873 protein-coding genes, 3 tRNA genes, 26 pseudogenes, 4 riboswitches and 3 other annotated features (2 of these 909 only partly in view) are annotated in these 922,746 nt (G+C 41.9%); of the genes and pseudogenes, 195 read left to right on the top strand and 707 right to left on the bottom strand.

The features are described from left to right. Positions 1-353, top strand: partial view of a response regulator transcription factor gene (locus tag ACN6MV_RS16400; RefSeq protein ID WP_256989722.1) — the 3' end only. 406 nt of this gene lie to the left of the window's left edge; 353 of the gene's 759 nt are visible here — the last part of the coding sequence; its start codon lies off the left edge, out of view; the stop codon is at positions 351-353. After that, on the top strand, positions 340-1,743 hold the full coding sequence (locus ACN6MV_RS16395; RefSeq protein ID WP_094869060.1) for a sensor histidine kinase: 1,404 nt from the start codon (positions 340-342) through the stop codon (positions 1,741-1,743). The genes ACN6MV_RS16400 and ACN6MV_RS16395 overlap by 14 nt, the downstream gene beginning before the upstream one ends. A 12-nt stretch (positions 1,744-1,755) precedes the next feature. Here the strand turns inward: ACN6MV_RS16395 and asnB are convergent, their stop codons facing one another. From asnB to ACN6MV_RS16375, 4 genes are all read right to left on the bottom strand, one after another. Then, positions 1,756-3,624 (bottom strand): asparagine synthase (glutamine-hydrolyzing), encoded by a 1,869-nt coding sequence (gene asnB, locus ACN6MV_RS16390; protein WP_094869059.1) that lies wholly within the window; start codon positions 3,622-3,624, stop codon positions 1,756-1,758. A 188-nt stretch (positions 3,625-3,812) separates the two neighbouring features. Continuing rightward, positions 3,813-5,132: a D-alanyl-D-alanine carboxypeptidase family protein gene (locus ACN6MV_RS16385; protein ID WP_094869058.1), complete on the bottom strand. Its 1,320-nt coding sequence runs from the start codon at positions 5,130-5,132 to the stop codon at positions 3,813-3,815. Between the two features lie 21 nt (positions 5,133-5,153). Continuing rightward, positions 5,154-6,206, bottom strand: a complete 1,053-nt coding sequence (locus ACN6MV_RS16380; RefSeq protein ID WP_256989721.1) for a C39 family peptidase — start codon at positions 6,204-6,206, stop codon at positions 5,154-5,156. Positions 6,207-6,409: 203 nt separating this feature from the next. Then, complete coding sequence (locus ACN6MV_RS16375) at positions 6,410-8,413, bottom strand: peptidoglycan D,D-transpeptidase FtsI family protein (RefSeq protein WP_094875816.1); 2,004 nt, start codon at positions 8,411-8,413, stop codon at positions 6,410-6,412. 441 nt (positions 8,414-8,854) lie between these two features. Here ACN6MV_RS16375 and ACN6MV_RS16370 point away from each other — a divergent pair. Continuing rightward, positions 8,855-9,481, top strand: a pseudogene (locus ACN6MV_RS16370) (hemolysin family protein); the annotation flags it as partial. 788 nt (positions 9,482-10,269) lie between these two features. On the opposite strand, the gene ACN6MV_RS16365 reads toward ACN6MV_RS16370, so the two are convergent. The 7 genes from ACN6MV_RS16365 to ACN6MV_RS16335 form a co-directional block, all read right to left on the bottom strand. Continuing rightward, positions 10,270-11,958: a UvrD-helicase domain-containing protein gene (locus tag ACN6MV_RS16365; protein WP_094875818.1), complete on the bottom strand. Its 1,689-nt coding sequence runs from the start codon at positions 11,956-11,958 to the stop codon at positions 10,270-10,272. After that, positions 11,943-14,030, bottom strand: a complete 2,088-nt coding sequence (locus ACN6MV_RS16360; protein ID WP_094873092.1) for an ATP-dependent nuclease — start codon at positions 14,028-14,030, stop codon at positions 11,943-11,945. Before ACN6MV_RS16360 ends, ACN6MV_RS16365 begins: the two co-directional genes overlap by 16 nt. 1,092 nt (positions 14,031-15,122) lie before the next feature. Then, entirely contained in the window at positions 15,123-16,274 is a 1,152-nt protein-coding gene (locus tag ACN6MV_RS16355; protein WP_179281707.1) for a tyrosine-type recombinase/integrase, read from the bottom strand. Positions 16,275-16,616: 342 nt separating this feature from the next. Continuing rightward, complete coding sequence (locus tag ACN6MV_RS16350; RefSeq protein ID WP_094873095.1) at positions 16,617-18,095, bottom strand: TniQ family protein; 1,479 nt, start codon at positions 18,093-18,095, stop codon at positions 16,617-16,619. Positions 18,096-18,109: 14 nt separating this feature from the next. After that, entirely contained in the window at positions 18,110-19,072 is a 963-nt protein-coding gene (locus ACN6MV_RS16345; protein ID WP_094873097.1) for an AAA family ATPase, read from the bottom strand. Positions 19,073-19,106: 34 nt separating this feature from the next. After that, positions 19,107-21,086 (bottom strand): hypothetical protein, encoded by a 1,980-nt coding sequence (locus ACN6MV_RS16340; protein ID WP_094873098.1) that lies wholly within the window; start codon positions 21,084-21,086, stop codon positions 19,107-19,109. Next, positions 21,073-21,747, bottom strand: coding sequence for a TnsA endonuclease N-terminal domain-containing protein (locus tag ACN6MV_RS16335; protein ID WP_094873100.1), 675 nt, complete (start codon positions 21,745-21,747; stop codon positions 21,073-21,075). The genes ACN6MV_RS16340 and ACN6MV_RS16335 overlap by 14 nt, the downstream gene beginning before the upstream one ends. Positions 21,748-21,894: 147 nt before the next feature. Here ACN6MV_RS16335 and ACN6MV_RS16330 point away from each other — a divergent pair, with 147 nt between their 5' ends. Beyond that, on the top strand, positions 21,895-22,113 hold the full coding sequence (locus tag ACN6MV_RS16330) for a helix-turn-helix domain-containing protein (RefSeq protein WP_094873101.1): 219 nt from the start codon (positions 21,895-21,897) through the stop codon (positions 22,111-22,113). On the opposite strand, the gene ACN6MV_RS16325 is transcribed toward ACN6MV_RS16330, so the two are convergent. Further along, positions 22,108-22,431, bottom strand: coding sequence for a hypothetical protein (locus tag ACN6MV_RS16325; protein ID WP_094873103.1), 324 nt, complete (start codon positions 22,429-22,431; stop codon positions 22,108-22,110). The two genes, ACN6MV_RS16330 and ACN6MV_RS16325, sit on opposite strands and share 6 nt — an antisense overlap. Before the next feature lie 215 nt (positions 22,432-22,646). Here ACN6MV_RS16325 and ACN6MV_RS16320 point away from each other — a divergent pair, with 215 nt between their 5' ends. The 3 genes from ACN6MV_RS16320 (at position 22,647) to ACN6MV_RS16310 (ending at position 24,413) form a co-directional block, all read left to right on the top strand. Beyond that, complete coding sequence (locus ACN6MV_RS16320; protein WP_094873104.1) at positions 22,647-22,988, top strand: helix-turn-helix domain-containing protein; 342 nt, start codon at positions 22,647-22,649, stop codon at positions 22,986-22,988. A gap of 106 nt (positions 22,989-23,094) precedes the next feature. Next, complete coding sequence (locus ACN6MV_RS16315; RefSeq protein ID WP_179281708.1) at positions 23,095-23,928, top strand: Ku protein; 834 nt, start codon at positions 23,095-23,097, stop codon at positions 23,926-23,928. Positions 23,929-24,278: 350 nt separating this feature from the next. Then, positions 24,279-24,413, top strand: a complete 135-nt coding sequence (locus ACN6MV_RS16310; RefSeq protein WP_256989969.1) for a hypothetical protein — start codon at positions 24,279-24,281, stop codon at positions 24,411-24,413. Between the two features lie 266 nt (positions 24,414-24,679). Here ACN6MV_RS16310 and ACN6MV_RS16305 read toward each other — a convergent pair whose 3' ends face one another. Both ACN6MV_RS16305 and ACN6MV_RS16300 read right to left on the bottom strand, forming a co-directional pair. Further along, positions 24,680-25,132, bottom strand: a complete 453-nt coding sequence (locus tag ACN6MV_RS16305) for a putative iron-sulfur cluster-binding metallochaperone (protein WP_094873107.1) — start codon at positions 25,130-25,132, stop codon at positions 24,680-24,682. Positions 25,133-25,193: 61 nt separating this feature from the next. Further along, positions 25,194-25,535 (bottom strand): IS110 family transposase, encoded by a 342-nt coding sequence (locus ACN6MV_RS16300; RefSeq protein WP_256989971.1) that lies wholly within the window; start codon positions 25,533-25,535, stop codon positions 25,194-25,196. Between the two features lie 48 nt (positions 25,536-25,583). On the opposite strand from ACN6MV_RS16300, the gene ACN6MV_RS16295 reads away from it, so the two are divergent. Continuing rightward, a complete protein-coding gene (locus tag ACN6MV_RS16295) occupies positions 25,584-26,090 on the top strand; it encodes a hypothetical protein (protein WP_256989973.1) in 507 nt (168 codons plus the stop codon). Between the two features lie 81 nt (positions 26,091-26,171). Here the strand turns inward: ACN6MV_RS16295 and ACN6MV_RS16290 are convergent, their stop codons facing one another. Together ACN6MV_RS16290 and ACN6MV_RS16285 are read right to left on the bottom strand one after the other, a co-directional pair. Beyond that, positions 26,172-26,366 carry a DUF2933 domain-containing protein gene (locus ACN6MV_RS16290; RefSeq protein ID WP_094873110.1) on the bottom strand — a complete coding sequence of 65 codons (195 nt, stop codon included), beginning with the start codon at positions 26,364-26,366 and terminating at the stop codon, positions 26,172-26,174. Positions 26,367-26,706: 340 nt separating this feature from the next. Then, a pseudogene (locus tag ACN6MV_RS16285) lies at positions 26,707-26,982 on the bottom strand (DUF2935 domain-containing protein); the annotation flags it as partial. Between the two features lie 294 nt (positions 26,983-27,276). Here ACN6MV_RS16285 and ACN6MV_RS16280 point away from each other — a divergent pair. Beyond that, positions 27,277-27,773, top strand: a pseudogene (locus ACN6MV_RS16280) (acetylglutamate kinase); the annotation flags it as partial. 589 nt (positions 27,774-28,362) lie between these two features. Here ACN6MV_RS16280 and ACN6MV_RS16275 read toward each other — a convergent pair. After that, on the bottom strand, positions 28,363-28,662 hold the full coding sequence (locus tag ACN6MV_RS16275; protein WP_094873112.1) for a hypothetical protein: 300 nt from the start codon (positions 28,660-28,662) through the stop codon (positions 28,363-28,365). A gap of 575 nt (positions 28,663-29,237) precedes the next feature. Here ACN6MV_RS16275 and ACN6MV_RS16270 point away from each other — a divergent pair. Genes ACN6MV_RS16270 through ACN6MV_RS16260 form a run of 3 tightly spaced genes read left to right on the top strand, consistent with a single transcriptional unit; the run spans position 29,238 to position 32,665 of the window. Beyond that, positions 29,238-30,335, top strand: coding sequence for a Fe(3+) ABC transporter substrate-binding protein (locus ACN6MV_RS16270; protein WP_094873149.1), 1,098 nt, complete (start codon positions 29,238-29,240; stop codon positions 30,333-30,335). Positions 30,336-30,338: 3 nt separating this feature from the next. After that, positions 30,339-31,988, top strand: a complete 1,650-nt coding sequence (locus ACN6MV_RS16265) for an ABC transporter permease (RefSeq protein ID WP_094873114.1) — start codon at positions 30,339-30,341, stop codon at positions 31,986-31,988. After that, positions 31,985-32,665, top strand: coding sequence for an ABC transporter ATP-binding protein (locus ACN6MV_RS16260; RefSeq protein WP_038592528.1), 681 nt, complete (start codon positions 31,985-31,987; stop codon positions 32,663-32,665). Before ACN6MV_RS16265 ends, ACN6MV_RS16260 begins: the two co-directional genes overlap by 4 nt. Positions 32,666-32,978: 313 nt before the next feature. Here the strand turns inward: ACN6MV_RS16260 and tnpA are convergent. From tnpA to arsA (ACN6MV_RS16240), 4 genes and pseudogenes are all read right to left on the bottom strand, one after another. Further along, positions 32,979-33,456, bottom strand: a pseudogene (gene tnpA, locus ACN6MV_RS16255) (IS200/IS605 family transposase). A 375-nt stretch (positions 33,457-33,831) separates the two neighbouring features. Beyond that, positions 33,832-34,272, bottom strand: coding sequence for a MarR family winged helix-turn-helix transcriptional regulator (locus tag ACN6MV_RS16250; RefSeq protein WP_094873115.1), 441 nt, complete (start codon positions 34,270-34,272; stop codon positions 33,832-33,834). A 73-nt stretch (positions 34,273-34,345) separates the two neighbouring features. After that, positions 34,346-34,618, bottom strand: coding sequence for a hypothetical protein (locus ACN6MV_RS16245; RefSeq protein ID WP_094873117.1), 273 nt, complete (start codon positions 34,616-34,618; stop codon positions 34,346-34,348). A 22-nt stretch (positions 34,619-34,640) separates the two neighbouring features. After that, complete coding sequence (gene arsA, locus ACN6MV_RS16240; protein ID WP_094878796.1) at positions 34,641-36,407, bottom strand: arsenical pump-driving ATPase; 1,767 nt, start codon at positions 36,405-36,407, stop codon at positions 34,641-34,643. Between the two features lie 276 nt (positions 36,408-36,683). Between arsA (ACN6MV_RS16240) and ACN6MV_RS16235 the strand changes: the two genes are divergently transcribed. Beyond that, positions 36,684-37,136: a putative iron-sulfur cluster-binding metallochaperone gene (locus ACN6MV_RS16235; RefSeq protein ID WP_094873120.1), complete on the top strand. Its 453-nt coding sequence runs from the start codon at positions 36,684-36,686 to the stop codon at positions 37,134-37,136. Here the strand turns inward: ACN6MV_RS16235 and ACN6MV_RS16230 are convergent. The 8 genes from ACN6MV_RS16230 to ACN6MV_RS16195 all read right to left on the bottom strand — a co-directional run bounded on the left by ACN6MV_RS16230 (position 37,111) and on the right by ACN6MV_RS16195 (position 44,853). Continuing rightward, complete coding sequence (locus ACN6MV_RS16230) at positions 37,111-37,476, bottom strand: arsenic metallochaperone ArsD family protein (RefSeq protein WP_094873122.1); 366 nt, start codon at positions 37,474-37,476, stop codon at positions 37,111-37,113. The genes ACN6MV_RS16235 and ACN6MV_RS16230 overlap by 26 nt on opposite strands. Before the next feature lie 57 nt (positions 37,477-37,533). Continuing rightward, entirely contained in the window at positions 37,534-37,674 is a 141-nt protein-coding gene (locus tag ACN6MV_RS16225; RefSeq protein ID WP_179281709.1) for a hypothetical protein, read from the bottom strand. Positions 37,675-37,920: 246 nt separating this feature from the next. Continuing rightward, a complete protein-coding gene (locus ACN6MV_RS16220) occupies positions 37,921-38,982 on the bottom strand; it encodes an FAD-dependent oxidoreductase (protein ID WP_094873123.1) in 1,062 nt (353 codons plus the stop codon). A 35-nt stretch (positions 38,983-39,017) separates the two neighbouring features. Then, on the bottom strand, positions 39,018-39,452 hold the full coding sequence (locus ACN6MV_RS16215) for a MarR family winged helix-turn-helix transcriptional regulator (protein ID WP_094873125.1): 435 nt from the start codon (positions 39,450-39,452) through the stop codon (positions 39,018-39,020). A gap of 30 nt (positions 39,453-39,482) precedes the next feature. Next, on the bottom strand, positions 39,483-40,289 hold the full coding sequence (locus ACN6MV_RS16210) for a class I SAM-dependent methyltransferase (protein WP_179281710.1): 807 nt from the start codon (positions 40,287-40,289) through the stop codon (positions 39,483-39,485). A gap of 631 nt (positions 40,290-40,920) precedes the next feature. Beyond that, a complete protein-coding gene (locus tag ACN6MV_RS16205) occupies positions 40,921-42,192 on the bottom strand; it encodes an IS110 family transposase (RefSeq protein ID WP_094873128.1) in 1,272 nt (423 codons plus the stop codon). A gap of 167 nt (positions 42,193-42,359) precedes the next feature. Beyond that, the gene (locus ACN6MV_RS16200; protein WP_094873129.1) at positions 42,360-44,492 is read right to left on the bottom strand and encodes a heavy metal translocating P-type ATPase; all 2,133 of its coding nucleotides are present in this window, start codon (positions 44,490-44,492) and stop codon (positions 42,360-42,362) included. After that, positions 44,485-44,853 carry an ArsR/SmtB family transcription factor gene (locus tag ACN6MV_RS16195; RefSeq protein ID WP_094873130.1) on the bottom strand — a complete coding sequence of 123 codons (369 nt, stop codon included), beginning with the start codon at positions 44,851-44,853 and terminating at the stop codon, positions 44,485-44,487. Before ACN6MV_RS16195 ends, ACN6MV_RS16200 begins: the two co-directional genes overlap by 8 nt. 278 nt (positions 44,854-45,131) lie before the next feature. Between ACN6MV_RS16195 and ACN6MV_RS16190 the strand changes: the two are divergent. Further along, a pseudogene (locus ACN6MV_RS16190) lies at positions 45,132-46,112 on the top strand (arsenic resistance protein). 532 nt (positions 46,113-46,644) lie between these two features. Here the strand turns inward: ACN6MV_RS16190 and ACN6MV_RS16185 are convergent. The 9 genes from ACN6MV_RS16185 to ACN6MV_RS16145 all read right to left on the bottom strand — a co-directional run bounded on the left by ACN6MV_RS16185 (position 46,645) and on the right by ACN6MV_RS16145 (position 52,650). Continuing rightward, positions 46,645-47,079: a protein-tyrosine phosphatase family protein gene (locus ACN6MV_RS16185; RefSeq protein WP_094873131.1), complete on the bottom strand. Its 435-nt coding sequence runs from the start codon at positions 47,077-47,079 to the stop codon at positions 46,645-46,647. Between the two features lie 20 nt (positions 47,080-47,099). Beyond that, positions 47,100-47,381 (bottom strand): iron-sulfur cluster biosynthesis family protein, encoded by a 282-nt coding sequence (locus tag ACN6MV_RS16180; protein WP_094878541.1) that lies wholly within the window; start codon positions 47,379-47,381, stop codon positions 47,100-47,102. Continuing rightward, the gene (arsA, locus tag ACN6MV_RS16175; RefSeq protein WP_094873134.1) at positions 47,378-49,183 is read right to left on the bottom strand and encodes an arsenical pump-driving ATPase; all 1,806 of its coding nucleotides are present in this window, start codon (positions 49,181-49,183) and stop codon (positions 47,378-47,380) included. Before arsA (ACN6MV_RS16175) ends, ACN6MV_RS16180 begins: the two co-directional genes overlap by 4 nt. A 17-nt stretch (positions 49,184-49,200) precedes the next feature. After that, the gene (arsD, locus tag ACN6MV_RS16170) at positions 49,201-49,563 is read right to left on the bottom strand and encodes an arsenite efflux transporter metallochaperone ArsD (RefSeq protein ID WP_094873135.1); all 363 of its coding nucleotides are present in this window, start codon (positions 49,561-49,563) and stop codon (positions 49,201-49,203) included. A 57-nt stretch (positions 49,564-49,620) separates the two neighbouring features. Then, positions 49,621-50,040 carry an arsenate reductase (thioredoxin) gene (arsC, locus tag ACN6MV_RS16165; protein WP_094873137.1) on the bottom strand — a complete coding sequence of 140 codons (420 nt, stop codon included), beginning with the start codon at positions 50,038-50,040 and terminating at the stop codon, positions 49,621-49,623. 56 nt (positions 50,041-50,096) lie between these two features. Continuing rightward, entirely contained in the window at positions 50,097-51,155 is a 1,059-nt protein-coding gene (arsB, locus tag ACN6MV_RS16160; protein WP_042128004.1) for an ACR3 family arsenite efflux transporter, read from the bottom strand. Between the two features lie 53 nt (positions 51,156-51,208). Beyond that, the gene (locus tag ACN6MV_RS16155; RefSeq protein WP_094873138.1) at positions 51,209-51,553 is read right to left on the bottom strand and encodes an ArsR/SmtB family transcription factor; all 345 of its coding nucleotides are present in this window, start codon (positions 51,551-51,553) and stop codon (positions 51,209-51,211) included. A 110-nt stretch (positions 51,554-51,663) separates the two neighbouring features. Then, positions 51,664-51,987, bottom strand: coding sequence for an ArsR/SmtB family transcription factor (locus ACN6MV_RS16150; RefSeq protein ID WP_094873140.1), 324 nt, complete (start codon positions 51,985-51,987; stop codon positions 51,664-51,666). 237 nt (positions 51,988-52,224) lie between these two features. Beyond that, entirely contained in the window at positions 52,225-52,650 is a 426-nt protein-coding gene (locus ACN6MV_RS16145; RefSeq protein ID WP_042127998.1) for an arsenate reductase ArsC, read from the bottom strand. Between the two features lie 499 nt (positions 52,651-53,149). Between ACN6MV_RS16145 and ACN6MV_RS16140 the strand changes: the two genes are divergently transcribed. After that, entirely contained in the window at positions 53,150-53,644 is a 495-nt protein-coding gene (locus ACN6MV_RS16140; RefSeq protein WP_042132212.1) for an arsinothricin resistance N-acetyltransferase ArsN1 family A, read from the top strand. 596 nt (positions 53,645-54,240) lie between these two features. Here ACN6MV_RS16140 and ACN6MV_RS16135 read toward each other — a convergent pair. The 6 genes from ACN6MV_RS16135 to ACN6MV_RS16110 form a co-directional block, all read right to left on the bottom strand. Next, positions 54,241-54,747: a hypothetical protein gene (locus ACN6MV_RS16135; RefSeq protein WP_143812186.1), complete on the bottom strand. Its 507-nt coding sequence runs from the start codon at positions 54,745-54,747 to the stop codon at positions 54,241-54,243. Further along, positions 54,748-55,401, bottom strand: coding sequence for a TniQ family protein (locus tag ACN6MV_RS16130; protein WP_094873144.1), 654 nt, complete (start codon positions 55,399-55,401; stop codon positions 54,748-54,750). Continuing rightward, entirely contained in the window at positions 55,379-56,161 is a 783-nt protein-coding gene (locus ACN6MV_RS16125) for a hypothetical protein (protein WP_094878540.1), read from the bottom strand. Before ACN6MV_RS16125 ends, ACN6MV_RS16130 begins: the two co-directional genes overlap by 23 nt. 109 nt (positions 56,162-56,270) lie before the next feature. Further along, a complete protein-coding gene (locus ACN6MV_RS16120; protein ID WP_094873147.1) occupies positions 56,271-56,582 on the bottom strand; it encodes a hypothetical protein in 312 nt (103 codons plus the stop codon). Positions 56,583-56,629: 47 nt separating this feature from the next. Continuing rightward, positions 56,630-56,899 (bottom strand): dihydrofolate reductase family protein, encoded by a 270-nt coding sequence (locus tag ACN6MV_RS16115; RefSeq protein WP_280788237.1) that lies wholly within the window; start codon positions 56,897-56,899, stop codon positions 56,630-56,632. Positions 56,900-56,920: 21 nt separating this feature from the next. Continuing rightward, the gene (locus tag ACN6MV_RS16110; protein WP_280788236.1) at positions 56,921-57,178 is read right to left on the bottom strand and encodes a hypothetical protein; all 258 of its coding nucleotides are present in this window, start codon (positions 57,176-57,178) and stop codon (positions 56,921-56,923) included. 295 nt (positions 57,179-57,473) lie between these two features. Between ACN6MV_RS16110 and ACN6MV_RS16105 the strand changes: the two genes are divergently transcribed. Beyond that, the gene (locus tag ACN6MV_RS16105; protein WP_094874725.1) at positions 57,474-58,739 is read left to right on the top strand and encodes an IS110 family transposase; all 1,266 of its coding nucleotides are present in this window, start codon (positions 57,474-57,476) and stop codon (positions 58,737-58,739) included. A 395-nt stretch (positions 58,740-59,134) separates the two neighbouring features. Here ACN6MV_RS16105 and ACN6MV_RS16100 read toward each other — a convergent pair whose 3' ends face one another. Next, complete coding sequence (locus tag ACN6MV_RS16100; protein ID WP_094874726.1) at positions 59,135-59,482, bottom strand: hypothetical protein; 348 nt, start codon at positions 59,480-59,482, stop codon at positions 59,135-59,137. A gap of 162 nt (positions 59,483-59,644) precedes the next feature. Here ACN6MV_RS16100 and ACN6MV_RS16095 point away from each other — a divergent pair. Next, positions 59,645-60,070: pseudogene (locus ACN6MV_RS16095) on the top strand (IS110 family transposase); the annotation flags it as partial. On the opposite strand, the pseudogene ACN6MV_RS16090 reads toward ACN6MV_RS16095, so the two are convergent. Together ACN6MV_RS16090 and ACN6MV_RS16085 are read right to left on the bottom strand one after the other, a co-directional pair. Continuing rightward, positions 60,054-60,582, bottom strand: a pseudogene (locus ACN6MV_RS16090) (glycosyltransferase family 4 protein); the annotation flags it as partial. The pseudogenes ACN6MV_RS16095 and ACN6MV_RS16090 overlap by 17 nt on opposite strands. A gap of 22 nt (positions 60,583-60,604) precedes the next feature. Beyond that, positions 60,605-60,883: a hypothetical protein gene (locus ACN6MV_RS16085; RefSeq protein ID WP_143812462.1), complete on the bottom strand. Its 279-nt coding sequence runs from the start codon at positions 60,881-60,883 to the stop codon at positions 60,605-60,607. Between the two features lie 155 nt (positions 60,884-61,038). On the opposite strand from ACN6MV_RS16085, the gene ACN6MV_RS16080 reads away from it, so the two are divergent. Then, positions 61,039-61,203 carry a hypothetical protein gene (locus tag ACN6MV_RS16080; protein WP_179281782.1) on the top strand — a complete coding sequence of 55 codons (165 nt, stop codon included), beginning with the start codon at positions 61,039-61,041 and terminating at the stop codon, positions 61,201-61,203. Between the two features lie 797 nt (positions 61,204-62,000). Here ACN6MV_RS16080 and ACN6MV_RS16075 read toward each other — a convergent pair. Then, positions 62,001-62,312 (bottom strand): MarR family winged helix-turn-helix transcriptional regulator, encoded by a 312-nt coding sequence (locus tag ACN6MV_RS16075; protein ID WP_094874728.1) that lies wholly within the window; start codon positions 62,310-62,312, stop codon positions 62,001-62,003. Positions 62,313-62,364: 52 nt separating this feature from the next. Here ACN6MV_RS16075 and ACN6MV_RS16070 point away from each other — a divergent pair, with 52 nt between their 5' ends. After that, the gene (locus tag ACN6MV_RS16070; RefSeq protein WP_094874729.1) at positions 62,365-63,321 is read left to right on the top strand and encodes a ketopantoate reductase family protein; all 957 of its coding nucleotides are present in this window, start codon (positions 62,365-62,367) and stop codon (positions 63,319-63,321) included. 252 nt (positions 63,322-63,573) lie between these two features. On the opposite strand, the gene ACN6MV_RS16065 is transcribed toward ACN6MV_RS16070, so the two are convergent. Together ACN6MV_RS16065 and ACN6MV_RS16060 are read right to left on the bottom strand one after the other, a co-directional pair. Beyond that, positions 63,574-64,128, bottom strand: a complete 555-nt coding sequence (locus ACN6MV_RS16065; protein WP_094874730.1) for a CueP family metal-binding protein — start codon at positions 64,126-64,128, stop codon at positions 63,574-63,576. Between the two features lie 144 nt (positions 64,129-64,272). Beyond that, a complete protein-coding gene (locus ACN6MV_RS16060; protein ID WP_094874731.1) occupies positions 64,273-64,650 on the bottom strand; it encodes an Ig-like domain-containing protein in 378 nt (125 codons plus the stop codon). A gap of 225 nt (positions 64,651-64,875) precedes the next feature. Here ACN6MV_RS16060 and ACN6MV_RS16055 point away from each other — a divergent pair, with 225 nt between their 5' ends. Then, complete coding sequence (locus tag ACN6MV_RS16055; RefSeq protein ID WP_094874732.1) at positions 64,876-65,061, top strand: hypothetical protein; 186 nt, start codon at positions 64,876-64,878, stop codon at positions 65,059-65,061. Positions 65,062-65,289: 228 nt separating this feature from the next. On the opposite strand, the gene ACN6MV_RS16050 is transcribed toward ACN6MV_RS16055, so the two are convergent. Beyond that, positions 65,290-65,757, bottom strand: coding sequence for a C40 family peptidase (locus tag ACN6MV_RS16050; protein WP_094874733.1), 468 nt, complete (start codon positions 65,755-65,757; stop codon positions 65,290-65,292). A gap of 4 nt (positions 65,758-65,761) precedes the next feature. Beyond that, positions 65,762-65,893: riboswitch (cyclic di-AMP (ydaO/yuaA leader) on the bottom strand. Positions 65,894-66,076: 183 nt separating this feature from the next. Next, positions 66,077-66,658, bottom strand: a complete 582-nt coding sequence (locus tag ACN6MV_RS16045) for a TVP38/TMEM64 family protein (protein WP_094874672.1) — start codon at positions 66,656-66,658, stop codon at positions 66,077-66,079. 171 nt (positions 66,659-66,829) lie between these two features. Here ACN6MV_RS16045 and ACN6MV_RS16040 point away from each other — a divergent pair, with 171 nt between their 5' ends. Continuing rightward, entirely contained in the window at positions 66,830-67,315 is a 486-nt protein-coding gene (locus ACN6MV_RS16040; RefSeq protein WP_094874673.1) for a DUF6803 family protein, read from the top strand. 119 nt (positions 67,316-67,434) lie between these two features. On the opposite strand, the pseudogene ACN6MV_RS16035 reads toward ACN6MV_RS16040, so the two are convergent. From ACN6MV_RS16035 to ACN6MV_RS15970, 14 genes and pseudogenes are all read right to left on the bottom strand, one after another. Next, positions 67,435-67,629: pseudogene (locus tag ACN6MV_RS16035) on the bottom strand (hypothetical protein); the annotation flags it as partial. 231 nt (positions 67,630-67,860) lie between these two features. Then, positions 67,861-68,070: a hypothetical protein gene (locus ACN6MV_RS16030; protein WP_094874674.1), complete on the bottom strand. Its 210-nt coding sequence runs from the start codon at positions 68,068-68,070 to the stop codon at positions 67,861-67,863. A gap of 155 nt (positions 68,071-68,225) precedes the next feature. After that, positions 68,226-68,549, bottom strand: a complete 324-nt coding sequence (locus ACN6MV_RS16025; protein WP_094874675.1) for a winged helix-turn-helix domain-containing protein — start codon at positions 68,547-68,549, stop codon at positions 68,226-68,228. Between the two features lie 5 nt (positions 68,550-68,554). After that, on the bottom strand, positions 68,555-68,881 hold the full coding sequence (locus ACN6MV_RS16020; RefSeq protein WP_341136375.1) for a response regulator transcription factor: 327 nt from the start codon (positions 68,879-68,881) through the stop codon (positions 68,555-68,557). A gap of 684 nt (positions 68,882-69,565) precedes the next feature. Continuing rightward, a complete protein-coding gene (locus ACN6MV_RS16015) occupies positions 69,566-70,267 on the bottom strand; it encodes a hypothetical protein (RefSeq protein ID WP_143812229.1) in 702 nt (233 codons plus the stop codon). 57 nt (positions 70,268-70,324) lie between these two features. Next, entirely contained in the window at positions 70,325-70,633 is a 309-nt protein-coding gene (locus tag ACN6MV_RS16010; protein WP_143812463.1) for a hypothetical protein, read from the bottom strand. A gap of 360 nt (positions 70,634-70,993) precedes the next feature. After that, positions 70,994-71,605, bottom strand: a complete 612-nt coding sequence (locus ACN6MV_RS16005; RefSeq protein WP_256990066.1) for a response regulator transcription factor — start codon at positions 71,603-71,605, stop codon at positions 70,994-70,996. 164 nt (positions 71,606-71,769) lie between these two features. Further along, a complete protein-coding gene (locus ACN6MV_RS16000) occupies positions 71,770-71,967 on the bottom strand; it encodes a DUF2933 domain-containing protein (protein ID WP_094874680.1) in 198 nt (65 codons plus the stop codon). Between the two features lie 59 nt (positions 71,968-72,026). After that, on the bottom strand, positions 72,027-72,209 hold the full coding sequence (locus ACN6MV_RS15995; protein ID WP_094874681.1) for a DUF2933 domain-containing protein: 183 nt from the start codon (positions 72,207-72,209) through the stop codon (positions 72,027-72,029). A 286-nt stretch (positions 72,210-72,495) separates the two neighbouring features. Continuing rightward, positions 72,496-72,714 carry an SHOCT domain-containing protein gene (locus ACN6MV_RS15990; RefSeq protein ID WP_094874683.1) on the bottom strand — a complete coding sequence of 73 codons (219 nt, stop codon included), beginning with the start codon at positions 72,712-72,714 and terminating at the stop codon, positions 72,496-72,498. A 14-nt stretch (positions 72,715-72,728) separates the two neighbouring features. Beyond that, positions 72,729-74,081, bottom strand: a complete 1,353-nt coding sequence (locus ACN6MV_RS15985; protein ID WP_094874684.1) for a sensor histidine kinase — start codon at positions 74,079-74,081, stop codon at positions 72,729-72,731. Beyond that, positions 74,071-74,778 carry a response regulator transcription factor gene (locus tag ACN6MV_RS15980; protein WP_094874685.1) on the bottom strand — a complete coding sequence of 236 codons (708 nt, stop codon included), beginning with the start codon at positions 74,776-74,778 and terminating at the stop codon, positions 74,071-74,073. The genes ACN6MV_RS15985 and ACN6MV_RS15980 overlap by 11 nt, the downstream gene beginning before the upstream one ends. A gap of 66 nt (positions 74,779-74,844) precedes the next feature. Next, the gene (locus ACN6MV_RS15975; protein ID WP_094874686.1) at positions 74,845-75,108 is read right to left on the bottom strand and encodes an FAD/FMN-containing dehydrogenase; all 264 of its coding nucleotides are present in this window, start codon (positions 75,106-75,108) and stop codon (positions 74,845-74,847) included. Positions 75,109-75,387: 279 nt separating this feature from the next. Next, positions 75,388-75,783: pseudogene (locus tag ACN6MV_RS15970) on the bottom strand (cupin domain-containing protein); the annotation flags it as partial. On the opposite strand from ACN6MV_RS15970, the pseudogene ACN6MV_RS15965 reads away from it, so the two are divergent. After that, positions 75,783-75,998: pseudogene (locus ACN6MV_RS15965) on the top strand (YmaF family protein); the annotation flags it as partial. The pseudogenes ACN6MV_RS15970 and ACN6MV_RS15965 sit on opposite strands and share 1 nt — an antisense overlap. A gap of 71 nt (positions 75,999-76,069) precedes the next feature. On the opposite strand, the pseudogene ACN6MV_RS15960 reads toward ACN6MV_RS15965, so the two are convergent. Further along, positions 76,070-76,270 (bottom strand): annotated as a pseudogene (locus tag ACN6MV_RS15960) (IS5/IS1182 family transposase); the annotation flags it as partial. 438 nt (positions 76,271-76,708) lie between these two features. Further along, positions 76,709-76,977: pseudogene (locus ACN6MV_RS15955) on the bottom strand (heavy metal translocating P-type ATPase); the annotation flags it as partial. Between the two features lie 135 nt (positions 76,978-77,112). Here ACN6MV_RS15955 and ACN6MV_RS15950 point away from each other — a divergent pair. From ACN6MV_RS15950 to ACN6MV_RS15940, 3 genes are all read left to right on the top strand, one after another. Next, on the top strand, positions 77,113-77,295 hold the full coding sequence (locus ACN6MV_RS15950) for a hypothetical protein (RefSeq protein WP_094874495.1): 183 nt from the start codon (positions 77,113-77,115) through the stop codon (positions 77,293-77,295). A 64-nt stretch (positions 77,296-77,359) separates the two neighbouring features. Next, entirely contained in the window at positions 77,360-77,890 is a 531-nt protein-coding gene (locus ACN6MV_RS15945) for a hypothetical protein (RefSeq protein WP_094874494.1), read from the top strand. Then, positions 77,868-78,437, top strand: coding sequence for a hypothetical protein (locus ACN6MV_RS15940; RefSeq protein WP_094874493.1), 570 nt, complete (start codon positions 77,868-77,870; stop codon positions 78,435-78,437). The genes ACN6MV_RS15945 and ACN6MV_RS15940 overlap by 23 nt, the downstream gene beginning before the upstream one ends. A gap of 285 nt (positions 78,438-78,722) precedes the next feature. Here ACN6MV_RS15940 and ACN6MV_RS15935 read toward each other — a convergent pair whose 3' ends face one another. The 6 genes from ACN6MV_RS15935 to ACN6MV_RS15910 form a co-directional block, all read right to left on the bottom strand. Beyond that, positions 78,723-78,953 carry a hypothetical protein gene (locus ACN6MV_RS15935; RefSeq protein ID WP_094874492.1) on the bottom strand — a complete coding sequence of 77 codons (231 nt, stop codon included), beginning with the start codon at positions 78,951-78,953 and terminating at the stop codon, positions 78,723-78,725. Positions 78,954-79,046: 93 nt separating this feature from the next. Next, positions 79,047-79,448: a NusG domain II-containing protein gene (locus ACN6MV_RS15930; RefSeq protein ID WP_094874491.1), complete on the bottom strand. Its 402-nt coding sequence runs from the start codon at positions 79,446-79,448 to the stop codon at positions 79,047-79,049. 60 nt (positions 79,449-79,508) lie between these two features. Next, complete coding sequence (locus ACN6MV_RS15925) at positions 79,509-80,618, bottom strand: YncE family protein (RefSeq protein WP_094874490.1); 1,110 nt, start codon at positions 80,616-80,618, stop codon at positions 79,509-79,511. Between the two features lie 296 nt (positions 80,619-80,914). Beyond that, entirely contained in the window at positions 80,915-81,127 is a 213-nt protein-coding gene (locus ACN6MV_RS15920; protein ID WP_094874488.1) for a DUF2933 domain-containing protein, read from the bottom strand. Positions 81,128-81,333: 206 nt separating this feature from the next. Beyond that, positions 81,334-81,624 (bottom strand): hypothetical protein, encoded by a 291-nt coding sequence (locus ACN6MV_RS15915; RefSeq protein ID WP_094874487.1) that lies wholly within the window; start codon positions 81,622-81,624, stop codon positions 81,334-81,336. A gap of 50 nt (positions 81,625-81,674) precedes the next feature. Next, a complete protein-coding gene (locus ACN6MV_RS15910) occupies positions 81,675-82,214 on the bottom strand; it encodes a hypothetical protein (RefSeq protein WP_143812217.1) in 540 nt (179 codons plus the stop codon). Positions 82,215-82,642: 428 nt separating this feature from the next. Here ACN6MV_RS15910 and ACN6MV_RS15905 point away from each other — a divergent pair. Then, a pseudogene (locus ACN6MV_RS15905) lies at positions 82,643-83,053 on the top strand (C40 family peptidase). Positions 83,054-83,301: 248 nt separating this feature from the next. Here the strand turns inward: ACN6MV_RS15905 and ACN6MV_RS15900 are convergent. The 4 genes from ACN6MV_RS15900 to ACN6MV_RS15885 all read right to left on the bottom strand — a co-directional run bounded on the left by ACN6MV_RS15900 (position 83,302) and on the right by ACN6MV_RS15885 (position 87,673). Beyond that, a complete protein-coding gene (locus tag ACN6MV_RS15900) occupies positions 83,302-84,720 on the bottom strand; it encodes a sensor histidine kinase (protein ID WP_094874484.1) in 1,419 nt (472 codons plus the stop codon). Beyond that, positions 84,710-85,423, bottom strand: coding sequence for a response regulator transcription factor (locus tag ACN6MV_RS15895; RefSeq protein WP_094874483.1), 714 nt, complete (start codon positions 85,421-85,423; stop codon positions 84,710-84,712). Before ACN6MV_RS15895 ends, ACN6MV_RS15900 begins: the two co-directional genes overlap by 11 nt. 35 nt (positions 85,424-85,458) lie before the next feature. After that, positions 85,459-86,253 carry a prolipoprotein diacylglyceryl transferase gene (gene lgt / locus ACN6MV_RS15890; protein WP_094874482.1) on the bottom strand — a complete coding sequence of 265 codons (795 nt, stop codon included), beginning with the start codon at positions 86,251-86,253 and terminating at the stop codon, positions 85,459-85,461. 229 nt (positions 86,254-86,482) lie between these two features. Next, complete coding sequence (locus ACN6MV_RS15885; protein WP_094874481.1) at positions 86,483-87,673, bottom strand: cell wall-binding repeat-containing protein; 1,191 nt, start codon at positions 87,671-87,673, stop codon at positions 86,483-86,485. A gap of 155 nt (positions 87,674-87,828) precedes the next feature. Between ACN6MV_RS15885 and ACN6MV_RS15880 the strand changes: the two genes are divergently transcribed. Next, entirely contained in the window at positions 87,829-88,452 is a 624-nt protein-coding gene (locus ACN6MV_RS15880; RefSeq protein ID WP_094874480.1) for a hypothetical protein, read from the top strand. On the opposite strand, the gene ACN6MV_RS15875 is transcribed toward ACN6MV_RS15880, so the two are convergent. The 3 genes from ACN6MV_RS15875 to ACN6MV_RS15865 all read right to left on the bottom strand — a co-directional run bounded on the left by ACN6MV_RS15875 (position 88,427) and on the right by ACN6MV_RS15865 (position 90,038). Beyond that, the gene (locus ACN6MV_RS15875) at positions 88,427-88,681 is read right to left on the bottom strand and encodes a hypothetical protein (protein ID WP_143812216.1); all 255 of its coding nucleotides are present in this window, start codon (positions 88,679-88,681) and stop codon (positions 88,427-88,429) included. The genes ACN6MV_RS15880 and ACN6MV_RS15875 overlap by 26 nt on opposite strands. Positions 88,682-89,079: 398 nt before the next feature. Then, positions 89,080-89,550 (bottom strand): hypothetical protein, encoded by a 471-nt coding sequence (locus ACN6MV_RS15870; protein WP_179281769.1) that lies wholly within the window; start codon positions 89,548-89,550, stop codon positions 89,080-89,082. Positions 89,551-89,849: 299 nt separating this feature from the next. Beyond that, the gene (locus tag ACN6MV_RS15865) at positions 89,850-90,038 is read right to left on the bottom strand and encodes a DUF2933 domain-containing protein (RefSeq protein WP_094874478.1); all 189 of its coding nucleotides are present in this window, start codon (positions 90,036-90,038) and stop codon (positions 89,850-89,852) included. Between the two features lie 202 nt (positions 90,039-90,240). Between ACN6MV_RS15865 and ACN6MV_RS15860 the strand changes: the two genes are divergently transcribed. Then, positions 90,241-90,426, top strand: a complete 186-nt coding sequence (locus ACN6MV_RS15860; RefSeq protein ID WP_094874477.1) for a hypothetical protein — start codon at positions 90,241-90,243, stop codon at positions 90,424-90,426. A gap of 241 nt (positions 90,427-90,667) precedes the next feature. Continuing rightward, positions 90,668-91,039 (top strand): hypothetical protein, encoded by a 372-nt coding sequence (locus tag ACN6MV_RS15855; RefSeq protein ID WP_094874476.1) that lies wholly within the window; start codon positions 90,668-90,670, stop codon positions 91,037-91,039. A 454-nt stretch (positions 91,040-91,493) separates the two neighbouring features. On the opposite strand, the gene ACN6MV_RS15850 is transcribed toward ACN6MV_RS15855, so the two are convergent. The 9 genes from ACN6MV_RS15850 to ACN6MV_RS15810 all read right to left on the bottom strand — a co-directional run bounded on the left by ACN6MV_RS15850 (position 91,494) and on the right by ACN6MV_RS15810 (position 98,359). Further along, positions 91,494-91,667, bottom strand: coding sequence for a hypothetical protein (locus tag ACN6MV_RS15850; protein WP_179281768.1), 174 nt, complete (start codon positions 91,665-91,667; stop codon positions 91,494-91,496). 365 nt (positions 91,668-92,032) lie between these two features. Beyond that, positions 92,033-92,380 (bottom strand): four-helix bundle copper-binding protein, encoded by a 348-nt coding sequence (locus tag ACN6MV_RS15845; protein WP_094874475.1) that lies wholly within the window; start codon positions 92,378-92,380, stop codon positions 92,033-92,035. Between the two features lie 204 nt (positions 92,381-92,584). Beyond that, positions 92,585-92,779, bottom strand: a complete 195-nt coding sequence (locus ACN6MV_RS15840; protein WP_094874474.1) for a DUF2933 domain-containing protein — start codon at positions 92,777-92,779, stop codon at positions 92,585-92,587. A 309-nt stretch (positions 92,780-93,088) separates the two neighbouring features. Beyond that, positions 93,089-93,565 carry an asparagine synthase-related protein gene (locus ACN6MV_RS15835; RefSeq protein WP_419884385.1) on the bottom strand — a complete coding sequence of 159 codons (477 nt, stop codon included), beginning with the start codon at positions 93,563-93,565 and terminating at the stop codon, positions 93,089-93,091. Positions 93,566-93,914: 349 nt separating this feature from the next. After that, complete coding sequence (locus ACN6MV_RS15830; protein ID WP_094874472.1) at positions 93,915-94,385, bottom strand: C40 family peptidase; 471 nt, start codon at positions 94,383-94,385, stop codon at positions 93,915-93,917. Between the two features lie 4 nt (positions 94,386-94,389). Beyond that, positions 94,390-94,522: riboswitch (cyclic di-AMP (ydaO/yuaA leader) on the bottom strand. 132 nt (positions 94,523-94,654) lie between these two features. Then, positions 94,655-95,254, bottom strand: a complete 600-nt coding sequence (locus ACN6MV_RS15825) for a TVP38/TMEM64 family protein (RefSeq protein ID WP_094868928.1) — start codon at positions 95,252-95,254, stop codon at positions 94,655-94,657. Positions 95,255-95,381: 127 nt separating this feature from the next. After that, the gene (locus ACN6MV_RS15820; RefSeq protein WP_373455871.1) at positions 95,382-96,080 is read right to left on the bottom strand and encodes a response regulator transcription factor; all 699 of its coding nucleotides are present in this window, start codon (positions 96,078-96,080) and stop codon (positions 95,382-95,384) included. 195 nt (positions 96,081-96,275) lie between these two features. After that, a protein-coding gene (locus ACN6MV_RS15815) for an IS1182 family transposase (protein WP_256989708.1) occupies positions 96,276-97,630 on the bottom strand; the annotation gives its coding sequence in 2 pieces (ribosomal slippage) (positions 96,276-97,060 and positions 97,060-97,630; 1,356 coding nt in all). Between the two features lie 141 nt (positions 97,631-97,771). Next, on the bottom strand, positions 97,772-98,359 hold the full coding sequence (locus tag ACN6MV_RS15810; RefSeq protein WP_094868929.1) for a hypothetical protein: 588 nt from the start codon (positions 98,357-98,359) through the stop codon (positions 97,772-97,774). A gap of 326 nt (positions 98,360-98,685) precedes the next feature. Here ACN6MV_RS15810 and ACN6MV_RS15805 point away from each other — a divergent pair. Further along, positions 98,686-99,877: pseudogene (locus ACN6MV_RS15805) on the top strand (IS256 family transposase). Between the two features lie 91 nt (positions 99,878-99,968). On the opposite strand, the gene ACN6MV_RS15800 reads toward ACN6MV_RS15805, so the two are convergent. Then, positions 99,969-100,187 (bottom strand): hypothetical protein, encoded by a 219-nt coding sequence (locus ACN6MV_RS15800; RefSeq protein WP_094868930.1) that lies wholly within the window; start codon positions 100,185-100,187, stop codon positions 99,969-99,971. A 188-nt stretch (positions 100,188-100,375) separates the two neighbouring features. Here ACN6MV_RS15800 and ACN6MV_RS15795 point away from each other — a divergent pair, with 188 nt between their 5' ends. Beyond that, positions 100,376-100,741 (top strand): transposase family protein, encoded by a 366-nt coding sequence (locus ACN6MV_RS15795; protein WP_348536932.1) that lies wholly within the window; start codon positions 100,376-100,378, stop codon positions 100,739-100,741. A gap of 6 nt (positions 100,742-100,747) precedes the next feature. Next, positions 100,748-101,616 (top strand): annotated as a pseudogene (locus ACN6MV_RS15790) (ISL3 family transposase). Positions 101,617-102,286: 670 nt separating this feature from the next. Here ACN6MV_RS15790 and ACN6MV_RS15785 read toward each other — a convergent pair. From ACN6MV_RS15785 to ACN6MV_RS15755, 7 genes are all read right to left on the bottom strand, one after another. Then, on the bottom strand, positions 102,287-103,285 hold the full coding sequence (locus ACN6MV_RS15785) for an NADP-dependent oxidoreductase (protein WP_042127969.1): 999 nt from the start codon (positions 103,283-103,285) through the stop codon (positions 102,287-102,289). A gap of 80 nt (positions 103,286-103,365) precedes the next feature. Beyond that, the gene (locus tag ACN6MV_RS15780) at positions 103,366-104,448 is read right to left on the bottom strand and encodes an alkene reductase (protein WP_419884382.1); all 1,083 of its coding nucleotides are present in this window, start codon (positions 104,446-104,448) and stop codon (positions 103,366-103,368) included. Positions 104,449-104,490: 42 nt separating this feature from the next. Then, positions 104,491-105,189, bottom strand: a complete 699-nt coding sequence (locus ACN6MV_RS15775; protein WP_419884381.1) for an SDR family oxidoreductase — start codon at positions 105,187-105,189, stop codon at positions 104,491-104,493. Between the two features lie 233 nt (positions 105,190-105,422). Then, the gene (locus tag ACN6MV_RS15770; RefSeq protein WP_419884379.1) at positions 105,423-106,001 is read right to left on the bottom strand and encodes a TetR/AcrR family transcriptional regulator; all 579 of its coding nucleotides are present in this window, start codon (positions 105,999-106,001) and stop codon (positions 105,423-105,425) included. A gap of 1,302 nt (positions 106,002-107,303) precedes the next feature. Then, the gene (locus tag ACN6MV_RS15765; RefSeq protein WP_042127961.1) at positions 107,304-108,134 is read right to left on the bottom strand and encodes a hypothetical protein; all 831 of its coding nucleotides are present in this window, start codon (positions 108,132-108,134) and stop codon (positions 107,304-107,306) included. A gap of 479 nt (positions 108,135-108,613) precedes the next feature. Then, positions 108,614-108,760, bottom strand: coding sequence for a DoxX family membrane protein (locus ACN6MV_RS15760; protein ID WP_419886768.1), 147 nt, complete (start codon positions 108,758-108,760; stop codon positions 108,614-108,616). Between the two features lie 92 nt (positions 108,761-108,852). Continuing rightward, positions 108,853-109,122: an NAD(P)H-binding protein gene (locus tag ACN6MV_RS15755; protein WP_419884377.1), complete on the bottom strand. Its 270-nt coding sequence runs from the start codon at positions 109,120-109,122 to the stop codon at positions 108,853-108,855. Positions 109,123-109,378: 256 nt separating this feature from the next. On the opposite strand from ACN6MV_RS15755, the gene ACN6MV_RS15750 reads away from it, so the two are divergent. Then, positions 109,379-110,095: a hypothetical protein gene (locus ACN6MV_RS15750; RefSeq protein WP_419884376.1), complete on the top strand. Its 717-nt coding sequence runs from the start codon at positions 109,379-109,381 to the stop codon at positions 110,093-110,095. 464 nt (positions 110,096-110,559) lie between these two features. On the opposite strand, the gene ACN6MV_RS15745 is transcribed toward ACN6MV_RS15750, so the two are convergent. The 31 genes and pseudogenes from ACN6MV_RS15745 to ACN6MV_RS15595 form a co-directional block, all read right to left on the bottom strand. Beyond that, positions 110,560-110,988 (bottom strand): protein phosphatase 2C domain-containing protein, encoded by a 429-nt coding sequence (locus ACN6MV_RS15745; protein ID WP_419886767.1) that lies wholly within the window; start codon positions 110,986-110,988, stop codon positions 110,560-110,562. Between the two features lie 79 nt (positions 110,989-111,067). Beyond that, the gene (locus ACN6MV_RS15740; protein WP_419884375.1) at positions 111,068-111,523 is read right to left on the bottom strand and encodes an HIT family protein; all 456 of its coding nucleotides are present in this window, start codon (positions 111,521-111,523) and stop codon (positions 111,068-111,070) included. Between the two features lie 59 nt (positions 111,524-111,582). Continuing rightward, positions 111,583-111,808 (bottom strand) — a binding site (T-box leader). A gap of 169 nt (positions 111,809-111,977) precedes the next feature. Continuing rightward, complete coding sequence (locus tag ACN6MV_RS15735; RefSeq protein ID WP_419884373.1) at positions 111,978-113,699, bottom strand: ABC transporter ATP-binding protein; 1,722 nt, start codon at positions 113,697-113,699, stop codon at positions 111,978-111,980. Continuing rightward, entirely contained in the window at positions 113,696-115,477 is a 1,782-nt protein-coding gene (locus tag ACN6MV_RS15730; protein WP_419884371.1) for an ABC transporter ATP-binding protein, read from the bottom strand. The genes ACN6MV_RS15735 and ACN6MV_RS15730 overlap by 4 nt, the downstream gene beginning before the upstream one ends. A 648-nt stretch (positions 115,478-116,125) precedes the next feature. Beyond that, positions 116,126-116,323 (bottom strand): annotated as a pseudogene (locus ACN6MV_RS15725) (rhodanese-like domain-containing protein); the annotation flags it as partial. A gap of 157 nt (positions 116,324-116,480) precedes the next feature. Further along, on the bottom strand, positions 116,481-116,750 hold the full coding sequence (locus ACN6MV_RS15720; RefSeq protein ID WP_042127950.1) for a metal-sensitive transcriptional regulator: 270 nt from the start codon (positions 116,748-116,750) through the stop codon (positions 116,481-116,483). 22 nt (positions 116,751-116,772) lie between these two features. Then, a pseudogene (locus ACN6MV_RS15715) lies at positions 116,773-117,132 on the bottom strand (TSUP family transporter); the annotation flags it as partial. Positions 117,133-117,266: 134 nt separating this feature from the next. Continuing rightward, complete coding sequence (locus tag ACN6MV_RS15710; RefSeq protein ID WP_419884369.1) at positions 117,267-118,769, bottom strand: alpha/beta hydrolase family protein; 1,503 nt, start codon at positions 118,767-118,769, stop codon at positions 117,267-117,269. 319 nt (positions 118,770-119,088) lie between these two features. Further along, a pseudogene (locus tag ACN6MV_RS15705) lies at positions 119,089-119,307 on the bottom strand (shikimate kinase); the annotation flags it as partial. A 268-nt stretch (positions 119,308-119,575) separates the two neighbouring features. Then, positions 119,576-120,079, bottom strand: coding sequence for a DinB family protein (locus tag ACN6MV_RS15700; RefSeq protein ID WP_419884367.1), 504 nt, complete (start codon positions 120,077-120,079; stop codon positions 119,576-119,578). Positions 120,080-120,926: 847 nt separating this feature from the next. Further along, positions 120,927-121,694 carry an ABC transporter permease gene (locus tag ACN6MV_RS15695; RefSeq protein ID WP_419884366.1) on the bottom strand — a complete coding sequence of 256 codons (768 nt, stop codon included), beginning with the start codon at positions 121,692-121,694 and terminating at the stop codon, positions 120,927-120,929. Further along, the gene (locus tag ACN6MV_RS15690; RefSeq protein WP_419884364.1) at positions 121,691-122,464 is read right to left on the bottom strand and encodes an ABC transporter permease; all 774 of its coding nucleotides are present in this window, start codon (positions 122,462-122,464) and stop codon (positions 121,691-121,693) included. The genes ACN6MV_RS15695 and ACN6MV_RS15690 overlap by 4 nt, the downstream gene beginning before the upstream one ends. Continuing rightward, positions 122,461-123,174, bottom strand: a complete 714-nt coding sequence (locus tag ACN6MV_RS15685) for an ABC transporter ATP-binding protein (protein ID WP_419884362.1) — start codon at positions 123,172-123,174, stop codon at positions 122,461-122,463. Before ACN6MV_RS15685 ends, ACN6MV_RS15690 begins: the two co-directional genes overlap by 4 nt. Before the next feature lie 92 nt (positions 123,175-123,266). Next, positions 123,267-124,274 carry a HAMP domain-containing sensor histidine kinase gene (locus tag ACN6MV_RS15680; RefSeq protein WP_419884360.1) on the bottom strand — a complete coding sequence of 336 codons (1,008 nt, stop codon included), beginning with the start codon at positions 124,272-124,274 and terminating at the stop codon, positions 123,267-123,269. Beyond that, a complete protein-coding gene (locus ACN6MV_RS15675) occupies positions 124,271-124,948 on the bottom strand; it encodes a response regulator transcription factor (protein WP_419884358.1) in 678 nt (225 codons plus the stop codon). The genes ACN6MV_RS15680 and ACN6MV_RS15675 overlap by 4 nt, the downstream gene beginning before the upstream one ends. A gap of 715 nt (positions 124,949-125,663) precedes the next feature. Next, the gene (locus tag ACN6MV_RS15670) at positions 125,664-126,215 is read right to left on the bottom strand and encodes an NADAR family protein (RefSeq protein WP_419884357.1); all 552 of its coding nucleotides are present in this window, start codon (positions 126,213-126,215) and stop codon (positions 125,664-125,666) included. Positions 126,216-126,217: 2 nt separating this feature from the next. Further along, on the bottom strand, positions 126,218-127,105 hold the full coding sequence (locus ACN6MV_RS15665) for an NrtR DNA-binding winged helix domain-containing protein (protein WP_419884355.1): 888 nt from the start codon (positions 127,103-127,105) through the stop codon (positions 126,218-126,220). A gap of 26 nt (positions 127,106-127,131) precedes the next feature. After that, on the bottom strand, positions 127,132-128,142 hold the full coding sequence (locus ACN6MV_RS15660) for an AAA family ATPase (RefSeq protein ID WP_419884354.1): 1,011 nt from the start codon (positions 128,140-128,142) through the stop codon (positions 127,132-127,134). Next, the gene (gene pnuC / locus ACN6MV_RS15655; RefSeq protein WP_419884352.1) at positions 128,139-128,819 is read right to left on the bottom strand and encodes a nicotinamide riboside transporter PnuC; all 681 of its coding nucleotides are present in this window, start codon (positions 128,817-128,819) and stop codon (positions 128,139-128,141) included. The genes ACN6MV_RS15660 and pnuC overlap by 4 nt, the downstream gene beginning before the upstream one ends. Before the next feature lie 626 nt (positions 128,820-129,445). Then, a complete protein-coding gene (locus ACN6MV_RS15650; protein ID WP_419884351.1) occupies positions 129,446-136,222 on the bottom strand; it encodes a stalk domain-containing protein in 6,777 nt (2,258 codons plus the stop codon). A gap of 110 nt (positions 136,223-136,332) precedes the next feature. Further along, entirely contained in the window at positions 136,333-137,274 is a 942-nt protein-coding gene (locus ACN6MV_RS15645; protein ID WP_419884349.1) for a hypothetical protein, read from the bottom strand. 494 nt (positions 137,275-137,768) lie between these two features. Beyond that, on the bottom strand, positions 137,769-143,276 hold the full coding sequence (locus ACN6MV_RS15640; RefSeq protein ID WP_419884347.1) for a hypothetical protein: 5,508 nt from the start codon (positions 143,274-143,276) through the stop codon (positions 137,769-137,771). Positions 143,277-143,571: 295 nt separating this feature from the next. Beyond that, positions 143,572-144,780, bottom strand: coding sequence for a GDSL-type esterase/lipase family protein (locus ACN6MV_RS15635; protein ID WP_419884345.1), 1,209 nt, complete (start codon positions 144,778-144,780; stop codon positions 143,572-143,574). 17 nt (positions 144,781-144,797) lie between these two features. Beyond that, positions 144,798-147,014: an FAD-dependent oxidoreductase gene (locus ACN6MV_RS15630; protein ID WP_419884344.1), complete on the bottom strand. Its 2,217-nt coding sequence runs from the start codon at positions 147,012-147,014 to the stop codon at positions 144,798-144,800. Positions 147,015-147,113: 99 nt separating this feature from the next. Then, positions 147,114-148,739: a response regulator gene (locus ACN6MV_RS15625; protein WP_419884342.1), complete on the bottom strand. Its 1,626-nt coding sequence runs from the start codon at positions 148,737-148,739 to the stop codon at positions 147,114-147,116. Beyond that, positions 148,736-150,475, bottom strand: coding sequence for a histidine kinase (locus ACN6MV_RS15620; protein ID WP_419884341.1), 1,740 nt, complete (start codon positions 150,473-150,475; stop codon positions 148,736-148,738). Before ACN6MV_RS15620 ends, ACN6MV_RS15625 begins: the two co-directional genes overlap by 4 nt. Before the next feature lie 288 nt (positions 150,476-150,763). Next, positions 150,764-152,350: an extracellular solute-binding protein gene (locus tag ACN6MV_RS15615; protein WP_419884339.1), complete on the bottom strand. Its 1,587-nt coding sequence runs from the start codon at positions 152,348-152,350 to the stop codon at positions 150,764-150,766. Between the two features lie 66 nt (positions 152,351-152,416). Beyond that, positions 152,417-153,286, bottom strand: coding sequence for a carbohydrate ABC transporter permease (locus tag ACN6MV_RS15610; RefSeq protein WP_042127914.1), 870 nt, complete (start codon positions 153,284-153,286; stop codon positions 152,417-152,419). 13 nt (positions 153,287-153,299) lie between these two features. Continuing rightward, positions 153,300-154,247 carry an ABC transporter permease gene (locus ACN6MV_RS15605; RefSeq protein ID WP_419884337.1) on the bottom strand — a complete coding sequence of 316 codons (948 nt, stop codon included), beginning with the start codon at positions 154,245-154,247 and terminating at the stop codon, positions 153,300-153,302. A 515-nt stretch (positions 154,248-154,762) separates the two neighbouring features. Then, positions 154,763-155,344 carry a TetR/AcrR family transcriptional regulator gene (locus ACN6MV_RS15600; protein ID WP_419884335.1) on the bottom strand — a complete coding sequence of 194 codons (582 nt, stop codon included), beginning with the start codon at positions 155,342-155,344 and terminating at the stop codon, positions 154,763-154,765. Between the two features lie 92 nt (positions 155,345-155,436). Continuing rightward, the gene (locus ACN6MV_RS15595; RefSeq protein ID WP_231573767.1) at positions 155,437-155,604 is read right to left on the bottom strand and encodes a hypothetical protein; all 168 of its coding nucleotides are present in this window, start codon (positions 155,602-155,604) and stop codon (positions 155,437-155,439) included. Between the two features lie 144 nt (positions 155,605-155,748). Between ACN6MV_RS15595 and ACN6MV_RS15590 the strand changes: the two genes are divergently transcribed. Continuing rightward, positions 155,749-156,771 (top strand): MBL fold metallo-hydrolase, encoded by a 1,023-nt coding sequence (locus ACN6MV_RS15590; RefSeq protein ID WP_419884333.1) that lies wholly within the window; start codon positions 155,749-155,751, stop codon positions 156,769-156,771. 117 nt (positions 156,772-156,888) lie between these two features. On the opposite strand, the gene ACN6MV_RS15585 is transcribed toward ACN6MV_RS15590, so the two are convergent. From ACN6MV_RS15585 to ACN6MV_RS15575, 3 genes are all read right to left on the bottom strand, one after another. After that, positions 156,889-157,713, bottom strand: coding sequence for a hypothetical protein (locus tag ACN6MV_RS15585; RefSeq protein WP_042127906.1), 825 nt, complete (start codon positions 157,711-157,713; stop codon positions 156,889-156,891). An 85-nt stretch (positions 157,714-157,798) separates the two neighbouring features. Then, the gene (locus tag ACN6MV_RS15580) at positions 157,799-158,392 is read right to left on the bottom strand and encodes an RNA polymerase sigma factor (protein ID WP_419884331.1); all 594 of its coding nucleotides are present in this window, start codon (positions 158,390-158,392) and stop codon (positions 157,799-157,801) included. Positions 158,393-158,454: 62 nt separating this feature from the next. Then, positions 158,455-158,622, bottom strand: a complete 168-nt coding sequence (locus tag ACN6MV_RS15575; protein WP_156114804.1) for a hypothetical protein — start codon at positions 158,620-158,622, stop codon at positions 158,455-158,457. A gap of 323 nt (positions 158,623-158,945) precedes the next feature. Here ACN6MV_RS15575 and ACN6MV_RS15570 point away from each other — a divergent pair, with 323 nt between their 5' ends. Beyond that, positions 158,946-159,473 (top strand): DUF1036 domain-containing protein, encoded by a 528-nt coding sequence (locus ACN6MV_RS15570; RefSeq protein WP_419884329.1) that lies wholly within the window; start codon positions 158,946-158,948, stop codon positions 159,471-159,473. 69 nt (positions 159,474-159,542) lie between these two features. Here ACN6MV_RS15570 and cydC read toward each other — a convergent pair whose 3' ends face one another. The 6 genes from cydC to ACN6MV_RS15540 all read right to left on the bottom strand — a co-directional run bounded on the left by cydC (position 159,543) and on the right by ACN6MV_RS15540 (position 168,864). Next, positions 159,543-161,270, bottom strand: a complete 1,728-nt coding sequence (cydC, locus tag ACN6MV_RS15565; RefSeq protein WP_419884328.1) for a thiol reductant ABC exporter subunit CydC — start codon at positions 161,268-161,270, stop codon at positions 159,543-159,545. Beyond that, positions 161,267-163,099, bottom strand: a complete 1,833-nt coding sequence (cydD, locus tag ACN6MV_RS15560; protein ID WP_419884326.1) for a thiol reductant ABC exporter subunit CydD — start codon at positions 163,097-163,099, stop codon at positions 161,267-161,269. The genes cydC and cydD overlap by 4 nt, the downstream gene beginning before the upstream one ends. A 68-nt stretch (positions 163,100-163,167) precedes the next feature. Continuing rightward, a complete protein-coding gene (locus tag ACN6MV_RS15555; protein WP_339286590.1) occupies positions 163,168-164,184 on the bottom strand; it encodes a cytochrome d ubiquinol oxidase subunit II in 1,017 nt (338 codons plus the stop codon). Continuing rightward, a complete protein-coding gene (locus tag ACN6MV_RS15550; RefSeq protein WP_341112995.1) occupies positions 164,181-165,545 on the bottom strand; it encodes a cytochrome ubiquinol oxidase subunit I in 1,365 nt (454 codons plus the stop codon). Before ACN6MV_RS15550 ends, ACN6MV_RS15555 begins: the two co-directional genes overlap by 4 nt. A 564-nt stretch (positions 165,546-166,109) precedes the next feature. Beyond that, on the bottom strand, positions 166,110-166,961 hold the full coding sequence (locus tag ACN6MV_RS15545; RefSeq protein WP_341112994.1) for a GNAT family N-acetyltransferase: 852 nt from the start codon (positions 166,959-166,961) through the stop codon (positions 166,110-166,112). Between the two features lie 55 nt (positions 166,962-167,016). Then, the gene (locus tag ACN6MV_RS15540) at positions 167,017-168,864 is read right to left on the bottom strand and encodes a hypothetical protein (protein WP_419884324.1); all 1,848 of its coding nucleotides are present in this window, start codon (positions 168,862-168,864) and stop codon (positions 167,017-167,019) included. A gap of 80 nt (positions 168,865-168,944) precedes the next feature. Here ACN6MV_RS15540 and ACN6MV_RS15535 point away from each other — a divergent pair, with 80 nt between their 5' ends. Then, positions 168,945-169,580, top strand: coding sequence for a TetR/AcrR family transcriptional regulator (locus tag ACN6MV_RS15535; protein ID WP_419884322.1), 636 nt, complete (start codon positions 168,945-168,947; stop codon positions 169,578-169,580). Between the two features lie 82 nt (positions 169,581-169,662). Here ACN6MV_RS15535 and ACN6MV_RS15530 read toward each other — a convergent pair whose 3' ends face one another. From ACN6MV_RS15530 to ACN6MV_RS15505, 6 genes are all read right to left on the bottom strand, one after another. Next, a complete protein-coding gene (locus ACN6MV_RS15530) occupies positions 169,663-170,646 on the bottom strand; it encodes an alpha/beta hydrolase (protein ID WP_341112989.1) in 984 nt (327 codons plus the stop codon). 261 nt (positions 170,647-170,907) lie between these two features. Continuing rightward, positions 170,908-174,204, bottom strand: coding sequence for a chitinase N-terminal domain-containing protein (locus ACN6MV_RS15525; protein WP_419884320.1), 3,297 nt, complete (start codon positions 174,202-174,204; stop codon positions 170,908-170,910). A gap of 430 nt (positions 174,205-174,634) precedes the next feature. Further along, complete coding sequence (locus tag ACN6MV_RS15520) at positions 174,635-176,104, bottom strand: hypothetical protein (protein WP_419884319.1); 1,470 nt, start codon at positions 176,102-176,104, stop codon at positions 174,635-174,637. 342 nt (positions 176,105-176,446) lie between these two features. Further along, a complete protein-coding gene (locus ACN6MV_RS15515) occupies positions 176,447-177,715 on the bottom strand; it encodes a cytosine deaminase (protein WP_419884318.1) in 1,269 nt (422 codons plus the stop codon). After that, positions 177,684-178,961: a cytosine permease gene (codB, locus tag ACN6MV_RS15510; RefSeq protein WP_419884317.1), complete on the bottom strand. Its 1,278-nt coding sequence runs from the start codon at positions 178,959-178,961 to the stop codon at positions 177,684-177,686. Before codB ends, ACN6MV_RS15515 begins: the two co-directional genes overlap by 32 nt. Positions 178,962-179,326: 365 nt before the next feature. Continuing rightward, on the bottom strand, positions 179,327-181,240 hold the full coding sequence (locus ACN6MV_RS15505; protein ID WP_419884316.1) for an AraC family transcriptional regulator: 1,914 nt from the start codon (positions 181,238-181,240) through the stop codon (positions 179,327-179,329). Positions 181,241-181,416: 176 nt separating this feature from the next. On the opposite strand from ACN6MV_RS15505, the gene ACN6MV_RS15500 reads away from it, so the two are divergent. Then, the gene (locus ACN6MV_RS15500; protein WP_419884315.1) at positions 181,417-181,902 is read left to right on the top strand and encodes a copper amine oxidase N-terminal domain-containing protein; all 486 of its coding nucleotides are present in this window, start codon (positions 181,417-181,419) and stop codon (positions 181,900-181,902) included. 229 nt (positions 181,903-182,131) lie between these two features. Here the strand turns inward: ACN6MV_RS15500 and ACN6MV_RS15495 are convergent, their stop codons facing one another. The 11 genes from ACN6MV_RS15495 to ACN6MV_RS15445 form a co-directional block, all read right to left on the bottom strand. Beyond that, on the bottom strand, positions 182,132-182,320 hold the full coding sequence (locus ACN6MV_RS15495; protein WP_042127876.1) for a hypothetical protein: 189 nt from the start codon (positions 182,318-182,320) through the stop codon (positions 182,132-182,134). Positions 182,321-182,391: 71 nt separating this feature from the next. Then, positions 182,392-182,661, bottom strand: coding sequence for a hypothetical protein (locus tag ACN6MV_RS15490; RefSeq protein WP_375102992.1), 270 nt, complete (start codon positions 182,659-182,661; stop codon positions 182,392-182,394). 253 nt (positions 182,662-182,914) lie between these two features. Then, positions 182,915-183,634, bottom strand: a complete 720-nt coding sequence (gene treR, locus ACN6MV_RS15485; RefSeq protein WP_419884314.1) for a trehalose operon repressor — start codon at positions 183,632-183,634, stop codon at positions 182,915-182,917. 223 nt (positions 183,635-183,857) lie between these two features. Further along, positions 183,858-185,828 carry a PTS system trehalose-specific EIIBC component gene (gene treP, locus ACN6MV_RS15480; RefSeq protein ID WP_419884313.1) on the bottom strand — a complete coding sequence of 657 codons (1,971 nt, stop codon included), beginning with the start codon at positions 185,826-185,828 and terminating at the stop codon, positions 183,858-183,860. 50 nt (positions 185,829-185,878) lie between these two features. Next, a complete protein-coding gene (gene treC / locus ACN6MV_RS15475; protein WP_419884312.1) occupies positions 185,879-187,582 on the bottom strand; it encodes an alpha,alpha-phosphotrehalase in 1,704 nt (567 codons plus the stop codon). 396 nt (positions 187,583-187,978) lie between these two features. Further along, positions 187,979-189,166, bottom strand: coding sequence for a phosphopentomutase (deoB, locus tag ACN6MV_RS15470; RefSeq protein ID WP_419884311.1), 1,188 nt, complete (start codon positions 189,164-189,166; stop codon positions 187,979-187,981). Between the two features lie 20 nt (positions 189,167-189,186). Continuing rightward, positions 189,187-190,368, bottom strand: a complete 1,182-nt coding sequence (locus tag ACN6MV_RS15465; RefSeq protein ID WP_375102987.1) for a NupC/NupG family nucleoside CNT transporter — start codon at positions 190,366-190,368, stop codon at positions 189,187-189,189. A gap of 15 nt (positions 190,369-190,383) precedes the next feature. After that, complete coding sequence (locus ACN6MV_RS15460; protein ID WP_042127863.1) at positions 190,384-191,688, bottom strand: purine/pyrimidine permease; 1,305 nt, start codon at positions 191,686-191,688, stop codon at positions 190,384-190,386. 45 nt (positions 191,689-191,733) lie between these two features. Then, positions 191,734-192,441, bottom strand: coding sequence for a purine-nucleoside phosphorylase (gene deoD / locus ACN6MV_RS15455; RefSeq protein ID WP_042127861.1), 708 nt, complete (start codon positions 192,439-192,441; stop codon positions 191,734-191,736). Positions 192,442-192,602: 161 nt separating this feature from the next. Further along, positions 192,603-194,036 carry a helix-turn-helix domain-containing protein gene (locus ACN6MV_RS15450; RefSeq protein ID WP_419884310.1) on the bottom strand — a complete coding sequence of 478 codons (1,434 nt, stop codon included), beginning with the start codon at positions 194,034-194,036 and terminating at the stop codon, positions 192,603-192,605. A 119-nt stretch (positions 194,037-194,155) separates the two neighbouring features. Continuing rightward, positions 194,156-194,707 (bottom strand): biotin transporter BioY, encoded by a 552-nt coding sequence (locus tag ACN6MV_RS15445; RefSeq protein WP_375102984.1) that lies wholly within the window; start codon positions 194,705-194,707, stop codon positions 194,156-194,158. Positions 194,708-194,955: 248 nt separating this feature from the next. Here ACN6MV_RS15445 and ACN6MV_RS15440 point away from each other — a divergent pair, with 248 nt between their 5' ends. Further along, positions 194,956-195,933, top strand: a complete 978-nt coding sequence (locus ACN6MV_RS15440; RefSeq protein ID WP_042127855.1) for a biotin--[acetyl-CoA-carboxylase] ligase — start codon at positions 194,956-194,958, stop codon at positions 195,931-195,933. Between the two features lie 153 nt (positions 195,934-196,086). Here ACN6MV_RS15440 and ACN6MV_RS15435 read toward each other — a convergent pair whose 3' ends face one another. The 6 genes and pseudogenes from ACN6MV_RS15435 to ACN6MV_RS15410 form a co-directional block, all read right to left on the bottom strand. Continuing rightward, complete coding sequence (locus ACN6MV_RS15435) at positions 196,087-197,439, bottom strand: MATE family efflux transporter (RefSeq protein ID WP_419884309.1); 1,353 nt, start codon at positions 197,437-197,439, stop codon at positions 196,087-196,089. 245 nt (positions 197,440-197,684) lie between these two features. Beyond that, positions 197,685-198,368 (bottom strand): MarR family winged helix-turn-helix transcriptional regulator, encoded by a 684-nt coding sequence (locus ACN6MV_RS15430; protein ID WP_419884308.1) that lies wholly within the window; start codon positions 198,366-198,368, stop codon positions 197,685-197,687. Between the two features lie 213 nt (positions 198,369-198,581). Then, positions 198,582-199,103: a PadR family transcriptional regulator gene (locus ACN6MV_RS15425; protein ID WP_375102981.1), complete on the bottom strand. Its 522-nt coding sequence runs from the start codon at positions 199,101-199,103 to the stop codon at positions 198,582-198,584. Between the two features lie 30 nt (positions 199,104-199,133). Continuing rightward, a complete protein-coding gene (locus ACN6MV_RS15420; RefSeq protein WP_419884307.1) occupies positions 199,134-199,982 on the bottom strand; it encodes a sialate O-acetylesterase in 849 nt (282 codons plus the stop codon). Between the two features lie 220 nt (positions 199,983-200,202). Next, positions 200,203-200,774, bottom strand: a pseudogene (locus ACN6MV_RS15415) (epimerase). 125 nt (positions 200,775-200,899) lie between these two features. Further along, positions 200,900-203,560 carry a family 78 glycoside hydrolase catalytic domain gene (locus tag ACN6MV_RS15410; RefSeq protein WP_419884306.1) on the bottom strand — a complete coding sequence of 887 codons (2,661 nt, stop codon included), beginning with the start codon at positions 203,558-203,560 and terminating at the stop codon, positions 200,900-200,902. Positions 203,561-203,772: 212 nt separating this feature from the next. On the opposite strand from ACN6MV_RS15410, the gene ACN6MV_RS15405 reads away from it, so the two are divergent. Further along, positions 203,773-204,651, top strand: a complete 879-nt coding sequence (locus tag ACN6MV_RS15405; protein ID WP_419884305.1) for a helix-turn-helix domain-containing protein — start codon at positions 203,773-203,775, stop codon at positions 204,649-204,651. A gap of 121 nt (positions 204,652-204,772) precedes the next feature. Here the strand turns inward: ACN6MV_RS15405 and ACN6MV_RS15400 are convergent, their stop codons facing one another. The 15 genes from ACN6MV_RS15400 to ACN6MV_RS15330 all read right to left on the bottom strand — a co-directional run bounded on the left by ACN6MV_RS15400 (position 204,773) and on the right by ACN6MV_RS15330 (position 222,640). Continuing rightward, positions 204,773-207,178, bottom strand: coding sequence for an alpha-L-rhamnosidase C-terminal domain-containing protein (locus ACN6MV_RS15400; protein WP_419884304.1), 2,406 nt, complete (start codon positions 207,176-207,178; stop codon positions 204,773-204,775). A gap of 271 nt (positions 207,179-207,449) precedes the next feature. Then, positions 207,450-208,232 carry an ABC transporter ATP-binding protein gene (locus tag ACN6MV_RS15395; RefSeq protein ID WP_419884303.1) on the bottom strand — a complete coding sequence of 261 codons (783 nt, stop codon included), beginning with the start codon at positions 208,230-208,232 and terminating at the stop codon, positions 207,450-207,452. A gap of 38 nt (positions 208,233-208,270) precedes the next feature. After that, positions 208,271-208,957: a FadR/GntR family transcriptional regulator gene (locus ACN6MV_RS15390; RefSeq protein WP_419884302.1), complete on the bottom strand. Its 687-nt coding sequence runs from the start codon at positions 208,955-208,957 to the stop codon at positions 208,271-208,273. A 165-nt stretch (positions 208,958-209,122) separates the two neighbouring features. Then, positions 209,123-209,500 (bottom strand): VOC family protein, encoded by a 378-nt coding sequence (locus ACN6MV_RS15385; protein WP_042127841.1) that lies wholly within the window; start codon positions 209,498-209,500, stop codon positions 209,123-209,125. Positions 209,501-209,633: 133 nt separating this feature from the next. Further along, complete coding sequence (gene ppsA, locus ACN6MV_RS15380; RefSeq protein ID WP_419884301.1) at positions 209,634-212,246, bottom strand: phosphoenolpyruvate synthase; 2,613 nt, start codon at positions 212,244-212,246, stop codon at positions 209,634-209,636. Positions 212,247-212,488: 242 nt separating this feature from the next. Then, entirely contained in the window at positions 212,489-215,140 is a 2,652-nt protein-coding gene (locus tag ACN6MV_RS15375) for an endo-beta-N-acetylglucosaminidase (RefSeq protein ID WP_419884300.1), read from the bottom strand. A gap of 256 nt (positions 215,141-215,396) precedes the next feature. Next, positions 215,397-216,314, bottom strand: a complete 918-nt coding sequence (locus tag ACN6MV_RS15370) for an aminoglycoside phosphotransferase family protein (protein WP_042127835.1) — start codon at positions 216,312-216,314, stop codon at positions 215,397-215,399. Positions 216,315-216,342: 28 nt separating this feature from the next. Then, the gene (locus ACN6MV_RS15365) at positions 216,343-217,416 is read right to left on the bottom strand and encodes a phosphotransferase enzyme family protein (RefSeq protein WP_419884299.1); all 1,074 of its coding nucleotides are present in this window, start codon (positions 217,414-217,416) and stop codon (positions 216,343-216,345) included. Between the two features lie 201 nt (positions 217,417-217,617). Then, on the bottom strand, positions 217,618-218,469 hold the full coding sequence (locus tag ACN6MV_RS15360) for an aldo/keto reductase (protein WP_419884298.1): 852 nt from the start codon (positions 218,467-218,469) through the stop codon (positions 217,618-217,620). A 514-nt stretch (positions 218,470-218,983) separates the two neighbouring features. Beyond that, positions 218,984-219,463: a DUF6530 family protein gene (locus ACN6MV_RS15355; RefSeq protein ID WP_042127831.1), complete on the bottom strand. Its 480-nt coding sequence runs from the start codon at positions 219,461-219,463 to the stop codon at positions 218,984-218,986. Between the two features lie 73 nt (positions 219,464-219,536). Beyond that, positions 219,537-219,896, bottom strand: coding sequence for a GIY-YIG nuclease family protein (locus tag ACN6MV_RS15350; protein WP_375102970.1), 360 nt, complete (start codon positions 219,894-219,896; stop codon positions 219,537-219,539). Positions 219,897-219,917: 21 nt separating this feature from the next. Beyond that, entirely contained in the window at positions 219,918-221,135 is a 1,218-nt protein-coding gene (locus ACN6MV_RS15345) for an MFS transporter (RefSeq protein ID WP_419884297.1), read from the bottom strand. Positions 221,136-221,453: 318 nt separating this feature from the next. Further along, on the bottom strand, positions 221,454-221,969 hold the full coding sequence (locus tag ACN6MV_RS15340; protein WP_042127827.1) for a GNAT family N-acetyltransferase: 516 nt from the start codon (positions 221,967-221,969) through the stop codon (positions 221,454-221,456). Between the two features lie 158 nt (positions 221,970-222,127). Beyond that, on the bottom strand, positions 222,128-222,424 hold the full coding sequence (locus ACN6MV_RS15335; RefSeq protein WP_419886766.1) for a DUF3502 domain-containing protein: 297 nt from the start codon (positions 222,422-222,424) through the stop codon (positions 222,128-222,130). Between the two features lie 69 nt (positions 222,425-222,493). Beyond that, a complete protein-coding gene (locus ACN6MV_RS15330) occupies positions 222,494-222,640 on the bottom strand; it encodes a helix-turn-helix domain-containing protein (RefSeq protein ID WP_375105407.1) in 147 nt (48 codons plus the stop codon). Positions 222,641-223,430: 790 nt separating this feature from the next. Here ACN6MV_RS15330 and ACN6MV_RS15325 point away from each other — a divergent pair. Then, entirely contained in the window at positions 223,431-223,622 is a 192-nt protein-coding gene (locus tag ACN6MV_RS15325; protein ID WP_375105406.1) for a helix-turn-helix domain-containing protein, read from the top strand. 38 nt (positions 223,623-223,660) lie between these two features. On the opposite strand, the gene ACN6MV_RS15320 is transcribed toward ACN6MV_RS15325, so the two are convergent. Both ACN6MV_RS15320 and ACN6MV_RS15315 read right to left on the bottom strand, forming a co-directional pair. After that, positions 223,661-224,764 carry a Gfo/Idh/MocA family protein gene (locus tag ACN6MV_RS15320; RefSeq protein WP_419884296.1) on the bottom strand — a complete coding sequence of 368 codons (1,104 nt, stop codon included), beginning with the start codon at positions 224,762-224,764 and terminating at the stop codon, positions 223,661-223,663. A gap of 24 nt (positions 224,765-224,788) precedes the next feature. Beyond that, entirely contained in the window at positions 224,789-225,448 is a 660-nt protein-coding gene (locus ACN6MV_RS15315; RefSeq protein ID WP_375102966.1) for a ThuA domain-containing protein, read from the bottom strand. Positions 225,449-225,619: 171 nt separating this feature from the next. On the opposite strand from ACN6MV_RS15315, the gene ACN6MV_RS15310 reads away from it, so the two are divergent. Next, entirely contained in the window at positions 225,620-226,456 is an 837-nt protein-coding gene (locus ACN6MV_RS15310; RefSeq protein WP_419884295.1) for an AraC family transcriptional regulator, read from the top strand. Between the two features lie 127 nt (positions 226,457-226,583). On the opposite strand, the gene ACN6MV_RS15305 is transcribed toward ACN6MV_RS15310, so the two are convergent. Genes ACN6MV_RS15305 through ACN6MV_RS15295 form a run of 3 tightly spaced genes read right to left on the bottom strand, consistent with a single transcriptional unit; the run spans position 226,584 to position 228,903 of the window. Then, a complete protein-coding gene (locus ACN6MV_RS15305) occupies positions 226,584-227,564 on the bottom strand; it encodes an aldo/keto reductase (RefSeq protein ID WP_419884294.1) in 981 nt (326 codons plus the stop codon). 41 nt (positions 227,565-227,605) lie between these two features. Beyond that, on the bottom strand, positions 227,606-228,001 hold the full coding sequence (locus tag ACN6MV_RS15300; protein WP_076120921.1) for a cupin domain-containing protein: 396 nt from the start codon (positions 227,999-228,001) through the stop codon (positions 227,606-227,608). 59 nt (positions 228,002-228,060) lie between these two features. Next, on the bottom strand, positions 228,061-228,903 hold the full coding sequence (locus ACN6MV_RS15295) for an SDR family oxidoreductase (protein WP_419884293.1): 843 nt from the start codon (positions 228,901-228,903) through the stop codon (positions 228,061-228,063). A 351-nt stretch (positions 228,904-229,254) separates the two neighbouring features. On the opposite strand from ACN6MV_RS15295, the gene ACN6MV_RS15290 reads away from it, so the two are divergent. Further along, complete coding sequence (locus ACN6MV_RS15290; RefSeq protein WP_419884292.1) at positions 229,255-229,818, top strand: TetR/AcrR family transcriptional regulator; 564 nt, start codon at positions 229,255-229,257, stop codon at positions 229,816-229,818. Positions 229,819-229,853: 35 nt separating this feature from the next. On the opposite strand, the gene ACN6MV_RS15285 is transcribed toward ACN6MV_RS15290, so the two are convergent. Both ACN6MV_RS15285 and ACN6MV_RS15280 read right to left on the bottom strand, forming a co-directional pair. Next, positions 229,854-230,420 (bottom strand): NADPH-dependent FMN reductase, encoded by a 567-nt coding sequence (locus ACN6MV_RS15285; protein WP_042127818.1) that lies wholly within the window; start codon positions 230,418-230,420, stop codon positions 229,854-229,856. Positions 230,421-230,439: 19 nt separating this feature from the next. Next, positions 230,440-231,495 carry an LLM class flavin-dependent oxidoreductase gene (locus tag ACN6MV_RS15280; protein ID WP_419884291.1) on the bottom strand — a complete coding sequence of 352 codons (1,056 nt, stop codon included), beginning with the start codon at positions 231,493-231,495 and terminating at the stop codon, positions 230,440-230,442. 126 nt (positions 231,496-231,621) lie between these two features. On the opposite strand from ACN6MV_RS15280, the gene ACN6MV_RS15275 reads away from it, so the two are divergent. Then, positions 231,622-231,870, top strand: coding sequence for a hypothetical protein (locus tag ACN6MV_RS15275; RefSeq protein WP_419884290.1), 249 nt, complete (start codon positions 231,622-231,624; stop codon positions 231,868-231,870). A 271-nt stretch (positions 231,871-232,141) separates the two neighbouring features. On the opposite strand, the gene ACN6MV_RS15270 is transcribed toward ACN6MV_RS15275, so the two are convergent. The 12 genes from ACN6MV_RS15270 to ACN6MV_RS15215 all read right to left on the bottom strand — a co-directional run bounded on the left by ACN6MV_RS15270 (position 232,142) and on the right by ACN6MV_RS15215 (position 243,395). Continuing rightward, positions 232,142-233,428 carry a M20 metallopeptidase family protein gene (locus tag ACN6MV_RS15270; protein ID WP_419884289.1) on the bottom strand — a complete coding sequence of 429 codons (1,287 nt, stop codon included), beginning with the start codon at positions 233,426-233,428 and terminating at the stop codon, positions 232,142-232,144. Next, positions 233,425-234,762, bottom strand: a complete 1,338-nt coding sequence (locus ACN6MV_RS15265) for an LLM class flavin-dependent oxidoreductase (RefSeq protein ID WP_419884288.1) — start codon at positions 234,760-234,762, stop codon at positions 233,425-233,427. The genes ACN6MV_RS15270 and ACN6MV_RS15265 overlap by 4 nt, the downstream gene beginning before the upstream one ends. Positions 234,763-234,825: 63 nt before the next feature. Further along, the gene (locus tag ACN6MV_RS15260) at positions 234,826-235,305 is read right to left on the bottom strand and encodes a DinB family protein (RefSeq protein WP_419884287.1); all 480 of its coding nucleotides are present in this window, start codon (positions 235,303-235,305) and stop codon (positions 234,826-234,828) included. Further along, complete coding sequence (gene solA / locus ACN6MV_RS15255; protein WP_419886765.1) at positions 235,305-236,480, bottom strand: N-methyl-L-tryptophan oxidase; 1,176 nt, start codon at positions 236,478-236,480, stop codon at positions 235,305-235,307. Before solA ends, ACN6MV_RS15260 begins: the two co-directional genes overlap by 1 nt. Further along, positions 236,477-237,658, bottom strand: a complete 1,182-nt coding sequence (locus tag ACN6MV_RS15250) for an amidohydrolase (RefSeq protein WP_419884286.1) — start codon at positions 237,656-237,658, stop codon at positions 236,477-236,479. Before ACN6MV_RS15250 ends, solA begins: the two co-directional genes overlap by 4 nt. 51 nt (positions 237,659-237,709) lie before the next feature. After that, entirely contained in the window at positions 237,710-238,726 is a 1,017-nt protein-coding gene (locus tag ACN6MV_RS15245) for an LLM class flavin-dependent oxidoreductase (RefSeq protein WP_419884285.1), read from the bottom strand. 11 nt (positions 238,727-238,737) lie between these two features. After that, positions 238,738-239,490: an amino acid ABC transporter ATP-binding protein gene (locus ACN6MV_RS15240; protein ID WP_042127800.1), complete on the bottom strand. Its 753-nt coding sequence runs from the start codon at positions 239,488-239,490 to the stop codon at positions 238,738-238,740. Beyond that, on the bottom strand, positions 239,487-240,197 hold the full coding sequence (locus ACN6MV_RS15235) for an amino acid ABC transporter permease (RefSeq protein WP_419884284.1): 711 nt from the start codon (positions 240,195-240,197) through the stop codon (positions 239,487-239,489). The genes ACN6MV_RS15240 and ACN6MV_RS15235 overlap by 4 nt, the downstream gene beginning before the upstream one ends. Continuing rightward, the gene (locus ACN6MV_RS15230) at positions 240,194-240,979 is read right to left on the bottom strand and encodes an amino acid ABC transporter permease (RefSeq protein ID WP_419886703.1); all 786 of its coding nucleotides are present in this window, start codon (positions 240,977-240,979) and stop codon (positions 240,194-240,196) included. The genes ACN6MV_RS15235 and ACN6MV_RS15230 overlap by 4 nt, the downstream gene beginning before the upstream one ends. A 33-nt stretch (positions 240,980-241,012) precedes the next feature. Then, positions 241,013-241,864, bottom strand: a complete 852-nt coding sequence (locus ACN6MV_RS15225) for a transporter substrate-binding domain-containing protein (protein ID WP_419886702.1) — start codon at positions 241,862-241,864, stop codon at positions 241,013-241,015. Positions 241,865-241,868: 4 nt separating this feature from the next. Next, the gene (locus ACN6MV_RS15220) at positions 241,869-242,384 is read right to left on the bottom strand and encodes a GNAT family N-acetyltransferase (protein ID WP_419886701.1); all 516 of its coding nucleotides are present in this window, start codon (positions 242,382-242,384) and stop codon (positions 241,869-241,871) included. Positions 242,385-242,501: 117 nt separating this feature from the next. Next, entirely contained in the window at positions 242,502-243,395 is an 894-nt protein-coding gene (locus ACN6MV_RS15215; protein ID WP_341112907.1) for a LysR family transcriptional regulator, read from the bottom strand. A gap of 363 nt (positions 243,396-243,758) precedes the next feature. Between ACN6MV_RS15215 and ACN6MV_RS15210 the strand changes: the two genes are divergently transcribed. Further along, positions 243,759-244,292 carry a GNAT family N-acetyltransferase gene (locus ACN6MV_RS15210; RefSeq protein ID WP_341112906.1) on the top strand — a complete coding sequence of 178 codons (534 nt, stop codon included), beginning with the start codon at positions 243,759-243,761 and terminating at the stop codon, positions 244,290-244,292. A gap of 137 nt (positions 244,293-244,429) precedes the next feature. Here ACN6MV_RS15210 and ACN6MV_RS15205 read toward each other — a convergent pair whose 3' ends face one another. The 4 genes from ACN6MV_RS15205 to ACN6MV_RS15190 all read right to left on the bottom strand — a co-directional run bounded on the left by ACN6MV_RS15205 (position 244,430) and on the right by ACN6MV_RS15190 (position 249,452). Continuing rightward, the gene (locus tag ACN6MV_RS15205) at positions 244,430-246,364 is read right to left on the bottom strand and encodes a hypothetical protein (RefSeq protein WP_419886700.1); all 1,935 of its coding nucleotides are present in this window, start codon (positions 246,362-246,364) and stop codon (positions 244,430-244,432) included. A gap of 257 nt (positions 246,365-246,621) precedes the next feature. Beyond that, a complete protein-coding gene (locus ACN6MV_RS15200; protein ID WP_419886699.1) occupies positions 246,622-247,515 on the bottom strand; it encodes a sugar phosphate isomerase/epimerase family protein in 894 nt (297 codons plus the stop codon). A 24-nt stretch (positions 247,516-247,539) separates the two neighbouring features. Continuing rightward, a complete protein-coding gene (locus ACN6MV_RS15195; protein ID WP_419886698.1) occupies positions 247,540-248,397 on the bottom strand; it encodes a sugar phosphate isomerase/epimerase family protein in 858 nt (285 codons plus the stop codon). Continuing rightward, positions 248,394-249,452, bottom strand: a complete 1,059-nt coding sequence (locus tag ACN6MV_RS15190) for a Gfo/Idh/MocA family protein (RefSeq protein ID WP_419886697.1) — start codon at positions 249,450-249,452, stop codon at positions 248,394-248,396. Before ACN6MV_RS15190 ends, ACN6MV_RS15195 begins: the two co-directional genes overlap by 4 nt. Before the next feature lie 123 nt (positions 249,453-249,575). Between ACN6MV_RS15190 and ACN6MV_RS15185 the strand changes: the two genes are divergently transcribed. Together ACN6MV_RS15185 and ACN6MV_RS15180 are read left to right on the top strand one after the other, a co-directional pair. Then, on the top strand, positions 249,576-250,445 hold the full coding sequence (locus ACN6MV_RS15185) for a helix-turn-helix domain-containing protein (RefSeq protein WP_076120875.1): 870 nt from the start codon (positions 249,576-249,578) through the stop codon (positions 250,443-250,445). A 143-nt stretch (positions 250,446-250,588) separates the two neighbouring features. Then, positions 250,589-251,158: a hypothetical protein gene (locus ACN6MV_RS15180; protein ID WP_076120874.1), complete on the top strand. Its 570-nt coding sequence runs from the start codon at positions 250,589-250,591 to the stop codon at positions 251,156-251,158. Positions 251,159-251,185: 27 nt separating this feature from the next. Here the strand turns inward: ACN6MV_RS15180 and ACN6MV_RS15175 are convergent, their stop codons facing one another. After that, a complete protein-coding gene (locus ACN6MV_RS15175) occupies positions 251,186-252,085 on the bottom strand; it encodes a glycerophosphodiester phosphodiesterase (protein ID WP_052414606.1) in 900 nt (299 codons plus the stop codon). Positions 252,086-252,207: 122 nt separating this feature from the next. Between ACN6MV_RS15175 and ACN6MV_RS15170 the strand changes: the two genes are divergently transcribed. Beyond that, positions 252,208-253,221, top strand: coding sequence for a CapA family protein (locus ACN6MV_RS15170; RefSeq protein WP_076120873.1), 1,014 nt, complete (start codon positions 252,208-252,210; stop codon positions 253,219-253,221). A gap of 21 nt (positions 253,222-253,242) precedes the next feature. Here ACN6MV_RS15170 and ACN6MV_RS15165 read toward each other — a convergent pair whose 3' ends face one another. After that, the gene (locus ACN6MV_RS15165) at positions 253,243-254,295 is read right to left on the bottom strand and encodes an HD domain-containing protein (RefSeq protein WP_419886696.1); all 1,053 of its coding nucleotides are present in this window, start codon (positions 254,293-254,295) and stop codon (positions 253,243-253,245) included. Positions 254,296-254,427: 132 nt separating this feature from the next. On the opposite strand from ACN6MV_RS15165, the gene ACN6MV_RS15160 reads away from it, so the two are divergent. Continuing rightward, complete coding sequence (locus ACN6MV_RS15160) at positions 254,428-254,769, top strand: nitrous oxide-stimulated promoter family protein (RefSeq protein WP_042127771.1); 342 nt, start codon at positions 254,428-254,430, stop codon at positions 254,767-254,769. A gap of 78 nt (positions 254,770-254,847) precedes the next feature. Here the strand turns inward: ACN6MV_RS15160 and dhaK are convergent, their stop codons facing one another. Both dhaK and ACN6MV_RS15150 read right to left on the bottom strand, forming a co-directional pair. Continuing rightward, a complete protein-coding gene (gene dhaK, locus ACN6MV_RS15155; RefSeq protein WP_042127769.1) occupies positions 254,848-256,608 on the bottom strand; it encodes a dihydroxyacetone kinase subunit DhaK in 1,761 nt (586 codons plus the stop codon). Position 256,609: 1 nt separating this feature from the next. Then, positions 256,610-257,746, bottom strand: a complete 1,137-nt coding sequence (locus ACN6MV_RS15150; protein ID WP_042127767.1) for a glycerol dehydrogenase — start codon at positions 257,744-257,746, stop codon at positions 256,610-256,612. A 202-nt stretch (positions 257,747-257,948) separates the two neighbouring features. Here ACN6MV_RS15150 and ACN6MV_RS15145 point away from each other — a divergent pair, with 202 nt between their 5' ends. Then, positions 257,949-258,983 carry a PocR ligand-binding domain-containing protein gene (locus ACN6MV_RS15145; RefSeq protein WP_419886764.1) on the top strand — a complete coding sequence of 345 codons (1,035 nt, stop codon included), beginning with the start codon at positions 257,949-257,951 and terminating at the stop codon, positions 258,981-258,983. A gap of 48 nt (positions 258,984-259,031) precedes the next feature. Here the strand turns inward: ACN6MV_RS15145 and ACN6MV_RS15140 are convergent, their stop codons facing one another. The 3 genes and pseudogenes from ACN6MV_RS15140 to ACN6MV_RS15130 form a co-directional block, all read right to left on the bottom strand. Beyond that, a complete protein-coding gene (locus ACN6MV_RS15140) occupies positions 259,032-259,958 on the bottom strand; it encodes a VanZ family protein (RefSeq protein WP_419886763.1) in 927 nt (308 codons plus the stop codon). Between the two features lie 237 nt (positions 259,959-260,195). Further along, positions 260,196-260,488, bottom strand: a pseudogene (locus ACN6MV_RS15135) (aldo/keto reductase); the annotation flags it as partial. A gap of 147 nt (positions 260,489-260,635) precedes the next feature. Then, a complete protein-coding gene (locus tag ACN6MV_RS15130; RefSeq protein WP_419886695.1) occupies positions 260,636-261,796 on the bottom strand; it encodes an MFS transporter in 1,161 nt (386 codons plus the stop codon). A gap of 182 nt (positions 261,797-261,978) precedes the next feature. On the opposite strand from ACN6MV_RS15130, the gene ACN6MV_RS15125 reads away from it, so the two are divergent. Continuing rightward, a complete protein-coding gene (locus tag ACN6MV_RS15125) occupies positions 261,979-262,527 on the top strand; it encodes a TetR/AcrR family transcriptional regulator (RefSeq protein WP_419886694.1) in 549 nt (182 codons plus the stop codon). A 57-nt stretch (positions 262,528-262,584) separates the two neighbouring features. On the opposite strand, the gene ACN6MV_RS15120 is transcribed toward ACN6MV_RS15125, so the two are convergent. From ACN6MV_RS15120 to ACN6MV_RS15085, 8 genes are all read right to left on the bottom strand, one after another. After that, positions 262,585-265,755, bottom strand: coding sequence for an ATP-binding cassette domain-containing protein (locus ACN6MV_RS15120; RefSeq protein WP_419886693.1), 3,171 nt, complete (start codon positions 265,753-265,755; stop codon positions 262,585-262,587). Between the two features lie 103 nt (positions 265,756-265,858). Then, a complete protein-coding gene (locus tag ACN6MV_RS15115; protein WP_042127759.1) occupies positions 265,859-266,275 on the bottom strand; it encodes an SRPBCC family protein in 417 nt (138 codons plus the stop codon). Further along, the gene (locus tag ACN6MV_RS15110) at positions 266,275-266,604 is read right to left on the bottom strand and encodes an ArsR/SmtB family transcription factor (protein ID WP_375102949.1); all 330 of its coding nucleotides are present in this window, start codon (positions 266,602-266,604) and stop codon (positions 266,275-266,277) included. The genes ACN6MV_RS15115 and ACN6MV_RS15110 overlap by 1 nt, the downstream gene beginning before the upstream one ends. A gap of 320 nt (positions 266,605-266,924) precedes the next feature. After that, on the bottom strand, positions 266,925-271,052 hold the full coding sequence (locus tag ACN6MV_RS15105; protein WP_419886692.1) for a DUF6923 family protein: 4,128 nt from the start codon (positions 271,050-271,052) through the stop codon (positions 266,925-266,927). Positions 271,053-271,310: 258 nt separating this feature from the next. Then, on the bottom strand, positions 271,311-272,219 hold the full coding sequence (locus ACN6MV_RS15100; protein ID WP_231574206.1) for a hypothetical protein: 909 nt from the start codon (positions 272,217-272,219) through the stop codon (positions 271,311-271,313). Then, positions 272,216-272,773, bottom strand: coding sequence for an RNA polymerase sigma factor (locus ACN6MV_RS15095; protein WP_076121634.1), 558 nt, complete (start codon positions 272,771-272,773; stop codon positions 272,216-272,218). Before ACN6MV_RS15095 ends, ACN6MV_RS15100 begins: the two co-directional genes overlap by 4 nt. A gap of 467 nt (positions 272,774-273,240) precedes the next feature. Beyond that, the gene (locus ACN6MV_RS15090; RefSeq protein WP_419886691.1) at positions 273,241-273,453 is read right to left on the bottom strand and encodes a hypothetical protein; all 213 of its coding nucleotides are present in this window, start codon (positions 273,451-273,453) and stop codon (positions 273,241-273,243) included. Positions 273,454-273,539: 86 nt separating this feature from the next. Next, the gene (locus ACN6MV_RS15085) at positions 273,540-274,418 is read right to left on the bottom strand and encodes an alpha/beta fold hydrolase (RefSeq protein ID WP_419886690.1); all 879 of its coding nucleotides are present in this window, start codon (positions 274,416-274,418) and stop codon (positions 273,540-273,542) included. 156 nt (positions 274,419-274,574) lie between these two features. On the opposite strand from ACN6MV_RS15085, the gene ACN6MV_RS15080 reads away from it, so the two are divergent. Further along, positions 274,575-275,273 carry a MerR family transcriptional regulator gene (locus ACN6MV_RS15080; protein WP_419886689.1) on the top strand — a complete coding sequence of 233 codons (699 nt, stop codon included), beginning with the start codon at positions 274,575-274,577 and terminating at the stop codon, positions 275,271-275,273. Between the two features lie 137 nt (positions 275,274-275,410). Here ACN6MV_RS15080 and ACN6MV_RS15075 read toward each other — a convergent pair whose 3' ends face one another. Then, the gene (locus tag ACN6MV_RS15075) at positions 275,411-275,764 is read right to left on the bottom strand and encodes a VOC family protein (protein ID WP_419886688.1); all 354 of its coding nucleotides are present in this window, start codon (positions 275,762-275,764) and stop codon (positions 275,411-275,413) included. A gap of 76 nt (positions 275,765-275,840) precedes the next feature. Further along, a complete protein-coding gene (locus ACN6MV_RS15070) occupies positions 275,841-276,641 on the bottom strand; it encodes a phosphotransferase (RefSeq protein WP_419886687.1) in 801 nt (266 codons plus the stop codon). A 221-nt stretch (positions 276,642-276,862) separates the two neighbouring features. On the opposite strand from ACN6MV_RS15070, the gene ACN6MV_RS15065 reads away from it, so the two are divergent. Next, on the top strand, positions 276,863-279,973 hold the full coding sequence (locus ACN6MV_RS15065) for an ATP-binding protein (RefSeq protein WP_419886686.1): 3,111 nt from the start codon (positions 276,863-276,865) through the stop codon (positions 279,971-279,973). 58 nt (positions 279,974-280,031) lie between these two features. On the opposite strand, the gene ACN6MV_RS15060 is transcribed toward ACN6MV_RS15065, so the two are convergent. The 5 genes from ACN6MV_RS15060 to ACN6MV_RS15040 form a co-directional block, all read right to left on the bottom strand. Beyond that, positions 280,032-280,826, bottom strand: coding sequence for an SDR family NAD(P)-dependent oxidoreductase (locus tag ACN6MV_RS15060; protein ID WP_419886685.1), 795 nt, complete (start codon positions 280,824-280,826; stop codon positions 280,032-280,034). 90 nt (positions 280,827-280,916) lie between these two features. Continuing rightward, on the bottom strand, positions 280,917-281,945 hold the full coding sequence (locus ACN6MV_RS15055) for a helix-turn-helix domain-containing protein (RefSeq protein WP_419886684.1): 1,029 nt from the start codon (positions 281,943-281,945) through the stop codon (positions 280,917-280,919). A gap of 118 nt (positions 281,946-282,063) precedes the next feature. Then, positions 282,064-283,014: an LLM class flavin-dependent oxidoreductase gene (locus ACN6MV_RS15050; RefSeq protein ID WP_419886683.1), complete on the bottom strand. Its 951-nt coding sequence runs from the start codon at positions 283,012-283,014 to the stop codon at positions 282,064-282,066. Beyond that, complete coding sequence (locus ACN6MV_RS15045) at positions 282,995-283,357, bottom strand: hypothetical protein (protein WP_076121646.1); 363 nt, start codon at positions 283,355-283,357, stop codon at positions 282,995-282,997. Before ACN6MV_RS15045 ends, ACN6MV_RS15050 begins: the two co-directional genes overlap by 20 nt. 43 nt (positions 283,358-283,400) lie before the next feature. After that, complete coding sequence (locus ACN6MV_RS15040; protein WP_419886682.1) at positions 283,401-283,847, bottom strand: OsmC family protein; 447 nt, start codon at positions 283,845-283,847, stop codon at positions 283,401-283,403. Between the two features lie 152 nt (positions 283,848-283,999). Between ACN6MV_RS15040 and ACN6MV_RS15035 the strand changes: the two genes are divergently transcribed. The 3 genes from ACN6MV_RS15035 (at position 284,000) to ACN6MV_RS15025 (ending at position 286,922) form a co-directional block, all read left to right on the top strand. Next, on the top strand, positions 284,000-284,485 hold the full coding sequence (locus ACN6MV_RS15035; protein ID WP_419886681.1) for a nucleoside deaminase: 486 nt from the start codon (positions 284,000-284,002) through the stop codon (positions 284,483-284,485). 270 nt (positions 284,486-284,755) lie between these two features. After that, positions 284,756-285,730 carry a glycoside hydrolase family 43 protein gene (locus tag ACN6MV_RS15030; RefSeq protein ID WP_419886680.1) on the top strand — a complete coding sequence of 325 codons (975 nt, stop codon included), beginning with the start codon at positions 284,756-284,758 and terminating at the stop codon, positions 285,728-285,730. A 49-nt stretch (positions 285,731-285,779) separates the two neighbouring features. Next, positions 285,780-286,922, top strand: coding sequence for a glycosyl hydrolase family 8 (locus ACN6MV_RS15025; protein ID WP_076121651.1), 1,143 nt, complete (start codon positions 285,780-285,782; stop codon positions 286,920-286,922). Positions 286,923-287,007: 85 nt separating this feature from the next. Here ACN6MV_RS15025 and araA read toward each other — a convergent pair whose 3' ends face one another. Genes araA through ACN6MV_RS15010 form a run of 3 tightly spaced genes read right to left on the bottom strand, consistent with a single transcriptional unit; the run spans position 287,008 to position 290,789 of the window. Continuing rightward, positions 287,008-288,432 (bottom strand): L-arabinose isomerase, encoded by a 1,425-nt coding sequence (gene araA / locus ACN6MV_RS15020; RefSeq protein WP_419886679.1) that lies wholly within the window; start codon positions 288,430-288,432, stop codon positions 287,008-287,010. Between the two features lie 37 nt (positions 288,433-288,469). After that, a complete protein-coding gene (locus tag ACN6MV_RS15015; RefSeq protein ID WP_076121655.1) occupies positions 288,470-289,165 on the bottom strand; it encodes an L-ribulose-5-phosphate 4-epimerase in 696 nt (231 codons plus the stop codon). 16 nt (positions 289,166-289,181) lie between these two features. Further along, positions 289,182-290,789 (bottom strand): xylulokinase, encoded by a 1,608-nt coding sequence (locus tag ACN6MV_RS15010; protein WP_375102933.1) that lies wholly within the window; start codon positions 290,787-290,789, stop codon positions 289,182-289,184. A gap of 313 nt (positions 290,790-291,102) precedes the next feature. On the opposite strand from ACN6MV_RS15010, the gene ACN6MV_RS15005 reads away from it, so the two are divergent. After that, complete coding sequence (locus ACN6MV_RS15005) at positions 291,103-292,185, top strand: GntR family transcriptional regulator (RefSeq protein WP_419886678.1); 1,083 nt, start codon at positions 291,103-291,105, stop codon at positions 292,183-292,185. Positions 292,186-292,252: 67 nt separating this feature from the next. Here ACN6MV_RS15005 and ACN6MV_RS15000 read toward each other — a convergent pair whose 3' ends face one another. The 4 genes from ACN6MV_RS15000 to ACN6MV_RS14985 all read right to left on the bottom strand — a co-directional run bounded on the left by ACN6MV_RS15000 (position 292,253) and on the right by ACN6MV_RS14985 (position 294,528). Continuing rightward, positions 292,253-293,074, bottom strand: coding sequence for an N-acyl homoserine lactonase family protein (locus tag ACN6MV_RS15000; protein ID WP_419886677.1), 822 nt, complete (start codon positions 293,072-293,074; stop codon positions 292,253-292,255). Then, a complete protein-coding gene (locus ACN6MV_RS14995) occupies positions 293,071-293,496 on the bottom strand; it encodes a hypothetical protein (protein WP_419886676.1) in 426 nt (141 codons plus the stop codon). Before ACN6MV_RS14995 ends, ACN6MV_RS15000 begins: the two co-directional genes overlap by 4 nt. A 237-nt stretch (positions 293,497-293,733) precedes the next feature. Further along, positions 293,734-294,288 carry an NAD-dependent epimerase/dehydratase family protein gene (locus tag ACN6MV_RS14990; RefSeq protein ID WP_419886675.1) on the bottom strand — a complete coding sequence of 185 codons (555 nt, stop codon included), beginning with the start codon at positions 294,286-294,288 and terminating at the stop codon, positions 293,734-293,736. Between the two features lie 6 nt (positions 294,289-294,294). Further along, positions 294,295-294,528: an ArsR/SmtB family transcription factor gene (locus tag ACN6MV_RS14985; protein WP_419886674.1), complete on the bottom strand. Its 234-nt coding sequence runs from the start codon at positions 294,526-294,528 to the stop codon at positions 294,295-294,297. Positions 294,529-294,924: 396 nt separating this feature from the next. Between ACN6MV_RS14985 and ACN6MV_RS14980 the strand changes: the two genes are divergently transcribed. The 8 genes from ACN6MV_RS14980 (at position 294,925) to ACN6MV_RS14945 (ending at position 305,963) form a co-directional block, all read left to right on the top strand. After that, positions 294,925-296,712 carry a cache domain-containing sensor histidine kinase gene (locus ACN6MV_RS14980; protein WP_419886673.1) on the top strand — a complete coding sequence of 596 codons (1,788 nt, stop codon included), beginning with the start codon at positions 294,925-294,927 and terminating at the stop codon, positions 296,710-296,712. Further along, entirely contained in the window at positions 296,705-298,258 is a 1,554-nt protein-coding gene (locus ACN6MV_RS14975; RefSeq protein WP_419886672.1) for a response regulator transcription factor, read from the top strand. The genes ACN6MV_RS14980 and ACN6MV_RS14975 overlap by 8 nt, the downstream gene beginning before the upstream one ends. Before the next feature lie 129 nt (positions 298,259-298,387). After that, complete coding sequence (locus ACN6MV_RS14970) at positions 298,388-299,344, top strand: ABC transporter permease (RefSeq protein ID WP_042127715.1); 957 nt, start codon at positions 298,388-298,390, stop codon at positions 299,342-299,344. A 9-nt stretch (positions 299,345-299,353) separates the two neighbouring features. Next, entirely contained in the window at positions 299,354-300,256 is a 903-nt protein-coding gene (locus tag ACN6MV_RS14965) for a carbohydrate ABC transporter permease (RefSeq protein WP_042127713.1), read from the top strand. A 76-nt stretch (positions 300,257-300,332) separates the two neighbouring features. After that, positions 300,333-302,084 carry an ABC transporter substrate-binding protein gene (locus ACN6MV_RS14960; protein WP_419886671.1) on the top strand — a complete coding sequence of 584 codons (1,752 nt, stop codon included), beginning with the start codon at positions 300,333-300,335 and terminating at the stop codon, positions 302,082-302,084. 200 nt (positions 302,085-302,284) lie between these two features. After that, positions 302,285-303,379, top strand: a complete 1,095-nt coding sequence (locus ACN6MV_RS14955) for a GerAB/ArcD/ProY family transporter (RefSeq protein ID WP_419886670.1) — start codon at positions 302,285-302,287, stop codon at positions 303,377-303,379. Then, positions 303,376-304,824 (top strand): spore germination protein, encoded by a 1,449-nt coding sequence (locus ACN6MV_RS14950; RefSeq protein ID WP_419886669.1) that lies wholly within the window; start codon positions 303,376-303,378, stop codon positions 304,822-304,824. The genes ACN6MV_RS14955 and ACN6MV_RS14950 overlap by 4 nt, the downstream gene beginning before the upstream one ends. Beyond that, the gene (locus ACN6MV_RS14945; protein ID WP_419886668.1) at positions 304,824-305,963 is read left to right on the top strand and encodes a Ger(x)C family spore germination protein; all 1,140 of its coding nucleotides are present in this window, start codon (positions 304,824-304,826) and stop codon (positions 305,961-305,963) included. Before ACN6MV_RS14950 ends, ACN6MV_RS14945 begins: the two co-directional genes overlap by 1 nt. A 44-nt stretch (positions 305,964-306,007) precedes the next feature. On the opposite strand, the gene ACN6MV_RS14940 is transcribed toward ACN6MV_RS14945, so the two are convergent. Further along, entirely contained in the window at positions 306,008-306,163 is a 156-nt protein-coding gene (locus ACN6MV_RS14940; protein WP_156114798.1) for a hypothetical protein, read from the bottom strand. Between the two features lie 512 nt (positions 306,164-306,675). On the opposite strand from ACN6MV_RS14940, the gene ACN6MV_RS14935 reads away from it, so the two are divergent. After that, complete coding sequence (locus ACN6MV_RS14935; RefSeq protein ID WP_419886667.1) at positions 306,676-307,929, top strand: ATP-binding protein; 1,254 nt, start codon at positions 306,676-306,678, stop codon at positions 307,927-307,929. Positions 307,930-307,996: 67 nt separating this feature from the next. On the opposite strand, the gene ACN6MV_RS14930 is transcribed toward ACN6MV_RS14935, so the two are convergent. The 11 genes from ACN6MV_RS14930 to ACN6MV_RS14880 form a co-directional block, all read right to left on the bottom strand. After that, a complete protein-coding gene (locus ACN6MV_RS14930; protein WP_419886666.1) occupies positions 307,997-311,068 on the bottom strand; it encodes a glycoside hydrolase family 2 TIM barrel-domain containing protein in 3,072 nt (1,023 codons plus the stop codon). A gap of 38 nt (positions 311,069-311,106) precedes the next feature. Next, positions 311,107-311,928, bottom strand: a complete 822-nt coding sequence (locus ACN6MV_RS14925; RefSeq protein ID WP_419886665.1) for a carbohydrate ABC transporter permease — start codon at positions 311,926-311,928, stop codon at positions 311,107-311,109. Continuing rightward, positions 311,928-312,740 (bottom strand): carbohydrate ABC transporter permease, encoded by an 813-nt coding sequence (locus tag ACN6MV_RS14920; protein WP_231574270.1) that lies wholly within the window; start codon positions 312,738-312,740, stop codon positions 311,928-311,930. The genes ACN6MV_RS14925 and ACN6MV_RS14920 overlap by 1 nt, the downstream gene beginning before the upstream one ends. Positions 312,741-312,967: 227 nt before the next feature. Beyond that, a complete protein-coding gene (locus ACN6MV_RS14915; protein ID WP_042127696.1) occupies positions 312,968-314,269 on the bottom strand; it encodes an ABC transporter substrate-binding protein in 1,302 nt (433 codons plus the stop codon). 184 nt (positions 314,270-314,453) lie between these two features. Then, positions 314,454-316,244 (bottom strand): sensor histidine kinase, encoded by a 1,791-nt coding sequence (locus ACN6MV_RS14910; protein ID WP_419886664.1) that lies wholly within the window; start codon positions 316,242-316,244, stop codon positions 314,454-314,456. Continuing rightward, positions 316,241-317,800: a response regulator transcription factor gene (locus ACN6MV_RS14905; RefSeq protein ID WP_042127692.1), complete on the bottom strand. Its 1,560-nt coding sequence runs from the start codon at positions 317,798-317,800 to the stop codon at positions 316,241-316,243. The genes ACN6MV_RS14910 and ACN6MV_RS14905 overlap by 4 nt, the downstream gene beginning before the upstream one ends. A gap of 520 nt (positions 317,801-318,320) precedes the next feature. After that, complete coding sequence (locus ACN6MV_RS14900) at positions 318,321-319,211, bottom strand: hypothetical protein (protein WP_419886663.1); 891 nt, start codon at positions 319,209-319,211, stop codon at positions 318,321-318,323. Between the two features lie 120 nt (positions 319,212-319,331). Beyond that, positions 319,332-320,117, bottom strand: a complete 786-nt coding sequence (locus ACN6MV_RS14895) for an ABC transporter permease subunit (RefSeq protein ID WP_419886662.1) — start codon at positions 320,115-320,117, stop codon at positions 319,332-319,334. Positions 320,118-320,131: 14 nt separating this feature from the next. After that, positions 320,132-321,013, bottom strand: a complete 882-nt coding sequence (locus tag ACN6MV_RS14890) for an ABC transporter ATP-binding protein (RefSeq protein ID WP_419886661.1) — start codon at positions 321,011-321,013, stop codon at positions 320,132-320,134. Beyond that, on the bottom strand, positions 320,994-321,944 hold the full coding sequence (locus ACN6MV_RS14885) for an ABC transporter ATP-binding protein (RefSeq protein ID WP_419886660.1): 951 nt from the start codon (positions 321,942-321,944) through the stop codon (positions 320,994-320,996). Before ACN6MV_RS14885 ends, ACN6MV_RS14890 begins: the two co-directional genes overlap by 20 nt. A 30-nt stretch (positions 321,945-321,974) precedes the next feature. After that, entirely contained in the window at positions 321,975-322,631 is a 657-nt protein-coding gene (locus ACN6MV_RS14880; RefSeq protein WP_419886659.1) for a TetR/AcrR family transcriptional regulator, read from the bottom strand. Positions 322,632-322,873: 242 nt separating this feature from the next. On the opposite strand from ACN6MV_RS14880, the gene ACN6MV_RS14875 reads away from it, so the two are divergent. After that, the gene (locus ACN6MV_RS14875; protein WP_419886658.1) at positions 322,874-323,782 is read left to right on the top strand and encodes an AraC family transcriptional regulator N-terminal domain-containing protein; all 909 of its coding nucleotides are present in this window, start codon (positions 322,874-322,876) and stop codon (positions 323,780-323,782) included. 124 nt (positions 323,783-323,906) lie between these two features. Here ACN6MV_RS14875 and ACN6MV_RS14870 read toward each other — a convergent pair whose 3' ends face one another. Further along, on the bottom strand, positions 323,907-325,400 hold the full coding sequence (locus tag ACN6MV_RS14870) for a glycoside hydrolase family 43 protein (protein ID WP_419886657.1): 1,494 nt from the start codon (positions 325,398-325,400) through the stop codon (positions 323,907-323,909). Positions 325,401-325,539: 139 nt separating this feature from the next. Here ACN6MV_RS14870 and ACN6MV_RS14865 point away from each other — a divergent pair, with 139 nt between their 5' ends. Further along, the gene (locus ACN6MV_RS14865) at positions 325,540-326,403 is read left to right on the top strand and encodes a helix-turn-helix domain-containing protein (protein WP_341112806.1); all 864 of its coding nucleotides are present in this window, start codon (positions 325,540-325,542) and stop codon (positions 326,401-326,403) included. A gap of 41 nt (positions 326,404-326,444) precedes the next feature. Here ACN6MV_RS14865 and ACN6MV_RS14860 read toward each other — a convergent pair whose 3' ends face one another. Beyond that, positions 326,445-326,792 carry a MerR family transcriptional regulator gene (locus ACN6MV_RS14860; RefSeq protein ID WP_419886656.1) on the bottom strand — a complete coding sequence of 116 codons (348 nt, stop codon included), beginning with the start codon at positions 326,790-326,792 and terminating at the stop codon, positions 326,445-326,447. A 27-nt stretch (positions 326,793-326,819) separates the two neighbouring features. Beyond that, a complete protein-coding gene (locus tag ACN6MV_RS14855) occupies positions 326,820-327,800 on the bottom strand; it encodes an aldo/keto reductase (protein ID WP_419886655.1) in 981 nt (326 codons plus the stop codon). A 220-nt stretch (positions 327,801-328,020) separates the two neighbouring features. Between ACN6MV_RS14855 and ACN6MV_RS14850 the strand changes: the two genes are divergently transcribed. Both ACN6MV_RS14850 and ACN6MV_RS14845 read left to right on the top strand, forming a co-directional pair. Continuing rightward, the gene (locus ACN6MV_RS14850; protein WP_042127668.1) at positions 328,021-329,157 is read left to right on the top strand and encodes a glycosyltransferase family 61 protein; all 1,137 of its coding nucleotides are present in this window, start codon (positions 328,021-328,023) and stop codon (positions 329,155-329,157) included. Between the two features lie 341 nt (positions 329,158-329,498). Next, positions 329,499-330,044: a hypothetical protein gene (locus tag ACN6MV_RS14845; RefSeq protein WP_375102912.1), complete on the top strand. Its 546-nt coding sequence runs from the start codon at positions 329,499-329,501 to the stop codon at positions 330,042-330,044. Here the strand turns inward: ACN6MV_RS14845 and ACN6MV_RS14840 are convergent. Next, entirely contained in the window at positions 329,973-330,260 is a 288-nt protein-coding gene (locus tag ACN6MV_RS14840; protein ID WP_419886654.1) for a dihydrofolate reductase family protein, read from the bottom strand. The two genes, ACN6MV_RS14845 and ACN6MV_RS14840, sit on opposite strands and share 72 nt — an antisense overlap. 380 nt (positions 330,261-330,640) lie before the next feature. On the opposite strand from ACN6MV_RS14840, the gene ACN6MV_RS14835 reads away from it, so the two are divergent. Continuing rightward, positions 330,641-331,186 carry a TetR/AcrR family transcriptional regulator gene (locus ACN6MV_RS14835; RefSeq protein WP_419886653.1) on the top strand — a complete coding sequence of 182 codons (546 nt, stop codon included), beginning with the start codon at positions 330,641-330,643 and terminating at the stop codon, positions 331,184-331,186. Between the two features lie 79 nt (positions 331,187-331,265). Here ACN6MV_RS14835 and ACN6MV_RS14830 read toward each other — a convergent pair whose 3' ends face one another. The 5 genes from ACN6MV_RS14830 to ACN6MV_RS14810 all read right to left on the bottom strand — a co-directional run bounded on the left by ACN6MV_RS14830 (position 331,266) and on the right by ACN6MV_RS14810 (position 336,992). Further along, positions 331,266-333,119, bottom strand: coding sequence for an ABC transporter ATP-binding protein (locus tag ACN6MV_RS14830; protein WP_419886652.1), 1,854 nt, complete (start codon positions 333,117-333,119; stop codon positions 331,266-331,268). After that, entirely contained in the window at positions 333,106-334,845 is a 1,740-nt protein-coding gene (locus ACN6MV_RS14825) for an ABC transporter ATP-binding protein (RefSeq protein ID WP_042127661.1), read from the bottom strand. Before ACN6MV_RS14825 ends, ACN6MV_RS14830 begins: the two co-directional genes overlap by 14 nt. An 11-nt stretch (positions 334,846-334,856) precedes the next feature. Continuing rightward, positions 334,857-335,342, bottom strand: a complete 486-nt coding sequence (locus ACN6MV_RS14820; RefSeq protein ID WP_375102910.1) for a nitroreductase family protein — start codon at positions 335,340-335,342, stop codon at positions 334,857-334,859. Next, positions 335,329-335,712, bottom strand: coding sequence for a hypothetical protein (locus ACN6MV_RS14815; RefSeq protein WP_052414601.1), 384 nt, complete (start codon positions 335,710-335,712; stop codon positions 335,329-335,331). Before ACN6MV_RS14815 ends, ACN6MV_RS14820 begins: the two co-directional genes overlap by 14 nt. A gap of 635 nt (positions 335,713-336,347) precedes the next feature. Further along, positions 336,348-336,992, bottom strand: coding sequence for a formylglycine-generating enzyme family protein (locus ACN6MV_RS14810; protein WP_375105401.1), 645 nt, complete (start codon positions 336,990-336,992; stop codon positions 336,348-336,350). 224 nt (positions 336,993-337,216) lie between these two features. Between ACN6MV_RS14810 and ACN6MV_RS14805 the strand changes: the two genes are divergently transcribed. Both ACN6MV_RS14805 and shc read left to right on the top strand, forming a co-directional pair. Continuing rightward, positions 337,217-337,663: an OsmC family protein gene (locus ACN6MV_RS14805; protein ID WP_076118600.1), complete on the top strand. Its 447-nt coding sequence runs from the start codon at positions 337,217-337,219 to the stop codon at positions 337,661-337,663. A gap of 126 nt (positions 337,664-337,789) precedes the next feature. Continuing rightward, positions 337,790-339,706: a squalene--hopene cyclase gene (gene shc / locus ACN6MV_RS14800; protein ID WP_419886651.1), complete on the top strand. Its 1,917-nt coding sequence runs from the start codon at positions 337,790-337,792 to the stop codon at positions 339,704-339,706. Positions 339,707-340,292: 586 nt separating this feature from the next. On the opposite strand, the gene spoVB is transcribed toward shc, so the two are convergent. The 9 genes from spoVB to ACN6MV_RS14755 form a co-directional block, all read right to left on the bottom strand. Next, positions 340,293-341,849: a stage V sporulation protein B gene (gene spoVB / locus ACN6MV_RS14795; RefSeq protein WP_042127646.1), complete on the bottom strand. Its 1,557-nt coding sequence runs from the start codon at positions 341,847-341,849 to the stop codon at positions 340,293-340,295. A 284-nt stretch (positions 341,850-342,133) separates the two neighbouring features. After that, positions 342,134-344,923 carry a glycoside hydrolase family 3 C-terminal domain-containing protein gene (locus ACN6MV_RS14790; protein ID WP_419886650.1) on the bottom strand — a complete coding sequence of 930 codons (2,790 nt, stop codon included), beginning with the start codon at positions 344,921-344,923 and terminating at the stop codon, positions 342,134-342,136. A gap of 273 nt (positions 344,924-345,196) precedes the next feature. After that, the gene (locus ACN6MV_RS14785) at positions 345,197-345,616 is read right to left on the bottom strand and encodes a hypothetical protein (protein WP_419886649.1); all 420 of its coding nucleotides are present in this window, start codon (positions 345,614-345,616) and stop codon (positions 345,197-345,199) included. A gap of 203 nt (positions 345,617-345,819) precedes the next feature. Then, on the bottom strand, positions 345,820-347,298 hold the full coding sequence (locus tag ACN6MV_RS14780) for an Lsa family ABC-F type ribosomal protection protein (RefSeq protein ID WP_042127640.1): 1,479 nt from the start codon (positions 347,296-347,298) through the stop codon (positions 345,820-345,822). Positions 347,299-347,648: 350 nt separating this feature from the next. Beyond that, positions 347,649-348,149: a DinB family protein gene (locus tag ACN6MV_RS14775; RefSeq protein ID WP_076118592.1), complete on the bottom strand. Its 501-nt coding sequence runs from the start codon at positions 348,147-348,149 to the stop codon at positions 347,649-347,651. A 299-nt stretch (positions 348,150-348,448) separates the two neighbouring features. Beyond that, entirely contained in the window at positions 348,449-348,997 is a 549-nt protein-coding gene (locus tag ACN6MV_RS14770; protein WP_375102905.1) for a CueP family metal-binding protein, read from the bottom strand. 255 nt (positions 348,998-349,252) lie between these two features. Next, a complete protein-coding gene (locus ACN6MV_RS14765) occupies positions 349,253-350,119 on the bottom strand; it encodes an SDR family oxidoreductase (RefSeq protein ID WP_375102904.1) in 867 nt (288 codons plus the stop codon). Positions 350,120-350,304: 185 nt separating this feature from the next. Further along, the gene (locus ACN6MV_RS14760) at positions 350,305-352,056 is read right to left on the bottom strand and encodes a sensor histidine kinase (RefSeq protein ID WP_076118587.1); all 1,752 of its coding nucleotides are present in this window, start codon (positions 352,054-352,056) and stop codon (positions 350,305-350,307) included. Continuing rightward, positions 352,053-352,808 carry a response regulator transcription factor gene (locus ACN6MV_RS14755; protein WP_419886648.1) on the bottom strand — a complete coding sequence of 252 codons (756 nt, stop codon included), beginning with the start codon at positions 352,806-352,808 and terminating at the stop codon, positions 352,053-352,055. Before ACN6MV_RS14755 ends, ACN6MV_RS14760 begins: the two co-directional genes overlap by 4 nt. A gap of 194 nt (positions 352,809-353,002) precedes the next feature. On the opposite strand from ACN6MV_RS14755, the gene ACN6MV_RS14750 reads away from it, so the two are divergent. Continuing rightward, on the top strand, positions 353,003-354,001 hold the full coding sequence (locus tag ACN6MV_RS14750) for a M23 family metallopeptidase (protein ID WP_419886647.1): 999 nt from the start codon (positions 353,003-353,005) through the stop codon (positions 353,999-354,001). A gap of 163 nt (positions 354,002-354,164) precedes the next feature. Next, positions 354,165-355,040 carry a deoxyribonuclease IV gene (locus tag ACN6MV_RS14745; RefSeq protein ID WP_419886762.1) on the top strand — a complete coding sequence of 292 codons (876 nt, stop codon included), beginning with the start codon at positions 354,165-354,167 and terminating at the stop codon, positions 355,038-355,040. 39 nt (positions 355,041-355,079) lie between these two features. On the opposite strand, the gene ACN6MV_RS14740 is transcribed toward ACN6MV_RS14745, so the two are convergent. The 10 genes from ACN6MV_RS14740 to ACN6MV_RS14695 all read right to left on the bottom strand — a co-directional run bounded on the left by ACN6MV_RS14740 (position 355,080) and on the right by ACN6MV_RS14695 (position 367,546). Further along, positions 355,080-355,403 (bottom strand): hypothetical protein, encoded by a 324-nt coding sequence (locus ACN6MV_RS14740; protein ID WP_419886646.1) that lies wholly within the window; start codon positions 355,401-355,403, stop codon positions 355,080-355,082. Between the two features lie 100 nt (positions 355,404-355,503). Beyond that, on the bottom strand, positions 355,504-356,724 hold the full coding sequence (locus tag ACN6MV_RS14735) for a GNAT family N-acetyltransferase (protein ID WP_419886645.1): 1,221 nt from the start codon (positions 356,722-356,724) through the stop codon (positions 355,504-355,506). Between the two features lie 113 nt (positions 356,725-356,837). Beyond that, positions 356,838-358,226, bottom strand: a complete 1,389-nt coding sequence (gene nhaC, locus ACN6MV_RS14730) for a Na+/H+ antiporter NhaC (protein WP_042127621.1) — start codon at positions 358,224-358,226, stop codon at positions 356,838-356,840. Positions 358,227-358,482: 256 nt separating this feature from the next. Next, a complete protein-coding gene (locus ACN6MV_RS14725; protein ID WP_419886644.1) occupies positions 358,483-360,990 on the bottom strand; it encodes a hypothetical protein in 2,508 nt (835 codons plus the stop codon). 38 nt (positions 360,991-361,028) lie between these two features. Next, positions 361,029-362,369: an ABC transporter substrate-binding protein gene (locus ACN6MV_RS14720; RefSeq protein ID WP_419886643.1), complete on the bottom strand. Its 1,341-nt coding sequence runs from the start codon at positions 362,367-362,369 to the stop codon at positions 361,029-361,031. 35 nt (positions 362,370-362,404) lie between these two features. Next, a complete protein-coding gene (locus tag ACN6MV_RS14715; protein WP_419886642.1) occupies positions 362,405-363,505 on the bottom strand; it encodes an efflux RND transporter periplasmic adaptor subunit in 1,101 nt (366 codons plus the stop codon). An 80-nt stretch (positions 363,506-363,585) separates the two neighbouring features. Next, positions 363,586-364,419 (bottom strand): carbohydrate ABC transporter permease, encoded by an 834-nt coding sequence (locus ACN6MV_RS14710; RefSeq protein WP_419886761.1) that lies wholly within the window; start codon positions 364,417-364,419, stop codon positions 363,586-363,588. Between the two features lie 58 nt (positions 364,420-364,477). After that, entirely contained in the window at positions 364,478-365,344 is an 867-nt protein-coding gene (locus ACN6MV_RS14705) for a sugar ABC transporter permease (protein ID WP_341115893.1), read from the bottom strand. A 202-nt stretch (positions 365,345-365,546) separates the two neighbouring features. Continuing rightward, on the bottom strand, positions 365,547-367,031 hold the full coding sequence (locus ACN6MV_RS14700; protein WP_419886641.1) for a DUF4179 domain-containing protein: 1,485 nt from the start codon (positions 367,029-367,031) through the stop codon (positions 365,547-365,549). Positions 367,032-367,051: 20 nt separating this feature from the next. Further along, entirely contained in the window at positions 367,052-367,546 is a 495-nt protein-coding gene (locus ACN6MV_RS14695; protein WP_419886760.1) for an RNA polymerase sigma factor, read from the bottom strand. A 184-nt stretch (positions 367,547-367,730) separates the two neighbouring features. Here ACN6MV_RS14695 and ACN6MV_RS14690 point away from each other — a divergent pair, with 184 nt between their 5' ends. After that, the gene (locus ACN6MV_RS14690; RefSeq protein ID WP_419886640.1) at positions 367,731-368,486 is read left to right on the top strand and encodes a DeoR/GlpR family DNA-binding transcription regulator; all 756 of its coding nucleotides are present in this window, start codon (positions 367,731-367,733) and stop codon (positions 368,484-368,486) included. 50 nt (positions 368,487-368,536) lie between these two features. Here the strand turns inward: ACN6MV_RS14690 and ACN6MV_RS14685 are convergent, their stop codons facing one another. The 6 genes and pseudogenes from ACN6MV_RS14685 to ACN6MV_RS14660 all read right to left on the bottom strand — a co-directional run bounded on the left by ACN6MV_RS14685 (position 368,537) and on the right by ACN6MV_RS14660 (position 375,056). Then, on the bottom strand, positions 368,537-369,343 hold the full coding sequence (locus ACN6MV_RS14685) for an alpha/beta fold hydrolase (protein ID WP_375102894.1): 807 nt from the start codon (positions 369,341-369,343) through the stop codon (positions 368,537-368,539). A 13-nt stretch (positions 369,344-369,356) separates the two neighbouring features. Next, positions 369,357-370,430, bottom strand: coding sequence for a Gfo/Idh/MocA family protein (locus ACN6MV_RS14680; protein WP_419886639.1), 1,074 nt, complete (start codon positions 370,428-370,430; stop codon positions 369,357-369,359). 17 nt (positions 370,431-370,447) lie between these two features. Then, positions 370,448-370,987: pseudogene (locus ACN6MV_RS14675) on the bottom strand (sugar phosphate isomerase/epimerase family protein); the annotation flags it as partial. Positions 370,988-371,005: 18 nt separating this feature from the next. Further along, entirely contained in the window at positions 371,006-371,263 is a 258-nt protein-coding gene (locus tag ACN6MV_RS14670) for a hypothetical protein (RefSeq protein WP_419886638.1), read from the bottom strand. A 139-nt stretch (positions 371,264-371,402) separates the two neighbouring features. Further along, complete coding sequence (locus ACN6MV_RS14665) at positions 371,403-373,787, bottom strand: polyprenyl synthetase family protein (protein WP_419886637.1); 2,385 nt, start codon at positions 373,785-373,787, stop codon at positions 371,403-371,405. A gap of 168 nt (positions 373,788-373,955) precedes the next feature. Continuing rightward, positions 373,956-375,056 (bottom strand): saccharopine dehydrogenase family protein, encoded by a 1,101-nt coding sequence (locus tag ACN6MV_RS14660; protein WP_419886636.1) that lies wholly within the window; start codon positions 375,054-375,056, stop codon positions 373,956-373,958. Positions 375,057-375,185: 129 nt separating this feature from the next. Between ACN6MV_RS14660 and ACN6MV_RS14655 the strand changes: the two genes are divergently transcribed. Further along, the gene (locus ACN6MV_RS14655) at positions 375,186-376,271 is read left to right on the top strand and encodes a helix-turn-helix transcriptional regulator (RefSeq protein WP_419886635.1); all 1,086 of its coding nucleotides are present in this window, start codon (positions 375,186-375,188) and stop codon (positions 376,269-376,271) included. 86 nt (positions 376,272-376,357) lie between these two features. Here ACN6MV_RS14655 and ACN6MV_RS14650 read toward each other — a convergent pair whose 3' ends face one another. Then, the gene (locus tag ACN6MV_RS14650; protein ID WP_419886634.1) at positions 376,358-377,893 is read right to left on the bottom strand and encodes an MDR family MFS transporter; all 1,536 of its coding nucleotides are present in this window, start codon (positions 377,891-377,893) and stop codon (positions 376,358-376,360) included. A gap of 274 nt (positions 377,894-378,167) precedes the next feature. Between ACN6MV_RS14650 and ACN6MV_RS14645 the strand changes: the two genes are divergently transcribed. Further along, positions 378,168-378,602 carry a MarR family winged helix-turn-helix transcriptional regulator gene (locus ACN6MV_RS14645; RefSeq protein WP_419886759.1) on the top strand — a complete coding sequence of 145 codons (435 nt, stop codon included), beginning with the start codon at positions 378,168-378,170 and terminating at the stop codon, positions 378,600-378,602. Positions 378,603-378,688: 86 nt separating this feature from the next. On the opposite strand, the gene ACN6MV_RS14640 is transcribed toward ACN6MV_RS14645, so the two are convergent. The 8 genes from ACN6MV_RS14640 to ACN6MV_RS14605 form a co-directional block, all read right to left on the bottom strand. Further along, the gene (locus tag ACN6MV_RS14640; protein ID WP_419886633.1) at positions 378,689-379,225 is read right to left on the bottom strand and encodes a hypothetical protein; all 537 of its coding nucleotides are present in this window, start codon (positions 379,223-379,225) and stop codon (positions 378,689-378,691) included. A 153-nt stretch (positions 379,226-379,378) separates the two neighbouring features. After that, complete coding sequence (locus ACN6MV_RS14635) at positions 379,379-379,720, bottom strand: DUF1801 domain-containing protein (protein ID WP_042127593.1); 342 nt, start codon at positions 379,718-379,720, stop codon at positions 379,379-379,381. A gap of 94 nt (positions 379,721-379,814) precedes the next feature. Next, positions 379,815-380,210 carry a hypothetical protein gene (locus ACN6MV_RS14630; protein WP_375102886.1) on the bottom strand — a complete coding sequence of 132 codons (396 nt, stop codon included), beginning with the start codon at positions 380,208-380,210 and terminating at the stop codon, positions 379,815-379,817. Positions 380,211-380,381: 171 nt separating this feature from the next. Beyond that, positions 380,382-384,323, bottom strand: coding sequence for a discoidin domain-containing protein (locus tag ACN6MV_RS14625; RefSeq protein ID WP_419886632.1), 3,942 nt, complete (start codon positions 384,321-384,323; stop codon positions 380,382-380,384). Positions 384,324-384,593: 270 nt separating this feature from the next. Beyond that, positions 384,594-384,941 carry a DMT family transporter gene (locus tag ACN6MV_RS14620; protein ID WP_042127587.1) on the bottom strand — a complete coding sequence of 116 codons (348 nt, stop codon included), beginning with the start codon at positions 384,939-384,941 and terminating at the stop codon, positions 384,594-384,596. Between the two features lie 17 nt (positions 384,942-384,958). Beyond that, positions 384,959-385,285, bottom strand: a complete 327-nt coding sequence (locus ACN6MV_RS14615; RefSeq protein WP_042127584.1) for a DMT family transporter — start codon at positions 385,283-385,285, stop codon at positions 384,959-384,961. 13 nt (positions 385,286-385,298) lie between these two features. Next, a complete protein-coding gene (locus ACN6MV_RS14610; protein ID WP_042127581.1) occupies positions 385,299-385,832 on the bottom strand; it encodes a TetR/AcrR family transcriptional regulator in 534 nt (177 codons plus the stop codon). 107 nt (positions 385,833-385,939) lie between these two features. After that, positions 385,940-386,419 (bottom strand): GNAT family N-acetyltransferase, encoded by a 480-nt coding sequence (locus ACN6MV_RS14605; RefSeq protein ID WP_419886631.1) that lies wholly within the window; start codon positions 386,417-386,419, stop codon positions 385,940-385,942. A 114-nt stretch (positions 386,420-386,533) separates the two neighbouring features. Here ACN6MV_RS14605 and ACN6MV_RS14600 point away from each other — a divergent pair, with 114 nt between their 5' ends. Next, entirely contained in the window at positions 386,534-388,201 is a 1,668-nt protein-coding gene (locus ACN6MV_RS14600) for a ribonuclease J (protein WP_419886630.1), read from the top strand. A gap of 60 nt (positions 388,202-388,261) precedes the next feature. On the opposite strand, the gene ACN6MV_RS14595 is transcribed toward ACN6MV_RS14600, so the two are convergent. After that, entirely contained in the window at positions 388,262-389,371 is a 1,110-nt protein-coding gene (locus ACN6MV_RS14595) for a phosphotransferase (protein WP_419886629.1), read from the bottom strand. A 91-nt stretch (positions 389,372-389,462) separates the two neighbouring features. Continuing rightward, positions 389,463-391,019, bottom strand: a complete 1,557-nt coding sequence (locus ACN6MV_RS14590; protein ID WP_419886628.1) for an ABC-F family ATP-binding cassette domain-containing protein — start codon at positions 391,017-391,019, stop codon at positions 389,463-389,465. 230 nt (positions 391,020-391,249) lie between these two features. Here ACN6MV_RS14590 and ACN6MV_RS14585 point away from each other — a divergent pair, with 230 nt between their 5' ends. Next, positions 391,250-391,834, top strand: coding sequence for an AAA family ATPase (locus ACN6MV_RS14585; protein ID WP_419886627.1), 585 nt, complete (start codon positions 391,250-391,252; stop codon positions 391,832-391,834). 117 nt (positions 391,835-391,951) lie between these two features. Here ACN6MV_RS14585 and ACN6MV_RS14580 read toward each other — a convergent pair whose 3' ends face one another. The 6 genes from ACN6MV_RS14580 to ACN6MV_RS14555 all read right to left on the bottom strand — a co-directional run bounded on the left by ACN6MV_RS14580 (position 391,952) and on the right by ACN6MV_RS14555 (position 399,201). Next, complete coding sequence (locus ACN6MV_RS14580) at positions 391,952-393,907, bottom strand: acyltransferase family protein (RefSeq protein ID WP_419886626.1); 1,956 nt, start codon at positions 393,905-393,907, stop codon at positions 391,952-391,954. A gap of 223 nt (positions 393,908-394,130) precedes the next feature. Beyond that, positions 394,131-394,448: an NUDIX hydrolase gene (locus ACN6MV_RS14575; RefSeq protein WP_419886625.1), complete on the bottom strand. Its 318-nt coding sequence runs from the start codon at positions 394,446-394,448 to the stop codon at positions 394,131-394,133. Positions 394,449-394,524: 76 nt separating this feature from the next. Then, on the bottom strand, positions 394,525-396,324 hold the full coding sequence (locus ACN6MV_RS14570; protein WP_419886624.1) for a DUF2201 family putative metallopeptidase: 1,800 nt from the start codon (positions 396,322-396,324) through the stop codon (positions 394,525-394,527). A 2-nt stretch (positions 396,325-396,326) separates the two neighbouring features. After that, on the bottom strand, positions 396,327-397,388 hold the full coding sequence (locus ACN6MV_RS14565) for an AAA family ATPase (protein ID WP_042127570.1): 1,062 nt from the start codon (positions 397,386-397,388) through the stop codon (positions 396,327-396,329). Positions 397,389-397,463: 75 nt separating this feature from the next. Beyond that, the gene (locus tag ACN6MV_RS14560; RefSeq protein WP_076118536.1) at positions 397,464-398,447 is read right to left on the bottom strand and encodes a phosphotransferase enzyme family protein; all 984 of its coding nucleotides are present in this window, start codon (positions 398,445-398,447) and stop codon (positions 397,464-397,466) included. A 202-nt stretch (positions 398,448-398,649) separates the two neighbouring features. Beyond that, positions 398,650-399,201, bottom strand: coding sequence for a YdhK family protein (locus ACN6MV_RS14555; RefSeq protein WP_419886623.1), 552 nt, complete (start codon positions 399,199-399,201; stop codon positions 398,650-398,652). Between the two features lie 176 nt (positions 399,202-399,377). On the opposite strand from ACN6MV_RS14555, the gene sleB reads away from it, so the two are divergent. After that, positions 399,378-400,019 carry a spore cortex-lytic enzyme gene (gene sleB, locus ACN6MV_RS14550; RefSeq protein WP_419886622.1) on the top strand — a complete coding sequence of 214 codons (642 nt, stop codon included), beginning with the start codon at positions 399,378-399,380 and terminating at the stop codon, positions 400,017-400,019. A 45-nt stretch (positions 400,020-400,064) separates the two neighbouring features. On the opposite strand, the gene ACN6MV_RS14545 is transcribed toward sleB, so the two are convergent. The 7 genes from ACN6MV_RS14545 to ACN6MV_RS14515 all read right to left on the bottom strand — a co-directional run bounded on the left by ACN6MV_RS14545 (position 400,065) and on the right by ACN6MV_RS14515 (position 403,956). Further along, positions 400,065-400,331: a CD3324 family protein gene (locus tag ACN6MV_RS14545; protein ID WP_042188024.1), complete on the bottom strand. Its 267-nt coding sequence runs from the start codon at positions 400,329-400,331 to the stop codon at positions 400,065-400,067. Positions 400,332-400,433: 102 nt separating this feature from the next. Then, positions 400,434-400,506, bottom strand: a tRNA-Phe gene (locus tag ACN6MV_RS14540). Between the two features lie 18 nt (positions 400,507-400,524). Further along, a tRNA-Phe gene (locus ACN6MV_RS14535) sits at positions 400,525-400,597 on the bottom strand. 53 nt (positions 400,598-400,650) lie between these two features. Beyond that, positions 400,651-400,891: a binding site (T-box leader), on the bottom strand. A gap of 87 nt (positions 400,892-400,978) precedes the next feature. Continuing rightward, on the bottom strand, positions 400,979-401,512 hold the full coding sequence (locus ACN6MV_RS14530) for a GNAT family N-acetyltransferase (protein ID WP_375102872.1): 534 nt from the start codon (positions 401,510-401,512) through the stop codon (positions 400,979-400,981). Positions 401,513-401,517: 5 nt separating this feature from the next. Next, the gene (locus ACN6MV_RS14525; protein WP_375102871.1) at positions 401,518-402,015 is read right to left on the bottom strand and encodes a GNAT family N-acetyltransferase; all 498 of its coding nucleotides are present in this window, start codon (positions 402,013-402,015) and stop codon (positions 401,518-401,520) included. Positions 402,016-402,189: 174 nt separating this feature from the next. After that, positions 402,190-403,206, bottom strand: coding sequence for a zinc-dependent alcohol dehydrogenase (locus ACN6MV_RS14520; RefSeq protein ID WP_375102870.1), 1,017 nt, complete (start codon positions 403,204-403,206; stop codon positions 402,190-402,192). 144 nt (positions 403,207-403,350) lie between these two features. Next, a complete protein-coding gene (locus ACN6MV_RS14515) occupies positions 403,351-403,956 on the bottom strand; it encodes a TetR/AcrR family transcriptional regulator (protein ID WP_076118528.1) in 606 nt (201 codons plus the stop codon). 493 nt (positions 403,957-404,449) lie between these two features. On the opposite strand from ACN6MV_RS14515, the gene ACN6MV_RS14510 reads away from it, so the two are divergent. After that, positions 404,450-404,590, top strand: a complete 141-nt coding sequence (locus ACN6MV_RS14510) for a hypothetical protein (RefSeq protein ID WP_419886621.1) — start codon at positions 404,450-404,452, stop codon at positions 404,588-404,590. A 70-nt stretch (positions 404,591-404,660) separates the two neighbouring features. Here the strand turns inward: ACN6MV_RS14510 and ACN6MV_RS14505 are convergent, their stop codons facing one another. The 15 genes and pseudogenes from ACN6MV_RS14505 to ACN6MV_RS14435 all read right to left on the bottom strand — a co-directional run. After that, positions 404,661-404,927 carry a CD3324 family protein gene (locus ACN6MV_RS14505; RefSeq protein ID WP_042127555.1) on the bottom strand — a complete coding sequence of 89 codons (267 nt, stop codon included), beginning with the start codon at positions 404,925-404,927 and terminating at the stop codon, positions 404,661-404,663. Positions 404,928-405,117: 190 nt separating this feature from the next. Next, positions 405,118-406,512: a protoporphyrinogen oxidase gene (locus ACN6MV_RS14500; protein ID WP_419886620.1), complete on the bottom strand. Its 1,395-nt coding sequence runs from the start codon at positions 406,510-406,512 to the stop codon at positions 405,118-405,120. Between the two features lie 144 nt (positions 406,513-406,656). Then, entirely contained in the window at positions 406,657-409,260 is a 2,604-nt protein-coding gene (locus ACN6MV_RS14495; RefSeq protein ID WP_419886619.1) for an ABC transporter permease, read from the bottom strand. Continuing rightward, positions 409,257-409,940: an ABC transporter ATP-binding protein gene (locus ACN6MV_RS14490; RefSeq protein ID WP_042127549.1), complete on the bottom strand. Its 684-nt coding sequence runs from the start codon at positions 409,938-409,940 to the stop codon at positions 409,257-409,259. The genes ACN6MV_RS14495 and ACN6MV_RS14490 overlap by 4 nt, the downstream gene beginning before the upstream one ends. A gap of 95 nt (positions 409,941-410,035) precedes the next feature. Continuing rightward, on the bottom strand, positions 410,036-411,037 hold the full coding sequence (locus tag ACN6MV_RS14485) for a sensor histidine kinase (RefSeq protein WP_419886618.1): 1,002 nt from the start codon (positions 411,035-411,037) through the stop codon (positions 410,036-410,038). After that, on the bottom strand, positions 411,038-411,721 hold the full coding sequence (locus ACN6MV_RS14480; protein WP_419886617.1) for a response regulator transcription factor: 684 nt from the start codon (positions 411,719-411,721) through the stop codon (positions 411,038-411,040). Between the two features lie 169 nt (positions 411,722-411,890). Beyond that, entirely contained in the window at positions 411,891-412,691 is an 801-nt protein-coding gene (locus ACN6MV_RS14475; protein WP_419886616.1) for a GNAT family N-acetyltransferase, read from the bottom strand. Between the two features lie 94 nt (positions 412,692-412,785). Continuing rightward, positions 412,786-413,529 (bottom strand): class I SAM-dependent DNA methyltransferase, encoded by a 744-nt coding sequence (locus ACN6MV_RS14470; protein ID WP_419886758.1) that lies wholly within the window; start codon positions 413,527-413,529, stop codon positions 412,786-412,788. Positions 413,530-413,546: 17 nt separating this feature from the next. Then, positions 413,547-414,758, bottom strand: a complete 1,212-nt coding sequence (locus ACN6MV_RS14465; RefSeq protein ID WP_419886615.1) for a DUF2812 domain-containing protein — start codon at positions 414,756-414,758, stop codon at positions 413,547-413,549. Further along, positions 414,739-415,086 (bottom strand): PadR family transcriptional regulator, encoded by a 348-nt coding sequence (locus ACN6MV_RS14460; RefSeq protein ID WP_419886614.1) that lies wholly within the window; start codon positions 415,084-415,086, stop codon positions 414,739-414,741. The genes ACN6MV_RS14465 and ACN6MV_RS14460 overlap by 20 nt, the downstream gene beginning before the upstream one ends. Before the next feature lie 157 nt (positions 415,087-415,243). Next, positions 415,244-415,561, bottom strand: coding sequence for an iron-sulfur cluster biosynthesis family protein (locus ACN6MV_RS14455; protein WP_419886613.1), 318 nt, complete (start codon positions 415,559-415,561; stop codon positions 415,244-415,246). A 121-nt stretch (positions 415,562-415,682) separates the two neighbouring features. Further along, entirely contained in the window at positions 415,683-416,141 is a 459-nt protein-coding gene (locus ACN6MV_RS14450) for a DMT family transporter (protein WP_042127538.1), read from the bottom strand. Between the two features lie 38 nt (positions 416,142-416,179). After that, positions 416,180-416,605, bottom strand: a complete 426-nt coding sequence (locus ACN6MV_RS14445; protein WP_419886612.1) for a DMT family transporter — start codon at positions 416,603-416,605, stop codon at positions 416,180-416,182. 190 nt (positions 416,606-416,795) lie between these two features. Beyond that, entirely contained in the window at positions 416,796-417,197 is a 402-nt protein-coding gene (locus ACN6MV_RS14440; protein WP_419886611.1) for an NUDIX hydrolase, read from the bottom strand. Positions 417,198-417,367: 170 nt separating this feature from the next. After that, positions 417,368-417,511, bottom strand: a pseudogene (locus tag ACN6MV_RS14435) (maltose O-acetyltransferase); the annotation flags it as partial. A gap of 551 nt (positions 417,512-418,062) precedes the next feature. Here ACN6MV_RS14435 and ACN6MV_RS14430 point away from each other — a divergent pair. Then, the gene (locus tag ACN6MV_RS14430) at positions 418,063-418,863 is read left to right on the top strand and encodes a polysaccharide deacetylase family protein (protein ID WP_042127532.1); all 801 of its coding nucleotides are present in this window, start codon (positions 418,063-418,065) and stop codon (positions 418,861-418,863) included. Positions 418,864-418,929: 66 nt separating this feature from the next. On the opposite strand, the gene ACN6MV_RS14425 is transcribed toward ACN6MV_RS14430, so the two are convergent. From ACN6MV_RS14425 to ACN6MV_RS14330, 20 genes are all read right to left on the bottom strand, one after another. Next, the gene (locus tag ACN6MV_RS14425; RefSeq protein ID WP_419886610.1) at positions 418,930-420,072 is read right to left on the bottom strand and encodes a copper amine oxidase N-terminal domain-containing protein; all 1,143 of its coding nucleotides are present in this window, start codon (positions 420,070-420,072) and stop codon (positions 418,930-418,932) included. A gap of 148 nt (positions 420,073-420,220) precedes the next feature. Then, positions 420,221-421,381: an alanyl-tRNA editing protein gene (locus ACN6MV_RS14420; RefSeq protein WP_419886609.1), complete on the bottom strand. Its 1,161-nt coding sequence runs from the start codon at positions 421,379-421,381 to the stop codon at positions 420,221-420,223. A gap of 138 nt (positions 421,382-421,519) precedes the next feature. Next, positions 421,520-421,747, bottom strand: a complete 228-nt coding sequence (locus ACN6MV_RS14415; protein ID WP_042127526.1) for a hypothetical protein — start codon at positions 421,745-421,747, stop codon at positions 421,520-421,522. A gap of 92 nt (positions 421,748-421,839) precedes the next feature. Then, positions 421,840-423,462 carry a DUF4179 domain-containing protein gene (locus ACN6MV_RS14410; RefSeq protein WP_419886608.1) on the bottom strand — a complete coding sequence of 541 codons (1,623 nt, stop codon included), beginning with the start codon at positions 423,460-423,462 and terminating at the stop codon, positions 421,840-421,842. Beyond that, positions 423,440-424,030 carry an RNA polymerase sigma factor gene (locus ACN6MV_RS14405; protein WP_419886607.1) on the bottom strand — a complete coding sequence of 197 codons (591 nt, stop codon included), beginning with the start codon at positions 424,028-424,030 and terminating at the stop codon, positions 423,440-423,442. The genes ACN6MV_RS14410 and ACN6MV_RS14405 overlap by 23 nt, the downstream gene beginning before the upstream one ends. Before the next feature lie 148 nt (positions 424,031-424,178). Then, positions 424,179-425,468 (bottom strand): amidase, encoded by a 1,290-nt coding sequence (locus tag ACN6MV_RS14400; protein WP_419886606.1) that lies wholly within the window; start codon positions 425,466-425,468, stop codon positions 424,179-424,181. 75 nt (positions 425,469-425,543) lie between these two features. Then, positions 425,544-426,746, bottom strand: a complete 1,203-nt coding sequence (locus ACN6MV_RS14395; protein WP_419886757.1) for an MFS transporter — start codon at positions 426,744-426,746, stop codon at positions 425,544-425,546. Positions 426,747-426,754: 8 nt separating this feature from the next. After that, positions 426,755-428,311 carry an ABC-F family ATP-binding cassette domain-containing protein gene (locus ACN6MV_RS14390; RefSeq protein ID WP_419886605.1) on the bottom strand — a complete coding sequence of 519 codons (1,557 nt, stop codon included), beginning with the start codon at positions 428,309-428,311 and terminating at the stop codon, positions 426,755-426,757. A gap of 426 nt (positions 428,312-428,737) precedes the next feature. Then, complete coding sequence (locus tag ACN6MV_RS14385; protein WP_076118488.1) at positions 428,738-429,481, bottom strand: MerR family transcriptional regulator; 744 nt, start codon at positions 429,479-429,481, stop codon at positions 428,738-428,740. Between the two features lie 13 nt (positions 429,482-429,494). Continuing rightward, positions 429,495-430,232, bottom strand: a complete 738-nt coding sequence (locus tag ACN6MV_RS14380; RefSeq protein WP_042127519.1) for an ABC transporter permease — start codon at positions 430,230-430,232, stop codon at positions 429,495-429,497. After that, entirely contained in the window at positions 430,229-430,945 is a 717-nt protein-coding gene (locus ACN6MV_RS14375) for an ABC transporter ATP-binding protein (RefSeq protein WP_419886604.1), read from the bottom strand. The genes ACN6MV_RS14380 and ACN6MV_RS14375 overlap by 4 nt, the downstream gene beginning before the upstream one ends. 157 nt (positions 430,946-431,102) lie before the next feature. Beyond that, positions 431,103-432,407 (bottom strand): voltage-gated chloride channel family protein, encoded by a 1,305-nt coding sequence (locus ACN6MV_RS14370; RefSeq protein ID WP_419886603.1) that lies wholly within the window; start codon positions 432,405-432,407, stop codon positions 431,103-431,105. A gap of 67 nt (positions 432,408-432,474) precedes the next feature. Then, positions 432,475-432,536: riboswitch (Fluoride riboswitch) on the bottom strand. Between the two features lie 5 nt (positions 432,537-432,541). Beyond that, entirely contained in the window at positions 432,542-433,261 is a 720-nt protein-coding gene (locus ACN6MV_RS14365) for a YebC/PmpR family DNA-binding transcriptional regulator (protein WP_042127514.1), read from the bottom strand. Between the two features lie 166 nt (positions 433,262-433,427). Further along, positions 433,428-434,555, bottom strand: a complete 1,128-nt coding sequence (locus ACN6MV_RS14360; protein WP_419886602.1) for a 5-methyltetrahydropteroyltriglutamate--homocysteine S-methyltransferase — start codon at positions 434,553-434,555, stop codon at positions 433,428-433,430. Between the two features lie 140 nt (positions 434,556-434,695). Continuing rightward, positions 434,696-435,805, bottom strand: a complete 1,110-nt coding sequence (locus tag ACN6MV_RS14355) for a 5-methyltetrahydropteroyltriglutamate--homocysteine S-methyltransferase (protein WP_076118479.1) — start codon at positions 435,803-435,805, stop codon at positions 434,696-434,698. A gap of 16 nt (positions 435,806-435,821) precedes the next feature. Beyond that, positions 435,822-436,754, bottom strand: coding sequence for a LysR family transcriptional regulator (locus ACN6MV_RS14350; RefSeq protein WP_042127507.1), 933 nt, complete (start codon positions 436,752-436,754; stop codon positions 435,822-435,824). A 122-nt stretch (positions 436,755-436,876) separates the two neighbouring features. Beyond that, entirely contained in the window at positions 436,877-437,992 is a 1,116-nt protein-coding gene (locus ACN6MV_RS14345) for a phosphodiester glycosidase family protein (protein ID WP_042127505.1), read from the bottom strand. A gap of 178 nt (positions 437,993-438,170) precedes the next feature. Next, positions 438,171-438,872 carry a hypothetical protein gene (locus tag ACN6MV_RS14340; protein ID WP_231574199.1) on the bottom strand — a complete coding sequence of 234 codons (702 nt, stop codon included), beginning with the start codon at positions 438,870-438,872 and terminating at the stop codon, positions 438,171-438,173. A 24-nt stretch (positions 438,873-438,896) separates the two neighbouring features. Continuing rightward, a complete protein-coding gene (locus tag ACN6MV_RS14335; protein ID WP_419886601.1) occupies positions 438,897-439,565 on the bottom strand; it encodes an ABC transporter permease subunit in 669 nt (222 codons plus the stop codon). Continuing rightward, entirely contained in the window at positions 439,558-440,502 is a 945-nt protein-coding gene (locus ACN6MV_RS14330; RefSeq protein ID WP_419886600.1) for an ABC transporter ATP-binding protein, read from the bottom strand. Before ACN6MV_RS14330 ends, ACN6MV_RS14335 begins: the two co-directional genes overlap by 8 nt. 185 nt (positions 440,503-440,687) lie before the next feature. On the opposite strand from ACN6MV_RS14330, the gene ACN6MV_RS14325 reads away from it, so the two are divergent. Continuing rightward, positions 440,688-440,909, top strand: coding sequence for a helix-turn-helix transcriptional regulator (locus ACN6MV_RS14325; protein WP_042127498.1), 222 nt, complete (start codon positions 440,688-440,690; stop codon positions 440,907-440,909). Further along, complete coding sequence (locus tag ACN6MV_RS14320) at positions 440,890-441,336, top strand: hypothetical protein (protein WP_339291000.1); 447 nt, start codon at positions 440,890-440,892, stop codon at positions 441,334-441,336. Before ACN6MV_RS14325 ends, ACN6MV_RS14320 begins: the two co-directional genes overlap by 20 nt. A gap of 106 nt (positions 441,337-441,442) precedes the next feature. Here the strand turns inward: ACN6MV_RS14320 and ACN6MV_RS14315 are convergent, their stop codons facing one another. The 5 genes from ACN6MV_RS14315 to ACN6MV_RS14295 form a co-directional block, all read right to left on the bottom strand. Then, the gene (locus ACN6MV_RS14315) at positions 441,443-442,993 is read right to left on the bottom strand and encodes a TPM domain-containing protein (RefSeq protein WP_419886599.1); all 1,551 of its coding nucleotides are present in this window, start codon (positions 442,991-442,993) and stop codon (positions 441,443-441,445) included. Positions 442,994-443,522: 529 nt separating this feature from the next. After that, positions 443,523-444,794 carry an IS110 family transposase gene (locus tag ACN6MV_RS14310; RefSeq protein ID WP_094873128.1) on the bottom strand — a complete coding sequence of 424 codons (1,272 nt, stop codon included), beginning with the start codon at positions 444,792-444,794 and terminating at the stop codon, positions 443,523-443,525. A gap of 104 nt (positions 444,795-444,898) precedes the next feature. Next, positions 444,899-445,255 (bottom strand): acylphosphatase, encoded by a 357-nt coding sequence (locus tag ACN6MV_RS14305; RefSeq protein ID WP_419886598.1) that lies wholly within the window; start codon positions 445,253-445,255, stop codon positions 444,899-444,901. Positions 445,256-445,481: 226 nt separating this feature from the next. Beyond that, complete coding sequence (gene cysK / locus ACN6MV_RS14300) at positions 445,482-446,420, bottom strand: cysteine synthase A (RefSeq protein WP_042127494.1); 939 nt, start codon at positions 446,418-446,420, stop codon at positions 445,482-445,484. A gap of 72 nt (positions 446,421-446,492) precedes the next feature. Continuing rightward, a complete protein-coding gene (locus ACN6MV_RS14295; RefSeq protein ID WP_042132164.1) occupies positions 446,493-447,518 on the bottom strand; it encodes a LacI family DNA-binding transcriptional regulator in 1,026 nt (341 codons plus the stop codon). A gap of 325 nt (positions 447,519-447,843) precedes the next feature. Between ACN6MV_RS14295 and ACN6MV_RS14290 the strand changes: the two genes are divergently transcribed. Further along, the gene (locus ACN6MV_RS14290; RefSeq protein ID WP_042127492.1) at positions 447,844-448,896 is read left to right on the top strand and encodes a 2,3-butanediol dehydrogenase; all 1,053 of its coding nucleotides are present in this window, start codon (positions 447,844-447,846) and stop codon (positions 448,894-448,896) included. A gap of 78 nt (positions 448,897-448,974) precedes the next feature. On the opposite strand, the gene ACN6MV_RS14285 is transcribed toward ACN6MV_RS14290, so the two are convergent. Further along, positions 448,975-449,571 carry a GNAT family N-acetyltransferase gene (locus tag ACN6MV_RS14285; RefSeq protein WP_419886597.1) on the bottom strand — a complete coding sequence of 199 codons (597 nt, stop codon included), beginning with the start codon at positions 449,569-449,571 and terminating at the stop codon, positions 448,975-448,977. Beyond that, entirely contained in the window at positions 449,568-450,248 is a 681-nt protein-coding gene (locus ACN6MV_RS14280; protein WP_042127488.1) for an HAD family hydrolase, read from the bottom strand. Before ACN6MV_RS14280 ends, ACN6MV_RS14285 begins: the two co-directional genes overlap by 4 nt. A 128-nt stretch (positions 450,249-450,376) precedes the next feature. Between ACN6MV_RS14280 and ACN6MV_RS14275 the strand changes: the two genes are divergently transcribed. Continuing rightward, on the top strand, positions 450,377-450,871 hold the full coding sequence (locus ACN6MV_RS14275; protein ID WP_419886596.1) for a DUF6803 family protein: 495 nt from the start codon (positions 450,377-450,379) through the stop codon (positions 450,869-450,871). Positions 450,872-450,942: 71 nt separating this feature from the next. Here the strand turns inward: ACN6MV_RS14275 and ACN6MV_RS14270 are convergent, their stop codons facing one another. Then, positions 450,943-452,391, bottom strand: coding sequence for an MDR family MFS transporter (locus ACN6MV_RS14270; RefSeq protein ID WP_419886595.1), 1,449 nt, complete (start codon positions 452,389-452,391; stop codon positions 450,943-450,945). A 152-nt stretch (positions 452,392-452,543) separates the two neighbouring features. Between ACN6MV_RS14270 and ACN6MV_RS14265 the strand changes: the two genes are divergently transcribed. Continuing rightward, positions 452,544-453,101, top strand: a complete 558-nt coding sequence (locus ACN6MV_RS14265; protein WP_042127485.1) for a PadR family transcriptional regulator — start codon at positions 452,544-452,546, stop codon at positions 453,099-453,101. Between the two features lie 50 nt (positions 453,102-453,151). Here ACN6MV_RS14265 and ACN6MV_RS14260 read toward each other — a convergent pair whose 3' ends face one another. The 4 genes from ACN6MV_RS14260 to msrA all read right to left on the bottom strand — a co-directional run bounded on the left by ACN6MV_RS14260 (position 453,152) and on the right by msrA (position 457,235). Continuing rightward, complete coding sequence (locus ACN6MV_RS14260) at positions 453,152-454,558, bottom strand: sensor histidine kinase (protein WP_419886594.1); 1,407 nt, start codon at positions 454,556-454,558, stop codon at positions 453,152-453,154. Further along, complete coding sequence (locus ACN6MV_RS14255; RefSeq protein WP_375102846.1) at positions 454,555-455,262, bottom strand: response regulator transcription factor; 708 nt, start codon at positions 455,260-455,262, stop codon at positions 454,555-454,557. The genes ACN6MV_RS14260 and ACN6MV_RS14255 overlap by 4 nt, the downstream gene beginning before the upstream one ends. A 95-nt stretch (positions 455,263-455,357) precedes the next feature. Further along, positions 455,358-456,548 (bottom strand): cell wall-binding repeat-containing protein, encoded by a 1,191-nt coding sequence (locus tag ACN6MV_RS14250; protein WP_419886593.1) that lies wholly within the window; start codon positions 456,546-456,548, stop codon positions 455,358-455,360. 174 nt (positions 456,549-456,722) lie between these two features. Next, the gene (gene msrA, locus ACN6MV_RS14245) at positions 456,723-457,235 is read right to left on the bottom strand and encodes a peptide-methionine (S)-S-oxide reductase MsrA (RefSeq protein WP_076194248.1); all 513 of its coding nucleotides are present in this window, start codon (positions 457,233-457,235) and stop codon (positions 456,723-456,725) included. A 162-nt stretch (positions 457,236-457,397) separates the two neighbouring features. Between msrA and ACN6MV_RS14240 the strand changes: the two genes are divergently transcribed. Then, complete coding sequence (locus ACN6MV_RS14240) at positions 457,398-458,306, top strand: aldo/keto reductase (protein ID WP_419886592.1); 909 nt, start codon at positions 457,398-457,400, stop codon at positions 458,304-458,306. A 61-nt stretch (positions 458,307-458,367) separates the two neighbouring features. On the opposite strand, the gene ACN6MV_RS14235 is transcribed toward ACN6MV_RS14240, so the two are convergent. From ACN6MV_RS14235 to ACN6MV_RS14110, 26 genes are all read right to left on the bottom strand, one after another. Continuing rightward, a complete protein-coding gene (locus ACN6MV_RS14235; RefSeq protein WP_419886591.1) occupies positions 458,368-459,174 on the bottom strand; it encodes a class I SAM-dependent methyltransferase in 807 nt (268 codons plus the stop codon). Positions 459,175-459,230: 56 nt separating this feature from the next. Beyond that, entirely contained in the window at positions 459,231-459,860 is a 630-nt protein-coding gene (locus tag ACN6MV_RS14230; protein ID WP_419886590.1) for a class I SAM-dependent methyltransferase, read from the bottom strand. Positions 459,861-459,934: 74 nt separating this feature from the next. Then, on the bottom strand, positions 459,935-460,333 hold the full coding sequence (locus ACN6MV_RS14225) for an RrF2 family transcriptional regulator (protein WP_042127470.1): 399 nt from the start codon (positions 460,331-460,333) through the stop codon (positions 459,935-459,937). 107 nt (positions 460,334-460,440) lie between these two features. Continuing rightward, on the bottom strand, positions 460,441-460,968 hold the full coding sequence (locus ACN6MV_RS14220) for a GNAT family N-acetyltransferase (RefSeq protein WP_042127468.1): 528 nt from the start codon (positions 460,966-460,968) through the stop codon (positions 460,441-460,443). A 33-nt stretch (positions 460,969-461,001) separates the two neighbouring features. Next, a complete protein-coding gene (locus ACN6MV_RS14215; protein WP_042127466.1) occupies positions 461,002-461,406 on the bottom strand; it encodes a hypothetical protein in 405 nt (134 codons plus the stop codon). Positions 461,407-461,473: 67 nt separating this feature from the next. After that, positions 461,474-462,271 carry a DUF817 domain-containing protein gene (locus tag ACN6MV_RS14210; protein WP_042127464.1) on the bottom strand — a complete coding sequence of 266 codons (798 nt, stop codon included), beginning with the start codon at positions 462,269-462,271 and terminating at the stop codon, positions 461,474-461,476. 1 nt (position 462,272) lies between these two features. Next, a complete protein-coding gene (locus tag ACN6MV_RS14205) occupies positions 462,273-462,479 on the bottom strand; it encodes a helix-turn-helix domain-containing protein (RefSeq protein WP_042127462.1) in 207 nt (68 codons plus the stop codon). A gap of 10 nt (positions 462,480-462,489) precedes the next feature. After that, on the bottom strand, positions 462,490-462,963 hold the full coding sequence (locus ACN6MV_RS14200) for a DUF2975 domain-containing protein (RefSeq protein ID WP_042127460.1): 474 nt from the start codon (positions 462,961-462,963) through the stop codon (positions 462,490-462,492). 203 nt (positions 462,964-463,166) lie between these two features. After that, complete coding sequence (locus ACN6MV_RS14195) at positions 463,167-463,382, bottom strand: helix-turn-helix domain-containing protein (RefSeq protein ID WP_042127458.1); 216 nt, start codon at positions 463,380-463,382, stop codon at positions 463,167-463,169. 10 nt (positions 463,383-463,392) lie between these two features. After that, positions 463,393-463,875 carry a DUF2975 domain-containing protein gene (locus tag ACN6MV_RS14190; protein ID WP_419886589.1) on the bottom strand — a complete coding sequence of 161 codons (483 nt, stop codon included), beginning with the start codon at positions 463,873-463,875 and terminating at the stop codon, positions 463,393-463,395. A 219-nt stretch (positions 463,876-464,094) separates the two neighbouring features. Beyond that, positions 464,095-465,294 carry a hypothetical protein gene (locus ACN6MV_RS14185; RefSeq protein ID WP_419886588.1) on the bottom strand — a complete coding sequence of 400 codons (1,200 nt, stop codon included), beginning with the start codon at positions 465,292-465,294 and terminating at the stop codon, positions 464,095-464,097. Positions 465,295-465,318: 24 nt separating this feature from the next. Further along, the gene (locus tag ACN6MV_RS14180) at positions 465,319-465,768 is read right to left on the bottom strand and encodes a hypothetical protein (RefSeq protein WP_419886587.1); all 450 of its coding nucleotides are present in this window, start codon (positions 465,766-465,768) and stop codon (positions 465,319-465,321) included. A gap of 60 nt (positions 465,769-465,828) precedes the next feature. Next, the gene (locus tag ACN6MV_RS14175) at positions 465,829-466,164 is read right to left on the bottom strand and encodes a hypothetical protein (protein WP_419886586.1); all 336 of its coding nucleotides are present in this window, start codon (positions 466,162-466,164) and stop codon (positions 465,829-465,831) included. Then, the gene (locus ACN6MV_RS14170) at positions 466,161-466,847 is read right to left on the bottom strand and encodes an ATP-binding cassette domain-containing protein (protein ID WP_419886585.1); all 687 of its coding nucleotides are present in this window, start codon (positions 466,845-466,847) and stop codon (positions 466,161-466,163) included. Before ACN6MV_RS14170 ends, ACN6MV_RS14175 begins: the two co-directional genes overlap by 4 nt. Next, the gene (locus ACN6MV_RS14165) at positions 466,844-467,254 is read right to left on the bottom strand and encodes a GntR family transcriptional regulator (RefSeq protein ID WP_375102839.1); all 411 of its coding nucleotides are present in this window, start codon (positions 467,252-467,254) and stop codon (positions 466,844-466,846) included. Before ACN6MV_RS14165 ends, ACN6MV_RS14170 begins: the two co-directional genes overlap by 4 nt. 234 nt (positions 467,255-467,488) lie before the next feature. Then, on the bottom strand, positions 467,489-467,752 hold the full coding sequence (locus tag ACN6MV_RS14160; RefSeq protein WP_081954080.1) for a CDP-alcohol phosphatidyltransferase family protein: 264 nt from the start codon (positions 467,750-467,752) through the stop codon (positions 467,489-467,491). Positions 467,753-467,760: 8 nt separating this feature from the next. Beyond that, entirely contained in the window at positions 467,761-468,423 is a 663-nt protein-coding gene (locus tag ACN6MV_RS14155) for a uridine kinase family protein (RefSeq protein WP_419886584.1), read from the bottom strand. Between the two features lie 40 nt (positions 468,424-468,463). Then, positions 468,464-468,700 (bottom strand): DUF3977 family protein, encoded by a 237-nt coding sequence (locus ACN6MV_RS14150; RefSeq protein ID WP_375102837.1) that lies wholly within the window; start codon positions 468,698-468,700, stop codon positions 468,464-468,466. A 155-nt stretch (positions 468,701-468,855) separates the two neighbouring features. Beyond that, positions 468,856-469,512 (bottom strand): CatB-related O-acetyltransferase, encoded by a 657-nt coding sequence (locus ACN6MV_RS14145; RefSeq protein WP_341112605.1) that lies wholly within the window; start codon positions 469,510-469,512, stop codon positions 468,856-468,858. Positions 469,513-469,686: 174 nt separating this feature from the next. Then, a complete protein-coding gene (locus tag ACN6MV_RS14140) occupies positions 469,687-470,154 on the bottom strand; it encodes a DUF2691 family protein (RefSeq protein ID WP_419886583.1) in 468 nt (155 codons plus the stop codon). Between the two features lie 119 nt (positions 470,155-470,273). Then, on the bottom strand, positions 470,274-471,770 hold the full coding sequence (locus tag ACN6MV_RS14135) for a malate:quinone oxidoreductase (RefSeq protein ID WP_419886582.1): 1,497 nt from the start codon (positions 471,768-471,770) through the stop codon (positions 470,274-470,276). A gap of 246 nt (positions 471,771-472,016) precedes the next feature. Further along, entirely contained in the window at positions 472,017-472,277 is a 261-nt protein-coding gene (locus ACN6MV_RS14130) for a hypothetical protein (protein WP_339290956.1), read from the bottom strand. Positions 472,278-472,482: 205 nt separating this feature from the next. Next, positions 472,483-473,484, bottom strand: coding sequence for a Gfo/Idh/MocA family oxidoreductase (locus ACN6MV_RS14125; protein WP_339290954.1), 1,002 nt, complete (start codon positions 473,482-473,484; stop codon positions 472,483-472,485). Between the two features lie 31 nt (positions 473,485-473,515). Beyond that, a complete protein-coding gene (locus tag ACN6MV_RS14120) occupies positions 473,516-474,604 on the bottom strand; it encodes a Gfo/Idh/MocA family protein (RefSeq protein ID WP_419886581.1) in 1,089 nt (362 codons plus the stop codon). Between the two features lie 30 nt (positions 474,605-474,634). After that, positions 474,635-475,396, bottom strand: coding sequence for a sugar phosphate isomerase/epimerase family protein (locus tag ACN6MV_RS14115; protein ID WP_076118423.1), 762 nt, complete (start codon positions 475,394-475,396; stop codon positions 474,635-474,637). Between the two features lie 24 nt (positions 475,397-475,420). Beyond that, positions 475,421-476,584: a Gfo/Idh/MocA family protein gene (locus tag ACN6MV_RS14110; protein WP_419886580.1), complete on the bottom strand. Its 1,164-nt coding sequence runs from the start codon at positions 476,582-476,584 to the stop codon at positions 475,421-475,423. A gap of 155 nt (positions 476,585-476,739) precedes the next feature. On the opposite strand from ACN6MV_RS14110, the gene ACN6MV_RS14105 reads away from it, so the two are divergent. The 4 genes from ACN6MV_RS14105 to ACN6MV_RS14090 all read left to right on the top strand — a co-directional run bounded on the left by ACN6MV_RS14105 (position 476,740) and on the right by ACN6MV_RS14090 (position 480,510). Next, positions 476,740-477,576: a helix-turn-helix domain-containing protein gene (locus ACN6MV_RS14105; protein ID WP_419886579.1), complete on the top strand. Its 837-nt coding sequence runs from the start codon at positions 476,740-476,742 to the stop codon at positions 477,574-477,576. Between the two features lie 66 nt (positions 477,577-477,642). Further along, entirely contained in the window at positions 477,643-478,074 is a 432-nt protein-coding gene (locus tag ACN6MV_RS14100) for a GNAT family N-acetyltransferase (protein WP_419886578.1), read from the top strand. 30 nt (positions 478,075-478,104) lie between these two features. After that, the gene (locus ACN6MV_RS14095; RefSeq protein ID WP_419886577.1) at positions 478,105-478,995 is read left to right on the top strand and encodes a LysR family transcriptional regulator; all 891 of its coding nucleotides are present in this window, start codon (positions 478,105-478,107) and stop codon (positions 478,993-478,995) included. A gap of 354 nt (positions 478,996-479,349) precedes the next feature. Then, a complete protein-coding gene (locus tag ACN6MV_RS14090) occupies positions 479,350-480,510 on the top strand; it encodes an asparaginase (RefSeq protein ID WP_419886576.1) in 1,161 nt (386 codons plus the stop codon). Positions 480,511-480,574: 64 nt separating this feature from the next. Here the strand turns inward: ACN6MV_RS14090 and ACN6MV_RS14085 are convergent, their stop codons facing one another. The 4 genes from ACN6MV_RS14085 to ACN6MV_RS14070 form a co-directional block, all read right to left on the bottom strand. Continuing rightward, the gene (locus ACN6MV_RS14085; protein ID WP_419886575.1) at positions 480,575-481,270 is read right to left on the bottom strand and encodes an ABC transporter ATP-binding protein; all 696 of its coding nucleotides are present in this window, start codon (positions 481,268-481,270) and stop codon (positions 480,575-480,577) included. Further along, on the bottom strand, positions 481,267-482,385 hold the full coding sequence (locus ACN6MV_RS14080; protein WP_419886574.1) for an ABC transporter permease: 1,119 nt from the start codon (positions 482,383-482,385) through the stop codon (positions 481,267-481,269). Before ACN6MV_RS14080 ends, ACN6MV_RS14085 begins: the two co-directional genes overlap by 4 nt. Positions 482,386-482,454: 69 nt before the next feature. After that, on the bottom strand, positions 482,455-483,831 hold the full coding sequence (locus tag ACN6MV_RS14075) for a sensor histidine kinase (protein ID WP_419886573.1): 1,377 nt from the start codon (positions 483,829-483,831) through the stop codon (positions 482,455-482,457). Continuing rightward, positions 483,828-484,505, bottom strand: a complete 678-nt coding sequence (locus tag ACN6MV_RS14070; protein ID WP_042127411.1) for a response regulator transcription factor — start codon at positions 484,503-484,505, stop codon at positions 483,828-483,830. Before ACN6MV_RS14070 ends, ACN6MV_RS14075 begins: the two co-directional genes overlap by 4 nt. 144 nt (positions 484,506-484,649) lie before the next feature. Here ACN6MV_RS14070 and ACN6MV_RS14065 point away from each other — a divergent pair, with 144 nt between their 5' ends. Then, entirely contained in the window at positions 484,650-485,123 is a 474-nt protein-coding gene (locus tag ACN6MV_RS14065; RefSeq protein WP_042127409.1) for a ferritin family protein, read from the top strand. An 18-nt stretch (positions 485,124-485,141) separates the two neighbouring features. Here the strand turns inward: ACN6MV_RS14065 and ACN6MV_RS14060 are convergent, their stop codons facing one another. The 5 genes from ACN6MV_RS14060 to ACN6MV_RS14040 form a co-directional block, all read right to left on the bottom strand. Continuing rightward, entirely contained in the window at positions 485,142-485,957 is an 816-nt protein-coding gene (locus ACN6MV_RS14060) for an SDR family oxidoreductase (protein ID WP_419886572.1), read from the bottom strand. 48 nt (positions 485,958-486,005) lie between these two features. After that, complete coding sequence (locus ACN6MV_RS14055; RefSeq protein WP_042127406.1) at positions 486,006-486,455, bottom strand: MarR family winged helix-turn-helix transcriptional regulator; 450 nt, start codon at positions 486,453-486,455, stop codon at positions 486,006-486,008. Between the two features lie 147 nt (positions 486,456-486,602). Next, positions 486,603-487,799: a metallophosphoesterase gene (locus ACN6MV_RS14050; protein ID WP_419886571.1), complete on the bottom strand. Its 1,197-nt coding sequence runs from the start codon at positions 487,797-487,799 to the stop codon at positions 486,603-486,605. Between the two features lie 183 nt (positions 487,800-487,982). Further along, positions 487,983-488,393: a bacteriohemerythrin gene (locus tag ACN6MV_RS14045; protein WP_081389791.1), complete on the bottom strand. Its 411-nt coding sequence runs from the start codon at positions 488,391-488,393 to the stop codon at positions 487,983-487,985. Positions 488,394-488,534: 141 nt separating this feature from the next. Next, on the bottom strand, positions 488,535-489,404 hold the full coding sequence (locus ACN6MV_RS14040; protein ID WP_042127403.1) for a cation diffusion facilitator family transporter: 870 nt from the start codon (positions 489,402-489,404) through the stop codon (positions 488,535-488,537). Positions 489,405-489,695: 291 nt separating this feature from the next. Between ACN6MV_RS14040 and ACN6MV_RS14035 the strand changes: the two genes are divergently transcribed. Further along, entirely contained in the window at positions 489,696-491,054 is a 1,359-nt protein-coding gene (locus ACN6MV_RS14035; protein WP_419886570.1) for a PQQ-binding-like beta-propeller repeat protein, read from the top strand. Between the two features lie 42 nt (positions 491,055-491,096). On the opposite strand, the gene ACN6MV_RS14030 is transcribed toward ACN6MV_RS14035, so the two are convergent. Continuing rightward, on the bottom strand, positions 491,097-491,600 hold the full coding sequence (locus tag ACN6MV_RS14030; RefSeq protein WP_042127399.1) for a ferritin: 504 nt from the start codon (positions 491,598-491,600) through the stop codon (positions 491,097-491,099). A 105-nt stretch (positions 491,601-491,705) separates the two neighbouring features. Then, positions 491,706-491,906: a hypothetical protein gene (locus tag ACN6MV_RS14025; protein ID WP_339290926.1), complete on the bottom strand. Its 201-nt coding sequence runs from the start codon at positions 491,904-491,906 to the stop codon at positions 491,706-491,708. A gap of 49 nt (positions 491,907-491,955) precedes the next feature. Here ACN6MV_RS14025 and nagZ point away from each other — a divergent pair, with 49 nt between their 5' ends. Beyond that, positions 491,956-493,026, top strand: coding sequence for a beta-N-acetylhexosaminidase (nagZ, locus tag ACN6MV_RS14020; protein WP_339290924.1), 1,071 nt, complete (start codon positions 491,956-491,958; stop codon positions 493,024-493,026). Positions 493,027-493,046: 20 nt separating this feature from the next. Here nagZ and ACN6MV_RS14015 read toward each other — a convergent pair whose 3' ends face one another. From ACN6MV_RS14015 to ACN6MV_RS13965, 11 genes are all read right to left on the bottom strand, one after another. Further along, positions 493,047-494,135 carry an efflux RND transporter periplasmic adaptor subunit gene (locus ACN6MV_RS14015; RefSeq protein ID WP_042127397.1) on the bottom strand — a complete coding sequence of 363 codons (1,089 nt, stop codon included), beginning with the start codon at positions 494,133-494,135 and terminating at the stop codon, positions 493,047-493,049. Positions 494,136-494,165: 30 nt separating this feature from the next. Then, complete coding sequence (locus tag ACN6MV_RS14010; RefSeq protein ID WP_076118400.1) at positions 494,166-495,545, bottom strand: ABC transporter permease; 1,380 nt, start codon at positions 495,543-495,545, stop codon at positions 494,166-494,168. Next, positions 495,535-496,254, bottom strand: a complete 720-nt coding sequence (locus tag ACN6MV_RS14005; RefSeq protein ID WP_042127391.1) for an ABC transporter ATP-binding protein — start codon at positions 496,252-496,254, stop codon at positions 495,535-495,537. Before ACN6MV_RS14005 ends, ACN6MV_RS14010 begins: the two co-directional genes overlap by 11 nt. Positions 496,255-496,293: 39 nt before the next feature. Beyond that, positions 496,294-498,879, bottom strand: coding sequence for a hypothetical protein (locus ACN6MV_RS14000; RefSeq protein WP_052414594.1), 2,586 nt, complete (start codon positions 498,877-498,879; stop codon positions 496,294-496,296). Between the two features lie 136 nt (positions 498,880-499,015). Continuing rightward, positions 499,016-500,350 carry a hypothetical protein gene (locus tag ACN6MV_RS13995; RefSeq protein WP_419886569.1) on the bottom strand — a complete coding sequence of 445 codons (1,335 nt, stop codon included), beginning with the start codon at positions 500,348-500,350 and terminating at the stop codon, positions 499,016-499,018. After that, the gene (locus tag ACN6MV_RS13990; protein ID WP_076118394.1) at positions 500,347-501,435 is read right to left on the bottom strand and encodes a DUF58 domain-containing protein; all 1,089 of its coding nucleotides are present in this window, start codon (positions 501,433-501,435) and stop codon (positions 500,347-500,349) included. Before ACN6MV_RS13990 ends, ACN6MV_RS13995 begins: the two co-directional genes overlap by 4 nt. A gap of 3 nt (positions 501,436-501,438) precedes the next feature. Next, positions 501,439-502,416, bottom strand: coding sequence for a MoxR family ATPase (locus ACN6MV_RS13985; RefSeq protein ID WP_341115889.1), 978 nt, complete (start codon positions 502,414-502,416; stop codon positions 501,439-501,441). A 137-nt stretch (positions 502,417-502,553) separates the two neighbouring features. Then, complete coding sequence (locus tag ACN6MV_RS13980; protein ID WP_419886568.1) at positions 502,554-503,642, bottom strand: GerAB/ArcD/ProY family transporter; 1,089 nt, start codon at positions 503,640-503,642, stop codon at positions 502,554-502,556. A 29-nt stretch (positions 503,643-503,671) separates the two neighbouring features. Further along, positions 503,672-504,826: a Ger(x)C family spore germination protein gene (locus ACN6MV_RS13975; RefSeq protein WP_419886567.1), complete on the bottom strand. Its 1,155-nt coding sequence runs from the start codon at positions 504,824-504,826 to the stop codon at positions 503,672-503,674. After that, on the bottom strand, positions 504,823-506,265 hold the full coding sequence (locus ACN6MV_RS13970) for a spore germination protein (RefSeq protein WP_042127382.1): 1,443 nt from the start codon (positions 506,263-506,265) through the stop codon (positions 504,823-504,825). Before ACN6MV_RS13970 ends, ACN6MV_RS13975 begins: the two co-directional genes overlap by 4 nt. A 159-nt stretch (positions 506,266-506,424) precedes the next feature. Next, entirely contained in the window at positions 506,425-507,285 is an 861-nt protein-coding gene (locus ACN6MV_RS13965) for a DUF421 domain-containing protein (protein ID WP_042127381.1), read from the bottom strand. Between the two features lie 208 nt (positions 507,286-507,493). Here ACN6MV_RS13965 and ACN6MV_RS13960 point away from each other — a divergent pair, with 208 nt between their 5' ends. Further along, the gene (locus ACN6MV_RS13960; protein WP_036678243.1) at positions 507,494-507,700 is read left to right on the top strand and encodes a DUF1657 domain-containing protein; all 207 of its coding nucleotides are present in this window, start codon (positions 507,494-507,496) and stop codon (positions 507,698-507,700) included. 85 nt (positions 507,701-507,785) lie between these two features. Here ACN6MV_RS13960 and ACN6MV_RS13955 read toward each other — a convergent pair whose 3' ends face one another. From ACN6MV_RS13955 to ACN6MV_RS13935, 5 genes are all read right to left on the bottom strand, one after another. Beyond that, the gene (locus ACN6MV_RS13955; protein WP_052414804.1) at positions 507,786-509,486 is read right to left on the bottom strand and encodes a sensor histidine kinase; all 1,701 of its coding nucleotides are present in this window, start codon (positions 509,484-509,486) and stop codon (positions 507,786-507,788) included. 64 nt (positions 509,487-509,550) lie between these two features. After that, entirely contained in the window at positions 509,551-511,137 is a 1,587-nt protein-coding gene (locus ACN6MV_RS13950; protein ID WP_419886566.1) for a response regulator, read from the bottom strand. A 178-nt stretch (positions 511,138-511,315) separates the two neighbouring features. Further along, entirely contained in the window at positions 511,316-513,001 is a 1,686-nt protein-coding gene (locus ACN6MV_RS13945; protein ID WP_156114794.1) for an extracellular solute-binding protein, read from the bottom strand. A 72-nt stretch (positions 513,002-513,073) separates the two neighbouring features. Further along, the gene (locus ACN6MV_RS13940) at positions 513,074-513,970 is read right to left on the bottom strand and encodes a carbohydrate ABC transporter permease (protein ID WP_042127373.1); all 897 of its coding nucleotides are present in this window, start codon (positions 513,968-513,970) and stop codon (positions 513,074-513,076) included. A gap of 29 nt (positions 513,971-513,999) precedes the next feature. Then, positions 514,000-514,968, bottom strand: coding sequence for an ABC transporter permease (locus tag ACN6MV_RS13935; protein WP_042127372.1), 969 nt, complete (start codon positions 514,966-514,968; stop codon positions 514,000-514,002). A gap of 367 nt (positions 514,969-515,335) precedes the next feature. Here ACN6MV_RS13935 and ACN6MV_RS13930 point away from each other — a divergent pair, with 367 nt between their 5' ends. Continuing rightward, entirely contained in the window at positions 515,336-515,809 is a 474-nt protein-coding gene (locus ACN6MV_RS13930; RefSeq protein WP_341112547.1) for a MarR family transcriptional regulator, read from the top strand. 156 nt (positions 515,810-515,965) lie between these two features. After that, complete coding sequence (locus tag ACN6MV_RS13925; protein WP_419886565.1) at positions 515,966-517,201, top strand: MFS transporter; 1,236 nt, start codon at positions 515,966-515,968, stop codon at positions 517,199-517,201. A 65-nt stretch (positions 517,202-517,266) separates the two neighbouring features. On the opposite strand, the gene ACN6MV_RS13920 is transcribed toward ACN6MV_RS13925, so the two are convergent. The 11 genes from ACN6MV_RS13920 to ACN6MV_RS13870 all read right to left on the bottom strand — a co-directional run bounded on the left by ACN6MV_RS13920 (position 517,267) and on the right by ACN6MV_RS13870 (position 525,555). Further along, positions 517,267-517,701 (bottom strand): NUDIX hydrolase, encoded by a 435-nt coding sequence (locus ACN6MV_RS13920; RefSeq protein WP_231574190.1) that lies wholly within the window; start codon positions 517,699-517,701, stop codon positions 517,267-517,269. Continuing rightward, entirely contained in the window at positions 517,692-518,585 is an 894-nt protein-coding gene (locus tag ACN6MV_RS13915) for a PhzF family phenazine biosynthesis isomerase (protein ID WP_419886564.1), read from the bottom strand. The genes ACN6MV_RS13920 and ACN6MV_RS13915 overlap by 10 nt, the downstream gene beginning before the upstream one ends. 36 nt (positions 518,586-518,621) lie before the next feature. Beyond that, on the bottom strand, positions 518,622-519,359 hold the full coding sequence (locus ACN6MV_RS13910) for a DUF5071 domain-containing protein (protein WP_419886563.1): 738 nt from the start codon (positions 519,357-519,359) through the stop codon (positions 518,622-518,624). Positions 519,360-519,378: 19 nt separating this feature from the next. Further along, positions 519,379-520,422 (bottom strand): serine hydrolase domain-containing protein, encoded by a 1,044-nt coding sequence (locus ACN6MV_RS13905; RefSeq protein WP_419886562.1) that lies wholly within the window; start codon positions 520,420-520,422, stop codon positions 519,379-519,381. A gap of 155 nt (positions 520,423-520,577) precedes the next feature. Then, positions 520,578-521,009: a hypothetical protein gene (locus ACN6MV_RS13900; RefSeq protein ID WP_419886561.1), complete on the bottom strand. Its 432-nt coding sequence runs from the start codon at positions 521,007-521,009 to the stop codon at positions 520,578-520,580. A 12-nt stretch (positions 521,010-521,021) separates the two neighbouring features. After that, positions 521,022-521,738 carry a hypothetical protein gene (locus ACN6MV_RS13895; protein WP_076118371.1) on the bottom strand — a complete coding sequence of 239 codons (717 nt, stop codon included), beginning with the start codon at positions 521,736-521,738 and terminating at the stop codon, positions 521,022-521,024. Between the two features lie 189 nt (positions 521,739-521,927). After that, entirely contained in the window at positions 521,928-522,458 is a 531-nt protein-coding gene (locus ACN6MV_RS13890; RefSeq protein WP_419886756.1) for a ClbS/DfsB family four-helix bundle protein, read from the bottom strand. Positions 522,459-522,488: 30 nt separating this feature from the next. Then, a complete protein-coding gene (locus ACN6MV_RS13885) occupies positions 522,489-522,995 on the bottom strand; it encodes a DUF2569 domain-containing protein (protein WP_419886560.1) in 507 nt (168 codons plus the stop codon). Between the two features lie 48 nt (positions 522,996-523,043). Next, positions 523,044-523,901, bottom strand: coding sequence for a S66 family peptidase (locus ACN6MV_RS13880; RefSeq protein ID WP_419886559.1), 858 nt, complete (start codon positions 523,899-523,901; stop codon positions 523,044-523,046). A 20-nt stretch (positions 523,902-523,921) separates the two neighbouring features. Next, positions 523,922-524,572: a pyridoxamine 5'-phosphate oxidase family protein gene (locus tag ACN6MV_RS13875; protein ID WP_419886558.1), complete on the bottom strand. Its 651-nt coding sequence runs from the start codon at positions 524,570-524,572 to the stop codon at positions 523,922-523,924. Next, positions 524,569-525,555, bottom strand: coding sequence for a phosphotransferase (locus ACN6MV_RS13870; RefSeq protein ID WP_076118361.1), 987 nt, complete (start codon positions 525,553-525,555; stop codon positions 524,569-524,571). The genes ACN6MV_RS13875 and ACN6MV_RS13870 overlap by 4 nt, the downstream gene beginning before the upstream one ends. A gap of 147 nt (positions 525,556-525,702) precedes the next feature. Between ACN6MV_RS13870 and ACN6MV_RS13865 the strand changes: the two genes are divergently transcribed. Together ACN6MV_RS13865 and ACN6MV_RS13860 are read left to right on the top strand one after the other, a co-directional pair. Continuing rightward, positions 525,703-526,197 (top strand): hypothetical protein, encoded by a 495-nt coding sequence (locus tag ACN6MV_RS13865; protein ID WP_419886557.1) that lies wholly within the window; start codon positions 525,703-525,705, stop codon positions 526,195-526,197. Between the two features lie 97 nt (positions 526,198-526,294). After that, a complete protein-coding gene (locus tag ACN6MV_RS13860; protein WP_042127348.1) occupies positions 526,295-527,053 on the top strand; it encodes a hypothetical protein in 759 nt (252 codons plus the stop codon). A gap of 71 nt (positions 527,054-527,124) precedes the next feature. On the opposite strand, the gene ACN6MV_RS13855 is transcribed toward ACN6MV_RS13860, so the two are convergent. Genes ACN6MV_RS13855 through ACN6MV_RS13845 form a run of 3 tightly spaced genes read right to left on the bottom strand, consistent with a single transcriptional unit; the run spans position 527,125 to position 529,599 of the window. Then, positions 527,125-527,598: a GNAT family N-acetyltransferase gene (locus ACN6MV_RS13855; protein ID WP_419886556.1), complete on the bottom strand. Its 474-nt coding sequence runs from the start codon at positions 527,596-527,598 to the stop codon at positions 527,125-527,127. A 45-nt stretch (positions 527,599-527,643) separates the two neighbouring features. Then, positions 527,644-528,693, bottom strand: a complete 1,050-nt coding sequence (locus tag ACN6MV_RS13850; protein ID WP_419886555.1) for a Gfo/Idh/MocA family protein — start codon at positions 528,691-528,693, stop codon at positions 527,644-527,646. Positions 528,694-528,711: 18 nt separating this feature from the next. After that, the gene (locus tag ACN6MV_RS13845; protein WP_076118355.1) at positions 528,712-529,599 is read right to left on the bottom strand and encodes a sugar phosphate isomerase/epimerase family protein; all 888 of its coding nucleotides are present in this window, start codon (positions 529,597-529,599) and stop codon (positions 528,712-528,714) included. Between the two features lie 123 nt (positions 529,600-529,722). On the opposite strand from ACN6MV_RS13845, the gene ACN6MV_RS13840 reads away from it, so the two are divergent. Next, positions 529,723-530,607 carry a helix-turn-helix domain-containing protein gene (locus tag ACN6MV_RS13840; protein ID WP_419886554.1) on the top strand — a complete coding sequence of 295 codons (885 nt, stop codon included), beginning with the start codon at positions 529,723-529,725 and terminating at the stop codon, positions 530,605-530,607. A 65-nt stretch (positions 530,608-530,672) separates the two neighbouring features. On the opposite strand, the gene ACN6MV_RS13835 is transcribed toward ACN6MV_RS13840, so the two are convergent. The 6 genes from ACN6MV_RS13835 to ACN6MV_RS13810 all read right to left on the bottom strand — a co-directional run bounded on the left by ACN6MV_RS13835 (position 530,673) and on the right by ACN6MV_RS13810 (position 536,706). Further along, positions 530,673-531,500: a DUF3221 domain-containing protein gene (locus ACN6MV_RS13835; RefSeq protein ID WP_076118352.1), complete on the bottom strand. Its 828-nt coding sequence runs from the start codon at positions 531,498-531,500 to the stop codon at positions 530,673-530,675. A gap of 76 nt (positions 531,501-531,576) precedes the next feature. Next, positions 531,577-532,680, bottom strand: coding sequence for a Gfo/Idh/MocA family protein (locus tag ACN6MV_RS13830; RefSeq protein WP_042127335.1), 1,104 nt, complete (start codon positions 532,678-532,680; stop codon positions 531,577-531,579). Positions 532,681-532,700: 20 nt separating this feature from the next. After that, positions 532,701-533,423 carry a ThuA domain-containing protein gene (locus tag ACN6MV_RS13825; RefSeq protein ID WP_042127333.1) on the bottom strand — a complete coding sequence of 241 codons (723 nt, stop codon included), beginning with the start codon at positions 533,421-533,423 and terminating at the stop codon, positions 532,701-532,703. 64 nt (positions 533,424-533,487) lie between these two features. After that, a complete protein-coding gene (locus ACN6MV_RS13820; RefSeq protein WP_419886553.1) occupies positions 533,488-534,648 on the bottom strand; it encodes a Gfo/Idh/MocA family protein in 1,161 nt (386 codons plus the stop codon). 1 nt (position 534,649) lies between these two features. After that, a complete protein-coding gene (locus ACN6MV_RS13815) occupies positions 534,650-535,765 on the bottom strand; it encodes a LacI family DNA-binding transcriptional regulator (protein WP_419886552.1) in 1,116 nt (371 codons plus the stop codon). Positions 535,766-535,821: 56 nt separating this feature from the next. After that, positions 535,822-536,706 (bottom strand): LysR family transcriptional regulator, encoded by an 885-nt coding sequence (locus tag ACN6MV_RS13810; protein WP_076118344.1) that lies wholly within the window; start codon positions 536,704-536,706, stop codon positions 535,822-535,824. A gap of 129 nt (positions 536,707-536,835) precedes the next feature. Here ACN6MV_RS13810 and ACN6MV_RS13805 point away from each other — a divergent pair, with 129 nt between their 5' ends. After that, entirely contained in the window at positions 536,836-537,729 is an 894-nt protein-coding gene (locus ACN6MV_RS13805) for a DMT family transporter (protein WP_076118343.1), read from the top strand. 82 nt (positions 537,730-537,811) lie between these two features. On the opposite strand, the gene ACN6MV_RS13800 is transcribed toward ACN6MV_RS13805, so the two are convergent. From ACN6MV_RS13800 to ACN6MV_RS13775, 6 genes are all read right to left on the bottom strand, one after another. Next, positions 537,812-539,311 carry a DHA2 family efflux MFS transporter permease subunit gene (locus tag ACN6MV_RS13800; RefSeq protein WP_419886551.1) on the bottom strand — a complete coding sequence of 500 codons (1,500 nt, stop codon included), beginning with the start codon at positions 539,309-539,311 and terminating at the stop codon, positions 537,812-537,814. Positions 539,312-539,562: 251 nt separating this feature from the next. Then, positions 539,563-540,312, bottom strand: a complete 750-nt coding sequence (locus ACN6MV_RS13795; RefSeq protein ID WP_419886550.1) for a stalk domain-containing protein — start codon at positions 540,310-540,312, stop codon at positions 539,563-539,565. Between the two features lie 126 nt (positions 540,313-540,438). After that, positions 540,439-541,197 (bottom strand): M15 family metallopeptidase, encoded by a 759-nt coding sequence (locus ACN6MV_RS13790; RefSeq protein WP_419886755.1) that lies wholly within the window; start codon positions 541,195-541,197, stop codon positions 540,439-540,441. Between the two features lie 51 nt (positions 541,198-541,248). Continuing rightward, on the bottom strand, positions 541,249-542,154 hold the full coding sequence (locus ACN6MV_RS13785; protein WP_419886549.1) for a hypothetical protein: 906 nt from the start codon (positions 542,152-542,154) through the stop codon (positions 541,249-541,251). Between the two features lie 241 nt (positions 542,155-542,395). After that, positions 542,396-543,547 carry an FtsW/RodA/SpoVE family cell cycle protein gene (locus ACN6MV_RS13780; protein WP_419886548.1) on the bottom strand — a complete coding sequence of 384 codons (1,152 nt, stop codon included), beginning with the start codon at positions 543,545-543,547 and terminating at the stop codon, positions 542,396-542,398. Next, positions 543,544-543,876, bottom strand: a complete 333-nt coding sequence (locus tag ACN6MV_RS13775) for a PadR family transcriptional regulator (protein WP_042127319.1) — start codon at positions 543,874-543,876, stop codon at positions 543,544-543,546. The genes ACN6MV_RS13780 and ACN6MV_RS13775 overlap by 4 nt, the downstream gene beginning before the upstream one ends. Before the next feature lie 367 nt (positions 543,877-544,243). Here ACN6MV_RS13775 and ACN6MV_RS13770 point away from each other — a divergent pair, with 367 nt between their 5' ends. Together ACN6MV_RS13770 and ACN6MV_RS13765 are read left to right on the top strand one after the other, a co-directional pair. After that, positions 544,244-544,777: a PadR family transcriptional regulator gene (locus ACN6MV_RS13770; protein ID WP_052414591.1), complete on the top strand. Its 534-nt coding sequence runs from the start codon at positions 544,244-544,246 to the stop codon at positions 544,775-544,777. 58 nt (positions 544,778-544,835) lie between these two features. Next, on the top strand, positions 544,836-545,654 hold the full coding sequence (locus ACN6MV_RS13765) for an SDR family oxidoreductase (protein WP_419886547.1): 819 nt from the start codon (positions 544,836-544,838) through the stop codon (positions 545,652-545,654). A 159-nt stretch (positions 545,655-545,813) separates the two neighbouring features. On the opposite strand, the gene ACN6MV_RS13760 is transcribed toward ACN6MV_RS13765, so the two are convergent. Beyond that, complete coding sequence (locus ACN6MV_RS13760) at positions 545,814-547,268, bottom strand: DHA2 family efflux MFS transporter permease subunit (RefSeq protein WP_076118628.1); 1,455 nt, start codon at positions 547,266-547,268, stop codon at positions 545,814-545,816. Between the two features lie 49 nt (positions 547,269-547,317). Continuing rightward, positions 547,318-547,887 carry a TetR/AcrR family transcriptional regulator gene (locus ACN6MV_RS13755; RefSeq protein WP_042127315.1) on the bottom strand — a complete coding sequence of 190 codons (570 nt, stop codon included), beginning with the start codon at positions 547,885-547,887 and terminating at the stop codon, positions 547,318-547,320. Between the two features lie 408 nt (positions 547,888-548,295). On the opposite strand from ACN6MV_RS13755, the gene ACN6MV_RS13750 reads away from it, so the two are divergent. After that, positions 548,296-548,727, top strand: coding sequence for a DUF4395 domain-containing protein (locus ACN6MV_RS13750; protein ID WP_042127313.1), 432 nt, complete (start codon positions 548,296-548,298; stop codon positions 548,725-548,727). Positions 548,728-548,739: 12 nt separating this feature from the next. On the opposite strand, the gene ACN6MV_RS13745 is transcribed toward ACN6MV_RS13750, so the two are convergent. From ACN6MV_RS13745 to ACN6MV_RS13640, 22 genes are all read right to left on the bottom strand, one after another. After that, positions 548,740-549,273 (bottom strand): hypothetical protein, encoded by a 534-nt coding sequence (locus ACN6MV_RS13745; protein WP_042127311.1) that lies wholly within the window; start codon positions 549,271-549,273, stop codon positions 548,740-548,742. 64 nt (positions 549,274-549,337) lie between these two features. Continuing rightward, positions 549,338-549,778 carry an NUDIX hydrolase gene (locus ACN6MV_RS13740; RefSeq protein WP_419886546.1) on the bottom strand — a complete coding sequence of 147 codons (441 nt, stop codon included), beginning with the start codon at positions 549,776-549,778 and terminating at the stop codon, positions 549,338-549,340. A 25-nt stretch (positions 549,779-549,803) separates the two neighbouring features. Then, positions 549,804-550,679 (bottom strand): serine/threonine protein kinase, encoded by an 876-nt coding sequence (locus ACN6MV_RS13735; protein ID WP_419886545.1) that lies wholly within the window; start codon positions 550,677-550,679, stop codon positions 549,804-549,806. Positions 550,680-550,701: 22 nt separating this feature from the next. Continuing rightward, positions 550,702-551,184 (bottom strand): GNAT family N-acetyltransferase, encoded by a 483-nt coding sequence (locus ACN6MV_RS13730; protein WP_042127305.1) that lies wholly within the window; start codon positions 551,182-551,184, stop codon positions 550,702-550,704. Positions 551,185-551,210: 26 nt separating this feature from the next. Beyond that, the gene (locus ACN6MV_RS13725) at positions 551,211-551,480 is read right to left on the bottom strand and encodes a PQ-loop domain-containing transporter (protein ID WP_042127303.1); all 270 of its coding nucleotides are present in this window, start codon (positions 551,478-551,480) and stop codon (positions 551,211-551,213) included. Positions 551,481-551,545: 65 nt separating this feature from the next. After that, positions 551,546-552,517 carry an ROK family protein gene (locus ACN6MV_RS13720; protein WP_419886544.1) on the bottom strand — a complete coding sequence of 324 codons (972 nt, stop codon included), beginning with the start codon at positions 552,515-552,517 and terminating at the stop codon, positions 551,546-551,548. Between the two features lie 106 nt (positions 552,518-552,623). Beyond that, entirely contained in the window at positions 552,624-554,132 is a 1,509-nt protein-coding gene (locus tag ACN6MV_RS13715; protein WP_419886543.1) for a PLP-dependent aminotransferase family protein, read from the bottom strand. A 32-nt stretch (positions 554,133-554,164) separates the two neighbouring features. After that, positions 554,165-554,476 (bottom strand): AzlD domain-containing protein, encoded by a 312-nt coding sequence (locus ACN6MV_RS13710; protein ID WP_052414590.1) that lies wholly within the window; start codon positions 554,474-554,476, stop codon positions 554,165-554,167. After that, positions 554,473-555,216, bottom strand: coding sequence for an AzlC family ABC transporter permease (locus tag ACN6MV_RS13705; RefSeq protein WP_375102794.1), 744 nt, complete (start codon positions 555,214-555,216; stop codon positions 554,473-554,475). The genes ACN6MV_RS13710 and ACN6MV_RS13705 overlap by 4 nt, the downstream gene beginning before the upstream one ends. A gap of 148 nt (positions 555,217-555,364) precedes the next feature. Continuing rightward, complete coding sequence (locus ACN6MV_RS13700) at positions 555,365-556,468, bottom strand: PRK06851 family protein (RefSeq protein ID WP_042127295.1); 1,104 nt, start codon at positions 556,466-556,468, stop codon at positions 555,365-555,367. A 91-nt stretch (positions 556,469-556,559) separates the two neighbouring features. Further along, positions 556,560-557,015, bottom strand: coding sequence for an NUDIX hydrolase (locus ACN6MV_RS13695; protein WP_419886542.1), 456 nt, complete (start codon positions 557,013-557,015; stop codon positions 556,560-556,562). 145 nt (positions 557,016-557,160) lie between these two features. Then, positions 557,161-557,937 (bottom strand): (S)-benzoin forming benzil reductase, encoded by a 777-nt coding sequence (locus ACN6MV_RS13690; protein ID WP_042127291.1) that lies wholly within the window; start codon positions 557,935-557,937, stop codon positions 557,161-557,163. A 160-nt stretch (positions 557,938-558,097) separates the two neighbouring features. Further along, a complete protein-coding gene (locus ACN6MV_RS13685; protein ID WP_076118319.1) occupies positions 558,098-558,718 on the bottom strand; it encodes a thermonuclease family protein in 621 nt (206 codons plus the stop codon). Positions 558,719-558,889: 171 nt separating this feature from the next. Continuing rightward, positions 558,890-560,068 carry an MFS transporter gene (locus ACN6MV_RS13680; protein ID WP_419886541.1) on the bottom strand — a complete coding sequence of 393 codons (1,179 nt, stop codon included), beginning with the start codon at positions 560,066-560,068 and terminating at the stop codon, positions 558,890-558,892. Positions 560,069-560,149: 81 nt separating this feature from the next. Next, positions 560,150-560,461 (bottom strand): ArsR/SmtB family transcription factor, encoded by a 312-nt coding sequence (locus ACN6MV_RS13675; protein WP_042132144.1) that lies wholly within the window; start codon positions 560,459-560,461, stop codon positions 560,150-560,152. A gap of 47 nt (positions 560,462-560,508) precedes the next feature. Then, the gene (gene mraY, locus ACN6MV_RS13670) at positions 560,509-561,462 is read right to left on the bottom strand and encodes a phospho-N-acetylmuramoyl-pentapeptide-transferase (protein WP_419886540.1); all 954 of its coding nucleotides are present in this window, start codon (positions 561,460-561,462) and stop codon (positions 560,509-560,511) included. A 354-nt stretch (positions 561,463-561,816) separates the two neighbouring features. Beyond that, positions 561,817-562,287, bottom strand: a complete 471-nt coding sequence (locus ACN6MV_RS13665) for a GNAT family N-acetyltransferase (RefSeq protein WP_042127285.1) — start codon at positions 562,285-562,287, stop codon at positions 561,817-561,819. A 34-nt stretch (positions 562,288-562,321) separates the two neighbouring features. Continuing rightward, positions 562,322-562,951, bottom strand: a complete 630-nt coding sequence (locus tag ACN6MV_RS13660) for a hypothetical protein (protein WP_419886539.1) — start codon at positions 562,949-562,951, stop codon at positions 562,322-562,324. A 113-nt stretch (positions 562,952-563,064) separates the two neighbouring features. Continuing rightward, complete coding sequence (locus tag ACN6MV_RS13655) at positions 563,065-563,808, bottom strand: ABC transporter permease (protein ID WP_170880268.1); 744 nt, start codon at positions 563,806-563,808, stop codon at positions 563,065-563,067. Between the two features lie 48 nt (positions 563,809-563,856). Continuing rightward, positions 563,857-564,636 (bottom strand): ABC transporter permease, encoded by a 780-nt coding sequence (locus ACN6MV_RS13650; protein ID WP_042132143.1) that lies wholly within the window; start codon positions 564,634-564,636, stop codon positions 563,857-563,859. Between the two features lie 97 nt (positions 564,637-564,733). Continuing rightward, on the bottom strand, positions 564,734-565,789 hold the full coding sequence (locus ACN6MV_RS13645; protein ID WP_419886538.1) for an ABC transporter ATP-binding protein: 1,056 nt from the start codon (positions 565,787-565,789) through the stop codon (positions 564,734-564,736). Positions 565,790-565,867: 78 nt separating this feature from the next. Then, positions 565,868-566,650, bottom strand: coding sequence for a GTP cyclohydrolase II (locus ACN6MV_RS13640; protein WP_339290845.1), 783 nt, complete (start codon positions 566,648-566,650; stop codon positions 565,868-565,870). A gap of 194 nt (positions 566,651-566,844) precedes the next feature. Here ACN6MV_RS13640 and ACN6MV_RS13635 point away from each other — a divergent pair, with 194 nt between their 5' ends. Further along, a complete protein-coding gene (locus ACN6MV_RS13635; RefSeq protein ID WP_042127276.1) occupies positions 566,845-567,171 on the top strand; it encodes a winged helix-turn-helix transcriptional regulator in 327 nt (108 codons plus the stop codon). Positions 567,172-567,261: 90 nt separating this feature from the next. On the opposite strand, the gene ACN6MV_RS13630 is transcribed toward ACN6MV_RS13635, so the two are convergent. From ACN6MV_RS13630 to ACN6MV_RS13580, 11 genes are all read right to left on the bottom strand, one after another. Beyond that, complete coding sequence (locus tag ACN6MV_RS13630) at positions 567,262-568,146, bottom strand: ABC transporter permease subunit (protein WP_042127275.1); 885 nt, start codon at positions 568,144-568,146, stop codon at positions 567,262-567,264. Beyond that, positions 568,143-569,144, bottom strand: coding sequence for an ABC transporter ATP-binding protein (locus tag ACN6MV_RS13625; RefSeq protein ID WP_419886537.1), 1,002 nt, complete (start codon positions 569,142-569,144; stop codon positions 568,143-568,145). The genes ACN6MV_RS13630 and ACN6MV_RS13625 overlap by 4 nt, the downstream gene beginning before the upstream one ends. After that, positions 569,141-570,262, bottom strand: coding sequence for a hypothetical protein (locus ACN6MV_RS13620; RefSeq protein WP_419886536.1), 1,122 nt, complete (start codon positions 570,260-570,262; stop codon positions 569,141-569,143). Before ACN6MV_RS13620 ends, ACN6MV_RS13625 begins: the two co-directional genes overlap by 4 nt. 54 nt (positions 570,263-570,316) lie before the next feature. Continuing rightward, on the bottom strand, positions 570,317-570,835 hold the full coding sequence (locus ACN6MV_RS13615; RefSeq protein ID WP_419886535.1) for a sigma-70 family RNA polymerase sigma factor: 519 nt from the start codon (positions 570,833-570,835) through the stop codon (positions 570,317-570,319). A 173-nt stretch (positions 570,836-571,008) separates the two neighbouring features. Continuing rightward, entirely contained in the window at positions 571,009-571,326 is a 318-nt protein-coding gene (locus ACN6MV_RS13610; RefSeq protein WP_419886534.1) for a hypothetical protein, read from the bottom strand. Positions 571,327-571,470: 144 nt separating this feature from the next. Continuing rightward, positions 571,471-572,922: an N-acetylglucosamine-specific PTS transporter subunit IIBC gene (nagE, locus tag ACN6MV_RS13605; RefSeq protein ID WP_042127265.1), complete on the bottom strand. Its 1,452-nt coding sequence runs from the start codon at positions 572,920-572,922 to the stop codon at positions 571,471-571,473. 48 nt (positions 572,923-572,970) lie between these two features. Beyond that, positions 572,971-573,477 (bottom strand): PTS glucose transporter subunit IIA, encoded by a 507-nt coding sequence (locus ACN6MV_RS13600; RefSeq protein WP_341112462.1) that lies wholly within the window; start codon positions 573,475-573,477, stop codon positions 572,971-572,973. A 22-nt stretch (positions 573,478-573,499) separates the two neighbouring features. Beyond that, entirely contained in the window at positions 573,500-574,372 is an 873-nt protein-coding gene (locus ACN6MV_RS13595) for a PRD domain-containing protein (protein ID WP_042127261.1), read from the bottom strand. Positions 574,373-574,585: 213 nt separating this feature from the next. Continuing rightward, positions 574,586-574,972 carry a DivIVA domain-containing protein gene (locus ACN6MV_RS13590; RefSeq protein ID WP_042127259.1) on the bottom strand — a complete coding sequence of 129 codons (387 nt, stop codon included), beginning with the start codon at positions 574,970-574,972 and terminating at the stop codon, positions 574,586-574,588. A 93-nt stretch (positions 574,973-575,065) separates the two neighbouring features. Continuing rightward, a complete protein-coding gene (locus ACN6MV_RS13585; protein ID WP_042127258.1) occupies positions 575,066-575,425 on the bottom strand; it encodes a helix-turn-helix transcriptional regulator in 360 nt (119 codons plus the stop codon). Positions 575,426-575,913: 488 nt separating this feature from the next. Next, positions 575,914-576,483 carry a GNAT family N-acetyltransferase gene (locus ACN6MV_RS13580; RefSeq protein ID WP_419886533.1) on the bottom strand — a complete coding sequence of 190 codons (570 nt, stop codon included), beginning with the start codon at positions 576,481-576,483 and terminating at the stop codon, positions 575,914-575,916. 122 nt (positions 576,484-576,605) lie between these two features. Between ACN6MV_RS13580 and ACN6MV_RS13575 the strand changes: the two genes are divergently transcribed. Then, the gene (locus ACN6MV_RS13575) at positions 576,606-577,496 is read left to right on the top strand and encodes a GNAT family N-acetyltransferase (RefSeq protein ID WP_419886532.1); all 891 of its coding nucleotides are present in this window, start codon (positions 576,606-576,608) and stop codon (positions 577,494-577,496) included. Between the two features lie 121 nt (positions 577,497-577,617). Here ACN6MV_RS13575 and ACN6MV_RS13570 read toward each other — a convergent pair whose 3' ends face one another. From ACN6MV_RS13570 to hrpB, 7 genes are all read right to left on the bottom strand, one after another. Beyond that, a complete protein-coding gene (locus ACN6MV_RS13570) occupies positions 577,618-578,556 on the bottom strand; it encodes a GNAT family N-acetyltransferase (RefSeq protein ID WP_419886531.1) in 939 nt (312 codons plus the stop codon). Positions 578,557-578,657: 101 nt separating this feature from the next. Then, positions 578,658-581,273 (bottom strand): LuxR C-terminal-related transcriptional regulator, encoded by a 2,616-nt coding sequence (locus tag ACN6MV_RS13565; RefSeq protein WP_419886530.1) that lies wholly within the window; start codon positions 581,271-581,273, stop codon positions 578,658-578,660. 367 nt (positions 581,274-581,640) lie between these two features. Further along, positions 581,641-581,769, bottom strand: coding sequence for a hypothetical protein (locus tag ACN6MV_RS13560; RefSeq protein WP_269321987.1), 129 nt, complete (start codon positions 581,767-581,769; stop codon positions 581,641-581,643). 26 nt (positions 581,770-581,795) lie between these two features. Next, entirely contained in the window at positions 581,796-582,662 is an 867-nt protein-coding gene (locus ACN6MV_RS13555) for an NAD-dependent epimerase/dehydratase family protein (RefSeq protein WP_419886529.1), read from the bottom strand. Further along, the gene (locus ACN6MV_RS13550) at positions 582,663-583,415 is read right to left on the bottom strand and encodes a metallophosphoesterase family protein (RefSeq protein ID WP_042127244.1); all 753 of its coding nucleotides are present in this window, start codon (positions 583,413-583,415) and stop codon (positions 582,663-582,665) included. A gap of 152 nt (positions 583,416-583,567) precedes the next feature. Beyond that, positions 583,568-584,152, bottom strand: coding sequence for a general stress protein (locus ACN6MV_RS13545; protein WP_042127242.1), 585 nt, complete (start codon positions 584,150-584,152; stop codon positions 583,568-583,570). Between the two features lie 97 nt (positions 584,153-584,249). After that, positions 584,250-586,742, bottom strand: coding sequence for an ATP-dependent helicase HrpB (gene hrpB, locus ACN6MV_RS13540; RefSeq protein WP_419886528.1), 2,493 nt, complete (start codon positions 586,740-586,742; stop codon positions 584,250-584,252). A gap of 181 nt (positions 586,743-586,923) precedes the next feature. On the opposite strand from hrpB, the gene ACN6MV_RS13535 reads away from it, so the two are divergent. Beyond that, positions 586,924-587,343, top strand: a complete 420-nt coding sequence (locus ACN6MV_RS13535) for a GNAT family N-acetyltransferase (protein WP_042127238.1) — start codon at positions 586,924-586,926, stop codon at positions 587,341-587,343. A 118-nt stretch (positions 587,344-587,461) separates the two neighbouring features. Here ACN6MV_RS13535 and ACN6MV_RS13530 read toward each other — a convergent pair whose 3' ends face one another. Next, positions 587,462-587,860: a DnaJ family domain-containing protein gene (locus ACN6MV_RS13530; RefSeq protein WP_042127236.1), complete on the bottom strand. Its 399-nt coding sequence runs from the start codon at positions 587,858-587,860 to the stop codon at positions 587,462-587,464. Between the two features lie 570 nt (positions 587,861-588,430). On the opposite strand from ACN6MV_RS13530, the gene ACN6MV_RS13525 reads away from it, so the two are divergent. Next, entirely contained in the window at positions 588,431-588,907 is a 477-nt protein-coding gene (locus ACN6MV_RS13525; protein WP_419886527.1) for an SRPBCC family protein, read from the top strand. On the opposite strand, the gene ACN6MV_RS13520 is transcribed toward ACN6MV_RS13525, so the two are convergent. The 4 genes from ACN6MV_RS13520 to ACN6MV_RS13505 all read right to left on the bottom strand — a co-directional run bounded on the left by ACN6MV_RS13520 (position 588,899) and on the right by ACN6MV_RS13505 (position 593,199). Continuing rightward, positions 588,899-589,708: an SDR family oxidoreductase gene (locus ACN6MV_RS13520; RefSeq protein WP_042127232.1), complete on the bottom strand. Its 810-nt coding sequence runs from the start codon at positions 589,706-589,708 to the stop codon at positions 588,899-588,901. The genes ACN6MV_RS13525 and ACN6MV_RS13520 overlap by 9 nt on opposite strands. Before the next feature lie 138 nt (positions 589,709-589,846). After that, positions 589,847-590,713, bottom strand: a complete 867-nt coding sequence (locus ACN6MV_RS13515; protein ID WP_419886526.1) for a transglutaminase family protein — start codon at positions 590,711-590,713, stop codon at positions 589,847-589,849. Next, a complete protein-coding gene (locus ACN6MV_RS13510; RefSeq protein WP_042127228.1) occupies positions 590,710-591,663 on the bottom strand; it encodes an alpha-E domain-containing protein in 954 nt (317 codons plus the stop codon). The genes ACN6MV_RS13515 and ACN6MV_RS13510 overlap by 4 nt, the downstream gene beginning before the upstream one ends. 72 nt (positions 591,664-591,735) lie before the next feature. Further along, complete coding sequence (locus ACN6MV_RS13505; RefSeq protein WP_042127226.1) at positions 591,736-593,199, bottom strand: circularly permuted type 2 ATP-grasp protein; 1,464 nt, start codon at positions 593,197-593,199, stop codon at positions 591,736-591,738. 353 nt (positions 593,200-593,552) lie between these two features. Between ACN6MV_RS13505 and ACN6MV_RS13500 the strand changes: the two genes are divergently transcribed. After that, positions 593,553-594,440 carry a DUF1835 domain-containing protein gene (locus ACN6MV_RS13500; RefSeq protein ID WP_419886525.1) on the top strand — a complete coding sequence of 296 codons (888 nt, stop codon included), beginning with the start codon at positions 593,553-593,555 and terminating at the stop codon, positions 594,438-594,440. Between the two features lie 121 nt (positions 594,441-594,561). Here the strand turns inward: ACN6MV_RS13500 and ftsY are convergent, their stop codons facing one another. The 12 genes from ftsY to ACN6MV_RS13440 form a co-directional block, all read right to left on the bottom strand. After that, the gene (gene ftsY, locus ACN6MV_RS13495; protein ID WP_042127224.1) at positions 594,562-595,569 is read right to left on the bottom strand and encodes a signal recognition particle-docking protein FtsY; all 1,008 of its coding nucleotides are present in this window, start codon (positions 595,567-595,569) and stop codon (positions 594,562-594,564) included. A 104-nt stretch (positions 595,570-595,673) separates the two neighbouring features. Continuing rightward, positions 595,674-599,243 (bottom strand): chromosome segregation protein SMC, encoded by a 3,570-nt coding sequence (smc, locus tag ACN6MV_RS13490; RefSeq protein WP_042127222.1) that lies wholly within the window; start codon positions 599,241-599,243, stop codon positions 595,674-595,676. A gap of 294 nt (positions 599,244-599,537) precedes the next feature. Further along, entirely contained in the window at positions 599,538-600,242 is a 705-nt protein-coding gene (gene rnc, locus ACN6MV_RS13485; protein WP_042127220.1) for a ribonuclease III, read from the bottom strand. A gap of 12 nt (positions 600,243-600,254) precedes the next feature. Then, on the bottom strand, positions 600,255-601,493 hold the full coding sequence (gene fabF / locus ACN6MV_RS13480) for a beta-ketoacyl-ACP synthase II (protein WP_076118275.1): 1,239 nt from the start codon (positions 601,491-601,493) through the stop codon (positions 600,255-600,257). Positions 601,494-601,714: 221 nt separating this feature from the next. Then, on the bottom strand, positions 601,715-601,948 hold the full coding sequence (locus ACN6MV_RS13475; protein ID WP_036686493.1) for an acyl carrier protein: 234 nt from the start codon (positions 601,946-601,948) through the stop codon (positions 601,715-601,717). Between the two features lie 225 nt (positions 601,949-602,173). Next, positions 602,174-602,923: a 3-oxoacyl-[acyl-carrier-protein] reductase gene (fabG, locus tag ACN6MV_RS13470; protein WP_042127217.1), complete on the bottom strand. Its 750-nt coding sequence runs from the start codon at positions 602,921-602,923 to the stop codon at positions 602,174-602,176. Between the two features lie 52 nt (positions 602,924-602,975). Further along, positions 602,976-603,899 carry an ACP S-malonyltransferase gene (fabD, locus tag ACN6MV_RS13465; protein ID WP_042127215.1) on the bottom strand — a complete coding sequence of 308 codons (924 nt, stop codon included), beginning with the start codon at positions 603,897-603,899 and terminating at the stop codon, positions 602,976-602,978. A 37-nt stretch (positions 603,900-603,936) separates the two neighbouring features. Then, positions 603,937-604,926, bottom strand: a complete 990-nt coding sequence (locus ACN6MV_RS13460) for a beta-ketoacyl-ACP synthase III (protein WP_139328492.1) — start codon at positions 604,924-604,926, stop codon at positions 603,937-603,939. Positions 604,927-604,934: 8 nt separating this feature from the next. Beyond that, entirely contained in the window at positions 604,935-605,924 is a 990-nt protein-coding gene (plsX, locus tag ACN6MV_RS13455; protein ID WP_042127211.1) for a phosphate acyltransferase PlsX, read from the bottom strand. Next, positions 605,908-606,504, bottom strand: a complete 597-nt coding sequence (fapR, locus tag ACN6MV_RS13450; protein ID WP_042127208.1) for a transcription factor FapR — start codon at positions 606,502-606,504, stop codon at positions 605,908-605,910. The genes plsX and fapR overlap by 17 nt, the downstream gene beginning before the upstream one ends. A 427-nt stretch (positions 606,505-606,931) precedes the next feature. Beyond that, complete coding sequence (gene rpmF / locus ACN6MV_RS13445) at positions 606,932-607,105, bottom strand: 50S ribosomal protein L32 (protein WP_019911234.1); 174 nt, start codon at positions 607,103-607,105, stop codon at positions 606,932-606,934. Positions 607,106-607,174: 69 nt separating this feature from the next. Then, positions 607,175-607,687, bottom strand: coding sequence for a YceD family protein (locus tag ACN6MV_RS13440; RefSeq protein WP_042127204.1), 513 nt, complete (start codon positions 607,685-607,687; stop codon positions 607,175-607,177). Positions 607,688-607,995: 308 nt separating this feature from the next. Between ACN6MV_RS13440 and ACN6MV_RS13435 the strand changes: the two genes are divergently transcribed. Then, positions 607,996-609,234, top strand: a complete 1,239-nt coding sequence (locus ACN6MV_RS13435) for a nucleotidyltransferase (protein ID WP_375102778.1) — start codon at positions 607,996-607,998, stop codon at positions 609,232-609,234. Here the strand turns inward: ACN6MV_RS13435 and ACN6MV_RS13430 are convergent. Beyond that, positions 609,224-610,261 (bottom strand): SepM family pheromone-processing serine protease, encoded by a 1,038-nt coding sequence (locus tag ACN6MV_RS13430; RefSeq protein WP_042127202.1) that lies wholly within the window; start codon positions 610,259-610,261, stop codon positions 609,224-609,226. The two genes, ACN6MV_RS13435 and ACN6MV_RS13430, sit on opposite strands and share 11 nt — an antisense overlap. Before the next feature lie 152 nt (positions 610,262-610,413). Between ACN6MV_RS13430 and ACN6MV_RS13425 the strand changes: the two genes are divergently transcribed. After that, entirely contained in the window at positions 610,414-611,640 is a 1,227-nt protein-coding gene (locus ACN6MV_RS13425; protein ID WP_042127200.1) for a nucleoside recognition domain-containing protein, read from the top strand. Here the strand turns inward: ACN6MV_RS13425 and coaD are convergent. The 10 genes from coaD to ACN6MV_RS13375 form a co-directional block, all read right to left on the bottom strand. Continuing rightward, positions 611,612-612,130 (bottom strand): pantetheine-phosphate adenylyltransferase, encoded by a 519-nt coding sequence (gene coaD, locus ACN6MV_RS13420; protein ID WP_042127198.1) that lies wholly within the window; start codon positions 612,128-612,130, stop codon positions 611,612-611,614. The genes ACN6MV_RS13425 and coaD overlap by 29 nt on opposite strands. Beyond that, entirely contained in the window at positions 612,114-612,722 is a 609-nt protein-coding gene (gene rsmD / locus ACN6MV_RS13415; protein ID WP_042127196.1) for a 16S rRNA (guanine(966)-N(2))-methyltransferase RsmD, read from the bottom strand. The genes coaD and rsmD overlap by 17 nt, the downstream gene beginning before the upstream one ends. A 577-nt stretch (positions 612,723-613,299) precedes the next feature. Next, a complete protein-coding gene (locus ACN6MV_RS13410; protein ID WP_076118270.1) occupies positions 613,300-613,638 on the bottom strand; it encodes a hypothetical protein in 339 nt (112 codons plus the stop codon). A 104-nt stretch (positions 613,639-613,742) separates the two neighbouring features. Then, a complete protein-coding gene (locus ACN6MV_RS13405; protein ID WP_419886524.1) occupies positions 613,743-614,201 on the bottom strand; it encodes a DUF6773 family protein in 459 nt (152 codons plus the stop codon). A gap of 159 nt (positions 614,202-614,360) precedes the next feature. Then, positions 614,361-615,317, bottom strand: coding sequence for an alpha/beta hydrolase (locus ACN6MV_RS13400; RefSeq protein ID WP_231574178.1), 957 nt, complete (start codon positions 615,315-615,317; stop codon positions 614,361-614,363). 206 nt (positions 615,318-615,523) lie between these two features. Continuing rightward, on the bottom strand, positions 615,524-615,628 hold the full coding sequence (locus tag ACN6MV_RS13395) for a sporulation protein YjcZ (RefSeq protein WP_081389784.1): 105 nt from the start codon (positions 615,626-615,628) through the stop codon (positions 615,524-615,526). A 119-nt stretch (positions 615,629-615,747) separates the two neighbouring features. Continuing rightward, a complete protein-coding gene (locus ACN6MV_RS13390) occupies positions 615,748-616,170 on the bottom strand; it encodes a hypothetical protein (RefSeq protein ID WP_042127190.1) in 423 nt (140 codons plus the stop codon). A 112-nt stretch (positions 616,171-616,282) separates the two neighbouring features. After that, positions 616,283-616,567 carry a holin gene (locus ACN6MV_RS13385; RefSeq protein WP_042127188.1) on the bottom strand — a complete coding sequence of 95 codons (285 nt, stop codon included), beginning with the start codon at positions 616,565-616,567 and terminating at the stop codon, positions 616,283-616,285. 20 nt (positions 616,568-616,587) lie between these two features. Beyond that, positions 616,588-617,397: a glycoside hydrolase family 73 protein gene (locus tag ACN6MV_RS13380; protein WP_419886523.1), complete on the bottom strand. Its 810-nt coding sequence runs from the start codon at positions 617,395-617,397 to the stop codon at positions 616,588-616,590. A gap of 577 nt (positions 617,398-617,974) precedes the next feature. Next, on the bottom strand, positions 617,975-618,583 hold the full coding sequence (locus tag ACN6MV_RS13375) for a pentapeptide repeat-containing protein (protein ID WP_042127185.1): 609 nt from the start codon (positions 618,581-618,583) through the stop codon (positions 617,975-617,977). Positions 618,584-618,706: 123 nt separating this feature from the next. Between ACN6MV_RS13375 and ACN6MV_RS13370 the strand changes: the two genes are divergently transcribed. Continuing rightward, the gene (locus ACN6MV_RS13370) at positions 618,707-619,090 is read left to right on the top strand and encodes a PilZ domain-containing protein (RefSeq protein WP_076118264.1); all 384 of its coding nucleotides are present in this window, start codon (positions 618,707-618,709) and stop codon (positions 619,088-619,090) included. A 114-nt stretch (positions 619,091-619,204) separates the two neighbouring features. Here ACN6MV_RS13370 and ACN6MV_RS13365 read toward each other — a convergent pair whose 3' ends face one another. The 5 genes from ACN6MV_RS13365 to ACN6MV_RS13345 are packed head-to-tail and all read right to left on the bottom strand — an operon-like array spanning position 619,205 to position 622,714. After that, complete coding sequence (locus ACN6MV_RS13365) at positions 619,205-619,933, bottom strand: hypothetical protein (protein WP_339290811.1); 729 nt, start codon at positions 619,931-619,933, stop codon at positions 619,205-619,207. Further along, positions 619,927-620,628 carry an ABC transporter ATP-binding protein gene (locus tag ACN6MV_RS13360; RefSeq protein ID WP_170880260.1) on the bottom strand — a complete coding sequence of 234 codons (702 nt, stop codon included), beginning with the start codon at positions 620,626-620,628 and terminating at the stop codon, positions 619,927-619,929. Before ACN6MV_RS13360 ends, ACN6MV_RS13365 begins: the two co-directional genes overlap by 7 nt. 13 nt (positions 620,629-620,641) lie before the next feature. Further along, entirely contained in the window at positions 620,642-621,016 is a 375-nt protein-coding gene (locus tag ACN6MV_RS13355; protein WP_339290809.1) for a GntR family transcriptional regulator, read from the bottom strand. A 2-nt stretch (positions 621,017-621,018) separates the two neighbouring features. Further along, a complete protein-coding gene (locus ACN6MV_RS13350; RefSeq protein WP_076118260.1) occupies positions 621,019-621,765 on the bottom strand; it encodes an ABC transporter permease in 747 nt (248 codons plus the stop codon). Beyond that, positions 621,758-622,714: an ABC transporter ATP-binding protein gene (locus tag ACN6MV_RS13345; RefSeq protein WP_419886522.1), complete on the bottom strand. Its 957-nt coding sequence runs from the start codon at positions 622,712-622,714 to the stop codon at positions 621,758-621,760. The genes ACN6MV_RS13350 and ACN6MV_RS13345 overlap by 8 nt, the downstream gene beginning before the upstream one ends. A 198-nt stretch (positions 622,715-622,912) precedes the next feature. Between ACN6MV_RS13345 and ACN6MV_RS13340 the strand changes: the two genes are divergently transcribed. The 3 genes from ACN6MV_RS13340 (at position 622,913) to ACN6MV_RS13330 (ending at position 624,729) form a co-directional block, all read left to right on the top strand. Then, positions 622,913-623,284, top strand: coding sequence for a hypothetical protein (locus tag ACN6MV_RS13340; protein ID WP_419886521.1), 372 nt, complete (start codon positions 622,913-622,915; stop codon positions 623,282-623,284). Between the two features lie 131 nt (positions 623,285-623,415). Further along, positions 623,416-623,787, top strand: a complete 372-nt coding sequence (locus tag ACN6MV_RS13335; RefSeq protein ID WP_042127171.1) for a hypothetical protein — start codon at positions 623,416-623,418, stop codon at positions 623,785-623,787. 99 nt (positions 623,788-623,886) lie between these two features. Continuing rightward, on the top strand, positions 623,887-624,729 hold the full coding sequence (locus tag ACN6MV_RS13330) for a sulfurtransferase (RefSeq protein WP_419886520.1): 843 nt from the start codon (positions 623,887-623,889) through the stop codon (positions 624,727-624,729). A gap of 730 nt (positions 624,730-625,459) precedes the next feature. Here the strand turns inward: ACN6MV_RS13330 and ACN6MV_RS13325 are convergent. Continuing rightward, positions 625,460-626,143, bottom strand: a complete 684-nt coding sequence (locus tag ACN6MV_RS13325) for a hypothetical protein (RefSeq protein ID WP_339290801.1) — start codon at positions 626,141-626,143, stop codon at positions 625,460-625,462. Between the two features lie 679 nt (positions 626,144-626,822). Between ACN6MV_RS13325 and ACN6MV_RS13320 the strand changes: the two genes are divergently transcribed. From ACN6MV_RS13320 to ACN6MV_RS13300, 5 genes and pseudogenes are all read left to right on the top strand, one after another. Beyond that, the gene (locus tag ACN6MV_RS13320; RefSeq protein WP_419886519.1) at positions 626,823-627,080 is read left to right on the top strand and encodes a hypothetical protein; all 258 of its coding nucleotides are present in this window, start codon (positions 626,823-626,825) and stop codon (positions 627,078-627,080) included. Between the two features lie 458 nt (positions 627,081-627,538). Then, positions 627,539-628,198, top strand: coding sequence for a response regulator transcription factor (locus tag ACN6MV_RS13315; RefSeq protein ID WP_234532949.1), 660 nt, complete (start codon positions 627,539-627,541; stop codon positions 628,196-628,198). A 2-nt stretch (positions 628,199-628,200) separates the two neighbouring features. After that, positions 628,201-629,604: an ATP-binding protein gene (locus ACN6MV_RS13310; RefSeq protein ID WP_419886518.1), complete on the top strand. Its 1,404-nt coding sequence runs from the start codon at positions 628,201-628,203 to the stop codon at positions 629,602-629,604. Between the two features lie 61 nt (positions 629,605-629,665). Then, positions 629,666-630,754, top strand: a complete 1,089-nt coding sequence (locus ACN6MV_RS13305) for a hypothetical protein (protein ID WP_419886517.1) — start codon at positions 629,666-629,668, stop codon at positions 630,752-630,754. A 32-nt stretch (positions 630,755-630,786) separates the two neighbouring features. After that, positions 630,787-630,927: pseudogene (locus tag ACN6MV_RS13300) on the top strand (sulfurtransferase); the annotation flags it as partial. A 710-nt stretch (positions 630,928-631,637) separates the two neighbouring features. On the opposite strand, the gene ACN6MV_RS13295 reads toward ACN6MV_RS13300, so the two are convergent. Further along, positions 631,638-632,696 carry an S-layer homology domain-containing protein gene (locus ACN6MV_RS13295; RefSeq protein ID WP_419886516.1) on the bottom strand — a complete coding sequence of 353 codons (1,059 nt, stop codon included), beginning with the start codon at positions 632,694-632,696 and terminating at the stop codon, positions 631,638-631,640. A 480-nt stretch (positions 632,697-633,176) separates the two neighbouring features. On the opposite strand from ACN6MV_RS13295, the pseudogene ACN6MV_RS13290 reads away from it, so the two are divergent. Next, positions 633,177-633,266, top strand: a pseudogene (locus ACN6MV_RS13290) (sulfurtransferase); the annotation flags it as partial. Here the strand turns inward: ACN6MV_RS13290 and ACN6MV_RS13285 are convergent. Beyond that, a complete protein-coding gene (locus tag ACN6MV_RS13285; protein WP_156114792.1) occupies positions 633,263-633,409 on the bottom strand; it encodes a hypothetical protein in 147 nt (48 codons plus the stop codon). The pseudogene ACN6MV_RS13290 and the gene ACN6MV_RS13285 overlap by 4 nt on opposite strands. A gap of 118 nt (positions 633,410-633,527) precedes the next feature. On the opposite strand from ACN6MV_RS13285, the gene ACN6MV_RS13280 reads away from it, so the two are divergent. Beyond that, positions 633,528-634,916 (top strand): cryptochrome/photolyase family protein, encoded by a 1,389-nt coding sequence (locus ACN6MV_RS13280; RefSeq protein WP_419886515.1) that lies wholly within the window; start codon positions 633,528-633,530, stop codon positions 634,914-634,916. Here ACN6MV_RS13280 and ACN6MV_RS13275 read toward each other — a convergent pair. Then, on the bottom strand, positions 634,911-635,921 hold the full coding sequence (locus ACN6MV_RS13275) for a phosphotransferase enzyme family protein (protein WP_419886514.1): 1,011 nt from the start codon (positions 635,919-635,921) through the stop codon (positions 634,911-634,913). The genes ACN6MV_RS13280 and ACN6MV_RS13275 overlap by 6 nt on opposite strands. A gap of 672 nt (positions 635,922-636,593) precedes the next feature. On the opposite strand from ACN6MV_RS13275, the gene ACN6MV_RS13270 reads away from it, so the two are divergent. Then, a complete protein-coding gene (locus ACN6MV_RS13270; protein ID WP_419886754.1) occupies positions 636,594-638,870 on the top strand; it encodes a DEAD/DEAH box helicase in 2,277 nt (758 codons plus the stop codon). 23 nt (positions 638,871-638,893) lie between these two features. Here the strand turns inward: ACN6MV_RS13270 and ACN6MV_RS13265 are convergent, their stop codons facing one another. The 8 genes from ACN6MV_RS13265 to ACN6MV_RS13230 form a co-directional block, all read right to left on the bottom strand. Next, a complete protein-coding gene (locus ACN6MV_RS13265; protein ID WP_042127148.1) occupies positions 638,894-639,079 on the bottom strand; it encodes a hypothetical protein in 186 nt (61 codons plus the stop codon). Positions 639,080-639,195: 116 nt separating this feature from the next. Next, positions 639,196-640,443: an MFS transporter gene (locus tag ACN6MV_RS13260; protein WP_419886753.1), complete on the bottom strand. Its 1,248-nt coding sequence runs from the start codon at positions 640,441-640,443 to the stop codon at positions 639,196-639,198. Positions 640,444-640,679: 236 nt separating this feature from the next. After that, the gene (locus ACN6MV_RS13255) at positions 640,680-641,444 is read right to left on the bottom strand and encodes an ABC transporter permease (protein WP_042127146.1); all 765 of its coding nucleotides are present in this window, start codon (positions 641,442-641,444) and stop codon (positions 640,680-640,682) included. Further along, on the bottom strand, positions 641,441-642,385 hold the full coding sequence (locus ACN6MV_RS13250) for a daunorubicin resistance protein DrrA family ABC transporter ATP-binding protein (protein WP_042127144.1): 945 nt from the start codon (positions 642,383-642,385) through the stop codon (positions 641,441-641,443). Before ACN6MV_RS13250 ends, ACN6MV_RS13255 begins: the two co-directional genes overlap by 4 nt. A gap of 12 nt (positions 642,386-642,397) precedes the next feature. Beyond that, on the bottom strand, positions 642,398-642,751 hold the full coding sequence (locus ACN6MV_RS13245) for a DUF1048 domain-containing protein (RefSeq protein WP_170880381.1): 354 nt from the start codon (positions 642,749-642,751) through the stop codon (positions 642,398-642,400). Beyond that, the gene (locus ACN6MV_RS13240) at positions 642,744-643,073 is read right to left on the bottom strand and encodes a PadR family transcriptional regulator (RefSeq protein ID WP_042127142.1); all 330 of its coding nucleotides are present in this window, start codon (positions 643,071-643,073) and stop codon (positions 642,744-642,746) included. Before ACN6MV_RS13240 ends, ACN6MV_RS13245 begins: the two co-directional genes overlap by 8 nt. Positions 643,074-643,302: 229 nt before the next feature. Continuing rightward, positions 643,303-645,540: a M56 family metallopeptidase gene (locus tag ACN6MV_RS13235; protein WP_419886513.1), complete on the bottom strand. Its 2,238-nt coding sequence runs from the start codon at positions 645,538-645,540 to the stop codon at positions 643,303-643,305. A 5-nt stretch (positions 645,541-645,545) separates the two neighbouring features. Continuing rightward, positions 645,546-645,923 carry a BlaI/MecI/CopY family transcriptional regulator gene (locus ACN6MV_RS13230; protein WP_419886752.1) on the bottom strand — a complete coding sequence of 126 codons (378 nt, stop codon included), beginning with the start codon at positions 645,921-645,923 and terminating at the stop codon, positions 645,546-645,548. 306 nt (positions 645,924-646,229) lie between these two features. On the opposite strand from ACN6MV_RS13230, the gene ACN6MV_RS13225 reads away from it, so the two are divergent. After that, a complete protein-coding gene (locus ACN6MV_RS13225; RefSeq protein ID WP_419886512.1) occupies positions 646,230-647,678 on the top strand; it encodes a 4-hydroxyphenylacetate 3-hydroxylase family protein in 1,449 nt (482 codons plus the stop codon). A 180-nt stretch (positions 647,679-647,858) separates the two neighbouring features. On the opposite strand, the gene ACN6MV_RS13220 is transcribed toward ACN6MV_RS13225, so the two are convergent. Beyond that, positions 647,859-649,022: an MFS transporter gene (locus ACN6MV_RS13220; protein WP_419886751.1), complete on the bottom strand. Its 1,164-nt coding sequence runs from the start codon at positions 649,020-649,022 to the stop codon at positions 647,859-647,861. Between the two features lie 326 nt (positions 649,023-649,348). Here ACN6MV_RS13220 and ACN6MV_RS13215 point away from each other — a divergent pair, with 326 nt between their 5' ends. Both ACN6MV_RS13215 and ACN6MV_RS13210 read left to right on the top strand, forming a co-directional pair. Beyond that, positions 649,349-649,930 (top strand): TetR/AcrR family transcriptional regulator, encoded by a 582-nt coding sequence (locus tag ACN6MV_RS13215; protein WP_042127134.1) that lies wholly within the window; start codon positions 649,349-649,351, stop codon positions 649,928-649,930. 119 nt (positions 649,931-650,049) lie between these two features. Next, positions 650,050-650,427 carry a PilZ domain-containing protein gene (locus ACN6MV_RS13210; protein ID WP_042127133.1) on the top strand — a complete coding sequence of 126 codons (378 nt, stop codon included), beginning with the start codon at positions 650,050-650,052 and terminating at the stop codon, positions 650,425-650,427. A 114-nt stretch (positions 650,428-650,541) separates the two neighbouring features. Here ACN6MV_RS13210 and mnhG read toward each other — a convergent pair whose 3' ends face one another. From mnhG to ACN6MV_RS13175, 7 genes are all read right to left on the bottom strand, one after another. Next, on the bottom strand, positions 650,542-650,946 hold the full coding sequence (gene mnhG, locus ACN6MV_RS13205; protein WP_042127130.1) for a monovalent cation/H(+) antiporter subunit G: 405 nt from the start codon (positions 650,944-650,946) through the stop codon (positions 650,542-650,544). After that, a complete protein-coding gene (locus tag ACN6MV_RS13200; protein ID WP_042127128.1) occupies positions 650,921-651,214 on the bottom strand; it encodes a Na(+)/H(+) antiporter subunit F1 in 294 nt (97 codons plus the stop codon). Before ACN6MV_RS13200 ends, mnhG begins: the two co-directional genes overlap by 26 nt. Then, positions 651,214-651,687 carry a Na+/H+ antiporter subunit E gene (locus ACN6MV_RS13195; protein ID WP_042127126.1) on the bottom strand — a complete coding sequence of 158 codons (474 nt, stop codon included), beginning with the start codon at positions 651,685-651,687 and terminating at the stop codon, positions 651,214-651,216. The genes ACN6MV_RS13200 and ACN6MV_RS13195 overlap by 1 nt, the downstream gene beginning before the upstream one ends. 5 nt (positions 651,688-651,692) lie before the next feature. Further along, complete coding sequence (locus tag ACN6MV_RS13190) at positions 651,693-653,171, bottom strand: Na+/H+ antiporter subunit D (RefSeq protein ID WP_042127124.1); 1,479 nt, start codon at positions 653,169-653,171, stop codon at positions 651,693-651,695. Next, on the bottom strand, positions 653,168-653,503 hold the full coding sequence (locus ACN6MV_RS13185; protein ID WP_076121569.1) for a Na(+)/H(+) antiporter subunit C: 336 nt from the start codon (positions 653,501-653,503) through the stop codon (positions 653,168-653,170). The genes ACN6MV_RS13190 and ACN6MV_RS13185 overlap by 4 nt, the downstream gene beginning before the upstream one ends. Next, on the bottom strand, positions 653,503-656,367 hold the full coding sequence (locus ACN6MV_RS13180; protein ID WP_042132136.1) for a Na+/H+ antiporter subunit A: 2,865 nt from the start codon (positions 656,365-656,367) through the stop codon (positions 653,503-653,505). The genes ACN6MV_RS13185 and ACN6MV_RS13180 overlap by 1 nt, the downstream gene beginning before the upstream one ends. Before the next feature lie 125 nt (positions 656,368-656,492). Beyond that, positions 656,493-657,131, bottom strand: a complete 639-nt coding sequence (locus ACN6MV_RS13175) for a hypothetical protein (protein WP_231574176.1) — start codon at positions 657,129-657,131, stop codon at positions 656,493-656,495. A gap of 332 nt (positions 657,132-657,463) precedes the next feature. Here ACN6MV_RS13175 and ACN6MV_RS13170 point away from each other — a divergent pair, with 332 nt between their 5' ends. Both ACN6MV_RS13170 and ACN6MV_RS13165 read left to right on the top strand, forming a co-directional pair. Next, positions 657,464-657,796 (top strand): ArsR/SmtB family transcription factor, encoded by a 333-nt coding sequence (locus ACN6MV_RS13170; protein WP_419886511.1) that lies wholly within the window; start codon positions 657,464-657,466, stop codon positions 657,794-657,796. Between the two features lie 18 nt (positions 657,797-657,814). Then, entirely contained in the window at positions 657,815-658,348 is a 534-nt protein-coding gene (locus ACN6MV_RS13165) for an SRPBCC domain-containing protein (RefSeq protein ID WP_341112387.1), read from the top strand. 129 nt (positions 658,349-658,477) lie between these two features. On the opposite strand, the gene ACN6MV_RS13160 is transcribed toward ACN6MV_RS13165, so the two are convergent. The 10 genes and pseudogenes from ACN6MV_RS13160 to ACN6MV_RS13115 all read right to left on the bottom strand — a co-directional run bounded on the left by ACN6MV_RS13160 (position 658,478) and on the right by ACN6MV_RS13115 (position 669,062). Next, on the bottom strand, positions 658,478-659,602 hold the full coding sequence (locus ACN6MV_RS13160) for an amidohydrolase family protein (protein WP_375102771.1): 1,125 nt from the start codon (positions 659,600-659,602) through the stop codon (positions 658,478-658,480). A 175-nt stretch (positions 659,603-659,777) separates the two neighbouring features. Next, positions 659,778-660,530, bottom strand: coding sequence for an alpha/beta hydrolase (locus ACN6MV_RS13155; protein WP_375102770.1), 753 nt, complete (start codon positions 660,528-660,530; stop codon positions 659,778-659,780). Between the two features lie 10 nt (positions 660,531-660,540). Further along, complete coding sequence (locus ACN6MV_RS13150) at positions 660,541-661,341, bottom strand: alpha/beta hydrolase (protein ID WP_419886510.1); 801 nt, start codon at positions 661,339-661,341, stop codon at positions 660,541-660,543. A 19-nt stretch (positions 661,342-661,360) separates the two neighbouring features. Continuing rightward, positions 661,361-662,398 carry a FecCD family ABC transporter permease gene (locus ACN6MV_RS13145; RefSeq protein WP_419886509.1) on the bottom strand — a complete coding sequence of 346 codons (1,038 nt, stop codon included), beginning with the start codon at positions 662,396-662,398 and terminating at the stop codon, positions 661,361-661,363. Then, positions 662,391-663,407 carry a FecCD family ABC transporter permease gene (locus ACN6MV_RS13140; protein ID WP_419886508.1) on the bottom strand — a complete coding sequence of 339 codons (1,017 nt, stop codon included), beginning with the start codon at positions 663,405-663,407 and terminating at the stop codon, positions 662,391-662,393. The genes ACN6MV_RS13145 and ACN6MV_RS13140 overlap by 8 nt, the downstream gene beginning before the upstream one ends. A gap of 13 nt (positions 663,408-663,420) precedes the next feature. After that, a complete protein-coding gene (locus tag ACN6MV_RS13135; RefSeq protein WP_419886507.1) occupies positions 663,421-664,437 on the bottom strand; it encodes an ABC transporter substrate-binding protein in 1,017 nt (338 codons plus the stop codon). A 1,243-nt stretch (positions 664,438-665,680) separates the two neighbouring features. After that, positions 665,681-667,750, bottom strand: a complete 2,070-nt coding sequence (locus ACN6MV_RS13130) for a M56 family metallopeptidase (RefSeq protein ID WP_419886506.1) — start codon at positions 667,748-667,750, stop codon at positions 665,681-665,683. A 2-nt stretch (positions 667,751-667,752) separates the two neighbouring features. Then, positions 667,753-668,115 carry a BlaI/MecI/CopY family transcriptional regulator gene (locus ACN6MV_RS13125; protein ID WP_419886505.1) on the bottom strand — a complete coding sequence of 121 codons (363 nt, stop codon included), beginning with the start codon at positions 668,113-668,115 and terminating at the stop codon, positions 667,753-667,755. A 144-nt stretch (positions 668,116-668,259) separates the two neighbouring features. After that, the gene (locus tag ACN6MV_RS13120) at positions 668,260-668,730 is read right to left on the bottom strand and encodes a hypothetical protein (protein ID WP_419886504.1); all 471 of its coding nucleotides are present in this window, start codon (positions 668,728-668,730) and stop codon (positions 668,260-668,262) included. Positions 668,731-668,734: 4 nt separating this feature from the next. After that, a pseudogene (locus ACN6MV_RS13115) lies at positions 668,735-669,062 on the bottom strand (winged helix-turn-helix transcriptional regulator). Between the two features lie 164 nt (positions 669,063-669,226). Here ACN6MV_RS13115 and ACN6MV_RS13110 point away from each other — a divergent pair. Further along, on the top strand, positions 669,227-669,955 hold the full coding sequence (locus ACN6MV_RS13110) for an SDR family oxidoreductase (protein ID WP_419886503.1): 729 nt from the start codon (positions 669,227-669,229) through the stop codon (positions 669,953-669,955). Between the two features lie 148 nt (positions 669,956-670,103). Here ACN6MV_RS13110 and ACN6MV_RS13105 read toward each other — a convergent pair whose 3' ends face one another. Both ACN6MV_RS13105 and ACN6MV_RS13100 read right to left on the bottom strand, forming a co-directional pair. Beyond that, entirely contained in the window at positions 670,104-671,495 is a 1,392-nt protein-coding gene (locus ACN6MV_RS13105; protein ID WP_419886502.1) for an alpha/beta hydrolase, read from the bottom strand. A gap of 97 nt (positions 671,496-671,592) precedes the next feature. Further along, positions 671,593-672,414, bottom strand: coding sequence for a DUF2785 domain-containing protein (locus ACN6MV_RS13100; RefSeq protein WP_375102762.1), 822 nt, complete (start codon positions 672,412-672,414; stop codon positions 671,593-671,595). A 196-nt stretch (positions 672,415-672,610) separates the two neighbouring features. Between ACN6MV_RS13100 and ACN6MV_RS13095 the strand changes: the two genes are divergently transcribed. Further along, the gene (locus tag ACN6MV_RS13095) at positions 672,611-673,399 is read left to right on the top strand and encodes a tyrosine-protein phosphatase (protein ID WP_419886501.1); all 789 of its coding nucleotides are present in this window, start codon (positions 672,611-672,613) and stop codon (positions 673,397-673,399) included. An 87-nt stretch (positions 673,400-673,486) separates the two neighbouring features. Here ACN6MV_RS13095 and ACN6MV_RS13090 read toward each other — a convergent pair whose 3' ends face one another. The 6 genes from ACN6MV_RS13090 to ACN6MV_RS13065 form a co-directional block, all read right to left on the bottom strand. Then, positions 673,487-674,209 carry a sensor domain-containing protein gene (locus ACN6MV_RS13090; protein WP_052414584.1) on the bottom strand — a complete coding sequence of 241 codons (723 nt, stop codon included), beginning with the start codon at positions 674,207-674,209 and terminating at the stop codon, positions 673,487-673,489. 125 nt (positions 674,210-674,334) lie between these two features. Beyond that, positions 674,335-675,474: a toxic anion resistance protein gene (locus tag ACN6MV_RS13085; protein WP_042127090.1), complete on the bottom strand. Its 1,140-nt coding sequence runs from the start codon at positions 675,472-675,474 to the stop codon at positions 674,335-674,337. 24 nt (positions 675,475-675,498) lie between these two features. Next, complete coding sequence (locus ACN6MV_RS13080; RefSeq protein WP_076121396.1) at positions 675,499-677,187, bottom strand: vWA domain-containing protein; 1,689 nt, start codon at positions 677,185-677,187, stop codon at positions 675,499-675,501. Positions 677,188-677,200: 13 nt separating this feature from the next. After that, on the bottom strand, positions 677,201-677,953 hold the full coding sequence (locus tag ACN6MV_RS13075) for a hypothetical protein (RefSeq protein WP_339291340.1): 753 nt from the start codon (positions 677,951-677,953) through the stop codon (positions 677,201-677,203). 219 nt (positions 677,954-678,172) lie between these two features. Further along, positions 678,173-679,414, bottom strand: coding sequence for a molybdopterin-dependent oxidoreductase (locus ACN6MV_RS13070; RefSeq protein WP_042127084.1), 1,242 nt, complete (start codon positions 679,412-679,414; stop codon positions 678,173-678,175). A gap of 45 nt (positions 679,415-679,459) precedes the next feature. Continuing rightward, positions 679,460-680,338 carry a LysR family transcriptional regulator gene (locus tag ACN6MV_RS13065; RefSeq protein ID WP_042132132.1) on the bottom strand — a complete coding sequence of 293 codons (879 nt, stop codon included), beginning with the start codon at positions 680,336-680,338 and terminating at the stop codon, positions 679,460-679,462. 112 nt (positions 680,339-680,450) lie between these two features. Between ACN6MV_RS13065 and ACN6MV_RS13060 the strand changes: the two genes are divergently transcribed. Then, a complete protein-coding gene (locus ACN6MV_RS13060; RefSeq protein ID WP_419886500.1) occupies positions 680,451-681,740 on the top strand; it encodes an adenylosuccinate synthase in 1,290 nt (429 codons plus the stop codon). A 134-nt stretch (positions 681,741-681,874) separates the two neighbouring features. On the opposite strand, the gene ACN6MV_RS13055 is transcribed toward ACN6MV_RS13060, so the two are convergent. Together ACN6MV_RS13055 and ACN6MV_RS13050 are read right to left on the bottom strand one after the other, a co-directional pair. Beyond that, complete coding sequence (locus ACN6MV_RS13055) at positions 681,875-682,063, bottom strand: hypothetical protein (protein ID WP_082650979.1); 189 nt, start codon at positions 682,061-682,063, stop codon at positions 681,875-681,877. Positions 682,064-682,247: 184 nt separating this feature from the next. Continuing rightward, on the bottom strand, positions 682,248-683,444 hold the full coding sequence (locus tag ACN6MV_RS13050; protein ID WP_419886499.1) for a stalk domain-containing protein: 1,197 nt from the start codon (positions 683,442-683,444) through the stop codon (positions 682,248-682,250). Between the two features lie 277 nt (positions 683,445-683,721). Here ACN6MV_RS13050 and ACN6MV_RS13045 point away from each other — a divergent pair, with 277 nt between their 5' ends. Further along, positions 683,722-684,258, top strand: coding sequence for a GNAT family N-acetyltransferase (locus ACN6MV_RS13045; RefSeq protein WP_052414583.1), 537 nt, complete (start codon positions 683,722-683,724; stop codon positions 684,256-684,258). Positions 684,259-684,570: 312 nt separating this feature from the next. On the opposite strand, the gene ACN6MV_RS13040 is transcribed toward ACN6MV_RS13045, so the two are convergent. The 7 genes from ACN6MV_RS13040 to ACN6MV_RS13010 all read right to left on the bottom strand — a co-directional run bounded on the left by ACN6MV_RS13040 (position 684,571) and on the right by ACN6MV_RS13010 (position 692,214). Further along, on the bottom strand, positions 684,571-685,977 hold the full coding sequence (locus tag ACN6MV_RS13040) for a GNAT family N-acetyltransferase (protein WP_419886498.1): 1,407 nt from the start codon (positions 685,975-685,977) through the stop codon (positions 684,571-684,573). A gap of 197 nt (positions 685,978-686,174) precedes the next feature. Continuing rightward, positions 686,175-687,170: an ROK family protein gene (locus ACN6MV_RS13035; protein ID WP_419886497.1), complete on the bottom strand. Its 996-nt coding sequence runs from the start codon at positions 687,168-687,170 to the stop codon at positions 686,175-686,177. A 19-nt stretch (positions 687,171-687,189) separates the two neighbouring features. Continuing rightward, the gene (locus tag ACN6MV_RS13030) at positions 687,190-687,873 is read right to left on the bottom strand and encodes an N-acetylmannosamine-6-phosphate 2-epimerase (RefSeq protein WP_156114788.1); all 684 of its coding nucleotides are present in this window, start codon (positions 687,871-687,873) and stop codon (positions 687,190-687,192) included. Positions 687,874-687,878: 5 nt separating this feature from the next. Next, positions 687,879-688,796, bottom strand: coding sequence for a dihydrodipicolinate synthase family protein (locus ACN6MV_RS13025; RefSeq protein WP_042127079.1), 918 nt, complete (start codon positions 688,794-688,796; stop codon positions 687,879-687,881). Positions 688,797-688,854: 58 nt separating this feature from the next. Continuing rightward, positions 688,855-689,742, bottom strand: a complete 888-nt coding sequence (locus ACN6MV_RS13020; RefSeq protein ID WP_081390057.1) for a carbohydrate ABC transporter permease — start codon at positions 689,740-689,742, stop codon at positions 688,855-688,857. Positions 689,743-689,754: 12 nt separating this feature from the next. After that, positions 689,755-690,684 carry a carbohydrate ABC transporter permease gene (locus ACN6MV_RS13015; protein WP_081390056.1) on the bottom strand — a complete coding sequence of 310 codons (930 nt, stop codon included), beginning with the start codon at positions 690,682-690,684 and terminating at the stop codon, positions 689,755-689,757. 138 nt (positions 690,685-690,822) lie between these two features. Further along, complete coding sequence (locus ACN6MV_RS13010) at positions 690,823-692,214, bottom strand: ABC transporter substrate-binding protein (protein WP_419886496.1); 1,392 nt, start codon at positions 692,212-692,214, stop codon at positions 690,823-690,825. Positions 692,215-692,508: 294 nt separating this feature from the next. On the opposite strand from ACN6MV_RS13010, the gene ACN6MV_RS13005 reads away from it, so the two are divergent. Both ACN6MV_RS13005 and ACN6MV_RS13000 read left to right on the top strand, forming a co-directional pair. Continuing rightward, entirely contained in the window at positions 692,509-694,137 is a 1,629-nt protein-coding gene (locus ACN6MV_RS13005; protein ID WP_419886495.1) for a response regulator transcription factor, read from the top strand. Positions 694,138-694,143: 6 nt separating this feature from the next. Next, on the top strand, positions 694,144-695,955 hold the full coding sequence (locus tag ACN6MV_RS13000) for a cache domain-containing sensor histidine kinase (protein WP_042127074.1): 1,812 nt from the start codon (positions 694,144-694,146) through the stop codon (positions 695,953-695,955). Here ACN6MV_RS13000 and ACN6MV_RS12995 read toward each other — a convergent pair. The 3 genes from ACN6MV_RS12995 to ACN6MV_RS12985 form a co-directional block, all read right to left on the bottom strand. Beyond that, entirely contained in the window at positions 695,952-697,523 is a 1,572-nt protein-coding gene (locus tag ACN6MV_RS12995) for an ABC-F family ATP-binding cassette domain-containing protein (RefSeq protein ID WP_042127072.1), read from the bottom strand. The two genes, ACN6MV_RS13000 and ACN6MV_RS12995, sit on opposite strands and share 4 nt — an antisense overlap. Positions 697,524-697,703: 180 nt before the next feature. Further along, positions 697,704-698,798, bottom strand: coding sequence for a DUF4179 domain-containing protein (locus ACN6MV_RS12990; RefSeq protein ID WP_042127068.1), 1,095 nt, complete (start codon positions 698,796-698,798; stop codon positions 697,704-697,706). A 16-nt stretch (positions 698,799-698,814) separates the two neighbouring features. After that, a complete protein-coding gene (locus tag ACN6MV_RS12985; protein ID WP_081954069.1) occupies positions 698,815-699,351 on the bottom strand; it encodes a sigma-70 family RNA polymerase sigma factor in 537 nt (178 codons plus the stop codon). Between the two features lie 225 nt (positions 699,352-699,576). Between ACN6MV_RS12985 and ACN6MV_RS12980 the strand changes: the two genes are divergently transcribed. Then, entirely contained in the window at positions 699,577-699,945 is a 369-nt protein-coding gene (locus tag ACN6MV_RS12980) for a winged helix-turn-helix transcriptional regulator (RefSeq protein ID WP_042127064.1), read from the top strand. A 148-nt stretch (positions 699,946-700,093) separates the two neighbouring features. On the opposite strand, the gene ACN6MV_RS12975 is transcribed toward ACN6MV_RS12980, so the two are convergent. Then, positions 700,094-700,519: a hypothetical protein gene (locus tag ACN6MV_RS12975; RefSeq protein WP_042127063.1), complete on the bottom strand. Its 426-nt coding sequence runs from the start codon at positions 700,517-700,519 to the stop codon at positions 700,094-700,096. Between the two features lie 197 nt (positions 700,520-700,716). Then, positions 700,717-701,000: a binding site (T-box leader), on the top strand. Positions 701,001-701,101: 101 nt separating this feature from the next. On the opposite strand from ACN6MV_RS12975, the gene trpS reads away from it, so the two are divergent. After that, complete coding sequence (gene trpS, locus ACN6MV_RS12970; RefSeq protein ID WP_042127061.1) at positions 701,102-702,097, top strand: tryptophan--tRNA ligase; 996 nt, start codon at positions 701,102-701,104, stop codon at positions 702,095-702,097. A gap of 159 nt (positions 702,098-702,256) precedes the next feature. Then, entirely contained in the window at positions 702,257-703,354 is a 1,098-nt protein-coding gene (locus ACN6MV_RS12965) for a DUF4303 domain-containing protein (protein ID WP_042127058.1), read from the top strand. A 62-nt stretch (positions 703,355-703,416) separates the two neighbouring features. Here ACN6MV_RS12965 and ACN6MV_RS12960 read toward each other — a convergent pair whose 3' ends face one another. Both ACN6MV_RS12960 and ACN6MV_RS12955 read right to left on the bottom strand, forming a co-directional pair. Beyond that, positions 703,417-704,649 carry an aminopeptidase gene (locus tag ACN6MV_RS12960; protein WP_042127056.1) on the bottom strand — a complete coding sequence of 411 codons (1,233 nt, stop codon included), beginning with the start codon at positions 704,647-704,649 and terminating at the stop codon, positions 703,417-703,419. A gap of 168 nt (positions 704,650-704,817) precedes the next feature. After that, positions 704,818-705,165: a hypothetical protein gene (locus ACN6MV_RS12955; RefSeq protein ID WP_042127055.1), complete on the bottom strand. Its 348-nt coding sequence runs from the start codon at positions 705,163-705,165 to the stop codon at positions 704,818-704,820. 149 nt (positions 705,166-705,314) lie between these two features. On the opposite strand from ACN6MV_RS12955, the gene ACN6MV_RS12950 reads away from it, so the two are divergent. After that, on the top strand, positions 705,315-706,451 hold the full coding sequence (locus tag ACN6MV_RS12950) for a VanZ family protein (protein WP_076121932.1): 1,137 nt from the start codon (positions 705,315-705,317) through the stop codon (positions 706,449-706,451). A gap of 88 nt (positions 706,452-706,539) precedes the next feature. Further along, positions 706,540-707,979, top strand: a complete 1,440-nt coding sequence (locus ACN6MV_RS12945) for a serine hydrolase domain-containing protein (RefSeq protein WP_375102747.1) — start codon at positions 706,540-706,542, stop codon at positions 707,977-707,979. 74 nt (positions 707,980-708,053) lie between these two features. Here ACN6MV_RS12945 and ACN6MV_RS12940 read toward each other — a convergent pair whose 3' ends face one another. Beyond that, on the bottom strand, positions 708,054-708,812 hold the full coding sequence (locus tag ACN6MV_RS12940; protein ID WP_375105390.1) for an exodeoxyribonuclease III: 759 nt from the start codon (positions 708,810-708,812) through the stop codon (positions 708,054-708,056). A gap of 139 nt (positions 708,813-708,951) precedes the next feature. Here ACN6MV_RS12940 and ACN6MV_RS12935 point away from each other — a divergent pair, with 139 nt between their 5' ends. Then, the gene (locus ACN6MV_RS12935) at positions 708,952-710,121 is read left to right on the top strand and encodes an MFS transporter (protein ID WP_042127049.1); all 1,170 of its coding nucleotides are present in this window, start codon (positions 708,952-708,954) and stop codon (positions 710,119-710,121) included. A 114-nt stretch (positions 710,122-710,235) separates the two neighbouring features. Here the strand turns inward: ACN6MV_RS12935 and ACN6MV_RS12930 are convergent, their stop codons facing one another. Further along, on the bottom strand, positions 710,236-711,084 hold the full coding sequence (locus tag ACN6MV_RS12930; RefSeq protein ID WP_042127047.1) for a helix-turn-helix transcriptional regulator: 849 nt from the start codon (positions 711,082-711,084) through the stop codon (positions 710,236-710,238). A gap of 124 nt (positions 711,085-711,208) precedes the next feature. On the opposite strand from ACN6MV_RS12930, the gene fabF (ACN6MV_RS12925) reads away from it, so the two are divergent. Beyond that, a complete protein-coding gene (fabF, locus tag ACN6MV_RS12925) occupies positions 711,209-712,447 on the top strand; it encodes a beta-ketoacyl-ACP synthase II (protein WP_419886494.1) in 1,239 nt (412 codons plus the stop codon). Between the two features lie 86 nt (positions 712,448-712,533). On the opposite strand, the gene ACN6MV_RS12920 is transcribed toward fabF (ACN6MV_RS12925), so the two are convergent. The 4 genes from ACN6MV_RS12920 to ACN6MV_RS12905 form a co-directional block, all read right to left on the bottom strand. Next, positions 712,534-714,000 carry a glycoside hydrolase family 43 protein gene (locus tag ACN6MV_RS12920; protein ID WP_419886493.1) on the bottom strand — a complete coding sequence of 489 codons (1,467 nt, stop codon included), beginning with the start codon at positions 713,998-714,000 and terminating at the stop codon, positions 712,534-712,536. 188 nt (positions 714,001-714,188) lie between these two features. After that, complete coding sequence (locus ACN6MV_RS12915) at positions 714,189-715,253, bottom strand: ABC transporter ATP-binding protein (RefSeq protein WP_341112346.1); 1,065 nt, start codon at positions 715,251-715,253, stop codon at positions 714,189-714,191. A gap of 140 nt (positions 715,254-715,393) precedes the next feature. Then, positions 715,394-715,933 (bottom strand): HXXEE domain-containing protein, encoded by a 540-nt coding sequence (locus ACN6MV_RS12910; protein ID WP_419886492.1) that lies wholly within the window; start codon positions 715,931-715,933, stop codon positions 715,394-715,396. A 63-nt stretch (positions 715,934-715,996) separates the two neighbouring features. Then, on the bottom strand, positions 715,997-716,959 hold the full coding sequence (locus ACN6MV_RS12905) for a phosphotransferase family protein (RefSeq protein ID WP_419886491.1): 963 nt from the start codon (positions 716,957-716,959) through the stop codon (positions 715,997-715,999). A 129-nt stretch (positions 716,960-717,088) separates the two neighbouring features. Here ACN6MV_RS12905 and fabV point away from each other — a divergent pair, with 129 nt between their 5' ends. Next, positions 717,089-718,279: an enoyl-ACP reductase FabV gene (gene fabV / locus ACN6MV_RS12900; RefSeq protein ID WP_042127041.1), complete on the top strand. Its 1,191-nt coding sequence runs from the start codon at positions 717,089-717,091 to the stop codon at positions 718,277-718,279. Between the two features lie 17 nt (positions 718,280-718,296). On the opposite strand, the gene ACN6MV_RS12895 is transcribed toward fabV, so the two are convergent. From ACN6MV_RS12895 to ACN6MV_RS12875, 5 genes are all read right to left on the bottom strand, one after another. Then, entirely contained in the window at positions 718,297-718,554 is a 258-nt protein-coding gene (locus tag ACN6MV_RS12895) for a DUF2164 domain-containing protein (RefSeq protein WP_042127038.1), read from the bottom strand. A 96-nt stretch (positions 718,555-718,650) separates the two neighbouring features. Continuing rightward, positions 718,651-719,619 carry a sugar phosphate isomerase/epimerase family protein gene (locus tag ACN6MV_RS12890; protein ID WP_042127036.1) on the bottom strand — a complete coding sequence of 323 codons (969 nt, stop codon included), beginning with the start codon at positions 719,617-719,619 and terminating at the stop codon, positions 718,651-718,653. A 26-nt stretch (positions 719,620-719,645) separates the two neighbouring features. Further along, on the bottom strand, positions 719,646-720,722 hold the full coding sequence (locus ACN6MV_RS12885; protein ID WP_042127034.1) for a Gfo/Idh/MocA family protein: 1,077 nt from the start codon (positions 720,720-720,722) through the stop codon (positions 719,646-719,648). Between the two features lie 22 nt (positions 720,723-720,744). Continuing rightward, positions 720,745-721,842: a Gfo/Idh/MocA family protein gene (locus ACN6MV_RS12880; protein WP_042127033.1), complete on the bottom strand. Its 1,098-nt coding sequence runs from the start codon at positions 721,840-721,842 to the stop codon at positions 720,745-720,747. Continuing rightward, positions 721,835-722,608, bottom strand: coding sequence for a sugar phosphate isomerase/epimerase family protein (locus ACN6MV_RS12875; protein WP_042127031.1), 774 nt, complete (start codon positions 722,606-722,608; stop codon positions 721,835-721,837). Before ACN6MV_RS12875 ends, ACN6MV_RS12880 begins: the two co-directional genes overlap by 8 nt. Positions 722,609-722,928: 320 nt before the next feature. Here ACN6MV_RS12875 and ACN6MV_RS12870 point away from each other — a divergent pair, with 320 nt between their 5' ends. Beyond that, complete coding sequence (locus ACN6MV_RS12870; protein ID WP_042127028.1) at positions 722,929-723,747, top strand: AraC family transcriptional regulator; 819 nt, start codon at positions 722,929-722,931, stop codon at positions 723,745-723,747. A gap of 106 nt (positions 723,748-723,853) precedes the next feature. On the opposite strand, the gene ACN6MV_RS12865 is transcribed toward ACN6MV_RS12870, so the two are convergent. Together ACN6MV_RS12865 and ACN6MV_RS12860 are read right to left on the bottom strand one after the other, a co-directional pair. Continuing rightward, positions 723,854-724,585, bottom strand: coding sequence for a class I SAM-dependent methyltransferase (locus ACN6MV_RS12865; RefSeq protein WP_419886490.1), 732 nt, complete (start codon positions 724,583-724,585; stop codon positions 723,854-723,856). A 62-nt stretch (positions 724,586-724,647) separates the two neighbouring features. After that, complete coding sequence (locus ACN6MV_RS12860; protein WP_042127025.1) at positions 724,648-724,854, bottom strand: hypothetical protein; 207 nt, start codon at positions 724,852-724,854, stop codon at positions 724,648-724,650. A 144-nt stretch (positions 724,855-724,998) separates the two neighbouring features. On the opposite strand from ACN6MV_RS12860, the gene ACN6MV_RS12855 reads away from it, so the two are divergent. Next, positions 724,999-725,679 carry a TIGR00266 family protein gene (locus ACN6MV_RS12855; RefSeq protein WP_042127023.1) on the top strand — a complete coding sequence of 227 codons (681 nt, stop codon included), beginning with the start codon at positions 724,999-725,001 and terminating at the stop codon, positions 725,677-725,679. A 272-nt stretch (positions 725,680-725,951) separates the two neighbouring features. Here ACN6MV_RS12855 and ACN6MV_RS12850 read toward each other — a convergent pair whose 3' ends face one another. Further along, the gene (locus ACN6MV_RS12850; RefSeq protein ID WP_419886489.1) at positions 725,952-726,425 is read right to left on the bottom strand and encodes a Fur family transcriptional regulator; all 474 of its coding nucleotides are present in this window, start codon (positions 726,423-726,425) and stop codon (positions 725,952-725,954) included. A 321-nt stretch (positions 726,426-726,746) separates the two neighbouring features. Here ACN6MV_RS12850 and ACN6MV_RS12845 point away from each other — a divergent pair, with 321 nt between their 5' ends. Further along, positions 726,747-727,409: an S-layer homology domain-containing protein gene (locus tag ACN6MV_RS12845; protein ID WP_042127019.1), complete on the top strand. Its 663-nt coding sequence runs from the start codon at positions 726,747-726,749 to the stop codon at positions 727,407-727,409. Between the two features lie 94 nt (positions 727,410-727,503). Here the strand turns inward: ACN6MV_RS12845 and ACN6MV_RS12840 are convergent, their stop codons facing one another. Genes ACN6MV_RS12840 through ACN6MV_RS12830 form a run of 3 tightly spaced genes read right to left on the bottom strand, consistent with a single transcriptional unit; the run spans position 727,504 to position 729,826 of the window. Next, positions 727,504-728,256 carry an amino acid ABC transporter ATP-binding protein gene (locus tag ACN6MV_RS12840; protein ID WP_375105389.1) on the bottom strand — a complete coding sequence of 251 codons (753 nt, stop codon included), beginning with the start codon at positions 728,254-728,256 and terminating at the stop codon, positions 727,504-727,506. Positions 728,257-728,269: 13 nt separating this feature from the next. Beyond that, positions 728,270-728,938: an amino acid ABC transporter permease gene (locus ACN6MV_RS12835; protein ID WP_042127015.1), complete on the bottom strand. Its 669-nt coding sequence runs from the start codon at positions 728,936-728,938 to the stop codon at positions 728,270-728,272. 51 nt (positions 728,939-728,989) lie between these two features. Next, on the bottom strand, positions 728,990-729,826 hold the full coding sequence (locus ACN6MV_RS12830; protein WP_076117550.1) for an amino acid ABC transporter substrate-binding protein: 837 nt from the start codon (positions 729,824-729,826) through the stop codon (positions 728,990-728,992). A gap of 119 nt (positions 729,827-729,945) precedes the next feature. Next, positions 729,946-730,049: riboswitch (TPP riboswitch) on the top strand. 331 nt (positions 730,050-730,380) lie between these two features. Here ACN6MV_RS12830 and ACN6MV_RS12825 point away from each other — a divergent pair. Genes ACN6MV_RS12825 through thiE form a run of 6 tightly spaced genes read left to right on the top strand, consistent with a single transcriptional unit; the run spans position 730,381 to position 735,187 of the window. After that, entirely contained in the window at positions 730,381-731,079 is a 699-nt protein-coding gene (locus ACN6MV_RS12825) for an ABC transporter ATP-binding protein (protein ID WP_197069778.1), read from the top strand. After that, positions 731,060-731,833, top strand: a complete 774-nt coding sequence (locus ACN6MV_RS12820; RefSeq protein ID WP_042127010.1) for an ABC transporter permease — start codon at positions 731,060-731,062, stop codon at positions 731,831-731,833. Before ACN6MV_RS12825 ends, ACN6MV_RS12820 begins: the two co-directional genes overlap by 20 nt. Beyond that, the gene (locus ACN6MV_RS12815) at positions 731,830-732,852 is read left to right on the top strand and encodes an ABC transporter substrate-binding protein (RefSeq protein ID WP_419886488.1); all 1,023 of its coding nucleotides are present in this window, start codon (positions 731,830-731,832) and stop codon (positions 732,850-732,852) included. The genes ACN6MV_RS12820 and ACN6MV_RS12815 overlap by 4 nt, the downstream gene beginning before the upstream one ends. Positions 732,853-732,892: 40 nt before the next feature. Continuing rightward, positions 732,893-733,687, top strand: coding sequence for a hydroxyethylthiazole kinase (thiM, locus tag ACN6MV_RS12810; protein WP_076117553.1), 795 nt, complete (start codon positions 732,893-732,895; stop codon positions 733,685-733,687). 26 nt (positions 733,688-733,713) lie between these two features. Beyond that, positions 733,714-734,541 (top strand): bifunctional hydroxymethylpyrimidine kinase/phosphomethylpyrimidine kinase, encoded by an 828-nt coding sequence (gene thiD, locus ACN6MV_RS12805; protein WP_042127006.1) that lies wholly within the window; start codon positions 733,714-733,716, stop codon positions 734,539-734,541. Continuing rightward, positions 734,531-735,187, top strand: a complete 657-nt coding sequence (gene thiE, locus ACN6MV_RS12800; protein ID WP_156114924.1) for a thiamine phosphate synthase — start codon at positions 734,531-734,533, stop codon at positions 735,185-735,187. The genes thiD and thiE overlap by 11 nt, the downstream gene beginning before the upstream one ends. On the opposite strand, the gene ACN6MV_RS12795 is transcribed toward thiE, so the two are convergent. The 3 genes from ACN6MV_RS12795 to ACN6MV_RS12785 all read right to left on the bottom strand — a co-directional run bounded on the left by ACN6MV_RS12795 (position 735,168) and on the right by ACN6MV_RS12785 (position 736,628). Beyond that, positions 735,168-735,860 (bottom strand): pseudouridine synthase, encoded by a 693-nt coding sequence (locus ACN6MV_RS12795; protein ID WP_076117556.1) that lies wholly within the window; start codon positions 735,858-735,860, stop codon positions 735,168-735,170. The two genes, thiE and ACN6MV_RS12795, sit on opposite strands and share 20 nt — an antisense overlap. Before the next feature lie 114 nt (positions 735,861-735,974). After that, entirely contained in the window at positions 735,975-736,157 is a 183-nt protein-coding gene (locus tag ACN6MV_RS12790; RefSeq protein ID WP_042127002.1) for a DUF3934 family protein, read from the bottom strand. A gap of 78 nt (positions 736,158-736,235) precedes the next feature. Beyond that, complete coding sequence (locus ACN6MV_RS12785) at positions 736,236-736,628, bottom strand: hypothetical protein (RefSeq protein WP_042126999.1); 393 nt, start codon at positions 736,626-736,628, stop codon at positions 736,236-736,238. Positions 736,629-736,791: 163 nt separating this feature from the next. On the opposite strand from ACN6MV_RS12785, the gene ACN6MV_RS12780 reads away from it, so the two are divergent. Next, positions 736,792-737,936 (top strand): IS3 family transposase gene (locus tag ACN6MV_RS12780; RefSeq protein WP_156114702.1). Its coding sequence is split into 2 segments (ribosomal slippage): positions 736,792-737,080 and positions 737,080-737,936, totalling 1,146 coding nucleotides; the frame shifts between segments, so codons are not numbered across the junction. Positions 737,937-738,034: 98 nt separating this feature from the next. On the opposite strand, the gene asd is transcribed toward ACN6MV_RS12780, so the two are convergent. From asd to ACN6MV_RS12725, 11 genes are all read right to left on the bottom strand, one after another. Further along, positions 738,035-739,120, bottom strand: a complete 1,086-nt coding sequence (gene asd, locus ACN6MV_RS12775; RefSeq protein WP_042126997.1) for an aspartate-semialdehyde dehydrogenase — start codon at positions 739,118-739,120, stop codon at positions 738,035-738,037. A gap of 126 nt (positions 739,121-739,246) precedes the next feature. Next, a complete protein-coding gene (locus ACN6MV_RS12770) occupies positions 739,247-739,849 on the bottom strand; it encodes a response regulator transcription factor (RefSeq protein ID WP_042126995.1) in 603 nt (200 codons plus the stop codon). Further along, the gene (locus tag ACN6MV_RS12765) at positions 739,849-740,985 is read right to left on the bottom strand and encodes a sensor histidine kinase (protein WP_042126993.1); all 1,137 of its coding nucleotides are present in this window, start codon (positions 740,983-740,985) and stop codon (positions 739,849-739,851) included. Before ACN6MV_RS12765 ends, ACN6MV_RS12770 begins: the two co-directional genes overlap by 1 nt. 161 nt (positions 740,986-741,146) lie before the next feature. Then, complete coding sequence (locus ACN6MV_RS12760) at positions 741,147-742,211, bottom strand: fatty acid desaturase (RefSeq protein ID WP_042126991.1); 1,065 nt, start codon at positions 742,209-742,211, stop codon at positions 741,147-741,149. Between the two features lie 170 nt (positions 742,212-742,381). Further along, complete coding sequence (locus ACN6MV_RS12755) at positions 742,382-743,980, bottom strand: response regulator (protein WP_419886487.1); 1,599 nt, start codon at positions 743,978-743,980, stop codon at positions 742,382-742,384. A gap of 16 nt (positions 743,981-743,996) precedes the next feature. Next, positions 743,997-745,343, bottom strand: coding sequence for an ABC transporter substrate-binding protein (locus ACN6MV_RS12750; RefSeq protein ID WP_419886486.1), 1,347 nt, complete (start codon positions 745,341-745,343; stop codon positions 743,997-743,999). A 33-nt stretch (positions 745,344-745,376) separates the two neighbouring features. Continuing rightward, on the bottom strand, positions 745,377-747,101 hold the full coding sequence (locus ACN6MV_RS12745) for a cache domain-containing sensor histidine kinase (RefSeq protein ID WP_419886485.1): 1,725 nt from the start codon (positions 747,099-747,101) through the stop codon (positions 745,377-745,379). A gap of 83 nt (positions 747,102-747,184) precedes the next feature. Further along, entirely contained in the window at positions 747,185-748,048 is an 864-nt protein-coding gene (locus ACN6MV_RS12740) for a carbohydrate ABC transporter permease (RefSeq protein ID WP_341112314.1), read from the bottom strand. Next, the gene (locus ACN6MV_RS12735) at positions 748,045-748,998 is read right to left on the bottom strand and encodes a carbohydrate ABC transporter permease (protein ID WP_341112313.1); all 954 of its coding nucleotides are present in this window, start codon (positions 748,996-748,998) and stop codon (positions 748,045-748,047) included. Before ACN6MV_RS12735 ends, ACN6MV_RS12740 begins: the two co-directional genes overlap by 4 nt. 147 nt (positions 748,999-749,145) lie before the next feature. Further along, on the bottom strand, positions 749,146-750,501 hold the full coding sequence (locus tag ACN6MV_RS12730) for an ABC transporter substrate-binding protein (protein WP_419886484.1): 1,356 nt from the start codon (positions 750,499-750,501) through the stop codon (positions 749,146-749,148). Between the two features lie 280 nt (positions 750,502-750,781). Then, positions 750,782-751,375, bottom strand: coding sequence for a manganese efflux pump (locus tag ACN6MV_RS12725; protein ID WP_419886483.1), 594 nt, complete (start codon positions 751,373-751,375; stop codon positions 750,782-750,784). A gap of 182 nt (positions 751,376-751,557) precedes the next feature. Here ACN6MV_RS12725 and ACN6MV_RS12720 point away from each other — a divergent pair, with 182 nt between their 5' ends. Continuing rightward, positions 751,558-751,770 (top strand): hypothetical protein, encoded by a 213-nt coding sequence (locus ACN6MV_RS12720; RefSeq protein WP_042126976.1) that lies wholly within the window; start codon positions 751,558-751,560, stop codon positions 751,768-751,770. A 71-nt stretch (positions 751,771-751,841) separates the two neighbouring features. Here ACN6MV_RS12720 and ACN6MV_RS12715 read toward each other — a convergent pair whose 3' ends face one another. The 3 genes from ACN6MV_RS12715 to ACN6MV_RS12705 form a co-directional block, all read right to left on the bottom strand. After that, complete coding sequence (locus tag ACN6MV_RS12715; protein ID WP_170880233.1) at positions 751,842-752,006, bottom strand: hypothetical protein; 165 nt, start codon at positions 752,004-752,006, stop codon at positions 751,842-751,844. A gap of 178 nt (positions 752,007-752,184) precedes the next feature. Then, complete coding sequence (locus ACN6MV_RS12710; protein WP_076117567.1) at positions 752,185-752,778, bottom strand: TIGR00730 family Rossman fold protein; 594 nt, start codon at positions 752,776-752,778, stop codon at positions 752,185-752,187. A gap of 89 nt (positions 752,779-752,867) precedes the next feature. Then, complete coding sequence (locus ACN6MV_RS12705; protein WP_419886482.1) at positions 752,868-754,421, bottom strand: stalk domain-containing protein; 1,554 nt, start codon at positions 754,419-754,421, stop codon at positions 752,868-752,870. Positions 754,422-754,613: 192 nt separating this feature from the next. Between ACN6MV_RS12705 and ACN6MV_RS12700 the strand changes: the two genes are divergently transcribed. Further along, a complete protein-coding gene (locus ACN6MV_RS12700; RefSeq protein WP_042126970.1) occupies positions 754,614-755,285 on the top strand; it encodes a tetratricopeptide repeat protein in 672 nt (223 codons plus the stop codon). Between the two features lie 110 nt (positions 755,286-755,395). Here the strand turns inward: ACN6MV_RS12700 and ACN6MV_RS12695 are convergent, their stop codons facing one another. The 8 genes from ACN6MV_RS12695 to ACN6MV_RS12660 form a co-directional block, all read right to left on the bottom strand. Further along, positions 755,396-756,799: a lytic polysaccharide monooxygenase gene (locus ACN6MV_RS12695; protein ID WP_419886481.1), complete on the bottom strand. Its 1,404-nt coding sequence runs from the start codon at positions 756,797-756,799 to the stop codon at positions 755,396-755,398. A gap of 285 nt (positions 756,800-757,084) precedes the next feature. After that, positions 757,085-760,246, bottom strand: coding sequence for an MMPL family transporter (locus tag ACN6MV_RS12690; RefSeq protein WP_419886480.1), 3,162 nt, complete (start codon positions 760,244-760,246; stop codon positions 757,085-757,087). Next, on the bottom strand, positions 760,243-760,698 hold the full coding sequence (locus ACN6MV_RS12685; RefSeq protein WP_042126966.1) for a MarR family winged helix-turn-helix transcriptional regulator: 456 nt from the start codon (positions 760,696-760,698) through the stop codon (positions 760,243-760,245). Before ACN6MV_RS12685 ends, ACN6MV_RS12690 begins: the two co-directional genes overlap by 4 nt. Before the next feature lie 175 nt (positions 760,699-760,873). Further along, a complete protein-coding gene (locus tag ACN6MV_RS12680) occupies positions 760,874-761,314 on the bottom strand; it encodes a GNAT family N-acetyltransferase (RefSeq protein ID WP_042126964.1) in 441 nt (146 codons plus the stop codon). A gap of 3 nt (positions 761,315-761,317) precedes the next feature. Beyond that, the gene (locus ACN6MV_RS12675; protein WP_052414579.1) at positions 761,318-761,797 is read right to left on the bottom strand and encodes a VanZ family protein; all 480 of its coding nucleotides are present in this window, start codon (positions 761,795-761,797) and stop codon (positions 761,318-761,320) included. Beyond that, a complete protein-coding gene (rpiA, locus tag ACN6MV_RS12670; RefSeq protein ID WP_419886750.1) occupies positions 761,794-762,477 on the bottom strand; it encodes a ribose-5-phosphate isomerase RpiA in 684 nt (227 codons plus the stop codon). Before rpiA ends, ACN6MV_RS12675 begins: the two co-directional genes overlap by 4 nt. An 80-nt stretch (positions 762,478-762,557) precedes the next feature. Next, positions 762,558-763,079: a GNAT family N-acetyltransferase gene (locus ACN6MV_RS12665; RefSeq protein WP_419886479.1), complete on the bottom strand. Its 522-nt coding sequence runs from the start codon at positions 763,077-763,079 to the stop codon at positions 762,558-762,560. Between the two features lie 51 nt (positions 763,080-763,130). Next, positions 763,131-763,583 (bottom strand): hypothetical protein, encoded by a 453-nt coding sequence (locus ACN6MV_RS12660; RefSeq protein ID WP_419886478.1) that lies wholly within the window; start codon positions 763,581-763,583, stop codon positions 763,131-763,133. Between the two features lie 235 nt (positions 763,584-763,818). Here ACN6MV_RS12660 and fsa point away from each other — a divergent pair, with 235 nt between their 5' ends. After that, complete coding sequence (gene fsa, locus ACN6MV_RS12655) at positions 763,819-764,466, top strand: fructose-6-phosphate aldolase (RefSeq protein ID WP_042126959.1); 648 nt, start codon at positions 763,819-763,821, stop codon at positions 764,464-764,466. A gap of 57 nt (positions 764,467-764,523) precedes the next feature. On the opposite strand, the gene ACN6MV_RS12650 is transcribed toward fsa, so the two are convergent. From ACN6MV_RS12650 to ACN6MV_RS12640, 3 genes are all read right to left on the bottom strand, one after another. After that, on the bottom strand, positions 764,524-765,837 hold the full coding sequence (locus tag ACN6MV_RS12650) for an MFS transporter (RefSeq protein WP_419886477.1): 1,314 nt from the start codon (positions 765,835-765,837) through the stop codon (positions 764,524-764,526). A gap of 129 nt (positions 765,838-765,966) precedes the next feature. Then, complete coding sequence (helD, locus tag ACN6MV_RS12645) at positions 765,967-768,318, bottom strand: RNA polymerase recycling motor HelD (protein WP_042126957.1); 2,352 nt, start codon at positions 768,316-768,318, stop codon at positions 765,967-765,969. A 163-nt stretch (positions 768,319-768,481) separates the two neighbouring features. After that, entirely contained in the window at positions 768,482-769,528 is a 1,047-nt protein-coding gene (locus ACN6MV_RS12640) for an FUSC family protein (protein ID WP_042126955.1), read from the bottom strand. A 188-nt stretch (positions 769,529-769,716) separates the two neighbouring features. Here ACN6MV_RS12640 and ACN6MV_RS12635 point away from each other — a divergent pair, with 188 nt between their 5' ends. Further along, positions 769,717-770,214: a hypothetical protein gene (locus ACN6MV_RS12635; protein WP_052414578.1), complete on the top strand. Its 498-nt coding sequence runs from the start codon at positions 769,717-769,719 to the stop codon at positions 770,212-770,214. Between the two features lie 45 nt (positions 770,215-770,259). Here ACN6MV_RS12635 and ACN6MV_RS12630 read toward each other — a convergent pair whose 3' ends face one another. After that, positions 770,260-770,901, bottom strand: coding sequence for a phosphatase PAP2 family protein (locus ACN6MV_RS12630; RefSeq protein WP_052414577.1), 642 nt, complete (start codon positions 770,899-770,901; stop codon positions 770,260-770,262). Between the two features lie 110 nt (positions 770,902-771,011). On the opposite strand from ACN6MV_RS12630, the gene hfq reads away from it, so the two are divergent. After that, a complete protein-coding gene (gene hfq, locus ACN6MV_RS12625; protein WP_042126951.1) occupies positions 771,012-771,233 on the top strand; it encodes an RNA chaperone Hfq in 222 nt (73 codons plus the stop codon). A 124-nt stretch (positions 771,234-771,357) separates the two neighbouring features. On the opposite strand, the gene ACN6MV_RS12620 is transcribed toward hfq, so the two are convergent. Beyond that, positions 771,358-772,464: a lactonase family protein gene (locus ACN6MV_RS12620; RefSeq protein WP_419886476.1), complete on the bottom strand. Its 1,107-nt coding sequence runs from the start codon at positions 772,462-772,464 to the stop codon at positions 771,358-771,360. 182 nt (positions 772,465-772,646) lie between these two features. Between ACN6MV_RS12620 and ACN6MV_RS12615 the strand changes: the two genes are divergently transcribed. After that, positions 772,647-772,982 carry a hypothetical protein gene (locus ACN6MV_RS12615; RefSeq protein ID WP_042126947.1) on the top strand — a complete coding sequence of 112 codons (336 nt, stop codon included), beginning with the start codon at positions 772,647-772,649 and terminating at the stop codon, positions 772,980-772,982. Positions 772,983-773,167: 185 nt separating this feature from the next. Further along, positions 773,168-774,337, top strand: coding sequence for a peptidylprolyl isomerase (locus tag ACN6MV_RS12610; protein ID WP_419886475.1), 1,170 nt, complete (start codon positions 773,168-773,170; stop codon positions 774,335-774,337). Between the two features lie 72 nt (positions 774,338-774,409). On the opposite strand, the gene ACN6MV_RS12605 is transcribed toward ACN6MV_RS12610, so the two are convergent. Next, entirely contained in the window at positions 774,410-774,604 is a 195-nt protein-coding gene (locus ACN6MV_RS12605) for a hypothetical protein (protein WP_060622303.1), read from the bottom strand. Between the two features lie 72 nt (positions 774,605-774,676). Continuing rightward, a complete protein-coding gene (locus tag ACN6MV_RS12600) occupies positions 774,677-775,276 on the bottom strand; it encodes a nitroreductase family protein (protein ID WP_042126941.1) in 600 nt (199 codons plus the stop codon). A gap of 207 nt (positions 775,277-775,483) precedes the next feature. Here ACN6MV_RS12600 and ACN6MV_RS12595 point away from each other — a divergent pair, with 207 nt between their 5' ends. Beyond that, positions 775,484-776,899 (top strand): metallophosphoesterase, encoded by a 1,416-nt coding sequence (locus ACN6MV_RS12595; protein ID WP_419886474.1) that lies wholly within the window; start codon positions 775,484-775,486, stop codon positions 776,897-776,899. A 103-nt stretch (positions 776,900-777,002) separates the two neighbouring features. Here the strand turns inward: ACN6MV_RS12595 and ACN6MV_RS12590 are convergent, their stop codons facing one another. Together ACN6MV_RS12590 and ACN6MV_RS12585 are read right to left on the bottom strand one after the other, a co-directional pair. Next, entirely contained in the window at positions 777,003-778,523 is a 1,521-nt protein-coding gene (locus ACN6MV_RS12590) for a copper amine oxidase N-terminal domain-containing protein (protein WP_419886473.1), read from the bottom strand. Between the two features lie 94 nt (positions 778,524-778,617). Then, positions 778,618-779,286 (bottom strand): TraX family protein, encoded by a 669-nt coding sequence (locus tag ACN6MV_RS12585; RefSeq protein ID WP_419886472.1) that lies wholly within the window; start codon positions 779,284-779,286, stop codon positions 778,618-778,620. A gap of 484 nt (positions 779,287-779,770) precedes the next feature. Here ACN6MV_RS12585 and thrS point away from each other — a divergent pair, with 484 nt between their 5' ends. Then, on the top strand, positions 779,771-781,684 hold the full coding sequence (gene thrS / locus ACN6MV_RS12580) for a threonine--tRNA ligase (protein ID WP_419886471.1): 1,914 nt from the start codon (positions 779,771-779,773) through the stop codon (positions 781,682-781,684). Positions 781,685-781,783: 99 nt separating this feature from the next. Here thrS and ACN6MV_RS12575 read toward each other — a convergent pair whose 3' ends face one another. From ACN6MV_RS12575 to ACN6MV_RS12520, 12 genes are all read right to left on the bottom strand, one after another. Beyond that, the gene (locus tag ACN6MV_RS12575; protein ID WP_042126935.1) at positions 781,784-782,773 is read right to left on the bottom strand and encodes an aldose 1-epimerase; all 990 of its coding nucleotides are present in this window, start codon (positions 782,771-782,773) and stop codon (positions 781,784-781,786) included. Positions 782,774-782,858: 85 nt separating this feature from the next. Further along, a complete protein-coding gene (locus tag ACN6MV_RS12570) occupies positions 782,859-783,575 on the bottom strand; it encodes an MgtC/SapB family protein (protein ID WP_042126933.1) in 717 nt (238 codons plus the stop codon). 180 nt (positions 783,576-783,755) lie between these two features. Further along, on the bottom strand, positions 783,756-784,547 hold the full coding sequence (locus tag ACN6MV_RS12565; protein WP_042126931.1) for an SDR family oxidoreductase: 792 nt from the start codon (positions 784,545-784,547) through the stop codon (positions 783,756-783,758). Positions 784,548-784,660: 113 nt separating this feature from the next. Then, positions 784,661-785,773, bottom strand: a complete 1,113-nt coding sequence (locus ACN6MV_RS12560; RefSeq protein ID WP_419886470.1) for a rhamnogalacturonan acetylesterase — start codon at positions 785,771-785,773, stop codon at positions 784,661-784,663. A gap of 30 nt (positions 785,774-785,803) precedes the next feature. Further along, on the bottom strand, positions 785,804-786,643 hold the full coding sequence (locus tag ACN6MV_RS12555) for a carbohydrate ABC transporter permease (RefSeq protein ID WP_042126927.1): 840 nt from the start codon (positions 786,641-786,643) through the stop codon (positions 785,804-785,806). 3 nt (positions 786,644-786,646) lie between these two features. Continuing rightward, positions 786,647-787,567, bottom strand: a complete 921-nt coding sequence (locus tag ACN6MV_RS12550) for a carbohydrate ABC transporter permease (protein WP_042132108.1) — start codon at positions 787,565-787,567, stop codon at positions 786,647-786,649. A gap of 143 nt (positions 787,568-787,710) precedes the next feature. Continuing rightward, positions 787,711-789,048, bottom strand: coding sequence for an extracellular solute-binding protein (locus ACN6MV_RS12545; protein WP_419886469.1), 1,338 nt, complete (start codon positions 789,046-789,048; stop codon positions 787,711-787,713). A 120-nt stretch (positions 789,049-789,168) separates the two neighbouring features. Further along, positions 789,169-790,737 (bottom strand): response regulator transcription factor, encoded by a 1,569-nt coding sequence (locus tag ACN6MV_RS12540; RefSeq protein WP_419886468.1) that lies wholly within the window; start codon positions 790,735-790,737, stop codon positions 789,169-789,171. A 1-nt stretch (position 790,738) separates the two neighbouring features. Next, the gene (locus ACN6MV_RS12535) at positions 790,739-792,505 is read right to left on the bottom strand and encodes a sensor histidine kinase (RefSeq protein WP_419886467.1); all 1,767 of its coding nucleotides are present in this window, start codon (positions 792,503-792,505) and stop codon (positions 790,739-790,741) included. Between the two features lie 182 nt (positions 792,506-792,687). Further along, on the bottom strand, positions 792,688-793,482 hold the full coding sequence (locus tag ACN6MV_RS12530) for an ABC transporter ATP-binding protein (RefSeq protein ID WP_042126919.1): 795 nt from the start codon (positions 793,480-793,482) through the stop codon (positions 792,688-792,690). Continuing rightward, positions 793,475-794,398: an ABC transporter permease gene (locus tag ACN6MV_RS12525; RefSeq protein WP_042126916.1), complete on the bottom strand. Its 924-nt coding sequence runs from the start codon at positions 794,396-794,398 to the stop codon at positions 793,475-793,477. The genes ACN6MV_RS12530 and ACN6MV_RS12525 overlap by 8 nt, the downstream gene beginning before the upstream one ends. 61 nt (positions 794,399-794,459) lie before the next feature. Next, entirely contained in the window at positions 794,460-795,530 is a 1,071-nt protein-coding gene (locus ACN6MV_RS12520; RefSeq protein ID WP_341112273.1) for an ABC transporter substrate-binding protein, read from the bottom strand. Positions 795,531-795,854: 324 nt separating this feature from the next. On the opposite strand from ACN6MV_RS12520, the gene ACN6MV_RS12515 reads away from it, so the two are divergent. Continuing rightward, the gene (locus ACN6MV_RS12515) at positions 795,855-796,790 is read left to right on the top strand and encodes a C40 family peptidase (RefSeq protein ID WP_419886466.1); all 936 of its coding nucleotides are present in this window, start codon (positions 795,855-795,857) and stop codon (positions 796,788-796,790) included. 96 nt (positions 796,791-796,886) lie between these two features. Here ACN6MV_RS12515 and ACN6MV_RS12510 read toward each other — a convergent pair whose 3' ends face one another. Beyond that, positions 796,887-799,613 carry a calcium-translocating P-type ATPase, SERCA-type gene (locus ACN6MV_RS12510; protein WP_419886465.1) on the bottom strand — a complete coding sequence of 909 codons (2,727 nt, stop codon included), beginning with the start codon at positions 799,611-799,613 and terminating at the stop codon, positions 796,887-796,889. Positions 799,614-800,447: 834 nt separating this feature from the next. On the opposite strand from ACN6MV_RS12510, the pseudogene ACN6MV_RS12505 reads away from it, so the two are divergent. Both ACN6MV_RS12505 and ACN6MV_RS12500 read left to right on the top strand, forming a co-directional pair. Further along, positions 800,448-800,869 (top strand): annotated as a pseudogene (locus ACN6MV_RS12505) (cation:proton antiporter); the annotation flags it as partial. Positions 800,870-800,900: 31 nt separating this feature from the next. Next, the gene (locus ACN6MV_RS12500) at positions 800,901-801,758 is read left to right on the top strand and encodes a YitT family protein (RefSeq protein WP_419886464.1); all 858 of its coding nucleotides are present in this window, start codon (positions 800,901-800,903) and stop codon (positions 801,756-801,758) included. Positions 801,759-802,234: 476 nt separating this feature from the next. Here the strand turns inward: ACN6MV_RS12500 and ACN6MV_RS12495 are convergent, their stop codons facing one another. The 4 genes from ACN6MV_RS12495 to ACN6MV_RS12480 form a co-directional block, all read right to left on the bottom strand. Further along, complete coding sequence (locus ACN6MV_RS12495) at positions 802,235-802,522, bottom strand: stage VI sporulation protein F (protein ID WP_042126904.1); 288 nt, start codon at positions 802,520-802,522, stop codon at positions 802,235-802,237. Positions 802,523-802,588: 66 nt separating this feature from the next. Further along, positions 802,589-804,640, bottom strand: coding sequence for an ATP-dependent DNA helicase RecG (gene recG, locus ACN6MV_RS12490; RefSeq protein WP_042126901.1), 2,052 nt, complete (start codon positions 804,638-804,640; stop codon positions 802,589-802,591). A 9-nt stretch (positions 804,641-804,649) separates the two neighbouring features. Then, a complete protein-coding gene (locus ACN6MV_RS12485; protein ID WP_419886463.1) occupies positions 804,650-805,513 on the bottom strand; it encodes a DegV family protein in 864 nt (287 codons plus the stop codon). Between the two features lie 84 nt (positions 805,514-805,597). After that, positions 805,598-807,382, bottom strand: a complete 1,785-nt coding sequence (locus ACN6MV_RS12480; RefSeq protein WP_419886462.1) for a DAK2 domain-containing protein — start codon at positions 807,380-807,382, stop codon at positions 805,598-805,600. Between the two features lie 190 nt (positions 807,383-807,572). On the opposite strand from ACN6MV_RS12480, the gene rpmB reads away from it, so the two are divergent. Further along, a complete protein-coding gene (rpmB, locus tag ACN6MV_RS12475) occupies positions 807,573-807,761 on the top strand; it encodes a 50S ribosomal protein L28 (protein WP_036686205.1) in 189 nt (62 codons plus the stop codon). A 102-nt stretch (positions 807,762-807,863) separates the two neighbouring features. On the opposite strand, the gene spoVM is transcribed toward rpmB, so the two are convergent. The 16 genes from spoVM to ACN6MV_RS12395 all read right to left on the bottom strand — a co-directional run bounded on the left by spoVM (position 807,864) and on the right by ACN6MV_RS12395 (position 824,891). Next, positions 807,864-807,944 (bottom strand): stage V sporulation protein SpoVM, encoded by an 81-nt coding sequence (spoVM, locus tag ACN6MV_RS12470; protein ID WP_020431362.1) that lies wholly within the window; start codon positions 807,942-807,944, stop codon positions 807,864-807,866. A 177-nt stretch (positions 807,945-808,121) separates the two neighbouring features. After that, on the bottom strand, positions 808,122-808,787 hold the full coding sequence (gene rpe / locus ACN6MV_RS12465; protein WP_419886461.1) for a ribulose-phosphate 3-epimerase: 666 nt from the start codon (positions 808,785-808,787) through the stop codon (positions 808,122-808,124). Positions 808,788-808,790: 3 nt separating this feature from the next. Next, entirely contained in the window at positions 808,791-809,696 is a 906-nt protein-coding gene (gene rsgA, locus ACN6MV_RS12460; protein ID WP_419886460.1) for a ribosome small subunit-dependent GTPase A, read from the bottom strand. Positions 809,697-809,795: 99 nt separating this feature from the next. Beyond that, a complete protein-coding gene (gene pknB / locus ACN6MV_RS12455; RefSeq protein WP_076117610.1) occupies positions 809,796-812,063 on the bottom strand; it encodes a Stk1 family PASTA domain-containing Ser/Thr kinase in 2,268 nt (755 codons plus the stop codon). Further along, a complete protein-coding gene (locus ACN6MV_RS12450; protein ID WP_042126889.1) occupies positions 812,063-812,836 on the bottom strand; it encodes a Stp1/IreP family PP2C-type Ser/Thr phosphatase in 774 nt (257 codons plus the stop codon). Before ACN6MV_RS12450 ends, pknB begins: the two co-directional genes overlap by 1 nt. Positions 812,837-812,842: 6 nt before the next feature. Then, positions 812,843-813,883 (bottom strand): 23S rRNA (adenine(2503)-C(2))-methyltransferase RlmN, encoded by a 1,041-nt coding sequence (rlmN, locus tag ACN6MV_RS12445; RefSeq protein WP_042126887.1) that lies wholly within the window; start codon positions 813,881-813,883, stop codon positions 812,843-812,845. A gap of 151 nt (positions 813,884-814,034) precedes the next feature. Next, a complete protein-coding gene (gene rsmB / locus ACN6MV_RS12440) occupies positions 814,035-815,435 on the bottom strand; it encodes a 16S rRNA (cytosine(967)-C(5))-methyltransferase RsmB (protein WP_081954061.1) in 1,401 nt (466 codons plus the stop codon). Further along, positions 815,432-816,367: a methionyl-tRNA formyltransferase gene (gene fmt, locus ACN6MV_RS12435; protein WP_339290663.1), complete on the bottom strand. Its 936-nt coding sequence runs from the start codon at positions 816,365-816,367 to the stop codon at positions 815,432-815,434. Before fmt ends, rsmB begins: the two co-directional genes overlap by 4 nt. Positions 816,368-816,371: 4 nt before the next feature. Then, positions 816,372-816,857 (bottom strand): peptide deformylase, encoded by a 486-nt coding sequence (def, locus tag ACN6MV_RS12430; RefSeq protein WP_042126884.1) that lies wholly within the window; start codon positions 816,855-816,857, stop codon positions 816,372-816,374. An 84-nt stretch (positions 816,858-816,941) separates the two neighbouring features. Next, on the bottom strand, positions 816,942-819,473 hold the full coding sequence (priA, locus tag ACN6MV_RS12425) for a primosomal protein N' (protein ID WP_419886459.1): 2,532 nt from the start codon (positions 819,471-819,473) through the stop codon (positions 816,942-816,944). After that, positions 819,473-820,708, bottom strand: coding sequence for a bifunctional phosphopantothenoylcysteine decarboxylase/phosphopantothenate--cysteine ligase CoaBC (gene coaBC / locus ACN6MV_RS12420; RefSeq protein ID WP_419886458.1), 1,236 nt, complete (start codon positions 820,706-820,708; stop codon positions 819,473-819,475). Before coaBC ends, priA begins: the two co-directional genes overlap by 1 nt. 228 nt (positions 820,709-820,936) lie before the next feature. After that, positions 820,937-821,137: a DNA-directed RNA polymerase subunit omega gene (gene rpoZ / locus ACN6MV_RS12415; protein ID WP_036686188.1), complete on the bottom strand. Its 201-nt coding sequence runs from the start codon at positions 821,135-821,137 to the stop codon at positions 820,937-820,939. A gap of 52 nt (positions 821,138-821,189) precedes the next feature. Then, the gene (gmk, locus tag ACN6MV_RS12410; RefSeq protein WP_042126879.1) at positions 821,190-821,759 is read right to left on the bottom strand and encodes a guanylate kinase; all 570 of its coding nucleotides are present in this window, start codon (positions 821,757-821,759) and stop codon (positions 821,190-821,192) included. 19 nt (positions 821,760-821,778) lie between these two features. Beyond that, on the bottom strand, positions 821,779-822,039 hold the full coding sequence (gene remA, locus ACN6MV_RS12405) for an extracellular matrix/biofilm regulator RemA (RefSeq protein WP_006209218.1): 261 nt from the start codon (positions 822,037-822,039) through the stop codon (positions 821,779-821,781). A gap of 48 nt (positions 822,040-822,087) precedes the next feature. Then, positions 822,088-822,981, bottom strand: coding sequence for a YicC/YloC family endoribonuclease (locus ACN6MV_RS12400; RefSeq protein WP_419886457.1), 894 nt, complete (start codon positions 822,979-822,981; stop codon positions 822,088-822,090). Positions 822,982-823,019: 38 nt separating this feature from the next. Next, complete coding sequence (locus tag ACN6MV_RS12395; protein ID WP_339290656.1) at positions 823,020-824,891, bottom strand: bifunctional homocysteine S-methyltransferase/methylenetetrahydrofolate reductase; 1,872 nt, start codon at positions 824,889-824,891, stop codon at positions 823,020-823,022. Positions 824,892-825,055: 164 nt separating this feature from the next. On the opposite strand from ACN6MV_RS12395, the gene ACN6MV_RS12390 reads away from it, so the two are divergent. Next, positions 825,056-825,313 carry a hypothetical protein gene (locus tag ACN6MV_RS12390; RefSeq protein ID WP_042126868.1) on the top strand — a complete coding sequence of 86 codons (258 nt, stop codon included), beginning with the start codon at positions 825,056-825,058 and terminating at the stop codon, positions 825,311-825,313. On the opposite strand, the gene ACN6MV_RS12385 is transcribed toward ACN6MV_RS12390, so the two are convergent. From ACN6MV_RS12385 to ACN6MV_RS12365, 5 genes are all read right to left on the bottom strand, one after another. Further along, on the bottom strand, positions 825,286-826,392 hold the full coding sequence (locus ACN6MV_RS12385; protein WP_419886456.1) for a GerAB/ArcD/ProY family transporter: 1,107 nt from the start codon (positions 826,390-826,392) through the stop codon (positions 825,286-825,288). The genes ACN6MV_RS12390 and ACN6MV_RS12385 overlap by 28 nt on opposite strands. A gap of 19 nt (positions 826,393-826,411) precedes the next feature. Then, positions 826,412-827,623, bottom strand: coding sequence for a Ger(x)C family spore germination protein (locus ACN6MV_RS12380; RefSeq protein WP_419886455.1), 1,212 nt, complete (start codon positions 827,621-827,623; stop codon positions 826,412-826,414). Beyond that, complete coding sequence (locus ACN6MV_RS12375) at positions 827,613-829,256, bottom strand: spore germination protein (RefSeq protein ID WP_419886749.1); 1,644 nt, start codon at positions 829,254-829,256, stop codon at positions 827,613-827,615. The genes ACN6MV_RS12380 and ACN6MV_RS12375 overlap by 11 nt, the downstream gene beginning before the upstream one ends. A 164-nt stretch (positions 829,257-829,420) precedes the next feature. Further along, entirely contained in the window at positions 829,421-830,257 is an 837-nt protein-coding gene (gene dapF / locus ACN6MV_RS12370; RefSeq protein ID WP_419886454.1) for a diaminopimelate epimerase, read from the bottom strand. 137 nt (positions 830,258-830,394) lie between these two features. Then, positions 830,395-833,214 (bottom strand): calcium-translocating P-type ATPase, SERCA-type, encoded by a 2,820-nt coding sequence (locus ACN6MV_RS12365; RefSeq protein WP_339290646.1) that lies wholly within the window; start codon positions 833,212-833,214, stop codon positions 830,395-830,397. Between the two features lie 293 nt (positions 833,215-833,507). Between ACN6MV_RS12365 and ACN6MV_RS12360 the strand changes: the two genes are divergently transcribed. Next, positions 833,508-835,397, top strand: coding sequence for an NFACT RNA binding domain-containing protein (locus ACN6MV_RS12360; protein WP_419886453.1), 1,890 nt, complete (start codon positions 833,508-833,510; stop codon positions 835,395-835,397). A gap of 73 nt (positions 835,398-835,470) precedes the next feature. On the opposite strand, the gene ACN6MV_RS12355 is transcribed toward ACN6MV_RS12360, so the two are convergent. The 9 genes from ACN6MV_RS12355 to ACN6MV_RS12315 all read right to left on the bottom strand — a co-directional run bounded on the left by ACN6MV_RS12355 (position 835,471) and on the right by ACN6MV_RS12315 (position 844,234). After that, on the bottom strand, positions 835,471-836,373 hold the full coding sequence (locus tag ACN6MV_RS12355; RefSeq protein ID WP_419886452.1) for a PHP domain-containing protein: 903 nt from the start codon (positions 836,371-836,373) through the stop codon (positions 835,471-835,473). A gap of 54 nt (positions 836,374-836,427) precedes the next feature. After that, on the bottom strand, positions 836,428-837,327 hold the full coding sequence (locus ACN6MV_RS12350) for a selenium metabolism-associated LysR family transcriptional regulator (RefSeq protein WP_042126855.1): 900 nt from the start codon (positions 837,325-837,327) through the stop codon (positions 836,428-836,430). 130 nt (positions 837,328-837,457) lie between these two features. Then, entirely contained in the window at positions 837,458-837,895 is a 438-nt protein-coding gene (locus ACN6MV_RS12345; protein ID WP_419886748.1) for a hypothetical protein, read from the bottom strand. Between the two features lie 163 nt (positions 837,896-838,058). Then, positions 838,059-838,322 carry a YlbG family protein gene (locus ACN6MV_RS12340; RefSeq protein ID WP_042126853.1) on the bottom strand — a complete coding sequence of 88 codons (264 nt, stop codon included), beginning with the start codon at positions 838,320-838,322 and terminating at the stop codon, positions 838,059-838,061. 40 nt (positions 838,323-838,362) lie between these two features. Next, positions 838,363-838,800 (bottom strand): YlbF family regulator, encoded by a 438-nt coding sequence (locus ACN6MV_RS12335; protein ID WP_042126851.1) that lies wholly within the window; start codon positions 838,798-838,800, stop codon positions 838,363-838,365. A 15-nt stretch (positions 838,801-838,815) separates the two neighbouring features. Then, positions 838,816-840,750, bottom strand: a complete 1,935-nt coding sequence (locus tag ACN6MV_RS12330; protein ID WP_419886451.1) for a helicase-associated domain-containing protein — start codon at positions 840,748-840,750, stop codon at positions 838,816-838,818. Then, positions 840,747-842,459: a DNA repair helicase XPB gene (locus ACN6MV_RS12325; RefSeq protein WP_419886450.1), complete on the bottom strand. Its 1,713-nt coding sequence runs from the start codon at positions 842,457-842,459 to the stop codon at positions 840,747-840,749. The genes ACN6MV_RS12330 and ACN6MV_RS12325 overlap by 4 nt, the downstream gene beginning before the upstream one ends. A 99-nt stretch (positions 842,460-842,558) precedes the next feature. Further along, the gene (locus ACN6MV_RS12320; RefSeq protein WP_375102691.1) at positions 842,559-842,990 is read right to left on the bottom strand and encodes a CBS domain-containing protein; all 432 of its coding nucleotides are present in this window, start codon (positions 842,988-842,990) and stop codon (positions 842,559-842,561) included. A gap of 62 nt (positions 842,991-843,052) precedes the next feature. Then, a complete protein-coding gene (locus ACN6MV_RS12315) occupies positions 843,053-844,234 on the bottom strand; it encodes a M20 family metallopeptidase (RefSeq protein ID WP_419886449.1) in 1,182 nt (393 codons plus the stop codon). 239 nt (positions 844,235-844,473) lie between these two features. Here ACN6MV_RS12315 and ACN6MV_RS12310 point away from each other — a divergent pair, with 239 nt between their 5' ends. Both ACN6MV_RS12310 and ftsW read left to right on the top strand, forming a co-directional pair. Further along, a complete protein-coding gene (locus tag ACN6MV_RS12310; protein ID WP_042187352.1) occupies positions 844,474-844,821 on the top strand; it encodes a YugN family protein in 348 nt (115 codons plus the stop codon). Then, entirely contained in the window at positions 844,818-846,062 is a 1,245-nt protein-coding gene (ftsW, locus tag ACN6MV_RS12305) for a putative lipid II flippase FtsW (protein ID WP_042126839.1), read from the top strand. Before ACN6MV_RS12310 ends, ftsW begins: the two co-directional genes overlap by 4 nt. 90 nt (positions 846,063-846,152) lie before the next feature. Here the strand turns inward: ftsW and ACN6MV_RS12300 are convergent, their stop codons facing one another. Further along, positions 846,153-846,518, bottom strand: coding sequence for an Asp23/Gls24 family envelope stress response protein (locus tag ACN6MV_RS12300; RefSeq protein ID WP_042126837.1), 366 nt, complete (start codon positions 846,516-846,518; stop codon positions 846,153-846,155). A 154-nt stretch (positions 846,519-846,672) separates the two neighbouring features. Here ACN6MV_RS12300 and cax point away from each other — a divergent pair, with 154 nt between their 5' ends. Further along, positions 846,673-847,743, top strand: a complete 1,071-nt coding sequence (gene cax, locus ACN6MV_RS12295) for a calcium/proton exchanger (protein WP_042126835.1) — start codon at positions 846,673-846,675, stop codon at positions 847,741-847,743. 94 nt (positions 847,744-847,837) lie between these two features. On the opposite strand, the gene ACN6MV_RS12290 is transcribed toward cax, so the two are convergent. From ACN6MV_RS12290 to ACN6MV_RS12270, 5 genes are all read right to left on the bottom strand, one after another. Continuing rightward, a complete protein-coding gene (locus ACN6MV_RS12290; RefSeq protein ID WP_042126833.1) occupies positions 847,838-848,134 on the bottom strand; it encodes a YlaN family protein in 297 nt (98 codons plus the stop codon). Between the two features lie 212 nt (positions 848,135-848,346). Then, complete coding sequence (locus ACN6MV_RS12285) at positions 848,347-848,592, bottom strand: HPr family phosphocarrier protein (protein ID WP_042126831.1); 246 nt, start codon at positions 848,590-848,592, stop codon at positions 848,347-848,349. A gap of 106 nt (positions 848,593-848,698) precedes the next feature. After that, positions 848,699-849,814, bottom strand: a complete 1,116-nt coding sequence (locus ACN6MV_RS12280) for an aminopeptidase (RefSeq protein WP_076117632.1) — start codon at positions 849,812-849,814, stop codon at positions 848,699-848,701. Positions 849,815-849,908: 94 nt separating this feature from the next. Beyond that, complete coding sequence (locus ACN6MV_RS12275; RefSeq protein WP_419886448.1) at positions 849,909-850,775, bottom strand: hypothetical protein; 867 nt, start codon at positions 850,773-850,775, stop codon at positions 849,909-849,911. A gap of 129 nt (positions 850,776-850,904) precedes the next feature. After that, positions 850,905-852,899 carry a diguanylate cyclase gene (locus ACN6MV_RS12270; protein WP_419886447.1) on the bottom strand — a complete coding sequence of 665 codons (1,995 nt, stop codon included), beginning with the start codon at positions 852,897-852,899 and terminating at the stop codon, positions 850,905-850,907. A 399-nt stretch (positions 852,900-853,298) separates the two neighbouring features. On the opposite strand from ACN6MV_RS12270, the gene rpsD reads away from it, so the two are divergent. Beyond that, complete coding sequence (gene rpsD / locus ACN6MV_RS12265) at positions 853,299-853,898, top strand: 30S ribosomal protein S4 (RefSeq protein ID WP_042126823.1); 600 nt, start codon at positions 853,299-853,301, stop codon at positions 853,896-853,898. Positions 853,899-854,043: 145 nt separating this feature from the next. After that, on the top strand, positions 854,044-856,956 hold the full coding sequence (locus ACN6MV_RS12260; protein ID WP_419886446.1) for a transglycosylase domain-containing protein: 2,913 nt from the start codon (positions 854,044-854,046) through the stop codon (positions 856,954-856,956). A gap of 82 nt (positions 856,957-857,038) precedes the next feature. Here ACN6MV_RS12260 and acsA read toward each other — a convergent pair whose 3' ends face one another. Then, entirely contained in the window at positions 857,039-858,763 is a 1,725-nt protein-coding gene (gene acsA / locus ACN6MV_RS12255; RefSeq protein WP_042126819.1) for an acetate--CoA ligase, read from the bottom strand. A 160-nt stretch (positions 858,764-858,923) separates the two neighbouring features. Between acsA and ACN6MV_RS12250 the strand changes: the two genes are divergently transcribed. Next, the gene (locus tag ACN6MV_RS12250) at positions 858,924-859,556 is read left to right on the top strand and encodes a GNAT family N-acetyltransferase (protein WP_042126817.1); all 633 of its coding nucleotides are present in this window, start codon (positions 858,924-858,926) and stop codon (positions 859,554-859,556) included. A gap of 2 nt (positions 859,557-859,558) precedes the next feature. On the opposite strand, the gene ACN6MV_RS12245 is transcribed toward ACN6MV_RS12250, so the two are convergent. The 3 genes from ACN6MV_RS12245 to ACN6MV_RS12235 all read right to left on the bottom strand — a co-directional run bounded on the left by ACN6MV_RS12245 (position 859,559) and on the right by ACN6MV_RS12235 (position 862,071). After that, a complete protein-coding gene (locus tag ACN6MV_RS12245) occupies positions 859,559-860,254 on the bottom strand; it encodes a 5'-methylthioadenosine/adenosylhomocysteine nucleosidase (RefSeq protein WP_081954059.1) in 696 nt (231 codons plus the stop codon). An 89-nt stretch (positions 860,255-860,343) separates the two neighbouring features. After that, positions 860,344-861,354 carry a catabolite control protein A gene (gene ccpA, locus ACN6MV_RS12240; protein WP_036686140.1) on the bottom strand — a complete coding sequence of 337 codons (1,011 nt, stop codon included), beginning with the start codon at positions 861,352-861,354 and terminating at the stop codon, positions 860,344-860,346. A 264-nt stretch (positions 861,355-861,618) separates the two neighbouring features. Next, complete coding sequence (locus ACN6MV_RS12235; protein WP_375102685.1) at positions 861,619-862,071, bottom strand: hypothetical protein; 453 nt, start codon at positions 862,069-862,071, stop codon at positions 861,619-861,621. Between the two features lie 206 nt (positions 862,072-862,277). Here ACN6MV_RS12235 and ACN6MV_RS12230 point away from each other — a divergent pair, with 206 nt between their 5' ends. After that, positions 862,278-862,802 carry a type 1 glutamine amidotransferase domain-containing protein gene (locus ACN6MV_RS12230; protein ID WP_419886445.1) on the top strand — a complete coding sequence of 175 codons (525 nt, stop codon included), beginning with the start codon at positions 862,278-862,280 and terminating at the stop codon, positions 862,800-862,802. Between the two features lie 102 nt (positions 862,803-862,904). Here the strand turns inward: ACN6MV_RS12230 and ACN6MV_RS12225 are convergent, their stop codons facing one another. From ACN6MV_RS12225 to aroA, 7 genes are all read right to left on the bottom strand, one after another. Then, complete coding sequence (locus ACN6MV_RS12225; RefSeq protein WP_419886444.1) at positions 862,905-864,305, bottom strand: DUF4179 domain-containing protein; 1,401 nt, start codon at positions 864,303-864,305, stop codon at positions 862,905-862,907. Beyond that, entirely contained in the window at positions 864,298-864,828 is a 531-nt protein-coding gene (locus ACN6MV_RS12220) for a sigma-70 family RNA polymerase sigma factor (protein ID WP_419886443.1), read from the bottom strand. Before ACN6MV_RS12220 ends, ACN6MV_RS12225 begins: the two co-directional genes overlap by 8 nt. 181 nt (positions 864,829-865,009) lie before the next feature. Beyond that, on the bottom strand, positions 865,010-866,779 hold the full coding sequence (ptsP, locus tag ACN6MV_RS12215) for a phosphoenolpyruvate--protein phosphotransferase (protein WP_419886442.1): 1,770 nt from the start codon (positions 866,777-866,779) through the stop codon (positions 865,010-865,012). Then, on the bottom strand, positions 866,776-868,662 hold the full coding sequence (locus tag ACN6MV_RS12210) for a glucose PTS transporter subunit IIA (RefSeq protein ID WP_042126806.1): 1,887 nt from the start codon (positions 868,660-868,662) through the stop codon (positions 866,776-866,778). Before ACN6MV_RS12210 ends, ptsP begins: the two co-directional genes overlap by 4 nt. A gap of 551 nt (positions 868,663-869,213) precedes the next feature. Beyond that, positions 869,214-869,882 carry a hypothetical protein gene (locus ACN6MV_RS12205; RefSeq protein ID WP_419886441.1) on the bottom strand — a complete coding sequence of 223 codons (669 nt, stop codon included), beginning with the start codon at positions 869,880-869,882 and terminating at the stop codon, positions 869,214-869,216. Positions 869,883-870,034: 152 nt separating this feature from the next. Continuing rightward, on the bottom strand, positions 870,035-870,469 hold the full coding sequence (locus tag ACN6MV_RS12200) for a CoA-binding protein (RefSeq protein WP_419886440.1): 435 nt from the start codon (positions 870,467-870,469) through the stop codon (positions 870,035-870,037). Positions 870,470-870,555: 86 nt separating this feature from the next. After that, complete coding sequence (gene aroA / locus ACN6MV_RS12195) at positions 870,556-871,848, bottom strand: 3-phosphoshikimate 1-carboxyvinyltransferase (RefSeq protein WP_419886439.1); 1,293 nt, start codon at positions 871,846-871,848, stop codon at positions 870,556-870,558. A gap of 109 nt (positions 871,849-871,957) precedes the next feature. On the opposite strand from aroA, the gene ACN6MV_RS12190 reads away from it, so the two are divergent. After that, entirely contained in the window at positions 871,958-872,263 is a 306-nt protein-coding gene (locus ACN6MV_RS12190; RefSeq protein ID WP_042126799.1) for a rhodanese-like domain-containing protein, read from the top strand. Between the two features lie 4 nt (positions 872,264-872,267). On the opposite strand, the gene ACN6MV_RS12185 is transcribed toward ACN6MV_RS12190, so the two are convergent. The 4 genes from ACN6MV_RS12185 to ACN6MV_RS12170 form a co-directional block, all read right to left on the bottom strand. Next, positions 872,268-872,816: a shikimate kinase gene (locus tag ACN6MV_RS12185; RefSeq protein WP_042126797.1), complete on the bottom strand. Its 549-nt coding sequence runs from the start codon at positions 872,814-872,816 to the stop codon at positions 872,268-872,270. A gap of 268 nt (positions 872,817-873,084) precedes the next feature. Continuing rightward, on the bottom strand, positions 873,085-874,500 hold the full coding sequence (gene gndA, locus ACN6MV_RS12180) for an NADP-dependent phosphogluconate dehydrogenase (RefSeq protein ID WP_042126795.1): 1,416 nt from the start codon (positions 874,498-874,500) through the stop codon (positions 873,085-873,087). Positions 874,501-874,767: 267 nt separating this feature from the next. Next, positions 874,768-875,364, bottom strand: coding sequence for a hypothetical protein (locus ACN6MV_RS12175; RefSeq protein ID WP_042126793.1), 597 nt, complete (start codon positions 875,362-875,364; stop codon positions 874,768-874,770). Positions 875,365-875,706: 342 nt separating this feature from the next. Then, on the bottom strand, positions 875,707-876,996 hold the full coding sequence (locus ACN6MV_RS12170; RefSeq protein ID WP_042126791.1) for an MFS transporter: 1,290 nt from the start codon (positions 876,994-876,996) through the stop codon (positions 875,707-875,709). Between the two features lie 96 nt (positions 876,997-877,092). Between ACN6MV_RS12170 and ACN6MV_RS12165 the strand changes: the two genes are divergently transcribed. Continuing rightward, positions 877,093-878,568, top strand: coding sequence for an aminotransferase class I/II-fold pyridoxal phosphate-dependent enzyme (locus ACN6MV_RS12165; protein WP_042126789.1), 1,476 nt, complete (start codon positions 877,093-877,095; stop codon positions 878,566-878,568). A gap of 130 nt (positions 878,569-878,698) precedes the next feature. On the opposite strand, the gene ACN6MV_RS12160 is transcribed toward ACN6MV_RS12165, so the two are convergent. Both ACN6MV_RS12160 and ACN6MV_RS12155 read right to left on the bottom strand, forming a co-directional pair. Continuing rightward, positions 878,699-879,010, bottom strand: coding sequence for a DUF1292 domain-containing protein (locus tag ACN6MV_RS12160; protein WP_036686118.1), 312 nt, complete (start codon positions 879,008-879,010; stop codon positions 878,699-878,701). Between the two features lie 80 nt (positions 879,011-879,090). After that, positions 879,091-879,645 (bottom strand): hypothetical protein, encoded by a 555-nt coding sequence (locus ACN6MV_RS12155; RefSeq protein WP_042126785.1) that lies wholly within the window; start codon positions 879,643-879,645, stop codon positions 879,091-879,093. Positions 879,646-879,810: 165 nt separating this feature from the next. Here ACN6MV_RS12155 and ACN6MV_RS12150 point away from each other — a divergent pair, with 165 nt between their 5' ends. Next, on the top strand, positions 879,811-880,548 hold the full coding sequence (locus ACN6MV_RS12150) for an MBL fold metallo-hydrolase (protein WP_419886438.1): 738 nt from the start codon (positions 879,811-879,813) through the stop codon (positions 880,546-880,548). 65 nt (positions 880,549-880,613) lie between these two features. On the opposite strand, the gene ACN6MV_RS12145 is transcribed toward ACN6MV_RS12150, so the two are convergent. From ACN6MV_RS12145 to ACN6MV_RS12130, 4 genes are all read right to left on the bottom strand, one after another. Next, positions 880,614-880,853, bottom strand: coding sequence for a DUF3892 domain-containing protein (locus ACN6MV_RS12145; protein WP_036686113.1), 240 nt, complete (start codon positions 880,851-880,853; stop codon positions 880,614-880,616). An 85-nt stretch (positions 880,854-880,938) separates the two neighbouring features. Continuing rightward, a complete protein-coding gene (locus ACN6MV_RS12140) occupies positions 880,939-881,382 on the bottom strand; it encodes a GNAT family N-acetyltransferase (RefSeq protein WP_042126779.1) in 444 nt (147 codons plus the stop codon). Between the two features lie 108 nt (positions 881,383-881,490). Next, entirely contained in the window at positions 881,491-881,703 is a 213-nt protein-coding gene (locus ACN6MV_RS12135; protein ID WP_341112221.1) for a hypothetical protein, read from the bottom strand. A 104-nt stretch (positions 881,704-881,807) separates the two neighbouring features. Further along, positions 881,808-882,884, bottom strand: coding sequence for a site-2 protease family protein (locus tag ACN6MV_RS12130; protein ID WP_419886437.1), 1,077 nt, complete (start codon positions 882,882-882,884; stop codon positions 881,808-881,810). A gap of 196 nt (positions 882,885-883,080) precedes the next feature. Here ACN6MV_RS12130 and ACN6MV_RS12125 point away from each other — a divergent pair, with 196 nt between their 5' ends. From ACN6MV_RS12125 to ACN6MV_RS12110, 4 genes are all read left to right on the top strand, one after another. After that, positions 883,081-883,932 carry a copper amine oxidase N-terminal domain-containing protein gene (locus ACN6MV_RS12125; RefSeq protein ID WP_419886436.1) on the top strand — a complete coding sequence of 284 codons (852 nt, stop codon included), beginning with the start codon at positions 883,081-883,083 and terminating at the stop codon, positions 883,930-883,932. A gap of 42 nt (positions 883,933-883,974) precedes the next feature. After that, complete coding sequence (locus ACN6MV_RS12120; RefSeq protein ID WP_419886435.1) at positions 883,975-884,268, top strand: hypothetical protein; 294 nt, start codon at positions 883,975-883,977, stop codon at positions 884,266-884,268. Between the two features lie 132 nt (positions 884,269-884,400). After that, on the top strand, positions 884,401-884,703 hold the full coding sequence (locus tag ACN6MV_RS12115; protein WP_042126772.1) for a hypothetical protein: 303 nt from the start codon (positions 884,401-884,403) through the stop codon (positions 884,701-884,703). Between the two features lie 132 nt (positions 884,704-884,835). Beyond that, a tRNA-Val gene (locus tag ACN6MV_RS12110) sits at positions 884,836-884,907 on the top strand. 145 nt (positions 884,908-885,052) lie between these two features. Here the strand turns inward: ACN6MV_RS12110 and ACN6MV_RS12105 are convergent. The 4 genes from ACN6MV_RS12105 to ACN6MV_RS12090 all read right to left on the bottom strand — a co-directional run bounded on the left by ACN6MV_RS12105 (position 885,053) and on the right by ACN6MV_RS12090 (position 886,320). Continuing rightward, positions 885,053-885,238, bottom strand: coding sequence for a helix-turn-helix domain-containing protein (locus tag ACN6MV_RS12105; RefSeq protein ID WP_076117716.1), 186 nt, complete (start codon positions 885,236-885,238; stop codon positions 885,053-885,055). A 452-nt stretch (positions 885,239-885,690) separates the two neighbouring features. Further along, the gene (locus tag ACN6MV_RS12100; RefSeq protein ID WP_156114784.1) at positions 885,691-885,831 is read right to left on the bottom strand and encodes a hypothetical protein; all 141 of its coding nucleotides are present in this window, start codon (positions 885,829-885,831) and stop codon (positions 885,691-885,693) included. Positions 885,832-885,883: 52 nt separating this feature from the next. Then, positions 885,884-886,135: a hypothetical protein gene (locus tag ACN6MV_RS12095; protein WP_042126768.1), complete on the bottom strand. Its 252-nt coding sequence runs from the start codon at positions 886,133-886,135 to the stop codon at positions 885,884-885,886. Then, positions 886,132-886,320 carry a hypothetical protein gene (locus tag ACN6MV_RS12090; RefSeq protein WP_042126766.1) on the bottom strand — a complete coding sequence of 63 codons (189 nt, stop codon included), beginning with the start codon at positions 886,318-886,320 and terminating at the stop codon, positions 886,132-886,134. Before ACN6MV_RS12090 ends, ACN6MV_RS12095 begins: the two co-directional genes overlap by 4 nt. Before the next feature lie 187 nt (positions 886,321-886,507). Between ACN6MV_RS12090 and ACN6MV_RS12085 the strand changes: the two genes are divergently transcribed. Next, the gene (locus tag ACN6MV_RS12085) at positions 886,508-887,044 is read left to right on the top strand and encodes a GNAT family N-acetyltransferase (protein ID WP_419886434.1); all 537 of its coding nucleotides are present in this window, start codon (positions 886,508-886,510) and stop codon (positions 887,042-887,044) included. Positions 887,045-887,140: 96 nt separating this feature from the next. Here ACN6MV_RS12085 and ACN6MV_RS12080 read toward each other — a convergent pair whose 3' ends face one another. After that, complete coding sequence (locus tag ACN6MV_RS12080; RefSeq protein ID WP_156114783.1) at positions 887,141-887,293, bottom strand: hypothetical protein; 153 nt, start codon at positions 887,291-887,293, stop codon at positions 887,141-887,143. 250 nt (positions 887,294-887,543) lie between these two features. Here ACN6MV_RS12080 and ACN6MV_RS12075 point away from each other — a divergent pair, with 250 nt between their 5' ends. The 3 genes from ACN6MV_RS12075 (at position 887,544) to ACN6MV_RS12065 (ending at position 890,161) form a co-directional block, all read left to right on the top strand. Next, entirely contained in the window at positions 887,544-887,966 is a 423-nt protein-coding gene (locus ACN6MV_RS12075) for an HIT family protein (protein ID WP_042126762.1), read from the top strand. 648 nt (positions 887,967-888,614) lie between these two features. After that, positions 888,615-889,058, top strand: coding sequence for a carboxymuconolactone decarboxylase family protein (locus ACN6MV_RS12070; protein WP_042126759.1), 444 nt, complete (start codon positions 888,615-888,617; stop codon positions 889,056-889,058). A gap of 425 nt (positions 889,059-889,483) precedes the next feature. Beyond that, positions 889,484-890,161, top strand: a complete 678-nt coding sequence (locus tag ACN6MV_RS12065; RefSeq protein WP_419886433.1) for a DUF1796 family putative cysteine peptidase — start codon at positions 889,484-889,486, stop codon at positions 890,159-890,161. A gap of 34 nt (positions 890,162-890,195) precedes the next feature. Here ACN6MV_RS12065 and ACN6MV_RS12060 read toward each other — a convergent pair whose 3' ends face one another. The 5 genes from ACN6MV_RS12060 to ACN6MV_RS12040 form a co-directional block, all read right to left on the bottom strand. Beyond that, positions 890,196-890,513: a hypothetical protein gene (locus ACN6MV_RS12060; RefSeq protein ID WP_419886432.1), complete on the bottom strand. Its 318-nt coding sequence runs from the start codon at positions 890,511-890,513 to the stop codon at positions 890,196-890,198. A 267-nt stretch (positions 890,514-890,780) separates the two neighbouring features. Further along, positions 890,781-891,677 (bottom strand): SDR family oxidoreductase, encoded by an 897-nt coding sequence (locus ACN6MV_RS12055; RefSeq protein WP_042126754.1) that lies wholly within the window; start codon positions 891,675-891,677, stop codon positions 890,781-890,783. Positions 891,678-891,869: 192 nt separating this feature from the next. Further along, on the bottom strand, positions 891,870-892,082 hold the full coding sequence (locus ACN6MV_RS12050; protein WP_042126752.1) for a hypothetical protein: 213 nt from the start codon (positions 892,080-892,082) through the stop codon (positions 891,870-891,872). A 332-nt stretch (positions 892,083-892,414) separates the two neighbouring features. Further along, positions 892,415-894,010 carry a helix-turn-helix domain-containing protein gene (locus ACN6MV_RS12045; protein WP_419886431.1) on the bottom strand — a complete coding sequence of 532 codons (1,596 nt, stop codon included), beginning with the start codon at positions 894,008-894,010 and terminating at the stop codon, positions 892,415-892,417. Between the two features lie 115 nt (positions 894,011-894,125). Beyond that, complete coding sequence (locus ACN6MV_RS12040; protein ID WP_419886430.1) at positions 894,126-895,145, bottom strand: ABC transporter substrate-binding protein; 1,020 nt, start codon at positions 895,143-895,145, stop codon at positions 894,126-894,128. Between the two features lie 232 nt (positions 895,146-895,377). Here ACN6MV_RS12040 and ACN6MV_RS12035 point away from each other — a divergent pair, with 232 nt between their 5' ends. Continuing rightward, positions 895,378-896,433 carry a LacI family DNA-binding transcriptional regulator gene (locus ACN6MV_RS12035; RefSeq protein WP_042126745.1) on the top strand — a complete coding sequence of 352 codons (1,056 nt, stop codon included), beginning with the start codon at positions 895,378-895,380 and terminating at the stop codon, positions 896,431-896,433. 181 nt (positions 896,434-896,614) lie between these two features. Further along, entirely contained in the window at positions 896,615-899,050 is a 2,436-nt protein-coding gene (locus tag ACN6MV_RS12030; RefSeq protein WP_419886429.1) for a GH36-type glycosyl hydrolase domain-containing protein, read from the top strand. An 88-nt stretch (positions 899,051-899,138) separates the two neighbouring features. Here ACN6MV_RS12030 and ACN6MV_RS12025 read toward each other — a convergent pair whose 3' ends face one another. Then, positions 899,139-899,447, bottom strand: a complete 309-nt coding sequence (locus ACN6MV_RS12025) for a hypothetical protein (protein WP_341112204.1) — start codon at positions 899,445-899,447, stop codon at positions 899,139-899,141. 314 nt (positions 899,448-899,761) lie between these two features. Further along, on the bottom strand, positions 899,762-901,726 hold the full coding sequence (locus ACN6MV_RS12020; RefSeq protein ID WP_419886428.1) for a glycoside hydrolase family 127 protein: 1,965 nt from the start codon (positions 901,724-901,726) through the stop codon (positions 899,762-899,764). A gap of 168 nt (positions 901,727-901,894) precedes the next feature. Here ACN6MV_RS12020 and ACN6MV_RS12015 point away from each other — a divergent pair, with 168 nt between their 5' ends. The 3 genes from ACN6MV_RS12015 (at position 901,895) to ACN6MV_RS12005 (ending at position 904,929) form a co-directional block, all read left to right on the top strand. After that, entirely contained in the window at positions 901,895-902,761 is an 867-nt protein-coding gene (locus ACN6MV_RS12015) for a helix-turn-helix transcriptional regulator (RefSeq protein ID WP_419886427.1), read from the top strand. A gap of 228 nt (positions 902,762-902,989) precedes the next feature. After that, on the top strand, positions 902,990-903,571 hold the full coding sequence (locus ACN6MV_RS12010) for a YitT family protein (RefSeq protein ID WP_419886426.1): 582 nt from the start codon (positions 902,990-902,992) through the stop codon (positions 903,569-903,571). Positions 903,572-903,666: 95 nt separating this feature from the next. Then, positions 903,667-904,929 carry a DNA polymerase IV gene (locus tag ACN6MV_RS12005; RefSeq protein WP_419886425.1) on the top strand — a complete coding sequence of 421 codons (1,263 nt, stop codon included), beginning with the start codon at positions 903,667-903,669 and terminating at the stop codon, positions 904,927-904,929. A 117-nt stretch (positions 904,930-905,046) separates the two neighbouring features. On the opposite strand, the gene ACN6MV_RS12000 is transcribed toward ACN6MV_RS12005, so the two are convergent. After that, positions 905,047-905,355 (bottom strand): hypothetical protein, encoded by a 309-nt coding sequence (locus ACN6MV_RS12000; RefSeq protein ID WP_341112197.1) that lies wholly within the window; start codon positions 905,353-905,355, stop codon positions 905,047-905,049. 166 nt (positions 905,356-905,521) lie between these two features. On the opposite strand from ACN6MV_RS12000, the gene ACN6MV_RS11995 reads away from it, so the two are divergent. Continuing rightward, positions 905,522-906,208 carry a DUF2642 domain-containing protein gene (locus ACN6MV_RS11995; RefSeq protein WP_419886424.1) on the top strand — a complete coding sequence of 229 codons (687 nt, stop codon included), beginning with the start codon at positions 905,522-905,524 and terminating at the stop codon, positions 906,206-906,208. A gap of 73 nt (positions 906,209-906,281) precedes the next feature. On the opposite strand, the gene ACN6MV_RS11990 is transcribed toward ACN6MV_RS11995, so the two are convergent. Then, positions 906,282-907,637 (bottom strand): arsenic transporter, encoded by a 1,356-nt coding sequence (locus tag ACN6MV_RS11990; RefSeq protein ID WP_419886423.1) that lies wholly within the window; start codon positions 907,635-907,637, stop codon positions 906,282-906,284. 251 nt (positions 907,638-907,888) lie between these two features. Here ACN6MV_RS11990 and ACN6MV_RS11985 point away from each other — a divergent pair, with 251 nt between their 5' ends. Both ACN6MV_RS11985 and ACN6MV_RS11980 read left to right on the top strand, forming a co-directional pair. Beyond that, positions 907,889-908,647, top strand: coding sequence for a threonine/serine exporter family protein (locus tag ACN6MV_RS11985; protein ID WP_419886422.1), 759 nt, complete (start codon positions 907,889-907,891; stop codon positions 908,645-908,647). Positions 908,648-908,674: 27 nt separating this feature from the next. Next, on the top strand, positions 908,675-909,100 hold the full coding sequence (locus ACN6MV_RS11980) for a threonine/serine exporter family protein (protein WP_042126727.1): 426 nt from the start codon (positions 908,675-908,677) through the stop codon (positions 909,098-909,100). Between the two features lie 128 nt (positions 909,101-909,228). On the opposite strand, the gene ACN6MV_RS11975 is transcribed toward ACN6MV_RS11980, so the two are convergent. The 4 genes from ACN6MV_RS11975 to ACN6MV_RS11960 form a co-directional block, all read right to left on the bottom strand. Further along, positions 909,229-910,125, bottom strand: a complete 897-nt coding sequence (locus ACN6MV_RS11975; protein WP_042132101.1) for a DegV family protein — start codon at positions 910,123-910,125, stop codon at positions 909,229-909,231. A gap of 516 nt (positions 910,126-910,641) precedes the next feature. Then, positions 910,642-911,106 carry a DIP1984 family protein gene (locus tag ACN6MV_RS11970; RefSeq protein ID WP_042126725.1) on the bottom strand — a complete coding sequence of 155 codons (465 nt, stop codon included), beginning with the start codon at positions 911,104-911,106 and terminating at the stop codon, positions 910,642-910,644. Then, positions 911,103-911,633, bottom strand: a complete 531-nt coding sequence (locus tag ACN6MV_RS11965; RefSeq protein WP_249923482.1) for a GNAT family N-acetyltransferase — start codon at positions 911,631-911,633, stop codon at positions 911,103-911,105. The genes ACN6MV_RS11970 and ACN6MV_RS11965 overlap by 4 nt, the downstream gene beginning before the upstream one ends. 2 nt (positions 911,634-911,635) lie before the next feature. After that, a complete protein-coding gene (locus ACN6MV_RS11960) occupies positions 911,636-913,654 on the bottom strand; it encodes a Na+/H+ antiporter (RefSeq protein WP_419886421.1) in 2,019 nt (672 codons plus the stop codon). 252 nt (positions 913,655-913,906) lie between these two features. On the opposite strand from ACN6MV_RS11960, the gene ACN6MV_RS11955 reads away from it, so the two are divergent. Beyond that, on the top strand, positions 913,907-914,662 hold the full coding sequence (locus ACN6MV_RS11955; protein ID WP_042126722.1) for an MBL fold metallo-hydrolase: 756 nt from the start codon (positions 913,907-913,909) through the stop codon (positions 914,660-914,662). Between the two features lie 73 nt (positions 914,663-914,735). Here the strand turns inward: ACN6MV_RS11955 and ACN6MV_RS11950 are convergent, their stop codons facing one another. The 12 genes from ACN6MV_RS11950 to ACN6MV_RS11895 all read right to left on the bottom strand — a co-directional run. Continuing rightward, positions 914,736-915,371 carry an NAD(P)-dependent oxidoreductase gene (locus ACN6MV_RS11950; RefSeq protein ID WP_339290574.1) on the bottom strand — a complete coding sequence of 212 codons (636 nt, stop codon included), beginning with the start codon at positions 915,369-915,371 and terminating at the stop codon, positions 914,736-914,738. 22 nt (positions 915,372-915,393) lie between these two features. Next, entirely contained in the window at positions 915,394-916,290 is an 897-nt protein-coding gene (locus ACN6MV_RS11945) for a beta-1,6-N-acetylglucosaminyltransferase (protein ID WP_419886420.1), read from the bottom strand. Positions 916,291-916,395: 105 nt separating this feature from the next. Continuing rightward, positions 916,396-917,271 carry a VOC family protein gene (locus tag ACN6MV_RS11940; protein ID WP_375102662.1) on the bottom strand — a complete coding sequence of 292 codons (876 nt, stop codon included), beginning with the start codon at positions 917,269-917,271 and terminating at the stop codon, positions 916,396-916,398. Positions 917,272-917,419: 148 nt separating this feature from the next. Then, complete coding sequence (locus ACN6MV_RS11935; protein ID WP_339291327.1) at positions 917,420-917,743, bottom strand: protein tyrosine phosphatase; 324 nt, start codon at positions 917,741-917,743, stop codon at positions 917,420-917,422. Between the two features lie 30 nt (positions 917,744-917,773). Continuing rightward, on the bottom strand, positions 917,774-918,148 hold the full coding sequence (locus tag ACN6MV_RS11930) for a hypothetical protein (protein ID WP_339290568.1): 375 nt from the start codon (positions 918,146-918,148) through the stop codon (positions 917,774-917,776). A gap of 13 nt (positions 918,149-918,161) precedes the next feature. Then, entirely contained in the window at positions 918,162-918,701 is a 540-nt protein-coding gene (locus tag ACN6MV_RS11925) for a GNAT family N-acetyltransferase (protein WP_419886419.1), read from the bottom strand. Next, positions 918,698-919,438, bottom strand: coding sequence for a peptidase E (locus ACN6MV_RS11920; protein WP_339290564.1), 741 nt, complete (start codon positions 919,436-919,438; stop codon positions 918,698-918,700). The genes ACN6MV_RS11925 and ACN6MV_RS11920 overlap by 4 nt, the downstream gene beginning before the upstream one ends. A gap of 29 nt (positions 919,439-919,467) precedes the next feature. Then, positions 919,468-920,040: a GNAT family N-acetyltransferase gene (locus ACN6MV_RS11915; RefSeq protein ID WP_419886418.1), complete on the bottom strand. Its 573-nt coding sequence runs from the start codon at positions 920,038-920,040 to the stop codon at positions 919,468-919,470. A 30-nt stretch (positions 920,041-920,070) separates the two neighbouring features. Further along, complete coding sequence (locus tag ACN6MV_RS11910; RefSeq protein ID WP_042126713.1) at positions 920,071-920,805, bottom strand: metallophosphoesterase family protein; 735 nt, start codon at positions 920,803-920,805, stop codon at positions 920,071-920,073. 139 nt (positions 920,806-920,944) lie between these two features. Next, on the bottom strand, positions 920,945-921,415 hold the full coding sequence (locus tag ACN6MV_RS11905; protein WP_339290562.1) for a DinB family protein: 471 nt from the start codon (positions 921,413-921,415) through the stop codon (positions 920,945-920,947). 114 nt (positions 921,416-921,529) lie between these two features. Next, positions 921,530-921,952 carry an Rrf2 family transcriptional regulator gene (locus ACN6MV_RS11900; protein ID WP_042126709.1) on the bottom strand — a complete coding sequence of 141 codons (423 nt, stop codon included), beginning with the start codon at positions 921,950-921,952 and terminating at the stop codon, positions 921,530-921,532. Between the two features lie 123 nt (positions 921,953-922,075). Continuing rightward, positions 922,076-922,746: the 3' portion of a YitT family protein gene (locus tag ACN6MV_RS11895; protein WP_170880240.1), read on the bottom strand. 205 nt of this gene lie beyond the right edge of the window; only the last 671 of its 876 coding nucleotides appear in the window; the start codon falls outside the window, past its right edge; the stop codon is at positions 922,076-922,078.

Below are 922,746 nucleotides of genomic sequence, written 5' to 3'. Positions count from 1 at the left end.
TGATAGTCAAGCCTGTACAGTCAATCTCCACTTTACCCGCCAAATCAGAGTTAACCTTCCGTGATCTGAAGATGAATTTGAAGACTCACCAGGTGTTCTATCAAGACATGGAGATTGCTTTGACCCCAAAGGAATACTCGATCCTAAAGCTGTTTCTGAGCCATAAAGAACGAATCTTTCAGCGGGAAGATATCCTCGAGCTGCTGTGGAAGACGAGATCCATCAACGACGATCGGACCGTCGATACGCACATCAAAAATTTAAGGGAGAAGCTATCTCAGGCCGGAATCCCCGGGCATGACGTCATCAAGACCATCTGGGGTACGGGATATATTTGTAATGAGAAAAATTAAATTAAATAGCATTCCTCTGAAACTTGGCTCTGTACTTGTCATAATGTTTATGGTACTGCTCTTTTGCATTGAAAGTGTGCTCTATATGTTATTTATCCGCTTCTACACAGATGATGTGCTGAACGAACAGATCCACCGAAATCAAAGTTATGCTGCTGTGTTAAGTGAGCATTTTGATATGACGACAATTAACCATGTGCTGCTCACAGAAAGCAAGACGGACAATCTCCTGCTGATACTGGACCGGGATAACGCTTTACTGGGCTCTTCGGAGGGGACTGCCTCTCTCCCCCCTGAGTACTTGCAAGGAATCATCATCCATGGCACGAGTGCTGATTTTCATGGCCCGGTGTTAAACTCTGATTGGAAGAATGAGCCTAACTTTGTGACCGAAGCAGACATTGTTTCCAGTGGAGAGACGATTGGCAGAGTCTTTATGTTCAGTCCTACCGTCCCCATTCAAACAGCGATTAAGACATTAAACAATACATTTATAGGCGTCGCTGCAGTTGTGCTTGTCCTATCGGCATTGATTATCCTTCTGGTATCCCGGAAGCTGGTGCAGCCGTTGCTGAGAATGATCAAAATAACAAAACGGATTTCTGAAGGCATCTATGATTGGAAACTGGAGCCTCGTGGTTCTGATGAAATTGCACAATTATCCCATGCTATTAATCGGATGTCCTCTAATATTCAACACTATGAACAGCAGCGAAGACAATTTTTAGCAGATATCTCCCATGAGCTTCGCACACCGCTAACGTATATGAAAGGCTACTCAGAGGTGTTGAAGAATGGATTGGTACAGAACCAGGAGGATCAGGAGCGGTACTTACAGCTTCTCTACACCCAGAGTATTCAGTTACAAAGACTCGTTCAGGACTTATTCGAACTAGCAAACATGGAACAAGGATCATTTAAACTGGTTATTGATCGAACGTCCGTAGACAAAGTCATGCAAAATGCTTTGGAACTTATGTCGGATTCCATACAACAGCATGGAATAGAACTTGATTATCAGCCCTCCTCATCACCTGTCTATGTAAAGGGAGATGAACGGCGCCTTCAGCAAGTCGTGATTAACTTGCTTGAAAATGCGCGAAAGTATACCCCTTCCGGCGGGCGAATCACGGTTTCTACTAGCACCAGTAATGGTCAGGCTGTTATTATGGTCAAGGATACAGGCATCGGAATTCCTGCGGATGAACTACCACATATTTGGCAACGCCTTTATCGTGTTGAAAAATCAAGATCGCGAACGACCGGTGGTACAGGACTGGGTCTGGCTATCTCACGAGAAATTGTAATGCTGCATCAGGGACAAATTACTGTGGATAGCACAGAAGGATCAGGGACCACTTTTAAGGTGCTCATCCCGCTTATTTCGTGAAACGGACCTCTTTTAGTGCAGAGCAGGTACAGTCGTTGGAGCAGTAATATACATCTGATGCCATAAGATGAACACCAAAATTGTCCATAGCTTGCGGCTGGCATCCACTTTGCCTGCCCGATGATCTTCGAGCATACCCAACGCTTGTTTTGTAGTTATCCATGGAATATCATCAGCAGAGCCGATAACCTCTTTAGCCCAAGGGTACCATTCATTTTTGAGCCAAATGCGGATGGGAACCGGAAAGCCTAGTTTCTTACGGCTCTGCACATCCGGAGGTACGAAATCCTTCATTGCTTCCCGTAGAAGCAGCTTGGTAGTTGTTTTATTCACTTTGTATTTGCTTGGGATACGGGATGCGAGATCAAAAACCCGAGGATCCACAAAGGGAACCCGAAGCTCAATAGAATGTGCCATCGACATCTTATCTGCTTTCATTAAGATATTTCCCCGCAGCCAGGTATGAATATCAATATGCTGCATCTTAGTAATGTCGTCATAATGAGCAGCAGCTTCATATAGCGGCAAGGTCACTTCTTGTGCACGCTGGAAAGTTCTTGCTAGATTATCGGGCATTATTGCTCCCTTTTCAGCATCGTGGAATATTTTTGCATTACCATAGAAGCGTTCCTGCAGCTCCAAACTTCCCCTCTCTAAAAAGCTCTTTCCTTTCATTCCTGCCGGCATTCCCTTCGAAATTGCACCGGCAAGCTTTCGCATTGCGGCTGGCATATAGTTAAACATTCTAAGGGATAACGGCTCCCGGTAGATATTGTAGCCGCCGAAAAATTCGTCTGCTCCTTCGCCGGAAAAAACCACTTTGACATACCTGCTGGCCAGCTCGGAAACAAAGTAAATACCCGCCGCTGAAGGATCGGCAACCGGTTCATCCATATGCCAAATCATACGCGGAAGCGCCTCAAGGTAGCTTTGAGCGCTTACCGATACTTCATAATGTTCTGTACCCAGATGCGCTGCCGTCTTACGGGCAAGCTCCAGTTCACTATATCCAGGAACATCAAAACCTACGGAGAAGGTTCGGGTAGGCTCCAGACGCTGGAGCATCCCCACCAAGCTGCTGGAGTCAATACCTCCTGACAGAAAGGCACCTCTGGGCACATCGCTGTTCCGGTGAATCTGAACAGAATCCATCAGCACAGCGCGCGTCTCCTCTACCAACTCCGGAAAAGTAACAATATCCTCTGCATAAAATGATGCCTTGAAATAAGGTTTTATGAATATTTGATCTTGCTTAATAACAAGCATATTTCCAGCCATCAACTTATTAATGCCTTTAAACATAGTGGCCGGTTCCGGAACGTACTGAAAGGTCAGATAATGGGAGAAGGCTTGCCCATCCACTTCTCTGTCGATCTTACCTGATGCCAGGAGGGATTTGATTTCTGAGGAAATCATGAACCCACTGGGTGTTTCAGAATAATAAATAGGTTTGATTCCGAAAGGGTCACGGGCTACCAGCAACATTTGCTGTCTCTGATCCCAGATGACCAGTCCAAACATTCCTCGCAGCCGCTTGACGAAGTGTTCACCCTCGGCTTCATACAGCCTGAGAATAACCTCGGTATCGCTCTCTGTATGAAAGTGATGTCCCTCTCTCTGTAGTGATTCACGCAGCTCCCGGTAGTTGTAAATTTCTCCGTTAAAAATAAGGGATATTTCGCCCGGTTCATTGTGCATCGGCTGTGCGCCGTGCTCCAGGTCAAGGATGCTTAGTCTTCGAAAACCAAGACCTACGTGCCCATTTAAATGAATACCGGAGTCGTTAGGCCCGCGGTGATTGATGATTTCTATCATCTGCCTGAGCATCTGGGCTTGTACAGGCACTTGATTTCGATTATATACAGCGGTAATTCCACACATAAATTAGCACTCCTTAACTTGTTATCTCTTCTTTATTTTAGGGAGTGTATTTGAACAAACCGTGATGGTTTGATTACATTTGTGCTTACGATTCTCCACAATTTCTTCACGGACGGGACATAAAAAAAAGAGGATCTCCAGCACCACGTAATGAGAGCTGAAATCCTCTTATTGAATACAACACCGATTTAGAATAAATTCATTAAAGAATCCTTTAGGTTATTGAAGAAATTTCCGATTGAACGGAGTATCAAAGTGAACCAGCTTGCTTTATCCACTTGGTTTTTAGACAACAAATTCATCTCTGACTTGATCTCTTGACCTGTTTCATCTATATACGTAATTGTTGCTTTCCCAAGAACTGTTCCATCTGGAATAGGAGCTGTTCTTACAATTTCATCTACGAATTCGGCAGTTATTGTTAATTTAGGGTTTGTTCCTTTAATGGTCATCAGAGTTAGGTCCTCCTCTGTCTCCAGACCTACTTCTTTTTCCTTGGCTTTAAATACTTTTACGGTTTCTAACCCTTCCAGAACCGTTCTCTCTGCAAGAATCGTCTTTCGTTCGAACTGGCCAAATCCATAATCGAGCAGTTTCCGAGTCTGAACAAAACGCATGGACTCAGAAGCTGTTCCCATGACAACGCTAATTAGCCGCATACCATTCCGCTCGGCGGTGCCCGTAAAACAATAACCCGCTTGATCTGTGTAACCTGTCTTCATACCGTCCAGACCCTCGTAAGCATAGTTTTTAAGTGAGGTTATGGAAGAATTCCCCTCCAGCATCCAGTTGTAGTTAATGATCGGCTGGGCATCACGTGCCTTGAACTGGTATGAAGGAAGGCTGGAGATTTCGAAAAAATCGGGATGCTCGCGCTGTATGGCCAATGCCAGATAGGCGGCATCACGTGCGGACATCACGGTCTCACCTTCAATTTCTGTGGGACGGTATTCTTCGCTCATATCCCCCCTGCCTAAACCGGTGGCATTAATAAAGTGGGCATTGGTTAACTGAAGTTCTTTTGCAGTAACGTTCATTCTCATGGCGAAGGCTTCTTCACTGCCGGCAATATGTTCAGCCAGTGCGATTGACGCATCATTAGCCGACCCCACTGCCTTTGCCGTAAACAATTCTCTAACGGTATGTGTATCGCCTTCCGCTAGAAACACCTTGGATCCCACAGTATCCTGGGCTCTTTTTGAAACGGCCACCTGATCCTCCCAGTTTAACCGTCCGCCCTTGATTTCGGAAAGCACGATGTACTCCGTCATCATCTTAGACATGCTGGCTGGCGGATAGGCGATATCTGCGTTCGCCTGGTATAAGATCTGTCCTGTCTCTACTTCAAGAAGGATGGCCGATTTGGCCTGTAGCGATAGACTTCGGACAGGTGCGGGTGTATGGGCGTTAGCTGATACAACGGCGTAGGGTCCTGTGTAAAAGGCTGCCCATAAGCTGACAAACACTAGAGCTGGGATCACGTATGTTTTAATTTTTGAGGTTAACACTTGATGTACACTCCTTTAGTCTCAATTCGAATAAGTAATGGCTTGTCTGCCCATTTGCTCCCATGCTTCACGAAACGAGTTGATCTTCACTTTACGGTTAATCACTTCGGTCAAAGGGTCATTGAAGTAAATGTAGCGTTCATCATAGCCCGTTAGGAGCACGGAATGCTCTTTGTAGGTAATCTTGATTGGACCACTTGGGGTATCCCACTCTTCAAACATCTCAATAGGCAACGAAGTGAAATAAGTATTGGCTATAACCCACACAGGCTTCCCTTGAGTGAGAGTAACCAGCATATCGTCAAAGCTGCTGCCAGTCATATCAATGATCTGCCCAGGCAAATACATCTCAGCCAGATCTTTAATCGGCCCGTGGTAGACGCCGTATCCCGGATTATCATAGGAGTACATATCGCCGACAAAGCCATCGTAAGGATTGCCAAATGTAACTGAACCATTAATCTTGGAATACGGTGTCGGATCTTTGCGAATTTGTTTTGCAAGTATCATTTTATCCGCCTCGATTCCAGCATGTTTTAGTAGCATCGCAAGACTCGTCACCTCACAACCCCGCGGCAGCTCCGGCATTTGGTTAACTAGTACGGCATCAAGGGGCTGGACCTGAGCCGGCAATGGTTGTAGGGTCCATATTGTCTTTTCACTGCTGACATGGTACACACGAGTTCCCAGATTACCTCTGGCGAACTGTACAGCCTCTGCGTATTCTGAAAAATCAGCCACAAGTATTTCACTCTGGTATACCAAATACGGACGGTAATTGTTCCACAGTAAAGCATTAGATCCCTTTTCTCGGACTGATGCTAATCGAGTGGATTCAGCATAATTAATAGCTTCTCCTAGCGTAGTATAGCTGTTTACAAATGTAGACCCGCTATACACAGCAAAAGTGTTGTCTGCTTCTTTCTCTAATTCATTCACATATGAAGATTCGCTTTGCGGCATAACAAGCTCTTTGGGTTGAAGCAAACGTTCAGTTACGATAACTGCGATTAAGACGATTAACACTAACATGAAATGCTGTAACCAAGCCTTGTTCTTATTTTGTTTTGGCAATCAAAACCACCTATCTTTGCAGTGTAATGAGCGTACATCTCTAAGGGTAACGATGGACTTTGTAGATATTGTGAAGGAATTATTACAACATCTTTTCCGGGGGGAGCCCGAGTGATTTTTAGTAATAAAAAAACCGCGATTTACGCGGTTTTCATAAAGAGTCTGCATTTGTGTTCTTATCTTGAGGTCTTTCAGATCACTGGTCAACTTTGTGGCGACATAGTTAATCCGAACACCGCATCATAAGCATCAAAAATTTTCCGTGCAATGGGAGCTGCACTTTGTGAACCGTAACCACCTTCAGGAACGACAACAGCAACTACAAGCTTCGGATTTTCTCTTGGTGCAAAGGCGATGAAAACTCCGTTCTCCACATTTATAGCTTGACCATTCTTATAAATCGTTTGTTGGGATGTTCCGGTCTTTCTGGCGAAATCATAAGGAAACCCTTGAAATGCGCTGTCTACATTCGTAGCCATTCCACGGTGAATCGTTTGCCATAACTCATCTTCGTACGAAACCTCGTTTAAGATTTTCGGCTCAATGGTTTGAATGACACTTCCGTTAGTATCTCGGATTTCTTTAACGAGATGAGGCTCCATTCGTTTACCTTTGTTGGCAAGCATCACTGTATATTGTGCAAGTTGCAACGCTGTATATTTACCCTGCTGCCCGAACGAAGCGAAAGCCATACTTGAAAGCTGAGATTGGTTTTTCTGGTTATATTCAATTCGTCCTCTAAACTCTCGCGGCAAATCTACCCCGGTTTCCACTCCTAGACCGAATTCTTTCATATATTTATCCCAGACTTCCACTGACTGATCTGCGTATTTCCTCCACAATTGTTCGCCAATTAAGTCAACCATAAATGCATTGGATGAATTCTTAATTGCAGTTACAGGAGTCAACAAGCCAAAAGCTTTGCCTCCCGAATTACGGACTCTTGAATTATCCCTACCGAATTCAGCATATCCTTGATCCATATACGTAGTACCTGGTGTGATTAAGCCTTCATTAAGTCCGATTAGAACACTGAGCGGTTTTATCGTTGAACCTAGGAGCACAGTGGATTCAGGATGCTGTCCTGAATCATTTGGTGGAAAAGACTCCACTGTTCCATTGCGATAAATATACTTGATCTTCTCATAATCCCAAGGGGCATTAGGATCATAATCTGGCATACTTGCCATAGCGATTATGTTTCCGGTTTCCACCTCCATGGCAACTGCATAGCCCGTCTTCGCGTTGGGGTGGAGCTTCCCGGATACGGGCGTTCGCTGCAACCATTGCAACTGATCTATGATAGCTTGTTCAGTCTTCATTTGAACTGTTTTATTAAGAGTGGAGACGAGATCGTATCCTTTGATCGGCGGTTGTGTAACAGGCAGCGAACCCTCTTCCGGCAAATTAACGGCATTAATAGCAATTTGCTTAAAACCATTTTTTCCGCGCAGCAAATCCTGATACTGCATTTCCAGTCCTGATACGCCTACATCTTCGAGTTCAGAGTAGATCAGTCCAGGATCCGTTTGTTCGGCATTCAATCTATCGAGTTCTTTATACTTGACAGTGGTCTTTGATGTTTTGAAGGATTTCAGATATCCGATCGCCTGAACGGCTATTGTATCCGGGTCGTATTTTCTGATCGTCTCTTCTACGACTGACACACCGGGATATTCCATTTTATTCTCCATAAAATAAGCTACTTCTTGATTCGAAAGTCCGCTTTTTATGAGTCTGGGAGTATAGCCAAGGGCCTGTTTATACTCTAAGTCCATAGCTTCGATAATTTGTTCTACACTATAATCAGCGGTGTTTATATTTTTTAACTGCTGGAAGACTTTACTCAGTTTCTCTGCTAACTCCAAAATCTCTTTTCGATTAGGGTTTGGTGACCCTCCGCTCTGTTCACTATAGTTCTTAAATAAAGTAATATACAAGGAGTACGAGGGTTCAGAATAAGCCAGCTTCGTTTGCCCAGTAGAATCATATATCGTCCCACGAACAGGGAGTAAAGGAGCCGTCCTTGTTACACTGATATTCTCTTGCTCAGCCATTACAGGTCCTTCCACAAATTGTAGAACTGTCAATTGAATGAGTAGAATTGAAAAGATTATGAATACGCCAAAAAAGAAAATATTAATACGTAGATGCAGATGATTCTTGGGATTTGAATTTTTCTTTATGCTGAAATTAAACTTTGTCATCACATTTCCTCACTATAGTATAGAGTTTCATGAAGCTTAGGTGAGGTCAGGACAGCTCTTAAAGTCCATAGTAAAACTATCTTTCCACCTCCTTAGTTGGCCTAAATAACTAACCTCTATTTACAATAGTAGGAGATGGATTTGAAGATCTTGTGAAGAAAGTATTACAACATCTTTTCTTGGGGGAATAAGAGAAGAGTGAGAGATCACCCGACTTACCAAACCATGACGTACAACTGGATGGTTTAAGTGCTTTTATGTTATACTCCTTCGTATATATTTCGAGGGGGGGCTGAACAATAATGGGAAGGCGATTTTGCAAATGGATTGTGCTCCTGAATTGATCCGCCTCAGACGGTACTTTTGTTAAACCCATTAGCGGATTAAGAAGTGTAATCTGACTACAATTTGGAGGTGAGTCCCTCTTTGAGATGGGAAGGATTGGACTTAATAACGATCATGAATTTATTTATTCTTGCAGTGTTAATTGTATTGACAGCTTTTTTTGTAGCATCGGAATTTGCTGCCGTTAAAATCCGAATGTCACGGATAGAACAATTGATTGATGAAGGAAATAAAAAGGCTATTATTGCTAAAAAAGTCGTCGGTGATCTGGATTATTATCTATCCGCGTGTCAGCTCGGGATTACAGTTACAGCTCTAGGACTTGGAGCTATTGGCAAGCCCACAGTAGAACGTATTTTGTATCCGGTTTTCGATTTATTTAATTTATCCGAAGCGAGCGCTTCCGTAGCGTCCTATGCGATTGCATTTATTTTTGTTACCTTTCTACATGTGGTTGTCGGGGAGATGGCGCCGAAGACGCTTGCCATCCAGTTCGCCGAGAAGCTGACGCTGCTTCTCTCACCTCCGCTGTATTGGTTCGGCAAAATCATGCATCCTTTTATTGTGGCGTTGAATGGAACATCGCGGGTAATTCTTCGTCTGTTTGGAGTCAAACCTGTCGGGCATGAAGAGCATTACTCGGAAGAAGAAGTGCGGATCATTATGGCCCAAAGTTTCGAAGGCGGTGAGCTGAATGAAACTAAGCTGGAATATCAAAACCACTTCCTTAATCTTATCTCTTCTTCTGGCTCCCACAATCGTAGAAACAAAACCACCGTAGCTCCCACAGACTAGATAAATTCTACTCTCACTTTCAAAGGTCAATTTCTTTAAGGTAACAATGACAGCCTCTAAATTCTCTGCCTCTGTCATAACAGACTGAAAAAAAACGACTAAACTTTCTAAATACTTTATCACATCCTATTTTGCTTAATATCAAATCGGCAAAGAGACCAATTTCTTGTCTTCAGACACTTTCTAGGTTTTATAGTAGATGACAACATTATGATTTGTACTTTTCACCTTACTTCGAACATTAAAACAAAAAAGCATCACCTTAAGGAGATGCTTTAGATTAGCTTGGCGTCGATCTAGTCTCAAGTCCTTTCGCCAAGTACCACCGGCGGTGGAAGGCTAAAAAGGTCGTGTTCGGGATGGGTACGCGTGGAACCCCTCTGCTATGCCACCAAACATGCGTCTGTGAAACAGACCTGTCGCTAGAAATTGGGTTCATCACGGATGTTTAAATGAATTTCGGTGTGTACAGGCGTAATCACCTGAAAACTGAATCCTAAACAAATCTGTGTTTTATTTTTTGGATAAGCCATAGTGCGATTAGTATTGGTTGCTCCATGCATTGCCGCACTTCCACCTCCAAGCTATCTACCTCGTCGGTCTTCAAGGGGTCTTACCTGCTCGTAAGGAGTGACTCACGCTTAGAATGGTATGCTTATGAGGGTTAACTACGGTCCGATCGCTAGACAACAATTTGTAAATGCATTTACTAAGACTTATGTTAGAGGATGGATTTTGCAAAGTTTGCTTAGTTTTTTTGTAGCATTTAGAGACAAACTTGGTACACAAAAAAACAGATTAGACTTTGCTCTGCTTGCAGCCACATAATAAACTCGGTGGTCTTCTTTTGAAATCACATCAGGATTTAAAAGAAATCCCAATTCTCTCTTTTCTGAGTAATTTTGCTTATGCGGAAGAATATTCACTAATACATTCTCAAATTCATTTCCCTTTGCCTGATGTATGGTTCGATCTTTACCAACAATGTCTTGGCTTGATATTAATAAAGCGAGTTCTGAATACTTCTTATTTTTATAGAACTCCTCTATTTTTGTTGGAATTTCCCTTTTGGAAATAACAGGTATATTGATGCTTAGAGTCAAAATTTTCTCATATAGTTTTTGGATTGGTTGATCATTAAATTTGCTATAGTCAGTTAATAATTGCTGGATGATCTCCAATCCTTTTCTTTCATTGATTATTTGATTGGAAATCTTATTTATCTCCTGAATTGCTTTTTTAAAGTTGGAAAGGCGTGCATATTCTATTGCTTTAATAATGGGAACTATGATTTTTCTTCGTTCATTAGAGCTATCATTATTGGTGAAAATAGATTCGAGTGTTTCGGATCTGATATTGTCCGTATAATCTATCTTATCTCTTATAGAATTAGCCCTTTTATTAGAAAAAGAGAGTGTATAAAGTTCTTCTTCACTATTGAGATTGAGTGAATCTTCAATATATTTTACTGCGTTCAAGGGGTGCCCGATAAGAATAGTCGGCAAATTCCCTTGTTTATTATTAGGGCTTTTTTGAAAAATATTAGGTCGAATTGAATTTAACAAATCTATGATCTGTACTGTACTTCTATGGTTGTCTTCCATCTTGTAGTTTACATTGTTTTCTAGATTGAATTCCTCAAATTGTATAATATCAGAACCTTGAAAACTGTAAATTGATTGAGCTGAATCTCCAATAACTCCAATAATCGTTTCTTTTTCTGCAATCAGTTTTATGATTTTTGTTTGTATAGGAGATGTGTCTTGAAACTCATCAATAAAAATATATGGGAATTTAGAACGAATGACTCTTAAAACATCTGGATTTAAAATCATTATTTCCCATGATAGGGCTAGAATGTCTTCATAATGAAGGATTCCCTTTTCCCAAAACATCTGTTTGTATCTATACAGGTTTTCGTGCATGTCTGCTTTTCTGCCTTTGATGTGAAGCTTACAAACATTATCATTATCAATAAACCAAAAGGATTCCTTTGTTACTTCAACGTTAGATAGTCTGTATCTATATTCCAATCCACTTTGTTTAAAAAAACCTGATATTAAGTGTTCACTAGGTCCCTTAACTTTATGAATATTAATATTATGTTTCTTACTAACTAAAGATAAGAATGGCTTTACTACATGCAGAAATAAAAAACTATGAATAGTACATACTTCGACGTGATCATGCCCATTAGGGAGTCTTTTTAAAATAGTTTCTACGCCAGTATTAGTATAGGTAATACATGCTATTTTTTTATTTCGACCTAGTCGCTGAGATTGATGCAGTATATTCTGAATATGGTTTATTAGAAATCTTGTTTTACCAGCCCCGGGCCCTGCTACGACTTTAAAGTGAGTTTCAATTGGAATTGTAGAGTCGGCAGATATTAATTCGAAATCCATACGATCGCATCCTTTATGTATTGAGGAACTTGAAAAGGTATCTTATTAGCACTTTCTAAATTTTGATTCATATTGTATGCCAGTTCATAAGCATTCTCCCCCTTACTGACAGAGCTAAGGTATCTGGCAGCGAGAACATGTTCTTTTTTCTGAGTCCCAGTATTTTTATCAATACCATCGGTAATTCGTGCACGTAATCCTCCTCTTTTTCCTAGCCTTTCTAGAATAGACTCAAATGGTTTTTCAGTATTAAATAAATTAAATAAATCGACGAGTTCTTTATAATTTGTCATGTTTTTATTTAGAATTAAAGAACAACCAGGATTCTCAAAACATAAAGAATATTCGAAGGTTTTCCCTTGATCGATTTGCTGGGAAAAACAACGGATGTTATAAGGTTGAACTTGATATACTAACGAATTAGTACAAGAGGAGTATCTATATTTATCTGGATCTGTATACAATTCAAAAGGGAAGCATTTGGTATCATCATCCAAATTACTTTTATCCAAATCATCACTAAAACTTGTTGATATGTTTTTGAGTTCTATTCTCACAGGGTCTAAATCTGTAATACAAGCTACCTTTTTATGTAGAGTGAATTTTTGGTTTGTATCAAAAAGCTTGAGAAAGTGATCGAAATATCTTCCATTAACATTTATTACAGCTACGTGATCACCTTCTAAATCATGGCCAATATATTTAGCAAATATAGACATTGTTAATTGTTCTGCTAGTCCCTCAACAAAAATCACTGATTTTGCAAACAACATATCAGATTTAGTTGTATCCAAGAATCTTTCTATGTAAGCTTTACCTTTGGGATCGTTCTCAAAAATTCTTCCCAAATAGGCAATATTCAGTTGGTTTTTATCAGTTCGATGGAAGCACATTATTTCATCTAAAGAAACCGCTGAAGTTATGTTTGGTGAATGTGTTGTTATAATAATCTGTCTTGCTTTACTTTTACCATTTTCCCTAAGAAACTTTAAAAATTTATATTGCATTGCTGGATGTAAATGAGCTTCAGGTTCTTCAATTACTAAAATAGGAAATGTCTTAGCGTTACTTCCCAAATAATCACCGGAAGCATCTTTTTGCATCTTAGCAAGTAGCAAGGACATATAAATCAGATTATTATAACCCAAACCATTGTGAGTGGCAGGTATTGTTATTCCAGTTTCGTATTTCACAATTAATCTAAGAGCTGAATAAAGTTCAGAATCTAAAATATTCCCATCAAAATCAGGCACAGCATTACCAAAAGAAGCTCCTGTATCCTTGGCGTAACTTAACATCTCGATTTTTCCATGTTCCATTCGATCTTGTAGGGTTTTAATTAGAGCAGCTGCATTAACAGAAAAGTCTTTTTTTAATTTTTCGATTTCTTCTTGTTGTGTTTTCTTATCTTTATTTTTTTGGTCATTATTTTTTATTCCATAATCCATAAAAAAATCAATAACATCTCTTAATAGAGTGTTTTTTCCAGTAAATAAATCACGTTCAACATCACGAATTGCGTCTATGAACTGAAAATCAATTTTATTTAATGATTCTGTGTCAGCGAGTTGCTTTAGTAAAATATCCCCGCCGTATACATTAGACTTATACTTCCTTAAAAACTTATGTTTTATAAGGAGCCAGTAGTCTTCTATGTTTATCGAGCTTTCAGATTTCATCGCATTAATATATTCTTCTTCTTCTTTTTCTGGTAAATAAAAAGAGTAAGTCAACTTTGCTTGATAAGGCTCTTTTAACTCGATAAGCCAGTTCGCTACTGTGACTAAATCTTCTGAAAATTCATCTTCATTTTTGGATTCGGTAAATATCACTGAAATTGTTACTCTGGGGGAGTTTTTCTTAAGATCATCAACTGTGACTTCCTTGTTAAAATCATCCACACAGAGCCTTTTAGGTGAATTCACACTAAGAACTAGTTCTAAGGCTTTAAGTAAATTTGATTTGCCAGAATTGTTATGGCCTATAATTACATTCATACCCTCGTTAAAGTTTATAGATGTACTACTCTTAAAGTTTCGGAAGTTCTCGATAGAAATACTCGAAATATACATACTCATTCTCCTAATTATAAGATGATATTATGTTAAAAATTTATTCTATGTAGTAATGTAGGTGGAACAAAATCATTGATCCTCTATATCCAAATTCGTAAATGTAAATAATGTCCCATCTGTTAGCTTTCTATATTGCTGGTATTTCAGAATAAAACTACTTTAGATGTAGTTGATACTCCTAGATCTTTGTTTGGATCTATTAATCATTTCATGTTAGTTCCCTCTGATAGCATCTTCCATACTCAAACATTCTTCATTAAGGAAGAATATACCTCCTTTTTGTCGAACTTTAGTCCCATAAGGGAGGATCTTTATGTAGTTATAACAACAAAACATCGTCAGCAAAGTCTGACGATGTTTTTAGCGTGTCGAATTTCCACTATTTTTATCGAATGTAAATAAATGTTGTTGTAATATCAGAGTTTATAAAAATAAAGTACTAGTCTGGGGATGTCGATGGATTCAAAATTATGCAATATATAGTAGAATTACTAAAACAATAGTTGATTTAAGAGGAATCCCATTCACCTTCCCTTGGCAAGTGAGTGAAAAAAAATAACGACAGCAATAGCCAAATTAGCAATGCCGCCGTAGTTAATCACTTTTCTTTTATAGCGATACTAAGCAGTCCTTCATATATTATAAAAAATACAAATGTATTGTCTTGATTGCATTCTCGCCGGTCTACTTCGGTCCACATTATTAATCATACGTATACTCAATCATCGAAACCACTATAAAATAAATTATCAAATTACTGAAATAAAGAGTAAATCAACATCATTTAAAAGAAGTGCACTATAAAATTAGAGTTATGAATGTTCCATCTACAATAACAGAATCTTCACAAAGAGTATTTAAATCCTATTCCAAGTGAAAAACTTTATTCGCCCCTCCGATCGAGTAGGGAAATTTGTGTCATTACTCCTAACAAGTAGGTGGTTTTGTGTCATTCTCTAATCGAGTAGGGAAATTTGTGTCACAAATTTTCGACACAAAGTTCCCTACCAAATACCAAAAAAAACCGTGAAATCAAGGTTTATATGGTAGGGTAATTTGTGTCAGTCTACAGTTGAAGATCAGTCTTTCTTAGCTTTGCATTTCTTTTTGAATTTTCCTTGCATAGATCATTGGCATTTCTGAGGTGACATTTGAAATCATCTGATGAACTTGAGCCATATTTAATCCTGCTTTCATCAATTTCAAACCGAAACGATGTTTGAAGCCATTGGCTGTAAAATGAAAAACATTTCCAGACTCGTCTGTGATATTTGCTCTTTCTGCAAATCTATCTAGACTCCTTAAAAAGGATAGTTGTAGAATTTGTTTTCCAACTCCCTTATTCCCTTTATAACGTATAAATAATAATTTATTAGGGTGATCTTTTCCCAGTAATTCTTTTACTTTATTCCTATATGTTTTCATTAACTCTGCGAGATCCTTTTGAATAGGTACCATTGGAAATTCATATCTGGAGTTTTTTCTACCAGACCGTACCCAGTATTGATCATTAATTTCTATCAAACAATCTTGATTCGAGTTTAAGATGTCAATTAAACGGAATCCAGATGCTTCCATTAATAAAAGGATAGTTGCATACTGATCATCAAGAAGGTCAAGGTTTGCCAAAATCTGTTCCCAAACATAATCGGACACATGCTTATAATCCTCATCATTCTTCGGTTTAAGTTTTGGGCGATCTTCTTGATAAATCAATTTTCTGATTGGTACCCCTGGTGCTTCTACCCACTCATATCGTTGCAGATAATAAAGGAAATTCTCTAATCCACCAATCATACGCCAAATGAAATAATCAGTGGGCTTCTTTACTCTATAATTTGAGGATTTGTTTCCTTTCATTGGTGAGTTTTTGAGACTTTCAAAGTATTCACAAATATCATTTCGTGTAAGAGACTTAAGATCTACCCAGTGTGGATTTTTTAGCACAATGAATTTTATGAAGGGAACTAACGTCATAACCTCACTTCGAGCAGTAGAGAACTTTATTGAATCTTGAACAAACAAGCGATGCTGTATATATTTTTTGATAAGCTCTCTAAATGTAATATCTATTTTCTCAAAAGTCAGAAAGTATTCTGCTCTTGTCGTATTAAAAGGTATCCCAAGATTACGAACATCCCAACGATCTTTTGCTATTTCTTCGCGATATATCTCCATATTGGCTTCGTCTTTATTATGACCATATCGATTCATTGATGCCAGGATTTTATTTTTTTTCATCAGGATTCTCCTTTGTATGTAACTCACTATAATTTTAGTTTCGCCACATACTGAACCACGTATACTTGCATTTTGCCTATTAATCGTCAAAACCATCATGATTTCCACCTGTTGCCCTGACTCTCGAGATTTTTCGTCAAACGTTGGATTTCCCAAACAAATTCTAAAAATGAATGACATTCATCAATATATTCTCCAAGCTTGTCACATTTTGAATCGTAATTAATCAAACAAACTCCATAAAAGTTCGATAATATCCATGGCTATTCGGTATTTGAGATAACGATTGTTCTCATATCCGTGAACCTCCTTCAATTCTTAGAAGTCATCATTGATACCTCACTATAATTTTAGTTTCGCCACATACTGGTCCACATATATTTGCATTCTTTTCTTTGCTTCCTGGTTTTCGAATGACATCATTGAAACAGCTAAAGGAATATAAGAACGCATTCTAATCTCTCTTTTATTCAAACGATTACATTCATTTTTATCATATTCTTGGTGATCTTGTCCAATTTGACGATTGCTTCCTGGAATGAAACGAATGATGATTTGTTCCTGATAGTCTCTTTCAATAGCAAACGCAAAGTTCATACCTTCCTGAATTATTTTTTTCAAAGCTTCTCCCCTAGGAACTCGTATATTACTAGAACCCTCTTCTGCGAAGTTAAACCAATTGATAAAGAGTTGACTATACAAATATGCTGAAGCTTTATTAATAATCCATTTCAGAGGTTTGGTATCAGTTATCATCTCACGGGCGAGAGTATCCTTAGCTGCTATATATAGTTGCTTTAATTCTTCTTTATACAAGGGGGAAATTGCGTTAAAGTCATTTTTTTCTCTCCCTGTATTATTCAGTCCTTTTAAATGTCCATAAAAATAAGGTGACCCAAGAATCGATTGTCTCCAGAATATATAGGAATAAGCAGAAGGACAAATAGACGGGAAATCTGCCCCCTCTTCTTTTAAAAGTAACTGCAAACGCCTTATACAAAGTTTATGTAGGCAGAGTGATTTTTGGATTTTTTTATCAATTGCTTTAAAAATAAATCGATTCTCTATGAAAATTTCCTCGAAAAGAACTGACTCATCCATTATATTTCCAACTTGCTTCATATTACTAATTATAAATTCTTCTGCGAACTCTTTCTTTTTTAGGTTGTTTAAAACGTCGAAATCAATATGACTTGGGATATAAATTATTGGATCATTATTTATATCTCGATCAGTTTTGTTGATCCAATCGTATACACGATGATCATTAATAGTTAAGTTCTTAATCCATTGGTCCCAGTGTAGATTTGAATATTTGTGGCCGCACTTACAAGTAAAAGCTTTGTCCATAACAGTATCACTCAATAAAAAAGGTATCTTTACTTTACAAACGGGACATTCCTCAGCAAGCTTTACACTATGTATAGGACAGTTCTTAAACAAAGTAAACTGATGTAACAGGCTATGATAACCATGATTTAGGCAACTAGGGCACCATCGTAAATGTGGAGCAAACCAAGTTTGACTATTCCCTAAGTTTGGTCCAAGTGGACGAAGCAGTTCGTTCATTGTATGGTTCGTATGTGTATGTAAATTCACATTTAGGTACTTTTCTAATATCTTCTCATCAAAGCCCTTTAGCGTTAACAAATCTCTGTAATGGTTTCCAACATGCATATTCTTGATTGATTTTACTTCATCATTTCCAACAACCTTAAGAATGGTATATCTATTGATGACATTAGCATAACTAAATTTTTCGAAAATGGACCAAGCCGATTCGTATGGCCTGATCCATTCCTTCCTCCATATAGCAACCATATCGTTCCTCCCTCCTATGCCAATGCCATAAACACTTCGGATTCTATATATCCCGAATTATTTATTGCCTCTTTCCAGTGGTTAGTTGTCAACCATTCAACTTCTCTTCCTGTTGCTCCATTAAGCTTTAGTGCATTCTCTATGGAAAATATAAAATACTCCATAGGAATCTCCATTTTTTTGGATAAACCATGTTCCTTACGAATATCTTTAAAAATGTCAAAAACCTCTTTAGCACATTGTTTCAGTCGATATCCTTTACTAAATGCTTCAGGAAAAAAATAGCGAGTGTAGGTGTACCCGCTATTTTCTGGGTATTCCGATACTTCGTCGTAGCACATTAGGCAATGCTCAACTTCTTTCAAAGTGCGTATGCCAAAAAACTCATGCTCATTTGTCATAAATCGCCCAATGATTTGAGATTTTTTTGTTTCAAGGAAATATGTTCTTCGATCTATCAGCTCAGACTGACCAACACATATAACCGTCATACTGATTTTTTCACTATCCAAATCATTATAGATATCAATTAGCCAGTTATATTGAAGTTCAGTCAATCTTTGAGCTTCATCAATAACAAGCATAACCCTCCGAAGTTTTGATCTCTCTCCTTGCTCCAACATTAAATTAACAATTTGTTGTCGCATAGCGGTCGGACTTCGTTTCGCAGGGAATGAGAACTTAAAATCACTAAGGATGTCTCCAAAAAACTTTTCTTCAGTCGGTACTCGATAACTTTTGCACCTTGTTCTCAATATAGGAAAGTTCTCTCCTATCTGCGTTGGCAGATAATTTAATGCAAACTCAACAGATTTCGTTTTACCAATTCGTGGCCTTCCGTAGACAATCATTCCTGGTAAACGATTCATCACAACTCTTGTCAATCTTTCCATTAACCGTTTTACCTCCATAGTAGGAAGGATGTATCCGCCCATTTCAACTGGATGTGTACCCAGAGGCAGTTTTGGTCTTTCCATTTTTAGGCCTCCTAAAAATTGAAATGTAAGTAGGTTATTTAGAATTAATGGTCTTGTAATTTGCAAGAAACTCTTCCATCTTACCGGATTGTTGATCTTGGTTATCTCTTACGGTTTTTCTTGCTTTGTCCAGTGCTTCATTCACTTTAACTGCATGTTGTAATGCTGCATCCCGTTCTGAGACACCGTCCATAAAAGGAAAGGAATCTTTGATTACCTCTTCAAGTTGGGTTACCTTGTTGGCACTCTTCTTATTACCGCTCTTGGCTAAATTCATATTGTAACTGTAGTAAACAAAAATCGGATCATCCCACTGTGTAAGATGAATTAATCGGCGTATTACCAAGCGATTGATCGCCTTTCTAGTCTGTAAGGTGTGAGGTGAAATGGACCATTTCCCCGCTGCAGTAAGATATCCGATTTCACTACCATCAGAATGAAAAGCACGAATGGTACGAAGATCATCGACATTTACATGAAGGGAAATTTCTGAACCTATCAAGTGAGCGCTCTGTGAAAGACGATCACTTCGATATTCCACACCCTCAAATTGAATGTAAGGTCTCTTCCCTGATTTTAAGGAACCTCTTACCGTTCTTTTTATTGTGGTTTGAAGAAACAATAACCCGCTGCGGTTATTTTCATCAAGCTGTCGTGGAATCATTCCGTTCGCAAGCCGTTTACCTAATAACTCCAATGGCGATTGATGGTATATGCCACCATGAGGCGTTCCATTGTAATTAGAAATCAGTACATCGACCAGTTCTTTCAAATGTTCAAAGGTGATGTGATACTTTATCGCCATTTTCTCTGGATCGGTTCTTCTTGGATCTTTAGGATGACTTCCGCTAGTATTTGGTAGTCGATGAATCCCTGATTCCTCTAAGGTTTGAAAGAATCGTTCGATAATACCTCTTCTCATAGGTAAATCCACAGGACCTAGATTGGTTGTACATCCGAGCAATTGCCGTAATCGATCTTTTACTAAGCTAGCTAAATGAGACTTGGCATTATCAAAACAAATCACATCAAACACAGCCCATTGGGCCTCAGGGAAAATTTCAGATGGATATCCTCCATCACCATTATAGGTAAGGCCATCAATAGTGAGTTGTGGACGTACATGGGGCATAATGGCATCTCGAATGCACATCATAACATCACTCGCACTATATTCTTTATTTAAAGAAATGTATTTCCCTAGGACATTTCGTGTCGCGACATCAATTATCGTTAAAATCCAGAATCGTTCCAGGATTAATACAACAGTCTCCCCTTCAGGTGTCACTAACTCAACCGAGAAAACACCATCAATTCGATGTGCATCAAATTGAACTTGTTGATAAGGAGTACGGGTAATTGGATGATTTTGTTCCCCTCTACCACTATTTCTGGCTTTTTGTTCAGCATCATGACCATATCTCGAAGCTGCCTTACCAAAGTAATCTTGCCCCAATCGACGGAGGTAACGATATAGTGCACGGCTCCCTAGACGGTCTGTATTAAATGGATATTGACTTAATGGAATCATTTTCTCTTTGCATGCCTCTACAAATTTTTTGTGAATATGTAAGGGCTTCATAGCCGGTTCGAGTGACCTTCTTTTCCGGCCAAGGTACAAATCGTCGATCAATTCCTTAATATCAGGATATTTTTCAAGCAACAACTTAAATTCACCAGATTTTCGAGACGAATTTTGTTTTCGATCCATCATGTTTAAAGCATAGTTCTTTGTAGTTTTGTTTGGTATTAATGCTCGGAAACCCCAAGCTTCACCATTTGGGTCACGAGAGATACATCTAGTGATTATGCGACGTAAATTTCGAGGACTGACTTTCGTGATTTCATAAATCTTCATCTGGCTTGCTTCTCTTTTGAAATACAGCATTACAGCCTCTTTACGCTGTTGATAAATTAATAGATCATCTGCTTCCAAGGACGATTCATCGACTGTAGGCCAAAATTCAGGATTAATCTGATCAGTAAGAAGACCTTCCTTTTCAATCATTCGCATCGGTTTCAGCCCTCCATATCTCCGTACTCAAGCTCCAAAGTTGGTCATTAATATTCGTGAGAGTTTTACCTGTATAGGTTAACCAGTAACATGCAGCCATGACGTCGCCTAAGTTGTATTTCCCATTCATGTGCTCATGTAGAGAACCGATTGTTTGCTTAAACCTGGAGATATTTTTTAAAATATCTTCCGTTTTTTCTTTTGAATGTTGAGCTTTAACAGCTGAGAGCATCTTTAGTCGGTTTTCTAAACCTATTGGATGAACACGGATTATCTTATCAGTCATCAGTTTATGAGCTACACCTTCCTGTTCACACCATTCTTTCTGTGCCTGGATTTGTCGCATATTCCGTGTGTAATTAGGATGTGTAGGAACTAATTCATTTTCATATTTAACTTCAGTATATTCTTCCTCACCATTCGTATATTTGATCCACATATCAAAGATTGAAGTGTGTAACTTTCCATCGATTACAAAACTTATTTCTTTATGTTGTTCACAATAAATTTCTACCAGAGGATTAGTCTCCACTAGTAACCAATGATCAAACTCTAGGTCACTATAGAGAATGACTTCCCGCATCTCTACTTTAGGACCTTCAGAATTCCAATAATTATTACCGTATCTTTTGTTCCGAGGCACAGTTATAGGCACTCTCATATTTAACCCCCTTCTACGTTATTCTGAATATCCTTATTCCCTATAGTTTGGATTCCAAACCCACCACATAAATGTTTTTAGAAATATACTAATTAATTCTCTCTTTGGAAATACTATAGTTAGTAGATTAAGAGAGGAGTTAAAATAATGAATGAAGACTATTGGTACAAAATAATTGGGGGCAATATTCGTTCAAGTCGGGTGACACGTGGCATCACACAAAAAGATCTTGGTTTAAAACTTAATATTTCTAGACCATCAATTGCCAATATCGAGGCTGGGCGACAAAGAATTCAAGTCCACTTTTTATTTCAACTTGCAGAAGCATTAGACACTTCGATTCAAGACTTAATCAACATTTCATAATTTCTTTTTTGACTCTTTCAATCTCTTTTTCAAAGAATTAATCGCATCATGATATAGTTGTTTCATCTCAGGGTTAACATTCCTTGAGGGTTCAATAATGTTTGCATAGGTTATTGAATCAATGTCAAACAACATAATTTCTGTCAAGTCACAAGGGTTGAAAAAAATCGGTATTTCCCACTGACCCTCTATTTGAGCGGTTTTAAACCAATGGAATTTTAACATTGTAGCGTTGGTATAAATCTTCCCGTTAAACTCTAATCCATTCTTCGAGACAGTGGCTAGTCCCAATATAATTGTTAAATTCAATTTACTCATCACCCTCACCTCTTTTGCATTTTACCCATTGCTCTCCAAAACATCAGCTTGAAAGGAATGGTCTTCATTTTCCCTATCTAGTTGATGTACTCAATAATCACTATAACCATTTAACATAAAATAATACGTATACATATCATTTTAATATTATGATATGTATATATACGTGTATCCCATCAGCTCCATTGTTTACACTTACATATAGAGGTGTAATCATGGAAACTTCAATAATCCAGAAAATTGGACAACGAATCCGAGATATTCGAAAGCAAAAAGGATTGTCGCAAGAGCAACTTGCTGAGAAGGCTGGCTTTCACTTTTCATATATTGGTGGAGTTGAAAGAGCTGAAAAAAACATAACATTAGTAAATTTACTGAAAATCGCCGATGCTCTTGAAGTTCAGATTATTGATTTGTTCGTATATACTAAACATCAAAGGTCCGTTTTAAATGAGAAGGACGCTTTGTTAAATCAATTAATGGACACGCTAGTATCTTTGAAAAAGAGTGATCTACGGAAGGTTCATGTATTGCTAAATGAATTTTTCGAAAAATGAACGATATCAATAAAACAAATAAACCGCAATCCTATAAATGGAGAAGCGGTTTATTTGTTTAATTAATGGGAATGACTTTTTACTAGCAACTTTAGGAGGTGCTCCCATGCATACGATATGGAAAGGTGCTATCAGTTTTGGATTAGTTCACATACCGGTTAAATTATATGCTGCCACGGAGGAGAAAGAGATTGCTCTTCATCTTCTCCACAAAAGCTGCCATGGCACAATCAAAAACCAGCGTTATTGCCCCACATGTCAAAGCTCAGTTGAACCGGAAGATCTAATTAAAGGCTATCCACTTGATACAAATCAATATGTAACATTCGAAAAAAATGAGCTAGATCAAATTCAAGAAGATGCTAGCAAGCAGATACGGATTATTGATTTTGTGAAGGAAGAACAAGTGGATTTAATGTTTACTCAGAAGGTTTATTTTCTTGGACCTGATAATCACGGGAGTAATGCATACTATTTACTTCTTAAGGCCCTTGAGGCATCGAAAAGACTGGCGATCGCCAAATTCACGCTTCGTTCTAGCACAAAATTATGTATACTGAAACCTATTGATGGAACTTGTATTCAATTGGCCACCATGTACTACGCGAATGAAATTAGACCATCTGAGAATGTTCCCAACATCCCCAACAACATTTCAGTCGATCCCAATCAGTTGAAGTTAGCCTTACAGATCGTTAAGGGCATGTCAGGGACTTCAGATTTAGCTTCTTATACCAATCCGGAGCAAGAAAGATTACTGGCCGCTATCCAGTCTAAAATTGCCGGCCAAAACATTGTTTTGAAGCCCGTTCAAGAAACTAATGTTGTCGTTGATCTATTAGAAGCGCTTCAAGAAAGCGTTAAAATGAACAAAGGAAAGAAAAAGGTAGCATCAACTAAGGAAAGTGGACGCGGTACCCCTAAAGAAAAGTTAGGATAGCGACTACAAACTAAAAAATACAAATAGCTAAGAACTTGCCTAGATCGCGATGTTCTTAGCTATTTACATGTCTTCCTTGTTCCTCGGGAACATTGGAGAAAGTGAATAAATGTTGCTTCATTAATCTTCCCTTTTTGTATAAGAGGGTAGCTCTTTCACTAAGCATGAAAAGAAGGCAAATCGCTTCCTATGCGTCATTTACCTGTAATAAACTATCTCCACTTCCATCTCGTAAGCCCAAACTTCGTATTCATTCGTTGATTGATGGATTTATCTCCATCCGATGTATGGGTTAAGAAGGTGGGAAATGAGTTAGGAAAGCTGTAGCCGAAGTCTCCATTGGTCAAATCATGATCGTCAAACCAGGAGAGAAAATTCCATTGGATGGCGAAGTCGTTTCCAGGGATTCCAGTGTGAACCAAGCCCCCCATTACTGGAAAATCCTTGCCCGTGAAAAAGCGACCGAGCGGATTCCCTTCCGTTAAGGGTTCATGTTTTATCAAAAGCGATAACATGCAAAGCTCCAGCAATCTCTAGGAATGCTCCACCTTTGATTAGAATCATTGCGGGCTGCGTTGCTAATGGGCATGAGCGGTGTTCAATCGGCTCGCGTTATCTACAGCACAGCTGTCCAATGACACAATGTTGCCTACATAAATGACACAAAGTTACCTACATTGTTATCAATTACATCAGAATATCGTCTTCCTTCTCTTTTCGTAAGAATTGTTGCTGAATAGATGACAAGCGACTAACTCTTGTCAAGGCTCCGAATGAATGTAGTGACATTGCCCAAACAACAGGCTCCTTGGGGATTATTGACCTCACATCCACAACGATTAGCTTGAACTTGTTCTCGTATATGGTCAATTGGATGCTGATTTTCCTGAACAGCTTGTATTAAGCGTTCTCTTGTCCATCCAAAGCAGTAGCAAACAGGTACATCCAATGCATCGTCTTTTTGGAATACCGATACTTTGAGCATATCTTTGCCAAAGGTCTGCACATCGCTAAAATATACAACTTCACAAGATGAATTAGTGCAAAAAGAGTAAGGTAATTCAGGGTTGATGGTTTCTAATGCGGTTGGTTGAAGCATAGCCTTGAGTGTAATCAATTGAATACTTTTACCCTTTTGATGACAAGTAGGACATTGTAAAGGTGTTGTTGGCTTCTCAACGGATGTTTGACAACAGTTATCCATTTTTTATCACTCCCACTATAAATTAATATTTTCTCTTGTTTGCTCATTCGTTCTTAGATTTTCAGCCATTGACTTGTTGAGAGATGGAGAAGTCATGTAAGGATGACAATATTTTCTGGTGAAGCCGGTGGCGGGAATAGAGATTGGGGAACTTTGTCCCCAGCCCATGGATACTTCCTGTGATCGCACTTTGGATATCCACACCTTCTTTTGACGGCTTACCCTCTGACTTGCTTTTTTTCTTTCCGGAACTGTTCTCTTTGAGGTTCAGTCCGGCCAGCCGAATAATCTGCTGTCTATACTCGTAACCGCTTAGATCCCCCACTTCCGCAAGAAATCCCGCCAACGTAACTACAGCCACGCCGGCACGGTAAGCATCTCCCCAGTGCCCGGAATTTGTCACAGTAAACGCTCAACTTCAGCCAGAATCTCTTCGAGCTGTCTGGCGAGGGTGTTTGGAAACGACTTTAAAGGTTCTTCACTTGAATTTGTGATGGAAGCGATATGCAAACAAAAGCAAGTTTTCAAAGGAGCAGCTCACGCTTTTTATTGGAAACCAAAGCTTGGAATCCCCGATATTTATGAAAATGATGAACATCAACTTGCGTTTGGACATTTTTTAAAACAGATTTCTCAGACCCATGAAGAAAAAGATATCCTTGATGAGATTAACCACTTGGACAATCTAGGTATTAAAGGTTTAGGTCCCGCATCAGCTAACATCTTATATTTCCTTCACCCCACCTTGTTTCCACCCTTCAATACAGCGATTTTAAACGGCTATAACCTTCTATTTGGCCGTAACATCAAATTAGGTTCATGGTCTGCATATTTGGATATGCGGCAAGACCTAATTCAATTGAACCAAAGCTATCGCTCACTTCTCTCTATAGATCTGGGGGCTGTTGCCGGTTTAATGTTTCATATAGGATCAGACCGACATAAACTCAATTCTTAGTTAAGAAATTAATTAGATTTTGATAATCAGCAAAAGAGATAGCTCATAAGCACAAGTCGCTTAGGGCTATCTCTTTATTTGCTATTTGGTAAGGCTTAAAAGTTGTTTTTCCAGCCGTTCGTTCTCCACCGTTAACTCATTAAAATCTTGATGAAGTGTCCAATCCATCATAGATTGGTTTGACCGAGAGTCAGTACCATGGCTTCCTTTCATTCCAATCATCATATATATCATCATCAGCGGACAAATCAACAACAGCAATAAAGACCAATCCATTTGTATTCCTCCTATTTAAGTTGTTTTCTTTTTATATTTATATTCTAGTAAACTTATATGTGGATATAATGTTGAAAGAATGTGCATTCTATGTATTTATTGATAATCAAAAAAATGACCCACTCACTGTTCTTAAGGGAAGGATATGACTAATAATTATAGATTACATAAACTGATAGTTTCCTTTAGCTCGTCAACAGATTTCAGGATAGACTCGGAGGCTTTATTGATGATGTTAAGAGAATGCACTTGCGATTCCGATCAAATGAAGCTAGGAACACAAGCAGAAACTCTCCTGCAATTAGATGGACACGAGTAAACAAATAGCACGAGAAAGACTCCTAACTGCCGCTACTGGGGCGGCGGCATTGTGTACTTCTACATTAAATTCTCTGATCGTTTGAGGATCGGTGTTCATTTGGAAAGAATGAGCTCTTCTTTCGATGTCTTCAAAAATAGCTTGGTAATGATTAGCTTCATTGATCAATTGAGTATCTTCGCATCTGAAGCCTAATCGAAGGAACAAAGAGTGTTCTTTCATAATTCGCGACCAAAAACGAATTTCATCTAGTGACCGGGCCACAAAGGCGTCTGACAAATAAATCCCTCCACCCATTCTGTTAATAACTAATGTTACTTACACAACCCCTAAGATTTACTCATTTCCAAAAATATATGGCGCTTGCTTGTTCCATTATGCTCAAGATTATTTGTCTTTTTTCTTTTTTGTCTTGTATTTGTTCTCTACGAATTTTGAACATTTTGGGCGTATTAACCATAATATGGTGGGAACACATTCAAAGGAGGCTAAAGAGTATGTATCCTTATTGGGGATTTAGATATTCCACACAAGGTATACCTTATATTATTCCAAATCAAGTACCAACTTTTCTAACAAGACGGGTTGTTACTATGGGAACAACATGTTGTATGGACCAGAATGGCTATCATTAGTATTATTTTTAATTTACCTGACACCGATTTTGTTTTAACACGTCTCCTCCAAAACGCACCGATATGGGGAATTCACTCAAACCCTTCTATGGAGACAGTACAGCGAAAACATACAGTAATCTGATCAAAGAGCACTTAACAATCGCTGCGGATCTTGTAAAAGCAGCAAAGGCTGGCGATAAAAAATCCGCGGCAGATGCAGAGAAAAGATGGTACTCTAACGCAGACGAGATCGTGGAATTTCTAAGCCGCATTAATCCATATTTATCGAAAGAAGAATTCAGGAAAATGTTCTATGAACATCTGGCATTAACTAAATCAGAAGCGCTGTCGATTCTGAATCAAGATTACAAGTCTGGTATTCAGGTGTTTGACAAAATTGAGAGGGAAGCCTTAGAAATGGCGGATGCAATTACTGACGGAGTGATAAAACAATTTCCACAATTGTTTTGAAATGATAAGATACTATCCCGGCAAAAAGCCTTCAATTCTTTCTCCTCTTAGGAGAGGAAAAAATGAGGGCTTTTTTTGGGCCAATTAATGTATTAGATTACGGTAATTTTAAATCGGAATCGGCAGTGGGCTAACCTATTTGAATTTTAATTATATACCTGAGGTGTTTCTGCTGAACCATAACGCCGCGAAGCTGGCGGGATTGCCTGTACGGAAGTTGCTGAATACTGTATTCAAGCAAAGAAAAGCTACTCCATCACATCTATCCTTGCTGGCATAGAGCGTACCGGAAATCATTAGACAGGGTAATTGTAACAGAGTATGCACTACCGGGGAGAATCGGAGCCTAAATTAAGTAGCATAATTTAACGTCAAAGTTAAATTTACCAGCATTTTAATCACAGCGGGTCATCAGTCACATCATAAGGATAAGGATGATCTACCCCACCTTTACTCCAAAAGTCCAAATTCATTCATTTAAAATACTATTCTGAACACCATTTTATCTGCTCCGCTCTATTCTTCTCATGTAGGATGATTAACTGATTCAACACGAATATCCGCTGAACAATATCTTGCCGCTAAGCCATTATGCGTCGCGAGAATTAATAACACCTTTATGAAACCCTTTTTCGATTCCTGACGATACAATACTCTCCATCGCCTCACATACTACTTCACATGGCCACAATCCATTTTCCCCAACGGGAGTCTTGGAGAGTAATTGGCCAATACTCTGATCGCCACTCTCAGCACGAGCGAACTGGCGGCATAGGCGACGAACTTCAGAAATCCACTTATCAAGCGCGACAGCATCGATTTTTCCATTTTCATCAGTTCCAGGAATCTTAGTTATCTGATCGAGTAGGTGACGAGCAGCTGAAGCCATGACTGCCCGCTGTTCGGGGTTACACTAACTGCTGTTATAGCATTTCCAATTTGGAGTGAAACCGTAGGTGTTCTTATCAGTAGTGGAAGTATGCTGGAAGAAAAGTTAGCTATGGCCCTGGCATTACTAATAGTTTCGTTCTCTATAACATTTTTAATTTCTTCAGTAAAGATAGCACTTGAATCAATTCTATTGATGCACTCAAGTGTTTGTTAATTGACACAAACCTCCTTCGAACGCACTCAAAGGAAAGTACGCTCACTCGTAGCAAATGGAACTTTCCAACCATGACTTCAAATCCTTGCTTCTTTGCCTCAGTTTCGCTATGTCAAACGGATGCAATTTCGGGAATAGTTTGTGTAAACTCATAAAATTCTTATATATGGAATTTATTCAACAAGGAAGTGGCTAAAGATGCTCGTTTTCAATTTCTTTTTGAATTTCCTTGATAATTGAGTTTTATTTTTATTGACATAAAGAGATCATAAAAGTTATCATATCCCTTAATGAGAATGAGAATGAGAATGAGAATCATTATAATTTCAGGGGGATGTTTTGGTATGATGAATATTGGTATGATGAATAGAAAGTTTTTAGTTCCATTGCTTACAGGAATCTTGACTGTCGGACTGTTGGCAGGCTGCGGCGCCAACAAGACCAATGAAACAAGCGCCGTTAACTCGGGGGAGAACCAGCCAACTGCAACTGCACAGGCTGCTGAGCAAGTAGTAAATGTTTATTCCGCTCGCAGTTATGACGTAGACGCCCTGCTGTATGAAAAATTCACTGCGGAAAGCGGAATCAAAGTAAATCTTATCGATGGCAAAGCAGAGGAATTGATTGAGCGTCTTAAGCGTGAAGGAGAAAGCACACAGGCTGACTTGTTCCTTACCGTTGACGGAGGCGTATTGAACAATGCCAAGCAGTCCGGATTGCTTCAGCCGGTAACTTCGGAAACCATCGATCAAAACGTACCTCAAGAACTTCGTGATCCCGACAATGAGTGGATCGGACTTTCCACACGCGCCCGTGTGATTGTATACGCTAAGGATCGGGTTAAACCCGAACAACTGTCCACCTACGAGGATCTGACAAACCCTGCTTGGAAAGGTAAAGTACTTGTCCGTCCTTCCTCAAGCTTGTATAACCAGTCCCTTCTGTCGTCATTCATTGAACTGAACGGAGAGGTGAACGCTGAAGAGTGGTCCAAAGGACTTGTTGCCAACTTGGCCCGTACTCCTGAAGGAAACGACCGTGACCAGGCGAAAGCTATCGTTGCCGGTGTGGGCGATGTTGCGATTATGAATACTTACTATGTAGGTCTGCTGCTGAACTCGGATGATCCTGAAGAAGTGAAGGTCGGGCAAAACATCGGTGTATTCTTCCCGAACCAGGAAACAACAGGCGCTCATGTAAATATCAGCGGCGCAGGAGTAATCAAACACAGCAAGAATACGGAAAATGCCTTGAAGCTCATTGAATTCCTGACCGGCGTAGAAGCGCAGACCATGGTTACCAATGAAAACTATGAGTTCCCGGTAAATGCAAAAACAGAGCTGCCTGAACTGCTCAAAACCTGGGGAACTTTCAAAGCGCAGCAAATCGATTTCAACAAACTGGGCGTTCACAATGCCAAGGCGATTGAGATCATGAACAAAACAGGCTGGAAATAACATATGCATCTAAACGCAGTTAAGGTAAAGTTAAAAAGACGCCTTAGCGTTTGGCGGATCGTAAGCTTAGCGGGGGCAGCAGTCATTTTGCTGCCCATTTTTTTCGTATTCCTCTCGATCTTTGATCCGCCGAACGAAAACTGGGTGCAAATCAGGCAGTATCTGGTCAAGGATTATATTTCCCAGACGGTTCAGCTGACAATGACGGTTGCCGTACTTACAGGACTGCTCGGTGTCACGCTAGCCTGGCTAGTAGCGGTGTTTGATTTTCCGGGGAAACGGTTCTTCAGGTGGGCACTGGTCCTGCCTTTGGCGATTCCTCCTTATATTGCCGCATTTACGTACAGCACGATGTTCAGCTACACCGGTGTTGTCCAGACCACTCTTCGGAACCGGCTCGGGATCGTCCCCGATCAGGAACTTATTACGTTTTCTTCAATGCGGGGCGCGGTTATTGTATTCACCTTGTTTCTGTTCCCTTACGTATACCTGATCACCAAATCGTTCCTGGAAAAACAGAGCGCTTCTTATATTGAGAACGCCCGGCTGCTTGGAAGAAATGGCTGGTCCATTTATATCCGTATCGCCCTTCCATTATCCCGGCCGGCCATTGCAGGTAGCGTCAGTCTGGTCATGTTCGAGGTGCTGAGCGATTACGGAGTCACCAGCTATTTCGGAATACAGACCGTGTCTACGGCAATTTTTCAGACCTGGTTCGGGATGTACGATGCCGATTCGGCCATGCGCCTTGCCGCCTGGCTGATGATTATTGTGCTAGGCCTGTTCTTTGTCGAAATGCTGCTTCGCAAACGGCGGGCTTACAGCTCTACAACCAGCAAATCGAGACCGCTTGTGCCAAGACGACTTACCGGATTGCCGGGAATATCGGCAGCCGTGTTTTGTATGATTGTCTGGTGTGCATCTTTCCTGTTTCCGCTTCTTCAATTGATCGAATGGGCCAGTTGGACCTTCGACACCATGTGGAATGGGGACTTTGTCCATCTTGTCTATCAGACCTTGTCCGTGGCTGCTGTTTCCACACTGATTATTATGGTGTTTGCGCTGATTGTAGCCGCTGCGAATCGTTCGCGTTCTACAGCTTCATTTTTTCTCTCCAAAGCGGTAACCGCCGGCTACTCCATTCCTGGAGCGATTATTGCCATCGGCGTGCTGGTCGTGTTCCTGCAGTTGGATAAAGGTTGGGCCGCTGTTCATCATCAGTTTGCATTAAACGGAACACCTCTGGTGCTCAGTTTAACCCTGGCCATGCTGGTTATGGGCTATGTGATCCGGTTTATGGCTACAGGATTCAATGCTGTGGAAGTCGGATTTGAGAAAACGGGACAGAAATTTACGGAAGCATCCAGGATGCTGGGGCTTGGGATGACGAAAACATTTATTAAAGTGGATCTGCCTTTGATCAAGGGGGCGGTAATGAGCGGTTGTATCTTAACCTTTGTGGAAATCTGCAAGGAACTTCCGCTTGCTTTGATACTCAGACCTTTCAATTTCGAGACCCTGGCTACAAAAGCTTACCGGTACGCGAACGACGAACAAATTTTCGAAGCATCCATCCCGTCTCTGCTTATTATCTTCATCAGCTTCATCTCGGTTTATGTAATGCATCGCTTAGACAGGAAGTGGGAAAAATGAGTATTGTAGAAATCCATAATCTTTCGTTCTCTTACGGACGGGGGATTCCCCCGGTTATCGAACGGTTCTCCTGCTCCATTGAAAAAGGGGATATTGTCGGCATTGTCGGCGCAAGCGGCAACGGAAAAAGCACGCTGCTGCGGCTGATCGCGGGCCTGGAGATTCCGGCTGGAGGGGAAATCCGGATTAACGGCGCTCCTGTGGTCAATGAAAGTACCTTTGTACAGCCGGAGCAACGGGGTGTCGGGATGGTATTCCAGGATTACGCGCTTTTTCCTCATATGAATGTCCGGAAAAATATCGAGTTCGCCCTTCACCGGCTTCCGAGAAAAGAGCGGGCCAAGCGTCTGGAGGAAATGCTTGACCTTGTCCAGCTTGGCGAATTCAAGGAACGTTATCCCCATGAGCTCAGCGGCGGGCAGCAGCAACGGGTGGCGCTCGCTCGGGCGCTGGCGCAGAAGCCGACGATTCTGCTGATGGACGAACCTTTCAGCAACCTCGATGCGGGGCTAAAGGAATCGATCCGTTCCGAGCTGCGGACGATCTTAAAGAAAGCGGAGATGACCTGCCTGTTTGTTACCCATGACCGGCAGGACGTCGAAGCAATAAGTGACCGCTCGATACATCTAAGATCAGAGCCAGATTTAACTGAGCGGAAATTAGTTTTTTATTCATAAAACATTCGCAACATTCAATGGCCTGTATTTACCCTGCATACACTACCATCGTCGCTTATTTACGACTTTTTCAAAAAAAATGTTTACGGTAATAGGAACAAGCTCTTGTCCATTCTTGGCAATGGGTACAAGTTCTTGTCCCGAGCAAAGGACAAGAACTTGTACCCATAAAATCAGGACCACCCGTCCAACGGGTGGTTTGCTCTTGGGGTATAACCCCCTGTTGCCAAACTGCGCCTAAAGACGCTAGCCTGACCACACATTTGTTCAGGCTCAGTGTAATTTATCATTTTCACTTACCCGTTAAACGGGCTTATTTCTTTTTGTTCCTTTTGTCACTGAATGGATCTTCGTATTCTTTTACACTCAATTTATCTATGGCTTGGTCATGTGCTTCTTGTTCACGAATGTATTTGGCTACGGTGGCTTCATTTAAACCCACGGTGCTTACATAGTACTCTTCCGCCCAAAATTTTCGATTCCCATACTTATAATTTAGCCCAGCATGCTTCTCAAAGATCATGAGCGAACTTTTCCCCTTCAGATATCCCATGAACGTGGACACGGCGATCTTTCGGCGGTATCGCTACCAGCATGTGTACGTGATCTGGCATCATGTGAGTGACCCTCTATGATCTCGACCCCTTGTATTTACATAAACGCTTGAAGATTTCGATCAAATCTTTCCTCACTTGATTATATATTTCTTTCCGTCTATACTTCGGGGTGAACACGATATGGTATTTGCATATCCACTTCGTGTGAGCTAGACTATAGCTCTTGATTGCCATCTATGACCATTCCTTTCCTTTGAGCCTGAACATCTCAATTCTATCGGAATGGTCTTGGTGGTCAAACCCTCGTTCCCTCCACCCGCATAGCGGGTGGTTTTTTGTTTCGTGCGTTTCACGCACTCAACTGGCTTAAGCCATAATAAAAAATCCGCGCCCTGCGCGGATTTCAAAAGGTATATGTTCTTGTCCTCTTACAACATTTGGTTATCATATCTTCGATATCTTCAGCTGCTATGTGATCGATCTAAACTGCAGGATCATTCGTCGTAAGGTATACTAACTCCTTGGCTAAATCAACAAAATTCCCTCCCTAATCGAGAGGATTAGATGTTATGAATTTGCAAAATGCAACGATACGAATGTTTCATATCCTTATGGTGAACAACACACTTTTGATTTAGCCATAGAATCATTAAGCAACTGAATAGAACGAATAACAGTTTGGCGCTCAAACTCATTCATATGCGAAAATACTTCCGTTAAATATGAATTCATTTGTTGATCAATCGTTTCAGCAATAAACTTTCCTTCAACAGTTAGGGAAAGGACATAGATACGACGATCACTAGGATCTGGTGTCTTTTGTACAAGCTTCATTTTAACTAAAGTTTGGATCTGACGGCTAAATGTTGTAATATCTGTTCCAAGTGTATCGGCTACTTGTTGTATGTTAGGATTATGCTGTTTATCTATTTCATATAGGATGTGGCTCTGTATGGGAGAGATATCAATTCCACCCGCTGTACAGCATACTTTATTCAATACTCCGAATCTCCGAGTCATAATCTGAAACATATCCCGCAAATTTTCCAAGTGACTTACCTCCTGTCCTTTCCCTTAGTTATACTTTATTTATTTGCATTATGCAAGTATTACATAATGGAATTTAACAGCAGCTAGATCCTTCATTCAGTATCACTAAATTCCCTTCATCTAAGTCTAAAATAATGTTGTTTAAAATAGTAACTCTCTCTGGCTCTATCACAACTTGAATATCATTAATGGTTTGAATATGATCCTCTATTTTCGCATCATCCAATGCAAGGTTTACATTTGGGTCACAACATCCTGAACTTGTTTGGGATATACGAAGGATCTTTCCTTCATTATCTTTCATGATGTTCTCAATGAATACTTTAGCACTATCCGAAATCTTCATATTCTCTTCCTCCAGGTCATTTTTAGTTTGTTACTAATTGTTTGAGTGCTTGATAACCAATAATCTCTTGATTATGCAATGGAATAACAACGAAATTTCCATCGGATGTGTCTTTCACGCGCTGAATCCATAGTTGTTCTCCCAATGCTCTTGTGTGAAGAATTGGATCTTGGGTATGAGTCATGATCATACTCTGGTTCACAACCCACCACTTTGGTGTAATTCCAGCACGTTGTAGATCCACAGACAGTCGTTCCGCCTCATAAACCGGTGTTGTCTCTGCAAGAGTTACAATGACAATACTTGTTTCTTGTTCATTCCGTAATCGAGGTAATAAGTTTTGAACAGATACAGGGACTTCACCTGAAGAATTTGCAATTTCTTTATGGTAAGATTCCGTAGCATCGAGTAGCAGTAGTGTATGACCTGATGGAGCTGTGTCTATCACGACAATCTCATTGTCCGCACGCTCGACAATATTAGCAAAAGCACGAAATACAGCAATTTCTTCGGTACACGGAGAATTTAGTTCTTCTTCTGCGTAAGCAACACCTTGTTCATCCATAGTTTCACGTGCTCTGTTTAAGACTTCCTCTCTGTATTTTTCAACTTCTTCTTTTTGATCAATTTTACTCATCGAGATGAGTGTCTTAATATCTTCATGCATGACATAATCAAGATGAGCAGCTGGATCCGTTGTTGTTAGATGAACCTTTTTGCCGCGTTCTGCTAATCCAACAGCAATTGCACTCGCCACAGTTGTCTTGCCAACGCCCCCTTTACCCATCGTGAAAACTACTCTTTGATTACGCTCTATAATATCATCAAGAATTGTAGTCAGATGAGGATAATTCACATCCGTTAGTTCTGAGATTTGATCTGGGATGCTTTGCGTTTCGTCGAAAAGTTTGCGCACATTTTCTACACCTGTAATATTAAATGGCACTAGTGGGACAGCCCATGTAGCAAGTGTCTTTAATGCTTCAGGAATGCGGTTTAGAGCTTCTTCTTGACGTGTAGCGAAAGCGGCTGCCGTAGCATCGGATAACATAGGATGATTCAATAACCCGTTAATGATAAGCATTTGGTTACGAATTCCCGTGTCAGCTAACTCTTTTGAAGCACGAGCTGCTTCTTGTAGTGGCGCAGTATCTGCTCTAGTGACAAGCACTAACGACGTTTGCATGGGATCAGATAATACCTTCACCGTTTGTTCGTATACGTCTTTCCGTTCGTTTAACCCAGCGAGTAATCCCATACTTGTGGTTCCTTCTGTACTATCCTCTAAGAACTCATTCCATGCATTGGGTAGTTGAAGCAATCTTAAAGTGTGTCCAGTTGGTGCTGTATCAAAAACAATATGATCGAATTCAGCCTGGATTTTCTTATCCGTTAACAGTGTAGAAAATTCATTAAACGATGCGATTTCTACCGTACATGATCCGGAAAGTTGTTCCTCCATTTGTTGAATGACCACATCAGGGAGCTTTCCACGATAGGGACCAACTACGCTTTCTCTATATTCTTGAGCCGCTTGATCAGGATCCAAATTTGCAACATAAAGATTCTGCACTTCCGGTATTTCCTTGTAATGCATATCTAATTTCGTATTAAATACATCTTGTAAATTGGACGCGGGATCTGTGCTTACCAATAGAACTTTCTTTCCTTGATCTGCTAAAGATATAGCTGTTGCACATGCTGTTGAAGTTTTACCAACTCCACCTTTACCAGTGAAAAATAAATAAGGTGTAATATCAATTTTATTAACATCAAATAATGGAATCATCTGTAGTACCTCCCAGGTTGTTTTAATTATTGGATCTTTTTTAGAAGATTGTTGCTTTTAATTGCGTATGCTACAATAGTACCGGACATTTGTTTGTACAGGGTAAAGAACAATGGGATGCGTTTTGTTATGGAGATTTTAGCGATTTTCCGAAGACGGAAGTGTTTGTATTAAACGGAATGGGAAATATCGTTATCGCCAACGATACTTGTACGTGTAAGGAAGCCAGATTTACACCTATTCGCACATTCAAAACTGTATAAGGAGTGATAAAAAATGGATAGCTGTTGTCAAACATCCACAGAAAAACCAACAATACCTTCTCAATGCCCTGGTTGTCACCAAAAAGGCAAAAGCATTCAAACGATTACGCTCAAAGCATTGCTTCAACCAACAGCGTTAGAAACTATTCACGCTGAATCGACTTACTCTTTTTGCTCTAATTCATCTTGCGAAGTTGTTTATTTTAGCTATGATCAGACCTTTGACAAAGATATGCTCAAAGTATCGGTGTTCCAAAAAGACGATGCGCTGGATGTCCCTGTTTGCTACTGCTTTGGATGGACAAGAGAACGTTTAATAAAAGCTGTTCAAGAAAATCAGTATCCAATTAAACATATACGAGAGCAAGTTCAAGCTAATCGTTGTGGATGTGAGATTAATAACCCACAAGGTGCCTGTTGTTTGGGCAATGTCACTACATTCATTCGGAATCTTGACAAGAGTTAATTTGAATATTCACCGTTTGTTTTTTTAATATCTCTTCGACGGAAATATTGAGCCATTCTGAAAGCTCTTCATTAGATGGGAAATCTTGAGTTTTTACGACTTCCCCATTAACTATTGTGATAGGTAAATTGTTCAAATCAGCATCCATTAGCGTCTTTACTTGTTCATTAGAATTAAATACTTCTGTATGGCTTAGTAAACTATATCTGTTAATGTCATAACCTTTTACAAATAAATTATTAGCAGCTGCAGAGAAACGAATGGAATTCATTTTAGCTTTAGGATCTGTAACGTTGGTTGAACAACATCCCCCTGAATCAAACACATCGATTTTTTTCATGGTAGTGGTCTCCTTTTTCGATTCAAATCAAATGATGTAACGGTAAATCCCAAATAACTAATTCTCATCTGCAGGACAACACCCCTTATCTTCGGGTTCATTACAACATGTTTCTTCATTTTCGATATTCACTTTTCGTTGAACCTTAGCATCTGGACAACAAATTTCATCTGTAAACTTAACTGAGTCATTATTCATTACCTCTCACCTCCTTACAATGGCACGGAATATTATTTGCGTTATGCAAATATATAAAATGAAAAATATACATGATTATCCTACCAATCGACTGAAATAACATAAAAATCGGGCGTTTTATTATCAACTGTTGTTTTCATTATATTATAATTATTTGCAAAATGCAAATATAAAATTAATCAACTCCATTCATCCCAATACATCCATGTATTATTCAAAACTGACTGTATTTGATTAGTTCAGGAGTTATGGTTTTCGAAGGAACCGTGTAATATGTTGTACAACATATTTAGCATCTGCTCCTACACCTCGTATCGTAGCTGACGCAAATGACCGCTGATTCGCTAATCCTACATAATACAGTCCCGGAACTTCTGTGCTCACACCGGCAACATGCTGTGGTCTGCCATCCATAGCAAGCGCACCAGTCTGATGAAGAAACGGAATATTAGGACGATAGCCCGTGGCAAATATCACACTGTCGACGGGTTCCTTATCTCCATTCGCCCAAATGACACCTTCAGGATAAAAACCTGAGAACATTTGTTTTTGATTCGGATTGCCGTTGTCTATTTTCTTACGGTATCCACCAAGGTCGAATACAGAAACGGGACTCGGAGGTTCCTTACCGATTCGATAGAATGGAAATGTATCAACTCCAGTCATTTTCAACCAGAAATGAAGATCAAGCCCTAGAAATCGTTGACGAGTAAATTTGACTGGATGTTGAACAGCTAAAGATACGGTGGCATAATCGGCCAGTTCTACTGCGATTTGAACGCCCGAGTTTCCCCGTCCCACAACGATAACACGCTGCTCGCGAAACGGTTCAGGTCGTTTATATTCGGACGAATGAAGAAGGTTTCCTTGAAAAGACTCAGTTCCAGGAAGATTAGGAATATATGGACGATGAAAAGAACCCGATGCGCTAATAGTCGATTTGGTTCGATATCTCTTGCCATTTAAAGTTATGATATCAAAGCCGCCGTTGACAGCTTCGACTCGTTCCACTTTGCTATTTAACATTAATGGAAGTTTGAACTTCTCAGCGTATACACGTAGATAGGAGATGACCTCATCACGTAACGGGTACTCGTTTGAATCTTTTGGGAAAGCGAAACCTGGTAATGACGAATATCGTGCAGGAGAAAACAACTTAAGGCTATCATAATATTGTGGCCAAGCCCCCCCCGGCTGATCACCGGCTTCCAAGATCATGAAATCCAGTCCAGCCTTTTGCAAATGATAACCGGATGCGAGACCCGCCTGCCCACCACCAATGACAATGGTATCTACAACTTTGGACATTGTTGTTCATCCTTTCTTTTTAACCGAGAATGTAGTTAACAGCAGTTATTCTTATTTAACGCATAGATCAACAGTTCTAGGCTCTCTGTAACCTGCTCCCGTTTGTTCTCCGGTATATCATTCATAATCTTTCCAAAGTATGCATTAAGAACAGCACTAATTTGCTCATTTAAAACCTGTCCCTTGGTTGAAAGCATCAGCTTCACATAACGCCTATTGTTCGGATCAATAATTCTTTCAACCCAATGATCTGCTACTAAGTTATTTACCGTTCTGCTCATGGTGCTTTTATCCAGATTAAGTACATTAGCCAGATCTATGAGTGAGATTTCACCCGCAAGCCCAATTTCCATAATAGCATGGCATTGTCCGATCGTTGCTCCGCAACACATGAGTTGTGTTTTCTCTAGAGCACCAATGTTTTTATCGAAAGCTCTCATTAAATTCCTAAGTAAATCTACATTTTCCATGGTTTCACCTCAATAATGAATAGAGAAATATTACGAACCTTTAACCCCTTTATACAGGCTATATCCTATCTTGCCATCTAGTACAGCTTTAAAAAAAATCTTCTCGTTCTCCATAACCTTAAATACACCTTTAATTCCATGCTTCTGCACAATCCGTTTCAAGGTTATCAGTCTTTCGGGTAAAGTAAGCAGCTTCGAATGATGCTTAACATCTCGATCTTTTCGAACCTTCCAGAATTTTTCCGGTTGTGACCATTCTTCATACTCCGCAATAATGTTGACGACACCCGATTTTCTCAGCATTTCATTCCATTGCTCTAATTCCAAAGGAGTCGTTCCGTACCTTTCAGCTAGTTCTTCCTTCTCATTTTCCGTCACTTGCTTTTTCCAGATGGATTCATGGATCACTACGGTACCACCAGGTTTCACAACACGCACCATTTCATTCAGAACCTGTTCTGAATCATCCGGGATTCCAACCGCACATTCATTAATTACCACATCAAAGGTATCATCACCAAAGGGTAAAGCCTGAGAATCTCCCTGACGGAAGGAGACACAGCCCGTCATACCGGCCAATCTAGCAGAGTTCGACGCGGACTCGATCATTTTTACTGAGATGTCTAATCCAGTCACCTGAACCCCATAGTTCTCTGCATAAAATATTGCTTGAGTTCCTCTTCCACTGGATACATCCAAAACCCGCATCCCCTGTTTAAGCTCTGCAATCTCTGCAGTGCGTTTAGTTAAAGCAAAGCCTCCAGGATGCAGTGTTTCTATTCCACTAATCTCAATGGCATCCTCAATGGTTGGTTGATGTATTCCTTTTCTTTTCATCTTCATCCCTCCCACTAAAATGTAACACACAACTGTTGTATTTTACAACAGTTAAATAAAAAAAGACTATGTCCGTTTGGAAATAGTCTTCACATGGTAGAATTTTATTGATTGTGAAGGGTAAATGTCAGAAGAAAATAATGTTTTAGACTGAAAATTATCAAGACCTAAACTTATGAAAATCAAATAAAATATAGAGTTCTACATATTATGCATGACTAATATGTGGAACCCTTTATGTTTAACTCCCTCGATACGATATAGTTTTCTCACTAATACTCGCTTATTCGCAGGATTTCGCCCGGTGGGTAAGGGGTGAAAGATCAGAAGGGGAACTCCGTGTTAGACTTCGGCAACATGAAGACGCACGGGAATAGTGGGGAACATATCCTGCCCCATATAATTCCATTTACTGCACGCTTTCTCCACGCCTCCCTTGGAGGTTTTCACTCCCATGTCTCAACGGGTCTGTGCCCTCTCATTCCTTCGTTACGCCTGTCCAAGGGGTGGAGGCCGGTCTTGCTATCGTTACGGGTCTGTGCCCTTTGGTTAAATATATCCGGTACTCCGTGCTTTCTTTGAAATCCTGCAAATAAGCCAATACTCGTGCTACGAAACGGTAGGTTATAGGTTAAGCTGCGAGCTGAATAGGCATTGTTTTTGGAGGGTTGTAAGCTTCGCCACTGCGGGCCATCCCTACAAGTATTCGAGCTAACTTTCCACACAGTTTCATAATAGACCTCATTTTCTTCATCTTCTTTACTTGTACATTGTAGGTATGCATGGCTTTAAACTCCGAATTACTTGCTACTAAACTCATGGTCATCATAAAGATGAAACGGCGGAGACGAGATCGTCCTCGTTTGCTAATCTTCATTTGTCCAGTCCATTTGCCTGAACTAGCTTCTGCGAGGTTTAGCCCAGCATGGCGCAGCAAGGCATTGCCGTGCACAAATCCGCTTAAATCCCCTGCCTCACCTAGAATACCGGCTAGTGAAATAACACTTATCCCTTTGACAGCAAGCATGGATTCAGCAAATGGAATACGTTTTAGAACGGCAACAATCTCTGTCTCTACCGTTTTTAGTTGCAGGCAAGCAAGGTCGTACTCATCGAGAAGTTGCTTCAAGTGAAGTTTGTAGGCATGCAATGCTTGCTTAGTGCCAACAGAACGGCTAGCAAAAGAGATAAGAGCTTTGGCCTTTGGTTCACCAGAATGCCGTTTCATAACCGATTTCCAACCTTGCAGGACGTCTTGAGGCTGAAGTTTATACAATTCTTCGGGTGTAGGAAAAAGACGAAGTGTGGCTAGTGAACCTGTACACATGATGTTTTTGAAGACTTGTCGCAGCTCAGGAAAAACAACGTCGACCCAGCGATGGATTTGGTTCTTCGCACTAACGAGTCTCGTTACGACAGAGTCGCGGTTTGAGAGAAAGACACGTAATTCTTCGAAGGCTTCTGGTGTGTTGCGAATGAACAAATAATAGCCGTTTTTGACCATATCAGCGATGACCAGAGCATCCTTTTTGTCGCTCTTGGATGGCGTATTGTCGCGGTTCTCCTTATTTTTTCTCACGAGATGTGGATTGACTAGAACGACTTCAAACTGGCGATCCGAAAGCCAGTTGGATAGGCTAAACCAATAGTGCCCGGTAGGCTCCATACCAACAATAGCCTCCGTTAAAGCGTGTGTGGATTGCAACGTTTGAATCCAACGAAGAAGGAATTGAAAACCCTCTTCATCATTAGAAAAGGATAGAGGATTACCGACCACGATTCCTCGAAAGTTAACAGCACGAGCGACATGCGTTTGCTGAGCAATGTCGATTCCTACGACTAGATGCTGGGCGGTAATTTTTTCAATGAGTTGATTTTGTCTGTCCTGCGATTTAAACTTCATAGTAGAGCGTCCTCCTGGATGATGGGATTTAAAGGGCTATGACCCGTTGCGTACTCCCATCGTACCGAGGCGCTTGTTTTTTTGCAAAGCTGATAATTAACGCTCTACAGGAATGCTATCGTGTCCAGTTAGCTTAATAGATTACTGCCTTGATTACATAATTAAATTTATTCTTTAACTTTCAATAACCTTAAACTGTTTAATGTCACAAGCAATGTTGCCCCCATATCGGCAAATATTGCTATCCATAGCGTTAACCAACCAGGCATAACTAACAGTAATGCCACTATTTTAATTGCTAAAGAGAAGGTAATATTTTGTTTGATGATGACACGAGCTTTGCGGCTTAATTTAATGGTATATGGCAATTTTCTTAAATCATCAGACATTAACGCAATGTCAGCCGTTTCTAAGGCTGTGTCAGTCCCGGCACCACCCATCGCTACACCAACAGTAGAAGCTGCAAGTGCTGGTGCATCGTTTACGCCATCCCCGACCATTGCTACACTATGATGCTTTGCTCGAAGTTCTTTAATAAAATTCAACTTATCTTCGGGTAGTAAATCAGCTTTAATATCAGAAACACCGACTTGTTTTCCAATTGCTGCTGCGGTTCTTTGGTTATCACCGGTCAGCATCACTGTCTCAATTCCCATATAATTTAATTTACTGATGACTTCTTTGGACGATTCTCTCATTTCATCTGCTACGGCAATTAACGACAGAATCTTTATTTTCGTCCCTAACACCATTACAGTTTTTCCTTCTGTTTGCATATGAATAATTTTTTCTTTAATAGAAGTTTCAATCGTTTGATGCAATTCTTCAAAAAGATATGGACTTCCAACATAATACATTTCATTATTTACTTTTGCTTTTACCCCTTTACCTGTTATAGATTGGAACTCTTCAACTGACAGGCTATTAAAATTCAATCCAATTTCTTCTGCTTTTCTCATAATGGCTGAAGCAAGTGGGTGTTGCGATCCTTTTTCTATAGCTGCAGTTACCATCATTAATTCGTTTTCGTTTCCACTATACGTCACGATGTCTGTTACTGCAGGAATACCTTTTGTTAATGTCCCAGTTTTATCAAAAGCAATCGCTTTAAGGGCTCCTGCTTCTTCTAAATGGATTCCACCTTTGATCAAAACACCATTTCTTGCAGCATTTCCTATTGCAGTGACGACGGCAACCGGAGTTGAAACAACTAATGCACACGGACAACCAACCACTAATACAGCTAAACCTTGATAAATCCATTCACTCCAATCACCGCCAAATAGTAATGGAGGAGCAACAGCGATTAACAGAGCCAAGACAACAATAGCTGGTGTATAGTATTTCGCAAATTTATCGACGAACGCTTGAGAAGGTGCTCGTTCTGCTTGAGCTTCTTCAACAAGATGAATAATTTTTGAAAGTGTAGTATCTTCAACTCGTTTTGCTACTCTAACTTCAAGCAACCCTTCTTCATTCAAAGTTCCAGCAAACACTTCATCATCAATTGTTTTTGTTACTGGAACACTTTCACCCGTAATCGCAGCCTGATTTAACGTAGAAGTACCTTTAATGACAACTCCATCCATAGCCAATTTTTGACCAGGCTTTACGATCATAATATCTCCAACTTGAATATCATCAACGTGGATCATCATTTCTTCATTTCCACGACGAATTAACGCTTCTTTTGGAGCAATATCCATCAATGATTCAATAGATTGACGAGCCTTATCCATTGAATAACGCTCTAATGCTTCACTGATAGCGAAAAAAATAACAACTGTTGCTCCTTCACCCCATTCACCAATTACCGCGGCTCCTAAAATAGCAATGGTCATTAACGTATTCATATCGAATTTTAATCTGCTTATGTTTTTTAGACCTTTAATAAATAGTGAATATCCGCCAATTAAAATGGACGCTGCATAACCAATCGTCGGAAGAAGATGATCTTCCCCATATTGCTCTCCTAAAAACCAACTAATAACAAGCAATATAGCTGAAATATACACCTTAATGTTTTCTTTTTGCTTCCAAAATGGTTCACGTTCTACTCTTTGTTCTTTTTCATCGCGAATCTTTAGATTTTCAAATGCTCCAGCTTTTTCTAATTCTGCAATTGTTGTCGTACCTTTAACATAAACTTTAGATGCTCCAAAATTCACTTTTGCATCATGTACACCTGGTAGTTCTTTAACATTATTTTCAAAGATAGCTGCACAGTTTGTACAGGTAAACCCTTGAACCCTATAGGTTTTCATTTCTTGTTCGGATAATTTCGTTTGTTGATCAGACATTTATCTCAACCTCCTTACTATGTGCTAAAGCAATAATGATTAACTGTTTAATGTGTTCATCAACTAATGAATAGAATGCCAACTTCCCTTCTTTTCGATACTTCACAACCCCTTGTTTATGAAGTGTTCGTAAGTGATGAGAAGCATTAGCCACCGTTGACCCTATTATATTTGCTATGTCACAAACACATAGCTCTTCATCCGTACACAATGCATAGGTGATTTTTGCTCTATTTTCATCAGCTATAGCTTTAAACAATTGGGAAACACTAGATATATCAATTGTTTGTAAATCCCCGCGTATTCGAATCACCTTTTCTTCATCGTAACAATAAATCTCACAAGTATCTTTTTTACCCATTTTCTCACTCCATTATCATTCAAGTGTCTGTTTGAATATACTATACTCTTTTTTCGGAAATATTCAAGTGGATACTTGAATGAAATTAAAAAAAGAATTAGGAATCCTAATTCTTTAAACAAAATTTATTGAGCTATCCTGCTTAAAATTGGTTTGTTCATAGTTATTACCAAGGGGGAAACCTAGAAAATAAAAAACAATATGTTATTAATAGGCATTAGAAGAACACTTACAAAACTGTGTGATATAATCCGGGTAAACAAGAGGAGTGTGGATAGGTGCCTCAAAGGGAGAGTTTAGAAACGAACCAAATTTCCGTATACGTAGTAGCCTTAATTGTTGGAGGGATAGTGGGATTAATAAGTCCACGAATAGGTGGCTTCCTAGAATCCTTGGTTTCCTTTGTGATTGCTGTCCTTTAATTCAGTATGTTTTGTCAAATTCCATTTCTGAAATTAAAGGAAGCATTCTCTAATGGACGCTTCATAGGAGCCTTATTGCTTGTTAACTTTATCTTAATTCCCTTGCTTGTATTCTTATTAATCAAGGTTTTTCCTCAGCCTACCCCAGTTCTAATTGGAGTTTGCTTGGTACTTCTAACTCCATGTATAGACTATGTCATAGTATTTACCCAATTGGGTAAAGGAAATGAAAAGTTAATTCTTGCTTCTACTCCAGTACTTTTTGTTGTCCAAATGATTATGCTGCCTTTTTATCTTTGGCTGTTCATTGGTAATGAGGCATCACAAATAGTTAGAATTGGTCCTTTTATTGAAGCTTTTGTTTATTTAATCATCATTCCTTTACTATTCGCTTTAGCTATTCAGTTCTCAAATAAAAAAAGCACACGAGGTATTAAAGCACTGGACTACACTGCGTGGCTCCCCGTCCCGCTTATGGCATTCGTACTCTTTTTAGTGATAGGCTCTCAAATTGATAGGGTTGTAAAGGATTTCAATGTCATTATTGCAGTGATACCAATTTATGTATTATTTCATATTGTGTCACCAGTTATTTCTCGAACGATATCATCTATTTTTCGTATCGGGCCACCAGATGGGCGTGCACTGATTTTTAGCGCAGGAACACGAAATTCCCTTGTTGTACTTCCTCTGGCCCTTACCTTACCAGAAGAGATGGCTACAATCGCAGCATCAGTAATAGTAACCCAAACAGTAATTGAATTGATCGCAGAACTGTTATATATCAATTTCGTGCCTAATTATATTTATAGAGATCTAAAGGTAAATGAAAATTGAGGCTAGAAAGTATTACACTAACGGGGAAACTATAGCCCAATCAACGGCAACTGGCCAATTTGATGTCTGCTGTTGTTATTAAATTTAGATTACGTTAAACACCCAACCCTTCTTTTGTAACAGTGGATAGACTGTATAAAGAATTTAGCGTTAAAGGTGCAGGGGTGTACGCGATGGTCGACGATATACTCGGAGATAAAAAAACTCGTCAATACGATTGGTTTTCAAAATAAAGAGGTTGAACTCAGAGGATTTATTCAGGTGGTTAAGAATATTTCAAGTAAACATAATCTTACTTTTGTTGAGATGTTCCAAGCTTATTTAAATTGGAAAGACATAGAACATTAACAAAAATAATGTTTCAACTAACGTGGAACGTTAGTTCAATGAAATAGCGACAGTCTAGGACTTTATTTTCTCGTCCTTTGCTGTCGCTGTTTCAATTTCTTGGGTCAGTTTAAACTTATTTATGGGGTCTGACGGTATGACAATTCGAAAAGCCGCGTGAAATAAAGATATTCAGTCTAATACTTTATTTTCTGCTGACATAAAACCCTCTCAACACATCACGCATTTCTTGCTTGATATTGATGTCTGGACGTTTTTCTTTGGCCAAAGCTTCCGCTTCTTCTACGGTAGAAGCCATTTCTAGTTCAAGTAAAACTCCAGTGGCTACTGTTCCTGTGCGATTACGACCCCCTGCACAATGAAAATACACCGTCTTTCCACTGTTCACTGCGTCTGTAACTGCCTGAATAGCTGCTTTCACATAAGACCCTTGGCCTGCTTCATCCTCTACGATTGGGAAGTGATGACGGGTTACTTCGGTTGGAAAGCCTTCTGCCTCCGTTCCGTTATCTCTCAAATCAAACACATCTGTAATCTCATTCTCTTTAAGGGCTTCAAGCAAAGCATTCTCTCCACCAATATATACTTTATTCTCGATAAGTGCGTGGTAATTTGCCATAATAGCTCTCTCCTGTCGGCTTAACAGCAGTTGCTGCCGCCACTCATAGTTAGTCCTGCGTCTTGCTCGTCCTGCACAAAATCAAGGACAAGTCCGCCGATTTGGTCAGCCACCCGGGAATCTGCCGCAATTTGAATATGATTTACTACGCTCACCGCATCATTTTCTTGCGGTTTCTCAAGCGACAATTGATAACTGGGTCCACAGCATCCTGCTCCGGAATATGCAAACCGCAAAGTAGAGACCCCTGCCTCCTTCATCATGTTCTCAATAAACTGCTTCGCTTCATCCGTAATCGTCATTTTTCCTCATTCACTCTCTTTCCTATCTTGAGATACTTTCCCGTCAAAGCTTTCAATTGTTCATACCCTGTAATTTCGTCCGGTTTCCAAGGAATGATTGCCACATGACCATTAGAGATTTCTTTAACCTTACTAATCCATTGTAGCTCGGCATGAGCACGCCCATTCAGAACTTTGTCATTTGTTCCTGCAGCAGCAAAGCTTTGGTTGATGGCCCACCATTTTGTTGGAATGCCGGCACGCTCCAGATCACACTCTAAACGAGAGGCTTCATAAAAAGGTGTTGCCTCCGCTAACGTGACGATTACGACACTGGTTTCCTTCGGATTACGAAGACGAGGGAGCAAATGTTGAACGGAATCTGGAATCCATCCAGAGGAACGGGCAATTTCTTTATGATACTCCTGAGTTGCATCAAGCAATAATAGGGTGTGTCCGGTCGGCGCCGTATCAATCACTACGATTTCCTCTTCTGAATGTTCAACCAAATCAGCAAAAGCCCTAAACACTGCGATTTCCTCTGTGCACGGCGATCTTAAATCCTCTTCTAGAAAAGCGAGTCCCTCTTCATCAAGCGATTCCGAATTTTGTTGAATGACTGCTGCCTGGTATCTCTCCAGTTCGATTTTGGGATCGACTCGACTGAGTGTGATGCGATCTGAATTCTCTCCAAACACATACTCTAGATGGGCGGCAGGATCAGTCGTACTGAGATGGACCCGGTGTCCACGTTCTGCAAGCCCTACAGCAATCGCAGAAGCTACCGTGGATTTTCCTACGCCTCCTTTACCAATTGTAAAGATCACTCGAATACCACTTTCCTCCAGATCATTAATCAAACCACCAAGATCCGGAATGGAACGGTCAATCTCCACAGCATTTACTTTTTCGGTAGATGCCAACGGATCCGATTGGAAAAGATTACGTAAGCTTTCAAGTCCAGTCACGTTAAATGGAGCTAATGGAATAACATAATTCGGCAGTTCCTGGAGTTCAGCAGGCAATTGTTCCAAAGCCCGCCGCTGCCTGTTATAAAACCCTTTAGATACAGGGTCCTCTTCGCTGTGAGATAACAGCAAACCATTAATGACCAGCATTTGGTTCTTGATACCTGTTCCCCGAAGTTCTGACGATGCACGTGCTGCTTCCATTAGCGGAGATTGTTCCGGACGGGTAACCAGAATTAGCGTCGTCATTTCACCATCTGATAAGGTGCGGACGGCTTCGTTATATAGTGTTTTTTTGGATTTTAAACCAGCCAGAGGCCCCAGACAAGATGCACCATGCGTACTTTCATCCAGAAATCCACTCCACGCCGATGGCAATTGTAATAAACGCAGTGTATGACCTGTAGGTGCGGTATCAAACAGAATATGATCAAATTGAGACTTTAATTGTTCATTAGTAAGCAGCGTCGTAAATTCATCAAAAGCTGCAATTTCAACGGTACATGCACCGGATAGCTGTTCTTCCATGGTGCTGATAACTGAATCAGGTAGGACTCCACGATACGGGGCAACAACTTTCATTTTATACTCTTCCGCAGCGGACTCCGGATCTAAATTTGCGACAAAAAGATTGGGCACACCTTCAATTGCGACGGGTTGATTGGACAACTCCCGGCCGAAGACATCTTGCAAATTAGAGGCCGGATCGGTACTCACGAGCAGAACCCGTTTACCGGCGTCCGCTAAGGCAACTGCTACTGCACAAGCAGTTGAAGTCTTCCCAACGCCACCTTTACCTGTAAAGAAAAAATATGGCGTTTTCAGGATGGTATGTGGATCGAACCGAATAGACATGTTGACCCTTCTTTCGTTTATTGTGACTTCACTTTTAGATCTAAACGCACTCTAGGCTTCATCGTAAGTTCAAAAGCCGGAATCCCTGTCCAGTTCTCTAACTCTTCATTAGTAGGATAACCTTGTTTCTTAACGACCTGACCATCTACCATAATTACAGGTAATACATTTGGGCCTTCATCAGTCAGTAATTGTTTAACAACTTCATTCGCAACAAAAGCAGCCGGCTCACTGGACAAGTTATAACGGGAAACATTGACGTCCCTTTTCTTCAGGTTATGCACCACTGCAGAGATCCGAATTAATTCCGGATCAACACTCGGACCACATACTCCTGTGGAACAACACATCGCTGGATCATAGATTTCAATAGAGTTCATATATTTAATCTCCTTTCTGTAGAAAAAAACCGGGATTTCTCCCGGCTGGACTATTCCTTATTCGCCGGTTTCAGCAAATTGTTTAATTCGTGCTCCGACCTGATCACGGACCTGCTGGAATACAGCCCATTTCTCTTCGTCAGTTCCTAGCGCTTTCGCAGGATCATCAAATCCCCAGTGTTCCCGTTTCACCTTTGGAGGTGTAATCGGGCACTTATCAGCAGCGTCTCCACACAAGGTAACCACCAGATCAGCGTTATTTAATAGCTCTGAATCAATAATATCGGATGTCTGAGACGTGATATCAATACCTACTTCATTCATAGCTTTCGCTGCTTTAGGGTTAAGACCATGTGCTTCGATACCTGCACTGTAAATATTCCACTCATCACTGAGGTATTTCTTTGCCCAGCCTTCAGCCATCTGGCTCCTACAAGAGTTTCCAGTACACAAAAAGTAAATTGTTTTCTTTTCCATGATAGATAATCTCCTTTATATTGAAGGTAATAGTAACTATATTTTTGATGCTTTGTTTAGGCAGCAGGTGACGGTTTATTAAAGTACTTCTTTCCGAACCATAATGAGACGTTTACAAGCCCGATAAGAACAGGCACCTCAACAAGCGGTCCGATAACAGCGGCAAATGCCGCCCCTGAATTTAATCCGAACACACCGATGGCCACTGCAATACCCAGTTCAAAATTGTTGCTGGCTGCAGTAAAAGAAAGTGAGGCTGCTACCGGATAAGAAGTTCCCGCTTTTTTGGACATCCAGAAGGACAAGAAAAACATAATGACAAAGTATATTAATAACGGTATAGCGATTCTAACGACATCCATAGGTAGCTGAATCATTAAATCTGCTTTAAGTGAAAACATCAACACGATTGTAAATAAAAGGGCAATCAAAGTAAGAGGACCAATCTTTGGCAAGAAAACCTTCTCGAACCAAGCCTCACCCTTTGTCTTCAGCGCAATCACTCGCGTCAATATTCCAGCTGCAAATGGAATACCCAAGTAAATCATTACGCTTTCCGCAATTTGCCCCATCGTAATGTCTACAACTGCTCCCTGTACGCCAAACCATCCGGGCATTACTGTGATGAACAGATATGCAAAAACGGAATAAAAAATAATTTGGAATATGGAGTTAAAAGCTACTAAACCTGCTGTATATTCCGGGTCGCCTTTTGCCAGATCACTCCATACGAGAACCATAGCAATACATCGAGCCAAACCTATCATGATCAAACCAATCATGTATTCCGGCATATCGCTCAGAAATAAGATGGCTAACAGAAACATTAATACTGGACCGATAATCCAGTTCTGCACCAAGGAGAGCAGTAGGACTTTCCAATCCTTAAATACTCTTCCCAGTTTCTCAAACTTCACTTTAGCCAGCGGTGGATACATCATCAGAATCAATCCCACGGCTATAGGAATTGAAGTCGATCCGACCTGCATCTTCGATAAACCTTCCGAAAAGCTAGGTATCAAAAAGCCGATCAAAATCCCAATTCCCATTGCCGCAAAGATCCATAAGGTTAAATAACGATCCAAGAAAGACAACTTCTTTTCTCTTTGACTCATATTGTTCAATCTCCTTTGATAAGTTTTCCTTATCACTTAGATCCTTGCACGTATTAATTACAAGAAATTCTAAGACCTTTCTTATCGAGCTCTTCCAATTCATGATCTTGTGAAGGAACAAAGTTCAGCAATTTCTGAATTAACTCATTATGAATACTATTAGAATTGATCGAATAAAAAATCCATTGACCCTTCCGATTTTCCTTTACCAGACCTGCATCCTTTAGTTTGCGTAAATGCTGACTGACAGACGGTTGACTCGTTTTGAAAACTTCGACAAGTTCGCATACACAGCATTCTTGCTTCTCCAACAGTTTCATCATGGTAAGCCTCGTTTTATCCCCCAATAGCTTTAATACCAATGATATTTCATCCAAATCATCTAGAGAAAAACTCATATTCCGTTCCTCCTTTTCCTTCATCATTATATAACCATATGCTTATATAAGCATATGGTTATATAAAAATCGGGATCTAAATGTTCCTTCATGAGACTTAAATCATTCGATTAATCACAATCAGCCTCAGTATAGTTCTCTTTTAACAAAGACAGCAACGTCTGAGTATCGGGTAGAGTATCTAGAACGGTTTGAATAAAAGGCTTATCATCCACATCAAGTGAATAGTATACCCATTGTCCACCTCTTCTTTCCTTAACCATTCCCAGCGCCTTTAATTTCCTTAAATGTTGACTGACATTGGGCTGAGTCATATCTAAAATCCCCACTAGATCACACACACACCATTCTTTATCTTTCAGTAGTCCCATTATTGTGAGTCTGGTTTTGTCACCTAATAATTTCAGTTTTCCAGCCATTTCCATATCGAACATATACACAGTCCTCTCAAGAATACGAACAAAATAATATATAATCATATATTATTGTTTGATTCCTTCAAAATCAAGAAAGGCTATTTCTGTAGATACATTAGGTTTATTTAAAATTTTGCCAGATCTTCGAACCTCATTGTACCTTTTCCACTCTTGAAGGCAATGCGGACAATGCTCATCCACATGACCACAACTGAATACTCGATGATACTACACCCGAAATCGATACAAAGATTTTTACTCATTAACTGGTATTTTCATTTCCTTCAATAGCGCAATAACTTTCTGTTGGATTTCGTCCCTTGCAGCTCTTACGTCTCCCAGAAGACCATCATGTGTTAACGGATCAATAACATTCCATTGAACATTTTTGATGGCAAAGGGAACGATTGGACATTTTTCATTGACTTGTTCACATAACTTTATAATGACTTTCGATTGCATAAACGTTTTCATGTCAATTGTTTTTGAGCTTTTGTTTGAAATATCAATTCCTATTTCCTTCATGACTTCAATGGTATATGGATGGATATCTCCGGATTCAAGTCCGGCACTTTCAGCGACCACATGATCACCACCATAATGTCTGGCAAAAGCCTCGGCTATTTGACTTCGGCAACGATTCTGGATACAAAGAAAATAAAGATGAATTGGTTGTTGCATTCTTCTCAACCCCTTTCTATTTGTATATCATTATATAATTAAATCATTATATAATAATCGCGCTTTATGTTATCGCAATGTAAAAACTTAATAAAGCCACACTAATTTTATAATATCGACCTTCCAAAATCATGATTTACCCATTTCGATTTTTAGTTGCATTTTGCAAGTTTTACGATTATAACTTATGTATGAGGTGAAAATAATGGAAAACGCACGAGAGTTATTTCAAATAATGACTCGGCGCTTAGGCTTACTGAATAACTGCGTAGCACGCGATCCTTCCCAGAAGAACGCAAAATCCTAATGATCAAAGTGTACGTACTTTATCTCACTGCAGATGTGGCACACCAGCAACAGGGTGATTCCCCTTATTTATTTCTGCATTAAATTATTAATCCTGCGATGAATATTTGATTTCTAGGTTCGAACAGAACATCGTATTTATGTGATTATTGTGATAAATAAATATATTTTATATAGGGGGAAGGTACAGATGATGACTGCGTTAATTGTTCGTAAGGCAACATCAGCGGATACAGAAAGTATCCTTCGCATTTATAATCAGGGTATTGAGGATCGGATTGCTACATTGGAAACCGAGTCCAAAGATTCGTCTTATATGGAAGCATGGTTCCAAGATCACCAGGGACGTTTTAGCGTTGTTGTAGCGGAAAGAGAAGGAGAAGTGCTTGGTTGGGCCTCTCTTAACCCCTATTCACAACGATGCGCCTATAGGGGCGTAGCTGATCTTTCTATTTATATTGATCGCAGGTTTCGTGGGCAAGGTATCGGCAGCTCTCTATTGAAGTCCTTAGAGCAGATAGCAAAAGAAAATGAATTTCATAAAATCGTTCTCTTCACCTTCCCATTCAATCAAGGGGGCCAAAGATTATATCTAAAGATGGATTATCGACAGGTTGGCATTTTTGAGAAGCAAGGTGTTATGGATGGGGAATTTATAGACGTGATGATTATGGAGAAACTGTTGTAAAAAAAAGGTTTGATGTACTTACAATTTGCCGAGTATCTCTTAGTGTAACCATTTCCTAACTATTCTCTCAATTTAACATCTTAAAAAATGAATTTATGGCATGTATTCTCGTCTTTTTTTGGAAAAGGGATTAAGTTCTTGCCCAGGGTCTAAATAATAAGTGAACCGCACTTGGACGAATTACAAAAGGTAAATACGTAGTCTGATCCGTAGTAATATGTAGAAAAGCCTTTGTTAACTTTATATTTCTTTTGAAACAAACTGTATTATTGGGATTTCAGAAATGAGTTTTACGATGATACCTTCAAATTGATTATCTAATCGTAGTGAGAATTCTCAATCCCTGTAAGTATTTTTCTGCTGCTTTCTTCTCTTCACTCATTCCTTTTGACATTGCCAACCGCATTGGGAGAAAGGAAATCTCTTCAGGATCAAATGTAGGTTTACTTTCGAAGGGACAATATGTTGTGATCATAAGCGTTTCATCATTAGTATATTTCAGCATTTTTTTCTTCTTTAGATTAAACAAGATCATTGTGTCAGTTTCTTTGTATGAGGTATCAATTAAAGGTCTAATCTGTAATTTGGCATACTGATTAGCGATTGTTAGCCATTTTATTGAAATGTTTACTAGCTACTTCCCATAATAAGTGATTTAATATCCACTTCATCATCCGATAATCACTGCGATTAAAGACCATCAATAGCTCCTTAAAGCCTTCTTCAAAAAAATGAAATGGAAGATCAAAAGGTTTTATATTTTTATGAGTATATCTCTTCCCCTCATTTATAAAAGGGTTGATATGGTAAACACTCTCTTTCCAAAACACGTAAGCATAGGCGTAGGGACAAATAGGTGGGAACTTTTCATCTCTTCTCTTGTACATACCAACAAATCTCTTTATACAATGTTGATGTTTTTTTAGGGTAGTACACAAAAGGTGTTTTTCAAATGCTTCTAGTGTTTTTGCAAGCGATAAATAAATATCTTTATAGTTCATTTCCACAGTATCTCTATTGGGTACATCAATATTCAAATCAAAAATTGATGAGTAGTGAACTTCGTCAGTATTTACTTGTACAAGGTTTATCATTTCTTCCATCTAGTTTAAATTCGACACTAAAAAAGGTCTGAAGATCACTGTTTTTTGAAGACATTCTATATTTTCTTCTGTTAGGCTTAACCATGCGATAACATTAGGATCTTTTAAGGTACGACTAGCTACTAAATGCTGTTGGACATCTTGATTATTTATGCATTCTTCACAATTGCAAATAAACCCCGATTCGTACTCATGTCGGGGTAATAAATAGGGGATGGATTTCTTACAAGATGGACATTCGCTGTCTAAGGCACACAGATGAAACGGACAAGTTTCTATAAATTTGAATTGATGCAACAAGCTATGATAATTCAGTTTCATGCATTCTTTGCAAAAATGAAGAGTGTCTCTAAACAGGGATTCTGACTTGATGTAGGTTGGAAACATCTGAGTTAATCTTTTTTTTATGCCCTCGGTATGGTCACTTAATGAATACCCTAGTGCTTGAGTAAGTTTTTGGTGATCGAATCCTTCAAAAGTCCATAAACTTAAATATTTTTTACTAATAATAGAACCGCCTGTTATTGGAAGCTCTGGTCCATATCTCTGCAACAGTTGCCGTGAGTTTACAACATTTGCTTTCTTGATCTTTTCAATGATAGACCAAGACGATTCGAATCCCTTCAAGGGACTATCCACTTGATTCATACTCATCAGACTGCTCCACCTTACTTTGAGTGTTAATTTTTTCTCTTATTTCAACGAATTTTTCTAACTTTCCCTTCAATATTTCGACTAAACGAGATCTCCCGTGCATACTTCCCTCTTCAATTTGTTGATTAATCATGGAAATCTGTTGATCGTAATAAGGAAGAAAAGAAGAATCGATGTAAAAGCTTGAGCACTTAAACATTATACAGGGCTGTTCATGAGTTTGACTCAAAAATTGACAATGGGTACGAGGGGATTTAATACAATAACCTTGTTCAAGTCTGATTTCAGTTAGATTTCTCTTTAACCAATCGATATCTACATTATTTTCATAGGCCTGATCAAGGATTTTAGTCTGGATGACCTCACCGGTTATCGGGTCTAGGCGTACAGCCCCATACTCATGAGAATGTTCCCAAATAACTTGTAAATTATGATCGTGGATCTTGGCATAAATAACAGCCATTTCTGGAGTTACATTTGACAATAGTTTTTGTACATCTAGGATACTGGCCCCATTACTGATTTTTTTTATACCAAAACGGTGGCGAAATGGTGACGCTCCAAACCGAAATATTTTACCGTTCAGGTCTATAATTTGTTGCTGCTCAGCAAAAATATTCAGTTGACGTATAAGAGAAGGTTGCAAATATGTTCTGCCACGATCTTTCATTTTTCCCTTATATCTCAGAAACAAGAAGTGTTCGGGGTTTTCTTCTTCTGAAAATTTTTCATGAATAAATATCTTTTGTGCTTTCACCATGCTATAAATATCTTCACTTATTGGAACTGATTTGATTTTATCTCGCTCTGAAACAATCCAATACCCATCGTCTCTTTTTTGCAAGCAGTCTAGTTTAAGTGTAAGAAGATCAACTAAATGAAATCCAGTCGCCTCCAATAAAATAACGATAGGCCACATATTGAGGATCTAATAAATGAATTTTGTTGGTTATTTGTTCCCAAATATTATCATTTAAATAGTTATATTCGGTGATCTTTTTTTTCTCTAATTTTGGTCTATCTTCTTGATAAATCAACGACCTTGAGGGTTTCAGAGGTGCTTCTTCCCATCCATATCGTTGCAGATAGGTTATGAAATTTTCAATATTTGCAATCATCGACCAAATACCATAATCGCTAGGGGGTTGATTATGGTATTGTGATGGGCTTTTCCCTCCCATTGGATTCCTTTTAAGAAAATCTACATACTCTATAAAGTCTTGGCGTGTCATTTCCTGTAGAGTATAGTGATTTGGAAGGTCGTTGTTGGAATGATACGGATTGGATTTTTATTCTCCTCATACCGATTAGTAAGAAAGGGATTGTCCGTTAAAATTGTATTTTTGCCAACCATAATGCCCTGCACATTCCCCCGAAATAGATGGATGAATTCCATATCCTCATTGGAAAACAAAGAAAAAAGCTCCTTACTCGAATTACCTGCTCCCATAGTGAGCTTTCCGTCGATCGAAATTTGGCTGAATATCGTTGTTTTCATTTGGCTTCTCCCCGTCTCTTATTAGCTTTTAAATGCGCCCCAAGATGCTTGAAGGGTCTGTTCTATTTTTTTCAATGCTTGTTCAGGATTGCTCAAGCTCAGCTCGGTCAGACCTGCGTTCAGGGCCTCCCATACATAGATCATGAAGGGGTGCGTTGGCATAGGTTGTGTTTGATCCAAAAGCGACAAAATCATCTTTTTGTTAGGCGCAGCAGAGGCAGCTAGACGGTTCAGCACCTCTTCCTGAGCCGGAATCCGCTGCACACCCAGCGTCCACATGGTTTGGCACTCGTCACTCAGCATAAAATTCGTGAAGGATAAAATATCTTACTCTATGAATAATTTCATATGTAGGGTATTCGCGAAACTTTTAAACTAACCTGCCCGTTTGATTAACAAAAGCAGCCGATCACGTTGAGATCTGCTGTCTTCTTGTTTTTATTGAGCTAACGTTTCCCGTTAGAATTCCTGTAAAACGAAAAATTTGGAGTTTGAATAAAAAAGAGCGCCTCAGTAAGATGGGGTTACGCACGAGGTCATTGCCTCAAAAATCCCATCAGGAGGTCGCTCTACTATGAAGTTTAAAACACAAGAAAAACAAAATCAACTTATTGAAAACATTACCGTTCATCACCTTGTCGTCGGTGTAGATATTGCTCAGGAAGTCCATGTTGCCAGAGCTGTAAGCTTTCGAGGGATTGCACTCGGTACATCCCTGAAATTCAGCAACCATTTAGAAGGCTTCAATCTACTCAAATGCTGGATCCAAGATTTATTACAATCGAACAAGCTTCATAAAGTCATTGTCGGTATGGAGCCCACAGGTCATTACTGGTTAAGCTTGGCTCGCTGGCTGTCTTCGCAAGGCATTGAAGCTGTGCTTGTTAATCCCCATCTTGTTAAAAAGAACAAAGAAAACCGCGACAATACGCCATCTAAAAGCGATCATAAAGACGCGTTGGTCATCGCAGATATGATTAAAAATGGATATTATTCTCCAGTTCGATTTCTTGCAGAATCTTACGAAGAACTCCGTATTCTTATGGCGAATCGAGAAACGGTGACCAAACGTCTCAACAGTGCTGTAAACCAAATTCATCGCTGGGTAGATATTGTCTTTCCTGAACTGCGTCAGGTATTTAAGATTCTTACTTGCACCAGTGCCATCGCTACACTCAGGCTCTTCCCATTGCCGAAGGAAATCAGCCCTTTATCCACTGAACAAGTTCTTACTGGCTGGAAGAAATATGTGAAACGTCATGCTGGCGTCAAACGAGCAGAGCAACTTATTGCACTTGCGAAATGCAGTGTGGGTGCCACGCACGCACTTCAAGCCTACAAACTTCATTTAAAGCAACTCTTAGAAGAGTATGACTTAGCTCAGCGACAACTTGAACAGATCGAGCACGAAGTCCACATTATACTCGAGCGTATTCCTTATGCACAAAAACTGCTTGAAATACCAGGTCTGAATGCTACCAGCTTAGCAGGCGTTCTGGGCGAGGCTGGCGATCTAAGTGGTTATGCGCACGGAAATGCTCTACTACGCCATGCCGGTCTAAACCTAGCTGAAGCAAGTTCTGGGAAGTGGCGAGGAAAAATGGTGCTTAGCAAACGCGGACGCCCCCGTCTACGTCATTTCCTCTATCTCATGACAATGTGTATGGTTATGACCAACTCGGAAGTTCGGGCTTTGCACCACTACAATGTTAAGGAAAAGAAGGTAAAGAAGATGAAATCGATTATGAAATTGATTGGGAAAGTTGCACGTATGCTTGTCTGTCTTGCTAAAAGCGGCAAAACTTATGACTCGACTAGAGTTTTCCTACACGCAGCATAAAGCCAATTGATCCTCACCGGTTCATGTATTCGCAGGATAAAATAGCACGGAGTATCGGGAGACGTTCAACAAAAGGGCTCGGACCCGTTCCGTTAGAAAGACCGACCTCCACCCCTTAGTTAGATGTGACGAAGGAATGAAAGGGCTTGTGACCCGTTGAGACATGGGAGTGAGAATCACTAAGGCGAAATGGAGACGTGCATATATGGAATGATATGGGTATTAAATTAATACCTCTGTTTCCGTATGCCCTTCTATGTCTTCTCGGCCACCTGCTTCTTCTAATCTTTCATCTTTCGCACATTGATTAAGGAGAAATCCTGCGAATTCATGAGCCTGAGTGAGATAATTAAATCATTTCGAGGGAGTTGAATAATATCTTCCATTTTAGTTGTTCAAAATTCGTCGATCAACGAAACTCCTTTTGTAATTCGCATTCTACTATCTCGCAAAAAATCGCGTGTCCAGTCGTCTGGTTGACTCAAATCCCAGCTTTGGTGCATACCGACGAAAACGATAATTTCGCGTAGTCTAAGGAAGAGCCCAAGCTGATCCTTCCAGCCTTCAGGCATATGACGGCCATCCTCTGTATAACCTTGCTCGAAATGTTTAATGAAAAGTTCGTACTGCACCTTCCGTTCGGACTTCGAATCTTCCCCGAATACATACAGCAAGTAATAGAGCTGGATTGCAATGTCTTCGGCATACCAACTGTACTGACATTCGTCGAGCAGCCGATCCATTGACTGGCTGCCTTTGTGTCGTTATTGAGCTATCGTTTCCCGTTAGAATTCCTGTAAACTGAATAATTTGGAGTTTGAACAAAAAAGAGCGCCTCTGTAACATGAGAGTTGGATACGGGTCTACAGCCCTTTTAATCTCACCATTTAGGAGGTCGCTCTACTATGAAGTTTAAAACTCAGGACAAGCAAAATCAACTCATTGAAAACATTTCCTCTTTGCATCTGGTTGTCGGTGTAGATATTGCCCAGCAGACGCATGTCGCTCGCGCAGTGAGCTATCGGGGAATTGCTTTGGGATCGCCGCTTGAGTTCGGCAGCCATGACGAGGGCTTTCGCCTGTTCCGACGCTGGATTCAAGATCTGCTCAAGTCTTACAAGCTGAGCAAAATCATTGTGGGTATGGAACCCACCGGACATTACTGGCTGAGCCTGGCTCGCTGGCTCTCAGACCAAGGAATTGAAGCTGTTCTCGTGAATCCACACCTCGTTAAAAAGAACAAAGAAAATCGCGACAATACCCCATCAAAAAGCGACCGCAAAGACGCACTCGTCATCGCAGATATGGTCAAAAACGGCTTCCAGTCTTTTCGGCAACTTGTATAGCTTGCAAAACACCCTTATTCCGAATAATCCTACCTATATACAACAGATATAAATGTTTCTCTGTGCTAAATTCATATTCACGCGTATTAATCCCATTATATACGCAGAAGCCTTTGTTGTTCCCCATCAGATGGCGGGCACGTTTACTTACGTATACAGGGTATTTAATCCGCCGTTTGACCGGGATATGCACAGTGCATACCGTTGGGATTTTAGGATTAGTTACGCCGAGAGCGGAACGAAAAGTATGGTCATGGATAATGTCAACTCGCTCAGAGCCCCTTAGGATAGGGGATAAGCTTTGCCTTGCTCCTGCTCCCTAGAGCTGCAAATAAATAGACCTTATGCCCTCGTCTAACCAGTTCTTCCGTCAGCTCATAAACAATTTTTCCAGTCCCTCCTTTGATGGAAGGTAATGGCTGTGCATTTGGATAGTTCGAAATCACTTGTGCGATTGTTAATTTTTCACTTTTCGGAAATTTAATCGATTTTTTCATACAAACGAGATCCCCCCAGCTTTTACTTTTTAGCATATTGGGTTAATAGACTCTGACAGTCGGACACGAACCTGGAGATGTGAGTATTTTGAATATCAAGCTTCTGAATGCTCGAGTTAATTCTTTCAAGAAGAAACTGCAATTTCTTAAGGTTTTCTTCAGATAAATCCGTGAACATTTTAGGGTTTAGCAGGAAGAAACGGCTGAGAAATGCATCCAATTCCGCAAAATCCTTTTTGGTTAAATTAAGGGGACTAATTTGTATAGATTTCACCAGTGTTTCCGCCTTTTTTTTGCACATTTCCCGACTCCTTTTACGGGGTGAAGCCACAGAATTACGCATAGATCATTTCTCCTTCAAGGATTAACTTGGTGTTCAACCTAATTTTCGAACAGAATATCCCCTTTTTCATAACATACAGTATGAGTTACTTTCTTTTAAAGGAGGAGTGTGCGATGCAAAATAAAAAAAGGAATTCCAAACCTCCAGTCTCCCCCAGAGAGTTAGATAAGCTAGCCTTAATTTCTGCGATACTCCTGCTAATGGCTGCTGTAATTGGCCTATATATCGCTTGGGTTACTCTGAAGTATCCAAACTCGTCATCCGAACTTGTGATTTAGCTGTTCCTCAGGGTAAAAGACCAAGGATACAATAAACTATGCAATAAAACAAATCTTGAGTGGGCACCAATTGACATTCAAGAACGCCGGAAAAGGTCGGTTTTCTAAACTTTTCTGAGCCTCTGGAATGGCATTGTCCATAAATTGAATCCACCGCTAACTGAGATCCATTCTTATCTCTGTCCTTAAGAATTCAGGATCCTCATTGTAGGATGCATATCGCTAACACGCAATAACTATAAACCTCAGAAGTGGATCAGAACTGGCATGTCGGCAGGGTAGAGGCGTTTATACGTCTATATGCATGTGTTATTGTACCGATCCGAACAAGCAGGTTGGCAAACCTTAAATTGTGGCGGCTTTTGGATAGAAGGTTTGGCTTTTTTAGCCGATGATACACCAATTATTTAAGGAAAAGAGCTTCGCTTCTCAGATGAATGGATTATAATAAAACTTAAGTTAAAGTTGATAAGCACATACGGTTCTTAGATTACATGTCCTGTCCTCTAACATAATTATATCGGCTAACGGAACACATTCTTGGCCTATTTCGGCAATCAGTACCGTAAAAAAAAATAAACCGCAATTTATGCGGGTTCTATGCGGAACATACTCTTGTCATCCGACAAAAATGACATTAAAGTGCCCACATTAATGTCATTAATCTCCCTACAATGTGTCTCTTCTCACTTTATCACAGTGCAATAAAAAGTTGATCTTTAACAATGAAATAGATCAACTTTTTATGCAGATTGTAGGTGAACCTCCAATAATAAATATAAGTTCCCATCGAATGGCTAACAGCAGTTATTCTTATTTATCGCATTAATTAATAGTTCCAGACTCTCTACAACCTGTGTTCGTTTGTTCTCCGGAATATCATTCATTACACTCCCGAAATACGAATGAAGTACGGAATTTATATTCTCATGGAGTATCCACCCTTTTTTTGTTAGCCTTAGTTGGACATAACGTCGATTTTCTGGGTCCGTAATCCGTTCAACCCAATCATCGGTTACAAGATTATTTACAGTCCTGCTCATTGTACTTTTATCCAGGTTAAGCACATTGGCCAATTCGATCAGTGATACTTTACCAGCGAGTCCTATATGCTGATATTATTTCTTTGGTATTACTAATTACTTTTAGAGGAGAGATCACTTGAAAATTCTTATTTATGGTGCAGGCACAATCGGGAGTATTTTCGCTGGGAGACTTGCGTTGTCAGGATATGATATCACTGTCCTTGCAAGGAGGACAAGACTTGTTGACCTGAAAAAAAACGGGATGATTCTCGTGAATTCAGGCAACAACCGAGAAGAAATTGCAAAGGTAAATTTGATTGAACATCTGTTGCCAGACAATATTTTCGATTACATAATCGTAGTAATGCAAAAAACACAGATAGTCAGTGTATTGCCGATACTTTCTCAAAATAAATCAAAAAATATTGTCTTTGTAGTCAATACAGCATCTGGTTATGACGAATGGGTTCATGCAGTGGGTAGTGACCGCCTGATGCTAGGATTTCCGTCCGCAGGAGGAGAACGTGTAGACGGCCGGGTACATTACTTTATCGGCAAGGGATTCATGCGGGCTTTTCAGACCACTACATTTTCAGAATACAGTCGCCAAAAAACCGAAAGGCTACAAAAAATAGTAGATATTTTTAACAATGCCGGTATTTCATCAGTTGTAACTAGTAACATGGATATGTGGCAGAAAACGCATGTGGCAATGGTTACAAGTATCGGTAACGCTCTTTATAAATATAATAGTAATAATTTTGCTTTGGCAAAATCATATGCAGATATTAAATTAATGGTTCTGGGGATAAAAGAAGGCTTTGCTGTGTTGACTAAATTAGGCATTAAAATCACACCTTCAAAACTTCACTATTTAAAACTTCCCGTTTTTATGATTGCCCCAATTTTTAAAATTATCATGGGCACAAAGTTTGCTGAAACAGCCATGGCAAAGCATACAGCCGCAGCAAAACCCGAGATGATCTGCCTTCAGGAAGAATTTGATATGCTAATCAAAAAGAGTAATGTGGCTACCCCTTCTATTGATAAGTTACGAAAAAATCTTTTAAAAGAATTGTGTAAGGGGACATGAAAACTGCACCTCCTAAGCATCCCCCCTTAATCAGGATTGTCCTTTTTATTCACGCTTATGTAAGAATTGATTTTTTTAATTAATTCAGGAAATTGATCAGCGTCTGGTGATCTCCAATATAATCAGATAGTGTTGCAGACGGTGCGAATGAAATATTATCGGTTCCCAAAAGTCCAAAGGGGTGCTCCCAAGCCAAGTGGCTACTGGAGCGCCCTATTTTTAGAGTTCCGGAGTCCTATCCACTTGTAGATTTTACGATAACTGCATCGTAGTGATACAAGTATTGTCCCCTTCCGATGTTGTGAAGGAAGAGGTGCTGTTCTTATCATCGTAATCAATCGTTACGTGAAACGTTTGGTCTCGCGGTAGCCAGAGATCAATAAAACCATTGTCATGGGATTTAATAACATCCTTTATTACCACTTTGTTATTGTGGTCGGTTACGGTGACATTAAATGATGTATTCGCCATTTCTCCCTGACACCCAGCCAGGTTATGTATGGCACAGGGATGTGTTTGGCTAACGTAAGGCGCAATTGAAACGAAAAACTCATCCCTCGGCAGGCCGTAGGTCAATTTTTGATCATTATCCGTTGTCACTGTCAGCTGATTTGATGTAATCGAAGCCGATTTGGCTTTGGCATTACCCATGCTGTAGTCATTCACCAATTTTTTAATATCGTTTGTTTGGGCTAGCTTTTCACCAATCGGCTCAGTTTTTCCCCTGTCAGCGATTGTATAGGTGCCCAAAGCTACACCAATCAAAGTTATCGCTATAGCCGTGGACATAAATACTTTTTTATTCATGAAATTTACTACCTTCCTTTTTACATTTAGTGCCGTTTAATATTACATCTTTTGCTCTGGCCAATCTATTTCCAGGGATCAGGAACTGCTGGGATTCAGTTTATAATTTTACTGGCATCATGCTCATAATTCTCTTGTTAAGCATCAGTGTTTGTGATCAGAAGTTACCACATTTATTACTACAGATGTTTTTTTGCCGCCTGAATTTACATTAATGGTAGCCTTTCCTGAAGCAACCGCTGTCACTAATCCACTTGCATTTACCGTTGCTACTTTAGAATTACTTGAAGAATAGGTTATCTTTATTTTCCCGCCTTTGGGTGAGGTCACCGCGGTGGGCTTCAGCTGAAAGGTTTCAGATGGCCTTAAAGGATTAGAAGGGCCTTTGACTGCAATTGAAGTTACTTTTACCGCTTGTGCCGCTTGTGTCGCTGGCGTTAAAGCAGCTGGACTGGTGATTGTTAATGTTAAAAAAGCTACAGATAATGTAGCTGTTAATACACCTTTTTTCAATACCTTCATTCTTAATCTCCTCACAGTATAGCAATACATTTTGGAGAAAGTATGAAGATATGATGTTCTTTTTAAAAATAATTAACGAATCCGAGTGAGAGTGTAGACTTCTTCCAAGTTGTCCAACCAAAAGAAATTGGGCTTCTACTCACCTACCACATATAAAATGTACATTTAAGTGTTACCATGAGAGGGTATTAAAGAGTTGAATTATACTACTAGGAGGAATATTATATGAATGGGTTAAGTGGATTATCAGGTTCAGCTAATATGCCAAAGAACTGTGGAATGGATGGAATGCATACGGGAACAGGAGACAAAAAAATCACCAATCACGAGCATGCTAAAGAACCCATTCAAAACCCAAAGGCAAATATACTGGACGAATATCGTGGGCAAACTATTGATATTAGGTTATAAGAACATCACATACATACCCTAGAGCAAACATATGATTATATCCATTTGAAAAGATATTAGTGACCAACATACAAAGGAGTCCCCATGATATATAGGGGACTCCTTTGTATGTTGAGGAGGAATCTGTGGGATTAGGGAAATGAGAAAACAGACCGTTCTGGGATCTTCTAAAAAACTAGGGGTATCCTGCAGCCATATATGGCTGCTGGATACCCCCTCACCTATTACTTAATTAACCATACTAAGATAACTCTCTTTATCTACTACACGCCGAGCCGTAACATAACGATCTTTGTAGTATCTTTCGGACAACTTGCTTATGCTTACTCCCTTGCTGCTTGAGGAGTGGGCGAATTGATCGTCGCCTAAGTAAATTCCGGCATGGGAGATACCATTACCAAAGGTATTAAAAAACACCAAATCTCCTGATCGTAAGTTCTCTTTTGCAACGGGTGTCCCTACTTTAGCTTGTGACTGGGAAGTGCGTGGAAGATCATCCACATTAAACTTTTTTAGTACATACAGGATGAATCCGGAACAATCGAATCCTGCCTTAGTGGTTCCACCCCATAAATAAGGTGTCCCGAGTACCTGATTCACTTCACTCTCCAGTTTTACCTCACTTGCAAAAGTACTTGGTACAGCTGTTGTGAAAATAACTGCAGCTCCTAGTAAAGATAAAATGACTTTCTTCAGAACCTTGTTCTCCCTTCAATGCCTACGGAGTTAGCTGAGGGTTCGGTTAAAGGTTCCCTATATTCTCTTGCTCACAAGAATAATTCACCCGGAATGGTTCCCCCGTTTTCAATACGAAATTCGGCAGTTGGTTAATATTTTGTAACTAATTACACTTTAATATATCAAGAAATCGCCTGTCAATGCTTTCACAAATTTTATACTTTTATTTTTAAACTACATAGTTTCTACACTTTTTTAGTGTATAATGCAGATTTTCGAGCTTTAATTACGCAAAAACCCTATTTATATAAGTAACTATTTTTCTATTGTCCATGCATTATCCCTTTTTCTTTCTATCAAGATAAAAAATAATGGTGCTCAATAAAAGAAACAAAATTGTAATCATTAACTTGAATTTAGTGTCCATTAGATTAACATATCCATAGCCAATGAGTGTCTCAAGTAGCAACGATGGTATTTTACCTATCGCAGAAGCAACTATAAAACTTGAAAAGCCTACTTTGGAAATAACGCAGATTAGAGTGACTAATGATGAAGGAATTAACGGCGCTGATCGGACAATTATTATGCTAAAAAACTGACGCTTCGGACTTAATGATTGAATCTGGGACTGCCATTTGATGGTTTTATTCGGACGATATTTCTCCTTATAAGTTAAGGTACCTTTGCGATAAAGAAGATAAGAGACGGCTGCCCCTAAAACTTCTCCGATCCAAGAGAGAAGAAACCCGGGAACCACACCAAAGACTAACATATTCACAGTCGTTAGTGCCACTGATGGAATGATTCCTACAACACTTATGACCACATTTATCAATAAACTTATGAGGACTGCCCAGGCTCCCCATACCATCAGCCACCGCATGAGTAATTCTGAATCCACTCCTAGGTATTCCATACTTCCCCTTCACTTTCAATCCACGTAGTATACCTATCTTCTAAACGAATTCTATACTCTATATCTTCAACTCTATTTTCCATCTATTGATACTCCTTCTCCAATCTCTTCTACAAACTTTCCACATATGATAACTCTTGCAGTAATTATATAAATGGAGGGAATTAATCAATGAACATGACTCATTACATGTCCCTTCTTATGGACAGCCAGCCGTGGAATCTGATCATCTTTATGGCAATCCCCGTCATTTTTGCTGAGACTATTACAGTAACCGAGTTCTTTATCCTTTTCAACAAAAACGTCCAGGGTGGATTAAAGGCGTTTAACCGAATCTGCAGTATTTTGGCCGGTCTCTACTTTACAGGAGTTTTCTTGTATCTCTTCCCGACAGCTTTTGTCCCTCTGACCGTAAATGGAGAGTGGCATTCCTGGGTAGACGTAGTCGCGGTTGGATTTTACCTCAGTGGCGTATTCTTCCTGCTGCCTCTGGCTCTTTTGGAGCTTGGGCTTATCGGCCGTAAACGTTCGGAAGAAGGAAAGCTCAAGCTTCACTTTATTCTCGTCAGCGGGTTTCTCGTTGTTGCACACATCGCCATGATCTTTGGGATGGTTAATCCTGAGATTGTAAGCGGAATGGCTGGTATGAATCAGTAATAAAGAAAGATTGCAAAAAGACTTCGAAGATATACTTCGAAGTCTTTTTTTATAGAAAACATCGAATGTAGGTGTCACAAACTTTTGTTTTTGTAAAGGATTTCTGTATCGCTAAATCATTATAGTTTTACTCGTTGTAAGCGAAGGGCATTTAGAACTACGGATACAGAACTTAGTGCCATAGCTGCTCCTGCGACCCAAGGAGCCAAGAGACCGATAGCAGCAATAGGAATCCCCAGTGTATTGTAACCAAGAGCCCAGAACAGATTCTGGCGGATGTTCGTCATTGTCTTGCGGCTCATATAGATGGCATCAGGTTTTGTCTCTATGCCCAAAGGATTGAAAACACCTTGGTTAAAAGGGGAATACAGGGGAATTGACAAATTCGTTCATAGCAGTTGGATTTCAGGTAGCATTGCTTCACCCTGTTCCATCTCGCCTGATATAGCTACACTCTTATTTCCTTTGAATATAATAATTTCGTCTCCTGTTAAGCTCCCTATGGAATCCGTCACTACATCGCTACCATCAATGATAAGGTCCCCTTAATACAACTTTCCTTCTTTTAATATCCATTCACCTGGGAATTTCTCATTAATCAATGCCATCGCCATTGAACTGTTGGATATCATTTTTTGCGAAGCAATATGTTCTATTTGAGATTCCATTCCAAGAATAGCGTATGTACCTTGTGAAATCGTCAGTAGCAAAGTAACGGTGGAAATAAAGAGCATTAGCTTTCGCGATAATTTCATATCAACCCGCCTTTTAATATTTCTTCCCTGAAAGCTTTAGAAAGAATGGATTATCAAACAGTTATAAAGAACATTACAAATCCTTTAGACCCATGAGTTCATTATTCGTCCTCTCTAGAAACAAGGAACTTATATCCCACTCCCCGTATGGTTTGTTAAGGACTATATTCCAAACCTGCACTGTTAAGTTTTTTTCGTATGTTTTTTATATGGGTATAAACAATTCGGTATCCTCCCCTATAATCAATTCCAAACATTTCCTCTACCAATTCTTTACGGGTAAATACACGTTGTTTACTCTTTGCAAGTGTAACAAGTAATACAGTCTCTTTTTTAGTTAAAGGAATGGATGTTCCCTGCATATAAAGCTCGTTATCATCTAATCGTATTTTCATATCCGACGAATCCATAACATGTAATTCTGTTAGAGGAACTTGTGAAGCTTGTATTAGGGTTGATCTGCTCAATAAAGAATTCATTCGGCTTAACTTTCCTGTAAATGAAAAGGATTGACCAAGTAACTGTCCACCCCAAAACAACCCACTTTATCCAATGTTGCTTTGCCCGCAGAAAGCTCAAGGAGTGGTATCCATTTAGTATCTTTAACGATTTCGAGAACATGGGATTCTTCTATATCCGGCAATAAGTCATCCAATAGGATGATATTAAAAGAATGCTTTTTCACCATAGTTAACGCATAACTACACGTTGCTGCTACCTTTATCGAAAATCCTTTTTCCAATAAAAAAATCCGAAGCAAATTTCTGATATTTCGGTCACTATGAATAATTAATACTCGATGATTAGTCATCATACTCAATGGTAGTTATGATGTTCGGAATGAAAAGAAAGCAACGAATAAAATTGTAAGAACTAACTCATATCAACAAATTTAGAGAATCAATAACGGTAACCAAAATAAAACCATTGGTTTACTTCCTTTATAAAAAGCTCTCTTTTATCATTTCCATTGTAGAAGGATTATGTGTGGACTCAATGTTGAAAGAATGTGATTTTTATGGACTTATTTCTAGTACATTTCGTCGCTCAACTTACTGACAAAATTTGCCTACAGCAAATAAAAATTCATTTTGTTCTGTCATCTTATCTCTCATCACTAACCCTATTTTCCACTCAGATATATGAAGAAAATATAGTTTAGACTGGAATCGTTGATTCTACAAGGTTTTGGAGCTAAGAAATCGTCAGCCTTTGATAAATAAGTTATAGACTGATAACCTAGAGGAAGGTATCCGTAATGCGACCGACACTATTAAGAGAAAATAAAAGTAGCCTGAGCATGAACTGTTTTTGGCATACAGTTGGACGTCCGGCGGCCAGAGACCCGGTCCGAATCCGGAAGAACCACTAGGTACACAAGCGGAAACTCTTCCTGAAATTAGATGGACACCAGTAAAAAAACAGCACGAGAAAAACTCTTAAACTGCCGCTAGTTTATTCATCTAATCTTTCCGTTAGTTGAATGAAATTACTGTTAGGAATCCTTTCGACGATGATAAATTACCGGCGAGGCGGCACTTTTCAGCCATAGGTATGCGTCACTTCCGCCAGGATTGGAAATCCAGATATTCGTGTCTGTATAATGGTATTTTCGTATCCAAATCAATTTATCGACGGAATGAATGTAGTCGGGACCGTAATCGCCATATCCTTCTGGTGGAATTGTAACCTTGGTGGTTTGTTCGCCTGATACGGTATCCACAATATATAAAGCTGGCAAAGGGAGTTTAGAAAAATCATTTGACCATTCCGCTTCTTTAACCCGAGAGACGTAAATCGTATCGTCGTCCTTCCAAGCAAAATCCAAGTCGGCGTAATTCTCCGGTGTATAAGTTGTAAATGTAGGGAATTCCTTCGTCATTAAATCTTTCTCCTTAAACCCAAACACAAGTCTTCCCCCACCTGCAATATACGCTAAGCTGTCTTTCGAAGGTGCCCATTTCGGACGTCCGACTTCTAAAATGATTTCATCCAATACTTCAAAATGACGACCATCGGATGAGATCGCGCAAACCATATTGCTGTCCATAGACCAGGATGCTGTTGGTGATACAACAAATGAAAGCCAGCTGCCGCTCCGCGAGAAAGAAAAATCACTGGGATTGACCGCAATGATTTTTGAACCGTTATTTGATATCTCATTCGATAGCCTATAAAATTTTTCGACGTTCTCCAAAGAGCTCGCCCCCGCCCAATTCTTCGGCAGTATCTTCTTATAAAGCGTCGCTCCCATTCAACCTTCCGGTGTGAGGTCGCCATTTTTTGATAGAATAAATCCGCTGCCGTCAGGAATCCAGACATATTCATCTACTCCAATTGCAGCGTTATTAAACTTCTTCAAGTCTGAAACATTGAGCACAGTACTGTATTTATAGGCAAGAATACTACCGTGGGGAGTCCACCTCGACAAATACCCTTTATAGATTTTTATTGTTTTTTTGGTGCTAACATCATAGATCTTAACGCTCTGCTGAGGCGGATTTTCTCCATCTTCTTCAACATAGGAAAGTAACACTCCATCAGCGGACCAATCTAGGCTCAAAGCCTTCCCCGAACTAGATACCTGGCTCTCCGTACCATTTACATACACCCTACGTTGCCGTTCCGAATAAAAGCGACTTTCGCCGGTACCTCTATTGTCCGTGAACTGTATCAGACGGATGAAATACCATAATAAAGAGGGCAATCGTAATAACTATTTTTTTATACCAATATGCTCTCACCTACTTCATTTCATTTTTCATTAGGGATGCCCTGTTTTATGTATTTTTACTCAAGTTGAGTTACTAACATTTCCAATTGATATAGCAAAAAGAGGAGCTGCCGAAGCATGCCCCTCTTTTCTTAGACCTTTTTAATTAAGATAACTCATTATTCAGCCCGGCTTAATGTGATTTTTTCACTACTCGTTCTCAGTGAAAACTAAGAACTTGTATCCAACTCCTCTTATTGTTTGTATAGGGTTATATTCTAAACCCGCACTTTTCAGTTTCTTACATATATTTTTAATATGAGAATCTATAACACGTGTCCCCCCATCGTATCCGAATATACTATCTATCAGTTCATCTCTGGTAGATACGAATTGACTGTTCTTAGCAAGGGTAGCGAGTAACTCCATCTCCTTTTCAGTTAGTGATACAACAGTCTCATCTATTTGAATCTCTCTAAGATTAAAGTGTAGCTTTATCCTCGAGAAATTCAACGTATTTGCCATTGAAAAGGAAGTTTGTGTCATCGCTACCCGGCGTAATAAAGCATTCATTCGGGCTAACAATTCTTCCAAATCAAAAGATTTGGTTAAGAAATCATCCGCACCGATCCGAAAACAACGAACTTTATTCTTGAGTTCTGTACACGATGAGAGCATAAGAATCGGTATAGTGTCTGTTTCTCTAAGTATTTGGCATACTTGGCATCCATCCATATCCGGTATTCTGGCATCCAATAGGATAATATCAAAGGGATGATTTTTTATCATCGCCAGCGCTTCCTGACCCGTAGTTGCTTCTATTATTGACCCAATAAGTAAAAGCGGATCGAATTTCTCGTAGCCCTGTATTATCTACAATTAACACTCGATGTTTAAACACTATTCTCACCTACCATACATTCTAGTTCCTGTACATTTTTATGCCTTTGTATTGAAGATATAATTTAGACACTAGGATAGTACACTTAGTTAATGGATAACTTTCCGATTTCTTTTTTCAATTGTTCGTTTTGCACTTTTATCTCATTATAGTCTTGATGAAGACTCCAATCTGATTGTGACTGATTAGAGCCTCCAACTTGACCATGCGTCCTCCGCATCCCAAACATCATAAATATCATCATTAACGAACAAATTAACAACAGCAGTATTGACCAATCCATCTTAAATTCCTCCTCAGTATTATCTTCTCATGTCGTTTATTTATTTCTAAGAATATGATTTATTTAGACAAATGGCGGATTTTTTTCAATTGTTCATTCTGCACTCTTAGCTCATTGTATTCTTTCTCAAGACTCCACTCTGATTTTGTTCCGTTTGAAAAAGATCCTTGACCATGCAACATTTTCATCCCAAACATCATCATTAGCGAACAAATCAACAACAGTAATAAAGACCACTCCATCTGTATACCTCCTCTGTATGTTGCTTATGTTGATGTTTTTATTGTAGATGAGTTATGTGTGGTTATAATTCATGCTCCTTACATACACCACAATACGTTTCACCGCTGATCAAGTGAACATTTAAAGACATCCGGTTTAGAATTGCTTGATGGATAAGTTTCTTTCTGAGCAAATATTTCTCGTTTCCCCAAAAGATGATCTTTTTAGAATTATAAACAAACCAGGAGGGAGATAAATCAAATGAGGTGGGCTCCTTGTTCTTTTGCCATATCTCCATTAATGTTATCAATCCCGCAAAATGCTCTTCATCCGGTAATAATCTTCCTCCGTGATTTCACCTCTTGCAAAGCGTTCATCCAAGATTCTCTCTGGAGTATTGTCAATAAATCGTGAATTCCCATTGCCCCCAACCCATTTTATCACCAAATAGATTACACCTACGATCAGTAAAAAATTGATGACTAATCCAAATGTTCCGAACCCAGAGCCATAACCCATCATCATTTCCTCTCATCCTTTCATCGAATTAATGGAAGACGAACACAAACAGTAGTTCCCTTTTTATTCTCACTTTCAACATGAATAGATCCGGCATGAGCATCCACTATGGCTTTAACAACCGCTAGTCCTATTCCGGCTCCGCCAGTCTTTCGATTCCTTGATTTCTCCCCGCGGTAGAAACGTTCAAAGATATAGGAAAGTTCACCTTCAGGTATTCCCATTCCGGTATCGGATACGATGACTACGCCCTCTGCTTTCTCTTTTAACACTTCAATATGAATACTTCCAGAACTCGTATATTTGAATGCATTGCTTATCAGATTTACGAATACCTGAACGAGCCGCGAACGGTCCCCTGTGATCCAAACGTCATTTGTACTTATCAGGTCAGCTGTAAGTCCTTTATGCCTAAACTGGCTGGATACTGTATTTAACGACATCTCAACAATATCGTTAAGAGATACGATCTCCGTCTTCAGCTGAACCATTGGATTCTCTACTGCAGCCAGATTTTCCAAATCACTGATGAGTCGAACCAGTCGCAGGACTTGATCATGACACACTTGAAGCTTATTCGGCGTCGGTTCCCATATGCCATCCTGAAAAGCTTCCAAATGGCTTTGTATAGTAGTTAAGGGCGTTCGCAGCTCATGCGCCACATCAGCAGTCAGTGATTTCCTTAACTGATCTTGCTTTTCCAACCCTTCAGCCAAATGATTGAGCGCACGCCCCACGTCATCAATCTCTGTATTTTGATTTATAACTTCAACCCGGGAAGTGAGATCTCCCTCTCTCATTCGCGAAGCGATATCTTTAATCTCTAAAAGAGGCTTGCTAATGCTTTTGGCCATATAGCGGCTAAACAGATACGTCCCGGCAATAACGAGAATCATTGCGGCCCATAACAATGTATTAAACATTCGCAGAAACTGCTGATTTTGGCTTTGCGATGTTTCGTTCACTGGTTGAAATTCCAATGTCCCGACCTGCTGATTGTCTTTTACGATTGCTTTTGTAATGGTGTCTTGCTTAGGCTGGGAATTCACTTCTCTTTGCATCCCCATTTGGCTAGTGTCCCAAATCAATTGGTGGTCTTTGTCATATACACGAACGATATATTCACTAACCATCGCCTGGTGCGAAATCATCATCCATACATTTGTATTCCATTGGCTGGTTGACTCATTATAAGCTTCTTTTAGAACTTCCAGTAACGTTTGTATTTCCGCCCGCTCCTGGTTTTTCTGATATTGGTTGAACGAAACATTCATTACTATGTTGACAAGCAGGACAATAGACAGAAGCGCAGCAAGAGCCACACCGGCATGGGATATAAGAAGCTTTCTGCTCAATCCGCCTCTATTTCTCATCCGGACTCACCAAGAATTTATATCCCACTCCAAATACTGTACCGATAAAAACAGGGTGTTTAGGGTCATCGCCAATTTTTTGTCTAATATTCTTGATATGAACATCGATGGTTCGCTCGAATCCTTCAAAGGTATCACCCTGGGTAAGGTTAACCAGTTCAAGGCGTGAGAACACTCTCTTCGGATGCTTCGCTAAAATTTCCAGCAGCTTAAACTCCATATGGGTAAGGGATACGGGCTCCTCGTGAATTCTCACCTCATAACGTTCCAAATCCATTGTTAAACAGCCTTGCGCATATGACAGCAGTGACATATTCCCTTGTTCCCGCTGATTGGTTCTTCTTAAAAGACTAATCACCCGGGCGAGCAGCTCTCTTGGGCTGAATGGTTTGGTAATATAATCATCGGCTCCAATCATGAGCCCATTCACCATATCGTCCTCACTGCTCTTTGCAGTCAGCATGAGTATCGGAACGTTCGATGATTTACGTACCATTCTGCATACTTCCTCTCCGGTCATATCCGGAAGCATCAAATCCAGCACGATCAGATCGGGCTGTAAGTTTTCAAAAAGATGAATCGCGCCTCTTCCTGTATCGGCTTTGTACACAATATAATTATTCTTTTCCAAATAAGCCTTAATGACCTGCAGGATATTTTCTTCATCATCCACCACTAAAATTTTCACGAACTTCATCACCTGCTTTGTTGTTAAAATGAGACAGACCTCATTTCTATGAGGTCTTATCTTATCATGATCGGATTAGAAGTTCATCATACCCCTGCTATATTGAGAATTCTGCATCATTCCTGAACTTCCCGTACCGTTTGAAGTGCTGCAATTGTCATGCATTTGCTTGATTTGGTCCTCTGACAGGTTTGGGTGCATTTGTTTGGAAAAGGGTAGCATTTTTTCGAAAAAACTGCTGCCGTTAGTATCATTGTTTGCTGTTGCAGCGTAAGCGCCAGCGGTTCCAATCCCCATAACAAGTACCAATGCTGATAATCCAATCCAAAGTTTCTTCATTTGTATCTCCTCCTTATAGTTACACTATATAAGAGAGTTATGAAGAACAAATTTGCAGCTTATGAAGAAGTTATGAAGATAGCAAAAGGATATGAACACGAGAAAGAAGCCTTTCACTCAACTTTATCCGGTGAAAGGCTCATTTAACTAAGGAGGGGACTAATGTTGGCGCATTGCGTACATGTTTGACATTATGTTTCTTCAAATCAGTTGTTCTATTCGATAATTGTCTGCTGAATGAAACTGAAGTTATAAATACTAAATTTAAAGCGTCGTCTATCAATGTGATACCATTGCCTCCGCCTTTGTAACATGTATGGTTCCGGTCGGATGCTCTGGTGGCGCGTAAATAACATAAACTTTTAACGGTATATTTCCAGTGTTCGTTAAGTTATGCCATTTGCCTGCAGGGATCAATATGGCATAGTTATCGTAGACCATTGTCTCAAAATCCAGCTTATTTTTCGAGTCACCCATTTGAACGAGACCCTGGTCCTCTTCAATTCGGATAAATTGGTCTGTATGAGGGTGTACTTCTAAACCAATGTCATCTCCAACCGGAATGCTCATAACTGTAACTTGAAAATATTCTCCCGACCATAATGCAGTTCGAAAGGTATTATTCAGTTTCGTTACTTGCTCAATGTTGATGACGAACGGTTTCTTTCCGTAATCCAGCTCCTAGTGGAGTCCCGCATGTTCATAATTATAATGTAGAAACCTCATTTAATGATCAGCATGTTCACCTAATTAGAGGTACAACAGGGCCCGCAATTCCTTTGGTAGGAGGCAGTCATTACCATCACTTTGAAGGGTATACAACAGTAAACGGCAGGATCCCACACTCCCATAGGTATAGAGAGAAAACTGGCGATGAGGAAGGGCACTGATATCAAACGAACTTATGAAAAACATACATCAGAACTTAAACATGATACTCAGGCATGTATTCCTTGAGAATTAGAAGTAAGTACTTGAACATTCGAATGGGAGGCACAGCATTTCGACCATTATCTAGGCAATATTTATTCTGTAATTCTTCATGGACAAAAGAAAAATCTACGAGGTCATTTATTTGTCGTAGCATATTATCTTTAGGTACGACGATATCGTAAAACGCCATAAATGGACTGAGGTTAAGGGATTGTTGGTTTGAAATCATCCGGGTCACCACCTAGAATTAATACAATAAATATACAGCAAAACAGGACACCCTTCCTCGAAAAGATCGAGGAAGGGTGTCCTGAAATGGAGTTTTCATAGCCCTCTAAAAGACGCCCGTATAATTTGAATTTAAAAAACATTAGAGGAGCGTAGCGAAGGGGGAATTTGGAACTGTAGGAGCGAAAGCGACCGCCTTTGTCTCCGAATTTCATCCGCGAACAGCGGTACAATTCAAGAAATTCTTACGACAACAGCGGCCGGAAGTCCAAATATTCCCCGTAGTTACAACTGACACCTTGGATGTATAGTCTTTAGAGAAATTAGTATTGGGACTTTTTCAGTGGCCTCGATATTCTTCGAAGTCTTTTTTGAAATCATCGAAAGTAGGAGACACGTAACTTCTGATAACCAAAGGGATACCAGACCCGCTTCATGTTTATAGCTTTACACGTTGTAATCGAAGAGCATTTAGAACTACGGATACAGAGCTAAGTGCCATAGCCACTCCTACAACCCAAGGCGCCAAGAGTCCAGCAGCAAAGAATAACCCAGAGTATTTTAACCAAGAGCCCAGAACAGATTCTGGCGGGTCTTAGTCATTGTCTTGTGGCTCATATATATGGCATCAGGAATACTCGTCAAGTCACCTCGAATCAGAGTTACATCTACTGCCTCCATCGCAACGTCCGTTCCAGTATTCATGGCAGGATAGTTTAAAACTTTCACGAATATACAATCAAGATAATACCTTACTTACAACGTTCATAAATTAGAGCATGTTTAATAGTGCTTAAGATTAGCCAAATGAAAGTAATAAAAGAAAATAAGGAGCGATTTCGTATGAATAACCTACAGGAAAAGGTATTGTTAATCGGTGAATTAACAACAGAATCAATTGTCAATGAATTAAAGATATTAGATAAGGTATATATAAATAAACTATTAAGTTCTTCTCCTGATAATTGGAGAGATGCTAAACAGAAAACAAGAGAATATTTCACATGTTTTTATGAAGTTGACTGAAAGTGCTATTCTTAGATGTTGCGACGACGAATACTTCGAAGGCCTAAGGAGAATATGTACCGCAATGAAACCATATTTTCACAAAGTCTATGTGTATGAAGATAACTTGAAATACATATTCAATTCTGACGTCGAGCTTGAACTTGATGATGAAGAGTATAAGAAAGAACGGGAAGCAGGCAAAACACAACAGAAATTAGTTATAGATTATCTTATCAACTGCGGGGTTGAAATTGTTCCTTATAATCGGAGATTAGAAATTTCAGTATCAACTAGAGCCTTTTTAAAAGAAACCACAAAAGGATTACTTTTTAGGTTATATGTAAACAATGAACAGTTATGGTCAAATGAAATTGATAAGCTCCTCTCCCTTTTTTCAGACTATCTTAAGAAAACGAAGGGATTCAACGTAAACCTAGATCAAATGAATACTCAGAATGGTGTAATATACTCTTTTTATTGTGATGATCAAACGTTGGATTCAGAGAACTTTGAAAGATCATTCACTGAATTCACTGACTTTTTAGAAGTTTGTGCAAATGATGTTAATCAAGCAAGTAGTATGCTATTGGATGCAAATTTATCAAGTAAATGAGATGAGTAAAATTATAAGTAAATATGCTAGAGAAGCAAAAAGATTAGCAATAGATATTAAATATGAACAAGAATCAAAGTTGTTAGCTATTAAACATAGATTGCATTCTGAAATGATTGACCTGGGTTCACCAGATCCAATCAACAGCATGGTTACAACGACAAGACCAGACTCTTTCTTAGATATTACAAGTCCTGACTATCTTAATGGATTCATTAGTAACGTAGATACAGTAAACATTCACAACCCACAAATCCTCTCCAATGTAAGGGGAATTATAGCAAAAGAAATAAATGGAGGTTTAAATTATAATGATTTTGATGAACAATTATTAAGAATATTCAAAGATAAAACGTCGTCAAAGATAGAGTATTTAAATTTAAAAACTGCACTTGATGAATTGAAAGATGAAACAACTCCTGAAACTAACAAGGTTACCGCTATGCAAAAAATCAAGGAATTCACAGTGAAAGCAGGATCAAGTATTGGACAAGTGGGACTGAATTTATTGGAAAAGTACATTGAGAATTTACTTCTTGGCTCATAAATCTTAATCAGTGAGTCCCAACATCCATACACTGCTCTTCTACGATGTGCCTGAGGAGTCCTTTAGGGCAATTTAAAGGAGAATAATGCCCCCTCCTAAGCTCAGTTTAACCGATCAAGATCCAGTTTAATTTCTGATTTTTATTTCGCAGGTGATGGATGTCGGAAATGCAACAAACTCTATAGGACTTCGTGCTTCCTACAAGTATGAATACATATTCTTAAAAATGAAAAAAGCTGACAACCGGTTCAAAACGGGAAGTCAGCTTGTTATTTGAAAGCCCTCTTAGATCGATTGCATCATTTTGCTCATATCGGCACCTTGCATCATTTTGCTCATGTCTCCGGATTGATGCATGTCTAATAACTGATCTTCGGACATATTAGGGTGCATCTCCTTCATGAAGGGAAGCATGTCCTTCAGGTGGGATGTTTCATCTCCCGCTGCATATACTGCTGTTCCAATACCCATCGCTAATATAACTGTGCTAAGACCAATCCAAAACTTCTTTCTCATTTAGTATCTCCTCCTATATTTTCTTCTTCTCTGAATAAACGGGGATGAATGAAGTTCAGAAATAAATATTTTTGTTCAAGGAAATCCCAAAAGTTAAATGACAGCGTCAAGTTCATCCGCATTTTTATTACCGCCTGGGTTAAGTACTTCAACCATCACCCGGTTAGGAATACAAATGATCTGCTGATGAGGCTTCGAAATAAAGCCCATTTGTAAGGCGATTTTTTTGGGACAATCAGAAAATATCATCTGGATACCGTAATCAAATACCTTCAAGGTATCATGTCCGTATTTAGTTTGGATATCGATAATTTGCTCTTCCTTTGTTAAATTGACGGTCTTATATGTTCTGCCATCCACCGTGATTTGGGCAACTAACTGGCCTTGAACATACGTATCATTCCGTGAATCAAACCATTTCACTCCGTATATCAAACCTACAATGAAAAGTACGATACCAATAATCACAACGTCTCCACGTTTTATGTTCTGCAACGTCCTTACCCTCTCGCTTTGTACTCATTCATTGAAAATCAATATGAACTCTATATCAGCTTAGGGTGTGTAACTAATACCATTCGGAGTTGCACCTACATTAACCTGGGAGATCACCTTGTTTTCTTGGTTATCTATGACGCTGACGGTATTGTCAAACATGTTCGTTACATATATGCGGATATTATCCGTACTTGTTACGACACCATGAGCACCCTTGCCGGTTTCTATGGTTGCAACCACTTGCTGTGTACTCAAATCGATTTTGGAAATGCTGTTTGAAGGGTTTTCCTCTGTACCTTGATTGGCAACAAAGGCATATTGATCATCTGACTGGATAAAGACTTGTGCAGGGCCTGCACCAACAGGTACTTTCACACTACTACCTTTTTCCAAATCCATTATGGTAACTGCATTTTCAGCGTTAAGCGTAACAACCAAGGTTTGACCATCACTTGTTATACCTGTTGTAACAGGAGTCTGTCCTGCCGTAATCTTCTGTTCTTCTTTCATCGTTTGGAGGTTTAACACGCTGACGGTATCTTCCTTCATATTAGCAACATAAGCGAATTTACTATCTGCAGAAACTCTAAATCCATGCGGTCCCTTTCCCGTAGGAATTGTTGTTACCTGTCCATATGTCTTGGCATCAAGAACCGTCACATTATCATCTTCATTATTGGAGATCAGGATATACTTATTGTCTTCTGTAAATACGATATGTGCAGGGTGTAATCCCACCTCTACCTGGTGAATCTTATTGTTTGTTGCTGTATCATAAAATACCGCAGATCCGTTCATGTCATGATCGGAATTATGATTATCATCACTCTCACTCATCTCCGGCATTTCGGGGACTACCGTTACTCCAACGGTTTTTCCATCGGGTGAAATCTGAACATTGTGAACGGCTCCATCCATTTGAATGGTATCTAGTACTTTATTGGTGGCTGCATCTATCTTCGAGATGCTGCCTCCTTCATTCGCTGTATAATAGACTCCCCTTTCTTCCAAGGCTCCTTCTCCTGGGGAGGGTTTATTCGACTCTACAGTTTGACTATTAGCAGCTGGTAGTGCAGAGTTCAGTTTCGTACTTGAACCATTACCACATGCTGTGAGTCCTACTGCAAGAATAAGGATAGACAGACCGATTATCATTTTTTTGTTCATAGTATAGTTATGCCCTCCAACTAAAGTAATTAAGGATCATTTTATGTTTCTCTTTCGCATCATTAGCGGCATCAATATTAAATGTGAGAGCGGGCAAATAAGTAACAGGCTGTATGTTAAGATATTGCTAGATGCCCCTTTGGAAGAATTCGCTACAAGCATAATCCCTATAAGAACAATAGGTAGGATGCAGCATAATTTCATAAACCAACCATGTTTTTTTATTTCACCGTGATCATGACCGTTATCCTCGTGGGCTTGTTTTCCATGATTGTGATTTCCACAACAACTCATTCCTAATTCCCCCTTACGACTGCTTTATCTTTTAACCCTTGCACTTCTTTTTGCAATAAATCATTTTGTGCTTTTAAATTCAATAATTCTTGCTGTACCTCACCAGCGGAAAGTTGTTTCTTATGAGGACCATGGCTGTGTCCACCTCGCATACCAAACATCATAAATATCATCATTAACGGACAAACCAGAGCGATTAGCCAAGACCAATCCATATCGTTACCTCCATAAAAATATGATTTGTTATAGTCTCATTGTAGGGAATGACTATGTAGAAAATATGTAGAAACATTGGGTTAATCATAAAGATAGAAAAAATTCACAAATATTTATTAACAAGAAAAGAACAAGCTGTAACCCGGTTTTTCCGAAGTCAGCTTGTTCTTTTTCCTGAATCCATTGGATTTGACTATTCGAACGATTACATCATTCCCATTCCGCCGCCACTGCTGCTTGAATTGCCGTTGTTCATATTCATGTCATCATCCATCATACCGCCTGAGCTTCCCATAGTAGAACCCTGTTGTCCCATATAGCCTTGCTGCATTTGCATCATTTCCTGCTGTAATTTGTTCATCTGTTGCATCATATTTTCCATCTGATCCATCGATACACCATTCCTAGTCCCTTGCATGGTTCCTCCTACCACCATGATAATTAACCCAACAAACGAGATTATGGCTAGTTTCAGCCACCCATTATTGCTTTTCATTTTGAATCCCTCCAATTTCGTATCGTTATTTCTTCAATTCCATGTTAGATTCAATCGTTCGCTGTTTTATCCTTTTGAGTGGGCTTCTCTTTTTTTCCTGAGGTAAGGAAAGCTCCATTTGAAGAAGCCATAGTGATATATTGTTTCACATAGCTGAATAAGAAAGCAATCAATGCCATGATCATAAGGATGGTCAACAGTATAATAAAAAACGTTATTTTTGCCGAAACACTTAAGCTGGAAATCAGTCCAATTTGATTTGGATAAAATCCTCCATTCATCAGAATACCCAAGAGATACAAGACCACAAGTACACCCAGTAAGGTGGATGCCAGAACGACTATCGTCTTCAGCATAGGATCATTGCTAATGAATTCTTTCCCTCTGTTAAATGATTCTTTAAAATACTTGTTCTTCACCCATACTCCTAGTCCGATAGCCAGGCTAAGAATTAACACCACAACTAACAACTGAGTCAAGCCAGATAAAAGGCCACTCATCACACCACCTGAATTATAGTTCCCCGCGCCCATCATGCCTTCTGCACTTCCAGAAACTCTAAACCCTGACGGCATACTCGACTCGTCCATCTGCATCATTTCCTCCTCTTAATGAACAGTTTGTCTAACAATACTCTGATGCTCTTGCTGTATTTCAAGCGTACCAATGTACTTTGGGAAAAGTATGGAGAAAGAATGTTCTTGTAAAAAATCATATTGTAGCTAAAGTTCTTGTGGGAATCATGTGGACTTTATGTGGTTTCAATGGAGTTTATAGAAAATGATGGTGCCAAATATTACGCCTTACAAATCTATAAAACCCTATGTTAGGATGTGAGCAGATTCACATGACAACATAAGGAGGAACACAACATGAAAAAAACAATAGCTATCTTTTCGTCTCCATAACATTATTCACGAGTCCATCTGGGATTCTTTCTACCTATGCGGCTAGCGAGCTCCCTTTACAGTCGACAGCAACAGCGAGTACTCTGAGAGAGAACGTAATAAGACAGGGAATGAATTATCTAGGCACTCCTTACGAGTTTGGTTCAATCCGTAGTAACACTAAAACTTTCGATTGCTCTGATTTTGTAAGACAAGCTTATCTAGAAGGGACGGGAATCATACTACCCGCAGATTCGAGGACTCAAGGGGCTTATATCAAAAAAACGGAATGGACATAACCAACTGGAGAATCCTGAAACCAGGGCGACATTATGTTCTTTATGTCTTACCGTGGCAGCAAAGAAACCGATTATAAGGGGATTAACAAAAATAAGGCCCGAATTATGCATAACGGCATTTATATCGGAAACAGTAAAATTATACAAACTTATTCCATAAAATCAGGTGGAGTTCGGATTGATAACATTGAAGGTACCAAATGGGAAAAACGTTTTCTATTTGGTGGTAGCGTTCTTAAATAGAAATAAAAAGGGAGCAGCATTAACTACTGCTCCCTTTTATCCACACTGGCAAGGTTTATTTTTTTGACCTTCTGTTTAGATTCAATACTCTCAGCAGCAGGAACAAACTTATCGCGATGAGTACTGCACATATCAAAAATGTTTTTACGAAACTGCCAAATTGAAGAAGCGTCTCACTCCGAAAAGAAACGGCTGACAGGGTCATACACATGACCCCTATTCCCATAAAGAGAAAGGATATAAGCCATTCAATTTTCTTCACATGATTCCCCCCCATGGCTCGGTTGCAGCATAAAGTGAACTTCAAACCGGGTACCTTCGCCTAACTTACTGGTAACCGTTATTTCCCCGCCCTGTAACTCAATTAGCTTTTTAACGATGGATAAACCTAATCCCGTCCCCCCGAATTGACGGGAACGAGATTTTTCCACTCTATAAAACCGTTCAAAAATATAAGGCAGGTCTTCTTCAGGAATTCCTATCCCTGTATCCTCAACAATTAAGATTACCGATGTAGTGGTATACTGCAAATCTACATTAATGCTACCCTTCTCTGTATAGCGAACGGCATTCTCCAGCAGATTCAAGACGATTTGCTCCATCCGTTTACCATCTGCAAGAACCAAAGAACTGGTGCCATACGGATGGAACGACAGGCTTAAGCTTTTTTCTTTTCTCTTCAATTCAACTTTTTGGACAGCCTGTTCCACCAGGTCCGTCATGTTGATCCGTTCTAGTAAAAGGGGTATTTTCCCTTCTTCCATTTTTGCCAAATCGAAAACATCATCGACTAAATGCTGCAGCCGGACCGCCTCTTGATAAATGATATCCAGGTAACGTTCTTTCTCCTCTTCGGTCTCATAGAGGTGATCTCTAACCACTTTAGAGTACCCTTCCAAATAGGTAATGGGTGTCCGCAGGTCATGTGAAATGTTAGAGAACAACTCTTGACGGGTATCCCGGTAACGCTGAAGATCGGCCGCTAAATCATTGATGGCCTCCGCCAAACTTCCGATTTCATCTCTACTTTTGATCTCGATCCGGGTTTCCAGTTCACCTATAGCAATTTTACGAGTAGCTTTTTGCATTTGTAAAAGCGGACGAGACAAGACTTGGGCGATAATCCACGTAATTCCCAAAGCTAGCAAAAATGCCCCCATCCCGGAGAGGATCAGCAAATTCCTTACTCCAGATAGGGATTGCTCCATTTGTTCCGTAGAAGACATTACATAAAGGGCTGAGGTAATGACACCTTCGCTAGAGATCGGTTGACCGGAAACAAAATAACGATGTCCGTCAGGATCTTCATACAGCAAGCTAACCTTTTTGCCGGTAAAAATCTTTTCGAGGTCAGAATTCCGAATAAACGCTCGGTCGGCTGAATCATGGACACCGGAGTGAAGATTTACTTTTCCATTTTCTAAAATATTAAAGATACTAACATTCGAAAACTCCGCAAAAGTCATCATGGTCTGCTCGGATGTCGTATCGGCAGCATTAGCCATAACCGAAAAGTGGGAGGCAATCTCCTCGGTTTCTTTTCGCATTTCGGCGGTATAAAAATTTGTGAACATTTTGTCGATGGCAAAGCCCAGGAATAACAAAACAATCAAGAGTACAGTAATGATCACAAGTCCTAGTTTTAACCCTATACGGTTATTTCGCATCTTGATTCTCTGCCGCTTGAAATTTATAGCCTACTCCCCACAACGTTTGGATCGGATTATAACTCATTCCAGCTCTATGCAGCTTCTCACGAATATTCTTAATATGAGTATCCACCACTCGAATTTCACCCTCATAATCATGTCCCCAAACCCGTTCAACCAGTTCCTCCCGGGTAAAGGCACGCTGTTTGCTCTGGGCTAACATCATAAGAAGATCAAATTCCTTTTGAGTAAAATCTACAGGAACCTCATGAATACGAATCTCTCGAGCATCCGGGAAAATATTTAACTCTGGAAAATCCAGCACCCATTGTGGGGGTTGCAAGACTTGAGTAATCGTAGACCTCCGGATTAACGAATACATTCTAGCCAATAACTCTTCAGGTTCAAAGGGCTTCGTTAAATAATCATCTGCCCCTACCCCAAGTCCATGGATTTTGTCTTTGGTTTCCGTACGTGCCGTGAGCATCAGAATAGGTACGGTATCTGTTTCTCTGACAGCCCTGCATACTTGCCAGCCATCCATATCAGGCATCATTACATCCAGCAATATGATATCAAAGGTGTTTTTTTTTATCATAGACAGGGCTTCTTGACCCGTTGCAGCTTCTTGAATTCGAAATCCTTCTTTCATTAGATAAATACGAAGTAAGTTCCGCATATTCCACTCATCATCTACGATCAATACCTGTAGTTTTGACATTATACCCACACTCTCCATTCTTTATTTTATCTACTTCAACCCGCTGTACCGCTAGTTATCGGTGTATCCAGTCTTTGTTTTCTTATAAAGTACACCATAAGAACCAGAGCCACACTCATTACCGAAACACTAGTCCATTGGCCAGCTGTCCAGTCGAGCGCATACCGCGGAGAATCTCCACGGAGATATTCCAGTAAGAATCGGCCAGCTGCATAGAGAATATTGTAGGATAGAAAAAGAACACCTCTAGGCAGTTTCTTGTTTTTTAAGGAAAGAAGAATAGCAAAGACAACAAAGTCCCACTGTCCCTCCCAGACTTCTGCCGGCCATAATGGAACAGCTCCATACTGCTCATAGGCTAACGTTCCTTCTGGATAAACGACTCCAAAACCCGCATTAGTAGGTGAACCAAAAGCATCTCCGTTTAGAAAACAGGCTATGCGACCAATCGCTTGTCCCAATATGATTGCTGGCGCAAGCATATCTGCTAATTCCCAGAAGGAGATCCGATGGATTCGGGCATAGGCTGCTGCGGTAACGCTCCCCCCAATCAATGCTCCCTGTATAGAGATCCCACCGTTCCAGATTGCAATAATTTCTGAAGGATGCATCGAAAAATAGTCCCATTGAAAAAAGAACACGTGCCAGATTCTGGCTCCAAGAATTGCCCCACCTATAACGTAAATCATCAAATTGGGTATATGCTCACGAAAAGAAGTATCTCTTGCTATGTATAATGCCACTCCCACCGCCGCCAAAACCGCCAGTGTGACGACAACTCCATAGGATCGAATTGTAAAGCCGCCTATTTCAAATAATTCTACTCTCATATGATTCCCCTTCGGTATACGACTTTATCATTTCTTACCTGATGATCTGATTAGCTATCTTTATTGTACGGACTGAATATGTAGAAAATATGTTGAAACATTGGGTAAAGATTGGGTTATCATGACTTTCAACGGATCATGTGTACCAAAACAGGCTGACAACCGAGAATTGACCGGTGCCAGCCTGTTCAGTGATATCAAGAATTTGATATCAGTTTATGAATGACAATTAATGGCCGGAATGCGGGTTTCCGCCAGATGCAGGGGAAATCTCAAGCATATCATCAATCTCACTTTGGGTAGTGGCAGAAATTGTTGAGCTCTCACCGGTTACCCAGGCATGATTGTAGGGACCTTCTGAAGGTGATTTCTGAAATTTGGGTTGAACATTCATCAAATATTCCATCACAGAATTCGGCAGTCCATCCTTTTCTGTAAAAATCAACGGAGCGTGTTTGCCCAAATGACTAAATGGAGCAGCAGCGATTGCCAGCATCGTCGAATCTGTCGTCAAGAACGAAAAGTTATGTCCGGGCGTAGTGATTCCCCATCCAAAATTATTGTTAGTATCTTTATACTGGGCAAAAGCGATCGCATTTTCGTAGGGATTTTCGCCTGCAATTCGGGTTACCGATCCATAAGACTTTAATTCTTCTTCAACTTTGCTGGATATAACCGAGTCTGGACCAAGGACATAGATGGTCGCCTTTCCTCCGCGCTTATTCAGAGCTTCCACTGTAGCTGCAGGAATTTCGTCTTTCTTCACATAGAGTAATGGTTCTGGCATGTGGGCGATCCAATTTACAGCTGGTAATGTATACTCAGGACTATCCATGGACCCAACAATGACGGCCTGTGGAAGCTCACCCGCTGCTTTTGCATAATAGGCATCAATGGCCTGTGCAACAGCTGCTGGCTCGTCCCCTTCAATCTTATCGATCTTCATATCCAAGGTGTTCAATTGCTCTTCAACGCTTGACGATACTGGCCCTACAATAACAATCTGTATGTTCTCATTCCCTTTAGCACCCATCGGCTTCAGCCGCTTAAGCTCTTCTATTGTTACAGAAGGAACACTCTCTTTGCCAAAAAAGAGAACCGGCCCATTGCTGGGGTGATGAATCAAATCGGTGCTAGCCGCAGCGATTTGCCAGTTACTCACATCGGTCAAAACCACACTTGAGGGTCTATTATTTTCTGTCTCCGCCGTCCAAAGTGTGCGGGAGACCAGAACTGCTGCCTGAGTCGGATCAGACGTATTAATGCGTGTCGTATTTTTAGTCCCCACCCAAGGTTCTGAGATCGTAGTACTCTTTGGTTCATTGGTTGCTGCTTCAGAGTCTTTATTGCCTACTTGACATCCAGATAAAATGGCACTTAATAACAACGTTAACGATCCAATGATTAAAACCTTTTTCATTCCATTTCCTCCAATTTGTAATATCTTAATTTTATTAACTATACTTTACATAAAAATTGTGTGGAAACTATGAAGTTCTACCCTATATTTTAGGGTGGAATGAATCCCTCTCTTTGGCCATACGATACATTATCAACAAACAGGGGGTTGTACAAATGACAAGCTGGATGGTTGCTACAATCTTTTATGTTTTCATGGCATGTTGGTCATTCGGTTTCATTTACCGCTACCGTTGTAATCTTACAAGTACGATCACGATGATATCCCCAATGGTAAGCGGCATGATCATCGGCTTTGGGGGAGGAACGATTGCGGGTTTGTTACTCAGTCATAACTTGCTGCTATCCCTTTTCATTTGTGTTCTTATCGGGATGATTGCAGGTGGCAGTATAGGGGCGATAATCAGTATTGGTGCCTTTCTGAACGGGGCATTATCTGGCATGATGGCAGGGATGACGGGCGCGATGCTCATTAATATGCTTCCCACTTCACAGTGGAGCCAAAGTATCTTAGCATTTATGGTTATCAGTGGTATTTTTCAGTTTGTCCACCTGTTAATGCTTCAAGGGCAGATTGAAGAAAAAATCCTTAGCCAGTCCCCATGGATATATCGCAGTCCCGCGCTTATGCTCATTGTAACCGTTATACTTCTTTCAATTCACATCACCTTCGAACGTAAGGAAGCTTCACTCATCGACTCTAGGTCTGCCCCGAAGCCTGAGCATATTCAACAACCATTCGATAAAAGTAAGTCTAGTGGACACCGAATGTCTCATTAAGAATAGCTGGTGTACCTATAGCCATTCTCCACTGCTCATCAGGCAACACCGACTTTGCAATAATTTGGAGGTTAGAACATTCATCCCGTATTGTTTTTGATCCATGAAACAATCCTGAGTAATACTTCGTATTAAACTGTTCTTCATTATGGTTGGAACCTACTTCATCCGCACAAACGTATACTTCGATTGGAGCCAGTAACTTATGGAATGAATTCCTCGTCTTCATATTCCCTTAGATATGTATGACTTCATCCGAAAGCTGGGACAGTAAATATATATCATTAATCACATGTGCTATGGGAAAGACCTGCTGAGTCTTTCCAGAACATACTGTAGTTGTACCCGCTATAAGAAAAAGAGTACCCAATGCCCCCAAATTCAACACCCCTTCTATTAATTTACAAATAGGTTGGCCGAGCCTTATTATTTTTATACTCCTATCTTTCTCCATAGATTCAATACAATTTCAGGGTAAATCAAACCTAATTATTTTTATCCCTCCTAAAAATTAAACCGTCTGATCATTTTCAACCTATTGCGGTTTGGTTGCAATCAGACTATGAGCAGCTCTTTCGATTGGAAGTGTTCAAATACCGTCTCTTGTCACTATGATAACAGTACTTTTTACAGTATTAAACCACTTGTCTGACTTGTTGTAGCTGCGTTCTCCATATTCATTGCTTCGGAAGCCTGTTGTGCCTGCAACATCGTTTGCTTGGTTTGGTTATCTACCCATTGAATTGTGCTATCAAATTCCATTATCGCTTGAGCCATTTGATATATAGCCTTGTTTGCCTGTTGCACATCTCCGACTACGGTAGACTCTGCTACAGCATTCTCTGATAAATTAGATAAAAAACAATTCCTTGGCATCGTAAGTTTTTGAGGTACATTACTTAATACTGCCTTGTTTTGGAACAATACATTGTAACGATTGACATACACTTGATAGTCCAGGTTCGTCGCTTCCGTCAATCTAACCATTTTATTTATATTCTGATTAAGTTGATCCAAAAGATATGCTCCCTCAGACAGGAAATATAGACCTCTTTGGTAACGCCCAATCAGTAGTGGATTGATAGAACTAGAAGACATTAATTCTGCTACTTGATTATGATAATCACGATAAGTGCGATTCCAATAATATTGCGCAAAGCAAAATTCCCGCCTCCTTTTAGCAGCTCTACATTTATCTACTTTTTTTATTGCCGTAAGAAAAGAATACCAACGGAATTTTGGGAAAGTATGGAGAAACAATAAGGAAAAATATAAATAATCGGGATGCATAGCCCTGATATGTGAATGAACAAAAAAATCGCCCTATCTAAACGGTAGGTTGTGTGACACCTTCGTTTAGCTTAGGACGATTGTTCGATTGTTAGTTATAAAATTTTCTAGTCAATATTTAATTGTTTTTTCAATCGTTCGTTTTCCACTTTTAATTCATTAAAGTCTTCGTGAAGTGTCCAATCTACTTGTGATTGGTTCGAATGAGATCCATGACCAGGCATTCCTTTCATCCCAAACATCATAAATATCATCATCAGTGGACATAACAACAATAGTAACAATGACCATTCCATCTGTGTGCCTCCTCTGTAAATTGTCTTTCTTTTGATATTTTTATTATAGAAGAGTGATTTGTGGATTTGATGTTGAAACATTGGGCATTCCATGAAGTTATTGATTCTTGGCTTAACTCCTTAATGTCTACATTGAACCGACACATATTAATGGTATTTTTAAATGGAATTAAATAAATGAAACAACAAGGAGGAATTATTTATGACAGGTTTGAGCCAGGTATCAAGTGCAGGTAATATGCCAAAAAATTGTGGAATGGAAGGTATGCATGGAGGGGCTGCAATTAAGCAAACGACCAATTACCAACACACTGAGGCCACTCATCAGAACCATACGGCAAAAATACCGGATCAGTATCGAGGGCAAACTGTTGATATTAAGGTCTAGGAGCTACTTACATACCAAATAAATCGTAAGCGTCAAACAGCCCAAACCTTGAGATCAGGATGAGGGCCGTTTGACGCTTACCTTTACAATGGACTGATCATCAAAATCCCCCGCTAAAATTACATTGGTATGGCTCCTTTGTTGTTTCTGCTAACAGGCATCGCTTCGTTATAACTTCATCTCAACTCCATATTTCATCCTTATAATAAGTGTAAAGAATTTATAAAGGAGGTGAACCCCCTTGAAAAAAGAAAGAACCTTACTCAAATCGATCAGTTCTGTCCTTTTCGCGCTCTTTGCATCTGCACATCATTGGCTTCATACCCTGTTGATTGCCTTAGGATTAACATCCTTAGGTGCTGGGCTCTTCTCCATGGCTCCATCTCTTAAACTCATTTTTTTAGTCATCTCTCTTCTCTTGTCCATATGGTTTATCGTTGTAGCGAAACGAAGGTGGAAAAAAGATCGTCCTGCGGCATGGGTATATTTCATTTCATCGATCATATCCATCATCCTGGTTATTACAGCGGTACCTCAATCCATTTCGGATTTTCTGGATAAGCCCGTACAACAAAACAATCAACAAGAGGAGCATTCAGAGCATCACAAATAAATCAATAGATAAACCGTTTAGAGGAGTGTAAGTATGTTTTATGGTTTGGTTATAGGTTTATCGAAGGGCTAGAAACATTTTTGCAGTGGGGAGGCGCTGCTTTATTATGTAGCATCTTAATCGCTATTATTCTGTCAGTGTTGACCCTAACTATTTTTTCTGCGTGGTGCTATGGTTGAACAAACAAAGCAGAGTTATCAATGGAGCTTGGAAAGTAAAGCTCTTTCTGTTTTACAAGCAGACCGGATTAGCGGACTGAGTATTTTTTCCTTCTTCACACAGAAGTTAGTGGAAGTCAGTATATGTATGTCGCTGGGTGGGTGATTTTCCTTTGATGGGGGGGAACCTCCACCCAAAGAGCATCATGGTCACAGAAGTCTTTTTGAACCCATTACCGGCCTTTTTTTTGGTCCTCCTGGCCTCCCCATTCAAATCCCTCTAGAGCACTCCTTCTTCATCGATCCCATGGCAAAGTGGCAGCCTCTCCATCGATGATGCCACATTTGAGCTTCACGGCAGGCCATAGAGATATACCACGGACTGTATGACTGAAGCATTTTCCAGCTTTTCCGCTTGCTGTTTCCGGTTTGAATAGGGACAGAAATGAATTATTTAGGTTGTTGTCCATCTTAACTCCTCAGATTATTACAATATTAACGAACGAACATTATGGATGGTTATACGGCTGGTATGATGGCTTAGACAAGATCTAATCCCATTATTCTCCATGACACATCAACATATTCCCACCGTTACACATCGATAAATAAGGGAGCATATGGACTTACTAATTAAACACAAATTAACATTGCCTATCCTAATTAGATGACAACACTAGACGAAGGGCGAATTAGTCTGTCAATGTTACTAAAAAATAATAAACTATTGCAAAACGACGAAAGCTCTTACTAGCTTTCGTCGTTTCTTTATTTCTCATGGGTGCAACTATCTAAAATTCCGTTCATTGCTCCCCTCAATCACCTAACCTCAACTTTACGAAGCCATTTTACGGCATTCATCTGCACATTTACGACAATACTCAACACATTTCTGACAATGTGCGTCTTGAAATTTCGAACATTCTGCAGCACAATCGTCACAGATCTTTGCACAGACTTGGCAAAATTCTTTTGCGTATATACTTCCACGAGCCATCCATTGGGCAGCTGTTGCACAGATATCCGCACAATCACGCAAAGTGTGGATACAGTGAATTCTTGCTTGCACGTCTGTCTCTTTAAGACAAGAGGTTAAACATTCTTCACATGCTTGCATACAGTCGTTACAACTATCAATACAACTTTGAAAATGTTGAACCGAAGAATGTGAAATTGTCGTCATTTTTATTACTCCTTCATAATTTTAATGTTTGTTCATCCTAAGTTATATTATCCTAAAAGTGTATTTATATACAAAATCTAGCCAGACTGAGTTCGTGATTTATAGCTTGTACAAAGAAATCGCCCCGTCAAAATGGTTAATAAGGTCTTCCATTTATCCATGGGCGATTTCAATGGAGTTTTATATGCTTTTCTCTAATATGAGTTATTTAGACAAGCTTAGAAGTTGCTTTTTCATTCGTTCGTTCTCTACTTTTAACTCATTATAGTCTTCGTGAAGTGTCCAGTTGGATTGTGACTGGTTTGAATGAGAGTCTTTACCATGCATTCCTCTCATCCCAAACATCATCAATACCATCATCAGTGGACAAATCAACAGCAATAGCAAAGACCAATCCATCTGTGTACCTCCTCTGTAAATTGCTTTCTTTTAATATTTTTATTGTAGAAGAGTTGTATGTGGATATGATGTTGAAAGTTTGCATATTTCATGAAGTTATTGTTCCTTGCTTAAGTGATTGAAAAAAGCAATCCGGGTAATAACAACCATGTTCCTTCCTTTTCCTCTCCAGTCATTCCATAATTCGCAACCAACTGTTGATTTAGTCCCCGATTTAAGATGGATAGGATCACATATCTGAATATTTTTCCTCTCGGTAGCTTACGCTATCTCAAAATTAGGCGACTACAATTGACTACTATTATCGAGTTATGAGTTGACTAGAGCTTGCCTGAATATAGACTGTTTAATATACATGGAATGCCACAACGAAAATATATAAATCGTCCAAATCTTGCGGGAATAATCGGCCGTTCCCATTCGATGTTGTTTTAACATCTCTTTAACAACATTTAGTTGAATCCATTGGTCCACCCCACTCTCTGTAATTTGTTGAAGGATGGTATCACCCATTGGGGTTAATAACCATTTTTTCAAAGGCACAGGAAAGCCTAATTTTGGACGACCTAACACAGAATGAGGTACGATTCCCTCCAGGGCTTTACGTAAGATGTATTTAGTGGTTCCTATTGCGAGCAATAATGAAGCAGGAATTTTCTGGGCAATCTCAAACACTTCTTTATCAAGGAAAGGAACACGAACCTCTAAAGAGTGAGCCATACTCATCTTATCGGCTTTCATTAATATATCACCAGGCAACCAAAGGTTAAGATCTATTAACTGCATACGGGTTACGTCTTTTAAACCTTTGTGCCCCGCGTAAATAGGTTTCGTGATTTCTGTCGTAGTTTCCCAGTATTTATATAGATCCGGATGGAAAGAAACGAGAGACCTTTTCTCACCTTCAGAAAAAATGTTGGCATTTCCGAAAAATCGATCTTCTAAGGGTACCCCTCGGGGGTATGTCAATTGTATTATTACCGTTTTTTCACACCTTCCACTAAACACTAAGCCTCGACGCAAAAAGACCTCTCACAATAAAATACAACCTGTGAGAAGTCTTTTTCTTAAAGAGGATGCATACAAACCCAGAAATTAAAAAGGTAAAAAAACAGATGCTGACCTTACAAACTCATCATTCACTAATCATTTTGAGGTAGCTAGTTTCGCTCACTACACGGCGAGCAGTGACATAACGATCACGATAATATGACTCTGAGAGTCTACTAATTCTTACGCCTTTACTGCTTGAGGAATGAGCAAACTGATCATCACCTACATAAATGCCTGCATGGGAAATTCCTGTACCAAAAGTGTTAAAAAAGACCAGATCTCCTACGCGAAGATCATCTTTAGACACGGGTGTGCCTACTTTAGCTTGAGATTGTGATGTGCGCGGTAAATCACCTGCATTAAATTTATCTAATATATACAATATGAAACCCGTACAATCAAAACCCGCCGCCGTAGTCCCCCCCCATAAATAAGGAGTCCCCAATACCTCTTTCACTTCATTTTCAATACTTACTTCACTTGCGTAGGTGCTTGCAGGAACAGAAGTGAACAATACTGCAGCCCCCACTACGGATAAAATAAACTTTTTCAGAATCAGGTTCTCCCTTCAATGCCTACGGAGTTAGCTGAGGGTTCGGTTAAAGGTTCCCTATATTCCTTTGCTTTCAAGAATAATTCACCCAAGAATGGTTCCCCCGTTTTCAATACGAAATTCGGCAATAATTAATTAATTTTTTGTAACTATTGCTATAGTATTGTATTTATATTCACTGTGTCAATCCGATATAAAATTTTCTATTTTTATTTTCAAACAACACAAATACCACACAATTTTATAGTACAATGCATAAATTTCTAGGATTAGTGATCATTTTCGTGAATTTCATTCAACTTACCATTTTTCATCTTACTTGTATGGATAATAATATATAGAGAAAGTAGTGACATTATTGTAATTATTATTTTCATTGATTTATTTTCTACTTTTACATATCCATAAGCAAGTAAGGTTTCTAACCAAATGGAGGGAAGCTTGCCTACAGCAGTTGCCAACATATAGTTCAAGAAAGTCATACTGGATGTGGTGGCTACCAATGTTACAATGGAGGATGGTACGTAGGGTATGAGCCTAGCCAACAACAAGATGAAAAACTGCCTTAGTGGAGTCATATTGTTAAGATTATTTAACCACAGATAATTTACCCTTCTAAGCTTGTTCACTCTTTGAACACCTAATCGATATAAATTGTAGGATACCCCTGCACCTAAGACCTCACCAATCCACGAGAGCAAAAAACCAGGGTAGAATCCGAAAATCAAAACATTTACGGTGGTCATAAAAACTGAAGGAATTACTCCGATGATACTTATAAAAATACTAATTCCAATGCTTATCAGAAATGACCATATCCCCAGCGCACTTAACAATTCTGCAACTTGTTTTGAATAAATAGAAAACATCAGCTCACCATCTTAAAATGATTTAATTCTGATTACCAGTTAACGTCAAAGCTACAACAATCAACATATAACCAAGCACTAAAATCTCATGGTGTCCTTATAGGTAATATTGAATTATATAAATTGTTCAATCCTGTTTAAAAAATCTATACCCTATACTCCGAACCGTCTGAATTGGACTATATTTAAGCCCAGCGTTTTGGAATTTTTGGCGAATTTTCTTTATATGGGTATCAACTACACGATTTTCTCCTTCGAAATCATATCCCCATACACTATCCACCAATTCCTCTCTGGTAAAAGTTTTTTCTCTTCTTTGAGCAAGAGTAACAATCAAATCAAAATCCTTTTGAGAAAACCCCTCCAAGATCCCATCAATATAAATCTCCCTCTTTTTTGGATATATTATTAACCCAGGGAATTCAAGGGATCTTTCTTTTTCAAACATGGATTTTGTAATTGCTACCCTCCGGAGAATGGAGTATATGCGGGCTAATAACTCTTCAGGTTCAATATTCTTGGTTAGGTAATCGTCAGCTCCAATCCTAAGCCCGCGAATCTTGTCCTTAGTATCTCCCTGTTCCGTTAATATCAGCATAGGTACAAAAACGGTTTCCTTGACTACCTTACAGACTTGCCATCCGTCCATATCAGGCAAAATAATATCCAATAATATAATATCAAATGAGTACTTCTTTAACATTTCCAGTGCTTCTGTTCCTGTAGTCGCTTCTTTTACATAAAACCCTTGTTTCTCCAGATAAAACCGAAGCGATTTTCTCATATTCCATTCACTATCTGCAATTAAAACTTGATGTATAGACAATATGTTCACCTGCTCCGTTCCAATTTCCCTTATTATATATAAATTTTGTGTAGAAAAAATGTAAGTTAATTTTTAGGAAAAGAAAAAGCTTCTTAAAAGAAGCTCAGAGTGTCGAGAAACCCAGGTTATTTTAATATCTTGGGTTTCTTTTCATGTTTAGGTGGCTGTAAAATCGGGAAAGTAGGGGGATTACCCCTACTTTTCCAGGCTATCCAGGTGGATCGCCATCTTCTTCATGTTCTGCACGGCTGCCGTCATCAGTGCTTGTTCCCTGACGTTCCGGAGTCCGCGCAAACGGCAATAGCGAAACCCATGGAGCTCTTTAGCATCCGCGAAGCTTCGCTCAATCGTTTCTTTTCGTTTGCGGTACAGCTGTTTGCCAGACTTGCTGAGCCTGTTGTTCCGAACCCAATCTTTACTGTCCTCCCAAACGTGCCGGGTTACCACCTTTCGATGATTTCGGGACTGTGTACATTGACCCAGCAACGGGCAACTCTTGCAATACTCCGGATTGGAAGCATACTGTCGGTAACCTTTGCGGTCTGTGGTTCTGTATTTCAATTCGTGACTCGCTGGACAAACATATAGATTACGTTCGGGATCAAAGGTAAACTTCCACTTTGGAAACAAGCCTTGCTTGGGGTGAAACCTCCGGTGAGCAATCACGGCAAAAATCTTTCGTCTTTGTAGCCCCCGACAAATCGGTGTAGTCAAATATCCTGAATCGAGTGCAACAGCCTCAACTGCAAACCCAAAACGATCTTGCTGGCGACCTAAACGCGACAAATAGGGCACGGAATCATGGACATTTCCGGGCGTTACGTGCACATCGGTAATGAGGTTGTACTTGGTATCGACCGTACGGTGGTCCAAATAAAAGAAGCTTTCTGGTTTGCCATCACGAATCATATATCCACTGTCTGGATCAGTTGTGCTCACTTTAATTTCTTTCTCTTCGTTCACTTCCTCTCTGGGTTTTAGGGCTTTTTTCCATGTTCTTTCCGGTCATCAGCCACGGCGGTATTGAGTTCGTCAATGTAATCTTTGGTATTTTGTAGTACTTGTTGTTTGGTATAGTGATGTTTATTCGCATTGGCTTTCACATGGGTCGAATCGGTCACGAGAACACGTCCGCCAATCATTCGGTGCGAAATACCTTGGAGAACAATCTCATCGAAAATATCCTGAAAAATCGTTGTATCTTTAAACCGGGTCCGCCGGTTCCAGCTAATCGTTGTATGGTCAGGAACCTTGTCGCTAAGCCCTAGACCCAAAAACCAACGATAGGCCAAGTTGGTTTGGATTTCTCGCTCCAATTGACGTTCGGAACGAATACCGTAAAAGTATCCAAGAAAAATCATCTTAAATAAAATAACTGGATCTATAGCTGGGCGTCCGTTATCGGCGCAGTATAGCGGTCGAACCATTTCATCAATAAAAGAAAAATCGATATATTTATCCACCTTTCGAAGCAAGTGGTCTTCGGGGACCAAATCTTCTATGGAAACAAATTCGTAGGATTGTTGTCTTTCTCGGTTGGAACGTAACATTCAACACACCATCCGTTCTATAAATAGTTACCTATATTATACAACATTAACGCGGTGTCGTCTTAAATAATTAGGGCATAAAGAAGGCTGTCGAGACTTTCTCGACAGCCTGAGCTTCTTAAAAGAAGCTTTTTCAGTGAACTAATTTTTCACTTTTCGTAATATTCGTTCATATCCTTTTCTGTCTTCCGAAACTGCTTCAATGTAATCAGAATAATCAAGTTCAGTGAACACTTCTGTGTATTCAATCCATACCTCATCTATAATACTTTCTTTAACATTATTGCGTATCTCACGAATTAACTCTTCATATCCGTCATTTATTCCCGTCATCAGTCTATAAAAATTGTTGTTAAAAATAAGAATTTTCTTATATTCGTTATTGTATGTTCCCAGCTTTTTATCAGCTGATCTAATCGTATCTTTAATGTGGCTTGTTGAGGATAAAAACGTAGAGCTTAGTACACTACAAGGAACCAAGGTTTCACTAATTGAGTCTGTAAGTTGAAGAGAAATATTTAACTTCTTTTCACCAGATTTAATATACTCTTCAGTTTTAATAGAATGTTCTAAAAATTCAGCTCCATTAGTATATATATCATCTAAATCACTAATTTCAGGTCTTTTATATAGATTTCTTTTCACTTTATTCAGATTATTAAACTTAAGCTTCATGTATTTGGAAACATCCAAAGTTATACTTCCGAACTCTGCATTTCCTTTTCTCATATATTTAGCTTCATTGTATACTGCATAAATATTCTAGAGGTTAGATCTTCCTTCTCTAAGTCATTGTATTTATTACCTAAAATAGCTGATAAGCTTAATATTGTTCCATCAAAAGTCAGTTTAACACCCATTATCTCGGATTTTTTCGGTTAATCTTTTTGCGTATCTCTTTATTTTTGCCCCTAAAGTTCTCTATCAATTCAGCAATTTTTTCAGTAAAGGGATGGCGTAAAGTAAGTTGTGTACCAAGATTTGGAGCCTAGCAGGCAACAAAAAAGTAGGGTATTCTCGGGATTGCGAAACCACCAAGAAAGGAACCCTACTCGATGACTATTGTACCCGAAAATCTCATGAATAATCTATTTGAAAATCTTGTCACTACGTTTGTCAAAGACAACTTGGAATCTATCATGAGAACGGAAATTCAGCACTTCATGGAGAATGAGCAAGCGGGTGAGCGTAACAGCCGCAATGGATATTACAAACGGAGTCTGCACACCAAATACGGTCATTTGGAGGATCTAGAGGTGCCTAGAGACCGTAAAGGATACTACCAGACACAAATGTTTGAACCGTATCAACGCAGAGACGGCTGGCTGGAAGAGGCGGTGATCCAAATGTACAAAAGCGGCATGGGCACACGAGACGTGGCCCGTTTCATTGAAAGTATGTTCGGCAGCCATTATTCCGCAACGACCGTGAGCAACATTACCGCAACGGTGCTGGAGGACATTCAGAACTGGCAGGCGCGTCAGCTCGCCCAACGCTACTCCGTGATTTACCTGGACGGTCTCTATGTGAAGCTCAAACGAGGCACCGTCGACGGTGAAGTCATCTATTTTGCCATGGGCATTGAAGAGGGACATCGTCAAATCCTCGGGTTTTACGTCGGCGGTCAAGAGAGCTCCAATGGGCTGGCGGGAAGTCCTAAAAGACCTCTACACCCGTGGTGCACAGGAAGTCCTGCTGGGGGTGTTTGACGGCCTGCCGGGACTCGACGCTGCATTTAAAGAAACGTATCCTCAAGCCGATGTGCAGCACTGTGTGGTTCACAAAGTGCGAGCGACATTTCCTAAAATCCGGGTGGAACACAAAACCGATGTCATTGAAGCCCTTAAGACCGTGTATACCGCACCTGATGAAGAGTTAGCCCGGGCCGCATTCGATACGGTCAAAGCCCGGTGGGGCAAGCTGTACCCGAAAGAAATGGCCTCATGGGAAGAACAGTTGTCAACCTTACTGACGTTCTACAAGTACCCGGCGGAGATCCGCAAAGCCATCTACACGTCGAATCCGATCGAGCGAATGAATAAGGAAATCCGTAAGCGACTCAAACCAATGAATAGTCTGACCAATATGGACGCGGCGGAGAAAATCGTGTACTTGGAAGCGACGGATTACAATGAACGCTTTGCAGAACGTGTAGTCCCAGGATTTGGTGTGGATGCGGTGAAAAAGAAGCTGAATGAGCTGTTCGAAGCCCGCTATCCAACAATACCAACACGGGAAGGAGAGTAGCTTCCGCTCGTCCTGTTTCTGGGGGCGGGGTTCCCCCGCCCCAGAAACACCTGCATACCTAAAACACACTCGTAGAGTTACTTCTACTCTTTTACACAAACTTCTTGACGCTACCAGTAAAGGATATTGTTATATTTATTTCTGGATTAACTAATGTCTTAGCCTCTATTACTGTTTTTTGTCCACCAAAAACGAAAGAAATTTCAGGCCTTTTTCCATCTGCTCCTGAAATATCTAAGCATTCGAAACCAATATCTCGTAAATCAGTATTGTAAACTCTATTAATAAAATCATTTAAAAATAAATTCACTTCACATTTTCTCTTTTCACATATTCCGGTTGTAACATAGCTACATATTTGAGTCATATATAGGCTCAAACCCAAAATTAGCGGTTGAAAATTGAGTGCGGAAAAAAAACGAGGATAGAAATGGAAAAACATCTGCAAATCCTGTATTGTTGTAAGTCCTACCAAACAACAAGAAAAGGAAATGACAGATGCCACTCCAGTATATTAACGAAATGCTCGGATTACCAGAGCTACAACTGCATAACGTTCTCTCCCACAATGCAACGGAAGTGCATTTGGAAGCCTCACCGGTGGCACACAAACAGCCCTGCCCAATCTGCCACTCCGAACAAGCGGTGAAGCGAGATGGCCGCAATAAGTCGCGCAAGATTCGTCATGTCAGCATCTTTGGTAAAAAGTGCTTTTTGCATATTCCCTCGCTGCGCTTAGCCTGCTCGCGGTGCAAGATTGGGTTTGTTTGGTCGTATGCATGGGTGGGTCCCAAGGAACAATACAGCCGTCTTTTTCCGCTCACAGACTGTAAACCAGGCACTGGGCTCCACGGCAGCGCATAGGCGAGAATGCAAGATCTACCTGCCAGCACGGTTCAGCGCATGCATCAAGAGGCCTTGCCCGCAGAGAATGAGCGTCTACTTGAGCAGGCTTGGCGTCAAGCCAAAGACACGCCAGAACTGGTGCTCGGCATCGACGACTTTGCGATCAAAAAAGGATACACCTACAATACTGGCATTCACGATCTTCGAGGCGAAACCATGCTAGACCTGCTGGCTGGGCGAAAGCTGGATGCGTTACGTGCGTATGCCCAGCAACATCCCGATTTTTTGAACCTAAATCCCAAGGCAGTTGTTATGGATCTGGCTCAAACGTATCACACTTGGCTCAGCGAATGTTTTCCGGGGGCGCTCCGAATTGCCGATCGGTTCCACGTTCACGGTTGCGTCATTGAAAGTGTCCAGGCGGTCCGGAAATCAGTTCAGTCTACCCTTTTCCCCCGGGCCAAAGTCATCTTGAAAAGTCATCATCGCCTGCTGAATCCGCCTGCAGATTCCTTACCCGAAAAGAGCAGAACTCAGTTAGATCAACTGCTGGCATTCTCGCCGCTGCTGCGTGAGGTATGGGAATGGAAAGAGGCGTTTCTCACTGGTATGATTATTCGCCAAATCACCATGTGGCCCAGCTTGGGTTTACTCGTTGGTGTCAGCAGGGGGAAGCCCTTGAGCACGAAGCGATGCAAAGCGCCTTGAAAACGATGCGAAATTGGGAAGAGGAAATTGTGAACTACCATAGCTGCCGCTGGACGAATGCGACGTTGGAAGGAAGACATAATCGCATCAAAGCATATCAGCGTCGACATTATTTCACGCGCAATCGTCGATGTTACAAAGCTGGTATTTTAATCGAATGCAATCGGCTACGCTTATTAGGATGAAAATATCAACCGCTAATTTTTAGGTTGAGCCTCTTAAGTAATCAAAAACTTTCATGCTTCACCTAATTGAAATTTATTTACAATATGCTGCGATTGTGTTTGGAAATGGTTTCAGGTGTTTGTGCAATTGCGTATAACGTCCTTTTTACGAACTTCGTAAAAAGTCTATCCTAAAGGTTATTCGTGAAATTGTTGAACAATCCTGCCTGTTAGTCCGGCCCAGAAATTCTTACTCCCTCTTACAGTAATATCATGCTTTTTTGACGTCTTTCCGGTGGTTTGGTTTTGAATATATTAATTATCGGTTAACGGTACATATTCTTGGCCTATTTCGGCATTCGGTACATATTCTTGTCATTAGCTTTTGACAAGAATATGTACCGTAAAAAAGAAAAACCCGCAATTTATGCGGGTTCTATGCGGAACACATTCTTGTCATCCGACACTCGTTTATTATTATACCGTTAAAAGACAAGAACTTGTATCTATGCCCTCTCTTAGGATGACAAAAGAGCTGATCTTCAACAAGATCAGCTCTTAGTTATTATTTAATCCATTTTTTTGATTCATTCAGGCATAAACCATCGAAATCTCAGAAGTAACATTTACAATCAGTTAATGTATTTGGCTCATTTATTTTCTCTTGATAGATATTATATTCACTCCTTCCTTAGAAAGTTACAATAACTTTGCCTTGTGAGTGACCAGTAGAAACTTGATGTAATGCCTTATTAATATCATTAAATTTGTAAATTGAATCAATTGAAGCCGTAATATTCTCATTTTCAATAAGACTAGTAATCTCTTGTAACTGTCTCCCATTGGCTTGCACAAATAAAAAGTGATATTCTTTATTATCTCTTGCTGATAAACGGTCTAAACGAGCACCCACTAAACCAAACAACATTTTCTTCCAGATTGGAAAATTATTTTGGGCGGCAAAGCGATAATTTGGTAATCCCTTCAATGATACTAATTTTCCTTGAGGTCTTAGAATATCAAGTTCCGTTTTTATTTCGTCTGTACCCAAGGTGTCTATCACATAATCTATATTGGATAGAACCTCAGCATAGTGTTCCTCTTTATAATTTATAAATCTATCTGCTCCAATCGAAAGTGTGCGTGATCTCCCTCTTTCACTACCACTTGTAATAACGCATAACCCCATTGATTTAGCAATAGGGATCGCCATTGCACCGAAACCGCCGGTTCCGCCAGGAATAAATAACTTTGCATTAGGCTGAGCATTTAGTACATCCTTCAATGCTTGATAAGCTGTTAATGCAGTAAGGGGGACTGCAGCCGCTTCAATAAAGGATAGATTTCTAGGGATTTTAGCTATAGCGTCATCTTTGACCGCCACATATTCAGCAAAAGCTCCTATTTTATTCACCGGTAACCTTGTATACACTTGGTCACCAACCTGAAAATCAGCAACATCTTTACCAACTGCCTCAATAACACCAGATAGTTCATTGCCTAATGTTAATGGGAAATCATAATCAGCAATCATTCGGATACTGCCATTTAAAATAAGAAGATCTAATGGATTTACACCTGCAGCTTTTACTTTAACGAGTACCTCACGATTATTGATTTCCGGTATTTCCACATTATTTATGACCAACTTAATTTCTTTTGAGTATTTCTGCATTTGAGCAGCTCTCATGTTCTGCCAACCTCCTATCCACTAGAAAATCTTATGGCGTACAAATTTTAGTTGTACGCCATTTGTGGTTTCACATATCCTTATTGCTGTTGAGATTTTAATTCTTCCATTTTTGGATAGTCTGTATAACCTAAGCTTCCGTTACCTGCGTATAATGTTTTAGGATCAACCTCATTTAAAGGAAATCCTTTTTTTAGACGGTCTACTAAATCGGGATTAGCTAATGACCAGACACCGATTGGTACCACATCAGCAATACCATTCTCAATATCTACACTTATATCTTCAAGTGCTCGTCCTGCTCGATTGACCAATAATGGATTTGTCCAAATCGAACGGATTTCTTGGAGCAGTGTTTCGTTCCCTAAATGCATTACATGGAGGTATGCTAAATTATACTTAGCCAATTCTTTAACAAGATAGCGATAAACCTCAGGTCCTTGTTCACCCTCATTGATCCCACCAAGAGGTGTTCCAGGTGAAATACGGAAGCCAGTTCTTTCTGCTCCAATTTCATCAATGACTGCTTTCGTTACTTCGATTGCAAAGCGAGCTCGGTTCTCCACAGAGCCACCGTATTTGTCGATTCGTGTATTAGAATTTTCACCAATAAATTGATTGATTAGGTAACCGTTGGCTCCATGAATTTCAACTCCATCAGCACCTGCTTTAATAGCTGCTGCGGCTGCTTTACGGAAGTCTGCAATAGTATTTTGAATGTCTTCTTCACTTAGCTCACGTGGGACGGGTATTTCCTGCATTCCTTTAGCAGTAAACATTTCTACACCAGGTGCGATCGCAGAAGGTGCAACGGCTTGACGATGATGCGGAGTATTGTCGGGGTGGGACATGCGACCCACATGCATTAATTGTATATACATAAACCCACCTGCTTCATGCACTGCATTCGTAACCTTTTTCCAACCTTCTATCTGCTTTTCAGTATAGATACCAGGTGATTTTAAATAACCTTGTCCATCATCAGATGGTTGTGTACCTTCACTAATTATTAATCCCATAGATGCTCTTTGAGCATAATAAAGGGAGCTTAATTCCCCCGGCGTACCGTCCTTTTCCGCTCTGCTACGTGTCATAGGTGCCATTGCTAAACGATGAGGTAATTCTATATTTCCAATTTTCGTTTTACTCCACAATTTGTTCATTTTGTACACTCCTCTTTGAATTAAGTTACAACGAAATTGTTACTAAGAAAGATTTGGATATAGTGCAGGAACGCCTACTGCAAGTGCACCTTGTATCTTACGGCTGTCATCATCAGCAATAATTTCAAAGCTTCCAGATTCTATGCCATCAATAGCTATTTTTGCGATATCTGCAGGGTTTACTTTGGGAACTTCTAAGGTGGTTGTCATGTCAGTATCCATAAAACCCACATGTAATCCTGCTACTCTAATATTATGAGGATACAGATTTAAACGTAAATCGTTCGTCAATGCCCACTCTGCAGCCTTTGCAGCTGAATAAGCACCTACAGTTCCAGAACTAAACCAAGATAATGCGGAAAGAACGTTCAAAATGGATCCTCCCCCGTTTTTTTCGAGTATCGGTGCAAAAGTACGCACCATGGATAATGTACCGAAGAAATGCGTATCAAACTCCAAATGTATTTTTTCTACATCATCGTCCAGTAAAGAGGCACCAGTAGATGATCCTGCATTATTGATTAAAAGCGTAACATCCTTTGCGAGGATAGCAGCTTCTGCAACTTCTTGAGGGTTGGTAATATCAAGCTTTACAGGTATAACGCCTGGAATATCAATGGTCTCAGGATTTCTTGCACTAGCATAAACTTTGGCCCCTCTGGATAGAAGTTCAAGGGTAAGATGGCGCCCAAAACCTCGGTTTGCTCCAGTCACAAATGCCACTTGTTCGGAAATTTTCATTTTATTAGCTCCTTTTATCCATTTTTTGAGTACAATTCCTCATAATCTGAGCAAATAGTGACTCACTTTTTGATAAGTTCTAGGTATAGAAAGGTCTTACCATTTAAGAATGATCATTCTCGAAAGCGCATAAGAATGGATCATTCAAGAAAGTAAACTATAAGCAAGGGAAGAAATGCATTTTGAGAACGATCATTCTAGAATATACATAAGTAATTATATGTGAATAATAATTACTTATACAAAAGTTTAATAGATAAATCTGCTATACGATGTAATTTTTCTTTAGGCATGGAGGTCCTTGTCATTACCCTTAACCCCACACAAACAGAATGCAGATGTTCCGCTAGATCGTCGGCTTTGTAATCCGAGCTAAATTCTCCATCCTGCTGCCCCCACAGAATAATATCTTTGAACAGCTGCTCTGATAATGTGAACGATTCAGTAGACTTCAAATCCACATCTGTATCACGCATTGCCAACTCCACCGCTGAATTTACCATCAAACAGCCTGAAGGCGAATCTTCTTCACCATTTATTATGGAACTAAAGATAAGCTGAAGAGCCTCTGTAGCAGTCTTAGAGCGTTTAACTTCTCCAGTAAGCTCAGTATTCACTTTATCGCGAAAACGGTCCATTGCTTTTAAAAACAGCGTATGCTTGTCACCAAATGTGTCATATAAACTTCTTCGATGAACTCCCATATGCTCGACCAGATCTGTCAAAGATGTTTTCTCGTAACCCTGCTCCCAAAAAAGCTTCATCGCCTTATCTAATACTTCGTTCTCTTCGAATTCTTTGCTTCTTGCCATTCTATTCCCTCCCTAATAGTCAATGTAACATATTGAGAACGATCGGTAAAGAATAAAATATACTTCCCATTAGCATAAAAAAGCAGATCGAGTTGGCCGTATGCTTTCCTGTGTCTATTTCACTATCCTAACCGTGAGACTTGAAATCCTGTATAACAAGCTGAGACCTTTAATTCTAAAACTTTATCGAAAATATCAAACTAAGTCCGAATTATCCATCAGCTACATTGGAATGACTTTAACTGCCGTCCAGTTTGCATCTGCGGCATTTACCAGAAATGCGTATTTATAAAGACTAAATAGCTAATAAAAAGGAACTGTTGTGAATTAACTATACTGGAAGATACAAAGAAACAAACTCATCGACTATATATGTATAAATTCTTACTTTTTGTTCGTCAGCTTCGCCTTCAGGCGAAAGGAAAGAATTAATTGAACTCTATAGGTTCCTCTTCAGGGGATTTCCGCCAAACTAGGGTCAGCCAGCACAGCTCGGGAACCCTATTGGGAGCTACAAAGCACTGGATCATGTTGATTTTAAGTAATATCCTGCTTAAGACAATTACCTGTTGTTTTGAATTCACCACAAAGCGATTTAGTTGTCTTATAAAGACATATTTAGATAATCATTGAATCGGCAATAGTACCATGTTCTTGTCCATTATCGGCAATGGGATCAAGTTCTTGTCCTGAGCAAAGGACAAGAACTTGATCCCTTAAAACAGAAAACCCGCGTTGGGCGCGGGCTCTTATGGGACTATGTTCTTGTCCACCGACAACACTACAAGTCTATTGTTGTCGGTGGACAAAAACATAGTCCCTTGTAGGACAAGAACTTAGTCCCTTTGCCGACAAAGCCCTTATTCTGGCCATAAAAAAACAACTCAACTGGAGCAGTTTTCAATAATCATGCTTCTTTGTATAAGAACTTACGTAATTAATCAGTTCATAATTTTTTGGATAATCAATGGATATCCGTGCTGGTACATAGGATTTCATTTTTGAAATAGCTTTCTTTTTTCTTAAGCTATGATTGGGGCATTGATATTCAGTGATTCTTGTGTTGATTGTATTCTCATAATACATCTTAAAGTTTATACTTTCAGCGCTCTTACCTTTAACCTCTTGGTATTTAAAAGCCATTTTGAAGTTAGTTTTTGTGCTGTTGTGAGAATTGAAGCATTCGTGGCCCAGCTCACTGCCGGCATGCCTTAATGGTCTATATATTTGGCACAGGCCCCTCAAAAAAAATAACAGAACCCTTAACTTAAAGCACTTTAAGGGTTCTGTTTATTATTTTATTTATTTGACATATTTAATTGCATACTTGTCAAGAAGCATTTCGGATTTGTTCAATTGCTTAATTCCTTCTGCCTTCTTTTTTTCACCTGCATTAAATTTGGACCAATTTATTTTGGTCGTCTTCAAGCTGTCCCGCATTATAGTGAGCCCTTCCAGTTGGAGTTTTGCTCCTGCAAGAAAGTAGGTATGTATTTCTTTCAACTCTACATTATTAGCTTTGAGGTTTTTCAACCCGGATACAAATTTAGTATAATTGGGCAATACAGTATTGTTTAAAGTAAGAAAGAGTGTTTTTCTGGTTGAATCGTTCAGGAGTCTATTTTGATTTAACGTAGTTATGGCTTTCTTTTCATAGCTTCCTAATGGCTGCAACTGCTCAATGTAATCTTCCAGATCCTGTAACATAATTTCTTCGTGTGTAGGTTCCTTTATAACTACCGGCTTAGTTGGTTCAGGAATGACTGTATAATCATCCACCACTTGAACAGTAAATACATAAGGTTCAAACTTTTCTCCAATATTGACAGTTAAGGTAGCATTCCCTTTATTTATTGCATGAAGTTCAGAAACCCATTGCGTTTTTCGTACGACCTTGACAACATTCTCATCTGAAGAGATTGGAGTGAAGTCATGTTCCGTAACGTCTGCATCGGTCCAGTCGGTGATGGCTATTTCGTATGACTTCCACTCCCCAACTCTTATCTCAGCAGGTTTGGTCACTTTGACAATGTCGGTGATGTTCCGTGCAGCCGCATAAATACTGCCAGCCCCAAATACAACCGATACTATAATTGCTAGCATTAGCGAATAAATCCAACTCTTTCGTTTCATATAGCCTTATCCCCGCTTAATTATTAATAGTAAAGCATCTACCAATTTTGCTAAAACATTTCATGAATAGGTCGCAGGTAGCAAAAGCAGCATATTACTTTCCTCTTATATTATATAACTTAGCAGGAATAATTGTCTTATTTTTTTGGGTTATCTTCCCATTTCGGGGTACCCTCTTTAACTTATTTATTCCATAAATGGAAAAGGGGCAGCCATCTTCGTCCGGTTTCCGGCATTGTCATACTCATAAAAGGATCGGTTTTACGTCCGGGTCTATTCTGATCAGCTCTCACAAATATCCGTCCTCCAGCAGATTCCTGGCGGACGGATATTCAGCTTGTTATTTAATTTAATTATATACAATCTGTGCTGCCTCTTCCTGGGTGCGGCAGCCCTTGGGCTCAGTTCCTTACCCAAGTCCGTGAGTATTCCCGCATCTACAAACTGCTTCATGATATTGTACAGAAAGTCAGCCCGCTTCACCTGGGCCTCAGGTGCAAACACATAGCTGCTGTATTGTTCCAAAAACCAATAATTAAAAGAATTGCAGCACCTAATTCAATAATTCCTGTGACAACACGGAACCATTGTGGCAGACGCCATTGTTTAAAAGCTTCAATATGCATTTTTGAACCAAAAACCTTTCCTATACCTGCCCCTAACATTATGGCTAAAAGCCTTGTATAATCCACGCTAAAATTGTCAAATTCATTTCCTCCTATTTGTTATAAACAATTGGCATTTTGATAATCCATTTATCTTTTCGTAATGCTTCAAACATGCAAGCTGCTACGTTTTTACGTGAAACGTTAAATTTGCCCGATGTATCACTGAATGAAGTCGCATAACCATTCCCTTCTTTATTTACATTTGGATTAATGATTCGTACGACGGACCAATCCACTTTGCTCATATGAATGATCTGTTCAATAGCTTTCATTTCTGCGAAACCAGTTGGATACAGTATTTTCGCCATTATGTTAGGCATAATTGTATCGCTTGTTTTTTGTCATCTGCTGATTTAAGTGTAGGCGTAGCAAGTTTAATAGAACGTTTTACACCATGTTCCTCCATTACACGTAAAATCATGTCATGAGCCTTTGTAATCGGTATCGCTATAACTTTTCGGCTCTTTGTACATCGGCTGCGAACCTTGAATTCGTACGTTTTACTTAGGAAGGGTATCACTTCAACTCATCCATGAATAGGCTGTTGTAATAAATTGAATAATGGAGGTATCCCAGATGACCTTTGGGAACGAATATCCAAACAGCCAGGCTAATCCATCCGTATCCCCTTACTTTACCCGTTACAATCCTTTCCCCTACTCTCATTACTACCATCTCTTCCGTTCAGAAAGCATTCTGGCAGATCTACCCTCAGACAGCGAAAACACCAAAAAAGAACTTTTAAATGGTTATAAGAACGAAAATGTATGCAGCGGACAGGGAATTGAGCTAAATACCGGAGGAAAAGTAGGTGGTAAACACGGCATTGGTTTAAATGCTGGCGGAAATTTAGCCTTAGGTAGCATGAGTATGTATGCAGGCGGCCATATGGGCACTCCTTCATATGGAATCCATGCGCAAGGCAATACTCATCTGAACAGCAGCGAGGGTCTAGGGCTCATTGCCGAAGCCCAGTCCTTCGGCAAGTACGGGATTGCGGCTCAGGCAAAAACCCAAATAGGTGGCGGTCAAGAGGCTGGTTTTTATACGGGGGCGCAGGTCGGAGGAGAGTACGGTATGAGTGCTGATGCCGATGGACACTTGGGTTTCAGTCAAGGCGCGGGACTGCAAACCCATTTACAGCTTGGTGGCGAAAATGGTCTCGGCGCCCAGGCCAAGGCACAATTCGGCGGCGGTCAAGGAGCAGGCTTAGGAGTTGCCGGACAGGTAGGCAAATATAATGGAAAGTTAGGATTTAATATCGGCGGCAAGGACAAAGAAATCAAGGAGTAAAAGTTGCCCCAACGTTAAGTATAACCTTTCATTAGACATCCATTTAATCGTCAATGCGACTATATACTTGTCCCTTAGGAAATAGGTAATTATTTCTAAGTTTAATTGATGAATATTAAATCGGTAATAAAACCATGTTTCTGTCCATTAACGGCTAAGGGATCAATTGAGTAGCACTTATCGTTTCAAGTTATCTCTATCTCCCATAGTCTAGCGAATCGTATACATGTAAATGTTAGCGAAATGCAACTGTTGTTGATAGTCTATCGGTTTAAAACGTTCCGTTAACTTACCAATATAAAAGCCACTGTCGATCCCTCTTTTGAGAGTCACAGTGGCTTTTATAAATTAATTGAAGATTTTTGGAAGAAATAAGTGTATATATCCCTATTAAGTAAAATTTAATTTCAGTACTCTTAATTAAATTATTTTGTTCAGCAGAATTCATTAATTTATTAATAGAATTAAGCGCAGTATCTTTGAAAATTTCTTTGGTTTAAACTCACTTGACCCCATTTTTCTAAATCACCATGAATTAGAAACAACTGACAATCACCAACGGAAAACCAACAAAGAACGTTCTCTTTTCGAATACAGATTAAGCAAGATGCTTCACCATTTAAGGAACGACATTTATCAATAAACCTATCCGATTGAAATATTTGTAATAGTAATATTTCAATCAGATCAAACAAAACATCGATTTTTGAATCGAGAATCTCTTTAATAGAATTTTCTTCTTCTTTTAGCGTGGCAATAATCAGTTCTGCACTATCACAAGAGCTATGTGCATCAATTAATGTTACAAACTCCCATGAAATGCTTTGCCAAACTAATAAACCATCCTCATTTTTATGTGCCCCACTCTCAGTGTTTCCGCCATACCTACCGATAGTTATGTGTTAAAATTTCTCTACTGATGGCAAATTGAGATATGCTTGTTCAGAACCAATCCAGTTTAAATCTTTTAAACTATTCGATTTCACGCTGAAGAACACCTCTCAATCGGGAACAGACTTCTTCTACTTGATTAACTGTACCATGTACTTCTTTATAGTTTCTGATAATTGTTGGATGCCATAATTCTTTGGGTGTGCCAGGGTACCTTGGGATAAGGTGAATATGAAAATGAGGAAAAGCATCACCTTGTACAAAGCTATATACATGTTCAGCGTTTTCTGAGTCTTTTAATACTCTACCTAACTTATTTAAAATAAAGCCAATAGCACGTGCTTCATCATCGTTCATATCACCATAGCCAGCTGCATGCCGCTTTAAATCCACTATAAGGTAACCCAAATAAATCAAAGGTTCATTAGATCCAATGTGTCCCACATACACAAATTCATCTTCATAAATGCACCCACCATTTACTTTAAGTTCACCATTATGTTTGCGGCATATAAAACAATCATTTGAAGACATCATTTTAGTATACGCTCCCTTATTCTCAATTTAAAAATCCAAAGAAAAAAACCTATTGCCTACAAAGAGGCGATAGGTTTTTACCAAGCGCGGTACCACTCTTCTTGATTCGTGCTTGAATAAAACGAATCATCTTTGGACCCGATAACGGGGTTAGCCGATAAGACTTAATAATATTCAGTCTTATCACTCATGGGTGAGTTGAGGAACCTGTACACTGTCTCACACCTCCCGACAGTTCTCTGAGCAACAGGTATATCCCTTAATACTCCCAATCTTTGCGTTTTGATAATATTTATTCAAGCTTATAGTTAACAATATCTTCCTGTCAATAACCCTTCGATCTTTTTCTTTCGGTTGATGTCCAACCTTAGTTAACTAAATGTAGCGCTGTTTGACTCGATCTATGACGCGATAGTTTAATGCGCTTAACATATTTTTATCTGTCGACTTGGCATTAATCTTGATAGATATTCTCTTGAGTGTCCACAAGCTTCCGATAATATCCCCCCAAAGCCATTAACACACTATGTCCACCTTGTTCGACCACATGCCCATTATCCATAACCAATATAAGATCGGCATCTCGAATCGTGGATAAACGATGTGCAACAATGACTGTGGTTTTTCCGAGCCTTTCTTGTCTCAATGCAGCTTGAAATTTTCTTTCCGTTTCCAAATCCAAAGCGGATGTCGCTTCGTCCAGAATCAAGACTTCTGAAGGTCTCAGCAATGCCCTAGCTAGAGCCACTCTTTGGCGCTGTCCACCTGAGAGTGTAATCCCTCTCTCACCAATAATAGTATCGAGCCCATTCAATAGAGAGTGGATAAAAGATTCCAGTTGAACTATTTTTAGCACCCGCATAATGGCTTCATCACTTATTTCTTGCCCCATTAGCAGGTTTTGGCGGAGGGTGTCATGGAACAGATAGGGCTCTTGAAGTACGATGGCCGTATTCATTTTCCAATCATCATAATCCCATTCTTTCAGAGGAATACCGTTTACAAGAACGTTGCCTTCCCCAGGGTCATGCAGCCCGAAGAGGATACCAGCCAGGGTTGATTTTCCGGATCCGCTTCCGCCGACGATTCCGATGGTCTTCCCTATAGGCAATTCGCACTCAATCTCGTGCAAAGCATCTGATTCCTGTTCCGGATAGCGGAATGTAATCTTATCAAGATATATTGTTTGTACACCGCTTTTAAGACGCCGCTCCCCCGATTTCTCAATGGGTTGTTCGGTAAATTTCATAATTCGTTCCACATGCGTTAAATGACCTATTATATCGGTTCCCGAATCGAATAAAGCAAGGACCGTTGATAAATATTGCGTTCCAAAAATATAAGTGACTACAAAGACACCTATCGACATTTGGCCATTATAGACCATATAAGCGCCATAGAAAAATATGAAGAGTAACGTGACCCATTCCAGTCCCTTACTCCATATGAGCTTTTTATTATTAGTCCGGACTTCTTGCATGCTATGATCGTAGTATTCTTTAAATAGGCTATTGTATCGTGACGAGTCCCATTCATCCAGATTATAGGCTGTAATTTCTCTGGTAGCAGATACCCCCTCTTCCAAACAGACCCCTAATTTATAACGGGCATCCCAAACCTTCTTCCGGGCTTCTTTTGTTTTAATTCCATAGAAGTATCCCAGCCATACATAAATAATCGCAGTAAGAATACAGATGAATAGCATTTTGGGGCTGACCCATGCAATGAAAATAATCAATGCGAGACTTAACGTCAAATTTTGAATAAAATTCCAGAGGCGATCTGATAAAGCGAATGGAACCAGATGGAGTTGCCATAAAAACAAACTCACCATATCATTAATACGTTCTCGTTGGATTCTCAGGATTGACACCTGATTGATATAACGCAGGAGCCATCCAGACATGTCCAGACGAAGTCTAGAATAATTTTGAAGGGATACGTAGGGACTTAGAAATGTCAATGAGGCATGCAGAAGATAGCAAACACCGATAATCAAGATTGTTGAACGGAGGAGATTCATATCTCCCTTAACAATTACATCGTCAATTAACTGCTTTTGGTAAAAGTTCCCTCCAAATTGAGTGATGATCTGGATAACGGTTAGAACCAGTATTAGGACCAACAATAGCTTCTGCCGCTTTAGATATGTCCATGTCCATTTGAAGTATTTCATGCCATGTCCCCCTGCCCCTTAACAAGTTGGAAGAATTCACCACACGCATCTATCAATTCTTGATAGGTTCCTGATTCAACGATCTTTCCGCCCCTTAGATAAACAATAACATCATAATCTTTAATCGTTGAGATTCGATGGGCAACTGTAATCATGGTTCGGTTCTTCATCAAGCGCCCTATGGCATCCGTTACTTCTACTTCATTAATATTATCCAAAGCGGCAGTGGCTTCATCCATCAGCAAAATCGAAGGGCTTTTTAAAAATAAACGGGCAAGGGATATTCTTTGTTTTTGCCCTCCTGAGAGTATGACTCCTCTTTCCTTTACCAGGGTGTCATAGCCTTGCGGCAAGCTCATGATAAAATTGTGGGCAGCAGCCGCTTTTGCAGCAGTTACCACCTCCTCGTCACTAGCTTGAGGTTTTCCGACCAATATATTCTCTTTGATCGTCGAGCCGAACAGGTAAGTTTCTTGAAAAATAATACCCACCTCTTCTCGCAGCTTCCAAAGTGGCCACCTTTTGATGTCGACCTGATCAATGGTAATTGAGCCTTCTTTAATGTCATAAAACCGAGGAATCAATTTCAATAAGGTAGATTTTCCTTCTCCGCTAGGGCCAACAATAGCAACTCGTTGCCCGGCTTTAATATTCATTGAAATCTCTTGTAACACGTCAACTTTACCTTTATACGCAAAACTAACATTCTTAAATGTTACATTCCCTGCAACCTGTTCTATCACAGAGGGACTCTTGTCCTCTGTAATTTCAGGTTCCAGCTGATGAAGAGAATATAAACGTTCGATTTGCTTCAGCATCGTTCGTTGCTCGGATGTTAAAACGATAAAGGCGGTCATATTCTTCATAGCTATAAAAAAGTAAAGCAAAAAAGCAGAAATTTCACCTACGGTCAGGATGTTGGAGTTATGAAGGTAAACGGCATAGAGCATAGTTCCGATAGCGCCGGCATATTGTGCTAAACGTCGGAGTGACGTCCGGAGGTTTTGGTAAGAAAATGAGCGTAGCAATGTTTGGTTATGCAGAAGAACCGCAGATTCACTCCGACGGTTGCCCCACAGTTCAGCTGAATTAATCTTGAGTTCCAACTGAGAAGACAAGGTCTCATAAACGGTCTGATACAAATGAACCCTCTGGTCTCCCCACTGTTTCCCGTAATCGGATACTTTCTTATCCAATTTGGAACCGAACAAATGGTAAATAAGGATCGTTGGGATAAGAATAAGTGTAAGGCGAACACTCATCGTGCTCATTAAGAAGATCGAAACGGCGCTGAACAGTCCAGTACGTATGTATTTTGGGAGCAGCTCCCTGTAGTATTTTTGAAGGGAATCTACCTCCGTCTGTAATAAACCTATACTTTCTCCAACCGGATGTTCCTCAAAATAAGAAAATCCCATGCCCTTTATTTTTTGATAGACACTGTACTGAATATCTCTTGCAATATACTCTTGCATGCTTCTTTCCATGGTATTTTTTTTATATGATAGAAGAATGCTGACGAAGACCAATATCACCAAGCTGAAGATAGCGTAGATAATAAAATGCGGATTTCGTACAGGCAACACCTTATCAATGAAGATCTGTAGGGATTTTGGTAATAATAGCTCAATGATTGCAATAATGATTCCCAACAATACAGTCAGGGTAAACGTAATACGGTATGAGCTTAAATACGATAGAACCCATCTGTACATTTGCGAATAAGATTTATTGATAGCGGTTTCATTTTTAGTTTCTGGGTTAATTTGACCAATCATCAATGTTACTCCTGTCTATTTTCATATTTAAGAGGTTCAATGATTCACACATCGCCACTTGTTTGACGTTTACATTCAACCTCCTCTCATATATTAATAAAAATAACTATTAATGTATATAATATAAAGCATGATAATGTATGTAATATATATCATTTATTGTATGTGAAGGATTGTAATATGAAGTGAGAAAGCTGATTTTGATCAAAAATAATAGCCCATGACTGATTCGTGTAGATTGAAGGTTATCACCTCATACCTACACAAGGAGAATCAGAACATGAACTATACTCACTTAGAATAATCTAACATAGTAGGTCATGAGAAAGGCAAAAAAATGATTGAAATCCAAACAAATTAAGTATTACCGGAGTTTCCGTCTGAGCGGATCCCCTTCCATTTATCTTCTTGTGGTTATTACAGCTCGCGATCGATAATTTTCTACCCAGGACATCCGGAGCCATTACAACCGCCGAATGATCCTGACCGGGCAGGGTATCGATTTCAGCCAGAGGAAGCAGCTCGGCAAGCTGACGAGCTGCTTCATGGATAAATGGCTCGCTGTTCTACAAAATGAAATGCTTAAAAACAGAGCCTCGCGCTGGGCACGGGGTTCTGTATTTGCTCATTGCTGGTGATTGTTATTATTTATTCACGAACCAATTTGTCAGCCCATGCAAGGAGACCGCCGGTCATATTAATAACTTTATATCCCTTAGCGTTTAAAAGCTCACAAGCCATTCCGCTGCGATTACCGCTGCGGCAGATCACGATTGTCTCACGTGCAGGGTCAAGTTCGTTCAGTCTCAAAGTCAGTTCACCGAGCGGAATATGCTTAGCACCTGCAACATGGCCTTCCTCTCATTCTTCGAGTTCACGAACATCGAGCATCGAGAACGACTCCCCTTGATTAAGACGCTTGGCTAGTCACTAGAGTTTATTTCTTTAAAAGTCATGCTGTATTCATCCTTCTGGTGTTTGATTATCTTTAGTCTTCCCGTGTTTATCTGCTTTTTACAAGTAATTCCACGGCTTCTTTGACCATTTTACCTGGATCGGGATTACCGTTGGCTTGTTCTTCTAAAATACACTGCTGCAAATTCTCCGCCACAATTTGAGCAAGCGCTCTGTCGGAAGCGTTACGAACCGCGGACAACTGTGAAACGACCTCTTTACAAGACTTGCCTTCTTCCATTAACCGCAGTACGCCGCGAATCTGTCCTTCGATTCTGCGCAAACGGGTTTTGATCTCATTTGGATAATTGTAATCCATAACTGTCATCTCCTCATATATACTATACCTGGATAGGTATAGTATAGAGCAAAACAATTAAATATACACCTAAAAGATCCATGATTAAAGCATATCTCAGTACCTTTACATTTATTTTAGCGCTGATTTTTGATCCCAATGGCGCATTGATCAAGCTGCCAATGACTGTAAATAGTGTCGGCCATAAAGGTATAGTTCCTCCCGAAATTTTACCAACCACTCCGCCAATGGCTGAAATAAAGACTATCGCCAGTGAGGAAGCAATGGTCGTCCGTGCTGGAATGTGGAGCAGAGTGAGTATGACCGGAATCAGAATAAAAGCGCCTCCAGCGCCTCCAAAACCTGAAACGATTCCGACTATAAAGGCGGATATAATCGCAACTTAGAAGAACCCTCTTTTGCACATAAAACGAACTTAATCCTCTTGGACAAAATAAAAACTCCCCCTCAGTAACGGTTTATATAAAACCTGTCCACATGAAGGGGGTTATCAATTTCGGTAGGCTGTTCAGTAATTTAAAATAGTGAAGTTACAAACTTCACCTCCGGAAAGCGGCTATCCGGTCCTTTCATTAAGATTCCGTCTTGATTTTTCAGATACATATCGAAGAAATTCAGCATATAGGTATTGGTAATGGAGTCCGCTCTATTGGGCTCAATCTTTCCTGTAATGCCCAGCATTTTGAAAATCGGAGAAATGAACTGTACGTCGGTAAAATTCAAATGCTCCGTATTCTCGATATAGAGGACTTGTCCCCCTTCGTCGACCGTTTTGCGCATCCGTTCAAGCTCCAACTTTTTATCTTCCGTTACTTGATCCTCCCACTCTCTGTTTGAGCCCATACGGTTAATTTCTGCATCCGTGTAGACCCGGTTATCCATCACCATTTTTAATTTTTCGAAATAGCTTTCCGAGTTGAGGAACAAAAACGGTTTTCGCAGACCCTCTCTTTCACGCAGACGATAAAGCCCACCATCCAGGTCTATGCCAACCGCGATTCGCGGATCGTAAGCAGCGTCATAAGCCGTTGCTCCGCCGATAGAATGACCGAACACCCCGACATGGTCGAGATCAATCCAGCCTTTTAAATGACTTGGAATCTGCCCCGATTGGATAAGCTCGAATTGGTCCAGCACAAACACCACATCGTCGGTTAAAACTTTCCCTAACTTGTCGCGATTTCTGCTTTCCGTCCGATAATCATGGTCAGGCGAGAATAAGTCGTTGGTTGTGCTGGTCGTGATTCGACCGTCCGGAAACTCGGTTGCAAATGTGTTGTAGGTGTGGTCGATCATTGCCACGATATATCCGTGACTCGCGAGAGATTCGGCTTGCGACGTGTGGAGGAGCCTGGAAGAACCGTTGCCGGGATTCGCAAGGATCAGTGGGTATGAAGTCTGTGCCGTAGAGATTGCCGCCTCCGAATATGCATGACTGGATACGTACTTCAGGTGTTGAAAAGTAAACCCGGGAAGACCATAGTTCGCGGCCATATAACTTAAAATCCGCGTATCGGGAATAAAAGAAGTTCGCTTGCCACTTCCAGCTTGACTCGGATACCATACCTGAACCATTAACTCTCTTTTACCATCTCTTGCTTTATCAAAAATCTCTTCTCTATTGGTATCCACAAAATGAAACGTTTGCGTTCCTACCTTGAATTTGCCTGACAGTTCAGGGAGTTTAAATACAGGAAAAGCATACATGAGGACCGCTGTTCCGACCAGCATGATCGCTATAGCGGTATAAGCTGAACCCAACAGGAATCGAGGGATTTTTTGGAAACTGCTTTTTTTAAAATAACTATAACCTGAAATGGCTAAAAAAATGACCGTTATGCAATATGGGAAAAACAGCTGAACTCTGTATCCTTCCACCGTCAAATGAATGACCAGTAAAACTGCGGCGATTCCGCTTGCAAAGCATACTGGAATTATACGCTGACCTTTTTTAAATACAACTGTTAATACAAACAAACTGATGTTTGACAAATATAGCAATAATTCAAACGATCTCATCTCAAGTCTCCTTTAAGAAAGCTTTCATCTTCATTTGTTCCAATCTTTCCTGACTGGCTAGCCTCCCCCTCCTTTTGCTGCTTCAGTATAAAGACGCTTTCTGAATCCAAAATGTATCAGTCTCGTTACTGTAAACTGCTCATTAGCTTAATGAAAAGGCAGCCGATCATTTGGTCGGCTGCCTTCGTGTATTGATTGAACTATCGTTCCCGTTAATTTAACAAGAATTGTTATAAAGCGAATGTATTTTTTATGATTTCAGCAACTTCACGAGCGTTGAGTTTCGTATTGTTTATTCTCAAATAGTTTTCTTTTTTTATATCATTCCATACATATTACTGGCGGCGGTCGCTTCAAATATATCCTGACGGAATTTATTCGATAATCCCCACATTTCACGACTGAAGCCAAAATAAGGAGCCAGCAGTTCTATCGTCATATGGTTATGGAACAATTTCAAATCAGATATCATTTCCAGTTCATGCCCCACTGTCATTTTACCTACTGCCTGCGGACCAAATATCAAAACAAATTTCATGATATCACCACTTTTAGAAGTTATTTTAATAATGGTACCACAATTGATCAAGTTTTATTGCACTAAACTGCCCGTTAGTTGAACAAATAAAAAACGGCTGCCGAAGCAACCGCTATTCCACTAACGTTCCCCGTTAGTTCAATAGGATCAACAGTTTCAGTCCGATGGTATCCTCTTGTCTATGATTCAAGCCACCACTTTCAATCCTATGATAAAACACTTGTAAATCTCACTATAGCCATACGGCGAAAGGGGATATAATCTTACTCTAAATTACTGGAGGTAGCGCTCCGTACTCGGCCCACTGCTCTTTTGTCGGGCCGTAAACATCCGGCACACGAAGGCCTGCCTGACGCATCAGGACTGTCATCTGACCACGATGATGAATCTCATGCTTTACGAGAATATCCAGCATTAAGCCGTTTGGCCATTGATCACCATACATATCGCTCATGATAAGCAGATTCTCATCTTTCCAACTGGACTGTATAGCATCAAGGAGCGCTTGTGAGGTCCTCTTATAGACTGACGCGATGTCTGCTGCCGAAGCTGGCACCGGCATATCTTCGCTCGGTCCTTCGAAAGACAGTCCCGTCCGAGATGGCATTTCGTGCAACGTCTGTACAAGGTGCCATGCAACACGTCCAAGCGTTCTATGATCGCTTGTTATCTGTTGGCCAAGAGACTCGTCGGTCAGCACCTCCAGTGTCCGCATTGTTGCTTCCGTTTCATTCTGCCAAGTTGCGGCAAAATCTTTAATGTGTTTATACATATCCAACATCTCCTTTTTGAAATGGAATCAAGTTTATTATACCGAACACTAGTTCGCAAGTAAATATTTACATTTCCTTAAACTACCCTCGTTAACCAAATGAAGCTGTCGAAAAGCATTGCGCTAATCCCGAAATGTAATTAACTACGTATGCTTAATACGTTTGTCATTTTGTTTACGCTAGCCTTCCCGTTAGTTGAACAAAGGGCTACCTCACGGCAGCCCTTTCATTATTGAGCTATCGTGTCCTGTTAGCTCAACGATTCTTTGGTTATAAAAAATCCAACATTTGTAGTAATTTTTTTCTTAGGATGGTGTGTAAGATTTTATAAGAAGATTATTTTTCCTGTTCCTAGAACTAATGAACACAAATCCCTTAACCCGTTTGGTTAAAGGATTTGTGTTAGAGCTACGTACGTTAATTATTTTAACACTCGTTAACCCAGGCAATAAAATTATCGGTATGGTTCCAGTCCGCTCAGCTGTTGTATGCGGCTGTTCCCAGATCGTTGTAAAATCAACATTTTTAACATTCGTAATAATCAGAAACATAATACATAGGATTGTTCATGTTGGAACGCCCTTCAGTCGGTGTCTCCAGATTGCCCGTTTCAGCTAAATCTGTTGTGAAATCAGTAATATATTAGCCTTCCAGTCAGCAAAGATTGCATAAGTATCTTTATTTTCTTCAAGTAAAGCTGCTTTTATCTTATCCGCTGACTTAGTTTCATTTTGGTCCTCCCTGACTTAATTCTTCGCTTTCGCTCTTCATAAATCGCTTTAAGCCAATCCTTATCCAGAGGGGCAAATTCACTTCCTTATTTTTTCAAAATGATAAAACCTAAAATTAGGCATCTCGTTTACGGTAAAATACAATAGCTACTGTAATAAAGCTCAGTGTCCATAACATTGAAATACCTGTCCCTTGCATTGGTGTAAGGACACTAATTTCATCAGAGGAAGACGGCATATACATATAAGATCCTGCCGTATCCGGAAAATAATTTAAATAATTTTTAATAGTAGGTAGAAAAACTCTCGTTAATGGACTGACAATGAAATAATAACCAAGCAGTACCACTAAAGCAGGAGTGGTTCGTCTTAATAAAGCACCTATAGCTGCACTGAGAAGTGTGGTTAATGTTAGATAGCCTGTTGCACCTACTAATGTTGTTATCATTGTGTCTATTTCAATCACTACTCCTGTGTCTCTCATCATAATAAAAGTATAGAGTACACCTGATGCAGCAATAATAAACGCCACAGGAATGGTTATAATCGCCAATGCCAAATGCTTCGTGGATAAATGAAACCCACGCCAAGGTATCGTAGTTAAAGTAGTTCGAATTTGTCCACCAGTATACTCCGAACAAGTAGCTAAGATACCAAGAATAATGAACCCTGCTTGAAGATATCCCATAGAAGCAAGTCCTATATTCAGTATACTTTGCGTTCCTGCTGTACCTTGTAGACCAGCAGAAGTAAAAGCTGCAGCTAAAGCCAAATTAAGAATAAATGTAATCATAAGAGTGAGCCATATCAATGGTAATGTAACTAATTTCTCCAGTTCAGCACCAAGGATTTGTGTTAATTTTCTACTAGATGAGACACTCATGCTGCAACATCCCTCCTATGGAATACAACAGCTGCAGCAATGAAAATAACGACTACCCAGGCAAACATGACTAAACCGCCTGTAAAGGGGGTGTGAAACCCGTCGAATAAAGTGCCTGTGGACGTGTTGTCCGTAAACATAAACATTTCAGCGCCAGCCCTATCTGGTAAGTAAAATGCCAACTTTGTAATCCTATACAACAGGACACTAAATGATACAACGGATGAATTTATTATGAGCACAGCAAGCGGGAGGATGCCATTCTTAGTTAGAAAAGTAATTCCAAGTGCTAAAAGAGCAGTGAATGTCCAGTAACAAACTGCACCGATAAGTCTGGACCATTCAAATGCGGGGGCATATTCACCAAGAATAAGATGCGTTACTGACACAGTTGTCATAATAGCAACAATACAAAGCAGTATGCTGATCACAGTCACAGCACCTGCTTTTGCCAGTAAAAAATGAAACCGGGATGAAATAACAGTTAAACTCGTTGTTATCTGTTGTCCTCCACCAGATTCACTGCTCTCTGTTAAATACTCACTGCTGACAGCAAGCACACCAAGAATAATAACGCCTTGCACACCAAGAGCTAACCCGATATAGCCAACTTCCGATAGCCGCGTGCTAACTCCAGCTATAATCTCCTCTTTTTGTGCTATGCTGTCCAAGGCAGCAATAAACGCTGGTGCAAACGCTCCAATGAGAAAAGCAAGCCAAATACCCGGTAAGGAGAATAATTTAGATAGTTCCGCATTAAATGCTCTCATACAACATCACCTGCATTATCAGATGTCAGGGCAAAAAAGGCTTCCTCCAGTGTGGAATGGTTACCTATTACTTCTTCCAATGTTCCATCTGCAACGATTGTTCCATGCTTAATAATCACCACGTCATCAACCGTCTCTGCAAGCTCTCCCATTAGATGACTGGATAATAACACCGTATTTCCAGATTCAGCACGTTCACGTAAAAATGTCCGAATCCACCGAATTCCTTCTGGGTCGAGCCCATTTACGGGTTCATCTAAAATCAATATTTTTGGATCACCAAGTAGCGCAGCTGCGATTCCCAGTCTTCTCCCCATACCAAGAGAATACTGCCCAACTCTTTTCCCGGCTGTATTAGTTAGTCCTACTATTTCCAAAACTTCCTCGACACGTGAGTTAGACAATCCTGCGGCACGAGCAATCCAACGCAAGTGTGCCCGTCCTGTTCGCATACGATGAGCTCCGAATCCATCAAGCGCGGCACCTACTGTTGCTAGAGGATTATGTAATTCTGCGAATGGCTTTCCATTGATTAGTGCACTCCCTGAGGTGGCGCGATCTAATCCAAGCAGGATGCGAAGTGTAGAACTTTTACCTGCCCCATTTGGACCTAAAAAACCAGTTACTCTACCTGGTCTAGCTTTAAAACTGATACCTGATAAGATTTCCCCAGTTCCGCGACGTTTGACTAAGTTATTAATTGTAATCAACCATAACACTTCCTTTCTGTTATGGTTCTAATTATAAATAAGCAAAGTTACATCTCGGTTATCCTGCTGTTTACTTCTGGGTTAACTTTAGGTTAAGTTCTACCAATAGCTACTCTTGTCCCATCTTCATTTGATGTAAAGTCAGCTTTCAGCTTCATTTTTTTCAACATATAATTCGAAGTCGATAAACCAATTCCCACTCCACGTTCATAGGAAGAGTTATTCATACCTGGACCTCTGTCTGCAACAATGATTTGTTCTTTTTCTACATCAACCACAATATTTACATATTTCCCGTCTGCTGCATGACGAAGAATATTCTGAAATAAATTATCCAGAACCCGTGTCATCCATTTAGGATCTGCTTCCCAATAAAAAGTCTCCTCTGTCGGTAAATCAACCTCGATCTGGATTTCTTTTTCTTCAAATACAGGATACCACGCAGCAACAGATGCTCTTACTAAACGTCCAATATCTGTTGAAGTGGGCTTAAAAGGATGTTTCCCTGATGTAAGCAATGTATAGGAAAGTAAATCATCCATTAGATCCCCCACTCTTGTAATCGTATGATTTATCTCTGTTAATGAGTTTTGTCCTTCTAGACTCATTGATTCTTTATTTAATCGGGTGACATGTCCTCGCAAAATGGTAAGTGGCGTTCGTAAGTCGTGAGATAAATTCGCTATGAGTCGATGTCGTAACAATTCCTCTTCATTTTCTCGCTTGCGACTGTCTTCAAGCTGCTGAATCATCCAATTAAAAGAACTCCCTAACTGGTCTATTTCATCCATACGATCACTTTGAACAAATATTGGTTTAGGAAATGAATTAATATTAGCTGAAAATGACATGACTTCCTGTAAGTGGGTAAGGCGTTTACGAAGTCTCAAGAAGAAAATCCAAGATATTACAACAAATGCGACAATAATAAAACCAAACAAAAGTAGTACAACGTAAAATAGATTTAAAGCTTTCAGCTCTTCACCATTAATAGGAGATTCAATGAAAGCAGATAAGAAAATAAGTATAATTGGAGGCAAAAAGATAAATAGAAAATGTCCTTTTAGAAAATGACGAAATAATGATTTAGTCTGTTTCATAGTTTCACCCGATAGCCTATTCCCTTCAACGTTTCAATAATCTCTGGGGAATTTGGATGACGTTCCAGCTTTTGACGCAGTCGATGGATATGTACCATTAGTGTTTTATCACCAGTTATATATGTTTCTTTCCAGATGGCTTCATAGATTTGTTCTTTTGGTAAAACTTGATTAGGGTGGCGTAAGAAGTACATTAAAATATGATGTTGCTTCCCTGTTAATATAATTTCTTCTCCTGTGCGTTTGTCAAATACCATTTGGACTTCTGAATCTACTTCAATATAATTTCCTAATGAAATGCGTTCGGAATGTGTTCCGCCACTTCGACGGATTAGTACTTCTAATCTTGCAACTAATTCATCCGTATGGAATGGTTTCGTTAAATAGTCATCGGCAAATTGTAAACCTTCTACCTTATCATCTATCGATGTTCGAGCTGTTAACAGCAAAATAGGTACAGCAGGAGCTGCCTTTTTTAATCGTTTCCCCACAGTAAATCCGTCCAAACCGGGTAACATGATATCCAAAATAACGATTCCATACTGATTCACTTCTTTTTCGGCTCCATCACCAGAAAGCAGCCACTGAACCGAAAATCCTCGCTGTTCCAACTCTTCTTTTAGATAGCTGCCTATTTTCTCATTATCTTCAATGTATAATATCTTTCTTTTCAAGTAACATCCCTCTTTCTAAAATGAGTTCACTATCAGACAGATTAACCAATCAGGTAAATAACCAAGAGCTTCAATAGCGGCTTCGCCTTGCATTCTAATAACAACCTGATACTGATTGAGCCGGTCGTTTTACACTCCGTAGAACATTACAGAAATCCGCGAGCTCTTTCGAGAACAGTATAGATGAAAGTAAGAAAATTCCATAGTAAAAAAACACTGCATCCTTGGACCAGTGTTTTTTATAATTAAAAAGATTGATTTGTTTATACCAACAAGATGATGAGTTTCATTTTTATTATCTTCCGGAGTTGTATACAACCCCTATTAGCTTTATAAGACTTGATACGCGACCACTGAAAGGCGAGTCATGGAGAAAAACCTCGTTGCCATTGAATTTGCTTATTTATTCCTTCTGAGAAACTTACGCGGGGATAATAATCAAGCAGGAGTGAAGCTTTTGCAATATTTGCCGGGGCTTCATTTAACAACTATAACAAGTTTACGGATTCGGTCCGCTCCGCTAGTAATCATGACTTCCACAAGTATAAGCTGCTTATTTTCAATAATGATCGACATTTTCTGTAGATGACGGGACGGTTAATGATCTCATACATTTTTTTAAGATCCGAAATGTACATCACTCAATAATAACCAGGAAATATGAATTATTTTGGAAGTGAAATCAAGCGCCATCTCTGCTCGCCCTTGTAAAAATTTAACGTCGAAGCAACTCGTCTCGCGCTTCCGTCAGTGCGAACCCCAGCAGATTTCTGCCCCGCCATTTCACGGGATTCTCTGCATCTGGATTGGACTGGCCCATGCCGATCCCCCATATACCGTCCTGCGGGCTAGCTTCGACTAGGATACGGTTCTTCGTCGAGTTGAGATAATCGGTAAGCTTCGGATTTTGTGAAAATTTGGCCAAGCTGGCTCTTTTGACAATCCCGTAACATTCCTTATCCCAAATATCTTTGTCAAAGTTTCGGACTGCACGTCCAAAAGCCTTCATCTCCTTTGGATGTTTAGCTTTAAGGATGAAATCCAGTATTTCGTCATCGCTGAACAACCTTGCCTTCTCGGCCATCATAAACTGCTCAGCACAGGAGTACTGCGTTCCCTCTACCGTAAACGGGCACATCCACCATTGGCTGAAGCAGCTTTTGTCGATGCTCCCGTTCTTAGGCGCTGTATGTCCCCAAAAAAACACGAATTTGAACTTTTTCCCCTCGTTATATGCTTTTCTTAACTCATCGATATTGTAAATCATCGTTAATCCTCCAAATTTCTCCGATACAAGCGGGAAGGCCTATGCCCCGCATTTTCGGTGTAATGATCGGTTTCCGCCACAAGATCAGCCACTTTACGCCGGAAGGCCGCCTTCAACAGCTCTTTATCCATAACTACCTCATAAACCTGCTGCAGTTCCGTTAGGGTAAAAAACTTCGGCATTAAGTGCAGTGCAATATCGGTATAATTCACTTTTCCCCGCAATCGCTCAATAGCGCATGCTATGATTTTCGCATGGTCGAAAGCCAATCCGTCATTCGATACGATCTCATAATCCGTGCCAGTCGATGTAGTCTTCGCTGTCATAGTCCTCGCCACGATCGCCGAAAGTTCTATATCTTCACTGCTTAGTTTGAGTTCGCACTCCAGCCTCTTGATGTATCCGTCCTCAATCAGCTCTTTTTGCTCCCGTAGCGGCTTATAGGATACCTTGAACCAGGCGGCGTCTGCTGCATCATCTCCCGCCTTAAGCTCCAACTTGTCACTGTTGATCAGAGCCATATAGCTGCAGCTTATCACCCATGTTCGTGGGTCACGCCCCATATCACTAAACGTATACAGCTGCTCCAAATAAACGTCTTCCACGCCGGTTTCCTCGCCAAGTTCCCTTACTGCTGCCTGCTCAGTCGTCTCATTCTGACGGACAAAGCCGCCAGGTAGCGCCCATTTCCCCAGAAAGGGGTGAGCTCCACGGCGAATGAGCAAGATCCGCAACTCCTTTTCTGGCAGTTTGCGATAACTATCCGCTTCTGTATCTGTCACGGTGAAGATTACCATATCTACCGCCACCGAAGGCCGATCGTAATCCCCTGCCTTGTACTGCTCCAAAAATTCGCGTTCCGTAAGTCCATCCTTATCCAACAAATCCAAGTGGGTTCGCCTCCATTATTATTGATTTAATCGTTCAACGTTCCAAAAAAGTTTCCATAAGGCTCAAACTTCGCCAGCACCTCGTCTACCTTGCGTATACGTTCCTCCAGACTCCCACGCAGCGTAATATAGGGAATCCGCCGCTCCTTTAAATCCGCCATAATCTGTTTATGAAAAATATGCCGCTTCTGATCGCCGCTGCGGTCCCATGTATCGTCGTAAGGAATATCGTCATCGCATAGGAAGAACAGATCATAACGTTGCGCGTTCTCCAGAGCGATCCGGGTTAACAGCTCGGGGGCGCGGCCATGGTAATCTAAGGCGAACATATACGTCGTAATTGCATTAGTATCGACGAACAGAAACCGGTTCGCCGCAAGAATTGCCTGTTCTTCTCGCTCGATATGTCCCACCGCGATTTCATCGAACGCATCCAAGCCGATTCGGCGGTCCACCTGATGCTCGGTCCAATAATCGCGTCCGTATTCACTCGCAAACGTCGTGCAATATCTCCGTGCCAGCGTTTCGGTGATCGTCGACTTACCCGTCGACATCGCTCCAACGAATACCACTTTTGTGATCAAATCGCGGTACACGATATCACTTACGAACTCCCTGCACTTATATGGATCGGAACGGATCATCGTCGCTGAGATCGGAACCCGCTCGCGGGCTTCATCGACCCGCCGGTCTACCGCACCCAAAGCGAGACTCATATGTTCGCCATAAAACTCGCTTGAGTAAAAATGCGTTACTTGCTCTCCGTTTAGTCGACCGAGTATATACTGCTCTTCCCGAATCTCATGCTCCCTATCATCCGAATACCCGTCCGGGCCGTCCCAAGCTTCGATTACCCGGACTTTCGGATAAAGCCTACGAATCCAGTTTGCCCGGACATGAAGCGGGATCGGTGTGACCGTCGTTTCGTAAATGACCACGATTAATTCATCGACCTCTTGTAGCGCCGTTTCGATCATGAACTGATGACCTTTATGCAGCGGGGCGAACTTTCCAAGTGTTAGTCCAAGCGTTTTCATACCGCCACCTCCTTCGCCCCTTTATTCCAAATATAGTACCCGTAAACTGCATTGACCAGATACGAGCTCCACATCACAATCATCAGTAAGCCTTCTCCGCTGCCCTCCAGCGTACGAATCGTCCACAACAACACTGTAAAGAGATTTAACACGATATAGACCAGCCATTGTTCCTTGAATCTTCGAACCATTAAGAAGGTCGCAATAACAGACAGCACCGTCGTAGTGGCGTCAATGTAAGGCGAGTTCTGTCCCGGAATGAACGAAAGCCCAAATCCGAGTAATAAACAGCCAATCACACAAACCATCCCAACGAGGAGCAGTCCTCTTAGATCCATCTGTCGCATGGTCAGCTTACCGTCTTCTTGACGGTTATTTTTCCACATGTAGAATCCAATGACATTCATAGGAACGAAGAATAGCAGATTCAGCATTACCTCTCCAAACAAACCGTTAATATAGGCCAAATATGCGTAACCGACAGTATTGTACATACCGAAAACATAGCTCAATAAGTTACCTTTTGCCGCAAGTACCACACATAACACTCCGGTAATAAAAACCGTGAATCCGAATAAAGAGTCCTTTGTAATCACCGTAAACCCGACAGCAATTGAGGTGAAAAGCACCAACCACGAAATTTCGAACAGATTCCAGCCAACTGCCACCTTTTTCATCGTGCATCCCTCCGTTTTTTTCACTCATTCAAAGAGCGAAAAACATAAATTACACTTAGTATCATTTTGTTAATAACATATTGTTACTATCAAAAATAACAGATAATCCTTCGAAGGGCAAGTAATTTCTTCCTATTTCCACAGACAGGTACTTATTTATTGATGATGGATTGTTAGGATCAAGCATAAGCCATTTGCTCTTGGCATAATTGAAGTCGTCGCAAGTAAGGTATACGGCCATCTTTTTAACCGGCGGAAGTCGGAGTTCAACTATGATTAATGATCGATCTGTAATACAAAAAAAGCGTTTATGCATAAATACTCGGGCGTTTCTTGGCTAATGCAACTGATAGATATAGTAGATTTGCAGTAGTCGTAAAGTGCATTCTCTACGTTTTTTCTGCTAACGAACATCCCTTCATGAGGACCAAATGTTTATTATCATTCAATAACAGTTTCTGCCCATTTCTAAACGAATGTAATATCCTTATATAATCGTTGTTGGTGAGGCAGTAATGGAATCATAGTAGACAACTCATATCTTTCTGAAACAAAATACACGAAACCCTCTAACATTGCAGTGCATGTTAGAGGGTTTCGTGTGTAGCTCCTAATGTTAGCGAATACTACTTCCTGATACTAATGGATTTCGTAGTATTATCGAAGAAAATATCTGCACCAAAATACTCAACAATGAAGCGTAATGGAAGCATAGTACGACCGTTTACTAGTTCGGCTGGTACATCCATTCCTTGTACAAGTTTACCGATCGCAATCGACAAAGTCTGACCTTCCAAGGTTATCATTACGGTTTTCGTAATGTTGTCCCAGCCTACCTTTGCGCCTAAGCTCTCAGCAACGAAGCGCAGTGGCACTAAAGTTCTGCCTTTAACTACCATCGACGCAACATCCATGTTCATTTCGATTCCATTTAATTTATACCCTTTCTTCCCTAGAGTAAGTTCTAATTTCACAGGTTCAGGCTTGGTTGTAACAAAGATATAGCCTAGCCCTTTTGCCGTGAAGGTAAATTTACCTGTCTCATGGTCATAGTTGCCACCTAAACGTTCCATGTTACCGTTCAATCTCAGCAAGACACCGCATAACATGCTAAAATCGTTAGTCGACAACTTCTCTTTTGTCAGATCAAAGGTTACTGGTATAAGTCCTGTATAATCCTTAACTTCCCGGTCATCCGCGAAGATCTTCAACTCATATCCCCGCCCTATAACTGCGTCTCCTTTATCTACAGGATTAATGACAACCTTCATCCGCTTTCCTGTATTCAACTGCTTCAACAATTCAGGGGACATTTCAAACGATACGGTGTCATTCGTTACGATTAGCGGTTTGTCGGCTTTAATAATCGCACCGATCGTATCGCTTTGAATCTCAAGCTCGTCTATTCCGGTTGACATCGTCAATTCAATAGGATTACCCTTCTTTAGCTGCTCTTTAATTGTAGCATCAATACGATCCGCTACCGGTGTACTGCTTTGGCCACCGGAACTTCCGCCATTGTTATTGCCATTATCGCCGCCGTTATTATTTGCAGTAATTACGATAGTTAACTCTATCGTATCCACGCCAGCATGATTGTAAGCCATAACGGTGAATTTGTATGTTCCCGGTTCAGTAGGCGCCCCTGAAATAACTCCCGTAGCTCCTTCTAAATTCAAACCAGCAGGTAAATAATTATCACTCACTGTCCAGATAATCGGTTCGTCGCCGTATACTGCTAATGTTACCGTATAAGTTTCTCCAACTTTGCCGCTTGGCAGATTCTTAGTGATAATCTCCGGAGCTGTTTCAACTGGCATATCCTCTTTAATCTCGATGCTCAATACTCGCTTATCTCTACCAAAATCATTCGTTGCTGCAACAGTGAATTCGTAAGATCCTGCCTCTCGAGGCGTACCCGAGATAACACCTGTTGCTTCATCTAGGTTCAAATCTACTGGTAAATCTCCTTCCTGAACCTTCCAAGTCATCGGATCGCTGCCGTATACCGCTAATGTTACCGTATACGGTTGTCCAACTTCGCCATTCGGCAAAGTCTTAGTGATAATCTCCGGAGCTGTTTCAACTGAGACATCTTCAGTGATCACTATATTAAACGATTTCGAGTCACTGCCAGCGTCATTGTTAGCTTGAACTTTGAATGTAAATTGACCCCATTGATCCGGTATACCCGAGATAACACCTGCATCTTCATCCAAGCTCAATCCTGATGGCAATTGACCATCTACAACAGCCCATTTGATCGGCTTATCACTGTCAGTGGTAAGAACTGCCGAATACGGTTGTCCTACCTTGCCATCCGCAAGTGAGTTCGTCGTAATCGTTGGCGCAGTACCTGCGTCATCAATCCATTTCGCATATAATTCAATATCGCTTGTAACAGGATCAGCAACGAAATTCCAGGCATCGTTTAATCCCGTATCTTGATACCAACCGCCGAAAACAGCTTTTTCTTTTGCCGGCGCTGTTGGCTCGGTAATTGTCCCGCCCATATCAGCGATCTTCATCGCAACTTCGCTGCCGCCATTGGAATCAAAAGTTACCGTATAAGGGTTGTGAGCGCCGATGGAAGGCGTTCTGTCGCTAAGTGGATTGCCGAAGAAGTCTGTTCTCTCCGTCATATGAGGCAGAGCGCTCGCGCGATCCACATATGGGCTCACAATCTCGGCACCTGCACCATAGGCCAGGTTATTACCGTCAGCAAGACGGAACCCGTTCATCGCACTGTAATCAAGCTTGGCGTCCACTGTTCCGCTGTTGGTAATCCAATGCTCCGGCGCAGATTTAAAATCATTTAATATAGAATTTAGTTCCTCTTCCGTTACATAGCGGTTGTCTGTTGCTGTTACACCTGCACCTAGATACCCGCTACCACCTGCGTTCATGCTGCCAAAAAGATTAGCTGGATATACAATGTTGTTCGTAAACCGTCCGGCTGCAAATGGAGCTGATGTCCCCCCGCCTTTCAGCCCAACCTGGTTGTTTGCCCCAGTGTAGGCAAAAATATTATTTTGGAAATAAATATGCAAGTTGGAGGCCGTCGGATCAAAGACTAACGAACTGCTATTCTTCAATGGCGTGACGATGACATTGTTATAGTATAAGCCGCTTAATTCCTCGCTCGTTGAAGAACCTCCCGCAAGTAATATAAGACTGTTAAAGCTCTTGTTAAAATCCGGGCTGCGACCGTCGTTCACACTGATGTTATAGCGAACGATATTACCCTTGGCAGCATTCATCTGTAAGTACCAACCACCATAGTTATTTCGGCTGTAATTGTATTCATACACATTGTCCTGACAATAGTTGTCAATGTCCCAAGCCATACCGTCATTACTTGCATGATAAGGGTTATCCACAGCTTCATTATAGCGGAAGATGGTGCCTTTACTTGCCATAATCCACGCAGCGGCATAGTTTTGCGAACCTAGATATGTTGGTGTTGTATTATTTGGTCCCCAGTTCGTAACCAGGTTGCCGCTCTTATCGCTTAAATAGCTGTAACCGTTGTCTGTGACCACATTCCGTTCCACAAGGGAGTTGTTCCCGCCGGACATGACAATGCCATCACCAACCGAACTAGAAACCCAGTTGTTTCTAAATACAGCGTTGGATGCCCAAGGATAGCTTGAGTTACTCCATGTAATACCTGTGTTATTAGTCCCTGGATTGCTTGGCCCGTAGGCATTATTGCGAATACCTTCGTTATCACAGCGAAGGGTTTTGTTACCTTCAACCAATATATCTACATAACCATTAATAATGATGCCGCCGGATACCTTATTTGCTCCATTTGCTTGGTGCAGCCCATTAACATCATGAACATAATTATCACGAATGACGATTCCTTGCATACGAGCATCAGCATAATCTTGAATATTAAACTGACCTTGTCCCAGCTTGGAAATCCGTGACATTACAGCGATACCAGAACGGCCATCACCTGCTGAATTGCCGATGTTCGTTACTTCAATTCCACTGACTACCCAATAGTTAACATCATATAACTCAATGGTTCCGTTTATGGAAATGCCTGATGGGCTCGACCCAGTTCCTCCACCATTAATTACCGGGCGTTGGTTAGGGTCGGCCGTATTATATTTTGTAAGCGTAATCGGATTTCCTTCCTCACCATTACCGCGCAGTCTGATTTGTTCATTCCATACGCTATTCGCATCCAGATAAATGGTTGAACCTGGCATGAATACATATTCATTAATTTTGGAGATTGATTTCCAAGCCGTATCTGGTGTACGTCCATCTGCATGATCGTCACCGTTATTGGAGAAATAATAATCACGGAATTCAAGGGGGACAATGTTCAACTCAAATGTGATCTCGGCAGGATTCAGATTAAGTCTAACGGTATATTTCCCCGGCACGATATTATTTCTTGTAAATGAATCTTTGTTAATCTTCAATACATTACCACTAACTGTATAATCTACATCCCGTTGCAGAGTAACAGTGCCGATCTCCACTCCAGCTAGATCGGTTAAATCAGGATTTACGGTGATTTTATAATCATCCAGACCAATAACGTATGTGCTGTCTTCCAAGTGACTATACTCTTTAGGCAAGAGCTTTAGCGTAATTGAAGCTGTTCCGGTTTGGGATGTTATTCCACTATCGACAACATATACGTCATCGATAAAGTGCCTATTCTGTATATCCTTAACCGTTCCAGGCTTGTTGCCCCAGTTCGTAGCAAGCTGCAATGCATCGATCTTGGAAATATTGTTCTTAATTAGGGTATCAAAGTTTCCGCCATCTGTTGATTGCCTTTGAATGTCTTGTCCATCGATTTTGTAGGTTGTTCCTGTTGGTGTAACGAACCATTGAAATTTATGCCAGCCTTCGCTTCGCTTGACATCTACAGGATAGAATCTCCCAGATGAACCGGGTCTGACTGCATAATTGGTCAGATTTGCTGCCCAGTCTCCATCTCCATTACCATAATTTATTGCGATATGTTCATTGGACGATGGGGTTAAGCCAAAGACAGCGTGGTCATTGGAAGCCGTTCTGCCATCATCATAGTACCAAGCAGTAACGATTGTTGTTTTACCGGTTGCAGGGACGTAATTATAGGTACCTGGAACAGTAGCCACCTGACCGGCGCCGCTTGATGTTGCGGCCTTTCCTCCGGTACGGGACATCACATCGCTGTGAACATATCCGTTCGCACCATTTGAAAATTTCTTCTCCCCTTCAAATCCATCGTAAAACATAGTGTCAGCCTTATTGAAGTAATCAACGTTCACTTGAACAGTGACCTCTTCGTTCCCTGTCGGAACATAACCTTTCTTAACCTTCACGAATCCGGCATCATCAATTTCAATCTTATCCTTGTCTTGATCCGCCGGGCTGAAGCTGATGTTATCGGCAACGAACACATTAGCAGTGTCAACGATTAACCGTGTTCTATCTCCTGCCCGTAAAGTATCGCTCTGGCGAATTAGTGCAATGTTGGCTGAATATTGTGCACTCTCCTCGGATTCATCAGAATCCAAGAATCGTGACGTTGCGCTGCCGTTTGCTTTTACTTTAAATGTATCATTTAAAGTCGGGGACAAAGCCGCATCATTGCTTGTTGCTGCAATCGGGCTTCCTTTAGCCACACCATTACTGTAGAGTTGAACCGAATAGGCAGATGCGTTAGCGACGCGGTCCCATGCAGCGTATGTGCCGTTCCATCTGACATTTACCGGTACAGGCAATTTCTCGATCTTTAATATACCGGATGCTGCAACTTCTTCGCTGATGTCCCCCGCATTATTAATGACGATGGCTGTAACAGTGTAGTTGCCCACACCCAGTGCCCTTGCATATGGCAGAACATGATACCTTTCATGATTGTTAGGCTGGTCCGGTCCCCCATTTTTCGATAAATAATAACCAATAGGTCCACCGTCTTTGAACAGTGTTACAAGGGTATCGCCGTAATTGGAAGCGCCACTATAAATGCCCGTGTCCGAGTCAAGCGTCGGGTTAATTGGCGCATTCACCTGTGTATTGGTGGTTATCAACAACGGTACAGCATTGGATTTCACCACAATTCCGTCTGCCGAAGACACTTCGCAATAATAGAAATTGCCTTGTTGTATAGCTGAGTCCACATTGGGAAGCGTTAATACCGCCTTATCAGCTCCGCTGACTTTTGTCCCGTTCAAGCCAGACTCGTCGTCAGATACATACCATTGATATGCTGAAGCAGCGGCTGATGCCGCAACGCTAAATGTTGCTGTCTCACCTTGTTTCACTTTTGCCGCTGTTGGCTGAGTGACTATTTCTAAATTTTGCAATCCACCAGGAGGTACCAAATTCAATGTTAATGTTCTGGTTCCTGTTGTTGTAGCCACATCTTTAACAACATAAAAATCGTCGATTAGATGTTTATTTTTAATATAAGCTTTGTTGCCTGACTGGTTGTTCCATCCTCCAGCTATTTTAGGCTGTATGGTTGTACCGCTTTTCATAGCTTTGTAAATATCACTTTGCGCTGAATCGGATATTAATGTTCCGTCTATTTGTAACGTCGCACCATTCGGTGTAATGAGCCACTCGAATTTATGCCAGCCTGTGGAGCGTGAAGCCCCGCTATCTTTCCAACGCTTGCCTGCTGTACCCGCTGATGATGGTGCATATGCCCATGTATATCTCGTCGGATTGTGAATAACATCAGCCTCTGAACTTTGATAGATCGTCCCAGCAAAGGTAGCATTTTTGCCATCTACAATAGCAAATTGAGTTCTATCCGTCGCTGTCTTCTCCTCATCAGGGTACGGGTCGAAATACCATGCCGTCATCTTATAATTGCTGCCTGCTGGCAATGCCACGTCTTGGGCTACATTTTCATTATTCGTATCACTCGATGGTGTAATCGCTTTCAATCCAGAGCGAGACTGAGCATCGGACAGCGTGTATGACGTACCTAATTTACCAGTTGATGTCATCGGACCATTGTTGTTCTCGAAGTCCTCCATGAATAACACATCTGAATCATGGTAATAACTCGCTGTGGCTGTGATTGTCACCGGGATGCCCGGAGCACTAGACGACGCAAATGTATAACCGCTAGCTAATGTAATGTTCCCCTGATTATTAACGGTTAAAAGATTCGCATTGCTGGAATCATAACTCACCTCGTCAATAACCGCTCCTTTAACCAGACTGCTTAAAGGCGAACCTTTATAGGTAAGATTCACCCTGCCTGACTGACCTGCCGCTTGTGTCAATTCTAGTACAACAGAGTCAAAAGATTCGGCCCCTCCCGCAGCTGACACTTCAGATGAAGGTACCAAGCCGAACAGACCAGGGAATGCCAACGTCGTTGCCGTAACTATCGACAAAGCTTTTTGCATCCATTTCGATCGTATCATCCCAAAATTTCCTCCTTTTGAAAGTAATGAATTTATACTTTTATAAAAAATCTGTATCTATGAAAGTCTCAATAGACATAGATTCTTATAAACTTAAAAACATAACTATTCTAGTTCACTTCTAATTCACTGAATTGTTTACCGTTATACACGATCTTTAACTTATCCGTATTTGCAATTAAAGCTCGTAAGTCAGATTCCGCCAACCCGTATATAATGGAATCTTTCACTTCTTCCAGTTTTAGCTTGGTGATTTCCGGTTTTGTGATTAATGAGGCAATGACATCCTCGTCCATATATTTACCGATTACTGTCTCACCTATAGAAGCAGTAGCTAATGACTCCCAGAACTTAAGAGATTCGGTATCTTCTTTGGATATATCCAATCGATTTAGCACTTTCTCTTCCTTAGCCTGTCCCGCTATCGCTAACGCGGCCGTTAATTTATCAGCAACACGAACATATTCCGCACTTCTTGATGCATACTCAACTTGCAGCTCGGCTTCGCTCATTTTCGTTTTTTTAACCTGGGTTTCTACCAAATCCGGCCAACGGGCGCCACTTAAATATTGCATATATTGATATAAATCAAACTGAGGCAACCCATAGTAAGTCTCTCCTGAATCATCCATCTTAGCTCGCTTAATATTTTCATCTTTCATGTCCGTTTTTAGCTCATCAAAGCTTTTGTAAGGGGCGATCCCCCGCTCGTCTGCAATAAATTGCTCCTGCTTGGTCTTTAGCAATGCAGTCATCGCAGATTTCTTGGCGTATTCAGATGGGGTTTCATGATTTTCGCCGTATTGACGTGTCCAGAAATTCTCATCTACTTGGGCTCCATAAGTTTTGAAGAAATAGTCTGTCGTTATAGCTCTTTGCTCTGTTACATAAAATTGAAATTCTTCCTCAGTTACGGCGTATCCATCTACTGTAAATATCCAACTTTCAGGCAGTTCCGCCTTTTTGTTTGTTAAGCCCAACACGAGGAATGTAAAAACAATCAGAGCGGTAAACAAGATAACCACTGTCGGTTTTCGTCTTTTAATCCCCATGACGCCCCCCTTTTCTAAAATTCAACCTAAGCCTATGGCAGTGACATTCGTCCCCGTTGTAGGAGAAGATTCCAAATTTAAATGGTTAGACATAATTGTAAGTTTAGCTAACCCCTAATGTAAGCGCTTATTTAGACTGAATTAGAACAAATTTGACTTGTGAAAAACAGTCCTAGTTTGCAATTTGTGTGTGTTAGGGGATCAATATCTTATAAAGAAACTGTCGTTTGGTGTAAACGCTTTTATTAATGAATATTAATTTTTAATTTTATTCACAAACACCTAGGCATGGCGAAAATAGTTCGATTTATCGTTCGCAACAAAATAGTTCAATACTAAATTCCAAGAAATAAAAAAGCCGAATGGATCGTTCTCATCCACTCAGCTCATAGGATTATTTTACAATAATCTGTATAGTATCACTTTCCGTTGTTCCACTTCCATTCATAAACTCACAGCGATATTGATAGATGCCAGGAGATTTCCCTGAAATTTTAGTAATGGCCGATTGAGCAATTGGGTGTTTGTGAAGATAAAGATTGTGTTTCAATAAGCTCGCCATTTTCATATAATCGATACTGTGCTGCGTTTGTGCCCCACCACATATTAGCAGTAATGTTATAGTTCCCATCTTGATCCCAGTTGTCACTAGACAACACAGGTTTACCGGGCTTCGCATTAGTCACGGTGACGGTGTGTGGATCACATGAAGTCGTTCCATACAAATTCGATAACTCACATGTATACACATAGGTTCCATTCGGCTTTCCTTGAATAGGAATAATGGAAGTCTGGGCAGCTGGCGAAACATCAGCCAGTGACTTCGTTTGTATCAATTGGCCATTCTCGTACAACTTATACAGTGTGCCATTGTTTCCCCACCACATATTCATCGTAACCTCATAGTTGCCATCATGTAAGCCTGTTGCAACACCGCTATTATTCGAAAGTGTCGGTTTACCTGGCACCCCATTTGCAAGCAACGCCGGACTACCGGAATGCCGTTCGAACTTGACTGCATCTGCCCTCGTATAAATCATATCGGCAGGTAGAGTTGGCGGATCTACCGTTGTCGGAGTAACCCTTGTTAAACGAACATACTCGCTGCCGTCTCCAGTAAAGTCGAACGTTCCTAGATTAACCCAACCCGACGAGCCAACGGTTGCATCGATATATGTGACCTCGGTAACCGACTGATGCTTCACTTCCACTTTGACATAATTATCATTTGCCGTCGTATGGACGAGCTTGTAGATGGAGACCGTATATTTCCCCTCTGGAAACTGTCCTTTCCACGTCGCGGATGATCCTTGAACGGTAGAGTAACGGGATTTCACACCAATTTTGTATCCGGCTAAATTGCTTTGGCTCCAAGACCCTTCTGTCGTGTACAACCCAGTCGTATTCGTGCTGTCGACAATAACCGTTAAGTCACTGATCGCAATTGTCAAAGGCAGTGTTGTTAAGGTCAACCCGTCAATCGTTACAGTGGCCCATACCTCAATGTGATCCTTTTCCCCGTCGAGACTTAGAAGGGTCAACAAACCGCTACTGTCCACTTCAGCCAGATCGGTTCGATCAATGAAATACTGCACATTTGCCTGTGATAGATCACCAATCAGACCGTTATCCAAATAGCCGGTTACGCTTAGTTGTGCGCTTTGAGTCATCTGCAGTTCGTTCCGATCCGACAGGATCACCGCAGACTCCAATTGCGGCATCTTGTTCTGGTCCACCCACATCATCGCATCGGCAACTACCCGTGACTTATTGGCCTTATTGGTTAATTCCACGTACCCACTATCGCCTGCTGCAAAAGGATAAGTACCCAGGTACACCCAAGTCCTATTGGCCGCTGTCTCATCTACGGTAACCGTCTCGGAGCCTCCGCTATAATAAACGGTAAATGAGGCATTCGTTGCCCAATTTTCACTGGCAGCGGTTATTTGCGGAAGCTTATAGTACACACTGTAAGTAACACTTTCCGGCAGCTCAGGTCGCCATTCAATTCTGCTTGTCGCTGTGCCGGCAGTCGATTTGGCATACACATAGTTATCATAGTAATAGTCGTTAGCCGTTGTATCCCGTATCCAGACGCCTTCTGTCTCTGCCTCCGTATTATCCACAATGATGGATGAACCCTCCAGCCAATCCGGTTGAACTGGAGTTTCGGTTACCTGATCAGGCAGATAGAGTGTCCGCTTGCGGGTCTGTTTCCCGTCCGATTCCACATAATAAGTGTAGGTTTGGGATAAATCGTTTACCCGTATCGACCATTCCATCGGATAGATCTTATCTGGAAAGGTTGTATACGTAGCCCCGCCATCCAATGAATAATGGATCGTCGCTGGTTTCGTCGTTTTTGCCTGCACATAAGCATCGTAGGCCGTTTCGTCGGGCTTGACGATCAGCATACCTTTTACCGCATCTATTGGACTGTGGATATCGAAAAAATAGCTTGCATCCGATGTATCAGCAGTTCTGACCTGGTGCAGCGGCACATCAATGTTGAGTCCTTCCACAATGATAGCGGTTATTCCTTTGCTTGAAACCGTGGCTTGAATGATTCCGCCACTCATAACCGCTTGCTCTGGTGTGCCATTGTCTCGGATGATGGTTACGGTATAATCTTGTGCCGGGTTGAACCCAATGATTTTCGAATTCAATTCGATCGGAGTCTGGACTTCAGCTGAGGATTGGTTGCTTAACCCGATGTAAAATTTATTCCCACTCTCTCCCGTTATCCAGTTCAATTGAGGATGGTTGGTCTGAATTATCCCTTTAGGCATCCAGAGCCAAACGTCGGAATTACCGTAAAAATTCCCTGGTTTATTTCCATAGAGGTGATATTTGAACCATAAAAAATTAGTTTCAAATACTGAAGGAAATGTAATATTTCCATTCGATTTCAACGATTGTTCGCTGATCAAATAATCCATCGTTTGCCCGAGCTGTCCCGGTATATGGTGATAATAGATGGATGTAGCCCCGCTTGGGCCATCCAGAGGAAACTCCGGTTCAAGTTGACTGACGGCAAAGCCCTTATAGTAATAACCTGGATAGCTGGAATATCGTCCGATGATTGCATTATGAGCAATATCCTGCAGCAATTTATCGCCTGTATAGAGCGACAATCTCAGCATGAATGGAGCTTCCTGAGCATTCATCCGATAATAACCAGTTGTACTTCCCGCTTCAAACGTCAATCCATTGGGAGAGACAAGCCAACTATCCGCTTGTACGCCTCCGGCGACATCTTCTGGGAGCTTGATCCGAGGATATTGATATTTACCACTTTCCGGCCAATGGAACGACTCCGCGTAATTATACGTCTCAGGCTGCGGAATCGTAACGGCACCTTCAGGAACTGGACGAGCAACGAACATCGTTGCATACCGTTTGGCTTCTTTATAAGCAGCATTTAAGTATTTGATATCCTGAGTTTCCTCGTAAAGCTCCAAGATCTCCATCCACAGCTTGCTATAATAATAAATGAACTCATTTTTACTCACATTTAGGGATGCAGGCGTATCAATATGCTGCATGATATAGCTGTCGGCTGCATCCTTGGCAGCCTGTAAATATTGCGCATCTCCCGTCATACGATACATCATCAGGGGCTGAATGACAGGACCCCGGTCTTTCTGGTCAGGATCACGCACGAGGTACTCTTCCTGTGCCAGCGCTCCAATTCCTGCCGTAGTCCCCATCATCTGATTGACAGCGGCTACGCTTGAAAAATCAAACGGCAAGGTTGCCATTTTCCATAACGACGGCACACCGTATACTGGCTTCTGTGTCGGTGACCATCCAATTCCATTTCGCGATACACCGTTCTGGATGGACGGCAGCGCTCTCGTATCGTAAAGCTGGTCGTCTCCGGTCAAATAGTAGGCTCCCAGAAGAACTGCATTCGATGTGGTTCGAATACTATCCTCGTTCTCAATGTCAATGAATCCCTTGGCTCGATTCCACCAGCCGCTTGGCGATGGGACATAATTAACAGAGTCATCCCCTTGCGGCTCTAACTTAAGTAAATCGATCATATTGAACATCGCGTCAGTAAGCGACTGATCTGATACATTTTCCCGGTATGCGGAATAACCATACTCATTGCGAAGAATATCCGCGTAGGACTCATACAAATTGCTTTTTTGTGCGATTAGTCCCATATGAAATTGATAAGTGGTTTCTGCTGTCATTTGCGAATAAGTCCCAAATTGAGGAGCATACAAGATTGGCTGCACGCTGCCTTCGTTGTTGACAAGGCTCATGCCAAGTCTTTGTTTCGTAACACCTCCCGTCGGTTCAAATTCAACAGGAAGCTCATCCGAAGGTACAAATACCCCATACGTCAATGGATTCCCCGAACCGTCATTCTTTTCAACCAGACTCATTGGAGCGCTTAGCTCCCTTAAGCTTGTTGATTCCACCGAACCTACCATTTTGGCGTGTGACCTGAAACCATTTAACACTTCATTGATCCCAGAAATTTGCTCAGTTGCGAAAGACTGATATCCAATCACATAATTGCCATCCCGGCGGGGTGTAAAGGCGAAGGAAACATCAGGTTTGTCCCCTGACATGGACCAGTTCACTTGTAAATCGTAATCGCTTCCATGTGAAGAATCGGTTAATATCGCCGTGTGGCTGTCAGGGAAATCAATCTCGTCGAATGTAATCCAGCGTTTGTTCATCGTATCGTAGTAATTGGCTAGACTCCCCGCATTCCCATCTAATAAGACCCATTGCTCTTCAAGTCTTTCCGCCATATTATTGACAGGCACCCAGTTCCCCGTATCCGAGTCCTTGTAGAACAAATCACGAACGATAGATTTGCCACCATCCCAAGCTGCTTCATAGAAGGTTACTTTGTAGCTGGCATTCTCGATGCTACCTTTTTCCGTGTAACTGAGATTCGCCAATGTACGGCTGCGCAGCGGAGGCAACGGCGGAGCTTGCTGCCGGATATTCCCTTCAAACTTGACCGCATCGGCCCGCGTAATGATCTTTCCGGTCGTAGGTTGCGTTCGAGTCAGTCTGACAAATTCGCTATCATTACCACTGAAATAATAAGACCCCAAATCAACCCAACCGGCCGATGGGCCCGATGAGGGCCTCAGATCCATAAACATGACATCCGTAATCCCATTGTGAACAATTTCAATCTTAACATTACTGTCTGCTTTATCCGCCCAATCAAGCTTGTTGAATGAAATTTTCGCCGTCCCTGCTTCCAATCGCGGATTCCATGTGATGCTTCTTCCTACTGCATCGGTAAATTTGGAACTGGAATTATTATATCCCTTCACTCCCGTACTTGTAGCCCAATAAGGAGCGGAGAACCCGTTATTTGCGTTATCTACATCAGTGGTGACGACATCATCAATCGTGATGCTTCCATCATCAATGATGATCGTCTTATGCGGCTCTCTTTGCTGAATATTCCCTTCGAACTTGACCGCATCAGCTCGCGTAATTGTTGTGCTGGTTGTGCTGGTAGACCGAGTTAATCTAACGAATTCTTTACCAACTCCGGAAAAATAGTACTCTCCCAAATCAACCCATCCCGCAGGAGCACCAAATGAAGGCCGCAAATCCATATAGAGAACATCCGTCGTTCCATTGTGGACGATTTCAATTTTTACAATGCTATCTGCTTTATCTTCCCAGTTAAGTTTGTATAACGAAATTTTCGCCGTTCCCGCTTCCAATCGTGGATTCCAGGATATCGCTCTGCCTGCTGTACTCGTATATTTAGAACTGGAGTTATCATATCCCTTCACCCCTGTACTTGTGGTCCAATTCGGAGCTGAATATCCGTTGTTCTCGTTACCCACATCAGGTGTCACAACATCATTGATCGTGATGCTCCCGTCATCGATGATAATCGTCTTATACGGTAAGGGCTCCGCGTAAGCGGTCCTTATTCCGACTAGGCTGAAAGGAACTAATATCGTCACGATGAAAACGATTAAGAAAAACAGCTTCCTTTTTATCATACAACTCACAGCCTCCCTTGTGTTGATAACGCTTTCAAAACGTTGCCCTCCTTTGTTCGAAGATCGTAAAGAAGCAATTAGCCTTATCCTTCTGGCTTAAGCCCGCTCTGTCGGTTTTATCATAGCATGTTACAGAACTGTGAAATTTCTTTGATTTTAAGAATTTCTTATAAGATTTTAAGTAAGAAGAAACGACTTTGTCGTCCTTTAAAAAAGAGACCTACATCATAACTGCCCGCTCAACTGCAGTCAGTTATGATGTAGGTCTATCAATTGTACAAAGCGTAATGATTAATTATAATGGCGGCTGCACTAATAACAACTTCCCAAGCTGAATCACCGTTTGATCATACCAATCTGGATGCTGCCTAACGTCCTCTCTACTTCTTTCATTGCCGCATGCTTCAAACACGGTCGCTTTGTCTGTCTTCTCGGTATCGATTTCAAAGCGAACCGTATGTTTTCCATTCGGGAGCTCCGGCAAGAATACATACTGATTTCGATTATGATCGTTGTGTAGTGTGAATCGATCGATAATAAAGGGTTCCCCACCATCCACCGACACCTTCAATCTGCCAGAATCAGGCCCCCCGATATCGAATAACCCGATATGGGTGCCCTCGAACTGCACCGTGATAGCCTCTCCAGGATCGACTGCTCGCCATAGGCCGGGGAACAACCAATTGTACTCGCGCACTAAAGCAGAATCATCGGGCGTCATGTAAGACCATCCTGCGGAAAAAGTAGTAAGACTATCCAGTGACAGCATGGTCGCATACTCCCAAGGATTAGCCGGAACCAACGGATTCTGAGGTAAGTGATGTACTAACCTTCCCTGATGAACTCTGAGTTCGATAATGGCCTCAAATGACCGGGTGATCGTATCCGTGTAAATCTGGTGGCCTTCGGGAATAGTCGGATGGATTGAATCATGTGTAAAAACAACGGCTCCAGAAATGGACACGTCTTCCCTTGAGGTGAAAACGAGTTTTCCCTCCGACACCAAGTGACTGACCGCTACGCCGAGATGAATCGAAGGAATACCATAATAGTCGGCCACTTCCTCTTGCATTAGAGCCCCCTTCTGGTATTCCCCAGACTGAAATAAGGCCACATCCCGCTCCTTCAGCGTATAAACGAACAGGATATCGGTAAACCGGCTCCGCTTGCGGATCTGACGGACAATCCCTTCGATCCGCGCCTTGGATTCGGGATCTCCGCCATCGTTACCGACAAATTCAACAAATACTAGATCAGGCCGATGACGCAGTACATCTGTCTCCAAACGGGCACAGCCCAAATCCGATCCTGTCCCATTAATGCCTGCATTCACAGAGCGGATATCCGCCTTAGGATATTTCTCGCGAAGCCAATCCGCTGTCATAACCCTGTAGCCTTCAGAACGGGTATTACTGCCGCCGAAATAGACGATTGTTACGGTATCCCCATTTTCCAATTTCTGAATTATATTGGGGAGCCCATTACGAGGGAATAATTCCTTCATCGTGACTTCACCTGACCTCATTTATCAATTTTAGGAGCAAACAATTTTACAGCAAACACTTCAAAATAAGGCGAACCATACGTTGCGCAGAAATTAATCCGGATTCGGGTTACACGTTTCGCATCCACCTTATGTTTATTCAACGTGAGATAATTCCCACGAGTTATGATTGTCCTCTCGCTTCCGTCTTCTAAGGTCAAGGTCATATCATAATCTTGGATAAGGGACTCGATCGGGTCGTTGAAATGCTCCAAATCCAACTGTGAATTGAAAACAAGATGGATTTCGTCTACATTTTTGGGGCTTGCAAAACAGAATTCCAACCATTCCTGTTCTTCCGTACGTTCAGAAATCCAAGCGTTCGGTAGACCATAAGGTCTGGAGAAGCCGTTGACGACATTCTCGGGATTATACATACTCTGGGACGGTAACAGATCCTTGAAGCAAATGCTCTTATTGAATTTCTTCAGCCTGGATGGCTCTTCCGGCCTATAATGGAAGCTGACCGCTCCTGTTATTTTTTCTTCATTGCCGTAGACGGCAAGGCTCGCCGTACCTTCCAATACGATGTAGATTTTGTCATCAGCCGGTTTCTCGCAGCCCAAGTTTAGCGTAATCCAGTCGTCATGACCGGCTGCAATAACCAAGCGGTAATCTTTCAACTCGCTGGTGGGAATGTAGTTTTCCTTCCGTTCCCCGCCAAACAGCTTTACATGCAAAGTTTCATAATGCTCGGACCTATTTTTAATTTTGATCCGTACACTTTCAGCCACGGATGTCTGAATCGGCAAGACCAAACATAACCCTTTCTCCAAGGAAATCTCTTCAGTTGGATGAAGATTATCATAGCTGCGCTGAGACGAGGCACGAATAGTTAATCCGTCAGCGAAGTAAGGATTCAATTCCTCTTGAAGCCCTACAATCGTTTGGCCATCTCGAAGCAGCAGCGCCTGCAGCTCCTCCATATGAGATTCGACTATGGCCGCGGGGTCTATCTCATACTTCAAGCATAACGAAGCAGCCGTTCCAACCGCCTGCCCCATACAACCGCAGGTTGCCATTACCCTAGTAGATCCGAAAGCCACATGGGTAGCACTTATGTTGCGACCAGCGAACATGAGATTAGGAATATTTCGTGAATATAAACTACGGAAAGGGATATTGTACAATCCTGGCACGAAATTCCATGCTGTAGCTGGCCCCTCATCGTAGATGCCCTTATTCGCATGCAAATCCATATACCATCCACCGACGGATACAGCATCTTCGAAATGCGGCTTTGCTGTAAGATCGTTCTGAGACAACATGTGGTCCCCTATGAACCGCCTCGACTCCCGCTTTCCAGGAATCGGGCATACATAATCCAAGATGAGATTGTCTACATCATCAAATTCGCCGCTATTTTTGATATAATCCCAAATCCCGTACACCAATTTCCGCAGTTCCAATGCGATGTCTTCATTATTCTTGATAATATCCATATGTCCACCATATTCCAGCCACCACAATCCGCCAAGCCCATTGATTTTTCTTGGTAAAGCCCGATGGTTTAAGCCTTTTCTGATACTATCGAAAAAAGCCAACTTCGTAATATCATACGCAAAGCCAGGCCTTTTGAATGGAACGGAATATTCTACGTCACGGGCTTGAAACAGGATCGTATCGCCCATGGTGTAATGGTCCGCCACTTCAGGAGCCAATTCTTCCTTGTATTCATGCTTGGCTTCTCTACCCCAGCGGAAGAGAGCGCCAGCTTGATATCCGACAACTCCATCTCCGGAGCAATCGATGTAGGTTCGGCTTTCGAAACGAAATTTTCTTTCGGAAGCCAATTGAAGGCCCTCCACCCATTTAATTCTGCCGTTCTCCATGCCCGTTTCATGCACGCATGTATTCAGAAATAGAGAAATGTTAGGCTCAGCATAAACCATATCCAACAAGACGGTATCCGAAAGCGAAAGCATAAGCTTCTTGTTGTATAACGGATTATAGTGAAAAATCTTCAACTTGAGTTCTTCCACCAATCCGCCCTCGCGTGCATAATAGGATGGACTGTTTCCGAGATATGCTGACCCGTTGATATGAACCCGGACCTCGCTGCTCGCATTTCCTCCAAGAACCGGCCGATCATTAATAAGTGAAACCTGCAGCCCTTCGCGTGCGGCAGCAATGGCAGCGCATATCCCAGCAATACCTCCGCCTACGACGGTTACATCTGCTTTAATAAGCTCCATTTTGATAACCTCCATGATTAGATCCTTCTATCATGGTAAGCCTTTTGATGCCCTTTTTTTTACATGATTTCGCGAGAAATTTATACATTTTTTGCAACCTTATTTGGATTCATACCGTGTCATTTTTATCCGATATTGCTTAGGCGTATCACCCGTATATTCTTTAAATAATTTGCAAAAATAACCTTCATTCACAATTCCTACTTCCTCGCACAATTCCAATAAAGAATAATCCTGAACATTTAATAGCTCGAGAGCTAAGTGAATTTTTTTGCGGTTGATGTAGCTGATAACGCCCTCATTCATTGTTTTTTTGAATAAGCTGCTAAAATACGATGGAGCTAAATTCACTTCCTCCGCAATCGCCTCGAGCGTTAATCTCTGTTTCAGATTTTTCTCTATAAACCGCATAGCACTCATGATTTCTATACGATGTAAAAGTTGGCCAGCGTGTACATATTCGAATGTGAAGTCGCCAATATAGGCAAGTTGCTCCCGAAATGTCATGAATTTTAGGGGAAACTCTGATGCATCCGTGGTCAACGAGTTCCCCGATTTAAATTTCGCAGTTATGTCTCTGTACAAGCCTTGAAGCATAGGTGCAATGATGGACTTATGAATTTTATAATCCATCACAAATTGTTTTAAAGCAGAGAGTTCTTTCTCCAGCGCTTCCTTGGAAGCTTTCCTTTGTAACCATGTGAGAAAATCAGCCAGTTTCAGTTGAAAGTCCTCCTTTTTGTCATTACGGTAATGGAACCGATGCATGGGTGTTTTGACTACTTTCTCTTCATGATAGTAGAAATCCTCACTCACGTTATTAGCTTCCATATAAGCTTGTTTGATGGATTCCCACCCTCGGTGCGGACCTCCAAAAGCTACGGATACCCTTTGATTCAAATATTGATGTAAATGGGAAACAATCTGACTGCCCAATGAATGGCAAGCAAATTCCGTGTCCATATCGCTGCGATTATTTTCCCAGGAAAGAAAGCCAATAAAACGATTATCGGATAGATCCGCAGCTACACCTCTGCCACCGTTCACCACAGTTTCTTCGATTATATTCGTAATCGCATATTTCAAGATGTTTTGATCAGACGCTGAATAATCGTTTCGGAAACTTTCATACAGATTCATTTCAACAATGAAGCAGCAGTAGTTCGCTTCAAAGAAATGGAATTGCATGCGATTGGCAAAATCCGATGCCCGATGAGAAGGAATTTCGCCTCTGATAAGCTCGTTAAAAAATTGCTTGCGGACTCTATATTTATTTTCAAGTACGGATACGTTTAACGATTGAAATTCCGCTTCTTTTTTCTTAACCTCATTTAAAATCCCGGCTGCCTTATCTAAAGCGCGATCTAAATCTGCTTCCCTGAGCGGAACCTTAACAATGTACTCCAATACGTTGGTTTGAATCGCTCTCTGGGCGTATTCAAAGGATGAATAGGCGGTCAAAAGAATGTATTGGGTATGGGGAAGCTTTGGTTTTAGCTGCTCAATCATGGAAATTCCATCCATTCGCGGCATAACGATATCAGATATCACGATATCCGGCTTAAGCTTCTCTATCTCCTCTGTCCCCTTCAGCCCATTATTCGCTTTTCCCACTAAATGAAATCGCTTATCCCTATGGGAGAGTTCGTTAAAAAACAATTCCAATCTCTGAATGATTAGATCTTCGTCGTCAACAATGAAGCAGGTGTAGTCTCTCACCATCATGCATCTCCTTTAAACGAGCCTGCTGGGAATAAGGCTTGAACACGGGTTATTTCCTTAGGTATGCTTATGATTTGGAGCCCGAACTGTTCACCGTAGTGAAGTCTGATTCGGTCATGAATATTATTTAACCCGATTCTTTTCCTTTTCACTTCCACTTCACTCGGTTCTGATATCAAAATATGCTTTATTTTATCAGTTGGAATTCCCTCGCCTTGATCCACTACTTCTATGATGACGATGCCGCCCTCCTTGTACGCATGAATAGTAATAGGGCCTTCGATCCCCCCTCCGTTATAACCATGGAAGATACTATTCTCCACAAGGGGCTGCAGCAGCATTCGAAAAACTGGGAAATCTATTAAATCTGCTTCGATATTTTCAATCAAGTGGAAGTTCCTGTTATAACGGATGTTCTGGATTGCGATATAGTCCGATACATTTTGCAATTCCTGACGTAGTGATACCTTCTCCGAAGCATCAGCTATCCCATATTCCAATATTGAAATGAGAGACTCGATCACCACATCTACTTTCTCTATTTGTCCAAGTCGTATGACATTGCTGATAGAACCAAGCGTATTATACAGAAAATGAGGGTTTATTTGAGACTGAAGCACTTGGATTTCAAGCTTCCGCTCAAGTTCATTATGTAGCTCTGCTCCCCGTATCAGTTCCACAATTTGATGCAGCATACGATCGAATGCTCGGGAGAGATCTCCAAACTCATCGTTTCGGTTAATCGATATTGTAGTTGTGAGGAGGCCTTGCTCCACCCGCTTCATTTTTGTTTTGAGCGCATAGAGAGGGGTCCTTATATATTTAGCAATAAAAAAGGAAATGAACAGACTTAAGAGAAGACCTGCAGCTAGAAGCCCGATATAATAGGTTTCCAATCTGGACAAAGCAGCTTTCAAGCGTGATTCATCGTTGATCGAGATGATGGTCCAGTTGAATTTCTCAGTGGTTTTTTTCAGAAGGGAGACTGGAATACCATCCTTGGTATGTAGTTGAAGGCTTGTTTCTGTAGTATCCAGAATTTGTTCCGCTGACGTTTCACCGATTGAAAAAGTATGATCTTGAATATTCATGGGTCCTTTATTTTCCGAAAATCCGGCAATGATTTTTCCCGATGCGGTGATTAGAGCCAAATCCATTTGTTCTTTTTTATTAATCTTGAACAAGGTTTCTTCAATGGCATTTAGATCCAAATCTACAGCAATGGCCATAGGAAACGGAGCACTGTTCAGATATCGAACCATCGTAACTGTCCAGCCGGAATATTTAGATTTGTAAGGATCACTGACAAATGTAGTCCTTCTATTCTTGTCAGCCGCATTAAACAAAGGTTCTCTTTCAGCTAAAGGTTCATCGAATATTCGGGTAGGTGTGCTCCCGCCTAGAATGGATAAATCGCTTTTGATCAAATAAATATTACTGACGTAATTACTATTGAGTTCATACAGCTCTCTTAATTGCTTTTTAATCACTTCTGTATTGTCAATGTTGGCTTTCACCGATGTTTCGACCGAGAACAAGATCGTCTGAAAGGAGGAAAAATTAACTGTGAAATACTGATCTACCTTGTCTAGTATTTGGTTAGTGTAATAAATGTCAGTTTTTCTTATTTCCTTTTGGACATAGTGATAAGACAATTGACTTATCAAGATTATGCAGCTTAATACAAATGCAAAAACGATAAAAAATAATTTTAAAGGCAAGCTGATTCTTCTTCGCATCTATCATCTTCCTTTTAAATCTGTATTAAACAAATAATAGCATATGATAAGAAGAAACGCCTTCGGCGTCCTTTTTAAGAACGATAAGCGTTTCTTCGAAAAATAGAAGGAGAAAGTATAAAGTAAAGCTTACACTCTCATATATTTCAATAAAGAGAGGGGCTATTTATAGCCACTCTCTTTGTTTAAAAGTTAAGAATTTATATGCTTCGCGCATAAATGTTCCTTATCTTTCTCGCTGAAACGGTACCGTCCTTTAAAAGGACGCCGAAGCCGTTTCTACTTGATTTACTTGATTAAGCCCGCTTCTTTAAATTGTTTGATTACTGTGTCCTTATATTTCTGCATGTCAAACTTGGTATCCAACGTATTGAGGAAATTCTCCCAGTTAGAAAGAGGATCTTTTCCTGTCATAAATTTGACCAAACTTTCATTAATGAAACGTTGGCGGTCAGCTGCCAATGTATCGTTCGGGTCTTCAGTCAATAAATTCCCGGGCAAAGTAGGCGCCACGTATTTCTGATTATTCTCAAAAGCTTCTGCCGTCTTAGGATTCTGGAAGCTGAAGTACTCAGCATCATCACCACGACGCGGCATTCTATAATGGTCAACCCATAGGTACTTTTCTTTCATTTCCTTTGATATTTCGGAGGTTTTATTCTTGATCTTGCCGTCCACTAAATCCCAATGAATTCCTTTAATTCCGTATGCAAAATTCGGATATGCTTCTTTGTCCGTAAAGAGATAATTCAGCATGGACAAGATCCGAATGATTTTGTCCTTATCCGCTTTCTTGGATATCGCCCATGAATTGCCTTGGAACGATTTTCTTTCAACAATTTGATCACCATAAGGACCTATCATTGGAGGAATGACGATCCATTCCGGCACCTCTCCACTGATTTCTTTCATTTTCTGCTGATAATCCGGTTCCAGCCTGCGTGCATCTCTTATCATGAAGCCAACTTTACCCTTAAATAACTTTTGGTCCAACAAATCGGGAGTATTCATTGTCACCCAGTCTGGATCTACAATTTTGGCTTCCATCATTTTATTGATATAAGCAAGAGCCTCTTTCATTTTTGGGTCAGTATACAGGAACACCGGTTCATTGTCTTTCACATCAATGGCTGATGGAGGATTGACGCCAAACATCCACATCAAACTATCGAAGCCGTAGGTTTGCAGATTGCCTTCTTTATTCATGCCGCCTATGAATCCGTAAGTATCGTTTTTGCCATTACCGTCCGGGTCTTTCTCTGTAAAGGCTTTCATAACTTCGAATAACTCGTCAGGTGTGGTTGGCACTTCCATATTCAGATTTTTCAGCCAGTCATTGCGAATGAAGAAGCTTCGACTGATACCATTTACATTATCATAACCTGGAACCCCAATGGTTTTTCCTTGATAGGACATCGCCTCCCAGGAGTCGTTGCTAAAACGTTTCTGTAATTCAGGAAATTGATCCAGATACGGTGTCAAATCCGCAAGAACGCCTTGGTCATAATATTGCGCAAGATCAGCCCGGCTCTTCAAGAAGATCAAATCTGGAATATCTCCTCCGGCTATGAGCGTATTTAATTTAGTCGTTGCTTGACCTGATTGAGGAATCATCATTTCCAAGTTGATATTTACTGCTTTCTCCAACAATTGGCGTTGGATATCTTCTTCACGGGGAGGAATCGGAGCGGCAGCATTGAAAGTGCCTTGGTTAAACATCGAAATTTTCAATTTGGTTTCAAAAGGACTAGACTGGCCTTGTGAATTACCCGTAGCTGACGATGCAACCTCTTTTTTGTCCCCACATCCTGACAATACCGTTCCCACACCGACCATTGCTGCCAGAATAGCAAATGTAATCGCTTTACGTTGCATAATGACCTCTCCTTTGCTTCTATATTATCACGGTTTCCCCGTAACAACTTAGGTTGGAATGTCTTGTTAACCTTTAACCGATCCCAAGAGTACACCTTTGGTAAAATGCTTTTGCATAAATGGGTAAACAATCAAAATCGGAACAGTAGTCACGACAACTGCTGCCATTTGTATAGCGAACGTACTAACAGCTCCGGTATTGGCAAGCGAATCAGCACTTTGTGTTGCGACGTTAAGCAGGATGTTGCGCAAGATCACTTGAAGCGGCATTAAGTTGGAATCATTGATATAAACAATAGCATCGAAATAACTATTCCAATGCCCGACTGCGTAAAATAAGGAAATTGTGGAAAGGACGGGCAAGGACAGGGGTAAAATGATCCGCCATAACGACTGAAGCTCACTTGCACCGTCTACCCTCGCTGATTCCTCGATTTCAGAAGGCAATTGCTCGAAAAAGCCTTTAATGATCACCAGATTAAATGCACTAATGAGATTTGGAATAATCAATACCCACGGACTGTTTAGCAATCCCAGTGAGCGGACTAGTAAATAAGTCGGAATTAATCCTCCCCCAAACATCATGGTAAAGACAATGAATAGTAAAAATGGGCTTCGACCCGGCAAATATTTTTTGGATAACGGATATGCCGCTATTACCGTAAAGAACACATTGAGAGCAGTGCCTACTATCGTTCGAAACAATGTAATTTTATACGCCTGCCCGATACCATGAGAAATGAATACTTCTTTGTAGGCAAGAAAGGTAAAGGATTCTGGTATAATAACAATTCCTCTTCTTAACACTTCCGATTCTGGCGTCACTGAAACAGCAACCACATATAGAAAAGGTAGTAAGCAAAGTAGAGCTAGCAAAATAAGAATAAAATAAACGACTGCTTGCCAGACCTTTTCTCCGATTGTCAAATTAATCATATTGATAACCACCTCACCAAATTTGCCCATCGAATTTTTTGGCGAGCTTATTCGCTGCCAACACTAAAACAAATCCGATGACCGCTTTAAACAATCCCACAGCAGTAGCCAAGCCAATCTTAAGTCGCTCGAGCCCTTCACGGTATACCCATGTGTCGATAATGTCGATCTTCTCCTGATTAAAGCTGTTGGCAAACATGAATATTTGGTCAAAACCTGCATCCAGAATATGGCTTAATTTAAGGATCAGCATCAAAATCATCACGCCTCGAATGCCGGGAAGTGTTACATGCCATAGCTGTCTCCATTTGGAAGCGCCATCAATTCTAGCCGCTTCATATAAGCTTGGATCGATTCCTGCTAATGCTGCAAGGTACAATATTGCTCCCCATCCAATATCCTTCCATATTTCAGATAAGATGATCAGCAGTCTGCCCCAGGCAGGTTCCGTTAGGAATGAGATTGGTTCAACTCCGGTTTCCTTCAAAATCATGTTAAAAAGACCATCGCCTGGGGCTAATAATGCCACCATCATTCCATAAACAATGACCCATGATAGAAAGTGGGGTAAATAAGTGATCGTTTGTACGATTTTCTTAAACCATTGGGTATAAACTTCATTAAGCAGCAAAGCAAGTATGATAGGAGCTGAGAACCCGAACAATAGCTTATACAGCGATATGATTATCGTATTTCTCATGATGTCCCAGAAATAAACGCCGTTCATAAAATCTGTAAAATTTCTAAATCCCACCCACGGACTATCCCATAGTCCCAATGCTAGGTTATAGTTTTTAAAAGCAATAATGATTCCCGCCATAGGAATGTATTTGAAAACGGCAAAGTAAAGTAATGCCGGGAACAAGAGAGCGTACATCACTTTATACTTTTTTATCGTTCTTATCCATGAATTTCGCTTTTTGGTGAGGGGAATGGCGTCCGCTGCCAATTTAGCTTGCATATCATCACCTCGTCTTTATTTATATTTGTATAATAGCATCCCACTACCCGGATAAATTTCTGTGATTTCAAGAATTTCTTATAAGATTTTAAGTAAGTGCAGCCTTGGATAATTCCAATCTAATAGGCATGATTGTCTTGATTTAAAGCTGTACAATAACTCTGACTCGAAAGTTTGAGTATAGACCAAATACAATCCTGAGGTCCCAAACAAAAAAAGCCCTAGAAAAAATAGGGCTTAATTTAATGAGTCATGTTTTTATAATGCATCCACGTATTTTATTTTCCATTACTAAAAACTACATCCATGAGCAAAAAAGGCATCCTCCAGCGTGGAAGGATTACCTTTTACTTCTCCAATGTTCCATCTGCAACGTTTGTTCCATGCTTAATATGCATCACATCATCAACCGTCGCTGCATGCTCTTCCATTTGATGAATGGATTGTAACACCGTGTTTCCAGACTCAGTCTGTTCACGTAAGTTTAGACTTCTCAATATAAAAATTAATAATGCTTATGGCTGAGCTGAAATTCCTTTAACAAACAATGAGACACTATGGTTGTAGAACTCTTCCTCGGTGACAAATTGGGATTGATATTGCCGGTGAATCAGCTCGCTCATCTGAAATCCGTAGCACATCGAGAGAAAAGACATTGCGACAAGACGCTCATCCTGTTTGGCGATAACTTTTTTCTTCTGCAAGCGTTCAAAATATTCAACCAGCAAGGAGTGAAGCTTCGCCGGCGGATCGGCGAGAACTCTGTCTAATTCGGGAAGCATTCCTTTGTCGCGGATGCCAATCAAAATGATGTCCGCATTTTTATGAAAAAACAAACGGTACTGCTGACTTATATTCAACAGATCGACTTCCGGATTATCGGTCGCGTCCTCTTTTAACAGCTTCTCAAATTGCGGAATATCCGAATGTCTTTCAATGATGGCTTCCAATATGCCTTGCTTACTTCCAAATTGCCGGAAAATCGTAGATTCATTGACTTTAGCTTCCGTTGCAATGGCTTTGGTGCTAACTCCCCGATAGCCATTCTTTTTGATGAGCCGTGTCGCGGCTTCAATGATTCTGTCTGAAGTTTGCATTGTATTTCTCCTTTTGCATATGTTAACCCTATTCTACTACAAGTTCTGCAGATGAAGCAGAGTCGGAGTTTATCATTTTGATAAACGTTTATTTAAGATAAATCGCTTCTTTTTTCCCAGCGGCTTGGTTCCGTAATCTTGACATGATCAGGCACCAATTGCGTGAGCGTGCCTAATTTATCAAATGTAATCTGGATTCGGTCAGAGGGCAACAGCCATTGTTCGGTCTCGATTGCGCAGCAATTCGGTACCGTCCCCATTCCTATAATCGTGCCCTTTTACTATCATATCGCAAACAATAAATGCAAGCAAGTACTCGCTTGCATTTATTGTTTTCATTCTCTATAATAATGACTTAGTCAGTATGCCTTATCCTAAAAACATATACATAAAGGAGAATTTTTATGAAGTATGGACGTATTATCCAAAAACCTCGCGTTAAATTTTTTGAAGTCGCAGATGGCGTATTTGCTGGTATTTCGCCGTATCGAGGGATCAGTTGGGCCAATGCCGGGTTCATCAACAAGGGTGATGGGCTGGTGTATGACACGTTCTTCGATTTGTTCCATGCCCGGGAAATGAGAGAGGCTTTTATGGAAGTAAGCAACGGCCGCTCTCCCGCATATGTGGTGAACTCGCACTATAACAGCGACCATGCCTGGGGAAACAAAGTGTTTGAAGATGCTTGCATTATTATGCACAAGGAAGCCTCCAGAGAGCGTCTCAATGAAAATATCACCTGGATGGACAGCGTCATCAGAAGAGGAAAGGATTCTACAGAATCGACTCCAGGCGAGCGGTTTTTTGCAGCGGAATTTGAAGGATTTGACCTGGAAGGCGTTGAATGGGTGCTCCCGAATATTGAGATAAAGGACGATATCAACATCCGTCTTGACGATACGGAAGTTATGATTTACAACGTAGCTCCAGCCCACTCTGACAGTGACTTGCTGTTATGGATGCCAAAAGAAAAAGTGCTGTTCGCTGGCGATGTCGTGTTTAACGGTTGTACGGCATACAGCGAAGAGGGAACCCTCAATTGGGTTAAAGTGCTTGATCGCATTATTGATGAAATTAAACCCGAAATCGTTGTTCCAGGACATGGCGCCATTTGTGGCCTAGAATTCGTGAAGGAGCAGAGAGACTACCTCCTGAACCTGATCAGCGAGTTCAACAAGCATTACAATGACGAAATTGATTCCTTGTCCCTGACCAAGCAAATTGATATTTCCCGCTTCCTTCATTGGATTCAGCCAGAACGCTTGTATGTTACAGTGGATATCCTATTGAAAAGTAAACGTGGGTTACCACCCCTTCCAGTTTGGAACGAGGTGCCTGCTAAGCTGGAAGACATGAAAGATTTTTTGGCTGTGAAATATAGCAATCAGATCAAGCCATGGGACCCTATGAGAGTTTGGCAAGAATAGCAATTTACAGCTAACTATGAAAAACAAAAAAACGGCCCTGTCGCAAACGATGTGAACAGCGGCCGTTCTTTTGAATTGTTCCACGGAATTAAAATCGGTGCTTTGAAACGATAATTATTATTCCAAATAGCCTTCGGCAAGTTTCATTAGGGTTTCTTTGCTTACTTTATTTATGTCTCCACGTAAAGTATAGGCGTATTTCACCTTTTTGTCTGGACTCTCGTATACCCATTTCAGCTCGTGCGTCTGCGAAGGAGTAAATTCTGTATGCAGCATTTCTACTCCCTTCACTTGAACCTTCTCCTGCTTAAATTCAACGTTCTCGTCAATATACATTGTAGAATCGCTCTTTCCGCTCAGATTAGTGATATCAACCCCGATTTTATCTTCGCCGTTTTGATACGTAGCAAAGAGAAGGAAAAACTGATCTGTCATTTCAACCGGCATCATGGCATATCCCTGATTGGATTCTTCCGCCTGCTTTCTCAGCTTTTCTGCCATTTTCTTTTTTTCTTCCGAAGAAGGAGGATTCACTTCCTGAGCATTTTTAAAGATTACGTCCGCCTTTTGGAATGTATAATTTCCATTGACTTTGTCTGCGATCTTAATGGATTTATCCGTAATCTTTTCGCGTAATTGAGAAAGATCTTGGAAGACAGTCACCTTCGTTCCAAGAATTGTTTCATGATTCGGGTTATTGGCAACCATATAGAACAGCCCAGCCTCCCCGTACTTTAGCACCTTATCCTTAAGTTCATAAAATGCCCTGAACCGCGCTGTCTCATCTTTCGATTCTGTTTTTACGTAATCTTTGGTCGATTTAGTTTCATATACGACTTTGCCATCTTTATTCTTCAAAGAATGATATTGAACTGCCGCATAACCTGTGGAAGCCATTAACATCATCCCTACACACGCAGTCAATGCAACTTTATATTTCATAAAAAACCTCTCCTTTTCTTGTGGCTTAGCATGTAATATTCTCATTACTTTTCCTGTCAAGTCGGCGTCGGGAATGCGCGGGTCATCAAACAGTTTTTTCAAATCCCGATCCCTGTCCATATTCATACACTCCCACTCCCTTCACTTGAGCATAATACTTTCGAAATTTTGCAGATGCACGTTCGTATTTTTTACGAAGGCTGGCACTGTTTTTGCCCAGAATCAATCCGATCTCCTTGTAGCTTTTATCCTCGACACAACGTAAGATTAACAAATTACGCTCTTCAGCTGATAATTTTTCCATGGCTTGATGTACGAATTCATCAAAATAGTTGGCTTCAATATGCAAATCGACTTCATTATTTTCTTTCTCGTCCTGGTAAAAGAAAGGCAAATATTTCACCAACTTTCGCTTACGGATGATGTCGATACATTGATGGTAGGCAATCTTGTATACCCATGCGCCAAAATCCATCTGATATGGGGTATATTTTTTCAAGGTACGGAATGTCTTCAAAAATACCTCCTGTGCGTTTTCCTCGGCTTCGGCATAATTGCCCAGCATATGATAACAGTAGAGAAAAATCGGTTTTTGATAAACCTCCATGATTTTCTCGTACCTTTCTGTGTCCCCATCCAACACATCTGCAATGATCTGACTTAACTCCGTATCATTCAAGCTGTCTCCCCCCTTTCACTCTATACAACGAAGAGCTCGACCTAAAATGTGACAGCAATTGTTCATGGATTAAGCCCATAGTTACTTACTTTAAATATTTTTTCTTTTGTTGTAAGTGAAAATTCATAGGCAGTTATAGCCGCATCATAGATAAAGCCTGCGAGCCCCTGCACAGCATAAATGCGTTCATCATCTTCATAAACCTTAAGAATATCATGACTATGTATCATCACATTTTCTTCAGTAGATTCAAAGGAAAAACGGATTTTGGTGTTTACTTAGATCTTATATAAAAAAAGAAAGGTGCCCTAAACAGCCATGAAATGGCTTTCTGGACACCGCAAGAGAATTAATCAGTCTTTTGTTTTAGATATTCATCTAGGTACGTTTGGTGAAATGAAACTGTAATAAGTAGTGCTAGAACTTCATAAATCCAGATCGTAAGTTTACTCATGAGCAGCCCAATCGATTTGAAATTGTATTCTTGATGTCCATTTCCTTCTTCTATTAAACTGCATACTTTATTCTATTAACATGAAAGGAGCTGAATGCAATGGGACTTAGTTTTCGTAACAATACGAGTTTAACCGTATATGTTGCCTTCGCATATTACTCCTCTGCAAGCTGTAATCAGGGCTCTATCCCCTTAATACCTTGGCCCAGCTGGTATGAAGCGGTAGGTTGGTACACAATAAATCCAGGTCAAACGGTAGAGGTATTGAGTGGGGCAGTCAACAATCGAGAGATATATTACTATGCTGAATCTACAGATAGGAGTCTTGTATGGTCAGGTGTTAACTATCTTACTCTGCCGCAAAATGCTTTCAAACTTTGTGGTGGCGCTGGTTACTGTGATGCTCCGCTTTGTAGAAGGCTAGGATTGAGAAAAATTAGTATTGGTAACTTCAGAAATTATACAGTTAATATTGTATCTAGTAATATTCAAAGTCAATCTAAGTTTTTAAATGTCAACACGGCAGTTCCTGGTAAAAAGAAGAATGTTGGCCGGAGTACCTCTCCTATTAAAGGTCTTCGAGTTGTACGGCCTGCTGCTGGCAGAAAATCTATCTCGAAACGTTAGGCAAAAAAATGCAGAAACCGTCTTGGACTTTCCTATTCAGTCCAAGACGGTTTCTCCTTTTTCAAATCATTACACTCCAACTTCTCCGATCATTTGCTGTTCAATTTTTTTCATCTCATAAAAATAACCTTTTTGTCTCATCAACTCCGAATAGGAACCCGTTTCGACAACCCTGCCTTGGTCCATGACCACAATCTGGTCCATCTCCTCCAAGCCGGTAAGCCGATGACAAATCAAGAGAAGCGTATCATCAGCCGCCTGTGCGTAGAGATGCTTAAAAACATGTTGCTCAGTCACATAATCAAGTGATGAAGTTGGTTCATCCAGAAACCATAACCGTCCTTTGCGGAGCATCGCTCGCGCCAGAGCCAGTCGCTGCTTCTCGCCGTCTGACAGATTCTCCCCTTTTTCATACACCCTATCAGTCAAAGATGTATCGGGCAGCTGCATTTTAGCCAGCACGTCCAACAATTGTTCGTCAGCATGTTCTTCTCCATTCAGCAGCAGGTTGTCCCGGATCGTTCCCCGGAAGAAATGACTTTGCTGAAACACCACATTAGCCGTTTTCCAAATGCTCGCCTCATCCAGTTCTTTTATCGAAATATCGTTTAAACGTATGTCTCCAGTCGTTGGTGTTCGCAGTTTGAGCAGCAATTCGATAATTGTTGATTTTCCTGACCCACTCGGCCCGACAATCGCAGTTTTGGAGCCAGGTAAAATGTGCAGAGACATATCCCTAAGTGCCGGTCTCCATTCCCCTTCATATTGAAACGTAACCCCGGATAGTTCTATCCTAACAGCATCATTAACTGACAAAATGCCGCTTGGCTGCGAAGACTGCTCATCTATGGTTTGTACCGTTTCGGTCAGTCGTTTGGCTGCATGTTCGCTATCCTCTTTATAGGCGGGTAATGTGGCCATAGCCGTCGCTTCTTCAAATACGGTTTGTGATGCCATGACCAACATGGCAAGAAATACGCCTGCAAGCGCTCCTTCCATAATCAAATAGGCACCGAGCGTCAGCACTCCCCAGGAAACGAGAAACGTAACAAAAGTGTGCATCGATTGCCCGCGCAGTAATTGCCCGGCTGCTCGTTGCTGTTCAGTTGCCAATACAGCGGAAGCATGCTGAAGCTGCTCCTCCCGCTGTGCCAATTGCCCGTATACTTTCAAATCCCGGAAACCGTACAACACTTCGGTAACTTCCGTGGACAGCTGCGCCCTCTGCTCACGAACGCGTCCATGTACTCTCCGCTGCCCGAGTAACACAATTCCTGGTACAACGAATGCCGTTATCAGCATACCTAGTACAAACAAAACGGCAATCCAGATCGAAAAGGTAGAAGTAAACAGCACCGTAGCCAAAAATACCATGACGACCATGATCGGAGGATAAGCAACTCGCAAAAAATAGTTTTGCAAACTTTCCACATCCCCAACGATCCGCGCAAGCAGATCCCCGCTTCGATTCTTGTTCAAAATACCAGGCGTTAAAGGAATAAGCTTGGCAAAAAAGGAAGTACGTAAACGGCTAAGCATGGAAAATGTCGCCCGGTGAGAGTACAAGCGTTCTCCATAACGGCTCGCCGCCCGGAGCACACCCAGCAGTTTGACCATCGAGGTTAGTACAATCAAAGTATAAAGTGGTGGCGCAAATACCGTTTGTGAAATTACATACCCGCTCGCGGAAAAGAGTGCCACACCGGCTATGCCGGCAATAAATCCACACAAAATGGAAAGAATGATATCCTTGCGCTCCTGAATCATCGCTTTTGTCAGAACAGCCAGCTCATTCATGAGGATACTCCCCCTTTCCGCTGAACATCAACCATCTCGGCATACTGAGGCAGGCGCTCCATAAGCTCGTCATGCCGTCCAGAGTCCACTAACACTCCATTATCCATAAATAAAATCTTGTCGGCTTGTTGAATTGTATATAATCGGTGAGCCACCGTAATCATCGTAGCCGTTTTTGCCAGTTTGGCAATGGAGCGTTGCAGTACCCGTTCGGTGTGCAAATCCAGTCCAACTGTAGGTTCATCAAACAGAATGATGGCAGGCCGCTTCAAAAAAGCACGTGCCAAGGCAAGCCGTTGCTTCTCTCCACCAGACAAACCCCTGCCTCCTTCGCCAACAAAGGTATCGAACCCATGCTCCAATTGGGCTGTAAGCGCAGCGAGTCCTGCTTCCTCCCCCGCCATCTCAATCTCTGCCTTGGAAATGCTCTCACGAGCACCAATCGCAATATTTTCAGAAAATGTACCTGCAAAAATATACGGATGCTGTGTAATGTAGCTAACATGTTCGAACCAAGAAGACTCATCGTATTGTGAGAGTGGGCTTCCATTCACCAGAACCGTTCCCGTTGCAGGTTTCAGCAAACCGGCGATGAGATGGAGCAAAGTCGTTTTGCCGGAACCGCTTTTACCTACAATCGCAATGTGTTCTCCCGGATTAAACAGGATCCGACCCGTCTTAAGCTCGAATGAATCTGGCGCATACTGAAACCTGAGATGGTCAATTTCCATGGATGGAGGAACTAAAAGATCATTGGTATGGGCAAGCTCCAATTTGCTTATCTTGTCGACTCTACCCTTGTTGACGTTCTCGTCGATTCCCTCGAAGGTTAATGTTCCTTCATTGCCTTTCGCGTCCATGCTCTCCCCTGCCGTTTCTTCAAGCATCTGTTCCACCTTACGAACTGCCCCCATACTTGTTCGGCCACTGTGAAAGGCCGTTCCCGTATTCTTTAACAGGTTGTAAAACTCGGGAACGAGCAGCAAAACGAAAAAAGCGGTGTGGAACGTCATAGATTTGAAAACGAGCAACTGGATAGCCAGTTCGAGAGCTACAATGCCGATGCTTAGCATCACGATCGATTCCAGCATGAAGGTGTTCGTAAACGCAATCTTCAAAATGCCCATTGTGGCATCACGGTAACTCAGGCTACTGTGTTCAATTTTCTGTTGCTGACGGTGTGCCCGTCCAAATATTTTTAACGTCACCAGCCCTTGAAGAGAATCCAGAAACGTCCCCGAAAACTCAGCAAGTTGTGCATATTTTTCTTCAGATTTGTTCTTCGTTTTCAGCCCTACCAAAATCATGAACAGCGGGATGAATGGAGCTGTAAACAATAGAATGAAACCTGTGTTAGCATGTTGGATAAAAGTAACGACCAAAATTAGAATCGGGATGATAGCAGCTTCCATCATCCGCGGCATGTACTGACTGAAATAACTATCAGCCTCATCCACAGCATCCAGAGCAATACTGACCTTCCCTCCTGTCTGTCCACGAAGGGTTGACGGCATGGAAGCGTGGGTCAAGTTTTGCAGCACAGCCGCTCGCATATTCGTCTTGGCAGTGGCAGCCATGTGCAAACCAACTTTACCGTTTGCATACGACAACAGTGTGCGTACAGCCATAACAGCCAGAAGTATGCCAAGCAACAGGATAACCGATGAAAATGAAGCTCTCTCCACAAAAATCCTTTGGACTGCTTCAGCAAGCAGCCCTGCCTGACTCACAATAGCTGTACCAAGAGCAAGCGAAATGACCGCGAGGAGGGTCATATTTTTCCTTTGTGAAGACATTTGCTGAGAAATCAGACTGGATTTCCTCTTCACAGATCACACCTCCTTTATATATAGGCTTGTAGAGAACCCTCAAACATGCCGTAATGGATTAATCAGCTTTATTTTTTCCCTTTTACATAATCCGCATCAAACAGGAAGAGTTTGAAGACCAGAATAAGGGATGGGATCAACAGGCATAGACCGCCGATAAATACAACAACTAACGCCAAGCCCATTGCTGGTGAAGTTGCACTGCTCTGAATCGTGATATACGGATCAAGAATATAAGGGTATTGCCCAATCCCATACGCGAAAAAAGCACAGAAAAATTGCAACATGATGCATATGAAAGCTAATCCGTAACGGCGTCCGTTATATAACAGCCACATCGCGATCATGAAGAAAGCAACGGAAAGTGCCAAGAGCCACCATAAATCCATCATATTTTGAAAATGCCGTTCATTGTGTTGGCCCAAATAGATAAATGCTGTCAGTGCGAGAATTATCGTCGGTGTGCTCCAAAACAGGGCGTAGTTCCGCATCAGCTTCAACGCGGAATGATCCTCTGCACGAGATGCGTAAAAAGTCAGAAATGAGCCGCTTATGAACAAAACGGACACGATTGCCAGTCCAACGATGCTCCACGATAACGGATTGGTAAACAGCGCCCAGTAATCCAGAGAAACTGACTCAGCCTGCTTCACAATAAAGCCGCCTTCAGACAAAGTTAGCGCCACTGACAACGAAGCCGGAATAAGCAGGCCTGTAGCTCCGTACAAAAAAAGATAGACTATGTTTTTCTTGGAACCATAATTTTCAAAAGCATAGAACGAACCGCGAATCGCAAGAAGAATCACTGCAATACTTCCCGGAACTAGCAGCGCGGAGCCATAATAATAGGCTGTATCCGGAAAAAATCCGACGATGCCAATGTAGAAAAAGATAAAAAATACATTTGTGATCTCCCAAACGGGTGATAAATAACGGGAAATCAGACGATTAATGAGATGATCCTGCTTAGTCAAACGAGCATAAAAGGCGAAGAATCCTGCACCGAAATCAATGGAAGCTATAATTAAATAGCCGTACAAGAACAGCCAGAGCACCGAGATGCCAATTATTTCGTAACTCATCATTCAGTGCCCCCCTTTTCCGTAGATGGATTAGGATGTTCCTTCATCCATTTCTCCATCTCACCTTCTGCCGGGTTATTGTTGAACAAGCGTCTTAGCACGATTACACACATACTGCCGAGTACGATGTACAAGAGCAATAAGGCGAAGAATATAATTCTTACATTCGGTGAAGTCGTGGCAGCCTCCTCTACACGCATATATCCACGGATAATCCACGGCTGTCGCCCAACCTCTGCATAAAACCAACCTAGCTCTACAGCTAGAAAAGCGAGCGGTGCGATCAGTGCGATGATGCCAAGCATCCACTTGTTAAGCGCATTGCGCTTTTTCCAGAACACAAACAGGAAATATAGGACTGCTATCGCGAGCAGAGCAAATCCGATTCCGGCCATTAAATCAAACAGGTAATGAACCAGAAGCGGTGGCCATTCATCCTTGGGGAATTCCTCCAGCCCCGTTACCTCTGCATTAAAGTCTCCAAAAGCCAGGAAGCTGAGCACCTTCGGCAAATGAAGAGCCCCTAGAACTTCATGCTCTGCATTCAGCCATCCCATTAAAACCAAATCCACACCGCTACCCGTCTCAAAATGCCACTCTGCCGCTGCAAGCTTCTCCGGCTGATGCTCGGCCAAAAACTTGGCGGACACATCTCCAGCTAACGTGTTCAGCAAGCCGAACAGTAAAACAACCGCCATCATGAGATTCAAGGATTTTTTGTGGTATGCGGATACCCCTTTTCTCAGCATCGCAAAGGCTGCAATCCCGGCTAACAAGGCAGCTCCTGTCAAATAGGCCGAGCTTAATACATGGAACACCTTGGAGAACGTCGCCGTATTCAGCATCGCTTGCACTGGGTCAATCGCTGTGAATTGGCCTGCTTCCATGACAAAGCCTCCAGGCTGGTTCATGAATCCGTTCACCGTCGTAATAAAGACGGCAGACATGCCTGCCCCAGCGACAATAGGAATCGTCAGCAGCCAATGAATATACGGATTTTTGAACCGATCCCACGTATATAAATAAATGCCCAAGAAGATGGCTTCAAAAAAGAACGCAAACACTTCCATGAATAACGGAAGAGCGATAACATTCCCAGCCAGTTTCATAAAATTCGGCCACACCAGTGCCAGTTGTAGTGAAATCGCTGTACCGGTCACGACACCAACCGCTACAGAAATGACAAATCCGCGAGACCACCTCTTCGCCATAAGTGTATAATGGGGATCTTTCTTTCGGATCCCGATGAACTCTGCTATAGCGATCATTAGCGGTATACCGACGCCAATCGTCGCAAAAATAACGTGGAACCCGAGAGTCAAGCCTGTCACCAGCCTGCTCCATAGCACCGTATCAATTGCCATTCTTTACTTCTCCCTTCAAACTCTGTTCATTTTTCGTGATAAGTTGATGCTTATGATTAGGCCGGCTTACTCTTGGGCTGCATTCAATATCAGGTTTAACCGGGCTCAGTGACATCGTTGCCTATTCGTTTTAGTATGACGTTCCTCGTTCTTTGATATGTAAAAAGAGAAAAATTTCACAAATCAAGAGTTGGCGATCCTGATTTACCTGATACTGAGCAGTCAAATTAATAATGTGACCTAATGATTAAAATCATCTTATCTTAAAATGCAAGTAATTCAATCACAGAAAACTCTTAATCCTTAAACGTTCAAGAAAGGGACAAATCTTTCTAACAACTCAGTGAATAACACAAAAATCACCCGAAGGAGCTATTGATTCATTAGTATATATGTGATGTCACAAGTCTTCTCCTAATTTGATGTTAGAGAAAAACGATATTTTCTCATCCTAATCCGTAATATATACTCCCTTTTTCAATATAAAAAACACTGACTCAAATCATCAGTGTTTTTGAATTAAATATCGTAATGCTTACCAATGGCATCGCTATGTCATCTTCGTCATGACAAATCTTTTTCCATTTCATATTGCTCGATGTATACGTCAAGACCAACTCCTTGAAGGAAACGTATAGAATTTCTATCTCTTTTGTCTACATTATTGACGGTAATGGTTGGATATCTCTTTCCGATCCAATGAAATAAGGAACGTCCAAATCCTCGGTTTCTTTTTTCTCGCAAAACACCGAACTGTAGAACTGCTCCGTTGGCCGATTTTATTACCGCGTATCCACAAATCTTATTCTCTTCCCTTATCGTGACCACATCGTATAAATGCGGGTTTCGTAAAATTGCATGAACAGATTGTTCCCAAGATGGTTCGAAATTCCAGTAAGAATGTACCGATGTCCAATCCAAATCTTCCAGTCGAACCGTAGCAATGGAAGTAAAACTAAGATCGTCCGGAAGGGTTACATCAATGCGCCCCTTGAAACAAACCAATTCTCTATGAATTTGAAATCCTATGGCGGTATACGCTTTTATAGCTTTATCATTGGTTTGGATCACTTCAAGCAAGCATTTTTGAATATGATGTTTTTTAAAAAAGGGAATAGCATGACGATAAATTTGTTCGACTAGCCTTTTCCCTCTATATAAAGGAATGACTCCTGTACCGGTATTAAATGCAGTTCTTTTACCGTTATGTTCACCGATGCCATGCATAACAAATGCAACCTGCTTATCTTGATCATAAGCACCGAACGACAACTGATAATTCACTTCCGCACCTGCAAACTTATCAGCTAATTGCTCCGAAGAAACTTGAAATGGAATGACATAATCGGAGAAGGCTTCGTTAAAGCAAGTTGTAAACTCTTCTAATACAAGGTCCTCAACATTTTTGATCAACATGTAGTTTTCTCTCCTTTACTTTTAGTTTTATGACTTATGATGCAGTCAACTTCCTTCATTTAGTTCGGCCATAGAAAAAAGAATACCCGTCTGATTTCCCTAGCTTAGTCGTCTCCGTTGCGTCCACTAGCTTGACCGCTTTCAGTAACGATACAATTTGCGTATGCATTAGCTTTGCATCAAACTTATCCATCTCTCTGTTTTCACTATTCACTAGTAGATAATCGGGCATTGGAATGAAGCCAATTACAGGTATACCTGATTCAAATAAAGGCTGACTCTCTCCAAACTCAAACTTGTTATGTCCACGCAATAATACAGTACGTGTGCTATCTGTCTTTTCAATAGCCTTCAGCCAAATGGCTGCCATCATTTCATTGCCCGCATAAGTATATTCAGTACTTATTTGTCCAGTAGGGCCATAGTGACCCGTAATATCGTCCTTCCACTCCATGCTGCCTAAATGTTCAACCGTAATTCCAGCTACAGCTGTTAAATGGTCTTTATTGCCATCCCAGAGCTCTCGATGTCCCTCCATCCAGGTGGAAGTTGCTTGAGAAGACCCTTTGAAATCCGGTAATCTAAAATGCCCTGTCACAAAAGCGAAAATCATCGTACGTTCCGGCTGCTCCTGCTGTAAGTAACGAATCATGGACAGCATGCCCACAGCACCATTCTCCTCCACTACATTTATCCCATCCGTATGCGTATTTACGATTATCGCTTCGTCTTTATTTTTACCGTCAATTTTCACATAAAAGGATTCTGTTGGAGCATTTTTTTGTATTTCTGCTTCTAAAATAACTGTACCTTCTTTATGCTCCTGAGCTGCGCTGATCACCTTCTGCCCATCCGTTTCATTAACCCAGATCGCAGGGATTCCAGCATAATCGGTGGTAAAAGGCACATATTGCTTTGCAACCTTATCATCGGAGACCCCTTTCCAGACTAGAACAACTGCTTTTACGCCCATTTCCTTCGCTTGCTCCAATTTAGCTTCTTTTAAAGCTGTAGTGAGAACTAGATCGCCTTCATTTGGAGCAATTTGGCTTTCCATTGGAGATGAATCCCGCATGTTCATTACGATCCCACTTGGGAAATTTCTAAAATTCTCAATTTCAATGACAGCAATTTTCCCGCTGGCCTGGTCATATTCACCACGCTTCGTATACACCAGTTCCCCTGTTACGCCCTTTTCGTCAGTCTCTCCGGAATAGGGGAAAGCTGAAGAGACATGAATTTCCTGCTGATCAATCATTAAAGAACTGCTCTTTTCTTCCCATCGGTCAAAGGTATAACGATCACGATAAACATTCAACCGCATATCCGTTACCTGCTGCTCCAGCCATGTAATGAATTGATTGTGACCCTTAGAGCCGGTTGTACGGCTTCCAAAAGAATTCATTACCTCAATATCCTTCAGCATTACTGCTGCAGAATCCAATGTATGTTCATCGATCGTCACTGCCGCATTCGTTGCTAATGCCACAGGCTTTGTAATAGGTTTTGCATAGATTCCAATACCCCAAAGTACAGTGACGATAAGAGCTGCGAGGCTAAATAACACTCTTCGAACCACTAGAAACGCAGTGACTCTTCTACTCTCCTTTTGCCAAAACAGTCCTCTCCATATGCCCGCTACGATCAGCAGCAGGATAGAAAGCGCAAGCAGCCAAAATTCCTCTGTTAGTAAAAACAACCCTTCCGCCGCCACCACACTAATGAATACCACATGTAACTTCTCACGCTTTTTTAAATGCAAAAAAGAGATGCCTAATTCTGCTAATAAAAAGACAATGGTAACTATCGAGATTACCGTCTCTTTGCCAATAAATACCGTAGCACAGAGTGCTAAGGTCAAAAGCAGCACCGCTGACAATCGTCTATATAAGTTTTCTAACATGACGCCCTCCTATTTCATCTAACTACTATTTTGACATTACATTTGTAATGCCTTATGGTTTTAGCATATTGAAAAGACTCATGAAAAACAATGAAACGAACACCAGAATGTACAAACGGAGGGGAAATGTCATCTCAAATCATGAATTATACAGTCCAAATACCTCTCATCATCAGTCCAATAAAGAAACCAACCGTTTGACAAGAGAGGCCATCTGCACGGCATTAGTCTATTTGATCCAGGAACAGCCGTTTAACAAAATCACCATCACCGATATTGTGAAGCACGCAGGAGTCTCTCGAACGGCTTATTACAATAACTATTCCTCCAAGCAAGAGATCCTGGTGGATTTGGTCGATTCGCTTATTTTTGAAATTAATCAAAAACTCTTGCCTTACACCAATGAATTAACAGGCAAAGTCAAAGAACCTCAAAAATTTATTAAAGTGCTTTTTGAAGTTATTTTTCAACAGCGTAGCATCTACAAGGCTCTTCAAAGCGCGAAGTTTGATCATGTGATTCTGGATTGCTTGAATGAAATGATGCTCTCTACTGCTCAGGACAAAAGCGAAGAGAATATATATCGTATATACTTTAAAGCGGGAGCCCTCTATAATGTTCTCCTCAAATGGATACAATCCGACTTTACAAAATCCATTGATGAGATGACCAAGATTTGTCTCTATGTATACCAAACTCCAATGTCCCAGGAATAAGGTTTAAATATCGTATTTTTTAATGTCAAAATAAAGAAACCACGGAACCAAGTTCGGCTCCGCAGTTTAGTTATCAACCATTCTATTGGATCTGCTTCATGTATTCTTTGAATGCTTCGGCGATTTCTTTGTATTTTGTATGATGCAGGTAATGTGAACCTTCCATCGGGATCATTTTTCCCTGTGCGGATTGTTTGACTTGCTCCTCATGAAGCGGAATCCACTGTTTATTGTGCTCATTATTCGATTGAACAAAGAGAAGCAACGGCAAGTCATTTGGAATTGTGAGTTTTTCTCCATTTTTAAAATTGGAACCGAGGTGGCTCAATTCATTCATTAACGTTGGATTGACCGCAACTTGATTCGAAATCAAACGCATCTGTTCTTTGGTATGCTCATCGAATGCAAGCGATTCATACGGATCTCCGCTCACTTTTTGGACCAATCTCATAAGACCTGATTTTTTGAGAAACTGCATCGATTTTATAGGCAATTTGACATCCATACCAGGTTGATTGGGAACGCTGCTATCGATGCCGACAAAAGCAACAACTTCATCCCGATAGGTGTTCACATAGGATGCTCCGTAAAGTCCAGTTATAGAATGTCCCATTAGAATGTATCTGTTAATACCCAGTTGCTGCAGAGCTTCGTGAACCTCACTTACAATATTTTCTGTCGTTCTTTCTTTCTTGGTTTCATCGCTCAAACCATAACCGAAAGGCTCGACCACCACGACTTTATAATTGGGGGAAATTTCATCGATCAATAATTTGAAATCAAGCGCAGGCGTCGGGGTTCCTTGTCCCGGAAGGAGCACAACGGTTTGATCTCCGCTGCCTTGAATGAGCACATTCATCTTTTTCCCGTCCACATTGACATACTGGCCATACGATTCGATTTTCTTTTTCTCGACCCCGTTGCTGATAACATTAACGATAAAAACGATGCCCATGAACAGCACGAGCGCTCCTACAATACCTCCGATTATTTTTAACCATAGGTTTCGTTTCTTGTGGCTCTTAGTCCCCGTTGTTTTTATTTCCACCATATTTGCCACGTTCATCCTTCCCTTCCTTGTCCCTGTATCTGAAGTGCCGCCTTGACTACATGTTCAAAGTGTAATCAACCAAGATGTACTCTTCGTGACGAGAATATGAACGGAATATGAACAAGCCAAAAAGAAAGCAATCTCTAAATGCATTGAAATCAAAACTAAAACAACCTAAGGCATGCACCCTAGGTTGTTTCAATCGTATGATTCTACATATGTTGTTACATATGCAGCCCTTGAAATACTTCGTACAAGACTTAAGCGCTCATCTCATTAACGGCTGACGGTTACCTTGATGGTATCGCTTAAGGTCTCTCCCGCTGCATTGACCAGCTCCGCCCGGTATTCATACATGCCGGAAGCGCGGCCAGTGACATCAGTTGTAGTGCTCTGCGCTGCTGGCGTGTTGGCGTTTAGCGCTTGCGTGTCAATTAGCTGCCCGTTCTCGTAAAGGCGGTACTCGGTGGCGTTAGTACCCCACCACAGATTCATCGTTACTTTATAAGAACCGTCTCCGTCCCAGTTGTCATGGGCCAGAACCGGCTTGCCCGGAGCGGCGTCGCGTATCGTCACCGTGAGCGGCTGGCTCTTAGTTGTGCCATATTTATTGGTCAGCTCCGCTGTGTAAACATAGTTGCCGTTCGGCTTGCTGTGAAGCACTGTGCTTGTCGTCTGGGCGGACGGTGATACATCCTTCAGCGACTTGGAATCGATCAGCGTGCCATTCTCATAAAGCTTATAGCTGGTAGCGTTATTGCCCCACCAGAGGTTCATGGTGACGGTAAAGTTGCCTTCACTGAGTCCATTACCGTAGCCGCTGTTCGAGGACAACACCGGCTGACCAGGCTTGTCAGTTGCGAGTGCAGCTCCGCCAGTAATTTGGAACTTGTAGCTCTTTTCGGTAGTGTTGCCTGCGGCATCGATCACGACATAGCTTACAGTATGAAGCCCAACAGCCAGCTCCGCAGCGTTCAGCGTCTGTCCGTCGGTTATGGGCTGTCCATCCAGTAGAAGCTGTTTGGAGGTTACGCCAGACAGGTTATCTTCGGCAGTCAATACAAACTTAAGCTGGGCTTCCTCATCCACATCGCCGACCGCATGACCAGACTCCGTCAGCTCCGCTGTCGGTGAAACCGTGTCGATATTAAGGTTCAGTGACTTGGTTTCTTCCGCCTTCCCCTTGTCCGAAACCGCATGGTAAGTCAGCGTATTCTGTCCGTCTTTGCTTACGGCCAACGGAGTGCTGTATATGGCTTGTGCGGCGCCATTCAACGAGTAATAAACTTTTGCTGTATCGGAGTCGGCCTTCAGGGTCACTTCGGCGGGCTGGTTCAACCAGCCAGCAGCGTTCGGATTCACCGACAACGTCGCTGTCGTTACCGGAGCCGCCTCTGCTTCCACCACGCTGAAGTCTCCGAGACTTCTAGGCTTGAGCTGGTATACGCCTTTGAAGATCGCGGCTACGCCCGTAATATTAAGCTTCTGTCCTTCCGCATAAGGGAAGCTGTCCTTTGTGATACCCGTCCGGACATCTACTCGGATATGATTGCTTGTCCCGTCATTGGCGACGGCGTCAAATTCAAAGGAACCGCTTGGCGTTGCGGTGATGATATTCGACACTTTCACGTCATTAAGCTTGAGCAGCTGACCTTGATTGGTATCGTTCACCGCTGGTGCGGCAACGGGCTCAGGCAGCTCGACTGTGCCGGTCTTCTCGATCTGTACAACATCGGTCAACTCTAGCTCCGAATTGTACAGCGCCGTGGACGCAGTTACCTTGACCGTATCACCGGCATGGTAGCCACTTTGGCTCTGGTAGACATAAAGACCGCCGCTCTCATCCTGCAGATAAAAGGTTTGCCCGCCGAAAATACCCGGCTCAGTCGTTACGATTCCCTCAACTGTCACCAACGACCCGACTATTTTGGTTCGGGCTTCGCCGATGGAAACGGTCGCCGGAATCGGATCTTCTTCGTCCGGAAGCGGTTCTGCTGGGACGTTACCGAGCGTTACCGAATCGGTCTTCAGGTTCGTTCCGTTCTGGCGCAAGCGCAGGTTAGATGCAGCCGTGGTACCCGGTTTGATCTGCACGGTCAGATCTTTGTAGGCATGGCCATTCAGGTCTGATGTCAGACTAAAGTTGGCGCTGTAACCATAGCTGCTCGGCCAAGTGCCGTCGCTGTTCTGGATCTTGGCGATCTGGGCTCCGCTGCTCACCTGGTAGATGCCTAATTGGAAGCCTGATACGCTGGTATTGGCAGGCAGATTATCTGCGCTGACACGAATCTGGAAATCCTGTGCGTTCGGCAGTACAGTCTGGTGTGTGAAATTGTACACCGCACTTGCTGTAGCCGCTGCTCCGCCGTAAGAACCTGCCTTGAAGGTACTGCGGTCATACCATTTATAACCGGCGTTCGGCGCGGCCCATGGCTCTGACTGCGGTTCGGTGGAGAGTGCCGGCTCTTCGAACGGATGCAATTGTGTAGGCTGATCCAGCGTTAAGCCACTTACCTGGGTGAAATCTGTATAGCTCTCCTGTTCGGCGAGCCAGTTAACGGTGTTCACCAAGAGCTCAGCATCGTCAGCTTCCTTGAAGCCGTCGTAAGTCGTTTTCTTGGCACCGGTATCCTCGCGCAAATATTTTGGCGTGGCATCCTCGACCGGGGAGGAGTCGCCGATAAAAGCGGCTTTGCCGGCTCCTTTTTTCGCCACGGCTACGTAAGGACCTTCCGCTACGCCGCCGCCATTGTAGACGCCTTGGTCCACTGCGTTGCCCCAAGCATTGTTGGTTTTAGGCAGATAGACGATGCCCTTCGCCCGGGTTGGGTCGAGGATTGCCAGCGTAGAGCCGGCATGCATGGCTACACTTGATACTCCTGCTGTAATACCGAAGGCTTGCTCGGGAGCCACGATGTTGTTTGCGTTAATGTCACCGAGCGCATTGAAGCGGAACCGGACGCCGAACTCATCCGCCAGCCAATCGGAGCTGACCACGCCTTGCATGGCTGCAGAGCCAGCCTCATCGGTGCTCATGCCTTTAGCCGGGTTATCCCAAGCTCCACGGCGGTACCCGTTGAATGCCTCGCTGCCGTCCCAACGGTTCTTATTGCGATCCGCATTGTAATGATCGCCGATGAAGAAGATGCTTCCGCCGTTTTCCACGTATTCCGCCATGGCTGCCTGTTCGCTGGATTTATATGGAATGTTAGATTCGGCTACGACGAAGACATCATAGCTGGAAAGATCGCCTAGCGTAATGGGAGTGGTCTTACGAAGTTCCTTGACATAATAGCCTTCTTGCGCAAGTGCATTGCCAAAGTCGGAAAAGGCACCGTTGATAACCCAGTCGGCCGCCCCGGCTGTCTGCGCGTGAGTATTGTCGAACAGAATTTTCTGGCCTGAATGCTCATTGACCACTTTGGCTTCAATAAATGGTGCGGGGTCACTTGGCCCCTCAGCGTATATCGCCGAGTCGGCTCCGAATGCGAACAATTGCAGAGGTACGGCAACAGATGCAACCAGCATGCTATTTAGCAGCTTCTTTTTCCAACTTGAATGCTTCTTCTTCATATCCTTCCTCCTTAAGAAATAGATCGGCGGATTTTTCCATAATTGTCCACCGCTTTCGTCTAATATGCTATCTCATAAGGGTTAAGAAAAATATATATTTATGTAAAGTGTTGTAAATTTATACTTTGGGCCTATACAGTGGGTGAAAACAAGGTCGAATCTTGGAAATAAGCTATGAAAAAAGTCTTAGTGATACTGGAGTTTTGGTCCGGGACGTCCTAAGCGTTCAAACAGGAATATCGTTCTTATTATTCGGAAAGAACTGCAATAGAAAAAAGGTACGGAAAAACATCACGTTTTCCGTACCTTTTTCTTTTTAGAACTTATTGGACAGCCATTTCATTGTTAAATCCCTTTTATCTTCATTGATGTAAATAAATATTATACAGAACCTGTGCAGCTTCTGCTCTTGTTGTCTCGCCTTTAGGGCTCAGGTGCCGTTATTCATTGCTTCTGGATACCCGTCACCGCCGGAGAAGCTAGCAGACGGGGTGGCTGTCAGCGCTGCGTTTTGCAGCCCTGCATTTACGACATATACAGTGGTTCGTACTTCTAGATCGCTGTCTTTGACTGTCCCTCTAGCTTCGAATTCACCTGTATTCGCATAGCTGTCAGGATCAATTACATCCCACTTAGTCTCCCTCTCCATGAATCCGTAATCTGATAGAATATTCACCTGGGCGGGAAGTATCGGGGATATTTCTTTCTTTGTCACTAAGCTAATTGCCCGGTAAGTGTCGTTGGTGTCTTCTTTAAGCTCAATCGTTACATCCTTACTATCCTTCTTATCTTCGTCTGCCGCTGTGAAGGTAAACACATAGGTGCCTGCCTTACTGACGCGCGCATATGCCGTTGCTTTGTCTCCTCCTACAAAAGTAATCTCTCCAGCACCATCAGGCTTTTGCTTAACGGTCCATGCATACGACAAAGTAGGTTCAAATACCGCACTGTGCACTGGATCAGGTATTGCCTCGCCGGATAATACCAGATTACTGTTATTCGTAACATCCTGAGTTACAGTCACTTGGCCAATTTCCGGCGGCAGTTTCTCAGGAGTTGCTGCCAGTTGAAAGGTTACTTGGCCGGAACCCGTTTTCTGTCCGTCATTGGCAATGAGCTCGACCGTATATGTGCCTTCTTTTGTACCGACTGCCGCACCAGCGGCGAAGGAAATTACATGCTGTATAGCATAGGCATACCCGCTGTCGGCGCCGGCAAAATTATGCACGGTTACACGGTCGTCATAGGTATCAGATAAAGTCTGGTATTTGTTATTCCAAGGCATGGGCAAACCGATATCACCGAATTCAATATATTTTCCGCTTTTGTTCTTCACGGTGATTTCCCACAGCATCGAACCGTCTTGGGTATCCATATCAAATACGGACTTCACGTCAAAGCCTTTCATTACGCGCTGGGCTGTGGAGTCCAGGTTCTGTCCGATAAAGTTGACTTCCACTTTCTTACCGTCTCCTGAGGCTGTTTTCGCAATATAGGGATTATTAGGATTGATATCGGAGTATTTTGTTGATCCGCCGGCCGCAAGCGTTTTATTGGTATCTACCTCTAGAAAGCCCTCTCTGTTGTCAGGGAATTGTTCACTGTCACCAGTACGATAAGAAAAAATCATTTCGCCCATCCATTGGTGCTGGATATTGTTTTGAGGGATTGTGTCGTTAGGCAGAACAAAATTGATAGGCTCTCCGTTTTTATTGGTAGGGTTATTATTGATATACAGTTCTTCTATCTGACCTAAATCACCGACTTTCGCAGAAAGGCTAGTATTCGCTATATCATTTTTTACTGCAGATACTGTGGCCGCGGCGCTAATCTCCATAGGAACCGATTGAAAAAACAACAGCAGAGCAATCGTAAGTGGCCTTAGTTTTTTAGTCATCATTTACTTCATAACCTCCTGTTTTTGTACTTAGTAATAAAATTAATTCAAGTATTTTTTACTCCTTTCTTCCATCCCATTAATAGAAAGCGCTTACTTAAGTGTATCATCCGTAGTTTCACTGAAAAACGAATATAACAACCAATATTTATAAAATTCCACACTTTTTTCTCTTTGCAATGTACTTATAGCAAATTTATTGTGCCGAAATACAAGAATCAAAAAAATCCCCTCATGTATACAGGAAGAGTTCACGATCACGTGATCTCTTATAGCCCTGTCTAACATGAGGGGACTTTTGGCTAAAAGGCAGGCTTTGCTTGATGCAGCGCATGCTTCATTCCATTATTTATTGAAATTAATCTTCTCCGAACCATTCTCAAGAATGATCGAAGTGTCCCGCGGCTTTGTTTCCGCGATTTTGCGCCCAGCTCTGAACGAATAAAGAACTCCGGCCTGTTTACGAATGGTCTCATACTCGTTCTCTGCTTCAAGAACGATGAAGTTGGCAGGTTTACCTTCTTCAATGCCATACATATCCTCGATATTCAACGTTCTTGCGCTATTTTTTGTAATAAGATCGATTGAATTTACGATTTGGTCGTATCCGAGCAACTGAGAAGCATGAATGCCCATGTGGAGTACCTGAAGCATGTTGCCTGTACCTAGCGGATACCATGGATCAAAGATATCATCGTGACCGAAGCATACATTAAGTCCGGCTTCCAGCAGTTCTTTGACGCGAGTTAATCCTCTTCTTTTCGGATAAGTGTCAAAGCGTCCCTGCAGATGGATGTTAACCAGAGGATTGGAGACGAAATTTAGGTCAGCCATCTTCAGTAATCTGAACAGTTTGTACGTATAGGCATCATTGTATGAACCCATCGCCGTTGTGTGGCTTGCTGTCGTGCGGGAGCCAAACCCGCGTTCGTAGGCTTCTTTGGCTACAACTTCTAAGAAACGGGATTGCTCGTCATCGATTTCGTCGCAATGGATGTCGATCAGGCGGTCGTACTTTTCAGCGAGGTCAAACACAACCTTCATCGAATCGACGCCATATTCTCTTGTAAATTCGAAGTGTGGGATACCACCCACCACATCAACGCCCATTTTCAGCGACTCTTCTAGTAATTCTACGCCATTCGGGTAGGAGTGAATACCTTCCTGTGGAAAAGCGACAAGCTGGATGTCAATGAATGGTGCCATTTCTTCTTTCACTTCAAGCATCGCTTTAACGGCGGTCAAGCTTGGATCGGTGACGTCTACATGTGTTCTTACATGCTGGATACCCTGCGCGATCTGCCACTTCAGTGCAGTTTTAGAGCGTGTTTTAACGTCTTCGTGCGTCAGGAAGGCTTTACGTTCTGACCAACGCTGAATGCCTTCAAATAGTGTTCCGCTCAAATTCCATTCCGGCTCACCAGCTGTTAACGTTGTATCCAAGTGAATATGAGGTTCAATGAACGGCGGCAGCACAAGTGAGCCGTTAACGTCAATTACTTCCTCATTCGCAGTTGATTCCAGTGACTGCGTGATAAGCTCAAACTTCCCATCTTTCACTACAATATTCCATAAACCTTCTTTACCCCGCAATTTTGCGTTTTGTATAATCATTTAAATTCCCCTTTTCTTTGGATTTTCTCGCAGAAACGATCAGCATCAACACGGTATATACAACCGCTGTTCCGATAAGTGCATTGAGTGGTGTTATTCCTGGAGCCAGCTGGGCAAAGGCCACACCGATAGCCCATGCCACCATCGCTATCCAGTTTACATTCTTGAAAGTCATGTCGGCAAATGGTTTATAGTTTCTGCGCTTCACAATAAAATAGTCTGCGATGATGATAGCTCCGATGGACGGTATCGCTGCGCCCAGCACATTCAAGAAACCGACGAAGTTGTTGTACATCCACATGGCAAATACTGTACCTACGATGCCGTTCACAATAACGAAGAACTTTTTCGATATTTTAGTGATATTGGCAAAGCCCAGCCCGGAAGCGTAAAGTGCATTATCGTTGGTCGTCCAGATGTTCAGCCCCAGAACGATGATTGCAGGAATGAGCAATCCTTGCAAGAACATGACTTCCGAGATATCAGCTAGATTGTAAGCCATTGCGCCGACTGCGCCGAATAGGAACATAAGTGAGTTCCCAAGAAAGAACGAAATGACAGTGGCTGTAACCGCCTGCCGGGACGTCATTGCAAACCGGGCAAAATCGGGCGTCAACGTTCCGCCGCTAATGAATGACCCGATACAAATGGTCAATGCTGCTGCTGCGGTAAGCGACTCTGTTGGTGAGTAATCGAGCAACCCTTGCAGACCACCCAGCGTGTTAACTCCTTCGAACACGGAGTAACCACCGAGAATTGCAATGGCCGGAACTGCTATATAACCCAGAATGACGAGCGACTTCATGCCGAAGATGGCTGATGCCGTCATTGCGAGACCAAACACGAAGATCAGAAGGTACACATTCCAGTCCATCGCTCTGGCGACCGGTACCGCGAACATGGCTACACCGACACCGAACCATCCTACCTGTGTGAAGCCAAGCAGGAAAGAAGGAAGGTACGATCCTTTTTCACCGAACGCATATTTTGCAAGCAAATGCGTGGAAAGACCTGTTTTGGCAGCGATATGTGCCAGAGCTCCCGTATAGATGCCGAGTGCCAGATTACCGGCAAGCACGATTCCAATAAACTCCATGAATGTCAAGCTGACCCCTAACGTTCCTCCTGCCAACATGCTTGCGGAAAAGAAAGTGAACGCCAACATGACGGAAAACGTCTTCCCAAAATGATTTCTCTGCGTTTTCGGCACCGCTTGCCACGAAAACTCTTGATCTTGTTTACTCATCAGAATACCCCCATATAAAGTGTCCTGATACCAAAAAAGCAGAAACAAAAGAGGCTACTCGTCAAATCAATCTGACAAGTAGCCTCTTTTGTTCATCATAACCCGCGCGAAGACACAGAGCATCCCTTGACGGAATATGCCCTGATTCTTAGCTGATTATAAAAATCCGCTGTCCTTGTCAGCCTCTCTGGACTGAATTAAAGGTACCAGTATTTAATTACATTCTATTATTTTAGAAAAACCTTTGGATGTCAATGTCATTAATATCCATTGATTAGAATCTTCATTTGAAAGCTGCACTCGGAATTTTTAATAGGATGATGTCGACCACGCCTTCCATATGGCACTCCGCATCTATTAAACTATTAAGTAGTGCCAAGTAATAAATTCACAATTGTATCAAGTTGAAGCTCTAATGAAAATGGGTCCTCCATTACGAATTCATCATGATAGTTATCACCATATAAATAAACTTTGCCATTTTTCACTGCAGGTATGCCTTTCCAAATGTTACTTTCCATTGCTTTTTTGGTTGCATCAGCATCGCCGTTATATACAAAAACATAATCACCTAAGTATTCTGGAAGAACTTCAAGTGAAATCGATTCAAACCCTTCCGCCATATTTTTTGCGTTTTCTGTTGGAGGCAGCTGCAGCATATTGTAGATAGTCGAAGATCCATAGTTTCCGCCCTTTGCCGCTAAGACGTATACTGCTTTTTCTGAAAATGAAACAACCGAGACGGTCTCCCCTTCCTTGATCACCCCGGATAGTTTTGACTTTGCTTCAGCTACTTTCTGTTCGTATTCCGTAATCCATTCTTCTGCTTCTTTTTCTTTTCCAAAAATCTTGCTTACACTCCTAAACTTATCAAGCGGCCCTGCTGTTGTTAACCCCTCCCAATAAGGCAGAAAAACAGTCGTTCCAATTTTCTCATATTGTTCTATATTTTCATCGATTGAGCCGATAATTAAGTCCGGATCTAGCATCGTTAATTTTTCCAGGTTTAAAGGGAAATTTCCTAAATCTTCAATTTTGTCGATCGTTTCTTTGGGAATGTCTGCCTTTTCCATCCAACCTTCATCCAGCATAAACGTTCTTACACCGATTGGAACTATACCTAATTTCAATAAATGTCCCATATATTGATCAGATGCCACTCTTTTCGGCTCTGCGGGTACTTCTACATCTCCCTTAGGTGTTGATACTATTCGGGTTTTCAAAATTTCTTCTGATTTTGTTTGATTTACGTTTCCATTCCCTGCGCTTTGCTCCTTCGCAGCTGTGCCCGTCCCGCTGGAGCAAGCACTTAATAATAGAGAACCGCAAAGCAGTAAAGCTGCCGTCGTCTGAGATTTTGTCATTTTAAACATATGTAATTCCCCTTTATCCGTATTATGATAATGATTATCATTATTAATATACTGTTGAACGATGTGTTCAAAAATAGAGGATGTGGGGAAGTTTGATGGATTTTCAACAACTCGCTGTATCTCTCTTGTTCTAAAATGTGCAGGTGAAGCTCCCTTTCTTTTCTTGAAAATTCGGCTGAAATAATAAACGTCATTATAACCAACGCTTGCTGAAATTTCCCCCACAGAAGCATCTGTTGTCATTAAAAGCTTTGCTGCAAGATCAAGCCTAAACCAAATTAAGTAATCAATCGGACTCATACCTGTGTACTCTTTAAACAATGATGACAAATGATAAGCACTAAAATTAAATACTTCCGCAAGAGAATCTAATGTGATAGGCTCCGCGTAGTACTCCTGGATATAGGTGATTACTTGGACTGCTACACTTGTTTGTTTCACCTCAGTCTCTTTTCTATGTAACTCTGTTAATTGCTGATGAATGAATTGATAAAAAAGTGATTTTACGTTGAGTCTCTCTTCTTGCTCGTTCCATTTTTGATACATCATTTGAATTTTGTTATAAAGTAAAATGGGTGCATCAGGGGTAAAACAATATTGTGACTGGAAGAGATCCTCTTCATGAATCCATGCACGGTAATAAATGATATAGTAAACAAATTTTTCGCTTGTTGGAACAATATTGAGGGTCGCCCCTTTTCCGCTATGCAAAAATTGATATCCTGTAAAAGAAAATTCAGACCGATCTAACTGAACTTGAGCACTTCCATGTACCGATAGTAAAAATATGTTGGCTGGAATCTTATATTTTTGAAGTATTTCGCCTTGCACCATTTCAATATGGCGTACGTCCATTAACTTGACCGTCGCTTGATCCCAAAGAAATATTTGATTGCTTTTGTGCATAATGATTGCCCCTCCGTTATCTTTCTAATGATAATCATAAATGATAACCATTATCAATAACAGTCGAGATATTTATTTGAGCTCCTCTTCGCAAAATACTTGTAAATGATTACTAGCCAGAATAGTGTTAAAATATGGGTAAAAAGGATAACTAATTTGTAACAGGGAGAACAACTATGAAAATGAGATTCATAATGAATACAATCTTTGTTTTGTCACTTGCAATTCTAACTGCGGCAGCAGCTCCTGCAGATGAAGTCGACTACCAAATCTTCATTAAAAAACAGAGGATTTCGGGAGATATAACTGCTGTTAATGAGTCAAATACTACACTGCTGCCCGCTGCACCTTTCTTTAATGCTTATCACTTTAAAATTAAACCTCAGGAAAATACCAAATTGATTATAGTGACAGATGGTTATACCAAATTAGAATTTGAAATAGGCAATACAACGGCTTACCTTAAAGGTATGAATCCATACACAGAACAAGGATATGGAGATGATGGCTTAAAAGTGAAACTCGCTGTGGCTCCAACAATAATAAATGACCGAATATATTTACCGATCTCTCTTATCGCCAAGAGTCTGGGTTTACATTATCAAATTGACAAACATGAAAAGAAAATTATTTTCTATTCAATTCCAAAGAAATCTGCATGATTATGATCCTTAATCTTTATTTCTTCCGAAATCTATTTCTATGTGGCTTTTGATTTACTCCCAAACATAAACCTTCTCCACACAAACTCAAAGTGTCCATATTTATGTCCGTGACTACAATTCATTTCTTCGGGCATTCAATACTTATTGAAACAACACATTACAAAGTAATAATCATCTGCTAAGCCGATCCAGAAAGGATCGGCTTATTTTTAAAGTTTTCCTAAGGTCAATCTTGTCTGTTCTCAACAGATTTCATGCGGTTTTGATCGTCAGGCACTCGGTCATTACTGAATTCCTGACCTGCTTCTACTTCACCATGGCCGGAAGCACTTCGAGCAAAATTTGTGAACTGCCTTTTTTGCTCATCTAGCTTATGTTTACTTTTTAGAAGCTCTTGCGGATCCAGATTTGTCATAATGCTATCCTCCCAAAATGGAATTATGCTGTTTATTCGCACTATAGAAGTTTTCCATAATAGAGCGGTGCTTATGCAAGAATTTCTATAACTTTAGTCAAAACAAGATATTCTAAAACTACGATCCCGACGCAAATCATTATAAAAAACTGAAGTCTTGCCGTATTCATTCTATCCTTCCAATACTCTCCTCGGAATAATGAAATGATGTTAGGTGTAAAAGTATGTCTAACTGTTTCGTTATAATCATCATTATCCGCAAAGAACACGCGAAACAATACCTTATATACCGGAATATTTAAGAACAGTAGAAAAATGATTATAACAAGTTCGAGTCTCAATGTACTCTCCTCCCAAGATTTATTCATCCTAATTTTACCACACGAATAACTGTAGAATTTGGGAAAGACATTATTGAGCAAGATTACTTTCAGTTGTGTAAATCATTATTTATGCTCCAAACACTTACAATTTGTACTTTCTATTTCTGTGAAGACAGCTTTAAATGAATCATCAATTCATTCCATTAATACCAATTTAAAAACTCCGCGCAAAAAAAAGGCGTATCCCTAATTGGAATACCCCTCTTTAAGCTTACCGTCTCACCCTTCGGGCAAAATCAACGAATTGAAATTTATCCAGCCGGTGTCTGGACTCGGTATATTGGAAAAGCACTGTATTCTCCAGATAAACATAGTTTCGGACTACTACAATATGTGAGAAGCCCTTCAAATCAAGTAATCGATGATCCTCCTCGGTTGAGGGCTCAACGGATATCAGCTTCTTCGCATAACTGATTTTAAGCCCCAACTCCTGCTCCAGATATTCATAGAGTGAGCCTTCAGCGATTTCCTCGTTTAGGAATGGAACAATATCCGCTCGGAAATAATCCTTATCCAAAATGATCCGATCTCCTTCAATCTCTCTGGCACGAATTACTTTCCAAACCAGGGTTTCAGGCGGAATCTGTAGATGTCTGGCGAGCGCGGCGCCTGCCGGCTCACTTATCGTCCGGTCTACCAGTGTCCGTGAGGTAGTACCCAGTGTATCGGACATCTCTTTAAATGATATCAAACCGGTAATGGGGAAATCCATTCTCGTCATGTCAAGCACAAAGGAGCCTCTGCCCTTGATTTTGTGAATGTATCCTTCACGGAACAAGAGGTTCAGTGCTTTGCGAACGGTTTCTCGTGAAGTGCTGTAAGCTTCAGCAAGTTCACTTTCGGAAGGCAGCTTGGTTCCCGGCAGCAGTTGTCCAGAATGAATTTGGTTGCTGTACTCATTATAAATTTGCAAATATTTATTTTCTCTCAATTTTGATCACCGCCCTTTATTGTATCACGTCATGCCTTTGGAAGCATCGATTCAATTAGAATACGGCACACAAGAAGAAACGACTTTGTCGTCCTTTAAAGACGAAACCGTTTCACGAAGTAATATAAGAGGATTATATACCGTGGAACATATAAATTTATAGAAAGACAGCCCCTGGGGGCTGTCTTTCTATAATATAAAGTCTTTGCCAATATAACATTTATCAACCCTTGAGATGAACAGTCAAGATACTTGTTTGTTTAGCCGTAGCTGGTCCTGTCTTCTCTTCAATCTTCTCGATCATTTCCTGACCTACTGGAATGATGATTGGAGTAATCAACGGGTAACCTGCTGCACGGATAGCTTCCATATCAAATTCCAGCAGAAGCTCACCTGCCTGCACCTTGTCTCCAATATTCTTAAAGGTGGTAAATCCGCTACCTTTAAGTGACACGGTATTAATTCCCACGTGGATGAGTACTTGCACACCGCTGGCATGCTCCAGAATAAGCGCATGTTTGCTCTTGATCACATGAGCTACTGTAGCATCAAAGGGTGCATATACTTTACCCTCAGAAGGTTCGATTGCAATGCCATCGCCCATTTGCTTCTCGGCAAAGGCGGGATCGGGAACTTGTTCCAATGGTACTGCAGTTCCACTGAGCGGAGAGATAAGCTCCAGAATATTCACGGAGTCCTGTGACTCTTGAACTATAGGGCGGCTGTGTAAATTGTCTGTCTCGCTCACAGTACTAGTAACCTTTGTAGCTGAGTTCTTTTCGGAACGCCCCACCACAGAACGGCCGTAGAGTACAGTGGCGACAAATGGCACAATGAGAACAATAAGCATGCCAATGAAGAAAACGCCCCACTGGTTCGGGAATATCGAAAGGAAGCCGGGAATCCCGCCTACGCCAATGGAAGAAGCGCGAACCTGATTAACGGTAAGAAGCATACCTGCAATCCCTGAGCCGATCATCCCGAAGATGAAAGGATAACGATAGCGGATATTCACTCCGAAGATCGCCGGCTCCGTCACGCCGAGGAATGCAGAGACGGAAGATGTAGCCGCTAAGCCTTTTGCCTTCTGTTCTCTGACTACGAACATCATTGCCAGTGCCGCTGCACCTTGTGCAATATTGGATAACGCTAACATCGGCCAGAGGAAAGTGCTGCCCTCGCTGCCGATGAGCTGCACATCAACCGCCAAGAAGGTATGATGCATACCAGTGATGACCAGAAGCGCATAGAATCCGCCGTAAATCAAGCCACCAAGAAGTGCAAAATGATCAAATACAAAGATCAGGCCGGAGGTGATGGCATTGGCAATGCCAAACGTAACCGGTCCGATAATGGTGAAGGCCAGAAAACCTGTAATCAGTAAAGTCACTGGCGCAACAACCAGCAGTTTAATGGAATCATGCACCCGGCGGTTGAGGAACTTCTCCAGCCTTGCCAGAATATAGGCCGAAACCAGCACTGGCAATACTTGTCCCTGATAACCGATCTTCTCCAAATGCCAGCCGAACAAATTCCAGGTTGGAACAGTTCCCTCAGTGGAAGCACTTGCATAGTTATAGGCACTTAATAGATCCGGGTGCACTAGAATGAGACCCAAAACGATCCCGAGCAGAGGACTGCCACCGAACCGTGTAACAGCTGCCCAACCGATAAGTGCTGGTAAAAAGGTAAAGGCTGTGCTGGCAATCGTATTAATAATCGCAGCAATGTCTTTCCATGCGGGATAGACATCCACCAGCGACTGATTATCAAAGAAGATACCAGGTCCGGTCAAAATATTATTGATCCCTAGCAGCAAACCTGCGGTTACGATAGCCGGTAGAATAGGAATAAATATATCAGCCAGCGTCTTGATCGCACGCTGCAGCGGATTCTGTTTTCGGGCAGCCGCGGATTTCACTTCATCTTTGGAAGAACGAGAACCGCCTGTGATCTGAATCATTTCATCGTATACTTTATCTACAGTTCCCGGTCCGATAACGATCTGAAACTGCCCTTGGCTAGAAAATTGTCCCTTTACTAGTTCGTTGCGGTCCAAGGCTTTCGAATCCACCTTGCTCTCATCATACAGCGAGAATCTCAGCCGGGTTACACAATGTGTCGCAACCTCTATATTCTCCTTGCCCCCAATTGCCCGTACAATATCCTCAACATTTTTGCGGTCTATAGCCATATTTTCACTCCTTACATAATTGATTTGTGCTCCTTCTCAAGTACACCTCGTTAGCGGATTAACCACATGTAGGAAGCATAAGGACTAAGCTGAAGCTCTTGTGTTAAAGCAGGTGTATCTGTTGTGTTCCCAATCAGGAGCTCGTCCTTGCCCCTCGATGACAATTCGGACCAGTGACTGTCTTCAAAGCGGAAGGTAATGTGTTTACTGCTGAAGTTTGAGACCACGACAAGCGCTTCCCCATCTCCTGTTCTAGCGTAAGCGAATACTTCAGGGTGTGCTTCATCGAGTCTCTTGAATACACCGTCTATAAATATCCCATACTCTTTGCGCAACGCAATTAGCTTGCGGTAATGATGGAAGATGGATTTGGGATTGGCTAGCTCCTTCTGCACATTGATGTCCGGATACCGTTCATCAACTTTCAGCCATGGAGTACCGGTGGTGAATCCGGCATTTCGGCTGTCATCCCACTGCATTGGCGTTCGGGAATTATCCCGTGAACGTTCCTGAAGAATACTCAAGGCAACCTCAGGGCTTTTCCCTTGTTCGCACAATATGCGGAACATATTCAGTGACTCGATATCACGGAACTCATCGATACTATTCCATACCGGATTTGGCATACCGATTTCTTCCCCCTGATAGACATAAGGTGTCCCTTGAAGTCCATGCAGCGTTGTCGCGAGCAGCTTGGCGCTCTCCACCCGGTAGACCTTATCATCAGTGAATCGGGAGAGGGCACGCGGTTGATCGTGATTGTTAAAAAATAATGCGTTCCAGCCCCGGCCTTTCTGCATTTCAGTCTGCCACTGCGTGAACAACCGTTTCATCGCCTCAAAATCATAGGGCATTAGCTCCCACTTCTGTCCATTCGGATAATCGACTTTTAAATGATGAAAATTGAACGTCATGGAAAATTCCCGTTCTTCAGGGTTCGAGTACCTGATGCAATGCTCCAGTGTAGTTGAGGACATCTCTCCTACAGTCACCATCTCATACGGACCAAATACCTCTTCATACATCGCTTTGATGTATTCATGAACACGTGGACCGTCAGTATAGAACTTTCGTCCATCCCCCGGCGGAACACTTCCGTCATCATTAGGGAAGCCCTGATCCTTGGAAATTAAGTTAATTACGTCCATGCGGAAGCCGTCGACACCCTTTTTAGCCCAGAATAGCATCATATCATTCACTGCTCTACGGACCTTCTCGTTCTCCCAATTCAGATCCGCTTGGGTTTTATCGAAGAGAGTTAGATAATATTGTCCCGAAGCTTCATCGAACTGCCAGGCAGGGCCTCCGAACTTCGACTGCCAGTTGTTGGGTAAGCCTCCGTCCGGAGCTGGGTCCTTCCAGATATAGTAATCACGGTAGGAATTGTTCCTGCTTGAAATGGATTGTTTGAACCACTCATGTTCTGTTGAAGTATGGTTAACCACGATATCGATCATTAGCTTCATTCCGCGTCTGTGCAATTCCTGTACTAACTCGTCGAAATCCTCCATCGTTCCAAAATCCGAGTTAATATTTTCATAATCCGCAACATCGTAACCGTTATCATGTTGCGGCGAAACATAAACCGGCTGTAACCAGACAATATCAATTCCAAGGGTCTGTAAATAATCTAACTTTTCAATAAGTCCTTTAATATCTCCTGTTCCGTTGCCTGTAGTGTCCTTAAAGCTCTTTGGGTACACCTGATACACCGTGGACAGGCGCCACCATTCTGAATTCTGGGACTGACTCAAGTTGAACACCTCCAAAATGAATTACTTTATGTCAAATATTAAACCTGTATATACAAGTCCAAACACATCCACAGTTTAAACCTGTATATACAGGTTGTCAATACTAATAATTATCTAAGCCCTAGCAAAAGAAGTGACAAGAACATTTATACCGATACTCTTAACTACGATTCATTGGAAAAGGGTATTGCCTGATGGTTTGTCTTTTATTAACCTATTTGATAATCAATTATTCTTTTTCATTTATTTCCCGTCTAAATACTTGTTCAAAATCACAACAAAAAAAGCCGCTTTCTTAGCGACTTTCTGTATACGTAGATGTCCAGTTAAAAAGACGAACAGGATACCTTTTTACGAAATATAAGTTAGGTATCCTGCTTCATAACAAATTTAGTTTTATTTAAGTTCCTGGAGGAGGCTCTGTCCAAATTGTGGCAGGGCTACACCAAAATTATCCGCAATGGTTGCTCCAATATCCGAAAATGTCTTACATACAGGAAGCTCACATTGTTGATTGAAACGCTTACTGTAGATGAGTAAAGGCACATATTCGCGGGTATGATCTGTACCAGTATGAACGGGATCATTGCCATGATCTGCCGTAATCATAAGAAGATCATCTTCACTCAGCTCCGCGAGAACTTCCGTCAATCGTTCGTCAAATTCTTCTAGTGCTTTCCCGTACCCGATCGGATCTCTACGATGACCATAAAGAGCATCAAAATCAACAAGATTCAAGAAACTAAGTCCTGTGAAATCACTATGAATGGTCTCCATGAGTTTATCCATGCCATCCATGTTAGACACTGTGCGCAAAGACTTGGTGACACCTTCTCCATCATATATATCTGAGATTTTGCCAATCGCTAGTACATCTAACCCAGCATCCTTGAGCTCATTCATCACGGTTCTTCCATAAGGCTTCAAGGCATAATCATGGCGGTTCGATGTTCTTTTGAAATTTCCGGGCTGTCCGAGGAACGGTCTTGCGATCACTCTACCTAACATGTAGTCCTCGCGTAAAGTAATCTCTCTGGCAATCTCACAGATTTGATACAGTTCTTCCAAAGGAATAACCTCTTCATGAGCGGCAATTTGAATCACTGAGTCTGCTGATGTATAGACAATGAGTGCACCGGTGTCCATATGCTCTTGTCCAAGCTCATCGAGAATAGCAGTACCGCTAGCGGGTTTATTCCCAATTACCTTTCTTCCCGTTCTTTCTTCTAATTCATTAATTAATTCATATGGAAATCCTTCAGGAAACACTTTAAAAGGCACCTCAATTCGCAAACCCATGATTTCCCAATGGCCTGTCATCGTATCCTTTCCATTTGAAGCCTCTCGCATTTTTGAGCAATAAGCTAAAGGCTGATCTACCTTGGGAACTCCGGTTATTTGGTCAATATGACTTAACCCTAACTTGGATAACACAGGAACATGTAGTCCATTCATTTGTTCCGCAATATGCCGTAATGTATGTGATCCTGTATCCCCAAACTTTTCAGCATCTGGAGCTTCACCAATACCTACAGAATCCATAACGATGACGAAAACACGCTTAAACCGGGGTGTTTGTTTCATGTTAATACTCCTTGATTCAACTAGAATATGATACCGATAATCAAAGCAGATAAAACGCTTACAAGTGTGGCACCGAATAACAGCTTTAATCCAAATCGAGCTACGATATTCCCTTGTTTTTCATTCAATCCCTTCACGGCACCCACAATGGTACCAATGGACCCGAAGTTAGCAAATGAGATTAGAAAAACGGAGACAATGGCTGTAGTACGTCCACTTAAACCGTCTTGGATCTTAACAAAGTCAAGCATAGCAACGAATTCATTCGCAACAAGCTTTGTCGCCATAATACTGCCTGCATCAACTGCTTCATGCCATGGCACACCGATAAGAAAGGCGATTGGTGCAAAGACATACCCTAAAATTCCTTGAAACGAAATACCGAATACTCCGCTGAAGACCCCGTTAATTAGAGCAATGATTCCCACAAAACCAACCAACATTACTCCAACTACTATGGCTACCTTGAAGCCATCCATAATATATTCGCCCAGCATTTCAAAAAACGTTTGTTTTTCCGCTACCTGAACTTCAACAATATCTTCTTCAGGTGTAACTTCATATGGATTAATGATGGATGAAATGATAAATCCACCGAAAAGGTTTAATATTAATGCAGCTACTACATATCGAGGTTCTAGCATCGTCATATATGAACCAACGATTGACATGGATACCGTCGACATTGCGGACGCACATAATGTATACAAGCGATGTTTTGGCAATAATCCCAGTTGGTTTTTCACCGAAATAAACACTTCATTTTGTCCTACAATTGCAGCTGCAACTGCATTATAGGATTCCAATTTGCCCATGCCATTTATTTTACTCAGTACCAAACCAATATACTTTATAATGAATGGCAATATTTTATAATGTTGCAAAATCCCTATTAATGCTGACATAAAAACAATTGGCATCAAAACATAAAGGAAAAATGTATGCGCCCCTTCATTTGCAATCCCGCCAAATACAAAGTCAATACCTTCATTGGCGTAGCCAAGTAATTTTGCAAAACTATCAGCAAAGCCTTTAATTAAGAATTCGCCTATGCTCGTTTTTAGGATAATTAATCCCAAACCTATCTGAATAGCGATCATTACAATGATTGGACGATATTTAATCTTTTTCTTATTGTTACTTCCAAGCCATGCCAGTAATAGAACAATAACTAAACCGGCAACAGAAATTAGATAGTGCATTTTTAACCCTCCAAATTATCGGTTGATTTTCTTGGAATCCTCATTTCGAAATGTATCTTTCCACATTAACCCTTGTTCCAAAATAATCGCCAATAGACTTCCGCAGATTAATCCATTATTTAAAATGGCTATCACGATCGGAGATAAATGGGCTGTAGCTGATGAAGGGATAAACATTAAACCCACACCCACTAAAAGGGAAACTCCACTAACGATAAAAGTTCGTTCTTCATGAATGACCTTCTTCAATTCCTTTAGCGCTAGTCCGACCATTTTCACAAAAATGACGAAGGTAACGGAATAGCCTATAGGAGCTGGAATTGCTGATATAACATTCATCATTGGCGGAAATAAGGATATTGAGATCACTAAGCAGCATCCAATTAAAAATGATCTGCGCTCCTTCATCCCTGTTTGTTCAACATATCCCGCCGCTCCCGAGATAGGGACAGAACCGACCGCTCCTAAACCGCCACTAATAAGATGTGTAATTCCAGAAGTAAACCCGGCGCGCAAATAACGACGATGATCCACTTGCTTTTGTTTCATAACGGTCTCCATCAAACGGATGGACGCAACTGCATTGGTTATTAATAACAGCGTTAATAAAAAGGCAGTAGTGATGGTCCCGGCATCGAATTGAGGTCTGCCAAATGGGAATATTTTCGGTAGCTTAAACAAAGTATCCGCATGAGAAAACACCGGTATAATACCGCAGATAATAAATAATAGGCAGCCTATCAATATACTGAAAATTATTGAAAACTGGCTGAGTACTACAAAGCGACTTTTTCCTAACCAAAAGGTAATGCAAACCACAATCACACTCAGGATGAATACTTTAACATCTAACGTGGTGTGGGCTATGGTAATCCCCATCATCCCTTTCATAAAAGATCCACTTAATTGAAAGATCAATAAAAGTAAATAAATAAAAGTGATGGTTGGAGTAAATAGACGAGCGATTTTATCCATTAGCTTAAATGCCGAAATTAGGATAAATAACACACCGCTAATGATCATTGCCCCACTTAAAGCTTGTAAAGCACCATTGTTAGAAGAATAAAGTCCCCCTACTAAACTTGCGTAAATCGTAAAAATGCTCCACCATAACCCTGCCGGACCTTCGTGAATAGGGAATTTATGCCCCATCAGGCCTTGTAAAAATCCAGCTATCCCTAAAGTAATCATTGTGCTCTGGATAAGTCCAGAAGTCTCTATGGGTGTTAAGTTATATAAATCTGCGATAGCAATGGGTGCAGCAATTGCACCAGCGATCATAAAAATCATCCACTGCAATCCTGACAGTATTCCCTTCATTTCTTTCTCACTCTCTTCTCTAACAACACTGCTCTTATTAATTAATCAGCCATCAATGACTGTATTAAGAGCTATTTCGACCATTTCATAAAAGGATTGTTCACTTTCTTTATGAGTCAGGTGTTCCTGTCTTAACAATTGACTGCCGACTGTCAAAATCGATAACGCTTTTACACCATATTTTGCCGCTAAAGTGTATAGGGCTGTGCTTTCCATTTCTACCGCTAAAACCCCGAAATCCATAAACTTGTGAAGTCGATCTAAGCTCTCACGATAGAATTCGTCAGAATTATAGATGTTACCAACAAAGACATTTGCATTTTTAGCTTGTGCTTGTTGATATGCTTTTATTAACAATGAGAAATCTGCCGTAGGTGCGAAATTACAGCCATGGAAGATCTTCTCCGTCATATTACTGTCTGAAGACACCGCTTGGGCTAATATAATATCTCGGATATTGATGTTTTCCTGCATCGCGCCGCATGTACCAATGCGAATCAATTTCTTAACTTCATAATCGACGATCAATTCTGTAGCATAGATACTCATCGATGGATTTCCCATTCCTGTCCCCTGAACCGACACCGGTATACCCTTGTATAATCCAGTGTATCCATACATCCCTCTTACTTCGTTATAACAATTAGCCTCCTCTAAAAAGTGTTCTGCTACAAATTTTGCACGTAAAGGATCTCCTGGGAGCAAAACGCGCTCTGCTATTTCTCCCTTATTTGCACCTAAATGCCTACTCATAGTTCTTCCTCCAACTTTTAATTGTAAACTGAGGTTTACCGAAATCGCTTTCCACATACCGTCAAGTAAAATCAGTTTCGAAACTAGATTGAGCATAAGGTTTTTTAACATTACAAACTAGACCAAAAACTTACGGAGCTTACGGAAAATAATTGGTCAAATTATAAAAGTAGTTCTTTACGAATATTGTCCAAATCTCTTTTTGATGGGATCGTAGAAATAATAACAACCGGCACTGTCTTTAGTGCCACCGGGATATTACTAATGACAAGATCAATATTATTTTGCTGCATGATCTCGTCGGTTAGCCCTTTCATTATGGAAGTATTTAGGATTAACTGATCCCCTATCTCCTTCTTTATCAAATCCGCTATGTAATGACGAATCGAGAATTCTTCCCCGATCACTAAGAAAGCCCTTTTACTTTTGTAACGTAAACTCGAACGAACTATTAAGGTTAGCTTTGTTAAATGAAAATGATTAAACAGAATGGAAGGGTAAGTTTTATTCCACGTTTGCATACAGGTTTGCAATTCTTGATATATCTGCTGGCACTCCTGCTCTACATAAGTTGTTAAATGACTTTTTGAAATCATCATCCATTCCGGAATTGCATTTTCGATTAATAGCTTGTCAAAGAACCCGTAAATCTCCAATATAAATCGTTCTTGCATATCTAAGTTCGGGTATACCTTTGCCAATAACATTAGAAGCAGATTACCCATTTGATATTCTTCTTTATCCTTATGTAATTCGACTTCTTTAATCGGAGTGATCTCTGACCCTTCATAATAATGATATTGGCTGAGACTAACCATGGATTGCATAAAGAATATTTCACTCTTTGGAAATTCGATGGACAGCTTTTTTTCAAGACGCTCTGCTATGGCTCTCACTGGTATATAAAACATTCCCTTTTCCCAGGGGTATGCATTTTCGTCGATGGTTACACAATTTCCTTTAGCAGCTCTTTCTATTACAATGGCCAACAAAAAGGACAATTTCCTTTTGGAATTGATAAAATATACAATGTTATTCTCATTCTCTATATTTGTGATCAACTGATTTATATAAGCAAAATCGACATTCGCAAAGGGCCATCCAGTGAACTCGTATGCATCACAATATAACTTCCAATAAAAATATCGGATATTCATTTCATTCCCTTTGATCACAGGTGTAGAGTAACTAATGCGTAACTTATACGCTTTTAGATCATTATTATTTAATTCCACAATTAACTTTTTTAAAGAAGACGTACTCATAAACAGAGCTTCAGCGAGCTCCTCCACGGAAAGTCGACCCATATTCGTAAACAATAAATCCATCAGCCGATAAAAAATGGTTTGTCTGAACATAGAAGACATCACTTCACTAATCGTACTTCGCCCATCACGTCGAAGAACGATTCCCTTTCCTCTAGAAACTTCAATGGTCACTGTTGGTGGTAGCTGCTTGCTGATTTCCTCCACCATCTTACGTATGGTCTTATCTGAGATGCCTAAACTTTTTTCAACTTCGGCTAAGGTAAACCATCTTTGTTCCGTATCAAGCAGCGTTAATAGTTGGTTGGCTAAATTAAATCCCTTATCCATTTTTCTCCACCCTAGTTCAATTTCATTTTAATTTTTATAGTATAAACAAATTCACATCATAACCATATTATTTTTCAATAAAAAAACTCGGGTTACATTTACCCGAGTTTCACATTTATTCACATCTGTGCTTTTTCTTCTATAGGACTGATTGCTTTAAGCTGCATCGTTATTACGGCTGCAATAACGGCTTTGATGATGTCACCCGGCAGAAAGGCTAGCGCTCCGGTAAGTCCGGCCCATATCGACGTATTTGTTATCAATGCCATGATGGGGGCACCAATCAGGCTCACTAGCAATACACCAAAAATCACGTTGATCGCTATCAGCTTCCAAGTTCTGACCTTCGGCCAGATTTTTTCAGAATACCAGCCTATAAGGCCGGCCGCGATCGGAAAGCTAAGTATGTATCCTGCAGAAGGTCCAACGAGCACCGCGATTCCGCCACGACCTCCGGTCAATACAGGCAGCCCAATGGCTACTAGAATGATGAAAATGATTAGGCTGAGAGCTCCCATCCGTTTCCCCAGAAAACATCCAGCCAACATGACGCCAAGCGTCTGGGCAGTAATCGGAACAGGGATGAAACCAAGGGGGATGGGTGGAATCATGCCCAGCACCGCGATAAGTGCTGCGAATAATGCAGCATAAATAAGTTCTTTTGTCTTCAAAAAAATTGACCTCCATTGGATAAAAATAAGTTTATTCTGGTTAGTAAATACGTCCAGTAAGCTGAATTATAATGGAGATAGCTTCGATTGTAAACCAAAATGTTATTAAAGGTTTACAATGGAGTGAAATACCGCGCTTGAGTTTTTCCTATTGTTATATAGAATTAGAGTATTCAGTCGCAATCGTTGAATGATAAATTACTCAATGGATTTTGGTCGGAGAGTTATACTTTTGGAGGTTTAAGTTCATGACAGTAAAAGAACATATTCTTGCCTTGCTTGATAGTAATAAAGGTGAATTTTTTTCCGGTGAGGAAATAGCCGTTCAGTTATCCGTGACGCGCAGCGCGGTCTGGAAAGCCATAAAATCGCTACAGACAGACGGTTATTCCATACAAGCTGTAACCAATAAAGGCTATTCCATGTCCCCTCAAACGGATATCTTGTCTGCCAGTGCAATTTCAAAGTACCTGGATACACAGGGGCAAAAGTTACGTGTTGAGGTCTTTAAGACATTGTCTTCAACGAACGAAGCCTTAAAAAACCTTGCCTCAAGTGGAGAAGCTGAGGGGAAGGTGATCCTATCGGAAGAACAGACAGCAGGTCGCGGGAGAATGGGCCGTAAATTCTTTTCTCCACCGGGAACAGGGATCTATATGAGTATCCTGCTGCGTCCCAAGCTATCAGCAACGGATTCCGCTCTGCTGACTACTTGTGCCGCTGTTGCTGTTGCCCTTTCCATCGAGAGTATATCAGGTAAAGAAGCACAGATTAAATGGGTGAATGACGTTTTCATGGAAGGTAAAAAGGTATGCGGGATCCTTACCGAAGCATCCGTGTCACTGGAAAACGGTTGGCTTGATTATGCTGTTCTGGGCATTGGTATCAATGTAGCGCTACCTTCTGATGGCTTTCCTAATGATCTTACCGAGATTGCAACAACTGTAACTTCTGAAAATAAACCTAATGGTGATCTCCGTAACCGACTGGTAGCAGAAGTACTAAACAATTTTATGGGATTCTATGAGCATTTAACGGAAAGATTGTTTCTTTCCGAATATAGAAAACGGTTAATTTCACTTGGCAAACCCGTAACAGTGATTAAGAATAATGAACAACGTAAAGCAATAGCAATGGATATCGATAACGATTGCCATATGAAAGTCAGATATGAGAATGGTGACGAGGAATATCTTTCAAGTGGAGAAGTCAGCATTAAGATTTAACTGTAGCTTCAAACGCGGCTAAGTGCTGACTCTTAACTGGCTACATCATCGTGCGTGTTTTTGCGGAGATTGTAAGCCTACTACACCAAAAAAACCTTGCTGAATCAAGGTTTTTTTTAATGAACGTAAAATATCAACTTAAGGCTCAGAATTCTACTGTACTAAAGTATCTAAATCCGGCTGCAATTTGTTCCGCAAAATATACAGCATGATGGCACCAACAAGAAATGCTACGGCATCCGAAATGACGAGCGACCAGACCACTCCATGGAAACCGTTCATTCGATTAGCGATATACAACACTGGAATCAGAGTAATACCTTGAATAACTGACATAATAAATGCGGCGGTTCCTTGCGCTGTTGCTTGGAAAATCCCCGTAAACAACGCGGTCGTTCCTGAAATGAACAGGGATAAAAACGTCACATGAAGAATGTAGCTACCCATTTCAATTAATTGAGGGTCATTCGTGAATAAGCTAATTAAGTGATCGGAAATCAGATAGACAATGACGCCGAATACGGCGGCTAACACCACAGTTGCTTTGATTGTGAATGTAATGGTATGCTTCATGCGTAATTTATTTGCTGTAAAAGAGAAGGCAATTAGCGGCACGACTCCCTCGCATAAACCCATCAGAATAACCTCAGGAAATTGCAATAAACGTGATGAAATCCCGAATGCTGCTATAGCCTGCTCCCCATATTCGACCAGAAAACGATTAAAGATGAGCGACATTGCACCCATAAAGATACTCATAACGAAGACGGGAACTCCGATTTTGAATACATTGCTGAGAATTTCTTTGTTAGCTTTGAACCATTTTACGGAGATGGTCAAGAATTGGCTCTTATATCCCATATGGAAGGCGTAGAATGCACTTGCAACCAAGTTAGAAATGACCGTAGCAGACGCAACGCCGATCACGTCCCAATGGAAGACGAAGATGACTAGAGCATCGAGAATAATATTCACAACAACACTGAGAAGCATACCGATCATCGATGTGATTGCTGAACCTTCCGAGCGCACGATATTCTCCAGCGTGAAGAATAATACGACAAACGGTGAACCAATAAGCATTATCGTGACATAGTCTTTCGTGAAACCGAAGGAGTCAGGCGTCGCTCCCAAGCCATGAACGATTGGATCGATCAACAGGATACCGCTAGCCATTAAAATAATTCCGAGAACTAAACTGCTGTAAAAGGCGAATGAAGATATATGCTTTACATCATCATATTTTTTCTCTCCGAGCAAACGGGAGATAAATGCACTGCTGCCAATGCCAATCAAGTTACCTAGCGCCATAATGGCTGCGAATAACGGTAAAGTTAGTGCGAGTGCGGTTAACATCGCAGTATTGCCCAGTGTACCAAGGAAATAGGCATTCAAGATGGAGTATATGACACTCATCGACATGCCCAGCATCATCGGTACTGCGAAGTGAGCTACGGCTTTTGCGACAGGTGCTTTTTCAAAGTAATGAAGGTTTTCTGCGTCCATATCGGTCACCACTATCTTTCTTTATTTTATTTTTAAAATTACTTAGAATTCTAACTATTAATCCAATATAAACCGTGACACGGCAACAAACAAACCCGTACCATAACGACGAGTTTACAGGTTTGGTTTGCCGGATTAGACTGATCTTAATTTCTTTAAAAGAATGTCATTGCGCTGCCTTTGACGTTCCTCTTTCTCTTAAGGAAAGGCAGCGCAATAGCTACTGTTTGTTTAAAAGAATCTGTTTACTTATCGTCCGGGTCCTGTGACTTGTCTGGTGACGAATTCGTTCCATCTTTGGATGGCCAACCGAATCCGCGCATGTCACCATGTCCTTCCTTGCCAAATCCAGGGAATCTTCCGTTAAAGCGTTCGTCTCTAGAATTTCCCCACATTCTATGCATTTGTCCGCGCATGGCCATTAGTTTTTCAAATTCCTCTGTTCCCATACGCTCCTTTGCGGCCTCCATCCACATAGCCATTACATCGCGTTCTCCGTCCGTTCCAAGTTCTTCTTCTAACGCCGTGATGACGCGGGTTAAGTAATCTCCGAAAGCAACCTGTTCTTCTGGTGATAGGCGAGAAAATATATTAACGCTGTCTAACTCTTGTCCCTCTTCCTCTTGTCCTTTTTGGGTTAAGTAAATCAACATGATGCGCTTGTCTGTTTCTGATGGCTTACGGGTGATATATTCGGCTTTCTCCAATTTTGCAAGTAATTCATTGAGAGATGATACACGGATGTCCAGCATATAGGATAAATCTTTTGTGCTGATACCGTCTTTCATACGAAGAAACGCTAGTATCCTGCCTTGCCCGCGGGATGTGTCGGCCATAGGGCCAACAGCAGCGTGTGTTTTTAAGTGTTGGCGTTGTAGCAGCCATTGCAGTTTCGCAAGTTTTTCGTATAATTCAGTATTCATGTCCATATTGGATCCTCCTTAAAGTTTTTATGGTACCTGTTAATCTTTGTGACGGTACCTGTTGGTTTTTATTATAACGGTACCTGTTAGATATGTCAAAATGTTTTTTACAGGTACCGTTAGTATGTAGTTACGCTAATACTGGGGCACCTTGGTTAAAACTTGTAAACAAAATACAAAACCCGCGCGGGCGCGGGTTCTTATAAGATCATGTTCTGATCAGTTTTCTTTTTTTATATCTTCAAGCAAACCTTCAAACCATTGAACATTTACTAAATGATGAGATAGTGAATTCTCTAACATTTTTTTAAAATTAGAACTGATATTTTCATCGTTCTCAATAGAAAGCTGCAGTAAAGAAATCTTATTTTTAGTTTGTTCAATTTGTAATTCAATTAATTTAGATAGTTCTTCTTTCTTATATTCATCTGAAAATAGCATAGCTACATAAAAAGATAGATTTATATAGTCTGTCTTAGACCCATATTTGAACATCAACTTTTCAAACTCTTTTTCCCCTAATTCAGTGATGTTATAATTATGCGTTTCTCTGGTGTTATCTCTTTGATCAACTTTTATAATATACTTTTTCTCTACTAATTGCCCAAGATTATAATAAAAGGACCCCTTGGTGAAATTCACTATATATTTATAGTGTTTTTCTTCCATTAAGGATAACAATTCATAACCGTGAGCCCCTGGATTTTGTTTTAATAATCCTAAAATTAGTAATATTATCAAATAAACACCTCCGTCAAAATACTATTAGGTTTAATCATTGTTGATTTCTATGAACTGGGCTTGAAATTCATCAAATGATATTTTTCCTAATGCAAAATCCATACTCAATATATATATTTTTTCCGCTTTAGTGTGTATTCTTGCATTATGGAGACTTAACAATTCATGTTCATTCATTAACGGCTCAAGTACATGTTGCTTATTAATAAAGGCTTCAAAATATCGTAACCCGAATTTTCTTTGAGATATTGCATCGATATGAATCCCATCCGGATTAGAAGTTAAACCTGAAGCTGTAACAAAGTAACAATTATCTTGTTCAAAAGCGAATTTTTGTAATTCTTGATTCATTAACGCATATTCCGTGCAATGTTTCCCAAATCCTTCTTTGCCTAAAAAATCCCCTAAACCACCAATGATAAATGGAATATTTGGAGCCTCTAACTCTTTTCTTAGCGCCGTAACAATCTGAAGTAATTTCTGATAATAGACTTTATAGTTGCCGTTACTACTATCACTTTCTCCTTGATGCCATAAAATCCCCGATAATTCACTATTCTTCATTGCAAATTTAGTTTCTTGTAATGCATGTTTAAAAAGTGCCCCATTTACTGCCCATTCATCAATGGTGCTCCCGCCCTCAGCGCAAGGAATTAAGCCAATAATGTCTTCTTCATTTTCACGACACCATGCATCCGCAAATGATCCAGCAAGACTTATTCCTGATACAGGACGGTCATAATTAATAGGTTCAGCCATCATTTGCCATCTACCATTACGCAACATTTGTATTCTTTCGTTATAGATAGGGGGTACTTCATGTATAAATCCTCGTCCAGCCATATTTGACTGACCAATCATTAAAAATGATTTGACCATTATTCTCATCCTCTCTTCAATAGTCTAATTAGACTGTCTATATTATTAGTCTAATTAGACTATTTGTCAACAAATACGCTTTTTTAACCTAAACTCAAAATTTATTATTGAATACTGTTAATGGGAACTCTTTTTGTAAGATAAGATTTTCTATGATTTGTTTGGATAAATCAAAAAAGCCGCCGACAAGGCGACTACGTATGTCATGTGTTTTTTTGGCTTAATGCTGTAATTCCTTATTATCCATAGATATCTTTTTGATCTCATTACTTTCAAGGATTGGACTAGGATAACCAGCACTTACTACTTGTATCATTGCTTGCCCTAATTGTTCCGAAGTAACGACACCCTTCAGCTTTCTAAGTATGGGGTAAAAAGGTCTTAGCACATCGTATAAAAGTTGATACATTTTTGTCTTGGATCGGACGCCGTTAGAAGGAAGAATGATTCCTGGTCGGAACATATACGCTGCCTTAAACGGAAGCTGTAACAGATCATTTCCCGTCTTTCCTTTCACTCTCGCCCACATGGACCTACCTCTTTCAGAACTATCTGTCCCACTTCCCGACACATATAAAAAGGTCATCTGGGGATTTAGTCTAGCTAATGTTCCCGCAACGGATAGCGTAATGTCATACGTTATTCGTCGATATTGATCTTCCTTCATACCCTGAGATGCTCTGGATGTTTACGACCTATTGTAACTATTTCTCGCACTCTGTCATCTAATATACACTCCTGCAGTGCACTTAGACCTACCATTCCCGTAGCGCCAAATATAATGACCTTCAATCTATCGTTCACTCCAATCTTATTTATCTGATTTACTATAGGTTAAGTTTATTATACTCGACATCAACTGAATAAAAAAAACAAGCCTATTTGGCTTGTCTGCAAAGTAGAAGGTTATATCATTTTTAGCTCATTGGATACGTAAATTGATAATTTCCAGATCCAATGATTAATTTTTGGCCTTTTGGCATTTGTTCCACACTAGACAGACCTATAACTTGTTCTATTGGGATCCCAGACTCCAAAATATTCTCCTGCTTCATCGTTGGAATCATAACCTCAGCTGTTGTATTAGATGGTATCAATACTTGCATTTCTACTGAAGCTTCATTCTGTTTTTTCCAATTTAACTTGATCGTTCCATGGACAGATTCAAGCGAAGCATCAACCCACGATAAATGTTCCCCGATTTGCGGTTGGATCCGTATTTTTTTGTAGCCTGGTTCCAATAGTTCGATACCACCGGCAGTGCGATAGAGCCAATCTCCTATAGCGCCGTAAGCATAATGGTTATAGGAGTTCATATCATCGCTCCAGAACGAACCGTCCTGTTTTATTCCATCCCAATGTTCCCAAATGGTTGTGGCCCCTTGAATTACGGAATATAACCAGGAAGGATACTCTTTTTGCAGTACCAATTGGTAGGCTAAATCCATGTAACCAAATCTAGAGAGGACTAGACACAGATACGGAGTTCCCACAAAACCGGTCGTCAAGTGTACTCCATTTTCTTCGATGTGGTCTGCTAGCATCTTGGCTGTACGATGACGATCCTTTTCCTCCAATAAGTCAAACATAAGGGCGAGTGTATACGCAGTTTGTGTCGGTGATGCCACCCGCCCATTTGGCGTTACAAACTCTTGACGGAATGCCAGAACAATCTTCTCATGCAATGCTTCATATTTTAAGGCATCTTCGGGTTTTCCAATGACAGTCGCTGTCTTAGCTAGCAATTCCGTTGAATAAGCATAGAACGCGGTAGCGATCAACTCTTTTGGAGTTGCTCCGACGTAGCTGTTTTCTTTGGCATCTAGACCTAACCAATCTCCGAAGTGAAAACCTGTATTCCATAGATATTCGTCTTCACCTTGCACCCGAATATACTCGACCCAAGCTTTCATACTTGGATATTGCGTTTTCAGCACACGAATGTCCCCATAACATTGATAAAGCGTCCAAGGACAAATCACCGCGGCGTCTCCCCAAGCAGCAGAGCCGTATCCTGCCGCTGGTACATCTGGAATGACGTGTGGAACTCTTCCGTCCTCTTCTTGATCCGCGGCCAAATCCTTTAGCCACTTTTCAAAGAACGGAACGACATTCATGTTGAAGGCAGCTGTGCGAATAAAAACTTGAGCATCCCCCGTCCATCCCAATCTTTCGTCTCGTTGAGGGCAATCTGTAGGGATATCTAGAAAATTCCCCTTTTGTCCCCATAAGATGTTGTGCTGAAGTTGATTTAAGAGTTCATCTGAGCAGTTGAACTTGCCCGTTTGCTCTAAGTCCGTATGGATGACGCAGCCGATGAATTGTTCCAATAATTGATCTTGCGGTATACCAGTCACTTTTACATAACGGAATCCTTGGAAGGATAAATACGGCTCAAATGTTTCTTCCTCTCCGCCTCGGCATACATAAGTAACAGTCTGTTTTGCCGATCGTAAATTACTGATGTAGAAGTTCCCCTCGCGGTCCAAGACCTCAGCATGTTCTAAAGTAACTATGGTTCCTGCTTCAGCATGAACCATAAACCTTACCCATCCAACCATATTTTGTCCCATATCCAGCACGTGTTCGCCTTTAGGTGTAGTAATGACAGCGATAGGCTTGATGGTTTCTATAACCCTAGTCGGTTCGTTTTCCTGAGCAACCAATGTAGCTTCTGGACGGTCCTTGAGAATAGTCTTTTGCCACTTTAAATCCTCAAAACCGGGAGAAGACCATCCTTCTTTCTCGAGCCTCGCATCATATGTTTCGCCATGATATAATTCCGACATCAAGAGTGGACCTGTCGAAGTACGCCATTTCTCATCCGATACAATGATATGTTCAGAACCATCGGATAATGTGACGTGTAGCTGGATTAGCACAGCACGAGCATTACCGAAGATGTCTTTCTTTCCTTCCCAAGCTAGATACCCTTTATACCATCCGTTTCCCAGAATACAACCAAGCGCGTTGCCACCAGCAGCAATCAATGACGTCACGTCATAGGTCTGATATTGAAGCCTGTTGTTATAACTGGTCCAACCGGGATTAAATAGTGTGTTATCTGCTGGAATACCATTAATATAAAGGCGGTACAATCCAAGCGAGGTTGCATACACACGTGCTGATACGACATTGTCAGGGATTGAAAATTCCGTACGAATATAATCGCAAGGCTCCGCTCCGTTCTCTTGGTTACTCAGGGGTGCTGCTATCCATTTTGCCTGCCACTCTTTGACCGACAACAAGGCTGTTTCCCAGTATGCAGGTTCACTCCATTCCGAAACCTTTCCTTGATCGTTCCAAGCTCGAACCCTATAGTAATACCGAGTGCGTGACTGTAAGTCGGGACCTGCATACTCAATATGAACATTGCTATCTGATTCTACCTTTTCAGAATCCCAGATGAGTTCTGAAACAAATTTAGGATCATTCGCGACCTGAACTTGGTAGGCAGATTGGATAAAGCCCCTTACTTCTGTGCTGATCCACCAACTAAGCCGCGGATGTAAATCATCAATCCCCAATGGATTTTTTCTATAATTCACCTTAAGATTTGTGACCTCAAAATTGGACATTTGTAACTACCTCCTATAATCATTCGGTAACCTACCAGAACAGTTAAGAATAGAATTGTCGCTCATGTATCCAGCAGAGCTAATTCTATTGTACGAGGTCGCTTAACATAGAATTGGGGGTATTTCTGACATTTTTATAGGTGGATCTGGACATTCATTCATAATTTTCATACGATGAGACTAGCCTTAGGTAATTTGAAAGGGGCCAAGATATGAGTATCAGACGCAGTACCTTTGTCATGTCCGGAGATAGCTTTTTTGAACCTGGTGTGCCAATTTATGTGAACAGGGCTTACGAAACGTTCGAATTGAATGCGCATTCCCATGAGTTTATCGAGATTACTTATATCAGTGAAGGCGCAGGGGTTCACTACATTGAGGATGAGGCCGTTCCTGTCGAGCACGGTACGTTATTTTTTATACCTATCGGACGCAGTCACGTATTTCGCCCTAAGACACCTATAAAAGACCGTCCGCTTATTGTTTACAACTGTTTGTTTCCGATAGAGTATTTATCTGAGCTTCAGGTTACTTTTCCTCACGCTAAAGATATTTGCGAATCCTTCACAGACATGCAATTGCTATGGTTCTCTATGAAAGATATCAATGGTGCATACCATATAATGTTCCGTGAACTGTTTCGTGAATTCTCGGCAAAACCACCTGGATATTTAGCTGTCCTTGATGCTCTTGTCGTGCAAATATTAACGGGCTTGTTTAGACATCGGTTACAGCTTAATACACCAACAGGGGAGAAGCCACAATGGATTGCAGTTGATGAAGCCATTGCATATATAAATTATAATTATGCCAGCGGGCTTAAACTTAGCGATCTTGCTAGCAAAGCGAACCTTAGTGAACGGCAATTCAGCCGACTTTTTCAGCATCAAACGGGAATGAGTTTTACAGATTACATGCAGAGTATTCGTATGGATGCTGCCTGCCGTATGCTTTCTGGAGGTCATAGAGGTGTAAGCGAAATTGCCGCAGCAGTCGGATATGCTGACCTGAAGTTTTTTCACCAAATATTTAAAAAAAAGATCGGAATGACTCCCCGTCAATATAGTAATTCGCTACGAGTTGAGCAATAGCTACTAAACATCCAAGTAATGATTAATGGCATAGAGATGGATTATGTTGCCCTAATGAGCGAAAAGCGTCCCCCTTTCACGGAGATCGCTTTTCGATATCATTCATAGTTATTCTAGATACCTATACCACTACCGGAAACTTGATCGAAGCATCAAACTCTCCGCCGTTCTGAAACTCCAAGCGTTCCCCATTCGGCAATATCAGTACAACAGGTATATTCTCCGGTCCAAATCCCGTAATGCGGAATATATTATCTTTCTTCAGAGTCCATTCGACTTCAACTATGCCGTGTTTTGTGGCCACCTTGCCATTCGCCCAATCCAACTTTAACAACTTGGGCTCAATAATGATGGTTGAATACCCAGGAGCCCCTGGCCTTACACCAAGAATCTCACCTAGAAATTCTGAGATCGGCAATGCACTCCAAGCGTGGCAATCACTGCGTGGATTATTATCGTCTGGCACCTCTGGTAAGGTCGTAAGATGCAGATCCAGAAAAGCTCTCCAGCGGTCAATCACTACAGAAGCTTTGTCATACAATTTATGATGAGATAATATCCGGAATAGTTCATATGAAGCAGGCATAGACAATTGCGTCATTTGTTCGGCTGGGTATTCGATTGTACGTTCCAGCAGTTGGACAGCTTCCTCTCCTGTAACTGCACCGCATACAATCCCCCAGATTTGTGTATGTTGGCTAAAATCATCAACCTCTGGTCCATCTGCGAAAAGCCCACGGTCTGTACGCCAACAGTGACGTAGCAAGGCATCATTTATGGCGTTTGCTTCTTCTTTGGCTTCGCGCGCCGCATCCGCCCAACTCAATGCCAGATATAGTTCAGAAGCAGTATTAAGGGCAGCTGCGAACATTTGACTGAGCAATGTAAGAGGACCTTGATTATGTGCCGGAGGGGTTCCTATCTGCCATTCTTTGCACCAATCGAAGAAAGGCCAGTACGCACGCGGCGTCGGAGCAACAAGTCCTTCAGGTGTCAGTAAACGTCTAAACCAATCAAGAACTCCAGTCATTGTAGGCAAATAACGCCGAATTAAGTTTCGCTCACCAAAGTATTGATAATGTTCGTTAAGCATATGAATCCAATATAAGGAAAAGGACGGAATCACTTGCCGATATTCAGCTGGATAGCGGCTCTGTAATATGCCTGAAGGCAGTGCAGAACTGTGAAAGTCAAACAACGAACGGCGGGCTAATCGGTCATCGGCACTAAGCGCATAGGTGAATAACATCTGAAGTCGGGTGTCCATCGAATATTGCATTTGCTCATAATATGGACAGTCCTCATACGTTTCGTGCATACATCTTTTGAGCGTATTTAAAGACAATTTCCAGAGTTGTTCGAAATCCGGATCTGAACAAGCAAAGGATGCTTTAATATCCAGTGGGTAGCCCACATCTCTGTAAGAAAGCCGAACAATTTCGAGCGGTTCATTCTTCGCAGTTGCTTCAAGTCTGATATATCGGAAAGTACGGAATTCAAAAGGTTCATACCGCTCCGCAACGTATTCATCGCCTACTCCAGCCACCGCGTAGTAATCACTCTCTCCGATTAAGATACCGTTCTTAGCATTATCCCTTTTTCCCTTCACTCTATGATGGAGATTAGATGAGGCTTCCTCATATGACTCTGAATATTGAACCCTGATCTGGCTGTCACGGCCGCCCTGCATTTCCAATGTAAGATAGCCTGTAGCTAATTCTCCAGCATCAATCTCCAGCCAGATAGAACAGCCAGGTTCTACACGCAGAGAGTCCGAATCCTTCTCATTAAGAAATGAAGTGTATTTCGGTATAGCTGAGACATTATCAGCATTTGTGACGCCACGGAAGAACATCAACGTCTCGTTTAATAAAGGAATCGGGCGTGGTGACAATTGCCAAGGTGTTAATTGACCATATTCATCGTCTGTTCTAGAAACTATTGTTGCATCTCTCCATCCCTCACCAATGAAATCGGGCATTTCCCAACCGTGGTCCAATCCCTTTCCATCGATATCTTCAAACCCGCCAAGGTGAAAGATAATCGGGCTAGGGACAAGCTTAAATCCAGTCATCATTTTACAATGCCAACTCTCATTGGTATGAAGAGCTTGTGAAGACCCTTTTCGCTCAATAAGTTCACCCTCAAGCAGCATTGCACCTCCAACAGCGCGGTAAGTCGAAATGGGACCGCTTTCACCAAGTACAAAGGGACCGGCTGCAGCATAGTGAAGTACTTTAACTGCTAGCACGTTCTTTCCAGTAATAAGACGCTCGCTCAGATCAACTGTTTCGTAATAATGGCTGAACTGGTCACCTTTGCAGGGTCCAACAGAGACGGATTCACCGTTAAGAAATAATCGGTACCGGCTATCCGCCGTGATATCAACAACGAGTTTTGCTCCCTCTGAATCAGAAACGTTAAATTCGCGGCGAAAATACACCAATTCATGTGTTCCCGGATTTGACGTCCACGGATATCCTTTAGACCAAATCCAATTTGCCTTCCACATTCTGTTCTCTTCCATAGTACCTCCTACTAATCCGATTTATTGTAAGGTCAGCAAATGATATGCACCACGAAATTCCGATCTTGTCACTAATATAAAGCTGTACTATCTCTCCTCCAAATAAAGAACCAGTATTTGTAATATCAATGAAATGAACCCCTAAAGTTGCTGTGACTCCTCTTGTTTAATTTAGATCCATTACGATTATTTCCATATACAATAACAAAAGCTGCCAAGCAATCGCATGGCAGCTTTTGTTATATTGTATAAGATGTTCAAGCAGCGTATCTTACTTATCACCGGCAAGTGTAAGCCACTTGCGATTGTGATGCTCCTGAACTTCAACGGGGGTATCAAAGAAATCGCTCAACACATCCGACTGCAGGCAGTTTTCCGTCTCATCCCCTTTGTAGATTTCGCCGTTCTTAACTAATAACGTATGTGTGAAGCAGGGTGTTATCTCTTCGATATGATGCGTTACATACAGCAAAGTTGGTCCGCCGGGTTGCTTCGTAATCTTCTCGATCATTTGCAACAGCTGTTCTCGGGCAAAAATATCAAGCCCTGTGCATGGCTCATCAAGGATCAATAGATCTGGATTGGCCATAAGTGCGCGGGCAATGAGGACTTTCTGTCGCTGACCTTGCGATAAGGTATCGTATGTACGAGCGGCTAAGGAAGAGCAGTCTAGAAACTCCATCAATTCTTCGGCTTGCTTTTGATCCTCTTCATTGGTCTTATCATATAAACCGATAGTTGCAAATTTCCCGCTGAGGACGATGGTCAGGGCAGTCTGATGTCCGTATAACTTCTGCTGCAGGGAGGTGCTGACCCAACCGATTCGTTTGCGCAGCTCCCTAAGATCAACATCACCGAAGCGGTGGTCTAGCACTTCGACTTGCCCAGTCGTCGGCCATATATAGCCGTTCACTACGTTCAGCATCGTCGTCTTGCCTGAACCGTTTAGTCCGACGATACACCAATGTTGCCCTTGTTTCACTTCCCAATTCATATCGCGTAAGATCATGGTTGTATCGCGCTGCCACGATACATTTTTAAGAGATATAATCATGCCCCAATTTCCCCTCCTTATGAATGTCTGTATTGAACTTAAAGCTCAGAAAGAGTTCCATTTAGAATACTCAGAGTGCATTGTACCGCTTGATCTGGATCCCCATTTTTAATAGATTCATAAACTTGTTCATGGTAATCGGATTGAGGATCATGAGAACTATAATTACGGTTTAATTTACTCATTGCATCTGACAAAATAAACGTAAAGGTTCTATATAAATCAATGATCACAGCGTTTTTGCTTGCCATCGCTACAGCCATGTGGAATTCTATATCCGATTTGGCATACAGTTCACGATCATTCTTCTGTAGAGCCATATTTCTAGTATCCAAATGGTTCCGCATGTTGGATAAGTCAGTGTCATCATGTCGTAGAGCTGCTAATTTTGCGATTTCTAATTCAATCATTTTTCGAGCTTCGAAGACTTCTATCAATTCTGCACGAAGTAAACGATGGGTGAGTGGTTCTTGAATAAGAGGACTGGATTTTAAGTAAGTTCCAAAACCCTGCTTTTTCTCCAATAGTCCAGAATGAACTAACACACGGACTGCTTCTCTTATCGTTGATCGCCCTACATTAAATAATTGCATCAATTCAGGTTCTGGAGGTAATTTGTCTCCTGGTAAGATAGTTCCTGTTGAAATCTTATGTTGGATTTGGTTAACAACATCGTCCACTAACTTAGTGGATTGAACGGGGCGGAACGATCCCTTCTCAAACATCTGATCATCTCCTCTTTCTGCAGAATATCATGATATTCTTTACTTAACAAGTAAGATTTTGAAGTTTTTAACGCCCAATCTGGGAATAAAAAAGCAGCTAATCATTTGGATTAGCTGCTGACGTAACTTATTTAACTATAGCTTTATTGCATGGCTCACTATTATTTATTGTCCTTTTTCCATTACAGCAAAGTAGTTGTTTTCACTGTCAGCGAAATTAAATACTCTTCCACCGGGAATTTCTACAATATCTCCTACCGTAACATTTTTGTTCTTCAACTCTTGATTCAATTGATCAAAATGATCCGAAAAGAACATTAAAGAAGGTGTTCCTAGATTCATTTCAGGATTCATTTGGGCAACCAACTCTTTATTATGAAGAACAATGCTAGTACCTGCACCTTTCGGAGCAAGCTCGATAAATCTCATTGGGCCATTTGTTTCGTCCAAAATCACCTCAAACCCTAGCTTCTCTGTCCAGAAATCTTTGGATTCTTCTTGATTATTTACATATAACATTACTTGACCCATTTTATTAATCATAATTTATACTCTCCTTAGTTGAAGAATTTATGAGGTTGTCCATATCCCCATATCATTTACTTCCTTTTCCTACATTAAACCGAAATTTAGATAAGCGAAAGAGAACATCGATAAAAATTTTTTTAAAATAATTCTACAATAATTTAATGTACCCTTCAGTGCCATTCACACGAATTCGCTGCCCGTCTTTTATCAGCTTGGTAGCGTCTTCCACTCCGACAACAGCCGGTAAGCCATATTCACGAGCGATAACCGCTCCATGGGTCATCAGTCCGCCAACTTCGGTGACCAAGCCTTTAATGGATACAAACAATGATGTCCAACCAGGGTCAGTAAAAGCGGTGACTAATATATCTCCATCTTCCAGATCTGCCTCTTCCATGTTTAAGATGACACGTGCTCGTCCCTCTATAACTCCGGTAGAAACAGGTAGACCTACAATCGCATGGGCTGGCAGATTTTCTCGTTTGTACTCACCCGTTATGATTTCACCATCAGACGTGATTACACGTGGCGGAGTTAGTTTTTTAAAAAAATTGTAATCGTCTTTTCGTTTACTGATGATCTGATAATCCAGTTCATTTGTGCGTGCGACTTCGTGAAGTTCTTCAAAATAGAGATAAAATATATCTTCTTTTTCATGAATAATACCCGCTTCTACTAGTTGTTCGGCTTCTTTCAGTAATGCCTGTTTGTAAACGAAATAGCGATTAATCATACCGTATTTTGGATATTCACGATAACCGATAAAATTCCGGATTAAACTGATCACTCGTTTGGTCTCTTCAGCTTTTTGTTCACCATCCGGTAATTGCTTCAATCGATCTAACAACTCTTGTTCTTTTTCCAAAGCTTCCTGTCGTCCTTGCTCAAATTTCCGTTTGCCAGCATTTGGCTTAAAGTTTTTGATATTATTGAGAATCATGGGGAGAAGTGTAATTGGTTTTTCGCTCCAACGGGTTCTCGAAATATCGATTTCACCGGCACATCGCATCCCATATTTGTTGAGATATGCATAAATAGCGTCTTGAGTCTCACGTCCACCCTCAAACTTAACCAGTTCATCCAAAAAATCATCATCTTTTACATGTTGTAAATAATCAATTATTTTCGGGTAAGGACGAATCACATCTGCAACATCCAATAGCGCTAGGCCCATTTCCGAAGTAATGTTGTTGGGTACAGATTGAGAAAGCGTATCTGCTGCGTTTTTTTCACCTAACCACTCGTACATTTTGTCATTGATCCATGACGAAGCGTTCATAGCAGTCATAAAGACCTTTGTACTTTGTGGGTTAGATAAGAACTTCTTTAATTCCTGGAGATCTTCGAGAATAAAATCAAATAAATCTGCTCCAGATTTTGTTCGGATGTTTTGTTTTAATTCTTCTATCGATGTTTGACTGTTCTTAATTAAATCAGAAACAATTGCCGGATCATTTTCGATTAGGGCCTGAAAAACTTCTGACGACCTATCTTTACTGCTATTATCGGGACTCTGTTCTTTTCTTTCATCTGGTATCGATTTTATATATTCTCGTTCTATTAGGGTTATAAATGCATCTTTTATGAGCGGATCGGATTTTCCAAGGGTATTTAAGAAAGTTTCTCTCTTGGCAGGTGAAGCAAGCATATGTGCAACATCAACAAACAACCTTCCACCGGCTTTACGCATAGGTGCAGGAGTTATTAACAGGTAAAAAGACAATCCTAGTGGTTTCATGGGATCCGTCATCATTTGTTGATGACCGACAGATACGTAAACGTGATTTTCTTGATCATTTACTTCAGGGATCGGGTATAAAGTAGTGATTGGTCGACTTTGAACAATATAAAAAGTATCATGATCCAAACACCATTCGATATCTTGCGGGCAACCAAAATAAGCTTCAATCGCTCTACCTATTCGTGCCAGTTGTAAAATTTGTTGTTCTGTAAGTGTTTGAGACTTTTGCTGTTCGAGATCGATTTTCCGGGTTTCTGTTCCACCTTCTTTAATGCCATAGATAGCTATTTTTTTGGTTGCTATCATCGTATCGACGAGTTTCTCTTCGTGTACTTTATAACAATCGGCAGATACCAAGCCAGAGACCAGAGCTTCACCGAGCCCAAAACTGGCATTAATGGATAGCAACTTTCGATTAGAGGTCATTGGATCAGCGGTGAATATAATTCCTGATGCCTGTGGAAAAACCATCTTTTGAACAATAACGGATAAATAAACTTGTCTGTGATCAAAACTATTTTGTATTCGGTAGATTACTGCGCGATCCGTAAATAGAGACGCCCAACATTTGCTTATATGCTGCATGATTGCTTCTCGTCCAATGATATTTAAATAGGTGTCCTGTTGGCCGGCAAAAGAGGTATGTGGTAAATCCTCAGCAGTTGCACTAGAACGTACTGCGTAAGCCTGTTCTTCACCAAGTTGGGAGAGATAGTGAGTAACTGCTGTCACAACATCTGAAGGAATTTCTACTTCCATAAGAAGTTCTCGAATATTCCTACTGATTTCACCAATTTGCTCTCGATCGTCTACATTTAGCATGGATAGTTGATCTAATAAAGCATGATACTTTTTGTTCTTTTCGATAGCTTTTTGGTAGCCCACTGTTGTAACACAAAATCCTTCTGGTACATTTATTCCTTCGATAGTTGATAATCTCCCTAAATTCAACCCTTTTCCACCAACAAGCGAAAGCTGCGTATGATCTATTTCCTGAAACCCAAGAACTAAAGAACTCATTCAATCTCTCCTATCTATTAAATTTAGAAAAAAACATTTGACAAGAGTTTACCGGCATGGTATCTTATTAATATAAGATGCATTAACTTTGTCCACTAAATAATATAAAGACGTGATATGATTATATCATCGTGTCTGTTCATATGCAATATTAAAGAACCTGATAAACGACTCAGGTTCTTTTTTTGATTCCAGTAATCAATAACCAACACTCGGACTATACTCCATCTTTTACATTGGAGCTATAACCCATGGACTTCAAACTCATAGATTCGCGCCGCCGTATCGGCTCCCTGCGTGGGTTTAAGAATTATTAATTTTACATAGCGTGCTTTCACCAACGCGATCGCGTCTGTTGACTCGGCTGCCGAGTTTCCTTGAACGTTGACGACATCCGTCCAATTCGTTCCGTCAATACTCACCTGAATGGTATAATCGCTCGTATTAAACCCGGACCATTCTCCTCCACTCTGTGCATGCTTGATGATAAAAGTGCTAATTTGATGCTCGGCTCCGAGATCGACCTGAAGCCAATGAGGCAGATTTCCAAGTGCGCACCATTTGCTGTTATCAGTAACTTTGCCGTCTACGGCGTTCGTTGCTCCTTCCTTCTCTCCGCATGCATGATCAGCCGTTGCAATTTTTCCAAGTGCTAAATTCTTCACCGCTCCAGCTTCTTTGCTTACTGTGATGAGCGCCTGTTTCGTAATGGTATCTTGCCCCGCGCTGTTAGTTGCAGTCAGTGTCACGCTATACACGCCTTCCTGATTGAACGTTACAGCAGGGTTCTTAGATGTACTCACAGTTGGGCTTCCGCTTTCGAAATTCCATGACCATCCTTCTGTTACTTCCGTCGATAAGTCAATGAAGTTTACACTCTCACCTGGTGCCACCAGGGTCCGATCAGCCTTGAACCCAGCGATTGGCTTCGGATAAGCCGGCCAACTGATCTTGACGCTGGAGGACTGACCTTGCTCGTATCTTGCATTGATCGCAACGACCTTCAATTCTGTGACCGTTTCCTTGTCTATTCTGCTCATTTCAGGAACATAGAACACATGATTCGTTGTTGCACCCATCAGCACTTCTCTGCCATCTGGCAGTACACGATAGATTTCATATTGCTTCACCTGTTGATCAAGCGGTTTCCACTGTAATCTAGCATCTCCGTAAATTCCATTACGAAAATCGGATTGAGTGACCTTAAGCTCGCGAACTGCCGGCAGTGGTTTAATTGAATCATTAGTATTATGGATGGAGAGCTGGCCAATTTGAATGTTATAATTACTGATCGTATCCTTGGTATCAAAGTACAGTGACAACGCAACGATACGTTTTCCTTTATATGGGGTCAAATTCAAAGTTTCGGTAGTCCAGCCTGACGAAGCTTTATCCTTCACGTTAAGGAAGACAAATTGGTCGGGATGGTCTGCGAAAGCGAGACCAACCTTTAGACTTGGCTTGTTCGGCGTTTTATACGTAATCGATAGCTTTGTACTTGCTTCAATTTTCAGGTCTGTCTTGTAGAGCTTCAAATGTGTGGCATTGTTGTGGCTCAGTTCACCTGATACCTTCAGAGAGCTACCGCCGTAATATGCATCGGACCAATCAAGCCTCGGAGTAAGTGCTGTTCCTTTGCTGTCTGCGATCCAGCGCCATGTAGGCAGGATATCTTGCAAGCTTCGGTTATTCCATCCTTTATCTCGTACCTGCTGCCCTCGGACATAATATTTCTGTCCGCTTCCTGTATTGAAGTTAGTGATGAAAGGCAGCTTATTTACTGGGGAGGATTCTACCACATCATTCGCGATCCCTTTCCATGCCTGATCGCTCACGGTGTTCCCCGGGTTCCCGTTTGGCCCCACCCAGAATTTGTTCTCACGTACGAAGAAATCCTCCATACTCTCTGCACTGTTAAAAGCCCAGTCTGGGCGATAAATACCAAGGGAAGTGACGGCAGGCTCGCCATCCGGGTACAGCAGATTCCAGTTCACATTTGTATCGTAGCCCTTGGCTTCAACATCGATCCCTGCATACAGATCATATGGAGTTCTTCCCAAGCTTTTGGCCTTCTCTGCGGAGTTTTTAAGATCCTTCCACCAGAAGTTTAGGAACATACTGTCTGTAATTTTCTTATTATTGTCCTGCAAGAACATTGCATTCTTGTCATTTAGTGCGTTCTGCCAACTGATATTGCCCTCCTTAGTCATAGAGTCGTACCATACGATTTGCATAGACTCCGACTTGTGCGATTCTAGATAACTTAGGAAAGCCTTCATTTTCTGTGCGTCAGCCGGCACACCACCTTCGGTCTCCTGATTAATGAACCAGCCGTCAAATCCATAATAGTTCGCAACCTGGATCAGCTTGTCTGCAGCAGGAAACGAGCCGTCACTGTTCTGTTGAAGCATTTGCTCCACCCATTCAAATTTCCCTCCATACACGGTAGGTGGGAAGAATACCGTTCCTATGATCGGTACGCCATTCCTATGAGCTGCGTCGATAGTATCCGCGCTTGGAGGTACAATGATCCCTTCTCCAGCTGATCCGCCCCAGTAAACCAGCTTGTCAACATACTGCCAATAGGAGAACGTGTTAGCCTCAAATTTGTCCGAACCTTGTGATGGCACACCACTTGTTCCCGAGTTCAGAGCTGATAAGGCCATAACTTTCGGCGCTTTGGTCGCATGGGAGTTGACACCATCTGTCACAAATCGATCTTGCAGCGGGATTGTGCTCCGGTTGAATGCCGCATCCGGATCGGATGCAGGACTCCACTGAAGCAATTGCTCTGGAAACCAGTAGGATGAATAAGGCTGTTTAGCGAAAGCTGTTGTAGATATTGCTGCGCACATCACCAATAAGAATATAAAACCTGCACCAATCTTTTTCATGCCATACTCCTCCAATCAATAGATAATATGGTTGCGCTTACATTTTAACAAGCTGGACAAAGCTGTAGATAGTGGATTAATGACAAGTCCAGGTGCACTTATTACAGATTGTAAACCTGAAGCTCGAGTACAAGCATATTCTTGGTCTCCATAAATAAAAAGAGCCCCCATTTAAACAAACGGGTGCTCTCAATCTTTTTATATCATTTGAATCACGATTTCCAAATTTAATCAATTAGTCTCTCAGCTCTACAACCTACAAGTTTAAAAGAAACTGTCTTGTGCTCTGATAAGCGTCATTCCATCCCATTTTTGCGTAGAATCGAAGTCCATCAAGTCCCTTGAAATAATAGGCTCCCATTAGCCGCTCTTTAAAATTAGGAGTTTCTACTCCGTTCTTTTCTTGATAGTCTTGATACACCTTAATAACATCACTCCATGGCATATGCCGATCGAGAATCGCAAGGTCTATGAGACAATCACCGTACATGCAATTCCCGTCGATGATGCCGGTAATTCGTGTTCCATCGGACAAAATATTCCACTGTTGAAAATCTCCGTGTATAAAGCTTCTATTAGATTCATTATAGGGTACGTAGTCCATCAACCGACTGTATATTTCTTCGTATACATCCTTCTCCAAGCAAGACGTATGGAAGAGATCATACCAATTCTCCCAGAACGTTCCCGTTTGATCCTCAGCATTTACTGCAACAATAAAGTCTTTCCAAGATGAATAGACCCCGTTGCCATCAGCACCGATCCACCCATACCCGTTAGTTGCCCCAATATCCGCTGCTCCCATTCTTGTCAAAATGCTGATAATTTCAGGCAAGTGAAGGGTTTGCTCCTCTGCCGTGAAATCGGATAGGTTGCGACCTTCCATTCGTTCCATGATTAAATAGGTTATCTGACTAGTTTTTCCTAAAGCCAAACATTTCGGGAAAGGGATGTTCTGACTTGATAGCAGATTCGATACATAGTTTTCTGTTTCATACGCTCCTGCCAGATCGCTGAATTTGACTACATATCCTTTCCCTTCGAGGACAAAAGAAAACACGTTGCTTATATTACCACCGGAAAGAGGTGTAATCTCAACTGCACCTGGTCTAAGATGATTCTCTAATACTTTTTCAATTTCACTCATGGCCAATTTTGGCTTCGCGTAAGTCACCGTAGCTTCAACTCCTATAAATTAGAGACTAAATTTCTCTTTCCTCATATTCAAATGGTTCTTTACACGAGTAAATGTCATCGAAAAACCCCATAATCGGAATGTCGTCTTCCATGCATTTTATGCGATAGGATAATTCCTCATCACATGTGGGTACTACACCATTGTTCCTCATTACCTCGAATGCATCTACAATATTCTCCATGAGCGTCACTTGGATGAATAAGGAGAGCTTATCCAACATTGACTGATCGACCGCGGTCTCAGATCTGTATCCTTTAAGGACTACTTCAAAATAATCATCCATGAACTTCTTTCGTTTAACAGCATCTGGTTCGAATTGTGCCCATCCCACGCCCTGTGTCCAGAGACCTGCCAGATCAAACATATACCAACAGAAACATGAATTATCGAAATCATACACAGTGATTTGTCCAGTATCAAAATCTATCGAATAATTCCCATCATTGTAATCAAAATGGATCAAACCGAATGACTCAAGGTTCCTGTCCAATTCTTCTAAAGTTTTAAGAAACTTTACCAATCTCTCTTTAAGGAGAGATAAGGAGTCAGGTATCAATTTATCAATATATTCGGCATTAAATCTGTCAAAAAAACTATGCCGACGATGAACAGGAGTATATCCTTTCGACAATTCATGTATTTTCCCTAGAACTTTACCACAGTTATAATAATATTCTGTAATTGGAGCTTCTTCCCGGTACCGATAATTATTTTCTACAAGCATTTTCCCCTTAGCCTTATTAAATAGGCAGATAAAAAAAGTATGATTATTATGAATGATCTCTTCCAGTAGATTCCCCTTTAGGGAGTTGACTACATCCGAGACACTTCCGCCATGCTCAAATAAATATCTAACATACTCAACTTCACCTAAAAAATCTTCCCGGCTTCTGTCATTTAGGAAGGCGATTCTGAGTATTTTGGCGTCAGTACCTTCTTTTTCACATATATAAACGACATTACGCCCTCCATCATGTGCCGGAATGGGCTGAATTTCATAACCATTCAACTCGTACAACTCCGATATCAATGGTAGCAAATACACATCAGCAATTTCAACAACCTCATTATTTGTCAAAAAATCTCTCCTTTAGCCTGTAATTTTACTTTATGCGTCCAAACTCGATCAGTTAATGTACAGCTTATCAGCTTCTACTGACAATCTGGATAGTAAAAACAATTATAATTAAATTATCCTTAAACATCCCTTAGAGGCGTCTAATAAATAAAAGAGGAGTTAACTCATTAATATGGTTAACCCCTCTTCTATCAAGTTATATTAAATATCCAACTTCCTAGTACTTAACGCTTGTACTATTACAGGATCTCTATGTGAAAAGAACAGGCTCTCTTTCGTATCCAGCATCGCAATTCTTTCCATATCCTCTGCGTTTAATTCAAAGTCAAAGATATTAAAATTTTCGATTATTCTTTCTTTACGAACAGATTTTGGAATTACTACAACTCCTCTTTGCGTTAACCAACGTAACACCACTTGGGCAACAGATTTATTATATTTTTGGGCGATTGAAGCTAAAATTTCGTTCTGGAACATGTTATTTTTACCTTCAGCAAATGGTCCCCATGATTCGATCTGGACATTGTTTTCTTGCATGAATTTAGCACTTTCAATTTGTTGACAGAATGGATGTGTCTCAACCTGATTAACCGCAGGGGTTATCTCATTATGAATGATCAAATCAATCAGCCGATCACTATGGAAGTTGCTTACGCCAATCGCTCTGATTTTTCCTTCGCGGTACAATTCCTCCATCGCACGCCAAGAACCATGCACATCGCCAAAAGGCTGATGAATTAAATACAAATCCAAATAATCAAGTTGTAATCTTGCCAGAGATTTCTCGAAAGCTTTCTTAGTACGTTCATATCCTGTATCTTGAATCCATAATTTCGTTGTAATAAATAGATCCTCTCTTGGAATACCACTTCGTTTGATAGCTCTTCCCACTGCTTCTTCGTTTAAATAGGAGGCTGCGGTATCAATCAATCGATAGCCCACCATAATCGCCTCGTAAACAGCTTGTTCACATTCAGCCTCTTCTTGAATTTGAAAAACACCAAATCCGAGTATCGGCATTTCAACATCATTGTTCAAAATAACCTTTTGCATAATAAAATCCTCCTAATAGTTGAGATCGTTTTAATTAGAAATGTGTACTATCAATGTCCATATTAGAAATCGCTTCATTCAGATGATTTACATTTTCCGTTGTTAATTTAAGGTCGACTCCAAATAGGTTTCCTTCTAATCTGTTTAATTTTGTAGTACCTGGAATCGTGAGAATATATGGTTTTTGAGCCAATTCCCATACAACCAAGCCCTACCGCCGAAACTTCCAAGCCGCTATTTCCTAATTTACGCATGCACATCTGTGCTCTTCCTTTCTCATGAAGTTCAGTCAAATTAGTTTGAGTACTATTCAAGTATGCAACAATTCTTTACTAAACAGATACCACAATAGTATTAAATTATTGCCTAATTCTCTCATTTTATCTTTTAGTAAAGTGCTCTCAATTAAACGGCTTCTCATCCGATAGGTGTTCCATCAGCATATAAACTGATTACAATAAAAAAAGTGGCAGTCACGAAGGCTGCTTTGCCCCGATTGACTGCCACTTCCTAATTAATATCCCATATCCTTTAATATTTTGGATAACGTGCTCAGACGCTCACCGATCATTTCATCATCATCGCTCAGCGCTTGACTGAACAGCTTAATATCTTCATTAATTCGCTCATTGTCCGTACAGATTCCTACGGTCATGGCATCCCCTTGCAAGCCAATTCGATCAATTATAGGCTGCTCAGTGTCATATAAATTCTCATATCGATACGCTTCCCGAAAATGTTCCAAAGACCGACAAATCAGAATGGACAAATCAAGAACACGATGGAGAGGGAGCTCCTCCGATTGTCTGGACCATTTTTCTCCAGTATATCTCCATACCTTAGCCGATATATCGACTTTTCCTCTATCGTTCCACTGGGCCAATCCAAGAGAAAGACCTTTTGCGTCCGTATTTCCTGCCAATCGGCCGTCAACCTGCTCATAATTTTCCGAAACAACAACAGGTTTATGTTTTAATGTTGTAGGTATTTTCATATTATTTTCTTCCTCCAGTTACTATTTTACTAATTTACTAAACGACGGTTTCATCTTAGCTTGGATTTACTAGTTAGTCAATTCGTGGTTTATTATATCCTCTATCTCCGTATGGCTGTAACTTCTCTAACCATGGTTTTAGAATTTTCTTCCGTTCCCAGCGCATATCAGTTACCTTATCTATTTCCTTCTGTTCCAGTACCTCATACGTGAACGCATCGGCACCAAATTCTTTCCAATCCTTCTGGAGCTGGGCATTTGCAAATCTCCCTGAATCCAGCTGCATTTGCAGGGTAAGCCATTTGTTTTTCAAATTAGGATAGCTGTCGATAAAGATTTTGCCGTTGATTTGGTTTTTGATTTGAGCAACACCCATATAAATCTTAATTTGTTTGTACTCCTCGATCAGCTCTTTGCGTTTATTCATATCCATTTCATTCTCTCCTTATCGTAGTTATTGAATATTCATGGAATGATTATGCTCACTCTTACTTCTTTTCTTAACAACAATGGGAAGCAGAAAAAGCGCACCAATAGCCACAAAAACACCACTTGTCATAAATACACCTATTAGGGAGAACGTATCCTTTAGGTAGCCGGAAATGAACATGCCAACGACCATCATTCCCATAAAAATAGGCATTATCGCTCCCGAAACCCGTCCAATAAAAGCGCCTTCGGTATTCCGCACAAGAAGTGTTTGAATCCCCCCTTGAATACAAGGATAAAATAAACCACTGATCACTAAAAAAATAATCGTCAGCCATATTTCCTTAGACGCACCCATTCCAACCGTACAGACGGCATTGACGAGCAAGCCTATCAACAGTAGTAGTTGTGGCCTTACTTTTTTGGCTATCGCGATTATGGCAGCTCCGCCTAGTAACATGGATGCTCCATTAGCCATCACGAGCCACTGCAGAAATTGTTTATCCTTACCCAAATTTTCGATGACTAGGAAGATTTGAAGCGGCTGAGTTAGTCCTGATGCCAATCCCACAGCCGAGAAAGTTAAACTAAGTGTTCTTAAGGGTTTACTCGAACCAATATAACGTAAGCCAGCCGTTAACTCATTGATGAACCCGCTGGCTTTTCCAGACTTCGGTTCCTCTTCATCCCGTGGAAGGGACGACAATATAAGCGAGGATCCCAGAAACATTACGGCTGTCAGAATTAGAGATACTTTAATTCCAAACTTTATAAAAATAAACGTACCGATAACGGGTCCCAAAACTGTAAAGACAGCGACAAGTGTTTGGGACATAGCCATAACCCCCTGCAGTTGTTCAGCTGGTACATGTCTCTTATACAGTTTCATGGCCGAAGGCTGAGAAAATTGAGATAAACTTGCTGACACGAATGATCCGATGAGAAGTGCAACCCATCCGCCATTCATAACCGAAATCAGCACCACCCCGACGGACAAGCCAGATAACAAATCGCTCCATACCATGGTTCTCTTCGGTCGCCATCGGTCAGCAAAGGTCCCTCCAATCAGACCAAATATAAAGATCGGTGCAAATTCAGCAACCGATATCAAAGATACATCTACCGGATTATTATTTGTCAATTCAGAAACATAAAGAAGGACGGCATAATTCCGTATCCATATTCCGAGCTGCAACAACATACGGGAGAGAATAACTGTCCGAACATAACGATTGGAAAACATTTTAATACCCCTTATCCTTTACAGATTTTCACACCTTTTCGAAACTTCCTGACATGACAACCGGTTTATACTTTAACGTTGTGGTTATTTTCATTGCCTCACTCCAATTACTAATTTACTGATTTTATAATTTACAAATTTACTAATTTACTAAATCACTGCTTCAGTTTAAACAGGATATTATCGTTCGTCAAGTCGTTTTCGATATTCGATTTAAGTTTTTAAGGAACGTCACTTGCCTAAATCTAAAAAAAGGAAACCCAAAGTCGTTAAATATGACTGGGTTTCCTTCTCCATAGGAGCACTTTAATCTATTTTTCAAAAAAATTCTTTAGCATATTCTACAACACCATGGACATCTGAAAGACCGCCATCTACAAGCTCAACGGCCATGAAATTATCGTCAGAAACTTCAAAGGGTGCCTCTATTCCATATTGACTAGCCTTTGTATAACCAAACTTCGGATAATACTTATCATGACCTAAAACAACAGCGCCCTTATAGCCAAGCTGTTTTCCGATTCTGTGCCCTTCAGTAATGAGCAGCTTCCCTATACCCTTGCTTTGCATTTCTGGTAATACAGCAACAGGTGCTAGCGCAATCAGAGTCTGGTCCCCCACTTTTATCTCTGTAAAAAGAATATGTCCTACGATTTCATTATCGTATTCAGCTACAAGTGACAACTCCGGAATAAACTTCGCTGATGTTCTAAGTCTATTTATTAAGTTGTGTTCATCCTGGTCTGAGTAATCTGCCTTCTCAAATGCTTTTTGGACTACATGGTACACTTCGTTATTATCTTCAATTTTTTCTTGTCTAATGATTATGTCCATGAATTAACCTCCTCATAGTAATGACAAAGAAAAAAGTGAATACAGTCAATAGACTATATCCACTCCTATGCTTGAATTAGATGTATAAAGCATACTTTAAGAGAAAGAGCATGTCAAAAAAAGCATCCACTGGGACTTTTATTTGTATACTTGTGAGATTATTTCTGGCTTGCAAGGAATTCGTTAAGCTGTTTTTGCTTCTCAGCGATGACTTTGTCGAGGCCGGCTGATTTTTGGGCAGCGATATACTTAGGCAACTCTTTGTCCAGATCGACCGACCCCGTCTCAAGCATCTTTTGATATTCTCTTAAAACGTTTGCAAGTGCCCCCACCTCTGATTTGACTGGTTCGCTGTCAAATGTGAAGCCAAGGGCCGGTGACGATTTGGCGCCTTCATTGAATTTTTTGAATTGCTCCCACTTGTCTGTTGCCTCTGAGTTCCAGACATAGTTCAGGAATTGATTACCCAGCTCCCAAGCAACACCTGGCGCGTACTGTCCTGATTTGTCAGTAGTTATCTAATTTCATGTATTTACTCTTACACTTCGATTCCTATACTGCTTTGGTGTTACACCCACATGCTTCTTGAATACTTTGATGAAATGCGCTTGGTCATAAAAAGTAAGTCGCGAACCAATCGATGAGATTATATCATTTGAAAGATCTAACAGTTTTTTGGCTTATTCTATACGTTCTCTTTGAATGAAATTCATCAGAGTCAACCCTAACTCTTCTTGAAGAGCTGTGATAAATAGTTTGGATTGAGTCTGGACACATCCGATAGCTGCTGTAATGTAATTTCTTCAAAAAGATGATAATAGATGTTATGTAATATAACACGAAGTAAAAAATAAGGCCGCATGTCAGAACCAAGGTTCAACAAACGGTCCTATGCAGCCACACAATAAAAGAGTTACTTTATAAACTTCTAGCCTCCATTCATTACGCCAGTATATTATCGGCTTATCGCCCTGCCATTCAACTGGAAGCCACACATAAGTATACTTGCTCGTATTATCAAAATGCCTTTTAAGCTTTCCCGGTAAGAGTACCGATTCTTTAGGTGATTTATTATTAACATTATTAAATATCAATTCCAAACTCGTTTATATATCTCATAAATAAATGTTCCGCAGGTTACAATATGTGTTTCACCATTTGCTAGTTACAGTTCCATATATGCTGACATATTTCGCAATGGCATAAATTAAAGTACCTCCAGGTACAGGTTGAATAATAAAGGAATTTTCTCCAGATATACGTATGCCTCCAACTGTATCGAATAACCATTCACACACTGAACCCGGGGAGTAATGATTACGGATTGCTTCTCCATTCACCGACGTGGCCAAACATGTGGGCTATAGTCGACCCTATCTGTCACGAAAAGTTAAAAAGAAACTGGGCTTTGATTTAAGTGTTTTTATTAAACAGTGCAAGCTAGAAGAAGACAAAGATTAGCTGGCATTCTCCGACAAAAGGATTAGTGAAATAAGCACATACCTATGTTTCTCCAGTCAAAGTCATTTCCAGAAATCGTTTAAAGATAAATATGGGATTACACCGCTAATGTACCGGAAATCAGAGCTTCATCAGACCAAAAAGAGTAGAAGACAGATCAATCTGTCTTCTACTCTTTTGAATGCTGATTAACTGCAGCGTTACATTTAGTATTTTATTTCAGGTATATGCTATCCTAAATATCCTTTAACTAAGCCAAGCGGCAGTGGTTTGGGTTGCTCGCAGCTGGTGACCAGCTCCGCATACCGTTTAGAATCAGAACTTGTATGGAACGCATGCATAATCTCAAGTACATGATTGGCGAGTTCTCCGTTTGCACGCGGTGTTTCCCCTGTGTCGATGCAACGGGCCATGTCAGCTACGCCAATGCCTCTACTATTATCTGCATAGTTATAGATAAGCGGAATCTCCTGGAATTCCGGGCTGTGTGCCGGGCGTAGAAGGATCGGCCCTCCAAAGTTATTAGGGTCTGGTACGATCAAAGTTCCTTGCGATCCGTAGATCTCGATTCTCGGCAATGTGCTATGCCAAGTATCGAAGCTGGTGATCATCGTTGCCACAGCACCACTGTCAAACTCAATTGTTCCGGCAACATGTGTAGGCACCTCTACATCAATGACTTTACCAAACTTCTTTTCGCTAGTAATTGTTCTTTGGGCAAAGGAAGTTTTAGTGATGCCGCATACTGTCTTTGCTGGGCCCAGCAGAGACACTAGGGCAGTTAGATAGTAGGGCCCCATGTCAAACATCGGTCCGCCACCGGTTTTATAATAAAATTCCGGATCTGGATGCCAGCTTTCATGTCCATGACAGAGCATAAAGGCTGTTGCTGCCACCGGTTGTCCGATATAGCCGTCCGCAATCAGCTTGCTGCAGGTTTGCAGTCCACCCCCGAGGAAAGTGTCTGGCGCGCAGCCGAGGAACAGATTCTTTTCCTTCGCCAGGCGAACTAGCTCGGTGCCATTTTCAAGGGAAAGGGATAATGGCTTTTCCACATACACATGCTTACCGGCTAACAAGGCTTGTTTACACACATCAAAATGAAAATTAGGCGTTGTCAGATTAACAACAATTTCAACCTCTTCCGAAGCAAGTAATTGCTCTGTCGTCCACACATGAGGAACTCCATATTTCTCCGCTGCCTGCTCTGCTCTTTCTTTATCCAAGTCGGAGCAAGCATACACCTCAGTATTAACAAAGGTACCGTTCAAATTTTCAAAATAAATGCTGCTGATGTTTCCGCAGCCGACTATACCTACCTTCACTTTGCGCAAGATCATTCCCACCTTATCTCAGTTTTAGTTAGCCGCCCATAAAAAACCTTTTCGCATCAGTTCCTTGGCTTCCGGAATATCGAAAACATCGGCATGATGCCCAAGTGAATTATAGAAAACCTTGCCTTTTCCCCATTTCTTTGTATATACAACGGGCATTGTGATGACACCATTCGCTGAATGCTCACCCTCACTCATTACAAACGTAGTAGTTGCTAAAACATCTACCGCCGGATCCACATGTAAATAGTATTGCTCCGATTTCACCTTAAAGTCTTGGATGCCCTCCACAATGGCGCTTGAGCCAGAGTGTACTATATTGACTTCGTACTCTACCCCATCGTTAAATGGATGCGCCACCCACTGAGATCCGGTCAAAAATTGCCAATCTGTATTGTTACGGAAGGAGTCGCACATCCCTCCATGACAACCGGCAATTCCTACGCCAGAAGCTACAGCCTTCAGAACGGAAGATACCTGATCATTGCTGATTTCTCCCATGGTCCACACCGGTACAATAAGACTTAAGTCGGCAAGCTTTTCTGCATTGTTGAAGCTATCTAGTGTATCAGACACTTCAACCTCAAAACCCTCAGCTTCAAGTATGCCAGCGAATATCGCAGCTACTTCATTAGGTTCATGCCCATCCCATCCACCTTTTACAATCAATGCCTTCTTCGTCATGCTGCAATCTCCTTTTTATATGAAATCTAGCTTACTTCCATCTGATGAAATTGTAATCCAGATTGGAGATATCTGCTCGCCATTTCACTTGTGTGAATGGTCATTTTTTGCTAAGTTTTAAAGGTGAACATTCAATTCAATTCAATTCAAATCGCATGAACAGGAGATCCTATGAAAGCTTTTCACGAAAATAGAACCTATCATTCGAATTTTCCTTTCACAGTAATAGTGTCTGATAATATAGATTTCCTAGCCCACTGGCATAATGATCTTGAATTAGTCTATGTATTCGAGGGCTCCATTCGGATGGGAATCAATTCGGAAACGCGGGTCTTGGAAGCTGGTGACATGGCTATATGTAGCAGCGGAGACATCCATTACTATGAGAGCAAGGACGGCAGTTCTAAGATAATGATGGTTATTTTTAATCCTTCTTTAATCGGTTTTCCTGGAGGGTGGCCCCTAAATGTGAGACTGACCTCTCCTTTTATTGATAAGTGCTTAGTCATTAGAGAAGATGAAGTAGCTATCAACAACCGGCTTTCTGCCATTATGCAGGAGCTTATGCGCGAATATAATCAGAAACTTGAATATCATGAACAGTTAATCATTGGCTTGTTGCACGAATGGAGTGGACTCATTTTACGGCATGTCCCTTTGGATAAAATAAATCCACAGAAAGACAAAAGGCGTATTACTAACATGAAGGTTATGCAGGAGGTTCTAGAATATCTCGACGTCAACTATATGCATTCCATCACACTTGCTGACGCTGCACGCCAAGCCAATATGAGCCTCTTTTATTTCTCACGCTTCTTTAAGAGAATTTCAGGTATGAGCTATATTGCGTACCTCAGCAACATCCGGGTTAATCAGGCAGAACAACTGCTGCTGACCACAGACAAATCCATTCTGGAGATCGCACTGGAATGTGGTTTCACTAATATCCGTACCTTCAACAGAGTATTTAAACAAATTAAACAGCGGACTCCAAGTGAATTGCGTTAAATCATTTATTGCGTAAAAAAGCCTATGATCCTTTGGCTCTGATCATAGGCTTAATTTAATTTGTTTACCTAAAGGTATTATCCGTTGATGGTTAAGTACAAATAGTACGGCTTATGGCTATCAATAACTACTGGGCTCCTACGATGGGATGCGGAACATACAGTTCTTCTAGGAATAATATTTCTTCAGGAGATAATTTCACCGATAGCGCATCTACTGAATCTTCGAGCTGAGCGATTTTCGTTGAACCAACAATAGGCGCAGCTACAGAAGCTTTTTGCAGCAGCCATGCAAGTGCGATATGTGTACGCGGAACACCGCGTTTCTCTGCCAATGAGGCTACTCGCTCAACAATCAACCGATCTACATCAGCGGTTGAATCATACTTGGATTTTTGAATGAGATCGGTTTCGGATCTACGCGTTGCTTCCGACCAATCTCGAATCAATCTTCCTGATGCTAGAGGACTGTAAGGAGTTACCGCAATTTTTTGATCCTGACAGAGCGGCATCATTTCTCTTTCCTCTTCGCGGTAGATGAGATTAAGGTGATTTTGCATGGATACAAAACGAGTCCAGCCATTCTTCTCGGCCACATGTAATGCTTTTTGAAATTGCCAAGCATACATGGCAGAGGCACCGATATATCTGGCTTTTCCAGACTTCACCACATCATGCAACGCTTCCATGGTTTCTTCAATGGGTGTGTTGTAATCCCAGCGGTGTATGATATAGAGATCCACATAATCGGTCCCAAGTCTTTTCAAACTGTTATCTATTTCGCTCATAATAGCTTTTCGGGAAAGCCCACCACCATTTGGACCTGGACGCATCTGCCCCCAGACCTTCGTGGCAAGAACAATTTCCTCCCGATTCGCATAGTCCTTAAGCGCACGTCCGATAATTTTTTCACTAGAACCACTTGCATAAATATTAGCCGTATCAAAAAAGTTGATGCCGAGCTCTAGCGCTCTTTTTATGATAGGACGGCTGTTCTCCTCATCAAGCACCCATTGATGCCCTCCAGGCAACACCTCTCCAAAGCTCATACAACCAAGGCAAATCCGTGAGATGTCCATTCCCGTATTTCCAAATTTAATATATTCCACAGAGCACGCCTCCATTTCTAAAGTTCTATAAGATTCAATTTCTACAGTGCCTCAAACCATTCATCATTGACAGCTTCAAACCATTCCGTTTCCCCTGGCGTCATGGCCAAATGCACGAACCAGCTATCCTTTGTCGCACCGTGCCAATGTCTTACATTAGGTGGAATGTTGACCACATCACCTGTTTTGAGCAATTGGGCAGGCTTCCCTTCTTCCTGATACCACCCATTTCCTCCGGTGACTAACAGAACTTGACCAACCCGATGCGCATGCCAGTTATTTCGGGCGCCTGGAGCAAAAGTTACATTACCAATCGCGGTATTAAGCGGCGCTGGATCTGTAAACACCATTTGCAAATAAGCGTCACCCGTAAAGTTTGCTTTAACTTTTTCCCCTAATGGAAAAATAGTACTGTTGCTGAGCTGTTCATTTTTCATCATAAATTCCTACTTTCTGTCTATTATTATTGTTGAAAAAATCAAGTGCTACGTCCCTCTTATTCACCCACTGGAAAGTCAGTTGAAGCTGCTTGATCGGTCTGCGACTCGTAGTCAGCAACACGGGCTTTCAGTGTCGAAATCGTGCTTGCCAGCGCTTGAGATCCGAGTACCATTCGCATCGGTGCTGGTTCTACTTCGACACTTTCAATGATGCGGGTAGCCATCCGCACAGGATCTCCAGGAGCTAAACTTTTAGAAGCATCCAACATGTTCAAAAAGCTATGTGCCGGATTCCCTTCGTATTCTGGCATTAGATTCGCAACCTGTGCGCTACCATATCGGAACTCAGTACGGGCGCCTCCTGGCTCTACCAATGTAATACCAATATTATAAGCAGCAACCTCCTGAGCAACTGAATCACAAAAGCCCTCAATGCCAAATTTGGTTGCATGATACAAAGAATTACCGGGAAAGGCTACCTGACCACCATAAGAAGAGATTTGAATAATGCGGCCACCACCCTGTGTACGCATATGCGGGAGAGCTGAGCGGATCAGCTGGATGGATCCCGTTAGATTGGTAGCAATAATATGATCAACTTCGGCATCAGAGAGTTCTTCAGCAGCCCCGAACAGACCATAGCCAGCATTACTTATGATAACGTCGATACTTCCAAGCTTTTCAAAAGAATCATCGACAAGATTACGAATAGCAGGAACATCGGTCACATCTAGAATCTCGCAACAGAAGGTTTCAGGATACTTCTTTATGAGGTCGGCGACCTTATCTTTGTTACGAACAGTGCCAATAACCTTGTCACCCTTCTCAAGAAGTTGTTTGGTCATCTCATAACCAAAACCACTACTGACACCTGTAATTAGCCATGTACGATTGTTCATAATCAATCCCTCCTATTAAACACTTTTCTCATCAAAATAAACGATTACTAGATAAACATATTGATATCACTTCTTAGATAACGAGTATTTAATACGCATAATTACAATAATGATCACATGTCTATTATTATAATCTGATTAAACTTGGTGCCAATTGTTAATTTGACGCGATTTGTATAGTAATAAACAAAATCGTCGAATTTGTTTATTTTCTGCTACGTATTTGCATATCTTTTATTAATTTAAGTGAATAAATTCAAACAGATATCCCCTTTGATGAGTTTGTTATAGTATGTTATATAAAGAATTCTTACTCTATTTTTGATTTATAAAGAAAGTTCGGTGAGCAAATTGCCTAAAGTTGATCGAAGAATCCTTAAAACACAGGAAGCCTTGAAGACAGCTGTAATTGACCTAATGTCCGTGAAAAAATTTGATGATATAACCCTTCAGGAACTCTCAGATAAAGCAAATGTGAGTCGTGGTACCATTTACCTTCACTACATGGATAAATATGATCTACTTGATAAACTTATCGAAAACCATATCAATGAACTTCGTGAGAAATGTGAAGCAGCATCAGATTTGGATTTTGTAACGGGATCTGTGATTTGGACGGAATATTTTGAGAGTAACTATACATTTTTCTCCATGATATTGGCTAGTAAAGGAGCACCTTTCTTCCGGAATCGCTTTCTAGAATTTCTAATCGAAGAGTTTAAAGACGAAGTGGATATCACAAAAGGTAAAAACGAAGGCTTAAATAAAGATCTAATCGTACAATTTCTAGCTTCTTCTTATGTGGGTGTCGTTGAATGGTGGTTTAAGAATGAAAGACCTGTAACTTATCTAGAATTAGCAGCGCAACTGGGAGCCTTGTTGGAAAGGAATTGTACAAATAACCCCTCATCCTAATGGATGAAGGGTTAACTTGAAAAAAAGTATCTTCCTTAGAAACCATATTTAGCTTCTTCAGCCTCTCGAATTTTGGCATAAGTCTCAGAGAGTACATAGGTATCTTCCACTAAGCGATCTATACGGAATAGCACATCATCATTTACTATTTCTTTTCGATAAAAATCCTTCTCTTCTATAAATACATACGTTTGAACAATTTGCGCTTTCATATAGGCTAATATCGGTTTCAATTGCTGCTCAGCTACCAGATAGTGACGTGCAGAACCTGCCGTGATGAGCATACTTACAACCTTGTGTTGAAATGCTTTTTCGGGTGCTAAATCGAATATATTCTTTAGTGTTGCTGGGATGGAAGCTTGAAATATAGGCGTTCCGATTACGATAACATCTGCTTCCATGATTGTTTGAATTACGTACTTGGTGTCCCCTTCGTATTCCAGATAATTGCGACCATCACTGAACTGAACATCATACTCCGCCAGATCTAGAAGCGTAACTTCTGCATCTTGGTATTTTTCATGAAACGAATTTACTGTGTAATTCATAGCGATTCTGGTTTTCGAGCCTATCTTTGACCCTGATAATGCTACAATTTTCATATTTCTGACCTCCTGGAGTTTATTTTTTTGCCGTATATTTTTTAATAGCTGGTAGAATTTCAGAACCGATTAAATCTATGTTTTTCATTAATTTTTCAAAAGGTACGCCACCAAAATCCATTTGTGCGATATATCGTTGATGGCCGAAAAGTTCATGTTGATATAGAATTTTCTCAATGATTTCCTGTGGGCTGCCAATATTCATAACATCGCGGGGATCGGCTCCTTGAGCAAACGCCTGTTTAGGAAAACCACGTCCATTGGTTAATTTCATTCCTTCGTTTATATATGGATAATAGGCTCTTTGTGCCTTTTGTGTAGTTTCATCCGCGTAAAAGAATCCAGCAGTCGCTACAGGCAGCTTCGACGGATCGAATCCGTTCTGGCTTGCAGCTTCACGATAAGCATCAATAGATCTTTTAAACAAGACTGCGGGACCCCCTAAATGGGCCAAAAACATAGGAACACCTGCAATGCCTGCTTTGATCGCACTGGCAGAAGTTCCCCCTACAGCTCTCCATATCGGTAAGTTTCCCTCAGGACGGGGGAGGATTCTTGCATTTTTGAGAGGGTTACGAAATTCTCCCTTCCAATTCATAACTTCGTTTTCATTTATCTTTAATAACAAGTCGAATTTTTCTTCAAATAATTCCTCATAATCATTAAGATCATAGCCCAATAATTCATATAACCCCACTCTAGAGGCACGGCCAGCTATTATTTCAGCTCGACCATTTGAAATCAGATCAATTGTAGCGAAATCTTCGTACACCCTAACTGGATCAGAGGTACTTATAATCGTAGATGAGCTACCTAGTTTCATTTTCTTAGTAGCCTGTGCAATTGCTGACAGCACAACGGTATGCGCCTGAGTAGCAAAATACTCTTGATGACTCTCTCCTACACTAAAAAAATCAATTCCTGCTTGCTCCGCTAATTGAGCCAAGTCAATAATTTCACGTATGCGTTGTTTGGCAGATATTCGGCTCCCAGTTTCAGGGTTCGCTAGATGATCACCTAATGTATAAAGTCCAAACTCTAAGCCGTTGTTGGCATTGATCCGATATTGTTCCATGATTATCCTCTTTTCTTTAAGAAGTTTGAATTCGTTTATGATTTGTTTATTCAATATAATTAAGTTAGTCACTATATTAAGTATAGTTAAATGCTTGCATAATGTCAAACTAATGATCCTGTTCCATTGCGCACTATTGCCGAACGAATCGGGATCTCCGTTGATTGGGATGTAGCAACTAGAACAGCGATCATTACCACGGATGATGACTTTCGTGCTGAACTCGAATCTACTGAGGAGGCTGTACTCTTACATATCGAAGAGGAAGATGGCGTAGAATCGCTTACGTTGAAATACGTCGATCGTTTAAAAAACGGGAGTTTGGACGAGAGTTTGGATTTAGGCATGGGGATGATGGAGACGACGTCCAAGTGAAGAGGAGCGGACAACTCGTTAGTGTCGGTCTGTTCTAATAAGTTCTTAAGAAGCAATTCAGTCATTTTGAGGTAAGTTACAAAGTTCATGATAAGAAAGTAACTCACACCTATGATATCGCGGGTAAATAAAGCATGTTTTTTGACATTCCTGAGGAAGTGACAATTGGGGAGATAACTTTCTTTGGGAAAAACGGTTACACATTCGAAACGTATTTCTGGTGAGTTGACAAGCTTAAACAAATGTAAAAGGTACCCTAGTTGGGTACCTTTTACGTTTGTTCACTGCTGGTCGAGCCATTATGTTGTATTGCGAGTCTAACCAGTATACTCGCACCATGACCTAGCATCGCTTCATCGATATTAAACTGTGGCTGATGGATAGCATGGAGAATTCCCTTCTCCTTATTGCCGCAACCAATAAAGGCGAAGGCACCAGGAACTTTTTCAAGATACCAACCAAAATCCTCACCAGCCAGACTTGGCTGCTCCAGAAGTATTACCTGATTCTCTCCTAGAACTGCACGGGCTGCATGAAGCACCTGTTGCACCGCTTCCGCATTGTTCACTACTGCAATTCCCTCACGTAGCTCCAGCTTGTATTTCCCTCCGTAAGAGTAAGACTCAGCTATAGCTGAAGCATGACGTTGTAAACCATTTGTAATTGCAGCTACCGTCGTCTTGGTAAATGCTCTGAACGTTCCTGTCAGTACACTGTGTTCAGCGATCACATTAACAGCAGTACCAGCCTGCAACGTTCCGAAGGCCAACACCGCCGCCTCCTGCGGATCGATTCGATTAGCCATCATTCCGTTAATCTCTCCTATATATCGTGCCGCCATCTGGATCGCATCTACAGCTCTATGCGGAGCACTATGATGACCGGATGTCCCTTGAAATTCCACCTTAAAGTGGCTGGATGCTGCCATGGCATCATAAGGGTGAATGCCAAGCGATCCGACTGGAAGCTCTGGCATGACATGTATCGCGTAGGCATAGTCGACACCTTCCAGCAAGTTATCCTCAATGAGATCGCGGCCGCCCGAGAGTAATCTTCCATCAAGCGGACTCTTGACAGCGCCTTCCTCAGCTGGTTGAAAGACGAAAATGATCGTGCCAATTAATCGTTCGCGGAAGGCTGCCAGGGTTCGGGCAGCCCCCAACAGCATAGCGGTATGGGCATCATGGCCACAGGCGTGCATGATGCCGTCATTGACTGACTTGTAAGGCAACTCATTGCACTCTTGTATCGGCAGGGCATCCATATCTGCCCTTAGAAGAAGAGTGGGCCCACTATTGCCATTGTCTGCTAAGCCTTGCAGAAGGCCGACCACTCCCATTCCGAAATGTTTGCCGACATTTCTCCGTACTGTAATCCCCCACTCCTCCAACAATTCTGCTACTTTATTAGAAGTGCGGACGACATCATACAGTAGCTCCGGATGGGCATGCAAATCACGACGGTATTCAATCATTTCATCCTGCAGCTGGCCGGCGTAATGCATCATCTCCGCAATATTCGAGTTTTGGTGGATTGCGAATACTGGATCAACCGTCAAATTTGCCCTGCTGGCTGAGAAGCTTTGGAATAGCGGTTCTCCGGCAACGGAATGCCGAGATTTCCACGTAGCGTGTCACTTTCATATTCAGTGCGGAACAAACCCCGCTCCTGCAGAATCGGAACTACCCGATCGATGAATTCCTCAAGTCCGTTAGGGACAGCAGCCGCAATCATAAATCCATCTGCCCCGCCACTCTCAAACCAAGTTTGAATCTGATCAGCTACTTGCTCTGGTGTGCCAATGAAGCTGCTGCGTGGGGTAGCCGATTGCAAGGCGACCTGTCGAAGCGTCAAGCCTCTCTCCCTCGCATCCTTTTTGATTTTATCCGTGCCGCTTTGGAAGCTATTGCGCCCCAACTCGCCAAGCTCAGGGAATGGCTCATCCAGCGGATATTGCGAGAAATCATGATGCTCGAAGAATCTGCCTAAGTAGTTCAGTGCATTTTCAATTGTTACAAGGCCAGCGACCTCCTGGTATTTGCGCTCTGCCTCCTCCGGCGTGTCACCGATGATTGGAGCGATTCCAGGGAAGATCAGCACCTCATCCGGATTCCGGTCAAACGAAGCTACCCGTGTCTTGACATCGTTATAGAATGCTTGGGCATCTTCTAGCGTTTCGTGTCCAGTGAAGATAGCATCTGCTTCCTTGGAGGCGTAATTCTTACCGACTTCCGAGGATCCTGCCTGAAATACGACAGGCTGCCCCTGTTTCGAACGAGCAATATTCAGCGGTCCCTTCACAGAGAAAAACTCTCCTTGATGGTCCAGGGTATGCATTTTTTGCGGATCAAAGAATACACCTGATTCCTTGTCTCGTACAAACGCATCATCCTCCCAAGAATCCCATAGTCCGCGTGTCACCTGCAAATATTCGGTGGCAATGCGGTAGCGCTTACCATGGTCAGGATGCTCTTTTTTGCTGTAATTCGAGGCAGAGCCTTCCAGAGGTGAAGTCACCACATTCCAGCCGGCCCGGCCGCCGCTGATTACATCCAGTGAGCCGAATTGACGAGCTACGGTAAATGGTTCACTGTACGAGGTAGACAACGTACCAACTAAACCGATGTTAGTACTGACGGCTGCGAGTGCGCTAAGAATGGTCAGCGGCTCAAACCGGTTAAGGAAATGAGGAATGGATTTTTCATTAATGTACAGACCGTCTGCGATGAAGATCAGATCCAACTTGCCTTCTTCTGCCTTCTGTACCCACTCTTTGTATAATTCAAAGTTTACACTGGCATCTGGTTTGGCATCTGGATGGCGCCACATCGACGTGCTGCCTCCTACCCCATGCAGCAGTGCACCCAGCTTCAGTTGTCTTGGTTTGGTCATGTTCATTCCTCCTAAAAGTTTTGTTTTAAATACAGATATAGAACTGAAAGTACTTCACTAAGCTCATTGCACAAACGATGCATTAGCTGCGCCCTGTTTGATTCGCTCGATCTGGCCAAGATGTCTCTCCACATGTGCAGTGAAGCCGTGCACGATATCGGAAATTTTCACGGTCTCCCCCTTGAAATTAATTCCGCTTTTCTCCCAATCTTCTTCGCTAAGGCGTTCAAACAAAAGGCTGTTATAGTAAAGCAGACTGCGGAACAGCTCCAGATTGTCGGAAGCATTTCCGCTGTTGGCGTACTGACCGCTAACCCAAGCATCCTGATTGAAGACGGGAAGCTGTGCAGTCGTAGCAGCGAGAATATCACGAATGCGGAACGAAACTACGATGCTGTGATCAGCCAGATGAGTCAGTACCTCAGTCACACTCCAACTGGCGGGTTCCGCCTTCCATTTCAGTTGCTCCTCCGTTAACCCGGCGGTCGACTTTACTAATTGATGGTACGTCCTTAAAAAATCACTGATTTGAACTCTGCTCATTAAATCCCCTCCAATATACGATCTGTTTGAGAATGATCCGGTGGTGCAAAACGAGATAACGAAAAAGGCTTGATATTATGACCGGTGACTCCACTGATCGCCAAGTCGGCCAGTATTTCACCTACAACACTAGAAAATTTAAAACCATGCCCCGAAAACCCTCCAGCTACCAGCACATTGGAGTGGAGCGGATGGCGGTCTATAACGAAATCTTCATCAGGCGTATGTTCATATTTGCATACAGAACCTTTTAGCAATCGGCCAGCTGCACCCGGCATGTATGACTCCAGTACCTTGCGGAGGTCACTCTCATCGCTGGGTTCACTGCCGAACGGAGCAAGCTGTGTACCTGGCTTCCATTCCAGCCCTGTATCGTGCCGGCCGATCTTCAGACCAGCTCCATCAATACTGGGAAATCCGTAATAGCCACCTTCCTCTGCTCCTAACGTAAAGCCAGGAAAATTACCCGCAGCAAAAGCAAGGGAGCTCTCAAACCAGCCCACAACTTTGCGGATTGCTTTAATCGGCAAATGTACAAAAGGTGCCAACGTACCAAACCAAGCTCCGGTACTAAGGATAGCTGCCGCTCCGTGATAATCGCCATTTGTCGTATGAACCGTAATGCTACCTTCGCGAGCGGTAATATTCACTACTGGAGTGTTCGTCAACAGTTCCGCACCATGTCCAAGGGCAAGCTGGCGGTAGGCGGAAATACAGCGTTCGCTGTACAAATACCCGGCATCTGGTTCATACATTGCTGCGAATGATTCCGGTATGTTCAGTGCCGGCCAGCGCCGCCGGATCTCTTCGGCATCCAGATGCTGGACCTGCACCTTCCGTTTCTTCGCTTCTTCGAGACGACCGTTGAAGGAATATACTGTGCTATCCGCGAGATTCAACACGCCTGAGCGGACAAGCAGTTCTGTTCCGCTCAACTGTTCCGCTTCTTTCCATAGTGTATCTGCCCGCAAAGCTAAATCAATGTAGGCGGGATCACCGCTGTAAGCATGTCGGATCAGCCGGGATTCCCCGTGATGGCTGCCCTGTGTATGAGGTGGATCAAAGGCATCAACTAGTAGCGTCTTCACTCCGCGCCTTGCAAGATTGTAACCAGCGCTCATGCCCATCGAGCCTGCGCCTACGATAATTACATCATAACTTTTATGTTCAGCTATAATTCTGCACCTCCACCGGAATTGTAGTTCTCAAGGGAACGTACAGCCGCATCCGCAAGGAATTGTGCTGCCACAGGGAGTGCCTGTTCATCCAGATTGAAGGCTGGATGATGCCATTCTTGGCTTCCTTCAGTACCAATAAAGACGAACAATCCCGGTACCACGCGCTGATAGAAAGCAAAATCCTCACCGGCCAGTGAAAGCTCTGGTTTGACCGCTCGGTAGCCAAGAGCTTCAGCCGACTCTACTCCTAACGCCGCTAAGGCGGTGTCGTTGATAACCGGAGGCGGCCCTTCAATCCAGCGGACAGTGGCTTTTGCTCCAAGAGCAGCTGCCACACCAGTCGCCACTTCCCGAAAGCGGTCAAGTACTTTGCTGCGCACTGTTTCATCAAAGGTGCGGATCGTCCCCTCAAGCACGGCTTTTTCGGGGATGATATTCCATGAATTTCCGCTGTGAATTTGCGTCACACTGACCACCGCACTCTGCAGTGGACTGACATTGCGGCTTACTATGGATTGGAATGCAGTCACAATATGCGAAGCAGCTACAATTGGGTCTATCCCAGCCTCCGGAACGGCAGCATGAGAACTGCCACCTTGCACTTCAATGACAAACCCGTCAGCCGCTGCCATTAAAGGGCCCGCCGTAATACCAATCGTTCCGACTGACAGTTCCGGCTTGTTATGCAACCCGATTACTGCCCGGACTTCTTTTAGCGCCCCGCTAGCAATGATCCGCTGTGCCCCTTGCGCCTTCTCCTCGGCCGGTTGAAACAACAGGCGTACCGTTCCCTGCAATTGATGTTCTTTCTGCTTCAATTGATAGGCAGCACCGATCAAAGCTGCGGTATGGAAATCATGTCCGCAGGCATGCATTTTGCCGGGATACACCGAAGCAAAGGCCGCTCCGGTTTCCTCCTGTATCGGCAAGGCATCAATATCGGCGCGCAGCGCGATGACCGAACCGGACTGCTTGCCCCCAATTTCTGCGATCACTCCGGTAGATAAACCGTAATCTACGACCCTGATTCCTGCCCGCTCCAACAGGGAAATAATATATTTTGTTGTCTCATATTCTTCGTTGGACAGTTCCGGGTGCCGATGCAGATGACGGCGTATCCCGATTAATTCTTCTCCAAGCGCTTCCGCACTCAGCTCTATTGCTTTGCTTGTCATATACAGTCACCCTCCTTTACACGATCTTTTGTGTGCCCCTGATCCGCCCGCTTATGCTTCTGCCGGCACTTCAGCTATAGCTTCGCTCAGCAGTTCAAAGGAACGGAGTCGTTTGTCAAACGGCTGTACATTCGTAGTTATGATAAACTCCTCAACACCGGATGCTTCCGAAAGTCCCAACAGCTGTTCACGCACAGATGCCTTTGTTCCTTTGGTAATCTCCGGTTCCAGCTCTTCAATTGTGTAGGCTTCATTACTCTGCCGGGCAAATTCTTCCGCCTGTTCCTGAGTCCCAACAGTTAGCTTCTTTCCGCTTGCCAGCTGAATCCGAATCAACTTATGCGCACCTGCCAGTTCTTTCGCTTCCTCTTCAGTATCAGCCACCACTAGTGCTAAAGCGATAATTGCTTGCGGTTGTCTGCCCTGTGAAGAAACAAAACCGCTGCGGTAAGCACGAATAGCATCTAGCGCTACTGTCTTATCGCTATTAATAAATAAGGAGAACACATAAGGTAATCCAAGTTCAGCAGCAATCTCTGCACTGCCTACACTCGCGCCAAGCACATATAGCTCAGGCGGAGTACCAGGAAGGGGACCTGCCTTCAACCCTGCCAGCGGATGGTTTTCTTCAAGCCGGTTATGTACATACTTCTCCAGCTCGATGATTTTGTCCGTTAGGCTAGGGGATTCAGCCCTTCCTTGCTGAAGTGCCTGAGTGCTGCGCGGAAGACCGCCGGGAGCACGTCCCACACCAAGATCCACTCGGCCAGGTGCCAGCGTAGCTAGTACATTAAAGTTCTCCGCCACTTTATACGGGCTGTAATGCTGGAGCATAATGCCACCTGATCCAATGCGAATGCGCTCTGTTTTGGCCAACAGATGTGAGATGAGTACTTCAGGGGAAGAACCAGCTACCTGCTCGGAGTCATGGTGCTCGGAAACCCAGAATCGTTGAAATCCAAGCTCCTCGGACAGTTGTGCCAGCTTAATGGTATGCTGGAATGCTTCCTCCGGCGTTTCTCCCGGATAGATCGGACTTTGATCGAGTACGCTGATTGTAATAGCCATTGTTTTTCCTCCTATATGGAATAGTTAAATTCAGGTGTGATCCGCTTTAGGAACTGCTTCGTTCTTTCTTCGCGCGGATGGTTAAACAGCTCTGTCGGCGTTCCTTCTTCAACAATGACGCCTCCGTCCATAAAAACCACATGATTTGCCACATCACGAGCAAACCCCATTTCATGGGTGACTACAATCATTGTTATACCTTCCTTGGCAATTTTTCGGATAACAGCCAGCACCTCACCCACTAACTCAGGGTCCAGCGCCGATGTTGGTTCGTCGAACAATATAACCTCTGGCTCAAGCGCCAAGGCTCGAGCAATCCCTACACGCTGCTGCTGACCCCCGGATAGCTGACTCGGGTAGGCGTCCAGCTTGCTGGCAAGACCAACCTTTTCAAGCAGCGCTATGCTCCGCTTTCTCGCTTCGTCCTTCGGAAGCTTCTTGACAATTAGCAGCCCTTCCATCACGTTCTCCAGCGCGGTTTTATGACGGAACAAATTGTACTGCTGAAATACCATTGCCGTTTTTTGCCTAAGTTGATGAATCTCCTTTTTACGAGCATGTTTGCAGTCTACTTTGAAATCGCCGATAGCGATCTCTCCGCTACTTGGCTTCTCCAGATAATTCACGCAGCGTAAGAGAGTAGTTTTGCCTGAGCCACTGGGACCGAGAATGACGACAACCTCTCCCTTCGTCACCGTTAAATCTATATTGTTTAACACCTGATTCCGACCGAATGACTTCGAAATTTGTGCAAGTTTGATCATGCTACTCCACCTCGATTGTACAGATTGATCCTTCTCTCAATGACCGATGTCACGCGTTCGATCAGAAACGTTAGTGCCCAGAAGATCAGCGCTGCCGCTAGATAAGCCTCAAAAAACTTCCAGTTCGTCGAAGCCACTATCTGTGCCTTAGCATTGATATCCACCACCGAAACCGTAAAAGCAAGGGTAGATCCGTGCAGCATACCGATTACTGAATTCGAAAGATTAGGCAGACTTGCCGCCAGCGCTTGAGGAAAAACAATCCGTTTCAGTGCTTGGGGAGTAGTCATACCGATAGAGTGGGCCGCTTCTAGCTGACCACGATCCACAGCGAGCAGACCGGAACGGACGACCTCTGACATATAAGCTCCAGCTGTAATCGAGAACGAAATATATGCAAAACCGATCATCGGAATCGAAACCGATCTAAAGCTCCAGCCGAAATGCGCCGCCAGACCATCAATCAGTACAGGAAGCCCAAAATATATAAGCAGCAGATGCGTCAGCATCGGTGTCCCTCGGATGAAAGTTACATAACCAACTGCCAAGGGGTAGAGCAGTGGAACTCTGTATAGCCGGATTAAGGCTACAGCCACGCCAATCACAAAACCAATTAACACAGAGACACAGGTAATATATAAGGTCGTAGGAATTGCACTCAGAATTTGCACCAGAGCGGTCCATATAAACGATGGGTCTAGTTTCATAATCCGGTACCTCCTTTGCCCGTTCCTAATTCTGCAATAATGCGACGGTAGGACCAGCTTTTGTTGATTTTGAACAAATTTCTCTTCGGTGTATTCCGTTTCTCATGCCTCAGCAGATGGTGTTCTGCTACAAGCAGCAGCTTCTCAATCGTAAAGCTGATGACCAGATAGATAAGCGCAAGCGCGATATACGTTTCAATAAAATGCTGTGTTAGACTGCCAAGCGTCTGAGCTTTACCTGACATTTCCATCACCCCGAGGGTAAAAGCTAATGACGTATCTTTCAGTAGTGCAATTACTAGATTAGAGAATACTGGAACTGCTATACCTAGCGCTTGGGGCAGCACGATTCGTGTAAAAGCTTGAAACCCCGTCATCCCCGCAGCATATGCAGCCTCCACCTGCCCCTTATCCACCGCCATCACAGAAGCCCTAATCATTTCGGACATGTATGCTCCCGTATGCAGACCGTAGGTCAGAATCACAAAGACAAGTACTGGAGTTCGGGTCATATCCACATGGACCAGCTTCATGATTTCAGGCAAACCATAATAAAACAAGAAGAGCTGGATAAGAATCGGAGTTCCCCGAAAAAAAGAAATATAGATTTCGGAGAGGGTCTTTAACACAGGCACTTTATAAAGTCTTGGCAGAGCTACGAGAAAGCCGACAATAATTCCTGTCAGTAGAGAACAGGCGACAATCAGAAGCGTGGTGCTTAAAGTCCCTAGTAACTTAGGCAAAAACGAAAATACAAAACTGATATCAAACTGTGCGCCCATATATTCCCTCCCTTCCCGTGCTCACCGGTTCAATCATTTAACCGAATCCGCTGTAACATCCGCACCCAGCCATTCCGTGCTCAGCTTACCCAGTGTTCCGTTTGTCTTCAGCTCTTTAATCGCACTGTCAATCGCATCTGACAGCTTTTGTGAATCGGCATCATCCTTGCGGAAAACATAGAGGATGTCTGCGGAGGACAGCTCGTCGCCCGAAGCTTTTAGCTGACTCTGCGGATCAATGATCGGAAGGACAAAATCTGCAGCTAGCGTAGCGTCCACACGCCCAGTACTAATCTGTGCGACGGTATCATTCGCTGCACCGTTCTGATACACGATATTAATTGCGTTGTCATGCTCTTTATTGTAGTTCTCCAGAATTTGCGCTTGTGCGCTTGTCGCACCGACTAACACCTTTTTTCCTTTAAGATCATCGAGTGATTGGATCGAATCATTATCCTTCGCCACTACGATGCGGTTTCTCCAGTGGGCATAGGCTTCTTTGTTAAAAGAATATTTCAATTCCCGCTCTGGATTTTTCTCCATGACATGGGCGACAAGATCGATTTTTTTAGTTTCCAGACTCAGCAGTAAATTACTGAAATCCATGGTTTGAAACTCAAATTCATATTCTGGCAGCTGCTTATCGATTTCTTTGAGCAGTTCTACATCGAAGCCTGTAAGCTTGCCGTTCTCATCTATGAAGCAGACTTTCGGAAAAGCAGTACCCGTACCTACGATGATTTTAGTTACCTTTTCCGAAGCATTAGCTGGTGTTGCGGCATCAGCCACATTTCCGTTCTTACTGCTGTTCGTGCTGCTATTTCCGCAACCGGCAATCGCCAGTGTCAATAACGACGCAATTACTAGTGAAATGGACTTTTTCATTGTTCTATCCCCTTTGAATGAATTGTGGTTTATCTATAAGTGTTTTTTTCATCAGATACATAATGCCGTCACCATTCTGCTGGTCCAGCTCCAGAAACCGTTCATACCCCCGTCGTTCATACATTTGAACTAACCATGGGTGCTTCTTCGCCGTTGCCAGCGTGACCGCAGCCGAACCCAATTGTCCAGCAATAATGTGCTCTTCTACCCAATCCAGAAGCTTTCCACCATAACCTCTGTTACTGTAATCCGGATGAGCAGCAAACCATTTAATAAAAGGAAGTGGGCTAATCTTCTTAATCTCTTCTTCTTTTGAGAGGGTTATCGTTGCAACGATCGTTTCATCAACTTCAAGCACATAACACTCATTCGTAGCAATATTGTCTTCAATAAGTGCCAAGTCAGCTGTAGCCGCCGGCCAATGCAGCCCGAGCTCACGAATTAGCTCATACGCACGATATGTAACCTCTAGCAAATTCTCCGCATCTTTCAGTTCTGCCAGCCTGTATGTCTCACTCATCGTAAGCTCTCCATCCTTTCGAATTAAATTTATAATTCCTATCGAAATAGTCGTGATTATATGCAATTAACTTTATCACTGCATGTGCCGATGCGCTAATAGAGTTTTTTAATACATCTATACAATTAGTCGATCTCCCGTTTTACCAATCCCGAGTTCAAGTAGAGTTTCTATGAATTCAGCGTTCTCACCATTAAGTGAAATCAGGCTGGTCCGTAAGGAGATGCCTTCCGTCTCCGCAATATCCACCCGTACTAACGTCCCTGCCGATACCTCTTCTTGTACACTGAGTGCCGGAAGAAAACATATGCCTGCTTTTTTCAACACCAGCTTCTTGGCCGTCTCCAGGTTATCCACCTGATATTCAATCTTCGGCGGCTGTTCCATGCTCTCAAATACACGATGCAGCCGCATCCAATCTAAAGACCCACATTCAAAAAAGACTAACGTCTCCTGGCGAATATCTTCCAGCGATGTACGTTGTGCCTTTGCTAAGCGGTGCCCCTTCTCTACATACAACGAAATGGGGTCTTCGCAGAAAGGAAAGGCTTGAATGGCTGGATTTACGACCTTCCGAATAAAAGCCAGATCTAGCTCTTTGGATTTCAGTTTATCAATCAACACTTCCGTAGAAGCTGTCATCAGCTTGATCGTGATATGCGGATACTTACGCTTCAAATGAAGCATTAGATGGGGCATCAGATAATTGGACACCGAGACAGTACTGCCAATCCTCAGCTCATTCGGAATATGCCCCTTGGCCTGAACCTGATGTTTACCGTTCTGATAGATCTGGAGAATCTGCTGGGCATAGGGAAGAAATTGCTTCCCTTTATCCGTTAGGCTAATCTGCTTACCCAACCGATCAAACACTCTGCAATCCAATTCCCTTTCGAGCGATTGAATCCGTGCCGTAACTGTCGGCTGAGAAATATATAGGACTTCGGCCGCTTTATTGAAGCTTCCATAATGGTTGATGTAGACAAAAGCCTCAATATTTTCAATGTTCATCCCTATTCCCCCTAAATTTCTGTTAACTTTACTATTCCGATGAAAAAACAATGAAATATAGCGTTGCTTTCCTATAGATTTTGTTTATATCTTATTCACGCCCCCATTTTTTGTCAACTTAAATTCCGTGTAAAATAATCGGATTTTAAAAAATCCGACGTATAATTAATACATAAGTTCAACGTTTGAACTGAAGAAGCGTTAACGAATCCCTTTGTAATCGACTGTTATGTTTATTTCATATAAAGCTTTTCTATTCATTTATCAAGATTATAAAATACCCCTTATATAACTCGGAATTATCGTATATAATGACTCCATTCGTATGAACTATACATTTAATTGAAAGGGGATCGCGAGAATATGTCACAAGAGATTATTATCCGTGAAGCTGAGAATCATGATCGTGATGCCATCGCTGAAGTGATACTGGACGCTTACCACCAATATTCAAAGATCATGCCCGAACCGTTATGGCTGGAATACCGGAAATCGCTTCTTGATTCCGTCCATGGAGATGCCCCAATTGTGCGAATCATCGCTGAGCTCAATGAGCAAATCGTTGGTAGCGCACTATTGTTCTCTTCCTCGGAAACGGCTTACGGTAAGCCAGAGCTAGGTATTCACTCCCCTATCCTGCGCCTGCTTGCCGTGTCCCCATCTGCTCGCGGCCTCGGCGTTGCGACCCATCTGATTCACGAAGCTGCAAGGAGATCCCGCGAGTTGGGTGCCGCCACTTTAAATCTGCATACCTCAGAAATGATGGCTTCAGCAATCAAGCTCTACTATCGCTTAGGCTTCAAACGGGCGTATGAGACCGATCTTATGAACGGCGAAACCCTGGTACAGGGTTTCCAACTAGACCTACTACCTTTAGTTCGTACTACAGCAGGATAAATATAGACTCTGAGTTCATACTGACTCATTGCGTGCCTGCGTTACCTTCGAAACACTTTTCACTTGCAGCTTATCAATGACGAAGATTAATATGTCTTGAAATAATAAAAAGCTTCGGGAAGCTTCCCGAGGCTTTTTTATTTTCCTTTTTTGTAGGTGATTTCTTTAGAACTTACAGTGATATTCCCCTCATTATCGGCATCATCCATTCGTTGATCTGTAGTAACGGTTGCACTGGAGGGAATTGATGAATAGCTGGCACCCCTCTGCTTCTTTTTTACATCATAGAGATAATAAGAAACATTCTTAACCTTCAGCCCTATAGTATCCTTGTACAAAAGTTCTACTGAATAGGATTTTATCACAGCTACATTAGCGTCCATCCATCCTACAACTTCAACCGCTGCATCTTCTTGGTCGCTATCAGTCTTAATAGAGCTGATGGGAAGCCCATCCTGATTATAAAAATTAATTTTTTGTGGAGCTATTTTCAAATAATCGATATCGATATCATGGATTCGGTTTGGGTTGATCTCTGCTGTATCCATCCAAGCAATCGTGCCCGCCGGGTTCCACTTTATTTTCTCAGAAGATATATATTGCTCTTGTGGTAACGGTACAGTACGTAGCGAAGCTCCTTTATTATCGTAAAAGGTTAACTGCCCGCTCTCATCATCATGTACAAATCTCTTAAAGGTTGGTGAAAGAAATAGGGATGGCGCCCCAGTCGTCGAATGAGGGATTACGCGATATTTCAGAAGATGGACATCATCCTTTCCTTTCTTCAGATCAAAGATCCATACATTACCGAGGTAACTCTGCATAAACAATTTTTGCTCATCAGCTTTCCATTGAAATTTATAAATGTAATCATAATCATCAGAAAGCGGCCAAAAGTCTTCCCGAAGTCGTTCGATTGTTCCTGTAACAACATTATATGAGGACAAATGATATTTCCCAGCTTCTTTCGTCAGATCCGATTCCAGAAATAATAGATGATCCTCGTCCAACGGGATTAGCATATTATAGTTGTTCATAAAGGCATTGTTCCAACGATTATTGGAATCGTTCAGCTCATCACTCCAATTCACCTTAACCTCATCCGTAGCAGGATCATGGGCTAGCAAAGCATTGATTGCATTGTGGTCGCCATAGAAAAAATGAATGGTGTGATATGTGATTCCCTGCAGTTCAACTACTGCTCCACCGTTTAATATATAGTTATTTTCGGATATGCCTATTGGTTTAGCCACCAGATCTCCATTTGAGCTCCGTACTGCATTAAACTCCAGCCCCTTAAATGTTGAAGCCATGAACGTAATCTTTTTTAACTCGGCAGTTGATTCCTTAGTAAGGCTGTAACCTGTGCTCGTTTCGTTCACATTCATTAACATGCCTTGCTCACTTGATTCGTTAATCCATAAATGAAAGGCATATTTATGATTATCTGAAATTAGAACAATATCGTAGTTAGGAGTTGCGGTATTTAAAATCCCTGGTATTTGTACAGCGTTACGGATGGCTCGGACGAAAATTTCTATGGTTTCATGATCTATGTATTCTTCCTTTATGTTAGCATTCACAGAACCATGTGCTAGAGAGTTCGCTATTGTAATTCGCTTTATGTCCTCATCGATTTTTAGATTATTGGTTTCTGTTTGTTGATCATTTGTTTGAAATAAGTGAAGCAATACTGCTTTTTCTGTTTCCGGCAATTTGTAATGTCCATTTTGTCCTGATTTGGTGAAAAGACCTTGATTCTCGCCCTTAATCCAGAATGAGAACTTTTCGTTTTCTTTATTTTTCATTTCAACAATAGCTTCATAATCAGGTGCTGCAATATCAAGCTTGGCGCTGTCATACTCAGCAGTATGTATAGCTTTGAATTGTTTTATTAACTTGCTGTCCGTTAGGGTCATCGATTCACCGCTATCGCTCAGGATTGTTATGGAATGAACAGAGCTTATATCGATCAGCATTTGATTCGCTTTATCCTTATTCCCTGTATTTATACATCCAACAATGATTACTGAAATGACTGCTAAAAGGGCTAGTAGATTTATCCTTTTCATATAGGCTCCCCCTTCGTATTCTCTCTTCTTTAACGCCAAATAGAGGATAAAGTTGCAAAAAATGAGATTTAGCACCTATTAAAAAGTATTAATTAGATCAAACTAGCCTGTAGTAAATGGCTCAGATTCTTATCCTGAACTAAGTAAAATTGTTTGTAGCAATAAAAAAAGCCACCGTACAGGCCTGTTCTCCTGTAAGGCAGCTCTCTTTTATCCTAACGATTGGATGAACGATATAATCTTTATTACTACCACATTCAGACCCGAAAGCCCTTTAAAAAATTCACAGCCTGGCGGATATCTTCCTCTGGATTAGTGCCAACTTCCCGTTCTATGGTCAGGAATCCTGTATAACCGATGTCATTCAGCGCTTGCAGATAGTTGTTCCAGTCAACAGAACCTGCTCCAAGTGGAACTTCACGGAACGCCGAGCCGGTCTCGGCCATTTCAGCCATCTTCTCATGGTCTAATGCGGGTGCTTCATAACCATATTGACCGTAAACATCGCGCGGATCGATATCGGCAAGTTTGAGACCATCTTTAGCATGGGTGTGTACAATGTAGTCTTTTAGTGTATGAACACCTTGCACGGGATCATCACCAGTCACCATCACCATGTTGGCCGGGTCAAAATTAACAGAAACCCCTTTGGAACCCAAATCGTCGAGGAACGTCTTCAGACGCGCAGCGGGTTCTGGCCCAGTCTCAATCGCAAAGTAAGAATTCATCTCATGCGCGTATCTGCTTAGTTCCTCACAGGCGATGTGCATGGTTTCATAAATTTTACTGGTGTGGTCCGAGGGAACAATACCGATATGTGTAGTAACTATATCTGTACCTAGCTCCTTGGCCAGCTCCATAATGCGTTTGGACTTTTCGATTTTGGCACGGTTCTGTGCAGGGTCCTGAAATCCATGTCCGCCTAAATCTCCAACGAGGGCAGAAATTTCGAGACCCAGTGAAGCGATGTATTCCTTCCATTCACGGCGGGCTGACGGAGATAGGTTAGCGGGATCAAATTCACCTTGCACCGCATAAATCTGAACTCCATCAGCCCCTGCTTCTTTTGCCTTGCGCAATCCCTCTTTTACTCCGACCTGAAAACTGTCTATGATAACACCGATTTTGTTAGTGATAATTGGTTTAACCATGGCAATAATCCTCCTTAAAATGAATTAGATTTGGTTCCAAACCCGCTTGATGTATTCCAACCCAAGTCTTGTTCCCTTGCGGCACTCTTCCATTCCCTCGAATTCTACAGAGATATATCCGTCGTAACCGCTTTCCTTAACGGTTCGAATGACACTCGGCATATCGATGTCTCCTTGACCAACGATGGCCCCCCTCAACCAGTTCCCACCGGAGGACTGGAACCAACCTTCGCCAGGCTGGCGATCCTGCGGACGAATATAGAAATCTTTGAAATGTACCATCGAAGCAAGCTTAATATTGTTAGTCACAGCAATAAGCGGATTCTCATCTGCGCACAGGAAGTTACCAATGTCGAGTGTTGTACGGAAGTTATCTCTTCCTACTGCGTGAACCAACGCCTGTACACGATCGCTGTGCTGAATAAAGTATCCATGATTCTCCACGCTGGTCGTAATGCCCAAACCTGCGGCATAATCGGCAATTTCTCGGCAGGCTTCAGCCAAACGTGGAAGCTCTTCCAAAAAGTGCGTAATTGAGAGATCTTCTGACGAAGCTACATCATGCCGCATCTTCTTAATACCTAATGCCGCACAGACATCTACTTCCCGCTTTATCCGTTCGACTTCCCGCTGTCTTTCCGCTGTCTCAAGCCCGGCAAAGTTCGCCCCGATAGCATAATTAGACAACTCTAGTCCACGACCTGCTGCCGTTCGTACAATCTGATCAATTAGCTCAGGATTCTCAACCAAATTGATGCCCAAGGGTACAATCTCCGCATGCTCCGCGCCCAGATCGGCGATCGTCTCAATGACTCCTTCAAGCGTGAGCTCACCCGTTGAAAAAGCTGAATGCAAACTGTAGGTACTAATTCCTAGCTTCATAGTTTCACCTCTTCGCCTTTGGTAGCGGATTCATAGATCGCGCCGAGAATCTTCATGATTGTAACGCCGTCCTGTACAGGACTAATCGGTGTAGAGCCGTTGCTGATGTTGTTCGCAAAGTGGTTAATCTCATTCTGGAATGCACTGTTGAACTCAAACCCCTTATGATCGGTCTGCGGATAGGTATTGATAATCGTATCCGACAGTTCTTTGACGAGGACTATCTCAGGATCAATTTCAAACCCACCCTTGTCACCGTACAGGCGCACCGAACGCTCGTCCTCTTTGGCATGCAGTGTAAAGCTGACATCGACCATCAGCGAAGCTCCATTCTCAAAACGAATCAGTGCATTTGCCAAATCTTCCACCGTATTGTTCGCTGCGTCGTAATCAGCGGCTTTATAAAAAGAAAGATTCTTGATATTAGAACGATTGCCGAGCTTCCGGTAGGTATTGGCACTTACTGATACTGGGTTCGGACGGCCCATCAAATACCAGCATAGATCGATCACATGGACGCCGATATCGATCAGAGGTCCGCCGCCGGAACGTTCAATATCACTGAACCAGCCGCCGGGATTGCCAAGTCTCCGGAACGTCGTAGCCTTCGCATAGTAGATTTCGCCGAATTCTCCTTGTTCCACCAATGTCTGAAGTAGCTGGGCATTAGAGTCATAACGTCTTACAAAGCCTACTTGCAAGATCTTTCCGCTCTTTTCCACTGCCTTCTGAACCTGAAGTGCTTCTTCGACCGTGCGACAAAGCGGTTTCTCTACAAGCACATGCTTGCCTGCCTCAAGGGCCGCAATGCTGATCTCAGCATGAGAGTTGTTCCATGTACAGATACTGACTGCATCTATTTCGGTATTAGCCAGCAATTCACGGTAATCTGTGTATACTTTTTCGACGTTATACTCAGTAGCAACTGCACGTGCACGCTCTTCATTCAGGTCACAAACCGCATATATGGTCGTCTGCGGATTATCCCGATAAGCACTTAAGTGCATACCGGAGATAGAGCCCGTACCTATTACACCGATTTTGAGTATATTCATCAACACTCGCTCCTTTATTTTGCATTGGGTATGATTCGTATTATAATGATTTCAACCCTAAACACCATGCAGAGCCTTGCGGTTTCATTTGTACAATTGTGCTATAGGAGGTGCAGTCCATATATGCTCGACTATGATAAACATCTACAAGAATCCATGGATATGCCAGATCCCGAGTTTCCGATTAAAGTACATACTCAGCGCTTCAACCAAGAGGGAGTTGTACTGTTCTCACATCATTGGCATGAGCATCTGGAATTTCTATTTATTGAAAGCGGTGAGGCAGTATTTGAATGCGGACGGACACCAATCAGGGTCAGGGCTGGTGACTTAGTTGCCGTGAACAGCAATGAGCTGCATTATGGAGTTAGCGCTTCTTCTGATTTATTGTATTATGCAATTATTGCAGATACTTCTTTGCTGCATAGTGCGGTAAGCGACGCTGCCGAGACCAAGTTCATCGCCCCCATTCAGCAGAACCAGCTGCTGTTACGTAACCATATTCGGGGGGATCAGAACATTACAGACTGTGCACTGGCGATTATTCGAGAACTGGAACTTCGCGAATTTGGGTATGAGCTGGCTGTCAAGTCGGAGCTATACCGTCTGCTAACGCTGCTATTGCGCAGACATATCGTCACCGTACTCTCACAGGCTGAGCAAGAAAGACGCAGTAAAACCGTCGAACGCTTCGCACCTGTATTACGTTATATCGATACCCATTACCAGGAACCGATTCAAGTTGACGAACTTGCGGCACTAACAGGGTTAAGCCGCTTCCATTTCAGTCGTCTCTTCAAGGAATTAACTGGGCATACGATATCGGAATATATAAACGCTATCCGTTTAGACCGTGCAGATTATTTGCTAAGGCATACCCAGTTAACAATTTCTGAAATCGCTACCACTTCTGGCTTCAGCGACATCTACTATTTCAGCCGAACCTTCAAAAAGCATAGAAAAGTAACCCCTAGCAAGGTGAGAGGGTTCTAGTTAGCATGTTTGCCCCTATTCTCACATTTTCTCTGCTCACAGAAGATTGCAATTGGTCCCTTCTTATAGATCCATACCACAAGAGAAACTATCTTCCATCTTATGGGTATAATTAACATAAAGCTCTATAGGAGGGGAAATCATTGAGAAAAATAGTAAAACTGACTGTATTAGTACTTTGCATAATGATTTTACCGGGAACAATGATTTATGCCGCATCAAACCAATCAGAAGTTTCATTCTATTTCAATAACGCGATTCAAAAACAGGCAGCAATATTATCCGAGGGAGATATCCTCTTACCTGCTGAACAGCTTTCTAAAAATTTGTTTGCTTTAATTACTTTGGACGAAACAAGTAAAAAGGTTCGAATCTACAAGCCAAATGTGAATATGGTATTGCTTGATAACAATGGAGAGATCTTTGGTAAGGTAAAAAGTCCTGCCCGCTTTGCTTTTTCAACTTTATTACAAGTGGATCATTTGAAGACAGAAATATCAGATATAAAACTTACGATCACCGATCCTACGGATAAAACAGAAACCATAGATAATCAACAAATTAAGAAAAGTGAAGAAAACTTCTGGTTCAAAACCAACGAGTTTACTTATTCCTTTAATGCAAAAGGCACCTATACTATTCAAGTGTTTTTTAAAGATGTGGATTCAAAAATATGGTTTCCTGTTTCCGAAATCGATGTATTTGGAATATGAATTCCCGATAGATGAATTAGGGTTTCCTTACTTCTTATTATTCTTAATCACTTCGTTAAAACGGTCAGGAAAATTGGTATGTACCCCGTCTACGCCCCAAATCACGGCTTTGTCCATATTGACTTGATAATTCACTGTATATGGAAATACCTTTAGCCCAGCATTTTTCACCTGTGCAACATAGGATGAATTTATTCTTTGAAAGTTAGGACTTATGCCAACTGCATACGTTTTTACTCGGTTAATATAAGATTCTGGTATTTTATAAACCGGAATATTATACCAAACAATTTGATAAAGAGGAATCTCTGGGTTAATGGAATGCAATCTACGTAAACTCGTCTCACTAAATGAATGTACGGAAACATGATCTGACAGATTATATTTTTCAATTTGTTCGTTTAAGATGGTTTCGATGTTCGGATTCAAAGCGGGTTCTTTAATTTCAATCATATAGTCCACATCTTTTCCAAACGTTTCAAATACCTCTTCTAAAGTCGGAATACGTAATCCAGCATATTGATCCCTAGCAAACATGGGATACTGTTCGTTAAACCATGAGCCGGCGTCTAATTTCGAAAGCTCCTCCAAGGTGAAATTTTTAACATAACCCGTTCCATTCGTCGTGCGATTAATCGTTTCATCGTGAATAACTACAGGAACACGATCCTTAGTTAACTGTATGTCTAACTCGATATAATCGGTCCCCATATTCATGGCAAGTTCAAATGCAGGTATAGTATTCTCAGGCGCATATCCTGAAGCGCCACGGTGAGCAATGGTATATACTTTGTCCGCTGGCTCAAGAATTTCCTTCACTTTCGTACGAATCCACGGAGAATAGGCATACATGGAGGTACACAATAAAATCAACAGAAAGATGTGAATAAATATAAAGTACATTTTAGAATCTTGAATCCTTTGCATAAAGCTTCCCTCTTCTTTATAAAAAAATTAGTGTATATTACTTGATGTCCATTTTGCCAAAAAAATAACCCATAACACCTTTCTTCCATATTCTATATGAAAACGAAAAAAGGTGGATACAGATGACCGAAATACAAATAGCTGCTGTAGGAGACCTTATGGTCAAGCGTTACATTATTTCTGATGCTAAACAATCGGACGGAACCTATTCGTTCACTCCCCTGTTCGCAAAAGTAACTCCTTATCTAAGACAGGCGGATCTAACCATCGGTAATCTCGAGACCACCTTTCCAGGAAACGGACGAGAATGTCGAAAAAGTCTACGATCTGGCGGTCCAACATTCAAGTGCCCGGATGAATTAGCACCGGCGCTAAAAGAAGCTGGATTTGATGTATTAGTAACAGCGAACAATCACTGTATGGATTATGGTGCCTCGGGTCTGATTCGGACATTACGAGTATTAGACCGTAGTGGAATCGATCATACCGGTACATCAAGATCCGTACAAGAATCAAAACGTACGCTAATCAAAAACGTTAGTGGGATTACAATTGGAATCCTCTCTTACACTGCAGGAACCAATAGAATCCCTGTACCTATTCAACAGCCATGGTTAGTCAATCGGATAGAAACCAATAAAATACTTAGAGAAATTCGAGATTTAAAAAAGAAAGTCGATCTTGTCTTACTTTATATGCATTTTGGAAAAGAATATCAGTACACACCTAATAAGAGGCAAAAGCAACTGGCAAGCCTCTTTCTTAAAAATGGTGCAAACATCGTTTTGGGATCTCACCCACATGTGCTGCAACCGATATCCGTTCAGGGGAAAAAGAAATTCGTTAGTTATTCCCTAGGTAATTTTGTTTCGACTAAGCTTAAGAATAATCCATTTACACAAAGCGGAATCATTCTTACGCTTACCATCAAAAAGGACAATAATGGTAACACGAGTATAACGGACATAAATTACATTCCAACTTGCGTCGATCGAAGGATAACAAAAGGCGGTAAACAAATTTCTGAGGTCATTCCCATCCATGATACGTTAAAGAACACAGATTTAATAACGGAACGGAGAAATCGCTTAAATCGTATGTTGAAGCATACTATAGATATTTTAAAGTGGCCATAAAGAACATCAACTCACAATCATTTAGTCATTCCAACTAATAAGGTATGTACCCAAAAACGAACTTAATCGCTCGAGCATCGGATATGAAGTTAATGAATTAACTAAGACCACTCCATTTTTGATGACGGGTTCGGATAAATATAGTTTATTCAGAACAAAACTGTATTGATTGGAACCATCGTTTTCTGCTTTACGACTGACCTTTATTTCTTGTGAATGGTAAAACAAGCGATTAGCCTCTTCTTTAGTCTGTTCACAGCTTAATAATAAAGTCTCTAGTCTGGAATCCGTCATCTCACTGATAGCTTCGACAGCTACAACGTTATGATCGATTAGTTTAGAAACTAAATGCTTTAGAATAACATTCGGTCCGATATTAACTTCCGAACAATGAAACTTTGCTTCAGAAATAATAAATTGTACTAATAACTCAGCAGTATCAACATCCGTCGAAATATAGTTGCCCTCTAATTCTAATTTAGGTAAAAGCTGAGTCGGTGATTGTAGAAGCCCCGTAATTTGTGCACTCCTCACCCATGAATCCAGATGATCCAAATGGATCTTATTATCTTTATTTCGCAGGGGACTTATTGTATTACCCTCAATTAAATCTAATATCACACTGGGTTCAAAATTATCTTTTGTAAGGATATCACTTATCTCAGGGGAATATAGCAACTCATTTGTTCTTTTATGGTGATCAATACCCTCTATCTGTTCTAAAACATGGCTGAAGGGGCTATGTCCAATATCGTGTAATAGCGCAGCAATCCTTAGTTCATACCAATCCGGACAATAATAGGCAACTAAAGAAAACACTCCAAGGGTGTGCTGTAACCGGGTGGCGACATGTTGTGTATTGATGTAGCTGCATCCGCTATGATGAATAAAATGCAGTCTGCGTACCGGGAATGAATTTAATAAATAGGATTCTGTTTCCGTTAATTTGGTTTTAAGTCCCCACAAAGGTTCCCATAGTTCATCACTACCTGTTAATTGTGCAATGTATCGATCAGTATTTATATTACTCATACTTTCCACCCTCACTTCACTAAAAGATTCTACCTCATTCATCGACAAGTTTCTTTACTTATTTTCATAGCAAATGCCATAGAAATGTTAAATAAGTACCCGCTCCCTTTAAAAATCTAATGATATAGTTATCGTAGAATACATTTTTATAACATTGAAAGGATTCGTATTAACATGGCAGCACAAACAAAAAGGCAGTTAAATGATGGTCCGAAAATTCGAAAAGAAAAAGAAATTGTTGAAAAAATGATTCGTATATATTGTAAGAAAAAACATTATCAAAAAGGGTTATGCGAGGAATGTCAGGGCTTAAATGAATATGCAACAAAAAGATTATCTCTCTGCCAATTCGGGGAAGACAAAACAGCATGTGCAAAGTGCCCTATCCATTGTTACAAACAGGAGTATCGGCAAAGAATTAAAGAAGTTATGCGTTTCTCAGGTCCATGGATGTTACTCTACCATCCAGTTGAGTCGATTAGGCATATCCCATTACCAGGTAAGTTAAGAAAATAAGCATATAAATAAAAACAGCAGCAGTCAATGACTGTTGCTGTTATTGATCCTCTTCAATTGCTTGGTGCGTTCTCGTACTTATCTCATTGCTTTTGCCAGCTCTGTGAATATAACACCAAGCGCGTAGGCTCCCGCATCCGGATACCCAATGCTGCGTTCCCCCACCGTACCTGCTCTTCCCATACGGGCAACGACGTCCGAAGTCTTCTGGGCACCGAGAACTGCGGCTTCCGCAGCTTTGATTGCTGCCATTTTAATATCATCACCATGTTCTGCGCTTTGTGTCCAGGCATCCGCAAAAGGTACAAGCGCATCAATTAATGTCTTGTCGCCAACGACAGCACCTCTCCCGAAGGATCTTTCACCCGTATCCTGAATCCCTTTAACTACAGCTTGCATCATATTGGCAAAATCCTGGATGGACAACTCCTGCTTTTGCTGCGCAGTCTTGCTCGCTGCACGGAAGCCCGATCCCCAGATCGGTCCAGATGCTCCACCACAATGCTCCATAATGATCAAAGAACAAGCATCAAGGAAATCACCGATATTGCTGAGATGATGAGCTAAAATATCTTCCCATTCTACTTTCAACTGCTTAAAGCCCTTGGCTACGCTCATCCCAAAATCACCATCTCCGGCATGGGCATCTAGCTCACAGAAAGGCACCTCATTCTCAATAATGACCTCACTCATTTGATCAATCAAATAAACAATATTTTGCAAGGAGAACTGGTTGTTCTTAATTACCGCAGCTTCAGCATTCGTATTATTTTTGAAAGAAACCGTGCTGTCTGCTTTCTCTTCCTTGATGATCTCGGTATAATTCACGGGCTCAAATGAACCTTTAACCGACAATGCCGGTGTATCACACGGAGCAGACAACCATTTCTTCAGCGTCTCATCCAGCTTCATAATCGACACTGATGCGCCGGCCATATCGATGCTAGTCATATAGTTACCGACAAATACTTTAAACACTTTCTTATTCTTGGCCGTCAATTCACGGATCACAGAATTATTCAATAAATAAAGCTCTTGCAGTGGTGTTCCACCAAATCCATTGATTAGAACAGCAACTTCATGCTGTGACTCATCGTTCATCTGCAAGTTGCTCAGCAAGGACGTAACCATTCGCTGCGCCAGTTCATCCGCTGACACGGCTTTTTCTCTGCGAATTCCAGGTTCACCGTGAATTCCTACACCGTATTCCATCTCATCCTCTTCGATATGAAACGTCGGAGTTCCTTTGGCAGGAACGGTGCAAGATGTAAAGGCGAAGCCGATGGTGCGAACATGGTCAATCGCATGTTGCGCCGCTTCTTTCACTTCCGTCAAGGACAGTCCTGCTTCTGCTGCAGCCCCAGCTATTTTATGAACGAGAACGGTTCCGGCAACCCCTCGTTTCCCTACAGTATACAGGCTGTCTTCAACAGCAATGTCATCGTCTACTTTGACATATTCCACTTGTATACCATCTTCACTTGCGAGATGAGCCGCATTTTTAAAGTTCATGATGTCACCGCTGTAGTTCTTGATAATCAGCAATGTACCCTTTTGGCTCGCAGAACGGCGGATCGCTTGATAGACCTGAATCTGAGACGGAGAAGCAAACACATCACCGCACACGGCTGCATCCAGCATACCATTACCTACAAACCCGGCATGGGCTGGTTCATGCCCGCTTCCACCACCGCTAATAAGCGTAACTTTATCGGCATTGATCTCTTTTTTAGAAATCACTTTAAATTTATCGTTGAAATCCAGCTCAGGATGCGCTAAGACAAGTCCGTTGCACATCTCCCGGACTAGCGTTTCCGGCTTGTTCATAATTTTCTTCATCTTAAAGCTCCTTACTTAGTTTATATTGACGGCCTAGTTGGTCAGCAGCCATAATCGCCGATGCTACCGCCTCCTCCGTAATTGGGAACGGCATAGAATGAATGGATTCCTCAGCAATACAAGCTTTTTTAGCAACCTCAAGAAGTTCTTCGTAAGTTACATGCTCTACTCCGATATCTTCTAAGCACACTGGAAGACCAATCGACAGACAGAAGTCCAATACTTCTCTTAATTCCGTACGGTCCGCATTTTCAAGCACCAATTGAGCAATTGTACTGAAGGCTACCTTCTCACCATGATAATAATGATGCGTACCCTCTAATGCTGTTAAACCATTATGAATCGCATGAATCGCTGCCAAGCCTCCACTTTCAAAGCCCAGTCCCGATAATAAAATATTCGTTTCAATGATATTCTCTAAGGCTGGTGTTACAATATTCAAATCGCAGGCCTGCTTTGCCTTGAATCCATTTTCAAGCAAAGTGTCATAGCACAGTCTAGCAAGACCTAGCGCTGTTATTGTTCCTTTAGCTTCCCCACAAACACCTTCACGAACCCCGCAAGGTAATCCCGCATTCACATTGGAGTAAGAATTCGCGGTAGCTCTTGCTTCGAAATAAGTGGACAGTGCATCTCCCATCCCAGCAACAAGAAATCTTGTTGGCGCTTTGGCAATGACTGTTGTATCGATCATGACTACACTTGGACTTTGCTTGAAATAAGCATAATCATCGAATTCGCCTTCTGGGGTATAGAGTACTGCAGAGTGGCTTGTGGGTGCATCCGTGGCTGCTATTGTCGGAACGATAATCAGCGCTTCTCCCTCTGCTACGCATTTTGCTGTATCGATCGCCTTACCTCCACCCAAACCAATCGTACATGCACATTGATGTTCCTTGGCTAGAGCCTGCAATCTTGCAACCTCTTGTCTAGAGCATTCCCCATGGAAGCCGCTTTCAACAAGCGTTATATTAAATTTCTGTTTAGTGGATTCCAATTTATCTTTCACACGTGTAACATCATCTGGATGTGCAATGAGCAGTGCAGAATCACCGAAGGTTTTTACAAAATAACCTAAATTCAAAAGTTCATTCTCACCTTGCACATATTTCGTCGGACTGATAAACGCTCTTCTCATTTTCATTCCTCCTAGGTTGTATATAGTTATTATTATAGATTGCTCAATTTCGATATGCATGAAACAATAAGGTCTAAATAAAGCGTTTTCTTATCATGTTTTTTTGTCCACTCTTTTAGAAATTGTATTATCTTGTCCTTTTGTGCATAAATTCGCTATAATGTTCATTATGTTTCTATAACTTTCCTAGGAGAATATCATGATGCCCAAATCTCGCTTTAATTTAGAAGAAATTATTGATTTGAAGAAATGGGAGAAATTGCAGGACTCCTTATCACTTGTTACTAAAATGGCCATCCTTACCGTTGATTATAAAGGTGTTCCTGTGACTAAGCACAGCTTCTGTCAGCCATTCTGTCAAGGCGTGCGTCAGGATTCTAACCTCTCTCAGTACTGTCAAAAATGTGATGCTCGTGCCGGCATTGAAGCTGTTCGCCAGAACAAGCCTTATATTTACTTATGCCATTTCAACATTATCGATATTGCCATTCCAATTATTATTGACGATCAATATTTGGGTGCAATTATGGCCGGACAGCTTAAGCTTCGTGAACCTGACGTGTCACATCTGGAGCAGATTGTATCTAGGCCACCTAATGTTGAGGCGAACAAGAAGTTTAATTCGCTCAAAGAGGATTATGATGCACTCCCTGTCTTATCCTATGATGAAGTAACGAAGTGCGTTGATCTGCTGCTTCAGTTGAGCACCTATATCGTAGAAGAAGCCATTCAGAAACGTACCACAGTTGATTTGTACAAAAGAGTGCTGACCTCAAATATTGACACAACTGCTTCAGCAGAAACCTTTGACGAGACAGACCGTGCGTATCGCAAAATCCAATCTATCCAGCAAGAACTGTCAGGGGCGCTCATCCAGACCAAATTGAAAAATGGGGCTCAAAGGTTCATCTCTACAAATTCAGTGCTTCAGCCTGCGTTCGATTACATCTATGCTCACAAAAATGAAAATTTCAGCCTAAAAGAAATGGCCAAGCTTTGTCATATCAGCCCTAGTTATTTCAGTCGCATATTTACAAAAGAAACAGGTGAGAACTTCTCCCTCTTCGTTGCTAGGCTCAAAATTGAATGGGCCAAGCAGTTGCTGGAAACCACAGACGCACCTATTAATCAAGTGAGCGATGATTTAGGATTTTGTGATACTGGTTATTTTATTAAAACATTCAAACGGTTCGAAAACCTCACCCCTGCTGTATACCGGAATATGTATATGAGTTGATCAGCAAAACAAACCCTCCGTTAATAAAATTAACGAAGGGTTAACTCCTCATTCCCACCAGTGTTTCATTTCACTGAATCCTACATCCCATAGCTTCACATTCCCTTTGAGGGTAATGGTTATTTCGCTTACGGTAACTAACGCTGTATTTATAAGCTCAGCTTGTGGACTATATTGTTCAGTCGATTGAAGCATTACGTTACCATCAACTGCAATAATGAGTTCACTATTAGAATCAACATGATCAGGGAAACCGAAGTTGTAATATAGCAACACCTCTTTTTTATCATCCAAAGTGTATTTGTATTCTTTAATTTCTTTCCCCTCACTGTTATACAAGTTCAATTTTGGTGGGATTTTTTCACCTGCAATAGTGAAGCTGGGAAGATCATGCGTGATGGGCATACTTCCAGTAAGTTGTTTCAGTGTTTGTAATCCCTGTATAGGTCTTTCACTTTTCTCTAGAGTTACATCAATGATCTCAGAGATTCCCATGATTCCAATCAATAGAACAACAACAGTTAAAGCCGATTTAATAAGTGATTTCCAAGTGATTTTTGAAATAAATCCTATCTTATAGGCGCAAAATCCGATCATTGCTCCTAACGTATTGGAAATGACATCATCTACATCAAAGGAACCTAAAAAAGTTAAAGCTTGAAGAGTCTCCAACACAAAAATCGTTAAGATAAACAAACAAATAAACTTTTTAAAATGAGTACGATACAACAAGGGAAATAATACGCCAAAAGGAATAAAGGCAGCGATGTTCCCAAAGTTATAAATCCAAGAAAAGGATAGGTCAGTGAGATTGGGAAAACGAAGTGGAACATTTTCTGGAATCAACATAAACGTGTATCCATACTGGCTTGTTGCATGCTCTACTCTATTGAAAGCAAGAAACAAAAAATATATGATCAAAAGCGTATACAAATTAGTTCCAATAACAAGAATTTTGCGCAATTTAACTCCCATAATCACTTCACAATTCCTTCCATATGTCGATGGAATCAGTATAGCTCTCCAAAGTGACTTTCCAGTGACACAGAAGGTGACGATTTAGTCATTCAAAGCTTATTTCAATAATAAGACATCACTGTATCAAAACAACTTCATATCGCAAGGGGTTAGATTAGGTCAAAAAAAGGGTGCCCCAGCAGCCTTTTCATGGCTTTTGGAACATCCCTTGACGTGCTATATGAGCATTAAATATCAAAATTTATGTTTAGCAAGCTCTTCTACGATTTGGGGGTCGTTATGCGAAAAGAATACACTCTGTTTCGTATCTAACGCAGCTATTCTTTCCAAATCTTCTTGGTTTAATTTGAAGTCAAAAATATTAAAGTTTCGATGATTCGTCTTTTATTAGTAGATTTTGGAATGGCAATCACACCTCTTTGGGTTAACCAACGTAAAACTACTTGAGCAACGGATTTCTGATGTTTTTCAGCGATTGAAATTAATACTTCATTTTGAAAAAGATTGTTTCTTCCTTCTGCAAAAGGAGTGGCAGATGAACAACCCACCTATCGGGAAATTAGCTATTGCCCCAGGATATAAACCCGTTGATGGGAAGCTTTATGAACAATTATAAAATAATGCATCGGGTCTATGGACTCGATTCATTTTTCTTGTTCTAATGGCTGTCTTAACTACTGCTTAGCAGGATTAAAAAAGTAAATTCTCAGAAAAATCGTGAATAAACTCAATGCCAAAAATAACGCTCCTCCTATAACGATGTACTGTGTACCCATTCCTGATATAAATAATCCGCCCACTGCTGTACCTATGGTTATTCCTAAGTTCCCACAGGATAGGAACAACCCATTAGCAAAATCAGGGGCCTCTGGAACTGCGGATGTAATCCAGTATTGACTGATCAGATTACCTATTGCATAGAACAAACCCCATAACAAAACTGTTATGATCATAGGTCCTGTGGACGAACCCGTTACTAATGATAATAGATAAATGATTCCTAATATAATTGGAAATGTTATGACTGTTCTTATCGCATTTTTAAAGAGTAATCTTCCCCCTGCAAAGTTTCCGACCAAGCTGGCTAAACCATATAACAATAACACTAAGCTTAACGTCTTCCCTGAAATATGTGTAATGGTCTCCAGATACTCTGCGATGTAACTATTAACACTAGCTGTTGCTGATCCAATAAGTACGACCGCAATAATGGCTAACCAAACCATCGGCTTTTTTAATACGCTTATTTGAGATCCGTATGAAAGCCTTTCCTTCACTGGCATAGAGGGTACAAATAATAACGTCGCTATGAATACTAGGGCGTTTACGATTGTAAAGAATAACATCGCCATATCTACAGAACTTTGACTAGCAATATAATTAGTGATGGGTACACCAAGAACCATACCTCCTGTCACGCCGAACATGACTTTAGAAACAGCTTTTGGAGCTTCTTCCTTACTGACTGAAGTAGCAGCTACTATCAAAGCCAACGAACAATAAACTGGATGAAAAAAGGCTGGAATCACACGAGCAATTAACAGCACATTAAAGTTTGATGTGAAAATGGAAATGATATTCCCAAGAATAAAAATACCAAGTACAAGCAACATGACTTTTTTCCGGTTTAAACTTGAGAATAATAACGGCATCGTAGGACCAGCAATCGAAACAGCAAGTGCAAAGAGACTAACTAACAGCCCTGCTTTGGACACTGAAACATGATAGTTATCTGCTATTTGAGGTAACATTCCTATTACCCCCATTTCAGTTGTTAGGATGCCGAAGACTCCTATAACTAGAATAAGTAAATACAAATGATTTTGTTTTGCCATATTAACCCCTTACCTATATATATTTTTTATGCTCGAAAGTAAACGCTGGTGAATTATTACTCTCATGTGTATTATTATTGATGAGTTAAGTTTCTTCAATTAGCAAATATCCGTGATCCGTGTAATAATTCACACATTGCTTTGATCTGTTTATTATCTGCAAGAAAGTTTGGTGACTCTACGTGACAAAGGTTGATAGAAGAATTCTTAAATCTCAGGCAGCCATAAAAAAAGCAATGACTGAACTGATGTCTGAAAAAAAATTCGATGCTATAACGCTAAAAGATATTTCTGACAGAGCGGATGTTAGTCGAAGAACAATCTATCTGCATTACGAGGATAAATATGATTTATTAGATAAGTTAATTGAGGAACATATCAATGAACTTAGAGAATCCTGCAGTTCAGAATCGGAAATAAGCTCAGCACATCGTAAGTTGACCTGGTTTGAATATTTCGAACATAATTATTTATTTTTTTCAGCGATGTTATCTAGTAAAGGAGCTCCCTTCTTTCGGAGTCGGTTTCTTGAGTTTGTCATCGAGGATATCAAGAGTGAATGGGAGATGTCAGAGGGGAAAAAACAGGGGTTATACGAAGACGTTATTCTTCAGTTTATTGCACCAGCGTATGTAGGGATCGTGGAATGGTGGTTTACAAACCAAATGCCTTATCCACCTGACGTTATGGAAAAACAATTGGAAATTTTATTGGATAATAACCTATCCTAAGTTTCTAAACCCAAAAGCCCAACTTCTCCGTAAACCAATAGAGAAGTTGGGCTTTTATTAATTATTTTCTTCAAGATATTGATAAACGGCCAACATTTCTTGTTTGTTCAACTCACGAATACGATTGAAAATTGGAATATCTGCCACTGCTCCAATATTTGAGCCTTCAGACACAACATCACTTACATTGCCTGTTAGCCAGGTCTGAACATTAATACCTTCAACGGTTTCCTTCCGGCCCTCATCATTAATTCCACTTGCATAACAACTAACACATGGAATCGTTAACTTATAAACGCCATCGTGGAGTCCATCTTCTGATATAACTTTCTTTCCTTTACAGAATGGACATGGTTGACTAGCTTTTATCTTATTAATTAGAGTGACCAGTTTTTTGTAACCAAACGCTTCATAAACATAGGTCAGCTTTTTGTATTTTCCATTCGTGAAATACTTATCAATGATGTTTTCTCTTGTTTCGGTGATATTGTCAAAATCACAAATGGTGATTCGATTATTTATGCTGATGGATTCTATACTATTGCTAATTATTCCCCAGAAAGGCAAAGCATTTTGCAACACCATTTCATAGTGTGCAAAGCTTGCCAGCTCTAGTTCAAGCATTTTCAGAGCAACTTGTGTTTCCCATGGTAAAAGAGAGACTTCCTCTGTCAGAAGCATATCGCCGCCGACAATGGCTTTCATTTTTTGGAGTGCCGGTAATTCACCAACAGTTCTAATCACTTGTTCGAGAGGCTGTCCAATGATCTCACGAATATCCGTGTCACCAAACTTTAGCTTCTTATGATGATTAAGTACGGTTCCTTGACAGATTGGACAGGTAATCATTATTTTAGATTGTTTGATATGCTCTTTAATAATCGCCTTCGATATCACCATGTAGTTCCCAATGATGTAATTAAAGCCTTCCCAAGTCCTCGTTGCTTTGCTTGCCTTATCATAAAATGACTTTTCCCAATACCCGTACCAAAAAGTATGCTTTTCTGCATCCGTCATCTCATTATAACTTTTGCCGAGATCATGTCCGAGTTCATTCTTAATCTCTTCAAAGATGAATTTTATTTTGGGGAATTGATAGAATTTTAGGATATCCATTGCATCTGGATGCAATAAGCCCTCCCAAAACGGTACATTTTTGTCCTGAAGGACAACTTCAAAATCAAACTTTTCAACGACTCGACGTCCCTTACAGCATGGACAATGATTGTCTTGATAATAGAAATCGAAGCTACTCGTATCTTTATTGGTGGGATGCGCCGTTACAATATGGTTAATCAAGCCACCAATCTCATACAGAAAAGTATATTGACTATATAAGTGGCGTTCTAGATCAATAGCGATGACAGGTGCAATGGTATCCGATTCGTATTCACCATAAATCAAACGCGCCATAGAGGATAAGCTTTTTAAGATGCCGCCTTTATAGATATTATCAGCATTTTTAAAATAGGCAATTTGATCATCTTTTAAGTAGTTAACACCATTTTCTTGACGCAGTGTTGAAGAAATCTGCAATGGAGCGACAGGCGTTTCATTGTTGTGTTGACGATAATATTCTTCATGGCTGACAACATCGAGATGCTCCACGGGTTCAAGCTGTCTTTTGCCAAAATCAACGATAAAATCAGAGTTTTCCAGCATATACGAGTTATGTTCAATCATCATAATGGATACAGTTTCATCTTGAAGAATAACTCTAATGCTATCAATGAATTGATTTAGAATATTTTGTGATAACCCTTTGGAAGGCTCGTCAAAGATGAATAGCGTATTCGGATTTCTTGAACCCGCGAATAGCTCAGAAACTAAATGGACACATTGAAATTCACCTGTTGATAAAGACTGTGTTTTTCTTTCCAACGTCAAATAACCAAGGCCTAGCTTGATCAATAAACTTAAGCGTTTATGAGCAATGTCTTCATTTGGCAATTCATCAATAATATCTTCAATCGAGCGCTGAAAAATATCATCAATCTCTTCACTGTATTTAGTGAGTTTTCTTTTAATATCTAGAAAAGTTGCAACGGTCGACCGACTGGTAATCGATTGGTTTCGATCTTGCCCCACAATGACCAGCTTATCTTTGGGATATCGCGTAACAAAATCTTTGGACATACACTCATTGACCAGTGTAGACTTACCACATCCAGATTCACCAGTGAATGTTACAAGTCTATTTCGGGGGATCTGAATTTCAGCCATTTGAATATTACGACAGAAAAGATCATGAAAATGATAGTATTCAGTGGGTGTAGCCTGATTTACCTCCCCATTGATCGGCGCAGGACGTGGTGATTCTTCAACGATTTTCCCGCCATATTTCCCACTACCTGGTCCGAAGAACAATTGATCGTCCGTTATGTCTAATACCGTGTCCGAATGATCAATAAGCCAAATTTGATTCTTAAAGCCTAATTGTTTAATCTGTTCTAATATTTTCAAAAGGGTTTGGTGATCCAGACCCACAGAGATTTCATCTATGATAATTACGGTGTTTTCACTGGTTGCCATAAATTCAGCTAAGTAAAGTCGTGTTAACTCTCCACCTGACAAAGTACCCATAATCCGATTTAAGGTTAAATAACCAATATTCATATGGATAATGTTTTTTAGAATGTTTTGTTTACCTTCACTAATGTTCAGCACTTCTGCTAGAGATAAAATGGTTTCGACACTTAAATCGTTGATATCAGAAATACTCATGTCTTGATTCAATAACTTCATTTTGTATTGTTCAGTTTCTTGATTATAGCGCTTCCCCTTACACTTTTTACATTCGATATTTTTAGTAGTTCCTCGACCTTTACAATCTGGACACCAGCCTAGTTCATTATTAAATGAAAAAACCTCTGGTGATAGGTTATATTGTTCAGCAATCGCAACACGAATCTCTGTAAACACACCCGTATGTGTGCCAATAGTTGATCGAGGATTAGAAGAAATGGATGATCTCCCTAGAAAAAGTACAAGCGGCATTTCTTCCATCTGGATCGCACTGAAATTAGTTTCCATAATGTTAGGGAATAAATACTGATATTCTGCCTTTGGCAATAAAGAAACGAGACGCTTCTTGGATTCTTCACCGATGGTTTGACAAAAAGTAGTTTTACCAGAACCGGACAAACCAGCAATCCCTAGGGATTGATCTACTGGTAGTACTGCATCTAACTTATTAATATTGTTCGCAATTAATCGGTTTATTTTCATAGTGGTATCATCTCATCTCCATTCTCTTCATGTAGTATTGCCATGATTTATCCCATTAAAAAGGGCACTTTCCGTGTTTCAGAAAAGCGCCCTATTCTTGAAATTACAGTTCTGCTAAAACTTTTTCAAGCTGACTGCCCATATTCGCCCAAGCATATTTAGCTCCCTCGATAGCGCCTTGGCGAGCTTTGGTCTCCTCACTAAATCCAGATTGAGCAAGGTGCAGATGAACCTTACCATCTTCCTCTTTGCTCAAAGTCCAAGTAACTGTTGTACCTTCTCCAGCACTATGCCAAGTATAGGATAATGTATGTGGCTCATCTACAACGAGAACCTCGCAATCTACAATACCATCCCACCATTCATTTGGCTCTGCACGAAATTGAAATTTATGCCCTACGACTGGCTTAAAGTCATTGCTCCAAATCCATTTCGCAAGTGTATCTGAATCCGTCAAAGCGTTCCATACCTTCTCGATGGAGCTTGTAAATTGATAATCTAAGGATACATCCGGTTTCATTATTCTTCCTCCAATAAAAGTTTTAGTTTATCGATTCTTTCTTTCCAGAAGCCTTCGTAAAAAGATACCCAATCCCGAATTTCTTTTAATGGATTGGCATTCAAACGATACCTCGTTTCTCTACCAACCTTTCGAGCAACTACAAGATTAGCATCTTTAAGAATAGACAAGTGCTTAGAAACTGCTGTACGACCCATTTCAAAATGAATCGTGATTTCATGTAGGGGTATTTCATCAACATCAGCCAAGATTTGAAGTAATTTTCGCCTTGTTGGATCTGCAACTGCGTCATATACATCTCTCACTTGACTATTATCGTTCAAAACCACCCCCACCTTTTCCGTAATATTACCTGTAGTGTTACTGATTATACTTCATCAGCACGTAATTGGACACCATTTGGTGTCTATTTGATTATAGGACACCAAATGGTGTCGTGTCAAGATTCCTATTCCTTCCATTAACAGTTCTTTTACTTATCTGATTAAGATTCGATATCTCAATGAGGATGATATTTTTATGCCACAATGTTTTGTTAGATTCAATCCATGAAGGAAAGGGAACGATCTTTCAATTTACCCTTAAACGCTATAAATAGATTAGACACACAAATAAGCGGATACCTCCATCATGGGGTACCCGCTTCTAATTATTTACGTTTCAATTTTAAAGCCTTTCGAGAACGATTTTTTCGTTTCTGCGCTGCTCTTCTGCATTTATCGCATTTATGAGTTTTCGTACATTTTTTACATCTCTTTATTTTGTGAGGTTTACGGATGTTTTTACATGAATCACATTTATGATCTTTACCGCACTTTTGGCATTCTTCGCCTTTCTGAATATGAATAACGAATGTCGAGGAATTATTGGTTGGTACCGGATCTGGTGTTGATGCACTCACTGTTGCCGTATTAGAGATCATATCCTCTGCGAAAGAGCTTATTTTCCCTCTAATTATAACCGTGACTGATGATCCGTTAGCCAGTGTTCCTAATGCGTAAGAACCGCTCCAAGGTGAATAGTTCAATCCACCATTCGTAGAGAACTCGACATTTCTAAGCATACTTGAAACAATATCTGTTAAAGTTACATTTTCTGCATTCGAAGGTCCTGCATTAGATACTACTAATGTATAGCTGATCAACTGACCCGGGCAAGCTCGGTCCGCACATCCAAATTTGACAATGGATACATTCGCTGTTCCGATAATATTGACCGTAACCGTTGATGTATTATTAGCAGGATTTAGATCCGTTGTTGTGGTACTTACGATTGCCGTATTGGATACTGGTCCACTAGAGAAAGTGTTCACGATGCCTCTAATTAATATCGTATTGGAAGCGCCATTTGACAATGCGCCTATACTCAAGGAGCCGCCCCAAGGAGCGAAGGTCGTTCCTTCATTCGTAGAAAATTCTACGTTTGAAAGCACATTAGACACCGCATCAATTAAAGTTACATTCTCAGCGTTGGACGGTCCAGTGTTAGACACGACAACGGTATACGTGAGGGGTTGGCCGGGAGCTACGGGATTTGGACTCGCTGTTTTTACAACTGAAAGATCCGCCGAAATGTTGATTGGAGTACTGATTGTTGATGTGTTATTCGATAGATTTAAATCTGATGAATTCGCATTCGATATTTTAACGAAAGAGAGCTCGGAAGATGCATTTACCGGGATAACGATGGTTGACGTGTTGTTCGTTGGATCCGGGTCTGGTGTTGTCGAGCTAACGATTGCGGTATTTGTAATTGTATCCACCGCTTCATTGATAACTGTCCCTCGAATAATTATTGTAAGTCCAAAGCTGTTTCCCAATGTGCCGATCGTATAGGAACCCGACCATGGATTAAAGGCCCTTCCTCCATCGATTGAAAACTCTACGTTGATAAGCTGATTTGGCACACTATTTGTAACTACCACATTATCAGCATCAGATGGACCTTCATTCGTTACCAGCAAGTTATAGGTGAGCAATTGTCCTGAAATAACGGTACTCGAGCTCGTTGTTTTAACGATAGAAAGATCCGATGATGCATTCACTGGGGCACCGGTCCTTGACGTGTTGTTCGTTGAATCTGGATCTGGTGCAGTTAAACTTTCGATCACCGTATTCGTAATGTTTCCTGTAACAGACTCTTTAGAGCGTTCCGGGTTAATGATTTTACTAGGATCAGCATCGATTAACATAACCCCCTCGGTATCCGATGGGTCGTCATTAGTAACGCTCACAGTATTGAACAGATCCGGGTCAGCTTCTTTGATATTCGGCGAAACTGCAGAAGGGTTTGTTGTCCTCCCCTCCGTTAAGGTAACATTTTCCGCATTAGAAGGTTCTGCAATGGCCGTAAAAATAGTGGGAGTAAGTACTTGATCTGCGGTGACTGAAGAAGAGATTACTGTTTTCTCAACGGTAAGATCAGCCAAATTCATAATCGGAGTAACGGATGTCGAAGTGTTATTAGACAGTTCAGGATCGGGTGTTGTGGAATTAATCGCTGTTGTATTAATAATCGTTCCAACGGATGAATGAGATACTATTCCTTGAAGTATTATTATAACTGTATTCCCGTTGATTAATGTTCCTATGTTATAAGAACCGTCCCACGGATTAAAGGTAATGCCTCCATCTACAGAGAATTCTGGATTCGTCATTTGACTTGGTACGGCATCGACTAACATTACATTCTCTGCTAATGATGGTCCAGCATTTGACACAATGATCGAATATGTCAATAAATCTCCTGGGACGGCAAGTGTTGGATCTGCTAATTCGATTACGGATACATCTGCTGATTGATTCACCGTTGCAAAGGAAGTCGATGTGTTATTTATTGGATCCGGGGCTTCAGTAGTACTGCTAATGATTGCCGTGTTGATAATCGTCCCCACTGCAGTATCGCTAACCGTCCCGCGTATCAGAACTGGAATGGATTCATTTGCTGGCAATGTTCCCAAGCCTATGCTTCCAGTCCATGCTAGGAAAGTTGCTCCCCCGTTTAGACTGTATTCTGGATTAAGGACTTCCGGTGGAATCAGATCGGTTAACAAAACATTTAAAGCGGCATCCGGTCCGTTATTTATAACTTTAATGTAGTACTCCAGCTCTTGACCCGGAAAAACAGGAATAGGAGTATTCGATTTGTCTACCAATAAATCTGCTATGTTATTAACCTCAAGAATATGATCTTCTACCTCTCCGTCAGATGCCGCTCCCAAGCTTCTTGTATCCACTGCTGTCGGAGATATATTTTGGTTCACTAGCGTATCCGTCGTAAATTTGAGTCTGACAAAAGTTTGCGTAGGCGCCAGAATTACTCCAGGGGGTAATGTAAAGGTTAACGGTACAATTTGTGTTCCGGGCCGGGAAGATACCACCTGAACCGGAGCCGCTTCATTACCTTGAAAGATGCCGTTTGTGTTAAAGTCTAGCCATCCGTATAAGTTAGCTGTACTTCCGATTGTATTGGTCACTGTTGCAAGAAGTGTGTAACTGGTGGCACTTACCGAAAGTGTTGTGAGAGGAACTGAAAGTCCATCGATCTGAATCCCCTTCGAAATATCGTCACCCGTTACAGTAGAATTCTGATCCGCGTCGAGCTCTGATGTTATTTGTGTCCCGAGGACAAGTCCATTTCCTGCTACAGTATCTGAAGTGTCACTAACGTCCAAATTAATTACAGCTTGAGGACATAAGGTAGCATCATTAAATGAAGTAGTTGCCGTGTTAGAGAATAGGGTTGCCGTAGCCGTGTTGCCAACGATGGTGTATCGATAGATATTACCCGTACTATTAGAAATTGCATAAATATTATGGTTAAAATCGATCGCCGCTGCTCCGAACGGTCCAGCGCTACGTGGGGTTGTCGTTAAATTTGTAATCGCACCCGTAGCAGGATTTACTCTTTCCATCAAACCTGTTGGTGTGATGCCATATAGACGACTATCCGAGCTATTATAAACCCAGCCGCTGACATTTAGAGCCGAGCTCAAGGGAACGCCAAAGTTGCTGGTTTGCTCGGAAAATTCATTGGCTGGGTTTACCAGCTTCAAATAAGTAGAAGCGTTTGGCCGGAGATCAATTACATAAAATCGAGATTCTTTATTAACAAAAATATAAAAGAAACCATTCAAATCAAAGGTTCCGGTGGTATAGCTGTCGGAGGGAAATCCGGGTGGCAGTGGAAATAATGTAGTGACGTTTCCACTGTTATCTACTCGAACGAGATTATTATTAAGCTGATCATATCCATAAATATAGTTATCCAGTGGATTATATCCGATTGCATTTATATCTACAGGTGGACTAACCGTTCCTTGAATAACGGTTGCACCTGTTACAACATTGAGGTAATACCAAACGGAAGGTCTTCCTGCAAATTGAATCATTGTTGTATTACAGCTTAAGGGATTATTTGTAGTATCATGGCTAAAGTTCTGATTGGCTACAGTTGCATTATTGCTGATTTGAGACTTTGTAATGGTTACGGTCAGTTTTCTTGGCCCATTTGACATTGTAAATCCACTTGGCTGCGAAAAAGTAGTTGGCGGACAAGAAGCACCCGAATCTGTAACCGTCTCATAAACGAAATAACTTCCCGCAACGGTAATTGGAAAACTATAAACTCCATTGACATTCGTTAGCGTAGAAACACAGGTTCCACACGAATTACTATATAGAACAACACTAACATTCGGAATCCCGGGTTCACCAGGATTAAACTGCCCATTATGATTTAAATCATTAAACACTGTTCCAGTAATGGTTGCAGCCATATAGCTTAATCTCCTTCCTCAACTGAACATTTTCAATTGCATACTTAAATGACATACATCTATTATTGAAAATTTAGTAACCATTTTGTTCGTATTAGTAATACGCAAATGACTATTAGTGGGTGAGGGCTAACGCACAATCTGGGTAATTGTACTCTACTCTAAAACAAAGGCATCGAATCTGTGGATTCGATGCCTTTGTTTTAACTTGTTAGAAATCGTTACTTTTTTATTAAGCATAATCAAATCTTCTTAAGTTTAGTAAAGCGGCAACACATCTTGTGTAAGCCCGGAAAAAAGTTCTCCGGATTGATCAAAGAAGAGATCAGGCAATTGATAGTAAGCATCTCCCATAGATACGACTTTTAATTCAGGAATGATATACATGCCCATATAGGTTCCATCGTTAAGATTGAACTTTAGCTGATACGATTTTCCTTGGGACTGCGCCTGGGCAATAGCTTCGTATTCTTTATTGCTTAAATCAGCTGTTTTTGCGCTATAGAGCCCATCAATGAAAGATTCCACAGAGGCATGATCCGTCATTTTCTTTAACACGTCATTCCCTACATGATTAAGAACATGGATTTCTTTTGCATGCTCTTTTAGATTAGACATATCTAGATATTCCTTAGCTGTCATTATAGAATCGTTTGTCTTCGCCACGATTTCTGCCAAATAATAATGTCCCTCATACTTAACAGCAATACGGAATTGGGATGGGTACGGCGGGATTTCATATAGCTTACCTCCGACTGCGAACGTAGATGCATAATCCTTTTCTACATCTTTACTTCCATCGTCCTTCCCGATCTCTTGGTTGATATCAAAATCTATGCTTCCAAGTGACTTTTCAGGCTTCATTCCTGTGAACTTAAACTGAGCACCATCACCCACGAATGCATAACGAAATCCATTGTAATTTAAAATCTTCCGAACTCCGTTGGGAGCTGAGACTGGCGTTTGCTGCGAGATTTGTGGTGAATTAGTAAACGATGGCTTCAAAGGAGATGTGTAAACAGCCACTCCTAACACCAATGCAGCACAAGCGGCCAATGATCCCCACTTCGCAAATGTTCTCTTTTTAGTGCGCCTCGCCGTGTTGGCCTTCTCCACCAGATTGCCGTCTACATAACCAATAGTCTTAAATAGATCTTTATTATTCATAGGATATAACCCTCTTTCATAAGGTATAATTGGAGTTTTTTTCGTGTTCTAAAAAGGATAGATTTCGTATTACTCTCACTTATTGAAAATCGCGTTGCGATATCAGCCAAAGAATCGGAGTACCAGTAACGTCTCAGGAAGATATTCCGATGATCTTCGTTAATTTTCAGAAGGAAATTGCTTATGGATTCAGCCATTTGTTCTTCCTCGTATTGACTTTCAACATTGTCTGGCGAGAATAAACAATCATTTAATTCATCAAGAATCGTATCGAATGTTTTATTCCGCTTTTTGGCCATGTAATAATCGTATTTATTTAATGCGATATTCCGGGTGATCCTCCCCAAAAAAGATGAGAGCTTAGCAGGCGTCTTCGGCGGTATCGCTTCCCATGCTCCTAGAAAGGTATCGTTCACGCATTCTTCCGAATCTTCTAAATTAGACAGAATGTTATGAGCGATCTTAGTACAATAATTTCTATATTTTTTGGATGTTTCTTCTATTGCTGTTTCATTACGCGCAAAGTACAGCTGTATGATTTCACTATCTTCCACTCCATCACTTCCGTTCAGTTTGATTAAGGCCTCACTTATAAAGTAAGTAAAGAAGGGTTTTGGTTGCAAAAAAAGTTTTATTCTTATGTAATAGTGCGGGAAATCATTTTATGTCTTCATAAGCTTCGACATTCAATGCCAATAATATGACGTGTGATCTTATCCTTTTGATTCTTAAGTCATCTTCATCGACCAAAGTGCCTATAAAAAAAGCCGGGGTACCCTTTAAAGGGCAACACCGGCCAATATATAAATAAGAACAATAGATGATTTGCAGCACCTTTCTATAGGGCAGTACTGCCCCGATAAGGCAATCGGTCTTCTGTGTGAAGTGACCATTGAACGCCATCAACATACAAAGCATCCACAGCTTCATGATAGAAGCATAATCGCTCCGCAATTTCGTGGACTGACCTTCTTTTTGTTCAAATCATGCTAATCAACCACTAACCGTTTATTGTGAAATTCTATTTTGTAATAGATATCTTTAGCATCTTCTTCCAGTGTACCTGCTCCAACTGGTGGATGGTCGAGTAAATGGGTAGTTCCATTAAGACTTTGTCCTGATCTCCCTGTCTGTAGATAATAGAGTAATTACTCTGAAAGGTCTGAGCACACTCTTGTCCCATCGTACTCGATACGACCAAATGCCCAAGTTCTTCTCCACCTTTGGCTATCATCAATAATATTTCCTTTTCCGTTTGCTGTTCCGCCCGAATTGATTGATCCTCATTTACAGCTGGGGTAAAAATGCTCAATTTACAGTCTAGTCCGTATTTATAATTGTTTTTATAAACCAAGGCTTAATCAATGGTAAAACCACAGCTGGTTGCATCGCTTTTGTATGATCCATTTGGGTTCCCGTTAGGATTTCAACATCCCAACCTAAATCACACAGCTTCGTCGTATTCTTCTTTAATATCCCAGCAATATCAACGGTAACATTCCCAAAATTCTCACCATATACGATAGTATCATTTTCTCCTGCAAAAGCTAATTTAGGAAGACTAAGCAAATGGTGAATACTACGATCGTCAAAAGCAGTGATGCTTTCGTATAAGGCAACAAATTGAGCTGTTACACGGGTATCTATAGATACCTTGATGTTGTCCCAGTCTATCTCATCTGGATTCTCTGTTTCAAAAGAGCTTTTTTCAGCTGCCTCATTTTGATTATTCAAAGCTTGGGTATGTGTTTTGTGAGTTACAATCATCATCTCTTGATAGGGACCATTATAAGGCGGAAAACCTCCCATGACCAAGCTTTCCAGACGATTTGTTCTGACAGCCAATTGTAGTCCAATTAGAGCTAGCCAAGAATAACCATAGTAGCTGAAGTTCTTAACGTTCATTTCATCAGCAATGAGGAGTAAATCCTTCACAATATGCTCTGCGGTTAAGTTGTCGACTGGATGTTGAAAGAGATAACCCTCATAATCAAAATAAAGCACTTGAAACGTATCCGCGAGACCTTCAACAAAGTGTTTACCTAATTCAGGATCTACGCCCCATAGCTTTAGATTGTCTGCCTCCTGATTGTACACAGATTTTTTAGCGATAGGTAACATAATGGTTGGGCGATCTGAGACACCCGTTAATCCTACTTCTATTGTTGATTGATTTGATAATCGTATATTCTTTTTCAAACAATCCTCTCCTTACTGTTTTATAAAAATATCATATAACATTCATGCAATCTTTCGGTTTATCCCATTCTAAGCCTTGTTATATCTTGATAAATTAGTTTTAATGTTGTTGTAGCACTTGAAGGTTTTACTTTAATGTATGGGGCGATAGCGACTATGGATGATATTTACACACCTACAATGATAGCTAAGAAATTAAATGTAAGTACTACTACGTTAAGAAGATACGAAGATCAAGACTTAGTTCCCGATGTCCCGAGGACTGCTAGCAATCGCAGATGTTACACATCCATCCATGTTCAAGCTTTTATAACGATTCGTGCCCTTTTGCAAGGATATGAGATTCCAGCGGTGTACGATGTGATGAGAAAGATTAAAGCCGGGCAAATTGAACATGCACTTTGGACAATCAATCAAGAACAGCATAATACACAATTAGAAAAGCTTAGGTTAGAGGAAGTGTTACGCATGTTCCGAAACGCAGATTTATCAAAATACAAAGATTTAGAGGTAACAAATGCAATGACTATTGGTGAGGTTGCACAAATGGCAGGCGTTAAGCCTTCAGCCATTCGACATTGGGAACAAGAATGCCTTATTACTTCTAACAGAAACAAAGACAACGGCTATAGGCTCTATACTCTAACGGAATTAAGAAAGATTATACTGATCAGCAGTTTAAGGAAGACCGTGTATTATATCGAGAACATGAAACAACTCCTGAAAGAAATAGAGACACAAAACTATAAAAAAGTTGAAATATCCTTCGAGCTTGCGCTTCAAAAATTAAATAGCCAATTAATGAAGCAGTTTTTAGGGATCGCTGACCTTATGAAATATGTGAAATACTATTGAGGAAGCTAGTTTTTTGAGGGACATAATCATGCTTCCTTAAAATCATTTATAAGTACGCAAAAAACTCCGTCCCTTAAAGGACGGAGTTGATTCCGTTAGATTAACAATCTAGATTTATGCACGCCGTGACTGCTTATCTAATGTCCATGAGCAAGGATATTGATAAGTTTGCCAAATGGATCGCGGACATAGAATCGCCGAACTCCCCAAGGCTCATCAACAGGTCCATATTCTATCTTATATCCAGCACTTTTCATTCGTTCAAACACCACATCGACATCATCAACTTCAATCGATAGATCAGGAGTAGGCGTATTGGAGCCGCCCTGTGAGGCAAAGCTTATTTGAATGTTTTCCTTTCCGGGTAAGCCGTATGTTTCAATCCAACCATGATCCATCAATAAATCAAGCTCGAGTACGTCCTGGTAAAAGCTTTTTGCTGCCGAAACTTTCTGCGTTTTTATATTTGTGACAATTCGTTTTACACTCATTCTCAGACCTCAATTCTAATGGTATACTTTTTTAATTTTATTCAATGATCCTGTCCATGAGCGGAATATCCGATTTTTATATCCAATCTTCGAAATGATCTGTTACAAACCGAATCTCACTTTCATAGTGGGCCAAGTGACCCTCGTCTACCATTTTCTGAAAGGCAGGATTCCCATCAGCAGCACCATTTCTCAATGTATCACACAGTACTATCAAACGTTGTATAATCCACTGTCGCAGATTATTTGGGACGGGAATTCCATAAGCTTCAAAAAACAAATGAATTCGCCGACGTCGCTCTACGGCATGTATTTCATATTGGTATGCTACTGTGGTTCCAGAAGTATGGTCCGGTGCGAAACTCGCAAGTGGAACAGATGTGTACAAGGTGTACGCAATGTCCCATATACGCGGACCTGGGCCTGCCATGTCAAAGTCAATCAGCGCCACAGGAGCCTCTTTTTGAAAAACAATATTATACAACGCTGCGTCATTATGACAGATCACTTCGTGTTCGGCATCGTCGGCATAGCTAAGCTGCCATCTGTCCTCCGTATTGGGCCTAAACCCTGTAGTCGCATCATGGAAACGACGCATAAGATGTGCCAAACCCACAAGCGTTTCGTCCGACCACATATACGGTTCAAGTATCGGATAATTATCCCCTGGAACTTCTCCGGAAATAAATGTCAATATTTCACGACCGGAATCATCGATCCCGAGAAATTTTGGTGCTCCCTCATAGCCCTGTTGTTCCAAATGTTTGAGTAGTTCATGAACATTCGGACTCCAATAACCCGTAGGGCGGCGAACAGTGTTCGCCATACGGACAATATGATTTACATTACCGCCTTTTAACACTTCTTCCTTAGGCATTTGGTTCATTCCTTTTCATTTCAGTGCATTACCTATTGCAGATATTTGACCTCTTAGCATTGAAAACTCCCTCTCTAATAATAACAATATTTACAAGTTATTGGTTATAAAGATCAATTATAACTATACTGGCCGTTAAGATCATTGTTGACATTTGCTCATCTTATATAAATAATCTCCTTTTTAGATTTTAGATTAGAATTATTTGCTATAATATTCACATGAAAAATAATACTATTCTACATAAGCTGGCTATCATTCTACTTTTTATCAGCATTCTCTTTGGCATACGCTGCATTTGGATTAGCCTTTTTAAGGTTTCTGATAATGTTCCTGTAATTAGCAACGGGGTACTAGATTTACGGGGGCAGGATCTGAAGAAAGCTAACTTAATCAGACTAGATGGTGAATGGGGCTTCTATCCTTCGCAATTCGTTTCGTCCAAGTCAGCTACGATCCCAAAACCGCTCCAATATCTTCAAGTTCCTGGGAATTGGAGCCAAGCCTTAGGAAGCGAGTACAAATCTTCATATGGATATGGCACTTACCGTCTGCGCATTTTAGTAGATCCACTTCAGCAGCCTGTCGCATTGTGGATCAAACAAATTTATTCCGCCTCTAGTGTGGAAATTAACGGCGCCCCTATTCTTAATAATGGGAAAATTGCTCTTAATGCCGATACATATGTACCAAAAACCACCACATTTACAGCATCTTATTTTTCAAAAGACACGGCAGTAATAGATGTTCTTATTCATGTAGCAAACTTTGATCATCCCTATAGAGGTGGTATAAGCGGGCCTATTTTCTTTGGCTCTCAGGAAGTGGTTAACCGGACAAATTTTTATACCGTCGGATTTCAAATGCTTACTGCAATCATCCTGCTGCTGCATGGGCTATATGCCTATATTCTATACTTATTTAACCCTAAAGAACGTGCTCTCTTTCTTGTAGGGTTAATGACATTATCTGTAGCCGTAATCCTTTTAGCCCGAAACGACAACTTAGTTCTTTCATTGCTGCCGATTAATTACACTTGGTCATTAAAAATCCGTTTAATCGCTTTCTTATGGCAAAACCTTTTTATTCTGCTTGTTTTCAGGAAATTCACCTCTGGCGCCGAAGGCAACAAGTGGTTACGTGCTTACACTGGGTGTCTATTTCTTTATACCTTATTTATATTTATCGTTCCTGCTTATCTGGTCAGTACATCGATTCATTGGGGAATCATTCAGGTGTTTCAGTATATTCCCTTCATCTGGTTGATTTATAGCTTGATTCGCTTATTGTTCAAAAAACAAGATGATAAGGATGTTGTTTTTCTGCTGTTATCAGGTGCGGCGATCGTTTCTAATTTGTTATGGAATTTGTGGGATAGTAAAGGACACTATTCGATAGTCTACTATCCTTTGGATATTATTGCTGCCATCGTGGGTTTCTCAGCTTATTGGTTTAAAAAGTATTTCCAGAATGCCAAAGAGAACATGGAGCTAAATGAGCAGCTGAAAAAAGCAGACAAACTCAAAGATCAGTTTCTCGCCAATACTTCTCATGAGCTAAGAACACCGCTTCATGGGATTATGAATATCGCGCAAAATATAGTAACGAAGGAAAAGGATAGACTCTACGAGAGTAGCCGGCAGGATATGGAGCTGCTGATTACTATCAGCCGCCGTATGTCACATATGCTTGGCGATTTACTGGATGTTGTCCGTCTTCAGGAGCATCGAGTTATTTTGAAACAGGAGCCTATTTCAGTTCAATCGGTGGTCCCCGGAGTCATTAGTATGCTGCAATATATGATTGAAGGCAAACCCGTACAGTTATCCATGAGCATTCCAGAATCTATGCCACCTGTTCTTGCGGATGAGAAAAGAGTGGTACAAGTTTTATTAAATCTAGTCCACAACGCGCTCAAATACACCGAAGTAGGACTTGTTTCAGTGTCAGCTGAGGAAAAAGACGGTCAAGTCTTTATCTATGTGACAGATACCGGGGTAGGCATGACCAAAGAAACTATGGAGCATGTATTCCTCCCTTATGAGCAAGGTCCTCACGGAATAAATGACGGACGTGGGATTGGGCTGGGTTTAAGCATAAGTAGGCAGTTGGTCGAACTACATGGTGGTAGCTTGCGCATACAATCTGAGCCCGGCAAAGGTTCAACTTTCAGTTTTGCTCTTCCCCTTGCTGGTTCATATAGCGACCAGATAGTAAGAGAGGCTGAACCTATAACGACGTATACAGCAGATGAGATTTATAAGCAGATGGCTGACTGGGGGATTTCCGAGCAATCCAATCATCACGCAGAAAAAATCCCGCCGCTCCTTACAGACGCAAAAGTAAATCTTTTGGTGGTAGATGATGATCCTGTTAATCTGAATGTACTAAAGGGGATTCTCGAAAATGAGCCTTATTTCATTACGACAGTGAACTCAGCCCACGAGGCACTGGATTGGTTAGATAAAAAGAGTTGGGATTTGCTTATCAGTGATGTAATGATGCCGCATATGTCAGGATATGAATTAACGCAAAAGGTTCGCGCTCGTTATTCCTTATATGAACTCCCAATACTATTACTGACTGCCCGCAGTCAACCTGAAGATATTTACACTGGATTCTACTCCGGTGCCAATGATTATGTTACCAAGCCGGTGGATGCAGTAGAACTCAAATATCGCATTCGGGCCTTAACAGCGATGAAAATATCGTTTAATGAAAGGGTGCGTATTGAAGCAGCTTATCTACAGGCACAGATTCAACCCCATTTTTTGTTCAATACGTTAAACTCTATTGCGGCACTCAGTGATATGGATACTAAAAAGATGCAAGAGCTCATTACTGCTTTTACTTCCTTTTTGCGAATCAGCTTTGACTTTTTAAATATCGGAGAACTTGTGAACCTCTCTCATGAACTAGAGCTGGTAGAATCTTATTTGTATATTGAACAAACACGATTTGCAGAACGAATATCCGTTGTTTGGCAAGTAGATCCGGACATTGATATCCTGTTACCTCCCCTGTCCATCCAACCCTTGGTAGAAAATGCTGTTAAGCATGGTCTGCTCAAGCATCAACAGGGTGGTACCATTTATATTCGGATCACACGTCTGAACAATGCTGTAAAAATCGAAGTGGAGGATAATGGGCAAGGTATGGATCATAGAACGCTCGCGTCGTTGCTGGAACCGACCATGAAAGCTAAAAGTGGCATCGGATTGGCCAATACCCATCGAAGACTGATGCAATTGTATAGTCAGGGCCTTTCGATTCACAGCAACCAAGGAGAAGGCACTTTGGTATCCTTTGTTATACCGGAGGTTGGTGAATAACTTATCAAATGAAAAAGCCATTCCTTAAGGAGTGGCTTTTATCGTACGATATCTAAATTTAGAAAATAGTTGGAACCATGCCCCCATCCATACGGATCGGAGAACCTTTAAATGCAGAGGCATAGGGACTACATACAAATGTTGCTAGTCTGCCAATTTCATAAGGTTTAATAAATCGCTGTATTTCAGATTGCGGTAAGTTTGTAGTCATGAATTTTTTCTCTTTCTCTGAAAAAGTTAACTCTTCATCTGAGTACATCCCATCAATGATTTGCTGCACATTTTCAGAAAGTGTTGGTCCTGGCATGATAGTATTGACTGTAACTTCTGTTCCTATTGTTAATTTAGATAAGCTTTTTGACAAAGATAATAGCATTGATTTTGTCATTGCATACTGTGGCATTTTCGCTGAGGGCATTATTGCTTCTTCACTGGCGATGAAGATCACTCGACCATAATTGTTGTTTAACATTTTTGGTAAATAAAATTTTGTTAACCCATTTGCAGCAAGAACATTCGTACGGATGTATTTTTCAAATATTACATCGTCAACGTCCTCATAGCTCATAATTTCATAAATCCCCATATTATTAACTAAAATATCGATATTGGGGTATTTAGCAAATAAAGCTTCTCTTTGCTCCATATCGACAATATCGGCAGTAGCATTCTGCGGAGAAGTTGCCGGGAATTTCGATTTAATTTCATTTACAGTTTGTTCTACCTTTTCATAGTTCCGTCCATTTATGAGTACATTAACACCTTCGTTGGCAAGTTCAAAGGCGATGGCTTTACCAATACCTTTCGTAGATCCTGTAATTAAGGCTGTCTTATTGTTTAATCCCATATCCATATTTCATTTCTCCTTTTAATACGGCGCTTATTAGTAGTTTCTCAAGAACAGTTCTGTGCACCGGCTAGTATTTATACTATCTTACCGGGATTATTCAGTAACTAGTGTCTTGCGCCAAACTTCTTGTTTAACACGCCAATTTGAAGGAGTATCTCCTTCCCAAAGTCGGAAGGCACGGTAGAACGAGTTCTGATCTTCATATCCGATCAAGAAAGCCACCTCTTTAACATCGAGGGAAGGATCTGCTAAATACGCTCGCGCCTGCTCATGTCTAGCTTCTGTCAGTAATTGCTTGAAGCTCGTATTTTCACCAGTAAGCCTCCGCTGTAAGGTACGAGCACTCATCCTTAGCTCTTTAGCAACGGTTTGAATCTCGGGTTGACCTCCGCTAAGGCAACGTTTCATAATCCATTTGACCCTTTCAGTTATTGAGTGACTGCTCTGTTGTTCTGCAAGTGTCCGATCTAAAACGGGAGTCAGAATCTCTAGCAACTCTTCGTTATACGAGATAAAGGGCAGCTCCAAATCACTTCGTCGTAGTGTTAAGCGGTTAATCTCAGCACCGATCTGAATTCGACAGCCGAAATAAGCTTCAAGAACCTGTAAATTCCCTATGGGTTGTGAAAATTCTACAAACTGTGCTGTTATAGGTATACCAGTTCCCCGCCGCCCAAGCTCCACTAAAAACGCCAGAGTAAGGCCAAGCAGCAGAGGTGGACCGGAATACTCGGGATGCTGCCAATTTAATTCGATTGTACACAACTCTCCCTCCTCGATGATATGCAAGCTTTCTGGAGGGCACATTCGTTTATAGCGCACCATTCGGTTTAGAGCGTCACGATAATCTTTAGCATGATAAGTGGCTAAGACAGTCGGCGGATATTGTGTGGTTTCAAAAACAGTTGCTAGCTTGATGATTCCTTCAGCAGTATCTCCAATGAGATCAGAATATGCCTGCCAGATAGCGAAATATTGGGCTGTGGTGACTTCTGACTCTGTGATAAGGCTCAGCGGAAGACTTGCTTTACTGGCTATATCTTGGGCGGTTATCCCTAATTGAATTAATCCTGTCCAAAATCCGGGAGGGATTTTAATGGAGTCAGAGGTATGAGACTGCATCTATATGTACCTCCTTTAGCATAATCGAATGATTAAAGGGCTACCCCTCGGCAGCCCTCTCATGATATATCACTAGTTTCCCGTTAGCATAGCAAGAAGAAGATCTCTTACTTATTCATTAGTTAGCGTTCAAGCAAGCACGGGCAAGCAGCTCAAACGAATGCAGCCGTTTCTCATAGTCTGGAATCATAGTAACGATAATGAATTCATCAATTCCATACAAACGAGATAAGTGTTCCAGCTTTTCCTTAATACTTTGAGGAGTGCCTATCAGCAGCTTACGATCCAAGAGCTTGGACCTCTCTTCGGCTGAACCTTCTTGTTGGAACAATGTCATACCCGATGAGGCAAGTCGTTCTGCCTCCTCCTCTGTCTCGGCGCAAATCACGCCAACAGCAACAATTGCCCGCGGAACAGATGAATTTGAAGTAGGAGCAAAAGCTTCTCGATAAGCCTGCAAAATCTCCTCCCCAGGTACATCGCTCATGAATTGTCCAAACACATAGCCTGCTCCAAACTCAGCAGCATATGCCGCACTCTTCTTGTTCGTACCTAGAAGCCACAACTCTGGTGATTCAGGCGGGATCGGGCGGGCGGTTATCTGACGTCCTTCATAGGAATAGTTCCCCTGTAATAACTCGGTGACTCCCTTAAGCAGCTCCGGCATTTTCCAGACATTTTCGAGAAAATTCCCGCTAAGCGCTAAGCTAACTTCAGCAGTACCGCCTGGAGCCCGGCCCAACCCAAGGTCGATGCGCCCCGGATACAAACTGGCCAGCAAATGAAAAGACTCTACCACCTTTAGCGGCTTATAGTGTGGCAGCAATAACGCTCCCGAGCCGATGCGGATATGCTGTGTTTTCGCTCCAATATGCGATAAAAGCACTTCTGTTGCTGTACACGCTAAGCCCGGCATATCATGATGTTCGGCAACCCAATACCGGGTATATCCCAGTCTTTCAGCTGTTTGAGCCAGTTTCACTGCTTGTCCCAACGCAAAACTTGCATCCACATTATCAAATACAGGCACGAGATCCAATACGCTAAGTTTAATCGATGTCGCTGTCATGGCTACGTCCTTCTCTAGGGTTCCTATAAAATTCAATCATATCGATAAAAGTAACCTTGTAATTACCGGTAACCGCAGCGAGATCATACATTTGTCCATGGCCGTCTTCTTTGGACGCGAATACAATATCATGCCGCAGCTTGTCCATAATCATTTTGCCGATGAACTGATGCTCATACTCTGCATATTTCTTTTTGAACTCTTCATTAAATTCCCACAGGTCCTGGTAAGATCGTTCAAGCATTGCATTTACCAAAGTCAGTTCTTTGCCCTCTTTTTGTACCGCTACGTAATAATTCCCTCGTTCATCCTTGATTAAGTCCTTATACAACTCAACGTTCAAAGTTTACGTCTCCTCTCTGTTTACCTAACGGATATCCTGCTTATTAGCTTGAAGTCAGTACTGTTGGCTCTGTAGTAATTTGTACATTTCCTGCTACAGCTCTGGAGATCATACAGGAGTCTTCTGCTTTGTGGGCAATACGAATTGCTTTTTCAATATCGTCCTCTGACGCATCTTTAGTAAGAGTGATGATAGGTGAATGCTTGATCGCTTCATATGTAAAAATATTATTGGTTACATCCACTGTCGCCTCTGACGTTAACGTCAGGCTGGAAGTCGTAAGCCCTGATCGCTCCATCATAGCTGCAAGTGTAATGAGATAGCAGGTTGCCGCGGCGCCCAGAAGCATTTCATCCGGATTCGTTCCAACTCCGGGTCCTCCCATTTCCTTCGGAATGGAGATTTGAGTCTTGAGCTGGCCCGCTTCAATTGTTCCGTCACTGTTACGACCGCCGTTCCATACTGCATTTAAAATAAATGGGTGCTTCATTTCTAAATGTCCTCCCTATGTTTATCATGCTGGAATTTATTTTTCATCTGATACTTTACATGCTAACATAGAAGAATGAAGCGAACAAACAGGATCAGGTCTAGTTGTTAAGCAAGTTTCTCAATAAATTAAAGTCAGGAGGCTCTATCATCATGATCAACGAAACGGATATCAAACATCTCAAGCGCTGTATTGAAATTGCCCAATCTGCTCTCGAAGCTGGGGACGAGCCTTTCGGCTCCATCCTGGTTTCAGCAAGTGGAGAAGTCTTGGCTGAAGACAGCAACCATGTAGGCGGTGGTGATCATACTCAGCACCCGGAATTCGCATTGGCCCGCTGGGCGGCTCAAAATATGACACTGGAAGAACGCAATCAGGCTACTGTGTATACTTCGGGAGAGCATTGCCCTATGTGCGCAGCGGCTCATGGTTGGGTTCAATTAGGACGAATTGTATATGCGAGCTCTTCGCAACAATTATCACAGTGGTTAAGCGATATGGGCGTTGCAGCATCACCCGTCCGTAATTTGAGTATTCAAGAGATTATCCATGATGCGGTCGTTGATGGCCCTGTACCGGATCTGGCAGAACAAGTATGGGAACTTCATCGGCAATTCCACGGAAAAAGACAACCATAGACTTTATCAGAATTCATCAGTTGATTCTCATATAAAAAAGAACCTTTTAATAAAGGTTCTTTTTTATATCCTAATCCCTTTTATTATTCTTAATTATTTCACTGAATCAGTCAGGGAAATTAATATTTTGAACATAGAGGCGATTCGGCAATGTCAATAAAGAAACATCTAAACTTTGTGGGGTATAAACTATAGTTGCTATATATACAGAGTCCTAAAGTTCTTATACCATTAAATTTGTAAGCGATTAACTTTATAGGAGGAAATGACTTGACAAAGCCTGTGCAACCTAATGAACCTCTCGTAACTCATATTTATACTGCGGATCCTTCCGCTCATGTATTTGAAGGAAAAATTTATATTTATCCTTCTCATGACCTGGATCACGATATGATCTCTAATGACAACGGAGACCAATATAATATGGAGGATTACCATGTTCTATCTATTGATGGAGATGGTTCCCCTTGTATTGACCATGGTGAAGTGCTTCACGTAAAGGATGTTCCATGGGCTAAGCAGCAAATGTGGGCTCCGGATGCAGCATACAAAAACAATACCTACTATTTGTTTTTCCCAGCCAGAGACCATGACGATATTTTCCGAATCGGGGTTGCCACCTCAGCTTCACCTTCCGGACCATTTACACCTGAACCAAACTATATTCCCGGCAGTTATAGCATTGATCCCGCCGTTTTCGTTGATGATGACGGAAAATCCTATATATACTTTGGTGGTCTTTGGGGAGGACAACTTGAAAAATGGCAAACCGGCTCATTTGTTGCGGATGCCGAAGGACCGGCTGAAACAGCACCAGCTCTTGGACCTATCGTAGCTGAGCTGAGCGAGGACATGCTAAGCTTTGATGGTGAGCCTAGAGAAATATCTATCATCGATGCAAATGGAAATCCGATTCTTGCAGGAGATGAAGAGAGAAGATATTTTGAAGGTCCATGGGTACATAAATATAACGGTTATTATTATCTTTCTTATTCCACGGGTACTACCCATAACATTGTATACGCTATCAGTAAAGATCCGCTTGGGCCTTATGTATATCAAGGAAAAATACTTTCACCAGTACTAGGCTGGACTACACACCATTCTATTGTTCAGTTTAAAGAGAAATGGTATTTATTTTATCATGACAGTTCTTTGTCTGGAGGTGCTGATAACAAGCGTTCAGTAAAATATACAGAGCTGAAATACAATAATGACGGCACTATTCAAACCATCCATCCTTAATTTATATTGAAAAGAGCTGCATACTGTAGTTCACAGGAGGGGAAATAAGATGCCAATGACACAACAGGGTGCTTATTATACGGGCGAATATCGCAATTTCTTTAAGGAGATTGGCTTTTCTGAAGATGAAATCAATACTAAACTCGAAGAAACTTGGAATGATTTATTTTACGGAGATCCGAACGTACGAATCTACTATCCACAAGATGAGGATAAAAGCTATATTCTAGATACAGGTAATCTAGATGTTCGGTCCGAAGGTATGTCCTACGGGATGATGATGGCCGTTCAAATGAATAAAAAAGATGAGTTTGATCGTTTATGGAACTTCTCCAAGACGTTTATGCAGCACAAAGAAGGTCGTTATGCCGATTACTTTGCTTGGCACTGCAAGCCTGACGGTACAAGGATTTCTCAGGGACCTGCACCGGACGGAGAAGAGTTTTTCGCCATGGCTCTGTTTTTTGCCTCAAAACGTTGGGGGAACGGTCCGGATCCTTATAATTATTCTGAGCAAGCCCGAACGATATTGCATGCTTGTGTCCATAAAACAGAAACAGGAGCTGGCGACTCCATGTGGGACGCGGAAACGAAATTGATCAAGTTCGTACCAGAATCTGACTTCAGTGATCCATCTTACCATCTCCCCCATTTCTATGATTTGTTCTCACTGTGGGCTGATGAAGATGACCGTATATTTTGGCGTGAAGCGGCGGAAGCCAGCCGCGCATATCTTCACACTGCATGCCATCCTATAACTGGCCTTGCTCCCGAATATGCCAATTTTAACGGCACTCCGGCAGAACCACAGCCTCATGGTGATTTTAGCCATTTTTTCAGCGATGCTTACCGGGTAGCAGCTAATATCGGTCTGGATTGGGCTTGGTTCCAAAAGGACATTTGGCAAGTAGAACAATGCAACCGGATTCAGGCTTTTTTCAGGAATATCGAAGTTTCCGATTACCGTCGGTATACCATTGAGGGACAGCCATTCGACGAACTGGCACTGCATCCGACAGGTCTTTTAGCGACCAATGCTATGGCTTCCCTTGCTTCTAATGGACCGGAGGCAGAGCATTTTATACGCTTGTTTTGGGATACACCATTGCGTACTGGACTTCGTCGTTATTATGACAACTGTCTGTACTTCTTTAGTTTACTGGCTTTAAGTGGAAATTATCGAATTTATTGAAGGAATGATAAGATGATTTTCACGCAAAAAAGAACCTTAATCATAAGGTTCTTTTTTTGCTTTTGAACATACAGGTGCTCTGAAATTATTTAATAACTACATATTCCAAATTCACAAGTTTTGCGTAAGCAATAATTTGGCCTGTAGTAAGTGTCAATGAAACAACGGTATGGTGACCGCCGCCATTTTCGATCCAAGCTTTAACCCCGTCTTGGAAGTTTGGTTTAACATTCCAAAGCACACGAGCTACTGGAAGGTTTGGAGCTGGAACAGTTGGTTCAAAGGCAGTAACTTCATTGATCAAGAGTTTGTAATGAGTGCCAAAGTCAGCCATGGAAACTACTACACCGTCTCCTGCTTTACCGTCAAATACTAAACGGGCTGGATCGTCTTTACCACCAATACCTAGTGGAGACACGATGATTTTTGGTTTGTTGCTTGCCAAAGTAGGATCTACTTCTAGCATATGGGATTGAAGAATAGATTCTTGTCCAACCGTCAATTCATAAGTGTAATCTTCCATAAAGCCAGTGGATTGGTTATGGCTCATCACTTTTAGCAAGCGGTCAAGTGCTGCTGTCTTCCAATCGCCTTCCCCAGCAAAACCATAACCTTGCGCCATCAGACGTTGAACAGCTAGTCCTGGAAGTTGTTTCATGCCATGCAAATCTTCGAAGTTCGATGTGAAGGCATTGTAGCCACCCTGATCAAGGAAACGTTTAATAGCGATTTCATAGCTTGCTTGAACTCTTACACTAGCTTCCCAAGCTTCTTTGCTGTTAGTACCATAATCAAATTCATACAGCTCTGCATATTCAGCGAACAAGGCGTCGATTTCTTCTTCTTTAACTTCATTAATGATTTGTACAAGATCACCAATACCGAAGTAGTCCACAGTCCAGCCAAATTGAATTTGGGCTTCAACTTTATCTCCTTCAGTAACACCAACGTTACGCATGTTATCTCCAAAACGGGCAACCTTGATGTTAAAGCTTTCGTTGTAAGCAACGGCTACGTCCATCCATGCTGCAATTTGCTTTTGAACTTCAGGACGTTCCCAATAACCTACAACCACTTTATTTTGTTTGTTCAATCGTGCATTAATGAAACCATATTCACGGTCACCATGGGCCGCCTGGTTAAGGTTCATGAAATCCATATCAATGGTTGCCCAAGGAATACTTTCATTATATTGCGTAGCCAGATGAAGCAATGGCTTTTGCAGCATTTTTGTTCCGCGAATCCACATTTTTGCAGGCGAGAATGTATGCATCCAAGTGATAACACCGGCAACCTCGTCACGGTAGTTAACTTCTTTCATGATGTTTGTGATTTTATCTGCGCTAACAGCCAAATCCTGCAATACTAGTGGGTATGGCAAAACTCCACTTTTATTCAAAGCATCTGTCATTGTTTGTGCGTGTGCTTTAACTTCAGCCAATGCTTCTTCACCATAAAGATGTTGTGAACCTACGACGAACCAAAATTCTTTTGCTACTGCTGTTGACATATACATCCTCTTTTCGTTTTTTTATAGATTTGTTTAGTTATTTTTGTCCGTAATAAGCGTCTTTTCCATGTTTGCGCAAGTAATGTTTATCTAAAATACGTTGTGGCAATTCCTCGGCAAAATGGTTCAGCTCTCTTGCAAATAAATTCATTTTGGATACTTCATCCAAGACTACGCTGTTCATTACCGCTGATTTTGCATCTTTTCCCCAAGTAAAGGGTCCGTGTCCTTTAAGTAAAACACCAGGAACCGCCATAATATCTATTCCGCGTTGTTCAAAGGTCTCGATGATCACATTACCTGTTTCTGCTTCGTACCCCCGATCGATTTCCTCTTGCGTCAAGAACCTAGCACAAGGAATGGAACCATAGAAGGTATCTGCATGCGTCGTTCCCATAACAGGAACATCCAGTCCTGCTTGAGCCCAGATAGTTGCCCAAGTGGAATGCGTATGCACAATCCCGCCGATTTCGGAGTAATGCTTGTAAAGCACTGCGTGAGTAGGTGTATCGGATGAAGGTCTCATATCACCTTCAACCACATTACCATCGAGATCAACAACGACCATGTCACTGGCTTTCATTGTGTCGTAGCCTACACCACTTGGTTTGATTACGAATAAACCACTTTCGCGATCAATCGCACTCACATTTCCCCATGTATATTTAATAAGACCTTGTTTCGGTAATTCTAGATTGGCTTGAAAAACCTCTTCTTTAAGCTGCTCTAACATCTTGCTCCCTCCATTCTTACACCAAATTGTCGACGGCGGACTGTTCAATTGCCAGACCTTTTTTATATCGTTCAATAAAGGTATCAAACCCTTTTATGTCAGCTGCATCTGGATGGATTTCTTCACCCTTTACATCTTTGAACACTTTTTGATCGAGGAAGTCTTCTAAGCTCTCTTCCCCATTCTTGTTCATCATGTAAGAGGCGAGAATAGCCATGCCCCATGCACCGCCTTCTCCAGCGGTCGTCATTACGGAAACTGGCACATTTATTGATGCAGCCATCATTTTTTGGCCCACTACCGGAGTCTTAAATAAACCACCGTGACCTAAAATACTATCAATGGCAACATTCTCTTCCTTCATCAAAATGTCCATTCCGATTCTCAAAGCTCCAAATGCAGTAAACAAATGCGTTCGCATAAAATTAGCCAGATTGAATTTACTTTCCGGCGAGCGGACAAATAGTGGACGGCCTTCATCAAGCCCGGTAATATTCTCACCTGAGAGATAACCGTAGCTGAGTAATCCACCACCATCTGGGTCCGCTTCCAATGCTTTATTTAGAAGCACGCTGTACAATTTATTGGAATCAACTTTGTGTCCCATTGCTTCATAGAACTCGCGGAATAATCCGAGCCAGGCGTTGAGGTCACTTGAACAGTTATTCGCATGCACCATGCCAACTGGACTTCCGTTCGGAGTAGTAACCATATCGATTTCTGGATACACCTTGGAAAGTTCTTTTTCTAACACGATCATGGCAAAAACAGAGGTTCCTACTGAGACATTCCCTGTGCGTTTTCTCACGCTATTCGTAGCAACCATCCCGGTTCCGGCATCTCCTTCTGGAGGGCTAAGCGGAATACCTGCTTGTAAATGCAACGATGGATCCAGAATTTTAGCTCCCGTTTCAGTTAAAACACCTGCTTGCTCCCCTGCAACATACACCTTAGGAAGTAGTTCACTTGTCTTCCACGGATAACCTTTGCTCGCAACAAGTTCATCGAACTGCTGTATCATGGATGCGTTATAATTTCCTGTGGATTCATCAATTGGGAACATGCCCGATGCATCACCAACACCAAGTGCTTTATTTCCAGTTAATAGCCAATGAATGTATCCTGCTAGCGTAGTAACATAACGAATTTGTGGCACATGTTCTTCTTCATTCAAAATTGCCTGATAAAGATGAGCAATGCTCCAGCGTTCTGGAATATTAAACCCAAACAGTTCAGTCAATGCTTTAGCTGCTGCACCCGTTGTAGCATTACGCCAAGTCCGGAATGGAACCAGCAGTTTATTTTGTTCGTCAAAAGCCATGTATCCATGCATCATTGCAGAAAAACCGATTGAACCAACCGTTTGAAGGGTAATTCCGTAATTCCGTGCCACTTCTTCCTTCATTTCGCGGTAGGCGTCTTGCAGGCCTTTCATAATATCTTCCAAGTTGTACGTCCAAAAGCCGTCCTTCAACTGATTTTCCCATTCGTAACTTCCAGAAGCGATCGATTGAAAGCTAAGATCAATAAGTACAACTTTGATACGCGTGGACCCAAATTCAATACCAAGCGAAGTTTCTCCCTTATTAATCGCTTGCTCGATACTTAATCGATTCGATATCACGTTTGTCACCTCTCTGATAGCGCTTTTTTAAAAGGTCATGATAAGAATTAGCTTTCTTAATTGACAGCTATAGTATAATTTTTTGTACGTACATTTGTCAATTGAATAGTTATATATACATACAAATATGGAGATAATAATGATTTAACTCTATATTATGTAGCGTATTTCGCTTTATAAATTCTATATTTTTACAAATATTCATATAAAAAGAGCCCCTTTCTATTTATTTCGCAGTCATGCTATAATTTGTACATACAAATTTACCGAATTAACGAAAAACTTAGCGAACAAGTATGGAAAGAGGAATTACATGAAACCTAAGTATCAAGTGATCATAGATGATATTAAAAGTAAAATCCTATCGGGAGATTATAACGTAGGAGAACAAATCCCAACTGAATCTGCATTACAATCGATGTACGAAGTTAGCAGACAAACTGTTCGAAAAGCTATTTTAGAACTATCCAACGAAGGCTTCCTGCGAAGCGAAAAAGGCTCTGGCACATATGTCAGCAATCAATATCGATCAAAGAACAGCGGGAGTTCTCATAAGAAGACGATCGGTGTAATCACGACTTACATATCCGACTATATATTTCCCTCCATTATCCGCGGGATCGAAAGCCGAATGAATGAGGATAATTATTCTCTTCTATTGGCTAGTACGAATAACGATGTTGCGCAAGAAAAAAAAGCGCTGGAAATGATGCTGTCCTACGGCGTAGATGGTTTAATTATTGAACCGACTAAAAGTAATCTATATAACCCAAATATCGCTTACTACTTGTCGTTTAAAGAGCAGGATATTCCTATTATTATGATCAATGCTTTTTATGAAGAAATAGAACTGCCATATCTTTGTCTTGATGATGTGCAGTCCAGCTATCTGGCAACAAGAGAATTAATAACCAAAGGACACACCCAGATAGGGCTTATTGCAAAAATGGATGATTTGCAGGGGAAATACCGGATGAAAGGCTATATTAAAGCGCTCGAAGAAGCTAAATTACGGTTTTATCCAGAACAGATTTTTTCATTTAACACGGAGACAAAACAGACGCTTTCTACTGATTTAAAGGATTTTCTAAATAAAAATAGAGAGACGCTTACTGCTATTGTTTGTTATAACGACGAAGTCGGATTGGAAGTAGTCCATGCCTGCAGACAACTGGATATCACTATTCCCGAGGAATTATCGATTATTGGACAAGACAATTCCTATATCGCTAAGAACGCGAACATCAAACTAACCACTTTGACACACCCGCAAGAAACTATGGGACGAGATGCAGCGGATTGGGTCATTAAGAAACTGCAAGGTAAAAAAGACCTGCCCAACAACACTTATTATCAGCCTGTGTTAATTGAAGGTGAGACCGTGTTTGAAAGATAGGATCATTTTGAAACTAAGAAGAACAAATACCCCCTATCCTTATTGATAGGGGGTATTTGTTCTTCTATTACAGTGTAATAGTGTGCGGTTTTACATCAGTATCATGACTAGCTAAAGCGGCTATACAGTTCGGCTGACGGGTCATTTCTTTTACCCACTTAAGGGGTTGATAGGCCTGTTTTTTATTTACGCTAATGCCGGGAATGATTAACTTTTCCCATGACTTTGTCGCATATCCAGTATCCGCGACAAGGAGCACGTAGTCTTCGCAATCATTTTTTACCATTAATGAAGTAAGACCTTTACTATGACCTGGTGACCAAATTAACTGCAGACTTCCGTCATTAAATAAATCAAAAGAACGTTTCATAGGTCCGATGCCGGAATCGATAAATTCAAAAGTCTGTAAATTAATCCCTTCCCATTGCTTCGAGTTGTATCTTATTGCTCTACTCCAGCCTTTACTAGCCTCCAACTCTTCACTGCTGACCAGAATATTGTTCGCTTCCTTGACCAGTTGTAGTCCTCCGGCATGATCCCCGTCCAGGTGGCTTAAAATGATATAATCTAAATCTTTGGAAGTATACCCTAAAGATAAAAGCTGTTCGTCTACCGCTTGTCCTGCCGGTAAATCAGCTACACTAATCTCACCAAATAAGCGATTTTTCTTTTCTTTTGATACATTTCTGACAGAATTGTCCCAGCCTGTATCGAACAGAATGAGTCCTTTCGGATGCTCGATCAAATAGATTGAAACCGGCAACCAAATCTTATGTTCCTTAGAACGGAAAAGACCTGTAAAATCCAAAGGATTCAAGGAATTCGTACGAAATGGAAGTGCTTCATCAACTTTTACCCTACCGGTATGAAGTACATGAATTTTAATCAATTTAGTTTACCACATTCTTCTATAATTTTTTTGGCTAGCTGATTTACTTCTATGGGCTTAAAATTTGCTTTGCCCGGCAACTTGCTCATAGCTTTTATAATGGGGACTAATGCCGCAACTTCTGGCTTATCACCATAAATGAGACTTGGTTTGAGAATGCATATATTTTTCCGGCTTTTTTTAATCATTTCTTCAGCTTTTTGTTTTGAAGCCAAAAATAGTTTATTGGTTAATGGCATTCCTATCCGTCCAGAAATAAAACAGCCTTTAGAAATGGATAGACGATCCATCAATTCAATCATTACTTTCACTGGTTCGGCATTTATTTTCATGAATGATTCCAAGTCTTTGCCATCCGCTGTTCCGATTAAGTTAATGAGTAAGTCCATTGGAGTTGGTAATTCTGAAATATAAGAGTCCATATTAAAAATATCCACAGATAACCATTGAACCCGATGATTATTTTCCAAGTAAGGAGATAATTTTTGGGGACGCCCATGACGTGAAATACTAAAGATTTGTAAATCAGAATCTAGTCTTAACTATTGTTCTACTAAATGAGTTCCCACATACCCACTACCTCCTAATACAATAATATTTTTCATACCATTATCTCCTTTCTCAATTGCATATTTGTATAATCTGGTCGGCCAGTTGATTTATTTGATAGGTTTAAGATCCTTGTTGAACAGACCCATGGCTTTTATAAACGGAACCATAACGACTGCATCAGGACGATCCCCGTATACTAGACTCGGTTTTACTATACCGATTTTCTTGCCACTCGATTGGGCGTAATTCTCACCCATTTGCTTGGATTCAAGGAACGGTTTATTCTTAAACGGCATTCCAATTCGCCCTGAAATATAGCATCCTTTAGGGATGTTCAATTTGTTCATAAGCTCCACCATGATTTTTACAGGTTCAACATTTAGCTTTTCGAATTCTTCCTTGCTGTTTGCTGTAGCAGTACCCACCAAATCAACGATGGCATATGCTTCTTGAGGAAGCTTTGAAAGATAAGAATCCATATTAAAAATATCAATAGCCATCCACTTAACACGTTTATGGTTCACCAGGCTAGGTAAGAGCTTATCCGGCTTTCCGTTCCGAGATAGGCTAATAATCTGAACCTTAGAGTCTATTCTTAACCATTCTTCCATCAGATGTGTTCCGATATATCCACTTCCACCCATTAGAATTACATTTTTCATTATTTATCACCCTTCATCATTTATTGTATTTTCATTAGATTCTTGCGAATCCTTGATTAACTCATCAATATGGTCAAACAACATTTTGAGTCTGAAAATATCACTCTTTAGAACATCCAAATAATAATAATTTTTTGTTCCTTCTTGATCATAACCAATTAAATTGGCTTCTTTTAATATCTTTAAGTGATGAGAGACAGCCGGACGGGATAAATTAGTCCTCTGTGTCAGTTCCCCCACTCTGATTCCCTTTTCGTTTATACTTTCACCTTCAATTTAAGCAATAATGATAGATTGACGGGTTTCATCTCCAATGGCTGCTAGAGCTTTACTGCATTCGCAAAATTCCTCAGCCAGATTTCAAACGTTCTTGTCTGTCCATAGGCAGCCCCTTTGGTTTAATGGTTTAATCTTATGAACTATAGTACATGATTTTTTTTAGGATTAATTCATCGGTAAAGAAAATCGAGACCATTGAATTGTATAGTCAAAAAAACTGATCTAGTCGCTAATCTCCCCTACCAAAACTCCATAATAGAAGACAATAAATCCCTAAATGATCACATATAATGAGTGTTCATTTAACGATATACTCTAATGTAAACGCTAACATTTTGCTGGAGGTGGCCCATATTCGTGTATGCCCGCATCATCACTCTTATGAATAATCTCAGACTCAGAACGAAGTTATTTCTTTCATTTGGCTGTGTTGTTCTGATTCCAATCCTGATTGTTGGGTTGTTCCTCACGAATGAACTACGGAATATGGCAATGGCTAATGCACTCGAGCAGATTACCGCCAACGTGGACCGGGTGAAGAAACGCACTGGTGAGATGCTCAATATCCCTCTTGATATTGCCTATCGTCTATCGAATGACAGCCGATTGGAAGAGGCGGCCAATCATCATTATGAGTCTGTCTATGATGTTGTGGAAGCTTACTGGAACTATCCGGATTTCCGTGATTTTGTCCGTTTGTACAACGAAGTTTCCAGCATCCGCTTGTATATCGACAACCCGACGGTTCTTGACAATTGGGAGTTTCTTCAGACGAATGAGAAGGTTACGCAAGAGCATTGGTACCAAACTGCATTAGCCCAAAGGGGATTAGTAAGCTGGAATTATATTCAAGACGACCGCAACGGACAATATTATCTAAGTCTAATCCGAAAGGTCAATTTTTTTAAGGCGAGAACCACCGGTGTACTAGTCGTGAATGTGAATTCGAATAAACTCAATGCTATCCTCAATCAGGAATCCTTTGAAACGCTTATTATGGATGAGAACGATAATATCGTCGCTTCAAATCGCGTAGATACACAAGATAAATCACTGACGAATATTGACCTGACCACCCTATCCGCTACCGGGCAAGGTCCACACGATGTAACGATTGATGGCAAGCCCTTCAAAATGGTGATCGATCACTGGCAACCTGGAGGGAGCTTGAACAGTCTGCGTATCATTTCCATTTTTTCAGTAGCAAGTATCGTTGATGAGCCCAACCGAATTATCTTTCTAGCTTCTATTGTCATTCTTTCGGCATTAATGATGGCTATTCTCTTAATTTACTATGTCTCGCGGCTGCTCACCGGAAGGATACTGCATCTTAGCAAACATATTTCGAAGGTCGCTTCGGGTAATTTAGGGGCTACGCTAGTTATAGACGGGAAGGATGAAATCGGTCAGCTGGCCAGACAATTCAATCATATGGTTCGGAATATTAACGCTCTAATGAGCGAGGTTCAAGAATCCAATCGGCAGAAAAATGCGACTCAGCTAAAGCAGAATGAAATCAAATTTAAGATGATGGCCAGCCAGATCAATCCACACTTCCTCTTCAATGCCCTAGAATCAATCCGTATGAAAGCCCTTGTCAGGGGACAAGCGGATATTTCTCATATTGTTCGACTACTGGGAAAAATGATGCGTAAAAACCTCGAAGTCGGCAATGGAATGATCAGTCTGCAAAGCGAGTTAGAAACCGTAAACTGTTACCTAGTCATTCAAAAATTCCGCTATGATGACAGACTCACTTATGAGCTCCATGTGGACCCCAAAGCGAACCCTTTACAAATTCCACCTTTGATTATTCAGCCTCTGGTAGAGAATTGTGTCATCCACGGATTGGAGAATCGAATTGAAGGCGGCATGGTCTGGGTGGAAATCCGCTTAGAAGACAGTTATCTTAAGGTCCAGGTATCTGACAACGGAACGGGTATTTCAAAAGCACGAATACAAGAAATTAGGAAGATGTTAGATAACAATGATGACTATGAAACTAATAATATTGGGATGCGCAATATTCATTTGCGGCTGCAGCTGACCTATGGTCCGCAATTTGGGCTGACCTTAACAAGTCAAATCGGATTCGGGACGCAAATCAGCTTTGCGATTCCATTAAGGAGTGATTCTTATGTATAGTGTGTTGATTGTGGATGATGAGCAGGCAATCCGTGATGGACTAGTAGCTCTGCTGGACTGGGAGAGTCTTGGATTTCAAGTCATTGATTCCGCGGCTAATGCCATTGAAGCTAAGCATAAATATGAACTTTACTCCCCAGACCTGATGATCATCGATATCCGCATGCCCGGTAGAGATGGTTTGGAGCTTGTTGAAGAACTGAGAGCGCTCGATCCAGAAATGCATATTATTATCCTCAGCGGTTATGCGGATTTTCACTACGCTAAGCGTGCGTTATCCTTGGGCGTTGATACCTATTTGCTCAAACCGGTAGACGAAGATGAATTGCAGCTATACTTGGAGAAGCTGTTCATTGAGTTGAATGCGCGTAATTATAATCGCAAGAACCATGCTGCAGTCAAGGCATGGAACCGGGAAATGCTTGTTCAATCCTTGTTAATGGATCGAAGCGCACAGACCCCGCCAAACATGGAGCTAACCGTTGTTGAAACAGGGCTTCTTTGGGATTCTTATCAAGTGGTTCTAATTAGGCTCCTGCTTCAAGACAATGCGGACCACGGACCTTCAACAGTCGTAAAAGCAAGACTTGCGAAAAGCTTTGAAGAACATGACTGGGGCATAGTATTCTTGCTTGATTCTTATTTAGGAGTGCTACTGCAACCCTCATTTCAGAAAGAGCTTGTACATAAATTAATGGTCCAACATATACGGCAAGTGGTAAACGAGCATGAACTGGAATGTATCATTACCGCAGGCGATATGGTGAACACTCTGGAGGATATCCCTGTCTCCTACCAAACGGCGCTGGCAAGGATGAAGGAGCACTTTTTCTACGACGAGCTGGGGATGATTGGACCGGATTCCATGAAAATAAAAAACGGGCTGACAGTGAGTCCAGAAGAAATAGAGAACAAGCTGGAATCCGTAGTGGAACGAATGTTTTTTTCTATGGATACCGGCACTAACGCGTTACTCTTCACTCTGATTCTAGAAGCAGGAGAACTAATGATCAGTGCCGATTATTCCGAGATGGCCGTGAAATCGCGTTATGTGCGTATTGTCACTTATCTGCTTAACAAACTCTCTCTCCAATATAAGGAACTAAGCCCGCTGCACAGCAACATGGATGAACTGATTGAACAAATCTATAAACAAACCTCTCTACCCCAGTTGCAGAGCTATATCTCCACTCTCCTGGAGTATTATGCAAAAGGTATAACTCGGGACGATATGGAGGTCTTCCTAAAGCGGATGTTGGACCTCATACATCGACATTATAATAAGAATCTTAAGCTCGACACGCTAGCAGATGTATTTAGTTACAGTAGCGCTTATCTGGGTAAACTCTTTAAAAATAGCACGGGCTATTCTTTTAACAGCTATCTAGATAAAGTCCGTATGGAGAAAGCCAAGGAACTGCTAACTAAAGGTTATAAAATCCAACAAGTAGCAAACGAAGTAGGCTTCAGCGATGTGGATTATTTTCGTGAAAAATTCAAGAAGTTTGAAGGTGTCTCACCCTCCGATTATCGCAGAAATAATTGATATCAGTTTTCTCTTTCAGAAAGCGCTTACGAAAATGACGGATTTCTCCCTGTTTTTTATATAAAATTTTCGGGTGTTTCCTTTACTTTCTGTAGATTATGATAGTGGCATATCTAAGGAGGGACATAAATGAAAGCGATTACCTCGAAAATACAACCGGAGTCAAAAAAGCCAGCTTCTCGCTTTTGGCCAACTTTTTTACAGCAGAAATACCTCTATATGATGGCCATCCCATTTGTACTCTGGGCATTTGTATTTAATTATTTACCTTTATGGGGATGGACAATGGCTTTTCAGAAATACAAGCCCGGTAAATCCTTTTTCGAGCAGAAATGGGTCGGTTTGCAGTACTTCAGGGAGCTATTCCAGGATGATCAATTCTTTAATGCACTTCGTAATACGCTCGCTATGAGCATTATGGGCCTGTTGGCGGGATTTATCATTCCCATTATATTTGCCATTCTTCTGAACGAGCTACGGCTGCAATTGCTGAAACGATTTGTGCAGACAGTCTCCTATCTCCCCCACTTCGTATCTTGGGTGGTTGCTGCAGGAATTATTACCAAGATGCTCTCTACCGATAATGGTGCGGTAAACGATCTCCTACTAAGTCTTCATTTAATCAGTGAACCCATACAATTCATGGCTAAAGGTCATTTTTTCTGGGGAATTGTCACGGCTTCGGATGTTTGGAAGGAAACAGGCTGGAACACAATCATTTATCTGGCAGCCATCTCAGGCATAGGTCCAGAGCTTTATGAAGCAGCGAGGGTAGATGGTGCAAGTCGCTTGCAGCAAGTTCGTAACATTACACTTCCAGGGATTCAGACAACGATCATTATTCTGCTCATCATTTCCATCGGGCATTTAATTAGTATCGGATTCGAGAAGCAATTCCTGCTCGGCAACAATCTAGTGCGCGATTACTCTCAGACGCTGGATCTGTACGCACTGAACTACGGTCTCGGTATGGGTCGGTTCTCCTTCGGTACAGCCATTAATATTTTCAATTCTGTGGTGAGTGTGATTCTGCTGTTTGCCGCCAACGGGATATTCAAAAAAATAACTAAGGAAAGCATCATATAGGAGGCCCTTATGCTAAGTAAAAAACTGGCCGCCGTATCTTGGTCGGACCGCATCTTTGATTTAGTTGTCTATGTAGCGATTACCGTGGTGACCATAGTTACGCTATATCCTTTTCTAAACGTATTGGCGATTTCTTTTAACGACTCTACAGACAGTATTAAGGGCGGAATTACGATCTATCCACGTGTGTTCACTTTTAAGAACTATGAGACGATCTTTGCCTATTCTGGGCTGATGACTGGACTCAAAATCTCGATCTTGCGAACGGTGATTGGCACGATTCTTGGGTTGGTTAGTGCCTCTATGTTGGCTTTCACGCTGAGTCGGGTGGACTTCCAAGCCCGAAAGTTCGTCTCTACATTTCTAGCGCTTACGATGTATGTCTCAGGTGGTCTCATCCCTGGCTACATCCTAATCAAAGATCTTCATATGATAGGAACCTTTGGCGTGTATGTCCTCCCAGGTCTCGTCAGCGCATTTAATGTATTTATCATCCGTTCTTTTATCGACGGCTTACCCTATGCGCTGCAGGAATCTGCTAAGCTGGACGGGGCTAATGACTTCACGATTTATTGGCGGGTTATTCTTCCGCTGACCAAACCTGCGCTGGCAACCATCGCTCTCTTCATCGCCGTTGGCCAATGGAATTCATGGATTGATACGTATCTTTACAATGGTTCCAAGGATGCGTTGACTACCCTGCAGTTCGAGTTAATGAAAGTCATACAGAGTACGACAACTAATGCGGACAATTTCCGAGGAAGAAATATGACCGAGGTTATGGCACAAATTTCTCCGGAATCAGTCAAAATGGCAATCACAATCGTAGTCACAGTGCCAATCCTAATTGTCTATCCATTTTTGCAGCGCTACTTTGTCAAAGGTATGACTTTGGGCTCAGTAAAAAGCTAGTACGCTTATGGTATCAACAGGCTCCGCCTGTATACACATTACATTTTTAACCAGAAAAAAGGGAGGGTTTCTATTCATGACAAGAAAGAAAGCAAAATCGCATGTGATATTGATGGTCTTGACTTTACTGATTAGTGTGCTGGCGGGTTGTAGTGGATCAAACAACAAAACAGCAGATAACAACGAAGGAACAAAATCAACAAATGAAGTTAGTGCTACTGCAGAGGCTACCGCAGAAGCAACTGCACAAGCTGAAGATTTGAGTCCGCTCACACTCTCCTTCTTCGCAGAAGATCCAAATCCGAACTGGAACAACATGAAAGACGATATCAGTAAAGTGATTACAGAGAAAACAGGCGTCACACTCGATGCAGAATTTGCGGTAGGTGATCCACAACAAAAAATCGCCTTAATCGCTGCTGGTGGTGATTATCCGGATATTATCTCTGCCAAAGCTGATATTGGGAAACTTGTAGATGCTGGAGCAGTCATCGATTTAACCGAGTTAATCGACAAGTATGCCCCTAATATTAAACGTGTGCTGGGCGACAACCTTGCTCGGGCAAAATACACGAATGAAGACCAATCAATCTATGCTATTCCAACCTGGGCGGCGGTTGATGAGAAGAAATTCGTAGCCGGCGGTGGTTTTGAACTCCAGCATCGCGTCTTGAAAGAAGCTGGATATCCTGAAATCAGAACGGTCACCGATTATGAGAATGTAATAAAAGCCTATCTGGAGAAACACCCAACTGATGAGAATGGTAATAAGAACATTGGAGTATCCCTTAATGCGGATGATTGGCATATGTACATTTCCGTGACTAACCCTGCTGTTGCTACGACAGGTGGTTCAGATGACGGAGAATATTATATTGATCAAGAGACCCATGAGGCGATCTACCACTTCCGTCGTCCGGAGGAGAAAGAGTATTTCCGCTGGCTGAATCATATGAATGACATCGGATTGCTCGACAAAGAGAGCTTCGTGCAAAAGTATGACCAATACAAAGCTAAAGTAGCCACCGGGCGAGTTCTCGGACTGATTGACCAAGATTGGGATTATAATGATGCTCAGCAAGCACTGAAAACGGCAGGTAAATTCGATCAGACCTATGGCCACTATCCAGTAACGCTGACAAAAGATTTTAAAGAAACCAGCTTCTGGCCTACTGGATTTATGGGCGGTTATGGGATTTCGATCTCCAGCACAAACCCGGACCCAATTCGTACTATTAAATTCCTAGACTTTCTCGCTTCTGACGAAGGACAGATCTTAAATAACTGGGGAATTGAAGGTAAGCATTATGTACTGGAGAACGGCAAACGGGTTGTTCCAGCAGAGGTGCAAGAGCGTATTAACAATGAAAATACAGCCTTCACTAAGGAATCTGGAATTGGCTTCTACTGGAATATGATGGTTCATTATGGAGATGGCGCTAAAGATGCAAGCGGAAATTATTACACTAAAAACTTCCCTGAACAGCTAGTACTTGGCTATAGCGATGCTGAAAAAGAGACATTAGCTGCTTACAAGGCAACAACATGGAAGGATTTATTCCCGAAAGAAGAAGAATTTACTGAAAAAGCCTATGGTGCAGCATGGAATATCGCGCTACCAGGCGAGGATGAGGTCTCCATTCTTGGTAACAAAATGAAAGATATTACATGGAAACGTATTCCGGAAGCTATTTTAGCGAAACCGGCAGATTTCGATAAAATCTGGGACGACTACATGGCAGCCTTAGAGAAAGCCGGAGTAGAAAAAATGGAAAAAGGCTACACCAAATACGTGCAGGATCGTGTTGCTTTATGGAGTTCTAAATAAAAAACATTCTGAGCTGTGCGAATATCCGCACAGCTCAGAATGTTTTTTACGATAACACAAAAAGTCAGATATACAACTAATACCCCCTACTCCAAATCGTACACTATACCTGAAAGATCCCGAAGGTTACCTATGGAAGTATAGATCATCTCCAAGAATGGCATTATAAGGTAGATGAATGAGCTGGTTTATTTAGGAGGATGAGAACAATAAAAACAAATATTTCGTTTATTCAATCCATCATGATTATTATGCTGAGTACAGGCCTTCTAAATCATGTCATTATCATTCCCATCTTATTGGACGCGGCAAAACGTGACGCATGGATTTCAGTTCTGCTTGCGGCTGTATGTGCGTTAGTTTGGATTTTTATCCTCCACATTTCTAGCTCCAAAATCAAAAAGCAGCATCTTTTCGCGTGGCTTTCCAAAGCTTACCATCCCATTGTGGGTCGAACGCTTGCAGTAGTCGCTTGTATATATTTGTTTATAATATGTATGCTTACAACCAGAGATACTATCTACTGGGTGCATCTCACTTTCTCTCCAGAGACACCCATCCTGATACTCGCTTTCATATTGCTATTGATTTCTGTAATCAATGCATATTTAGGTATTCATTCCCTCGCGAATACCGCTGCTGTATTGCTGCCTTTTGTGATTATATTGGGCTTTTTTATAATGTTCTCTAACATACCGCATAAAGATTATTCCTTATTAAAACCGATACTTGAAAATGGCATGCGGCCAGTTTGGAATGGAACTATGTATGTAGGAGCAGGCTTTGTTGAAGTTATTATGCTTTTCTTTCTGCAACACCACATTAAATCACGAATATCATATCTATCCTATATGGTCATGCTTCTCCTTCTCTTAGGACTGACCATGGGACCGGTTATTGGTGCAATCGTTGAATTTGGTCCGGATGAAGCTGATAAACTCAGATTTCCAGCTTATGAAGAATGGAGATTACTAACGATTGGACGATACATTGAGCATCTAGACTTTTTTAGCGTTTATCAGTGGTTCAGTGGAGCTTTTCTGAGGATTTCCCTATCTATGTTTCTTATCCTTGATATATTCCAAATTCAAAGCAGAAAAGTAAAAATGTTGGTACTTGGCAGCATTTTCGCATCAATTCTAGTGTTCACAGCCATTCCTTTCAGTGACCAGTTATTTCTGAACATATTGTCTAACTATGTACTTCCCTTCTCTTTATGGGGGGTGCTTGCTTTTTCTGTAATTATTGCAGCCTTGATCAGCTTGGCTCAGCGAAAGGGGAAAGTAACATCGTGAAAGAGATTAAGCAACAGGAATCCAATACATTCGAGGATATGATCACACGGATTTTTGATTCAAGCTCAGACATTAAAAAATTGACGATCTCTTTATCGGACCCGGATTATGCTGTTCAACTCGTTTATTGCCAGGGATTATGCGACGAAATCAAAGTGGAACAATCCCTCATACCCGAATTAAAAAAGATCCCGGAATCTATCCTTACATCGCATGAACTTGATCTTGAGCAAAAGGTTCCGTTTCACATGTCACCCCTTCCATCCAATGAGATTGAAAAATCAATGATAAACACTGTGCTGAGCGGTGATCTGTTCCTTCTATTTACGCCATCGAATCGATCCTATGTTGTGAAATTGGCTGATCCTCCTAAACGGCAACCGGAAGAACCAAATACAGAAGTGTCCACAAGAGGTCCTAAGGATGGTTTTACGGAAGAATCATTTACCAATATTGCCCTTATTCGAAAAAGACTCAAGACTGAATTGTTGGCGGTAGAAAAATTCACGATTGGAACTCAAACATCCACTGAAGTTCATCTTCTATATCTCAAAGAGACGATTGAACCTCATGTTCTACAAGAGATTAAGACAAGACTGAACAGCATTCAAATCAAGGGACTTGTGGGCAGCACTCAGCTTGAAGAATGTCTGACTGGATTTTCGTTATTTCCATTATTCTCATATACGGGCAGACCTGATTATGCAGTAAATTCATTGCTTCATGGAAAATTTGTCCTGATGACCAATGGTTCCCCCACAGTAATTATGGCGCCAGTGAGTTTTAGCTTTTTGTTGAATACGTCGGAAGATGCTCATATGGTAAACATTTTTGTTGCTTTCACAAGATTGTTACGAGTACTCGGAGTGATGCTTTCTCTATTTTTACCGGGATTCTGGATCGCACTCAGTACGTTTCATCAAGATCAAATCCCCTTTACACTGCTTGCAACGTTAGTGAATTCAAGACAGGGGGTCCCTCTTCCGGTTCCCCTTGAAGCGATTGTGATGCTCATTTTATTCGAGATTTTTCGCGAAGCTGGGATGAGATTACCTACCGCTTACGGTCAGACCTTGTCGGTTGTAGGAGGTTTGATCATCGGTCAGGCTGCCATTAGTGCGGGTATTGCAGGTGCAGGTACGATTGTCGTTATAGCAATTTCTGTGCTGGCTACCTTTACTTTAGTGAATCAGACACTAGTTGGCATCGTTAGCTTGTTAAGAATTGTCGTACTCTTAATTAGTGGTTTTCTCGGGTTATTTGGTACGATGATATGTCTTCTGGCACTGATTCTCTTTATGGTCAATCTACGTTCTTTCGGCACCTACTATCTCTCCCCTCTATCCCCGCCACACTGGAAGGAATTTTATAAGGTTATTTTCCGAATGCCTTGGGGTAAGGTAAAGTTCACGAACACTGCGACAAAAAAAGGACGAGATCGATAATGAAATTAATCCGATGCATTCTTGTCATCCCCCTGCTCTCCACACTTCTAACGGGTTGTTGGGGATCAAAGGAAATTGAGCATATGATCTATGTAAACACAGTTGGCGTCGATTATGTAGATAACAAAGTCGTTATTTACATTCAAATGGTTAACTTTAGTGGCATTGCGAAAAAAGAGGCGGGGCAGACGCAAGAACAGAAAACCTTCACTGGAAAAGCAGAGGGTGATTCGTTTGATAACGCGATATTTAATTTGTATGCTTCTAGTCCGCAAAGAATCGTCTGGAGCAATGTAAAAACAATCGTATTTAGTGAAGCGGCGTTAAAGAAAGAAAGTGTTGTCAATCAAGTATTGGACGTGTGGGATCGATATTATGAGTTTCGATATACCGTATGGACGATGGCAACCAAAGAACCTTTGGAAAAAGTATTAAATACCGCGTCGATCAGCGATTTATCGGTAATTTACTCACAGCTTAACAGTCCTATGCGAACCTTTGAACAAAGCTCGATAATCGCACCATTATATCTGTACAGGTTCATTTGGAAATGGAGAGAAGAAGCTGATACGGTTCACTTACCATTTCTTGAAATTGTGCCAGATTGGACCAGTAACAAAGTGCCTTCACCTAACATAAGCATGACGGGGATGTGTTTTTTACAAAATGAGCAGTATCGTGGCTGTCTAAAGAGTAAGGATATTTTGGGCATTCGATGGTTTGAAAAAAAGACGCAAAGAACGCCACTAGTTATCAAAGATGAAAAAAAAGTACTTGCTGTGATCGTAATGAGCAAAATCAAATTCTCTATTCAACCTAAGATGAAGAATGGCAAACCTGTCTTTGATATAAAAGTGTCTATGCAGGGTACGCTTCCAGAGTTAAACACCAGCCTTACTAGGAGTGCGCTTGAACTTAAAGCTATAAAAGAAATTGATAACCAGATCAGGGAAACTTACTTAAAAGGATTAGAAATTAATGCCGATGTATATGGACTCTCAGGCATTTTCTATCGCGAACTTCCGAAGGAATGGAAGAAATTAAATGATAAAGGAATTATACCGCTCGACTCAAACAGTATCGACAAGATCAGTATCAGTGTGAATCTTAATAGTGGAGGTATATCTAAGATTCAGTAAACTTGATGACGGATCAAGTTCAGGCTGATGAACAACTTTGATGATTAAAGATGGTTCATCAGCCTCTTACTTATATGTCCTACGGTATTTGTATCTTTCTTCTCTATCGCAATGATAAGTGCTTTTACACTTGGTGCGGTATTATTCGTGATTCGTTCAAATGGATCATTTGTAAATAATGCACGCAAAGCCTTTTTCAAGCGTCCCTCTTACGGCATACTGCTTCACCAATCCGATAATCATTACAATCATCGAAGCCAATAATAGAAAATGATATATCCACCAACTAAGTCTCCATATCTCTCCCATAACCAAACACTTGCTAACAACATACTTAACTGCGCTGATATACCAGGTAGATTAGTTGCAGGAAGTAAAAAGTGTGGTGTCGATATCCCAGGTAAAGTGAACATCAGAGCAAGAGAAGTAAATGAGAGCGATAAGAATCTTAATATTTTTTATGGTATAGCAATTGAAATTAAGGGTCCAAAAAAAATTGTTTTTGTCATGATAATGTCTCCCATGTTAAATCAGCATCCAATAACCACCAATAAATATACAACATAATGGGTTGGTTACTAGGTTCGACTGGCAGAAAATCTATCTTAACGTATTCGTATCCTTAATGAACCAGCTTTCCAGAAGGAGGAATTCATAGTTATAACGAATAACAGTATATTAAATTCTTTTTAGACTGGGTTGGAGGGCTAATATGCTGGATGTAAAAGATATTTTGCTGCAATTATTGTTTGCCCTAACCCCTTTTGTCCTGTATACCATTTACTATCGTGATAAAGCCGAAAACTACTCAAAACAATTTATCACGATCACTTGTATGATCTGTCTTTTTATGTCGATGACTTTTCCAGCTACTGTACAAGTTGGCATCATATTCGACATTCGATACGTGATCATGTTTTTCGGAATGGTGTATGGAGGCATAACTACTGGAGTTTTTCTTCTCATAGAATTTTTAATATACCGCCTGATTATTGGTGGACAGGGATTATTTTCAGCGATTATTATTCTCTCTATTACTTTCACCTTATCTGCCTTGTTATCCAGTCTTTACCGTCGTCGTTCTGAATACCGAAAACTTATTACATTTATTGCAGGGATAAGCTTTTCCATCATTCCAATCGGCACTATGTTTGCAACAGAATACCAATATACGATACAGCATTTAAAGTTTAACATCCTCGTTATGCCAGTACAAAATTTCCTCGGAATTTGGATATTGATTTCCCTTTTTAATAAAGCAGTTTCTGACAAGGAATTGTATCTGAGGTATCTTCAGAGTGAAAAATCGGAAACAATTGCGCATGTCGCAGCTTCTCTTGCCCATGAAGTCCGTAATCCGCTTACAGCCGTTATGGGATTCTTGAAATTACTGAAGGATGATTCTATTACTAAAGAAAAAAGTCAAAAATATATTGATATTTGCCTCGAAGAGATTAAACGTACAGAAGTTATTCTTTCGGAATATCTATCGATAGCTAAACCAAATCATTCCATGGTAGAGCAAATTGAACTTGTGCAGCAGATATACTCGATCGTAGATATCATAACGCCTTACGCCAACATGAATAACGTATCTTTGGAAGTGCAACATTTGGAAGATAAACTATTTGTAACTGCAAATCCTACTGAAATCAAACAACTATTCATTAATTTTATTAAAAATGCGATTGAAGCTTGCTCTGTTCAGGCAACAGGTAATGTAAACATCCGTATCGAGCGGCAATCCAAATATGCAAAAATAACAATAATTGATAACGGGGTTGGAATGAGCAGCGAGCAAATAGAGCGACTAGGAAGCATTTATTTTTCAACTAAAAGCAAAGGAACGGGATTGGGCCTTACGCTTTCATACCAATTAATCCGTTCGATGAACGGTGATGTCACTGTACAAAGTAAATCAGGAGAAGGAACTGAATTCATACTCTCATTTCCATTATCCGACTGAATGCAAAAAACGCTCGCCTCAACCTTATCGTTGAAACGAGCATTTGGATTACCTATTTCATCTCAAATTATGCTCTGCGAATTATAAATTCAAAATCCATATCATCCGAAGGATCTATTTGATATTCATCAAGAACTGGAGCTCCCCAGCTGTCATCCCCGCCTACGCCCATTTGACGTCCGGCAATCGTAACAACGGTATAATGAACATTCGGCAGCTCATAATGATGCGTTGCATTCTCCAGCTCCATTGCCGAATAAGGCGATATATTGGCTTCAACAGGGGCTGTGACTGGTGCCGATATTATAATCCCTTGGCCATGATCGTTAGTTATGGATACTTCGCGCACACCTGTGCGGTTGCCCGATTCCTGCGGTACCAAATAGGAGGACACATTGTCCACCGCATGATTCTGGAAACGACACAGTCTCGCCCCAAACGAGCGGTCGATATAATTTTCTTCCGGCCCATTCGCATACCAATTCAGCTGGTGATAATCCGCCGGAACCTTAAAGGTTAAAGCAAAGATCGGAAGCTTTGGTAAACCCGCTGCTCCATGGTAGCTTGATTTCACCTTTATACTTCCATCGGAGAACACTGTGTAAGTTACACTTACCCGCACTCCCTCTGATACACTAAGCTTATACACATAAGTTACTGTCGCACGGTCCTTCTCCTCCAAAAGCTCGAAGCTAAACGTTCTACGGGTCAAGCTTGCTGCATACCAAGGGGAAGAGTCGAAATGGATTCCTGCCCCCTTGTCATTGTCTGTCATCGCTCTCCAGAAAAGCGGTGCCGGCGGCGAAGAGATCATTTCCCGGCCTGAATATTTGACGGAGATTAATGTACCCGCCTGCTTTGAGAACATCACAGAGAAGTCACGGCCATGCACCCCAATATTGACATCCCCTTCAACCACGCGAAAATCATTCACGACAGGTGTGATCTTAGCATATGATGGGGACTCTTCTGCTGACGTATTCCCCACTTGAAAAACATGCTGGCCAAAAGCGATTTCATAACCGCTATTTGCCCATAATGAATCTTCCTTCAGGACAAGAGAAACATCCAAGCTATACTCACCAGGCTGGTTCTTAATATCCGGTAGATCAACTTCTACATATCTTTCCTCACACGGATTAACCTGGGCAAGTGCAGTTCCACGATAGATTACCCTACCCTCATAGTTCAGAGCGTATTTCAACTCATATGCATCCAAGCCCACAAATAAGTTCTCATTACTAATGGTAACACCATGACTGTCCGGGTGCAGTTTGACGTTCTGATACAGAAATTTTACTTCCTGCATTTTCGGAGACCATCTCCGGTCCGCATACACAATTCCGTTACCGGAGAAGTTGTAGTCCGTTGAACGATCATCGAAGTCTCCTCCATAAGCCATGAAGGGCTTACCGTATCGATCATTTTTCACAATTACTTGATCCATGTAGTCCCAGATGAATCCGCCTTGATACATTGGATACTTCTGCTCTAGCTCGGTGTATTTGTGTAGTCCCCCGACGGAATTTCCCATCGCATGCATGTATTCACAGCTAATATATGGCTTTAACGGATCTTCTTTTAAATACTTTTCGATATCTGCTGCTTTCGCATACATACGGCTCTCCATATCGCTCGAATCATCATAGTCCCGGTTATGGAATACCCCTTCATAATGAACCAAACGAGTAGGGTCCTTCTCTCGAAAATAATTCGCTACGTTCAGGATTACTTCTCCTGCAAAAGATTCGTTGCCACAGGACCAAATTAGAATAGATGGATGGTTCTTATCTCTCTCCACCATGGAAATCGCGCGATCCATCACAATATCCTGCCATTCAGGCTTATTGCCAGGGATGTTCCAAGATGGTTCAACAGCCCCCATTTTCTGCCATGATCCATGCGACTCTAAATTCATCTCGTCAATGACATAGACACCGTATTCATCACACAGCTCATACCAGAATGTCATGTTCGGATAGTGAGATGTCCGCACAGCGTTGATGTTCGCCTGCTTTAATGTTTTTATGTCCCATAGCATATCTTCTTTTGTAATGCTGCGTCCGAAACGTGGATTAAACTCGTGACGGTTGACGCCTTTAAATACAATACGTTTGCCGTTTAAGTGCATAATTTTATCTATCATCTCAAATTTTCGAAAGCCAATTTTTTGCGGCACGACTTCCACAAGATCCCCGGATGCGTTGTAAACAGATACATAGAGAGTATACAAATTAGGTTCTTCTGCGCTCCACAGCTGAACCTTTGTTGCTGCAAGCGTAAGCGAAAGGGTATCTCCTGAAACTTCACTCACATCGCTAGCCACAAGATTACCTGCTCTATCCTTAAGCTCAAGGAGTACTTTTGAAGCAGACTTACCTATCAACTGCATGACAGCGGTTAGTGTTCCCTGTTCAAACTTATTATCCAGATCGGTCTGAACGTGTAGATCCCGTACATGAACATCAGGCACGGTGTATAGATACACCTCACGAAAGATTCCCGAAAAGCGCCAGAAGTCCTGATCCTCAAGCCAACTCCCAGTGCTGCGCTGATAGACCTCAACCGCCAGCTTATTCTCACCTTCCGTCAAGTACGGTGTCAGATCAAATTCACTCGGTGTAAAGCTATCTTCGCTATAGCCAACAAATTCCCCATTTAGCCATACATAGAAAGCCGTTTCCACTCCTTGAAAAGATATATACACCGGACGTTGCTCCCAACCGGTAGGAACTACAAAATACTTCACATAACTACCTACGGGATTGTGGTCCTCAGAGATCTTCGGAGGTCTAAGATGCTCATGACCGTCCCATGGATACATCGTATTCACATACTGAGGCTGCCCATACCCCTGAAGTTGGATATGACCGGGAACTTCAATATCCTTCCAGCCTCTGCAGGATACGCTCTCCTTATAAAAATCCACCTGTCGTTCCATGGGATTATGGGCGTAACTAAATTTCCAACTTCCGTTCAGACTATAACGAAAGGGCATTTCGCCAAGCGCTTCGGCTTCAAGTTTCGTTTCGTAATATCGATGATCGGAGTGAGCATATATTCTGCCAACGGCATAAATGGAAGGGTCTGATAACCATTCCAGACTTGGAGCGACGCCCCGTTCAACCTGCTGCTTCATTTCATTGTCCTCCTTCTGCTTTTAAAAATATCGCTAAGTTATTTAACTGAACCCGTCATCCCAGCCACAAATTGCTTTTGCATCATGAAGAATACAAGAGCAGTCGGCAGTGTCGTAATGACAATCGCAGACATGATCAGACCATAGTCAGGGGCATAACCCGATCCAAGATTCGAGATAAGAAGAGGCACAGTCATATTTTTTGGTGATTGTAATACGATCAAAGGCCATAGATAATTGTTCCAGCTGTTTAGAAATGTGATAATCGCAGCGGCGGCGTAAGTTGATTTCATCGTTGGCATATAAATCCGGAAGAACAAACCAAATTCCGAAAGACCATCGATGCGCCCAGCCTCCATCATATCCTTAGGAAACATTTTTGTATTTTGACGAAAGAAAAAAATTAGGAATGCTGTTGTAAATGTCGGAAGAATGACTGCACCTGCTGTATCGATACCAAGAAATGGCACTACACTTGATACTTTTGCGAACATTTGAAATAGAGGTACCATGATCGCCGCAAATGGAATCATCATTGAAGCAAGTAAAATATTGAATACGATATCTTTACTCCGGCTGCGGTACATTTCAAAACCATATCCAGCCGCCGATGCTACTAGCAGTGAAAGCACAGTAGTCACTACAGAGATTTTTGCGGAGTTCCAAAGAGCCTGCCACATATCCACTGAACTAAATAGATTGTTTATATTTTCAACTAGATGTGCACCTGGCAACATTGTCCCTTTTGTTACATCAACCGACTGGTTCGTGGCGCTTATTACCATCCAGATAAATGGAAAGATAGAGATCAGCGCAGCGATGATTAGAAACAAGTAAGTAAACCTGCGTTTGGTTTTCATTATCTCTTATCCCCTCCTACTTTGTTCTGAATAAGCGTCAGAATGAGCACCATTACAACAATCGAATAGGAGACGGTTGCAGCATATCCAAAGTTAGGTGTGTATTCAAAGGACAGGTTATAAATATATTGGGAAATCGACATGGTTGCATTGCCCGGTCCACCCTTCGTGATGTTAACCACCTCATCAAACAACTGAAGTGTTCCAATGGTCGATGTTATCGTCGTAAACAAGATGATCGGCTTCAATAGTGGGACTGTAATTTTGAAAAATTGTGTAAATGCATTTGCACCATCGATATGAGCAGCCTCATAAATTGATTTATCGACATTTTGCAATGATGACAAATAGAAAATCATATTATAGCCAGTAAAGCGCCAAGTAATGGCAATGATGATCGTAACTTTGGCCCAGAAGGGGTCAGTAATCCATTGAATCGGCTCGCTGATTAGATGCAGATTCACTAGAAATTTATTGATGATGCCTTCGGCTCCAAACATGTATTTGAAAACAACGGAGTACGCTACAAGTGAGGTTACCGTGGGCAGAAATATGGCCGTTCTGAAAAACCCTTTAAATTTCAGTCTTTCGTCATTGAGGAGTACGGCGATAAAGAGCGCCAGCACCAGCATGACTGGGACTTGAATAATCAAGTAAATGAAAGTGTTCTTGACGGCTGTAAGAAAAGTGGTGTCGCTAAACAGTCGAATATAGTTATCAAATCCGGTAAAATGAAGGTTGTTTCCTCTGCCTGTTTTGAAAGATAAAATTAAAGCTTGAATCATTGGGTAAAAATAGAAAATACTGATCATTATGACCGGCACAAGAACGAATAACCAGCCTGTTAGATGGATTCGCCGTTGACCCTTAGAGCTCTTATGTCTTTGAGAGCTTAGCCCTGGCTTTACAGTTTCCACTCTACTCCACACCCTTCTGTCTGATTTATTAGAGATGAAAGCCCCTGCTGCCCATCCTTCTGTAGAAATCCAATTTACAGGAGAAGAAGAAGCAAGGGCTTAGATTGTACAGCTTAGTGTGATTAGCGAATTTGGGTATCTGCTTGCTTCTGAGCGTCTTTCAGAACTGTATCGATATCTTTTCCACCAAGATAAGATTGTACGGCTACAACCATAATGTCCTCTATTGCGTAAGTGTTCATGCCATAGTTGACGTTTGGAATTTGCTCGGTCCATGCTGCGAAATCAGATACGACTTTTTGACCTTTGAAGAATTCATCCGCAGCTGAATAAGCTTCTCCGCTTGCCGCAGCTTTTAAAGTACCGATGACACCAACTTTTGTATTCAATGTTTGATACAATTCAGCATCAGAGGCAAAAGTCTTAGAGAGGAACTCTGCAGCTGCCTCTTTACCATCTACATTCATTACATACCAGGAGCTGCCCCCAAGGTTGGATGCGTGAACGGAGCCTGTAGTAGCTGCCAGCTTAGGAAGCGGAGCGACTGCCCACTTACCGGATTGGGAAGCTTCAGCTTTAATTGAAGGTGTAATCCAGTTACCTGTCGGAACAGTAGCCACTTCACCACTATTGAATGCGCCTACAAATTGGCTCCAGTCGGAGTTTACTTTTACGATGCCGGAATCCATCATTTCTTTGTACAATTCAAGTGCTTCTTTCAAAGCAGCATTATCTGCTATAGTCGGAGTTTGACCATCTTCACCTGTGTACCATGCGCCCGCTGATTGGATCATGACTCGGATAAGCCCAAGATCATTTGGATCAAGCGTAATCATGCTTTTGCCGGTTTTTTCTTTTACAGCTTTACCGATCTCGATATATTGCTTCCAGTCGATATCCTGTAATGAATCCAGGCTGTAGCCTGCTTGCTCAAGATAGTCTGTCCGTACGTACATTCCAGTTACACCAGAGTCAAATGGAACACCGTATTGCTTACCGTCAACACTGGTCGGGCCAATCTTGTAATCCGCAAAGTCGGCAGCCTTTACAACATCCGTTAATTCAAAAAAGGAATCCGGATACGCTTGCAAGAAGCTCTGCGCACGGTAATCTTCGATCAGAACAATGTTAGGCAGCCCCTTCGTCGAACCAGAGTTTAGCCCAGTGTTCAGCTTCTGAACGATATCAGCCTGTGCGTTCTCTACGACGTTTATTGTTACGTCTGGATTGACTTTCGCATAAGCCTCTTTGGCAACATTCATAGCGGCAATGTTAAACGCTGGGTCCCAAGCCCAAACTGTGATCTCTTTTGGCTTGCTATTACCTTCACTACCGGAGTTGCTCGTATCGTTTTTTGTTCCACCTGAGGAACATGCAGACAGTAGTACCACACTAGCCAGCATTACGGATAATAATTTTTTCACTTCTTAACCCCCTTGATAATCTGAAAAATAATAAAGATGGAAGCGTTTTCCCTGCTACGCTTCCATCTTATCACTTTGTATTCGCTTTCTTTGGCAGTATCTTTGTTAGCTTTGGTGTTATTATTGGATCCTATTTTGATTCTCATTTCAATTCTGGCACTATTTTTAGATTCATGTAAAATTTTTAGTTTTTTAACAATGGAAGCGTAATAATGATTTTCGTACCTTCGTTTCGTTTGCTTGTAATGTTAATACCGTATCCCTCTCCATATAACAATTTGATTCTATCATCTACATTTCGTATACCGATCCCAGAGAACAGTTGGCGTTTGTGTTTCGACGCCGGTAGCTGCTCCGCTTCCATCAAATTCGGGTCAAGGTCCATTCCATCTCCGTTATCTACAACTTCGCATACAAGCTGATGCTCCTGTACAGCAATCATGATGAGAATTCTTCCCTCATCTTTAAGGTTGAATGCATGAAAGAACGCGTTTTCGATAAAAGGTTGAAGAATAAGCTTTGGCATATGATAATCCAAGCTTTCAGGCTCTACAAAATAATTCACGCGGATCTTCTCACCGTACCTCACATGATTGATAAACACATAATGCTTCAGCGATTCTAATTCTTGACTAACAGGTATAGTGGATTGAACATCGCTGACAGTATTTTGCAGGAGTGAGATTAGCGAATTTATCGTTCCAGCAGCTTTTTCCTTGTTGCCCTGTTGTACCAGAAATTTAATAGAAGCCAACGTATTATATAAAAAATGTGGATTGATCTGCATTTGAAGTGCGGCCAGCTCTGCATTACGCTGCTGCTTCTGTGTCTCCATTAACCGATCAACATAATCATGTAGTGAATCAAGCATATAATTAAAAGCATTACCCAGCTCCTTAACTTCATAACTGCTTGTGGCGACATCTACATGATTATCGAACCCTCCCTTGGGAATACTCGACATCTGTTCAACGAGTACACGCAGGGACTTCGTCATTTTCCTTGTAATTAAAAATACAATAATAAGCGAAATGGCTACGATCGCCATGATCGTTAACGACACTGCTTTGGCATTTACCATCTGACCGGTCACAGCTTTCTTATCGATCAGATTTACCAAATAAACATCAAATTCAGGCAAGTATTCAGAGAACACTATTCGTTCATTCCCCATGATATTGACAGATTCTCCATTTTCTCCCCCACTCTGTTCATCAACTACTTCTTGGAGCAGCTGTTGATCGAGCAGCCCGATTAACTCTGTCCTGCTGCTGGATACGATTTGACCTTTTCCATTCAGCAACACAACATCATTACCTTCACTTGTAAAATTGGCGTAGAAGTTCTTAAAATCGCTATCACGAATTGCAATGTACATAGTGCCATAGATACTGCCGGTAGAATGATCAAATAGAGCTTTAGAAGCCACTAACATGATCTCTTTCGCTTTGGTTTTACTATCTTCTTTTTGATAAAGCTGGTACAGGATTTGCTCAGGTTTTGCTACTGTCGCTTTCGTAATCGGGTGTTTCTTCAGTTCTTCAGCAGTAGCAGACCAATACCAAGGATCGGTTGAATAACTCCTGCCATTTGCTCCTACGATCATAATACCCACATCAAAAGCACTAAGGTTGGAGCGGACAGCACGCATGCCTTCTGTCATCTGGTAGGTTTTGATAGCAAGCGTCACTGAATCCGTTTCACCGCCAGACAAATAGCTTCGGACAGCTCCATTTTGTGCTGTCATAGTAGCGCCTGTAGCTACAACGTTGTTGTAAGACTCCAGGTTTGTCTTCATTTGATTCAGTAGTTTACCGTTCGTTATGCTGAAGGTCTTTAAGAATAAACTCTCTGACATACGGATGGTAATAGACAATGTCAGAAGGGATACGGTAATTATGCTTATGAGAGTTACAAGAAAAAGCTTGAGAAATAAACCCTGCTTTCTAAGCTTGTGGATGATTGCTCCGATCATGACTGCTCAACATCCCGTCTCCGGTACCGGCTCGGAGAAATGCCAGTCTGTTTTTTAAATACTTTGGTAAAATAACTTTGATCTGAGTAACCCACGCTTGCGCTAATATCAGCAATTGATTTCTCCGTTATCTCAAGCAGCTCCATAGCTTTTTCCACCCGTACTTTATTCAGGTACTCACTAAATCCTTCGCCATTATGTGCAGTAAAATAACTCGATAAGTAAGAAGCATTGAAATGAAACTGTCTAGCTACCCCTGTCAGTGTAATCGGATCTGCAAAATGATTCTGGATATATTCGAGAAGCTTCGTCATATTTGGATTAACAGCTGCATTCGTCTCCCCAATCGTGCGCTCAACTTCATGAATGAATGCTTCAGTAACAGCAATTGCATCACTTGCATACAACGCTTCATCTATTTTTCGGAAGTAGTCGTATTTGGTCTCCTCCAGACTTCCAATCTCAAATTTCATTTTTCCAAGTGTCGTCGCTACGTTAAATATAAAGTTCCCCAATAGCGATTTGAATTCGAAAATATCCATGCGATAATCCATTGAACGTTGATGAACATATTCCAGAAACTCTGTAAATGCCTTCTGGAATTGCTTACGTCTCAACTGATCCATTAATTCTCCCATGTCAATTTCCTGATACGCTCCCGGAAGGCTTGGCAAATGATCATTTTCAATCAGATTTCGTTCCGGCAAATAGAAACTGTATCGATTAAGCTTTAAATAATTGTCTCGATAAATCGCACCAAGACTCACAAAGTCCGTGAAACTCTGACTAATAATAAAATGCGTTTCTTGCACACGCTGTGCGATTTCTGAGATCAAATAACGGAGTTCAATTGCAAGCTCGTCCCATTGTTCCGGATCAACATTGAATAAATAAATAACCGATTCGTTAACAAATCTTAGCCGAATAAACACTGCACTGTCTAAAACGAACTTGCGGATTCCACTTTCTATTTCATTTGCGAACATTAACTTGTCACCAGAATCTTTAATATGTTTCATATCCGCTCCGAAAAACGCGAATTGTTTATGAGGAAACCACGAATGTAGCAGTGTAGGTTCCAGTACAGATTCATATCCCGTCATGAGCTTCTCAATCGCAAGTAAAACCTTCTTTTCCTCTGGATCGGTCCCTGGATCGGCCAGCTTCATCCCTGACATTTTTGCTGTAGTTTTATTTAGGATGGATAATAGGTAGTCGGCTTCCAGCTTCGGCTTCAGGATGTAATCGGCTACACCATTCTGAAATGTGGAGCGAACATAATCATATTCACTGAAACTGCTTAAGACGATTACAACAACGTGAGGATACTTCTCTTTAACAATCTTGACCAGCTTCTCTCCGCCCATAATTGGCATTACGATATCTGTAATAATAATATGCGGATTAACCTCATCCATCATACTTAATGCCTCAAGACCGTTAGAAGCCTCACCTGCGATTCGATACCCTTCTTGTTCCCAATCCAAAAGATGTTTAATTCCTTGTCTAACCAGCATCTCGTCATCCACAATCATAATTTTAAATATTGGTTTCATATCTGCCCCCTTGCAGCTGTTCAACCTATTATTGTATTCATTCACTAATTGAACAAATTTTAAAAGTCTTGAGAATGATCAGAACGTCGTCTCCTTTAAATATATACAAAGCCTGTTTGTAACCGTTTTCTTTTTATCTGTTACTGTTCGGCTCATCCGACTTGAGCAACCTTCTGTTCAAATAAAGCATTCAGACTAACTTAAATTTGTTTAATCCAAATAATAGTCCCCATCAGCAATTATGGTCAACCCCCCATTTTTGATTCTAACCAAAGAACAGGTTCAGTCTATTTGAAAAATAAAAAATTAACTATAGTTTTACAATAAACTATATTTTAATTTATAGAATTTAATTGTATTATAGCATTCCTATTCGTGAGTCTCGGTACAATCCTCAATAAGAGTAAAAGATTTCGTAATAACCTTCCGTTGGACATTAACCTTTGTAGTGATAAAAAAAAGCCGCGAGTATCGCGGCTTCTTTCTGCGTAAGATGTTCGTATTAAATTTGACATGGACTCTACAAACTTAACTTCTGTTGAAGTAAAACTGCCAGCTCTTCAGCTGTATCCCAAACGATTGGGCGAATATTTTTCACTTGCACAAAAAGATTATCGGCATCGCTGTTATTCACGGTCCATATCACTGGGATGTTCAAACCGAGCGCATATCCTGCCGTAAAATACACTTCAGGGGATTGACCAGTTAAATCTGCGATAATCAATTTACTTTCTTCAATAAGCTCCAAGGAATACGGTTCACGGTTTTGTGTTGTGTGTCTTAACAAACGCGGCGTATAACCAAATTGTTCGATTTTTGGAAGCAGCTTTTCCATCCACTCCGTGTGCAACTCCTCGGCATCCGACAATAGAACGATACATGGTTTTAACTTTTTGCCTCCTGCGATTGCGGCAGCTTCATTCCATCCCTCGTCCGTCAGCTTAAAGGTCATGCCTTCTCTAATGATAAACTGCTCGTTAATCAGCTTATCTATGATATATACCAGTTCTTGCAGATTGGGCGAATACGTCAGGTTATAGCTACTGGAGAGTGGTTGAATAACGATAGTATCTCCTGGAGCCTCAGAATGTCTATATAAGTATTGCAGTAAACGGTATCCTTTATCTTCAATCGTCACAGGAATTCTTGAGGATATTACAATGGATTCCAAATCGTCAGCCGATAGACTAACCTTCTCCTCACGATCAGTCAATTCCCGAATATAAGCCGATATGATATGAAACATGTCACGTTTCTTTTGATGCGGGAGTGAATTAATCGGCTCATAGCTATCTCTCAATAAGTTATAGAACCCGTCGGGAGAACAATTACAACCTAAATACCTATCATAATCGCCATCTGTTGCAGTGGAGACGATCTCATCACAGAACAAGCAGTATTTCTTACTCATGACAACTCATCACCTCTTATTCATTGATATCCCCTAACCTTACCAAGAATATCTTAAAAAGTAGACAAGAAGATATTTCCTTTTGATGTGAGTGCCCCCTCCTCAATCATCGGACACATGTTATAAAGGCAAATCCTTTTCCTTAAAAACTCGTATGCCTATCGCATAAAGTACAATCCCAATAACACCAAGCAATGTAAACTGAATCGAGTAATCGCCGTTATTTATGATGGCATCCGTATCAAATAATGTATTCAGTGAGATATACTTAAATCCCTCCAGACTGCTATCAACCTTCCCCATCAGTTCAAAGAGAAAGAAAGCAAGTGGGATTCCTGCACCAAAAGCGAGTGAGTTCTTGGACAAATTGAAGATACAAGAAAATAAGAAAGAAATACTGCTGGTTGCAAACATTAAGAGGAATAAACCTACATTTAGCATTATCAAATCCGAAATATTGAAATCTATATCGCTCTGAAAAGCCTGAACAGAAACTACACCCACGATAGATAAAATCGTAAACATTGCAATAAGCGATGTTACCAGATAAATAGCCTGTGTTCTGACTACGGTGCTTCTTTTTATAGGTGTTGATAGCAAGTAAGCCATGGAGCCTCTATCCACCTGTGATGCAATAAGACTGTTGGCGGTCATAATCACAAATATCAATGGCAGAATAACGCCTTGCATCGAATAGAAGGTCTGAGAGAGCATGCCAAGGAATGAAGTTGATCCTAACATGTTCGCAAGGGGAGTGTCCTTCACCATATCTGACATGCTAGATATCGTTTTCGGATCGAAAACGGCAATCAGTACGCCACTAAACACGCTCATGATTATCGTGAAAATAAGCCACAGCTTAAAATTTGCTTTTAATGTTTGCTTAAAGATCGTTTTACTAAACATTGGTTTCTCCTCCTTTAGTAAAGACTTCTGAAGTATTTTTCGAGTGTGTACTTGTTCTCAGTGATAAACTTGATTTCATAGCCTTTGAGCACTTTGAAAAGCGTATTGATATGACGATCATGTATATTAACAATGACTTGATTTTGACTTTCACGTTGATCGACACAATTAAATGGCTCTGTTAAAAATCGTTGGTAGTCTTCATGCGAAGTAAACTCTATTTTGTACGTCTTCTCTTCATTATGTTTAACCTCAAGTGTCGATTTCACAGCAATAATCTGACCATCTTTAATAAGAGCAACCTTGTCACACGTATGTTCAACCTCTTCAAACATATGACTCGACATAAATATCGTTTTGCCTTTCTTCTTTTCATCGTTTAAGATATCTACAAATTCAGCTCTCATTAGCGGGTCAAGTCCTGTTGTTGGTTCATCTAGAATCAAAATATCAGGATCAGCCATTAAGGTAGCAACAATTGCTGTCTTTTGTTTCATTCCCTTGGACATTCTTTTCAAGTTAGCAGTCGGATCTAGTTGAAGCTTCTCGATGATTGTATTTGCGTAGGTCATATCTTTGAGTCCTAACAGCTCAGCCTGCTGTTTCAGGAATTCTGTTCCAGTTGGAGCATCAGGAAATGCGATCTCTCCAGGCGTATAGCCTATCATTTTCTTTATCTCAGCTGAGTCTTCCCAGCAGTCCATTCCGTTAATTCTTACACTTCCGATTTGCGGCTTTAAGAAGCCCATCAAATGTCGAATCACTGTGGTTTTACCTGCTCCATTTGTGCCGACAAAGCCAAATACTTCACCTTTTTCAATCGAGAGATTGATGTTAAAAATGCCTCGTCCTTTGCCATAATCTTTTGTCAATTTTTCAATTTCTATTAATGGCATTATCGATGGCACCTCCCTCTGTATTAGAGTTTCGGTCATAAAACTTCATAAAGTAATCTTCAAGAGTAAACTTGATCTCTGAGAAAAACTTCAAATCATATTCTGATAAGTAGCTTATAAACATGTTGATATCGTTATCATTCACTCGTATTTCCGCTTGATTGTTATGCGCTTTTAGAGAAGCGACCTCAATGTTTTTTAGAGACTGAACCTCATTACTAAAACGCTCAAACTCTTCTTTGGAGTTGAATTCAAATTCAAAGGTTTTGCTCTCATTGTGACGAAGCTCATCAGCAATAAAGGTTGAAATTAACCGTCCATCTTTGATAATTGATATTTTGTCACAGGTAGCATCAATCTCATTAAAAATATGGCTCGATAATAAAATCGTCTTCCCTTTCTCTTTTTCCTCTTTGATAAAATCAATAAATACATTTTGCATGATGGGATCAAGACCGCTTGTAGGCTCATCAAGAACAAGTACGTCTGGATTATGCATAAATGCTGTTACAATCGCGAGCTTCCGCTTCATCCCTAAAGACATACGTTTTAAACTACCCACTGGATCAAGTTCGAATTTTGAGATCAAATAATTAGTATGCGCCATATCATGGATGCCACGTAAATCAGCCATCATCTTAATAAACTGTGTACCTGTCAGCGATTCAGGCAAAGCAATTTCCCCAGGCAAGTACCCTAGATTCTTTTGAATATCACTGGCACTCTCCCAGCTATTCAATCCATTTACTAAGGTGTATCCCTTCTGAGGACGAGAAAATCCCATGATATGGCGAATTGTTGTCGTTTTACCCGCTCCGTTCGGCCCTAAAAATCCGTAAACTTCACCTTTTTCAACTTGGAATGAAACATCGAACACACCACGCTGATGCCCATAATCTTTTGTTAAATGCTCAATCTGTAACACTGCCATATAAATGCTCCTTTCTGACTAAGTAAGCTATTAGGATGAGGCTTCAGATAAAGGATTTCTTATTCCATCCATTACGAAATGAACAAAGTTTTCGACTTCTTCATCACTTATGGAATAGTTCTCAAACAATACAAATCGAGACACAAAGAAGCTTCCACAAACAGTCATTAAATAAATCAAAACTTGATCTGTAGGTTTATCTTTTAGTTCTCCGCGTTGCTTGAATTCTTCTACTACTCGAGAAATTAGCAGCGAGATATTTTTGATGAAATGTGGGCCTATTTCTTTCTTAAGCTCATCTTTATATATAACTTCCTTCACAAACACTCGAAAGATCTCTTTATTTCTATCAAAAAATTCTATTCTATTCTTTAAAAATCCCTTAAGAAATTGCTCGAACGTCTTCGTATCCTCTGTTAAGACTTCACTAAAAACCTCATTAGCGATTGAGGGTAAAGAATCTTTCACAAATGGCAGAATAATCGAGAGCAACAGCTTATCTTTTGTTCCGTAGTGTTTAAAGATCGTCCCTTCCGATACGTTTGCCATCTTAGCTATCTCCGCCGTTGAAGTATTCGCAAAACCCTTTTCAGCAAATAATTTAATGGCTATTTCAATTATCTTTTTTTGTTTATCTGTTTTTGTCTTTTGAGCAGCAATTAGTGAATCGAATAGATCATGTGTCATTTTTTTACTCCTTTTTAAGAGTTCATCAGTAAAGTGAGTGATTACTCACTCGAATATACAACATAAGAAATCGAGAGTCAATAAAAAGTGAGTAATTACTCACTTTTTCACAATTCCAAATTTATTTTTTCGTGAATAGCAGCCAACACCGTTATCCTGCTTGCCTATTCCTCTCACTACCACTAACAATAAGCATTTTATTGCCGTATAATTGATTGAGAATACAACTTTAGGAGGAGCCCATGTCTAAAGAAATACAAGTGCGAAAAGAAGAACTCACTCAATTGATTGATCGTCACTCCAGTCAGGATGGCGTAAAAGATACCGCTATCCCCTCATTGTTTGTGATTCGCACCTCCAATGTGACCGAGCCCATCTTTAGAGTGCACACACCTTCTTTATGCTTCATTGCCCAAGGATCAAAAGAGTTATTATTGGCACAAGAGCGTTTTGAGTATGGGCCTGCCAATTACCTAATAACATCCATGAACTTACCAGTTGTCGGTAAGATAATAAAAGCTTCTCCCGACGTGCCGTATCTGAGCTTCAAGCTTGATTTTACACAGAGTCAGATCTTAAAAGTGCTTAATGATTCTGAATTTAAGATCGCTTCTAAAGAAAACGCAAAGCGTGCAATGTTTGTGGGGCAAATAGATCTATCCATACTCGATGCGATTCTTCGATTGGTTCGTTTATTAGATGAACCTAATGATATTCCGTTTTTAGCTCCGATTTATACCGATGAAATCCTTTATCGACTACTGCAAGGTCCTTATGGTGTTACATTGGCACAAATTGCATTGGAAGGCAGCAGTACCTACCGCGTGAATGAGGCAATCGAACAGATAATCAACAACTGTGATAAGCCATTACGAATTGAAGAGCTCGCCGAAACGGCCAGTATGAGCATCTCTTCCTTCCATAGACATTTTAAAGAAGTCACTGCTATGAGCCCGATCCAGTTTCAAAAACAGCTGCGATTACAAGAAGCCCGGCGTCTTTTATTATCCGAGTCAGCGGATGCAGCGGAAGTTGCATTCCGAGTAGGTTATGAAAGTGCCTCCCAGTTCAGCCGTGAATATTCTCGTATGTTTGGTGCCCCTCCTAGAGCAGACATTAAGCAGTTGAAAGAAAAGATGCTCATTGGATAAACATTATCTAAAGTCTAAACTGAGCATGAGACAGCCATAAATCAAAATAAGCAGCCATTCATCCATAATGGAGAATCGCTGCTTATTGCGTTTCATTTGTACTCGTTACCGTACAGCTTATCTATCACTTTTGATAGCGGAAGAAATCATAATATGCGGTAGTTCCATGGGTAGAGTAGTTATACATCCCAAAGAATACACCGGTAAAACCGCCTGCCACTTCTGTAGAGATCAAATGTGTCTCTGCTTCACCTATTGGATGCCATATCTGATCTGCGCCTCGATAAGAAAATAAATATTTCTCGGGGAGTGCCTGAACCTTCAATTCTACAACTGTGCCCTCAAAAGGAGAAGTATATTTCACATCTCTTATGCTGCCTACCTGTCTTCGCAGTGTGATCACATTTTCACCTTCTACATGGGTCAGCCCGAATGCGTAGTGATACTGCTGATCCATAAACACAACGAGACCCGCTTCATCACCATCTGAAGGGTTGAATTCCATTATTGTGGTGATTTCACAATCCACGTGGCGCTGTCTACGGCCAATAAACGCTGGCGTTCCCTTATCGCTCAATCTCACATCCGATCCTCGTAATGCAAGCCACCCTGCTCGTTTCTGTAAAGACCAATCGACTTTTTTAGCATTACGAATAAAATTCCAGCTCATTCCTAGAGTGGACTGATTGAAATCATCGGTCTCAGGCTCGTCTTCCCATAGTACTGGTGCAGGTGTGTCAGCTTCCATTACTAATCCAACAACACCGTTATCACCAATCATCGGCCATCCATCCTCACTCCATTGGACTGGAGCCAGGAATGTTTCTCTGCCAAGATGATGACGGTAAGGATAACCTACCGGCCGAGTTCCTAGAAATACTGCCCACCAGCTACCATCCTGTGCTTCAACAAGATCGCCATGACCTGTAGCTTGAATAGGATAATCCGAGCTTCGATGAGTCAAAATAGGATTTCGGGGAGAGGATTCATACGGTCCATAGGGTGATCTACTTCTTGCTATAGTCTCCATATGGCCATATTCCGTCCCGCCTTCTGCACACATTAAATAATAGTAGCCGTTTACCTTATATAGATGGGGTCCTTCAGGGAATTTACCGCCACTGCCTGTCCATATCAAGTTGGAATCACTCAGCTTATGGCCTGTTTCGATATCAATCTCACATTGGTAAATTCCCATGCCATCCTTGTTTCCAGTGCTTGTAAAGTACACTTTTCCCTCGTCAAAAAATAAGGATGGATCAATTCCTTCCTGATCCACATAGATCGGATCCGACCATTCACCTGCTGGATCTTCTGTCCAAACATAAAAGTGTCCACCGCTATCCTGATTCGTCGTCACCATGTAGAATCTACCGTTATGATGACGAATGGTTGGTGCCCACACCCCTCCAGACACGACCGATTTATCAAATTGGAGCTGGGAATCACGCGTCAAACAATATCCGAGCTGATTCCAATGGACTAAATCTTTACTATGCCAAATGGGGATTCCCGGAACGTAAGCAAATGAACTGTTTACCAAATAATAATCCTCGCCTACTCTGCAAATGCTTGGATCTGGATAAAAACCTGGTAATATCGGATTATTATATTTCATGAAGCATTCTCCTTTTGTTGAACAATTGCGGCTATGTCATGGATTATACTCCACTTGCTAAACGATAAACCTTGATTATTCGGTCGTAAAATAGCATGATATAGACATTCATCTAGACATGCTTTTGGAGGGTAAGAAGTTGAGTGAATTTTATTTAAATTGGTTTACATCCGATCAGAAATTCCCATTCTTTATTCAATACGGCTTTCACGACAACGATACTGACCTTCACAGACATGTGGATTTCTCAGAGCTTGTAATCGTCTTGAGTGGCACTGCTACTCATATTGTAAATACCGAAGAATCATTCATTAAGAAAGGGAATGTCTTTGTTATTAACGGTTCAACCCCGCATGCTTTTAAAGATCCTCAGGATTTTAAGATCTGCAATATTATGTACAAGCCCGAAATGCTGTCAACAGCTGGATCGGATCTGCGGACTTCGAACGGCTTTCAGGCGTTGTTTGTATTGGAACCGTTGTATCGTCATAAACACGCCTACACTAGTAAATTAAGCTTGCCTATTCCTATGCTTGAATACGTCACCTCCCTCATTGCCGGTATGATTGAAGAATATAGCAACAAGCTTCAGGGATATCAGACTTTGCTTATCTCTCGGTTCATGGAACTGGTTGTCTATTTATCAAGGCATTATGAAAAACAGGATAAAGAGAGCCAGGATAATCACCTAATTCATTTGGCGAACGCGCTCTCCTTTATGGAAGACCACTATCTTGAACCCTTGTCGTTGGAGCAAATCGCCACTCACTCAGGAATATCGGTAAGACACTTAAATCGGATCTTTCGTTCTTACTATCAGACGACACCCATCTCCTATCTTCATCGTTTGCGTCTGGAACGGGCTTGCAGCTTGCTGAAGCATTCTGACTTCAGTATTACTCAAATCTCACACGAAAGCGGGTTTAGCGATAGCAATTATTTCACACGACAATTTACCAAAACCTACGGTATGTCTCCTAAGGCCTATCGAAAGAAGTCATAAAGGAACAGACTTAATACAACAATAAGCCCTCAAAAGAGGACTTATTGTTTACTCATTCGTTCAATTTTTTCATCCATCCGTTCCAATACTCTATTCATCTCTTCCATTTTAGATAAGAGTTGCTTCCGCTGCTCAATCAGGATTTCAACTCTAGCATGATTAGCCTCATCCCCCTGTCTATACAATTCAACATATCTAATTAAGGTCTCAACGGGAAGACCAATGCCTCGCATACATTTGATATGTTCTATCCATCTACAATCTTCTTCCGAATAGTCTCTATTTCCGCTTTTATTGCGATTTACATGTGGAATAATACCGATTCGTTCATAATAGCGGAGCGTATCCGGTGACAGATTGAATTTTTCACTTACTTCTGAAATAGTCATACTTTCGTTATCCTCCGATACTCGGTATTAATTAAACCCAATGATTGGGTGAGGTGTATAAGGTTCTTCTAAGAACATAATTTCTTGCGGTGTTAACGTAAGCGATAGCGCTCCTACAGCATCTTCAAGATGTGATAATTTCGTAGCACCAATAATAGGAGCGGTAACTGGTTCTTTCTGAAGTAACCATGCAAGGGCGATATGAATCCGCGGAACACCATGTTTTTCGCCGATCGCAGCTACTCGCTCCACGACTAACCGATCTGCATCTGCAGTTCCATCATATTTTGATTTTTGTATTTGATCGGTCTCTGAACGATGTGTCGTTACTGCCCAGTCGCGAGTTAATCTTCCGGAAGCCAGCGGACTGTAAGGAATAACACCGATTTTTTCTTCCTTACAAAGTGGCAACATCTCGCGCTCTTCTTCACGGTAGATAAGGTTGAGGTGATTCTGCATCGATACAAACCGAGTCCAACCATTCTTTTCCGCTACATATAAAGCTTTTTGAAATTGCCATGCATACATAGCTGAAGCACCAATGTATCTCGCTTTACCCGCCTTAACAATATCATGAAGAGCCTCCATCGTTTCCTCGATAGGTGTGTGATAATCCCAGCGATGAATCTGGTACAAATCCACATAATCAGTTCCTAATCTTTTAAGACTCTTGTCAATCTCACTCATGATTGCTTTTCTGGAGAGCCCCGCACCATTCGGTCCTTCGTGCATACGATTGTAGACCTTAGTGGCAAGGACAATTTCATCTCGGTTAGCATAATCCCTAATAGCTCGTCCGAGAATCTCTTCACTTGTTCCGTCCGAATACACATTAGCCGTATCAAAAAAATTAATTCCGAGCTCAAGGGCCTTTTTTATGATCAGCCGGCTCTGCTCCTCATCAAGCACCCATTTATGAATCCAACGTTCGGCTACCCCGAAGCTCATATAGCCTAGACACAGCCTTGATACATCTAGGCCGGTATTACCAAGTTTCACATAGTCCATTTAATGATTCCTCTCTTTCGCTAGATAATAAAGTTCATTTGCTGATATCTGCTATTATTTCACTTGGAGTTCACTCCAAGTCAAGCCCTTTATGAAACTAACTGCCTTGAGCCCCGTTCACTCGCCCTTTTCAGAAAGAATGGTGTCCTAAAGTTTTTTTGTTCCATAGTATAGCTTAATGATGTTTTTGGAGTTCTACTTGGTCAAAAGAGGTGAGCCGATGAGTTTTTCTATGAACGGGGAAACGCCCCATGGATATTACCGAAATATCTTGGAACTTACAACAGAATGGGAACAAAGAGGAATGGTCCATGAAGCTGGACATGTTGTTCCGTTTGATTTCGGTCAGGCGACCGACTTCACTGCTCCTAAAAGTATTGAAACAAACATCCATCCTGTTCTAACGCCTTATTCCTTACAGCCTTTTGGCGGCTACGTAGCTACCATCTCTAGTGGGAGGGTGTGGGGTGAATCTGGTGCTGTTCTATCTTCGGAAGGAAAGCTAATCTTTGATCTGTCACAGGAATATGATGCTGTGCAAAATAGAATGCTAGAAGCAGAGGAACACCCTGTGTTCCACCAGTGGAATAATCCGAAGCTTCAACATATAAAAGGGACCTCGGCCGTGTTGACGTTTTGTGGAAGCCATAACTATTTCCACTGGATGTATGATGTGCTCCCTCGGCTGGCGATGCTCAAAACAAGTGGAATTCCTTATACCTCTATCATCATGAATCCAAACCCTTACGGGCCATTTGTAGGTCAAACTTGGGCAATGTTAGGCATATCAGAGTCGTTAGTAATCCGGACAAATCCAGAAGCCTATTATGAAGCTGATCAGCTGCTTGTCCCTTCTTTAATGATGAATTCCCACTACCCCACATGGGCTACGGATACACTACGTAAATTTTTCCTGCCACATAGGGATATAACTCTCGCCACTCCTGAGCGTATTTATATTTCACGAAACAAAGCCAGCACTAGGCGCTTGATCAATGAAATGGAAGTTACTCGTTGCCTTGAGGAATACAGTATTCAAACCATTTATCTAGAGGATTGGACGGTTGCACAGCAAATCCAGTTATTCGCTTCGGCAAAAGTAATCTTGGGTGCACATGGGGCTGGACTGGCAAATTTGGCTTTTTGTCAAAGCGGAACTCAAGTAATTGAAATTTTTCATGATCGGCATGTCGTTCCAACGTATTGGATGATCAGCAACCATAACACTCTCGATTATTACATGATGTATGGTCAAGGCTGGCCAGATCCTGCTATTCGTTTTCCGGGATTTGAAGATATTTATGTGGATATAGATCGTCTGAAACAGACTTTACATTTAGCAGGGTTGAAGGCTTAAGACTATGTAATTTCTTATTTACTAGCTATGTTTAATCAAATTAACGACCAAATATGTGTATTAGTTATCCGAGACCGTCAGAAGACGATTTACTCTGGCGTTCTTAGACATGGGCGAATTCTAACATCTCTATGACGGACACGAAACACCAAGCTTCATTGTTCAGCATTTTCTCATTGAACTAAGAAGGAGTTTAGTGCAACAAATTCACTTTCACAGCGTATATTCAATTATTCCATATTACGGATATTCAGAGGATTGAGAGGAATGTAACTGAAGTATATCTACGGACTATTAATATTGCCCATTAGTATTTAATTCAAATCATTAGAGGTGATTTCATGAACAAATTTGGATATATATTTTTTATTGCTGCAATTATATTTTTAATATCAGGATGTCAAAAGGATGGTTCCAATGATGAATTAGCTAAAGCACAGGCGCAAGTTAGTGCTTTAGCATCATCATTTAGTATCCCTACACTAGACGGATATGAAGTTAGTTATATACAGCATAAATTTCCTCCAAAAGACAAAGAAGGCAACTTCATTGGAGATAATCAAGAAGTTTTAGTCACATATACAAAAAACAAAGGGAAGCTGGAGATGTTAACAAAGGAACAAAAAGCGTCCAATGAAAGAGAAATCATCTACGGACCTTTTCAAGGAGAAACACTCATTGAAATAGCCTATACCAATACTCAAGTGGATTTAAACGATGCTGATATTATTGATGTTAGCGGAAATCAGGTACAAAAAATAAAAAATAGTAATTATACGTTTTTAGCATTCAATGCTTCAAAAGGTTCAATCACTTTAAAATATAACAGTTTGGATGAGGAAACGATCCTTAGCATTGCTCAACAAGTAGTTAATGAAAATAAATAGGAAGACCAGGCTCAATTCATCAATTAAGTCTTCATTCAGAAAGGAGCCATTAAGAACACCCCAACGCTCTAGCAATAACTCATCAATTAAAAATAATTGTTTCAGCTTTTCTACCACTACAGCAAAATCCAATTTTTTAATCCTCCAAAAATATAAGATATTCCCAATTTCCTTCAGATGAGCTAGATAAGCGTCAGATACCTGCTCCGTAAGCACTTCAACGAACTGTTACTTCCCTCTGAAATATAATTTTGGGTCCATCCTAATTCTCCAAAAGAATCCACGGCAACTGCATACTTAGCATATGGGAAATAATATAGGGTCTATCCATAAAGATTCCTTTTTATCCTACTTGAATGGTTGGACGTATAATCATTTCATTGATCGCTACACCGTAATTACAACTTTATCTCGGATTTTGGACATGATATGAAAACACCCTTTCGATAATGTATGTTGATTCATTAATGAACTATAGTCTATTATTATAAACAGTTATAGATGACATTCAATTGTACGATGTGCACGTTCTGTTCAATACTGAACAGGTTCTATAGAAATGTTCATTAATTATAGAAAGTAAGGTGAAAATTCACGTGCCTAAAGTGGATAGAAGGATTCTCAAATCACAAGAAGCACTTAAGAGGGCTGTTATAGAACTGGTGTCCGAGAAGAATTTTGACGAGATTACCATACAGGAACTCTCTGACAAGGCTAATGTAAGCCGAGGAACCATTTATCTTCATTATCTGGATAAATATGATTTGTTAGATAAACTTATCGAGGAACATATAGAAGTTCTTAGAGTACTTTGCGAATCTGCAGCGGAATTAGATTTTATCGAAGCTACGTTGAAATGGACGGAATACTTCGATCATCATTATTCTTTTTTCTCTATGATGCTGGCGAGTAAAGGCGCCCCTTATTTCCGGAATCGGTTCTTAACTTTTCTTCAAAATGAGTTTCGACATGAAGTAAATGTAACGGAAGGGATAAATCAGGGATTAAATGAGGAGATTATTATTAATTTTGTTGCATCGGCTTATGCAGGTGTAGTGGAATGGTGGTTCAAGAATGAGAAGCCTGTGACACATCAAGTCTTGGCTGAACAGCTTGGAACATTGTTAGAGCGAAATTTATAGCTTTGACAGTACGGTACAGATATAAAAAAGAGCAGCGATTCTCCATAAATGAATGAATCGTTGCTCTTTATATATTCCTTTAAATCACTCTCTTGAACTGGGTATTGTATAACTCGTAATAGGCACCTTGCATCGCAAGAAGCTCCTCATGATTTCCTTGCTCAGCAATTCCTCCATCCTGGATCACGAGAATACGATTAGCATCCTGGATCGTACTAAGCCTGTGGGCGATTACAAAGCTTGTTCGACCCTTCATCAAATTCTTCATCGCCTGTTGAATATGCATTTCCGTTCGTGTATCCACACTGCTAGTTGCTTCGTCTAGGATTAGAATAGCTGGATCAGCTAGAATTGCGCGAGCTATCGTTAACAGTTGACGCTGTCCATGGCTCAGATTACTGCCTTCCGCATTGAGGAGAGTCTCATAGCCATGCGGCAATCTTTTGATAAATGCATCCGCATTGGCTAGCCGCGCCGCTTGTTCAATTTCTTGATCAGTTGCATCGAGCCGACCAAACCGAATGTTTTCCCTAATCGTTCCAGAGAATACATGCGCATCTTGCAACACCATCCCAAGTTGACTACGAAGTGCATTTTTATCAAGCTCACGGATGTCGCGATCATCAATCCGTATGGAGCCGCCACTCAAATCATAGAAACGGATCAGCAGGTTAACAATGGTTGTTTTACCTGCTCCTGTTGGGCCAACGAGCGCAATTTTCTCTCCAGGTTTTGCTTCAAACGTAACTCCAGACAGAATCGGGGAATCCGGTTTATAAGCAAAAGAAACGTCCCGGAACACAACCTCCCCTTTTAACCGTGGAAGATCTTCACTCTGCTCATCTTCATATTCGGATGGCATCTCCAAAACCTCAAATACACGCTCCGCACCGGCGATTGCAGATTGAATTAAATTGTACTGATTAGCAAGATCAGAAATGGGTCGACCGAACTGTTTGGAATAGGTCAGGAAGCTAACGATTATGCCTACTGTAGCCATGTTATGGAATGCCATCCATCCACCAACCCCGGCAATGATCGCAAATCCAAGGTTGTTTATCATGTTCATCACAGGCCCAACTAAACCAGATACGATTTGTGCCTTGATACTAACCTTATTCAGCTCTCCGCTGATTTTACGGAATCGTTTAACTTCTGCCTCTTCCCTGCTATATTGTTTAACCACCTTTTGTCCGCTGATGGTTTCTTCGATAAACCCGCCCAGTTCACCTAAATGCCGCTGCTGATTTCTAAAATAAGTTCGGCTTAACCCTATGATTTTACGACTAGCCAATAAAACGAGCGGGATCGTGGTTAATGAAACTACGGTTAGCGGAACGTTCAACATTAACATAATAACGAGTGAACCGCTTAGCGTTATCAAACTGTTTAACAATTGAGTTACACTCTGATTGAGTGTGCTGGATACGCTCTCTATATCGTTAGTTGCTCGGCTCATCAATTCTCCGTTAGCCCGTGTATCAAAAAATTTAATAGGTAACTGCTGATACTTACTGAACAGATCACGACGCAGCTCAAATACGGTATTTTGCGAAACTGATGTCATGACGTATGCTTGCACCCATGCAACTACACTACTTAGACCATAAATAGCAATAAGAAGTACACAAAACCGAATAAGGCCCTGATAATCATGTGGAATAACCGCAGTATCAATTGCTTTACCAATGAGATAAGGTCCAATCAATGAAAGTAGTGCATTTAATACCGTAAATACATATACAATAATTAACCCAAACCGCTGACGATTCAAGTAAGTCCAGATACGTTTAAGCGTGCTGGCTTGATTTTTGGCACGCACAATTGGTACAGCAGCGCCGCGTCCGGGGCCAGATCCTGGTCCTATTCCTGGACCGAATCCGCCTGATCTATGGATCGGAGGAGTGTTCATGCCGTTATCATGCTTTGACATAAGGAACCTCCTCACCCTTCATCTGTGATTTCCAGATGTCTCGGTAAATTTCACTATTGCTCAGAAGTCCATCATGTGTACCTTGTACTGCGATTCGACCGTTTTCTAGAATCAAAATGCGATCCGCATCAATCACAGATGTGACACGCTGAGCAATCAAAATATTCGTACTATTGCTCAGTCGTTTTTTTAACATTTGCCGAATCCGCGACTCTGTCGCCGCATCGAGCGCGCTAGTACTGTCATCCATGATGAGAATTGTAGGCTGAATTAATAGCGCTCTTGCAATCGAAAGCCGCTGCTTCTGCCCTCCAGACAAGTTGATGCCCCGTTGGCCAAGCACTGTATCATAACCCTCTGGAAGTTCTAATATAAAATGGTGAGCTTCTGCAGCTATTGCTGCTTGTTCCACTTCTTCATCTGTAGCCTCTGGTCTTCCATATCGGATATTATCCCGGATTGTTCCACTGAACAGAATAGCCTGCTGCATAACATAACCGATCTTGCGGCGTAAATGTTCTAAAGAAATCTGCCGCGTGTCAGAACCATCAATTGTAATAGAGCCCGAGGACACTTCGTAAAGTCTTGGAATAAGACTGACCAAGGTCGATTTACCAGCACCAGTGGCTCCAAGTATGGCTACGGTTTCACCTGGCTCGGCAGAAAAATTAATGCCGTCTAATACAAGATTCTCATCCGTAGTATCATAGGCAAATGAAACATTATCAAATACAATTCGACCGTTAGTTATGGTATCTTTTTTAGCTTCGGAAGCTTCTGTAATCTCACTAATGGTGGAAAACACTTCATTCTCCCGATCTGCTGAGACCTTTGCACGTGAGAAGAAGGTGAGCATATTGCTCAACATCAGCATAGACATCAACAATTGGGTGATATAGTTAATGAAGGCGATCAACTGACCGACTGGCAGCGATCCGTTCCAGCTCTGCAGCCCACCAAACCAAAGAACAGCTACAATACTGGCATTGAGCACAAGCATCATAAGCGGCATATTCAACGACATTAGTCGTACCGCTTTTATCGCTGTTTCTGTGTAATCCTTGTTGGCTGTATTAAACCTTTTCTGTTCATGCTTAGCACGGACGAAGGCCTTAACTACACGAATACCCGATAAGTTTTCCTGCAATACTGTGTTGACGCCGTCTAATTTGACCTGCATTTTCTCAAACAGAGGAAAAGAAAGCCGAATTAACCCATACAATATTATAACCAACAGGGGTACGGCAACGACAAGGATAAGGGTCAGCGAAGGACTAATCCGTATAGCCATTATCAAGCTGCCGATTAATAGCAATGGTGATCGAATATTCCGCAAAATCATCTGAACAAAGGTTTGTAGTTGCACCACATCGTTTGTTAAGCGAGTAATCAACGATCCCGTCTTCAATTGGTCCAGATTCTTGTTTGAGAATTTCTGAATATGTTCAAACAGGTTAATCCGTAAATCATTCCCGAAATTTTGTGAGGCGATGCTCGAAAAAATGGTGCAGCCCACCCCACCAATTAGACCGACAAATGCCACTCCAAGCATGGTCAATCCCGTCGAATAAATATGTGATAAATCTTTCGTCATAATCCCATGATCCACAATACTCGCCATTAGTGTAGGCTGAAGCAAATCCATAAACACTTCGAGCATCATCATAAGTGGTGCTAACACAGACCACACCCAATATGGCCTTAAGTAACTCTTAAGTTTCCACATTCCATCACCTTTTAAGATAAATATGTGATTTTTGATTTCATCGGTGTTCTTGGCTTAGCATTTGGAACTTCCTCCGGATATCCAATACCAAATACTCCAATCACATCGTAATCTTGCGGGACACCTAGAATTTCACGATTATGAGGCAAAGCACCTAAAGAAGCCCAATATGCTCCAACCCCCACTTCATGTGCAGCTAATAAGAAGTTCTGTGCGAAACATGCGGCAGCCATAACATTCTCGTCACGTTCAAACGCGGTTGCACCAGGTTTAGATAAGATAGCAAGAACGACAGGAGCGCTTCCAAAATTCGTCTTATGCTTTAATTTAGCTCTAGTATCAGGCCCGATAAATAGGAGTTCCCAAGGTTCGTTCATCCGATGGTTTGGAGCATAACTAGCTGCTTCCAGCCAATTCAATAAATCATCCTCATGAATCGAATCCGCCTTAAATTGCTTAATACTTCTACGGGTTTTAATAAGATCAATGGTTTTCATTTTTTTGATCATTCTCCTCTTTTTTAATTTCGCCAACAGTCTTATCTTCCGGCGTTACTTCATGAATCTGAAAAATATGGATAAACTCTTCAATGATCGCTTCCGTTGCTTTTAATTCACCGCTAATGACTTGTTTAATCGAATCCAGCTCCGGTGTTTGCAGCTGCCGCTGTAAAGTGGCTCGATTCACATTAAGCTTTTCCAAAAATGCTAAAGCTCTGCCGCGACGAAAAGTTTGAGCACTTTTTGGGGGACCGTCCATAGAATCCATCCCATGTCTGCTCATATGCTCGCGATCTCTATGCTCTCCGTGGTCTTTGTGTTCCCCATGTTCTCTATGACCGCGTTTTCCGAAATGTCCATCACGCATATTTACTCCTCCTTTTGTTTGTATACATATGTATACGTTACGGTTATGTATACAAATGTATACGCAAGAATAAGATCTGTCAAGTTATCAATTCCATTGGATAGATCCACAAAGAAAAAACCGCACAGTGTGCGGTTAACTTAACGAAATGCCAGTTATTTTTCTGATCAAGGTAAATTTGCTATATATCAACTAATGATTAACCTTCTTTAATCTTTGCGGCTCCTTAGGATCTAGTTGTTTCCAATCTGATGCATCTCTGTCTGTGAAAATATAATCTGTATCTGGATCGTTAGCAAATCTAACATAAACTGGGAACTTTGGCATAGAGCTCAGTTTAGCTTTTACACTTAGTAAATCAGATTCAGAATACCCTTCTACTGTTATCAAATATTCTCTCAAGTTATTCTCAAGCGTATTATATTTATACTGAAGTGCTGCGTACATTCCAATAACGAGAAGAGTAATAATTACTGCGGAGATAGCTACAAACCTTCTAATTCTAGAAGCACCTCCTTAAGAAAGTCTAATTTAGAGACAATCATTTTCTGTGTTGGTTACAGTTACTAAAATAAAATCTTTGATATCAACCTGTTCAGCATAAAGTACTAGAATTCATGTGGAAACGAATTGTTCTATAAAGATCGAGCAAGACGAAATCCAAGATCATCCACACTAAATGTAGGGTGGCTGCGACGACGACAGGTAGCTCCGCAACCTCTGGCCTCTTCAGCCCAACTGCCTCCTCGAAAAATACGATAGGAGCCATATACTTGTTCATCATATAAATCCCAGCACCACTCCCAAACATTCCCTAACATATCATAAAGCCCCCATGCGTTCGGTTCTTTCGTCCCTACTGTATGCAGTTCGCCATCTGAATTTTCATTATACCAAGCAATCTTATCTAGCTCACCGTATTGATAGCCGGTAGTCCCTGCTTTACATGCATATTGCCACTCCGCCTCAGAAGGGAGTCGAAAACCATCTGCATCCCCATCAAAAATAATGTGTTCACTATCTTCACTTATAGAATAGACTTCTTTCAATCCAGACTTCTGGGATAGCAGATTACAAAAGGAAATAGCATCATGCCAAGAAATACCCACCATGGGCTTGAGATTTTCCTCTGGTGATTTAGATTCTTTATTAGTTATAGCATTGTAGAGATCCACTGTGACAGGGAATCGAGCAAGAAGAAACGGATTTAATTCAACTTTCCATTTGCTTTTCTTTCTATCGTCTCTTAATTCTATTTCTCCTGCCGGAATTTTTACCATAGGATAGTCCAAATAGTGCTCAAGTTCATTTGACACTTTATCCACCTCCCTGTTATTTAAAGATCTCAACCTATTGGAATGCAAAAATCCAAATTATACTAATCAAGTATTGACAGAGGATCAGGAATAGAATTATAATCTATACAATTCCTAGAAAATTACTATGAATTAATCAAATTATATTCACATCATACTTAGTTGTCCAGGAGAAGGAGTGCAAACACATGCCCAACGTTCAAACTTTCAAAGCTACTGCCCATTTACAAGATGGAGTTAAGGTTATTACTAAAGCAAGACAATTCGAGCTGATCATCGACGAACCACAAAGCCTTGGGGGTACGGATACAGGAATGAATCCTGTAGAAGCTTTGCTTGCTTCTTTGGGCGCTTGCCAATCTATTGTTGCTCGAGTGTATGCCTCTAAATTTGAGGTAGAGCTTGAAGATTTTAGAGTAGATGTTGAGGGTGATCTGGACCTCGATGGATTTTTCAATCGTTCAGAAGTCCGTCCCGGTTATTCCGATATTCGTTATACTTTCTACATAAAGACCCCATCACCTGCTGAGAAGGTCGAAGCTTTTGTACAATTTTTAGAAAGCAAATGCCCTGTGGGTGACACGATTGCTGCCCCAGTGAATCTTAAGCTGAATCGAATTATTATCGAGAACTAAATAATTATATATTTTTAGCATCAAGGACTGTAAGGTTGCATAAAGCAACTTTTCAGTCCTTTTTCATTTCACTCTCCATTCCATCATATAATACTAAAAATGAAGGACTTCGGAGGTACCTAAGGAATGAATCCTATACTGAGCACAGTAGATAATGAGATCGAGCGTTTAGCAGCATTCCTGATTGATCAACAGAAGGAAGACGGAACGTGGCTTTTTTGTTTTGAAAATGGGATCGTTATCGATGCGTATGTCATCATCCTCTTTCGGATATTAAACGTACAGAATGAAGCCCTCATACGAGCGCTACATGATCGCATTCTTGCTCAGCAGCAGCCCGCTGGATTCTGGCAATTGTATAGAGATGAAGAAGCCGGAAACTTATCTACCTCGGTTGAAGCCTACTACGCCCTTCTCTACTCTGGGTATAGTAAGGTGACAGATGAGCCGATACAGCGGGCTAAGCGTTATATCCTATCCAAAGGCGGAATTGGAAAAGTCACCAGTATATTGACTAAAGTCATTCTTGCCGTGACTGGTCAGAGCAAATGGCCTTTAGCGATTTCTTCGATCCCATTAGAGGTGCTATTATTCCCGTCCTACTTTCCTATTAACTATTTTGAGTTCTCTGGCTACTCAAGAGTGCATCTCACGCCTATGCTCATTATGGCCGATCAACGTTTCTCGTTCCCAACAGCTAATGGTCCGGATCTATCTGATCTCATAGACACACGTATTGAAATCAATGAATCTACTTCCCGTGGATATCAAGAACTGCAAAGGGTTATGCAATCTGGCTTAGACAGAATTCTTGGAAGTCCTCGTTACATTCATGAAGTTGCCCGAACCAAAGCAGAACAGTTTATGCTCCAGCGAATTGAATCCGACGGAACCCTGTACAGCTACGGAACCAGTACAATTCTTATGATTTTTGCACTGCTGGCTCTAGATTATGATCAGCAGCATCCTATAATTACGAAAGCCTTAGATGGGCTTACTGCGATGCAATGCCGTTCTGAAAGTAAAACAACCATTCAAAACTCTCCGTCTACGATATGGGATACGGCTCTAATCACCTATGCTTTGCAGGAGGCACAAGTTCCTGATCATCATCTTGCGATTAAACGGGCTACTTCGTATCTGCTGTCCAGACAGCAGAATAAAACGGCTGATTGGAGTATTCATAATCCGGATACGGCTCCCGGGGGATGGGGATTCTCAGAATCTAATACGATTAATCCGGATGTGGATGATACGACTGCTGCTTTACGGGCCATTCGAAGTTTATCGACAAGTCAGCCCTCCTATCTAGAGTCATGGAATCGCGGACTGAATTGGGTCTTATCGATGCAGAATAAAGACGGCGGCTGGCCGGCATTCGAAAAAAACACCAATAAAGAAATGCTCACATGGCTTGCTATCGATGGTGCCAAATCTGCGGCCATCGATCCCTCGGAGGCAGATTTAACCGGGCGTACCTTGGAGTATCTCGGGAACTTTGCCGGACTTGATACGCGGAACGATTTCATCGAGCGAGGGACGAAATGGCTAATCCAACATCAGGAGAAAGATGGTTCATGGTATGGAAGATGGGGAGTCTGTTACATTTATGGAACCTGGGCTGCATTAACAGGACTGCAAGCAGTTGGACTGCCACTTGAACATGATACTATGCAAAAAGGAGTGAAGTGGCTCCTAAGTATCCAGAACTCCGATGGAGGCTGGGGCGAATCATGTCAAAGTGATCGGTTGTTGCGATACGTACCATTGGGTGAGAGTACACCTTCGCAAACCGCATGGGCGCTTGATGCCCTTATCGCTGTTCATCCGGAACCAACCTCTGAGATGGAAAAAGGAATGCTACGGCTTATCGCTTCTATTAACCAAGTCGATTGGAAAAGTTCGTATCCGACAGGTGCAGGTCTCCCCGGCAATTTTTATTCTAATTATCATAGCTATCAGTATATCTGGCCCTTACTCACATTGAGTCATTATAGAAAGAAATATGGTAAAGCTTTTAAGGGATTTATAAATGGGCTATGACTCCTTTTTTAAAATGGATCTCAAGGAAACTTCCACCAGCAATCGCATGTTCTGGTATTTTTTCTTCAATACTTTTAATATCATGATTACTCAGCTTAACCTCCAGCGATTTCATGGATTCTTGAAGCTGAGTTACCCGTCTAGCCCAACCAAAGGCATAATATCTTCTCCTTTAGATAACATCCAAGCCAAAGCAAGCTGTGATACGTAACTACCGATATCTCTACTTCGTATATTTTTAGCGTAGGATTTTAGTTGAAGTTGTGAAGTAACTGCATTCTGTACAACTATTTCGTATGGCTAGAGGATAAATCGAACTTTAACTGTATTCTATACAATTAAATCGAGAGAAATCACTTTATAGACAGTAACTCATGAGAATAGATGCATGAAATACAGCTATTATCAATGCGCAACGGGTTTGAACATTAATTACTGTACAAAATACAGTTAAGTTAAACACCTCACTGTCCACCACTACCTTCATCCGGCGGATATGGTCATCTTTTATAATCACTGGCGTACCAATTACTCTAAGTCTAAATCAGCAGCATTTCTCGATTCACAAAAATTGAAAAGGGGCCATTCAAGAAACAGGTGTAATCTTTGGCGGCTTCGGAGCCCTTTCCCAAGCATGGGTTACCTGCAATGTTGCTGCGTAGGTGATCAACGAAACGAGCAACGCTCCGGACAGCTCAATGATCTGCCCCAGGTCCAATCGTTCCAGAATTCCGTGAGCCGTCATCCCGCAAATCGTCATGACAATTCCTCCCGCGCCCACCTTGAATACAATGCGAAAGTCAAAATAAAATCCGATCGATCCGGCTACAGATAAAAAATTCAGTAGGGTCAACAGCAACAATCCCAGTCCGAACCCCATAGCAACCCCTTCGATGCCAATATTAGAACCGAGGATAAAGATCGTAATCACTTCAAATATATTGGTAAGAATATGGTTCCACATGACGGTTGAAGCCTTCCCTAAACCAAGCAGAATTGCTTGCAATGGTGCTCCAAAATAATAAAGAAAAAATATGGGTGCAATCAGCCTTAACAGTTCGCCTGCTTCTGGAGAATGATAGATCATAGTAGTTAATGGTACAGCCCATAAGTACAAAATAATTGTACATGGGAGTCCTACAATAAGTGCTGAGCGCATAGCGATATCCATCCGATTATGCAAAAGCTTGCTATTATTACTCACACTTGCTTCGCTAATCGCCGGAATTAGTGCAGTTGACAAGGATTGTGTGAAGAAGCTGGGAAGAAACAACATGGGGAGCGCATAACCCGCCAGAAGACCAAATTGCTTGGTCGCCATCTCAACACTCACACCAAACAGTACTAGGCTTTTCGTAATCAGCAGTGGGAGAAATGCATGATAGAGGGAATGAATAAAACCGCTACCTGTCATCGGCAAACCGATGCGCAGCAAATCTCTCAACGTACTATCTCCTTTAAGTGAAATACTTGACGTAGGAGGTGGAGAAGTTTTGATCTTCCCTCGATTTGCCCATTTGAAAAGAGCAAACAAGTAGAGTAAACCAAACCCTTCGCCAATAACGGATGCCGCCATAGCACCAGCAGCTGCATAGGCAATACCATAGGGCAACAAAACGTTAACAACACCGATAATGACAATGATTTGCGCCAAATTCTCAATGATATCGGAAAAAGCAAGCGGATTCATGTTCTGTTTTCCACGAAAATAACCCTTCAATACAGCTGACATCGCAATAATTGGAATGATTGGCGTAATAGCGACCATAGCATAATACGCCCGCTGATCGGCCAAAAAAACCGAAGCGATCCACTTGGAGCCAAATAGAGCTACTAAAGTTAATATAATACTCAACGTCCCCGTAATACTTAAGGATACTTTGAGAATTCGCTTTACACGCGCTTCATCCTGCTTAACCTCGGCTTCCGACACAAGCTTTGAAATCGCAACTGGAAGCCCCAGCTCTGTGAGTGTAATAAATAAGGGAAGCAGCGGATGAGCAATCATAAGCAGTCCTACTCCCTCTGCTCCCAAAAAACGTGCCAGTAAGACTCCGTTCAAAAATCCAAGCCCTTTTGTAAAAAATGACGACACGGTTAAAATGAACGTGCCACGAACAAAACTTTGTTTACGCATCCCCATTTATATGCATCTCCACCTATGGTTTGTCCTGTCCTACCTTCTAACTTATTCGAACAAACTCAAGCACATGCAGACAAGTATTGTAAAGTATTTTAAAAGTAAAACGTCAAGCATATCATTGTCGATGTACCGAGCAATTTTCTTAAATGTTAGAATCCGAGAACTTTAATGGGGATGCGTTGGTTACTTTGGTTTCCCTGCACAATAAGTACAACAAAAAAACCGCGAAAAATTTCGCGGTTTTTAGAAAGGATAAACGATCTATTCAACATTTACACAAACATTTAATCGATTTTATTAAATTCGATCCAGTCGATCTGTAAACCTGGTTTGATGAATTCCAATTTTATATCATATAGACCGGCTTCGAGTTCAACTTTCACGAGCTTTTGTTTAATCCATTGACCTTCGGTTCCATTCGTTTGAATGGTTGTCATCAATTGATCATTCACAGTCACATTACAAGCACTTTGAGCCAATTCAGGTTCTGTTGACATGATATGCACCAGGATACGGTATTGACCAGCCTGTTCCACTTTAAAGCTAGTCGATCCTTCTACGACAGGTTTAACCTGTGGATTCTGTGATAAGGATTGAGCTTGTTCTACAGTAAGAGAAGGATTAGCTTTGAAGGACTCTACTGTTTCTACAATTTCCTGTTTTCTCGAGAATACAGGTGCATTCATAATAAAATCACAGATGTTAATGGCAGAGCGTTGGAGCTCTCCACGTGTTAACGTACCATTTTCCAAGGATTCAATGGTATTGTCATTCCATCCGTTAATTTCCGCACCATAGTTAGCAACAACCATGTAGAGGTCATTTTGTGCACGAACCATCCAGTTTGTAAATTTCCGGTCTGCTGGTCCGCCATTAACGACATCATTCATGATCGCCCACCAGTCAGTCATTACAATCCCTTTAAAGCCCCATTCCCCGCGAAGAATCGTGGTGTTCAAATCATAATTAGAAGCCGCCCAATGTCCGTTAACTGGATTATAAGAGGTCATAATAGAATTCGAACCGCCTTGCTTCACCGCGATTTCAAAGCCTTTCAAGTAAATTTCCCGAAGCGCACGTTCAGACACCACCGCGTTAACTTTACTACGATGCTTCTCCTGATTATTACAAGCAAAGTGTTTCATCGTAGCGGTTGATCCGCCTTTCAAAATACCGCGAGTACATGCAGCGGCAAACACGCCAGAGATCAACGGATCTTCTGAAAAATACTCAAAGTTACGCCCATTAAGTGGACTGCGGCGGATATTAAGACCAGGTCCAAGCAAGGAATCCACGTTGTTTCTTAACAATTCTTGACCTTCCATGACATAAAGCTCTTCTACCAATTCCGCATTCCAAGTAGCTGCAAGAAGCGTTCCGATCGCAACCTGAGTTGCCTTAGCTCCGCTATCCATACGGATCCCTGAAGGACCATCCGCCGTACATGCAACTGGAATTCCTAGATTGAATAAACTGTCACTCACGCCTCCAAATGCAGAAGCTGTGCCCGGTGTAACTAAAGGACTGCTCATGCCTTCACCCCGTACAATAGCTGCCAAGTCCTCATCACTGAGCTGGGCAATAAAGGCTTCCATACTAACTTTTTGTTCATATACGTCTCTTAATTTGTATCCTAAATTACCTGTTTGTGAAATCGTCTCTGGAAGATTAGTTTCAATTCGCTCAGCCATCGAAATCTTACGTTTAGGAACTTCAACATAAACAATCTCGTACGAGCCGTCCGCCTTCTGAGCGCCTGGCATCATTCTCGTAAAGCTTTCTGTAGGCGCGAGAGCTTCTTGCAATTGCTCCACAACTTGAAGAGCTTCAACGACATAGCCGTCGTTACCCTCAACACCAATTGCCACTACTTGTTTAACACTAGTTCCCACATATAAGCGGTACATACCTTCTTCAAGCACATAAGCAGAGGCATGTCCTGTCACGCCTGCATCATCATAAGAAGCCATCGATTGTACAGAGAAACTCACGGTAAGGCGCTGTGCTTCACCCGGTTCAAGAACTTTTGTCTTACCGAATGACACCAGAGCTTTCGCTGGTTTACCGAGCTTACCTTGCGGAGCTTCATAATAAACCTGAACAACCTCTTTACCAGCAAAGGTAGTTCCTGTATTGGTAACGGTTACGCCGATTTCAATGTAAGTCTCGCCTTCTTTGGTAATCAATGTAGCTTCTTCCGGCTCGATACTAAAAGTTGTATAAGATAACCCGTAACCAAATTCAAATTGAACCTTTTCTGGGCAAAATGTCTCAAAATAACGATATCCTACATAGATATCTTCTTGATACAAGTTCGTAAATTCATTCCCATAATTCTGTGTAGATGGGTAATCATTGATGGAATAAGCGATTGTATCCGTCAGTTTACCGCTTGGAGTTACCTCACCAGACAGTACATCTGCAATTGCATTTCCGCCTTCCATACCACCCTGCCAGGAATAGATGACAGTCGAAATGGGATATTTATAGCTTTCATCGTTCATCCAGTTCATATCAATAATGTTTGAGACATTCAGGACAACGATGGTTTGTTCAAAATATGTAGTTACCTGCTTCAGCATTGCCTTTTCATCATTCGTTAATTGGTAACTTCCCGGTGCATCAGCATTATCCTGATCTTCTCCAGCCGTGCGACCGATTACAAGGATGGCCTTGTTCGATTTGCTTCTAGCCTCGGAAACCAATTCATCGCTCAGAATCATTTCCTTCTGATGCCAAGGCTCTGCAGCCCATGCGCCTCCACCATTATCAAACGGATTCTGTTCAATCCACTTCTCATAGACAGCTGCCAGTTCTTCATTAACTGTAAGGTTCTTCTTACTACGAAGGCCATCCAATAAATTAGTCGTATAAGTAACATGGACACTACCGCCGGAACCTGTACCACTGCGATAATAATTCACTTGGGATCTGCCGAAAATCGCAACATTATCGCTTTCGCCAAGCGGAAGCACCTGATTATCGTTCTTGATCAGCACCGCACCTTCAGCGGCTACTGTCCGGCTAAATTCTGCAAAACCTTCTAATGGAATTCCCACATTCTGTGTGCTCAACTTATTTCCTCCTGTTGTTCAATTCTATAGGTTGTTTCTTGAAATCTTCATTTCTCTAATAACATCCTAACAATTCATCTTTATCATTATAGTACATTGGAAAACTGGAATATATATAATAATTAACTTTATTAATATAATTATATTGGTCTGGAGGAAGTCTTCATTGTAACAAAACAAAAAAAACCGCGCATAGCGCGGATATCATAGTATAGCCAACCTTAATTGTTTACTATTCAGAAAGGTTTATTACACAGCTTGCAGTTATCCATTTTAGTCCAAAACTGGACTCACAGTTATTTTTTCTAAACTGATCTCTCCATGACCGCCCGAGATTTTTAGCGTATTGATAGCACCTGGCAATAAATAGACTTTAATATTCGTCCGTCCACTGAATTCTTGAGATTCACCTGTAGAGAGAGCATTAAGGAGTGAGTAATCCTTATCATTGACGCATAAATTCACTTTTGCCAGTCGTTCACTCGTATCATAATGAAGTTCAATGGAAGCTCTACCACCCTCTCCTCCATCCACATGATTGAATAAACAGTTACAGCAGGAAGTAGAAACTATGGTAGATCTCCGGCAGCGGAAGTCGGTCCGATCGCAACAGCTTGTCCCTTCCCAATGAAAGCGATTCCGCAAACCTTCACGAATCTCATATTCATCATCCACTATAAGAACACTAAGCATCTGTTCTACCTCCTGATCCACATGAAATCACATCTGTATCTATGTTCTTTAGTTTCATAGTACTCGACACCGATTAGGATTGCACGGAGGTAATCCATAACTTTTATGAGTGGATATTAAATTGCACTTTAAAAATACACAGAGAGAACAAAAAAAGCCGACAGATTAGCTCTGTCGACTTCTTATTCATTTCTTCACTTGTATTAAAGCTCAACGATCTTCGTTGCAACATTATTGCAAAATTCCCGATCATGCTCTACAAAAACAAGAGTCGGCGTGTATTCAAGCAACAGCTCTTCAATTTGCATCCGGGAAATAACATCAATAAAATTAAGCGGTTCATCCCATACATACAAATGGGCTTTCTCGCTTAGACTCTTAGCTATTAGAACTTTCTTCTTTTGGCCGCCGCTGTACATAGATATATCTTTTTCAAATTGGACTCTAGAGAAATCTAGTTTTCTTAAAATTGATTTAAACAGACTTTCGTCAATTCCATTGTCTCTAGCATAGTCTGATAAATTGCCCTGTAAATCAGAAGTATCTTGTGATACGTAGGAGATGATAAGTTGGGCATCTTTTTTTAAGGCGCCTGTATATTCCATATCCTCACCACAGATCAGTTTGATGATACTCGATTTTCCCGAACCATTTTTACCCGACAGCGCAATTCGTTCCCCCTGCTCAATAGTAAAGCTTATGTCCGAGCAAACCATCTTCTCACCATAAAAGACTGATATACTGTCTAATTCAGCGAGATGTTGTTTATGATAATCAAGCTGCTTAATTTCAAGATTCTCAGAATTTTCAATGTTTTTAAGAAGCTTTGACTTTTCGTTGATGGCAGAATGTTGTCTTTGCTCAATGGCTTTAGAGCGTTTCATCATTTTTGCAGCTTTGTGACCAATGTATCCTTTATCCACCTTAGAGCCGGAATTTCTCGTCCCGTTTTTGGTTTTTTCCACTTCATGAGACCAGTTACCAGTCCGTTTAGAAGAGGCGGATAAGCGTTTAATATCTCTTCTAAGTTTCTCGTCCTCTGCTAGCTCAAAGTTATCTTGTCTAGTTTTATTCTCCCACCAGCTGGAGAAATTGCCTTTTTGAATTTCTATATTGGTCTTATTGATGGACAAAATATGGTCTACACAATTATCTAGAAAGGATCTGTCATGAGAGACCAGAATATATCCACTTTTCGTATTGAGATAATCACTGACTAGTTTTCTTGCCGTCATGTCTAGATGATTGGTAGGTTCATCGATTAACAGGAAACTATTTTCCTTAATGAATAATGTGGCTAACAGCACTTTCGTTTGCTCTCCGTTAGACAATGAATCAAAGGGCCGATATAACACATCCTCAGATACCTTTAACAGTGAGAGCTCACGCATTAATTTCCAATGAATATAATCGGGAAAAATCTCGCTGATCACATCAATGGTATTAAGCGCCTTGTTATCCACCTGAAAAGGGAAATATTCAAAGCTGACATGCGCAGAAATATTTCCGCTGTACTCATATTTTCCAAGCAATAAACTCAGAAATGTGGTCTTCCCTCTACCATTTCTTCCAGTAAATCCTAATTTCCAATCCGTATCGATTTGAAAGTTTACATTCTCAAAGATGTTATCGTAACTGCCTTCATAGGCAAAGGTTAGATTGGTAACATTTATTAATGACATATAAATATCCTCCTGTATTAAAAAATAAAAGCCACAAGAAAGTTACTTTCTTGTGACTCAAATAAATACAGCAAACCTAGCCCCAAATGGAGTTAGATAAGGATATATTGTTCGAGTGAAAAGAAGTAGTAACTTTCTTGCATACAAAAAATAAAACAAACGAAATAAACCGTTTTGTTGTTTTATTCATCATAGGTCGCAAGAGTAGTTACTACACTATACTTTTCAACTCCGATCATTAATTTGTATTCATGTTATCATGCCGATTCGTTTTTTTCAACTTTCTTCCCTTAATCCGTCAAAATACGATTTCATTTATTTTCCAATACATAAGGTTATAAGCTTATTCCTTATGCTAATTCTAACTCATCAGCCGAAGGGCCATAAAGACCCGGCACTGGTATATTTAGAAGTCGGAAGTATACCCCAAGCTGTGCCCGATGGTGAATCATGTGATTTAATCCAATGGTACGAAGCGCGGCTGCCCGTGACTGACGGCGAATGATCTCTGCTCCATTACGCAGCGTCCACTCTGCACCAAGCGTCTCCACATTGCTTTCGGAAATTAATTGTTCAATCTTGCGAGCACTCATGTCGAACTCTTGCAGAACCGCGGCAGGGCTCTCCAGCGCTTCTCGTCGATATGGCACAGATGCCAAATCAAACTCTGAGTGAAGAAGAATAGCTGATTGCCAGTTTAGCAGATTAACGAGGTGTGTTGACAGTCCACCAAGACTCATTGACTTTTCGTGCGGTTTCCATGTCATATGCTCCTGCGTCAGCTTTTCCAGCATACGGCGAGTACCAGCTAACTCCTGCAAAACATCCCCGATGATCAGATCTTTATCCATTCTTCTATCTCCTCTCGAAAATGGAGTACCAGCTAAAGTTATTCGAAGTGAATCACACTTGAGTTTTTCGACGATACCTTCTTCTAGGATTTCTTTTAGTCCTTGAAAGGGTCTTCAAAACTCACCGACGGTTCGGACTGAGTTGACCTTATTTCGATGATTTATAGCTTTTCACCGTCCTATCGGACTCAGTAGCAGTTATCTCCTTAAAAACACCGATTCTGTGCTGTTACAGTGTAATAAGAGCTAAGTGGTCCGATACGGGATATTTAAAGTAAAAAGCGAATTTGTTATAGTATTTAGATACTCTCCACTAACTGCATAGTCGTAACACATGTGTTATCACTTTTAAACGTGGATAGCTCAGCTTTCGCTTTTACACCATCCTGTTCTATAGTTACGCTATATTTCTTATCCCGAGGTAACCAAAGATCAATGAAGCCATTGGATTGGGATTTCATGGTTTGATCCACAATCACATTGCCATCAGTATCTTCGATATAAACACTAAACTCTTGTTCCGTTAATTCCCCTTGGCATCCAGTCAAGCTGTGGGTTGCACAGGGGTGTGTATCCTTAACGTACGGCGCGATGGAAACAAAAAACTCATCTTTGGGTAAGTCATATTTTGTCGATTTATTGTTGCTGTCGGTCACAATGAGCTGCTCTGAAGTGATAGAAGCAGATAGGTTTTTCATGCCCCTTGAACTATATTCCTGTACTAATTGCTTAACATTAGAGGTATCACTTGCCGCAGGTGTCTCTTTATCGTTCCCTCCCACAACCAAATATGCCCCTAAAGCAACTACAACAACAGCTCCAGAAGCTATCCAGGTTTTTTTCCTCATGATATTCATCCCCTTCTCTTTGTTAACTGATCCCAAGGCTTTGATATCGTACTCTTCGATTCAATTATTCTCATTACACCAACAGTTCACATATGTTTTCTATTATATCATTATTACATTATCATATGTTCGGACAATTGCCCCGTCAAACTAGTGAATATTCACGAAATCTTTATCATTGTTGTTAATAGAGCAATAAAAAAAGGCTTCTCTCGGTTATTCACCGAGAAGAAGCCTTACATCTTGTTACATAGTTTAAGCTTGCAAACTATTTACTAGATCACGAACGACTTCGGCTAGCGGAGTGGCAGGACGATTCAGTACTTTCTCCAGATCGCCACTTTCAATATCCAGCCATCCTTCGCGAATACCACGTTGAATCGCCACAACGAATGGCAGAGCAGCTTCTGGTACACCGACTTCAGCCATAATATTCGCATAAGCTTCGTCGTCAACCTGCAGCACTTTGATTTCTTTACCAATTACTCCACTTACAATTTCAGTCAGTTCTTCTTGTGTTAAAGGTTTGCCAGACAATTCATAAATGGTATTCTCATGTCCATCCCCTGTTAGAACATTAGCAGCAGCTTCTGCATAATCTCCTCGTGCTGCCCAGCCAACTTTACCGCTACCGGCAGAAGTTACCCATGGGGCACCTGCTATTGCTCCTTGAATAGATCCAACCTCATTCTCCATATACCAATTGTTGCGAAGGAAGCTGTAAGGAATTCCGGTTGCTCGAATGGCCTCTTCTGTTACACGGTGTACTTCAGCAAGGAACAGCTCACTCTTCTCTGCATGTCCTACGCTTGTATAAGCAATGAATCCAACACCTGCTTTGGCGGCAGCATCAATAGCTGCTTTATGTTGGCGAATCCGAGTCTCGTTATCTCCATCTGAAGATACAATTAGCAGTCGATCCACACCGGCAAAGGCTACATCCAGTGTCTCCGGTTTATCAAAGTCCCCTTGGCGGACTTCCACTCCACGCGCTTTCAGAGCACTTGCTTTATCTGGATTCCGAACACTAACTACAAGATCCCCTGCGGACACACTTTTAAGTAGTGATTCTATAACTAATGATCCGAAATGACCTGTTGCACCTGTAATAGCTATTTTCATGTTGATTGCCTCCTCAAATTAGGATTGTAATAATCCATTTAATAATAATTGTTAACCTGTAACTATTGTAGTTACATTTAAAAAGAATGTCAACTCCTTTATATTTCTAGCCTTCTTAAACCTAATAAATACAAATAACCCTCACTGTTTCCGGTTGGAATACAACGAGGGCTTGAATGAATATCTCAGCTCCATATTAACTTAATAATTGTCCCTTTACCTGCTTGACTCTCAACAACAATCTGACCACCCATGCATTCGATCAATCCTTTAGAGATCGCCATTCCGAGACCAGAACCGTTGGAGGTAGTTGCTGTATCCGTACCACGATAATATCGCTCAAATAGCCGAATCATTGTTTCTTCATCCATTCCATCACCGTCGTCGGCAAATTGAATGATATATCCGCTGTCCTTACCTTTAAGAATTAGCGAGACAGTTAGCTTGGTATCTGGTGGGTTATGGAGCAGCGCATTCGCAGTTAAATTGTTGACAACCCTATCTAACCAAGGCGTATACAATTGAGCTCTAACTTCGGTATGTGCAGGGTGAAATACAATTCGCTGCTTCCCATAAGCAGGATTGGCAGCAGCCTGATCGAGAGCCTGTTTCAACCAAGTGTTTAATTCAACTTCCATCAATTCAGGCGGTTTAATTCCTGACTTTAGACGATAGGTCATCGCAAGATCACTGATCAGCATGTCCATATGAGCCGATTTATCTAGCATCGTTGTCGTGAACTTACGGACTTCCTCATTCGACCAATCATATGAGGGCTCCGCCAGTAAATGGGCATATCCTGTGATAGAGGATAATGGGGTTTTCAAATCATGAGTAACACCGGCAATCCATTCCTCACGTAAGCTCTCCGTCTCCTCCCGCATCACTTGATCTCTCTTCAAGGTTGCCGATAATTTCTCAATCGAAACCATTACATCAGCAAAAACACGGAATCTTCGTCTCCATTTCCCGGCGGGTGTTCTACTGCGGCGATGTCCTTTACGATCCATAGGTTCTGTATAAATAGCATTTCCGATGGAATCAAGCCATACGAGCATATGTAGCATAGGTGCACCAAAACGATGCGCTTGCCATAAGGAGAGCAACACGAACGCGATCAATAAAGCGATAAGCATGACAGATGAGCCGATGATTACTACCTTAACCTCTTCAGGTACCCAAACAGTTTTTCCTGGATCTGTTCCTTTGATATTAGGTTCTCCAATGATCCAGGTACGACCTGACTCCTTATCAAAAGAAGATAGCACATGGTAGCCATATCGATCACTGTACATTGTGCGAAGTGCTAGCTCTGGGACGGAATACTCGGTGGGGATCATATTTGGTCTGTTATACGAGAGCATTTCCTTGCCTGACGAATCTATAAGTTGAACAAAAGCCTGTGCCGATTTAATCTCTTTTTCAAGATCCTCTGGAAGTAACGGCTCCCCATTTACACCTGTGAATGAAGCTTCCTTCACTTTCTTTAGTAGAGGATCTAATACATTAGGTGCACCATATACCAGTGTGAACTGTTTACCATTCTTTTCTTGAATCCAAAGGGCCAGTTGATAAGGAAACGGCTGAGCACCCATCCAATAGGCAACTACTTCTCCAGGACCATAATGATTAGGTACATCTTTAGGTGTATTATAGGCACTTTCAACTTGCCCATCTTCATTAAGACTTTGTAGCCAGCCTTTATTTTTCTTCACTTGTTCCAGTAAACTTGGGGCAAAATGTATCCCATCCTCATCAATCTTAGAAGATTCCACCAATTGCTCAAGACCGACATTGGCAAAATCACGCGTGAGACTGATATCAAGAAACCGCAGTAGGATCCAAGTCAGCGTTACAGCAGATATAGAGAGAACTACTACACCTGTAATTGCAAGCTGCAGTACAAACTTTAACGTTAGCCGTCGCTTGATATTCATGGCATAAACAACCCTTGGCGTTCTACATTAACCAGCTTGTAACCAAGACCTCTAACGTTAACGATAAATTTCGGATCAGATGGGTCGGCTTCAATCCGTTCTCTAATACGGTGAATGTGTACCATGACCGTGTTATCGTCACTTAACGATTCTTCACCCCAAACTCTTTCATATAATTCGCTTTTGCTGAAGATTTGATTGGGATGTTTACATAAGAACAAGAGCAACTGAAATACAAGGGCAGGACAAGAGACCGGCTCTCCCTCAACCAGCAGCTCCCCTGCTGCTTCATCTAGTTTAAATCTCCCGTAATCGTAAACGTTCGAAGATTTACTAAGAACGAGCCCCGCTTTCTTTTCAGCACTGTTATAGTTCGGCGAACTCAAGTACCTCCGCAGCTGCGCTCTTATACGAGCAACCACTTCGAGTGGATTAAAGGGCTTGGTGATATAATCATCTCCCCCTATAGCAAATCCAGTTAGCTTATCAAAATCAGAGGTTCGAGCTGTAAGAAATAAGATAGGTGCGTCCGTCGTCTGCCGAATAAAAGGACAGATCTCAATACCACTGCGTCCCGGCAGCATTACATCTAATACAATCAAATCGTATTTTTTGGCTTCACAGGCACTAATAGCTTCTTCACCCGTTACCACAGTATCAATATTTATATAACCTTCCTTACGCAGCACTGTTTCCATAATCTCCAAAAGCGATTGTTCATCATCCACAAGCAAAATCGAAGCTTCATTCATTGTGAAATTCCCTTTCCGAATAACCGATGTATTTATCATCATAGCATGATTTTTTACGGGATCAATCGCACGTTCCTTAACGGAAGCTTAATTCGTATTCGTCTACTCCTCAAAAAGTTAAGAGCGTATTAATACTGCGTTTCAGAAGAGCTAAGACTCATTTGCTACAATTTAACTATTGGGAGGTGATATTCTTGAAAAACAGCTCGAAGAAAATTATCAATAAACCGGGAATGTCAGCAAAAACAGCTTTGGCAATTGGATTTCTTACCTTGCTATTAACAGCTTGTGGAGGAGGAAAAGCGGAAATGAATGATAGAGAATCAAAAGAATCAGTGTTCCTGCCAGATAATCTGCCAAAATTTCTACTTAAAGGGAACTATAAAGAAATGTATTCCCACTTCAGTCAGCCTTTGAAGGATGAGGTGAGTGAAGCTGAATTAGCTGAGACCGCTAAGGAATTCACTAAGGATATACAAACACTGAACAAGGCTTCCGCTATGCAGCTTAATGGATTTGATCGACGTACATGGGTTAGTGATGCGGGTAATAAAGGGCTTATCGGAATGTTTGATCCGGATGGAACCATTTCATTAATTCAGATTCAAGAACTGACAGCTTCCCCTGAAACCGACATGAAGCTTAGTAAGCATGAATATGCATTGCCGTTCCAAGGCGACTGGTTTGTATTTTGGGGCGGAGCGAATGTACTTGTGAATTATCACTATGAAGTAGAAATTCAGCGTTACGCTTATGATTTCATCCAAGCCAAGAATAACTACTCTTATAAAGGTGATCCGCTGAAAAACAAAAGCTATTATGCCTTTGGGACAAATATTCTCGCCCCTGCGGATGGCACAATCGTATCGGTCGTGAATGATATTAAAGATAATGAACCCGTCGGTGTCATGAATCCAAACCAAGCAACCGGCAATAACGTGGTCATTGATCACGGAGGTGAATACAGTCATCTAGCTCATCTCAAAAAAGGTTCAATTACAGTTAAGCCGGGCGATAAAGTTAAAAAAGGCGATATCATTGGGCTGACAGGTAACTCAGGCAACACTAGCGAGCCCCATTTACATTTCCAGATCTCAGACGGCGTAGATTTGTTCAACTCTCGTTCTATCCCTGTTAGATGGGAGAAAGGATTGAAGCCAATCCAAGGCGAGATGATTAGTGCTGCTGAATAGCGATCATTGTTGATGGTAATGGTTGTCTCCCCAGAAGATAGTTGGTCGAGACAACCTTTACCTACGCTGGTATACATATAATCCGATCCTTTTACAAATATTAATAGACCTATAATGACGATAAATGTAGCTCTTTCAATGAAGAATGGATGTGTTAAATCAGATGTCTTTACTCCTAGGGTCACATGTATCCATGTCTGGGCCAAAGATGCTCCTTCGAGCTAGTGAAGAGGCAGCATCTTATGGAGCGAACACTTTCCTAATTTATACCGGTGCCCCTCATAATACACGTCGCAAACCCATTGATGCTTTGAATATTGAAGCTGGACAAGCTCACATGAAAGTTAACGGCATTTCTAATATTGTTGTGCATGCTCCGTTTATTATTAATTTAGGAAATACGTTATCTGCACAGGTCTTTGAGCACAGTATTGCGTTTCTTCAATCAGAAATTATAAGAACCGAAGCTTTAGGCTCTACACAGATTGTCCTCCATCCCGGATCCCATGTTGGTGCTGGTCCACAGGCCGGAATCTCTCGGATCGTGGAAGGCTTGAACGAAGTACTGTCAGATAAACGGAATGTTCAGGTTTCATTAGAAACCATGGCGGGAAAAGGCAGTGAGTGTGGTGTCACTTTTGAGGAACTTGCGGCTATTATTGATGGAGTGACGTACAATGAGCGGTTGTCGATTTGTTTGGATACATGCCATATTCATGATGCTGGTTATAATGTAAGAGAAGATTTTGATGGCATATTGGATCAATTTGATCGCGTAATTGGAATAGAGCGCCTAAAGGTCATTCACATAAATGATTCAAAGAATATCATGGGCTCACGAAAAGACCGGCACGAAAATATCGGACATGGATATATTGGCCTTCAGGCACTGCGATATGTAGTCCACCATCCTCAACTATCGACCATTCCCAAACTCCTAGAGACCCCCTCCATCGGTGAAAAAAAATATGTCAATGCACCTTATAAGCATGAGATATCCTTGTTAAGAGGAGAAACTGATGAGCTTATAAAAAAATAAAAAACCGCAAAAAAATGCGGCCTCTAACAATATAATCAATTATTCTTTAGTAGGATTTTTCGGAGCAGATGCGGTTTCATTCGTTTGGATCTTTTTTAGAGCATTTTTCTTCGCGGTTAACTCTTTTGACAGATCAGATTGCAAACGATTTAAGGTCTTCACCTCATCATTTAGCTTTTTGATACGGGTCATTTTACTACTTAAATCCGTGTGCGACTTGCTAAATTTCATATCCTGTTCTAATTGATTAATTTTGAATTTGGATTTTTCTTTTTTGTTCTGCGTGTTCTTGATTTTGTTTTCAAGCTCCGTAATTTCTTGTTGAAATTTATTGATCATTGGTTTAGTAAAATTAATTGCCATTCTTACACCTCATATCATATTGTGTTGCTGAGAGATTATTCTACTATAAAAAGACCAAAAAAGCACACTCATATGAGTATGCTTTACAGGTTCGTACCTTTTAAAAATAATCAGAGAAATAAGGATGCTCTGGTCTAATCAATCCTTCAAGTAAAAGAATCGTGGCTTCATTCGTCTGAATACGGCCGATTCGAGCCAAGTAGGTTGGCCGCTTATAGCCCATTAACATCGTAGTTAAGGTAGGAATATCAATCGTAAGTGAAGGATTTACGCCCCCTTGTTGTAAGGTCCCCTTCCCTTCTTTATCTACGGTTAACGTAAAGGTACCTCGGTTCCATTCCAGCATTGGATCGCTCAAGTTAAAAATAAGCGTACTATCCTTATCCTGACGTTTAAACGGATACTGATCAATAAATAATTGAACATCCACAATCCGAGCCATAAAATATGGAGCTATCGTTTCCTTGATGTCCCCATCATCTAATATAAATGACAACGGTTCCCCTTTATAAATATCCCCTTTGACCAGCTTAATCATTGAAAAATGCGCACTTATAAAATTCCATAACCCCGTTCGAGCTTCTTCGTTAATGTATACCATTTCTTTAATATAGAAGATCTCCTCGGCAATCCAATATAACAAATATCCCATGGGTAAATCATCGTGATTATAATAAATCCCCACTGTCATATCATCTAAATCCCACCGCAAATATTCTTCCCACGCTAACTCATTACGAATCATCGCGCCATGATGCTGCACTGCAAACTGATCATAGATCACTTTGATGTCCGGATGTTCAATGTTTACTCGTTCTACGTTTCCTGGAACATTTCTTTGTTTGGGAAGCTGGGTATCCGGTACTTCAAATGATATTTTGTCGGTGATGATTTCCCAGCCTTTTCTTCTATAATAAGGGATTGAATACGGATAAAGATAAGATATCGATTGTTTACGATCCCGCATTTTAGTTAAAGCGTGAAGCATCAGTTTATTCATTAAACCCAAATTGGCGTATTCGGGATAGGTTCCAACACCCGTTAGTCCACCCATCTCATAAATATGACCAAAAATATTAACCTGAAATGGGTATACAGCTAATTGAGAGATGAGCTTGTCTCCATCAAACCAACCTACAACATCTGCGTACTTAAGAACTGGCAACTTGGCCTGAGTGATTTCACGATTCTCCCAGCCAAAGATCTGCAGATCGCGGTTGGTCACTTGAAATACATAACGTAGTAGATTATTAAATTGCTCTGCGTGCTTAGTTTCGACATTGGCTAATCTGATTCGATCCTGTAACTTACTGCGACTCACTGTTATTACCTCCGATAAATGGTCCACTTTTTCAGCTTAGAATACTAGCTTGTTCACATTGACTCAACGCATAGTATTCTTTATATACGTTGAATCAATGCATAAGGTGTCCATTATCTTGAGATTTCTTTATCTTTACCCAGTGAGTTTCTTTGCAATCTAGGGATTAACGCATATGCAAATGTGATAAATGGACTTAGCCATAAGAAGGTCGCATAAGGTGCATATTCTATAACGGGTACACCCAGAGTTACCGCGAAGAAGGCCCCGCTAACGCCCCATGGAATCAATGGATTAACTAGCGTACCGCAATCTTCTAATGTACGGGATAATGTCTTCGCTGGAATGCCTCGTCGATTATATTCATCTTTGAACATTTGCCCTGGCAAAAGGATCGACAAATACTGTTCGCCAGTCATGCCATTTACAGCAATGGATGAAGCACCGCTCATCAGAACGATACTGCTCTTACGCTTGAGTGGTTGAATGAGTTTACGGAAAAAGGCCTCGATGACGCCACAATGCTGAATCAAACCACCTAAAGATAATGCAATTAAGATTAAAGATACCGACCACATCATCGATTGCATCCCGCCGCGATTCACGATAGAAGCAACCATTTCATTCGCGATATTACTGTTATATCCGCTCTGCATTACACTAAACCAGACATCGATTTCTGTCTGCTGTTGAATCAAAGCCGTCACAAGAAGACCACTGATAATACCTACAATTAGCGTAGGCAGGATCGGAATCCGCTTAATCGAGCAAACAATGACAGCTAGCGGAGATAGCAGCGTTAACCAGTGAATATGAAATCCATCTTGTAAGGCAAGCTTAATATCTTTAATCGAGGATAAGTCGATCGAATTTCCCTTTGGTGCAAACAAGAAAAAGACAGTGGTGATCACAAGCGCTGGGAATGTAGTGTAAACCATATTGCGAATATGTGTAAATATGGGGATACCAGCCACTGCAGGTGCAAAATTCGTAGTATCGGACAGCGGCGACATTTTATCACCAAAGCAAGCCCCACTGATAATCGCTCCAGCAGCCAGCGTTGGGGAAATCCCCGTAGTTAAAGCAATTCCCATTAAAGCAACGCCGATCGTGCTTACTGTTGTGAATGAGCTCCCAGTGAACATCGAGACGATGATCGTGACATATAGTGCGCTCACCGCAAAATAATTCGGATTAATATAATCCATACCATAATATAATAGCGACGGCACCGTACCGCTCATCATCCATACCGCGATCAGAATTCCGATCAGCATGAGGATTAGAATCGGCATGATGGCCGTTTGTATCCCTTGAATAATGGCAGATTCGATCTTTTTCCAAGAGAAACCAAACATCCCTAGTAAGGCGGCCGTGCCTATTGTTGTTACGAGAAGCGGTATATGCGGCTCCGCTTTCAATAGAAAGATGGATACAAACAGAAGTGCTAGAATAAAGATGATAATGATGAAACTCTTTGTAAAACTAAGCTGACGTTCCATGACGATAATGCTCCTTAACATTGTATTAGGTATACTTTTCAAAGACTGTATATGCTTCCGCACTTTTAAGCTTTTTTGCTTTTAGGCATTGAAGCGCAGAGGTAATCTTAACGAAAAGACTGAGAACAGTCAATGTAAAGAACATACATTGAAGGAATTTCCATAAAAAGTTCATAAGTATATGCGAGAAATAAAAAAAGTGCTGGCAATTATGCCAACACATTTGACTTGGTTCTTAACCCAGCTCACTACAAGTTTAATTGTCAGTGTTTTTAGTTGTTCTCGGTTCAGATTCAACGTAATTTAACCGGTAAGATTGACTCCCTAACAACATCCTATGACCCTGAAATTCATCATATAGATTTATACGAATGCTTCCTCCCCTTAATATTTTGTGGAAGTTACTATTAAATGAGATTGAGTATGATTTATTTTTACCCATTGGCAAATCAGACCCCAGTTGCAAAGTCTTCTCCATGGATTGTCCGAAAGGGTCAATAATTTCTAAAACTAGCTTATGCTCATAGGAACCTGCTTCAAAAGCGTCATTTTCAAATAAGCTATAATTCATAACTATATCTAATGTACCTTTCTCTTCAGTAATCGTACCCACTGCATTTGCAACCGAAAGGTTGTATGGGAATAGATCTACACTTGTTAGATTATTCTGTGAGTTTACTGTCATAGGGGTAAGTGCTAATTTAACACTATTGATAAATCCAGTGGATGTTCCCCCTAAATCTGTAAGCTTACCGTCAGCAACCCCTTCCCCAATATAAAGCACAAGCTCAGACGTATTCACCCCTTGCGGAAGTTTACTCCAGATTGTAACCAGGTTTTTACCATTTGGGCTAGTTGGAGTTATCGATTGGCTAACCATCGCCTTAAAAAATTGGTTGTCAGGTGTTTTATAATAAGCCACAAGCTGTGCCTGTTTCGACTGGCGTGGTTCTTCGTTAATCATTTCCAGTTCCGTATAGATCAAGCTAGAACTGTTTTCATTATAAGTAGTTGTCCAACGCTCGCGAACTTTTGCTTTTCTGCCTAACGAGTTCATTTGGTAAGATTCACCTGCAGCAATCGTATTGATCACATTATTTAGCGAATTTGTATTCATAGAGAGAAACTTCGTGACTTCATCTCCGGAGGTGTCTTGCAACACTATCTTTAGCTGATTGAAACTATAAGTATATGGAACTCTCGCTATCACATAGATCTCTGTCGCTTCATTAGGAGCAAGTATCGATTGCGTATTTGTGGTCACGATCTGGGCTGTACTGCTAAGATCACTCATTCCTGCTTTAACTATAGCTTTTAAAGAAGGTAGCTGTACTGAGGTTAAGCCGGTGTTACGGATGCTGATAGTAGTTACGATTTGATCACCATCATCCCAAGGCAAACGCTGATAGGATCCAAGTTTCACCATGAATTTCCCGTACCTATTCTCGACCGAATACCCTTGTCCTATCAGATTATTGTTTTCTAGAGCATAAGGTATGTTATACAGCGCAGTTGGGAAAATAACCTTGTCATCAACAGCAGGTTCCGTCCACTCTAGCTTTAAAGTACCTTGATTAAGTATTAATGGCACATCCGCCCTGAGACTGACGATCTTCTCTTCGAGCGGTTTCAAGGTTACATTCGCAAGTGCTTTTGAATCTACTGGAATACTAAATCCTTCAGCAGCTTTAACCGTAAGCTCGTATGCAGGTAGAGTGATAGGTTTATTCCCAAGATTCTTAAGACGGAATTGAAGATTCCATTTCGCGGAGTCATTCTCCGAATATACGGAAGCACTCTTCAATTGCGTTTCAACCGTATTATTCTTAACAGAAATCTTCTTAACAGCATAGTTAGCCACAGCAAAGTCGACAGTTGTTAATGCAGGAAGCTTAAACGATTTAACAGGAAGCGTTATTTTCAAAGCTTCATCTTCTTGTGCAAATTGCAATATCATATGTTCAGTCTTCATATAGGAAGGAACTTCTGTTAAATAGTAAACCGTCTTCTTCTCTTGGGACTGTACATTGATACTGCTTCTGGTATCCTCCAGTTTAAGTTCGAACACCGAGCCACCGGCTGATTTCAGGTAAGCAATATAAGTGGAACCGCTTAGCACTTTTTTACCCAAATTCGTGAAACTAACGCCTACTCTCATATATACTTTTCCATTTCTTTTAAGCCTTTGTAGACTTTCCGCTTTGATGTTTACTAGCAGATTATCCATCGTGATCTTCTTGCTCTGGCCTTGTGGAACGACAACGGAATAACTTGCCGGAATGGCGAATTCACCTAGCTTTTTCTGATAATCCTGGCTACTGAAATCCCACTTCAATAGGGTCACTTTAGTTCCGTTCAATTTAGTAGACTGTCCAACATTCACATAGTAAGTTACAATTTGGCTAATCTTTGGAGGGATGTTTTTTTTGGTGACATCTCTCGTGATAGGTTTGCCTTGAATAACAGCCCCCCCAGTTGTAGTAACCCTTGAGAAATAATCAACCTGAGCTACACTATTGCTGCTACCATTGCTATAACTAAGTGTGTATATAAGTATATTACCGCTTGGTTGCTCAATAATATCCATATCTATTAGCTTCACGTTGACATTGTTTTTTAAAGTGATCGTACCAAGTTTGTCCAGCGTGAATACCGCTGTAGCTGAAGCACTTGTCGATGCTGCATATATGCTGTTTGCAAAAGGTTGGCTTAATAGCATTGCGCTGAGCAGAACTACAGCATATGTCTTTAGTGATTTGTGCATGAGTCCCCCTCCTTATACAAAATCCTGTTTTAATACATCTATTCGTTTAGAACGATTGTTACTCGATTCTGGATCAACTTTGCAACAGCTTCCGCAGATTTTTGTCCACTGAAGAATGATAAGGACTCCTCTCCAATAATAGAAAGCACTTTAGTATTCAGTTCTGCATATTGATCTACTGTATGAATGATTTCTTTAAACTTAGTAAATTCTTCATCAGAAACCTTAGCCGCTTTTCCGGTTGGAAGCTTATATGCTCCACTTTTCACCTTTTCCTGAATATCGTTTAAATTCTTATCGTTCACGGATTGGAGCAGAGAGAATCCTTCTCTATCTTGCAATGACTGTGCTTCTTCAGATAACAAGAAGGTCATAAACTTATAAGCTTCTTCCTTCACCGGAGTATTGGCTTGTATGGCGAGCGAAGATGAAGGAATGATTCTCATACCACCAGTCTGACCTGCATGTGGCTTTTGAAGGTACACCGGATTTTCAAAGTAAGAATATGGACCATCGATAAAGTCTGTTGGTGACTCTATAACGATGGAGTTAAATAGCTGATTACCTATCTCCGCTGGCTCCGCAGTCAAAACTTGTTCTTTATACATTTTCTTGACTTGTTCCAACAGCTCCACAAAATCAGGCGAGTCGAACTTCGCTTGTTTCGCTTCACTATCAACAAACAAATTATAATTATCAATAGCCATTTCTTGGAGTGTCATTTCCGCTGGGTAATCCGTTAAGGCATAGAGTTTGTTTTTACCGTCCTTCCCAGCCTGTTGTATAATTTCCTTCGATAGCTCTCCAAACTCTTTCCAATTCCACTTCTTATCGTCAATCTTCACATTTGAGCTCTTAATCATATTTCCATCACCTATGAACGCTCTAAAAGCGAACCCGGTAGGAATGAAGTATAAACCGTCGTTCACCTTCATTGCGTCAAAAACATTCATTTCTAAATCACTCTTATTTACCGTTTTATCGTGTTCAAATATATCATTCATGTTCACAAGCAACTTTTTACTCACATAATCATTGATTGAAAAGGCGCTTACATCAAAAATATCTGCACCTTTTCCAGAGAGTAGGGCTGTATTCGTTGTTTTTTTATATTCTACATAACCATTCTCCCCCCACTCATTTCCCACTTCTTTATATGCCTTAATTTGTAAGTCGATATCCGGGTATTTCGCTTCAAACTTTTTCTCTAGCGCCGTATAGAATGCACTCGATTCTGCTAGAGATAGAGTCAAGATTGTCTTCCCCTCTTCAGTTGTCATCTCCCCCTTACCTTCCACTTTCTCATTACCTCCGGAATTACATGCCGTTGTCATTATCAACGCACCCATTAATAGCACAAAAATAGACCTTTTGATCATTTAATTTCCTCCTATTTTCTCGTTTATATGATTTCTTATTGCAGTCGAACTCGATTCCCGTCTTCAAGAGGTTCACTACTTTCCAGAATAATTGAATCCTCCTCATAGAGAATATCTGATTGAATCATCGTTTCTTTCTCGTTTTTTTCACTGGAGTGAATACGAACTTTTTGAGCGACAAAGACATTGCCTAATGCCCCCCGCTGCTCATCAACTTTATAGACAAACAAACCTTCACGATCCTCATGAATAGCTTCATTGGATAGGAGTAGTCCCTCTTGGAGTGAATGTTTTTCGATTTTGATCCGAGCCTGTTCACCTCCTTTAAGTTCTGGATCAACGACTTTTATTCTCAAATTCTTTTGAGGAATGGTTTGAGTTTTCCAGGACTCATTACTAGAGGGGCTATCAGTACGTGACTCTGAATTCACAACTTCCTCAATTAAGCCGCTTAGGGTCCGGGTTTCTTGTCCATGATTCATATCAACCTCAACCTCTATCTTTTCTCCAGCAGAAATCCCTAAATTGGACAAATGCACGGAATCCATAATAATATCCAATTTGTAACCCCGACTACTGTTGGATACAATTACATCCGGTTCTCCCATTGAAATTAATCCTTCGACGGCACTTAATTTTGAAGTCAATCCATCGAACGGTGAGAGTAGTTGTTTTTCGGTTGTTAGACGATTTTTAAGTCCGCTAATCTTATTTTCCTGGGCTAAGATATCTAATTTACCTTTTTCGATATCACGTCTCGCATTTCTGATTTTGAATTCATCCTCCTCCAGCGCGGATTGGATGTACTGATCTTGCCTATTCTGTTGATCAATTTTCTGCTTTTCTAAATTTGTTATTTCATCTTTTAATTCTTGCTCAGCAGTTTTGCTCTCATAGATAATAAGCTTTTGTCCCTTTTTTACACGTTGTCCTTCTTTCACTAGAATTTGTTCGACCTTTAGTCCGGAAGTATTCGAAAGTTTAACTTCAGCAAGTGGATGCAAGATCCCACTACCTTCAATCCTAAATAAAAGATTTCCCTTTGTTGGTTTTTCGGTTCTAACTTTCGGCAAGGTCAAAGATTGTATCGTGTTACTGAACAATGTAAAAAACAACAATAATCCCATAAAAGCCATGAAGACGACTTGAATATTTCGTTTACGTCTACGATCAGCCGACTCTATACCTAACTCCATATCCCGTCATTCTCCTCCAATCAACCTTTGATACCAGACAATTGAACGCCTTCAATAAAATACGATTCCGCATACAGAAACAGCATCACCATCGGAGCCATGTAAAGTATGGATGCAGCAAAAGCAATTCCTCTCTCGCCTTCATTGATCCTCGATAAAAAGACTGACAATGGCTGCTTAAACGGATCATCTAGAAAAATAAGCGGCTGCTCCACCATATTCCAATAATCAACGAACAATAATATGACGAGTGCTGCCAGACCAGGTTTAATCATCGGAATAATAATTTTGTAGAAAATCAGAAAATGTCCAGCACCATCTATTTTGCTTGCTTCTATATACGCATACGGTATATCTAGCATGAACTGTCTGAGCATAAACACACCAAAAGCTGCGAAAATTCCAGGCAATATAATTGCATATGAACTATTTAATATTCCTAGTTTATCCGCCATAATATAGTTCGGTACTAGCGTCACTTGGAAAGGCATAAGCATCGTTAGGACATAAATAAGAAACAAAGGATCTCGTCCCCGGAATTTCAGCTTCGAGAAAGCGTAGGCAGCGAGTGCTGCTACCAATGTTTGTCCTGCAATGATGGGCACAACCATGAATACTGAGTTCCAGAACATCGTCAGATATTTAGGGTTGTCTAGAAGAACCTTAGTATACTGGTCCAAGGACACTTGATCCGGCAGCAATTTTAAATTTACAAAAGGATCTTCTCTCCCCTCAATCACCTCATTCATTTTCCCGATAGGTCCATAATTGATCTCAATTTCTTTCTCTGTCATAAGAGAATTTGTGAATGTGATCACAATTGGGAATAATAACAAGACTGCAATAATAGCCATGACGAATGTTAATGTCCCTTTTCGCAACACTTTGACAACTGGCACAACCTTTTCACCCCTATTCCATGAATTGTCTATGCCTCCGTTCAAATGCAAACAATCCCAACACGATCAATAAAATACAACCAAACATTAAGGTCGCCGCAGCAGTCAGCTTCTGAACATCGAGCGACATGAACATATTGTTCATATAATGCTGCAGCATGTAGATACTGTCATGCGGATACTCGCCTGCGATCAAGTACGTTTCTCGAAACACTTTGAATGAATTAATGATCGACATAATGACCACAAAAAACATCGAAGAGGTTAGATAGACAAGCGTAATACTGCGAAACTGCCGTAATCGTCCAGCACCTTCAATTTGAGCCGTTTCATAATAATCCTTTGGAATTTGCTGCAATCCCGCCAAGAATAAAATCACGTTATAACCGATGTTCTTCCATAAATAAACAACAATGATTACATTTCTAGCTGCATCCGTCTTCATCCAATCCACACGATCGATACCGAAGTTGTTCAGCCAGGCATTAAGCGAGCCATTCCAATCGAAGAGCATCTGCCAGATCAGAATGATGGAAGCGACAGGTACGACAAGCGGCAATACGTATCCAGTCCTCAACCAATTCCGAAAATATGTATTTTTATTCAATAACATTGCGAATCCTAACGAGAGTACAAGCATTAGTGGAACACTTATCACACTAAAATAAAATGTATTAGATGCTGCTTTACGGAAAGAATCGCTATCTAGCAGCTCTCGGTAATTATCAAACCCTACAAAGTGGCCCTCTATCGTGCTGTCCATAAAAGAATAGAATACTCCCATAACAAACGGTATAAGGTAAAACATCGCGAATCCGATACCGCTTGGTGCCAGGAACATTATTGCCGCTGAGACATCCTTTCGGAGCCATTTCTTCATACTTGGGTTTATCATTCTTTCAGTAACCTCCTTCATGTACTTAGAATAAGTAAAACTTTTTAAAAAGAAGTATGGTATATATTAAGTATTTCTTAAATTTCAAGAATGAAGATGTGGGGTCATAGAAAAACCGTTGATAGAATTATCAACGGCTAATGAGTTAATATAAAATTCAATCTTTTGTTTAATCATTCATTGCTTTCTAATTCTTCGAGTATAGCTCCACAGCCTGCGTATCCATAATTGGATTTGTATATTTCTCTAACGTTATCGTTAAAGGCTGAGGATAGTTCTTTGCTTCCGTGCCAAAATTATATCCAAACTCGTTTACGGCTGACCCATCCTTAGAAGTCGTATAGCTGCTGAAGCTGCTTTTGGAAGGTGTATTGCTGTCTCTATTATGCACCTTCCCTTTTGCATCAGTAAATGTCTCAGCCAGTCTAGTAGAGCGTTCTAAGTATTGAGCATTCTTAATATTGCGCCTTAGGAAAATTTCTCCTTCCTCTACGTTATCCTCTGTAGTTGGGGTGACTAACTCAAGTCCACTTCCCGGCGCTTCTATAAGCTGATATTTGTTAAGATCCACGACAATTTTCATTTGATCCTTTTCGACTGCCGAAATTCCGAATGCTTTCAACGAGACGCTGTCTGGCTTGCTCTTTACAATCTTTTCACTCTTTCTGAACACTAACGTTGCCTTGGAATTATCCGAGTAGACTTCAGAGTTATCAGCAGTGATAAGTGTGGGATAATAATACTTCTCCTCGACACCTTCATATTTACTGATCAAAACTGGGTTAATTAATTGGAAAATTTGTTTATCATTGTTCTCGTCATACGCAAGATCGACATAGGTGCTTAGCGGAGTATATTGGACCTCGGTTACTTTAATTTTTTGTCCATCTATGGTTAGTGTTCCGTCTGTATCCAGCATACGTTCCTGTGCTTTGAGCATGTCAGGATCAAGCTCGAAAGCAACATCTAGGCTTGTTCGGTACTTATTGCTGCTGGATAGGAGCGCTTTATCTGAAGTTTCAGTAAGAACAATATTATAGTTTACTTTCTTTGGATATTGGATCGTTGGCGAAAGATTGGTGGAGTATATAAAATCCATAGACTGCCCGGGTTGAATTCGACTCTCGCTAGCTAGCATACTTAATGATGCGCCTTTGTGAAGAGGAGACTCCTTTATTCCTTCAAATTGAAGCTCAAAATCCGCGTGTATAACTACTTCGTCCGTATTGTTCTGAACACTGTATAAAACATAAACCTTCCGTCCATCCGTAACGGCACCTGTAACATCTATCCGGTATCCCTTGTTTTCCGCACTTTCACCGACCGGCACAACGAGATTCTGCTCAAGGGCACTGGCTAATGCAGGCTCTAACCTTGAGAACGAGCGATATGCTTTGAAATTATCCGTATTTTTAATGCTGACTGATTGTACAGGAGATTGTGCTATCCCTTTATTCGGCAACCCTATCGTATTGTATGTAACCATTAACGCAACCGCTGCAGCTGCTACCACGCCCATACCGGTAGTATAGATACGTCGCTTTTCCCGGTTCTTCCCCTCTACAATTCCTCTTTTCATAGCGTTGTAGATTTTCATTTCTTGCATTGTTTCAACGTTCTGTTGAACCTCATCGATGTTCTTGCGTAGAATACGTTCTTCTTGATCTGTCATTCCATTCACCTCCAATTTCGCTATAGATAACTTCGAAGCTGTTTAAGCCCTTCGCGCAGCCAAGTCTTAATAGTACCTTCTGGTCTTTTTAGAACTTTTGCAATTTCGATAGTGGTCATATCATGGTAGTATTTAAGCGTTACGACATGCCGATACCTAGGCTTTATCCGATTCATCGCACGCTCCAGATCAATTCGATCGTTGCTCTTCATTTCCCGCGCCGCTTCCTCCACCATTTTTTCCGTAGGTACCACACGTTTTTTGCGCCTTAACTCATCCATGCAGCAATTAATCGTTATTCGAATCAGCCAGGGTGTGAAGGACTGTTCGTCCTTTAGTTTTTTACGTTTCATCCATGCCCTGCATGACGCTTCTTGAATCACTTCCAGCGTGTCTGCTTCTGTTCTCAGATAACTGTAGGCAATGGCGCACATTTTTCGATGCTCCACATACAAACGACTAAAAAAAGCTTCTTCATCCATCTGAGCAAAATCCACCATTCTTACCTCATCCATTGTATTTTCCACCTTCTACCACCCCCTCTGTCTTCGATCAGGAAAATGCATCCATCTCATATACCTATAAGTAAGACGGAGTTGAACGTAAAATCGATTGATTTTTTTCAAATTCATTTCATATGTTGTAAAATAGTAACGTTAAGTACATCCTTTAGAGCATTTTGTGAAAAGAGGTGGATCGGTGCTAAAAGCTGACAGACAGGCGTACATCCTAAAAAAAGTTGAGACCGAAGGCCGTGTTGTTGTTCAAGAATTAACACAGGAATTAAATGTAACCGAAGATACCATTCGAAAAGACTTACAAAGCTTATCGAAGCTGGGGCTTCTCAAACGTATCCATGGCGGAGCCCATAGTCTTATCAGTGACATGAAAGATTTCAATTCTCGCGTAGAATTTAATAGTCAGACCAAAGCTGACCTAGCTAAACGCGCTTGCACACTTATTGAGAATGCAAAAGTTATCTTTATTGACGGCGGCACGACAAATTTAAAAGTGGCTGAGAACATCCCTGAGCATTTTGATGGAAGAATTATTACTAATTCTCCCGCTATCGCGTTATCACTATGCCGATTGTCTAAAGCTAGTATAACCTTGTTGGGTGGCGACCTTGATAAAAAGAACCAAGTGTTATTCGGAGCTTCAACGCTTAGAGCAATACAACAAATCCATTTGGATCTAACTATCCTTGGTGTATCCACACTTGATTCAAAGGTCGGAATAACTGTTCCCTCTCATGAAGAATCCATAATTAAGAATCAGCTTTTTGAGCAATCTTCCATGGTTATTGCCATAGCTACCAAAGAGAAGCTGGAGAAAATATCTACTTTTTTTGTAGCCAAGGTATCTGCGTTAGACTATTTAATCACTGAAAATACTGTAGACAATAAGATTATTAATACGTATAACAGACTTGGTGTTAACGTAATTACAGTATAGATACTTTCTAAATTTGTACAAAAAAAGATGAACACCTTTGAAGCTTGTGCTCATCTTTCGTTTAAAAAGTTCTCGATAGCCTTATAGGAATCATGATTATGTTGTTTACTATTAATCGTTTTGGGAGTTATCTCAATGAAATGGGTGTTTGGGATATAATCAGAAAGCAATCGTCCATAGGCGTATGGATGAATGGGGTCATGTTGACTAGCAAGGATCAATGTGGGCATCTTTAAGTTTTTCCAAGCCTCACGATCATCATTAGGACAATCCTGGGGCAGCTTCACAAACTTCATCGAGGTTTCTTTTACATAAGGATATTTAAACTGCCCTAAGAGAGACTCACCCGCATATGATGATACTGAATTTATGGATGTATAGACCTCTGAATTTTCGTATCTATTTTGGGCGGTCAGGGGATCTGTATCCTGCAGTACATCATGAATTTTAGCAAAAGCTTCACGAACCCATTTCTCTTGCGGTTTATCCTCCCATGCTGGACGAGACACAATAAGCTTACTAACGCTAGCCGGATACCTCAATGCCAAATGAAGAGACACCCCAGCACCTGTTGAAATCCCTCCAATATTAAATAATTTAAGATGAAGGTGTTCCGTTAAAGCTATCACATCCTCGGCGAATTGTTTAAAAGAAAAATCATCCGCATGACCAAACGACACCGTCTTTCCATGCCCTCGAAAATCTAGTGAGATCCTTCTTATGTTATCGGATTGCTTCATTACACCGAAGGTTTGATTGACGTCCCCGCCCAGACCATGAAGGAATATAAAAGGCTCTCCATCCCCTTCATCATCTTCATAATAAAAACGAATAAGATCATAGGTAAAGTAAGGCATATTTTCCCCTCCTTTATAAATGACCCGAAACGTCTCTTAGGTAAATTGCATTTCCAGTCTTAACCGATTCTTCTACAGCGAGCATCGCTCTCATGGTAGCCATCCCATCTTCAATCGTTGCACCTACACCTGTTTTGTTGTGCAGTACAGAATCTGCGAAACCCTCAATCTGTAATCTATAAACATGTCCATCGGCTCCAAGCGGTCTGTGGTAGCTGTTGTCACTAGCTTTGAAAATTTCTACATCGCTTGATTTTAATGTCCAAGGGTTGTAAGTCTTCCCTACTACCGTTCCGAATTCACCGTATATCTGGAATCCTTCATGCCAATCCATTCGAACCGCAATGGTCAGATCCAATTGGGCTACAAAGCCGTTTTCGAACTCCGCAGTAATAAACCAGCAATAGGCACCGAACTTTTGCGTATTCCACGCCTTAACACTTACAATATTTCCTCCCAGAAATCTTGCAGTATCGAGCAAATGACTTCCATGACCTAACATATAATAGCGTTCCTTATTCGCTTTTGGATCTCCAGCAGGTCTCTTTATATTTTTTCCGGATATAATTACTGGTTGAACATTCTCGGTGACGGTATATCGATAAGTCGAATCACAATACCAAGCTTTTAGACCTATAATCTCTCCCATTTCCTGATCCACGAACTCTTTGGCTGCTATTATACCAGGGTCATATCTCTTCATATTACCCACCTGCACTTTGAGATCGGTACGATCCACAAGCTCTTTTAGTTCTTCCACTTCTTCGATAGTTACACCTATAGGCTTTTCTACCAATACATGTTTACCCGCACGCACGGCTTGTTTTGCAGCCTCCACGTGAAATTGATCCGCAATGCCTATAACTACAGCATCGACATTCGGGTCTGACAGCATTTGATCATACTCCGTATATACCTTATCAGGTTCATAGATCGCATTCATTCTTTGGAGCAAGTATTCATCCACATCACAGATCGCATAAAGGTTAGCATTTCGTGATCTTCTAATCGAATCAAAGTGTGCCGCCTGAGAGATTTGACCGCAGCCCAGCACCCCGATGTTTAATAATTTACTTTCCTTGACCATATTCTTGCCCTCCTAATCTAGTTCAGGTAATTTATAGCATACGTTACATCAGCTTCATCTAATCCATGCATAATAATAGGACCTTCATAATTTTTATATAATTCATTTAGGTATTGCTTTAAAGGCAAATTCCCTTTACCCACAGGTTGAAAAATAATCTTCTCTTCGGTTACAAAAGCATCCTTACAATGTGCAATGGCAATGTAATCTTTCAACGCGGTTAGTGTTTTTGTGATTTTTCCAATAAGGTCTTTATGATCCTGCGGGGTCACAAGATTTGCTGCATCGTACAGAACCTTAAGGTGAGGGGAATCCATCTCTCTCAGTAGTCTTAAAGCATCCTCTGCCGTACTTACCACATTCGCTTGTTCAGGTTCAAATACTAAAGTCACTTGATTTGCTTCTGCAATTTCCAGCATCCATACCAGACTATGCTGCAATAGTGACCATGCCCTATCTGTATGATTGTCAGGATGAGGACTCCAAAAATCTTCTTGATTCAAACTGCCCGTAGAAATAGAAACATAAGGGACAGCTAATGCAGCAGCAGCCTTAACTACATTCTCAAAACAAAGCTAATTCTCAACTATCTTTTTCTCATTTAGCTCCAGCGTATTAAATGTCCCTGAGATCACAGCAATGTTAACCCCGCTGTTTATCGTTGCATCTTTGATTTGATCGATGATATTCTGACTTATTTCTATAGGTAAGCTCGCCAATCCCACATTAGCAAAATTGAATTGAACAGCACTCATACCATGCGCTTTGATTTTGTGTAAAGCGATCTCCATTTCATATTCTAAATATACTTTCGAGAAAATCCCTAGCTTCACAACAAACACCTCCTTATCTATTTTCAATCATACGTTTAAATTCAATTACAAACAATAAATTTCAATTAATAATTGAAAGGATAACTATTAGATCCATATAAAAAAAGTGCTGGCAATCCTGCCAACACTTCATAAACAATTATCGATTTCGATTAATCATATAATTCAATAAATGCTTTAGAAAAGCAATATTACGGGGTATTTTTCTTAACGCCTCCATGGCGAGACAGTAGTGCTCCCACATCTCTTTTCGCGCATCGTCTGCACCAAGGATAGCTACAAACGTTGAATTGTTATTCTCCACATCCTGACCAATGGGTTTACCTAGTAAATGATGATCCCCTTCCAAATCGAGCAAATCATCTTTAATCTGAAAGGCAATTCCTGCATGGTAGGCAAATTTTTTCAAAGCCAGAATTTCTGACTCGTTAACCTTAGCGAGAATAGCTGGCATTACTAGCGAAGCTTCAAATGCAATCCCCGTCTTGTAAAAACAAATCATATTTAATTGCTCTAACGTCAACGCCTTACCCTTAGAGTTCAAATCCATCGCCTGACCCATACATGTATCTTCTGCCTTTTGGGCTGAATATTGCATTAAGGCAAGCACAGCTTTTGCATCAAAGGAATGAAGTGACGCTTGTTCCTCGATTGACTTCTGAATCAGAAACAGTCCGGTTAGTTCCGCCGTGGCGCTATTATAAACTTCGTGCAGAGTCGCACGGCCTCTCCGGGTTGAGGCATTATCCTGAGAGGGAAGATCATCGAAGATTAGAGAAGCAGTATGCATATACTCCAACGATCTCAGAAGCGGTACAATGTCCGTTTCATCTAGACCATATTCGTTAACACCCATAACCCATGTTAATATAGGCCTTATCCGCTTTCCGTCCCCTTCAAGGCTATAATTAGCTGCATCTATCAGCATCTCTTTCATGACTGGCGTCTCGGCTGGCTTGGCTATCAGCAATTGTTTGTTGATTTGATCGCGGACCTTTTGAATCGTATCTCGAAATTCCGCTTTTTCCCTTTTGCTGTTTTTCAGATTCAAAAGCAACTGATCCCGAAGCAGCTTATCGAAAAAATCCACATTATCCGCTTTCTGCACCATCTGCTGCACAACATGATTAAATTCCGGTTGTCCGGAAGCAAAAATCTCCATGATCTCATTATATTTTTCAATCCCCACACGTGCTTTACAACGCTTGAGTCCATTGATGGCTCGATCTAATATCACCTCACTGGTTTTAGGATCGGAGCGATACACGGTGTGTATTAAATGGGAAATGACCGTCCAGTATAATTCAAAAGGGTTGATCAGATCGGTACGCTGACCACGGTATTGCAAATAATAGGTATAAGGCGTTACAGCGCCCGCTTCCATATCGTCAAACATATCCGCAAAATCATCAGCTAACTGATTGTATAGTCCATAGAAGAAGGTACGTTGATCAAATCCGTCATCCGTGGGAGCACTAATTACGGATCGGACTATTAAACGGGAAGATGAGGATTTTAAAATAATGGGTATAAAAAGCTCTTCATTACTGTATTCCATGTTAGATAGATCCTTCATTCGATCTAACTCCTGGGAATGAAAAAACACAAAGGATTGCTCGAAAAATGCATCCTGCATGTCTTCCCGCTGATACCTCTTAATATACTCAAAAGCCTCCTTAAGCTCCGAATGTACAAATCGAATGAACGGCATGTTCTCCCCTGACCACTCTCCGATCTCCGGCACAATTCTATCAAGAATCGCAGTACGTATCATCTGAGAGTACTGTTCTTTCTCTTGTTTGGTTAAGACGCTAGAATCAAGGAGATCGTCAATGAATGGATAAGTAAGTCCATATGAATAACCAAGCCTAATCGCTTCATCAATTCTTTTGCTACGATCCACTGGCGTTACTTCATTGTCCATCTCTTCCATCACATGGAGAATCACCCCAATAATGATCTTGATCAATTTACGCTGCGCTTGCTCAGGATTCATTTCCTTCGGAAGATGGTCTGACACCTGTTTAAGTTTGTCTATCACCCAAATCGTGGCGGTTTCAACGCCTTCCTTCTGAGCCCAACGATAAATCCCAGTGAAACTCATAAAATCCGACTGATCTTCCGCCTTTGTCGAGCCTGGATGAATCATCTGATTTCTAATGTCGGCAACCATACGCTTAATTCTAATCTGTGTCTTAGGTGAATCCAACGCTTGCCCCAGATCTCTCATATAAAGATAGGAAACGCTTCGATCCAAATAATCATCCAATTTACCGGTTTGATTCAGCCATCCTAGATATCTATGATAATCCTGAGAATCAGGTTTCCTTCTCCCTCTTGATAAAAAGGACAACCATGAACGGCGATGAATGTGATTCTTCTTCCACAACCGAAAATCTTCAGTTAAGGTAGACACGTAAGTTTTTTCTTTGAACTGTTCCCGAAGAGCTGCAAAATACTGAGCCGCTTTCTGCTCAGCGATCGGATATCCTGTATCGTCGCTATCTGTAAATTTTTCATTCATAGGTGATGACCTCAACTTCTCTTTTTGTTAACATGACCCATTAGGAAAGAACAGAATTTCTTCCTGAATGAAATGTTCATCAGTTAATACGGTCAAAACGCTTTTGGGTTACGAAAAAGAAGCCTGACGAATCAAGCTTCTTATAATCACTATACACAAATTATTTTATTATGATTTATCTGCATTATGCTCCTTTACTTGGATCTCCATGCTTAGGGTCGACCCTAATTCTTTTTGAATATATGCTAGATCTGTAATCTCCTCAATATGATATACGCCGCCTGGAAATGGTGAATCATAGAGGAGCTTTGATACTGCTGCTGTCACTTTTGCTGTGACGATGGATTGATTCTTTCCTTGCAATATTAAATCAGCATGCGTGGGCTTCCCCTCTCGATTTCTTCCTCGAGCCTCAACCTTGATAGCGAACTGGTCACTCCCTAAATGCAGCCGCTCCATAGCACGAACAATCCCTCTGTTCACCCACCCTGTCTTCAACAATCGAACGATCCCTGTTTTTTTGGCTATGGCCAATATTTTGGTTACAAAGACTGAATCCAGACAAAACCGTGTGGAAATAGTCGATGCTTTGAGCGTTCGGGCAAGCGTCTGTTGATCTGAGAAGGGGAAACAATAAGCATAGCGACTCCCTAAATCGTCACCAAAGTGATACAGCTTTCTATTGGTGAAGCTCTCCACCTCTACCTGTCGATTCTTTTGCTTGATTTCAAACTTTTCTCCTAAACTATTCACTGTCCATTCGATCGCTGCTTTCCCATGAGAATCACCAAGTCCGAGCATTATCGCTATTTCGATTTCTTCCGTCTGTTCTAGCTGTCTTTCTGCTTCACGAGCCATTAGATTCGTTATACCGGGTGCAAGCCCTACACTAAGAACGGCTTTAGACCCGTGTCGTGCTGCCTCTTCACTATACGCCTCCATTTGAGATAAAAACGGACCGCTCGCTGATACATCCACATAATGCGTACCACTGTGAAAGCAGGCCTTTACAAAATCCATACGGGTTTGATCCAAACACATGATGACTAGCTTCACTTGTTCAAGTAAATGTGAAGGTTCAGGCTTACTGATATCTAACTGTAACGGCTTGACTTTGCCGTGTGTAGATTGACTGAACCGCTCTGCTTTTTCAAGACTTCTCCCTGCTGCAAATACTTTACCTGGATACTTCTTCTCTAATATTTCACATATAGTACGCCCTACATGTCCATAGCCACCAACAACAACAATATCTTCTTTTTCCTGCATTTTTATCACCGCATCCTATATAATAGAGTTGATTAAGAATCATTCTCAATTATACGGATTTCACTTCCGTTCACTATCCCACAAATGTGGGGGTTCATTATAATCCATTAAGGACTAGAGGGCTACTCAATGAATACCAATAAACAATTCATTCAAATAAAGAAACAAATCAATAAGCTAGGTATGGTTACTGATTCATCTCACAATTACCGTACTTCTTTGCTCTCTCTCTTACGTGAAGCTGTTCCCTTTGATGCTGCCTGCTGTACTCATGTGGATCCACAGACACTGCTTTCTACCGGTGCAGTTACTGAAGACAATGTAGAGCGAATTCATCCCTACTTGTTCCAGATCGAATACGGGGAGGATGATGTTAACAGCTATGAGCAAATGGTCCATGACAAACGCCTCGTTGCTACAATATACGAAGCAACCGAGCAGCAACCAGAGCGGAGTGCGCGATATCGAAAGGTTTTGACTCCAGCAGGTTTTGGGGATGAACTAAGGGCAGTGCTTATTCTAGGAGAATCTTGTTGGGGCTATTTGACGCTGTACAGAAATGCGGATCAATCGGAATTCTTACAAGAGGAATGTGATTGGATCACCTCGCTCATCCCTCTGATTGCAGCCAGAATGCGTGCGTTCAGTCTTGAGCTTCCAGAGAGAGAGGAGACTTGGGATGATGATCTTTATGGTTCCGGTATTGCAGTTCTATCTGATCATTTGGCTCTTCTGTCCTCCAATCCCGCAGCAGATCGCTGGTTAGAAAAGCTTAGATCATTGGAAATGATCGATGCACATGTCTTACCACGGCCAATCCGTGCAGTAAGCACGCAAGCGTTCAACAGCCCCTCCGAATCTGCCGGAATTGCTAAGGTATGCATTCGTATGAATGAGGGGCCTTATTTACTCGTCCGAGCAAGTCGTCTTCGCTCTTCTGACAGCCAGATTCAGGTAGCTATTTCTTTCGAGCCCGCACGTCCAGCGGACATGCTTCCCATCATTGCTGAAGCGTATGGTTTAACAGAGCGTGAACAGCAGATATTACACGGTGTAATTCGAGGATTATCCACTAAAGAGTTGGCTTCTTCTCTACATATTTCTGCTTACACCGTTCAGGATCATTTAAAGTCCATTTTTAGTAAGTCAGGTGTCAGCAGCCGCAGAGAGCTTATTTGGTATTTACATTCACGCTACAATATTATAGAGATATAAGCTGAACGCGATCCCTTACTTAACAATAATAAAAACAGGCTGAATCCCATTTTATAGAGAATTCAGTCTGTTTAAACATTACATCCTTAATGCGAAGCCGTATACTCTCCCAATTCAGAAGCCGGATCAAACTTCTCCTTACTCATCACAAATGCTGCCAATAGAGCTATAACAGACGGAATAATTGCCCAAGCAAAAGTATGAACAAGCGATGAGGACAATCCCTCTGTAATCTTATCAAGAACTTCAGTAGGGATTTTTTCACGAGTATCCGGGGTCAAAATAGTACTTGGATCGCTTAAATTCACCCCTATAGGTGCCGCACCACCGCTACTGAACATGGATGCTAATTTATTCGAAAACACATGACTTTGGATAATACCGAATACTGTTATGCCGAGTGTCATTCCCAGCTCCCGTGTGAAACTAAGTGTAGAACTTGCGGAACCACGCTGCCTTGCTGTAAAACCATGAATGGCTGCGTTACTTAGAACAGAGAATGAAGAACCTATTCCAAGACCTACTAGAAACATAAATATGGTGACCATGAACCGTGAAGAATCTGGTGTTAATGTGGTTAGCAAAGCGATTCCTACAACAAGAAGTACTAACGTGGAAATCATGATGGTGCGATAATTGAATTTCGAGAGCAGGAATCCGCCCCCTGCTGCAGTGATAACGGAGCCGAGCATCATAGGAAGTAGAACAAGACCCGAATTCGTTGCTGAGCCGCCAAGCACCCCTTGAATGTAGATTGGAATGTACACCGAGGCTGTAATAAATGCTGCTCCGCTAAATATAGCCATAACATTACTCGTAGAATAAAGACGATTCTTGAACATGCCGAAAGTAATGATGGGTTCTTCTGCACGACGTTCGATAAAAATAAATCCCACGATAAACACTACAAAAGCTAAGAACAATCCCACAATCATAGCAGAGTCCCAAGCATATTTTTTTCCACCAAGCTCAATTGCAAACATGAGACACAGGATGGAAGCTACAAGTGTAAACGCACCAAGGTAATCGATCTTTTCCTTGGAATGCTCAACAGACTCTTTATAGAAGAAAGCTATTAAAAAGAATGCGACAACACCTATAGGTAAGTTGATGTAAAAGACCCAAGACCAATGGATATAATCCGCTATATAAGCGCCAATAAGAGGTCCGAAAATACTTGATATCCCATAAGCCGCTCCAAATAATCCGCCGATCTTCCCCCGTTTTTCCGGAGCTACCACATCGAACATGATAGTGAATGCGATCGGAACGAGTGCCCCTCCACCAATACCTTGAATCGCACGATAAATACTCAGCTGAACTATAGAGTTTGCGGTACCACATAAAGCAGATCCGATCATAAATACAATAATTCCGAAAATAAAGAAACGCTTGCGACCATACATATCCGATAATTTTCCGAAAATCGGCATGCCCGCCATCTCAGCTATCATATAAGCAGAAGTCACCCACATCAGTTTGTCAAAACCACCAAGATCCCCTACGATTGTTCCCATTGCAGTTGCTAATATAGTGTTATCCATGGATGCCATAAGTGTGGCCAGCAATAGAGCAGCTATAATAATGCCTACATTATTTTTCTTTTCCAATTTCTTAACCATTCTCTTTTGTTCCCTCCGCTTTTCCTTAATTTCGATTTTAATCTTATCGTTATAGATCGCACACCAGCCTCTCTCTAAACTTCTTGATGCATTACCTTTTGCAAAACTTTAATAATTCCGATAAAATGAATTCAATTAATCGCACGTTCATCGAGTATCTTTATTGTCAGATATCTCGATAATCAAGATATTAATATTTTAAAAGGAGGGCTTTCTTTTGTCAAGAGATCTACACAATCAAGCGAAAAATCAGCAGGAAGACTTCACCTTGCGTATGCGGGGCCTAGGAAGTCGAACGATACTATGTCAGCAAAATGTGGCAGCCTCACTTGGGTTATATAATAATGATTTTCTATCCATAGATATTCTCCACGAAAGAGGTCCCATCACCGCTGGTAAACTGTCCAAACTAACCGGACTGGCTACAGGTAGTGTTACGGCATTAGTTGATCGCCTTGAAAATAACGGTTTTGTTCGCAGACAAAATGACCCCTGTGACCGTCGAAAGGTCATTATTGTCCCTTTGTATGAAAATAATGAGGTCGGAAATGTTTACCTTCCACTGCATGCTGAGATGCTTAAACTAGCTTCCACATACTCGGATGAAGAGCTTAAACTTATTACACAATTTTTAGGAAAAGCAAGTACGATCCTGGAAGAGCAGATTCATCGTCTGAGCTCCACGACAAACAATAATCCGTCTACTTAATCCTTAATTAATCATCAAAAAAGGACGATACCCATTGTCTAATTACAATTGGGTATCGTCCTTTTTTTTCTAAAATTATTCGACTGTTACTTCGTATCTATGGAAATAGTCAGCTTTCCATTGGATTCAACTAAAGAAATTTTGGCGTTATCCGTCTGCCATACCCTACGAAAGTTTGTACCTTCGCCTTCTTTTTCTATATCTGCTGTGCTACCTTCACTTTTAGTCGTAAGCTCTCCAAGCTGTTGCGTTATCTCTTGCATTAATTTTTCCTTGGTAGCTTCTTCAAAATGAATCGTCTCTCCAATCACTTTTCCAGTGTGATCATAAGAGACCTGAAGATTTGCTTTGTGATTCACAATCTTCTCGTTATATTCGCGGGATAAAAGAGTAGAATTCGTACCTTCATTACGATTAGGTGCGCCTTTGCCGAGAGCTTGGACAACTTGAGCATCCTCTTTTCCAATCAAAGTGGCAAGTTCCTCAAGGCTAAATCTTTCCTCAGCTCCACTTGGCACAACCGTTGGAGGTGGTAGCTGGGATTTATCTGCTACTGGTCTTGAGCATGCACTTAGTGCAAAGATCGTAAGCAGTAACAAACAAGTTATCTTTAATTTCTTCATGGGTTTCATTCCCTTCATTGCTAGCACTTGATTTATTTTTCACAATTTATTGAATGATTATGTATCGACATAGCCAAATTCGCCCCTAAAAAAGACGATATCTCATGAAGTCAAATGACTTTAAGATACCGCCCTGTATTCTGAATCTAGCAATTAAAGTGAAGCTGAGGCTTGACTGACCCAAGTCACTAATTGAGCCACATCAACTGTATTCCCTTTACGCAGTTTTAGTGTTTTTCTCTCCGGAGGACCCTCAAACATCCCTTCCGGTAACTCAAGCTCGCTCGTATTAAAAATAACAAAACTTACCGCATCTTTTGATGTTGAGATGGCTGCGGCGTATTTCCCATTTTTCAAAAAATGTGGCTTCTTGTACTGAATTCGTTCCTGCACATCTGGAATCGCCTGGTGAACAACTTCACGAAGAGTATTGGATAATTCCACCTGCCATGGTTCTTTTAACGTTTCAATAAAATCAATTACTTCCTGATTCATTCTTCATCGCTCCTTTAAGTAATTAACTATTAAAATTCTGTAGCATGCTTGAATATTAACGCCTACACAAAACCAAAATTTATAATAACAAAGATCAAGCCTTCCAATATAAGTGCCCCTCCGGAACGAAATAAGAAGCATTTACTTTGTTTTCGCCTTCATTGGCTACGATGGCACAAATCGTTTCCTCTTCCTCATATTTAACTAGGTCTCCTATTTTCAAGGTCGACAATTTGGGGTCAGTAATAGCCACGTCTATATACTCTTCCGTCCAAGTTTGTCCTTGATCTCGGCTAATGGTACACCGCAGAACATGAGGCTGATTTCGATACTCTTCTAGCGCACATAACGTAGCCTCAACTAATTCCGTGAGATCACTTTCGGTCGTGTAGAGCCCATACCCTAAATTGAAAATCCGTTCCTTAGTGGCAGCCCTTCGTTTCAGCCTCCGAGCTTTCCGTTTATCTATTTTATCAGTTTTCATCTCCATCTCAATTCCTTCACATGATTATGAAAAAATCAGAATATAAACTAAAAAAAGTTGATCACCCCATTTATTTCTTGTTCTCCAAGCCAATATCCTCCTCCGCATCTTTAATTTTTTTTACCACTCACCAAATAAAAAGAAGAGTTCCGAAGAACTCCTCCCTCACACTATCGCTTAATGAATCGTCAGATTAAAACCGCTCTGAATATAATTCAGGTTGGGGTTAGCGATATTCGTAGTCGTCAGGTTGTTAAACGTTGCTGAACCATTGCCTGTGTAGGTATAGATTGCCGAACCCTGATGTGGCCCTGAGAACCTTGAAGTAGTAATACCATCTAGTCCTGTGCCATTAATGTTAATGTTGTTGAATACGATATTCTCAAATCCGCCACCATAACCAAACTGGATTGCATCGCGTTGTGTATTGATGATATCGATGTTGGTAAAGGTCACATTCTTAATGGCATCATTCGATGCCTCCAAGTCGATGGCTCCGCGTTCTCCACCGTATAGGTCTTTACTGGTGCCACTTGTAATAATCGTTGTATCCGAAAAAACAATTCCGGTATTATTTTGGAAATGGTATCCCGGGAACACAGTATTCATTCTAATACCGGAACCGCCTACAGTGTCGATGATGTAGTTGTGATCAGCTTTATGACCACCGCCTCCAAAGAATGCTATGGCTGCTGCACGCCAGTTATTCTCAATAGTGTTGTACGAGAATGTGTTATTTACACCCGCCGGAGCACCATTGGTATTACTAGTCCATACAGCAAGACCATCGTCACCGTTATTACGTACATTTGTGTTTCGAACAATTGAATTGCTAGTTCCTTGGGAGTAGTTGATGCCGTCAGCAAGATTGTTCCGAATCCGGCTGTTCTCAACAACAAGCCCACTGGCATAAATAGCAGGCGTATGCGCATAGTCACCTACCCACATACCACATTCAAAATGTTCTACCCAGACATCATGGATGATTGAATTGGTTCCGAAGTTATCCATAAATCCTTTATAAATTGCATTTTGTCCATAACGGGATCGCAAATTCGAATTCATATAAACATTGCTAAAATCCAGCTTGCCGCTAATACGGAGTGAAATCCCGCCACCCGCTGCATTAGGATTAGTAAATTGGAGGTTGGTATGCCAGATCCCAGCACCCGTAACCGTAAAGTTGTTAATCATATTGCTGGCTGAACCAATTTCCCACATGCTGCTAAGATTAAACGTTCCGGCAGGAATATACATACTCTTACCGCCTGCAACAGCTGCATTCACCGTCGCTTTAAAGGCTGCAAGGTCATCCTGACCGTCATTTGCTACAGCACCATAATCTGTCACTGACACGGAGTTCGCCGGACGAGAGACTGCAGTAGGAACGGGTTCGATTTCGAGGAAATCAACTCCATATTCCAGGCTATCTCCATTGTTCTTCTGAATCCGGATGGTGTCTCCAGGCTGGAGAGGGGTGTCTAATTTCCAGTGTACTTCATCAAATCGGAAGAGCGGACGCCCAGCACTAGGAGTATCACCAGGCATATCACCCGAGAAATACTGCCAGCTGTAATAGGAGGTTAACGATACGGTTTTGACTTTTACTCCATTCACATACACGTCAAGTGAGCCATTAAGTCCCATACCATCCGAAGAGTCAGGCATAGTAAATCTCATCGTCACACCCGCGCCGCCTTGCCCCTGTCTTACTGTCCATCCTACGTTCGAACCATTCGAAGGAAGGGCTACATAACGCTGACCTGATGCTTCTGAAGCGATTAGTGCTTGATCAAACGTAGGAGCAGATTTCAATGTTGCACCACCACCGAGAGTAGCATCTTCAGTATCGTATCGACTATAAGGCATGCTTGCACCACGTAAAGCATACACAACTAGATTAGCCGTGTTAACATTGTTTGATTGCTTGGCTGTTACTTCGTTCGCATCCACTTCAACACTAGTGGTGACAGTGTAATTGCCGTTGACTGCTGTCCATGTCCCTGGAATTGTGACGTTAATGGAAGCTCCTGCAGCTATGGTTCCGTTATAGGATCCAGTAAATGTCTGAATCGTGGAGCCCGCTGAGTTCTTTAATGCTACTGTAATACCATGAGAACCGCTTGCAGAAGCAATGGTCCCTTGATTCTTGAGATTCACGGTAAAAGCTACAGAACTATTGGCAACTGGATTACTTGGGGTCCATGAAGCCGCGCCCACTAAGTCAGAGCTGGAGACCGGAGCGATAACAAGCGGTGCCCCGTTCGTATAGCTGTTATTCCCTTCATTTTGCTCAAAAATCACATTGCTTTCATCTACCTTAGCGCTTAGAGTATAGGCCGCAGCGGTTTTGGCTCCAGCATTTAATGTCATTGAGGCTGTTGTGGAAGCCCCGGCAGTTAGTAAACCTACTGGTGCAGATCCAACTAGTTCATTGTTTAAGTAGAAGTTAACAGTTGTTGCTGGGGAGCTAGCATTTCCATTGTTCTTAACAACTGCATTTAATGTAATTGCACTTGTCTCGACCGGAGTAGTAGGAGACCAGGACATCCCCGTTATCATTAGATCAGGATTCGCTCCGGGAGTACCAAATACTTGAAACTCTGCGATTTGCCCAGCCGGCGCACCGGAGTTCGAAGTAATATTCAACTGAAGACGTTTAACCGTTGCCGAGACCGGGATGGTTACTGTGTTGCCCGAAGCTGGATTAAATGTATACGATTGAGCCGCCACCAAATTACTGAAGCTAGTTGTGTCTTGGTTGTGACCAAGCACCTGAATCGTTTGAGTACGAGTACTCCAAGCAGTGGCTGGATTCAGCTTCAATACGATTGAAGTAATGTTATGGTTCGCACCTAAGTCGAGCGTCAAAGTACTTGGATTGCTGCCGCCTTCCCAGTATGTGCTTGTGTCGTTATCGTTCGCATTTGTGGCTACGAACGTTTGTGTGCTGGAAGATGCGGTAATCGACTTGCCAACAGCAAAATTGCTCCCCGGAGCAGGTGTTGGTGTGACCGTTGGTGTTGGTGTAGCTGTTGGCGTTGGCGTTGGTGTAGCTGTTGGTGTTGGCGATGCTGTTGGTGTTGGTGTTGGTGTTGGTGTTGGTGTTGATGTTGGCGTTGGTGTTGGCGATGCTGTTGGTGTTGGTGTTGGTGTTGGTGTTTCAGAAGGTGTAGTTGTTGTCGACGCTACAGTGATTAGATCCAGGTTAACGTTACCAGAATCACCAGCATCATATTTATATGCAATTGTGTTGTTACCTGCATTCAGATTTAGTACTTCAACTTTAGTGCTCCATGAATCCCAGTTTGCCAAGTTAGGTAATGAGGTCTGGCCAATTCTGGTACCATTGACGTAGATACTTATTGTCTTTGTACTGCCACTTGCATTAGCGTATTTCAACGTCACCTCACGGCTGCCTGCTGCTGGTACGTTAACCGTGAAAGTAGTTGTTGCACCTTGCGTCAAGTATCCATCCACGAACCCCGTACCGGAATAACCGGCATGGTCCGTATTTACTTTAGCTCCTCCAGATAGTGAAGCCGATTCAGCTTCGTAAGTACCGGAAGACGTTGGAGTTGCTGTTGGTGTAGGAATAGGACCGCTTGCACCGTAAATCTCGAATTCAGAAAGCTGAGCTGCTGGCCAGCCTGTATTGCTCGTTACATTCAGACGAACATAACGCGTACTGGTTGAGGCAAAATCGATCGTAACGCTGTTTCCTGCTACTGATGGGTTAAAAACATAATTCGTAGACGCTACAATGTCTGTGAACGTAGAACCGTTCGTGCTGCCTTGAACGGCCAGGGTTTGCGTCCTTGTTTCCCAACCAGAAGGTAACTTAAGAACGACTTGATCAACATTCGTAATTGTACCTAAATCGACTTGAATCCATTGCGGGAATGCATTATTCGTACTTTCCCAATACGTATTTTGATTACTGTCTTTAACATTGTTCGGACTATAAGTTTGAGATTGACCGCTTGCCGTTACATTTTTACCGAGTGTCAGGTTTGGTCCTCCGGAGGCTGAAACAAAATTAAACGGGCCCGCAGCCAAGAATAAGCTTGAAATCAACATGGATACTACCAACGACCATACAACATACTTGTTACGCATTTTAATTTTTAATCCTCCTCAATTGTGTTAGATTCTCTAAATAATGAACCTATCAAAGTGCTCGAATGATAGCGTTTACAAATATAGTCACCTTAGAGCACATTTAAAAGAACCACACCCTCCCTCCACTTTCAGACACACTCATTATAGATAAATAGCAGCTCAAACTATAAGATGTAATTCTACGGAAAAGGTAAGTGATACCATTATTACGAAACTATGCGATTTACGGAATCTATGACATCTATTCAAACAAAAAAAGAGCCCGATTTAACGAGCTCTCTCTTGATCTGCAGAAGGTGCGTTTAATAATACTACCCCGCCTACTATTAATACTATTCCGGCAAACGTAAGAATACCAAATGGATCTCCCCATACAACCATACCCACAAGTGCGGTTAGAACTGTACCTACACCCGACCAGATCGCATATGCTAAGCTTAACGGTAATTCTCTAAGGCTTATAGATAAACTATAAAAAGCGATTATAAAACCAATAATAACCCCTATTGATGGGAGTAATTGCGTGAATCCTTCCGACATTTTCAGCATAGTAGTGCCTACGACTTCGCTAGCAATCGCTATACCTAGAGCTATATATCCAACATTTCTTTTCATGCTACAGCCTCCAAATTCTAATGAGCCCCACCAGAGAGCTTCATAATAATTACCCCACCAATAATGAGCAGCAGACCTAATAACTTCTTACGGTTAAAGCTCTCTTTATAAATGAGTACGCCTATTAAGGCTGTCAATGCTGTACCCACCCCTGACCAAATCGCATAAGCCGTCCCTAATGGAATTGTTTTAAGTGCTAAAGAAAGACTATAAAAGGCAAAACCCATCCCAAGGATCACTCCAATGGAAGGTAATAGCTTTTTAAACCCGTTAGATACTTTTAGCATTGAACTGCCAAATACCTCAAAGATAATCGCTGTTGCCAATAATACATATGAATTCAAATTTAGCGCCTCCTTACTTCGTCATATTTATTAAATCTTGAATGACTTTAGTCCGTAATTCATCTTCTAACACACCTAATCCGAACATCTCAGAATACCATAACCCGTCTGCAGCCAACCTAACGATAGTAGAACGGACAGGATCAATGCCGTCGTTCTCTATATTTTTTTGCCACATTGCATATTGATTTTGAAATTTACTAAGAATATCCGGATTGGTAAAAAGAGCAGCCGAAAGTGCGGTACCGATCTCTTTGCCTTCTTTAAGATCTTCATCAATAGCTTCAGCAAAAGCCCGACTCCACTTTCCTTTCTCAACGGTTGCGCTCATTGCCCTTTCTTGAACATTAGTAAAAAAATCGTTCGTTAACTCTTCCACCATCCCCATGATCAAAGCTTCTTTATTTGGAAAATGGTGCAGTAGCCCGCCTTTACTGACACCAGCCTCTTTAGCAACAGCTTCAAGGGTCAGCTTCTCCACGCCATTATTTTTAACAACCGCGGAAGCAGCCAGTAGAATAGCTTTCCGTTTAGAATTACTGTTCACGTTAATCACCTCTGCTATTTACTATACCGTCTGGACGGTTTTGTTGTCAAATAAAAATAACTACTTACATATAAAAAGCCCGGTAATCCAGGCTCACATTTTTCAATCTATCGAGTTAAGTCTTTTATATACCAAGCATCACAAGCAAAATGCTCCGAACCTGCAAGTGGCGCGTTTAAACGTTCAAATCCGCTTTTTGTATAAAAACGGTTAGCTCCCTGCATATTCTGTAACGTCTCCAGATAACATTTGTTGTAATGAAGTTTGGCAAAATCCAGCGCGATATTCAATAGTTCGGTGGCTACTCCAGTACCTCTAGTAGTAGAAGTTAAATACATTTTTTGTAATTCACATATGTCCTCTTCTTTCCCGAAAGGTGCAATTCCGCAACCTCCTAACACAGTTCCTTCCTCTTCAACAATCCAGTATGCTCGATTCTTATCATTAGTATAGTACTGATATAAATGATGCAAGCTGTCATCTTCCCACGCTAAACCTGCTCTATTCCCTCCGAACTCCATTAGGCACTCCCTAATAATTAGTTCGATAGCATAATTATCCTTCATTTGTATTCGTCTGATGTTCATGATTAATCGGTCCCCTAACCTTCGAGTATCAATCTATTGTACCACTTAAATGAAAGGATAATTATAAGGGGTTTCATACATAATATAGGTGAATTTATTAAGGGAGGGACTTTAATGAAAGCGTCAGCAAAGCAGCTCTGGATAGCAGCATTAGGCGGTGTGAATGAAATTGGTAAGAATATGTATTTGCTGCAATATGCTGATGATATTGTTGTCATTGATTGCGGCTCTAAATTTCCGGACGAGAGTCTACTGGGAATTGACCTCATTATTCCTGATGTTACGTATTTATTAAGCAATCTTGATAAGGTTCGAGCATTAGTAGTTACACATGGACATGAGGATCATATTGGAGGAATTCCGTATCTGCTCAAACAATTAAATCTTCCGATTTATGCATCCCGGTTAACCTTAGGCCTAATTGAAAATAAACTGAGGGAACATGGATTATTACGTCAAACCAAGCTTCATGTCATTGATTCTGACTCCACTTTAAAGCTAGGTGCGTTTACTATAACGTTTTTTAATACCAATCATAGTATTCCGGATTGCCTTGGTGTTGTGTTCGATACCCCAGAAGGGACCGTTGTTCATACAGGGGATTTCAAATTTGACATGACCCCTGTGAATAAGCAGTATCCCGATATACATAAAATGGCCGACATCGGGAAGAACGGTGTAAGATTTCTTCTATCTGAGAGTACCAATGCAGAACGCCCGGGTTTCACTCCCTCCGAGAAGCTCGTAGGCGCTCATATAGAAGAAGCATTCATGAAAGCAGATCGCAGAATTTTTGTCTCTACCTTTGCTTCAAATGTACACCGTCTACAACAGATCATTGAGGCTGCTCACCTAACAGACCGTAAATTAACCTTACTTGGCAGAAGTATGGTGAATGTGGTCCGGGTTGCCCAAGAACTCGGATACTTGAGCATTCCCGATAACATGCTGATTGAGCCTACAGAAGCTGCCAAACTCCCCCCGGAGCAAGTAACTGTATTATGTACAGGCAGTCAAGGTGAGCCCATGGCTGCGTTATCGCGACTGGCTAATGCAAGTCATAGGCAGATGGAAATCCAGGCTGGAGATACTGTTCTGATTGCAGCTAATCCTATTCCCGGGAATGAACGCAATGTATCTAGAATTGTCGATAATTTATATGTACTTGGTGCTAAAGTCATCTATGGATCACGCAGCGAGCTTCACGTGTCTGGGCATGCCAGCCAAGAAGAGCTTAAATTAATGTTAACCTTAATGAAACCTGAATATTTCATACCGATTCATGGTGAATACCGTATGCTTCATCATCACAGCTTGTTGGCAGAGGCAGTTGGTGTTAACCCCGATAATATCTTTATTCTAAAGAATGGGGACATCGTTGAGTCTTCGTCAGGTGTTGTCCGTCAATCGGGCAAAGTGACTGCTGGACAGATCCTAGTGGATGGCCTTGGTATTGGGGATATCGGGAATGTCGTGCTTCGTGATCGTCGCCAGCTATCGGCAGACGGTATTTTGATTACAGTAATTACTTTAAGTCAAACAGATGGACGTCTATTAAACGAACCGGATACTATCTCCAGAGGATTCATCTATGTCCGAAACTCAGAAACTTTAATGGAGGAAATTAACCAGCTTGTAACATCTACCCTTCAAAAGATGAGTGAGCCTGATCTAGGGCAATGGAATATCATCAAACAGACTATTAAGGAGACCCTGAGTAGATTCCTGTACGAAAAAACGAAACGACGTCCGATGATTCTTCCCATCATTATTGAGGTGTAGCAAAAAAGGAGCTCATGTAGAATGGGCTCTTTTTTTATATCTGGTGAGAATTAAATTTAACTATGTTATACATAATTTTAATGCGTCAGCTTCTAGCGCCATTTTTTGATGAATAATAATAATTTGCTCCAAACGAATAACCCGCTCCTGAAGACTAGTGTTTAACAGGTCAGAATGTAGCTGAGCATTCAGAGAAATGTATTGAGGTACTTCCCAGATACTACGTAAAGCAGTGCTTAAACAGTAGCCATATCGAGCAAGGCGCTCATCCCCATACCAGCCTGAATCCTTTAATCCTTTGATGAAGGCATGGAACAAGGACTCTTTGTAATCCTCGTAACGGTGAACAGGAATGACTCCTAAGCTCATGTTTACGCCAAACATTTTGCCAAGGTCTTCACCAATGCCGGATATGCTCATGAATTGCCAGTCAATCAGAACTAAACGTTTCTCTTCCATTTCACCCTGATTCAGCAGCATATTCATCTGACTGAGGTCCTGATGGGCAAGTACTCGTGGCAAGCTATTGAGAGCATTCAAGTTACTTTCTATCTGATTAGTAAAGCTGTGGAACCATGTCCAAATGTTTAGCGCTTTATCTCTATGTAAATGATTTATGTAAGTATCCAGATTAGGCGCATACATTCTACTAGATGTAGTCCACGATTTAAGCCAGCCCCTGCATATCCAATCCTCATCAGGTATTTTCTTTCCGGTAAGATAAGCTCCATTGAATTGACCTAACCGCTCAGCGATAAAATCAAACTGCTGCTTTGTATATGCATATTCCCCGTCTATTCGCTCCAACCATAACCATATGGTCCCTTCTGCTTGCTCTTCAACAAGATAACACTTTGGGGCTTGGATAGAGCCGGGAAGCTCATCCAGAATCTTAGATTCAAAGACTAGCGCTTCGCGGCGCCAGTAATTGTGATGGGCTGGATCCTCTTTTTCTACACTATCCGGCTTGATGATTTTTAATATGATTGACCATGCAACCTGCTCTTGATTAACAATTGCGATACCGTGAATAGAAAAGATACCTGATGTAGTAAAGTTAGGCGTTTGATAATTTAAATCTTCGCAAGAGAAACTGATTATTTCTACTCTTTGTTCTCCAAAAAATCGTTGAACACAAATGTTAAGCTGATCCATTTTATTTTCTAACACATAGATCCTCCTCACGATCCGTAAAAAAAAGCCTACAAAGCGTAACTGATTCGTTAACACCTCATAGGCTTGTTCAATAAAACTTTGCTTATTAGAATACTTTTGTTGTCCAATCTTCGCAATTCCAGATATCGGTCACGATGTCTTGATAAAAATCCGGTTCGTGAGAGATCATGAGAATGCTTCCTTTGTATGCTTTCAGCGCGCGTTTCAGCTCATCTTTAGCATCGATATCCAAGTGGTTTGTCGGCTCATCCAGTACGAGAATGTTAGTCTCACTGTTGATGAGCTTACATAGACGCACTTTAGCTTTTTCTCCACCACTTAGAACTGCAATCTTACTTTCGATATGTTTCGTAGTAAGTCCGCATTTGGCAAGGGCAGCACGTACTTCGAATTGTGACAGGGATGGGAATGTATCCCAGATCTCCTCGATACAAGTCTTGTAATTGCCTTCTTTCATTTCTTGCTCAAAGTATCCAATCTCTTGATGGTATCCAAGTTCTACCGAACCGGATAATGCTTGGATTTCGCCTAAGATGCTGCGAAGCAAGGTGGTTTTACCGATCCCGTTCGCACCTACCAACGCGATCTTTTGTCCACGCTCCATCAACAAATTCAGGGGTCTGGACAACGGTGTGTCATATCCGATAACCAATTCTTTAGCTTCGAAAATCATCTTGCCCGCAGTTTTTCCTTCTTTAAAGTTAAACTGTGGTTTTGGCTTCTCTTTTGCAATCTCGATAATTTCCATCTTGTCGAGCTTCTTCTGTCTGGACATCGCCATGTTACGAGTAGCAACGCTGGCTTTGTTACGCGCGACGAAGTCTTTCAGCTCTGCAATTTCTTGTTTCTGACGGTTATAAGCAGATTCAAGCTGTTGCTTTCTCATTTCGTAGACCTGTTGGAATTGCTCATAATCACCCACATAACGGGTTAGCTTTTGATTTTCCATATGGTAGATCAGGTTGATAACGCTGTTCAAGAAAGGCATATCATGTGAGATCAGAATAAATGCATTATCATATTCTTGCAGATAACGTCTCAGCCATTCAATATGCTGCTCATCCAGATAGTTCGTAGGCTCATCTAGGAGCAAAATATCTGGTTTTTCAAGCAACAGCTTTGCAAGTAAGATTTTGGTACGCTGACCACCACTAAGATCAGCTACGTCACGATCCAATCCAATATCTGTGATTCCTAGACCGCGCGCGGTTTCTTGAATCTTCGCATCGATCATGTAGAAATCTTGATTTGTAAGTGTATCTTGGATCGTACCCACTTCTTCAAGCAGCTTTTCCAGCTCTTCAGGCGACACGTCACCCATTCTGCCGTACATATCATTCATCTCTTGCTCAAGATCAAAGAGGTATTGAAAAGCGCCTCTGAGTACATCTTGAATGGTCATGCCTTTGGTCAACACTGCATGCTGATCGAGGTAGCCAACACGCACCCGTTTGGACCATTCGACCTTACCTTCATCCGGTTGCAGCTTTCCTGTAACAATATTCATAAAAGTGGATTTACCTTCGCCGTTAGCGCCGAATAATCCGATATGCTCGCCTTTTAGAAGACGGAATGAAACATCCTTGAAGATCGCACGATCTCCAAAGCCATGACTTAATCCTTCTACATTTAATATGCTCATTTATGGACACCTTTTTCTTATTTTTCTCGCTATATTATAAGCAGGATTACACAAAAACTCAATGGAGAAGCAAAAAAATATCATATTATGGACCGTAACGCGAAATATCTCAGGTTCTCAAAACCTACGGTAGATGAGGATTTTACGCTGGCGATTACTCATCTTCTTTTATATGATAATATTTAGAGATAGACTGTAGCAATGAATTGATGTTCTAAGGAGAGTCAGTAATGAACAAACTTGTATTTTTTCTGGGACCCGCCGGGGCAGGCAAAACGACATTAGCTAAAGCGATCGCTTCCCGGCGTAAAGTCCCCTTCTTTGATATGGATATCCTCTTACGACCAGCGGCAGACGCCATCATGACCTTTCACGGATTGGACCCGGCAGACAGAGACTCTGCCGATTACAAAAGATTATGCCGTGATTTGGGCTACCGGATTACGATGGACGCAGCGCTAGACAATATAGGCCTGAATGTAGATGCATTTGTGGTTGGACCATTTACTAAAGAAGCTGCCAACCCTGACTGGATCAGCAGTGAATTATATCGAATCGGACGTTCGCTGCAAGATGTTGAGGTTAAAGTTGTCTTGGTCGAACTAGCCAATGAGGAATTGTATCGGACACGAATTCACGATCGACAATCACCATTAGATGAATGGAAGTTCCAGCATTGGGATGAATTTCGCAAATCATTTGGAAACCGTAGTGTGAAGTGGCCGCTTCCAAGTTTTAATGTGAAGGTGATCGACAATTCTAATCCAGACATAACGAAGACTGTGGCTGTGGTGGAGCATTTTATCTACGACTAGGAATTGATTAGCTTTTCAATGATCGTTCGTTTACGAAAAAAAAGACCGGCAAAGAGAGAACTCTCTTGCCGGTCTATTAAAATATAATATCAAAAAGTTTGGAGATTCAATTAATTCTTACTTACTTTCCAAGGCTTTCGCAAGAAGTGAGGCGTAACACTTGGAGCCCTCTGGTTTAAGATGCACACCATCTTGGTAGAAATAATCGTCTTTTCCTTCACTTGCAGAGTACCAGTCTACTACGGTCGTATTACTATATTCACTGGAAACTTTTGAAATATTGTGATTCACATTATTCTCCCATTTTCTTGGGACCCGTGTATTGACCAAAAAAATCTGCTCAGCATCACTTAATGAATCCAGTAAATTACGTAGTTGCTTTGAACTAAAGGATCCGTTGGTCCCAAGCTCGATAATAACCTTTTTACCTAGCCGGCCTTGAGCTTTAAGCTGATCCACTACCTCCTGAGCTTTAGCCATCTGCCGACCGATCTTTCCCTCGATGACAATGCCAGGTAATTCCTCTGAAAGGTATGGTGCTGCATCCAAAATGACAGAATCTCCAATGGCCGTAACATCCGTTCCAGCTTGACTCTTCTCAGCCACAGGTTTCTTTTCTTCAGGAACAGATTTTTTCACTTCTGATTCAGGCTTTGCTATTTCTGTATTTGTAGTTCCCACCTTAGTATCAGCTTTTTTCACTTCAGGTTCAGTTGTAGCTGTTGCCAAGGCTGGTATTGATGGTTTATCAGTTACATTTTCGTCTATCGCTTTATGATCTGCGGGATCATTCTTTCTTCCCATATCTTGTTGTTCTTGCTGCTGCAGTCGTTGTTCTTGCTGTTCCAGTTGTTGTTGTTCATACTGCAAATCTGCCAATTCGATCGCAGACGTATCCGATCCAGCGTTTAACAAATAACCTTTGCATGCGATTGGGATAAGAATCACAGCAATAATAGCCATTAAGAAGCCTGGACGAAGACCACCCCTTCGTTTTACACTGATGTTCTTCCATGTTTCTTTAAGTGAACCTCGACGAATGGGCTCCTCCACATACTTATATGACAATGCAGCTAGAAGAAAACTTACTGTTACCTGAATGATGATCCGAAGCATGCTGCTTTCTTCAGTACTCACATTCGGACTGCTAAGGATAATGACTGGAAAATGCCATATGTACAAGCTATATGATCGCAGCCCGATCCAACGCAAAGGTTTACAGCCTACGATCGATCCCAGACGGCTAGCAGGATGAGCTAGAACGGCAATAACTACAGCTGCAATCAAAGAAATCACTAAAAACCCACCACGGTAAAGTAAATCATCGAACTCATTAACCTGATTAAAAAGTACCAACAATAGAATGAGTCCTAATCCCCCTACAATATCAAGCACACACCGAGCCGGTTCTGAGACGTTATCATTAAGTTTCTGACTTGGCCAAGCAACTGCAAGTGCTGCTCCAATGAGAAGCGCAAATAAGCGGGTATCCGTTCCATAATATACTCTACTTGGGTCTGTCCCCGGTACGTAGATCAATACCATGGCTAAAGCCGAGACTGCTGCGCAAGCCATAATCCATGCAATAAGCTTACCTCGCCGACGAGCGATTTTCATCACGATGATGAGAACTATTGGCCATAGAATATAAAACTGTCCTTCAATAGAAAGCGACCATAAATGTCCGATAGGAGATGGTGGGCCAAAGCTTTCAAAATAGGAAACATTATGAAATATTAGCCACCAGTTATTGAAATAAAATAAGGAAGACATAAAGTCACCCTTGAGCCCAAACAATCTTGATGGTTCTATAATTAAAAGCCATATGGCAACCACAAAAAGCATAACGGCCATCGCAGGCAACAGCCTCCGCGCCCTACGAACCCAAAAGTCTACAAGGTTCAGCCTTCGGTGCCGCTCCCACTGGCTAATGATTTGATCAGTAATGAGATATCCGGAGATTACAAAAAATATTCCAACGCCGAGAAGTCCACCCTCAGCCCAATTCAGATTCAAATGATATGCGATTACAGCGAGTACTGATAAAGCCCTTAGACCATCAATTCCTGGCACATAACGCCTGCCGCCTACAGATTGTATAGAAGACTGGCTCCTCATATTATTTCTGAAAAGCTTCGTGTTGTCTTTCATAATGTTTCAGTCCTTACCGTCGATTTATCGTTCATAAGTAAGACGCTGTAAACGTATGAAAAGTTCTGTAATCAACTGAAAATGTTATAAAATAAAAAAAATGAATCTTTGTTGATCGAAACACTTGTCCATTGTGCTCCCTACATTAACTCAGATGTGTAATAATAATTTTTTCAACTTCTGTGCCCCGTAATTCTACGTAAAACGGCTGCGCATCATCATTTAAACAATACTCTAGCCGCAATCTGAGGTTTTTCCATGTGAGCATATCCATCGCTTGTTCTATTGAAAAAAAACCCACATCCAAGCTTTCGGAACTAGTAGCAGGCTCACCACCGACAGCTTTACCCAGAAATAATGTAGTGCAAATAGATCGATCTACATTTTGAAAGACGCCGCAGAACTTATTAATCTCTATATCAATACCCGATTCTTCTTTGGCCTCCCTAATCATTGAATACAACGGTAGCTGCGGAAAGAATATGTTTTGGGGTTGTCATATCGGTTACTCCCTCTAATCATTTCTAAGATCTTCTACCTTAGTTAATTCTGAATACAGGTCCTTTGGGTGAGAAAGGTAAGTCATTTCCCTTTGGCAAAATATAAGCATGGTCTCTTTTAATGGTCAGCTTGTCACAATAACCATCTGTAATAATTAGAAGCGGTCCTTTTTTCGGAAAATCCTCAGCTTGTTGAATCAAATCAATAGCTGGTTGTAAGATCGTTCCCCCTCTTCCCTTCACTTGTACTCGATCTGCGATAGCCTCGGGGGGCATGAAACCTGCATCATAAGGACAAGCATCACAAAATATAATCCGTGCAAAAGGAACATCACGAGCCTGCGCATAACTTGAAATGGCCCCTAATGCTTTGGCCAGAAGCTTTTTATCCATTGAGCCTGAGGTATCTAAAATAACTCCAAAAGTACGGCCATCATCTGCAGCGCCGCTATGAACCCACTGTGGTCGAGGGATATCAGGCGTAGAAGATTGACGTCTGCTAATTCGTGAATAAGATCTGGTCTTCTCAAGCGGTGAGAAATAATGATCAAACCAACGAGCAAGCTCTACATCCCATTTAATAGGTGGCTGGCCCAGCGCTCTAATCTCTTCAACTAGTCCTGATGGCAAAAGACCGCGGCGTTGCTCTTCATGATACATAAGTCCTTGTTGCATAGCATTCTTACAAAAATCATCAAGCGTTTGTCCTTCTCTCACATCCCAAAAACTAGATGAACCGTTATCTAAAATATCACCGAGTCCGTTGCCTCTCAAGGTTGCCAGTTTCTTATAAGTGCGGATATCTCCGACCATACGATCATAAATCGTTTCAGCAGATAAACCTTTAAGCTCAGGATCTAATAAGAGTCCAATTCGCGGATACTCCCCTACACTCATTTCTATTAGCCAAAGATTTATTACGTAGTCACAAGCCACATTCCAAAGATAATGATCTCGACCAAGACATCGCTCGTGATGCTGAAGCCCCGCATGCAGAAGCTCATGCGCCATCACGAAAATACACTCCTCATCGTTTAGTCCGGCTGCAGGGTTCATAAATATTTTGCGATCAACAACGTCAATGGCAGCTATGGAAATATCTAATCGCCGACATATCGCTGGATCTTCTATAATCTCAAAGCCGGCGGCAAGCGCACCTAATAAAGGATATCTGTCCATGAACCATCGTTTTGCACGTTGTGGAGCTGTTAATGAAAGTGCAGGGTCACTAATAGTATTAGCGTGTCCTCCAGCAACACTTACTGCATTCGTCACAGCATTCGATAACCCATAAGCAAGATAGGCTTCCCAATCTGGTGCTTTTCCCCAGTATCTTTTGGTGGTATCTCGAACATTCATGTCTAGCTTTGAAACACCCGCAGTGCCAAAATATCTGGAGTTGTCCGGAATTCCTTTTATCATAAATTGCTCGTAAAGCTGTTGTTCATCTTTAATTGTAAGATTAATTCGCGACTCCATATCTGCGGGTACTTTCCCAAACTTCAAGTCATTTAAAAACTTTGCTATGTACACATCACATGCAACGTTCCACGCCACTTGATTCTCTTTAATCTTTAAATGCCCAAGTCCTAAATGAAGAAAACAATGTGCCAAAACGTACATCCATTCAGCAACCTCACCACGCCGTTTAGGATGAGTGTAAATATAACCGTTATTAGTGACAATTGCCCAGCCGTTTTCAGGATAGGGACTATTTTCATTATGGATAATCGAAGCTCGAACAGATAACGGTGCAAAAATAGGATGATCCGCGATTAACGAACATGCCTCATTAAAATTTTTCAAAGCGGGGTTTTCTGGAGTTGTCTTTTTAGCCATATTTACCCCCTATCTTTTATTGCAAGACGTGGTAAATCACGCACAATTTCAACCATTAACCAATCTGGAATATTATCACTTTGCTCCTGCTTAGCAACTACTAGCTGTGCAATTTCAAAGCTAATTACTGACAGGTCTTTAATCAGTTTTTTAACAGTGTGTGCAAATTGGCGATGTCCATCTCGTACGTTATCTTTAATCGGAGGGAGTTCTTTAATAATCTGGGCTCGCAAGGATTGCGCTAGGAAATACAGGAGATCCCGATCTTCTGGAGCCGTTGGAAATGAGGATTTACCATCAATAATTTGATTAAGTTCATATTTTCCAGTTAGATTTTTATAAAAAGCCCTGAATTGTGTGGCGTGAGAAGTTGTCAGTGAACCATTCGCTAAAATCCCCACGGTATCCACATTTATATCATCCCCAAACTCATGTAGTGCATCACTAAGCATATGCCAAGAGCGTGGCGTGGAGAAAGGCTCTTCAGTCTTTGGAGGTGCACTCCACAGATGATCGGGACGCAATTCCAGATATTCAATAACCATAGGATGAATGCTATTATCATATGCCCAAGAGATCCAATTCTGAAAAGATACATTTAGCTGTATATGGAACATCCGATTGATAAGCGCGGAGGACATAGGTTTAACAATTGCACTATCTTGTGCACGGTTACCAGCTCCTATTACTATAGAGCCCTCAGGTAGGTGATAATCGCCGATGCGGCGTTCATGGATAAGACTATAAAAAGCTTTTTGCACCTCTTGAGAACAGGCATTAAGCTCGTCTAAGAACAAGCAATACGGTTCGTCCCGAGCAATCATTTTCGGAGGACAAAATTGGCTCTTGCCGTTAACGATTTGAGGTACCCCAATGATGTCTTCCGGTGCTAGTTGAGAACCCAGAAGAGAAACACATGGAAGACCCACCTGATCAGCAAAAGCTTCTACAAGAGAAGACTTTCCAATACCAGGTGCCCCCCAAATAAAAACAGGGCGGATCACAGAAACGTTTAGAAGTACTTGCATAAGTTGAATAGGTGTTACAGGAGTTGCTAGGTTCAAATAAATGCTCCTTTTTTATATGATATATCCTCATTATCTATTCTAAATATATTAAAAACTACTCAAAAGGATTTATTAAAGCTCTAAACAAGCTTTGTCATTTAGGGCATCCTGAATATTACGGGCAAGCCACTCTCTATCCTGCTCACGCTGTGACTCCGAAAACTCTTGAAATAACAAAAGCACTAATTCCAGTCGGCGCTTCTCAATAAAGAGCGGGAGCTCTTCTAGCCATTTATTGTCGAGTGCATACTCTCGATTATACCCTTTCATAAAAGACGTCAGCATGGCTGCCGCAAGACTAGAAGTTCTACTCTGCTCTACCTCCGGTTTTCGCCAATCCCCAAAGATGGTCGAATAATAAACGGCAATGGCAATATCATGCACCATATAGTCGTATCCGCAATCATCAAAATCAAACACGGTGATCTGCCCCTCATGCACGAAGAAATTACCCGGATGCAAATCACGGTGACATAGTCCATAGCCTTCTCGATTCCGCGGCAACTGGTTAATCCGATCATTTATTTGAAGCAACTTTTCAAAAAGCTGCTGTTCAACAGTACCAAAGTTAGCAAAGTCAAAATCTAGCTTACCCTGATGTGGTCTTGCCAGAACAGTCTCCGGATTGTATTGCAGAGTTAAAGCATGCATTCTTCCTGTTACCTCACCCCATTGCTCAAAAAGCTCCGTTCCCCAATTGGGATCGGAAGCATTAACATGACCACCTGGTGCTTTCTCCATTACACAGATCATAAATCTTTCCTCATCTTTGAATAGCGTTTGTACCAAGCTGCCATCCTGAAAGGGAATGGGGCGAGCCAGTTGCACGCCATGTTTTGCAAGATGGTCCATAAAGTCAAGTTCAGAGATGACCATCTCCTGCTCCTGATGAGACTGATGTGTTACACGTAAAATATATTCATGATCATCTTTTGGAAAGCTATAGACAACATTTTCAAAACCACCAATATACTTAATCGTTGTCCAATCGACTTGAATCTGTTGTGCAGCTTGTTTAAGCATTTCTTCATCGAATTTCACCTGCCAGTTAGGCATTTCAATCACGCTCCTACCTTCTAAGAAAATATCAATTAAAATGGTATATTTTGTATAGCAGTGCTTTATAAAGATATTTTAACACTTCACTACCAATAAAAGAAGCAATCAAAAAGGTAGGAGCAGCCTAGAACTTTAACAAAGTCCATGACTGTTCCTACCTTGATCATTTTTCATTACTTAAGAGCTTAATTTCTATTAGTTACTTTATTGCTGAAAGCTCATCTTCCGTTACCCATTTATGATTTTTCACTTTATCTCCACCCGTAGTAGGTGTGTAATCAATCATATATACCGTAGTATGTTCAGCTGAGTTAATTTGAGCCGTTGCACCTTTCATATCTTTCATATGGTCAGCTTCCATTACGACTTCTGAGCCTGATTCATAGGGTTTGTCAGCTGCTTTTCTGATTTCTTCATGAATAATCCACTTGTGATTTGTAACTGGAAATCCGCCTGTTGTAGGTCTATAAGAAACGATATACGCTGTGGTGTCAAAAGCTCCAACTATTGTTGCAGTAGCCCCCTTCATACCTTCCATATGGTCCGTTTGGATGATCGCTTGACTTCCAACTTTATAAGCTGGATTCTCCGCCACCTTCAAATCATCAGGTACCTCACCTGAGCTAGAGTGCGAGGAATGTTCCATCTGTGTATTGTTTGAGGACATCTTATTGCCATAGCTATTATCATTACTGCATGCACTTAGACCGAGAGCAGCGGCGATTATGAGTAGAATTAATTGCTTTTTCATATAAAGAACCTCCGAAGTTTTATATGCCTTTGACTATTAATTTACCCATTTCAGAAGATCACAAACCGAAAATAATATTTTGAAAATTGTAAGACGTTAATTGGATTACCAATAAATGAGTGTTGTCTACGTTATTGAAGGTTATTTATAATGTTTTCTGAAAGGAGGCTACTATAATGAAGACTAAAATATTCACTTTGTTGCTTCTTTTGGGTCTGGTAAGTATGGCTACTATGATCGGTTCTGCTAGTGCTGCTCCGGTATTAACCGTAGGAAGTTCTTCAGGAGATGTATGGGATCTTCAGTATCGATTGAAGACTCTGGATTTCTATACTCAGCCTTTAGATGGTGTATATGGATCACAAACGAAAGCAGCCGTTTCTAAATTTCAAAAAGCCTACGGATTAAGCGCCGATGGTGTTACTGGCACGAAAACATGGAATGCACTAAAAAAATATACGCTTAATATTGAGGAAATGGACATATTAGCTAAAGTTATCTACAGTGAATCTCGCGGTGAGCCTTATAAAGGCCAAGTTGCAGTTGGCGCTGTAGTTATGAATCGCATACAATCTAGTCAATTCCCAGACAATATTAAAAACGTTGTATTTCAAAAAGGCGCATTTACAGCCGTATCTGACGGTCAATACTGGCTTACTCCAAACCGGACTGCCTATTTAGCTGCTCTTGATGCTGTCCGAGGTTGGGACCCAACAAACAATTCGATCTATTATTTCAATCCAGATACAGCTACTAGTGCATGGATCTGGACTCGTCCTCAGAACTTAAAAATTGGTAAGCATATATTTGCGAGTTAACGTCTCAAATAAATGTAATAGCCGGTCAACCCTTCGGTTGACCGGCTATTTTTTAGTATAAACAATTTTCTTAATACTATCTTTAGAAAGACAGTATTCACCTGAGAGCTGGTCGACGGTTGCACCAGCAGCAAACCTCAGGCAGATCTCAATATTTCTTGATTCCAAATATTTTCTACTCCCTGACTTCTCACCCCATTTTACATGTAATTCTTCAGGCTTTGGAACGTAGACCATACCACCGTTTATATATTTCTGTATTTCTTGTAGTAACTCTTTAGGAAAGACTGTATCTGCATTTACATATTTCATAATTGTTCTGCTCCTTAAACTTTGATGAGATCACAAACAGCCTGCCTAACCATAATGGTCAGACAGGCTGTTATTATAGAAAGCTTACTATTAAAATTAAGATGGCTCGGGACGGGATTGAACCGCCGACACTAGGATTTTCAGTCCTATGCTCTACCGACTGAGCTACCGAGCCTTGCTATTAAAGTTAAGATGGCTCGGGACGGGATCGAACCGCCGACACTAGGATTTTCAGTCCTATGCTCTACCAACTGAGCTACCGAGCCTTACATGGATACAATTATTTCTTCTAAATGGAAACAAAAAGACCCCTCGTCCGAAAAGGGACGAGGAGCCGCGGTACCACCCTAAATTAGAACTATTCTGTACAACTAGCAGAAATGTTCTCACTTAAATATTTAACGGTTAACACCGGTACACCTCTACTTGCCAACAATGGTTTCAAGGGACTGCTCCGGAGTGAACTTCGATCAACCCTTTTCTCTAGAAACGCTCTCAATCTCCGGCGTTTCCTCCCTGTAAAGAGGTATTGAACTACTTTTCTCCATCAAAGCATTTGTTTTATTATATAATTTTTTCTAATTGTAAGCCCTAATCCACTATAAGTCAATAGAAGAAATAATTCCCGCATTTCGATTTGATTAGCTTTATCCATTACTAAAATTAAAAATCATCTTTAATTCATCATCAAAAGACTTCTTACATTCTTCTTGAAAGCTATTACCAGTATATTCTTTTAGTGTCTTTCTCCAAAAATGCTGGGCTCTCCTATTTGTAGCTGTGGGATTGGTTTGTAGCTCCCATTTTCCAATATGAAGATTAAATACCTCCTTAGCCGCGCGTTCAGCGATTCGCGTACCTCGAAAGGGCCGCAGGATAAAGAATTCGTTTAAATAAAATTCACAACCTGGTGGTGTATGAGGTGGTGTGGCTACTAATGCAAAGCCAGCAGGAATTCCATCCTCCTTTATTAAATAAGGATATAAAATCCCTGGCTTCTCCCACCAGATGTCGAAGACTTTATTCTGTTCATTCAGCGTTTGTGTTTCATTATCCTCGTATACCCCGTATTGATTAGGAAGGTTCCCCCATATCTCTGAAAGATCGTGTAAGTATAGTGGGTAGAGATTATTAATCATAAACTTCGTTGTGCTGTCAGTTAATGTTACGCTGATCTTCATTTCATTCACTCCCTCCCATCGAATGCTTGGATGTATTTATGGCAATCACTTAAATAACGTTCTGTGTAGTTATCTTTTGTATAATCCTTAAGCACTTTTCGCCAGAAAGCTATGGCAGGTTTATTATTTTCCATTTGAGCTAGTTTCCATTTAGCTTCTTTAAATAGATCAAGTGTTTTTATTGCGGCAGCAGTACCTATTCCATTTCTTCTGTATTTCTGCAAAATCATAAAGTCATAGATCACATGAGTTGGATCTGGGTCTGTATCTAAGTTTTCAAAAAGAACAACCACAAATCCAGCTAAGTTTCCTGAAACCTCGATCAGATAAGGATTCCATCGATGATCCCCTTCCCAAAAATAATCAATATCCACCTCGAATTCTCCATGCTGATTCACATCTTGATCCGTAAATAAACTGAAATCATAATAGTAAAGTTGATATAGATTAGACAGTACCGCTTTATCTTCAAACGTTACTGGAACAAGTTTAATTTCCATCATACCCCCACGTTTGGTTCATTATTGTTACTTCTGTACTTAGTATAATCACGACGTCACTCTAGTTATATGCCATATTTGATTTGAATTGAATTTTATATAAAGTCATTATTCATCTAGAATAAAAAAAGCTCATATGAGCTTTTACGCCCACATGAACTTTTTTCAGTCTAACAATCAAGTTAAATCTACGATGACTTTAATGGTTTCTTTAGCTTCAATGGCTTTGTCAAAGGCTGCTTGGATATCCTCTAATTTAAAGGACTGTGTCACCATTGTAGAGATATTCGTTTTCTTGTCGTTAATATGTTCAATAACCTTTACAATATCTTCATGTGTGTATCCACTAGCTCCAACTATGTTAACTTCTTTACTCATCACTTGAGCAAGGCTAATAGGTACTTCATTTTTATAAACCGCAATGATTGCAATTCTTGCTTGTGGCTTTACAATCTGCATCACTTGTTCAAATAATATCGGAGCACCCGCTGCGTCTACAAAAGCATCTACGTTTGGCATGTTAACGCCGTAAACATTTACTTCCCCGAAGTGTTTAATTAAGCCCTCTGCTAATGATTCAGTCGTCGTATTAACTGTTAAAGCTCCTAATTCTTTGGCTTTATCCAAACGCCATGGATCAATATCCACAACACAAACCTCTTTAATGCCTTCCCCTATTAATCCTGCAGCAGCAGATAAACCAATAGGACCCGCTCCGAGAATTACGATTTTTTCACCTTGTTTGGGTTGTACACTAAAGGCTCCATGAAAGCCCACACTCATAGGTTCCATTAATACGGCCTCTGTTGCCGAAACGGAATCATCAAATTCATAAAGGTTATAATTAAGTGCTGCATCTTCAATTAAGACATATTGTGAAAAGGCTCCTACCTCCAACGAATAACGACGACCTGCACGTTTTGCAGTAATTGGATTCACACCTACACGCATGCCAACTTTCAAATCGGTTTCCGCATCAGAACCTAATTCGACGATTTCACCAAACATTTCATGTCCAAACTCTGAGCCGAAACGGATACCCATTTCTGAGCCTGCTTTTACTATATTAATATCTGTACCACAAATTCCCCCCGCTAAAATACGAACCAACACATCTTTTGGCCCTACTTCAGGTATTGGCCGCTCTTCTATCCCCACACTATTTTTACCGTGATAAATACCGACCTTCATCATTCTTAACACACTCCTTATTACTATCTATTACTAAATGGTAGTAGTTATTGTGGAGCTTAGCAATCTACAATAAAACTGAAAGCGTTAATAAAACGACAGTTAATAAGCTTGTGTTAATTAAAATTTTAAAAGTGAAATGTTTCACTATTTCTTTTTATTATTTGAAGGGATAAATGGATTTAACTGTATAATTCGCTCTGCTAAATATTTAGGGGTATAGGGCATATCATTGCCAAGCCACATGGAAATTGTACCAATGATTGCAGATGTTCCATACCAAGCTGCGATATCAGAAGGAGTATCTACGGTTAAGAAATCTTCTGTTTTTTGAATCGATTGTTGTTCTGTTGTTATTAATATCAATTCATATAAAAGATCCATCAATTTCGGTGTGAAATAAGGAATGTTTTTGCTTACAAGCAACACCTTGTACATATGAGAATTCTCTGCAATATGCTCTAGCAATAAAATCAGCGAGGTAAGTTCATCCCCTGGTTTATAGGATTCTTCAAATTTATCTATAAGTATTTTCTTCAAATCTGCTAATAAGTCATCCAAGATACTATCAATCAAATCATTAATATCTTTGTAATGTAAATAAAATGTAGCTCGATTGATTTCAGCCTTTTGCGTAATAGCGTTGATCGAGATCTTATTCAGTTCTTTCTCTGCTAATAAATCTATAAAGGCATTCCGAATTGCTTTTCTTGTTTTTCGTATCCGTAAATCTAAGTATGTTTTGTCTGCCATGAATCTTCCACCTCGTAGTTAATGAACTTAAAAAATAGTTAGTATTTGCGAAGAAACAATTTATAGTAAACTCAGAAGAAATCAGGAATTTTATGGATTACAAGATCAGTGGTTGAACGATTAAAATAAAAGTTCGCTTACTAGCTGAAATGACCAGTCTTACATATGCATAATTGACACCTGAAGTATCTAATGAATCTATACTTACCTTTGAATCAGATGGATATTCAGATTATATTGTTACAGGCGTTCAAGAAGGTTCTGCAGAAGTAGTATTAAATATGACGAAATTGCCTCTGAGGCATATGTAAAGAACAGAATAGATACAGGAAACAATAGAAAACAACGCTATACAGCATTTAATAATGTGATAATCCCTAATTACACTAAATTGGTAATTGAGGCGAAAAAGATTAAAGCACCCAATGCAGAATTGCAGGTATTACATGAAATCTGTTTAAAAGCGATTAAGTCGCAACTAGAAGCAATGACAATGATTAAAGAGGCCTTATACAAAACGAAAATTTCCAGCACTGCTTTTAAAGCAGCAAATAAAGAGATGGATGAAGTCGTGAAATATGAAGGACAGTTTGTAGATGGGATCGATAAATATCGGAAGAAGTATGGTATTTAAGATTGAATGATAATTAAATCCCAAAAATCCACGTCAGAGCTTCCTCTAACGTGGATTTTTAGGATTATAGCTATTTTTTTGTGTAAACAATCTTCTTAATACTGTCTCTTGATAGGCAATATTCATCCGAAAGCTGGTCAACCGTTGCACCAACAGCAAACCTTAGACAGATTTCAATGTTTCTAGATCTTAAGTATTTTCTGCTCCCTGACTTCTCGCCCCATTTTACATGTGCTTCTTCAGGCTTTGGGATATACACTAAACCACCGTTAATATATTTCTGAATTTCCTCTAATAATTCTTTTGGAAAAATCGTATCAGCATTTACATATTTCATAATCGCTCTGCTCCTTAAACTTTTTATGAGTTTGAAGGTAGCAAAGTCTATTCTAAAAACAACAATGCACAATGCACTGGCGGTAAATCAAATTTTATTCGCTCTATACAAACAACCGCCGTTGTTTATAGTCTAGACTTTGCATAGAGCTTATCGCTAATCTTTTCACGATTGTACACCCTCCCTTTCATCAATTTGAAGTCAGTTCCTCCAAAATGCGCTTGGCTGTCTTCTCTCCATTAGCAATACAATCTGGAATACCCACACCATAATAAGAGCATCCGGCAAGGATTACGTTAGGATAATGATCTGCAATCTTCTTCTCTAAGGATACTACAATCTCATGATGGCGCATGTGGTAATTTGGCATAACATCATGCCATTTGGTCACGTCGTAGGTTACTGGCTGTCCAGTAATCCCAAGACTTGTCTGTATATCTTTCAACGCCACCTGTAATAATTCCTCTTCTGAGAGCTTAATCAAGGACTCATAATGCGGTCCTGAGCTCTTATAAAACAGTCTGACGAGCAGACGTTGTTGTCCAGATGTATGCTCCCACTTGCGACTTGTCCATGTACAAGCATTACATAGAACATCATCACTGTTGGCGGTAATAAACCCTGTACCGTTCGCTGGCAGCTGACTATCAGGGATATCAAATCCTAGATACACACTAATCATAGAGCTGTTAAACAACTGATTAAAATCTTCATCCAGCACTTCATCTTGAAGTAATGCTTGTGCAGTAGAATGCATTGTTCCAAGTACGGCAAAATCGCTGTCCAAGATTCGTCCATCTGCCAGTGTTACACGGTACCGTTCTCCATCCTTTGCAATGCGCTCGGCACGAATCCCTTTGATGATCTGTACATCGGACAGCTGTTCTTCCATGGCATCGATCAGAGCAGATACGCCACCCTTAAAAGACATAAACTTCTTATCGCCGTTCCCCTGGAATTTAGCCTTATTCGCGGACAATCCCTGAATAATACTTCCATATTCATTTTTATAATCAATCAAATAAGGAAGGGTCGAGGCAATGGTAAGTTCACTCAATTTCCCGGAATATACACCTGAAAGGACAGGTGATATTTGCTTTTCGACCAGCTCTTTTCCTAGGAAAGCTTCTAGAAATTCACCCACGGAATCATTTTTCGTAAACTTATCATTCGGAGTATAAAAATCTTTAAGTGCCTCAACTTTACCTTCAGCAGAGATCAGATCTGTTGTAGCAAGCGATTCAATACTTAGAGGGATGCCAAAGACTGCATCCTTAGGAATTTGCTTAAGCTTTCCTTCTGTATAGATATATGATATTCCTGTCGCGTTATATACGACCTCATCTTGCATGCCAAGTTCTTCAATTAATGGGGCAACATTCGTTTTGCGAGTAACAATAGAATCTGCACCTGATTCCATAATGAAATCTTCCTGTCGCAGTGTTCTGATTTTTCCGCCCAGTCTATCGCTGGCTTCAACCAAAATGATTTTTACATCTAGCTTGTTATGCTCTATAGATTTCTGTAAATAGTAAGCGGTAGACAATCCAGTAATTCCCCCGCCAATCACGACGACCGTTCTCAAGCGTTGACACCTGCCTCTAAAGTTATAATCTGTTAAATTCAATTGAATACATTATATCATAGGGATTTATATGTAATAACATACCATTCGTGTCATATATGACACAAAAAAGCCGCGTTAAACGCGGCAATGAAAGGCCAATCTTTATATATTCTCCTGTTTTAAAGCATCAATAATATTTTCCTTCTTCACTTTTGAACTGGAGTACAGCATAGCTGAGCTAACGATGATAAAGACAGCGACTATGACATACAAGATACTCATCCACGGAAGTGCGAATCCATAGGAGAAACTACTCATCATGGATCTATAGATCAAGTACATCACGATTATGCTAATCGGAAGCCCGAAAAGTAGTGATTTTATCCCATAGAAGATACTTTCATAATTAATCATTTTATTAAAACCGTTTGGCGTCATCCCTACAGACTTCAACATCGCAAACTCTCTTTTACGAAGTGATATGCTAGTTGATATCGTATTGAAAATATTCGCAATCGATATTAATGTAATCAAAGCAATAAAACCATAGGTGAAAATAGACATTAACATGATCATCTGCTCACTATTTTGTCTATTTTGAAACACATTTTGGACATAGACATTCCGCTCTTTCATTTCCTCAATGGCCTGTTGTGTCGCTAATGGATCAGAGCTGTTCAGGTTTAGTCGGCTTTGTATATCGTTACTCATCGTATCATTTGTTAATTGATCAAAGACTTGTTCAGAGACAATGATATTTAATCCACCAACTAGTGCTGAATGAACACCCATAGGGCGTTTATCAGTTAATGCGACGATTTCTACTGGTGGTAATTTCGTCTCTTTCTCTGTGTTCCAATCCGTATAAACTAAATCAAGCTTCTGACCGATTTCCGAATGAAGAGCTTTGGTCTCAATAATCTTTTTGGCGCTCTCATCCTCAAAGGTGACGGTATCATTCACAATAGCTGACATCTGATTGAGATCCGTTAATTGTTCATAACTTACACCGACCGATTCTGCATAGGTTCTCAAACTCTGTTCATTTAGGGCATGGATCTGAATGTAGTAAGGATATTTCCCATTCTTTAAAATACTGCTATCCTTCTCCACGATCTCTTGCAATTCTTTTGCCATATCTTTTTCATCAATCCATGAACTCAAGCTTAGTTCCCTGATCACATTATATTCCGTTATATTAGGTAAGGCAGATATCGATTTCGTCAGCCGATCTACTTTTTGAGCGTCCTCAGTCCCCATATAAACTTGAATATCGTAGTTCAAACCATCCTGTGAGAGTTCTACCGACTTTCTCATATTAGTAGTGAACGAAGATACGGATAAAAACAGAACAATACTAATGACAAGTGAGAACACGGTTGCTTGGTACCTGCGTTTATTTCTCTTTAAATTCTTCAAACCAATTTCTGCTTCGATTCCAAACAGCTTGCGAACGAACTTGGAAGTTTTCACTGCTTTACCTGAGAGCTTAACATCGGTTGTTTGTCTGATCGCATCAATCGCCGAAATCTTTGAAGCTTTTCTGGCTGGAAGATAAGTGGATATAAAAATCGTAAGTATCGAAACTACACAAGCGGTGAATAGGGACAAAGGCGTAACAACCAATGTTAATTTTTCCGTTATCCCCAGTACATCTTGAATCATCGAATTAATAAACATAAAAGTGATCCCGATTCCTGTAATTCCGCAAAGGATTCCAATAGGGATGCTAATTAAACCGATGATCATTCCTTCAAAAAACACCGAATTCTGCTTCTGCCTCTTTGTAGCACCTACGCTGGAGAGCATTCCTAAATGGCGTGCACGTTCCGAGACAGAAATCGCGAATGCATTATAGATTAAAGAAACAGAGCCAATGATAATTACAGTCATAACGATGACTGACAATGAAAGAAGTGTATTACGTAAGCCGTCGCTATTCGTCACACCATAATAGCGCAGCAGACTATTATTATATGAAATTGACTCTATATTGTTTTCTTTTGCCAATTCCTCTGCATGCTTGTATATGGAGCTATCCACCTTATTTAATACAACTGTAGCTGTAGTTTTTTCGGCTGCTCCAATCAAGCTTTCATCCACATAACTTAGGGCAGTATAACCCGGAGACCATGTGGGTTCCCAAGTGGGGCGCTTTATCACTCCCACAATTGTGTAATTCATTGGTTTTTTATGAATGATCTCTTCATTCAGGGTGTCATCTTCAGTCCGTAATCGTTCGTTTTGGGATAAGGGTTGACCACTATTTTTATCATCCCTAGTAACTCGCTCTCCGACATCGAGCGTTAAAGTTTCACCTATCTTGTATGTTACTTTAGCATTTTTTGCGATTTCCTCAGAAATGACTACTTCATAGTTAGTCTTCGGGAGTCTTCCTTCCAGAAGCTCAATCGGAAATTGTTTAAAACCAGCTGCATTATATTCCTTGATATACCAATAGGGCTTGTTCTCATTCTGTCCCCCCTCTAAAGGGGCATAGCCACGGTCATTTGAGATGACAAGTGTTTTCGTTGCATCATCCGCTTCTATCGCTTTAAGCTGAGCTTTAGTAACATTTCTGTATTGGACATGCCATTCTCCATTTGTTGAGATACTTTGCTTCCTCATTAATTCCATAAAAGAAAAACCAAGCGTTGCCACAGCCGTCACCATAGCCACAGAAATGATGACTCCAATAATAGTAACCAATGTTCTTCGTTTATTTTGTTTCAAATGTCTAAGCGTTAATTTATTTACAATATTCACGGACGAATCACCTCATCTTTGGCGATCCTTCCATCTTCAATGGTAATTACTCTATCCGCTTGTAATGCAATCCGTTCATCATGAGTAATGACAATCAGTGTTTGATTATAGGTTTTATTAAACATTTTTAATAAATCTATAATTTCACCACTGTTCTTACTATCCAGATTACCGGTTGGCTCATCCGCTAACATGATTGCAGGATTACTAATTAACGCTCTGCCTATCGAAACCCGCTGTTGTTGCCCACCTGAGAGCTGATTCGGGAGATGGTTTAAGCGATTTTCCAAATTTAACGCCTTTACGGTATCCGCAAATTGTTTCTTATCTACTTTGTGCTGATCAAGCAGTAAAGGGAGTGTGATGTTCTCTTCAACCGTTAGCACCGGTATAAGATTATAGAATTGATAAATCAGCCCAATTTGTCTGCGTCTAAAGATCGCCAGCTGTGTTTCATTCAATTCATAAATATCCGTATTATCTACGAATACTTTACCGCTTGTCGGTCTATCCACTCCGCCTAATAAGTGAAGAATGGTCGACTTCCCGGAGCCTGAAGGCCCGATAATCGCTACGAATTCCCCTTTTTTAATCGAAAAAGATACATCATCCAGTGCCTTTACCGCTGTTTCGCCTTTTCCATATGTTTTAGACAGATGTTCAATTTTTAAAATGTCCATTGTTAGACCTCCATTTGTTGATGAGATCAGTATATCTGTCTACAATGACTATCCAGTGACTCTAAAGTGACATTCTAGTCACTAAGCCATAAGTGCTAAATAACTTGCTTATAAAATTTAATCTGAAATTGTGTACCTTTTCCTACTTCACTCTTCACATCGATCGTTCCGTTTTGGCCTGTGATAATGCTTTGTGATAGGGCAAGTCCTATCCCTACACTATCTTCGCTTGCATTCTTACCTTTATAGAATCGTTTGAAGATATAGGGGAGCTCTGCCTTTGGGATTCCTTTGCCGTTATCTGTAATGATAATTTCCGTAAACAGTGTATTTTCTGCAAAAGAAATCGAAATCTCTCCCCCAGCAGGTGTGTGCTCTACACAGTTTTTCAGAATATTAATGATCGCCTCAGTTGTCCAATTGAGATCGCCCGCATATGTGATGCTATCTTCTCCATCAATCAGGATCCGTTGTTCTTTAATATCCATTGGAATTAACATGGGCTCCAAAGATTTTTGAACTAGCTTCTTCACTTGAACTTGATCTTTTTTAAAATGAATAGTTCCAGCATCGATCTTGGAGAACTTTAATAATGAGGAAACTAACCATCCAATTCGTTCGAGTTGAACAGTAATCTTCCGTGTGAATTCCATTCTTTTCTCCACATGCAGCTCCGGGTCACTTAATAAATCGGCCATCACAGTCATGGAGGTAAGCGGGGTTTTGAGCTGATGAGAGATATCCGAAATCGCATTCGTGAGTTTCAGTTTATCTTCTTGTAATTGAGCGCTCTGCTCGGATAACATTAACGTCACTTTGTAAATGTCATTCTTCAGGATACTAAGCTCACCTTCCTGATTATCGCGAACATCAAGCGTATAATTCCCACTACTGATTTGACGCAGATATCCTGAGAGCTTTTCAATTTCACCGTATCTCCAGCGAGTAAATACTAAACTGCAGCCTATCAGCAAAGCCGAAGTCACAGCTGTGATTCCCAACGCCTCCAGTGATATAAATGCTGCTACGGCTGCGGTCACAAGACTGATCAAGCACATCGTCAACAATAACCATCTGATTTCTTTATTACGAAGCACCTAATCACCAACCTTATAACCCAACCCACGAACTGTTTTGATCAGTGTGGGTTCTTGGGGGTTATCTTCTAACTTTTCCCTAAGTCTTTTTATGTAAACTGACAATGTATTATCGTTCACGAATTCTCCAGCTACATCCCAGATCCGCTCTAGCAATTGATTTCGCGAGAGAACTTGCCCCACATGATTAGCAAAGATCAGTAGCAATCGATATTCTAATGCGGTCAGTAGCACTTCATCGCTGTTCTTATAAACCTTACCTTCCAGTGTGTTAATCCGTATATTCTCTAATTCGATATTGGATTGGGTCTGTGCTTGCTTGTTATATCTCCTTAACACCGATTTAATCCGCGAAAGCAGCTCCCGAATCCGAAAAGGCTTGGTTATGTAATCATCTGCCCCCATATCGAGTCCCATCACCACATTGACCTCATCATCAATCGCCGTTAAAAAAATTACAGGTATATCACTTTGCGCTTTAACGAGTTTGCATAATTCATAACCGCTTCCATCCGGAAGTGAGAGGTCAAATATGCATAAGGTGAGCTCTGACAACTGCTCAGATAACACCGCTTTTGCAGTAGTGGCATCATAACATAGGACGGTTTCAAAGTGATCCTGTTGTAATGAATATTCGAGCCCTGATGCAATTGTTCTATCGTCCTCGACAAGCATAATTTTCATGGAAGATCATCCTAACCTAATAATATATTCAAAAGTTCAACTCGTTCCGATGATCATTCTCTCATAATTATCGAGTTATACCAAATTACATATCATATTAAAGTATTTACAACTTCACAGTAAATATAATAAAGACGTCTACTCCGAAGAGTTGACGTCTCATAAATGATCATATCGAAAAAGCACTACACTTATATTGATGTATCTGCTGAAACCCTAGTCGTAGTGCCGATTTTTTCGAAGCTTCATTATCCAGTGAACAATCCCAGTAAGGAATAAAGCCATTGGCAAGCACATCTTCAACTACTAGCGCTGCTAAATGTGTCCCCACTCCTTGTTTCTGATATTTAGGAAGGGTTTCAATTCCGATTGCGTGTGTATCCTGTGTAACAAAACTAGAATAACACACACCCATAACCTCAGATCCCTCAACAGCAGCATATCCGTAGCCTTTTTCGGCAAAGTCTTCTTTCGATGACCAGAATAAATCAATATTTTCATGTACAAATTCTATATTCTTTAGATCTAAGTTTTCCCAATCCAGCATTTTAAGATTTATAGTTCTAATCCCATTAGTCTGTGTCGTAGGCGGCTTGTGAAGTAACTTGAACACCATCTGTTCAAACGGATATAGCTTCCTAGTAGGAAACATCAATTCCAGATTCCATTCCTCATGTTGACCAGAAACTTCGAAATGTTCCATCCCAAGTTCCTTCATTCTAGGTACTATATAACTCGTTACATAACCGTCCAGTGCATGGATAAAGGCTTGATTGGTGTGATCGCCGATAAGATAAAACCCTTCAATTCCCTGACTCCATACTAACGCACTCTTTGGTGCTGTAAGTTGATCTACAAAGATCCAACCTGGATTATTGCCTTCAATCACAGAGAGAATTTCGGGATGGATATGCTCTCCTTGAAGTAGCGGCTTCACTTTATAATAATCCTCATGAGGTATTTCATGCATACAAACACTCCCCTTAGTTTCCTTGCAGATGCTGTATCATAAGTATAAAGAAATCGTCCTCAATCGGATGGTAAAGTTCATTAATAACTGAAGATTACTTTCCATCGATAAGCGTTTTCCTAGCCTTAATTATTAGAAATGAAGGTCTTCTTCTCTCATTTAATAATTTGGGCATCTTTTCAAGTCCCTCAGGTATGGATTCGGGTTCAACAATTTCTTCAACAGTTAGTCCATTTTGGATCAACGTATTAAGTAATGTTGAAAGTTTCCTGTGATATTTTATGACGCCGTCAATTCCCCAAAACTGGCTTCTGAGACCTTCTTCTCCATAATTATCAATAGGCCAATGTAGGATATTATGATCAGGATCTTTAACCCACCCACTTTGGCTCTTATTTGATAAAACAACCGGATGCTCTGTTGAAAATACCAGATGCCCATTGGGTTTAATCCATTCTGAAATCCTACTAATGAGTGCTTTGTAATCCTCAATATAATGAAAAGCTAACGAACTTACTACCAAATCAAATTCATTACTATTAAAATTGATTTCCTCCATAGAGCCCTGTATATAAAGGATCTCAGGTCGCTTCCCTGCCATAGCTAACATTTTCTCTGATATATCTACTCCTGTTACGTGTGACGCTTTGTTATCAATCATATAGTTTGCCATTTCACCAAAACCGCAGCCAAGGTCGAGAACGTTTAAATCCTGTAGGTCTGGAAGTAACCCTCTTATTGCAGGTTGTTCAATAAAGTCATTGTATGTAATTCTTGATTCCCTTAAGTTCTTATACATTTGAAAAAACTCAGGGTTGTCATAAATGTTCTGTTGCATCATACACCTCCACGATATTATAGATGATGTTTACGAAGACGGTTGTAATATAGCCAAGTTCGACTTACATACGAGCCAAACATGAGAATTAATATGGCGAACAAAATCATATTTATGAGCTGCAATCGATCCAGATTTGAGTAAGTCGATAATTTAATGTTAATTACTATGGTATACGTATATACAATTATAAGGGGCAAGAACATAGCAGAATAAGTTAAGGCTATACGTCTGGCTAGTTTCAGTTGATTTAACTTATCGCTGTATATTTGCGGTTTTGCTTCACCCGGTACATATTCTTGGGCCCATACAACCCATCTTCGAGTCCATGAACTCGATTTATACAGACATGCCCAGCCAGATTCCATGTGAATATTGAAGTAATTGGTGTCTGCAGTATTTTGTAAGTCCGCACAATAACACACCTTACGAGGTTTCCCTTTTATAAAATAAAAGGCAGCACCTGTTTTGCCAACTTTGTACAGATTATATCCCTTTTCTTCCATTCCCTCTAGCCACGCCTCAAGCCGATCTGGCGCATACATCCATCCAGGCTTCCACTTCATAACAAGTTGACCTGAATTTTTCAAACGCTTTTCTTCATTTTTACTTAGTATGATTTGCTGAAGGGGTGTCACTTGACCATTTGACTTGGTTGGCTGTAAGAATTCTTCTGTTATTCTTTTGTTAGTCTTGTTTAATGTGATCAACGAATACACTGTGAAAATACACAAGATCACGCTAAGCCCCAATGCAGTAGCAGGAATAAAACCATACGGTCCACTGAAAACATTAAAATGATTAAATTTAGATACACTCATTGCTATTGCACTTATTAAAATTACATTGAGGAATGCAACCATTAAATAAATCAATATCCCCATAAAAATATACATGATCTTCTTGTTATGCTTTACGATCCCTTCTCGATCAGGAAATGTTCTTATCTGTTCTAAAGGCAGCCTATTCATCGTCACAACCCATTTGCCGCTCTGTAATACCTTCGTCCATCCAAAATTTAATAATCCTTTAGAAAGGGATGGATTTGGAACTTTATCAAATACGATCCGATAGTTAGCTACGTTCGATTCAACCTGTTGAAAGTAAAAATATCTAGTTAAAGGGTTGATTCGGATAAGTTCATAACCTTTTTGCGCCATAGAAGCCAACCAATCTTCGGTTTTCTGAACATCATAACTCCAAAAGGGTTTAAATATTTTGATGATCATCTACAACACCCCCATATTTTATAGCATTCTCATGCAGCTCTTTAAGCCTTTTGATCTCAGTAGCAAGAATTAGCGTCCCTAAGTCTGTTCTTTCATAAACCGTTTTTCTCTCTTCATCAGCAAAAACAGTAATCATCCCATCTTTTTGCATCTTCGTTAACGTGCCATAAACAGTACCTGAGCCTAACAAAAGGCGTGCTTTCGTGATTTTCTCTACATGCTTCACTATTCCATATCCATGACGTGGTTCATCTAAGGATAAAAGAATATAGAAAGCTGTCTCAGTCATGGGTACATATTTTTTTAACACTTTCTCAGGGTTCAACATGCCCAGCTCCCTTATTACGTAACAGCGTTTATACGTCACAATTAAATATGTCTCAACGTGACTATATCACGTCGTGACATAGTAAGCAATAAAAAAAGTGTGCAGAATTGCCTCATCAGCCACTCTACACACTCTACATTCAACTGCTCCGACCCGCCTATCGATTATCTTTTACTCGAATATTACTTCCTAACAGACTCGAATCACTTCTTAATCTGAACGACGGGTAATTCTCATCTGCTTCAAGCCGCATCTGTTCATCAAATAAAGATTCCTGCTGTCGGTCAACAAAAAAAGGAAAAGGCTCTTTCTGAACTTCAATATCTGTAGCATGAGGTTCACTAATGATCTGAATTACGATCACACCATTACAACCACAGCCCTCTGTGTCGAAAAATAATTTAAAATATCCGGGTCGTTCACCAAGGTTTTTTTCTAACTTTTCAATAGTTTGGGAGTTCAATTGTATGAACATAGGATGATCCACTCCTTATTTATATTTGAGCGAGTACTTTCCCAAAGTATAATTTGAATTAGTTCCAGTCTCGTGTGACTGCCATCACTTTTATATTGACAGACATGAGTCTGAGAATAAATCAAGCTGCCTTCTGCGTCTCCCGTTCGCCACCTAGCTTAAATACGAGGATACCCCCAATAATAACCAGTACTCCAAGCAACTGTTTCCAAGTAAAAGGAACCTTCTCAAGCCCTAACCAGCCTAGTGAATCCCAGAGTAGTGCGAACCCAAGCTGAGAGATCAATACGATCGAAATCGCATACGTTGGGCCCAGTCGTTTAGTACCTTGCACAAGGCATAATACCACCCCGACTCCGATCAAACCACTGATCCAATACCAAGGCTCCATATTTCTCAAAGTAAATATCCGGTTTCCCTCAACGATAAGACTCATAATAAATGAAGCTAGGAATCCCATCCCTAACACTAAAGTTGTCGTTGCCCAAGAACCAACCTTTTCGTTAACTTTCGTATTAAATATATTTTGCAGACTCACGAGTGATCCCGCAATAAGCGCTAATATCAACCCAATAACCATAACTTAATTCCTCCATTTATCGACTATACTCAAGGTTGTTAGAATTTTAGTATCACAACACCAGCTATCATCAACCCGATGCCGATGAACTGCGGTAATCTCATCTTTCGTTTATCCATTCCAAACCAGCCTTTAATATCAATCAAGAAGGTCAGACATAGCTGAGCAATCAACAACGAGGATATTGTAAATGTAACACCGATTTGCTGAATGGCCGTTACTTCACTGAAAATAATTACAGCTGCAAAAGCGCCGCCGATCAAATATAAGGGTTTTACTTGCTTTATTCCTCCCCATTTCCCATCTCTAACGAACAAAAGAATTAGGAAGGACATGATAAACCCCGTTAACTGTGTAATTGTCGCCGCCTGCCAAGTCCCGATATCTTGACTAATTCGAGCATTTGACACACCCTGTAACGTAATACAAGCCCCCGCTAAAAATGCAAATATAATCCCTCTCATTTCTCTCTCTCCTCAACTTCGATCTCTTACATATTAAAAAGCAATTCAAGGGTTTAAAAAAGGACATCTGTCCTAAATGAGAAGAAAAGTTGTTATTTCCCAGCAGCTGCTGTTGCTCGTAGAAATAAAAAGACCGTCTCAAGCCTTCGTACGGGCTTAAAACGGACTTCAAATTTTTTTTATAGTTGATTTAAAAGAGCAAATTCTTCTCATGCAATTGATCAAAAATAATTTGGGTGACTACAGACACACGATTTCGATCTTTATAGCTTAACCAAGTCAATTCCTCGATTTCGGACGCTGGCGTTAATGTCCCTTCATAATCCGCAATATAACAGGTCATTTTTACTGTAACACCTTCTGCTTTACCATGAGCCTCTGCTTCAAAGGTTCCAAAATAAGAGACGGTATCAGCCTTAATCTGAACAGAGATTTCTTCCTCAATTTCGCGCAAAAGCGTCTCCTCGTCTGTTTCTCCGGCTTCTCTTTTTCCCCCAGGCAAATAATAGGTATCTTTCCCTTTGGAACGCGCACATAAAACTTGTCCGTTCTCGATATGAATCCAAGCGATTTTATCAATGATTGTAGTCATATAGTTCTCCCTATGCCTTTTTTTCAACAATTATATCATACAACTGAACTAACACATTTATGCAACGTCAGTTTTAACTTTTTGGACATTAGGGTAACACACAGGGCAAATCATATATGCAGCGAAGGTAAGAAAAGGACAGCTTACATTTCAGTATGATTAACAACGCTTTATTCATGATCATATTGAGCCTTATCATCTTCAGTTATCTCCCGTATGACTCTGCAAGGGTTACCCACTGCAATCACATTTGCAGGGATATCTTTAGTAACAACACTGCCCGATCCGATGATGGTATTATCTCCGATAGTGACCCATGATGTCTTTCTCCTCTCCACTTATACCAAGATGATTGTATAGCATACATGTTTGCATAAATCCCTTTATGAAGCAGTAAATCTTGATAGTCCCCTACTTCAGCGATCTCTCCATTATACATAACATAGATCGTATCGACATTCTTAGCCGAGCCCAATCGATGTGAAATGAAAATAGCCGCTTTATCTTGGCTTTTGGATCAATAGCAGAGGTAGGTTCATCGAATACTATAAGCTCCGCATTATTGTATAATGCGCGCGCATCACTAGCTTTTACCACTGACAGCCTGATAGCTGCCTACTTCCTTCTACTGATTAAAAAGATTGGGGCAATCAGTAACTTAGTGCTAAAATATGAGAGTGAGTTTCTTCTGTCTATCACATATAATAGTTTTACAACATAGAGAAAGTCAGACAGGCAGCCCCTCTTCTTATCAGTGTATTTCTTTCTGCAAACACTTTCATTGTTAAGACGGGAATCCGATTATAAGGTCTATAATTGGATGAGGTAATTTTCGAAATGAACATATGAATAGGAGTGTGAATTCATGAAGCTTCAATTTAATTTATTCCCGGGCGGATTGCCCAAGGCGCTTACAATGAGCTATGATGATGGACAAAAACACGATATTCGCTTGGCGGAGATTTTTGATCAATATGGGATTAAAGGTACTTTCCATCTAAATAGCGCTATGATAAACGCACCCGGATTTTTATCTTCTGCTGATGTTAAACATTCACTCAGAAACCACGAGGTGTCTGCCCATTCTGTTACTCATCCACATCTAGAACGTCTTCCTTTACCTATGGTGATCGATGAGCTGTTTGAAGACCGTAAGCGACTTGAGAAACTAGTGGATTATCCGGTACGTGGAATGTCCTATCCTTACGGTACATACTCTCAAGAAATCATAGCGCCACTTCAGTCTGTTGGGATTGAATACAGTCGTACTGTCCACTCTACCAAACAGTTTGATATGCCTCTGAATTTCATGGAATGGCATCCAACATGCCAACATAATGAAGATCTCCATCACGTATGGGAGCGATTTACAACGGAGGGTCCATCCCAAAAACTAAGACTCTGTTATGTTTGGGGTCATAGTTATGAATTTGCTGAGCAGAACAATTGGGAGCTTATCGAGAACTTTTGCCAACAAGCTGGTGGACATCCGGATGTTTGGTACGCAACCAATATAGAGATTTATGATTATGTCACTGCGCTGTATTCACTGAAAATGAGTGCTGACAAAAAGATCATCCGTAACAACTCTGCTATTGATGTCTGGGTATCTGTAAATGATCAACCTGTTCAGATTAAGGGTGGAAGTACGATGATGCTGAAATAATCCCGAACACAAAAAGAGCGATTCATAACATCGCTCTTTTTTCTCGTTACATAAAAGTAACTGCAATTATTTGGATTGAAGTGTAAATGTCACTGTTTTTGCTTTTTCCTCAAGGATTGGAGTATAGGTAAATGTCAGCACATTCCCTTTGCGACCCTTCAATACTAACATTCTGGTCAAAACATATGGATCTCTGCCATCATTCACTCTATCCCATTCCTTACGATCCTCACTTGTTATCAGTTGTTCGCTGAGATTGATGATTTCCCCAGAGCTGCTATAAACCAAATATAAGTGTGTCGTATCTAATAAACGTATGAGCGCCACATCCTCCGATGCATATTCCACGATGAAATCTCCTGTTGCCCCGGTTAGCTTCTCCATCTCAAATAACTTCCCTAGATCGCCATCCTTAGTAATATACTGCACGTTCTTCCCATCTGTCATATACAACTGAGTAGAAGGCACTTGCGGCGCATGTGGATAAGCAGAATTCATATATTGATAATTCATTTGTTTGAGAATAGTGCCTGCTTTGACCAATACTTGATAGCTGCTATTGAAATCGGTGAACATGGCATAGTGATTGTCTGTTAACCGGAGAAGATCCGTGCCATTGACAATTTTCTTGACCTCAAAAGCGTAGTTGTAGGCTGATTCCTTGAACGGTAGTCGACCAATAATTACCGGTTTCCCAGCTGAGGTAGCACGGTAATACAAATCTCCGTTTTTCTGAGATATCCAATAGGATCTACCATCTACAGAAGCAGAAACCAATCTAGCTTCATCTACGATCTGGATAACCCCATCCGTTTTATTAAGCCCCGTTTTACCTCCAAGTGCACTGACCGCTGAGACCAATGGCACATACACTGAACCTTTAATAATACGTGGGGATTTCGTTAAATTCACCACTGCTTCATTTACTTTTGACTTTACAGTACCAGTTGTGAAAATAACCTCTCTTTCAGGACGAACAAGTTTGGCCGTTTTGGTTTGTTGATCCCAGGATAATGTGTACCCCATAGCATCTGCGAGTGATTTCAGAGGCACAAAAGTTGTATTCTCTGTGATGACCTGTTTACTGCTGATTCCGATTTCTTTAAAGTTGAATTGAATTTGGCGTTCTGCTTGCACAGATACAGATCCAAACCCCGTACTAAAAATCAAAACAGCTATGATTCCTAGCGTAACCTTCCATTTATTCATTTCTATTCTTCTCCCTCGACTTTATAGTCATATGTAATTAGACGACATTTTTTGGAAAAAGTTTCTTATTCTTCCCTTTCATCATGCAAAAAAGACCTGATCCACGGAGACTACCGCAGTCAGGTCATCTGTCTTTTATATTGTAATCTTAACTTCTAGCAAACTCATAAAACGCCAAAGCGTCCTCCCAAGTTGGGAATCCAGCTTGCGCTAATTTATCGCTGCCTCCGCCTTTTCCATTGTAGGTACTAAGATGCGTTTTGAAAAAAGCTCCACAGGAGATCTCTGCACTGCCGTTCTGCGCAAACACAACCTTATTCTCAGCAGAACTAGCCAATAAAACTGGAACATCACATTTCGCAGTAAGCTTGTTAGCTAAACTTTGTAAATCTTTCAGTGATTTATCCTCGAATACTTTTGCGATCAGTTTTCCTTCTTGTTGTGCTAAAAGCTCCTGTACGATATAATCATCATTCTTATCTTTTAGTAGTGTAATTTCCGCTTGCAGCTGCTTTTGTTCATTCTCCCACTTTTCAATTCGATCGATAATTCCATCTTTTCCCGTATTGAACTTGGAAGATAGTGCTCCAAGGATTTGCAGACTGTTATTAAATTCCTTCAAAGCACGGTATCCACATTTAAAATAAATCCGCGTATTCCCTTTTTGTTTCTCCGCTTTCAGAAGCTTAATCATACCAATTTCACCAGTTGAAGATACATGCGTACCTCCGCAAGCGTTATATTCAACATCTTTGATCTCTACAATCCGGATGTTCTCCGTCACTTTTGGCTGTTTGACCAGTTTAAGCAGGGAAGCTTCTTCCCCTGTTACAAAATAGCTAAGAATGGAATGGTTCCGGTAAATCTGCCGATTAACCTCCCACTCAATGGAATGAAGCTGGTTAGGCGACAGTTCTGACGCTTCTATGTCGATGGTGCAATAATCTTCACCTAAATGAAAGCTTAGAGTCATAAACTGTAAAAGATCAAGACAGACTGCTGACAGCAAATGTTGCCCACTATGCTGCTGCATATGGTCGAATCTTCTCGTCCAATCGATCTGACAATTGACAGCTAAATCATCAGGCAGACGTTCCAGCTTATGTAGGACAAGATCTTCCTCACTGATTACATCAAGTACAGGGATATCCTGTATAGTCCCTAGATCAGAGGGTTGCCCACCGCCATGCGGATAAAAAGCTGTTTCCTCCAAAGTAACATAGAGCCCATCTTCTCGTTCTATCGTTTCCGTAATACGGGTTTGCCAGTCAGTCAGATATGTAGAATTGTAATATAGTTTGTTGGTCATGTATGTATCCCTCTCTTTTATACGTTTATGGCACATTAAGCTTATAGTATCATAACGGATTTCAAAGACAAACTACACCAAGAAAAACGGGTGTCGTCCTTAAATGAACGACACCCGCTTCTGTAGCATCTTGCGGACTTAACATGCACAAGAAACATCTTTTAAGTTTCTTATAGCAATTGCATTGAGTCGAAGCGCTTCGACAATTGAGTCTCTTACTGCTAACAATTCAAATCTTTCACGACTGCCAATAGGCAACCTGCAAAGTAATGCTTCAATTCTTCTAAGACTTTCTTTCAGAATCACTCTCTGCTTACGCAAAGCATTTAAAGCTCTTTGAATTTTTCTCTTCTCTGCAGCAGTCATAAACTACCACCTCTTTTCGATTGTGATAGTATATGAGATGCGAATTCTCTAGTTCTTGCTTGTACAATTTGGAAGCATAAAGATTGATTTTATTATTTTTTGCTAACTTCCATGATAGGAACGGTCCAATCGACATTGGTGTACAAACGGTTAACTACTGTACGTATTAATTGAAGCTGATTAGGGATTTTAGTAAGGCCAGCAGCACGGAACTGAAAAAAATTCTTTTTGTTATTTGACTGTGATTCAACGATTACGATATAACCATCTTTCCATCCGGACCCATCAGTAGAATATCCTCCTCGTCCTGACAGGGGATACTCTTTACCCTCAAGGTCTTTAAATATCCACTCACTGTTCATAAATTCATTTCTCAATCTTCCGCTAAAATGTAGCGAACCTTCCTTCGCAGATCCATTGGTATTGGGTGGCGACTCCACAGTAAAATCATTTAACATGAGCTCATCTCCATCAAAATCAAAGGGAATCGGATGTTCCTTCAACTTAGAAGGCTCAAATTGCACGCTCGAACCATCCTTCTCAGGAACAAAATATCCATCGAACACAAAAGTATATGGCGTATCCTGGGGTAAATATTTAAATGTATAGCTCCAATGCATTAATCCAGGTTTATCACCAGGTGCCGAAGATCGTGACATTACACTATCCTTACTTGGTAATTTCCTCGCATTAACACTGTGAATCTCTTCTCCCGTGCTATCCTCAAAATGGAACTTCAGCCCCTGCTGCTTCCATAATTCACCTGGAGAACGACTCAATGCCTCTTCACTTAATTGAGTGTCAAATTCAAAACGAACACCTTGTACCATATGCGTTAATCTTTTCAAGGTCACTGTTAAACCGTCCGGAGAAGTGTAGCTACCCGTTAGAGGAGCTGAGGTTGTTTGTTGATTCGCTTTTGTCATATCCATCGAAAAACTGAAATTCCAATCTCCTTGTAAAATAGGAATATTTCTTCCCTTGCTTCCCAACTCAGTTATATGACCTTCGACTGTAATTTGATCGGCTTGCAATGGCTCCGAAAAATTAGCGATCATATAGTAAAAATCGTTGGTAAATCCCATATCGTATAATTCTCCAACGACCTTTCCATGATCATCTTTAACTTCAATCTTATTACCTTCACCAAAACCCAAGCGATGTCTGTCATGTTTACCATCCGGTCCGAACAACTGAAGAGCGACAATCACACGAGTAGGATCTGCTACGGCTTCGTCAATTTTGATCGTATAGCCTTTATCCTTCACTTTTATATTAGGATGATCTACCAACCCAAATTCTTGTGCTCGCAAAAGGCCAATGTCCACATTATCTTTTACAAAAAGAGAACGTAAAGTCTCTGCCAATGTGGGTACAGAATATAAAATCACGGCACTCAGAACAACCAGTAGCAAAGCTGCTGCCATGGCTAATCTAAGTAACTTAAGAATCTTCGGATTCTTTCGCTTTATGTCAGGTACCGTTACTTTCTCTAGTTCTACTGATTCTATTGAAGCCATAACTTGATCCGTAAAAGAATCTGGCAATTTCTCCTCAAACAACGCTTGCGACCACTCCCCTTGTTCTTCCAATAACGTATGATAGATTAAGTTGCAATGAGTACAAGCAGCAACATGATCAAAAACTTCCAATGGCCGGGAGGTAGGTGTACTTAGGATGTATTGCTCGATCTCAAATGGACTTAAGCACTTCATCGCTCTTCACCTCCTGGAGTGTCATGATTTGCTTCAATCGCTGTTTCGCACGATAAAGGTCGTTTTGAATCTTACCTATAGGGACCTCTAAGAGCGTACACATTTCTTCATAGCTTAAATCATTGGTGTAACGAAGCAGCAAAGCCATCCGATAATTAGGCGGCAGCTTCTGCATTAGGTGAAGCAGCTCTGTACGATGCTCTGATCGAATGAATTCTTCCTCTGGATTATATGAAAGGGAAAGTTTAATAAGATCGTCTGGTAGGCTTGCTGTAGGACGAGTTTTTTTCCAAAGATCCTTCATTAAATTAGTCGCGATGGTATACAACCAAGCCGCAAAGCTTTTATCTAAATCATGTGAGGCCAGCTTACGATAAGCTTTAATAAACGTCTCCTGAGTGATGTCTTGAGCATCTTGGTGATCGGCCCCCATCCCTCTCAAAAGGCCATAAATTTTATTCTTATATCGATTCACAAGAAACGAATAGTCTTCTTTATGTCCATGCAGAACATTTTGAATCCATTGCCTCTCATCCTCTTTTTCAACTTTCGGTACATGTCCCTTCACCCTTAAGCCTCCTTGAAGCACGATACTGTATAGACGATCCCTATCAGAAAAACTCTCACTTTATACAAAAAAAAGTAGATCTTCAATTGTATTGAAGACCCACTCTGTTATCTAACCTCGAACTTGCCCATCTGTAGCCCAAATAGGCTCACCCCAGTGCTAGTGATACAAGTCTACTCCAATATATAAGCTTTTCATCCTGCCCGTAAGCCCCAATACATTGAAATCCTAAAGGCATGTTATGAATAGTGGCTGAAGGAATGCTCACAGTTGGCGCTCCTGCGTATGACCATATGGCCGTCATTCCAGCCCATCCTGTCCGTGTTCCCCACAATGGAGCAGTTCCTGCTTGAGCGGGCGAGACCCAAATATCAATCCCCTCTGTCTTTTGAACATCCAGTAGATCATATCTCAATTTGATTTGTCCTCTACGATATAGCTCCAGTTCCTCATCTCTGATGGTTTGCCCTGATTCAATACCATCACGCATCGCAGTACCATAGCAATCTTTGTATTTTTCAAATCGTACGGCATGCACTTGAGCCATTTCCCCTTGTACTAACCTCAACATTCCATCCCCATAGATGAAACTATCTTCCCATGGCATCTTAACATTTTTTATGACGAAGCCTGCCTCTTCCAACTTCTTAATCTGGCTCCAAAAAGTATGTTTAGCGTCCTCTTCCAATAAAGTCATGAATACCCCTTCTGGAATACCAAGCACGGGTTTACGGTTAGATTCGAAAGGACTCCATTCCGAGATGAGCTCTGAAGAGACCCGCTCCATGCTAACCATATCCTGTGTGAAAAATCCCATCGTATCAAATGAAGGGGACATCAACTGAACACCATCCAAAGGGATACGTCCATAACTTGGTTTAAATCCAACAACACCACAGAAAGAAGCAGGTGCCATAACAGAACGCAAACTTTGTGTGCCTATCGCAAATGGACACATACCCGTGGCAACTGCCGCTGCAGACCCTGCACTAGAGCCGCCTGGTGTATGATCCAAATGATGAGGATTACGAGTTGGGAGATGCCCGGCATATGCGAACTCTTCAGTTACCGTTTTGCCTGTGAACCATACTCCTTTTTGCCGCAGCTTTTTAATAAAACTACCTTCTGAACGTGTTAATTCCTGTGGAGGAAGATTTGAACCGGCACGAGTGGGTAAGCCGTCAATATGAATTAGATCCTTAACTCCTACTGGAACTCCGTATAATGATGGTTTTGGGAGCTCATGATAGGTTTGTCTTAGCAGCGCTACTTCACTCATGATTCTATCTGTTCTTTTCTCTTCCGATACAAAAGCATGGATATGCGGCTCCAACTTATCATAACGATCTAAATGCTGATTAAGGAATAGCTCGAGTGATGAATCATTTAGCTCTAATCCTTGATGGAACTGTGTTAAAGAAGATGAATTGATATACATATCTAAACCCCCTCCACAATTTACCGAAATAAGATCTACATGGCTGTGATTGTCTTTATTTGGAATAACTTCATGTTAATCGTAGTCCTTTGCTAAGGCAAGAAGTTTAATCACAGCATAGAAGGCGCAAATAATCACTGCAATACCAGCGAGTAAAAGAATAGTCTCCACTTGGACTCTATCAGCTAGCGGACCAAACAGCACCATCCCGAGTGGCAAAGCACATGAGTTCGTCACTTGAACTAGACTAAACACCCTACCTTGCATCTTCGGCTCCACATTCTGCTGCAACATCACTGTCAAAGGAGCGTTAAAGCAAGGCATCGTTACGCCTATCAACAAATTAAACAATAAATACATTGCAAACATAGGAGCGAAGCCAAGTCCAACCATCAGCAAACCGTAGAGAGCACATGCTATAATGTTGGTATGCATACGAGACTTAAAGCCGCCCCATGACGCTATCAGAAGCCCTCCAACTAACGCCCCTACGCTAAAAGTCATCTCACTTGCGGTCAATCTCCATACTTCTGGACCAAAGGATCGACTCACCATTAGAGGGGTTAAGAAGGCTGCTGGACTGATCAGTATCATTACGACAAATAAATAGATTAGTAATTGCTTAATAAAGACATGATCCTTTAGGTACTTAAATCCTTCCTTAATATCTTGTACATTCGATTTCTGAACCTCCTCCAACTTAGCATGAACTGGAATATCGATTATACACATCATACCAATTCCAATAATTGCAGTAATCACATCAATAAAAAAGGCAGTTTCTATGGTACTAATCGATAGAATCACGCCCCCTGCTGCTGGAGCTAGAAACATCATCAAGGATGAAATACTACTATTTACTCCATTCACCTTCATAAGCTGATCTTTTGGAACAATTTGAGGGATAAGTGCGTTCACAGCAGGAACCTGTATGCCCGTACCTGCCGCTCGGATCAGCAAAATTACATATAGCAACCCAATATATTTATAGCCCATCAAAAACATCACAGCGAGGATAAGAGTAGCGATCGCAATCATACCATCCGCTAGCATGATCATTTTTTTACGACTATAACGGTCGATCCATACCCCAGCAAACAGCGATATCGCCATCTGCGGGAGAAAGCCGCAGACGGTTGATATCGTCATCATCACCCCTGAAGAGGTAGTTAGAGTGATATACCAAATAATCGCATATTGAACCAGCGAGGAACCAAATAAAGATATGGTTTGAGCCGTTAGAAATAGGGTTATTTTTCTTTTCCAATTGTCATTCATGGTTTGCATTAGTACTTACTTCCTTTACTTCTGGTTTCATCTCCTATGTTAAGCACACGATCGACCCACCCTTGATAAAACTCTTCTTCATGAGAAACAAGAATAACAGTACCGCTAAATTGAATTAGAGCTTTCTTCAATGCGTCTTTCGTTTCAGCATCTAAGTGATTGGTCGGCTCATCCATAATTAGGAAGTTGTATGGTGAGAGCAGTAATCGGCACAACTTAACCTTAGACTGTTCTCCGCCGCTGAGCGTACGGATAGACTGTGTTACAAGGTTATCTTTAACCACACACTGTGCCAGATGACGACGTATTTCCTTTACAGTCAGTTTTGGATCATAAGCTGAAATCACCTGAATAGGTGTCATCATATCATCTTCCCAAGTTAAATCCTGCTCGAAGTAACCGACTTTAACTTGTTCTGCGAACTGAAACCTACCGGTTATCCCTTTGATTTCTCCAACCAATGTTTTAAGCAATGTTGATTTCCCGATTCCATTGAACCCCGTAATCACCAGCTTTTGTTCGCCACGGATGGAGAACTTCAATTTAGGCAACAAAGGTTTATCGTAACCAACCACTAATTGATCCACTTTAAGCGCTACTTGTGACGTGCATGGGAGCTCTTTAAAGCGAATAGACGCTTTGGATACAAATGTTGGAGCTGCGATTCGTTCCAGCCTATCCAGCTGTTTCTGGCGACCACGGGCTATTTTGGAATTAACACCCGCACCGTTTTTCCGAATGAATTGCTCTGTAGTTTCTATTTTTTTCTGCTGTGCATGATATTGCCGGATATAACTCTCTCGCAAATGTTCCTTCTGCTTCACAAAATCCGAGTATTTACCGTGGTATTTTTTTATCGTTTCCCCCTCTATATCGCAAATGCTAGTGGATATTTTATCGAGAAATGTATAGTTATGAGATACAACAATGAACGCTTGATTAAAGGCAATCAAATACTCAGCGAGCCAGTTAACATGTTCGGTATCTAGATAATTGGTTGGTTCGTCGAGTAATAGAACATCAGGTTGTTCAAGTAAAAGCTTGGCCAGTATAACTTTAGTCCGTTGCCCCCCGCTTAACTGCTCGATGGGACGGTCGATTCCAATCGCGTTGATCCCTAGACCCATAACCATCTTACTGATATTGCTCTCCATCGAATAATAGTCTAGCGCTTCTAATCGTTCCTGGTAGTCTGCTGCCTTTTGTAATAACGTTTCGTTGCCGGTTACAGAGCACTCTTCATAGAGCTCATTTATTTTTCGTTCTAGTTCGTATAATTCTGAGAAAGCCTGACTTAAATAATTATGAACCGTACAGTTTCCATCCATGACAGCATATTGATCGAGATGACCGATTGTAATATTGGGCTGCCACTTTATCATTCCATCATCCGGGATCACTTCCCCCGTCAAGATGCTAATCAACGTACTCTTACCCGTTCCGTTCTGTCCAACCACTCCTACATGCTCTCCCTTGTACAAATCCATAGAGACATTTTTGTATAGGACCTTATCGCCAAAAGCATGTGTCAAATTAGAAACCTCAAGTAAACTCATTTCCTATTCCTCTTTTCTGAAATTAATTAAGAACGCAAAAAAAGCAGAAGACACTGCACCCTTTGGGCACAAGCCTTCTGCTTATCTGTACACGAATAGACGGCACAAACATATAAATGACAGTCTAGAAACTGAGCATTATAAACACAAAAGGCTGTAGACGAAAATTGTCTACAGCCTCTTAATCATTAACATCGAAAGATAGCATAACCAAATAAGCATGACATTTCACGCTAAATCGGACTAGCTATCATTCGATGATATAAAAGCAATACGCTTTTGATTAAGCTCCGGACAACGTTTCATCGTTTGTATCCGTTTGTTCGGAGCAGCCTCTGGTATATAACTTTACAGTTTCTACATGAATCATGTTAAACCATCCCTTCGTTTGGTAACAGTTTAAAACGCATGCCTAAACTTGTCAACCTAGAGCGGGAAATCATAATTATTTTTAGTCTCTAACAGTTGAATAACTTCTTTTGCCTTTTGTATCGCTTCTTCTAGAGAATAAATTAAACGATCTGTTACTGTGACAATATCTTCGAACTCTCCAGGTGTGTCTAATATTTCTTTGATGCTTAGTTCCTTTGATTGTTCTGCTGTATTTATTAATCTTAGAATAGCATTCATAGAATAGTGTGCTGCTCGCAATGTACGAATAATCTTCATTCTATTTAATTCTCGTTCTGTATAAAAGCGATAACCATTTGGTAGTCTGGGAACGGTTATTAAGCCATTTCTTTCCCAGTTCCTTAGGATTTCAGGTGTTAATTCCAATAATTGTGTGACTTCATTTCGATTATAAGTCTGATTAGACAATGACTCATTGCCACTGAGCCATTGTTCAACCAATTGAATGGCTTCTAAAGCTAGTCGGTATTCTTGTTCAAGATGAGCCAAATAGACCTGGGCTAGTTTAAAAGCCAGCTTGAAATCACCCTTCCCACTGGCTTCTGCAATAGCTCGTGCTTTAGCTCGACTATGACCTTGAATAATCTCACAATGAAAAGCGGTTCTAGCTACTTGAAGCTGAAATAAATGAAGCTCCGAAAATACTCGATATCCATTGTCTGCACGAGGCACTGGAGAGATATACTTCCACTCTTCATAAATGCGAACAGTATTCGGATGTACGTTAACAAGACTCGCTATTTCTTTGGTGCTATACATCCCTTCGCCTCCCTCACTTCCATTTAAAGAATTTGATGGCGCTGCCTAAACCAATCAATATACATAAGACAAGAATGATAATACTAAAGAATAAGTGCTGAATTGACTCTCCAATCGAAACTTGTTTAAGTAAATGAATACCATGTGAAAGCGGAAGAATATCCATTATCCATTGGAGAAAACGTGGCATAATTTCATATGGAATCGTAGCGCCAGAGAATAGAAGCATTGTGAAGTAGACCACTGAACTCCATAAATTTGCAGACTTTTGATCAGGCACGACACTGCCGATAGCAATCCCAACACTGTACATCGCACACACAACAAATGCATAAGTTATCAGAAAGACTCCCCATGAGCCTCTCATTTCATAATCAAATAATAAAGTATATACAGTAGTTACGCCAATAAATGAAACTAGTGCTGAGGATAATTGAATAACAACTTGAGCAAACAATATATGTACTGGGGATACGGGTGTTACTTGGAATCTTTTTAGAATTCCTCGATGACGATAGTCAGCAATGGTAAGCGGTACACCCATTACGCCAGTGGCGAGTACCCCAATACAAATAACTGCAGGGTAAGAGATTTCAAACATGGATGCTCCGCTGGCAGACACATCTTTACTCATGACATATCCAAAAAGAGTCGCCAAAATGATCGGGAGTAGGATCCCAAATATAAGTATATCCATACCTTTCCAAACAAGTTTGCCCTCTATTTTTAGTAGCGTCCAAAATAATTTCATACCCATTCCTCCTCACCTGCAAAATATAAATAGGCATCCTCTAATGTTGGTTGTCCACTAAGTGTAATAATTTCTTGAATGGAACCAAAGGCGACCGTTTTACCGTCTCTTAAAATGATTAGTTGATCGCAGAGAGCTTCTACTTCGTCCATGTAATGAGAGGTGAGTACAATCGATAGTCCGTTTTCTTTCATAGTTAAAAGCTGTTTCCATAACATCTTACGCGCTTTTGTATCAAGCCCCGTTGTTAATTCATCTAAAAAAACGAGCTGAGGATTAGGCAAGAGGGCTAACAAAACTGCTAATCGCTGCTTTTCACCGCCAGATAGCGATCTTACTAGCTGCTTTTTCTTTTCATGCAGTCCAAAGGTTATAAGTAAAGGATCGATAGCTTGTGGTTTTTTGTATAAAGAACGCCATTGGATACAAGCCTCTTCTACGGTTAGGCGATCTTGAAAATTCGTATCTTGGAATTGTACGCCAACGTTTTGGAACACTTCCTTTCGTTCTGTGAATGGCGATTTCCCAAGTACATCGAGCCTTTGAAATTCGCTTTTCTCGATCCCTAGAATTGCAGCAATACTCGAGGGTTTCCCTGCACCATTAGCTCCTAGCAAACCAATTACTTCTCCTTCACCTAAATGAAAGTTTAAATCCTGGACAGCAACTTTATCTCCGTATCGTACAGAGAGATTTTTCACGGACAAAATCATAATCCCCACCTCATTTCAGATATTAGGTTTACACTATATCAAATGAAGTAAAGGCTGGTGGTTTATTGGAGGGTTTGTTTTTTGAACAAAAAAAAGAGAGGTTAGCTCATCTCTTGAACTAACCATCCTCTGACAGATGAAAAATATTTTCGAAAAATCATTTTCTTTTTTTAACACCATTTATCCTAGTCCCTTGAGGGATTGAAATGAGCTGACTCTTTGATACACCGATAAGCTGAGAAGTATAAATACTCGAATGTCCGGAGAATAAATAACTCACCACACAAGCGATGAACATATAAATTGCACCTTCCGAACCGAACAGCTCAATTCCCATTAAAAAGCATGCGATGGGTGTGCTCGTAGCTCCGCAGAAAACAGCAATGAATCCGAGCGCAGCTAAAAAGGGACCATACACATGTAATATTCCAGCCAAAGCATTGCCTAACGTGGCTCCAATCGCAAACAACGGAGTCACTTCACCACCCTGAAATCCTGTTCCCAAGGTAAAAGCGGTGAAAATCAGCTTCCATAAAAAAGCGAACGGCGAGACATCTCCCTCAAAAGAATCCTTGATTAAAGGGATACCAAGTCCCAGATAGTCGCGTGACCCTACAACGAATACCAACGCTATGATAATTAAACCACCTACTGCTGCTTTTATCATCGGATTGCTAATCATGGCGGTGAAGGTTCTTTTTAGAAAATGAGTCAGTTCACTGAAAAGCATACTCACAAGACCAAAAATAACAGAAGCCAATACCACTTTTAGAATAATCATTACACTTAAGGCAGGAAACTCATTCACTACATAGTGAGTATGATGAACGCCCCACAATTGAGTGGTGACCAGATCACCAACAAAGCTGGCCACAAAACATGGAAGTAACGCTTGTTGGCTAATTAGTCCAATCGTTACCACTTCTAGACCAAATAAGGTTCCAGCTAGTGGTGTTCCGAAAATAGAGCCAAAGCCTCCGCTAATCCCGCACATTAACAATATTTTGCGATCCAGCGGACTGATTTTGATTAATTTCCCAAACCACTCCGCGAGGCTTCCTCCCATTTGTACTGCGGTTCCCTCACGTCCGGCAGATCCACCAAACAAATGAGTTACCAGTGTTCCGAACAATACTAAGGGTGCCATGCGTAAAGGAATAGTCTCTGTACCATCCTGAATTTGTTCTATGATAAGATTATTTCCTTTAGCGCTGTTTTTTCCATAACGCATATATAAGAAACTAACAAGGACTCCTCCAAGAGGCAGCAAATAAAGCAGCCACGGATGCTCTAGACGTACATCTGTTACATAATCTAAGCTTTTCAGAAAGAATGCCGAGGCAGTTCCCGATAAAAGTCCAACCACACTTCCGAGTACAATCCATTTGATAAACGTAATCCATAGTGCAAAATGACTTCTTTTCTTAGCGAATTCAACCCATCGTGCAGACCATTGATTCATTACGACAGCCTCCAAAATCAGTATAAAGCAGTCCCAACAACAAAACAGACTCCTACCAGTGAAGCTCACACTGGTAGGAGTCATTAGTCTCATGAGACGGTTGAGGCGAACTCCATCGCCTTGTTATATTATTCTTAGTCTTCAAACTCCACGTTATGATACACCTGTTGCACATCTTCCAAATCTTCTAAAGCATCAATCAGTTTTTCAAATTGAGCTTGTGCATCTTCAGGAAGTGTTACATAGTTCTGTGGAAGCATGTTTAATTCTGCTACAGTAAATTCGGTAATTCCAGCATTTCTGAATACTTCTTGTACGGCATGGAACTGATCAGGCTCAGCATATACGATAACTGCTTCATCCTCTTCCAGTACATCACGAACATCAAGCTCTGCTTCGAACATCATCTCAATCACTTCATCAGCGGTTTTACCTTCCACACCGATAACAGCCGTTGAGTCAAACATATAGGCTACTGATCCGCTGACACCCATATTTCCGCCATTCTTACTAAATGTAGAACGAATCAAAGGTGCTGTACGATTAACGTTATTCGTAAGCGCATCGACGATAATCATCGAACCGTTAGGTCCAAACCCTTCGTAACGAAGGTCTTCATAATTCTCATCACCGCTGCCTTTGGCTTTATCCATTGCGCGGTCGATAATCGCTTTTGGTACATTGTAAGTTTTTGCACGTTCTAATACAACCTTCAGTGCCCGGTTTGCTTCTGGATCGGGTTCACCTTTCTTGGCTGCTACATAAATCTCAACACCAAACTTAGCATAAACGCGACTTGTGTTGGCGTCTTTGGAGGCTTTCTTTTCCTTAATATTATTCCACTTACGACCCATATTGTTCCCGCTCTCTTTCAACATGAATTAAAAACAATTGTTACTTATTATACCCTTGATTAATAGCTCTAGTAAAGTGCGCTGCTAGGTTAATCCTCTAAGCTGTCACAATACACTCATAAAAAAGGCCCCTGAATCGATCAGGAGCCTGCTAGTATTTATTAAATCAATGCCAAATTTCATCCGCAATCTCTTTAATAAATTGCAGTTTGTCCCACTGTTGCTGATCTGTCAAATGGTTTCCTTCTTCTGTAGAAGCAAAACCGCATTGTGGGCTTAGACATAGCTGATTGATGTTAACATACTGTGACGCTTCTTTAATACGCTCCACGATTTCTTCTTTATTCTCAAGCTCACCGGTCTTCGAGCTGAACAATCCTAGAACAACCTGTTGATTCTTGATAAATCTTAATGGTGCGAAATCACCTGCCCGATCCGTATCAAACTCCAGATAGAACCCATCAACATCCACAGTTCCGAATAACACTTCTGCGATTGGCTCGTATCCACCGGAAGCTGCCCATGTAGAAGCATAATTTCCACGGCATACATGCATGGTAATGACCATATCAGCAGGATGATCCTTAATCGCTTCATTATTTACGAATGCATACAACTTAGCAATTTCGTTAACATTTACACCCTCTTTTTGTCGCGCTTCCCAATATCCTTTGTCACATAGCATCCCCCATGTGCAATCGTCCAACTGAAGATTTCGACAACCCGCCACATAGAAGTCGCGAATCACTTCACGATATGCTGCGGCAATATCAGCAACTAGTTCATCTTGGTTATCGTAAACAGCTGCAGTGGTCTGGTGATTCCGTTGCAGCTCAGCGAGAAATTGTGCAGGAGAGGGAATCGTTTGACGCGCAACTACATCGTTACCGGCAACGCGAGCCAGTTGTCTGTAATCTGCGATCATTGGATGATTCGTACCGCGAATCTTGCCAGATAGGATTGCCGTTTCCGCTCTTGTCTCAATGCCATTGAATAAATAGCCTTCTTTGCTGACTTTCTTAGCTACGCCTTCCAGACCCCACATGAAGTCTAAATGCCACCAAGAACGGCGGAATTCACCGTCCGTTACTCCTTTTAAACCTACATCTTTTTGCTTTTTCACGACTCTGGCAATCTCCGTATCTTCAACCTTGCGCAATTCGTCTGCCGTGATTTCATTGTTTTGAAATTGAACGCGAGCTCTCTTAATTGTTTCCGGGCGTAAGAAGCTACCTACTATATCAACTCTGAAGGGTACTTCTGTTCTTTGCGTTCCTGTTTGAATGGTACTCATGGGGCCGACCTCCTTGATTCTCTGTGCTTGTTCTGTTGCATTCACTATAGCACTTCATCATCTAAGGCTGGTAACTCCTAAAAACTATGGCCTACCATAAGCTTACGCTATAGCAGGCCATCAGATTTACGTATTTTTACTTAAACCCAAATTTCTTGGGCGGTTTCGATTACGAGACGTATTTTATCCCACTGCTCTTCTTCGGTTAGAATATTCCCTTCCTCGGTTGAAGCAAATCCACATTGAGTACTTAGGCAAAGCTTCTCAATATCAACATATTGTGCCGCTTCTTCAATACGCGCTTTGAGCTGTTCTTTGCTCTCAAGACCCCCATGTTTCGTAGTTACTAGTCCCAACACTACAAATTGATCTTTAATAAAGCGTAAGGGCTCAAAATCACCCGCCCGCTCATTATCATACTCCAAGAAGAAGGCATCCACTTTAGTATTCGAAAAAAGCTCTTTAGCCACAGGCTCATAACCACCAGCAGCGAACCATGTAGAACGAAAATTGCCTCGGCATACGTGAAGTGCTATTGTCATGTCCTGCGGACGATTGGCAATGCTCTCGTTAATCAGCCTAACATAATCCTTAGCCAATTGATCTGGATCTGTACCTCTGCTGCGTAAATGCGCCCGATGTCTGCCACTACACAGTGTTCCCCAAGTTGTATCGTCTAACTGGAGGTAACGGCAGCCCGCATCATAGAACGCTTGGATTGCAGTTCGGTAAACAGCAATAATATCTTGAAATAACGTTTCCTGATCCGGATAAACCTCATTCCCGTTAAACTCCTCCACAAAATGAAATAAAGCGGGTGAAGGTATCGTCATTTTCGGAATTCGGTCTCCAGCCATTTGCTTCAAAGCGATAAATTGCTCGATCATCGGATGATTTTCAAAGGCAATTCGGTCCACAATTCGAAAAGATTCCGCGCGCTGAGCCGCTTCCGCTCTTCCTTGATTCAAGTTAATCTTTTCTGTCCCTTTAATCCCTACAAAAAAATCAAGATGCCACCAGGAACGGCGGAATTCCCCATCTGTGACCGCCAATAAACCCACTTCTTTTTCTTGTTCCAGAAGTTTGGCGATTTCAATATTCTCAATTTCATGAAGCTGACTGCCCGTGATTTCACCATTGTCATATTGGAGGCGGGCTGCTTTTATCTCATCCGTGCGTAAGAAGCTGCCAACGATATCGTAGCGAAAGGGTGGAGCATTTCTCTGGGTGCCAATTACGGGTCTAATCATACCGATCCTCCTACTGCTATAGTAAAAAATGATTTAGATCAAAATAACTTCCTGAAACCAGGTCATTCAAAATCTCGATATACTTAGATGCCATTACACTCGGTCTACGATCTTTATGCGCTATCCAGCCAACCGTAAATACTTCATTGCTCTCAAAAGGAATCGTCTTCAGGCCATCACCATTTAGATCAGACGCCAGAATTCCTGTGCCAACCGTATAGCAATCCGTACCCATTAATAAATTGGTCAGTGTCGCTCGGTCATTCACCTTAATATTCTTCTCAATTTGTGAAAAGCTTAACATTTCCTCTGAGAAATGCAGTGAATTGTTCTCACCCTGTTCAAAAGTGATATAAGGGAACGGTACAATATCATCCTGAGTAATAACTTCCTTACGAGCCAGCGGATGTCCGGTTCGAACATAAAGATGCGGATCCGTATTAAAAAGCGGTGTGAATTTCAGATTGCCGTCACTAAACAGTTTATTCATATGCTTATAGTTACTCTCGTTAATATAAAGAATTCCTAAATCACTGCGCAATGTACGTACATCCTCGATAATCTCGTAGGTTTGCGTCTCTCTCAAGCTAAAATTGTATTCCGAGACGTCATTCTGCTTCATGAGATTTACAAAGGCGTCAACCACAAAGGCGTAGTGCTGCGTAGAGATGGAAAAATAGATCGGACTACGCTTTTTCCCAGTATAACGATTCTCCATAAGCTCCGTCTGTTCAATAATTTGGCGAGCATAACCTAGGAATTCCATCCCCTCTACGGAAATACTGATCCCACGGTTGGTCCGCTCAAAAATCGTAATTCCCAGTTCACTTTCTAACTCTTTAATGGCATTGGACAGGCTCGGTTGAGAGACAAAAAGCTTCTTTGCCGCCTCATTCATGGAGCCACTATTTGCAATTTCGATAGCGTAGCGGAGTTGTTGCAACGTCACTCCTATTCCCCCTGTTCCAGACCTGTTAGTTCTGTATTCTGTTTCATGCTAGGTGATATCGTAGCATATTTTCATATAGCAATCCAAGATAATCCTTATCATAATTACGTATTAAGCGTGCTTTAGCGTGTACGCTTCTTAGCAGCATCAATTTTGGAGGGGTCAAGTCCCTTCCAAATGTTCGGCATATCAACCTGCTCCGGGTGCTCAAATACTAGAAAAGCCGTAGGTAAATATCGTTCCCCATATTGAGAGGATGGCTTGTTCATAATCTCGTTGTCTTTTACCAGCACGGTAGAAGAACCTCCATCCAAATTGGCAGCAATCACGGCTCCATGCTTAAGAAGGATTTGCTGCACATCGTATAGATTTGCTCCAATACTATAAGTAGGTTGTCTTCCATCGATGACAACAAAGATGATCGCTCCGTCTGCACGCTGACCCATCGCTGTTCTAGGTGCAATCCCCCACCCTTCAGCCGCGTTCTTAATCAATCCTTTTCCATTAACGATCAGACGAGGGCTAAAAGTAACGGCCTCCTGAACACCCATTTTACTAATCTCGTCTAAAGAATAATTCCCAGCAACCATTTTCCCTTGTTTATCAAGTCCTACGATTTGGGTGGATTTTTTGCCACCGAGACCGTTGTAATATAACTTACCTTGTGAAATCACAATACCAATAGGTTTAAATCCATTACCTTTCCAGTTAGGATCGGCAAATCCACCACCGTTAACTCCAGCAATAGCACCTGTGCGCTTCACCATGCTAGTTACTTTCTCACCTGACCCTACCTTATCTGGAATTCCCAAACGGACTTTTGTAGGATCATTAACGATCATGACATATCCGGAATACCCAGTACCTGATACATTTTCTATCTCGACTAGTGGTTTCTCTTTTACTTCTGGTTCAGGAGTGATAGTGTGTGTGTCCTTTTCGACCCCCATCTCTTCAAATAGGGAGCTATATTCAGTCACTCTGTCCTTTAATCCGTCCTCGCCAATTATATATTTAGCCATGTAGCGGTGCTGTGTTGTAATCAGTGTATCAGCGATTGAATAGCGCAGATTTTTAGCCGAAGGTGCAAAGTAAAACCAGCCGCCTCCAGCAATCAACAAAATTAAGCAAAATAAAAACACTTTAGATAGTGTACGAAAAAAACTCCGTTTCTTACGTTTTTTGGTTGGTTTCTTTTTGCGTACGGTGGAACGTTGAGGTAATGATGAAGTGCTCACTTCTTTTTCCTCCCTGACTATTTCGGAATTTGAAAATAACGATCTAACTTTATCATAGACGATAAATTCCATAAAAAGTTTCTGTTAAGGAAATTACTAGTTATAATTAGTTTCTAAGCATACACAAAAATATCGCCGTACGATTCTCATCATACGGCGATTGTTTGTTAGTTTTCCTTTATAATTTCGCCATTATTTGCGGTCTCTTTATTCGCTGCAACACATAATAAATCAAGAATAGATTTATTCCCAGCAAAATAATCATAATCCCTGCTGACCATTCTAATGGATGCTTTACACCAAATGTAACCAGTAAAGAAGGTACCATCGTCAAGAAGCTTAATGCTGAAGCAATATGTAATCCTTGGCGTGGCTTTTGCATTACCATGGATAATATTCCAGTTATAAAGATCATGAATATACAAATCAGAAGATTATCAAAGATTAATATACTTTGAGCTGTTGAGAACCAAATGAGGCTAGTTTCATGCATAAAAACAAATTGGATGAAGTTTGCTGTCAGCCAAGTAAACAATGACGACACTACCAGCATTACTAGTGAAATCAGGATTGCAATCATACTCTTTCCAATGAACATTGACTCTGTTCGTATTGGCGTTGACAATAAAGATTCAAAGGTTTTATATACTTTTTCTCCTCCAATCGAATATGAGATCATATTTACTGTTATTCGAGGCACACCTAGAGCCATAATGATGATTGGATAATAAAAGTTCAATTCGCCAAAATAAATATAGGCAAGCATCGTAAAGATGGCTGGTGCAACGATTAAGAAAAGCATGCTAAACCGAAATTGCTTTAAAGCTACGAAATATTTCCATTCATGATGAAGAACACTAGACATTTGTGATTTCATCAAAAACACCTACCTTCTTATATGACTCTACAAAAAATACGAACGATCCATTTTCTTAACTTTTATAAAGATAAAATAAGAGTTAACCCCTACCAAAACGACTAAAAATACTGCTGATAGTAAATAAGTAGCCACCATCAAATGCTGAGTAAATAAATTAAAAAGAATAACAATATAAATATAAATCGGATAAAAAACTATGCTTAGCTTACTAATCGCCTTCTGGATATCGTCAGAAGTACTGGATCGATCTACTCCTATTAAAGTGACGGCTAATAAAATATGAAAAAATAGAATCAACATACCTACCCATTCCCAAAAATTGATTTGAAAAGGCTCATTTGTGAAACCCTTCACTAATAGCATTAAAACGAATATTGATAAATAACAAACTCCACTGCTAACGATGCAAAACATACATTTTCCATAAAATAGGCTTCTACTCTTAATTGGTGAGGATAATAATGTTTCTATCGTTTTCATTTCTTTCTCACCCGCAAAGCTGTTGGCTGTCCATTGCTTTAACAGAGTAAGTGGAAATAAGATTGATCCGCTCAACAAAACAGTATCGTTCATTCGAAGCACAGGAGCAACGATCCCTATGAGAACTACAGCACATAAATGAAAGATCAGAGCACCTTTATCCTTGAAATACTCTTTTATCTGCATCCTAAAGACGGTTTCTATTTCATTCATTTGGTTTCTCACCATTTTCTACCTGCATATACAGCTCTTCGAGGTCAAATCCCTTTGTTTCAATATTCTTCACATCTATCTCTAATGTAGCTAACACTTTAATCAACTTCGAAATCGCAATATTTTCTGTTAGTTCAACGATAATCGTGTTTTGCTGTACCTTGTATTCAATATTTATTTCAAGACTAGATAACGCCTTATGAAGACGTTCCAAATCAGCGGACAAATCTTGGTTGCAGATAATACGGACTTTACTTTTGGCTTGCTCTTTCAATGCTGCCATTGTGTTAGTATATACGTTTTTCCCATGTCGCATTATTGTGATCTTATTGCAGATCTTTTTTACCTCTTCTAAATTGTGTGTGGTCAAAATAATGGTGGTCCCGTACTTCTGTGCTAAATCATGCAGCATTACTCTTAAATGATCAATGCTTACTGGATCTAGTCCATTCGTGGGCTCATCTAATAGAAGGATTTTGGGTTTGTGAAGTAAGGCTCTAGTTAAAGCAACCTTCTTCTTCATCCCTGTAGAAAAGCCCTTAACAGGCAAATGCTTCTTATCTAGTATTTCAAAATCACTCAATAGCTCGTCTATTCGTTTGTCGTAATCACTACGTTTCATACCATATATTTGAGCAAAATAACTTAAGTTATCATATACACTCAAAGGCTCATATAACCCAACGTCTTCTGATAAAACACCACACATTTTACGAACAGTGTCACCCTCTAAATTAGGATTACAACCAAATACAGATACCTCTCCCTCATCAGGCTCTAAAAGTCCTAATAAGAAACGAAGAGTAGTTGTTTTCCCAGCTCCATTATGTCCCAATAAGGCGTAAACATCTCCCGCCTGTATGGAAAGGCTCAATCCATTAATAGCATTTACACGCCCGAATGTCTTTTTTACATCTTTCAGTTCAATTTTCCGCATCGCACAATCCTCCTTAATAAACCCAAAATAAGTATAGCAGACTATACATAGATTGTATAGTTAACTATACTTATTTTGATTGTGATAAATTTTTTTATTGATATAATAAGAAAGTACGACGTTGTCGTTTTCGGTTTTCATCATGAAAGCAATTTTCGATATTATTTAATACATGGGAGCAGGACATGAAAACAAGAATAAGAGAATTGCGAAAAGAGCGAAAAATATCTCAAGAGGAATTAGCAAAAGCGGTTCGTGTCACTCGGTTAACCATTATTTCAATTGAGAATGAAAAATACACAGCTTCTTTAATCCTTGCTTATAAAATAGCTAAGTATTTTGGATTAACGATTGAGGAAGTATTTGATTTCTCTGAGGTGGAGGAAAATGATGAATCAAAAATATAAAGCGAGGATTCAAAAACGTTTACGTACCAAAATAGTTATCGCTGTTATTGGTGGACTTGCTGTAATAGGCACCTATATTATTAAATTGCTAAATACCACGGCAGATTTTGCTTCTATTGATGCGTATATCACAGGATTTTTCTTTGGTATTGAAGGCGTCTGTGTAATGAACATAATACAGCTTAGAAAGCTGCTTAAAGACGAGAATGCGCTTGAAGAAATGGTAATTTATGAAGAAGATGAAAGAAATCAAAGCATCAAATTAAAAGGTTACAACTCCACTATAAATTTAATGATTTGGTTGCTTTCATTTGGAAGTATTATCTCATCTTTCTTCAACCAGGTTATCTTTTTCACATTGGCAAGTGTTCTTGTGGTCCTGTTAGTCGTGTCTTCATTATTCAGATGGTTTTATACTAGAAACTGAGTGGGGTACATAAGCTCCCTCCTTCCAATTAAAATAGCTGTCTCAGTAGTAGAATTTCTACTTGTGAGACAGCTCCTTTGCACCTCTTATTAATTGCATGATTTATTTAGTGTCTACCCGCTCCACCACCACTGCTGGCGCTACCTCCACCACCTGATGATCCACCACCGCCGGAATAACCTCCTCCACCGGAAGAGCCACTATCATTGTTAGAGTAGCTGCTGCTGGAAGAGCTGGAAGAGCTAGAAGAATGTCTACCTGCACCTCCGCCACTACTCGAACCTCCGCCCCCACGATTCTCGTTACTTGAGGAATATCGTCCTGCTCCTCCACCTCTAGTAGAGCCGCCTCCACCGCTGTTTCCCCAGAAGCTAGACTGTGAGTTATTTGATGGTGTGTTTCTATGATGATGATGGTGATTATTATAGTGATTATTATAACGTCTGTGCCAACGTCTACCATAACCGTAATCCGCTTGACCGTACCAATTCCCATACCGCCGAATATTTCTTGGGCTATAAGGATTAAATGGCAAACCGTACATTTCAATATATTTATTTCGTCGTGAAAGACCATATCCGAACAATATGAGCGGAGCAAATATCAATAAGTATATTAGGAGACCTTTGCCTACACTAACACTAGCCTCCTTTGCTGAAGTGGTTGTTGAGGGCGAAGTTGAACCAGTTGTGCCCCCATTATTTCCTGCCGTCCCTGTTGTTCCAACGACCTGATCCGCTCTTGCTAGCAAAAAACTGTACAAAGCATTGACAGTTGCCGTAGCACCTGTCCCGTAATCTTTTTTCACAAATTGAGGCTCAAGTACGGTATCCAAAATATTACTAATCGCATCGTTAGTTAGAATCTTATCGATGTCCTTCCCTTGAAGAACATGATAGTTGTCTCCATCAATATCTAGTACGAGCATAACATCCTTAGGGCCAGCTGCAACGGAGGCAAACTTCATGTATGTATAATCCTGAAGTGTCTTATCTCCTGCATTCTTTACAGTAACCACATAAATGCCACTGCCAGTTGTGGTTTTATATCTATTACTAGATTCGTTCAGATAATCCTTTGTCACTTTTTTGAGTACACCGGCATTATCAGATACATAGTTTTTCGTGCCGACATTTTCCACCCAAGTCCCACCCATGGCCTGAATAAAAGCGCCATACGTCTTGCGTGCGCCATTACTATATGTTTTAGCTGCAAAATCAGGTTCAAGGTATTGAGAAAGAATTTCTTTAATCTTACTGTTAGGCAACGTATCCTCAATACCCTTACCTTGTACCGCCCAGTAATCATCATCTTTTATAGATAAAAGCAATAGAAGCCCGTTATTCTTGTCCGCGGAACCTACGCCCCAGCTATTGAATAACGAAGTGGCATACTCTTCCATCGAAACTCCATTTGTAGAATCAACTGTCACCACTACGACTTGAGCACCCGTATCCTGATGTAATCGAATCCCATAGTTCACCATATAATTCTCAGCTTTCTCGTCGATCACATTCGCAAAATCATTTACATAAAATGACCCCGTATGCTTTGGTACAGCAGTCTTGGCTGAAGTTAAAACCGGAAGAAGCAAAACGCTTAACATCAGTGTGGCAAGTGTGGTAAGAAGCATTTTTCTAAACATTCTGTAGTTCATATGTACCTCCTGCGCTATCATAATCTCTTTTATTTATCGGTTACGGATGGCTTAAGCAATAGTTCCATTTATTTCTAATCTGTAAATTTTACAGTTAATGAAGATAACTTCAGAATTCCACTAATCCATATGTACTTATTTCACTCCCTCGATACGATATAGTTTTCTCACTAATACTCGCTTATTCGCAGGATTTCGCCCGGTGGGTAAGGGGTGAAAGATCAGAAGGGGAACTCCGTGTTAGACTTCGGCAACATGAAGACGCACGGGAATAGTGGGGAACATATCCTGCCCCATATAATTCCATTTACTGCACGCTTTCTCCACGCCTCCCTTGGAGGTTTTCACTCCCATGTCTCAACGGGTCTGTGCCCTCTCATTCCTTCGTTACGCCTGTCCAAGGGGTGGAGGCCGGTCTTGCTATCGTTACGGGTCTGTGCCCTTTGGTTAAATATATCCGGTACTCCGTGCTTTCTTTGAAATCCTGCAAATAAGCCAATACTCGTGCTACGAAACGGTAGGTTATAGGTTAAGCTGCGAGCTGAATAGGCATTGTTTTTGGAGGGTTGTAAGCTTCGCCACTGCGGGCCATCCCTACAAGTATTCGAGCTAACTTTCCACACAGTTTCATAATAGACCTCATTTTCTTCATCTTCTTTACTTGTACATTGTAGGTATGCATGGCTTTAAACTCCGAATTACTTGCTACTAAACTCATGGTCATCATAAAGATGAAACGGCGGAGACGAGATCGTCCTCGTTTGCTAATCTTCATTTGTCCAGTCCATTTGCCTGAACTAGCTTCTGCGAGGTTTAGCCCAGCATGGCGCAGCAAGGCATTGCCGTGCACAAATCCGCTTAAATCCCCTGCCTCACCTAGAATACCGGCTAGTGAAATAACACTTATCCCTTTGACAGCAAGCATGGATTCAGCAAATGGAATACGTTTTAGAACGGCAACAATCTCTGTCTCTACCGTTTTTAGTTGCAGGCAAGCAAGGTCGTACTCATCGAGAAGTTGCTTCAAGTGAAGTTTGTAGGCATGCAATGCTTGCTTAGTGCCAACAGAACGGCTAGCAAAAGAGATAAGAGCTTTGGCCTTTGGTTCACCAGAATGCCGTTTCATAACCGATTTCCAACCTTGCAGGACGTCTTGAGGCTGAAGTTTATACAATTCTTCGGGTGTAGGAAAAAGACGAAGTGTGGCTAGTGAACCTGTACACATGATGTTTTTGAAGACTTGTCGCAGCTCAGGAAAAACAACGTCGACCCAGCGATGGATTTGGTTCTTCGCACTAACGAGTCTCGTTACGACAGAGTCGCGGTTTGAGAGAAAGACACGTAATTCTTCGAAGGCTTCTGGTGTGTTGCGAATGAACAAATAATAGCCGTTTTTGACCATATCAGCGATGACCAGAGCATCCTTTTTGTCGCTCTTGGATGGCGTATTGTCGCGGTTCTCCTTATTTTTTCTCACGAGATGTGGATTGACTAGAACGACTTCAAACTGGCGATCCGAAAGCCAGTTGGATAGGCTAAACCAATAGTGCCCGGTAGGCTCCATACCAACAATAGCCTCCGTTAAAGCGTGTGTGGATTGCAACGTTTGAATCCAACGAAGAAGGAATTGAAAACCCTCTTCATCATTAGAAAAGGATAGAGGATTACCGACCACGATTCCTCGAAAGTTAACAGCACGAGCGACATGCGTTTGCTGAGCAATGTCGATTCCTACGACTAGATGCTGGGCGGTAATTTTTTCAATGAGTTGATTTTGTCTGTCCTGCGATTTAAACTTCATAGTAGAGCGTCCTCCTGGATGATGGGATTTAAAGGGCTATGACCCGTTGCGTACTCCCATCGTACCGAGGCGCTTGTTTTTTTGCAAAGCTGATAATTAACGCTCTACAGGAATGCTATCGTAAAATCTTTCTCACTCTCATTAAGAGGCAGATCACTCATAGTTACTTTCTTTACAGATGCCCGTTTCAATGATTGCATGCAATGAACTAAAAAAGAGATTTGTTGCTCTTCTCCTTGCACTTCTAGCTCTACACTTCCGTCGTTTAAATTTCGTACCCTACCCGTTAATCTCATTCTTTCAGCAATCGTATATATTTCCAAGCGGAATCCTACATTTTGAACTCTACCTGAGAAAACCACTTGCTTTCTAACGACAGGACTTGAAGGAAGATCCAGTAACTGAATACGATTTGCATGCCAAATCACATAATTATTTCTAACTTTTTTGAACACATTCACACGTTTCATACTCCTTTTTTAGAACTACTACGATTTATGCTATATTGTACCATAGCCGTTGGTAAAATAAGGGGCTGAGTTTATCACTCTTTAATTACAAAATGCACAAAAAGACTCAGCATTCTGCTGAGCCTCCTTGTTGGTATTAACCTCAGTGCTAGAAATTGAAATACTCCGGATCTGCACCCATCCGATGGCTTACATTCAAGTCATAAGTTGGTTCAATCTATTCGTTAAAATCAAACAGAGTAGTCGTTAAATATCGTTCACCAGTATCCGGCAAAATCACCACAATCGTCTTCCCTTTATTTTCTGGACGTTTAGCAATTTGTGTAGCTGTATATACCGCGGCGCCAGACGAGATCCCTACCAGTAACCCCTCGGTCTTGGCAATTTCACGCGCTACGTTAAATGCGTCTTTATTCTTCACCTGAAAAATCTCATCAACAACCTCTTTATTGTAAATCTCCGGAATGAAGTTAGCCCCAATTCCTTGAATTCCATGCGCACTAGGCCGGCCACCAGATAATACTGGTGAATCAAACGGTTCAATAGCAACGATTTGTACCAAAGGGTTCTTAGCCTTCAAAGCTTCCCCAACCCCTGATATGGTGCCTCCAGAACCAACACCTGCGATAAAAATATCTACATTTCCATCAGTATCTCGCCAAATTTCTTCCGCTGTAGTCGTTCTGTGAATTTCCGGGTTAGCTGGGTTGCTGAATTGTTGTGGAATGAATGCATGTGGAATTTCCGCTGCCAATTCCTCCGCCTTTCTCAAAGCACCGCTCATCCCTTCAGCTCCAGGTGTTAATACAAGCTTAGCACCAAGCGCAGCCATCACCTTACGGCGTTCAATACTGAATGTATCCGGAAGAACGATAATCAACGGGTACCCAAGGCTGGTTGCAGCCATTGCAAGGCCAATGCCGGTATTGCCACTTGTTGGCTCTATAATTACAGAATCTTTATGAATTAAGCCTTTATCCTCAGCATCTTTGATCATCGCATAACCTATACGATCCTTGACGCTACCTCCAGGATTAAAAGACTCTAGCTTGGCAAGGATTTTTGCTTCAACGTTTTGAGATTTACTATATTTCGAGATTTCCAATAACGGTGTATTGCCAATCAAATCAGTTACGCTTTTATATATATTAGCCATAATATTCTCCTCATTTCTTATTAACCCATCAGCTTACTTAGCATTAAGTCTAACAGGATTTAGAGTATATTATCAACTTGTTGTATTTCGTCTAACCGAAACGCTGGACTCTCGCACGATTAAACGCGGATCAAGCTGCACCCTTTGGTAGTCACCCGTAACATTATCTTGGATCCGTTGCAAAAGAAGCTGAGTAGCTAATCGAGCTACTTCATTTCCCATGATCGAAACTGAACTAATCTGTGGAGTTGTAATAGTTGTCCATGAGTTATTGTCTACTCCTACCACTGCCACATCTTCAGGAACATGAACCCCTAATTCTTTAAATCGGTTTACGATTCCTATAGCGACCATGTCATTGACTGCATAAATAGCATCTGGCATATGGGTCAGGCTATAAAAATAATCTGCGGCTTGTACCCCAGTTTGCAGGGAGAAATCTTCTCCAAAATAAACCAAAGAAATATCCACTTGATTTAAAGCTTGTTGATAAGCGAGATAACGATCCTCAATGAGATCTTTCTGCGCACCTGCGTATGCGATTCTAGTTCGACCAATACTGATTAGATGCTCCATTATAAGCTGACCTTCAAACCGTGACAGGCTAACGATATCGGCTTTTACGTTTTCTGTGATCCGCTTCCCGTAATTAATAATGGAGACTGGAACGCTCGATTTATTGATTAGCTCTACCATAGTTTTGGGATAAGCAAGGGGCATGATAATGAGGCCATCGACATGTAATTTCTTGATCTCACGGATTGTTTCAAGCTCTGTCCGCGGATTTCCGGAAGTATTAATCTGAATCACGCGATAACCGTCCTGTTTAGCGGCTTGCTCCACGGACCAAGCAATATCTGGAATAATAGCATTTCGAATATCAGGCACAGCCAGAGCAATTTGCTTCGTTTGGCGAATTTTCAGACTTTGTGCAGAAGTATTAGGTGTAAAACCCATTTCCTCAATCACTTGCAGCACTAATGCTTTAGTCTTGGAACTGATTCCCTCTGAATTATTGATCGCCCTTGAAACGGTAGCAATACCTACTCCCGCTCGTTTCGCTACATCCTCTATGGTTACTTTGTTTTTATTAGCCAAGTTGATAGTCCCCTCATTTTCGGAATCGTTTCCGTTATCATAGCTATTATTATATCCATCCGGCTCATCCAAGCCGCTTTTCCAATGTGTTTATTGTAACATAAATGTGCTAATAAAAGCACTTATAGTAAGTACAAGTAATCAATTTATGCCTATAAACACTACATTTAGGTGAAATTTTTCACTAATTTTCGATATTAATTTTTTATTATTTAAATTTGACAATATGAAAATTATGTGACATATTTGTTCTCGGAAACGTTTCCTCTTTCACAGAAGAAAAACACTATTTATTATCAATTAATTAATCTAGGAGATGAATGATATGCAAGCATTAAGATGGCATAACGTCAAAGATCTACGGTTAGAAACGATTGAAGAACCAGCAGCCCTTGAAGGAAAAGTGAAAATCAAAATTGAATGGTGCGGGATTTGTGGCAGCGATCTTCACGAATATGTAGCCGGCCCTATTTTCATTCCCCAAGGTACAGATCATCCCCTTACTGGTGAAAAAGCTCCAGTCGTAATGGGACATGAATTCTCTGGACAAATCGTGGAAGTAGGTCAAGGCGTTAGCAAGTTTAATGTTGGTGATCGAGTCGTTGTCGAGCCTGTCTTTGCATGTGGTGAATGTGCAGCTTGTCGACAAGGTAAATACAATCTTTGCGAAAAAATGGGCTTCCTAGGTTTGGCTGGTGGTGGCGGTGGATTCTCAGAATACGTCGCAGCAGACCAACATATGGTACACAAAATCCCTGATAGCTTGTCCTATGAGCAAGGCGCTTTAGTAGAACCCTCTGCAGTTGCTCTCCATGCTGTTCGTTCCAGTCAATTAAAGGTTGGGGACAAAGCTGTAGTCTTCGGCGCGGGTCCAATCGGTTTGCTTGTGATTGAAGCGTTGAAAGCTTCCGGTGCTGCTGAAATTTATGTCGTAGAACTTTCCGAAGAACGTAAGAGTAAAGCTGAAGAACTAGGCGGTATAGTAATCGATCCTAAGCAATATGATGTGGTTGAAGAAATTCAAAAACGTACCGATGGTGGCGTGGATGTTGCTTTTGAAGTCACAGGTGTCCCTCCCGTCCTAACACAGGCAATTAATTCCACTAAATTGAGTGGTCAAATCATGATCGTCAGTATTTTTGAAAAAGATGCTACGATTACTCCAAACAACATCGTACTTAAAGAACGTAATTTAACTGGTATCATCGGATACCGTGATGTATTCCCAGCAGTAATTAGCCTGATGGAACAAGGTTACTTCCCTGCGGACAAACTGGTTACTAAGAGAATCAAGTTGAACGAAGTGATTGAACACGGGTTCGAAGCGTTACTGAAAGAAAAAAATCAAGTGAAAATCCTTGTAAGTCCTAAACAATAACCATAAGCAGCCCTGTGGCTGATCTATAGAAGAAGAGTCCTTCTCGATAAGAGAGGGACTCTTTGCTCTTTTATAGAATTATGAGTACTTCTCATTTAATAAATAGTGTAGATTCTCTTTTACCGATGGCCATTCTTTATCCAAAATACTAAAGACCACATTATCATGAATCGAACCGTCAGATCTGATTCTATGCTGGCGCAGAACTCCTTCTCTAACAGCCCCTAATCGTTCCACTGCTCTTTGTGACCTCAAGTTACTCGCCACCACTGTAAACTCTACACGAACCAGCTTAAGCTCTTCAAAGCAATAGTGAAGCAGTAATGATTTAGCCTCAGTATTTACACTAGTTCTCCAATATTCCGGCGAGATCCACGTACATCCGATTTCAGCATTACGATGAACCAAATCCGGATGCATGATTCGAGTAGTACCGACGATTTGTCCAGAAGCTTGTTCAATAATAACGAAGGGAAATTGCGATCCATTGGTTTGATTCGCGAATGCGGTTGTAATTAAATCCTGCACCTGCTCGTCCGACGTTATTTTTCGCCAAGTAAATTCCCAGATATTTGGATTTCTTAATACTCTCGCTAGCCCTTCTACATGACTTTCATCCATAGGAACCAGCTTGATTGTTGTGCCCTCCAAGATTGAATGACGAGGTTGGCTCATTTTGCACACCGCTCTCTTAATGATATATGTTGGATGATATCCGCAATTTCTTCTACTTGATAAGCGATATGATCTGCCCCGGCATGCTCCAGTTCTTCTTTAGGTCCGTAACCAAACGTCACACCGATCGATTCCACTCCACAACCTTTAGCTCCGATGATATCATGCTCGCGGTCTCCAATCATCACAGCTTCCTCTGGATGAATAGCATTCTGATCGAGGACGTACTGTATCACTTCTTTCTTTTTAGATCGGGTTCCGTCTAGATTACTACCACCGATATGCTCAAAATAATGATCTAGTTTATAACGTTCAAGAATTTGTTCTGCAAAAACAGTAGGCTTGGAGGTGGCTACATACAATGAAAATCCATTAATCTTAAGACCCTCCAGCAATTGCGGTATACCATCAATCACCATATTCTCAAATAGCCCAACGGTGCTGTAACGCTCACGGTAGAAAATAACCGCTTGACGCGCTTGTTCCTCTGAGAACTGATGCAGTTCAATAAATGAATCGTAAAGAGGTGGACCTATGTAAGGAAGAAGCATATCCAAATGCTCGATCTGAATATCAAATTTGTTCAATGCGTATTCTACGCTTTTTGTAATGCCTACTTTTGGGTCCGTTAATGTCCCATCCAAATCAAATAAAATACTTCGTAGTCCTCTTCCCACGCTCGTCTTGCTCCCCTCGATTGTAATTAATGGATGTATTTATAATACATTCGTTTCTACATACTTTCCACATACTTCTCGAATACGATCAGTACGAAAGTTATTTTTATATAACGGAGGAGTATTTTATGAACATGACGCATTATATGTCTTTGCTAGCGGACAATCAGCCATGGAACTTGATTTTATTCATGGCGATCCCCGTGATTTTTGCTGAGACGATCACCGTTACAGAGTTTATTATCTTATTCACCAAGAATCTAAAAGGCTCGTTACGAACCTTCAACAAAATCTGCAGCATTCTAGCCGGATTGTACTTCACAGGGGTATTTCTCTACTTGTTCCCTACTGCATTCATCCCTTTGTCAGTAAATGGCGAGTGGCATACGTGGGTGGATGTGGTAGCCGTAGGTTTCTATTTGAGTGGAGTGCTCTTCTTATTACCGTTAGCTTTGTTAGATCTTGGTCTGATCGCTCGTAAACGGACTGAAGAAGAGAAAATGAAGCTTCATTTTCTACTCATCAGCGGGTTCTTGGTTGTAGCGCATATCGCGATGATCTTTGGGATGATCAATCCGGAAATTGTGGGCAGCATGGGTGGAATGGGCGACATGATGCACTAACTTAACATATAAAAAAAGCAGATCAAGGCTAAACCCTTGGTCTGCTTTTCTAATCTACTAGGACACGAAGGTTATCCTGTGCTTTGAACGGAGATCACACTTCGTTTCTTGCGCAATAATAACATAAGCGGTAATCCAAACAACACGATGATTGAGCCGACTACGAATACATCATTCACACCCATCGTGAACGATAGTAATCTTATCGAATCAGTATTACCTGCACCTGAGTTAATTAACTCCTTAGAGTGAAACAAGGATCTTGTTGACAAAATAGAGGTGAAAACCGCAATACCGAGTGAGCTTAAGACATTCCGAACCCAGTTGTTGATTGATGTGGCGTGACCTGACCATTCGACTGGAATTTCCTCCATAGAGGCTGTGCTGCTTGGGACGTTGGCTAATCCAATGCCTAGATTCCGAACGACCATCGCCCACATAATGAAGCTGTAAGAAACGTTCGTATGCAGCCGACTCATCATGAATAAACCGATGAAAATAAATAAAATACCAGCAGAAATTAACTTCACAGGCCCAAACTTTGGATACATCTTACCCACGATTGGACTAAGTAAAGCCAGAAGAATCGAAGATGGCAATAAGATAAGCCCCGTTTTAAGCGTTGTTGCTCCTTCTACTGTTTGCAAGAACAATGGTGTTAAGTAAGTTCCAGCATACATCGCTATCGTCACCAGGCTATAGATACTAAGCATGGCAGTAAAGCGGCGATTTCGGAAGACGCGCAGATTCAGCAGTGGTACTTCCGTCTTCAGCTCGTGCAAGACAAAGTAAACTAGAAGAACGATACCCACAAGGATTAAGGATAAGGTCTTCCATGAACTCCACCCCCAGCTGTTGCCTTGGCTAAATGCAGTTAGCAAAGATAAACTCCCCAGTACGACGGTAAGAAATCCAGGAATATCAAAGGACTTCGGAACATTCATTCGATAGTATGGAATTAACGCTACAGTCAGAATAATAGCAATGATCCCAATGGGAATGTTAATTAAGAATAACCAGTGCCAGCTTGCATACTGAAGTAACCATCCGCTAAATGTCGGACCAATGGCTGGGGCAACCATCGCGGACAGTGACCACAGGCTAACAGCGAAAGGTCTGCGTTCAGACGGAATCACTTGGAAAATAATCGTCATGGTACAAGCCATAATCAATCCGCTGCAAGAGCCTTGAAGCATTCGAAATACAATCAGAGAGGTTGGATTCCAAGCTATTGCACAGAGTAAGGAGAACATGGTGAATCCCATCAAAGCGAACAGATACAGTCGCTTATAGCTGAATCTGCCACCCAGATATCCGGCAAGTGGTGCAGTCACTCCTGTTGCTAGCATAAAACCTGTAACCATCCATTGCATAGTGTTCAGGTTCGAATGAAAATGATTCATTAAAAGAGGAACAGCTATGTTGATGGTCGTTGTACTTAAGACAGAGACGAAATTTCCAAAGAATATGGCAATCATTATAGGCCAAAAATGAATTTTACTTTCTTGTTTAACATCCATGCTACCCCTCCTTATCTTTTTTATATGTCTACTTTTACATATATAATTTAACTTAAACAATGTTATAATCGTATAGACGATATGTCAATCATGACATATGCCCAAAAATCACAATATTAACGGAATAATAATAACTGGAGGGCTTCAGAGTAATGAATACACTGTCTTATGGTCTTCTGACTTTACTTAGTGCTAACTCGTTGTCTGGATATGAACTAACACAAAATATCAAACCGTTATGGCGAGCCGGACATAGTCAAATCTATCCGCTTCTAATGAGCATGGAGCAGCAAGGTTTCATTTCATATCAGCTCATTCAGCAATCGGATAAGCCGGATAAAAAGGAATACTCCATTACGGAAGCAGGACTTGAGCAATTGCGGAAATGGGTGGAAACCCCAGCGGAGCCTCCAGTTCTTCGGGACGAGCTGCATTTCAAGTTGTATAGCTTATGGCTCTCCAAACCTGAGGAGGCAAAGGACCTTCTGCAAAAACGTGCAGAGTTTTGTAAAAGCGAACTAGAGCGCTACAAGGTCTTGCTGAAAGCCAACGAAGTTTTACGTGATGAACGAGGTGAGACTCGCGAATTAAAAGCAACGACTTTTGGACGTTATTTACTCATTCAGAAGCGTGTGCTGGATATGGAGAGCTCTATACAGTTTTGCGAATGGGCGCTTAAAGAGCTTGAGCCAACAGAATCGCTTAGTTGATTGCATGTAAAAAGAGACTTCGCGTAAATACGCAAAGTCTCTTTTGGTTCTTACTTTTCGGTTTCTGCTAATCTAGGCAACTGTACCTCGCAACGGGTTCCAACTCCAGGCTGACTTGTAATTCGAATCTTACCGCCGTGTAATTCTACAAGCTTTTTAACAATGGATAGTCCAAGTCCTGTACCCCCATATTGCCTTGAGCGTGATTTCTCAACTCTGTAGAATCGCTCAAAGACAAAGGGGAGTTCTTCCTCAGGAATCCCGATTCCGGTATCTTCTACAATAAATTCAACAGCATCCTCGTCAGCCTTCTCGTTCACATGTACCTTAATCTCACCTTCATCCGAATAACGGATCGCATTCTCCAGAAGATTCATCATAATCTGTTCCATCCGCTTTTCATCTCCACGAACCCAATACGAATCTCCATGATAAGCAATCTTCAGCTGAATTCCCTTCTCTTTGGCTTTCAGCTCGACTCTGCGTACCGCTTGTTCTGCCATATACTTAAGATCTAGCCACTCCAACGTAAGCGTGACTTTACCTTCCTCCATCTTTGCCAGTTCAAATAAATCTTCTACCAGATGTTCAAGCCGATTCGCTTCCTCGTGAATAATATCCAAATACAGATCTCTTTCCCCTTCAGTCTCATAAAGTCCACCCTTTATGACCTTGGTATACCCTTTCAAATATGTGATGGGTGTTCGAAGCTCATGAGAAATATTGGCTAGAAATTCCTGACGCGTATCCCGGTATCTTTGCAGATCTACAGCAAGGTCGTTAATAGCTCCTGCCAAAAATCCAATTTCATCGTTGCTCCGTATGGAAAGTCTCGTTTCCAATTCACCGGCAGCGATTTTTCGAGTCGCTTTCTGCATCTTGATCAGCGGCCTTGATAATAGCAAGCTAATTATTCCTGTGATCCCTAATGCCAATATAAAAGCCCCGATTCCTGCGAGCAGCAGTAGGTTACGAATTGAAGCCAATGATTGCTTCATGTTCTCTGTAGAGGACATAACATAAAGAGCGGACTGAATGGCGTGATCCTCTGAAATGGGTTTTCCAGTGATGAAATATCTATGGCCTGTAGGATCTTTATACTCAAAACTCACACTTTTTCCGGCAAAAATCCGATTAAGATCCGAAGCATGGATGAATGAACGATCTGCGCGGTCATGAACACCCGAATGTAGAATAACATTACCGTCTTTTGAAATATTAAATATACTCACGTCCGAAAACTCTGCAAAAGTACTCATCATCTGCTCGTTTGAACTATCCGGCGATTCAGCCATCCCGATAAAGTGTGAGGTCAGCTCCTCCGTTTCTTTTTGCATCTCGTTGTAATAAAAGCTGGTAAACATTCGGTCTATTGTGATCCCAAGAATAAGCAAAACAACTAAAAAAACAGACATGATGACCGACCCGAGCTTCAGTCCGATAATATTATTCTTCATAGATGATTACCTGGGATCTCAAATTTATAGCCTAAGCCCCATACCGTTTGAACAGGATTATAGGACAGTCCGGCCTTATGTAGTTTCTCGCGAATATTCTTAATATGTGTGTCGATGACACGATTCTCCCCCTCATAATCATTGCCCCATAAACGCTCCACTAGTTCTTCTCTCGTAAAGACACGATGAGCATTTTGCGCCAAGGCTGTTAGCAGATCAAATTCCTTGAGTGTGAATTCAACAGCTGTATCCAGAATATGTACCTCACGAGCGTCCGGGTAAATCGCTAGCCCCGGATAGGTCAGAACCTTTTTTAAAGGTTGTTGGGTCGATGTTAGCATTGAACGCCTTACTAAAGAATAAATTCTTGCCACTAATTCCTCTGGCTCAAATGGTTTGGTGAGATAGTCATCCGCGCCTATGCCGAGGCCGTGTACCTTGTCCTTGGTTTCCGAGCGGGCTGTAAGCATTAGAATAGGGACAGAACTTACCTCTCTGACGGCTTTACAAACCTGCCATCCGTCCATATCTGGCATCATCACATCCAAAAGGATTAGATCAAAGTTTTGTTGTTTCAACAAAGCGAGTGACTCATGCCCCGTTGACGCTTCTTTAGTCGTCATTCCTTCTTTCGTTAAATAAATCCGTATTAAATTCCGCATGTTCCATTCATCATCAACGATCAATACCTGAAGCTTATTCAAGTCGTTCACCCTCTTCGTGGCCTAGTTCTTCTTATTATACAAAATAACACAGAACAAGCCGACATCGTCGCTATTGATGCCAGCCTGTCGTACTCTTAGTGACCGGAATGCGGATTGCCTCCTGCAGCCGGTGAAATTTCCAGCATATCATCGATTTCGCTTTGGGCATTTTCTTTTATTACATTGCTGTCTCCAGTTATCCATGCATGGTTATAGGGTCCTTCTGCTGGTGAATCTTGAAATTTGGGTTGAAGGGTCATCATATATTCCATCACTGCATCTGGCAGCCCGTCTTTTTCCGTAAAAATAAGCGGTGCGTGTTTCCCTAAATGTGAAAAAGGTGCAGCGGCGATCGCCAACATCGTTGAATCGGTAGTCAACAAAGACAAGTTATGTCCAGGTGTCGTTATGCCCCAACCGAAACCGTTGCTGGCGTCCTTAAAAGTTGCAAAAGCAATGGCATTCTCATAAATGTCTTTTCCAGCTATACGGGTTACTGTGCCGAATTCCTGTAATTGCTTTTCTACTGCTGTAGATACAACTTTTTCAGGTCCTAAGATATAAATCGTAGCCGAACCACCACGCTCTTTCAAAGCATCAACCGTAGGGGCGGGAATTTCATCTTTTGTTACATAGAGAAGCGGCTCTGGCATATGGGCGATCCAGTTCACTGCAGGCAGTGTGTACTCAGGACTATCCATAGAACCTACAATGACTGACTTTGGAAGCTCACCGGAAGCTTTTGCATAATAAGTATCAATGGCTTGCGCTACAGCTGCCGGCTCGTCCCCCTCAATTCGGTCTACTTTCAGATCCAGTGTCTTTAATTGTTGTTCGACATTGGAAGCCATGGGTCCGACGAACACTACTTGTACACCATTATTACCTTCAGCGCCTAAAGGATTCAATCGCTTAAGCTCTGCTAACGTTGCCTCGGGGACACCCTCTTTCGTTGTAAAAAGAATGGGACCATTGTTCGGATGATGAATCAAATCCGCGCTGACCGCGGCAATCTGCCAATTGCTCATATCCGTTAATACTACACTTGAAGGCCTATTGTTCTTGGTCTGTGCCGTCCATAACGTTTGAGAGACTATAACGGCTGCCTCTATAGGGTCAGAAGTGTTAATACGTGTAGTGTTTTTTGTTGCTATCCAGGGTTGATCCAGGGTTGAAGTAACAGCTTGCTTATCTGAACCAGAATTGGCTTTATCGCTCGATTGACAGCCAGCTAACACTGCACTTAGTAGCATTGTAACAGCAACTATGGGTATGATTTTTTTCATTCTAAACCCTCCATTTTGATTTTCTCGCTTGATTTAGAGTAGTTTAGTCTATAAATGTGTAGAAAGTATGTAGAATTTAAAATAAATAAAATTTGTATATGATGCAAAAAGAGCATCCATAAGTCACAAACGACTTAAGATGCTCTTTTTACTTTAGAAACACTATTTAAGTGATTACCAGTGTTTAGCGATAAAGGTATCCCGTCCGGATTGCTCTCGATCCTCTTTATAATGCTTGGGATTCTTGTGATGATAGTCCTGATGATACTCTTCCGCTCGATAAAAGGTTGGCGCAGGAAGGATCTCCGTCACGACGGGTCCTGAGAATCTGCCACTGACAGCCACCTGCTCCTTCGAGGCAAGGGCTGCTAAACGTTGTTCTTCGTTATAGTAAAAGATGGCTGTCCGGTATTGTGTTCCTCTATCCTGAAATTGTCCACCATCATCCGTGGGATCAATCTGAGGCCAATATAATTCAAGCAGCTTCTCGTATGAAAAAAGCGCCGGATCAAACGTAATTTGTACCACTTCGTAATGTCCTGTTGTTCCTGTTTTGACTTCTTCGTAAGTTGGGTTCTCGGTTAATCCTCCAGCATATCCCGATACAATCCCTTGGATACCTGGTAACTCCTCAAACGGTGTAACCATGCACCAAAAACAACCACCTGCAAACATTGCTTGTTCCATATGTTCAAGTCTCTCCCTATCCATCATCATCTAGTAAATAACATATGCTATGACGATAATCCTTATAGGTTATAAAGTCAAAGGAAATAACCATTAATATTCGAATTCAATGCATTAAAACGTTATAATATGATCATCAACGGAATTAGAAAGGAATAACCTATGAATAAAAATCGCTTGGGTCAGTCCGATTTGTATGTAAGTGAAGTAGGACTCGGGTGCATGTCCTTAGGTACGGACGAGGCAAAGGCCATTTCCATCGTCCATGAAGCGCTCGATCAAGGCATTAACTTTTTAGATACAGCCGATCTGTATGATGAGGGTCGTAATGAAGAGATCATTGGTAAGGCGATTCGTCACCGCCGTGAAGATGTAATATTGAGTACAAAAGTGGGTAACCGCAGAATTCCGGGTCAAGAAGGCTGGAGCTGGGATCCATCAAAATCCTATATTAAATCCGCAGTCAAAGACAGTTTAAGACGCCTCCAAACGGATTATATCGATCTGTATCAGCTGCATGGCGGAACGATTGATGATCCGATGGATGAGACCATTGAAGCCTTTGAAGAACTTAAACAAGAGGGTCTAATCCGATATTATGGAATCTCTTCTATTCGTCCTAATGTCATTAGAGAATATGTAAAAAGATCAAACATAGTCAGTGTAATGAGCCAATACAGCATCTTAGATCGACGGCCTGAGGAAGAAATTCTCCCTCTGCTGGCCGAGCATGGAATCAGTCTAATTGCCCGAGGTCCTTTGGCGGGTGGCATTCTTTCGGAGAATGGCCGCAGCAAAGCAGAGAAAAAGTACTTAGATTACAGTAGTGATGAGCTTCTACAATTGCATGATCAGCTTTCGCAACAAAAGAGTGACTCTCGAACCCTAGCACAAACGGCACTGCATTATCCGTTAGATCATCCATCTGTGGCAGTTATTATCCCAGGAGCGAGTAGCATGGAGCAATTGAAGAATAATGTAACGGCTGTTAAGTCTCCCCCTCTAACTTCAGAGGAAATCGAAACGATCCGCGGGTTGAGTAAAGCAAACCGCTACACACTGCATCGGTAAGACAATCCATCATTTTTGTTGCGCAATAAAAGAGCGCCAGTTAAGAAACTGGCGCTCTTTTTTATTTTCTTTTACCGATGTATAACAAATGTGACGAGATGCCCAAGATTGAGGGATCATTTGCTTTAGATATGAGAAAGTTAATCAAGCTCTCTTCCCCCTCTTGGTGAGTCCAATACTGCTGCTGTTCAGCAGTTAACATGGCTGCAATGCTTGATGATCCAATTAAATCTATCGACTCAAATCCATTCGTTTCCATGAAAGGCTGAATCTCATCAATATTAAAATAATAAGCACCTGTAAACCGGCCCTTGTCACTATGATTAAAGATTCCATTCTCAAAGAATTCATTAATGGTGTTCATATTGTCGTTCGGTTTCCACTGCTGCGGGGATTGTAAGGAATTAATGGTCATTCTCATTCGACTTTGAAAAGCCACAAATACTAGACCGTCCTGTTTGGTCACGCGATGCAACTCTTTTACAGCTAAAATTCGTTCCTCTTCTTTTTGCAGATGATATAAAGGACCAAGCATCAATGATACATCATAATTCTCATTAGGTATTCCTTCTAAATCAATAGCATTTAAGTTATGAAACCCGTCAAATTGCTCAGTTAATTCTAGTTCAGCTGCCTTTTCCGTTGCTATTTCAACCAATTTAGGTGTTATGTCTGAAAGGGTTACTGTATATCCTAGCTTAGCCAGTTCCATCGCGTATTTACCGGGTCCTGCGCCATTATCCAGCACCTTCCCAGCTGACGGCATATATTTCTTGATATAATGAAGATTAATAATGAACTCTAAAGGTTCTCTATCCAGCCTGCCCCACTCGTCAAAGCTTGAGTAATAATCAATAATATCGCTCATCTACATAACACCTACTTTCTTTTGAAAACTATTATCTCCGATATACCAAATTTATACTATAGTTCTTTCTTACATTTTACCATTATAAAATTTATTGAAGGTTTATTGATCATGTCCTTGTGCGGCTCGTCAATTTCAGAGAACTCAACTAGTCCATAGGTTTCAAACTCTTGTGTAATGGATTCAGCATCATAAAAAAATATTTTTACGCCATACTCTGTCTCGTAATAATTTTTATCCAATAGAGTACCTTTTCCAAACATGGGGGCTTTTTTTGAAACCGTTGTAAAAATCATATAACCACCTGGCTTTAACTGGTTGTAGCAATCCTTAATGAACTTTTCTCTTTCACTTTTATTCAACAAATGAATAAGACCATGGCAAAATATTCCCTCATAGAGGTTATTATCATAAGGCATGTCATTCACTGAACCATGAAAAATGCTAATATCAAGCCCATTTTCTCTCGCCAAATCAATCGCGGTTTGTGAAATCTCAATACCTGTAACTTTTATTCCACTCTCAACAAAAACCTTTGCATTTCTACCATATCCAATACCCGGTACCAATATGTCCTTAATGTTCTTTTCAAGGAAAAAGTCTTTAGTGGCGATTGCGGAGTCTGCAGGTTCAAATCCCCACATCGTTTGTTTTTCTATAAAGCTTGATTCCCAGAATTCCGTCATATTTCATTCTCCTTTATATTAAAGTTATTACGGACTTATATTATCTTTAATTGTTTCCAAAAAAGAACGGATCATTACTCCGTCTTCATTGTTTTCGCCAAATCTGCAATTTTCTTGTTCTCCAAGTACTGCTCCATCTGTCTTTCAGCGTCAATCACAACCTGTTGAATCAGGCACTCGCTACCGTGATCGAGGCTACATTCGAATAAAGATGCAGTCCCTTCGATCGCATGGATAATATCCAGAAAAGAGATCTCTTCGGACTTCCTTCTGAGACGATAGCCACCGTTTGCGCCGGGTGCAGATTGAATCAATCCAGCCTTCACTAGCTTGGTCATCATTTTGGACAGATAGGTTTGTGAAACACCCAGCTTCTCAGCAAGCAATTGAACACCTACGGGCTTATCGGACGCTGCCGTCACCAGATACAGCATTGCATGAAGCGCATAGTCTGTCGCTTGGGAATATTTCATTAAGCACCTCCATTAACGACTTTGAAAATCCATAATAACTCTAATCATTAAAAAAGACAAGCATATACAATGTGTGCCATCAGTTACCCAAACTGTATTAGTATAACTTACAATTTGCTCTGTAAATCTTTAGTTAAATAAAGTAATAGATCATCATCGACCATGACGGGTTGTCCTGGTATGACAGGAACATTATTATACATCATTCCTCTACCGTCTAAAATGTAACCGCGAGCAGTATACATTCTTTGCGCATTACCGTAATCCTTATAGAGGCCTACCCCTAACCCAATAAATCTAAAGTCCTTAGCCGCAATACGTTCTAATTCATCAAACAATTTGCTCGCAATCTGCTTTCTTCTATACTCGGGAAAGATATTCAGATCGTTAATTTCCGGGATGTGATCCTCACGAAAAAAAGGATATTTTGATTCATAGAGTAAATGGCAACATCCTGCTACGGAATCATTGTAATGCGCAATTAAGGTTACCCTTTTATTCGTTTGATTCTCTTTTAGACATTGACGATAGTAATCTCCGCGTTGATACCATCCAAAGTGTTCAGCAAATTTAAAATCTAGGATTTCAGCTTCTTCGATTGTGGTAAGCCTAGTAATGCTTATTACTTCTTTCATCTTTTCCCCTCCATCTCTCAAGTTCATACGACTCTATTTAGTTTCCCTTACAATAGGCTCCGATGTTGAAATAATATCAACGACATGGTCAATACAACAGATCCCATAATGCTTATACGGTCTTACAAAATCCTTTGATGCGAATATTCCATAAGAAATAAAATCAAGATACCTTGATTTCTTATAAATCCTAAATGTTTTTCCGTCAAATTCCTCATAATCATCCCTAGAAGTAAAGAATTCATTTCTAACCGAATATGCAATATAGGAGTGAAAATCCACTTGTATTATTGGAGAGCTCTTTTCGTTAACCATAAGTGGCTCAGTGATATCACTAGCTTTGCTTTTACAAAAAGATAGCCTTAGTTGATTTACCTCTGGCTCTATTAGACCAAAGAAAAACACATCCTGCAATTCTTTTAAATCTGTATAATTCATCTCATCGCCTCCTCATCACTAATTTATTCTCATGCCATGTTCTACGATTTCTTTTGAAGCTGATACGCTACTCTTTCACTTTACGGTTAGCTTTTACATGCTTGAGTTGAGCAACTATAATGACACTAATAATAACCAGAAGGAACCATGAACTGATCTTACTGACACTAACCACATGCCATACCTGATTCTGATCAGGATATTTCCAAGCATTAAAGAATGTAGCGATGTTCTCAGCTAACCAGATGAAAAAACCTACTAAGAAAAATGCCAGTGTCAAGGGCATCCGATAAGTAGTGGTTCGTACCCGATAAATGATCCAAGTTTTCCAAAAAACAATGAGTACAAGCCCCTTTAGCCACCAGCGAAAATCAGGAATGAAGTGATGCGTGAAAAAGTTCAGATAGATAGCTGCTCCGAGCGACCCAGCAGCAGCAAGTCCCGGCCAACCGGTCATATCCATCTTCAGTCTACGCCAAATTTGACACATATAGCTCGCTACGCTCGCGTACATAAACCCGCTATACAGTGGCACTCCAAACACCTTGGTTAGCCCGGGTTCAGGATATGACCATGACCCCATTCTTATCTTATAAATTTCCAGCAATAAACCAATAATGTGAAATACACAAATGACTTTAATTTCATCTAGCGTCTCTAATCCAGTACGGTACATAAGATATTGAACGGTAAGCAATATAATAAGAATGGCATCATATCGGTAAATGTAAGGCAGATCTATTACGTTAGAGAGCGCTAAAGTCCCAAAGATCGCAATAGGAAATATGCAACTCATCGCCTGATGGTAGCCAAAATGCAGAAGCTGCGTTATTGATTTCAATGATGCTCTCTCCTTTCCAGTCATGCTACTCTTTTCGGTATTCTAAAATATCTCCAGGCTGACATTCTAAAGCTTTACAAATCGCATCAAACGTCGATAATCGGATCGCTTTTGCTTTTCCATTTTTCAATATAGAAAGATTAGCCATTGTAATGCCAACCCTTTCAGTAAGCTCTGTAACGCTCATTTTCCTTTTAGCTAACATCACATCAATATTCACTATAATCGCCATTGTTTTCTCCTCAGACGGTTAGGTCATTTTCTGATTTTATTTCTATGGCATTTTTCAAAAGCTTTTGAAGAACAGCAGCAAAGACCGCAATTACAATTGGAGCACAAGTCATGACAAGTCCGAGTACTATTAAGCCTGGTGCATCAGCTTCCTGTGCCATTTCGTAAATAAGTGGCATACCCGCCGCATATAAGATACTGATGATGATTGCACAGTAAATTATATTTTTTAAAGCCTTAATGGATAATTCTGAGAACGCTTTGTTCTTGTCTATGAAGCTTAGAAGTCTTAACGCCTGATATAAAGCTACAAAATAGGCTATCACCGTTACATACACCCCTATAAGAACGGGATAAACCAAATACACCGGATAATCTCCAGCTGCTTTGTTAGGTATCGTAGGTAACCAAAAAATACACAAAGCAAGAACCGGAAGTCCAATCAGAATTACAACCATCTTTAAAAAGAGTGTTTCTCGTTTCATAAGCTGCACCTCACAAAGTTAATAATCTGGATTCAATTTATCATATAATTTATCGTAATTCAATATATTTTGATTGTATAACAATTATTATTTATCATTAATACATCCCCTATTATTTTTCACCTCTAATTATTGCACATCAAAAAGGCCCCCTTCTCATAAAGATTGAGAAAAGAGCCCCGCCTCTACTATTCATTTATTTCTTAAGTCTCCTCGTCACTTTTATATTCTAAAATATCGCCAGGCTGACAATCTAAAGCTTTGCAGATCGCCTCTAATGTTGATAATCGAACCGCTTTCGCCTTTCCATTTTTCAATATAGACAGGTTAGCCATTGTTATTCCAACCCGCTCCGAAAGCTCGGTCACGCTCATTTTTCTTTTAGCCAGCATCACGTCAATATTAATAATAATCGCCATTGTTTTCTCCTCAGACTGTTAAGTCATTTTCTGATTTTATATCAATAGCTTCCTTCAAAAGCTTTTGGAGCACCGCAGCAAACACTGCAATCACCATGGAAGCAAAAATCACAACCACCCCAATGACAATGAACCCCGGGGCATCATCTCTCTCCGCGACGAGATAGAAAAGTGGCAATCCCACAACATAAATTCCACTGATTGCAATTGCACAGTTCCTGATATTTTTTAATACCTTTACAGATAATTCTGAGAAAGCGTTGTTGTTGTCAATATACCCTAACAGTTTGATCGCTTGATACAATGCAAAGTAAAAAGGTATCGCCGATGTATATAAATCAATGTACAAGAGATATTTAATATAGGTTTGATCAGGGTATAATTCTGCTGCATAATTCGAAATCGCAGGCACGAAAATTATACACAACGCAAGAACTGGAAGTCCAATAAGAACAACTGCTATCCTTAAAAAAAGCGTTGATCCAAGTTTCATAAAACACACCTCACAAAGTTATTTTCAAAATTGAATCTAACATATAGTTTATCGTTTTACAATATATTTTAATCGAAAAATAGTGTTTAATGACTGTTATAAATTTCACGACTAAAAGGCCGAGCTAATTGACTATTAAAAGTCATTAGCCCGGCCTTTGTCACCTTTTCATATCTCTTTATGTCTCTTTATATTTAATTTTTTATTCTAAAAACAATGCTAGAACTGACCGAGATCGATAAAATTCAAATCCATGTTAGCTTCATCTTCAGCCTGATTTGCGGCCTCTGTTGATATTACTTTTCCTTCGTACTCAAGGTTACCGCTTGTCAAATTGAATACATATAGACGATTACCTTTGAAATTCTTATAACCCATAATATAGAGATGGTCTTGTTTAAAAGCATAGGTAATGTTTTCACTTAAATCTATAGTTGTATTCTTCAGAATAGCCTCATATTCTTTTCTCACGAGATCGTAAGAAATAACAGTGAATCCTATATTCTCCTTACTCGACACGGCTTTTTGCAGGAAATAAATTTTCTGTCCATAGGTATACATAATATTATTCAATAACATTTCATGCCCTTGGAATGTGAGTGGAGTGATTTGTCCTGTCTTAACATCCACTTGATATGCCTTTCTATGATTATCTCTACTAATCCTTAAAATCCATTGCTCAGTGTGCTCCAGATTTTGATTGGCTAGCCATGCATATTGAGTATCCCCGTCTGCTGCTACAGATTTACCGCCTGGTAACGCGAGCGGCTCATTCTTAATCTCTTTTGTGGCTAGATTGACACGGAGGATCTGCGGTTCAGAAACATAACCTTTGGCACTGTGATTCATAAACACCATAGCAACAAGCTGCTGATCAATAAGCTGTACATTTTGTACATACATATCTGAAATATCTTGATCTACATTGATATCGGATGTGATTTCAAGCGTATTGTTCTTCTGCTTGTTGAGTACAGAAATACTAAGCTTTGCATATTTCTTCGCTGATGAATCATTTGATCGCTTCGTATCTACTGTCGCTTTAACATAAGCAAGCATTTCCTCATTCTCATAGAAACCAGATGTGTTTGTCTTACCGCGCATGAACTGACGATGCTCTTCAATCCACTGATCCAATTGCGTTTTCATTGGTCTTCGATTTAAGCTTTGGCTAATTGCCGACTTTTCATCTGGATAATCTGTACCATTTGTCGTGATATAAGCTCTTTTGATACCAAAAGTACTATCCTTAATCACGTAGTTTCCGTATACCGCTATACCTTCAACGAGGGAAGCATCCCCTTGAACCGTCGTCAGCTTATAATTAGGTGGTGTCTCTTGTGAAGCTTGCACATAATACGTCCCGATTGTAACAACCGCGAACACTACAAGAACGGCGGTAACCATATATTTTCTCATTTCCTAACCTCCATACCCCTTCAATTATACCGATATTTTTTTACGCAATAGATACAAGCTGTACCAAAGCGAACCTCCAACAATGATCACTATTAATCCGAGACAAGCGCCTATGATTTCACCTGGATAGAAGTAGCTATCGTAACTGCTATAACCCATAAGAAAAGGTATTGAGGCTAGTCCAGCCAGAACCGCTAAATATAGTACGATAAAGCCAATCCCTTTCAGTCTGTAGCTCCGCTCGATTAGAATCACTGTGAACAAGACGATCAAGCCAATAATGCCCAGTCCATAGTATAGTAAAAACTCAGAAAAGTAAGGCGGAACCAGAACTTTAAGCACAGTAGGATACTTCAAAAAATCAAATACCGAGATGTTCCGATATAATTCAGCAGGAAGAATCGACTGTGCTATCAAACGCTCCAGTGGAACAAGGATAATTTGCAGGGCGACAAGTCCAAATGCGAATAGCAAGATCGTAACCAGCTTGGCAAAATACAAATTCGCCCGATTGGAGGGCAACGTGAGCAGGCGTTATACTACCGTATTTTTACCTCTCCAGTCGCGGTACCAAATGAAGCAGCTATATATCAGCAACACTGTGATGCTCAAAAATATGGGTCCGAAATATAGAAGTCCATTATAGCGAGCATACATCATACTGTTTAGCTGAATATTTCCAGTCACATTGTGATATTGCTCAAGGGTCCATTGATTCACTCTCATTGCCTCATTCGCAGAATCCAGCCAATGATTAGCACCGAGGGTGACTGCTACAAGTTGCAAGGCGACTGTCAGCAACATGAGTCCAATATATATTTTGGCAAATCGGTTCATTTCAAAATTCAATAGCTTCACAAAAGCTCTCATTTTATGTACACCTCTCTCATTACGTCCGTAATGGACTTACCTTCTTGCTCGCGAACTTCTTCACAGTAGAATTCACGTTCTACCTTCCCGTGCTGTAGCAAGACCGCTTTATCAATTAAATGCTCAATATCGTTAATTTCATGAGTTGTAATAATCACACCACGATCCTCGATCAATTCACTCGTGAACACATCAGTAATTTGCTCGCGGCTGAACATATCAATCCCCGAGAACGGTTCGTCCATTAGGATGTAATCACAATCCAAGGCAAGTCCGAGCAACAAATTTAACTTCGCAGCCATCCCCTTTGACAATGAGGATACGCGATCTTTAGAGCTCAGTTGGAAGAACTTAAGCAACTCCTCTGCACGTTCAGCGTTCCAATTCCGATAAAAGTCAGCCATAAAGCTGAAGCAATCAGCAATTCGCATATTGGAGGGCATCGTTAACGAATCTGGAATAAAAGTCATTTTCTCATACATCGCAGGTGTTAGTGATGCATTATCGATTAAGACTTCACCTTTGTATGGTGTCAGTCCCATGATGGACTTCAGCACCGTTGACTTTCCGACACCATTGATTCCGATCAGGCAGGTGATCTCTCCCTTGGCAGCAGTAAAGCTAACGCCATTTAGTACCTTCTTGAATCCATAATTCTTCACCATCTGATTCACTTGGATCATCTTGTGTCACCACCCTCTGGAGATCGCTCTATTGTATATTTTGTCTTTATGATGTCTACCAGTTCTTCAACTGGAATTTGAATATTTCGAATGGAACCGATGAATACATCCACTGCACTTTCGATTAATTCAGCACGAATCGAGCTTAGTATTTGCTGATCCTGTGTAATTCGACTTGGGGAATTTCCTTCTGTTACGATCAAACCCTGTTCCTCCATTTCCTTATATGCCTTCTGTGCCGTGTTCGCATTAATCTTCATTACTGATGCCAGTTCACGCCGTGAAGGAATCTTGTCTCCTGCTCCGATTTGCCCTGTAGCAATCTGTTCTTTAAAGTAACGGACAACTTGAATATATACCGGTTCACGAATATTAAAGCTGACACCTGATTTTTGTTCTTCTGTCATACAACCAACTCCATATACTAAGTGTGTGTACTAAGTGGTTCATACATCTTACTTATGTACTATACGTGTAATACACTTTTGTGTCAATAGTTCGGATTTGAGGTTAGACTTGGCATACACACGCAAGGGCAATGGGTTTATTTACAGTGAAAAAAGGCGAATTCTTACTCGAAATGGAGTGAGAATTCGCCTTTATCTATTTGGTTGCGTTACTCGGCAACCTTTTTATCGAGCTCATGCTTCTAATTTTAAAAAACGATAGTTATTTCTTATGTAGTTAAATCCTGAATAGATAGTTATGACCAGTGAAATATAGATTAGGATTTGATTGATAGGTATATTCGTAATCACTTCCCTCGCTACAATAACTAAAGCAACCCATGCGTATAACATCTGCTGACTTACCAGTAGAATCAACGCAGCAGAAATGGGCAACTTATCCGCTAATGGATCAAGTAACTTTCCAAGGTTCGTAACCTGATTATACTTCCTTGCAATATACCCATCTAGTTTGTCGGTGGCTTTTCCCTCCTACATTCATTTTCAAGAATATAACCTTCATTGGAATTTTTTATAATGATATCAAAGTTTCGATGAAAAGGATGCATAAATAACTCATATTGAATTCTACGGTCTTCATGTGATTTCCTTAAATATTTGATGTCTGTTCCTCTTTCAGAGACATCACGTATACTCCTTCTCATCAATTCAGTGTCTCCATCCGTATATAAGTAAACCTTCAGATCAAACAAATTCGGGTCTGCAAAAGCAACGCTCATGCCCTCTACAATATTCACTCTGTTTTGTGAAGTTATCATTGTACTCTTTAAATAATTGGTGTCTATTGTATAAAAATCTAAACCATCTCGCATCATTCGGATGTCTCTCTCTAGAGCAGATATATTATGAGCAGAAGGATGACAAGCTGTCATTTTATTACGATGACGTTCATTGCTATATTCATAATCGATTACAGTGTACTTTCTAAGATGTGAGCCGATAATATAGGGATCAGTATTCATATAATTCACCTTCTCATGACCCAGACGCTTTAAAAGATTATGGGCAAATGTTGTCTTTCCAGATGCACCATGACCCGAAATCCCAATAGTAACTCTTTTTTCCTCACTGCTTATCAAATTGGTTATTTCATTTAATATTTTATCCATAGTTTCCTCCATCTTGTCGTTATATGTATGCTCCTTTATTCTAGAGACTTGTTATACCAAAAATAATCTTAAACGCGTTATAACTTTTCTTACTTATTTTAAAACCTTGTTTTAAGTCTAGGACTACTACAGTTTTACCAATCCAAATCCTGAAATATAGAGAATGGAACCTTACCGGTTTCACAATTCCTTTTTCTTCAAATTCATTTCCATCCTCTAACTCCGTTTCGGTTCTAATAAACCATGTATTGCCTAGACCAAATTCAATATATTTCATATATCTAGCACACTTTCCTCCTAAGAGATTAGATGAGCCCATTCATATTATCATACTAATTAGGATTAATCTGGTAAAGAACAATTATTGTTAAACTGCCTTAACTGATAAAAGAACAGGCTGCCGAATAATTTCGGCAGCCTGTTCTGATTGTGTTATGAATTTATTTCCCTTAGATAAAACTCATATAATTGATCAATCGATGAACTTGAAAAGATAGACGTAGCTTGTTCAATTTTCTCACGTTTCCAATCAAACCAACGCATTTCCTTTAACTTTTCGATTTCACGATCTGTAAATCGTTTTCTAATCTCTTTAGCAGGATTGCCACCTACTATTGTATATGGTGGAACGTCTTTTACAACAACCGAGCCTGCCGCAACAATAGCACCTTCACCTATTTTCACACCTGGCATAATCATTGCATTCATCCCAATCCAAGCATCACTTTCTATGATCGTATCCCCTTTGGGTTCGTAAGAGGTTTCAATCTGGTCCACAAAAGGATACACGGTAATCCATTCTGGATGATGATTGTGATTTCCACCCATTAAAATAATTACACCACTTGCAATACAAACATAATTTCCTATAATCAATTTATCTAAATGCCACCCAAAATCTTCGATCGGGTTAAATAACTTTCTTGACGTTTCGTCTCCCCAAAGATATCTGACGCACCCGTCTTCAAAATGATGATTATCGTAATACCCAGAGTAGTACGAGTAATCCCCTACCTCAATCATTGGGTTGGTGACAATATCCTTTAAATACTTCGTTTCTGACCAGTGGTTAAACAACTGTTGTTTCATTCTTTTCCCTCGCTTCTAAGTAATTTATAGCATTTATACTTAGAAGCTTGATACAGTAGCGACATTCTTAAACCGTTTCAAACGACGAACCATCGTCCTCATCCTTTTCCTAATTGATGGGGCCATTGTAACAAACGAATGATTTGTTCGTCAAATCAACCTTACGGTTTCCATCTACCATATTGATAGTCTTGTTCTGAAGTCATTCTCATTCGTAATGTACTGAACATCTTCAAATCCATTTGAAATTGCGTTATGGTACAGTGCTTCAAGCTTCCCTTGGTCTTTACAATAAACTGTAGCATATTCACAATCGACGACTAAAAGTACAAGCTGGCAATCACTATTTAAGAACTCCTCATAGGTCTGAACATCAATTACATCCTTCTCTCGTAGAAAAGCCTTGAAATTCGCAAAAATGATATAGTATTCGTTATTCTCCAACAGTTCTTTCAGGACTCTGCCGTCCATACCATATATGTCTTCATGGAACATGAGCTCCCCTAATGTATCGTTTTGGATAAAATAAGACTCCTCGCCACCTATATACCAATTGAATGATTCGATATTAAATGGCTTTAATAGATCTCCAAGTATTTTCCCGTATTCATTAGGAATCTTAAAAATGATGCCTCGTTTCATGTGCACTCCCCCTTCTTTTTTTTCGAATTCCCTAAACAAAAAACCTATGAATGAAATCCATAGGCTTTCTTGAAGAAAATATCTGTCAATTATCATACTTTCGAGCGATTGATCATTGCTTAACTATGCACTCGCTCTTTTCCACCTAGCCCCAATGTAGTTGCCGTTAATGTGTGCACTTCTTGCAAAAGCTCTGGATTTTCCAGTAGTGATAAGCCATAAGAAGGAATCATTTCTTTAATTTTCGGTTCCCACTCTTTTATATGTTGAGGGAAACATTTATTAAGTACTTCAAGCATCACGTGAACAGCCGTAGAAGCACCTGGAGAAGCTCCTAGTAATGCTGCAATCGAACCGTCTTCTGCGCTAATTACCTCTGTACCAAACTGAAGGATTCCTTTGCCGTCATCTGTATCTTTGATAACCTGCACGCGTTGGCCTGCTACGACTAAATCCCAATCTTCGATTTTAGCATTCGGAATAAACTCTCGTAATTCTTCCATACGCTTTTCTTTCGATAACAACACTTGCTCGATCAGGTATTTGGTCAAGGACATGTTCTTTGCACCTGCCGACAGCATTGTTAGGAGATTATCCGGTTTTACGGAAGTTATCAAATCAAACATTGAACCGGTTTTTAGAAATTTTGGTGAAAAGCCGGCAAACGGTCCAAATAGCAATGATTTTTTGTTGTCTATAAATCTGGTGTCCAGATGCGGAACAGACATAGGAGGCGCTCCAACCTTAGCTTTCCCGTAAACTTTTGCATGATGCTGCTCGATAACTTCTGATTTATTACACACCATAAATATTCCGCTAATCGGGAATCCTCCAATATGTCTCCCTTCAGGAATTCCGGACTTTTGCAGGATATGCAGGCTTCCTCCGCCACCACCGACAAAGACAAATTTTGCAGTATGGTGTTCGATGGTTCCGCTGTCGTTTTTCACTTTCAAATCCCACGAGCCATCGCTAGTACGTGTAATTCCATCCACACTATGTTTATAATGAAGGTCAACATTCTTACTCTTTAAATGGTCAAATAAAATGCGCGTTAAAGCACCAAAGTTAACATCCGTGCCAGTGTCAATTTTTGTTGCTGCTATAGGTTCATTCGATGGACGGTCTTTAATAATAAGTGGTATCCATTCCATTAATTTACTGTAATTATCAGAGAATTCCATTCCCTGAAACAAAGGATTTTTTGATAGCGCTTCAAATCTTCTCTTCAAAAAAGCAACATTTTTCTCACCTAATACCAAACTCATATGGGGCAATGGCATGATAAAGTCCTGCGGATTATGTATCAGCTTACGATTTACCAAATAGGACCAAAATTGCAATGAAAGCCGAAACTGTTCATTAATTTGGATAGCTTTACTTATATCTACGGTTCCATCGGATTTTTCGACAGTGTAGTTAAGCTCGCAGAGCGCCGCATGTCCAGTTCCTGCATTATTCCATTCATTCGAGCTTTCCTCACCTGCATTTTCGAGCTTTTCAAACACTTTAATCTTCCAATCCGGCACTAATTCTTTTAAAAGTGTTCCTAAAGTCGCACTCATGATTCCAGCACCAATTAAAATGACGTCTGTTTCAGTTGCACTTTTGCCCATTATTACCATCCTTATCCCCTGAATTTTGCAGAAAGGATGTGGGCGCTCCTTCTTAGGCGTCACACCTTTTCTGTCTCAATTATACCCTTATCCGAGTGTATTACAATTATTTATAAATTTAATATCTACTATTATATGAAAAAAATAAATTATTTAAAAGCTTGCAAAAAAGAGAGAAATAAGTCCTCCAGGTTAAGGAACTTAAGCTACAGCCATAAACCCGCTTCTTGCAAGGATTAATAACAGTTAAGCATTATAAATAAAATAAATGAACATACTGCCCGCAGCAGCAAGATCAACAATTGTCCATAAGAAGCTTTTTCGAATTAGCATGAGTAAAGCAGCGATCACACTAACAAAACAAGCAATGAGCATAATAAAAAAGGTGGTGAATAATCCACCAGAAAGAAACATCAGTACGTATAATATGACAAAGATAAAAACAATGGTCTGCACAATGGAAATTAGTTTGGTGTTCGTTCTAATGTTCTGTAGTATTTTCTCCATATTGTATGCACCCTCCAGATATCTTGCTGTTAATAACCTATACTTACTTTAGATTATTCCACTAAGGAGAATTAATCAAATCTATCTTCCTCTGCAAGTCGTAGTCTTCTTAGTGTTTAACCAAATGTGGGAAGTCCCTAAACACGAAAAAGCTGTCTCATTTGTAGATAAATCTACTTTTGGAACAGCTTTACTATATTGATGATTATTTATTCCTCTGCGATGAGCTGTAAATAGCCTTCACAAGCTCCAGTGCCTTTATCCCTTCAGAACCATCAAGCCAAAACTTTCGTCCACTAAAAATATGGTCATAGAAGTCCTCAATCAGTCTTTTATGCCCAGTCCCCCAATACGACTTTCCTTCGGTAGGACTGAAAATAGGCTGACAAACCAAGCTTTCCTTCCCATCTTTCCAAAGATACAAGTAGTCTCTACGAAGGGTAAGCGTTCCCTCTTCAAAGACTAGCTCCAACTCCACCGGAGAGTTCTCAAGATAGGTATTCGTACCATAAAATAACCCGCGAACATTAGTGGCGAAGTCGATGCAAGCATGTGCGGTATCTTCTACTTCAATGATATCATCCAGCACATCCGTGGTAATACTGCCTTTCACAGAGATTATCTCACCCCCAAACCACTGGAGTAAGTCCAAGGTATGAATGGTCTGATTAATTAGAACCCCTCCGCCTTCCGTGGACCATCTTCCTCTCCAGTTACTATCTCTGTAATAACTTTCGTTTCGGTGCCAGGTTACGATCCCCTTCATACAAAGCAGTTTTCCTAAAGCACCAGAATCAATCGTCTTCTTAATATAGATCGATGCATCATTATAACGGTTCTGGAACACCACACCAAGCTGGCCTGAACTCTTTTCCGCTGCATCCAACATAAGCTTAGCTGAAGGAAGGTCAACGGCGATTGGTTTTTCAGTTAACACATGCTTTCCTGCATGCAATAGCTCTACAGCCATTTCTGCATGAAGATAATGAGGTGTACAGAGATGTACAACGTCAATACGATTATCATTGAGTATTTCCCTATAATCATCAGTGACATGGCAGGCGTATTCTATTCCCGCTTGTTTAGCTTTATCAACATCAATATCTACAACAGTAAGGAGATTTACATCTGTTATAGCTGATATTGCTTTAGCATGGAGAGGATAAATCGCCCCGCAGCCAATAATCGCTGCTCCAAGTGTAGTCATCTATTCCACCCTCCTATAATCGTTCCATTCGCTATTTTAGTTGATCAGGGGTTAGATTCATCGCTTGAGCTTGAGCCATCAGACATAGTTCAGCAGCCTTAAAGACATGTGCCTGTGTCATCGCCTGCTCCGTCCGGTTCAGACAATCAAGGATAAGCTCACCAAAGAACGGAAAACCAACTTTTCCAGCCACATGTTCATAATGCTCCCCTTCTCCGTTCACCCAGTACACATGATCTGTTGTATTTGAACGCCCGACATCAGTATATTTTCGCAATTCAATATAGCCTTCAGTCCCCATGATCATTGTACGTCCATCTCCCCAGGTTCCGAGCCCATCAGGTGTAAACCAATCTACTCGAAAATATTGGGTTGCACCATTGTCCCCGACAAGCGTCGCATCACCAAAGTCCTCCAATTCAGGGTAAGATGGATGATTATAATTAGCTACCTTACTGTGAACAATTGAAGCATCCTGACAATCTGCATAATACAAAAATTGTTCGATTTGATGGCTGCCAATATCACTTAGGATTCCGCCATATTTATCCCGCTTAAAGAACCATTCCGGTCGACTAGAAGCATTTAAACGATGCGGTCCTAATCCAATGACTTGAAGAACACGACCAATCGCCCCCTGGCGGATCAACTGTCCCGCATAGATTGCGCTTTCAACATGAAGACGTTCACTATAGTAAACCATGTACTTTTTATTGGTTGCTGCGACCATAGCTCTAGCATCATCCAGTTGTTCAAGTGTTGTAAAAGGGGTCTTATCCGTAAAATAATCCTTCCCATGAGCCATAACCTTATTTCCTAAAGGTCCTCTCTCTGAAGGAACAGCTGCCGCCGCAATTAAGCGAACCTCTGGATCCCCCAATATTTCATCCATAGACTCAGCAGCCCTAGCTCCAGGATATTTGGCTATGAAAGCTCTAACTTTCTCATCATCCGGATCATATACCCATTTCAACTCTGCCCCTGCCTCAACGAGCCCGTTACACATTCCGTAAATATGACCGTGATCTAGTGCAATCGCAGCGAAGATGAATTCACCTGGCTTTACTATTGGTTTAGCTTCATACGTGGGGGCATAGTTCATTCCATCTTTTCTATTCATCAGAATCCTCCTAATGGCTTCTAAGTGATACTATAAAAGATTAAGCAGATAGCGCAGACTAATCTCCAGACTCTCAAAAGGATCACGACGGCAAACATCTTGCTCTACTACATACCATTCAACACCTGTTCTACGGCAAGCTGTAATAATCTCACCGTAGTTCATATTTCCTTCACCGATCTCAGCAAAGACTTGCTGTCTGTCTATAATCGCCATATCCTTTAAATGCACGACCTGCATTCTGCCTTCAACTTTACGTATCCATTCCACTGGACTTGCCCCGCCTGCCTGAACCCAATATAGATCAAGAATGAAACCAACTGCAGGGTCCGTCTCATTGAGCAATACTTCCATTCCAGTAATACCGTCAAAACGTTCAAATTCAAAATCATGATTATGATAAACAAATTGCAGACCGTGTTGTTCTTTGAGTGTTATTGCCATTTCAGATATCAATTTTGCGAATTTCCGGTAGCTTTCAATTCCAGTACGAAATTCTTCCGGTAAACTTCCAAGTCCAATGTATTTGCAATTCCACAGCTTATGCTCTGCGGCAAGAGCGTCCAGATCATTCACTAACCGCTCCCATGACACATGAGTCGCACATATGGCCAGCCCTGCTTCATCCGCATATTTTTTGACTAGTTTCGGATCAATCGGTCCGATGGATGAAATCTGAATACTCTCATAACCCATTGCTGATACCTTTTGAAAAGTTGTTCTTAAATCCTCCGCCGTTTGAGTAAAATCACGCAATGTGTACATTTGTGCCGCAATCGTTGAACGTTTCATAGGCTTTAACCTCTCTCCTTCGATTTAATGAGTTCCTTTAACATTCAATGTTTTAGATTCTGAGGTTTCCTTTTGGAAAGTCGAATTTTTTACTTTTTCCATTAGTTTCTCATAGAATAAATCCGAATCTATCGGAAGCTCCACCCAATTGTCCGTCCAAGCCGATAAATACATGGCATTTGAAAGGGTTAGTCCCTTAATCCCTTCCTCCCCGGGAGCAAGTAATACCTCATCATGTAAAATGGCATTCGTAAAGTTCCGTAGAATCCCTTTATGTTGCTCCCCTCCGCCATTTTCTACAGGAATCTCACATTTCCAACACTCTGGACTACCGAATCCTCCTGTGAATTCTGCGTTGAACTGAGGCTCAGGTGTACGTAAACGCCAAAAGGTCAGCTTCCCGTCTTCCACTACGATTTTCCCATTATCGCCATTGATTTCAAAACGATTGGTCCCCGGTGCCTCTCCAGTTGTAGTAATAAACAAACCCGTAGCTCCATTCTCATATTCCACATAAGCGGTTACATCATCTTCAACCTCAATGTTGCGATATTTTCCAAAGTGGCAAAATGCTCTTATCCGCTTCGGCATCATGCCTGTTGTCCACTGCCATAAATCTAACTGATGCGGATCCTGATTAAGTAATACTCCGCCACCTTCACCCGCCCATGTAGCACGCCAGCCACCGGAGTTGTAATAATTCTGCGATCGATACCAGTCGGTAATGATCCAATTCGTCCGCCGGATCTCACCTAATTCACCAGACTGAATAAGATCTCTCAGCTTCTGATACAAAGGATTAGTACGCTGATTGTACATCATTCCAAATTTGCGATCAGACTTCGCTGCAGCATCATTCATCTGTTGAACAGCTTTCGTATAAACACCTGCAGGCTTCTCCACTAGTACATGATAACCATGCTGAAAAGCTTCGATTGCAAGTGTAGGGTGATCATAATGCGGAGTACAGATTAATACTGCATCCATGATACGTGATTCGAATAATTCTTTCGGAGTAGAATACTTCCTTACGTTCTCTGGTAATTGCTCTTCAGCCCATTTCAAACGTTCTTCTCTTATATCACATACGGCAGTAAGTTCGGCCCCCTTAATTTCACTCAGCAGACTTTGCGCATGTGCCGTTCCCATATTTCCAATGCCAATAATTCCATAACGAACTGTAGTCATCTCTGGTCACTTCCTTATTAGTGGTTATGCTTAGAGGATATACTTAATTTATGGACATGAACATGATTGAAATTAAGGTATATTTGTATTTAAGTAAGATGTTTTAGTTAAATAGAACCGTTATAATGAGGATATACGAGCGTTAAAGGAGTTAGATGATGAACAACCCAGGTAACTTATCAGGACGTCTCCTGCAGAATCTCAAGGTTACTGTGACCCATGCCCAACTGAGTAACAGATATCCCGGATGGAACCGCACGCTGGAAACACCCGCTTTTAATCGGCTGTATTATATAGACGGGGGCATGGGAAAAGTTATTATTAACGGGATTACCTATTATCCGAAACCGGGTCAGCTTATGATCATGCCTGCGGGGAGCACACAAACTACCGAAACTTCTATTGATGATCCATATATCCGTTATTATTGCCACTTTGATGCTGATATTGGGGAGTGGCCCTTATTCCATGCAGAGAAAAAATTATACATCTGCGATTCACCTAATCCAGATTCAATAAGGACAATCTTCATAGAGATGATCGAACAATTTCAAAAGGACGACGTTCTATCTATCCTGCGCACGCAAGCGTGTTTGCTCAATCTCATAGCCACTTGTCTAGAATCGAGCGATAGTAGTGATACAGACTTTATGACTCAATTCATACACACCGGTGACCAAGGCAAGCTGGCTCATGTGCTCCATTACATCGATAAATATCTGAATAAGCCCATAGAGATTGATGACTTAGCAGAGCTTGTCCACCTCCACCCGAACTATTTCATTCCTTATTTCAAAAGATTCATGGGGGTGACTCCTATGCACTATGTTCAATTGAAACGTATGGAGCATGCCAAAAGACAGCTTTCTTACACAGATTTCAGCATTTCGGATATTGCGGAGCAAGTCGGCATGGAATTAGCTCATTTCTCTAAGTATTTTAAAAAGACAATGGGTCTTTCCCCATCCGCTTATCGGAATAGTACAAAGTAGCTTATTAGAGTGTTCCTCTGTACAAGATGAAATATAATAAAGACTTACTTCATTTTAAGGCGGTGAATGAACATACTTATTAGAACAGCAACAATAGACGATACTCAAGAGATTGCAAGACTATCCAGTGAACTCGGTTATCCTTTAAATATCGAGCAACTAGAAGAAAGAATTCCAGAGATAAGTAATCGTAAAGATCATGTTATTTATGTAGCAGAGTCGGATAGGCAATTAATAGGATGGATTCATGCCAGTGTGCGATTGTTAATTGAATCTCCACCCTTTGTTGAGATTGGTGGTTTAGTGGTCGATCAGCAACATCGCGGAGTAGGGACCGGTAAACAACTTGTTGAAGCCTGTGAATGCTGGGCAGCACAAATTGGAGTGAACAAATTAAGAGTTCGTACAAACCAAACTAGGGAAGATGCCGTACGTTTTTACACACGAATTGGATTCTCACAAATAAAAGCTCAGTTCGTACTTGATAAGAAAATTTAATACATTTGGGACTTACAGAGAGGGATTTTTATGATTGTTGATACATTACGGGTATTCGTTACTGTAGCTGAGCAAAGCCATTTCTCTAAAGCAGGAGAATTACTAAATCTTTCTCAACCCGGTGTCAGTCTACATATCCGGAATCTTGAGAATGAACTAGGCGCAAAGCTTCTGCACCGGTCTCCGAAACAAGTGAGATTAACCGAAGCAGGTGCAATTCTTTATAAACACGCCAAGCAAATATTGGCCCACTTTGAAGAAGCTCATCAGGAAATACAAATGCTACAGGATGAGGTAACTGGCAGTATACATATTGGAGCGAGCTTTACAATTGGAGAATATATATTACCCTCAAGACTTGCGGAATTTGCAAATCAGTACCCGCAAGTTAAGCTTCAAGTGACAATCGGTAATACCGAAGAAATTATTGGTGGTGTAAGATCTAATGAATTGGACATAGGCTTTATCGAAGGAGAAGCCCATGAGAATGATCTGATCGTCACACCTTACATGAAGGATGAGATGATTATCGTCTCCCCTGCCGATCACCCTTTGTCAAAAAGGGGGGCTGTCGAGCAAAGCATGCTGCAAAATCAGGTTTGGGTACTGAGAGAGCCTGGCTCTGGAACGCGTGCTTTTAGTGATCATTTCATTCAAGAAGAAGAGATATTTGTCAAAAGATCATATGTTTTCAACAGTAGTCAAGGAGTTAAAGAAGCGGTCTCCTCCGGTTTGGGAATCGCTATGCTCTCCAGATGGATTGTGCGTAAAGAATTAGCATGTGGTGAAATCTATGAACTTCCCATCAGACATCACCATTTTGAAAGACAATTTTCTATCATCCGCCATAAAGAAAGTTCCTCCTCCATGGCCACCAATGTGTTTATACAAAAACTACTCGTCTCTAGAAAAGACATGTAGTCAGGCCGCCGAGAAAGTTTCGGCAGCAAATTTATAGATTAGCAACGCCGGACAATCTCACAAAGATAGTCCGGCATTTTGTTATTTATTAGATTCATAAACCTCGCAAGTTTAATGTTATAAAATATAACACAACTATTATATTTTACTTCAAAAGTTGATTAATAAAATGCATAGAATATATAAGTAATAGATAGAAAATCGGCAAAATTAGGAGATTTAAGCGTTTTATCAGCATGTAAGTAAACTTGTCGTAATATTATATTCATAGATATAATCCAATCACGAACCACCTATATGTAATATAAAATAACATATAAGTGAAAGTACATACTCAAATGGGAGGCTACATCTATGAATGGATTACAATCAAAGCTCGCCAAAACTACTGTTGCCGCTGGACTCACTTTCACACTACTCTTCTCCGCTTCAACAATGCTTCCCGTTTCTACCACTTACGCTTCAGAGGTTACCCAAACGATTGAAGGAACGGTTAAGCTTCCAAAGGTCCAAGTCATAGCAACCGGTGGTACGATTGCCGGTAAATCTGTGGATGAGACCAGCTTTCAGAATTATAAAGCCGGGACTTTGTTAATGGAGGATATGGTCAAGGCGCTGCCTAACCTTAAAAAGTTCGCCGATGTAACTAGCTATCAATTCGGGAATGCAGGCTCTGGCTCTTATACCATGCAACAACTATATGATCTCTCCTTAAAAGTAGATAAAGCTCTAGAGACCCAAGACGGTATCGTTGTTACTACAGGTACAGATACGATGGAGGAGATTGCTTATTTCCTAGATCTTACTGTTCGCAGCTCCAAACCTGTCGTGGTAACTGGTTCTATGCGTCCATGGACTGTTATCGGAAGTGACGCTCAGGCTAATCTATTCAATGCTATTAAACTAGCTGCTAGTGGAAAAACGAAATATTACGGTACTGTACTCATGTTAAATGACGAGATTCATACAGCTAGAGAGGTTACCAAGACGAATGCCTATCGTACTGACACTTTTGAAAGTCCGCAACTAGGTATCCTCGGATATATCGATGAAAATAATATTAGAATATATCGTGCGAACTCCAGAGCGCTATTGACCGCTGACAAATGGGCAACACCATTCGATCTAACTAAGATTAAGAGCAGCGATATGCCGAAAGTTGAAATTGCTTATGCCTACCAAGATGCGGGTGCAGGAGCAATTAAAGGTTTCGTCCAAGACGGAGCAAAAGGTATCGTTACTTCAGGCACAGGGGCCGGTGGCGTATCCAAAGCGATGGGAGAAGCTCGTACAAAGGCTATTAAGGAAAACGGAGTGATCTTCGTAGCTACCACTCGTACGGGTTCCGGTTCTAACTATACATCAAGTGACGGCATAATTGCCGGAGACAACCTGAACGCAGCACATGCCCGAATTCTACTAGAACTGGCACTGTCATTCAGTAGCGATTTCAACACAATTAAAGGCTGGTTTGACACATATGGCTCAGGCCAAGTTACCATAGCTGACAAATAAGGACAGTCTATTTCTCACACACAAAAAAAGATTCATGCCATTCAAGGCATGAATCTTTTTTCTACTAAATTTTGCTTAACTCATGTTCAACCAAATGTCCATCTTCCAGATGCAGCACGCGGTCGCACCATTCAAGCATCCGTTCATCATGAGTGACCATTACAGCAGCCTTGCCTTCACTCTTAACTTCGTCAGCAATCATTCGCACGACTTCTCTGCCCCGTTTGAAATCTAAACTTGCTGTCGGTTCATCTGCAAACAAGATCGCAGGTTTATTCATCCATGCTCTTGCAATGGCTACACGCTGCTTCTCGCCGCCAGATAACTGCTCAGGATAATGGTTCCGACGTTTCCAGATATCCAGACGCTTCATCAAATCTGCTGCCCGTTCTTTAGCTTCTTTAGCACTCATCTTCGCTTGTTTAGCTACAAAGAGAAGTTGCTCCTCAACTTTCAAATAAGGCAGTAGCTGTGCACTTTGGAACATAAAGCCTATCTTCTCTAAACGAAGCTCAGTCAGCTCGCTTTTACTTTTGTCAGTAAGCGATTCTCCATCTATGAAAATCTCACCACTGGAAGGCGTAAGAAGTGCTCCCGCTGCTGAAAGGAATGTACTCTTCCCTGTTCCCGAAGGCCCAAGGACGGCGACGAATTCCCCTTCATTGACTATAAGATTCAAATTGTTCAGAACAGATACCGTTGTATCGCCGTCTCCATACGTCTTGGTCACTTGCTTCATCAATAATTTAGTAGTACTCATGCCCCAGCCCTCCCAATTGCTTCTAATGCATCAACTTTTGCCACTTTAGCGACAGAAATGAGTGATCCTAAAAGAGACATCCCAACGAACAAACCGCTGGTTAATAGAATCGTAGAAGGTTCCAGTTGGAACGGCATAGTGTCTGGTAGTACCTGATTCATTCCAAAGGTAAGCAGCAAGCTAATGCTTAGACTTGCAATAGCCAATATCATGACCTGCCCTACAACGCTCCAAGCCAAGTAAGACATTTTTGTACCCATGGCTTTCAGAATTCCAAACTGGCTTGTTTTCTGAATGGTAATGACATAGAAGAATACAGCCAGAACAAACCCGGCGATTACGAACAGGAAGGCAATCATCATAAGCAGTGAACCTTGTTCTGATGAATAACCCGGAATATTAGAAATCGCTTCTTTTTGCGTAATCACTTCCACATTTTTCGTACTAGCAGAGATCTTATCCACTTGCCCTGCGTTTGCATTAAGCGCAATTACATTAAAAGGCGCTCCTGATGTAGCCTCACTACCTTGGTTAACACCTTGTCTCATTTCCTGCCAATCTTTATTGTTAATATAGACTACTGGGGTATGGCTGTATGAGCTATTCTCAACATATCCTGTAACTTTAAATTCCTTCCCAGTCGCCTGATCTTGGATCGTACTACCAATCTTAATGCCCGACTGTTCCAAGTCACGATCAACGATGACACTTCCCTGCGTATCATTCGTAATCTTGTCACCTTCAATCACTTTTGGAGCCAGTAAACCGTTCATATCAACTGCAAAAAAAGTTACGTCTGCTTTAGTATCCGTATCGTTCGTAGTCACTGTACTCATCTGTAAAGCAAGTGATGAAGCATTATTATCTCCTACTACTGCTCGAACACTACCCAGCTCCGCATCCGTTAACTGAGAACGTCTAAACGTCTGATCCGCATCCTTCTGCACCACGTAATAGTTTGCCGGCATATTCTCTATTGCTGAGATATTAGCATACGCTAATCCTCTGGCCAGTCCCGTTACGAAAAGTACAAGAAAGGAAACCAATAACATGATTACCATTATCAACAGGTATCTGGCTTTAGAATGTCGCATTTCTCTTAAGGCTAGAAACATATTACCACTCCTTCTAATCTGTATAGTCACAGTTTAGAAGATGAAAATGAACGGAGTATGAATAACCAGTTACAAAAGAGGAAGAGTAACAGTAAAGGTCGTGCCTTTGCCAACTGTACTGGATACTTCTATGGTTCCGTTATGTGTCTCTACAATCTTTTGCGTAATCGCAAGTCCAAGTCCGCTACTATGTGTTTCTCGTGTCCGTGCCCGGTCAACTTTATAAAAACGGTCAAAGATGAGTGGTAATTCCTCAGCAGGAATACCTTCCCCAGTATCCGAAAAGGTTACAACACAATTCCCTTCGTCAAGTTTTGCGGAAATCATAATGGATCCCTCAGCAGGTGTATATTTGATAGCATTAGTAATGAGGTTCATCCACACCTGATACAACAGATTGGAATCGCCATGTACGCGAATGTCCGCAAGACTTAAACGAACCGCTAATTGCTTCTCTGTTAATCTCCACTCCATGATTTGTACAACCTGCCGAAGCTGTGCACGCAAATCTATAGGCTTCTTCTGCAAGGAATCCGGATCATAATCGAGGGAAGATAACGTTAGCAGCTGTTTACTAAGCATCGATAGACGATGGCTTTCTTGATCAATAATATTGAGGTACTCTATCCGTTCATCCTCTGGTAATGTAGGATCTTTAAGGGTTTGGGCAAACCCTTGAATAGAAGTTAATGGCGATTCGATTTCATGCGACACATTCGCAACAAACTCTTGACGCGCACGATTGGTCCGTTCCAGCTCACGGCTCATAATCATAAAGTGTGAGGCTAACTGACCAATCTCATCCCTGCGCCAAGTATTTAGTTTAATATCATATCTACCTTTTGAAATCCGCTTAGTTGCCGTTGTTAAACGTGTAATAGGTCTGACCACATGTAATACGCTGATCATTACGAATCCCAGACTGAACAATACGGTAAACCCGATAATAACAGCAAAAAATACGCGCAGCTCACCGAATTGAACCTCTGCATCCGGACGCATGAATAACGCGAAGGTCTCATTATTGACTTCGATTGGCACACCTATCGTATTGCTTAATTGGTTATCAAAAAACCCTGTAATAAATGCACTATCAGGAAACTCTTCTACACCATGATACACTTGTCCATTCAGTACTTTTTCTAACTGTTGCTTATCTAGATCCTCTTTCCGAAAAGGCTTGCCGTAGAATCGGGATTGACCTTCTGCATCGGTTAGATAGATTTTATAACCCAGCTTGGCTACACTTTGCAGATAATCCTCCATAGAATCCGGGTGAGTCTCCGCAAACTGCTGGATTTCAATAGCCATCCCCGTAAGCTTGGCATCGTTCTGAGATTTAATCTGAGCTTGATAATAAATATTAGATACCAAGAAACCAAGAAGACTGCTCACAACAATGGCCGAACAAAAAAGAATGCACATCCTCACATACAAGGACTTCACGAATTCACCATCTCCAATTTATATCCGATTCCCCTTACCGTCCGAATCACAAAATCATCCTGATAATCCAGAAACCGCTGACGTAATCGCTTGATGTGCACATCCACCGTACGTTCATCACCTTCATAATCCATTCCCCATACTAATTCAATCAACTCACTGCGTGAATATAGTCTGCCTGGATATTGTGCCAGTTGCGCTAGTAGTTCAAATTCCTTTACCGGCAGCAGGAGAACTTCATCGCCATCCGTGATCTCATAATTTTTACGATCGATCACAAGTGAATTCAAGCGAATCCGATCATCCGAAGCGATGGAATACCGCCGAAATAAAGCTTTAATCCGAAACAACAATTCTTCAGGCTCGAATGGCTTCGTTACATAATCATCTGTTCCCCGTAAATAGCCTTGCTCTTTATCACTAAGCTGCTGCCTAGCTGTCAGCAAAATGATCGGTATATCATACGTTTCTCTTATATGCTGGCATAGCTCTAATCCATCCACATGCGGCATCATTACATCCACTATGGCTAAATCGGCAATACTTTCTTGCAGTTTATGTATCGCATCCCGACCATCGACGGCCTCCATGACTTGATAACCTTCTCTGGTCAATACATGCTTCAATAAAGTCCGAATATTGCTATCGTCATCTGCTATTAAAATCTTCTTCATCATTTACACTCCCTGAATTACGGATGAACCCATAGTATCAACTTTAAAGGGTTAGAACAACTAAAGAAAAAAAGTGAACATACCGGGCATTCGCTCATATACTACTCCTAATTATAATGTGCAAATCAGGAGGTTAATAAAAAAATGTATTGGACACCCTTATCTCAGAATAGATCTGATTTCAAACCTATCTGGGCAACCTCTCTTCCTCAAGCATTAAATTTAATCAAAGAAGCTGTGCAAGGTGAACGAAATGATGAGCTTTTCTATGATGAACTTATCAAACTGGCCCCAAATTCCGAGCAAGCCTCCATCATCACCTCAATACGAGATGACGAACGGGGTCACAACTCCATGTTCCGCGGGATGTTCAAAGAAATTACTGGTCAAGATATCACTGGAATTAGTAGTGAACAATATCAACGGATCAGTTCCTATGAAGAAGGATTAGAGAAAGCACTCCAAGGTGAACTGGCTGCTGTAGAAAAGTACCGCGAAATATGGTTTGGTCTGCCTGTTGGAGTTTATCGCGATACTGTATATGGGATTATTTTAGATGAATTAAAACATGCCAGTAAATATAATTATTTACTCACTTTAGATCGAACCACTATATAATTGAATTATTCAATATCGCTATTCATTCTGAAGGAAAGTGACTATGCTCTCCTTCAATGTGGTAACAGGCCGTCCCATTAGTCTCTCCATATCATTTGAAGTAGAAGCTGTATCTAACTTCGCAAGAAATGAATAAATCCAGTGCTGAATGTTTGAATCCTGCCGATGAACAATCCTTGTTCCCGATAGCTCTGATAATATCTCCGCAAGTTCGTCGAAATCCCAAGAGCGTGGTGCAGCTAATTCATAAATCTGATTATGATGCCCTGTAGTGGTAAGCACGACTGCTGTTGCTAAAGCGAGATCCTTTCGTGTCACCGAATTAAATAACCAGTTCCCTGGATAGGTGATTAGCTCACCGTTTTGGATCGCCTCTTTCAGACCTAGTACATTTATAAAATCCATATACAAAGCGTTGCGGAGAAATGTATAGTCAATCCCTGATTTAAGAATCATCTGCTCTGTAAGTAGGTGAACATGATTCGCTGGAATTTGTCCTTTTGGTGGAAATGCAAAGCCTGTATACAGCAAATGCTTTACCCCGGCCTTTAATGCAACATTAACGACCTCAGAATGTTGAATCAATCTGACGTTATCATCGGGATGTGAACTAGAGATGAACAACAAATTTGCAACTCCTGAAAAAGCTTCCACCAGGGAATCAGGCTGGTCATAATCGCCAAAGCGAATCTCAACCCCTTTTTCCAAAAGATCCTTTGCTTTCTCTAGATCACGGACACATGCGATAATCTGACTAGACGGAACAAGCTGTAAAAGATTCTCCATAATCAAACTCCCTAATTGCCCCGTAGCCCCAGTAACCATAATTGACATTACACTCCACCCTTCCCTTTCCTTGAATTCGAGACCGCAACATTATAGCTAGCTATTATTAAGCTTATCTAATAAAACGATGAGTTGTCGAAGCTCTTGTTCATCCAGTCCCTGCATACGTTCAGCGATCACTTCACGATTTCCGGGAAGATGTTCTAGGAGTAATCGCTGACCTTCACCCGTGATCGAAATAACGCTTTTTCGACCATCCTGTGTATGATTCGAACGGGTGATCCAACCATCTTTCTCTAGGGGGGTCAGCAAAAGACTAATATTAGCTTTTGTGACACCAATATTGTGAGCCAATGTAGAAGGCAGAATTGTTCCACCCTGTTTAGATATTTCTACCAAGATACGAATTCTTGCGCCATTTAATCCTTTAGACTGCCAATATTTATCAGAGACAGAAACCAAGCTTGCAGTAGTATGGACTAAAGTAAAAAAAACCTGAGTATGCAGCGGCTGCTTCAAAACGAACGGTTGCAAATGTTCATTCATAGATTTTCCAACTCCAATTTAGTTAAGTGCTTAACTATCACAAACAAACAATACTACACGCTCATCTAATTGTCAAAAAAAGAAGCTGCCTCATCTCGCAGAATAATTCCACGGGTTAAGACAGCTTCTTATCATTTAATTTCTCAGTTAGATTAGTACCGTCTTTGTAGACACGGCTTCTTCACTATATTGTTTAGTCCCTTCTAAGACTACTTCAAGTTTAATGATCTCCGAACGGCTGGCTAATCGGATTGGAGGTCCCCATGTCCCATAACCAGAGGAAACAACCACATGCAAGTTATCTTTACGAAGATAACCCCAGTCCAGTTCGAATAACCGTTTAGTGATCCAGTGATTAGGCGCAATCTGTCCACGATGCGTATGACCGGAGAGCAAAATATCTACCCCTTCTTGGGCAGCGACATCAAAACCGGTAGGCTGATGATCCATCATGATTACAGGACGTGTAAGATCGAGACCATTCAATAAAGAGCTTACACTCATTCTGCCACCGGCTTCCATTGTTTCGGCAGTTTTATCTTTTCGACCCACAATATACGTTCCAGCTACTTCTTCAACCTCATCCTGTAAGACTTTAATGCCTATGCTACTCATTAAATCGGTATATTCTTTAATCGAACCACCGTAATATTCGTGATTGCCCAGCACTGCGTAGACACCATGACGTGCTTTTAATTGCTTGAGCTGTTCACTCATACCGTTGCGAATAAAAGGCTCTATACTATCGTCAAGTACATCCCCAGCCAGCAAAATCACATCAGGCTTCATAGCGTTCATTTGTGCAACCATTTTTTTGAGATGGCGATTACCGACGATATTTCCTAAATGCAGATCGGATGCAACCGCGATGGTTAATGGTGTACTGGTTCCTATGGATTTATCGATGGGAATGGGATGCGTACGGATTACTGTACTCCAAGCATTAATCGAACCCCAGACTAGAAAAACTATGAGTAATATCAGTAGCGTAACTCCCGCTTCTGAGATGTAGTGCGTTCGATCAACACCCATCCAGCCCAGCAGTACATACAACAGATCAGCTAACGGCAACATGATAATAGCAAATTCCATACAGGCTAGATAATACGATCCGATCACTTTAAAGAATCTAGCTAACGGCTTCACAATTGTAGGCCATGGTATCATTCCAACGACATACGCAAAGGCCACAAGCAGGAATACTGTCCAGAACAAAGCTAAGGAAGCACCTGAAAACCATTCATGAACCAGCAACCATCCATGATACCCAATGTAAAAATTAACAAGGCCCAGAATAAGCAGCATAGCAAACCCTGAAGCTAACATTCGTAATGTTTTCATCATTCCACTCCCTTTACTATACTAACTCTATATGTCTTATCTCAAATCATAACACAAACCGTTAACCCAGTATAAATTCCGGTGCTGTCTTCGGAAAACGGAGCAAATAACATACCACAATTTCTTATCACATTCCCTGTCAAAAAAAAAGAAAATGCCCGTCGGCATTTTCTTTGGGGGTTTAAGTTATACCGCTCTATCCCGTGTGGCCATACACTCACCAATTAGCTTATCGCATTTATTAATGTGATTCAGAAGCCAATCGGTCAACGTACGGTTAAGCTTAATTGTCGAGAGAACGGAAACTCCCTTAGTTTTAATGGTTTCTTCCAATTCAAGAACGGCTTTTACAAAATCAGCATGCGTCTGACGATGTTCCGCCAATTCAGGAAAATCGATCTCTTCCATCAATTGTTCTTCATTGCTAAAATGCTCAATGGTATATTCCTTCAAGAATTTCAGCGTTTCTTCGATCTTTTCTTTCCCCTGCTGCTTACTGCAAGCATCAAAAAATTCGTTCAATTTCGCTAGCAACTGTCTGTGCTGACAGTCTATTTTCTCTACACCGATATCATATGAATCCTTCCACTCAATCACGAAATCACCATTCCATTTCCTGAAATTTACATATCGATAAATACAACTAATTTTCCACCTTTCTGCACAAAAGATCTATTAACAACATCACAGAGGAAATCCCATATTCATCCAAGGAAAGTCACACTTCTGAGTCTACTTCTACTTCATTACCGGTTCTATGTGGACAAGCACATTCGAAACTTGGTGTCGGTCCTTCAATTGTTCTTCAATTTCTTCCGTAATATCATGGCTCTGCACCACACTAAGCTCAGAGTCTACTAATACAGTTGTATCCACTAGCACGTTATTCCCATGGATGCGGGCTTTGATATCTTTAATAGATTGAACGCCGTCCACTTCAGCAACGGTTTCTTTCATCAGTTCAAGCTCTTCCGCATCAAAACCGTCCGTTAAGTCATGTGTTGCTTTACTAAAGATATCCCATGCCGTCTTGCAGATGATCAGGCCGACAATAATCGCTGTAAGTGGATCAAGCCATGGTATCCCAAATCCAGAAGCCACAATTCCGACAAATGCGCCAATACTAACTAAAGCATCCGATCGATTATCTAGTGCAACGGCTCGCATAGCGTTACTATTAATGGAGCGGGCCAGTCTAATGTTATACATATACACGCCCATCATGATTACAGCACAAAAGACTGCCGTCCACGCTGCCATAAGATCTGGACTTTCCAATTCCGGTTGGATAAATTTATTCACACCCTGGTACAACACTTGAAGTCCTACCACAATCATAATGAACGAAGCAATTAAGGATGCCACGGTCTCCGCTCTGAAATGCCCGTAGCTGTGATTGGAATCCGGCGGTCTTCTGGAGATCTTGAGGCCGATTAGTACGGCGATAGAAGCGATAATATCCGTGCTGTTGTTCAGACCGTCCGCAAGCAGCGCTTGAGATCCCGAGACCGTACCAATGAACAATTTGATGGCGGATAAGAAGATATAAGCAACTATGCTTAGCCAAGCTCCTTTTTCACCTTGTTTGATGTCGTTGTAATTTTCCAAAAAAAAGAACCCCCAAAGAATAGTATTGTTCTATACTACACTCCAAGATTCGGGTGGGTCTAGAGAAACAGTGTTGCTAAGAGGCGTAATAGTTCCCTCCGTCAAATAGAGTTGCTAGGTCATAACTGTTTTGCGGAGTGTAACATAGTTTGCCTTTGTTCAACTTTACTTCCAAATTATAAGAAAGTATAAGTTGCCGAAGTCGATTAAGCTTGTTCTATTGGTATAGTAACTTTTTGCCATTTGAAATGTCTAATTATAGTAAACACTAATTTTGAGGGGCGTGGAACGATGACTCAGTCTTTGCACAAGACCATGATTAAAGTTTTAGCTGTTGCTAGTATTGCATCCCCATTAGCTTACAATGGAACATTATCCGTCATTTCTGCGGAACAAGCAGTCATTAGTACAAGCAATCCCTTTTACAATGAGATCAAAGCGCCTATTCTTGCACCGGTATGGTCAGCACCGTTAGCCTTCCTAAAAGAAGGTAGAGTCACTGAGCAGAATGTTACAGCACTAGCGGAGAATGGGAAGGTCTTTGCTTTGCAGCGGAATGAAAAATTAGTCGCATTGAATGCTGCAACAGGTAAAAAAATGTGGGAATTCGGAAATGCATTAGCCCCGATGTTCACGTACAGTAATGGATTTATCTATGGACTGACCCAAAGTGGCTCCTTATATGCCGTTAATGAGGCAGGCAAAAAAGCATGGTCAGCAGCTGTAGCATTACCTAAAGCAACTAGTATACAACGTTTAGGCACCACTATTTATGTTACACAGGAAACTCAACTTGCAGCCGTTGATGCCGTCAACGGAAAGATCAAATGGAAGGCTGCGGTGGAGAGTAATAACTTTACAGGCTTATCGAATCTTATGGAAACCGACGGGGTTATTATTCGAAGTTATCTCTCTCAGGGTGCCTTAACAACTGCCGGACTTGCCGCTTATGACAGTCTCACAGGCAAAAAACTATGGGACCATAGCCGTCAATGGTGGCCACTGGCAGTAAAGGATGGGCTTCTCTACTCTATTACCAATACGTTAATGATGGATGATGATGCTGTAAATCGTAATGTCAAAGTATCCGTGTTCAACGTAAAGACTGGTGAATTAAAGGGAGAACGTTTATATAAATGGACAGATACCGAGAATAAAGATGGGGTATTTAGTTATGGTGGCGTAAATGGGACTGCATTCTTGGATGGAAACGACTTCTATATCTTTCAGGGCAGTAAGTTTGTGAAATATGATTTTTGGAATTATTCAGCAGACGGCAAACCGATTCAAACCTGGGCTTCGATGATCAGAGAAAAGGACATACCGTTGAACCAAGTCTATCAGCAAAGAATGTTATTTCAAAATTATGATAAAGGTACGATATCCGCACTTAAACTAGGAACAGGACAACTCGTCGACCTTAATATTGGTGAGAATCCTGTAGTTCAGACGGATCTTTTCGGAAATGTGGTTTATAGCGGACAATCCGATGGCCTATTTCACGCCTATGACATGTTGACTTTGAAGCCTATTTTCACTGTGAATACCGGCTCTCGAAACTTTGCTCCTTCGCTTAAAACCGGAAGCATGCTGATGATCCGAACGGATAATAAACTGCTTGCCATTAAACTGCCTTCATCCATAAAATAAAAAAAGCCTGATTTCTCAGGCTTCTGGGCTTCACAACTCAACTTATTCAGCAGGAGCTGTAAAAGTACGTGCTGCAAATTCTGCATCCAGCATGTAGAAGGCGTTGCTATCTTTATCTATTCGTTTCAGTTTGCTAATGATGTTGCTAAAGAGTGCTTCCTCTTCTACTTGCTCATCAATAAACCATTTCAAGAAATAGATCGTTGCATGTTCACGCTCATCCAGTGCCAAGTCAGCCAAATGATAGAAACGTTTCGTGTTTTGTTGTTCATGTGCAAAAGCATGTTCAAAAGCATCAAGCATCGAGGAGTACTCGTTCTTCGGCTCTGGGAGTGCTTCAAGTGTCGCCCGATTATCGCGATCATTAAGGAACTTATAGATTTTCATGGCATGAAATCGTTCTTCTTCTGCTTGAATCAAGAAAAAGTTTGCAAAACCATCCAGACTTTCACCGGAACAATAAGCAGCCATAGCTAGATAAACATGAGCGGAATAAAACTCGAAATTCATCTGTTCATTAAGTGCGTTTACTAATCCATCTTTCATCTGACCGTCACCTCATAATTCAAATTTAATATGTAAAGATTTAAGTTCATCTTATCACCGTGTATCTAAGTCAGCAAGGATTCATCCTTCTGACGTCTAAATAAGCTACGAAGGGACGACTTTTCTGATGACCAGTTTCACTCGTAATCTCTTAAGACCTAAAATCTCCGGTAACCTTCTAATGGCTTCAGCTATGTTATCTATGCTTCTAATAACAAGTTGTTCCAATAGCAGTAACAGTTCCCAACCTATCGCTACAAATTCGACGACTGCTGATTCCACACCATCACCTGTTATCAGTGCCACACCTGTTCCCTCCTCAGAAAGTGATCCGATTACTCTTCAGGTTTCCAATATGAGCCTTGAAGAGAAAATCGGACAAATGCTCCTTGTTGGTATTGAAGGAACCGTTCTAGATGATCAAGCAAAAAAGATGATTTCCGAAGACAAAGTCGGTGGAATCATTCTTTATAAGAACAATATTCAAGACTTAAAAAGTATGGTTAGCCTTGTAAATTCCATGAAAGAGAGTAACAGCAGTAACCCTACTCCATTATTCATGAGTGTCGATCAGGAGGGTGGAAAAGTCAACAGAATGCCGAAAGAGTATGCTTCCATCCCTTCTAATGGGAAGGTTGGTTCTTCTAATGATGCTAACGCTGCCGAAATGATGGGCAAGCTTCTCGCAAGAGAAGTGAATTCAGCCGGATTTAATATGAACTTCGCTCCCGTACTTGATATCAATAGCAATCCAGATAATCCTGTGATTGGAGATCGCTCCTTCGGCAACTCCACCGAACTAGTCAGTACACTAGGGATCGCCGAAATGAAGGGTATTGCGAGTGAAGGTGTTGTGCCGGTTGTTAAACATTTTCCGGGCCATGGCGACACTTCTGTCGACTCTCACCTTGATCTGCCGATTGTGAATAAGACTGTCGAAGAGCTGGCTAAATTAGAATGGCTCCCATTTCAAGCAGCGATTAAAGAGGGAACGGACGCCGTAATGGTCGCTCATATATTATTTCCGAATCTTGATCCTGATAAGCCTGCATCTTTATCAAGTAAAATCATTGGTGAGCTACTACGTGGAGAAATGAACTATCAAGGGTTAGTGATCACAGATGATCTTACTATGGGTGCTATCATGAAGAATTATGACCTTGCCGCAGCGGCGGTAGATACCATTAATGCAGGCAGTGACATTCTACTTATCGCTCACGGCTATGATAATGAGAAACGAGTACTGGAAACCCTTCTGGACAATGTAAAAAAAGGTAAGATACAGGAAACACGGATTAATGAGAGCGTCTATCGGATTTTAGCATTGAAAGCTAAATATAATCTATCCGATGAGCCAGTTCCGGTTCCTGACCTTACCGAGCTAAACAAAGATATTAAATCTTGGAAGCTAACGATTGAGAAATAGGCTTAGGTCGAATACAATCCTTACTGAAGGACTACAACATCGCCTACGTTCAACCCGGAGATGGCCTCAGTTTTGTCCGCCGTCTCCATGCCCACTTCGATATCTCTTCGTTCATACTCCCCATTGCCTTTATCCAGCATCACGTACGAAAGATCTCCTTCGTGCATTACAGCGATGCTGGATACAACGATGGCATTTTCTTTGCGGACTGTCTCAATTTCTCCACTTAAGCTTAGTCCACCAATCAAGTGCTCATCAGGCTGTAATGAGATTACCACTTCAAATTGTGGAACTGATGTAGCAGAAGTGTTTTGACCCGATGCAGTCTTAGCAAATTTAGATACCTTAGTAACTTCTCCAGATAGCTTCAAATCTTTTAAAGCTGTCATTTTAACATCCACTTTCATTCCCGTCTTAATACGGAATACATCCTGTTCCCCAACAAGAGCTATGAATTCAAGCTTGTTCATATCAACAATTTTGCCGATGTATTGATTGTCTGTCACCGTCTGTGGAATTTCGCTGGCGCTATCGAATAGAAAAACACCAGATGCCGGAGCATGGTAGAGGGCTGTTGAGAGCTTTGCCTTCTTTTCTTTTAATTCACGAGCTTGTATTTCAGCATTTACTTGGTTAAGCTCATCCCCTAGCCGTGCCGTTTCTTGGGCTGCAAGAGCTTTTATACGTTCGGCTTCTGTTGCACCAAGAGCTGCATTCTCCTGGTCCTGCTGACTAACAAATTCATTTAATTCCGCTTCCAGCTGGGCCTTTCGGATGGTCGCCTCCTGTGTAGCAATCTCATTCTTTAAGGGTTCCTGATCAAGGGTAAACAGTAAATCCCCTTTTTTTACTTGCCCACCGTTCTCAACCTTCCACTTTGTTACCTTTGAAGCATAAGGTGCATATACAAGCGTTTCCTGCTCATAGTGTGAGTTCCCTTTAACCTGAACGGAATTCGTCATTGTTTCCTTTGTCACTTCAAAGGTTATCGCTTGCGGCGGTTCAACAGGCTCTAGCTGTGCCTCAGGTTTATACATCTTGTTGTATACAAAATAACCTGCTGCAATAATGATCAATACCAATACAATCCACTTGATTCTCCTCTTCATCACTTCTGCTTCCTTTCAACTTGAAAATAGCTAATCCCGTTTTATCGCCGTGAGCGCATTCGTTCTGGACGCGCTGATCGCGGGATAAATCCCTGATAGTACTCCTGTCATCACTGCAAATGCAATTCCTACTGGAAGTGTCATTAGAGGTATAGTGATAACCAAGGGTTCACCCATCCCCATTCCTCCAGCAGTACCAATGAGCTTATTTATGCCGAATACAATTAAGTATGAAAAGACAATGCCGAGCATACCGCCGAGCATACCAAGCAATGCCGCCTCTGTAATGAACATATTTCGGATCTGCCCCATATTAGCGCCTAGCACTTTCATAATACCAATCTGGCGTCGTCGCTGATGGGTAGACATGGTCATTGCAACGATAATCGAGATCGAGGCAATAATAAGGATAAACACACCGATACCAAGCGCTGCTTTCTTGAGCATACTGAAGGTGGAAGCCATCGCCTCTTTTTGATACAGATTCGTGCTAGTGTTTAGTGTGAGCTTCTGTATAAGCTTCTCCACTTGCACGATGTTGTCGGTACTGTCAACTTTTACAATGGCTGAGTTGTAGACACCCTTCTGCCCAGCGGTTCCGTTCATTAGTTTCAATTGTTCAACCAGACGCTCACCCGTTTCTAGCGATACGTAAATCTTCTTGTCGTACATCGCCATATCAGGGTTCCCCCCACTATCCAATATCCCAACAATTTGAATGGGTGAACTGACTAGGGACTGTCCAGTCTGCGAAGCAGGGTCATACGATTGTAATTGAACCTGTTGTTTGTACATTTCCGATGGAAGCATGCTTAAACTATTGTACTGTTCCATTATTTTATTATTGTACGGATCTGAATTTAGCTGTTCAAAAAGACGCTGCCGTGTCTCGACATCTATCAATCCTACAGTTGCTCCATAGTTAAGCACTGCCATTCCGATCAAATCAGAAGGACCGCCTTGCTTAAACGTCTTGTCGTATTTCGTTAGCAACCGAAGATCCGTTCCGATAAGCTGTACATCCGTAATTTTATTATCGATAGTAGTCATTTGTATGTAGCCAAGCTCTTGAAAAGGTGCAGCTGCTGTAACATGCTTCAGGCTTTGAACAATTTCAAGCTTCTGAGCTGTTAACCTGCCGGGATCGAGCTTAGCATCAGAAGCAGAAGCTCCATTTCCTTCGCCGCCCCCTTGTGAAGGGATACCGCTGTTCGGAGTCACTGTAATTTCATCCATTTTGAAATTCCGATTAATTTCCCGCTCCGTATAGCTTTGTGCGGAATCTCCTATACTTAAAGCAACAATAATAGCAGCACAGCCAATCGATATACCAGCCATACAAAGACCTGTGACAACTTTCCGTCGTTTGACCTGCTCCCAAGCCAAACGTGAAATATCACTAATCCTCAATTAATTTACCCCCTTCGAGTTCTGTCTCCGAAGAAGTTTGTTTCTCAGTAATCATATATCCATCCTGAAGCGTGAAAATCCGTTGCATTTGTTCCGCAACTTTGAGCTCGTGTGTTACGACTATGAAGGTCGTCTTCATCTTCTTATTCAGGTTAAGCAGGATATTAATAATTTCCTCTTCTGTCTTCGAGTCCAGGTTTCCAGTCGGTTCATCTGCGAAAATAACAGAAGGCTCCGTAATTAAGGAACGAGCAATACTGACCCGCTGCTGCTGTCCACCAGACAACTGAGAAGGGAACAGGTCGGCTTTATCCGGTATGCCGACCCCTTCCAGCAAAGCTAGAGCTTTTTGCTTACGTATTGATGGAGAGACGGATTGAAAGACTAACGGCAATTCCACATTTTCACGGACAGTCAAGCTAGTAATCAGTTCATAAGCTTGAAAGATAAACCCGATATGCTTTCTTCGAAATTCGGATAGCTTATTCTCGCTCATTTTCACGATATCTTGGTCAGCAATGTATATGTGACCTTCCGTAGGCTTCATCAGACCTGCCATCAGGTTTAGCATGGTTGACTTACCGGAACCCGAGCTCCCCAGCAGAGCAACCATTTCCCCCTTTTTCACAGAAAAGTCTATTTGATGAAGGACTGCCGTCGTTTCATTACCATTCTTAAAAGAATGCGTTACATTTTCCACTCGCAACATTGGAGCTGCTCCTTCGCGTACATTAATAGATATGAATGCTTACTTTTCTGTTACTAGTCTATCAATCTTTATGCTATATGCCTGATTAGCCAGCTCGATCCGTTCTCCCTGAAACTCATCATACAGCGTGATCCGGTACGAACCACCCTCCAAATTCTTGTACATATTATTCGTAAAGGTCGCAGTATACGAGTTGTTATTCCCTTCAAGTAGTTCGGTACCGATGTTCAAGCTTCGTTCCTGTGATAAGCCATATGGATCTGTCATTTTGAGTACTAGTTTATGGGTGAAGGTTCCCATATCGTAGGTACTGTCACGAAGCAGGTTGTAATTCATAACGATGTCTAAAGTGTTACTTCCTTTCAGTGTTCGCCCTTCCGAACTTAGAACAGACATCGTGTATGGATATAGCGCAACCTTCGTCAAGTTATTCTCCGGTGGTGTGGAAACTGGATTCAGAGTCAAGGAAGCAATATTTATAAATCCTGTGGCTTCTTGACCAGGTTCAGTCAACTTATTCCCGGTTATTCCCGGACCTAGATACATACTCACATCAGAAGGTATAACTGACTTCGGTAATTTTGCCCAGTACGTAATTAATTGCTTACCACCAGGAGTGGCTGAAGAATCCGGTTGATTCGCTGTGGCTTCAAATAGCTGACCATCAGCCGTTTTAAAGTACGCTTGAAGGCGAGCCATTTTGCTTTGTCTTTTTTCTTCGCTGCTCAGCAGTAGCTCTGTATATACGATATTAGAGTTGAGACCTTCATAAATGATCGTTTTGTTCTCTTGTACCTGGGCATTCTTGCCTTTACCGGTGATTGTATAACTTCCCCCACGTTCGATAGTGGATACTGCATTCATCGTGCTGTTTGTGCTTAACGACAAGAACGAGCTCTTTTCTTCTTTGACCGTGGAAAAGAGGTTCACTTTTAATTTATCGAACTCTTGCGTGTATGGGATTTTAGCAAATACATAGATCTCAGCATTTTTTCCTGGTGCAATTGTCGAGGTTTCCTTGTCCATGAAGAGTTCTGTAGAAGCAGACACATCATCATTGTCTACTTGGACAGACCCTTTTAATTCTGGAAGCATCAATGCCACTGACTGGGGATTCTTGATATTTATTCTAGCAACAACGATATCATCAGCTTTCCAAGGAAAACGCTGTAATGACAACAAGTTATAAGTGAAAGAGCCATATTCATTCGATGCGCTATACTCCACGCCTTTTTGAATCTCAGGTCGTAATGTATAAGAAATTGCGTAGTAGGCAACCGGTACTGTCAGCTTGGCAGTATTGCCCGTACTTACATTATTCCCTTCAGATCCTGTTCCCTCCCCCACACTTCCAGTATCTGTACTAGCTGGAGCTGAAACAGCCTCTATCATTTGCAATTGCAGTGAATTCTGTTCAACCTCAAGCGGAACCTGTGCGGTAAGAGGAATGATTTTTTCTTCCAAAGGCTTTATGGTTAATCCGCTCAATCCTTTCGCATTGATCGGAAAGGTTGTCCCTGTTGAAGATTTGACAGCAAGCTCATAAGTAGGCAATGTCACGGCTGTCTTTCCTACATTTTTCACTCGTAGCTGGAAGGTCCAGATTCCCTTATTATTCTCAGCGTATACGTTTGCGTTGTTTAACTGAGTTTCTATCGGATTATTATTAATGGTGATTTTCTTAGTCACACCTTTACCTACCACCAAATTAGGTGTTGTAGCTGCCGGTAGCTTGTACGAGGATTTAGCGATTTCAAGCTTCAGCGCTTCATCCTTTTGTGTAAATTGCAGCTTCATATTATCCGTTTTCATATATGGAGGAATCTCGGCAAGATAATAGATTGTCTTCTTCTCTTGCGGTTGGATCTTGTAACTAATCTGAGATCGATCAAGTGCTAATTCATAAGAACTACCACCTGCAGAGAGCAAATAAGCCGCATAACCTGGATCACTGAGTACCTTGCTACCTTTATTGGTCAGGCTTATTCCAACCTTGGCATAGACCTTTCCATTATATTTATAGAGCTCCAAGGACTCACTTTTGGCGATGACAGGAATATCATTCATTGTAGTGCTAACATTTTTTCCATTTACAGCGGTTGGAGAATAATTAGCTGGCACTGTAAAACTTCCTGCGTGCTTTAAATAACCTTTGGTTTTGGAATCCCACACATACATAGGAATCTTGATCCCTTTTAACGAATTAGCCTTGCCTATGTTGACGTAATATGTAACGCGCAAGCTTTCTTTTGCACCAATCTTCTTCTTAAGCGCGTCAGCACTCAGAGGGTTACCCGGAATGACAGCTCCCCCTGGCGTCGTAACTCTCGAAAAATAGTACATTAGGTTTGCATTTTTACTGCTGCCATTCGAATAATTCAGCGTATAGGTTAAAATATTCCCACCTGTTTGTGACCAAATATTGACATCTTCAAGTGTGGCTTTAATATTTGCTCCTAAAGAAATGGAACCTAGATTACTAGTTGCTGTAACGGCCGCCGCAGCCACAGCTGGATTTGTATTAACAGCATTAGCGGATGCCGCTGAAGCGGTATGTCCAGTCAGTTGACTGATGACAAAGGTACTTAATAGTAAAACAACATATGTACTGCTATGCTTTCTCATTTACTTCCCTCCACGAGTATTTTGCTAGAATTATTATAGTGGCAAGCGCAAAACCAATTGTATCCATGTTGTAACACTTTTGGGCTGATTGTAACCTATTTGTTCTATTTGCATGATTTTTGATGAATACTCTATTCTATAATTTCAATTCATCTTTCAATGCAGCCACATCATTAGCAGAAGGATTTTCCTCTCCGTATCTAACTTTTTCATATATTTTAATCAATGAATTCGACGTGTTAACAGAACTTTCATCGCCCTTACGTTTAGAGTGGTTAAGAGCTGTCCATTTAAAAATATCGTCTTCCGTTTCTTTCGGTGTAAGATATTTTTTAACTACATAACCTTGATCCTCTTTCATATGAAGCCAACGCCGATACAACCAGCGAACACGTTCCCGTTCACTCTGCATCTGCTCCCAGCGATCTTTTCGATGTCTTGGTGTAAGACGGGTACTCCAGAAGTTCCTCAGTCCTTGAAGCGTTTGTTCCCATGTAAATACACTTTTCTCCTCATCAAGATAAGAGGTATTGTCTTTAGGCGTATGCTCCCTGCGCAGCATGGATAGCAAGGCATCCATGAATCTCTTCAATTTCCCTCCGGCATTTCTATACAACCACCGAACTGCAAAGTAGATTGCCACTCCTACTAGCACAGTTCCAGCTACATAAAAAGCGACATCTAAGATAGCAGCTAGCAGGCCTGGTTTTTGCTCTCCTACAAAAGGCAGCTCCGGACTCGCTTGCGGCTGTTCTACTGACGGTGGCAGCGGCTCACTCGATCCAGAGAATAGTTTACTAATCCATCCGAAGAACGAACGCACCATATTCCATAGCAGTGTTCCTATGGCTTTTCCGACCCCTGCCGCTAACACGGCCGCAACAATTCCTATACCAATAACATAAATACGGTTATTTCTTTGTAATCCTTTTGGCAAAGCTTTGCCCTCATTTGAGAGCGTACTATATTGTAAATAACTGCTATTAGATATAAGTAAAGTGAGCAATAAACATAAGCTGCCACACCAGGTCAGAAGGGTAACGGTTGCCTCCAAATCAGGAATTCTATGAAAGACAATGGTCGCAACAAAATAAATCAAAATCCCCAGCCAATACTTCCTACTGGTCTGATCACGAGAGTCAGCAGTCATCCCTAGATATGCGCATATAAAACCTGCGATACCTAAAGGCAGACTTTCGATAGACAGACTTCCTGATGACAAAATACCAGTTGTTGCCCCAAGGATTAATGCAGCCAGCAACTGTTTCCATCTGACACTACACTGTCGCCGCAGCAGAATGCCCAGTAATGATACTAGCGGCATGACAGATAACCACAAAGGGTCAATTTGCTTGGGCAGTACATAAACCTGAAACAGAATCCATACAGGTAGAACTAATAATAGTTCTAGAATAGAGAATATCCAGAGTTTGATTGTACTCCATACGTAACCAGATGACGTAAGCTTCATGCACTCTCTCCCCCCTGTTCCGGAATATCCAGCCACTCCACACCGTTTCCTAACTGGTATAGAAGGTCTGCGGACGCTTGTAATTCTGTTCCTCTATGACAGCTAATGATCAGAAAGTCAGTATCACTTATTCCACTCTCGGCTTGCAGGTCCAGCAATCGGCTCATAGGAAGCGTTCTGTCAAGCTCCAGCTTAGCTAACAGCTCAAGTAAGTCTTCCAATTGAGCCATTGGTTCTGCTTCTACAGGATCTCTTTCGCCCCTGTTGTCCAGTCTACCGTTACAGATAAACCCCGTCTCAATTCCATGGCGCATGGCGTATTCGGCGATAGTGGCCGCATACCTTATCCCTTGCTCGATACGTTCAACATCCGTTACCGCTCTCCACATGGAATGACTGTCCTCTATATTCAAGCAAATGACGAGTCTGGAATCTGCGGTGTAGTCTTTCTTATGCACCTGCATAGTACCTGTGCGTGCTGTAGCCTTCCAGTTTATAAGTCCCATAGAATCTCCTGAGCTATACTCGCGAATACCTGCAGTCAGGAAAGGATCTTCTACGATCCACCTTTTCACCGGAAGTTCACCCAGCCAGCTATGTATCGGCAGTGGTAGATCATCTAAGCTCAGCAGATTAGGATAGACCAATAACTCTAATTCAAGTGGATACGTTTTGTTTTTCCGAATTAAACCAAAGGGATCTCCAGTGGTCATTGTGACCGTCTCTAAACGGTATATCCCCCGTCGCTCGCAAGTTACTTGATGACGCCGTTTAATATGACGGTATGATTTCAGGTAGAACAAGCTGATATGATTCTGATAGATTTCCCCCGTGCTAATTCCGAGATTATCCTGACTACTAAAATCCAAACCTCTGGAAATACTAGATTCCAGCCGAAGCCATGGTAATGGCAAAAGCTTTGCATTAACGATCTCCTCGATCATCTCAAGATGATCCCCTTCATAAGCAACTTTTGTTGAAAAATAACGAGTATAGCTAAGCGCTTTCAGGCCATTTCGTTCATAGATAACGGCAAGAAGGAACAATAGAACTACAGTAATGAAAATGAACCAAGGCAAAGCCATAGCTCATTCCACCTTTCCGCCTCTAATGGACGTAACGAGTTCAGTCGGCACCTCTACCTCACGAAGCACTTGTAGCACAATATCCGCTGCCTGTCCTTCTTTTGAACCCAATCCACGATGAAGAAGTAGACGATGGGCAAGTACCGGAACGGCTACGGCCTTAATATCATCCGGCGTTACGTAAGATCTCCCTTGAATAAGGGCATATCCTTGAGCCGATTTAAGCAAAGCCCCACTAGCACGGGGACTCGCACCTAGTTTAACTGCCGTAGATTTCCGTGTAGCTTCTGTAATTCGAACAATATAAGCCAGTAAATCATCGCTTATTCTAATGGAAGCGGTTAAACGCTGTGCTGCTTGAATATCTTGAGCGGTAGCCACTGAAAAAGTCTCTTCCAGCGGGTTATTCTCACGGAAGCGCTGTAAAATATGAATTCCTTCGTCAAAGGACGGATAGCCCGTAGTAATCCGCATCAAAAATCTATCTAATTGAGCTTCAGGTAACGGAAAGGTCCCTTGGTTGTCGATCGGATTCTGAGTAGCAATTACCAGAAACGGGGCTTCTAGACTATGAGTCACACCATCGATCGTAATTTGCCGCTCCTCCATACATTCCAGCAGACTGGATTGTGTTCTCGGGGTTGCACGATTTATTTCATCAGCCAACAAAATATTCGCAAAAACCGGACCAGGTCTAAACTGAAATTCACCTGTCTTTTGATTGTAGAAATTAATCCCGCTTAAATCAGAAGGCAGTAAGTCTGGCGTAAACTGAATACGCTTAAATGAACAATCCAGAGATTTAGCAAGGACTTTTGCTAATAAAGTTTTACCTGTACCCGGAACATCCTCGAGCAGAACATGGCCATTCGCAAGCAATGCAGTCAGTAACAGGTCTACTCCATCCTCTTTTCCTACAATGACTTTAGCTAGATTGGTTCTAATAGATTTGATGAGTTCAGTGACTTCTTGAAGGTTCATGTAAATACACCGTCCAATCTGGGAAATTAATGTAATAAGTCCTTTCATCATAACAGAAAGTGTATCCAATATATAATTCAGAAGAAAAGGCCCTGTCCATTAAAAGACAGAACCTAGATTTCCCTTCCTAATTTCATTCACTTCGCAGTTTTATTCCGAAATCGAAAGAAAGCTGTGATGGTGTAATAGACCGGGATGCTTTCAACGATTAGCCAAATGATAACAATAGCATAGCTATTATAGTGTTTATAATAACTGCCTATATGTCGTGAGTACAAAAAAGCTATCGTAATTGAAGCTGTTGTTAATAAAGGAATATATATCTTTTTAGTTTTGGTATTCAGCAAGCTGGATACACATCTGGAGGCTACGTAGATAAGAAATGAGCTGTGAATGAACATAGAAGACGACCATATTCCAATTAAGAGTGGATCTGAATTACCTAGCAGATTATCTTGTTTGGCGCTACGCACCAATTCAAGGAAAGGATATTGCAGTTCCTTCCCCAAATGTGGACCAAAACTCATCATCGTCAACGCCCAACCAATTAAGACAGTTACTAAGACACATATCCCCGTAAGTACTAATCTTTTCAGCATCTTCGCTTCAAGCTTCAGATCGGGTACAACAAACAAGAGGACGATCCATTCTCCAAACCATGACATGACTACAATAGAGTCCTTTAAAGCAATCCCGGGATCGTGATAATGAATAAAGGCTGGCAGCATATTGAAGTCCGCATTCGGGAGAAATAAATTAAATAAAATGATCATTGTTATGAAAAAAATAAGAAAAAGTCCATCTGCCATATAAGCTATCGTTTTAAAGCCTAAACTGGCCGTATACATAATCACTAACCCAATGATACACTGAATAAACAGAGGCGGAGTTCCTCTCAAATAATTTGAACCAAAGAACAGTACAAAGTTCTCAATATCATAGGATGCATAGTAAACACACCAGCTTAAGAGCAAAAGAAGCATGAACTTGTGCGGCCATTTACCTAAGATATCTTTTCCAAAGCTTACCCATGCTTGATTAGGCCGCAGCATACCGACGTGGAAAGTAAACCACAATAATATCAACCCTAATAAAGACCCCACTAATAATGCAATCCAGCCTTGATAGGATGAAGTAGCAATTAGAGTCGGAATCAAAAATATAGTGGTTTGGGAGCTGAAGAATATAATAAAAAAACGGAACAGCTGCCATTTTGATGTTTGCATAACTTCTCCCTCTAAATTTCTTTATTTTGCTATTTTGCCGTTCCAAAATCTACAATACTAAAATCTGTCTTCACCTTAATATCAGCCTCATGGGCATAATAATTCTCCCACCTCTTACTAAGCTGCTTCCATTGCTTTGGATCATTCCATTCCAATAACAAGCCGAGTTGCAAAACATCAGCACCTGATTTTTGAGTATTACGAATGGCTTCGGCAAGATTATCAGAGACTTTTTCTTTAAGCTTCGCAATGATAATTTGACCGAGTTCCTCTGCATCCCTATTTTTTGGATCCCTTAAATAAATCACACTAGCTTTCCCTTTTAAATTCACAGTGAACACCGGTCCATTATCTGTATGTTTTAGCTTCTTTGATGCTTTTGTGCTTACAAATACAACACTTGCGGCACTTTTCCCCTCATCCCATTCGACGGTGTAAACTGCCAGCTTAAGACTACCTACCGCCCAAGCTAATGCCCTTCCCTCTTTAAGCTTAAGTGTTCCTTTCATTTTATCTCTATGAAACAGCATCGCCCCTTGAATTCCGGCCCAGTACTCCGGCTTTCCCTCTTTCGACGTTTCTTCTTTTTTACCAAATGAAAGATTGTTTATTGCAAATCCTACACCTGATGCCTCTGCAAACAGGCAATCTTTAATCGTAGTTGAAAACAAATACCTCTCTGATCCAAAGTTCCTTAGTACATCCGAAGGCAATTGCTCGTAAATAGGTGTTAAAGTATTCATCTCTTTTGCACTTGTGGGGCTAGCCATAACATACGCACCTAAAGGCAGACTTGGTTCTCTTTCAATCCATAGGAATAATTCGCTGATTCCTTTTTCAGCATAGGTCTTCCCTAAGACAATAACTTTCAATTGAGAAAGACTTAGTTGACGTGTTAAGTCTTTTTGAATTAACAGCATGGCATCTGCAATCGACCCTGCTGTCTTAGAAACGGTAGAATAAGTATTACCGTCTCCTCCACCGCCACTTGAAGGCTGTCCCGCTGCGTTAAGACGATTGGGCAAGGGTGAGTTAATCGTAACTTCAACAGTACCTGGCTCTTTGCCCTCATCGATAAACATTCCGTATACAAATGTTAGTTCATCCAGCTCTACCTTCGACGACCAACAACCTGTTATATTTAGGAGCAAAATCACAATAACTCCTAGCTTCAGGATTCTCATTTCTCTTTCTGTCTCCTTTTATTTCTATCTGTAAAGAGGTTACTGCGCTTCGTCATAAAGTTCGAGGGGAAGCGCGCTAATGTATCCTTCCAGTCTCGTAACACAAGAGGGGCAACGGGTTGCAAATATGGAGCACCTAACGGCCTTAAATTAGCTAAATGTCCGTAAATCAAAAAAGCTGTAATATATACCCCGAGCAGTCCCATTGTTCCACCCATAACAAGTAACGGGAATCGAAGAAGCCGGAAAGTCAGACCCAGCTCATAATGAGGAATGATATAGGTGGCGATTCCGGTAATAGAAACAACAATAACCATTGGAGCTGATACAATTCCTGCTTGGACTGCTGCCTGACCAATAACGATACCTCCAATAATGGATACCGTCTGCCCTACAGGCTTTGGAATTCTCGTCCCAGCTTCTCTAAGTGCTTCAAAGGTAAGCTCCATAATTAAAGCTTCAGTAAGAGCTGAGAAGGGAATGTTCTCTCTAGCTGAAGCAATCGTAATTAACAGGTTTGGTGGAATGATCTGCGGGTGAAAGGTTGTAATTGCTACATAAAGGGATGGAAGAATCATGGATATGATTGAGAATAGAAATCGAACTAAACGAATCCAGCTTGCTGCATAAAAGCTTTGATAATAATCTTCAGAGGATTGCAGCATAGTAAAAAAAGATGTCGGAGCAAGCATTGCAGTAGGTGTGCCATCTTGTATGATTCCGATCCGGCCTTCCATTAAAGATGCTGCCACCGAATCAGGCCGTTCTGTATATTGAAATACCGGAAATGGTGTGAGGTTACCATCTCTTAAGTATTCTGATATATAACTAATGCCTAGTATCCCGTCAATATCTATTTCGCCTAGTTTTTGTTTAATCTCAGCTAGAATTTCTTTTTTGCAAAGTCCTTCAATATAGACCACATACACATCAGTTTTTGTATATTTTCCAATCGAATAATGAACGGTTTTTAGATCCGGATGTTTAATTTTATGTCGAAGCATAGAGAGATTCGTTTCTATATCTTCAATGAATGCTTCTTGGGGACCAATAACAACAAGTTCATTTTGTGATTCGGTCACTGATCTTTTTTGATATTGAGTAATTTCAAAATAATAAACATAAGGGATATCCTCTATACAAAGCACTACTTTTCCAGCAACGATCAGATCTACGATCTTCTGTAAATCAAATGCCTTGAGGTATGGGATAGGAAAAACAACACCTTGATCTAACCGTTCTAAAAAATCTGTCCATTCCAGCTTCGCTTCTGCTTCTGTTTTCAGCGGCAAAGCAATACTATCATGAAGTGTCTTGGAATCGATAATGGAGGGTAAAAAAATCAAAAGACAGGTTTGCCCATGAACAGAAATGGACTGATACACCGCATCACTGCATCCCTCCAGTTGATCTTTAATGGTTTCTAAAATTCCTGACATAGGCTGTATACCTCCTAGGTTGTGACTTGCGAATCTGACTTAGTTTGCCAATGGTATACGAGATTTATACTCTTTACATCATTTAGCTGGATACGAAAAAAAGAACCGATGCGAATAACCGGTTCTTTCTTGCTTTTAGGTATGAGGTTTGTTAGCACATCAACTTTGGATTAAAGGCTTTAGCACTTTCAAAGATGCTTGCAATTGCTGTGAGCATTGTTCGTACATTTTTTTAGCTTTTTCATTGTCTGTCGACAAACTAAACATTTCCAGATCCGCTTCACATTTTTTTAGCAAAGCATATAATTGTGGTTTATCTTGCGGCTGTGGAACTTTAAAGTTGTCGGCATACAAATCGACCGTCAGCTCTCCATAAGAATCAACTTGAGCGAGAAATACATTCTCGACGGTTAGCCCCATTTTCTCTAGCGCTCCATCAAGCCAGCTGCGAGTCAGATTTAAGGTATCTAACGGTTTATCTAATACCTTTCCATCCATAATGACGGCTTGTGACTCTTTTTGTGGGGCAACCTTCACACCCAGGTCTTTTGCCGATAGAGGGAGATACTCCTTCTTAAGCAGAACATTAATCGCTCCATCAGACTCCATAATCGCAAATTCCACTTCAGATATATTGAATACATCCTTTTTTCGTAACTCTTCCAATAATTCATCTGTTGTTAAACGTTCCTTTTTCATATGATCTTCGAGTATTTTTCCGTCCTTTATAAGAACTGTGGACTTAAAGTCAATGAAGTCTCTTGCTTTTTTACTCTTCATCTGAAGCCATTCAATTCCTAAAGAACAAGCGACCCATACAATCAATGCAATGAGTCCTAAATGCCAATACTTATCCGTATCCAAAGAAATATAGGCGGCTAAGCTGCCGACGGTTATCCCCGTAATATACTCGAAGAACGAAAGCTGCGATACTTGTCTCTTCCCCAGTAATTTAGTTAAAAAGAAAAGCACAACCACAGCAAAGAGTGTTCGTACTACAACCTCCAACCACTCCGGCATCACAATTTTCCTCCTTTTTTAAATCAACACTTGTTTAGTAACACTCATTATTTGTCAAAAAAGGTCCATTCAATCCTGAATTAGACTACTTATTTATGGAAATCGGTTAACGTATTAAGCTTCTATTTTTTGCCTGCATAACTAAAGTAACGGTTGAGGACAATAGGAAACGTTATGCTAGAAACTTAAAACAGAGGAGAGAAACCTAATGACAGTAGCCTCACAAGTTAAAACATGTTTATCTTCTTTAAAAGGCGCTCAAGCGAGCTTGGAGCAATTTGCACTTGAAACACAAAACGAAAGTGCAAAGACTTTATTCACAAATGCAGCTGAGCAAACGCAACAAATCGTTACACAGGTTGAAAATCGGGTAACCGAATTAGAGTCAGAAGAACCTCAATACAAAGGTTTCTAACTTTCACTTGAACAATCAAAGGGGTCATTAAGCTAGCGATAACTAGCTTAATGACCCCTTCTCTATATCATAACTGCAATACTGCTTACTTTCTTTTTTTAGCAGGAATCCGAATCTGAACTGAAGTGCCAATTCCAACACGACTAAAAATTGTAACGCCATACTCTGGTCCATATTGCAGTTTAATGCGTTGATCCACATTACGAACCCCGTAACCTGTGTTCGTGTGACCCTTCGAATCAAAAATCTGATCGATACGTTCCTGTCTGATGCCTATCCCATCGTCAATGATGCGGAACAGGATATGATCGCCTTCCTTCCGACCAACAATTCGTATATGAATGTGATCGCCACACCAAGCATGCTTGAGGACATTCTCTATAAAGGGTTGTAGAATCAGTTTAATGGTCTCATAAGGCCAAATCTCTGTATCAAAATCAAACATGACCTCTAAGCGGTCACCATATTTAATTTTCTGAATTTCTAAATAGGCATTCGCCTGCTCAATTTCCGTTGGAACCGGAATCATCGTACGACCTTCATTAAGCGTTAGGCGGTAAAACTTCGCTAATTCCAGTACCATTTTCTGTAGCTTCTCATTTTGACCAAATTTAGCTAACTGAACAATAGATGATAAAGTATTATACAAGAAGTGCGGATTGATTTGCGATTGCAGAATCTCAAGCTCTGCTTCCTTCTTCTGGAGCTGCGTCAGATACACCTCTTTAATCAACATATCAATATTTTCACCCATATCATTTAACGCAGTTGCTATCTGAGAGAATTCGTCCTTCCCTCGATATTTAATACGTTTGTGAAGATCACCTTCCCGATAAGCATTAAGCACATATACAAACTTATTAATCCGAATTGAAAAATAACGGGAGATAAATATGCCCACGAAGCTAAAGACCACACAACATATGAGACACATTAAAATAATAAACAAACGTACCTTCATTGCATCCTTTTCAAGGATTGCAATCGGAACAAGAGCGATTAATTGCCATGCTTGGTTAGCAACCATAATGGTTTCTTTAATCGTCAGGTAATCCTTATTCAGCTCGGCTTCATTGGTATAGTTCTCCGGTAATTCACCCGATTGATACATTGTTCTTCCAAATTCGTTCTTTATAATTAGATTACTTCCTTTTCCAATCTTCGTATAATTGACACTGTCAAATAGATCTGGAATCCTTACATTAATCCGTAGGAATCCAATCTCTTTAGGCTTGAGAGGTTCGTATGTATCAATTAGTCTACGGAGCAACGAGATGCGATTATTCTCTACATCGCTCTCGATCTGCCACCATTTCATAGTTTCAGCGTATTTTTCAGCTGGAAAATCATAATACCAGGATTTCCCTTCAATCCGTTTCATGTGGTAGAGATGATAAAAGCTGCTATTATCTAGATAGCCCTCAAGTGAATTCGAATAGATCTCAGGGATCGATTCATTCTTTAAGAATAGCGACATCCCAATCTTCACACCAGTAGATTGTATAGCTACGTCAAGCTTCGGCAATACCTTCTTAGACATCCGGTCGTAATTTTCCCAGCCTTCCTCATAACTCCGAAGATTTCGATAGAAATCAAAATCACTGTATAATTGTGTTGATATTCGAGTGACTTCGTCCATTTTATAATCAATGTTGTCACGAATCTGTAATAACGTTCCTTTAATATTCGTATTGATATGCTCGCGTAATGAATCATTATACATGGAGTGCGAGACGAACCCGATTAGGGAAATAGGAATAATAATAAAAAACATATACGTCAGCATTAACTTATAGCCAATCGGCACATACTTATGTTTACTTCGCTTTTTCACAGAACATCATCCCCCATCACTTGTCGCGCTTACGATACTCCATAGGTGTCATACCATAAGCCTCTTTGAACTGTCTGCTGAAATAAGGGAGATAACGATAGCCTACTTTGCTAGCGATTTCATAGATTTTACACGTTGGATCTTTTAAAAGCTTGCCGGCTTGATCCATTCGAAGCTGTGTGAGTACTTCACTAAACGTTTTCCCAGTTTCCTCTTTGAATAGATAGCCCAAATAGTTAGGCGAGAAAGAGAACTGCTGCGCTATATCTTTAAGCGTAAAGTTATCGCTCATTCTGTCCTCCATCAATTGGATAATCTCTCTAATGAGTTTATGGTTCACAGAATCAGATTTGCTACGGAGATACTCTGAGATTTCAAATGTTTTCAGTACGAGCCAGGAGCGAATATCACTGATCGTATCGAATTGGTGTAGAACATCTAAGCTATGTATCTCCATCCCTAATATTTCAAATAAATCCTCGTTAACATCCTTTAATTGCTGATCCAGCTTCCATATGATATACATGGCCAGATTATGAATAGTGAATTTGGATCTCAAACTACTTACTGAGCGGAACAGTTTGTCAATCTCATCATAAATAAGAACTAACTCATACTCTTTCATTGCTTTAAACAGCGTATCCATGCGGGTATCTAACATACGAGCGTCAATCATCCCAGGTTCGCTGCTAACCGTTTCATACATAATAAGATTGCCTTTGCCAATGAACATTTTTCCGTCCACAGCCTCCATAGCTTGTCGATAGGAGACGTGGACCTGTTCCATAGAAAATGTTGGTTTCCCAACACCCACAGTCATTGTGACTGGAAACTTCGCACGAATCGAGGCGAAAATATCCTCAGTGAAATTTCCCATTTCCTGTTCGTTAATCAATAATGCAATCCGGTAAGACGATACCTTGTAGCAATGTGGCATACCATGCTTCTGACCTATTCTATTTACTTCATAAAGGAAGTCCTTGGCCATTTGATGTTTAGTTAGATTATCCTGTCCTTGAAGCCAATTAAAATAGTCCAGCTCCAAGACAGCTACACGAACAGGCCAATTCAGCTGATCCAGACCGTATGACTTTACAAGTGACAACATTCCGGCCTGGCTCTTCTCATCCCCTTCCCATTCTCCTTCAAACAAGCGTATCAACAAATCATTTTTGGCCATTGGAATCATATGCTGATAGGCTTCTTCGACGTCACGACGTTTTCGTTCATCGTCTAAATCTTGCCTTACTTTCTGAAGTGCAGCAATGAGTTCGCTGTCATCCATTGGCTTAAGGACGTAGCTATACGCCTTTAGTGACAATGCTTGCTTCACATAGCTGAAATCTTGGTAACCGCTTACAAATATCACGCGTATATCCTTTTTCTTCTCTATGGCAATCCGGGCCAGCTCTAGACCCGACATATTCGGCATATTCACATCACTAACGATAATATCAATCACATGCTGCTCTAAAATATCGCATGCGGTAAACGCGTTATTTGCTGCCTCCACAACTTCCATACCAAGCTCATCCCAAGGAATGAATTGTCTCATACCTTCTAAATCAAGCATCTCATCATCTACTAATAATACGTTGTACATCAACAAGTCCCCCTTTGAAATGCCTTAAATCTATCCCTGAAAATCCTGTGAATTCTACCATTACTCTTTTCCAGTATACCATTCATTAATTTGTCTATCAGCTCATAAACAAGGAGTCATCAGAATCGAACGTAAAAACGAAGGCTTGCCTAGTAGCAAACCTTCGCATTACTAATGATTATTTTCCTAAAGCTTTCTTGTTTTCAGTCCATACTTTTGTAACATAATCAAGGAATTTCTCATAACCAACCTTCATGGAATCATCGTGCGCTTTATCAAGAATTGCTAATGCTTCTGCATCAGTTTTCGCATACATTGATTTCGCTCTAGCAGTTAACCAGATATCTCTGACACTTTGTCTGATAATACCTTCTTCACTGTCGGGAGCCGGATCCCAATTTAGGAACTCCGTAAAGTCGCCTTGTGAAGCCCACGTTACTTCCATCTGCCAACGGTTACTAAAGTCGATTTTATCAGCTGGAAGGGTTTGCAACATCATTTTCTTCGTATTATCCAAGAAAACTGTGTTTCCTACCCAAACCAAGTCACCAGCCTTACCGCTAATTTCAGATAATTCTTCTGGCTCATTTAGATATTTATCTTTATTAAATTTAGGAGTAAGTCCATCTGCTTCAAAGCCATCCCAGTAAGCGTCTGGTCCTGGAGGACCCCAGTTCAGAACCATAGAACCTTCTGGACCTGTCATCCAGTCAAGCATAGCGAATACAGCTTCTGGATTTTTAGCGTTTTTAGTAATTGTAGCAACGTTCCAGCCTAGCTGATTGTACGTTCCCGGAGTAATCTTACTTTGATCCAAGCCCGGTTTGTAGATTGGTTTAATAAACATATAACCATCTTCCGGATTTTTCTTCTTCATCTCTTCATCAGCAGTAGCGAGCAACTTCATCGGATCGAATGTCGCAATCACAGCGAACTTGCCATTCATCGCTTTCTCTCTAATTTGGTCTTCTGTTTGGGTATTCGCATCCTGTGTCATAAGCTTCTCACGCATTAATTTAGCACCAAAGACAACGGACTCACGGAACCCTTCATCTTTGTAAATGGAAGCCATTTTGTCGCCATCAGGTACAGCGTATATTCTAGTATACGAAAGGTTATTCTCTTTAAACGAGGAGAACAACTGGTCAATACCGTTACCATCTTTCGCTAAGCCAGTCTCAAACGGAATAACATCTGGGAACTTCGCTTTAACAGCATTTAAGTAAGCATACAAATCATCCGTAGTCTCTAGCTTAGGAGAACCGAGTTCTTTGTAAATTTTCTTATTGATCGCATAACCGGCATTTCCGTTAGGCTGTGTTGTATAATAATTCGGCAGCTGATAGATTTTTCCATCAGGAGAACGAAGCAATTCCAAATGTCCAGCTGTTAAGTATTTTTTAAAGTTTGGATATTTATCAATGTATTCATCCAAAGGAACTAGCATATCTGCTTGACGAAGACGTTCTACGTCAGCACCTTTCTCAGTCCACACAATATCCGGCAGCTCGTTACCCACAATCATTGTTTGCAGTTTTTGAGCATTATTACCACCGGAGCTAATACCAGTGACATTGATTTTCAAATTATCTAAAATCCATTTAGAAGCGGCATCCTTGCCCCATTTCGGCATTTGATACCAGCCGTAGTTTCCGTAGAAGGATACTTCAAGCGGTTCTTTCCCTAACTCATACAAATCAGCCGCTGGAGCTTCAGTTGCTGTGTTAACCGCTGTTCCTCCTTCTTTCGCTGGTTCAGCAGTTGCAGCTGGAGCGCTTGAATTGTTGCCACTACAACCCGCCACCACAGTCGATAATAGCAAGGTAGACAACGTTCCGAGAAGCATCTTTCTCTTAGTCTTCAATGTATTTTCCCCTTTCAATTTGTAATCTATGTTCAAAGCAATATGCTCTAAACCCCATCTCATTCTATCATCCTACTCTTTCAATGATCCGACTAAGACCCCTTTAACGAAGAATCTTTGTAGGAATGGGTATACACATACAATCGGAATGGTTGCAACCATGATCGTTGCCATCGTTAATGACTTCGACGTTATTTTCTTGGCTGAGTTAATATGAGCAATGGAACTTGCATCTACATTAGACAGCTGTTCTGAAGCAATATTAGAGAACAATATCTGTCTCAAGATAGTCTGAATCGGCATTAACTCCTCTTTCGTAATGTAAATACTCGCTACGAACCACTCATTCCAGTGATTAACTGCTGTGAACAACGATAATGTTGCGATAACAGGCCCTGACAAGGGAAGTACGATTCGGAGAAAAGTTCCCCAGTATCCGCAGCCATCAATCTTTGCTGACTCCTCCAAGCCTTGCGGTAGACCTTGAAAGAAGGTCCGGAATATGATCATATTCCATACACTGACAAGTGCAGGAATAATAAACACCCAAAATGAGTTGAAGAGACCTAAACTTCTGATTAGCATGTATGACGGAATGAGTCCCCCACCGAAATACATAGTAATGATACACATAATCATGTAATATTTTCGACCCATAAGTTCACGCTTTGACATCCCATAAGCAAATATCGAAGTGGCCAATATCGCTGTTACAGTACCAATTACCGTTCTTAATGTAGCAATGACGAATCCACCCATTAAACGAGAATCTTCAAATACGATCTTATAATTCTCTAGCGTGAACTCGCGGACCCAGAAAGTAATTCCGCCTTTGGAGGTATCCATCCCCTCGTTAAAAGAAATCACAAGTGAATTCCAAAATGGATAAAACGCGGAGAATGCCAGTAAGGTCAAGAATACATATATGAATCCAATGAACAATCGGTCTCCTATGTTAGTACGTTTCATAGTTCAGTCCCCCTATATTGAGTAATTCATTACCACAAGCTGTTTCCTGCTCTTCTGGCAATGAAATTTGCAAAGGTAAGTAATGTCACACTGATAACGGCCTTGAACAATCCGATAGCAGTCGCATAGGAGTACCTGAAGTTATCTATACCAACACGTACAACATACACATCAACTGAATCTGATACCTCTCGTAGAGCCGGATTGGAAGCAAGGATCAAAATATCTTCAAATCCTGCATTCACCAAATTACCGATAGCCAGAATCATAAAGATGATCACAACTGGCATAATGGAAGGCAACGTAATTAAATATATCTGTTTAAAGCGACTCGCACCATCCATCGAAGCAGCTTCGTATAAGTGCGGATCAATACCAGCAATGGCAGCTAAGTAAACGATCGAGGCAAATCCAATTTCCTTCCATACATTGGTTGTAACTAAAATGCCCCAGAAATATTCGGTCATAGATAGGAAGTTAATCGGTTCATCAATAAATCTCAATTTCTCAAGCAGCATATTTATACTGCCATTATCTACGGATAGCATCGAGGTAACCATTGAGCCGATAACCACCCAAGATAAAAAGTGAGGCAAGTATGTAACGGTCTGAATAACCCGTTTAAAGAACATTTTACGAACTTCGTTCAGCATTAACGCCAAAATAATCGGTGCAGGAAATCCAAAACAGAACTTCAGTAAGCTGATTATGATTGTATTTTTCATAACTACTTCAAATTCAGGAGCATTAAAGAAGTAAATAAAATGCTTTAATCCAACCCAATCACTGCTAATAAAACTATTACCTAACTTGTAATCTTGAAAAGCGATTAGAATACCGTACATGGGAATATAAGCAAAAATAAAAACTAGAACGAGTGCCGGCAATACCATAAGCTGTAGATCTATTTGCTTAAAAAAGCGTCTTATCCCGCTGGTCCGATGCTTGCCCAGATTCGGTCTTGATGTCTTGTCTGGTGCGACGCTTGCGTTCGCCATATGTAAGTCCTCCTAAACCTAGATTCTTATAATTAAATCAGCTTGCATGGCCTTCTCTCTTTTTGCAGCCTTGGTTCTCCTCTACTCTCCTTCCGTTGATCTGCGACCTTATGAACCAATCTTAATATCTAAGCGCTTTCAAAGGTATATGACAAAACAACTATTATTGATACTTTGACACTGTCTTGTAATTGCTCGTCCGATATTACTTTTATTGGAAATCACCAGCGCTTTTCATCGTTTAGCAATCGAATTATACCTTGAATCCTGCAATCAGTAGAATGTTTACTCATCTTTAATATTGTTGAAACAGAAACAAAAATTTAATATAATATTGCTAATGCACTTACGGGTAGGAGGATAGGTCATGAACAAGGAAGAACAGATCCTAATGGGTGTCAGGGACCTATATAATAAGATCGTTTGGCTTAATAAAGATAAGATGGAAGAAAGTCTTAAGGGGTATACATCTTCCGAAGTACATTGTATTGAATACATTGAAAAAAATGTAGATTCCAACGTGACAAAACTTGCGGAGTCCTTTTATATGACTCGCGGTGCCATCAGTAAATTAACTAAGAAGCTCATAGAAAAAGGCCTTATCGAAAGCTACCAGAAGTCGGATAACAAGAAAGAAATCTATTTTAGGCTTACTGAGCAAGGAAAAGTAATTTATAAAATCCATGAGGATCTGCACAAAGAGTTTCAAGAGCGGGATAAAGCTGTATTTGAGCAAATAACCGAGGAACAATTTGAAAGTATGCTTAGTTTCGTCGAGAAGTATAATAGGCATTTGGATAAAGAAATAAAGAAAATGGGGATAGATATTAAGTCGGAATAAATTTAAATAATGATATGAAACCACAGGCAGCCGGGCTCTATTGAGAACGAGCTGCATTTTTTATTTTTATTATTTTGTTGACAAGGAAACATAATTTCATTAAGATGAATATGTTTCCTAGGAATCAAAATTATAACGTTTGAGGAGCGAATTTATATGTCCTTATTTAGATCACACAATAAACAGAACACAGAACAATCCATAGATAAACACGCTTTAATATTCGGTCTTATCTCTGTGTTTCTTTGCGGAATCGGCTTCAGTATCATAATGCCTGTCGTCCCATTCTTAGTGCAGCCTTATACGAGCAATCCGGGAGAACAAGCTATAATTGTTACGCTGCTGACCTCTGTTTATGCAGTCTGCGTGTTTTTTGCAGCCCCCATACTTGGAGCTTTGAGCGACAAATATGGGCGTCGTCCATTGCTCTTAGTTTGCCTCCTGGGTTCCGCAATCGGGTATTTCGTTTTTGGTATTGGAGGTGCTCTATGGGTACTTTTTGCTGGACGCATAATCGAAGGTATAACAGGCGGGAGTATAAGCACGATCTTCGCATATTTTGCAGACATTATTCCTTCAGAACAGAGAACCAAATACTTCGGATGGGTGAGTGCGGTTGTAGGTGTAGGCACCGTCATCGGCCCAACTATAGGCGGATTACTGGCTAAGTTTGGTTATTCTATACCCTTGTACTTTGGAGCAATAATAACTTTATTGAACGTTGTTTATGGATTCTTTTTTATGCCTGAGAGCCTTGATAAGAAGAATAGACTGAAAGAGATTACCTTTGTAAGACTGAATCCATTTTCACAGCTTGCGAACTTACTTTCTATGAAAAACTTAAATAGGCTACTTGTCTCAGCGTTCTTACTTTGGATACCTAACGGATCTTTGCAGGCAGTTTTTTCACAATTCACTATGGATACTTTCAGTTGGAAGCCTGCACTAATCGGACTTATGTTTTCAATAATGGGCCTTCAAGACATCATTTCACAAGGTTTCATAATGCCAAAGCTTTTGAAGAAACTTAGTGATAAACAGATAGCAACTCTTGGAATGTTTTCGGAGATTATAGGCTACAGTCTTATTGCAGCATCCGCTTTGTTCTCATTCTATCCTCTTTTTATCGCTGGAATGTTTATATTCGGTTTTGGTGATTCGATTTTTGGGCCTTCCTTCAATGGGATGCTCTCCAAGTCTGTCGATTCTAGTGAACAAGGAAGGATTCAGGGAGGTAGCCAATCTATCCAGGCTTTAGCTAGAATGATTGGGCCTATCATTGGAGGACAAATCTATGTATCACTTGGTCACGCCGCACCCGCTTTTATGGGTATGATCCTTATTGCAGCAGCTATATCAGTATTGAATAAGGGGACACTTGTAAATATGTAAGCAGGTGGTCTTAAGAACAAATAATAGGGTTTCAAAACTTAGTGACAAGTTCTGAAACCCTATTATTAATAAGAACCCAGCAGTATTTTTTTAACGAAAGGTGTTAATTCTAAGGTGTTTAATTGTTCAATGTCTATCCACTGGGCGCCTAGAGAGTCTTGTTCATCCCCATCAGTCTTTAGTTCATAATTCAAATCTAGTAATTCCACCTCATATATGATCCCGATATGGTGTAATTCTTCTAGCTGAGTATCACTGTATGGATAAATTAAAGTATAGGAAATAGAATCTTGAAGTTCCCCTTTTAAACTTGTAATTCCTGTCTCTTCCCAAAACTCCCTCTTAAGAGTCTCATACGGTTCCTCTCCAAACTCAATAGATCCACCTGGAAAGTCCCACTTCCCCGTATGAGGGCCTCTTGCTTTCTTAATTAGTAATACTCTATCGTTAATAACTAAGACACCATATACTCCAAGATGAGTATGTTTTATCAGCTCCATATGTCAAACTCCTTAACAAACACTGCGGTTCCAGAAATAAATACATCCATTTCACCGGATTCATTTCGATATACGTCAACACTCACTTTTCCATCTCTACCAATCTCATGCCCTTGTTCTACATTAAATTGAATCGAATCCAGATGCGTATCAATATAATTCAAATAATAGGCCCCCATCACACCTGACGCTGTACCTGTTACTGGATCTTCAACGGTTCCCGAATAAGGCGATGAGAAATGTCTAGCGTGCATGAGTGCGTGCGGATTATCATTTAGAATTGCGAATGGGTGCACCGATGCTTTTGGAAGCTGCGTTAAAATATCTGGAAACAACCGGTTTATCGGTTTCATTTTATTAAAACTTTCTTTATTCTTAACAGGGACTAATAGCGTCCAAGCACCTGTACAACCATACACAATAGGCAGATCCTCTTCTACCTCATCAAGGGTTAAACCTATGGCGTGCACAAGCTCGGCTCTATCACCGTTAAATTCAATAAACTTCGGATGATCTTGCTTCATTTTTATCATTAATTGGTTGTTATTATCGAAGCTAAATCGAATGGGTAGCACTCCTACATTTGTTTCAATATTTACCGAACTAACCTCTCCAAGAATCCCCTTTGTTTTCAAAGCAAATAAAGATGCCATTGTAGCATGTCCACAAAGATCGATCTCATGGCCTGGCGTAAAATACTTAAGCCTTAAATCAGCTACATCTGATGAAACTACAAAAACTGTTTCGTTAAAGCCGACCTTGTGAGCAATAGATTGCATGTCACTTTCACTTAAATGAGCCGCATCTAACACTACTCCCGCAGGATTTCCTTTGTTCGGATAGGGCGAAAAAGCATCATAATGAAGGACTTTGACATTGTTCACTGGTAAGTCTCCTTTTTTTAAATACATATAGACTGATTAAGTGAGACACTCCGCTGTAAAAATCTCTATTTCACTTAAATTATTTTCGAGGTTTGAAATAGCATTACATATAATAAACTGCTCTATATTGTCTTCATGATACTCTTTAGATAAATTTGGTTGTTTGTAAATTGTTTCTCTGAATCCTTTATTAAGTGCTTCACAATCAATTTCAGGATGCGTATCATGAAGTTCCTTGAGTTCAAATAGAAGGGCATCTTTTTTACGCTGGATGATTTCACAGACTCCTTCTTTTGAGTACACATTATGAGTTAACAGGATTCTTAATGCCGTAAGATCACTAGCTTTTTCCTGTGAAATTTTAATTAATTCTTCTTGAATCTGTAGCACTTGTTTCTTATTCCAATGATTTATTAATTCTTCAAAAATATTGTACACCCATTCTTGATCATCGCTGTGGTGATTTAGTACTTCTTTAACATATGGAATCATCGGATCCCCTATTTCACGTAAAAAAACTGATATTTGCCCCGCACCTGGCCAATTTGTATCTTGTAACCATTCAAGTAAACCTGTCAGTACACTGTTCACACGTGGATATCCCAAACGCACGACTGTTTCAGCCGCACCATCCCAATAGTCTTTTGAAATAGGCTGCAGTAACAAATGAAGATTCTCTTCCTCTGTATATTGTAGCTTCTTTATTGCATCTTCTTTTTCCTCTTCGGGTGTGCCCCATGATAACTTTTTGATTAAACTTGATATACTTTCCATTGTATCCGCCTTTTCATCATCATTTCGTTGTCATAGCAAGCTTCATCGATAGCCTTATAGGTAGTGCAGCATTACCCATCTGGTTCAAATCTCCCACCATAAATAAATCTTTAATCGGATAATAAAAAGCAAACGATCCTGTTGATCCAGAGTGCCCCATTAACTCTCCCTTGCCCATAAAAAGCGTAATCAACCCATTCAAAGGAATTCTCATGTAACCACTGCCATAGTAGATAGGCCCCATGGATGCTTGAAGTTTATTAGATGCCGATAGTTGTTCAAACAACTCCTTATTAAACAGCTTGCCTCCAAAGAAAGCCTTCGTAAATATCATTAATTCACGAGCAGTGGTGATACAGCCTCCACTCGCACGGCTGCTTCTAATCACTTTAGGTCGATAAATAGATTTATCCATATAATAGATATTCGGTATAATATCATTTTCATGTTCAGGTAGATATGTACTCTCTAATGCTAGTGGTTCAAATATGTATTTCTTATAAGCATCAGCTAATGTGGTTTTTGTTACTCTCTCAATGATTTCACCAAGCATGTCAAAGTTTATATCGGCATAGTATGCTTTTCGCTTAGTTTGAGGTGCAAAATGTGGCTTCAGGTTCTTTACCAGCGCCACCTGCTCACTAAAGGTTGTGTAATAGTCCTCCTCTATGGCACGACTCTTAGCACTATTTCCTCCTTCTTCAAACACATCCGGTAGCCCACTGGTCTGAAACAACAAATCGGATAGGGTCAGATCAAATGAATAATCCTTGCCACCAAACACATGGATATTACTTAACAGCTCATTATCAAAATACTTTGTAAGCCTATCACCCAAAGAAAGTTCATTTTTCTCTAGTAAACCTAAAATACAGGTTGTAGTAAATAGCTTGGTGATGCTGGCCATTAGTAACGGGGAGTCAACACCCTTGCCTCCATATTCTTTGCTGTAAGAGAAGTCGCCATTAGTGTTCTCTACGAAAATGACTCCTTCATGAATATGTTTAGAACTTGTTGTTTTATTAAAAATCTTCTCGATGTTTTGTATTCTTTTGGTTGTCATGGGTTATCCAATCCTCCAATCTACCTTCCAAATGACAAGAAGAACAACAAAACACATAACTCCAGCAAAAATACTAAGGAATATAATTATTAGTTACAACTTGGTTAACCCCGAATCATACACTTTCGTAATCAAAGCAACAGGTTTAATTTTTCCTAACGATATTTTCGTTTTATTATCCATATTATTAATAACACAATAACTAAAGACCCAATTATAAAAAACCAAATCGTTTTACCTTCCAATTGACCGTTGGCATATTGACCTTTATTTATGGCTTTGACAAATTCAGCTTCGTTGGTCTGAATGGCAATGATTTCTTTTGGATCAGTATTCTTAATCGAATAATATGGCGTTCCTTTAGGGTAAGTATTTGAAAAGTTGCCGCTGTATGTTCCTTCATGGTCTGAATATCGGGTTACTTGACCTATCTTCTTATCGATTTCATTCGAAGGGACGAGTTCTTCTGATGATATTTCATAAATATCGCCTGAGTAAACAACAAAAGAATAGGTCCAGTCCGCGCTCATAGAGCGTATTGGTAGCAAAGCAACAATGGCTAGAAATATAATAATGAACTTCTTCATCTTTTCCCCACCTTATCTACGGGATTCGATTGCTTTATACAGTTCATTAAACGTTCCGCCTTGATTTAATCCCTCAATAAGTTCCATTAAGCCTGACTTTCCTACGATCCCAAACCATCTGACAACTTCTGAATGGGCGATCTCATAATTTGCTTTTACTTGTGAGGGTTCATAAAAAGCATCTCTACTACTTAAATCATTAATATGATCTAAATTCAGACTTTCATCTCTTAAATATCTATGATCAACTACGGTTGCTAGCCCTTCATCAAACCATACAGGCACCTTATCCTTATTCATTAATCTCGTTCTTAGCTCACTATGCAGCAGTTCATGAGCTATCACATCCTCATTAAATCCATCAGGACCGACAACGATGTAATGTCCCCAATACGTATAATAAGTTTGTGCTGTTCGATTATTTTGAGCATATTTCTCTAGGGCTTTAGAAGATTGAACGAATAAAATGGTTGGATTAGCTTGAAACCCGTCAAAAACCTCTAAAATTCTCTCTTTAGATTGTGTGAGATCGTTTAAAATCATATCCTCCATATTCACAGGGATGTCAGGTTCCACATAAACATGTTCAACACGCTCCTCCATACTAGAAAAGTCGACCATCATCGCATGAACAGGTTGAGGATTTAACATGTAGCTACCTACTAGTAACATTAGAAAGATAGAAAGAATTGCAGCGATGATGAATTTCTTTTTCCTTTTTTTCATCATACCAGTAGCTCCTTTGGGGTTATTAAAAATACTCCTGTTTCATCTAGAAGTACGGGATATCTTTTTTTGCATACTAATATACATTCTCTTCCACTAATCCCATCTCCTCTACATAAAACTAATCTCTATTCACATAAAAAAGCCTCTGCTTCAGAGATTTCTTCTCTTAGACAGGGGCTTGGTCTGCTGTTATTTAATTGAGCTAATACCATTGTGCTTTTTCCATTTACGAATTTTCGAACGAAAAGTCTTGAACGGTGCAACGGAATTGATATGAATCCATTTGACCATAGGCCATCTTGGATTCTTTCCTGTCCATTTCCGGACTCCTTGCGTGAAAAGCTCTTCATCACTTAAAGAATCAATCCATTTCTGCCACTGATGTTCCGTTTCTTTAAATAAAGATCTTAATTCGTCTAATGTGCAGGTAGCATATGAATGATAAAACGATTGATATACTCCGCCAAGTTGATTCCATTTATAGTCCGGTGAAGGCGTAATGACGGCTCTTCCTGCTTTTTCATCCCTATCCCATTTCATCACAAGGTTCAACCAACCCAATTGATACGCAATGATTTCTGCTGGTGTCCGATCAACCTCTTCTATACGAATGTCTTTTTGAGTATTCTCAATGCCATCAAATTCTTTATCAAGAGACAAATACGCAGTATGTATAGCATTTTTCAATACTTCTTTAGTGGGATAGTTGAGTGTAGACATCATAACTCTCCTTTATAGACCTTTGCTAAATCACTTTATAAAAGTATTATGTACACGTTCAGATTTCATGAAGTACGCAATCCAAATTGCACTCGTCATCACGGGTCTAATAACATTCCGGAGTGACCGTCCCGTTTCAAGTTCTCTGACAAGTGGAATTTGTAAAAGAAGGACATAATCAATGATTCCAACTACGGGTACCACCACATAAAAAATAATTAATAATCGAGGTAATATCGATTTCCGTCTATAGAAATGAACTAGAATATATATACTGAAAAGTAATAGCGCTAGGGTAAATACGATTTCAAAAACAACGGTAGTTCCCCATAAAGGATGATAAAACTCTGATTCGCTTGAAGTTAGTGCAGTCCAGACTTCGGTGTCAAACATCATGGAAGAGTTCTGGAAAAACTGCATGATCTGAATGATAATCGTCCCATAAAGACCTATTTGTACGAGGATCAACCATCCCCCAAGTCCTGATACTCCTAAAGGTTTGTAATCTTTTTTATTTTCGATTATGTTTGTTTCCAAGACAACTCTCCCTGTTTTTACATCTAATGGATTATCAAAATTATTTCCTTATAAAGTAATATTCTCTCCAATAATAAGACACTTACTATCACTTCCATGCCCGATCTCGTTCGTCTTCACGATAGGAATCCGGCTGATCTCCTTCAGATACTCTTCAACGATTGAAAATTCATTATAGCGCTCAAGTTCAGTAAACGACCCAAGAATTACTCCAGCGCATTTATCAAAGATTCTAACTTGCTGCAGCTGGGCAAATAAGGAGACGATTTTGTTCGCTCTGCCACTTAAACTTTCTAAGAATAAAATCTGGTTCGAAGGGTCTGGAATATAATTGGTTCCTGCCAGCTTCAGAAAACATCGAATATTCCCTCCAATAACAATCCCGCTCATCTGGTTCCCACGAATCCAATGATATTTGAAATCATAAAGATCGTTATGCCCTTCGAAAAATGTTCCATAAAAAGCAGCTTGCTGCTCCGCCCCATCAGAAGAAACAAGAGTCATCAATTGATAATGATAGGATTTAGCATTACTTTGCGTGTATAAAGCATTTAAAATAACGGACAAATCACTCATTCCGAAAAAAGGCTTCGGATGCATTTGAATATTATCGTAGTCTAAATACTCCAAGATCTGGTTCGCGGAATCCCCACCTGAAATATCAAAAATCGCACGAATTTCATTATTTTTAAATAGTAGATTCAGCTCCGCTGCTCTTTCCTTAGGACTCCCACTGAAATAACCATTCCTTCTAAACAAGGTGTTGGAAATCACTACTTCAAGACCAAACGAGTTCATAATTCTAATTAATTCTTCAACTTTAGTTAGGTTCTCTACCCTCACGCCATCAGAACAAGCGATAAGTCCTACTTTATTCCCAACAGTGAACTTTAGAGCTCTACTCATCTCTGTTATTCCTCTCATCTCTAATATAAGCGATTCTCGTAGCTGTCCTTTAAAGACTTAGATACATCGTCTTGAGATAGCCCAAGCTTTTTCGCGTGATCGGCTATGATTACCGAGGGTTTAGGCAGCTCTTCTTTCAAGGGCCAGTACGTATCATCCCATAGATGTGATCTCTTAAAGGCTTTAGCACAATGCATATAACACTCTTCTACTTCAACGGCAATGCCCAATTTCGGTAGTTTACCTTGAGCCTCCATATGAACCATTATTTCTTGATCTTTGATAATTCTTGCCTGTCCATTGATCCTTAAGGTTTCTTCCAATCCGGGAATAATAAATATCAAGCCCACTTTTGAATTTAAAAGGATGTTGCGCAAAGAATCAAAACGTCGATTACCAGGCCGTTCAGGAATTACTAAATGCTTGTCGTCTAACACATATACAAAACCTGGGGCATCCCCACGCGGAGATACATCACAATTACCTGATGAATCACTTGTTGCTATAAAGAGTAACGGTGATTTGGAAATATAATCTCGGCAATGGTGATCGATAAGGGTTATACTCTTGTTGTTTACCAATTCACTGGGATACCCATACATTGACCTTAATTCTTCTTCAGAGTCTATAACTTCTTTAAAAATCTCTTCACTGTCCAGCTCTTTTTTCATTTGATCACCTCTAAATTTCTGAAATAATCCATTTTACTATCGATAAATCCATTGTCAAAGTCAGCGGCACCAATAAGTTCACCCTCACTGAAACATAAAGCAAATAACCAAAGCTGTCTAAGCGCAACGAACATAGGAACAGCACTAATATCATTGTCACTGAGATTTCTTAAGCTTCTGTATCCATTTAAAAATGCTGCCCATAACCGCTCTACTTCATCTTTATTATGGCCACTATGAATCTCTCTTGCTAATCTAAACTCTGCGATATCATAGGCTCTCCATCCGTAACCACAAATATCGAAATCATAATGAGTTAATTTCCCTTCGTCCGTGAAAGTCACATTCGTATTCCCATGCAAATCGCCATGGCAGATGCCCCAGTCGAGCCCCGCTTCCAGATGTACTTCAATCTGCGCTTTTAATTGTTTGGCAAGGTCATACAGGAATTGATAATCCTCTTGTCGATGCTTCATATGCAGTTTGATCGTATGAAGCGGTTTCTCAATTAAATGTTCAAAATCAAGTTTACCTCTTACATGTGCACTCTTAAAGTTATCCGTAGCTGTGTGGATTTGTGCAACTGACTGGCCAAATAAGTAGCTGTCTTCTACCGCATGAATAGGCTTTTCATTTCCTACAGCAAAACTAAACATAACGCCATACTTCACACCCTCAGGCACCAAAAACTCATTAATCATCATCCCATCTACCCGAGAAATAGGAATGGAGACGTTCACACCTTTTCCATGCAAATCGTTCAATAATTCTAATTCAAAATTTATGTCTGATTTATTTCGTCTATCCGCGCGATACACACGAAAGATGTATTTTTCCAATGCTGTTTCTAAGATATATGTATCGTTCATACCTCTAAGAAAATACTGCAGCTGTACTGGTTCTGGAATCTCATAATGTTCTTTAATATGTAATAATAACGCGTCTGTTGACAAGAGTGAGTATGTAATAGGAAAAAAACTCAAGTGTATCCCATCCCTTTAGATTATTGATAATACTATTTACACCATACCATATTTAGGGAATTGAATCATTTCCTTCTTAAATTCATGAGACCAATGTATGGTAATATAAGTATAATAATACAGAATCAAATACATGGAGGTGCTCGAATGCGTAAATCATCATTGATATTGAGTATAATTTTATTATCACTATCGTTAATTATGGGATGTAGCTCAGAAGTGGATGATGCCACTAAGGCCGCTGAGAAGTACAAAAACTTTGAATATACTGTCAAGGTTTCTGATGAGTTGTTTTCTACTGAATCCATTCTAGCGCGGAATGAAGAAATGAAACCGTATTTTACTGAATACTATACCGAAAAGGCTATAGGGAGCCGAATCACAACTATCCCTTACCAAATCGCTAATAAACAGAAGCTTTCTTTAGAACCAGATAACCTAAAGTTCACCCTCTCCGATCAAAAGAAAGATATTGTTGAGTTAAAATATACTTGTGATCTTGTTTTGTCGGATAAGGATGACAAAGAAAGTAAACGTGTCCCTTTGGAGGGAATACTGACTATGTTTGATGTGGATGGTCAATGGTTAGTGCAAGGAGATCGTTTTGACTCGGAGGCTTTAATGAAACTGATTTATGACTAAACACCCTTCATATACCATATTATTACTGGAAGATATTATCTAACAATAGTAATATTAATTTCCAGTACATAGTAATATGATAAGGAGCTAATGAGTCATGAAGCGAACTGCATTGATCATAGTAACATTACTTTTATTATTGGGGAGTGTTCCAATTACTGCGTCAGCAAAAGCAGCAACTGCAAAATCATGGAAGACACTTTACTCTGAGTATATCAAGAAAACATTAATGGATGCTACTAGAGACAGGTCTTATGACGATAGCTTCAATTATTTCACTTTAGTAGATTTAAACTTTGATGGTACTCCCGAACTTATACAGGGGTATTCTTTTCGTTTCATCCAGCCCATCAACATTGCTCTAACCGTCCAAAATGGAAAAATCATTCCATTCAATTACCAAGGAAAGCTGAAGGATAATTCAGAGGGCATATTTAATGTAGGTATGAGTGGATTTCTACCGCGCAATGAAAATCGTGGCCTGAATCTCTATAAGAACAAAAAGGATGGAACATTACATTATATTTCTTTTGTAGATAGCAGTGGCTCGTACAATTCTTATCTGCAGGTTTTCGAGATTAATTTTCAAGGAACCAAATTTAATGATAAAGAGATCTTCTTGGCAGACATACCAGACCAAGATAAAACGGATGATACGCCAAGCTTTTATGTAAATCAAAAAGAAGTGAATAAATCCACCTATGATAAGGCGTATAAGCAATATTTTTCAAATTTAACATTAGTACCAAGTAAAGTTATCACTGCAAACTATATAGACTTGTTTAATAATGAAGTTAACAAATTCGTTCCAAATGGAATCACTAATTATATAAATCGTTTTTCTTCATCCAAATAAAGCTTGTTGATTGATCCTCGTTCATTAGATACAAAAAGCAGACTGCTCATTGGAGCAATCTGCTTTTTGTATTACATTAACTTTTTACGCATCCGATAATTAATTAACAGAACCCCTTTTCGTTCAACACTTTGTGCTGCAACAAGTTCGTAACCAAGTCGTTCGAAAAAGGGTCTCGCTGTAATACTTGCTTCGGTATCCATTTCATGAAGATCAAGCTCTCTCGCTTTCAATTCAAGCTTGTTCACGAGAGCAGAGGCTACGCCTTGGCCTTGGAAATCTTTGTGGACATAAAGACGATCCAAGTGCCCTTCCATCGTCATATCCGAAAAGCCAACTATGTATCCGTTCATTTCGGCTACATAAGTAATATTTTGACGTAAAGAAGTGCTCCATGTATTAAGTTTGAGGGCCTTTTCCTCATTAGGTGCCCAAGCATCAAGCTGTTCTTGTGAATAGTCTTGTTTGTTTACAGAATGAACCGTCTCATAGAACAATGAGATAAGCTGACTAATATCCGATTCTTGATAAGCCCTAATTTCCATTCATCTTTCTCCTTGCTGGCATTGCTTCTATTTCACAAGTACTATTTACAGCTCTGAAGCACTCATGAACTGGATAAGATCAATTTTCTGACCTGTTTTAGCACTTTCCAGCGCTCCAAATACCATTGCCATACTATACCGATTATCCCTACAATTCGTCTCTGCTGGACGCTCTTCTGCTAGGGACAGGAACATTTCCTCCAAACATCCTTGATGGAAGGTTTTGTCCATATTAACAATCTCTCCATTTACACGCTCAACATCACGAATAAATTTATCACTCTGATCTCCTGCTTCGACTACTTCTGCATATGGCATTTCATGACTATCCCAAATCGCAGTTCCTTTTTCCCCATTCAGACGCCAAGCTGCTTCCCAAGAGGTAGAGGCACCTTCTGCACACCAAGACCCCTGATAAGTAAATACAGACCCATCCGACATCTCAAAGATACAGACTGCCGACGCATTCCCCTTATACCATGATCCAGGTGGATTAAACTCCTGGCAGTAAACAGATATCGGATTGGCTCCACTTATAAATCGGGCCTGATCAAAGGTATGAATCGCCATATCCAGCAGTAGAGGACTTTCCATGACATCACGGAACCCCCCAAAATGAGCGCCGAGGAAAAAGCTAGCACTGATGTAACCTACTCTCCCAATGGTATCAGACTCAATTAAGTTACGCAAAGAACGTATACGAGGGTCATAACGGCGATTCTGCATCACAGCATGGGCATTTCCAGTTCTTTCTGAGATCTCAACAATCTTAGTGCACTCTGCCATAGTCTCTGCCAGTGGTTTCTCACTAAACACGTTACATCCAAGTTCTAATGCAGTGCTAGAAATACTGTAATGGCTTCCCGGAACTGTAACGTCAAACACAAGATTAGCTTCAGTCGCCTGAATTGCTTCTTTAATATCAGTAAACGTCAGACAAGAAATCTCATGCTTTGCTGCCATCGCTTGTGCTGACTCCAATCGTATATCTACAAGAGCAACAATCTGAATATCTGAACGTGATAAAGCGTATTCAATCCAGGCGTTAGCCATTCCTCCGCAACCTGCAACCGCTACACGGTACTGAGCTGTCATAATTCTCCCCCTCTACGGTTACAGCGGATTAGGTACAAAGCTACCGCCCCGGCATTGTTTCAAATAATTTAAAGCATGTACTTGTCCCATCATTTCCAGCTCATCCCGATAAACAGGATCATGCCAGCCTTCAATATCAATCGTACCTTTATAACCTGCCTGACGCAAAATAGAAATAACATCGGTCCAGTTCGTATCACCAAAGCCCGGAGTACGGTGCCATACATAAGGATTGGGGCCAAGAATACCATATTCTTTTACGATATCCCAAGCAATGGTGGCATCCTTACCATGTACATGAAAGATCTTATCTGTCCATTTACGTAGCTGCGGAATCGGATCAATCAATTGGACCATCTGATGACATGGCTCCCATTCGAGCCCTATATTATCAGCAGGGACAGCATTGAACATCTTCTCCCAAGCTAATGGATTGTGAGCAATATTCCAGTCACCTGATCCCCAGTCTCCACCCATGGAACAGTTCTCAAAGGCAATTCGCAAACCGCGATCCGCTGCTCTTTTGGACAACTCTCCAAACACCTCGGTGAACTTCGGAATAGATTCATCAATGGATACCCCTGGCAGCCTTCCTGTAAAACCTGATACCATATCCGTTCCGAACAAATGAGCATGATCAATCAGTCGCTCCCAGCTCGCAATTGCATCGGAATTATCACCAGTATTCGTCAAAGGATTGCCGAAGATCCCAACAGATGAGATCACGAAGTCATGTTCTGCTGCAAGCTCTTGCACACGCTTTCCAGTTTCTACGAGATCTGTTTCCCCTGTAGTTTGCCAGAAGGTTAAGCTAAAAGATTCAAATCCATGTCCTACAATTTGCGGAATCACTCTTACAGCGTCGCCGCCGCCTACTAATGTTCCAATTCGCATTGTATCCTTCATCTTGTGACCACTCCAATATTGGTTTATAGTAAGTGCTATAACCCGAGTATATACTGCTTCTGAGCTTAAAACTCTTATTATCTTGTGTTTATATAGTCGTATCTTGTGGGAGTTGTGTGAAATATGAGTTACCCTAATGATCTTAAAGAATATCCTCAATTAGAAGAAAAAACGTATCCCTTCCGATTATTTTTTAATGAATGCAAGAACGCAAAGATCGGTCAGAATATCCTATTTTTGCACTGGCATGAGCATTTCGAAATCATCATTATGCAGGAAGGCAGCGCCATTTTTCACATAGACAGCAAGCCCTATGAACTGCATGCCGGAGAGGTACTGTTTGTTCCCTCTGGAGGATTGCATGTTGGGTACAGTCTACGGGATGATCATGTTCGTTTTATCTCAGTCGTATTCCATAGTTCTTTATTTAAGGATTGGAAGCAGGATCCTCAGCATGAGCAGTTTGTAGTCCCTTATTTAGAGAATCGTTATCAGCTGCCGGTCAAACCTGCAGAGCTTGTTCCGACCTGCTCCACATATTTTTCTCTTCTGGATACCATCGTTGATGAAGTACATCAGAAAGGTCCTGCTTTTCAACTGGTCATCAAGAATCAACTGCATTTACTCTTTGTGCTGCTCTCTCGCACCTTTCTACCTGAACAGGTTTCTGGTAGAACAAATGAGCGTCATTCCTTTAATCGCGAACGTTTTAAGCCACTACTAGAGTACATGGAGAACCATTTCGATGACAAAATGACCGTAGAAAGCGCCGCAAGATCTGTAAATCTAAATCCTTATCATTTCTGCAAAACCTTTAAGAAGCTAACAGGCCGAACCTTCATCGATTATGTTAATCTTTGCCGAGTAAACGAAGCGGAGCGATTGCTGCTCGAGACAGATTTCACAGTGACTGAGATTGCCGGGAGAGTGGGCTACGACAATCCCAATTACTTTACCAAGCTATTCAAGCAGTATAAAGGCATTACCCCTTCAGCGGTTCGGAAATAGGAGGTTCTGTCTCTGTTCGCAAAAATAGCACCGTTCGCCTCTCGCAAACGGTGCTGGTTATAGGATTATTCCATTGCTGTAAGCTCTAGCCTCCGCACACTTGCAAGCGCGGGAAAAGATTCATTCACCGTACCGGTACTCCAAAGCTCAACCTGCTGCCCTACTTTCAAATCCTTAAAGCTAATCGATTCTCCAGCTTCATTAAACATTGTTGACTTCTGATTGAATGAGAACCAGTAAGAGGGATCTTCCATACCAGGTTCAAGAATGAGAATCCGCTTCGCCTGTTTGGTATCGATCTGTACGATTTGACCTATTACATGTGGTTCGCCTAGCTCTGAAATGTCGTAGGTCAACATATCCGGATCAATCCACTTTTCTATCTCAAGTATGGCAGGTTCAGCATAATCAGATGGTATTGTAATCGTTACTTTATTACCAATCGTGTCCACACCGGAACCGTATAGATTAAGCTTCTGGTAGAGTTCTTGTTTATGCAAAAGCTCTTGTGCAGCTAATAACTCTTGCATCGAATATTTAACATCATGGAGCTCATAAGTACCTGCCGCGAAAGTCTGAGCAAACCGCTGCTCAATCTGCTTGCTCAAACCCACGATATTGATATGAACCTTATTATCCTGTAGATAGATATCTCCGTTAGGAATCTTCTGAGCCGACAGGAAAGCTTTAACCGCCTCTGGATCACTGGAGTAAAGCACTTTTTCAGCTTCAGGATCTTCTATTTCAGCGCTCGCAGTAGCCAAGATATCTGGATTTGCAGTAATTGCAGCAGCTGGAGCCGGCTCTTTATACGATTGTTGATCTTCTGAACAACCACTTATGAATAGAATAACAACAGATATCACTATCCAGCCGCCAGTCCTCTTAAGCATACTTGTCACTCCCTCACTCTTTACCTTCTCAAACGGAGATTGGAAGTGATAGGTTGCAGATTCAAAAATGAATTCTCTAATCTAATGTATAAGGAGCGAGTCCAATCGGAAGAGCTTCAGGACGGGTGCAAGTACTCTCCATTTCGTAGAATGAATGAGCGTCTGAAGAATCATGGAATGCCCACATCGCTTCTAGTACATGATAAGCCAATTCTCCACTGGCGCGGTGCTTTCTTCCCGTCCGAATGGCATAAGCCATATCCGCTGGACCAATTCCGCGCGTATTTTGATCATATCCAGATAACAGCGTTTGCTCTGTCCATTCATTCTCACCCATGAGCCGGAATTTCACCGGACCGCCAAAGTTATTAGGATCCGGCACTTGAATTGTTCCAAGTGTTCCGTAAATTTCTATATGCGGCAGGTTACTGCCGCCAAAAATATCAAAGCTTGTAATCAGCGTTGCAATGGCTCCATTCTCAAATCTTAATGTTCCGGCAACGTGAGTTGGAATTTGAACAGGAATTTTATTACCCAATTTCTTCTCACTTGTAATCGTGCGTTCTTCTAGCGCTTTACCAGTCATCCCGCTAACCGTACGAATTGGACCCAATAACTGCACCAATGCTGTCAAATAGTATGGTCCCATATCGAACATTGGACCTCCACCAGCGGCATAGTAGAATTCTGGATCTGGATGCCAATGTTCATGTCCACGCCCCATCATAAATGAGGTAGCTGCAACGGGTTCGCCAATTACACCCTCCTCGATCAGCTTCAAAACGGTTTGAATGCCCGATCCAAAGAATGTTTCCGGGGCGCTGCCCACTAATACACCCTTTTCACGTGCCGCAGACAGAACTTGGCGTCCTTCTTCTCTTGTCACAGCTAGTGGTTTCTCAACGTACACATGTTTACCCGCTTCAATAGCTTTCAGGCATACTTCCGCATGAACCGCTGGAATCGTCAGGTTGATAACGATCTCTATCCCCGGATCATTCAGTAATTGCTCTGTGGTATAAACGTTCGGAATATTGTATTTATCCGCTTGCTCCTGTGCTCTCGCCAAGTCCAAGTCCGCACAGGCAACTAGATCTAGAATCTCGAACTTCTGGCAGTTCTCCATATAGATACTACTAATTTTACCGCATCCGATAATTCCTACTTTGACTTTATCCATTTGTTGATCGCTCCCAGAGATTATTGACTGTCTGCCATTCCGCTATAGCTACTACTAACCGCTGAAAGATGGGATTGTGCGTGAGTTTTTCCCTCGGCAGCCCATAGCAGTCCTCTGCGCATCATTTTCTTTACCTGTGGCATAGCTACAATATCGGCATGATGTCCAAGTGAATTATAATACACTCTGCCATGACCCCATCGTTTGGTCCAAGCTACTGGCATATCCACGGCTTTGTTGAAAGAATGCGGGCCTTCAACAACTGGAAACCGAGTCGTTGCAAGTACTTCTACAGCCGGATCAACATGCAGATAATATTGCTCTGAACAAACGGTGAAGTCTTCTAATCCCTCTACCAAAGGACTTGAGCTTTGGCAAATCTCTACGGTGTAGTTCACACCATCATTGCCGGGATGAGCTACCCATTGTCCCCCCGTCATAAACTGCCAATCCACATTATTTCGGAAAGAATCACACATCCCGCCATGACATCCTGCAAGACCCGTACCGTTCTGTACAGCTGCCGAGACATTATCCACTAGCTTCTGATCGATTGTCCCCATTGTCCATACCGGAACGATCAAATCTAATCCAAGAAGCCTCTCCGCATCACCAAAAGCCTCAAGTGTATTCGATACCTCCACTTCAAACTGTTCCTCTTGTAACAACTTAGCGAATATATCAGCTACCAGTTCAGGCTCATGGCCATCCCAGCCGCCCCATACAATCAATGCTTTTCTCATTCTCAGCACTCCTTCTATTAGAGGTTGTTCAAAAAGTCCGCTTTTGATCACGCATTTTTGTTGATTACATCTCAGATATATCGACCCACCGGCGCTGTTCAATAGAGCGTTCTACAGCTTCTAACACAGCTTGGCATTTCACTCCGTCATGGAAATTAGGTTCAGGCTGACGTCCTTCTTCTATCGCATTGGATAACTCCAACATCTCGTGAATAAACGTATGTTCAAAGCCAATCGTATGACCCGGCGGCCACCAAGCCTCCGCATATTCATGCGCAGGATCTGTAGCCAGCACACGCCGAAAGCCCTGTACATCCTCTGCGTCTGAGGTTAAATAGACTTCAAGTTCATTCATCCGCTCAAAATCGAATTTCACACTACCTAGACTGCCGTTTATCTCAAATGAATTGGTAGAGCGATGGCCTGCTGCGAACCGCGTAGCTTCAAAACTACCCAAGGCACCGTTTGCAAAACGGGCTAAAAACAATGTCGCATCATCAACAGTAACCTTTCCCTTTGGTGCATCCTTGTCCCCTTTAGCGCTTAATCCGGTCATTTCAGCAGCAAGCGGACGTTCTTTAATGAAGGTCTCACTCATGCCGATTACTTCCTTCACGTCACCTACTAAGAAATGTGCCAAATCAATGAGATGCGCACCCAAATCACCATGTGAGCCTGAACCCGCGATCTCCTTCTGCAATCTCCACACTAACGGGAACTTCGGATCAATAATCCAATCTTGTAGAAACCATGCTCGAAAATGATAGATTTCTCCAAGCCGTCCGCTCTCAACTAGCTTCTTAGCAAGTCTAACCGCTGGTGAAAAGCGATAATTAAAACCAACCATATGTGTAACCCCTGCATCTTCAGCAGCTTGCAGCATTTCACGGGAATCCGCCAAGGTCAGCGCGAGTGGTTTCTCACAAAAAATATGCTTACCTGCTTTGGCTGCAGCCAAAGCTATCTCCTTATGTGCATTGCTAGGGGCATTTATATCAATAAGATCAATATCCTCACGAGTGATTAGATCTTTCCAATCTGTTACACAAGCCGACCATCCTAACTGAGTGGCAGCCTCTTCAAGCGCTTCAGCATTCCGTCCACAAATCACAGACATCTCTGGCTTAAGCGCTTTCGGGAAAAACATTGGCAGACTGCGGTAAGCATTACTGTGAGCCTTACCCATAAATTTATAGCCGATCATTCCAATGCGAAGCTGTTTCATCTTATTCCTCCTTAGGATTCATAATTATTGATGAAGCTCGTATTACTAATTCTGTCGGTAGTTTAATCTGGATGATTTGGGAGGACGTTGCCGTTTCTGAGAGGCTACACCCCAGCAATTCTAGTACCTTAGTTACAGCGATTTCACCCAGCTCATAAAAGGGAACATGCACACTGCTTAAGGCGGGGGTGGTAAGCTCAGCGGCATCCGAATCATCATAGCCCACCATAGCTGGGATACGATCCTTTGGGATACCTAGCTCCTGTAAACCTTGTTGCAAACCAATAGCCATTCGATCATTTGCGGCTACAATGGCATCAATCTCATTCAGCAGAGGCAACATCTCTTTGGCAGCCTTAACACCACTTTTACGGCTGAAATTCCCTTCGAATAAAAGTGAATCATCCAAAGGAAGGTTCGACTCCTCCAACGCACGCGCATAACCAGTTAAACGATCTCGGCTGTTCGAATAAGATACCGGGCCGTTTAGAAAGGCAATCCTCGTCAAGCCCTGATCCAGGAAGTGCTTGACCGCTTTCCGGCTTCCTTCAACATGATCAGCATCCACCTCATAAAAGGCCTCTCCTTCAAAATGCTGATTAATCAGGCAAAACGGGTGACCTTCCACCTTCAATCGGCGAAGTGAGGCTAGCTCACCTGGTTCTTCTTTGGCACCGAGTACAATGCAAGCATCAATCTTCCGCATCTTAAACAATGCGCTATAGTCCATTGGCTCTTCAGCGTTTCGAAACAGCATTAACAGATCATAGCCCTCTTCTCGCGCCTTACTCCCAATGCCACTTAATATTTCCGAAAAATAATAAGTGGAGAACAAGCGAGCTTTTGGCAAATAAGGCATGACTACACCGAGATTCCCACTCCTTCTTCGAGCAAAGCTCTGAGCGAGTGAGCTAGGAGTATATCCCAGCTTTAGAGCAGCGGCCAACACCCGTTCCTTCGTCTCTTCCTTGAGCGGACCTACATTGTTTAGCACACGAGAGACTGTGGCTTCTGAGACTCCGGCAAGCTCGGCAACCTCTTTACGGCTGGCGATAGAAATCCCTCCTACGAAAGCGCATTCAATTAATGTACGCGCGTACATTCTCTCATGAACCATGCCCTTCGTCAACCCTAATTTTGGATATTAAAAAATAATAAATCCCCTGAAATAAATCAGGGGATTTTATCATTGCCCATCAACCACGCTTGTACATGCTTTAGGAATTTTTTAGTGGCAGGAGAAGCGTATTTCATGGAATGTACAGCAATCCCCAGTGATCTGAAACTACGTTCCTCCAATTCAAGCATCGTTACATTATAATTCTGGCGAGTTAATACAAGCTCTGGCAAAATACTAATTCCAAGCCCCTTCTCCACCATGGCCATAATGGCATAATCATCACCTGCTGAGAACTTAATATTCGGTTTGATGCCTGCCTTATCCAGTACACGCCTAACATCATAATCTGAACCTGCCTTTGGTATGATGAAATCCTCTTTAGCAATTTGGGATAAGGATAGAAACGGCTCAGCACTAAGCGGATTTTCTTTGGACACGATGCCTAGCATCCTATCCTTTTTTAAGGGAATGACATCGAACTTATCGCGTGTAGGCAGAGAAATAAAACCACAGTCAACGACTCCAGCCTCGATCCATTGCTCAACCTCTAAGTAACCACCTTCCATCAACCTGATTTCTATATAGGGGTACTCACTGCGAAATTGCTTAATCATTCCTGGCAGCCAATGCACAGATACACTGGTGAATGTACCGATGGTAATGGTCCCTACCTCTAGCCCATGTATATCTGCCACCTCCTGCTTCAACTTTTCATTCCACTTTAGAATTTCACGGATAGGCTGCAGCACCTGCTCTCCATTTACCGTCAATTTAACGCCGGATCTATTTCTAATTAATAACGTGAAACCAAACTCCATCTCCAAGCTACTAATCGTGTGGCTAATTCCAGATTGCGTAAAGCCCAGCACATCTGCTGCTTTTGTTAAGCTCCCTAGCTCTACAACCTTTAGAAAAATCTCATATTTATTAATACTCAACCTCTATCCCTCACCTTTTTAAATTACATAAGTTTTACTCATGTATCCTATGATAAACATTCAGTTACCTTATGTATAGAGCCGTATTATACTAAATTGAGTTGAAAATGAAGAAGGATGGATGACGAGATGAAACCGCTCAAAGCTGAGCTGATGCTGTTAGTTGTAACATTATTTTGGGGTTCTTCCTACATATTTATGAAAATGGGGTTAGGTACGTTAGGTGAATTCAATTTGATTGCACTCCGCTTCGGACTTGCTTTTATATTAGCCGCAGTGATCTTTCATAAACGCTTAAGAAAAGCTGACATCAAAACATTGAAATATGGTGCTTTACTCGGATTCTTACTCCTAGGCGTGTTCACATGTATAACGTTCGGACTTAAGACTACGACAACCTCCAATGCAGGATTTTTAGTAGCCCTTACGGTCATTTTTGTACCGATACTAGATCGAGTACTTTTCAAAAAAAGAGTCGCACCTCCGCAAGTTTTTGGCTCCGTACTCGCTATAGCTGGAATCGGACTCCTTACATTAAACGCTACCTTAAAAATCCAACCCGGTGACTTCCTTTGTATTCTCTCAGCGGTGTTTTATGCGGTCCAGATCTTATTTACTGGAAAGGCAGTCAAAGAATGTGATTCACTGAATATTGGGATCTTGCAGTTGGGATTTGCCGGAGGGTTTGCTTTAGTGTTATCAGCACTGTTCGAGACGCCTTCGCTGCCTTCAACTTTACCGGCATGGATAGCGATCCTCGCACTTGGGATACTCTGTAGTGCCTGCGGATTCATCTTACAACCAATAGCTCAAAAATATACGACACCAACCCGCACCGGACTGATTTTCTCCCTTGAGCCGGTATTCGCTGCGCTGTTTGGTTATTGGTTCGCCGCCGAAAAGTTATCGATGCAAGGGTATGCTGGCGCAGCCCTTGTTCTACTGGGGATTGTAGCATCAGAGCTACTCGGTAAAGTTACTGTCAGTCCTCAGTGGACTCAGAAGAAACCAGAACATCTATAAAATGATTTTCTAATACAAAAGGCGTCGTTAGCTATGCAAGCTGAACGACGCCTTTTTATATTAACTTAGATTTTCGTATGAATTAATGTCCCATCATCATGGCAGCATCCGCCTTTTGACCCTCTTCGGAGGAGGAATCATTAGCGGAAAGCTTCGGTTTGCGCAGGATAATACTCATGAGTACACCGACTACAGCTATACAGCCAGAAAGGAAGAATACATCATCGAAGCCCAGTACTGCAGCTGTCAAAGGATTGCTTCCTGCTTTCAGTGCTCCCATGTGTACAGTTATTTGACTTGTCAAATAACCTGTTAAACCTGCAACCGCAAAGGCCACCACTACCTGCTGTGCAGCCGCTGTAAGCGATGTGACCCGGCTCACCAAATCACGTGGCGCTGCATTCAGAACATGTGTATTGAGTGGCATCATCGCTATACCCATCCCAAATCCTAATAAAGCAAGATACATCATAATGGTGTTTAAGCTTGTAGTTATCGTAATTCCCGATAGAAGGAATAAGGTAACTGTAATAATGCTCAGACCCACAAATGCCAGCGGGCGTGCCCCTATCTTATCAAACAATTTACCACCAAGCGGCATGCCGATTACACATGCTAAAGCTTGTGGAAGCAGAATTAACCCTGTCTCTAAAGGTGTATAAGCCCGGATCTGCTGTAAGTATAGCGGTACAAACAACATGGAACCAAACAATGCGGCTTGCATGACCCAAGTTAAAATAATACCGCGGGTGAAATCTGAGGAACGGAACACACGAAGATTAAGCAGAGGCTGCTTATGCCGCAGTTCAACGATTATAAATAGAATCAGTGCAACACCCCCAACAGATAGCCCGAGGATTGCAGGAGTCGATGACCAGCTATTCGCTCCACCTTCATTTACTCCATATGCCAGCATAGAGAACGCAATTGGAGCCAGTATAATACCTAGTATATCGAGATTGCCTTTACCGATCTTCTCCGTCTTGGGTAGATACTTCACACCAAGAATAATACCAACAATCCCAATCGGCACGTTAATCAGGAAGATCCAATGCCAGCTAACATATTCAACAAGCCATCCGGACAATATTGGGCCAAGTGCAGGTGCAAGCAGCATGGGAATCCCAAGCATCCCCATAATCGACCCTCTTCGTTCTGCTGGAGCTAACTTAAACACCATAGCCATCCCAATAGGAGCTACCATACCCCCACCAAGACCTTGGATTACTCGAAAAATAACAAGCTGCGAAGAAGTTTGAGCTATGGAACATAACATGGAGCCAAGAATGAACAACGTGAGCGTCACCAGAAACACCTGTTTAGACCCGAAGCGATCAGTCATCCAGCCTGCGAGCGGTATTACAGCAGCTAAAGCTAACGTGTAGCCTGTAATCGCCCACTGAATCGTTTTTAGATCTGAAGAAAAATAATCGACCAGTTTGGGTATAGCCACATTCACGACGGTGCCATCCAGAATAACCATAATCATTCCGACGATAATAGCAAGAAGCGGGGGGAGGATAGCTCTTAGTGAGAATGGCCGTTCTTCTGTCGGGCTACTCTGAGTAATTGATTTTGTCATCCAGTACTCCACTCTTTTCTCTAATTTAGTTAAATGCTTTAACGATTATTTCAAATTTTAATTTACCTTCGATGAATGTGAAAGTCAACAAATAAAACCCTTTTTTACAATAAAAATACATTACTTTTACTTTCATCTCAGAAAGTTTATTGAAACAAAAAAAAGACTATGCATAGTCCCTTAGAAATTTCTTCTTAAGGAACGTACGCATAGCCTGTTGTACTAAAACTGTATCAATAATTTCCTCCAAATTATATGGAAGGAAGGTTTCCCTTTAATTCAACAATCTTACCCGACTTATTGAGCACAAACTCAAGGGATGCTTCCGTTACAGCAAAGCCAAGTACACATTGTATGGACATTTGATCTTCTTTTTGACTACTTTCAGTAGACTTTATGCCATGGTAAGTACCAGCTCGTGCAGTGAAATCAGCCCAATATTTCTGTAAACCCGTAACGGAAAGCGAACGCTTCATTTCATCACTAAAGAATCGATTCTCTAATTCTTGAAATTGTCCAGTGCTCAGCAGTCCCGCTATCACACTAGCTGTAACCTCGGGCGCATAAACTTCCACTAGATTAGCTTCTGCATTATAAGAGGTTACCAGTCCAGCACTAGTGAAAAAAGAGAGCGGAACATATAAGTGTTCCTTCTTAAGCACAACTGCATCCTTAAAATCTCTTTTTGCTGTATCATTAATGGTAATGTGGTCCTCTCCAACTTTATATTCAATCTTTTGTTTGACTCCACTTAATGTAATGGTGTCTGTGCTTTTTTGATAAGTGGTCTGATATTTTAAGACGCTTGATGTCTCTCTAAGAGGAAGCAGGACCGTAGAACCGTTTGTATAGGCTGAATACAGATCTGATTTCAGAACCTGACCATTTAAAACCACCTTCACTTCACTAGCATCTGCCCAAGCCGTAGAATAGGTAGTTCCTCCAAATCCATTTACCAATAATAGTACACTTAACACCACAACAACCGCGATTTTGTTCATCCGTTCGAAACCTCCCTTTTTTTGACTATTAGTATTATGTGCGTTTCCAGCATCTGCTAATCCTAATGGTAATCAAGCTTAACAAAAAAAGTGAATTGCTTCTTACATGGACTTTCAAGTTCTAGGTTATTCCACTTTGAAGTCAAAATATTGTTTAGGATAAGGTTCCTTGATCAACGTAAAATGCCACCATTCCTTACTGTAAGGTTTAAATCCTTGTTTTACCATCGCCTCTTTGAGAATTGCCCGATTTGCTTTCTGAGTCTTGTTAATTAAGGACGTATCGTAATAGGAGATATCTCCGAAAAAATCAAACGGGCTGCCCATATCTACCTCAGCTCCCGTTTCTTTATTTACGATCGTTAAATCGATGGTGCTGCCTCTGGAATGGCCTGATTTTTTAGCTATAAACCCGAGTTTGAATAGATTACGTTTATCCAGTCGCGGATAATATTGCTGTTTCATTTTAGTATCTACGACATTCTGTGACCAGCTTACAAAATGATTCACTGCCGTCTGAGGACGATAAGCATCATAAACTTTAAGGATATACCCTTTGTTTGCTAAATCATCACTTACAGCCTTCAAAGCCGTTGCCGCTGTCCGCGAAAATATCGCTAAGGGCGCCTTATAGCCATCGATCCGCTTCCCAACAAAATTGTTGTCCCCGTAATAACGAATCTCAAATTGTGCGGTAGGAATCACTTCATCCAGATAGACAAAACCTTGCGGTAAATGATTCTTCTTCTCCATTTGCATCTGCTGCAGCACGGAGTCTGTTGAAGAGCCGACATAAGCAGCATAAGTACTGCCCATAAACATAGTGTTTGTCCACAATAACAGCACAACTGTGAAAACTGCGATTTTTGTTCCTCTTAATCCCATTCTCAATTGAGCCAGCCTCTTCTCAGATGTTGTCTTCACATATTCTAATAATTATGAGTTTACGGTTTCAACTAGAAATTTTTCGATTACAGGTGTGAATTTATTATTCGTAGAATTAAGTAATTGCAGCAGCTTTTCTAAAATCGAAAGAATTCTAGTATCGACTTTGCTATCTTTTAGTGCATCCTCATATGCCTTTTTTACTTCTGGTTTAATTACTCGCTCATCATAGTCATATGCAGGTGTATTACTTGTTCCATATAATAAGCGAGACGTTGCAAGGAGAAGTTCTTTTTGAAGAGCGGTTGAACGGTTAGAAGCAGGATATTTCGTCACAAAATCCTCTAGCGCAAGCGCCCTGTTCGTTAACTCGGTCCAACTAATCACAATCGCTGCATCAGAGACACTCGGTTGATTAGATTCGGTGGCCATAATATCAATATATGCTGCAATGTCCTTTGTAACATACGGCTTAAAAATCTTAAATCCCTCATAATGCATCACCGGATAGTACATGCCCTCACTGGTCTCCAGCTTATATCCCTTATCCCGGCCTTCAATTAACACGTTGCGTACGCTGGCATCTTTGATCGTATTAAGGAGTGAGGTATAGGTGAGATTTTTGTTTTTGGAAAAAGCATTATTTATCTCTTTCTGCATCTTGTCCGGAAAAACCTTTTCTGAGTATACAGATAAATGAGCCTTCTGTGCATTCTCGAGCTGGAGAGTCATCCGTGTCGCTGTCCAGTTATCCACTTCTTTGATGTGGTTAATTAAATAATTACGTGCGTAAGCAAGAGATGTCGGCTTCTGTACATACTGCTGGAATTGATTATAGACTTTTAGCGTTTCCGTTGCCGTTGCGGCAAGTACTGGCTCTATAACCAAAGTACTAAATCCTGTCACTGAACCAAGGGTGATAGCAATACTTAACAAGCTTGCTTTTTTCCAGTTCAATTAATGACCTCCTTATGCCATATATGTAATTGTACTTAATATTTAGACATACGGGAAGATCCTGAACCTATTCCAGCGCAGTATTATTATGGACGCCTTCAATATCCTTCCTACGATAAATGCCCATCAAAAGTCCAATAGCAGCATATTCAAACCACACATGACTCCCATAGCTGAGAAACGGAAATGGAATTGAGGTCAGCATCATTCCCCCGCTCAAAACAGCAAGACCATAGGCAAATCATATAGCAAGAAAAAATGCTAAACCAACAACAAGTGCCTGTCCGTAAGGTTCACGAATAGCTCGTATCGTTAAAAGAAGCTTAATGAAAAGCCAGGTTATAACAGCTACCAGAAGCAATCCACCCGCCCAACCAAAGCAATGAATAAGATAGACTGGCAACATATCGGAGTAGACATACGGCAGCTTTTGTTCTACTGATCCGAATCCGTGACCCCACCACCCAGCTGAACGAATTACTTCACGCATGACTTGATAAATATATCCATAACCTTCCGGATCTAAAGATGGATCTATAGCATTTATGAATCTAGCCAGCAAGTACTCACTATTTAATATAAAAAGTAGTCCAGCTATTGAAAAGAACCCTAACAACACGAAGCTCTTTAACCAATTGCGAATAATCCATAAATACAGTACTAGTGAGGAGACAAGATACAATACTAACTCTGGAAGAGCATTTAAAGAGATAAGCAACAACGCGGGGAGTAACAAAATGCCTACTTCGAACAGCCCGCTTCGCCAAGTTTTCTTGATAGCTGCTTCCCTACGATTTACTAGAATACCTGTTAGCGCAACAATCAGCATAAAAGGACGATAGGATGTCATGTCAGGTAAAATCAAAAAAATCCTAGGACCATAATTCACACCGTTCACTTGCGTTCCCCATCCAATACTCACTAATATCCCTATTATAGAAGTAGCATATAACACCCAAGAAAGTCCTTTTAATCTTCTGAAATCAATGAAGTACAATCCAAACATCAGTACAGTTCCTATGAGTATATTTATGGACTGCCGTCTAAGCGCATTATCTAAAAAAGAACCTTTAACAATATCACTATAGCCAGCATCCACAGAGCCCATTCCGATCAAACTAATCGCGGACAACAAAGCAATAACTCCAAACAATCCCCAAGGAACTCGTGGTTTATGTATTTGGTGAAGTTCCTTCCCTAACGTTTGCGGATTCCCCATTTGTGCGATTGCCCAAGCTATTGCTTCATCTCGGAGCATGCCGGTCGCTTCTTTTTCACAGATCAAATCTTCTAAATGACTGGCTAATTCTTGGCGTATTTCTGGATGAGTTTTTTTCGCTTTAATCTCTGCACATACTTCGTCCAAAAATTGCTGCTGCCTTTCTTTCATCATACATTCCCCTCTCCCAGAACAGAATCAACTGCACCTTTGAACATAACCCATTCTGCCCTTTTCTCTTTGAGCTTCTCTTTACCTTCATCCAGAATTCTATAGTACTTCCGCTTCCTTCCGTCTACCTCCATCCAATAGGCTTCAACCCAGCGTTCACTTTCCATCGCATGCAGGATCGGATATAAGGTTCCTTCTTTTAATGAAAAAATGCCCTGTGATCTCTGCTCCAACGCTTTGATCAGTTCATAACCATATAACGGCTTCTCCAGTAAAAGAGTCAGAATCAACGTGCCTGTACTGCCCTTCAGCATTTCTTTACTTACTTTCAATGGTCTGCGCCTCCTGATTACTAAAGTCCAATGATTAATATTTGAATATCCTGTTATATTAATTATCCTTCAATACCTAGAATAACTATACATCGTAAATCTATGTATGTAAAATCCAGGCTTATTGGTTACTCTGACATGTATAATATTACGTAAAAAACAACATTAGAAAAAATTAAACGACGATCGCTCCACGGTGTTCTGCCGATGGGTGATCGTCGTTTTTCTAAATACCTCTATATAATAATCAATCCTCCTACTTGTAATCAAAATATATTTATCCAATATATATTGACACAATATATATTGGTCCGATATATTATAAGCGTGATATACAAATATTTCTAATCAACAAGGAGGTTCTGTTTTGAACAGTCAGGATGTTATTTTAGGCATGCTTATGAAAGAATCGAAGACTGGTTACGAAATAAAACAGTTATTGGAGGATGTATTCTCTAATTTCTATAGTTCTAGTTATGGAACGATTTATCCCACACTTGCCCGCATGGAAAAGGAGGGTTTGATAACTAAGGAAAATGTGCAGCAGGAAGGTAAGCCTAATAAGAATCTTTTAAACATCACGGATAAAGGAAGAGATAGTTTTAACGCCTATTTACTAGCCCCACTAGAGGCTGACAGTATTAAGAAATCTGATTTTATGATGAGGCTATACTTTGGTGAATTTGTTGGGTATGACAAGGTGATTCTTTGGTTGAAGCAAGCACAGGAAGAATCACAACAGAAGTTAGATCAATTACTTGAGCAGTATTCACTTTATAAAAATACAATGCATCCAGCACAGATCATCTGTATCCAAATTGGCATAGAAGAATATAAAGCAAAGCTCAAAATCATTGCCGAAGGATTGTCAAACATGGAGCAGTTAGTGCTTACAAAGTAAGTTTTGTACGTACCAAGTGAAGAGGTAACGCTCAAAAAAACTTTAGGAGGAATTGTTAATGAAAACAATTTTTATAACAGGTACTTCGTCTGGCATTGGGAGAACTACAGCAAAACATTTTGCTGAAAGAGGATGGAACGTCGTAGCCACGATGCGTTCACCTGAACAAGAAAGTGAACTTATTACACTTGATAATGTATTGGTTTTACAGCTTGATGTTGAGAAATCAGACACAATTCAACCTGCGTTAGCGGAAGCGATTAAGCGGTTCGGTAAAATTGACGTTCTTCTCAATAATGCTGGTTATGGAACAATGGGTCTTATAGAAGTAGCTACAGATGAGCAGATCAGAAGACAGTTTGAAGTGAACGTGTTTGGTCTTATCAGTATGACTAAAGCCATATTGCCACATTTTAGATCGAATCAAGAGGGTTTACTGATCAATATCTCTTCTATGGGAGGGAAAGTAACCTTTCCTACGATGTCTCTGTATCATTCAACTAAATTCGCCGTAGAAGGTTTTTCTGAATCCGTATCTTATGAATTAGCATCACAGAACATTAGAGTTAAGTTAATTGAACCAGGTGCTATTCAAACGGACTTTGGTGGAAGATCGATGGAGTTCTTTTTTAATGATGCATTAACGGATTATAAACCCTTTACTACTGCATTCTTGGGTAAATTAGGTGAGATGGAAAACCAACCTTCCTATGCTTCACCTCCAGAAATTGTTGCGGAAACAATATATCAAGCCGCCACTGATGGGACAAGTCAATTCCGGTACATTGTTGGAGAAGATGCAAAAATGCTCATTCAAATGAAAGAAAATACAGATGAACAAGAGTATCTGACTAATATAGCCCAGCATTTTTCTTAAAAAGAAGTTAGGTGGCGGACGCTTCTCGGTATTCTACCGGGGAGAGGTCCCTCTTTCTTGTTATGAGTAAAAAAATCCCCTCCGATTAACAGTGGTATGTTCATACGAACATGAACCTTCTCCACTATCTACCGTAAGGGGATTTTACAAGCTTAAGGATTAATGCATAGGTGTATTCATTTTATGATCAACAACTACTCTTTTTACGAAGAACGCAAGAATTAGACCTACAATTGCCATACTCATTCCGAAAATAAATGCATTTTGCACACCTTGCGTGAACGCAGGCAACATATTAGCCGGATCGGCTGGATCAGCCACAGTCTTCATATAACTCTTAGAACCTGCAGACATAATGCTGACAGCTAATGCAGTACCGATCGCACCAGCAACCTGCTGCAATGTATTCATGATCGCTGTACCATCAGGATATAATTCTAGCGGCAGCTGGTTAATTCCGTTGGTTTGTGCAGGCATAAATACCATCGACACACCAATCATAAGCGTACTGTGAAGTACGATTACGAATACGACTGTAGAAGCTACAGTAATACTGGAGAAGAACCATAAAGCTGTAGCAGCAATAATCAGGCCTGGAATAACAAGCCATTTAGGACCGTATTTGTCGAACAGACGACCCATGATTGGGGACATCAGTCCGTTAATAATTCCCCCTGGAAGTAGCAGCAAGCCTGCCTTGAACGCTGTATATCCCTGACCCTGTTGAAGATACATTGGAAGAATCAACATGGATGATAGGATAACCATCATACAAATAAATACCATAGCCACACCAATGGAGAACATTGGATATTTAAAAGCACGCAGATTAATCATAGGCTGCTTCATCTTCATTTGGCGCAAGCCGAACAATAAGAGTGATACCACACCTACTACGATAGCTATGATTACTTTTGGACTTCCCCAACCGGCTTCTTCACCGGCGCTGCTGAAACCAAACACGATTCCACCAAACCCGATCGATGATAATGCTATGGAGAGGATGTCGATCTTCGGCTTCGTTACCTTCGTTACGTTCTGCATGAAGAGGATTCCGAATATCAATGCGATCACCAGGAAGGGCAGTGACAGCCAGAAGATCCAGTGCCAGCTAAGACTTTCAATTAGAAGTCCAGCAATAGTAGGACCGATCGCTGGCGCTACCATGATAACCAAACCAATCATCCCCATCGCGGCACCACGTTTTTCAGGAGCAATGATGATAAGGATCGTATTGAACATAAGCGGTAATAGAAGCGCTGTACCCATTGCTTGTACCACACGCGCTGTTAATAGGAACTCAAAGCTAGGTGATACTGCAGCTAGAAACGTTCCTAGTATTGAAAAACATAATGCAGCAACAAACAACTGTCTAGTCGAGAACCACTGAAGCAGCATACCCGAAATCGGTACTAGAATTCCCAGTGTAAGCAGATAAGCTGTCGTTAACCATTGTGCTGTTGCTGGAGTGATTTGAAGGACATTCATAAGATCACTTAAAGCTACATTTAGTGCGGTTTCACTGAACATTCCGATAAATCCTGCAAGTAATAATGAGACTAGAATCGGAATGGTTTTAAACTTCTTTACTTCCTTTTGTTGCTTTCCTTGCATAGTTGCTTCCACTCTTAATCCCCCTGATGTTCTTATCTATTGTCTCTCTCTAACCAAGTATTGCTGGGATAATCTTCGCCGCCGCGAGAAGCGGCTGTTCATCCCGTAAAGTCAGCGTCTGAAGAAGCGCTCCTTCAAATAATGAGACTACTACTGAAGCCTTATCGGCTGCAGTGTTGCCCTCCACACCTTCTTCCAGAAGGCGTTTCTTGATCACATCCTGCAAGTCCATAAACACAGATTTACATGCAGCCCGCAGCTCCTCACTAATACAAGAGGTCTCCGCCGCTAACCAAAAACTGAACGGAACGATCCCCTCAAATGAAGATTCTACTGCTTTCATAGCCATTCCTAGAATAAAGTCCTCCATTGCTTCAGCTGCACTATTGCTGCTCTCCATATGACAGTTCAGCTTCTGAGCGACTGTTAGACTATTCCGGTTAATGCATGTTAAAGCCAGTTCTTCTTTACCGTGAGGGAAGTAGTAATAAAGAGATCCCTTCGGTGAATCGCTGTCTTTAATAATCTGATTTAATCCTGTTGCATGATATCCCTGAGAAAAAAATAATTTCGAAGCGGTGTCCAGAATCGCCTCACGCGTATTCGGCTTGTTCGACAAGCTGACACTTCCTTTGCATTATAACAATTGGTCTACATAATAAAACCATATTTTTAAGAGATATGTCAACATATAAATTACTTAAATTCAAAGTAATTTGGTGGAAGTACGGTAGTCAGGTTACCACCATCTGCTCAGTACATCATGTTACCCCATCGGACTCAGATGCAGCTATTTGCGCTAAAACTGGCTTTAAGATACATTATCGGACCTGAGCGACACTACTTCACTAAAATGGAGTAGTTTCCATCTATTTTTGAGCACCTAGCTGCATTGGAGTCCGATAGTTCACCCTCACCGGGAAAATAATTAGCCTCTCGCCCACTTTATCCGCCCGAAATTATCTACTTCCCAATCCCTCATCCTCAGCGTATACTATAATTATTCCAATGAGAAAGGTGTGAATTTATGCAGGACGTGCCTAAAGGAATTCCACGGCCATTAGTAAAGACTAATCAGGCGTTTATCGTCATTTCAGTAATATTAACATGGCTAACAGGACAGCACTGGATCCTTGCGCTGCCCTTGTTCGCCGGATTGCTTGGCCTCTCGTTCGGTTACAATCCCATTATTAAGCTTGCTGGTAAGTTTCTGACCAAAGAACGTTCGCACTATGTACTCGAAGACTGGTCACAACAACAGTTTAACCAAACCATTGCTGTCTTCTGCCTAGCAGGTGGTCTGATCAGCTTCTTCGCTGGCTGGACGATTGCTGCTTATATTTTCACAACGCTCGTTGCAGTGGCGGCTACGGTTGCGATTTTTGGTTTTTGCATCGGATGTTTTATCCATTATCAGTGGAGAATGTACAATTACAGACGTAAACAAAGCACAAATTAAATCGCAAAACCCCTAATCCCGTTCTTCTCCAACAACATCCCAACGATGACGAAACTTTAACAATCGTGGATGAAGTGATGGTGGTGCTGATGTCAGCAATAACCGAATCTTTACAATCCACTCTTCAAATGAGGAATATGACGCAAACTGATTTGCCACCTCAGGCGTTAAATACAAAAAAATCGGCGAAGGATAGATTTCAACAAGATGCCGAAGCGCCGAATCGAGCGGAGTATACTTCTTTCGCTTCCCTTCCAAGCTCTCTACCGTGATGAAGCTACGTCCTTGTTCCCTTTTCCACTCATGCAGCCGGTCTTCACGCTTATAATAAGCGCTCACTGGCTCTTTTGTCATTCGTCTCACCGTTTCTTCATGAAGCGGATACAGCACTAGCTTAGTGAAACGCCGATCTGCTGCAGTCTTTGCTGCGATTTCAAGTTCCTGATCGGTGATATGCTCAAAAGAATCGTAAAACACTAACGTCCCTTTACGTTGTTCAACGGGTGGCTCATAGCCGTAGGGAACATGCTGAATGTCTCTTTTCAATGAAACCCCTCCTGCTTGTTCTATTCATTAATCATATCATGTGACAACGGCAGGGCTATCATTCTTATCTTGCAGCTGAAGACGAACTGTTGATGAAATCCTGAACTTTTGAAATTAGAGTGGGATAAATCAATGGATAAGTTAGATTCGTTGGGATATCAGTAAATCCTTTGATTTCTGCCATCTCATATGGTGGGAGCTCAGAGAATTGTTCCACATTTGCAAAAAATAGCTTTCCATAACTCCCAGGTGCATCATCCATGGTTACCTTATAAATGGTTATCGGGACGATAGAGAATTGCTCCGCTCCTGTTTCCTCAAATAACTCTCTAGCCGCTGCCTGCTCCGGTGTCTCTCCTACTTCTATATGACCTCCGGCAAACTCCCACGTCGAACGATCCTGATGTCTTGCTAAGATCCATTCTTCACCATGCTTAACCATAATAACAACGTATTCTAAATCAATTTCTTTTTCCTTTTCAAGATTAAATAAGCTTACCAGCAATTCTATCCCTCACTTTCCCACTGCTTCAGATACTCCCAGCCTCATCCCAAGCTAATTTAAATGCTGCTACACTCTGAAACCGCTCTTCCCGCTCCAAGCTGACTGCCCGTAAAGCAACATCGTATTGGGCTTTGCTCGCTTCCCATTTTGCAAACGATCGATCGGATGCTCCTCCTAAAAGAACAAATGCAGTGGCTCCCATATTGAATACATTTGTAACTTCATCAATCGGTGCACCTAAAATAAACTCTTCCGGTGACTTGAATCTTGATGAGCCCCAGAAGTTCTCGCCCAGATCATTTACAGTAGGCTTAAGTCTATAAAAATCAATATCACAAATCCTTGTTTCATCGTTTTCAAAATCATACAGAATACTTCCATCATAAAAATCCACTGCTACATAACCCTGCAACTCAACAAGCTCATGAAACGAAAAGATCACGTCTAAGGACGCTAAACGTTGTTCAACAGATAACTGCTTATAGCGGTAAAAAGGCGACTCCGGATGGCTCAGCTTAGCTTCACCCGCAAAAAGCCAATGTGAATGTAAACATTCACCTGCAAACCATTCAAATACCGCTGCATACCCCGTCCCAACTTCAAAATGTGACACCAAATTGATCAGCGATTTAGATTCAAGTTCGTTATACAACGGGATAGCTTCAATTAAACGGCTAACAGCATCCAAGGGATTCCCGTCGAAGGTCAAAGGCTTTGCCCCAGCAAATTTCACAAAAAACTTCTGCCCCTCCTTCTCCACACCAAAAGAAAGATTTCCAGAGTCCTGCTGGTCAAACACTTTAAACACCACACCTAGCTTTGTTAACCATGCAAAATCATAAGGCTCTTGCAATTGAAAACTTACCGCGTCAATTTCATATGTATATTTTTTTTCGCTCAACTGTACCTCCGCATTTACTAATTTAAGTTAGTTCTATTTTCATAAAGATTCCGGCGATGGTTGTTTCCTGTGGACCGGTTCTTTTGACAATCTCATATGGCTTAAATCCTAACCTGGAATATAATAACATCCCTTTGGTATTTACATTATGACAAACCAGATGTAACTCATGAAGCTGTAGGTCCTCTTTAGCAGCAGCCAGCATGGTATGGATCAAATACTCCGCGGCTCCTTTACCTCTATAATCGGGTGAAATAATAACATTCCCCAGCCAGTACAACTCTTGATGTTGTTGGTAATATAAATTGGCGTATCCGATGACTTGGTCGTGTTCATTTAGAATCACTGTTTGCTTATCCCGGCCTTGTGCAGCCTGCTCTAATTGTTCGGAGGTAAGTGGATATTCCAGCTTGGGCGACATAAAGAACACTTCCGTTGAATCTTTAGGAAAAGCACATATTGCGGCATAGTCTGCAGATACTGCTTTTCGATAACTGTAATTCATTTCATTTCCTTCCTTCTTAACTTCATTCATGTTCTTGTTCGATATTTAATCACTAGAATAATAACCAGCAGCACAACACATAGGGACATCGTATTCGTAATTAAAAAAGCTAAACCTACTCCCGTAACCGCCAAACTGATCGCGTAAGCTTCCATTAGACTAATCCCAAGCAGCATTAGCAAATACGACTTTAAATTCAAATCAGCTACGGATTTGGATTTCAAGATCTGAACAATCTGAGGAATCCAACCTAAAGACAGGATCACTCCACCTATTAATTGCATGACTGCAAACATAACAGCACCTCCACGGATTGTATTACTGTTGTATTCCGGGCGGCTCAGTCTGGTTCCAATTCATTTCAAAATAACTGAAGCTTACTATAGGCATAAGAGGCGGCACCAATAGTACCCGCCCGATTCCCAAGCTCTGCTTGAACAATTTTGCACTTACTGCTGGATAGCTTCAATGCATGCTGACTTACTGTTTCTCTTACAGGTTGGAGCAATTTATCGCCCGCAGCAGCCATCCCTCCACCTACAATAATTAGATCAGGATTGAGAATATTCACCACATTTGCTAATCCAAATCCAAGGATAGTGCCGGTCTCCTGCATAACCTCAATGGAGAGGGCGTCTCCGAGTTCGTAAGCTTCAGATATCATTAACGCGGTAATTAGCTCTTCCTGATCATTCGTCCACGTCTGAATCATACTGGTTCGGCCTTCCTTTAGCTTCTCTTTAAACGTATTCACCATGCCAATAGCGGAGACATATCTACCTAGGCAACCCGAGCTCCCACATTTGCAGGGACGTCCGTTTCTGTACATATTCATATGTCCGATTTCACCAGCGCTGTAGGCCGTACCGTAGATTACTTTTCCTTCGTTCACGATACCCGATCCTAATCCTGTTCCCAAGGTAATCAGAACCAGATTGTTGTAACCTCTACCTGCGCCTTGCAGCCATTCTCCATAAAGATTAACCCTCACATCATTATCAATAAAAACAGGAAAGTCATAGAACGCTCTCATCTCGTCAACAACATTTACATGCTCCCAATCCGGAAAATTCGGCGAGAAAAAAGAAACTCCAGCAACTGGATCTAATAATCCGGGCACTCCGATTCCCATACCTACTACTAAATCAAATGAAATATTTGCTTCAACAGTAATCAGACGTACAGCTTCTCTAATCCGTCCCAGTACATGTGATGGCCCTTTAGCTGCCTCAGTAGGTGTAGATATTTCTTTTACAGCTATAAAATCGGTATCGTATATTCCTGCTTTGATATTCGTTCCACCGAGATCAATCCCAATAATATATCGTTTCATAAGAACCTCCAGAATTAGAAATAACTTACCCTTTCATTATGAATGCCTGAAGGCTGAAACTATAGAGTAAACATACAAGTTATATGATAAAGTTCCAACATTTCTATTACAAATGACTTCTACTTACTGTCGCTTCTATTTCGGCTAACATCAGTCTGTTCACACCCATCTTAATCTGATTCTCAGAGAGATTGGAATAGCCTAGTAGAAACACTGGACCCTTAGGTTTGCTCTCCAGAAAATAAGAAGATGCAGGATATACGCGAACACCGTAACGTAGCGCCACTTCAGCAATGCGATTCTCCTCGGCATCCGACTCCAACTCAATCAATAAATGTAGTCCAGCTTCCTCGCCATAATATCTCACACGACTTCCAAATTCAGTATTCAAACTGTTTACGAGACAGGCTCTACGTGAGGCATACAGCTTTCCCATCTGCGTAACATGCCTTGCATAGTGACCATTCTGAATAAATTCTGCTAACGCTTCCTGGTCCAGAGCAGAAGACATTCGATCTGTAATCCATTTAACAGCTAAAAAAGGCTGAAGCAAAGCCGGAGGCAACACAACATAACCTATCCGCAGAGAAGGAAATAATACTTTACTAAAACTGCCTACATAAATAACTCGACCCTCAGTATCTAGACCAGCAAGCGCGGATAATTTCGGACCCTCGTACCTATATTCACTGTCATAATCGTCTTCAATAATAAAAGCATGATTCGCTTTCGCCCAATCCAACAACTGAACTCTTCGCTTCAAAGACAGCGTTGTCCCTGAAGGGAACTGGTGAGAAGGAGTAACATAGACTAGCTTTGGCGATTTTTTAAGATTACCATCTTGATCGTTATCACTGTTTGTTTGGAATTGTTCTACACAGATGCCATCCTGATCTACCTTAACAGGTAAGACCTCTACCCCAGCAAAAGAAAAAATTTCACGTACAACGCTATGTGATGGATCTTCCACAATGACATGATCACCTTTAAACAAGAATATCCTCGATAAAATATCGAGCGCTTGGGTAGCCCCAGACGTAATCACGATTTGTTCCGGAACAACGGGCATAGACCGTGTGGAACGTAATAAACGTGCGATCTCTCGACGCAAACCCAGTGAACCCTCCGCAGGACCATAACCTAACGTATCCGGTGAAGCGCGGCGGCAAGCATTCATTAGGGCCTTTTGCCATTGATCCATAGGAAACGCGTCCCAAGCAGGAACACCATGTCGAAAATCGCAAAACACCGGATTCAAATGATCCACTTCTCTAGTAGACGGAGGGTTAAGCGCAAGGAAATCAGGTCCCTTCGTCACAAAATTGTAAGGGCTCTCATAAACCTTTGTCACTTTCTCCTCCAACGTCAACTCCGCAATAAACGTTCCCGCTCCTTTTCTCATCTCCAGATACCCTTCTGCCTGTAGCAGCTCATAGGATTGAAGGACCACGCTTCTGGATACGCCAAGCTGGTTAGCTAAAGTTCTAGACGGAGGCAGGGGGTCACCCCCGCTTAAAGCTCCTGAATGGATAGCATTTCGAACTTGCTCGTAAATTTGACGGCTAAACGGAATCTGTCGTTCTTTATCGATTGTGATCAGCAAATCATGCTTCATAAGAGGTCCTCCCCTTCTGTTCCGACTTTTGTTCAAAAATAAAGGGTAAGCATTTTTACGAGTAGTGCTGCGGAAACAGAGCCTAGAATCACGAGGAGCAGCGGAATTTTTCTAATTAATACCAGTATAACAGCGACAGTCCCTGATGCGATACCCACAAGATTAACATCTGGGTCTACCTGAATGATTCCAGGTACCGTTAGCGCACTAAGAACCGCTATAGGCAAATACTCTAGCATCGCTTGAACTTTGGAGGGTCCATTCGAATGATTTGTAAGTAGCAAAGGCACAAAACGAAATAAAAATGTAATAACAGCCATACCCACAATGATTAAGATAGTCATAGGGATACCCCTTTCTCCGCTTGAACTCGTACTCTAAACAAGGAGCCCACTGCCATGCCGATTATCATAGCTACAAGGATCGAAGAGTTTCCCAGCAAGGGGTGCAGCAGCCATGATGATCCTGCAGCTGATATACATATAGCCATATTCCGTAAGCTGCCTTTCAATTGAGGTACAACAAGTGCAATCAGCAAGGCGTATAATGAAGTATTTAGCGCCGGTAAATAAAAAGCTGGAATATAGGAAGCAAGGGTTATCCCTGAAGCCGTAGCTAGCAGGTTAGCGACATAGGGAGGGATTTGTAAGCCCAGCAAATAAGGAAGTTCTAGGGGTTGGTTAGATTTTTCATTCACTGATTTAGGGTTTGCTTTCTCTCGAGTGAGCATACTAACTGCGTATACCTCTTCTGTTAAACTAAAGCCAATCCAGGTTCGCGCAAGATAGCTAATATTACGATTTAACTGCCCTCCAAAGGATAAGCTGATAAACAAATATCTTAGGTTAATGATCAGCGTAAGCAGTAAAATTACTGGAGCGGCTGCTCCTGCGGCAAGCATTTTTACACCTATAAATTGACTAGCCCCCGCAAATACTAGCGCTGACAATAAGAATACCTCCAGACTACCGAGACCTAACCCCTTACCGACCAATCCAAACGTAAAGCACGCAGGAATAAATCCTGCAACGATTGCGACGGAATCTTTAAGTCCTGTTCTAAACAGTTCTTTCTGATCATTCATAAGTTTCTCTCTCCCTTATCGTTGTCCTAGAGAGAGCATACTTGGATACCGATCCAGTGGAAATGACCGCATGGGTGCGTATGTACCATACCAATTTCTTTTCTCATAAAAAAGACCGCCCTCTAAGAGAACGATCTTTAATGAAGCTTTATACCTCCAGTGGACTTTCAACAATCTCGTTAATTTCCTGTACGATCTGCGATCTAATCTGATCTAATCGATTAATGTTCACGGTAGAAGCATAAATTTGCTTTAACGCATCAAGGAATACCTTTGCGTCTGTCAGATGCTGTGTGGACTGTTTCATGGTGCTGGAGTACCGTTCTTTAATGCCGGCTATAGCTTCGGAGAATGCTTCATCTGTACCAGGTTGTATACAACGCGAATACATATCGACAATCTCATCAGTGACACGATCTGGATAATACTCATGTGGAGCCGTGCTATCAAAAATAGCAAATCCAAGCTCACGCACAATAATCATATCAAGGCTATTTGGATCGAAGCCACAGTGGTAAATTTCAACATCGTAGCCACGCTTGATGCCTTCAGCCGCTATTTTTTTCAACAGTGTTGATTTTCCGGAGCCCGCACGTCCTTTAACCAAATATCTTTTTAATCCTGCGGTTAGATTAGGAACAAAATCCACTGCCCCCTTAGGCGTCGCCGCCCCTAAAAAACGATGATCTATACGGCTGGAATGTTCAGATTTCTGATCATCATACAAAAGCTTAATATACTCTTGTGTCAGCTCATCAGCTGCTTGAAAATTCATTGTCGCGATATATATCGCTTCCCATTCGTCATGAATGCGAAGGGCTTCAGCAAAACCAGCGTAAGCAAAATCATGCTCTTGGCTGATTGCAGCAACTAATTTATCGATTTCCAACTTGTGCTGGCTTAACTGAAACAGATCAACCGCTTGCTCTAAATCTACGAACACGATAGTCTCTTCAGGAAGATCAGGGTTAATTACACGCGGAGCAGCTCCATCAAAGATTCCTACATTTAATTTGGGAATAACGACACCGTCTAGTGAATCGTTATCTGATGCAGTGTGGATGAACCAAATCTCATAGCCTTGTTGATTCAACTGCTCTCCGATTTCTCTAATTAGTTTGGTCTGCCCCGTTCCGGGACCTCCTTTTAATACAAACAGACGTGTTAAACTTTGCAATGACGACTCATAGAGATTGTAAAAGCCGTGAGCCGTATTGCCGCCAGCAAAGAAATTGAGGATTGTTCCGTTCATAATCGCACACCTTTCCGGGCTAATGTCATGGTTCATAATTCATCGTATTATTGACCGCTGGGAAAGGTGACACTTTAAGTGAGATGTGGTCTTACTTCATAAAATGATCCATAAATCTCTTAATGACTGGAGCATCAGGAGGTGACAACTCGCTAGGCAATTCTCCATAATTAAAAAAACGGACTTCTTGTACTTCAATTCCATCTTCTTTAAGCACACCGTCAAATTCCGTACTTAGATAAGCTGCTACTACATTATATACTTCATCACCGTTTGGATATTTGTAATAAAGTTCTTGTCCAGAGAACATGTCAAACAATTCAAGTCCTCTGGCTTGTAAACCTGTCTCCTCAAAAAGCTCCCTTTTAGCAACCTCTTCCAAAGTCTCCCCAAGCTCCATCGAGCCACCTGGCAATCCCCAGCAACCGTTGTCCGTTCTACGTTGTAAAAGTAATTGCTGTTCGCTACACAACAATACACAGGCTCCTGCCATAATAAGCGGCCTGGTACCCACATGTTTTCTTAGCTCCATAATATAATTACTCATTAAACAGCACCCTCTCCTTAATGCTTATATTTTTTTGTTCTTTTCCAGAAATTCATCTTCAGTAAGTCCAGATCCGATCATTATCCTGCGAATAATAATTGCTGTAATCTATATCTCGCACAATACACTCCGGAAAGTAGTTATTTTAGTCTGTTGATATACTTAAATGCTGTTGAAGTTTTGAATAATCATAAATATCCACAATTGCACCGTGTTCAAAATTAGGTTTAAACAAAAACTCAATGATTTGTTGTGCTGTTTCCTGTGCTGTTGTGAGCATCCCAGTTTCCTTAACTACTTCAAATATCTCTGCTGATGGAAATGTTGATTTATCCTGGCTTCTAGCCTCTCTTTGCAGATTGGTATCAATCATTCCTGGCCAGATCGATACAATTCCAACTGGTGTTTTGGAGTGATTTTGTTCTAGTCCCACACATTGTGAAAAAACATCTAACCCAGCTTTTGCTGCTGAATACAGACTCATGCCAGGATGATGATTCTTAGCAGAAGAGGATGATATATTTAAGATCCTTTTATCGATTAGATGACCATTCGTATGCTTTATAAACATTGAGGTTAGTATAATAGGAGCTAATAAATTCACATTTATATTTCCCGTTATTTCATCAACCCTTGCTGTATCAATAAATGAGACAGGAGAAATCATTGAAGCGTTATTAATAAGGTAGATTCCCTCCGCTTTTGACACGTTAATAGAATTGAAAATACTCCCCATCAGAGATTCAATCAGATGAATGTGATTCAAATCAAATTCATAATAGGTTATATTACTACTTTTGCTTACTAAACTCTCATTTCTTTCACGTGAGATACAAAACAGATAGTGATCAGGAGAGACTAGTTGTTCTGCTATTGACTCTCCAATTCCTCTTGAAGCTCCTGTAATAATGAAGTATTTCATAAGGGCAATCCTCCTCGAATTGTAACCTGATACTAATACCAACTACTAGAGTATCACATTTAAAGAATCGCCTTGTCAAATACATCCATTACGTGCATGTTCTACCTAATATAAAAAAAGCTACCTCATGGTAGCTCTATGAATCTTGATTACTAGATGTTTATTTCGTTTTTGGAACATGAAAACCATTGTTTTGCGCGTAATTTTCAATACTCCAGATGCCGATTCCCTGCTCTCTTGCTTTATCCTGAATAGCTCTAAATTGATCTACGTATTTCGTATTAGGTGCAAATACATATGCCACACGTGCATAACCCTGCTCTAGCAGAAGCTCATTAAACATTTTGCCATCGATATAGAGATAACAGAGTAGACGACCATATTTATCTCGTTCTGATACATCCAGTTCAATTTGCACATCTTTATTGGTAAGCATCTTTTTGGCATAATCAGAGGCTTCTATCGAAAATGGTTGTGGCTCAGGAATATTCGGATTAACGGATTCAGGAGTATCAACTAGTAACAATCGAATAGTTTCTTTTTTACCGTCGATCGTCAGCTTCATGGTGTCACCATCAACTACCCGTGTTACCTTAGCATCTAGTAAACGTCTATTGTCCTCTACTGTATTCTTTGCGGTAGCATCAGATTTAGGCTCAGGACTCGTAGTTATTGCTGGAACAGGATCTGAAGCAGACTGCTCTACAATAGTGCAACCGGTAACGGTTCCTAGTAGGAGGATGATGGCCATGCAGATTTTCATAAGATACATTTTACTCATAAATAAACCTCTTTCTTAAACATATGTAATAGCTTCATGGGGTCTAATTAAAATAAAGCAAAACCGTGAAAAACACAAGTTTGTATTACTTAATATAGAAAACAACGACAACTATGTACCAGAAAAATAAGATACATGGCTGTCGCTGTTTTATTAAAATTATAATCTCCGTTAATCACCCAGCTTAGCTTCTGCTACGTTTAAGTTGGAGATTTTTATTTTGATTATGATCGATAAGAAAGCAAGCAGGGAAAAAATAATCCCAATCCAAATGAGTTCATGTATACCTGAGCGAGAAATAAACCAACCACCGATAGAAGTACCTATTGTAATTCCAAGATTGGAGAATGAAATAAACAAGCTGTTACCGAATTCGGGAGCTTCTTTCGTCTCGGTCGTTAACCATGCTTGACTGATAATGAGTCCGCCGGAATGCACTACCCCCCAAATAATTATGATAATAACCATTGGAATGAAATAAGATCCTAGAAAATAAACGAAGAAGTAAGTTACCGCATATAGCAGAGGAAACATGATGACGGTCTTTGGAATGCTTTTATGTAAAAGGCCCCCAAATAAAAAATTTCCAAAAATCATGACTATACCAAAGGCCATTAACATGATACTAATCCATGACCCATTCATATGTGTTACTTGACCAAGATACTCAGCAAAGTAACTATATACAGAAAACATCGCTGCAAATATAAAAATAACTGTCACTATATTTAACCATAATAGGGGTTTACGTAATATACCAAGCTGCTTGCCATAAGACATTTTTTCTTTAACAGGCATGGAAGGAAGCCAAGCGAGTATCCCTAAAAAGGCAATTATACTTACAACAGCACCAAACAGAAAAGCAACTTCTAACGATATTTTGTCAGCGAGATAAGAAGTCAAAGGCACACCGAAAGCAAACCCGACTGTGATTCCGGCGAAAACCTTTGTAACTGCCTTAGTACTCTTTTCTGGTGGGACAAGTTGAGCAGCGGTCACAAGAGCAACTGAAAAAAAGATTGGATGAAATATAGCTGGAATAATACGGAAAATAAGCATTACTTCAAACATGGTCGTATAAGCATACACAATGTTTGAAATCGCAAAAATAAGTACAGCCGTTAATAGAATAACTTTACGATTAATACCAGAAGCCAGTAATGTTAGAAATGGACCAGAAATGGCAACGACTAAAGCAAATATACTTACAAGCCATCCAGTCTGTGAAGTCGTTATATTAAATTTTTGAGTTATCTGTGGTAGAACACCTATAATTCCCATTTCCGTAGTGATAATACCAAATACACCTAAAGCCAGAATAATGATAAGCAACGGGTTAATCTTTTTCATTTTTAAAACACTCCTCCATTTATATTCACATATATAGATTTGTAGATATGTATTATCAAAAAAAATCTTCCCTCCTCTCATTTATAGTTTCTGTTTAATATACTCGGAAAACTCCTGAATTGTCTTCTCATTCCGACGATAATACGTCCACTTCCCAATCCGCTCAGATTCCAACAAACCAGCTTTTTGCATAGTCAACAAGTAACTCGAGATAACAGACTGTGCAAGTCCCGCTTTAGCTTGAATATCTCCCACGCATATACCAATTCGAAAACTCAGGCCTTGTTGTAAATAAGGCTTTTCATCAAAGAATTCCTCTGGAGTTTTTAACCACATCATAATTTGACTACGTGTCTCGTTAGATAAAGCTTTAAATATCATTAAAGGTTCCATGCGTTTCATTATATCTACTTTTATAGATTTGTAAATATAAAAGTTATTTAGTGCATGAGAAATTTCCAAATTAACCAGCAAAGCAGTACGGATACCCACGAAATAAAACCGAAAATCATCACGATTTTGTTTTCGCTCCATCCGTATTTTAAGCTGAAATGGTAATGAATCGGAGCCATTCGGAACAGCCGCAGCTTAGTTCGTTTATAGTACCAAACTTGTAATATGACCGACAACTGCTCTGCAAAATAGACGAAAAACAAAATCGGAATCAAAAGCTCGACCTTCTCAATGACAGCTAAAATGGAAAGAGAGCCACCGATCGCCAGTGATCCTGTATCGCCCATAAACGCTCTTGCCGGATAAATATTGTAAAGGAACAGCCCCAGCAGACAGCCAATCATGACAAGGGAAAATGTCTGCACTTCAGGTTTGTCCGAAATCATAAAAAAGAAAAAATACGTTGGAATGGCTACATTGATCAGTAGCCCATCAAGACCGTCCGTAAAATTGATGGCATTTGCGGTGCCCACCACAAACAGCAAAATGATTCCGACATAAAGATACAAAGGCAATTGCAAATAGTGCCCTTGAAATAACCCATTATCGCTCGTCAGGCCTAACGAATGGAACAACACATACAAAATGGATCCAGTAAAAATAAATTGCAACACTAGCTTTGTGCGGCCGGTGATGCCGGACGGATTTTGCCAAAAAGCCTTTTTGAAATCATCCAGAAATCCGACTGAGCTGAACAACAAAAACGTGACGCATAAGAGTAACATTAGAGGTCCGGGATGAAACTGTAACGAGATCGCTATCCCGATAAGCAGGACCAACCCTGCCATAAGCGGTGTACCACGTTTGGCCTGATGATCTGCTGGTAGCTCGGAGCGAATCGGCTGCGTTAGCCCCAGCCTGTGTAGCGTCCAGATCAACAGCGGCGTAAACATCGCCACTAGAAGAAAAGACAGGCCGGAAATAGCCATAATTCCAAACATATAACAAACTCCCCTCTTTGAAAAGTATCATTTTAACATTTCCACTCCAAGTGTTCCTACTTTTGAACCTAACTCACACTCACAAAATTGTTTTGAGAGTTATTAAGATCGCTTGAATTATGTAAAGTAAAGTTTTATCCCTCTCACTTGTATCTTTAGTAAAATGATATATGTAAATAAAATTTTGAAAAAGAGAAAGTATTCTGTTTTTATTTCCTATTTTCGCTCCACATTAAAAAATACTTCCGTTCAATAAATGAAGGACTGCCTATCGGCAGCCCTTCATTTATTGAACATTCTTCACCTTCCAGTAATCGACAATTGTTATCCCAAATAGAATAGAATGGTCCGGTATCAAGCTTTAACCTTAACCATAACAATAAATACAGTACTTCCTTTTAAAAATTCAGTTTCCCGGCTAAATCCCAATTTCTCATACAAACGTATCGCTCTTTCATTAAACTTTGCCACTGTCAGACGTTTTGAGCTTTTCCCGAACATTGAATCCATTTTACTTAGAACAGCTGTGAAAAATAGAGTCCCATTTCCCTGCCCTGTAAATTCTGGTCTCATCCCTAATCCAATGTCTATAAACCCCTGAGAATATGTATATGACTTATTTGGAACCTGCGCTGAGCTTCCTGTACAGAAGAACCCTACTAACTCTTTATTATCATCAAATATGGAAAAATATGATTCAGCAAGCATTTCACTTATGGCTTCAGGCGTTTGTTCATTGTTGTAAAAATCATAAGGTTGTTCATATCGCCAGCTTAATATATTCCTAGCAGCATCAGCATTCAGCTTTTCCATGTAAAGTTTCATTTCGCACCACCTTATGCTCAAAATCAATAGGCACCTATGAGTCTAACTCCGTTAACTCCCGAAGGATTTTCTCTACGTCACCATCAGGATTTAACGCTTCGATCATCTCTTTCGTAATGGCTGCCCCCTCATAAACCTTTGCAATAATCTCTAAGGGGAGCGTGATTTCAAAATAACCTTCAGCAAATTCCACAAAATCTTCAGCTGTGCCGAAAATAGTCTCTAGCAAAAAGTCCGAGCCATCTTCTGCCCCCGCTGGAATCTCTACCTTCCCCTTCTGCCACGTCAAGTCATTATTTTCACGCCAAAAGCAAAAAGTAACATCATCCTTATTTATCGCCTCATCTTCAAGAAAAGACAATAGTGAGGTTGGGACTTCTTCATAGATTCCTGGCCAAACTTCATGTTCGTCGCGCGCATATGGACTTATTTCTGACTCATGATCAAATCCTTTAATTATCGTTCCTTGAGGTGCAAAAATAATAAACAAATCATCACCTGATCCATTATCAATCGATGCTAAGGAAACATTCTTATCGAATTCAGAAACAAACCTATGATAGCGAAGCCATTCCTCTGTGCATAGGACAATATTTAGAGAAGAAAGAATTTTCAAAAGTTTTTTTAATTTTTCGGGTTCTGGTAAAGTATCTATCACATTCATTAATGATTCCTCCCTATTGTATTCATTAATGATTTTAGCATATTGATGAATTAGGAGTGAAAAAAAGACTACCCGAAGGTAGCCTTTCCAACATAACAAGACACTAGCTTAACTTAAGATCCTGCTCCCTTATATCTTCTAACGCCATAACTCCAAGCTAAGAGACCAATTCCAAGGAATATCGCACCTACAACTGGCGTCAAGAGAGCAAGGTTTGTCATCTCTTCTCGCTGTAGGAAGAGCGCTGCCGGATAGACTCCGACGAATGCAAACGGTATGATCCACGTGAGTAGTACCTGAATAGCCCGATTGTAAATCGTTACCGGATAACGGCCATAAGTCTGAATGTTATACATTAACGGAAGAATGCCCGTAGGAGCATCCGAATAGAAAGACAATGAAGTCAATGTTGTATAAATCCCAGTATAGATGGCGACGGCACTTAACGTAAGAATGATCAGAGCTGGTATCGTCCACCATTCAAAGGGAAGACCCAGATTACTGCCACTAATAGCCATAATAATAATACCTATGAAAGAGCCCATTAGTGCTGGTGGATCAACATTTTCCAAAAAGATCTGGAATAAATTATGCGCTGGGCGTGTCAGAATACGGTCCATCTCACCTTTAACGATGTAACGCTCACTAAATCCCCATAGATTCACAAAACAACTAAACACCCCAAAAGGCACCATAAAGAATCCATACACGAACACTACTTCGTTCTGATTCCAACCGCCTAGGCTATCCGTATGCATGAAAATCACCAGAATAAAGATAAAGTTGGTGGCCTGGAAAAGTAAATCTGATATGACCTCTACCCAAAAGTCTGCACGATAGGTGAGCCGGGACTTCATATAGTTCTTGATGTATTCAATTAATAATCCAAGGTAATACACGTTTCCTCAACCTCCCTGCACGAAGAGACGCTGCCGCGCCGCATGATATAACCAGACAATTGGAATCAGTAAGGCCAGGAACCAAACGATCTGGATCCCCAGTACATTCCAAATCCCAACCCCTTGCACTCGTCCCGTAAACACTGAGCCCGGCAAGTAAGTAATCGCCTGAAACGGCAGCACCTTAAGTATAGAAGATAGCCAGTCAGGAAACAGACTGATCGGCACGATCAGACCGGAGAACAGATCAACAATTACCCGCTTCATTCGCATCATGCCCTCATTATTCTCAACAAAGAAGGCCGAGAGCCCCGTAATAATATTGATCTGTGAATTAATCAAAAAGCTGAAAAAGAGCATTACAAGAAAACCCGCCCAAGCAGATGGTGCTGTCGGTAATTGAACCGGGAACAACAACATCGCTATAGCCATACCGGGAATCATAAACAAGAGGAAGCGGAACATGCCCTCTCCGAGTCCTTGCATCATTTTGACTAAGACATAGTTATAAGGCCTTATAAACTGAATAGCGATGCTTCCGTCTCGTATATCCGTAGAAATCTCACGATCTAGATTATTAAAATAAAACGCACGTGCCATCCAAGAAACAGCAACATAAGACGTCATTTGCGTTGCGGTAAAGCCACCAAGTGAATCCCCATTCCCATAGATGGCCATCCATGTGAAATAGTTAACCCCGATATTCAAGGAATAGATAAGAATACCTGAGTAGTAGTTAATCCGATAAGCAAGCATGGTAAGGAACCGGATGCGTATAAAATCCATGTACGCCCCAAATAGTAATCTCCGACTATTCTCTGGAGGACCACCTGAAGACGAACCTCCTGAGGAAGAAGACATAGCTGTTGCAGCATTAAGCTTATCAGACATGTAAAGCCTCTCTTTCATCCTTCAGAGCGGCAGCTTGTTTCTCTGGTTTATCCGCAGACCCGGATTGATAAATACTGCGAACAATATCGTCCGTATTCGTCTCAATAATTTTGATATCAGTAATGTCAGCTTTCCCTACTACCCGTCCCAAAACATCGGAAACATTTATATCCAGCGGTATCCAAACCGATGCTCCAAGATCGTTCTCTGCAGACCAAGTAACCGGCATCCCTTCAGTCCAAAGCTCAAGCAGTTGCCGTTTCGTTGCATTCCCGAATTGAAATTGAACTTCACGTCCGGTTCCCCAACGTTGCTTCAGGTCTTCCAGTCCTCCGTCATAAATGATACGGCCATCATCAAGCATAATCACCCGGGAACAAAGGGCTTCAATGTCTTGCAAATCATGTGTAGTCAGCAGGATGGTTGTCCCATGATCACGGTTCATATCTTTAAGAAATTCACGGATCTCTGATTTCACCACAATATCTAAGCCAATGGTCGGTTCATCCAGAAATACAATCGACGGATTATGAAGCAATGCTGCTACTAATTCACAACGCATCCGCTGACCGAGACTAAGCTTACGAACGGGACGATTCAGAAGTTCTTGCAGCTGCAATCGTTCGACCAATTCATCCAGCCGTTTCTTGAAGTCTTGTTCAGATACCCGGTATACCTTGCGCAGCAGCTGGAAGGATTCAATGACCCCAATGTCCCACCATAGCTGGCTGCGTTGCCCGAACACCACACCGATATTTTTCACGAATTTCTCGCGCTCCAAATAAGGAACATAACCACCCACCGAAAGATTTCCTGAAGTGGGTACGAGAATACCCGTGAGCATCTTGATCGTAGTTGATTTTCCAGCACCGTTCTCGCCGATATAACCACAAATCTCACCTTCGGGAATGGAAAAGGATATATCCTTCACCGCAGTTACTTCCGTATACTCCCTTTTAAACAAATCAGCGAAGGCCCCTTTGAGACCTTCGCGGTTTTTTTGCACTTTAAATGTTTTACGTAAGTCTTGTACTTGAATAGCAGTCATATTGTACCTCACTAAGCTTAAAGTTGGGTTCCAGTAACCCATTATAATAGAAGAAGTCCAAAAGCACTACCTCAATTTTTACTTAGCCAGTCTTCCTACGATTGGATTTGTATCTTTTACTGCCTCTAGATGTCCTGAACGAGCCACTTTGGTACGCAAGTATTTCTCATTAAACGAAGATACATCTCCCCATAGCGCTACTCTTTTCACAGCGTTCATTCCAGCTGCCTTAAGAGCTTCCAGTTTCTTCGGATTGTTCGTAATTAGCGTGACTGGTTTATGACGAAGATGTTGTAGAACACTAATCGCTTCTTCATAATTTCTAGAATCATCAACAAAACCCAACTCCAAATTAGCCTCAACTGTATCGTATCCTTCTTCTTGTAAAAGATACGCTAAAGATTTACTGAACAGTCCAATGCCTCTGCCTTCATGGTTAGCCAGATAAAATAACGCACCTGAGCCATGCTCTACGATCATTTTCATGGACTGATGCAACTGGAAGCCACAATCACAACGTTTACTGCCAAAAATATCTCCGGTATGGCAAATGCTGTGCATCCGAATTAGAGCTTCATCGGAACCCTCGAAATCACCATATACTAACACACTGGATTGTTGTCCATCTGCAAGGCTCATGGATGGTAACTTGGAAATCAAAGCGGCGGTTGCTTCATTGCTGTCTCCTTTAAGAAGCTCTGCATCTGTAGTGTTCAACCAGTTGTACCATTTAAAAGTAACAGTCTCTCCGTCTAAATTCACAGGTAAAGTAATCGGTCCAACCAATATATTTGTACTGTTTGCTAAAGGAATACGAGTAATTTTATTTTGTAGGATTGAAATAATATCTGGTTTTGTCATGTGTAACACCTTCCTCAATGTTCATCTAGTATAGCTGTAGCTATACATAAGGATCAAATATTAGTTAAAATATAAGTAACTATTTGTAAGTAAGTTTATCATTGTAATATAACTTCGTCAAGTTATAATATATCTTTAAATATTTATAATTACTTTATGTAAGTTTATGATATAATGAATGTTGAGGTGATATTATGAATGATTTCAACATGTGTCCTCGCTTTGAAAAAGCGGTAGACTTGCTAAGTAAACGTTGGGTCGCGCTGATCGTTTTCGTGCTTATGCCAGGTCCACGTCGTTTTGGCGAAATTGAAAGCTGTCTGTCTAATCTAAGTGGTAAAGTGTTATCTGACCGATTAAAAGAAATGGAAATCGAAGGTATTATTGAGCGAACCGTATATCCAGAAATGCCCGTACGCATTGAGTACTCCCTTACTCCAAAAGGTACCGCGTTGGCTCCTATACTTGGTGAAATTGGAAATTGGTCTACAGACTGGATTGAGCTTGGTGTTACAAATTAATCGGTCTCCACTAACTTGAAGAGCCCTTTTTGTTCCGTAAATTCGGCAACAAAAAGGGCATTTTAAGTTCTTCAATGTATTATTGAACTGCTATAAATCCTTCCGTTGAAAACGATACAATCCGATTAAGAATGCCAGTAGCGTATAGAAGATCGCATATACGATAAATGTATTGGATGGGACTGAGGCGAAATTTACTAACCCAAATGAACTACTGGAACCATTAAACATCCCGCTCATTTCGTTAATGCTAAATAATTCAGCAGTCATTCTACGCTGTAATCCATCTACAGGCATTAGTAACGACATTATACCTGTCATATTATTTAAAGTGCTAAGCGCTGCAGGCTCAGATAGTAAAGAACTGCTTACCTTGTCAATCATTCCTCCTAGCCATCCAGCACCATAAAGCATAGTCATAAATACCCCATTCCCAAGTGCCGAAAAGAATCCTGAACCCAGCATAGAAATAGTTATCAGCAACGGTACGATAGAGGCAAAGAGCAGGAAAGATTTGAATAGCGCTAATCCATCTCTCGGAATTGCGGCATGGACTTGAGTAATTAGCAATATAGAAATAAATAAAATAAGCGCATACCCTATCCCCAATGTTACATAACCAAGCCAGCGACCGGCATACCATTTCCAGCGTGGAATGGGTCTTGGAAGCAAGGCTTGCATCACACCCTGCTCTGCCTCACCTGAAATGGCGGAGAATGAACTAAATATTGCTAAAAAAGCAATTACAAAGGCCCCGAAAAAAAATCCAAACGATAAAATAAATAAACCATTAGTAAAACGCATAAGGAGTTCTTCTCCAGTAGGAATACTCGATCCTTGAGACATAGTACTTTGTCCGATTGTACCCGCAATAAACCAAAACCCAATAAGAAAGACCACGGTCATTAGTAATGTCAGCACCATTACTCTTTTACGCAGCAATTCCTTCCAGGTCATCCCCATTATAATTCTCATTCCTGTTCACCTCTGTGGCTTAGTCCGGATACAGCATCCATAAACCACTCTTCCAGACGTTCTTTCTTGCGTGAAACTTCATATAAAGTCATCCCTTGTTCTACAATTAATGTATTTAACCACCCCACCTGCTCTTCACTTTCCAGCTCTGCCTCCAACCAAACCGTACTTCTGTCTATCGATTGCAGAGATTGCAGATTTTCTAACCCGTTTATCAACTTTTCTTCGGTATGGGAAGACACCCGAATCTGCAAGCCTGTGTTCTCATTTAGCCATGACAATAAAATAGGCGCATAGCCGCCTACTTTAAAATGCCAGCTCATACGCTTGTTCAGCATCTCGGACACTTTGCCATGCCGGAGAATAACCCCATTATTCAGTAACGCCATTCGGTCACAAAGTACTTCAACATCCTCTAACAAATGAGAGTTTAGAAATATCGTAACTCCTTTTTCTTTTAGGTTCTGTAATATACGCCGGACTTCCTGACGTCCAATTGGATCTAGTGCCGATGAGGGCTCATCCAAAAAAACAATAGCCGGTTCATTTATAAGTGCACAAGCCAACCCCAATCTTTGCTGCATTCCCTTAGAATAATGCTTTACTCGATCTCGTCCACGCTTACCAATTCCAACCTCATCCAGTAGTTGTGGAATCCTCTTATCTGCTACAGACCGTTGCATTCCGCATAATCTTGCATGCAGCCTCACAACCTCCTCACCCGTCAGCCATTCCTGATAACGATACAATTCTGGCAAATAGCCGATAAGTGATTTTGCTCCCAAGGAACCAATCTTATGCCCGAATAGGCTCCCACTACCGCTTGATGGATGAATAAGTCCTACTAGCATTTTCACAAAGGTGCTTTTACCTGCACCATTAGGGCCGAGGAAGCCAAAGGCTTCCCCTTTCCCTACACTAATACTTACATCTCGACAACCGCGCCCGTTATCAAATTCCTTGGTTAGGGACTTAGCTTCAATTGCTGCAGTACTCATGATTCAATCAACTCCTGAACCTTGGTCATAAGCTTCTCTTTACTCGAATAGAGCTCACCTGACAAATTGAATAGCTGCCCATCCTGAATCCATGTAGCTTGATATACAGGACCGCGGCTGTATTCATAATTATCAACAATAACTAAAGTGTCACCCACAGTTATTTGCTCCGTATTTTCTCCAGCAATTAACGGCATTGGGATTTCCCCGGATAAGACCCTGCTTTGCATTAAGCTAGTCTTCAAGTAATCCGGCAACAGTGGGAAATTCACTACAGCTTCCAAAGCTTCTTCCACTTTAATAGAAGGATCAACGTTAAGTACAGGCGCATTCATCTGCGACAGACTTGCCCAATGCGTTTCATCAGATGAGAGATTGTAATTCACAATTTCCGGAATATGAAGTGTAATTGGTTTACCGTCAATCGATTCAGGCAACAGATGTTCTGCCCCGATTTTTTTCAAGGCTTTGTTCACTTCGTCAACTTTCAGATTAAGCGTGATATCCTGTGAAGCACCCACGGTAACAGTGTTATGCTCTTCCCCTAAAGCAGCGATTTTTGCTGGATAGCCTAAGGTAGCTTTCAGTTGATCCGCAGGCAGCTCACCAATATAAGTCCCGTTAGTGTTGGTAAACTCACCAAATTGATTAATTGATCGATTAAGCTCACCGTCTTCAGCTACTTGTGTGAAAATATTTCGAAGATCATTCTCGTGTACAACCGTAACCTGTTCCATACGGAACTGATTCAGAATCGACGCCATTGCTGTATTGCCTATCGGAGTCGCGAGTATTACAGCAAAAACAGCTACACTTGCTAAAACTGCTCCCAACTTCCGACGACGGTTCATACGCAGTCGACGCGGGTGATTTACTTGCTTATCATGGGTAGCTACAAGTAAATCCTGCTCTACAGTTGGTGCTGGCTCTGAGTTAACACTCTCTACATTTGCTGGCTGACTAAAGTAAATAGGATCCTCAGTATTAGTCTCTGTATTTTGACTCCATTTTGCCCATTGAGGATTATAAGGCTCTTTCTCTAACTTGCTCTGCAGCTTCGCCCAGGCTTCATCTGTACTTTGCTTATCTTTATCTTGCTTTCCTGAATAGTTATTCATTAGTGTACCTCCTGAATTAAAAAGATTACTTCGTAGCTGCACTTTGAGTAATGTCTACTTTGTCTGGGGTATCGCCTTCGTTGCATTCTGTCTTAATTTCTCTGTCGCTCGGTGGAGCAAGGTTCCTACTACTGGAGGCCTTACTCCAAGCTCTCCCGCGATTTCCACGTAGCTGTACCCCGAGTAGCGTAGCAGAAGCGCCTGTCTGTCTCTTTCAGGCAATTCATTCAGCCAGACATGTACATCCTCCTGATCTAGCTTACTTAGAATGATTTCTTCACCTGAAGGCGGAGATTCACTTGCATCATACAGCTGCTCTTGTTTATTCAGCAGTCGCCGTTCCCTCGCTTTTTTGTCCAGATAATCATATCCAATACGGGTAAGGACTCTATGAAGCCAGGCACCCAGCGCTGCTGGATCATCTGGTGGATTACGGTACAATCTTAGAAAAACTTCTTGAGCCAAATCATCCGCTGCCGATTCATCGCGTACCAAAGCGGCAAGCTTACGTCGGACAACAGGATAATGTTCGTAAAATATTGCTTTAAAAATTTCAGATTCCGGAATTTCCATCGTGTAAATCCTCCTTATCAGCTGCAGCTATAAGTAAGACGACTGTCAGTGCATTTTTGTATCAGAATTCTTCATAATTATCATAACCTATCTCAAGACAAGCAAAAAGACAGCCCCTAATTAACAAGGTAACTGTCTTCATTATTAGTCTTACCTATTTATTGTGATCTCAATTATCGAATTCGAATATACCGGTTAAGGATTTTCTTAGACAAAATACTCCGCTCCAGCTTAAGCTCCAGCAGCTGCTCATTCCAATGTAACACTTCATCTGAATCTTCATTCTTGCGCAGCTTCTCAAACAACTTCATGATCAATATGTTAACGGAATCAAACTGCGACCATAATTCTATCACACTTTCTTCTTGAACCTGGGGGTCTTCCGATACAGTGTTTAGATTCTTTAAACTCTCTATGATGTCAGCCTGCCACTGTCCATCGTTAATTGCTTTGGCATAATTTAAAAGGTCCAGATAATCGTCGACTGACATATGTACCGACTCCTTTGTATGTTTATACCAAGTATTATACTAGGTATTGTGTATATTGCAACACTATATCCCTCTATACACAAAAAAACAAGGGCTAGTATGCGGACTAGCCCTTGCTAATAATTTTAAACGGAGTACGTTAAGTTATAGTAACTTCTCGATTTCCTCTTTGTATTGCTCCGATTTCGGACCAAATACAATTTGTACAGCACCTTGACCAAGTCTCATGACCCCAGAAGCACCGAGTTGCTTCAGCGCGGAATCTTTAACTGCTTTCTCGTCTTTAACGATCAGACGAAGGCGTGTAATACAAGCATCGATATTCTCGATATTTGAAGGTCCACCAATGTGCTCAAGAATTTGAGCAGCCTTGGAAGAAACAGCTGAACCTGTTGCGTTACCGCCAGTTGGTGCAAGCGCATCATCATCATCTTCCCGACCAGGCGTCTTAAGCTTGAACTTCGTGATGATAAAACGGAACAACACATAGTACAGAACGAAGAAGGCAAGACCTACAGGGATAAGAACCCATGCATTGGTGGATAACTTCATGTTCACTAGGTAATCGATCAAACCTGCAGAGAAACCGAAACCAAGCTTAACATCTAGAATGTACATTAAAGCCATGGAGAAACCTGTTAACAAAGCATGCACCAAGTACAATAGTGGTGCCAAGAACATAAAGGAGAACTCAAGTGGTTCTGTAATCCCTGTTAAGAAAGAAGCAATGGCAGAACCGATAAAGATGGAAGCAACCATTTTACGTTTTTCTGGTTTAGCGGTATGAATAAATGCAAGAGCTGCACCTGGAAGCGCAAACATCATGATTGGGAAGAATCCAGTCATAAACATCCCAGCCGTTTTATCTCCAGCGAAGAAGCGGTATAAGTCACCGTGTACCAATTCGCCTGCTGCATTTGTAAAGTCACCAATTTGGAACCAAGCAATCGTATTCAGTACGTGGTGAAGTCCGATCGGAATCAATAAGCGGTTAGCTGTACCGAAGATGAAAGCTCCAACTGCTCCCAAGGACACAACCCAGTTTCCGAAATCACTAATTACATCTTGTATAGGGCTCCAGATCATCCCAATTAATACTGCAAGGACCATCGTGGATGCTGCCGTAATGATCGGAACAAATCGTTTACCTGCAAAGAACCCAAGCCAATCTGGCATCTTGATATTGTGATATTTCTTATATAGGAATGCTGCCCATGCACCGGCAAATATACCTCCAAGCACACCCATATTCAACACTACATCATCATTGATGAAGGAGAACTGAAGAGGTACAACAGCCAGAATCTTAGTTAACACCATGTATGCAATTACTGCTGACAAGGCAGCAACGGCATCCTTAGCGAATCCAATTGCGACCCCTACCGCAAAGATCAAAGCAAGATTTCCGAAGATTGCATTTGCACCGGCATTTAGGAATGGAGCAAAATATTGATTCAAGAATCCCCCTACCGTGGCTCCTAGATGCAAATCTTTTTCATAGTTAAGCAAACCAAACCCTTGAAGAATAGCTGCCGCGGGCATAGTAGCAACTGGAAGCATAAGCGACTTACCTAGTTTTTGTAGAAAAGCCAACATAACAAAATCATCCTTTCGATTCAATAGTAGAAATGCTTTATTCGCTTATTACTTTGAAGCCACTGTAAGAACCAGATCCTGTCCAGCTGTAACCTGACCATAATGTCCGTTCACTTGAGGTGGTGTTTCTTCCGTACTAGTCACGATTACAGGCGAAATTGTGTCACAACCTGCTGCGCGAATTACGTCCAGATCAAACTCGATTAGGGTTTGACCTGCCTTCACTTGATCTCCAGAGGAAATATGACTGACAAATCCGTTGCCCTTAAGGCTGACAGTATCGATTCCGATATGTAACAACAATTGCACACCGGAGGAATGTTCCAAAATAACTGCATGACTTGATTTCACGATATGAGCAACCGTGCCATCAAAAGGAGCTTTTAAGATCCCTTCGGAAGGTCTGATTGCAATACCGCTCCCCATATGACCACCAGCAAAGGTTTCATCAGGAACTTCTGATAATGAAACGGCTTCTCCGCTGATTGGTGCCATGATTTCAATTGTATGTCCAGTAGGTTTCTCTTCTTTTTTTGATTTCCATTTGGAAAACATATGCTCCACTCCTCTAAAGATGTTAATTTTGTTTCACTAAGGTTTGAAATAATCGATGTAGATGCATCGCCAGGAAACATAGCTCTTCTTCTGGAATTTCTACTCCAAGTGATCTTTGCATCACTTTCCCGAGCTTTTGAGATAACTTGTATTCCTCTTTATATTCCTTCTTAATATGTTTCACAAAAGGATTATCTATTAGTGATCCTTTCAAAATACGTTCCAGCGAAAACCGTAAATGGATCATTAACCGAATATGGTTCATACTGCCATGTTCAAAAGTTATATTACGTTCTTGCTGAATCATGTCTAAAAGTTCACTCACAATATTTGATGCTTTTACTAACTGACCCACCGATACATTACTAACCGCGGAGTACACATGATAAGTAAGGAATCCAACCTCGTCTTCGGGAATTTGCACCTGAAATTCAGCATTGATTTTCTCTGATGCCTTGTAAGCGATATCAAATTCCTTCGGAAAAGACATCTTAGTTTCTTGTAAAAAAGGATTAATAATATCCATCCCGTTGCGCAGACGGTAAATGGTGAACTGAATATGGCTCGGGAGTGCCAGATAAATCTTGTCGTTTAATTTGTCAGGAAATTGACTTTGGATATCAGCAATTATTTCATCAGTTATTCTCATCACTTTGGGATCTATGTCTTCCAGCAATATTTGATACTGGCTCCAGGCCTCGCGGTCTTCTAGACGAAACAATTTCTCAATACGAGGATCGTTTCCTTCAATCACCCCTGAACCTTTCACAGCAAAACCAATGCCTTTGCCAATGATGACATATTCCTTGCCGTTCTTGCTTCCCTGAACCATTACAACGTTGTTCCCAATCACACGCTGTACTTGAAATTGCTCGATCTCCCGCGACAAGCTCATCACTCCTTTCCCATATTATCGTCAATTAGGAACAAAAAAAGCCAAGAAATGTCTCGTGAAGATGAAGACAATTCTTGGCTCATGCCCTTAACGGTAACACGCCACTGAAATATAAATGATCATTTATGAACATATCATAAATCATGAACTGCTAACTCGTCAATGATAAATTTATAAATGTCAAGCGGAGCACCTGTGATCAAAATTCATGACTTATAAATAGCTTTCGATTTGGGGAAGCTTATCTTTAAGCTGACGGACATTAGTTTCCAATCTTAAAATGACTTCTTCTAATTCCTTAGGATCGATGCCTCGAAGTACAGGAACTTGAATGACTTCAGTAGCTTTGGTTTCTGACTTTAATTCGCGCATCTCCAGTTGTTGCTCTTGCCATTTATCCATCAGATCAGCGATCGTCGCATAAAAACGCTCATAATCTTTGATTACGCTATCTAGAAAAGTATCTACTTCTTCCGCATCGTAACCACGAAGCTTCATACTGAATTCTTTTTCATGTATGGTTAGAGCATCTAGAGTGATGCCAAGTTGGCTGAAGAGCTTGCGTTGTTTGTCCAATCGACGTTTCATATGTTCATCCATCATTTGTTACCTCCAAGTATTTACTGCAATGATCCGGCAGTAACCATTATAACAGGGTAAGAGCATCCTGAAAATATAACTATAGTTCCAGTTCTAGAAGTTATCCGCAACCGCCTTGTTCAAAATACCTAGACAGCGATCAAGATCTGTCTTCACCTGCTTCTTATATAGCTTAGCTTTCTCTTCTCCATCAGAAGTAAAATGATATAAGACGATTTCTTGAAAATCCACCTTCGGATCATTCCCTTTTAGCTGTTTAGTACGATATAAAATCCCTTGCTGTACCAGCTCATGCAGGGCACGATAGATTTCGCTTTGTGGGGGGGAATATCCATGTGCCTTGAAATCTCGACGTAAATCCTCAAGCATTTGATATCCATAACCGCGGTGTTGTTCTACCATTGTGATAAGATACACCTTGATAAAAGCCCGTTGAGCAATCATAAACGCCATATTAACCCTCCTCATGTTGTATTGATATTGGCTAATCTTACCTGCTATAACTCTAGTATAAGCACTATTTTCCAACTTTCACAACCTGAAATGTGGTAGTAGGTTCACTTTTTCCGATTGGTATAGAATTTTAGTAGCGATGAATGATGGTTGCTATGAAAGTTACTAGATAGAGCTGATATTTTGGATTTTCTATTGTGAATTTTTCATATGATGAAAGTACAGAATTTAACTATGCACTCCATTTCCCCACATTTGGATTGTCAACGGACCCTACAGACGCTATTGGCATAAAAAACAAAAAAATACAGCTATTCTTATAGAATAGCTGTACTGGAGTCCGAAATAACGTTCAAATAGCTAATAATGCAGAAATAGCGCCGTCTGAGACCGAAAGCTTAATCATTTGATCGAGATAGACATCATCTGGCCAAGTTTATTGTCTATCTGTTAACTTTACCTATAGACAATACTAGAGTCTAAACCCTCTATTCCATGCCGTTCCTCTCCATAAACTCATCCTTCGTCAATCCAAATAAAATCAAATCATAATATCGTCCATTTGTGTAAATAACCTTCCGCCGCACGCCCTCTTGAACGCAGCCGACTTTCTTTAACATCGCTATAGAACCTTCATTGCCTTCCAGCGCACATTCATTGAATTTATTTAGTCGCCGTTCGAAAAAAGCATACTTTAAGAGGATCGTTATAGCTCTCGTTCCATACCCTTTACCTCGATGATCTTTATCCACTTGCACGCCAATACTGAACGTACCATTTTTCTCGTCAATGCTATTAAGATTTACTCCTCCTACATTCTCGCCATGCAAATCTTCGATCGTAAACATTAGTCTATTAGATGAGAATTCAGCATATGTCTCTGCAAAACTTTTGGCTTCGGCAATTGTGGGCGGTAATTCAACAGCACACTGTAAGAGTCGCCGCGCTGGAGTGTCGAAACGATTCGTGTAATAACCTTCCCAATCCCCTTCTTGAATAGATCGCAATCTAATTTTCTCGTCTTTCCAATAATAATTACTGTAATCTATTTCTCTCATACTCTAGCCTCCAAATAATATCGGTAATGTTTATTTTAAATAAACATTACTATATAACAGTGTAGTAAAATATAACCAATAAACATAACTATGAAAAAATACATTGTAAAAGAGGTCAACTTATGAGCGATTACCCATTGATCAGTGATTATAAACATAACCAAAAATATAGAGAAAGCTTCAATACTCTAGCCAAAATGATCTTTGGAATCGATTTTACACCTTGGATTGAACAAAGGGGCTGGAATGACAAATATATTTGTTATTCCTTTATTGATCGGGATCAGGTGATAGCAAATGCGTCCATAAATATAATGACAATTGTTTTAAATCAAACAGAATATCATGCCATTCAAATTGGCACCGTAATGACACACCCTGACTACCGCATGCAAGGACTATCCAGAAAATTAATAGATCATATTATTGCTAAATACGAGCATGAATATGACTTCATTTACTTATTTGCAAATGACAGCGCCTTGGACTTTTATCCTAAATTCGGATTTGAACGTATGCAAGAAAGTAGCTTTTCGATAAAGGCTTCTTATCTTAGAAATCAAATGTCTAAAACTTCCTCTGTGCGTCGCTTATCTATGAATAACTCCGATGATCTTACCTTGTTAAAACAATTCGCAGAAGAAAGAATACCGGTGTCCTCTATACTCAGTGTGATAGAGAATAAACATCAGCTGCTGTTTTATTTTATCCTCCCTTTCCATGATTCCTTTTATTATATTGAAGAGGCTGACGTTGTAGTGATCTTTAGACATGAGGATCAGCAGCTTCATTTTTTTGATATCTTAAGTACTACAAGTATAGATATCAACGCCATATTGCATAGCATTATATCTCCTGAAACTGAGATTATCCATTTTTATTTCACACCAGATTATGCAATAGATCACTTGGAGACAGAATTAGTTCCCCAGAGTGAGGATACGTTATTTATGCGTCCACTTTTAAAAGAACTACCTAAACATTTCATGTTTCCCATAACCTCACATGCCTAGATAGGATGAAGAAGGCTGCCATTCGGCAGCCCTTTTTAACGTAGCAGAAAGTATATATTTTGGGTACTCACAAAGTACATAAGTACGCATCGAAGCAAAAATCCACTAACACGGGGATATTTTAATCATTTACAGGAATGTACATACTCTGTATCTCTTGCACACCTGGAACAAATCCTAGATTGGTATAAACAGACTCTGCGTCATTCCCTTCCATGACATATAATCTTAGGAGTGGATACTTATCTTTAAGGAGATGAAGTCCTCTTTTCAACATGAGTGTCGCTAACCCTTTACCTCTAAAATCGGGTATTACCCCAATGCTGTAAACTGCAGCGTAATCTCCTTGTAAGCCCAAGAGACAATTTGCAATTAACTGTCCCGATCTCTGATCATACACAAGCGTTGACGCCGTAAGTAATGCTTCATTTGTATAATTAGGTTCTTCACTAGGTACAAAATCTTCATAGGAGAATTTTTTTCTTCTGGTTGCTTCTAAACTTCCGGCAAAGCTAGCATAGTTGCATTCGGTAATTTGTTCTTCAAGAACAAATCGTTTAGCCCCCATCTCATCATCTTCGATCTGTGGACTTTCAATCCTAAATTCTTCGTTCCATTCCACCTCGAAATGATCTGTAGGACGCTGCATCCAGCGACATCTGAACTCATCAGGCCAAAACCCTGCCCGTGCAAATAAATTCACTTGATCCGGTAGAACCTCAAAGGTTTTTATCGGCTTAGTTCGATCTGACCAATATATCAAAAGCTTTTTTAGTAGTTTCAGCACCATAAATGTATCGTTAAACGGTGGAATAACAAATAAATGATAAATCCGATTAGGATCCATCCTTACACCACCTATTTTCGACTCACCTTTAAAGATCCAGAAAGCATTTCTTTGGGTAGAATCAAACCCTTCCTCTCTAAAAAAACCAATATATTGGATATTATAATAAATGGAACAGTAAATTCCCCATTCATCAGTTTCAGCCTTACGTATAGAATAATCATTACTTAACTCATAGGATATTTCGTCCTCAGACCATCCCTTTAATTGCATATACGATTCCTCCTCGCTGCTTCTTCACCTTCTATCTTCCATAGTAACACGACTCAAAGTAAATGATTGGTAATAAACACTTATAGTAATTATTTATTAAACTATAGCAATTGATGTTCTCTGATCTTAGAAACGGCTTGTACACGATTTTTAACGTCTAATTTCTGATAAATATTGTGAATGTATCTCTTGACCGTGCCTGGAGAAAGGAATAACCGGCTTGCAATTTCATCATTAGAAAGACCTTCGACTATGAAAAACATGAGCTCTAACTCTCTTTTTGTAAAATGAAACGCTATAGAAGAATCCGACGTTCTCATAGCCTTAGAAGTATCATTATATAACGGCTCGAGCTGATATGACTGAAGCAATTGATGAACATAATCAACATCAGAAGTTGTGCTCCGCTCCGATAAATAGCGTTGCAGCATTCGGGTAAGTGGCACACCTTCGTCAAGAAAAATACGGATATAACCCTCCGGCTCAGCAAGCTTAAGGGCCTGTTCTAACGCCTCAAATGCCTGACTATTCTTACTTAGAATTTCATAAGACACAGCAAGCAGCAACAAAATCTCGATCTGACTGCCCATTCGATCCGTTCGCCTAGCCTCACTTAACAGCTTATTAAGCCAAGGGATTGCTTCGTTGAACGCTTGACGCGCCATCAGTATATGTGCGAGTGTGATTTGTTCATATTCCCTAGTGACATTAGGCTTATCTGTTGTGCTAATATGACTTTTCGCAAGCCATTCATCTCCACTATTTACAAGTCCTTGTGAGAGTAGAATTCGAATATGTGCAGCCTCTAGCAATCTTTCCCAGCGAGGGGAATGATGTTGTTTCAGTTCTTTTATAGCCATTCGTAATACCACTGCTGCTTCTTCAATGTGACCCAAAGCTTTTAATATTTTCGATTGTAAAATAACCCCAGGCACCCACACGCTCACTTGTTCCGAGGAACTACACATAACAAGCGCTTTTTCCACTTGGAGGCTTGCATCATCAAGACGGTTCCATTCATAAAATAGATCCGACAAAAATATAAATCCATGCCCTTGTAACGCAAAATGAATCAATGCTCTTCTTTCCTCAGACGTTGAGACTTTAGCTGATAAATACGCCATTTTCTTCAATCTTCCACCGAATCCTATCGGGCCACGAAATAAAAGAGCTTCCCCCACATTCACTACTTTTACTATAGAAGAAAATCGCTCTATCCCTTCTCTGTTCTGATCCAACAGTTCAACAAACGTATCGACGTCCCCCTGATAAAAGGCAATGGAAGCACGATAAAGATCCAATTGCATTTGAACTACAACTTGTTCTTTTTCAGGAATAAAGAATTCCTCTTCCATGAAACGCTCTACCTTGTGTAAAAAGCGTTTGGCATCATCTGTTCGTCCGGAGACTGCCATCGACCCTGCTTGAAAATAGAAAAGATCAGGATGCACGATCATATTCTTGATAGGCAACATATCCAGTAAATCTAGCAATATAGATTCATCGCCATTTTTAATAATCGAATTGAAATGTCTGTCCATACAGGATGCTGAAAGCACATAGTCCTTTGCTTCAAACGCATGCTGTATAGCTTCTAATGCTAACCCTTCCTGGTCGTACCAAATTGCTGCTCTTCTATGTAAGTTTACAATCTCTGCGGAACTCATTTTTTTGGATAATCTAGTTTTTAACATTTCCGCGAATAGATGATGATAACGGAACCACGATCTAGTGTCGTCAAGCGGTACGATGAAAAGACGTGCTTCTTCTACTTCATGTAATTGCTTTTCCGCACCCGATTGATCCATCACAGCCGCTGCTAGAGAAGGACTAAAGGAATTCAATATAGACGTTACTAGTAAGAAATTTTGTACTTCGGTCGACTGCCTAGAGAGGACTTCATCCAATAAATAATCGAAAATATTGCGTGAGTTCCCTGAAAAAGTATTCATATACGCTGTGCGATCTTGTTTCTCTGAGAAGGAGAGGAAAGCTAGAATCAAACCCGCTACCCAGCCTTCTGTCTTTTGCTCAAGTAATAATAGCTCCTCGAGTGTAAGCTGATCCCTTAAGGATTGAGACTGAAGTTCATTTATTTCTTCAAACGTAAACCTCAGGTCGTCATTGCTCAGTTCCAGTAATTCCTGTTGCACTCTTAAGCGGGATAATGAGAGCGGTGGGCGTGTTCTACTTAATATCACAAGCTTCACATGATCTGGGAGATGTCCGATAAAAAAGCCCATGCTCTCGTGAACCGATTGATTAGTAATCGTATGATAGTCATCTACAATAAGGGTAATTACACTGGGAAGGGAATAAAGCTCATTTAGTAGAAGTGAGATCGCAGTCTCTACAGATCCATCACGAACAGACTGGAGGAACAAATCTAATCGACTTAAGAAGGACGAAGCGATTCTTTGAATAGCAGCATGTACACTTAACCAGAAACGGACGAGATGATTATCTGAAATATCCAGCGATAGCCAAGCCACTTCATCAGCATGGATACGCGCCCATTCAGCCGCAAGTGTTGTTTTGCCAAAGCCTGCAGAAGCAGCAATAAGCGTCACCTTAGCACGATTCTCATCCAAGAACCTGGACATTAATCTAGTGCGCTGAACATAAAAAGGTGCTTGCTTTGGGATAGTCACACGTGAGGTGATGATCGAATGCTGAGAATAAGTTAACGCTATTTGGTGTTGAGAGGGAGAATTCATGGGATCCTTCCTTTATGTATGTCTTAATTTTCCCAAAATATGAGGCGGCTTCAACATTTTAATTTTTAATCATTGGTAAGTAATAACATAACATTCTAATATGCTGGCGTCCATGATGTAAAAAAGCCGCCTATTGGCAGCCTTCTCATTAATATATTCTAGAGCATAGCCATATGGCAGTTCCCACAGCTATTACAGCTGCCAAGGCAACAAATATTACATACCCTCTCTTTGTTGCAGTAACCGAGTGATTATCATAAAATTCAGGCTTTCGAACGATTCCAAACCATAGATCCGTAATTAAACTCACTACTACTAGAGAGAAATTCTTAATGATTCCCACCTCATCACTCCTTTTCACCTTTAACTAACCAAGTTTATTATTAATTTCATTTAGCGACTCAATCATTTCATCCATTTTCTTGATCATCGCATATTGATTGCTAATCATCATAATTAAACCAATAAAGAACAAAATCACAAGAAGCAAACCCATGCTGCACTTCCTTTCAGTAGCTGAACTCATTCAATCTGAACATTCAAGCTCCGTGCAAACCCTGACCTCCATGACGGATACAGCGGGCTCCACCCATAATCGATTCGAGCTTTCGTATTAGAGGCTCCGCGTTCCCATCCTGCTCTGCCTTCTTGAACAATAGGAGTAGGAGCACCTATGGCTTCTGAATAGGTTGATAACCACTCCAATCCTTTAGCAGGCTCGTTATCTACGATGTTCACTGGGCCTGAAGGCCAGTTCAGAGCAAGCACCGCCGCGTTAGCTGCATCCTCCACATGAAGAAATGACACAACTGCATCAGTTGCAGTTACTCTTCCTTGACGAATTTCCTCTGTCATATAACCATTCGTGTCATACCAAGTCCCTTGGCCGTACAACATTCCATAACGTAGAATGACATGGTTTGGGATCTCTGCAACTGTCTTTTCTAGTGAGCAAATACCTTCAATCGTTCTTTTTCGAGGCTCTGAAGCCTTCAGATCTAATGGAATTTCCTCCGTAGCAGGTTCTTCTCCAGCTTCATATGCCCATGAGATACTTTGTGCTATGATTTGTTCCACGCCAATTGCAAGGGAAGCATCCACAATATTTCGCGTTCCTTCTATTCTTATCCTAGAATTATCTGAGAAATTCCGCTGACTTAGTGAAGTTAGCTGATGGATAACCACTTCTGGCTGTACTGTGCGAATGGAAGCAAATATGGCCTCGCGATTGAAGACATCTGCGATTACCGCTTGTGCTCCACACTTCTCTATAATTGCTCTATTTTCTTCCTTATGGGTCAGTCCAACAACCTCATGCCCCGCTTCTACTAACTTGGGCAGCAATAGTCGTCCAATCGCACCCGCTGCACCGGCTACAAATATCTTCATCTAAGTCCTCCTTTTAACTCGACCATGCCTGATGGCATAGCTATAATCCTCGCGACAGTTCTGATCTGCTCTCTGCGCTGCTAGTTCATAATTGTAAGGAAGTAAAACTGGATCGAACATCCAAGAATGATCTCTTCGACTTATTATTAAATATCTGGCATGAGGAGTCATCGATTCCATGTAATGAGGATAAGGTAATTCTTCGTAATAAGCTGGTAATCCAACACTACCAGCATTCACGATAACCTTGCCATTCGGTAGACGCACTGATTTTTGAAGATGTGTATGCCCGCAAAAAATCATTGTTTGATCTACTGAATCAAGCTCAGCCATTAAGTCCTCAGCAGATTTTCCTTGAACTCCCGTAGGTAAAATATCCTCAAGCATATAGCTATCATCGGAGAATGGCGTCCCGTGACAAAACAATAAATCTTCGAACACCCACGTTGGGTTAAAGGATCGAATCCAGTCATGTATTTCGTTAGTCAGCATCGGTTTTACATATTGAAAAGTTATTGAATCCATATCCTTCTGAAGTAAATATCGATCACAATTTCCCATAATGTTCGTAACATTAGATCGATTTATCAGCAGTTCTGCTGTTCGAATAGGTTCAATGGCACCAAACAGAGAATCCCCTAAATTTACAATACTATTTATACCGCGTGAATCGATGTCCTGCAATACAGCCTCTAAAGCATAAACATTGCTATGTATATCAGAAATAACTGCTATGGTGTCCAGTTTATTCATTTTCAGTTACCTCTCAAATTCCTAATTATAATTTGGATGATTATCCATATCATACCACATACATAATAAAGACTGCACCTCACAGCATAACGCTAAGAGGTGCAGTCTTTGAATGAATTGTTTGTCTATAGTAGAACTCGATCAATTAACATTTAAATTTTATCGCGGTTGTAGACTTCAGCCTTCCGATCTGCTCTGTTAGCCATCGAATTGCCTAGTCTAGTGTCTTCGTTATAGATACCATCGTATCGCTGAGCATTCAACGAGCGGTTGCCCCGGAACACATCATGCGCTTGATATCCTCGTCCATTATCCTCTACAAGCACAAGGATCTTGCCACTTTCAACGTAGCCTTCATACTCTTTCGCCTCATCTTCTGGAATCCCTAGACCGATCAATCCGCCAACTAATCCACCTGCACCAGCACCAACGGCTACACCTGTTAGCGTCGCCACAATAGGTCCCGCTGCCAGAATTGGACCAATCCCCGGAATAGCGAGTGCTCCGATACCTGCTAGCAGTCCAGTAACTCCACCCAATACGCCACCAGTAGCTGCACCTGTTGCAACACCTTCTGGCGCCATTGTGCCTGTATCATCCGAAATATGTCTTAACTCATCGCGATCACGTGTGATCACTGATATTTCATCATTACTGAATCCTTGATTTTGAAGTCCTTCAATTGCTCTGGTTGCTTCTTGTTCGGTGTCAAAGATACCTACGATTTTTTTAGTCACTTGAAGCCCTCCTTAGTAATTGTCTTCGCTAGTTAATTACCCTGTATGCTGAAGACAAAACATCAAATGAACCATTTCAAGTGAACGAGGAACCCTTTCACTTCTTGGGGCGTGTTCGATTGGTCGGAATAGCTTGCAAGGGATCCTCTGGCCAATAGTGCTTAGGGTAGCGTCCTTTTAGATCTTTTTTAACCTCAAAATAAGTGCCACGCCAAAAGCTGGCAAGATCAGAAGTCACCTGCATCGGCCTTCTTGCCGGTGACAAAAGATGTAGCAATACAGGCACCTTCCCCCCTCCAATTCTAGGAGTGTCTAACTGTCCAAACATCTCTTGCAATCGTACTGCTAGTACAGGGGCTGCTGGATTAGCATAGTCTACAGGCACACGCGAGCCACTAGGAACCGTTATATGCGTCGGCGCTTCCTGCTCAAGAATCTGCCTCTGATTCCAGTCTATCAGCCCCTCAAGTGCACGCGATAAAGGAATCCGCTGGAGATCGCGCAAGTTACGCATTCCTTGAATGTATGGTAATAACCATTCATCCAGTGATTCAATTAATGCCGCATCTGAGACATCCGGCCAATCCGGCCGCAAGGCGTGCATAAATATCAGCCGCTCACGAAGCTGCAAAGTTCCCTTTTCCCAAGGTAAGATTTCAATTCCCTCTTCTGCGATAACACTAAGCAGTACTTTTGCTGTTTCTTCCGCAGAGGGTCTTTCATGTGACGTTTCTTTTAAGACGAGAGCGCCGAGCATCGTTCGACGGCGCTTCTTCACACTTCCACTTTCTTTATCCCAATATACGTCCGCCTCTTCAGTGATGCGATCCGCATGATACTTTAGCAGTTGTCCCTCTTCTAGCTCTGCTGCCAGCATGATTGCACCTTGTGTGGCCCGATCGTCAACGGAAGCAGCCACAATATAAGCGGAACGGGCCAGCGGCTGCCCTTCCCGCAGAGCCACGCCGCGACCGGCGGAGAGCAGAAACGCGCCATCGCCGCGTTTCTGCCCGATACGGTCGGGATAGGCGAACGACAGAAGCAGCCCGCAGAGGCTGATGTCGTTCACTGTCTCGCCCGGCGCTGCTTGCAGCTGCGCCAGGAAATTGCGGCTCTCGCGCACCACCGCGCGCAGAGCCGCCGGGTCCGCTCCGCCCGTGTCGGCGGAGCGCTCAAACCGAAGCAGCGCCTCTACGCGGAGCGTGAGGTCGCAATCTAGTGCCGCGGGACCCTTGAACAGGTCCCGCTCTTGCAGCAGCGCCGCCAGCCGGCAGGCGAGCGGTGCTGCATCAAGCTCTGCCGCGCGCAGCAGCATATGCGCGGCTCGCGGGTGCGCGCCAAGCGCGGCCATGCTGCGGCCGTGCGGCGTGATGGCGCCGCCGGCGTCCAGCGCGCCGAGCTGGCGCAGCAGCGCGATGCCCTGCGCATAAGGCGCAGCGGGCGGCGCGTCAAGCCAAGCTAGCGCGGCAGGGTCGCGCACGCCCCACAGCGCCAGCTCCAAAGCGAGCTGCGCAAGATCCGTCTCCATAATCTCCGGCACATTGTCATCCGGAAGGCGATTATGTTCCTCCTGACTCCACAGCCTGTAGCATACGCCAGGTGCTGTCCGTCCGGCACGCCCTCTCCGTTGATCGGCAGAGGCTTTTGATACCGGAACCGTCGTAAGACTCGGCATTCCTGTACGCGGTGAGAAGATCTGCGTACGACGCAGTCCTGTATCAATTACCGTTCGCACACCCTCAATCGTCAAGCTTGTCTCCGCAATGGAGGTCGCCAGCACGACTTTGCGTTCGCCGTTTATGGATGGAGCCACAGCAGCATCCTGCACAGTCTGTGGTAATTGTCCATACAAAGGACGAAGAACTATTTCGTCAGGCAGTTTTCCATGTTCCAACTCATTTTGAGTTCTGTGAATCTCTCGTTCACCCGGTAGGAATACGAGGATATCTCCCGGCTGTTCATCAAGCGCACGTCTCACTGCGGCCGCAGCCGATTTTTCAATCGGAAGATTCCCTGTTGTTGGGGTATAGATGGTTTCCACCGGATAGGTTCGTCCCGGACAATCCACAACTAGCGCATCGCCTAACATAGCAGAGACACGTTCACTGTCCAAAGTAGCTGACATAATCAGAATCCGAAGATCATCACGCAGCACTGCCTGCGCTTCCAGTGCGAGAGCAAGTCCCAGATCCGCATGAAGACTACGCTCATGGAACTCATCAAAAATAATCAGACCCACATCCCCTAGCGATGGATCACTCTGAAGCATCCTTGTTAAGACACCTTCAGTCACTACAACAATTCGTGTATTCTTACCTACCTTAGTGTCATTCCGCATGCGATAACCAACCGTCTGTCCAACACTTTCTCCAAGACAAGACGCCATGTAGATTGCGGCAGATCTTGCAGCAAGTCTTCTGGGCTCTAGCATAAGGATGCTTTTACCAGCCATCCACGGCTCGTCCAGAAATGCCGGAGGCGTTCCTGTTGTTTTGCCTGCACCGGGTTCAGCGATGAGAACAGCTGCCCGTGTTGATCTAAGTATGTTTTTCAGGTCTGGAAGCACCTGTGTAATTGGAAGCTGTTTCATTGTATCTCTCCATCGGCTGTAATAATATGTTATGATTTCCTTTGATGTGGTCTAAACCCTTTTCATCATGTGCGAAAAAACTTGAAAGATCAAGACAAACTGTACATACATTTTATTATTTCAAGTCTTAACGCTTTTGGTCTTATACTTTCTTATATTTTTAAAAAGGAGACTGTCTAAAATGCTCGTAACTAAAGCCACGATTTCAGATTTATCTATGCTCTGCAAGATCGATAGTATGGTCATTGGCAGCGAAGTTCGTAAACCTAAGATCGAACAATATATTTTGAACGAGCAATGTGTTGTGGCAACGATTAACAGTGAGCCTGTCGGTTTCGCCTGTTACGATACCACTTTTTTCGAATGCTGTTTCATACAGCTCGTAATTGTGAATCCCAATTTCAGACGACTCGGTATTGCCGGCGCACTTATTCGTTACATGGAAGAACATTGTCCAACTCCTAAGCTCTTTACCTCCACCAATGAATCCAATACGATCATGCAACAGGTCTGTCATTCTCTAGGATTTATAAGAAGTGGAATCATTGAAAATTTAGATGATGGCGATCCAGAATGGATATATTTTAAGCAAATACGATGAAATACGCTTGTGAAGCGCAGTACGCAAAAAGGCAGCTCTACCGTCTAAATCTACGAAGAGATGCCTTTTTATACTACACTATTTATCCTGATCTCCAATTGAGAGGAGCATATTAGCACTATTCTTCTTCCCTACTCATCTGTTCGTGGATTTGAACACTATATTGCATATAGGCTGGGTTACTATCTAAGCCTCGTTCACGCAGCAGCTCTTGCAGCCGTAGTCTTTTCATAGACAATTTTGCCCGAAGTGCCTTGCCCTCACTGCTCTCAGAACCTCCGCTATTGTGGCAGGCAGCAAGCAGCCCTTCGAGGGTAACACATTCCGTACGCAAAGATATTTCCTCGGGCACCAGCCCGGAATTCTTCATGATTTTGAAGGACATCCGCAATTCTTCTGGAACACCAGATAAATCCTCAAGCTCCAACGGCTTACCATGCCCTGATAAATCTCGAAATTCTCCATTACGCATAGACTCCTGAATCCGCTGCTCAACCAGCCAGGACATCATCCCCATATACACAGCCTCCTTCACCAATGCCACTCTCTATGATCTATCCTGCCTAAGCAAAAGTTTGTTTTGCTGAATTGCGTTTATTCTAGCACAAAAAACTGTAGATTTACATCAAGCTGCCGAATTACATCCTTACAACTTTGCGATGCTGTGAACTGTTTATTTGCTGTACTTTCGGACTCAGATGCAACTATTCACTCTAATGTACCCTACTATCGATCAATATCAAGGCAATAAGAGCTATGCAGTCCTATATTTTCAATACATGCACTAAAAACTCCAAATAACTGCAAAACTGACCGAAACGTCAGGTGCATCCTTGTAGTAATAAATCGCTCAGGACTCTGAAGCCCTTATTCCGCATATTCTGTTTATTCTGTATTTTCCGCTTATTCCACAATTCAGTCCATTCTGCTAAACTATCTCACCCGCCCCCAATCCTCAACATATTACTAACGCCTAGCCAAACCCAGCAATAGTTTAAATTAAGACAAACAATTGCTATACTCTTTCTGATGAATCTAAACTCAATATAAAAAGGACTACAGTAGTAGTCCAAAGGAGAAATATAACATGATAGCTAACCTCAAAAAAGCAGATGATCATTTTGTCGCTTGTTTCGAACGTCAACTAAAACATTCCGCATCAGAAATCTGGTCCTTTTTGACGGAGAATGAGAAGCTTGCTTTATGGTTCACTGAATTACGTGTTGAATACCTGCGTGAAGGTGGATTAATCAAGTTTGATATGCAAGACGGAACCTTTGAGGAAATGACGATTACCGCCCTGCAACATGAATCGATCCTTGAATTTACGTGGGCTGAAGACTCTGTTCGCTTTGAGCTATATCCAAATTCAGAAGGCTGTTTACTCGTCTTAAATGAAACGATCCGAACGCTCACACCGCACACTCCCCGTGACTTAGCCGGCTGGCATGTATGTCTAGATGTGATCCAGCACCTATTGGATGGGACCACGCTGGATTCGCGAAAAGCCGAATGGAATGTTCGGTACGAGCAATACCGCGAAGCGATCTCTAAACTAGGATAATAAGGACTCTGCCCCGTCAATCACAATTTGCGCACCTGTAATATGAATAGACTCATCGGATGCCAAAAATGAAACTAGATCGGCGACATTATCCGGCTTACCCGGCCCATCCGCCAGCGGCTGCGCGCCATCGGGAAATTCAATTGGAATGACGATCGCTTCTACCTCCTCGTTCATTTCAGTGGTTTCATCTATATTGGTAGCAATTGCCCCAGGGCAGATCACATTCACTCGAATTTTAAACTTAGCTAGCTCAAGTGCAGCCATTTTAGCAAAAGCCACCTGTCCAGCTTTGGTAGTGCTGTACGTAGACCACCCAAAGCTGGCAAATCTAGTATTCCCGTTGATGGAGCTAGTGATGATAATGCTACCTTTTCCTTTATCCTTCAGATGAGGGATCGTATATTTCAGTGTCAAAAACGTCCCCGTCAAGTTCACCGACATCGTGCGTTCCCAATCACTCAAGCTCAGTTCCTCTATAGGTCCCACCGCACCATTGATTCCCGCGTTAGCGAACACTACATCTAACCCACCGAATTGTTCGACCGTCCTGCGAACGGCTTCCTCCATCCCTTTTTCATCCGAAGTATCTACCTCTATAGCCAATGCACAATCTTTGCGAAACTTGTTCAGCTTATCCGCCAAAGATGTAGTGCGTTCCAGATTCAAATCAAAAAGCGCTACATTAGCCCCTTCCCTAGCCAGCTTAATCGCAGTAGCCCGACCAATTCCTGAGCCCGCTCCAGTTATAATTGCAGTTTTCCCAATAAATCTTTGTTTCTTAGCTATGTTTGGACTCATATGTAATCTCTCCCTTAAGATCTCTTAGTGATGTACTATGGATCAAGATTACCCAAATACATGTACACTGGAATCATCTTCACAAAAAAACTCCCCGTTCAAAAGCTTGAACAGAGAGTTTCATCTAAATTGATCCATTTAATTGTCCAGCTTCCGCACATCCACTTTCACGCTCAAAGTGCCTGCTCCACCACGATACACACCTTTTACAGGTACGATATCTTTGTAGTCCCGTCCGTGACCTAACTTAATATAACGCCAATTGACCTCCACATTATTGGTTGGATCAAATCCAAGCCAACCAGTACCCGGAATGTGAGTCTCCACCCAAGCGTGTGAGGCTTGCTCAAAATTAGCATTACTCCCTTGCAGATCACCGACAAAATGATATCCACTTACATACCTGGATGGCAGACCAACACTACGGCAGACAGCGATCATTAGATGAGCATAATCCTGACACACACCGCGTTTGAGCTTCAGTGCCTTTTTTACCGTTGTATTTACGCTTGTAGCCTCAGGGTCATAGGTGAATTGTTCATAAATCGTCGCCGATAATTTAAGAATCCATTCATACATATCCTCCGTTTCATTAAAAGGATACTGTGAAGCAAACTCCACTAATTCAGGCGTCACCTCTGTATAACGAGTCGGCAAAATAAACTCAATATACCGATTCTGGAAATTCTCATCATTTAACAATTTAACTTGTTCTTCAAGACTGGTTCGTGGTAGATCGGCACCTTGGGCTTTATCCAGCGTGACTACAGTAGCTTTAGTATGGATAACCATTTCCGTATGCGGCTTATTGACCGAATAGGCATGGACCCGATTTCCGAAGAAATCCTCATACGTTAATAGATTAGCTGGCGGGTAAATATCCACTTCATGGTGATAACAGGATTGGCGGTAATTCGTGCGCGGAGTGAGTCTGATTTCATTGACACTGTCCGTAACCGGATCTGGATAGCTGTATGTGGTGGTATGATTGATTTGAATCTTCATACAGACACTCCTTCTCGCCGAAAAAAGGCGCCCTCCATTGTTTTGCCAAGTTTTTGACAAGATATCACCAGCGACTTAAGTACATCTTCCACCAGCTCACCGGACATTTCTTCTTTTTCCATATAATCCAGCTCAGCTTTGAGCTTACCTGCTTGACGAATGACTTTTTCATGCCCTGAGCCTTTTTCAGAGGAATCTAGTTCAAGCTTAGCTAAATGCTCTTCCAGCTGATGAAAAGAAAAACGAATGGAACGCGGAAATTTGGGATTCGCAATCAAGAAATCTAAAATGCTCTCCGGAGACATAGCATCTGCATAATAACGGCGAAACGCTTGGTACCCGCTAACGGATTTAAGCACCGCCTGCAACTGAGTATAAACCGCGTTAAGCTCCTTAAATCGGCATGCGGCAATGACCGCCTGCAAGATACGTGTTGTATTCTCTGCCCGCTCTAGAAACCGTCCGCTCTCAATGAAATGCCACTCATTCCCTCTAAGCATTACCGACTGTTCTGCTCCGAGAAACATGGCTGTACGCTCCTTAACCTGCTGATAGAACTGATGTGGCCCGCTCATAATATCTGCGACAGAACGCTCACCAAGCCACAGGTTGAAGCTGTTGACAACATCCCATAATTCACTTGGAAGCTGCTGACGAAGAGTGCGCAAATTATTTCTAGCATGATGTACACAAGAGAATAATGAATTAGAATTGCCTAAATCAAGTGTGATGAAAGATAGCACATCCTGCTCAGAGAAGGTTTCGAACTGCTGCATATATTCACCCCGAACACCTAACGCATCGATCAACCTTGACCATTTATGACCTTCTTCATGAAAATCCTCTTCCTGCTGGATATGATAATGAACATTGATTAGCCGCGCATGATTCTCTGCCCTTTCAATATACCGTCCGATCCAGAACAAAGCTTCAGCATTTCGATTCAGCATATCCAGCCACTCCCTTATTCTACAAATTGATGCTGCATTTTATTATTCAACAACCAAGCTTATAAAGTAGTATCATGCCATGACCCAAGTATCCTTTACGCCGCCACCTTGCGAGGAGTTTACGACCAATGACCCTTCCTTCATAGCCACCCGTGTCAATCCTCCAGGGATAACATGCGGCTTGCGGTCAGCGCCCATTAACACAAAAGCCCGAAGGTCGATATGTCTAGGCGCCATAGTCCCCCCTGACAATACCGGTGCTCTGGATAGAGACATAATCGGCTGTGCAATATAACGTTCCGGGTCTGCAATAATCTTCATTCGGAATTCAGCCAATTCTTCTTTGGTAGCTTCGCTTCCGATCAACATCCCATATCCCCCGGATAAAGAAGTTTCCTTAACTACCATTTCTGATAGGTTCTCAAGGACATATAAACGTTCATCAGGTCTTCCTAGCAAATAGGTCGGGACATTCCCAAGAATCGGCTCTTCATTCAGATAATAACGAATCATATCCGGTACATAGACATACATTGCTTTATCATCTGCAACACCGGTCCCGGGTGCATTAGCAATCGCTACATTTCCAGCCCGATACGCATTCATCAAACCCGCCACTCCGAGAAGCGAATCCGGCTGGAAAGCTAACGGGTCAATAAAATCATCATCCAATCGGCGATATAGTACATCTACGCGGCGAAGTCCGTTCATTTCTTTTAGATATATTTTGTGATCTTTTGCAACCAAATCTCGTCCTTCAACCAAATGTATGCCCATCTGTTGTGCAAGAAAAGCATGCTCATAATAAGCAGAATTGTATTCCCCAGGTGTAAGTAGGGCTATAACCGGATCTGACTTTCGTGAGGGTGATAAACTACGTAGAACGGATAAGAAGCGGTTCAAGCTATGATCAACATCTCGGATGGAGCTGGCAAAGGACAATTCAGGAAACAACTGATTCATCAGGGTTCTGCCTTTAAAAAGATATGAAAAACCTGAAGGCGTTCGTAGATTATCTTCAAGCACATAATATTGCCCATCATGATGGCGGATCAGATCGATTCCCGAGGTAGTGATGTAGGCTCCACCAGGCACCCTTAGACCCGCCATTTCTGGCCGGAAATAACAGTTGGAGATGATCATACGCCTTGGGACTATTCCATCCTTTACGATGTACTGCTCATGGTAGATATCATGAATGAACAAATTCAAAGCCGTGATACGCTGAATAATTCCAGCCTCTAGCCTCTCCCATTCATTCTTAGGAATAATGCGTGGAATCATATCGAAGGGGATCGTACGCTCCATGGGATGATCCTGAGCCGGATTGTATAGCGTAAAAGTAATTCCTTCCTCCATCATCCTGCGCTGCATCAAATTCTGCTTACCCTGCAGCTCTTCGGAGCTCATTCCGGAAAACATGCGATTCACATGTCTGTAATGCGGCCGGACATTTCTCTTATCTGCATACATTTCATCGAAAAAATGTTGCAGCGGATACGGAGACAGACCTGGCAGAGGATCTAATTTGGACATGAGCCCGACTCCTTTCGATAAATGTTATCTTTACTAACAACCTATACTTTAATTTCTGAAAATATCCATGAAAATATTGTTTTGTATTCCCATAATACGTAAATTGTATTGCCGATGTCAATATATATAACAGAGAAATGTGATCTCTGAATATTTCCTTGTTTTGGAATCGCTTCCTTTCTCTCATATATAGGTTGCCCGAGCTGAAATGTATTTCTTCATTGAATTGTATGCAGGAGTAGTGACAAGCATTACTATTATGAATTTTTCATATGTTGTTTTTTTTATATAGTTGGAAGGAATATGATTTCATGGTGTATGGTATAATTTGGAACGATAGGAGTGTGAGCAAAATGAAGCACAAATATACTATGTCAATAGAACAGGAAGAGGCTAGGCGGAATCACATTTATCTGTTATTTGGTCTTTCAGAAGCTGGTTCAATGAAGGTAGCACTTAGTCGTGTAGGTAATCGTCATTTAATAAGAGTACTTTCATTTAATGAGACGTTCTCTGCTGGGCCGCTGTGCAAATTACATAATGATCAAGGGTGTCATGCCCGTGAGTTATGGTTTCAGGAACGATTTCCGGATCAAGGTTATCATCTCAATCCCCAGCATAAACTGGGAGCCATGGTTCAGACCTTAAAAGAAATTCCCGAGGACAAAAAAATCACGATTTGGTGCGGAGACAACTCCCATGATCAAACAGGTTTACGGTTTGCACTTTTTGTTCTTAGTGAGAGGAAGCAACCTATTTATGTTATAAATCCAATCGAGGCTTATGAGGAACTTCCCGGGATTGTTGAACCATTTAGCATTGGCTTATCTCCCCAGTCCCTGGGTCAGCTCCCAAACGAAGCTGTGCAAGCTATTATCAAAAACACCGATAATACAGAGCCCCTTACCTCCGCGCAGAGAAAACAGTATGAACTGGAGTGGCAAGAAATCAGCAACACTGAGGATATGCTTCGAGTATGGTCTAATGGTCAGCTAACAAATGTTCCCGAAACATACTATGACGAAGACATTCTATCTTTAATTGTGCAACTGCAAAAGAATGAAGAGGGAGATCATTTCGTAAATGCAGGACTTATTGTAGGTGCAATTTTTGGGCAGTGGAATTTATTTATCAGTACCTCATTTATAGAATATCGCTTCTGGAGGCTTATTAGTGAGGAAAAGCTGTTATTTAAAGGGATACCCTACGCCATGCATTTGTACGCACTAAGAGTTCCGTAGGGTTACAACATAATGACCGATAAGCATTTTTATAAAAAAGGAATGCCCTCATGAACTAAATATAGCTTCGAGGACATTCCTTCTAAATATGACTTCTTAATGATTATGTTATCAGAGTTAATTACTCTTGATTTTCCGATTCTTCAATCTCTTCTTCCTCGGTAATTAATCCGGCAAAAAGAGCATGTACGAACTGCTGAGAATCAAACGGCTGCAAATCTTCCATTTTTTCTCCGAGCCCTACGAGCTTCACCGGTAAATTCATTTCCTGACGGATCGCTACAACGATTCCGCCCTTAGCCGTTCCGTCAAGCTTTGTCAATACTAATCCAGTAACGCCACTCTTCTCACCGAATAGCTTGGCTTGCGTAAGAGCATTTTGACCTGTGGTCGCATCTAGCACCATCAATACTTCATGCGGTGCACTCGGAATTTCTCTTTGAATAACGCGGAAAATCTTGTTGAGCTCTTCCATTAGATTGCTCTTATTCTGAAGTCTTCCTGCGGTATCACAAATCAAGATATCAACATTCCGCTGCTTAGCCGCTTGAACAGCATCGAACATAACAGCGGCTGGGTCAGAGCCTGCTTGTTGCTTAATTACGTCTACGCCAGCACGTTGACCCCAAACTTCAAGCTGTTCAATCGCTCCGGCACGGAACGTATCCCCAGCTGCCAAAAGAACCTTTTTACCCTCTTGTTTGTAACGATGCGCAAGCTTACCGATCGTGGTCGTTTTGCCTACTCCATTTACCCCAACGAACAAGATAACTGTAATGCCATCCGGATTTTCCTTCAGGCTGTTATCGTCATCGCCGCGCAGCAATTCCATGAGCTTACGGGACAAAATAGGTTGCAGCTCAGCGGCATCTTCAATTCGCTTTTGCTTCACTTCGGCGCGCAGATCCTCGACAAGTGTCATTACTGTATTAACGCCTACGTCCGCACCGATCAAGATTTCTTCCAGTTCTTCGTAGAACTCTTCGTCAATTTTTTTACGGCGGATAATAAGATCTGCTACCTTCTCCACAAAACCTTTACGGGTTTTCTCTAATCCGTCGCGGAATTGTTTGGTTACACTTTCCGTTTTGCCGGAAATGCTTTCTTTTAACTTCCTGAAAAAGCTCATTTGTTTCCTCCTAAAAGTTTTGTGAGCGACACTTCATTGATTTAACTTCGTACAAAACTCGCTTCGAAAGCTGATACTTAAAAAACTCATTATTCAGCAAGCCGTTAAGCGATCTCTGCTTCCTCATCCTCTAAACGTACAGAGACGAGCTTGGATACTCCGCCTTCTTCCATCGTCACTCCGTAGAGCACATCCGCCTCTTCCATGGTACCTTTGCGGTGTGTAACGACGATAAATTGCGTTTGTTCCGAGAACTCACGTAAATACTGAGCAAAACGTACGACATTCGCTTCATCTAACGCAGCCTCTACCTCATCCAGTACGCAGAACGGAACCGGCTTCACTTGCAGGATGGCAAACAAGAGGGCCATCGCAGTTAAGGCGCGTTCCCCGCCGGACAGCAGCTGAAGGTTTTGAAGTTTTTTACCTGGTGGCTGGGCTACGATATCTATACCTGTTTCAAGCATATGCTCTGGATCTAGCAGCATGAGATCAGCTCGTCCACCCCCGAACAGCTTCGAGAATACCGTACCGAATTGTTTACGGATCGCATCAAAGGTCTGTTTGAACCGTTTCGACATTTCATCTTCCATCTCACGGATGACTTGATACAGGGTAGTCTTAGCTTCAACTAGGTCATCTTTTTGTCCACTGAGGAAAGTATAACGCTCATGAACACGCTGATATTCTTCGATCGCACCTAAGTTGACTTCTCCCAGTGCAGAAATACTGCGTTTCAGACGCTGTACATCCGCTTGTGCGGCTGGCACATCTTCGGGCACAGGATAACGCTGTTTCGCTAGTTCATAGCTTAATTCGTAGTCATCACTCAGCTTACGAAGAATATTATCAAGTTCAACATCGAGGCGACCCACAGAAACTTCGGTAGAACGCAGCTTGTCCTCCACGACTTTAAGTGCCTGACGTTGATCCTTCGTCTTACCCTCCTCTAGTTCCAGCTTACGGGTCAACGCTGAGCGTTCCGCCCGGGCTAAATCCAAAGTACCGGCTGTCTCTTCCTTCTTCAGACGATAACTATTCAAATCTTCTTTCTGTTTCACGGTTTCTAAAGCATTACTAGCCAAATCCTGCTCGATCGTATGTAACAGATTTCGATTCTGGCGCAGCTCTTTATCCTGTGAACCCACATCTTGTCTGAGACGGCGTAATTGTTCCTCCAAGGAGAAGATCTCCTGATCGAGCTTCCCTTCTGAAACCTTCATACTGGTCAGCTTACCTTGCAACTCTTCCTTAGCTGATTCATTCGCTTTACGTGCCGATTCGGCATTACGGATACCCTCATGAGCTTCCTTTTCTTCTTTCTCAAGACGTTCAAGCTCAGCAGAGGCTTGCTTCCGAGTCTCTTCAAGCGTGCGGACCTCACTTTCAAAGCCACTACGTTCCGCACCTGTGCTCTCCACTTGTTCCATCACATGTCGAAGCTCCTGTTCAAGCTGCTTCAAATCGCCGGAAACACGTTGCTCCTCTAGTCTTTTCTCATCACCATCACGGCGCAGGTCCTCTAGCTTCACACTAGCGTTCTCTTGCTCTTCACGAAGTCTGGCAATGCCTTGTTTCAGTTTAACAATCTGACGTTCGCTCTCTTCGATCTCACTGCTCAGCTGATCCAGCTGGCGTTTACGACTAAGCAAGCTATTGTTCTTCTTATGCTGGCTACCACCGGTCATGGAGCCTCCGGCATTTACTACATCGCCCTCCAGCGTAACCACGCGATAACGATATTGGCATCTAGCGGCGATGCGGTTTGCCTGCTCCAGGCTCTCAGCAATAACTACATTACCTAGCAAACTGCCAACAATACTAGCATACTTATCATCGTATCCAACAAGTTCGGAACCAATTCCAACAAAACCTTCAGCGTCTTCCACCATTCCACGGTCACTGCCGGAAATTTGACGTGGTCGAATAACATCGAGAGGAAGGAAAGTAGCTCGTCCCAGTTGACGTTGCTTCAGAAAAGATATCGCTTGACGCGATACGCTCTCATTATCCATGACCACATGTTGAAGCGATGCACCCAATGCAGTCTCGACAGCCATTTCCAGCTTCTCTGGGACGGAAATGAGTTCAGCAACTGCACCATGCACCCCATTTAGCTGTCCTTTACGAGCCCCTTTAAGTACTTCTTTAACTCCAAGCATAAAGCCGTCAAAATCATCTTGCATTTCTTTCATGGTCTCATGACGGGAGACTTGCGCTTCCCGCTTCTGTTCCCACTTCCGCAGGCCTGACTGCGTCTCTTCAATCAGCTTCTGACGTTTACTAAGTTGTTCACTTTCCGTAATATAAGCACCACGAAGATTGCTTAATTCTTTGCCAAGCTGGGCTATCTTGTCTTTTAGCCCTTTTTGGCTAGCAGACAACTCTTCATGCCGTGCTGTCCATTTGCCGCTTTCTTCTTCACTGCGGCTCATACGACGCTCCAGGTTCTCCTTTTGTTGATCCGCGTAACGAATTTCGTTACGTGCATTCGCCATAAGGTTCATTAACTCTAGGAGAGCACTTTTCAGCTTCTCCTCCTGGCTCTGACTAATCCCGTCAGCGACACCTTCGAGTCTTGCCTCTTCATCTTCGATCTGTTTCCGAAGCTCAACAAGCTTAAGCCGGGATGCTTCGAGCTTAGCTTCTAAATCCCCAAGCTCACGTTGACGATCCGCAGATCGCTCACCTACAGATCCTAATGTGAGCATTAACTGTTCACGGTTACTCTCTAGATTACGTTTGCGCTCTTTCAGTACTTCCCCATAACCTTCGCTTTTCTCATAAGCTTCACTATAACGGAGTAATTGCTCTTGCTGCTTCTCGATCTGTTCTTCTAACGCACGTAGTTCAGCACGTCCGCTTTCCAGCTTAGCATCATGAGCGGAGACAACTGTAGATAGCTCCAGTTGCTCATCCTTTAACGTTTCTAGCTTAGCGTTACCTTCCTGCCAAGCTGTATGAATTCCTTCAATCTGATGAACATAGACTGAAATTTCCTGATGCTTCAGTTGTTCCCGAAGCTCTTTAAAGCGAATGGCCTTCTCCGATTGATCCTTAAGGGGACCAATCTGATCCTCAAGCTCACTAATCAAATCGTGGATACGAAGCAAGTTTTGCTCCGTGTCGTCGAGCTTACGGCTTGCATCTTTTTTGCGCGATTTATATTTTACAATACCCGATGCCTCTTCAAAGATGCCTCGCCGATCTTCGGAACGAGTACTCAGAATCTCCTCAATCCGACCCTGTCCGATAATCGAATAAGCCTCACGTCCGATACCGGTATCCATGAACAGCTCTGTGATATCCTTCAGTCTACAGGATTGCTTATTAATTAAATATTCACTCTCACCGCTACGGTGAACACGCCGAGTCACTGTAACTTCGCTGAAATCCAATGGCAGCGTGTGATCCTCATTATCGAGCGTTAGTGATACTTCACCATAATTCACAGCTTTACGCGCGTCACTACCGGCAAAAATAATATCTTCCATCTTGCCGCCACGCAGTGATTTAGCACTCTGTTCGCCGAGTACCCAGCGTATGCCGTCAGAAATGTTGCTCTTGCCGCTTCCGTTCGGACCCACTACGGCCGTTATACCGCGCACAAATTCCATTTCTGTTTTGTCGGCAAATGATTTAAAACCAGCTAATTCTATCCGTTTCAAAAACATACTTGCCTATCACCTCTGACCCATTATACCATAGCGTTTATTAGCCTAAAATAGCTCCCAAAACATCCCCGCAAAGTGGTGCTTTGCTTCGATGCGTACGCATGTACTTTGTGGGAGCTCCGAATAAAACGAGAAATACAAGACATAAGTATAGTGTGAAAATCATTCCATCTTATATTTAATATGAAGCTTGGACTATTCTTTCGAAAAAGAGCAGCAACGGTCTGAGCTCCGCCTAAACGCCGGTATTCAGACCTTTGCTGCTCTCCTCCGCTTGTCCACATGATGCAAAATTCAAGCACCATCTTCTTTCAGATGCAACAGTGCAGCTGCTGCAGCCTGCTGTTCTGCTTCCTTCTTGGAGCGGCCGCTCCCTTTACCAAGTGAACGGTTAGTCATTAACACTTCAGAGACGAATTCACGCTCATGCGCAGGTCCCCGTTCTTCAATGATCCGATATTCCAACGTACCCATATTGTGCTGCTGAATTAGCTCTTGCAGTTCCGTCTTGTAATCGGTCATCTGCATTTGCAGTTTCCCATCCGTCTCCACAAGTGGAAATACGTGATTATCAAGAAAAGACCTTACGGTTTCCAGTCCTTGGTCAAGATAAAGCGCTCCCACGAAGGATTCGAACACATCAGCCAGCAGGGCCGGGCGAGTACGTCCGCCCGTAAGTTCTTCCCCTTTTCCCAATAGTACATATCGGCCAAAACCTAAACTCTCAGCGAACTTAACCAGCGAAGGCTCGCATACAATAGCGGCACGCAGCTTAGTCAGTTCCCCTTCAGGTCGATCTGGCAACAGATTGTACAAATATTCAGAAACCGTCAGCTCCAGTACAGCATCCCCTAGAAATTCGAGACGCTCATTGTCCTGATGCTGATTGAAACGGTGTTCATTCACATAGGATGCATGGGTAAAGGCCTGCTTCAGAAGCACAGAATCGTGAAATTGGATTTGAAGTTGCTGTTGTAACTGCTTCAGTTCTCCTTTCACCGCGCTGTCCCCTTACTGATTATATTTTTTTAGAATAACTGTTGCGTTATGTCCACCAAATCCAAAGGAATTCGACATTACGATATCCAGATCTGCTTTACGTGGCACATTCGGCACATAATCCAGATCACATTCTGGGTCTGGATTGTCCAAATTAATGGTTGGCGCAATCATTCCTTTTTGCAAAGAAAGACCACAGATAATAGCTTCCACACCACCGGCTGCACCTAAAAGATGACCCGTCATGGATTTCGTCGAACTAATAGCTACTTTATAGGCATGTTCACCCAATGCTTTTTTAACAGCAGCCGTTTCTGATCTATCTCCTACAGGCGTTGAAGTACCATGTGCATTGATGTAATCAATATCTTCAGGAGAGATACCAGCATCTCGGATTGCCATCTTCATGCAGCGAGCTGCACCGTCTGGATCTGGTTCAGTCATATGGTGAGCATCAGCGCTCAGACCATAGCCGATAACCTCAGCATAAATCTTCGCTCCACGCTTCTCAGCATGTTCAAGGGATTCCAGAATCAAGATTCCAGCGCCCTCGCCCATAACAAAGCCATCGCGATCTACATCAAATGGCCGGCTAGCCTTCTCAGGCTCGTCATTACGAGTGGACATCGCTCTCATTGCACAGAAACCTGCCATTCCTGTTGGACGAATGGTCGCTTCCGAACCACCGCAGATCATAGCATCTGCGTCTCCACGTTGAATCAGACGGAATGATTCCCCAATGGAATGACTTCCTGTAGCACAGGCTGTCACTGTAGTCGTATTTGGTCCCTTTGCACCGAGGTTGATGGACAGCTGTCCAGAACCCATGTTAGCGATCATCATCGGGATAAAGAACGGGCTTACCCGTTTCGGCCCTTTTTCAAGCAACAGATTATGATTGTCTTCCCAAGTACCAAGACCTCCGATACCCGAACCTACAGATACACCGATCCGTTCAGCATCGATATCTTCACCGATCTTAAGTCCGCTATCTCTCAACGCATCTTCACCGGCAGCCACTGCAAATTGTACAAAACGGTCCATTTTGCGGGCTTCCTTGCGGCCAAAAAGCGCCTCAGGATCAAAGTCTTTAACTGACGAAGCAATTTGCGTAGTATATTCACTGACATCAAAGGCTTCAACCATCGATACACCTGATTTACCGCTCATCAGATTATCCCAGAACGTCTCCAAGTCTTTCCCCAGTGACGTAATTACGCCCATCCCGGTTACAACCACTCTATGACTCAAACACAATCACCCCATCTATAGGCTGTATACATTATATTCAGAACTTATATACTGCGAATTATTACTACTATATGAACAGCGGTCACCGCATTCATTAACGCTTCTGCGGCTCTGTTATAATCCCTATAAAGCTGCACATGGCAACCCTTAATACATTTTAATACTGTATAAATGAGGAGAAGTCCCGCCCAAGTAGGAACGGGACTCTCAATCATATGACTCTAGGTATGAGATTGTATGTACTTCACAACTTCACCCACGGTCGTAATGGTCTCTGCATCTTCATCAGAGATTTCCATGTCGAATTCATCTTCCAATTCCATAACCAATTCTACTACATCAAGAGAATCAGCACCTAAATCATCTTTGAAAGACGCTTCTAATGTTACCTCAGCTTCATCGGCACCTAAGCGGTCGATGACAATGCGTTTTACACGCTCTAATACATCGGACATCCGGTTCACCTCCTCTTTTGGTATTATACGAGATATGAGGTCAAAATACCATAGACCGCAAAAAACGCTTTCCTGATCCCTCACATTTCATCTTTAAAACAGTGTAATTTCTCCCAAGCATAAACATTCATCGGTGTCCTAATAAGAACTGTAAGTGTTTATGCGAGATATATAAGGATAAAGTATAGTGTGAAACTTATACTTTCTTATATTTTTGACGGAGAGTTACATATACATCCCGCCATCCACGTGTAGTGTCTGGCCGGTCATATAAGCGGCGCCTTCAGAAGCCAGGAAAACAACTGCCATAGCTATCTCTTCCGGACGCCCAAGGCGAGCTAGTGGAATGCCCTTCTCTAGCTCACTGCGAACCTCATCAGAGAGCTCACGCGTCATATCTGTATCAATAAACCCAGGAGCGATACAGTTAACAGTGATGCCCCGTGAAGAGAGCTCACGAGCGGCAGCTTTGGTTAGACCGATGACACCGGCCTTTGCTGCAGAGTAATTAGCCTGACCAGGGTTACCTGTTACACCCACAACCGAGGAAATATTAATGATTCGACCGTAGCGCTGTTTCATCATCGGACGTGTAGCTGCCTTAAGACAGTTAAACACACCTTTCAGATTCGTCTCAATCACTTGATCGAACTCTTCCTCTTTCATGCGCATAATCAAGTTATCCCTAGTAATGCCGGCATTATTGACAACAATGTCAATACGTCCCCAGGTATTAAGAACCTCTTTCACAAGGCTCTCGGCCTGTTCACTATTGCCGACATCTCCACGGAGCGCAATCCCCTCCGAGCCAAGCTCGGCAATACGAGCCACAGTCTCGTGTGCCGCAGCTTCACTCCCTGCATAGTTCACGGCAACCTTTACGCCGTGTTCTGCAAGAGCAAGTGCGATGCTGCGACCAATACCACGTGAACCGCCAGTTACAAGGGCTGTCTGGCCCCGCAATGCTGAGAACATAGTTTAATCCCCTTTCAATCATGATGCTGTTGGCTAAATGTTAAACCATTTCTTACAAAACAGTTTGGACACTTTCAAGTGTATTAATGTTGATTACTTTGACTGTTTTGTCTATTTTGCGGATTAGACCAGCCAGAACACTGCCAGAACCAATCTCAACAAAAGTATCTACACCATCTGCAATCAACCATTCAATACTGTCCTGCCAAAGCACAGGAGAATACACCTGACGAACAAGCAGTTCGCGAATTTCTTCGGGATCTGTTACCGGTGACGCAGTGACATTAACGATGACAGGCACATTTGGAGTATTGAAGGTTACTTTCTTCAACTCTTCTGCCAAACGATCCGCAGCAGCTCTCATCATAGAAGAGTGAAAAGGTCCACTTACTTCTAGCGGAATCGCACGCTTACCACCTGCTTCTTTAACACGCTGCACAACACCATTAACGCCTTCCTGAGATCCGGAAACAACGATCTGACCCGGACAGTTGACGTTAGCCAGCTCTACAACACCACTTTCATCAGATACATTTTGGCATAATACAGCCAGTGCTTCACGTTCCGCACCAAGCACTGCCGCCATTGCACCTTGGCCCCCTGGAACAGCTTCTTCCATGAAACGGCCTCTTAAGCGTACAAGTGTTACAGCATCTTCATATGACAATACACCCGCTGCTACTAGCGCACTGTATTCACCAAGGCTATGACCGGCAACATAATCAGGCTTCAAATCTTGTTCACGTAGAGCTTCAAGATAAGCAACGCTAGCTGTAAGAAGCGCTGGCTGCGTGTTCACAGTCTGTTTCAGCTCACTATCCGGTCCTTCAAAAATCAGCTTGCTCAGCGGAAATCCGAGAACTTCATCCCCTTTCTCGAACACTGCTCGGCTGTTTGGAAGAGCATCATAAACATCCTTACCCATTCCAACTGCTTGCGCTCCCTGACCGGGAAAGACAAATGCAATTTTACCCATAAGTATGAACTCCTTCCCGTATAACGGTCTTAGCTTATTACCAAATCAATACAGATGCGCCCCAAGTTAAGCCACCGCCGAAACCAACCATCAGGACGGTGTCGCCTTCTTTCATACGTCCTTCTTCCGCAGCTTCAACAAGAGCTAACGGAATAGAGGCAGCCGAAGTATTGGCATACTTATCAACATTGATCACACATTTCTCTGGTGGCAAATCAAGACGCTGCATAGCGGATTGAATGATACGAATATTCGCTTGATGCGGTACGAACAAATCAATATCTTCTTTACCCAGACCAGCTTTAGTAAGCACACGTTCTGTAGCTGAGCCCATCACACGAACTGCAAACTTAAAGACTTCACGGCCATTCATATAAATGAAATGTTTCTTATCTTCAACGGTTTGCTGAGATGCAGGCAAGCGTGAACCGCCGGCTTCTAACTTAAGCAAGTTCCCTCCAGAGCCTTCAGCACCTAGATCAAAGGATTGGAAACCACGACCTTCTGGAACCTCACCAATGATAACTGCACCTGCTCCATCACCGAACAAGACACAAGTATTACGATCCGTATAATCTGTGATGCGGGACAAAGTATCCGCACCTATAATAAGTGCATTATTGTACATTCCGTTCTGAATAAATCCAACCGCTGTCGCTAAGCTGTATACAAAACCAGAGCAGGCAGCCGACAAGTCAAACGCCGCAGCACCTTTAGCACCCAGTTTATCCTGCAAAATGCAGGCTGTAGAAGGAAAGGCACTGTCAGGTGTTACTGTTGCAATAATGATAAGATCCAAATCTTCGGCTTTCATTCCCGCGGAATCAAGTGCCTTTAGGGCTGCTTCATACGCTAGATCAGAAGTTGCCTCATGAGGCGCAGCAATATGTCTTTCACGGATGCCTGTCCGACTGACGATCCATTCATCGTTAGTCTCCACTATTTTTTCCAGATCACTATTTGTCAATATTTTCTCAGGTACATATTTCCCAGTTCCTATAATCCCAACCGGTCGCAACTGTCTCATCTCGTCACTCACTTCCCGCTAATTTCCTTGGATATACTTGGCACAAGCTCAGCTTGCAGAGCAATCCGCGCTTGTCTTACCGCATTTTTAACCGCATTTCCATCTGAAGATCCGTGCCCTTTCACTACCAATCCGCTAAGACCGAGCAGAGGTGCACCACCGTGCTCTTTGTAGTCCATTTTACCTTTTAGAGCTCTAAGCTCTGGCATCAGCATAGCCGCGCCAAGCTTAGTTTTCAGAGAACGACTAAATTGCTCCTTCAGCAAAGAGAACAATGCACCCGCCGTACCCTCTAGTGACTTCAGTAAAATGTTACCGGCAAATCCATCGCAGACAAGCACATCACAGTTCCCTGTAAGCACGTCACGTGCCTCAACATTACCGATAAAATGAATGCCTGGCAAGTTCTCAAGCAGTGGATAGGCTACTTTTGTCAGTTCATTGCCCTTTCCAGGCTCTGTTCCTACATTCAGAAGTCCGACTCTCGGCTTAGCAATACCATGCACTTTGTTTCGATAAATGGTTCCCATCAGTGCATATTGCACCAGATGTTCAGGCTTCGCATCCATGTTGGCACCAAGATCAAGCGCCAATACGCCAACATCGTCCAGCGTCGGAATCATAGGCGCCAGAGCAGGACGTTCAATCCCCTGCATCCGGCCAACTACGAGGAGTCCTGTAGTCATTAACGCACCCGTGTTGCCTGACGAAATCATAGCATCTGCTTCACCTTCGCGGACCATTCTTCCAGCTACAACCATGGATGAATCTTTTTTACGACGAACCGCCTTAACTGGCTCTTCATCAGAACCAATGACATCTCCTGCATGACGTATTGTCAGATTGGACGGTTTGTCCCTCAGCAGTGGCTCTAATCTGGCTTCGTCACCAACGAGCACAATCTGCGTATCTTTCCATTCCGCGGCCGCGGACAACGCCCCCTCGACATTACATTCAGGAGCGTTGTCCCCGCCCATGGCATCAATGGCGATCAGCACTATGGTTACCCCCTTCACTGTGTTCATCATTTGCGGACCGATACACTATAAAATGGCCCTGAAACACTAATTCTTCTCCGACATAAGTGAATACATCCACCTCCGCTTTGCCACCCCTACCAGCGAGTGACCGCACCTGTGCTTTGGCAATACACTTCTCACCTAGCTGAACTGTGCGTACAAAACGGATATCGGCTGAAGCGGTCAGAGCGATTTCATCGTTGATTACGGCAACCGCAAGTGAGTTCGCTTGAGCAAACACATAGTGACCTCGAGCGATCCCATTTCTAGAGAAAACATGATCTTCGCGAATCTCAAATATCGAAATCCCACTCTTGTCCAGCTGTAGATCCACAATGTCTCCGATGACTTCATCCGCAGGCAAAGAGCGCACCTGATCATAGGAGTGCTCTGCCATTTGTTTCATTCGTTCACGCAGTTCCGGTATTCCCAGCTCCATCCGGTCTAACCGAATCGTCTGAATGCTAACTTTCAGCTGACGAGTCAGCTCCCGATCTGTTACAAAAGGATTGCCTGCGATTATATGTAGCAGCTGTTGCTGACGTTCTTTCTTGGACATCCGCTCGATTGCGGCTCACCTCCTGGCACGTGCCAAGCATAAACGCCTTCGGTATCCTTAAAAGGACGATAAACGTTTAAGCGAGAAATATAAGACAAAAAAGTATAGGTGTATAACTTATACTTTCTTATATTTTAAAGAAAGCATTCGGCCGCTTGATGGCCGCTGTTATATTAGGTCAAGTAACCATATTCATTATTTAGAACCAGGTACTAATATGTAGTATAAAGCATGCCGCACCAAAAATAAAGCATTGACTTCTGGGCGGCTTATGTTTGGACAAGTATAAACGCTTCAGCGTCCCTAATAGACGATAAGCGTTTGTGCGAAAAATACAAGGAATTTATAGAGGAGTGAAACTTATATAGTCTTATATTTCAAAAAAAAATAGTACTTCACCAAGAGTGAAGTACTATTTATTCTAAAACTATTGTTTGATGATTTCTCTTGCTTTGTAAGTTCCGCAAACTTTACATACGTGGTGAGCCAATTTCAACTCTCCGCATTGTTCGCATTTCACCATGCCCGGCACAACCAACTTAAAGTGGGTGCGACGTTTGTCACGGCGTGTCTTAGACGTTCTACGTTGTGGTACTGCCATGTGTTCCACCTCCTCGTGATATTTCTGTCAGCCTGCTCCTCAGAGCAGGATGTGTTTTGTTGTAATGTTTCATTTGAAAAAGTCTTTCAACGCAGCGAGTCGAGGATCGATCACTGTGTTGTCGCAACTGCAGGTGCCTTCGTTCAAGTTCTGTCCGCATTTCTGACAAAGACCAAGACAGTCTGCCTTGCACAATACCGAATCCGGTAAGTGCAGTACGAAATTTTCTTCCACATATGGGATAAGATCCACAACCTCATCCTTGACGTAAATAAGTTCCTCATCTTCGTCATCATCTGGAAGAACTGGCTGCTTAAGCCACTTGAAAGTCTCAGCAAAAGGAATGTTCAAATCACTTTTGACCTCCGTGAGACAACGTGAACATAACATGTCCACATCTCCACTCAGTTTCCCCACCACGTTCACACAATCGGTTCCCGCGGGCAGCGCTTTAAGGTCCACTGAGAGCGGAGCAACAGCTAGAATATCCTTGCGCCCTTTGACTACCTCGCTGACATCCACAACATCGTGAATATGTAACGGTTCGTCGGCATTCGCTAATTTGCGAAAGTGAATCTGCATACTTATCACTCCCAAACAAACAAAATTTATTATACCTAGTATTATATACCTTTGTCAACCATTTTCCCTTTATATTGTTTCAGAAATTGGGGAGAATTATGATATAACTATTAGTGTAAATCAAAATGACAGCTTGTGCGAATAGAGTTTCAGGATATTTATCCTAGTAATCTCTACATGCATAAACACCTTTGGCGTTCTATAAGGACGAAAAGCGTTTAATCGTGAAATATAAGAGATAAAGGATAGGTGCATAATTTATACCTTCTTATATTTTAAATAATGGTTACTTATGGAGGGAAGCAGCAGTGACAACGGTTGGAATAGTAGCAGAATACAATCCATTACATAACGGTCATGTACACCACTTCACCGAAGCCAAAAGACTATCAGGCGCTGAGCGCGCCATCGTCGTCATGAGCGGACCCTTTACTCAGCGCGGCGAGCCGGCGGCGGTGAGCAAGCAAGCCCGGACAGAGATGGCGCTACGAATGGGCGCCGACCTCGTCATTGAGCTGCCGGTGGCTTATGCTGTACAGCCGGCAGAATGGTTCGCCTTCGGAGCAGTTGCACTGCTGGAAGCGACCGGGGTCGTGGACAGCTTGTGCTTCGGCTCCGAAGCCGGCACTTTGGGTTCGCTGCTTCCTCTGGCCAAGTATCTGGCAGAGGAAAGCAGCGAACTTCAGAGCGAGATCCGCCGCCGCATGGCGCTCGGAGCGAGCTTCCCCGCCGCGTACAGCGCAGCGGCGGCGGTGGCCTTTGAAGGGACTCTCCATGAAGAAGAGAGTCCCTTCGATGCTGGCAAGCTGCTGCGCCAGCCGAATAACAGCCTTGGCTTGCATTATCTCATTGCTTTGCAGCGGCTGAATAGCAAGATCGAGCCGCTAACCGTTCCGCGAACGGCAGCCGGATTCCATGACCCTTTGCAGGTCGACTCATCGATCGCAAGCGCCACTGCTATTCGAAAGCTATTACAAGAAGGTGGATCACCAGCAGCTTACATGCCGGAATATAGCGTGTCCATATTGGAAAGAGAGCATGCAGCCGGTAGAGGTCCTTTGGAATTAGAGCATTTCCGAGCCCCCCTCCGCCATCTGCTCTCTACACGTACCGCTACAGAGCTAAGAACAATCCAAGACATGAATGAAGGCTTGGAGAATAGAATCCTTCGTCTTATGCCCGAGCTGGAGCAATTCACTATTTCGGGTTTGCTTCAGGCCCTTAAGAGTAAGCGTTACACACATACACGACTGCAACGTCTGCTGCTGCACATTTTACTAAATCACACCAAGGAAGAAATGACCCCTTCTGTATTAGCAGAGGGGCCTGGATATATTCGAATCCTCGGATTTAGAGAAAGTGGACGAGCACTGCTTAAAGAGATGAAACAAAAAGCAACTTTACCCATCGTGATGCGGCCCTCACTTTACTCCCATCCACAACTTGAGCGAGACCTTCAAGCTGCGTCCGCTTTCGCTGGAGCTTTTCGAGAACCTCACAGAATCGATATGTATCGCGATTATTTGGAACCTCCGGTCATGGTTTGACCGGTAGTTCCTCCATATATTTCAGCGCTTCATCCAGTGTCGATACGGGTACCAGCTTCATAGATGTGCCGATTTTATCAGCTTTTGCTTTGGCTTCGTCGTAATTCTTAACAGGTACGAAAAAAATCTCCGCCCCTTCTCGATCCGCAGCCACGATCTTATGTTTCACTCCACCGATAGCACCTACCACACCCTCAGCGTTAATCGTGCCCGTTCCTGCAACCCTATGACCTTTGGTTAGATCACCAGGTGTAAGACGGTTGTAAATCTCCATAGTGAACATCAGTCCTGCTGAAGGTCCGCCAACATTCGTATCTACAAAGCTGACCGCTTTTCCTTGTTCTTTAGGTTTCACTTTCTGAACTGCGGCTATTGTGACTCCAAAACCAGGTCGAACTGCAGTACCTTCTTTATCTTTGATCTCGACCAGTGTCACTTGCTCCTTTACTTCTTTACCATTCCTCTGTAAAACAACAGCGACCTGATCACCGATTTTCTTGGCTGAAAGTAAAGCAGAAAGTGCTTCCGGATCCGGTACCTTCTGTCCTTCTACACTTATGATTCTGTCACCTGGATGGAATTGACCCTTATTACTTTCAACCGGAACCGAAAAAACATACAAATAATCTACTACATCCTCATACGGAATTCCTGCAGCATGATAAGCCGCCTGAACGGAGTAAGATTGGGAGCTGTTCATATAAAAAACCTGCTCCGCAGCATATTCGTCTTCAGACTTATCTCCCAGCCGGGTCTCTTTTCGAACAACCTCTGAATTGGAGTTAAAAACAGAGGCGACCAGTAACGCCACATTAGCGTAACTAGCAGATACCGTAGTCATCATAAAGGTTCCTTCTTCAGCCGGATCCGCATTCTCCACTTTAATCATAGGGGCAACCTCAGATGCACTACCCGGCTGATAGACAATGTACGGGGTGTTCATAAATACAAATACATACACGATAACTACAAACGTAAAGAGGTAAGCTGTGGCGCGGAATCCCGGCCGATGCTTCAACTGCTTCACTGCTCTTCCCTTCTTTCCCACGGCACATTTAGGATATGAATGTTTGAACTTCATTACCGCTTCGACTATTGGTTTGGCATGATGGTTGTCTACTCTGCATAAAGTGATAACACATCTGCTATGCCTTAAGTTATGAAGAGGTGATTCTAGAAATGAACAATATTAAAATACGCCGGCTAGCTAGTCGCTCCACACCTTTTCTATCCGGGGCGATTGCAATCCTGTTAGCCATTGCAATCATCATCTCACCAGAAAGCTCTTTCGAGGCTTCTCTTCAAGGATTAAAGCTCTGGTGGACACTCGTATTTCCTGCACTTCTACCCTTCCTTATGTTGTCTGAGATGCTGACTGCTTCGGGCTTCGTGCATGGCTTCGGAGTGCTCCTGGAACCATTGATGAAAAAGGTCTTCCGACTTCCCGGCGCGAGCGGCTGGACTTTGGCGCTTGGAATCACAACTGGATTCCCCGGCGGGGCCGGAGGTGTAATGCAGCTTCATAAGCAGGGCAGCATTTCGGACAAGGAAGCCGCTCGTCTTGCTTCCCTTACACATTTCGCCAGTCCAGTAACCCTGCTCATTGTGATTGGTGTAGCTTTCCTACATAGTCCTACCGCAGGCTACTTTCTACTTGCGATCCACTGGATTTCAGGACTTCTAGCCAGTTATACAGATGCACTGTTAAACGGCCGGATAGACAATCCGCAACCTTCTGTAAAAGAAAGTACGAATACTAAACGACCTTCTTTATATAGTCGTATCCAGCTTGCAGCCACTGAAGCCAGATCAAGAGATGGCCGAAGCTTCGGCAAACTTCTTGGGGAGTCGGTAGCTACTGCGGTGCAAAATTTGATGGTTGTGGGCGGTTATATGATTATGTTCGCCGTAGTCATCAATATCATTACTACTGTACTTCCTGCATTACCAGCTGCTCTACCAGCAGGCTTGCTGGAGGTTCATTTAGGAGCCGACGCCATAAGCAAAGGGCTCACGAGCATCGGCGCCGGATCAACAGGAGTATTAGGCTTGGCCTTACTTTCCGCTGCACTTGGCTGGAGCGGACTCTGCGCACAGCTGCAAGTACTGACACTGCTTAAAGAGGCAGGTGTCCGATTTCTCCCCTATGCTGCGGTTCGCTTGATGCATGGAGCTTATGCTTTTTTATTGACACTACTACTATGGAAACCACTATTGACTGTAGGAACTGCTGTTTTGCCTGCTCTTGCAGATTCACAATCCACACCAAACAGAACCATTAATGTAACAGCCATATGGAGCTCTTTTCCACAACTGCTTAGTCTGCAATCACTTTTACTCCTCATCCTGCTAGCATTATCCGCAGCGATATATCTTGTTAGTGCTTTTCGCCATCGACCCGATTAAATTTAAGCTTCATAGCTTGTTCCACTTCAGGGGTCACAAAGTCAGATACATTACCTCCGAAATGGGCAATTTCTTTTACAACACTGGAACTTAAGTAGGAATATTTCGGATTAGTCATCATAAAAATCGTTTCCGCATCCGGATCCAGACTATGGTTGATGGATGCATTTTGCAGTTCATATTCAAAGTCAGTTACGGTACGAATACCACGAACAATGACTTGAGCATCTTTTTGACGAACATAATTAACTAGCAGATCCCTAAAGCTGTCGATTTCCACATTAGGAATGTCAGCTGTCGCCTGTCTTAAAAGCGCTGTTCGCTCTTCTACAGTAAATAACGGGTTCTTACTCAAATTATTAAGCACCGTTACAATTAAACGGTCGAACTGCTTGGATGCGCGCCGGATAATATCCATATGTCCCATAGTCACGGGATCAAAGGTGCCTGGATAGATGGCAACACGCTCTTTTCTAATTTGCAGACTCATTCTCTACCTCCTCACCAGTCTCGCCGTCCACTGAAGGATTAGCTTCATACTGATAAATAGAAATTGTCGTTTCTCCGTATACGGCTTGGCGCAGCCTATAAAATCCTGGGATATCCTCAGGATAGGCATAATTTGATTCATGCTCCAGTACTATGATTGCGTCCTCTTGCAGCATTCCTTTTTCTACCATAGACAGCATCAGCTCATCTCCGTGCTTCAATCGGTAAGGAGGGTCTAAAAAGACTAAATCAAAAACACGTCCCCGCTTCTCCAACGCACTGAGCGCTCTTCCTGCTTCATTTCGGTACACTTGCGCCTTTGCCTCAAGATTAGTCGCTTTCAAATTGGCACGAATGGTGTCAATACTTTTAGGCTCCATATCTACAAATACGGCACTTTCCATTCCTCTGCTTAAAGCTTCGATACCCAGACCACCTGTACCTGCGAATAAATCCAGCACCGCTCCACCTTCGAAATATGGACCGATCATACTGAATACAGCTTCCTTCACCTTGTCGGTTGTAGGTCTTGTTCCACTTCCTGGCACACTTTTTAGTGGTCTTCCTTTTGCACTTCCCGATACCACTCTCACCGTCAATCACCCGCTCTATGTCTCTGTTTGTTATACCCAAAAGGGCATAAGTCCACGCCTATCGTAACACATTTGCGCACTGAAATAAAAAGTTTGTCTAGTTATGAAAAATGGAACAATCAGAGACGATTCCGATAAATAAGTCGTCATTATGTATAAGACTGGTCTTACAGGGACATCATGTAATTATCGACACCACAAATGTCGTAGACAACCGCGGAGCAGGCTTACGTTTCCCCATAAGCTCTTCGTCCGGTTTCTCCTCTCCCATGAAAGGGGCCCTAGAGATAGGGCCCCGAATTTATGTTTAAATACATTTAAAAGTTATTATTGTATATAAAACAATACAAAATCACTAGTTTCGTATAACAAGAAAGAAGTACTCACAGTGGCTCGTTGGGAAAATTTTGTATCGGATGACATCCCCGCTATTGCAGATGCTTATTGGCACAACGCCTCCTTCGACTAAGTAACAACTCAAAAAAGCCCCGTTGCCATTTAAGGTTACCGAGGCTTTTTCATAATCCCTAACTATGGATATTTCGCTGTACTACCGAGCGATCAATTATATATTTCACTAAATTTCCGATACTCGCGTAACCTTATACCTTGACATATCCTTCTCCAAATCAATTCTAATTATTTTCGTTTGATTATCTTTAATAAGATTCCCCTCAACAGTAAGATTTCTGCCATTTATTTCGCAAACTTTTTTAGGAGAAAAAACCCAATCCGAACCAAAACGCTCTGATATAGAGCCATTGATTTCTTCAAACAGGATGGATAATGTGTAAGTTCGTATGTCTTTTTCTGAATCTTCAACATGATCTCCTGGTACAGCTGAACAAATTTGGCCCGCACTGACAGCAAGTAAAAATGTCGACAGAATCATTATTGATTTTATTTTGAATTTCAATTTGTTCACCTCTTCCTTATCTATAATAGATATTATGAGGTTGAAATCATAAACCATTCCTTATATAGTTACGCTTCCGTTGTGGATAAATCTAAAAAATCTTCTCAGCATTCTATATCTTCATCCGTGCTTAATTCATCATCAATTTGCCTTTGTCTTTTCTTATTTATATTCCGTAACACTAGGTGTACAAGAAAATAAACCATTGTAAAAGTAACAAAGGTTAAAATAATACTCCTTACATTTCTTTCTCCCGCCAACACTATAAGCAATGAAACACAAATCCCGCCTGAAATAATGCTGTTTATAAGCAGCTTTTTATTGGTGTGACTTCGGGAATCCCAAATATCAACCCCAACAGATAAGTGCCGTATAGTTATATATATTCCAATACCAATCAAACAGAAAAACTCGACTGCAAATTGCGCAAACGGAGCATTCATTATGAATTGTTGAATCAGAATTGAAATAAGCAAACAATAAATTAGTATTTGATAAGCATCACTTTGAATTTTCCTTCTTTGAGATACAATTCGTTCATCATTAACTTTGCTGGTTTTCATTATTATCCCTCCTTATACTCCGAATTATAATATATTTATTACATAATGCAATTTATATATTGCATTTAAATGTGAATAAAAACCAAACATACACAAATAAGTTTGCTAATGGAGATATAACACAAAAGGACCGCCTTTCGGCAGTCCTTTGACAGACACTTACTCTATAAATTTCCCAACGAACCCTGTAACTACGCTCTCATATTTAACCGGGTCCATACGGAAAGCTTCACCGTGACCCGCTTTAGGAACGATATATAGCTCCTTCTCCACCGGACTATTCTCATACAAAGTATGTACCATCTCCGTAGGAACGAAGGTATCACTATCACCATGAATAAACAGTGTCGGGGTTACGGATTTCTTCACCTGTTCTAATGCTGAGGCTTCATTAAAGGAATAGCCTGCGCGAATTTTTGTCAGCATACTGGTCGTGTCCACAATCGGGAACGCCGGTAAATGGTACATTCTCTTCAGCTGGAACGTAAGCTCGTCCTTCACAGATGTATAACCACAATCCTCTACAATTGCCTTCACATTAGGTGGCAGCTCTTCCCCACTTGTCATCATGACCGTAGCTCCCCCCATGGAAACACCATGAAGCACCACTTGTGTCTTCTCACCATTCGCTTCCAAGACTCGCTGAATCCACTTTAAATAATCCTTGCGCTCAGGCCAGCCGAACCCGATGTAATTACCACCGCTGTCTCCATGTCCTCTAGCATCTGGCAGTAAAATATTATATCCCAGTCTTTCATAGTACATTCTGGCATATCCACTCATCTGAGTCGCATTTCCAGCATAACCATGCGCAATGATTACCGTCTTATCAGATTGCACAGGAGCTGCTAAGTAGTACCCCTTAAGATGAATCCCGTCATCAGAATCCATCTCCCACCTGTCGAAGTGCTGGTTGTTCCACCACTCTTTATCTGCTTGTGAAGTATCTTTAGATTGTTCCACTTCCGGACTTGATTGCAGATCTGGACTCTCATCTAAAAAGTCCTTTGAGGCACGTGCAATGGCGACATGATAGAAATAAAAGCTTCCAACCGTTACGATAATGATTAACACTACAATAATGGAAGAAATCCCGATCAGCATTTTATTCTTCAAAACTATCTCTCCTAAATAATATTTAACAGTATTCATTTATGTTATCAAACTAAGATAACATGTATATTTGAATCTTCAAAATCCTAGTTTTGTAAACCTATGTACTTCAATCCACTTTTAATTGTTAATTCATCTAGATAAATCGGTATAACACCATTAAAAAGTCTGCTTCCAGCATGAATGCCAGAAGCAGACTTTTTATATCTCTAGAATATGCATGCGCTCGTAATAATTACTAACAAGATAAATAATACTAAGATTGCGCCAGTACTAGTAAAAGCACCACCGACATGACCAAATTCAGCTCCCATGTGAAGACCTCCTCCGTATTGTAGAATACACCACAGGATATGTGTTAACCCCCTTGGAAGATTGGGCGAACGGCAAAAAATATAACCCCGCCAACTGCGCGAGGTTAGTGTAAAAATTTCTAATCAGATACTAAAATGCCGTCAAAGCTTTCTGGACCCACACGGACTGTGCCGAGAAGATTAGAAGAAACAAATGCTGTATAAGTGAGTTGAGGTGTGATTGCTGGTAAGAAGTCCGCTGCCGAGAAGGTTATTACTTGCGGGGCCAGTATACTAAGACCAAAAGTTGAAGTAGCAGAATATACTTTAGGATCCGTTGGTAAAGTTCCTCTTACAATCGTAATTGTGATACCTACCAATGCCAGTGGAAGAGTAACGGAAATTGTCCCTTTAAGCAGCACACGTGGGTTCGTAGTCACTCCTGCGGTTAACAAACCAATTTGTCCAAACAACTGTGGCGTGTTTATTACCGTAATCGGAATAGCTATCGAATTGGCGAGACTGGCATTTTGTGATGTTCTAGCGTCAAGATAAGTTCCCATATTTACACCTCCTTTTTTTTTCATACTATAATATATTAGTCATCTTGATAGAATGCGTAGTCATTTTACCAGTGAGAAAGGATTGATTTTCAAAAAAATGAATACGACTAAATCATTTATCATCTGTTTTCGTACCATCCCTTTTGTTAAAAGCAAGCTCAAATAACCCCGTCGCCGAAAGCCCTGCTAGCCCCCCAGCCCATAGTCGCAGAATAAGGTTCATATCAGTGAACGGATAAGCAACTGCTCCAACCAGCAAGCCAATAGCTAATCCAACAACCGGTACAATATTGCGCGGAAGTTTCACGCTATTCTTCACAAGTTGTACAAGTGCCATTACGAAAACAGCCAGCACGGAAGCAAAGGCAAGCACACTGTTGAGAGCATCATTATACATGGTTTTTAACCCTCCTTATTTCAATTTCCACTACCAGGAACAAGTAAGCCTGCACGGTTCAACACTGTTATTATGCGATAGAAGTCATAACTCCCACCTGACGGTGTATCTAGCAGCTCTGCAGCACTCGCTGCCTTTACTGCCGCTTCAGCCCATGGGGGTACATTCATCACTGCTCGACCTTCAATTAGAGTCACTCGATCCGAAAGCTTAGTAATCGATTGACCTTGCTCCTGCACACCTGTTTTTAGCGTATCCTTGCTATCCGTAAGACTCACTATAAGCGCACGCAATTCTTTTATTTCTGTTTCCAGACTAACCAGCTTTTGTTTATCCTCTGCCGACATTTCGTCATCACCTTCCTTGGCTTCTTCATCATATTTATACAGATTGTAAGTATTCATGATTTGGATTAGCTTTGCTGCATAGTTTGGGTCGGTAGCATAGCCAGCGGCAGCAATCTCTTGTGCGGCAACCTTGCCACTTGCACCAAGCACTTTGCTGTAAAGGTTACGATTCCACGAAACACCATTCACAATCAACGCGGAATGATCCGCGACAGATTCTCCCCAGTTGTTATAGGCCCGAAAAGGAGCTTCTACTTTAACAGCCTTACCATTAACATATTCAGTAGTTTGCACAGTAATACTACCAGCTGGTCCGCTGCCTTTGATTCCAAACAAATTGTTGGCCTTAACAGTCAACCCGCTGCTGCCCCAGCCTGATTCTAGCGCAGCTTGAGCTATCGTTAGCGATGCTGGAACCTTACTAATCTGCATGTCCTTTTCAGCAAAATTTGCGATCTTCGCAATAAACTCTGTCTCCGTCATTTCATCACTTCCTCTCCTTTTATTAAATGCTGAGCATAATGAAATGCTTGTGCATATCCCTACTAATAGAGCGTCATTGCTAGATTCCATTCAAAATAAACGTCAAAACACGCGCTCAAAGAGCGCGTGCGTATTTGATAATTCGAATATGACATAAGTAGCTGAAAAGAAATAAATGAAGCATGCAACTCGCATAGGGCTATTAGTCCTGCTCACAGGAGAAATTTATTTCTCGTAGATTCATAATATGTAATTATAAGTAAAATTATCTTGAAGTTTCATTAAAACTAGCGTAACATATAGTATTAATTGACTATATAGGAGGGTCTAATAGACTATGCCTTCATATTATTTTAGAGAACTATGGACACCCTTGCGCTGGGTGGGCATTAAGTTTTTCCGTGATGACGAAGGTTTTCTTTGGATTAAATGGTGGGCTAAGCCCAGAAAACGACTGCGTTAACTGTTAAGAAAGTAAATATACATAAGAAGTTTCATACAATGTGCATATGTATTTCTTGATAACAAACTAAAGGGGCATCAACCGCTACAACATTAGCAGCTGATGCCCCTATTCCTAGTTACCTACCTTAGCTCCAAAAGAGCGTGCTAACAGTACGGCCTGATCTATATCCATACGAACTCCTTGTAGATCCAAACTTTTTAAATCAATCCCCTCAACAATAGCGTCCCGTAGGTCAGCCCCTTTAAGCTTGCATTGAGATAACTGTACACGGCTCAAATCAGCCCCTCGAAGATCACTTTTTTGCAAATTACAGCCCATTAGATCAGCTTCAGTAAATCGAATTCCGCGCAGATCCTGTCTGCTAAGATTAGTATGTCTAAGGTTCGTGTAAGACCAGTCCCCGCCGATAAGTGTGATCCCGTCCATATAAGCATTTGAGAAATCAGATCCTACCATTTTACAATCTTCAAATTTCGATACGAACAGATTCGCACCAGTGAACTTACAGTTAGTAAAAGCTGAACCTTTATGGTGTGATGCATTGAGCATGGCTCCAGTAAAATCGCAATCTATAAATCGGCAACCGATGGACGTCATTTCTTCCATAGAGCTTCCTTTGAAGGAACACTGTTCAAATGTACAGTTATTTAGTTCCCCGTCCTGCAGACTTCCTTGGTCAAAATTGTGTTTTTGGAATGTTTCATTAAGGTATTGGTACATGTTGAGTCTCATCACCTTCATTAGGATTAAATAAATTTATTCTTATTAAAAATAGCACTTTAGTAGATTGTTCTCAACAATCTCTTTCGATATAATTGCAAATAAACGATATGGAGGGAAATTATGGATGTGTCCAGCAGGAAAGAACCATTCCGCTATGTAATGAACCAGCCGCTTGAATGCTGGATTGAAGTTCCAACAAGTAGTATTGGTCCGGGTGCCGGAAAGTTAACAGAAGCCGTGTTGCTTGATCTTAGCCGATCTGGCTGCAAAGTGCGTACCCCTCTAAATCTTCGATTTACAGCAGGCGATACAAAGCTAGTGATTCATCTTCAATTAAACGAAGAAAAGCTTCAACTCGTGGGCAGCGTTCGTTGGGGCTGGATGTTTGGACTCGGCCAGTACCAATACGGAGTTAAGCTTAGATTGAGAGAAGACGAAGAAGAACGGTTGCTAAAAGAACTTGAAATATGGACAGCCTCTCTAAATGATGTAGAGGGTCTGTAGAATTTTACATAACAGATGCCCTTCTCATGGAAAGGCGTCTTTTTTTTTGCACAAAAACGAAGACAAAGCTGAAGCGCTCTGCCTTCGTTCTAAAAATCTATACGAGTTAGACTTCTATAACTCCACTCTTTTCTTAACGAGTTTAACAATAGCAAATACTAGAATCACAATAATCATCGCTTCGAACAGGGTAGGAAGTAAACCAAGAACATACTGAGAGGTCTCAATATTATTTAATTTAGCAGCCTCATCCGTCACTTCAAATCGAAAGGCTCTTTCCAAAGTGATATTTTTATGATCGAACATCGATGTTTCTAATAAAGAAATTATATACTGTATTACAAAAAAAACAGCTATCCCAATCCATACTCTTCCTTTCACTCTCACACTCATTGCAACGGTCATGGAGAACATCACGAGTAACATAGAGTAGGCGGAAGCCCAAAAGACTATCAGCACTGTATAGGCGGAAATCAACCAAAATTTTTCCGGCAAAAACGAAGTTGAAAACATCATAATATCAACTGCTAAATGAATATAAGCAACTAGAAATAAACAGAGTAACGAACCTAAGAACAGCATTATCGGTGAGAGAACGGTGTACAGGACTGGTACTGGCACAAGCCTACGATTGAATAATCTCAGGTTCTGACCGAAGGTGCGCAGACTAAAAAAGAGAAGCACTACACCTGCTACAGCATAGGAAGTGACGTTCATCATGAACATCTCTTGATCTGAACGAACAGTAAATCCTATCACAAGCTGCACAAGAATGGTGATAACAAAAACAGCAAGAAACTTATCCCTATCCCGTCTAAAATCATACTTCACTAGCTTTAGCATTCTGCGTACACCTCTCTGAACATTTCGTCTATGCTTTTGCCATGGCGAAGCCGGATATCCTCTACCGCCGTATGCATCACAATTTCTCCCTCTTTAATAAAAATCACATCATCAAAGATCCGCTCAATATCGGATACTAAATGAGTTGATAAGAGTATGGTGCTGTCCTCCTCATAAAACTCTACTAACGCGTTAAGAATTTTAGTTCTAGCTACTGGATCTACTCCACCGATTGGCTCATCCAGTAAATAAAGGCTAGCTCGGCGTGATAAGGCAAGTGTAAGCTGTAAACGTTCATTCATTCCTTTGGATAGATCCTTTACCTTATCTTTACTTCTTAGCTTCATAAACTCCAACATTCGTGAAGCCTTCGTCTGATCAAAATCCGGATAGAAATCACTTTGGAACTTCAGAGCATCTGTAACACTCATCCAGGATTCTGTTAGCGGCTTATCCGGCATAAATGACACTACTGCTTTACTGTCTACGCCTACAGAACCCCCGATAATGGATACACGACCAGAGGTAGGCTGTGTAAGTCCTGCGATGATTTTCATTAGTGTGCTTTTGCCGCTGCCGTTACTGCCTAGCAGTCCTGTGATCTTACCCGCACTCAGATTAAAGGATACACCACGGAGAGCATGCTTTGATCTATATTTTTTAGTAACGTCATGAACCTCAAGTATATTTTCCAACTTGCTTATCCCCCTATTCTTCATCCTTGTCTCGGATACTCTCCGCTACTGCCGCTAAAATATCTTCACCTTGAAAACCAAGATCCTGCATACCACGAATGAAACGATCCAGCACATCTTTTGCCATTTCTTTTTTGATGGTCAAAATAGTTCCTTCATTACTAGTGACGTATCTTCCCATTCCACGCCGGGTCTCCACGATTTCTTCACGCTCCAGTTCCTGAAAGGTTCTTTGTACCGTATTCGGATTAATTTGTAACTCACTGGCAAGTTCACGGACCGAGAGAATTTTATCTCCTGGCTTCAGCTTGCCTGTGACGATTTCACCTTTGATGTAATTCATGATCTGGATATAAATCGGCAGGTTGTTATCGAATTCGATTGTCATATTTAAGCAACATCCCTTCGTCTAAAGACGGAAAAGCCTATAAGTAGAAAGACAACTGAGTATAAGACTAGCATTACAATGGAAAAGGTCAGCGTCATTCCAGGCATAGGTGCTCCTCCACCTTCATAAGCAGCTAAATTCAGGTTCGGGAATAATACATATTTATAGAACTCACGGAAAATGATCAATTTATCTATCATCAGCATAAACATTGTAACCCCGATGGTTACGCCCGTTGAAGTCGTCAATATTCCAATCATAAAAGCAAGGGTTGAATATACAACTGTACTTACAGAGTTATACATTAAACTGGTTAGCATCTCACGAATACCAGCCTCACCACCACTAAAGCCAAACCATAAAGCACCTGCTGCAAAAACCGCCAGCATACCGACAAGTGCCACTGAGAACGCGTAAATCAGCACAACAACATATTTGGATGCAAGTATTGCTGTACGGCTTCTCGCACGGATTAGAAGAAATTTGATAGTGCCCTGACTATATTCTTTTGAGACAACACCCGCTGTTCCGATGATTGCGAGAATGGTTATAACTTGCCCAATCCCTTGAGAAAGCAACATTGCGGATGAGAACTCATACGCTGATCCGAACATGTCGGGTGACACGGAATGTACAATGTAACCTAAAAGTAGGGACAATAAGATTAATATTAAAAAGGGTACGAAAAACGTACGTTTCTTCGAGAGCTTGAGCCATTCATTAACCACCAAATGATTAAAACTACGCAATTCGGTTCCCTCCAGTCCATTTCAAGAAATCTTCCTCTAAGCTTTGTTTATTCTCTGTAATTCGGAAAATGCCTACCCCTTTATCACTAAAAGCAGACACTAGCTCCGGTACTCTACTGTCATGCAGACTTATCGTCACCTCAGAACGAGCACTATCCATAGTTAATAGATCTGCGTATTCTAACCTTCCCAAGAGAATTATTGCTGATTCAACAGAGGCTACGCGAATCGTTAGCTTCACTTCTGCTGTAGCTTCCTGCTCCCCACCAATCGCTGTAACGGTCACCAGCTTGCCGTTCTGAATCACGATGGCTCGGTGACAAATTTGTTCAATTTCAGTCAGTAAGTGGCTGGATATTAGAATCGAAATCCCTTCAACCTCAGCAATCCTACGCATATAATCACGCATTTCTCGTATGCCAGCTGGGTCAAGACCGTTCGTAGGTTCATCTAGAATCAATAACTTTGGTCGGTTCAGTAACGCCTGAGCAATCCCAAGACGTTGACGCATACCCAGCGAATAGGCCTTCACTTTCTTATTCATTGCTTCCTGTAGTCCTACCAATTCTACAACCTCATCAATTCTGCCAGCCTCAATATTATCTGTCATTCTCTGGTATTGCTTTAGATTATCAAGCCCTGTCATATACGGATAGAACTCTGGATTTTCAATAATCGCTCCAATATGTCCAATAGCTTTGTTAAAATCACTCTTTACACTGTGACCTTGAACGATCACATCACCTTCACTCATCCGTATTAATCCCGTCATCATCCGAATCGTCGTTGTTTTACCCGCACCATTTGGACCCAGTAGCCCGACTATTTCTCCCTTACGGATATCAAATGTCAGCTTATCCACAATGGATTTCCCTTTTATGATCTTGCTTACCCCGTTCATTTGCAGCACGATTGAATCTTGCATCTGTTCGTTACTCCCTGGATTCATAATAATCCTCCCTGCCATCTTTTTATTATTGATGATTTCATTTTATTGTGTCGGTGTTATAGTTGAATAGTACACTAATGCAATGTTGATGTAAAGCCCAAAATTATGAATTTCCAAAAAGAAGGGCTTTCTATTAGACTATCTGCCAAACCAAAAATTGAAATGAACATAGATTAGATAGCAAAGGAGGAATGACAAATGAAAAAAGAAGTTCATGTATCTCAGACTTTCCCACGCTTGACCGTGTACGATGAAGAAAACTTTAGAGGAAGCAGCACTATTTTTACCGGGAACCTTGGCATTCGTAATACGGACAACATTTTAGATGGTATCGAGAGTCTTCGACTCTTCTCTACTAGCAGCAATGCAACGTTGGTATTATTCACTAGAACTCGGTTTAGAGGAAACTTCCGCGTTCTCCGTGGAAACCGCAGTATCCGTGATTTGGACGACTTCATTTCCGGCAATGATGTGGAATCTATTATTTCAAGCAATCAAAGATTAACACTCGAACAAATCCGCAATATCCGCAGCAGCGGTAACTTGCCTTCGGGATATCGCTTGATCTAACATTTCCATTCAACAAGAAAGGAGCAATCTGGAGCTAGAGCCCAGGTTACTCCTTTTTCCCAAGTTATCTTCTGAGGTCAAATAGTTAGTGGATTTACCTGCTAAGTCAATCCAACAAGGAGAGATAAAATATGGTAACCATAAAAGCAGCGTCTATAGTCTATCCCAGATTAAGAGTATATAGTGAGGAGAACTTTCGTGGGCTCCGCAGAACCTATCGCGGAAACCTGGGCATTGCAGATATTGATGCAGTCCTTACTGGAATAGAAAGCTTACGCTTTTTCTCCACGAATCCGAACGCTACGCTTGTGCTGTTCGATCGTTCTCGCTTCCGTGATAATTTCGTAATTCTGCGTGGTAACCGCAGCATTCGCGAGCTGGATGACTTTCTCCGTAGAGGAGATGTCGAATCGCTCATTTCAAGCAATCAGCGGCTGACTCCGGCGCAGGTTCGTGCCATACAACGCACTGGTAGCTTGCCTTCAGGATATCGTTTGATCTAATCACTTGAGGATGCAGTTTAAGCTATAAGCTTAAGGTGCGTCCTCAATTATTTTCCGCTATAATGACTCCATACATATTAATAGAAAGAAGGTAACTTTATGGAACCAATTATTTCTACCCGATGGCTGCTTGCTCGGTTATACGAACCTGAACTGGTTATAGTCGATTGCCGTTTTTTACTTACGGATCCGGAAGCTGGGCGTAAAGCCTATACGGAAGATCATATTCCCGGCGCAATCTATTTGCATTTAGAAGAACACCTCTCCGCTCCAGTAAGCGCACACGGTGGACGCCACCCCCTACCAGAAATCTCGAAGCTAACCACCGTTCTTAGCAAGGTTGGCATTAACAGAGAAAGTATTGTTGTAGCTTATGATGATCAAGGCGGTGCCTACGCTTCCCGTCTGTGGTGGATGCTTAAATATTTGGGGCATGAACGTGTGTTTGTAATGGATGAAGGCTACTCTGCTTGGAAAAAAGCATCCTTCCCCGTCAGTGATCATCAAGCGGTTCGTATTCCCAGCCAGTATGAAGCAGATGTTCAGAAGGACATGCTTGTTAGTATGGAAGATGTGCTGAATGTGGTTAACAACGGTGACGGTGGTGCAATGTTGATCGACTCCCGTGAAGCTCGTCGTTATCAAGGGCTTGAAGAACCGATTGATCCGAAGGCAGGTCATATTCCTGGGGCGATCAATAAGTTCTGGAAAGATGTTCTTGATGAGCAAGGACGCTGGAAATCAACTGAGGTGCTGAAAAAGCATTATGAGGGAATTGATCCTGAGCAAGAGATTATCGTGTACTGCGGTTCAGGTGTTAGTGCCTGCCCAAATGTGCTCGCTCTCGGAAAAGCTGGGTTTAGGAATGTGAAATTGTATGCGGGTAGTTGGAGTGACTGGATTTCGTATGAGGAGAACCCAGTGGCTACTGGGGAAGAATAGAATAAAGAATCTGCGGCGCAGATTCTTGTGATTCCCTGGAAAGCAGAGGCCCGATTTACCATACTGGAATTGTGTTCGGTTTTTCACGTACATTTGGCTCGGTTATGGTACTGGTGTCACATTGTGTTCGGTTTTTCGCACACATTTGGTTCGTTTACCTACCGGCGGCACATTGTATTCGGTTTTTCGCATACATTTGGCTCGTTCAGCTTGCCGGCTGCACATTGTGTTCGGTTTTTCGCACACATTTGGTTCGTTTACCTACCGGCGGCACATTGTATTCGGTTTTTCGCATACATTTGGCTCGTTTACCTGCCACCGACACATTGTATTCCGTTTTTCGCATACCTTTGGCTCGTTTATGGTACCGCTAGCACATTGTATTCGGTTTTTCGCATACATTTGGCTCGTTTACCTACCGTCGGCACTGTGTGTTCGGTTTTTCGCATACATTTGGCTCGTTTACCTACCTTCGGCACTTTGTGTTCGGTTTTTCGCATACATTTGGCTCGTTCAGCTTGCCGGCGGCACATTGTATTCGATTTTTCGCATACATTTGGCTCGTTCAGCTTGCCAGCTGCACATTGTGTTCGGTTTTTCGCATACATTTGGTTCGTTTACCTACCGTCGGCACTTTGTGTTCGGTTATTCGCATACATTTGACTCGTTTACCTGCAGGCTGGACATTGTGTTCGGTTTTCCATTCACATTCTCACGATGGCCTTCATCTTCAAACCAATTCCGGACTTTGTAGCGTACCAATATATTCATAGTAAATGATCCGCTGAGATGAACCTCTTGCCACCGGGCGAAATTTACCTTTATCCACCAGCTGACGGCAGTATTTAATGATCGTCATCGTGTGCAATTCCAGCTCTCTTGCGGCATCAGCCGGGCGAAGGACACGATGGTGCCGAATGGCTGCCCGCATCAGATCGCGCTCGATTCTGGAATAGGCTCTTTCAGTCGTTGTCTTCGCAGACTTGTCTGCTAACAAATAAGAAAAGAGAATGTTCCGCAGCGCGGAGAGAATAAAGGATGGATTTTCTTTTAGCTCATCCAGCGAAATATAGAGCACCGTGCAGTCTTGAGACTGTAGAAAAAGCCCGCGGTTCAAGTCCATCCGGTATTTGCTACGATCCGTTCCATGTGAGCCATAGTCCATGATCTCAAATGCAATACGCGAGGCTCCGATCTCCCACAAAATATCCACAAAATAAGATCTGCCGCGCCAGTCCTTAACTTCATATTCTGGGTGCAATCCTTGAAAATGTCCGGCTAGAGGCCACCACACCCTCTCGACAAACAAGCGGTTTCCGTAACCATGACCGCGTTTAAGTGCATCGAGCCGCTCTCCCTTCCTTTGTCTAAGATGATTACATAACCATTCATTATGCTCCCTCTCGAAACCCATTACTTATCCCTCGCTCTGCAACGAAATATGTTTCTAATCATACAAAACCCCGCCTCTATTCCAAAAGGAAAGGAGACGGGGCATTCTTTGCCTCGTTTGGTTTTATATATACATAGTGTGCCACATTATCCATAGAATGCACAATAAGAATTCGGCAGGATCATTCAAAACAATTAATAATTTCACTATTCATACATTTTCATATCGCATATTTCATCTTATCCACCTTCGGGTTTACTTTTCATTTTCATCAGCTGGCCGCCCGAGGGTATTATCGCTGGAGGAGACTGGAGAAGGCCGGATATACGGATATACAACGGTATGCAGTAAGTTAAGTGATTGGGTTTCGGGTTTCGAATGGGGATTACGGTTGCTCTCGAGGAAGATTAGAGTTAAAAGCACGTGCATGATATCTGATTAAACGATTATATGTAAGAGAAGCAACTGTCAGCATACTGGAGTATCCGGCCGCACTTCTGCGAAATGGACCGCTGAGCACTCCCGTTCCATTCTGAGTAGTGCTCACCCTATCTGAGGACGGTTGGTCCGCGTTGGGTTCGACCAGGGTTTTCTGTATAATGGTAAACGTTACGTCGGATGTGATGTTAAACGCACGAAATGCCAAGTAAACAAAGTCCATCTGGCGTTTGAATCCATGAATCGGAAAGGATGAAGTAAATTGAGTTATACGGAAATGCTGGAACGAAAGAGCGAAATCTTGAAGAAAACGGTCGAGAACTGGGTTTTGAAAGAAAATCGCGACGGACTGAACCTTCAAGAGGCTCATATTTACCAGAACATACTCAAGGAATTTCATCAGAACGAACATGAATTGAATGGGGTACGAGATGAGGAAGCAGTTAAGCGTCAGGACAACGGATCCACGGAAAAAGAAGACACTGTAACAGCTCGCAAACATGAGGCGCAAACGGCTTGATCTCAGAGGACGTACGCGTAAGAATATGAGAGGCTGCCCGGGAATTTTGGGCAGCTTTTTACGTACAATCCGTTCGCCGCCGGCCTCCGAAGCAAACGCTCTAAAATCTAGACGTTCGTATAATTCAGCAACCTGAGGATATCGCTCTATGACGCTAACATTGTCTGTGCCAAGTAAACCATTGGAGTACAGAGACAGCTCCTGTGCGTCACGACTGCCCAAATGTGCTGCCGGCACTGGAGTTGGCCCTATACCTTACACTGGAGTTTCTCAGATGGGTTCGAAATCAACAGCAGTTTGTACTGTTAAGGTAACAGTTCAGCACATACTTATCTATTCTAGTAGGTATTTTCGCCTGATGAAACTACCAGCCTTCTGGACAATCCTTCCTCTTGTTGTATATAGTGTATAACGGAAGTGGCACTTAGTGAGCAAGGTACTAGGAGGAGAAATACGAAATGGCAAATATATTGGTAGTAGAAGATGAACGAGCGATCAATGATTTAATTACAATGAATCTCAAGCTGGTTGGTCATACATATAGCAAGGCTTACCGTGGACCGGAGGTTTTCGAAATTCTGGAACGTGAAAAGACAGATTTGATTCTGCTGGATGTTATGCTTCCGGAGCTGGATGGTTTTGAGGTGATGCAACGGATTGCACATATGCAGGTTCCAGTGATTTTGATCACCGCCAAGAATTCTTTGGCTGACCGCATTAAAGGCTTCGAGCTGGGCGCGGATGATTATATCATTAAACCTTTTGAAATCCTTGAATTGCTGGCAAGAATCAATGTAGTCCTGCGCAGGGGTGAAAAAGGCACATCCAGCTTCATTTGCGATAATGTTGAGGTGCGTTACCTGGAACGGCAAGTTTTAGTAGATCAGACACCGGTTGATTTGACCGTTAGGGAATTCGAGCTGCTTGAGGTATTAATTCGTAACCGGAATATTGCATTGTCGAGAGAAAAGCTGCTGGAATTGGCATGGGGCTATGATTTTGAAGGCGACACCCGCACCGTGGATGTCCACATCCGTCAGCTACGTAAAAAGTTGGGTTGGGAAGAACGGATCAAAACCATTTTCAAGCTAGGCTACCGCCTGGAAGTTCAGAGCTGATCATGAGATTCTGGCATAAGATTCTGCTGTCGGTACTCGCTCTCTTTATTGCCGCTCTGGATGTAAGTGTCATTATGGTGATGAAAAAAAGCTGGCAGCTAAACATGGACAGTGAAATGCAGAGAGCATCCAGTGAACAATTGTTAATCGCCAACAATATTTATGAGAACCTTAATTCTATCCAAGCGCGGGGAACAGCATTGACCCCTATTCTACTAGTCAGCGTCTCTGAGTCCTATGGCGATTACTACCGTAAGCAGGGAATCTATTTGCAGCTATGGGAGAATGACCGAATCATTTACCCTCCCCAAAAAGGACAGTTCGGGAAATCTATTTTTGGAAAAGGCGCTCAGCCTGAATCCTCAGACGAACGCTCTATTCAGCTCTCCACTCAGCTTCCTGCTCCTTACCAGCATTTGCTGCTTGTCTATCAGCGTGATATCAGCGAGCTCTTCAACAAGCAACAGGAACTGAACCGCTTTTTTATAATGATTAATTGGATCGTGGGCCCCGTTCTGCTGCTGCTTCTTTATCTTCTAATCCGGCATCTAAGCAAACCGCTAAAGCTCCTGTCAGAGACCAGTAAAACGATCGCCGAAGGCGACTATACGAAACGGGTGCAGCTTCGCAGCAAAGATGAATTTGGTGAGCTGGCCCTGAACTTCAACCGGATGGCGGAGGCCGTGGAGCAGAGGGTTACCGAACTCTCGGACATGGCTGAAGAGAAACAAAGGATGGTGGATAATTTGGCTCACGAGTTGCGTACGCCTCTGACCAGCATGCAGGGGTTCGCCGAGTTTCTGACCACGGCCAATATTGGACAGGAAGAACAAAAAACTGCGGGTGGCTATATTCTTAGTGAAACCCTTCGTCTCAAAAATCTGGCCTTCAAGTTGCTGGATTTATCTGTCCTCCGACATCAACCGTTGGCACTTCAGCAGGTGGATATTTCAGAACTATTTCAAGCTATCCAACAGACGGAGCACCCAAAATTGACGGATGCTGGCATAAGATTTCATATCCAACATACGATTTCAAATGTCTGGGGAGATCCCGATTTACTTGCTTCATTATTGGTAAATCTGGTTGAGAATGCGATTCACGCCTCCAAACAAGGCAGCGAAATCCACATGCTGGCCTATGAGCTGGATGGAAAAGCTGTGCTAGAAATCCGTGATACGGGAACCGGAATCACAACAGAGATGGCTAAACGTGTGTTTGAACCGTTCTACCGGGGAGATCAGGCTCGTTCACGTGAATATGGCGGCGCAGGCCTAGGATTATCCCTATGTCGGCAAATTGCTGAAGCGCATAATGCTAGACTGTCCTTAAACTCTGTCCTCGGCGAGGGAACTAGCATCAGACTCTTTTTACAACTCTATAACAACTGCCCTCCTACTCCATAACATCCTTGGATTAAGGTTAGGAAGATTCATCATCATCCGATCCCAATGGAGGTTAAGTTAAATGAAGAACAACAAGATTTCCGCTACACTCGCTGTACTCTTGGTCTCAGGAAGCGTGCTGGCGGTAAGCGCAATGATTGTCCCAGGATTTGTGAATACCACAGTCGCCAAGAGCATTTCTGCAGTACAAGCCCCGGGCAATCCAACCTTGACTAGCAGCAAGGCATCCGTACTAAAAGTGGAAGCAGAAAAAGCAAAAACTACGTTATCCGACCTGAACAAAGAGCTGCAGCAGTTGATGACTCAAGAAGAATTGCAGCAAATTTATGATTTTGCGGACAAGACTGATAATGAGATCACCGAGAGCAGGCCGATGACCGAGGATGAAATGAACCGGAGGCTGATATTGCAAGACCAGTATTTGTATGACGGTCTCCGTCCCAAGCAGCCACTTCCGCTAAAGCCGGGACAAGCAGAGCATTATTGGGACTTGGACAAAAACAGGATCGTTTATCCAAATCGAACATTGACTGACGAGGAACTCTTAGAAACTACTGACTGGTACTACCGGATGGACTATGCCATGTCCAAACGGAACATTGTAACTCCGCTGGATTCCAAAGATTTGAGTCAGACCGATGCCGTCGCCCTTGCCACTACAAGTGTAAAGAAGCTATTTGGTGCTGACGTCTCCAAACTGGAAGTATACGCCAATTTAAACGAAATATTATTGTTTAGTAGAAAATCCTGGATGATTACATTCGCTCCTTATAAAGCTGACACCTTAAGAGCACAGGGTAAGGAATTCTGGCAATATACCGTAATCGTTGATTATCCTACCCGGACGGTAATGGATACGACTGCCGCTAATTTCACTCTGAAAAGAACCCCGATTAGTGATGAAGCTGCCATCGCTGTCCAAAAGGATGCCACCTGGATTAACGAGGCTACAAAAATAATTACAGACAGACAAGGTGAAACCCGAAAAATCGCCATGGCTTCCCTGACAGACACTGACGTAAATAATAAGCGCGGCATGGTAGCGGTCAAAATGTTGCTCGAAGACGGCAGCAGTTATACTGCAGAGTTACGCTACCCAGATCAGACTCTTCGGTGCCTCATCTATGAAGAAGCAGAAGCTGCCAAATAGCATCATTCTGGCGGTTCATCTCGTAAGAGGGGTACTGTGGTTCAGGTGTTAGTGCCTGCCCGAATATGCTCGCGCTCGGAAAAGCTGGGTATAGGAATGTGAAGTTGTACGCGGGTAGTTGGAGTGATTGGATTTCGTATGAGGAGAATCCGGTGGCTACTGGGAAAGACTAAATACGAAGAGCCCGCGTCCTGCACGGGCTCTTCGTGCTGGGATTGTACCTTTGTTGGATTAGTACAGTGTAATGGGAATATTTCCAATAGCTCAGGATTCTACATCGTCGAAAGTATAGCTACTGTTACTCGGCCAGATGTACGAGTGACTTAGACTTTGCCGATCCCTAAGACGGACGAGTAGGAGTCGTACGGCTTGTTACCGCATGTCGATGTAAGCTGAAAAGGCGAGGCTCTTTCTCCCCTTTCCATGGGTATTCATGCACTTCGACTTCTAATTCAGATCTGAGGTAAGAGGTACAAAACTTTCAGATTCTTAGCAAAGTCCCCTTTTTGTATTATGAGATTTAAAGGTGCCCCTAAATGTTTGAACCCATTACAAAATCCATGATTTTTTAATAAATTCACTCAATCAACAAAGAGCTAACTTCAATTTATGTCGGTTATCATTCTTAATAATTTGCATGGTGATCGCAGCGAAAGTCAGACGTTTGTCTGTTGTTATTGTCTTTGGCTTATGAATCACCCCTCTCAAAATGGGTACAAAAAAGCCGCCAAAGGATGGCGGCAACAAACCTATACATAAAATAAGATTTTAAAATCTAAAAATCCAAACGGACAAGATATAGATAAATTTATTTAGGGCATCATTGCTTCGTTTAGACCTTTCGGTGTATCCCGATCAAGAGATAGGACAATTCGGTAATAGCTCATTGTCCGAACACAACGGCATCGATGTTAAACGTCGGTTCAGGCGCTAGTATTGGTTCTTGTGTTGGTTCTTCTGTTGGCTCTTGTGTTGGCTCTTGTGTTGGTTCTTCTGTTGGCTCTTGTGTTGGTCCTTGTGTTGGTTCTTGTGTTGGTGCTGGTGTTGGTGTTGGTTCTGGTGTTGGTTCTGGTGTTGGTTCTGGTGTTGGTGTTGGTGTTGGTGTTGGTGTTGGTGTTGGTGTTGGTGTTGGTGTTGGTGTTGGTGTTGGTGTTGGTGTTGGTGTTGGTGTTGGTGTTGGTGTTGGTGTTGGTGTTGGTGTTGGTGTTGGTGTTGGTGTTGGTGTTGGTGTTGGTGTTGGTGTTGGTGTTGGTGTTGATGTTGGTGTTGGTGTTGCTGTTGGTGTTGGTGTTGGTGTTGTCAGCGCTACATACTGTTGTTTGGCTTCATACGCTCCTGTAAGGAGCAGATCGCGCGTTGCATTCGTTTTTCCACCGAAAGTTCCATTGGTACCTGCAGGTAACAATTTTAATAATAATGCCTCTGCGACATAACCTTGCGCCCAATTGGATACCGTTACATCGGTTCCTGTTAGGGCTTTTGCCTCTGTATCTTTTCCTAACATTCTAACCAAGAATGTAGCTAATTGTTCTTTTGTCACCTTGCCGGCCGGATCGAATATACCCTCTCCATAGCCATCTGTAATTCCGGATTTTTTAAGTGCTTCTATGTAAGGTAGTGCATATCCATTGGCGGCGTCATCAGCTTTAACATCTGAGAAACTGGACGTCTTCAACGAAGTCTCGACTTTAAGACCCGTGATCAACGCGGCAACCTTGGCAAACTGTGCACGGTTCATTTCATCTTTTATCCCGAATGTCGTATCGGTTACGCCGTCAAATATACCTGCCGAAATCATGGCATCGAATTTGGCTTTCGTCGCAGCATCCAGATCCTTTAGGTCAGTAAAATCGGCAGAGGTCTTCACCGCCGTTTGCGCAAGGCTAATAGAACTGTTTAAACATAGGATTAAAGCGATCGCAGTACTTACAATTTTCTTCATTTCTTCTACCACTCCCTTTTTTGGACTTATTAGACTCTTAATTCATAATTGCATAATATACCAGAAAAAAGTTTAAATAAAGAAGAAAAAAATTAAACAATAAAAAAATTCATTTTATCTACATTAAAAGGATAAATCAGTATACACTTAATCTTTTTAGAAAATAAATGGTTTCTCTTCAACTTGGCTTGCAGCAAGTCCTTCCCGAACATGTACTCTTTATTGTTCAGTCTGCTTAGCTCATATAAATGCATCGAAACGCCGGGTATCAGAGATTGTGCCTGCCAAAACGAAGCTTCATTTGCCTTGCATGCTCACTATGCACGAAGTTTACTAGATCAGATTTTTACAACTTTCTTCCCCCGCCTGCGGTTGAACATCGTTAGTACCGAAGCATCCATTAGTTGCAGCAAAATCCCAAATGATTCGAAGCCGATTATAAGGCTCGACATGTGTCACGGTCAGAATGAGACCCCCGACAAGAAGACCGGGTACAAAAAAGTTCGACTGTACGCAGGAAGCTGGAGTGATTGGATTTCGTATATCAGGAATCCGATAGCCATTGGTTAAGAATAAACATGAAGAGTCTGCGCTTGGCGCAGGCTTTTTGTGTTTAAGTTATGGTGTATATGCGCATTTTGGGTTATATCCTGCTGGTCCGTCCCTGCTCGAACAGCTCCTGCTACAATTTCCATGGTGGATGCATTGCCCATGAACCGAATCTCCTGACTCCAATTGGTTCACTATAGACAGCTCATCGCCAAAACTTCAAATCTATCGTATTATGGACAGGCGGTTATTCCCTCAGATTACAGAAAGGAAATACTTCTGATGATTCTCTACATTCACCGCAAGGATCTGCGGACTAGCGATCTTCCGGTCTTTGAGGCTATACGTTCTTCTGGCTCTCGCAGCCTTCATCTGTTGATTTTGGAGCCTTTTCTACTGCGAAAACAACGCTATCTTGAGCATAGCGGGGTAAACTTTCTGACGCAGGTCTCAAGACTTCAGCAGGAATACGCCACTGAGGACAAGCAGCTACATATTCTTTATGGCGAGCCTGATATTATTGTCAAGAGGCTGAGCGAAACCTACCCAATACAGGAATTGATGGTCCATGCCGATTACACCCCTTATGCATTAAAAAGAGACATGAGCCTGCGTGATACATCGGCTGCACTCGGCATCCGTTTCAAAATTTTTCACGACAGCATGCTCTGTGATCTGGAAGATTTCATGGATTGGTGCGGGCGTCGAGAGCCCTTCAAGGTATTCACACCGTTCTACCGCCGCTGGCGCAGCTACTTGGCAGAGCGCTTTCATCCGCCTTATTCTTCGACCTTGGCTGATCTGTCAACGGCTACACTGGACGACAAGATTGCCGAAGATTTCAAGATTCCTGAGGAGATTAAACTTCAGTTTGAAAAGCTAGTGCCTTCAAGAAAGAAGATGGATGTAAACGATACTCTTGAGCAATTTATAGACTTGCATTTACGGGATTATCACGTGAACCGTGACAGGTATGCACAGGAGGGCACCAGCCAGATCAGCCGGTACCTCAATACGGGTACCATTTCAGCACGTACTGTGTATACTCGGCTGGCGGAAGAAGAAACCGGCGGGGAAGAATGGCTGCGACAGCTGGCCTGGCGGGATTTCTATCTGTATCAAGCCCGGCTCGATGCTGATTTCTTCAGCTATGAGAAGGTGTATGATTTGAGCATGCTGGGTACGAAATACTTTGAGGCTTGGTCTTCGGGCAGAACAGGCATTCCTGTAATCGATGCCGCCATGACCCAACTGAACACAACCGGATGGATGCCGAACCGGCTGCGAATGATTACCGCAATGTTTCTCACCAAAAATCTGGGCTGTCCATTTATTTACGGAGAGCGTTACTTCAGGCTGAAGCTGGGCGATTATGATAATGCGCTGAACCGTGGCGGCTGGCTGTGGAGCTCCTCGCTCGGATTCGATGCCTCCCCTTACTTCAGGATCATGAATCCGGTAACCCAGTCCCAGACTCATGACCCGAGCGGAGATTATATACGCACCTGGCTGCCGGAGCTGGCAGTTTTGTCCGATAAAGCTATCCATCTGCCTAGACCATATGCCATCGTTGATCTTAAGCAGTCACGGGCGCTGGCGATTGAGGTGTATAAAGAAATCCTGAACAGCAAGGGAGCGGCGGTTCATCCTAATCACGGAAATGAGCTATAGCCTGCATGCGCTTCCCTGCTCTTCTTGCAATATCACTAGAATTTCTGCTGTTCCTGCAGACAGCTGGACTAAATCTACGGACAGCAGTTTTGTCTGTTCATGAAGTACCCGGGATTCATCGGTACCCTCCAGATAACGGGTGACAAAATGAAGAAAGACATCGATTTTTCTCAGCAGCATCAACACTGGAATCGCGTTAATTTCGGCTGGGGTGAGGCGGATACTACGGCTGAAGCCCCGGCAAAAATCACGAATCATCTTCTTCTCCTCCGCATGCCCAAGCAGTCCGGATAGAATAACCGCTAACTCCATGACCCGCAAATCATATGTACAGAACTCAAAATCAAGCAGCGAGGATACCTGCCCCAGGTCTTTTATATTTACCAAAAGATTAGAGGCATTCAAGTCACCGTGTACCAGTTGGTGAGGCAGTCCCTCCAGTTCAGTCAGCGAACCTGTAATATTTCTATAAGCTCTGTAGAGCATCACTAGCTCAGCCCCCAGATCCTTAAAAGGTTCCGGCGGACTCAGGCACAGTTCCCGGATGACCTCTGTACTGCATAACGGATAGGACGACCGCAATTCATAATATGGCCGGTACACCGGAGTAAGGCCGGGATCAATAGCTGACAGCACTTCAGATAAAACACCCGTTACCTCTCCAAAGGATTCTAGGTAAGAAACCTCTTCCTCCACAGGTGATTCTCCATCAATATATCGGAACAAGCAAGCGAATTTACCATTCTCCCCTAACTGAATCATAGTTTCACCGGTAGTTGTTAGAATAGGAACAGGTACTTTGAAAGGTAAAGCTCGTGTTCCAAGTTGCTGAAGCACAGCATGCTCGAATTCAATCTTGTTTCTGTCCTTATGTGTATCATATATGCGAAGGACTGCACATTTACCGCTATTTTCCACAAAATAAGTGGTGTTGTTCCACCCCCCGCTCCGCTTCCGCAGCGTTCCGCTCCATTCCGGCCAGGCTTGACTTACTATAGCTTCCATATCGTATGCCTCCTCTCATCTGTCTATCAACTCATAGGCAATTGTAAAAGCAGCTTATGCGTGTGTCAAATCCCCTAACTCGGATTCAGGAGCCTGCATGTACCTCTTGTACTTTACCTCTATAATGATGCTATTCATATCTCAGTGCAACGGATGGGATTGAATAGGAGCTACCGTTTCCAAACGCTGGCTGCCGGCAAGGTTATATGAACCGGAGCAGAGCATAGTGGAGTTACCGGTTTACGCTTGGTAAACCTGAGGCTGGCGTTATGCCTACAGACTAGAGCATATTCCGGAGGTTGAGATTATCGTATATTGTGGTTCAGGTGTAAGTACTTGCCATAATGTTAATGTGCTAGCGCTAGGAAAAGCCATATATAAGAATGTGAAGTAGTATACGGGACTGGTTGATGAGTAAGATCCCTATTCAGTCTTTTTAGGTTCTTTATTCAACAATCTACAATCAAGAACTCGCAAAAAATAGATCACAGAGTACCTAGAGGTATCCACCCGATAGCAACCGATTTACGTTTTGATAGTCTCTTTCATTTGCCAAAATTGCTTTTAATAGAACATTTTGGTAGATTGAATCCAGGAACTTGTTAAGCGACTGATCAGCGCAAATATTGTGCAAAACTAAGCGTATTGCTATCGAGGGGAGATCAGATTTCTATGAATATAGCCGTCAAATTGATGCAAAAATTCAAAGACCGCGATACCCAGAATAAGCTGAAAGTTTATCAGGACAAAGTGGAGCTCATCAGAAAACGGAATATGGAAGCATGGGACGATGGGAAGCTTCAAGCGGAATCCCTCCGGCTACAAAAAGAAGCAAAATCAGGTACACCTTTGGATGAGCTGCTTATCGCTGCTTATGCGTTAGTATGTGAGGCAGCGAAGAGAAAGCTTGGATTAAATCCTTACGATGTCCAGATCATGGCTGCCATCGCTCTGCACGAGAGATTCTTGATCGAGCAGCATACCGGTGAAGGAAAAACACTTTCTGCTGTTATGCCTGCATATCTAAATGCACTGACTGGCAAAGGTATTCATGTGCTGACTTTTAACGATTATTTAGCCAAGCGCGATGCGGAATGGATGGGCCCGATCTATCGTTTCCTCGGATTAACGGTAAACTCGGTTCAAGCGGGTATGAGCCTGTCCGAGAAACAGGAAGCATACGCCAAGGATATAACCTATGTTACGGCAAAAGAAGCGGGATTCGATTACTTACGCGATACAATTGCACTAAACGAAGCCGATACCGTGCATCGTCCTTTCCACTACGTCATCGTGGACGAAGCGGATTCGCTGCTTCTCGACGAAGCACGGGTGCCGCTGGTCATCAGCGGAGATATGCCCTCTTCCAGGAGCGACGGCTTTCGTTTCGCAGAAGTGGCTCGGCAGCTTAATAGAGATGAACATTACGACTTCGACGAGTTCCAGCGGAACGTTTACTTAAATGAAACAGGCGCTGCGCATGCGGAATTGATGCTGGGATGCGGCAATTTATACGATAGCCATAACAGTCATTTGCTGACTTCTTTAAATTGCGCGCTGCATGCGGAATCGTTATTAAAGAAAGACATAGATTACATCGTCCGGGACGGAAAAATCGAGCTGATCGAAGAGTATACCGGCCGGGTGGCGGAGAACCGGTATTTGCCGGACGGGCTGCAAGCCGCGCTTACGGCAAAAGAAGGGCTGTACTCCATAGCCGGCGGGAAAATTCTCGGGACGATCACCATTCAACACTTCATTAGCCTGTATCCGCAGATTTGCGGAATGACGGCTACCGCTCATGCTTCCGCAATGGACTTCGAAGATATTTATGCGCTCCAGGTGCTGCAAATTCCACCGAACCGGCCAAACATTCGAATCGACCATCTGCACCGGATTTACACCCATAAAGATGCCAAGCTTAAGGCACTTGTACAAGAAATCTCATCCGTCCATAGGACGGGACGTCCAATTCTCATTGGTACGTCAAGTGTCGAGGAGTCTGCCATGCTGGCCGAGGCGCTAGCGGTTGCAGGCGTATCTTGCCATGTTCTAAATGCGAAAAACGACGCAGAAGAAGCCGACATCATCGCCAAAGCGGGAGAAATCGGTGCAGTGACTGTGTCTACGAATATGGCGGGACGCGGGGTCGACATCCGGCTCGGCGGCGGCGACCCTGCGCAAGCAGAGGTAATCGCCAAGCTGGGCGGGTTGTACGTAATTGCCACCCATGTGAACGAAAGCGTACGGATCGACGACCAGTTGCGCGGGCGTTCCGGTCGCCAAGGCGACCCGGGAGCTTCCGTTTTTTATGTAAGCTTGGAGGACGAGTTACTGCTTCGCTTCGGCATCCATAAAGCAGTTCGCGCTCCCAGGCAGGATGAGGCTCTTGAAGAGACGGGGCTCAGCAGCAAGATCACAAGTACTCAGCGTATTGTTATGGGCCAAAACTTCGATATCCACAAGGAACTGAACTGTTATTCGGATATGGTGGAGGATCAGAGGCGAATTCTATACGCGGAGCGGCTCCGAATTTTGAAAGGCGAGCAGCCGTTGAGCCCAGCGGAGCAGAGGGTACGGCTTTTTTATATCGACGAATTCTGGGCTGACCATCTTGCATACGTTTCTTATCTTCGCGAAGGCATTCACTTGGAGAGCCTTGCCAGCCGCAATCCAATCGACGAATTTCATGCGCAAATCACTGAAGCCTACGAGCAAATTACTTCTAAAATAGATATCGCGTCGGAAAATATGCTTGAAAAGCTCGGAGGTTCGAATGATCCGGCAGAGTGGGAAAAGTTCGGCCTGAAAAGCCCTGCTTCCACCCGGACTTATATTATCAACGATCAATACCTGCAGAATAAGCGAACCTCATGGACCGGAACTACCGTATTTGCTTATTGGCTTCGCACGGTTGCGAGGCCGATATTCAAGCTGTCAAAATATTGATGCAACGAAGAGGTAGTTAGCCGCTACTCCTCTAGCTCATCCAGCTTTGCTTCCAATTCAGCCAGCCTGCGATTCGCTTGATCCAATATCTCCTGTTGTTCTGCGGCTTTTGCTCGTTTTATTTCTTTTTTGACAGCCTCAATCTGCTGTTCCAAAAAGACGATTTCAGCTTCATTTCCTGAGTTGTTCCAGATCTGTGAATAAGTCATAACCAACCTCCTTTTTCAAATTAAGAGAAGCTTCCACAAAGTTCATTTGAACTTCAGGAGAGCTTCTTTTTTCTCTACACATGGGTCCCAAGTTCACAATTCTAAGCAAAATCCTGCTATTGTGATGTTTCCTTTATTATCGGCATCCCTGCTTCTACCAAACGCTTGTTACGAATGAAGAAAACGGACAATATCACAATAAACAATCCTGTTCCAACAAGAAGCCACTCAATCTCAATTACATCCGCAAGAGGACCAAATATCAGCATTCCGATGGGCATCATGGAAGTCGATATCATACCAAAGACTCCGAATATGCGTCCCATGTAATCCGGATCTACCTTCTCTTGTAGCATTACGGTTGTCGGTGTATTAAAGACGGGCATAGCTACGCCGAAAATAGCCATCATAACCAAGTAGATCCAAAAAACAGGTACAATACCTAAAGCTAACGTGCATACACCCATAATTAAGCTAGCAAAAGTCATCGTATATACTTTGTTTCGAAATCCGCCCCATGAAGCAATAATTGCTCCGCCAGCCATCATACCGATAGAAAAAGCAATTTCAATGGCTGTTAATCGCCAATAATCATCTCTGAAGCTGCGTGTCACTTGTAGCGGTGTTAAAAATGCAGCCGGTGCCATCAATACAAAGAAAAAGGCGAAAAAAATGAAAAAGGTTTTGAGAAAGCTATGGTTTTTAATATAGCTTAAACCCTGTTTAAAATCGTCCAAATAGCTTGTCGTTTGTTTATCCGTCGCTTTTTTATGCAACGGTATTTTCAAAAAGAAAAATAATGTAAAGATCGCTATCGCTGCTGTGATAACATCGATAAAGAAAATGACCTCAATGGTTGCCAATGAAAGCAATGACGCGCTAACGATAGGTGCAACAAACATCATTAGTGCTTGAAGACTTCCGTTAATCCCATTTACTTTCGTCAGCTTATCCTCTGGTACAATTTGAGGTAATATTGCCCCAACCGCAGGCGATTGAACCCCAGCTCCGAGCGCACGAACTGCAGCAATGGCGAACAACAACCATATCTCATCATAACCAAGCAAAAATGTAATGGCTAAAACCAGTGTAACAAAGGCAATCATGGCATCTGCTATCATAATAAGATATTTCCGGTTGAAACGGTCCGCCCATACACCTGCAAACGGTGATAATAAAAAGGTAGGAATGAATCCACAAATAATAAATAATGTCATCATCATACCTGATTTTGTTGTAAGCGTAACGTACCACATAATAGCATATTGAACTAAAGCAGAACCGAATAACGAAAATGTCTGACTACTTAAAAAGATAATTATATCCCGTTTCCAATGTTTTTTGTTTTGTGCTTCGGTTGGTATCACTATAACTTACTCCCCCATTTTAAAAAAATATCATTCATTCCCCATTCGCCTATTAAAATTAATTACCAAATCCGGCACTTCTAATTCTATGTACAAAAATTTTATATAAATCACATTTCTAGAATAGCACAGAAATATTCACCCCACCATTCAGCCAGCACTTTAAAAATAGCCTGTGCACACAAAGAGCCGGTATCCCCCTCTTTCGAGAAGCCACCGGCTCTTTTTTACGTCTATTTCATTCTCCGTTTATACACTCGCATAGCCGTAGCCCAGAAAAACGCAAGTATTGCTAAACTCCATAATACCGCCACAAGCGTAGTTTTATCTGCCGTTCCTCCAAGTAAAAGAGAACGAATGCTCTCGATAAGCGGTGTCATGGGCTGATATTCCGCGAATAAGCGGATAGCCGAAGGCATGCTGTCGGTCGGCGCAAAGGCAGAGCTAACGAATAAAAGCAACATCAAAATGTAAGAAAATACGCCTGCTCCTTCGAATGATTTAGCAAGCAAGCCGAAGGTGACGGCAATCCAAGTAAACGCAAGTACGCTAAGCAATAAAATACCAATGGCTAATGCCCAACCGAGCACATCCGCTTTTGGCCGAAATCCCATTCCGAAGGCAACAAGGAAAATGGCAAGCAATGAAATGACGTTAAAAACTAATGAAGCAACCACATGTCCGCCTAGAATAGAAGCTTTTGCAATCGGCATGGAGTGGAAACGCTCGAAAATGCCTTTCGTGAGATCGTTATTGATACGAAGTGAAGAATAAGCCACGCCACTGGCAATGCAAAAGAGCAATATTCCGGGCACAATATAATTGATATAGCTTACATCACCAGTGTTCATCGCTCCGCCAAAGATGTAAACAAAGAGCAGCATGATCATGATCGGCATGGCGATGACGGTAATAATCGTGTCGATGCTACGTGTGGAATGGCGAATGACACGCCCACTCATGACAGCAGTATCGCTTAGAAAATGAATGAATTTCATCGGGAGTCCTCCTTTTTGCTAGTGACGATCGCGAGAAAGACATCCTCAAGCGAGGGCAGCTTCTGGGCAAACTCAGCAATTTCTATGTCAGCTTCCGCCGCTTTCGTTAGCAGTCGCATCATCTGTCTCGTACTTCCGTCTGTAATGACGGAGAGCGTGAGATTGTTCGAATCTGAGGTCGCGTTAAATTCCTTTAACAGATCTTGTGCTTGATTTAGTGTTGTTTCATTGTCAAATCGAAGCTCGATATGACCCTTAGGCAATCTATTTTTAAGTTCCGCCGGACTGCCGCTTGCCACGATATGACCTTCGTGTAGGATCGCGATTTGATCGGCTAGATGGTCGGCTTCCTCTAAATACTGCGTCGTTAAAAAAACAGTAACACCCGATCTCGCTAGATCCTTGATCATATCCCACATAGCAAGACGGGCTTGCGGGTCAAGTCCGGTGGTTGGTTCATCGAGAAAAATGACCGAAGGGTTACCCAATAAGCTCATGGCCAAATCCAAGCGCCGACACATCCCTCCGGAATAAGTGGAGATTCGGCGATCCGCAGCATCAAGCAAGTCAAAGCGACGCAACAACTCCTCGGCTTGTTTATCAGGGTCGGGCAAATGGCGGAGTTTAGCCATCATTCGCAAGTTCTCGCGGCCAGTCAGGATATAATCTGCGGTGACGCTTTGTCCTGTCAGGCTAATTTCCTTACGTACTTGCTCTGGTTGCTTGGTTACGTCGTCTCCATTAATCTTCGCAATTCCGTTGTCTGGCTGGAGCAGAGTGGAAAGAATTTTGATCATAGTGGTTTTACCCGCACCGTTGGACCCGAGAAGTGCAAAGGTTGAACCTTTCTGCACAGTGAAGTCCACCCCTCGGAGCACTTCCACCTTCTTATAGGATTTCTTCAGGCCTATTACTTCAATTGCCAAATTATTCGATGTCATCCTATTTCCCTCCTATCTGCCTAGTTTTTTATGAATGGACTCATTCATTTTAGCTCGCATTTTCCCTGTCCAAGTCTGAGCAGCAACGCCTTCGAGCAAACCATCGCAAAACGCCATAACATCATTTCCTACGATCTCTAGAACATCTCTGCCTTCGGCAGCTCCCAACTCAAACATGTCAAGTATTTCGGGGAACAGATTGATAACGCTGGAATCGGAAGTTGAAAAGTTCAGCATGTATTGCGATGCGATATTGTAAACTTCACGGTAGTCGTTAGGAAGCGCTTTTGAACGTTTTACGCACTCTTTATACGCTCTTTTTTGATCACGCAAATCTTTATACTTAGTTAATATGGTCTTATACACGGCTATCCTCCTTAAGTTGTGTAAGTCTTGTCGTTACATATCCCCATTTCTCCCAGAACATGGACAGTTCACGCAATCCAGCTTCATTCAGACTATAAAATTTCCTTGGCGGTCCTATTTCGGACGGTTTTTTCTCGGTATCAACGAGTTTATTTTTTTCTAGCCGTATCAAGATGGTGTATACCGTTCCTTCAACAACATCTTCGAAACCGAGCGCATTTAGCGTTTTTACGATTTCGTATCCATAGGTTTCTTTCCGGCTGATGATTTCAAGTACGCAGCCTTCCAAAACTCCTTTCAGCATTTCTGTTAGGTTATCCATTTAAATCCTCCAATGCTACTCTGTATTGCTTAGTACCACTATATAGTATCACCGAGTAGCTGAATTGTAAATAGGAGGAAAAGCGGATTGCTGAAAATAAATACGACAGTAGCAGAGACTGGATTTGGTGTGAGTGGAAAGCATTCGCTTTAAGTCAGTAACAATAAAGAAAGCCCGCGCTGTGCACGGGCTTTCTTTATTGTTACAAGGTTCTTCGACATCGACATAACTATTTATACGGGTCATCAATTTCTTCCCATTGACCGGTGAAGACATCCACTTTTATCGTGAACTCCCTGCCGCCTTGCCTAACATTACTGAACAAATAACCATCTCCAATAAAGCCGGAAATCCAATCGTCATCTATTGGCTCGAAGCCTTCTGTATCAAAGATTGGATGAAGTAACTTATACAGCTCCTTTTTGTATTCCGTACCGTTAGATATGTCCCACAGATCTATCGCTTCTCGATTCACAAGGCTTCTCACTGGACTGCCAGAAGTTGTATCATGAACCGTACCGGTAAGCGGATTAATTTTATAGCTAAGGCCTTCCCCTACGCCATTCGGTGGATCCATAAAATTAATCGTGTATTGATCGCCTTTTTTACCAAAGGTCCAGCCGCTAGCTGGAAGCTTTTTTTCCAACAAGGACTTAATATCCTGTTCACTGAGCGGAGGAGAAATAAACGAGCCATAGTACATCTGTACACTTTCAATGGTCAGTTCCTTGCCGTAAACGACAATAACTTCAAGCGGAAACTCAGAGATCGATGCTGCACCTGCCAAACGGGCTACAATACGGTCCCCTTCCAGCTCATACGAAACTACGGCACCAAATCCAATCTTTTCGCCCCAAGCCCCCTCAGTGTAATCATACACTTTAGTCAAATGCTTTCCGTCTAGTTCAGCGGATACGTAGGTGTGGTTATTCCGGTGTGTAATGGAAGATTTCAGCCTCCGATTTAGTGTCTCGACCGGGTCCTCTACCACAAGCTCTTCCAGAGTGACAGGCTGGAGTACATGAATCTCACTCATTGAGAGCCCTGTTCCAGTGCCAGTAGTAATACGAATAAAGATTTCTTTAGTACCATCCCCGTTAAGATCGGCTTCTTCAATGGAAGGAGGCCGTGTTTCATCTTCACCGGCATTCCACAAAAACGTTCGGTTAACTTCACCGCGTACATCTACCGTGACTTCATGCAAAAGTGCATGCTCAGCCGTGGGCTTTGCAGTTACAGTAATTCCGTTCTTCTCCGCTAATAGCGTTCCTTTGGGATCGATTGCAGTTGTATCTTTAGCCTGAGAAGCTGACGGGATAACAACACTCTTCTCCGGGGCTGATGTAGAACTCAGCTTTGCCCCAGTCAAGGTACAACCACTTAAGACCATAATTACTGCTAACCCCAACACAGTATTTTGTGCTGTGATCTTTTTATGCCTGGTGATCATGGTTATCCTTCTTTTCATTTCCTTTTTGCTACTTGAAATGCCGGCTGCACCAGCCACTCGGATGGGATCGGTCAATGTTTCCAATAGTTTAAGAAGAGTCCGTGCGTAGTCTTTGTGGTGCTCCGATGCAAGATGCTTTAAAGCCAGCGCATCACAGGCGACCTCTTGATCCCGTTTCATTTGGCTAACGGCATACCAAAGCAACGGATTGAACCAATGCAGGGCCAGCAGCAGTCCTGTCAGCAGATTCAGCGAAATATCACGACGTTTCACATGCGCCAGCTCATGCAGAAATATATGACGCAGCTCATTTGCCTCCAGCGTGTTCAACATGGCTGTCGGCAGCAGCAGCTTGGGGCGCATAACACCAAGTAGTGTGGGTACAGCAATCTGTTTCGTCTCAACCAGCTTCACTGAGCGCCTTACCGTCATCTCTCGTTGGCACATTTCGAACAACCGCAGGATATCTGCGGAACGGATCTCAGGTTCCTCTCGAACCCGTGCCGTGAATCGCAGCTGCTCACGAACCGACAGACTTATCATTACCATTGCTCCGCTTAGCCATATCAGAACCAGCAAATGTATCGACGTCCAGCCTGCATTGGATGTCTCAGAAGGAGCATAGATTTCCGGAGTCACCGGTGTCATACTCTCCGATTTCTCAGCTTGCTTTGAAGTTCCTGTTCCTGTTTTTTCAGCGACCGTGGTTGAGTCCACCTCTTGAGTATTCATCCCGGACACAGGTAAATCACCTACATTCGTCTGCACAGAAGGATTATAGAAAGTCTGAGCTGATTCTGTCTCCAGCGGCAACAAATTAAAAATGCTGAATGCACTTTCCGGTGTCCAAGGGACGGCTAACCTCACGATCAGCGGTATCCACAGAAGATACGTCCAGGTCGGTTTCAATCGATTCTTGAACAAGAAACGGGTTACCAGGATCAGCAACACCAGGACGCTCGCCATAGCGGATAGTGACAATATCTTAACGAACAGATTGTATGCAGCTTCCAGCAAGCGACTCAGTCCTTTCGCTCATCCAAAATTCTCTTCAATTCTTCAATATCTTCTCGGGATAGCTTCTCATCCTGTAAAAAGTTGACTAGCATCGGACGCAGCGTTCCACCGTAAATACGCTTCAGAAAAGATTGTGTTTCCGATTGGACACATTCCTCTTCCCGCACCAGCGGATAATACGAATACACCCTTCCTGTCTGGTTGTAACCGATAGCCCCTTTCTCCGTCAGACGCTTTATCAACGTCCGCACCGTTTTGGGGTTCCAGTCCCGGCTGCCCTCCAAAGCTTCAACAATCTCTCCTGCTGTGCGCGGGGCTCCAGTCCACAGCACCTTCATTACTTCCCACTCGGCATCCGAGATTTTTGGAATTTCCGCAGACATCATCCTATCCGCCTTTCTTTCTACCCTATGACTACACTTGTAATCCAATGTAAAAAATATACAAGTAAGTCTCGTTTATGTCAACCCTAAAAGTCACGAGAGGAACACTTCCCGTTCGAACAGCTGCGATTCGCTTGATCCATAGTGCAGAGCATAATATTAGGGGAAATAATTGTGATTATCCTCTTTTTATAGTTTAAATTAAGGTTGGCCCCTTCACTGACTCGGTGTATGGACAATGTACAAGAAGAATTATGATTACGTACATTAAAAATATTAATACAGCTCTCCAAAGAGGTGGAACGTGTGCCTATTAAAAATGGTAATCAATACATCGAACGAATCGATCGGCAAAATATCAATATCTGGTACAAAGGAACGCGTATAGAAGGGCCCTTATCCAAACATCCTGCATTTCAAGGCCTCATACAAACACAAGCCGAAATGTACAACATGCAGTGTGACGAACGTTATTTAGCACAGATGACCTACCCTTCGCCTGATACTGGAGAGCTTGTTGGTCTATCTTTTCTCCCGCCCAAAAGTGTTGAAGATTTAGAACGTCGAAGAAAAATGATTGAACTCTGGTCGAGCAGACATCACGGTTTTTTAGGACGTTCCCCAGATTATATGAACACGGCGATCATGTCTCTGTTCACTGCTGCCGATATCCTTGAGGATCTTAATCCGAAATACGCTGAGAACCTAAGGAAATACTATGCCTACTGCCGAGATCATGACATTACATTATCCCATGCCTTCATCCAGCCTCAAGCGAGTAAAATATCCGGTCAAATTGATGCTACTGAGGATTCTATTGCAGCTAAAGTTGTAGAAATCAATGATGAAGGGATGGTTGTAACCGGTGCTTTTATGATGGCAACACAAGGGGCTACATGCGATGAAATGCTTGTATTCCCCACTCCTTCACCATCTCTTGTGGATGATGATAATCCCTTTGCGTTTGCCTTTGCAGTGCCTAATGATTTACCTGGGATGACTTTTGTTTGCCGTGAAAGTTACGCAGCCACATCTACCTACGACCATCCGTTAAGTTCAAGATATGAAGAAATGGATACGCTTGTTATATTTGACCGCGTGCTTATCCCTCATGATCGAATATTTTATTACGGCGATGAGGTTTACTGCGCCCGATTGTTTAGCGAGAGTCACTTTCATACGCATATGGCCCACCAAATCGTTACCCGCTATATTGCTAAAACTGAGTTCTTTCTCGGTGTGCTAGAATCTTTGGCAGAAGAACAAAATGCTGTCCTCGAGCCCTACACTCTCCTGCCGATTTCCAGAATAATAACATTTCTAGAAACATTCAAAGCATTAAGACTTGCTTCTGAATTAGGGGCATCCCATGATCGTTTTGGATATCTCGTACCTGATAAAGGCCCACTACTGGCTTCAACCATTCACTTTTCAGAGCTTTATCCAAAGATGATTGAGATGGTTCAAAATCTCAGTTCAAGCGGTCTCATCATGATCACCTCAGAATCCGACTTCACTTCAAATGCCGGTTCGTATCTCCATCAGTATTTGAAGGGTAATGTCTCGGATGCATGGTATCGAAATGCCTTATTCCGGCTCGCTTGGGAACTAGGAGCGGGTGCATTCGGCGGTCGTCAAGCCCAGTTTGAGCGGTTATTTTTCGGAAATTCAGAAACAATGGCCTGGCGTATGTACAACAGCTATGATAATCACGAATACTTCCGTCAAATTATTCACGAATTCATTCATCAATAGATCTAATTGAGCTTGTGTTTATTCTTCATGTTGAATTGCCCTTTTCGAATGCTCCACAGCCAGGCGATATGAACCACTATAGCCTTGGCTGGAGCGTTAAGCTTAGAAATTGTACCTATTAATACACCAAGTCTTCCCAACTACCTTCGCGAGATCGGCGTTACTATTCATCCCTACGGGTTACTCCTTTGTTAATGACCAAAATAGAAGAGCCAAAGCACTCACAATTGCACCTAACAAACTCACTCCGTTCCAGCCAAAGTAAACATAGATACTGGTTGATGCAATCGACCCAGTGGCGCTGCCAATGGAATAGAAAATCATATAGCCGGCAGTAAGCCTACTGCGTGCCTCAGGCCGCAAAGTAAGAATCATGCTCTGATTGGTGACATGTACGGCTTGTACTGCAAGATCAAGAAGGATAATACCAACGATTAATGCAAGAAGCGAATGTTGAACATAACTTATGGGCAACCATGATATGAGCAAAAGAATCAAGGCTACACCGGTAGTCTTCTGCCCTAAACCCTGATCGGCGAGACGACCTGCTCGCGCTGCTGCTAAAGCGCCTGCAACACCTGCGAGACCAAACGCTCCAATCGCTGTATGTGAAAGGGAAAACGGTGGGGCGCTGAGAGGTAATACTAGAGACGTCCATAATATACTGAAAGCTGTAAAAATCATCATGCCTAGTACAGCACGGATTCTAAAAGTTCGTTCCTGAGCAAACAACGTGAACATTGAACGAATCAACTGTAGGTAAGATAATGATTCTCTTTTGTGCTCATAATGTGGCAGCACCCGAAACAATACACATGCCATGATTAGTGTTAATACCGCGGAAACAAGGTAGACAGAACGCCAACCTGCTAAATCCATTAATATGCCAGCGAAAGTTCGCGCCAGTAGAATACCAATTACGATTCCACTTGTCACAACACCAACGACACGCCCACGTTCAGCTGGAGCAGCCAAAGTTGCCGCGAATGCAACGAGCGTCTGTGTCACTACGGCAAGAAACCCAACCGCTGCTATACCTATGAATAACACTATACTGCTGGTGGCAGTACCAACGACAATTAAAGCCAATACGGATAGGAGCATCTGTCCTGCGATCAGCCAACGCCGATTTAATAGATCACCCAGTGGCACTAGTAATAACAGTCCAAGTGCATAAAAAATTTGAGTGATTGTAATAACAAGTCCAACGAATGAATGAGAAATACCAAACTCGTTCGCTATAGCGTCCAGTAAAGGTTGCGCATAATATATGTTAGCAACTACTATTCCGCAGGCAATAGAAAATAAAAGTGCCACATTACGAGATATTATTGATACAGGCACTTGTTCCGACGCTCTAAACCCTCCTTGTACTTTTTCAGCTTTTTTGACTGTTTGATCCGCTATAATAGCTTTCGATTCCTCAACAGATTCCCCCAAAAATAACGCCTCCTGATTAACGTTTATCAAATTTTCAAATTACATACTAAACGGTACGTAATTATGTTTGCCAAATATAACTCTAAAAAAAGATAACTGTCAATAGATACTTTATAGGGCAAGAGAATTTATTAAAACTTAACTGTTTATACTTCCATTTCATATTGACATAATGGTTTTCACACCATAAAATCATATCATACCGTTCGATATGAAAAGAGGAAGTTACTATGGCTCGACCACGCGAATTTGATGAGGAAAAAGCATTGGATGCAGCTATGCAAGTATTTTGGGAAAAAGGGTTTGAAGCTACCTCTTTGAGCGACCTGACATCAAGAATGGGTATCCAGCGGCCAAGCATCTACTCAACCTTCGGAGACAAAAAAGGACTATTTGAAGCTGCGTTGCGGAAATATACAAGTTCTCATGCAGCCTATATTCGGAACAAACTTCAAAACAGTTCTTCTGTTAAAGAAGCTTTCCGTGCCTTCTTTGAAAATATGGTAGAAAAAGAATATGGGCAAAATCCGAACTGGGGATGCTTTTGCATTAATTCGATGGTTGAACTTTCACCCCATGATGAGAAATTCGAGGTCCTAACAAGAGAACACCAGATGTATCTCTCGGTAATATTTCAAGAAACGATTGATCGAGGTTTGCGCTCAGGTGAGCTTGATCCCACTATTAATGCAAAGAGTTTAGCGCAGACCCTAGTCATATCCTTAATTGGACTTACTGTAATCATGAAATCTCGTCCTGAAAGATCATTTGTAGATAATTCTGTAAAAGAAATACTTACATTATTACGATAAAATCAAATAATCAGGTAGGCAATTCTGTAACTTCGAAACGTAATTATGTTTAATAGCTCTTCACAAATCCTGCTTTTCTGTCGATAATTTAAATGAGATGGAAAAGTATGGAGGAGCATATGAACACTAATCGCAGAAATGAACCTTTTCGATATACCCTTAAAGAACCTGTAACCCTTGATCTTCATATTCTTAGTATTAACGGAATTCAGGTTCCTTCTAAGCCTGTAAGAGCTGTACTATTTAACATCAGTCGAACAGGCTGCCACCTATCGTTACCCCTCAACATTAATCCAGAAAATAATCTGGTTCGGATTGGTATGGAAATGGATCTTACAGATGAATCTATTTACTTAGAGGGAATCTTGAAATGGAATAGAGAACAGCAAGACGGTTTCCATTATGGTATTCAATTAGACATTCCTGAAGCAGATATTGAGTGTCTTCCGAGGGTGCTGCGCAGGCTTGCTGGAGAGGGTAAAATATCAGTACGTTGAGATGTTAACAAAAGAATAATACTCCATGAATAAAAAAACAAACCCGCGTGCAAACGCGGGTTTGTTACAGTTATTGCTGTTGTTATTGAAAATCAAGATTCATTCCTAGGTCTTCTACCTTTGTTCTTGAGGTATATCCTGTTCAGGGGTTGCTGGTATAACTTCCTCTTTCTCCAGCACCTCTTTTAAATCATCCTGAATTCTTCGATCCCAATGAGGAACACCGGAACGATACGCCGCTCTGCCTGTTAGGTGGGCGGATAAAGGTGCAGTTATAAATACGAAGACAATCCCTAGTAATAGCTTTGCACTAATATGATCCTGAAATAATGCAAAATATAGAAACGCCCCGACCAAGACACATAAAACACCGAGAGTCGCACTTTTGGCGGCAGCATGTGATCTTAGATAAACATCAGGGAGCCGAATCAAACCAATAGCACTTACGGCGCTAAGCAATGCCCCCATTAGAATTAACAAGGCAAACAGCAGCTCACCTGCAGTCTTGATCATTTCCATGTTCTAGCACCACTCCCCTTTCGATATATCTAGCAAAGGCTGTCGTTCCGATAAAGGAAAGAATTCCAATCAACAAAATAATTTCTATAAAGGCCTGCGTTTCGAGAAAAACAGATAAAACGGCTACCATGGCTAGCAGATTAATTCCGATCGTATCCAGTGCAGCCACCCGGTCAGGTAAAGAAGGTCCTTTCACCAAACGCCAAGCACATACGCCGATAGCTAGAGCCATGATCGTAATGGATATCATAAGAATAAAATGGATCATTAGCGGGTCACCTCCTGTATCGCACGCTCAAAGGTATCACGGATATTGGCTCTGAACTGTGCAGGGTCATCAACATCCATAGCATGAATATACAAAGTCCGATTATCATCCGAAACTTCAAGCACTACCGATCCGGGAGTCAGGCAGAGCATCGTGATTAACGTTGCCACTTCCCAATCCGATTTCAGCTCTGTAGTATATTTGAGGATAGCTGGACGTATATTAAGCTCCGGTCTTAGAACGGCTTTTACCACTACATAACTAGAAACGACCAGCTCCCGCAGCAGCAACAGGATTAGCTTAATAATCGCCCACACTTTACCAAGATATAACCTGGGCCAGAAGCGCCGCATTCCGAGTAGAATGAGTATACCGAGCAGGAAACCAATGACGAAACGCGGTCCAGTCCAGTCATTGTGCAGAAACATCCACAGGAATGCTATCATGAAATTCAATAATAGTTGAAAAGCCATAGTATCTACTCCTTCATGACAGCGTTAATGTATAATGCTGGATCAGCCAGTACAGCTCCGGCTTGACTGACATATCCGTTTACCGTCTCAGCACCTACACCCATCAGAATTACAATCGCGAACAGAACAGCTGCCGGTGCCATCATAGCTTTATAATGAAGCGGTTTGACTTGTTCTTCCCTTTTCTCTCCACCCCAAAATACCTGCTGGAATACCTTGATCAAGGAATATAACACGATAAAGCTGGATGCAAGTGCAATAAGCGCCAGAACTACGTGATTCTGTCCAAATCCACTACGTACCATCATCACTTTTCCAGCGAAACCACTAAGTGGTGGAACACCAACCAACGCCAAAGTCAGTACAAAAAACATCCAGCCGGTCCACGGATAACGTCGGATTAAACCACCCATTTCTTTTAAACGGTCGGTGCCCGATGCTGAGATAATCAACCCACCCAGGAAGAATAATAATGCTTTAGCAACCATGTCATGCATTAAATAAAACACTACACCATTTAACGAATCCTGAGTCGCAACAGAAATCCCAAAAGCGATAAATCCAACACTGATGATGATATTATAATTAAATATTCGGCTCAGATCATTGTAAGCCAATGCACCGATTGCACCAAGTATCATCGTCGCTCCCGCCATCCAGGCAATCAGTGTATGGGTGAGACCCGGATCTTGAACAAAAATCAATGTAAAGGTACGTGTAATTGCATACAATCCCACTTTCGTTAACAATGCCCCAAACAGTGCCCTAACAGCCACAGGTGGCGCGCTATAAGAGTCCGGAAGCCAGAAAAAGAGCAGCAACCCTGCCTTTATCGAAAATACGATCAGCAGCAGGACCGCAATGACATTCATTACTCCGCCTTGTCCCGCCTCAGCTACACGCATAGATAGATGCGCCATATTCAGTGTTCCTGTCGCGGCATATAAATAAGCAAGCGTCGCTACGAACAAGGAAGAGGAAATTACGTTTACTAACACATATTTTAACGTCTCTCTCAGTTGACCTTTGGAGCCACCAAGTACAATTAGTGCGTACGAGGCAACTAACAGCACCTCAAAGCAAACGAATAAGTTAAACAGATCTCCGGTGAGAAACGAGCCGAACACCCCAGTTAATAGAAAATGGAAAAACGGATAGTAATAAAACCGTTCTCTTTCTTCCCCAATGCTCGCGAAGGAAAAAAACAGACAAGCCGCACCAACAATGGCACCAATTAGCACAAGTAGTGCTGCAAACATATCAGCAACAAACACAATGCCATAAGGCGGAAGCCATCCACCCATATATAGGGTCTGGATGCCTTTTGTACTTACCTGGTACACAATGATTCCAGCAACCAAGATATTTATAAATACACTAACCGCACTGATAATACGTTGCAGATCCACTCGTTCTTTTAGAAAAATCAGTATAACTGCCGTAAAGGCCGGAATCAGCAGAGGCAGCACTAGCAAGTTGTTCATTGTCTCTCCTCCTTGGTGCCTTCCACATCATCCGTACCCGTCGAACGGTAAGTCCGATATGCCAAAACAATGAAGAATGCTGTTACTCCAAAACTAATTACAATGGAGGTCAAAATAAGCGCTTGAGGTAACGGATCTACATATGCCTCCGCTTTTTCACCTAGCAATGGTGGAGCACCTGTCTTGAGACCCGACATCGTCAGCAGCAATAAATGAACACCATGGGTAATTAAGTTAGTACCCAGTAGGATGCGCAGCAAGCTTTTGGAAAGGACTAGATAAACACCTACAGAAAACAATACGCCGATCGCCAAGGCAACAACAAGCTCCATTAGCTATCCCTCCCGATCGTAAATATGATATTCATTGTGACACCAATTACAGCTAGAAAAACACCGAGATCAAAGAACATTGCAGTGGTTAGTTCTGTTTTGCCCATAAGCGGCAATTGGAAATATCCAAACGTTTGGCTCAGAAACGGTACGTCGAATATAAATGAGCCTACACCGGTAAGAAAAGCAATGGAAATCCCGATCGCGATTAACTTACGGTAATTAATAGGCAGCACCTTCTCAACCATATCCATTCCAAAAGTAATTGCGAGTAGTACCAAACCAGCAGAAGCCATCAAAGCTCCAATAAATCCGCCTCCCGGATTATTATGACCGGCAAAAAACAGATATAGCGAAAATATTAGAATGATAACGAATGCTACTTTAGCTACTGATTGCAGCAACACATCATCACTTCGAGAATAACGCGGCTTATTATATTTAACAGCTCTCTTCAGTTGTTCAGCAGCTGAATCTGCATCCAACTGCAGCTTGATCATGGAATAAATAGCAAGTGAGGCGAGGCCTAGTACTGTTATTTCAAACATGGTATCAAAGCCGCGGAAATCAACGAGCAGAACATTAACAATATTTTTACCGCCACCCAGAGTATAGCTATTCTCCACATAATATTTCGAAATGGATTCAAATGGACTACTACCTAAAGCAGCAAGTGCAACCAAGGTCATTGTTACGCCCATCCCGATGGAAATAATTAGTTTAAGCAAGTGCGCACGAGGTTTGAGCTTCTCTTTTTCCAACCTAGGCAAATGCCGGAAACATAGCAGGAACAAGGTAACAGATACCACTTCAACTATCATCTGCGTAAGCGCCAGATCAGGAGCTCGGAACAGAACAAAGAGCAAAGTAACCATATAACCAACCATTCCTGTTAACAAAATGGCTGTTATTCTGGAGCGTACAAATGGAATAGCCAAAGCACCTAGAAGCAGAACCATTACAGCAATAACTTCAAACAAAGAAAACGGAGTATACTCAGTCGTACCTAGTGTGATTCCATCTGAATACCATACGACTCCACAAATCGTTACGATCAAGAAGGAAAAAATATACATTAAATAATGTCTCATGGAACCAGTCATGTAAGAACCAGTCACCCATCTAGAGAATTTCTCAACCAGCCGGATTACTCCGTCATAGACATGATTTAAAGTGTAGCCACTGCCCCATTCTTTATCGACCAGACTTAAGCGGCCATAGATTCGGTATACAGTAATACCAAGAATCACAACGCCAAGTGTCATCCATACTTCTGGTGTAAATCCGTGCCAGAAATGGATATTCACTACAAAGGGCTCTCCGGTCTGCAAGATGGGGTGAATAGCATTCATTGCAGGGATAATAAGAGTTTTAGATAATATATTCGGGAAAAAACCGATAAATATAGACAGCACTGCAAGCAGGCACGGGGCAAGCAGAAGTCCAAATGGGGCTTCATGCGGTTTTTTGTCCAGCTTCTCAGGCTGATATTTTCCGAAAAAGGTGTGAAATACCAAAATCATACTGTATGCAAAAGTAAAGACGCTGGCAATCCAGGCCAAAACCGGGAAGAGCGTAAACAACGAGGGAATAGAGAATATATCCAAGTTACGGATATTCAGGACAGCTGTAAAAAACATCTCTTTACTTAAAAAACCCGAAAATGGCGGCAAACCAGCCATGGAGAAACTGCCGATCATCGCTATCGTAAAGGTAACCGGCATAATGGAAATCAGTCCGCCTAGCTTTCGCAGGTCCCGGGTACCTGTCTCATGGTCAACTATACCGACCATCATAAACAACGAGCCTTTAAAGATGGCATGGTTAATAAGATGAAAGATAGCCGCTGTTGTTGCAGCAGTATAAAAGACAGCTTCTTCTCCTATATAAAATGCCGCTGCCGATCCCATTCCCAGCAATCCCATAATCAGTCCAAGTTGACTAATTGTTGAATAGGCTAATAGAGCCTTCAGGTCCGTCTGCTTCATCGCCTGGATAGAACCATAAATCAAGGTGATCAAACCGACGCCTGACACAATCCAGAACCACTCATATTGCCCCGCAAAAATAGGGCTGAAACGGGCGACAAGATACAATCCGGCTTTAACCATCGTTGCCGAGTGAAGATACGCGCTAACGGGTGTCGGTGCCTCCATGGCATCCGGCAGCCAGATATGGAACGGGAACTGAGCTGATTTAGTGAATGCGCCTAACAGAATTAGTAGCATCGCTGGAATAAACAACGCATGCCCACTGATATCGCCAACCTCACTCCAAATTTCCCGAATACTAAAGGTGCCTGTCATTACATACAGCATCAAAAAACCGGCAAACATCGCTAAACCACCGAATACGGTAATCAGCATTGATTTCAGAGCACCATACCGCGATTTTTGCCTCCGATGCCAAAAAGCAATTAACAGAAATGACGAAACACTTGTTAATTCCCAAAAACCGTATAACACCATCAAGTTATCCGAAAGTACAACGCCAAGCATCGCACCCATAAACAACATTAGATAAATATAAAAAGGTGTCAACGCTTCTTTTCGTCGGTCCAGATAAAAAATTGAATAGATAATTACAAGGCTACCCATTCCAGTGATTAACAAAGCAAACAGTAAACTTAATCCATCCAGATGGAAAACCAAATCAATTCCTAGTGAAGGAATCCAAGAAATCGTTTCATAACCCAATTCCCCACCCTTAATAACGGGAATCCGGGTTAAAAAATAAATAAACAATGCGAGCGAACCGGGGAAAACAAACCATCCTCTATGAAGGTTGGATGCCCTCTTGGTCAAAAGTGCGATTACTAAGGCCATTAGAAACGGAACAAGTATGATTACATGCAGCAAAGGCAGTCCTCCTTTTCCACTTGAGCTTATCAAGTTGTGAACTTTAGTACTTACTTTTTTACCAAAAGCCAAAGATCATATGATTGGAAGGGCCTAAAGTAAAGGCCCTCATGTGATAAGAGCACTCCCGATTATAAAGTATCGGTTAATGTGCCATCACAAATATGCAAATATCTAGCCTTTCCATCTTCTTGCTCAATTCTGAATAAACCGTTCTCAAATTCGGTGTGTAGTTCGTGAAAGAACTTCCCTTTAAGCGAATACTCTCCCTTGGGTTCATCACTGAGCTGATACTCATCCCCATTTTTGACCAGGTAGGCGATAACGCCTTCCTCATGGGTTTCTTCCAGACCGGCGCGCATCCGCTGAACGGCCACGACGTGCAGATCCATCATTTTCATTTTACCAATGAGTTCATTGACGAAATTGCGTTTGGTAAGCTCCTGCCATCGAGTTTGAGCAGATTGTCCGATGACGATCTGTGTAACCTCATTCATTTCAGCAACTTCTACAATAATATCTGTTGTTTTCCGGCCTTCACGTTTCCGAATGATAAATTCTGCGCCAGCTTCATCGGCAAGACGTTTCCAGACCGTCATATACATTTCTTTGCTCTGATTATATTCATCAATGTCCGAACTATCGACATTTAATACAAACAATGGCGCCCCTATTATTTCAGACAATTGGACACCACGCCGGATTAAACGTTCCCCATGCGGACCATAATGAACACAAACCATGATTTTTTCATTGTGTATGACCTTCACCCTCCTGTTACAAGGCTAAGAAAAACAAAAGGAGCCTACTGGCGTTAGGCCCCTTACGTAATTCAAAACCTGATAAGTTATACTTAATTATATCTATTCCTATGTTTATTGTAAAGTTTGATGGTTGTCATGGAACTTATTTCTTCGTAATGCTTGTACTATGCCCTTCTATTGAAGTTCTCATTCACTGTATTATTTCAAATTTCTAACAACATAAACTTCGTAATCCCTTATAGAAATATAGATTTTTTAATTATTCCTTTACGAGAATATTCTCCATATGGTATATTAAATTGGCGGATGAATTCAATGAATCGAAGTGATACTTGTTTATGAATACTAAAGTAATGAGTGCTTTAGCTGAGCCTAATCGTATGCAGATCGTTGATCTATTACGCGACAATCCCTTAACCGTTGGAGAAATCGCGGATAGTCTTCAGCTACGGCAGCCTCAAGCATCCAAGCATTTGCGAGTTCTCAGCGAAGCGGGACTTATTGAAGTTCAAGCTGTTGCTAATCGGCGCATTTGCAAGCTCCGCCCAGACCCTTTTATGGAATTAGACACTTGGTTAGAATCCTACCGCCATATGTGGGAGGAACGCTATGATCGACTGGATGATTACTTGCAGAAGCTACAAAGCAAGAAATTAGATAAGGAAATATAATCGAGGAGGATCTATCCAATGACAAATTCTAACCCAACTAACCAACTAGTATCCAAAGTTGAAGGCAGCACTTTAATATTAGAGCGTATTTTTAAAGCTCCGCGTGAGCTAGTTTTTAAGGCTTTTTCTGAGGCTGAGCATTTGAAGCATTGGTGGGGGCCAAAAGGTTGGACGCTTCCTGTATGCCATGTCGATTTTCGTCCAGGAGGCACTTGGCATTATTGCATGAAATGTGAGGATAAGAATCAAGGTGATTTCTACGGCATGGAGTCTTGGGGCAAGGCGCTTTATCGGGAAATTACGATCCCGGAGCAAATTATTTACACAGACTGGTTCTCAGATGCAGAAGGTAATATTTCAGAAGATCTGCCTGAAACACTAGTCCAACTAGATTTTATCGAACTGGATGGTCAAACGAAGTTGGTTAACACCGGGAAATATGCCTCTCCAGAAGCGCTACAACAAGTGATCGATATGGGTATGCTACCGGGTATTTCACAAACCTTTGATAATCTGGACGTACATCTTGAGAATTTACAAAAGAGCAACTAAGAAGACATGAACGGAGCATCAGCAGCTTAAATAAGTTGGTAATCTAATATATATGTGAAAAATAGGACGATGCAGAGTGCTTATTGCTGCTTCGTCCTATTGCTATTTTATCCCTGTGTATACTCACATCTAATTGGTTTCTGCTAAAATTTGTCCAGCTTCAGCCTTTGACAAATTCTCTACATGATAGATCGTTCCAGTTTCTTGTTCTAGCTTCCGGATTAACTCAAGCTGAGTATCCGTAGCCGGTTGAGCTTTGATGATCCCATCCAAATTGTCATGAGCTATTTTTCGGGCAAGCCCAGGATCATCGAGCAGATCAAGCATTTGGTACATCGCATCAATTGCAATTTTCTCACTGCCAATCCCATAACCGGAATCTGTGCTGAGCATAAATCGATCCGGAAACTTCTTCATAACTGGAATAAATTGCTCGGGATTATTTCCACCCTCAACGTTATAAACGGAAAAACCAGCAAAAAAATCAGCGTAAAGATTGGGATGCTTGGACAACAACCGGTCAATCTCTTCAGGAGTATTATAGGCATTGATATGTCCAAAAATAATGATAGTCTTCGGATGTTCCTCCAACGCTTGCTCAAGTTTGGCGACAGCAACACCGTTTGGCGGATCAATATGCAATAAGATCGGTGCTTTATATTCAGCGATAATATCATAGATTTGCGGAAGATAACCATCCATAGGATCATTAGCTTTCCATGCCACCTTGGATACCACTGGAGACATCGTAGAAGCGCCTACCACTTCACCCAGACCAAAAAAACCCATTTCTAAATTATTCCTCACGACTTTAAGACTTTCCGGATCATGCAAATCAAACCCCGAAAAATACGGAATAATTATATTGGGATATTTCTGATAAGCCTTCCATGCAAATTTATCTGTAAGGATGGCGCTAGGCTCCGATACATCTCCAAACATAACAACCTGCTGCACCCCTATATCTTTCCACGTCCTCAACATGCCCAAATATTTCAGACCACTGGCATCATGATTATGCGCATCAATTAAACCCAGTTCTTTATACTTGGCAGATAAATCTGTTATAGCTACCTTGTCATCATCAGGAATCATGCTAGGTTCATTTGTAGAAGCTTCTGTTATCTCCGTTGTCTGAGCAGCATTTTCATTCACAGTTACTGTTTTAATCTCATTTTCTTTACTAAAATAAATAATAAACACACCTGCCAATATTATCAGAATACCAGCGACCCAATACCTATACTTCTGCATGGCTCATCCTCCATTTTTCGAAACATATCAGTAAGATCGCTAAGTACTCATGAAATAGTGAAACAGGATCGTTCACACACGCTCTCTTGATTATATTGCCATTAAAAATATATTTTGTAAATTAAAAACGATAAATAGGTGAACGCAAGGATACTCCCTATGCTCTTCCCTTTATTCATTTTGCGGGAAATAAGTACCTGATGCTATTCGGAAAATATTGCAGGAAAAACGTATCATGATGTGTCCCCAACGGATCTGTCTCAAACTTCACCCGTTGATCTGCTCCATCTATCTTCCCTTTTAAAATATCATAAGCACGTTTGCTATTAGGCACCATGTCCTTCTGCGCATTCGTCTTGAGGATACCTTCCTGTTCACCAACATACATATAGACGCAGTACTCCCTATCTAGCCTTGTATTCTCCATGTAATGTATAAAATCTTTAAACCACACAGATGCAGATATGAGTATAAAATTATTAAAAACATCCTCATTTTTATACATCGCGTACAGACTTATTAATCCACCTAGTGAGACACCGCCTAAAGCTAATTTCTTCGGCTCATTGGAGATGCGAAATAAACTTTTTATATAGGGTACTAGATCCTGATAGACGTAATTCAGATAATCATCACCCTTCCCCCCAAAGGACCAATCCTTAAAAAGAGCGGGCATTTCCCAAGGCGTATATTCATTATTACGAAGCTGAGAATCAATCCCGATAAAAATAACCGGTTCTGTAATCCCCTCCTCCACATCCCTTTCTATATCAGCAATCGACTCTTTGAACAAGAAATCGCCATCCTGTAAGAAAACCGCCGGGAAGTTTCGTTCAGGAAACAAATGATATGCTTTAGGGAGAAACATAGTAATTTGTCGCCCCATATGTTCGAAAGTAGTAAGTTCTCCTAACATCATTTTCGTCATATCCCCCTCCTTAACGGTTCAACATACGGAACGCTCTACTCATGATGGTCGGCACAACTGACGCGTGGTTTTCATCTGGCGCTACGTAATGCTCAACCTGTAAATTAGGCAAAGCAAACTCACTCATTTTTGAAAATAATATCTTAGCGTCATCGACCATAAACGCCTCTTCACTGCCTACTGTGATCAGTAGCTTTCGGTTCACGGTTCTTATCGATTGAGCCTTGTTATAGAACTGGTCCGCATACGCCAGAATTTCATGATCATTCCACCAAATCGAAGGGCTGGAAGCCAAAAAATACTGAAATAGCTCCGCTCGAGTAAATAGCGTCCAGAGAACAAATAACCCGCTTAGTGAGTGACCAAACAAGGCTTGCTTCTGTTGATCGACATTATATTTTTCATAGACACGTGGCATTAATTCTAACTCTAAAAAAGATAGGAACTTTTCAGCACCCCCATGTGGCCCTATATCAGCATTTTTTAATCGATCTGGATATACATACTGCTTTGCAGGCGGCGTGAAATCATAAAATCTTCTTTTAGAGACTTCTTCATCTGAACCATAATGTCCAATGCCAATCACGATTGCCGGTGCTATCAAAGTTTTTGGAGCATTTCTGGATTGCAATTTCACGACATCCCGGCCCAATTGAAAATATGAATTACCATCGAGCATGTAATAGACGGGAAATCCATTCTCAGGGGCCTCTTCTCTCGGAATTGAGACCTTTATATCATACGTGTAGCCCATATACTGAGATTCTAGCTTCCATGATTCTGTGCGTTCGAGTTCAACTTGTGTTGACATATGTGCTGCTCGCTCTCCCCTACACTCTTGACTTTGCTAATAAATATAAGAAATAAGGAATACCAATAATCGAAACGACTATCCCCACAGGTAACTCTGCTGGCTGAAATAACGTTTTGGCAAAATAATCCGAGATCACCAGCAAAAACATTCCAACCACCGCACTAGATAACATAATATAACGGTGATTATTCCCTACTAATCTTCTGCCGATATGAGGAGCCATCAATCCTATAAAACCTATAGAACCGGATACAGATACACAGACACTTACGATCCCCACACTGCATAACAGAAAGATCAGCTTTTCTTTTTCTACGGAAATTCCCAAGCTTTTTGTACTGGAGTCTTCCAATTGAAAATAATTGAGCAAATAGCTTTTTCGATACATCACAAATCCTAAAATAAGCACCCAAGGTGCGATCATAATGATATAAGTCCAGTTCGCGCTGTAAATACTTCCAACACTCCAAACCGCGGCCATTTCATAATCACTTGCATTCATTTTTAGAGAAAGATACAACGACAACGCACCAAAACCACTGCTAATTGCAATCCCCGTCAATATCAAACGTTGCATATCAAGTGCACCATTTCTCCATGAGAAAATAAAGATCACCGCAACTGCAGCAAGCCCCCCCACAAAACCAAAGAGCGGCATGGCTAATATCGAGAACCAGCTTTCTTTAAAAAAAGTTGCCCCCGACATTTGAAAGAAAAACATAAACGCAACGATGGCAGCTCCCGCACCTGCATTAATTCCGAGGATACCTGGATCAGCCAGCCCGTTTCGGGTAATGCCTTGAATGACCGTTCCAGCTATCCCCAGACCTATACCTACTAATGAGGCAATAATGATCCGTGGTAGTCGAAATTGAAAAATAACGAGGTCAAATTTAGGATTGGGATCTATTCGCAGCAGCGTTTTTATCACATCCATGACAGACATATCAAAAGCACCATTCGTAAGATGAAAATACCCCGCCACAAGTGTTAGCAGGATAAAAGCCAATAGCGTCAATAGATAGCGACTAAACTGTATCCTTCCTCTATCCACGTTGCTCTCCCCCTTTAACCCGAATTAAATAAAGGAAGAACGGGATTCCAATAAAGGCTGTTACAACGCCAATTGGCGTCTCAAACGGAAAATTAATATACCGGCTTATGACATCACAAAACGCTAAAAAAACAGCCCCAATCACTGCCGAGCAAGGAATGATGAAGCGGTAGTCGATACCTACGATAAAACGTGTAATATGAGGAATGATTAGACCTACAAAGGCAATCTTACCTACTACAGCCACCGCTGTTCCTGTTAGACATACAACAGATAGAATACTGATGATTTTCACCCATTTTGTCCGTTGACCCAAGCTAACCGCCGTTTCATCCCCTAGGGAGGCAACCGTTACAGATTTAGAAATACTAACCGCCAAGAGCAATCCAACGATAATAAAAGGAATTGATAACATTAGCATATCTGGATTTACGGTATGTATTTTCGAGCTATACCAAACGCTAACATTTTGTGAGACTTGAAAAAACATCGCTACTGCTGAGGCAATACTACTTAAAAAAGTGCCAATTACTGTACCAATAATGGCTAGTCTGACTGGAGATAAGCCGTTTTTCACCAGGGAGCCAAATCCGAAAACCAAACCCGCTCCGATGGCTGAACCCATCATAGATAAAAGAATCATCTGAACATTCGATAATCCAGGATAAAACACCATAGCCAACGTAATAACAAATGCCGATCCGTCATTTACTCCCATAATCGATGGTGATGCAAGATAATTACGTGTTACGCCTTGCATTAACGCCCCCGAAACAGCCAGGGCCGCTCCAATTAATAAAGCAGCGATTACACGCGGAAATCTAGATGTCATAATAATGTTATGGTCCACATTATTCGCATCGAAGTGTGTAATCGCCTGCCAAATTGTTACTATGCTAATATCCTTAACACCATATAAGACGGATACAACCATTGCTAATACGATGAATAATGGAGAAGTTGATAGGATCAATATAACTTTCCAATTTTTCGTATTCATCTCATTCATCGCACCTTCGGTTTTACTTCAACAGGTTTTCAATTGCAACATCCAGGAATCTAACTTTAGACCATGCCGTGCCACCTTGCGCCAACGGATCAATTGCGTTTACAAAGACATGATTGTTTTTGGCTGCATTTACACTTTTGAAGATCGGGTTCTTGAGCAAATCATCAAGTGCTGTTGCATTATCAGTGTTCTCACTGGTCTCAAACTGCAAGAAAATATAGTCCGGATTAATATCTGCCAAAGCTTCTAATGAAAGCTCCGCTTGTGCCTCTGTAGAGGAGATCACTTCAGGAATGGCAGCACCCAAATCTTCATATATAACCGGATTCAGATAAACGCCCGCAGGATATACACACATGCTGCCCTGACGTATACGAATCACTAGAATGGATTGATCCTTCAGCTTTTCTCCAATTTCAGCCTTAGCACCAGCGGCTTTAGATTCGTAATCGTTGATAATCTTTTCCGCATCTGCGGTTTTACCGGATAATTGGCCTAATAAGAGCAAATTATCTTTCCAGTTTGTTGAAATATGTGAATAAGGAATCATCGTTTGAATTTTATTAAGTGCGCCTGACACATCTTCACCAAACTTGGAAGACCCTAAAATAACATCTGGATCTAACTGCAGGATCGCTTCATTACTTGGAGCAAACTTATCCCCTACTAAGGATGCGCCAGCTAACTCCGTTGACAGATAAGCTGGAATGGCATCAGCTATAGCAAGTACCCCTACTGGTTTCACGCCTAGAATTGCAGCATCTTCCATAGATTCAAGACTAGCAGCTACGATATTATGAATCTCTGCAGGTACTACATAATCCTTACCTAAATATGTAATGGTTTGTTCAGTGGCAACTGCTTCCTGAGCCACATTTCCTTTGCTATTTGCATTTCCCTCTGCTGCTACTGCAGCATTATTTGCACTTTTTTCTGAAGCTGCGTTATCCTTCTCGTTGTTACCACAAGCGGCTAAACTCAAAGCTAAAACTGCTGATACCCCTGCTAATAAAACTTTTTTCTGATTCATGTTCTCTCTCCCTATCTATATTTTATTTATCATTCTTCACAACAAAGTAATGATAATGAGAATCGTTATCATAATAATTCATGTGAGAATAATTATCAATAGGTTTCTTTAAATCTATGAAATTTTGTAAATTGTTAGATCAGTATAAAGGGAGAAATTTCCGGAGGTGAAGTAATTATTAAAAAAGAAAATGGAACTGGCGGTGCATTCGTGTCACATGTACTGCATCTAAAGCAGGTTGGTCTTCAATAGGCGTACGCTCTGGCAGAGCTTGTCGAGCTAGATGCACTCTCTGTCGTAGTTCGGAATAAGTTTCGTAAATAGTTGGGTCTGGCAATGGCCTATACTCAATCGTCCTAATAAAAACATCGAAGGTGTTTATGCTTGCTATAATAGAATTTTTAAAATTTCTAGATTGCGGAGAAATGTGAAATGAGCTCAAGGGATGGGTCTATATTCAACTGTTGACCATGGAGAGCCCTGTTTTTAATTAAGCACACGCCTCTTTGGAATGACGGATCGAGCGGACCTTAAATCCTTAGAATACATGTTTTAGTCGAGCTTACGGACAAATGTATGCGAAATACAGAATACAATGTGCCGAAGGCAACGTAAACGAGCCAAATATATGCGAAAAACAGAATACAATGTGCTGAAGGTAACGTAAATAAGCCAAATATATGCGAAAAACAGAATACAATGTGCTGAAGGTAACATAAACGAGCCAAATGTATGTGAAAAACCGAATACATTGTGCAGAAGGTAACGTAAATAAGCCAAATGTATGTGATAAACCGAATACATTGTGCCGAAGGCAACGTAAACGAGCCAAATGTATGCGAAATACCGAATACAATGTGCCGAAGGTAACGTAAACGAGCCAAATGTATGTGAAAAACCGAATACATTGTGCCGAAGGCAACGTAAACGAGCCAAATGTATGTGAAAAACCGAATACATTGTGCCGAAGGCAACGTAAACGAGCCAAATGTATGCGAAAAACCCAATACAATGTGCCGAAGATAACGTAATAAGCCAAATGTATGCGAAAAACCCAATACAATGTGCCGAAGATAACGTAAACGAGCCAAATGTATGCGAAAAACCGAATACAATGTGCCGAAGGTAACGTAAACGAGCCAGCGCCGATACACATGCTGAAGAACATGCAAAAGAACCCGCAACAAATGCGGGTTCTTCTACGCTATAAATATAAGTTCAACTTTTTTCATACATAGCTATTTCACGGTACATATCTCTCAGTGATACTGGTGACATATCCGTCTCTTGTAGTTATCACACACGGTGGTACAAAATCTGTATACCGCTTGAAATATTCAATAAACTCCTGCTTGCTAACCTCTTTGTGAGCACCTACATTAGCATCCACTATGGAGTATTTCGTCTCATCTGTAACCTTTAATGGATCGGTAAACGTATATTTGTTGAGAATATAAAATCCATTAGGCATATCGTCGTCTGGATTAATATTCAGCCCTTTAAAACGAGCAGAATCCTTCATCGTCAGCCATTCAATGTTATCAAAATCGAAGGAATTATTCTCCAAACTAAGATTTAAAACATATCCATTTAACGTACTCTCGGGGGTGATCGCAAAATCATCAGCTGTAGCCTCATTATCCACTACTAGCTGATCCAGCTTTATATGCTGACCCATTCCAATATCATTGCTTATATAATTCATAGCGACCTGTAAAGGATCAAGAAGAGCTGACTCCTCCCCTTGATCAGCCAATGCCTGCAGACGGGCATAATATTCAGCGATCGTACCATCGGTTTGGGGGGTATGGTAATATTCATTCCCATTCGTATCCTTCCAGCGTTCCACGCACCAAATCCCTGAATCTCCTTGAACAACAGGCTGAGATAACAACAATTGGCTTGTTTCACCTGTCGTTAAGGGGAATTTCACTAGCATGTGATTCCCTATATAGGTTTCATGTGGAAGCTGATTGTTTGCTTCAAGAAATACACGCACTGCCATTTCCTGACCGGCTGGTGTTGACATATCATTCTCTCCGCTCTTGATTACGCCCAAGTAATGCGGTGTCGAATTCAGAGTGGAGAATAAAAGAATTGGCTTGCCCATGCTTCCTTCTTCGGTTATAAAACCATCAACCATATTTTCTGTCATCGTCAGCTTACTTGGATCATCCGGCTTCAAGCGATATTCTAAACTCCAAATTTCCAAAGATGTGGCAAGCAGATCGTCGAAGGACGCTATTTTTTCAAGCTTAGTAATTTTACTGTCAATCACTTTAATATTTGAATTGTTCTCATAACTCGTAATGTTCTTCTCCATAAACTGCTCGGCATAGTCCTTTACGGTTAATGAATCATTTTTCGGATTGCTTAATAATCCCACACACAATGCTGCCACGACAATGATTGCGACTAGAACAACCCAAAAAGCAGGCTTTTTGTAATTTAAAATATTCTTAATACGCCCTTTCGTGTTGCTATCGCCAAAGGTGAGCGGTGAACCGCCAATAAATCGTTTTCCGGTAGATAAGTTCAAAAGTGAGATCGAATATTCCTTTTTGATACCACTGCCCATCTGTCTTATGACGCTTTCATCACAGGACTTCTCCATATCATCACTCATCAGATAAAAAGAAAGCCATACCAATGGATTAAACCAATGTAAACACAGAACCGCGAACGCGACAGGTTTTATAATATGATCGTTCCTTTGAATATGCACTTGCTCATGTTTGATGATATAAGCTTTTTCATTAGCGGAGAGTCCGCTCGGAAGATAAATTCTAGGCTTAAGTAAGCCGAATACAAATGGTGTGGTAATGCCGCTATGCTCGTATATATTTTCAAAAAGAAGTGTTGCCGTTCTTAAGTTTCGTGAGAGCCGAACAGTTGCAACAATGCTATAGATGAACAGCAGTGCAATTCCGATCAACCAAATAAAGTGGCCTATGTTAATCCATGCGTCTGTTGAGTTTGCAGGGGTTATAACAGCTGAGGTAGCAGGTTCAGTGGGTACAAGTACGGTTGATATATGATTTACGACTTGGTCAGATGTATTTATTACTTCTTGGATTTGGGGCATTTGTGTAAATTGCTTATTCAGAGGTGTGTTCTGTACTTCAGATGGGATAAAACTAAATATACTCTCAATAGAGAACGGACATAGAAGTCGGAACAAAACTACAGACCATAAGGCATAGGAGAAAATCTTGGGAACTTTTCTTAAGAACAGCCGTGCCACGATGATAAACACAATCACATAACTTCCTGTAATGCTCATGTTTAAAATATGTCCAAACAGCTGATCCACCGTTACTCCTCCTTATGCTCGTGGATTAGTCTTAGAACATCATCTATTTCGGTGTCGCTTAATTTCCGACTCTTTGTAAAAGCAGCCAAAAATTTGGGTAACGAACCGCCAAAGGTTTCCTGCACGAACTCCTTACTCTGCTCCGCATAAAAGTCATCCTTTTTGATAAGAGAACCTACAACACCATTATCATTAATAAATATCTCTTTTGCTTCAAGACGTTTTAACATTGTGTATGTCGTTGATTTCTTCCAGTTCAGCTCGGATTCACATAACTTCACCAAATTCCCTGACGGGATCGGTTCATGCTTCCAAATTAATTCCGCAAATTTTCCTTCCATTTCGGTCAGCCTGAGATCCTTCATCCATACTCCTCCCGCTGGTCTACAACTTCTAGACCTCCCGTTTGGAAATAGTTTACAGCCTGTAGATTTTTTTGTCTATAAAAGATTTTTCAGTACAACAAAAAGACCATGTCTTTGCAAACATCGCCTCTTTGATTTCTTTTTTTAATTGTAAAACACAGATAAATCACGGAACAATAGTCCGCTTTCCTCTAGTCGGTTAAGCTCCTCTTCTACATCAGTTACAACATGACTTTCTCCCTCATGAGCTGTATTGATTAACCAAGGCAGTCCCTGTTTTAGAAAACAAAGATCATCGGGCAGCCTGGTCTGCACCCATGAGTATAAGCTGGTGGAATAGGATAATAGAAAATCAACCGCCTCAGGAGAACAATGAAAAAAATAAATATCTGCATAATGCCCCATAAGCCGAGTCCCCGGCCAATAATCATCTTTAATGATCTTTTTGAGAAAAGGTTGAAGCTTTTCCAATAGTTCATATCCTTCTGGCTCTAACTCCATCTGATCACGTTTAACCAAAATAAATTCATCACACACTTCCATAGCAATCTGTATCAATGTCTTGTAGGTCTGACCCGTTGGTTCCTGCAAAATAGTATTTATTATAAGGTCCACCCTCCTACTTATTTGTATTATTTAGATACTCCTGATGCATCCTTCCCCAGCCGCACATGCTATCCAAAACAGTAATCAGCGATTTGCCATGTTCTGAAATACTGTACTCCACTCTCAGTGGAAGCTCATGAAAACTAACTCGATCGATAAGTTGATCCTCTTCAAGCTCCCTGAGTTGCTTAGTTAATGTTCCCTGTGAGACAGCTGGGATGATTCTCCTGAGTTCACCAAATCGTTTCGTGCAAAATAAACAAAATAAGCGGCTTCCACTTTCCACCGATCTTTTCAAGCGTTGTTAGCACTCCGGTCAATCTCGGTTCCAGCAAATCCATGTGATCCCCTCTTTCGATAGCCATATGCTGTGTTTTCTAATCGGCTAGTACGAACAATCGTACCTAGTACGAACAAAGTGCGTACTGTGCAGATTCTCTTTTATATCTAATAATAAAAAACAGAAATTAATAAGTCCATTTCACTATGAACGGAGAAGATACACATGTCTACTATTTCATTAAAAAATCAACGCGTAGTCATCATCGGTGGAAGTTCGGGGATCGGTCTAGCTACCGCCAAACAAGCTGTTGACCAAGGTGCAAAGGTCATTATCGCCGGTCGTTCTCAAGATAAACTAGCTAAAGCTCAACAATTTCTAGGGCTCGAATCTACCGAAATTCATTCGCTTGATAATCAAAATGAAGAAGACTTAAAGTCTTTTTTCGAAAAAATCGGCAACTTCGATCATTTGTTTACTCCGGGCGCCTCCTATGTTAGAGGACCCATTACTTCAAGCTTAGAGATTGCTCATAGCTGCTTTAATGCAAAGTTCTGGCCTCAATATAATGCTGTGAAATACGCGATCCCATATATTAATCCTAAAGGCTCCATTGTTCTGATGTCTGGCGCATTCAGTCAACGACCACTTGCAGACGGTGCATCTTATGCAGCTTGTAACGGCGCGATTGAGAGTCTGGGAAAAGCATTGGCTGTAGAATTAGCTCCGATTCGGGTAAATGTCATTTCCCCAGGGACCATTCATACCAACTTTAATTGGGAAGGTGCAGAGCAGGAAACTAGAGATAAAGCTTACGATGAATATACGGATATGAATATCCTTGGCAGGGTTGGCCATGCCGACGAAGCAGCACATACAACCATTTATTTGATGACTAATAACTATACTACGGGAAGCACCCTATTTCCGGATGGAGGGTATATTTTACGATAAAAATAGCTGACTCCATAAGTAGGAAATGCTACTTAGGGGGTCAGCTCCTTTTAGTTTAAAGAATTAGAGAGAAACTCCTTGATTATCAGCCGGGGAATCCGCTTCCCTTAGTTAGGATGATAGGAATTTCAAATATGAATTTCTATGACTACTTCGTATTAAAGATTATACGAATTACATCCTCCTGAATCTCCTTAATTTTATATATACCGATTTTTTCAGCGGCCCTCACTAGCGCTGTGATATATTCAGGAGTTGAATTAATTTTTCGAGCTGAAGCCTTCAGGTTAATGGAGAACTCATTCCCATTCTCGTCAACATCAAGAGATTTCACATAAACTTTAAATACCTTTACATAATGCTCATAGTTAACCAAATGTTCTTCAGTAACACCTTGAAATGAAACATTAACTTTCAAGGATTCCGGTTTCAGGAAGCTCACCTTACCTGCCATATCTATCTGCCCCACTTCAGGATTCAACACTTCATATCCAACTCCGTCAAGGATTGTATAATCCATCCCATTATCCATAGTGGCTATTAAATTAAGGCGTACATCGAGTGCTTCCGGTGAGAGTAATGTCAGATAGTCGCTTACTTCAAGCTTGCTCTTTTGTACAGCCTCTTTCCCGGCGAACATAATCAATGGACTATGTACACGTCTATTCCATGACTTCTCTTCATGTGTACCCAGAGGGTCCATCTGAAAGAATAGGTCCTTGCCTAATACAAATCCCTTCGATTTTAATACATTCACAAGCGGATCAATTGGCATTCCTTCGGTTACACCCATGTCGAGCCAAATCTTCAATGCAGGCTTCTCTGTCTCTTTCGCCAGCTCATCCAATATACGCCCATTGCTTACCCAAGTGGCAGGGGATAAAGCCCCTATCGCTGAGAAGGTCTCCGGATGTTGATAACCCATCCACAATGCCTGAATAGCACCGAATGACGATCCCATAATCATACGGTGATCCCGATCGGGAATGGTCCGATAAGCATCGTCGACATAAGGAATAACTGTATTGATAAAATATTGGGTAAATTTCTCTGCACTCGTTCCATCCGAAGGAATAGACTCATCCGGAAATGGAACATACTCCATTCCCCGTTCTGATCCATCACTTGAAGCGACTCCTATCACGATAACCTTCTCCATAGTTCCATCAGCAACGAGCTGATCTATGATCTCCTCAACTCTCCATTCTTTGCCTAAAGAGCTGGTATTTGTATTAAAAACATTCTGCCCATCGTGCATATACACAACGGGATAACGCTCGCTGTCAGTTTCATATCCTGCAGGCAAATAAACAAATATTCTCCGCTCACCTATATTTTCGATGTCCACGGTACCTTTTGCCACCTCCACACTGGTTGGGCTATCCGATGCATTAGAAGTATTGCTTATCGTTGGAGTGGGGGTTGGTGAAGTAGCAACTTTTTCATTTACATTTCCGTTACTGGAACATCCCGAAAGCGCTAACAAAAATAATACAGCAAGTCCCCAAAAGCTCCATTTAAATAATCCACTTGAATGCATAGAACCCCTCCTGATTATTGTTCAAACGTTTTCACACTTCTCATTATACAGGATTTATATGGGATTATGAACATTTTTTCACAAGTGGATTGTTCACTTAGGAGTAGTATACTTTCTCAACTTTATATAAAGTTTGCTCGATCGTTGGGCAGAGATTGGCATCTACTTTATAAAACTTAACTCGAAAGTATAAGCTTTTCAAAAAGTTCTTTATATTATTTTTTTGCCTAAAGGCAGGAAGAAATTCTGAATTTTTCTCCACTTCACCAAAACTTTGAATCCATCGCTCTACATAAGTCTGACTAAGTATTTTTCTATTTAAAACACTAATTATGGATCTTACCATTCTCTCATCTTCCCCATCAGAGTATATTCGATCTGTTATGGTCACCTTATCGTAAACCAAATCGAGGATGGTTAAGAGGTCATTTTCATCCAGTTCGGAACATTGAGCCAAATCATCTAAAGCATCTGCTCCATGAGCTATGGCATGAGCCCAGCCTTTTTCTTCATCATACCCACGGTAATCTCGTTCTTTTTGTACATTGTAAAATACCTTATCTTTTATCTGAAGAATTTGCTCTCTAGAGAGAAATGGCGATTCTTTATGCTTCATAAAAAGGAGGGGTATGACTAGCATAGAGAAAGAACGAGTGAAGACCGAGTCTGTATTTATTTCGCCAAGCTTAAAAAGCAAATGGTTGTTATCCAAAATAACGGGCAGTAGTTGTTCTAGTTCGTTTTCAGTAAGAGAATTTCCAGGAATCCAGTATGATAAGGTTGTATAAATTAGCTCATCACGTAGCTCGGCATCCACTGAACCGATATTATGTATCATTTCTTGTATCAACTGGAATGTATCGGGAGTTGCTTGGTAGTCATTTTCTTTTATTAATATCAACTTTTCTTTTAAATTCATTTTACACACTCCTACTAGAAATTTTCCGTATGCAGCGTAATAACATTAGTTTGTAAAATGTCACACTATCCTTTCGGATTGTTGGCACTTAACATGGTACTATATATAGTAATAATGGCACACTTTTATTATTAAGCGACACCCTTTTTACATTTTAGAATAGCCTATTCAATAACCAACCAAAGGTGGTACGAAAATGAACCAGAAACTAGAAAAAACAGATTCTAAGCATCGTGTACTCCCCTTTAAAGGCATTCTCAATTTCCGAGATATGGGCGGATACACCACCTCGGATGGCCGTAAAGTCAAATACGGTTTGTTTTTTCGATCAGCCGAATTAACAGGAATGACCGATCAAGATATAAAGCTCTTTAAATCACTTGGAATTAAGACCATATTTGATTATCGAGGGATAGAAGAGGTTCGTTTAAAGCCAGATCCAGTCATTCCAGGAGTTAATAACATTTGTGTACCTGCGCTAAAGCAAGAGGTTCCTGGAGACATGAGAGATGTGGTTCGTTCTGGGTTCCTTGAACATTTTACGACAGACTTCTTGGTTAATATGTATTTGGATATGGCTTTTAATAACCCTTCCTTTAAGCGACTTATGGCAACCATTATGCTTCCAGATGAATTTAGTATCCTGCATCATTGTGCCGGTGGAAGAGATCGTACTGGCGTTGGATCAGCATTCATCTTCCTAGCACTCGGAGTTCCGAGAGAGACGATTATTGAAGACTATTTGCTCTCCAATCAGACACTCGGTCCTATGAATGAACAAATAAAAAAGCAAGCCTCACAACATCTATCACCGAAGGAAGTAGATACTGTTATGGCTGCGCTTATATTACGCAGAGAATTCATGGAAGCCATTTTCTCTGCCATCGACGCGCGATATAAAAGTGTAGAGGTTTTTCTCGAACAGGAATTCGGCATGACAGCAGACAAGCGCAAGCAGCTACAAGCCTACTGTTTAGAAGCTTAATAACTTGTTGAGCGGTGAACTAATTCATTAAGATAGAAATAGTAAATATAAAAAGCGTAGCTCTTGAAGAGCTACGCTTCTTTCCGTTTAATACTGACGTTCTTCCTCGTAAGATACAAACAACATTCTACGCTGTACATCCATCAACGACTTAATCACCCATGTTGCGATCACGGCAACAACGAGTCCCGCTACAACATAAGAAATGTATTGCTGAGATAATGTCCAGTCGATATTAAATAAGGCAAACACACTGTTCTCCAAAATGTTCAAATCCATCGTTTGCAGAAAAATCTGATGAAGCACAGGTAGTGTAATTAGACCAAGCGCAGCTGCTACCACGGTTATGGTTAATGAAAAGAAGATAATACTGGATACAAACCGTCCCATAATTAGCATGATGTTACGCGCGAACTTTGCACCATCAAAACCTAACTTCATTCGTTGCAAGAAGCCTGCTCCTTCTTGCTTCATATCCGTTCTACGCTCTTCATTCGGTCTAGGAATATCCAGCAATGATCTTACTAACTCTTGCTCAAATCGTACGATGTAATCCAATCCTTTGGCTACTGCAAAAAATAAAGGAATACCGATGAAAATGGGGGTTAATCCAATGGATAATGCTAACCCTGTCACCATAAATACGAAATATACTATCGTAATCGGTAATGAGATTATAAAATACAAAATACTCCGATAGGTCTTGGGACTTGATCGACGTTTGCCGGGTTTAGATTGTGATTTCGCTTCTGCTGGAATCTGCATGGAATCTAACGCTCCCATCGGCATTGTGTACAACTTATCGTTCATTTCTTATGTCCTTCCTCTCACGTTATCAATTAATCTCATTATACGTGAGAAAGAGAAGGCTAAAAACAGTCTTAGGACCGGAGTCTTACCAGACTAAAGGCTAGGATGGATTTAGACTGCAACAGCTACAAACCAAGCTTATTCCCCTTCTCCAGCCGCACGATCTGCTGCTCACCGCTGTCTGCCAGCTCTCTGAACTGGTTAATGGTTTCACGCATTTTAGGAAGAGCTTCCTGCTTATACGTACTTATCGAATCTAAAGCAGACAGCACATCTGTGAAGGCTTGTTTTAAAGTATCTACAGAAATACTTGATTCAAGGGATTGCTTATGGATCGCCGCCCCCTGATCTTTTAACATTTTTGAGGTACCGCTTATTAGCGTATTGGTCGTTTGATTTAGGAGTTCAATCTTTTTCAATACGATTCGTTGATTGTAGAGTGCACTTGCCACCGTAACAGAGATTTTCAGGGCCGAAACCGTAACATTTCTAGCTCTGTCCACCCCCCTGATCAGCTCTTTATTATTTCGTATGACCACTTCAATCGCCATAATTCCCTGCTGATTCACAACCAGCATCTGTTGCAAATCCATCACACGCTGCCGTAGAGGAAATAGTACCTCCTCCGTTATGAACTTTACTCTTTCTTCGGACTCATTACGTAGCTTAGCTGCTTCCAGTTGAGATTCGATCTCCTGATCCATCAGCATTCCTAGTTGAATCTCTTTTTGTAGCTTCTTAGTAAGCTCCCTAAGCGATTGCTGCTCGAACTCTAACGTAGTGTTATCGTTTTTCAATACGGTTTTGCCTTTATCTAAAGAAATGATAATATCTGAGATTACAGCATCTGCTTTTTGATACTTCGCAAAATAACTCCGCAATGGGTTAAAAAACTTCCCTAACAGACCGCTTTTAGCAAAATCCACTGCGCTTGGGTCTAAATCTTTCAACTGGAGGTTCAGCTCCGTTAATCCTTTAGCTACTTGCCCGCCTTCATCCCCTGTTTTCGATAAATTCCCTACAGATACTTGCAAAAGAGAGTTCTTGTCTGAAGACGATCTCATGGTGCTCATCCCGAAGCTGTCTATGGATTGCAGCACTTCTTTTCGCTTCTCCAAGGATTCTAAATCCAGCTCCAAGATCGTCGAGACATTGGTTATTGCCATTTCCTTCAATTGCGTTACTTCCTGTGGCTCAGGTTTAACCTGTTCTTCAATCGCTGATTTCAATTTCTCCGGACTTACCACTTCCATCGTAAAAGACATAGAACCCCTCCTAACAAGTTTAGCTTACATTTGGACATTGAGCAGATTACCGATTTTATAGACTACGTCGTCTGTATCCGCATTGATGTTAGCCGCTTCATTAATACTTGAAATGCTCTCCAGCGCTTTAATATTTGCGTTGTAGCCAATGGTGTAAATCGGAATTTTATAGGTTTCAATTAAACCCCTGATATCATTCAGTGAATGACCTTCATTGGTCTCCCCATCACTTAATACAAAGATCAAAGGTTTGATTTCCGGATTTATCTTCATTTCGTCTTGAAGCATTTTGAGTGCCACTACAATTCCGTCAAAAGTCGCTGTACCCCCATTCGCCTGAAGACTATCTATCGCCCCAACAAACATCGACTGCTGATTCGTGTCGTATTTGCCAATTGGAAGATTTATCGTAACGTTGTCGGAGTAGGAAACAAAACCAATACTATTATCCTTGCCCAAGTACTTCTGTCCCGTTAATAATGATTGCTTTAAGCGATTTAAAGGCTCCCCGTTCATACTACCTGAGACATCAGCTACAAATACTGCCGCAATGGGTTTATTGCCGTTTTTCTTCTCCTTCCATAGCTTTTGTGCCGAGGATAAAAGACTGCCATCCACTGGATTAACCTCTGAATGATAGTCATTCAGTCCGTTAAAACCTTTTTTCTCACCCAAACGCTGATATTTATCCTGTTCTACAAACTCTGCAAATTTCTTGATAATGTCCAGCTTCTCTTGTGGTAGATCACCTAATGCGTAAAGCGGACTATCATGTCTTACACCAAAAGGAGTAAATACATAGCTGCCCTTTAGTTCGGGAGCATTTGCGTAAATTTGGTACTCTAACACAAAAGCATCCAGCTTCCCAGTTTTAGCCGCATCACGCATTTGTAAAGTAGTTGATGCGATAAATGGAACATTCGCTTGGAATTTCTCAAAGCCCTGAACCGCTTGCTCTCCAAGCAAATCAGAGCTGTCAAACGTCCCAAGTGCAGTCACAAGAAAGTTCAACCCTGTTGAACTGGCAAATGGATCTGTGTAACCCATAGACAATTCATTATTCGCTATCGCATCTGTAATCGTCTTGACGTTTAAAGAACCGTACTTCTCGACTAACTCATCATATTTCGTTTTATTCGTAACAATACCGGCTACATTGCCAATCAGACGATTGGTTATAAGCTGCGTATTAATCCCGTTCGCTTTTACCATCTCGCCCCATAATTCATTGGATGGTGTAAACGCATCAGGTATATACTTTCCAGACCTTATGTAATCCGTCGCTGTGCCTGAAGCTATATTGCGAATCTTAACTGAAACAGGGATCCCATTCAGCTCTACATTGGCATTATTAAAATCTGTCGCCACTTCATTAAGCCATCCATCATTACCCGTTCCTGATTTCTCTGTCGATGAAAAAATTTCAACAAAGCTATCCGTTGTATTGGTCACTGATATAGGAAATTTAGAAATATCCGGCAAGGAGTCACCAATAGCTACAGGATCTAGATCGATTTGTCCTTTGACCTGCTCCGCGGTATTCACATTAATTTTTTTATAAAGTTTATCCAGCTGTTTGCCTGCATCTTCCGATGAGACCTCACTAGTGGTTTTACCTAAATTAGTTGTTAAGGTAATTCCAAAGTATACAAGTGCAAAAACGACCACTGTTATAACCCCGAGCACTACAAAAGTTCTCCCTTTCCTAGCCATTCGCATCTTCCTTTCATTGCTTATAGAATTTCGTCTGTTTGATCAATTCATCGATCTCCTTCATACAAGGCATATCTTCAACATCTTTATAATTCGTGCTGTCTAGTAGGGATATTTCGAGTAGCAGTTGATCTAATTTCAGCAAAATTTCTTCGTTTGCTCCGAGATACCCGGTCACATAAGCCAAATACTCATTGTACAGAGCCGTTTTTTTCTGCACCAGTTTATCTGAGAACTGCGCTGGTCTTTGTTGACCGGAAAAAAGAGAGAATTCCGAAGCGTCAAATACACTCAACTTATTAAGGATCCCTCGGATATTCAAATAGAAGAGCTTCTCTACTTCAAAACTAACCGCATTAAACTTCTTGAAGCTTAACTCCGATTGCTCAAAACGTTGACTAAGAACATCCACTAACGTATTTTTCTTCTTCTCTAATCGGGTTAGTTGATCCAAAGCCAGAGTAATATCCTTCTTCAGCACCTTTACATTTCTGTATTGTGTGAGCGCTGATATGTAGTCCTCATGCGTCTGTATCTCTTTGACAGGTGGAACCAGCGAAGGTTTAAAAAGCAAACTATAACTTCCATAAAGAACAACAAGTAGACTGATCACTACTAATGTCACACCGGAGGCTGTCTCAAAGACACTTACTCCGCCGATTTCTACCCCTAAAAGTCCTGGAGACAATACAAAAATATTCAAGAACACCACGCCAACGATAAGCCCTAATAGCTTTGCGGATCTCGCAACGTTCAACAAAGACACCTCCCTAACTGATCCGGTAACTTTTTCCATTACTTTCTTCATTTTATCAGAAAATAACGGATCAAACTCCTTTTTATTACAAAAATACTAATTATCCACGGATTATCTCTGGACCCTCGTTGATTCACTTCTATATATATGGAAATATTTCTGTGATTACGTCCATAATCACAAAAAAACCTTAACAGGCCTAAAGCCCATTAAGGTTATTCATCTCATTTATACCCAAGCGTCATTCGAATATCCACGTTGCTCCCAATAGCCTGTATGCTCTCCTTCGATCAGTTCAATCCGGTTCAGCCATTTCACTGATTTGTAAGCGAACATTTTGGGGACAATTAGCCGAACCGGTCCACCGAGATCGCTTGGAATCGGTTTTCCATCATGCATAACTGCAACCATAACATCGTCCATATCCGCTTGATCCAGCGTAAGCGTATCTGTATATACCCCATCCCCGGAGTAGAATTTCACCGTCTTTGCAGTTGACTTCACCCCAGCCTGTTGTAGAAGATCCTTTAGTTTAATGCCTTCCCAGGTATTCTTGTAGACGGACCAACCTGTTACACAATGAAAATCACTTACTTGAACCGTCCGCTGTAATTGAACGAATTGCTCCCAGTTCCACGTAAAGCTCTGCTCCACAAGACCATCTACCTTAAAGGACCAATTATCGTTCGTGAACTCCGGAATTGGGGTTACGGTATAAACACGGAATTGACCCTGTGACCCACCCCCAAGAGGTGGTGAAGATGCCTCCAGTGGCTGCGGTGCTGGTAACAGCAGGTTGCGATCATTCTCGATTAGTTTATCGATCGTTTCACTGCCTCCGATGTTTCCAATTGAGCTACCTAGCCATTTTACAAATGAGGGGCCGATTGTAAGAGCAAGCCCTACACCGATCGTCCCGCGAATGAACGCCCTACGCGTATAGACTGGTTGGGGGGTATCCTGAGAGGTAGAATCGGTACTCCCTATACTCTCACTCTTGATGGTCCGACGATTCGGCTCCTTTAGCCATTTCACACGAGTAAGCGAGTGATAGATAATATAAGGCAGTCCAACCCAGGTCAGTACATCATGAATGACCAAAGCAAGATTAGAGACTTGCGGTCCAACTCTACGGAATTGCCATAATAACACGCCGGAAACGAACCAGCCAAGCAACAGAAAGAGTACGACAAGTACATTGAATCGCTGCCAAGGTTTCTCCTTTAACTGCTTCCAATGTTTACTTGCCAGCAGAAGATAATATATAACAGGTAGGATCGAGACGATACCTACCACGATGTGCAAGCCTTTAATCCATACCCTGCCTTCACCAAGGAACCCCCGCCAGAAACCGCCTACTAGCACAAGTCCCGTCAAAGCTAAAATTACGACGATCCAGCCGTTCCAGGTGTGAAGTGCCCGCAGTTTTTTCCCGTACCCTTTACGTAACCGACCAAGCATACCGCTCATAACCTATCCTCCTCCTCATGTGAAAGATTCTGCACCAGATTTAATTTAGTCCAATAAGGTTAGAAAAGACTTTGACGCAGCAGAGAGTGGAACGCCTCGAAGGGTCGCAATTCCAATATTACGCTCTGGAAACGGTGGGTCTAAAGGGATTTCTACAAGTTCTCCACTCTTTAATTCTTCCGTAACATAATCACGAATAACAAAAGCAAGACCAAAGCCACGCAAAGCGAATTGAACAAGAAGATCAACACTGCCTAATTCAAACTCTGGTGTTATTGTCACATGATTGGAGGCTAGAAACCCATCTATATACTTTCTTGTGCTGCCTCCCGGCTCTAGGAACAACAATGGGTACTGCTTGATATCTGAAAGCGGCATCGTCTTGTCTGCCAAATGACGAAAGCCTTTGCCACCTACAAGACAATCTTGAAGCCGTTTACTTTTTCGAAATTCGATCTGTTTGTCAGATGCCGGTAAACTAACGATGCCGAAATCAATCTTCCCTTCTTTTAGAAGCGCAAGGGTCTCCGGTGTTGTTCGATTCGTAATATGAATACGGACATTGGGGTATTGTTCGTGATATTGCTCCAGATAAGACAATAAGTAATATTTGCAGAGTGTATCACTTGCTCCAATATGAATCTCACCGCTATTTAAATTGTTCATTTCAGCAATCGCTCGCTCACCCATCTCCACATTCTGAAAGGCTTGTTCAATAAACCGAAGCAGTACTTTGCCTTCTGTCGTTAGATCCACCCCTCTTGAGGTGCGAAAAAATAAGGAACCACCCATCTTTTCTTCCAATTGCTTAATCGTGTGACTCACCGCTGGTTGTGTGATATTCAGCCGTTCTGCTGCCGCAGTTAAGCTGCCTGTTTGTGCTACCCAATAAAAAGAACGATACCATTCCAAGTTGATGTCCATCCCAAGTCATTACCTCACCTTATAATAGATATAACATATATCAATTTTTCTAATGTTCTATCTAGCATTATACTTAGACCTGTAGGCAATCACAAGCTTGGGAGGTAATCGCGTGACCGTAATCGCAATTGTAGGAGCTAACTGGGGAGATGAAGGCAAAGGAAAAATGACGGATGTCCTAGCCGCTCAATCCTCCTATGTAGTTCGTTTTCAAGGTGGAAGTAATGCTGGTCATACTATCATTAACCAGTACGGAAAATTCTCACTCCATATGCTGCCCTCTGGTGTATTTAACCCTTCAGTAATAAACATTATTGGACCAGGAACAGCTCTTGATACTGAAGTATTAATAAAGGAATTACAAGCATTAGCAGAAAGAGGAGTTCCAAAGCCGAAGTTATACGTATCTGAGCGTGCTCAAATCGTGCTCTCGGTTCATCGTTTATTTGATGAGCTGGAAGAGGAACGTCTGGGATCACAAGGGTTTGGTTCAACCAAGAGAGGAATAGCGCCATTCTACGCGGATAAATATGCGAAGCTCGGCATACAGGTTGCGGATCTATTTAATCCAGCACAACTGGAGATACGTCTTAAACAATTACTTGCTTCAAAAAATGTATTACTGGAGCATTTATATAAGAAAGCCCCTATCCAAGTCTCGGACTTACTCGTTCAGTTGCAAAAGGAAGCTGCGCAATTGGCACCATACGTTGCCAATACAACAGAAATACTGCAAGAAGCTTATACGAATGGAGAAACAATTCTACTTGAAGGGCAATTAGGCGCTCTGCGTGATCCTGATCATGGTATATATCCTTACTCCACCTCTTCATCGACACTTGCCGGTTACGCACCTGTCGGAGCAGGTCTTCCTGCGGCTGCCATCACGAATGTCATTGCTGTAACGAAGGCTTATTCCAGCTGTGTAGGCGCCGGACCTTTTGTATCTGAACTGGAGGGTCCAGTAGCGGATGAACTTCGCACACGAGGTGGCGATGCTGGGGAATTTGGAGCAACGACCGGTCGTCCTAGACGTATGGGCTGGTTTGATGCCGTAGCTACGCGCTATGGTTGCTTGATGCAAGGTGCAACGGAGGTTGTGTTGACAAATCTGGATGTTCTTGGTTATTTAGATGAGATTCCGGTTTGCGTTGCTTATGAGCTTGAAAATGGAGAAATCACCGACAAGTTTCCAGCCACAAATAAGCTTTACACAGCAAAACCGATAGTAACGCATTTATCTGGTTGGAACTGCGATATTTCACATATCACTAACTTCGATGAGCTGCCGGAGCAAGCAAAAAGTTACGTGGACTTTATTGAAACGTCTATTGGAATACGTATTTCCACAGTTTCTGTAGGTCCTAGACGCGATCAGGTTATTCATCGTACGCTGAAATAATCTTATCACATGCATAAACGCCTTCGGCGTGCTTATAAGGCACGTACTTTTATATATTTTTAAAATAAGGATGCCTAGTTGTACCTACATGCAATTTGCATATAGCTGCAACTAGGCATCCTTGTGTTACTCTTTTACACCAACACTGCATCCACTTTCGTCTGTGGCGCCTTGTCACAACGCTTACAAACCTTAACAACTGTTCCGTCCGTTTTTCTTTTTGGATAAAGCAGCTTAATCCGTGTGCTCTGACAGACCGGACAAGTGCCTCTTCCTCTGGATGGTAGACTCCATAGTGCATGTCCGCGTTTTGACTTTGCCATGAATGAACCCCTCATTTCGGTCAACAATAGTCAACACTTCATTCTGAAAGTGCTTCTTTCAAAAGATATGCTGCAAGGACAGGTTGTATGATTAATGACATTCAAAACTTCCTGTAGAATATAAAAAAGACGCCTTCTAGTAAGAAGACGTCCTTTTGTTTAGAATCGGATAATTAAAGATAACTTAATTTGTGTAAATCATAGAGACAACACCATTTGTAAAGGTTACGTAATTATAATTTCTATATTGCCAAGTCTCAACTGTAATTCCACTGCCGGATAGACTTGATTTATCAATTGGAGTGCCCCAGCTTAATTCTACTTGCTGCTTCGTCATCCCTGTCGAAATTGTACCCGCCTTGATTTTGGCCCAAATCGCATTAGACCATTTATAGATTTTGGTAGGATCAGACGTAAAGAAATACTCTTTGTTTGCTAGAACGCGAGTGACCTGATCATATTCCATATCATAAGTCTCCACAACTTTACCTGATGCCAATTTAAAAGAAATCGCAAACTCATTATCGTCGTTCACTAGAATATCAACAATCGTTGCTTTTTGGAATTTATAGTCGGAGTCAAACTGGTTGAACCAATAAGTCTTTCCGATTAGCTTAGCGAGATCCCCTTGAGATTCTCTTTTAGCTATTTTTAACGTATTTTTCGTATACGCAAATAACTCCGCTTTACCGAAATTGATGTTCAAAGACTCATAATGAGCACCAAAGTCCAACACTGCTCCCAATGAAGTTTTTAAGAGGGTTGCAGGGAATACAGCTCCTCCATCCACGGTTTGCACTTTACCACTCATTTTCACCTTATTCCCATTCACCATAGCAATATCACTGCCTAGCTGAAGTTGGATAGGCAAATCTCCCAGACGAATGCTAAAGGTCTTAGTGGCTGTGTTCGCCTGAACAGTAGCACCCAAGAGCTTAAACGTTGATTGTACAGGCAAATACATCGTGCCACTGATTAATACACCTGTTTCGATGTCCTTATCAGCACTGATAGATACCTTTAATGTTTTGGAAGCAGCTCCTGAACGCACGGTTACATTTGTTTCGCCAACGGCTAATGCTTTCATAGAGCCATCTGGCAGCTTTTGCAATAAGTAAGGCTTCTCGATCACCATATCTGCTTGAGACAAAGGAACACGTTCGGATGAGCCATCTGGCCCTTTTGCAAAAATCTGCACTGGAACCTTATCTCCAACGGTCATATCCGTATAATCCATTTGAAAAATCAAATCGTCCGTGCTAGAACTCGACTGTTCGTTCACAACATTTGTGCTAGTCGAATTTGCTGCCTCCGCTGTATGAATTGGACCATACATAGATACTGCTAACACTGCTGCAATACTCCATTTAATAGCTTTCATTTTCCAAAATCCCCCTCTAGTAAATAAACCAATATTACTTTATCACAATTTCACTATTTTAGTAGATAAAAATGGAAGGTTGTTAAGCTTATATTTTATAATGTGTAAATATTATGAAAAATAAAGGGAATCAGATGAATCTACAAGAAGTTACAGAGCAAGCATTACAGAGTCTACCATTTATAAACTTAAATTGGGAGTGATCATCTGAGATAACCATTAATAATCATTGTATATAAGCCACAAATCAAAGACTTAGACTAGGAGTGTTATATTCGTGGAAATAATATCCGACAGATTAATCTTAAGAGATTATACAAGCAATGATTCTTCCTTTTACGAAGAACTAGAAGAAAATCCTTTGTCCTACAAATATGAAAACACCGCACCTGATGCAAAACAAATTAAAGATGACTTCCTTTCGATTTTGTCTCAAGTAACCAGCGATCCACGGGAAAATTATGATCTCGCAATATGTACAAAGCTGGATATGAAGCCCATCGGTAATGTCAGTATAAAGTTAAACTGGGAAGATATCAGAGAATGGGAAATCGGCTGGGTCCTACTACCGGAATATTGGAAGATGGGATATGCAACTGAAGCCGTGAAGTCTCTGATAGATTACGCCTTTAAATTCCTAAATGCACATAGAATTGTTGCTTATGCCAATGCAGAGAATCTTCAATCAGAGAAAGTAATGATTAGAGCGGGAATGATTAAGGACGGGGTTCTTAGGGAGACTAGATTCTGTAATCAACAATGGTGCAACGAGATTATCTATTCCTCTTTGGAGCAGGAGTGGGCTAATATTTGATGGTTAAAAACTAATTAGGGAAAAACTCCCTATAAATAGTCCATATTCGCTGATTATGAATGAAATTAGGGAATTCCTCCCTATAAATCATGCTAATCCCTTTGATTTTCATCAAATCAGACGAATTTAGGGGAGGTTTTCCCTAATTATCAATCTACTGACCAATAATCTCATAATTCCAGGGAGAAATTCCCTAATTATTCAATTGAAGCTTCTCTTGGATCATCAATTGGGGCTTGATTTACAAGATAACAAGAAGAGAGCCGCTCCCAAGTAGTTAAAAAAACTACTTTTGGAGCGGCCTTCTCTGCTTTACACTACCAACTCTCGTACAACTTCAACCTCATCTCTGCTTACTTCAACGAACCCCAGAGATTCATACAAATTCGAAGCACGTTCGTTCTCAATTCGATGACCAATAACGATTTTATCGCAGTGATGTTCGGCTTTTATATATCGAATCAAGGCATCCATTCCCGTTCTACCGAATCCTCTATTCTGATACTTCTGATCAATCATAAAAGCCATTACCCAATAACTTCCGTCCTCAGGATCAACACTATACACAGAGAAACCTATCAATTCTTCATCTGCATATAAAGCTAATGGAGTCATTCCGCAATAAGCCGATTCTGCCAACCAATAAACAACAGGTACAGGAAAAACCGTCTTTTGCTCATTGGACACCTCTAATTGAGTACAGGCATACCAGTTATTCTCATGGATTGTCTTCAGCTCGACATGAGGATGAAAACCATCCCGAATACGATCACAGACGGCTTCTAATTTAGATTTAAGCTGTAGTGCCCATTCAGGGCTAGTAGAAACGTCAAACGCCTCTAAACTCCGAAGCAGCCTGGCGAATCCATATAAGTCAGAGAACCTTTGAAATTCTGGTAATAACTTGACATATTCATCATCTAAATGTTTTACGGATCTATAACCACTAACAAAAAAATCGATGTTCCTCATACTCTCCTCATCATTCTGCTTGGATAGATCTCTTAAGGCTGATGAGATATCCATCGCAAACCAGTGATACATAGAGTCATCGAAGTCAATCGCATTAAAACATGATTTTTCTTTCATATAAAAAATATTGTCTGTCTCAAAGTCATAATGGATGAGTCCCGTATGTCCTACGCCAAAAGAGAGCTTACTTAGCCACGCTTCAATTCGCTCATATTCCTTAAGCGCTTTATACTCCTCAGGGTGTCTTTTTAATACAGATAAAATAAACTGAAGTGAATCAACCCAACTTTTACGCGAGGGCGTGCTCGGAGCATAAGTTTCGGATAAATGATGCAATCGCGCGAGTGTTTGACCCCAATGTTGGAACTGCAGCTCCGACATCTCTTCAAGCGGAACATAATCCCCTGCGGCTTGTTCAAAAACAACCCCGTGATATCTACCATTTTCAGTTAAAAGAGTCTCTATCCAATTCCCTTGCTTGGAGCGTACTGGTGATACAGTATCATAGCCCTGGTCCAATAAGTACATCATAAAATCTAGTTCTGCCTGGATATTCTCAGCAGTATTATCTTCTTCGTTAGTAAACCTTAAATAATAATGCTTATTATTCGATTGAAACGTATAAATAAAATTGCTGCTAGCTCTTACAAACTTCATAGATCCAAGCTCATGATTCCAATACTTGATCATTTCATTGGCAGGTAGATCGTTCTCTGTTCCCCGTACCATGTTCATTAACGTCATCATTTCCGATAGTGCCTCCCGTAGTCATTGAGAGGTGTTCTTCCCTTACGAATACTGACCTCTCTCGGACTTCATTGTGGTGTTGTTCGTACTCAAACATCATCACTCCTTATAAACGGATTAGGGACTCCCGAAAGATTTGACCTTCATTCTCATCCCCTTTAACATTATCGGTAAATTATTCTATTTAATCAAGAGATTTAGATAAAGCCTTCATTACCAGAAGGAAGGGGTGGTCCCCCGTACTCCCAGATCTGTAATGCCGCACCGATCATTCCACAGAAATTGCCACGATAAGCTGCTTCAATTCGAACGCCTTCCAACATCGAGGGCATCGTTCTCGTTGCTACTTCTCTTCTTATTCCTTCGAATAATATCTCCCCTGCTTCAGCCACTCCACCACCAATAACAATAACTTTAGGGTTAAAAATATGAATAAAAGAAGCGATAGCAGACCCAAGTGCTGCGATTGTTTCTTCCATTACTTCTGTAGCTAGAGGGTCTCCTTCTCTCCATCTTGCGATCACGTCTCGCGAGTCTAAGTTATCCAGTGGCAGATTGTTTAAAGTTAGTTGTTCCCGCATTCGACGAGCAATGCTTGTACCCGAAGCATAATGTTCTAAACAACCTCTCCCGCCACAAACGCATGCCGGTCCTTTGAAATCTACAGACATATGGCCTAACTCTCCGGCCCCACCCCAAGAACCATGGACAAGGTGACCCTCTACAACAATTGCCCCACCAACACCCGTTCCAAGTGCAAGACAAATAAAGTCTTCTACACCTATACAAGCGCCTAAATATTTCTCGCTTAATGCTAGTACATTCACGTCGTTATCAACGATCACTGGAACCTGGAACCGAGTCTGAAGCAACGCTTTCAAAGCTGTCCCAGCATACCCAGGAATAAGCTCTGAGGCCGAGCGAATACTCCCTTCCTCCCAAGCGACTTGTCCTGCCGTTCCTACGCCAATCCCCTTAATCTTTACCCCTGAATGTATCGCTGTAACTTCATTCATTAACTTTTGAATAGCCTGAATAGCTCGGTCCACGGTCTTCGTGAACCCAGCCATTGTGCTCAGACTTACAGTATGTACTACGTACCCATATGATGTAACGAGCCCAGCATTAATTTTCGTTCCCCCGATATCTACTCCAACAACATATTCCATATGAGGATCATAACCTTCTGACACGGACTCTCCTCCTTAAGTCTCAGCAATCACTCACGGCTTTGACATATCGTGAAGTGATTAACTGTGGCCTTGTAATCGCACTTCCTACCACAACATAAGCTGCGCCAGCCTTCTTAGCTCTCGCCGCATCCTCCGGTGTCCATATCCGCCCTTCTGCAACAACGGGAATATTCACGAACTCGCATAATTGCTGAAGTAAAATAAAATCTGGTCCTTCTTGCTGTGTACTGTAAGGTGTATAGCCGGAAAGTGTTGTGCCAATGAAATCTACACCTAGTTCTTCCGCTGCCAATCCTTCCTCCAAAGTCGATATATCTGCCATTACAAGCACACCCATTTGGTGGGCATATGCGATTAAAGGCTTAACCGACTCAAAGCGACCTTCCCGATTCGTAACATCTAATGCAACAATATCCGCTTTTGCGGAGATAATTGCTTTCACTTCTTCAAGAGTTGGCGTAATAAATATGGCTGATCCGGGAATATCCCGTTTAATTAGTCCAATAACCGGTACATTTACCTCTTCTTTGATCGCTACAATATCTGGAACTCCATTCGTCCGGATACCTATTGCCCCTGATTGAACCGCTGCTCTTGCCATTTTTGCCATTGTATCCCCACCATGAAGCGGCTCATGCTCAAGTGCCTGACATGATACGATCAGACCTTTCATCGGAAAGATATCGCTCATTCGAGTCATCATTAACCCTATCCCTTCGCTTCAAGAATATAATCTAATATTCTATTGTTGAGAGCTTCCACCCGATCCTGATCGGAGTCTTTGATAGGTAGAAGTGGCATTCTTGGTGTACCCGTTTCAAATCCACGCAGACTCAGGATTGCTTTACATGCACCATATAATGATGGAAAGGATAATAATTCTACAATGAGATCATTGATAATGAACTGCCATTTCTGCGCCTCAGCCATATCACCTTGCCCATAACATTGTTCTACTTTTAAAAATAGCTCGGGCATAACCCCATAGGTTCCACCAATCCCACCATCCGCCCCGATACTGCGGCCAGCCAAGTACTGCTCATCCGGTCCATTCAATACAAGAAAATCATTTCCACCTGCTGCCTTAAACTGCTGAAGCTCAAATGTACTTTCTGCTGAAATCTTCACGCCAATCACTTTATCCTGCGCAGCCATCTTAATTAACAAGCTTTTTGATAATTGAAAACCAGTCGTTTGCGGGATATGGTAGATAATAAATGGAAGCGATGTACTATCAATGATCGCCTGCCAATGGCTTTCAACACTGTCCGGAGACAAACGGTAATAAATTGCTGGAACAGCCGATACCGCGTGTGCGCCTACGAATTCAGCATGTACCGCAAGCTCAACACTATCCCGAGTAGATGGAGCACCAACGTGAGCAATGATCGTTAGCTCCTCTCCTACTTCCGCTATAACGGCTTCGAGCATTTGTTTGCGTTCCTCTACAGATTGCAGCATGCCTTCTCCTGAGCTTCCTCCAACATAAAGACCTTTCACACCAGTAGAAGCATAATGACGAGCTAATTTCTGTGCCGCTTCTTTATCTATATTCCCCTCTGCATCATAACTGGAGTACAAAGCGATAATAATGCCTTTAAAAGCTTCAAGATCATATGATTTCATAGATAATAGCCTCCATCGCTAAAGCCAAATATATTAATTTTCGTTGTTATATGAATTTCTAACCCTTAACAGCACCCATAGTGATCCCTTGTGTGAATGCCTTTTGAAACATTAGGAAGATTGCAATCATAGGAATCGAAGCTAACGCAGCACCTGCCATAAGCAGTCCATAGTTCGTTGTGAATTCGCCGCGTAGTGTCGCTACCCCAAGTGGCAAGGTCATCATCGAAGTGGATCGCGTCATAATTAGCTGGCTGAAATAATCGTTCCATGAAGTTATGAAGGTGAATATAGCCAGTGCACCCACTGCTGGTTTCAATAACGGTAAAACGATCGTTCCAAACAATCGAATCTCTGAGCTACCGTCAATTTTCGCCGCTTCAATCAACTCTCCCGGAATCGTCTGCGCGAACTGTTTCATCAGAAAGACTCCAAAAGGCCAGCCAATCGCCGGTAAAATAAGCCCTTTATACGTATTGACCCAACCAAAGTCAGCTAACATCGTAAACAACGGTACAAGAATAACTTGCTTAGGCAATGCCATGGCGGCAACAAACATTGTGAAGATAATTCCTCGTCCGGGAAATGATTTCTTTGCAAGAACATAACCGGCACAGGAGGAGACAATACAGATGGCTGCCATCTCTGCAAAAGCAATAATAAAGCTATTAAACATCCAGCGTTCTACCGGATTCTTAAATAATTCTGTCCAGTTCTGTAGCGTCGGCTTTAGCGGAAACCACTCCGGTGGGATGGTCGTTGCCACAGTTTGAAGCTTAAAGGCTCCCGAAACTACCCAATAAAAAGGAAAGATAAAAAATAATGTAGCCAAGATCAATAGAATGGTAGCTATTATTTTTGGAATCGTTAATTCTTTTTTCCATGCGCTTACTTTCTTAGACTGGGTTATAGGTGCTTTCAGTTGTAATGGATTCGTAGAATTCATGATGTCCCCTCCTTAATACTCAACATCGCTGCCAAAGTATTTGAATTGAATGATAGAAATAATCCCAATTACTATTGCGAGTATGACGCCCATTGCTGAGGCATATCCGAAATGACCTAACATAAAGGCTTGTTCATAAACACCATACATAACGGTAGATGTGCTATATACAGGCCCGCCTGAGGTAAGGAGTTGAATCAGTGCGAAACACTGAAAGGTATTAATCGTGGTTATCACGATAATATATAAGTTCGTTGGCATCAGCATCGGCCATAATATTTTCCGGAAAATTTGCCAAGGGGTTGCTCGATCTATCTCTGCGGCTTCAATATAAGAGGTAGGAATGTTACCAATGGAGGCCACATATAAAATGATCGGTTGACCTACAGAAGTCGTTATTAAAACCACGATAATTGCAAGTAATGCTGTTCTTGTATCCCCTAGCCATGAAACAGGCTCCATTCCAAACAAACCCGTCAAATAATTCAGAATTCCGTAGTTGGGATGGTAAATCCAGCCCCACACGACCGTGATACTTACAACCGATGATACGGCTGGCAAGTAGAACACACCGCGGAAAAATGATCTAGCAAACTCTTTTTTCTTATAGATATTCATTGAAACAAACAGTGAAAAGATAATCACGATCGGTACGGTGATCACAACAAGCAATAAAGTATTTCCCATGGACTTTATGAAATTATCGTCTTTAAATAATGAAATATAATTATCGAGACCAATAAAACTAAAATCTCTCAAAGAGTAATCAAAGAAACTAATATAGACTCCTTTTACCATCGGGTAGGCTACAAACAGAAGAAAGAATCCAAACGCTGGTAATAAGAAAAGATAACTCATCATCCAGTCACGTATCACATAACCTTTAATTTTGCGTACCGTTGTCCCCACAACCTTCTCCCCATTTCTCTGATGATCAAGCATAAACGACTTTGGCGTCCTTATAAGGACGGTGAGCGTTTAAGCGAGAAAAATTATGATATTTATAGGTGTGTAGCTTGAATTTTTTTAAAAAGAATAGAGTGCTTCCCGCACTCTATTCTTTTGAACGCCATTCACTTTTTATTTCATAGCTGCTTTGGCTTTAGTAATAGCTTCGTTAGCCTTTGTAGCAAAACTATCCAAAGCTTCCTTGCCTGTAGCGCCTCCAGTTAAAGCACGTTGTAATTCAGGGAACCAGAAGGTACGGATATCTGCATATCCATCTGCAATTGTTGGTGCATCTGTCGTAAATTTACGAGCATATTCGGCGTATTTGTACTCTGGATCGTCATATAGTCCAGTAATCGAATTACGAACCGAAAGACCACCTGTTTGAATCAAGTTTTTCTTACCCCATACTGGATCATTAGCAATGAAATCAATCAGCTTCTTGGAAGCTGCAATCTTAGCTTCATCACCATTATTAAATACAGCCATACCGCCCAGATAAGGTTCAAGCTTCGGTTCCGAACCATCTAAAGTAGGGAATGGAAGAAGAATATCTTCGAATTGAACCATCTTCTTGGATACGTTCTGTGCTTTTAGCACAGCGGAATAGTTAAGTGTAAAGGCCAATTTTCCTTGCAGGAACAAATCGTTCACATCAGCAGCAGCTAGCGATGCTGCACCAGAGACACTGAGTTTATCTTTCGTAGCTTGGACAATCCAATCCAGCGCCTTTGCTGCATTATCTGTATTGATAGCGACTGCGGAATTGTCTTCATTTAGGAATCTGGATACGCCTAAGTTAGCAAGATAAGCGCGAGTGCCTTGGTCTCCGGCTTGGCTCTTCGCGAAGAACCCTGTTGGAATAACATCCGGAGCCTTTTCTTTCACAGCTTCCAATGCCTTTTTATATTCTTCAAACGTCCAAGTTCTATCTTCCTTATCCAGAGGAAGTAAATCTAGAGCGCCTATCTTTTCAAAAATAGTCTTATTAACCGCCATCATAAATGGTGCTGTATTGATCGGGTACATAAAGATGTTGTCGCCTACACTTGACTGCTTCCAAAAAGCTTCTGAAATATCATTCTTCACTTCATCAGTTACCATGTCGTTAAGCGGTGCAAGCAAATCCTTTTTACCCCAATCGATAATCCGTCCAGGTGCATCATAGATCACATCAGGCGCAGTATTAGAAGCTATTGCGACATTCAGTTTTTCAGGGCCGCCTTCAAAGGTGATCATCTCAAGGTTGACTTTAATTTCAGGATTCTTCTCATTAAAAGCTGCAATGATTTCCTTTTCATATTTGCCAACTTCACCATCTAAAGCTTGAAAGCTCGGAAAATTCCACCATGTAATCTCTACTGGCTTAGCAGCAACCTCAGTTGCTGCGGGCTCAGTCTTGTCAGCGTTATTACTTGGTGTAACTGCTGAATTCGCCGTGTTCGTATTTCCACATGCAACTAACTGTGTACCTAAAAGTGCGACACCAACAATACTCATTAGCCCTTTTTTCATTGCTTTCATGTGCTACCCCCAATTATTTTTTTGTGGAATAAGTACTGCTCTCATTCCTTGCGCTAATCATAAATCAATTGTAAATTTAGGAGAATCCCACTCCTTTTACTTTTAGGGCTCTTTTCTGACATATCCCTTCAATCCACCCCTCTTCAATGTTATAATACATTACATATTCCACCTATTAACAATTAAATTTATATTTCTTCACTTTTCCGCCTTAATGTAACCCTTTTAATCTTACATCTAATGGTATTTCCTTACGAACGATCCACTATAATTCTAGTCTTCCGGAGGGATTTCATGTACAAACTAATGATTGTAGAGGATGAACCATTAATAAGAACGGGCTTAAAACATTACTTTGCTTGGGAAGAGCTTGGGGTTCACAACATTATTGAAGCAGAGAATGGAAAAGAAGGAATGGCCACTGCACTGCGTGAGAAGCCCGATTTGGTGATCACTGATATCCGGATGCCCCAAATGGATGGTCTACAAATGATTGAGCAGATTCGCAATCTGCTTCCTGATACATTATTTATCATTTTGACTGGATTCAACGATTTCGAATATGCTCAGAAGGCTATAAAACTAGGGAATGTGCATGCCTTTTTGCTCAAGCCTTTGGAATACGAGGAAAGTCTCCTTGTGATACAAGAATGTATGAACAGGCTTCATCTTAAGCGGCAAGATCGATTGAAACGTTCTAATTTGGAGGGGGCACAGCTTGTAAAACTATTACTGGAGGAAGAACAACCTGTAATAGATGATTCTATTGTCCGTGAACTATGTAATTTCAACAGTAACTACTATCTTTATCTGCCCTTTGTTTTGACAGGAATTCCTATGAGAGGAAAGCGCGCTCAATCTACGCTCTGGATGAGAGAATATGCGGAGAAGTTCATTCATCATGCTGTAGACGAGTATCTCGATGCCTCTACACCGCACACTGTTTTTACATATTCATCTAAAACTAAGCTCTATGGACTTATTGTATTGGGATCTCCAGCTTCTATTGATAATTTTCCTCTTCAGACTAAAGTTCAGACACGAATCGATCAATATCTGAAGCTGCTTACGCTAGAACATCACCTAGGCCTCTATTTAGTTATAGGTAAGACGACGGAGAATCCTACACAAATAAATTCATTGCTGCATGAGAACGATAGAATGTTATATCAACGCTTCTACAAGAGAGATTGTAGGTTTATCTACGTGCCACAATGGATAGAAGGCTCCAATTCTATTAAACCATCCCTAATTCAACTCGATGAAAATGATAAGAAACGGATGATCTCCTGCATCGAAAGTGCTAACGAAATAGAGACGCTCCAGCTGATGCACCGGCTGTCTCAAGATATTTTGAGTAAAGCTGATGTCTCTTCTCCAGATTTTTGGCTTGCATTTCTTCAGGAAATTATAAGTACCATTCTCCGCTTCGCTAATAAGAACCACATCCATATCGAAGGCGTGTACAGCGAAAAGCTCCTGAATCTAACCTTTGTAGATGAATTTGATTCAATTGAGAACCTTTTTGACTGGCTTGGCAGATGGATGGTTCATTTAGGAACTGTTTATTCCGAAGGGCTGACCCACAACAACCAACAGGATGTGATCATATTCGAGCATATTAAATCCTTCATAAAAGAGAATATTGATCAAGATGTGACTCTACAGATGGTAGCAGATCGATTCTTCTATAATCCGTCTTATTTAAGTCGATTATTTAAGCGAAAACTTGATAAGAACTACATGCGATTTGTAACCGAAATTCGGATGGAATATGCGCAGGAATGCTTAAAAAAACCAGAGTTTCTAGTGACCGATGTCTGTACGATGTGTGGTTACAAAAGCTATAAGCATTTCGTTAAAACATTCCGAAGCATCACAAACATGACTCCATCGGACTACAGAAAACAGTCAGGCTGGTGACCCAAAATGATGCAGATAGAGCAACCAAAAAAACGATACCGAATGAGACATGTCAATCGTCAGATTTTCGTGCTGATGATCCTGACTATTACCATTCCACTTCTAATCATATCGGCAATCATCTATATCTTTTCAAACCAAGCCGTCAAAAATGAATACCAGAGCAGCTCTAATCTGATCCTTAATAACCTCTCGTTCAATATTGACCAATATCTTCAAAGCATTGATAAAGGCACACTCAACGCTCAAGTAGATAGCCAGCTCCAAGCCGCACTTGAACACTGGACGATCCATAAAGACGACATCGGGAATGACCAGAATATTCAGTATGGGAACACAATTGAACATTTCATCAGCGGAATTGAGATGACAATTAAAAATGTTGATAGTGTGCAGATTTTTGCGGGATCACGTGTGTTCTACTCTGCGAATTTCAATCGTGCGGATTATGATGTGAAGGATTATACCCATGAGGATTGGTATTTGCAGACACAACAGAAAAAAGGCGGAGTGATCCTATTTGGGAGCCATACCCCCTTCTATCGCACCAATTCCAAACAATCCGTCATTTCTATCGCCCGCGTCATAAATAAAAAAGGCAGCAAGCAGCCCATAGGTGTTATGTTAATCGACATCCGATTGGACTCATTACGTGAAATCTTAAAGCTTTCTGAGAATAGTAAACGAAAATTCATTATTTTAGACGATAAGGGTGGCAGTGTATATAGCTCTGATAACATGGAAACCTCACCTTTACAACCTATCCCTATAGGAACTCAAGCGCTTAATACGTTTATGAACAATGATACGGGGAGCTTTTATGGTACTTTTGATGAAAAGGATTCGTACATTAACTTTGTAACGTCTCCCTATTCCAACTGGAAGGTCATTCAGTACATTGATGAGAAAGAGATGACTAAGCAGGCTGCTTTTCTCGGGAAAATCATTTTAACATTAGCGCTCTTGTCGCTTGTCACCGCAATCTTATTCATGTATATCCTATCGGAGCGAGTCACTAAGCCTATTATTCTCTTAAGCCGAAAGGTCAAGCTGGTGGGGATGGGGAACTTCGATGTGGATTTGTATAGTGAGCGTCAAGATGAGTTTGGGGTTCTCTATAATGGAATCCGTAAAATGGTGAAAGATCTGCAAAATTATATTGAGCGGTCTTCTATGGCCAAAGCACAACAAAAAGTAGCCCAGTACGGCGCTCTCAAAAGCCAAATCAATCCACATTTCCTAGCGAATGTACTTGAATCTATTCAAATGAAAGCCATCATCAATGGGCAGCGTGAGATTGGCGAAATGGTGGGAATTGTAGGAAGATTATTTCGGATTCATATCCAGACCGGAAAGATAACCGTAACCCTGCGAGAAGAACTTGAGCATGTCCGGTTGTATGTAAAGATTCAACAATTACGTTTCGGGGATAAAATTCAATATGTTGAACAGCTAGAACCTAATACCGAAAAAATTAAAGTCATGCACTTTTCCCTTCAACCTATCGTAGAGAATGCTATTGTCCACGGACTGGAATGTCGAAGTGAGCCAGGGCTTCTTGAGGTGTCTTCTATGATTTCGGGGGATGACATGCTGATTATCGTTAAGGATAACGGAATTGGCATCGATGAAGAGAAACTTAAACAGTTACGTTTCCGTCTCTCTCAACCATCAGATACCCTGGATGAAGATCATATTGGTATAAAAAATGTTCATGATCGTATTCAATTTCATTTTGGGGAATCGTATGGGATTGAAGTCACCAGTCAAGTAGGAGAAGGAACGACTGTGATCATCCGACTCCCAGCAAAATCCTAGACATCTTGCTCAATGATTCCTATTTGAGGATCGAAAGTAAGCAATTTTGTTGCTATTTTATCGATGAAAAAGCGGTCATGACTAACAGTAACAACAGCTCCAGGAAAATGGATGAGTGCCTGTTCCATCACCTGAATACTTGTTAAATCCAAATGATTGGTTGGCTCATCCAAAATAATGACAGCCGCGCCAGAGAGAAGGCATTTCGCTAACGCTACTCTGGCCTGCTGCCCTCCCGACAGACTGCCGATCGTTTTGCTTAAATCCATTTCCGAGAATTGCAGCATCGATAAGAATTTGTTCACTTTTTTTCGGGGAGCATCGAGCCCCAGCCCATATACATTTACGGCATGACTGACAGTATCCTTAGGATCAAGTTCATCCCACATTCGATTAAAATACGCGTAGCTGACCCCACGTTCCCAAGTCACATCACCCGTCTCAGGCTCCTCTTGCCCAGTCAATATCTTTATGAGTGTCGACTTCCCGCTGCCGTTAGGCCCCACAATAGCTATCCGATCTTCCTTTTGAATATCAAAGCTTATGTTCTGGAATATCGTCCGACCGTCATAGCTCTGTCCAATTCCTTTGACTTCACCAAGCTTGTCCGGAAAACGTAAATTGCTGTAAATATCGGTGATCAAAACGTTCACTGGATGAGGCTCCACACGCTTTTTCATATCTGTCAGCTTACGTGACAGGCGATCCTTAGAGGACTTTTTGTTCCCACGGGTTTCAATAGCCTCCGACTCCATAAGCAGAAGCTCTTCCTCCCACTCAAACTGTCGGTCAAGCACCTTTTTACGCATCTTCTTTTTCCGGACATAATCGGTGTAGTTGCCTTCATATTCCTGAAAATGATAATTCTCGATTTCTATCGTCCGCGTAACTACTCTGTCAATAAATTGCCGGTCATGAGAGATTAGAATCATCGCGCCATTAAAACGGTGCAGCCACTGCTCCAACCATACGATCCCTTCGATATCCAAAAAGTTAGTAGGCTCATCAAGCAATACGACATCGGGCATTTCAATTAAGACTTTAGCCAGTGCTGCGCGGTTTCTCCAGCCTCCAGACAGCTCATCAACAGGTTGATGCCGTGATCTTTCATTGAAGCCCAATTTAGTCAGAACAGTGTTGATTTCGACGGATACATTCCAGCCATCCAAATGGTCCATTTGTTCAAAAAGCGCCGCTTGTCGCTCTAAAAGAGTATTCATCTGATCATCATCTGTCACTTTCCCAAGCTGTTCCCCGATTTGGTTAAGCTCTTGTTCGATGAGCGCTACCTGCTCGAAGCATAACTCTAACTCTTGCTGTACAGACAAGGACCCGGAAAGCTCAGAGAATTGAGAGAAGTAGCTGATCTTCACGTTAGGATCTAACTCCACTTTTCCCGCTGTTGGCTCCTCTTTTCCCATCATCAGTTTAAACACAGTTGACTTCCCCGCACCATTTCGTCCGATTAATCCAATCCGTTCGCCCTTGCTAACTCGAAAATAAATATCTCGAAAAATCAATGTATTCTCGTATTTCTTAGTTACATTCTCCATACGGATTACGCTCAAATCTACCACCCCTAGTTTATCTAGATCAGAATTCAACTCAAGACACTCAAAGAGCTATTATAGCACTATTTAAAAAGAGGACTTTAAAATCATATTACCGGTCAAAAAAAGGCCACTGTTAGCGGCCTTTTGTCTGTATAGCGAATTCATATTTTTGTACATTTAGCTCATATCTACTGCTCATTTTTTCAGTATATCAATATACGCATCCTTCTCGCGATCAGGTCCCGCATTGAGCTTCAATCGAATGGATTTCGGATGATCCAATACGTTGCTGCTAAAGTTGCTTATAAATCCATCCTCACTGCCACTTCCGCCAATCGAGTTATTTTTCAATTCACGCTTCCCAACTCGCGATGTCAACTCACTAGGAGTCTTTCCAAATAACTCATTTCTGATCTCCCAATTAGTTTTTAAATCCTCACTTAGCGTATATTTGACTACTATACTTAACGGAGACAGCTCTACCTGTGCAAGATTCACTTTATTCCCGTCAATCATAAACGGCTGATTAAGAACTATTGTCTCCGTCTTCTGCTCCCAGAATTTTGAATCAATAGCGAAGCTCACCTTTAAACGATCAGAATAACGCATATCAGCTAGATTCGTTCCCGTATTCGGTTTTGCTAGCATGCCGGGATCCACTGAAGCGATCTGAAAATTGGCCACAACCTCTTTTGGAAATGCTTTATTCTTATCTAGTGGATAGATAGTTTTTCCGAGCCATTTATAAATACTATCCTCAGCATGTAAACCCATCCCACTTCTATTACCATTTTTATCCACAACACTTTGTCCTGCAGCATCTGTCAGCCACACACTATTTACGTTGTAAATTTCCTGACCACCACTTGAAGTCCCTGTATACAGCAGCATAATTTTATTTTCGTCAGCGATCACAGCATTCAGTGTGATTTTATACCCGTCTTTCTCAGCGCTTTTATTGACGATTTGCACATAATCATTTCGAATAGCAGATTCTAACGTAAGGGCATCAACATCAGCATCAGCCAACTTCTTAAAAGGTTCCAGTACACCCCAATCACTTGATTCAATACTAGTAGAGGCTTGTTGAGGCAGCAGTTGGGATGGATTGAAGAATAGTAATCCTGCGACCATCATTGCAGCAGTCAGAACAGCCATCGCGCTTTTTGCGAACATTAAATTTTTACCGCGTTTCTTACCTAGCTCGAGTCCTGCTTGTATGGCATAGATTTGTGCGGCGGCACTCTCCATTTTGTGCTCCTGCGGGATCCTTTCGGCATCGATTAACATGGCAAGCTCCTCCTGGCTACTCATTGTTCCAATCACCCCGATTCTTAATGATCGTTCTTAACTGCTTTAATCCTTTATGCTGCCACGTCTTGACCGTTCCCTCAGGTTTATCCAGAATGTTCGCAATCTCGCTCAAGGTCATATCATTGTAGTATTTAAGTAACAGCACATGGCGATACTTGGGCTTAACCTGTTCGAGTGCCCACAGCATTTCCATTCGATGATAGCCAATATGCGTAATTTGCTCTCCCATTCTCTCATCTACAAGCGGCATGGAACGTTTTCTGCGTCTTTGTTCATCTATGCAGACATAAATCAGGATCCGAATGATCCATGATTTGAATGCTTTGGGATCCTTTAATGTTTTTCTTTTAATCCAAGCGCGGCAAGTCATTTCCTGCATCGCTTCAAGCGCATCATTCCGGTTACGTAAATAGCTATAAGCTATACTGTACAGTTGTTCTCTATGTACCAATATGGAATCGTAGAAATCCGTCTCGCTCCGAGTATCAAGAACCGTTACTTTCTTCATTTCTGCATTAGTCATTGACATATCCTTCCTTATCCCCCTCTCCTAAACCTCTCATAGATTAAGACGGGGAGCGTATCGAAACGGTTTTATTTGTATTAACTTTTTTTGAGGCTGAGCACTTTAAGATTATAACATTCTATAAAAAATGAACGATAAATGTTATGATAGATAAAATAGGACATAATCAATAGTACGCACTTAAAAGTACCATAGGCACTAAAAAGTACCTATGCATTGGAGGATATTATGACAACGATTAAGAAAAAATACAATATTTCCGTTGAGGCTACACTCGAAGTTATTGGAGGAAAATGGAAGTGTGTGATTCTCTGTCATTTAACTCATGGTAAAAAACGCACATCAGAATTAAAACAATTGATGCCGGGGATTACTCAAAAGATGTTAACACAACAGCTTCGAGAGTTGGAAGCCGATGGAATCATCAACCGGATCGTATACAATCAGGTTCCACCAAAAGTGGAATATGAACTTAGTGAATATGGTAATAGTCTAAGCGACATTTTAACTTCGCTCTGTAACTGGGGAGAACAACATATCATTAAGCAGTACGGTGATAAATATGCTGTTTTAGAGGATAACATTTTAAATAAATAACGAGAGAAACCATAACTTCAATCTTCTAAGAACCCCTTCCTTATTGGTTGGAGTTTGCTTGATATTTATGCTGCAAAAGTTGAGGTTTTAATTATACGCCCATGAAAAAAAGGACAGCTAAATCAGATCGATTTAACTGTCCCGTAACTTAAATTACGCCATCTCCTCCTATAGCAGTTGCTGTGAATGATATGGGTCCAAATAGATTGATAGGCAAGTTGCTATCATTTTGAATTACCAATTCATAGTTATGGATTCCAATATAAGGACCATCAACCCACTGAACATTTAATTGAATATCAGTAGTTGTAGTAAAACGAAAAAAGGATCTATAAATATCGACTCCAGCACGTCGGATTAAAACAAGAAATTGGCTGTTAGCAAGTGCAGTAAGACTAAAACTACCATTTAACTCGACTCTGCTGGAGAAAGAGGCCGGATTAGCCGGACTAATATTTACTTGCGCTGTGGCTAGACCCGCTCCAGCTCCAGGAATCCCTGCAACCGTTATAGCAGTAGTAAACGGGTCTAACGGGATTTTTGCCTGTGACCCATAACTTATAATTGTCGCCATTTTTAATCACTCCATTTCAAGGTTATAGAATAGTATATTGTGAATCCGCAATGATAGATTGGACTTAATTCCTGATGATTATATACATTTAAGTTATACTTTTACTAGATTATAAAACCTAGATACTTCGAATATCATCCTCTAATTTCCACCTATTGACAAACTCACTTATCAGAATTACAATTACCCAAATATCATGAACAACGTTGAAAAAGGGTAAGTAGACAAATGAACATGGACTTCAGAGAGCCGGTGGTTGCTGCGAACCGGTGTCCAGCGTTTGATCGAATGGCCTTTAGAGTTGCTCTTCCGAACCATCTAACTAGATGCTGTAGGAGAAGCCGGGGTTCCCGCCGTTATCAAGGGACCTGTATCTAGATTGTTTTTAACACTCTCCGTACAGGTAAGAGAAGATCGTAATGCTAACGAAACTTGGTGGCGCGATCAATTAAGGTGGTACCACGACAACTTCGTCCTTATTGGATGAGGTTTTTTTGTCATTTAAGGAGGTGATGGCCATGGATGATGGCTGGTGGTGGCGATTCAATGTTAATCAAAAGCGACAAAACAGGAGGAATTTAAATGATAAAAGAACGTGTATTAACTGGAGATCGAGTGACCGGAAAGCTGCACCTTGGCCATTACGTGGGCAGCTTGCAGAACCGAGTGGCTCTACAGGAGCAATATGATACTTTTGTGTTTCTAGCAGATATTCAAGCCCTAACGACTCACTTTGATCGGCCTCAACTACTGGGTCAAAACTTGAATGAAATCACACTCGACTATTTATCAGCGGGTATAGATCCAGATAAAGCCACTATATTCATTCAATCTATGATTCCAGAGATTGCCGAACTGACTGTTCTGTTCTCCATGTTCGTCACTGTGAATTCTTTGCGGCACAATCCTACCATTAAAGCCGAATCGAAAAATTCCAGCTTAGATGAACTATACTATGGTTTTCTTGGGTATCCAGTAAGCCAGACTGCCGATATAACCTTTTGTAAAGCGACGATTATTCCTGTAGGCGAAGACCAGCTTCCCCATCTGGAGTTGACCCGCAAAATCGTACGTAGATTCAACGAGCTGTACAGCCCCATCCTTGTGGAGCCGAGAGCGCTTATCAGCGAGACCCCAAGACTAGTGGGAACAGACGGCAATGCAAAAATGAGCAAAAGCTTAGGTAATGCCATCGAGCTGGACTCCACGAAGGAAGAGATCACCTTCAAAATCCGCAAAGCCACAACTGATCCAGCCCGTGTTCATAAAAATGATCCTGGGCATCCAGATATTTGTCCCATTTATGCTTATCATCGCGCTTTTCGTTCCCACGGCGCCAGTGAAATTCACGAGAGCTGCGAAAATGGCTGTATAAGTTGTTCTGCCTGTAAGCAGCTTATCACGACAGCTCTAGACCAATTAATTGAACCGATGCGTGAGCGGCGCTCCTATTATGCAGCCAGACCCAAGGTTGTTAAGGATATCTTATTATCCGGAACTAAACGTGCCCGCAACATTGCTCAAGAAACGATGTCCGAAGTACGCGAGGCCATGGGCCTTAATTATTTTTCAAAATAAATCTGATCCGTATGGGCAATAAAAAAACGCTGGACTCTCTATTGGAGAGAGCTCCGGCGTTTTTTTAGATCCAGCGTCACATTGGACAGCGGCTCTTAGAGGAAAAAAGAAGAAATTGTCGAATCATTCATTTAAATCATAGTAGAAAGAAGAATGGACATGAATACATTTTATTCACAGCTTGGACGTGTGCTTGAAGAGAGAACTCCGTTCCACCAAGAAGGTTACTATCTTTTATATGATGGAAACAGAGCAAAATTTAGTCCCACTAAACCTAATCATATCGAAATTGTTACAGCTGAAAGTTTTGTAAATACTCTCGTTAAGAACAGTAAAGCAGTCATTTCTTCTTTCGCGAGTGGACCTGACAATAAAGATGTCTATGTTTTTAATCTTCAAGCTGATGAGTTTTATAACATCAACATTTATCTAAATACCCTTGAAGGTTTCCAGCGAGCTTTAGAGAGAAATCCAAAGGATCGAGATGAACGTTCAATAAACTGGTTGAAATATAATCAGGGGGATTTTCGGTACCACTTATGGCTTGAAGACGATAAGATCGTGAATTATTTTACCCAACTAGCAGATCTGACAACTTATCCAGAAGAAGATTTTCTCTTTAACACGGAGGATCAACCTATCATCGCCTTTGAAGCAGGGATTATTAAAATGGGGTATTATCTGCTGACGCTAAAAGCAATGCAGCGTTTGATCACTGAGGGTGAGCTTCAGTCATTAAATACAACTGAAGACTTTATTGCCTTTGCCTCCACAGGGAACAATGACTTAGATTACAGTATTGTGATGCCAAAAACCATCGAACCTGCTTTATTCGCAAAGATTTTCCCATTTGATCATGCAAAAGATTTACAATTTCGAGAGCTGATGTTGCAGAATCAACATTTCTCAGTCACTGAATATTTAGATTATTGGACCGACGCAGTTCTTAGCAGCTACAGTGACACGATTCCATATATTTACGGGAAGTCTGACCTAGAAGTGTTCATACAAATGGAGCATCTTGGAAATGCACTGGCTCAGGAATGCATCCAACGTTTAAATCCCTTAATAGATTTGGAGATCATTGAAATTGAGAATTATTACTTCATTTATTACTATATAGAAGCGCTGCATTTTGCAGGACCGCTAACAGAGGAACAACTTGATGATTGTAAGCAGCTAGCAAACCGCATGAATGAAAGAGGCGAAGATCTGGAAGACGCTTTGCGCGAAATAAACGCTGTAATAAATTTATAAATATTCTCAAAAGAAAAGGCCGTAACCCTCCCCCAAAGGGATCATTACGGCCTTATTTTCACTTACAGCACCCAATTTCCCCTACGGAATACCGGTTCAATCGTACCATCCGCCAGTTCTCCATCAATATCCAGTTCTGCCGAACCGATCATAAAATCGACATGTGTTAAGCTGACATTAGCACCTCGTGCGACAAGCTCTTGATTCGTAAGCTTTGTGCCGCCTTCAATATTGACAGGATAGGCACTTCCCAACGCGAAATGGCAGGAGGCATTCTCATCAATCCCTGTATTGTAGAAAATTCGGTTCAAGCGAGAGATTGGAGAATCATGCTGCACTAAAGCCACTTCTCCTAAATAGGATGCACCTTCATCCGTTGCCAGCAGCGAAGTCAGATGCTCACGTCCAGATTCAGCTTCATATGCTACTACTTTTCCATCTTTAAAGGTGAATGAAAGACCTTCTACCAAACGTCCATTCAGATTCAAAGGGAGTGTACTTCTAACTGTACCATTCACACCTGTACGATGGGGCATCGAATAGATTTCTTCGGTTGGCATATTTGCCACGAAATACACACCTTTATCATTCTCTCCACCGCCTCCGCGCCACAGATGACCTTCCGGAAGCTCCACATGTAGGTCCGTTCCCGGTGCACGGTAATGCAGGCTTTTATAACGCTTAGCGTTCATTCTATCCTGACTCTCTTTTAAATGACCGATATGTTCTCTCCACGCGGCAACAGGATCCTCGCTACCTACACGATTCATCTGGAATACGGCTTCCCACATCGCTTCTACTCGATCTTCCTCAGGGAGATCGGCAAACACTTTGTTTGCCCAAGCACGCGTCGGAGCCTTAACGAGAGACCAGCTGATTTTGCTATTGCGGGTATATTTGGAGTAGTTTTTGCGAGCAACAGCTGCCGCTTTAACTGCTCTTGATACTTTGGAAGAATCAATACCATTGAACAATTCCGGATCAGGTACTTTAATATGTAAGATGGCGCCGTTCTCTTCCGCAAACTTCTCCATCATTTCTGCTTGCCACTGTGGATAATAATCAAAGGAATCTTCCGGAGCTTTTTCATAACGAATCCGTGTAGTCGCTTCATCGTCCCATTCAACAATTACATATTTAGCACCTGCTTCATAGGCTTTACCTACAATCAAGCGAGTAAGCTCAGCAGTTTCAATAGGCGCATGCACCATTAAGACTTGTCCAGGCTGTACATTTACCCCAACCTTTACAACCAGGTTCGCATATTTCTCTAACATGACATCAAAATCTTTCATGAATTCTCTTCCTCCATCTCTATGGTTGCTTTACTGTCGCACCAAAGCACCGGAGCTCCTTAACAGCAGACGGTCAGCTTCACTTCTTATTTTAACGCAAAATGCTAAGAGTTGCGATTCGTTATAAGAAAGCGGCCCCCATGAAGGGAACCGCTCACGTAAAAATCCTTATTTTTTATCCACCTGCAGCAAAGTTACGGTCTTTAAAGAATAGGTATGCATAATCTTGTCTTCAGAGATTACGTTAAGCTTGGTCAAACTTGCTACCTTCGCTGGGTCTGATTTAGAGAGCATACGCCACACTTCAGGGTCTGATAAGGTTTCATAAAGCTTCAGATCATCATATTCTTTGCGGTTCTGCATCACTAGCTTCACCTTGTAGCTTCCAATTTCAGTCTCAGTTGCCCCCTGCTCACTACAATAGCTTAGAATTTCCTGGCGAAGCTCCCCCAGTTCTTTTTCGATTTCCTTTTGTTTTTGCTTCAGACGATAATACTGCTGTACCTTTTTCTCCATCACTTCACGCTCCTCTATAAACATATGTATGCCGGAAGCGCTAAATAAATAAGTTGAGTTCCCTATCATAAAATTTTATAATGAGCCGGGAACGCTAGTTTGCAGCAGACTCCTTTCTTCCACAAAAACAATGATTCGGCAGGTGACTTATGTTTCATTCTTACTTTTTCCCAATTTCTTATGCCTTTATGATGTTTCCTATAGCGGCATTGATCTTCACGCTCCCTTTTCTAATCGTTCAATACCGTAGACACGGCTACATTCATAAGCTTAGAGCTTTAATCCTATACTTACTCTTGCTCTATCTGATGAACGCTTATTTTCTCGTATTGCTTCCGATGCCTTCCTCAAGACATAATATGACGCCTTCAGGGAGTATCATGCAGCTCATCCCTCTTCAGTTCATACAAGATATTATAGACGGCTCTAAGATCATACCTGATCAGATTTCAACGTATTGGTCTTTACTACGAGAGCCCGCTTTTTTACAGGTGATATTTAACATCGCTCTGACAGTGCCGTTTGGATTGTTTCTGGGCTACTATTTTCGAACGCGCTGGGGAATGTGTATTCTCTTGTCTTTCATGCTTTCGTTATCTTTTGAGGTCACTCAGGTTACAGGCATCTACGGCTTTTTTGATCATCCCTACCGTCTATTTGATGTCGATGATCTTATTACCAACACGCTGGGAGGGATCTTTGGATTCCGAATTGCTATCTGGATAAACGGGTTACTGCCACGCATAGAACAACTGGATACGAATATCGATCGTTCCGCCAAAAGAGTCTCCTATACCCGCAGAGGGATTGCTTTTTTCATCGATAGTATGGTGTGGATCATTGGGTTTGGTGTACTTTATGGATTCGATATAAAAAGTGCTTTCTGGATTGTAACAGGGATGTACTTCATCCTGATTCCAGCTTTCACCGGTGGGCGGACCTTAGGCAAATGGATTGTACGGATTCGGGTAACGAACAGAGGTAATCGGGCTTCTTTCTGGGCGCTTATGATCCGATATGGTCTGTTATATTGGGTAATCCTTGGACTTCACGCTATTGTTATCGATTCTGATGTGACGGGGCTTCTATCTTCACCATTGAGAACGGTAGCTTATCTCTTTGTTCTACTGGTCGATTTAGCTTTCTTTATTCATTTAATCATTAAGGTATTCAAAAAAGATGACCAGCTAATCTATGAGAAATTAAGCCGAACCTCGCATGTGATTTCATGGCCAGAGAAAAGACCGCATACCGATGCCTCAATCAGTAGTTCTATAGAGAATTGAAAAATTCTCCCTTATATCTAGTATTTATACCATGGAATTTATTATAAAATAGGAAGGTACGGATTCTCAAAATTTAGGAGATGAATGAATGGAAACTACAAGTAGCTTGCAGTTGTCTAGAAGTCTTCCAGAAGAGCAGGGCATTTCATCAGCCGCAATTTCCAGCTTTATTGATGCAGTAGAGGCGCAAAGCTTAGGTCTGCACAGCTTTATGCTCCTTCGTCATGGATATGTAATCTCGGAAGGCTGGTGGTCTCCTTATAAGCCCGACCTTCCGCATATGCTTTTTTCCCTGAGCAAAAGCTTCACTTCAACTGCTATCGGTTTTGCTGTGACAGAGAAACTCATCACTCTTGATGATTCGGTTATTTCGTTCTTTCCTGAGGATTCACCTGATGAGATTACAAGCAATTTATCCAAAATGAGCATTAAGCATCTATTGATAATGGGTACAGGACAAGTCGTGGACACGATGGATCCCCTTAAACAAAGTGCGGACGGGAATTGGGTGAAAGCCTTCTTCACGGTCCCTGTAGAAAAAGAACCTGGAACGCATTTTCTCTATAATACCGGCGCTACTTACATGCTATCTGCGATTATTCAAAAGGTCACCGGACAAACGCTGCTTGAATACTTAGAACCACGTCTCTTCACGCCTCTTGGTATCCGTAGTGCCACTTGGGAATCCTGTCCCCGTGGAATTAACACTGGCGGATACGGTTTAAACATAACCACAGAGGATATCGCTAAATTCGGCCAGCTCTTCTTACAGAAAGGCATCTGGAATAATCAGCGTCTTCTACCTGAAGAGTGGATAGATGAGGCCACTTCCAAACACATCTCGAATGGCGAAGGCGATCATGACTGGGCGCACGGATATGGTTTTCAATTTTGGAGATGCCAGCATGGAGCCTACCGGGCAGATGGCGCATTCGGACAACTCTGTATTGTTCTACCAGGCCAAGACGCTGTAATAGCTATTACAAGCGCATCATCTAGCACAGAAGGAATATTAAATGCAGTGTGGGAGCATCTACTGCCCAATATGAAGGATGCACCTCTTCCTGAAGATCAGTCTTCATCTGCAGCCTTGGTAGACCAATTAAAGAATTTATCGATAAATCCCCCACAATTGCAACAGTCCTCCATTCTGGAAGATCAAATAAATGATATGACCTATACACTCGAAAACAACCAATTCTCACTAGCTACCTTCTCGATCTCCTTCAACAATGAAGACGCTGAGGTTACTTTAATAAGTAAGCTTGGTGAGAGCAATGTCATTCGATTAGGCCGAGGACAATGGCTCGAAAGCTTTGCGCTAATCCTTGAGCCTTCCATGAACCGGATTATGTCCAGCTTTACTTGGTTAGCAGAAGATCAACTTCAGTTGTCCTTGCTGTTTGTTGAAATGCCCTTCTATATCACTCTTGAGATTAAAATATTAGAGAACATGTTATTGCTTAAATCGAAGATTAATGTAAACATGGGTCCGCTTGAATTCGATGATATGATTGGCAGAATTTAGTATTCACACCCGTAAAATAAAGGCCGCTCTTCCTTACACAGGAACTTAGCGGCCTTCAATCATTTATTTTGATCTCAAAAATCTGCAAGCTTCAAAATGACTGGACAATGATCACTGCCCATAATCTGACAATCGATTTGAGCATCAAGTACATTAGGCGCAAGTCTAGAAGAAGCTAAGAAATAATCAATCCGCCAACCCACATTCCGCTCTCTCACCTTCGGCATATAAGACCACCATGAATATACTCCCTCTAGCTCCGGGTGGAGATATCTGAACGTATCAATGAAGCCCGACTCTAGCAGCGTACTCATTTTGCCTCTCTCTTCATCTGTAAAACCAGAGTTCCCACGGTTAGCCTTTGCATTCTTGATATCGATATCCTCATGGGCTACGTTTAGATCTCCACAGACAACTACCGGTTTACTCTTGTCCAGATCTAAGAGATATTTTCGGAAACGGTCCTCCCATTCCATTCTGTAATCCAATCGAGACAGATCTCGTTTGGCATTAGGCGTATAGACGTTGACCAGATAAAAATGTTCAAACTCTAATGTTATGATACGACCTTCTGCTTCCTCATCTTCTTCCATTCCATATCTTGCAGAGATCGGCTTGATTTTAGTAAATATAGCCGTACCGGAATAGCCCTTCTTCACTGCGTAATTCCAGTATTGATCGTATTCTTCACCATGCTCCAGTGTAATTTGCCCTTCCTGAAGCTTTGTCTCTTGAACACAAAAGATATCAGCATCTACTTCTTTGAAATAGTCATTAAACCCTTTTTTGACACATGCCCGAAGGCCATTAACATTCCATGATACCAGCTTGATCATCGACTTTTCTCCTTGCATTTTGCTTTAATTATTCTCAGTTTATCATAGTTTTATATCCTAATCATTCACCATCCATGTTACAATAACAAAATTGACTCTATCTAAATAATATTTAATACGTGAGGTAAAGAAACTTATGAAGGCACCAACACTATTACGAGGATTTAACTTTTTGTATTTTGCATTGCTGGCGATGTTCATTCCTTTTCTGCCAGTCTATCTAGGAGAGCAAGGTTTAAATCCGGCGCAAATTGGATTCATTATTGGTACTGGAGGTTTTGTTACCATTATTGCTCAACCCTTATGGGGGATGATCAGCGACAAAACAAGAACGATCCGCAAGGTACTTTTAGTTCTGTTGTTATGCTCTGCGGTGACGGGATACTTTTTATTCGATTCCAATAGCTATGTGGGACTTATTCTTTTTGCTATGCTGCTATATTTCTTCTTGATGCCTATCGATCCGCTAGCTGAAAGCTTGAATTTCCGGGTTTCCGAAGCAGCTGGAATTAGCTATGGGTCGATACGCACATACGGTGCCTTAGGGTACGGTGTAATGGCCTTGCTCACAGGTTATGTGCTGAGTTACTTCGGCTCTCATGGGATGGCCATGCTGTTCGTTGGTATTAGCCTTACAAGCTTCATCGTCAGCTGGTTCATGCCTGATGCTCCAGTCACGGGTAAACCGGTTACTCTTGACAGCTTAAAGCATTTTCTAAGCAACAAAGAAACGCTGTTGTTTCTAGTGCTTATCTTTATCAGCTCCGTTCCTGCGCGAATGAACGATACCTTCCTTGGTGTTTATATCCGTGAGCTTGGTGGCAGTCCTGAATTAGTAGGTCAATCGTTCTTTATCGCCGCAATGAGTGAGATTATTGTCTTTGCTTTAAGCTTTTGGTGGCTTCGCAAAGGAAAAGAGCTGATCATTATTTCGATTTCCGGAGCCTTTTATTTTCTTCGATTCTTTATTTCCGCTTGGATTACTGATCCGCATTTGCTAGCTTATCTACAGATACTACAAATCCTTACCTTTCCAGTATTCTACTCCGCAGCTATTCAGTATCTGTATAGTATTGTGCCTGAGGAGTGGCGGGCTACGGGTCAAACAGTACTGGCGCTATTGTTCTTCGGGGTATCAGGCATTCTCGCTTCTTATGCTGGAGGAGCCTTATATGAAGCCTTCGGCGGTAAGGCCCTTTACTTAACAATATCCGTGATGTCATTTATCGGCATGCTGTTTGGATTAATATTGTTCCGAATCTATGGAAAGAAAACCGGCAATAAAAAGAATATAACCACTAATTAATCTTCCAATGTTTAAACGGGAGTGTCCATAGCCACGTAAATGGCTGGCGGACACTCTCGTTTTCTATGAATAAGCGTATTAGCCTTTAAGAAAACCTTGCAGGCTGGAACTTGGTCATTCTTTATGCTGCTCCATAAGCTGCTTCAGCTTGATTTCAGTATTCGAATCAGCGGCAGGTGTATAAATACTACAGCGTAAATCTGTGCTGCCTTGAACCTGTAGCGAGGTTAAATGAAATAACATTTTCCCAGCTTTGGCATGTCTGAACTCCAGTAGGACATCCGGAGCGGAGCTTACACGGCTTTGTTCCCACATTTCATTAAACGCTGGGTGTAGTCCCTTTAATTCCTCTATAAATTCATCGTACCAGCGATCCTCAACATATTGTCCGTAATAAGCCCTGAAGATGGATAGATAACCGCTTACGAACTGTTCCCAATTTACAGCTAAACGTCTGAACTCCTTGCGAACAAATAACAACCGAATCATGTTTCTCTCCTCAATGGGCAGCTTGGAGAAATCAAGAAACACATGTGCTGCCGCCTCATTCCAACCTACAATCCCGCAACGTCGGTCTGAAATAATCGTAGGACAGGTCTTAAGCTCCTGTAAAATCTTCTGTAGAGAAGGACTGATTACAGAGGATTCTTCTTGCTGAAATAGAACGTTTCCTGTTCCAGTCTCTAATGCCAGTGCAAAAAGATACTTCCGCTCATCAGGAGTCAGCTTTAGAGCTGTTGCGATACAATCTAGAACAGATGAAGATACTTTAATATCCCTACCCTGCTCTAGCCATGTATACCAGGTACTGCTTACCCCCGCTAGCTGTGCAACTTCTTCCCTTCGAAGCCCAGGCGTTCTCCTGCGTGTACCTTCTGGCAATCCAACAGAGCTGGGTGAGATCGCTGCACGACGTGCTTTTAAGAAATCTGATAATGCCTGTAATCTCGTCTGATTACCCATACGCTTACTCTCCTCTCTGTTGCAATCATTAGTATAGTACAAATTATACTAGGATAAACGATAACTTGTAATAGGATAAAATTAGTGGAAAAATACCTATATACACTAGTTGAGGAGGTTCACTATGGAGCGCGTAGTTATTACAGGTATGGGCTTAATCTCGCCCCTTGGAAATACAATAGAGCAATTCTGGGATCGTCTAGTTTCTAGTGAGTCGGGTATATCCCCAATCACTTCATTTGATACTTCTAACTTTAAGACCAAAATCGCGGGAATCGTGCATGACTTCGATGCAGAAGGCAGATTCGGTCGTAAAGAAGCACGCAGAATGGATAGATTTAGTCAGTTCGCCCTCGCCGCCGCTGAAGATGCATGGACACATTCCGGTCTACAGCTTGATAAGATTGACAAGGAGCGCCTCGGAGTTTACGTAGGATCAGGCGTTGGTGGAATTCAGACCTTGATGGAGCAAGGGAGCGTGCTTAAAGGTCGTGGACCGGATCGGGTAAGTCCCACATTAATTCCCATGATGATCTCTAATATGGCTGCAGCGATGATCAGCATTAAATTAGGCGCCATGGGACCTACAATGTCTCCAGTAACTGCGTGTTCTATTGGGAATACGGCGATCGGTGAAGCCTTCCGGTTGATCCGTTACGGAGGTGCCGACATTGTAATTGCTGGTGGTTCAGAAGCAGCCATTACTGAAATATCCTTAGCCAGTTTCGGCAATGCCACCTCCTTATCCACTCGGAATGAGGAGCCGGTTAAGGCGAGTCGCCCCTTTGACGGGGAGCGTGATGGATTTGTTATCGGTGAAGGCGGTGGAATAGTTATTCTAGAGTCACTCTCCCACGCTAAGCGTAGAAATGCCAAGATCCACGGAGAAGTTATCGGCTATGGAGCCAGCTCTGATGCTTACCATATGGTCGCCACGCATCCAGAAGGAATCGGTGCTTATCAAGCAATGAAATTGGCACTGAATGAAGCAAATCTCCAGCCGGAGGAGGTGGATGTAATCAGCGCCCATGCCACTAGTACAGTAGTAGGTGACCGCTCCGAGACCTTTGCGATAAAGAAGTTATTCGGCGATCAAGCCTACCAGATCCCCGTAACCGCTAATAAGTCCATGACAGGACATGCCTTAGGCGCGGCCGGTGGTCTAGAAGCCATAGCCCTAATTAAGAGCATTCAAGAAGGAATCATCCCCCCTACCATTAATCAGGAGGTCAAAGATTCCATTTGTGATCTTGATTATGTCCCGAACATGGCTAGAAAAACCGATCTTACTATAGGCATGTCTAACTCCTTTGGTTTCGGCGGGCATAATGCTGTCATTGTGATTCGTAAGTTTGAAGACTGACCATTCATCCACAAAACGGGGCTCCAGCTTAGTCGTTAGGACTAATTGGAACCCCGTTTCCACTTCCTATTTTTTATTAAATTCTATTATTCCATTGCTGATACATGGCTCCCCCAAATAGAGATCCCCTCTTTGGAAACTGCAGTAAACGTCATAACGTTACTGGCAGTAGCTTCATTCCACTCTCTCAGGAACACCCCATTATAAGTAGCACCGTCAATGGTAAGTTCAGCCGTATGCTCATCGATAAGCTTCCACTTTCCTTTTACCGCTCCTTTAATCTTTCCGCTCTTAGTCAATTCAATCAGTTCTGACTGCACGATATCAGCCGTTATCTCTTTGTTATGGTTCAAATATTTGTATTCACCTGAAATTTGCTCTTTCGTGTATTTCTCAATGGTCTCTCCTCCATAACGGTGTGGGGCTACAACTGGCCACCCCTCACTATTCATAAACATCTGATGAACTCTCACCTCATGCTTTTCACCACGATTTGGTAACCGTGTATGGAAGATCAGATAATACTTGCCATTCTCTTCATCAAAAAATGCAGAGTTATGACCTGGTGATACATATCCTTCTCCACTCACTGGCAGCTCATCATCCGTATTCAGGAATTCGAAATTCCCCATTAGCTTCATTCCGTATGGCGCATATGCAGGATCATCGAACAATACCGTAGGCGATCCTTGTGCATGAATCATATCCTGACCCTGAGAATCCTCGAATGGTCCATCAGGCGCCTTTGAGCGAGCTACACGGATGTTATAGCCACCATCAGCTGCCAACCCTCCATATGATAGGAACAGATAGTAGTAATCCGTTTCCGGACTATACAGCATATATGGGGCTTCTATCCGAGCATGATTCGCACCCAGAAGCTTTTTGCCATAGCCTTGATCCGGCAGCGGGAAGCCTGTATTAGCATCTAGTTCCATAATGAAAATACCACCGGAATAAGAACCGTAGACCATCCACAGCTTCCCTTCTTTATCAAAGAACACATCCGGGTCTACTACATTTGGCTTTTGAGTGGCATCATACATTTCTCCATCATCACCCATGCCCATCATACCTGACTTCAGAATGACGCCCTTATTCTTATAGGGTCCTTCAATATTATCCGACACGGCTATGCCGAGGGCAGACAACGGGGAATCCCCTTTACAAGCATTGTAATACATATAATATTTACCGTCCGCCAATTGGATAACATCCGGTGCCCATAAGGTATCCGTCTGTGCCCATTCTAATGCTTCAGCAAACTCCTCTTTAACATTAGGAATGAGTACATTTCCTGCTACCACTCCTGAGGACAACTGAGACCAAGACATCAGATCATTTGATTTAGCAGATGCTAAATGAGAGCCGAACACATAGTATTTATTATCTGCCATAATGATCGACGGATCATGTACAGATACATTTTTAAAGACAGGCTGCGCAGAGTCAGTTAAGTGATTTGAATTGCTGGAACTAGCTGAATTGTCATTACACGCTGTTACTACTAATAATGAAACGCTAATCATTGTAGTCATAATGGCTTTTCTCATCGTTATACCCCCTATGTATGCCTTTTCATTTTGAAACGAAAACGTGCAATAGTCAATCCTTTTATTTAAGTAAACACGTATTAATTCATATTTATTTAAATAATAGTGAACTTTTGGACATAAAAAAACGCCAAGCCATCGAAATGGCCTGACGTTATTAATTTAAATTCTAATAAGATAACCGCTTATTAAGCGTTATTTTCCACTAAAACAGGCTCCGGATAAGTGTTCTTAAGCACACGTTGTCTCTTCTTAACAACTTCCGGCGGCTCAACCTTAGGAGCCATCGGATGCAGCAGCCATGACTTCACCATATGTGTATCTGAAACTTTATACATAGGCGGCTCTTTCTCCATGTCAATCTGCATAGCGTAAGTGCTACGTAGTGCGAAAGCATCACCCTTAGGCGGTTTGATCAGATCGGGTGGTGTACCTGGAATCGCTGTAAGCAAAGATCCTTTGCTCTCCAGACTTGGCATGGAAGCCAGCAAGCCCCAAGTGTATGGGTGTCTTGGATCGTAGAAGATCTCTTCCGCTGTTCCCATTTCGACAATTTGTCCAGCATACATTACTGCTACACGATCTGCCATTCTTGCTACAACCCCGAGATCATGGGTAATAAAAATAATAGCCGTATCAATCTTCTTCTGCAATTCCTTCATCAAATCAAGGATTTGTGCTTGAATCGTTACGTCAAGCGCTGTAGTCGGCTCATCCGCAATCAGAAGCTTAGGGTTCGCAGCAAGTGCCATTGCAATAACAACACGTTGACGCATACCACCACTGAATTCATGTGGATATTGATTAAAGCGGCGTTCCGGTGATGGAATACCTACAAGATTGAGTAGCTCAACCCCACGTTTATTCGCATCAGCCTTGGAGATGTTCTCGTGTTTGAGAAGCACTTCAGTAATTTGTCTGCCGACCTTCATCATTGGATTCAATGAGGTCATTGGATCTTGAAAAATCATACCGATCTCTTTACCACGAATTTTCTGCATTTGCTTCTCAGTCTTGCCAATCAAATCTTGTCCATCAAACAGAATCTGTCCGCGTTTATATTCTCCTGGTGGTGTAGGAACTAGCTTCATAACCGCTTGTGAGGTTACGCTTTTACCGGAACCTGACTCCCCAACAATCGCTAGAGTTTCACCTTTATCTACATGGAAGCTAACACCACGGATCGCTTGTACCTCTCCACCGTGTGTTTTGAATGATATCGCTAAGTCTTTTACCTCTAAAAGGCGCTCCATCTTGTCACCCTCTCATTTCCTCGTCAATTATGATAATGATTCTCAGCATGTTGTAAGCAATAAGTATTATTTTATCTAGTTTTAAGGGTTCTAGTCAAGATTTTTCTGAAAAAAAATACGTCTAGCAGCAGACTTTAGTACTAGTTCTGTTTATTTCGTGTTCTATTCTTCACAAGCAACCACATCAAAGGTGGAAGTAAAAGAAGTACAACTACCAAGGACCGCCCGATATCTGTAATAGATACCACGCCGTCATCCAACAGTCGATAATACGCATAAAGAGAATAAGGAAGAACTACTAGTACTGCTGTAACAACTCCAGGTGTATACATTTTCAAATAAATAGTCTGTCCTAGATGAGTAAATACATGGAAGAAGAACACTGCAAGAACAGCCAAATACAATAAATAGTATGAAAAGAATACTGCGATGCAGGTTACTGCCACTATCAAAATATACACGAATAATACATCCAAAGCAAAGTTACGTGTAGTCATGTGCATCATCGAGGTATACATTTTGCGCATAAATGGTGGTATAGCTACTTCGACTCTCGTTCCATATTTGGCACTCCAAGCTTCGATAACTAAAATTTCTTCAAAATCGTGAAACATAAATAGTATCGGCAGCAGCCACAGCAAACTCACTTCATTAATATGTACACTTAGCCATTCAAACACTAGCGTCCCTCTCCTCCCGCTCTTCCTCCTTCTCTTCTACGCTGCAAATGTGTCAAAATTGTGTTAAGCCATGAATCTCTTCCAGCCCTCCAGCAAATTATCATGCGCCCACTTAAAGTGACCTTGGCTATCGTAGTTACGCGAATAACACTCGATAAAGTAAATTAAGTCGATATATAAATCGTAGAGTTTTTTGCGGGCACATTCATTCGGGTTGTCGAAGCTATTTCCGTAACCTCTGCAAAAATGCTCTGAATTCTCTATATAGCGAAAATAATACTCCATAAGCGGATCGCCCCAAAGTGCCCGTTCCCAATCAATCAATGCAACAATGCGGCCCTCTCGCACGAATACATTGCCATCCCATAAGTCCCAGTGTACAAGACGAGGCTCAGTGACTACATCCATAACATGTAAGCGGCTTATGATCTCTGCCTCAATGGTTTCAATCGGAACGGGCATCTCTGCCTTTAAACGACGTGCATCTTCAAGCAAGTTCGTTATCAAAAGCTGAAATGTTTCCCGCCATGAAGTTCCCTTTACTGGTGTGGACGCACTAAATAATCCGAAACGTTCACCATGAATCTCATTAATTAACTGACAATAACGACCTAGCTCTGTCTCAATATTTATTCTCTGCTGCGGACTTAGTTCTTCCTTAATCTCATTATAGGGCTGACCAATTATTTTCTCCATGAAAAAAAACTCACTCGAAATCAATTTTTTACTGTTATCATAAGCGTATACCTCAGGCACAGGTACTGTTCCTTTTGACTTCATCAATCGCATTGCCGCAACCTCGACAGCCATAATATCGTGCTCATAACTTAGGGTGTCTGTTTCATCGGATGGCGCTATCTTAAGAATCATAGCTCTTCCGTCTGATAAAAGAAGATCATAGGCTGCGTTAAAATAACCTCCAGTCAGCTCGGTACTTCGATCAATGCTCACATGACTTCCAAAAGCGGCACCGACCAGATCATTCTGTTGCTCTGTTGATATTTTCGTTTTAGTAAAACTTTCCAAGGTCTCACCACCATTAAGAAATAAGTTACACACAATAAACAAGCCTTCTCCATTTGAATGAAAATTGTTAAAATTAGAACTACCGAGTATCATTAGCCTGCTTTTCATGAAAGAGAGGAAACCATTATCATGATTATCAAACCTAGAACACGCGGCTTTATCTGTACTACCGCACATCCGCAAGGATGCGCTCGTCAAGTAGAGCGGCAAATCGAATATATTCAGACACAACCCGAGATTAAAGGACCGCGCAAGGTGCTTGTCATTGGTGCCTCTACAGGATACGGCCTCGCCTCACGGATTACAGCCGCCTTTGGGGCTGGAGCTAGCACAATAGGCGTCTACCGTCAGAGCAGCAGCAACGGAGCCCGTACAGCGTCTGCTGGATGGTACAATTCAGCAGCTTTTGAAGAGCTTGCAGAGAAAGCCGGGCTTCAATCCTTCAGTGTAACTGGTGATGCCTTCTCCAAGGAGACGAAGGAAAGAACTATACAACTGATCCGCAGTGAGTTGGGACAAGTTGATCTCGTCATCTACAGCGTTGCTTCAGCTCGCCGAACAGATCCTGTAACTGGTGAAGTTTATAACTCCGTAATTAAACCTATAGGAGATACCTACACGAATAAAACCGTAAACTTTCATACGGGTGAGGTCAGCCAAATTTCTATCGAGCCTGCAGCCGAGAAGGAAATCGATGATACCATTCGTGTCATGGGTGGTGACGATTGGCAGCTTTGGATTGAAGCACTCCAGCAAGCCGGCGCTTTGGCCGATCATGCCACCACAATCGCTTTCTCTTATATCGGACCAGAAATCACCCAATCCGTTTATCGTAAAGGAACGATTGGACGTGCAAAAGATCATCTCGAATCCACAGCACATACGCTTAACGAAGAACTATCTAGTATTGGCGGTCGGGCCTATGTAGCAGTTACGAAAGGTCTTGTCACACAGTCTAGCTCGGCAATTCCTGTCGTCCCTCTCTACACTTCTGCGCTATACAAAGTCATGAAAGAAAAAGGGCTTCATGAAGGTTGTATTGAACAAACCTATCGCTTATTCACAGAACGTCTCTACGCAGTCGAAGGAACTCCTGTGGACGAAGAAGGCCGTATCCGAATAGACGACTGGGAGCTGTCTCCGGCTGTACAGCATCAAGTGAGTCAAATCTGGGATGAACTCAGTACAGACAACATCTATGAATTAACAGATCTAGAAAGCTACAAACAGGAGTTCTTCCAGTTATTTGGTTTCGAGACTGAAGGTGTAGATTACGAAGCAGAGACTGATCCAGACGTAACGATTACCAATCTGCGGTAAACAACATCTTGTTCGGACTATCTTTTGCCAAGTGTTAATGGTTGCTCAAGTGCATACAATTCTTCTTCTACAGAAATCATCTTTTGCTCAATCACTTTACGGGCGTCTGCCAGTGCTTGGTTGTAAATATAAGGTGAGAGTTCTTTGAGCATAAAATCCAGAAGATTCTCACTTGCTAATTGACCAATTTCGCTAGATAGCTCGGTATCAAAATAATCCTGAATACTGGATGTAATCTGAAGTTTATGTTCTCTCTGTATTTTTATCGGCTGCATGCTCGTCCTCCAATTTTTAGGTTTAAAATTCAGATTATTAATACAGGAAAAATGACGTGCTTGCGCACGTCATTTCTTATGTCTATACAATTGATTTTAAACCCACCACATTTCTGTTAGTGGCTCCTCAATCAATACTTGTTGAAGATTACTTACAGCTTTGGAGAAGCCTTCTTCTACAGACATCAGTCCATCCTCATGCTCAATACTAACTACATAATCATAACCGACTAAACGAAGAGCACTTATAATATCAGCCCAAGTCTTAAGATCATGTCCAAAGCCAACCGAACGGAATTGCCATGCACGGTCAAGCATCTTGGTATAGGATTGCATATCTGTTAAGCCATGCATATTAACATTAACCGGATCAATAACAGTATCTTTAGCATGGAAATGATGGATCGCACCTTGGCGGCCCAAAATATGAATCGCCTGTACCGGATCAATTCCTTGCCACCACATATGACTCGGATCAAGGTTAGCTCCGATAACCTCACCCGCAGCTTCTCTCAAGCGCAGAAGAGTACCCGGTGTGTGGACGGAGAATCCGCCATGGAGCTCAAGACCGACTTTCACATCGTGCTCTGCGGCAAAAGCTCCCCATTCGGTCCAGTAAGGAATCACTTTATTCTCCCATTGCCAATCCAGAATCTCTTGATAATCATTTGGCCATGGAGCTACCGGCCAGTTCGGGTACTTGGCACCCTCATGATCACCTGGACATCCAGAAAACGTATTAACGACTGGAATGCCTAGTTTCTGCGCCAATTTGACCGAGTTCACAAAGTCCTCATGATCCTTCTGAGCAAGCTCTTTTTGTGGGTGTAGCGGATTTCCGTGACAGCTCAGTGCACTGATCGTCAATCCACGGGATTCCACAGCATGTTTAAATTCTTTCAATGCTGTCTCATTCTCGAGAAGCATCTTAGGATTGCAGTGACTGTTACCAGGATTACCCCCTGTACCAATCTCTACCGCCTTAAGTCCTTTGGACACTACATAATCAAGAGCATCCTCCAGCTTACGACCGCCAAACAAGACCATAAATACTCCAAGTTTCAATGTAAGTCACCTCTTTTGCAAATACTTTACTTACCTTCACCATACATATCGAAGTCTTTCAGCACTTGATTCTTCTCAGCAGATTCAAAAATAGCCTCAATCAAATTCTGAACACGCATTACTTCGGCATTCTTAACGATTGGTTCGGCTGTACCCTCAATTACGGCTGCGAAATTGTCATAGAAGCTAGAACCTATATCGGCTGGTTGAGGTAAAGCTTCTGTAATGGTAGCCCCTTCAGAAGGAGGTGCCATCGTTTTAGTTAATCCAACACCTGCACGAATAGGCTTAGGTTCGATCTTTTCACCTTCAGTGTTTCTAGTGACTAAACGACCTGTTAAAGACCAATCCTCGATAATGCCCGTGCCTTCAATACCCTTCACATACCATCTAGGCAATGTGATGAAGTTGGTTGTACCAACCTCAACGATAGCTTTTATCCCATTTTCAAATTGTAGGATGGCTTCAAAACCATCATCTACATCATTACCTAGAATAAAGCTCAGGCTGCTGCTCACACTGGTAACTTTGCTGTCGATCATAAATAAAAGCTGGTCCAATAAATGAACGCCCCAATCCAGCAGCATACCTCCACCTTGTGCCTTGACATGACGCCAGTCCCCAGGAATACCATTCGCTCCATGTACACGGGATTCAATCTGGAACAACGAGCCGATTGTCTCTTGATCATACATTTTCTTGATCGTTAAGAAATCTTCATCCCAACGTCTATTCTGGTGAACCATGAACACACGTCCTGCTGCATCCGCAGCGGCCAGCATTTCTTGAAGCTCTTCCTTCGACATAGCCACCGGCTTCTCACAAATAACATGTTTTCCGGCTTGGAGCGCACGTACTGCAATTTCTTTGTGCACATCATTTGGTGTAGCAATAAGAACGATCTCAACTGAAGGATCTGCTAATACTTCTTCATAACTTTCAAATACCTTGTAGCCAGCTTTGATGGAGTCCGTACGACGTGCTTCAAGCAAGTCGTATGTTCCTACCACTTCTAAGGAATTATTCTCCTTAATTAATTCTGCGTGATATTTCCCCATTCCTCCAAAGCCAACGATGACTACGGAATGTATGTTTGAGCTCATGACTTCCACTCCTGATTCTCTATTAATTATCTGATGTGCCGTCAAAATACACAGCGCGACCTGTACGTGAAGATTCATAAATAGCTTCCAAGATTTGAGTAACAACGAGGGCCTGCTCAGGTTTAACTACAGGTTCCTTGTCTTCTCTAACCGCCTCAAGCCACAAGCGAGCTTCACGATCAGATTCATTTTCCTGTCCTCCATCAAAGAACGCTACTCCACCAGCAGACAAGTCTACTTTGGTCTCATACAGACGTCCACCACGGTCACCGTTTAGGCGCAGACCATCCTTCATATCTGCACCACCTTCTGTACCTGCAAGAAGCGTTTGAGCTTCTCGATACTCAGATACATTTAGTGCCCAGCTGGATTCAAGTACAATTGTAGCACCATTTTCCATGGTAATAAATCCAAAAGCAGAATCTTCTACCTTAAATTGCTCAGGATCCCAAGGACCAAAGGCATTTCCAGCGTTCTTTCGGTTACTCAGCTTATGGAAAGACGAGCCCATAACACTGCGTGGTTTATAATTATCCATCATCCATAAAGTAAGATCAAGTGCATGCGTACCGATATCGATCAGTGGGCCGCCGCCTTGCTTTTCTTCATCCAGGAACACGCCCCAAGTAGGAACCGCACGACGACGAAGGGCAATTGCTTTTGCATAATAGATATCACCTAGTTCGCCGTTTTCGCAGAGTGCTTTAAGGTATTCACTATCCGAACGATAACGGTTCTGGTAAGCGACAGACAACTTCATCCCCGTACGCTTCGCAGCGTCCAACATTTCTTGTGCTTGGGCAGTGGTTTTAGCCATTGGTTTCTCGCACATTACATGGTTACCTGCTTCCAATGCAGCAATAGTAATCACGGAGTGACTGTCATTCGGTGTGCAAACATGAACAATATCAAAACCGCCAGCTTTCAATAGCTCGGTGTAATCTGTGTAAACAGCAGCACCCTCAGCACCATAGGTCTTAGCTGCTTCCTGAGCACGTTCTTCAACGATATCGCAGAAAGCTACCATTTCAGCATCCTTTTGACGTGACAAACTTGGCATATGTTTTCCATTTGCGATCCCACCGCAACCTACAATAGCAATTCTCAACTTATTAGACATGAACTTTTCCTCCTTGATTTGCGTATGCTTTTACCCATTTCAAACTATCTTCTACACTTTCTAATGGTGAACGACTGCAGAAATCCTGTTCTACTACCGCCCACTCCACATTTGCCTGAACAGCTGCATCTAAAATTGCAGTAAGGTTCACTTCACCTTCACCTAGTACAACCGTTTCCGGTGAACCGTCTTCGTGTTTCTTCAGATCCTTCAGATGGATGATCGGCAGTCGACCTGCGTACTTGTTGATATATTCAACCGCATCATAGCCCGCATGATGTACCCAGCAAGTATCCATTTCCACTTGTAGCAGATCAGCCGGCACCTCTTCAAACAATCCATCAAAAGCAGTTCGGTCGCTATCCCCATATTTATCCGTTAATTCGAAATCATGATTGTGATACAGAAGAACCGCTCCGCCCGCTTTGCATTTTTCTCCAATAATCTTCAGGTTCGCGGCAACTTCTTCATAGTTACGTTGTTCTTCTGACAGATAAGGAACAATCAAATGAGGATTTCCAATCTCAAGATTGTAAGAAATCTCTGCTTCTGTATCATTCAACAATGCGTCATAAGGACGATGTGCGCCGAGCGCGACCAATCCAAGCTCATTTAGCAATTGTTTAACTTCTGCTGCAGTACGACCGAAAAAGTGAAAAAACTCTACACCTTTATATCCAAGGGCTGCTACCTTGCGCAGTGTTCCTTCGAAATCCTGTTCCAGTTCTTCTCTAAGTGTGTACAATTGCAGACCTATCTTCAGCATGTTCTAATCACTCCAATGGGTTTAGGGTTAGCTTACTAATTCGTTTAAACTTCTTTCCGCTGCTCGTCCCCAAAGAGATCAATAGCAGCAATCACTTGAACAATAATGCTGTTGCAGAATTGACTAATCTGATTCCCATTAGTTTCCTTTAACTGCCATTCTTGTTTGCATAGCTAATATCGACTCCGTATAGCGTAGATGGTCGATTTCTTTCTTTATTGCTTAGGTACATAGTAATATGAAAGCGTATATAATAAAATGAATAATATGATTAAAACATGAACAATCTGATTATCATTTCTGAACATCAAGGAGGAACCATGACTCAATCAACTACCTGTCACGTATTATCCGCCGGATTTTCTTTTCACCGCAAACCTTTTCATATGTCTCACAGTCATGGAAATCAGAACTATTTAATTCGTCTGCAAACAGAGGGTCGAAGCAGAGCAATGATCGACGGTGTGATGACTCCAGTGGAGAGCGGCGATATCATGCTCTTCGCTCCTAATGATCCTTATTATTTAATCATTGATAAGGAAGAGTATCCTGTAGGTAAGCCGCGGATTGAAAGCGGAGATTATCATATTTTTTGTGAAGGAACATGGATTGCTGAATGGTGGGAACGTGCTCAGAGACCCTCACTCTTAAGTGTGCCTTTAAGTGAGAATTTTCTCGGCTTGTTTCGCCAGCTGATTCTTGAGCATAGACGTCTTTCGGATTTCTCACCAGCGATATCTGCCTGTTATTTACAAATCCTATGTATGGAAATCGACCGCCTCATTACAGATCAGCCAGCCATTTCACCAAAAGGTTACCTAGCTTACCGCATGAAGCAATATGTAGAGGAACATGCAACCTTGCCTTTTCTCTTAGAGGATGTTGCAGCGCATGTAGATATATCTGTCTCCCGTGCCGTTCATTTGTTTAAGGAAGCCTTCGGTACCAGCATTATTAAATATGTAAATGATGTCCGGTTAGAGATGGCAAGAGAACGAATAACCTTCAGTCCAATGCCGCTGGAGCAAGTAGCAGAAACCTGTGGTTTTGCAAATTACACTTATTTTCACCGCGTATTCCGAAGTCGATTCGGCATGTCTCCTAGACAGTACCGTGTACACAGCAGAGCACAAGTATGATTAAAGATACGCCGCATAAATGAAAACAGGGCTGTCCCTTTAGTAGATAAACTACTTCAGGCATAGCCCTTGCTTCAATACTCATACAAAACTCTGGTTGGTGAGATTATTGTTTTTCAGCTGAAATAATTAGGAACATTGGTCTTCGATCCTCGTCCTTCATCCACGGATCGTTTTTCATTTCTTCTGAAGGCTTAGGCTCTCTAACTGCTTTGATAGCAAACCCGGCTTCAATCAAGTCATTGAAATAGGTTGAGATGGTGCGGTGATACTTAATCACATTTTCTGTTAAGAAAGTGGTCTCACGCAATCCCTCAGACTGATAATGATCGACAGGCCAATGTAGACGTTTTCCTTGGTCATCCACATACCAGTCTTGTTCATTTCGAGAAGTAAAGATGGGATGTTCCACTGAAAATATAAAACTGCCGCCTGACTTTAGGTAAGGATGTACCTTTCGGCAAATAGCTTCAAAGGACTCGATATAATGAAAGGCCAGTGAACTAATGACCACATCAAATTGTTCGCTCGCAAAATCAATATCCTCAATCGGCATCTGGATATAAGAGATTGCTGGGTCGTTTGTTTTTTCACGCGCTTCTTGAAGCATTTTTTCAGAGATATCTACGCCAATGACTGAACTTGCCTGCTGCTCACGTGCATACAAACAGTGCCAGCCAAATCCGCAGCCTAAATCAAGAACACTTTTATTATGTAAATCTGGGAGGAGTGACTTTAGTACATGCCATTCTCCTGCGGCTTCAAGTCCCCCAATGGAACGTGGCATTTGCTTATACGCTGAGAAGAAATTCGTATCGTCATATTTGTTTTGTTTCATTAGTTACATATCTCCTATCCATCTATGTCTTCTATCAGTATATTCTTAGTTACATCACCTTATCAAATTGCCAAATGAAAAGGAGCATCATCTTGGAAGATCCGCTCCTTGTGTTTATTCTTATTCAGTTGCTGTTGCTTGCTCGGCGTTAATCGTACATGCTGTGAAATGGCGCCATAATCCCCATTGGATCTTCGACTTTGAGCTGCGCACCAGGTGCCTGAGCGCTCTGCCTTTAACAAGGCTTTTTGTGTTTTGGTTCGTGCCATGTGGCACCACTCTCCTATTCATTAGTGAACTGTAAGACAACTATATTTTAACATAATTCAGACTATGAGCGCAGCCGGAATTCCGTTACAATGAGATCACTGCTAGTGTTCTAACTTATTTAAATAGATTCGGAGGTTTTAGTGATGAGATATGATGTTTTGTACGAAGGTGCATTTGCAATGCTGAAGGTATATCTAGATCCAGGCGAAAGCGTTAAAGCTGAAATGGGCGCTATGGTTGCAATGTCTCCCAACGTCGAATTAAAAGGAACCGCTGATGGCGGAGTTATGCGAGGTCTGGGAAGAATGCTCAGCGGAGAAAAATTCTTCTTCCAGGAGCTCAGAGCTATCCGTGGTCAAAGTGAGGTACTACTGTCTCCTGGATCATTGGGTGATATCCAAGCTATCGAATTAGATGGTTCATATAAGTTGTTAGTTCAAAAGGATGGTTTCTTAGCCGGAACGGAAGGCATTCAAGTCAATACCAAAATGCAAAATTTAACGCGCGGTCTCTTCTCTGGTGAAGGCTTTTTCATTGTAGAAATCAGTGGTAGAGGAACTGTATTCCTGTCCTCCTTCGGAGCCATCCACGCCATTAACTTAGCACCTGGTGAAGAGATGATTATCGACAATGGGCATCTTGTCGCTTGGCCAGATTATATGGACTACAAGGTAGAAAAAGCAGCCTCTGGCTGGTTAAACAGTTTAACCAGTGGTGAAGCGCTTGTCTGCCGATTCCGCGGAGAAGGTGTGATCCTCGTGCAAAGCCGTAACCCTGGAAGCTTTGGAACATGGATTAAATCCTTCGTGCCCACACGAAGCTAATAAAAATGACATAGCCTTTCCCATAAGTAGGATCTCCTTAACTGATTAAAACGCAACGTAGCGCTTCTCCGTTTTTTAAGAAGCGCTGTTTGCGTGCAAATTAAGGAATATCTCCCTATAAATCAACTGATTTGTTGTGACATATAGATATTTTGCCGATTTATAGGGAGGATTTCCCCATTTCCATTCATATCACTTTCCGAAAAAGAAGCTGCCCCCTAAGCAGTATTTACTACTTCTGAGACAGCTTCTTCTTTTAGTTAGATAGCGGCTTAAGAGACCGCTTTGTTTGCTTTTTCTTTTTTGCAGCCTGTTCGTTTACATGTGCCATAAGTACCTTTGAAATCAAGACGGTGATCCGTGACGTTAAAGCCATATTCACGTTCCACTCTTTTCTCCAGCTCCACCAGCCAGTCATCCTTAATTTCCTCCAACTTGCCGCACACGCTGCATATCAAATGATGATGCATGTGGGAATGATCGCTCCCGCGCAGATCGTATCGAGCAACTCCATCTCCGAAATTCATCTTTTCAACAATGTGAAGCTCGCATAAGAGCTCGAGTGTACGGTATACCGTTGCCAGACCTAAATGCGGATAGCTGTTCTTAACAAGCATATATACTTCTTCTACACTAAGATGATCTTTCTCATTGTCGAGCAATATTTTCACTATAGCTTCACGCTGGGGCGTTAATTTATACTTTTGCGCCGCAAACAGCTGACTGATATTTGAAATTTGATCCATTTGATCTCCTACCTTCCCGGAATGATTTAACATCCGTATCCACTGAGACGCACCCATTTATGCATCAAAATATTAAACGTAAATAGTAATCGTTACGATATAATCATATCAAAAATAATCACGAATGAATAGAGCCTGACATCATTATAACATTCTAGCTCTCTTATCCAAAGTTCTTTCATTCATTCCTGCCTATTTTTCTGCCAAATTCTACTTTTTCGTGAAATTATATAGGTTTGACCGCAACCTTTCCATATTTTTCTGCGTTTAATTATTTGATAGCGGCCACGAGGCCTATCCATACAACGAGGTGAAATGACCATGAATATGAAAAAAAGAACGTTAGCCGCGATTACAACTGTTACCATTCTCTCCTTCTCTTTGGGTGGCCAAATATTTGCAGCCGGAAATACCTTTAAGGATATTGATAACATAAACGGTAAAGAAAAGATCATTTCTTTAAAGAATCAAGGCTTAATTAAAGGGGTTAGTGAATCCCAATTCATGCCTAGCTCCAAAGTAACAACAGCTCAAGGAATTCAATTCATCTCAGGGGGTCTCCAGCTTAGTCTCGCGGCCATTGATTTCAACAAAGCTCCTATTGCCAGCGGCTTGTTCACTAAAGTCAAAGATAAAGCATGGTATGCTGAAGCTTTTATCAATGCTTACTACAACCATGTCGAGCTTCCCAAAGATATTGACCCTACCAAAACAATGACCAAAGAAGAGTTCACTAATTACTTAGTACAAGGAGTCGAAGGCATTGGTAATCTGCCAATGATAAATATTGTGCCAGTAGATATCACTGACGATACTGCGCTCAACCCTTCCTATCAAGGCAGTGTTCAACGATCGCTTAAATACAAGATCAATAGCTTAGACGCTAACGGGAAGTTTAATCCGAAGAGCGAAATTACGCGTGCCGAAGCTGCCATTATGCTCTATAACGCTTTGGAATTTCTTAAGACCGGTATTAAATCCTAATCAATTCGCGGCACTTCACTGATCTGAATGATGTATACGAAAAAGCAGCCCAGGTATAAACCTGAACTGCTTTTTTTTGCGTGTTGATCTTCTTCTATCCTTCTTCACCACTAATTCTATTCAGAAATTGCAGCGCACGGGGATGTTTCGGGTGCTCAAGAACTTCTTGCGGAGTCCCTTGCTCCAGAATATAGCCTCCATCCATCAGAATGATCCGGTCAGCCACATCGGCAGCAAATTTCATTTCATGAGTCACAATCACCATTGTCATTCCTTCTGCTGCCAACTGTTTAATAACTTTAAGCACTTCCCCCACCAACTCAGGATCGAGCGCCGAGGTAGGTTCATCGAACAATAGCACCTCTGGATCTACTGCCATAGCACGAGCGATGGCAACCCGTTGCTGCTGGCCACCTGACAGTTGGTGCGGATAAGCATCCGCTTTGTCTGCCAAACCTACTTTACCTAACAACTGAAGGGCACGTCCGCGTGCTTCATCCTTGGATCGTTTCTGGACAGTCACTTGTCCCTCCATCACATTGCCAAGTGCCGTCATATGCGGAAAAAGATTATAGGATTGAAAGACCATGCCTGTTTTTTGACGTAACGCCAAAATGGACTTCTGCGGTATTTTCTTGTTTTCCGAGAAATTAATTTTAATATCGCTGAGTGATAAGCTTCCTTGATCAGGGACTTCAAGTAGATTAAAACAGCGTAAAAGCGTTGTTTTGCCAGAGCCAGATGGACCTATAATGACCAGAACCTTACCAAGTTCCATCCTGAGATCAAGACCCTTTAATACCTGCAGCTCACCGAAGGATTTATGCAAATTAAGTATTTCAATCATCATAGTCCCTCCTTTAGCTCGCAGAGAAACGACTCAGTCGTTTCTCCAAGTAATTTTGCAGTGCTGACAACACTGAGCAAAATAGTAAGTAGAACAACCCTGCTTCGCAGTAGATCAACAGTGGCTCATAGGTGGTGGAAGCAACCTGCTGTGCTGTTCTGAACATCTCCGTATAGGTAATAGTCGCTGCCAGAGAAGTGTCTTTGACCAAGCTAATAAAGGAATTCGATAACGGCGGTACAGAGACACGGGCAGCTTGTGGAAGAATAATGCGTCGAAGCGCTTGCGCTCGAGTCATCCCAACGGAGAAGGCCGCTTCCCACTGACCTTTATGTATCGACAGGATAGCAGCACGTACAATTTCAGATGAATAAGCCCCAACACTAAGTGTAAACCCAATGGTCGCGGCTATAAATGGGTCTAGTACAATCCCAACTGCAGGCAAACCATAGAAAATAATAAATAATTGTACTAACAAAGGAGTTCCGCGAATGACCCATACATAAAAACGAGCGATTAGCATCGGAAGTACCCATGGGGAGAGACGAGCCAGTGCAGTCAAAATCGCTATTATCAGTCCCAGTACAAAGGATATCAATGCTAAAGGAATGGTAAAAGCCACCCCCGCTTTTAGCAGGGGTAGCAGTGAATCTAAGAAAATTTGTATTTTTCGGTCATCCATTTTCAGACATCCTTTTTAGCTCCAGGCTAGTTTAGCTTCTGAAACCTTGAATTATTTTGAAACGTCAGCACCAAAGTATTTCTCAGAAATCTTTAAATAAGTTCCATCGCTCTTCATTTCAATAATTGCATCACTAACTGCTTTTACCAAGTCGTCGTTTCCTTTTAGGAATACAGCGGCACTTTCCGAACCATTAGGAATCTCATCCACCACTTTAATTTTCACATCAGGCTTCTGCTTTTTCAGGTCCAGATAAGACAATCCATCATTTACCGTTGCATCAATGCGGCCTGAGGTCAGTAAATCCACCGCTTGATTGAAGCCGTCTACAGCAACGATTTCAGCGCCGTTCTCACGAGCGATTTCGGATAGATTACTGGTCAGAGATTGTCCTGATTTTTTACCCTTAAGATCCGCAAATGCTTTAATATCCTCATTGTTTTCACTCACAATCAATACCGCTTTAGATACGATGTATGGCTCAGAGAAATCATATTTCGCTTTACGCTCTTCATTAATGGATACTTCGTTAAAAATAACATCAAACCGCTTAGCGTCCAATCCGGCAAAGAGACCGTCCCACTGTGTCTCAGAAAATTCAGGGTCAGCACCGAGACGCTTTGCTACTTCCTCAGCAATTTCTACGTCAAAACCAGTCAGTTTTCCCGATGCATCGTGATACGTAAAGGGTGCATAGGTTCCTTCGGTTCCTATCCGTAATTTGCCGCTCGCTTTAACAGCTTCCAAGCTATTTTTCGCAGTTGCAGCAGTTCCGCCATTCGTTCCAGCTGAAGAGTTGTTGGAAGTATCGGTATTCGAATTATTGCCGCACCCCGCTACAAACACCACGGTTAACACCAATAGAATAGTTAAACTGAGTTTTTTCATTATAGAATCCCCTCTCTTTACCCTTATATTGCCCATTCTTATAATAATTCTTCATAAGATCCTCTCTTTACATCTCAGAAAGTTATGGTATATTTATAAACAAATTAAATATGGACCTGTTATTTCACTAGGGGAGTCGGCCGACTGAGACGGAGCTTTATGCTTCGGACCCTTGGAACCTGATCTGGATCATACCAGCGGAGGGAAGTGGAGCAGAATTTTCATCCCATGCATTTTTTAGTGTTCCTATGCAGAATGAATTTTTTGACCCATTTGTTTCCCTCCGGAAATGAATGGGTCTTTATTTATTTACTTTCAATTACAAAACTTAGGCATATGCTTCCGTTGCCAGTTTTGTACGAAGTTCCTCAAGTAGCTATGCTATACAAAACTTAGGCATATGCTTCCGAAGCAAGTTTTGTACGAAGTTCCTCAAGAAGCTATGCTATACAAAACTTTTAGGAGGTTCTATCATCACGACAATCCTATCCATTCAAGACTTAGCCTACTCTTTTCCTGAGTCTAAACAGCTCCCTGTATTTGCAAACTTAACCATGGATATTAAGCAAGGTGAGTTTGTCGCTGTTATCGGGGCTAGCGGATGCGGAAAAAGTACGCTTTTCAAAACCATAGCAGGCTTGCTAGAACCCACTCATGGAAAAATAATGATTCATTCGGGTCGGCCAGCGGCATCTAATCGCTTAGGTCAGATCGCATACATGCCGCAGCAGGATTTGCTATTACCGTGGAGAACGGTGCTCGACAACTGCCTTTTACCCTGGGAAATTAAGCCAAGGTCCACTAAACAACAGACAATTTCACACATTCGAGACCTGCTGTCACGCTTCGGTTTAGGTGATGTTGAGAAGGCATACCCTCATGAGCTATCCGGTGGTATGAAACAGCGGGTCGCATTTCTTCGCACGCTAGTGTCTGGCGGCGGTGGAAGTCTTATGCTGCTAGATGAACCGTTTGGAGCGCTCGACGCTATGACCAAACGTGAGATACACCGCTGGTTGTTAGAGCTTTGGGATGAACTGAATCAAACAGTGATGCTCATCACCCATGATCTCGAAGAAGCACTATTACTAAGCGATCGGATTTATTTAATGTCTGGAGGCGCACATAGCGAATTACAGGAGATCGTTGTTGATTTGCCGAGGCCAAGACATTACAAAATGAACTATGAACCCCGTTTTATAGCATTGCGGGAAGAGTTGGAGCGGAGACTGTATGCAGCCCATACCTTTTAAAAAACAACTAGACAATTATGGCCCCTTCATTTTACTAGTGTTGTTCGTTGTTGCGATCTGGGAATCTGCTGTTCGTCTTTACTGGATTCCAGCTTTTATCCTCCCTGCTCCTTCAGCAATAGGTATCGCATTGATCGAGCATAGGCAATTACTCGGACAGCATTTATTGGCAACGCTGCAGGAAATATTAGTAGGTTTTGTACTTTCGGTTATCTGTGGTGCATTGCTGGGTACTGGAATGTTCTTATTTCGACCGCTTGAAAAGGCCATCTATCCTTTCCTTATTATCAGTCAGACGATCCCATTAATTGCGCTATCCCCCATTTTTATTATGTGGTTCGGATATACGCTGTGGAGCAAAGTCGCTGTAGTTTTTCTAACTGCTTTTTTTCCAGTCGTTGTGAGTACATATGATGGGCTTCGTACAAGTGGTCAGGCATATAAGGATCTATTATTAACCTTTAGTGCAAACCGCTGGCAACTGCTTACAAAAACACAAATCCCGCTGGCGCTGCCCTCTTTTTTCTCAGGACTAAAGCTATCCATTGTGTACTGTGTAATTGGAGCAACCATCGGCGAATGGCTCGGCGGCAGCAAAGGACTCGGTTACTTTAGCCGAAGAATGGCTGGAAATATGCAAAGTGACGAAATGTTCGCCGCAGTATTTCTGTTGTCCGCGCTCGGTGTAATGCTATTTCTGATGATAGCTCTGCTAGAAGCATTATTTTTAAAGAAAAGAGGATCTAATCGATGAATACTTTAATCATTCAAAAAAAATGGCTTTTACCCTTATATCTCATCTGTTTTGTCCTAATCTTAAGCAGCTGCGGAAATACATCCAAAGTAAGTAATGCTTCAAATAGCGAAAACAAACAAACGCACAAGCTGACAATCATGCTCGATTGGTATCCCAACGCCGTTCACTCATTTTTATATGCGGCTGAGCAAAATGGTTATTTCCATGAGGAAGGTCTGGATGTAGAGATCCAAATGCCGGCAGACACCAATGATGCACTAAAGCTTGTAGCAGCGAATCAAGTTGATTTAGCACTTAGTTATCAGCCTCAGGTGCTTATGGCACGTAGTGAAAAGATTCCAGTACGTTCGATTGCAGCGATTGTAAGGCATCCGCTTAATCATTTAATGGTGCCTCATTCCGGAGATATCCAAAGTCCTAAAGACCTTACAGGTAAACAAATTGGGTATTCTTCCATCCCACTTTATGAAGCCATGATTCGTACAATGATCCAGAGCGACGGGGGTGACCCCAACGCCAGTAAACTAATTGATGTAGGCTTCGACCTTATTCCAGCAATTGCGACCGGGCAGGTAGATGCCATTATGGGCGGGTTCATTAACCACGAACAATTAATTCTCGAAAAAGAAGGGCATCCCGTTCACTCGTTTAATCCCACAGACTTCGGAGTACCCGATTATTACGAGCTAGTCCTTGTCGCCAGTGAGCAAGGGGTACAAAATTCCGAGTCCTACTTCAAAAAGTTTCTAAGCGCCATTACAAAAGGACAACAATTTGTCCAGGAAAATCCGGAAAACGCGTTAAAGTTACTGCTTGCACACGAAGATGCGACCTCTCCACTAGATAAGGAAATAGAAGAAAAGAGCTTGCAGATTCTTCTGCCTCTAATGAATGCAGGTGACCAAAATTTTGGTTATCAAGAGCCAGCGTCTTGGGAAAAGGTACGACAGTGGCTATCCGACAATGATTTACTGTCTAACGACATCAAGGCAGAGGATGCTTTTATCAATCTTTAACCATTAGCTATTTGCTCATTAAACTTGAGGAGGAAATATCATGAGTTATCTATCCAAAGTACGGGAATCCAATCCACTGGTCCACAATATAACCAATATCGTCGTAGCCAACTTCTCAGCAAACGGGCTTTTGGCGCTCGGTGCCTCCCCCTTTATGGCGGATGCTCACGAAGAAGTGGTGGATATCGCCGCATTTTCAGCTGCAGTGGTACTAAATATCGGCACACTGAATGACTATGCCATTCAATCCATGGTGCTCGCAGGACAATCTGCGAATAAGCACGGGGTTCCCTTAGTTCTTGATCCAGTAGGTGCGGGAGCAACTTCATATCGAACAGCTGTCACTCAAAAGCTAGTGAATGAGATGCAAATTACCGCACTACGTGGGAATGTGGCTGAAGTTGCCAATGTTATTGGTGAAAGCTGGTCTATTAAAGGGGTGGATGCAGGCGAAGGGGATGGCGATGTAGTCGTCTTAGCTGAGACTGCCGCGCGGAAGTTAGGTTGTGTAGTGATCATCACCGGAAAAGACGATGTTATCACCAATGGAGTTAACACCTACATTACTAGCAACGGTCACCCTATTCTAACGAAAGTAACGGGAACCGGATGTCTGCTCAGTGCAGTAGTCGGGGCATTTCTAGCGGTAAGTGAAGGGGCATCTCTTGCAGCCGCAGTGGAAGCCATCTCATTCTATGGAGTAGCTGCTGAGATTTCCGCTGAACTAACTACTGGCAAAGGTCCGGGGAGCTTTCAAATGGAGTTTCTCAATCAATTGAGTTTGGTCACACCTGAAACGTATAAAGAGAAATCAATAATCAAGCAACTCAGATAACGACATACAAAGGAGTGAACGTAATCATGATATCCAAAGCTTTAACCATAGCCGGCTCGGATAGCGGCGGCGGAGCAGGGATTCAGGCAGATCTAAAAACCTTTCAAGAACTTGCTGTATACGGTATGTCCGCACTAACAGCTGTGACAGCCCAGAACACATTAGGTGTTCAAGGCGTATTTCCGTTATCACTGCAAGCTATTACTCAGCAGCTTGATTCCATTGGGCTTGATCTGAAGCCCGATGCTGTGAAGACAGGGATGCTTTTTAACAGTGACATCATTCGAGTCGTAGCAGAGAAGGTTCAGCAATACGGCTGGCGTAATCTTGTAGTTGATCCAGTCATGGTTGCTAAAGGCGGCTCTACGCTATTACAACAAGAAGCTGTCCAGTCCTTAATCAAACATCTTCTCCCGCTAGCCTTAGTGACGACGCCTAATATTCCAGAGGCTGAAATGATTACTAACATGAGCATCACTACAATCGACGATCGTAAAGAAGCGGCCACAATCATCCATGCCATGGGCTCTAGTTATGTAGTGCTAAAAGGTGGGCATGATACCGCAACTAAAGCTGTTGTAGATCTCCTATATGATGGTCACGAGTTCATCTTTATGGAGAGTGAACGAATTCAGACCAGGCACACACATGGTACAGGCTGTACTTATTCAGCAGCAGTTACTGCCGAGCTTGCTAAGGGTAAATCTGTTCCTGAAGCTATAAACATAGCAAAGGCTTTTATACAAGCAGCGATTGAAGACGAGCTGGGCATAGGGGTTGGACATGGTCCGACGAATCATTTTGCTTATCAGAATAGATTGCGAGGGATGAACCTTGAAGCGAATAGACAGTGATCAACTACGGGATTTATTAAAAATCTATTTCATTATGGGTAGCGTGAATTGTCAGATAGCCCCAGCCAAAGTACTAAAAGAAGCCGTCGCTGGAGGCATAACGATGTTTCAATTTCGTGAAAAAGGTACCGGGGCATTAACTGCTCAAGTTAAATTTAATTTAGGAAGACGGCTCCAAAAAATATGTCGTACTAACGGAGTTCCTTTTATCGTTAATGACGATATTGATCTAGCCATCGCCCTTGATGCGGACGGCATTCATGTAGGACAAGAGGACACCCCTGCCCTAGCGATTAGGCAACTGCTTGGAGAAGATAAGATCATTGGTGTGTCCGCTCATTCGCTCAGCGAAGCGCAGCAGGCCATAGCAGATGGAGCCGATTATCTAGGCATTGGACCTATTTATCCTACCTCTTCCAAAGACGATGCCCAAGCTGTTCGAGGCACATTAGTTATTGAGGAAATAAGAAACAGCGGCATTACGATTCCTTTGGTCGGTATAGGAGGCATCACGGAGCACAATGCAGCTCCGGTATTAGCTGCAGGTGCGGACGGTATCTCCGTGATCTCAGCGATTGCAGGCGCTGAAGACATCGCCTTAGCAGCCAGAGGATTTGTTCACGAAGTTAATTTAAGCGGGACATAAGCTCACTTAGCTCTTCTCCGCTCAAAGGACGCCACTGTCCTCGCTCCAAACCATCAATCGTTATATTCATAATTCTTATTCGCTCTAGTTTAAGTACTCTATATCCTAACTCCTTGCACATTCTGCGTATTTGCAGATTAAGGCCTTGAGTTAGGATAATTCTAAACTGACATTCCGCGATCCGAAAGACCTCGCAAGGTTTAGTTGTAACGCCAAGAATGTCCACACCACTAGACATTGCATTTACGAATTCTGGCGTTATCGGCTTGTCAACATGAACTACATACTCTTTTTCGTGTCCATTCTCGGAACGCATCATTTTGTTTACGATATCTCCATCGTTGGTTAACAGAATGAGGCCTTCCGAGTTTTTATCTAATCTCCCGATCGCAAAAATCCTTGAAGGATATCCTACAAAATCTATAATATTCCCTTCTACATTTGGGGCAGCTGTACAGGTGATACCGATCGGCTTGTTCAGAGCGAGATATACCGGCTCCCCTTTGCTGGTTGTTATGGGCTCTCCATCAATCCATACGATGTCTTCTGGCTCTATAAGAATATTTGCCTCACAGACGACGCCATTCACACTGATCCGGCCTGCAGCAATTAATCGTTTCGTTTCCCTTCTGGAACAGAAGCCTGTTTCGCTTATATATTTATCAATTCTCACTAATGATCCTACTTTCCATCTGATACTGACACTTGCTTATATCCATAAAAAAACACCTGATTTTAACGATCAAAATCAGATGTTAACTTTCAGGAATAACCTAGTTTAAGGGAGCTATTTCGTGCTTCCACTTTTTTTCACGTTATTGCCCTTGCTTCCATTTGCATCTTTAGCGCCTGGACCCGTGGTTGGGGCACCTTTTGCAGGTTTAACTGGTTTTGCTGTTTTGTTCCAGCGTGTCCAGCCCTTACTCCCCGTACCTCTGCCCGTGCCGCCACCTTTACTTTTTGCACCCATCATATCACTCCGTCAGTCATTCAGAATTCGTATAGTTTATACACTTAACCTATCTTACCACACTCTTCTTGTTTCTGTTTAAGCATCTTTATTCATTTCATAAATACTAAAGGTATCTTCGTGTATTTCAATGGCAATTACGGTATCCTCTTTTTCGAAAAATTGCACATGCCCCAAACGCTTATCCTTCAACTCCACCCACCCTGAATCCCTTAATTTATTGAAATAGCTTTCAGGTGGATACATACCTAGTTCTCCCCCTATATTTTTCAATTCATACTTTACTCCTATTTTTATATTGGGGTTATTGGAAGTTGTCGTCACTTCGATTTCTTTAGCATTTATCGGAATAGGAATCCCCTCATTAATGGAAGACACTCCATACTCTTGTACTTCTTGAGTTGATGATGTGCATCCGCTATTGAATAGTATTAACGGTAATAATATAAAAGCTAATAAATATTTATACAAATATATCAGCTCCTTCCTAACTTATTTCACCAAATGCGTTCAATAAAAAACACCCCACCAAAGACTAAGGGACTGACCCCATAACGTGAGACAAATCAAAACACCTTCAAGAGAATGGAACCTTGTCGTAAGATAAGGAGATCATCTTGGAGGTGTTTTTGCATTGGCAACCAGAGTAAGTTATCCCGTGGAAATAAAGATGAAAGCTATAGAAATGAGATTAGCAGGAGTACCTGTGAAAGAGGTTATGGAGCAGCTCGGAATACGGAATAAGACACAGCTAAAGACATGGATGAGATGGAATCGAAATGGTGAACGACATCGTTTGGAGCAGCCGGTGGGTAAACAGTACAGCTATGGCAAAGGTCCGGAGGACTCTTCGGAACTCGAAAAAGTAAAGGCAGAGAACCGATTCTTAAAACAACAATTAGATCTGCTAAAAAAGTACGAGGAGTTGGAGAGGAGGTGGAACCAGAGGCCGTTATTGCCTGGATTGAATCCATTCGAAACGAAGTGACGGTGTCTGAGGCTTGTAGATGGCTCGGAATCGCAAGAACGACTTACTACCGCTGGAAAGCAGCTGTGGGGACAAAGCATACAGACAAACTGGTGGAGAAAATCCGGGAGCTTTGCATCCGTCATAAATTCCGCTATGGGTACCGGAAAATCACGGCGCTCCTTCGGATAGAGCAGAGTATAAATCATAAGCGAGTCCAGCGGATCATGCAGTGTGAGGGGCTTCAGTGCCGCGTGAGGATGAAAAAACGAAAGGTGACTGGGCAATCTGTACACTCCTTTGAAAATCTGCTCAAGCGACAGTTTCATGCAGAAGCACCTCTGCAAAAACTCGTCACGGACATTACCTATTTGCCATTTGGCGGGAAGATGTTGTACTTCTCCAGCATTCTAGACTTGTACAATGGTGAGATTGTGGCTTACAGTATAGCAGATAAACAAGATACCTCTTTGGTGTTGGATACATTAAATCAACTTCCAAAGCAGAAAAAGATGTTGTTGCATAGCGACCAGGGCAGCGTGTATACGTCCTTTGCGTACCAGGAAGCTGTAAAAGGAAAAGGCATTACCATGAGCATGTCCCGTAAAGGAACGCCCGCTGATAATGCCCCCATTGAATCGTTTCATTCCACTCTAAAGTCTGAAACGTTCTACCTCGAAGATCTCACATCTACAACGACTGCAATCGTTGTAAAGACCATTCGAGACTACATCATTTACTATAACTCAATTCGAATTCAAGCGAAACTAAATAACCAGTCACCGATGGATTTCCGGCGACTGGCTACTTAAACTTGTAAGGTGTTTTGATCCCTGTCTCACAAACGGGGGTCAGTCCCCTAAGCTTTGATGAGGTGTCTATTTCAGAACCGTTTTAGAGCCTGTATATCTTATTTAGGCTGAATATAACCTTCTGCCTTCAGAAGCTCAGCGATCAATACAGCCCCGCCAGCAGCTCCGCGCAAGGTGTTATGGGAGAGACCTACGAACTTGTAATCATAGATGGCATCTTCCCGAAGTCTGCCTGTTGATACGCCCATTCCGTTCTCGATATCACGATCCAGTTTGGTCTGAGGACGGTTCTCCTCTTCGAAATAGGTAATGAACTGTTTAGGTGCGCTAGGCAGCTCAAGCTCTTGAGGGCGTCCTTTGAAGCTATTCCAGAGGTTCAGAATCTCTTCTTTAGATGGTTTCTTCTCAAAAGAAACAAATACAGCAGCCATATGACCATCGGCTACAGGCACACGGATACACTGCGAAGTAATGGTTGGCGCTTCACTTTTTACGATGCCTTCCTCTTGAACACTTCCCCAGATCCGTAAAGGTTCCTGCTCGCTCTTCTCTTCCTCCCCACCAATATAAGGAATCACGTTGTCCAGCATTTCCGGCCAGTCAGCAAAAGTCTTACCTGCACCGGAAATCGCTTGGTAGGTTGTAACGACAACTTTAGAAGGGTTGAATTCTTTAAGTGCATGTAGTGCAGGCACATAACTTTGAATGGAGCAGTTAGGTTTAACAGCAATGAACCCGGTCTCTGTTCCCAAACGTTTTCTTTGCTGCGCTATAACCTCAAGATGCTCCGGGTTAATTTCAGGAATAACCATAGGCACGTCAGGTGTCCAGCGATGCGCTGAGTTATTAGAGATTACTGGAGTACCCGTACGAGCATAAGCCTCCTCGAGCGCTTTAATCTCCTCTTTCTTCATGTCTACTGCGCAAAAGATCAAATCCACGTCCGCAGCTACTTCTTCTACCTTAGAAGCATCTTGGACCATAATATTCTTCACGTTCTCAGGCATTGGTGTAGATAGCTTCCATCTGCCCTTGGCCGATTCTTCATACGTTTTCCCAGCAGATCTCGCACTGGCAGCAATCGCAGTTACTTCAAACCAAGGATGATTCTCTAGAAGGGCAATAAAACGCTGACCTACCATTCCTGTGCCGCCAACTATGCCGGCTCTTAGCTTTCTTGACATCAGAAAATACACTTCCTTTTGATTAACTGTCCTATTAGTGAATAATAGGCCGATAATTAATGATATACGGCTGGAGAACATTTGGCGAGTGTTAACATCAAAATAACATTAAAAAATTTAAGATATTCATTTAAACCAGCCTTTTTCCTTAAATCGAGTGATCGCTTCAATCCGATTCCCAACGTCTAGCTTATCAAGAATAACCGAAATGTAATTCCGTACTGTACCGGTGGTAATGTACAGCTCGCTGGCAATTTCTTTCGTATTTTTACCATCAGCGATCAGTCCGAGCACTTCCTTCTCCCGCTGAGTCAATGGATTCACTTCACCGCTGTAAGCTTCATCCATCAGCTCTGGTGCATACATACGTCTGCCTGCCATTACATTCCGGATAGAAAGGGCCAGCTCTTCACTAGGGCTGTCCTTCAGTAAATAAGCGTGAACCCCCGCCTTGAGCGCACGTTCGAAATATCCCGCCCGAGCAAAGGTCGTTAATATCATCGTTTTGCAGCCGCTATTCTTCAGGGCTTCTGCAGCGTCAAGACCGCTCATCGCCGGCATCTCAATATCCATAATACAGATATCCGGTTTAAGCTGCTGAACCATAGCTACAGCTTCTTCCCCATTGCTTGCTCGGCCTACGACCTTCATATCCTCTTCTAAGTCGAGTAAAGAAGCCAGCGCCCCAAGGAGCATTCGTTGATCCTCAGCGATTACAATTTTAATCATTATAGGATGACCTCCTGTTCCTGATGTTTGAATGCATTGGGTACTTTAATTACAATTGTAGTCCCGCTATCTCTCACGATGTCCATACAGCCATTTACGAATTCAAGACGCTCTCTCATGCCTTGCAGCCCATGACCTTTAAAATAAAGATCATTCCCAGGTATACCGGTCCCATCATCTTTCACTTTAATGACTAGATCCGTCCGTGAGGGTTTAATCAGAATAGAGCAAGACTTTGCCCCACTGTGCTTCACAACATTTGTGACAGCTTCCTTTATACACATGCTGAGGACATTCTCCGTAATCAATGAGGTGTTTGTTAGCTTCGGATTCCCCTCCAAAATAAAATCAATCTCAGCAGCTGCAAGAAACTGCTGAATATGAATAAGTTCATCTTCAAGCCGAATGCCTCGCATTCGCGTAACCATTTCCCGAACCTCTTTCAGCGCACTTCTCGCTGTCTGTCGTACATCATCAATCTCAGCTTTAGCTTGCGTAGGATTTGAATCAATTAGCTTCCCCGCCAAGTCACTCTTAAGACCAATTAAAGAGAGCTTCTGACCTAAAGTATCATGAAGATCCCGCGAAATCCGTTGGCGTTCTTCAATCTTAACGAGTTCGGAGATCCGCTTATTCGCATCTTCCAATTGATCTTGTAACTTACCTTGATTATTTCGGTTATAGGTACTAATTGGAAGTAGAATCACTGCAATCATACTTACAAGCACGAACGGAAGTTGACTAATAAACACTGAATTACGCGAAAGCAGCTCATAATTGATTGTAATGATAGTAGTTAACAGATGGATAGAATACAGCGTGAAGAAACCTACTCGATTCTGTATGTTCCCAATAAAAAAGGCTAGGAAAAGCGCAAAATACATATATCCGAACAAAAGCGTCATCGTTATAGACACTATAATTTGAACACTCGTCCAGAAATACACCAGCCAGCCTTTAGAAACAAAAGAAAGTACATAACATACAAAAAATACAGCAATCATCAAGATTCCCGAAACGACTTGATAGGTAGAGGAGGAGCGAAATATAAAATAAAACGGTAGAATGTAAAAAACGACCCATACATAAGGGGATAGACCTGTGCTTTTATGAAAAATATGATGCCACTTTTGCATGACCGCTCTCCTTTTTACCATACATTACTCTCCTTATTCTAGCACAAATTCAGTGAAAATCTGTTGATCCACTATCCTAAATAGAAAAAGATTAGAGCCACGAATGATTTCTCCGGCTCTAACCTTGCTCTGTACTCCTATTTTGTTCGAACCGATAGTTATTATTCGCCTTGGAGTCTAGTCTTATGAACTTGCAAGACTTCTGCTGCTACCTTAGGTTTGTTTAGTCTCGACTTCATCTGTTTAAAGCTGATAAAGCTCTTATTCTCTTCATCCCAAAGACGGAAGTGTAGAGCCTTCAGGCTAGAACTAAGTGTTATAGTCGTTGCTTTTTGCAATGGCGGCGTAGCATTATGTGCTTTTTCTAAATTATAGTTGGGTACCTTTGGACTTAAATGATGGACATGGTGGAACCCGATGTTCCCTGTAATCCATTGCAATAGCTTAGGTAGCTTGTAATATGAGCTTCCCTCTACTGCAGCCATAACATAACTCCACTCCGATTCATTCTCGAAGTAAGAATCCTCGAACTGATGCTGCACATAGAACAACCATATTCCGAGAAAGCCGGATACAAAAGCTATTGGCAATTGCACCATGATAAAGGCTTGCCAGCCGATCGCCCAAATAAGCAAAGCATAGAGCGCTGCAATAGATACATTTGTTAAATAAGTATTCATCCGTTCTTTACGTCTAGCGCCTTTAGCATTAAAGCGATACTGAATCATAAACACAGCAATAGGTCCAATTCCGAACATCACGATCGGATTACGGTAAATCCGGTAATACAGGCGTTTCCAGAATGAAGCTGCTTCATATTCGTCGACAGTCATAATCCATATATCACCGATCCCTCTTTTATCGAGGTTGCTGGAGCTGGCGTGATGAATGGAATGACTATGCTTCCACTGCCGATAGGGAACAAGCGTTAATACACCTGTGATCGTTCCGATAATGTCATTCGCTCTACGATTCTTAAAGAACGAACCATGTGTACAGTCATGGAAAATAATAAAAGTTCGAATTACAAATCCTGCTGCAGGAATGGCCAACAAAAGAGTAAGCCAGTAGGAAACGGATAAAGAGAAATAAGCTCCGCCCCATAACAGCACAAGTGGCCCTAAAGTATTAATGAGCTGTCTTATGCTCGCATTGCGGTCGTTTTTTTCGTAAGGGGCTACACTCTTTTTAAGACTGGAGAGCTGTGATGTCTGTTTTGTAGTCATCTTTTATCGTTTCCTCCTTGATGTGTCTGGCTAAGGATCTTTTCATCTAATCTCAGTATAGAAGATAAAGTGTCATCCTATAAGTCATAAACATCAAGTGAAGAGTATGATAAATGTCATACTTATGCCCTGAATTTCCCCCTTTTACTATATATCCATGTGCTTTTTCGTTAATTAACTTGCCTCGTATGCTCTTCTCGATATTCCGTAGGTGTCTGACCACTAGCTTTCTTAAAGACCTGAGTAAAATATCTTGGGTCCTGATAACCAACAAGCGGAGCGATTTGATACACCTTTACATTACTGCTCTGCAAAATATATTTCGCCTTCTCCATTCGACAGTGAGTCACATACTCCAAGAAGGTATAGCCTGTGAGTTGTTTGAATAAAGTACAAAAATGACTGACACTAAGATCGGCAAGCTCCGATACTTCTTCAATACTTAAATCCATATGGTAATTACTCTCGATGTAACGTTTCGTCTTCTCGATGGCGCTGCGTGTGTCATCTCGATTCACGGGTTTACTTCCTTGATCCAATCGCTCCACAAATTCTTCCTTCAGAGCAGATATCATTTCACTCAAGGTACCGAAATGGTGCAGCTTGCTTAGTAATCCATGTAAAGACCAATCCGAGTTTAGATTCAAATGTTCAAAATGCCTGTATAGCACAACAACCAACTCCACAAGAAGACGTTCTGCAATCTCTTTAGGAATGACTTGTGATTCAATATATAGTGCCATATCATCGAACAAAGATGACATTCGGTTTCTATTTAAAGTACGAATGCTCTCTATCAGGGAGGTCTCCAGCTCTTTAGGATACTTTACTTCTTTATTGCCTGGAAATGTTGTTTCCTCATCTATAAACACCCCGGCAAGACCAGAATAGAAACGTTGATACAGAGCCTTCGCAGCCAAAGGATATACCGTACTTAATTGATCAATACCTTGTGTACAGCGACTGATTCCTACAGAGCAGCTTAGCTTGGAATACCTTTTGATCCCAGAAATCAATTGTTCACCAAGTTCTCTTCTACTCGCGCTTAAAGATCCAGGAAAGAGCAATACCCACTCTCCGTTATGAAAAGGGATGACCGTAAGCACACCATGCTCCAGCGACCACTCTTCAACAATATTACGGATTGCAAACAGCCACAGTCGTTTTTCTTCCACACTCCACTGCCCGGTAAGCACAGAATAATCATCCAATTGAACAACCGCCATAAAATATCCGCTCTCAAGTTCGCTGTTCTCCAGCCATTTCAGGTGCTCCAGCGGCCTTGCATTTCCCAACGTGATTTCAGCAAACATCCGTTCACGAGCGAGCACCGACAGCATCTGCACGGAATGCATCATCTGATCGTTCTCTTTTTGCTCATCCAGCCTCGTTTTCGCTCGGTGAAGCATTTCAACCAGTTCGTCATGGTCGATGGGTTTCAGTAAATAATCAAAGGCTCCTTGACGCAAAGCTTCTCTCGCATATTCGAACTCCCCATACCCACTTATAAAGATAAATACCAGCTTAGAATTCCTTGGTAATACTTCCTTCATCAAAGTGATGCCGTCAATCACAGGCATGCGGATATCGCTGATTATAATATGCGGCGTAATTTCATCTATTAGACGGAGGGCTAATTCTCCATTTCGAGCCTCTCCCACAATTTCCATCTGCAGATCATCCCATGGAATAGCCACCTTAAGACTACGAAGAATAATCGGCTCATCATCTACGAGAAGTACTTTATATTTCTCTTGCATCTCATCCATTTCAGCACCTCCATGCTTATTGAACATTTGAGCTTTGGATCAGATTCCAGTATTGCATCGATGATCCCTGCACTTGCTTTAAGGCTTGATCCGCAGACATTTCTTCGTTAATCATTTTTTCGATGACACTTAGGAACGTTTTCTTAACCTCAGGTGATAACACGTTATCGTAAGGCACAAAGCTTTTGCGGTTCTCTTCCATCATATCCATCACTTGCGCGAATACCGGACCGGTCTTCTCCGGATCAAAAGCAATACGAATAGACGGAATTCTTAGTCCCTCATATACAATTCGAGTCTGAATTTCCTGTGTGTAAAAAGCCTTCAAAAGATCCAAAGCGGCTTCCCGTTTAGCTCCATTTAATTCGGAGGAAAGACCAATGCCTATGGTGTAGCCTCCCGCAATTGAAGGCTCCTCACCTTGCTTCAAGGCAGGAAATGGAATAACACCTACCTCGTTCTGAAAATCAGCTGGAGCCGCACTACCAGAAAATAAATTGATATCCCAGTTCCCGTTTAAATACATTGCAGCCTTGCCGCTTGTAAACAAACCGACTGCATTTTCTGTCGATAGATCATTAGACTGGGGACTAAAAGCACCCTCTTTTATCCATTGATCCAAATGCTCAAAAGCTTTTAAATAAGACTCATTCTGAAAGCTGGCTTGATCTTCACCTGTGATCAGCTTCTGGATCAATTCGGAGCCAGCATAACGATCCATTAGATAATGTGCAAAAATCCCGGCAGGCCAACGATCCTCGTTCCCGAGTGCAAACGGAATGTATCCTCCGTCTTTGAGCTTCAGTATGACATTATCGAGTTCTTGAAGCGTTGTAGGCGCCTCGAGACCAAGTTTGTTGAATATAGTTTTATTGAAGTATAGCGGTTCAGCATTCCCTTCGATGGGCAATCCATAAATATGGTTATTAAAGGTCCAAAGATGCAGATCCTTAAATTGATTGGTTAGACCGTTCTCTCGGACAAAATCAGTCAGATCAACCAGGCGATTAGAGCGCACATATGGTTCTATTTCTGCTCCGCCAAATAACACAAACATATCTGGTGGCGTGCCTGTAACCATCTCGCTTTTCAGCTTTTGCTCACGGTGTATCGTCTGGTCAAGTCCTTCAAAATTAACCTTCACATTCGGATGTGCAATTTGGTATTTATCCACAATCTCTTCAAAGATAGCCAGCAGTGGCCGATCATGCTCTTTGATCCAGAAATGACGGAAAGTGAGCGTTATTTTTTCTGGTGAATTATCTTCAATCGGTTCGTGATCTCCTAAAGTAATAAATAAAACAGCGCCAGTTATCAGCACTAGATAAATCCACATCCAGCCCCACTTCAACACCCATTTCATGTCAATCTCCCCCTATTTCCATCTGATGATCGATTATGGCAGTATTTTTGGAATTCGGATTCGAATCGTCGAACCAAATCCAGGGGAAGAACACACAAGTATACCGTATGGGCTGCCAAATCGGATATTCAGGCGTTCATGTACATTCTTAAGCCCTACACCGCTATCACTATATTTTTTATGTCCGCTTCCCTCGTTGTCCCATAGATTCATCATTTTCGCTAAGTCGAATCCCGGACCGTTATCTTTTACGATAATGATCATATCCGTACCCATTTCATAGGCTGTGATTTCAATGATTCCAGGGTCCTCCATCGGCTCAATCGCATGATACAATGCATTCTCTACAATGGGCTGAACGATCAGCTTTTGAGTCATAAACGTTCTAAGACCTTCCGAAAGATTTATAATGTATGAGAATTTATCTTCAAAACGGAACTTTTGAATATCCAGATAATGGCGAACATGCTCGAACTCCATTTGCAGCGGTATCAGCTCTTGATTCTGACTAATACTGATTCGCAGCAGCTTGCCGAGTGAAATGACCATTTTACTAATGTCTTTATTACCTTGCAGCACGGCCATCGAATTAATCGATTCTAGTGAATTATAAATAAAATGAGGATTAATTTGCGCCATTAATGCCTTCATTTCCGCTTCCTTTTTGCGTCCCTGCTCCGTCTGCACCTGCACAATCAACTCGTTGATCTGTGTACTCATCCGGTTAAAACCATCAATTAACAAATCACTTTCATCGTCCGCACGGTATCGTGTAGTGATAGGTGTAAAAATCCCCTGCTTCACCCGCTTCATCCCGTTGACCGCGCTGTTAATGCTATAAACGAGTCTTCTTACAAAATATCGGTCAAACAAAATAGCGGATAACAATGAAACCGTACCCAAAATTATCGCAATGTTACGAATCGATATAGATTCCGAAGAGATTAGATTCATCGGTGTAATCGCTGCCAAATACCAGTCTTTATTATGTGAAGGAAGGAAAGTGATGAGTGATTTTTCCCCCTGATAGTTGTCGATGTAATAGTTTTGTTCCTTGGCATAATCATTTTCTAAAAAAGGGAACTCGGTGCGCTGCCCAATATGTTCACCGGATTTGTTAAAAACGATATTCCCTAGCTTGTTCACTAGTAAAATATCACCCTTCTTCAGAGTTGCTGCTTCCCAAAAAATCTGATCCAGCAAATCAGGTTTAACATTAACGACTAAATAGCCTATATCTTCAAGAGAATAATAATCTTTAATCACTCTGGCTTGTACTAGTACCGGGTGACCGGATAATGCCGAACCATTCTCACCGGGGCCAGACCATACAGGGCGCCCCTCAGCGCTTTCCATCGCATTAAACCAACTCTGCTTCTTCATCTCCTCAAAAGACATCGGCGCATTGTATTGATAAAGCAGCCGATCTTTACTATATAAACTAAATGAAGTAATCATCGGATGATTAATGAGTAAATTGTTGAGTTCCTGCTTGCGGTCATAGGTGAGCACAAAGTTAGTCTGCTTAAGCGATTGTTGAATAACCGGTTGTGTGATCGCAGCATTTGTGATCGAGGAGATTTCACTAAGTGCGAATTTGAGCTTTCGATCTGTTTCGAGCAATGAAACCCAGTAGAAGTTACTTGATTTTTTCTCCATAGCGTTAGAGAAATTAACGTATGTTACGATCCCCATTAGTATCACCGGAATAAAGACGAGAAGAATAATAGCGAACAAGATTTTACGGCGGAGCTTCATGGTATTCCCCTTCCCCCAGCTGTCTCTGTCCTCTAGTATTCTTCACGAAACCGCCTATTCCCTTGTAAAGACAAAAAGTAAGATCAGCTCTTGATAGCTCCTGAAGTAAGACCCGCAATCACCCAGCGACTAAATAACAGGAATACGATCAGCAGCGGCAAGGTTGCCGTAAACGTAGCTGACATAATCATTCCATAATCCAGACCGTCGCGATTGGAGAATAACTGCTGGAGCGCGATTTGTATCGTAAAATGCTCTTGATTCTTTAACACAACCAATGGCCAAAAGAAATCATTCCATACGGTCATAAAATTCAGTATGCCTAGTGTAGCCATAGCTGGTGTAATGACTGGAATGGCAATGTTCCAGAAGATCCGGAAATGTCCCCCGCCATCGATCCGTCCAGCTTCGATCAGTTCCGTATGTACAGCTGTAGAAATGTACTGCCGCATCCAAAAAATCCCGAAGGCATTAACCATAGCCGGAACAATCAGCGCCTTGAAAGAGTCGATCCAGTGGAGCTTGGCCATAATTACGTAAGTAGGTAACACACCAAGCTGCTGGGGTACAAATAAAGTGGCAATTACAAAGTAGAACAGAATATTTTTAAACGGGAATTCATATTTAGCAAAAGCATAACCAGCCAGTGTACAGAAAAATACGACCGAGATGGTTACCATGGACGAGACGAATAATGAATTACCTAACGCTTGAAAGAAATCTGTTTTATCTAGTACCCGCTGGAAATTGTCAAAAAACTGGTTCCCAACCGTAAGCAAAGGTGGAACATGGAAGACTGCACCCCTATCATTTGTGCCAACCACAAACATCCAGTAAAAAGGAAAGATGGACACGAGCGCACCAAGAATCAGTAGGAGATAAAATCCAACTTTTCCGAAAATCCCAAGATCATCCGGATCTTTTTTAAATAGACGCACTGTACTCACGCTTTACCCCCTCCTGTATCTCCACCCATGCGGCTTGAGACCAGCATATTAAGGACAGAGAATATAATCGTGACCACAAATAGCAGAACTGCTGTAGCCGCCGCCGTACCGAAGAATCCATTACGGAATGCCTCGCTGTACAAATAAGTAACCATAGTAATACCTTCCTGACGAGTAGATCCCGTACCTGATTGCCCCAGGAATACATAAGGCTCAGTAAACAACTGCAACGCACCTATGGTCGACAGTAAAGTGACGAATACGATAAAAGGTTTCAGGAGTGGCATTGTAATGAAGGTGAATTGTTGTCTTCTGTTCGCCCCATCAATTCGAGCCGCTTCATATAGATCTGTAGGAATACTTTGAAGTCCTGATAGAAAAATAATGGCATTGTACCCTGTCCAGCGCCACATCACCATGGTTGAGATCGCGATTTTGACTCCCCACCAGCCAGAGTTGAAGGCCATACTATCAAGCCCTAGTCCGTTAAGTATCCAGTTGATCATTCCGTTGTTCCCAAACAACGTACTAAACACCAGGGTAACTGCAACGATAGACGTAATATTCGGCATGAAAAAGAGTACCCGGAATGTTTTCTTAAACCGAGTCATTCCTGAATTCAACAAAACGGCAATCAAAAGCGCCAATAGGATCTGTGGAACCGTTCCGAGCAGTCCCATTATTAAGGTGTTGCTAAAAGAAATCCAAAAGGTAGGATCACTTGTGACCAGTTCATAGTTTTTCATCCCTACGAATTTCATAGGGTTCAAGGCATCCCATTTAAAGAATGAGAGGTAGATCGTAAAGAAGATCGGATATAGTCCAAATATCGAGAACAGAATAAAAAAAGGAGAAATGAAAGTATACGCAGTGATGCGGCTCCTTCTTTGTTCAGTTAAAAACGGGCGTTTGCTCTCGGCATGCGGACTCGAGATAACAGGTTGTGCCATGTCACACCTCCAGGTAATCGAACGTATCAAGCAAAAACGTCTTCGGCGTCCTTATAAGGACGGTAAACGTTTAGTCCGAATTCACAGAGAATGCTGTTCTCCATGAATCCGGACCTTTCAGACATTGCACTCTTTCTGTTGGAAGTCTTAGCTGCGTTCAGCTAGTTTCTTCGCTTGTTTAACAGCTTCATCCCACTCTTTGGACGGATCAGCCTTTTTCTCCAACACGTTTTTCAGTGCATTTTTGAAAAAGGTATCGGTTTGGTCATGAAGTGGACCGTAGTACACAGGTTTTACACGATTAGCTGCTTTACCAAATTCAACTGCGGTTTGTTGACCACCGAAGAATTCATCCTTGAAATCTACGAATGCAGGATCTTCGTACAGGGCAGGAATGGAAGGCATCAGCCCTTTTGTCTTGAACGATTCCAGTTGATTATCTTTGTTATCCATCCAAGCGATGAAATCATAAGCTTCTTTCGAGTGTTTGCCTTCTTTAGGCAGTGTCAGGAACGAACCACCCCAGTTGCCGGCACCTTCAGGAAGCTGTGCGATTTTCCATTTTCCAGTAGTATCTGGAGCATTACTCTTAACATTTCCCGCCATCCAAGCCGGTCCCATGACGACTGCAAAAGATCCATCGTTCATTCCTTGGCCCCATTCTGGAGACCAAAGCATTAGATTGCTGATCCAACCTTCTTGGATACCTTTAACCGTAAAATCATAAGCTTTGCGAACTTGCGGGTTGGTGTCTCCGATAAAGCTGCCATCCGCTTTGCTGAAGTAGATTTCATCCGCGGATTGGTCACGCAATGCGTTAAAGGTAAGATCTGTAAGATCTACAAAAGGCTTACCTGTCTTTTCTTTAAATGCTTTGGCTACAGCAGCGAACTTGTCCCATGTATCAATGGCTCCGCCGAATCCTTCCGGGTCACTTGGTAATCCTGCTGCTTCCGCCAAATCTGTTCTGTAATAAACAACGGTCGGACCGATATCTGTAGGTAAACCCAACTGGAAGCTGCCATCTACGGAAGAGGCTTGTTTCCATTTCCAATCCAAATAGTTCGCTTGAATATCTTTAGCACCAAGATCATTCAGGTTATAGAATTTATCCTGTGCATTGATAAAACGCTCCATGAAACCGATTTCAAGTTGGAAAATATCAGGTGCTCCCGATCCAGCAGACAATGCAGTGGTCAAATTATTATGATGAGCCGTTTGGTCACCCGTATTTTGAACCTTGATCGTAACGTTAGGATGTTCCTTCGTGTACTCCTTCGCTAAATCCTCGTAGTTCACGTTTCCGAGTGTCCAGAAAGAGAGTTCGATTTTCTCAGCAGGCTCAGTACCCTCATCTTTTGTTGGTTCACTTGTGCTTGCTGCGTTGTTACCTGTATTTTGACTTGATGCGTTGTTCTCGGCGTTGTTGCCTCCGCATGCTGCCAGTGAACCTACGAGCATGATAGCGACTAACGAAAGCGCCAAGTGTTTTACTTTATTCATTCCCCTGTACCCCTTTCAAAGGTTTCTCTTACAAGATTTAGTCTACAGGGTTTATATTCTTTTTTTGAGGAGGCAAACTTCCGATTTATGGTGGAAATACTTCTGATTCAATAAAAAAGCCCTCATAAGAGGACTCAAAGTTCATTACCATAAAATTTGTTTTCCCCACCAGGGTAGGACATTGTTAAGAGACTACGAATGTGTCCGCTACAGCTAACAAACCACATCCAATAGAATGTGGTCTTAACATTTACTTCGTATCTTTGACCTCAGGTCCTCCTTAAATAAATATTTCATACAGACCTATGCCTACTAATAACAATCCACCGATAAGATCAGAATGTTTGCCTAGCCAAGTTTTGGACATTCGATTCCCGATTTTCATTCCGGCAGCAACAGTAATAAATGAAAAGGCACCTACTGAGATCGCTGTGAATGTTGCGTTCACGCCGCTGATCCCTGCTCCAAAGCCTGTAGCAATACAATTGATAGCCAGCGCCACACCCAACCACACCGATTCTTGCCATCTTAAAACGTGACGATAGCCAGTATCTGTAGAAGATGTGCTGAGGACATTACTCTCTATATCCATGCTTACACTTGAAGTTGGCTTCTTATACACAGCTCTAATGCTCCAGATTCCCATAAATAGAATCAAGCAGCCACCGACGGCATTGCCAAGTGCCTCCGAGAAATATTCTGATACATATTCTCCTGAAGTAATTGAAAGGAAGGTAGCCAGCATTGAAAGAACAGCAATGATCAGATTAGAAAGCGGTGTAATTCTTGTGGACCGTGCGCCAAAGGAAACGCCTATTCCTAAGTTATCCAAATTTGAAGCCAGACCAATAATAATGATCGAAAGCCAGTGCATATTTAAACCCCCTTAGTACAGTCATAACTATGTTATGTCTGAAGTGGGCGCATAGAATTTTGTCCAAATGTGTTACTCATAAATTGTTCATTATCATCACTTATATTGGATTTCTCTTGCTTCCACAGGTATACTATTTTTATTTCTAACTTCATTACATGATCAAAAGGAGTTTAATATCTATGCCGATTAACCGCCCGCTGTTTACAGACAGTGATTTCCAAGAAGCCGTTGACCGAAAATTACCTGTCCGAGTCTTTCAGGACGATCATTTGGTGAATTCAGGAGCAACCGTTGTCCGCTTCACTGATTTCGATGTCGTTATTCAGTCCAGAGTTAGTGATCTGACTTACTACTCCCGTAAGAGCTGCCAATTTTTTGAGGTTAGACCCTAAAAAAAGCCGGAATGCAGTGACCCTAAGATCACTGCATTCCGGCTTTTTTCAACAGACATATGTAGTAGCTTTTACTTAATAATTCTGTATTTGCCGTACACTTTCATTTTTTCATCCAAGACTTCCTGAAAACTCTGCTTCTTCTTATTAGATCTCTCTTGCTTAGGATTGACCACGGGCTGAGGTCTAAAAAACTGATGATTGTAAGCCATAAGATTATGTACCATCACATTCATTGAATTCCAACCTCCTTAGGTAATCATTTCCTGAGTTACTCGGAGTAACCACTACTACTTATTAAAAGTTAATTACCCAGCAACATATAGACCGAAACAAGTTTATCACATGTTCATATGAAAACAACCTCCAAGCTGTATAAAACAGCTGGAGGTTGTTAAATTCCTACTCATTTTCTCAACGCTGGGAAGGAAATCTAGCGTTCCCATTCCCTTTATTACTATGATCAACTTGACCTCTCATCAGTTCAAGCAAATATTCGGGATCAGAGTTCATATCTAACATTTTCAACGCATTTTTTGGAGCAAACCCTTCACTTACACTATGAGAGATCATGGCTAGCAGCGGATTAAAATAACCTCTAATATTCAGCAGTCCAATAGGCTTCTGATGAATCCCAATCTGCATCCAGCATAGGATCTCAAATAACTCATCAAAGGTTCCAAGACCACCCGGCAGGGCAATAAATGCATCGGCCATACCGCTCATTATCGCCTTACGTTCATGCATACTAGAAACCTCAATCAAATTCGTCAGCCCAGAATGCCTGATTTCATCTTTAAAAAGATCCACGGGCATGATACCGACGACTTCACCACCATTTGCCAACACTCCGTCCGCCACCTGTCCCATAAGGCCATTTCTTGAACCTCCGTAAACCAGCCTACATCCTTGTGCAGCTATATGATAACCCAATTCTCTAGCCATTTCCGTATATTCTGAGTTAAGACCTGGATTCGATCCGGCGAACACACATACTGTAAAAGCCATACCTATCACTCCAGACTGGTTATTATGGTTCAATACAGATTAATTCACTTATTGTACATCAATAAATTAAATAAAGTGTTAAATGAAAGTCATCTTTTTGTATGTAACGTTAATTGGTACAGTGTACTATTCCACTCAGCAGTAACACCTAGTGCCTTAGCCAAAGCTGCCGCTGGAACAAGTGAAGTGTAACTTACTTTAATGGCTCCCTCTTTAAAAGTGATTTTCTTTCCATCTTTCGAGAGCGTCATTTCTCCCTCCCATGAGAGTGTGTAGCCAAGACTTTCCGCCACTTCCCTAATCGGTACTTTTACACTTCCATCTATAAAAATAGCAGACTGTACGGAGTCGATTTTCTTCCCATCAACAATTACCGTAACAGGTTTCAAAATAAGAGATACAGTAAAAGGACGTGAATCAACAGCGCTAATTCCAAGTTGTCCGAACATATTCGTCCCCCAAGCCACGGCAGTTCCATCCTTCAAGACTGCATACTTACTATTCTCACCGCTAACAAAAGAAACCGGATTGTTCAAGCCTTTAATTTGCTTTGGCTGAGTGAAGACCCATTTGCTGTCGGTTACATAATTAGTACTCCATGTCCACACGGTGCCATCTTTCTTAACCGCTGCAAAGCCGCCTAAATCCAGCGTAAGTTTAGAGATCTGCTTTATGGCTGTGATCTTTTGTAGGCCGTGCATCAAGGTACCAGCTTCCCATACCCAGTATTCTCCTTTTTTATTAGCAACAAGATTGAATCCATTTTTCGTCTGAACGGATACAATATTCGAAAGACCTGGCATCTTTTTCATCGTGATTTCATTATAATTATTGCTGTCAATCGTTCCCCAGACGCTTCCACTCTCGGTTAAAGCCAGTATGCTGCGATCACTCATTGAAACGGACTTCACATGGTATAAATCCTTAACTGCGGTCGGTTTCTTCACCGCTTGTGTATTCTCTATTTGCGGGTTAGCGCTCCAAGTCCACAGGGTACCGTTAGTTCGAATCGCAGCTTGATAAATACTGTTCCCGATCCACTTTACCTCACTTAAGCCCTGCACCTTCGTGGCAGCAGGCAGCTCTGTGTACCCTACATCAGAAGCTACTGGAGGACTCCACTGGAGTACGCTACCATCCTTTTTCAAAGCTAAAGTATTGTATAGTCCTGAGGTTACACTAACTACATCTGTCATCCCCGAGATCACCTGAGGCAGCAAAACTTTGTGTTGTTTGGAGCTTGCCCCATTTCCAGCTTCCGCTGCACTCTTGTCCTGATAATCTCCCCAAGCCGTAACCGTTCCATCTTCCTTCAACGCTACAAAATAAGCCCCACCGATCTCTAGCTGCTTCGTATGTTCAAGCGCTGCTATACTGTGTGGAGTAATCGTCCATCCCTCTGGTCCTGCAGTTCCATTCGCAAACTGTCCAAACATATTACTTCCCCAGGCCCAAACGGTTCCGTCCTTTCCCAATGCAAAGGAGCTGCCACCCCAAAAACCAGGCGCGGCAACAATCTCCTTAATTCCGCTCAGCTTAGCAGATGATGGAGCTGCATTCGCTTGTGGAACTGAGACTGTAGCCATTAAAGCAGAACAAACAACCAAACTAAACAGCCGTATCTTCCTAGTAAATAAGTTCATCTTATTTTTCCCTTCTTATGATATTATTGTAATTATTATTCATCTTACACTAAGACGTTATAAAGCTGTTCAAAGTTGTATTATTTTTAAATCCCGGGATTCAGATTGGTTTGATTTATGTTATAATTACGCTGCTTTAGATCTACTCTTTTCAATCGCAATACCGGAACCAAATGATTATGGAGGGAAGTTATGCTTAAATTTATTGGTGTTTTACTGCTCTTCAGATTAGTGGGCAACCCTTTTCTGGCTATATTCATCCTGCTTCTTATCTTATATTTCTTGGATCGACGATATGTGGGCATCTTCCCCAGTATTACAAAGCCCTTCAAAAGAATGCGTCAAATTTCCAAGCTGCGTACAACCATTTCTTTGAATCCTAATGATGTCTCATCCAAATTTGATTTAGCACGGAGTTTGGCTGAACGTAAAAAATACAGGGAATCAAAGGATCTCCTACTCCAAATCGAGGACCGTTATGAACAATCTGCTGAATATTGGGTAGAGCTTGGACATGTGAATCTAAAGCTGGGCGCTTTGGAGGAAGGCGAGGCACAGATGCTTCGAGGTCTGGAGATCAACAGTAAGGCCCGATATGGACAGCCCTATCTTTGGTTAGCTGAAACTTTTCGCCATACGGACCATGATAAAGCATTACATTACGTTACTCAGTATCAAGAAATCCAGTCTTCTTCCTCTGAGGCGTATTATCTAGCCGGCTCTATGTATAAAGCACTTGGCAGATCAGAAGATGCGAAACGAGCGTTCGAAGAATCCACCGCTGTTTATCGTTCACTGCCGAAGTATAAAAAACGGCAAGAACGCGGTTGGGCGTTACGCAGCTTTTTCGCCAAGATGAAATAAACTTTAAAGGCTTCTTAACCTAAAAATACGGAAACCATTTCTAATGACCAGAAATGATTTCCGTTTTTTTATAAACTATTTGAAATTAGACGGTGTATTGATGTTATTCGTTATTTCGTTACTAATTTCCAGAGTGATAATGCCGACTCCGGATTCCAGTTGTTATCACCATAACTTCTAAATGTCACTCGAGCTTCATAAAGGTTACCCTTGTATTCAACTTTTGTTCCAACAATATACAACCCGGATGCATTCCAAGCTGCTACATCTGGTAATACAGGTTTCACAAGGGTTTTGACTGTATACAAAGAGCTCTTGTCTGAAATATTACCAGCAACGTCCACAGCTCTCACATAATAATTGTACGTAGTGGAAGCTTGTACCGTTAAATCCGTAAAGGAAGTTTCCTTGGTTTGGGTCAGTTTAACACCATCCCGATATACAACATAATGATCAACCCCTACATTATCTTGGGCGGCGTTCCACATTAGATTAACACTATTGTGTTTCACTGACATGCTATGCAGCCCCTCAACCATCGAAGGCTTCACAGTATCTGGTGTTTCCACTGGGGGGATAACCTCTTCCGGGTTTGGTGTGCTAACAACAATACTATTACTTGAACCTGACGTGTTTCCTGCACGATCCACAGCTACGATGTAATATGTATAGATTTTGCCGGATCCTACAGTTATGTCTTTATAGCTCGTTGTTGAGGAAATACCAACTTGTTTCGCATTACCAATGTTCTCACCGCGGTAAATCAAGTAATGATCTACGCCTACGTTATCTGTTGCAGCATCCCACATAAGGTCTACAGTGCTCGATTCTACACTCATCGTGTGTAACCCTGTTACTGTCGACGGCTTCTCTGTGTCTGGTTGTACCCCAGGTCCTAAATCACCGTTTTTTAGATTCACATCAATCACTTGGTAGAAGGCATTTGCTGTATCATCAATATCCCACACAGCCAAAATAACATGATATCCACTACGGTCAGTTGGGACATTTACTTTATGTGTCACAGAACGCTCAGGCTGTTTACCGCCATTCTCAAAAGTTCCAATAAGCTCTAAGTCAGAACGTTTAATCGGTGCATTAGGATTCCAACCTTTTTTCGTAATATAGTAATGCCATTTTGTTGTTCTATGTTGTGCTGTAATATACCAAGTGATGTCATTTAATCCGCCGACCATATCATGTTTAATCCAGCGATCACTTGTTTGTTGATCCAGAATTCCTCCGAACATGCCACCCGCTGATGCTATCTTCCCGTCCGCAGGACCCGCCAATGGGAAGCCCTTTGGTGCCTCTAGACTCTGTGGCTCATATTGAACAGAACCCACATTATTCGCTGCACCAAGCTTCGCACGACTTGCAGGTTCGGATACATAACCGTGTCCAAATGCTTTATCGGTATCGATAATTCCAACTCCGGCAATAACCCCAGCTGTAATAACAAATGGAGCAACCTTCTTTGCGATACTGTTGATCTTCATGTTTACTTTCATCATTCATCATCTCGCTTTCTAGTTGTAATTTGAAGACTTTGAAAACGAATCCAGAGTTATTATAATTTTCCGAAAACATAATAACAATAACCTAAAGAACCAGATAACAATGGATAAAAGACCCATGACAATTGAACGGATTAGTAGTTCTCCCCGCTAATAATGCCCCATCGAAGCGATTCATTCTACTCAAATAAAAAGCCAGTCACCGATTCATTGATCGGTGACTGGCTGCAAAAAACAACTTGTTATGACTTCTGATTTTCTTAAATGGGATATAGTCCCCATTTACATATTTAAATCCTGTTTGTTAGCTTCTCCGCTCTCTTTAACTGAGAATGGCCACCAATTTCCTCGGCCAAAGATCCGTACCATAACAGGGACAAAGAATGGCAAGAATATTAGAGCATACAGGGCCAATCCCACGAGCACCACTGTTGCAATCTGCATCATCGACAGTACCCCTGAAGGATACATCGAAGCGAAGGTCCCTCCCAAAATAACTACAGCAGATAGGATAACTGTACCCATATTGCGCATGGCGTGTAGAATCGCTTCTTTTACATCCCAAGTTTTATTTTCGTTAAACCGGGCCATTAAGAAAATACTATAATCCACACCTAGTGCAATCAGCATAACAAAACTAAAAAATGGCGTCGTCCAGGTAATCCCCTCATAGTGCAGTAGATTAACGAAAATAGCCTCCGTAACACCCAATGCTGAAAAGTAAGTGATCAAAAGTGAAATAATAAGGTATATCGGCATTACGATTGAACGAAGCAGTAACACTAATATGATGAAAATACCGCTCAACATCAGGATTACTGTACGCGTGTAGTCTTCATTGGAAATGTTCCGCAAATCGCTCTGACTGCTTGTAACCCCGCTAATAGCTGTTTCAGCATTTTCAAGCTTCGTACCTTTTACTGCACGATCTACTGCTGCTTGAATATCACCCACACTATCTATAGCCTCTGAGCTGTAAGGATTCTCGGTGAATACCACGTCCAATGTCATCACCTTACGGTCATCAGACAAGTACGTATCAAATACCTGCTTTATACCTTCAGCTTTAAGTGCTTCAGCTGGTACAAAGAATCCGCTCAGCTCTTCATCCTTAGCCGCTTGAATCTGATTCAAGTATTCTTGTGCCGAGCCCAGACCGCTTGTAATTTGCTTCAATCCATCAGCACTATCGCTTAGTCCAGTGGTTAAGGCTCCAATTTGCCCTGTCAATTCACCAAAGCCGTCCGCTAACTGCTTCTGTCCGCCTTGCAATTGATCAAGACCACTTGTGATAGATGGAATCTTATCTACGATCTGCCCTTGACCTGCTGCCGCCTGATCGAGTCCAGATTGCAGTTGACCGATTCCAGCTACAAGCTTAGCTAAACCTTGCGCGAGCGCGGTTTGCCCAGCCGCAGCTTTGGCATAACCGGTATTCGCTTCATTTAAGCCAGTAGCTGCACCTTTAAGCTGTTCTGAAACCTGACCAAGACCGGCTGCTAGCTGCGCTACACCCGTACCACTTTGTGCTACTGTGCCTTTGATCGTCAAATAATTTACATCCTGAACAATTTCCGGATAACTGCTCTCTAAGCCAGCGAAGGAACCGTCCAGTCCTTTTAATGCCTCTGCAACGCCTTGTAGCTGCTTCGGAAGCTGCCCTAGTCCTTCATCCAGCTGGGTTAAGCCGCCGCCGATTTTTTTATAGCCCTCAAGTAACTTCGTATTAGCATCTGCTAACTGTTTAGCACTTGTTGCTGCCTGCTGAAGACCGGATTTGATTTCTCCGGCACCCGCTGAGCCACTCTTTATCCCGCTCTCAATCCGGGCTAGCCCGGTGCCTAAAGCAACGATTCCGTCTTTGAGGTCTGCTGTGCCTTCTGTCAGTTTAGCACTTCCCTCAACAGCCTCTGTCAGTTTAGGAGCATTATCGCTAAGCTGTTTACTTGCTTCAGACAATCCGGTTTGGATCTTGGTCAGTCCTTCGTTACTCTGATCCAATCCATCAGAAAGTGTACCAACTTGATTAGGAATCAAGAAATCACTAATTAGCTCACCTGTTGGACGTGACATGCTGCGAACAGATTTTACGCTATCCACTTTTTCCAGCTCACGGCTGATTTTCTCCGCAAGACCCAGGTATTCTGAATTGTCCATGCGATCATCATTCTTGATTACGATCTTGCCAGGCATTGATTCCCCTGGTCCGAAGCTCTCCGAAATAATATTGAACCCTTTTACCGAAGCATATTCCGAGCCGATTTCCTCCAAGCTGTTAAAGGACAGCTTACCGCTATAGGTGAGTAAGAAGGGGGCTACGATTACTGCAACAATTAGAAGAGCGGCCCACGGTCTTTTTAAAGAAAAAGAACCTGCCCATCCCCAAATCCGGCTCTCACTATGCTCCAGCTTGCCACGGGAAGGCCAGAATAGTTTTTTGCCAAGCACCGCCATGAAGAATGGAACAATCGTCACAAGTGCCAATAGCATAACGGCAATTCCAACTGCAACAGCTACTGCTGAACGATAAAGAATGAATTTCGATAATCCAATCGCTACAAAACCTACGAACACCGCTAAGCCTGAATAGAAAACCGTTCCTCCAGCTTTACGATAAGTTGCAATAATAGCACTTTTGGTATCTTCTGCGGTCATCATTTCTTCCTTAAAACGGCTGATCAGCAGAATACAATAATCCGTACCGATCCCGAACATGACGGCGACCATAAAGATTTGAGTAAACGTAGATAATGGAAAATCATAACGATCCACCAAAAAAGCCACGACAGACTGGGATACAATATAGCTGAGACCTACTGTCAGCAGCGGTACAAAAGGTGCTACAAATGAACGAAAAACGACGAATAGAATAAGTAGAATAAATACAACTGTAATATACTCCGACTTCTTTAGCCCTGCTTCTGAGCTTGCGATCATATCTTCTGTAATGAGACCTTCACTGGTCAAATAATGATCTGCTTTAACATCTGTAAGCAATTCATCCACTTTTTCTGGCAGCGCAGTAACAGCCTCTCCTTCACCTTTTACGGACAACGCCACCATAATGGTCTTGCCATCTTTGGCAATCAGCGTATCCTTAAGCTCGCTTTGTGAAAAAGGATCGGTGATGGAATCTAACTGTAGAGCTTCCTTATTCGCAGCCAGCTTCTCAACGCCTTGTTGAATACTTGCTGTTTCTTCTGCTCCGATCCCCTTCGGGTTATTGAATACTAGAGCTACCTGATGGAGTGATTCGCCACCCTTGTCACTTGCCGCTTCCTTCATGATTTCTGCTGCTCTTGATGAAGGGTATCCCTCTGGAACCGTAACCTGCCCCTTCTCACGGACAAGATCTGAGAACGATGGGGCCGTCATCATTAGCACAACCGCTACAGCGAGCCAGATTGCGATGACCGCCCATCTTGCTTTTAGAATCGTCTTCATTGGCTCTTCCCTCCATTGTCATTCTGAATTAAATTCGCCAGTTTCTCAAACATCATGATGAACATCTCAATATCCTTCTTTTCAAAATGAAACAAATACGGGGCCACCACTTCATGTACTTGCGACTCTGCTGCTTCAAATACTCTTTTGCCATGCTCAGACATCGATAAATACACCTGACGACGATCATTCTCGTCTCGGGTTCGCTCGATAATGCCCGCTTGCACCAGTCTGTTGATTATCGCTGTAATGGAGCTTTTACCCACGCAAAAGGTTTCTGCTAGATATGTAGACGTACATTGTTCCTGAGCATTAATCAGACGCAGAATTTGATACTGATCATTCGTTGTATCCGCAGCAATACTATCCTTAATTCTTGCCGCTACTTGTCTTGTCACCATCATGTATGCATCCATATAACGGTTAATCCAATGCTGAACCTCATCCTCCAAAGCTTCCTACCTCCAAAAATATAGTTCGACTGTAGAACAGTTTCATTGTCAAACTATAATCCCATTTTTTTCAAAAGTCAACTTACAATTCTGCTGAATAATTTATGATCTGCACAACAAAAAAACAGGCCGAGAATTCATCTCAACCTGCCATTTTATGTCTTCTACATATTTTTTATTCCTCATCCTCGATCTCATCCACTTCATAGACACATCTCAGCGTCTCAATACCTGCTGCATTTTCACCGAGGCTGTACACCATGAAACCAAGACTACGGTAGAAATCTGCAGCGATCTCATCCTCAGTTTCTGCTACAAGATAACGCGGCTGCCGCGTAGTAAGCAGCTCCAGAATCATCCCCCGTGCATAACCTTTTCCTCTGTTCTCTGGCAATACAGCAATATGCCGAATATCCAAAGAGCCATCTTCTGTTTCTTCAAAGCCCACGAGACCAAGCAGTAATTCTTCCTCTTCCCACCCGTATAGTTTAAACCCGGCTTGTTCGCTATACTCAGACGAGGTCTGCTGTAGGGCACTCGGATCATCAATGACCGCATAGGTCAACAGCTCATTCACCTCAGGTGTACCAATGAGGGGTTTAAGATCAATCAACATTCTTCACATTTCTCCTTCTTTGTTACTTTTAAAGCTAATCACTCGAAACAATCCGTAGCCTATCCACACACCTAGCATGTTTAATAGTAAATCATCAATATCGAAGCTTCCCACATGTAGCAGCATTTGTAAGCACTCCAAAAGCAGTATGCAAGGGACAGCATATAACGAGATCCTAAGCCAAGAAATCGAACGTGTCTTTACTAATGGCCAAAGAAAACCAAATGGAATAAAAACCACAACATTCCCTAGCAGATTCACTAGCCGGTTGATCAGTGATAACCCGTTATCCAAGTTGAAATAAAGTGACACCGTACGTAATGGAACCAGATTGTACTGAAGAGGACCTCCAGTGTGAACTTCACGTCCAAATCCGAGAAACATCCAATAGATAACAGTAGCACTATACAGAGTTAGTACTACCCGTGTCAATCCTTTTAGCGGCCATGAACGGCTAGTTTCTCTAAGTCTGCGGTTAATCAATTCTTAGATTGAGCTTCTATTATTTCGATGCTTCCGTCATGTTTACCAACAATAGCCATCGCTGCAATTCCAATAAATAGGCCGTGATCTACAACACCCGGGATACTTTGGATGGTCAATGCAAGCTTTGGCGCAGATTCTATCTCTTCAACAAATCGGCAGTCCGCTATGTAGTTGCCATTATCCGTCTTGTACAACTCTTCTCCGTTACGGCGCAATTCGGGTTGGCAACCCAGTTTAGCAAGCTCCGCTACAGTCCACTCCCAGGCGAAAGGAACGATTTCCACTGGCAGTGGAAATTTGCCTAGCGTGCTTACAACTTTACCTTCATCGGCAATCACGATCATCCGAGTACTATTACTAGCTACAATCTTTTCACGAAGCAAAGCGCCGCCGCCGCCTTTAATTAGTTGCAAACTGTTGTCCAGCTCGTCCGCTCCGTCAATGGTCAGGTCCAGACTATCAATATCACCAAAAGCTACCAGCGGAATCCCTAGCTCTCGTGCTTGTTCCTCGGAAGCGCGTGAAGTCGCAACTGCGGTAATCTTTAGACCTTCACTGACGCGTTCTCCAAGCTTACGGATCGCCCAGTAAGCAGTTGATCCTGTACCCAGACCTACCTTCATTCCATCTTCTACGTATTCTACTGCTTTTTCTGCTGCTAATTGTTTAACATTGATGCTCATATAAATACCCCCATGTTATCCGTTATAAAGATTTATAGTAAACTTGAAATTCCCATAATTCAGTAGGATTCCGGTTAAGCACCGACATCCAATATTTTGCCGTAACAGAGACTATCCGGATCACCGATATAGGGCCCAAACAAATCAATCGGTTGGTAGCCGTGTTTGACGTAAAGCGCAATCGCTTCAGGCTGTTTGATTCCAGTCTCCAATCGGATCTCCCTAAAGCCGGCAGCGATTGCCTGTGCCTCAAGGAATAACAGCATATTAGTAGCTATGCCCATTTTGCGATAACTAGAATCTACATAAAAACGCTTCAACTCCATCGCAGACTTCTCAGTGCCGATATAATCCAATAGACGAAGCCCGCCGCAACCCACTGGTTTACCGTTCAAGTAGGCTACTACGAAAGTCATTTCTTTTACTTTGGGATCCTCGAAATCGACGACATAGATCGTCTCGTGCGGATAACGCATCTTCAGTTCCTCATCCAGAAACGTAATAAGCTTTCTTAAATCAGCATTCTCTGGGTCAACCACTTCAAAATTCACTTCTGTAACGGGCGGCACTCTATTTCCCTCATTTCTTGTATCCAATTTCGTATTATCCTTCTTGCAGCCGAAAAAATCAATAATCTTCATTCTGCCTTATGTATATTGAAATTTCACTACATCCTCTAAATTTAGGATCATCTCTTTTTCAGCGTGGTTAGCAGCCCTATGTAAGTAAGCTTTATGCGTAATGAATGAATCCGAGGGAGCTGCCGATTTAATGCACTCTAGCACACTACGTTCGACATCAGCCAGAACTAAATCCCCTTTACCCGCGCTAACTCTACATAGATTAATGATAGCCAAAGGCTTATTCACAACTACCTGTCCACTGGACTCCACAAAAACTGTGTATTGAATTAAAGGAATTACATCTGGATCTTCCACACTAGCAGTGCAAGATTGGTCAAAAATAGAATACATTAGTGCAGGATTACGTGATAAAGTTCCTAATTTCTTCTGATTAGATACCAATTTGCTGTTTTGATAGGCCAAGAATCCGGCAACTGACAACACGAGCACAAGCAAAATAACTAATACTGAGTACATTTCATCACGTCCCACCCAATACGCCATAATAACAATACCGATTATATATTATCATGGATAGATGCATAGACCAATCTTATATTATCTTCGATTTAACAAGTGTAAAAGGCCCTCAATCTATAAAGTTATTTTGAAATATTCAAAATAACAGTTGAAACTTCGTTTGACATGTCTCATAATGAAAATATGAATATTGTTTGTCAATCCATATGGAAATCAAGGGAGGAAACTTAAAATGAAGTTTTTCTTGGACACCGGAAATATTGAAGAGATCAAACGTATTACTCGCCTCGGATTAGTGGATGGCGTAACGACTAACCCGTCGCTCATCGCTAAAGAAGGAAGATTGTTTAAAGATGTTATCAAAGAAATCGTAGCCATCGTTCCAGGTCCTGTTAGCGCAGAAGTAATCGGTTTGACAGCAGAAGAAATGCTGAAAGAAGCATACGAAATTGCTGAATGGGCTCCAAACGTTGTCATTAAACTCCCTATGACTGAAGATGGCTTGGAAGCTTGTTATGAGCTTACTAAAAAAGGTATCAAAACTAACGTAACGCTTGTCTTCTCAGCGGCTCAAGGCTTGATGGCTGCAAAAGCAGGCGCAACTTATATCTCTCCTTTTGTAGGACGTCTGGATGATATCGGTGTTGACGGAATGAAGCTGATCAAGGATCTAAAGACTATCCTGACCAACTACGGCATGACTTCCGAAATTATTGCAGCATCCATTCGTAACATTGCACATGTAGAGCAAGCAGCGCTTGCTGGTGCTCACATTGCTACCATCCCAGGTTCGCTCCTGCCAACCCTCTGGAAGCATCCGCTGACAGATAACGGTATTGAACGCTTCCTGAAGGATTGGGAATCCGTACCACAGGCATAAGAAGAGTCTTTTATTCTTTTATCAAGAGGGCTATCCCAGAAGCTATGGCAACGTAGCTTAAGGATAGCTCTTTTTTCCATCAATGGACATCGCCGAAGTCTGACGAACACGCTTTGACAAAAGGCGGGGATTGATCTTCTCTGTTTCTTTCACACCGGATTCCCCCTTGCTTCCTTTGCTTGGCGTAACTGCAAATAAGGTCAGCAAACCACCGATAGCGCCAACTGTAGCCATCAAAGCAAACAATACCCAATGTCCACTGCTCATCAGCAGCGATACCACCGGCGGCCCCAAAGATACCCCGATGAACCGCATACTGCTATAGAGAGAGGTTATAGTTCCACTATTCTCCTTTTCAATCCCTTCTGTTATCAATGCATCCATGCAAGGCAGAACAATCCCAATTCCAACACAGCCTAAACCCATAAATCCAACTAAGAAATAAATGCCTTTATTGAACCCTGCAAAGATCATTGCTGCAGTTAGTAATACCATCCCCCCAAAGCCAAGCCATTTCATTAGCGTTTTGTTCTGACCAATAATCTTTCCTGTTCCATACGAGGACAAACATAACAAGGCTAACGGGACCGCCAGTACATACCCCTTCATCGCCCCATGCATTTTATACTTAGATTCCAGTATCTCTGATAAATAGAATTGAACGCCAAAGGTCACAAACATACAGATACCACCTATGGCAAAAATAGCATACAGCCATCGTCCCTTTTTACGCAAAATACTCACAATTCCATTTAAAAATTCTCGTATACTCTGTTTCTCAGGCTGTTCCTTTGCTTCCGGCTTTCGAACCAGAAACAAAACTAAGCCAAATGAGATTAGACATAGAACAGGAATTGCGATAAAAGGTGCGAACCAGAGCCATAAACCGAGATAAGCGCCAAGAATCGGGCTGAGTACTTTACCAAACGTATTAGAGGTCTCAATGATTCCCAGACTTTTGCTTACATCCTCTTCTTTCTTGAACAAATCACCAACAAAGGGCAGCACAATCGGAAAAGCACCGGCCGCGCCTATGCCTTGTAACAAACGACCGGCCAGAATGACCCAATAAGCACTAATGCCCTTCATAAGCCAAGCCGCCACCACACAGATGATACCACCAATAGCAGCAATGATCAGGCTCGGAAGAATCACCTTTTTTCGTCCATACGTATCAGACAGGTACCCTGCAATAGGGATCATCACAATAGCCATCAATCCATAGACAGTAATCAGCATACTCACCTGAAAAGAGCTAATGCCGAGTTCTTTAGAAATCTGCGGCAAAATAGGCAACAACATGGAGTTACCGAGGGTCATAATAAGTGGAATGGATGCTAGTGCAAACAGATCCCATTTTCTTTCCTTCATGAACTGACCACCTTTGCATTGTTTGCGACTCTCTATATTGTGGTTTGTTCATCCCTCTTTATTCATCCATACAAAAAGACCGTCCCCCGCCAAAGCGAAAGGACGATCTTACGTTTAAAAGATTAGGCTTTACAGCGAATTTGCAATCATGGTCTTCGCATTTACGTTTGGAAGGAATCGGTTCGGTTCCCCCAGACTAAAAATATGAAGCAAGTGCATAGCCCTAGTGCAAGCTGTATAGAACAATTTACGCTCACTTTCTCTGCCATATCGTTCAGCTGAACCATCGTAGATGATAACAGCATCAAACTCCACACCTTTGGCTAAGTAAGCAGGTAGCACCAGTGTTCCCTTCTGGAAATTCGGTGTTTCCTTCGTAACGAGCCTTACCGGTAGCTTACTATGTAGTTCATCGTGAACCCGTGCGCTTTCCTCTGCTGTTTTACAGATGACAGCCACATAATGATACCCCTTTGATTGCAAATTCCGGATATCCTTTTCAACTGCATTTAGAAGCTCATCCTCGCTAGATACTACATTTAATTGAGGTTCTTCTCCGCGCCGATTAAACGGCACAATACGTTCTCCGCCAGGAATCATTGCCCGGGTAAATTCCACAATCTCATAAGTGGAGCGGTAGCTACGGGTTAATGAGATCACTTCTGTATTTTCTTCACCATAGATGCTAACTAAACTAGACAAATCGCCTAGCACTTCACCTTGTGCATAAATCGCCTGATTCAGATCACCCAATACGGTCATTTTAGCCCTTGGAAATAAACGGCGCATGAACTCTAATTGGAAAGGGGAGTAGTCTTGTACTTCATCCACAATCACATGACGAATCAACGTGTTGGTACGGAAGCCTTGGCTTAGCTCCTTTAAATACAGGAATGGAGTGGCATCTTCATAAGCCAGCTCGTTCACTGCGATAGATTTTAGCGTTTGCTCACAGATCTCATCCCAGATTTCCGGTAGAGAATTAACACCATTTAGACGTTCCATAAGCTCACGATCAGTAAACAGCGTACTGTACAACCCCTTAACATCCACAAAACGGCCTCGTTTAGTCCACCCGCGCAGTGGTTTTAAGCGTTGGCTGACTACATACCGGGATAACACTTCTTTTTCCGTATCAAAATCATCAAAGCTATCCTGCGTAGCTTTCTTCTTACGTCGCAACATCTGATAAGCACGATGATAATCACTGGAGTCCAATAGCTCAATTTGATCTTCCACCCATGAAGCATTTCTTTCCTCATGACTAAAATCAGCGATCTTCTTCAGCAGCCAACGTGTCATCAGGTCTACACGGTTCGCTAGCTTAATGGCTGGATCATAAGCATAGAAGTGACGTTCCATCTCTTCCTTACTGACGACTGCCCTTCCTTGAAACATTAAGGGTTTGAACATCATGCCCTCATGCTCAAGCATCGTAGCATATCGACGAATTGCATCGAGAAAAGGTACGGATGATTTATAAGCGATGCCTTCTCTGCGTATAGCCACCTCAGGGCCGTCAGGGGCATTCAATAGGCTTTCTGTTTGACTAAAGACATCTTCAAGCTGAAATTCATGTCCCAGACGGTGCTCCAAATACATCTGGAAGGTGGTTTGCTGCATATTTTCTTCACCTAGCTCTGGGAGTACGGTAGATACATAGCTATTAAACAGTGGGTTTGGCGAGAACAAAAGCATTTGATCTGCCTGCAGAACTTCACGGTATTTATACAAAAGATAAGCTACCCGTTGCAGTGCAGCTGAGGTTTTCCCGCTCCCTGCTGCACCCTGTACAACCAGCATCCGGCTTTTATCGTTACGGATAATCGCATTTTGCTCTTTCTGAATGGTAGCTACAATACTCTTCATTCGATCATCGGCACTATGGCTAAGCACCTGCTGCAAAAGCTCGTCACCGATCGTAACACCAGTATCAAACATCACTTCAATAACACCATCAGCTATTACAAATTGCCGCTTAAGATTCATTGTGCCTGAAACTAGTCCACCAGGCGTTTCATAAGCTGCAGGACCAGGTGCTCCGTCATAATATAAGCTCGATATGGGTGCCCGCCAGTCATAGATCAAGAAGGTGCCATCATCCTCCATCAAAGATCCAATTCCTAGATATATCTTTTCAGTTTCTCCATTTGGTGCTTCTGTAAAGTCAATACGCCCAAAGTATGGAGAGACGAGCAGCTTTTTATATTTTTTCAGTGCCTTGCTTGACTGTAAATGATGGCGTTCGCGTTCATTCAAGATTTGGGATTGTTGGCGAAGACTTGTTGAAGTTTCCCCTAAATCATCTGGACTACTGAAGTTTACCGTAACCTCTTCCCAGAAGTCTTTCCGCATATCTACCACATCACTACGATGAAGTCCGAGCTCCTCAGATAAACGCCGGATATGGGCAGACAAAAGCTTGGTCACTCCGTCTACTCGCTGCTGTTCTTCTTTCCATTCAATTTCATGATTCTCCACTACATTTCATCCCCTTTTGGAAGGTTGATATTTCAAGTGAGGATACTCTTAATAGATGAATCCGGCCCCTCTGGGACCGGATTTGTTAATAAAAATAAGAAGTATAAGTTTCACTCTGAACATAATCCTTAAGCTTATATGTTGCACATCAAAAGGTTATGTTCTATGCTTCACGATCCGTTTCTTTTTCCTCAGTCGCTATACGATTCATTTGATCTGCCACTTTATCCAGGCGTTCTAATTGATACCCGTAATCGTAAATAGCTGCGGCTACAACATACAAACGTAGTTGACCTATTTTCTCCGCATTATACCCTAGGATCGTTGAATTCAAAAATCCATCATTCTCGTCTCCCAAGGGTTCTGATTCATTGGTGTTCGGTTTAAGTTTATCTTCAAATTTCAACAAGATTAGTTGATGATATTTGATTAACTGCTCCAAATGACTGTCAAACAATGCATCAGTCTCTTCGCTTCGATCCGCTTGAAAATAATGCCGGTCCACAGCCTCAAGAACATCGAAGCCTTTTTGTAAAGATGATAACAGGTTCTTATAGACAACCATCTGTCTAGTCTGACTGTACTTCGCCCGCTTTAGCTGTTTCTGCTCCTCTTCAAACAAAGCATACTTATCCGCTAAAGATTTAATGGATGACTCCAGTGCAAGCTTTTCATCACGAAACACACTTTCCTTCATCTCATGAGATACTGCCGTTCTTAGCAGCAAGGATAGGCTGGCAAAGACGTTCTCAATCTGCTTGATGTACTGTTTACGTGGTTTCGGAGGAACTACTATAATATTGATTAGAAATGCAGAAACAATCCCTGTCAATGTTAATAAGAAACGATTCAGTGCGAACTGCCATTCTCCAGAAGCCTCCATCACTGTGATAACTGTGACTAGCGTCAGGCTAATTGTATCCGCTCGGTTAATTTTCATACTGATCATTATGACAAGAATGCAGACCAACCCAACCGCAATTGGACTATTGGATAACAGCATTCCTCCCAGAAGAGCGAGTATCGCGCCCATTGTAGTCGTTGTCAGCTGATCAAGAAAATAACGCCAAGAGCGATAAATCGATGGCTGCATAGCGAAAATTGCTGCGATTGCAGCGCCCACAGAAGATGGGAAATGTAGCAGTTCGGCTAGATACAAGGCAAGCGTGACTGCCATTCCTGTTTTAAATATGCGAGCTCCAAAAGCCAAAAATATCCCCCCTAAAAATTGGCCCACTCTGCAATATGGACATCTGTTAATCCCTCATTCCTCTAATTACCCAAGCCTAGAGTTGATGAATTTTAAGATCATTTAAGCTCTCACTCATGATTCTTTCAGCTTTCAGGGAATACTAATTCAAGTAAGTACCTATCACATATAACATACGAGGTGAGTGAATGAATAACAACATCAAAAAATTCGCGACTATTACAGCGGTTCTTTTCCTCAGTCTGTCTTCAGCTCTTGCTCCTATTGGGCATGCGTCAGCTGAGAATGTAACTTCCGCTGCACCTGATTCTGGGCCCTTGGAAAAAGGTCATAGACCCCCTCCAGGGAAAGACGGGAAATTCAGAGCCGGCGGACATTTCATTATTTTCGAAACAGCCAAGCTGCTTGAGATGGATCGAACAGAGCTAATCAATAGCCTTAAATCAGGCAAAACCCTCCCCGAGCTAGCCCGTGAGAAAAAAGGCTGGACAGAGGAGCAATATATTCAGAAGCTCAGCGAATCCGCAAGTAAGCGGCTGGATCAAGCCATCACCGAGGGACGGCTCACGAAAGAAGAAGCCCAAAAGCTAAAGGCTGGACTTCCTTCTATGCTGAAGAAAAAAATAGGTAAAATGGGTCATTTCCAGGATCGAAAATCTTCGGAACATCATGTGATGAACCCTTAAAATATCCCACTGAATCCTTAACTAATCGACGGGTATCTCCATTCCTTATGAAGATATCCGTTTTTTATAGGCTTCAAATAGACCGACGGATAACATCAGCCATGCGCCACTCGCAGCAAAACCTCCAATAACGTCGCTAGGATAATGGACTCCCAAATAAATACGACTCCAGCCAATGCCTACGATCATGAATACTGCAAACATTATTAACAGGATCCGTTCACTTCTTCGCGGCAAATGCCGCCACAGTAAATAGGCAATTACCCCATACAAGGAGAAGGCTGCCATAGAGTGTCCACTTGGGAAACTATACCCAATCTCTTGGACAATACGATGGAAATTCGGGCGTTCCCTTTGAAACCACAACTTCATAAGTGTATTCAATAGCTGTGAGCCTAGTCCAACCCATAGGAATAGAATTAGCTCAAGCCGATGTTTCAGCAGAAAATAGAGCAGAGCCATCGTACCGATAGATATTCCAATCGCTACCTTAGAGGAACCAATCAGAGATAATCCTTTCGCAAATGAGGTCAGCCCAGGTGATTCAGCGGATTGAACCAAATGAATCATATAGTTATCAAATGATGATACCTTATTCATATGAACTAGAATCGCAATAACGACGAAACAAGCAGCAAACCCTATAAAATAACGAAAACCTCTAGACCAGTTCTGATAATAAAGCATAAATACCTCCGTGTCTAATTTTGTGCCTGTCGATCGCATTTCCAGTGAAGCTCTAACCCGTGCTATAATTATAGAGAAATAAATATACAAAAAGATGGAGTGCTGCCAAAGTGGAGAGTCTAAAATTACAGGAACGTTTGTTGAACCAGTTTATTTCCACAAAGGTGCCCGTGACGATTTTCACAACGAATGGTGTGAAAATGCAAGGCGTCGTAACCTCGTATGATGCATTCACAATCACTTTACAGGGTCAAGGTGATGGCAGACAGAATGTGCTATTTAAATCTGCAGTATCCACTATTGTACCTCTTAAGCCCGTCTCACTCAAATAGCTCACAAGCTCATTTCATTTCTTCATCCTCTTTTCAATAATAAAGGGAACACCGGACAACATATCCGGTGTTCCCTTTATTATTTTCTTAAATTGTCTAATTCACTCTTGTTAATGAGCTTCTTTTATACAGGGAAAATCACAGGCTTCACACATACCGGCTTAGATACCTCGGCTGTATTTCCAGTAAATACGAGACGACCACTAGCTGCTTCAATAGAGAATACAACCAAGTTATTAGCGTCACGATTCGCAACAATCAGATAAGCCCCATCCGGAGTTAAAGAGAAGTGTCGTGGATGCCCTCCACGAGTAGATACATATTCAATTAGTGTAAGCTTGGCAGTAGTGGGATCCACCGCAAATACTGCGATATTATCTGCTCCACGGTTAGATGCGTAAAGATATCTTCCATCTATTGAAGTAGCAATTTCGGCACAAGTATTCTCTTCCTTAAAATCCTCAGGCAAAGTAGAAACTGTATCTACAGTGTGAAGAGTACCTGTAGCACTGTCATATGTAAACGATGTTATTGTGGAATCCACTTCGTTTATTACATAAGCTGACTTTCCATCTGGATGAAAAGCAAAATGACGAGGTCCTGCTCCCGGATGAAGCACCGTATCAGCGTGAACTTCTAGTTTGTTCAAATCTCTGTTGATTTTGTAGGACCGAATGATATCCAGACCAAGATCAGAAACAAACAGATACTGCCCGTCTGGACTGAAGATAGCTGAATGGGGATGCGGGCGATCCTGACGTTCAGGATGTTGACCGTGGCCGGAATGAATGGCGACATCCGTAAGTTGACTAGCAACTTTTTCTTCATCTAATGTAATCAAGCCTACAGTGCCACCATGATAACTGCAAACAACAACGTATTCATTGTTTAGGTCTCTAGAAATATGACATGTGGTTGTTTGGCCATTACCTGAAGCAGGCATTGTGGCTATTCGGTTCAATTCGCTCAATTTCCCACTCTTAGCATCGATTGCAAAGGTAACGACTTCGCCCTCTTTTCCACCCTCACCATTCGGCTTTTCTCCTATGGCATATAAACGCAGCGCTGTAGCATCCACATTAACAAAGGTAGGGTTAGTTAAGCCCTGAACCGAGTCGATTAATTTTAACGTACCTCCTGCTTCGCCATCGAATTCAAATACCTGCACACCGCTTTCCGTGGCACTTGCATAAGAACCCGTAAACAGCAATAACTTAGTCTGCTTTTCCATCACTATATTCCTCCTTCAAAGTATTGCTATTATATAATTTACAGTTTTTAAACGTTAATGACAAACTATAAAGTAAAAAGTGTGACAAATAGTTCAAAAATAAGGCTTTCCAAGGATTAGGGAGTGTGTTATAATGAAAGCGCTAACATTAGTCTTTTATTAAGTACAAAGGGGGAACATGAATGAGTAGCATCCTGCTGGAAGCCAGAAATGTATACGAGGACTTCGAGGTGGAAACAGACATTCTGTTCTTTAAGGTCGGAGACCATGATTTGGTCATTTTTCACGGCAGAAACTACAACATAAAAAAGAGAATGACTGCCGAGCAATTAAAACGATTGTTATCCAATTCAACTTACTATCATGTGTACGGTGGCTGTTATGTCAATCTGAACAAGATCAGTTCTATCGAAGACGACTGCATTTATTTCGGAGAAAAGGGACTATTCGCTAAAAACGTTCGTGTCCCAAGACGGAAACAAGAAAGTATTCGTCATCTATTGAAAGGACTGAAGTAAACATCTTATTCCCATAAGCCGGAAGGGCATGTTACCGATGCCAATTCCGGCTTTTTGCTTTTTATTAATAGAAACTTAAAAAGATCCTATCTTTTTTTATACTTTCTTAAGGTTTAGGATCAGGATTTCTGTTAAAGTTGTTAATAGACAAGCAACACCTATATTGAAGGGAGTCATTACTCATAATGGACAAAAAAGATCTGAATGGAAATGAGAACTTAGAAAACAACGGTACTACGGAGGAAGAGTTGAACACTTCCGAGAATACCAATGAAGTAAATGAAGTGGAGGTCGTAGCTGCTGAAGAACCTGTGAATACAGTAAAACAAGAAAGTATTCCAGTAATGAACAAAGTCGGCAGTAACAACAATACAACCCCACCTGCTCCACCAGCTTCTCCCAAAGGTAACAAGGGCTGGATGATTGCCTCCGTGGTTCTGGCTGCGGCACTTATCATTGTACTGATTAAGCCTCCGTTCCAAAAGGACGACAGCAACACAGCTGTTGCTACCGTTAACGGAACTAACATTACTAAAGAACAACTTTATGATAAATTGATCGAAGCTGGTGGAGAAAGCACGCTGCAAGCTATGATTACTACAGAACTCGTTGATCAAGAAGCTAAAAAAGCTAACGTAACCGTTACTGATGAAGACATCAATGCTGAATTAGAAGATCTTAAAGCTCAATTCGGCGGAGAAGCTGCATTTAATGCTGCATTGCAACAAAGCTCAATGACAGTTGATGACTTGAAGAAACAAATGCCACTGCAAGTTAAACTGCGTAAGATTCTTGAGCCGCAAGTAACTGTAACCGATGAAGAAATCAAGGAATATTATGATGCAAATAAAGCTTCTTTCAACGAAGAAGAACAAGTTCGTGCTTCCCACATTCTCGTTGAGACTAAAGAAGAAGCTGATGCAATTCTGAAGCAATTGAAAGACGGAGCAGATTTCGCTGAACTAGCCAAAGAAAAATCTTCGGATACTGGTTCAAAAGATAATGGCGGAGATCTAGACTTCTTCAAACGTGGAGATATGGTAGCTGAATTCTCTGATGTAGCATTTAAGCTTAAAGTTGGGGAAACAAGTGATGCTGTGAAATCCGATTATGGTTATCACATCATTAAAGTAACCGACCACAAAGATGCTAAAAACTACACCTTGGAAGAAAAGAAAGATGAAATCAAAAAGACGCTTGTGTCTCAAAAGGTTTCCACCCTTTCCACTTCTTGGTTGTCAGATACAACTGCAAAAGCTAAAATCACAAATTCACTTACGGATGCCAAAAAAGAAGCAACAGCTTCTCCTGAACCATCTGCAAGCGCAGAAGCAGGAACTGAATCCGCTGAATAATACGAAAGTAAAAAGCAGGACAAGCGTTATAAGACGCTGTCCTGCTTTTTTTTGTACCAATTTCCGAACTGATTAGTGTCCTTTTTTTCGAATCTGCTTATCACGATTCTCTCCCCACTCTTTCGCTTGCGCGGTAGCAATAGAGATCGCCCTTCCCTCTTCATATCCATCTTCTAGCAGTGCATTAGCAATATCTATCGCTTTATTACGAACTGGTGCTGTGAAGTTCTTCAGTGAATCTGGATAATCATCTTTGTTCCACGGCATACAAAAACCTCCTTAACCTGACTATATACTTCACTTAGCCAGGTCAAGAAGGTTTTAAACACTCTTTTAAGCTTATTTAAAGACTTTAACGCGATCTTCGATCGGTTGGAATTGTTTCTCACCTGCTGGAGTTACTGTCTTACCAAACGGCAATTGTGCAATCAGCTTCCATTCTTGCGGGATACCCCATGCTTCTTTCACTTCGTCATCAATCAGTGGGTTATAGTGCTGCAGGGATGCGCCTAAACCTACTTCAGAAAGTGCAGTCCATACTACGAATTGCAGAATGCCCGAAGATTGGTTAGACCAAACTGGGAAGTTCTCCGCATACAATGCAAAGTTTTCTTGAAGGTTCTTCACTACCGCTTGGTCTTCAAAGAACAATACGGAACCGTATCCTGCTTTGAAAGATGCTAGTTTTTGCGCTGTTCCTTCAAATTGTTCAGCTGGAACGATTTTGCGCAAAGTTTCTGTCGTGATATCCCATAATTTATCATGCTGTTCACCTAAAAGAACAACCGCTCTGGAGCTTTGGGAGTTGAATGATGTAGGGCTATGCAAAACCGCTTGTTCAACGATTTCAATAATTTGAGCATCTGTTACCGTGGATTCTTTGCTAATAGCATAAATAGAACGTCTTCCTTTAACCGCTTCTAAAAAATTGTTAGACATAAAATAACTACCTCCATTTATTTAAGTAACTTACTTTTGTACATCTTATCACCTTTTTTCTAAAAACACAACATTTATTCACAACTAATATTGTCGGATATAAAAGGCTCCCGGTAAGTAACATCTCCTCTTCACTTTTCCGATATACATAACTGCTGAAAATAAGCTACAATAGTGCAGCAAAAGTACAGAAGGAAGGTTATTTATATGAAATTCACAACAGATAAAGCGCTCATCCTACATAAAAAAACGGTCATATTCTCTTGTATAATGCTTCTTTGCCTTAGCTTGGCGCTTACTGGCTGTAAAGACACAAAATCGTCTAATTTAAATGCTATAGAACTTGATCAGACTGAACTTAAACCTGTATCTTTCTGGGTAGCTACAGATACTCACTTTTTAGATAAGGATCTTCAGGACGGTGGTCAGGCTTTTCAGACCTATGTCACGGGCGGTGACGGGAAAATGCTGCCTTACAGTGATGAAATGGCTGAAGCTTTGGTCTATGAAGCTGAACAGAAAAAGCCTGCGTTTATCATCCTCAGTGGTGATTTAACTAATAATGGGGAACGCAGCAGCCATCAAAAGTTAACCGAAAAGCTAAAACGAATTGAACAACAAGGAACCTCTGTTTATGTCATTCCTGGCAATCACGACATATTCAATCCTTGGGCTAGATCCTTCAGCGGCGATAAACAGCTCCTTACGGATTCAATTACGGACAAAGACTTCGTCAAAATATATGCGGATTTCGGCTACAAAGAGGCTGTATCACGCGATAAGGAATCATTAAGCTATATCGTCAAGGCCGCCCCCAACTTATGGATTCTCATGATAGACAGCAGCCAATATCTTAATAATCTGAAATACGGATTCCCTCAGACGGATGGACGTATTGCTTCCTCTACTCTTTCATGGATGGACGAATCCATTAAGCTTGCAGCCAAAGAACACGCTTCAGTGATTACGGTGATGCACCATAACTTACTGAACCATACTTCTATGTCGGTTTCAGGATTTAAGCTTAATAACAGTCAGGAAGCTATTCAATCCCTGAGGAAGAATGGGCTGAATCTAGTCCTCTCAGGACATATTCATATGCAGGATATTCAAGTAGATCCAGCAGACACAAATCAAGACACAGTATCCACTGAACAAATGCCAATCTTTGATATCGCTACGAGTGCAATGGCCGTCAATCCACATCAATATGGTGCCATGACCTTCGATCCCGTCACGCGGGCCGTAAATTATAAAACAACCGCCTTAAACGTTGAAGGTTGGGCTGAAGCTAACCAGATTACAGATCACAATCTCTTAAACTTCAAGGCATATGCCGAAGAAGCCTTTGCTTCTAACTCCTATGACAAAGCTATGGATAGTCTTAAGGAAAGTCCTTTAACAGAAGCTGAAAAAGAATCCATGGCGAAGGTAATGTCCATGCTGAATGTACGATACTTCGCAGGAACTGCGGGTACCTTCGCTAAAGATATTAAAGCGTTGCCGGGCTATAGGCTTTGGGAGGGACAGCAGGACGGTTTCTTGGGAGGTTATGTTCAAAGTATGGCTGAAGAAAAAGCGTTAAGTAATGTCGACTTAGAGGTGGTTTTAACGAAGCAATAAAAGAATGGCATATTCTATATAAAAAAACCCAGCTCCCACTCGCATTTCTGCGAAATAAGAAGCTGGGTTTGGATGTGTTATTTGATTAATGAAGATCGAACAACTATTTCCGAGTAATAGTAATCCAACCCTCATCATCTACATACACAGAAGCATGAAGTGCTTCAGCAAGCACGCGTAGTGATACATAGGCATCACCATATTCGTCAACAAATACAGGCTCAGCAAGCTTCACTTTTTCACCGTTAATCACTGCTTCGGAAGAACCGATTTTGAATACCAGTTTATCACCGTACACACCATCCGTTACGATAATGGCACGATTGACTGTATCCCATTCCACAGTAGCATCTAAATCTTCTGCCAGGTACCGCAGTGGAATGTAGGTCGTATAATTGTCTACGATCGGATAATAATATTCGTCGTCAGGCTCGATGACAATCGTTCTCTTGGTGATACCAAGATCGTCTTTCAATATACGATAAACGTTAGAATTCGGGTCAAAATTGTTCAAAGTCTCTGCAGGCGTTAAACTACCGGAAGAAACATCAAGTGCCCCTTTTGTACTGATTGGATCTGCGGTTACAGCCCCACCAATGTTCCAAACCTGACTGGAAGCCTTAAGGGAGAAACTCTTTAACGGCATATCTTCAGTACCTGGAAGTGCCACTTTCAGATCAACATTCTGTTTACGAACATGTAGACTGCTATCAACAAAAATGTCGACAGCAAGCTTCGTATCCTTACTCAGCACTGTCTTAAGCTCAGGGGTGGATTTGTAAAGACTATTCAGTTGATTGTCATATACCAGAAGTACCGCATCGACAGCCAATTTTGCTGCATCATGAAGTACGGTAACTACTGCTTCTTTATCATCTAAAGGGATATCTCCAAAACCAAGATTCCGCAAATCACCGGAGCCTTTTTCGTCCATAGCTTTGATCACTGGGTACAGATAGTCGTACAGACCACCAACCAATTCTGTAAAGCCTTCAGTATCTTTAGAGATCGATTTCAGGAATCCTTTTAACAAAGCTGGAAGCTCATCACCCGTCACTTCGGTATGTAACTTCGTCATATTCACTTGCTGACCATACACAGCCTCACTAACTGGTGTTACACTAATTGCGCTTGGATTCGGAAGATTCTTCACCACAAACTTCGTTAGCAGCTTACTAAGATCCTCAGCTTTAGTCAGATCCAAACCGACTTCAGCAAAAACCTCATCATAGCCTTGAATTGGGAAGTAAAACGGTTGTTTTGCTCCTTCAACAGTAAAGACTAAAGTTTGTTTGTCCATAAACAATGCGAAAGGAATATTCAATTGTTTATAGCCGATCGTTCCATTTGCAGATACATTACCATTCTCTTGTAACTTTGCATTACTGATACTCACGGAAAAAGAATTTATGAGATCGACCATTTCCTTATCTTCTGCGCTAATTCCTTCTGAAGGCTCAGCGTTCATAGAAAACGTCATGCTGGATTCTGATGATTTAACATCGACATCCCCGATCAATGCCTTATTAACATCGAAACCTCCAACCGATTGACAACCGGCCAGAACAAGCAGCAGTGCGACAAAAGGAATAAACCATTTTGCCTTAGCTTTCATTCTCCTCATAGCAAGTCTCCTTTTTTAAGATTTTTTTGAAATCAATCCATTATCTCAGCAAAGGTAACATTTGTAAATCAAAGTATGAATTATTGTAAAAATACTATAAATTCAACAAACTTCGCCATTCAATAGAAAGCCAATCATTGTAAATCAGACCCTTGAATATGCCCAAAATCAATAAATGTGCTGGATAAAAAGACCACCACACCCAGCGTGGCACCCGGTGACGCTCTAAATATCCCCATAGTGCAGGCGTCAAAGCAATCAACAGCGTAGGTATAATACTAAGCATTTGCACTGTCCAAAAATTATAGAACATATAGAATATATTCAGTGCTAAATGAGCTCCGACAAGCCAGTATGACTTCGTATACCGGAAGATTAATACTAACAGCAGACCATACGCATTATAGTCTATAGGGAAATAATCCATTAACGCGATAGCCCCAATGACAACAGGTATACCAAGCCATAGAGTGGGAAGCTTATCCAAAATAACCAAAACGATTGCCGATAACAGAAGTGTAAATACAACATTCCATCCGCCAGGATTAATTGCAAAATTGTATGGAATCTGAGCAATAATAGCGATTATGAGCAGTCGGAACAAATATTTTGGTTTGGATGATGTATGGATATGTCCCTGCACAAGTCCGTAACAGTAAATGGGAAAGGCTATTCTCCCTACATATCTCCAAGCAATATCCTCTGGAAAAAAGATATAGCCTATATGGTCGATTAGCATAGTCAGCATAGCGAGAATCTGCATATCAAACCTCCTTAAATGGGTTGATATCATACTTTCGCCAATGAGTACTTCATCTCCTTTGCCAATACGCAAATGATGACCATAAATAAAAAGATCATAAAAAGATCCTCTACTTCTGGGTTTTTCCCTCTTGACTTTATGGTGTGCAATTGAGTACTATGAACGAGCAACATCATATGGCAATGATCAAAGACATGATTTCCTATACGAACTGTCCAGAGAGAGAGGTCCAGGCTGAAAGCTTCTCCAGTAAACGATTGTGAAGTTACCCCTTTGTAGCTGTGGCGCTGAATCCGTTGATCCAAATTTCGCGGTAGTATGTGACACCGATTTATCCTCGATATCGGATACCAATGAGGTCCTATCCTTGTGATAGGTCGAATTAGGGTGGAACCACGAGCTGAACGCACTCGTCCCTTTCTGGGAGAGATGCGTTTTTTTGCGTTCACCACTAACAATTTTTGAGAAATGGAGGCTAACAATCATGGAGATCAAGGTAAAACTGCAAAACGGAACAATTAGAGAGGTACTGCAAGGAACGACGATTAAAGAAGCAGCAGGTGCCATAAGTACCAGTCTGAAAAAAAGTGCTGTAGCTGGAAAAATTGATGGCAGATCCGTTGACTTAAACCAACCGATCGAACATGATTGCCAGCTCGAAATTGTTACGTTGGATAGCAAAGACGGCCTGGAAATTTATAGACACAGTACAGCACATATCATGGCACAAGCCATAAAACGTATATATGGAGATAAGGGTGTCCGGCTTGGCATAGGGCCAGTGATCGAAGACGGCTTCTATTATGACATTGACATCGAGTCACCTTTATCCACGGATGACCTTGTTGCAATCGAACAAGAGATGGCGAGAATTATTCAAGAGAATCACCCGATCGTCCGCCGTGTCGTTTCACGCACAGAAGCAATCAAGCTTTTTGAAGAGATGAATGAGCCTATAAAGCTGGAGCTTATTCGTGATCTGCCGGAAGACACAGTATTAACTATTTATGATCAAGGTGAATTCTCGGATCTATGCCGAGGTCCACATCTTCCCTCTACTGGCTTGGTCAAAGCCTTTAAGCTGTTAAATGTAGCTGGAGCCTACTGGCGTGGAGATTCCAATAATAAAATGCTGCAACGCATTTACGGAACTGCTTTTCCTAAGAAAGCTCAGCTTGAAGACCACTTGCTCTTTCTTGAAGAAGCTAAAAAACGTGATCACCGTAAGCTCGGCAAGGAACTGGAATTGTTCATGTTCTCTGACGAAGCACCAGGTATGCCCTTCTATCTTCCCAAGGGAATGACAATCCGTACAGAGCTTGAAAACTTTGCCCGTGAATTACAAAGACAGAGAGAGTACGATGAAGTTCGTACACCGCTGATGATGAACAATCGGCTTTGGGAACAATCCGGGCACTGGGATCACTACAAAGACAATATGTACTTCACAAATGTAGACGAAACAACATTTGCCCTTAAACCGATGAACTGCCCGGGACATATGTTGATCTACAAAAATAATCTGCATTCCTACCGAGAGCTGCCTATCCGTATTGCGGAATTCGGTCAAGTACATCGCCACGAATATTCAGGCGCACTTAACGGGATGATGAGAGTTCGTACTTTCTGTCAGGATGATGCCCACCTCTTCGTTTTACCAGAGCAAATTGAGGATGAAATAAGCCGGGTAATCTCACTGATTGACCATATTTATGGAGTGTTTGGTTTTGAGTATAGAATTGAATTATCGACTCGTCCGGCAGATTATATGGGATCTGAAGAATTATGGGATCAGGCTGAACAATCTCTGCAAAATGTATTAAACAATCTCGGGATCGAGTATCGTGTGAATGAAGGTGATGGCGCGTTCTATGGACCTAAGATTGATTTTCATATCTTAGATGCGCTAAAACGAAGCTGGCAATGTGGGACCATCCAACTAGATTGGCAAATGCCAGAGAAATTCGATCTTACTTACATCGGGGAAGATAATCTTAAGCACCGCCCGGTCGTAATTCATCGCGCTGTTTATGGGTCGATTGACCGTTTTATGGGGATTATTACGGAGCATTATGCCGGAGCATTCCCGCTATGGCTGGCACCAGTTCAAGCGAAGTTATTGCCCGTCTCTGAGAACTACGTTGATTATGCATTTCAGGTGAAACAATCTTTAGAACAAGCTGGGATTCGTGTAGAGGTTGATATCCGAAATGAGAAGCTAGGATACAAAATCCGTGAAGCTCAGCTGGAAAAAGCTCCTTACATGCTCGTACTTGGTGAGAATGAGAAGAACTCTGGCAATGTATCCGTAAGAAAACGCGGCGAAGGAGATCTTGGCTCCAAGAGTATACTAGATATTATCGGGCAGATTAATGAAGAAATAGCTAACAAAAAATAAAGTCCAGCTCCTAATTCAAAGGTTAAAGGGCAGCCTATTCGTAGGAAAACTACGATTAGACTGCCCTTTCTTTATCACATCTGATGATTCACGATCATCCTATTTCACATACAGACGACTGCTTTCTTCCCAATATTCGCCTGGTTTGAGGCTGAACAAGCCGATCTCATCTGCTGGCAGATCTACCATTGGCGCATTCACCAGGTTGATTTGCGGTTCAGGGCAGAAGAACTGTTCAGAAGCACCATTATTCCAGATCATCCACTGCTTGTACGAAGTCCCTACATCATAAACTAAAGTTACACCAGCTTTGCTGTCCGTAAGCTCCATACGGTTACGCCCGTTCTGAGCAACAGCCGTGTAATGGTTGTCCATCGAAGCAAAATAAGGATTCACACCTTCATCACGAAGCTGAGTTTCTCCCGGCTCCAGCTCTTGGAATTTACCAGTCGGAAGCATACGGTCATTCAATTCCCAGCGATTACCGATGGTAGCTTTTACAAGATAATCTTGTGGAGTGCTACCCGGTGCGAATGGTGCATTAATTGCGGTATGGAATGCCAGCAAGCAAGGCATCACATCATCACCATCATTGTGCACTTGCACCTGTTGAGATAAGCCACCTTCACCAAGGGTATAACGTAGTTTCATTGTGTATTTAAACGGCAAATATTGATAAGAAGGATGATTCTCATCCACTTTGATGAATACGGTTACGAAGCTTTCCGTCTTACCGCTACCGAACTCTTCCACTTCCCAAGCTGCCGTATGTAAAAATCCGTGTAAATGGTTGCCCGTTGCGACTTCATTTACTGGGAGTTGATAAGTTTGACCATTCCATGGAAATTTACCATCTTCATAACGATTCGGAGGAAATAATACAGGAATACCATGGATGCCTGGACTTGCCTTAAAGGCTTCCATTTCCTCAGCGCCCGGTTCATGCAAGAAACGGTAACCGTTTTCGGTATCTCGGAAACAGATCAAATTGCCGCCGATACCTGGTAGTATTGCTGCCTCATAACGGCCAGCTTTCAACCAGATAGCTGCTTCTCCTTCATATTGCCCTTCATATGCTGTGATAGACATAATAATGTGTTCTCCCTTCCAGTGTCTGATAATTGTCTCTACTTGATAGATTACCACATCTGGTCATGACGTGACATGCCCTTTTTTACAACTGTTCCACTTCAACGCTCATGACATGATCAATTTTCTTCACATCATAATAGATCTCTGTTGCATAATCTTTATCCGGTGCTGAAATCACCATATCGATCATTTGTCTTCCATCTTCCAAATCCTTAATTTTCATTCTGCGGATTGCCCGGGATGGACTTCTAGTACTTCGTTGAGTACTAACTTGAGGCCGCTCGATTTTTTGGATCACTTCAGTAAGCACAAAATTGGCTTCCATGATGATTCTAACCGAAACTTCGTGCTTATTAAGTACTTCAGGACCAATGGAGCGAATTAAATGAGGAACCAAATTCACCGCAAACATCAGAAGAATAACCGCATAGGCTGCTTCAATATAGAAGCCTGCGCCCACAGCTATACCAATTCCAGAAGCTGTCCAGATAAGTGCTGCCGAAGTGAGACCTGATATCGCATCTCCGCCTCTTCGTAATATAACACCAGCACCCAAGAACCCTATCCCACTGACAATCTGTGCAGCCAGTCGCATCGGATCCATATTCGGATGCTCTGGTCCCGCAAACTTATCAAAGGCATGAATAGACACTACTGTTACAAGACAAGAGGCGATGCTTATGACCATACTGGTCCGAATCCCCAGCGGTTTCTGCTTGATCTGTCGGTCAATCCCGATGAACAGCCCGAACAGCATGGCCACTAATAGCTTAATTAATGATTCAATATGAAAATCCATCGTTTATTCTCCTTTCCCAGAGATACTCCATTATAACGGAAAACAGAGATAATGATTAGCTTTATTTTACATTCAAAAAAACGGCATTCCTATCCTCAATGTATATGCGCTCACGATCAATTTGATCCCGCATAACAAAGAGGATAGAATCCGTTTTAAAGGAAAATGATTTACGAAAATTTAACCATGGAGCAACGATTCTGCACCGTCACAATAGATCTCAGTTCCTGTAATATGATCTGAATCCTCGGATGCCAGAAAAAGTGCCAGCTTTGCAACTTGATCAGGACGCCCAGGTCCTTCCTCCAGCGGTTGATCCCCCTCTGGAAATTCAACAGGGATCTTTACCTCTTTGAGATCTTCGGATGGAAAAGTGTTGTCATCTATATTGGTTTTTATAGCCCCGGGACAGATCGCATTTACGCGAATTTGAAATTGCGCCAGTTCTAATGCAGCCATTTTCATAAAAGCAACCTGGCCTGCCTTTGTCGTACTGTATGCGGAAAAACCGACGTTGGAAAATACACGATTTCCGTTAATGGAGCTGTTAATCAGGATGCTGCCCCCGCTATCTTTTAGATGCGGTATCGCATATTTAACAGTCGCGAAGGTTCCGCGCAAATTAATATGAATGGTCTGATCCCAAGATTCAATATCCATCGTTTCAATGGGCGTCATGGCTCCATTAATCCCTGCGTTAGCAAAAACAATATCAAGACGCCCCCATTTCGCGGCCGCCTTGTTTATTGCTGCTTCCACTTGCGGGGGTTCAGCAACGTCGCATTCTATTACGAGGGCTTCTCCGCCTTCTTTCTCTACTTGTTTTCTAACCTTTTCTGCGTTCTCAACCGTTCTATCTAGTAATACAACTTTGGCCCCGTTTCGAGCAAACTCAAGCACGGTCGCTCGTCCAATACCGGAACCTCCTCCTGTTACAATTGCTACCTTGCCTTCCAGCTTCTTATCTGCCATGTCTAAATATCCTCCTTCTTGTCATGCAAGCCTTACAGTTAAGTTCTTTCCCTAACCTTAACCTCGCATACAGAAGTTGAATCGACAGATATTTACTTTTCCCAAGGGCGTGTCTATTCTCCCTGCCGAAGATGAATCATGAGATCATTTAATCCGGCTTCACGAATACCTTCAATAATTTGTTCAGCTAGAAGTCTTGCACCTAGAATCTGAAAATGCGTGTTGTCCTGTACGCCAACTGGATGAAAGATATATTCTCCGGGATAGCTCCACATGAACAGATCCTTCGTTCCTTCCACTCCATAGGTTTCAAAAAGCTTACGACTCTTCTCTGCCAAATCGATCAGAGGGATCTTCTCAGTCTCTGAGAGCTCCCGCATAGCTACTAAATAATCTCCATGGGTGTCTACAATTGCTTCATTAATATCAAATCTCCGCCTATGTACAGCGGTCACCAATACTGGGTAGGCTCCCGCTTCCCTAGCAACTGTAATCATCCTTAGTAAATACTCTTTATATGTAGTAAAGGGGTCGGTGTGTCTTAGATCATCACCCTTGGAATCGTTATGTCCAAATTGAATGAACATATAATCTCTAGGTCTGATAGCTGCGGCAAGATTATCCAAATGCCCTTCCTCAATAAAGCTCTTGGAGCTACGTCCAGAAATAGCCCGATTATCCACAACAAGTCCTGCTTTGAAGCAGCGTGGCAGTAACTGCCCCCAGCCAGCATAAGGATAACCTGCTTCCCCTTGATCGGTTACCGTAGAATCACCGGCCAAATATAAGACGAGTGGTTCTTTATCAGGCTCAATGTCCATTGCATTTATTCGGGGTGCAGCACCCGAGAACGTGAGCTTTAGCTGACCACCCATGATTCGTATCGCAAATGATTCTCGTACATATTGACCTGCCGGGACGTTTAAAGTATCTAATACGTACTTACCATCACCCGCTCGAATTACTGTACTGGTATCTGCTAAAGCATCACCGAGTAACAAAGAAATGCGGTAAATCCCATCAGGAATATCCAATAGGAGGACAGCTCTCTGCGGAATGCAGAAATCACTTCGTAATGTATCCGATCCTCCTCTGGAGCGCCCGAATACTGTCGAGTCTGAAGTAAACCCAAATCTCGTCTCCGGAGAGTACCTTGTATCCGGCCGAATTTTGGTGTAGCCAGGCTCTGTATCTTTAATCCCAAAGTCAAAATGATAGCTATCCAAATTCAGCCGCACCTTTCTTCATTAGAGATATTATCCTTTCAAACCACTGGTGCTGATTCCTTCTACAATCTGCTTTTGGAAGATAAAGAAAATAATCATGACGGGTGCCAAGCTAAGAACGGACATGGCGAACATTGGTCCCCAGTTGGACACGGATTCACTGTCGAGGAACATTTTTAGTCCCATAGAAACTGTATATTTAGATGGAGAGTTCAGGTACAACACTGGCCCAAGCAGGTCTTCCCAGCGCCAATAGAAGGAAAAGATCGCTGCAGTAGCCATAGATGGACGGATGAGTGGGAGGATAATTCTGAAGTATAGACCAAATTTCCCGCAACCATCAATTGTAGCCGCTTCGTCAAGTTCAACAGGAATTGTCCGAATAAACTGCAGCATTAGGAAAATAAAGAATGGAACTCCGAAGAACTGTGGAACCACGATCGGCTTGATACTATCGAGCCATTCCAATTTTGCATAAATAATATATTGCGGGACAAGCACTACATCTGAAGGAAGCATAAGCGTCATCATCATGATACCGAACCATAAGCCATGCCCTACAAACTTATTACGTGCAAATCCGAAGGCTACCAGTGAAGAAGAAACCACCGCTCCTAGAGTGGCTACAACGACGATAATTAATGAATTCTTTATAAAGACACCAAAGGAGTATCCTGCAATCCCTTCCCAGCCTTTAGCATAATTCCCCCATACCCAAGGATCGGGAAGAAGCTGCTGAGCGGTAACAAATACAAGCCGGCTCTCTTTAAAAGAGCTCATGATCATCCACAAAATCGGATACAGCATAATGATAGCGAGGCCACCGATAAGAATGTGATACAGCGGCCATTTCAGTTTCATTTTCGCCATGGATTATTTTCCTCCTTCCGATTCGTAGAAGACCCACGATTTGGATGTCTTAAACAAAATTCCGGTCATGATGCCAACTAGCAACAACATTACCCACGCCATAGCCGAAGCATAACCCATGTTATTAAACATAAAGGCCTGACGGAATAGATACAGAGAATACAACATCGTACCGTCCATTGGTCCGCCTTCACCTTTGGAAATAATATAAGCTGGAACAAAGGTCATAAATGCGCTGATCGTCTGCATGACTAGATTGAACAGAATAACTGAGCTTAGGAGGGGCATTGTAATCTTAAAAAACTTTCTGAAGAAACCTGCTCCATCTACACTAGCTGCCTCGTACATTTCGCCAGGAATATTTTTTAGACCCGCCAGAAAAATCAACATGGATGAACCAAACTGCCACACGGATAAGGTGATCAACATTATAAGCGCAGCGCTCGGATTACCGAACCAGCTTACTGGACCAAGGCCGAAAAAACCGAGCATGCCATTAATAATTCCCGTATCACTAAAAATATTACGCCACATGATGGATACCGCCACACTGCCACCTATAATAGAAGGTAAATAATAAGTTGTACGATAGGCTCCGATCATGCGCGATTTTGTATTTAGAATCATAGCCACAAATAATGCAAAGGTGAGCCGTAAAGGCACACCAATAAATACATAAAGCAGCGTCACCTTAAGTGAATGTAAATATTTCGGGTCATTCGAGAACATTTTGATGTAGTTATCAAATCCGATCCATTTAGGTGGAGCGAATAAATTATATTTAGTAAAAGAAAGATAAAGAGAAATGATCATCGGAATCAGTGTGAAGCAAAGAAAACCAATGACGAACGGACTGATGAAGGCATATCCTGTAAGGTTGCTTCGCAAACTCCGGCCTGTTAGCTTCTTTTTCTTAAAAGCCAGTGGATTCGAAGGAAGGGGATTCGTGGATGCCAAGGGTCTCCAACTCCTTTTTATGTGAATAATAAGGGAAACGGGCTGCCGCCTAACTAAATGGCATGCCGTTTCCCATGTTAGACGCAGTATAGTTATCTGTTACTTTACTACTACCGGCTGGAGAGAATGGCGTTCGCTTCTTTTCGGAACTGCGCTCCTGCAGCTGCTGGGTCAATTTTGCCGAAGTTCATTTGTTCAGCAAGGTCTGTAAGGAGTGCTACCACCTCTGGCGATCCCACTGGTGGACTCATTGGAGAAGTAGTAGGCTCCATGTCAGCAACGAACTTGAATACTTGTTTACCAGAATCCGTTAATTGTGAAGAAACAGATTCCTTAATTTTACTTGAAATTGGCACACCACGTTCACCTTTGATCAGGTTATTGGCTTCAGGATCATTAATCCAGAAATCAACGAACTTCGCTGCTTCTTCCTTCACTTTGGAATTAGAAGTAACCGACCAGTACATACTTGGCTGCATGTAAAGACCTTTTTCCATATCTGGACCAGGCATTTGTGCCAGCGCCATAGGACGATTTACAGCGATTTGCAAAGCAACATATTGGTTCGACCATTGCCATACACCGATACCTGTGCCTTTAACAATATCCGACTCTTCGATAACGCCTTTGTTTTGGCTCAGTTTGTCTTGGGTTGGAACCGCACCATCTTTAATTAAACCAGACAGCATTCCGAAAAAGTCAGTGAATAAAGCATCGTCCTCATATCCAAGCGCTGAACCATCATTGTTATATAACGCCAGCCCTTTTGTGCGCAGATAATAGTTGAAGAATACGTCAGCTGCCATGGAACCGTCGATGTATAGTCCAGCCGATTTAGCTTTCGCAGCAATTTCTTTGTATTGATCCCAAGTCCAGTTCTCTGGAATAGAATCCACTCCTGCCTTCTTTAGCAATTCTGGATCATATTGAAAACCAAGTACGTTAACACCTAGTGGAATTCCATATTGCTTCTCATTGATTACCCCGGTACTAAGTACGTTCTCATTCACATCGCCTACTTGTATCTGAGAGTTCAAATAAGGCTTCAAATCTTCAAGCTGTCCGTTAGATCCATATTGATTAATATAAGAAATATCCATTTGAACGATATCAGGAAGTCTATTTGCTGCTGCTTGCGGAGCAAGTTTTTTCCAGTAATCATCAAAGGACGCATATTCTGGTTCAATCGTTACATTCGGGTATTTGGCTTCATACATATCAATTACTTGTTGTGTATAGGAATGTCGTGTATCTCCACCCCACCAAGCAATACGCAGGGTTACAGGTTCTGCTGAGGTAGTAGCTGCAGGCTTCGTTTCCGAAGGAGCATTTGTAGCTGAGTCCGTAGCGGCAGTACTGTTATTGTTGTTACCTCCTCCACAACCCGCTAATATAGATGACAGCAACAATGGTACGGCTAGTAAAGCGAATCTCTTTTTCAAATTCATGTCCCCTTTTCCTATAATAGTGTAAAGGCTCTGATCCCTTTAGGTAGCGCTTTCATGGTTAAATTTTCTCAAATATTTAGTGATTTATGAATACAAAAAACCGTCTTGTTTGTTCAATAATCAGTTCCCTTGTGAGGGTTTCATAAATTCAGTGGGTGTCTGCCCAGTTACTTTTTTGAACACTTGACTGAAATACTGCGCATTCCCACCAAAGCCGAACATTTCAGCGAGTTCAAATACTCTTACATCACCACTATGCAAAATGTGTTCCGATGCTTTAGTAATCCGGTAATTGGTAACGTAATTAGAGAACTTCTCCCCAGTGATTTTCTTAAATATTTTCCCAAGATAATCAGGATTCATATATAACATCTCTGCAGCGACTGAGCTAAGTGACAGCTCCGCATTCTTGTAATCATCCGCAATAATTTTGAACATTTTATCTACGATTAAGGATTGGCGACAGCGGAAATGACGATCGTACATCGCTGTCAGACGAACCGCCGCATCTTTTACATAGGCTTTAAGGCCGCCTAAGGTCCTGATCTCCGCTAATTCTGCCATACTTGAAGTAAAGTTATTTCTTTCTTCAGGGACGGCTAACCTTATCATCGCAGAATACAATTGCAAAACATAAGATCGCGTTACATTTATATCCACACGCTGTTCAGCAAGCAGGTTAAATAAGCGCTCTAATTCTAACTCTACTGTACTTTGTTCGCCCGCCTTAATCAGCAGACAGATTTGCTCTTCGTCTAGTTCGATATCATTTCTTCCGCTTAGTTCATCACTAGGTAGATCACTACCTGTGATCAGACCTCCCTCTTCCATATAAAAACAGTGGTTAAGGTACTGCAGGGTCTGACGATACAATCGCCGTGAATGTATCATGAAGTCCGCGTCACTTATCGCAATGGTTACATCCACTTTGTAAAACTTGTAGAACATTTTCCTAACTTCTGAAATTCGCTCAAGCATTGTACTATTCAGCGCGGTCTCTCCTTCGACTTCCATTAGTATCAGAATAAATCCGCCGATCCTTGTACTAAGTAGCGTCTCTTGAAGCATATCCTGTGCAATATTTTGCAAAGCAAAAAGTTGTTCATATTCATAAGAACCTTCCAGTCTGAACAAGATCAAACGCACCATTTTGTCATTTAATTCGATACCTAGCAGCTCCTGATAGTACTCTAGATCTTGACTTCCGTATGTTTTGTTAGAGATCCATTCCTTCAAAAATTGTTCCTTCACATGTGGTAGAACTTTGGTAAACCGTTGTTTCATGTCATTTACAAAATCTGTCCGGCCCTTTAGTTCATCGAGCTCTGCTACCAGTTCAATTAGTGCATCATGAATTTGATTTTCGTTGCAAGGCTTTAGCAAGTAATGTTTCACGCCGTGCTGCATAGCGATACAGGCGTAGTCAAAATCCTTATACCCCGTCAACATAACGAACTTCAACTCAGGAAATCGTTCACTACATTTCTGTACCAAGCCTAGTCCATCCAAACCGGGCATAGAAATATCAGTGATCACTATGTCAGGACGAAGCTCCTCTATTTTCTCCAAGGCTTCTATCCCGTTTCGCGCCGTACCCACCAGCTCAGTTCCTGCCTGTGCCCAGTCTACTACCTGCGATATGCCTTCTAGTATCAACCGTTCATCATCAACCAGCAGTAACTTATACATTCTATAGCACTCCTTTTAAATAAGGTATACGTACATGTATTATCGTTCCTTGGCCTGGCTCACTTTCAATCACTGTACCCCATTCTGAACCAAACACGATTTGAATACGCTCTGCGATGTTCGCTAACCCTATGCCTTCGCCACGTGTCTTGATTCTACCCTGCTGCAAATCTTTGATGAACTCCGCACTCATTCCCGGCCCATTATCACTAACACGAATATCAAGTCCATGCTCCTCCTCACTCACGGTTATAGATATAGTACAGGGTTCAATATTAGGTTCTAATGCATATCGGATCGCATTCTCGATCAGTGGTTGAAGTGTCAGCTTCGGGATTAAAGCGTCATGTAAATGCTCAGGGAAATCCATCCGGAAATCAAGTCTATCGTCAAACCGTGTTTTTTGGATAATGACATAATTACGCACGATAGTAAGCTCTTTTTCAATCGTAATCAAAGGGTCTTTAAGACCGATCGAACTGCGGAACAAGTACCCAAGAGCCTCAACCATTTCAGAAATTTTCGCTTGCTTGTTCATCTTCGCTAACCAATTGATCGATTCAAGGGTATTGTATAAAAAATGCGGATTAATCTGTGCCTGCAGCGCTTTAAGCTCGGTCTCTCTAATAATGAGCTGCTTCGCGTAATTCTCATCGATGAGTTCTCTAATTCTGCGGATCATCATTTTAAAGGTACGGTTAAGCTGACTTACCTCGTCCTGCGCAGTTTGCGAAACTACACCTAGAGATTGTTCCTCCAGATTATCCAGATCTCCCTTTTCGATTTGTTTCATTTTTTTAGTCAGCTTTGAAATCGGACGAACAATACTTCGAGCTAATCGATAACCTAAGAGCAGTCCAATTAATAGTATGAGCGCGAAAATGATGACGACCAGTTTTTTAACAAAAGTAATATGTTTGAACATCTCATTGAATGGGGTGGCATTGATATACATCCATTCCATATAAGATGATTTAGTCTTCGTGATAAAATAAGTTCCTTCTTCATACTTGGCTGTCCGATAGAGCTCAGAACGTTCCGTTTCCTCTTTAAGCTCCGTTGGCAGTAATATTGGAGCTTGAGGATAAACCGCCAGCCCTGACATCGCATCAACAACAATCAACTGATCGCCATCCGAAGTATTACTTGTGCTATCGGCTATAATGCGATCAATTCGAATACGGATAACTAACGTCCCTAGATCGGCCAGCGTAAAGGTTGACCCTGTATAAGATTTAATCTGCCGAACAGCCAAGAGTGAATTTTTATTTCCTTGGGGATACCACACTATGCTACCCCCAGCTTCCTTAGCCAGAGGTTTTAATTGATCCTGAAGATCCTGTGATACACCCTCACGATTTCCTGCGGTCATAGCACCGCCATTCGTATCCAACAGCATCATAGAATAGACATATTTCTCAGCTCCTGCAAAGGCAACTAACCTGTTAATGATCTTGTTATGTAGAACCTGTCTTTCATACGGCTGAGGATCATCCTGCAACTGACGAAGGCATTCCTGTATTTGCTCATCAGAGACCACGTTAAAAGAAAGTTGTTCCAACTCTCTTAAAGTACTTTCTATACTGATCGATGACATCCCCAGCACTTCGGATGCCTTTTCATAGATTTGCTTGTCATAAATTCGATAAACATACTGCAGGACGGTTAAAGAGAATAGAAAGGACAACAGCAGTAAAAAGGAAATGATCAATATCATTTTATTAAAAATACCCGAACTTCTGTAAGCGCTGACATTCTTCCAAAACATAAGCATCCTCCAATTCACTCCAAACCCTTATTATGGGAAGTAATATTTATCATCACTCTATCCTATCATAAATGATATTGAAGTATTTGGGAAAAACTGCAACAAAAAGGACTTAAAGTGAAATCCAAAGTCAGACTTCACTTTAAGCCCTTATCATGAGCCTATGTCACATTTACAAAAGACTAACCAAGCACCATTCGATCATCTGCCAGTTTATGACCACTGATGGCCTCAAATTCTCCCAGTAAGCGTTCTACCGTAAGATCCTGTTTGCGTGTTTCGTCAATATCAAGGATAATACGTCCCTTATCCATCATGATAAGACGATTCCCAAGGCGAATTGCCTGCTCCATGTTATGGGTAACCATAAGTGTAGTCAGCTTCATCTCGCGGACGATTGACTCTGTCAGTTTAGTTATCAGCTCCGCACGTGACGGATCAAGTGCAGCTGTATGTTCATCTAGTAGCAAAATCTGCGGTTGGGTGAAGGTTGCCATTAGCAAACTCAACGCTTGTCTTTCCCCGCCAGATAATAACCCCACCTTAGCCCGTAGACGGTTTTCCAATCCGATCCCGAGCCGGCTTAACTCCTCGCGAAACTTCGCCCGTCTCACTGTATTTACACCGAAGGATAATCCTCTGTTCTTTCCTCTTTTATATGCCATCGCTAAATTCTCTTCAATCGTCATCCGTGGAGCCGTACCTGCCATAGGATCCTGAAAAACACGTCCGATCCAGCGACTACGCTGATACTCTGCTAAATGGCTTATAGAATTCCCTTCAATGCTAACTGAACCGAGATCCGGCTTCATTACACCAGAAATGATATTCATGAGTGTAGATTTACCTGCGCCGTTGCTGCCAATAATGGTGACAAAATCGCCGGGGCGAAGCTCCAAATCAATACCGAGCAGCGCAATCTTCTCATCTGGAGTCCCAGGATTGAACAGCTTAGATACGTTATCAAGCTTAAGCATCGATAGTGCCCCCTCTCTTGCTGCTAAGCGCTTGTTCAGCTAATTCCACTGAACGCTTACGCGCTAAATTCTTCTGCTTCAAGAAACGCTGAATCGATGGGAATACAAGTGCGAAAATAACGATAATTGCTGTGATCAGTTTAAGATCCGAAGGTCTCAACCATGGAACATACAAAGCCAGCGCAACTACGATTCGGTAAACAATAGACCCCAGAACAACTGCCAAAGTTGCACGGAACACATTTCCAGCCCCGAAAATAGCTTCACCTATGATTACCGAAGCTAAGCCGATAACAATCATCCCTATGCCCATTGAGGAATCCGCAAAAGTAGAATACTGAGTAATCAGCGCACCCGAGAGTGCCACCATTCCATTAGATAGACTGACACCGAGAATGGTTGTATTATCCGTGTTTACACCCAGACTGCGGATCATTCTTGCATTATCTCCGGTAGCCCTCAAAGCAAGCCCAAGATCCGTACGCAAGAATAAATCCATTAGGATTTTCACAAATAGAACAACAAAAGGAAGAACAAGAAGTGGATTAATGGACGAGAACAACGTAGTATCACCCATTAGTGACCAGTTAGGCTTACCGCCAAATATTCGCAAATTAATGGAATAAAGTGCAATCATCATTAGAATCCCGGATAACAATCCATTAATCTTGCCTTTCGTATGTAGTAGACCCGTACACATTCCTGCCAACATCCCACCAGCAATAGCAGCGAGTGTGGCCAACCACGGTGCATAGCCATTAGTAATCATAACAGCGGCAATGGCACCGCCTGTAGTAAAGCTACCATCGACAGTCAAATCAGGAAAATCCAAAATGCGAAAAGTAATATATACCCCTAAAGCCATAAATGCGTAAAGCAGACCCATTTCCACGGCCCCAAGCATTGAATCATACATAGAAGTTTTCCTCCTTCAAGCGGCAAGGGGCGTCCTTACGGAATCGCCCCAATATAATGTCTTATTGAATAATATTGTTAGCTTGATCGGCTACTTCTGCTTTCATTGCATCTGTTACTTCTATGCCTTGTGCAGCAGCAGCTTTGAGGTTTAGGATAAGATCGAGTTTTTCTTGCATTGTTACTTTCATATCTCCTGGTTTTTTACCATTTTTCAGAATATCCACTGCCATTTGTCCAACTTGGTAACCATGATCGAAGTATTTGAAGCCCACGGTAGCAAATGCGCCTTTTTCAACGGTATCTCGATCACTGGAGAAGAACGGAATTTTCTTATCATTAGCCGTTTGAATAATGGTATCCACGGCACTCACTACAGTGTTATCCAAAGTAATGTAGAATGCATCTACACGACCAGCAAGTGACTCAGCAGCTTGCTTAACTTCAGAAGTATTCGTGATAGCTGCCTTCACAAGTTCAATACCATGTTTATCCAGCTCTTTCTTGGCAATATCCGCCATAATTACAGCATTCGGTTCACCTTCATTGATAACAATGCCGAGCTTCTTCACATTAGGAAATTGAGTAGCGATGAATTGCATTAATCTATTGATAGCTTCAGGATTCGTATCAGATACACCAGAGACATTGCCACCAGGATGCTCAAGATCAGTAACGATTTTTGCATCGATAGGATCAGTCACCGCTGCGAACAGAATCGGAGTATCCTTACTTGATTTGCTGAGCGCTTGAACAACGGATTGAGCGGAAGGTGTCGCAATCGCCAATACCAAATCATTCGTGTCTGCTGCAATCTTTTGAGCAATTGACAAGTTATTCGCTTGGTCAGCTTGAGCATTCTCAAGATCAACCTTCAAGTTCTCTCCTTCAACAAGTCCTGCATCCTTCAAAGCAGCGAGAATTCCTTCGCGTGTAGCATCAAGTGACGGATGTTCTACATATTGCGAAATTGCGATTTTGTAAGTTTTAGAATCTGCGGTTCCAGCATTTGTTGACGTATTTCCGGTGTTTGTTGCATTGCCTGAGTCTACTGCAGCATTATTGTTACCACAGCCAGCAGCTACCAGCATGAAGCATAAGCTTAAACCCGCCAAAATGTTTCTCTTTTTCATTAAAGTACCCCATTTCATTAGATTATTAACGCGTGCATCAAAGTGAGCGACTCAGCATTATCACTTTTATCAATAAAAGCATTAAAGCATAAGCTTACACGTACCTCACAATAATAATAGAAATCTATTAAACCTATATTATATGGAGGTTGTTTATCCGTCAATCACTTATCCAACTTCCATAGATTACAAATTTCATAGCGCATTACTCACCAATATAGGAAGGACTTGGTTGTGTCTTACAGTGATTGCCTTGAGCCGCATTACATAAAAAAAAGCCCCCTGCACAAACTTAACCTACAGTTTGAATATGGAGCGTGTCATATGCCTGGTAACCACAAAAAAATACTGTCCACTGCTACTGTATTGCTTGCTGTTGTTTTATCAAGTACTGCGTGTAGTTACTCATCACAATCACAAAAACCCAAGATAAACGCTGTAACACCTGATGGCATGCAAGCCTCTAGTTATTATGAAAAGTCATCCATCACAGATGCTCAAGGAAAGTACTGGATTCCACTCAAACCTGCAATTGCTTCACTCGGATATCGAATGAAAGATGATGCTACTCATGGAGGATACACCAAGATTGGCTACAGTGATGTTATGTATATGCTACGTCCTGGCTCTACTCAGGTTTTCTCCTTAGGTGAAAAAATCACACTACCGCAGGCACCTAGACGACAAGAAGGACAAATCTATATCACACCTTTAGCATTATCTAAATTTCTTCAAACGGAAGTGGGTTGGAATCCACAGTCTGGGGAAATCAACATTGCCACACCGACCGATCATGTAAGTATTATAAAATCACCATCTGCTAAAACAAAGAATGGATCTAAACCCATTCGCATCCAAAGTATTTCTGAAGCTGACAAGAAGGAATTAGTTTCTTATGCCAAAAAATTCTTGGGTGTGCCTTATGAATTCGGCACCGGACCTTATGAAGAAACCAAGAAATTTGATTGCTCTTCTTTTACAAGGCATGTATTCAAAAAATTCGGAGTAAACTTACCACGCCTAGCCAAGGATCAAGATAATTTAGGTAATCGCGTTCAACGCAGTGCGCTAGATGTGGGCGATCTGATCTTCTTCACTGTCCCAGGTCGCTTTGAAAGTGACGCTATCCCTGGGCATGTCGGTATTTACATTGGAGATGGGAAATTCATTCACACATGGGGAGATCCCGGGGTTCAGATCAGTGATCTCGACACAGGGTATTGGAGCAACGTAATCCTGCATATGCAGCGCATTCTGTAACCCACATTAACAGCCAAAAGGCCACATATTGAGAAAGCCTGAATCCTCCGTTCTGGAGGGTTCAGGCTTTCTTTGTTGCAACAAAAAGTGGGATTTTTAGTCCCAGTTCTTCCCTTTACCGCTTAAACGTACAAACAGTTTTACAAGCTCTACGATCAATATAATCGCCAATGCTGCAGCAACTACGATTCCCCACTGTGATCCGCTTAAATGCGAGACACCAAACCAATCATTCAGTCCAGGGATGATGATTACCAGCACCAACATTAATGTAGAGATCAGTGATGCCCACAGCATATACCGGTTGCTGAACCAGCCAATCTGAAACAGCGATTTCGTATTGGATCTGACGTTAAACGCATGAGAAATTTGCAGTAATCCTAATGTGGCGAATGCCATCGTAACCGCAATACCCTCATTGTAATGCGTATGTGCCCATTGGTACACGAGCAGTGTAAGCGCAGCCTCTAATATACCCTGGTAGATGATCCCGATTCCCACACCACCAGCAAAGATACTGCTGCTCGCTTTTCGTGGTTTTTTCGACATCAGATCGTCCCCCGCTTTTTCAAGCCCTAGGGCAAGCGCAGGTAGGGTGTCAGTAACAAGATTAATCCACAGAATATGAATCGGCTCGAGAATACGCCAACCGATCATTGTCGCAATGAATAGCGTAAGAACCTCACCAAGATTGGCGGAGAGCAGGAACTGGATTGCCTTACGGATATTGCTATATACTTTCCGTCCTTCTTCAACAGCAACAACTATGGTCGTGAAGTTATCATCTGCGAGCACCATGTCGGAGACGCCCTTAGCCACATCTGTTCCCGTGATTCCCATTCCCACACCGATATCTGATGACTTAAGCGCAGGAGCATCATTCACTCCATCACCAGTCATGGCAACAATCTTTCCTTTTTTTCTCCACGCCTTCACAATCCGGACTTTATGTTCAGGAGATACCCGTGCATAAACCGAATAATCAGTGACTTTCTCAGCAAATTCCTCTTCACTAAATTTATCCAGCTCACTACCAGTTAATACACCTGTTTCATCTTCGATAATCCCTAATCTTTTGGCTATGGCCGCTGCTGTATCTCGATGATCTCCTGTAATCATTACAGGTCTTATCCCTGCTTTTCGACAGATGGCTACCGCATCCCGCACTTCCTCACGCGGCGGATCAATCATACCGACTAAACCGATAAATACTAGTTCTTTCTCTGTAGTATCCGGTGAGATATTGGACGGTAGCTGCTCTTCATCTCTGTAAGCAAATGCCAAAACCCGGAGTGCATCGTTCGCAAGCATTTTATTACTTTCCATGATTTGTCGTGAATGTTCCTCTTTAAAAGGGACGATTTCTCCATCCACAAAGATATGGCTGCATTTGGATAAAAGTACATCTGGAGCACCTTTCGTTAATACACGATAACGCCCATTTTCAACTTCATGAATCGTCGTCATCAGCTTCCGATCGGAGTCAAATGGCAGTTCGTTTTTACGCGGGAATTTCTTTTCTAAATCCCTTTTGTCAGTACCAATACTGAGTGCGTAGTCCACTAATGCAGTTTCCGTGGGATCGCCAATAATCGCTTTACCACTCTTGGTTTGCGGGTCCTTAGCTCCTTCATTCCCTCCAGAATCCTTAGGAGACTTCCCTTCGTCAATACTGGAATCATTACAAAGCGTCATGGCCTGAAGCAGAAGTTCGCCGCCTGGCGTCCCCTCAAGCCCTTCAGCAGCTTCTTTCGTAGTTCCATTGACATGCACTTTTTCGACAGTCATCTTGTTAAGTGTCAATGTACCGGTCTTGTCAGAGCATATAATTTCGGTGCTTCCGAGCGTCTCTACAGCGGGGAGCTTGCGAATGATCGCTTTACGTTTAGCCATCCGCTGTACTCCGAGTGCTAAGATAATGGTAACAATGGCTGGCAGCCCTTCAGGAATCGCCGCTACTGCAAGTGAGATTGAGGTGAGAAGCATATCCAGTAGTTCTCTACCCTCAAATATGCCGACGGCAAAGATGACTACACAAACACCAAGAATAATAAAAGTAAAATATTTTCCTAGTTCGTCCAGTTTCTTTTGCAGCGGTGTGACATCATTCTCTTCTTCCGAGATAAATCCGGCGATCCTGCCGACTTCAGTCTGCATTCCTGTAGATGTGACTACACCAACCGCTCTACCGTAAGTTACATTGCTGCTCATATAAGCCATATTGGTACGATCCCCGATAACAATATCGCTTCCCTCAAGCACACCTACCTTTTTTTCTGAAGGTAATGATTCTCCGGTTAATGCGGCCTCCTCTGTTTTCAAAGAAGCAGCTTCTAACAGCCTAATATCTGCCGGAACCACGTTTCCAGCTTCGAGCAATACGATATCCCCTGGCACGAGGTCCTCACTTTTAATCTCAGAAACCTGACCTCCACGCCGCACCCTGGCATGCGGAGAGGACATACTTTTTAGGGCATCTAAAGCTTGCTCTGCTTTATTTTCCTGAATAACGCCAAGTACCGCATTCAGGACTACTACTAACAAAATAATGATTGTATCTGTCCATTCTCCCAAAACCCCCGACAATACAGCTGCCACGAGCAAAATAAAGATCATGACATTTTTAAACTGCTCAATAAATTTTCCTAACAGTGATTTGGTCTTTGCCTCTTGAAGTACGTTCTTCCCATACTTCTCCTGAAGTTTAGCGGCTTCACCGGAAGACAAGCCATCTTTCCGAGTTTCCAGCCTTTTGAGCACTTCTTCCTCGCTCAGTGTATGAAAAGGAACCTGCCCCTGCGATTTTGGTTCATTTGAATTCAAGACCATTGCCTCCTTCCGGGATTGAGATTCTGGTAAAACCTCTCATATGAGTCTTACCCAAAAAAGGCATGGTGATTCTAGAACGTTATGTACATTTTTAGAAATTCGGTTGTTCAGACTTCAAGCTCTATTACATGTAGCTCCAAACGATTACCTTCATCAATCTGGAACGTAACAAAATAACTGGTCGTTGCTCACAAATCGATGCATCTTTCGAATAGAATGATCATATAGGACTGCGCTAGAAAAAACCGTTAAAATCCCGCGATTTGCTCAAATTTATCCCTGCTGACTTAAACTTGATAATAAAAGATATATTTACTGCGAATTACTTCAATTATCCCCATCAGTTTCTTATTTTCTTTACCTTTTAAAGAATATTTTTCACAAAAAAATTTGGATTCATGTAAAAAGGTATGTTATGCTTTTTATACTACATGCAGTTGGGAGGTGTTATTTTAGTGCAATATATAGCGCGTATGTCTTTACTTTGGCTTCTTCGGATCTTTTTAGTTTTGGGTTTGATTTCCTCATTTCCAATCACTTGGTCTGGAAGCTTAACGACTACAAAACAAGAACATACAACTCCCGAAATTGAACACTATGAACGCAAATCGATACCTCCTGTGCGGACAGCTCCCAAAATCATTCCACAAATTGGAGCTATCAAAATAATTGAACAGTGGGGACAGTACTCCATAGCATTAACCGCAATGCTCCCTTTACTTTCAATTATATTTCGCCCGGTAATTTATAAATTCATGCTTCGACTGCGGCTGTACGTGCTAAAATTCACTTCTCATTTCGTGAATATTACACGTCTACATTTATTGTGATTTCTCTGGGGCTATCTTCTTCTTTGCTTCGGACTGACAATAGATCCACTCACCTTGGGTGGTGAGGCGCTCTGTTACTCTCTCGCAGCAGTCATTGTTACACTAATCAGGTACTTTGTCGCAGGCTTGTTAGCCGGACGCAGTGCCGGTCTCAGCCCGCGTGCTTCATCCTTTATCGGTTTAAATATAGTCTCACAGGCTATTTCTCGATTACTATGGCCAATTTGGATAAAGCAGACGGACTACCGGCTATCCTACAGCCATTTGAGCTATGTATGTACTTATTCTTGCTATCTTCGGACCCCTTCTAACGAAGGAATCTATATGGATTATAAAATATTGGATATAATATTCAAATTCGAGAAACGATATGCTGCAAAAATGTCCAAAAAGACTGACGTAGCATGCATACATGAATAAAGTTGTTTCCCCTGTTAAAGGAGGGAAAAAATTGAAAATCAAGACAAAGCAACATCAACAGCTACGAAACAATTCTATATTACGAGTTCTCACTGTTATTGCGGGAGCACTACTTGCCGCTGTAGGATTAGAATTATTTCTTATACCACATGGGCTTGTGGTTGGAGGAATCACAGGTTTATCAGCATTATTCGCTCATACCACTGAAATGCAGCTTGGATTGTTTCTGTTTTTATTCAATCTCCCTTTTATATTTATGTCTCGAAAACAAGTCAATGTTCGCTTTGCCCTGTATACCGTTTTAGGATTAACTTGCTTGACCATTGCTTCACTTGCTCTTCACCGTTTTCCTGCAGTCATTAGCGATCCTTTACCTGCTGCAATGGCAGGCGGGATCTGTTTAGGGCTTGGTATCGGAATATCTGTCCGATTCGGTGGTTTGAACAAACATGCCAGTGACCAAGGATATTCACTTCTGAGCGGCGGACCGCCAAAGTCAACCGAAATCGTCATCATGATTCTGAACTGTGCTATCTTGCTTATTGCAGGCACCTTATTTGGCTGGGAGCAAGCAATGTACTCCATTCTGGCTTACTTATTAGCCTTCGAAGGTGTGAGATTCTCACTCCGAGGGTTATCCGCTTCTCGCGCTGCATGGATTACCAGCAGTCGTTGTATGGATATCCAAGAAGCGCTCGAAGCTTCACTAGGTCGAGAAGTTGGGCTTGCTGAAGGCTCAGGGGAAAATGGAGAGTTTAGTACATTATTCTGTCTGATCAACAGAATGGAAGAACATCAGTTGCGGACGATCGTCCTTGATTGTGATCCCGACAGCCAAATTGTATTCAAATCAGCTACTGTTGATCAAAGACAGGTTAACCAGCACTAATAACATATAGAGCTATTCGATAAGTTTATCTTCTTTGTTCGAAGACAGCCTTTATTATTCTAAGAGCCGCGTAAGTGAAGAAGCGCTTCCCAATAACCTGAGAAGCGCTTCTTTTTATGTTTTAGGCTGGGTTGGATACCGGATCGGGTTCTCATATACAATTAGGGAAAATCTCCCTATAATTCAGCCATTATTGCTCACCAGATCAATAATTAGGGAATTCCTCCCTATAATTCACCTAATTTGGTGATATTTATAGATATTACTCCGATTTATAGGGAGAAATTCCCTGATTTAATTCATTTTGAGCAATTATCGGCTAATTTCAGGGAGCTTTTCCCTAATTACTCTCAAGACTTTAGCAGCAAAAAAAGAAACTGCCCATAAGTAGCATTCACTACTTTTGAGACAGCTTCTCCTCCTTTAGTAAGCTGGGGATCAACCTCAAATCCACCCTATACTCGTTAGTGACTTTCCTAACGGAACATTCCCCACAAACGGATCAAATGGAAGGTGTTGTTCGGATCAATTTTCTGAGCGATTATAAATTTCACAATTTGGTCTTCCTGCGTCGAGGTCAATTTCTCGCTCAGTACACCTGACGCATTCCGTACCAGCCTGCGGACAACCGCCGGGTCCTGTAACTCCTGTTTCGAGATGCCGTTAATCATATTTTTGATACGATCTTTGACAGTCGAATTTTTCATCTTCAGCTTGATGCGTTCCACGAGCTGAGGGCTAATTCCGAATTGTTGATAACCCAAGTGTAGCACCTCCCGTCATATCCAATCTTTCACAGTATATGAGGCTGAGGTGCTAGATGTGCCTACTTAGTCAATTAATTCCCCTTGGAATATTTGCTCACCTTGTAAATAAAGCCGTAGCGGAGCATATTCAGGAGATGTCCAGAACTTCTCATCCTTAAGCAGTTCAGCCACATCATCACGCGCCTGCTCCAGCACTTCAAAATCAGCCGTCATATCCGCAAGGCGGAACTCTGGTAATCCACTCTGCTTAGTTCCAAAAAAGTCACCAGGACCTCGCAGCTCCAAATCTCTCCGAGAAATCTCAAATCCATCATCTGTATCGGTCATCGCAGTCATTCGTTCACGCCCGATTTCAGATTTCGGATCAGCTACCAGTACGCAATAAGAGGCATGCTGCCCTCTACCAACCCGTCCACGCAGCTGGTGTAGCTGAGATAATCCGAACCGGTCTGCATCCATAATAATCATCAGCGTGGCATTAGGGACGTCTACGCCCACCTCTACAACTGTTGTAGACACTAGGAGCTGCAATTCATTGTTATAGAATGCTCTCATCACTTCATCTTTTTCAGCAGGAGACATTTTCCCATGCAAGAGACCAACTTTATAGTTAGGAAAAGCTTGGCTCATCTGAATATGCAAATCAATTGCATTTTGCACATCCAGTTTTTCCGATTCTTCAATGAGCGGACAGATTAGATAAGCTTGGCGTCCCAGCTCTATTTCACGCTTAATCAGATTCAAGACACGATCCATGAGATCATGCTTGACCCAATAACTGGTTATTGGCACTCGGCCTTTCGGTCTTTCCGATAGAGTAGAAACATCCATATCTCCAAAAACTGAAATCGCAAGTGTACGCGGAATAGGCGTTGCAGTCATCGTAAGTACATCCGGATTATATCCTTTACGCCGCAATACACCTCGCTGGTTTACACCAAACCGATGCTGCTCATCCGTTACTACGAGACCCAGATCACGGAAAAATACATCCTCCTGAATCAAAGCATGCGTACCTACAACGATATCGAGCATCCCCATTTGAAGAGAAGCTAGCAATTCTTTACGTTTCCGTCCAGTTACACTACCCGTCAAGAGTCCAACCGTAATCCCAAACGGCTCAAACATCTTTGTGAGAGAGCGCATATGCTGCTCCGCTAATATCTCAGTAGGCACCATAAGCGCCCCCTGAAAACCGGATCGTACGGTAGCAAAAAGCGCCACGGCCGCTAGCACCGTTTTACCAGAACCCACATCACCTTGTAGCAGACGATTCATACAATATGGCGATCGCAGGTCATGTAAAATCTCCAGCTCCACACGTTTCTGAGCATCTGTAAGCTCAAAAGGTAAGCTGCGAACAAACTGACGAACGGTTGCGTTATCCACAGTATGAACTACACCATCCATCCTACCGCGATTGAGTACCCGGAATGCCTGCATCTTCAACTGGAACAGAAATAACTCCTCATACACCATCCTGCGGCGTCCCTGCTGACCTTCACGTGTGTCCTCTGGCCTATGAATGGTAGCAATCGCCCGTTTACGGGGCATAAAATCATATTGCCGCATAATAGAATGCGGTAGTATTTCGGGAATTAGATCTCCATATTGCTGAAGTGCCTGATTAATGCTTTTCCGGATCCAAGACTGCGTGATCTTGCCACCGACAGAATAAACAGGCTGCAGTGTTCCCGTCTTCCCTTCCCCGCGATCAGGGAATTCATAATCCGTCACTGTAATTTGATTTCGCTTCTGGTCCCATTTACCTGTGAGTACAATTTCTCTCCCCACAGTAAGCTGCTCTCGCACGTAATGACGATTAAACCATGTTGCTGTGAACATCCAAGGCTCCGCAACCATTTTACAACTTAGTCGTGATTTGCCTCCAAAACGCTGCAGCACAGGAATACCGATCACTTTAGCCTCTGTAGTCACTTTATCCCCATGTTTGGTTTCACTCAGCGATCGTGGTCGATAATCCTCGTAACGGAACGGATAATATTCTAACAAATCCTTTACCGTAAAGACGCCAAAGGCGTGAAGCTCGCTTTGCTTTTGAGCACTCACGCCAGTTATGTTTTTTACTTCAATTTGATTTAATGACAGTGTCATATCCATCCCTCATTTTGCAGGCCAAATGAATACAGCTAACGTACCGTTTCCGACATGGCTACCCACGACAGGGCCAACGTTCGTCAGCACTTTCTCTTCTAATGTGAAGTGTCCTGACAGCTCTTGCAAGAACTCTTCACCGGAAGCCGGTTCAGCCGTATGACCCACGGCCACATTGATTTTGTCTACGCCTTGAATATCCTTCTTGAACAGTTCAATCATACGGGCAATTGCCTTCTTACGGCCTCTAACTTTCTCCACTGCATAAATTATTCCTTCTGCATCAATAGACAGGATCGGTTTAATATTAAGAAGCGTTCCCAGAATGGCCGAGGCTTTTCCAATTCTCCCGCCTTTTTGTAAATATTCAAGTGTATCTACCAAGAAGTAAAGCTTGCGCGATTGGCGTAAACTCTCTACAGCTTCAAGAATCTCTTCTGGACTCTTGTCCTCTGCAGCCAATCTGGCGGCTTCCACCACCATAAATCCAAAACCGTAAGAAGCGGAGAGAGAATCAACCACTGTGATTCCTTCTCCCTCTTCCTCCAACATCGATTTAGCTAAAAGTGCAGATTGGTACGTACCGCTCAGTCCTGAAGAAATATGAAACGAAAGAATAGGACTTCCCGGATAACGTACCAGAATATCACGGTACACATTCATGTATTCAACCGGTGAAGGTTGAGAAGTTGTCGGCAACTGTGACGAGCGGGGAAGGCGCTCATAGAACTGCTCCGGAGTCATATCCAGATTGTCCCGGAAAGCCTCTTCGCCGAACATTAAGGTCAAAGGGACGACCTCAATGCCATACGTTTCCGCCATTCCTGGCGGGATATCAGATGTGCTGTCGGTGACGATGATGGTACGATTCATGGATTATCTCCCCCATACTATAATTTTGCCAACTACGTAATTAACAGGTTGCCCTTGATCAATTATAGAGCCCTCAGCAACTATCTATGGCTCTACGGAGAAAAGATAATAATAAAGGGGTTGGCCACCCTCATGAATCTCTACTTCCACATTAGGGTAAGTCGCTTCCAGCCACTCACTTAATGAATCTGTGACCTCAGAATCGGTCTCAGCTCCAATAAGGATCGTAACAATTTCATCACCATTCTCAAGCATATTGGACAGCAGTGCCTGACTTGCAGCCAAGAGATCATCTGCGGCCGCGACAATTTTGGAGTTAGAAATTCCGATAAATTGTCCGGATTTAATCTCCAGATCATCGAAGCTTGTGTCACGGACAGCATTCGTTACTTGTCCAGATTTAACATGAGTAATTGCTTCTAGCATATTCCCTGAATTAGTCTCCACGGAATCCTCTTCTTGGAATGCGAAGGCTGCAGCAATGCCTTGAGGAATGCTTTTACTTGGAATAACTGTAATCTCACGTTCGCCCTCCAAGAGATCTTTAGCTTGCTGAGCGGCAAGCACAATGTTGGAGTTATTCGGAAGAATGTACACATGCTTTGCAGATATAGAAGAAATCGCGTTCACGAAATCCTCTGTACTAGGATTCATAGTCTGACCTCCAGCAAGGACAACGTCCACACCGAGGCTCTTGAAAATATCGGCAATCCCAGCGCCTGAAGATACTGCGATGAAGCCGTAAGGGGCTAAATCATCTGCTGGTGGTTCAGCTGGAGATGAATGTACTCGACTCTTCTCATCCGGCATATCAGCAAAAACATCTGGCATAGGTGCAATATCCATGCCTGCGGTTAGCAAGTCACGGTGTTGCTCACGCATGTTAAGAATGTGAATCTGCGTAATCTCCCCATAGAGGAGTGCCAGATTCAAGACTTCACCTGGAGACTTGGAATGCACATGCACTTTAATCGTTTCATCGTCCGAAATTACAATGATGGAATCACCATTTACTGACAACGCTTTCCTAAAGGTTTCCTCATCAAAATCCGTTCTCACGTTGCCGCCTAACTGACGATTAATGAAGAACTCCATATCATATAGAAATTCTATGTCCTCTGTAGAAAGCTGAGATTGCGCAGAAGACTGTACAGAAGACAGTTCACTTTCAGGTTTCTTTAACACCGGTAAAGATGCTGGCACAACTGGTGCCTGAGGTTGTCCTTTTACAGGTTCAGACACACTGGAGCTTCCGCTCGTTAGATGCTGATGAAACCCTTCATAAATGTAGACCAGACCTTGACCGCCAGAATCTACTACACCGACTTGCTTCAAGACAGGCAATTGTTCAGGTGTATAGGCTAAGGCTTCTTTTGCTTTGGCCAATACCTCTGTCATAAGCTCTGTAACATCCGTGGTTCGGCGAGCAAAGTAGACAGCATGTCTAGCAGCCTCTTTAGCCACTGTAAGAATAGTTCCCTCTACAGGCTTCACAACCGCTTTATAGGCTGCGTCCACTCCGTTTTGCAGTGCAGCAGCGAATTGCTGTGTGTTCAGCTCATCATGTTGAGCTGCAGATCTGCTAAAACCTCTGAACAACTGGGACAAAATAACACCGGAGTTCCCCCGAGCGCCCATTAATAAGCCCTTAGAGAGTACACCTGCACATTGACCAACAGACGTAGTATTATTTTTCTTCAATTCATTCGCACCTGCGGTCATCGTCAAATTCATGTTTGTTCCGGTATCTCCGTCTGGAACCGGAAAAACATTTAGGGAATTGACGTGTTCTGCATGCTGTTGCAGCTTATCCGCTCCAGCCAATACCATAGCGGTAAAATCTGTTCCGTTTATAGAACGCTTACTCAATTGAGAATTCCCCTTCCTAACTTCATGCCTAATCATTCTATGATTAACAGGACATAATGCACTAATTTACATTGTACTATAAGTATTAAAAGAAATAAATGTTTTTGAATCGGTTGACGTAGCAAAATTTGCTGTGATATTATAGATAAGTATTGTTTATGCAGGTGTTAGGAATAAGGAGGTGTAATCTATGTCCCGCAAATGTGCAGTAACAGGCAAGAAACCGAGCAGCGGCAACCACGTGTCTCACGCCAATAACCGCAACCGTCGTTCTTGGGGAGTTAACGTTCAGAAGGTCCGTATCCTCGTGAACGGTAAACCAAAACGCGTGTACGTCAGCACCCGTGCTTTGAAAGCCGGTAAAGTTGAACGCGTTTAGTCTTTTGCAATTTTAAAGACCGAGCGATCACTCATATGAAGCAAAAAGCACCCTTTACATTTGTAAGGTGCTTTTTTTCATGTTTGCTGTTCTGTTTCAAGCTCAACTCTTCTGAAATGTGTTCAAAATCGCTTTAACAAAACCTCCTAAAAACCTAGGCAGCTTAAACGTGTAAAATTTCATAGTTTACCCTCCCATCAATTCATGCCGTACGCAGGAGACTTTCTTCTTGTTCTATCGTTAACGTACTGCAGTCCTCCCTGCCAAAACAAAAAAAGGCTACATAAGATTTCTGCTCATGTAACCATATTTATGCGTCAAGGACTTGGCCTATACCTTTAGTCGTAACAGCCTATTTTTTTAACGAAGTGCCGTCTCCGCTGCTTCACGAATTTCAAGGATGGCTGCAGCACGATCACTCCGGCCAAAAACTGCATTTCCTGCAACCAAAACATCTGCCCCTGCACTGACAACCAATGGCGCTGTAGCTTCCGAAACGCCACCGTCAACTTCAATAAGCAAATTCGGATTGACTTCATTTGCCCATTCTCTAATTTGAGTGATTTTGCGCAATGTGTTAGGAATGAATGCTTGACCTCCAAAGCCTGGATTGACGGTCATCACGAGAACCATATCCACATCCTCAAGCACCTCACGCACCGCTGATGCCGGAGTGCCAGGATTAATAGCTACTCCTGCCTTAAGACCCAATTCCTTGATTTGATGCACCACACGGTGTAAATGAACGCATGCCTCAGCATGTACAGTGATTACACTAGCGCCTGCGGCTGCAAAATCAGAAATATATCGTTCTGGAGACTCAATCATCAAATGAACATCAAGTGGAAGCTTGGTATGTACCGAGACCGCTTTTACGATGGGTGGACCAAGCGTTATATTCGGAACAAAATGACCGTCCATTACATCCACGTGGATCCAATCTCCACCACTGATCTCAGCTTCTGCAACTTCTGAGCCTAAACTTGCGAAATCGGCCGACAATATAGATGGTGCTATTCGTATCATGACTTAGTACCTCCGCTTTTTATCTTTCATTTCATTAAAAAATAATTTGTAATGCTCGTACCGGCTATCGGCGATCTTACCAGCTTTCCATGCCTCGATGACTCGACAGCCTGGTTCATGCTGATGACTGCAACCACGGAATTTACAATCTCCTGCGTAGTTGGCAAATTCACGGAAACAAGTAGAGAGCTCTTCAACACCAAGCTCAAGAAAATCAAGCTGACTAAAACCAGGGGTATCCGCCACAAAGCCGCCCCCGCCAATATCCATCAGTTCTACATGCCGAGTAGTATGACGGCCACGGCCTAGCCGTAGACTGATCTCGCCTGTCTCCAGCTTAAGACCTGGAACAATACGATTCAATAAGGTCGACTTTCCTACCCCAGATTGACCCGCAAATACACTGATGCCGTCCGTAAGTCGCTTTCTTAGTTCATCACTGCCTGCTCCTGTAAGCGAGCTTGTAACCATCACTTCATAACCAATGTCCTCATAGAGCTCTTTAACATACTTAGTAGCTTCACCATCATCATTAGCCAAATCCTGTTTGGTCAGAACAATTAAGGGTTCTAGTCCTGAATGCTCAATATGAACCAGAAACTTGTCCAATAGGTTCAGGTTCATATCAGGCTCCCGCACAGAAAATAGCAGAACGGCAAGACTTACATTCGCTACAGGTGGACGGATTAGCTCAGATTCTCTTGGAAGAAGCTCATCCACCATCCCTTCTCCATGCTCAGTCAGCATATAGATCACGCGATCACCCACAAGGGGAGCGATCCCCTTTTTCTTAAGTATGCCTCTTCCTCTGCATTGGACAGAATCTTCCTCTGCCGCTATTAATCCTTCACGAAGCGGTTTTACGTAATAATACCCGCTTAACGCCTTTACTATTATTCCTTCAGGCATACATAGTGAGCCTTCCTCTCCTGATTTTGCGAAAATGACCCAAGTTTGAAATCCCCGGGTCACTTCGCTGCTACAACTGTTCAAGCACTTCTACCCTGATTAGTTATCGCTTTTATCTTTAGATTTATTGTTGTTTTTATTATTGTGCTTATCATTATTTTTATTATTGTTCTTGTTGTTGCCATTATTGGTCGATTCATTATTCAGTGAACTGTTAGTAAGGAATCCCGTCTGATTGGCTGATCCAGTATTAGTAGAACCTTCGTTGTCTGAACTTGGAGGCAGGATCTCTGGTTCAATGGTCGGTTCAGCAGTAGGAGTCGGTTCTATTGGTGTCTCAGTCGGCTGTGGAGTGGGAACCGTTGGTGGTTCAGGTTCTTGCACCGTGCCATTCTTCGCATCAATATATGGAATCACATAAGTGTCTAAAAGCACACCGTCCCGGGTAACAATAACAGAACCATCTTTATTCGGAGCAAGCACCAAATTAACGGACAATACTTGACTCTTTCCAATGGTACGCGTTCCCCAATCCTGTTTCTCTCCATTATTCCGCGCATCTACATACTCAATCCGAATTTTGCTCTTTTTCCCGTCCTGTGCAGGAGCTACCGGCACATTAAAGGTATAATTCAGGGCTTCAGGTGGATAACCTGTACTTAAGTAAATCGTAATCGCAGTTCCAGGAGGAACAGGGATACCTTTTTCATAAGCCCAAGTCTTCGTTACTTTACCTTCTTCAACCGTGAAGCTGGATTCTTCTTTTACATCACCAAGTACCAGCTTAGCGGCTTCGAGGGCTGCCTTTGCTTCACTCTCCGTCATACCGATGAGATCTGGCATCGTGACACTTTCTTCCCCTTTGCTGACGTAGAGGATGATTGAAACCGTCTCAGGATCAAAATCGCTGTCAAAGGCTGGGTCTGATTTTACAACCTTACCCACCGCCGTATTTTCATCGAAGAGAGGTTCATTCTTAATTTGAGTCTGGGGTACACCCTTTGCCATCAGCATTTTAACCGCTTCGTCGAAAGTGTAATTCGTTACATCTGGCATCTTAGTTAAAGGTTTCGCCGTATTCACAGTTAGAATTAGGGAGGCTCCCTTTTTCACTTTGGCGTCCTTTTCCCTACTTTGCTTCATGACCACATTCTCTTCGAAATTCGGACTGTAGTCATACAGTATAGGATCAGCAACCTCAAGCCCCAAATCCTCAAGTTCAGTCTTCGCTTGTTCCAGCTGTTTACCGACCACGTATGGAACCGATACTTCAGGAACAACTAATTGGGATTTAACGTACCACACGAGACTGGCCATAGCCAGCAGTAACACTAAAGTTAAACCAATCCATAATGCAGGTTTTGTCCATTGTTTCTTACCTTTTTTCACAGGCACCGGATCGTCATCATCATCTTCATCATTATCCATCCGGTCGTGGCGATGATTACGATTTCCATTGCTTCTTTGGATCGGTTTAATCGCCGGTATCACCCGCGTTCGATCCTCGTCTTCTTCATCGTTAAAAAGAACCTTGGCTTCACTACGCCGCTCAGGCAACAAGCAGGTTTCTAAATCCTGCAGCATTTGCTTTGCAGACTGATAGCGCTCCTCCGGATTCTTACGCATCGATCTCAGAATTACATTCTCGACACTTTGCGGGATAAGTGGATTTAAGAGCCTTGGCTCTTCAAACTCTTCTTGAAGATGCTTTAGAGCTACGCTAATCGGACTCTCCCCTAAAAATGGAAGACTCCCTGTAAGCATTTGATAGAGTACAATCCCTAATGAATAGAGATCGGACTTCTCTCCTGTAGAGACACCTTTTGCATGCTCTGGTGAGAAATAATGCACGGAGCCCACTACAGATCCTGTCTGAGTAATGGTTGTAGATGTAACCGCACGAGCAATACCGAAATCCGTTACCTTCACCCGGCCATTGCGCCCAATCAATATATTATGTGGTTTAATATCCCGATGAATAATTTGATTCTGATGAGCGTGATCGAGGGCATCACAGATTTGTGAAGCGATCCGTACGGATTCGTCAACTTGTAATGGCGCTCGTTCTTTAATAATTTCATTAAGATTCTTGCCCTCAATATATTCCATGACAATATAATGAATTTCGTCTTCTTGTCCTACATCATAAATACTAACAACATTCGGATGAGACAAAGATGCAGCTGATTGCGCCTCCCGCCTAAAACGGCGGATAAATTCCTCATCATGTACAAATTGATTGCGCAATACTTTAATGGCGACGTTTCGGTTTAAAAGAATGTCATGTGCTCTATAGACGAGCGCCATTCCACCTCCGCCGATCCGTTCGATGACTTGGTAACGGCCGCCCAGTTCGTGACCGATCATCAATCCCACTCCTTTGTTTCGGGCACAGCGGCCTCTCCATGATGTTCTAACAAAGCGACGCTAATATTATCGCCGCCGCCAGCAAGCAGTGCCAACTGAAGTAAGCGGTCCGCTCTTTCCTCTAACGGTATCTCATGTATACCCGCTACCTTGCCCAAATGCTCATTGGTAACAAAATTACTTAAACCATCACTGCACAGAAGCAAAAGTTCCCCGGGTAGCAGAGTAACAGGAGTTAAATCAGCTACCACCTCCGCATCTGTTCCAAGTGCTCTCGTCAGCACATTACGTCGCGGATGATTATCTAATTCCTCCACACTGATCTGACCGTTCTTGAACAGCTCATTGACTAGCGTGTGATCCTCGGTTAATTGAACTGCTGCACTGTCCTTTATTAAATAGGCTCTGCTGTCCCCGATATGGCCAATATAACCACTTGAGCCATTCATCAAGGCAGCAACGACAGTGGTACCCATATTGTGATACTTATCGTCGCTGGAAGCCTCCTTAAAAACAGTGCTATTAGCTTCCAAAATAGCAGCTGATAACGCATCACGCAGGGCTTCGTCTTGAAGCTCAGGCAGGAGCCCCTCTAGGGTATTCCTCATCGTCTCCAAAGCGAGCCTGCTCGCGGTTTCACCAGCCTGATGTCCACCCATCCCATCGGCAATTATGCCGAGTGTATAACCGTGGCGCGTCGTGCCGATCCAGACCGAATCCTCATTGACAGAGCGCACTCGGCCAATATCGCTGGCATGAACTGTTCTGATCAAATATCCTCACCCCAACTCCATATGTTTGGCGCGCAGCTGTCCGCATGCGGCCGCGATATCATGGCCTTGCTCACGGCGAATGGTAACATTCACACCGTTGTCAGCCAAAATACGTTGAAACTCAAAGATATCATTGCGTGAAGTACGTACATATTTCCGCTCTGGCACGTGGTTTACTGGAATCAAATTAACGTGGCACAGCATGTTTTTAAGCACACCTGCTAATTCCTCAGCATGCTCCGGCTGATCATTCACCCCACCGATCAAAGCATACTCAAAGCTGACACGTCGTCCCGTCTTAGCTTGATAATAACGTAAAGATTCAATCACATCATCAAACGGAAAGCGGCGGTTAACCGGCATTAGCTTTGAACGAAGTTTATCGTTAGGTGCATGAATCGAAATTGCCAAATTTATCTGTGTATCTTCTTCTGCAAATTTATAAATGCTCGGCACAATACCGCTAGTGGAAACAGTAATATGCCGTTGTCCGATATTCAGGCCTTTCTCATGAATCATAAGACGCAAGAATCTCATGGTTGCATCATAGTTCTCAAACGGCTCACCAGTACCCATGATAACAATACTGCTGACACGTTCGCCGCGTGCATCCAAGATCTGTTGAGAACGTACCACTTGGGCTACAATTTCACCTGCAGTCAAATCTCTCTTCAATCCACCAAGCGTAGAGGCGCAGAATGTACAACCGATTCGGCAGCCTACTTGGGTAGTTACACAGACGCTATTACCGTAATTATGTTTCATGATAACTGTCTCAATCGCATGATCATCATGCAATCCAAACAGGAATTTTACTGTTCCATCTTTCGATTCCATTTTAGTAATCTCAGTGAGCGCTGCAATGGAGAATTGATCATTAAGCTTCTGACGAAGTCCTTTAGACAAATTGCTCATGGCTTCGAAGTCACTTACACGTTTTACATACAACCAATCAAAAATCTGTCCACCACGAAAAGCAGGCTCACCGTTATCTTTCGCCCACTGCTGTAACTCTTCTAAAGAAAAATCATATATTAAAGGTTTCATTATTATTAGCACCTGTTCTTTCATAAGGATATGCGTATTATTTCTCATTCTTCCTATTTTAACACAAATTTCAGAGACGGTAAAAGAAATAGCCCGCCGTACGGTAGCCCGGCGGGCAAAAGATACAACAATTGTCAGTAAATTCACTATATTACAAGACTCTTTGAAGCTTAGAGATATAGAATCCGTCGCTGCCATAGTGATGCGGCAATAATTGAATTCCCTCACCTTCAGCCAGCGCAGTACCTTCCAATCTATCCCATAACGGGGAAGCAAACGTTATAGAAGTGAAATCAGGATTCTGCTTCAAAAAGGCAGCTACAACTTCACGGTTTTCCGCTTGTTCAGTCGTACAGGTACTATAAACCAGAACCCCACCCGGCTTCAACAGTTTGGAGACCGACTGCAGGAGCTGACCTTGTAGTGACGCTACGCTTGTAACGTCCTCAGGCTGCTTACGCCATTTGAGATCTGGCTTACGCCGGATTACCCCAAGCCCAGAGCAAGGAGCGTCCAATAGAATTCTATCGAAGGAATGATGCTCTAAGGTATGCTCTAGCTCCAGCGCATCTGCACTGCCTGTTACTACACTTTCGAGACCTAGTCGCGCAGCTTGATCCGAGATAAGCTTAGCTTTATGCGGATGCAGATCGTTAGCAAGAATAGACCCTTCATCTTTCATCAGCTCGCCCATATGCGCTGTTTTGCCCCCGGGTGCGGCACAGCAATCAAGAACTCGCATTCCAGGCTCAGGTGCAACAGCTTCAGCTACAAGCATGGAGCTTTCATCCTGAACAGATATAAATCCATCCCGATACCAAGAAGAAAGAGCGAGATTACCGCCGCCTTTTACAACAATACCATATGGACTAACTTCAGAAGCAGAAGCTTGCAGACCTTGTTCAACCATCTGACTCAGTAGCGCTTCACGGCTAATCATCGTTGTATTTACACGTACACTAACAGCAGGTGGCTCATTATTAGCAGTGCAAATAGCTTCCGCAGTATCAACACCATACTCGGTAATCCAGCGCTCCACTAACCATAAAGGATGGGAATACTGAATGGATATCCGTTTCGCCGGGCTCAATTCATCAGGTATAACCGGTAGATCTCCAGCGCGAAGCACACTACGAAGCACGCCATTAACCATACCCGAGATTCCTTGATGGCCCTTTTTCTTAGCTATATTAACAGCCTCGTTTACAGCTGCATGAGACGGTATGCGGTCCAGATACATAATTTGATATAAGCTTAGTCGCAATAAATTACGCACCCAGGGCTGCAATTTAGCGATCCCTTTGCTAACAAATTCCTCTAGCACATAATCAAGTGTGTTCATACGAGAGATGGTGCCATAGACAAGCTCAGTAACTAGTCCAGCATCTTCTCTGCTAAGAGCAGACTTCTGCAGACTGCTGTTCAAGAGTAGGTTGCTGTATGCACCTTGCTGTTCGACCTTTACCAGAATATCGAGTGCGATATCCCGGGCAGAGGCTGTATTAGCTTTACCTTTGTTTCCGGCACCGCCCTTTTTACCGCCCGCGCTCAACCTAGCACCGTCCCTGGTTTCATGACACCGCCACGGCTAAAGTCCGCAGCACTCATAGCTTTCTTACCAGCAGGCTGAACAGTAGTTAGCAGCAGACTTCCGTCTCCAGTCTTAACCTCGACACCTTGTTCAGTAACCGAAAGCACCGTTCCTGGCGCGCTGTCAGTTGATTTCTGTTCAGCGGGAATTTTTGAAGACCAAACTTTAAAGGTCTCTCCATTCCAGAGTGTAAACGCACCTGAAAAAGGAACCAGCCCACGGATTCTATTATAGCTATCACGAGAACCAGCGTTCCAATCCAAACGCTCATCCTCACGATTTAGGTTGGGTGCGAAGGTTGCTTGACTATCGTCTTGCGGGGTAGCTTGAACACGACCGTTTACTAATCGCGGCATTTCAGACTTCAAGAGATCACGTCCAGCAAGGCTCAGCTTCTCGAACATCGTGCCGGAAGTATCCTCATCCTCGATAGCCACCTCGACGCGCGAGATCATATCTCCAGTGTCAAGTCCTTCAGCCATATACATCAAAGTAACGCCGGTAACCTTCTCACCGTTAATGATACTACGTTGAATCGGTGCGCCCCCCCGGTATTTAGGAAGCAATGAACCATGAACATTCACACAACCATTACGCGGCAAATCCAATACAGCTTTAGGCAAAATTTGACCATAAGCAGCTGTAACAATCAGGTCAGGCTCATATGCAGCTAACTCTGCAACAGCCTCAGGTTTGCGCATCCGTTCAGGCTGGAGCACAGGTAAACCAAGAGATAATGCGGCTTCTTTAACTGGTGAAGGAGCCAAGATCTTTTTACGTCCTTGCGGTCGATCTGGTTGGGTGACGACTGCTACAACTTCGTAGCCTTCATCCATCAGCATTTGCAAGCTTGGTACCGCAAAGGCTGGGGTTCCCATGAATACAATCTTCATATCCTCACTCCTCAGTCTCATTGCGTTCAGCTGTCATCTCGTATACTTTTTCAGCGATATCTGTAAACAGTACTCCGTTCAGATGGTCAATCTCATGTTGAAAAGCCCGAGCAAGTAAACCACTGCCGGTAATGGTAATTTCTTTTCCCTCACGATTAAGACCACGTACGGTGACTGTCTCTGCACGGCGTACATCACCATTCAATCCGGGAATACTAAGACATCCTTCAGGTCCTAGCTGCTCCCCTTCTGTACCGATGATTTCCGGATTAATCATTTTGATCAGCCCGTGCTCTTCATCTGCATCCACCACAATTAGGCGCTTCAAAATACCAACTTGTGGAGCTGCCAGCCCTACACCTTCAGCGTCATACATCGTATCAGCCATATCATCTAACAATTTTTTGACATTAGGTGTAACTACAGTTACTTCTTTTGCTATTTTGTGCAACACTTCATCCGGTTCCTTAACGATCATACGTATCGCCATTACAAACACCTTCCCGTTCTGTACATCTCTATATTTAGAGTTTATTGATCTAGCTCTTTTTTTACATTGTAACATGATAACGATTTACATCAACATTTGCGGATCTACATCAATGCTGATTTGGAGCCCTGTATCCCGAACAGAATCCTCCAACTCCTCAGCCACTTGCCGAACAAGCCCAATCACATCGATGGCGCCGCGCCATTTTATCATACACTGGAATCTATATCTACCCTTCAAGCGAGGGATTGGTGAAGCTACTGGACCTAACAGATCGAGTACATCGGTAGTTAACTTATCCAGACTCCCATACCATCTAAGCTGTCTGGCCTTCCCCTGAAGATTCATAGCGTAATTCTCTGCCATCCGGAGTAATAGCGGTAATTGCTCATGGGATAATGTAACGAGTATCAATCTGCAATAAGGTGGATAATGTAACCCTCTACGATGCTTTAACTCCTCCCTTACAAAAGAGAGATAGTCATGACCGCTAGCATGAACAATAGAATAATGCTCCGGTGTATAGGACTGAACAACTACCTCACCCGGAAGCTGATGCCGGCCTGCTCTTCCAGCAACTTGTGTAAGCAATTGGAAGGTCTTTTCCGCTGCACGAAAATCGGGCAAGTTTAACGCTGAATCTGCAGTTATTACACCAACAAGAGTTACGTCGGGAAAATCCAATCCCTTCGCTACCATCTGTGTGCCTAGCAGAACATCCGCTTTTTTGTCTCTGAATTGGTTGAGTAATTTCTCATGCGAGCCCTTTTCTGTCGTTGTATCCACATCCATACGAATCACACGTATACCAGGAAACAACTTGCCAAGCTCTTCTTCCACTCGCTGAGTTCCCGTTCCGAAGAATCGGATATGCTCACTTCCACACTCTGGACAAAGCTTAGGTGCTGGCTCGGCATGACCACAATAATGACAACGCAAATTGTCACTACGGCTATGATACGTTAACGAAATATCACACTCCGGGCAACCTGCCACATATCCGCAACTTCGACACATGACAAACGTTGAGAACCCTCTGCGGTTAAGCAATAACACCGTCTGTTCTCCACGTTCCAGTCTTTCAGCCAGTGCAGAATGAAGCTTCCGACTAAACATGGAGCGATTACCTTCTTTAAGCTCTTCCCGCATATCCACTACATTCACCTTGGGAAGCTCGTTGCCAAGTGCGCGAGTAGGCATTTCTAAAAGTACTGGTGAAAAATGAATATCACTCTGTGCTCTGGCCGCATGATAGCTTTCTAACGAAGGCGTGGCGGAGCCTAAAATCACGGCTGCCCCACACTGCTCAGCTCTGCGAATCGCAGCATCACGGGCATGATATTTCGGATTTTCCTCCTGCTTATATGAGGTCTCATGTTCTTCATCCATAATAATCAAACCCAGGTTAGAGAACGGAGCAAACACTGCTGATCGGGCACCAACGGCAACCGTAGCCTTTCCTTCGCGGATTTTGCGCCACTCATCGTAACGCTCACCTACAGACAATCGGCTATGCATTACCGCAACACCACTTCCAAAACGCCCTTTAAAACGTTCCACCATCTGGGGTGTTAATGCAATTTCTGGAACGAGCACTACGGCCTGTCTGCCCTGATCCAAGCAACGTTTGATACATTGCAAGTAGATTTCTGTCTTACCGCTCCCCGTAACGCCATGTACCAGAAATACTTCATGTAGTTGCTCTTCTAGTGTTCGTGAAATTCGAGTGTATACAATCTCTTGCTCTGCTGTAAGTGGCAGAGGCGTAGTAGGCTTAAAGTCACGTCCTTGATAAGGGTCGCGATAGACTTCAATCTCGCTGATTTCGATGAAGCCTTTTTCCTCTAAACCCTTTACCGTACTTGCCGTAACTTGAAGGGCTGACAAGACTTCCTTAAGCGCCATAGGGAGTGTAGCTTCTCTTTCGATTAGAAAGCTTAGCACTTCCTTCTGTCGCGCAGATTTTTTAGGAAACTTACTCAGCGCCTCACGCGCAGCCGTAATGCCTATCGCCAGATCTACCGCTTTCAGCTTTTTCTTGCCCATCTTATCTTTGATTGATTGGCTCTCTACAAGAACTCCGCGCCGCAGCATGAACTTCACCGTTTCCGCAGCCTCCGGAAACGCACGGGTAAGTTGCTTCATGGAAACTTCGCCATTACGTCCAATAAATTCAGTGATTAGTCGTTCCTCATTCTCTGTCTCAGCAAACATAGGGAATAATTCATCATCAGGGAATGCTGTCTCTTCTTCCTCAACTCCTAATGAAATCAGTCGTTCTGCCTTCCCCTTAAGAGCGGTGGGCAGCATCGCTTGAAGGGCAGAAATTCGTCTGCAGGCATATCTTTTACTCATCCAGTCTGCTAACTCAACTAATTCAGGGGATAACGGTGGAAGCAGATCAAGTACTTCTTGAATAGGCTTAAGCGCAGGATTCACTACTGTTTCTCCTGACTCTAACGAAACAACAAACCCTTGCACCGTACGGTGTCCAAACGGGACTGCTACTCGGCTGCCCACTTCAATCCATAATTTCAGTGATTCTGGAATACTATAATCAAATGGCCGGTCAGTGCTGCGTACAGGCACATCCACAATGACCTTGGCAATATCCATTATAATGAAGCTCCAGAAATGCGCTCTGCCACGAGTGTCAGCAAACGGCGTGCGACCTCATCCTTAGACAATTGTGGCAATTCAAGCACCAATCCATCTGCATCATAAATCGATACAATATTCGTATCCGATCCAAATCCGGCTCCTGCAGCCGCTACGTTGTTAGCAACGATGAGATCGCAGTTTTTTCGGACCAGCTTGTCCTTTGCATAAAATTCAGTGTTTCCCGTCTCCGCTGCAAAACCGATCAAGAACTGCTTATCCTTGTTCTTACCTAGCGTTTCGAGGATATCCGTTGTTTTTATAAGCTCAAGAGTCAGCGTATCTCCACTTTTTTTAATTTTGGATTGCTCGCTATGCTTCGGACGGTAATCCGATACAGCCGCTGCCTTAATCATGATATCGCAGCTATCCCACTGGGCAGTAACTGCTTCATACATTTCTTGTGCGGATTGAACACGAATAACAGAAATATCCGGGTCCTGCGGAGGCGCTTCATCTGTTCGCGCAGCAATCATGGTCACCTCTGCCCCCATAGCACGTGCAGCACGTGCCACAGCAAACCCCATTTTACCAGAGGAATCATTGGAGATATAGCGAACCGGATCAATCCGTTCTACTGTACCGCCAGCTGTGATGACAATCTTTTTACCCTTGAGTGGACTAGACTTCGCACTTTCTTGCAATGCAAAAAAATCCTCCACATAACTTACGATTGTCTCAGGCTCCTCTAAACGGCCTTTACCTACGTAACCGCATGCCAGCAGACCTTCCCCAGGCTCAATAAACTGAATACCACGTTTAGCGAGGGTATCCAAATTGCTAAGTACAGCGGGATGCTGATACATATGGACATTCATAGCTGGTGCCACCATTACAGGTGCAGTAGTAGCGAGTAACGTAGTAGATAACATATCATCCGCAATTCCATGCGCCATCTTGGCAATCATATTCGCAGTTGCTGGCGCTACTATTACAAGATCCGCTGAATCGGCCAAATCAATATGCGAGATGGAAGATGGGTCACGTTCCTGAAATGTATCACTATAAACTCGTTGCTTCGACAGTGACTGTAGAGTTAATTCTGTAATGAACTGCTTTGCCGATGCTGTCATAATGACATGAACCTCGGCTCCTTTTTGGACAAGCTTACTGGTCAGGGACGCTGCTTTGTAGGCCGCAATACCTCCTGTAATCCCAAGTAAAATAGTCTTCCCCTTCAAGCTCTTCAACATGATCTCCCCCCTGTTCCCTACTCTTACAACGAATGATCTATTACTTTACTTCTTATATTTTGAGAAAAAAATAACAACCTTCCGGTTGTCAGAAACAGCCCGGTTTTGGGCTATCATCATTCATTAAAGACCCATAAATGCTCCATAACCCAAGAAGAAACGGCATCGCCTAATTACAACTAGGCGGTATCCGTTTCTACAAAAGGGAATATCTAAATAGGCTTGCGACTACTCTTCACCGCGGGTAAGCGTAATGCGATCTTCGTAAATTTCTTCAAGAGCAACACCAACGAATTTATGCGATCTAGGGTTCTTCACATCTGTCTTACCACCCTCACGCAATTGTCTAGCACGACGTGCTGCGGCTACAACGAGCGAATACTTACTGTCAACCTTGGTCATCATTTCATCAATGGATGGATATAGCACAGGGACACCTCTTCATAGTTTACTGGTAATACATTCAATCTTTCAGTATACATTATCTGACCTTACAATGTTCGGCGATAATAATGCTTTCTATTCTCTTACAAGCCAGATCAATCTCATCATTCACAACAGCATAATCATAATGCTGCATTAGATTTATCTCATCCTCCGCTACGGTCATGCGGTGATCGATCACATCTGGATGTTCCGTACCCCGTCCGCGTATGCGGTCCTTCAACTCGTCCATAGAAGGTGGAAGAAGGAACACAAAAATACCTTCAGGAAATTTCTCTTTGACTTTGAGAGCTCCCTGAACCTCAATTTCGAGAATAATGTCTTTGCCGCTATTGAGAGTTCTCTCTACAAAATCACGTGGAGTACCGTAAAAATTACCTACGTACTCCGCATATTCAAGCAGTTGATCGGCTTCTATCATAGCCGCAAACTGCTCTTTGCTTTTGAAAAAATAGTTCACACCGTCTTCCTCACCCGCACGCGGACTACGAGTAGTAGCTGATACTGAGTAGACAAGTTCGGGCATCTTCGGACGTAGCGCAGTACATACAGTACCTTTACCTACGCCGGAAGGTCCGGATAATATGATGAGCAATCCTTTTGACATAATACACTCCATTTAGTTGTTATTCGTCGTTGTCGTCATCTTTACTGGATAAGCGATGCGCCACAGTCTCCGGCTGTACAGCCGACAAAATGACATGATCACTATCTGTAATGATTACGGCACGAGTCCGTCGGCCATAGGTGGCGTCGATCAACATATGTCGATCACGAGCCTCCTGGATAATACGTTTGATTGGTGCAGATTCCGGACTGACGATGGAAATAATGCGATTGGCGGACACAATATTCCCAAAGCCAATGTTGATAAGTTTAATTGCCATGTTCCGGTAGTTCCCCCCATAAAGTTCTATGCTATTACCTGTTCCCGGTTACTCTATGTTTGCCGCTTGTTCGCGAATCTTCTCTAGCTCTGCTTTCATGTCTAGCACAAGACCCACGAGAGTTAAATGATTGCATTTCGACCCGATTGTATTCGTCTCCCGGTTCATCTCCTGAATGAGAAAATCCAGCTTGCGTCCTACCGGCCCTTTCCCCTTCAGGAGGGTTCTGCATTGTTCGAAATGACTATACAACCGGGTCAACTCTTCATCAATATTACAGCGATCAGCAAAAATAGCGATTTCCATCCCGAATTTATGCTCATCAAAAGCGAACGTCCCATCATTCAGCTCATTCAATCGGTGACGTAGCTTGTCACGATATTCAATGACTACAAAAGGAGCAAGTTCAACCATTTCAGCATGCATGGTCTCAAGATAGGTGAGACGCTGTTCAAGATCAGCGACTAGAAAACTGCCTTCACGGGCACGCATCTCCAGCAGAGACTGCAAACTCTGCTCAAGTCCCGTCTCCAACATTTCAGAGTAGTCTTCTAAGGCCGCGGACACGGCACCCGCAGCCTCATCTTTGCTTTCCATAATACCGGGTATAGAAATTATATCACGAAGAGTCAACTCACCGGACAAACCATACTCGTTCTTAAGCTGATCTGCTGCCTTAAGATAAGTCATGACAGCAGAGCGATTCAGAACCGGTCCGGAAGACGACTCATCATGCTCTCTATTGATGGTAACATCTATCCTTCCCCGTTTGACGTGCTGTTGAACCTTTCTTCTCAGCACATCCTCATAACCCGTCCAATCCCGGGGCATCCGCAGTACAACTTCGCAGTACCGGTGATTCACCGATTTCACTTCGAACATAATCTTGTAGCCGCCGAATTGCAGGGACGATTGACCGTATCCGGTCATGCTAAATGACAACGGAATCACATCCATTACACTATTGTAATTGATTATTACTAGCGAAACAAGGGGGATAATTTACGTCCTGATTTCTCCCATACATACTCCATCAGCTGTGCACTCATATCATAGAACATGAACGGTGTCATCAAATAGATCCCATTGAAATGAGCTGTAGCAACATCTAACAGCTCCTTAGCGATGGCGACACCTTCAGCTCTTCCTGCTTCCCCTTCAAGTCCTTTCATACGATTCCGGACTTCATCGGTAAGCTGGATGCCTGGAACCTCATTATGAAGGAACTCTGCATTACGTCCACTAGCCAGTGGCATCACACCAATAAACACGGGGATTTCCAGATGTGCAGTGGCCTCTGCGATCTTCACGATAAGTTCCTGATCATAGACAGGCTGGGTCATAATATAATCCGCACCAGAGGCAATTTTCTTCTCCAGTCGCTGTACAGCCTTATCTAAATGTTTAACATTCGGGTTAAAGGCAGCACCGATTACAAAATTCGCTTTCTGCTTCAAAGGTTTACCCGAGAAGGAAATGCCATCATTCAATTGCTTAATCATTCGAATAATCTCAAAAGAGGTTAAATCATAAACCGAACTTGAGCCAGGAAGATCTCCGAATTTGGCGGGGTCTCCAGTCACCGCCAACACATGATCAATGCCAAGCGCATCAAAACCCATCAAATGCGATTGAGTACCGATCAGATTACGGTCCCGACAAGCAACATGCACCAGTGGACGAAGTCCAGTTTTAGCGTGCACCAAATGGCCTAAAGCCATATTGCTCATCCGTGTAACAGCCAGTGAGTTATCGGCGAGTGTCAACGCATCCGCACCCGCTCTTCTCAGCGCTTCTGCACCCTGCATAAACTTGGCGATATCCAAATCACGGGGAGGATCCAGCTCAACGATAACCGTATGGCGTTCTTTTACTAGATCAACCAGGTTCGGCTCTCTGCCATCTCTTCCCTCATCTTCGCCAAAATGCTCTTGCAGCGATACACGTTCCACCGTCACAAGCGACGGTTTTGGAAGTGGCTGAGGTTCGTAACCTTTTAATGCGGAAGAAATTTCAGCAATATGCTGCGGTGTAGTACCACAGCAGCCGCCGATAATTCTGCAACCCATTTCTGCAAAAGTTACTGCCATCTGCCCGAAATATTCCGGTGAAGCCCCATACCGGTATTCTCCGTCTACATAATCGGCAACACCTGCATTGGGATAGACCGAGGTCGGTAGAACCAGATTGCCCTGTAAAGCTTTCAGCGCTCTCTTAATTCCATTTGGACCCGTATTACAGTTAAATCCGATGATATCTGCTCCGTCACCTTCAAGAATGCGAAAAGCCTCTGGCAGCGTCAGTCCATCCAACGTACGAGCTGATTCATCGACAGCAAATTGGCAAATGACTGGGAGAGTACTATGTTTACGTACAGTTCTTAGTGCAAGGTGAAGTTCCTCGACATCGTAGAAGGTTTCTAGCATAATACCGTCTACTTCTTCTTCTAACAATGCTGTGATCTGCTGCGTAAAATACTTCTTCAACTCTGTTGATGAGAGATTTGCACGCTTACCGGCGCGAATGGAGCCTACAGCACCTAATACATAACCAGTATCTCCAGCAGCTTTACGAGCGATTCTTACTCCGGCACGATTAATTTCTTCAACCTTGGACTCCAAACCATATTTGGACAGCCTGTCAAAATTCGCTGAGAAGGTGTTGCTTTCTAGCAGCACTGCCCCTGCATCTATATAGCTGCGATGTACATCTTCGATAACCCCTGGAGAGGTCAAATTTAATTCTTCGTAGGAAATGCCGACAGGGAAACCCTTCTGATATAAATAGGTACCCATCGCTCCGTCTCCGACCAATACTTTGTTTCCCCATGCGGAACGTAGATCCGGCTTCACTGCAAAATCCTCCCCTGACTCATTAGTTTCATACTAATGTATCATAAATCGGTATGGATGATAAGCTTTCAAAAGAAAAGCAATCAGACACCCGGTCCGGGTATGCATGATCGGGTATTAAAAGCTTCATACTAACGTTAAATTAGCGAAAAGGAGCAAATCCAGTGAAGAAAAAAACCAGAAAACTTCTGATCCGAAAATACGCAATTATCCTACTCTTAAGCATTTTGTGTTTATCATATCTGTATTTGGGGGATTGGCTATTTGGTTATGGAGTGGGTAACATCCAGTACATTCTAAATTACTTACTATACACTGCCTCTGAGAAAACCGCGGCCATCATCTTGCTGTTATGTCTGCTTGGTCCTGATATTCTGGCCTGGAAGACCGGACGTCAACCTGAACGCGGAGCTGAAAAGTGACTCTTTAACGCTGTAACAAGGATAAGGATCAGCGGGATTAACACCATAAAGAAGGGATACACCGTATACAGCAGTTTTCCACCCTCATCTATATGCTCGGTGAAGCTTCGTGCATCCAGCATAGAACTAAACAAGATAATCAAAGCTGTCGGATAGACCATCCTCCGATAAGGAATTTTAAATAACTCTGATATACCGATCAGGGCTGCTGCAAAAAAAACTGCCATTTTAAAAAAAACACCAATGATAAGCACCATAACAACTAAAATATCTAGCCGTTGAACAAAATCAGAAATAGAAATCTTACTAATCGTAGGCATCAGCGGAAGTAGCGATCTTTTAACAATATCAGATCCAAGAACAGATATGTTTAAGACCATAGTCAGACTCAATAGTATACCTGATACAAATATACCCGTTGCAATGATCCAGGGCCCTTTTTTTGCGTTATCAAGATAAGGCATCAGCATAGTAAAACAGACCATTTCACCAAAAGGAAACATATAATTTTGTTTGACTACAGAGGCGAGGATGGGCTCGAATCCATTCTCGAAAACGGGCTGAAGAAAATGGAGATTAATTGAACCCGAAAACATCAGCATCATCGAGCAAAAAAGACCTATCATTAATACAAGCGTTAAGAAAACCATCGAAGTTCTGGCTAATACCTCTATACCCTTATGCAATACATAAGCGCTTGATAAGACCATCAGCATGGCTATAATGAATAACGGAGTCCGATGCATGGTTGCCATAACAAGCATGGTGCTGCCATCTCGCAAATCCCTTCCCGCTAAATTCAGAAATAGGATGATGTAACCTAACGCTATTACGGATCCCAAATATCTGCCTAGTACCTTTCGGACATAAGCCGTTAGCGGTAAATCAGGAAACTTTCGATAGAGAAAGGTATATCCCGCGAAAACAGCCACTCCAATAAAATCACCGATCATAATGGAAATCCATGCATCTTTTCCCGCTTCCATCCCTAGATTCACCACCAAAGCTGTCCCAAGCTCGAACAACAATGTTAAGGAGAAGATTTGGAATACACCAATTTTTATACTGCCTTTATTCATACCCGCTCCTCCTTAAACGTTATTTCTTATTGACCTGAAAAGAATCGCTTCGCATATCGGTATGCCTAATCACGACATCCTCATCAATCTTAATCTCACAGGTCGCAAATATATCCTCCCAATGATCTTTGACTTTTTTCCATCCACGTGGATTCTCACGTTCTACCACTTCTCCAAAACCCAAATAGTCACTCTTTAGCGCTCTTGATTCATTTATCGCTTCCCATACTTGATCTCGTGTATGCTTCTCCATAAGCCTGGACAGATCATTTAACACATTGGGGTCCCTTAGATTCAAATTATTAGGCGACTCTTTTAAACCTGCTTGTTGAGTTATATTTATGGTAAATACCGGATGCTCTGCATCTTTTGCATTCACCTTGATTTGAACCTGCGATAGATACACATTAAAAGACACATAATCGTTCTTACCGATAGCAACTACTGCAGGCACTTGTGTGATTTTATTTTTTAAAAGGGCAGACCCAATGGCTTGATTTCCGTGTAGCCACCCGATCAGCTTGTCATCTTTAAAAACAGCCAGCTCTGTAACCCGCAGCGCAGCCTTCGGTTTGATCGTTTTAATATTTTCATTCGAGTCTCTTCGCTCCACATCACCAGTAACTTCAACCCCATTAATCATCGGTCCCCCACCAGGAATTTGAATCCCGCGTACGACATCATCAACCTCCATTTGGTAATTGTAGCCAAACTGTTTGGAGGTCGTCTCAAGCTTTTCCACCAAATCATTTGCTGGAATTCTTCCGAAAACAGTCATGGTAGTCATACTGTCGCTTGCTGGTTGTCTCTTAGATATAAAGAGAAGACTGGTTAATCTCGTTTCACTTTCTCTTTCCAATACATCCATAATGTCCTTGATTCCTTCACGGGCAAATTTTTCCGAAATTACGACTACTCGAATATGACCAAGTGACAAAAAGCGGGCGGTCTGACGGGAGCCGTCAGCCAATGCTTCAAACATGCTGCGTCCTTTGCCTTTATAAACTGCAACAGGTGAGGTCCCTCTGGCATTTTCTCCTGAAATTTCGTCTGCAATAATGACTTGAAAGGTAAGGACATATTTTTCCTCCTCTGTAGAGCCTCTATCAACGGCCACACCTGTAACAATCGCTCTTCTGTTTAATTCAACGCTGTCCCAGCAGCCAGTGAGCACGAGAAGCAGTATAAGAGGACACACAGAACGAATTAGAACATTCCCTTTAACTTTCATCAGAAGCTCCTTTCTTATTAGAACCCCCACCATCGTCTATCCCATTGATGACAGGTGAAAGGTTAGCTTCATGTCCAGTGTTAATTTTCTCACCCGCCGGACTATCCCCGTGTTCACCGGGAGAAGTAGAACGTCCCTTATTATGAACCCATACAGGTAACCTTAAAAAGGTATCTTTTTGCCTCTTCACCGATAGAGGAACTACGGGTGACAAGTAAGGGATACCAAATGAACGCAGACTGTTCATATGTGCAACCAGTACGATTAAGCCAAGTGTAATGCCGTAAAATCCAAACATACCTGCAAGTATCAAAAAAGCAAATCGAATAATCCGCCCTGAAATCGCCATGTTATAGGAGGGAATTGCAAAACTCGCAATACCTGTTAGTGCCACAACAATAACCATAACCGGCGTGATGATCCCAGCCTCTACCACAGCCTGCCCCAGAATCAAAGCACCCACAACGGATACGGTTTGCCCCACCGCACGGGGCATTCGCACTCCAGCTTCTCTGATAATTTCAAACGCCCCCTCCATTAATATGGCCTCCACAAAAGCCGGAAATGGAACATTTTCTCGTTGCGATAACAGGTTGATTAATAAGGTTGTTGGGATCATTTCATAGTGAAACGTGGTTAATGCTATATAGATAGAAGGTCCCAAGATTAGAACTATAAAGCTGATATACCGGATAAGCAGCATAAAAAATGAGATATCGAACCTTTCAGCATAATCCGATGAGGATTGAAAAAAAAGTGTGAAAACGGCCGGCAAAATCAATATAAAGGGAGTTCCATCTACAACAAGTACTATTCTTCCCTCTAAAAGATTTGACGCCGCGACATCTGGTCGCTCACTGTTATTGATTGTTGGAAATGGAGTGAAGGTTTTATCCTGAATCAGCTCTTCGATATAACCGGATTCCAGAATCGCATCGATCTTAATCTCTCCCAGCCGTTTCCTCACTTCATCGACCAGCTTTTCGTCAACAATGCCTTTAATGAACATCAACGCCACAATCGTCTGAGATACCTCACCAATTCTCATATACTCCAATCTTAAATTAGGAGTTTTTAGTCTTCGACGGATTAAGGAAATATTCGTGGCAAGCGATTCCACAAAGCTGTCCTTGGGTCCCCGAACAACAAGCTGAGAAGTAGGCTCAGTGACCGAACGTGTCTCCCCGCCTTGGGTATCACACACAATCGCACTGGTATATCCCTCAATTAAAATCACCGTATCTCCCGAAAGAATTGCCAGCAGAATTTCTTTCCATTCGTCCTGTATCTTAGCATCACCAATTTCTAGGGTACGATTCAGTATAAAATCCATCACATTTCCTGAGGTAGGGATTTGCTCGTTTAACATCTCATTAGTAACACCGAGCAAAGAACCGACAATAAATTCGTCAACGGCCTCCGGTTGAACCAAACCACTAAGATGAAGAGCCGCTGCATAGACAGGACTGTGTTCACCTAGCTTTACCTGTCTTATTTTGAGATCAGGACTATCACCTAGCTCAGTAATTATATGTTCTATCGACTGCGTAAGATTTATTGTTAGTCTGCCTGACTGTGAAGGATTCCCTTGCAGGCCATTGCCGGACTTATTTCTTTTATTCCATCCTTTCATGTTCAGCAAGTTCACCTCTTTCTCATAATTAAGACTATTATTTTCGGTTAGGTCTTCCATTATTCGGATTGAAATGCAGCACAACGTCGAAACAAAAAAAAGCAATCCAAGAATGAGCTCTTGAATTGCCCTTTATTCAGTAATACGATTCGAATCATTATTTTTTATAGCACTACACTACCTGTGAATGCAACCTCAGCAGGACCTGTCATATACACATGGTTATCATCTTCATTCCATTCAATGAAGAGATCGCCACCCTTTAGACTAATCCAAGCCGCTCGATCTGTCAGGCCATTCAGCACTGAAGACACTAAGGTTGCGCAAGCTCCAGTCCCACAAGCAAGTGTGGGTCCAGCCCCACGTTCCCATACCCGCATATCTACTCTACCTCGATCCAGAACCGTTGCGAACTCGACGTTTACCTTTCTTGGGAACAACGGATGTACTTCTAACTTAGGTCCCCATGTCGCAAGATCAAAAGATACGGCATCGTCTACATAAATAACGCAATGAGGATTACCCATTGATACTGCTGTAAACTTAAATTCGGTTCCGTCCGATTCAATCGGCTCTGAGAGTACTGGTTCTGCATCAATAGCTACCGGAATTTGAAGACCGGACAATATAGGTTCGCCCATATCAACCGTTACAGTTTCCACCACACCGTCTTTCACATTCAAGGTAACCTTTTGCTCTCCGGCACCAATCGTTTCAATTACAATCTGCTCGGAGTTTACCAGGCCATGATCATATACATATTTAGATACACAGCGGATAGCATTTCCGCACTGCTCCGCCTCCGAACCATCAGAATTCATAATTCGCATCATGTAATCACCACGTTCAGACGGTAGGATGTATACAAGTCCGTCCGCGCCAATTCCGAAGAACCGATTGCATAGGGTTACAGCAAGCTCTGCTGCATTGCTTGGTAGTTCTTGCTCGCCAAAAACTACGATAAAGTCATTGCCGAGCCCGTGCATTTTTGTGAATTCCATTGAAAGTCCACTCCTAAAGGTTATGTTATGTTAGCAATCGCTTAAGCTTAATATTCTGTGTAATGTAGCCCTTCACAAGTATACGAGCTGTTAACTGCAACAAGTATACCTTTAGGAATGGAGCAATACTATTAACTTTATGCCGAAATTTTTGTACTTTTTATCATCGAATTGCTTCCGCTACGACCACGATTACGTTTTCCACCCCAAACACTGCCAGCGCCCATCAGGAAGGTCGGAATCCCCGCTGTTACAAATACAAGGCACCACTCACGGAAATTAAGCGGCACTGTTTTGAAGACAGGTTGTAGAAACGGAATATACATCACAGCCAGCATCAGAATCACGGATGACAATACAGCAAGAACCAGGTACTTATTCTGAAACGGATTTCGATGGAACACCGAACGTGAACTGCGGCAATCGAAGACATGAATCAACTGCGCCATAACGAGTGTCGCAAAAGCTACGGACTGAGCTCGAATCAGCTGCGCTGGATTCTCTGGTGCCACACGTAAGGTTAGCCAAAATGCACCTAACGTACATAAACCGATTAAGAATCCACGGCTTATGATCTTCCACCCTAAACGGCGGGCAAAAATATTTTCCTTCGCCCCACGCGGTTTATGCTCCATCAAATCCTTTTCGGGTTGGTCAACACCAAGCGCCATCGCTGGCAGTCCGTCTGTCACCAGATTCACCCATAAGATTTGGATAGGCACGAGTGGCAGAGGCAGACCAAGCATCATAGCGAAGAACATCGTCAAGATCTCTCCCACATTTGATGCTAGTAGATATCGAATGAATTTACGAATGTTCTCATAAATGTTTCTACCCTCTTCAATGGCAGCAACAATGGTTGAGAAATTGTCGTCCCCTAGGACTAGAGAAGAGGCTTCCTTGGTCACATCTGTACCAGTGATCCCCATAGATATTCCTATATCTGCCGCTTTAATGGCTGGAGCGTCATTGACTCCGTCCCCGGTCATAGCCACTACATGACCACGACGCTGCAAGGATTTCACGATACGAAGCTTATGCTCAGGAGATACGCGGGCGAATACATACACATTGTCTGATACTTTATCCAGCTCATCATCATCCATCCGAGTTAGTTGAGCCCCTGTTAGTACCGTGCCTCCACGTTGCAGAATTCCTAATTGATGCGCAATGGCCTCTGCAGTCGTTCCGTGGTCCCCTGTAATCATTACAGTCTTAATTCCTGCTCGACGTGTGACGCTGATGGCATCGCGGACTTCACGTCTTGGCGGATCAATCATCCCCGCCAATCCGATAAAGACGAGCTGGGATTCCGCATCCTTTTCACTGTCCATATTTTCACTTGGACGAATATCACGATAAGCCATACCTAGGACACGAAGAGCACCTGATGCCATTTGCTCATTAGCATCGAGTACTTTCTGCCGCAATGTTGGCGTTAAAGGCACAACACCGCCCTCCCAGAGCATATATGAACAGCGATTAAGCAGAATATCAGGCGCACCTTTCGTACATACCATCCGTCCTCCGGGATGACCAATGATAACTGACATTAACTTCCGCTCAGAATCGAATGGAAATTCCTTCTCACGGGTATATGTTACTGCTAGTGTCTGGGCAGTCAAACCCATCTTCCCTGAAAGTGCCACGAGGGCTCCTTCGGTCGGATCTCCTTTAAGCTCCCAGATGGATGAGCTGTCAGATGACTTATCAACTACGATGTCCTTATCCTTCCCTTTACGCTTACCCCGTACTTCAGTCGGAAAGGTCTCGATGATCTCCGCATTACTGCACAAGGCACCCACCTGTAGCATCCGTCTTAAACTTTGATCATTTTTGAGATCTACCGGTTTACCTTTCTCCAGAACCTGTCCGTTCGGAGCATAACCTTCACCTGTTACTTCAAGGCCACGTCCGCCCGTCCATAATCTGGTCACCGTCATTTTATTCTGAGTCAATGTACCCGTCTTGTCCGAACAGATGACGGATGCGCAGCCCAAGGTTTCCACTGAAGGTAATTTACGAACGATGGCCTTTCGTTTGATCATCCTCTGCACGCCCAGCGCAAGTGCGATGGTCACAATGGCCGGAAGCCCTTCCGGAATCGCAGCGACCGCCAAGCTTACCCCGGCCAAGAACATTGCTGTGGCAGGCTGTCCATGTAAAATACCGGCTGCTACAACTACAATAGTTAAACCTAGTGATACATAGATTAAAATTTTCCCTAACTGCTCGAGACGATGCTGAAGCGGAGTTTCCTGAGATTCTGTATTCTGGATCAGGTCTGCAATCTTACCCATCTCTGTGTCCATACCCGTTCGAATTACGATAGCTTTACCAGTACCTCTGGTTACCATTGTGCCCATGAATCCAAGATTCTTCTGATCACCGAGCGGAATCTCCTCCGCGCGGATCACATCCGAATGCTTCGAGACAGGCAGCGATTCCCCAGTTAGCGCGGATTCCTCCACATATAGAGAACTGCAATCCAGCCATCGTATATCCGCGGGTATTCGATCACCACTCTCCAGCAAGACAATATCACCTGGTACTAACATCTTTGCTGGAATAACCTCGCTGTTCCCCCCACGCAGAACTTTGGCAGAAGGTGCGGAGAGCTGCTTTAAAGCTCTTAGCGAACGTTCGGCGCGGAACTCTTGAACAAACCCAAGGGCTCCGTTTAAAAGGATAATCGCGATGATCGTGATGGCATCCAAATATTCGCCAAGCAAACCGGATACGAGCGTCGCACCCATAAGCACAAGCACCATGAAATCCTTAAACTGGTTCAACAGCAGGGTAAACGGGGATACGGTCTTTCCTTCGGAAAGCTCGTTATACCCATTTTGCTTCCGTCGCTCCGCGGCATCCTCTCCACTGAGGCCCGTCCTCGGATGGACATTGAACATTTTCTGCAGCTCTTCTGCACCGAGCCGGTGCCAACTGTTTTGTTCCATGACTTTTCTTTCCCTCCCGGTCGTTTCTTGACTTCCGGCGGCGCACAGCTTTTCCACCTGTTCATGACCAAGTGTATTCAAGGTCGTCCAATAATATCACCGCCTATCTAATTCCCCTTTTGCGCGAATGTCCCAAAGTATGGCATCATAGAGAGGTAAGCTTTAACGTCTTCGGTGTTCTAATAAGGGCGGTAAGCGTTTAAGCGAAGAATATAAGACCTAAAGTATGGTGTACAACTTATACTTTCTTATATTTTCAGAAATTCATTTCACGTCGACAGGAGAGCTTTATCATGGCATTAGACGGCATTGTTACCCGAGCTATCGTGCACGAACTGCAATCATTCATCGGTGCACGCATAGGCAAAATATATCAACCGAACAACCACGATCTTATCTTCAACCTACGGGGCGCCGGCGGCGGTGGCAAGCTATTACTCTCCGCTAATCCAACATATCCCCGTCTGCATCTTACAGAAAGAAACAGCATAAATCCTTCAGAAGCACCTATGTTCTGCATGCTCATGCGTAAGCATTGTGAAGGTGGGACGATCGAGAGTATCGCTCAGGTAGGCATGGAACGAATTATTCACATAAATGTTAGGACTAGAGATGAGCTTGGAGACGTCTCTGCCAAAAAGATCATCATAGAGCTCATGGGACGTCATAGTAATATCATCCTTACAGATCTCAGCACTGGAACGATCATAGACGGCATTCATCACGTTACTCCATCAATCAGTAGCTACCGGATCGTAATGCCCGGAGTCGCTTACACAGAGCCTCCTCAGCAACACAAGCTCAACCCTCTGGAAATCGACAAAGAGCAATTTCTACATTTGATCTCAGCAGCTGAAGAAGCCGCTCTACTGAAAGAAGATGAGAAGGAGACCAAACCAGAAGAAATCATAGAAGGTGAGCTCGCTAATCTGATTACAAAAGAAGAAGTTGAGCAGAAACCAGACGGATCAGGTGGTCCCTCTCCATCTGCTGATCCCGTTGGCTGGATGGTGCATGCCTTCAGTGGAATGAGTCCACTTGTTGCAGGAGAGATCGCTCTTCGTCTCAGAAATAACCTTGCGATAGGTGATACACAGGGGTCTGCAGCAGAATTTCCAATAAAATTATGGGACGCCTTCCAGTCTGTAATGGGACCTGTGCATAATTGCGAATTCGCACCTGTTTCAGGTGCGAATGCAAAAGGGAAAATGATTTTTTCCGCGATTCCGTTAACCCTATTAGGTGAACACGCGAAGCAATATAACTCGATAAGCGAGTGTATGGAGGATTATTACGGGGATAAAGCTGAACGTGATACGGTGAAGCAACGGGTAAGTGATTTGATCCGTTTCCTAAGCAACGAACGAAGCAAAAACGTAAAGAAGCTCGCCAATCTTCAGAAGGATCTAGACGAAGCCCAAGACGCAGATCGTTATCGCATTTGGGGTGAATTGTTATTCGCATCGTTACATGCCGTGTCCAAAGGAGATAAAGAAGCCTCTTTGGTCAATTATTATGACGAAAATCAGGCTGAAATGGTCATCCCGCTTGACCCTTTATTAAGCCCATCAGATAACGCACAACGTTATTTTAAAAAGTACAACAAGTATAAGAACAGCCTTCTTGTTATTAATGAGCAGTTGATTAAGACACATGAGGAAATTTCCTACATGGAAAGTTTACTCCAGCAGCTTGCCCATGCTTCATTGAATGACATAGAGGAAATCCGTGATGAACTTGTAAGCCAAGGATACCTACGTGACCGAAGCAAAAAGGGTAAAAAGAAGAAAAAAGCAACCAGACCTACATTGCAAGTCTTCACCTCTTCAGAAGGCATCGACATTTATGTCGGAAAAAACAATTTACAGAACGAATACGTCACCAATCGACTAGCTTCGCCTAATGACACTTGGCTGCATACCAAGGATATCCCTGGTTCTCATGTGGTCATCCGAAGTGAGGAGTTTGGAGATGCCACATTAGAAGAAGCCGCCCAGCTTGCCGCTTATTTCAGTCAAGCGAAGCAATCAAGCAGTGTTCCTGTCGACTGCACACTGATCCGCCATGTACGTAAACCGAGTGGTTCCAAACCCGGATTTGTGATCTATGATCATCAGAAGACGTTGTTTGTCACACCGGATGAGGATCGTATTAAGAGTCTCCCTAATACGTTAAGAAGCTAAATCATAAAAAAACCGGTTGTCGTCCTTGTATGGATGACAGCCGATTTTTTTATTTTGCAAGAGTGCATGACCTCTAATTACTTATTAAGTTCTTCAACTGTTCCAGCACACTTACAGGAACCGTAACACTACCGATATCTCCATGAAATATAACACCTTGACGGGCACCATGAAAATCCGAGCCACCGGTTACAATCAAGCCATATTCTTCAGCCATGGTTAGGTAACGCTCTGAATCAGCGGACTTGTGATCCGAATGATAGGCCTCAATCCCTTTAAAAGCACCCTGCTTCAATATCTCACGCACCAACTGGTCGTCACCGTATAGTACTGGATGCGCCAATACTGGAGAGCCACCGGCCTCGATAATCCAATCACAGGCTTCCTCGGGCGTGATTCGTGGAGGGGACACGTAGGCTGCTGCACCTTCGGCTAAAAATTTGTTAAAGGCATCTCTCATATCTGTAGCGACTCCAAGACGAACCAGCTCATCAGCAATATGTGGCCGGCCAATACTCTCATCAGGCTTCAGTTCCCGCCCAATCCCCGCGACCACTGCCTCTAGTGTTATCTTAATTCCTAGCCCACGTAGCTTAGAGATTATCGCTTCATTCCTTACTGCCCGAGTATCCCTTAGCCCTTCCAAGCGGGATAGAAACAATTCATTTGTTGGATCTACGTAGTAACCAAGAACATGAATATCTTTACCTCCGGCACGAGTGCTGATCTCTACACCCGGTACAACAGTAATTCCGTACTTCTCTCCAGCTTCGCAGGCTTCCTTCACACCGGCCACCGTGTCATGATCCGTAATGGCAACAGCGGTTAAGCCTTTCTCTTTAGCGAGACGTACATTTTCATCCGGTGGCTGCATGCCATCCGAGGCTTGAGTATGCGTGTGGAGATCGCATCGACTGACGTTAACATGCTCCGATCTTTCGCCCTTCAGTTCATCCAGTCTAGTTTCATTCTCCATTTCTATCACCTCTAACGCTAGTTTCTAAGTTTCCGTCTTTTAGCCATTCAAGCTTTAGTTATCATTCGAATGCTCACGTAAAAAAGTCAAGAATGTCACTGCAGAAATCGGCAGCAGTGTCGATTTTAAATGAATAGCGTAGAACTGTCTTTTAAAGGAGGCATCCGAGATATTCACGATTTTCAAAAGTCCAAGCGCCACCTCATGCTTAACAGAAGAGGTTGAGATAATTGTAATTCCAAGTCCAGCCTCCACTGCCGACTTCACAGCACCCGTGCTACCAAGCTCCATCACTATTTTCATGGCTCCCGGATCAAGCCCCTTCGAGAACAGCTGCTCTTCCATCACACGCCGCGTTCCTGAACCCTGTTCACGCAATACGAAAGGGTGCTGAAGCACATCTTCCAGAGAAACCTCCTGCTGCTCTGCAAGTGGATGACCATGGGGTACAATCAATTTCAGCTCATCCCCCATCACCGGCTCAATCACCATATCAGGATGTGTCACCGGTGCTTCAATTAAACCGAAATTCAACTGATGCTTTAGGATTTCCTCCATAATTTGCGAGGTATTCATGACTTTCATCATAATTGAAATGTTCGGATATTGCTTTCCAAAAGGACCTAACAGCCGCGGCAGCACATACTCCCCAATGGTAAGGCTTGCCCCAAGCTGCAGACGTCCCTCCAGCATATGTGTAAACGCCGACATCGCTTGATCTGTCTCACGCATCAATTGAATGCTGCGCAGCGCGTATGGCATTAGGGTATGCCCTGCTTCGGAGAGCATGATTTTTTTGGTAGAACGATTAAAAAGCTTGGTTCCAAAATAATCCTCTAGCGCCTGCACTTGCATGGTCACTGCTGGTTGAGTCATATGTAGTGTCTGCGCCGCCGCTGAGAAGCTCCCTCGTTCTGAGACCGTATAAAAGATATGTAACTGATGAAAGTTCATGTGCTGCAACTCCTTGTGCTATCTTTAGAAGAAACTTAAGGATTATGTATGGTATGAAACTTATGCTTTCTTATATTTTTAAAAAGGACATGCAGCCACCGCTGCATGCCTTCAGTCCGAACTTTATACACTATTTGCGTTTACGCTTCTTCTTCGTTAGCTTAGTGCGGCGGGAATTGCGCAGCAGCGAAAAGTAAGTCTTTAAATCTCTCAATTGTGGTGTTGAAGAGATTCTCCCAAGAAACGAAACGATGATCATAGAATATAATGGCTGACCTGAAATATCTTTTTCTCCTGTCAATTCCTTGAACTCAGCGATTACTACAGAGTCATCGTCAATTAAATACGCGTTAAAATCACTGTCTGAAAAAGGCTTGAGCCGATTCTGCATCAGGCACTGCCACATCCATGCGGCGACCTCTTCGTCATTGCTTACACCTTTACTGATCCGGTCCAAATAACGACTCTTCGCATGATTTGTTATAACGATGTCAGCGACCCTGTAGTCGTTCAGCATGATGTGGAAGGGCTCGTAAGTGCTGGGCCAATCCGTCCCTTTGTTGCGCATCATCATCACACTCCACCATAAGGGTCTTTGTATGTACTTAATGTTGTCATCTTACCTCATTGCTGAAAGTTGTACAAGTTCAGACCACAGGAGAAGCCGCGTTTACTCTAGATCTGCGCATAAAAAAACAGGCGCTGCTTAAGCGCCTGTTCATCTCCAAAAATTACATACCGTAATTACGGGACTTGTCCGGCCCATTACTGGTATACTCTGTCTTAATTTCGTTACGATAGGATCTTTCGATCTTACGAACGTAGGAGAGTCTGCGGACATTCTTCATAACTTCCTCGGCACGTTCTGCATTTACATACATCACTGCGTAATGCATTTTCCGAGAAACATAATGTAATGTTCCGTATTTCTCAAGGTTACGTGCCGCTTTAACGTCACTTACCCAAATGATGTATCCTGTCCGTTCCGCAAACATAAGCTTAACCGCCTTTCTCTCTCTAAATCCTAAAGGAAGCTTATCCGCAGGAGCATTTTCCCCCGCTGCCGCATCCACCTTTAGGGGAAGGATCATTACTTGGTACTTTAATGCTATCCGATACTGAAAAAGCAATCGCTTCCGACATGGAGTGCAGAATGTCGTCAAGTGTCTTCTCTGCCAGTTTGAAACGAACAACCTCCTCGAACTGCTCCAGTTCCGCTTCTACTGCTGAAACCTCATCCTTCGCTGAATGATAGTTCGGATGAAAATGTCCGAATCGTTGTGTTTCTTCAAACAACTCCTTCTTAGCTTGAAGTCGTTTGACCATGGCCTGAATTTCCGGGTTCGTATCAACCCGTCCTTTCCAGTATAAGTAATCCGACACCTCGGCGGATTGATTAATCATATCGCCTAATTCATAGGCGTATGTCAGCACTTCAGCCATATCGACCGTATTTAATTCCGCTACGCTCATGAACTCAGCTCTTTTCTACGTTAATGTTCTACCGAATTCAGTAGACTTTTCTATCATAACATAATCACTCGCTTCAGCAGAAGAGGAATTTCTTCGCCTTTTGGGAATAACTAACTTCATTTCCTTCCAGTCCTCAGGGGTCAGCTCTATTTCTTCAACCGTTTCACCATCGTTATATAAGAGATGCCCCTCCACTTTCCAAGGATTCCCTTTTATTCTGGAGGGGATGAAATCTAACATTTGATCCTTCAAGGAAAAACGCACCTTAATTCCCCATTTCAATCCCTGCTCCATTACTTTCTGAGCGGTTGAGCTATGATAATGTCGCCATTCCTTGCTCCAGATCTGGGGTACATTATCCCCATCTAATAAGATATTCTCCTCCTGCTCAGGAGAAATAACAGGTAGGTTTAAAAAGGGATTACCGCGGTGGAGTAGCCTTAGTTCAGAAGTTAGTACTGGAAGTGAATACAACTCTTGCTCGGTTTCTGCTTCTTGATTAAACGAAGTCCAAACAGTGTTCGTGTCCTCCTCCTCACGTCCTCCAATCATCCTGGAAGGAGCCAATCCTGCTAAAAACAATTCCTTACGCATCTGCTCTACAGACTCTGGAGATAATAGGAAATGAAGCGGACCGATACGCTTAAGGCTATCTTGTAGTCGCGGATGGGCTGCGATTGCCGCTCCATCCTCTTCCGTCTGGCAAGTCAACAGGATGACCTCCGAGAGTGATGTTCGGCCAATGCTTTTTCCCCATTGCTCTAAAGACAGCTCCACCACAGATGGCAGACCGCCCCGTGCATGATTTCTTATCCAAGCAATTGCTTCTTCTGGAGGCATCCGTCTCTCTGATGCATGTACAAGCATCTCTCGGGTCAGCCGAAAACTCCACATCGTATCCGTTTGCAGCAGTTCTGCGCATCCAGCTAAAATCCAGCGAACGGTATAGGACACCTCCGGTGGAATCAGGACTTCAAAATCGGGCTGTACAATAAACATCTCATTCGAATTATCTGTCTCAGAATCAGGGACAGACTCGTTACCCGTCATCAACATCGGTTTTACAGCAGTCCAGCGAAAACACTGGATACCCTCAGATGTGCACCCCAATTCACACCATCCAAAGCCTGTTAAACATTGAAGCCAGCGCAAGCTTGATTGTTCCAGCTCATCTCGGGTAACCGTTCCGGTTAGATTCATATCAGTCATCCAGTCCAGTAGCTCAGGCAGCGCTGTCCATTTCTCTGGTACAAAAGCTTTGCCGGATATCAAATAACGAAAATGCTGATCAGCAGGCCCAATGCTTCCACAACGATGAATAACAATCCCATACAGGATGTTTGTCATCCTTGTCTCAGGAAGCTGCAACCAACGCTCCAGCATATCCTGGTTAAGTCTATAACCTGTTTTCAATCTGGTAATAAGCCCAAGACACAACATTATGTCTACTACTAGAGTGGCTGACAGAACATTGAATTCATCCGAAGGAGTGCCCATAGTGAGCCCCAGTAAATGTTTATCCTGAAAAGAAAGCTGAGCCGCTAAGCGGTTTAGATTTTTTTTATGAATGATTCCCTTAGCGGTCAGTGGTAGGCCTTCACGTGTAATGAACTGCAATGCCCGAAACAGATCTACTGCCAGTCCAGCGCCTGCCTCCATGGATAGATTCACTGAATGCCCCTCTATAAACTTTGGTTGGTGTGGGAAGAATTCTTGTTCTAGCGCTGATAGTTGTTCAACCGGTATCTGGTACAGCTTCTCACCCAATATTTTATGCCTCGCAGTTAACAGCCCCGCACGTCGCAGTTCATTCATTGCAAGCTTTTGTTCGGCACGGCAGAGCTTCGTTGGGCGCAAACGCTCTTCTTTCCCTTCGTCAAAGGGTTGGGCTGCATAAGCAGCACATAATCGCTTTAAGACCTCTAATGCTTCTGCTGATAGCTGGTTCAATGGATCGTTCGCTCCTTTCCGCTCGGCACCATTTTAACGACATATTCATAGCCCTGTTCTGTCAAAAACATCCGGCGGCGCATAGCGAAATCCTGCTCCCGACTATCTTCAGATACCAGCGAATAGAAGTACGCTTTATTCTCACCAGCTTTCGGACGCAAGATTCGTCCTAAACGCTGAGCCTCCTCCTGTCTGGATCCAAAAGCTCCTGAAACCTCAATAGCTATCGACGCATCTGGCAAATTAACCGCAAAATTCGCTACTTTAGAGACAACAAGCACCTGTATTATTCCCTCGTTAAAAGCTGCATACAACTCATCTCTTTCTCGCTGCTTCGTTTTGCCAGTAATCAACGGTGCATCTAACTTATCCGCTAATTCCGTTAATTGATCAAGATACTGTCCGATAACCAGAACTGATGATCCCTGATGGGCTTTTAAAAGCTCAATTACAACCTCAACTTTGGCAGGATTGCATGAGGCCATACGAAATTTCTCTTTCGCTTCCGCATACAAGTATTTCTGCCTTAACTCAGAACACATCGGTACGATCATCTCGACACATTCAACCTCTGCAATCCAGCCCTGCTGCTCCAGCTCCTTCCAGGGCATGTCGTAACGCTTAGGCCCGATCAATGAGAATACGTCCCCTTCCTTCCCGTCTTCTCTAACCAGAGTTGCAGTGAGACCTAGTCTTCTAGTAGCCTGAATATCTGCAGTAGCCCGGAAGACTGGGGCTGGAAGCAGATGGACCTCATCATAAATAATCAAACCCCAGTTGCGTTCGTTGAACAGCTTCATATGGAGAAAAGGACCGCCTTTGGATTGACGGTGCGTTAGTATCTGATAGGTAGCTATAGTAACAGGCCGCACTTCTCTTTTTTCACCGGAATATTCACCAATAGACTCATCATCCAAATCGGTTCGCTCAAGCAGCTCATCTACCCATTGTCTTACAGAAGTCGTATTTGAAGTTAAGATCAGTGTTTCGCATTGTAGACTTTCAAGAACGGCCAATCCCACTACCGTCTTACCCGCTCCACAAGGCAACACAACTACCCCGCTGCCTCCCTGCCCTTCTATGCCTTGAAACATCTGAACGGCCTCCTGCTGATATTCACGCAGTCCAAAAGCTTCACCTTTCGCTCCATCCTTTGCGTTATTTCCGTTCTCCTTCCATGCCAAACTTAGAGCTTGTCCGACATGATAACCCGCATAATCCAGTACAGGATAGCCTAGTCTCATCAGCTCTTGCTTTAAAAGCCCTCTGTTCTTTGCAAGGCATGTGCTTTCTAGTGGATTTATCCTCTGTAAACCTAATGCCTTTAGAACAGATTCATTCCCTAGTTCATCCAGTATTTCAGCTGAGTCAGCCTTAAGCGTAATGATCTCATTCGAAGTCTTCTGTCCGTGAAGAGTCAGCTTCCCATACCTAGAGAGAAGCGTTCCGATCTCTTCCTCCAGCCCTGCAGGAACACCCCAGCGTGCGAGATGATGCAGACTTGAGATAATTGCCTCAGCTGTGTAATTAAGCGCTGCAGCATTCCATAGTGATAATGGAGTGATTCTATAGGTGTGGTAAGCCGGAGGACTCTTTACAAGCTCTGCAAAGGTTCCTAGCTCCTTCCTCGCCTTCTCAAAACCAGGATGTGCGCATTCCAGTAGAATCGTCCGATCCCTGCGCACAATGCAAGCCCCTGTTTCGTTCATAACGTCACCTCCGCAATCATTCATTTCATTATTCTCTTATATTTGAACAGGAAAAAGCTCATCCCCGTATAACGGTCATGAGCTTCCCTATCAAACTATTTAATGTAAATGCTGCTGCGAAATATCATGAAGAGCTTCTCCAGCCTCATCCGCAAAAATGTTGCGCACCGCCAAGTCGCCGATGGAAACAACACCAATCAGCTTCTGGCCACTGGTCACGGCTAATCTGCGAATTTGCCAGTTCGACATCAGTTCTGCAGCCTCATCTACAGAAGTATCTTCTGAGACGGTCTGAACTTCTCTACTCATCACCTTTTCTACAGAAGTTGATCCAGGGTGCTTAGCCGCATAACCTCTAATCACAAGATCACGATCTGTAATTACTCCGAGCAGAGTCTTATCTACTTCATTATTGATTACAGGAATAAATCCAGTGTCATTGTCTCTCATCTTAACAGCGACTTCATACACATTATCCTGTAATGTGACTGTTACAGGCTCCATCGTCATAACTTCTTTCACTGTCTTCAAGAACGAACCCTCCTAATCATGATCTCCATGTTATGGAATAGGTTCTCCTCTATGAAACGAAATTATACGATTATCTTCTCTTCCAAACAGGAATTAGCCATAGCGATCAACAATTTCATCCCATGCAGCATAGCATCTTCGTCAAAATCAAATTTACTATGATGATGCGGGTAGACTGCATCTTTATCTGGATTCCCAGCACCTACGAACATAAAGCAGCCAGGAATCTCTTTAACATAATAGGCAAAATCCTCGGCTGGCATCAGCTTTTCCATCCGAATCACCTGAACGGGCTCCCCAAATGCTCCTGGTGCCACCTCAGAAAAACGCTGGTATTCACCTTCATGATTTACGAGTGGTGGATAACCCATGACATAGTCTATCTTAGCTTCTGCACCGTATGCACCAGCAATTGAAACTGTCATTTCTTCGATCCTGCTGCGGATCAGATAACGGGTCTCCTCGTCGAATGCCCGCACGGTTCCTGTAATCCGGCAATGCTCAGCAATGACATTCTGGGCGAATCCCCCTTGAATGGTTCCTACACTGAGAACAGCGGGCTCCAGCGGGTTCACAGAGCGGCTTACGATGCTCTGGAGCTGAGTCACAAGTGCCGCCCCTGCCACAATGCTGTCAATCGTGCGGTTAGGCATGCCGCCGTGACCACCTTTACCGATGATATCAATAAAAAATTCATCCGCAGATGCCATAAGCGGTCCTGGTGCACTGCCGACAGTTCCCATTGGCAGCGGGGTCCACAAATGTAGACCATATATTGCATCCGCCCCTTCCAATACGCCTTCAGCAATCATCCCCTGTGCACCGCCAGGACAGACTTCCTCCGCAGGTTGAAAAAGAAAACGCAGCTCCCCTTCGATCTCATCAAGGCGGCTGCTATAGTAAGAGGCTACACCCAGCAGGATTGAAGTATGTCCATCATGCCCACAGGCATGCATAACCCCTTCATTTTGCGAAACGTAGTCATTCTTGTTTTCCTCTTTAATAGGTAGTGCATCCATATCCGCGCGAAGGACTACCGTTTTCCCCGGCCGTTGTCCTCGCAATATACCTGTTACACCATACCCTGATGTGCTTCTTCTAACTTCAATACCGAATTCTGCTAACTTGTTTGCTATAAATGCCGATGTTTCCTTTTCATGAAAAGACAACTCCGGATGACGGTGTAAATGGCGTCTCCATTCCACGATCTCCGGCATGAGCGAATCAACCGCTAAGCTCTTCATACGTTTTCCATCCCCTTCTTCATAAACCCGCATCAATAGCATGCGACAGCAGTCCTGTTCACTTTGATCTAGCATCACACGTCTATAATTCTTTTATTGTAGCAGAAACGCAAAAAACTGGGTATCGTTAGGAGGTACCTACTCTTGCACAACGTTTAGAAACATACTATCATGAGGTAGAACATCAGCAAACGGATCATGAATTCATCATTATACTTCATAAGGGGGATATGCGTGCTATGATTTTTGAGAACACGGGCCTCGTAGGATTGAAGAGTGATCTTCTCTATCTGGACGAGAGTGCTACAAAGGCTGGCTTTATCCGCTGGCAATGGGAATACTATCGTGCCACTTACGACTGCAAAATTGAAGACCCACAGGATGGTGGCGAATACTTTCTACGCATCAACACTCGCGCTGTCGAGGGGAAGCTAGAGAAGGCTGATGCCGTACTTGCAATTGAAGCCGTATACTTAGGGAAAGCAACATTTCCCCATGGTCTGGAGTATGACTCTCCGGTCCCTAAACCAGTATTGGACACTGCTGCTACTCGGATTCTCGAATTAAAGCAGCTGTTGGAGGCTTGAGTAACAGAAAGGGAAAGACGAAACAAAATGTCAGCCTGCCCAAAAGAGGAACACCCGATTTCCAACTACTTATCTTAACACTACTACTTGTGGGTTTCGGTCTAGTCATGGTCTTCAGCGCTAGCTCCAGTTTGACTTTAGCGAGCTCGAAGTTCGGTAATGACCCTCTATATTTCATGAAACGCCAAATGATCTGGATCGTACTTGGAATTGTTGTTATGTTTACAGCCATGAATATTCCCTACAGTAAATTCAAGAAGTGGTATGTCCCTATCTTCATCATCACCGTTATTCTCCTGCTAATTGTAGCCTTCTCTGAAAGAATCAATGGCGCCAAGAGCTGGTTAAGTATCGGGAAGCTAGGGATCCAACCTACCGAACTAGCCAAAATATCGATTATCCTGTATCTCTCCGCGCTGATTACCAAAAAAGGTGAACGGTTTAGAGATTTCCGTACAGGATATATCCCTGTAATGGTCATTGTGGGTATTGTTGCCGGACTTATTATGATGCAGCCAGATTTGGGCTCATGCCTTATTCTAGTAGCTACCAGTGGACTTGTCATTTATGCAGGCGGTGCCAGCATGAAGCATATCCTAGGCTCTATTGCACTCTTGGTGCTCGGAGTAGGAATTGTTATGGGGGCTAAAGCAGCGATTGATTCCCTTTCCCCTGCAACCGACAAAGTAGCCGCCAATCAGGACTACAGAAAAGGTCGTATTCAAGCTTTCATAGATCCCTATCAGGATGCTGAGGGTGAAGGGTATAATATTATTCAGTCTTTGACCGCTCTAGGACAAGGTGGAGTCAGCGGCTCTGGGTTTGGCAAAAGCATTCAAAAGCTGGATTATCTTAAATACCCTTATACGGACTTTATTTTCCCCGTGATTGGTGAAGAGTTCGGCTTTGTAGGCACAGCATTATTTCTGATGCTATACCTGTATTTTATCTGGCGAGGGATTTTAATCTCATTAAGGTGCAAAGACCCCTTTGGCACACTTGTCGGCATTGGGATTATGGGTCTCATAGCCATTCAGGCCTTTGTCAATATTGGCGGTGTAACGAAGACGATTCCGCTTACCGGAGTAACTTTACCATTTATCAGCTATGGCGGCTCTTCACTTCTCGTGAGCATGCTGTCCATGGGAATTATCCTGAGTATTTCCAGAGAAACTAATCTTCCAGCTAAAGAGGAAGTAACGAAATCTGTAACTACAGTTAGACAAGTTCGTTCCCGGTGAGATTCATAAATTCGGATGTGATGGAATATATAAAAAAGCAGTCCAAGTTAATTATCTTGGACTGCTTTTTTGTGTACAAGCTTTTTTGCATTAAGCAATTTCATCGTTCTTAAAGGCTACGCCTTCAACTTTGACATTCACTTCAACAATATGAAGTCCAGTCATGCTCTCCACAGCTTCGCGTACGTTCTGTTGAAGCATCCGGCACACTTCATGTATCGGAGTTTCATAGAGAACTATAATACGCAGGTCTACTGCTGCTTCTAGCTGTCCCACTTCAACGGTAACGCCCTTTTGGACGTTCTTACCACTAAGACGCTTCGCCCAGCCCTCTGATAGGCCACCTGACATGGCTGCAATACCTGGAGTCTCCAAGGCAGCCAATCCGGCAATTTTCGAGACGACGTCATTTGAAATTCGTATATTTCCCATTTCCAATTGAAGTTGTTCTGCCATGCCATATCCCCCCTTAACTCATTATCAATTATTGTAATTCCTAAACAGGCTAAAAAGCAAATCAGTTTCTCGCTTTCTCGTTTACACTTAGGAATAATTTGGGTATATTGATTATGAATTGATCCTGAATACATAGATTGGAGTGTACTTTACATTGAAAAAATGGATTTCACCAGCTTTGCTGGCTATCACCTTTATCCTTAGTGCCATAGGACATTATGCAGATTGGGACCACACGCTTCAGTTCGTTCTCTCTGCAGTAGCCGTTGTGTTTGTGGCTGGCTTTCTGGGCCGCGCCACAGAAAGTGTGGCTCATTATGCCGGACAACGGTTAGGCGGCTTCCTAAATGCTACCTTCGGCAATGCCGCAGAGCTAATCATTGCCTTTTTCCTGGTTAAGGAAGGACTGTTCGACATGGTAAAAGCCAGTCTTACCGGTTCCATTATAGGCAATTTGCTGCTCGTCCTAGGTTTAAGTATTTTCGCTGGCGGGATGAAGTTCAAAGTGCAGAATTTCAACGTAACCCTTGCTGGTATGAACGGTTCCCTAATGATCGTAGCGGTTATCGCCTTATTTGTTCCGGCTATGTTCTTCAATACCCATTCCATAACTGAAAAAGATACAGACGTACTCAGTTTAATCGTTGCCGGGCTGCTCATCGCCTCTTACATGGCTTGGCTAATCTTCTCCATGATAACGCACAAGAAACATTTAGAGGACGTTACAGAAGCCGGTAAGGATGAATCAGCAACTGAACATGCGCCTGCTTGGTCTAGAAACAGATCCATCCTATATCTGCTGGTTGCAACCGTGATGGTAGCCTTTGTTAGTGAGTGGCTGGTAGGAACGCTAGAAACATTAACTGAGCGCTTTGGATTTAGCGAACTGTTTGTAGGTGCCTTTCTAGTGGCAATCATCGGTAATGCCGCAGAACATAGCGCAGCCATTATGCTGGCCATGAAGAACAAAATCGGTGCAGCAGTAGAAATAGCTGTCGGTAGCAGTCTTCAAATAGCACTATTCGTTGCACCTGTACTTATCTTCGCCAGTTATTTCATGGGTGATACTATGGACATTGTGTTTACAACGATCGAAATTGTCGCCATTGGTGTCGCCGTATTCATTGCCAAATCGATAACTCAGGATGGTTCGACCAACTGGTATGAGGGTCTCTTACTGTTAACGGTCTACCTCATTCTGGGCGTCTCCTTTTATCTAGTATAAATACTTCCCTAAACATCTTAATCTTTTCAAAAAAAACGCACATGAGAGACGATCTGTCCTCATGTGCGTTTCTATGAATACTTTAAAATCGAAATTATTCTTCTTTTGCTTTGTTATTCAAAGCCTCATAGAGTACTGCTAAATTCCGCTCCAGCTTACTCAGCACCATTTTACCGGTAATCTCTGGCACCAAACCTGCTCTAACCGCAAAATCGACCTCTCTTGAGAAACCGTACATTTGGGTATCCAGCACTTCCTCATAGAGAGGGCAGTAGCGTGTTGCCAGATTTTCCATCTGCACTTCAATAAGTTGCTGAATTTTATCGGCATCTTCTTGTAGAAGATTGATCGCTTTAAGATTAAACTGTTCCTGTAATTCCGACGAAGTCATGCCTCTTCCCCCCCATGTCCAAAAGTTAAGCTGCTTTTACTATTTTACTTAATATTAGTCGAAATCGGATATCAATACAACAATTCTGTTTATACTAACCATTTATTTGAAAGAAGCAGCTAAGTTATTTATATGGGACGGAGTTAATTCCGCATCTATTTCTAGAAAAAACGCCCCACCGTAAATCGGTAGGACGTCTTTACATACAACTATTACTCAGCTACAACTGTAAAGTTCAAACCGTGTTTAGCAAAAACTTCACTCATTGCCTTCTTAGCTTCTTCTGCATCTGTTCCGTGAACATGAAGCTCGTAGCTTTGGCTTGATACCAAAGTCGTGAACAAACCAAGGATACTCTTAACATCAATGTACTTGTTGTCCGCTTGAAGAACGATTGAAGAGTTGAACTGACCTGCCGTTTGAGCAATATCAACGATTGCCGCATTGTTACTGGACATAGAAATCCCTCCGCAACTTGATTATGAAACATAAGTCTTTGTAATCCATTCTTATGATACCTTGAATCCGCTTACTTGTGCAAGGTGTTTTCGTACTTTTACATTTTTATTTCAAGTTTTCAGGATTCAGACCTTCTAGTTCTGGTAACACGAAGATTCCATCCTTACGGATCAATATATCGTCAAAATAAATCTCTCCTCCGCCATAATCTGGACGTTGGATTAATACAAGATCCCAGTGAATGGAGGAACGATTTCCGTTATCTGTAACATCATAAGCTTGCCCCGGTGTAAAGTGCAGGCTGCCTGCAATTTTCTCATCGAACAAAATATCATTCATAGGGTGCAAGATGTACGGGTTAAAGCCTATGGCAAATTCACCGATGTGACGTGCGCCGTCATCTGAATTCAGGATTTCGTTCAAGCGAGCGGAGTCGTTGCTGGTTGCTTCAACAATTTTTCCGTTCTCGAATTTGAATTTGATATTTTCGAAGGTTACTCCGTTGTATACAGATGGTGCATTATAGCTGATCGTTCCATTTACAGAATCACGAACAGGAGCGCTGTAAACCTCGCCATCCGGGATATTTTTTTGACCAGAACATTTCTCTGCACCGATTCCTTTGATAGAGAACTTAAGATCTGTTCCAGGACCCGAAATATGTACCTTATCTGTTCTGCGCATAAGATCGGCCAATGCATCCTGAGCCTTGTCCATTTTGGCATAATCTAAATTACATACTTCGAAATAAAAGTCCTCAAATGCTTCTGTACTAATATTTGCAAGCTGAGCCATACTCGCATTGGGATAACGTAAAACTACCCACTTCGTATGCTTCACGCGTTGTTCACTATGCACTGGATGGGAATACAAAGAATTATACAATTTCATATTTTCTTCTGGAACATCGGACAGGTCATTTACATTCTCGCCTGCACGGATGCCGATATAACAATCCATTTGCTTCATCCGGTTCAAGTCAATTTCAGCCCATGTCTGAAGACTCTCACGTGTTGCATATTTAAGCATGCTGCGTAGGACTGTACGATCTGTCAACTGCACAAAAGCATGACCGCCGGCCTTGCCGATTTCCTCTACAACAGCTTTAATTAAATCTCTTTCGTTTCCAATCATTTCTACAAGCACGTTCTCGCCTGGCTGGACATCTACGGAATAACCTACAAGATTTGCCGCCAGTTTTTGAATTCTGGGATCCTTCATTGTGTACTCTTCCTTCCTCTGTCTGAAAATAAGCATGCCGTTCTATTGTAGCACGCCCTTTATCGAGCGCAAGACCTGCAAAACAATGTAAAGATCAACGGTAGCCTGTAAAATCGACCTTAGACACATATGTTTCATTGTCAGATTTATTCGTCGTTTCACCGGAATAGCTTACTTTTCGATTCAAGGTAAGCCTTCTGGGCAGATTATGCTTCTTATCGATTGTTAGGTGGTAGACCGTTTCTACATTAGCCTGTTTGAGCTTTTCCTGTAATTCATTATTTTTCTTTTGCCACAGCTTCTCCAAAGCTTTCGCCACTGCCTGATCAGCTGCTGTACTGTTCTCAGCAGATTCAAGACCTTTAGGTCGAAGGTTCTGCATTTCTTTCTCCAGTTCTACAGACAACTGCTTTCTAGCCTCTGAAGGCGTCAATTCGATTCTCAGCACACTTGTCCCTCTGCCTGCCCCAGCCTCTTCGGTTACATTTTTCTCCATGGCTTCAAGCTCTTCGAGTTGTTTCAGCGGATTAAGCGCAGGTAATGGGTTTCCCTCTTCCGAAGAATTCTCAGTAGTCAGAAGCTCCCATCTGCCATCTTTTTTCTCCAGCTGACTGTAGTAAGGTTTCAAAGCATACGTACTACTTTTTAAATCTTTAACACCTTTAGCAGCTGTTTTTTGAGAAGCGGATTTATCTGGAAGAAGTGTATATAGCTTTACTTTTTTATGATCCTCCACTGTGCCTCCGTAGAACAATAAGGATTCAGGAACCGTCGTTCCCCCTCTTGTAAGCATATTCGCCCCTTCAAAAGCTACCTCATCACTTCCAGCCATCCCGGCCAATGCCAAACTTAAATCTTCTTTCGCTGGTTTGTCTCTTATGACGCTGCAGCCGCTGCATAAAATACAGTACAGAGTAAGAATTAGAGGGACTCCACCCTTAAGTAATAATAGCTTTCTCACGGTCCTCAGGCCTTTCTCGGAGTATTTTGCTTTTGCAACCCACGTATAGGGTTCTCTCTTCCTGCAAGCCTTATACCGCTATTAGAGCCTGAATAACCGGTATATAAAAAAGAACCCCTGAGGTGAGCCTCAAGGGTTCTTAGTATGGTTATCATTCTCTTTAATATCAAAGACAACTTGGTTACGACCATTATGCTTAGCTTTATACAGCGCCATATCCGCTCGATAAAACAATGACTCGACGCTTACTCGATCGTCCATCCAACTCCATTCCGCTATTCCGCAGGATACAGTTACACTAGGTTCAGTTTCTTCCATGACGCGTTTGCGTATACGTTCGGCTACATAACCCGCCTGTTCCACTCCCATTAACGGTAAATAAACGGATAGCTCCTCTCCTCCCCATCTAGCAGCAATATCACCTTGACGGATAGAGGATTTCACGATTTCACTGACCTCTTTTAGAATCTTATCTCCTTTTTGATGACCGTAGGTATCATTCACAATCTTGAACTGGTCAATATCCACAACTATTAAACTACCGCAGAAGTCTGTAGACTGTCTTTCTTTTATCTCTTCGTCCAAATAATGTCGAGCATAAAGTCCAGTTAGGCTGTCTCTGTTCGCAAGTCGTCTGACTTCAGCGTGCAGCCTGGCATTACCTACCGCTAGACCAATATGCCCCGCCATCGCTTGCAGCAGTCTATAATTATCATATGAAAAATAATGTGCATCACGATGTGCTAACATAATTGCACCCCGTATTTCACCACCCACACTAAGAGGTGTAGCGATCAGCGACTGCGAACCGGTAGCATTCATTAGTCGGGAAGTTGTCTTAGGATTATCTATGTAGTCAGACATGATGAGTGATTCTCCAGTGGAATATACCTTACCACCTAAGCCTGCCCCTACTTCTAAAATTTCGTTCTGTAAAGAGGGATGGTTGCAGGCAATAACCTCTAACCCGCCCTTCTCCTCATTCATATGTAAGATACAGCAGTAATCTGCACCAAACATTTCAAGCAGCTCTTCAAATGCAAATTGAAAAATATCACCTAAACGCAAGCTTTGATTCAGACGTTGGGTAAGCTCATTACTCATGCGGAGCTCACGGATCAGCTGATTAGAGCGCTCATATAGCTTGGCATTCTCAAAAGCAGTTCCTGCTGTATCGGCCACCATTGAAAGAAACCGCAAATCAACATCTGGAAAGATTGGATTATCCATTACCATATGGAAAACTCCATAAACCCCCTGCTTGCCACCTAACGGAAGACCAATCTCTACATTACGGTGATCCTCGTCACTTGTGTGCAGTGCAACGCGTCCATCTTTAAACGCCCTGGCACAGACATCATCACTGGACATGTGGAATGGTAAGGGTTTGACCTGCGGATGCGTGCTGCGGTGGTCTTGAGACATAAACAGCTCAAGCCTCGCTCCCGGATACATCGCAGAGATGCTATCAATGACTTCCGAAAGTACGGCATTCACATCTATGTTGTCATGCATCCGCTGGACAATCTGAAATAACAAAGAACGACGATTGCTTTCACGTTCAGCATGAATATGGGTGCTTGCAAGATCTGCAACAAATATATGTTCAAACTTATGATAGAAACAGGTACGGTAATGCAGCGACATTGCTTCTGCGGTATCTCGTCCACCCATTTCATATTGTTGCGTAGGCATAGAACAGCCCAAAAATGCAAAGAGTTCATTGTCGACGCGAGTGAATAGCGGTATGGTAAAAAAGCTCAGATCCTTACCTTCTATGATCAACTCAACAGCAGAGATTGTTCTTGAAAACAAGCTAGAAGCTGCTGCCTGTTCCCACTTTTGTCTCCATAATTCTTGTTGATCGCGTATGCTGCTTAAATACTTACCTTCAAAATTAAGCACAGACCATTCCCAAGATCTGGAGAATGGAAGGACATCGAGCTCACCAAACCATTCATTAAAACTGTCTGCAATCAGATTTGCTAGATAAGGGAAGTCATGCGTTACTATTTCCGTTTCCCTAAGCCAGGCGGTGGGATCTTCGGAATCTCTACTAACGTTTATGTTGTCCTGTAACAGCATACGGCTGTCTTTATGGACGTATGCTTTCTGCTCTGACATAACGAAGATCCCCTTTGCATCTCGATTAAGAAAACTATCTTCCCTAGTAACTACTAATTAACTATATTTTACTCTCTTTCTTTGTGTATTGCATTATATTTTCATCATTTCCGGGACTTTTTTTTAGGACCAAAGAACTATCGACAAAGATTGACAAAAAATCTTTTAATAATCGCTTGACTTTATATATTGTATTCATATAATATTTATTGTTGAACAAGACTGTAACAAGTCTTACTTGGGCGTAACGTTGTGTCACCCTCACGCATTTCGTTACTGCCAGGGCAGCGGCTGAACTTCCCTGGCAGTGTGGAAGCCATTAATGCTAATCACGGATACGAAATGCGGCGCAAATAGGCCCTACCCTGAAATTTCAATTATAAAGGAGTCTACTATAACATGGCACGTTACACCGGACCTAAATTCAAACTCAGCCGCCGTCTGGGCATTTCCCTTAGCGGTACAGGAAAAGACTTGAAACGCCCTTTTCCTCCAGGACAACACGGAGCTAACCAACGCAGAAAAGTAAGTAACTACGGAATGCAGCTTTTGGAAAAACAAAAACTGCGTCACATGTATGGTTTGGGAGAGAAACAATTCAAAACTCTCTTCACTAAAGCACAAAAGCTTCCAGGTCTTGCGGGCGAAAACTTCATGTTCTTGCTTGAAAGCCGCTTGGACAACCTAGTTTACCGTCTTGGATTTGCTAACTCCCGTGCTGGTGCACGTCAGTTGGTATCCCATGGACACGTAACTGTTAACGGCAAAAAAGTCGACATCGCTTCTTACCGTGTAAGCTTGGGCGACGTTATCGGTCTTCGCGAAAGAAGCCAAAGCATGGCTTCCATCAAAGAAGCTCTTGCTAACCGTTCCCACCTTCCAGCTTACCTGGAATATGCTGAAGGATCTTTCGAAGGTAAATATATTCGTTTGCCAGAACGTTCCGAGCTTTCCCAGGATATCGATGAGAAACAAATCGTCGAGTTCTACAACCGTTAATATCTCGCTTATAGCGAGTATGACCAAAGCCTCCGGATTTATCCGGAGGCTTTTTGTTATTCTAATAGGTAATGAACACTCCGACTGCATTCAAAATCGTCAATTTGTGCTATAATAATTCCGTTAAAAGGAGGAATTATCGTCGATGGTTCAAGAGAACAAGAAAAAAAACGTAAAGAAGCCTTCACCCCGCAGATCCGGGCTCAGCAGGTTTGGTTCTGTAGTAAAGTGGATGTTTATTCTTGGCATAATAGGCATTCTGTTCGTCGGTGGTGCAGCAGCAGGGTATGTAACTTCCATGGTGAAGGATGAACCTGTTCGCTCCGAGGAAATGATTCAACAGCAAGTCGGACAAAATGCTATCACCGGATTCGCATACTTCCGTGACGGCGCACCAATCGGCCAGCTTCGTACTGAAGAAGACCGAAGGCTCATTCAATACAACGACATCCCCCAGATTATTATTGATGCAGTTCTCGCTATAGAGGACAATAATTTCAATGAGCATAACGGCGTGGATTTCAAAGGCACCTTACGTGCCGTCAAGCAAAAGCTATTAAATGAATCCGTTCAAACCGGAGGCAGTACACTTACTCAACAGCTCGCAAGACGTGTATTCCTCAATCTGGATCGAACGGAAGATCGCAAAGCAAAAGAAATTCTGCTCTCACTAAGACTGGAGCGCTTCTTGACCAAGCAAGAGATCCTAACAGCTTATCTGAACAAGGTTCCGTTTGGTAATGGCTCGAATGGCTACAACGTATTTGGGATTAAAGCTGCATCCAAAGGTATATTCGGTCTAGATGATCTAGACAAGTTGAATATTGCCCAAGCGGCGTATTTGGCCGGCCTTCCACAGCTTCCATCCGCTTATTCGGCATTCAATGGCATTGGAGAATTCAATGAAAAGGCATTCAAGAGAGCTATAGACCGTCAACAGCTTGTACTGCGTCGTATGCTTGAGGAGAACAAGATCACTACCTCCCAATATGATGAAGCACTCAAATTTGATATTAAAAGCTCTCTCGCTCCTCACACTAAGAAAGCCTATGCTACATATCCATACCTGATGATGGAAACGGAGCGTAAAGCAGCTGAGATTCTTTTGTCACTAAATGAAGAGAAAAACGGTACAACTGATACTGTTAGCTCTAGTGATAATGCCGTACTTCTTGAGGAAGCACGACAACAGTTAATGACTGGTGGTTACCGAGTCTATACCACGATTGACAAGAAAGTATACAGTGCAATGCACAGTATTTCCGAAGATAGTAGTAATTTCACTAAGGACAGCAAAACAAAAGGTATCGAACAGACGGCTGGCATAATGATCGACAACAAGACCGGAGCCATTCTCGGCATGATTGAGGGTCGCGATTTTAATATCGAGCAAATGAACTATGCAACCCAAATGGTCCGGCAACCCGGGTCAACAATGAAGCCGATTTCTGCTTACTTACCTGCCTTGGATGCAGGACTGATTCAACCTGCCGGCATATTGGATGATGCTCCAATCATTTTGAAGGATGGTGGAAAAGGCTTCCATATCCCTAAAAATGCTAACAACCGCTATCAAGGCTTAGTTACGGCTCGATATGCACTTAATAAATCCCTCAACCTGCCGGCGCTTAAACTGTTTAACGAGAAAGTCGGAATTGAGGATGCTTGGGCCTTTACTAAAAAGCTAGGGATTACTACCCTTACCGAAGATGATTACAGAGCGCAGACAGGGGTAATAGGTGGTCTTCGATACGGTACATCCGTTGAAGAATTAACCAATGCCTATTCCGCCATCGGCAATCAGGGAGCATTTAATGATGCTTACATGATCGAGAAGATTGTGGATTCGGAAGGCAAGATCGTTTATCAGCACAAGGTTAACCCTGAACAAGTATTCTCTGAGCAAACTGCTTATCTAATGACTGATATGCTGCGGACAGTAATCACAGAAGGTACTGCAAGTACAGTGAGAAGAGATTATAAACACTTTAAAGACATTCCGATTGTAGGTAAGACCGGTTCCACTCAGAACTATGGAGATGTCTGGTTCATGGGCTACACCCCTGATGTCACACTTGGCATGTGGGTCGGTTATAAAGAACAAATCAATACCCTTTCGGGAGATACACAAAAACGACAAGCACAGACCTTATGGGCTAAAGTCATGAATGCTGTGATTGATAAGCAGCCAGACTTGTTTGTTACTGACAAATTCACACAACCTGAGGGAATCATCAAAAAGACAGTTTCCGCCTACAGCGGTAAACTGCCAACGGCTCTAACTGACAAATTCACAACAGATCTTTTCAATGCGAAATATGTGCCTACAGAGAGTGACGACGGTATTTCCAAAGCTAAGTATATAACTTATAACGGCGTGAATTACCTTCCGCTGGAAGGAACACCAGAGGATTTCCTGAGGGAAAAAATCGTTGTTAAACGTGAAAAGCCGATTCAGGATTTAGTCAAGGAGCTCTTAGCAGCCTTCCCTAAGATGAAGGATCATAAATCGTTGGAGTATTATATGCCAGCCGATGCTAAGACAGATTTCCCTACTGAAGTCGATCCACGCGTGGACGATGGCGCAGCCCCTTCTGCTCCTGGAAATGTTAGTGTGTCATACAGCACCGGTAAAGCTGTGATCACCTTCTCCCCAAGCGGCTCTCCAGATGTAGTAGGATACCGCTTATACCGTTCTTTAAACGGTGGGTCTTTCCAGAAGCAAGCTGTAATTATGGCTGACGAGAGCAAGGTATTCTCGCCAGGAACACCTGCGAGTGCCAATGCAACTTTCTATGTTACCGCTGTTGATGTCGCAGGTAATGAGACCGCTTCTGGTAGCGTTGCTGGTGGCACTACACCAACTCCGGAAGCAACGCCAACTCCTGATCAAGGACCGGAGACAACGCCTCCTACAGACTCTGAGAGTGTACCAGGAGAGGATATTGAGGTTCCAGGAACCATTCTACCGACTCCTACTTCATTGCCATCTGGCGAAGGTAGCGGCAATGGAAACAGTAATAGTGGCACAGCAGGCAGTACGAATGGAAACCATTAACCTGTAGTCAACAGAATAACTTCACACAGCAAAACACCGTTCCCTCGAATCCATCAGGGAACGGTGTTTTTTATAATCCATTCTAGTCCTCTATCGTTGATAAATCGCCAGTCGGGAGATGAAGCTCCCAAGCCTTTAATACACGCCGCATGATTTTACCAGATCTTGTCTTAGGTAGTTTATCCTTAAATTCGATCTCTCTTGGAGCAGCATGTGCAGACAATCCAGCTTTAACAAATGCCGCGATCTCCTCTTTGAGAGCAGCAGTAGGAATGTAACCTTCTCTCAACGAGATGAAAGCCTTAATAATTTCCCCACGCACAAGGTCTGGTTTACCAATTACGCCCGCTTCAGCTACAGCTGGATGCTCTACTAATTTACTCTCCACTTCAAATGGTCCAATACGCTCTCCAGATGAATTGATAACATCATCAATCCGTCCTTGGAACCAGAAATATCCATCCTCATCCATATAAGCGGAATCACCAGAAATGTACCAACCAGGAATACGGAAATATTCCTCATATTTCGTCTGATTATTCCAAATCGAGTTCATCATGGATGGCCAGGGTGTCCGTATCGCAAGATTCCCCATAGAGAATGGCGGAAGAACATTGCCTCGATCATCAAGAATCGCCGCTTCAATACCTGGTAACGGACGCCCCATTGAACCTGGTTTAATATCCATTCCAGGATAGTTGCAGATCAGCTGTGCCCCCGTCTCTGTCATCCACCAAGTATCATGAATGCGCTGATTGTAAAACTTATCACCCCACCGCACCACTTCAGGATTTAACGGCTCACCAACTGACAGGACATGTCGCAGACTACTCAAATCAATACCTTGAATTGAACTCTCTCCTGCACCCATCAACATACGAAATGCTGTCGGTGCGCTGTACCAAATGCTAACCTTATTTCGTTCAATCGTCTTATACCAATCCTGAGGGCTGAAACGCCCCCCTCTTACGACATTCGTAACCCCATTTAACCAAGGAGAAAATATTCCGTAAGATGTTCCCGTCACCCAGCCCGGATCTGCTGTACACCAGTAAATATCATCTGGACGTAGATCCAGCACCACTCTACCTGTATAATAATGTTGAATCATAGCTCTTTGTACATGATAAACGCCTTTAGGTTTTCCCGTAGAACCAGATGTATAATGCATAATAAGGCCATCGTCCAGGTCAAGCCATTCCAATTCGAGCTCAGAAGATGCGTTAGCCATCTCCTCAGTGAAACCTAAGTTACCTTGCTCGATATCAGTGGTACCACCTACTAAAAAAATATGACGCAAATTCGGAAGCTCATCTCGCTTTACACGATGAAGTAGTTCAGGCGTAGTAACCAAAGCAACGGCACCGCTATCCTCTAGCCGGTCTTTGACTGCTGTCTCCATGAAGGCTTCGAACAGAGGGCCTGCTATTGCCCCAATCTTCAAAATGCCTAGTAAACTAAAATATAGTTCCGGTTGACGAGGCATAAAAATAAATACCCGATCTCCCTTACCGATACCATATTTACGCAATACATTTCCGAACCGGTTCGACCGTTCCTGCAGATCGGCAAATGTATAGGATTCATCCCGCACCGCATCACTGTAGAGCAGGGCCGTTGCCGCTCCCCGTCCTTCTTGAACGTGGCGATCCACTGCTTCATGTGCCATATTTACTTTGCCAGTGTCATACCATGAGAAGTTACGTTCAACATCCTCCCACTTAAAATCGGCTACTGCCTGGGTGTAATCAGACATATTGGAGCTCTGTACACGGCCCGGCAAAATTTCGCTATGGACTTGACCCATCACTCTTGCCTCCCTCACTCGTTTGATTTAAGCTTTAAGGGTAAGACTCTTCTCTTAGATAATGATGTCAATGCAATGAATGTGAATTTTTTATGTCTGAATTAGTATAACATAGCAAACGTTTACATTCCATATTTTATGATCTGAAAGGAGCACGGCTATGGAGCATCGTAAAATCCCTGTTTCCCATACGCTTTCATATAAAGGTAGAACAATTACAGTAAGCGGTCCCCGGTCTCCAGAGGACCTAGAAGCCCTCCACATGCACCATGATCTCGATGCCTTCCGCAAGCCAATAGAACAGCAAGAAGCTCTCGTAGAGATTGCTAGCCTGCCAGAAGGACGTATTATTACAGCTGTAGAGAACGGCACTATCGTAGGTTATGTCACCTTTCATTATCCGGATGAAATGGAGCTTTGGTCACAGGGTGGAATGATGGATCTAATTGAGCTTGGGGCCATTGAGGTGAGTAATGATTACAGGGGAGCCGGACTTGGCCGGCTGCTGATTTCCACTGCTTTTGAGCAGGAGCAATTGGAGAATTGTATTGTCTTTACAACTGAGTATTATTGGCACTGGGATTTAAAAGGAAGTGGGCTTGATGTATGGGCTTATCGCCAAATGATGGAGCGATTAATGAAAACTGTAAATATGGTTTGGTATGCTACAGACGATCCTGAAATCTGCTCCCATCCAGCCAACTGTCTAATGGTACGCATTGGACAAGAGGTGCCTATGTCCTCACAGGAGACCTTCGACAGGGTACGTTTTAGACAGCGCTTTATGTACTAAAATCAGAGGTGCTGCAACATATATTCTAATATGGCATGTGAGCGCCCTGAGGATTCTACCGTGAATTCCTTAAAATTAACATTTGCAGACCCATCAGATTTGTCAGACATCGAACGAATTATGACAAAGGGAGTGGCGTTCATCACACAGACTTGTGCAACCGCCGCTCCTTCCATCTCCACGCATGCTCCGTCTAACTCCTCTCTTAATTTGGCCACAATCTCCACGTTAGAAATGAATTGATCACCTGAAAGCACCTTGCCGACCAAGTACTTTTGACCTAGCTTGTTACACGCTCTCTCAGCAAGGAGAACCAGTGCATGATCTGCCTGAAAGACGGAATTTTCCTGATAAGGAATTTCACCTCTTGAGAACCCAAGCGCCGTTGCATCCACATCATGCTGGACACAAGTAGATGATATTACGATATCTCCAATATTCAATTCAGGATGCACAGCTCCAGCTACGCCAGTAAACAACACACGTGATACACCAAAGGAATCAATCAGAATTTGTGTCGTAGCTGCTGCATTCACTTTGCCAACCCCGGATTTACAAAGCACTACTGACTTCCCTAATAAATCTCCTATGTAATAATGTATTCCTGCTTTGACCTTAGTCTCTTTATTCTCCATTCCTTCTAGCAGCAGCTTAATCTCTTCATCCATCGCACCAATTAATCCGATAATTTCATGCAAAACTAACGCCTCCTTCGATGATTTTCGCTGTAAAAAACATAAAAAGCTCCAAAAGGAGCTTTCTACGGAATGACTGTTTAGTTCTTAAATTACTTATTCAGATGATTAACAGACAAGCGGAGAATCGTTTCATGAGGCAGGATAACCCGCGGATTCTCAACCGTCTCTTTCTTCATGAGTTTCGTCAAAAGTCTCATTGCTACCGCACCTAGGTCATACATAGGCTGGGCTACAGTTGTCAACAATGGACGAACCATCGAAGCCATACGGATGTTATCCACACTAATAATGGAGAAGTCATCCGGTACCTTCAGGCCTTCATCCTGAATACTGTGAATTGCACCAATAGCCATCTCATCTGTTGCAGCAAAAATAGCTGTCGGCTTCTTCTTGAGTCCAAGGAAATACTTCATGGCTTCGACACCAGATTCATAGCGGTAGTTACCGATACGCACCAAGTCTTCTTGATATTCGATTCCAGCCTGTTCAAGTGCCTTCTTATAACCATGAAAACGTGCATATCCATTCGCAGGATCCTGGAGTGTACCACTGATCATTGCGATTTCACGGTGACCGTGACGAATCAGAGTATTCACTGCATCAAAAGCAGCGGTTTCATGATCGATGTCAACGGAAGGATAAGTCCCCTTCTCATCCCGTGTAGCACATAGGACAATTGGAACTGCAGAAGTCTGGAAAGCTTGGATATGTTCATCAGTTACCGTACCACCCATGAAGAGCAGACCATCGACCTGTTTCTCCAAAAGCGTATTGATGACACGGATTTCCTTTTCTTTGCGCTTATCCGCGTTACACAATATGATATTGTAATGATACATGTTCGCGATATCTTCAATCCCGCGTGCAATTTCTGCAAAAATCGAGTTTGAAATATCAGGGATGACAACCCCAACGGTTGTCGTTTTCTTACTGGCAAGTCCTCTCGCCACGGCATTGGGACGATATCCCAAACGCTCAATCGCTTCAAAAACTTTCTTCCGGGTCTGCGGTTTCACGTTAGGGTTATTATTCACAACCCGTGATACCGTAGCCATAGATACGCCTGCTTCTCGCGCTACATCGTAAATGGTTACCGTCAAATTACTCTCTCCATTGCGATAAATTTTATCGTTCGACTAATTAAAAATATGATACGACACTTTGTACAATTGTGCAATGATAACGCTTCATTTTCCTTTCAAAATTTCTTTCAAGGATGAAGACGTAACCCTAAATTACAATTTATGACTAGTGAAGGTTTCCCTATTCACGAGCACAATCATGTAACTTCTATCTATCGTAACAAAAAGTGAGTGAAAAATCCAACATTCCGTGAAAGTTTTTCATTATTTTCACAGAATGTTTTAATAATTTGCGTTTTTAGTCGTTTGGAACGTTAATTGAGACAGTCTTCGACTAGTTTCTTCCATCCAATTCTGGTCCGTGAGCCTTTCAGCTAATCGGTATAAATCGAGCAGCACATCCACTCTAGCCTGAATTGTCTCTCGGATAACCACCTCTAATTCATGAAATCCCCCGACAATAACCTCTGTCAAAGATTCTTTTAGGACACTAGCTAATTCATTTCTTTCTGTAAATGAAAAATCTTTTCTTGGCACATCCGCGCTCAGTTCCTTCACTAACCTTCCTAGATCCGCTTTAATAAACGACATTGGCTCATAACTAGTACATTTCGGACAAGTATAAACAGGAACATGTGTAATCTTCACCTTCGTATTAAAAATTAATGAATGCATATGTAAGGTCATGAGGCCACCACAATTGCACAACTTCTCCATTAAATTATCTGTATACATCTTCTACACCTCTTGCAAGAAATAAAATAAGTACAAAGTATGACTTTTCAATTTCTATATTCGACTTCCCTCGATTAAAACCCTCTTTAATTGCATATAATGATTAAATTGGCAATTCGTCTATTATTTACAACCCATCAGATGACTTCGTATTTTAAATTTGATAGAATATGAAAGATCATGTGGTACGAAAGGAGCTTAACAAAATGAGACTAGCTGGCAAAAAGGTCATTGCACTCGTAGACGATGAATTTGAAGATTTGGAGCTCTGGTATCCCGTGTACCGAGTGAGAGAAGAAGGTGCTGAGGTTCACTTGGCAGGTTTGGAAAAAGATAAGACGTACATCGGCAAATATGGTGTACCAGCAAAAGCAGAGTACTCCTGGGATGATTTAAACGCTGCTGATTATGATGGTATTCTAGTTCCAGGAGGCTGGGCTCCGGATAAAATCCGTAGATACAGTGCCGTTCTAAAGCTCGTACAGGATTTTAATGTGGCTAAAAAACCAATTGGGCAGATCTGCCACGCAGGTTGGGTATTAATTTCCGCTAAAATTCTGGAAGGTGTAACCGTCACCTCCACACCGGGCATCCGGGATGACATGGAGAATGCCGGAGCTATATGGAAGGATGAAGCAGTGGTTACGGATGGACATATCATCTCCGCTCGTCGCCCGCCGGATCTTCCGCCTTATGGCAAAGCCTTTTGTGATGCACTTGCTGGGGAATAAAGTACAATACACATCTATTGGTTAAAAATAAAACAAGCCCTGTTTCTCACAATGCTGTGAAGAACAGGGCTTTTGATTTGATTCGTTCGACATCTAGGCTGCTCACTTAATTCTTAAGGACGCCTTCTCCTTGATTACAGTTGGATAAGAATTAAATTTGAAGGTCAAGGGTTGAGGTAGCTTTTCTTTGCCTACGTTAAAGAAAAAGGTTATTGTAGTTCCTTTAGTACCTTCGTTAAATTCTTTATATCCCGAGTAGCCATCTTTGACCCTTCCCAGCCAATGCCCGCTTCCAGTGCTATCCACAAAATTATCGTCCAATGAAAAACCGCTGCCGCCAAGCGCCTCCTTATCTTCTTTAGGGATAAAGTAATCCAATACCAGAATTCCCTGTTCTTCGTTCTCCATCCGCTTTGAAATCGTTAAATTGTTATCTGGTGCCTGCAAGATCTGCTGGGTTTCCGTGTTAATCACAAGCTCCACCTTAGATTTATCCAGTGCTGAAATTCCTTCAATTTCTAATTTGATTGGCTCATCAGGTCTCATATTGTCATTGTGATAATTATTCATCCCACTAGCCCACATTAAGTCCTCTTGGTGATCCCCCTTCCCGATGACCAGTTTAGGTGAAAGCATATTAAAAATTCTCATTGTATTATCTCCGTCAAAGTTTTCCCGCATATAAATTCCAGTAGGTCCAATATAGACATTATCCATTTTGATTTTCTGTCCGGCAATAGCTAGACTCTCCTTCAGATCAATAATTTCTCCCTTAAAATAATTGTTATTGGCTTCCAATGGAATGTTAACAATTAGCTTTTTTATATCACTGCTCGATCCAGATGGGTCCTTGGATACTGGATATAGCGATAATGTAATATTCAACTCATCTGTCAGATCATCTCGATATTTATTCCAGACGATTTGTTCTAACATACGAGTCGTCCCAGGAGAACCTGCCTCTTGTGCATTAGAATTGCTAAACCCGCTATATCCTGTGAGGTCGTAATTATCTTCTGAATTTTTTTTCAGAGACAGGCCCATTAGTTGCATTTTCTGATCTGTATTATTCTGAATCGTATAGAGCAGAGCAATGCCTCTTCGATCAGCGATGATTCCGTTAACCGTCCACTTTATTCCATCCACCTCAGCTGAAGAAATATTCACTTCCTTCATTATTCCCGCATCAAGTGCTGATGTTATGGTCAGATTATTAGCAATAATGGGTCTAAACATTTCAAGCTGCCCCCAGCTTTTTGGAGGTAATTGCGCACGTATTGGATTGGCCATCTGATTTGCCCAAGGGACAATAATCAATAAGACGATAGCTAGGAGCGCCAACGCAACAACAGTGTATCTTTTTCTAAAAGACGACCCTTTTCGGTTACCTAACTGCATCCCCTGGCGAATCGCGGCGTCCAATTTAACTTCCAGGATTTCCTCAGCCTCGACATCGATTCTCTGAAAGTAATCGTTAAGCAGCTTTTCTTCAGACTCAGCCATTAAATAGATCCCCTTTCCGTTTCATTCTGTCACGCAGTTGTTTCAGACCTTTGCTCAGCCATGTCTTCACGGTTCCCTCCGGCTTATCGAGCACCTCCGCAATTTCTGCAAGAGTCATGTCCTTGTAATATTTGAGTACAAGCACCTGGCGATACTTTGGCTTTACTCCTTCCAGCGCATGTTCCATGTCCAATCTGCGGTCGCTTTTCATCTCCATAATTCCTATATCGCTTCGATCAACTTCTGTGACTGTATTCCTCTTTCTGCGCTTCAACTCATCGTTACAGCAATTGATCAGAATACGTGTTAACCAAGGAGCAAAACGCTCTGAGTCCTTCAAACTTTTACGTTTAATCCATGCGCGGCAGGTTGCCTCTTGTAGAACTTCCAACGAATCTGCCTCGTTTCGCAAATAGCTGTAAGCAATGCTGTATAGCTTTCTTTTCTGCTCAGCTACCAGCTCATAAAATATGTCTTCATCCGTAGCGACAATTTCCATTTCGTCATTAATAATGTGTTCCATGCTTGTTCTGTCCTCCCCCCTTGCCTTCACGTAAAAATCATTCCTGTGCAACTCGCTCTATGTATAGACTGCGCTGAAGCGCAAACGGTTTTGTTTTTTTACAAATGATCTGGTACAAAAGAAAAAGGCCCGGCAAGAATGCCGAACCTTGATGTGAACTTGATGATGTTACGCTTGATAACTATGAAGAGGCTTTCTCCTTTGTTTCCACGCTTGTTCCAAGCGAAATACCGCTTTTCTGAGCGTAAGCACTTAGGATTTCCTCCGTCTCCGAGCTTGTACGATGATGGAAGCAAGCTTTTGCAACCCTTGTAGCATCTATAGCCAGTGTATTCAGGGTACGGTGTTTAACCTTCAGCAGCGCCTGTGGCGACATGCTAAGATCACTAATCCCTAGCTCCAGCCAAAGTGGCAAAGAACGCTCATCCGCCGCCATTTCACCACATACGCTAATGTCTATTTTTGCATTACGTGCTGCTTCTACAGTCATACGAATCATGCGCAGAACCGCTGGATGATATGGATGATACATATGTGCAATTTGTTCATTCATACGGTCTACAGCTAATACATATTGCACCAAATCGTTCGTACCGATACTGAAAAAATCAACTTCCTCAGCCAGTAAATCCGCAATCATAACCGCAGCTGGAACTTCAATCATAATACCGACTGGAATATTCCGATTAAACGGGATGCCCCGCAGCTCCAGTTCAGCCTTCACTTCTTCCAATACAGCTTTTGCTGCCTGTACTTCTTCTACAGAAGATATCATTGGGAACATTAGCTTTACATTCCCATATGCACTCGCCCGCAAAATGGCGGTTAGTTGAGTTTTGAACATATCTTGTCGATTCAAGCTGATTCGAATAGCACGATAGCCAAGGAACGGATTCTGTTCTTCTGGTAGCTGGAAGTAATCCAGATGCTTGTCCCCGCCTATATCCAGCGAACGGATCACAACCATATTGCTGCCTACCTTCTCGACCACCTGTTTATACACTTCGAATTGTTCATCCTCAGTCGGGAAAGAACTGCGATCCATATAAAGAAACTCTGTGCGGAATAGACCTACACCTTCAGCTCCATACTTGAGCGCTAAATTCAGTTCTTTAACAGAGCTGATATTACCGGCTAACCGCAGGTTAACACCATCTTTTGTGACGGCATCGACAGTAGCAAGCAATTCCAATTGTTCTTTCTTTTTATGCTGCTTATTCCGAAGAGAAACATATTCATTGATTGTTACCTCATCAGGATGAATTTGCACAGATCCGGTATCGCCGTCTATCACGAGCATATCTCCGGTCTGAATAGGATTAGACAAATTATTCTCCAAACCTGCTACGAGCGGAATGCCCAGCGCACGAGCCATAATGGAGGAATGCGAGGTTTTACCGCCCATCATAGTAACAATACCTAGAACATAAGTTGGGTTCAAGTGAGCTAACTGGGAAGGAGACAACTCCTTCGCTACGAGAATATACGGCTGTGTATCGGATGGCAACGTAACCTCAGGAGCACCTAAAAGATGCTTTAACAGACGATTTCCGACATCCTTGATGTCGACCGCCCGTTCCTTCATGTATTCATCATCTAGCAAATCAAACATCGCTACAAAATGATCAATTGCTTCCTTAACAGCCACTTCCGCCGCCTTATATTGGCGTTCTATAATCCCCCGGATTTCACTCATGAACACCGGATCATCCAATATCGCCAGATGAGCATCAAAAATGCTGGATTCCTCTGGACCGACCACTTCTCTGAATTCCTTTTTGATGAATTCAATTTCGTCCTTAGAGGTACGGATACCTTCGTATAAACGCTCAAACTCCTTAGCTAGATCCACTGGGTTCACTTGTGTGTCTGGTAAGCTCCACTCCCAGTTCGGTAAGACAAAGGCCTTCCCGATAGCTACACCTGCTGCTGCGCCTATGCCTTGTATCATCCTTCTATCCCTCCAACGTTACTTTCATGTAAGACTACGGACATTACAGAAGATTGCCCCTTTTTAACATTTTTAAATGGAGCGTAGCTCCATGATTTTACTCGATCAGGATTCGTAATCACCATTGGTGTAGCCAGTGAAGCCGCATGCTCACGCAAATAAGCGAGGTCGAATTTAACCAGCAATTGACCTGGCTCCACGCTGTCACCCTCTTTTACAACCGCCTCAAATGGCCCTTTAAGCTGCGAAGTATCGATCCCTATATGCATAAGTACCTCCAGCCCTTCCGGCGTAGCAATACCGACGGCATGCATTGTAGGGTAGACGTGCATAACCTTCCCGAATACAGGCGAAGTAAGCTCCCCTTTTTCCGGCAAAAATGCAACTCCATCACCCACCAGCTTCGCTGCAAAGATATGATCCGGCACTTCCTCAATGGGCATCATTCTACCCTGCATCGGAGAACTGAACAGCACCTGCGGCAAATCTCGAAGCATCAGCTTGTTGATCTCCTCGCGGATCAGCTCTGAATACGTTCCAAATACTACCTGAACATTACCGCCACCGAGCTTGATAATCCCGGCAGAACCAAGACCTTTAAGCGCCCCCGTATCAATAAATCGATCATTATGGACGGTAAGTCGCAAACGAGTGATACAGGACTGCACTTGTACAATATTCTCCTTACCACCTAGCGCCTCTAAGATTAGCGGTGCCTGATAAGGGATGTTACCTGCCCAATCCCCGAGTTCCGAACCTTCTTCACGTCCTGGTGTCGGGATCTGAAAACGGCGAATCGCCCAGCGGAACAAATTATAATATACAATCCCATAACCAATGCCGATCGGAATCAAAAGCCAAGCCCTCTGCGACAGATGCAAATTTAAAAAGAAGTCAATGGCTCCTGCTGAATAAGAGAACCCGTGGTGAATTCCAAGCATGTAGGTCAGCACCATAGCGAGACCGGACATTACAGTATGTACCGCGAATAAATACGGAGAAGCAAACAAAAACGCGAATTCGATCTGCTCCGAAACCCCAGTTAGAAAACAAACCAAAGCGGCTCGCATGAAGGTCTTTTTAATCTTAGGCTTCAAATCCTCGCGCGCTTCCTGAATAATTGCAAAAGCAATGGCTGGCAGTGCGAACATCATTATCGGAAACAAACCTGCCATAAAAATGCCCGCTGTAGGATCGCCTGCAAAAAAACGTGGCAAATCCCCCTGAACGACAGTGCTACCATCAGGAGTTGTGAAGTTTCCAAACTGAAACCAAAACACATTATTAAGAATATGGTGAAGACCGAAGGCTGTCAGTACTCTATATAGTACCCCATAAATAAAAACGCCAAATCCGCCCGTCTGCAATATCCCTTGAAAAAGATCATCCAGTCCTCTTTGCAGCAGTGGAGATATCCCTAACATCACCCATGCAAAGCCAGCCGAAAACAATCCCATGAACAGCAAAACAAAACGCGACCCTCCAAAAAACTGGATCGCCTCTGGAAGCTTGATATTTTTAAACCGGTTTTGAGCGATACCGGCGACTATACCCAGCAAAATTCCGATAAGTGTTGCAGGTTGTACAAGCCCGTCTCCCATATGGGTAACAATCCGGTCGTAAGTGAACATCCCAGCCAACGCTGCAAGACCCGCCGTTCCAGCTTGATTGGATAGTCCCCATGCTACACCCACAGCAAACAAATAAGGCATAAAATAAAAGATTCCCTGCCCAGCGTATGTAGCCACTTCGGATACCGAAGAAAGTCCCCATGCAGACCAAGGTAAGCTGCCCAAACTAAGCAAAATGGCTGCCGCCGGCAGTACCATGGTAGGAAGCATTATGGCTCTGCCCAATTGCTGCAATGATCCGAGCCAATTCAAGGCTACCCTCTCCTTTCTTTCTATATTGAATGGTACGCGCTGCGGGTGTTTTTGTCAAAATAAACTGAAGAAAAAAACAGTCTATTTATAAACAATTATTCTCTTACTCCACTATAAAATCACATAAGAAAGCCATGTCTTAGCTCACAATTCGCCAAAGGTTTTGAGTAAACCATCTTACATTCGGTTAAAACCGTTGCACGTCCGGCTATTTTAAAATTTTAGAAAAGTGCCCGAACGAAGAATTATTTGCTGTTTTTGGGCTGCTACTGCTTCTCATTCCGTCCCTACTTCTGCGCCTACTTCAGTGCCTCTTTAGAACCCCCTCCAGTCCCTGTGCCAAGCAAAAACGAAGTTAATTGTACTTTTTGCAGCTATTTCAGTCTCAGAAACACTATGAGCTGTATAAATGTACTTTGTGCAATTATTTTTGATGAATTTATCTTTATCCTCACCTTTGATGAATTATAAGTGTACAAAGTGCAACTAAACCATCAGAGTACAATTATACGTCTGATATAGTTGTATATAGTGCAATTATTCTCCCACTCCTACCATATTTGATCTGGTCGCATAGCTTTCACTTCATATTGCCGAACCCGTTCTCCTGTAGTTACAGGCTTTAGCAGCCCCTTCTCACTCAACGAGTGCAACAATCTGCGCGCCGTACGAAAGTTAATACTGAAATGCATGGTCACATCCTTCGGACGAATCGCCCTCCCCAGTCGCCAAGCCAAACGCAGAACCTCCTTCTCCTCGGACAAAATATCCACGCTTGCAGATTTGCGCGCCAAATGAGGTGCCAGCACCAATTGCAATAGCATCCGGCACACCTCAGGGCGGTGCTGAAGATCATCAACAGAAAAATGAATCATTTTCCACCCCATTCCGGTCAAAAAAGTGTCCCGATTCACTGCATAGTTGAATCTCTCGCGGTCCATGTCCTTCACATGGCTTTGAAACCCGTCGCACTCAATTCCTAGGCTGCTGCCGCTCTGCGGAAGAAAAGCGAAGTCCAGAAACTGAGATTTACGGTTCCAGTCGTACACTTCGTATTCTGGATGCAAATCATCGAGACTCTCAAACAATGGCCACCATACATTCTGCAAGAACAGCTTCTCAGCATAATTATGCCCTCTAACAAGCCTCCCCCTTCTTTCTCCTGATCTTTCAGTCAAGTGCTTGTTAATGAACATACCATGTGCTTCTTCAAATTCCATTATGGTATCCTCCCCTATAAAAATAAAAAAAACGCCCTTCACCGCAAATCATGCGGATAAAGGACGTTCTTCGTCTGACTTCAGTATAACAAGTTCAAATAGTGATTTGCATTAAAAATTGTACAGACTTCGACTACACTCTCTGACCGAACTTACGCCCGAGTACGCCCATGCATCGTGATCGCTTCCTCGACCTTGATGCAGCGGTCCATAATCGCCGTCATACCGTGCTCAGCGGCGATTTCAGCGGCTTCCTGGCTGATAATCCCCTGCTGGAGCCAGAGCACACGTGCGCCGATGTCAGCGGCTTCCTGTGCGACCTTAGCACAGTGTTCGCTACGACGGAACACATTGACAATGTCAACCGGCTCTGGAATTTCTGCCAACGTATGATAGCACTTCTCTCCCAGTATTTCACCGTCAACCAAAGGGTTTACAGGGATAATCCGATATCCCCGACTTTGCATAGCACCCGCAACCATATAGGAGGTACGGTCTGTTTTGTCAGACAGGCCAACAACTGCAATATTACCGGCAGAAGCAAGGATATCTCCGATCTGCTCCCGGCTTGGATTCTCAAAGCTCATACATAGTGCCCCTTTCCATAGTTACACTTTATGATCCTGATTTACTTCACTGAAGACTGAAGCTAGTTTCGCTAGCCCCCTTACTTCTATTGTACCCACTCTACATTCGCATCAAGCGCACGCAGGTGATCAAAGTATTGCGGATACGACTTAGCAACATGGTGAGCATCCTTGATCAAGAGCGGTTTACGAGCACGTAAACCTACTACTGACAAAGCCATAATTACACGGTGGTCGTAATGTGCGTTGATGGTCACACCACCTTCGACACCTTCTGGCATGCCGTGAACAATAATTTCATCGCGGCGTTCCTCAACATTGGCTCCGGCACGAGTCAACTCTGCCAAGTAATCAGTTATACGATCACATTCCTTATATCGCAGATTCTCAACGTTATAGAATCGCGAAGTACCTTCAGCAAATACAGCAGCAGCTACCATAGCCAGCACTGCATCAGTTGCAGCATCACCGTCAAATTCAACGGCTTTCAGAACACCGTTCCCTTGTACGTGTACCGTCCCCTCATTATGAGTAAGAGGTACTTCCATCATACGCAGTACATCAACAATGGCTCTTTCTCCCTGTTTACTCTGTTCCACAAGTCGATGAACCTTAACATCCGACTTTGTAACAGCAGCTGCCGCAAGAATAGCCGCGGAGCCAGGATAGTCACCTTGAACTGTATAAGTCTTAGCCGCATAGACTTGACGACCCGGCACTTTAAAGGACATGTAATCATCCGCCGCATGAACCACAATTCCCGCCTGCTCCAATACTTCTAACGTCTGACCTACGACAACCTTCGATTTCAAATCATCAAGGACAATAATTTCACTATCTTCTTCAAGCAATGGTGTCAGGAACAGAAGAGCGCTTAGGAATTGGGAGCTGACTGCACCGGAAACTGTAATTTTACCCCCAACAGGTTTACCTCCACGGATCGTGATCGGCAGTTTTCCTTCGTTATGCTCTACCTTTACACCAAGCTGTTCTAGAGACACGATCAGATCGTCATGCGGACGTTTGCCCAAAGAGTCAGGATACGTATTTACAAATGTAACCTCAGGGCTTAGCGCAGCCACAGCCATTAGAAAACGTAATACTGCTCCAGCATTCCCCACATTAAGTTCCTTAACATCCTTCGGTTTGCGTCCAAAGCCTTGAATCACAATTTTCTCATCATCTTCTGTGAGTACAGCTCCCAAATCTGCAATACAACGACGGATTGCATCGCTGTCTTCACTATGTGCCGGATGATAAATCGTACTTACACCTTCTGACAATGCGGCAACCAGTAAATAACGAGTGGTATAGTTTTTGGAAGAGAGAGCTCCGAATTCCCCCTGCAAAGATGGCGTTGGCCTAACAATAACGTCCATAATATAAACTCTCCTTAGTAGATATAGTTGTATGTAGTGCTAGTTTGACAGGGTAATCCATGCTTGTGTTATCATTAAACCATTCTTCTGATGAAAAGAGGTCACAACCATGCATAATGTTCCACAAATCACACCGCAAGAATTGCGGCAGTGTCTAGAGACAGGGGAAGACCTTGTACTCATCGACGTTCGTGAAGACGAAGAGGTTGCCTTCGGGATGATTCCCGGTGCACAGCATATCCCCATGGGAGAAATTCCACATCGCACAGAGGATATTCCAAGCGATGCTAAAGTAATCTTTATTTGCCGTTCCGGTGCACGAAGCCAGCGTGTATGCGAATATCTACAACAGTTTGGCATTAATGCTACAAATTTAAGCGGCGGTATGATTGAATGGAATGAAACACTCTCTTAAAAGCTCAACCGCGGTAATGCATTAAAATATGTTGCGACACTTCTGCCGCAGTCAGTCCCGTTGTATCGACCGTGTAATGCGCGAACAGGTAAGCATCATGGCGGTCTTCCATAATCCGTCTAACCCGTTCTTCTGCATTGCCGGCGAGCAGCGGACGATTCTGATCTCCACTAACGCGGGCAATAATCTCTTCTTCTGTTGCCGTCAGCGCAACCACATGCCCTTTACTCAGCATTAACGCTGTATTCCCCGGCGCCAATACTGCGCCCCCACCTGTGGATATTAATTTATTCTCGGACTCTAGCATACGTTTTAAAACCGCTGTTTCCACGCTTCGAAAGTATTCCTCGCCATCTTCTGCGAAGATTTCCGCAATGCTTCTGCCTTCAGTTTCAGTAATGACATGATCTAAATCAACCAGCTCATAGCCTAGTTCCCTAGCTAAAATAGCACCTACTGTTGACTTCCCTGTTGCCATCATCCCTACTAAAATAATGTTCTTATTTCTTTGCTCTTCGTTCAACTTTTTATATTCTTCTGTATCCCCAGTCATGTCTATCCTCCAACCGCGATATTTGTCATATCATAACACAGGGTCAAAACATTAGACAATCTGCTTCACATAGTAAATACACATCAAATTTTCAATAAAAAAGGCCCGAAAGCCTCCCATTTCTGGTGAAGCAATTCGGGCCACTTTTTTTGAAAATATAAGAAAGTATAAGTTTCACGTTATACATTATCCTTATATTTCTCGCATAAACGCTTACCGTCCTTTAGGGACACCGAAGGCGTTTTTGCTTATACCGTAACAAACTAGATTATTCTGCTGACATCCAGTTGTGGTGGAATACGCCTTCTTTGTCTACACGTTTGAACGTGTGAGCGCCGAAGTAATCGCGTTGAGCCTGTAGCAGGTTCGCAGGCAGTCTTTCTGTACGATAGCTATCATAGTAAGCCAATGCGCTGGAGAAACCAGGTACTGGAACACCCATCGTTACAGCTGAAGCAATAACTTTACGCCATGCGGATTGGTAATTGTCCATAACATCCTTGAAGAAAGGATCAAGCAATAGGTTCTTAAGATCTGCATTGTTCTCGTAAGCATCTGTGATGTTTTGTAGGAAACGGGAACGGATAATGCAGCCTCCACGCCAAATTTTAGCCAACTCGCCATATTTCAGATCCCAACCGTATTCGTCGGAAGCTACGCGCAGTTGAGCGAAACCTTGAGCATAGGATACGATTTTACTTGCGAACAATGCTTTACGCACGTTCTCGATGAATTCAGCTTTGTCGCCATCAAATGGCGTAGTTTCTGGTCCGTTAAGCACTTTGCTTGCTTCTACGCGCTCATCCTTCATTGCAGACAAGAAGCGTGAGAATACGGATTCAGTGATCATGGACAAAGGTACGCCAAGATCCAGTGAGCTTTGGCTTGTCCATTTACCAGTTCCCTTTTGGCCAGCGGAATCAAGGATCACGTCAACCATTGGTTTACCAGTTTCTTCGTCATACTGAGCAAAAATATCTGTAGTAATCTCGATCAGGTAGCTGTCGAGCTCACCGCTATTCCACTCTTTGAAAATGTTGTGAAGTTCTTTTGCATCCAGACCTAGTACGTCTTTGAGCAGCTGATAAGCTTCACAGATCAATTGCATATCACCATATTCGATACCGTTGTGCACCATTTTAACATAGTGTCCCGCACCGTCTGGTCCGATATATGTACAGCAAGGCTCACCGTTAACTTTAGCTGAGATTGCAGTTAGGATTGGTTCTACTAGCTTATACGCGCTTTCTTGACCGCCAGGCATAATGGAAGGACCTTTAAGAGCTCCTTCTTCACCGCCAGAAACCCCAGTTCCGACAAAGCGGAAGCCTTTTTCTTCCAGATATTTACTGCGGCGAACCGTATCAGGGAAATAAGCATTTCCTCCGTCGATAATAATGTCGCCTTGATCAAGATGCGGCAACAGTTGCTCGATGGTAGCATCAGTAGCTTTACCAGCTTGAACCATGATCAGAATTTTGCGCGGTGTTTCCAGCGAAGCTACAAATTCCTCAACGGAAAATGTGCCTACGAGGTTTTTACCTTCCGCCTCAGTAAGAAGATCATGTGTCTTCTCCGGTGAGCGGTTAAACACGGATACGGAAAAACCTTTGCTTTCGATATTTAGAGCCAAATTCTTGCCCATTACCGCCAAGCCAATAACGCCGATTTGTTGTTTTGCCATCTGGTCCTCCACCCTTTGCACCCTATATTTTTGGGAAATCCATTTCTCGCAGTATAAGAATACCACCCTTTATCAGAGACAGCAAAGCCTGCCCTGCGAAGAGAGATCAAATTCATTGACATAACCATTGCCAACCTGAAAATGATCACAATGACTATTTTAACGTTTTTAGCGCCAGAAGTGAACCCCTGTCTGCAAGTTCTCACACAAATCTAAGACACCCCGAAGTTCGGGGTGCCCCTAAGCAACATTTGCCCGACACTTTGTTTACCATTCTAACGTATACAATTCCTTCGTCAAAAAAGTAAGCTGAGCTCGGCATTTGTCCGCGCGAACCGTATCCTCTGCCTTAAGTGCATCATTTAATCGATCCAGCTGCTCATCCACTTCAATTCTACGCTGGCGAATCCGCTCTTCCCCTTCAACAGAATAATAGAGCTTGGTCAGCTCCTCATCGGTGAGCATAGGACCCTTCTGGTATAAGACCCGCTGCTGATAACCCGAGATTTCGACAAGACGTATCACTTCGCCGAACAAAATATTTTCAATAATAATCTGACGGTCTCGGAAACGTTTTACAATGGCATGGCCCCGCATGTCCCCAATTAATTTCTCCATCCATTCAGACAAGCGAGCATCACGAATCATATAGTCACCCACGAGTTTATAGCCGTCTTTGATCCTTTGAAAACGTAATTTCACCAATTTACGGCCGGTACGGACTGAAATTACAAAGACCTGATCGTTCTCGCTCCAATATAGGGAATAACCTTTTTGAATCAAATCCTTGATCAGGTCCTGGATATGCTGTCTGTCGAAACGCAGCTCCAGGTTACAATACTCCACCTCGTCGTTTTTGTTCACGGCACTCCCCCCTAACTGCTTCACATCTGCAAAGTCAACACCATTCGTTCCATTTCAGAGTATTTATGGCTGCCGGACCTCTTCAAGTAAGCATTACTTTTTGCGTTCGTCTTAGTCTTATTTTATACTTCAGTTTATGTAGCGGTAACTTGGTTTATTGACTATTTTTACCCCCAACAGACATTCTCCAAACGCTAATCGGAATTTTTTATTCCTTTCGGTCCTTTTGGGGCATTATCATTCACAAAATATCGTTTAACGCTATACCGAATGTCTTTTAATTTCTAAAAAAAGCCGCTGACAACCTAATTCTCAGGTGTCAGCGGCTTTTCACATTTCAGATCAACTAGGTTTAAATTTCAGCTTCGTTCTGTGCACAATGAGCAAATGCAGCCCGAAGAGCATCAGCATTACAATTGCACTTACTAGGAACGGGACGCCATGACCTACATGGTCCCATAGTCTCCCTGATAGTACCGGACCTGCCACCATCCCAGAGCCTTGCAGCGTCAAGAATAGCCCCCATACAGTCCCTCGTTCCCCCTTAGGGACTTGCTTGGCTAGAAAGGCATTCCAAGCCGGGAGAATAAGCGCGTAGCTTATACCGACCAAAGCCACCGCGATAAAGGCAAGCGGTAGCCAGCGGACCTGTGAGAACAGAGCAAGGGAAAAGGCCGCGAGCAAAAAGCCGATATTCAGAAACACAGTTGTTCCAATTCGGTCCACCAGCTTACCAGCTGGAATCAGAGCAAGCACCGTAATCCCCCCACCTGCAATCAGAAGAAGACTAAACTGATTTGGACTAACATGAAGCTCTGTGCGAGCAAACAAAGTAACTACAGGGGTCATCAAGCCAATGGCAAAAGCCTGAAGAAATAAAGCAGGATATAACCATCGACTGACCTTAAGCGTCGTCTTAACCTGATGCAGTGTTCTTTTTATACTTTCTAACGGACTAATCTTTTTACGCTCAATGACTCCACCGAGCCCCTGCATGTCCCTTACAACGGCATGAGTTCCACTTGGCGAGATTCTCTTAGGTAGAAATAGGGCCACCACAACTACAACAGCTGCACAACCTAACAGGACCAAAAAGGCTACACGATAGCTTTGTCCTCCATGATCCATCAAAAAATTCACTACGATCGGACCGATTCCCGTACCTGCCAGCGAGGCCATCTCGACAGCACCCATAGCTGCCCCGCTGCTGCCGCTTTTAGTAGATCCCGCCAATTCGGTGATCCCTGTCATCACACAAGGCCAAAGCGGGGACGTCCCGATCCCAAGAATAAGACAAGCAATCGATAACGTAACTGCTGTTTTAGCATATATTATCATGCCAACAGCTACTAGGATCAACAATAAGGCACTTGTCATGGTCCAGCGAAATCCTATACGCTCCATAACCCAGCCAGAAGGACTGCGGAATAGATTATCACCCAAATACTGGAGTGCAAAGGCAAAACCTACTACCGTCACAGATAGACCCAAAATATTCTCCATATACACGGGTAACAAAGCGACAAGAAGCGACCCTTTCACAAATTCAACTAAAAAAATAATTACCCACATCTCCATAATAAATGGTGATGTCAGACTGATATGTGTACGTTGCACGGCTTTCGTGGACATTCTATCACATCCAAATCCTAGTATTCTGTAGATTGTTTTGTTATACTGATGCTTGCCTTAAATTTTAATATTCGCGAAAGGTTGTGACAGCATTAAATGAATCAACACCGTACTCCCCTCTTCACAGCTTTAAAAAAGCATGCCGCCGGCAATCCCGTTCAATTTCATATTCCGGGGCATAAGAAGGGGCTAGGAACCGATGCCGAATTCCGTGAGTTTATCGGCGATAACGCTCTATCCATCGATCTAATCAACATCGCACCGCTTGATGATCTACATCAGCCCACTGGCGTAATCCAGGAGGCTCAGAAGCTGGCTGCGAAGGCTTTCGGCGCCGACTATACGTATTTTAGCGTACAGGGCACGAGCAATGCCATCATGACGATGATCCTCTCTGTCTGCTCACCGGGTGATAAAATAATTGTGCCGCGTAACATTCATAAATCTGTAATGTCGGCCATTATCTTCTCCGGAGCCAAGCCTGTGTTTGTCTCGCCTGTTCAGGATGAGAATCTCGGGATAGATCACGGCATAACGACCAGTTCGCTGGAACGAGCGTTAAGGCGTCATCCAGACGCCAAAGGAGTTCTAGTAATCAATCCCACGTACTTCGGTGTATGCGCCGACCTGCGTTCGATTGTCGACCTGGCTCACCGTTACGGTGTACCCGTATTGGTGGACGAGGCACATGGAGTACTGATTCATTTTCACGAGGATCTGCCGGTATCGGCCATGCAGGCCGGAGCGGACATAGCTGCCACAAGTGTGCATAAACTTGGCGGCTCCATGACGCAAAGCTCGGTACTGAATCTAAATGCTAAGACGGGTCTGATTAACCCGCAACGGGTACAGACCATTATGAGCATGCTGACTACAACATCCACCTCATATATTTTATTAGCGTCCTTGGATACATCAAGACGTAATCTCGCGCTGAACGGTCATGAAATGGCGGAAAGAACCATTCGATTGTCCAACTATGCACGCGAAACGATTAATACGATCGAAGGCCTGTACAGCTTTGGAAAAGAAATACTTGGGACAGAAGCCACATTTGATCATGACCCAACTAAGCTCAACATTCATGTGCGCCATTTAGGGATCACAGGATACGAAACCGAAAACTGGTTGCGCGAGAAGTACAACATCGAAGTAGAACTAAGCGACATGTATAATATTCTTTGCCTTATTACCCCAGGTGATACCCAAGAATCAGTAGATAAATTATTAGCTGCACTTCGGGTGTTGTCCGCTATTCATTATAGCAAGGGTGAAATTTACGAGCTTAAGGTTCAGGTTCCAGAAATTCCGCAGCTTGCTCTGATTCCAAGAGACGCTTTTTATGCGGATACGCAGTTAGTTCCATTCCGTGAATCTGCTGGCTACATTATTGCAGAATTTATATATGTATATCCGCCGGGAATTCCTATTCTTCTCCCTGGCGAAGTAATCACACAGGATAACATCGATTATATTATTGACCATGTGGAGATCGGCCTTCCGGTTAAAGGTCCTGAAGACCGCAGCATCACTAACATAAAAGTGATTGTTGAAGCCGATCCTATATCCTAAGATCCATCATTTTCCTAAAAAACTTCATTCATTTATACAAAAACCCGATACCATAATAAGTATCGGGTTTCTGTATATAAACATCAACTGTCATATACACAATAGAACAGCTTAATTTAGTCGCTAAAATCTATTCTTGCTGAGCAAGCAGATTGTTGTAAGCTTCTTCAACAGCTTTCCATTCTTCTTCATCTTCGATATTGTACAATACCATTTCTTCGTCTTCTTCTTCCATACGCAGAATAATGCCGTCTGCTTCTGGATTCTCGCGCTCTAACAACAGAGCGTATAATTTCTCGCCTATGTCGAACGTTTCTACAAGCACCATTTCTACATCTTCGCCCTGCTCGTTCGTCAAGGTCAGCACAAACTCCTCGTGCTCATGGTCGTGATCATGCCCGCAACCGCATGCTTCACCATGCTCATGTTTGTGATCGCTCATTGTAATACCTCACTTTGAATTGTATTATCCTACATCTGGTATCGTACCACGTTAGATTAGTTCAGGTCAATTTAGAACACTCAATTGAGTGCCGTAATTACCTTCTCTGACACAAGAACATAATCTGCATTTTTCGAAGATTTCATATAAAAGCCCACCCGATATTTCCCGGTTTCTTTAAAATCATACGTAAACTCCGAGGTTGGAAACCAGAAATTATCCTTCTTCGAGCCTTCAAGCTCCTGCGACTGAATATCCTTAACATTACCAGATGGATCCGTTATGGCTACTTTCACAGCTGAAACTTCTTCTGTTAAGCTATCTACTTGGGTTAATATCTTAATCTTGAGCTTGCCAACGTTGACGTTACCAAAGACCGTATTATCCTTAAAAAGAACAATATGAACATTAGGCTTAAGAATCGAGACTTTCCCAGAACCATCCCAACTAACAAGCCCGCCTGCTTCTCTAGCGGGAATATACGTTTTCCCATCAATTAAATAACCGCCGTCCACAATTTCCTTCCCGTTGTTCCAAACCCTGATTTTCTGGTTAACGGAATCGGCGAACAATAATGAACCGCCCATTAAGGAAAAAGCAAACACGCATAAAGTGATTTTTTTCCATCTATTCATTTGAAACCCTCCAAATAATTCATACTGTTAATGTATACTTACTTTGTCTCAGCAAGTTGCGCTAATTGTAGGTAAATATTTCATTCATCTTGCGAAAAATGATATTATGGATTTGTTCAAAGTTGATATATTTAGCTATCAGTGATTTCAGGAGGGTACTTTCTTATGAGTCTGAGCCTACAAATGCTAGGAACCGGCAATGCTTTTGCAAAAAACTATTTTAACAACAATGGCTTGCTACTAGCGGATAATTATACCCTACTGATTGATTGCGGGATTACAGCTCCGCTTGCCATGCATACCATTGAAAAATCTTTCCGTGACGTAAATGCTACTCTAATTACGCATATTCATGCGGATCATGTTGGAGGTCTGGAAGAGCTAGCGCTAACCCTAAAACACGTCTACGGGGAAAAGATGAGATTACTTTTGCCTGAGACGCTTGTTGAGCCTCTATGGAACAACACATTAAAGGGTGGATTATATCAACAAGATGCAGTAGCTTCTCTTACCGATATCTTCGAGGTTACAACTATGAAACCCGGAATTACGTACAAGCTTGCTCCTTCTCTTTCGCTCGAGATCATACATACACCGCATATTCCCGGTAAAGATAGCTATTCTCTTTTAATAAATAACGAGATTTTCTACAGTGCGGATATGACTTTTCAACCGGATCTACTTATAAACCTTGTGCGTGAGCGCGACATCCGAATGATTCTGCATGACTGTCAGCTTGGTGGATCAGGCGTTGTTCACACCACGCTGGAGGAGTTATTGTCTTTACCCGAGGATGTTCGACGTATCATCAAGCTCATGCATTACAGTGATGAACAACCGCAATTCGTCGGACTTACAGGAGAGATGGAGTTTATAGAGCAGCATCTAATTTATAAACTTTGACTATTATATAAAAAAAGACCGTACATTGACGTCCAAGGACGTTAGTACGGTCTTTACCTTTTGAACTATGAGAATGTCGGAAGATTATCCAAATTGTTGGTTGGATCCCCATCCGCGTCGCCGCGAATATAAGTCTCCCCGTCTTTACCTTTAAAAGCATTCACTCCGGCAATATTTCCGGCCTGTACTTCTTGAAGCGCTTGATCATACGCCAAGACACGTCCTGTGGAGGTCTGGAAACTGGTTAGATCTCCATCTCCATTTTTCTGTACGGCTACGAAACTTTCGCGTTCGTTATTTGGCACTTTAGTTCGCCCCTTGCAGTAGAATTTGCCATCATAAGGCACATCCTAGCTTGCTTCATGGAACGGTAAATTATGTGCGCTAATTTTAAAGAGTTTTCTGCATCCGTACATGTAGAATGCCTGCGTCATAAAAAGGTTCCGTAGAAATCACTTCATATCCTAGCTTCTTGTAGAAATTCTCAGCTTGACATTGTGCATCAAGAATCGAAGCTTCCAGTCCAAGTTCCCGAGCAAGCTCTTCCATAGCCAGCAACAGAACACGTCCATATCCTTTAACTCGATAATCTTTCAGCACGGCGATACGCTGCATTTTGGCTGTACCTGCTTTGTAGTAAATCAATCTTCCTGTAGCGACAGGCACTCCTTCATCTATAATCAGAATATGGTGCGCATTCGGACCGATAACATCGTATTCATCAATTTCTTCCTCAACCGGTACCATTTGTTCCTCTACAAATACTTTAGTACGAATATCCAGCCCCATCCGAAGCTGTTCCTCTGTAGTAACCCGTAAGATTTCTGCCGCCATGTTAGTCGCAAACTCCTCTCTCTATGTATCCAACGATAGTTGTCTATTATATAAAAATTTGACTAGAAAGAAAAGCCTGAGCATGAGAAACCGTCTTCTGTCTCTGCTCTAATCTACAGTATAGACTTCTTCAGGAATCGAACGATTGTATGTGTCTTGCATCACTGGCGATAATGGAGGGTACTGACCTTTAGGTTTTCCATCTAGATTCGTCATCTCATTGATTTCCATGACTTTTGTTGGCTTGGTCTCGGAGCAACCTACCAAAACCATCAGTAACAACAGACAAACGCCGACTTCCCATTTCATAATTTTAGGCATGGTCATACTCCTTTCACCGTTCAACTGCGGTTATTCTCTTTACAGCTTTGACGGTTCAAGAGTTTTATAAACCATTGGAGAACTTCATTCCCTGATTCTAATCCTTAAAGATTCACATTTCCAATGACATGAACCATGTACATCATCCCTGCCAGAAAACCAGCTAATACAAAATAAGCGATGCCATATTTCCAGCGTGAGCTGGCTGGCACATCGTAATACTTATCATTCTCGTAGACCGTATAGCTAATATCGCAATTCATCTTAAGATGCATCCCATTCTCTAGGGTCACAGGCTCCAGCTGCGAGATACGCACCTTTTCAATTATGCATTGCTGAGGAAGTGCAGCTCTACCAATGTAGTTTAGTTGATCCCATCGCACCCCTACATACTGCTGTCTTTCCAAATCACTGTAGGTGGTAAAAGGTAAATCTCTTCTATGCTCTGGCCCTGGAATCATGTAGCCTGCATCTCTAAGTGGCTCTACTGGAATTAAGAAACCCTTCGTTACAGAATAAATACGATTGTTAGAACGTCTCTTAACATATTTGTTATACAGATCGTAAGCAAATAATGCCCAAATAATAAAGAATAAGATCGAACGCATATATATGATGATGCCCAAACCGCCCACGAGTCCCACAAGCCACAGCCAACGCGTAACCGCAGTAGCAATACGGCCACCGTCAAGCGGATGAATCGGCAGCAGGTTGATCAGATTAAGCAAAAAACCTATATAAGCCAAGGAATAGAGTAGCGGACTATCCATGTAATTAGCGGCCCCAAAAACGGCAGTAGCCCCAATGGTTCCTAAAATCGGACCTCCAAAAGCAATATAAGCTTCCGTCTTCGCATCCAGCGGCTGTTTTTTCATTGTGATTAAAGCTCCCAAAAATGGTATAAACAGTGGAGCGCTAACTGGAAGCCCAATTCGTTTAGCTGCTATTACATGCCCTAATTCATGGACTAGCAAGAGCAGAACAAAACCCACGGCAAACCCCCACGGATATATCAACGCATACGCCCATATCGAAATTATCATCGAAATTAGCGGCCCGGCTATTTTACCTATTTTCAGAAGGGACAAAATCGCCTTTCCTTTAAACAGGAGCATCGCCGCCCCGCCCCCCAACCATTTCCATGGCGTGGAAGAATCCTTTTTCTGCTCATTTTGCGGCAAGATCTCAAGCTCCTTTTTCTTTCAATTTTTATCCAACGGCTGTACATTACTATCCATTTTATCATAAGCGCTTAAGGAGTATTTCCATAAAAAAGCATTTGGCTAAATATACGGCGCAACTTTTAGAATCGTTTCAGCGTCAAACAAACAGATAATGGATAATTTTTACTCTTTTTAAAAGAAAGGGCTGACTAATATGAACTCTACATACTTAAAATCATTGCTATCAGCTGTAATGCTCTCTATTCTTCTTCTCCCTACTTCAGCATCAGCAACTACTCTGCAATCTAATTCCGAGCACCAGACTGTCTCACTCGCCTCTGCGTCGAACTCTTCGCAGGTTTACTATCAATTCGGTATTCCTGGTGGAACCATAGGAGGTCCGGCGGTACTCAAAAATGGCGTAATCTACTTAGATGTTCGAGGGATCGCTGAGAATGCGGGTCTGAAGATGGAATGGGATAAGTCCGGCAAACGCGCATTATTCAAAGGCTGGGCCAAAAGCTTCGCGGTTCGAGTTGGAAGTCAAAATGGTGTTCTTGACGGGAAAACCGTAGCTCTAGGCGGTTCCCCTTTTAAATCTAAAGAAGACGGCATATATGTACCCGCTCGCTTCATCGTTAAAGCATTCGAAGGTAGTAATCTCCATCTGGATCCCAAAACTAATACATTATTAGCGAGCGATCTAAAAACCTACAACGTATTTACAGAAACCTATGGCGGGCGTACTTATACGCTCATTAAAGCTAATGGAGACTTATATGTCTCTCAGGGCAAGGATAAAGTACTTCTTCTCACCTCACTTCAAACTAGTTTTGACTGGGCAGGAATGCAGATTGATAAAACACCGGGTGGACTGCTTGTCATTACGATTACTGACTCTTTTGGAGAACCCCATATCAATACACGCGTTGTCACTCTCGTATTCAAGAATGGCGCGTTACTACGCAAGGCTACTTTCGCCTACCAGTTCAGAGGAGATGCAGTTCTCAAACCGTTTGACGACAATCTGCTATTGCATGATGGCAACACCCTACGATTCGTATAGGATGGCACGGGTAATATAACAGCTACTTTAGATCTTTTGAAATTGGGAGGCACAGAAGAAGATGCTTACTATATAGAAGGCATTGATAACGATATCCTTCTTCTCCGTGGTAATCAAAAAGGATTGCTTACCTTAATCGACCGCAAAACAGGCGAGCGAACGCTTTTGTACAAGGAGCTGCTTACTGCAAAGGATCAGGAGTACGCAGAAAATAACGATGTTCCTTACAAAGGAGATACTTTGAAGTTCGTGAAACGGAGTGGCGATAAGCTGTATTTTTTAAATGACTCCCCGCTTACGGGTAAGAAAGACTTGATCTATACGATGGGACAGTGATTCCGCTTCGTTATTAACCTCCTCACACAAAATAGCCCGAATTTTATGGTTGCCCTCTAGGCTAACGCCGTGAACGTTATAGGCTACGGACCATAGACTGTTATCAGGGTTATTCAATTGAGGAGGTTATTCATGGATACAAATGCAAATTTACATCAACAGGTCAGTTGGAATTGTATGAACAAGTACGTTGGTATTACAACGACTGACGGTCAGTCCTTCGATGGCTTTATTGCCCATGTAGATCAAAACTATGTTACTCTAGCGGTTCCCAGCAACGAAATGATAGAACGTTTAAACGGAATGCCTACACACGAATCGGCGTATAGACAATTCGGCTTTCGGCCTGGCTTTTTTCCAAGACGCCGCTTCTTTCCACGACGCATCCCTTTTTTCGGAATAAGCGATATATTTCTACTCCCGTTCTTTATCTGAGACGGTGCGAGGGGATGTCAGGGGCATCCCCTTTTCTTATTATTTTAAAGACTATGTAAACTATCATCCCTATAGATTGTAAAAAAAGAATTGCCTTCCTACTCTATCGTATGGTATTATGAAATTCGTCGCAGGACGGTAGCTCAGCGGGAGAGCACTATCTTGACAGGGTAGGGGTCATGGGTTCGAACCCCATCCGTCCTATACTGAAAAAGCCTTATTATATAAGGCTTTTTCTTTTGTTTAGGGATAATTAGGTTTTGAGTGAAATACGAATTGGTACCATTATGGCACCCTGTAGTAGACTAAAGCAAAAGTGGTGCCTTAATCGGCACCACTTTCTTTATCCCTATAACCATTTAAGAAATATATCTTTTGAGACTTTTATCATCTTTCCGACCCGCACGATATGAATTTGAGCTGAGTTTAATAGTTCATATGTTTGACGTTCACCTATACCAAGTATTTGTTGGATTTCCTTCGCTGTGAGTACAGAGGGATAATCAGAAGTAGTCTTATATATTGGTTCAATCACCCTTCACTTCCTCATGAGTAATATAATCATACTCTGTTGTCATATATCGTTCTTTAATCAAGAACCCTTCCATCTTAGGCATGCGATTCACCACTTGTTCTATCCGTCCTCAAAAGTTATTGCGGTATGCTTGAGTATCTACATTATGAATAGCTATGTTGGAGATTTGATCAGTTGTAACTCCAGTAAATTCTTTTGGGGAGTCTGACCAAGCTGCAGTTGTCACTGGCTCTCTCTCCTCAAAAGACAAAAAACTTAAATATCCTATATTTTATCCCCTGCAGCAGCTACCTCCTCCAGAGTGAGTTGATCCTTGTCTTCCAATTCAATCGTACCGTCTGGATTAACCTTGTCTCGTACGCCTTTTCTTGGCTCCTCACGATCTTCTTCATCGCCTTGGCATCCTTCGTGCTCTTACTGAATTCTGTGGTCAATGCCTGTTCTACACCGTCTTACTCAACACAAAAAACCGATCTAGTCATTGTGTTAAGTTCAGGCTTCTTTTCGTCATCGCCCTTTACGTGGAACTGTACAAGCTCCTTTTTGGAGTCCTTCGTTTGTTTATTGAAGTGCGCTGCTATTTGATTTTTCATTTATAATTGCTCCTCTCAAATTTGGGTATTATGAAAAAAGCAACGACTACAGCTAATGCCAGAATCCCAGCAATACAGATTGCAGCCGTATGCATGCTTCTTTCTCTGTTCCAGTCATTATACTTGGACTTTCATCCATTTGATCAATCGCTTTCCCTAAGCACTCCAATTTCTCAAAGTTATTTTTCGCTTCAGTCATTTGCTTGTCTCTAACTTGGTCGGCAATCAACAAGCGCACATCATTATAGCTGTCCTTTAGCTTATCTAAGGTCTCAATAGTATCTTTTAATTTCACTAGGTTCATGAGCTGCCCTCCTTGGGTGCTGGGGTATCTGGGTAAAGGGTGTGTAACAGTTCTTTGATTCGTATCTCTTCACTAAGTTCATTCGGAGTGTTGTCTTCAAGGCTGGTTAATAGGGCTATTACAGCCTCTTTCAACTGTTGCCCCCGTGCTTCTGTTGCGTCTGCGCGGGCTTCTGTTGCTGTCAACTCATCATGAAGACCTCCGCATTTTCATCTTCTTCACTTACTAGAGTATCATGGTATTCAATCAAGTTAATAAGCCACTCTGCCCCTGTATCTTCGTACTGTGCATTAATTAATACTATGAATAATTTTTCCACCATTATATTTTCTGATATAATGTCAAGTATTAAACAAATGAAAGGTAGATTAGATGCTAAAAAGTGAAAATATTATTCTTAGACCATTTATTCTCTCGGATGCTGAGGAATTACTTCTCATGCAAAATAAAAATCGCTCATTTTTTTCAAATTATTCTACGACTCGCTCTGATAACTACTGGTCTTTAGAAGCACAGCAAGAATTAATAGTAAAACGGGAGCAAAATAAACAAAAAGATATCGAATACTATTTTGGTATCTATAAAGACAACTCTCAACTCATTGGCACCATCAGTTTATTCCAAGTTATGCGTGGAGATTTTCAAAGTGCTTTCATTGGATACTTCTTAGATCAAGAACATAATGGAAATGGTTTTGCCACACAATCAGTTAAGTTAATCGTCAATTATGCTTTTAACACCCTTCATTTACACAGAATTGAAGCTGGAGTGCAACCGCACAACATCGGTTCTATAAGAGTTTTAGAAAAAGCAGGTTTTCATAAGGAAGGAATAGCAATGAAAAATGTTAGAATTAACGGTATTTGGGAAGATCATCAGGTGTTAGCTATTATAAATCCTAATGAGTAGGGTTATTAACTCCATTGGACTGATGACTTGTTAAATTAACTCGACTCATATATCAACGCTATGAGTCTTTTTTCTTTGTTTATTGCACAGCATGCGTCAATCCTGCAACGCTGAAGTTCCAGCGTTACCAACGATAGTCCAGACACCATCAGGACAAACATCCAGCAAATCACCTAGACCAATGATCTTATTTTCAACCGCCAGACCTCTTACACACGCCTTGTTCTTAGCTTGTAGAACTAGTGCCATCTCTCCAGTATCTTCGTCTTCAGAACGTCATGCTCCTGAATAAGCTTGCCTGATGATAATTTCAAACATCAAATCCCCTGTAGCCTGATATCCCCACCGTATCATAGTACTGCGCATCATCTAACGAAACCATTCCTCTCAAAAGAAAAAAAGTGCTAGACTGTCGAGGGTATTAAGTGTAGGAGGATAATTTAATAGGTAATCGAATTATCTGTAAATAACAACAAAATCTTTTTATCGGGGTGATGCTATGGAATGCTTGGGATGTAGGATTGCAAATGGAATTGAACCTAATTTGAATATAATATTTGAAAACGAACGAATTACTTGTGTTCTTGATATTGCTCCATTTAATGAAGGGCACACGCTAATCCTTCCCAAAAAACACTACTTGGATATCGATGAAATTGACCAAGAAACGGCTTACAGCATCATGGACGCCTCTAAAATGCTATCAACTGTCTTAAAATGCTTATATAAACCAGACGGTATTAGAGTGAGTCAAGATGGCGGGACATTCAACGATTTAAATCATTATCACATGCATCTCATACCAAGATACGAAGGAGATGGCTTTACTTGGGGTGAACCGTTACATCCAGATGGAGCTGAAAACCGTTTGCCACAAACTAAGGAAAAAATCATTACGGTTTTGAATGAACTATTTAATTGAAGGATCAGCAGTTATTAATGCGTCAGCCCATATCCTATTCCTGAATGCACACAATGAGTGACTTTTCTCCATCATGAGCATTAAACATCTTGCTTGTAATTTTTCCAACTATTGGTGATTTTACTCCCGGCTCAATCTCTATAGGAATAACAATGTTGTCTGAATTCAGAAAAGTAGTTAGTTCAGTCACATCTAACTTATTCATATCGCTATAGCACATTATTGCTTCGCTCTTGCTGTTAGTGAAGATATACGCTACTTGCTCAAAGTCTCCCGCCTCTAGTGAAGCCGATAACTCCTTGATGATTACTCAAGGCGTATCGACAGGGTAGGGGTCATTGGTTCGAACCCCATCCGTCCTATACGAATTACATTGAAGAACTCCACTATCATCCCTCTTATAGCTATTGGGCTCGTTCTTATCTTCTAAAAAAGGGGCATCGTTCTTATACAAAACCGTTTATACAAGAACCTGAAGCGTCGTACTATGCATTTCGGAATAAGGTAATACTACCTACTAATCCCCTTTAAGACATTTTGTATTCCTCTTTAACGTCGTATACGCATCAACTCTCGACATAAAAAGTAGCACAAATGTTCGTATTGAGGTATAATTGTAGTTACTTAAAGCCAAAGGAGTTTTGCCCTATGAGTCAAAGAGTTCCTTATTATGAAATTGCTCCAGATGCTATGAAAATTATGATGGATATGGAGACATACACCAAAAAATCTACAATCAATCGCACCACAAGAGAGCTTATCAAAATTAGAGTCTCTCAAATTAACGGGTGTGCCTTCTGTATAGATATGCATACTAGCGATGCTCGTAAAATGGGTGAAACGGAACAACGCATTTATTGTTTAAATGCTTGGAATGAATGTACCTTTTATACACCTGAAGAGAAGGTTGCTCTTGATTTAGCTGAACATATTACTCTAATCCCTACCAAAAGAGTTCCTGAGGATCTATATAAGCGAGTACGTGAACATTACGACGAGAAACAATATGTTGACCTTGTTCTAATCATCAATCAAATCAACAGCTGGAATAGAATTTCTATCTCAATGGGTAATACAGCAACTGAAAAATAATGACTCTCAATGGACACCTTAGGGTGTTCATTTTTATTTCCCTCTTCAAATATATCCTTGTGAATTCAATACTCCGCTTCTGTTTAGCACATTAAAATCTATTGTGCATTTAATATAGAGAAGCTTAATAGAAAGGGGTAGATCAGAATGGCGACGCGTCAACCTGATTTAGTATTGATCACTTGGAGCAGAAATCCTTTAGTTCGCGGCTCTGCACGTAGAATAATTTCTGTCCGCATCATTGGAAATGCCGAGCCTTGTAGACCTAGCTTGAGACCCAATGGGTTACTTGACACCGCCTTAGCTTGTTTATTAGACAACGATGTTGGTTTTAGAGTGGTGTTTCGTAAAAAAACTTCAAGGATTAGCGGTTATTTGCTGTTACAACGACATTAATATTTTCCAGATGGAAATTAGGTGAGTCCATGAAATTACAAGATGTAAAGGAGAGCTATGATTTAATAGTAAGCTTAGGTATGTCTTGTGCTCCTGCTATAAATATGCAAAGAAATAACTTGAGAAAGTTCTCTATGCCACTTGATTGGATGGTTTCTTATTCATTGGCTGATGTTAATAAACTCTTTAAGAACAGATTTGAAAACTTCATGGGATTAATAAACCTGCAAATACTTGCGGATACACATTTTTTTCTGGAGGATGGATTACCTGTCTATCCTAATGAGAACAAGAATGCTTTAGTACAATCCTATTTTATTCGCGATATATTTTACAACATCATCTCTGTACATGATTTTCCAATCACCATGGGTAAACATTGGTCAACAACCTACCCAACATATAAAGCGAAGCTGGATTTACGAATTAAAAGATTTTGGGACAAGTTAATCAACAGTAAAAAAACCTTATTCATTAGATGGTCTGCCACATATGAACAGGCTGTAGAGCTACAAGCGATTTTGTCTGATATATTAAAGCCGAACGAATTTACTGTTCTTATCCTTAATCCCGTTCGTGAATTAACATCGATACGAGAAATCAAATGGGATATTGATAATGTTTGTGTGTTAGAAGTTCCTGATGATATGAACGATTATGATAGCTGGGATTATATTTTGAAAGATATACAGGTAACGAACGATTAATTTATATCCTTATAAAAAATGACCCTCTCATGGGTCATTTATGTTGATCACTTTGATTCATCAAATGATGAATCATTTCTTGTGCTACAAATACATATGGATGCAGATACAACCTACTGATACTAACAAATATAGCAATACGGTTACTGACTCCAACATCATTTTGACTCCAATGTGATGATGGATTTGCGGGTTCAGGCTCTACAAGATCATACTTTTCCATCAGCCTTTCCTTTGTTCCACTATCCATTACAGCTCCATTTTCTTTATCAGCAAAGACTGCTCCTGATGGAAAACACACTATAATTAGGACAAAGGAAATGATAAGTATTGCCAGTTTCTTTTTACGCATGACACAGCTCCTAGTTCTTTCTATGGTTTACACTAAACTCTAATTTAGTTCCAACTCAAATATTTCTCGGGTAATCGCAGGAAATCTATGTATTCGACAATCTTGATCAGTTGTAGATAATATTCCATGCAAATAATGGGATAAAAAGTATCAAATTCTATAATACTCCTTTCTCTATATAAAAACAAAAGCACCCCACAGCTGAAATTAGTAGGGTACTTTTGTAAGATTCGCTTATATTTACAATATCAATATTCCGCGAGCCTTTTATGGAGTTGGAGTTCCACCGTTAGCATTCAGTGTCTCGCCGCTGACATAGCTCGATTCTTGGCTGGCAAGAAATACATATGCCGGAGCCATCTCTGCAGGCTGTCCCGGACGACCAAGTGGTGTGCTCGCACCGAACTCTTTCAGCACTTCCTCTGGTTGCCCACCCACTACCTGAAGAGGTGTCCACACGGGACCTGGCGCCACTACATTAACTCGAATCCCCTTATGGGCAACTTGCTGAGCGAGTGATTTACTGAATGTATTTATTGCAGCTTTGGTCGTCGCATAGTCCAACAGAATCGGCGAGGGCTTATAGGCTTGAATGGAAGAAGTGTTGATGATGGTGCTACCCGGTTGCATATGCTTCACTGCCGCTTTGCACAGCCAGAACATGGCATACACATTCGTCTTAAATGTATCGTCAAAATGCTTCGTAGTAAGATCAGCGATGTCTGAGACGAATTGCTGCTTGCCCGCAATATTAGCTAATATATCAATCCCACCTAGCTGCTTAACCGCAGTATCGATGAGCTGTTCACAGTATTCCTCATCTTTCAGATCGCCCGGGATGGCGATTGCGGTACGTCCTGCTTCCTGCACCAGCTTGAGAACCTGCTTTGCATCCGCTTCTTCCTCTGGCATGTAGGATAGAACAACATCTGCGCCTTCACGAGCAAAAGCAATCGCAACAGCACGACCTATGCCACTGTCCGCCCCGGTAACAATCGCTTTACGTCCAGTCAGACGTCCGGTGCCTTGATAGGTATCTTCACCTGTATCAGGAACGGGATTCATCTCCTTCTGGAGCCCCGGCTCTTGTTGCTGCTGTTGAAATTCAGGTCCAGCCTTGGTGTACTGAGTGGTAGGATCTTGCATCGTATATTGGTTAGACATCGATCAATTCCTCCTTTTTTAGAAACACGTTTTTTTATTTTTCGAACTCTTTTTTATGTAAACACAACAGTACACCGCTAAACACACCTTATCGAAAGTACAGTCCTGCATATATCCGCAAAAAATACCCCAACCGCCTATTGAGGCAGCTAGGGTATTTCATACTCTATGTATCATTATCATTTAATGGCCTTAAATTTCATCTGACCTGCCTTGCGCCGACTCGTAACGAGTACGGATCTCACGATTTTTAGCGTAGATGTATAAATCTAAGGCCACTATTCCTCTACGTGCCAATTTTACAAGCAGGACGAAAAAGTAGATCCCCAATCCAATAGATATAAGCCAAATTAAAAAGAACATAACACCTACTCCCCCTCCGAAAAAAAGCCCTGTATGTTCCATACGATTTATCATCTCCTTAAGCAATTTTCATTTTTATCAGTCTATATTGCCTAAGCTTAAATAAATATATGGAAACTCACACTGAGCTGGGCACCCTCCATTCAGTCTCACGTATACATTACATAAAGGAGTGATAAATCATGGTTTTTTTATGTTCCTCTTTGTGCTGTAAGCACTGCTTAACATCTTTTTTCCACGATTCGGATGGTACATGAGATATGGTTGGATGGTGAAAGGTAATATTGAGCCGAGTGAGGCTTATTTACTAATGACCCGCGTCAGCAGTATAGTGGCACTTGTTGTCCTATTCTTCTTATGGTCCAGCTTCTAATTTAACCTAACGCTTTTAGCACATCCTCAATCTTGCGCTGATGCGACAATACACCATAATTCATCCAAGCCATGAAATCCACCTCATATACGCAGCCGTTACGCACAGCAGGCAAGCTGCGCCAGAGTTGTGTATCCAGCAGTTCCCGTCCTCCTCCTTCAAGCCGATCAAAAGTAATGAACAAATGATCCGCAGTCAGATTTGCAAGCTCTTCTTTTGTCAGGTTTACCCGATTCTTTCCACGGGTCAACTTCCGAACCAAGCTATGGGGCTGCAAACCCAAATCATGATGAAGCACGCTTCCTGTATACCCCAAATGCTCACATCCATAGAGAGTGATTCCGTAGACTGAGATTCTTAAACAAGCTACGGTCTGACTATGGACGTAACGGGTAAGTAACTGCTTGGCTTGCTGTGCCTGATGCTCATAATTGCCGATCACTTCCTGGACACGTTCCGTTCTGCCAAAGACCGCTGCTGCGGAATACAATGTGGCACGCCAATCCTCTTGATGAACAGGTAGCTTGAACAACGGAGCGATCCGGCTGCACTCCTCCAGATGCCAACGATGAAAGCCATTATCCAGCAAGATCAATTCGGGCGTATACTGGGAGAGCTCCTGCCAATTACGAGTCGAAATATCTACCTCAGGCACATTGTGGAGAGCCAGGTACTCTTGTTTCCCCCACTCGGCGTGAGAATATTGCGCAACAGGCGTAATATCCAGAGCCAATAGATAATCTTCCAGAAAAGGAGCAAACACCCTCAATCCCTCCTGATGGAAGCTTCTGTATTGACCTGGAGTAACACCAACCGATTTTTTAAAACGCCGATTAAAATAATACTCATTACTGTATCCGACTGATAACGCGATATCATGCATACGGTCATTCGTTAGCAGTAGCTGCTGCTGCGCTCTTTCAATACGAAGCCCGTTTAAATGCTCCAAGGGAATCCGCCCTGTCACTTCTTTAAAAGTTTGTGTGTAGCGAGCACGTGTAATGCCTGCAACTTCAGCCAAGTGATCAACGGTTACGGCTTGGTTATAATGCTCCTCCATATAGTGAATGGAACGCTGTATGGCCTCATGATCAGCTGTGATCTGAACGACAGAGGAATTTGCACGCATGATTAGCAGTAGCAGCTCCTGAAAGCGCGTATGGCCTGCGAACCATTCGATCTCATCTGCGCTTCTACGGCTATGACAGATAGCCTCTAGCAGTAATTTACATTGTGAAAAGGGTTTACAGCTTAGCAAACCAGATCGAAGGATGTCCTCTTTAGTCCTTCCTTCTATTTCACTCTGCCTGTTTTCCCCGGTTTCGATGATTTCAAAAGTAAGCCGATAAAAGCTAAGTCCACGCTCTTCGGCATGGATTTTGCTTAATAGCCCTGGTTCGAATAAGAACCCCGCACCTTTTTCCAGTGGATACTGCCTCATCTCAGCCTCAACAAACCCCTGTCCTTCCGATACAATGAGTAGGGTGTGATCCTGAAGCACCTCACTCTGTCCGCTTCCTGACAGGGATTGGGTTTCTATATTTATCAAACTATAGAATAGCTTCCTTCTATTACTCTCTTGCAAATCTTTTGCCATTCTCCCACCCCCAATTGAGAACCATTTTCATTCACTTCAGTTTAAAACAAAAAAGAAGGTCTATCAAGGGTGCTGATAGACCTTCTTTTTGCTATACCTTATAGGCGGCTGCCGTTTATTTCACCATAGCTTCCAGCAGGTCATCAAGCTTCATTGAATTGGCCGTGATGGCACCCGTCTGCCAGTGGGAACGTTCCATTCTATAAACATTCCCGTTCTTCACTGCGGGCAGGCTCTTCCACAGCGGCCCATCAAGAATTTGGATCGCTTCCTGATTTCCTTCAGTATCCCAGCCCCCATTGTCAGGGAATACGATGATATGATCCGCTTCGAGCTGAGGAATAAGCTCTTCGGAAATAATAGATTGATATTCGGTCATTTCTGCAGCCATAGGCACGGGTGTCAGGCCAAATTGAGAATAAATCACACCGATAAAACGGTTTTTAACACCGAACAAAGCAAAGGTCTTATCCGCTACATTAAGCCGAATCACAGCCACCTTCTCCTGGCCCAGAGCCTGCTGCAATTTAGCTTTTCCATCTGCCACTTTCTGATCATACTCGGTGAGCACAGCCTCAGCCTTCTCCGGAATCCCGAGCGCATCAGCAATGGCTGTAAGCACTTGTCTTGAGTCCTGCAGCACCGCTTCTGGGAGACGATAGGTTGGTGCTACCTTGGAATACTGTTCATACCTCGCCGCATCAGCGCCTCCGTCCGCAATGATCAAATCGGGGTCTTTTTCCAGCAACACCTCCATGCTTCCGGTGATATCAAATTCTGGCACATCCAGATTTAAATAATCCTGTTTGCCCCAGCTTGGATGATACCACTGCACCACAGGGGTAATACCCAATGCCTTTAAATAGTCTTCAACATAGATCCCGGCCACCCGTTTAGGGCTAACTGGAATCTCTACATCCCCAAATTCCCCTGTAATCGTCCGAGTTGCACCCTCTTCTTGGGCATTTCCACTTCCTTCGGTTGGCGTGCTGTTGCTAGCAGAGGTTGATTCCCCTGCATTCTCTGTTTTAGCAACGTTATCTTTTGCAGTATTGTTCGTTCCGCACGCCGCCAGCGCGGTCAATGCCATAATAAGTACTGCAGCCCACAAAAACTTCCGACCCCATCTTGTCATTATCCCTTCACTCCAATGCTATATTTTCATTGATTATCATTCTCAATAATCATTATCACAATAGTAGCATGACTTTTATAGCTTTCAATGCACTTTCTCCGTAAAAATCTTATACAAACTATTAACTAGTTTCTTCCCGCCTTCTCAAATTTCTTTTTATTTACGATTGATTTCTACAATGCTTTCGCTTACAATAAACTCATAAACGCGCGTTTATGAAAAGAGGGGAAACATGCGCAGCGAAGATATAGCTAAGTTGGCCGGGGTTTCCCGAAGCACGGTATCCCGCGTGATCAACAACTATTCCAACGTCCCTGAAGAGACCCGTGCCAAAGTGCTGCGGGTGATTGAGCAACATCAGTACGAACCGAACAGCTTTGCAAGGGCTTTAGCCGGTAAGAAGACCGATACAATCGGACTCTTCGCCATCAGTATGAACGAGAAGGAGAATACCACCCGAATTTATCAGAACAATTACTTTGCTCCATTCGTTGATGCCGTAGTCGACACCTCGAATGCCCGCGGATGTTATGTACTGATTCATACGGTCTACTCTCCCGACGATTTTATCAAGGTAAAGCAAGCTTTTCTTCAGAAACGGATTGACGGCGGTATAATTGTCGGCACTCAGAAGGATATTAATATCGTCCGAGAAATGGTAGGGCTAGACTCTCCTCTCGTATTAATTGATTATGATATCTCTGAGATTATGTCGGAGCACCTAGATCGCAATCATCTAGCTATTGTGAACTCCAAGGATTACGAGGGCACCACAGAAGCGATTGAATATTTGATCTCTCAAGGTCATCAAGAGATCGGCATCATCTGTGGGCAAATGAATACGTACTCTGGTCGAGAGCGTTATACTGCCTATGAGGATACGCTGAAGAAGCATGGCCTACCTATGAATGAGAAATTTATCCTGAAGGGTGATTTTCTGAAGGAGACCGCTTACGAAGAGGTTAAGAAGCTTCTCGCTTCTGGCGAGCCATTGCCAACAGCCTTCTTCTCCTCCAACGATGACATGGCTATATCAGCGATGGAAGCGTTCTCTGAGCATGGAATTATTATCCCCGAGGATATCTCCATTGCCGGATTTGATGACATTCAGTTAGCATCTCGTATTCAGCCTAAGCTGACCTCTGTACGCTTGCCGATCTATGAAATGTCCAAGGCCGCAGTGGAAAAGGTAATCGAGCTGTGTGATTCACAGCAGCCGACGTTTAGTACGATCAGCTTTCCAGCTCGTTTAGTGGAGAGAGATTCCTGTCAACCACCGAAGAAGTAGCTTAAGATCATCCTTCGCTGAAGAAATCTACATATTTTTCTGTGAAGCTGCTATGATTCGGTATCGAAACTACTGCTTTAGTTATCCTGCTTGAAAACCATTGAGAAAACTCCCTTCCCTCGAGGGAATTTTTTCTGAAACTTATAAACGCGCGTTCACAATCGAAAGGAGACTTTCTCACATGAAATTCGGTACCTTTGACGACACTCGTAAAGAGTATGTAATTAACACACCTAAAACACCTTACCCTTGGATTAACTACCTTGGTAATGAGCAATTTTTCGGACTTATTTCTAATACAGCTGGTGGTTACACCTTCTATAGAGACGCTCGTCTCAGAAGATTGACCCGTTACCGTTATAACAATATCCCATTGGATACTGGCGGCCGCTACTACTATCTTTATGACGATGGTGATTTCTGGACCCCAGGCTGGATGCCGGTAAAACGTGATCTAGACTTCTACGAATGCCGTCACGGTCTTGGCTACACTTCCATTACTGGCGAACGCAATGGCATCTCTGTGAACCAGCTTGCTTTTGTACCTATGGGTCATAATGCTGAAGTACACCGTCTTGTAGTGAAGAACACTGGCTCCGCTAAAAAATCCGTGAAACTGTTCTCTTTTGCAGAGTTCTGTCTCTGGAATGCACAAGATGATATGACCAACTTCCAACGCAATCTCAGCACCGGTGAAGTTGAAGTGAAGGATTCCGTTATCTATCACAAAACCGAATACCGTGAGCGCAGAAATCACTATGCTTTCTACTCCGTAAATAAAGAAATCGCTGGTTTCGATACTGACCGTGAAGCCTTCGTAGGCATGTACAACGGTCTGGAAAGCCCGCAAGCTGTAGTTGCAGGTGAACCTACTAACTCCGTAGCTAGCGGCTGGTCCCCTATCGGATCACACGCACTGAACATTACACTTGAACCAGGCGAAGAACAAAGCTTCATCTTTGTACTTGGCTACATCGAGAACCCTGAAGAAGATAAATGGGAATCCCTGAACGTAATCAACAAAAAACCAGCAGAAGCGATGATCGCACAATTTGCTACAGACGCTCAAGTAGATGCTGCACTTGCCGCTCTTGCTGCTCACTGGGATAACCTGCTGTCTAAATATCAAATCCAAAGCGGCGACGAGAAACTGGATCGCATGGTTAACATCTGGAATCCATATCAATGTATGGTTACCTTCAATATGTCCCGTTCCGCTTCTTACTTTGAATCCGGTATTGGCCGTGGTATGGGCTTCCGTGATTCCAACCAAGACTTGCTCGGATTTGTGCACCAAATCCCTGAACGTGCTAAAGAACGTATTCTCGATATCGCGGCTACACAATTTGAAGATGGCAGTGCGTATCACCAGTACCAACCGCTCACCAAAAAAGGTAACAACGAAGTCGGTACCGGCTTTAACGATGATCCGCTTTGGTTGATCCTAGGAACGGCTGCTTACATTAAAGAAACTGGCGACACTTCGATTCTCGATGAGCAGGTTCCTTTTGACAGCAACCCGGATAACACGGCTACTCTGTTCGAGCACTTGAAACGCTCTTTCGAGCATGTAACTAACAATCTCGGACCTCATGGCTTGCCGCTGATCGGACGTGCGGACTGGAATGACTGCTTGAACCTGAATTGCTTCTCTACAGAGCCAGGTGAATCTTTCCAAACCACTGCCAACATCGAAGGTCGCGTAGCGGAATCCGTATTTATCGCAGGTCTGTTCGTCTTCGTTGGACCGGACTATGCTGAAATCTGCCGGATGCGTGGACTTGACGATATAGCTGTGGATGCCGAAGCTAAAATTGACAACATGCGTGAAATCACACTGACTCACGGCTTCGATGGCGACTGGTTCCTACGCGCTTATGACCACTATGGCGACAAGATCGGTTCCAAAGAAAACGAAGAAGGTAAAATCTTCATCGAGCCACAAGGAATCTGTGTTATGGCTGGTATCGGTGTAGAAGATGGTCAAGCTGAAAAAGCCCTGTCTTCCGTTCAAGAACATTTGGACACTAAATACGGTATTGTATTGCAACAACCACCATATTCCAAGTACTATCTGAACCTGGGTGAAATTTCTACGTACCCTCCGGGCTACAAAGAAAATGCCGGTATTTTCTGCCACAACAACCCTTGGATCATGATCGCTGAAACGGTACTTGGACATGGCGACAGAGCGTTTGAAATTTACGCTAAAATTGCTCCGGCTTATTTGGAGGATATCAGCGAAATTCACCGCACAGAGCCTTATGTCTACTCCCAAATGATCGCAGGTAAAGATGCCGTTCGTCACGGGGAAGCTAAAAACTCCTGGTTGACTGGCACTGCTGCTTGGAACTATGTAGCGATTACACAATCTATCCTTGGTATTCAAGCCGATTTCAATGGTCTGAAGATCGATCCTTGTATTCCTACAGAGTGGGACAGCTTTGAAATCACACGTGTCTTCCGTGGAGATACTTATGTGATTCAAATCAAGAACCCGAACCATGTATCTAAAGGTGTAGCTAGTCTTACTTTGGATGGCGTAGCTGTAGAAGGTAACATCATCGCTCCTGTTGGAGACGGTGCTGTACACCAAGTAGTTGTAGAACTAGGTTAAAAAAAATCCGCTCAACCGTTCGCTTGAACGATTGGGCGGATCTATAAATAACACTAGATGACCCCTGAACCCTTCAGGGGTCATTTTTTTACCCTTCCATAATATCTGCTCTTAAATCACTCGCAACCTCAAGCATTCTCGGGATCACAGCTTCATTGCTGCCGGAAACGTAAATATCGCCTTCATAATACCTAAACGGGATTGTAGCATCGCCAAAGCTCCACATAAAGAATTCTCCCTCAATCGACATCGTAGTGGCGCCTACTACTGTATAAACTGATGTATAGGTGAAATCAGGTTTGGACGCGAAATATTGCTTACACTCTTCTAAAGATATGGTTTGTACTGAATCTCCATCATTCTGCATAGCTCTTGTAATTCGATAACGTTTGCTCATTGTGATGCCTCCAATATTTTCTGTAAAATAATCAGCTACCTTGTCCCGATCAATCAAATATAGCATACAATAAAGCGCAAATCCCAGCTATCCTAAATACAGGTTTCTCTGATTTGGTGAACAGCGTGGATGGAATTGTGTTGGGAGTATTAAGGCGTATGAATCAGAGCGTTAAGAATAGATCAAAATGGCTGGACATAGGGGCGACGAGCATCACCGTACATCTTAATCAAAAAAAAGGACAGGCTGAATAATCCAGCTGCCCCGATTGCTAAACAGTAACCCTTCCCCGAAGTCTACGTCTATCCTATACCTTAAACGCTGGCTTCAGGAATCCATACCTTCATTTCACCACTGCCACGATTCCCCCATAAGTAATATGGAACAGCCTTAACCTTAACCGGTTGAAGGGGTGCTTTCTCTCTGCTGTAAAGTCCTCCATTCCAGCCCTCTTGATCAATACGCAGTCCGTCTGCCTCTACAACAACCGCGCCGCCAAGCAAAGTCTCATTGAACGCCGCCGTAAGTTCACCGTCTTCTTTTAAAGAAATAGAGCTTAAAGGCTCACCATTATCGATACTTTCAAGACAATACACAAACGGCCCGCGTTGAATCGTTACCTTTTGAGCATCGGCACGCAAATTTGGATGAGCGTAGACGCGATGTGCCTCCATTGGGTCATGCATTTCGATGACATCTCCGGCTCTCCACTCTCTCCGAATAACGAGGTACCCCTGTTCAATGTTCTCAGCTGTATTCAAGGCCTCACCATTGACTCTGATCTCCATCCCTTGACTCCACGACGGAATCCGCAATGCAATGCCAAACTCCGCTTCCACTACCGGATTAATCTTCATGGAGACTGTACCTTTCCATGGATAGTTACTCTCTTGCTGAATTGTAACCTCCGCTCCACCCAGCTTAGTTGTCAGCTCACTGCCAATATACAAATTCGTGTAGAGCGTATCCCCATGAACCGTGTAAATGTATTGATTGAGTGAAGTCAGCAGACGCGCCACATTCGGAGGACAGCAGGCACAGCCAAACCAACCTTGACGCTCAGACTTCACATGATGTTTATCCGGGTTGCAGCTGCATGTCTGTGGCCATACTTCCAGTGGATTCACATAAAAATAGTGCTTGCCATCCTGTGCCATCGAGCCCAGCACATTGTTATAAAGTGCCCGCTCCATAACATCGGCATAACGTGCATCCGGCGATATTCTCAGCATACGCTGTGCAAAAAAGATCAATCCAATAGAGGCACAGGTCTCTGCGTACACCGAATCGTTAGGCAAATCATAGTCGAAGGTGAACGCCTCACCTCGATGCGTAGAACCGATCCCGCCAGTAATATACATTTGCTTGTTAGTTATGTTATTCCACAGTCTCTCGCATGCTTCACGAAGTGTAGCATCTCCTGTAATAGCAGCTAGATCTGCCATAGCAGTATACATATAAACCGCACGCACAGCATGCCCTACAGCCACTTCCTGCTCTCTTACCGGAAGATGGCTCTGGTAATATTTTAAATCTAAATTCTCCTTCTGACCCGTGAAAAAATTGATACTCCCCAGATTATCCCATTGTTCCTTTAAAAAGTTTGGTTGTTGTCCTCGCTCATTAATAAAAAAGCTGCTGAGCTTCAAATATCGTTCCTCACCTGTAAGCCGGTACAACTTAACGAGTGCGAGTTCAATCTCCTGATGTCCATCATAGCCCCGCATTTTACCTTCTTCCGGGCCAAACACAGAATCGATATGATCAACCATTCGGCACATGATGTCGAGCAGTTTTCTTTTTCCGGTAGCTTCATAGTAAGAAACAGCGGCCTCAATGAAATGTCCCGCGCAGTACAACTCGTGACAATCGTTCAGATTGGTCCAGCGTTTACCCGGTTCTTTGATCGTAAAATAAGTATTTAAGTACCCATCCTCCTGCTGTGCTTCGCCAACGAGGTCAATCACTTCATCCGCTTGACGCTCCAGATCGGAATCACGTTTGATGCTTAAAGAATAACCTACAGCCTCCAGCCACTTGGCCACATCACTGTCTTGAAATACCCAGCCGTAAAACTCGCCTGTCTTCCGGCCCGCAGCAATCTCAAAGTTAGCTATGGCATGACTAGGTTCAGCCCCCGATGCTCTATCGTGCAAGGCCTCATATTGATACGGAATTACAACATCCTGAACCAGCCGAATATATCCGCCCCAGAAATCATCCTTAATGTTAACCGTTTGATCTTTTGCAACTTGCTGATCTTGTATAATTTTGTTCATTCTCATCTTCCCCTCACTCTTATTTCATACTCGCTAATTACAATTATAGAAGGTAGAATAGATAAAAAATACGATCAGAAGCAACCCCTTTTTTGTACTATTTCACACTTCACTTTCGAAGTTTAATTTAAGTTCAAACGAATATAGAAAGGAGCGATAAATTACACAGTGAACCCATCATTTATACATTTCGCTGCCCCGCCATTTCCTTATTTTCTAGAATGCAATCACACCGTTTATCAACCCGGAGATCAGCATCCGAATAGAAGCCATATTGGGGTATTTGATCTGCTTATTGTAGAACAGGGCTGTCTATTTATCGGCGAAGAGCGTAATCAATGGGAAGTTTCGGCTGGCCATACACTGCTACTGCTGCCCGATCGCTATCATTATTCCGTTAAGCCGTGCGAAGAGATCACTTCATTCATATGGATTCATTTTCATACCCTTGCAGATTGGTCTAGCTCTGAGGGTGAACCCGTGTATATTAACCGTGAAACACATTTTCGGCAGTTTCTTACTCATCCATATACCATTCGCGTGCCACAGTTTGGTCCCCTTCCTGACCCCTTTGAACGGAGCGGACAAGCCCAGATGCTATTGCAGCTGTCTACGGGTCGGCGTTCCAGCGCAGTTTGGCAGCAGCAACGTATATTTGAAGAAATGCTGCGGATGATGGATCTAGCACAGCATGATACTTCAGAAAGTCATGCGGTGGAAATCGCCGAGCAGACGGAGACTTATATCCGCAATCATTATGCGGAGCCTCTTTCCAATACCTCACTGGCGGATGCGCTGCATTTTCACTATAACTACCTTGCTCGCTGCATGAAACGGGTATACGGACTGACTCCAATGGAGTATTTAACAGACTATCGTTTGGAACAAGCCAAGCTGCTGCTGCTCAAGACAGAGATCTCTATAGCCGGAATCGCAGAACGTACCGGCTTCGAGAGCACCGCCTACTTCTCGCGTCGGTTTGCTCAGCAGATCGGAATCTCTCCGCTTCGCTTCCGCAAGCGTTACTCCCGTTAAGCAGACTACTTGGTCTCGTGTACTGGTATCTATTGTACGTTTCGGACTCTATTGCATTAGTCACTTTTACTCGGTATCTATTGAGCATTAGATGCCCTATCCCTCACATACTATGTAATATAAGACTTTCTAAGCCTGATTTCTAATCAGGTTTTTTTGTTCAACTGCAATTTTTTGGAAGTGACAAGCATATTTATAGACATGCCTTTAATCTGGAGATGTTAAAATATGCGGCCATTAAGATACTTAATCATTCTTTTAGGAAGCTTACTCATTGCTGCGGGAACTAATTTTTTTCTCGTCCCATATAAAATCCTGGATGGGGGAATAATAGGGATAGCCCTCATTATCAATTATTTATCCGACGCAAAAATTGGCGTAGCTATAATTCTCTGCAGCTTTCCTATCTTCCTGCTCGCTTGGTTAAAGGAACGCGATATCTTTTACAACAGTGTACTCGGTCTATTAATCTCATCATTTCTGATCGAACTTCTCGGTCCTTTTCAATATTACTTTCTGTATTATTTTGAGTTTGGTTCCGTTTCTAGCGCCATTATTGGCGGTTTTTTGATGGGAACGGGACTTGGAATTATGCTGCGGTTTAAAGCAAGTACGGGTGGAACCGATCTGCTTGCTCAATTTATTAAAAAGTATGTACCGCTCAACCTTGGAGTTATCATCTTCTTAACTGACTTTATGATTATCGGCGCTGGGGGACTCCTGATTTCTAAAGAAACCTTCTTCCACTCCATCCTCACGATTGTCTCTGGAGGGGTGGCTACAGGTCTGTGCACACTCGAAACAAAATAATGGAAATAAATATGAATATACACGATCATATGTTCGTATTATAATGATAAGAAAACATCTAACGTATTTCTACCTCACCTGGAGCGTGTGAACCTATGAATAAAGAGCGTGTCATTATGCTATCCGATTGCCAAAGCTTCTATGCCTCCGTGGAGAAAGCCTCTAATCCGCAGTACAGCAACAAGCCACTTATCGTCGCCGGAGACCCCGCTCGACGGAGCGGTATTGTACTTGCTGCCTGTCCTATAGCCAAATCTTTTGGCATTACTACTGCCGAGACGTTGAAAGAAGCGCTGGCGAAATGCCCCGAGGTCATCGTGGTCAGACCGCATATGCAGCAATATATCGATGTCTCCTCTCAAATCACAGACATTCTGCGCAAATTTAGTGACCAGGTAGAACCCTATTCTATCGATGAGCAGTTTATAGATGTCAGCGGTAGCCTCAGTTTATTTGGCAGCCCAAGCGAGATTGCCACCGCCATTCAAGATCTAATTCTCAGAAATACAGGCGTACGTGCGCGCATTGGCATTGGATACTCTAAGGTTACCGCCAAAATGGCCTGCGACCTGTGGGCCAAGAAGAACAAAGCGGGTATATTCACCCTCACTAAAGAACAACTTCCCGATGTACTCTGGCCCCTCCCCATTAGCGAGCTATTCATGGTAGGCCGCCGCATGTCTGCTCACTTCCAGAGTATGGGTATCACAACGATTGGCCATCTGGCACAGATGCCGTTAAGCGAACTAAAATGGCGCATGCGGGAGAAATTCCACAAAAAATGTGATATCGATGCCGAGCTATATTGGCGGATAGCCAATGGGATCGATGACAGCCCCGTGAGCCCAAGCACCTATGAAGTCGCACCTAAAAGTGTTGGGCACCAAATGACGCTGCCACGGGATTACTATAAGCTGCAAGATATCAAGACCATCATCTTAGAGCTGTCTGAGCTTGTATGTAGACGTTGCCGCAAATTGAAAGTACATGGTGCAGTCGTGTCTGTCGGCTGCCAAGGTGCCAGCTTTGATGACCCAACAGGCTTCTCAAGGCAGACTACAATGAGCGATCCTACGAATGCCACCCTGTTGGTATATGAGGCTGCTCTTTCGCTCTTCAAGCTACACTGGGACGGCCAGCCTGTACGCAGAATTCACTTAAGCTTGTCCAATCTATCTGACGAAAGCCAGTACCAGCTAACGCTATTTGAGTCTCGCCCTCGCTATCGTGAACTCGAGCGGGCCACCGATGCCCTCAAAAATAAATACGGGGAGACGATCATTGGACGGGCAGCTTCTTTCACAGATGCCGGGCAGCTTAAGGACAGATCTGGAAAGATCGGCGGACACTATAAATGAGCGAAAACTCTCTCTCCTACTTATCTAGAACAACCAAAATATCGCATCCCATAATTTAGACAGGGATGCGATATTTTCCAAAGATTTAATCATCGCTAGAAATCTTTCTACTATGAATTATACGAGATTGATGTTAGAGAAATTAGGAATGATAATTAAACGTCCTTTACCTCTTTCCGTATTTGGGGCACCAGGAACAAAAATACCAATCGTTTGAATGTTACCAATCTCTATTGCAAATTCAGAATGCGGAGGAACATCAGTAGTAATAGTTGGAGCATCGTAACGAGTCACGATAAGCTGCAGAACACTCTTCCCCTCATTTTTCACTTCTATTAAAGCATTAACCCCAGGAAAAACCTCGTTAACAAAGTAACCCTGCCCTACGCCTGCTTGCTGATCAATTCGCAAATCTACATGTTTCATCCTCTTTGACTCCCTTCCAGTTGAGATAATACATAGTATTCGTTTCTATAAATTTGCGACTAGTTGTATAACTATTATTTAAATAAGTAGTTAAAACAACCACTACTTTTATATCTCCGGAACATATATTTAGATTATCCTCACCTACAATAAAGGAGAGATTCTCATGAATTTGATGAATAGTCTTTTAGGAAAAAGAATTTCTGTAATGATTTCAGGAACGTCCCAGCCTTTGGAAGGCGTATTGATCGAGATTGGCCAAGATATCATTGTTATTAAGAACCAGGAAAACTACTTCTACCTTCCGAAGGCACATATTAAGTTGATAAGAGATGATGTGGAAGCACTCCCAGAGCTACATGATAATCTTCCACTAACTCTTCCTCTCTCTACAGCTTCTAGCGGAGCACCACTTTCACTTCAATCTATAATAGAAAATGCAAAGGGGAGCTTCACAGAAATCTACGTTTTAGGAGTTCATAGCCTTTATGGTTATATTCAGAACATTTTATCCGATTATTTAGTCTTCTTTTCCCCTGTTTTTGGCACAATACTCGTTCATTTGAAACACCTGAAATACCTGCACCCTTATCCCGCTGAAATTGCACCTTACGCTTTAAAACCAGAAGCACTTCAGACAAACCAGGCTGCTATTTCACCAGAGCATACCTTCATTCAACAGCTTAAAAAAATGGAAGGTCATTTCATTATGCTAGATCTGGCCGATCAGTCCCATAAAGTCGGATTATTAAAAACTGTTCAGGCTCCAATGATTGAGCTCGTCTCATCCAATGGCGAAAGTATATTCTCGATGATCGAGCATATTCAAACGCTAACTACTCCTAAAAATTAATGTTACAGGAGGATAACTTCAATCGTTCAAGACCTCTCTATAGCGATTGAAGTTCTTCCACCTTCTGAACAACTCAAGTGAAAATAAGCTGGACCCAATAATATAATAGAAATAAAGTCAAAATGGTTGTTAATGGAATGACGATGATTGTGACTTTTAAATAATCCTTCCATTTAATTTTAATTTTATTTTGTCTTAAGATATGCATCCATATCAAAGAGGCCAGTGTGCCAATGGGAAGTAACAATGAGCCCATATCACTGCCAATAATATTGGCAAGATAGATCGTTTTTAATGTGATAGGATCAAGGCCCATTTCTGTTAAGGTAATCGTGCCTATCATTAAAGCAGGATGGTTATTAAAAAAGTTTGATAGAATTGAAACCAATCCACCCATAATAAAGCTTGCTTGAAAAAGTCCCTGAGAAACTATCGGTTTGCATACGGCCACAAGCATTGCTGTAAGTCCGGTATTATGAAGACCGTAAATAATCACGTACATGGAAAACGCAAAGATCAAAATATGCCAAGGGACTTTTTTAAGAATATCGACCGGAGTCGTCCCCAGGAAATACCATCTCCACATGAGTAAAACGGAAGACCCAAATACAGCAACCCATTCAACAGGGATAGCAAAGTAAGAAGCCACGAAAAGAAGACAACGTAAGATAAAAACAAACAAGAGTACTTTTAACATAAATACGGTACGCTTCTTTTTAGTTTCAACTGAAATTCTACCTTTTAAGGGATGGAAATCTTTGTAGAAGAATCGTTCCTCAATATCATCGGTTACCGCGGGCAAAACTACAGGAAATCTCTTTCTCAGTACAAAGTACATCAAGCCTGACATAAATAGTAAGCCAAGCGTTGCAGGTACAAACATCATTGCCGTATGCATATAAAGACTCATATGAACAATCTTCAAAGCTATTAAGTTAACAATATTACTTACTCCGATAGGAGCACTTGAAGCTGTTGCAATTAAAGCTCCGCTTAATAGATAAGGAATCATTTGATGAGGTTTTAGATGAAGATTTCTTAGGAGTAATATTAAGATTGGAGTCGTGATCAAGATACTTCCGTCATTATTGAATAAAAGAGTCATCAAAAAGCATAATAATTGAATATACCAATATAAACGATGTCCCGATCTTTTTGACAAAATCACAAGTCGTGTAGCCGCCCAGTTAAAAAAACCGAAACTTTCTAGTATTACCGCCATGACGATGGTGGCCATAATAGTGATAGACGCCCCACCTATTTTCCCGATAATATCAGCAATATCACTACCAGACACAATTCCCGTTAACAATAAAATCCCAGCCCCGATTGATGCTGGCCATGCTTCATTAATGCCTCCCGGTCTCATAAAAATAACTAGCATAGCCATTATGAAGACAAAGGTTGTTATTCCAATGCCGAAAGTCATGATCACTCCTCCTTTATACCTGCAAAAATATAAGACAAGCCCAACCTGTCCTATTCACTATATTTTATGCATGTACATTTGGTAGGAACTGGATGTAATGCCAACTCTTCTAAATTGTATCTTTTTCGAGCATTTTAAGTATGAGATTTATTCATGTTAATACTATTTTAGGCTTGATATTTTCAATCAATAAGGCGACAATCGGATATGTGGAATTATAGATATAACATTCCAGGGGAGGATCGGAGAAGTTGGATAGTACGAGTAACACTACCTATTATGAAATCGTTGATCTCTGTCTTCTTGCTGGCAAGATCATGCTGCAGAATGGTGCAGAAACATCCAGAGTTGAAGATACGATGACGCGAATGGCTGGATCTCTCGGGTTCCCGGGAGCACACAGTTATGTGACGCCAACCGTAATTATGTTCACCACAAATAGAATAGAGCCCGTTAAGTTATACAGGATTGCGGAACGAACAACAGATCTGCAGAAGGTATCGGAGGTCAATGACATTTCTCGGCGTCTGAGCGAACGTCAGATTACAGCTGAGGAAGCCCGTGCAAAATTAGGAGAAGTCGATGAAGCCTCACCTGTCTATCCCGTATGGCTGCAGATCTTAGCAGCCGCCCTTACGGGTGCTTGCTTCACCGTTATGTTTAAAGGCAGTTTGTGGGATGCTCTCCCCGCCTTGCCGATTTCCGGACTAGGCTTCGCTGCGGTCATTTATCTGCATCGTTTAGTGCAGACTAAATTCTTCGCAGAGTTTTCTGCTTCCTTCCTAATCGGACTTCTAGCCTTCTGTTCTGTAAAGATGGGAATTGGTCAAGAGATGGACAAAATCATTATCGGCTCCGTTATGCCTCTAGTACCCGGACTACTCATTACTAATGCCGTTCGTGATCTGATGGCCGGTCATCTTGTCTCAGGCATATCCAAGGGTGCCGATGCCTTTCTAACTGCATTTGCGATCGGTACAGGTATCGGGCTTGTACTATCACTATTTTAATATCCATGTGAAAGAGGTTAGCCCTTCATGATTTTGCAACTTATAACCAGTTTTATTGCCGCGGCAACCTTCTGTATTCTATTTAATGCGCCTAAGCGCTCACTACTACAGTGTGGTTTTGCCGGAATGGTGGGCTGGATGGTGTATGTGCTTCTTAATGTAGAGTTCGGACCTGTTGTAGCTACGTTTGCAGCTAGTGTAATAGTGGGCATCGTCAGCCAGTTTTTTGCGCGATCCTTCAAAATGCCGGTTATTATTTTTAGTGTAGGTGGTATTATCCCACTTGTTCCGGGTGGCCTCGCTTACGATGCTATGCGTAAATTTGTGGAAGAGGACTATACTCTGGCTGTAGAAATCGCTGTTCGGGCATTAATGCTCTCTGGAGCCATTGCAGCTGGACTCGTGCTAAGTGATGTAATTGGACAAATGTTCCGGCGCCGTGCAATCAAGTAACAACATATTTTTAACAAAAAAGAAATCGCCCTTCGGTACAATGGTGGTCACCCATCCATCTCCCAAGGAGCGATTTCTTTATTCAAATATAAGAAAGTATAAGTTTCACACTATACTTGATTCCATCTCTATACAAGTGCTGCTTCCGGAAAGGCTGCGGGTGTAACATCCGGATGAATACTATTGATGCTAGTGTTCTTGATCCAGGACAGCCCTACAGTACCTTCACCCGCATGAACAGCCACAGCAGGAATATATGTCATAATCTCTGTACGTAAGTCGGGGGCCATCGCTTTGATGTCCTCTTCTAACTTAAGTGCCATCTCTAAATTATTAGAATGCATGATGCATACATCACTAACAAGTCCTACATCCTGTTTAAATATATCCAAAAGCGTCTGTTGCGTCTTCTTCATCGTGCGAATCTTCTCCACAACAACGACCTTCCCTTCGTCAAAACGAAGCAGCAGGTTTATGCGCAGCAATTGACTAAGTACAAATTGTGATCCAGAAACACGTCCACTGCGATGAAGCTGTGTCAAGCTAGCAGGAATTAAGTAAAAGGACATATTCTGAATAATATTTTCAATCTTCGCTTTAATTTCCAGTCCAGAAAGGCCCTTTTTCTGCCAATGTATACCCCGCATGATCATTTCTCTGATCGGATAAGCGCCTACCTTAGCATCAATTCCAATTACATTGGCCTCCGCTATTTCGGCGCCTTGCATCGAAGCATTGTAGGTGCCACTGAGTTCTGACGATAGATGTACAGCGATAATTTCATCGTATTCTTCCTTCAACCGTTCGTATAGCTCGATAAACTCACCGATTGGAGGCTGTGAACTGCCTACCTTTTCATGCTGACGCATTTTCTCATAGAAGTCATCGATTGTAATATCTATATTTTCTTTATAACATTCGTTGTTGATAATAATTCGTAACGGAATAATATACACATGATTGTTCTTGGCGAATTCCGGATCTATTATACTTGTACTGTCGGTTACCCAGGCAATTGATTTCATGGTCACTTGTCACTTCTCTCTTTCATAAAGGGAATAGTAGAATGAATGAGGAGACAAGGGCCACGAATTTCAGACCAGTGAATCACACGCTCATCCTGAATAATCAACTTGAAAATTGAACAGCGGTTAAGAAATCCGCGTATTCGTAAATTATACAGGATAACAAGCGTTAATATAGGCAAAACAGGCCGTTCATGCAAATTTTATTCAATTTATTTCAACATTATTCGACATTATTTCACATTATATATGACAAATATACCTATCCTAAAAGACTCACTTCATGTTATGAAAAAGCTAAACCACAGTAAAATATCCCCGTCCCCGCCCTCACCGTTCTTCCATAAATCAGCGCTTGGTAGTTACATTAATAGGTACACTTTACATTTGTTACAGTACGGGGCTAAATTATCATTTGGTCAGATATGGCCCGGCATCTGTCAATTTTCCAACTTCCCCTGTTGGCGGGTTGCGCTCACCTTTATGAAGACCAGTTACCTTCTGCTGTGGTATATCTTATTGCGGTATAGTTAAGGATACCGTCCAGTTCTTCTCCTGAATCTTAAAATCCAACTCACGGTAAGACTTCGATAGATCGTCCATCTGCTTCTGAATCTGAACGACATCCACCGTTCTCTGAAAACGAACCTCTGAGCGGCTATAACGGTCCTGAGTAATGGAAGCCTGTTCAAGCAAATCGCTAAGTAGCTTCCGCAGCTGTAGCATTTTATCCCGTTCCGCTAGCGCATCGGCAATACTCCAGTTCTCATTGAAAGCCACAGATGAATTCGTTCGATTAATCGCTCGGATCAAAATCGTCTGTTCATTCACAGCTCTTTCTAACTCCTGTAAAAGAACCTCTGGCTGTTCAGCCGGCTCCTCACCCTCTTGAACTTTAACGACTCGCTCCAGGCGCTGCTTTAGCTGCGCGATTTTACGGGTAAGATCACTCCGATTCACTAACGCTTCCGCGAGTTTCATATCTGAATTCCTCCTAAGATTTTCTGATAGCTGGCGATATCTAATTTTCGACCAAATTTACAGCCAATCTCCTTAAAGTAAGCGCATTGCTCATATCCATTATTCAAAAAAAGCTGGCGACTGCGTTCATTCTCTGCGCATACAGTAGCTACTAATACATGAAAATCCAGCTCGGCAGCCCTCTTTTCAATAAAGCGTAAGGCATGCTGTCCTATTCTATTACCCACACAAGCCGGTTTCAAATACACACTGATCTCCCCAGAGGTATCATAAGCCGGTTTGCTCTTATGTCTAGCAATCAGTACATAACCCTGAATGATATTATCCCAAGATAAAATCACGTACGATTTGAATCGCGGATCATCATTCATCACGGATTGACGCATTTCATCCAAACCTAAGGGCTCCGTGTGAAAAGATACCGTGGTGTTAATCACATAATAGTTATAAATATCAAGCACATCTGCCAGATGTTCTTCACGAATTTCAGTAAATAACAAGCTCTCTCCCATTACTTTGTTTAACACAGCTAATCCTCCCAAATCGATGTCTCCAAATGGTCTACGAACTTGCGTAACTTGCCGGCTAGCTTGCGGTTAATGGTTCCATCCTGGTACATTTGCTGCACCTTATCCCGCTGCTCTTGAATGGCTTTCAGCTTCATTTCAAGCTTTTGATCATCCACAAGACCATCCTTGGTCCAGCCTTTTCCCTGCTCAAGACGTGAGATTAGCTGCTCATAACTGCTTGCAATCTTCTCGACTGCTTTTCGGTTATTCTCGTTCTTACTCGCATTAACAGCAGCTACAGCTGCTTGGGCCATAGCAATTTTCGCTTCTCTTGCACATTCAGCCTGTTGCAGCATTTGTTGGCTAGCTTCCCCTTCATTCTGTCCTGAGAACATCCCCGCAAACAGCCGTCTAATCTCGGTGATCGATATTCTAATTTGAGAATTCAGACTCCTAGCTAGAAAGACTTCACTATGATCCAGGAATTCTTCCAGCTTCTGAGCAACTGAGGGGGGAATCTCATTGTTCTCCAGCAATTGGTTCAGCTCTTTGCGCTCGGCTTGCAGACCCACAATCCTTGCTTCAACCCCCAAGCGGCGGAAGTCCTCGAGTGCTGGATCATTCGCTTGGTCCTCACGGTTTAGACTATAAACCTTATCTCTAAATTCACTCAAAGCTGGCAATGCGGATTCCTTGCTCTCTTCTGTCATCATACTTTGCAGCATGGTTATACCGGCAGCAATAACCTTAGATTTGGCCGCCTGCTCGGCTCCTGTATCACCTGATTCGGCAACCTGCTCTTCTTTACCTGCTAGAATTGGCAAAAAGATACTGGCGATCAGCAACGACATTAGAATAACACCTGCAGCGATAAAGATGATTAAATCACGCTCAGGAAATGGCGATCCATCCCCTAGAACAAAAGGAATCGAGAAAGCACCTGCTAAGGTAACCGCTCCACGCACTCCTGAAATGGTGAGGATTAATAGTGACTTAACAGACGATTTATCTATTTTTCGCAGACGAGATCCCACTAGAGAGAACACATACACCCATAGAAACCGTAGTACAAACAGCAGCACGGTAATGGCTAATACATAACCAACGACCATAAGATTATCCACGGCCGTATCACGGTAGATTACTTCAATAACGTCTGGAATAGATAAACCGAGAATAAGGAAGACCAGACCGTTCAATATATAGAGTAGAACAGACCATGTACTGGCGGATACCAGTTGCAGCTTATACTGCGGAGATACAGCACGGTCCTTCTCCACCGCATGAATAATCCCTCCTGCAACCACTGCTAAAATGCCAGATACCCCTATCTCTTCACTGATCAAATAGATAATAAAAGGGGTTAGGATCTGCAGCAGCACATGCACCGTGATATCCTCCATCCCCAGCCTGCGAATAATTACACTTAGCCGGATCAGAAGAAAAGCCAATAGTGCCCCGACAATCAACCCGCCTACAGCTATAACTACAAAGCTAATGGAGGCTTTCGGTAAAGAAAACACACCCGTAACTGCTGCGGCAATGGCGAAATTAAAGGCAACAAGCCCAGAGGCATCATTCATTAATGATTCACCCTCTAGAATGCGATGAATACTCTTCGGAAGATGTACCCTTCCAGCGATGGCGCTGACTGCGACTGCATCTGTCGGCGATAAGATTGCTGCCAGAGCAAATGCAGCCGCTAGTGGAATCGTTGGGATCATCCAGTTAATCGAATAACCAGCAATAAGCACCGTGGCAAAAACCAAACCCAGTGCCAGCATTAATATCGGACCACGTAAGTTCCATAATTCATTTCTTGGTGTTCGTTTCCCATCATTAAACAAAAGCGGAGCAATGAATAACACGAAGAACAGCTCCGGTTCCAGTGTCATATGTATTCCCAAAGGCATTAACACAGCCATTACACCCAGACCAATCTGAATTAACGGTATCGGTACAGAGGGAATGAATCGGTTTATGATATTGGATATTGCGATAAGCCCCAGTAGGACGAGTACAACTAGAAAAGTCTCCAAACCACATCAGCTCCCATTTTTTATTTGATTATTATATCGCAAATTTTTAGTTGAGGGCAAAATCAAGCGTAAGGCGATCCTAAAGATCATTTTCATCTAGAAATTCCACAAAAAATACATCAAATGAATATTGACAAAAATATTTTTATATGTTATATTAATAAATTACACTATTGAAATTATAATTTATTTTGAGTATTATATGCATTAGCCTAACGGCATCGCTCTTATTACCAATCATGGAGGGATCTTATGCATATTGCTAGTGGAATAGAAATGTTAGAGATTACAGCACAGGTTATGGGTGGCAGTGACACCATTTACCCCACATTGCTCTGGGATCAAAATTCAGCTGTACTCGTCGACACTGGATTTCCGGGCCTGCTCCCCATGTTCAAAGAGGCTCTAAAAGAAGCCCACGTACCTTGGGAACAACTACGTACTGTAATCATCACACATCAAGATTTAGATCATATCGGGAGCTTACCTGCCCTGTTATCAGATGAAAGCCTAAGCCTTACTGTTCTGGCTCATGAAATCGAAAAGCCTTATATTGAAGGAGAGCGGATGCTCCTTAAACACACCCCTGAAGCTTTAGCAGCGGCAGAAGCCATGATCCCCCCTCATGTACCAGAGGAATGGCGCCACGCTTTCCTATCCGTGTTATCCCATCCCCCTAAGGGAAGAGTAGATCAAACCCTAATGGATGGGGAAATGCTGCCTCTTGCCGGGGGAATTACGATTATTCATACACCAGGACATAGCCCCGGGCATCTGAGTCTGTACCATCATAATAGCCGTACGCTGATTGCCGCGGATGCGCTAACGGTTCAAGACGGTGAGCTGCATGGGCCCACTCCTTCGGCAACGCCTGACATGAAGTTAGCCTTATCCTCTCTGGCTAAGTTCTCTGAGTATGAAATTGAGAAGGTCATTTGCTATCATGGCGGGATTTATCGCGGTGATGCAAAGAAACGAATTGCTGAAATTGCTGAAGAAAAAGAATAAGTATATACAAGAAGGCAGAGCCCGGATGGCTCTGCCTTCTTATTCATAGTTGATCCCTACTCGTTATACTCACTTAAGATTCCGAAACAACTGTAAAGCGCTCGCGAATATGCTGTGGTTGTTCAATCTCATCTACAATAGCAATCGCATAATCTTCATAGCTCACATAGCTCTCACCCTTGGAATTCACAAGCAGATTATCTTTACCTTTTACGTAAGACCCCGTTCTTGTCCCTATAGCAAAATTAGCGGATGGGCTAACGAAAGTCCAAGACAGGGAATCTGTACCTTGCAGAATCTCCAGGTTCTTCCCTTGATTCGTAGCCGTTGGCTTGATAAAGTCAGGGAAATCAGGGGTATCTATCACTTTAAGCGTCTTAGCTTCATCTACATATAGACTTCCCGCACCTCCAACTACAATCAATCTTGTGTTAGGGGCATCCTTCAACGCTTCAATAAGCACATTGCCGGCCTCCACATGCAGATGCTCTTGTCCAAACGGTGCTCCAAAAGCATTTACCACCACATCAAAACCCTTTAAATCTTCAGCGGTAAGTGCAAATACATCCTTTTCGAAAACTTTTGCCTTCTTATTTGTAACTTTCGATGCATCCCGTACAATGGCTGTAACTTCATGGCCTCTATCTAGTGCTTCCTGAGTGATTCGGCTTCCGGCTTTTCCACTTGCTCCAACAACTGCGATTTTCATAAGCTTGTCCTCCTGTATGTGTTTACGATATTTTTATTTTAGAATTTATATTAAGGAGATTCTGAACGATGGTTCTATCGATATCCAGATCAAACTTCCTACCCCAAAAGCATTCTGTAACAGCGGTACGAGTGATCCGTTCATAATCTTCTAGCGTTAACGTTCGAGGATAATCCGGCCCTGTTTCCCAGTCTGTATACCTCTTAATTTCACTCCGTACATTGCTCTTAAAAGTACTATTCAAAATAATCGTATGGAAGAAGATTTCATCACCACATAGTGAGTTCTTAAAAAATCTAACATACTCCGGAGTAGTAGAAATGAACTCCATGATGTATTCCATACATCCACCTGTAATGGACATCCAGTTCGAGCCTTTGTATAGTGCTTTTGGGAGAGCGTCCAACCTTCTTTGCAGGAACGGAACACTCATTACTAATTTAATATACCTCATTCTAATAGCTGCCATACGTCTAGTTCTTGAGATCAAGAATCTAGGATAATAAACCGATACTCGCTCATAACACCCCCACGTTTCAGAAACGTTCGGTAATTGGAGATACTTCACAAATTCATCCCCCTGATTCTCCTTAAAGAAATCAAGAATAACTTCATTGGAAGCAAGGGGCATATCCTGACCACTTATAATGTGAATATAACTGAACTTCCCATGTTGTTTGATCAGCGCAAAACACTTCAAAATACATTCAATCTGACTATAATGTCCCCACTGTACATCAATAGACTCTTTCACAAAATGGATATCATCACGATGGGTAATGTCAGCTTCAATATCACTTTTCTGATCGACATGCAGGAAAAACTCGACGGATTCACTAGTTAAACTATCGATTAGCATATTGATCTGTTCAGGATTTTTGTGACAAAGGATCACATACGCCATTTTGAATGATTCCAACAACCTTCACCCTTCCGACCATCTATTTCCAAATATTATAAAATAAATGGACGAGAATGAATAGTTCTTTTTATCCATATAAAGGTTTATTTTCCCAAAGATTAGTTATTTGGTGTGACTCTTCACGATGAGTCTGATCCCAATGTTCCAAGGATCTTTGAATGTAGGGTCCCCGTTCTCTTCCACAACAGTGTAGCCAGCCTGCTGAACACGCTCAACGACAGCCGCACGTTCCTCTTCATTCGGAAAAAGTAAGGTGAAATAATCAATTCCCACTGCATCAGCAGGAGCCGCAGGAGCACCTTGCCCCGCCCAAATATTCAACCCAATATGGTGATGATACCCACCTGCGGAGATGAACATTGCCGCACTGCCATAATTAGCTACTAGATCAAATCCAAGCAAACCAACGTAGAACTCCTTCGCCTTAGTTAAATTACCTACATGAAAGTGCACATGGCCGATCACTGTTCCAGCAGGCAACCCGTTCCATTGTAAACCTTCAGAAGCTGCCAACAATCCATCTACATCTACTGGATCCGTTGTCATCACTACATGACCTTCTGCATCATACTTCCATGTATCCTTAGGACGATCTCGATAAATTTCGATTCCATTGTTGTCTGGATCCTGAATGTACAGCGCTTCACTCACCAAATGATCCCCCTGACCTACTTCAATCCCTGAAGCAATCAAGTTGCGAACAACAAGTCCCAAGCTCGGACGATCCGGAACAAGGATGGCAAAATGATACAGTCCAGCCACAGAGTTCGGCCGAAGCACCCTTGCATTCTCAATCTCCCGCAGAATCAATAACACATTCTGGCCATCAGCAGTCATTTCTACCTCACGGCCAGATTGCCGCAAGACACTTAGTCCCACAACGTTCTTATAAAAAGTGAGCGAACGCTCTAAATTACTTACCCTAATTTGTACCAGACCAATTGCTACGTCCGGATGAAGTGTTGTTTTAGTTGTCATAATGTTTCCTCCCAATATCCTGTAACTTGTTCAGTTACAAATTAACTATCTTTAGTATAGTTACCTTCTATATGTTTGTCAATTACCAATAAAAAAATCATGCCGACTGATTCACAGCCAAACATGATTCATAACATCCTTAGAAGAGCTATTCCTGTAAATATTCAGATACACTGGACTCCAGAAGTCCAATTAAGTCTTCATCCATATACTTATAATTATCTGATATATTCAGACAAATTATTCTTTTGCCGATTACAATGTCTCTAAATTTATCTTGAATTCTTCGAACATGCTTCTTCTCCATCACAAAAATAACATCCGCCCAGCCCACATGCCCCGCAGAAAGTTTAATTCTGGCTTGATCCTCTGTTCCAGCAGATCTTACTTCATGACCGTCGATTCCTTGAAATATCTTCTCCGCAGTTAGACTCCGCCAACGATTCTGGCTGCAGACGAACAGTAGTTTAATAGAGCGCACCTTCCTTATCCGAGTAAAACCTTATTTTGTTTGTCCGTTCAGATAAACTCTCCTATTTAAGGAGGCTTCCGCAACCCATTTTGATAATAAGTCTTTGTTAAAAAGATATTTATTGTCTACATTTATATAAGGAAAGGGAGTACCAGGAAAAGACCCAAGCTTTTTTAAACTATTATGCTCCGTTGTAATAATATTCATCACCTGAGCTTCGGTCAAATTCAAGTATAAGGCCGTCTCTTTAATATCCATAAGCAGCTTATCCGCTGTTGTTATCGATGGAGTCTGTTCTTGATCGACTTTCGTTTCTTTATCACCATTAATAAATGAACATCCAATAATAAATGAAATCCCTAGAATAAAACTCGCTAGGACGATATAAATCTGATTTGTTTTCATGGCCCCCTCCTCTCTACTCCTCATATTCAATCAACCAACAATCTCTTAATTCTCCTTCATGCATTTCATGCTTCTCAAGGTATTTCTTCTTTACAAAGCCACTTTTCTCATACACCCTCAGTGCTCTCTTATTCCAAGCTTGCGGGTCCATTACGATTTTATCAGCCTGTTTGTTTTCAATAAGATAGTTAACTGTTTTTTTGATGAGCTGCGAGCCTATGCCTTGGTTCCACCACTCCGCCTCACCAATGAACTGGTCCATCCCGAATATTTTACCTTTAAATTCAGTATAACCGTATTCCTCCACTTCTTCTTCATCAATCAGATAGAACTGGAGGTATCCTATATCCTGCTCCCTATATTGCACAATACACCGCGTGACTTCATCTCGATCCTCATAAAAATGCTTCCTAACCAACTCCAGATCATGCGGTCGATCACGACCTTCGTAAAATTCCAGTACAACAGGATCTGAGAGCCATTTCATAAGCAACCCAGCATCACCCGGTTCGAGCGCTCTTAGCCCGATCTCTTGCTGCTCAAAAATAATCATAGCGCACCATACAGTTCTTTAAGAGGTCTGTAGCTTAGATGTTCTTCGATTTCCGTAACGACAACCCCTTGCTCGGTGTCCATCACACGGTAGGCTTTGGCTTCTTCTCTGGTAGACATCACCTTAAATTCATGATCCTTGTAGATGATGCCACAGTTATTATCCACTGCGATGCCAGGCAACCCTCCACCTTTAACCATACGCGAAAAATCCTCAACCCGAATATCCTCATTATAATGCGGACAATGAATACCAGGCAGAATACCCATTGCTTCAAGTTTAATATACTGCCATTCCCCTTGGTCGTCGAACGCTTCAGAGTCACTATGCCCATATTCAAACCAGCAAATGGAACCTGCACTCAGCCCTGCTAATACGGTCCCAGAGGTGTAAGCATCTTTTAGAAGAGCAGCCACACCGGTATTGTTCCAAATCTCCAGCATTTTTCGGGTATTGCCTCCACCAACATAAATCAGATCAGCGGACGTAATAAGCTCAACGATTTCTTCATGGGTATAGGTTTGACTCACAAGTAATAAATGACTTGTCTCACAGCCTAGAATCTCGCCGTACACTTTGTTGAACGTATCACAATAACCTGGAGCATCACTACTAGCTGTTGGAATAAATAATGCTTTCGGATTAGCTTTTTGGGTTAACTTCACAACTTCACGATCCATTTCTAGCGTTTCTAGATCGATTAGTTCTCCCCCACCTATGACCACGATAGTCCCCATAATCTCCCCTACTTTCACTAGGATCCGCTTTATCCCTTTCCGTATTCCTCTGCTAGGATGCTGTAAATCTCCAAATCAACGAGACCTTTACCTGACCATACATGAGCTTGCCTTAACGTTCCCTCTTTCATAAAGCCACTTTTTAGGAGCACCCGCTTGGACCGCTCATTAAAAGGCATGACCTCTGCTTGGATTCGATTGACCTCTGCAGTTTCAAATAAATATTTTTTCACTGCTTGAATCGCCTGAGTTGCAATCCCTTTTCCCCAATAAGATTCCGCTAGAAAATACCCAATCGTAACCATATCCACTTTTTGATTAAAATCCATAGCTTCGATGATACCTAGCAGTATGTACGGATTATTTTTGCGGAAAATCCCCCACTTCACTCTTACCCCTTTGTTAAAATCCCGCTCAAAATGTCCAATCATATTTTTCACTGTATCTTTATTATGCTTCGGAATAATACCACAGTACTCAAACACTTGATCATTGCTATAAATTCCGAATACCTCTTCGAGGTTACTAACTTCAATCTTTTTTAGTGTTAAGTGTTCAGTTTCTAAAGTAGGGAAATGCTCAAATACGTGACTAAGCTTCAATTTGTTCCCTCCGTTACTTTTTTGGTATTTCTATCCCCGCACATTTCCCCTGTATTGCGCAGTTCTAAGCTCTCGTATATATGGCTCTGTAGCTGGCATAACCGCGTCTACGGCTTGTTGAATGGCCAACTCAATATCATAAGGGACTCTTACAAATTGTATGTTCAAAGAAGCTCCTGTCACTCCTCCATACTCCCCCTCCAAAATCACATAAGATGCCTGAGTCACATCCAGAGGATTCCCCACGCTGCCTACATTAAATAAAGTCTTCCCTTCTATATGTTGAATAAAAGCATTATGAATGTCCCCATAACCAACGATATCCGCTTGTCGCTTCTCCTGGCACAGATCGGAACAACCAAACATAGACAGTCGTTTCTCGTAATCGTCCCAAGGCTGAATCCGTTCATAGTAGCTTCGCGGCGAAGCATGAAATAACCGAATAAACTTACCACTCATCATAAACTCAATCGAGAACGGTAATGTACCCAAATAAGCAAGACGTTCTTTCCCTAACAATTTCCGGCTCCACCGGGCCATTTCAAAATCAACATCCTGATTCATTAAATCATCCCAGTTTCCCATAACACTGATTTCACAATTGTTCTTAATGATATCAACGGCTAGATCTGAATTCGGCCCTTTTCCAACAATATCTCCCAGGCAAAATATCCTGCTAATTCCACGCTGCTTAATATCATCCAGTACGGCTGTCAAAGCCGGGATATTTCCATGTATATCTGAGATTAATGCGATTTGTTCCACTGTAGATCCTCCGTTCATTTTTCCACTTCAGCTTTGTAAACTATATAGATTGTATTATACCCTCTATCTTTTGTTACCTACCTTCTAAATACAGATTCTATAATTATGTCTTACTTCCCTTCTTTGAGTCATTAGTCCTCTAACCGAGCCATTGAACAGCCTTATGATTATGAGAATTTAAAATATGATTGCAATAACCGACATGATGTTGGATGTGCCTGATCTGCATTAGAATAACATCAGCCTTAGTGAATTCGTTATATACGTCACAAGGTTCGAAAATAGACTGGTCGTTTAATGGTTCTATAAAAGAGTGAGACTTTTCTATCATTTCTTGCACATAAGCACCCATTTCCGCTTTCGTCGGATCCTCCGTACATTCCTTATCCAAATCAGGTGTGATATCTTTATTTAAGGTAGGTATGTGAAATACTTCACTTCCTTGTCTAAACCAAAATTGAATCCCCGTAATGGCATGAAAGATATGCTTCCAATAATTCGTTTGTCGGTCAAACCAAAGCTCATCAGGACATTCTTCTACTAATCGAGTAAGCATCTCTAACGTTGGCTCAAACTGACCCTTTAAGACATCAACCATAGTAGTATTCAAAAAAATCAGCCTCTTTTCTATTTTTTTATAAAACCCCTTAGTCTCTGCAAAAAAAAGACCACAATCACGTTAGCACATGTTGTAGTCTTCATTCTACGTTGAGATATGGAGTAATTATATTTCCGGCATTTCATTGACAATCTGCTCCAAAGTAACCTCCTGAAGGACATTCTCCATCGCCTTTTGCGCGTTCGAGAATACGGGTACAATGGCGCTGGCAATATTTTTGCCGACTGGACATTCCGGGTTAGGGTGCTCATGAACCGAGAACAGTGAATCCTCCTCCACCGCGTTTACTGCCTTATAAATCTGAAGCAGTGTAATCTCAGCGCTGCTACGTGAAAGCGAAGCTCCTGCGACTCCCGGGCGGGCGGTTACCAGCCCTGCTTTTTGCAGCATACTCGTTAGCCGGCGGATAACTACAGGGTTTGTGTTCACGCTACCAGCTATCCACTCCGAGGTGCTTTTGCCCTCTTTATTACTGTCGATTAACGTTAATATATGAATAGCTACCGCAAATCGGGTGCTGATGTTCATTGGAAATCTCTCCTTCTGCCTTACTGTCGCGCTAGTAACAAGTGCATTATTCAGATGCAACAATAATAGTTACATTTTATGCATTTGTCAAACACTTGAGGAGATAAAACTTCAAGATCGCAATTAATGAATATTGTGCTTCTTGAAATTACCGCCCTTAACTTCTGCTACATCATATACTACAACAAAAGCGTTAGGGTCAATTTCATGAATGATATCTTTGATTTTGCTTTCTTCCAGACGGTTAATTACACAGGTGATTTCTTTGAATTGTTCATTAGAGTAGCCGCCATAAGCATCTGTATAGGTTGCCCCACGACCCAATCGGTCACGAATCGTCTCTACCATGATTTCCGGTTGAACTGTAATGATTTTAAAAGTTTTAGAACCGCTCAATCCTTCTTCAACAATATGAATCACTTTAGAAGCAATAAAATAAGCAAGTGCGGATAGAATCGCCCCTTGTAGACCAAACGCTGTTGAAACAACAATAAAGACAAACATGTTTAGGAACAAGATTAGATCACTAGTCCCAAAAGGTATTTTTCTTGAAAGTAAAACGGCCAACATATCTATCCCATCTAACGCCCCGCCATTACGTAACGCTAACCCCATACCAAAACCGATAATAATCCCGCCGACAACAGTAATTAACAATGTATCTCCTTCAATAATCGTTGGCACATGGTGCATAAGGCTTGTACCAATGGCAAGTGAGGCAATACCGATAATGGAATAAATAGCAAAGCTTTTACCAATTTGCTTATATCCTAGCCAAACAAAAGGGATATTAA

The sequence above is a fragment of the Paenibacillus sp. B-A-8 genome (assembly GCF_048572915.1).
Classification (GTDB): Bacteria; Bacillota; Bacilli; order Paenibacillales; family Paenibacillaceae; genus Paenibacillus_AQ.
The sequence above is the reverse complement of the archived record's forward strand: the minus strand, read 5'-3'. Positions and strand labels throughout refer to the sequence as shown.

What these genes read in the sequence shown, in the direction of transcription:
- ACN6MV_RS12600 (WP_042126941.1), bottom strand. Translation starts at nt 775,276, where the DNA reads ATGTCTAACAATTTTTTAGAAGCGGTTAAAGGAAGACGTTCTATTTAT.
- ACN6MV_RS15300 (WP_076120921.1), bottom strand. Translation starts at nt 228,001, where the DNA reads ATGAAAAATGAACAGCTCAGCAACAGTACTATTTTTCCATTAGGGGAA.
- ACN6MV_RS16320 (WP_094873104.1), top strand. Translation starts at nt 22,647, where the DNA reads ATGGAAACTTCAATAATCCAGAAAATTGGACAACGAATCCGAGATATT.
- ACN6MV_RS14250 (WP_419886593.1), bottom strand. Translation starts at nt 456,548, where the DNA reads ATGAAAAAAATCATACCCATAGTTGCTGTTACAATGCTACTAAGTGCA.
- ACN6MV_RS15400 (WP_419884304.1), bottom strand. Translation starts at nt 207,178, where the DNA reads ATGGAAGAGAACAGAATGTGGAAGGCAAATTGGATTTGGTCTAAAGGA.
- ACN6MV_RS14065 (WP_042127409.1), top strand. Translation starts at nt 484,650, where the DNA reads ATGTATTGGACACCCTTATCTCAGAATAGATCTGATTTCAAACCTATC.
- ACN6MV_RS13125 (WP_419886505.1), bottom strand. Translation starts at nt 668,115, where the DNA reads ATGAAGGATCTCAGGCTGACCGAAATGGAAGGAAAATTTGCGGAATTA.
- ACN6MV_RS12235 (WP_375102685.1), bottom strand. Translation starts at nt 862,071, where the DNA reads ATGTATACAGATAATTTAATGGAGAAGTTGTGCAATTGTGGTGGCCTC.
- ACN6MV_RS14035 (WP_419886570.1), top strand. Translation starts at nt 489,696, where the DNA reads ATGACTCAGTCTTTGCACAAGACCATGATTAAAGTTTTAGCTGTTGCT.
- ACN6MV_RS13165 (WP_341112387.1), top strand. Translation starts at nt 657,815, where the DNA reads ATGACAAATTCTAACCCAACTAACCAACTAGTATCCAAAGTTGAAGGC.
- ACN6MV_RS13070 (WP_042127084.1), bottom strand. Translation starts at nt 679,414, where the DNA reads ATGAGCGGTATGCTTGGTCGGTTACGTAAAGGGTACGGGAAAAAACTG.
- ACN6MV_RS12870 (WP_042127028.1), top strand. Translation starts at nt 722,929, where the DNA reads ATGACTCAATCAACTACCTGTCACGTATTATCCGCCGGATTTTCTTTT.
- ACN6MV_RS14780 (WP_042127640.1), bottom strand. Translation starts at nt 347,298, where the DNA reads ATGTCATTAATAAATGTTACCAATCTAACCTTTGCCTATGAAGGCAGT.
- ACN6MV_RS14850 (WP_042127668.1), top strand. Translation starts at nt 328,021, where the DNA reads ATGAGTTTTTCTATGAACGGGGAAACGCCCCATGGATATTACCGAAAT.
- ACN6MV_RS14620 (WP_042127587.1), bottom strand. Translation starts at nt 384,941, where the DNA reads ATGAAAAGAAATGTTGGATATATAGCTCTAGGTATAGCGATTGCTAGC.
- ACN6MV_RS15105 (WP_419886692.1), bottom strand. Translation starts at nt 271,052, where the DNA reads ATGGCTGCAACCATTACTGGAACAGTGTTTAATGATTTAAATCATAAT.
- asnB (WP_094869059.1), bottom strand. Translation starts at nt 3,624, where the DNA reads ATGTGTGGAATTACCGCTGTATATAATCGAAATCAAGTGCCTGTACAA.
- ACN6MV_RS13010 (WP_419886496.1), bottom strand. Translation starts at nt 692,214, where the DNA reads ATGAAAGCAATGAAAAAAGGGCTAATGAGTATTGTTGGTGTCGCACTT.
- ACN6MV_RS13880 (WP_419886559.1), bottom strand. Translation starts at nt 523,901, where the DNA reads ATGAGTAGAGCTCTAAAGTTCACTGTTGGGAATAAAGTAGGACTTATC.
- ACN6MV_RS13990 (WP_076118394.1), bottom strand. Translation starts at nt 501,435, where the DNA reads ATGGCTTTGCCTTGGTTCATTTTCATTACTGTAGTTCTATTGTTCCTT.
- arsC (WP_094873137.1), bottom strand. Translation starts at nt 50,040, where the DNA reads ATGGAAAAGAAAACAATTTACTTTTTGTGTACTGGAAACTCTTGTAGG.
- ACN6MV_RS14450 (WP_042127538.1), bottom strand. Translation starts at nt 416,141, where the DNA reads ATGGTTATTGGGTTGATATTAGCGCTTATTGCGGGATCACTCGTGAGT.
- hrpB (WP_419886528.1), bottom strand. Translation starts at nt 586,742, where the DNA reads ATGAAACAGCTTCCAATTACACAGGTGCTTCCAGACCTGAAAAACATA.
- ACN6MV_RS12025 (WP_341112204.1), bottom strand. Translation starts at nt 899,447, where the DNA reads ATGAGCAAACGTTATCGAATTACAAGAGCTATGCAGAATGATGGAGAT.
- ACN6MV_RS15850 (WP_179281768.1), bottom strand. Translation starts at nt 91,667, where the DNA reads ATGGACAACAACCTAAATAATTCATTTCTGTCCCTATTCAAACCGGAA.
- ACN6MV_RS13210 (WP_042127133.1), top strand. Translation starts at nt 650,050, where the DNA reads ATGAACACTAATCGCAGAAATGAACCTTTTCGATATACCCTTAAAGAA.
- ACN6MV_RS15035 (WP_419886681.1), top strand. Translation starts at nt 284,000, where the DNA reads ATGATCAACGAAACGGATATCAAACATCTCAAGCGCTGTATTGAAATT.
- ACN6MV_RS13105 (WP_419886502.1), bottom strand. Translation starts at nt 671,495, where the DNA reads ATGCATTCAAGTGGATTATTTAAATGGAGCTTTTGGGGACTTGCTGTA.
- ACN6MV_RS12990 (WP_042127068.1), bottom strand. Translation starts at nt 698,798, where the DNA reads ATGTTAATCGATGCCGAAAGGATCCCGCAGGAGCACAAAATGGAGAGT.
- ACN6MV_RS13395 (WP_081389784.1), bottom strand. Translation starts at nt 615,628, where the DNA reads ATGGGAGCTGAATTTGGTCATGTCGGTGGTGCTTTTACTAGTACTGGC.
- ACN6MV_RS12850 (WP_419886489.1), bottom strand. Translation starts at nt 726,425, where the DNA reads ATGGATCAAATTTCAAATATCAGTCAGCTGTTTGCGGCGCAAAAGTAT.
- ACN6MV_RS15920 (WP_094874488.1), bottom strand. Translation starts at nt 81,127, where the DNA reads ATGGATTGGTCTTGGCTAATCGCTCTGGTTTGTCCGTTAATGATGATA.
- ACN6MV_RS12965 (WP_042127058.1), top strand. Translation starts at nt 702,257, where the DNA reads ATGAATACATTTTATTCACAGCTTGGACGTGTGCTTGAAGAGAGAACT.
- ACN6MV_RS15640 (WP_419884347.1), bottom strand. Translation starts at nt 143,276, where the DNA reads ATGATAAAAAGGAAGCTGTTTTTCTTAATCGTTTTCATCGTGACGATA.
- ACN6MV_RS11920 (WP_339290564.1), bottom strand. Translation starts at nt 919,438, where the DNA reads ATGGGGACTATCGTGGTCATAGGTGGGGGAGAACTAATCGATCTAGAA.
- ACN6MV_RS14455 (WP_419886613.1), bottom strand. Translation starts at nt 415,561, where the DNA reads ATGTTCATACAATTGAACTCCCAAACTATTGAAAAGTTAGAAAAAAAC.
- ACN6MV_RS15720 (WP_042127950.1), bottom strand. Translation starts at nt 116,750, where the DNA reads ATGGATTACAATTATCCAAATGAGATCAAAACCCGTTTGCGCAGAATC.
- ACN6MV_RS15260 (WP_419884287.1), bottom strand. Translation starts at nt 235,305, where the DNA reads ATGAGCAGAGTTCAAATCAGTGATTTTTTAAGGACGTACCATCAATTA.
- ACN6MV_RS12035 (WP_042126745.1), top strand. Translation starts at nt 895,378, where the DNA reads ATGCGCAGCGAAGATATAGCTAAGTTGGCCGGGGTTTCCCGAAGCACG.
- ACN6MV_RS16185 (WP_094873131.1), bottom strand. Translation starts at nt 47,079, where the DNA reads ATGGCAAATTACCACGCACTTATCGAGAATAAAGTATATATTGGTGGA.
- ACN6MV_RS12980 (WP_042127064.1), top strand. Translation starts at nt 699,577, where the DNA reads ATGACAACGATTAAGAAAAAATACAATATTTCCGTTGAGGCTACACTC.
- ACN6MV_RS14375 (WP_419886604.1), bottom strand. Translation starts at nt 430,945, where the DNA reads ATGATTTTGTCCGTGAAAAATCTCTCTGTACGATACGGAGATAAAGTT.
- ACN6MV_RS15250 (WP_419884286.1), bottom strand. Translation starts at nt 237,658, where the DNA reads ATGACAAGCAAAGCAATAGAGCTGAGTGCGGAAGCGCTTGGAGAAGAA.
- ACN6MV_RS15730 (WP_419884371.1), bottom strand. Translation starts at nt 115,477, where the DNA reads ATGATTGGTCAAATTAACCCAGAAACTAAAAATGAAACCGCTATCAAT.
- ACN6MV_RS15625 (WP_419884342.1), bottom strand. Translation starts at nt 148,739, where the DNA reads ATGATGGTGAGAGACTACACCTGCTTCATTGTTGACGACGAAGATCTA.
- ACN6MV_RS15200 (WP_419886699.1), bottom strand. Translation starts at nt 247,515, where the DNA reads ATGGTTAAACCAATTATCACTAACAAAATCGGTGTTATCATAGACAGT.
- ACN6MV_RS12300 (WP_042126837.1), bottom strand. Translation starts at nt 846,518, where the DNA reads ATGGCAGAACAACTTCAATTGGAAATGGGAAATATACGAATTTCAAAT.
- ACN6MV_RS15525 (WP_419884320.1), bottom strand. Translation starts at nt 174,204, where the DNA reads ATGAAGAAGAAGCATTCAAGTTGGAAAAAGAAGCTGCTAAATAGCATG.
- ACN6MV_RS13835 (WP_076118352.1), bottom strand. Translation starts at nt 531,500, where the DNA reads ATGCTTAAGAGGACTGGCGGCTGGATAGTGATATCTGTTGTTATTCTA.
- deoD (WP_042127861.1), bottom strand. Translation starts at nt 192,441, where the DNA reads ATGAGTAGGCATTTAGGTGCAAATAAGGGAGAAATAGCAGAGCGCGTT.
- ACN6MV_RS16305 (WP_094873107.1), bottom strand. Translation starts at nt 25,132, where the DNA reads ATGGATAACTGTTGTCAAACATCCGTTGAGAAGCCAACAACACCTTTA.
- ACN6MV_RS12040 (WP_419886430.1), bottom strand. Translation starts at nt 895,145, where the DNA reads ATGACAAGATGGGGTCGGAAGTTTTTGTGGGCTGCAGTACTTATTATG.
- ACN6MV_RS15390 (WP_419884302.1), bottom strand. Translation starts at nt 208,957, where the DNA reads ATGTTTGAGAAGGGATCGTTCCGCCCCGTTCAATCCACTAAGTTAGTG.
- ACN6MV_RS13330 (WP_419886520.1), top strand. Translation starts at nt 623,887, where the DNA reads ATGGAACCAATTATTTCTACCCGATGGCTGCTTGCTCGGTTATACGAA.
- ACN6MV_RS13510 (WP_042127228.1), bottom strand. Translation starts at nt 591,663, where the DNA reads ATGCTGAATCGAAATGCTGAAGCTTTGTTCTGGATCGGACGGTATATT.
- ACN6MV_RS14810 (WP_375105401.1), bottom strand. Translation starts at nt 336,992, where the DNA reads ATGGTAAAAATTCCGGCAGGAGAAATAGAATTAAGAGACGATAGAAAG.
- ACN6MV_RS13515 (WP_419886526.1), bottom strand. Translation starts at nt 590,713, where the DNA reads ATGAAGATTCAAATCAATCATACCACCACATACAGCTATCCAGATCCG.
- ACN6MV_RS12760 (WP_042126991.1), bottom strand. Translation starts at nt 742,211, where the DNA reads ATGACTACAAAACAGACATCACAGCTCTCCAGTCTTAAAAAGAGTGTA.
- ACN6MV_RS14335 (WP_419886601.1), bottom strand. Translation starts at nt 439,565, where the DNA reads ATGAATGAAATAGAAACCGTCTTTAGGATGCAGATAAAAGAGTATTTC.
- ACN6MV_RS15160 (WP_042127771.1), top strand. Translation starts at nt 254,428, where the DNA reads ATGGCAGCACAAACAAAAAGGCAGTTAAATGATGGTCCGAAAATTCGA.
- ACN6MV_RS16205 (WP_094873128.1), bottom strand. Translation starts at nt 42,192, where the DNA reads ATGAAGTTTAAATCGCAGGACAGACAAAATCAACTCATTGAAAAAATT.
- ACN6MV_RS13725 (WP_042127303.1), bottom strand. Translation starts at nt 551,480, where the DNA reads ATGTTTGCAGTCATGCAATTAATAGGTGGAGTGATCCTGTCTTTAGGT.
- gmk (WP_042126879.1), bottom strand. Translation starts at nt 821,759, where the DNA reads ATGTCAAAAGGATTGCTCATCATATTATCCGGACCTTCCGGCGTAGGT.
- lgt (WP_094874482.1), bottom strand. Translation starts at nt 86,253, where the DNA reads ATGAGAGTAGAATTATTTGAAATAGGCGGCTTTACAATTCGATCCTAT.
- ACN6MV_RS14695 (WP_419886760.1), bottom strand. Translation starts at nt 367,546, where the DNA reads ATGGATGAGGTAAGAATGGTGGATTTTGCTCAGATGGATGAAGAAGCT.
- ACN6MV_RS14000 (WP_052414594.1), bottom strand. Translation starts at nt 498,879, where the DNA reads ATGAGAAAGCATAGCAGTACATATGTTGTTTTACTATTAAGTACCTTT.
- ACN6MV_RS14935 (WP_419886667.1), top strand. Translation starts at nt 306,676, where the DNA reads ATGCTGGATGTAAAAGATATTTTGCTGCAATTATTGTTTGCCCTAACC.
- ACN6MV_RS14265 (WP_042127485.1), top strand. Translation starts at nt 452,544, where the DNA reads ATGAATACACTGTCTTATGGTCTTCTGACTTTACTTAGTGCTAACTCG.
- ACN6MV_RS14200 (WP_042127460.1), bottom strand. Translation starts at nt 462,963, where the DNA reads ATGAAACGAGAAACACTCTTTTTAAAGATGGTTGTAATTCTGATTGGA.
- ACN6MV_RS13960 (WP_036678243.1), top strand. Translation starts at nt 507,494, where the DNA reads ATGACAGTAGCCTCACAAGTTAAAACATGTTTATCTTCTTTAAAAGGC.
- ACN6MV_RS12680 (WP_042126964.1), bottom strand. Translation starts at nt 761,314, where the DNA reads ATGTTGATTGATCTTAAACCCCTCATTGGTACACCTGAGGTGAATGAG.
- ACN6MV_RS16120 (WP_094873147.1), bottom strand. Translation starts at nt 56,582, where the DNA reads ATGGGAGGGAAAAGCCCATCACAATACCATAATCAACCCCCTAGCGAT.
- ACN6MV_RS15635 (WP_419884345.1), bottom strand. Translation starts at nt 144,780, where the DNA reads ATGAAGGAATTATTCCCTCGTAATGGGCTCCCCAATATAATTCAGAAA.
- ACN6MV_RS13950 (WP_419886566.1), bottom strand. Translation starts at nt 511,137, where the DNA reads ATGTACAACGTATTATTAGTAGATGATGAGATGCTTGATTTAGAAGGT.
- ACN6MV_RS15710 (WP_419884369.1), bottom strand. Translation starts at nt 118,769, where the DNA reads ATGAGATCGTTTGAATTATTGCTATATTTGTCAAACATCAGTTTGTTT.
- ACN6MV_RS15005 (WP_419886678.1), top strand. Translation starts at nt 291,103, where the DNA reads ATGAAACCTAAGTATCAAGTGATCATAGATGATATTAAAAGTAAAATC.
- ACN6MV_RS14655 (WP_419886635.1), top strand. Translation starts at nt 375,186, where the DNA reads ATGAATACCAATAAACAATTCATTCAAATAAAGAAACAAATCAATAAG.
- ACN6MV_RS15935 (WP_094874492.1), bottom strand. Translation starts at nt 78,953, where the DNA reads ATGAGAAAGAAGTTTTGGATTGGTCTTAGCACAGTTATATTAGCGATG.
- ACN6MV_RS15265 (WP_419884288.1), bottom strand. Translation starts at nt 234,762, where the DNA reads ATGACCAAACCAAGACAACTGAAGCTGGGTGCACTGCTGCATGGGGTA.
- ACN6MV_RS12690 (WP_419886480.1), bottom strand. Translation starts at nt 760,246, where the DNA reads ATGAAGACGATTCTAAAAGCAAGATGGGCGGTCATCGCAATCTGGCTC.
- ACN6MV_RS14105 (WP_419886579.1), top strand. Translation starts at nt 476,740, where the DNA reads ATGATGAACAACCCAGGTAACTTATCAGGACGTCTCCTGCAGAATCTC.
- ACN6MV_RS15055 (WP_419886684.1), bottom strand. Translation starts at nt 281,945, where the DNA reads ATGCAGTCTCATACCTCTGACTCCATTAAAATCCCTCCCGGATTTTGG.
- ACN6MV_RS14975 (WP_419886672.1), top strand. Translation starts at nt 296,705, where the DNA reads ATGTATAGTGTGTTGATTGTGGATGATGAGCAGGCAATCCGTGATGGA.
- ACN6MV_RS14560 (WP_076118536.1), bottom strand. Translation starts at nt 398,447, where the DNA reads ATGCCTAACTGGCAGGTGAAATTCGATGAAGAAATGCTTAAACAAGCT.
- ACN6MV_RS13570 (WP_419886531.1), bottom strand. Translation starts at nt 578,556, where the DNA reads ATGCAATTAAAGGGATGGTCTGAGGACGAAATATCCTATGAGTTAAGT.
- ACN6MV_RS12520 (WP_341112273.1), bottom strand. Translation starts at nt 795,530, where the DNA reads ATGAAAAAGAGAAACATTTTGGCGGGTTTAAGCTTATGCTTCATGCTG.
- ACN6MV_RS13900 (WP_419886561.1), bottom strand. Translation starts at nt 521,009, where the DNA reads ATGAAGAAGTTCATTATTATATTTCTAGCCATTGTTGCTTTGCTACCA.
- gndA (WP_042126795.1), bottom strand. Translation starts at nt 874,500, where the DNA reads ATGGCAAAACAACAAATCGGCGTTATTGGCTTGGCGGTAATGGGCAAG.
- ACN6MV_RS15090 (WP_419886691.1), bottom strand. Translation starts at nt 273,453, where the DNA reads ATGATAGCCAAAGGTGGAGAAGAACTTGGGCATTTGGTCGTATCGAGT.
- ACN6MV_RS14525 (WP_375102871.1), bottom strand. Translation starts at nt 402,015, where the DNA reads ATGATGGAAATTAAACTTGTTCCAGTAACGTTTGAAGATAAAGCGGTA.
- ACN6MV_RS12365 (WP_339290646.1), bottom strand. Translation starts at nt 833,214, where the DNA reads ATGGAACAAAACAGTTGGCACCGGCTCGGTGCAGAAGAGCTGCAGAAA.
- arsA (WP_094878796.1), bottom strand. Translation starts at nt 36,407, where the DNA reads ATGATTCCATTATTTGATGTTAATAAAATTGATATTACACCTTATTTA.
- ACN6MV_RS15230 (WP_419886703.1), bottom strand. Translation starts at nt 240,979, where the DNA reads ATGGGCGCACAGTTTGATATCAGTTTTGTATTTTCGTTTTTGCCTAAG.
- ACN6MV_RS14220 (WP_042127468.1), bottom strand. Translation starts at nt 460,968, where the DNA reads ATGAAAGAAGTAATAAGCATTACTAGGCTTACCACAATCGAAGAAGCT.
- ACN6MV_RS16395 (WP_094869060.1), top strand. Translation starts at nt 340, where the DNA reads ATGAGAAAAATTAAATTAAATAGCATTCCTCTGAAACTTGGCTCTGTA.
- ACN6MV_RS16130 (WP_094873144.1), bottom strand. Translation starts at nt 55,401, where the DNA reads ATGAGTATGAATCAAGTGGATAGTCCCTTGAAGGGATTCGAATCGTCT.
- ACN6MV_RS15740 (WP_419884375.1), bottom strand. Translation starts at nt 111,523, where the DNA reads ATGATGTCTTCAAATGATTGTTTTATATGCCGCAAACATAATGGTGAA.
- ACN6MV_RS15600 (WP_419884335.1), bottom strand. Translation starts at nt 155,344, where the DNA reads ATGCAAACTTCAGACAGAATCATTGAAGCCGCGACACGGCTCATCAAA.
- ACN6MV_RS12830 (WP_076117550.1), bottom strand. Translation starts at nt 729,826, where the DNA reads ATGAAAAAACTCAGTTTAACTATTCTATTGGTGTTAACCGTGGTGTTT.
- thrS (WP_419886471.1), top strand. Translation starts at nt 779,771, where the DNA reads ATGGAGATCAAGGTAAAACTGCAAAACGGAACAATTAGAGAGGTACTG.
- ACN6MV_RS13150 (WP_419886510.1), bottom strand. Translation starts at nt 661,341, where the DNA reads ATGTCAACACAAGTTGAACTCGAACGCACAGAATCATGGAAGCTAGAA.
- ACN6MV_RS14490 (WP_042127549.1), bottom strand. Translation starts at nt 409,940, where the DNA reads ATGGACATTTTAAAAATTGAACATCTGTCTAAAACATATGGAAAAGGC.
- ACN6MV_RS13800 (WP_419886551.1), bottom strand. Translation starts at nt 539,311, where the DNA reads ATGACAAAATCAATTACTCAGAGTAGCCCGACAGAAGAACGGCCATTC.
- recG (WP_042126901.1), bottom strand. Translation starts at nt 804,640, where the DNA reads ATGACACTGTCATTAAATCAAATTGAAGTAAAAAACATAACTGGCGTG.
- ACN6MV_RS16355 (WP_179281707.1), bottom strand. Translation starts at nt 16,274, where the DNA reads ATGAAAAAAAATAAAATCCTGGCATCAATGAATCGATATGGTCATAAT.
- ACN6MV_RS12515 (WP_419886466.1), top strand. Translation starts at nt 795,855, where the DNA reads ATGCCTGGTAACCACAAAAAAATACTGTCCACTGCTACTGTATTGCTT.
- ACN6MV_RS11990 (WP_419886423.1), bottom strand. Translation starts at nt 907,637, where the DNA reads ATGACTTTCGGCATTGGAATAACAACCTTTGTCTTCATAATGGCTATG.
- dapF (WP_419886454.1), bottom strand. Translation starts at nt 830,257, where the DNA reads ATGGAATTCACAAAAATGCACGGGCTCGGCAATGACTTTATCGTAGTT.
- ACN6MV_RS13020 (WP_081390057.1), bottom strand. Translation starts at nt 689,742, where the DNA reads ATGAATTCTACGAATCCATTACAACTGAAAGCACCTATAACCCAGTCT.
- ACN6MV_RS15785 (WP_042127969.1), bottom strand. Translation starts at nt 103,285, where the DNA reads ATGAGAGCTGCTCAAATGCAGAAATACTCAAAAGAAATTAAGTTGGTC.
- ACN6MV_RS14715 (WP_419886642.1), bottom strand. Translation starts at nt 363,505, where the DNA reads ATGGCTTTTATGGGATTATTGTTGTTTTTTACATTGTTCAGTAACACG.
- ACN6MV_RS16180 (WP_094878541.1), bottom strand. Translation starts at nt 47,381, where the DNA reads ATGACGATTACGGATGAAGCGAAGCAGTTTATTGAGAACATGATGAAG.
- ACN6MV_RS14875 (WP_419886658.1), top strand. Translation starts at nt 322,874, where the DNA reads ATGTCTAAAGAAATACAAGTGCGAAAAGAAGAACTCACTCAATTGATT.
- ACN6MV_RS15295 (WP_419884293.1), bottom strand. Translation starts at nt 228,903, where the DNA reads ATGAACAATCGTACATGGCTAATTACAGGTGTCAGTAGTGGTTTTGGT.
- ACN6MV_RS14260 (WP_419886594.1), bottom strand. Translation starts at nt 454,558, where the DNA reads ATGAAGAATAATATTATCGGACTGAAGCTCGGGTCGGTCATCATGTCT.
- ACN6MV_RS15060 (WP_419886685.1), bottom strand. Translation starts at nt 280,826, where the DNA reads ATGGATATGGGATTAAACAATAAGACAGCCTTAATTACAGGATCTACG.
- ACN6MV_RS14175 (WP_419886586.1), bottom strand. Translation starts at nt 466,164, where the DNA reads ATGAGAGCTTTTGTGAAGCTATTGAATTTTGAAATGAACCGATTTGCC.
- ACN6MV_RS12915 (WP_341112346.1), bottom strand. Translation starts at nt 715,253, where the DNA reads ATGGAGCGCCTTTTAGAGGTAAAAGACTTAGCGATATCATTCAAAACA.
- ACN6MV_RS15015 (WP_076121655.1), bottom strand. Translation starts at nt 289,165, where the DNA reads ATGTTAGAGCAGCTTAAAGAAGAGGTTTTTCAAGCCAATCTAGAATTA.
- ACN6MV_RS13985 (WP_341115889.1), bottom strand. Translation starts at nt 502,416, where the DNA reads ATGAACCTTCAAGAAGTCACTGAACTCATCAAATCTATTAGAACCAAT.
- ACN6MV_RS13765 (WP_419886547.1), top strand. Translation starts at nt 544,836, where the DNA reads ATGAAAACAATTTTTATAACAGGTACTTCGTCTGGCATTGGGAGAACT.
- ACN6MV_RS13685 (WP_076118319.1), bottom strand. Translation starts at nt 558,718, where the DNA reads ATGAGTAAAATGTATCTTATGAAAATCTGCATGGCCATCATCCTCCTA.
- ACN6MV_RS12750 (WP_419886486.1), bottom strand. Translation starts at nt 745,343, where the DNA reads ATGAAATGGGTGTTGAAGTGGGGCTGGATGTGGATTTATCTAGTGCTG.
- ACN6MV_RS13690 (WP_042127291.1), bottom strand. Translation starts at nt 557,937, where the DNA reads ATGAAATACTTCATTATTACAGGAGCTTCAAGAGGAATTGGAGAGTCA.
- ACN6MV_RS13375 (WP_042127185.1), bottom strand. Translation starts at nt 618,583, where the DNA reads ATGTACCAATACCTTAATGAAACATTCCAAAAACACAATTTTGACCAA.
- ACN6MV_RS16055 (WP_094874732.1), top strand. Translation starts at nt 64,876, where the DNA reads ATGAATGGGTTAAGTGGATTATCAGGTTCAGCTAATATGCCAAAGAAC.
- ACN6MV_RS13440 (WP_042127204.1), bottom strand. Translation starts at nt 607,687, where the DNA reads ATGCAGATTCACTTTCGCAAATTAGCGAATGCCGACGAACCGTTACAT.
- nhaC (WP_042127621.1), bottom strand. Translation starts at nt 358,226, where the DNA reads ATGGAACGTCAGCTTAGTTTTACAAAGAGTTTCATCATTATCATCTTT.
- ACN6MV_RS13695 (WP_419886542.1), bottom strand. Translation starts at nt 557,015, where the DNA reads ATGAGTAATTATATTATGGAGCTAAGAAAACATGTGGGTACCAGGCCG.
- ACN6MV_RS15780 (WP_419884382.1), bottom strand. Translation starts at nt 104,448, where the DNA reads ATGAACAAATTGTGGAGTAAAACGAAAATTGGAAATATAGAATTACCT.
- ACN6MV_RS14910 (WP_419886664.1), bottom strand. Translation starts at nt 316,244, where the DNA reads ATGATCGGAGCAATCATCCACAAGCTTAGAAAGCAGGGTTTATTTCTC.
- ACN6MV_RS12000 (WP_341112197.1), bottom strand. Translation starts at nt 905,355, where the DNA reads ATGAAACATGTAGATTTGCGAATTGATCAGCAAGCAGGCGTAGGGCAG.
- ACN6MV_RS13875 (WP_419886558.1), bottom strand. Translation starts at nt 524,572, where the DNA reads ATGAAAAAAGAGCTGGACAGTGAAGAGATTTTTAAAGAAGTTATAGAC.
- rpmB (WP_036686205.1), top strand. Translation starts at nt 807,573, where the DNA reads ATGTCCCGCAAATGTGCAGTAACAGGCAAGAAACCGAGCAGCGGCAAC.
- ACN6MV_RS14100 (WP_419886578.1), top strand. Translation starts at nt 477,643, where the DNA reads ATGAACATACTTATTAGAACAGCAACAATAGACGATACTCAAGAGATT.
- fabD (WP_042127215.1), bottom strand. Translation starts at nt 603,899, where the DNA reads ATGGGTAAAATTGCATTTGTCTTTCCCGGTCAGGGAGCGCAAGCAGTT.
- ACN6MV_RS15735 (WP_419884373.1), bottom strand. Translation starts at nt 113,699, where the DNA reads ATGAAATACTTCAAATGGACATGGACATATCTAAAGCGGCAGAAGCTA.
- ACN6MV_RS12610 (WP_419886475.1), top strand. Translation starts at nt 773,168, where the DNA reads ATGGACAAAAAAGATCTGAATGGAAATGAGAACTTAGAAAACAACGGT.
- ACN6MV_RS14635 (WP_042127593.1), bottom strand. Translation starts at nt 379,720, where the DNA reads ATGAATCAGGAAGTAATTGATTTTATTGAAACGTTAAAAGAACCATGG.
- ACN6MV_RS14110 (WP_419886580.1), bottom strand. Translation starts at nt 476,584, where the DNA reads ATGACTACAGTTCGTTATGGAATTATTGGCATTGGAAATATGGGAACG.
- ACN6MV_RS15360 (WP_419884298.1), bottom strand. Translation starts at nt 218,469, where the DNA reads ATGCAAAAGGTTATTTTGAACAATGATGTTGAAATGCCGATACTCGGA.
- ACN6MV_RS14085 (WP_419886575.1), bottom strand. Translation starts at nt 481,270, where the DNA reads ATGAGTACTACTAAATTATTGATGAAGCAAGTGACCAAGACGTATGGA.
- ACN6MV_RS12335 (WP_042126851.1), bottom strand. Translation starts at nt 838,800, where the DNA reads ATGAGCGTAGCGGAATTAAATACGGTCGATATGGCTGAAGTGCTGACA.
- ACN6MV_RS14460 (WP_419886614.1), bottom strand. Translation starts at nt 415,086, where the DNA reads ATGTTGAACCCTGAGAAAGTGTTAAAAAAATATGTACCCATGACTGAG.
- pknB (WP_076117610.1), bottom strand. Translation starts at nt 812,063, where the DNA reads ATGATCGGTCACGAACTGGGCGGCCGTTACCAAGTCATCGAACGGATC.
- ACN6MV_RS12010 (WP_419886426.1), top strand. Translation starts at nt 902,990, where the DNA reads ATGCGGCCATTAAGATACTTAATCATTCTTTTAGGAAGCTTACTCATT.
- ACN6MV_RS15130 (WP_419886695.1), bottom strand. Translation starts at nt 261,796, where the DNA reads ATGGCAAAACAAAATCATTTGTATTTACTTATTCTAGTTATAGGAGTC.
- ACN6MV_RS12615 (WP_042126947.1), top strand. Translation starts at nt 772,647, where the DNA reads ATGAGTAGCATCCTGCTGGAAGCCAGAAATGTATACGAGGACTTCGAG.
- ACN6MV_RS15700 (WP_419884367.1), bottom strand. Translation starts at nt 120,079, where the DNA reads ATGTATAAACACATTAAAGATTTTGCCGCAACTTGGCAGAATGAAACG.
- msrA (WP_076194248.1), bottom strand. Translation starts at nt 457,235, where the DNA reads ATGGAACAAGCAATGTTTGCAGGTGGTTGTTTTTGGTGCATGGTTACA.
- ACN6MV_RS15450 (WP_419884310.1), bottom strand. Translation starts at nt 194,036, where the DNA reads ATGGATAAGGGATTTAATTTAGCCAACCAACTATTAACGCTGCTTGAT.
- ACN6MV_RS13530 (WP_042127236.1), bottom strand. Translation starts at nt 587,860, where the DNA reads ATGGGGATGATGTCCTGGCTGGTTGAGCAGCGGATTCAGGAGTCTATG.
- ACN6MV_RS12555 (WP_042126927.1), bottom strand. Translation starts at nt 786,643, where the DNA reads ATGGCGAAAATGAAACTGAAATGGCCGCTGTATCACATTCTTATCGGT.
- ACN6MV_RS15530 (WP_341112989.1), bottom strand. Translation starts at nt 170,646, where the DNA reads ATGAACGTGGCAAATATGGTGGAAATAAAAACAACGGGGACTAAGAGC.
- ACN6MV_RS13240 (WP_042127142.1), bottom strand. Translation starts at nt 643,073, where the DNA reads ATGGATAACCTAACAGAAATGCTGAAAGGAGTTTTGGAAGGCTGCGTA.
- ACN6MV_RS13405 (WP_419886524.1), bottom strand. Translation starts at nt 614,201, where the DNA reads ATGAAAACCAGCAAAGTTAATGATGAACGAATTGTATCTCAAAGAAGG.
- ACN6MV_RS13780 (WP_419886548.1), bottom strand. Translation starts at nt 543,547, where the DNA reads ATGATGAAAGAAAGGCAGCAGCAATTTTTGGACGAAGTATGTGCAGAG.
- ACN6MV_RS15440 (WP_042127855.1), top strand. Translation starts at nt 194,956, where the DNA reads ATGACAGTAAAAGAACATATTCTTGCCTTGCTTGATAGTAATAAAGGT.
- ACN6MV_RS16145 (WP_042127998.1), bottom strand. Translation starts at nt 52,650, where the DNA reads ATGCAACAACCAATTCATCTTTATTTTCTTTGTATCCAGAATCGTTGC.
- ACN6MV_RS13000 (WP_042127074.1), top strand. Translation starts at nt 694,144, where the DNA reads ATGATGCAGATAGAGCAACCAAAAAAACGATACCGAATGAGACATGTC.
- ACN6MV_RS13015 (WP_081390056.1), bottom strand. Translation starts at nt 690,684, where the DNA reads ATGCTTGATCATCAGAGAAATGGGGAGAAGGTTGTGGGGACAACGGTA.
- ACN6MV_RS13925 (WP_419886565.1), top strand. Translation starts at nt 515,966, where the DNA reads ATGTCCTTATTTAGATCACACAATAAACAGAACACAGAACAATCCATA.
- ACN6MV_RS13385 (WP_042127188.1), bottom strand. Translation starts at nt 616,567, where the DNA reads ATGTATAATGATGCTCTCAACAGTGTGCTTGCCTTTGCTTCCGTGCTG.
- ACN6MV_RS16345 (WP_094873097.1), bottom strand. Translation starts at nt 19,072, where the DNA reads ATGGAAAGACCAAAACTGCCTCTGGGTACACATCCAGTTGAAATGGGC.
- ACN6MV_RS13615 (WP_419886535.1), bottom strand. Translation starts at nt 570,835, where the DNA reads ATGGAAATTCCGGAATCTGAAATTTTTAAAGCAATATTTTACGAACAT.
- ACN6MV_RS14135 (WP_419886582.1), bottom strand. Translation starts at nt 471,770, where the DNA reads ATGGGCAAAAGTGCAACTGAAACAGACGTCATTTTAATTGGTGCTGGA.
- ACN6MV_RS12290 (WP_042126833.1), bottom strand. Translation starts at nt 848,134, where the DNA reads ATGACTTCGTCGGAATTACAGGAACAGTTTAATCTTAAAGCGATCAAT.
- ACN6MV_RS13340 (WP_419886521.1), top strand. Translation starts at nt 622,913, where the DNA reads ATGAAAAAAGAAGTTCATGTATCTCAGACTTTCCCACGCTTGACCGTG.
- ACN6MV_RS15420 (WP_419884307.1), bottom strand. Translation starts at nt 199,982, where the DNA reads ATGGTCAAATCATTTTTAATGATTGGTCAGTCAAATATGGCTGGACGA.
- ACN6MV_RS15585 (WP_042127906.1), bottom strand. Translation starts at nt 157,713, where the DNA reads ATGAAATATAAAGTTGCATTGACTGCGTGTGTAGGGATGATGTTAATG.
- ACN6MV_RS13305 (WP_419886517.1), top strand. Translation starts at nt 629,666, where the DNA reads ATGAAGAACAACAAGATTTCCGCTACACTCGCTGTACTCTTGGTCTCA.
- ACN6MV_RS13555 (WP_419886529.1), bottom strand. Translation starts at nt 582,662, where the DNA reads ATGAAGATATTTGTAGCCGGTGCAGCGGGTGCGATTGGACGACTATTG.
- ACN6MV_RS14385 (WP_076118488.1), bottom strand. Translation starts at nt 429,481, where the DNA reads ATGTATAGCACCAAAGAAATAGCGAGTCTTGTTAACGTACATCCGAAT.
- ACN6MV_RS13525 (WP_419886527.1), top strand. Translation starts at nt 588,431, where the DNA reads ATGATAGCTAACCTCAAAAAAGCAGATGATCATTTTGTCGCTTGTTTC.
- ACN6MV_RS14475 (WP_419886616.1), bottom strand. Translation starts at nt 412,691, where the DNA reads ATGCATGAAATACCTCATGAGGATTATTATAAAGTGAAGCCGCTACTT.
- ACN6MV_RS16335 (WP_094873100.1), bottom strand. Translation starts at nt 21,747, where the DNA reads ATGAGAGTGCCTATAACTGTGCCTCGGAACAAAAGATACGGTAATAAT.
- ACN6MV_RS16330 (WP_094873101.1), top strand. Translation starts at nt 21,895, where the DNA reads ATGAATGAAGACTATTGGTACAAAATAATTGGGGGCAATATTCGTTCA.
- ACN6MV_RS12350 (WP_042126855.1), bottom strand. Translation starts at nt 837,327, where the DNA reads ATGAACTTTCATCAGTTACATATCTTTTATACGGTCTCAGAACGAGGG.
- ACN6MV_RS15145 (WP_419886764.1), top strand. Translation starts at nt 257,949, where the DNA reads ATGCCCAAATCTCGCTTTAATTTAGAAGAAATTATTGATTTGAAGAAA.
- ACN6MV_RS15570 (WP_419884329.1), top strand. Translation starts at nt 158,946, where the DNA reads ATGGGACTTAGTTTTCGTAACAATACGAGTTTAACCGTATATGTTGCC.
- ACN6MV_RS14505 (WP_042127555.1), bottom strand. Translation starts at nt 404,927, where the DNA reads ATGAAATATGTAAATGCTGATACGATTTTTCCAAAAGAATTATTAGAG.
- ACN6MV_RS12280 (WP_076117632.1), bottom strand. Translation starts at nt 849,814, where the DNA reads ATGAAGGATCCCAGAATTCAAAAACTGGCGGCAAATCTTGTAGGTTAT.
- ACN6MV_RS14650 (WP_419886634.1), bottom strand. Translation starts at nt 377,893, where the DNA reads ATGGTTAAGAAATTGGAAAAGAAAAATAATGTAGGCATTATTATAGCT.
- ACN6MV_RS14785 (WP_419886649.1), bottom strand. Translation starts at nt 345,616, where the DNA reads ATGCTTAGTGTTCTTATAGTGGATGATGAATATGAGATTCGTGAAGGT.
- ACN6MV_RS15995 (WP_094874681.1), bottom strand. Translation starts at nt 72,209, where the DNA reads ATGGAGTGGTCTTTATTACTGTTGTTGATTTGTTCGCTAATGATGATG.
- ACN6MV_RS13370 (WP_076118264.1), top strand. Translation starts at nt 618,707, where the DNA reads ATGGATGTGTCCAGCAGGAAAGAACCATTCCGCTATGTAATGAACCAG.
- ACN6MV_RS13025 (WP_042127079.1), bottom strand. Translation starts at nt 688,796, where the DNA reads ATGAAATCATATGATCTTGAAGCTTTTAAAGGCATTATTATCGCTTTG.
- ACN6MV_RS13675 (WP_042132144.1), bottom strand. Translation starts at nt 560,461, where the DNA reads ATGGAACCTTTAATGATATTTAAAGCTTTATCTAACGAGACACGTAGT.
- ACN6MV_RS13860 (WP_042127348.1), top strand. Translation starts at nt 526,295, where the DNA reads ATGAAGCGAACTGCATTGATCATAGTAACATTACTTTTATTATTGGGG.
- ACN6MV_RS14630 (WP_375102886.1), bottom strand. Translation starts at nt 380,210, where the DNA reads ATGGAGATGAAAACTGATAAAATAGATAAACGGAAAGCTCGGAGGCTG.
- ACN6MV_RS14880 (WP_419886659.1), bottom strand. Translation starts at nt 322,631, where the DNA reads ATGACACATGATCTATTCGATTCACTAATTGCTGCTCAAAAGACAAAA.
- ACN6MV_RS14420 (WP_419886609.1), bottom strand. Translation starts at nt 421,381, where the DNA reads ATGACCAACAAACTATATTACAATTCTACATATCTGACTGACTGGCAA.
- ACN6MV_RS14115 (WP_076118423.1), bottom strand. Translation starts at nt 475,396, where the DNA reads ATGAAACGTTCAACGATTGCGGCACAAATGTACACATTGCGTGATTTT.
- ACN6MV_RS15840 (WP_094874474.1), bottom strand. Translation starts at nt 92,779, where the DNA reads ATGGATTGGTCTTTGCTATTGCTGTTGATTTGTCCACTGATGATGGTA.
- ACN6MV_RS13610 (WP_419886534.1), bottom strand. Translation starts at nt 571,326, where the DNA reads ATGTCAGTCGACGATTATCTGGACCTTTTAAATTATGCCAAAGCAATT.
- ACN6MV_RS12340 (WP_042126853.1), bottom strand. Translation starts at nt 838,322, where the DNA reads ATGTTTGCGGAACGGACAGGATACATCATTTGGGTAAGTGACGTTAAA.
- ACN6MV_RS12875 (WP_042127031.1), bottom strand. Translation starts at nt 722,608, where the DNA reads ATGCTGAAGATAGGTCTGCAATTGTACACACTTAGAGAAGAACTGGAA.
- ACN6MV_RS14555 (WP_419886623.1), bottom strand. Translation starts at nt 399,201, where the DNA reads ATGAAAAAGCAATTAATTCTACTCATAATCGCCGCTGCTCTCGGTCTA.
- ACN6MV_RS14240 (WP_419886592.1), top strand. Translation starts at nt 457,398, where the DNA reads ATGAATAAAAATCGCTTGGGTCAGTCCGATTTGTATGTAAGTGAAGTA.
- ACN6MV_RS12660 (WP_419886478.1), bottom strand. Translation starts at nt 763,583, where the DNA reads ATGTACTCAGTATTAGTTATTTTGCTTGTGCTCGTGTTGTCAGTTGCC.
- ACN6MV_RS14660 (WP_419886636.1), bottom strand. Translation starts at nt 375,056, where the DNA reads ATGCAGGAAAAAGAAGATATTGTTGTTGTTGGTGGCTATGGACATGTA.
- ACN6MV_RS15860 (WP_094874477.1), top strand. Translation starts at nt 90,241, where the DNA reads ATGACAGGTTTGAGCCAGGTATCAAGTGCAGGTAATATGCCAAAAAAT.
- ACN6MV_RS15910 (WP_143812217.1), bottom strand. Translation starts at nt 82,214, where the DNA reads ATGGACGAGTCGAGTATGCCGTCAGGGTTTAGAGTTTCTGGAAGTGCA.
- ACN6MV_RS14890 (WP_419886661.1), bottom strand. Translation starts at nt 321,013, where the DNA reads ATGCCATTAATAGAAATTGAAAAATTGACAAAAGATTATGGCAAAGGA.
- ACN6MV_RS13535 (WP_042127238.1), top strand. Translation starts at nt 586,924, where the DNA reads ATGCTCGTAACTAAAGCCACGATTTCAGATTTATCTATGCTCTGCAAG.
- ACN6MV_RS13520 (WP_042127232.1), bottom strand. Translation starts at nt 589,708, where the DNA reads ATGAGTCCAAACATAGCTAAGAAACAAAGATTTATTGGGAAAACTGCA.
- ACN6MV_RS16105 (WP_094874725.1), top strand. Translation starts at nt 57,474, where the DNA reads ATGAAGTTTAAAACACAAGAAAAACAAAATCAACTTATTGAAAACATT.
- ACN6MV_RS15520 (WP_419884319.1), bottom strand. Translation starts at nt 176,104, where the DNA reads ATGATGACTAAAAAACTAAGGCCACTTACGATTGCTCTGCTGTTGTTT.
- ACN6MV_RS14825 (WP_042127661.1), bottom strand. Translation starts at nt 334,845, where the DNA reads ATGTGGAAACTTAAGAGTTACTTAAGGCCATATTGGGTGTGGTCTGTG.
- ACN6MV_RS12935 (WP_042127049.1), top strand. Translation starts at nt 708,952, where the DNA reads ATGAAGGCACCAACACTATTACGAGGATTTAACTTTTTGTATTTTGCA.
- ACN6MV_RS14995 (WP_419886676.1), bottom strand. Translation starts at nt 293,496, where the DNA reads ATGGACTCTTATATTTCAGAATTACCAACTCCAATGGACTTACTCATT.
- ACN6MV_RS15185 (WP_076120875.1), top strand. Translation starts at nt 249,576, where the DNA reads ATGCTCGACTATGATAAACATCTACAAGAATCCATGGATATGCCAGAT.
- ACN6MV_RS12310 (WP_042187352.1), top strand. Translation starts at nt 844,474, where the DNA reads ATGATTTTTGAGAACACGGGCCTCGTAGGATTGAAGAGTGATCTTCTC.
- ACN6MV_RS13475 (WP_036686493.1), bottom strand. Translation starts at nt 601,948, where the DNA reads ATGTCCGATGTATTAGAGCGTGTAAAACGCATTGTCATCGACCGCTTA.
- ACN6MV_RS12895 (WP_042127038.1), bottom strand. Translation starts at nt 718,554, where the DNA reads ATGCAGCCGATAAAAATACAGAGAGAACATAAACTTCAGATTACATCC.
- ACN6MV_RS12150 (WP_419886438.1), top strand. Translation starts at nt 879,811, where the DNA reads ATGAGTCTGAGCCTACAAATGCTAGGAACCGGCAATGCTTTTGCAAAA.
- ACN6MV_RS12735 (WP_341112313.1), bottom strand. Translation starts at nt 748,998, where the DNA reads ATGGCACAACCTGTTATCTCGAGTCCGCATGCCGAGAGCAAACGCCCG.
- fabG (WP_042127217.1), bottom strand. Translation starts at nt 602,923, where the DNA reads ATGTTCTCAGCATTGCGGGGCCAGACAGCCCTTGTAACTGGCGGTTCA.
- ACN6MV_RS12595 (WP_419886474.1), top strand. Translation starts at nt 775,484, where the DNA reads ATGAAATTCACAACAGATAAAGCGCTCATCCTACATAAAAAAACGGTC.
- ACN6MV_RS13635 (WP_042127276.1), top strand. Translation starts at nt 566,845, where the DNA reads ATGAATGATTTCAACATGTGTCCTCGCTTTGAAAAAGCGGTAGACTTG.
- ACN6MV_RS12170 (WP_042126791.1), bottom strand. Translation starts at nt 876,996, where the DNA reads ATGTCCACGAAAGCCGTGCAACGTACACATATCAGTCTGACATCACCA.
- ACN6MV_RS14855 (WP_419886655.1), bottom strand. Translation starts at nt 327,800, where the DNA reads ATGGACTATGTGAAACTTGGTAATACCGGCCTAGATGTATCAAGGCTG.
- ACN6MV_RS15210 (WP_341112906.1), top strand. Translation starts at nt 243,759, where the DNA reads ATGTCACAAGAGATTATTATCCGTGAAGCTGAGAATCATGATCGTGAT.
- rpmF (WP_019911234.1), bottom strand. Translation starts at nt 607,105, where the DNA reads ATGGCAGTACCACAACGTAGAACGTCTAAGACACGCCGTGACAAACGT.
- ACN6MV_RS14440 (WP_419886611.1), bottom strand. Translation starts at nt 417,197, where the DNA reads ATGACTACAATCATTGATAAAATCGCTTGGATTCATATCGAGAACGGA.
- ACN6MV_RS11930 (WP_339290568.1), bottom strand. Translation starts at nt 918,148, where the DNA reads ATGAAAACAAATCAGATTTATATCGTCCTAGCGAGTTTTATTCTAGGG.
- ACN6MV_RS13565 (WP_419886530.1), bottom strand. Translation starts at nt 581,273, where the DNA reads ATGAATTCTCCCTCTCAACACCAAATAGCGTTAACTTATTCTCAGCAT.
- ACN6MV_RS14400 (WP_419886606.1), bottom strand. Translation starts at nt 425,468, where the DNA reads ATGTATATCAATTCATCTTCTTTAACACAGTTCCATCAAGGATTAGAG.
- ACN6MV_RS15770 (WP_419884379.1), bottom strand. Translation starts at nt 106,001, where the DNA reads ATGGCAAGAAGCAAAGAATTCGAAGAGAACGAAGTATTAGATAAGGCG.
- ACN6MV_RS16310 (WP_256989969.1), top strand. Translation starts at nt 24,279, where the DNA reads ATGATCGTCAAACCAGGAGAGAAAATTCCATTGGATGGCGAAGTCGTT.
- ACN6MV_RS13710 (WP_052414590.1), bottom strand. Translation starts at nt 554,476, where the DNA reads ATGACTATCTTAATCATTGTGGGTATGGCTGTTATTACATTTTTATTT.
- ACN6MV_RS16195 (WP_094873130.1), bottom strand. Translation starts at nt 44,853, where the DNA reads ATGGGTAAAAAAGATACTTGTGAGATTTATTGTTACGATGAAGAAAAG.
- ACN6MV_RS13830 (WP_042127335.1), bottom strand. Translation starts at nt 532,680, where the DNA reads ATGGATAAAGTCAAAGTAGGAATTATCGGATGCGGTAAAATTAGTAGT.
- ACN6MV_RS13190 (WP_042127124.1), bottom strand. Translation starts at nt 653,171, where the DNA reads ATGAACAACTTGCTAGTGCTGCCTCTGCTGATTCCGGCCTTTACGGCA.
- ACN6MV_RS12190 (WP_042126799.1), top strand. Translation starts at nt 871,958, where the DNA reads ATGCATAATGTTCCACAAATCACACCGCAAGAATTGCGGCAGTGTCTA.
- ACN6MV_RS15075 (WP_419886688.1), bottom strand. Translation starts at nt 275,764, where the DNA reads ATGAGTGTAAAACGAATTGTCACAAATATAAAAACGCAGAAAGTTTCG.
- ACN6MV_RS12955 (WP_042127055.1), bottom strand. Translation starts at nt 705,165, where the DNA reads ATGGAGAAAAAGGTACAGCAGTATTATCGTCTGAAGCAAAAACAAAAG.
- ACN6MV_RS14320 (WP_339291000.1), top strand. Translation starts at nt 440,890, where the DNA reads ATGATGAATCAAAAATATAAAGCGAGGATTCAAAAACGTTTACGTACC.
- ACN6MV_RS14215 (WP_042127466.1), bottom strand. Translation starts at nt 461,406, where the DNA reads ATGAATTATACAGATTTAAAAGAATTGCAGGATGTGTTTTTCTTTGGT.
- ACN6MV_RS16215 (WP_094873125.1), bottom strand. Translation starts at nt 39,452, where the DNA reads ATGGAAAATGTAGATTTACTTAGGAATTTAATGAGAGCTTTCGATAAA.
- ACN6MV_RS13620 (WP_419886536.1), bottom strand. Translation starts at nt 570,262, where the DNA reads ATGAATAACTATTCAGGAAAGCAAGATAAAGATAAGCAAAGTACAGAT.
- ACN6MV_RS14330 (WP_419886600.1), bottom strand. Translation starts at nt 440,502, where the DNA reads ATGCGGAAAATTGAACTGAAAGATGTAAAAAAGACATTCGGGCGTGTA.
- ACN6MV_RS12020 (WP_419886428.1), bottom strand. Translation starts at nt 901,726, where the DNA reads ATGAACAAAATTATACAAGATCAGCAAGTTGCAAAAGATCAAACGGTT.
- ACN6MV_RS12065 (WP_419886433.1), top strand. Translation starts at nt 889,484, where the DNA reads ATGAAATTACAAGATGTAAAGGAGAGCTATGATTTAATAGTAAGCTTA.
- ACN6MV_RS12060 (WP_419886432.1), bottom strand. Translation starts at nt 890,513, where the DNA reads ATGCGTAAAAAGAAACTGGCAATACTTATCATTTCCTTTGTCCTAATT.
- ACN6MV_RS12030 (WP_419886429.1), top strand. Translation starts at nt 896,615, where the DNA reads ATGAAATTCGGTACCTTTGACGACACTCGTAAAGAGTATGTAATTAAC.
- ACN6MV_RS13380 (WP_419886523.1), bottom strand. Translation starts at nt 617,397, where the DNA reads ATGACGGAGACAGAGTTTATTGCGAAGATCGCAAATTTTGCTGAAAAG.
- ACN6MV_RS12085 (WP_419886434.1), top strand. Translation starts at nt 886,508, where the DNA reads ATGCTAAAAAGTGAAAATATTATTCTTAGACCATTTATTCTCTCGGAT.
- ACN6MV_RS13655 (WP_170880268.1), bottom strand. Translation starts at nt 563,808, where the DNA reads ATGAAGTCCCGGCTCACCTATCGTGCAGACTTTTGGGTAGAGGTCATA.
- ACN6MV_RS12860 (WP_042127025.1), bottom strand. Translation starts at nt 724,854, where the DNA reads ATGGCACGAACCAAAACACAAAAAGCCTTGTTAAAGGCAGAGCGCTCA.
- arsA (WP_094873134.1), bottom strand. Translation starts at nt 49,183, where the DNA reads ATGTCTATTCGGTTCGATCCACATACCATCCTGAAAACGCCATATTTT.
- ACN6MV_RS13585 (WP_042127258.1), bottom strand. Translation starts at nt 575,425, where the DNA reads ATGGCGTTTATGATTGCTCAACGGGCTTTTATCAAGGTGTATCTTATC.
- ACN6MV_RS15595 (WP_231573767.1), bottom strand. Translation starts at nt 155,604, where the DNA reads ATGGGGACGGTACCGAATTGCTGCGCAATCGAGACCGAACAATGGCTG.
- pnuC (WP_419884352.1), bottom strand. Translation starts at nt 128,819, where the DNA reads ATGAAAAAGGTGGCAGTTGGCTGGAATCTGTTCGAAATTTCGTGGTTG.
- ACN6MV_RS14380 (WP_042127519.1), bottom strand. Translation starts at nt 430,232, where the DNA reads ATGAAATTATTTTGGACGCTACTAAAAATAGAGGGCAAACTTGTTTGG.
- ACN6MV_RS14885 (WP_419886660.1), bottom strand. Translation starts at nt 321,944, where the DNA reads ATGGCAGTGTTACAGATTGAGCATTTAACAAAAGATTATGGGCATCAG.
- ACN6MV_RS13110 (WP_419886503.1), top strand. Translation starts at nt 669,227, where the DNA reads ATGTCTACTATTTCATTAAAAAATCAACGCGTAGTCATCATCGGTGGA.
- sleB (WP_419886622.1), top strand. Translation starts at nt 399,378, where the DNA reads ATGAAGACTAAAATATTCACTTTGTTGCTTCTTTTGGGTCTGGTAAGT.
- araA (WP_419886679.1), bottom strand. Translation starts at nt 288,432, where the DNA reads ATGTCAACAGCAGTAGCAAAAGAATTTTGGTTCGTCGTAGGTTCACAA.
- ACN6MV_RS15980 (WP_094874685.1), bottom strand. Translation starts at nt 74,778, where the DNA reads ATGAAGTTCGTGAAAATTTTAGTGGTGGATGATGAAGAAAATATCCTG.
- ACN6MV_RS12945 (WP_375102747.1), top strand. Translation starts at nt 706,540, where the DNA reads ATGGAAACTACAAGTAGCTTGCAGTTGTCTAGAAGTCTTCCAGAAGAG.
- ACN6MV_RS15750 (WP_419884376.1), top strand. Translation starts at nt 109,379, where the DNA reads ATGACCTTTGGGAACGAATATCCAAACAGCCAGGCTAATCCATCCGTA.
- ACN6MV_RS12755 (WP_419886487.1), bottom strand. Translation starts at nt 743,980, where the DNA reads ATGGATGAGATGCAAGAGAAATATAAAGTACTTCTCGTAGATGATGAG.
- ACN6MV_RS15430 (WP_419884308.1), bottom strand. Translation starts at nt 198,368, where the DNA reads ATGGACATGAATACTGAATTATACGAAAAACTTGCGAAACTGCAATGG.
- ACN6MV_RS15515 (WP_419884318.1), bottom strand. Translation starts at nt 177,715, where the DNA reads ATGATTATACAAAACGCAAAATTGCGGGGTAAAGAAGGTTTATGGAAT.
- ACN6MV_RS13645 (WP_419886538.1), bottom strand. Translation starts at nt 565,789, where the DNA reads ATGACTGCTATTCAAGTACAAGACTTACGTAAAACATTTAAAGTGCAA.
- ACN6MV_RS13195 (WP_042127126.1), bottom strand. Translation starts at nt 651,687, where the DNA reads ATGGCTTTTCAACTATTATTGAATTTCATGATAGCATTCCTGTGGATG.
- ACN6MV_RS12285 (WP_042126831.1), bottom strand. Translation starts at nt 848,592, where the DNA reads ATGTCCAGTAACAATGCGGCAATCGTTGATATTGCTCAAACGGCAGGT.
- ACN6MV_RS12385 (WP_419886456.1), bottom strand. Translation starts at nt 826,392, where the DNA reads ATGAATAAAGGCAGTATAAAAATTGGTGTATTCCAAATCTTCTCCTTA.
- spoVB (WP_042127646.1), bottom strand. Translation starts at nt 341,849, where the DNA reads ATGGGGATGCGTAAACAAAGTTTTGTTCGTGGCACGTTCATTTTAACC.
- ACN6MV_RS14225 (WP_042127470.1), bottom strand. Translation starts at nt 460,333, where the DNA reads ATGAAATATTCCCAAGCGACAGACTATGCGCTTCATGCAATGCTGTAT.
- thiM (WP_076117553.1), top strand. Translation starts at nt 732,893, where the DNA reads ATGAGTTATCTATCCAAAGTACGGGAATCCAATCCACTGGTCCACAAT.
- ACN6MV_RS16140 (WP_042132212.1), top strand. Translation starts at nt 53,150, where the DNA reads ATGACTGCGTTAATTGTTCGTAAGGCAACATCAGCGGATACAGAAAGT.
- ACN6MV_RS14165 (WP_375102839.1), bottom strand. Translation starts at nt 467,254, where the DNA reads ATGACAGAAGAACAAAAATCAGGTGTCAGCTTTAATATTCGTGAACCG.
- ACN6MV_RS14745 (WP_419886762.1), top strand. Translation starts at nt 354,165, where the DNA reads ATGTCTTTACTCCTAGGGTCACATGTATCCATGTCTGGGCCAAAGATG.
- ACN6MV_RS14120 (WP_419886581.1), bottom strand. Translation starts at nt 474,604, where the DNA reads ATGAATAGAAAAGATGGAATGAACTATGCCCCCACGTATGAAGCTAAA.
- ACN6MV_RS14755 (WP_419886648.1), bottom strand. Translation starts at nt 352,808, where the DNA reads ATGAATGAAGCTTCGATTTTGCTTGTGGATGATGAACAATCGCTTTTG.
- ftsY (WP_042127224.1), bottom strand. Translation starts at nt 595,569, where the DNA reads ATGAGCTTTTTCAGGAAGTTAAAAGAAAGCATTTCCGGCAAAACGGAA.
- ACN6MV_RS14170 (WP_419886585.1), bottom strand. Translation starts at nt 466,847, where the DNA reads ATGATCCAAGTGAATCAGATGGTGAAGAATTATGGATTCAAGAAGGTA.
- trpS (WP_042127061.1), top strand. Translation starts at nt 701,102, where the DNA reads ATGATAAAAGAACGTGTATTAACTGGAGATCGAGTGACCGGAAAGCTG.
- ACN6MV_RS16225 (WP_179281709.1), bottom strand. Translation starts at nt 37,674, where the DNA reads ATGAATAATGACTCAGTTAAGTTTACAGATGAAATTTGTTGTCCAGAT.
- ACN6MV_RS13080 (WP_076121396.1), bottom strand. Translation starts at nt 677,187, where the DNA reads ATGGCTAGGAAAGGGAGAACTTTTGTAGTGCTCGGGGTTATAACAGTG.
- ACN6MV_RS14030 (WP_042127399.1), bottom strand. Translation starts at nt 491,600, where the DNA reads ATGAAAGATGGATTAGTAAACGCACTTAATGAACAGATGAATTTCGAG.
- ACN6MV_RS15880 (WP_094874480.1), top strand. Translation starts at nt 87,829, where the DNA reads ATGACAAGCTGGATGGTTGCTACAATCTTTTATGTTTTCATGGCATGT.
- ACN6MV_RS15375 (WP_419884300.1), bottom strand. Translation starts at nt 215,140, where the DNA reads ATGAAAAAGATTGGTGCAGGTTTTATATTCTTATTGGTGATGTGCGCA.
- nagE (WP_042127265.1), bottom strand. Translation starts at nt 572,922, where the DNA reads ATGTTGGCTTTTCTACAAAAACTAGGTAAGTCGCTTATGCTTCCAGTT.
- ACN6MV_RS14685 (WP_375102894.1), bottom strand. Translation starts at nt 369,343, where the DNA reads ATGCCTTACTTTACCTATGATCTTATTCGTTTTTATTATGAAGATGAT.
- ACN6MV_RS15505 (WP_419884316.1), bottom strand. Translation starts at nt 181,240, where the DNA reads ATGCACAAAAGCAATCAAATATTTCTTTGGGATCAAGCGACGGTCAAG.
- ACN6MV_RS14545 (WP_042188024.1), bottom strand. Translation starts at nt 400,331, where the DNA reads ATGAAATATGTAAATGCAGATACAGTCTTTCCTAAAGAGTTACTACAA.
- ACN6MV_RS12270 (WP_419886447.1), bottom strand. Translation starts at nt 852,899, where the DNA reads ATGTCAGAGCAGAAAGCATACGTCCATAAAGACAGCCGTATGCTGTTA.
- priA (WP_419886459.1), bottom strand. Translation starts at nt 819,473, where the DNA reads ATGGATATTGCCAAGGTCATTGTGGATGTGCCTGTACGCAGCACTGAC.
- ACN6MV_RS14625 (WP_419886632.1), bottom strand. Translation starts at nt 384,323, where the DNA reads ATGCGTAACAAGTATGTTGTATGGTCGTTGGTAGTATCCATGTTGATT.
- ACN6MV_RS15205 (WP_419886700.1), bottom strand. Translation starts at nt 246,364, where the DNA reads ATGAAAAGGATAAATCTACTAGCCCTTTTAGCAGTCATTTCAGTAATC.
- ACN6MV_RS12155 (WP_042126785.1), bottom strand. Translation starts at nt 879,645, where the DNA reads ATGAATAGATGGAAAAAAATCACTTTATGCGTGTTTGCTTTTTCCTTA.
- ACN6MV_RS16210 (WP_179281710.1), bottom strand. Translation starts at nt 40,289, where the DNA reads ATGAAAAGAAAAGGAATACATCAACCAACCATTGAGGATGCCATTGAG.
- ACN6MV_RS13215 (WP_042127134.1), top strand. Translation starts at nt 649,349, where the DNA reads ATGGCTCGACCACGCGAATTTGATGAGGAAAAAGCATTGGATGCAGCT.
- ACN6MV_RS16110 (WP_280788236.1), bottom strand. Translation starts at nt 57,178, where the DNA reads ATGTGGACGCTGGGTGTGCAGCGGATTCCGGCTCAGGAAGAGGTGCTG.
- ACN6MV_RS15170 (WP_076120873.1), top strand. Translation starts at nt 252,208, where the DNA reads ATGACCGAAATACAAATAGCTGCTGTAGGAGACCTTATGGTCAAGCGT.
- ACN6MV_RS15985 (WP_094874684.1), bottom strand. Translation starts at nt 74,081, where the DNA reads ATGAGAAATAGAGGCGGATTGAGCAGAAAGCTTCTTATATCCCATGCC.
- ACN6MV_RS16340 (WP_094873098.1), bottom strand. Translation starts at nt 21,086, where the DNA reads ATGCGAATGATTGAAAAGGAAGGTCTTCTTACTGATCAGATTAATCCT.
- ACN6MV_RS13090 (WP_052414584.1), bottom strand. Translation starts at nt 674,209, where the DNA reads ATGAACGATAAGTTGTACACAATGCCGATGGGAGCGTTAGATTCCATG.
- ACN6MV_RS14470 (WP_419886758.1), bottom strand. Translation starts at nt 413,529, where the DNA reads ATGCAACAGAACATTTATGACAACCCTGAGTTTTTTCAAATGTATAAG.
- ACN6MV_RS14970 (WP_042127715.1), top strand. Translation starts at nt 298,388, where the DNA reads ATGAAAGCGATTACCTCGAAAATACAACCGGAGTCAAAAAAGCCAGCT.
- ACN6MV_RS14680 (WP_419886639.1), bottom strand. Translation starts at nt 370,430, where the DNA reads ATGGTCAAGGAAAGTAAATTATTAAACATCGGGGTGCTGGGCTGCGGT.
- ACN6MV_RS15460 (WP_042127863.1), bottom strand. Translation starts at nt 191,688, where the DNA reads ATGAAGGGAATACTGTCAGGATTGCAGTGGATGATTTTTATGATCGCT.
- ACN6MV_RS15865 (WP_094874478.1), bottom strand. Translation starts at nt 90,038, where the DNA reads ATGGAATGGTCATTGTTACTATTGTTGTTATGTCCACTGATGATGATA.
- mnhG (WP_042127130.1), bottom strand. Translation starts at nt 650,946, where the DNA reads ATGGAAATGATCAAGACTGCAGGTGAGCTGCTGTTTGCCTTGTTAATT.
- ACN6MV_RS12375 (WP_419886749.1), bottom strand. Translation starts at nt 829,256, where the DNA reads ATGAAAGGATGGAATAAAAGAAATAAGTCCGGCAATGGCCTGCAAGGG.
- acsA (WP_042126819.1), bottom strand. Translation starts at nt 858,763, where the DNA reads ATGGGTCAAGTCCATAGCGAAATTTTGCCGGGCCGTGTACAGAGCTCC.
- ACN6MV_RS13760 (WP_076118628.1), bottom strand. Translation starts at nt 547,268, where the DNA reads ATGCAAGGAAAGCAACAAAAGGAAGTAAAGAAGTTTAAAACCATTCCG.
- ACN6MV_RS14130 (WP_339290956.1), bottom strand. Translation starts at nt 472,277, where the DNA reads ATGGAGAAAATACTACAGAACATTAGAACGAACACCAAACTAATTTCC.
- ACN6MV_RS14710 (WP_419886761.1), bottom strand. Translation starts at nt 364,419, where the DNA reads ATGGCTATTATTGCAGTCTTGTTATTATTCCCAATTGTGATCACATTC.
- ACN6MV_RS15435 (WP_419884309.1), bottom strand. Translation starts at nt 197,439, where the DNA reads ATGGACGCAGAAAACCTTCATTACTTTGAAAAAGCACCTGTCGCAAAA.
- ACN6MV_RS15875 (WP_143812216.1), bottom strand. Translation starts at nt 88,681, where the DNA reads ATGAAGACGAGGAATTCATTCCATAAGTTACTGGCTCCAATCGAAGTA.
- ACN6MV_RS16235 (WP_094873120.1), top strand. Translation starts at nt 36,684, where the DNA reads ATGGATAGCTGTTGTCAAACATCCACAGAAAAACCAACAATACCTTCT.
- ACN6MV_RS13905 (WP_419886562.1), bottom strand. Translation starts at nt 520,422, where the DNA reads ATGACAACCAAAAGAATACAAAACATCGAGAAGATTTTTAATAAAACA.
- ACN6MV_RS15385 (WP_042127841.1), bottom strand. Translation starts at nt 209,500, where the DNA reads ATGATTAATAAAATGGGTCAAGTAATGTTATATGTAAATAATCAAGAA.
- ACN6MV_RS13630 (WP_042127275.1), bottom strand. Translation starts at nt 568,146, where the DNA reads ATGAGAATTATAATGGGGATGACCTGGAAGGAATTGCTGCGTAAAAGA.
- ACN6MV_RS13550 (WP_042127244.1), bottom strand. Translation starts at nt 583,415, where the DNA reads ATGAATAAACTGGACACCATAGCAGTTATTTCTGATATACATAGCAAT.
- ACN6MV_RS15755 (WP_419884377.1), bottom strand. Translation starts at nt 109,122, where the DNA reads ATGCCTAACATAATGGCGAAAATACTGTATCCAACTGGTTTCGCAGAA.
- ACN6MV_RS14090 (WP_419886576.1), top strand. Translation starts at nt 479,350, where the DNA reads ATGAATGGATTACAATCAAAGCTCGCCAAAACTACTGTTGCCGCTGGA.
- ACN6MV_RS16365 (WP_094875818.1), bottom strand. Translation starts at nt 11,958, where the DNA reads ATGGATTTCGAATTAATATCTGCCGACTCTACAATTCCAATTGAAACT.
- ACN6MV_RS16115 (WP_280788237.1), bottom strand. Translation starts at nt 56,899, where the DNA reads ATGAAAACAACGATATTCAGCCAAATTTCGATCGACGGAAAGCTCACT.
- ACN6MV_RS11955 (WP_042126722.1), top strand. Translation starts at nt 913,907, where the DNA reads ATGCATATTGCTAGTGGAATAGAAATGTTAGAGATTACAGCACAGGTT.
- ACN6MV_RS16270 (WP_094873149.1), top strand. Translation starts at nt 29,238, where the DNA reads ATGATGAATAGAAAGTTTTTAGTTCCATTGCTTACAGGAATCTTGACT.
- ACN6MV_RS15195 (WP_419886698.1), bottom strand. Translation starts at nt 248,397, where the DNA reads ATGAAGCTAGGAATTAGTACCTACAGTTTGCATTCAGCTTTTTCAACG.
- ACN6MV_RS13170 (WP_419886511.1), top strand. Translation starts at nt 657,464, where the DNA reads ATGAATACTAAAGTAATGAGTGCTTTAGCTGAGCCTAATCGTATGCAG.
- ACN6MV_RS12005 (WP_419886425.1), top strand. Translation starts at nt 903,667, where the DNA reads ATGAATAAAGAGCGTGTCATTATGCTATCCGATTGCCAAAGCTTCTAT.
- ACN6MV_RS14145 (WP_341112605.1), bottom strand. Translation starts at nt 469,512, where the DNA reads ATGAAACAACAGTTGTTTAACCACTGGTCAGAAACGAAGTATTTAAAG.
- fapR (WP_042127208.1), bottom strand. Translation starts at nt 606,504, where the DNA reads ATGTCCAAGAAAGAACGTCAGCAACAGCTGCTACATATAATCGCAGGC.
- ACN6MV_RS16260 (WP_038592528.1), top strand. Translation starts at nt 31,985, where the DNA reads ATGAGTATTGTAGAAATCCATAATCTTTCGTTCTCTTACGGACGGGGG.
- cysK (WP_042127494.1), bottom strand. Translation starts at nt 446,420, where the DNA reads ATGGCTAATATATATAAAAGCGTAACTGATTTGATTGGCAATACACCG.
- ACN6MV_RS15895 (WP_094874483.1), bottom strand. Translation starts at nt 85,423, where the DNA reads ATGTCAAAACTACAGGTATTGATCGTAGATGATGAGTGGAATATGCGG.
- ACN6MV_RS13055 (WP_082650979.1), bottom strand. Translation starts at nt 682,063, where the DNA reads ATGGCAAAGTCAAAACGCGGACATGCACTATGGAGTCTACCATCCAGA.
- ACN6MV_RS15410 (WP_419884306.1), bottom strand. Translation starts at nt 203,560, where the DNA reads ATGTCCAATTTTGAGGTCACAAATCTTAAGGTGAATTATAGAAAAAAT.
- ACN6MV_RS14310 (WP_094873128.1), bottom strand. Translation starts at nt 444,794, where the DNA reads ATGAAGTTTAAATCGCAGGACAGACAAAATCAACTCATTGAAAAAATT.
- ACN6MV_RS16135 (WP_143812186.1), bottom strand. Translation starts at nt 54,747, where the DNA reads ATGGAAGAAATGATAAACCTTGTACAAGTAAATACTGACGAAGTTCAC.
- ACN6MV_RS14640 (WP_419886633.1), bottom strand. Translation starts at nt 379,225, where the DNA reads ATGAAGAAATTAAAGATAACTTGTTTGTTACTGCTTACGATCTTTGCA.
- ACN6MV_RS13315 (WP_234532949.1), top strand. Translation starts at nt 627,539, where the DNA reads ATGGCAAATATATTGGTAGTAGAAGATGAACGAGCGATCAATGATTTA.
- ACN6MV_RS14705 (WP_341115893.1), bottom strand. Translation starts at nt 365,344, where the DNA reads ATGAAGAAATGGCTCCGAAAGGATGTCTCAGCGGCAATAATGTTCCTG.
- ACN6MV_RS14005 (WP_042127391.1), bottom strand. Translation starts at nt 496,254, where the DNA reads ATGTTGCGAGTGGAAAATGTAACGCATTCTTTTAAGAATGGTAATGAA.
- ACN6MV_RS14520 (WP_375102870.1), bottom strand. Translation starts at nt 403,206, where the DNA reads ATGATGAAGGTCGGTATTTATCACGGTAAAAATAGTGTGGGGATAGAA.
- ACN6MV_RS13825 (WP_042127333.1), bottom strand. Translation starts at nt 533,423, where the DNA reads ATGAGAAAAGCATTGATTGTATGGGGCGGCTGGGATGGCCATGAGCCT.
- ACN6MV_RS14765 (WP_375102904.1), bottom strand. Translation starts at nt 350,119, where the DNA reads ATGAAAATAGCTATTACAGGTGCAACAGGTCATTTCGGATCATTAGTT.
- ACN6MV_RS15610 (WP_042127914.1), bottom strand. Translation starts at nt 153,286, where the DNA reads ATGATTAATTTGACAATCGGAGAAAAGGTCTGGCAAGCAGTCGTTTAT.
- ACN6MV_RS15900 (WP_094874484.1), bottom strand. Translation starts at nt 84,720, where the DNA reads ATGCGAAATAACCGTATAGGGTTAAAACTAGGACTTGTGATCATTACT.
- ACN6MV_RS12865 (WP_419886490.1), bottom strand. Translation starts at nt 724,585, where the DNA reads ATGAAACAAAACAAATATGACGATACGAATTTCTTCTCAGCGTATAAG.
- ACN6MV_RS12930 (WP_042127047.1), bottom strand. Translation starts at nt 711,084, where the DNA reads ATGGGTAATCAGACGAGATTACAGGCATTATCAGATTTCTTAAAAGCA.
- ACN6MV_RS15590 (WP_419884333.1), top strand. Translation starts at nt 155,749, where the DNA reads ATGAAGTATGGACGTATTATCCAAAAACCTCGCGTTAAATTTTTTGAA.
- ACN6MV_RS13890 (WP_419886756.1), bottom strand. Translation starts at nt 522,458, where the DNA reads ATGTCTACACTCAACTATCCCACTAAAGAAGTATTGAAAAATGCTATA.
- ppsA (WP_419884301.1), bottom strand. Translation starts at nt 212,246, where the DNA reads ATGAGTTCTTTAGTTCTTGGGTTTCAGGAAATAGATCATACGCAGCTT.
- ACN6MV_RS12260 (WP_419886446.1), top strand. Translation starts at nt 854,044, where the DNA reads ATGGTTCAAGAGAACAAGAAAAAAAACGTAAAGAAGCCTTCACCCCGC.
- ACN6MV_RS16065 (WP_094874730.1), bottom strand. Translation starts at nt 64,128, where the DNA reads ATGAATAAAAAAGTATTTATGTCCACGGCTATAGCGATAACTTTGATT.
- ACN6MV_RS13270 (WP_419886754.1), top strand. Translation starts at nt 636,594, where the DNA reads ATGAATATAGCCGTCAAATTGATGCAAAAATTCAAAGACCGCGATACC.
- ACN6MV_RS14235 (WP_419886591.1), bottom strand. Translation starts at nt 459,174, where the DNA reads ATGAGCGATATTATTGATTATTACTCAAGCTTTGACGAGTGGGGCAGG.
- ACN6MV_RS16085 (WP_143812462.1), bottom strand. Translation starts at nt 60,883, where the DNA reads ATGTGCAAAAAAAAGGCGGAAACACTGGTGAAATCTATACAAATTAGT.
- ACN6MV_RS13200 (WP_042127128.1), bottom strand. Translation starts at nt 651,214, where the DNA reads ATGATCCATTTTATTCTTATGATATCCATTACGATCATGGCTCTAGCT.
- ACN6MV_RS15310 (WP_419884295.1), top strand. Translation starts at nt 225,620, where the DNA reads ATGAAAGCTTTTCACGAAAATAGAACCTATCATTCGAATTTTCCTTTC.
- ACN6MV_RS15620 (WP_419884341.1), bottom strand. Translation starts at nt 150,475, where the DNA reads ATGCGAAGAAGAATCAGCTTGCCTTTAAAATTATTTTTTATCGTTTTT.
- ACN6MV_RS14140 (WP_419886583.1), bottom strand. Translation starts at nt 470,154, where the DNA reads ATGAAACGAGGCATCATTTTTAAGATTCCTAATGAATACGGGAAAATA.
- ACN6MV_RS15405 (WP_419884305.1), top strand. Translation starts at nt 203,773, where the DNA reads ATGAGTATCAGACGCAGTACCTTTGTCATGTCCGGAGATAGCTTTTTT.
- ACN6MV_RS16200 (WP_094873129.1), bottom strand. Translation starts at nt 44,492, where the DNA reads ATGTCTGATCAACAAACGAAATTATCCGAACAAGAAATGAAAACCTAT.
- deoB (WP_419884311.1), bottom strand. Translation starts at nt 189,166, where the DNA reads ATGAAACAAACACCCCGGTTTAAGCGTGTTTTCGTCATCGTTATGGAT.
- ACN6MV_RS14590 (WP_419886628.1), bottom strand. Translation starts at nt 391,019, where the DNA reads ATGAGCATATTAAATGTAGAAGGATTAAGTCATGGCTTTGGAGATCGT.
- ACN6MV_RS13365 (WP_339290811.1), bottom strand. Translation starts at nt 619,933, where the DNA reads ATGCTAAAGCTAGTGAAGTATGATTTTAGACGGGATAGGGATAAGTTT.
- ACN6MV_RS12095 (WP_042126768.1), bottom strand. Translation starts at nt 886,135, where the DNA reads ATGAACCTAGTGAAATTAAAAGATACTATTGAGACCTTAGATAAGCTA.
- ACN6MV_RS14845 (WP_375102912.1), top strand. Translation starts at nt 329,499, where the DNA reads ATGAACAAATTTGGATATATATTTTTTATTGCTGCAATTATATTTTTA.
- ACN6MV_RS13790 (WP_419886755.1), bottom strand. Translation starts at nt 541,197, where the DNA reads ATGGGATTAAGAGGAACAAAAATCGCAGTTTTCACAGTTGTGCTGTTA.
- ACN6MV_RS12695 (WP_419886481.1), bottom strand. Translation starts at nt 756,799, where the DNA reads ATGATGAAAGTAAACATGAAGATCAACAGTATCGCAAAGAAGGTTGCT.
- ACN6MV_RS12575 (WP_042126935.1), bottom strand. Translation starts at nt 782,773, where the DNA reads ATGTCTATCACAGCATATGAAGGGCAATATGAAGGAGAAGCAGCTATC.
- ACN6MV_RS11975 (WP_042132101.1), bottom strand. Translation starts at nt 910,125, where the DNA reads ATGAAATCAATTGCCTGGGTAACCGACAGTACAAGTATAATAGATCCG.
- dhaK (WP_042127769.1), bottom strand. Translation starts at nt 256,608, where the DNA reads ATGAAGAAAATTATGAACAAGCCGGAAACGCTAGTCCGGGAGATGTGC.
- ACN6MV_RS15765 (WP_042127961.1), bottom strand. Translation starts at nt 108,134, where the DNA reads ATGAAACGAAAGAGTTGGATTTATTCGCTAATGCTAGCAATTATAGTA.
- ACN6MV_RS15845 (WP_094874475.1), bottom strand. Translation starts at nt 92,380, where the DNA reads ATGACGACAATTTCACATTCTTCGGTTCAACATTTTCAAAGTTGTATT.
- ACN6MV_RS14760 (WP_076118587.1), bottom strand. Translation starts at nt 352,056, where the DNA reads ATGAATATCAAGCGACGGCTAACGTTAAAGTTTGTACTGCAGCTTGCA.
- ACN6MV_RS14860 (WP_419886656.1), bottom strand. Translation starts at nt 326,792, where the DNA reads ATGACTATTTCAGAAGTAAGTGAAAAATTCAATCTGTCACCGGATACG.
- ACN6MV_RS13705 (WP_375102794.1), bottom strand. Translation starts at nt 555,216, where the DNA reads ATGAATGATCAGAAAGAACTGTTTAGAACAGGACTTAAAGATTCCGTC.
- ACN6MV_RS12205 (WP_419886441.1), bottom strand. Translation starts at nt 869,882, where the DNA reads ATGGAATTTGAAGAAGCACATGGTATGTTCATTAACAAGCACTTGACT.
- ACN6MV_RS14965 (WP_042127713.1), top strand. Translation starts at nt 299,354, where the DNA reads ATGCTAAGTAAAAAACTGGCCGCCGTATCTTGGTCGGACCGCATCTTT.
- ACN6MV_RS13750 (WP_042127313.1), top strand. Translation starts at nt 548,296, where the DNA reads ATGCAGGACGTGCCTAAAGGAATTCCACGGCCATTAGTAAAGACTAAT.
- ACN6MV_RS14360 (WP_419886602.1), bottom strand. Translation starts at nt 434,555, where the DNA reads ATGAGTACCATTCAAACAGGAACGCAAAGAACAGAAGTACCCTTCAGA.
- ACN6MV_RS16245 (WP_094873117.1), bottom strand. Translation starts at nt 34,618, where the DNA reads ATGAAGATTTCGGATAGTGCTAAAGTATTCATTGAGAACATCATGAAA.
- ACN6MV_RS15605 (WP_419884337.1), bottom strand. Translation starts at nt 154,247, where the DNA reads ATGCAAGCTAAATTGGCAGCGGACGCCATTCCCCTCACCAAAAAGCGA.
- ACN6MV_RS13505 (WP_042127226.1), bottom strand. Translation starts at nt 593,199, where the DNA reads ATGTCCAAATTAGATCCTCTGCCAGGTCTGTCTCCGTATCCGCTGCAA.
- ACN6MV_RS14015 (WP_042127397.1), bottom strand. Translation starts at nt 494,135, where the DNA reads ATGAAGAGGAGAATCAAGTGGATTGTATTGGTATTGATCATTATTGCA.
- ACN6MV_RS12700 (WP_042126970.1), top strand. Translation starts at nt 754,614, where the DNA reads ATGCTTAAATTTATTGGTGTTTTACTGCTCTTCAGATTAGTGGGCAAC.
- ACN6MV_RS15950 (WP_094874495.1), top strand. Translation starts at nt 77,113, where the DNA reads ATGAATAACCTACAGGAAAAGGTATTGTTAATCGGTGAATTAACAACA.
- ACN6MV_RS14585 (WP_419886627.1), top strand. Translation starts at nt 391,250, where the DNA reads ATGAACAAACTTGTATTTTTTCTGGGACCCGCCGGGGCAGGCAAAACG.
- ACN6MV_RS13500 (WP_419886525.1), top strand. Translation starts at nt 593,553, where the DNA reads ATGAAGCACAAATATACTATGTCAATAGAACAGGAAGAGGCTAGGCGG.
- ACN6MV_RS14645 (WP_419886759.1), top strand. Translation starts at nt 378,168, where the DNA reads ATGCGGGGCCTAGGAAGTCGAACGATACTATGTCAGCAAAATGTGGCA.
- ACN6MV_RS13795 (WP_419886550.1), bottom strand. Translation starts at nt 540,312, where the DNA reads ATGAACAAAATCGCGGTTGTTGTGGTGTTAAGTGTACTATTATTGGTA.
- ACN6MV_RS13640 (WP_339290845.1), bottom strand. Translation starts at nt 566,650, where the DNA reads ATGACAAAACCAGATATTATTTCAATCCTACAAAATAAAATTACTCGT.
- ACN6MV_RS16045 (WP_094874672.1), bottom strand. Translation starts at nt 66,658, where the DNA reads ATGGAATACCTAGGAGTGGATTCAGAATTACTCATGCGGTGGCTGATG.
- ACN6MV_RS15575 (WP_156114804.1), bottom strand. Translation starts at nt 158,622, where the DNA reads ATGATACATAGTCATGATATTCTTAAGGTTTATGAAGATGATGAACGC.
- ACN6MV_RS14895 (WP_419886662.1), bottom strand. Translation starts at nt 320,117, where the DNA reads ATGTTTAGTAAAACGATCTTTAAGCAAACATTAAAAGCAAATTTTAAG.
- ACN6MV_RS14960 (WP_419886671.1), top strand. Translation starts at nt 300,333, where the DNA reads ATGACAAGAAAGAAAGCAAAATCGCATGTGATATTGATGGTCTTGACT.
- ACN6MV_RS14150 (WP_375102837.1), bottom strand. Translation starts at nt 468,700, where the DNA reads ATGAAATATATTGAATTTGGTCTAGGCAATACATGGTTTATTAGAACC.
- ACN6MV_RS15070 (WP_419886687.1), bottom strand. Translation starts at nt 276,641, where the DNA reads ATGCCTAAGGAAGAAGTGTTAAAAGGCGGTAATGTAAATCATATTGTC.
- ACN6MV_RS12585 (WP_419886472.1), bottom strand. Translation starts at nt 779,286, where the DNA reads ATGCAGATTCTCGCTATGCTGACTATGCTAATCGACCATATAGGCTAT.
- ACN6MV_RS15285 (WP_042127818.1), bottom strand. Translation starts at nt 230,420, where the DNA reads ATGAAAATTGTAGCATTATCAGGGTCAAAGATAGGCTCGAAAACCAGA.
- ACN6MV_RS15120 (WP_419886693.1), bottom strand. Translation starts at nt 265,755, where the DNA reads ATGAAAATAAACCGATTAATTGCGAACAATATTAATAAGTTAGATGCA.
- ACN6MV_RS15835 (WP_419884385.1), bottom strand. Translation starts at nt 93,565, where the DNA reads ATGCAGTTAATAGATCTTAACCTTTGGTTGCCTGGTGATATATTAATG.
- ACN6MV_RS15280 (WP_419884291.1), bottom strand. Translation starts at nt 231,495, where the DNA reads ATGGAACAATATCGGATCAATGCCAACAACGGCTTAGAGTTTGGACTT.
- ACN6MV_RS13560 (WP_269321987.1), bottom strand. Translation starts at nt 581,769, where the DNA reads ATGGGTTTGCTTCTTGTGATTTTGTTCTTTATTGGTTTAATTATGATG.
- ACN6MV_RS12950 (WP_076121932.1), top strand. Translation starts at nt 705,315, where the DNA reads ATGTTTCATTCTTACTTTTTCCCAATTTCTTATGCCTTTATGATGTTT.
- ACN6MV_RS14355 (WP_076118479.1), bottom strand. Translation starts at nt 435,805, where the DNA reads ATGATTAGACCCGTAATTGGCACCCAGAGAAATGCTCCACCCTTTCGC.
- ACN6MV_RS12530 (WP_042126919.1), bottom strand. Translation starts at nt 793,482, where the DNA reads ATGCTTAAGCTTGATAACGTATCTAAGCTGTTCAATCCTGGGACTCCA.
- ACN6MV_RS14050 (WP_419886571.1), bottom strand. Translation starts at nt 487,799, where the DNA reads ATGATGAAAACATTACGAATGTTAGCTTCAGGGTTTGCTATGCTGCTT.
- ACN6MV_RS13680 (WP_419886541.1), bottom strand. Translation starts at nt 560,068, where the DNA reads ATGAAAAAGATTAACCCGTTGCTTATCATTATTCTGGCTTTAGGTGTA.
- ACN6MV_RS15885 (WP_094874481.1), bottom strand. Translation starts at nt 87,673, where the DNA reads ATGAAAAAGGTTTTAATCATTGGATCGTTAACGTTGTTATTAAGTGCC.
- ACN6MV_RS12920 (WP_419886493.1), bottom strand. Translation starts at nt 714,000, where the DNA reads ATGAGAAAAGCCATTATGACTACAATGATTAGCGTTTCATTATTAGTA.
- ACN6MV_RS14510 (WP_419886621.1), top strand. Translation starts at nt 404,450, where the DNA reads ATGATTAAAGAGGCCTTATACAAAACGAAAATTTCCAGCACTGCTTTT.
- ACN6MV_RS15915 (WP_094874487.1), bottom strand. Translation starts at nt 81,624, where the DNA reads ATGAAAAGCAATAATGGGTGGCTGAAACTAGCCATAATCTCGTTTGTT.
- ACN6MV_RS16325 (WP_094873103.1), bottom strand. Translation starts at nt 22,431, where the DNA reads ATGAGTAAATTGAATTTAACAATTATATTGGGACTAGCCACTGTCTCG.
- ACN6MV_RS14395 (WP_419886757.1), bottom strand. Translation starts at nt 426,746, where the DNA reads ATGAATGACAATTGGAAAAGAAAAATAACCCTATTTCTAACGGCTCAA.
- ACN6MV_RS12540 (WP_419886468.1), bottom strand. Translation starts at nt 790,737, where the DNA reads ATGTATAAGTTACTGCTGGTTGATGATGAACGGTTGATACTAGAAGGC.
- fmt (WP_339290663.1), bottom strand. Translation starts at nt 816,367, where the DNA reads ATGAAGATTGTATTCATGGGAACCCCAGCCTTTGCGGTACCAAGCTTG.
- ACN6MV_RS14285 (WP_419886597.1), bottom strand. Translation starts at nt 449,571, where the DNA reads ATGAGCCAACCTCGTCATTCAATCTTGGAGGGCACAACAATCAAGCTG.
- ACN6MV_RS13955 (WP_052414804.1), bottom strand. Translation starts at nt 509,486, where the DNA reads ATGCTGACGTATATGTTTTTTATTATTATTCCTATTTCCCTAATCGGG.
- ACN6MV_RS13930 (WP_341112547.1), top strand. Translation starts at nt 515,336, where the DNA reads ATGAACAAGGAAGAACAGATCCTAATGGGTGTCAGGGACCTATATAAT.
- ACN6MV_RS13085 (WP_042127090.1), bottom strand. Translation starts at nt 675,474, where the DNA reads ATGTCTTTTACGATGGAAGTGGTAAGTCCGGAGAAATTGAAATCAGCG.
- ACN6MV_RS14190 (WP_419886589.1), bottom strand. Translation starts at nt 463,875, where the DNA reads ATGAAACTTGGATCAACGCTTTTTTTAAGGATAGCAGTTGTTCTTATT.
- def (WP_042126884.1), bottom strand. Translation starts at nt 816,857, where the DNA reads ATGGCGATACGTATGATCGTTAAGGAACCGGATGAAGTGTTGCACAAA.
- ACN6MV_RS13895 (WP_076118371.1), bottom strand. Translation starts at nt 521,738, where the DNA reads ATGATGAAAAAAAGGAAAAAGAAATTCATCATCGCTGCAATTCTTTCT.
- ACN6MV_RS12605 (WP_060622303.1), bottom strand. Translation starts at nt 774,604, where the DNA reads ATGCCGTGGAACAAAGATGATTATCCAGATTCACTGAAGAACTTCACA.
- ACN6MV_RS15235 (WP_419884284.1), bottom strand. Translation starts at nt 240,197, where the DNA reads ATGAAACTAGACCCATCGTTTATATGGACCGCTCTGGTGCAAATTCTG.
- ACN6MV_RS13030 (WP_156114788.1), bottom strand. Translation starts at nt 687,873, where the DNA reads ATGATGACTCGAATGAGCGATATCTTTCCGATGAAAGGTCTGATCGTA.
- ACN6MV_RS13995 (WP_419886569.1), bottom strand. Translation starts at nt 500,350, where the DNA reads ATGAAGCTTACGTCATCTGGTTACGTATGGAGTACAATCAAACTCTGG.
- ACN6MV_RS13140 (WP_419886508.1), bottom strand. Translation starts at nt 663,407, where the DNA reads ATGAATGAGATGAATACGAAAAATTGGAAAGTTATATTGATCCTATCA.
- ACN6MV_RS14920 (WP_231574270.1), bottom strand. Translation starts at nt 312,740, where the DNA reads ATGATCAGTATTTTCTATTTTTACCCAATGATTCAAGCTTTAATTTTA.
- ACN6MV_RS14955 (WP_419886670.1), top strand. Translation starts at nt 302,285, where the DNA reads ATGAGAACAATAAAAACAAATATTTCGTTTATTCAATCCATCATGATT.
- ACN6MV_RS15680 (WP_419884360.1), bottom strand. Translation starts at nt 124,274, where the DNA reads ATGAAACAGACTAAATCATTATTTCGTCATTTTCTAAAAGGACATTTT.
- ACN6MV_RS14515 (WP_076118528.1), bottom strand. Translation starts at nt 403,956, where the DNA reads ATGGCAGACAAAACATACTTAGATTTACGGATACGAAAAACAAGAAAA.
- ACN6MV_RS13650 (WP_042132143.1), bottom strand. Translation starts at nt 564,636, where the DNA reads ATGGATTTTATACGCATCCGGTTCCTTACCATGCTTGCTTATCGGATT.
- ACN6MV_RS14315 (WP_419886599.1), bottom strand. Translation starts at nt 442,993, where the DNA reads ATGAACTACAGAATGTTTAGAAAAATGCTTCTTACCACACTTGCCACA.
- ACN6MV_RS12715 (WP_170880233.1), bottom strand. Translation starts at nt 752,006, where the DNA reads ATGAATGTGATGGTACATAATCTTATGGCTTACAATCATCAGTTTTTT.
- ACN6MV_RS13355 (WP_339290809.1), bottom strand. Translation starts at nt 621,016, where the DNA reads ATGACAATCGAATTCGATAACAACCTGCCGATTTATATCCAGATCATG.
- ACN6MV_RS12620 (WP_419886476.1), bottom strand. Translation starts at nt 772,464, where the DNA reads ATGGAAAAGCAGACTAAGTTATTGCTGTTTACGGGTTCTTATGCAAGT.
- ACN6MV_RS13700 (WP_042127295.1), bottom strand. Translation starts at nt 556,468, where the DNA reads ATGAACGGAACAATCCTCAATTTCTTTGCTGGCGGCAATACGGCTCAC.
- ACN6MV_RS14055 (WP_042127406.1), bottom strand. Translation starts at nt 486,455, where the DNA reads ATGAATGAACATTTGCAACCGTTCGTTTTGAAGCAGCCGCTGCATACT.
- ACN6MV_RS11925 (WP_419886419.1), bottom strand. Translation starts at nt 918,701, where the DNA reads ATGATTATTTTTGAGCAGCAAGAGATCGGGCTAAGAGCGCTCGAACCG.
- ACN6MV_RS15245 (WP_419884285.1), bottom strand. Translation starts at nt 238,726, where the DNA reads ATGGCTATTACAATCAGCGTACTCGATCAAAGTCCGATCTATCCGGGA.
- ACN6MV_RS13850 (WP_419886555.1), bottom strand. Translation starts at nt 528,693, where the DNA reads ATGACAGCTCAGTACCGTGTAGCGGTTGCAGGTTGCGGAGGAATGGCT.
- ACN6MV_RS15050 (WP_419886683.1), bottom strand. Translation starts at nt 283,014, where the DNA reads ATGACAGCGACATCGATTAAACTTAGCGTATTGGATCTCGTGCCTGTA.
- ACN6MV_RS12725 (WP_419886483.1), bottom strand. Translation starts at nt 751,375, where the DNA reads ATGCACTGGCTTTCGATCATTATTATTGGTCTGGCTTCAAATTTGGAT.
- ACN6MV_RS13275 (WP_419886514.1), bottom strand. Translation starts at nt 635,921, where the DNA reads ATGGAAGCTATAGTAAGTCAAGCCTGGCCGGAATGGAGCGGAACGCTG.
- ACN6MV_RS13660 (WP_419886539.1), bottom strand. Translation starts at nt 562,951, where the DNA reads ATGAATGTGATAGATACTTTACCAGAACCCGAAAAATTAAAAAAACTT.
- ACN6MV_RS14060 (WP_419886572.1), bottom strand. Translation starts at nt 485,957, where the DNA reads ATGTCAATTATGGTTACTGGGGCTACGGGGCAATTAGGGAGTTTGATT.
- ACN6MV_RS13935 (WP_042127372.1), bottom strand. Translation starts at nt 514,968, where the DNA reads ATGGCGAACGCAAGCGTCGCACCAGACAAGACATCAAGACCGAATCTG.
- ACN6MV_RS12140 (WP_042126779.1), bottom strand. Translation starts at nt 881,382, where the DNA reads ATGGCGGCAGAAATCTTACGGGTTACTACAGAGGAACAGCTTCGGATG.
- ACN6MV_RS12745 (WP_419886485.1), bottom strand. Translation starts at nt 747,101, where the DNA reads ATGAAGCTCCGCCGTAAAATCTTGTTCGCTATTATTCTTCTCGTCTTT.
- ACN6MV_RS13095 (WP_419886501.1), top strand. Translation starts at nt 672,611, where the DNA reads ATGAACCAGAAACTAGAAAAAACAGATTCTAAGCATCGTGTACTCCCC.
- ACN6MV_RS13295 (WP_419886516.1), bottom strand. Translation starts at nt 632,696, where the DNA reads ATGAAGAAAATTGTAAGTACTGCGATCGCTTTAATCCTATGTTTAAAC.
- ACN6MV_RS14430 (WP_042127532.1), top strand. Translation starts at nt 418,063, where the DNA reads ATGAAGCTTCAATTTAATTTATTCCCGGGCGGATTGCCCAAGGCGCTT.
- arsD (WP_094873135.1), bottom strand. Translation starts at nt 49,563, where the DNA reads ATGAACTCTATTGAAATCTATGATCCAGCGATGTGTTGTTCCACAGGA.
- ACN6MV_RS14390 (WP_419886605.1), bottom strand. Translation starts at nt 428,311, where the DNA reads ATGAGTTTACTTGAGGTTTCTAATTTGACACATGCTTTTGGCGATAAG.
- ACN6MV_RS16100 (WP_094874726.1), bottom strand. Translation starts at nt 59,482, where the DNA reads ATGGATCGGCTGCTCGACGAATGTCAGTACAGTTGGTATGCCGAAGAC.
- ACN6MV_RS15825 (WP_094868928.1), bottom strand. Translation starts at nt 95,254, where the DNA reads ATGTTTTCTATTTATTCAAAACAAGTTGCAGAATTGTTAAGTGCGCTG.
- ACN6MV_RS11970 (WP_042126725.1), bottom strand. Translation starts at nt 911,106, where the DNA reads ATGAAACTCGCGGAAGCGTTAGTGAATCGGAGTGATCTTACCCGTAAA.
- ACN6MV_RS12055 (WP_042126754.1), bottom strand. Translation starts at nt 891,677, where the DNA reads ATGTCTAACCAATATACGATGCAAGATCCTACCACTCAGTACACCAAG.
- ACN6MV_RS15630 (WP_419884344.1), bottom strand. Translation starts at nt 147,014, where the DNA reads ATGGAGCTTATTAAAGCAGATGTAACCGTCGTAGGCGGAGGTATTGCT.
- ACN6MV_RS12815 (WP_419886488.1), top strand. Translation starts at nt 731,830, where the DNA reads ATGAATACTTTAATCATTCAAAAAAAATGGCTTTTACCCTTATATCTC.
- ACN6MV_RS14900 (WP_419886663.1), bottom strand. Translation starts at nt 319,211, where the DNA reads ATGAGTAAGAAATACTGCTTGTTCTGTGATGAGATCGTCTCCACTGCA.
- ACN6MV_RS16220 (WP_094873123.1), bottom strand. Translation starts at nt 38,982, where the DNA reads ATGTCCAAAGTTGTAGATACCATTGTCATTGGTGGTGGGCAGGCGGGT.
- ACN6MV_RS16040 (WP_094874673.1), top strand. Translation starts at nt 66,830, where the DNA reads ATGAACATGACTCATTACATGTCCCTTCTTATGGACAGCCAGCCGTGG.
- ACN6MV_RS13390 (WP_042127190.1), bottom strand. Translation starts at nt 616,170, where the DNA reads ATGGGAACTTATCTTGACGCTAGAACATCACAAAATGCCAGTCTCGCC.
- fabV (WP_042127041.1), top strand. Translation starts at nt 717,089, where the DNA reads ATGATTATCAAACCTAGAACACGCGGCTTTATCTGTACTACCGCACAT.
- ACN6MV_RS12565 (WP_042126931.1), bottom strand. Translation starts at nt 784,547, where the DNA reads ATGGCAGATAAGAAGCTGGAAGGCAAGGTAGCAATTGTAACAGGAGGA.
- ACN6MV_RS15165 (WP_419886696.1), bottom strand. Translation starts at nt 254,295, where the DNA reads ATGAATGAGGTAGAATCTTTTAGTGAAGTGAGGGTGGAAAGTATGAGT.
- ACN6MV_RS12250 (WP_042126817.1), top strand. Translation starts at nt 858,924, where the DNA reads ATGGAGCATCGTAAAATCCCTGTTTCCCATACGCTTTCATATAAAGGT.
- aroA (WP_419886439.1), bottom strand. Translation starts at nt 871,848, where the DNA reads ATGGACGTTATTGTTAGGCCAACGCCATCTTTGCAGGGGGAATTCGGA.
- ACN6MV_RS15500 (WP_419884315.1), top strand. Translation starts at nt 181,417, where the DNA reads ATGAAAATGAGATTCATAATGAATACAATCTTTGTTTTGTCACTTGCA.
- ACN6MV_RS14570 (WP_419886624.1), bottom strand. Translation starts at nt 396,324, where the DNA reads ATGGCTAAAAAGACAACTCCAGAAAACCCCGCTTTGAAAAATTTTAAT.
- ACN6MV_RS14125 (WP_339290954.1), bottom strand. Translation starts at nt 473,484, where the DNA reads ATGACTACACTTGGAGCAGCGATTATTGGCTGCGGGGCGATTTATCCT.
- ACN6MV_RS12590 (WP_419886473.1), bottom strand. Translation starts at nt 778,523, where the DNA reads ATGAGGAGAATGAAAGCTAAGGCAAAATGGTTTATTCCTTTTGTCGCA.
- ACN6MV_RS13820 (WP_419886553.1), bottom strand. Translation starts at nt 534,648, where the DNA reads ATGAAACAGCTTCGCATTGGAATGATCGGCTATAAATTTATGGGTAAG.
- ACN6MV_RS15540 (WP_419884324.1), bottom strand. Translation starts at nt 168,864, where the DNA reads ATGTTAGAAAACTTATATAGACGATTGTCAGCGGTGCTGCTTTTGACC.
- ACN6MV_RS12650 (WP_419886477.1), bottom strand. Translation starts at nt 765,837, where the DNA reads ATGAAGGAAAGAAAATGGGATCTGTTTGCACTAGCATCCATTCCACTT.
- ACN6MV_RS11900 (WP_042126709.1), bottom strand. Translation starts at nt 921,952, where the DNA reads ATGAACATCAGCACCCGATTTGCGGTAGCTATTCATATATTAACGTTA.
- ACN6MV_RS14205 (WP_042127462.1), bottom strand. Translation starts at nt 462,479, where the DNA reads ATGGCGATTATAGTGAATATTGATGTGATGTTAGCTAAAAGGAAAATG.
- ACN6MV_RS12985 (WP_081954069.1), bottom strand. Translation starts at nt 699,351, where the DNA reads ATGTCAATGACTAATGCAGAAATGAAGAAAGTAACGGTTCTTGATACT.
- ACN6MV_RS15945 (WP_094874494.1), top strand. Translation starts at nt 77,360, where the DNA reads ATGAAACCATATTTTCACAAAGTCTATGTGTATGAAGATAACTTGAAA.
- mraY (WP_419886540.1), bottom strand. Translation starts at nt 561,462, where the DNA reads ATGTTTGGAATTATGGCTATTTCCGGCCTGTCTTTTCTTCTAGTGGCG.
- ACN6MV_RS14195 (WP_042127458.1), bottom strand. Translation starts at nt 463,382, where the DNA reads ATGGCGATTATTATTAATATTGACGTGATGCTGGCTAAAAGAAAAATG.
- rpsD (WP_042126823.1), top strand. Translation starts at nt 853,299, where the DNA reads ATGGCACGTTACACCGGACCTAAATTCAAACTCAGCCGCCGTCTGGGC.
- ACN6MV_RS12225 (WP_419886444.1), bottom strand. Translation starts at nt 864,305, where the DNA reads ATGGCTGAGTCTGAAGAAAAGCTGCTTAACGATTACTTTCAGAGAATC.
- ACN6MV_RS14740 (WP_419886646.1), bottom strand. Translation starts at nt 355,403, where the DNA reads ATGGCAATTAATTTTACTAAACCAATGATCAATAAATTTCAACAAGAA.
- ACN6MV_RS11950 (WP_339290574.1), bottom strand. Translation starts at nt 915,371, where the DNA reads ATGAAAATCGCAGTTGTTGGAGCAAGTGGAAAAGCCGGAAGCCGAATC.
- ACN6MV_RS14155 (WP_419886584.1), bottom strand. Translation starts at nt 468,423, where the DNA reads ATGGATAAAATATTAAATGAAATAACCAATTTGATAAGCAGTGAGGAA.
- ACN6MV_RS12525 (WP_042126916.1), bottom strand. Translation starts at nt 794,398, where the DNA reads ATGTATGATTCAATGCTTGGGGCCGTGGAAATGGGTCTGCTTTACGCA.
- ACN6MV_RS15215 (WP_341112907.1), bottom strand. Translation starts at nt 243,395, where the DNA reads ATGAACATTGAAAATATTGAGGCTTTTGTCTACATCAACCATTATGGA.
- ACN6MV_RS15535 (WP_419884322.1), top strand. Translation starts at nt 168,945, where the DNA reads ATGAAAAACAATGAAACGAACACCAGAATGTACAAACGGAGGGGAAAT.
- ACN6MV_RS12570 (WP_042126933.1), bottom strand. Translation starts at nt 783,575, where the DNA reads ATGGATTTTCATATTGAATCATTAATTAAGCTATTAGTGGCCATGCTG.
- ACN6MV_RS12840 (WP_375105389.1), bottom strand. Translation starts at nt 728,256, where the DNA reads ATGATTGAAATACTTAATTTGCATAAATCCTTCGGTGAGCTGCAGGTA.
- ACN6MV_RS13135 (WP_419886507.1), bottom strand. Translation starts at nt 664,437, where the DNA reads ATGAATCAGAAAAAAGTTTTATTAGCAGGGGTATCAGCAGTTTTAGCT.
- ACN6MV_RS12835 (WP_042127015.1), bottom strand. Translation starts at nt 728,938, where the DNA reads ATGGATGACCGAAAAATACAAATTTTCTTAGATTCACTGCTACCCCTG.
- rlmN (WP_042126887.1), bottom strand. Translation starts at nt 813,883, where the DNA reads ATGAAACCTTTAATATATGATTTTTCTTTAGAAGAGTTACAGCAGTGG.
- ACN6MV_RS13265 (WP_042127148.1), bottom strand. Translation starts at nt 639,079, where the DNA reads ATGACTTATTCACAGATCTGGAACAACTCAGGAAATGAAGCTGAAATC.
- ACN6MV_RS16155 (WP_094873138.1), bottom strand. Translation starts at nt 51,553, where the DNA reads ATGAGTTTTTCTCTAGATGATTTGGATGAAATATCATTGGTATTAAAG.
- ACN6MV_RS12185 (WP_042126797.1), bottom strand. Translation starts at nt 872,816, where the DNA reads ATGACTGGGGATACAGAAGAATATAAAAAGTTGAACGAAGAGCAAAGA.
- ACN6MV_RS12360 (WP_419886453.1), top strand. Translation starts at nt 833,508, where the DNA reads ATGGCATTAGACGGCATTGTTACCCGAGCTATCGTGCACGAACTGCAA.
- ACN6MV_RS15660 (WP_419884354.1), bottom strand. Translation starts at nt 128,142, where the DNA reads ATGAAAACGCTTGGACTAACACTTGGAAAGTTCGCCCCGCTGCATAAA.
- ACN6MV_RS13940 (WP_042127373.1), bottom strand. Translation starts at nt 513,970, where the DNA reads ATGAAACGTACTAACATAGGAGACCGATTGTTCATTGGATTCATATAT.
- ACN6MV_RS14185 (WP_419886588.1), bottom strand. Translation starts at nt 465,294, where the DNA reads ATGAGAAAATATATGGTTACCGCCGTTCTTGTAGTGTTCGCGGTTGTT.
- ACN6MV_RS13250 (WP_042127144.1), bottom strand. Translation starts at nt 642,385, where the DNA reads ATGACATCGAATAATTTGGCAATTGAAGTAATAGGCCTGAAGAAATCC.
- ACN6MV_RS13975 (WP_419886567.1), bottom strand. Translation starts at nt 504,826, where the DNA reads ATGAGAATCCTGAAGCTAGGAGTTATTGTGATTTTGCTCCTAAATATA.
- ACN6MV_RS12630 (WP_052414577.1), bottom strand. Translation starts at nt 770,901, where the DNA reads ATGCTTTATTATCAGAACTGGTCTAGAGGTTTTCGTTATTTTATAGGG.
- ACN6MV_RS15065 (WP_419886686.1), top strand. Translation starts at nt 276,863, where the DNA reads ATGAAAAATAATACTATTCTACATAAGCTGGCTATCATTCTACTTTTT.
- ACN6MV_RS14230 (WP_419886590.1), bottom strand. Translation starts at nt 459,860, where the DNA reads ATGACGGAATTCTGGGAATCAAGCTTTATAGAAAAACAAACGATGTGG.
- ACN6MV_RS13310 (WP_419886518.1), top strand. Translation starts at nt 628,201, where the DNA reads ATGAGATTCTGGCATAAGATTCTGCTGTCGGTACTCGCTCTCTTTATT.
- ACN6MV_RS13910 (WP_419886563.1), bottom strand. Translation starts at nt 519,359, where the DNA reads ATGGAAAGTATATCAAGTTTAATCAAAAAGTTATCATGGGGCACACCC.
- ACN6MV_RS15670 (WP_419884357.1), bottom strand. Translation starts at nt 126,215, where the DNA reads ATGATTTACAATATCGATGAGTTAAGAAAAGCATATAACGAGGGGAAA.
- ACN6MV_RS15100 (WP_231574206.1), bottom strand. Translation starts at nt 272,219, where the DNA reads ATGAATAATAAAGATCTATTTAAGACTATTGGTTATGTAGACGGCAAT.
- ACN6MV_RS14325 (WP_042127498.1), top strand. Translation starts at nt 440,688, where the DNA reads ATGAAAACAAGAATAAGAGAATTGCGAAAAGAGCGAAAAATATCTCAA.
- ACN6MV_RS15550 (WP_341112995.1), bottom strand. Translation starts at nt 165,545, where the DNA reads ATGGCAATTGATACGGTGCTATGGAGCAGGCTGGTGACAGGCTTGACT.
- ACN6MV_RS16080 (WP_179281782.1), top strand. Translation starts at nt 61,039, where the DNA reads ATGCAAAATAAAAAAAGGAATTCCAAACCTCCAGTCTCCCCCAGAGAG.
- ACN6MV_RS12635 (WP_052414578.1), top strand. Translation starts at nt 769,717, where the DNA reads ATGAATAACAACATCAAAAAATTCGCGACTATTACAGCGGTTCTTTTC.
- ACN6MV_RS12165 (WP_042126789.1), top strand. Translation starts at nt 877,093, where the DNA reads ATGAATCAACACCGTACTCCCCTCTTCACAGCTTTAAAAAAGCATGCC.
- treP (WP_419884313.1), bottom strand. Translation starts at nt 185,828, where the DNA reads ATGGCTATAGACCGCAAAAATGTTGAGGATATTGTACGGGCAATTGGG.
- ACN6MV_RS13335 (WP_042127171.1), top strand. Translation starts at nt 623,416, where the DNA reads ATGGTAACCATAAAAGCAGCGTCTATAGTCTATCCCAGATTAAGAGTA.
- ACN6MV_RS14480 (WP_419886617.1), bottom strand. Translation starts at nt 411,721, where the DNA reads ATGAAAATTATGCTTGTCGAGGACGATAGAACAATTGCATCAGGGCTC.
- coaBC (WP_419886458.1), bottom strand. Translation starts at nt 820,708, where the DNA reads ATGTTGAAGAGCTTGAAGGGGAAGACTATTTTACTTGGGATTACAGGA.
- remA (WP_006209218.1), bottom strand. Translation starts at nt 822,039, where the DNA reads ATGGCAATTAAACTTATCAACATTGGCTTTGGGAATATTGTGTCCGCC.
- ACN6MV_RS14820 (WP_375102910.1), bottom strand. Translation starts at nt 335,342, where the DNA reads ATGAAAACCATTGATCTTATTAAAACCCGTAGAAGTATTAAGCAATTT.
- ACN6MV_RS11995 (WP_419886424.1), top strand. Translation starts at nt 905,522, where the DNA reads ATGAATTTGATGAATAGTCTTTTAGGAAAAAGAATTTCTGTAATGATT.
- ACN6MV_RS14945 (WP_419886668.1), top strand. Translation starts at nt 304,824, where the DNA reads ATGAAATTAATCCGATGCATTCTTGTCATCCCCCTGCTCTCCACACTT.
- ACN6MV_RS15115 (WP_042127759.1), bottom strand. Translation starts at nt 266,275, where the DNA reads ATGAAACCGGATGTATCCTTAGATTATCAATTTACAAGCTCCATCGAG.
- ACN6MV_RS14275 (WP_419886596.1), top strand. Translation starts at nt 450,377, where the DNA reads ATGAACATGACGCATTATATGTCTTTGCTAGCGGACAATCAGCCATGG.
- ACN6MV_RS14665 (WP_419886637.1), bottom strand. Translation starts at nt 373,787, where the DNA reads ATGAATGAAAAATTTACAGATAGCGACGATACAGGATATCCGATCGCT.
- ACN6MV_RS15345 (WP_419884297.1), bottom strand. Translation starts at nt 221,135, where the DNA reads ATGTTTTCCAATCGTTATGTTCGGACAGTTATTCTCTCCCGTATGTTG.
- ACN6MV_RS13730 (WP_042127305.1), bottom strand. Translation starts at nt 551,184, where the DNA reads ATGAATTACAGTTATCGAAAAGCAGTATCTGCAGACTATGCCGCAATA.
- ACN6MV_RS12710 (WP_076117567.1), bottom strand. Translation starts at nt 752,778, where the DNA reads ATGGCTTTTACAGTATGTGTGTTCGCCGGATCGAATCCAGGTCTTAAC.
- ACN6MV_RS15925 (WP_094874490.1), bottom strand. Translation starts at nt 80,618, where the DNA reads ATGAACAAAAAAATGATAATCGGTCTGTCTATCCTTATTCTTGCAGTA.
- ACN6MV_RS14775 (WP_076118592.1), bottom strand. Translation starts at nt 348,149, where the DNA reads ATGGATAAAGATCTGATCATCGGGGATGTTTTGCAGGAGTTAGCTGGT.
- ACN6MV_RS14415 (WP_042127526.1), bottom strand. Translation starts at nt 421,747, where the DNA reads ATGACTGCTGCAGAGAAGAGAAAAATTCAAAGAGCTTTAAATGCTTTG.
- ACN6MV_RS13160 (WP_375102771.1), bottom strand. Translation starts at nt 659,602, where the DNA reads ATGCAGAAGTATAGGTATTGGGTCGCTGGTATTCTGATAATATTGGCA.
- ACN6MV_RS12880 (WP_042127033.1), bottom strand. Translation starts at nt 721,842, where the DNA reads ATGTCTAATAAGTTGAGAATTGCTATTGTAGGTTGCGGTGGGATCGCA.
- ACN6MV_RS13805 (WP_076118343.1), top strand. Translation starts at nt 536,836, where the DNA reads ATGAAACCGCTCAAAGCTGAGCTGATGCTGTTAGTTGTAACATTATTT.
- ACN6MV_RS13040 (WP_419886498.1), bottom strand. Translation starts at nt 685,977, where the DNA reads ATGATGACGTTAATGAACATGGTACGGGGAACAGAGAACGATCTACCT.
- ACN6MV_RS13325 (WP_339290801.1), bottom strand. Translation starts at nt 626,143, where the DNA reads ATGGGTTTCGAGAGGGAGCATAATGAATGGTTATGTAATCATCTTAGA.
- ACN6MV_RS15315 (WP_375102966.1), bottom strand. Translation starts at nt 225,448, where the DNA reads ATGACGAAGAAGGCATTGATTGTAAAAGGTGGATGGGATGGGCATGAA.
- ACN6MV_RS13155 (WP_375102770.1), bottom strand. Translation starts at nt 660,530, where the DNA reads ATGACGAAAATGATGTTAGGAGAACTTACTACTTTCGAACATATGGGG.
- ACN6MV_RS12050 (WP_042126752.1), bottom strand. Translation starts at nt 892,082, where the DNA reads ATGGAACATACAGGGCTTTTTTTCGGAGGGGGAGTAGGTGTTATGTTC.
- ACN6MV_RS12765 (WP_042126993.1), bottom strand. Translation starts at nt 740,985, where the DNA reads ATGCAAAAGTGGCATCATATTTTTCATAAAAGCACAGGTCTATCCCCT.
- ACN6MV_RS14370 (WP_419886603.1), bottom strand. Translation starts at nt 432,407, where the DNA reads ATGAATCAATGGTCTGCACGATGGGTTGAATTCGCTAAGAAAAGAAGT.
- rsgA (WP_419886460.1), bottom strand. Translation starts at nt 809,696, where the DNA reads ATGCCTGAAGGAATAATAGTAAAGGCGTTAAGCGGGTATTATTACGTA.
- ACN6MV_RS15025 (WP_076121651.1), top strand. Translation starts at nt 285,780, where the DNA reads ATGCCAATGACACAACAGGGTGCTTATTATACGGGCGAATATCGCAAT.
- ACN6MV_RS13815 (WP_419886552.1), bottom strand. Translation starts at nt 535,765, where the DNA reads ATGGTTCATGAGAGAATGTACGCGCGTACATTAATTGAATGCGCTTTC.
- ACN6MV_RS13665 (WP_042127285.1), bottom strand. Translation starts at nt 562,287, where the DNA reads ATGAAACTTTACATGGAAAAGCTGAATGCTGATGCTGCTAGGAATATA.
- ACN6MV_RS11940 (WP_375102662.1), bottom strand. Translation starts at nt 917,271, where the DNA reads ATGACAACTAAAACAACACTTCATCCGGACGTAGCAATTGGTCTGGTA.
- codB (WP_419884317.1), bottom strand. Translation starts at nt 178,961, where the DNA reads ATGAGTAAACAAGATCAAGAGTTTTCGTGGCAAGCGGTGCCGAAAACG.
- ACN6MV_RS12230 (WP_419886445.1), top strand. Translation starts at nt 862,278, where the DNA reads ATGAGACTAGCTGGCAAAAAGGTCATTGCACTCGTAGACGATGAATTT.
- ACN6MV_RS13865 (WP_419886557.1), top strand. Translation starts at nt 525,703, where the DNA reads ATGCGTAAATCATCATTGATATTGAGTATAATTTTATTATCACTATCG.
- ACN6MV_RS12045 (WP_419886431.1), bottom strand. Translation starts at nt 894,010, where the DNA reads ATGGCAAAAGATTTGCAAGAGAGTAATAGAAGGAAGCTATTCTATAGT.
- spoVM (WP_020431362.1), bottom strand. Translation starts at nt 807,944, where the DNA reads ATGAAATTTTACACGTTTAAGCTGCCTAGGTTTTTAGGAGGTTTTGTT.
- ACN6MV_RS13980 (WP_419886568.1), bottom strand. Translation starts at nt 503,642, where the DNA reads ATGCAAACATCAAAATGGCAGCTGTTCCGTTTTTTTATTATATTCTTC.
- ACN6MV_RS12535 (WP_419886467.1), bottom strand. Translation starts at nt 792,505, where the DNA reads ATGTTTTGGAAGAATGTCAGCGCTTACAGAAGTTCGGGTATTTTTAAT.
- ACN6MV_RS14830 (WP_419886652.1), bottom strand. Translation starts at nt 333,119, where the DNA reads ATGTCAAAGCATGATAACGGCATGAACACTCCTCCGATCCATAGATCA.
- ACN6MV_RS16030 (WP_094874674.1), bottom strand. Translation starts at nt 68,070, where the DNA reads ATGAAATTATCGCGAAAGCTAATGCTCTTTATTTCCACCGTTACTTTG.
- ACN6MV_RS15465 (WP_375102987.1), bottom strand. Translation starts at nt 190,368, where the DNA reads ATGCACTATCTAATTTCTGTTGCCGGTTTAGTTATTGTTCTATTACTG.
- ACN6MV_RS14930 (WP_419886666.1), bottom strand. Translation starts at nt 311,068, where the DNA reads ATGAAGCAGCAGGTTGAACGGGGCGTCGCTCCAAGTCTGGAATGGTTA.
- ACN6MV_RS12730 (WP_419886484.1), bottom strand. Translation starts at nt 750,501, where the DNA reads ATGAATAAAGTAAAACACTTGGCGCTTTCGTTAGTCGCTATCATGCTC.
- ACN6MV_RS13595 (WP_042127261.1), bottom strand. Translation starts at nt 574,372, where the DNA reads ATGAGCTTGTCGCGGGAGATCGAGCAATTTCAAGTACAGCGTGTGATT.
- ACN6MV_RS12345 (WP_419886748.1), bottom strand. Translation starts at nt 837,895, where the DNA reads ATGCGCAACAAAGGGACGGATTGGCCCAGCACTTACGAGCCCTTCCAC.
- ACN6MV_RS15395 (WP_419884303.1), bottom strand. Translation starts at nt 208,232, where the DNA reads ATGATTATATCTCTTAAAAATGTATCGTGGCAGCGCGATACAACCATG.
- ACN6MV_RS15080 (WP_419886689.1), top strand. Translation starts at nt 274,575, where the DNA reads ATGGATGATATTTACACACCTACAATGATAGCTAAGAAATTAAATGTA.
- ACN6MV_RS14425 (WP_419886610.1), bottom strand. Translation starts at nt 420,072, where the DNA reads ATGAATAAATGGAAGGTTACGCTAGGAATCATAGCTGTTTTGATTTTT.
- ACN6MV_RS13185 (WP_076121569.1), bottom strand. Translation starts at nt 653,503, where the DNA reads ATGGAGCTTGTTGTTGCCTTGGCGATCGGCGTATTGTTTTCTGTAGGT.
- rpe (WP_419886461.1), bottom strand. Translation starts at nt 808,787, where the DNA reads ATGATACGAATAGCACCATCTATATTGTCGGCCGATTTCGCAAGTTTA.
- ptsP (WP_419886442.1), bottom strand. Translation starts at nt 866,779, where the DNA reads ATGATACAAGGCATAGGCGCAGCAGCAGGTGTAGCTATCGGGAAGGCC.
- ACN6MV_RS12220 (WP_419886443.1), bottom strand. Translation starts at nt 864,828, where the DNA reads ATGGAACACATTATTAATGACGAAATGGAAATTGTCGCTACGGATGAA.
- ACN6MV_RS14990 (WP_419886675.1), bottom strand. Translation starts at nt 294,288, where the DNA reads ATGAAAAATGTAATTCTAATGGGTGGAAGTGGATATATCGGAACACAT.
- ACN6MV_RS14410 (WP_419886608.1), bottom strand. Translation starts at nt 423,462, where the DNA reads ATGAAGTGCTTAAGTCCATTTGAGATCGAGCAATACATCCTAAGTACA.
- ACN6MV_RS15555 (WP_339286590.1), bottom strand. Translation starts at nt 164,184, where the DNA reads ATGATGAGTTACGAAATAATTGGCATCTCGGTGCTCTGGCTGTTCTTG.
- ACN6MV_RS15940 (WP_094874493.1), top strand. Translation starts at nt 77,868, where the DNA reads ATGCAAATTTATCAAGTAAATGAGATGAGTAAAATTATAAGTAAATAT.
- ACN6MV_RS13460 (WP_139328492.1), bottom strand. Translation starts at nt 604,926, where the DNA reads ATGAGACAGTTGCGACCGGTTGGGATTATAGGAACTGGGAAATATGTA.
- ACN6MV_RS14445 (WP_419886612.1), bottom strand. Translation starts at nt 416,605, where the DNA reads ATGAGAGGGATTATATTTGCATTTTTAGCGGGGGCTTGTATTACGTTA.
- ACN6MV_RS12070 (WP_042126759.1), top strand. Translation starts at nt 888,615, where the DNA reads ATGAGTCAAAGAGTTCCTTATTATGAAATTGCTCCAGATGCTATGAAA.
- coaD (WP_042127198.1), bottom strand. Translation starts at nt 612,130, where the DNA reads ATGAGTCTGCAAATTAGAAAAGAGCGTGTTGCCATCTATCCAGGCACC.
- asd (WP_042126997.1), bottom strand. Translation starts at nt 739,120, where the DNA reads ATGTCAAGAAAGCTAAGAGCCGGCATAGTTGGCGGCACAGGAATGGTA.
- ACN6MV_RS15040 (WP_419886682.1), bottom strand. Translation starts at nt 283,847, where the DNA reads ATGAAGCACCCATTTATTTTAAATGCAGTATGGAACGGCGGTCGTAAC.
- ACN6MV_RS15350 (WP_375102970.1), bottom strand. Translation starts at nt 219,896, where the DNA reads ATGGATATGAATAAACGCAAAGAGCTGATCGAGGAGTACAAACAAATT.
- ACN6MV_RS14770 (WP_375102905.1), bottom strand. Translation starts at nt 348,997, where the DNA reads ATGAGGAAAAAAACCTGGATAGCTTCTGGAGCTGTTGTTGTAGTTGCT.
- ACN6MV_RS15240 (WP_042127800.1), bottom strand. Translation starts at nt 239,490, where the DNA reads ATGATCAAACTTGCACAAATTTCGAAGTCATTCGGTCGGAATCAGGTG.
- cydC (WP_419884328.1), bottom strand. Translation starts at nt 161,270, where the DNA reads ATGAATGAGCTGGCTGTTCTGACAAAAGCGATGATTCAGGAGCGCAAG.
- ACN6MV_RS16275 (WP_094873112.1), bottom strand. Translation starts at nt 28,662, where the DNA reads ATGGCTTCAGCTGCTCGTCACCTACTCGATCAGATAACTAAGATTCCT.
- ACN6MV_RS16315 (WP_179281708.1), top strand. Translation starts at nt 23,095, where the DNA reads ATGCATACGATATGGAAAGGTGCTATCAGTTTTGGATTAGTTCACATA.
- ACN6MV_RS15340 (WP_042127827.1), bottom strand. Translation starts at nt 221,969, where the DNA reads ATGGACATAATCATTAGACAAGAAAAAATTGAAGATAATAACGAAGTG.
- ACN6MV_RS16150 (WP_094873140.1), bottom strand. Translation starts at nt 51,987, where the DNA reads ATGTTCGATATGGAAATGGCTGGAAAACTGAAATTATTAGGTGACAAA.
- ACN6MV_RS13005 (WP_419886495.1), top strand. Translation starts at nt 692,509, where the DNA reads ATGTACAAACTAATGATTGTAGAGGATGAACCATTAATAAGAACGGGC.
- smc (WP_042127222.1), bottom strand. Translation starts at nt 599,243, where the DNA reads ATGTTTTTGAAACGGATAGAATTAGCTGGTTTTAAATCATTTGCCGAC.
- ACN6MV_RS15190 (WP_419886697.1), bottom strand. Translation starts at nt 249,452, where the DNA reads ATGAATATACTCAAAATCGGTGTAATAGGTACGGGCTCTATCTCCGGT.
- ACN6MV_RS13050 (WP_419886499.1), bottom strand. Translation starts at nt 683,444, where the DNA reads ATGAAAGCTATTAAATGGAGTATTGCAGCAGTGTTAGCAGTATCTATG.
- ACN6MV_RS14210 (WP_042127464.1), bottom strand. Translation starts at nt 462,271, where the DNA reads ATGACTGGAAAGGAGAGAGCATCATTGAAATCAATAACGCAGCTTCTG.
- ACN6MV_RS16375 (WP_094875816.1), bottom strand. Translation starts at nt 8,413, where the DNA reads ATGACAAAGTTTAATTTCAGCATAAAGAAAAATTCAAATCCCAAGAAT.
- ACN6MV_RS12115 (WP_042126772.1), top strand. Translation starts at nt 884,401, where the DNA reads ATGGATACAAATGCAAATTTACATCAACAGGTCAGTTGGAATTGTATG.
- ACN6MV_RS14365 (WP_042127514.1), bottom strand. Translation starts at nt 433,261, where the DNA reads ATGGGTCGTAAGTGGAATAATATTAAGGAAAAGAAAGCCTCCAAAGAC.
- thiD (WP_042127006.1), top strand. Translation starts at nt 733,714, where the DNA reads ATGATATCCAAAGCTTTAACCATAGCCGGCTCGGATAGCGGCGGCGGA.
- ACN6MV_RS16265 (WP_094873114.1), top strand. Translation starts at nt 30,339, where the DNA reads ATGCATCTAAACGCAGTTAAGGTAAAGTTAAAAAGACGCCTTAGCGTT.
- ACN6MV_RS14070 (WP_042127411.1), bottom strand. Translation starts at nt 484,505, where the DNA reads ATGAAGAAGATTTTAATAGCAGATGACGATAGCAATATTCGGACTTTA.
- ACN6MV_RS14600 (WP_419886630.1), top strand. Translation starts at nt 386,534, where the DNA reads ATGAAAGCGTCAGCAAAGCAGCTCTGGATAGCAGCATTAGGCGGTGTG.
- ACN6MV_RS12125 (WP_419886436.1), top strand. Translation starts at nt 883,081, where the DNA reads ATGAACTCTACATACTTAAAATCATTGCTATCAGCTGTAATGCTCTCT.
- ACN6MV_RS13255 (WP_042127146.1), bottom strand. Translation starts at nt 641,444, where the DNA reads ATGAAATTCATTCATTTTCTAAGCGATACTGCTGTCATGAGTGGGCGT.
- ACN6MV_RS15990 (WP_094874683.1), bottom strand. Translation starts at nt 72,714, where the DNA reads ATGATGATGGGTTATGGCTCTGGGTTCGGAACATTTGGATTAGTCATC.
- ACN6MV_RS13280 (WP_419886515.1), top strand. Translation starts at nt 633,528, where the DNA reads ATGATTCTCTACATTCACCGCAAGGATCTGCGGACTAGCGATCTTCCG.
- ACN6MV_RS13425 (WP_042127200.1), top strand. Translation starts at nt 610,414, where the DNA reads ATGAACAATATTAAAATACGCCGGCTAGCTAGTCGCTCCACACCTTTT.
- ACN6MV_RS12315 (WP_419886449.1), bottom strand. Translation starts at nt 844,234, where the DNA reads ATGAAGAGCTTAGCGGTTGATTCGCTCATGCCGGAGATCGTGGAATGG.
- ACN6MV_RS12080 (WP_156114783.1), bottom strand. Translation starts at nt 887,293, where the DNA reads ATGGCACTAGTTCTACAAGCTAAGAACAAGGCGTGTGTAAGAGGTCTG.
- fabF (WP_419886494.1), top strand. Translation starts at nt 711,209, where the DNA reads ATGGAGCGCGTAGTTATTACAGGTATGGGCTTAATCTCGCCCCTTGGA.
- ACN6MV_RS13100 (WP_375102762.1), bottom strand. Translation starts at nt 672,414, where the DNA reads ATGAATTTAAAAGAAAAGTTGATATTAATAAAAGAAAATGACTACCAA.
- ACN6MV_RS15870 (WP_179281769.1), bottom strand. Translation starts at nt 89,550, where the DNA reads ATGTCTTCTAGTTCTATCAATCCACTACTGATTGGGCGTTACCAAAGA.
- ACN6MV_RS12820 (WP_042127010.1), top strand. Translation starts at nt 731,060, where the DNA reads ATGCAGCCCATACCTTTTAAAAAACAACTAGACAATTATGGCCCCTTC.
- ACN6MV_RS12380 (WP_419886455.1), bottom strand. Translation starts at nt 827,623, where the DNA reads ATGAAAGTTAAAGGGAATGTTCTAATTCGTTCTGTGTGTCCTCTTATA.
- ACN6MV_RS12705 (WP_419886482.1), bottom strand. Translation starts at nt 754,421, where the DNA reads ATGAACTTATTTACTAGGAAGATACGGCTGTTTAGTTTGGTTGTTTGT.
- ACN6MV_RS16350 (WP_094873095.1), bottom strand. Translation starts at nt 18,095, where the DNA reads ATGGTTGCTATATGGAGGAAGGAATGGATCAGGCCATACGAATCGGCT.
- ACN6MV_RS14605 (WP_419886631.1), bottom strand. Translation starts at nt 386,419, where the DNA reads ATGAACATCAGACGAATACAAATGAAGGATAATTATGCTATCGAACTA.
- ACN6MV_RS16025 (WP_094874675.1), bottom strand. Translation starts at nt 68,549, where the DNA reads ATGAATTCTTTATTGAGCAGATCAACCCTAATACAAGCTTCACAAGTT.
- ACN6MV_RS15615 (WP_419884339.1), bottom strand. Translation starts at nt 152,350, where the DNA reads ATGCAACGTAAAGCGATTACATTTGCTATTCTGGCAGCAATGGTCGGT.
- ACN6MV_RS13345 (WP_419886522.1), bottom strand. Translation starts at nt 622,714, where the DNA reads ATGAATCCAGGGAGTAACGAACAGATGCAAGATTCAATCGTGCTGCAA.
- ACN6MV_RS15975 (WP_094874686.1), bottom strand. Translation starts at nt 75,108, where the DNA reads ATGAAGAAACTTTGGATTGGATTATCAGCATTGGTACTTGTTATGGGG.
- ACN6MV_RS12770 (WP_042126995.1), bottom strand. Translation starts at nt 739,849, where the DNA reads ATGATTAAAATTGTAATCGCTGAGGATCAACGAATGCTCCTTGGGGCG.
- ACN6MV_RS15175 (WP_052414606.1), bottom strand. Translation starts at nt 252,085, where the DNA reads ATGCAAAGGATTCAAGATTCTAAAATGTACTTTATATTTATTCACATC.
- ACN6MV_RS13575 (WP_419886532.1), top strand. Translation starts at nt 576,606, where the DNA reads ATGAGCGATTACCCATTGATCAGTGATTATAAACATAACCAAAAATAT.
- shc (WP_419886651.1), top strand. Translation starts at nt 337,790, where the DNA reads ATGAATCCTATACTGAGCACAGTAGATAATGAGATCGAGCGTTTAGCA.
- ACN6MV_RS16290 (WP_094873110.1), bottom strand. Translation starts at nt 26,366, where the DNA reads ATGGATTGGTCTTTATTGCTGTTGTTGATTTGTCCGCTGATGATGATA.
- ACN6MV_RS15760 (WP_419886768.1), bottom strand. Translation starts at nt 108,760, where the DNA reads ATGCATATTGAAGCTTTTAAACAATGGCGTCTGCCACAATGGTTCCGT.
- ACN6MV_RS15645 (WP_419884349.1), bottom strand. Translation starts at nt 137,274, where the DNA reads ATGGGGATTAAAAGACGAAAACCGACAGTGGTTATCTTGTTTACCGCT.
- ACN6MV_RS14720 (WP_419886643.1), bottom strand. Translation starts at nt 362,369, where the DNA reads ATGATCAAAAGGTCTATTTTTGTGCTATTAATGGGTGCGTTGATAATG.
- ACN6MV_RS14815 (WP_052414601.1), bottom strand. Translation starts at nt 335,712, where the DNA reads ATGCGTGATGGACATTTCGGAAAACGCGGTCATAGAGAACATGGGGAA.
- ACN6MV_RS16230 (WP_094873122.1), bottom strand. Translation starts at nt 37,476, where the DNA reads ATGAAAAAAATCGATGTGTTTGATTCAGGGGGATGTTGTTCAACCAAC.
- ACN6MV_RS15150 (WP_042127767.1), bottom strand. Translation starts at nt 257,746, where the DNA reads ATGAGAAGAGCGTTTATCAGTCCGACGAAATATGTGCAAGGTGAGAAT.
- ACN6MV_RS15140 (WP_419886763.1), bottom strand. Translation starts at nt 259,958, where the DNA reads ATGGGAGTTAAATTGCGCAAAATTCTTGTTATTGGAACTAATTTGTAT.
- ACN6MV_RS12855 (WP_042127023.1), top strand. Translation starts at nt 724,999, where the DNA reads ATGAGATATGATGTTTTGTACGAAGGTGCATTTGCAATGCTGAAGGTA.
- ACN6MV_RS16020 (WP_341136375.1), bottom strand. Translation starts at nt 68,881, where the DNA reads ATGACTAATCATCGAGTATTAATTATTCATAGTGACCGAAATATCAGA.
- ACN6MV_RS12975 (WP_042127063.1), bottom strand. Translation starts at nt 700,519, where the DNA reads ATGGCGACAATTATAAGTTATGGGTCACAGGCAAAAATCCCGTTAGAC.
- nagZ (WP_339290924.1), top strand. Translation starts at nt 491,956, where the DNA reads ATGAGCCTTGAAGAGAAAATCGGACAAATGCTCCTTGTTGGTATTGAA.
- ACN6MV_RS14270 (WP_419886595.1), bottom strand. Translation starts at nt 452,391, where the DNA reads ATGGATGTTAAACAAGAAAGTAAAATTCATTTTTGGCCTATAATGATT.
- ACN6MV_RS14465 (WP_419886615.1), bottom strand. Translation starts at nt 414,758, where the DNA reads ATGATCATCAAAATATTTAAACCCTTTTGGAGTTATGATGTTCAGAAA.
- ACN6MV_RS12200 (WP_419886440.1), bottom strand. Translation starts at nt 870,469, where the DNA reads ATGAGCTTTGAGAATCCAAGCCGGGAGCAGATCGGAGATATCCTTGCT.
- ACN6MV_RS14905 (WP_042127692.1), bottom strand. Translation starts at nt 317,800, where the DNA reads ATGAAACCAATATTTAAAATTATGATTGTGGATGACGAGATGCTGGTT.
- ACN6MV_RS13855 (WP_419886556.1), bottom strand. Translation starts at nt 527,598, where the DNA reads ATGGAAATTAGGGCTTATCAAGAATCGGATATTAGTCAGCTTATCTCA.
- ACN6MV_RS13065 (WP_042132132.1), bottom strand. Translation starts at nt 680,338, where the DNA reads ATGGACATCAACTTGGAATGGTATCGTTCTTTTTATTGGGTAGCACAA.
- ACN6MV_RS12325 (WP_419886450.1), bottom strand. Translation starts at nt 842,459, where the DNA reads ATGAACGAAACAGGGGCTTGCATTGTGCGCAGGGATCGGACGATTCTA.
- ACN6MV_RS15545 (WP_341112994.1), bottom strand. Translation starts at nt 166,961, where the DNA reads ATGTTGATCAAAAATGTTGAGGACCTTGTATTAGAAGAGTTTACAACT.
- ACN6MV_RS12720 (WP_042126976.1), top strand. Translation starts at nt 751,558, where the DNA reads ATGCCGATTAACCGCCCGCTGTTTACAGACAGTGATTTCCAAGAAGCC.
- ACN6MV_RS16060 (WP_094874731.1), bottom strand. Translation starts at nt 64,650, where the DNA reads ATGAAGGTATTGAAAAAAGGTGTATTAACAGCTACATTATCTGTAGCT.
- ACN6MV_RS12135 (WP_341112221.1), bottom strand. Translation starts at nt 881,703, where the DNA reads ATGCCTAAAATTATGAAATGGGAAGTCGGCGTTTGTCTGTTGTTACTG.
- ACN6MV_RS15355 (WP_042127831.1), bottom strand. Translation starts at nt 219,463, where the DNA reads ATGAAAATACCTACAACATTAAAACATAAACCTGTTGTTGTTTCGGAA.
- ACN6MV_RS16360 (WP_094873092.1), bottom strand. Translation starts at nt 14,030, where the DNA reads ATGTATATTTCGAGTATTTCTATCGAGAACTTCCGAAACTTTAAGAGT.
- ACN6MV_RS15220 (WP_419886701.1), bottom strand. Translation starts at nt 242,384, where the DNA reads ATGAGTGAGACATACAGGCTGGCAGAACTGAAAGATGCGGAGAATTTG.
- ACN6MV_RS14805 (WP_076118600.1), top strand. Translation starts at nt 337,217, where the DNA reads ATGCCCAACGTTCAAACTTTCAAAGCTACTGCCCATTTACAAGATGGA.
- ACN6MV_RS15690 (WP_419884364.1), bottom strand. Translation starts at nt 122,464, where the DNA reads ATGAGAGCATTTAATGCGGAACTATCTAAATTATTCTCCTTACCGGGT.
- ACN6MV_RS13840 (WP_419886554.1), top strand. Translation starts at nt 529,723, where the DNA reads ATGAGTTACCCTAATGATCTTAAAGAATATCCTCAATTAGAAGAAAAA.
- ACN6MV_RS13590 (WP_042127259.1), bottom strand. Translation starts at nt 574,972, where the DNA reads ATGGATGAACATATGAAACGTCGATTGGACAAACAACGCAAGCTCTTC.
- ACN6MV_RS12845 (WP_042127019.1), top strand. Translation starts at nt 726,747, where the DNA reads ATGAATATGAAAAAAAGAACGTTAGCCGCGATTACAACTGTTACCATT.
- ACN6MV_RS15225 (WP_419886702.1), bottom strand. Translation starts at nt 241,864, where the DNA reads ATGAAAAAGTCCATTTCACTAGTAATTGCGTCGTTATTGACACTGGCG.
- ACN6MV_RS15695 (WP_419884366.1), bottom strand. Translation starts at nt 121,694, where the DNA reads ATGAGTGTCTCATCTAGTAGAAAATTAACACAAATCCTTGGTGCTGAA.
- ACN6MV_RS12160 (WP_036686118.1), bottom strand. Translation starts at nt 879,010, where the DNA reads ATGAGCGATCACAAACATGAGCATGGTGAAGCATGCGGTTGCGGGCAT.
- ACN6MV_RS13285 (WP_156114792.1), bottom strand. Translation starts at nt 633,409, where the DNA reads ATGGGCAATGCATCCACCATGGAAATTGTAGCAGGAGCTGTTCGAGCA.
- ACN6MV_RS14530 (WP_375102872.1), bottom strand. Translation starts at nt 401,512, where the DNA reads ATGAAGATCAGCGTAACATTAACTGACAGCACAACGAAGTTTATGATT.
- ACN6MV_RS12885 (WP_042127034.1), bottom strand. Translation starts at nt 720,722, where the DNA reads ATGAGCTCAAACATACATTCCGTAGTCATCGTTGGCTTTGGAGGAATG.
- ACN6MV_RS11980 (WP_042126727.1), top strand. Translation starts at nt 908,675, where the DNA reads ATGATTTTGCAACTTATAACCAGTTTTATTGCCGCGGCAACCTTCTGT.
- ACN6MV_RS13230 (WP_419886752.1), bottom strand. Translation starts at nt 645,923, where the DNA reads ATGTCTGCGGAAATTCCAAAAATCTCGGATGCCGAGTGGGAAGTAATG.
- ACN6MV_RS12790 (WP_042127002.1), bottom strand. Translation starts at nt 736,157, where the DNA reads ATGGGTGCAAAAAGTAAAGGTGGCGGCACGGGCAGAGGTACGGGGAGT.
- ACN6MV_RS15495 (WP_042127876.1), bottom strand. Translation starts at nt 182,320, where the DNA reads ATGACAAATCTGGATCCGCAAGAGCTTCTAAAAAGTAAACATAAGCTA.
- ACN6MV_RS14700 (WP_419886641.1), bottom strand. Translation starts at nt 367,031, where the DNA reads ATGACAGATCAAGAAGAACGTATTCTACGCAAGAACATCGATGAGGTT.
- fsa (WP_042126959.1), top strand. Translation starts at nt 763,819, where the DNA reads ATGAAGTTTTTCTTGGACACCGGAAATATTGAAGAGATCAAACGTATT.
- ACN6MV_RS15775 (WP_419884381.1), bottom strand. Translation starts at nt 105,189, where the DNA reads ATGAAAATTTCCGAACAAGTGGCATTTGTGACTGGAGCAAACCGAGGT.
- ACN6MV_RS13845 (WP_076118355.1), bottom strand. Translation starts at nt 529,599, where the DNA reads ATGAAGGATACAATGCGAATTGGAACATTAGTAGGCGGCGGCGACGCT.
- ACN6MV_RS13600 (WP_341112462.1), bottom strand. Translation starts at nt 573,477, where the DNA reads ATGTTTTCCAAATGGAAATCAAAAAAAGAAGAGAAACCTACTGGACAT.
- ACN6MV_RS12825 (WP_197069778.1), top strand. Translation starts at nt 730,381, where the DNA reads ATGGATATTAAGCAAGGTGAGTTTGTCGCTGTTATCGGGGCTAGCGGA.
- ACN6MV_RS13720 (WP_419886544.1), bottom strand. Translation starts at nt 552,517, where the DNA reads ATGAAACGATATATTATTGGGATTGATCTCGGTGGAACGAATATCAAA.
- ACN6MV_RS13625 (WP_419886537.1), bottom strand. Translation starts at nt 569,144, where the DNA reads ATGAGTACTGCAGCAATTGAAGCTAAGTCCCTAACCAAGGAATTTGAT.
- ACN6MV_RS12545 (WP_419886469.1), bottom strand. Translation starts at nt 789,048, where the DNA reads ATGAATTTGAAAAAGAGATTCGCTTTACTAGCCGTACCATTGTTGCTG.
- ACN6MV_RS13965 (WP_042127381.1), bottom strand. Translation starts at nt 507,285, where the DNA reads ATGCCGGAGTGGTTGGAGGTTGTAGTACGAACACTCTTTGCTGTGGTT.
- ACN6MV_RS14870 (WP_419886657.1), bottom strand. Translation starts at nt 325,400, where the DNA reads ATGAAATATAATAATCCGATATTACCAGGTTTTTATCCAGATCCAAGC.
- ACN6MV_RS14290 (WP_042127492.1), top strand. Translation starts at nt 447,844, where the DNA reads ATGCAAGCATTAAGATGGCATAACGTCAAAGATCTACGGTTAGAAACG.
- ACN6MV_RS16000 (WP_094874680.1), bottom strand. Translation starts at nt 71,967, where the DNA reads ATGGATTGGTCAATACTGCTGTTGTTAATTTGTTCGTTAATGATGATA.
- ACN6MV_RS14725 (WP_419886644.1), bottom strand. Translation starts at nt 360,990, where the DNA reads ATGCACAAATCACTAAAGACATATGCTGTAGTTCTGCTCAGCGCAATG.
- ACN6MV_RS16125 (WP_094878540.1), bottom strand. Translation starts at nt 56,161, where the DNA reads ATGGTGAAAGCACAAAAGATATTTATTCATGAAAAATTTTCAGAAGAA.
- ACN6MV_RS12100 (WP_156114784.1), bottom strand. Translation starts at nt 885,831, where the DNA reads ATGAAAAATCAAATAGCAGCGCACTTCAATAAACAAACGAAGGACTCC.
- ACN6MV_RS14080 (WP_419886574.1), bottom strand. Translation starts at nt 482,385, where the DNA reads ATGTTTCTAGCCTTAAGAGAAATGCGACATTCTAAAGCCAGATACCTG.
- ACN6MV_RS12075 (WP_042126762.1), top strand. Translation starts at nt 887,544, where the DNA reads ATGGAATGCTTGGGATGTAGGATTGCAAATGGAATTGAACCTAATTTG.
- ACN6MV_RS15795 (WP_348536932.1), top strand. Translation starts at nt 100,376, where the DNA reads ATGCCACTCCAGTATATTAACGAAATGCTCGGATTACCAGAGCTACAA.
- ACN6MV_RS15650 (WP_419884351.1), bottom strand. Translation starts at nt 136,222, where the DNA reads ATGATACGATCGAAATGGATGCAAAAAGCTTTGTCGATAGTTACGGCA.
- ACN6MV_RS13580 (WP_419886533.1), bottom strand. Translation starts at nt 576,483, where the DNA reads ATGAGAGAAATAGATTACAGTAATTATTATTGGAAAGACGAGAAAATT.
- ACN6MV_RS12960 (WP_042127056.1), bottom strand. Translation starts at nt 704,649, where the DNA reads ATGAAAGATTTTGATGTCATGTTAGAGAAATATGCGAACCTGGTTGTA.
- ACN6MV_RS14095 (WP_419886577.1), top strand. Translation starts at nt 478,105, where the DNA reads ATGATTGTTGATACATTACGGGTATTCGTTACTGTAGCTGAGCAAAGC.
- ACN6MV_RS13970 (WP_042127382.1), bottom strand. Translation starts at nt 506,265, where the DNA reads ATGTCAGGAATTTTAGAAACCATTAAAGATCAACTGGAGGGATGCAGT.
- ACN6MV_RS12485 (WP_419886463.1), bottom strand. Translation starts at nt 805,513, where the DNA reads ATGAATCGTACCATCATCGTCACCGACAGCACATCTGATATCCCGCCA.
- arsB (WP_042128004.1), bottom strand. Translation starts at nt 51,155, where the DNA reads ATGAGTCAAAGAGAAAAGAAGTTGTCTTTCTTGGATCGTTATTTAACC.
- ACN6MV_RS13920 (WP_231574190.1), bottom strand. Translation starts at nt 517,701, where the DNA reads ATGGAGCTGATAAAACATACTCATCTTGGAGTATATGGTGTCTTAGTT.
- ACN6MV_RS15810 (WP_094868929.1), bottom strand. Translation starts at nt 98,359, where the DNA reads ATGAGAAAAGGAAATGCAGAGTTCGGAAGTATAACTTTGGATGTTTCC.
- ACN6MV_RS12355 (WP_419886452.1), bottom strand. Translation starts at nt 836,373, where the DNA reads ATGGAGAATGAAACTAGACTGGATGAACTGAAGGGCGAAAGATCGGAG.
- ACN6MV_RS13715 (WP_419886543.1), bottom strand. Translation starts at nt 554,132, where the DNA reads ATGAAGCATGATTTGCTGATCACAATCGATAAAGAACGACAGATTCCG.
- ACN6MV_RS14925 (WP_419886665.1), bottom strand. Translation starts at nt 311,928, where the DNA reads ATGAAAACCAAACGCAGGTTTACTTACTTGTTTCTAATCATCGCTGCG.